This is a genomic window from Xanthomonas prunicola (genome assembly GCF_025266575.1).
Classification (GTDB): Bacteria; Pseudomonadota; Gammaproteobacteria; order Xanthomonadales; family Xanthomonadaceae; genus Xanthomonas; species Xanthomonas prunicola.
Window position 1 is genome coordinate 2,298,874 of the sequence record NZ_CP096142.1, and the last position, 922,746, is coordinate 3,221,619.

The 922,746-nt window shown below is 64.5% G+C and carries 716 protein-coding genes, 5 tRNA genes, 6 rRNA genes, 7 other RNA genes, 29 pseudogenes and 1 riboswitch (2 of these 764 cut by a window edge); of the genes and pseudogenes, 388 read left to right on the forward strand and 375 right to left on the reverse strand.

Features of this window, described 5'->3' with window-relative positions:
- Both dkgB and M0D43_RS09910 read left to right on the forward strand, forming a co-directional pair.
- Window positions 1–130 carry the final stretch of a 2,5-didehydrogluconate reductase DkgB gene (gene dkgB, locus M0D43_RS09905; RefSeq protein ID WP_101364576.1) on the forward strand. Its footprint begins 674 nt before the window's first position, so the window shows 130 of its 804 coding nt (coding positions 675–804); the start codon falls outside the window, past its left edge; it ends in the stop codon at window positions 128–130.
- Between the two features lie 146 nt (window positions 131–276).
- Window positions 277–579, forward strand: a complete 303-nt coding sequence (locus M0D43_RS09910) for a hypothetical protein (protein ID WP_101364575.1) — start codon at window positions 277–279, stop codon at window positions 577–579.
- A 289-nt stretch (window positions 580–868) separates the two neighbouring features.
- Here the strand turns inward: M0D43_RS09910 and M0D43_RS09915 are convergent, their stop codons facing one another.
- The gene (locus tag M0D43_RS09915) at window positions 869–1,285 is read right to left on the reverse strand and encodes a hypothetical protein (RefSeq protein WP_162301115.1); all 417 of its coding nucleotides are present in this window, start codon (window positions 1,283–1,285) and stop codon (window positions 869–871) included.
- Window positions 1,286–1,447: 162 nt separating this feature from the next.
- Here M0D43_RS09915 and M0D43_RS09920 point away from each other — a divergent pair, with 162 nt between their 5' ends.
- Complete coding sequence (locus tag M0D43_RS09920; protein ID WP_260808178.1) at window positions 1,448–2,314, forward strand: DUF2884 family protein; 867 nt, start codon at window positions 1,448–1,450, stop codon at window positions 2,312–2,314.
- Between the two features lie 239 nt (window positions 2,315–2,553).
- On the opposite strand, the gene M0D43_RS09925 is transcribed toward M0D43_RS09920, so the two are convergent.
- The 4 genes from M0D43_RS09925 to M0D43_RS09940 form a co-directional block, all read right to left on the reverse strand.
- On the reverse strand, window positions 2,554–2,982 hold the full coding sequence (locus M0D43_RS09925; RefSeq protein WP_101364572.1) for an organic hydroperoxide resistance protein: 429 nt from the start codon (window positions 2,980–2,982) through the stop codon (window positions 2,554–2,556).
- A gap of 102 nt (window positions 2,983–3,084) precedes the next feature.
- On the reverse strand, window positions 3,085–3,546 hold the full coding sequence (locus M0D43_RS09930) for a MarR family winged helix-turn-helix transcriptional regulator (RefSeq protein WP_260808179.1): 462 nt from the start codon (window positions 3,544–3,546) through the stop codon (window positions 3,085–3,087).
- Window positions 3,547–3,939: 393 nt separating this feature from the next.
- Window positions 3,940–5,034 (reverse strand): cell division protein ZapE, encoded by a 1,095-nt coding sequence (gene zapE, locus M0D43_RS09935; protein WP_260808180.1) that lies wholly within the window; start codon window positions 5,032–5,034, stop codon window positions 3,940–3,942.
- Between the two features lie 78 nt (window positions 5,035–5,112).
- Entirely contained in the window at window positions 5,113–5,775 is a 663-nt protein-coding gene (locus M0D43_RS09940; protein ID WP_260808181.1) for an alpha/beta hydrolase, read from the reverse strand.
- Between the two features lie 66 nt (window positions 5,776–5,841).
- Between M0D43_RS09940 and M0D43_RS09945 the strand changes: the two genes are divergently transcribed.
- Both M0D43_RS09945 and xopR read left to right on the forward strand, forming a co-directional pair.
- Window positions 5,842–6,717, forward strand: coding sequence for an EamA family transporter (locus M0D43_RS09945; RefSeq protein ID WP_252164487.1), 876 nt, complete (start codon window positions 5,842–5,844; stop codon window positions 6,715–6,717).
- Window positions 6,718–6,815: 98 nt separating this feature from the next.
- A complete protein-coding gene (gene xopR, locus M0D43_RS09950) occupies window positions 6,816–8,150 on the forward strand; it encodes a type III secretion system effector protein XopR (protein WP_286365601.1) in 1,335 nt (444 codons plus the stop codon).
- 121 nt (window positions 8,151–8,271) lie between these two features.
- Here the strand turns inward: xopR and M0D43_RS09955 are convergent, their stop codons facing one another.
- Window positions 8,272–9,597: a GTP-binding protein gene (locus M0D43_RS09955; protein ID WP_252164489.1), complete on the reverse strand. Its 1,326-nt coding sequence runs from the start codon at window positions 9,595–9,597 to the stop codon at window positions 8,272–8,274.
- Between the two features lie 61 nt (window positions 9,598–9,658).
- Here M0D43_RS09955 and M0D43_RS09960 point away from each other — a divergent pair, with 61 nt between their 5' ends.
- Window positions 9,659–10,060 carry a MerC domain-containing protein gene (locus tag M0D43_RS09960; protein ID WP_252164490.1) on the forward strand — a complete coding sequence of 134 codons (402 nt, stop codon included), beginning with the start codon at window positions 9,659–9,661 and terminating at the stop codon, window positions 10,058–10,060.
- A gap of 78 nt (window positions 10,061–10,138) precedes the next feature.
- On the opposite strand, the gene M0D43_RS09965 is transcribed toward M0D43_RS09960, so the two are convergent.
- Both M0D43_RS09965 and M0D43_RS09970 read right to left on the reverse strand, forming a co-directional pair.
- Entirely contained in the window at window positions 10,139–11,857 is a 1,719-nt protein-coding gene (locus tag M0D43_RS09965) for an ExeM/NucH family extracellular endonuclease (RefSeq protein ID WP_252164491.1), read from the reverse strand.
- A gap of 278 nt (window positions 11,858–12,135) precedes the next feature.
- Window positions 12,136–12,654 carry a c-type cytochrome gene (locus tag M0D43_RS09970; protein WP_101364564.1) on the reverse strand — a complete coding sequence of 173 codons (519 nt, stop codon included), beginning with the start codon at window positions 12,652–12,654 and terminating at the stop codon, window positions 12,136–12,138.
- A gap of 281 nt (window positions 12,655–12,935) precedes the next feature.
- Here M0D43_RS09970 and M0D43_RS09975 point away from each other — a divergent pair, with 281 nt between their 5' ends.
- The 4 genes from M0D43_RS09975 to M0D43_RS09990 all read left to right on the forward strand — a co-directional run bounded on the left by M0D43_RS09975 (window position 12,936) and on the right by M0D43_RS09990 (window position 16,028).
- Complete coding sequence (locus M0D43_RS09975; RefSeq protein WP_252164492.1) at window positions 12,936–13,580, forward strand: DUF4198 domain-containing protein; 645 nt, start codon at window positions 12,936–12,938, stop codon at window positions 13,578–13,580.
- A 191-nt stretch (window positions 13,581–13,771) separates the two neighbouring features.
- Entirely contained in the window at window positions 13,772–14,083 is a 312-nt protein-coding gene (locus M0D43_RS09980; protein ID WP_252164493.1) for a DUF3649 domain-containing protein, read from the forward strand.
- Window positions 14,080–15,696, forward strand: a complete 1,617-nt coding sequence (locus M0D43_RS09985; RefSeq protein WP_252164494.1) for a PepSY-associated TM helix domain-containing protein — start codon at window positions 14,080–14,082, stop codon at window positions 15,694–15,696. The genes M0D43_RS09980 and M0D43_RS09985 overlap by 4 nt, the downstream gene beginning before the upstream one ends.
- Window positions 15,693–16,028 carry a DUF3325 domain-containing protein gene (locus M0D43_RS09990; protein WP_252164495.1) on the forward strand — a complete coding sequence of 112 codons (336 nt, stop codon included), beginning with the start codon at window positions 15,693–15,695 and terminating at the stop codon, window positions 16,026–16,028. Before M0D43_RS09985 ends, M0D43_RS09990 begins: the two co-directional genes overlap by 4 nt.
- Window positions 16,029–16,350: 322 nt before the next feature.
- Here M0D43_RS09990 and M0D43_RS09995 read toward each other — a convergent pair whose 3' ends face one another.
- From M0D43_RS09995 to M0D43_RS10005, 3 genes are all read right to left on the reverse strand, one after another.
- The gene (locus M0D43_RS09995; protein ID WP_252164496.1) at window positions 16,351–16,878 is read right to left on the reverse strand and encodes an RES family NAD+ phosphorylase; all 528 of its coding nucleotides are present in this window, start codon (window positions 16,876–16,878) and stop codon (window positions 16,351–16,353) included.
- The gene (locus M0D43_RS10000; RefSeq protein WP_017156918.1) at window positions 16,875–17,249 is read right to left on the reverse strand and encodes a hypothetical protein; all 375 of its coding nucleotides are present in this window, start codon (window positions 17,247–17,249) and stop codon (window positions 16,875–16,877) included. Before M0D43_RS10000 ends, M0D43_RS09995 begins: the two co-directional genes overlap by 4 nt.
- Before the next feature lie 86 nt (window positions 17,250–17,335).
- A complete protein-coding gene (locus tag M0D43_RS10005; RefSeq protein WP_252164497.1) occupies window positions 17,336–17,956 on the reverse strand; it encodes a TetR/AcrR family transcriptional regulator in 621 nt (206 codons plus the stop codon).
- Window positions 17,957–18,084: 128 nt separating this feature from the next.
- Between M0D43_RS10005 and M0D43_RS10010 the strand changes: the two genes are divergently transcribed.
- The 4 genes from M0D43_RS10010 to M0D43_RS10025 all read left to right on the forward strand — a co-directional run bounded on the left by M0D43_RS10010 (window position 18,085) and on the right by M0D43_RS10025 (window position 25,320).
- Window positions 18,085–19,248, forward strand: coding sequence for an isovaleryl-CoA dehydrogenase (locus M0D43_RS10010; RefSeq protein WP_252164498.1), 1,164 nt, complete (start codon window positions 18,085–18,087; stop codon window positions 19,246–19,248).
- 10 nt (window positions 19,249–19,258) lie between these two features.
- On the forward strand, window positions 19,259–20,869 hold the full coding sequence (locus M0D43_RS10015) for a carboxyl transferase domain-containing protein (protein WP_252164499.1): 1,611 nt from the start codon (window positions 19,259–19,261) through the stop codon (window positions 20,867–20,869).
- 239 nt (window positions 20,870–21,108) lie between these two features.
- Window positions 21,109–23,136, forward strand: a complete 2,028-nt coding sequence (locus M0D43_RS10020) for an acetyl/propionyl/methylcrotonyl-CoA carboxylase subunit alpha (RefSeq protein ID WP_252164500.1) — start codon at window positions 21,109–21,111, stop codon at window positions 23,134–23,136.
- 99 nt (window positions 23,137–23,235) lie between these two features.
- Window positions 23,236–25,320, forward strand: coding sequence for a S9 family peptidase (locus tag M0D43_RS10025; RefSeq protein ID WP_252164501.1), 2,085 nt, complete (start codon window positions 23,236–23,238; stop codon window positions 25,318–25,320).
- Window positions 25,321–25,540: 220 nt separating this feature from the next.
- On the opposite strand, the gene M0D43_RS10030 is transcribed toward M0D43_RS10025, so the two are convergent.
- On the reverse strand, window positions 25,541–26,749 hold the full coding sequence (locus tag M0D43_RS10030) for a putative peptide maturation dehydrogenase (protein ID WP_252165015.1): 1,209 nt from the start codon (window positions 26,747–26,749) through the stop codon (window positions 25,541–25,543).
- A gap of 90 nt (window positions 26,750–26,839) precedes the next feature.
- On the opposite strand from M0D43_RS10030, the gene M0D43_RS10035 reads away from it, so the two are divergent.
- Window positions 26,840–27,178, forward strand: coding sequence for an NHLP-related RiPP peptide (locus M0D43_RS10035; protein WP_252164502.1), 339 nt, complete (start codon window positions 26,840–26,842; stop codon window positions 27,176–27,178).
- Here the strand turns inward: M0D43_RS10035 and M0D43_RS10040 are convergent.
- The 4 genes from M0D43_RS10040 to aceB all read right to left on the reverse strand — a co-directional run bounded on the left by M0D43_RS10040 (window position 27,118) and on the right by aceB (window position 34,216).
- Window positions 27,118–29,778, reverse strand: coding sequence for a putative peptide modification system cyclase (locus tag M0D43_RS10040; RefSeq protein ID WP_252164503.1), 2,661 nt, complete (start codon window positions 29,776–29,778; stop codon window positions 27,118–27,120). The two genes, M0D43_RS10035 and M0D43_RS10040, sit on opposite strands and share 61 nt — an antisense overlap.
- 3 nt (window positions 29,779–29,781) lie before the next feature.
- Window positions 29,782–30,840 (reverse strand): GGDEF domain-containing protein, encoded by a 1,059-nt coding sequence (locus M0D43_RS10045; protein WP_252164504.1) that lies wholly within the window; start codon window positions 30,838–30,840, stop codon window positions 29,782–29,784.
- Window positions 30,841–31,134: 294 nt separating this feature from the next.
- The gene (gene aceA, locus M0D43_RS10050) at window positions 31,135–32,430 is read right to left on the reverse strand and encodes an isocitrate lyase (RefSeq protein WP_252164505.1); all 1,296 of its coding nucleotides are present in this window, start codon (window positions 32,428–32,430) and stop codon (window positions 31,135–31,137) included.
- Window positions 32,431–32,599: 169 nt separating this feature from the next.
- Window positions 32,600–34,216 carry a malate synthase A gene (aceB, locus tag M0D43_RS10055; RefSeq protein ID WP_252164506.1) on the reverse strand — a complete coding sequence of 539 codons (1,617 nt, stop codon included), beginning with the start codon at window positions 34,214–34,216 and terminating at the stop codon, window positions 32,600–32,602.
- A gap of 118 nt (window positions 34,217–34,334) precedes the next feature.
- Between aceB and M0D43_RS10060 the strand changes: the two genes are divergently transcribed.
- From M0D43_RS10060 to M0D43_RS10075, 4 genes and pseudogenes are all read left to right on the forward strand, one after another.
- The gene (locus M0D43_RS10060; RefSeq protein WP_252164507.1) at window positions 34,335–35,291 is read left to right on the forward strand and encodes a LysR family transcriptional regulator; all 957 of its coding nucleotides are present in this window, start codon (window positions 34,335–34,337) and stop codon (window positions 35,289–35,291) included.
- Between the two features lie 349 nt (window positions 35,292–35,640).
- Window positions 35,641–36,903: a cation:proton antiporter gene (locus M0D43_RS10065; protein ID WP_252164508.1), complete on the forward strand. Its 1,263-nt coding sequence runs from the start codon at window positions 35,641–35,643 to the stop codon at window positions 36,901–36,903.
- Window positions 36,904–37,142: 239 nt separating this feature from the next.
- Window positions 37,143–37,870, forward strand: a pseudogene (locus tag M0D43_RS10070) (DUF6597 domain-containing transcriptional factor).
- A 71-nt stretch (window positions 37,871–37,941) separates the two neighbouring features.
- Complete coding sequence (locus M0D43_RS10075) at window positions 37,942–38,304, forward strand: VOC family protein (protein ID WP_252164509.1); 363 nt, start codon at window positions 37,942–37,944, stop codon at window positions 38,302–38,304.
- A 323-nt stretch (window positions 38,305–38,627) separates the two neighbouring features.
- Here M0D43_RS10075 and M0D43_RS10080 read toward each other — a convergent pair whose 3' ends face one another.
- Window positions 38,628–39,260 carry a TetR/AcrR family transcriptional regulator gene (locus M0D43_RS10080; protein WP_252164510.1) on the reverse strand — a complete coding sequence of 211 codons (633 nt, stop codon included), beginning with the start codon at window positions 39,258–39,260 and terminating at the stop codon, window positions 38,628–38,630.
- A gap of 98 nt (window positions 39,261–39,358) precedes the next feature.
- Between M0D43_RS10080 and M0D43_RS10085 the strand changes: the two genes are divergently transcribed.
- Together M0D43_RS10085 and M0D43_RS10090 are read left to right on the forward strand one after the other, a co-directional pair.
- Window positions 39,359–40,414, forward strand: coding sequence for an MBL fold metallo-hydrolase (locus tag M0D43_RS10085; protein ID WP_252164511.1), 1,056 nt, complete (start codon window positions 39,359–39,361; stop codon window positions 40,412–40,414).
- Window positions 40,411–41,340 carry an oxidoreductase gene (locus tag M0D43_RS10090; protein ID WP_252164512.1) on the forward strand — a complete coding sequence of 310 codons (930 nt, stop codon included), beginning with the start codon at window positions 40,411–40,413 and terminating at the stop codon, window positions 41,338–41,340. Before M0D43_RS10085 ends, M0D43_RS10090 begins: the two co-directional genes overlap by 4 nt.
- Window positions 41,341–41,428: 88 nt before the next feature.
- Here the strand turns inward: M0D43_RS10090 and lepB are convergent, their stop codons facing one another.
- The 5 genes from lepB to arfB form a co-directional block, all read right to left on the reverse strand.
- Window positions 41,429–42,055, reverse strand: coding sequence for a signal peptidase I (lepB, locus tag M0D43_RS10095; RefSeq protein WP_252164513.1), 627 nt, complete (start codon window positions 42,053–42,055; stop codon window positions 41,429–41,431).
- A 213-nt stretch (window positions 42,056–42,268) separates the two neighbouring features.
- The gene (gene dcp / locus M0D43_RS10100; protein ID WP_252164514.1) at window positions 42,269–44,434 is read right to left on the reverse strand and encodes a peptidyl-dipeptidase Dcp; all 2,166 of its coding nucleotides are present in this window, start codon (window positions 44,432–44,434) and stop codon (window positions 42,269–42,271) included.
- A 292-nt stretch (window positions 44,435–44,726) separates the two neighbouring features.
- Window positions 44,727–45,743: an isoaspartyl peptidase/L-asparaginase family protein gene (locus M0D43_RS10105; protein WP_252164515.1), complete on the reverse strand. Its 1,017-nt coding sequence runs from the start codon at window positions 45,741–45,743 to the stop codon at window positions 44,727–44,729.
- 89 nt (window positions 45,744–45,832) lie between these two features.
- On the reverse strand, window positions 45,833–46,462 hold the full coding sequence (locus M0D43_RS10110) for a lysophosphatidylcholine acyltransferase (RefSeq protein ID WP_252164516.1): 630 nt from the start codon (window positions 46,460–46,462) through the stop codon (window positions 45,833–45,835).
- Window positions 46,463–46,464: 2 nt separating this feature from the next.
- A complete protein-coding gene (gene arfB / locus M0D43_RS10115; protein ID WP_101364537.1) occupies window positions 46,465–46,896 on the reverse strand; it encodes an alternative ribosome rescue aminoacyl-tRNA hydrolase ArfB in 432 nt (143 codons plus the stop codon).
- 56 nt (window positions 46,897–46,952) lie between these two features.
- Between arfB and M0D43_RS10120 the strand changes: the two genes are divergently transcribed.
- Complete coding sequence (locus M0D43_RS10120; protein ID WP_252164517.1) at window positions 46,953–47,531, forward strand: DUF2059 domain-containing protein; 579 nt, start codon at window positions 46,953–46,955, stop codon at window positions 47,529–47,531.
- A gap of 708 nt (window positions 47,532–48,239) precedes the next feature.
- On the opposite strand, the gene M0D43_RS10125 is transcribed toward M0D43_RS10120, so the two are convergent.
- Entirely contained in the window at window positions 48,240–49,010 is a 771-nt protein-coding gene (locus M0D43_RS10125) for a pseudouridine synthase (protein ID WP_260815143.1), read from the reverse strand.
- Between the two features lie 70 nt (window positions 49,011–49,080).
- Between M0D43_RS10125 and M0D43_RS10130 the strand changes: the two genes are divergently transcribed.
- Window positions 49,081–49,542, forward strand: coding sequence for a thioredoxin family protein (locus M0D43_RS10130; protein ID WP_252164519.1), 462 nt, complete (start codon window positions 49,081–49,083; stop codon window positions 49,540–49,542).
- 203 nt (window positions 49,543–49,745) lie between these two features.
- Here the strand turns inward: M0D43_RS10130 and M0D43_RS10135 are convergent, their stop codons facing one another.
- The 3 genes from M0D43_RS10135 to M0D43_RS10145 are packed head-to-tail and all read right to left on the reverse strand — an operon-like array spanning window position 49,746 to window position 52,540.
- Window positions 49,746–50,216 (reverse strand): cupin domain-containing protein, encoded by a 471-nt coding sequence (locus tag M0D43_RS10135; RefSeq protein WP_252164520.1) that lies wholly within the window; start codon window positions 50,214–50,216, stop codon window positions 49,746–49,748.
- Window positions 50,217–50,225: 9 nt separating this feature from the next.
- On the reverse strand, window positions 50,226–51,899 hold the full coding sequence (gene ubiB / locus M0D43_RS10140) for a ubiquinone biosynthesis regulatory protein kinase UbiB (RefSeq protein WP_260808182.1): 1,674 nt from the start codon (window positions 51,897–51,899) through the stop codon (window positions 50,226–50,228).
- Complete coding sequence (locus M0D43_RS10145) at window positions 51,896–52,540, reverse strand: ubiquinone biosynthesis accessory factor UbiJ (RefSeq protein ID WP_252164521.1); 645 nt, start codon at window positions 52,538–52,540, stop codon at window positions 51,896–51,898. Before M0D43_RS10145 ends, ubiB begins: the two co-directional genes overlap by 4 nt.
- A gap of 137 nt (window positions 52,541–52,677) precedes the next feature.
- Here M0D43_RS10145 and ddlA point away from each other — a divergent pair, with 137 nt between their 5' ends.
- A complete protein-coding gene (gene ddlA, locus M0D43_RS10150) occupies window positions 52,678–53,781 on the forward strand; it encodes a D-alanine--D-alanine ligase (protein ID WP_252164522.1) in 1,104 nt (367 codons plus the stop codon).
- A 597-nt stretch (window positions 53,782–54,378) separates the two neighbouring features.
- Here ddlA and M0D43_RS10155 read toward each other — a convergent pair.
- From M0D43_RS10155 to oleC, 3 genes are all read right to left on the reverse strand, one after another.
- On the reverse strand, window positions 54,379–54,537 hold the full coding sequence (locus M0D43_RS10155; RefSeq protein ID WP_003468167.1) for a DUF1328 domain-containing protein: 159 nt from the start codon (window positions 54,535–54,537) through the stop codon (window positions 54,379–54,381).
- A gap of 64 nt (window positions 54,538–54,601) precedes the next feature.
- Window positions 54,602–55,612 (reverse strand): 2-alkyl-3-oxoalkanoate reductase, encoded by a 1,011-nt coding sequence (gene oleD, locus M0D43_RS10160; RefSeq protein ID WP_101364531.1) that lies wholly within the window; start codon window positions 55,610–55,612, stop codon window positions 54,602–54,604.
- A 66-nt stretch (window positions 55,613–55,678) separates the two neighbouring features.
- Window positions 55,679–57,331 (reverse strand): olefin beta-lactone synthetase, encoded by a 1,653-nt coding sequence (gene oleC / locus M0D43_RS10165; protein ID WP_252164523.1) that lies wholly within the window; start codon window positions 57,329–57,331, stop codon window positions 55,679–55,681.
- A 217-nt stretch (window positions 57,332–57,548) separates the two neighbouring features.
- Between oleC and M0D43_RS10170 the strand changes: the two genes are divergently transcribed.
- Entirely contained in the window at window positions 57,549–57,932 is a 384-nt protein-coding gene (locus M0D43_RS10170) for a YkgJ family cysteine cluster protein (RefSeq protein ID WP_252164524.1), read from the forward strand.
- A gap of 145 nt (window positions 57,933–58,077) precedes the next feature.
- Here M0D43_RS10170 and M0D43_RS10175 read toward each other — a convergent pair whose 3' ends face one another.
- The 4 genes from M0D43_RS10175 to M0D43_RS10190 form a co-directional block, all read right to left on the reverse strand.
- Window positions 58,078–58,980 carry an alpha/beta fold hydrolase gene (locus M0D43_RS10175; RefSeq protein ID WP_260808183.1) on the reverse strand — a complete coding sequence of 301 codons (903 nt, stop codon included), beginning with the start codon at window positions 58,978–58,980 and terminating at the stop codon, window positions 58,078–58,080.
- A 169-nt stretch (window positions 58,981–59,149) separates the two neighbouring features.
- Entirely contained in the window at window positions 59,150–60,313 is a 1,164-nt protein-coding gene (locus tag M0D43_RS10180; protein ID WP_252164525.1) for a Fic family protein, read from the reverse strand.
- Between the two features lie 118 nt (window positions 60,314–60,431).
- Complete coding sequence (locus M0D43_RS10185; RefSeq protein WP_101364527.1) at window positions 60,432–61,448, reverse strand: 3-oxoacyl-ACP synthase III; 1,017 nt, start codon at window positions 61,446–61,448, stop codon at window positions 60,432–60,434.
- 101 nt (window positions 61,449–61,549) lie between these two features.
- Window positions 61,550–61,870 carry a DUF4156 domain-containing protein gene (locus M0D43_RS10190; RefSeq protein WP_010370565.1) on the reverse strand — a complete coding sequence of 107 codons (321 nt, stop codon included), beginning with the start codon at window positions 61,868–61,870 and terminating at the stop codon, window positions 61,550–61,552.
- 386 nt (window positions 61,871–62,256) lie between these two features.
- Between M0D43_RS10190 and M0D43_RS10195 the strand changes: the two genes are divergently transcribed.
- Window positions 62,257–62,718 (forward strand): XAC0231 family protein, encoded by a 462-nt coding sequence (locus tag M0D43_RS10195; protein WP_252164526.1) that lies wholly within the window; start codon window positions 62,257–62,259, stop codon window positions 62,716–62,718.
- Window positions 62,719–62,744: 26 nt separating this feature from the next.
- A complete protein-coding gene (locus M0D43_RS10200; RefSeq protein ID WP_101364525.1) occupies window positions 62,745–63,221 on the forward strand; it encodes a tRNA (cytidine(34)-2'-O)-methyltransferase in 477 nt (158 codons plus the stop codon).
- A 339-nt stretch (window positions 63,222–63,560) separates the two neighbouring features.
- Here M0D43_RS10200 and M0D43_RS10205 read toward each other — a convergent pair whose 3' ends face one another.
- The 6 genes from M0D43_RS10205 to poxB all read right to left on the reverse strand — a co-directional run bounded on the left by M0D43_RS10205 (window position 63,561) and on the right by poxB (window position 71,088).
- A complete protein-coding gene (locus M0D43_RS10205) occupies window positions 63,561–64,784 on the reverse strand; it encodes an MFS transporter (RefSeq protein ID WP_252164527.1) in 1,224 nt (407 codons plus the stop codon).
- Between the two features lie 104 nt (window positions 64,785–64,888).
- Window positions 64,889–65,512, reverse strand: coding sequence for a hypothetical protein (locus M0D43_RS10210; protein WP_252164528.1), 624 nt, complete (start codon window positions 65,510–65,512; stop codon window positions 64,889–64,891).
- A gap of 102 nt (window positions 65,513–65,614) precedes the next feature.
- Window positions 65,615–66,367 carry a hypothetical protein gene (locus M0D43_RS10215; RefSeq protein WP_252164529.1) on the reverse strand — a complete coding sequence of 251 codons (753 nt, stop codon included), beginning with the start codon at window positions 66,365–66,367 and terminating at the stop codon, window positions 65,615–65,617.
- A 188-nt stretch (window positions 66,368–66,555) separates the two neighbouring features.
- Window positions 66,556–67,902: a sigma-54-dependent transcriptional regulator gene (locus M0D43_RS10220; protein ID WP_252164530.1), complete on the reverse strand. Its 1,347-nt coding sequence runs from the start codon at window positions 67,900–67,902 to the stop codon at window positions 66,556–66,558.
- Complete coding sequence (locus tag M0D43_RS10225; protein WP_252164531.1) at window positions 67,887–69,329, reverse strand: sensor histidine kinase; 1,443 nt, start codon at window positions 69,327–69,329, stop codon at window positions 67,887–67,889. The genes M0D43_RS10220 and M0D43_RS10225 overlap by 16 nt, the downstream gene beginning before the upstream one ends.
- Window positions 69,330–69,378: 49 nt before the next feature.
- Window positions 69,379–71,088 carry a ubiquinone-dependent pyruvate dehydrogenase gene (gene poxB / locus M0D43_RS10230; protein ID WP_252165016.1) on the reverse strand — a complete coding sequence of 570 codons (1,710 nt, stop codon included), beginning with the start codon at window positions 71,086–71,088 and terminating at the stop codon, window positions 69,379–69,381.
- 374 nt (window positions 71,089–71,462) lie between these two features.
- On the opposite strand from poxB, the gene M0D43_RS10235 reads away from it, so the two are divergent.
- A complete protein-coding gene (locus M0D43_RS10235) occupies window positions 71,463–72,059 on the forward strand; it encodes an OmpO family porin (protein ID WP_252164532.1) in 597 nt (198 codons plus the stop codon).
- 327 nt (window positions 72,060–72,386) lie between these two features.
- On the opposite strand, the gene M0D43_RS10240 is transcribed toward M0D43_RS10235, so the two are convergent.
- The 6 genes from M0D43_RS10240 to M0D43_RS10265 form a co-directional block, all read right to left on the reverse strand.
- Entirely contained in the window at window positions 72,387–73,412 is a 1,026-nt protein-coding gene (locus M0D43_RS10240) for an NAD(P)H-dependent glycerol-3-phosphate dehydrogenase (protein ID WP_252164533.1), read from the reverse strand.
- Window positions 73,413–73,427: 15 nt separating this feature from the next.
- Window positions 73,428–73,940 (reverse strand): protein-export chaperone SecB, encoded by a 513-nt coding sequence (secB, locus tag M0D43_RS10245; RefSeq protein WP_010370592.1) that lies wholly within the window; start codon window positions 73,938–73,940, stop codon window positions 73,428–73,430.
- Window positions 73,941–74,049: 109 nt separating this feature from the next.
- Window positions 74,050–74,484 (reverse strand): rhodanese-like domain-containing protein, encoded by a 435-nt coding sequence (locus M0D43_RS10250; protein ID WP_101364760.1) that lies wholly within the window; start codon window positions 74,482–74,484, stop codon window positions 74,050–74,052.
- A gap of 75 nt (window positions 74,485–74,559) precedes the next feature.
- A complete protein-coding gene (locus M0D43_RS10255; RefSeq protein ID WP_252164534.1) occupies window positions 74,560–74,982 on the reverse strand; it encodes a hypothetical protein in 423 nt (140 codons plus the stop codon).
- 28 nt (window positions 74,983–75,010) lie between these two features.
- Window positions 75,011–75,481, reverse strand: a complete 471-nt coding sequence (locus M0D43_RS10260; protein WP_101364818.1) for a YiiD C-terminal domain-containing protein — start codon at window positions 75,479–75,481, stop codon at window positions 75,011–75,013.
- A 250-nt stretch (window positions 75,482–75,731) separates the two neighbouring features.
- Window positions 75,732–76,541, reverse strand: a complete 810-nt coding sequence (locus tag M0D43_RS10265; RefSeq protein WP_252164535.1) for a glycosyltransferase family 25 protein — start codon at window positions 76,539–76,541, stop codon at window positions 75,732–75,734.
- Between the two features lie 204 nt (window positions 76,542–76,745).
- Here M0D43_RS10265 and M0D43_RS10270 point away from each other — a divergent pair, with 204 nt between their 5' ends.
- The 3 genes from M0D43_RS10270 to M0D43_RS10280 all read left to right on the forward strand — a co-directional run bounded on the left by M0D43_RS10270 (window position 76,746) and on the right by M0D43_RS10280 (window position 79,865).
- Complete coding sequence (locus M0D43_RS10270) at window positions 76,746–77,522, forward strand: uroporphyrinogen-III synthase (protein ID WP_252164536.1); 777 nt, start codon at window positions 76,746–76,748, stop codon at window positions 77,520–77,522.
- Window positions 77,523–77,625: 103 nt separating this feature from the next.
- Window positions 77,626–78,603, forward strand: a complete 978-nt coding sequence (locus M0D43_RS10275; RefSeq protein ID WP_252164537.1) for a uroporphyrinogen-III C-methyltransferase — start codon at window positions 77,626–77,628, stop codon at window positions 78,601–78,603.
- Window positions 78,600–79,865 (forward strand): heme biosynthesis protein HemY, encoded by a 1,266-nt coding sequence (locus M0D43_RS10280; RefSeq protein WP_252164538.1) that lies wholly within the window; start codon window positions 78,600–78,602, stop codon window positions 79,863–79,865. The genes M0D43_RS10275 and M0D43_RS10280 overlap by 4 nt, the downstream gene beginning before the upstream one ends.
- Before the next feature lie 54 nt (window positions 79,866–79,919).
- Here M0D43_RS10280 and M0D43_RS10285 read toward each other — a convergent pair.
- A pseudogene (locus M0D43_RS10285) lies at window positions 79,920–80,461 on the reverse strand (hypothetical protein).
- A 129-nt stretch (window positions 80,462–80,590) separates the two neighbouring features.
- A complete protein-coding gene (locus tag M0D43_RS10290) occupies window positions 80,591–81,886 on the reverse strand; it encodes an acetyl-CoA C-acetyltransferase (protein WP_252164539.1) in 1,296 nt (431 codons plus the stop codon).
- Window positions 81,887–81,975: 89 nt separating this feature from the next.
- Between M0D43_RS10290 and M0D43_RS10295 the strand changes: the two genes are divergently transcribed.
- Both M0D43_RS10295 and M0D43_RS10300 read left to right on the forward strand, forming a co-directional pair.
- Window positions 81,976–82,860 (forward strand): hypothetical protein, encoded by an 885-nt coding sequence (locus M0D43_RS10295; RefSeq protein ID WP_252164540.1) that lies wholly within the window; start codon window positions 81,976–81,978, stop codon window positions 82,858–82,860.
- 175 nt (window positions 82,861–83,035) lie between these two features.
- Window positions 83,036–84,022, forward strand: a complete 987-nt coding sequence (locus M0D43_RS10300) for a TonB family protein (RefSeq protein ID WP_252164541.1) — start codon at window positions 83,036–83,038, stop codon at window positions 84,020–84,022.
- 42 nt (window positions 84,023–84,064) lie between these two features.
- Here M0D43_RS10300 and M0D43_RS10305 read toward each other — a convergent pair whose 3' ends face one another.
- The 7 genes from M0D43_RS10305 to glnA form a co-directional block, all read right to left on the reverse strand.
- Window positions 84,065–84,712: a superoxide dismutase family protein gene (locus M0D43_RS10305; RefSeq protein WP_252164542.1), complete on the reverse strand. Its 648-nt coding sequence runs from the start codon at window positions 84,710–84,712 to the stop codon at window positions 84,065–84,067.
- Window positions 84,713–84,760: 48 nt separating this feature from the next.
- The gene (locus M0D43_RS10310; RefSeq protein ID WP_260808184.1) at window positions 84,761–85,375 is read right to left on the reverse strand and encodes a superoxide dismutase family protein; all 615 of its coding nucleotides are present in this window, start codon (window positions 85,373–85,375) and stop codon (window positions 84,761–84,763) included.
- A gap of 452 nt (window positions 85,376–85,827) precedes the next feature.
- Window positions 85,828–87,255, reverse strand: coding sequence for a nitrogen regulation protein NR(I) (gene ntrC, locus M0D43_RS10315; RefSeq protein WP_101364772.1), 1,428 nt, complete (start codon window positions 87,253–87,255; stop codon window positions 85,828–85,830).
- Complete coding sequence (locus tag M0D43_RS10320; protein WP_252164543.1) at window positions 87,248–88,303, reverse strand: two-component system sensor histidine kinase NtrB; 1,056 nt, start codon at window positions 88,301–88,303, stop codon at window positions 87,248–87,250. Before M0D43_RS10320 ends, ntrC begins: the two co-directional genes overlap by 8 nt.
- A gap of 264 nt (window positions 88,304–88,567) precedes the next feature.
- Window positions 88,568–90,010: an ammonium transporter gene (locus M0D43_RS10325; protein ID WP_252164544.1), complete on the reverse strand. Its 1,443-nt coding sequence runs from the start codon at window positions 90,008–90,010 to the stop codon at window positions 88,568–88,570.
- A 22-nt stretch (window positions 90,011–90,032) separates the two neighbouring features.
- Window positions 90,033–90,371 (reverse strand): P-II family nitrogen regulator, encoded by a 339-nt coding sequence (locus M0D43_RS10330; protein WP_002808480.1) that lies wholly within the window; start codon window positions 90,369–90,371, stop codon window positions 90,033–90,035.
- Between the two features lie 277 nt (window positions 90,372–90,648).
- Complete coding sequence (glnA, locus tag M0D43_RS10335) at window positions 90,649–92,058, reverse strand: type I glutamate--ammonia ligase (RefSeq protein ID WP_010379835.1); 1,410 nt, start codon at window positions 92,056–92,058, stop codon at window positions 90,649–90,651.
- 221 nt (window positions 92,059–92,279) lie between these two features.
- Between glnA and M0D43_RS10340 the strand changes: the two genes are divergently transcribed.
- Both M0D43_RS10340 and M0D43_RS10345 read left to right on the forward strand, forming a co-directional pair.
- The gene (locus tag M0D43_RS10340; RefSeq protein WP_252164545.1) at window positions 92,280–93,077 is read left to right on the forward strand and encodes an undecaprenyl-diphosphate phosphatase; all 798 of its coding nucleotides are present in this window, start codon (window positions 92,280–92,282) and stop codon (window positions 93,075–93,077) included.
- Between the two features lie 136 nt (window positions 93,078–93,213).
- The gene (locus M0D43_RS10345) at window positions 93,214–94,020 is read left to right on the forward strand and encodes an META domain-containing protein (protein ID WP_252164546.1); all 807 of its coding nucleotides are present in this window, start codon (window positions 93,214–93,216) and stop codon (window positions 94,018–94,020) included.
- Window positions 94,021–94,071: 51 nt separating this feature from the next.
- Here the strand turns inward: M0D43_RS10345 and M0D43_RS10350 are convergent, their stop codons facing one another.
- The 12 genes from M0D43_RS10350 to M0D43_RS10405 all read right to left on the reverse strand — a co-directional run bounded on the left by M0D43_RS10350 (window position 94,072) and on the right by M0D43_RS10405 (window position 106,866).
- The gene (locus M0D43_RS10350) at window positions 94,072–95,082 is read right to left on the reverse strand and encodes a zinc-dependent alcohol dehydrogenase family protein (RefSeq protein WP_252164547.1); all 1,011 of its coding nucleotides are present in this window, start codon (window positions 95,080–95,082) and stop codon (window positions 94,072–94,074) included.
- A gap of 76 nt (window positions 95,083–95,158) precedes the next feature.
- Window positions 95,159–95,770, reverse strand: coding sequence for a YbhB/YbcL family Raf kinase inhibitor-like protein (locus M0D43_RS10355; protein WP_252164548.1), 612 nt, complete (start codon window positions 95,768–95,770; stop codon window positions 95,159–95,161).
- A 193-nt stretch (window positions 95,771–95,963) separates the two neighbouring features.
- A complete protein-coding gene (locus M0D43_RS10360) occupies window positions 95,964–98,036 on the reverse strand; it encodes a tetratricopeptide repeat protein (protein ID WP_252164549.1) in 2,073 nt (690 codons plus the stop codon).
- Between the two features lie 141 nt (window positions 98,037–98,177).
- Window positions 98,178–99,164 carry a YheT family hydrolase gene (locus M0D43_RS10365; RefSeq protein WP_260808185.1) on the reverse strand — a complete coding sequence of 329 codons (987 nt, stop codon included), beginning with the start codon at window positions 99,162–99,164 and terminating at the stop codon, window positions 98,178–98,180.
- A 59-nt stretch (window positions 99,165–99,223) separates the two neighbouring features.
- Window positions 99,224–100,123: a lysophospholipid acyltransferase family protein gene (locus M0D43_RS10370; protein ID WP_260808186.1), complete on the reverse strand. Its 900-nt coding sequence runs from the start codon at window positions 100,121–100,123 to the stop codon at window positions 99,224–99,226.
- 21 nt (window positions 100,124–100,144) lie between these two features.
- The gene (locus M0D43_RS10375) at window positions 100,145–100,573 is read right to left on the reverse strand and encodes a hotdog fold thioesterase (RefSeq protein ID WP_252165017.1); all 429 of its coding nucleotides are present in this window, start codon (window positions 100,571–100,573) and stop codon (window positions 100,145–100,147) included.
- A gap of 296 nt (window positions 100,574–100,869) precedes the next feature.
- A complete protein-coding gene (locus tag M0D43_RS10380) occupies window positions 100,870–102,891 on the reverse strand; it encodes a phospholipase D family protein (RefSeq protein ID WP_252164551.1) in 2,022 nt (673 codons plus the stop codon).
- Entirely contained in the window at window positions 102,888–103,460 is a 573-nt protein-coding gene (locus M0D43_RS10385) for a YceI family protein (protein ID WP_252164552.1), read from the reverse strand. Before M0D43_RS10385 ends, M0D43_RS10380 begins: the two co-directional genes overlap by 4 nt.
- Window positions 103,461–103,463: 3 nt before the next feature.
- Window positions 103,464–103,940 (reverse strand): SixA phosphatase family protein, encoded by a 477-nt coding sequence (locus M0D43_RS10390; protein WP_003488452.1) that lies wholly within the window; start codon window positions 103,938–103,940, stop codon window positions 103,464–103,466.
- Between the two features lie 15 nt (window positions 103,941–103,955).
- Window positions 103,956–104,588, reverse strand: a complete 633-nt coding sequence (locus M0D43_RS10395; protein WP_260808187.1) for a nucleotide-binding protein — start codon at window positions 104,586–104,588, stop codon at window positions 103,956–103,958.
- A 351-nt stretch (window positions 104,589–104,939) separates the two neighbouring features.
- On the reverse strand, window positions 104,940–105,857 hold the full coding sequence (locus tag M0D43_RS10400; protein WP_252164554.1) for an AEC family transporter: 918 nt from the start codon (window positions 105,855–105,857) through the stop codon (window positions 104,940–104,942).
- Window positions 105,858–106,230: 373 nt separating this feature from the next.
- The gene (locus tag M0D43_RS10405; RefSeq protein WP_101364786.1) at window positions 106,231–106,866 is read right to left on the reverse strand and encodes a hypothetical protein; all 636 of its coding nucleotides are present in this window, start codon (window positions 106,864–106,866) and stop codon (window positions 106,231–106,233) included.
- A 195-nt stretch (window positions 106,867–107,061) separates the two neighbouring features.
- Between M0D43_RS10405 and M0D43_RS10410 the strand changes: the two genes are divergently transcribed.
- From M0D43_RS10410 to M0D43_RS10420, 3 genes are all read left to right on the forward strand, one after another.
- A complete protein-coding gene (locus M0D43_RS10410) occupies window positions 107,062–110,769 on the forward strand; it encodes an indolepyruvate ferredoxin oxidoreductase family protein (protein WP_252164555.1) in 3,708 nt (1,235 codons plus the stop codon).
- A gap of 137 nt (window positions 110,770–110,906) precedes the next feature.
- Window positions 110,907–111,167: a type II toxin-antitoxin system RelB family anti-toxin gene (locus M0D43_RS10415; protein ID WP_252164556.1), complete on the forward strand. Its 261-nt coding sequence runs from the start codon at window positions 110,907–110,909 to the stop codon at window positions 111,165–111,167.
- Between the two features lie 24 nt (window positions 111,168–111,191).
- Window positions 111,192–112,487 carry a type II toxin-antitoxin system HipA family toxin gene (locus tag M0D43_RS10420; RefSeq protein WP_260808258.1) on the forward strand — a complete coding sequence of 432 codons (1,296 nt, stop codon included), beginning with the start codon at window positions 111,192–111,194 and terminating at the stop codon, window positions 112,485–112,487.
- Between the two features lie 47 nt (window positions 112,488–112,534).
- Here the strand turns inward: M0D43_RS10420 and egtD are convergent, their stop codons facing one another.
- Both egtD and egtB read right to left on the reverse strand, forming a co-directional pair.
- On the reverse strand, window positions 112,535–113,521 hold the full coding sequence (gene egtD / locus M0D43_RS10425) for an L-histidine N(alpha)-methyltransferase (protein ID WP_252164558.1): 987 nt from the start codon (window positions 113,519–113,521) through the stop codon (window positions 112,535–112,537).
- The gene (gene egtB / locus M0D43_RS10430; protein WP_260808259.1) at window positions 113,518–114,807 is read right to left on the reverse strand and encodes an ergothioneine biosynthesis protein EgtB; all 1,290 of its coding nucleotides are present in this window, start codon (window positions 114,805–114,807) and stop codon (window positions 113,518–113,520) included. The genes egtD and egtB overlap by 4 nt, the downstream gene beginning before the upstream one ends.
- A gap of 65 nt (window positions 114,808–114,872) precedes the next feature.
- Here egtB and M0D43_RS10435 point away from each other — a divergent pair, with 65 nt between their 5' ends.
- Window positions 114,873–116,054, forward strand: coding sequence for an aminotransferase class V-fold PLP-dependent enzyme (locus M0D43_RS10435; RefSeq protein WP_260808188.1), 1,182 nt, complete (start codon window positions 114,873–114,875; stop codon window positions 116,052–116,054).
- A 178-nt stretch (window positions 116,055–116,232) separates the two neighbouring features.
- On the opposite strand, the gene M0D43_RS10440 is transcribed toward M0D43_RS10435, so the two are convergent.
- From M0D43_RS10440 to M0D43_RS10455, 4 genes are read right to left on the reverse strand one after another with little or no spacing between them, the layout of a single operon-like run.
- The gene (locus M0D43_RS10440) at window positions 116,233–117,705 is read right to left on the reverse strand and encodes an ABC transporter permease/substrate-binding protein (RefSeq protein WP_260808189.1); all 1,473 of its coding nucleotides are present in this window, start codon (window positions 117,703–117,705) and stop codon (window positions 116,233–116,235) included.
- Window positions 117,702–118,439 (reverse strand): ATP-binding cassette domain-containing protein, encoded by a 738-nt coding sequence (locus M0D43_RS10445; RefSeq protein WP_252164561.1) that lies wholly within the window; start codon window positions 118,437–118,439, stop codon window positions 117,702–117,704. The genes M0D43_RS10440 and M0D43_RS10445 overlap by 4 nt, the downstream gene beginning before the upstream one ends.
- Window positions 118,440–118,487: 48 nt before the next feature.
- On the reverse strand, window positions 118,488–118,853 hold the full coding sequence (locus tag M0D43_RS10450; protein ID WP_252164562.1) for an EF-hand domain-containing protein: 366 nt from the start codon (window positions 118,851–118,853) through the stop codon (window positions 118,488–118,490).
- An 18-nt stretch (window positions 118,854–118,871) separates the two neighbouring features.
- Window positions 118,872–120,077: a DesA family fatty acid desaturase gene (locus M0D43_RS10455; protein WP_252165019.1), complete on the reverse strand. Its 1,206-nt coding sequence runs from the start codon at window positions 120,075–120,077 to the stop codon at window positions 118,872–118,874.
- Window positions 120,078–120,229: 152 nt separating this feature from the next.
- Here M0D43_RS10455 and M0D43_RS10460 point away from each other — a divergent pair, with 152 nt between their 5' ends.
- Both M0D43_RS10460 and M0D43_RS10465 read left to right on the forward strand, forming a co-directional pair.
- Window positions 120,230–121,066 carry an ABC transporter ATP-binding protein gene (locus M0D43_RS10460; protein WP_252164563.1) on the forward strand — a complete coding sequence of 279 codons (837 nt, stop codon included), beginning with the start codon at window positions 120,230–120,232 and terminating at the stop codon, window positions 121,064–121,066.
- A 96-nt stretch (window positions 121,067–121,162) separates the two neighbouring features.
- Window positions 121,163–122,176 (forward strand): TIGR00266 family protein, encoded by a 1,014-nt coding sequence (locus M0D43_RS10465; protein WP_260808190.1) that lies wholly within the window; start codon window positions 121,163–121,165, stop codon window positions 122,174–122,176.
- Window positions 122,177–122,204: 28 nt separating this feature from the next.
- Here the strand turns inward: M0D43_RS10465 and M0D43_RS10470 are convergent, their stop codons facing one another.
- A complete protein-coding gene (locus M0D43_RS10470; protein ID WP_260808191.1) occupies window positions 122,205–123,578 on the reverse strand; it encodes an amidohydrolase in 1,374 nt (457 codons plus the stop codon).
- A 175-nt stretch (window positions 123,579–123,753) separates the two neighbouring features.
- On the opposite strand from M0D43_RS10470, the gene M0D43_RS10475 reads away from it, so the two are divergent.
- The gene (locus M0D43_RS10475; RefSeq protein ID WP_252164567.1) at window positions 123,754–124,791 is read left to right on the forward strand and encodes a patatin-like phospholipase family protein; all 1,038 of its coding nucleotides are present in this window, start codon (window positions 123,754–123,756) and stop codon (window positions 124,789–124,791) included.
- Between the two features lie 327 nt (window positions 124,792–125,118).
- Here M0D43_RS10475 and M0D43_RS10480 read toward each other — a convergent pair whose 3' ends face one another.
- Both M0D43_RS10480 and M0D43_RS10485 read right to left on the reverse strand, forming a co-directional pair.
- A complete protein-coding gene (locus M0D43_RS10480; RefSeq protein ID WP_252164568.1) occupies window positions 125,119–127,332 on the reverse strand; it encodes a TonB-dependent siderophore receptor in 2,214 nt (737 codons plus the stop codon).
- A 291-nt stretch (window positions 127,333–127,623) separates the two neighbouring features.
- The gene (locus tag M0D43_RS10485) at window positions 127,624–128,106 is read right to left on the reverse strand and encodes an Lrp/AsnC family transcriptional regulator (protein ID WP_101364799.1); all 483 of its coding nucleotides are present in this window, start codon (window positions 128,104–128,106) and stop codon (window positions 127,624–127,626) included.
- Between the two features lie 128 nt (window positions 128,107–128,234).
- Between M0D43_RS10485 and phhA the strand changes: the two genes are divergently transcribed.
- Together phhA and M0D43_RS10495 are read left to right on the forward strand one after the other, a co-directional pair.
- A complete protein-coding gene (phhA, locus tag M0D43_RS10490) occupies window positions 128,235–129,125 on the forward strand; it encodes a phenylalanine 4-monooxygenase (RefSeq protein ID WP_252164569.1) in 891 nt (296 codons plus the stop codon).
- A gap of 129 nt (window positions 129,126–129,254) precedes the next feature.
- Complete coding sequence (locus M0D43_RS10495; protein WP_252164570.1) at window positions 129,255–129,899, forward strand: DMP19 family protein; 645 nt, start codon at window positions 129,255–129,257, stop codon at window positions 129,897–129,899.
- 221 nt (window positions 129,900–130,120) lie between these two features.
- Here M0D43_RS10495 and M0D43_RS10500 read toward each other — a convergent pair whose 3' ends face one another.
- From M0D43_RS10500 to M0D43_RS10545, 10 genes are all read right to left on the reverse strand, one after another.
- Window positions 130,121–131,233, reverse strand: a complete 1,113-nt coding sequence (locus M0D43_RS10500) for a GDSL-type esterase/lipase family protein (RefSeq protein WP_252164571.1) — start codon at window positions 131,231–131,233, stop codon at window positions 130,121–130,123.
- A gap of 551 nt (window positions 131,234–131,784) precedes the next feature.
- A complete protein-coding gene (locus tag M0D43_RS10505) occupies window positions 131,785–132,441 on the reverse strand; it encodes an RpiB/LacA/LacB family sugar-phosphate isomerase (RefSeq protein WP_252164572.1) in 657 nt (218 codons plus the stop codon).
- 310 nt (window positions 132,442–132,751) lie between these two features.
- Window positions 132,752–133,507: a 2-dehydro-3-deoxy-D-gluconate 5-dehydrogenase KduD gene (kduD, locus tag M0D43_RS10510; protein ID WP_252164573.1), complete on the reverse strand. Its 756-nt coding sequence runs from the start codon at window positions 133,505–133,507 to the stop codon at window positions 132,752–132,754.
- 188 nt (window positions 133,508–133,695) lie between these two features.
- The gene (gene kduI, locus M0D43_RS10515; RefSeq protein ID WP_252164574.1) at window positions 133,696–134,550 is read right to left on the reverse strand and encodes a 5-dehydro-4-deoxy-D-glucuronate isomerase; all 855 of its coding nucleotides are present in this window, start codon (window positions 134,548–134,550) and stop codon (window positions 133,696–133,698) included.
- 584 nt (window positions 134,551–135,134) lie between these two features.
- Window positions 135,135–136,193 carry a LacI family DNA-binding transcriptional regulator gene (locus tag M0D43_RS10520; protein WP_252164575.1) on the reverse strand — a complete coding sequence of 353 codons (1,059 nt, stop codon included), beginning with the start codon at window positions 136,191–136,193 and terminating at the stop codon, window positions 135,135–135,137.
- Between the two features lie 141 nt (window positions 136,194–136,334).
- Window positions 136,335–137,918, reverse strand: coding sequence for a family 43 glycosylhydrolase (locus tag M0D43_RS10525; RefSeq protein ID WP_252164576.1), 1,584 nt, complete (start codon window positions 137,916–137,918; stop codon window positions 136,335–136,337).
- 199 nt (window positions 137,919–138,117) lie between these two features.
- Window positions 138,118–139,401 (reverse strand): TRAP transporter large permease, encoded by a 1,284-nt coding sequence (locus M0D43_RS10530; protein WP_252164577.1) that lies wholly within the window; start codon window positions 139,399–139,401, stop codon window positions 138,118–138,120.
- A complete protein-coding gene (locus M0D43_RS10535) occupies window positions 139,401–139,922 on the reverse strand; it encodes a TRAP transporter small permease (protein WP_252164578.1) in 522 nt (173 codons plus the stop codon). Before M0D43_RS10535 ends, M0D43_RS10530 begins: the two co-directional genes overlap by 1 nt.
- Before the next feature lie 10 nt (window positions 139,923–139,932).
- The gene (locus tag M0D43_RS10540) at window positions 139,933–140,931 is read right to left on the reverse strand and encodes a TRAP transporter substrate-binding protein (RefSeq protein ID WP_252164579.1); all 999 of its coding nucleotides are present in this window, start codon (window positions 140,929–140,931) and stop codon (window positions 139,933–139,935) included.
- Window positions 140,932–140,968: 37 nt separating this feature from the next.
- Window positions 140,969–141,790 carry a 2-keto-4-pentenoate hydratase gene (locus tag M0D43_RS10545; RefSeq protein WP_252164580.1) on the reverse strand — a complete coding sequence of 274 codons (822 nt, stop codon included), beginning with the start codon at window positions 141,788–141,790 and terminating at the stop codon, window positions 140,969–140,971.
- A gap of 138 nt (window positions 141,791–141,928) precedes the next feature.
- Between M0D43_RS10545 and M0D43_RS10550 the strand changes: the two genes are divergently transcribed.
- From M0D43_RS10550 to M0D43_RS10560, 3 genes are all read left to right on the forward strand, one after another.
- The gene (locus tag M0D43_RS10550; RefSeq protein WP_252164581.1) at window positions 141,929–143,005 is read left to right on the forward strand and encodes an alpha/beta hydrolase; all 1,077 of its coding nucleotides are present in this window, start codon (window positions 141,929–141,931) and stop codon (window positions 143,003–143,005) included.
- On the forward strand, window positions 143,002–144,624 hold the full coding sequence (locus tag M0D43_RS10555; protein WP_260808192.1) for a carboxylesterase/lipase family protein: 1,623 nt from the start codon (window positions 143,002–143,004) through the stop codon (window positions 144,622–144,624). Before M0D43_RS10550 ends, M0D43_RS10555 begins: the two co-directional genes overlap by 4 nt.
- A gap of 160 nt (window positions 144,625–144,784) precedes the next feature.
- Window positions 144,785–145,738 (forward strand): rhamnogalacturonan acetylesterase, encoded by a 954-nt coding sequence (locus M0D43_RS10560; protein ID WP_252164583.1) that lies wholly within the window; start codon window positions 144,785–144,787, stop codon window positions 145,736–145,738.
- 78 nt (window positions 145,739–145,816) lie between these two features.
- Here the strand turns inward: M0D43_RS10560 and M0D43_RS10565 are convergent, their stop codons facing one another.
- From M0D43_RS10565 to M0D43_RS10605, 9 genes are all read right to left on the reverse strand, one after another.
- The gene (locus M0D43_RS10565) at window positions 145,817–146,965 is read right to left on the reverse strand and encodes an aldo/keto reductase (protein ID WP_252164584.1); all 1,149 of its coding nucleotides are present in this window, start codon (window positions 146,963–146,965) and stop codon (window positions 145,817–145,819) included.
- Window positions 146,966–147,218: 253 nt separating this feature from the next.
- A non-coding RNA gene (locus tag M0D43_RS10570) (sX9 sRNA) lies at window positions 147,219–147,295 on the reverse strand.
- 105 nt (window positions 147,296–147,400) lie between these two features.
- Window positions 147,401–147,868, reverse strand: a complete 468-nt coding sequence (locus tag M0D43_RS10575; protein ID WP_252164585.1) for a metallophosphoesterase family protein — start codon at window positions 147,866–147,868, stop codon at window positions 147,401–147,403.
- A gap of 155 nt (window positions 147,869–148,023) precedes the next feature.
- Complete coding sequence (locus M0D43_RS10580; RefSeq protein ID WP_252164586.1) at window positions 148,024–149,589, reverse strand: PepSY-associated TM helix domain-containing protein; 1,566 nt, start codon at window positions 149,587–149,589, stop codon at window positions 148,024–148,026.
- Window positions 149,586–149,858 (reverse strand): hypothetical protein, encoded by a 273-nt coding sequence (locus tag M0D43_RS10585; RefSeq protein ID WP_026064062.1) that lies wholly within the window; start codon window positions 149,856–149,858, stop codon window positions 149,586–149,588. The genes M0D43_RS10580 and M0D43_RS10585 overlap by 4 nt, the downstream gene beginning before the upstream one ends.
- A complete protein-coding gene (locus tag M0D43_RS10590; protein WP_237348013.1) occupies window positions 149,848–150,147 on the reverse strand; it encodes a hypothetical protein in 300 nt (99 codons plus the stop codon). The genes M0D43_RS10585 and M0D43_RS10590 overlap by 11 nt, the downstream gene beginning before the upstream one ends.
- Window positions 150,148–150,535: 388 nt before the next feature.
- Window positions 150,536–152,719 (reverse strand): 1,4-alpha-glucan branching protein GlgB, encoded by a 2,184-nt coding sequence (gene glgB / locus M0D43_RS10595; RefSeq protein WP_252164587.1) that lies wholly within the window; start codon window positions 152,717–152,719, stop codon window positions 150,536–150,538.
- Between the two features lie 11 nt (window positions 152,720–152,730).
- Window positions 152,731–156,081: a maltose alpha-D-glucosyltransferase gene (treS, locus tag M0D43_RS10600; RefSeq protein WP_260808193.1), complete on the reverse strand. Its 3,351-nt coding sequence runs from the start codon at window positions 156,079–156,081 to the stop codon at window positions 152,731–152,733.
- Window positions 156,078–159,194, reverse strand: coding sequence for a maltotransferase domain-containing protein (locus M0D43_RS10605; RefSeq protein WP_260808194.1), 3,117 nt, complete (start codon window positions 159,192–159,194; stop codon window positions 156,078–156,080). The genes treS and M0D43_RS10605 overlap by 4 nt, the downstream gene beginning before the upstream one ends.
- A gap of 977 nt (window positions 159,195–160,171) precedes the next feature.
- Between M0D43_RS10605 and M0D43_RS10610 the strand changes: the two genes are divergently transcribed.
- The 6 genes and pseudogenes from M0D43_RS10610 to M0D43_RS10640 all read left to right on the forward strand — a co-directional run.
- Window positions 160,172–161,914, forward strand: a complete 1,743-nt coding sequence (locus M0D43_RS10610; RefSeq protein ID WP_260808195.1) for a ShlB/FhaC/HecB family hemolysin secretion/activation protein — start codon at window positions 160,172–160,174, stop codon at window positions 161,912–161,914.
- 21 nt (window positions 161,915–161,935) lie between these two features.
- Window positions 161,936–174,746, forward strand: a pseudogene (locus tag M0D43_RS10620) (hemagglutinin repeat-containing protein).
- A 3-nt stretch (window positions 174,747–174,749) separates the two neighbouring features.
- Complete coding sequence (locus M0D43_RS10625; protein WP_252164590.1) at window positions 174,750–175,142, forward strand: hypothetical protein; 393 nt, start codon at window positions 174,750–174,752, stop codon at window positions 175,140–175,142.
- A gap of 288 nt (window positions 175,143–175,430) precedes the next feature.
- The gene (locus M0D43_RS10630) at window positions 175,431–179,006 is read left to right on the forward strand and encodes a hemagglutinin repeat-containing protein (RefSeq protein WP_260808197.1); all 3,576 of its coding nucleotides are present in this window, start codon (window positions 175,431–175,433) and stop codon (window positions 179,004–179,006) included.
- Window positions 179,007–179,017: 11 nt separating this feature from the next.
- Complete coding sequence (locus M0D43_RS10635; RefSeq protein ID WP_252164592.1) at window positions 179,018–179,242, forward strand: hypothetical protein; 225 nt, start codon at window positions 179,018–179,020, stop codon at window positions 179,240–179,242.
- A pseudogene (locus M0D43_RS10640) lies at window positions 179,243–181,686 on the forward strand (hemagglutinin repeat-containing protein); the annotation flags it as partial. It abuts the gene before it with no gap.
- A 6-nt stretch (window positions 181,687–181,692) separates the two neighbouring features.
- Here M0D43_RS10640 and M0D43_RS10650 read toward each other — a convergent pair.
- From M0D43_RS10650 to M0D43_RS10665, 4 genes and pseudogenes are all read right to left on the reverse strand, one after another.
- Window positions 181,693–181,983: pseudogene (locus M0D43_RS10650) on the reverse strand (SymE family type I addiction module toxin); the annotation flags it as partial.
- A 1,336-nt stretch (window positions 181,984–183,319) separates the two neighbouring features.
- Window positions 183,320–183,532, reverse strand: a complete 213-nt coding sequence (locus M0D43_RS10655) for a hypothetical protein (RefSeq protein ID WP_252164596.1) — start codon at window positions 183,530–183,532, stop codon at window positions 183,320–183,322.
- A 475-nt stretch (window positions 183,533–184,007) separates the two neighbouring features.
- Complete coding sequence (locus tag M0D43_RS10660) at window positions 184,008–184,460, reverse strand: hypothetical protein (RefSeq protein ID WP_252164597.1); 453 nt, start codon at window positions 184,458–184,460, stop codon at window positions 184,008–184,010.
- Between the two features lie 762 nt (window positions 184,461–185,222).
- Window positions 185,223–185,606 carry a SymE family type I addiction module toxin gene (locus M0D43_RS10665; protein ID WP_252164598.1) on the reverse strand — a complete coding sequence of 128 codons (384 nt, stop codon included), beginning with the start codon at window positions 185,604–185,606 and terminating at the stop codon, window positions 185,223–185,225.
- A gap of 520 nt (window positions 185,607–186,126) precedes the next feature.
- On the opposite strand from M0D43_RS10665, the gene M0D43_RS10670 reads away from it, so the two are divergent.
- The 4 genes from M0D43_RS10670 (at window position 186,127) to M0D43_RS10685 (ending at window position 189,636) form a co-directional block, all read left to right on the forward strand.
- Complete coding sequence (locus M0D43_RS10670) at window positions 186,127–186,810, forward strand: hypothetical protein (RefSeq protein ID WP_252164599.1); 684 nt, start codon at window positions 186,127–186,129, stop codon at window positions 186,808–186,810.
- Complete coding sequence (locus M0D43_RS10675; RefSeq protein WP_260808198.1) at window positions 186,807–188,255, forward strand: XVIPCD domain-containing protein; 1,449 nt, start codon at window positions 186,807–186,809, stop codon at window positions 188,253–188,255. The genes M0D43_RS10670 and M0D43_RS10675 overlap by 4 nt, the downstream gene beginning before the upstream one ends.
- Window positions 188,256–188,355: 100 nt before the next feature.
- Window positions 188,356–188,622 carry a DNA adenine methylase gene (locus M0D43_RS10680; RefSeq protein ID WP_252164600.1) on the forward strand — a complete coding sequence of 89 codons (267 nt, stop codon included), beginning with the start codon at window positions 188,356–188,358 and terminating at the stop codon, window positions 188,620–188,622.
- Window positions 188,623–188,802: 180 nt separating this feature from the next.
- Window positions 188,803–189,636, forward strand: coding sequence for a tetratricopeptide repeat protein (locus M0D43_RS10685; RefSeq protein ID WP_252164601.1), 834 nt, complete (start codon window positions 188,803–188,805; stop codon window positions 189,634–189,636).
- 531 nt (window positions 189,637–190,167) lie between these two features.
- Here the strand turns inward: M0D43_RS10685 and M0D43_RS10690 are convergent.
- The 8 genes from M0D43_RS10690 to M0D43_RS10725 form a co-directional block, all read right to left on the reverse strand.
- Window positions 190,168–190,842, reverse strand: coding sequence for a DinB/UmuC family translesion DNA polymerase (locus M0D43_RS10690; RefSeq protein WP_252164602.1), 675 nt, complete (start codon window positions 190,840–190,842; stop codon window positions 190,168–190,170).
- Between the two features lie 82 nt (window positions 190,843–190,924).
- The gene (locus M0D43_RS10695) at window positions 190,925–191,395 is read right to left on the reverse strand and encodes a hypothetical protein (RefSeq protein WP_252164603.1); all 471 of its coding nucleotides are present in this window, start codon (window positions 191,393–191,395) and stop codon (window positions 190,925–190,927) included.
- A gap of 408 nt (window positions 191,396–191,803) precedes the next feature.
- Window positions 191,804–192,322 (reverse strand): hypothetical protein, encoded by a 519-nt coding sequence (locus M0D43_RS10700; protein ID WP_252164604.1) that lies wholly within the window; start codon window positions 192,320–192,322, stop codon window positions 191,804–191,806.
- A gap of 566 nt (window positions 192,323–192,888) precedes the next feature.
- Window positions 192,889–193,029: a KTSC domain-containing protein gene (locus M0D43_RS10705; RefSeq protein ID WP_313905065.1), complete on the reverse strand. Its 141-nt coding sequence runs from the start codon at window positions 193,027–193,029 to the stop codon at window positions 192,889–192,891.
- Window positions 193,030–193,150: 121 nt separating this feature from the next.
- Complete coding sequence (locus M0D43_RS10710) at window positions 193,151–193,534, reverse strand: hypothetical protein (RefSeq protein ID WP_252164606.1); 384 nt, start codon at window positions 193,532–193,534, stop codon at window positions 193,151–193,153.
- 60 nt (window positions 193,535–193,594) lie between these two features.
- Window positions 193,595–193,804 (reverse strand): hypothetical protein, encoded by a 210-nt coding sequence (locus M0D43_RS10715; protein WP_252164607.1) that lies wholly within the window; start codon window positions 193,802–193,804, stop codon window positions 193,595–193,597.
- A gap of 187 nt (window positions 193,805–193,991) precedes the next feature.
- Complete coding sequence (locus M0D43_RS10720) at window positions 193,992–197,858, reverse strand: LamG-like jellyroll fold domain-containing protein (protein WP_252164608.1); 3,867 nt, start codon at window positions 197,856–197,858, stop codon at window positions 193,992–193,994.
- 339 nt (window positions 197,859–198,197) lie between these two features.
- The gene (locus tag M0D43_RS10725; protein ID WP_260808199.1) at window positions 198,198–200,978 is read right to left on the reverse strand and encodes a TonB-dependent receptor; all 2,781 of its coding nucleotides are present in this window, start codon (window positions 200,976–200,978) and stop codon (window positions 198,198–198,200) included.
- 286 nt (window positions 200,979–201,264) lie between these two features.
- Here M0D43_RS10725 and M0D43_RS10730 point away from each other — a divergent pair, with 286 nt between their 5' ends.
- Window positions 201,265–202,287 carry a sugar kinase gene (locus M0D43_RS10730; RefSeq protein ID WP_252164609.1) on the forward strand — a complete coding sequence of 341 codons (1,023 nt, stop codon included), beginning with the start codon at window positions 201,265–201,267 and terminating at the stop codon, window positions 202,285–202,287.
- Window positions 202,288–202,464: 177 nt separating this feature from the next.
- Here the strand turns inward: M0D43_RS10730 and M0D43_RS10735 are convergent, their stop codons facing one another.
- Window positions 202,465–202,752 (reverse strand): hypothetical protein, encoded by a 288-nt coding sequence (locus M0D43_RS10735; protein ID WP_252164610.1) that lies wholly within the window; start codon window positions 202,750–202,752, stop codon window positions 202,465–202,467.
- A 161-nt stretch (window positions 202,753–202,913) separates the two neighbouring features.
- Window positions 202,914–204,122 carry an enoyl-ACP reductase FabV gene (fabV, locus tag M0D43_RS10740; protein ID WP_252164611.1) on the reverse strand — a complete coding sequence of 403 codons (1,209 nt, stop codon included), beginning with the start codon at window positions 204,120–204,122 and terminating at the stop codon, window positions 202,914–202,916.
- A gap of 281 nt (window positions 204,123–204,403) precedes the next feature.
- Between fabV and M0D43_RS10745 the strand changes: the two genes are divergently transcribed.
- The gene (locus tag M0D43_RS10745; RefSeq protein ID WP_252164612.1) at window positions 204,404–207,751 is read left to right on the forward strand and encodes an nSTAND1 domain-containing NTPase; all 3,348 of its coding nucleotides are present in this window, start codon (window positions 204,404–204,406) and stop codon (window positions 207,749–207,751) included.
- Entirely contained in the window at window positions 207,748–208,146 is a 399-nt protein-coding gene (locus tag M0D43_RS10750; RefSeq protein ID WP_252164613.1) for a hypothetical protein, read from the forward strand. Before M0D43_RS10745 ends, M0D43_RS10750 begins: the two co-directional genes overlap by 4 nt.
- A 173-nt stretch (window positions 208,147–208,319) precedes the next feature.
- On the opposite strand, the gene M0D43_RS10755 is transcribed toward M0D43_RS10750, so the two are convergent.
- From M0D43_RS10755 to M0D43_RS10770, 4 genes are all read right to left on the reverse strand, one after another.
- Window positions 208,320–208,868 carry a hypothetical protein gene (locus M0D43_RS10755; protein WP_260808260.1) on the reverse strand — a complete coding sequence of 183 codons (549 nt, stop codon included), beginning with the start codon at window positions 208,866–208,868 and terminating at the stop codon, window positions 208,320–208,322.
- 285 nt (window positions 208,869–209,153) lie between these two features.
- On the reverse strand, window positions 209,154–209,546 hold the full coding sequence (locus tag M0D43_RS10760) for a hypothetical protein (protein WP_260808200.1): 393 nt from the start codon (window positions 209,544–209,546) through the stop codon (window positions 209,154–209,156).
- Window positions 209,547–209,869: 323 nt separating this feature from the next.
- Window positions 209,870–210,502, reverse strand: a complete 633-nt coding sequence (locus M0D43_RS10765; protein WP_260808201.1) for a response regulator transcription factor — start codon at window positions 210,500–210,502, stop codon at window positions 209,870–209,872.
- Window positions 210,499–211,698: a sensor histidine kinase gene (locus tag M0D43_RS10770; protein ID WP_260808202.1), complete on the reverse strand. Its 1,200-nt coding sequence runs from the start codon at window positions 211,696–211,698 to the stop codon at window positions 210,499–210,501. The genes M0D43_RS10765 and M0D43_RS10770 overlap by 4 nt, the downstream gene beginning before the upstream one ends.
- Window positions 211,699–211,758: 60 nt before the next feature.
- Between M0D43_RS10770 and M0D43_RS10775 the strand changes: the two genes are divergently transcribed.
- Together M0D43_RS10775 and lldD are read left to right on the forward strand one after the other, a co-directional pair.
- Window positions 211,759–212,325 carry a methyltransferase family protein gene (locus tag M0D43_RS10775; RefSeq protein WP_252164617.1) on the forward strand — a complete coding sequence of 189 codons (567 nt, stop codon included), beginning with the start codon at window positions 211,759–211,761 and terminating at the stop codon, window positions 212,323–212,325.
- 146 nt (window positions 212,326–212,471) lie between these two features.
- On the forward strand, window positions 212,472–213,638 hold the full coding sequence (gene lldD / locus M0D43_RS10780) for an FMN-dependent L-lactate dehydrogenase LldD (protein ID WP_252164618.1): 1,167 nt from the start codon (window positions 212,472–212,474) through the stop codon (window positions 213,636–213,638).
- A gap of 16 nt (window positions 213,639–213,654) precedes the next feature.
- Here the strand turns inward: lldD and ku are convergent, their stop codons facing one another.
- Entirely contained in the window at window positions 213,655–214,614 is a 960-nt protein-coding gene (ku, locus tag M0D43_RS10785) for a non-homologous end joining protein Ku (protein ID WP_260808203.1), read from the reverse strand.
- Window positions 214,614–215,012, reverse strand: a complete 399-nt coding sequence (locus M0D43_RS10790) for a hypothetical protein (protein ID WP_101364322.1) — start codon at window positions 215,010–215,012, stop codon at window positions 214,614–214,616. Before M0D43_RS10790 ends, ku begins: the two co-directional genes overlap by 1 nt.
- 149 nt (window positions 215,013–215,161) lie before the next feature.
- On the opposite strand from M0D43_RS10790, the gene M0D43_RS10795 reads away from it, so the two are divergent.
- Window positions 215,162–215,341 carry a hypothetical protein gene (locus M0D43_RS10795; RefSeq protein ID WP_260808204.1) on the forward strand — a complete coding sequence of 60 codons (180 nt, stop codon included), beginning with the start codon at window positions 215,162–215,164 and terminating at the stop codon, window positions 215,339–215,341.
- Window positions 215,342–215,442: 101 nt separating this feature from the next.
- Here M0D43_RS10795 and M0D43_RS10800 read toward each other — a convergent pair whose 3' ends face one another.
- The 3 genes from M0D43_RS10800 to M0D43_RS10810 form a co-directional block, all read right to left on the reverse strand.
- Window positions 215,443–215,838, reverse strand: coding sequence for a DUF779 domain-containing protein (locus M0D43_RS10800; RefSeq protein WP_260808205.1), 396 nt, complete (start codon window positions 215,836–215,838; stop codon window positions 215,443–215,445).
- 176 nt (window positions 215,839–216,014) lie between these two features.
- Window positions 216,015–217,544 carry an aldehyde dehydrogenase gene (adh, locus tag M0D43_RS10805; protein WP_260808206.1) on the reverse strand — a complete coding sequence of 510 codons (1,530 nt, stop codon included), beginning with the start codon at window positions 217,542–217,544 and terminating at the stop codon, window positions 216,015–216,017.
- A gap of 436 nt (window positions 217,545–217,980) precedes the next feature.
- Window positions 217,981–220,119, reverse strand: coding sequence for a TonB-dependent receptor family protein (locus M0D43_RS10810; protein ID WP_252164622.1), 2,139 nt, complete (start codon window positions 220,117–220,119; stop codon window positions 217,981–217,983).
- Window positions 220,120–220,274: 155 nt separating this feature from the next.
- On the opposite strand from M0D43_RS10810, the gene M0D43_RS10815 reads away from it, so the two are divergent.
- From M0D43_RS10815 to M0D43_RS10890, 16 genes and pseudogenes are all read left to right on the forward strand, one after another.
- Complete coding sequence (locus M0D43_RS10815; protein ID WP_260808207.1) at window positions 220,275–221,477, forward strand: amino acid aminotransferase; 1,203 nt, start codon at window positions 220,275–220,277, stop codon at window positions 221,475–221,477.
- Between the two features lie 324 nt (window positions 221,478–221,801).
- A complete protein-coding gene (locus tag M0D43_RS10820; protein WP_252164624.1) occupies window positions 221,802–222,812 on the forward strand; it encodes a class 1 fructose-bisphosphatase in 1,011 nt (336 codons plus the stop codon).
- A gap of 311 nt (window positions 222,813–223,123) precedes the next feature.
- Window positions 223,124–223,591 (forward strand): annotated as a pseudogene (locus tag M0D43_RS10825) (LuxR family transcriptional regulator).
- A 79-nt stretch (window positions 223,592–223,670) separates the two neighbouring features.
- Window positions 223,671–223,934: a hypothetical protein gene (locus M0D43_RS10830; protein ID WP_252164625.1), complete on the forward strand. Its 264-nt coding sequence runs from the start codon at window positions 223,671–223,673 to the stop codon at window positions 223,932–223,934.
- Window positions 223,935–224,169: 235 nt separating this feature from the next.
- The gene (locus M0D43_RS10835; RefSeq protein ID WP_252164626.1) at window positions 224,170–224,424 is read left to right on the forward strand and encodes a DUF2164 domain-containing protein; all 255 of its coding nucleotides are present in this window, start codon (window positions 224,170–224,172) and stop codon (window positions 224,422–224,424) included.
- A gap of 70 nt (window positions 224,425–224,494) precedes the next feature.
- Window positions 224,495–224,884, forward strand: a complete 390-nt coding sequence (locus M0D43_RS10840; protein ID WP_252165024.1) for a hypothetical protein — start codon at window positions 224,495–224,497, stop codon at window positions 224,882–224,884.
- A gap of 111 nt (window positions 224,885–224,995) precedes the next feature.
- Window positions 224,996–225,379 (forward strand): nuclear transport factor 2 family protein, encoded by a 384-nt coding sequence (locus M0D43_RS10845; RefSeq protein WP_252164627.1) that lies wholly within the window; start codon window positions 224,996–224,998, stop codon window positions 225,377–225,379.
- Between the two features lie 198 nt (window positions 225,380–225,577).
- Window positions 225,578–227,206, forward strand: coding sequence for a TldD/PmbA family protein (locus tag M0D43_RS10850; RefSeq protein WP_252164628.1), 1,629 nt, complete (start codon window positions 225,578–225,580; stop codon window positions 227,204–227,206).
- 301 nt (window positions 227,207–227,507) lie between these two features.
- Window positions 227,508–229,142: a TldD/PmbA family protein gene (locus tag M0D43_RS10855; RefSeq protein ID WP_252164629.1), complete on the forward strand. Its 1,635-nt coding sequence runs from the start codon at window positions 227,508–227,510 to the stop codon at window positions 229,140–229,142.
- 14 nt (window positions 229,143–229,156) lie between these two features.
- Window positions 229,157–230,491, forward strand: a complete 1,335-nt coding sequence (locus M0D43_RS10860) for a TldD/PmbA family protein (RefSeq protein ID WP_252164630.1) — start codon at window positions 229,157–229,159, stop codon at window positions 230,489–230,491.
- Window positions 230,488–231,306, forward strand: coding sequence for a DUF4159 domain-containing protein (locus tag M0D43_RS10865; RefSeq protein ID WP_252164631.1), 819 nt, complete (start codon window positions 230,488–230,490; stop codon window positions 231,304–231,306). The genes M0D43_RS10860 and M0D43_RS10865 overlap by 4 nt, the downstream gene beginning before the upstream one ends.
- Before the next feature lie 116 nt (window positions 231,307–231,422).
- Window positions 231,423–232,415, forward strand: coding sequence for an AAA family ATPase (locus M0D43_RS10870; protein ID WP_252164632.1), 993 nt, complete (start codon window positions 231,423–231,425; stop codon window positions 232,413–232,415).
- An 11-nt stretch (window positions 232,416–232,426) separates the two neighbouring features.
- Entirely contained in the window at window positions 232,427–233,323 is an 897-nt protein-coding gene (locus M0D43_RS10875; RefSeq protein ID WP_252164633.1) for a DUF58 domain-containing protein, read from the forward strand.
- 43 nt (window positions 233,324–233,366) lie between these two features.
- The gene (locus M0D43_RS10880; protein ID WP_260808208.1) at window positions 233,367–234,566 is read left to right on the forward strand and encodes an N-terminal double-transmembrane domain-containing protein; all 1,200 of its coding nucleotides are present in this window, start codon (window positions 233,367–233,369) and stop codon (window positions 234,564–234,566) included.
- Window positions 234,563–236,836, forward strand: coding sequence for a DUF4175 domain-containing protein (locus tag M0D43_RS10885; RefSeq protein WP_252164634.1), 2,274 nt, complete (start codon window positions 234,563–234,565; stop codon window positions 236,834–236,836). The genes M0D43_RS10880 and M0D43_RS10885 overlap by 4 nt, the downstream gene beginning before the upstream one ends.
- Window positions 236,837–236,993: 157 nt before the next feature.
- Window positions 236,994–238,778 (forward strand): carboxypeptidase regulatory-like domain-containing protein, encoded by a 1,785-nt coding sequence (locus M0D43_RS10890; RefSeq protein WP_260808209.1) that lies wholly within the window; start codon window positions 236,994–236,996, stop codon window positions 238,776–238,778.
- A 680-nt stretch (window positions 238,779–239,458) separates the two neighbouring features.
- Here the strand turns inward: M0D43_RS10890 and M0D43_RS10895 are convergent.
- A complete protein-coding gene (locus tag M0D43_RS10895) occupies window positions 239,459–240,094 on the reverse strand; it encodes a DUF938 domain-containing protein (RefSeq protein WP_252164635.1) in 636 nt (211 codons plus the stop codon).
- 193 nt (window positions 240,095–240,287) lie between these two features.
- The gene (locus M0D43_RS10900) at window positions 240,288–241,082 is read right to left on the reverse strand and encodes an EcsC family protein (protein ID WP_260808261.1); all 795 of its coding nucleotides are present in this window, start codon (window positions 241,080–241,082) and stop codon (window positions 240,288–240,290) included.
- A gap of 169 nt (window positions 241,083–241,251) precedes the next feature.
- On the opposite strand from M0D43_RS10900, the gene M0D43_RS10905 reads away from it, so the two are divergent.
- A complete protein-coding gene (locus M0D43_RS10905; protein ID WP_252164636.1) occupies window positions 241,252–241,725 on the forward strand; it encodes an SRPBCC family protein in 474 nt (157 codons plus the stop codon).
- Between the two features lie 341 nt (window positions 241,726–242,066).
- Here M0D43_RS10905 and proP read toward each other — a convergent pair whose 3' ends face one another.
- From proP to M0D43_RS10930, 5 genes are all read right to left on the reverse strand, one after another.
- Window positions 242,067–243,557: a glycine betaine/L-proline transporter ProP gene (proP, locus tag M0D43_RS10910; RefSeq protein WP_101364305.1), complete on the reverse strand. Its 1,491-nt coding sequence runs from the start codon at window positions 243,555–243,557 to the stop codon at window positions 242,067–242,069.
- Window positions 243,558–244,096: 539 nt separating this feature from the next.
- Entirely contained in the window at window positions 244,097–244,426 is a 330-nt protein-coding gene (locus M0D43_RS10915) for a thioredoxin family protein (protein ID WP_252164637.1), read from the reverse strand.
- A 20-nt stretch (window positions 244,427–244,446) separates the two neighbouring features.
- Window positions 244,447–244,845, reverse strand: coding sequence for a host attachment family protein (locus M0D43_RS10920; RefSeq protein ID WP_101364303.1), 399 nt, complete (start codon window positions 244,843–244,845; stop codon window positions 244,447–244,449).
- Between the two features lie 326 nt (window positions 244,846–245,171).
- Window positions 245,172–248,894, reverse strand: coding sequence for a M48 family metallopeptidase (locus M0D43_RS10925; RefSeq protein ID WP_252165025.1), 3,723 nt, complete (start codon window positions 248,892–248,894; stop codon window positions 245,172–245,174).
- A 283-nt stretch (window positions 248,895–249,177) separates the two neighbouring features.
- A complete protein-coding gene (locus M0D43_RS10930) occupies window positions 249,178–249,648 on the reverse strand; it encodes an NUDIX domain-containing protein (protein ID WP_260808210.1) in 471 nt (156 codons plus the stop codon).
- 232 nt (window positions 249,649–249,880) lie between these two features.
- On the opposite strand from M0D43_RS10930, the gene M0D43_RS10935 reads away from it, so the two are divergent.
- From M0D43_RS10935 to M0D43_RS10945, 3 genes are all read left to right on the forward strand, one after another.
- The gene (locus M0D43_RS10935) at window positions 249,881–250,537 is read left to right on the forward strand and encodes an SDR family oxidoreductase (protein ID WP_252164639.1); all 657 of its coding nucleotides are present in this window, start codon (window positions 249,881–249,883) and stop codon (window positions 250,535–250,537) included.
- A gap of 109 nt (window positions 250,538–250,646) precedes the next feature.
- A complete protein-coding gene (locus M0D43_RS10940; RefSeq protein ID WP_260808211.1) occupies window positions 250,647–251,441 on the forward strand; it encodes a M4 family metallopeptidase in 795 nt (264 codons plus the stop codon).
- Window positions 251,438–251,749 (forward strand): protealysin inhibitor emfourin, encoded by a 312-nt coding sequence (locus tag M0D43_RS10945; RefSeq protein WP_252164641.1) that lies wholly within the window; start codon window positions 251,438–251,440, stop codon window positions 251,747–251,749. The genes M0D43_RS10940 and M0D43_RS10945 overlap by 4 nt, the downstream gene beginning before the upstream one ends.
- A gap of 300 nt (window positions 251,750–252,049) precedes the next feature.
- On the opposite strand, the pseudogene M0D43_RS10950 reads toward M0D43_RS10945, so the two are convergent.
- Window positions 252,050–252,489 (reverse strand): annotated as a pseudogene (locus tag M0D43_RS10950) (SRPBCC family protein).
- A gap of 299 nt (window positions 252,490–252,788) precedes the next feature.
- Between M0D43_RS10950 and M0D43_RS10955 the strand changes: the two are divergent.
- On the forward strand, window positions 252,789–253,958 hold the full coding sequence (locus tag M0D43_RS10955; protein WP_252164642.1) for an HDOD domain-containing protein: 1,170 nt from the start codon (window positions 252,789–252,791) through the stop codon (window positions 253,956–253,958).
- 596 nt (window positions 253,959–254,554) lie between these two features.
- On the opposite strand, the gene M0D43_RS10960 is transcribed toward M0D43_RS10955, so the two are convergent.
- Window positions 254,555–256,747, reverse strand: a complete 2,193-nt coding sequence (locus tag M0D43_RS10960) for a PAS domain-containing protein (protein ID WP_425510674.1) — start codon at window positions 256,745–256,747, stop codon at window positions 254,555–254,557.
- A 397-nt stretch (window positions 256,748–257,144) separates the two neighbouring features.
- Window positions 257,145–258,110, reverse strand: coding sequence for a hypothetical protein (locus M0D43_RS10965; RefSeq protein WP_252164644.1), 966 nt, complete (start codon window positions 258,108–258,110; stop codon window positions 257,145–257,147).
- Window positions 258,111–258,272: 162 nt separating this feature from the next.
- On the opposite strand from M0D43_RS10965, the gene M0D43_RS10970 reads away from it, so the two are divergent.
- Together M0D43_RS10970 and M0D43_RS10975 are read left to right on the forward strand one after the other, a co-directional pair.
- Window positions 258,273–259,793, forward strand: a complete 1,521-nt coding sequence (locus M0D43_RS10970; RefSeq protein ID WP_252164645.1) for a helix-turn-helix transcriptional regulator — start codon at window positions 258,273–258,275, stop codon at window positions 259,791–259,793.
- Window positions 259,794–259,926: 133 nt separating this feature from the next.
- Complete coding sequence (locus M0D43_RS10975) at window positions 259,927–260,115, forward strand: CsbD family protein (protein WP_252164646.1); 189 nt, start codon at window positions 259,927–259,929, stop codon at window positions 260,113–260,115.
- A 247-nt stretch (window positions 260,116–260,362) separates the two neighbouring features.
- On the opposite strand, the gene M0D43_RS10980 is transcribed toward M0D43_RS10975, so the two are convergent.
- Together M0D43_RS10980 and M0D43_RS10985 are read right to left on the reverse strand one after the other, a co-directional pair.
- The gene (locus tag M0D43_RS10980) at window positions 260,363–261,079 is read right to left on the reverse strand and encodes a hypothetical protein (protein ID WP_252164647.1); all 717 of its coding nucleotides are present in this window, start codon (window positions 261,077–261,079) and stop codon (window positions 260,363–260,365) included.
- A 130-nt stretch (window positions 261,080–261,209) separates the two neighbouring features.
- A complete protein-coding gene (locus tag M0D43_RS10985) occupies window positions 261,210–261,863 on the reverse strand; it encodes a glutathione S-transferase family protein (RefSeq protein WP_252164648.1) in 654 nt (217 codons plus the stop codon).
- An 85-nt stretch (window positions 261,864–261,948) separates the two neighbouring features.
- On the opposite strand from M0D43_RS10985, the pseudogene M0D43_RS10990 reads away from it, so the two are divergent.
- Window positions 261,949–262,073, forward strand: a pseudogene (locus M0D43_RS10990) (oxidoreductase); the annotation flags it as partial.
- 289 nt (window positions 262,074–262,362) lie between these two features.
- Here M0D43_RS10990 and trhA read toward each other — a convergent pair.
- Complete coding sequence (gene trhA, locus M0D43_RS10995) at window positions 262,363–263,070, reverse strand: PAQR family membrane homeostasis protein TrhA (RefSeq protein ID WP_425510666.1); 708 nt, start codon at window positions 263,068–263,070, stop codon at window positions 262,363–262,365.
- 130 nt (window positions 263,071–263,200) lie between these two features.
- Here trhA and M0D43_RS11000 point away from each other — a divergent pair, with 130 nt between their 5' ends.
- Together M0D43_RS11000 and M0D43_RS11005 are read left to right on the forward strand one after the other, a co-directional pair.
- On the forward strand, window positions 263,201–265,696 hold the full coding sequence (locus tag M0D43_RS11000) for a DEAD/DEAH box helicase (RefSeq protein WP_252164650.1): 2,496 nt from the start codon (window positions 263,201–263,203) through the stop codon (window positions 265,694–265,696).
- Window positions 265,693–267,210: a ribonuclease H-like domain-containing protein gene (locus tag M0D43_RS11005; RefSeq protein WP_252164651.1), complete on the forward strand. Its 1,518-nt coding sequence runs from the start codon at window positions 265,693–265,695 to the stop codon at window positions 267,208–267,210. Before M0D43_RS11000 ends, M0D43_RS11005 begins: the two co-directional genes overlap by 4 nt.
- A 500-nt stretch (window positions 267,211–267,710) precedes the next feature.
- On the opposite strand, the gene avrBs2 is transcribed toward M0D43_RS11005, so the two are convergent.
- Both avrBs2 and M0D43_RS11015 read right to left on the reverse strand, forming a co-directional pair.
- A complete protein-coding gene (avrBs2, locus tag M0D43_RS11010) occupies window positions 267,711–269,855 on the reverse strand; it encodes a type III secretion system effector avirulence protein AvrBs2 (protein WP_260808212.1) in 2,145 nt (714 codons plus the stop codon).
- 198 nt (window positions 269,856–270,053) lie between these two features.
- Window positions 270,054–271,211: an ROK family protein gene (locus tag M0D43_RS11015; RefSeq protein WP_252164653.1), complete on the reverse strand. Its 1,158-nt coding sequence runs from the start codon at window positions 271,209–271,211 to the stop codon at window positions 270,054–270,056.
- 102 nt (window positions 271,212–271,313) lie between these two features.
- Between M0D43_RS11015 and M0D43_RS11020 the strand changes: the two genes are divergently transcribed.
- Both M0D43_RS11020 and M0D43_RS11025 read left to right on the forward strand, forming a co-directional pair.
- Complete coding sequence (locus M0D43_RS11020; RefSeq protein ID WP_252164654.1) at window positions 271,314–273,971, forward strand: TonB-dependent receptor; 2,658 nt, start codon at window positions 271,314–271,316, stop codon at window positions 273,969–273,971.
- Window positions 273,972–273,981: 10 nt separating this feature from the next.
- Window positions 273,982–274,767: a DUF1868 domain-containing protein gene (locus M0D43_RS11025; RefSeq protein WP_252164655.1), complete on the forward strand. Its 786-nt coding sequence runs from the start codon at window positions 273,982–273,984 to the stop codon at window positions 274,765–274,767.
- A 216-nt stretch (window positions 274,768–274,983) separates the two neighbouring features.
- On the opposite strand, the gene M0D43_RS11030 is transcribed toward M0D43_RS11025, so the two are convergent.
- The 5 genes from M0D43_RS11030 to M0D43_RS11050 all read right to left on the reverse strand — a co-directional run bounded on the left by M0D43_RS11030 (window position 274,984) and on the right by M0D43_RS11050 (window position 281,128).
- On the reverse strand, window positions 274,984–276,174 hold the full coding sequence (locus M0D43_RS11030) for a saccharopine dehydrogenase family protein (RefSeq protein ID WP_260808213.1): 1,191 nt from the start codon (window positions 276,172–276,174) through the stop codon (window positions 274,984–274,986).
- A 35-nt stretch (window positions 276,175–276,209) separates the two neighbouring features.
- Window positions 276,210–276,776, reverse strand: a complete 567-nt coding sequence (locus tag M0D43_RS11035; RefSeq protein WP_252164656.1) for a hypothetical protein — start codon at window positions 276,774–276,776, stop codon at window positions 276,210–276,212.
- 1,012 nt (window positions 276,777–277,788) lie between these two features.
- Window positions 277,789–279,510 carry a M56 family metallopeptidase gene (locus tag M0D43_RS11040; protein ID WP_252164657.1) on the reverse strand — a complete coding sequence of 574 codons (1,722 nt, stop codon included), beginning with the start codon at window positions 279,508–279,510 and terminating at the stop codon, window positions 277,789–277,791.
- A 3-nt stretch (window positions 279,511–279,513) separates the two neighbouring features.
- The gene (locus M0D43_RS11045) at window positions 279,514–279,900 is read right to left on the reverse strand and encodes a BlaI/MecI/CopY family transcriptional regulator (protein WP_010375367.1); all 387 of its coding nucleotides are present in this window, start codon (window positions 279,898–279,900) and stop codon (window positions 279,514–279,516) included.
- A 193-nt stretch (window positions 279,901–280,093) separates the two neighbouring features.
- Window positions 280,094–281,128 carry a nucleotidyltransferase domain-containing protein gene (locus tag M0D43_RS11050; protein WP_260808214.1) on the reverse strand — a complete coding sequence of 345 codons (1,035 nt, stop codon included), beginning with the start codon at window positions 281,126–281,128 and terminating at the stop codon, window positions 280,094–280,096.
- 523 nt (window positions 281,129–281,651) lie between these two features.
- Here M0D43_RS11050 and M0D43_RS11055 point away from each other — a divergent pair.
- From M0D43_RS11055 to M0D43_RS11070, 4 genes are read left to right on the forward strand one after another with little or no spacing between them, the layout of a single operon-like run.
- Window positions 281,652–282,191 carry a phage tail protein gene (locus M0D43_RS11055; RefSeq protein WP_260808215.1) on the forward strand — a complete coding sequence of 180 codons (540 nt, stop codon included), beginning with the start codon at window positions 281,652–281,654 and terminating at the stop codon, window positions 282,189–282,191.
- A 24-nt stretch (window positions 282,192–282,215) separates the two neighbouring features.
- Window positions 282,216–282,767 carry a phage tail protein gene (locus tag M0D43_RS11060; protein WP_260808216.1) on the forward strand — a complete coding sequence of 184 codons (552 nt, stop codon included), beginning with the start codon at window positions 282,216–282,218 and terminating at the stop codon, window positions 282,765–282,767.
- A gap of 24 nt (window positions 282,768–282,791) precedes the next feature.
- The gene (locus tag M0D43_RS11065; RefSeq protein ID WP_260808217.1) at window positions 282,792–283,379 is read left to right on the forward strand and encodes a phage tail protein; all 588 of its coding nucleotides are present in this window, start codon (window positions 282,792–282,794) and stop codon (window positions 283,377–283,379) included.
- Window positions 283,379–283,912 carry a GNAT family N-acetyltransferase gene (locus M0D43_RS11070; protein WP_252164662.1) on the forward strand — a complete coding sequence of 178 codons (534 nt, stop codon included), beginning with the start codon at window positions 283,379–283,381 and terminating at the stop codon, window positions 283,910–283,912. Before M0D43_RS11065 ends, M0D43_RS11070 begins: the two co-directional genes overlap by 1 nt.
- Here the strand turns inward: M0D43_RS11070 and M0D43_RS11075 are convergent.
- The 4 genes from M0D43_RS11075 to M0D43_RS11090 form a co-directional block, all read right to left on the reverse strand.
- Window positions 283,887–284,708, reverse strand: a complete 822-nt coding sequence (locus M0D43_RS11075; protein ID WP_260808218.1) for a sulfotransferase domain-containing protein — start codon at window positions 284,706–284,708, stop codon at window positions 283,887–283,889. The two genes, M0D43_RS11070 and M0D43_RS11075, sit on opposite strands and share 26 nt — an antisense overlap.
- Complete coding sequence (locus M0D43_RS11080) at window positions 284,705–285,574, reverse strand: phosphoenolpyruvate carboxykinase (ATP) (protein WP_260808219.1); 870 nt, start codon at window positions 285,572–285,574, stop codon at window positions 284,705–284,707. Before M0D43_RS11080 ends, M0D43_RS11075 begins: the two co-directional genes overlap by 4 nt.
- Before the next feature lie 74 nt (window positions 285,575–285,648).
- Window positions 285,649–285,873: a PqqD family protein gene (locus tag M0D43_RS11085; protein WP_101364348.1), complete on the reverse strand. Its 225-nt coding sequence runs from the start codon at window positions 285,871–285,873 to the stop codon at window positions 285,649–285,651.
- A 148-nt stretch (window positions 285,874–286,021) separates the two neighbouring features.
- Window positions 286,022–286,762, reverse strand: coding sequence for a class I SAM-dependent methyltransferase (locus M0D43_RS11090; protein ID WP_260808220.1), 741 nt, complete (start codon window positions 286,760–286,762; stop codon window positions 286,022–286,024).
- 310 nt (window positions 286,763–287,072) lie between these two features.
- Here M0D43_RS11090 and M0D43_RS11095 point away from each other — a divergent pair, with 310 nt between their 5' ends.
- From M0D43_RS11095 to M0D43_RS11170, 16 genes are all read left to right on the forward strand, one after another.
- A complete protein-coding gene (locus M0D43_RS11095; RefSeq protein ID WP_181112962.1) occupies window positions 287,073–287,228 on the forward strand; it encodes a hypothetical protein in 156 nt (51 codons plus the stop codon).
- 19 nt (window positions 287,229–287,247) lie between these two features.
- Complete coding sequence (locus M0D43_RS11100) at window positions 287,248–289,173, forward strand: asparagine synthetase B family protein (protein WP_260808221.1); 1,926 nt, start codon at window positions 287,248–287,250, stop codon at window positions 289,171–289,173.
- A gap of 341 nt (window positions 289,174–289,514) precedes the next feature.
- Entirely contained in the window at window positions 289,515–290,003 is a 489-nt protein-coding gene (locus M0D43_RS11105; RefSeq protein WP_252165026.1) for a lasso peptide biosynthesis B2 protein, read from the forward strand.
- Entirely contained in the window at window positions 290,000–291,751 is a 1,752-nt protein-coding gene (locus M0D43_RS11110; RefSeq protein ID WP_252164667.1) for an ABC transporter ATP-binding protein, read from the forward strand. Before M0D43_RS11105 ends, M0D43_RS11110 begins: the two co-directional genes overlap by 4 nt.
- A complete protein-coding gene (locus M0D43_RS11115; protein ID WP_252164668.1) occupies window positions 291,748–292,983 on the forward strand; it encodes a lipopolysaccharide biosynthesis protein in 1,236 nt (411 codons plus the stop codon). The genes M0D43_RS11110 and M0D43_RS11115 overlap by 4 nt, the downstream gene beginning before the upstream one ends.
- 68 nt (window positions 292,984–293,051) lie before the next feature.
- A complete protein-coding gene (locus M0D43_RS11120; RefSeq protein WP_252164669.1) occupies window positions 293,052–294,344 on the forward strand; it encodes a hypothetical protein in 1,293 nt (430 codons plus the stop codon).
- Window positions 294,341–295,297: an NAD-dependent epimerase/dehydratase family protein gene (locus tag M0D43_RS11125; protein ID WP_260808222.1), complete on the forward strand. Its 957-nt coding sequence runs from the start codon at window positions 294,341–294,343 to the stop codon at window positions 295,295–295,297. Before M0D43_RS11120 ends, M0D43_RS11125 begins: the two co-directional genes overlap by 4 nt.
- 352 nt (window positions 295,298–295,649) lie before the next feature.
- Window positions 295,650–296,387, forward strand: coding sequence for a TylF/MycF/NovP-related O-methyltransferase (locus M0D43_RS11130; RefSeq protein WP_252165027.1), 738 nt, complete (start codon window positions 295,650–295,652; stop codon window positions 296,385–296,387).
- Window positions 296,384–297,730 carry a hypothetical protein gene (locus M0D43_RS11135; RefSeq protein ID WP_252164671.1) on the forward strand — a complete coding sequence of 449 codons (1,347 nt, stop codon included), beginning with the start codon at window positions 296,384–296,386 and terminating at the stop codon, window positions 297,728–297,730. The genes M0D43_RS11130 and M0D43_RS11135 overlap by 4 nt, the downstream gene beginning before the upstream one ends.
- Window positions 297,731–297,782: 52 nt before the next feature.
- Window positions 297,783–299,624: an asparagine synthase (glutamine-hydrolyzing) gene (gene asnB / locus M0D43_RS11140; RefSeq protein ID WP_260808223.1), complete on the forward strand. Its 1,842-nt coding sequence runs from the start codon at window positions 297,783–297,785 to the stop codon at window positions 299,622–299,624.
- On the forward strand, window positions 299,617–300,639 hold the full coding sequence (locus tag M0D43_RS11145) for a class I SAM-dependent methyltransferase (protein WP_252164673.1): 1,023 nt from the start codon (window positions 299,617–299,619) through the stop codon (window positions 300,637–300,639). The genes asnB and M0D43_RS11145 overlap by 8 nt, the downstream gene beginning before the upstream one ends.
- Window positions 300,626–301,882 carry a hypothetical protein gene (locus M0D43_RS11150; protein ID WP_260808224.1) on the forward strand — a complete coding sequence of 419 codons (1,257 nt, stop codon included), beginning with the start codon at window positions 300,626–300,628 and terminating at the stop codon, window positions 301,880–301,882. The genes M0D43_RS11145 and M0D43_RS11150 overlap by 14 nt, the downstream gene beginning before the upstream one ends.
- Complete coding sequence (locus M0D43_RS11155) at window positions 301,879–303,210, forward strand: O-antigen ligase family protein (RefSeq protein ID WP_260808225.1); 1,332 nt, start codon at window positions 301,879–301,881, stop codon at window positions 303,208–303,210. The genes M0D43_RS11150 and M0D43_RS11155 overlap by 4 nt, the downstream gene beginning before the upstream one ends.
- A gap of 3 nt (window positions 303,211–303,213) precedes the next feature.
- A complete protein-coding gene (locus M0D43_RS11160; protein WP_252164677.1) occupies window positions 303,214–304,293 on the forward strand; it encodes a glycosyltransferase family 4 protein in 1,080 nt (359 codons plus the stop codon).
- Between the two features lie 38 nt (window positions 304,294–304,331).
- A complete protein-coding gene (locus M0D43_RS11165) occupies window positions 304,332–305,072 on the forward strand; it encodes a WecB/TagA/CpsF family glycosyltransferase (protein WP_252164678.1) in 741 nt (246 codons plus the stop codon).
- The gene (locus M0D43_RS11170) at window positions 305,069–306,337 is read left to right on the forward strand and encodes an O-antigen ligase family protein (RefSeq protein WP_252164679.1); all 1,269 of its coding nucleotides are present in this window, start codon (window positions 305,069–305,071) and stop codon (window positions 306,335–306,337) included. The genes M0D43_RS11165 and M0D43_RS11170 overlap by 4 nt, the downstream gene beginning before the upstream one ends.
- 156 nt (window positions 306,338–306,493) lie before the next feature.
- Here M0D43_RS11170 and M0D43_RS11175 read toward each other — a convergent pair whose 3' ends face one another.
- The 7 genes from M0D43_RS11175 to M0D43_RS11200 form a co-directional block, all read right to left on the reverse strand.
- Window positions 306,494–306,976 carry a methyltransferase domain-containing protein gene (locus tag M0D43_RS11175; RefSeq protein ID WP_252164680.1) on the reverse strand — a complete coding sequence of 161 codons (483 nt, stop codon included), beginning with the start codon at window positions 306,974–306,976 and terminating at the stop codon, window positions 306,494–306,496.
- A gap of 12 nt (window positions 306,977–306,988) precedes the next feature.
- Window positions 306,989–308,107: a non-hydrolyzing UDP-N-acetylglucosamine 2-epimerase gene (wecB, locus tag M0D43_RS11180; protein WP_252164681.1), complete on the reverse strand. Its 1,119-nt coding sequence runs from the start codon at window positions 308,105–308,107 to the stop codon at window positions 306,989–306,991.
- An 18-nt stretch (window positions 308,108–308,125) separates the two neighbouring features.
- Window positions 308,126–309,454: an undecaprenyl-phosphate glucose phosphotransferase gene (locus M0D43_RS11185; protein WP_252164682.1), complete on the reverse strand. Its 1,329-nt coding sequence runs from the start codon at window positions 309,452–309,454 to the stop codon at window positions 308,126–308,128.
- A gap of 147 nt (window positions 309,455–309,601) precedes the next feature.
- A complete protein-coding gene (locus M0D43_RS11190) occupies window positions 309,602–310,774 on the reverse strand; it encodes a glycosyltransferase (RefSeq protein WP_286365602.1) in 1,173 nt (390 codons plus the stop codon).
- Window positions 310,771–311,913: a glycosyltransferase family 4 protein gene (locus M0D43_RS11195; RefSeq protein ID WP_252164683.1), complete on the reverse strand. Its 1,143-nt coding sequence runs from the start codon at window positions 311,911–311,913 to the stop codon at window positions 310,771–310,773. The genes M0D43_RS11190 and M0D43_RS11195 overlap by 4 nt, the downstream gene beginning before the upstream one ends.
- A 358-nt stretch (window positions 311,914–312,271) precedes the next feature.
- Complete coding sequence (locus M0D43_RS22035; RefSeq protein ID WP_286365603.1) at window positions 312,272–312,388, reverse strand: hypothetical protein; 117 nt, start codon at window positions 312,386–312,388, stop codon at window positions 312,272–312,274.
- A gap of 47 nt (window positions 312,389–312,435) precedes the next feature.
- Entirely contained in the window at window positions 312,436–312,999 is a 564-nt protein-coding gene (locus M0D43_RS11200; RefSeq protein ID WP_260808226.1) for a penicillin acylase family protein, read from the reverse strand.
- A 433-nt stretch (window positions 313,000–313,432) separates the two neighbouring features.
- Between M0D43_RS11200 and M0D43_RS11205 the strand changes: the two genes are divergently transcribed.
- Both M0D43_RS11205 and M0D43_RS11210 read left to right on the forward strand, forming a co-directional pair.
- Window positions 313,433–322,102, forward strand: coding sequence for a glycoside hydrolase family 94 protein (locus M0D43_RS11205; RefSeq protein ID WP_425510667.1), 8,670 nt, complete (start codon window positions 313,433–313,435; stop codon window positions 322,100–322,102).
- Window positions 322,099–322,314 (forward strand): hypothetical protein, encoded by a 216-nt coding sequence (locus M0D43_RS11210; protein WP_252164685.1) that lies wholly within the window; start codon window positions 322,099–322,101, stop codon window positions 322,312–322,314. Before M0D43_RS11205 ends, M0D43_RS11210 begins: the two co-directional genes overlap by 4 nt.
- Here M0D43_RS11210 and M0D43_RS11215 read toward each other — a convergent pair.
- Together M0D43_RS11215 and M0D43_RS11220 are read right to left on the reverse strand one after the other, a co-directional pair.
- Window positions 322,290–322,496, reverse strand: a complete 207-nt coding sequence (locus tag M0D43_RS11215; protein ID WP_252164686.1) for a hypothetical protein — start codon at window positions 322,494–322,496, stop codon at window positions 322,290–322,292. The two genes, M0D43_RS11210 and M0D43_RS11215, sit on opposite strands and share 25 nt — an antisense overlap.
- Before the next feature lie 21 nt (window positions 322,497–322,517).
- A complete protein-coding gene (locus M0D43_RS11220) occupies window positions 322,518–322,640 on the reverse strand; it encodes a cupin domain-containing protein (RefSeq protein ID WP_260807196.1) in 123 nt (40 codons plus the stop codon).
- Between the two features lie 476 nt (window positions 322,641–323,116).
- Here M0D43_RS11220 and M0D43_RS11225 point away from each other — a divergent pair, with 476 nt between their 5' ends.
- Window positions 323,117–323,461, forward strand: coding sequence for a hypothetical protein (locus M0D43_RS11225; RefSeq protein ID WP_252164688.1), 345 nt, complete (start codon window positions 323,117–323,119; stop codon window positions 323,459–323,461).
- 205 nt (window positions 323,462–323,666) lie between these two features.
- Here the strand turns inward: M0D43_RS11225 and M0D43_RS11230 are convergent, their stop codons facing one another.
- Window positions 323,667–324,944, reverse strand: a complete 1,278-nt coding sequence (locus tag M0D43_RS11230; RefSeq protein WP_252164689.1) for a DNA topoisomerase IB — start codon at window positions 324,942–324,944, stop codon at window positions 323,667–323,669.
- 57 nt (window positions 324,945–325,001) lie between these two features.
- Between M0D43_RS11230 and M0D43_RS11235 the strand changes: the two genes are divergently transcribed.
- The 3 genes from M0D43_RS11235 (at window position 325,002) to M0D43_RS11245 (ending at window position 331,664) form a co-directional block, all read left to right on the forward strand.
- Window positions 325,002–325,382: an I78 family peptidase inhibitor gene (locus M0D43_RS11235; protein ID WP_252164690.1), complete on the forward strand. Its 381-nt coding sequence runs from the start codon at window positions 325,002–325,004 to the stop codon at window positions 325,380–325,382.
- A 202-nt stretch (window positions 325,383–325,584) separates the two neighbouring features.
- Window positions 325,585–330,057, forward strand: a complete 4,473-nt coding sequence (gene gltB / locus M0D43_RS11240; protein ID WP_252164691.1) for a glutamate synthase large subunit — start codon at window positions 325,585–325,587, stop codon at window positions 330,055–330,057.
- 125 nt (window positions 330,058–330,182) lie between these two features.
- Window positions 330,183–331,664: a glutamate synthase small subunit GltD family protein gene (locus M0D43_RS11245; RefSeq protein ID WP_252164692.1), complete on the forward strand. Its 1,482-nt coding sequence runs from the start codon at window positions 330,183–330,185 to the stop codon at window positions 331,662–331,664.
- Window positions 331,665–331,676: 12 nt separating this feature from the next.
- Here the strand turns inward: M0D43_RS11245 and M0D43_RS11250 are convergent, their stop codons facing one another.
- The 3 genes from M0D43_RS11250 to M0D43_RS11260 all read right to left on the reverse strand — a co-directional run bounded on the left by M0D43_RS11250 (window position 331,677) and on the right by M0D43_RS11260 (window position 334,574).
- Entirely contained in the window at window positions 331,677–332,690 is a 1,014-nt protein-coding gene (locus M0D43_RS11250) for a hypothetical protein (protein ID WP_260807197.1), read from the reverse strand.
- Window positions 332,691–332,785: 95 nt separating this feature from the next.
- Window positions 332,786–333,322: a hypothetical protein gene (locus tag M0D43_RS11255; RefSeq protein ID WP_252164694.1), complete on the reverse strand. Its 537-nt coding sequence runs from the start codon at window positions 333,320–333,322 to the stop codon at window positions 332,786–332,788.
- Window positions 333,323–333,515: 193 nt separating this feature from the next.
- Window positions 333,516–334,574, reverse strand: coding sequence for an NAD(P)-dependent alcohol dehydrogenase (locus M0D43_RS11260; protein WP_252164695.1), 1,059 nt, complete (start codon window positions 334,572–334,574; stop codon window positions 333,516–333,518).
- 336 nt (window positions 334,575–334,910) lie between these two features.
- On the opposite strand from M0D43_RS11260, the gene M0D43_RS11265 reads away from it, so the two are divergent.
- The 4 genes from M0D43_RS11265 to M0D43_RS11280 all read left to right on the forward strand — a co-directional run bounded on the left by M0D43_RS11265 (window position 334,911) and on the right by M0D43_RS11280 (window position 340,254).
- Window positions 334,911–335,954 (forward strand): glycoside hydrolase family 5 protein, encoded by a 1,044-nt coding sequence (locus tag M0D43_RS11265; RefSeq protein WP_260807198.1) that lies wholly within the window; start codon window positions 334,911–334,913, stop codon window positions 335,952–335,954.
- A 772-nt stretch (window positions 335,955–336,726) separates the two neighbouring features.
- On the forward strand, window positions 336,727–337,776 hold the full coding sequence (locus tag M0D43_RS11270; RefSeq protein WP_252164697.1) for a glycoside hydrolase family 5 protein: 1,050 nt from the start codon (window positions 336,727–336,729) through the stop codon (window positions 337,774–337,776).
- Between the two features lie 615 nt (window positions 337,777–338,391).
- Window positions 338,392–339,507: a glycoside hydrolase family 5 protein gene (locus M0D43_RS11275; RefSeq protein WP_252164698.1), complete on the forward strand. Its 1,116-nt coding sequence runs from the start codon at window positions 338,392–338,394 to the stop codon at window positions 339,505–339,507.
- A 300-nt stretch (window positions 339,508–339,807) separates the two neighbouring features.
- Complete coding sequence (locus M0D43_RS11280; RefSeq protein ID WP_252164699.1) at window positions 339,808–340,254, forward strand: PepSY domain-containing protein; 447 nt, start codon at window positions 339,808–339,810, stop codon at window positions 340,252–340,254.
- A 325-nt stretch (window positions 340,255–340,579) separates the two neighbouring features.
- On the opposite strand, the gene M0D43_RS11285 is transcribed toward M0D43_RS11280, so the two are convergent.
- Window positions 340,580–342,391: a M28 family metallopeptidase gene (locus tag M0D43_RS11285; protein WP_252164700.1), complete on the reverse strand. Its 1,812-nt coding sequence runs from the start codon at window positions 342,389–342,391 to the stop codon at window positions 340,580–340,582.
- 162 nt (window positions 342,392–342,553) lie between these two features.
- Window positions 342,554–343,210, reverse strand: a complete 657-nt coding sequence (locus M0D43_RS11290) for a DUF4097 family beta strand repeat-containing protein (RefSeq protein WP_252164701.1) — start codon at window positions 343,208–343,210, stop codon at window positions 342,554–342,556.
- Window positions 343,211–343,307: 97 nt separating this feature from the next.
- Here M0D43_RS11290 and M0D43_RS11295 point away from each other — a divergent pair, with 97 nt between their 5' ends.
- Together M0D43_RS11295 and M0D43_RS11300 are read left to right on the forward strand one after the other, a co-directional pair.
- Complete coding sequence (locus M0D43_RS11295; RefSeq protein ID WP_252164702.1) at window positions 343,308–344,606, forward strand: murein hydrolase activator EnvC family protein; 1,299 nt, start codon at window positions 343,308–343,310, stop codon at window positions 344,604–344,606.
- Between the two features lie 104 nt (window positions 344,607–344,710).
- The gene (locus M0D43_RS11300; protein WP_252164703.1) at window positions 344,711–346,234 is read left to right on the forward strand and encodes a S41 family peptidase; all 1,524 of its coding nucleotides are present in this window, start codon (window positions 344,711–344,713) and stop codon (window positions 346,232–346,234) included.
- A gap of 165 nt (window positions 346,235–346,399) precedes the next feature.
- Here M0D43_RS11300 and M0D43_RS11305 read toward each other — a convergent pair whose 3' ends face one another.
- The 3 genes from M0D43_RS11305 to M0D43_RS11315 all read right to left on the reverse strand — a co-directional run bounded on the left by M0D43_RS11305 (window position 346,400) and on the right by M0D43_RS11315 (window position 348,521).
- Window positions 346,400–347,392, reverse strand: coding sequence for a D-2-hydroxyacid dehydrogenase family protein (locus M0D43_RS11305; RefSeq protein WP_252164704.1), 993 nt, complete (start codon window positions 347,390–347,392; stop codon window positions 346,400–346,402).
- Entirely contained in the window at window positions 347,392–347,712 is a 321-nt protein-coding gene (locus M0D43_RS11310) for a DUF1820 family protein (protein ID WP_252164705.1), read from the reverse strand. Before M0D43_RS11310 ends, M0D43_RS11305 begins: the two co-directional genes overlap by 1 nt.
- Window positions 347,713–347,828: 116 nt before the next feature.
- Window positions 347,829–348,521, reverse strand: a complete 693-nt coding sequence (locus tag M0D43_RS11315) for a rhomboid family intramembrane serine protease (RefSeq protein WP_252164706.1) — start codon at window positions 348,519–348,521, stop codon at window positions 347,829–347,831.
- Window positions 348,522–348,739: 218 nt separating this feature from the next.
- Here M0D43_RS11315 and M0D43_RS11320 point away from each other — a divergent pair, with 218 nt between their 5' ends.
- The 3 genes from M0D43_RS11320 to M0D43_RS11330 all read left to right on the forward strand — a co-directional run bounded on the left by M0D43_RS11320 (window position 348,740) and on the right by M0D43_RS11330 (window position 352,439).
- A complete protein-coding gene (locus M0D43_RS11320; RefSeq protein WP_252164707.1) occupies window positions 348,740–350,080 on the forward strand; it encodes an outer membrane protein transport protein in 1,341 nt (446 codons plus the stop codon).
- Between the two features lie 276 nt (window positions 350,081–350,356).
- The gene (locus tag M0D43_RS11325) at window positions 350,357–351,061 is read left to right on the forward strand and encodes a 2OG-Fe(II) oxygenase (RefSeq protein WP_252164708.1); all 705 of its coding nucleotides are present in this window, start codon (window positions 350,357–350,359) and stop codon (window positions 351,059–351,061) included.
- Window positions 351,062–351,308: 247 nt separating this feature from the next.
- The gene (locus M0D43_RS11330; protein WP_252164709.1) at window positions 351,309–352,439 is read left to right on the forward strand and encodes a PA0069 family radical SAM protein; all 1,131 of its coding nucleotides are present in this window, start codon (window positions 351,309–351,311) and stop codon (window positions 352,437–352,439) included.
- 123 nt (window positions 352,440–352,562) lie between these two features.
- Here the strand turns inward: M0D43_RS11330 and M0D43_RS11335 are convergent, their stop codons facing one another.
- Window positions 352,563–352,928: a DUF1330 domain-containing protein gene (locus tag M0D43_RS11335; RefSeq protein ID WP_252164710.1), complete on the reverse strand. Its 366-nt coding sequence runs from the start codon at window positions 352,926–352,928 to the stop codon at window positions 352,563–352,565.
- 49 nt (window positions 352,929–352,977) lie between these two features.
- Window positions 352,978–353,697, reverse strand: coding sequence for a helix-turn-helix transcriptional regulator (locus M0D43_RS11340; protein WP_252164711.1), 720 nt, complete (start codon window positions 353,695–353,697; stop codon window positions 352,978–352,980).
- A gap of 331 nt (window positions 353,698–354,028) precedes the next feature.
- On the opposite strand from M0D43_RS11340, the gene cls (M0D43_RS11345) reads away from it, so the two are divergent.
- From cls (M0D43_RS11345) to M0D43_RS11355, 3 genes are all read left to right on the forward strand, one after another.
- A complete protein-coding gene (cls, locus tag M0D43_RS11345; RefSeq protein ID WP_252164712.1) occupies window positions 354,029–355,489 on the forward strand; it encodes a cardiolipin synthase in 1,461 nt (486 codons plus the stop codon).
- Between the two features lie 74 nt (window positions 355,490–355,563).
- Entirely contained in the window at window positions 355,564–355,833 is a 270-nt protein-coding gene (locus M0D43_RS11350) for a hypothetical protein (RefSeq protein WP_019301610.1), read from the forward strand.
- A 10-nt stretch (window positions 355,834–355,843) separates the two neighbouring features.
- A complete protein-coding gene (locus M0D43_RS11355) occupies window positions 355,844–356,611 on the forward strand; it encodes a pyridoxine 5'-phosphate synthase (RefSeq protein WP_252164713.1) in 768 nt (255 codons plus the stop codon).
- A 247-nt stretch (window positions 356,612–356,858) separates the two neighbouring features.
- On the opposite strand, the pseudogene M0D43_RS11360 reads toward M0D43_RS11355, so the two are convergent.
- The 12 genes and pseudogenes from M0D43_RS11360 to dnaA all read right to left on the reverse strand — a co-directional run bounded on the left by M0D43_RS11360 (window position 356,859) and on the right by dnaA (window position 371,223).
- Window positions 356,859–357,265 (reverse strand): annotated as a pseudogene (locus M0D43_RS11360) (ExbD/TolR family protein).
- Between the two features lie 595 nt (window positions 357,266–357,860).
- Complete coding sequence (locus M0D43_RS11365) at window positions 357,861–358,274, reverse strand: ExbD/TolR family protein (RefSeq protein ID WP_005912449.1); 414 nt, start codon at window positions 358,272–358,274, stop codon at window positions 357,861–357,863.
- A gap of 3 nt (window positions 358,275–358,277) precedes the next feature.
- Window positions 358,278–358,700: an ExbD/TolR family protein gene (locus M0D43_RS11370; RefSeq protein ID WP_101365002.1), complete on the reverse strand. Its 423-nt coding sequence runs from the start codon at window positions 358,698–358,700 to the stop codon at window positions 358,278–358,280.
- 46 nt (window positions 358,701–358,746) lie between these two features.
- On the reverse strand, window positions 358,747–359,508 hold the full coding sequence (gene exbB, locus M0D43_RS11375; protein WP_005912445.1) for a TonB-system energizer ExbB: 762 nt from the start codon (window positions 359,506–359,508) through the stop codon (window positions 358,747–358,749).
- Between the two features lie 84 nt (window positions 359,509–359,592).
- On the reverse strand, window positions 359,593–360,264 hold the full coding sequence (locus tag M0D43_RS11380; RefSeq protein WP_005912443.1) for an energy transducer TonB: 672 nt from the start codon (window positions 360,262–360,264) through the stop codon (window positions 359,593–359,595).
- A gap of 153 nt (window positions 360,265–360,417) precedes the next feature.
- Complete coding sequence (locus M0D43_RS11385) at window positions 360,418–361,611, reverse strand: tetratricopeptide repeat protein (protein WP_252164714.1); 1,194 nt, start codon at window positions 361,609–361,611, stop codon at window positions 360,418–360,420.
- Between the two features lie 276 nt (window positions 361,612–361,887).
- On the reverse strand, window positions 361,888–362,694 hold the full coding sequence (locus M0D43_RS11390; RefSeq protein ID WP_252164715.1) for a M48 family metallopeptidase: 807 nt from the start codon (window positions 362,692–362,694) through the stop codon (window positions 361,888–361,890).
- 185 nt (window positions 362,695–362,879) lie between these two features.
- The gene (locus tag M0D43_RS11395; protein WP_252164716.1) at window positions 362,880–363,716 is read right to left on the reverse strand and encodes a CPBP family intramembrane glutamic endopeptidase; all 837 of its coding nucleotides are present in this window, start codon (window positions 363,714–363,716) and stop codon (window positions 362,880–362,882) included.
- Window positions 363,717–363,783: 67 nt separating this feature from the next.
- Window positions 363,784–366,228, reverse strand: a complete 2,445-nt coding sequence (gyrB, locus tag M0D43_RS11400) for a DNA topoisomerase (ATP-hydrolyzing) subunit B (protein ID WP_252164717.1) — start codon at window positions 366,226–366,228, stop codon at window positions 363,784–363,786.
- 120 nt (window positions 366,229–366,348) lie between these two features.
- On the reverse strand, window positions 366,349–367,446 hold the full coding sequence (gene recF, locus M0D43_RS11405) for a DNA replication/repair protein RecF (RefSeq protein ID WP_252165030.1): 1,098 nt from the start codon (window positions 367,444–367,446) through the stop codon (window positions 366,349–366,351).
- Window positions 367,447–368,516: 1,070 nt separating this feature from the next.
- The gene (gene dnaN, locus M0D43_RS11410; RefSeq protein ID WP_010364809.1) at window positions 368,517–369,617 is read right to left on the reverse strand and encodes a DNA polymerase III subunit beta; all 1,101 of its coding nucleotides are present in this window, start codon (window positions 369,615–369,617) and stop codon (window positions 368,517–368,519) included.
- Between the two features lie 277 nt (window positions 369,618–369,894).
- Window positions 369,895–371,223: a chromosomal replication initiator protein DnaA gene (gene dnaA / locus M0D43_RS11415; RefSeq protein WP_252164718.1), complete on the reverse strand. Its 1,329-nt coding sequence runs from the start codon at window positions 371,221–371,223 to the stop codon at window positions 369,895–369,897.
- A gap of 242 nt (window positions 371,224–371,465) precedes the next feature.
- Between dnaA and rpmH the strand changes: the two genes are divergently transcribed.
- The 5 genes from rpmH to mnmE all read left to right on the forward strand — a co-directional run bounded on the left by rpmH (window position 371,466) and on the right by mnmE (window position 378,114).
- Window positions 371,466–371,606: a 50S ribosomal protein L34 gene (gene rpmH / locus M0D43_RS11420; protein ID WP_002805908.1), complete on the forward strand. Its 141-nt coding sequence runs from the start codon at window positions 371,466–371,468 to the stop codon at window positions 371,604–371,606.
- Between the two features lie 38 nt (window positions 371,607–371,644).
- Window positions 371,645–372,082 carry a ribonuclease P protein component gene (gene rnpA / locus M0D43_RS11425; protein WP_252165031.1) on the forward strand — a complete coding sequence of 146 codons (438 nt, stop codon included), beginning with the start codon at window positions 371,645–371,647 and terminating at the stop codon, window positions 372,080–372,082.
- A 25-nt stretch (window positions 372,083–372,107) separates the two neighbouring features.
- A complete protein-coding gene (gene yidC, locus M0D43_RS11430) occupies window positions 372,108–373,835 on the forward strand; it encodes a membrane protein insertase YidC (protein WP_260807199.1) in 1,728 nt (575 codons plus the stop codon).
- A 78-nt stretch (window positions 373,836–373,913) separates the two neighbouring features.
- The gene (locus M0D43_RS11435; RefSeq protein ID WP_260807200.1) at window positions 373,914–376,616 is read left to right on the forward strand and encodes a polysaccharide deacetylase family protein; all 2,703 of its coding nucleotides are present in this window, start codon (window positions 373,914–373,916) and stop codon (window positions 376,614–376,616) included.
- A gap of 157 nt (window positions 376,617–376,773) precedes the next feature.
- Window positions 376,774–378,114, forward strand: coding sequence for a tRNA uridine-5-carboxymethylaminomethyl(34) synthesis GTPase MnmE (mnmE, locus tag M0D43_RS11440; protein WP_252164721.1), 1,341 nt, complete (start codon window positions 376,774–376,776; stop codon window positions 378,112–378,114).
- Window positions 378,115–378,279: 165 nt separating this feature from the next.
- On the opposite strand, the gene M0D43_RS11445 is transcribed toward mnmE, so the two are convergent.
- Window positions 378,280–379,137 carry an acid phosphatase gene (locus M0D43_RS11445; RefSeq protein ID WP_260807201.1) on the reverse strand — a complete coding sequence of 286 codons (858 nt, stop codon included), beginning with the start codon at window positions 379,135–379,137 and terminating at the stop codon, window positions 378,280–378,282.
- A gap of 194 nt (window positions 379,138–379,331) precedes the next feature.
- Between M0D43_RS11445 and M0D43_RS11450 the strand changes: the two genes are divergently transcribed.
- Together M0D43_RS11450 and M0D43_RS11455 are read left to right on the forward strand one after the other, a co-directional pair.
- A complete protein-coding gene (locus tag M0D43_RS11450; RefSeq protein WP_260807202.1) occupies window positions 379,332–381,632 on the forward strand; it encodes a TonB-dependent receptor in 2,301 nt (766 codons plus the stop codon).
- Window positions 381,633–381,879: 247 nt separating this feature from the next.
- Window positions 381,880–382,980 carry a glycerophosphodiester phosphodiesterase gene (locus M0D43_RS11455; RefSeq protein ID WP_252164723.1) on the forward strand — a complete coding sequence of 367 codons (1,101 nt, stop codon included), beginning with the start codon at window positions 381,880–381,882 and terminating at the stop codon, window positions 382,978–382,980.
- A gap of 65 nt (window positions 382,981–383,045) precedes the next feature.
- Here the strand turns inward: M0D43_RS11455 and M0D43_RS11460 are convergent, their stop codons facing one another.
- Both M0D43_RS11460 and M0D43_RS11465 read right to left on the reverse strand, forming a co-directional pair.
- Window positions 383,046–383,831, reverse strand: a complete 786-nt coding sequence (locus M0D43_RS11460) for a rhomboid family intramembrane serine protease (protein ID WP_260807203.1) — start codon at window positions 383,829–383,831, stop codon at window positions 383,046–383,048.
- A 357-nt stretch (window positions 383,832–384,188) separates the two neighbouring features.
- Window positions 384,189–385,145 carry a TerC family protein gene (locus M0D43_RS11465; RefSeq protein ID WP_252164725.1) on the reverse strand — a complete coding sequence of 319 codons (957 nt, stop codon included), beginning with the start codon at window positions 385,143–385,145 and terminating at the stop codon, window positions 384,189–384,191.
- A gap of 262 nt (window positions 385,146–385,407) precedes the next feature.
- Here M0D43_RS11465 and M0D43_RS11470 point away from each other — a divergent pair, with 262 nt between their 5' ends.
- From M0D43_RS11470 to M0D43_RS11505, 8 genes are all read left to right on the forward strand, one after another.
- On the forward strand, window positions 385,408–386,574 hold the full coding sequence (locus M0D43_RS11470) for a class I SAM-dependent rRNA methyltransferase (RefSeq protein WP_252164726.1): 1,167 nt from the start codon (window positions 385,408–385,410) through the stop codon (window positions 386,572–386,574).
- A 118-nt stretch (window positions 386,575–386,692) separates the two neighbouring features.
- On the forward strand, window positions 386,693–387,013 hold the full coding sequence (locus M0D43_RS11475) for a hypothetical protein (RefSeq protein ID WP_252164727.1): 321 nt from the start codon (window positions 386,693–386,695) through the stop codon (window positions 387,011–387,013).
- A 292-nt stretch (window positions 387,014–387,305) separates the two neighbouring features.
- Window positions 387,306–388,562 (forward strand): dipeptidase, encoded by a 1,257-nt coding sequence (locus M0D43_RS11480; protein ID WP_252164728.1) that lies wholly within the window; start codon window positions 387,306–387,308, stop codon window positions 388,560–388,562.
- A 504-nt stretch (window positions 388,563–389,066) separates the two neighbouring features.
- Window positions 389,067–390,377 carry an MFS transporter gene (locus M0D43_RS11485; RefSeq protein WP_252164729.1) on the forward strand — a complete coding sequence of 437 codons (1,311 nt, stop codon included), beginning with the start codon at window positions 389,067–389,069 and terminating at the stop codon, window positions 390,375–390,377.
- Window positions 390,378–390,402: 25 nt separating this feature from the next.
- Entirely contained in the window at window positions 390,403–391,572 is a 1,170-nt protein-coding gene (locus tag M0D43_RS11490; RefSeq protein WP_252164730.1) for a glycerate kinase, read from the forward strand.
- 173 nt (window positions 391,573–391,745) lie between these two features.
- The gene (locus tag M0D43_RS11495; protein WP_260807204.1) at window positions 391,746–392,924 is read left to right on the forward strand and encodes a sugar diacid recognition domain-containing protein; all 1,179 of its coding nucleotides are present in this window, start codon (window positions 391,746–391,748) and stop codon (window positions 392,922–392,924) included.
- 138 nt (window positions 392,925–393,062) lie between these two features.
- Window positions 393,063–394,811 carry a sensor domain-containing diguanylate cyclase gene (locus tag M0D43_RS11500; protein ID WP_252165032.1) on the forward strand — a complete coding sequence of 583 codons (1,749 nt, stop codon included), beginning with the start codon at window positions 393,063–393,065 and terminating at the stop codon, window positions 394,809–394,811.
- Between the two features lie 149 nt (window positions 394,812–394,960).
- Window positions 394,961–395,350 (forward strand): DUF2628 domain-containing protein, encoded by a 390-nt coding sequence (locus tag M0D43_RS11505; protein WP_101365023.1) that lies wholly within the window; start codon window positions 394,961–394,963, stop codon window positions 395,348–395,350.
- A gap of 260 nt (window positions 395,351–395,610) precedes the next feature.
- On the opposite strand, the gene M0D43_RS11510 is transcribed toward M0D43_RS11505, so the two are convergent.
- Window positions 395,611–396,495 (reverse strand): hypothetical protein, encoded by an 885-nt coding sequence (locus tag M0D43_RS11510; RefSeq protein ID WP_252164731.1) that lies wholly within the window; start codon window positions 396,493–396,495, stop codon window positions 395,611–395,613.
- 460 nt (window positions 396,496–396,955) lie between these two features.
- Here M0D43_RS11510 and M0D43_RS11515 point away from each other — a divergent pair.
- A pseudogene (locus M0D43_RS11515) lies at window positions 396,956–397,357 on the forward strand (hypothetical protein); the annotation flags it as partial.
- Between the two features lie 234 nt (window positions 397,358–397,591).
- Complete coding sequence (locus M0D43_RS11520) at window positions 397,592–400,069, forward strand: GH92 family glycosyl hydrolase (protein ID WP_252164733.1); 2,478 nt, start codon at window positions 397,592–397,594, stop codon at window positions 400,067–400,069.
- Between the two features lie 263 nt (window positions 400,070–400,332).
- Here the strand turns inward: M0D43_RS11520 and M0D43_RS11525 are convergent, their stop codons facing one another.
- The 5 genes and pseudogenes from M0D43_RS11525 to M0D43_RS11545 all read right to left on the reverse strand — a co-directional run bounded on the left by M0D43_RS11525 (window position 400,333) and on the right by M0D43_RS11545 (window position 404,719).
- The gene (locus M0D43_RS11525) at window positions 400,333–401,748 is read right to left on the reverse strand and encodes an amino acid permease (RefSeq protein ID WP_252164734.1); all 1,416 of its coding nucleotides are present in this window, start codon (window positions 401,746–401,748) and stop codon (window positions 400,333–400,335) included.
- Between the two features lie 207 nt (window positions 401,749–401,955).
- Window positions 401,956–402,337 (reverse strand): annotated as a pseudogene (locus M0D43_RS11530) (hypothetical protein).
- Between the two features lie 130 nt (window positions 402,338–402,467).
- Window positions 402,468–403,088: pseudogene (locus tag M0D43_RS11535) on the reverse strand (glutathione S-transferase).
- A 163-nt stretch (window positions 403,089–403,251) separates the two neighbouring features.
- Window positions 403,252–403,482 carry a hypothetical protein gene (locus M0D43_RS11540; RefSeq protein WP_252165033.1) on the reverse strand — a complete coding sequence of 77 codons (231 nt, stop codon included), beginning with the start codon at window positions 403,480–403,482 and terminating at the stop codon, window positions 403,252–403,254.
- Window positions 403,483–403,786: 304 nt separating this feature from the next.
- A complete protein-coding gene (locus tag M0D43_RS11545) occupies window positions 403,787–404,719 on the reverse strand; it encodes a LysR family transcriptional regulator (RefSeq protein ID WP_260807205.1) in 933 nt (310 codons plus the stop codon).
- Window positions 404,720–404,815: 96 nt separating this feature from the next.
- Between M0D43_RS11545 and M0D43_RS11550 the strand changes: the two genes are divergently transcribed.
- The 5 genes and pseudogenes from M0D43_RS11550 to M0D43_RS11570 all read left to right on the forward strand — a co-directional run bounded on the left by M0D43_RS11550 (window position 404,816) and on the right by M0D43_RS11570 (window position 409,922).
- Entirely contained in the window at window positions 404,816–405,823 is a 1,008-nt protein-coding gene (locus tag M0D43_RS11550) for a zinc-binding alcohol dehydrogenase family protein (RefSeq protein ID WP_252164735.1), read from the forward strand.
- A 136-nt stretch (window positions 405,824–405,959) separates the two neighbouring features.
- A complete protein-coding gene (locus M0D43_RS11555) occupies window positions 405,960–407,540 on the forward strand; it encodes a DNA recombination protein RmuC (RefSeq protein WP_252164736.1) in 1,581 nt (526 codons plus the stop codon).
- A gap of 328 nt (window positions 407,541–407,868) precedes the next feature.
- Window positions 407,869–408,246 (forward strand): hypothetical protein, encoded by a 378-nt coding sequence (locus M0D43_RS11560; RefSeq protein WP_252164737.1) that lies wholly within the window; start codon window positions 407,869–407,871, stop codon window positions 408,244–408,246.
- Between the two features lie 375 nt (window positions 408,247–408,621).
- Window positions 408,622–409,173 carry a glutathione peroxidase gene (locus M0D43_RS11565; protein ID WP_252164738.1) on the forward strand — a complete coding sequence of 184 codons (552 nt, stop codon included), beginning with the start codon at window positions 408,622–408,624 and terminating at the stop codon, window positions 409,171–409,173.
- A gap of 301 nt (window positions 409,174–409,474) precedes the next feature.
- Window positions 409,475–409,922, forward strand: a pseudogene (locus tag M0D43_RS11570) (nuclear transport factor 2 family protein).
- 147 nt (window positions 409,923–410,069) lie between these two features.
- Here the strand turns inward: M0D43_RS11570 and M0D43_RS11575 are convergent.
- From M0D43_RS11575 to M0D43_RS11600, 6 genes and pseudogenes are all read right to left on the reverse strand, one after another.
- Window positions 410,070–411,125 carry an MlaA family lipoprotein gene (locus tag M0D43_RS11575; RefSeq protein WP_260807206.1) on the reverse strand — a complete coding sequence of 352 codons (1,056 nt, stop codon included), beginning with the start codon at window positions 411,123–411,125 and terminating at the stop codon, window positions 410,070–410,072.
- 10 nt (window positions 411,126–411,135) lie between these two features.
- A complete protein-coding gene (locus M0D43_RS11580; protein WP_252164740.1) occupies window positions 411,136–411,426 on the reverse strand; it encodes an STAS domain-containing protein in 291 nt (96 codons plus the stop codon).
- Window positions 411,416–412,078, reverse strand: a complete 663-nt coding sequence (locus M0D43_RS11585) for an MlaC/ttg2D family ABC transporter substrate-binding protein (protein WP_101365133.1) — start codon at window positions 412,076–412,078, stop codon at window positions 411,416–411,418. The genes M0D43_RS11580 and M0D43_RS11585 overlap by 11 nt, the downstream gene beginning before the upstream one ends.
- Window positions 412,075–412,621: pseudogene (gene mlaD / locus M0D43_RS11590) on the reverse strand (outer membrane lipid asymmetry maintenance protein MlaD). The gene M0D43_RS11585 and the pseudogene mlaD overlap by 4 nt, the downstream one beginning before the upstream one ends.
- A gap of 11 nt (window positions 412,622–412,632) precedes the next feature.
- Window positions 412,633–413,382: an MlaE family lipid ABC transporter permease subunit gene (locus M0D43_RS11595; RefSeq protein ID WP_252164741.1), complete on the reverse strand. Its 750-nt coding sequence runs from the start codon at window positions 413,380–413,382 to the stop codon at window positions 412,633–412,635.
- Window positions 413,382–414,176: an ABC transporter ATP-binding protein gene (locus M0D43_RS11600; RefSeq protein ID WP_252164742.1), complete on the reverse strand. Its 795-nt coding sequence runs from the start codon at window positions 414,174–414,176 to the stop codon at window positions 413,382–413,384. Before M0D43_RS11600 ends, M0D43_RS11595 begins: the two co-directional genes overlap by 1 nt.
- A 193-nt stretch (window positions 414,177–414,369) precedes the next feature.
- Between M0D43_RS11600 and recC the strand changes: the two genes are divergently transcribed.
- From recC to xopQ, 5 genes are all read left to right on the forward strand, one after another.
- Window positions 414,370–417,777, forward strand: coding sequence for an exodeoxyribonuclease V subunit gamma (recC, locus tag M0D43_RS11605; protein ID WP_260807207.1), 3,408 nt, complete (start codon window positions 414,370–414,372; stop codon window positions 417,775–417,777).
- The gene (recB, locus tag M0D43_RS11610) at window positions 417,774–421,637 is read left to right on the forward strand and encodes an exodeoxyribonuclease V subunit beta (RefSeq protein ID WP_252164744.1); all 3,864 of its coding nucleotides are present in this window, start codon (window positions 417,774–417,776) and stop codon (window positions 421,635–421,637) included. The genes recC and recB overlap by 4 nt, the downstream gene beginning before the upstream one ends.
- Before the next feature lie 162 nt (window positions 421,638–421,799).
- The gene (recD, locus tag M0D43_RS11615) at window positions 421,800–424,208 is read left to right on the forward strand and encodes an exodeoxyribonuclease V subunit alpha (protein ID WP_252164745.1); all 2,409 of its coding nucleotides are present in this window, start codon (window positions 421,800–421,802) and stop codon (window positions 424,206–424,208) included.
- Between the two features lie 22 nt (window positions 424,209–424,230).
- Window positions 424,231–424,749 (forward strand): hypothetical protein, encoded by a 519-nt coding sequence (locus M0D43_RS11620; protein WP_252164746.1) that lies wholly within the window; start codon window positions 424,231–424,233, stop codon window positions 424,747–424,749.
- Window positions 424,750–425,025: 276 nt separating this feature from the next.
- Window positions 425,026–426,420, forward strand: a complete 1,395-nt coding sequence (gene xopQ, locus M0D43_RS11625) for a type III secretion system effector XopQ (protein WP_252164747.1) — start codon at window positions 425,026–425,028, stop codon at window positions 426,418–426,420.
- Between the two features lie 450 nt (window positions 426,421–426,870).
- Here xopQ and M0D43_RS11630 read toward each other — a convergent pair whose 3' ends face one another.
- The 5 genes from M0D43_RS11630 to M0D43_RS11650 all read right to left on the reverse strand — a co-directional run bounded on the left by M0D43_RS11630 (window position 426,871) and on the right by M0D43_RS11650 (window position 432,807).
- The gene (locus M0D43_RS11630) at window positions 426,871–427,203 is read right to left on the reverse strand and encodes a hypothetical protein (RefSeq protein ID WP_252164748.1); all 333 of its coding nucleotides are present in this window, start codon (window positions 427,201–427,203) and stop codon (window positions 426,871–426,873) included.
- A gap of 114 nt (window positions 427,204–427,317) precedes the next feature.
- Window positions 427,318–428,079, reverse strand: a complete 762-nt coding sequence (locus M0D43_RS11635; RefSeq protein ID WP_252164749.1) for a hypothetical protein — start codon at window positions 428,077–428,079, stop codon at window positions 427,318–427,320.
- Between the two features lie 162 nt (window positions 428,080–428,241).
- Entirely contained in the window at window positions 428,242–429,801 is a 1,560-nt protein-coding gene (locus M0D43_RS11640; RefSeq protein WP_252164750.1) for an ATP-dependent nuclease, read from the reverse strand.
- A gap of 138 nt (window positions 429,802–429,939) precedes the next feature.
- The gene (locus tag M0D43_RS11645) at window positions 429,940–430,776 is read right to left on the reverse strand and encodes a restriction endonuclease (RefSeq protein ID WP_252164751.1); all 837 of its coding nucleotides are present in this window, start codon (window positions 430,774–430,776) and stop codon (window positions 429,940–429,942) included.
- 480 nt (window positions 430,777–431,256) lie between these two features.
- Window positions 431,257–432,807, reverse strand: coding sequence for a choice-of-anchor Q domain-containing protein (locus tag M0D43_RS11650; protein ID WP_252165035.1), 1,551 nt, complete (start codon window positions 432,805–432,807; stop codon window positions 431,257–431,259).
- Window positions 432,808–433,176: 369 nt separating this feature from the next.
- On the opposite strand from M0D43_RS11650, the gene M0D43_RS11655 reads away from it, so the two are divergent.
- The gene (locus M0D43_RS11655) at window positions 433,177–434,079 is read left to right on the forward strand and encodes a pseudouridine synthase (RefSeq protein WP_252164752.1); all 903 of its coding nucleotides are present in this window, start codon (window positions 433,177–433,179) and stop codon (window positions 434,077–434,079) included.
- A 30-nt stretch (window positions 434,080–434,109) separates the two neighbouring features.
- Window positions 434,110–434,802, forward strand: coding sequence for a DUF2306 domain-containing protein (locus tag M0D43_RS11660; protein ID WP_252165036.1), 693 nt, complete (start codon window positions 434,110–434,112; stop codon window positions 434,800–434,802).
- 17 nt (window positions 434,803–434,819) lie between these two features.
- On the opposite strand, the gene M0D43_RS11665 is transcribed toward M0D43_RS11660, so the two are convergent.
- On the reverse strand, window positions 434,820–435,251 hold the full coding sequence (locus tag M0D43_RS11665) for a hypothetical protein (RefSeq protein WP_252165037.1): 432 nt from the start codon (window positions 435,249–435,251) through the stop codon (window positions 434,820–434,822).
- A 307-nt stretch (window positions 435,252–435,558) separates the two neighbouring features.
- Here M0D43_RS11665 and M0D43_RS11670 point away from each other — a divergent pair, with 307 nt between their 5' ends.
- On the forward strand, window positions 435,559–435,957 hold the full coding sequence (locus M0D43_RS11670) for an antitoxin Xre/MbcA/ParS toxin-binding domain-containing protein (RefSeq protein WP_162301156.1): 399 nt from the start codon (window positions 435,559–435,561) through the stop codon (window positions 435,955–435,957).
- A 112-nt stretch (window positions 435,958–436,069) separates the two neighbouring features.
- Here the strand turns inward: M0D43_RS11670 and M0D43_RS11675 are convergent, their stop codons facing one another.
- Complete coding sequence (locus tag M0D43_RS11675; protein WP_252164753.1) at window positions 436,070–437,689, reverse strand: alpha/beta hydrolase; 1,620 nt, start codon at window positions 437,687–437,689, stop codon at window positions 436,070–436,072.
- A gap of 678 nt (window positions 437,690–438,367) precedes the next feature.
- Between M0D43_RS11675 and M0D43_RS11680 the strand changes: the two genes are divergently transcribed.
- Window positions 438,368–438,856, forward strand: a complete 489-nt coding sequence (locus M0D43_RS11680) for a hypothetical protein (RefSeq protein ID WP_252165038.1) — start codon at window positions 438,368–438,370, stop codon at window positions 438,854–438,856.
- A 206-nt stretch (window positions 438,857–439,062) separates the two neighbouring features.
- Here the strand turns inward: M0D43_RS11680 and M0D43_RS11685 are convergent, their stop codons facing one another.
- Window positions 439,063–440,175, reverse strand: coding sequence for a type II toxin-antitoxin system RelE/ParE family toxin (locus M0D43_RS11685; protein ID WP_252164754.1), 1,113 nt, complete (start codon window positions 440,173–440,175; stop codon window positions 439,063–439,065).
- A complete protein-coding gene (locus M0D43_RS11690; RefSeq protein ID WP_252164755.1) occupies window positions 440,162–440,368 on the reverse strand; it encodes a hypothetical protein in 207 nt (68 codons plus the stop codon). The genes M0D43_RS11685 and M0D43_RS11690 overlap by 14 nt, the downstream gene beginning before the upstream one ends.
- Window positions 440,369–440,644: 276 nt before the next feature.
- On the opposite strand from M0D43_RS11690, the gene M0D43_RS11695 reads away from it, so the two are divergent.
- A complete protein-coding gene (locus M0D43_RS11695) occupies window positions 440,645–441,154 on the forward strand; it encodes a CcdC protein domain-containing protein (RefSeq protein ID WP_252164756.1) in 510 nt (169 codons plus the stop codon).
- 31 nt (window positions 441,155–441,185) lie between these two features.
- Here the strand turns inward: M0D43_RS11695 and M0D43_RS11700 are convergent, their stop codons facing one another.
- The 6 genes from M0D43_RS11700 to M0D43_RS11725 all read right to left on the reverse strand — a co-directional run bounded on the left by M0D43_RS11700 (window position 441,186) and on the right by M0D43_RS11725 (window position 444,886).
- Window positions 441,186–442,451 carry a phospholipase D-like domain-containing protein gene (locus tag M0D43_RS11700; protein WP_252164757.1) on the reverse strand — a complete coding sequence of 422 codons (1,266 nt, stop codon included), beginning with the start codon at window positions 442,449–442,451 and terminating at the stop codon, window positions 441,186–441,188.
- 202 nt (window positions 442,452–442,653) lie between these two features.
- Window positions 442,654–443,280 (reverse strand): peptidoglycan-binding domain-containing protein, encoded by a 627-nt coding sequence (locus M0D43_RS11705; RefSeq protein ID WP_252164758.1) that lies wholly within the window; start codon window positions 443,278–443,280, stop codon window positions 442,654–442,656.
- Window positions 443,277–443,525: a peptidoglycan-binding domain-containing protein gene (locus M0D43_RS11710; protein WP_252164759.1), complete on the reverse strand. Its 249-nt coding sequence runs from the start codon at window positions 443,523–443,525 to the stop codon at window positions 443,277–443,279. The genes M0D43_RS11705 and M0D43_RS11710 overlap by 4 nt, the downstream gene beginning before the upstream one ends.
- A gap of 65 nt (window positions 443,526–443,590) precedes the next feature.
- Window positions 443,591–444,232 (reverse strand): hypothetical protein, encoded by a 642-nt coding sequence (locus tag M0D43_RS11715; RefSeq protein WP_252164760.1) that lies wholly within the window; start codon window positions 444,230–444,232, stop codon window positions 443,591–443,593.
- Window positions 444,233–444,276: 44 nt separating this feature from the next.
- Window positions 444,277–444,507, reverse strand: a complete 231-nt coding sequence (locus M0D43_RS11720; protein WP_252164761.1) for a hypothetical protein — start codon at window positions 444,505–444,507, stop codon at window positions 444,277–444,279.
- A gap of 37 nt (window positions 444,508–444,544) precedes the next feature.
- Window positions 444,545–444,886 carry a lysozyme inhibitor LprI family protein gene (locus M0D43_RS11725; RefSeq protein WP_260812129.1) on the reverse strand — a complete coding sequence of 114 codons (342 nt, stop codon included), beginning with the start codon at window positions 444,884–444,886 and terminating at the stop codon, window positions 444,545–444,547.
- Between M0D43_RS11725 and M0D43_RS11730 the strand changes: the two are divergent.
- Window positions 444,782–445,286 (forward strand): annotated as a pseudogene (locus tag M0D43_RS11730) (YdeI/OmpD-associated family protein). The gene M0D43_RS11725 and the pseudogene M0D43_RS11730 overlap by 105 nt on opposite strands.
- Before the next feature lie 192 nt (window positions 445,287–445,478).
- Window positions 445,479–446,840: an MFS transporter gene (locus M0D43_RS11735; RefSeq protein ID WP_252164763.1), complete on the forward strand. Its 1,362-nt coding sequence runs from the start codon at window positions 445,479–445,481 to the stop codon at window positions 446,838–446,840.
- A 222-nt stretch (window positions 446,841–447,062) separates the two neighbouring features.
- Here the strand turns inward: M0D43_RS11735 and M0D43_RS11740 are convergent, their stop codons facing one another.
- From M0D43_RS11740 to M0D43_RS11760, 5 genes are all read right to left on the reverse strand, one after another.
- Window positions 447,063–449,255: an FUSC family protein gene (locus tag M0D43_RS11740; protein WP_252164764.1), complete on the reverse strand. Its 2,193-nt coding sequence runs from the start codon at window positions 449,253–449,255 to the stop codon at window positions 447,063–447,065.
- A complete protein-coding gene (locus M0D43_RS11745; protein WP_252164765.1) occupies window positions 449,252–450,700 on the reverse strand; it encodes an efflux transporter outer membrane subunit in 1,449 nt (482 codons plus the stop codon). Before M0D43_RS11745 ends, M0D43_RS11740 begins: the two co-directional genes overlap by 4 nt.
- Window positions 450,697–451,629, reverse strand: a complete 933-nt coding sequence (locus M0D43_RS11750; protein WP_252164766.1) for an efflux RND transporter periplasmic adaptor subunit — start codon at window positions 451,627–451,629, stop codon at window positions 450,697–450,699. The genes M0D43_RS11745 and M0D43_RS11750 overlap by 4 nt, the downstream gene beginning before the upstream one ends.
- The gene (locus M0D43_RS11755; RefSeq protein WP_260807208.1) at window positions 451,626–451,844 is read right to left on the reverse strand and encodes a DUF1656 domain-containing protein; all 219 of its coding nucleotides are present in this window, start codon (window positions 451,842–451,844) and stop codon (window positions 451,626–451,628) included. The genes M0D43_RS11750 and M0D43_RS11755 overlap by 4 nt, the downstream gene beginning before the upstream one ends.
- An 88-nt stretch (window positions 451,845–451,932) precedes the next feature.
- Window positions 451,933–452,388, reverse strand: a complete 456-nt coding sequence (locus tag M0D43_RS11760; RefSeq protein WP_252164768.1) for a MarR family winged helix-turn-helix transcriptional regulator — start codon at window positions 452,386–452,388, stop codon at window positions 451,933–451,935.
- A gap of 130 nt (window positions 452,389–452,518) precedes the next feature.
- Between M0D43_RS11760 and folE the strand changes: the two genes are divergently transcribed.
- The 4 genes from folE (at window position 452,519) to M0D43_RS11780 (ending at window position 459,601) form a co-directional block, all read left to right on the forward strand.
- Window positions 452,519–453,121: a GTP cyclohydrolase I FolE gene (folE, locus tag M0D43_RS11765; protein WP_252164769.1), complete on the forward strand. Its 603-nt coding sequence runs from the start codon at window positions 452,519–452,521 to the stop codon at window positions 453,119–453,121.
- 19 nt (window positions 453,122–453,140) lie between these two features.
- Entirely contained in the window at window positions 453,141–454,610 is a 1,470-nt protein-coding gene (locus M0D43_RS11770; RefSeq protein ID WP_252164770.1) for a DUF3375 domain-containing protein, read from the forward strand.
- Window positions 454,597–455,301: a DUF4194 domain-containing protein gene (locus tag M0D43_RS11775; protein WP_252164771.1), complete on the forward strand. Its 705-nt coding sequence runs from the start codon at window positions 454,597–454,599 to the stop codon at window positions 455,299–455,301. The genes M0D43_RS11770 and M0D43_RS11775 overlap by 14 nt, the downstream gene beginning before the upstream one ends.
- A 283-nt stretch (window positions 455,302–455,584) precedes the next feature.
- Window positions 455,585–459,601 (forward strand): ATP-binding protein, encoded by a 4,017-nt coding sequence (locus M0D43_RS11780; RefSeq protein ID WP_252164772.1) that lies wholly within the window; start codon window positions 455,585–455,587, stop codon window positions 459,599–459,601.
- 74 nt (window positions 459,602–459,675) lie between these two features.
- On the opposite strand, the gene M0D43_RS11785 is transcribed toward M0D43_RS11780, so the two are convergent.
- Complete coding sequence (locus tag M0D43_RS11785; protein ID WP_252165039.1) at window positions 459,676–460,455, reverse strand: sulfite exporter TauE/SafE family protein; 780 nt, start codon at window positions 460,453–460,455, stop codon at window positions 459,676–459,678.
- 112 nt (window positions 460,456–460,567) lie between these two features.
- On the opposite strand from M0D43_RS11785, the gene M0D43_RS11790 reads away from it, so the two are divergent.
- The 6 genes from M0D43_RS11790 (at window position 460,568) to bphP (ending at window position 467,892) form a co-directional block, all read left to right on the forward strand.
- Complete coding sequence (locus tag M0D43_RS11790) at window positions 460,568–460,957, forward strand: YchJ family protein (protein WP_252164773.1); 390 nt, start codon at window positions 460,568–460,570, stop codon at window positions 460,955–460,957.
- Between the two features lie 217 nt (window positions 460,958–461,174).
- Window positions 461,175–461,381: a hypothetical protein gene (locus tag M0D43_RS11795; protein WP_252164774.1), complete on the forward strand. Its 207-nt coding sequence runs from the start codon at window positions 461,175–461,177 to the stop codon at window positions 461,379–461,381.
- A 197-nt stretch (window positions 461,382–461,578) separates the two neighbouring features.
- Window positions 461,579–463,741, forward strand: a complete 2,163-nt coding sequence (locus tag M0D43_RS11800) for a lytic murein transglycosylase (protein WP_252164775.1) — start codon at window positions 461,579–461,581, stop codon at window positions 463,739–463,741.
- A 291-nt stretch (window positions 463,742–464,032) separates the two neighbouring features.
- The gene (locus M0D43_RS11805) at window positions 464,033–465,298 is read left to right on the forward strand and encodes a TCR/Tet family MFS transporter (RefSeq protein WP_252164776.1); all 1,266 of its coding nucleotides are present in this window, start codon (window positions 464,033–464,035) and stop codon (window positions 465,296–465,298) included.
- 99 nt (window positions 465,299–465,397) lie between these two features.
- Complete coding sequence (locus tag M0D43_RS11810; protein WP_252164777.1) at window positions 465,398–465,991, forward strand: biliverdin-producing heme oxygenase; 594 nt, start codon at window positions 465,398–465,400, stop codon at window positions 465,989–465,991.
- Complete coding sequence (gene bphP, locus M0D43_RS11815) at window positions 465,988–467,892, forward strand: bacteriophytochrome BphP (RefSeq protein WP_252164778.1); 1,905 nt, start codon at window positions 465,988–465,990, stop codon at window positions 467,890–467,892. Before M0D43_RS11810 ends, bphP begins: the two co-directional genes overlap by 4 nt.
- Window positions 467,893–468,220: 328 nt before the next feature.
- On the opposite strand, the gene M0D43_RS11820 is transcribed toward bphP, so the two are convergent.
- Entirely contained in the window at window positions 468,221–469,402 is a 1,182-nt protein-coding gene (locus M0D43_RS11820) for a benzoate/H(+) symporter BenE family transporter (RefSeq protein WP_252164779.1), read from the reverse strand.
- Window positions 469,403–470,153: 751 nt separating this feature from the next.
- Between M0D43_RS11820 and M0D43_RS11825 the strand changes: the two genes are divergently transcribed.
- The 8 genes and pseudogenes from M0D43_RS11825 (at window position 470,154) to M0D43_RS11860 (ending at window position 479,798) form a co-directional block, all read left to right on the forward strand.
- Window positions 470,154–471,700, forward strand: a 16S ribosomal RNA gene (locus M0D43_RS11825).
- Window positions 471,701–471,793: 93 nt separating this feature from the next.
- A tRNA-Ala gene (locus tag M0D43_RS11830) sits at window positions 471,794–471,869 on the forward strand.
- A gap of 19 nt (window positions 471,870–471,888) precedes the next feature.
- Window positions 471,889–471,965, forward strand: a tRNA-Ile gene (locus tag M0D43_RS11835).
- A 227-nt stretch (window positions 471,966–472,192) separates the two neighbouring features.
- Window positions 472,193–475,075: ribosomal RNA gene (locus tag M0D43_RS11840) — 23S ribosomal RNA — on the forward strand.
- Window positions 475,076–475,246: 171 nt separating this feature from the next.
- Window positions 475,247–475,361: ribosomal RNA gene (gene rrf, locus M0D43_RS11845) — 5S ribosomal RNA — on the forward strand.
- The 16S, 23S and 5S rRNA genes sit together here with 2 tRNA genes alongside, the layout of an rRNA operon.
- 370 nt (window positions 475,362–475,731) lie before the next feature.
- The gene (gene mutM, locus M0D43_RS11850) at window positions 475,732–476,547 is read left to right on the forward strand and encodes a bifunctional DNA-formamidopyrimidine glycosylase/DNA-(apurinic or apyrimidinic site) lyase (protein ID WP_252164780.1); all 816 of its coding nucleotides are present in this window, start codon (window positions 475,732–475,734) and stop codon (window positions 476,545–476,547) included.
- A 468-nt stretch (window positions 476,548–477,015) separates the two neighbouring features.
- A pseudogene (locus M0D43_RS11855) lies at window positions 477,016–478,118 on the forward strand (DUF4380 domain-containing protein).
- Between the two features lie 78 nt (window positions 478,119–478,196).
- The gene (locus M0D43_RS11860; RefSeq protein WP_252164782.1) at window positions 478,197–479,798 is read left to right on the forward strand and encodes an OpgD/OpgG family glucan biosynthesis protein; all 1,602 of its coding nucleotides are present in this window, start codon (window positions 478,197–478,199) and stop codon (window positions 479,796–479,798) included.
- Window positions 479,799–479,956: 158 nt separating this feature from the next.
- Here M0D43_RS11860 and M0D43_RS11865 read toward each other — a convergent pair whose 3' ends face one another.
- Together M0D43_RS11865 and M0D43_RS11870 are read right to left on the reverse strand one after the other, a co-directional pair.
- Window positions 479,957–481,201 (reverse strand): GAF domain-containing sensor histidine kinase, encoded by a 1,245-nt coding sequence (locus M0D43_RS11865; protein WP_252164783.1) that lies wholly within the window; start codon window positions 481,199–481,201, stop codon window positions 479,957–479,959.
- A gap of 451 nt (window positions 481,202–481,652) precedes the next feature.
- Window positions 481,653–482,282, reverse strand: a complete 630-nt coding sequence (locus tag M0D43_RS11870) for a thymidine kinase (RefSeq protein ID WP_252164784.1) — start codon at window positions 482,280–482,282, stop codon at window positions 481,653–481,655.
- Between the two features lie 206 nt (window positions 482,283–482,488).
- Between M0D43_RS11870 and rep the strand changes: the two genes are divergently transcribed.
- The 3 genes from rep to M0D43_RS11885 all read left to right on the forward strand — a co-directional run bounded on the left by rep (window position 482,489) and on the right by M0D43_RS11885 (window position 486,304).
- Entirely contained in the window at window positions 482,489–484,465 is a 1,977-nt protein-coding gene (gene rep, locus M0D43_RS11875) for a DNA helicase Rep (RefSeq protein ID WP_046963838.1), read from the forward strand.
- Between the two features lie 63 nt (window positions 484,466–484,528).
- Window positions 484,529–485,119, forward strand: coding sequence for a GNAT family N-acetyltransferase (locus tag M0D43_RS11880; protein ID WP_252164785.1), 591 nt, complete (start codon window positions 484,529–484,531; stop codon window positions 485,117–485,119).
- A 150-nt stretch (window positions 485,120–485,269) separates the two neighbouring features.
- Window positions 485,270–486,304, forward strand: a complete 1,035-nt coding sequence (locus M0D43_RS11885; RefSeq protein ID WP_252164786.1) for a DUF4272 domain-containing protein — start codon at window positions 485,270–485,272, stop codon at window positions 486,302–486,304.
- A gap of 133 nt (window positions 486,305–486,437) precedes the next feature.
- On the opposite strand, the gene M0D43_RS11890 is transcribed toward M0D43_RS11885, so the two are convergent.
- Entirely contained in the window at window positions 486,438–487,106 is a 669-nt protein-coding gene (locus tag M0D43_RS11890) for a YceH family protein (protein ID WP_252164787.1), read from the reverse strand.
- A gap of 329 nt (window positions 487,107–487,435) precedes the next feature.
- On the opposite strand from M0D43_RS11890, the gene M0D43_RS11895 reads away from it, so the two are divergent.
- Window positions 487,436–488,395, forward strand: coding sequence for a 5'-nucleotidase, lipoprotein e(P4) family (locus M0D43_RS11895; protein WP_252164788.1), 960 nt, complete (start codon window positions 487,436–487,438; stop codon window positions 488,393–488,395).
- Window positions 488,392–489,123 (forward strand): orotidine-5'-phosphate decarboxylase, encoded by a 732-nt coding sequence (gene pyrF / locus M0D43_RS11900; protein WP_252164789.1) that lies wholly within the window; start codon window positions 488,392–488,394, stop codon window positions 489,121–489,123. The genes M0D43_RS11895 and pyrF overlap by 4 nt, the downstream gene beginning before the upstream one ends.
- A gap of 410 nt (window positions 489,124–489,533) precedes the next feature.
- On the opposite strand, the gene M0D43_RS11905 is transcribed toward pyrF, so the two are convergent.
- The 4 genes from M0D43_RS11905 to M0D43_RS11920 form a co-directional block, all read right to left on the reverse strand.
- A complete protein-coding gene (locus M0D43_RS11905; protein WP_252164790.1) occupies window positions 489,534–491,054 on the reverse strand; it encodes a tryptophan halogenase family protein in 1,521 nt (506 codons plus the stop codon).
- Window positions 491,055–491,163: 109 nt separating this feature from the next.
- A complete protein-coding gene (locus tag M0D43_RS11910; protein ID WP_252164791.1) occupies window positions 491,164–494,196 on the reverse strand; it encodes a TonB-dependent receptor in 3,033 nt (1,010 codons plus the stop codon).
- Window positions 494,197–494,514: 318 nt separating this feature from the next.
- Window positions 494,515–497,553: a TonB-dependent receptor gene (locus M0D43_RS11915; RefSeq protein ID WP_260807209.1), complete on the reverse strand. Its 3,039-nt coding sequence runs from the start codon at window positions 497,551–497,553 to the stop codon at window positions 494,515–494,517.
- A gap of 167 nt (window positions 497,554–497,720) precedes the next feature.
- Entirely contained in the window at window positions 497,721–498,773 is a 1,053-nt protein-coding gene (locus tag M0D43_RS11920; protein WP_260807210.1) for a LacI family DNA-binding transcriptional regulator, read from the reverse strand.
- Between the two features lie 409 nt (window positions 498,774–499,182).
- Between M0D43_RS11920 and M0D43_RS11925 the strand changes: the two genes are divergently transcribed.
- The 3 genes from M0D43_RS11925 (at window position 499,183) to M0D43_RS11935 (ending at window position 503,997) form a co-directional block, all read left to right on the forward strand.
- Window positions 499,183–500,157 (forward strand): hypothetical protein, encoded by a 975-nt coding sequence (locus tag M0D43_RS11925; RefSeq protein ID WP_252164794.1) that lies wholly within the window; start codon window positions 499,183–499,185, stop codon window positions 500,155–500,157.
- Window positions 500,157–502,820 (forward strand): glycerol-3-phosphate 1-O-acyltransferase PlsB, encoded by a 2,664-nt coding sequence (plsB, locus tag M0D43_RS11930; RefSeq protein WP_260807211.1) that lies wholly within the window; start codon window positions 500,157–500,159, stop codon window positions 502,818–502,820. The genes M0D43_RS11925 and plsB overlap by 1 nt, the downstream gene beginning before the upstream one ends.
- 196 nt (window positions 502,821–503,016) lie before the next feature.
- Window positions 503,017–503,997: a zinc-binding dehydrogenase gene (locus M0D43_RS11935; protein WP_260807212.1), complete on the forward strand. Its 981-nt coding sequence runs from the start codon at window positions 503,017–503,019 to the stop codon at window positions 503,995–503,997.
- A gap of 463 nt (window positions 503,998–504,460) precedes the next feature.
- On the opposite strand, the gene M0D43_RS11940 is transcribed toward M0D43_RS11935, so the two are convergent.
- Window positions 504,461–504,664: a YdcH family protein gene (locus tag M0D43_RS11940; protein WP_260807213.1), complete on the reverse strand. Its 204-nt coding sequence runs from the start codon at window positions 504,662–504,664 to the stop codon at window positions 504,461–504,463.
- A 152-nt stretch (window positions 504,665–504,816) separates the two neighbouring features.
- Here M0D43_RS11940 and M0D43_RS11945 point away from each other — a divergent pair, with 152 nt between their 5' ends.
- The 3 genes from M0D43_RS11945 to M0D43_RS11955 all read left to right on the forward strand — a co-directional run bounded on the left by M0D43_RS11945 (window position 504,817) and on the right by M0D43_RS11955 (window position 507,222).
- Entirely contained in the window at window positions 504,817–505,389 is a 573-nt protein-coding gene (locus tag M0D43_RS11945; protein ID WP_260807214.1) for a hypothetical protein, read from the forward strand.
- A 177-nt stretch (window positions 505,390–505,566) separates the two neighbouring features.
- Window positions 505,567–506,583, forward strand: a complete 1,017-nt coding sequence (locus M0D43_RS11950) for a hypothetical protein (RefSeq protein ID WP_160168842.1) — start codon at window positions 505,567–505,569, stop codon at window positions 506,581–506,583.
- A gap of 117 nt (window positions 506,584–506,700) precedes the next feature.
- Window positions 506,701–507,222, forward strand: a complete 522-nt coding sequence (locus tag M0D43_RS11955) for a hypothetical protein (protein ID WP_144080895.1) — start codon at window positions 506,701–506,703, stop codon at window positions 507,220–507,222.
- 116 nt (window positions 507,223–507,338) lie between these two features.
- Here M0D43_RS11955 and M0D43_RS11960 read toward each other — a convergent pair whose 3' ends face one another.
- Window positions 507,339–507,566 carry an XAC0095 family protein gene (locus tag M0D43_RS11960; RefSeq protein ID WP_029820797.1) on the reverse strand — a complete coding sequence of 76 codons (228 nt, stop codon included), beginning with the start codon at window positions 507,564–507,566 and terminating at the stop codon, window positions 507,339–507,341.
- A gap of 442 nt (window positions 507,567–508,008) precedes the next feature.
- Between M0D43_RS11960 and M0D43_RS11965 the strand changes: the two genes are divergently transcribed.
- Both M0D43_RS11965 and M0D43_RS11970 read left to right on the forward strand, forming a co-directional pair.
- On the forward strand, window positions 508,009–508,578 hold the full coding sequence (locus tag M0D43_RS11965; RefSeq protein ID WP_144080894.1) for a DUF6680 family protein: 570 nt from the start codon (window positions 508,009–508,011) through the stop codon (window positions 508,576–508,578).
- 199 nt (window positions 508,579–508,777) lie between these two features.
- Entirely contained in the window at window positions 508,778–509,131 is a 354-nt protein-coding gene (locus M0D43_RS11970; protein WP_029820796.1) for a ribonuclease E inhibitor RraB, read from the forward strand.
- 75 nt (window positions 509,132–509,206) lie between these two features.
- Here the strand turns inward: M0D43_RS11970 and M0D43_RS11975 are convergent, their stop codons facing one another.
- The 4 genes from M0D43_RS11975 to M0D43_RS11990 form a co-directional block, all read right to left on the reverse strand.
- Window positions 509,207–509,740, reverse strand: a complete 534-nt coding sequence (locus M0D43_RS11975; RefSeq protein ID WP_260807215.1) for a lipocalin family protein — start codon at window positions 509,738–509,740, stop codon at window positions 509,207–509,209.
- Between the two features lie 337 nt (window positions 509,741–510,077).
- Window positions 510,078–511,112, reverse strand: coding sequence for a glycoside hydrolase family 43 protein (locus tag M0D43_RS11980; RefSeq protein ID WP_260807216.1), 1,035 nt, complete (start codon window positions 511,110–511,112; stop codon window positions 510,078–510,080).
- A gap of 33 nt (window positions 511,113–511,145) precedes the next feature.
- Entirely contained in the window at window positions 511,146–512,633 is a 1,488-nt protein-coding gene (locus M0D43_RS11985) for an MFS transporter (RefSeq protein WP_252164800.1), read from the reverse strand.
- A gap of 99 nt (window positions 512,634–512,732) precedes the next feature.
- Window positions 512,733–515,666, reverse strand: a complete 2,934-nt coding sequence (locus M0D43_RS11990) for a TonB-dependent receptor (protein WP_260807217.1) — start codon at window positions 515,664–515,666, stop codon at window positions 512,733–512,735.
- A gap of 279 nt (window positions 515,667–515,945) precedes the next feature.
- Between M0D43_RS11990 and M0D43_RS11995 the strand changes: the two genes are divergently transcribed.
- The 9 genes and pseudogenes from M0D43_RS11995 to M0D43_RS12040 all read left to right on the forward strand — a co-directional run bounded on the left by M0D43_RS11995 (window position 515,946) and on the right by M0D43_RS12040 (window position 528,448).
- Window positions 515,946–517,439: an MFS transporter gene (locus M0D43_RS11995; RefSeq protein WP_425510702.1), complete on the forward strand. Its 1,494-nt coding sequence runs from the start codon at window positions 515,946–515,948 to the stop codon at window positions 517,437–517,439.
- Window positions 517,440–517,448: 9 nt separating this feature from the next.
- A complete protein-coding gene (locus M0D43_RS12000) occupies window positions 517,449–518,438 on the forward strand; it encodes an endo-1,4-beta-xylanase (protein WP_260807218.1) in 990 nt (329 codons plus the stop codon).
- A gap of 75 nt (window positions 518,439–518,513) precedes the next feature.
- A pseudogene (locus M0D43_RS12005) lies at window positions 518,514–518,789 on the forward strand (MFS transporter); the annotation flags it as partial.
- A 101-nt stretch (window positions 518,790–518,890) separates the two neighbouring features.
- Window positions 518,891–519,865 (forward strand): endo-1,4-beta-xylanase, encoded by a 975-nt coding sequence (locus M0D43_RS12015; RefSeq protein ID WP_313905544.1) that lies wholly within the window; start codon window positions 518,891–518,893, stop codon window positions 519,863–519,865.
- A gap of 40 nt (window positions 519,866–519,905) precedes the next feature.
- Window positions 519,906–521,324 (forward strand): glucuronate isomerase, encoded by a 1,419-nt coding sequence (gene uxaC, locus M0D43_RS12020; RefSeq protein ID WP_260807219.1) that lies wholly within the window; start codon window positions 519,906–519,908, stop codon window positions 521,322–521,324.
- A 65-nt stretch (window positions 521,325–521,389) separates the two neighbouring features.
- Complete coding sequence (galB, locus tag M0D43_RS12025) at window positions 521,390–524,134, forward strand: beta-galactosidase GalB (protein WP_425510703.1); 2,745 nt, start codon at window positions 521,390–521,392, stop codon at window positions 524,132–524,134.
- A 369-nt stretch (window positions 524,135–524,503) separates the two neighbouring features.
- A complete protein-coding gene (locus M0D43_RS12030) occupies window positions 524,504–525,391 on the forward strand; it encodes a hypothetical protein (protein ID WP_260808266.1) in 888 nt (295 codons plus the stop codon).
- Between the two features lie 618 nt (window positions 525,392–526,009).
- The gene (locus tag M0D43_RS12035) at window positions 526,010–527,200 is read left to right on the forward strand and encodes an endo-1,4-beta-xylanase (protein WP_260807220.1); all 1,191 of its coding nucleotides are present in this window, start codon (window positions 526,010–526,012) and stop codon (window positions 527,198–527,200) included.
- A gap of 210 nt (window positions 527,201–527,410) precedes the next feature.
- A complete protein-coding gene (locus tag M0D43_RS12040; protein WP_260807221.1) occupies window positions 527,411–528,448 on the forward strand; it encodes an SMP-30/gluconolactonase/LRE family protein in 1,038 nt (345 codons plus the stop codon).
- Window positions 528,449–528,653: 205 nt separating this feature from the next.
- Here the strand turns inward: M0D43_RS12040 and M0D43_RS12045 are convergent, their stop codons facing one another.
- A complete protein-coding gene (locus tag M0D43_RS12045) occupies window positions 528,654–528,812 on the reverse strand; it encodes a DUF2256 domain-containing protein (RefSeq protein ID WP_260807222.1) in 159 nt (52 codons plus the stop codon).
- Between the two features lie 237 nt (window positions 528,813–529,049).
- Between M0D43_RS12045 and M0D43_RS12050 the strand changes: the two genes are divergently transcribed.
- From M0D43_RS12050 to M0D43_RS12060, 3 genes are all read left to right on the forward strand, one after another.
- A complete protein-coding gene (locus M0D43_RS12050) occupies window positions 529,050–529,469 on the forward strand; it encodes a hypothetical protein (protein WP_252164809.1) in 420 nt (139 codons plus the stop codon).
- Between the two features lie 73 nt (window positions 529,470–529,542).
- Complete coding sequence (locus tag M0D43_RS12055; RefSeq protein WP_260807223.1) at window positions 529,543–529,878, forward strand: hypothetical protein; 336 nt, start codon at window positions 529,543–529,545, stop codon at window positions 529,876–529,878.
- A gap of 25 nt (window positions 529,879–529,903) precedes the next feature.
- Entirely contained in the window at window positions 529,904–530,293 is a 390-nt protein-coding gene (locus M0D43_RS12060) for a bleomycin resistance protein (protein ID WP_260807224.1), read from the forward strand.
- A gap of 226 nt (window positions 530,294–530,519) precedes the next feature.
- On the opposite strand, the gene M0D43_RS12065 is transcribed toward M0D43_RS12060, so the two are convergent.
- The 6 genes from M0D43_RS12065 to M0D43_RS12090 all read right to left on the reverse strand — a co-directional run bounded on the left by M0D43_RS12065 (window position 530,520) and on the right by M0D43_RS12090 (window position 542,050).
- Window positions 530,520–531,992: a mannitol dehydrogenase family protein gene (locus tag M0D43_RS12065; protein ID WP_260807225.1), complete on the reverse strand. Its 1,473-nt coding sequence runs from the start codon at window positions 531,990–531,992 to the stop codon at window positions 530,520–530,522.
- A gap of 225 nt (window positions 531,993–532,217) precedes the next feature.
- Window positions 532,218–534,869 (reverse strand): glycoside hydrolase family 3 protein, encoded by a 2,652-nt coding sequence (locus M0D43_RS12070; protein WP_313905460.1) that lies wholly within the window; start codon window positions 534,867–534,869, stop codon window positions 532,218–532,220.
- Between the two features lie 59 nt (window positions 534,870–534,928).
- A complete protein-coding gene (locus M0D43_RS12075) occupies window positions 534,929–536,599 on the reverse strand; it encodes a glycoside hydrolase family 43 protein (RefSeq protein WP_252165044.1) in 1,671 nt (556 codons plus the stop codon).
- Between the two features lie 23 nt (window positions 536,600–536,622).
- The gene (gene manD, locus M0D43_RS12080; protein ID WP_252164812.1) at window positions 536,623–537,882 is read right to left on the reverse strand and encodes a D-mannonate dehydratase ManD; all 1,260 of its coding nucleotides are present in this window, start codon (window positions 537,880–537,882) and stop codon (window positions 536,623–536,625) included.
- Between the two features lie 11 nt (window positions 537,883–537,893).
- Entirely contained in the window at window positions 537,894–539,858 is a 1,965-nt protein-coding gene (locus M0D43_RS12085; RefSeq protein ID WP_252164813.1) for a sialate O-acetylesterase, read from the reverse strand.
- Complete coding sequence (locus tag M0D43_RS12090; RefSeq protein WP_252164814.1) at window positions 539,855–542,050, reverse strand: alpha-glucuronidase family glycosyl hydrolase; 2,196 nt, start codon at window positions 542,048–542,050, stop codon at window positions 539,855–539,857. The genes M0D43_RS12085 and M0D43_RS12090 overlap by 4 nt, the downstream gene beginning before the upstream one ends.
- 176 nt (window positions 542,051–542,226) lie before the next feature.
- On the opposite strand from M0D43_RS12090, the gene M0D43_RS12095 reads away from it, so the two are divergent.
- Entirely contained in the window at window positions 542,227–543,294 is a 1,068-nt protein-coding gene (locus M0D43_RS12095; RefSeq protein WP_252164815.1) for a LacI family DNA-binding transcriptional regulator, read from the forward strand.
- Between the two features lie 224 nt (window positions 543,295–543,518).
- Here M0D43_RS12095 and xylA read toward each other — a convergent pair whose 3' ends face one another.
- Window positions 543,519–544,856: a xylose isomerase gene (gene xylA / locus M0D43_RS12100; protein WP_260807227.1), complete on the reverse strand. Its 1,338-nt coding sequence runs from the start codon at window positions 544,854–544,856 to the stop codon at window positions 543,519–543,521.
- Window positions 544,857–545,457: 601 nt separating this feature from the next.
- On the opposite strand from xylA, the gene ttcA reads away from it, so the two are divergent.
- The 3 genes from ttcA to M0D43_RS12115 all read left to right on the forward strand — a co-directional run bounded on the left by ttcA (window position 545,458) and on the right by M0D43_RS12115 (window position 548,353).
- On the forward strand, window positions 545,458–546,375 hold the full coding sequence (ttcA, locus tag M0D43_RS12105; RefSeq protein WP_260807228.1) for a tRNA 2-thiocytidine(32) synthetase TtcA: 918 nt from the start codon (window positions 545,458–545,460) through the stop codon (window positions 546,373–546,375).
- 63 nt (window positions 546,376–546,438) lie between these two features.
- Entirely contained in the window at window positions 546,439–547,344 is a 906-nt protein-coding gene (locus M0D43_RS12110) for a recombination-associated protein RdgC (protein WP_260807229.1), read from the forward strand.
- A 223-nt stretch (window positions 547,345–547,567) separates the two neighbouring features.
- A complete protein-coding gene (locus tag M0D43_RS12115) occupies window positions 547,568–548,353 on the forward strand; it encodes a YgjP family zinc-dependent metalloprotease (RefSeq protein ID WP_252164817.1) in 786 nt (261 codons plus the stop codon).
- 441 nt (window positions 548,354–548,794) lie between these two features.
- On the opposite strand, the gene M0D43_RS12120 is transcribed toward M0D43_RS12115, so the two are convergent.
- Both M0D43_RS12120 and hemH read right to left on the reverse strand, forming a co-directional pair.
- The gene (locus tag M0D43_RS12120) at window positions 548,795–549,655 is read right to left on the reverse strand and encodes an alpha/beta fold hydrolase (protein ID WP_252165045.1); all 861 of its coding nucleotides are present in this window, start codon (window positions 549,653–549,655) and stop codon (window positions 548,795–548,797) included.
- 2 nt (window positions 549,656–549,657) lie between these two features.
- Window positions 549,658–550,623 (reverse strand): ferrochelatase, encoded by a 966-nt coding sequence (gene hemH, locus M0D43_RS12125; protein ID WP_252164818.1) that lies wholly within the window; start codon window positions 550,621–550,623, stop codon window positions 549,658–549,660.
- A gap of 151 nt (window positions 550,624–550,774) precedes the next feature.
- Between hemH and M0D43_RS12130 the strand changes: the two genes are divergently transcribed.
- From M0D43_RS12130 to tatC, 4 genes are all read left to right on the forward strand, one after another.
- Window positions 550,775–551,677, forward strand: a complete 903-nt coding sequence (locus M0D43_RS12130; RefSeq protein WP_260807230.1) for a lipid-binding SYLF domain-containing protein — start codon at window positions 550,775–550,777, stop codon at window positions 551,675–551,677.
- 73 nt (window positions 551,678–551,750) lie between these two features.
- Complete coding sequence (tatA, locus tag M0D43_RS12135; RefSeq protein WP_003484969.1) at window positions 551,751–551,978, forward strand: Sec-independent protein translocase subunit TatA; 228 nt, start codon at window positions 551,751–551,753, stop codon at window positions 551,976–551,978.
- Between the two features lie 15 nt (window positions 551,979–551,993).
- The gene (gene tatB, locus M0D43_RS12140) at window positions 551,994–552,596 is read left to right on the forward strand and encodes a Sec-independent protein translocase protein TatB (RefSeq protein ID WP_252164820.1); all 603 of its coding nucleotides are present in this window, start codon (window positions 551,994–551,996) and stop codon (window positions 552,594–552,596) included.
- Window positions 552,593–553,348 (forward strand): twin-arginine translocase subunit TatC, encoded by a 756-nt coding sequence (gene tatC / locus M0D43_RS12145; protein WP_101365204.1) that lies wholly within the window; start codon window positions 552,593–552,595, stop codon window positions 553,346–553,348. Before tatB ends, tatC begins: the two co-directional genes overlap by 4 nt.
- Before the next feature lie 153 nt (window positions 553,349–553,501).
- Here tatC and M0D43_RS12150 read toward each other — a convergent pair whose 3' ends face one another.
- Complete coding sequence (locus M0D43_RS12150) at window positions 553,502–554,401, reverse strand: BPSS1780 family membrane protein (protein WP_260807231.1); 900 nt, start codon at window positions 554,399–554,401, stop codon at window positions 553,502–553,504.
- Between the two features lie 59 nt (window positions 554,402–554,460).
- Window positions 554,461–555,213, reverse strand: coding sequence for a glutamine amidotransferase (locus M0D43_RS12155; RefSeq protein WP_252164822.1), 753 nt, complete (start codon window positions 555,211–555,213; stop codon window positions 554,461–554,463).
- A 468-nt stretch (window positions 555,214–555,681) separates the two neighbouring features.
- On the opposite strand from M0D43_RS12155, the gene xopAD reads away from it, so the two are divergent.
- Window positions 555,682–564,339, forward strand: a complete 8,658-nt coding sequence (gene xopAD / locus M0D43_RS12160; protein WP_260807232.1) for a XopAD/skwp family type III secretion system effector — start codon at window positions 555,682–555,684, stop codon at window positions 564,337–564,339.
- Window positions 564,340–564,736: 397 nt separating this feature from the next.
- Here the strand turns inward: xopAD and M0D43_RS12165 are convergent, their stop codons facing one another.
- Window positions 564,737–566,551: a GspE/PulE family protein gene (locus M0D43_RS12165; RefSeq protein ID WP_252164824.1), complete on the reverse strand. Its 1,815-nt coding sequence runs from the start codon at window positions 566,549–566,551 to the stop codon at window positions 564,737–564,739.
- 89 nt (window positions 566,552–566,640) lie between these two features.
- Between M0D43_RS12165 and glyQ the strand changes: the two genes are divergently transcribed.
- The 3 genes from glyQ to M0D43_RS12180 all read left to right on the forward strand — a co-directional run bounded on the left by glyQ (window position 566,641) and on the right by M0D43_RS12180 (window position 571,512).
- The gene (gene glyQ / locus M0D43_RS12170) at window positions 566,641–567,549 is read left to right on the forward strand and encodes a glycine--tRNA ligase subunit alpha (protein WP_252164825.1); all 909 of its coding nucleotides are present in this window, start codon (window positions 566,641–566,643) and stop codon (window positions 567,547–567,549) included.
- Between the two features lie 202 nt (window positions 567,550–567,751).
- The gene (glyS, locus tag M0D43_RS12175) at window positions 567,752–569,923 is read left to right on the forward strand and encodes a glycine--tRNA ligase subunit beta (RefSeq protein WP_252164826.1); all 2,172 of its coding nucleotides are present in this window, start codon (window positions 567,752–567,754) and stop codon (window positions 569,921–569,923) included.
- On the forward strand, window positions 569,923–571,512 hold the full coding sequence (locus M0D43_RS12180) for a tetratricopeptide repeat-containing sulfotransferase family protein (RefSeq protein WP_252164827.1): 1,590 nt from the start codon (window positions 569,923–569,925) through the stop codon (window positions 571,510–571,512). The genes glyS and M0D43_RS12180 overlap by 1 nt, the downstream gene beginning before the upstream one ends.
- Before the next feature lie 251 nt (window positions 571,513–571,763).
- On the opposite strand, the gene M0D43_RS12185 is transcribed toward M0D43_RS12180, so the two are convergent.
- Window positions 571,764–574,454 (reverse strand): TonB-dependent receptor domain-containing protein, encoded by a 2,691-nt coding sequence (locus tag M0D43_RS12185; protein WP_260808267.1) that lies wholly within the window; start codon window positions 574,452–574,454, stop codon window positions 571,764–571,766.
- Between the two features lie 236 nt (window positions 574,455–574,690).
- On the opposite strand from M0D43_RS12185, the gene M0D43_RS12190 reads away from it, so the two are divergent.
- From M0D43_RS12190 to M0D43_RS12210, 5 genes are all read left to right on the forward strand, one after another.
- Entirely contained in the window at window positions 574,691–576,472 is a 1,782-nt protein-coding gene (locus M0D43_RS12190) for an autotransporter assembly complex protein TamA (RefSeq protein ID WP_252164828.1), read from the forward strand.
- Window positions 576,469–580,326 (forward strand): translocation/assembly module TamB domain-containing protein, encoded by a 3,858-nt coding sequence (locus M0D43_RS12195; protein ID WP_252164829.1) that lies wholly within the window; start codon window positions 576,469–576,471, stop codon window positions 580,324–580,326. Before M0D43_RS12190 ends, M0D43_RS12195 begins: the two co-directional genes overlap by 4 nt.
- Before the next feature lie 497 nt (window positions 580,327–580,823).
- Window positions 580,824–581,252, forward strand: a complete 429-nt coding sequence (locus M0D43_RS12200; protein ID WP_252164830.1) for a hypothetical protein — start codon at window positions 580,824–580,826, stop codon at window positions 581,250–581,252.
- A gap of 10 nt (window positions 581,253–581,262) precedes the next feature.
- The gene (locus M0D43_RS12205; RefSeq protein ID WP_252164831.1) at window positions 581,263–581,712 is read left to right on the forward strand and encodes a 3-dehydroquinate dehydratase; all 450 of its coding nucleotides are present in this window, start codon (window positions 581,263–581,265) and stop codon (window positions 581,710–581,712) included.
- Window positions 581,693–581,920, forward strand: coding sequence for a hypothetical protein (locus tag M0D43_RS12210; protein ID WP_252164832.1), 228 nt, complete (start codon window positions 581,693–581,695; stop codon window positions 581,918–581,920). Before M0D43_RS12205 ends, M0D43_RS12210 begins: the two co-directional genes overlap by 20 nt.
- 322 nt (window positions 581,921–582,242) lie before the next feature.
- On the opposite strand, the gene M0D43_RS12215 is transcribed toward M0D43_RS12210, so the two are convergent.
- Complete coding sequence (locus M0D43_RS12215; protein ID WP_252164833.1) at window positions 582,243–583,973, reverse strand: BamB-related PQQ repeat family beta-propellar protein; 1,731 nt, start codon at window positions 583,971–583,973, stop codon at window positions 582,243–582,245.
- A gap of 799 nt (window positions 583,974–584,772) precedes the next feature.
- On the reverse strand, window positions 584,773–585,357 hold the full coding sequence (locus tag M0D43_RS12220; protein WP_101364943.1) for a gluconokinase: 585 nt from the start codon (window positions 585,355–585,357) through the stop codon (window positions 584,773–584,775).
- A gap of 157 nt (window positions 585,358–585,514) precedes the next feature.
- Between M0D43_RS12220 and M0D43_RS12225 the strand changes: the two genes are divergently transcribed.
- On the forward strand, window positions 585,515–586,897 hold the full coding sequence (locus tag M0D43_RS12225; protein WP_252164834.1) for an MFS transporter: 1,383 nt from the start codon (window positions 585,515–585,517) through the stop codon (window positions 586,895–586,897).
- Window positions 586,898–586,899: 2 nt separating this feature from the next.
- A pseudogene (locus M0D43_RS12230) lies at window positions 586,900–589,299 on the forward strand (GH36-type glycosyl hydrolase domain-containing protein); the annotation flags it as partial.
- Between the two features lie 103 nt (window positions 589,300–589,402).
- Here M0D43_RS12230 and M0D43_RS12235 read toward each other — a convergent pair.
- Window positions 589,403–592,045 (reverse strand): glycosyl hydrolase 115 family protein, encoded by a 2,643-nt coding sequence (locus M0D43_RS12235; protein WP_260807233.1) that lies wholly within the window; start codon window positions 592,043–592,045, stop codon window positions 589,403–589,405.
- Window positions 592,046–592,795: 750 nt separating this feature from the next.
- Between M0D43_RS12235 and M0D43_RS12240 the strand changes: the two genes are divergently transcribed.
- A complete protein-coding gene (locus tag M0D43_RS12240) occupies window positions 592,796–596,248 on the forward strand; it encodes a hybrid sensor histidine kinase/response regulator (RefSeq protein ID WP_252164836.1) in 3,453 nt (1,150 codons plus the stop codon).
- A 70-nt stretch (window positions 596,249–596,318) separates the two neighbouring features.
- Here the strand turns inward: M0D43_RS12240 and M0D43_RS12245 are convergent, their stop codons facing one another.
- The 4 genes and pseudogenes from M0D43_RS12245 to M0D43_RS12260 all read right to left on the reverse strand — a co-directional run bounded on the left by M0D43_RS12245 (window position 596,319) and on the right by M0D43_RS12260 (window position 600,781).
- Complete coding sequence (locus M0D43_RS12245) at window positions 596,319–596,903, reverse strand: manganese efflux pump MntP (RefSeq protein WP_252164837.1); 585 nt, start codon at window positions 596,901–596,903, stop codon at window positions 596,319–596,321.
- A gap of 12 nt (window positions 596,904–596,915) precedes the next feature.
- A riboswitch (yybP-ykoY riboswitch) is annotated at window positions 596,916–597,076 on the reverse strand.
- Between the two features lie 79 nt (window positions 597,077–597,155).
- Window positions 597,156–598,640, reverse strand: a pseudogene (locus M0D43_RS12250) (S41 family peptidase).
- Window positions 598,641–598,778: 138 nt separating this feature from the next.
- Window positions 598,779–599,906, reverse strand: a pseudogene (locus M0D43_RS12255) (helix-turn-helix domain-containing protein).
- A gap of 125 nt (window positions 599,907–600,031) precedes the next feature.
- Complete coding sequence (locus M0D43_RS12260) at window positions 600,032–600,781, reverse strand: IclR family transcriptional regulator (RefSeq protein ID WP_252164838.1); 750 nt, start codon at window positions 600,779–600,781, stop codon at window positions 600,032–600,034.
- Between the two features lie 179 nt (window positions 600,782–600,960).
- Here M0D43_RS12260 and fucP point away from each other — a divergent pair, with 179 nt between their 5' ends.
- Window positions 600,961–602,262 carry an L-fucose:H+ symporter permease gene (fucP, locus tag M0D43_RS12265; protein WP_252164839.1) on the forward strand — a complete coding sequence of 434 codons (1,302 nt, stop codon included), beginning with the start codon at window positions 600,961–600,963 and terminating at the stop codon, window positions 602,260–602,262.
- Between the two features lie 2 nt (window positions 602,263–602,264).
- The gene (locus tag M0D43_RS12270) at window positions 602,265–602,624 is read left to right on the forward strand and encodes an L-fucose mutarotase (protein WP_260807234.1); all 360 of its coding nucleotides are present in this window, start codon (window positions 602,265–602,267) and stop codon (window positions 602,622–602,624) included.
- 270 nt (window positions 602,625–602,894) lie between these two features.
- Here M0D43_RS12270 and M0D43_RS12275 read toward each other — a convergent pair whose 3' ends face one another.
- The 8 genes from M0D43_RS12275 to M0D43_RS12310 all read right to left on the reverse strand — a co-directional run bounded on the left by M0D43_RS12275 (window position 602,895) and on the right by M0D43_RS12310 (window position 609,655).
- Complete coding sequence (locus M0D43_RS12275; protein WP_260807235.1) at window positions 602,895–604,217, reverse strand: L-fuconate dehydratase; 1,323 nt, start codon at window positions 604,215–604,217, stop codon at window positions 602,895–602,897.
- Between the two features lie 178 nt (window positions 604,218–604,395).
- Complete coding sequence (locus M0D43_RS12280) at window positions 604,396–605,253, reverse strand: fumarylacetoacetate hydrolase family protein (RefSeq protein ID WP_252164842.1); 858 nt, start codon at window positions 605,251–605,253, stop codon at window positions 604,396–604,398.
- Between the two features lie 167 nt (window positions 605,254–605,420).
- Complete coding sequence (locus tag M0D43_RS12285) at window positions 605,421–606,191, reverse strand: SDR family oxidoreductase (protein ID WP_260807236.1); 771 nt, start codon at window positions 606,189–606,191, stop codon at window positions 605,421–605,423.
- Window positions 606,188–607,060, reverse strand: coding sequence for an amidohydrolase family protein (locus tag M0D43_RS12290; protein ID WP_260807237.1), 873 nt, complete (start codon window positions 607,058–607,060; stop codon window positions 606,188–606,190). Before M0D43_RS12290 ends, M0D43_RS12285 begins: the two co-directional genes overlap by 4 nt.
- Complete coding sequence (locus M0D43_RS12295) at window positions 607,057–608,067, reverse strand: aldo/keto reductase (RefSeq protein WP_252164845.1); 1,011 nt, start codon at window positions 608,065–608,067, stop codon at window positions 607,057–607,059. Before M0D43_RS12295 ends, M0D43_RS12290 begins: the two co-directional genes overlap by 4 nt.
- On the reverse strand, window positions 608,064–608,300 hold the full coding sequence (locus tag M0D43_RS22175) for a hypothetical protein (protein WP_425510675.1): 237 nt from the start codon (window positions 608,298–608,300) through the stop codon (window positions 608,064–608,066). The genes M0D43_RS12295 and M0D43_RS22175 overlap by 4 nt, the downstream gene beginning before the upstream one ends.
- Window positions 608,301–608,884: 584 nt before the next feature.
- Window positions 608,885–609,088, reverse strand: coding sequence for a hypothetical protein (locus M0D43_RS12305; protein ID WP_101364957.1), 204 nt, complete (start codon window positions 609,086–609,088; stop codon window positions 608,885–608,887).
- Between the two features lie 3 nt (window positions 609,089–609,091).
- On the reverse strand, window positions 609,092–609,655 hold the full coding sequence (locus tag M0D43_RS12310) for a peroxiredoxin family protein (protein WP_260808268.1): 564 nt from the start codon (window positions 609,653–609,655) through the stop codon (window positions 609,092–609,094).
- A 505-nt stretch (window positions 609,656–610,160) separates the two neighbouring features.
- Here M0D43_RS12310 and M0D43_RS12315 point away from each other — a divergent pair.
- Entirely contained in the window at window positions 610,161–611,069 is a 909-nt protein-coding gene (locus M0D43_RS12315) for a DUF4424 domain-containing protein (RefSeq protein WP_252164846.1), read from the forward strand.
- A 144-nt stretch (window positions 611,070–611,213) separates the two neighbouring features.
- Here the strand turns inward: M0D43_RS12315 and M0D43_RS12320 are convergent, their stop codons facing one another.
- Window positions 611,214–611,882, reverse strand: a complete 669-nt coding sequence (locus M0D43_RS12320) for a response regulator transcription factor (RefSeq protein WP_010374372.1) — start codon at window positions 611,880–611,882, stop codon at window positions 611,214–611,216.
- Window positions 611,883–612,122: 240 nt separating this feature from the next.
- Window positions 612,123–614,066, reverse strand: coding sequence for an acetate--CoA ligase (gene acs, locus M0D43_RS12325; protein WP_260807238.1), 1,944 nt, complete (start codon window positions 614,064–614,066; stop codon window positions 612,123–612,125).
- A gap of 298 nt (window positions 614,067–614,364) precedes the next feature.
- Between acs and M0D43_RS12330 the strand changes: the two genes are divergently transcribed.
- The 3 genes from M0D43_RS12330 (at window position 614,365) to M0D43_RS12340 (ending at window position 617,858) form a co-directional block, all read left to right on the forward strand.
- Window positions 614,365–615,747, forward strand: a complete 1,383-nt coding sequence (locus M0D43_RS12330) for a DcaP family trimeric outer membrane transporter (protein ID WP_260807239.1) — start codon at window positions 614,365–614,367, stop codon at window positions 615,745–615,747.
- Window positions 615,748–615,816: 69 nt separating this feature from the next.
- A complete protein-coding gene (locus M0D43_RS12335; RefSeq protein ID WP_017156033.1) occupies window positions 615,817–616,134 on the forward strand; it encodes a DUF485 domain-containing protein in 318 nt (105 codons plus the stop codon).
- On the forward strand, window positions 616,131–617,858 hold the full coding sequence (locus tag M0D43_RS12340) for a cation acetate symporter (protein ID WP_101364962.1): 1,728 nt from the start codon (window positions 616,131–616,133) through the stop codon (window positions 617,856–617,858). Before M0D43_RS12335 ends, M0D43_RS12340 begins: the two co-directional genes overlap by 4 nt.
- A gap of 477 nt (window positions 617,859–618,335) precedes the next feature.
- Here M0D43_RS12340 and M0D43_RS12345 read toward each other — a convergent pair whose 3' ends face one another.
- Window positions 618,336–619,481, reverse strand: coding sequence for an ROK family transcriptional regulator (locus M0D43_RS12345; RefSeq protein WP_260807240.1), 1,146 nt, complete (start codon window positions 619,479–619,481; stop codon window positions 618,336–618,338).
- A gap of 383 nt (window positions 619,482–619,864) precedes the next feature.
- Here M0D43_RS12345 and xth point away from each other — a divergent pair, with 383 nt between their 5' ends.
- Window positions 619,865–620,644, forward strand: a complete 780-nt coding sequence (xth, locus tag M0D43_RS12350; RefSeq protein WP_252164851.1) for an exodeoxyribonuclease III — start codon at window positions 619,865–619,867, stop codon at window positions 620,642–620,644.
- A complete protein-coding gene (locus M0D43_RS12355; protein WP_101364964.1) occupies window positions 620,641–621,078 on the forward strand; it encodes a GFA family protein in 438 nt (145 codons plus the stop codon). The genes xth and M0D43_RS12355 overlap by 4 nt, the downstream gene beginning before the upstream one ends.
- Window positions 621,079–621,137: 59 nt before the next feature.
- On the opposite strand, the gene M0D43_RS12360 is transcribed toward M0D43_RS12355, so the two are convergent.
- Window positions 621,138–621,389, reverse strand: a complete 252-nt coding sequence (locus tag M0D43_RS12360) for a GlsB/YeaQ/YmgE family stress response membrane protein (protein WP_252164852.1) — start codon at window positions 621,387–621,389, stop codon at window positions 621,138–621,140.
- Between the two features lie 126 nt (window positions 621,390–621,515).
- Between M0D43_RS12360 and M0D43_RS12365 the strand changes: the two genes are divergently transcribed.
- Entirely contained in the window at window positions 621,516–622,112 is a 597-nt protein-coding gene (locus M0D43_RS12365; RefSeq protein WP_252164853.1) for a 4'-phosphopantetheinyl transferase family protein, read from the forward strand.
- Window positions 622,113–622,130: 18 nt separating this feature from the next.
- On the opposite strand, the gene M0D43_RS12370 is transcribed toward M0D43_RS12365, so the two are convergent.
- Both M0D43_RS12370 and M0D43_RS12375 read right to left on the reverse strand, forming a co-directional pair.
- Complete coding sequence (locus M0D43_RS12370) at window positions 622,131–623,702, reverse strand: alkaline phosphatase D family protein (protein WP_260807241.1); 1,572 nt, start codon at window positions 623,700–623,702, stop codon at window positions 622,131–622,133.
- A 170-nt stretch (window positions 623,703–623,872) separates the two neighbouring features.
- Window positions 623,873–625,504, reverse strand: a complete 1,632-nt coding sequence (locus M0D43_RS12375) for an alkaline phosphatase D family protein (protein WP_252164855.1) — start codon at window positions 625,502–625,504, stop codon at window positions 623,873–623,875.
- A 224-nt stretch (window positions 625,505–625,728) separates the two neighbouring features.
- On the opposite strand from M0D43_RS12375, the gene rsmG reads away from it, so the two are divergent.
- The 5 genes from rsmG to M0D43_RS12400 all read left to right on the forward strand — a co-directional run bounded on the left by rsmG (window position 625,729) and on the right by M0D43_RS12400 (window position 631,794).
- Window positions 625,729–626,370, forward strand: a complete 642-nt coding sequence (gene rsmG, locus M0D43_RS12380) for a 16S rRNA (guanine(527)-N(7))-methyltransferase RsmG (protein ID WP_252164856.1) — start codon at window positions 625,729–625,731, stop codon at window positions 626,368–626,370.
- A gap of 166 nt (window positions 626,371–626,536) precedes the next feature.
- Entirely contained in the window at window positions 626,537–628,354 is a 1,818-nt protein-coding gene (locus M0D43_RS12385) for a DUF885 domain-containing protein (RefSeq protein ID WP_252164857.1), read from the forward strand.
- 275 nt (window positions 628,355–628,629) lie between these two features.
- Window positions 628,630–629,013: a DUF2946 family protein gene (locus M0D43_RS12390; protein WP_252164858.1), complete on the forward strand. Its 384-nt coding sequence runs from the start codon at window positions 628,630–628,632 to the stop codon at window positions 629,011–629,013.
- A 55-nt stretch (window positions 629,014–629,068) separates the two neighbouring features.
- On the forward strand, window positions 629,069–630,340 hold the full coding sequence (locus M0D43_RS12395; protein WP_252164859.1) for a TolC family protein: 1,272 nt from the start codon (window positions 629,069–629,071) through the stop codon (window positions 630,338–630,340).
- 182 nt (window positions 630,341–630,522) lie between these two features.
- On the forward strand, window positions 630,523–631,794 hold the full coding sequence (locus tag M0D43_RS12400) for an efflux RND transporter periplasmic adaptor subunit (RefSeq protein ID WP_252164860.1): 1,272 nt from the start codon (window positions 630,523–630,525) through the stop codon (window positions 631,792–631,794).
- Between the two features lie 529 nt (window positions 631,795–632,323).
- Here M0D43_RS12400 and M0D43_RS12405 read toward each other — a convergent pair.
- Complete coding sequence (locus tag M0D43_RS12405; RefSeq protein WP_260808315.1) at window positions 632,324–632,578, reverse strand: hypothetical protein; 255 nt, start codon at window positions 632,576–632,578, stop codon at window positions 632,324–632,326.
- Window positions 632,579–632,622: 44 nt separating this feature from the next.
- On the opposite strand from M0D43_RS12405, the gene M0D43_RS12410 reads away from it, so the two are divergent.
- The 3 genes from M0D43_RS12410 to rpmG all read left to right on the forward strand — a co-directional run bounded on the left by M0D43_RS12410 (window position 632,623) and on the right by rpmG (window position 636,621).
- Window positions 632,623–635,817 carry an efflux RND transporter permease subunit gene (locus M0D43_RS12410; RefSeq protein ID WP_252164861.1) on the forward strand — a complete coding sequence of 1,065 codons (3,195 nt, stop codon included), beginning with the start codon at window positions 632,623–632,625 and terminating at the stop codon, window positions 635,815–635,817.
- 386 nt (window positions 635,818–636,203) lie between these two features.
- Window positions 636,204–636,440, forward strand: a complete 237-nt coding sequence (rpmB, locus tag M0D43_RS12415) for a 50S ribosomal protein L28 (RefSeq protein ID WP_002809459.1) — start codon at window positions 636,204–636,206, stop codon at window positions 636,438–636,440.
- A 13-nt stretch (window positions 636,441–636,453) separates the two neighbouring features.
- On the forward strand, window positions 636,454–636,621 hold the full coding sequence (gene rpmG, locus M0D43_RS12420; RefSeq protein WP_002809462.1) for a 50S ribosomal protein L33: 168 nt from the start codon (window positions 636,454–636,456) through the stop codon (window positions 636,619–636,621).
- Between the two features lie 418 nt (window positions 636,622–637,039).
- Here rpmG and M0D43_RS12425 read toward each other — a convergent pair whose 3' ends face one another.
- The 3 genes from M0D43_RS12425 to M0D43_RS12435 all read right to left on the reverse strand — a co-directional run bounded on the left by M0D43_RS12425 (window position 637,040) and on the right by M0D43_RS12435 (window position 640,010).
- The gene (locus M0D43_RS12425; protein ID WP_252164862.1) at window positions 637,040–638,062 is read right to left on the reverse strand and encodes an amidohydrolase family protein; all 1,023 of its coding nucleotides are present in this window, start codon (window positions 638,060–638,062) and stop codon (window positions 637,040–637,042) included.
- A gap of 228 nt (window positions 638,063–638,290) precedes the next feature.
- Window positions 638,291–639,346: a 4-oxalomesaconate tautomerase gene (locus tag M0D43_RS12430; protein ID WP_252164863.1), complete on the reverse strand. Its 1,056-nt coding sequence runs from the start codon at window positions 639,344–639,346 to the stop codon at window positions 638,291–638,293.
- Window positions 639,339–640,010 carry a 4-carboxy-4-hydroxy-2-oxoadipate aldolase/oxaloacetate decarboxylase gene (locus tag M0D43_RS12435; RefSeq protein ID WP_252164864.1) on the reverse strand — a complete coding sequence of 224 codons (672 nt, stop codon included), beginning with the start codon at window positions 640,008–640,010 and terminating at the stop codon, window positions 639,339–639,341. Before M0D43_RS12435 ends, M0D43_RS12430 begins: the two co-directional genes overlap by 8 nt.
- A 101-nt stretch (window positions 640,011–640,111) precedes the next feature.
- Between M0D43_RS12435 and M0D43_RS12440 the strand changes: the two genes are divergently transcribed.
- Together M0D43_RS12440 and cls (M0D43_RS12445) are read left to right on the forward strand one after the other, a co-directional pair.
- Window positions 640,112–641,416 (forward strand): LysR family transcriptional regulator, encoded by a 1,305-nt coding sequence (locus M0D43_RS12440; RefSeq protein WP_252164865.1) that lies wholly within the window; start codon window positions 640,112–640,114, stop codon window positions 641,414–641,416.
- Window positions 641,417–641,429: 13 nt separating this feature from the next.
- Window positions 641,430–642,848 (forward strand): cardiolipin synthase, encoded by a 1,419-nt coding sequence (gene cls, locus M0D43_RS12445; RefSeq protein WP_252164866.1) that lies wholly within the window; start codon window positions 641,430–641,432, stop codon window positions 642,846–642,848.
- Between the two features lie 10 nt (window positions 642,849–642,858).
- Here cls (M0D43_RS12445) and M0D43_RS12450 read toward each other — a convergent pair whose 3' ends face one another.
- Complete coding sequence (locus M0D43_RS12450) at window positions 642,859–643,254, reverse strand: VOC family protein (RefSeq protein ID WP_252164867.1); 396 nt, start codon at window positions 643,252–643,254, stop codon at window positions 642,859–642,861.
- A 167-nt stretch (window positions 643,255–643,421) separates the two neighbouring features.
- Here M0D43_RS12450 and M0D43_RS12455 point away from each other — a divergent pair, with 167 nt between their 5' ends.
- Entirely contained in the window at window positions 643,422–644,816 is a 1,395-nt protein-coding gene (locus M0D43_RS12455) for an FAD/NAD(P)-binding protein (protein WP_252164868.1), read from the forward strand.
- Between the two features lie 391 nt (window positions 644,817–645,207).
- The gene (gene uvrD / locus M0D43_RS12460; RefSeq protein WP_252164869.1) at window positions 645,208–647,394 is read left to right on the forward strand and encodes a DNA helicase II; all 2,187 of its coding nucleotides are present in this window, start codon (window positions 645,208–645,210) and stop codon (window positions 647,392–647,394) included.
- Between the two features lie 166 nt (window positions 647,395–647,560).
- On the opposite strand, the gene M0D43_RS12465 is transcribed toward uvrD, so the two are convergent.
- Entirely contained in the window at window positions 647,561–647,818 is a 258-nt protein-coding gene (locus tag M0D43_RS12465; protein WP_252165048.1) for a hypothetical protein, read from the reverse strand.
- 422 nt (window positions 647,819–648,240) lie between these two features.
- On the opposite strand from M0D43_RS12465, the gene M0D43_RS12470 reads away from it, so the two are divergent.
- Window positions 648,241–648,822: a sugar O-acetyltransferase gene (locus M0D43_RS12470; protein ID WP_252164870.1), complete on the forward strand. Its 582-nt coding sequence runs from the start codon at window positions 648,241–648,243 to the stop codon at window positions 648,820–648,822.
- Window positions 648,823–649,085: 263 nt separating this feature from the next.
- Complete coding sequence (locus M0D43_RS12475) at window positions 649,086–649,532, forward strand: universal stress protein (RefSeq protein ID WP_101364930.1); 447 nt, start codon at window positions 649,086–649,088, stop codon at window positions 649,530–649,532.
- A 167-nt stretch (window positions 649,533–649,699) separates the two neighbouring features.
- Here the strand turns inward: M0D43_RS12475 and tagK are convergent, their stop codons facing one another.
- Window positions 649,700–650,350, reverse strand: a complete 651-nt coding sequence (tagK, locus tag M0D43_RS12480; RefSeq protein WP_252164871.1) for a transcriptional regulator TagK — start codon at window positions 650,348–650,350, stop codon at window positions 649,700–649,702.
- Window positions 650,351–650,663: 313 nt separating this feature from the next.
- On the opposite strand from tagK, the pseudogene M0D43_RS12485 reads away from it, so the two are divergent.
- The 4 genes and pseudogenes from M0D43_RS12485 to M0D43_RS12500 all read left to right on the forward strand — a co-directional run.
- Window positions 650,664–650,945: pseudogene (locus tag M0D43_RS12485) on the forward strand (type VI secretion system contractile sheath small subunit); the annotation flags it as partial.
- A gap of 306 nt (window positions 650,946–651,251) precedes the next feature.
- Window positions 651,252–653,279 carry a hypothetical protein gene (locus tag M0D43_RS12490; RefSeq protein ID WP_260807242.1) on the forward strand — a complete coding sequence of 676 codons (2,028 nt, stop codon included), beginning with the start codon at window positions 651,252–651,254 and terminating at the stop codon, window positions 653,277–653,279.
- A gap of 235 nt (window positions 653,280–653,514) precedes the next feature.
- Window positions 653,515–653,588, forward strand: a non-coding RNA gene (locus M0D43_RS12495) — sX9 sRNA.
- Window positions 653,589–654,032: 444 nt separating this feature from the next.
- Window positions 654,033–654,767 carry a hypothetical protein gene (locus M0D43_RS12500; protein WP_252164873.1) on the forward strand — a complete coding sequence of 245 codons (735 nt, stop codon included), beginning with the start codon at window positions 654,033–654,035 and terminating at the stop codon, window positions 654,765–654,767.
- A 403-nt stretch (window positions 654,768–655,170) separates the two neighbouring features.
- Here M0D43_RS12500 and M0D43_RS12505 read toward each other — a convergent pair whose 3' ends face one another.
- The 6 genes from M0D43_RS12505 to M0D43_RS12530 form a co-directional block, all read right to left on the reverse strand.
- Window positions 655,171–656,070 carry a DUF1932 domain-containing protein gene (locus M0D43_RS12505; RefSeq protein ID WP_252164874.1) on the reverse strand — a complete coding sequence of 300 codons (900 nt, stop codon included), beginning with the start codon at window positions 656,068–656,070 and terminating at the stop codon, window positions 655,171–655,173.
- Between the two features lie 588 nt (window positions 656,071–656,658).
- Window positions 656,659–657,963 carry a jacalin-like lectin gene (locus M0D43_RS12510; protein WP_252164875.1) on the reverse strand — a complete coding sequence of 435 codons (1,305 nt, stop codon included), beginning with the start codon at window positions 657,961–657,963 and terminating at the stop codon, window positions 656,659–656,661.
- 72 nt (window positions 657,964–658,035) lie between these two features.
- Window positions 658,036–659,334, reverse strand: a complete 1,299-nt coding sequence (locus M0D43_RS12515; RefSeq protein WP_252164876.1) for a histidine-type phosphatase — start codon at window positions 659,332–659,334, stop codon at window positions 658,036–658,038.
- Window positions 659,335–659,437: 103 nt separating this feature from the next.
- Complete coding sequence (locus M0D43_RS12520) at window positions 659,438–662,326, reverse strand: TonB-dependent receptor (RefSeq protein ID WP_252165049.1); 2,889 nt, start codon at window positions 662,324–662,326, stop codon at window positions 659,438–659,440.
- 371 nt (window positions 662,327–662,697) lie between these two features.
- Window positions 662,698–663,768 (reverse strand): FecR family protein, encoded by a 1,071-nt coding sequence (locus M0D43_RS12525; protein WP_252164877.1) that lies wholly within the window; start codon window positions 663,766–663,768, stop codon window positions 662,698–662,700.
- Window positions 663,765–664,292, reverse strand: a complete 528-nt coding sequence (locus tag M0D43_RS12530) for an RNA polymerase sigma factor (RefSeq protein ID WP_101364927.1) — start codon at window positions 664,290–664,292, stop codon at window positions 663,765–663,767. The genes M0D43_RS12525 and M0D43_RS12530 overlap by 4 nt, the downstream gene beginning before the upstream one ends.
- Before the next feature lie 330 nt (window positions 664,293–664,622).
- Here M0D43_RS12530 and ecfK point away from each other — a divergent pair, with 330 nt between their 5' ends.
- The 3 genes and pseudogenes from ecfK to M0D43_RS22180 form a co-directional block, all read left to right on the forward strand.
- Window positions 664,623–665,162 (forward strand): ECF-type sigma factor EcfK, encoded by a 540-nt coding sequence (ecfK, locus tag M0D43_RS12535; RefSeq protein WP_101364914.1) that lies wholly within the window; start codon window positions 664,623–664,625, stop codon window positions 665,160–665,162.
- Complete coding sequence (locus tag M0D43_RS12540; RefSeq protein WP_252164878.1) at window positions 665,141–667,669, forward strand: serine/threonine-protein kinase; 2,529 nt, start codon at window positions 665,141–665,143, stop codon at window positions 667,667–667,669. Before ecfK ends, M0D43_RS12540 begins: the two co-directional genes overlap by 22 nt.
- Window positions 667,670–667,852: 183 nt before the next feature.
- Window positions 667,853–668,136, forward strand: a pseudogene (locus M0D43_RS22180) (hypothetical protein); the annotation flags it as partial.
- A gap of 51 nt (window positions 668,137–668,187) precedes the next feature.
- On the opposite strand, the gene M0D43_RS12545 reads toward M0D43_RS22180, so the two are convergent.
- Window positions 668,188–668,478, reverse strand: a complete 291-nt coding sequence (locus M0D43_RS12545) for a DUF2782 domain-containing protein (protein WP_101364912.1) — start codon at window positions 668,476–668,478, stop codon at window positions 668,188–668,190.
- Window positions 668,479–668,554: 76 nt separating this feature from the next.
- Here M0D43_RS12545 and polA point away from each other — a divergent pair, with 76 nt between their 5' ends.
- Window positions 668,555–671,356, forward strand: a complete 2,802-nt coding sequence (gene polA, locus M0D43_RS12550) for a DNA polymerase I (RefSeq protein ID WP_252164879.1) — start codon at window positions 668,555–668,557, stop codon at window positions 671,354–671,356.
- A gap of 613 nt (window positions 671,357–671,969) precedes the next feature.
- A pseudogene (locus tag M0D43_RS12555) lies at window positions 671,970–672,284 on the forward strand (response regulator); the annotation flags it as partial.
- Between the two features lie 358 nt (window positions 672,285–672,642).
- On the opposite strand, the gene hemF reads toward M0D43_RS12555, so the two are convergent.
- The 4 genes from hemF to M0D43_RS12575 form a co-directional block, all read right to left on the reverse strand.
- Window positions 672,643–673,542, reverse strand: a complete 900-nt coding sequence (gene hemF / locus M0D43_RS12560; protein ID WP_252164880.1) for an oxygen-dependent coproporphyrinogen oxidase — start codon at window positions 673,540–673,542, stop codon at window positions 672,643–672,645.
- Between the two features lie 367 nt (window positions 673,543–673,909).
- Window positions 673,910–674,470: a hypothetical protein gene (locus tag M0D43_RS12565; RefSeq protein ID WP_252164881.1), complete on the reverse strand. Its 561-nt coding sequence runs from the start codon at window positions 674,468–674,470 to the stop codon at window positions 673,910–673,912.
- Complete coding sequence (locus M0D43_RS12570) at window positions 674,467–675,228, reverse strand: hypothetical protein (RefSeq protein ID WP_425510704.1); 762 nt, start codon at window positions 675,226–675,228, stop codon at window positions 674,467–674,469. Before M0D43_RS12570 ends, M0D43_RS12565 begins: the two co-directional genes overlap by 4 nt.
- A 267-nt stretch (window positions 675,229–675,495) precedes the next feature.
- On the reverse strand, window positions 675,496–677,856 hold the full coding sequence (locus M0D43_RS12575; protein WP_252165050.1) for a S9 family peptidase: 2,361 nt from the start codon (window positions 677,854–677,856) through the stop codon (window positions 675,496–675,498).
- A gap of 587 nt (window positions 677,857–678,443) precedes the next feature.
- On the opposite strand from M0D43_RS12575, the gene M0D43_RS12580 reads away from it, so the two are divergent.
- Complete coding sequence (locus tag M0D43_RS12580) at window positions 678,444–679,787, forward strand: AMP-binding protein (protein WP_252164883.1); 1,344 nt, start codon at window positions 678,444–678,446, stop codon at window positions 679,785–679,787.
- A gap of 330 nt (window positions 679,788–680,117) precedes the next feature.
- Here the strand turns inward: M0D43_RS12580 and M0D43_RS12585 are convergent, their stop codons facing one another.
- The gene (locus tag M0D43_RS12585) at window positions 680,118–681,125 is read right to left on the reverse strand and encodes a chorismate transformation FkbO/Hyg5 family protein (RefSeq protein WP_162301137.1); all 1,008 of its coding nucleotides are present in this window, start codon (window positions 681,123–681,125) and stop codon (window positions 680,118–680,120) included.
- Window positions 681,122–682,471: an NAD(P)/FAD-dependent oxidoreductase gene (locus M0D43_RS12590; protein ID WP_252165051.1), complete on the reverse strand. Its 1,350-nt coding sequence runs from the start codon at window positions 682,469–682,471 to the stop codon at window positions 681,122–681,124. Before M0D43_RS12590 ends, M0D43_RS12585 begins: the two co-directional genes overlap by 4 nt.
- A 302-nt stretch (window positions 682,472–682,773) precedes the next feature.
- On the opposite strand from M0D43_RS12590, the gene xanC reads away from it, so the two are divergent.
- The 10 genes from xanC to M0D43_RS12640 all read left to right on the forward strand — a co-directional run bounded on the left by xanC (window position 682,774) and on the right by M0D43_RS12640 (window position 690,439).
- The gene (gene xanC / locus M0D43_RS12595; RefSeq protein ID WP_005914783.1) at window positions 682,774–683,043 is read left to right on the forward strand and encodes a xanthomonadin biosynthesis acyl carrier protein XanC; all 270 of its coding nucleotides are present in this window, start codon (window positions 682,774–682,776) and stop codon (window positions 683,041–683,043) included.
- Window positions 683,044–683,080: 37 nt separating this feature from the next.
- Window positions 683,081–683,764 carry a COG4648 family protein gene (locus M0D43_RS12600; RefSeq protein ID WP_260808269.1) on the forward strand — a complete coding sequence of 228 codons (684 nt, stop codon included), beginning with the start codon at window positions 683,081–683,083 and terminating at the stop codon, window positions 683,762–683,764.
- Between the two features lie 53 nt (window positions 683,765–683,817).
- Window positions 683,818–684,567 carry a lysophospholipid acyltransferase family protein gene (locus M0D43_RS12605; RefSeq protein ID WP_252164884.1) on the forward strand — a complete coding sequence of 250 codons (750 nt, stop codon included), beginning with the start codon at window positions 683,818–683,820 and terminating at the stop codon, window positions 684,565–684,567.
- 11 nt (window positions 684,568–684,578) lie between these two features.
- The gene (locus M0D43_RS12610) at window positions 684,579–684,866 is read left to right on the forward strand and encodes an ApeI family dehydratase (RefSeq protein WP_484636953.1); all 288 of its coding nucleotides are present in this window, start codon (window positions 684,579–684,581) and stop codon (window positions 684,864–684,866) included.
- Window positions 684,863–685,837 carry a lysophospholipid acyltransferase family protein gene (locus tag M0D43_RS12615; protein WP_252164886.1) on the forward strand — a complete coding sequence of 325 codons (975 nt, stop codon included), beginning with the start codon at window positions 684,863–684,865 and terminating at the stop codon, window positions 685,835–685,837. The genes M0D43_RS12610 and M0D43_RS12615 overlap by 4 nt, the downstream gene beginning before the upstream one ends.
- Window positions 685,761–686,408 (forward strand): LolA-related protein, encoded by a 648-nt coding sequence (locus M0D43_RS12620; protein WP_313905025.1) that lies wholly within the window; start codon window positions 685,761–685,763, stop codon window positions 686,406–686,408. The genes M0D43_RS12615 and M0D43_RS12620 overlap by 77 nt, the downstream gene beginning before the upstream one ends.
- Before the next feature lie 138 nt (window positions 686,409–686,546).
- Window positions 686,547–688,913 carry an MMPL family transporter gene (locus M0D43_RS12625; RefSeq protein ID WP_252164887.1) on the forward strand — a complete coding sequence of 789 codons (2,367 nt, stop codon included), beginning with the start codon at window positions 686,547–686,549 and terminating at the stop codon, window positions 688,911–688,913.
- Window positions 688,900–689,337, forward strand: a complete 438-nt coding sequence (locus M0D43_RS12630; RefSeq protein WP_252164888.1) for a hotdog family protein — start codon at window positions 688,900–688,902, stop codon at window positions 689,335–689,337. The genes M0D43_RS12625 and M0D43_RS12630 overlap by 14 nt, the downstream gene beginning before the upstream one ends.
- Window positions 689,338–689,564: 227 nt before the next feature.
- Window positions 689,565–690,302 (forward strand): 3-oxoacyl-ACP reductase FabG, encoded by a 738-nt coding sequence (gene fabG / locus M0D43_RS12635; RefSeq protein ID WP_252164889.1) that lies wholly within the window; start codon window positions 689,565–689,567, stop codon window positions 690,300–690,302.
- 60 nt (window positions 690,303–690,362) lie between these two features.
- Window positions 690,363–690,439, forward strand: a non-coding RNA gene (locus M0D43_RS12640) — sX9 sRNA.
- 3 nt (window positions 690,440–690,442) lie between these two features.
- On the opposite strand, the gene M0D43_RS12645 is transcribed toward M0D43_RS12640, so the two are convergent.
- The 5 genes from M0D43_RS12645 to M0D43_RS12665 are packed head-to-tail and all read right to left on the reverse strand — an operon-like array spanning window position 690,443 to window position 695,339.
- A complete protein-coding gene (locus M0D43_RS12645; RefSeq protein WP_252164890.1) occupies window positions 690,443–690,904 on the reverse strand; it encodes a hypothetical protein in 462 nt (153 codons plus the stop codon).
- Between the two features lie 25 nt (window positions 690,905–690,929).
- Window positions 690,930–692,552: an NAD(P)/FAD-dependent oxidoreductase gene (locus tag M0D43_RS12650; RefSeq protein ID WP_252164891.1), complete on the reverse strand. Its 1,623-nt coding sequence runs from the start codon at window positions 692,550–692,552 to the stop codon at window positions 690,930–690,932.
- Complete coding sequence (locus tag M0D43_RS12655) at window positions 692,549–693,370, reverse strand: glycosyltransferase family 2 protein (protein ID WP_252164892.1); 822 nt, start codon at window positions 693,368–693,370, stop codon at window positions 692,549–692,551. The genes M0D43_RS12650 and M0D43_RS12655 overlap by 4 nt, the downstream gene beginning before the upstream one ends.
- Window positions 693,367–694,140, reverse strand: a complete 774-nt coding sequence (locus tag M0D43_RS12660) for a beta-ketoacyl synthase chain length factor (protein ID WP_252164893.1) — start codon at window positions 694,138–694,140, stop codon at window positions 693,367–693,369. Before M0D43_RS12660 ends, M0D43_RS12655 begins: the two co-directional genes overlap by 4 nt.
- A complete protein-coding gene (locus tag M0D43_RS12665; RefSeq protein ID WP_252165053.1) occupies window positions 694,140–695,339 on the reverse strand; it encodes a beta-ketoacyl-[acyl-carrier-protein] synthase family protein in 1,200 nt (399 codons plus the stop codon). Before M0D43_RS12665 ends, M0D43_RS12660 begins: the two co-directional genes overlap by 1 nt.
- A gap of 219 nt (window positions 695,340–695,558) precedes the next feature.
- On the opposite strand from M0D43_RS12665, the gene M0D43_RS12670 reads away from it, so the two are divergent.
- The 10 genes and pseudogenes from M0D43_RS12670 to M0D43_RS12715 all read left to right on the forward strand — a co-directional run.
- Window positions 695,559–695,819, forward strand: coding sequence for a YcgL domain-containing protein (locus M0D43_RS12670; protein WP_252164894.1), 261 nt, complete (start codon window positions 695,559–695,561; stop codon window positions 695,817–695,819).
- Window positions 695,812–699,132, forward strand: coding sequence for an ankyrin repeat domain-containing protein (locus tag M0D43_RS12675; protein ID WP_252164895.1), 3,321 nt, complete (start codon window positions 695,812–695,814; stop codon window positions 699,130–699,132). Before M0D43_RS12670 ends, M0D43_RS12675 begins: the two co-directional genes overlap by 8 nt.
- Before the next feature lie 26 nt (window positions 699,133–699,158).
- On the forward strand, window positions 699,159–699,488 hold the full coding sequence (locus M0D43_RS12680) for a low molecular weight protein tyrosine phosphatase family protein (protein WP_252165054.1): 330 nt from the start codon (window positions 699,159–699,161) through the stop codon (window positions 699,486–699,488).
- A 63-nt stretch (window positions 699,489–699,551) separates the two neighbouring features.
- Complete coding sequence (locus M0D43_RS12685) at window positions 699,552–701,351, forward strand: glycoside hydrolase family 15 protein (protein WP_252164896.1); 1,800 nt, start codon at window positions 699,552–699,554, stop codon at window positions 701,349–701,351.
- Entirely contained in the window at window positions 701,348–703,177 is a 1,830-nt protein-coding gene (gene zwf, locus M0D43_RS12690; RefSeq protein WP_252164897.1) for a glucose-6-phosphate dehydrogenase, read from the forward strand. The genes M0D43_RS12685 and zwf overlap by 4 nt, the downstream gene beginning before the upstream one ends.
- 646 nt (window positions 703,178–703,823) lie before the next feature.
- Window positions 703,824–708,509, forward strand: a complete 4,686-nt coding sequence (locus M0D43_RS12695; protein WP_252164898.1) for an RHS repeat-associated core domain-containing protein — start codon at window positions 703,824–703,826, stop codon at window positions 708,507–708,509.
- Between the two features lie 467 nt (window positions 708,510–708,976).
- Window positions 708,977–710,077, forward strand: a pseudogene (locus M0D43_RS12700) (RHS repeat domain-containing protein); the annotation flags it as partial.
- Entirely contained in the window at window positions 710,077–710,514 is a 438-nt protein-coding gene (locus tag M0D43_RS12705) for a hypothetical protein (RefSeq protein ID WP_252164899.1), read from the forward strand. The pseudogene M0D43_RS12700 and the gene M0D43_RS12705, both read left to right, overlap by 1 nt.
- Window positions 710,507–710,706 (forward strand): annotated as a pseudogene (locus M0D43_RS22185) (RHS repeat-associated core domain-containing protein); the annotation flags it as partial. The gene M0D43_RS12705 and the pseudogene M0D43_RS22185, both read left to right, overlap by 8 nt.
- Before the next feature lie 112 nt (window positions 710,707–710,818).
- A pseudogene (locus M0D43_RS12715) lies at window positions 710,819–710,980 on the forward strand (transposase); the annotation flags it as partial.
- Window positions 710,981–710,982: 2 nt separating this feature from the next.
- On the opposite strand, the gene M0D43_RS12720 reads toward M0D43_RS12715, so the two are convergent.
- Window positions 710,983–712,806 carry a monovalent cation:proton antiporter-2 (CPA2) family protein gene (locus tag M0D43_RS12720; RefSeq protein WP_252164900.1) on the reverse strand — a complete coding sequence of 608 codons (1,824 nt, stop codon included), beginning with the start codon at window positions 712,804–712,806 and terminating at the stop codon, window positions 710,983–710,985.
- Window positions 712,807–713,498: 692 nt separating this feature from the next.
- On the opposite strand from M0D43_RS12720, the gene mgtE reads away from it, so the two are divergent.
- The 13 genes and pseudogenes from mgtE (at window position 713,499) to M0D43_RS12785 (ending at window position 727,270) form a co-directional block, all read left to right on the forward strand.
- Entirely contained in the window at window positions 713,499–714,866 is a 1,368-nt protein-coding gene (gene mgtE / locus M0D43_RS12725; protein ID WP_260807244.1) for a magnesium transporter, read from the forward strand.
- A 71-nt stretch (window positions 714,867–714,937) separates the two neighbouring features.
- A complete protein-coding gene (locus M0D43_RS12730) occupies window positions 714,938–715,552 on the forward strand; it encodes a hypothetical protein (RefSeq protein WP_252165055.1) in 615 nt (204 codons plus the stop codon).
- 271 nt (window positions 715,553–715,823) lie between these two features.
- Window positions 715,824–718,532 (forward strand): bifunctional acetate--CoA ligase family protein/GNAT family N-acetyltransferase, encoded by a 2,709-nt coding sequence (locus M0D43_RS12735; RefSeq protein ID WP_252164901.1) that lies wholly within the window; start codon window positions 715,824–715,826, stop codon window positions 718,530–718,532.
- Between the two features lie 105 nt (window positions 718,533–718,637).
- The gene (locus M0D43_RS12740; protein WP_252164902.1) at window positions 718,638–719,678 is read left to right on the forward strand and encodes a DUF475 domain-containing protein; all 1,041 of its coding nucleotides are present in this window, start codon (window positions 718,638–718,640) and stop codon (window positions 719,676–719,678) included.
- A 600-nt stretch (window positions 719,679–720,278) separates the two neighbouring features.
- A complete protein-coding gene (locus M0D43_RS12745) occupies window positions 720,279–722,777 on the forward strand; it encodes a ribonucleoside-diphosphate reductase subunit alpha (protein ID WP_252164903.1) in 2,499 nt (832 codons plus the stop codon).
- Between the two features lie 169 nt (window positions 722,778–722,946).
- On the forward strand, window positions 722,947–723,990 hold the full coding sequence (locus M0D43_RS12750; RefSeq protein ID WP_101364868.1) for a ribonucleotide-diphosphate reductase subunit beta: 1,044 nt from the start codon (window positions 722,947–722,949) through the stop codon (window positions 723,988–723,990).
- 41 nt (window positions 723,991–724,031) lie between these two features.
- The gene (locus M0D43_RS12755; protein ID WP_168957458.1) at window positions 724,032–724,730 is read left to right on the forward strand and encodes a DUF3800 domain-containing protein; all 699 of its coding nucleotides are present in this window, start codon (window positions 724,032–724,034) and stop codon (window positions 724,728–724,730) included.
- Complete coding sequence (locus tag M0D43_RS12760) at window positions 724,730–725,200, forward strand: hypothetical protein (RefSeq protein WP_252164904.1); 471 nt, start codon at window positions 724,730–724,732, stop codon at window positions 725,198–725,200. The genes M0D43_RS12755 and M0D43_RS12760 overlap by 1 nt, the downstream gene beginning before the upstream one ends.
- Before the next feature lie 226 nt (window positions 725,201–725,426).
- Entirely contained in the window at window positions 725,427–725,909 is a 483-nt protein-coding gene (locus M0D43_RS12765) for a flavodoxin (protein WP_252164905.1), read from the forward strand.
- Window positions 725,881–726,207, forward strand: a complete 327-nt coding sequence (locus M0D43_RS12770) for a thioredoxin family protein (protein ID WP_055847068.1) — start codon at window positions 725,881–725,883, stop codon at window positions 726,205–726,207. Before M0D43_RS12765 ends, M0D43_RS12770 begins: the two co-directional genes overlap by 29 nt.
- A gap of 40 nt (window positions 726,208–726,247) precedes the next feature.
- Window positions 726,248–726,701, forward strand: a pseudogene (locus M0D43_RS12775) (hypothetical protein).
- A gap of 38 nt (window positions 726,702–726,739) precedes the next feature.
- Window positions 726,740–727,144, forward strand: a complete 405-nt coding sequence (locus M0D43_RS12780) for an acyl-CoA thioesterase (protein WP_252164906.1) — start codon at window positions 726,740–726,742, stop codon at window positions 727,142–727,144.
- 53 nt (window positions 727,145–727,197) lie between these two features.
- A non-coding RNA gene (locus M0D43_RS12785) (sX9 sRNA) lies at window positions 727,198–727,270 on the forward strand.
- A gap of 13 nt (window positions 727,271–727,283) precedes the next feature.
- Here M0D43_RS12785 and M0D43_RS12790 read toward each other — a convergent pair.
- The 4 genes from M0D43_RS12790 to M0D43_RS12805 all read right to left on the reverse strand — a co-directional run bounded on the left by M0D43_RS12790 (window position 727,284) and on the right by M0D43_RS12805 (window position 731,398).
- A complete protein-coding gene (locus M0D43_RS12790) occupies window positions 727,284–727,799 on the reverse strand; it encodes a hypothetical protein (protein WP_252164907.1) in 516 nt (171 codons plus the stop codon).
- Window positions 727,800–728,526: 727 nt separating this feature from the next.
- Window positions 728,527–729,465, reverse strand: coding sequence for a 2-dehydropantoate 2-reductase (gene panE / locus M0D43_RS12795; protein WP_252164908.1), 939 nt, complete (start codon window positions 729,463–729,465; stop codon window positions 728,527–728,529).
- A 128-nt stretch (window positions 729,466–729,593) separates the two neighbouring features.
- Window positions 729,594–730,406, reverse strand: coding sequence for an ABC transporter permease (locus M0D43_RS12800; protein WP_207759675.1), 813 nt, complete (start codon window positions 730,404–730,406; stop codon window positions 729,594–729,596).
- Complete coding sequence (locus M0D43_RS12805; RefSeq protein WP_252164909.1) at window positions 730,403–731,398, reverse strand: ABC transporter ATP-binding protein; 996 nt, start codon at window positions 731,396–731,398, stop codon at window positions 730,403–730,405. The genes M0D43_RS12800 and M0D43_RS12805 overlap by 4 nt, the downstream gene beginning before the upstream one ends.
- Window positions 731,399–731,434: 36 nt before the next feature.
- Between M0D43_RS12805 and M0D43_RS12810 the strand changes: the two genes are divergently transcribed.
- A complete protein-coding gene (locus M0D43_RS12810) occupies window positions 731,435–732,262 on the forward strand; it encodes a ferredoxin--NADP reductase (RefSeq protein ID WP_252164910.1) in 828 nt (275 codons plus the stop codon).
- An 84-nt stretch (window positions 732,263–732,346) separates the two neighbouring features.
- On the opposite strand, the gene dmeF is transcribed toward M0D43_RS12810, so the two are convergent.
- Window positions 732,347–733,345, reverse strand: coding sequence for a CDF family Co(II)/Ni(II) efflux transporter DmeF (gene dmeF / locus M0D43_RS12815; protein ID WP_252164911.1), 999 nt, complete (start codon window positions 733,343–733,345; stop codon window positions 732,347–732,349).
- 65 nt (window positions 733,346–733,410) lie between these two features.
- Between dmeF and M0D43_RS12820 the strand changes: the two genes are divergently transcribed.
- The 6 genes from M0D43_RS12820 (at window position 733,411) to M0D43_RS12845 (ending at window position 738,722) form a co-directional block, all read left to right on the forward strand.
- The gene (locus M0D43_RS12820; protein WP_252164912.1) at window positions 733,411–733,683 is read left to right on the forward strand and encodes a metal/formaldehyde-sensitive transcriptional repressor; all 273 of its coding nucleotides are present in this window, start codon (window positions 733,411–733,413) and stop codon (window positions 733,681–733,683) included.
- 473 nt (window positions 733,684–734,156) lie between these two features.
- A complete protein-coding gene (locus M0D43_RS12825) occupies window positions 734,157–734,744 on the forward strand; it encodes a hypothetical protein (RefSeq protein ID WP_252164913.1) in 588 nt (195 codons plus the stop codon).
- On the forward strand, window positions 734,741–734,941 hold the full coding sequence (locus tag M0D43_RS12830) for a helix-turn-helix transcriptional regulator (RefSeq protein WP_252164914.1): 201 nt from the start codon (window positions 734,741–734,743) through the stop codon (window positions 734,939–734,941). The genes M0D43_RS12825 and M0D43_RS12830 overlap by 4 nt, the downstream gene beginning before the upstream one ends.
- A 211-nt stretch (window positions 734,942–735,152) precedes the next feature.
- Complete coding sequence (locus M0D43_RS12835) at window positions 735,153–736,754, forward strand: alpha/beta fold hydrolase (RefSeq protein ID WP_252164915.1); 1,602 nt, start codon at window positions 735,153–735,155, stop codon at window positions 736,752–736,754.
- A gap of 31 nt (window positions 736,755–736,785) precedes the next feature.
- Window positions 736,786–737,532 (forward strand): ABC transporter ATP-binding protein, encoded by a 747-nt coding sequence (locus M0D43_RS12840; protein WP_260807245.1) that lies wholly within the window; start codon window positions 736,786–736,788, stop codon window positions 737,530–737,532.
- A complete protein-coding gene (locus M0D43_RS12845) occupies window positions 737,529–738,722 on the forward strand; it encodes an ABC transporter permease (protein WP_252164916.1) in 1,194 nt (397 codons plus the stop codon). Before M0D43_RS12840 ends, M0D43_RS12845 begins: the two co-directional genes overlap by 4 nt.
- 147 nt (window positions 738,723–738,869) lie before the next feature.
- On the opposite strand, the gene M0D43_RS12850 is transcribed toward M0D43_RS12845, so the two are convergent.
- From M0D43_RS12850 to M0D43_RS12870, 5 genes are all read right to left on the reverse strand, one after another.
- A complete protein-coding gene (locus M0D43_RS12850; protein ID WP_252164917.1) occupies window positions 738,870–739,874 on the reverse strand; it encodes an energy transducer TonB in 1,005 nt (334 codons plus the stop codon).
- A gap of 139 nt (window positions 739,875–740,013) precedes the next feature.
- On the reverse strand, window positions 740,014–741,579 hold the full coding sequence (locus tag M0D43_RS12855; protein ID WP_252164918.1) for a tryptophan halogenase family protein: 1,566 nt from the start codon (window positions 741,577–741,579) through the stop codon (window positions 740,014–740,016).
- A 10-nt stretch (window positions 741,580–741,589) separates the two neighbouring features.
- Window positions 741,590–742,603: a cupin-like domain-containing protein gene (locus M0D43_RS12860; RefSeq protein ID WP_252164919.1), complete on the reverse strand. Its 1,014-nt coding sequence runs from the start codon at window positions 742,601–742,603 to the stop codon at window positions 741,590–741,592.
- The gene (locus M0D43_RS12865) at window positions 742,593–743,294 is read right to left on the reverse strand and encodes a SapC family protein (RefSeq protein ID WP_252164920.1); all 702 of its coding nucleotides are present in this window, start codon (window positions 743,292–743,294) and stop codon (window positions 742,593–742,595) included. The genes M0D43_RS12860 and M0D43_RS12865 overlap by 11 nt, the downstream gene beginning before the upstream one ends.
- A 191-nt stretch (window positions 743,295–743,485) precedes the next feature.
- Window positions 743,486–746,500, reverse strand: coding sequence for a TonB-dependent receptor (locus M0D43_RS12870; protein ID WP_252164921.1), 3,015 nt, complete (start codon window positions 746,498–746,500; stop codon window positions 743,486–743,488).
- Between the two features lie 376 nt (window positions 746,501–746,876).
- Between M0D43_RS12870 and M0D43_RS12875 the strand changes: the two genes are divergently transcribed.
- The 4 genes from M0D43_RS12875 (at window position 746,877) to M0D43_RS12890 (ending at window position 752,523) form a co-directional block, all read left to right on the forward strand.
- A complete protein-coding gene (locus M0D43_RS12875) occupies window positions 746,877–747,566 on the forward strand; it encodes a glutathione binding-like protein (protein ID WP_252164922.1) in 690 nt (229 codons plus the stop codon).
- A gap of 326 nt (window positions 747,567–747,892) precedes the next feature.
- The gene (locus M0D43_RS12880; RefSeq protein ID WP_252164923.1) at window positions 747,893–750,130 is read left to right on the forward strand and encodes a dipeptidyl aminopeptidase 4; all 2,238 of its coding nucleotides are present in this window, start codon (window positions 747,893–747,895) and stop codon (window positions 750,128–750,130) included.
- Between the two features lie 159 nt (window positions 750,131–750,289).
- On the forward strand, window positions 750,290–750,664 hold the full coding sequence (locus M0D43_RS12885) for a cytochrome c oxidase assembly factor Coa1 family protein (RefSeq protein WP_252164924.1): 375 nt from the start codon (window positions 750,290–750,292) through the stop codon (window positions 750,662–750,664).
- Window positions 750,665–750,732: 68 nt separating this feature from the next.
- Complete coding sequence (locus M0D43_RS12890; RefSeq protein WP_260807246.1) at window positions 750,733–752,523, forward strand: DUF885 domain-containing protein; 1,791 nt, start codon at window positions 750,733–750,735, stop codon at window positions 752,521–752,523.
- Between the two features lie 46 nt (window positions 752,524–752,569).
- Here the strand turns inward: M0D43_RS12890 and M0D43_RS12895 are convergent, their stop codons facing one another.
- Window positions 752,570–753,040, reverse strand: coding sequence for a hypothetical protein (locus M0D43_RS12895; protein WP_252164926.1), 471 nt, complete (start codon window positions 753,038–753,040; stop codon window positions 752,570–752,572).
- A gap of 223 nt (window positions 753,041–753,263) precedes the next feature.
- On the opposite strand from M0D43_RS12895, the gene M0D43_RS12900 reads away from it, so the two are divergent.
- Both M0D43_RS12900 and hemB read left to right on the forward strand, forming a co-directional pair.
- Window positions 753,264–753,506: a hypothetical protein gene (locus M0D43_RS12900; RefSeq protein WP_252165056.1), complete on the forward strand. Its 243-nt coding sequence runs from the start codon at window positions 753,264–753,266 to the stop codon at window positions 753,504–753,506.
- A 219-nt stretch (window positions 753,507–753,725) separates the two neighbouring features.
- Window positions 753,726–754,718: a porphobilinogen synthase gene (gene hemB, locus M0D43_RS12905; RefSeq protein WP_252164927.1), complete on the forward strand. Its 993-nt coding sequence runs from the start codon at window positions 753,726–753,728 to the stop codon at window positions 754,716–754,718.
- Between the two features lie 41 nt (window positions 754,719–754,759).
- Here the strand turns inward: hemB and M0D43_RS12910 are convergent, their stop codons facing one another.
- Window positions 754,760–754,999 (reverse strand): hypothetical protein, encoded by a 240-nt coding sequence (locus tag M0D43_RS12910; RefSeq protein WP_252165188.1) that lies wholly within the window; start codon window positions 754,997–754,999, stop codon window positions 754,760–754,762.
- On the opposite strand from M0D43_RS12910, the pseudogene M0D43_RS12915 reads away from it, so the two are divergent.
- Window positions 754,919–755,248 (forward strand): annotated as a pseudogene (locus M0D43_RS12915) (LysR substrate-binding domain-containing protein); the annotation flags it as partial. The gene M0D43_RS12910 and the pseudogene M0D43_RS12915 sit on opposite strands and share 81 nt — an antisense overlap.
- 36 nt (window positions 755,249–755,284) lie before the next feature.
- Here M0D43_RS12915 and M0D43_RS12920 read toward each other — a convergent pair.
- Window positions 755,285–756,372, reverse strand: a protein-coding gene (locus M0D43_RS12920) for an IS3 family transposase (RefSeq protein WP_252164928.1) whose coding sequence is annotated in 2 segments (ribosomal slippage) — window positions 755,285–756,120 and window positions 756,120–756,372 — 1,089 coding nt in all. Because the reading frame shifts where the segments join, the coding sequence is not laid out codon by codon here.
- Window positions 756,373–756,443: 71 nt separating this feature from the next.
- Here M0D43_RS12920 and M0D43_RS12925 point away from each other — a divergent pair.
- Window positions 756,444–756,695: pseudogene (locus tag M0D43_RS12925) on the forward strand (LysR family transcriptional regulator); the annotation flags it as partial.
- A gap of 124 nt (window positions 756,696–756,819) precedes the next feature.
- Here M0D43_RS12925 and M0D43_RS12930 read toward each other — a convergent pair.
- Window positions 756,820–757,572: a DNA/RNA non-specific endonuclease gene (locus M0D43_RS12930; protein ID WP_252164929.1), complete on the reverse strand. Its 753-nt coding sequence runs from the start codon at window positions 757,570–757,572 to the stop codon at window positions 756,820–756,822.
- Window positions 757,573–757,800: 228 nt separating this feature from the next.
- On the opposite strand from M0D43_RS12930, the gene M0D43_RS12935 reads away from it, so the two are divergent.
- The gene (locus tag M0D43_RS12935) at window positions 757,801–760,335 is read left to right on the forward strand and encodes a PepSY domain-containing protein (RefSeq protein ID WP_252164930.1); all 2,535 of its coding nucleotides are present in this window, start codon (window positions 757,801–757,803) and stop codon (window positions 760,333–760,335) included.
- 184 nt (window positions 760,336–760,519) lie between these two features.
- Here the strand turns inward: M0D43_RS12935 and M0D43_RS12940 are convergent, their stop codons facing one another.
- Together M0D43_RS12940 and M0D43_RS12945 are read right to left on the reverse strand one after the other, a co-directional pair.
- Window positions 760,520–760,759, reverse strand: a complete 240-nt coding sequence (locus tag M0D43_RS12940; RefSeq protein ID WP_425510676.1) for a hypothetical protein — start codon at window positions 760,757–760,759, stop codon at window positions 760,520–760,522.
- A 37-nt stretch (window positions 760,760–760,796) separates the two neighbouring features.
- Window positions 760,797–761,678: a TolB family protein gene (locus M0D43_RS12945; RefSeq protein WP_260807247.1), complete on the reverse strand. Its 882-nt coding sequence runs from the start codon at window positions 761,676–761,678 to the stop codon at window positions 760,797–760,799.
- Window positions 761,679–761,757: 79 nt separating this feature from the next.
- On the opposite strand from M0D43_RS12945, the gene M0D43_RS12950 reads away from it, so the two are divergent.
- The 8 genes from M0D43_RS12950 to M0D43_RS12985 all read left to right on the forward strand — a co-directional run bounded on the left by M0D43_RS12950 (window position 761,758) and on the right by M0D43_RS12985 (window position 769,182).
- Window positions 761,758–761,832, forward strand: a non-coding RNA gene (locus M0D43_RS12950) — sX9 sRNA.
- 42 nt (window positions 761,833–761,874) lie between these two features.
- A complete protein-coding gene (aroE, locus tag M0D43_RS12955) occupies window positions 761,875–762,726 on the forward strand; it encodes a shikimate dehydrogenase (RefSeq protein ID WP_252161725.1) in 852 nt (283 codons plus the stop codon).
- The gene (locus M0D43_RS12960) at window positions 762,716–763,090 is read left to right on the forward strand and encodes a hypothetical protein (RefSeq protein ID WP_252161726.1); all 375 of its coding nucleotides are present in this window, start codon (window positions 762,716–762,718) and stop codon (window positions 763,088–763,090) included. Before aroE ends, M0D43_RS12960 begins: the two co-directional genes overlap by 11 nt.
- Window positions 763,087–763,323, forward strand: coding sequence for a hypothetical protein (locus tag M0D43_RS12965; RefSeq protein ID WP_252161727.1), 237 nt, complete (start codon window positions 763,087–763,089; stop codon window positions 763,321–763,323). The genes M0D43_RS12960 and M0D43_RS12965 overlap by 4 nt, the downstream gene beginning before the upstream one ends.
- Window positions 763,324–763,575: 252 nt before the next feature.
- Window positions 763,576–765,711 (forward strand): ATP-dependent DNA helicase DinG, encoded by a 2,136-nt coding sequence (dinG, locus tag M0D43_RS12970; RefSeq protein ID WP_252161728.1) that lies wholly within the window; start codon window positions 763,576–763,578, stop codon window positions 765,709–765,711.
- Window positions 765,712–766,252: 541 nt separating this feature from the next.
- A complete protein-coding gene (gene katB / locus M0D43_RS12975) occupies window positions 766,253–767,758 on the forward strand; it encodes a catalase KatB (RefSeq protein WP_260808270.1) in 1,506 nt (501 codons plus the stop codon).
- 57 nt (window positions 767,759–767,815) lie between these two features.
- Window positions 767,816–768,391 (forward strand): ankyrin repeat domain-containing protein, encoded by a 576-nt coding sequence (locus M0D43_RS12980; RefSeq protein ID WP_260807248.1) that lies wholly within the window; start codon window positions 767,816–767,818, stop codon window positions 768,389–768,391.
- 566 nt (window positions 768,392–768,957) lie between these two features.
- Window positions 768,958–769,182: a hypothetical protein gene (locus M0D43_RS12985; protein ID WP_252161730.1), complete on the forward strand. Its 225-nt coding sequence runs from the start codon at window positions 768,958–768,960 to the stop codon at window positions 769,180–769,182.
- Between the two features lie 131 nt (window positions 769,183–769,313).
- Here the strand turns inward: M0D43_RS12985 and M0D43_RS12990 are convergent, their stop codons facing one another.
- Together M0D43_RS12990 and M0D43_RS12995 are read right to left on the reverse strand one after the other, a co-directional pair.
- A complete protein-coding gene (locus M0D43_RS12990; RefSeq protein ID WP_252161731.1) occupies window positions 769,314–769,493 on the reverse strand; it encodes a hypothetical protein in 180 nt (59 codons plus the stop codon).
- A gap of 36 nt (window positions 769,494–769,529) precedes the next feature.
- Window positions 769,530–769,886, reverse strand: a complete 357-nt coding sequence (locus tag M0D43_RS12995; RefSeq protein ID WP_252161732.1) for a hypothetical protein — start codon at window positions 769,884–769,886, stop codon at window positions 769,530–769,532.
- Window positions 769,887–770,060: 174 nt separating this feature from the next.
- Between M0D43_RS12995 and dusA the strand changes: the two genes are divergently transcribed.
- The 6 genes from dusA (at window position 770,061) to M0D43_RS13025 (ending at window position 776,920) form a co-directional block, all read left to right on the forward strand.
- Window positions 770,061–771,065 carry a tRNA dihydrouridine(20/20a) synthase DusA gene (gene dusA, locus M0D43_RS13000; protein ID WP_252161733.1) on the forward strand — a complete coding sequence of 335 codons (1,005 nt, stop codon included), beginning with the start codon at window positions 770,061–770,063 and terminating at the stop codon, window positions 771,063–771,065.
- 338 nt (window positions 771,066–771,403) lie between these two features.
- The gene (locus M0D43_RS13005; protein WP_252161734.1) at window positions 771,404–771,706 is read left to right on the forward strand and encodes a hypothetical protein; all 303 of its coding nucleotides are present in this window, start codon (window positions 771,404–771,406) and stop codon (window positions 771,704–771,706) included.
- Window positions 771,707–771,777: 71 nt separating this feature from the next.
- A complete protein-coding gene (locus M0D43_RS13010; protein WP_002808458.1) occupies window positions 771,778–772,461 on the forward strand; it encodes a response regulator transcription factor in 684 nt (227 codons plus the stop codon).
- A gap of 74 nt (window positions 772,462–772,535) precedes the next feature.
- Window positions 772,536–773,906, forward strand: a complete 1,371-nt coding sequence (locus M0D43_RS13015) for an ATP-binding protein (RefSeq protein ID WP_252165058.1) — start codon at window positions 772,536–772,538, stop codon at window positions 773,904–773,906.
- A 120-nt stretch (window positions 773,907–774,026) separates the two neighbouring features.
- Entirely contained in the window at window positions 774,027–775,616 is a 1,590-nt protein-coding gene (locus M0D43_RS13020) for a DUF1800 domain-containing protein (RefSeq protein WP_252161735.1), read from the forward strand.
- A 119-nt stretch (window positions 775,617–775,735) separates the two neighbouring features.
- On the forward strand, window positions 775,736–776,920 hold the full coding sequence (locus M0D43_RS13025; RefSeq protein ID WP_252161736.1) for a DUF1501 domain-containing protein: 1,185 nt from the start codon (window positions 775,736–775,738) through the stop codon (window positions 776,918–776,920).
- 144 nt (window positions 776,921–777,064) lie between these two features.
- Here the strand turns inward: M0D43_RS13025 and M0D43_RS13030 are convergent, their stop codons facing one another.
- A complete protein-coding gene (locus M0D43_RS13030; protein WP_252165059.1) occupies window positions 777,065–777,820 on the reverse strand; it encodes a M90 family metallopeptidase in 756 nt (251 codons plus the stop codon).
- A gap of 8 nt (window positions 777,821–777,828) precedes the next feature.
- Window positions 777,829–778,143 carry a hypothetical protein gene (locus M0D43_RS13035; RefSeq protein WP_101364445.1) on the reverse strand — a complete coding sequence of 105 codons (315 nt, stop codon included), beginning with the start codon at window positions 778,141–778,143 and terminating at the stop codon, window positions 777,829–777,831.
- A 306-nt stretch (window positions 778,144–778,449) separates the two neighbouring features.
- On the opposite strand from M0D43_RS13035, the gene birA reads away from it, so the two are divergent.
- The 4 genes from birA (at window position 778,450) to M0D43_RS13055 (ending at window position 781,223) form a co-directional block, all read left to right on the forward strand.
- Window positions 778,450–779,466, forward strand: a complete 1,017-nt coding sequence (gene birA / locus M0D43_RS13040) for a bifunctional biotin--[acetyl-CoA-carboxylase] ligase/biotin operon repressor BirA (protein WP_252161737.1) — start codon at window positions 778,450–778,452, stop codon at window positions 779,464–779,466.
- The gene (locus M0D43_RS13045) at window positions 779,463–780,191 is read left to right on the forward strand and encodes a type III pantothenate kinase (RefSeq protein ID WP_252161738.1); all 729 of its coding nucleotides are present in this window, start codon (window positions 779,463–779,465) and stop codon (window positions 780,189–780,191) included. Before birA ends, M0D43_RS13045 begins: the two co-directional genes overlap by 4 nt.
- A 9-nt stretch (window positions 780,192–780,200) precedes the next feature.
- Window positions 780,201–781,115, forward strand: coding sequence for an SPOR domain-containing protein (locus M0D43_RS13050; RefSeq protein WP_252161739.1), 915 nt, complete (start codon window positions 780,201–780,203; stop codon window positions 781,113–781,115).
- A 32-nt stretch (window positions 781,116–781,147) separates the two neighbouring features.
- Window positions 781,148–781,223 (forward strand) — tRNA-Thr (locus M0D43_RS13055).
- A gap of 395 nt (window positions 781,224–781,618) precedes the next feature.
- Here M0D43_RS13055 and tmk read toward each other — a convergent pair.
- The 5 genes from tmk to M0D43_RS13080 form a co-directional block, all read right to left on the reverse strand.
- Window positions 781,619–782,302 (reverse strand): dTMP kinase, encoded by a 684-nt coding sequence (gene tmk / locus M0D43_RS13060; protein ID WP_252161740.1) that lies wholly within the window; start codon window positions 782,300–782,302, stop codon window positions 781,619–781,621.
- A 446-nt stretch (window positions 782,303–782,748) separates the two neighbouring features.
- Window positions 782,749–783,291, reverse strand: a complete 543-nt coding sequence (locus M0D43_RS13065) for a GTP-binding protein (RefSeq protein ID WP_252161741.1) — start codon at window positions 783,289–783,291, stop codon at window positions 782,749–782,751.
- Entirely contained in the window at window positions 783,288–784,205 is a 918-nt protein-coding gene (locus M0D43_RS13070) for a hypothetical protein (RefSeq protein ID WP_252161742.1), read from the reverse strand. The genes M0D43_RS13065 and M0D43_RS13070 overlap by 4 nt, the downstream gene beginning before the upstream one ends.
- A 97-nt stretch (window positions 784,206–784,302) precedes the next feature.
- Complete coding sequence (locus tag M0D43_RS13075) at window positions 784,303–784,662, reverse strand: roadblock/LC7 domain-containing protein (protein WP_252161743.1); 360 nt, start codon at window positions 784,660–784,662, stop codon at window positions 784,303–784,305.
- Window positions 784,663–784,725: 63 nt separating this feature from the next.
- Window positions 784,726–785,178: a roadblock/LC7 domain-containing protein gene (locus M0D43_RS13080; protein WP_252161744.1), complete on the reverse strand. Its 453-nt coding sequence runs from the start codon at window positions 785,176–785,178 to the stop codon at window positions 784,726–784,728.
- 320 nt (window positions 785,179–785,498) lie between these two features.
- On the opposite strand from M0D43_RS13080, the gene rocF reads away from it, so the two are divergent.
- The 6 genes from rocF (at window position 785,499) to M0D43_RS13110 (ending at window position 789,872) form a co-directional block, all read left to right on the forward strand.
- Window positions 785,499–786,422, forward strand: a complete 924-nt coding sequence (rocF, locus tag M0D43_RS13085; RefSeq protein WP_252161745.1) for an arginase — start codon at window positions 785,499–785,501, stop codon at window positions 786,420–786,422.
- Window positions 786,423–786,529: 107 nt separating this feature from the next.
- On the forward strand, window positions 786,530–786,682 hold the full coding sequence (locus tag M0D43_RS13090; RefSeq protein WP_010374875.1) for an entericidin A/B family lipoprotein: 153 nt from the start codon (window positions 786,530–786,532) through the stop codon (window positions 786,680–786,682).
- Window positions 786,683–786,756: 74 nt separating this feature from the next.
- Window positions 786,757–786,891 (forward strand): entericidin A/B family lipoprotein, encoded by a 135-nt coding sequence (locus M0D43_RS13095; RefSeq protein ID WP_010374872.1) that lies wholly within the window; start codon window positions 786,757–786,759, stop codon window positions 786,889–786,891.
- 239 nt (window positions 786,892–787,130) lie between these two features.
- On the forward strand, window positions 787,131–787,340 hold the full coding sequence (locus M0D43_RS13100) for a CsbD family protein (RefSeq protein WP_017117799.1): 210 nt from the start codon (window positions 787,131–787,133) through the stop codon (window positions 787,338–787,340).
- Window positions 787,341–787,506: 166 nt separating this feature from the next.
- Entirely contained in the window at window positions 787,507–788,796 is a 1,290-nt protein-coding gene (locus M0D43_RS13105; RefSeq protein ID WP_252161746.1) for a tryptophan--tRNA ligase, read from the forward strand.
- Window positions 788,797–788,927: 131 nt separating this feature from the next.
- A complete protein-coding gene (locus M0D43_RS13110; RefSeq protein WP_260815390.1) occupies window positions 788,928–789,872 on the forward strand; it encodes an MBL fold metallo-hydrolase in 945 nt (314 codons plus the stop codon).
- A 368-nt stretch (window positions 789,873–790,240) separates the two neighbouring features.
- Here the strand turns inward: M0D43_RS13110 and M0D43_RS13115 are convergent.
- Window positions 790,241–790,317: non-coding RNA, sX9 sRNA (locus M0D43_RS13115), on the reverse strand.
- A gap of 179 nt (window positions 790,318–790,496) precedes the next feature.
- Between M0D43_RS13115 and M0D43_RS13120 the strand changes: the two genes are divergently transcribed.
- Window positions 790,497–792,149 carry a M28 family metallopeptidase gene (locus M0D43_RS13120; protein ID WP_252165060.1) on the forward strand — a complete coding sequence of 551 codons (1,653 nt, stop codon included), beginning with the start codon at window positions 790,497–790,499 and terminating at the stop codon, window positions 792,147–792,149.
- A gap of 244 nt (window positions 792,150–792,393) precedes the next feature.
- Here the strand turns inward: M0D43_RS13120 and M0D43_RS13125 are convergent, their stop codons facing one another.
- Window positions 792,394–792,873 carry a Rap1a/Tai family immunity protein gene (locus tag M0D43_RS13125; RefSeq protein ID WP_252165061.1) on the reverse strand — a complete coding sequence of 160 codons (480 nt, stop codon included), beginning with the start codon at window positions 792,871–792,873 and terminating at the stop codon, window positions 792,394–792,396.
- 31 nt (window positions 792,874–792,904) lie between these two features.
- On the opposite strand from M0D43_RS13125, the gene yedA reads away from it, so the two are divergent.
- Window positions 792,905–793,849: a drug/metabolite exporter YedA gene (gene yedA, locus M0D43_RS13130; RefSeq protein WP_252161747.1), complete on the forward strand. Its 945-nt coding sequence runs from the start codon at window positions 792,905–792,907 to the stop codon at window positions 793,847–793,849.
- Window positions 793,846–794,754: an EamA family transporter RarD gene (gene rarD / locus M0D43_RS13135; protein ID WP_252161748.1), complete on the forward strand. Its 909-nt coding sequence runs from the start codon at window positions 793,846–793,848 to the stop codon at window positions 794,752–794,754. The genes yedA and rarD overlap by 4 nt, the downstream gene beginning before the upstream one ends.
- Window positions 794,755–794,833: 79 nt before the next feature.
- Here rarD and M0D43_RS13140 read toward each other — a convergent pair whose 3' ends face one another.
- From M0D43_RS13140 to M0D43_RS13160, 5 genes are all read right to left on the reverse strand, one after another.
- Window positions 794,834–795,949, reverse strand: coding sequence for an alpha/beta hydrolase family protein (locus tag M0D43_RS13140; RefSeq protein ID WP_252161749.1), 1,116 nt, complete (start codon window positions 795,947–795,949; stop codon window positions 794,834–794,836).
- 183 nt (window positions 795,950–796,132) lie between these two features.
- The gene (locus M0D43_RS13145; RefSeq protein WP_252161750.1) at window positions 796,133–797,452 is read right to left on the reverse strand and encodes an ABC transporter permease; all 1,320 of its coding nucleotides are present in this window, start codon (window positions 797,450–797,452) and stop codon (window positions 796,133–796,135) included.
- A 13-nt stretch (window positions 797,453–797,465) separates the two neighbouring features.
- On the reverse strand, window positions 797,466–798,626 hold the full coding sequence (locus M0D43_RS13150) for an ABC transporter permease (protein ID WP_252161751.1): 1,161 nt from the start codon (window positions 798,624–798,626) through the stop codon (window positions 797,466–797,468).
- A gap of 12 nt (window positions 798,627–798,638) precedes the next feature.
- Window positions 798,639–799,328: an ABC transporter ATP-binding protein gene (locus M0D43_RS13155; RefSeq protein ID WP_252161752.1), complete on the reverse strand. Its 690-nt coding sequence runs from the start codon at window positions 799,326–799,328 to the stop codon at window positions 798,639–798,641.
- Between the two features lie 360 nt (window positions 799,329–799,688).
- Window positions 799,689–800,933 carry an efflux RND transporter periplasmic adaptor subunit gene (locus tag M0D43_RS13160; RefSeq protein ID WP_252161753.1) on the reverse strand — a complete coding sequence of 415 codons (1,245 nt, stop codon included), beginning with the start codon at window positions 800,931–800,933 and terminating at the stop codon, window positions 799,689–799,691.
- Between the two features lie 444 nt (window positions 800,934–801,377).
- On the opposite strand from M0D43_RS13160, the gene M0D43_RS13165 reads away from it, so the two are divergent.
- The 3 genes from M0D43_RS13165 (at window position 801,378) to M0D43_RS13175 (ending at window position 804,254) form a co-directional block, all read left to right on the forward strand.
- On the forward strand, window positions 801,378–802,559 hold the full coding sequence (locus M0D43_RS13165; protein ID WP_252161754.1) for a sensor histidine kinase: 1,182 nt from the start codon (window positions 801,378–801,380) through the stop codon (window positions 802,557–802,559).
- A 77-nt stretch (window positions 802,560–802,636) separates the two neighbouring features.
- A complete protein-coding gene (locus M0D43_RS13170) occupies window positions 802,637–803,239 on the forward strand; it encodes a response regulator transcription factor (protein WP_101364427.1) in 603 nt (200 codons plus the stop codon).
- Window positions 803,240–803,465: 226 nt separating this feature from the next.
- Complete coding sequence (locus tag M0D43_RS13175; RefSeq protein WP_252161755.1) at window positions 803,466–804,254, forward strand: ThuA domain-containing protein; 789 nt, start codon at window positions 803,466–803,468, stop codon at window positions 804,252–804,254.
- Window positions 804,255–804,353: 99 nt separating this feature from the next.
- Here M0D43_RS13175 and M0D43_RS13180 read toward each other — a convergent pair whose 3' ends face one another.
- The 9 genes from M0D43_RS13180 to M0D43_RS13220 form a co-directional block, all read right to left on the reverse strand.
- Window positions 804,354–804,896, reverse strand: coding sequence for a cytochrome b (locus tag M0D43_RS13180; protein ID WP_252161756.1), 543 nt, complete (start codon window positions 804,894–804,896; stop codon window positions 804,354–804,356).
- A complete protein-coding gene (locus M0D43_RS13185) occupies window positions 804,893–805,984 on the reverse strand; it encodes a catalase family peroxidase (protein ID WP_252161757.1) in 1,092 nt (363 codons plus the stop codon). Before M0D43_RS13185 ends, M0D43_RS13180 begins: the two co-directional genes overlap by 4 nt.
- A gap of 474 nt (window positions 805,985–806,458) precedes the next feature.
- Window positions 806,459–807,829, reverse strand: coding sequence for a leucyl aminopeptidase family protein (locus tag M0D43_RS13190; RefSeq protein ID WP_252161758.1), 1,371 nt, complete (start codon window positions 807,827–807,829; stop codon window positions 806,459–806,461).
- Between the two features lie 41 nt (window positions 807,830–807,870).
- A complete protein-coding gene (locus M0D43_RS13195; protein WP_252161759.1) occupies window positions 807,871–808,608 on the reverse strand; it encodes an HAD family hydrolase in 738 nt (245 codons plus the stop codon).
- A gap of 107 nt (window positions 808,609–808,715) precedes the next feature.
- Window positions 808,716–809,822, reverse strand: a complete 1,107-nt coding sequence (locus tag M0D43_RS13200; RefSeq protein WP_252161760.1) for an AI-2E family transporter — start codon at window positions 809,820–809,822, stop codon at window positions 808,716–808,718.
- A 591-nt stretch (window positions 809,823–810,413) separates the two neighbouring features.
- Window positions 810,414–810,797, reverse strand: coding sequence for a hypothetical protein (locus M0D43_RS13205; RefSeq protein WP_252161761.1), 384 nt, complete (start codon window positions 810,795–810,797; stop codon window positions 810,414–810,416).
- A complete protein-coding gene (locus M0D43_RS13210) occupies window positions 810,794–811,279 on the reverse strand; it encodes a hypothetical protein (RefSeq protein ID WP_101364417.1) in 486 nt (161 codons plus the stop codon). Before M0D43_RS13210 ends, M0D43_RS13205 begins: the two co-directional genes overlap by 4 nt.
- A gap of 3 nt (window positions 811,280–811,282) precedes the next feature.
- Window positions 811,283–811,645 carry a hypothetical protein gene (locus tag M0D43_RS13215; protein ID WP_101364416.1) on the reverse strand — a complete coding sequence of 121 codons (363 nt, stop codon included), beginning with the start codon at window positions 811,643–811,645 and terminating at the stop codon, window positions 811,283–811,285.
- Between the two features lie 116 nt (window positions 811,646–811,761).
- Entirely contained in the window at window positions 811,762–813,198 is a 1,437-nt protein-coding gene (locus M0D43_RS13220; RefSeq protein ID WP_010379283.1) for a Do family serine endopeptidase, read from the reverse strand.
- 242 nt (window positions 813,199–813,440) lie between these two features.
- Between M0D43_RS13220 and M0D43_RS13225 the strand changes: the two genes are divergently transcribed.
- The gene (locus tag M0D43_RS13225) at window positions 813,441–814,259 is read left to right on the forward strand and encodes a histidine biosynthesis protein HisIE (RefSeq protein ID WP_252161762.1); all 819 of its coding nucleotides are present in this window, start codon (window positions 813,441–813,443) and stop codon (window positions 814,257–814,259) included.
- A 233-nt stretch (window positions 814,260–814,492) separates the two neighbouring features.
- On the opposite strand, the gene M0D43_RS13230 is transcribed toward M0D43_RS13225, so the two are convergent.
- From M0D43_RS13230 to M0D43_RS13245, 4 genes are all read right to left on the reverse strand, one after another.
- Window positions 814,493–815,380, reverse strand: a complete 888-nt coding sequence (locus tag M0D43_RS13230; protein WP_252161763.1) for a TIGR01777 family oxidoreductase — start codon at window positions 815,378–815,380, stop codon at window positions 814,493–814,495.
- A gap of 206 nt (window positions 815,381–815,586) precedes the next feature.
- On the reverse strand, window positions 815,587–816,180 hold the full coding sequence (locus M0D43_RS13235; RefSeq protein ID WP_252161764.1) for a DUF4142 domain-containing protein: 594 nt from the start codon (window positions 816,178–816,180) through the stop codon (window positions 815,587–815,589).
- 77 nt (window positions 816,181–816,257) lie between these two features.
- Window positions 816,258–816,533, reverse strand: a complete 276-nt coding sequence (locus tag M0D43_RS13240) for a hypothetical protein (RefSeq protein ID WP_252161765.1) — start codon at window positions 816,531–816,533, stop codon at window positions 816,258–816,260.
- Window positions 816,534–816,585: 52 nt separating this feature from the next.
- Window positions 816,586–816,867: a hypothetical protein gene (locus M0D43_RS13245; RefSeq protein WP_101364410.1), complete on the reverse strand. Its 282-nt coding sequence runs from the start codon at window positions 816,865–816,867 to the stop codon at window positions 816,586–816,588.
- A 661-nt stretch (window positions 816,868–817,528) separates the two neighbouring features.
- On the opposite strand from M0D43_RS13245, the gene M0D43_RS13250 reads away from it, so the two are divergent.
- Both M0D43_RS13250 and M0D43_RS13255 read left to right on the forward strand, forming a co-directional pair.
- Window positions 817,529–818,623: a DUF3182 family protein gene (locus tag M0D43_RS13250; protein ID WP_252161766.1), complete on the forward strand. Its 1,095-nt coding sequence runs from the start codon at window positions 817,529–817,531 to the stop codon at window positions 818,621–818,623.
- Entirely contained in the window at window positions 818,623–819,492 is an 870-nt protein-coding gene (locus M0D43_RS13255; protein WP_252161767.1) for an alpha/beta hydrolase family protein, read from the forward strand. Before M0D43_RS13250 ends, M0D43_RS13255 begins: the two co-directional genes overlap by 1 nt.
- Before the next feature lie 256 nt (window positions 819,493–819,748).
- Here M0D43_RS13255 and M0D43_RS13260 read toward each other — a convergent pair whose 3' ends face one another.
- The 5 genes from M0D43_RS13260 to fabR all read right to left on the reverse strand — a co-directional run bounded on the left by M0D43_RS13260 (window position 819,749) and on the right by fabR (window position 825,228).
- Entirely contained in the window at window positions 819,749–820,549 is an 801-nt protein-coding gene (locus tag M0D43_RS13260; RefSeq protein WP_252161768.1) for a hypothetical protein, read from the reverse strand.
- A 206-nt stretch (window positions 820,550–820,755) separates the two neighbouring features.
- Complete coding sequence (locus M0D43_RS13265) at window positions 820,756–821,979, reverse strand: RtcB family protein (RefSeq protein ID WP_252161769.1); 1,224 nt, start codon at window positions 821,977–821,979, stop codon at window positions 820,756–820,758.
- Window positions 821,980–822,033: 54 nt separating this feature from the next.
- Window positions 822,034–823,158, reverse strand: a complete 1,125-nt coding sequence (locus tag M0D43_RS13270) for a slipin family protein (protein ID WP_252161770.1) — start codon at window positions 823,156–823,158, stop codon at window positions 822,034–822,036.
- A 610-nt stretch (window positions 823,159–823,768) separates the two neighbouring features.
- A non-coding RNA gene (locus tag M0D43_RS13275) (sX9 sRNA) lies at window positions 823,769–823,844 on the reverse strand.
- A 736-nt stretch (window positions 823,845–824,580) separates the two neighbouring features.
- Window positions 824,581–825,228 (reverse strand): HTH-type transcriptional repressor FabR, encoded by a 648-nt coding sequence (gene fabR, locus M0D43_RS13280; protein WP_005989260.1) that lies wholly within the window; start codon window positions 825,226–825,228, stop codon window positions 824,581–824,583.
- Window positions 825,229–825,320: 92 nt separating this feature from the next.
- Here fabR and M0D43_RS13285 point away from each other — a divergent pair, with 92 nt between their 5' ends.
- Both M0D43_RS13285 and M0D43_RS13290 read left to right on the forward strand, forming a co-directional pair.
- Complete coding sequence (locus M0D43_RS13285; RefSeq protein WP_101364404.1) at window positions 825,321–826,397, forward strand: ferredoxin reductase; 1,077 nt, start codon at window positions 825,321–825,323, stop codon at window positions 826,395–826,397.
- Window positions 826,398–826,406: 9 nt separating this feature from the next.
- Window positions 826,407–827,528: a fatty acid desaturase family protein gene (locus M0D43_RS13290; RefSeq protein WP_252161771.1), complete on the forward strand. Its 1,122-nt coding sequence runs from the start codon at window positions 826,407–826,409 to the stop codon at window positions 827,526–827,528.
- A 64-nt stretch (window positions 827,529–827,592) separates the two neighbouring features.
- On the opposite strand, the gene M0D43_RS13295 is transcribed toward M0D43_RS13290, so the two are convergent.
- Window positions 827,593–829,155 (reverse strand): EAL domain-containing protein, encoded by a 1,563-nt coding sequence (locus tag M0D43_RS13295; protein WP_252161772.1) that lies wholly within the window; start codon window positions 829,153–829,155, stop codon window positions 827,593–827,595.
- A gap of 382 nt (window positions 829,156–829,537) precedes the next feature.
- Here M0D43_RS13295 and M0D43_RS13300 point away from each other — a divergent pair, with 382 nt between their 5' ends.
- Window positions 829,538–829,714: a hypothetical protein gene (locus tag M0D43_RS13300; protein WP_252161773.1), complete on the forward strand. Its 177-nt coding sequence runs from the start codon at window positions 829,538–829,540 to the stop codon at window positions 829,712–829,714.
- A gap of 161 nt (window positions 829,715–829,875) precedes the next feature.
- On the opposite strand, the gene M0D43_RS13305 is transcribed toward M0D43_RS13300, so the two are convergent.
- The 3 genes from M0D43_RS13305 to ubiK form a co-directional block, all read right to left on the reverse strand.
- Window positions 829,876–830,385 carry a lipocalin family protein gene (locus tag M0D43_RS13305; protein ID WP_252161774.1) on the reverse strand — a complete coding sequence of 170 codons (510 nt, stop codon included), beginning with the start codon at window positions 830,383–830,385 and terminating at the stop codon, window positions 829,876–829,878.
- A gap of 301 nt (window positions 830,386–830,686) precedes the next feature.
- The gene (locus tag M0D43_RS13310) at window positions 830,687–832,207 is read right to left on the reverse strand and encodes a YifB family Mg chelatase-like AAA ATPase (protein ID WP_252161775.1); all 1,521 of its coding nucleotides are present in this window, start codon (window positions 832,205–832,207) and stop codon (window positions 830,687–830,689) included.
- A gap of 15 nt (window positions 832,208–832,222) precedes the next feature.
- Window positions 832,223–832,501 (reverse strand): ubiquinone biosynthesis accessory factor UbiK, encoded by a 279-nt coding sequence (ubiK, locus tag M0D43_RS13315; RefSeq protein ID WP_064632685.1) that lies wholly within the window; start codon window positions 832,499–832,501, stop codon window positions 832,223–832,225.
- A gap of 153 nt (window positions 832,502–832,654) precedes the next feature.
- Between ubiK and M0D43_RS13320 the strand changes: the two genes are divergently transcribed.
- Together M0D43_RS13320 and M0D43_RS13325 are read left to right on the forward strand one after the other, a co-directional pair.
- A complete protein-coding gene (locus M0D43_RS13320; protein ID WP_008574841.1) occupies window positions 832,655–833,029 on the forward strand; it encodes a P-II family nitrogen regulator in 375 nt (124 codons plus the stop codon).
- 473 nt (window positions 833,030–833,502) lie between these two features.
- On the forward strand, window positions 833,503–835,482 hold the full coding sequence (locus M0D43_RS13325) for a glycoside hydrolase family 84 protein (RefSeq protein ID WP_252161776.1): 1,980 nt from the start codon (window positions 833,503–833,505) through the stop codon (window positions 835,480–835,482).
- Between the two features lie 204 nt (window positions 835,483–835,686).
- On the opposite strand, the gene M0D43_RS13330 is transcribed toward M0D43_RS13325, so the two are convergent.
- Window positions 835,687–836,343, reverse strand: coding sequence for an RIO1 family regulatory kinase/ATPase domain-containing protein (locus M0D43_RS13330; protein ID WP_252161777.1), 657 nt, complete (start codon window positions 836,341–836,343; stop codon window positions 835,687–835,689).
- A 544-nt stretch (window positions 836,344–836,887) separates the two neighbouring features.
- Here M0D43_RS13330 and M0D43_RS13335 point away from each other — a divergent pair.
- Together M0D43_RS13335 and M0D43_RS13340 are read left to right on the forward strand one after the other, a co-directional pair.
- Window positions 836,888–837,700: an outer membrane beta-barrel protein gene (locus M0D43_RS13335; protein ID WP_252165062.1), complete on the forward strand. Its 813-nt coding sequence runs from the start codon at window positions 836,888–836,890 to the stop codon at window positions 837,698–837,700.
- 193 nt (window positions 837,701–837,893) lie between these two features.
- Window positions 837,894–838,505 (forward strand): PH domain-containing protein, encoded by a 612-nt coding sequence (locus tag M0D43_RS13340; RefSeq protein WP_252161778.1) that lies wholly within the window; start codon window positions 837,894–837,896, stop codon window positions 838,503–838,505.
- Window positions 838,506–838,887: 382 nt separating this feature from the next.
- On the opposite strand, the gene speE is transcribed toward M0D43_RS13340, so the two are convergent.
- The gene (speE, locus tag M0D43_RS13345; protein ID WP_101364395.1) at window positions 838,888–839,745 is read right to left on the reverse strand and encodes a polyamine aminopropyltransferase; all 858 of its coding nucleotides are present in this window, start codon (window positions 839,743–839,745) and stop codon (window positions 838,888–838,890) included.
- 238 nt (window positions 839,746–839,983) lie between these two features.
- On the opposite strand from speE, the gene speA reads away from it, so the two are divergent.
- The 4 genes from speA (at window position 839,984) to M0D43_RS13365 (ending at window position 849,381) form a co-directional block, all read left to right on the forward strand.
- Window positions 839,984–841,870, forward strand: a complete 1,887-nt coding sequence (speA, locus tag M0D43_RS13350; protein ID WP_252161779.1) for an arginine decarboxylase — start codon at window positions 839,984–839,986, stop codon at window positions 841,868–841,870.
- A 926-nt stretch (window positions 841,871–842,796) separates the two neighbouring features.
- A complete protein-coding gene (locus M0D43_RS13355; protein ID WP_252161780.1) occupies window positions 842,797–846,780 on the forward strand; it encodes a non-ribosomal peptide synthetase in 3,984 nt (1,327 codons plus the stop codon).
- Window positions 846,773–848,116 (forward strand): glycosyltransferase, encoded by a 1,344-nt coding sequence (locus M0D43_RS13360; RefSeq protein ID WP_252161781.1) that lies wholly within the window; start codon window positions 846,773–846,775, stop codon window positions 848,114–848,116. Before M0D43_RS13355 ends, M0D43_RS13360 begins: the two co-directional genes overlap by 8 nt.
- A 137-nt stretch (window positions 848,117–848,253) precedes the next feature.
- Window positions 848,254–849,381, forward strand: coding sequence for an acyltransferase family protein (locus M0D43_RS13365; protein ID WP_252161782.1), 1,128 nt, complete (start codon window positions 848,254–848,256; stop codon window positions 849,379–849,381).
- Window positions 849,382–849,552: 171 nt separating this feature from the next.
- Here M0D43_RS13365 and M0D43_RS13370 read toward each other — a convergent pair whose 3' ends face one another.
- The 5 genes from M0D43_RS13370 to radC form a co-directional block, all read right to left on the reverse strand.
- Window positions 849,553–850,308, reverse strand: a complete 756-nt coding sequence (locus tag M0D43_RS13370; protein ID WP_252161783.1) for an SDR family NAD(P)-dependent oxidoreductase — start codon at window positions 850,306–850,308, stop codon at window positions 849,553–849,555.
- Window positions 850,309–850,346: 38 nt separating this feature from the next.
- Entirely contained in the window at window positions 850,347–850,880 is a 534-nt protein-coding gene (locus tag M0D43_RS13375; protein ID WP_252161784.1) for a hypothetical protein, read from the reverse strand.
- A gap of 6 nt (window positions 850,881–850,886) precedes the next feature.
- Window positions 850,887–851,768 (reverse strand): SPOR domain-containing protein, encoded by an 882-nt coding sequence (locus M0D43_RS13380; protein ID WP_252161785.1) that lies wholly within the window; start codon window positions 851,766–851,768, stop codon window positions 850,887–850,889.
- Between the two features lie 180 nt (window positions 851,769–851,948).
- Window positions 851,949–853,637: an arginine--tRNA ligase gene (gene argS, locus M0D43_RS13385; RefSeq protein WP_252161786.1), complete on the reverse strand. Its 1,689-nt coding sequence runs from the start codon at window positions 853,635–853,637 to the stop codon at window positions 851,949–851,951.
- Window positions 853,638–853,724: 87 nt separating this feature from the next.
- A complete protein-coding gene (gene radC / locus M0D43_RS13390; protein WP_101364387.1) occupies window positions 853,725–854,402 on the reverse strand; it encodes a RadC family protein in 678 nt (225 codons plus the stop codon).
- A 96-nt stretch (window positions 854,403–854,498) separates the two neighbouring features.
- Here radC and coaBC point away from each other — a divergent pair, with 96 nt between their 5' ends.
- Genes coaBC through M0D43_RS13405 form a run of 3 tightly spaced genes read left to right on the forward strand, consistent with a single transcriptional unit; the run spans window position 854,499 to window position 858,599 of the window.
- On the forward strand, window positions 854,499–855,773 hold the full coding sequence (gene coaBC / locus M0D43_RS13395; protein ID WP_252161787.1) for a bifunctional phosphopantothenoylcysteine decarboxylase/phosphopantothenate--cysteine ligase CoaBC: 1,275 nt from the start codon (window positions 854,499–854,501) through the stop codon (window positions 855,771–855,773).
- Window positions 855,770–856,237 carry a dUTP diphosphatase gene (gene dut / locus M0D43_RS13400; protein ID WP_252161788.1) on the forward strand — a complete coding sequence of 156 codons (468 nt, stop codon included), beginning with the start codon at window positions 855,770–855,772 and terminating at the stop codon, window positions 856,235–856,237. Before coaBC ends, dut begins: the two co-directional genes overlap by 4 nt.
- A 13-nt stretch (window positions 856,238–856,250) precedes the next feature.
- The gene (locus M0D43_RS13405; RefSeq protein WP_252161789.1) at window positions 856,251–858,599 is read left to right on the forward strand and encodes a phosphomannomutase/phosphoglucomutase; all 2,349 of its coding nucleotides are present in this window, start codon (window positions 856,251–856,253) and stop codon (window positions 858,597–858,599) included.
- Window positions 858,600–858,709: 110 nt separating this feature from the next.
- Here M0D43_RS13405 and M0D43_RS13410 read toward each other — a convergent pair whose 3' ends face one another.
- The 9 genes from M0D43_RS13410 to pyrE form a co-directional block, all read right to left on the reverse strand.
- Entirely contained in the window at window positions 858,710–859,243 is a 534-nt protein-coding gene (locus M0D43_RS13410; RefSeq protein WP_252161790.1) for a hypothetical protein, read from the reverse strand.
- A 362-nt stretch (window positions 859,244–859,605) separates the two neighbouring features.
- Window positions 859,606–859,947: a lipid-A-disaccharide synthase N-terminal domain-containing protein gene (locus M0D43_RS13415; RefSeq protein WP_252161791.1), complete on the reverse strand. Its 342-nt coding sequence runs from the start codon at window positions 859,945–859,947 to the stop codon at window positions 859,606–859,608.
- The gene (locus M0D43_RS13420) at window positions 859,947–860,669 is read right to left on the reverse strand and encodes a glycosyltransferase family 2 protein (protein WP_252161792.1); all 723 of its coding nucleotides are present in this window, start codon (window positions 860,667–860,669) and stop codon (window positions 859,947–859,949) included. Before M0D43_RS13420 ends, M0D43_RS13415 begins: the two co-directional genes overlap by 1 nt.
- Window positions 860,670–861,046: 377 nt before the next feature.
- Window positions 861,047–862,012 carry an SDR family NAD(P)-dependent oxidoreductase gene (locus tag M0D43_RS13425; RefSeq protein WP_252161793.1) on the reverse strand — a complete coding sequence of 322 codons (966 nt, stop codon included), beginning with the start codon at window positions 862,010–862,012 and terminating at the stop codon, window positions 861,047–861,049.
- A 204-nt stretch (window positions 862,013–862,216) separates the two neighbouring features.
- Window positions 862,217–862,525, reverse strand: coding sequence for a helix-hairpin-helix domain-containing protein (locus M0D43_RS13430; RefSeq protein WP_101364380.1), 309 nt, complete (start codon window positions 862,523–862,525; stop codon window positions 862,217–862,219).
- A gap of 35 nt (window positions 862,526–862,560) precedes the next feature.
- On the reverse strand, window positions 862,561–863,490 hold the full coding sequence (locus M0D43_RS13435; protein WP_252161794.1) for a ParB/RepB/Spo0J family partition protein: 930 nt from the start codon (window positions 863,488–863,490) through the stop codon (window positions 862,561–862,563).
- Window positions 863,490–864,287, reverse strand: coding sequence for a ParA family protein (locus tag M0D43_RS13440; protein WP_101364379.1), 798 nt, complete (start codon window positions 864,285–864,287; stop codon window positions 863,490–863,492). Before M0D43_RS13440 ends, M0D43_RS13435 begins: the two co-directional genes overlap by 1 nt.
- Window positions 864,288–864,402: 115 nt before the next feature.
- Window positions 864,403–865,083 carry a hypothetical protein gene (locus M0D43_RS13445; protein ID WP_252161795.1) on the reverse strand — a complete coding sequence of 227 codons (681 nt, stop codon included), beginning with the start codon at window positions 865,081–865,083 and terminating at the stop codon, window positions 864,403–864,405.
- A 22-nt stretch (window positions 865,084–865,105) separates the two neighbouring features.
- Window positions 865,106–865,765, reverse strand: a complete 660-nt coding sequence (gene pyrE / locus M0D43_RS13450) for an orotate phosphoribosyltransferase (protein WP_252161796.1) — start codon at window positions 865,763–865,765, stop codon at window positions 865,106–865,108.
- 125 nt (window positions 865,766–865,890) lie between these two features.
- Between pyrE and M0D43_RS13455 the strand changes: the two genes are divergently transcribed.
- From M0D43_RS13455 to M0D43_RS13465, 3 genes are all read left to right on the forward strand, one after another.
- Window positions 865,891–866,691, forward strand: a complete 801-nt coding sequence (locus M0D43_RS13455) for an exodeoxyribonuclease III (RefSeq protein ID WP_252161797.1) — start codon at window positions 865,891–865,893, stop codon at window positions 866,689–866,691.
- Between the two features lie 316 nt (window positions 866,692–867,007).
- A complete protein-coding gene (locus M0D43_RS13460) occupies window positions 867,008–868,303 on the forward strand; it encodes an AmpG family muropeptide MFS transporter (protein ID WP_252161798.1) in 1,296 nt (431 codons plus the stop codon).
- A 58-nt stretch (window positions 868,304–868,361) separates the two neighbouring features.
- A complete protein-coding gene (locus M0D43_RS13465; protein ID WP_047692723.1) occupies window positions 868,362–868,589 on the forward strand; it encodes a hypothetical protein in 228 nt (75 codons plus the stop codon).
- Between the two features lie 31 nt (window positions 868,590–868,620).
- Here the strand turns inward: M0D43_RS13465 and M0D43_RS13470 are convergent, their stop codons facing one another.
- Together M0D43_RS13470 and M0D43_RS13475 are read right to left on the reverse strand one after the other, a co-directional pair.
- Entirely contained in the window at window positions 868,621–869,754 is a 1,134-nt protein-coding gene (locus tag M0D43_RS13470) for an anhydro-N-acetylmuramic acid kinase (protein ID WP_252161799.1), read from the reverse strand.
- 382 nt (window positions 869,755–870,136) lie between these two features.
- A complete protein-coding gene (locus tag M0D43_RS13475; protein WP_252161800.1) occupies window positions 870,137–871,555 on the reverse strand; it encodes a M23 family metallopeptidase in 1,419 nt (472 codons plus the stop codon).
- 170 nt (window positions 871,556–871,725) lie between these two features.
- Here M0D43_RS13475 and tyrS point away from each other — a divergent pair, with 170 nt between their 5' ends.
- The 6 genes from tyrS (at window position 871,726) to rrf (M0D43_RS13505) (ending at window position 878,867) form a co-directional block, all read left to right on the forward strand.
- Complete coding sequence (gene tyrS, locus M0D43_RS13480; RefSeq protein WP_252161801.1) at window positions 871,726–872,937, forward strand: tyrosine--tRNA ligase; 1,212 nt, start codon at window positions 871,726–871,728, stop codon at window positions 872,935–872,937.
- Between the two features lie 722 nt (window positions 872,938–873,659).
- Window positions 873,660–875,206 (forward strand): 16S ribosomal RNA (locus M0D43_RS13485).
- Between the two features lie 93 nt (window positions 875,207–875,299).
- Window positions 875,300–875,375 (forward strand) — tRNA-Ala (locus M0D43_RS13490).
- Between the two features lie 19 nt (window positions 875,376–875,394).
- Window positions 875,395–875,471 (forward strand) — tRNA-Ile (locus tag M0D43_RS13495).
- A gap of 227 nt (window positions 875,472–875,698) precedes the next feature.
- Window positions 875,699–878,581, forward strand: a 23S ribosomal RNA gene (locus tag M0D43_RS13500).
- A gap of 171 nt (window positions 878,582–878,752) precedes the next feature.
- Window positions 878,753–878,867 (forward strand): 5S ribosomal RNA (gene rrf, locus M0D43_RS13505).
- 648 nt (window positions 878,868–879,515) lie between these two features.
- Here rrf (M0D43_RS13505) and putA read toward each other — a convergent pair.
- Window positions 879,516–882,716 carry a bifunctional proline dehydrogenase/L-glutamate gamma-semialdehyde dehydrogenase PutA gene (gene putA / locus M0D43_RS13510; protein ID WP_260807250.1) on the reverse strand — a complete coding sequence of 1,067 codons (3,201 nt, stop codon included), beginning with the start codon at window positions 882,714–882,716 and terminating at the stop codon, window positions 879,516–879,518.
- 276 nt (window positions 882,717–882,992) lie between these two features.
- Here putA and M0D43_RS13515 point away from each other — a divergent pair, with 276 nt between their 5' ends.
- From M0D43_RS13515 to M0D43_RS13540, 6 genes are read left to right on the forward strand one after another with little or no spacing between them, the layout of a single operon-like run.
- On the forward strand, window positions 882,993–883,469 hold the full coding sequence (locus M0D43_RS13515) for a DUF2244 domain-containing protein (protein WP_039432024.1): 477 nt from the start codon (window positions 882,993–882,995) through the stop codon (window positions 883,467–883,469).
- 16 nt (window positions 883,470–883,485) lie between these two features.
- On the forward strand, window positions 883,486–884,442 hold the full coding sequence (coxB, locus tag M0D43_RS13520) for a cytochrome c oxidase subunit II (protein ID WP_252161803.1): 957 nt from the start codon (window positions 883,486–883,488) through the stop codon (window positions 884,440–884,442).
- Window positions 884,443–884,481: 39 nt separating this feature from the next.
- A complete protein-coding gene (gene ctaD, locus M0D43_RS13525) occupies window positions 884,482–886,086 on the forward strand; it encodes a cytochrome c oxidase subunit I (protein WP_101362398.1) in 1,605 nt (534 codons plus the stop codon).
- The gene (locus M0D43_RS13530; RefSeq protein WP_101362397.1) at window positions 886,067–886,240 is read left to right on the forward strand and encodes a hypothetical protein; all 174 of its coding nucleotides are present in this window, start codon (window positions 886,067–886,069) and stop codon (window positions 886,238–886,240) included. Before ctaD ends, M0D43_RS13530 begins: the two co-directional genes overlap by 20 nt.
- Entirely contained in the window at window positions 886,237–886,833 is a 597-nt protein-coding gene (locus M0D43_RS13535) for a cytochrome c oxidase assembly protein (protein ID WP_252161804.1), read from the forward strand. Before M0D43_RS13530 ends, M0D43_RS13535 begins: the two co-directional genes overlap by 4 nt.
- Before the next feature lie 38 nt (window positions 886,834–886,871).
- Window positions 886,872–887,747, forward strand: coding sequence for a cytochrome c oxidase subunit 3 (locus M0D43_RS13540; protein ID WP_252161805.1), 876 nt, complete (start codon window positions 886,872–886,874; stop codon window positions 887,745–887,747).
- Window positions 887,748–887,836: 89 nt separating this feature from the next.
- Here M0D43_RS13540 and M0D43_RS13545 read toward each other — a convergent pair whose 3' ends face one another.
- Window positions 887,837–888,055 carry a twin transmembrane helix small protein gene (locus M0D43_RS13545; protein WP_017157720.1) on the reverse strand — a complete coding sequence of 73 codons (219 nt, stop codon included), beginning with the start codon at window positions 888,053–888,055 and terminating at the stop codon, window positions 887,837–887,839.
- Between the two features lie 60 nt (window positions 888,056–888,115).
- On the opposite strand from M0D43_RS13545, the gene M0D43_RS13550 reads away from it, so the two are divergent.
- The 4 genes from M0D43_RS13550 to cyoE are packed head-to-tail and all read left to right on the forward strand — an operon-like array spanning window position 888,116 to window position 891,517.
- Entirely contained in the window at window positions 888,116–888,841 is a 726-nt protein-coding gene (locus M0D43_RS13550) for an SURF1 family protein (RefSeq protein WP_260807251.1), read from the forward strand.
- Between the two features lie 27 nt (window positions 888,842–888,868).
- Window positions 888,869–889,444 (forward strand): redox-active disulfide-containing membrane protein, encoded by a 576-nt coding sequence (locus M0D43_RS13555; RefSeq protein WP_260807252.1) that lies wholly within the window; start codon window positions 888,869–888,871, stop codon window positions 889,442–889,444.
- A 10-nt stretch (window positions 889,445–889,454) separates the two neighbouring features.
- Window positions 889,455–890,618: a COX15/CtaA family protein gene (locus tag M0D43_RS13560; protein ID WP_252161808.1), complete on the forward strand. Its 1,164-nt coding sequence runs from the start codon at window positions 889,455–889,457 to the stop codon at window positions 890,616–890,618.
- A gap of 2 nt (window positions 890,619–890,620) precedes the next feature.
- Window positions 890,621–891,517 (forward strand): heme o synthase, encoded by an 897-nt coding sequence (gene cyoE, locus M0D43_RS13565; RefSeq protein ID WP_252161809.1) that lies wholly within the window; start codon window positions 890,621–890,623, stop codon window positions 891,515–891,517.
- Between the two features lie 242 nt (window positions 891,518–891,759).
- On the opposite strand, the gene M0D43_RS13570 is transcribed toward cyoE, so the two are convergent.
- Both M0D43_RS13570 and M0D43_RS13575 read right to left on the reverse strand, forming a co-directional pair.
- Complete coding sequence (locus M0D43_RS13570; protein WP_252161810.1) at window positions 891,760–893,349, reverse strand: thioredoxin family protein; 1,590 nt, start codon at window positions 893,347–893,349, stop codon at window positions 891,760–891,762.
- 168 nt (window positions 893,350–893,517) lie between these two features.
- Entirely contained in the window at window positions 893,518–894,522 is a 1,005-nt protein-coding gene (locus M0D43_RS13575; protein ID WP_252161811.1) for a bile acid:sodium symporter family protein, read from the reverse strand.
- A 371-nt stretch (window positions 894,523–894,893) separates the two neighbouring features.
- Here M0D43_RS13575 and M0D43_RS13580 point away from each other — a divergent pair, with 371 nt between their 5' ends.
- On the forward strand, window positions 894,894–896,006 hold the full coding sequence (locus M0D43_RS13580) for a lipase family protein (RefSeq protein WP_252161812.1): 1,113 nt from the start codon (window positions 894,894–894,896) through the stop codon (window positions 896,004–896,006).
- 144 nt (window positions 896,007–896,150) lie between these two features.
- On the opposite strand, the gene dnaG is transcribed toward M0D43_RS13580, so the two are convergent.
- The 5 genes from dnaG to rpsU form a co-directional block, all read right to left on the reverse strand.
- Complete coding sequence (gene dnaG, locus M0D43_RS13585; protein ID WP_260807253.1) at window positions 896,151–897,899, reverse strand: DNA primase; 1,749 nt, start codon at window positions 897,897–897,899, stop codon at window positions 896,151–896,153.
- A gap of 88 nt (window positions 897,900–897,987) precedes the next feature.
- Complete coding sequence (locus tag M0D43_RS13590) at window positions 897,988–898,950, reverse strand: YihY/virulence factor BrkB family protein (protein ID WP_252161814.1); 963 nt, start codon at window positions 898,948–898,950, stop codon at window positions 897,988–897,990.
- 426 nt (window positions 898,951–899,376) lie between these two features.
- Window positions 899,377–900,129: an alpha/beta fold hydrolase gene (locus M0D43_RS13595; protein WP_252161815.1), complete on the reverse strand. Its 753-nt coding sequence runs from the start codon at window positions 900,127–900,129 to the stop codon at window positions 899,377–899,379.
- A 208-nt stretch (window positions 900,130–900,337) separates the two neighbouring features.
- Window positions 900,338–900,784 (reverse strand): GatB/YqeY domain-containing protein, encoded by a 447-nt coding sequence (locus tag M0D43_RS13600; protein WP_252161816.1) that lies wholly within the window; start codon window positions 900,782–900,784, stop codon window positions 900,338–900,340.
- 265 nt (window positions 900,785–901,049) lie between these two features.
- Window positions 901,050–901,265: a 30S ribosomal protein S21 gene (gene rpsU / locus M0D43_RS13605; protein ID WP_002808376.1), complete on the reverse strand. Its 216-nt coding sequence runs from the start codon at window positions 901,263–901,265 to the stop codon at window positions 901,050–901,052.
- 279 nt (window positions 901,266–901,544) lie between these two features.
- Here rpsU and tsaD point away from each other — a divergent pair, with 279 nt between their 5' ends.
- The 3 genes from tsaD (at window position 901,545) to M0D43_RS13620 (ending at window position 905,431) form a co-directional block, all read left to right on the forward strand.
- Entirely contained in the window at window positions 901,545–902,606 is a 1,062-nt protein-coding gene (gene tsaD, locus M0D43_RS13610) for a tRNA (adenosine(37)-N6)-threonylcarbamoyltransferase complex transferase subunit TsaD (protein ID WP_252161817.1), read from the forward strand.
- Window positions 902,607–902,687: 81 nt separating this feature from the next.
- Entirely contained in the window at window positions 902,688–903,044 is a 357-nt protein-coding gene (gene folB / locus M0D43_RS13615; protein ID WP_252161818.1) for a dihydroneopterin aldolase, read from the forward strand.
- 215 nt (window positions 903,045–903,259) lie between these two features.
- Window positions 903,260–905,431, forward strand: a complete 2,172-nt coding sequence (locus M0D43_RS13620) for a glycoside hydrolase family 3 N-terminal domain-containing protein (RefSeq protein WP_252161819.1) — start codon at window positions 903,260–903,262, stop codon at window positions 905,429–905,431.
- 405 nt (window positions 905,432–905,836) lie between these two features.
- On the opposite strand, the gene M0D43_RS13625 is transcribed toward M0D43_RS13620, so the two are convergent.
- Window positions 905,837–907,012, reverse strand: coding sequence for a PQQ-dependent sugar dehydrogenase (locus M0D43_RS13625; RefSeq protein ID WP_252161820.1), 1,176 nt, complete (start codon window positions 907,010–907,012; stop codon window positions 905,837–905,839).
- Between the two features lie 184 nt (window positions 907,013–907,196).
- Between M0D43_RS13625 and yiaA the strand changes: the two genes are divergently transcribed.
- Complete coding sequence (yiaA, locus tag M0D43_RS13630) at window positions 907,197–907,631, forward strand: inner membrane protein YiaA (RefSeq protein WP_260807254.1); 435 nt, start codon at window positions 907,197–907,199, stop codon at window positions 907,629–907,631.
- A gap of 54 nt (window positions 907,632–907,685) precedes the next feature.
- On the opposite strand, the gene M0D43_RS13635 is transcribed toward yiaA, so the two are convergent.
- From M0D43_RS13635 to M0D43_RS13660, 6 genes are all read right to left on the reverse strand, one after another.
- Complete coding sequence (locus tag M0D43_RS13635; RefSeq protein ID WP_252161822.1) at window positions 907,686–908,018, reverse strand: hypothetical protein; 333 nt, start codon at window positions 908,016–908,018, stop codon at window positions 907,686–907,688.
- Window positions 908,019–908,183: 165 nt separating this feature from the next.
- Window positions 908,184–908,681: a hypothetical protein gene (locus M0D43_RS13640; RefSeq protein WP_260807255.1), complete on the reverse strand. Its 498-nt coding sequence runs from the start codon at window positions 908,679–908,681 to the stop codon at window positions 908,184–908,186.
- A 214-nt stretch (window positions 908,682–908,895) separates the two neighbouring features.
- Window positions 908,896–910,212 (reverse strand): APC family permease, encoded by a 1,317-nt coding sequence (locus tag M0D43_RS13645; protein ID WP_252161824.1) that lies wholly within the window; start codon window positions 910,210–910,212, stop codon window positions 908,896–908,898.
- A complete protein-coding gene (locus M0D43_RS13650; RefSeq protein WP_252161825.1) occupies window positions 910,209–910,985 on the reverse strand; it encodes a L,D-transpeptidase family protein in 777 nt (258 codons plus the stop codon). Before M0D43_RS13650 ends, M0D43_RS13645 begins: the two co-directional genes overlap by 4 nt.
- A gap of 350 nt (window positions 910,986–911,335) precedes the next feature.
- Window positions 911,336–912,442: a dipeptide epimerase gene (locus M0D43_RS13655; protein ID WP_252161826.1), complete on the reverse strand. Its 1,107-nt coding sequence runs from the start codon at window positions 912,440–912,442 to the stop codon at window positions 911,336–911,338.
- Entirely contained in the window at window positions 912,439–913,851 is a 1,413-nt protein-coding gene (locus tag M0D43_RS13660) for a C40 family peptidase (RefSeq protein WP_252161827.1), read from the reverse strand. The genes M0D43_RS13655 and M0D43_RS13660 overlap by 4 nt, the downstream gene beginning before the upstream one ends.
- 415 nt (window positions 913,852–914,266) lie before the next feature.
- On the opposite strand from M0D43_RS13660, the gene M0D43_RS13665 reads away from it, so the two are divergent.
- The 9 genes from M0D43_RS13665 to hglS all read left to right on the forward strand — a co-directional run bounded on the left by M0D43_RS13665 (window position 914,267) and on the right by hglS (window position 921,282).
- The gene (locus M0D43_RS13665; protein WP_252161828.1) at window positions 914,267–915,073 is read left to right on the forward strand and encodes an N-acetylmuramoyl-L-alanine amidase; all 807 of its coding nucleotides are present in this window, start codon (window positions 914,267–914,269) and stop codon (window positions 915,071–915,073) included.
- A gap of 91 nt (window positions 915,074–915,164) precedes the next feature.
- A complete protein-coding gene (locus M0D43_RS13670) occupies window positions 915,165–915,911 on the forward strand; it encodes a M15 family metallopeptidase (protein WP_252161829.1) in 747 nt (248 codons plus the stop codon).
- Window positions 915,912–916,224: 313 nt separating this feature from the next.
- Window positions 916,225–916,422: a CPXCG motif-containing cysteine-rich protein gene (locus M0D43_RS13675; protein WP_010380036.1), complete on the forward strand. Its 198-nt coding sequence runs from the start codon at window positions 916,225–916,227 to the stop codon at window positions 916,420–916,422.
- A 225-nt stretch (window positions 916,423–916,647) separates the two neighbouring features.
- Window positions 916,648–917,025 (forward strand): hypothetical protein, encoded by a 378-nt coding sequence (locus M0D43_RS13680; RefSeq protein WP_252161830.1) that lies wholly within the window; start codon window positions 916,648–916,650, stop codon window positions 917,023–917,025.
- A 226-nt stretch (window positions 917,026–917,251) separates the two neighbouring features.
- Window positions 917,252–917,611, forward strand: a complete 360-nt coding sequence (locus tag M0D43_RS13685) for an EF-hand domain-containing protein (RefSeq protein WP_252161831.1) — start codon at window positions 917,252–917,254, stop codon at window positions 917,609–917,611.
- A 219-nt stretch (window positions 917,612–917,830) separates the two neighbouring features.
- A complete protein-coding gene (locus M0D43_RS13690) occupies window positions 917,831–918,271 on the forward strand; it encodes an EF-hand domain-containing protein (RefSeq protein WP_252161832.1) in 441 nt (146 codons plus the stop codon).
- 37 nt (window positions 918,272–918,308) lie between these two features.
- Complete coding sequence (locus tag M0D43_RS13695; protein ID WP_101362370.1) at window positions 918,309–919,061, forward strand: HAD family hydrolase; 753 nt, start codon at window positions 918,309–918,311, stop codon at window positions 919,059–919,061.
- Between the two features lie 74 nt (window positions 919,062–919,135).
- Complete coding sequence (locus tag M0D43_RS13700) at window positions 919,136–919,753, forward strand: hypothetical protein (RefSeq protein ID WP_252161833.1); 618 nt, start codon at window positions 919,136–919,138, stop codon at window positions 919,751–919,753.
- A 161-nt stretch (window positions 919,754–919,914) separates the two neighbouring features.
- Window positions 919,915–921,282, forward strand: a complete 1,368-nt coding sequence (hglS, locus tag M0D43_RS13705) for a 2-oxoadipate dioxygenase/decarboxylase HglS (protein WP_252161834.1) — start codon at window positions 919,915–919,917, stop codon at window positions 921,280–921,282.
- 47 nt (window positions 921,283–921,329) lie between these two features.
- Here hglS and M0D43_RS13710 read toward each other — a convergent pair whose 3' ends face one another.
- The 3 genes from M0D43_RS13710 to M0D43_RS13720 all read right to left on the reverse strand — a co-directional run.
- The gene (locus tag M0D43_RS13710; protein WP_425510598.1) at window positions 921,330–921,764 is read right to left on the reverse strand and encodes a VOC family protein; all 435 of its coding nucleotides are present in this window, start codon (window positions 921,762–921,764) and stop codon (window positions 921,330–921,332) included.
- A 261-nt stretch (window positions 921,765–922,025) separates the two neighbouring features.
- Complete coding sequence (locus tag M0D43_RS13715; protein ID WP_252161836.1) at window positions 922,026–922,187, reverse strand: hypothetical protein; 162 nt, start codon at window positions 922,185–922,187, stop codon at window positions 922,026–922,028.
- A 320-nt stretch (window positions 922,188–922,507) separates the two neighbouring features.
- Window positions 922,508–922,746 carry the 3' portion of an efflux RND transporter permease subunit gene (locus tag M0D43_RS13720; protein ID WP_252161837.1) on the reverse strand. 2,902 nt of this gene lie beyond the right edge of the window, so 239 of the gene's 3,141 nt are visible here — the last part of the coding sequence; its start codon lies off the right edge, out of view; it ends in the stop codon at window positions 922,508–922,510.

Here is a 922,746-nt window from a genome sequence, read left to right on the forward strand (position 1 = left end):
CGAGAATCTGGAAAGCAACCTCAAGGCGCAGACGCTACAGCTAACCGAGCAGGACATGCGCGAGATCGCCGCACTCGACCGCGGGCACCGCCTGGCCAATCCGCAGGCGATCGCGCCCGACTGGGATTGAGTTCTTGTTTTTGCCATGCGCCGGCGTCGCTCGGTGCATGGCGGCAACCGCCGCGACGACCGCTCGTCGTCGCGCGCTGGTTGCGTGCGCCAGCCGCTGCTACGGTGCCCGTACAAGGGGGTAGTCTCGATTCCGGAGTCCTACCCATGCACAGCGCATCCGTCTTGACCCGCCGCAGCGTCAATCTCGACGCGGAGATCGCCTATTGGCGCGACGTCCATGCCGAAGGGCATCTGGGTGGTTACGCCTTTGCCGACTACGCCCGGCTGCTTACCCTCGGCTACGACATCTACCTGGCCTACCCACGCGCAACCGAAGCACAGCTGTATCGCGTGCTGCAGGACAGCTACTACCACTGTCTGCCGATGCTGTCGGTGCCCTGGGATCAGGCGCGCTGGATCGTGCGGCATGCTTGGCGGCATCTGGAAGATGCGGCTGTTCGGCATTGAGCCACTGATCAAGCGCTCACTGACCGGTTAGCGTTGACCTCGCTGATCAAGCCTCGGGCAATGCGCGACGTTCACTGGTGGGTGGGCACTGAGGAGGATGCGGTCGGTCATGCGTGCTACTGGCGTCAGCGAGATGGAAACACCACAAACCGGCTCAGGCAGCGCCCGGCGTTGTTGCCTATACGCGTTGTAGGCAGGCATCGCACGCCCCGCACGATCACAACACGTCGTTCGACGACCGCGCGCTGCAAGACCCGCGCGCCTGCAAACGGCCCGATGCGATCGCTGCTTAGTTCAACTGCCCGATCGCCATCGCCTGGCGGTCGATACGGTGCTTTTCGGCCAGCGCCTGCATGCCTTGCAGGGTCGAGGCGATCAGGCTGGCGTAACGCAGCCGCCACAGGGTGGCGCGGTCGTTGTCGTCATGCGTGCTGCCCAGGCCATCGAGCACCTGCGGCAGGCGCCGGTCGGCCAGTGCAGCTGCAGCCAAGTAGGGCTTTGCCGGTGCGATGACGTCTACCGGCTCGCGCCAGTCGTTCGCCACCTGCCGGGCGATGCCGGCCAAGTGCGAGAGCTGATGCATGCCGATCAGCGTCTCATGCAGCATCTCGCGGCACGCCCATTGCCACAACGCCACCTTTTCCGATGGGTCCTGGGCAATCTCGGTAAGCGCCAGGTCTACCTTTTCGATGCGTGGGTCGAGCATTGTGAAGCTCCGATGCTGCTGTGCAACATAATTCACACCATACTCCGTGAGAATCAAGTGAGCTAGTCGTTTGAACGCCGTCAGTGTGCCGATGCCCGACCCGGTTCACGCTTCGCAACCACCGGCTCCCGTGCGCCCTGACGGCACCCTGACTTTCTTCCCATGACTGCAGCGTCCGCCCCGCGTAATGCTGCAGATCCGGATCTCAAGGCCATCCCCATGCGCGGCACCATGTTTCTTGTCCCGCTGTGCCTGCTGGTGGCCTGCGCCGCGCAGGCCAAGACCGCCACCCCGCAGCTGTCCGCACAGCAATGCGATGTCAGTACGTCCTACGACGTGCTCGCCGATAGCGGCGGTATCTGGCTGCACCGCAAGCAGGGCGTGCCGCGCGACGTCTTCTTTCATGGTGGCGAGCTCAACGTGGACCACCAGCCGCAGCCCGTCAGCACGGCCGATGCGCAACGTTTGCGCGAGCTGGAGCAACGCACGCGCACCTTGATGCCGGCGGTGACGTCCATCGCCCAGTCGGTGGTCGACATCACCTTCGACGCGCTGAATGGCGTGGTCCACGTGCTGTCCGGCAGCACGCGCCAGCAGCGCAAGGTCGAGCGGCTGCGCATGGCCGCACACGCGCAGGTGGAGGACAGCCTCGGCCGCGGGCGCTGGGAGCAAACAGTCTTCGACGAACGCTTCCAAGCCAACGTCGAACATGCCGCCCAGGCGCTAGCCGGACACCTCACCCGCAGCGTGCTGTGGACGGTGATGACCGGACGCACCGCGCAAATGGAACGTCGCGGTGCGGACCTGGACGCGCAGATGCAGCGGCAGATGCAGGGCCGCAGCGATGTGCTGGAAGCCCAGGCGCGCACCTTGTGTGTGCAGGCACAAGCGCTCTATGCAGTGCAGCAAGCGTTGGAGTACCGCTTCAACGGCGAGCGCCTGCAGATGCTGGAAGTCAACGCGCATCCGCGGACGCCATCGGAGGATGCACCGACCTCCAATCGCATCGTGGCGACGATGACGCGCTAAACAGCGTGTATTGCAACGCGCACGGCGTGGTTGACGCTAGCGCCGTGCCACAGGGTGCATGCGCGATGGGCGGTGCATGGAATAGCAGGGGACGCCGATGTGCCCGCTGCCGCGGCATCGCTGCAGGGCGCGTGCGGGAATCGGGAACCTTCTCAAACCACAACGAACAACGGCCCGACGCGTGCGCCGGGCCGTTGTTGATCCCGTGATGCGCAATGCGCATCACGGCCTGAGCTGCATTACGCCAGGGTCAGGGTGACGTCGATATTGCCGCGGGTCGCATTGGAGTACGGGCAGACCTGATGGGCCTTGTCGACCAGTGTCTGCAGTTCGGCCTGGTCCATGCCCGGCACGGCGATACGCAGCTCTACGACGATGCCGAAGCCGCCAGGAATCTGGCCGATGCCAACGCTGCTGTCGATGCTCACTTCGCCCGGCAGCTTGATCTTGTCCTGTGCGGCAACGGCCTTCATCGCGCCGATGAAGCAGGCAGCGTAACCGGCTGCGAACAGCTGTTCCGGGTTGGTGCCATCGCCGCCGGCGCCGCCCAGTTCGCGCGGGGTGGACAGCTTGGCGTCCAACGCCTTGTCCGAGGACACGGCACGGCCTTCGCGGCCGCCGGTGGCAGTGGCATGGGCGGTGTAGAGGACTTTTTCAGGTGAGGCCATGGTGGTTCTCCAGGGTGAGCGCTGTGAGCGCATGAGGGGTTTCATAGTTGACGATTGAATCGTGTACAACGTGTTGCAAAACAGGGACGCGCGTTGGGGCATTCACCCGGCGCCGAGGCTGGAGCGTAACTTCTCCAATTCCTGCTTGAGTTGAAGCAGTTCGTCCAACGAACAAGCAGACGCACAAAACACCTGTTCCGGCACCGCGCCTGCCCTGCTGCGCAACGCGCGGCCGGTTTCGGTCAGCGCGATGATGACCTGACGCTCGTCGTTGACCGCACGTGTGCGAGTGACCAAGCCGGCCGCCTGCAGGCGCTTGAGCAACGGTGTCAACGTGGCCGAATCCAGATACAGGCGCTCACCGATCTCCGACACGCTGCGTTCGTCGGTCTCCCACAGCACCAGCATCACCAGGTACTGCGGATAGGTCAGGTCCAGTGCCTTCAACAAGCCGCGGTAGAGCTTGTGCATCGCCAGATTGGCCGAATACAGCGCAAAGCACAGCTGGTTGTCGAGCTGCAGCAGCGCATCGGTGCGGGCGTTGGTGACTGTGGCGGTGTCCATGACTACAATCTAAATTGTGCACTATCTAATTGCAAGCGATTTATTTGCGCGATCTTCCTTTGCCTCGCTAAGGCCAGTCGGCCATTGCTGCCGGACTTCGGGCTGGCAGCTGCGAACCTCGCAGTAGCGCACTGCAGGATGAGCGCTGGGATAGCGATGCCGCAGCCGCCCGTCACACGCCTGTACGGCACGCATCGCGTTCGCCGGACGCGCACGGAAGCGCCCGCGGCGCCTCATTCGCTCCACGAGGTGATTGAAAGACGTACTAGCGACAACACCGAATGACGTCGTCAGCCGACGCGCTGAGCGATCGCCCTGTCGGCAGCGCAGTGCCACCACCGCCCATGCACGGCAGTGGCAATCGCACAGGTCCTCGCCTACCCGATCATCCGCTTACGCGCGATGCGCCGTTGCCAGGTAGTGCGCGCTCTGCATTTCGATCAGGCGCGAGGCAGTGCGTTCGAAGGCGCCGGCCAGGCGCTGGCCGCTGTACAAGGCCGGAGGCGCGTCTTGCGCAGTGCAGACCAGATTGACGTGGCGGTCGTACAGCTCGTCGATCAGGTTGACGAAGCGGCGCGCGGCGTCTTCGTTCATGCGGTCGAAGTGCGGAATGCCGCCCACCAACACCGTGGTGAACTCGCGTGCGATCTCGATGTAGTCGCCGGGTCCGCGCGGGCCTTCGCACAGCGCGACAAAATCGAACCAGGCGATGCTCTTGCCACGCGCGCGCACCGGAATCTTGCGCGATTCGATTTCGATATTGCCCGCGCGCGCCTCCGCATTACCGCTCAGCTCGCCCCACCGCTGTGCAAGCCAGGCATCGGCCTTCGCATCCAACGGCGCGCGGTACACCGGCGAGCGCGTCAGCGCGCGCATGCGGTAATCCTCGGTGCCTTCTGCGTAAAGTTCCACGCAGAACTTCTGCAGCAACCCGATCGCCGGCATGAAGCTGTCGCGCTGCAATCCGTTGGCGTAGAGATTTTCCGGCGCGGTGTTGGACGTGGTGACCAGCGTCACGCCTTCGGCGAACAGGCGTTCGAGCAGGCGTGCCAGCAACATCGCATCGCCGATGTCGGTGACGAAGAATTCGTCCAGCACCAGCACGCGCAGAGTCTCGCGCCACTGCTGCGCGATTCTGGCCAGCGGATCGCTCTGCCCGGCGTGTTCGCGCAGCTGCTCGTGCACGCCGCGCATGAAGCGGTGGAAATGCGTGCGGTATTTCTGCTTGATCGGCAGGCCGTCGTAGAACAGATCGACCAGAAAGGTCTTGCCGCGCCCGACACCGCCCCAGAAGTACAGGCCACGTACCGGTTCAGGTTTTTTCCAGAACGCCGACAACCGATCCAGCCAACCGTCCTGTTCGCCGTCCACCAGCGCTTCGTGGATACGGTCTAGTTCCGCCAGGGCCGCCAGCTGCGCGGGGTCGGCACGCCAGTCGCCGCGTTGTACGCCGGCGGCGTAGCGCTGCGACGGGATCATCTCACTCATTACATTCTCCGCGGACCGGCTGCTGCCTGGCCCGCTCAACAGCGCATCGCCGGGCGATGCGCAGGGGCCGTGCCGCGGTCAGACGGCGGCCGGCAACCAGCGCCGGACACCATGCTGGATCGCACCGCGCAGGTCGATCAATTTGCGGTGGAAGAAATGGCTGGTGTCGGGCATGCGCACCAGCTCGGGTTGCTGCTCCAGGGTTTCCAGCCAGTCGTAGACCGCTTGCGGGTCGACGATCTCGTCGGCATCGCCCTGGATCACCAACCACTGCGCCGGCGGCTGGATATCACTGAAATCCCAGCGCCCGGCCGGCGGTGCGATCGAGATCAGCACCTGCGGTTCGAGTGATCCGGCAGCACGCAGCGACACGTAGGCGCCGAAGCTGAAACCGCCCAACCACAGCGTGTCGCCCGGGCGCTGCGTCCGCACCCAGCCAGCGACCGCACGCAGATCGTCCTGCTCGCCATCGCCATGATCGAACGCGCCCGCCGAATTGCCGACGCTGCGGAAATTGAAGCGCACCACGGTGATGCCCAGCTCGCGCAGCGCGCGCGCGGCCATGGTGACGACCTTGTTGTGCATGCTGCCGCCCTCGGTGGAGAGCGGATGGCAGAAGATGGCGGTGACCGCTTGTGCGGCAACATCCGGCTCGGGCAGATCGACCGCGACATCCAGCGGGCCGACCGGCCCCTCCAGCGTCAACGCAGCCGATTCGGTGGGGAATGAGGGATTGGACATGCCTGCATAATAGCCGCCCCGCCGGCCGCGTTCATCGCCCTGCCTGCACACTTCGTTGCGTTGCCCATGCATTTCCTGCTGTTTGCCGTTATCTGCAGTGTCCTGGTGTCGGTGCTCTTGAAGCTTGCGCCACGCCGCCAGATCGACGTGTTTCAGGCCATTACCTGGAACTACGCCACCGCTGCACTCCTGGCCTGGCTGATCCTGCATCCTGCGCTGGACACGCTGCGCTCCACTACCGCTCCCTGGTTGGCGTTGCTGCTGTTGGCTGTGGCGCTGCCCTCCATCTTCCTGGTGCTGGCGCGGTCGGTCGCGGTGGCCGGTATCGTACGTACCGATGTTGCGCAACGCTTGTCGTTGGTGCTCTCGTTGGCTGCAGCCTTCACCGTTTTCGGCGAACCGGTCAATGGCTGGAAACTGGCAGGGCTTGCGCTAGGCATGTTGGCGATCGTGTGCATCGTGCGACGCCCCCGTCACCACGTCGCGACCGATCCGCTGCCAAGCACAACCGGCCTGCCCTGGCTGATTAGTGTGTGGATGGGCTTCGCGCTCATCGACCTGCTGCTCAAGCACATTGCGCAGGCCGGGACACCTTCGCTGACATCGTTGACGTTGTGTTTTGCGCTGGCCTTCGTGCTGATGCTTGGCGTGCAGAGCGTGCGTTGGGCACGAGGCGCCAGCATGAGCACCCGCAGCATGCTTGCCGGCGTGCTGTTGGGTGCGCTCAATTTCGGCAACATCCTCTGTTATGTGCGTGCGCACCAGCTGCTGCCGCACAGCCCGGCAACCGTTTTTGCCAGCATGAATCTGGGCGTGGTCGTGTTGGGGGCGCTGGTCGGCAAGTTGGGATTTGCCGAACGCCTGGGCCTGCGCGGCTGGTTGGGGCTGGCATTGGCTGCACCGGCCATCGCGGCGATTGCCTGGGGGATGCGTCTGGGTTGACGCTCACGCGTTCGGCCTACGCGACGCCGGTTCGCAGCCCGGCTCCGGCACCGCAATGGGATCGCTACGATGGATGCACAGTCCGAAAGGAGTATGTGATGCGCACGAATTTTCTTTCGCGCAGCTATTATCGCGGCGCTGCAGAACCAGCCAGCTCAGCTGCTGCCGATGTGCCAGCAGCCACTCCGCAGTCATGTTCACCGCACGTGCTGCATCAAGCTCCCAGGACCAATGCGGTGAGCAATACCTCGAGGTCGCCCCGGGGAATGCTCGCGTCGGCGCGTAAGTCGCTAGTTAGCCTGCGCAAGCGCCTACCTTCGATGTGCCTGGGTTCACCGACCACCGAAGCAACGCAGACCCCGGGTAGGCCATCCACACCCCATGTCTACATGCACGCTCCGCGACCGCAGACGGCGCCAACCGGGCTCGACGCGCAAGGGCCAGATTCCATGGGCATTCCCTTCTACCTCACTCCGCTGCAACCCCCAGCACGGCATCAGGCGGCGGTGGCCGCCGCAGGCACGAGAGAGTCCGTGCAGGTGCGGCCAAGCCGCAACGGGGAGATATGGCAACAGCAACAATCTCCCCATCGACGCAATACACCCACACAGGCGCCGCGGAAAATGGAGCCTACCCGCGCTGCAGGTCGCGCGCCGGTTAGCGAATACGAACAAAACCGCAGCAATCACTTGCGAGAGCGGGCGCCGCGCCGCATCGTTACCGACCGAGCAAGCCTGCGGCAGCCGGGCCTCCAACAATCGCCCCCATTGCCGGTGTCACCCGGTGTGTCGCCAACGTATAGTGTGTCGCCAACGTCGTCCTCGCCGACTCAAAGCAAGCGGAAGACGCTATTAGACAGGCTGAATGCGCAATTGGTCCCGTATCACCAGCGGAAATATCAGATCGATAGCCGTGAAGATCCCACGCCCACAGAAGAGGATCGAGAGCTGCTCGAAACGCGTCAGGTACTCATCAACCAACGTAATGGCATCCGCGACATCCAGCTCGACAGAATGCTTGTGGCGCTTGCCCCTATGGAAAAGATCAACCCACCGCAGCAGACGACCAGTCGTGTGAGCGTTGTCCAAAACAGGGTGATTGAGGCCAATAGGCGGGCCTTCTTGGCCGTCGAAGGCAAAGAACTCAACATGGACTTGATCGCCAAGGATTACGCAAGGGCCCAGCGTCGCATTGATTCGCTGCGAGCAAGCGGGGCGGATTACAGGAAGCTCAAGCGTCTGGAACGCATGATGAAGGGTTACGAAAACTGGCTTGAGTTGCGGCAGATGATCAAGGATATCAATGATCAGCTCGCACAGCTGGGCGCACCACAGCTGAGCGACAGCGACCCTAGTACACCGCGAGAGCTGGAGGATGCTGCGCGGGAGCAACTAGAAATCCACGCAGACTCAATGGAGAACGGTTATTGGTAATGAAAATCCTGACGGCCAGGAGCAGTGGCACTGCACGCGCATCGCAGCCTGGGCCCATGTACTTGATGCAATAAAAGCGCATGGGCGAAGGGACTACACATGCGTGGCAGCGTAACCACGGTCAACGCTCCCAATGCGGGAACGGATCGTCCAGCAGCTGCCATTGCGCCGGCCCCTGACGCAGTTCCTGGTCGCTGAGCAGGCAGGCATCCAGCGCAGCGCGCGTGCGCGGAGCGTCCATTTCCACGCCGATCACTGCCAGCTCCTGACGACGGTCGCCCCAGAGCGGATGCCATAGCCGCTGCATCGCGGCGTATTCGCTGGCATCGCCTACCTCGTGCGGTTGCGGCAGTGGCGCGGTCCAGCAGTGCGTCTGTTGCCGCTGCCAGCCGAGGTCGGTATAGGGCAACGGCGTAATACTGGTGTGCAGCGGCTGGCCAACCAATTGCGCATCCACGCGGTGGCGCGCAGCAAACCAGAAACCGGCTGCGTTGGTCTGGGTGGCGCCGCCCACACTGGATAGTTCGCCCACCCAATCCATGCGACTGGCCAGCCAGAAGAAGCCCTTGCTGCGAATCACCTGCGGCAGACCGCTATGCACCATGCGCGCGAAACGCTGCGGATGAAATGGCCGACGCGCACGGTAGACGAAGCTGCTGATGCCATATTCCTCGGTTTCCGGCGTGTGCTGACCGCGCAGTTCCTGCATCCAGCCCGGCGCCAGCTGCGCACGGGTGAAATCGAAACGCCCGGTGTCGAGCAGCTGCTGCAGCGGCACTTCGCCATGCGCGGCATCCACAATCGCCGCTTCGCGGTTGAGCGCACGCAGCACTGCGCGCAGGCGCTGTAACTGCTGCGCATCGATACGATCGCATTTGCTGATGACCAGCACATCGGCGAATTCCACCTGTTCGCCCAGCAACTGCACCAGCCCGCGTGTATCGTCGGGGCCGGCTTGCTGGCCGAGTTCGGCCAGTGTTGCGGCCGAGCCGAAGTCCTCCAGAAAACGGCTGCCGTCCACTACCGTCACCATGGTGTCGAGCCGAGCGATGTCCGACAGGCTGAAACCGTCGGCGTCGCGCACCGCGAAGGTAGCGGCCACCGGCATCGGCTCGGCGATGCCGGTCGATTCGATCAGCAGATAGTCGTAGCGACCCTGCTCTGCGAGTCGGCGCACTTCCTGCAGCAGATCGTCGCGCAGCGTGCAGCAGATGCAGCCGTTACTGAATTCCACCAGTGTCTCTTCGGTGCGCCGCAAGGCCGCGCCGCCCTCGCGCACCAGCTGCGCATCGATGTTGACCTCGCTCATGTCGTTGACGATCACCGCCACACGCAGGCCGTCGCGGTTATGCAGGATGCGGTTGAGCAAGGTGGTCTTGCCCGCACCCAGAAAGCCGGACAACACGGTGACGGGGAGGCGCGAATCGCGCTTGGGAGACAGGGACATCCTGAAAGCCTGGCTGAAGTGAAGTGTTACTATATAACACTTGCTCGACGGAACATCCCACATGCGCGCCACCGCCTCCTTGCTGGATAGCTCGGCCATCGCCTTGTCGGGGTTATGCCTGTTGCATTGCCTTGCCCTGCCGCTGCTGGCGGCCACGCTGCCGCTGCTGGGTGCCTGGAGCCGGGCCGAATGGGTCCATGTGGTGTTCGCGATGGCAGCGGTGCCCCTAAGCAGCTACGCGCTGTGGAGCACGCACCGCCGGCACGCGCTGCCGGCGCCGGTCTGGGTACTGGCGCTTTGCGGGCTAACCGGGTTGGCGCTCGGTGCGAGCGGTCTGGCCGGCGACGCGCTGGAAACACCGATCACGGTCACCGGCAGCCTGCTGCTGGCCAGCACGCATCTGCTCAATCTGCGCCTGCGTCGCCGACATAGCGGGTGCGCGCGCGAACGGCACGATCAATGACCGCTACGGCGACGTCTGCCGGAGCCGCTTGCACGGGCAGGTTGTGAACACGCGCATGCAGGTGATGACCGATGGGGGCTACAACGAAAAGCCCAGCAACACTGGGTCGTGATCGGAGCTGCGCCACGGCCCGGGCAGGTTGCGCTTGGCATAGCCAGCCTCGTCCATGACATCGGCATTGACATGCCATTCGACCGCGCCACGGAGTTGCTTGGCCATCGCCGGGCTGAGCAGCGCGTGATCCAGCCGCCCACTCATGCCGTTGTAAACGAAGCTGTAAGGCTGCTTCACCCCGGCCACTGCAAACGCGTCTTGCCAGCCACTGGCGCGCAGGCTGCGCATCGGCATTTCCATCGCATAGGCATTGAAGTCGCCCAGCAGCACGGCGAGCTTGGTCTGCGCGCCGGTGGGGTCGGTCTGCAGCCATTGGTGTAACCGCTTGGCCGATTCGGTACGGGTGGCGTTCCAGCAGGCCTGGCCGTCCTGCTGATCGGCATCGGCACCGCTGGCGTTACCGCAGCCCTTGGACTTGAAGTGATTGGCGACCACCACGAAGGTGGCCCCGCGCGCGCTACGGAACGCCTGCGCCAGCGGCACGCGGCTGTGATTGTCGAACGGCCCGCCGGTCAGCGTGGCCGGCTTGCCGACCGGGGTGACCTGCGAACTGCGATACACGATGCCGACCCGGATCGCATCGGCGCCCGGGCCGCTGCCGGTATCGATGAACTGCCAATCCTTGTCCTTGCCGGCAGCGTTGAGCGCGGCCACCAACTGCGCAACGGCCGCATCGGCACCATTGCCGTCGTTTTCCAGTTCCATCAGTGCGGCCACATCGGCGCCCAGCGGCACGATGGTGGCGACCAGCTTGGCCAGCTGCGCCTGGAACTGTTCGTGCGTGCGTGCACCGCGCTTGGTCGGGAAGCCACCGCCGCGGCCATTGCCGTTGAAGAAATTCTCCAGGTTGAACGAAGCGATGCGCAGATCGCCACCCACCTGCGGCGCAACGGCGGTCGGCACCGCCGGCAAGGTCAGCGGGCTCAGCACCTGGATACGGTAATTGCCGTCGTAGCGTTGATCGACGATGCCATCCACCGATTTGAGCAGGCTGCCGCTGCGCAGCACCGGATCGGTCGGCAGATACGACACTGTCTTGGGGCTGCGACCGTTGCGCGCATCGTCCAGCAGCACGCGACGGCGTACGTTGTCGGCCTCCACCTGCGCGAATGCCGGCGTGCCGGCTGCGGCCACTTCGCTTGGCTGCCACAGGCGCCCACCGAACGCGGCGACCAATTCGCCGTACGTGTCGAGGCGGTCGCTGCCATTGAGCGTGAGCGCGGCGATGCGCACGTGTTCGCCTTCGAGCGCTTCCCAATTGGCCGGCGGGCCGCTGAGCATACGCAGCGGGACCGGTTGTCCACTGGCGAGCCGCTCGATGCTGCTGGCGTCCACCGTGGTCAGGCTCGCCTCGCCGCCTGCCGAGACCTCGCGCACGGTGCCGACGATGCGCACGCGGTCGCCGACCGCCAGCTCGGCATTTCCCGCACCGGTGACGAATAGACCATGCGAGCGCCGCGGTTCGAAACCGGGTTGCTGCACGAACAGGCCGGCCAACCCCACGCGCGTGTCGGCGGTGATGACGCCTTCCACCTCGACCATGCGGCCGTCGTACGGGCTGCGGCTGTCCTCCCCTTGCACATCGGCAATCGAGAGCCGTTGCGCTGCACCGTCGGCAGCGCTGCAGAGCAACGGAGCCCACAGACAAACGAAACCGAGCACAACCAGCGGGCGACGCGACATCGAACGACTCCAAAGAGGTGGATCAAACGCAAACGCCGCCCGAGAAGGCGGCGCGTGATAACGGAAGGCGCGGGGGCAGGCTAACAAACCATGGGGAATGACCGCCAGGCGCGCTTGCTACAAAAACGAGATACGGCTAGTGCATTGCGTTGGTGCAATGCAGATCGTGCCCGCGCCACGATCTGCACGCGGCGCATTCGATGACAACGGACTAGGCGCACGATGAGCCGCGTCAGTCGTCACACCGCAGCCACAGCGCCCAACCACTCGCCAGGACCTTACTTCAGATTCCCCAGCATCCAATCGACGGTGGCACGCACCTGTTCTTCGGTAAGCCCCGGGTTGCCGCCCTTGGGGGGCATGATGCCGCCATCCGGGCCGGCGTAGCCCTCGATGGCGTGCTTGTACAAGGTGTCCTTGCCCTGCGCGATACGCGCATCCCAATGCGAATGGTCCAGCGTCGGCGCCTTGCCCACACCCGTGGTGTGGCAGGCGGTGCACAGATTGTTGAAGATGGTCTTGCCATCGGTCGTGCCGCCGTACGCGGACTGCGAGGCGGCCTTGGCCAGCGCTGCGGCCTGTGCTGCAGCCTGAGCGGACGCGCCAGTAGCGCCCGCATAGACCGCACCCGCAGGCGCGATGCGTTGCAGGACGCGTTTGGCGGCAGTGGGCGAGACTTCGTCGGGGATAGCGCGTTGCAAATATGCTGCCAGGGCGATTAGGCCCAGGGTGATCACCACCAGTAAACCGATCACCATCGAGAATTTTTTCAGGAACTCGAGGTCGTAATTCCGCACGCGCTCACCCCTGGCTGTTGGTCGAAGACCTCTGCTAGCGCCGGAGTATAGAGCACAGTTCAGGCCAGTCTGGCCAGCCTGCATGACAGTTTTCGCAGCGATGTGCGCTACGCCCCCGGTGCGCCGATGCTTCCGTCCGCACACATGATCGCGTTGGTTGGAGAATTGCCGCAGCGCCGCATGCGGCCCATTGGTCTCCGTTGTGGGAATTGCGTATCATTCCCAACAACACGGTGGCGCGGTGCTCGCTTCACCGGTCCCGCCTTTGAGGAATCGCCGCGATGAAATCCTTCCTACTGTCCTGCTTGGCCTTGGCCAGCATCAGTTTGTCTGCCCAGGCCCACGAAATCTGGATCGAACGCGACAGCAGTGGCCCGGTGCGCATCTTCTTCGGCGAGCCAGCGCAGGAAGCGCTGGACCACGGCGAAGACGAGATCAAGCGCGTGGTCAAGCCAAAGGTGTTCGGCACTGCCGGCAAGGCCGGTCCACTGCAGCGCGGCACCGAGTTCCTGACCGCGCCCTTGGCTGGCAGCGGCGATGCCTGGTTGAGCGACGACAGCGTGTTTGAACCTTGGAAGGGGGAAGCCGGCGGTTTCGAGACGGTGAGCTACTACGCACGCGCCGGCCGTACCACCCCGGCAGCAAAGCTCGATTTCGAACTGGTCCCCACCGCAGCCAACAGCAACACGCTGACCGTGCTTTATCGCAACAAGCCGCTGCCCAAGGCGGAAGTGACAGTGATCGATCCGCAGAAGTGGCAGAAGACGCTGACCTCCGATGCCAACGGCCAGGTGACCCTGCCCAAGCTGCGTGCCGGCCGCCACATTCTCGTCGCTACCAACAAGGAACCGGTGAAGCGCGAGATCGCCGGCAAGCAGGTGTCGATGGTGCATCACATCAGCACGCTGACGTTCCTGGCCGAGTAAGCGTGGTCGACACTGCTCCCGCGCAATCGTCGACCGGGCGTGGCCGGTGCCAACTCGCGGCAGGAGCGACACGTCGGTTGCGCTTCCGGCGTCACGCGTGCGGGCCGATTGCGTTTGCTAACGATGCCGGTCTGGCAACTGCGCGCTGCGGCAGGTCGCCTGCCTCAACGCGCGCGCGCGCAGGTCGCTTGATGTCCAGCGCATCGTCCTTGCCGCAGCCCTGGTTCAAGCGCCCCTGGCTCGGAGTGCTTGCGCGCACGCTGGCAGCAATCTTCGGCGGCTACGCGCTCGCCAGCGCGACCAATCTGCTGTTGGCGCTGGTATTGCCGATGCCGCGCAGTGAAGCGGTGTTGACCAGCATGCTGATCGGCATCGTGGTGTGCGCGTGTGCGCCGCTTTGGGCGTTCGCCACTGCCAGCGCGTGGCGTGCATGGGCCGGCATTGCGGTGCCAGCGGCGCTGATGTTTGCGCTGGCCGCGTGGCTGCAACGGAGCGCGGCATGAAACAGGGCTTTCGCCAGTCGATGGCGTGGCTGCACACCTGGACCGGGCTGCTGGTCGGCTGGGTCTTGCTGCTGATCTTCATGGGAGGCACCGCCAGTTATTACCGCGACGAAATCAGCCGCTGGATGCGCCCGGAACTGCCCACCGCCACGGTGAGCACCGCCACTGCGCTGCGCAGCGCCGAGCAGTATCTGCAAACACACGCAGCCGATGCAGCGAGCTGGAACATTACCTTGCCGGACACGCGCACTCCGGTGGTGAGCATGTACTGGCAAAACCCTGCGCCAGCCGACGGCAAACCGGCCAGCCGCCGACAGATGTATGGCAATGCCATCATCGACCCGGCCACCGGCAAGGACATCGCCGCTCGCGACACGCTGGGCGGCGAATTCTTCTACCGGCTGCATTTTGATCTGCATTATGTGCCGGTGGTGTGGGCGCGCTATATCGTGGGTTTTTGCGCGATGTTCATGCTGGTAGCGATCATCAGCGGGGTGATCACGCACAAGAAAATCTTCAAGGACTTCTTTACCTTCCGCCCGGGTAAGGGGTTGCGGTCATGGCTGGACTTCCACAACGTCAGCGCGGTGACCGCGTTGCCGTACCACGCGATGATTACTTACACCGGCATCGTGACCTTGATGTTTATGTACCTGCCATGGGGCATCAAGGCGCGCTATGCAGGCGATGAAATGCGCTTCTACGACGAGGCGGCCAATCGTGTGGCCGATACGCGTAAGGCGGCCGGGGTACCGGCGCACATGCTGCCGCTGGAGCAGTTCGTGGCACGTGCGCGCAGCGACTGGCGCGGCGGCGATGTGGGCAGCGTGGCGGTGTCCTTTCCCAATGATGCGCATGCCGCCGTGGGCGTAAGTCAGTTGGCCGAACACCTCTCCACCGATGCGCCGTCCATCCTGTTCGATGCAGTCAATGGCGAGCGCCTGCAACGCAGCGGCCCGCCGGGCGGTGCCAGCCAGACGCGCGGTGTGATGGTAGGACTGCATCTGGCCCACTTCGCCGGTGCATGGCTACGCGCATTGTTCTTCGGCTCTGGCCTGCTGGGCTGCCTGATGGTGGCCAGCGGTGTGGTGATGTGGGCTGTGAAAGAACGCCCTAAGCATCTGAAAGCCGGACGCATCGGCTTCGGCCTGCGCCTGGTGGACGCACTCAACATCGGCACGGTGGCCGGCTTACCGATCGCCTTCGCCAGTTTCTTCTGGGCCAACCGCGTGTTGCCGGTGAACCTGGAAGCCCGCGCAGCGATGGAGGCCAATCTGTTTTTCGCTGCGTGGGCCACGGCGCTGCTGGCCGCCTTCGTGTGGCCGCGGCGTGCAATGTGGAGTTGGCAGTTGTATCTGGGCGCAGCGTTGTTCGCACTGGTGCCGGTGCTCAATGCGATCACCACCGATAAGCATCTAGGCGTGACGCTGCCGGCCGGGCAATGGGCGCTGGCGGGCGTGGATCTAGTCTGCCTGTTTCTTGGTCTCTGCCTGGGCATTACCGGCTTTCGCCTGCAGCGCTGGAAAGCTTCGCAGCCTGCGTCGGCGCGGCGCGTCCATGCCGCTGCCGCAACGCCTGTGCAGCACACCGCGCCGATCCAGGAAAGCGCATGAGCGTGCTGCTATTGCTGGCACTGAATTTTTCCGGCTTTGCTGCGCTGTGCCTGGCGATGGACAAGCATCAGCAGGAGTTGCGCGGCCGCCTGTTGGGCGCTGCACGCTCCCGGCAACTGCGTGTGCTGGGTTGGTTCTTGCTATTGGCGACGTTCGGCTTGGCGGTGCATGCGCAGGGCTGGGGCATCGGCCCGGTGCTGTGGCTGGGCACGTTGACCGGGGCTGCAGCGGTGCTGTCGCTGTGGCTGTTGCCATATCGGCGTGGCGCGATCGTGCCGGCCGCGGTGGCCGCGCCGGTGCTAGCGGGTGTGGTGCAGGTGTTGGTGGGTTGAAACTGGGGGGCTGCACGTCGGCGATGTACTGCGTGCGTTTGCATGCGTATCCAGCGGCAATGACCGGGATGAAGAGCACGCATCACTGGCGGACGGGATCGCCGAGCTAACGCGAGATGCGATGACCTTGATCATCGATGGACGCATGCGCCGGTTTCCGTCAGTGGCGTTTCTGGATGGCGACCCGCGTCTGGTGCAGTGCTGGGGTTGAGATCCTCTTTGCTGCGCAGTGAGTTTTCGCCGCAAGCACGTGCCGTGACGTTCGCGATACCGATGTCGAGTGACGCGCGAAACGTGAGCGCACCCGTCGGCGCGTCCCCAGTTACACCACCGTCGGCGGATCGCCCCAACTACGGCCATCGCGCGGCAGACGGCCATCGTCGAGCACCAGCAGCACGCGCTCGGGCTGGAGCATGTCCAGAAACAGCACCACGTTGACGCCTTCGGGCCGCGCCATGCTCGGGAAGATCACGCCGGGGATCTCTGCGTCGCGTAGCAGGTCACCGAGCACCCAGCTCACTGGTTCGATCTTGTTGACCAGCGCCTTGCGCCAGTCGTCAGCCCAGTCGGCCCACAACGCATCCCAGCTGGCGTCGAGCAGACGCAGATCAGCCAGCGCCGGCAGATCGGCGGCATAACTGACCAGCGTCAATGGCGGCAGGAACGGGGCGGCCTGTGCATATTCGGCGGCAGCGGTTTCCAGTTGCAGCGACAAATACAACGCCGGCTGGCCGAATCGATTGAAGCGGCCGCCCGAGCGCGCCGCACCTGCGCCGCTCAGCGGTTCGGCGGCCCAGCGCGGAGTGAAGGCGCGATAGAGCGTGCAGTGCGCCGGGGCGCTCAGCTTCAACCGGCCGCCCCCGCGGCGACCGTGCGCAGATAGGTCAGCGCATCATCGGTGCGCCCCTGCTTGACCACTTCCAGCAAGGTGGCGAATTCGAACGCGGGGATGGGCGTGTTCTTAAGGTGGAACACCACCTGGCGCTCGTCCGGCTGCACCTGCGCCATCGCCACCAGCAGGCGCGACAGATTGCGCAGCAGGTCCTGCACGCGCGGGCTTTCCGGATGCACGCGTAGGCTGTTGCGGTGCACGCCTGCCAACTCGGCCAGCTCTTGTTGCGACAGGTCTAGCAGGCCGGCCATGGCCGACGGCGACAGGATGGTCCGGTCCGGCACGCGCAAGCGTTCGGTCAGGGCCAGGGGGTTGAGGACGGCGACCATCGCGCGACTCCGGCAAGATGAGTGCACAGTATATGCACAGTTAGACGCAACTAAGTGGCACATGGGGGTACACAGTCAGCGCGCTGTCAGCGGATCGTTTGCGCTGCGCCCACCGCGCGCAGGCAGAAGCCGCAGATCGCCTCGACCAGTTGCTCGCCTTGTTGCCGATCGCCACGACTCGGGGCGATCGGCCCGACCAAGGCTTCGGTAAACGCGCCGACGATGCAGGCTGCGGCGGCATCCAGCGACTGCTGCGGGAATTCCCCAGCCGCCACGCCCTCGGCAAGCAGCTGGCGAAAGACCTCGCCGAACAGGCGCCGGCCACGGATACGCTCGGCGTCCACCTCGCTCTCCACCGGCTCGGCAATAAAGGCGTATGCCAGCGCCGGGCCGGCCAAGGCGCGCCGCACGAAGGTCGCGATCGCGCTGCGCAAGCGCTCGGTAGCGCTGGCCTGGGTGGCGATGATCGCGCGCAGGATGGTCATCTCACGCTGCACGGCTTCGTCGAGAACTTCCACGAAAAGTTCAGCTTTTGATGGGAAATGCCGATAAATCTGCCCGGTTGAAACACCCGCCGCGGCCGCCACCGCGGTCACCGGTGCATTGCGGTAGCCGCCTTCGGCAATCAAGACGCGGGCCGCATGCAGGATGCGTTCGCGGTTGCCGGCCAGGCGTTCTTCCATCAGAGCGGAGCGTCGATAAGCCATGGTGTGATTCTGGATTCAATAGTTGAATTTTAGTTCACTTTTTCGTTGCGGACCGCTAGTCTGACCACATCCGCCGCGCGGCCCGCCCGCTCCCACCCGGCACATCCCGATCCCTGTGGAGTTGTTGCATGCATGTGCCGTCCTTGAACTTCGAGCTTGGCGAAGAGATCGATCTGCTGCGCGAAAGCGTGGCCGCCTTCGCCAGCCACCATATCGCCCCGCTGGCCGCGGCAGCCGATCACGATAACGTGTTCCCCGCGCACCTATGGCGCCTGTTCGGCGAGCAGGGCCTGCTCGGCCTGACGGTGGAAGAAGCATACGGGGGCAGCGGCATGGGCTACCTGGCGCATGTGGTGGCGATGGAAGAGATCTCGCGCGCCGGCGGTGCGATCGGACTGTCGTACGGCGCGCATTCCAACCTGTGCCTCAATCAGCTGCGCAAGAACGCTACCCCCGAACAGAAGCAGCGCTACTTGCCCCAGCTATGCAGCGGCGAGCATGTGGGCGCGCTGGCCATGAGCGAGGCCGGCTCGGGCTCGGACGTGGTGTCGATGAAACTACGCGCCGATGCGCGCGGTGACCGCTTCGTGCTCAACGGCAGCAAGATGTGGATCACCAACGGCCCGGATGCCGACGTGTTGGTGGTGTACGCCAAGACCGACCCGGACGCTGGCGCGCGCGGTATCACTGCGTTCATCGTGGAAAAGGGCATGCCAGGTTTTTCCACCGCACAGAAGCTGGACAAGCTGGGCATGCGCGGCTCCAACACGTGCGAGCTGGTCTTCACCGATTGCGAAGTGCCTGCCGAGAACGTGCTGGGCACGCTCAATGGCGGCGTGCGCGTGCTGATGTCCGGGCTGGATTTTGAGCGTGTGGTGCTGGCGGGCGGCCCGCTCGGGCTGATGGCCGCGGCGATGGACGTCGTGCTGCCGTACGTGCACGAGCGTAAGCAGTTTGGCGAGCCGATCGGCAGTTTCCAGTTGATGCAGGCCAAGCTGGCGGACATGTACGTGGGACTCAATGCCTGCCGCGCGTATGTGTATGCGGTGGCGCGCGCCTGCGATGCCGGGCACACCACCCGCCAGGACGCCGCCGGCGCCATCCTGTATGCCGCCGAAAAAGCGACATGGCTCACCGGCCAGGCGATCCAGGTGCTCGGCGGCAACGGTTACATCAACGACTACCCCACCGGCCGCTTGTGGCGCGATGCCAAGCTGTACGAAATTGGCGCGGGCACCTCGGAAATCCGCCGCATGCTGATCGGCCGCGAGTTGTTCGAACGCACCGCCTGACGGAGTCACCATGAGTGTGATCGATAGCCAGCTGCAGGTCAGCAGCGAGAGTTTTCAAAACAACGCCGCCGCGATGCGTACGGTGATCGACGACCTGCGCCACACACTTGCGCAGACTGCGCGTGGCGGCAGCGAAGCAGCACGCGCCAAGCACACTGCACGCGGCAAGTTGCTGGTGCGCGAGCGCATCGATGCGTTGCTGGACCCGGGCAGCGCGCTACTGGAAATCGCGCCGTTGGCCGCGCATGGCATGTACGACGATCAGGTGCCGTGCGCGGGTGTAGTGGCCGGCATCGGCCGCGTGTCCGGCGTGGAATGTGTGATCGTCGCCAATGATGCCACCGTCAAGGGCGGCACCTATTACCCGATGACGGTGAAGAAGCATTTGCGGGCGCAGGAAATTGCGCAGCAAAACCGATTGCCGTGCATCTATCTGGTCGATTCCGGTGGCGCGTTCCTGCCATTGCAGGATGAAGTGTTTCCGGATCGCGACCACTTCGGGCGCATCTTCTACAACCAGGCCAACCTCTCGGCAAATGGCATCCCGCAGATCGCGTGCGTGATGGGGTCGTGTACTGCTGGCGGTGCGTATGTGCCGGCGATGAGCGATGAAACGGTGATCGTGCGTGAGCAGGGCACCATCTTTCTGGGCGGGCCGCCGCTGGTCAAGGCAGCCACTGGCGAAGCAGTCAGTGCCGAAGACCTGGGCGGCGCCGATGTGCATACGCGCATCTCAGGTGTGGCCGACCACTTTGCCGACAACGACCTGCAAGCGCTGGCGCGCGTGCGCGCCATCATTGCGCAGCTCAACTGGCGTAAGCCAGCAGCAACATTGTCACTGCAGCCACCATCACCGCCGCGCTATGCAGCCGAAGACTTGTATGGCGTCATTCCGGCCGATACCCGCAAGCCCTTCGATGTGCGCGAAGTGATCGCGCGCATCGTCGACGACTCGCGTCTGGACGAGTTCAAACCGCGCTATGGCAGCACGCTGGTCACCGGGTTTGCGCATCTGCATGGCTACCCGATCGGCATCATTGCCAACAACGGCATCCTGTTCTCGGAGTCAGCGCTCAAGGGCGCGCACTTCATCGAGCTATGCACTCAGCGCGGTATTCCGCTGATCTTCCTGCAGAACATCACCGGCTTCATGGTGGGGCGCAAATACGAACACGGCGGCATCGCCAAGGACGGTGCCAAGCTAGTGATGGCGGTGGCCTGCGCCAAGGTGCCAAAGTTCACCGTGGTGATCGGCGGCTCGTTCGGTGCCGGCAACTACGGCATGTGCGGCCGCGCCTATTCGCCGAATTTTCTGTGGATGTGGCCAAACGCGCGCATCGGCGTGATGGGCGGCGAACAAGCGGCCAGCGTGTTGGCCACGGTGCGTCGCGACGGCATCGAAGCCAAGGGCAGCGCGTGGTCGGGCGAAGACGAGGATGCGTTCAAGGCGCCGATCCGCGCGCAGTTCGAGCAGCAAGGTCATCCGTATTACGCCAGCGCACGGCTATGGGACGACGGCATCATCGACCCTGCAGATACGCGCCGCGTGCTTGGCCTGGGCTTGTCGGCGGCCTTGAATGCACCGATCGAGCCAACGCGGTTCGGCGTGTTTCGCATGTAACTTGGTTGCGTGTGTTGCAGCTTCAGTGCTGCGCGCTGCGGTGGGGCTGGTGTGCAGGCCGGCAATGAGGTTCCGTCGTATGTGTGCCGGCAATCGTGGGCGGTTGTGCAACTGGCTTGCAAGCAACACAGCGCGGTGTAGCAACAGACCTGCTTCCGCTCGATGTACGTGTGAAACAGACAAGCCGTTTTTCTTCGTGGGACGACCCGCCGCTACGGCGACGTGCAGAGACTGATCCAATGACCCAGCGCGACCCTATCGCCGCAGCAACGCAAGCGCCCTTCGACAAGATCCTGATCGCCAATCGCGGTGAGATCGCCTGCCGGGTGATCGCAACCTGCCGCAGCCTCGGCATTGCGACGGTGGCGGTGTACTCGGATGCAGACCGCGCTGCACGGCATGTGCGTTTGGCCGACGAGGCGGTCCATATCGGTGCGTCGCCGGCGCAGCAAAGCTACCTGCGTGGCGAAGCGATTCTGGAAGCGGCACGCGCAACGGGTGCGCAGGCGATCCATCCGGGTTATGGGTTTCTTTCGGAGAACGCGGCGTTTGCCGAAGCCTGTGCACAGGCTGGCATCGTCTTCATCGGCCCGCCGGCAGCGGCGATTCGCGCAATGGGCGACAAGAGCGCGGCCAAGGCACTGATGCAACGTGCCGGCGTGCCGCTGACGCCGGGCTACCACGGCGAGGAGCAGGCGCCGGCTTTCCTGCGTGCGCAAGCCGACGCAATCGGCTACCCGGTGTTGATCAAGGCCAGCGCAGGTGGTGGCGGCAAGGGCATGCGCCGGGTGGATGCCAGCGCGGCCTTCGAAGATGCCTTGGCTAGCTGTCAGCGTGAAGCGCAATCGGCATTCGGCAATGCGCACGTATTGGTGGAGAAATATGTTGAGCGGCCGCGCCATATCGAAATCCAGGTGTTCGGCGATACGCATGGCGAGGTGGTGTACCTGTTCGAACGCGACTGCTCGGTGCAGCGCCGTCATCAGAAAGTGCTGGAAGAAGCACCTGCGCCCGGCATGAGCCAGGCGCGGCGCGCGGCGATGGGCAAGGCGGCCGTGGACGCGGCACAAGCCGTGGGCTACGTCGGTGCCGGCACCGTGGAATTCATCGCTGGCCCGGACGGCGATTTCTATTTCATGGAAATGAACACCCGGCTGCAGGTGGAGCATCCGGTGACCGAGTTGATCACCGGCACCGATCTGGTGGAATGGCAATTGCGCGTCGCCGCTGGCGCGCGGCTGCCGCGTCGGCAGCACGAGCTGCGCATTCACGGGCATGCGCTGGAGGCACGCCTGTATGCCGAAGATGCCGAGCGCGGCTTTCTGCCGTCCACCGGTACGCTGCGCCAGCTGCAGTTGCCTGTCGCCAGCGCGCATGTGCGCATCGATGCGGGCGTGGAGCAAGGCGACATCATCAGCCCTTACTACGACCCGATGATCGCCAAGCTGATCGTCTGGGATACCGATCGCCCCGCTGCATTGGCACGCATGCGCGCGGCGTTAGCGCAGTTCCATGCGGTGGGTGTCACCACCAACAGTGCATTTCTGTCGCGCCTGATTGCGACCGAGTCGTTCGCATCGGCGAATCTGGACACCGCGCTGATCGAGCGCGAGCATGCCGTGCTGTTTCCACAGGCGCACAGCCCCGATAGCGCATGGTGGTGCCTGGCGGCGGTGTTGATCGCCGATGCGTTGCCGGCTGCGGCCGTTGATCCGGCCGATCCGCACTCGCCGTGGCAGCAGAACGATGGCTGGCGCATCGGTGCGCGTGCAGCGCAGCGCGTGATTCTGGAAGCAAATGGCGAGCGCCGCCAACTCGACGTGCGTCGCGATACCGATGGCTGGCAAGTCATCTTCGCGAACGAAACGCACACCTTGCGCCACCACTCGCACGACACTGGCTTGCGGGTGGAGATGGACGGCCGGCAATGGCGTGCGCAGGCATTGCGTGATGGCAACATGCTGACCCTGATCGGCGCTGCGCAGCGGGCAACCTTCCATTACCACGATGCGCTGGTGGAAGCCGATCAACCCACCCAGGACGCGGGTGGGCTGACCGCACCGATGCCCGGCCGCATCGTCTCCTTGGCCGCAACGGTAGGCCAGCCGGTCACCCGCGGGCAGGCGCTGGTGGTGCTGGAAGCCATGAAGATGGAACACACACTGCACGCGCCCAGCGACGGCACCGTCCAGTCATATTTGGTGGCCGAGGGCGATCTGGTGGCCGACGGTGCAGCGCTGGTGGAATTCGTGTCCGCATCTGCGTAGCGACGCATGGCTGCGTGACCAACGGCACGTTCGTCTGTACGCGGGCTGCCGCTAGCGTGGCACATCGGCCGACGTGGCCGTAGTGCCACCGGAGGCCTTATGCAACGCCTGCTTCTCGTTTCCAGCATGCTGCTCGCGCTGTCTTCCTGCAGCGACAAAACCGCGCCCGCATCCGAAAAAGCTGCAACGCCCACCCCGGCGGCGGCGGCACCCGCTGCGCCTGCCGAACTGATCACCCGCGATGCATTGTTCGGCAACCCCGAGCGTGCCAATGTCAGCATCAGCCCGGACGGCAAGTACCTCAGTTGGGTGGCACCGCTGGAGGGCGTACTCAATGTCTGGGTCGCGCCGGTGGATGCGCCCGATCAGGCCCGCGCGATCACCAAGGACACCGCACGCGGTATCCGCAATTACTTCTGGACCCATCAAGCGAATACCCTGCTGTATCTGCGCGACAACGGTGGCGATGAAGATTTCCATCTATTTTCAGTCAATCTGGCTGATGGCGGAAGCAAGGATCTCACCCCGTTCAACAAGACCAATGCCGAGGTATATCGGGTCAGCGCGCAGCATCCCGAATCGATCATGGTCGGTATGAACGATCGCGATGCCAAGTGGCACGATGTGTATCGCGTGGACTTGGCCTCCGGCACGCGTACGTTGGTACAGAAGAACACCGACAACCTGGATGCGTACCTGTTCGATGGCGACTACCAGCTGCGCTACGCCACGCGCGCGACAGACGATGCCGGCAGAGAGTTACTGGTGCCAGATGGCAAACGCTGGAAGAGCGTGGACCGCATCCCGTTCGAGGATGTCACCAACACCACCCCCGACGGCCTGACCGAGGATGGCAAGACGCTGTACATGCAGGATTCGCGCAACCGCGATACCGCAGCGCTGTATGCCATCGACACCGCCAGCAATGCACGCACGCTGCTGTTCGAAAACCCACGCGCCGATGTCGGCGCCACCTTGAACGATCCCAAGACCGGCGTGGTGCAGGCAGTGTCCACCGACTACCTGCGCGAAGAATGGAAGCCGCTGGATAACGGCATCGCCGCAGATCTGCAAAAACTGAAATCGCTCGGCAGCGGCGACGCCAGCGTTGCCGCACGCACGCTCGACGACCGCATCTGGATCGTCGGTTATTCGGCGGCCGAAACACCGCTGACGTACTACCGTTACGACCGCGCCGATGGTGGCAAGTTGACCAAGCTGTTTTCCGCACGGCCCGCACTGGAGGGCAAACCGCTGGTGCCGATGTGGCCGCAGGAACTGACCGCACGCGATGGCCTCAAACTGGTCAGCTATCTCACCCTGCCCGCCGAAGCCGATACCAACCACGACGGCAAGGCCGACAAGCCGGCGCCGTTGGTGTTGTTCGTGCATGGCGGCCCGTGGGCACGCGACAGCTACGGCTATGGCCCGTACGAGCAATGGCTGGCCAATCGCGGCTATGCGGTGCTGTCGGTGAACTTCCGTGGCTCCACCGGCTTCGGCAAAGCCTTTACCAACGCAGGCAACGGCGAATGGGCCGGCAAGATGCACGACGACCTGCTCGACGCGGTGCAATGGGCGGTCAAGCAAGGTGTCACCAAACCCGACGACGTCGCCATCATGGGTGGCAGCTACGGCGGCTATGCGACGCTGGTCGGCATGACCTTTACCCCGGACGCTTTCAAATGTGGCGTGGACATCGTGGGCCCGGCCAATCTCAATACATTGCTCGGCACCGTACCACCGTACTGGGCCAGCTTCTACAAGCAGCTGACCCGGCGCATGGGCGACCCCGCCACCGCCGCCGGCAAGCAGTGGCTGACCGAACGCTCCCCGCTCACCCATGTCGACAAGATCAGCAAGCCGCTCTTGATCGGCCAGGGCGCCAACGACCCACGCGTCAAACAGGCTGAGAGCGACCAGATCGTCAACGCGATGAAGGCCAAGAACATTCCGGTCACCTACGTGCTGTTCCCCGACGAAGGCCACGGCTTCCGCCGCCCGGAAAACAGCAAGGCCTTCAACGCAGTAACCGAAAGCTTCCTGAGCCAGTGCCTGGGTGGCCGCGTGCAACCGATCGGCGCGGATCTGGAAGGCTCCAGCATCACCGTCCCGGAAGGCGCCGACAAGATCAACGGCCTGAGCGATGCCTTGAAGACGCATACGCAGGCGATTCGGAAGTAGGCGACGCATGCAGGGCATTACTCGCTGCTACGGCGAGTAATGCCGCTTACGATGCATACGTCCGGACCAGGCGGCGCTATCGCCGGCTCATCTACCGAAGCCGTTTCCACCGAGCCAGTGCCAACGCAACTCGCTTGCGTCGCTGCTTTTACTGCTGTCAGTGCGGTAGCCACAAACTCGAAGACGGCCGCCCTGCGTTGATACTGCGCCGCGAGAGCTGTCAGTGCTGCTCCAGATCGTTGAATCGATCCCGATCGCGACCGGATTGCCATACCGCCCCATTGGGATCCAGCTCGGTGTTGGCCATCTCTTCGGCCCGCCAACCGAATCCGCAGATGGCCAGTGGACCGTCCTGAAGGCCATCCAGGCCCAGTGCCTGCTCGATGTCCACCTCGTTGATGGCCGAGGTCACGAACGCTCCCAGCCCCAGGTCGGTGGCGCTCAGATAGAGCGTCTGCGCGATATGGCCAACGTCGAGAATCATCGCGCGATAGGCCTTGGCGTGGTTTCGATACTTCCAGAAACTGCGCAAAAAGCGCGGCACCAGAATCAGCAGCACCGGTGCTTCGGCAAACCAGTGCTGTCCAGAGAGCGCCCGACGCGCGAGATCCGACAGCGGCTCAGGCGGCAGGTCCAGCGGCTGCAGAGCGTGGTCGATCGGACGGTAGTGATAGATCCCGCTAGGCATGCCCTCGACGCGCTGAATCAGCAGATAGGTCTCAGTGGGATGCAGGCTTCCTCCCGAAGGCACCGGCTTTTTCAAAAACGCGGTGTCGTGGCCCACCGCAACGCGCGCACTCGCCATGACGCTACGTTGGAGCATGTGGCTCAACAACTCAACTGACAGCGCGCGCTGCGTATCGAAGTTGCGGCAGGTCACCCGGCGTGACAACAGCTCATCGAAAGTGCCAGGTGTCGCATGCGGCAGCGTGATTCGTGCAGCAACACCTCCTACGCCACGCTCCACGACTTCAGCGGGCGGTGCGCCTAGACGATCCACCATCCCCTCGGTGGTTGTCAGGCCTTGCTCTTCCATTGTCGCCACGCTGTCCTCGCCTTTCCAGCGTGCAAAACGATGCCAGAGCGCGGCTAACGGCCACCAGCGCTGTTGCTGGACCTGCTCGTCGTGCTCCCGGTGGGTTGCGTGCTCGGGTTGATCGCTGATCGCAAGCCCTTGATCGAGCAACCGCCCCATCCAGGGCGGCGGCGGTTGCAATGAATCGACAGGCTGCCAGCGCGTAGGACTGAGTTGACTTAGCCAGTCACGCTCGTGTGCAGCGACTTCCACTTCGGCATCAAGATGGGGTGCGAGCGCGAGCCAACGGGTACGGCGGCGCAGGCCATCACCACCGGCAAGCAATTGAGCAAGATCGAACGTCGCATCGTCGCGAAACTCGAAGAACAACGTGGCACAGCGGCGAATCTGCATAGACATCTCAAGGACACATGCGCATGGTCGATATTTTCTCAGTTATCCCATCACACCATGCATCAACCCCCTCACTCTGCGGATAAGACGATGACTGACTCAGCCGACAATGCACACCTTCCGTTCGATGCATCCACCGCCGACAGGTTGTTGGAGCTGCTGTCCAACGACGACGATTTTCGCGATTGCTTCCAATGCAACCCAGTGCAGGCGCTCGCTCAGATCGGGGTAGCCGGTGCGAGTGCCGACAAAACAGTGCCCAGTGCCGGAGAGCCCTATTACTGCATGACCACCAATCAGCTCGCGTCCAAAGAAGACATCGCGCGGGCACGTACCGAGTTACAGAGCTATCTGACCGAAAAGACCAATCACACCGTGATCTTCGCTTTCGAATCGGAAAGTATTCGCTCCACCCTGCTGCGCAAGTAAGCAGGCAGACGCGATGCAGGCCAGGCGCGCACGAACGCCTGCGCCTGCTCGCGGGCCTCCTGGGTATGCCCCAGTGCATACAGCGACTCGGCAGTCCATAGCTGGGCTAACCGCGTATGCGCCACATTGAGCGGCTGTAGCGTCTGCGAGGCGTTTGCCTCGATGTAGGCGCGCCCGCGCTGCAGAGAAAGCCAGCGTGCTTGTTGCAGTGCCTCCGCATGCCGTCCGCTGTCGTGCAACAACGTGTACAAGGTGACGCGCGTCTGCAACAGATCGTCCGGGCTGGTAGGCAGACGGGCAATCGCTGCTGTGCGATCCCCTGACAGCGCTAGATGCTGGGCTTCGACGATCGCGCGTAATTCTGCAAGCACAGGTGTTTCGTGTGAGAGCGCAGGCTTGATCGCCGAAAGCGCGCGTGCAGTGAAGTGATCGTCGCCATTCCGCTGAGCCTGGCTGACCAAAGCCAGCACCAGCGCAGCGTCATCCTGCAAGTTTGGCTCGGCCGGGCCCTCGGTCTTTATTGCAGCCACCAGCTCATCAAACGCCGAGCTCACCATCTTGCCCACAGGTGCCGTTTCACCCATGATGGCGGCAGTGGTCGCCCCAATCACCAAGAACTGACGATAGCTGAAGTTATCGGTGTGCTTGCTGCGTTCCAGAGCCTGTGCCATCGCAGCATTCGCATCTGCCCAATTGGCCTGATCCAGAGCGATACTGGTGCGGTCGATCAGCGGCACCACGTCATCATTGGCGTAGCCGTTCTCCACGATCTGGTCGAGGGCCCGCCGTGCATCGATATAACGACCCAACACCGCCAAGGCATCTGCTTTGCGGCGCAGCGGACCTGCCCGATCGCCATCGCCCGAGTTTTCGAAGCGCTGCAACGCGGCCTCAACCTTCCCCTGTGCCAGCAGGATGCGCCCGATCCGATCGGACGCAATGGAACGCAGCGGATCCTGTACAACATCGGCCGCCTGCGCATATGGCAGAGCGTCTGCAAAGCGGTTGGCTACAAACAAATGCCACGATGTGTTGGCAGCGCCGGCAAAATTATCCGGATACAGCGACGCCAAGGTTCTCCACAGTGGCAATGCGGTGTTCACCGCCCGCAATTCGGCAATCCAGGCATCTAGATAGAGCTGATCACGCGCCGGCAAACGCTGGCGGAACCGAACCGCGTTGTCCAGGTACGGAAGCGCGCCGTTGCGGTCGGACACCGCGACCTTGATACGTGCAGCACCCAGGTAAGCCAACGCAAACGTCGGGTCGATCCCAACCGCGCGATCGAACAACTCCAAGCCCTCGCGCCAACGACCTTTTGCAGTGGCTTCCACGCCGAGAGCATACGCACGCAACGCGTCCAGGCTCGAGGTTGTGACCGCCGGCAATGGCACCGAACTCTTGTCGATCGACGCAACCATCTCGCCCAGCCCCTGCCGCAGCTTGCGGGTGACTTGATCGACCGAAGACAGAGCAGACGGCAAGCCGTCGCCTTGTACAAACTCCGAATACACGGTTGTTTGCGTGCGCGGATCCACTAGCTCCACGCTGAAACGTAATTTCCCACCGACTTCAGCCACCGTCGGCAGAAGAACTGCGCGGGCGCCATCACGCAACGCTACCTCAGACGCCACGCTACGATCGAGAACAATCGTGTTGGGATCGCGCTTCATGCGCGCCACGGTGTCGCGCACCTTCATGTCGCTCAATACGTTAACGTACCGCGACTGCTCAAGGCTGATGCGTAGCGCCTGTTCCAGCGTGCCATCAAGTACTGTATTGCCAGTGAGATTGCGCACATCGCCAACCACCACCCAATCACGCTCGGCAAACGCAATCGCAGGCTGCGGCCGAATGAAAAACCACACGGCGATGCCCACTGCCAGTATCACCCCCACCTCCGCCACCAACGCTGCCGGCCTGCGCCACAGCGGCACGTCGCGCCAGGCTTTTGCCGAGTTTTTCGGCATGCGCAGTGGGGTCAAACCAACTTCGCCGACTTCGTAGATCTCCATCGCGGTGGGCATGCCCTTGAAGCGCCAACGCCCGTGCGATTTCCACAACAGCCGGTCGGTGCGACCGCCGAGTTCGCGTGCGGCACGGTGAGTCAACGATTCGGCTACCGCCGAGATCAGGATCTGCCCGGGCCGGGCCATCGACATCAGGCGGGCGGCAGTGGGCTTGGCCAGCCCTTCAACTTCCAGCGGTTTGGCGCCGATGCTGACCGCCTCCTCGCTGTTGCGCCACGTCAGCACTTCACCGACATGCAGGCCTTGCCGCGCGCAGAGCGTCAGCGCGTGGGCATCGCCCATCGCCTTGAGCCCCCGCGCGTAATCCAGCGCGAAGCCCAGGCCGTCGATGGGGCGATCGAACAACAACAACAGCCCGTCGGAACGATCGATCAGGCGGCCGCGCCAGTGCTGCTGCAGCTTGACCACCAGCCGGTCGTGCTCGCGGAATAGTGCCGCTGCGGCGTTATCGCCAATCCGTTCGACCAGTGCAGTCGAATCGCAGAGATCGGTCAACAGCAAGGTCCGCAGACGCGGCGCCTGGATCGCCTCCGACGACGCGTCCTTGCGTGCGTGGGTGCGGGTACTCATCGCTCAGCGCTGACCGGAGGCAGGCGGCTGATCCAGAGCCAGCGTCTCCTGCATGCACAGCACATTGCCGCCCTGCCGCTTGGCTTCGTACAAGGCGCTGTCGGCCAGCGTGTACCAGTCGTTCCAGGCCGCGTCGGCATCGATCATGCACGAGCCCACGCTGACCGAGCAGCCTTGTTCGCCCTGGCCGTTGCACAGCCGCGCTTCCACTGCCCGCACGATGCATTCGCCGATGTGGTGCACCAGCTCGCTATTGCCTTGTGCGACGAGCACGCAAAATTCGTCGCCGCCGAGACGGCAGGCGAGGTCGCCTTCGGCGATCACCGAACGCAAGGCATGCGCCACGTTCTGCAGCACGCGGTCGCCTGCCAGATGGCCGAACTCGTCGTTGATGCGCTTGAAGCGGTCGCAGTCGATCAGAATCAGGCCAACGCCCGGCACCTGGCCGGCGCGCCGGCATTCCTGCAGGTGCAACGCCAGCCCACGTCGATTGTGCAAACCGGTGAGCTCGTCGGTACGGCTCAGTTCTTCGGTGTGGTTGAGCTGGTGGGAGGTGACATAAAGATTATCCAGCGCCGCTTCCAGGTCGTGGTTGCGGCGACGCAGCTGACGGATCAACAGTTGTTCGTTGTTGACCACCCGCACGATGGAGCGGCGCAGGAAGTGCGCCACCATCGAGGGATCGTGGTCCACCAAGCGCTGGAAATCGTCGTGTGCCAGCTCGATCAGGCGGCTATCGGTCGAGGCACTGGCGCCGGCGCTGCGTGCGTGGTCGCCGATCAGCAGGCCGAGCTCGCCGAAGAATTCGCCGGGGTTCAGATGCTTGAGCATCAGATCCTCACCGAAATCCAGATCGATCTGTCCGCTGACAACGATGTACATCTGCGTGCCCACTTCACCGCGCTCGAACAGCGACTGGCCCGCGGCCACCTCACGCGAACGACCGAAACGGGCGAAAAATGCCAGCTCCTCGGCAGTCATCGAGGCATGCAGCCCGTCGGAGAGCGTTTTGGCAACGCTCCCCGTTGGCTCGACTGCGCCTGCGGTGTTGTGGCAAGTCATGCGGTATTCCCCTAGGCCGGCCTGCAACCTTAGCCCATAGACAAATCCTACAGGACCCTTTTGTTCAGTACCAGGTCACACTCTTTCTCATTAGGAAAGAGATGAATTGACGGGTCTTTCACGCAAAAAAGGGCTCGGTTTGCCGAGCCCTCTCCCTGCCAGGGTGCAGCAGGTCGCACTGCTGCCTCTGGCGTGGTGATCGGCACCTGCAGAGACAGCAGTGTCGCGCAGGCGTGCAGGCGCCGCGTCACTGCAGCCAAAGGTACATCTGCCGGCGTTGCCGTGAACCATCGATCAGGCTGCCTTGTCGCTATGGAACTGCTCCTCCTCGGTCGAGCCACGCAACGCTGTGGTGGACGATTGCCCTTGCTGGATCGCCTGCGTCACTGCATCGAAGTAGCCGGTGCCCACCTCGCGTTGATGCTTGACTGCGGTGAATCCCATCTGCGCCGCGTCGAATTCGGCCTGCTGCAATTCGACGAAGGCGCTCATCTGCCGACGCGCATAACCGTGCGCCAGATGGAACATGCCGTAGTTCAAGGCGTGGAAACCGGCCAGGGTGATGAACTGGAACTTGTAGCCGTAGCTCGCAAGCTCGGTCTGGAATTTGGCGATGCTGGCGTCGTCCAGATTCTTCTTCCAGTTGAAGCTGGGCGAGCAGTTGTAGGCCAGCAGTTTGCCGGGAAACTTGGCATGGATGGCCTGCGCGAATGCACGCGCGAAGTCCAGGTCCGGCGTGCCGGTTTCGCACCAGATCAGATCTGCATACGGTGCGTACGCCAAGCCGCGACTGATCGCCTGGTCCAGGCCATTGCGGGTCTTGAAGAAGCCTTCGACGGTGCGCTGGCCAGTGGTGAACGGTTGATCGTTGGTATCCACATCGCTAGTGATCAGGTCGGCGGCCTCGGCGTCGGTGCGTGCGATCAGTACCGTCGGCACGCCCAGCACATCGGCGGCCAGACGCGCCGCATTCAATTTTTCGATCGCCTCACGCGTGGGCACCAGCACCTTGCCGCCCATGTGGCCGCACTTCTTGACCGACGCCAGCTGATCTTCGAAATGCACACCGGCCGCACCGGCTTCGATCATCGCCTTCATCAATTCAAAGGCGTTGAGCACGCCGCCGAAACCGGCTTCGGCATCGGCCACGATGGGCTGCAGGAAATCGATGTCATCGTTGCCTTCGGCGTGATGCAACTGGTCGGCGCGCAGCAAGGTGTTGTTGATGCGCTTGACCACCGCCGGCACCGAATCGGCTGGGTACAGCGATTGGTCCGGATACATCTGCCCGGCCAGATTGGCATCGGCGGCAACCTGCCAACCGCTCAAGTAAATTGCCTTCAAACCGGCCTTGACCTGCTGCATTGCCTGATTGCCGGTCAGCGCGCCCAGCGCATTGACGAACGGCGTGGCGTGCAACGAGGTCCATAACTTTTCAGCGCCCAAGCGCGCCAACGAATGCTCGACATGCACGGTGCCACGCAGGCGCACCACATCGGCGGCGCTGTAATTGCGGGCGATGCCATTCCAGCGCGGGTTGTTGGCCCAATCCTGCTGCAGTTGTTCGGCGCTTTGCAGTGCAGTGCTCATCTTGCGTTCTCCTGAAGAGGGACCACGGATGGAACGAGGAAGGAAGGCCGTGCATGACACGGCATGCGGCATGGCGAAGCCGTCGTTGCGTCTGCGCGCAACGGGCGGTGTGCTGCGTTGAGGTGGAGAGTGCAGGGACACCGTGCGAGGTGTCCCTGCAACGCGGTGATCAATCGATCAGGCGGTAGGCCGGCACCGTGAGAAAATCTGCCAGTTCGTCGGCGCGGCTCAACTCTTCCAGCAAGGCGATCGCCTCATCGATCCGTGCAGCGCCGGGCAATGCAGTGGCGGTTCCCAATCGCGCCGGCAGCGCGCGTAACGTGGCCTGCAACAGGTGCTGATCGATGGCGGTGCCATCGTCCAGATGCTGACCGTGATGCAGCCACTGCCACAACTGTGCGCGGCTGATTTCGGCGGTGGCGGCGTCTTCCATCAGGTGATGGATCGGCACGCAGCCATTGCCGTCCAACCAGGCCGCCAGATAGCGCACGCACACCTCCACATTGCCTTCGAAGCCGGCGCGGGTGACGTTGCCAGGCGACGGGACGATCAACATGTCGCGCGTCACCTGCACGTCGTTGCGCAGCACATGCTGCTGATGCGCGGTGGGCATGTGTTCGTCGAACACTTTCATCGCCACCGGGATCAGCGCCGGGTGCGCCACCCAGGTGCCATCGTGGCCGGCGCTGACTTCGCGCAGCTTGTCGGCACGCACGCGGGCCATGGCCTGTTCATTGGCAGCCTCGTCGTGGTTGATCGGGATCTGCGCGGCCATGCCGCCCATCGCATGCGCCCCGCGGCGATGGCAGGTCTTGATCAACAACTCCGAATACGCCTTCAGGAATGGCTGGGTCATGGTGACCTGGCCGCGTTCGGGCAGCACGCGGTCGCGGTGCGCGCGAAAGGTCTTCAGATAGGAAAAGATGTAATCCCAGCGCCCGCAATTGAGCCCGACGATGCGCTCGCGCAGCGCGTGCAGAATCTCGTCCATTTCAAACACCGCCGGCAGCGTTTCGATCAGCACGGTCACCTTGATCTGCCCATGCGGCAGGCCCAGCATCGCTTCGATATGCGCCAGTGCGGTCTCCCACAGCGCGGCTTCTTCCATGCTCTGCAACTTGGGCAGGTACAGGTACGGGCCGCGGTCCTTGGCCAGCAGCGCGCGGCCATTGTGGAAGGCGAATAGCGCCGCGTCGAACAGACCGCCGGCCAGTGGCTGGCCGTCGATCAGCACATGCTTTTCGTCCAGGTGCCATCCACGCGGGCGCACGATCAACACCGCACGTTCCGCTTCCGGGCGCAGGGCGTAGTGCTTACCGTTGGACGCATCGAAGTTGAGATCACCGCGCACCGCTGCAGCCAACGTGCGCTGGCCGGCCAGCAGGTTGCGCCAGGTCGGCGCGGTGGAGTCTTCGAAGTCGGCCATGAACACCTTGGCGCCGGAGTTCAGCGCGTTGATGACCATCTTCGGGTCGGTGGGGCCGGTGATTTCGACACGGCGGTCCTGCAGCGCCGCCGGCAGTGCGGCCACGCGCCAATCGCCGGCACGGATGGCCTGGGTATCGCTGCGGAAGTTCGGCAACTGGCCGGCATCGAAGGCGGCTTGTCGCTCGCGCCGCTGAGCCAGACGCTGCTGGCGGCCGGGCTCGATCGCCCGGTGCAGCGAGACCAGCAAGGCCAAAGCCGCGGCCGGCAGCACTTCTGCCTGGCCGGCAACCTGGGTCGTCAACGAAATTCCGGGTGTGGCGTGGTCGGTGGGACGGGGAGCAAACGCGGTGGCAGCCATGTGGAGGTCCTTGTACATCCGGACTTGCACCGTGCGCTCGACACAACTATTTGACAAAGCAGTTTTATCAATGATGTAAATAAGCCTGGCTTATATTAGATCTGCGAAGCGCACTGTTATGGCGCCAACCCCTCGATTTTCCTATAAATCTGATCGTCTCAAACCGCTGCGCGCCTTCTGCCAGATAGTGCGCCTGGGGTCTGTCTCACGTGCGGCTGAGGCGCTGTATGTCAGCCAGCCGGCGGTGACATTGCAGCTGCAGGCACTGGAGCGTGACCTGGGCGTGCGGTTGTTCGAACGCTCCGGGCGACGCATGGCGCCCAGCCGCGAGGGCCAGTTGCTGTACGACATGGCGCAGCCGTTGGTGGAAAGCCTGGATGGGCTGGAAGCGAGCTTTCGCGAAAAAGTGCGCGGACTGGATGCCGGCGAGCTCAACATCGCCGCCAACAGCTCAACCATCCTGTACCTGCTGCCGCGTATCGTGGCGAACTTCCGCGCGCGCCATCCGGACGTGCGCCTGACCCTGCACAACGCCATCAGCGCCGATGGCACCGACCTGCTGCGCGAGGATGCGGTGGATCTGGCAATCGGCTCGATGCTGGACGTGCCCGCCGACCTCAACTACGCGTCGGTCTACCGTTTCGAGCAATTGCTGATCACCCCACCCGACCATCCGCTGGCCAGCAAGGCAGAGGTCTCGCTGCAGGATCTGTCGCCGTATCCATTGATCCTGCCGCCGCGCCGCCAGGTGACCTACCGCCTGGTCGATCTGATCTTTCAACAGGCGCGCGTGCCGTACACGGTGGCGCTGGAAGTGGGCGGCTGGGAGGTGATCAAGCAGTACGTGGCGATGGGCATGGGCATTTCCATCGTCACCGCGATTTGCGTCACCGAGGCCGACCGCGACAAGCTCGCCACGCGCTCGCTGAAGGATTTTTTCCCGACCCGTAGTTATGGTGTGGTGGTGCGCAAGGGCAAATATCTGTCGCCACAGGCGCGTGCATTTATCGAGCTGATCCAACCAGATCTGTTCACCCCGCGCGGCTATGACGAGAGCGGCAATTCGGAGCGTTGAGTCGTGCGATACCGCGAGGTTGCCATCGGCTGAAATCTCTACCACGCCTGGTGTCATCGATCATGCGCAAGGCGCCGAAGCCAAGCGCGGGGAAACTGCGCTCAGCGTATGTGCCATGCAGCAATAGCGAGCGAACGCGACAAATTGCCATTGCCTGCATCGGGCCAGATGAGCGTGACGTCAGGTCGTAGCGCATGCACGCGTTGCGCACCATTCTTACAGTGCATCGACACGCATAAACTACGTCGCTGCGTGTGATGCGCCACTGTGCTGTCGGACCAGGAGAACCAGCCGATCACCTACATGATGCGCGAGGCCGAGCCGACTCAACCAATGGACTGCTGACGCAATGAATCCGACCACGTTATTGCTGGTGCAGCTGGCGGTGATCCTGGGCGCAGCGCGCCTTTGCGGCGCAGTGCTGCAACGCATTGGTCAGCCGCAGGTCATCGGCGAAATGGCGGCTGGGCTGTTGCTTGGTCCGATCGCATTGGGTGCATGGCTGCCGGAGCTGCACGCCATCTTGTTCGCCGCGAAAAGCCTGCCACCGCTGTCCGGCCTGGCCACGATGGGCGCGGTGCTTTTCATGTTCGTGGTCGGCGTGGAATTGCGCGCGCCCGAAGGCACCAAGGCGCAGGTGCGCGCGTCATTGCTGGTAGGTCTGTCCGGCATCGTATTGCCGCTGTTGCTTGGGTTGGCGGCCGCGTCATGGTTGTTCCCGCGCTTCGCACCGCAAGGAGTTGGCTTCTGGCCGTTCGCCTTGTTCATTGCCGCGGCGATGTCAGTCACCGCGTTTCCGGTGCTGGCGCGCATCCTCAAGGACCGCAACATGACGCGTACGCCGGCCGGCCGCCTGGCACTGGGCGCTGCCGTGATCGACGACGCGACGGTATGGATCTTCCTTGCGATCGTGCTGACCTTGACCGGTAACAACGCGCATGGCGGCGTGGCGTTCACTGCCATCGGTGCGTTGCTCTTGATCGCCGGCGCGTTCGGTTTGCTCAAGCCTGCGTATGCGCGCCTGCTGCGACCGTGCGCGCACGACGGCCGGTATTCGCCGACGGCATTGGTGTGGGTACTGATCGGCTTGCTGGCGTGTGCCGCGCTGGCGGAGTGGATCGGGCTGCATGCGATCTTTGGTGCATTCCTGTTCGGCATCTGCCTGCCGCGCGAGGATCGCCTATTGGAGCATCTGGCTGGGCGCATCGAGCCGTTAGCGATCACCTTGCTGATGCCGGTGCTGTTTGCGGTTGCCGGCCAGGCCACGAGCGCTGGTGTGTTCACCGGTGCCGGACTGAGCGGATTCGTATTGGTGATCGGTGTGGCGGTGAGCGGCAAGTTGCTTGGCTGCACGTTGGGCGCACGCCTGAGCGGCCACGCTTGGCGCGGCAGCCTGACCGTGGGCTCGCTGATGAACGCACGCGGCCTGATGGAACTGGTGGTGATCAAGATCGGCCTGGACAGCGGCGTGATCGGGCCGGATCTGTTCACCCTGTTGTTCGGCATGACGCTGGTGACTACGGTGATGGCCTCGCCGATGGTGGCCTGGTTCCATGGACGCCGGGACGCGGCCACCGGCGCAGCAGTGGACACCGGTCGCCCGGGGCGCTGACGGGTACTGCGCGTGCTGGCACCCGGCCGCGAAAGCATCCGGCTGCGCACGCCGGCGGCTGACGCTCTTACCGCTTGCACCAGGCTGCAATCCACCAGGAGATGAGGTCCATGCCTACCACTGCCCGGAACGATCTCACCACGCCATCGGGCCTGTCCGAGCGCCAGGGCCGCCGCGCCGGCACATCGGCAGACGCGGCCATGCGGCTGCGTTGATGCGTTTTGCCACAGACCGCTGCCATGTCCCCAGACCTCGAATCCGGTTACGCACAACTGCCGCCGCCGCCCGACCTGCACACACAGCTGCGCTGCAGTTGGCGGTACCGGCAGGGTGCGGCGAGCGCACCGGTGCGGGTGTTGCCGGATGGCTGCGTCGATCTGATCTGGGATGGCTGCTCGCTGTTCGTCGCCGGCCCCGACCATGCCGCGACCATGGCCTGCGTGGCCCCGGGCAACGCACTGACGGGCGTGCGCCTGAGCGCCGGGGCAGCGGCCGGCATGCTCGGCGTCCCGCTGCGCATCAGCTTGCCGATCAGCGCGTGGCGCTGGAGGAGCTGTGGGGCGCCCATGGAAGCCACTGGCAACAGCGGCTGGGCGAGGGTGGCGATGCGTTGCCCATCTTGCACGGCCTGTGTCGGCAGCACGCCACGCCGGTAGATCGGCAGATGGCCTGGACCTTCGCGCAGCTGGCAGACCATGCAGCGCTGCGTGTGCCCGCGTTGTGCGCAGCGCTGGGCATCAGCGAGCGCCAGCTGCGGCGGCGTTGTCACGTGGCCTTCGGCTACGGCCCCAAGACACTGGAACGCATCCTGCGCCTGCAGCGCTTCCTGCGCCTGGCTGGTCATTATCCCACCCTCACCGCTGCCGCGCTGGAAGCAGGCTACGGCGATGCACCGCACCTGGTCCGCGATGCGCGCCAGCTTGCCGGGTTGGGTCCGCGCGAGTTGGTGCAGCAACACGCACGTTGATGGCCGTTTTCGCCAAGTCAGTGGGTGCCCGACAGCCCATGCTGTGCAGCCACCCGACACGCGAAATCGCCATGCACCACAGCCAGCAGCCTCACCGTATCGACTACCTGGAATTTGCAGTCACCTCGATCGAGGTCGCCAAGGCGTTTTACGGCGCGGCGTTCGATTGGACCTTTCAGCAGTACGGCCCCGACTATTGCGAGTTCCGCGACGGCCGGCTCACTGGCGGGTTCTTCCACGGCACACCGCAGCCGGGCGGCGCGCTGGTGGTGCTGGCCTCCGACGATCTGGCGGCCACGCAGGCGCGCATCGAAGCGGCCGGCGGCACCATCACGCGCCCGGTGTTCGCATTTCCCGGCGGGCGACGGTTCCACTTCACCGATCTGCATGGCTATGCGCTGGCGGTATGGGCGCAGGACGCTGACGGCGCGTGAGTGGCTTTGCACGACTGCCTGCCGCGCCAAGATGCGCGCCCACGCCGTCGACTGCGCCGGATGCGCGCAGCAGTCCGTCGCGCGTACATGTCGCCGGTGATATGCGGTGCGTGCGTTGCCGCGCCAGGTGTAGGACTGCGTCGGCATGTCTGGCTCGCAAGCGTCAGCTCAGATGACATCACGCGCTCGGCCACGCGTGCGCACAGACGCCGCTGAGCGGCGGACAAACCGAGCAAGTGAGTCAGGTGCGCAAGGGCCGCAGTACGCGACCGGCACTGCGGTCTGCGAGCACGGACCACACCACGACCGTGCTGCCAGGACGCTTACTCGCGCCCGTAGAGCCGCAGAAACATCTCCACCGCCGATTCGGCCACTTGCGCCTGCTGGGCGGGCGACAGTGGCGGCTGGCCCATCGCCAACTGCGGCCAGAACGCAAACCCCTTCACCAGCGCCTGGAGCTGCTGCGAGGCGAATTCCGGATCGACCTCGACCAGGCGGCCATCGGCCAGTGCAGCGCGCAGCCAGGTGGTGGTGCCCTCTTCCTTGCTGCCCAGTTGCGCCAGCAGCGCGCGGGCGCGTTCCGGCGAGTGGATGCCTTCGGCGATCGCCACGCGCGACAGGTCGATAAAGGCGGCATCGTCGAGCAGCCGCAGCTTTTGCTGCAGCAATTGCGTCAACTGCGTGCGCAATGATTGGTCGGGGCGATACGCCAGACTCACCGCTTCGGCACTGCGTTGCCACAGCCCGCGCAGGATCTCGCCGAACAATGCGTCCTTGCTGGGGAAATGGTTGTAGACGGTGCGCTTGGACACGCCCGCCGTGGCGGCCACGCGGTCCATGCTGGTGGCTTCGAAACCGTGCTGCCGGAACTCGGCAATGGCCGCCTCGACAATGGCGTGGCGCTTGCGGTCGGTGAGCCGTTGCTGCGCCGGCGCCGCGTCGAATGAACTGGACATGGCGCAATGTTACACCGCCCGGTTTACATTTCCCAAGATAAACTACACTGTGTAGTGTAATTACAGTACCGGCATCGCCGGTTCGTCCGCCCCCACCGATGGATAGCGTCGTGCCCACCCAGTCCCGTCATCTGCCACGCACCGCCTCGCATGCCGCCTCGCCGCAGTTCCGCAATGGCCGCTTCCGCAACGCATTGCCCACCCGCCTGAGCCAGCCCGGCGTGTTGGTTGGCTTGCGTTTGTTGTGGGAGGTGCTGTTCAACAAACCCACGGACACGGTGCCCTCGCAGGCGCTGCCGGTGCTGCCGCTGAGCGCGGCGCAGCTGCTTGAGGCGCCCGACCACAGCCTGTTCCGGCTCGGTCATTCCACGGTGCTGATGAAACTGCGTGGCGGCCTGTGGCTGACCGATCCGGTGTTCTCCAAGCGCGCCTCGCCGTTCGCGTTTGCCGGGCCCAAGCGCTTCCACGCGCCGCCGATCGCGCTGGACGAGTTGCCGCCGCTGGCCGGCGTGCTGCTGTCGCATAACCACTACGACCACCTTGACCGCACCACCATTGCCGCCCTGGCCGGTCGCGTCGGGGTGTTCGTCGCGCCGCTGGGCGTGGGCGACCTGCTGGTGCGCTGGGGCGTGGACCCAGCCAAGGTGCGGCAGCTGGACTGGTGGCAATCGGTGGAGGTGGGTGGCCTCACCCTCACCGCCACGCCGTCGCGGCATTTTTCCGGCCGCGGCCTGTTCGACCGCGACCGCACGCTGTGGTGCTCGTGGGCGATCCAGGACGCCGACCTGCGGGTGTTCTTCAGTGGCGACGGCGGCTATGGCCCGCACTTCAAGACGATCGGCCAGCGTCTGGGGCCATTCGATGTAGCGCTGATCGAAAACGGTGCCTACGACCAGATGTGGCCGGACGTGCACATGCAGCCGGAGCAGAGCCTGCAGGCGTTTATCGATGTCGGCGGGCGCACCTTGCTGCCGATCCACAACGGCACCTTCGATCTGGCCATGCATGTCTGGTCCGAGCCGCTGGAGCGCATCGTGGCGCTGGCCGCAGCCGCCAACGTCGCGCTGGCCACCCCGCACATGGGCGAGCGGGTGGATTTGCGTAGCCCGGCCAGCGGGCAGCGCTGGTGGCGCACGCTGGCATTGGCGCCATGACCGGCTGGAGCCTGGCCGACCTGCCACCGCAGCGCGCAAAGGTCGCCGTCATCACCGGCGCCAGCGTGGTCGGGCTGGGCTTTGAAACCGCACTGGCGCTGGCCGGTGCCGGCGCCAGCGTGGTGCTGACCGCGCGCAGCCCCGACAAGGGCGAGGCCGCACGGCAGGCGCTGCTGGCCGTGCATCCGGATGCCACGGTGCGCGTGGAACTACTGGACCTTGCCCACCTGGCATCGGTGCGCGCGTTTGCCGAGCGACTTGCCGCGCGCCAGCAATGGATGGACCTGTTGATCAACAACGCCGGCGTGATGGCGCCGCCGCAGCGGCAGACTACCGCCGACGGGATGGAGCTGCAGTTCGGCAGCAATTATCTGGGGCATTTTGCGCTGACCGCGCAGTTGCTGCCGTTGCTGCGCGCGGCAGCCGCGCCGCGTGTGGTCAACCTGTCGAGCCTTGCGCATCGCAATGCCCGCATCGATTTCGACGATCTGCAGACCGCGCGCCCATATCGCCCGTGGAAGGCATATGGCCAGTCCAAGCTGGCGATGCTGGTCTTCAGCATGGAACTGCAGCGACGCAGCGACGCGCAGCATTGGGGCCTGCGCGCCATCGCTGCGCATCCCGGTCTGGCGCGTACCGCCTTGATCGCCAACGGACCGGCGGCCCACGGACGCCGCAGCGCGATCGGTGCAGCGACCGCGCTGTTGGGTCCTTACATCAGCCATTCCGCAGCCGCCGGCGCGCTGCCTACCCTGTATGCCGCAACCGACCCGCAGGCACGCGGCGGTGGATATTACGGCCCGGCCGGCCTGCTCGAATTGAAGGGCGCTCCCGCTCCGGCCACCATCGCCCGCCAGGTCCACGACCGGCAGGCGGCGACGCGCTTGTGGGAGACCTCCTGCACGCTGGCGGAGGTAGCGTTCTGATCACCACGCAACGCAGACGGTTGCGCATCGGCTGCGCGTGCTCGCCTGCAGGTCGGCACGCAGTGCGCGGGCTCCATCGCGCCAGCGACTACAGCCGCTTCCACTCCAGGCCTTCGCCGCGCCGGTAATACACTGCCACTGCCTTGCCGTACACCGCCGAGGCATCGACAAAACCGAAATAGCGCCCATCCTGGCTATTGCCGCGGTGGTCGCCGATCGCCAGTCTCTTGCCGGCCGGCACACGCACATCGTGCAGATCCGGCCCGCCGCCGGCATCCAGATTCAGGTGCGCAATGCGCGCGCCGAAGCGCTCGCGCTCACCATCGTCATCGATCTGCAGCGGTTGGCCGTTGATGGACAAATGCCCATTGCGCAGCTCCACGCGGTCGCCTGCCACCGCCACCACGCGCTTGATCAAGCGCGTGCCATCGTGCGGAGAATCGAACACCGCCACATCCCCGCGCTGCGGCCGATCGCCACCGACGACGATGCGGTTGCTCAGCGGCAAGCGCCAGCCATAGGCGTGCATATCCACCACCACGTGATCGCCCGGCTGCAGGGTGGGCTGCATCGAGCCGCTGGGTACCTGGTAGTGATTGGCAAACGACGAGCGCGCAGCGGTCAGCAACACCAGCATGACCAGTAGCGGCAGCAGTTCCTTGCGCGACCACTGTGCGGCGCGCCGGAGGCGGGAGGTGGGATGCGCTGGCTGCATGGGAGACCTGTCCTGTGATCGGAAGCCGACGTGGCGTGTCGACGATGCGCCTGGGAAGTGGACTGTGGAAGTGACCAAAGGCATGGCAATGGGAGTGCTTGCTTGTGGCTTCCTGCCGTCCGCCCATACAAAAACGGGATGGCGCAAGGCCATCCCGTTTCGTCTATTGGCTTGCACGCAACTCGTGCAAGCGCAACGCGCAGACCGCAGCACTTACTCGGTCAAACCGCGATTCTCCAGCAGCGCCTTGACGCTGGGATCCTTGCCGCGGAAATCGCGGTACAGCGTGGCCAGGTCGACCGTGTTGCCGCGCGAGAGGATCTTGGCGCGGAAGATGTCGCCGTTCTTGCGGGTCAGGCCGCCGTTTTCCTTGAACCATTCGAACGCGTCGTCGTCGAGCACTTCCGACCAGAAATACGCGTAGTACCCGGCCGAATAACCGCCGCCCCAGATGTGGTCGAAATAGCTGCTGCGATAACGCGGCGGCACTTCGGCCAGATCCACCTTGAAGCGCTTCAAGGCATCGGCTTCGAACTTGCTCACATCCTGCAACGGCGCATCGGCCGGCTGGGTGTGCCAGGCCAGATCGAGCAACGCGGCCGACAGATATTCGGTGGTGGCGTAGCCGCTGTTGAAGGTCTTGGCCTTCTTGATCTTTTCCACCAGCTCGGCCGGCATCGCCGCGCCGGTCTGGTGGTGCTTGGCGTAATGGGCGAAGACCTTCGGATCCGACGCCCAGTGCTCGTTGAACTGCGAGGGGAATTCCACAAAATCGCGCGAGGTGCTGGTGCCGGAGATGGAGGGATATTTCACCTTGGAGAACATGCCGTGCAGCGCATGGCCGAACTCATGGAACAGCGTGGTGACGTCGTCGAAACTCAGCAGCGCCGGCTGGCCGGCAGCAGGCTTGGTGAAGTTGCAGACGTTGTAGACCACCGGTTTGGCGCCGGTGAGGCCGTCCTGCTCGACGAACACGTCCATCCAGGCGCCGCCGGACTTGCTGTCGCGCTTGAAGTAGTCGGTGTAGAACAGCGCCATCGAGGTGCCGTCGGCATCGAAGACTTCATACACCTTCATGTCGGCGTGGTAGGTCGGGATGTCGGTGCGTTCCTTGAACGTAATGCCGTACAGCTGCGTGGCGGCGTAGAACACGCCGTTCTTGAGCACGTTGTCCAGTTCGAAGTACGGCTTGATCTGCGATTCGTCCAGGTCGTACTTGGCTTTGCGCACTTGCTCGGCGTACATATCCCAATCGGAGGCGGCGAGTTTGAAGCCGCCGTTCTGCGCGTCGATGACCTTCTGAATTTCGGCTGCTTCGCGGCGTGCCTTCGCGGTGGCAGCGGGCACGGTGTCGGTCAGCAGCTTGAGCGCGGCGTCCGGCGTCTTGGCCATCTGGTCGCCCAGGCTGTAGGCGGCGTAGTTGTCGAAGCCGAGCAACTTGGCTTTCTGCGCGCGCAGCTGCGCCAGACGCTGGATGGTCTGGCGGGTGTCGTTGGCATCGCCCTTCTCTGCGCGGGTTTCCGACGCCTTGAGCACATCGGCACGCAGCTGACGGTCCTTCAGCGACGCCAGCACCGGCTGCTGCGTAGTGTTCTGCAAGCTGAGCAGATATTTGCCGTCGAGCTTGCGTGCCTTGGCGGCATCGGCCGCGGCGGCCATGTCGCCCTCGCTCAAGCCATCGAGCTTGGCCTTGTCGTCCACCACCACCGCACCGGCGGCCGAGGCGGCGACCAGGCGGGTATGGAACTGCGTGGAGAGCGTGGTTTCTTCCACGTTGAGCTTGCGCAGGCTGTCCTTGTCGGCATCGGACAACTGCGCACCGGCGCGTACCAGTTCTTGGTAGTCGCGCTCGACCAGGCGCTTTTGTTCCGGCTCCAGATTCAGCGTGTCGCGCTGGTCGTAGATGGTTTTGACCCGGGCGAAGAGTTTCGGATCGAGATTGATCTCGTCCTGATGCGCGGCCAGCTTGGGCGCGATCTCTTCCTGGATCTTCTGGCGTGCGTCGCTGGTATCGGCTTGCACCAGCCCGAAGAAGATGCGCGAGACGCGCGTGAGCGTTTCGCCACCGCGCTCCATTGCTTCGATGGTGTTGTCGAAGGTGGGCGCTTCGGGGTTATCGGCAATCTTGCGGATCTCCGCCAGATGCAGGCGCATGCCTTCTTCGAACGCCGGCAAGTAATCGGCATCCTTGATCTTGTCGAACGGCGGCGCCTGGAACGGCAGCGTGCTGGCGGTCAGCAAGGGGTTCGGCGCTGCGTCCGCGGCCGGCGTGGTGGTCTTTTCGGGCACGGTGGTGGACTCCTTACCGGATGGCTCTTTTCCAGAACATGCGGCCAATGCCAGGGTGATGGCGGCGGCCAGAACGACGGTACGCGACATGGCGTGTGATTCCTGAGTGGTTGTTACGGCAGCCGGTCACGCTAGCGGGTTTCGCGACCGCTGGCATGTGCCGTTGGATTGGTCGGTGGGGCGGTGTTGGCGACTGGAAGACTTGGTTGCGGCTGGTGCGCCCTCATCCGCCCTTTGGGCACCTTCTCCCGCCCTCGGGAGAAGGAGATGCCTGCTTGCGGGAGTGAGGAGTCGTGAGCTTCCCTTCTCCCCTGCAGGGGAGAAGGTGCCCAAAGGGCGGATGAGGGCGACTCGGACCACACGCCACACCCGATCACCCCCGTCAGAGCGTCTCGTCCTTGAAGATGGCCACATGCGCGGTGCCGTCGGTGCCGATCCAGCCGCGGTACATGCCCTCGGTATTGAACGGGAAGGCGATGTTGCCTTGCGCATCCAGCGCGATGGCGCCACCGTCGCCGCCGGACTTGGGGATTTCCTGGTCGATCACCGTCTCGGCGGCCCGTTGCAGCGATTGCCCGGCGTACTTCATGCGCGCGCAGATGTCGTAGGCGGCCACGGCGCGGATGTAGAACTCGCCCCAACCGGTGCCGGACACCGCACATTGGCTGTTGGCATACGTGCCGGCGCCGATGATCGGCGCATCGCCGACGCGGCCATAGCGCTTGTTGGTCATGCCGCCGGTGGAAGTGCCGGCAGCCAGATGACCCTCGCGGTCCAGCGCCAGCGCACCGACGGTGCCGAAATGCTTGGCGGTTTCCAGAGCCAGCTCGGCCTGCGCCTGGCGGTCGCCGGCTTCGGCCTTGAGCGCTTTCTGCAGCTGCTGCCAGCGTTTATCGGTGCGGAAATAGCTCGGATCGACCAGGGTGATGCCCTGCGCGCGCGCGAACTGCTCGGCGCCGTCGCCGACCAGCATCACGTGCTTGGAGCGGTCCATGACGCTGCGCGCCAGCTGGATCGGGTTCTTGACCGTGTGCACACCGGCGATCGCACCGGCCTTGCCGCTGGCACCGTCCATGATGGCCGCGTCCAGTTCGTTCTTGCCGTCATGGGTGAACACTGCACCGCGGCCGGCGTTGAACTGCGGCGCGTCCTCCAGCACGGTGATGGTGGCGGCCACCGCATCCACCGCACTGCCGCCACGTTGCAGCACCGCATGCCCGGCACGCAGCGCGCGCTGCATCGCCTCACGCGCCTGCGCCTGTTCGTCCTTGGAAAGGCTGGACTTCTCAACGCCTGCACCGCCGTGGATGACCAGCATTGGCGTGGCTGCGAGCGCCGGTCCGGCGATGAGCAGCAGAGAGAACGACAGACACAACGCGCGTGCGGTCCTAGCGATCATTGAGCTTCTCGATTGAATACATGTTCGACGGCAGACGCATCGGATTCACCCATCACCGCCAGCGATCCTTCAACCGCGCACCACCGGCCTCACAACGTATCGCGATGCTTGCCGCGCCACGGCCGGTACCAGGTGCGAATGGCGGCGATATCGGCGGCCATGTCGTTACCGGTCCAGAACGGCTCACCGATGCCCACGGTCTTGCTGGGGTAGTCGAAATACACCGGCAGGATCGGCACCTTGGCATCGGAGGCGATCTTCCAGAAACCGGCCTTCCAGTTCTCCACGCGCTTGCGCGTGCCTTCGGGCGTGATCACGTACCACATCTGCTCGGAGTTGCGGATCAGCCGCACCGCCTGGCCGATGGTGCCCTGCGGCGAGCTGCGGTCCAGTGGAATGGCGCCGAGCTTGCGCAGCAGTGGGCCGAGCGGCCACCAGAACAACTGCGATTTGCCGAGCACGCGCACGTCGAAGCCCAGCGCGAACTTGGCCGCAAAGCCCAAAAAGCCGTCCCAGTTGGACGAATGCGGGGCCACGATCATCACCAGCTTGGGCTCGTCGGGCAGCCGCCCGAGCAGGCGCCAACCGGTCATGCGCAAGGCAGTGCGGCCCAGCCAGCGGATGAAGCGGCCGTGCGCGCGCGGCATTCTGGGAGGGGATGGCTGCAGCAGGATGTTGGCCTGTGTTACCGGTGGCAACGACGGGTCGGTGTGACTCACGCTTACTCCCAATGGGACGCAGAGCGTCCACGTTTGATATGGCTGCGCTCACGCTTGGCATCCAGCCGCCGCAGCTTGGCCCCATGACTCGGTTTGGTGGCGACCCGGCGCTTGGGCACCGACAGGCACGCACTGATGATTTCGACCAGCCGCTCGCGCGCATCGTCGCGGTTGCGGTCCTGGGTCCGGAAACGCTGCGCATCGATCACCAGCACACCGTCGGCCGTCATGCGGCGGTCGCGTCGCGACAGCAGCCGCGCCCGCAAGGGTTCGGGCAGTGACGGCGAGCCGGCCACGTCGAAACGCAGCTCCACCGCGGTGGAGACCTTGTTGACGTTCTGCCCACCGGCGCCGCTGGCACGCACGAAGCGTTCGACGAGTTCGCTGGGCGGAATCGTCAGGCTGGGGGTGATCTGGATCGGGTCGCTGGCCATGTGCGCCGATTGTATCGGCAGCGGCGTGGACGCGCGCGCGAACGCCGGCTTCCCGTATGCTGCGGCCGGTCCCCCGTTTGCAGGATGCTCCGATGACACCTTCTTCTTCGCTCGCGGCCACGCGCGGCCTCGCTCGCCGGCTGCTGCTGGCGGCCCTGCTGGCTGCGGCCGCCCCGGCCGCACTGGCGCAGGCGCCCAGCGATGCCGACATCAACCGCCTGCTGGCCGCCTCGCGCGCGCAGACCATGCTGGACACGATGCTGCCGCAGATCGAAGCGATGCAGCAGCAGCAATTCGCCCAACTCACTGCACAACGCCAGCTCGACGCCGAGCAACAGGCGCAGTTGCAGCGCATCCAGGAACGCACCCGCCAGACCGTGCGCAAGGCGCTGTCGTGGTCGGAGTTGCGGCCGATGTATGTGGACATCTACAAGCGCTCGTTCTCGCGCGAGGACGTGCTGGCCATGGCCGAGTTCTACGAGAGCTCGGCCGGCCAAAGCCTGCTCGACAAGACCCCGGCCCTGACTCAGAACCTGATGGGTGCGATCCAGCAGAAGATGCTGCCGCTGTTTGCCGACCTGCAGAAGGACCTGGAGAAGATCGTCAATGAGCCTGCTGCGGGGCAGAAGCCCTGAGGGGCGGGGATTGGAGAATCGAGCTTGGGGGTGCGAACCGCGTGATCGCTGCGACGGGTGCGGGTGCGGGGTTGGATGGCGTTGTTGGTGACGGCGGCGCCCTACCTTTTCTGGTGACGGAAGAACACGGTGCGTCCTTCTCCCGCCGGGAGAACGCCTGTTGCAAGCATGCCCCCATCCGCCCTTCGGGCACCTTGCCCCGCAGGCGAGGGAAGGCAGCAACCCGGAAGGGAAGACGAGCAGGGAAGGAAGCAACCCGGAAGGCGGACAGGGAAAGCGGCAACGCGTGGAAGGCGAGCATTGAGCGTCGCGCTTGAGCCCCTCGCCCGCCTGCGGGAGAGGAGTTGGGGTGAGGGGACGCCTGCGCAGATGTCTTACAGGCCGAGTGGACGTCTGGATCTCTGTTGGCGCTTCTCCCGCCGGAAGAGCTGCTGTCTTGAGCGCGCAGCGGCGAGCCTGCCCCCATCCGCCCTTCGGGCACCTTCCCCCGCAGGCGGGGGAAGGCAGCAACCCGGAAGAGAAGACGAGCAGGGAAGGAAGCAACCCGGAAGGCGGACAGGGAAAGCGGCAACGCGTGGAAGGCGAGCATTGAGCGTCGCGCTTGAGCCCCTCGCCCGCCTGCGGGAGAGGGGTTGGGGTGAGGGGACGCCTGCGCAGATGTCTTGCAGGCCGAGTGAGTGTCTGGATCTGTGAACCAGGCACGCCACATCACGCCCTCTGCATGACGCCCAACCCCGCCATCTCCCACCCGAACAACGCGCACGCCTTGGAAAATTCCACATCCAGCGGCGCGGTGACGCTGATGCGCCTGCCATCGGCCGGATGCGGAAATTCCAGGCGTTCGGCGTGCAGCAACATGCGATGGACGCCCAGCATGCGGAAGCTACGGTTGTGGCGGCCGTCGCCGTGACTGGTGTCGCCGATCATGTGGTGCGACAGGTGCTTCATGTGCCGGCGAATCTGCCGGAAGCGGCCGGTCCGCGGCTGGCAACGCAGCAGTGCGTAACGCGAAGTCGTAAAACCGGTGGAGGGAATCTCCAGCTCGCCGGTGGCCAAACGCTGAAAATGCGTCACCGCCGATTTCTTGATTGGCTTGCCCGGCCCGCCATCCAGATTATGGTCGACGATGAAGCATTCCTCGGCCGGCCAGCCGCGGCAGACGGTCAGATAATGTTTCTCCACCTCGCCCGCCATCAGGGCCTTGCCGAGCGCACTCGCACTGTCGCGATCGAAGGCCAGCAGCAGGCAGCCGCTGGTAGCACGGTCAAGCCGGTGCACCAGAAAGATCGGCTTGCCCAGCTGCTCACGCAGGCGGTCGGCCAGGAAGTCGTCCTCTCCGCGCGCCAGCTTGCTGTCGTGGACCATCAGGCCCGCGGGTTTGTCGACGACGGCCAGGACATCGTCCTGGTAGAGAATCTGCAGATGCTTGGGGGATATGCTCACCGGCGGATTATCCGCATCACTGACACCGCATGCCACTGCGCATCCACGCGCGCTGCCGCGCTGGCGGCTGGTGTAGGATGCAAATTGGTCTCCCCGGAAGCCTCCCATGCGCACCTGGCTCCTGCTATGCCTCTTGGCGATCATTCCGCTGGCGCAGGCCGTCGAGATGCCCTACGACGAACATGCCGATGCCGGCGCGCAACTGCGCGCGGCGCTAGCAGCCGGCAAAACAGCGCACAAACCCACGTTGGTGATCTTCGGTGCGAACTGGTGCCAGGACTGCCGTGCGCTTGATGCCTCTTTGCACACGCCGAAAAACGCGCCGTTGATCAGCACGTCGTTCGTGGTGGTGAAGGTGGACGTCGGCAATTTCGACCGTAATCTGGACATCAGCCAGCGCTACGGCAACCCGATCCAGAACGGCATTCCAGCGGCGGTGGTGGTGTCGCCGACCGGCAAGCTGCTCTACACGACGCGTGCAGGCGAGTTGGCAAATGCGCGCAAGATCAGCGACGACGGCATCTACCAGTTCTTCGACCATGTCGCGCACGCAAACCATGCGCCCTGACTAGACGCGCTGCTGCACGGCCGGCAGCGTGCGCAGGTCTAGCCGCAAACCGCCAGCAGCGTGTTCTCGCCCGCTGCACTCGGCACCACCCGAGCGCTGTCGTGATTGCAGATGCCGGCAGATAGTTCCGCCAGCACGATTGTCGAGTCGCTCCATTGCTGCGCCGATCCGCAAAGCGTGCAGATGGATCACCACCAACACGCTCAGTACGGTGTGCCATCCTTGTGCTGGTACGAGCGCTGCCCGTCTGCCGTCGTCACCAGCATCAGATCGTCGTCCGGATAGGTGACGCAATCGCCGGCGCTGCGGTCGCCCACTTCCAGATACGTCACTGCTGCCTGGCTGCGATTGATCAGGCAATGCGCATCGCCGTCACCGGCGCGGAATCCGATGCACATGCCCGGCTGCAGCAACTGCTCGCCCGCGTTGGTGATCAGGGTCGGCGCACCGCTGACGATGTAGACGAATTCGTCCTGCAGCGAATGCCCATGGCGCAGCGCCGAGCGTGCACCTGGCTCCAACGTGGTCAGGTTGACACCGAAGTTGCGGAGTCCGAACACGTCACCCAGCGCACGCTTCTGGCGGCCGCCCATCTGCGCGGCGAACACCGGCGGATAGCTGGAACTGTGCGTGCGCGGCAGTACATCCAGTGCGGCGGTTGCGTCGTCGGGCATGGCCGTGCCCTAACGCCGCAACCAGGCGACCAGCAGCGCTGCCGAACCGGCGCCGCCGCTGATCCAGCTCCACACCGGCACCGTGCCCAGGTACCAGCCATCCGGATGCAGGCCGTAAAGTACCGCCGCGACCACCAATAACCCGCTGCCGGTGATGGCGGTGACCACGCGCGTTTGCAGCTTGCGTAGGCTCAGATCCAGTGCGCGCAGCTCGGTGGAACGGATGTCCACCTGATGCCGGCCTTCCACCTGCTGCTTCAGCCAGCTGTGCACCAGCCGCGGCATGTCCGGCGCGTGGGTCATGATTTCCGGCAGACGCTTGCTCAGTTCGCGCAGCACGCGGCGCGGGCTGTAACGCTCGCGCAGGATGCGTTCGAGCACAGGCCGTGCCACTGCCCAGATATCCAGCTTGGGATCGAGTTGCCGGCCCACGCCTTCGATATTGAGCAGCGTTTTCTGCAGCAGGATCAGCTGTGGCTGCAGGGTCAATTCATAGCGCTGCGCCACGCGAAACAATTTGATCAGCACCTGCGCCAGCGAAATCTCCGACAGCGGCCGGGTGAAATACGGCTCGCACACCGAGCGCGCGGCCGCCTCCAGTTCGTCGATGCGCACGTTGCTTGGCATCCAGCCCGCCTCCACGTGCAACTCGGCCATGCGGCGGTAATCCTTGTGGAAGATCGCCATGAAGTTCTCGGCCAGGTAGTACTGATCTTCCTGTGAGAGCTGGCCCATGATGCCGAAATCCAGCGCGATGAAACGCGGATTGAGCCGACGTTCCGGGTCCGAATCGACCCAGATGTTGCCGGCGTGTGCATCGGCGTGGAAGAAGTTGTCGCGGAACACCTGCGTGTAGAACACGCGCACGCCCTTGGCTGCGAGCGCCTTGCGATCGATACCGGCCGCATCAAGCTTGGCGATGTCGTCGGATGGAATGCCGTACACACGTTCCAGCGTGAGCGCACGCTCGGCGGTGTGCGACCAGATCACCTCGGGCACGTACAGATCGTCAGAGCCTTCCCAGAACCGGCGCAACACGCTGGCGTTGGCGCCTTCGCGCTGCAGGTCGAGTTCGGCGGCCAAAGTGCCTTCGATCTCGGCCACCACTTCACGTGGACGGATCTTATCGGCGCGCGGATGGGTGCGTTCGACCAAGGTGGCCAGCGAATGCAGCAAGGCGATATCGGCATCGATCTGGCGCTCGATCTCCGGGCGCAATACTTTGACCACCACTTCGCGGCGCACGCCGTTGGCATCTGGCGGCAACGTGGCCGCATGCACCTGCGCGATCGACGCCGACGCCAGCGGCACCGTGTCGAAGCTGGCAAACGCCACGCTGACCGGCAGGCCGAGTGCGCCTTCCACGATCAGGCGCGCGGCTTGCCCATCGAATGGCTTGACCCGGTCCTGCAACAAGGTGAGTTCTTCGGCCACGTCGGCCGGAATCAGATCGCGCCGGGTGGAAAGAATCTGTCCGAACTTGACGAAGATCGGCCCCAGCTCCTGCAGCGCCAGGCGCAGCCGCGCACCGCGCGATTGCGCGGCGATTTCGGCACTGGCACGCGGCACGAATGGTTTGGCCAGGCGCAGCCAGCGCTCTGCCGGAGTGCCTTCCAGCAAGGCATCCAGGCGGTAGCGCAGGATTACCCGGCCGATGCGGCTTGCCCGCAGGATCGCCTTCATGCCGCGTCTCCGCGCGCGCGCAGGCGGCTGACGCGCACGGCCAACCGCTCGACATCGTCGCGAAGTTCGTCCACGTCGTCGTGGAAGGCTTCGAGCTCGGCGCGTGGCACCACATCGCGCGATTCTTCAGTGACGAATTCGGCCGCGCTGTGCGCCAGATCCACTGCGCTGCGACGTGCCTGCTGCAGCGCTGCGCGCACCGCGCCAGCGATCTGCACGCCCAGGATGTCGCCGAACACCGCCACGAACGGCAACTGCCAATCCGGGTCGAAGCGGCCGGCCAGTTGTTGTAGCTGGCGCGCCAACTCGGCATCGCCGGAGACCTTGAGCCGGCCGGCCGGCGCGCCGGTGCGACGTGCGTTGGCCAGCAGCGGCAGTTGCCCGAGCAAACCGGCCAGGCTGCTGCGCACCGCCAGATCAGGCTCCTGTGCCTGATCGACCGGGCCGACCAGCAATCGGCGCTCGTGCACACGGATCTGCAGGGCCAGCGCGGGCGCCTCCAGGGTCAGCGCGATACGCTGGCCTTCCAGCGGCAGTAGGGCGTCGCGGGTATCCGGGTCCAGCGCCAGCGCACGGTTGAGCGCTGCCTGCAGGGCCTGGCCGGCGAGCGGCTTAAGGGAAGTGAAGAGTGATCCGGGCATGCCCGCATTCTACCGTCCCTGCATGTCGCAGCTGCTTGACGGCGGTGTGGCAGCACTGCCTGGCGCTGCAGGACTTCCTTCAGTGCGCACACCACAGGCATCCTGGCGGCTTCCATTCGCGACGGCAGGAGCGGGCAATGCGCAAGATTCGGGTCGGCCTCATCTTCGGCGGCAAATCGGCCGAGCACGAGGTCTCGTTGCAATCGGCGCGCACTCTCCTGGATGCGCTGGATCCGCAACGCTTCGAGCCGGTGCTGATCGGGATCGACAAGCAAGGCCACTGGCACGTCAACGACCCCGACAGCTTCCTGCTCCATGCCGACGACCCGGCGCGCATTGCGCTGCATCGCAGTGGTCGCGGGGTGGCACTGCTACCGGGCGCGCAACAGCAGCAATTGCGTCCCATCCAGCCGGAGCAGGCGCTGGCGCAAATCGATGTCGTGTTTCCCATCGTGCACGGAACACTCGGGGAAGACGGCTCGCTGCAGGGGCTGCTGCGCATGGCCAACCTGCCCTTCGTGGGCTCCGGTGTGCTCGGCTCGGCGGTCGCGATGGACAAGGACATGGCCAAGCGCGTGTTGCGCGATGCCGGGCTGGAGGTGGCACCGTTCGTCTGCTTCAACCGCCACACCGCCGCACAGGCCGATGTGGATGCGTTGATCGCGCAGTTGGGCTTGCCGCTGTTCGTCAAACCGGCCAACCAGGGATCTTCCGTCGGGGTCAGCCAGGTACGCACGGCCGACGAATTCGCCGCCGCACTTGCCTTGGCATTGGCCTATGACCATAAGGTATTGGTGGAAGCGGCCATTGCCGGGCGCGAAATCGAATGCGCCGTGCTCGGCAATGCCGCGCCGCGAGCAAGCGTCTGCGGCGAGGTGGTGGTGCACGACGCGTTCTATTCGTACCAGACCAAATACATCAGCGACCACGGAGCCGAGATCGTGATTCCGGCTGACATCGATGCGCAGACCCAGCAGCGCATCCAGCACATCGCGGTGCAAGCCTATCAGGCGCTGGACTGCGCAGGCATGGCGCGCGTGGATGTCTTTCTGTGCGCCGATGGGCGCATCGTGCTCAACGAGGTCAACACGCTGCCGGGCTTCACGCGCATCAGCATGTATCCGAAATTGTGGCAGGCAAGCGGACTGGACTATCGCGGCCTGATCACGCGGTTGATCGAGCTGGCACTGGAACGGCATGCCGACGACCAATTACTGCGTAGCGCAGTCGACCCGCACTGATCACCCAACTGCAGCTGCGCGCCGTACAACCGCACGACCGCGCCGGATTGCTTGCACTCAACACGACGCATGCCACCGAACTGTCCTTGCTCCACACAGACGGCCTGACGACCTCGCTGCAGATCGCGTGGCTCGCATGCACTGCCGCACCGGCTGTCGGCCTATTGCTCGCGCTGGGTCAAGACGCACCGTATGCCAATAGGAATGTCGCCTGGATGGCGACCGCTTCGCGCGGTTCGTGTAGGTCGATCGCATCGTCATTGCCGCACACGCACGTCGGCGCGGCCGCGCCACGCAGCGGTATGACGAACTCATCCATCAGGTACATGCTGCAGGACAGCTGTCGCTGGTATGCGAGGTCAATCCAATGCCTGCCAATCCCGCGTCGCTGGCGCGGCATCGGCAGCTGGGTTCTGCGCCGATTGCGATGCCATGCTAGCCAATGGCAAGCAGGTGCAGCATCTGGAAAAGAACCGCTGTAATCCGCGAAAAGGTGCTTATTTCCCGCCATCACGCACAAGGCCCGCTTCCTTGCAGAAGCGGGCCTTGTGAGCGCCAACCGGCAGCGCCGCTGCCGTGACGTATCGCAGCTAAGCGTTATACCTTGCCGCGACGGAACATCGAGATCACTGCCAGGATCAGGAACACCACGAACAGGATCCAGGCGATGTTGGTCGCCGCACCGGCGATACCGCTGAAGCCCAGCACAGCGGCGATGATGGCGATGACGAAAAAGATGATGGCGTAATGCAGCATGGCAAGGGTTCCAGAAGTTGTCGTGCCGAATCGGCGCAGACGTATCCTGAAGAGCCGGCGGTCTTTATCGGGTGATGGCGATGTCGTTGGAAGATGAGGATCGCAGCCGTTTCAGGCCTTCTTCGATGCTGATGCGCGGCACATAGCCGAAGTCGCGACGCGCTGGTTCCATGCTGTACCAATGTGGCGTGCACAACTGTTCTACCAGAAACCGCGTCAACGGCACTTCGCCTGGCAGACGCAACAGTGGCCATAGCGTTTCGCAGACCGCTCCGATCCGATATGCGGTCTTGAACGACAACGAGCGCGTGACTGCCGGCGCATCGACGGCAGCCAGCAAGCGATTGAGCAGTTCGCGCATCGGCAGCGGTTCGCCATTGGAAATGAAGTACGCCTTGCCTGCGCAGGCAGCCCCCACTGCAAGGTGTTCGAACGCATCGAAATGCGCCTGCGCGGCGTTGTCGATGTAGGTGCTGTCCACCAGGTTGCTGCCATCGCCGACCATGCGCAGGCGACCGGCGCGCGCGCGCGCGGACAGCCGCGGCAACAGATGATTGTCGCCCGGCCCCCAGATCAGCCGCGGACGCAACGCGACGGTGGCCAGCTGCGCATCGTTGGCCGCCAGTACCGCACGCTCGGCGATCGCCTTGGTCGCCGCATACGCGGCGCGCAGGTCTTCGCCATACGGCACTTCGTCGGCGCCCAGGCCCTCCACCGGGTTGGTGGCGCGATGGGTGACGCTGGGTGTGGAGGTGTAGATCAACCGCGGCACGCCATTGGCGCGGCATGCGTCGAGCACGTTCTGCGTGCCCACCACATTGGCCTGGTGATAGCTGTCGTAGCTGCCCCAGGCGCCGGCCTTGGCGGCGTTGTGAAACACCGCATCGATCCCGTCGAACGCATGTCGCACAGCCTGCGGGTCGGCCAGGTCGCCACGGATCTGGCCCACACCCAGGCTCTGCAGCACCGGGTAATCGCCGCGCTGAAAACTCACCACCTCGTGCCCACGCGCACGCAAGCCGCGGCACAACGCCTGGCCAAGAAATCCACCACCGCCAGTCACCAGAATCTTCATCGCTTTACACCGATCACAAGAGGAAACACGGAAGAACCACGGAGATGCGCGCACCGCTGCATGTGCTTATGCACGCTGCTGCGCTGCCCAGACCGCCAGTTTCTCGCGGCCGATCTTGGCGTTGTGGCGGATGTCGACCGGAAAACCCGGATGCCGCAGGAAGCGCGTGATACCGGCGGTATGCGCATGCGCAGCGCCCAGCGCATGCAAGGCGGTTTCGACTTGCGCAAACGCCGACACCGCCACCCCCGGCTGCAACTCCACGCACAGCACCGGCTGCTGCTGTCCGGCTGCGCCGACACCGACCAGCGCCGTACGCCGCACCTGGGGATGCACGTTGAACACCGGCTCCACCTGCTCGGTGTACAGCGGGCCGGTGGCCGTTTCCACGCGATGGGTCTTGCGCCCGCAGAACCACAAGCGTCCCTCCGCATCGAAATAGCCCACATCGCCCATGCGGTGCACGATGCGCTCGCTGCCATCGTCGCTGCGCTCGCGGATCTTGGCGATCCGCGTGGCGGCATCGCGGTTGAAATAGGAGTCGGTGGTGGTGGGTCCGGCGACGGTGATCTCGCCGACCTCGCCCACCGCCAGCACGCGCACGCCGCTCCAGTCGGCAATGGCCGCATCGTCGATGGCGATGATGCGCACCTCATTGGGTGCGACCACCTGCCCCACACAGGTGCCGGCACCGGCTTCGGTGGCAGTGCGCGTTGCGTCCAGGGTGCGGCCTTCGATCGCCGCCACCGGCAGACATTCGGTGGCGCCGTACGGAGTCCAGAATTGCGCATCGGCCGGCAGCAGTGCGCGGATGGTGGCCACCACATCCGGCGGCACCGGTGCGCCTGCCGACGTCGCCAGGCGCACGTTGGGCAGCGGCTGCCCATAGTCGGCCAGCACGCGCATCAATGCCGGCGAACCGAACAACTGCGTCACTCCGAAGCGCTTGAGCGCATCGTGCAGCTTGCGCGGGTCGGCGCTGCCCGGGCGCGTCGGGTCCATGTCCGGAATCACCGAAGTCAGCCCCAGCGCCGGGTCGAACAAGGCGAATGGCGGAAACGTCGGTAAATCCACACCGCCGGGCTGCATGTTGAACGCATTGCGCAGCAATTCGATCTGGCCGACAAAATGCCGATGCCGGTAGACCACGCCCTTGGGCACGCCGGTGGAGCCGCTGGTGAACAGGATCGCCGCGACATCGTCCGGTGCGGTATCGGCCAGTTGGCTGCCGGCGCCGGCACCATCGCGCTCCACGCGCGCCAGCGTCACCCCGCCCCAGCCGTAGCGTCCGCCGACGGTGACGATCTGCCTGGCAGAGCGCGCCCAGCGCAGCAAACGGCGCGCCAGTTGCGCAAGCGGTATGCCGATGAACGCCTGCGGCTGCGCCTCGTCCAGACACTGTTTGAGCGCGCGCTTGTCGATGCCCGGATCGACCAGCACCGGCACCGCACCGGCCTTGAACAACGCAAACATCAGCAGGAAGAATTCCGGCGACGGCCGCACCATCACCACCGCGCGCGCGCCACGGCCGATGCCGTGCAGGGCCAGGCCGGCGGCGATCGCATCGCTGCGTGCATCCAGTTCGGCATAGCTCAAGGTCACGTCGTAGGCGGCAAACCCATTGGCGGCGCGGCGGCCGGGGCAGCGGATGGCGATCTGATCGGGGCGCTCGCGCGCCAGCTGCGGCAAGGTGGCCGCGATATTGCAGAGAGTAGTCATCGCCGTATTATCACCCATGCACTCACGGTGCCGGCCGCTTGCGCGCAGGGCCCACCTGGACTTGCGACGGATGCGCGCCGTCGTCGGGGCACGCGCCCCCGCGATGCCGACGCATGAATCGCTTAGCGGCGGCGGCCTCCTGCCTCTTGTATCGCGGCACGGTTCGGTCAGAATGCCGCGCTCCCCACGCGATTTCGCCGCGCCAGGCCCGGCATCCATGGCACACCCCTGCCTTACCTGCGGCGCTTGCTGCGCCTATTTCCGCGTCAGTTTCCACTGGAGCGAAGCCGATCCCGCTTTGGGCGGCAGGGTACCGATCGAACTGACCGACTCCTTGCGTACGCACGAGCGGGTGATGCGCGGCACCTCGCAATCGCAACCGCGCTGCATTGCGCTGGATGCCGACATTGGCCGCTACAGCCGTTGCAGCATCCACGACCGCCGCCCGTCCTCCTGCGCCGCCGTGCCGGCGTCGCTGGAATTCGGGCAGCGCAGTGCGCAATGCGACAAGTCGCGCCTGGCGCATGGCCTGCATGCGCTGACGCAGGACGATTGGATCGGCGTGGACGATGCGCAGCGCAATCCGCTGCCGGCGGTGTGAGGCCTTAGCGCAACACGCATGTCGTCTGGCAACAACGTCAGCAGACACATTGCCGGCATGACCGATGCGCTGCATCGGGATCAGCTACAGGAACTTCAGTCCTTGAGCGCGGCTTGGCCAACGCGCATCCACTGCCGGCAAGGCGCTAAAGCGGATGACGCTCCAGGAACGCGCGAATCGCCGGCACCAGCACCTCGTGCTTGTCTTCCAGCACGTAGTGATTGGCATCCTCGAATGCAGTCACTTCTGCGTTCGGCAATGCGCGGCGAAAACCGGCCAGAAAGTGCTTGTCGAAACAGATATCGCGCAGGCCCCAGGCGATGAACGCGGGGCGGTCGGCAAACGACGGCAAGGCCTGTGCGGAGCGCTCCAGCAACGACCAGCCCCTGTCGGCCGGCGACAGCGGAATGTCCTGCATGAAACGGATCGTGGAGATGCGATTGCGCCAGTTGTCGTAGGGCGCGACATAGGCGCGGCGCACGGCCGACGGCATGCGGCGCGACACGCCAAACCATGAAGCACCGGACGAAAACGCATTGAACGTGCGGATGAACCACTCGCCCGGTCGCCAATGGCGGCCCATCGCGATCTGCCACGGCATCGGCTTTTCCGGCGGCAACGGGAACGCAGCCGTGTTGGTGATCACCAGCCGTTTGACCTGCGCATGATGCGACAACGCCCAGCCGAACCCGATCATGCCGCCCCAGTCGTGCACCGCCAGCGTGACCGGGCCGGCGATCCCTAGATGCCGCAACAAGGTCTCCAGATCGTCGACGCGCGACTGCAGGGTGTAGTCGTAGCGCGGCTGCGCATCGGGCGCATCGTCCGGCTTGTCGGACAGGCCCATGCCGATATGGTCCGGCACGATGCAGCGGTAGCGATCGGAAAGACCGCTGACCAGATGTCGCCACAAATAGCTCCACGACGGATTGCCGTGCAGCATCACGACCACCTCGCCATCGCGCGGACCTTCGTCCAGATACGACATCGCAACGCCGGGCCGCACATCGAAGCGTTTGGGGGTGAAGGGGTAGCCTGGGTAGTTCATTGATTTCTCGACTGTGTTGAATCCAAGGCAATTCGCCCTGTCGCAGCATCTGCAAATGCAGCGGGATCTCTCTCATGAATATGGTGACGTGCGGCCGGTACGCTCGGCCACGACAGTGACACGCCGACCCCACCGGCGGCGGCGTAACAGAGCGCGCACGTTACATCAGTCATAGCGGCTGCGCGCCTTCGCTGAGGATGTTGAGGTAGGCCTGGTACGCAAAGATGCGATGCCGCTGCTGTCCGGTGAGTTCGTTGACGATGTCCAGTTGCTCAAGGGTGCGTATTGCCGCGCGAATGGTCGGCGCGCTCAGCGACAGCTGCGGCGCAACCTGCGGCACGGACAAGACGACACGGCGTGCAAAGTGCTCGAACACCAACCCGACGTTGCCGGCAAGCTGACCCAGCGCCGTGATCCGTGCGCGATCACGTGCCAACAGCGCGAGCAGCCGCTGCGCCGTATCGACAGCCTGCTGCGCTGTTTCCGCGACGCCATCCAGAAAGAAGCCCAGCCACCCTTCCCAATCGCCACGTGTCCTGACTGCATTGAGGCGGTCGTAATACTCGGCACGGCGACGTTTGAAGTACAGGCTCAGATACAGGCTAGGTGCGCGCAATACACCTTCGCCGCACAGGATCAAGGTGATCAGCAGGCGCCCCAGGCGCCCGTTGCCATCGCTGAAGGGATGGATGGTCTCAAATTGCACATGCGCACGCGCTGCCTTCACCAACGGCGGCATCTGCCCGGGCAAGGCGTGCAGAAACTGTTCGAGCGCAGCCAGCGCTGCAGGCAATGCATCCGGTGGTGGCGGGACGAACTGTGCCAGTGCGGGCGACGCGCCACCGATCCAGACCTGATTTCGGCGAAATTCTCCCGGCTGTTCGCCAACTCCGCGCCCGCCCTGCAGGAGCAAGGCATGCACTTCGCGCAACAGCCTCAGCGGAAAGTCGTCCTCGCGCAAGCGCCGAAGTCCATGATTGAGCGCGGCAACGTAGTTGGAGACTTCTTCGACATCGTCGATGGGCACACCGGGCGCGGCGTCCATTTCGAACAACAACAGGTCCGACAGCGAAGACTGCGTTCCTTCGATCTGGGACGACAGCAATGCTTCCTTGCGCACGTACTGATACAGCAACAGTTCCGGATCGGGCAGCATCAGTGTGAGGCCGTCCACTCGTCCCAGCGCCTGGTCGGCGCGCTCTTTGCGCGCGACCAGCTCGGCCGCGGTGAAATCCAAGGCGGGCTGTGGCGGTAACGGATCCGGGATAAAGGCCTGATAGCGGCTTGCGGCCAAGGCCCGGGAGACGTAATGACCCGTCGTGCGATGTGGCATCGTTTTCCTTACAACCGGCGGTCGGGCCAATAAGGAAACTTTCCTACCACTTTCTTTCCTAAGTGGCGACTCAGTGCGGCATCAACCAACGCTTATGCCGCGCCTGAGCCAGCAACACTCACCAAACCACTTCCGCCATCGAGCAGTTCAAGCCCGAACCGATGCCCAGCAGCGCAATCCGGTCGCCCTTCTTCAGGCGGCCCAGTTCCTTGAGCTTGCTCAACACGATCGGCACAGAAGCCGGGCCGATGTTGCCGTGTTCGCCGAAGATGGTCATGACCTTGGCCGGGTCGATACCGAACGACTTCACAAATGCGGCGGTGTGCGGGCGGCTGACCTGGTGGATGACGAACTGGTCCAGCTCGTCCACCGCCCAGCCCAGCACCTGGCGTGCAGCCAGGAAGGTCTTCTGCGCCAGCTTGATGCCTTCGATCAACAGCAGCCGGGTGTCGGTGACCATGCGGTCCAGGTTGCCGCGGCACAGCTTGTTCCACTCGGTGGCCGAGCGGGTCACGCCGCCCTTGTAGCGCGGGGCGTCGGGGACCAGCTCGGTGCGCGCCATCACCATGGCTGCTGCACCGCAACCCAGCGTCAGCGCGGCGAGTTCGTTGCGGAACTCTTCCTCGGTGACGTCCGGCGAGGTCATACGCTCAAGGGTCTTTTCGTAAACCAGGTTGGCGGTTTCGCCATCCACGACCAGCGCGTAGTCGATCTCGCCGCGCTCAAGCATGCGCGCGGCGATGTCCATGCCGTTGATGAAGGCCAGGCAGGCGTTGGCCACGTCGAAGGTGACGCAGTGGTCGCTCACCCCCAGGTTGCCGGAGACGATGGAAGCGGTGGACGGTTCCAGGTAGTCGCGGCTCACCGAGGTGTTGACCAGCAGGCCGATCTTCTCGATGCCGATGCCGGCGTCGATCAGCGCCTTGCGCGCGGCCTGGGTGGCGGCGTCGGACGCCTGGACATCCTGGTCCCACAAACGCCGTGCATGGATACCGGCAACGTCGCCCAACACGTCGGTCTTGATCCCGAGGCGGTCGTAGGTCGGTTGCAGGCGTTCGTTGATTTCCTTGGAAGTCAGCGTGTGCGGCGCATCAACATGCGCCAGTCCCGCAATGGAGACATTCTGGAAGAGCATCGAAGTAGCGCCATGGCGTCAGGCGAGGGGGCGCTAGTCTAGCCGCTGGCTGGTTTTACCGCATCTTTACATTTGAATAGCCAGCGCCCCAGCCCAACGGTTCAGCGCGGCGGGCAGCGGAAGGCGTTGAAACGCTGGCTGCCATCGGCTGGCTGACCTTGTGCCTGCACCGCATTGGCATTGGCACCAGGCGCCTCGTTGCGCGCCAGTGTTTCCAGCTCTTCCTGCACGCGCAGCGGGTTGCGGTTGTAGAAACCGACCTTGCTCTTGACCGTCACCACCACTTCGCCCTGCTGTTGACATCCCGCTGGCACAGGGCCTGCGGGCAGCACCTGCACGCTTTTGCCGCTTTGTTCGATCGGCACCCAGGTGCAAGCCGCGGTGGTGGTGGCAACCAGAACAGACAGCATCAGTACGCGCATAAGTCATCACACCTGTGGGGAGAGCCGGATTGTGCCGTAGTTGCCTGCCAACGATTCGGCGCGTGGCGGTCGCCGCAATCCACCCATTCAGCGCACTGAACTGCCATGCCTTGAGCGCGGACGCCTGTCTGGCTGCGATGTCCGGCGTCCTGCAGCGCGTCCGGGTGTCCGGACGCGGACACTGCTACGAACCTGAAAACCCTTTAAAAACAAGGATCTTTGATTGGCACACCGTTTGCTGTGATGTCTCTCGCAACCATCCACAGCGCCAAAAACTGACTTTCAGCTGAACAAAATAAAAAGAACGACGAAAGTTCTTGTTCCTACCGAAACGGTGTACTACATTACTACCACACCACTTCCCAACAACACCAAGAGATCTCGCCATGAAAACCCAGACCCTGCGCATCGCCCTCTCCGCCGCCCTGTTCGCCGGCGCCACCCTCACCGGTTTTGCCCAGGCCGCCAGCCTGACCACGCTGGAGACCGTGCAGGTGCGCCCGGCCGCCGACCAGATCGCCCAGCAGACGCTGGAGCGCAACAGCGACATCCACACCCTGGCCGCCGTGCAGGTGCGTCCTTCGGTCGAACAGCTGGCTGCGCTGGCTGCCGAACAGGCCGGCCCGCGTATCGTCACTCTGGCTGCGGTGCAGGTGCGTCCTTCGGCAGAACAGCGCGCCGACCTGGTCGTGCGCAGCGCCGCCGCCAGCGCGCAGACCGCCTCCAGCCAGGCAGCTGGCGCCATTGGTGCGCTGATGGGCCAGGTCATCGTCAACCTGCCGGCACCGAAGCTGCAGCCCTCGCCGGCCGAGCTGGAAGCGCTGGTCAACGCCGCCATCGGCCTTTAAGCACGCGCGCAGCTACACTTGCGCGCATGCCAGCACCCGTCCTCGATGTCATCCTGTTTCAGCCCGAAATTCCGCCCAACACGGGCAATGTGATTCGCTTGTGCGCCAACACCGGCGCGCGCCTGCACCTGATCGAGCCGCTCGGCTTCGACCTCAGCGACAAGCAGCTCAAGCGCGCCGGCCTGGACTACCACGAATACGCACCGCTCAAGGTGCATGCCGACCTGCCCAGCGCCCTGGCCGCAATCGCGCCCCAGCGCGTGTTTGCACTGAGCACCCGCAGTACGGTGCGCTACGACACACCGCAGTTCGCCGATGGCGATGCGTTTTTGTTCGGCCCGGAAACCCGCGGCCTGCCGACCGAGGTGCTGGAGTCGATTCCGCCGCAACACCGGCTCCGTCTGCCGATGCGCCCGGACAACCGCAGCCTCAATCTGTCCAACACCGTGGCAGTCATGGTGTTCGAAGCCTGGCGGCAGTGGAATTTTGCTGGCGGCCAGTAAGCACGCTTGCACGCAATGAGACACCGCGGCGCACGCACTATTGGGCCCGCACTGCCACGCTTCCGTTGCGATCTTGAGTGAGGCACGTAGACGTCTGACGATCACTGGCGATCTATTGCGTCCGCGCTTGATCGACGGCGAGAGACACCGCATCGGCCAGCGGTCGTTGAAGCGATCATGCGTGCCGCCTTATCTGCACGCTTGATGCGCGCCTTGTCTGGCATCTCTCGAGCTTGCACATATCGCACTTGGGCATCCTCGCCAGTGCATTGCAGTCGATCGAGCGCCAGCCGCAACAGACATCAATCGCGTCGCACGCGTGCGCCCACTGCGCGGCGATTACACCACCGTCTGCACAGCGGTCGCCGCCTGCAACATGCCGCGACAGCCGGCCCAAAAGGCCACCGCCAGCAACGCAATCGCCCCCAACGCCAGAAACGCAGTGCGGTAACCGAAGGCATGCGCCAGCCAGCCACCGAACGCCGGGCTCAGCGCCGCGCCGATACCCTGCACCGTCATCACTGCGCCCTGGCCGACATTCACGCGCCCGGTGCCTTGCAACAACCGCGCGACCAGTGCCGGCACCACCACGCTTTGCAGGCCTGCGCCGAGCCCATCGAGGATCTGCACCGGAAATACGCCCCAGCCATGGATCACCGAGGCCGCCACCAGCGCACGCAATGGCAAGGCCATAAAGGCCACCAGCAAGACCCACCAGTGCCCGTGCACGCGGATCCAGCGCATCGCCAGCAGCGCGACCACGACCATCGTGGCCTGTGCCACCACGATGGTCGTGGCGGTCAACGCACTTGGGTCGCCGGCATGCGCCGCCACGATTGCCATGCCGTACAGCGGCAGCATCGCTGCATTACCCAGATGAAACAGCCCCAACGTGACCGCCAGCAGCGCCAACGGGCGGCAGGTCAGCAACACGCGCCAGCCACTGAGCGCATCGCCATCGTTGTTGCTTGCCAGGCCGCGTGCTGCGCGGTGGTCGATGGCCGCAGCCGGAATCGCCAGCACCGCCACCAGCGCCAGGACGCCGAAGAACGCGGTGAGCAGAAACACCGCAGCGAATCCGTAGCGCCATCCCAACCAGCCGGCCAGCACCGCGGCCAGCACATTGCCGGCATGGTTGGCCACCTGATTGCGCGCCAGTTGATGGTCGAAGCCGTGCGCGTGCACCAACCCCAAGGTAATCCCGGTCAATGCCGGGCCAATGCCGGCCGCCGCCAACGCCGAGGCGATCTGCGCGACGACCACGCCGGAAGAGGTGGGTTGCAGCCAGATCAACGCGGTGGCAAGCAGGATCGCCAGGCAGCCGATCACCACCACGGCACGTTTGCGCCGGGTGGCATCGACCAGCGCGCCGGCCGGCGTGGTGGCGAGCATGCCGGCAATGCCGCCCACGCTCATCACCGTGCCGATCGCCGCCACCGACCAGCCCTTGGATTGCAGGAACACGCTGAGGAACGGCCCCAGCCCGTCCTGCACATCGGCCACGCTGAAGTGCAGTGCTTCCAGCGCGCGCGTACCGCGTGGCCTGGCCTTGGTCATCGGCATGGCAATGCTCCACTGTCGGTTGTAACGCCAGCGCGCCTACCGGCGCGCGTGGCAGACCAGAGGGCGAGCATCTCAACCGCGCGCGTTGGCCGCATGTCCGGCTCCTAGTGTTTGGGTTTGGGTTTGGGTTTGGGTTTGTGCCCGGGCCCGTGCGGCGGATGCTCGATCTGCTTCAGCGTCGCCGCCTTGCCGCCCAAGGCATGGGCATGGATCAGCACGCCGTGCGGCGTGGCCTTGGTATCGCCTTCGGCCACCAGTGGTTTGCCGACCACCAGCTGTTTGGCGAAGTCGCCACCGGCGTGCGGCGGAAACCGCACCGTGACCGCGTCGTCGAGCAGCACGCCATGCACCTGCCCGTGCGGACCGTGCAGCAGCCGGGTGATGGTGCCGCTGTGCTGGGTGACTTCCGACTTGGGCGGTTTGCCGGGCGGCTTGGGTTTGGGCTTGGCATGCGGCCCATGCGGGCCTTCATCCAGGATGCGCTTGCCACCTTCAGGATCGATCGCCAACGCCACCAGCATGTCCACGTCACGCGGCTTGAGCCCACGCACGGTGAGCGCGCTGCCAGGCTTGAGTGCCTTCAGCAGCGCCTCCGACAGATGCGGCGGCGTGTGCACTTCGGTGCCGTCGTTGAGGAGCAGGCCATCGATATCGGCCTTGGGATTGAGCAGGAAACGCGCCAGGGTGCCGCGGGTGGCGGGGAGGAAATCAGGGTCGACCCAATGCATGGTGTTACTCCGAAAAAAGACCGGCACTGCCGATCAAGCCGCTGGCCACGCGGGGGCGTGGCCAGCGGAGGAAACCAACAAACCAGAAACGTGCAGTGCGACTCAACGACCGGCCGGCGGGACGGCAGCGCCCGGCGGGGGCGGCGGCAGCGGGCCGTCCGGACGCGGTGCGGTAAACAATGCACGCAGCGAAGAGCGGTCGCGGCCCAGCTGGGTGGCCTCGATCGCACGACCGTCCGGGGTGGCCACGCCGAAACCGCTGGCGCTCAGAGGCGCGCCGACGCGCAACAGATCGGCGAACTGCAGCGCCAGATGCGGCGGCATCCGCACCACCGTGCCATCGCTGACCAGGGCACCATTGACCTCGCCAGCAGGCCCATACACCAGGCGCTGGATCTTGCCATCGGCCTGCAGCGGGGTCAGCTGACCCGGGGGCGGCGGCGGCGGTGGCGGCGCGCCGAAGGTGGGCGGGCGATCGACCACCTCGCGGCCGCTACGGCCGGAGCGGATCGAACTGACCTGCAGTACCGGCAGATTGCCCAGGCGGAAGCCCTGCACGACGACACTGTCGCCGGCACGCACCGCAGCCTTCACTTCGGTGGACAAATGCGGCGGAAACCCGACCTGGGTGCCATCGCGCAGCCACAGGCCGTCGACGTCGCCATTGGGGTTGAGCATGAAACGCTCCACGGTACCGCTCACGCTCACCGGCGTGGCCGCAACGGGGGTGGGCGGAGCCGGCGGGCCGCCGATCGGGCCATTGGGAGCCGGCGGCGGCGGCGGGGCGGCAACTTGTGCAGCGGCGGCACCGATGGTGCAGGCCAGGGCAATTGCAAGAACGGTCTGACGCATCATGGGAATGTCTCCAGCGCGGCGGGAAGGGGCCGCGTACCAGAGACAAAGCAGTAATCGTGCCAATCACCAAGTACTTGTTTTAATAAGGATTTCATTGGCCAATGTCGAGATGAAGACGTCTGCATTTCATGCACCCTGTCCAGTTCGGGGACAGCTGCAACCCGGTCGGCGGTCGATGCGCGCGATCGTCACAGGCCGTAATCCTCCAGCTTGCGATAGAGCAGTTGCCGGTGGATCCCCAGCCGGCGCGCGGCCTCGGCGCGGTTGCCCTGGCTCTGTTCCAGAGCCGACTGGATCATCTGTTTTTCCAGCCGCGCCACCGCTTCGGGCAGTGTCCCGGTCGGCGCCGACGCACCATCTGGCGGCGCCTCGCCGGCCTCGGCCAGCGCTTCGTCCAGATCCGCCGCATCGATGCTGGTACCGCGCACCATGACCTGGCTGCGCTGCATGACGTTGCGCAGCTCGCGCACGTTGCCAGGCCAGCGGTGCGCAAGCAGGCGCTCCTGTGCAGCCGGCGACAGGCTCTGCGCGCGCGCTGCATTGGCGCTCAGAAAGTGCTGCGCCAGCAGCAGGATGTCCTGGCCGCGTTCTCGTAATGGCGGCAATTCGATCGGCACCACATTCAGGCGGTAACGCAGATCGCTGCGAAAGCGCCCGTCGGCCACGCAGGCGGCCAGGTCGCGATGGGTGGCGGCCAGCACCCGCACATCCACCTTCTGCGGGCCGCTGCCGCCCAACGGCGTCACCTCGCCTTCCTGCAGGAAGCGCAGCAGCTTGGCTTGCATCGGCAGCGGCATGTCGCCGATTTCGTCGAGAAACAAGGTGCCCCCATCGGCTTCGCGAATCAGCCCAAGACGGTCGCTGCTGGCGCCGGAAAACGCGCCCTTGCGATGGCCGAACAACTCGCTTTCCATCAACTCCAGTGGAATGGCCGCGCAGTTGACCGCAACGAACGGCGCCTCGGCGCGCTGACTGGCGCGGTGCAAAGCGCGTGCGGCCAATTCCTTGCCGGTGCCGGTTTCACCGGTGATCAGCACCGGCAGATCAGACGCCGCCGCCAGCCCGATGCGCTTGTGCACCGTGCGCATCGCCGGGCTGTGGCCGACCAACGCATCGTCGTCCTCGTGCGGGGCTTGTTGCGTTTCCGTCGCTGCTGCCTGTGCATCGGCACGGCTGAGCAGCGCGCGTTCCACCACCTCGACGATGTCGGCGCGTCCCACTGGCTTGACCAGATGATCGAAGGCACCCAACGTCATCGCTTCGATGGTGTTGCCGCTGGACACATGGGCGGTCAGCATCACCAGCGGCACCTGCCGCGCCTGCGCGTCGTCCAGGCGTGCACGCAGCACCGCGATGCCATCCATGCCCGGCATGCGGAAATCCACGAACGCCATGTCGATCCCGCCCTCGCTCAGCCGCGCCAGCCCGTCCGGCCCGTTGTCGGCCGCAAGCACCGTGTGCCCGAGCGAGCGCAAGGTGGCCTGCAAGGTCGTGCGAAACGCCGCATCGTCGTCGATGATCAGGATGCACGCCATGGCAACTCCAGGATGAAATGCGTCAGCCCGTCGGCATGTGTGTAGCGTGCCTGCCCGCCGTGTGCGCGCGCGATCTCGCGCACCAGCGCCAGCCCAAGACCATTGCCATCCGTGCGGCCACTGACGAACGGTTCGAACAAGTGCGCAGCGATCGGTTCAGCGATTGCCGCGCCACGGTTGGAGACCTGCAGCTGCAACATGCCCTCCACGTCTGCCGCCTGCAGCGTGACCTCGCTGCCTGGATCGGCATGCTGCACGGCATTGCGCACCAGGTTGTGCACCGCACGCCCCAGTTGCTGCGGATCCAGGGTCCAGCGCAGCGGCACAGCCGGCAGCAGCACGCGGGGCGGCAGCGTGCCGGGAGGCGCCAGGATCGGCTCCAGCAGGGCCGTCAGCCAGTCCTGCACCACCACCGTCTCCAGCTGCAGGCGGATCGGCTGCACCATGCCGAGCAGGCTCTCGACCACGCCATCCAGGCGACGGATCTGCCCAAGCATCAACTCGCCATGCGCGGCGTCGTCCGGCGTCGCATCGCGGCGCGCGATTTCGTTTTCCAGCGCCAACCGCATCGTGGCGATCGGGTTGCGGATTTCATGCGCCACCGTGGCCGTCATGCGTCCGAGTGCAGCGAGCCGTTCGTGTCGCGACAACTCGTCGGCCAGGCGGCGGGTCTGCGCCAGTGCCTGCGCGTTGCGTTGCGCATAGTCATTGACCGCTGCGCCCAACCGGTCCAGCTCCGGCGTGCCGGTCGGCGGGATATGCGGCGTCTGGGTGTCGGCGGCCAGCGCCTGCTGGATGCGCTGCAGGCGCTGGCTCCAGCGCCGCACCAACACGCCTAGCGCAATCGCCGACATCGCCACCATGGCGAAGATCAACAGCATGCCGACGACCAGCGGCCGCCAGGCATCGGCCTTGCTGGCCGGCACCCGGGTCATCGTCCATGCCGCGCTGTTCGATGACAGCGGACAGGCGCTGATCAGCAGCACCTCGCGACGACCGTTGCGACGGTACTGCGCCGCCTTCTTCTCGCTCACGCTCTGCTGCGCCGTCCTGACGATATTGGCCCACTCCGCAGCGGGAATATCGGTCTTGTGATCGCTGCCGTCGTAGGTCGGGTACGCATAGGCAACAAAGCCCTTGTGCAGGTCCCAAACGCCACCTTCGACACCTGGGGCATCGGCCAGCACCAGGTGCACCACCACCGCCGCCAGGCCCACGCCATCGTCGCCGCTACGTGCCGCCTCGCTGGCCCCGACATAGCGTTGCACGATGCGCGCGCATTGACCGCTCAATTGCTGCCGCGCCTCCTCCAGCCGCACGCCCTCGGTCTGCCGGTACAAGCCGTACAACACCGTGGCCACGCCCAGACAGGCGGCCACAATCACGATCCAGATCAGCAATAGTTGCCGGAGCAGCGAACGGGGCATGGGCGAAGCGGCCTGAAGAGGTCAGCCAGTGTGCGCGAGTGCAACTGAATTAACGCAGGTTGGTCTTGACCAGCTCGATCACTTCATCACCCCGCCCGCTCATCACCGCCTTGAGCAGATACAGGCCCATGCCCTTGGCCTGTTCGAGCTTGATCGCCGGCGGCACCGCCAGCTCCTGCGTGGCGATGCGTACATCAACCAGCGCCGGACCCGAATGCGCGAAGGCCTGCCGCAATGCGCGTTCCAGTTGCGATGACTCATCCACGCGAATCCCAAGGATGCCCATTGCGTTGCTCATCGCCGCAAAGTCCGGATTGCGCAGCTCGGTGCCGGTATCCAGGTACCCGGCCGCCTTCATTTCCATCGCCACAAACCCCAGCGAGGCATTGTTGAACACCACCACCTTCACCGGCAGATTCAACTGCGCCAGCGAGATGAAATCGCCCATCAGCATTGCAAAGCCGCCATCGCCCGACAGCGAAATGACTTGCCGCCCAGGAAATGCCGCCTGCGCGCCCAGCGCCTGCGGCATCGCATTGGCCATCGAGCCGTGATTGAACGAGCCCAGCAAGCGGCGCTTGCCGTTCATGCGCAAGTAGCGTGCCGCCCATACCGTGGGCGTGCCGACATCGCAGGTAAACACCGCATCCTGATCGGCAATCTGGCTGATCAACCGGGTCACGAACTGCGGGTGCAATGGCTCGCCCGGATCTGCCGGCACCGCCAGATCGTCCAGGCCTTCGCGCGCCTTGCGGTAGTGCGTAAGCGATTTTTCCAGGAAGCCGCGTTCTTCGCGGCGCTGCAAGTGCGGCAGCAATGCCGCGATGGTTTCGCCTACATCGGCGGCGATGCCCAACTGCAACGGGGTGCGCCGACCGAGCGCGCTCGGGTCGCGATCCACCTGCACGATGGTCGCGTCCTTCGGATAGAACTGCCGATACGGAAAATCGGTGCCCAGCATGATCAAGGTGTCGCAGTTGAGCATCGCGTGGTAGCCGGAACTGAAACCGATCAGGCCGGTCATGCCGACATCGAACGGGTTTTCCCACTCCACGTATTGCTTGCCGCGCAACGCATGCACCACCGGTGCCCCCAAGGTATCGGCCAAGGCCACCACCGCATCATGTGCGCCGGCGCAGCCACTACCACACAACAAGGTCACCGCTTTGCTTTGCTGCAATCGCTCGGCCAATTGCCGCACATCCTCGACGGCAGGCAGCACACGCGGCTGACGCAGTGCCGGCCATTCGCTGGAGATCTGCTTGTCCACATCCAGCAATGCGATATCGCCGGGAATCACCACCACGGCCACACCTTGCTGCAGGATCGCCGAGCGCATCGCACGATGCAGTACTTCCGGCAACTGCGCCGGGTTGGTCACCAATTCCACGAAGTGACTGCATTCGCGAAACAGCTCCTGCGGGTGGGTTTCCTGAAAATAATTCAGCCCGATCTCGGACGACGGGATGTGCGCGGCGATCGCCAACACCGGCTGCCGGCTGCGATGGCAGTCGAACAAGCCGTTGATCAAATGCAGGTTGCCCGGCCCGCAACTGCCGGCGCACACCGCCAACTGGCCGGTCACTGCCGCCTCCGCGCCTGCGGCGAACGCGGCAACTTCTTCGTGACGCACGTGCATCCACGCGATGGTCTGCATTTCGCGCAGCGCGTCGGTCAAGCCATTGAGGCTGTCGCCGGTCACCCCCCAGATCCGCTCAACCCCAGCGCTCTGCAGCGTTTCGGCCAGAAACCGCGCCACCGTTCTCTTCTTCGCCACGATGCAGCTCCACACGTATGTTCAACAAGCGTGCAATGCTCCCAGCGGCGGTGTCAGTGGAATGTGCTCGTGTAGCGAGCTCGCGCCAAACGCTGCAAAACCAGGCGATCTACGCACTTGTGCACACAAGCCTCACATCGGCGCTACAAAAGCGCTAGAGCATCACGTTTGCACTTGCCGTACGCGCATCTGCACGCAACACAAGAAAGCGCAGCTGAATCTGGCGCGATGATTCATCAACTGGTCAGTCCAGAATTCATGTCGCGTTCCATCGAATAACGGAGAATTTACATCTCGGCAGCGAACGGCATTCGCCTCAGCGCCGGCCCAATCAAATAAGTATAGGTATCCCGATCATGAAGACTTCTTTGCTGGCCCTCGGCCTTCTCGCAGCTCTGCCGTTTGCGGCTTCGGCTGCTGAAAACCTCTCCTACAACTTCGTCGAAGGCGACTACGTGCGCACTCCGACCGAAGGCCGCGATGCGGACGGCTGGGGCGTGAAGGCATCTTATGCCGTCGCTCCGAACTTCCACGTGTTCGGCGATTACAGCAAGCAGAATGCTGACGACAACAACAACGTGTTCGAAAACACCAACTCCGACTTCCAGCAGTGGGGCGTCGGTGTGGGCTTCAACCACGAAATCGCCACCAGCACGGACTTCGTTGCCCGCGTTGCGTACCGCAAGCTGGACCTGGACACCCCGAACATCAGCTTCGACGGCTACAGCGTTGAAGCCGGTCTGCGTAACGCCTTCGGCGAGCACTTCGAAGTCTATGCACTGGCTGGTTACGAAGACTTCTCCAAGAAGCGTGGCATCGACATCGGTGACAACTTCTACGGCCGCCTTGGCGCCCAGGTGAAGTTGAACCAGAACTGGGGCATCAACGGCGACATCCGTATGGATGGCGACGGCAACAAGGAATGGTCGGTCGGCCCGCGCTTCAGCTGGTAAGCCGCACGTTGAACTGCAACGCGACTCTCTCTCCCGCGTTGCATTGGAAGCCCGGTCCCCCGACCGGGCTTCTTTCTTTTGCGCGATCGGTTGGCGGTATGTCCGCACACGTTGCCTAACGCGGCGCTTTGCACTGGGGAATCCTCACCAACGATGCACCTTGCCACGGGGAAGTGGCCGCGTCCGCGTTGGGTGCGTAGCAATGCCTGACGCCTGATCCGCCGAAGCTTTACGTACGCCGCACAGCAGCCAATCAACAAAACGCCCGGCAGTGCCGGGCGTTTTGTTCTGCATCTTCGCAATGGGCACCCAAGTGCCGCTGTGTCGTCAGGTAAACAAGGTCTGCGGATATTCGGGCTTGCGCTCGCGTGCCAGCAATTCCTTCAAGCCTGCTTCCGGAGTGATTTCGCCATGCAATACCGCGCGCACAGCGTTGGAGATGGGTAGCTCGATGCCGTGGTGTTCGGCCTGGCGCATGACCTCGTCGGCTGTCTGCACCGATTCGACCACCTGGCCGATCTCGCGAATCGCATCGTTCAAACTCTGCCCACGGCCTAACGCCAGGCCCAGGCGACGGTTGCGCGACAAATCGCCGGTGCAGGTGAGCACCAGATCGCCCAAACCGGCCAGGCCCATCAGGGTTTCCGGACGTGCGCCGATCGCCGCCGCCAGACGCAGCATCTCGTTCAAGCCACGTGTGATCAAACCAGCGCGTGCATTGAGGCCAAGCTGCATGCCATCGGCCACGCCGGTAGCCACGGCCAGCACGTTTTTCATCGCACCGCCCAGTTCGGCGCCCACCATGTCGTCGCCGGTGTAGGCGCGGAAAGTGGGGCCATGCATCGCGTCGGCCACCACTTGGGCAAACGTCGCATCGTCGCCGTGCACGGTGACGGCCGTCGGCAGGCCGAGCGTGACTTCCTTGGCGAAGGAGGGCCCGGTCACCACGGCCAGCGGAACGCTGGGGCCGAGGATGTCGCGTGCCACTTCATGCAGAAACCGCCCGGAACCGGGTTCGAACCCTTTGGTCGCCCAGGCAACGCCCGCGTCCGCCGGGCGCAGCGGTGCGATCAGCCGGATTGTCTCGGTGAACGCATGCGAGGGCACCACCACCAGAATCCAGGTGGCGTCAGCGACGGCCGCCTGCAGGTCGGTGGTGGCACGCAGGCTGTCGGGCAGTGGAATGCCCGGCAGATAACGCACGTTCTCATGGGTGCGGGCGATGATGTCCACCATCGCCGCATCGCGGCCCCAGAGCACGGTCGAGTGACCGTGTCTGGCGAGCAGCGCGGCCAGGGCCGTGCCCCAGGAACCGGCGCCGAGAACGGCGATCTTGTGGGTCGAATCGCTCATCGGCGCAATCAAGGCTTAGGCGTTGCCAGCCGGCTCGGAATCGGCCAGCGAGGTGCCTTCGTTCTGGCGCTGACGCAGGGTTTCTGCATACAGGGCTTCGAAATTGATCGGCTGCAGGTAGAACGGCGGGAAGCCACCAGCCTGGATCAGATCGCTGACCAGCGTACGCACGTACGGGAACAGGATGTTCGGGCACTGGGTGCCGAGCAGCACGTCGATCGCCTGCGGCTCCAGGCCGACCAGGCCGAACACGCCGGCCTGCTGCACTTCGGCCACATAGGCAGTCTTGCCACCGGCGGTGCAGGTCAGGGTCACGGCCAACACCACTTCAAAAGCGTTGTCGTTGAGGCGCTGGACCTTCTGGTTGAGGTTCAGCTGGAGCTCCGGCTGGTTGGCGTCATTGAAGACGGCCGGTGCGTTCGGCGATTCGAAGGACACGTCCTTGACGTAAATCTTTTCGATGGTGAAGGCGGGGCCAGCAGCGGCGTCGGCCGGCGCAGCGGCGCCGTTGAGGATTTCGTCGGACATTCCTAACTCCAGAAACGATTCGGTGGATGCAGCGTTGAGTGATGCAGACGTGAAAGCGCGAGTCTCTCACGCCAGCAATGGGGGCTTGCCGGTCGCCGCACAAGGCGGATCAGCGGCCCTTGATCAGTGGCAGCTCGGCCATCTGCCAGGCAGCGACACCGCCTTCGAGCCAATACACCTGCTCGAAACCGGCTTTCTTCAGCGTCTTGGCTGCACCAGCGGAGGTGGTGCCACTGCGGCAGACCACCACCACGGGCGAGGCCTTGGCGTTGGCCAGCAGCTTGCCGGCCGGGTCGAACTTGGCCAGTGCCACATTCCGGCTGCCGGCGATGTGGCCTTTTTCGAAATCGGCCGTCGGCGACAGGTCGATCACCAGCGCGTTGTCGCTGTTGATCAGACGGGTCAGCTGGGCCGGCGTGAGCGCGCGATAGCCGCGGAACAGGCGCGCGACCTCGGTGACGATCAGGGCGATAGTCAGGCCCACCAGGGCCAGCGACAACATGGGGTTGCGGCCGACAAAGGCCTGCAGCTCTTCGAAATTCACGGGGTCAGGGTCAGTCGAGCGGGCGGGAATTGTCGCACAGCTGGCGCACGCGACGCCCAGCGCGCAGGGGCCAGGCTATTGGCCTTTCCACAAATCGGGCAGACCGCTGGCCAGCCACCAGCGCTTCTGCTCGGGATTCCAGCGCCAGATCTCGATGCCGCGCACCAGCCGTTCGGCCTGGGTGTTGCGGTTGATCACGCGCAATTCCACCTCGCGGCGCAGGTCACCATTGGGGTCTTGGCCCACGCGCACCTCGCGGTAGCCGGAGATCTGTATCTGCTCGTAGCGCGAACGTTCCAGGTCGCTGAGCGGATGCGCCTGGGCATACGCCGGCTCAACGAAGCCCTGCGCGGCGTCGAAATCGTTCCAGCGCACGGCGGCCGTATAGGCGGCCTGGGTGGTTTCCAGCGCGCGCGCCTGGGCGCGGCTGCCGGCGTTGACGACCCCGCTCAGCATCGCCAGCCCAAGCAGCACGACCGTTGTGATGATTGCACGCATGCGTATTCCCCCTGATCCAGCGCGCATCCTACCGCTTTGGAAACGCCACGAAGCGCCCGCTCAACGTGGCTGCCGCGGCGCCCGAGCCCAGCGCGATCTGCGCACGCATGCCGATGCGCGCCTTGCCGCGCTGCCGGAACGTTGCCAGAAACGCCTCCCAGCTCCCCAGCTCGGACGGCTCGGCATTGGCCACCAGGTCTTCGTACACCGGCGCGACGTAGCGCAGTTGGCTGTCGGCAACGTAGACATCGGCGCTGTGTCCGGCCAATTGCAGTTGCAAGGTCAGCCAGCCCCAGCTGGCCAGTGTCATCAGCGAGGCCAGGCTGCCGCCGAATGCATTGGCCTTGTCGTTGACGTTGGCCTGCAGCGGCGCGCGCAAGCGCAGCGCACCATCGTGCAAACCATCGACGGCAATGCCCATCGACAGCACCGGTGGCATGGCGATGAACTGCGACTGCAGCGACTGCAGGGCGGATGCGAGCGTGCACGAAGGAGGCATCGGCAAAGACTGAAAGACGGCGAAGGGCGGCATCATGCCGCAATGTTCTGCAAGCGTCTTGTGCACTTGCGTGACATGCGGCACCGCATGGTAAATGCAGTCATCGCCGCACGCGACGCGCGGGTCGGCTGCGCTTGGTAGTTGCATGCAACAGATCGACCGAAACCGCATGCCAGAGCGGAGGGCACGCAATCAGCACGCCAGGCCAACCGCATGCCTGCCAGGGCCTTGGCAACCAGCGGTCCCTGCGCTAAGGCGAAAACACCACTTTGCGATAGCCCTGCGCCACCCGCAGCAACGCCGTGGCTTTGGCTTTCCAATGCGTGCTGCGCCGCTTTTGCGCTTGCGTCAGCGGCATATCGATCGTGCTGGTGAACACGACGTTTTCCGCCGCCGTATGGAAGAACTTGTCCTGGATACAAGCGGCCGGCGAGAGTTGATACGTGGACAGTTGGTGCGCGACTGGCGACTCATTCCAACCGAACAAAAAAATATCGGCCATGGTGTGCCAGCGCGCCTCCGCAGCCAGCAGCAATCGCGCGGCATCCCTGCTGATGATCAGCGCACCCGCGCACACCGGCCAGCAATGTTGATACGTCGATGGGCGCACCAGGCGCAGTTGGCGCCCGGCGACGTCGGCAACCTTCGCATCAAGCTTGATGCGGTTGTAGGACGGCTCCAGGCGCACGATGCTGTTGCCGCCCGGTAGCCAATCGGTGCTACGCAACAGCGCCGGCAGCGCATCGGACAGATGCATGTCGTCTTCGAAAATCGCGGTGTAAGCGTCAGCGGAATCGGCCGCAATGCGCCACGCCGCCTGATGACTGAGAAAGCATCCGATGTTGGACGCTGTCCACTTGCGCGGGCCGGTGCTGAAGGCATCGCCCGATCCTTCCAGTGGACGCTCGCGTACGAAGTCGGCGATCTGCTCGGCCGTCAACGTGGCGCCATCCACCGCAGCAATGCGCTCGAACGGCACGCCCAGCGCATCGAAGCGCGCCGACATGGCCTGTCGCCGGTCGCTACTGCGCTGCATATTGATAAGGTAGGACTTGATCACTACGCCACTCCAGCACGGTTATCGGCCAGGATCGTGACGGGATTCCCCGCGGTTGCAATAGGTTCTGGACTGAGACGAAGGGCGCCAGTCAGGGTGCCCAAACATCGCTCCCGCTGCCGGCACTTCGCCATCGATTCGCACTGGCATCCCTCTAGATGCAGCGACATTGCGCCGCAGGTGGCAGCGCTCTCGCATAATTACGCCATGACCGGCCTTGCCCATCCCGATGCTGCCTGGACCCTGATCTCGCTGCGCCCCAGCGGCGAACATGCGCCGCTACGGCGGGCAGTTGCGCGGCATGGCGGACGGGTACTTGCGCTGTCGCCGTGGCGCTTGCAGACCAACGACACCGCACCGGCGCTGGATGCGCTGCGGCAGGCGCTGGCAGCACCGATTGCGGTGTTCACCAGCCCGGCGGCCGTGCAGGCGGCGCATCGTCTGGCGCCGCTGCAGCGGCCGGCGCAGGCACACTGGGTGAGCGTGGGCGATGGCACTGCGCGCGCATTGCAGGCCTGCGGCATCGACACCGTGGTGCGCCCGACGCGGATGGATAGCGAAGGACTGCTGGCGCTGCCGCTACTGCAGTCGCCGCTGCAGGCCGTCGGGCTGATCACCGCGCCCGGCGGACGCGGCATGCTGGCGCCGACGCTGGAACAGCGCGGTGCGCGCATTGTGCGTGCCGATGTCTATCAACGCGTCCCGCTGCGCTTGCGCGCATCGGCCATGCACGCCTTCTCGCTCGCATTGCCGCGCAGCGTACTGGCGTTGAGCAGCGCCGAGGCACTGACGCTAGTCCTGCAGCAGCTGCCTGCCGCCCTGATTGAAAGGTGGCAACAGCGGCCGGTGGTCGCGTCCAGTGATCGCATGCTGGATGCCGCGCACGCCGCTGGCTTCATCCACCGCATACGCGCAGACGGCCCGCTGCCAGTACAGCTTGCCGCTGCTGCCGCAGCGATCGTGACACCACCGCGACCTTGCTGAACTGCGAACTCAAGCACAGCTTGCGGGTCTCCGCCGCTGCACGCCATGCTGTGGCAGATGACTGCGGCGCCTGCGCCGGTTGTGACCGCCCGAGGATGTCCGAATGACCGAAATGCCCGCTCCCACGCGACGCTTTCCCTTGGCATGGCTGCTGCTTGTAGTGGCCGTGGCAGCCGTCGGCGTGGCGCTGTTCCTAGGCTGGCGCGCGTGGCAGAGCTATCAGGGCGCACAGCTGCAGGCCGCGCAGGCGCAGCAGCAACGCTGGGACGGTACTCAGCAGATGCTGGAAACGCTGCGCCGCGATCAGCGCCTGGCCAATGACCGCTTGCAGGATGCAGCCGCCACCAACCGCGTGCTGCGCGATGAAATGCTGGGCCTGAGTCAGCGCAGCGCATTGCTCGAAGACACCGTGCAAAAGCTGGCCGACCCCAACCGACACGGCGCGCAAGCACTGCGCCTGGATGAAGTGGAGCTGCTGCTGCGGCTCGGCCAACAACGGCTGAGCATCGCCGGCGATGCCGACGGCGCGCGGCGCGCGTATGCGCTGGCCAATGGCGCGCTCAACGGTATCGACGACCCCGGCTACCTCAATCTGAGGCAGGCACTGGTGCAGGAGCGCGATGCGCTGGATCGCCTCGGCGCCGGCCCACAGGCACAAGTCGGCCAGACCCTGGACGGCTTGGCGGCTGAGGTGCAGCGCCTGCCGGAACAAACCGTCCAGGACAGCGATGCGGCGCAGCCATGGTGGCAAAAGGTGCTGGCGCCGCTGGTGGACATCCGTCCCAGCCGCGGCGATGCCTTGCTCACCGGTGCTGATCGGCATGCCGCGCGCGATGCCTTGCAGATCGAAATCAGCCTGGCCCGCGCAGCGGCGGAACGTGGCGATGCCGCCGGGTTCGCACAGTCGCTGCGCCGCGTGGATACCTGGACCACCCGGCTGTGGCCGGACTCATCGCAACGTCGTCAGCTGCGCGCACGCCTACGCAGCCTGCAACAAGCGCCACTGCGTCCGCGTCTGCCGGAACTGGGCACTACCCTGCTGCAACTGCAGGCCATGCGTGAAGGGAGATCCACCCAATGAAAGTATTACGTACCGTCTTGATTCTGCTGGTTGCCGTGGCGCTGGGCGTGCTTGGCGCGCAGTGGCTGTCGCACCAGAACAGCTACGACCTGGGCAATGTGGTGGTCAGCGTGGGTGGCAACGACTACCACGCCGCGATGCCGCAGGCGCTGCTGATCCTGGTGATCGCCTTGCTGGTGCTATGGCTGCTGTGGACGTTGATCAGCCTGCCGTTTCGCGTGTGGGGCAAATACCGCCGCAGGAAGGGCCGTGCGCGTTTGATCGAAGGCCTGCGCGCTGCCGATCATGGCCAATGGCAGCGTGCCGAGCGGCTGCTGGTCAGTGCCAGCGAAGACGATGAGGTCAGCGGCATTGCCCTGGCCAGCGCAGTGCGCGTGGCCGATGCACGCGGGGACGAAGCAGCAGCCAACGCGCTCGCACAGCAGCTGGCCGAGCGCGATCCCACGGCGCACGCGCTGTTGCAGGGTGAGCGGCATCTGGCGCGGCAACGCCCGGTCGAGGCAATCAATGCACTCGATGCCGCCAACGCGCAGCCGCTGCCGGCACGCGGCCTGTTGCTGCGCACGCATGCGTTGACGCAGATCGGACGCGCCGACGAGGCCTACGGCCAGCTCGGCGCCTTGCGTCAGCAGGCGGTGCTGGCACCGGAGGCTTACAGCGCGCTGGAGGCCACGCTGGCCGAACAGACCCTCTTGCAGGCCGGCGATGCCAATGCGCTGGCCGAGCGTTGGGAAGCGCTGCCCAAGCCGCTGCGCACCTACCCGGCTGTGGTCGGCGCCTACGCGCAACGTGCCGCGGTGCTGCATTGGGACGATGCCGCCGTGCACAGCCTGGAACAGGCGCTGGATACGCAGTGGGACGAATCGCTGGTGCGTCTGTACGGCGTGCTGCCGCTGGAAAAATACGATTCGCGCCGGGCCAGCGCGCAGCGCTGGCTCACCCAGTCTCCGGACAGCCCGGGCCTGCTGTTGACGCTGGCACGTCTGGCGCGCCATCAGCAGCAGTGGTCGCAGGCCGAAGAGTTCCTGCACCGCGCGCTTGCCAACGGCGCCGGCAGCGAGGCCTGGGAAGAGTTGGGCCATGGATTTGCCGCCGCCGGCGACCTGCTCTCGGCGCAGCAGTGCTACGCCAATGCGTTGCGTGCCGCCCGCGGCGAGCCGGTGCATGCGCCCATGCCGCAGCAGTCGTTGCCTGGGCCGTTGGTATCGGCAGGCCCGACGCCGGTGTCCGACCCACTCGCGCCGGACGATCGCATCCTGTAATCGATGCGGCCCGTTCGACGTTGCAGCGACGCACATCCCAGGTGCGCCGCAGCATCAGCGCTGGCGCGAGACCTGTGGCGGTGGCGGCAGGTCGCTCAGGAAGGCATCACAGGCGCCCAGATAGCGCGCCTGCGCATGGTCGACCTGGGTCGGCGATAGCACGCGCGCGCCCAGCCGTCCGATCATTAGCATCGCCGCCATCACGCTGGCACCGCTCAGCCAGCGGAACTGGCTATCGATCGACAGCCCGCAGACCAGCAACGCCAAGACCGATGCCATCGCCACCGCGACATAGCGCACGCGGCGGCGCTCGTGTTGCGCGCACAAGGTAAGCACGTGCGCGCTGCGCTTGCGCAATGCAATGGCCAGGATCACGTAAGGCAACACGCCCAGCAGCAGCGCTGCGTAGATCACCGGGTGGTGCCAGTGCAAGATGTAGCGACGTGGCGCCAATCTGCCGGCGCATTGCACTTGACGCACCGCGGCGGCAGATTGGCGCCCGCCGTGCACACCAGCACATCGCCTTCGCGCCACACATCGCCACTGGACGGAGGCAGGGACAGGCTGGGCGGCTCGCGGGATCCATCAGTGAACATCCATGCGTCCTTGCTGGTTTGGGATTCGGGATTCGGGATTGGGAATTGGGGATTCGTAAAATCAGGAGTCCGCGTCTGCTTTTGCGAATCCCCAATCCCGAATGCCCAATCCCACGCTGCGCAGCAGCGTCAGCGCTCGACGATGGCCACCACGCCCATGCCGCCGGCGGTGCAGATCGAAATCAACGCACGGCCGCCGCCGCGTTCTTCCAGCTGCTTGGCGGCGGTGGCTACCACGCGTGCACCAGTAGCCGCGAAGGGGTGGCCGGTGGCCAGCGAGGAACCCAGCGGGTTGATCTTGTCGGGGTCGATGCGGCCCAGTGGCGCATCCAGGCCCAGACGTGTGCGACAGTAATCCTCGCTCTCCCAGGCGCGCAGCGTGCACAGCACCTGCGCGGCAAACGCTTCGTGGATTTCGTAGATGTCGAAGTCCTGCAGGGTCAGGCCCTGGCGCGCCAGCATCTGCGGCACCGCGATGGTGGGCGCCATCAACAGGCCCTCGCCATGCACGAAATCCACCGCCGACACCTGCGCATCGCGCAGATAGGCCATCGGCGTGTGGCCGTGCGCCAACGCCCAGGCCTCGCTGGACAGCAGCACCGCGGCGGCGCCATCGGTCAGCGGGGTGGAATTGGCGGCGGTCAGCGTGCCGCGGCCGGAGGTCTTGTCAAAGGCCGGGCGCAACGTGGCCAGCTTTTCCAGGGAGGTGTCGGCGCGCAGGATGTTGTCGCGCGAGACGCCGCGGAACGGCGCGATCAGCGTGTCGAAGAAGCCGCGCTCATAGGCGGCGGCCAGCTTGTGGTGCGAGGCCACCGCCCATTCGTCCTGCGAGTCGCGCGAGATGTTCCATTCCTTGGCCATGTCCTCGCAGTGGTCACCCATGCTCTTGCCGGTGCGCGGCTCGGCCACGCCGGGAAATTCGGGCTTGAGTTCGCTCAGCTTGAAGCCCCGCAGCAACGCCTTGAGTTTGTCGCCGGTGGCCTTGGCGCGGTTGGCGGCCATCAGCCGCGCGCGCAGCTTCTTGCCGTAGACGATCGGCACTTCCGAGGTGGTATCCGAGCCGCCGCCGATGCCCGAATCGATCTGCCCGAGCGCGATCTTGTTGGCGATGGTGATCACCGAATCCAGGCTGGTGCCGCAGGCGCGTTGCAGGGTGATGCCCGGCGTCAGCGGCGACAGCCCGGACGACAGCGCCGCCTCGCGGGCCAGGTTCCAGTCCGAGGAGTGCTTGATGACCGCGCCCATCGCCACTTCGCCCAGTTGCTGTCCATGCAGGCCGAAGCGTTCGACCAGCGCGCCCAGCGTGCGCACCGACATGCCCAGGTTGCCCACGTCCGCGTATGCGGTGTTCTGACGACAGAACGGGATACGAACGCCGCCCAGAATGGCGACGGGACGGGCTGCGGGCATCGGTTGAGCTGGCATGGAGGACTCGGGGACATGGCCTGCACAGGGCCGGCAGGCATAATGGCCCGCAGTGTAGCTTCGACCCCGTGATGGGCCAACCGCGAACTATGAGTAAGACCGAACACGGCGTAACCGCCATGGGTGTGCTGGCGCTGGAATTGACGGGCGGCACCGCCCCCGAGCGCGGCGCCCTGGCGCCCGAGCAGGCCGGCATGCTGGCCGAACGCATTGGCCGCGATCTGGCGCAATGGATCCCCGAAATCCGCGATCTGGAACTGAGCGTGGCGCTGGCGCATTTCGACCCGGCCGAAGTGCTGCGGCCCGGCTGGCCGCTGCATCGGCGGCTGGAAGAACTGCAGGCGCGCGCTCCCGGCCGCGACCAGGGACCGCGGGTGCTGGCCTTCGGTGCCGATGCGCAGGGCGAGATTCCGCTGCCGTTTCAGGCCGATGCGCAACTGGTCGGGGGCGGCTTACGCGTGCTGCCGTTCCTGCTTTCCGGCGATCCGCAAACGGTCGCCACCGTGGCCGATGCAATGGAAGAAGTCTTACTCGCTCAGGGCATGGCGCAGGCTGACACCGCGTTGCTGGCGCAAGAAAGCTTTGGTGCCCGTATCGAACATGCGCGGTATCTCACCGCCAACGATCTGGCGGCGATGATGTCGATGCAGTACGACAATCAGGGCCTGGCGCCGCTGTGGCCGCTGATCGAAGCCGCGCTGCTGGCGCCACAAACCGAAGAGTGGCTGGAACAAGCACCCGAGCCGGTGTTGCGCTACATCGATGGCGAAGTGCGCATTGCCCTGTTCGACCCGGCCGGATGGTGCGACTACTACGCGCACGACCGCGAAAACTGCGAACGCCTGCGCGGCGTGTACGAGCACTATCTTGCGCGCCAGCGGCAGATGGCCGCTGTGCTGGAGGCGCATGGGTTGCCAGTGCTGTACGTGCATGTGGAACCAGGCCAGGATCCGCGGCAGGCGCTGGCTAGCTAGCTGTTATTAATCCCCCACGGATTATCTACCGTTTCACGGACGAATAATTATGAAGCGCAACGCATATTCTCTGTGACTTGGAGCGGTGGTCACCGTTTGGATTTGCGCATGCGGCTTACTCCATGCAGCTGAGCCCACTCCCATCTCGTCCAACTGTACCGTCGACGCTGATTCGATGGCTGCTTCGCCTGTCGCACTCGAATCGTACAATTTGCACGCCGATTACGAGACGACAGTAGAGGTGCTTGCAACCATTGATAAGGACGAAAAGGTTAAAGACACCTCCATTGCCAGGTCATCTCGCAACAGACTAGTCGATCGCGCAGCTATGACTGCCGCGAAACGGTGGCGCTACCATTGCAAGGCAACTCCGGGAACAGCATTGCTGACTGTGCGGATTCCCGCGCCGCGCTGCAAACTAGACGGGGATTCGTGGAGAGCACACAGGCCCGTCCATCCTGAGCAGCTAAGACGCGAGCACGCGAAAGGATCTGTTGAACTCAACCTTCGCCCTGGCGACATCGCCAATGGCAATGCAGAAGTCAGTCTACAAACAGGTAGCGGCTACGCCGATGCTGACAATGCTGTGCTCGATGCCGCGCGCAAATGGCGCTTCTCGTGCGACTCCTCTCCCGCGCCAACGCAAACCGCATTGACGACGGAGCAATTCAACTTTTCAGACCGCCCAAGTCAAGAAGAGCTAGAAAAGTTAGAAAGAGTAGAGAGAGCGAAACGAAAAATCCCCCCTTTCAATTCGGATCTAAAGACGACCGTTCGCCACACCCTCCCCATGGAGTACACGCACGCAAAACAGTTTTTCGAGAATCTGCCGAAACACAATGACGTGGAATTGAGCAAAGATCAGCAGGACACACCAGGCTTAAAGGTCTACACGACCAGTCTCAAGAAGGTCATGGAGCAAATCCTTTCATCCGACCAACTCGAACAGCCAAATGTGACGACTTGGCTGATGTTTATGCCCCCGCACCCGTGGGCCCCTGCGGTAATCCGCACGCGCAGCGAGACAATCACAGACGAAGCAAGTGTCCAGCGACGTCCGATGACGCGCGTCAACTATGTTTGTGATTCAAACCCTACAAATTGCGCGCAAATCGAAAGTCGCATTCGTCACATGGTTGAGCCAGTGTCAGCGACGCATTGATCTTCCTCGGCCGCACTCAATCGCGGCCGAGGAGATTGGCACTTAACGTGTTGCCGCCTGCGCGTTATCGGTGGTGATCACGCCGCAGGCCAGACGGCCGCCTGCGTTGCCGGTGGGCTGGGTTTTGTAGTCGTCGGCATCGGCGTGCACGATCACCGCGTGGCCCGCGATATCGAACTGGTCTGCCTTGCCGAGATTGACGTTGCTGGACACCGGGCCGTCGATCGTGGCGTTGCCCTGCGCATCGGACTTGATGTTGGGCATGTCGCCGCCGTGGTGCGGTTCGGCGCTGACGTTGCCGTGATCGGACTGCGACGGGTTGAAGTGGCCGCCCGCGCTGCTGCCGTCCGGTGCGCTGCAATCGCCCTTTTCGTGGATGTGGAAGCCGTGCTCGGTGTTGGGCTTAAGACCGCTCAGCTGGCCGGTAACGCGCAGTGCGCCGTCAACGGTCTTGAAGGTCACCGTGCCTTTGACGTCATTGCCCTTGGTCGGCTTGAGCTCGGCGGTTGCAGTGGTGGTGGCGGCCGCTTCGGTGACCATGGAGGCGGCATGTTCGCCGCCGTGCGCCGCTTCGGCAGGCGTGCCGGCCTGGGGTGCAGGTGCTGGGTCGGCCGGTGCCGGCTCGTCGCGCTTGCATGCGGTCAGCACCAGGGCAGTGGCCAGAAACAGGGTGGTCGGAAGAATGCGCATGGAGTACTCCTGAAGAAGGGCCGCAGTTGCAGCCAGTGACGCCCTGATTCAGGGCTGCGAAGGGGGCGTGCCCCATTTGGCGACGCGAATGACGCCGCAGGCCAGACGCGCGCCGGCATTGCCGCTCGGCTGGCTGCGATAGTCATCGGCATCGGCATCGGCATCGGCATGCACGATCAGCGACCTGCCGACCACGTCGGTCGGAGCGCCGTCGCCCAGGCTGATGCCGGACAGAATCATGTCCAGATGCACCACGCCTTCGGCGTCGGCACGCAGATTGTCCATGTCGCCCAGATGGTGCGCACCGCTACCGGCACGCCCGTGCGGCGCACCGCTTGGGTTGAAATGCGCGCCCGCGCTACTGGCATCGGCCGCGCTGCAATCGCCGCGCTCGTGCACATGGAAGCCGGACACACCGCCTGGACGCAAGCCGCCGATGGTGCCGGTGAGACGGATGCCCTGCAATGCAGGCACCAGCACCACCCGACCGCTGACCAAACTGCCCGAGGCCGATGCCAGCACTGCTTCGGCCTGTTGCACCGGGCGAATGGGCACCACGCGTGCGGCCGGCGGTGGAGGCGCCTTCGGCGGCGGTGGCGTGCTGCTGCAGGCGGCCAGCACCAGCGCGGTGAGGGCAACGATCGTCGGCGACCGATAACGCATCAAGCAGTTCTCCTGATCAGGCTGAAAACCTATGCGGGTGCGTGTTCACATGTCATGAAATGCGCCCGCCGGCAGGCCGGGAGTTTACGGGGTTGGGTCGCGGGCCGGGACATGCGCAAAGGGCGCTCTCACCCCAATCCCTCTCCCGCAGGCGCGAGAAGGACTCGACTGCGAAGATTGATGCTTGCCTTGCCCGCGCGTCTTGCCTTCTTCCGCGTGCGGGAGAAGGTGCCCGAAGGGCGGATGGGGGCATCGTGCGCCGCCAGGTCATCGAGACAGTGGCGCGTGCGAACGAGAAAACGGCGAGCTCATGCACGCTTGCCGCCAGGATACTTGTCGATCTCGCCTGGTTCGCTGTTTGGCTCAAGCAGCTGCGCGCGCGCGACACGGCTTCTCATCGACGCAAGATCCGCTCGCTGATAACCCCTCTCCCGCAAGCGGGAGAGGGGTTATCAGCGCCGTTTGCGTCCGGGCCCGAGTTTGCGGGTGACCGTGTTGCGGCCCAGACCCAGGCGGGCGGCGGCTTCGGCGCGGCGGCCCTGGGTGAGTTGCAGGGCGGCTTCGAGCAAGGTTCGGTCCAGGCGCTCGCGGGCTTCGGCGTGCAGGCCCTGGGCGCCTTCGCTCAGGCGTTGCGCGGCCCAGCTGGAGAGCATGTCGTCCCACTGGCCGTCGCTACGACCGCTGCGGTGACGACGTCCACCACGTGCCAGTGCGGCTTCCACATCCACCACGTCGATGATGTCGGCGGTGGCCAGCGCGGCCAGACGCCAGCACACGTTTTCCAGTTCGCGCACGTTGCCGGGCCAGTCGTATTGGCGCAGGTCTTCCAACGCGGCCGACGACAGCCGCTTGGGCAACATGTCGAGCTTGCGCCCGGCCATGGCCAGGAAGTTTTCGGCCAGCTGCGCGATGTCGCCGCGACGCTCGCGCAGCGGCGGCAGTTGCAGGCGCACCACATCCAGGCGGTGCAGCAGATCGGCGCGGAAGCGGCCTTGTTCGACCAGCGCTTCCAGATCCTGGTGGGTGGCGGCGATCACGCGCACATCGACGCGGATCAATTCGCGCCCACCGACGCGGAAGAATTCGTTCTCTGCAAGCACGCGCAGCAGGCGGGTCTGCAGCGGCAACGGCATGTCGCCGATTTCGTCCAGAAACAGCGTGCCGCCATCGGCTTGTTCGAAGCGGCCGATATGCCGTTTGGTCGCGCCGGTGAAGGCGCCGGTTTCGTGGCCGAACAACTCGCTTTCCAGCAGTTCCGCGGGGATGGCGGCGGTGTTGAGCGCGACGAAGGGTTTGCGCGCGCGCGGCGATTCGTTGTGCAGCGCGCGCGCGACCAGTTCCTTGCCGGTACCGGTTTCGCCGTTGATCAATACCGAAAGCGGCGCCTGCGCCAGGCGCCCGATCGCACGGAACAAGGCCTGCATTGCGGGCGTGTCGCCGATCAACGAGGCCGAGCCCTCGGCCAGGCGGGTGGCGACGATCTCTTCGGCGCCGGCATCGGCGTCCGGCAGCGCGCGTGCGGCCAGGGCCACCGCATCGTCCAGGTCGAACGGCTTGGACAGGAACTCATGCGCGCCGCCGCGGAAGGCACCGGCAGTGCTGGCGACGTCGGTGTAGGCCGACATCACGATCACCGGCAATTGCGGGTGTTTGGATTTGAGTTTGTCGAGCAAGGTCAGGCCGTCTTCGCCTGGCATGCGCACGTCGGTAAACAGCAGGTCCGGCGTTGGCCGCATGGCAAGCGCCTGCAACGCGGCGGCAGCGCTGTCGAAGCCGTCCACCGCGTAGCCGGCATCGCGCAAGGCGGTGGACAACACGAAGCGGACCGAACGGTCGTCGTCGACCACCCAGATATGGGATACGGCGGCGGCCTCAGCCATGCAGATGCTCCTTGTCGTGATCGCCGGCCAGCTCGGGCAACAGCAGGGTGAAGACGGTATGGCCAGGGCGCGAGCGGTAGGTCAGCGTGCCGTGGTGTTCGCGCGAGACCTGCTGGGCCAGCGCCAGGCCCAGCCCGCTGCCTTCGGCACGGCCGCTGACCAGCGGCAGGAACAGGTGCTCGGCCAGTTCTTCCGGCACGCCGCCGCCGTCGTCGATGATTTCCAGTCGCAGCGACATCGCATGCACGCGGTCGCGGATGCGCTGGCCGTGCTCGACGCGAGTGCGCAAGGTCACGCGGGTGGCGCCGGCCTGGAAGGCGTTGCGCACCAGATTCCACACCGCCTGGGTCAGGCGGTCGCCATCGCCCAAAATGTCGGGAATGCTGGGGTCGTAATCGCGCTGCACCTGCACCGACCAGCCGCCTTCGGCTTCGGCCAGGCGCAGCACGCGTTCGAGCACCACGTGGATGTTGAGACGGTCGTGCGGGCGCGCCGGGGTGGGCGAGAGCAGCCGCTCGAGCAAGGTGTTGAGGCGTTCGATCTCAGTGCCGATCAGCTCGATCAGCTCGCGCTCGTCTTCGTCGCGGCCGGCCGAACGGCGCGCCAGCAACTGCGCCGCGCCCTTCAGTCCGGCCAAGGGGTTACGCAGCTCGTGCGCCAGACCCTTCAACGCGGCGCTCAAGGCATTGGGCAAGGCGTGGGTGGGATCCAGTGCGGGGAACTCGTCGACCGGATGGGTTTCCAGCAACCAGCCACCATCGTCCAGCCGCGACAGCCAGCCCTCGGCAAAGCGGGGTGCATCGTTGGGCAGGCCCAGCGCCAATCGGTGCAGACGCAATACATCACGTTCGTCGTTGAGCAGGAAGCGCGCCAGCGCATCGCCCTGCACTTCCAGCGCGGCCAAGGGCTGGTCGACCAATCGCCGTGTGCTGACCCCGAGCCAGCGCGCGAACGCCGGGTTGACGCCCAGCACGCGGCCCTCGCGGTCGGCCCAGGCGACCGGCGTGCCCAGGCTATCCAGCGATGGCATGGAAGAGGACGTCACCATTGCACCAATTTAGTGCAAACAGAATTGGAATGCGCGGATGGCGCGCAAAACGAAGCGTGCGTTGAAATACTGCTGGCCGGGCGGCGACGGGTCGCACCGATCCAGCGTGCATCCGCGCCGGCAGTCACGGGCGTGGGGCTGGTCATGCAGGCACCTCGGCAGTTGTTCCGCGCCCGGCGGGGCGACGGGGAGAACGGACCCGGCTGGGCATTCCCGGCCGGGTCGTTGCGCCACCCGCGGCAGCGTGGCCGCGGGTGTGCATGCTCAGGACTCGTACGCGGCTTCGCCGTGCGAGGTGATATCCAGACCCTCGCGCTCGGCTTCTTCGCTCACGCGCAGGCCGAACACCAGCTTGGCGACCACAAACCCCACCACCGACACCACGCCGATCCAGCCGATGGTGATCCCGACGCCCAGTGCCTGGATGCCGACCTGATGGACGATGTCGTAATCGCCGCCCTTCTGGCCGCCCAGCGAGGCCGCCGAGAACACGCCGGTCAGGATCGCGCCGATGATGCCGCCCAGGCCATGCACGCCGAACACGTCCAGGCTGTCGTCGGCACCGAGCAGGCGCTTCAGGCCGGTGACGCCCCACACGCACAGCACGCCGGCCGCCAGGCCGATCACGATGGCGCCGAACGGACCCACGGTGCCGCAAGCCGGAGTGATGCCGACCAGGCCGGCGACCATGCCCGAGGCCACACCCAGGGCGGACGACTTGCCCTTGATGATCTTCTCGGTCAGCGACCAGCCCAGGATGGCGGCGGCGGTCGCCAGCAAGGTGTTGAGGAAGGCCAGCGCCGCACCCGCATTGGCTTCCAGGTTGGAGCCGGCGTTGAAGCCGAACCAGCCCACCCACAGCAGCGAAGCGCCGACGAAGGTCAGGGTCACGTTGTGCGGCTTGATCGCCTCACGCCCCAACCCGGCACGCTTGCCGACGAAGTAGGCGCCGACCAGGCCGGCAACACCGGCGTTGATGTGCACCACGGTACCGCCGGCGAAATCCAGCGCGCCCAAGCCGAACAGATACCCACCGGTAGCCCAGACCATGTGCGCCAGCGGCAGGTAGCCGAAGGTGAACCAGATCACCGAGAACAACAGCACCGCGCCGAACTTGGCGCGTTCGGCAAAGGCGCCGACGATCAGCGCGCCGGTGATGCCGGCAAAGGTCGCCTGGAACGCCACGAACACGTATTCCGGCAGGCTCACGCCCTTGGTGAAGGTGGCCGCCAGGCTTTCGATGGTGACGCCCTTGAGCAGCGCCTTGTCCAGATTGCCGATCCATGGGCCTTCGCCGGAGAACGCCAGGCTATAGCCGTACAGCACCCACAGAATGGTCAGCAGTGAGAACACCACAGCGACCTGGATCAGCACCGACAACACGTTCTTGGCGCGCACCATGCCGCCGTAGAACAACGCCAGGCCCGGCACCACCATCAGCAGCACCAGCAGCGTGGAAGTCAGCATCCAGGCGACATCGCCCTTGTCGACCACCGGCGCGGCTTCGGCGGCAGCGACCGGCGCGGCGGGCGGCTGCGCCGACGGCAGCGGTTCGGTGGTGACCGGCTCGGTCGGCAGTGGGGTGACCTGCGGGGTGGACTGCGCGTGCGCGCTGCCCATGCCGCCCACCACCAGCGCGCTGAACAGCATCAGCATGCAGACACTGTAGAACCGGGCTTTCCACCCGGCAAAAAGGGCTGTCTTCATAAGAACTCCGGGGGTGAGGGACTCAGAGCGCATCGGCGCCGATCTCGCCGGTGCGAATCCGCACCACCTGCTCGATCGCAGTCACAAAGATCTTGCCGTCGCCGATCTTGCCGGTGCCGGCCGCGTTCTGGATCGCTTCGACCACGGCGTCCAACCGGTCGTCGGTCACCACCGTCTCGATCTTGATCTTGGGCAGGAAGTCGACGACGTACTCGGCGCCGCGGTACAGCTCGGTATGGCCTTTCTGGCGCCCGAAGCCCTTGACCTCGGTCACGGTGATGCCCGACACGCCCGCTGCGGACAGGGCCTCGCGGACCTCGTCGAGTTTGAACGGCCGGATGATGGCGGTGATCAATTTCATGCGCATACCCCGAATGGTGGAAAGAACCGGCCGGCATTGCGCCGCCCGGCGGTGTCAGTCACCTGGATGCCAACCCCGGCATCCGATCGTTCGCGATTACGCGGCCCCCGGCCGATGCCATGCATCCGCCTCGTGGGAGAGGTCAGGCCCGCGCGCCGCGAACTGTGTGCTCTCTCAATACCCCGGCAATCCAAGGCCGGTGCCATGGATCGCTTGAACAAGTGTGCGGCGATGGCGGAGGTGGGAGGGGGGGCCTCCGCCATCGTCGCGGTGGAACTCAGTTGCCGTAGTACAGCTGGTACTCCAACGGGTGAGTCGCAGCACGGAACTTGGTGACTTCCTGCATCTTCAGCGCGATATAGCCGTCGATGAAGTCGTCGCTCATCACGCCGCCGGCCTTGAGGAACTCGCGGTCCTTGTCCAGCGCTTCCAGGGCCTGATCCAGGCTGGAGCAGACCTGCGGAATCAGCTTCTCTTCTTCCGGCGGCAGGTCGTACAGGTCCTTGTCGCTCGGTGCGCCCGGGTCGATCTGGTTCTTGATGCCGTCCAGGCCGGCCATCATCAGCGCGGTGAAGGTCAGGTAGCCGGACTGCAACGGATCGGGGAAGCGCATTTCGATGCGGCGCGCCTTCGGGTTGGTGACCCACGGAATGCGGCATGAGGCCGAGCGGTTACGTGCCGAATAGGCCAGCATCACTGGCGCTTCAAAGCCCGGTACCAGGCGCTTGTAGCTGTTGGTGCCGGAGTTGGCAAAGGCATTGATCGCGCGGGCATGCTTGAAGATGCCGCCGATGTACCACAGCGCCATCTGCGACAGGCCGCCGTAGCCGTCGCCGGTGAACAGGTTGACGCCGCCTTTGGCCAGCGACTGGTGCACGTGCATACCCGAGCCGTTGTCGCCCACGATGGGCTTGGGCATGAAGGTGGCCGTCTTGCCGTTACGGTAGGCGACGTTCTTGATGATGTACTTCATCGTCAGCAGTTCGTCGGCCTTCTGCACCAGCGAGCTGAACTTGGTGCCGATTTCGCACTGGCCGGCGGTGGCCACTTCGTGGTGGTGCACTTCGGTTTCAATACCGACCTGTTCCAGCGTCTTGATCATTTCCGCGCGCAGGTCATGCAGGGTGTCGGTCGGCGGAACCGGGAAGTAACCGCCCTTCACGCCCGGACGGTAGCCGCTATTGCCGCCGTCGTACTTTTCACCGGTGTTCCAGGCCGCTTCTTCCGAACCCACCTGGAAGAAGGTGTGGCCCATGTCGTTGGCAAAGCGCACCGAATCGAAGATGAAGAATTCCGGCTCCGGGCCGAAGAACGCCTGGTCGGCGGTGCCGGACGACTTCAGATAGGCCTCGGCACGCTTGGCGATGCCGCGCGGATCGCGCTCATAGCTCTGCATGGTGGCCGGATCGAGGATGTCGCAGGTCAGCACGATGGTCGGATCGGCGAAGAACGGATCCAGATATGCGGTGCCTGCGTCCGGCAACAGCACCATGTCCGACTCGTTGATGCCCTTCCAACCCGCGATCGAACTGCCGTCGAACATCTTGCCTTCTTCAAACAGCGCCGGCTCGATGATATTGGCCGGAAAGGTGATGTGCTGCTGTACACCACGCATATCGACGAAGCGCAGGTCGACGAACTCGACCTTGTTGTCCTTGATCAGCTTTTCAACATTTTCCACGGACATCGGAAGAAACCTCAGGCAGGAGTTAAGTTGCTGGTGGCGGTACTACAGCAGGGACCGTGCCAAGCATTGGCGCTTCACAACTCCTTGATTTTGCTTACATCGCTCGCGACCGCTAGACTTGATTAGCACCTTAATCGTGCAAAGTGCCACACCCCAAGCACCAATATGGTGCGTGCCGCAATGCACTATCCTGACGCCTCCCCCAACCCCTCTCCCGTCCGATGTCCGATCTGATTTCCGCCCTGCTGTTGGGCATTCTCGAAGGCCTTACCGAATTCCTGCCGATCTCCAGTACCGGCCACCTGCTGATCGCCGAACAATGGCTCGGACGCCGTTCTGACTTCTTCAATATCGTCATCCAGGCTGGCGCGATCCTGGCCATCTGTTTGGCGCTGCGGCAGCGGTTGTGGACCCTGGCCACTGGCCTGGGCGAGCGCGACAACCGCGACTATGTGCTCAAGGTCAGCGTGGCCTTCCTGGTCACCGCAGTGGTCGGCCTGATCGTGCGCAAGGCTGGCTGGCAATTGCCCGAAACCCTGCAGCCCGTCGCCTGGGCGCTGCTGATTGGCGGGGTGTGGATGCTGGTGGCCGAACACTTCGCGGGCAAGTTGCCCGAGCGCGACGTGGTGACCTGGAAGGTGGCCATCGCGGTGGGTTTGGCACAGGTCGTGGCCGGTGTGTTCCCCGGCACCTCGCGCTCGGCCTCGACGATCTTCATCGCCATGTTGCTGGGCCTGAGCAGACGCTCGGCAGCCGCCGATTTCGTCTTCATGGTGGGCATTCCGACCATGTTTGCGGCCAGCGGCTACGCGTTGCTGGAGATGTACAAGGAAGGCGGTTTCGGCACCGAAAACTGGGCCGATGTGACGGTGGCCTTCGTGGCGGCGACCATTACCGGTTTTGTGGTGGTGAAGTGGCTGCTGGGCTATATCAAGAAGCACCGTTTTACGGTGTTTGCGGTGTACCGCATCGTGCTCGGGGCGGCCTTGCTGCTTTGGCTGCCGGCTGCGGCCGGCTGACACACAACGGCAACCGCCGGGGCTGCGCGTCGCGATCGCCGCGGGGCGCAGTCCCGGCGTCCACGTCGTGACGCCGGTCATTGCCCCGGGCGCACGCTGGCGGTATCACTGACCCATCGATCACCGGGAGCTGCGCATGCGTGCCGTGTTCTTCGCCCCTGCACTGCTGGCGGCGGGCGTGACGGCCTGCGGATCGGGCGCCTCGCCGGACCTGCCCGGCTCCAACCACGCCGCTACCCAGGCGCCGGTCATGGCGACCCCTGAGACGGATAACCTGCCATTGCACACCGCCCTGCGCGCGCAGCACTGGCACTTGCAGCAGGCCAGCGATGCGCATGGCACCGCGTTGCGCAGCCTGTTCGTCGACGGCTTGCCACCCGTGCAACTGGACTTCAACGCTCAGCGCATCCAGGTCAGCCAGACCTGCAACGCCTTGGGCGCCAACTACAGCGTGGCCCAGGCGCACGTGCAGATCGGCCGGGTGGTCTCCAGCAGGCGGATGTGCGCCGACGCACGCCGCATGGCGCAGGAGCGCGCTGCCAGCGACCTGCTGTCCGGCCGCTTCGCAGTGGTCATGGACAACGCCGCGGCCGCGCCCCGGCTGACCCTGACCCGCAGTGATGGCACCCGGCTGATCTTCGGCGGCACCCCCACGGCAGACACCCGCTACGGCGGGCCGGGACAGACGCTGTTGCTCGACGTGGCCGCAGACACCGTGCCCTGCGTGTCCGACCCGACGCGTCGCTGCCTGCAGGTACGCGAGCAGACTCAGGCCGGCCAACCGGCCACACAAGACTGGCAGCCGTTCGAGGGCACGATCGAGGGTTTCGAGCACGAAGACGGCATCCGCACCCTGCTGCGTGTGACCCGCCACCCGGCCGGCACGGACCCGGACGCCAGGCAGGTGTATGTGCTCGACCAGATGATCGAAGCCGGCAGCTAGACCAGCATCGGGCCCGGCAGCGGCACCGCGCTGCGATGCCGCTGCCGGGCGTCAGAACTGGATCAGGACTTTGCCCACGTGTTGCGCCTTGGCGAAGTAGTCAAAGGCCTGGGGCGTCTCATCGAACCGGAACGTTTTGCTGTGCAGGGTCTTGATGCAGTGCTGCTCGATCGCGCGCAGCAGGTCCACGAACATCGCCCGGCTTCCATTGGCGATGCCGCGAATGGTCACGTTTTTGCGGATCAACGACACATAGTCGGGAATCGGCGAAGACGCGCCGGGAGTGACGCCGATCACCACGATGGTCGCGTTGGCAGCTGCTGCCTTGATCGACTGCCCCAAGGTGTCCTGCCCGCCGGTCTCGATGATGACGTCCGCGCCACCGCCGGACAGCTGCATCACTGCCTCGGCCCAATCAGGCTGGGTGCGATAGTTGACGGTGATGTCGGCGCCCAGGCGGCGCGCGAGCGCGAGCTTCTCGTCGCTGGATGAGGTGATCGCGACGCGGGCACCGTGGAGCTTGGCCAGTTCGAGCGCGGCCATCGAGACGCCACCGGTTCCCAGACAGAGCACCAGATCGCCAGCCTTGATCCTGGCCACTTCCACCAAGGCGTGCCAGGCGGTAACGGCGGCCGATGCCAGCGCAGCGACATCCTCATCGTCCAACGACGCGGGCACTTTGATCAACGCAGATGCAGGCAGCGCCACCTTCTCCGCCAACCAGCCATCGTGGGTGACGCCAAGATCGTGGGCGAACATCTCGGCGCGAAACCTGCCCTCCAGCCAGGTGGGAAAGTGCCCGCTGACGACACGGTCGCCCGGCGCGACTACGCTGACGCCTGCGCCGACGGATGTCACGATGCCCACACCTTCGGCAACGGGAACGCGCGTGGGTGCAAGCTTGCCGGCGTAGGTGCCTTTGAGAATCTGGAGGTCGCGGTTGATCAGGCCGACCAGTCGCGGAGCGACGATGACCTGGCCCGGTCCTGCAACTGGCTCGGGCATCTCGGCCGCGAGCAGGCTCTCAAGGCCGGTTTGATTGCCAATCTGGAATGCTTTCATGGGGGATTACCTGTACTAAGACGCCGGCCCAACGTGGCTTGGGGGATGGAGCGATCGACGCCAGCGTCGCGATGACTCAGCGCAGCGATGGGTTCAGCGTGTAGGTGCCGTGCAAGGCCGCTTCCGCCAGCACATGGCCCTGAAGCGCCGACAGCAGATCGGCGGCGGTGAAGCTGTCGGGCAGGCTGAGCTTGGCCACGTCCAGTGCGAACACCCGGAAGAAGTAGCGGTGCAGACGCAGGTCGTTGAACGGCGGGTACGGGCCGTCGTAGCCGCGGTAGTCGCCGGCCATGTCGGCATTGCCGGCGAACCACTGGGTGTAGGAATTCAGGCCCTGCCGGGTACCGGCCGGGCCGGGCGGTTGCTGCTTGCCCTTGACCACGAAACCGTCGCTGCAGCTGCCCGCGGCAATCTCATGCACATCGGCGGGGATATCGGCCATCGCCCAATGCACGAAATCGGTGCGTGGCTGCTCCACCGGAATCTGCAGATCGTCGCGGCCGACGGTGTCGGGCACGGTCGGTACGTCCGGGTCCAGGCACAGCAGCGCGAATGACTGCGTACCGGCCGGCACCTCGCTCCAGGCCAGGTGCGGGTTGCGGTTGGGCGCAAAGCCATCCGGCGTACCGGCGGCAAATTCCACTGCGATGGGCTTGCCGTTTTCGATGCTGGTGCTGGTCAGACGCATGGGAGGTCTCCGAGGGAAGCGATACGGATCAGGGTGCCTGGGTCCGCGCCGCAGCGGAAGACGTCGCCATGGAACCCTCTGATGCGCTCGGTCGGGTTTACCGTTGCCGCACACTGCGCCTGCAACCAATGCGACCACACGACACTGCGGCCACACCCACCCTGGCGGTGAGCGCGACCACTCTGATCGCGCCTCAGTCCTGCGGGTAACCGAAGCGCACGGCGATCAGCGTGAGCAGGTCGAACTGCGGGCCGAGCACGCCGCGGTAATTGCGCCAGCGGCCGGAGGCCAACCGCGCCGGGCCGCGTGGCGCGACCAGCGGGAAGCTCAGCCCGAACGCCTGTTCCAGGGCAGTGGAAATGCCCTGCGGGTCGTTCTCGATACCGTCCAGCCGGATGATCCGGTGCGGGTACAGATCGCGTTCGTGCAGCACGGCCAGCTGTTCCAGTGCGATCAGCAGCCAGTCAGTGGCCTGCTGTGGTGACTGCAGTGCCAGCGGCGCGGACGCACCGGCCGACAGCCAGTCCAGCAGCATGTCGCGCGGGTCACGCAATGCGATCGCCAGCCGCCCCTCAGGCAGGTGCGGGCGCAGCGCGGTCAACAAGGTGTTGTCCCACCACAGCAGCCAGTCGATGACATTGCCATCGTCGATGCCGCGGCGCGGCAGTTGCGCCTTCCACCCTTCCACCAGCGCGGTCGGTGCCAGTTCGCCGGAGGCCAACTGTTCGAGCGCGCGGTAGCTCTGCAGCGCATCCGACGGCGGCGTGGTGCCGTAACGGTCGCCGCGCACCAGTGGGGTGGCTGCGTCCATCACCGCGATCAGGCGTTCGACATGCGAGCCGGGCGTGCCCCACACGAACAGCGGGCGCGCGGTGACCGTGTCGGGAATGCTACCCAGCGCGGGCCACTGCGTCGGCTGTTTGGCTGCCTGCGGCGGCAACGGCAACCGGTGCTGGGCTTGCTCGCGGTGGAACTGCATCCAGGTGCCCACGGCGGCATCGGGCTGGCCGGCGCGGTCTTGCACATTGCCCAGCCACGGCCGCAGCACGGTCTGCTGTGGCGCCGGCAGCGATTCGATCAACGATTCGACACAGGCGATCGCCGCTGGCGGGTCGCGTTCCAGCAAGGCTTCGACAATGCGCTGCTCGCCGCTGATGCGGCCCGGTTCCACCGCCACGATCTGGCGCGCCACCATCTCCGCGTCGTCGGCATGGCCCTGCATGTCGTGCACGCGCATCAGCGCTTCCAGCGCCGGCAGGTGCTCAGGCATGGCCAGCAGCCAGCGCTCGATCACGGCCTGTGCCTGCGGCCCACCGACCGGCTCCACCGCCAAGCGGGCCAGCCACAGGTCGTGCGCAGTGGCCGACGTGGCCAGCGCCGCATCCAGGGTGTCGCGCGCATCGTCCACCGCGCCCAGGCGCTCCCAGGCGGTGAGCAGCGCGTGCAGCGTGCGGCGATCGGCCGGCCAGTGCGCCAGCGCCAGGCGCAGATGCGCGGCGGCCTGATCGGGCCGACCGGCCTGTAACTCCATCTCGCCGGCGAGCCGGCGCATGGCCGGCAGGTCGCCGCCGGGCTGGTCGAGCACGCCTTGCATCGCCGCCAGCGCGTCGTCCAGACGGCCCTGGCGCTGGGCCAGCTGGGCGATGAAGGCGCGCAGCGCGGTGCCGGGCGGATTGAGCTCGATCACGCGCTCGAAGGCACGCTCGGCGAACGCAAAATGCTCCTTCTGCAGATACGCAAAGCCCAGCGAAAACAGCACGCGTGCATCGTCGGGCAGTTGCTCGGCTGCGCGGGTAAGCAGCGACAGCGCGCGGTCGCTTTGACCACGGCGCATCTCCACCACGCCATCGACCGCCAGCAATTGCGGATGCTCCGGCGCCAAGCGCGCGGCGGTGCGGCTGAGCCGCTCGGCCTCGTCCAGATCGCCACGTGCCACCGCCAGATGCGCCTGCATCACGTAAGCGTTGAACTGATTCGGATCCAGCGCGGTAGTGCGCGACAGCGCCGCATCGGCGGCAGACAGATCGCGTGTGGCCAGCAACGCGCCGGCGCGCAGCAGATGCAGGTCGGCATCTTCGGGCGTCAGCATCAGCGCGGTGTCGATGCTGTCCAGCGCCAGCGCGGGCTGCCCTTGCTGCTGCAGCGCAACCGCCAGCCAGCGGTGCGCGGCGACGTCGTCGGGCGCGGAAGTTGCCCACTCGCGGGCCAGCGCCACCGCATCGTCGGCCGCGTTGCGGCGCAGGGCTTGAAGAATGGCGTCTTGCATGGCGGCGGTGCGTCCCGGACAAACCGCTATTGTAACGATGCGCGATGCGGCGCCGACCGTGCGCGACGCATCCGCAACCGCAGGCGTCGTGACTCGCGTCGGCGTCCGCTTCGTACGCATCGCATCGCAATGCGATGCGCCTTAGGCGTGTGCCGTCAGCCGCTCGGCCACCCAGCGTTCGGCAAAGCCGTCGCCGCGGGCGTTTTCCAGAAAGCCGCAGTGGCCGCCCCAGCGCGCGATTTCCAGCTGCGCATGCGCCGGCAACTGCCAGGCAGCGAAATCGGCGAATGGAATCACAGGGTCGTCTTCGGCCATCAGGATGTCGACCGGCACCTGCAGGTTGGCCAGGCGTTCGCCGGCGATCGAATAGCTGTCGAAATACGCTTCCAGCGAGCCATGCCCGGTGTGTTTGACCGCCAGCCAGGCCATCAGACCGCGCATGTCAAGCGCCAGGGTGGCGTCGTCGTAGCCGTGCTGGTCGGGGAACAACTGACGCTTGCGCAGCAGCGATTCGCGCCATTTACGGCGGAAATACCAGTCGTAGAACTGCGGGCCTTTTTCCAATTGCGTCATGGTGGCGGCCGGGTCCAGCAACGGACACACCGCCGCCACGCGCGCCAGCGGCAGGCCGGCGGCGGGCGCACGCAGCGCCAGCCGCAGCGCGAAATTGCCGCCCAGCGAATACCCTGCGACCAGCAACTGCGGCGCAGGAAACCGCCGCCACAGATCGCCTGCGGCATTGACCACTTCTTCGATGCGATCGGAGTGGAACAGGTCCACATTGAGATGGTGGGTGCCGCCGTGGTCGCGGAAGTTCAGCCGGAACACTTGGTAGCCCAGGCCAAGCAGGCGCGCGGCGGTCAGGCGCATGTAATTGGAATCGGCGCTGCCCTCCCAGCCATGCAGCAACAGCACGGTGCCGCGCGGCGGCGCATCGCCGGGCGGGATGCTCATCCAGCCCTGAAGGCGCACACCGTCGCCGCCATCGAGAATGTGTTCGCTGGTGACTGCGCCGCTGGCGGCGAGCAACTGGCGGCTGCGGATGCGCCGCAAGGCGCTGCTACCCAGCACCGATTGCACATGCGGGTTGCGTAGCCAGCGCGGCGGGAGATAGTCGGAGGCGTTCATGCGTGCGTCGCACCGGCGTCGCGGCTGGCCGCAGGGGAGAGGTGCGTGCGCATCGTCAACTAGGACTCCATCGCTGCAACGATCCGTTGGCGCGAGGTATCGGCCAGTCGGCGACGGCCTTCGCTGTCCAGCGCGCGAATCGGTTCGAGAAAATGCACTTCTGCCAGCCGTGACGGCTCGCCCAGCAGGCGCACGATATTGGCGAAGAAACTCTCGCGCTCACCGAACGCCACCACCGCCTGCGCATTGCCACGCACGCCATAACGCAGCGCCACAGGCTGTACCGGCACCCCGGCTTCCACCGCCGCCTGGAAGATGCGCGCATGGAACGGGCCGACCTCGGTGCCGCCGCGGGTGCGCCCTTCCGGGAAAACACCGACCGGCTTGCCGCTTTGCAGGCGCAGCAGCATTTCCTGCAGCACTCCGCCCAGCGATTCGGTATTGCCGCGCTGATGGAAGATGGTCTGGCCCTTGGTCGCCAACCAGCCCACCAGCGGCCAGCCGGCGATTTCGCGCTTGGCCACAAACCCCATCACCTGCTGGCTGTGCAGCATGGAAATGTCCACCCAGCTGACGTGGTTGGCCACGAACAGGGTCGCGCCCGGCAGCGGCGTACCGAAGCGGCGTAGCCGGAAGCCGAAGATGCGCATCAGGTTGCCCTGCCACCAGCGGATCATCAGCTCGTCCAGGGTGTCCGCCGGGCCGGTACGGATCCGCGCCAGCGGCGGCGCCACCACGCACAGCATGGTGACCGGCAGGCACAGGCACAGATGCAGCAACAACAACGGCACCCGATACAGGTAACGCAGCAAACGCAGCGCGCCGCCAGCCTCGCGCGTGGCGTCCAGGGATGACTCGCTCATTCGACGAACGGAACCGGTAACGGGGGAAGGAAGCGCGACCATTGTGACAGCAGCGTGGCTGCCGCGCAGTGCCGGTAGCGGGCAACGCTGTTCCATGCATGCCACTGCCGGGCGAGCTCAGCCATTGCCACGCGCAACGACCGCCAGGGTCAACCGCGACACGCAAACGCGTTTGCCCGCCGGGTTTTCGATGATGATGTCCCAGACATGCGTGCTGCGCCCCACGTGCACCGCGTGCGCGGTCCCGGTCACCAGTCCCTGCGTGGCAGCGCGCAGGTGATTGGCATTGATCTCCAACCCCACGCACATCTGGGCCGTCATATCCACGCACAGGTTGCCGGCGCTGCTGCCCAACGTTTCGGCCAGCACCACCGAGGCGCCACCGTGCAACAGGCCATAGGGCTGCTTGGTACGCGCATCCACCGGCATGGTCGCGCGTAGCCAATCGTCACCGGCTTCGGTAAACACGATGCCGAGATGTTCGATCAAGGTGTCACGGCTGGCGGCGTTGAGGGCGGCTAGGTCGACGGGTTCGCGGAAGGGCATGGGCATGGGCATGGGCATGGAATCGGGAATCGGGAATCGGGAATCGGGAATCGGGAATCGCAAGAGCATCCAGGTGCCTGGCGTGCGATGCAACATTGCAGTACGGCTGGCTGCCAATAAGCAGTCAGAGATGCTGCGAATGCGTCCAACACATCAGCCTGCTACGGGTGCAGCCTCTCACGCTCCCACTTTTGCGTGCGATGCTTAGCAACCCGCGCACATCTACGGCGATCTACCGCCAATACAGCGCAACATCTTGCATCGACTCGTCTTCATCACTGCAACGCGTCATCCGATCAAAGAATCGGCACCAGCCCGGCACCGAAAGCGGTCAGCATGCGCACCAGCAACCACTTCGGGCCGACATTGACCTCCGGGAAGTCCCCTACTGCCACGTAGCACTGGCGGAACTGCGGGTCCTGTCGCTTGAGCGGGAATGGGCAATCCGGGCCGGGCTGGAACTGGTAATTGGTGGCGTAGCGCCATGGCCAGAAGTCCAGCACCGGCAAGGCCTCAGAGACCTTGCCCACGCTGTAGTTCAACCCGCTCAGCATCGGCGGCTTTTCGCGCGGAGCCACCGTCCAGGCATTTTCCGGAGCCATATCGCGTTCGATGCTGGCGGCCAGCGCCTGCGCAAAGCGCGCGTCGTCGATCACCACGGCCGCTTCGGTGTTGTAGTTCTCGCTGCGCGGGTCGAAGTTGTGCGTGCCGATCACGCCGATGCGGCGATCCACCACCAGCGACTTGGCATGCAACCCCATGCGTGCACCGGCGCGTGTCACCGGCAGCGGCTTGTTGACCGCGCGCGTGCCCAGGAACGAAGGCCGCGTTTCGGTACGCAACACGCGCCGGTCGACCTCGCTGCCGCCCGGTGCACGACCACGGCCACTGCTGCCGCGTAACACGCTGCCAGCACTGGCGCTTGTGTTCCCCTCTGCACCGCTGCTGCCGCGCATCGCGTTGCCAGCCGCACTGCCGCCGATCAGGCGATTGTTGCGGCTGTCTTCGTTGATTTCGGAAGCAGGGTTGAGTGGATCCGGCACCAGGTTGGCGTACTCCACCGGGGCATCCAGCGGGAATGGCTTGAATTCGTACACGTTGAAGCCCAGCTCGCGCATGTTGCGGCGTTTGAACTTGTACGACAGCGCATACACGATGGGATTGTCGGTGGCGGCCAGGCTGTTGGTCGACACCACGATGCGCGGCGGCTGCGGGTGTGTGCGCAACGTGCGGAAGATCGCCTGCGCCTGGTCGGACAACACCAGATACGGCGTTTGCAGCAACACTTCCTGCTGCGCGCCGGCAATCAGGCCATCCAGTTCCGGCGCCGTGGAAACCGCCTTGGCGGCATGTTCCCTGCGGTGTTTTTGCGGCAGATCGGCGACATACAGCACGCGCTGCACCGGCATGGCCGGGGTCACGAAGGCATCGCGCACGAACTGCGGGTCGCGCGCTTCGCGATCCACCCGCGCCACCCGGTCGGGCCGGCGGAAGTTCGCCGGCGGCATCTGCGGTACGCCCTGCTCCAGCAGCACGCGCCCGACATCGTTCAAACGCTCGGCCGGCACACTGCGCCGGGCACGCCAGAACGCATCGAAATTAGCGGCCATCGCACGGACTTCCGGGCCGGCCAGAATCACATCGCGGTCGCGAAAGTTGTACTCGCTGTCCCAGTCGTAATAGTCGTCCTGGTAATTGCGCCCGCCGACCACACCGAGCACGTCGTCCACCACCAGCAGCTTGTTGTGCATGCGCTGATTGAAGCGGCGGAAGCAGCACAGAATGCTGCCGGCATAGTCGAAGTAGTTGAGTTTGACCTTGCCGAAGGTCGGGTTGTAGATGCGCAGCTGCAGGTTTTCGTGGCTGCTGGCCAGCGCACCGAGAATCTGCAGATCGGCGATCGCCGACAGCTGATCGATCAGGATGCGCACCTTGACGCCGCGTTGCGCGGCATCCATCAGCGCGTCCATGATCATGCGCGCGCTGTCGTCCTTGTCGAAGATGTAGGTCTGCAGGTCGACGCTGCGGGTGGCGCTGCGGATCAGATTGAGCCGGGCCACCAGCGATTCTTCGCCATGGTCGACGATGGTGGCGTAATGCCGCGGCGCTGCCGGTGTGGAGGCAGTGATCGCCTCACCGCCCAGCGCGCGTAACGGCGAAGGCTGCGCGCAGCGATTGGCCTGCGTGCAATTCACCACAGTGCTGCGTGCCGCAGCGGCGACGCCGGCAGCACGGTTGCGCTCGGTTTGCGACAGGCTGGCGCATCCGGTGCCGAGCAACAACGTTGCCAGCACGAGAACCCTCAACAGGCACTTCACGGGCGCCGCGCCTCCTGCAAGCGCCCACGCAGAACGAATGTCACCCTGTCGCCCAGGGCCATCTGCCACGCATTCATTCCGTAACGTCCACGCAGGACCGTACCTCGACTGATCACGTCGCAATCATAGCCCGGCCGGGTGCATTCGGCCGGGACCACATGCAGGGTCTCGGTATGGGTGATTCCGCGGATGGTCAGGTTGCCGGTGATGTCTCCCCCGCCATTGATCACCTCCTCGGTGTAAGGCAGCGACTCGAACTCCACCACCGGATAGCGCGCCACATCGAAGAAATCCTCACCCCGCATCCAGCCGGTGTAGCGGTCCTTGCCCGGGATCTCCACCTGGGTGGCGTCCAGCCGAAATCGTACCTGCTGGCGTTTGTCTGGCAGTTCCACCACTTCACCACGAAAACGCGGGAAAAACCCCTCGATCTTCATCCCGAAGCGGGTTTTGATCTCGAACCCGAAACGCGATTGCGCCGGGTCGATGGAATGCATCTTCTGCTGCGCCAGACAGGGCAAGGTGACCCAGAGTGCGAGCCAGGCGAACCAGCGCAGCGACGATGACACGGATCAGGGCCACCAGAAGGCGGTCAGGCGGGCGATACCCGGCTCGATGGTGGCGTCCAGTGGCAGGGCCAGCAACGCAATTGACGCGGTGGGCATGCCACGGTAATCGCCGGTCTGGCCGCTGTGCATCAACGCCGCCAGCCGTTCCAGACCAGGGTTGTGGCCGACCAGCAGCAGGCGCTCGGCCTCGCGATGTTCATCCACCAGGCTGGCCAGAGTGCCCGGCGTGGCCTCGTAGATGCGTTCGTCCAGTCGTTGTTCGATATAGCCGGTGAGCTCGAGCACCGCTTCGAGGGTTTCGCGGGCGCGCCGGGCCGGCGAGCACAGCACCCGGTCAGGCACCAGCCGTTGCTCGCGCAGCCAGCGCCCTGCCGCTTCGGCCTCGGCGATGCCGTGCGGCGACAGCGGGCGATCGAAATCGGCCTGGCCGGTATCGGCCGGTTCGGCATGGGCGTGTCGCAACAAGATCAATTCGCGCATAGGAACTTCCCGGTTCTAGGACTTCTTGAGCCACTTGAACAGCGGCTCCCAGTCCCGTTGATGGTCGCGCACTTGCGCCGAGCGGTAGTCGAACAAGCTGCGTCCCAGCCCGGCCATCACCACATAGGCCTGGGTGTCGCGCAGTTGGGTCACCAGCGGGTACGGCCAGCTGCCGATCATGTCGGCGGCCTGTTGCGAGGTCTGGGTCCAGGGACGAGCACGATTGAGCACCAAGCCCACCGGCAGTTTGCGCTGGTGCACGCGTGGCACCTTGGCCAGCGTGTTGAGAAAGCCGACCACCGCTTCGATATCCAGCGCCGAGGACAACACCGGCACCACGATGGCATCGACGTGATCAAGGAATCCGCCCAGGTCGTCGGCCATCGCTCCGGCCGGCGCGTCGATGATCAAGGTGTCGGTGCCATCCGGCACGGCCGCCTGCCAGCTGCGGCGCTTGGTGGCGTCAATCGGCAGTACCGCACTTTCCAGGCTGGCGCGGCGCTCCGCCCAGCGGGTCGACGAGCCTTGCGGATCGGCATCTGCCAGCACCGTGCGCTGGCCTTGCAACGCCGCATGTGCGGCCAGGTTGGTGGCGATCGTGGTCTTGCCGACGCCGCCTTTGGAGGCGGCCACCAGGACTGTCTTCATGCACGCCTCGCTTCCGGGAGCAGGCCGGCAGCGTACACCGCGGCAAGGTGAGGAAGTAGTCGAAACGCGTTAAACGCGTTGATGCCGTACAGGCAAAGACAGCGCAGACCTCCAGCCGATGGATGCAAACGCCTTGCGCCGCAAGTGAGGGCGGCAATGGCTGCACACTTCTCACCCAGCGCAAGATCATCTGCACGTGTTGCCCCGATGCAGGTGTGCATTGCATGAGCAGTGGCCTCGTCGCAATGCAGCATGGCAGCGACATTGGACCTTGGCATGGGCCCGAGCGACCGGGCGCAAGCGCATGCAGGCAGCACTGCTGCTGCCGGCCTGCTGGCGCTAGCGGAGGCCTTACGCTACCAATCGCGCCAGCAGCCAGGCCCACGCAGGCAGCGTCAGCAACGACAACAGAATGCTGTAGCCAACCATTGCTGCAGCCAGACGTGGCGCCAGGCGGTGCGAAATGGCCAGCGCCGCAGCGGTAATCATGGTGGGCATTGCCGATTCGAGCACATTGGTCTGCAGCATCTGCCCGTGCAGGCCAAGCACCCAGGACAGCGGTAAGGCCAGGACCGGCATCAGCACCAGCTTGAACACCAGGCCCACGGCCAGCGGCTTGAGTTCGTCGGCAGGCAGGCGCAGCTGCAGCGAAAAACCCACCGACAGCATCACCAGCGGCAACATCGCATCGGAAAGGTTCCTGAGGCCGGAGCCGATCCAGTTCGGCGGTTGCTCGGGCATCAGTGTCAAGGCGAACAGCAGCGCCCACAACGGCGGAAACTGCAGCACCCGCAGCAGGATCAGCCGCCCAGTCGGCGGGGTATCGCCACTATACCGGGCCAGCACGTACAGCCCGAACGTGGACAGCAGCACGAAAGTGCCGAACTGGTCGTAGACCACTGCATACGGCAGCGCGTGATCGCCGATCAGTGCGCGCACCATGGGGAAGCCGATAAAGCTGGAATTGGTGAACACCACGCACATCAGCAGCGCGGCGTATTCGGCGCGGCCGAAGCGCAGCAGGCGGCTGCTGCCCCACAGCAACGGCACGATGATGGCGGTGAGCAACCACGGCGTTGCAATCACCCCGCCCAGCGAGGCATCCAGGTGCAGGCGCGGAACATAGGTCAGCACCGACGCCGGCAGGCAGATGTGGAGCACGAGACGGTTGAGCACATCGGCGCTGTTGTCCGGCAACACCCGCAGGCGGGCGAACAGCAGGCCCAGCCCCAACATCGCCAGAATCAAGGCAAATGCATCTACCGCCATGCGCGATCGTGTCCGTTGGAAAGCGATGCACAGGATCGCATGGCGCGCGGAGCGCGCATCGAAGGATGCGTTGGCGTGGTTGGTGCGAGGCGCACGCCACCAAGCTCCGATCACTGCGAAGCCTCAATTACGGCATCTCACACAGCGACCTCGCAACGTCAGCAAGCCAACGTTCTCAGCCGTGATGCGATCCGGCACAGACCTGATCAGCCTTTCACTGAGCCAGCGGAATCGACGTTACGCGTCCTCGTCTCAAGTCAGCGGCAGGCCGACGCACCAGATCGCACCTGGTTAATCGGCAAACATGCCCGGCCCAGCGTCGACCCAGTACACGACCCGCGCTGCAGGAAATCCCCGCAGCGCGGCCTGGCGTTTACGGAAACGCCGGCGGCTTGGCCTGCCAGGCCGCAAAGACCTCGGCCAGGGTGGCGCGCTCGGCCTCCCGCCATTCCGGCAACAGGCTGGCGTAGCTGGCGGTGCTGCTCCAACGGTCCGGCCAGGTGCGCACGGCTGCCGCATACCACTCGACCGCCTCTTGCTTGCGCCCTGCGCGCCAGAGCGCGAGTGCAGCCGTCGTCGGCAACCATTCCGGCGTGGCCGGGCGGCCGTTGGCCAGGTTGGCCCATTGCTGCAGCGCCTTGTCGGGCTGATCGGCACGCAGCAGATCCCATCCGTAGTTCCAGGTGATGGCGCGGTATTGCTGGCTGCCGTTGGACACCAGCGCCAGCGCGCCCTGATAGAGCTCATCGCCTAACTGCGTGCGCCCACCGGCGTAGGCCAGCGACGCCAACTGCGCACGCGGATCGGCCGCACGGGCATCACGCTGCACCATCGCCGCAAGCCGGTCGACAACTGCATCGCCCTGGCCTTGTACGGCGACCACGGCCTTGGTTGTGCTGCGGTCTTCGTCGAAATAGAACTCTTTGGGCTTGGGCAGACTCTGCGCCTGCGCCAACGACCACACCCCTCCCAGCAGGGCCAGAGCGGCCCACGCGTATTTCCTTTTCACTGTGTTTTCCCCTGACAGCAAACGACCCCTTCCCGTCCCCATCCTACCCGCAGCGCGTCGGCTGCGCATCCGCACAGGGGCAGGTGCGTGAAAACTGACTGTTACACTTTGTGCCGCCGTTTTGGAATCCGTCGGGTGCGTCAGATAGTTTCAGATGACACGCACCGGGGCCCAGCCACCCTTTTCGGGCACGCCATGACCAGTACCGCTGCACTTTCTTCTCCCGACTCTGCCAACACGCCGGAGCTCGGCCAGGTGGATGCGGATTACACGCTGGACCACAAGTACACGCGGACCGATGGGCGCATCTATCTTTCCGGGGTGCAGGCACTGGTGCGGCTGCCGCTGCTGCAGCGCCTGCGCGATGACGCCGCCGGCCTGCAGACCGCCGGCTTCATCAGTGGCTATCGCGGCAGCCCGCTCGGCGGACTGGACCTGGAACTGTGGCGTGCGCGCAAGCACCTGGACGCGGCCAAGGTCACCTTCACTCCCGGCCTCAACGAGGACCTGGCCGCCACCATGGTGTGGGGTACCCAGCAGACCAACCTGTTCCCCGGCGCAAAGGTGCAGGGTGTGTACGGCATGTGGTACGGCAAGGGTCCGGGCGTGGACCGCAGCGGTGACGTATTCAAACACGGCAATGCCGCCGGTACTTCTCCTTTTGGCGGGGTGCTGGCGCTGGCCGCCGACGACCATGCCTGCCGCAGCTCGACCTTGCCGCACGGGTCGGAAGACGAATTCGTCAGCGCGATGATGCCTATCCTCAATCCGGCCGGGGTGCAGGACATCCTGGACATGGGACTGCTGGGCTGGGCGATGAGCCGCTACACCGGGCGCTGGATCGGCTTCAAGACGATTGCCGAAACCGTGGAATCGTCCGCTTCGGTGGACATCCATCCGTTCGCACGCACGATCGTGCTGCCGGAGGATTTCGCACTGCCGCCAGGCGGTTTGAGCATCCGTTGGCCAGACCCGCCGGTGGATCAGGAGATGCGCCTGCACCGGTATGCGATTGCCGCGGCGCAGGCCTTCGCGCGCGCAAACCACATCGACAAGGTGGTGCTGGATTCGCCGCACGCGCGGCTGGGCATCGTGACCACCGGCAAGAGCTATCTGGACGTGTTGCAGGCGCTGGAATACCTGGGCCTGGATGCGCAGACCTGCGCGCAGATCGGTATCCGCGTGTACAAGGTCGGCATGACCTGGCCGCTGGAACCGGTGGGTATCAGCGCGTTTGCGCAGGGTCTGCAAGACATCGTCGTCGTGGAAGAGAAAAAGGCCTTCATCGAGCGCCAGATGAAGGAGCTGTTCTACAACTGGCCGGCCAGCGCCGGCGCGCGGCCGAGCATTGTTGGCAAGTACGATGAGCAGGGCGCGTGGATCCTGCCCTCCACCGGCGAGCTGACGCCGGCCACCATCGCGGCGGTGATCGGCAGGCGCATCCTGCGCCTGCTGCAATCGAGCACGATCAATACCGATTCGATCCAGCAGCGTCTGCGCTGGATGGATGCCAAGGAAGCGGAAATGGCCCTGCCGCGCGCGCAATTTCCGCGCGTGCCGCATTACTGCTCGGGCTGCCCGCACAACACCTCCACCGCAGTGCCGGAAGGCTCGCGCGCGCTGGGCGGTATCGGTTGCCACTACATGGTGACCTGGATGAATCGCGCCACCGACACCTTCACCCACATGGGCGGGGAAGGCGTGACGTGGTCGGGGCAGGCGCCGTTCACCGACACCCCGCATGTGTTCCAGAATCTGGGCGACGGCACCTACTTCCACAGTGGCTCGTTGGCGATTCGGCAATCGGTCGCCACCGGGGTCAACATCACCTACAAGATTCTCTACAACGATGCGGTGGCGATGACCGGCGGCCAGCCGGTAGACGGCACGCTCACGGTGCCGGATATCGCGCATCAACTGCGGTCCGAAGGCATCCATGAGATTGCGATAGTGAGCGACGACATCGGCAAGTGGACGCGGCGACGCGACCTGTTTCCTGCCGAGGTCGCGTTTCATGATCGCGGCGAGCTGGATGCGGTGCAGCAGCATTTGCGCACGGTCAAAGGCGTGTCGATCCTGATCTTCGACCAGACCTGCGCCACCGAAAAGCGCCGCCGTCGCAAGCGCGGCAAGCTGATCGATCCGCCCAAGCGGGTGATGATCAATTCGCTGGTCTGCGAAGGTTGTGGCGATTGTGGCGAGAAGAGTTTTTGCGTGTCTGTGCTGCCGAAAGAGACCGAGTTCGGGCGCAAGCGCCAGATCGATCAGTCCAACTGCAACAAGGATTATTCCTGCGTCTCTGGCTTTTGCCCGAGCTTTGTCACCGTGCATGGCGGCGCACCGCGCAAGGGTAAGAAGCGCGATGCCAGTACGCTGCTGGACACGCTTCCCGAGCCGCCCAAGCGCACATCGCTGGAGCGGCCCTGGAATATCCTGATCACCGGCGTCGGCGGCACCGGCGTAGTGACCATCGGTGCGCTGCTGGGCATGGCCGGGCATCTGGAAGGCAAGGGCGCGACGGTGCTGGACCAAACCGGCCTGGCGCAAAAGGGCGGCGCGGTGACCACGCATATCCGCATCGCCCGCCAGCCCGACGACATCCACGCCGTGCGCATCGCTGCAGGCGAAGCCGACTTGGTGCTGGGTTGCGACATGGTGGTGGTCAACGATTATTGGGCGCTGTCCAAGGTGCGCGACGGCCGCACCCAGGTCGTACTCAATACCTACGAGGCAATGCCGGGCAGCTTCACCACGCAACCGGATCTGCAGTTTCCCGCTGCCGAGATCATCGCCGGTGTACGCACCGCGCTCGGTGGCCAGGAGCCGTTGTTGCTGGATGCCACGCAGCTGGCAACTGCGTTGCTGGGCGATGCCATCGCCAGCAATCTGTTCGTGCTTGGCTACGCCTGGCAACACGGGTTGGTGCCGGTGTCGCATGCGGCGCTGATGCGCGCAATCGAACTCAATGGCGCGGCCGTTGCGATGAATCAGCAGGCATTTGCCTGGGGCCGCCTGGCTGCGATCGATCTGCCGGCGGTGCAACGCGCTGCGGGTCTGGCCGGCAACGACGCGCCGGCACACCTGCGCGGCGACACACCGCAAGCGCATGGCCCGGGCAGCTGGGAAGAGCACGACCTTGGCGGCCAAAGCGCACCGCGTGCGCTGGCGCAGACCGATGGCAGCACGCTGCATGGCGCTGTCGCTGCACCGGCCGATCCGCTCGACGACGAGCAGCTGACGCAATCGCTAGACGAAGCCATCGCGCGCCGCATCGCGTTCTTGACCGAGTACCAAGATGCCGCCTACGCGCAGCGTTATCGCAGGCTGGTCGAGCGCGTGCGCGCACACGAGCTGCAGCGTGTGCCCGGCAGTAGCGCACTTACCGAGGCGGTGGCGCGTTACGCCTTCAAGCTCATGGCCTACAAGGACGAGTACGAAGTGGCGCGCCTCTATACGCGGGGCGACTTCCAGCGCCGGTTGCAGCAACAGTTCGAAGGCCACTACACGCTGCGCTTCCATCTGGCGCCGCCGTTGCTTGCAAAGAAAGACGCGCATGGCAATTTGATCAAACGCGAGTACGGGCCGTGGATGTTCACTGCCTTCAAGTTGCTGGCGCGGTTGAAGTTCCTGCGTGGCGGCAAGCTCGACGTGTTCGGCTACAGCGAAGAACGGCGTGGCGAGCGCCAGCTGATTGCCGATTACAGTGCGACGGTGGACATGCTGTTGGAACGGCTGGATACCGATAACGTCGGCCTGGCCGCGCAGATCGCCAGCATTCCGGAACACATTCGCGGCTATGGCCACGTCAAACATGCGCATCTGCAGGAAGCCAAGGCGCGCGAAACCGCGCTGCTGGCGCAGTGGCGCAATCCGAAGGCGTTGCATGTGGTGCAGACGGCTTGATCAGGATGTAAGTGCTAGTCCGTGATTTCTCTAGATAGGCAATTCATAGATTGCATTTATAAATAGCAACTTATAGATTGCATTTCCACAAAGAAAGCCATAGCTTGCCTAATCCGACGATCAATACGCCAGCAACGATGGGTATCACCGTTTTCCCCATCCAGACGACGCAGCAATTGGGTCCTCTGCTCAAGGCGCTGCGCAAGCAGCAAGGCCTGACCCAGGATCAGTTGGCCGAGCAGTTGGGCATTACCCGCCAAGCGGTCAGCGCACTGGAACGCAAGCCTGAGGCCGCCACATTCGAACGCTTGATGCGCGTTTGGGCGATTCTGAACGTGGAGGTTTCGCTGAACCTGCGCAACAACGGCTCCTCGAATCCCTCCGAAGAGGCTTGGTAAGCCGTGGCCGAACTGTGCGTATGGATGAATGGATTGCGCGTCGCTCGTTGGCGAGAGGATGTGCACGGAGCGCGGCTGACCTACCCCTCCGAATGGCTCCACTCGCCCCAGGCACGGCCACTGTCCCTATCACTTCCATTGTTGCCCGAAGGGCAGTCGCATCGCGGTGATGTCGTCACCCATTATTTCGACAATCTGCTGCCCGATAGCACGGACATCCGTCGTCGTATGCGGGAACGTTTCAAAACCGACTCGGCCGGCACATTTGACCTGCTTCAGGCGGTGGGCCGCGATTGTGTCGGCGCAATCCAGTTGCTTGCAATTGATGCCGAACCCGAGCATTTGCGCAGCATCCAGAGCAGAGCACTGAGCGATACCGAGGTTGCCGCTGTGCTGCGCGGCGTCACCGCGCCGCTGCTGCCCGGCCAGCATGGCGATAACGACGACTTCCGGCTGTCCTTGGCAGGCGCTCAGGAAAAAACTGCGCTATTACATCATCAGCATCAGTGGTGCGTGCCCCTGGGGAGCACTCCGAGCACGCACATCTTCAAGCTGCCGCTGGGGCTGGTCGGCAACATGCGCGCGGACATGCAGGCAGTGGAAAACGAATGGCTGCGCGCGCAGCTGCTCGCCGCATTTGGCATTCCCGTGGCTGTCACCACGATGGGAAGGTTCCAAGAGCAGCGCGCCCTGATAGTGGAACGTTTCGACCGGCGTCTATCGCCGGACGGACAGTGGTGGATGCGCCTTCCCCAGGAAGACCTGTGCCAGGCATTCGGTGTGTCTTCGTCGAAAAAGTACGAGAACGACGGTGGCCCCGGCATCGTGGCGATCATGGAGTTACTCAGGCAGTCGAGCCAACCTTCCGACCGTGAAACCTTCTTCAAGGCGCAGATCCTGTTCTGGCTGATCGCCGCAACTGACGGACACGCCAAGAATTTCAGTCTGATGATTGAGCCCGGCGGCCGTTTCCGCATGACGCCGCTCTACGACGTTTTATCCGTTTATCCCGTCCTCGGACGCGGCGCACAGCAGCTAGATCCACATCGCGCGGCATTGGCGATGGCCGTGGTTGGAAAAAATAGGCATCGTCGCTTGAAAGATATCCGCCGTCGCCATTGGAACGACACTGCACGTGCGTGTGGGGTGCGTGCTGGTGCCGAACCCTGGATCGAAGAATTAATGGAACAGCTGGAAAGCACATTGGATTTTGTCGCAAACACGCTTCCAGCAGAGTTTCCGGTACCCCTGGCAGATACTGTCTTCAGTGGCATGAGAGAAGCGGCCAAGCATCTGCGTGAGATGCCATCTGATCGCTAATCGCAACCGAACACGCGTTTTGACTGTTCGGACGTCGCGCTGCAACCTTACAACGGCCGCAACAAGCGCAGCCCGAACCAATCCTTGGCATCGTTCCAGCCATGCGTCACCCTGAGCCCGGCGGCTGCAGCCAGTTCGGCAAAGCGCGCGTCGGTGTACTTGCAGCTGTATTCGACCTGCATCGCTTCGCCGTCGGCAAATTCCACATCCTTGCCGCCGACCTGCACGCGCTGCGCGCGTTGGCTGATCAGGAAGGTTTCGATGCGGCCGCGCTCACGTGCATACACCGCGTGGTGACGGAATCCTTCCAGATCGAAATTGCTGCCGATCTCGCGGTTGAGCCGTGCCAGCAGGTTCAGGGTGAACTCGGCAGTGACGCCGGCCGCATCGTTATAGGCGGCTTCGATCAGCCCCACGTCCTTGTCCAGATCGATGCCGATCAGGGCGCAGCCATCACTACCCATGGTCTGGCGCATCGCATCCAGCAACTCGATAGCCGCAGCGTCAGTGAAGTTGCCCAACGTGGAGCCGGGGAAGAACACCACGTGGCGCCGCGCCGGGCGCTGCGCATCGGGCAGACGCAGCGGCTTTGTGAAGTCGGCGCACACCGGCAGCATCTGGATCTGCGGAAATTGCTGTGTCAGTCGCGCGGTGCTTTCCAACAGCGCGGTCCGCGAGATTTCCAGCGCCGTGTAGGCCACCACATCACGTAGGCCCTGCAACAGCAATTCGGTCTTGCGTCCACTGCCGCTGCCGTATTCGACCACGTGCACGCTGGCACCGATCGCTTGCGCGATCGAGGTCATGCTGGCCTCCAACAAACCGAGTTCGGTGCTGGTGAGGTAATACTCCGGCTGCTGCGTAATGGCTTCGAACAACTGCGAACCACGCGCATCGTAGAAATATTTCGACGGCAGCGTCTTGGGCGTTTGCGACAACCCCGCCAATGCATCGGCAGTGATGTCGTCCGGTTGAGGGCGCAGGTCGGTCAGCGCAGCGTGCGCGCGTTGCAGGGCATGGGCGGCGACGTTCAAGGCAGATCCTTGGCAAGGCGCACGCCGGCAAATTGCCAACGCGCATCGGAGGGGAAGAAGTTGCGGTAACTGGCACGCAGGTGGCTAGCCGGGCTGGCGCAACTGCCGCCGCGTAGTACCCACTGCGCATTCATGAATTTGCCGTTGTATTCGCCCAGCGATCCGGGCCAGGGGGTAAAGCCGGGATACGGCAGATACGCGCTGCCGGTCCATTCCCAGACATCGCCGAACAGCTGCTGGATGCCGGTGTCCACTGCTGCAGCCCCGCGCGGATGCAACGCATCGGTGTCGACGAAGTTGCCCTGCACCGACACGCCTGTCGCGGCCTGTTCCCACTCGGCTTCGGTGGGCAAGCGCGCACCGGCCCAGCGCGCGAATGCATCGGCTTCGAACAGACTCAGATGGCACACCGGTGCATGCGGGTCGCGCGCGCGCCAACCGTCCAGCGTGAACTCGCGGCCTGCCGCATCCCAGTACAAGGGATGGTGCCAACCTTGCGCCTGCACCATCGCCCAGCCATCGCTGAGCCAGGCACCGGCGCTGCGATAACCGCCGGCATCGATGAATTGCTGGAACTCGGCGTTCGTCACCACGCGGTTCGCCAACGCATGCGCGCCGACCAGCACGCGGTGGCGCGGCGATTCATTGTCGTAGGCGAAGGTAGCGGCCTGTGGCCAGGGTGCAGCGCCCATCTCGACGATTTGCTCGTCGCGCGCATGCCAGCGCAGCGTGCTGGCAACGGCTGCGGGTGGCGACGCGGCATCGCGATAGGCCGGCTGCAAGGGGTTGCTCCACAACGCATGTTTGATGTCGGTGAGCAGCAACTCCTGATGCTGCTGCTCGTGCTGGATGCCGAGCTGCACGATGGTGCAAGCCTGCGCATCGAGCAGGCCATCGCGCAGGCGCTGCTGCATCTGCGCATCGACCGCAGCGCGGTAATCGCGCACCTGCTGTAACGAGGGGCGCGACAGCACCCCACGACGCGCGCGCGCATGCATCGGGCCGACGCTTTGGTAGTAGCTGTTGAACAGGAAATCCCAGGCTGGGTCGAACACGCGGTACGCCGGATCGGATTGCAATACGAAGCGTTCGAAAAACCACGTGGTATGCGCCAGATGCCATTTGCTGGGACTCGCATCGGGCATGCTCTGCACCATCGCGTCTTCGGCGCTCAAGGGTGCGGCGAGACGATCGCTCAACGCGCGGGTCTGCGCGTAACGTTCCAGCAGCGTCAACTGCTGTGGCTGGTGGTGGCCCAGCAGAGGTGAGAGTGCAGACATCGCTATATGCTTGGGTAGCGCCCGTGAACGCGCCGTGTGGGCAGCGTGGCAGCCAGCGGTAAGCTGTTGGCATGTCATCGCCTTTTCTGTCCAGCACGCTTCCAGCACCCCTCGATTGGACCCAGCGCCATCACGCATTTGCGCTGCCTGCCGAGGTCACTTATCTGGATGCGGCGTCGCGCGGTCCATTGTTGCGCGCCGTACAAGCTGTGGCGCACCACGCAGTGGATGCGATGGCCGCGCCGTGGCGCTTGCCATTCGATGCGTGGGTGCAGCAGATCGAGCAATTGCGCGTGCTTGCCGCCGCGCTATTGGATGGCGATGCCGAAGCGGTGGCGATGGTGCCATCCGCCGCGCATGGCCTGGCCACAGCCGCACGTAACCTGCCGCTGGAGCATGGCGACGCAGTGCTGGTGCTGGAGGGACAATTCCCCTCCAATCTGTTGATCTGGCAGCGGCGCTGCGCAGAGGCCGGTGCGCATCTTGTGGCGGTCCCCACAAGCACCGACGGCAGTGTGACCGACGCGGTGCTGCAAACCATCGCCGACACCCCTGCACTGCGTATCGCGAGCTTGCCGCATGCGTACTGGCTGGATGGGCGGGTGCTGGATCTGAACCGCATCAGCGCCGCCGTGCACGCCAGCGGGGCTGCGCTGGTGCTGGATCTGAGCCAGAGCCTGGGCGTGTTGCCGCCTGATCTAACCTGCTGGCAACCGGATTTCGTGGTCAGCGTCGGGCACAAATGGTTGCTCGGGCCGATGGGATTGGCGTGGCTATGGGTGGCACCGCAGTGGCGCACAGCCGGGGTGCCGATCGAAGAACACTGGATCGGCCGCGATGCGGGTAGCAGTTGGGAATTCCCGATTGCCGCCGCACCGCTGTATCGCAGCGGAGCCCGGCGATTCGATGCCGGGGGCGTTGCCGACCCGTTGCGAATCGCAATGGCCACGGCGGCATTGCAGCAGATCAATGCGTGGCAGCCGGCACCCATCGCCGCCGCGTTGGGCGCCTTGACCACCCAGTGGGACACGGCCTTGCAGGCGCGTGGCCTGGGCAGCTGGTGCACGCCGGGACACGCGCCGCATCTCACCGCATTGGAGCCGCCAGCAGCTGCGCTGGACGCCGTGACGACAACACTCAACACGCTCGGTGTGATCTGCACACGTCGGCACGGGCGCCTGCGGATTGCGCCGCATTTGAGCGTCACCGACGACGCATTGTCACAGGTGATTGCAGCGCTGCCGGGCAGGTGAGCGCTGCGCGCTAGCATTGGATGACGTGCATCTGCCACGTGTTGGCCCGGCATGCGTAAAAGCGCGTGCGACAGGGCATCACCGGTAGAGCTTCATCGCGGGCAAGCCCGCGCCTACCGTCCATATTCCGCGCAATCGTTGGTGGTAACAGCGATCTGCTAGCCATGCCCACAGCACCTCATTGTCGCTGGCTAATCCGCAACCCACGCGGCGTGACCCAGCGCTCCAGTCCTTCGAACACCGCCTGCACCAGCAGTGCCAGCACGGCGGCGGGAATGGCGCCTTCCAGGATCAAACCGATATCGTCCAGGCGGATGCCGGTGAGGATCGGTTGGCCGTAGCCGCCTGCACCGATCAGCGCGCCCAGCGTGGCGGTGCCCACATTGATCACTGCGGCGGTCTGGATGCCGGCCACAATCGTGCGGCGTGCCAGCGGCAGTTCCACACGCCACAGGCATGTCCACACCGGTAACCCAATGGCATGCGCGGTCTGGCGCAGCTCGCGCGGGATCGAGGTCAGCCCAGCATGGGTATTGCGCACGATTGGCAGCAAGCTATATAGAAACAGCGCGGCAATGGCTGGTTTGGCGCCGATGCCGAACAGCGGAATCATGAAAACGAACACGGCGAGCGACGGTAGCGTCTGCAGCACACCGGTCAACGACAATACGACTTGCCCCAGACGTGGACGCCGCGCTGCCAGCACACCCAGCGGTAGCGCAAGCAGCAATGCCAGCCCCAGCGAAATGCCGACCAACGCCAGATGCTCGCGCGTATGACGAAGCAAGCGCGTCACCCGCGAGTCCGTTTCAGAGGCCGGTGTGACGCCCAACCAGTGCGCCGCAACCGCCGCTTCGGACTGCCGCTGGAGTTTTACCTGTGCGTTGAGCCGCTGCATGGTGGCTTCATCGATGCGTCCTTGCAGCCCCTGCAATGCCTGCAGCATTGCCGGCGAGCGTTGCGCCAGATCCTTGCGATATAAAAAAATCGCTTGGTAATCGGGGAAATAGTGCCGGTCGTCGCGCAGCACCTGCAGCTGGTAATACGGAATTTCCGCGTCGGTGCTGTACAGATCGGTGACCTGGATCGCGCCGCTCTGCAGCGCGCGATAGGCCAGATCGTGATCCAGCCCGGTCGCGGTCTGCGGCAGTGCATAGGCGGCGCGCACGCCCGGCCAGCCATCGGCGCGCTGCATGAATTCGTTGCTCAGCCCGATCTTGAGCGATGGATGCCTTGCCAGATCCGACATCGATGCGATGCCAAGCGCCTGCGCGCGCTCGACGCGCATGCCGAAAGCATAGGTGTTCTGGAAGCCGAGCGAGTCGGTCATCGCCAGCCCGCGTGCATCCAGTGCGGCGCGCAGTTCGGCCTGGTTGGCGCTAGGTAGTTGCAGCAGTTCCTGTGCCAGCGTGCCGGTGTATTCGGCATACGCGTCTATCTGCCCAGTCTCCAGCGCGCGCCACAGGATGCGCGTGCCACCGAGTTGTGCGCGGTGCTGCACATCCACACCGTCACGCCTGCCGGCGGCAGTGGCGATTTCGCCCAAGATCACCGCTTCGGTGAAGTTCTTCGAACCGATGGTGACCTGCGCAGCCTGCGCGCCGAGACTGCAGATCAGCAACACCGCAGCGATGAGCGCACGCGCCATCATGCGGCATCGCCGATGCTGCGCTGGGCGGTGAGGAAGCGCTGCACGAACGCATCGGCTGGCTGCTCCAGCAAATCGCGCGCAGTGCCTTGCTGCACAACGCGGCCGGCGCGCATCAGCACCAGGCTATCGGCCAGGTAAGCAGCTTCGGCGACGTCATGCGTCACCAACACCACGGCCTTGCCCAGCTGCGCAAACAGTTCGCGCATCTGCGCCTGCAGGTCGTACCGCACGATGGGGTCGAGCGCGCCGAGCGGTTCGTCCAGCAACAAGGCCGGCGGGTCCAGCATCAATGCGCGAATCAGGCCGACACGCTGGCGTTGACCACCGGAGAGTTCGGCCGGGTAGCGCGCCAGCAACTCCGTTGGCAGTTGGCACAATGCGCATAGCGTCTCCAGGCGCGCATTGATGCGCTCACGCGTCCAGCCCAGCGTCTGTGCCAGCAAGGTCACGTTGCTGCGCGCGTCCAGATGCGGAAACAACCCGCCTTCCTGGATCACGTAGCCGATACGTTGACGCTGCGCCTGCAGGTTGGCGCGCTGCAATGGCGTGCCGTCGAAGGCGACCGTGCCGCTGTCCGGCCACTCCAGCCCGACCAGCAGGCGCAACACGGTGGATTTGCCGGCGCCGCTAGGGCCGATCAACGCCGTCGTGATGCCGCTGGCGAAAGTCAGCGAGACCGCGTCGAGCGCGATGGCCTGGCCGTAGCGACGGCTGACCTGGTCGAGAGTGAACATGCGCGTGAGCTTGCAGAACGCGACGTCAGACGCGCGCGAAGGTGCGCATCAACGCGGCGGCGCCAGCAATTCGCGTGCGCTCAGATAGCCATCGCCATTGGCGTCCTGCCGCGCGAAGCGCTCGATCAAGGTGGCGCGATGCGCGGCGCGGGTGATCGGCTTGCCGCGGCGGCCGGGCAGTTCATCGCCTTGCAGCACACCATCGTGATTGGTATCGCGCTGGTCGAAGGCATAACTCATCCAGGCCAGATACTCGTCAAGACTCACCCGCCCATCGCCATCGGTGTCCATGCGTTGTAGATATTGCTGGCTGTCCTGCACCTGGGCCTGCGCTGCAACCGCAGGCAGGAATGCAAGACATGCGATCAGTACCGTACGCACGGTCACGCCGCACCCGCCATGTGCACGCACCATTGCGCACCTGCCGCCGCTTTACGCACCACTCAGCGCATACCCTTTGAGTCGCGCCGCATAGGCCTGCAGGGCAGCATTACCGCTGGCTTCGGCCTCGTGGCACCACTGCTGCAACTGCCTGAGCCGTTCGGACGCATCATGGCTACGCGCTTCCAGCACAGCGGTCAGCCGCGCGCGATACTCGACCAGGGTGCGCATGCGCGGACGCTGCGCCACCCAGGCCTGCAACTGCGCGCGCGCATCCGGCTTGAGCCAGCGCCCGTCATCGACCAGACCCTTGCGCAAACGCCGCGGCAACAACTCGCGCAGCTTGGCGCCGGTGGCGGCGGCTTCCTCGCGCAAGGCCGGCTTGAGCACGTTGCGCTGGTAGTCGGTCATGGCCTGGAAGCGGTGCGACAGCAGCGCCTTCAGCGTATCGGCATCGGGCACGACGATATTGGGGCGGATATCCAGTGACGGCGCTACGCGCAGTACCTTGGCCAGACCCACGGCCTGCAACCCGCGAATCGCAATCCAGCCGATATCCAGTTCCCAACGCCGCATCGAAAACCGTGCCGAACTCGGGAATGCGTGATGGTTGTTGTGCAGTTCTTCGCCGCCGATCCACAGCGCCCACGGGGTGAGGTTGGTGGAGGTATCGGCGGATTCGAAATTGCGATAGCCCCACCAATGGCCCAGACCATTGACCACGCCGGCAGCCCAGAACGGAATCCACGCCATCTGGATCGCCCATAGCGCTATGCCCGGCAACCCGAACAACACGGAATTGATCACCAGCAAGGCGATCGGGCCGACGTTGGCATGCGGGGTGTACAGATGCCGCTCGATCCAGTCGCTGGGCGCGCCCTTGCCGTACTGCTCGATATCGGCGCGTTGCGTACGGGCCTCGCGATACAACTCCACGCCGCGCCAGAACACCTGCCTGATGCCCTTGGTCTGCGGGCTGTGCGGGTCCTCCTCGGTCTCCACCTTGGCGTGGTGCTTGCGATGGATGGCCACCCATTCGCGGGTGATCATCGAGGTGGTGAGCCAGGTCCAGAAACGGAAGAAGTGCGCCACCACCGGATGGAAATCCACGCCGCGGTGCGCCTGGCTACGATGCAGGTACAAGGTCACCGCAAAGATGGTGAGCTGGGTGAACACCAGCAGCACCGCCAGCATGCCCCACACGCCCAGCCCGGCCACGCCGGCGGTCAGGAAGTCGATGATCGGATCGGACAGCATCGGCAGTTCCACGGTGGCGGTGTCTCGTTGGTCCATGCAGACATGATGGGGGCGATCGCGGCAAACTTCACCCTTCGGATGCGTAGGGTGATGCCTGCTTTTCTAAAGCGGTTCACACGTGTCTTCTTTCCCCACTGCCAGATGTCTTGCGTATGACTGTTGCCACCGATATTGCCGATTCTTTTGCCGGTGCGGATGCGCTGATCGAACTCGATCAGGCAAGTGTGATGCGCGGCCAGGTCCGTGTGCTGCATGCGTTGCGTTTGCGCATCGCACTGGGCCAGCACACCGCCATCCTTGGCCCCAACGGCTGCGGTAAATCGTCTTTCATCAAGCTCATCACGCGCGAGCTGTATCCATTGGCGCGGAGCGATGGCCAGCCTGCGGTGAAGGTGCTGGGACAGGCGCGTTGGCAGGTGGATCGGTTGCGCTCGCAGCTGGGGATCGTCACCGGCGATCTGAGCGTCAACCTGGCCGACATGCCGGGGCTGGATGTGGAAAGCGCGGTGCTGTCCGGCTTCTTCGCCAGCTATGTGGTGCCGCCGCATCGGGAGATCAGCGACGACATGCGCGCGCGGGCACGGGAGGCATTGGCCCTGGCGGGCGCGCTGCCGTTGCTGGACCGGCAATTTGCCGAACTGTCGGCCGGCGAGACCCGCCGCGTGCTGATCGCGCGCGCCCTGGTCAACCGCCCGCAGGCGCTGTTGCTGGACGAGCCGTCCACCGGCCTGGATCTGGTGGCGCGCCAGCACCTGCTCGAGACGATGCGGCACCTCGCCCGGCAAGGCATCACGCTGGTGCTGGTGACCCATCACATCGAAGAAATCGTGCCGGAGATCGCACGGGTGATCCTGCTGCGCGCCGGCAAGGTGGTCGCCGACGGCACGCGCGATGCGTTGCTCACCGATGCCAGCCTGTCGGCCGTATTCGACGGCCCGGTGCGGGTGCAGCGCGACGGCGAGCGCTGTTGGGCGACGGTTGGGGAGTGACACCACGCGGGAGTGCGAACGCATGACCTTGGACACGGGACGCCGCGGCGGCGGTTGCGCTTAGACTCGCCGCACACACAGACAGGAGTCGTCCCGATGGCCCAGTGGTATTTCCATAATCCTGGACAGGCCGAGCGTATCGGCCCGCTCGACGATGCCAGCGCCCGCGCGCATGCGCAGCGCCAACCCGATGCGTTGGCCTGGCGCGACGGGCTCGATGGCTGGACGCCGGCCCGTCAGCTGGCCGAACTGCAAGGTGCCGGCAGCATGCCGCCACCGCTCGGCAGCAATGCCAGCGCCGGGCGCGCCGATGAGATCGACTACCGCATCGTCGGCAACGACATGCAGTTCGTCGAAGTCGAGCTGGACCCGGGCGAAAGCGCGATCGCCGAAGCTGGCGCGCTGATGTACAAGGACGCCGCCGTGCAGATGGACACCGTGTTCGGCGACGGCTCGCATGCCGGCCAGAGCGGCGGCGGGCTGATGGGCAAACTGGTATCGGCCGGCAAACGCGTGGTCACTGGCGAAAGCATGTTTACCACCGTGTTCACCCACGCCGGCAGCGGCAAGGCCAAGGTCGCGTTCGCAGCGCCCTACCCGGGCACGGTGCTGGCGCTGCGTCTGTCCGAGCATGGCGGCCAGCTGATCTGCCAGAAAGACAGCTTCCTGGCCGGCGCGCGCGGGGTGTCGCTGGGCATCGCGTTCCAGCGCAAGATCCTCACCGGCCTGTTCGGCGGCGAGGGTTTCATCATGCAGAAACTCGAAGGCGACGGCTGGGTGTTCGTGCATGCCGGCGGTACGGTCGTCGAACGCGAGCTCGGCCCTGGCGAGCGCATCGACGTGGACACCGGCTGCGTGGTCGCCTATCACGCCGGCGTGGACATGGACGTGCGCCGCGTCACCGGCCTGAAGAGCATGTTCTTCGGCGGCGAAGGCGTGTTCCTGGCCACCCTCACCGGCCCGGGCAAGGTCTGGCTGCAATCGCTGCCGTTCTCGCGCATGGCCGGCCGCATGCTGCAGGCCGCCCCGCAAGCCGGCGGCCAGCAGCGTGGCGAAGGCTCGGTGCTGGGCGGCCTGGGGCGGTTGCTGGATGGCGATAACCGGTTCTGACCAACATCCCGGCGCGGCCGCCCCCCTATCAGGAGGGCGGCGGCATCACGTTCATCACCGCCAGTGTCATCGCTTCCACGCCGGTCCGGATGCTTGGCTGCGGCACCGGCGCGAAGTCCGGCGAATGGTTCACCGGAATGCGCTCGCCCGTTTGCCGGGCATGCTGCAGCCACTGCGGATCGAGTCCACCGATGCCGAAGTAGAACGACGGCACGCCGGCAGCGACGAAGGCCGAGTAGTCTTCGCTGGCCGCACTCGGTTCGCGCTGGCGCTCTGCATCGGCCCCGAACGCCTGCGCGAACACCACCCCGGTGCGCTCGGCCAGCGCTGCATCGTTGATCACCGCCCTGGATCCGCGCTCGCCCAAGGTGATCTGCGGTACCGGCGCGCCGGCCATCTGCGCACTGGCCAGCGCAGTACGTCGCACGCCGTCGAGCAGCTTGTCGCGCACCTGCGGGTCGTGGCTGCGGATGGTGCCGCGCAGCTGCGCGCGGTCGGGGATGATGTTGCCGGCAGTGCCGGCGTTGAACGCCCCAATGCTGACCACGCCAAACGCAGCCGGGTCTTTCTCGCGACTGATCACGCTCTGCACGTCGACCACGAAACGTGCGGCGATCAGAATCGGATCGATCGTCGCGGCGGGCATCGCCCCGTGTCCGCCCCTGCCTTGGAACACCACCTCCAGCGCATCGGAGTTGGAGGTCACCGCCCCGGCCTTGTAGAACACATGTCCATAAGCGTCCGGGCCGACATGCAGCGCAAAGCCGTAGTCCGGCTTGCCGAACCGGGCGAACAGGCCATCGTCGAGCATCGCCTGCGCACCGCGCCCCTTTTCCTCCGCCGGTTGGGCGATGAACATCAGCGTGCCGCGCCATTGTGCGCGCAGCTGCACCAAGGTTGCAGCCGTGCCGACCCAGGCCGCCATGTGGATGTCGTGGCCGCAGCTATGCGCCACATAGGTATCACGGTCCTTGGACTGCAGATGGACGTCGCTGGCGTATGCTAGCCCTGTGTTTTCGCGCATCGGCAACGCATCCAGTTCAGTGCGCACCATGACCGTCGGGCCGGGACCATTGTGGTACATCGCCACCAGCCCGGTCCGGCCAACGCCCGCGCTGACCTGAAACCCCAGTGCGCGCATTTCCTTGGCCAGGCGTTGCGCGGTCGCGGTTTCCTCGAAGCCGAGTTCGGGATGCTGGTGTACGGTTCGGTATAGGGCTTCCCACCGTGGATAGTCTCGATCCAGCATGCCATCGACCTGCCGCTTGACCGCTAACGCATCCAGCGCACGACAGGGCGATGCGGCCACCAGCAGGAACAGCGGCAATACACGCAGCGCAAACCGCGCCGGTGCGTGATCGAGGGTAATGCGCCTGCAAACTGTGCGTTTGGCCGAGTCCATGCCATTACGATACCAACAGGAGGTCGCCTGAGACTGTCACGGCAGGCCGCGTGTGCGCGCGGCGCGCATCCTCTGCGCATCGACGCCCTGCCGCCTGCCGCCAACGCAGACCGGCGGTCAGGGCTGCAGCGTGTATGCTGCGCCGCTGTCCACATCACGCCCTGTCACGCTCGCCATGACCGCCCTCCCTAGCAAGCGTCTCCTGTCGTCCCTGTCGCTGGCCTGCCTGCTCAGCGCCTGCGGGGGCGAGCCGCGCCCGGCGACACCGGCGCCCCTGGTGCAGCCACCTTCGGCCGCAGCCTCCAAGCCGGTCAAGATCGGTATCGCGCTCGGTGGCGGGGCGGCCAAGGGCTTTGCGCATATCGGGGTGATCAAGATGCTCGAGGCCAACGGCTTCGCACCGGTGGTGGTGTCCGGCACCAGCGCCGGCAGCGTGGTGGGCGCGTTGTATGCCAGCGGCATGGATGCGTTCGAAATGCAGGAAAAGGCCGTCGCGCTCGACCAGACCAGCATCCGCGATGTGCGGCTGTTTTCCGGCGGCCTGGTGCAAGGCCAGAAACTGCAGGACTACGTCAACGATCAACTCGGCGGCAAGCCCATCGAGAAGTTGCGCAAGCCGTTCGCGGCGGTTGCCACGCGGCTGGAAGATGGCGAGCGCACCGTGTTCGTGCGCGGCAACGCCGGCCAGGCGGTGCGTGCGTCCAGCAGCATTCCCGGCGTGTTCGAGCCGGTGACCATCGGCAAATACCACTTCGTCGATGGCGGCGTGGTCAGCCCCGTGCCGGTGGATGCGGCGCGCCAGCTGGGTGCCGAATTCGTGGTGGCGGTGGATATTTCCAGCAAGGCCAGCGGCAAGAATCCGGGCGACCTGCTGGGCACGGTGAACCAGTCGATCTCGATCATGGGCCAGCGCCTGGGCGAGGCCGAACTCAAACGTGCCGACGTGGTCGTTCGCCCCAAGGTCAACGATATCGGCTCGGCCGATTTCAACCAGCGTGCTGCGGCAATCCTGGAAGGCGAGCGCGCTGCAATGGCGGTGATGCCGCAGATTCGCGCCAAGATCGCCCAGCTACAGGCCGCGCGCAGCAGCGCCACACGGACTGCCGCCGATCAGGCGAAAGCGGCCAAGCAGCAAGCCTACGAACGCTGCCTGGAACAACGCTCGCGTTGGGAAAAATTGCGCGGCAAGCAAGAGGAATGCGTGGCGCCGTGATGCAGGTGCCGTGCGTTGCGCTCTTGCGGTGTGATGGGAGTGTTGCGCAGGCGGTGTGACGCAGAATTGTAAAGCCGGGAGGTTAGGCGTTCGCGTTGCGGGTTGCTGCGTTTGACATCGTGACATGTGTCGGGACGGCGTCGCGGCCAAGGCCGCTCCTACACCGGCACTGTTTCGCTCGGCATCATGCGCATGCCATCAACCGCCGACAAAAACCAGCGGCGCTTTGCAGAGGCCACTCCTGTAGGAGCGGCCTTGGCCGCGATGCCGCGCCGATAACAACGCCACCGTCCTGGCGACGTTATCGGAACATAAGTCGCCGCGACCTCAATACCGCCAACGCAGCGACACGCTGACAAAGCGCGGTTCGCCGTAGTTCTGATAATCCAGATTCGCCCAATAGGTTTTATCGAACGCGTTGCGCACAGCAAGCGATGCGGTCCACTGGTCGCTGATGCGGTAGTTGGCGTTGAAATGCACCAGCGCGTACGGGTTCTGCACCACAGTGACCGGCGTGGTGGCACCGCTGCCGTCACCGGTGGGGCGTTCGATATTGAAGCCGCGTACCGCGCTCTGCCAGCTCACCCCGCCGCCGATGCTCAGCCGATCCCACGCGCCCGGCAGGCGCCATTGGGTGGAGAGCTGCAGATAGTCTTCCGGCAGATTGGCATAGATCGCATCGGTCGGCGCGCGGGTGACCTTGACGTGGGTATAGCCGGCGTTGATGGTCCAGCCGGGTCGCACTTCGCCATTGAAGTCCACTTCCCAGCCACGGCTCTTGGTGCCGTCCACACCGATGTAGGCCGAGCTGCCATCCGGTAGCGAGGCTTCCGGCTGGGTCATGTCGCGCACCGCGTAGTTGTCCTGCTTGGCTTCGAACACCGCGGCGGTGGCCATCGCATGACCATCGAACAACTGCGCCTTGATGCCGGCTTCCAGGTTGGACCCTTCCACCGGTGCGAGCAGGTTGTTGTCCTTGTCGCGGTAATTCTGCGGGTTGAAGATTTCGGTGTAGCTGGCATAAACCGACACATCCGGCACGATGTCGTACACAAGCCCCACATATGGAGTGACCTCGTCGCTCACTTCATAGCGGCCGCTGGTGCCGGTGTAAGTGCCGTTGCCATCGAAGGCCTGGGTGCGGGTTTCCCAGGAACTCAGTCGTGCGCCTGCAATCAACGACAGCGGGTCGGCCAGCCGGAAGCGCATGGATGCATACACGCCGCGCTGCGTGGTGCGCGCCTGGCGACGCGCGCCGGTGCGCGTATACGTCACTTCGGACGCATCGCCATTCCAGTTGCGGATGTTGGGAATGAAATAGCAGCGCTCGGGTGGGCCAAAGGCGTTGGCGCAGCTGGCCCAATCGGTGGGATAGGTCTGCGCCACGCCATACGTAGTCGATTGCAGGTCTTGCCAGCTGCCGCCGACCACCACATCGTGCTGGCGGCCAAACAAGGCGAATCCGCCGGACAGATATACATCCACGCTATCGCGCGTGTCCTGCGTTTCGCCGGCGCTGGCGCGCAGAAACACGCCGCTGCCATCGGCGGCCGGGTCACCGGTGCCGTAGACGCGCAGGCTCTGGACGGCGCCCTTGGTGTGGGCGGCGTTGACGCGCAGCAACCAGTCCTGCCCGAAGCGTTGTTCCAGGTTGGCAAACGCGGTGCTGGTGTCGCGCTGCCAGCGCGTCCATTCCGGCGCCATGTTGGTCGAACGCGACAGATTGGCGAAGGAGCCATCGGCAGCGAAGAACGGCACCGTGCCCCAGGTCGAACCCACCGGGGTATTGTCCTGGCGCTGGTAGCCCACGGTGAGCGTGCTGCTGTCGCTCAGGTCGCCTTCCAGCACCGCCATGCCTGACATCTTGGTGTCGTGGTAGCGGTCGTAGTAATAATCGCGATCCTGCCAGGCGGCGACAACGCGGCTGCGAAAACGCCCGTCTTCGGTCAGCGGTGCATTGACGTCGGCCTGCATGCGGCGGAAGTCCCAGGTGCCTGCGCTCACTCCAAACGAGGCATCAAAGTCCTTGCCCGGACGCTTGCGCAGCAGGTTGACCGTGGCCGAGGGAATGCCCGCCCCGGTGAGCAGGCCATTGGCACCGCGGATCACTTCGATGCGGTCGTAGAAGACCGTGTCGTATTCCTGATTGGTCGCGCCGCTGTAGGTCGGTAGGCCGTCGACCTGGAAATCGGTGATCTGGAAGCCGCGCGCGAAATACAGTGGCCGCTGGGTGTCATAGAACGACACGTTGACGCCAGTGACGTGACGCATCACATCGTCGATGCTGAAAAGCGATTGCTCTTCCAGCCGCTGCAACCCGATCACGCTGACCGACTGCGGCGTTTCCTGCAGCGTCAGCGGCAGTCGCGTCGTGGTGGCCGGTTGCGCGCGGCTCACTGTGCCGTTGACGCTGACCTGGTCGAGCGTCTTGGCGTTGGTCGCATCGGCCGCCTCGGCGGCATGCACGGTGGGGGTCAGTGCCGATAGCGCGCACAGCAGCGCGGCAGACAACAGGCCAAGGGGAGCGATGGCAGCAGACATGGGGCGTTCTCGTCGATCGCTGCGGACGCAGCGCGTCACGCAACAGGGAAAGGCACAGGCACACGCGGGCGTCCACTCGAACCGGCTGGCTGACCCTGCATGGGCTGGCGATGCGACACGAACGACATGGCCGGACGCGGCCAAGAGATGAGCTAAATGTAAATCGTTATCGTTTGACAGGCAAGCAACCGGACGCTTCTTGCATGCGCGCGGGAAGCTGCGGCACGTTGGTGCTGCCTGCAGCGTTGCATCACCCGCGCAAGGCAAGGCGCATCCGATCCTTCGGCCCGCTTATGCCAGATGCGCCAGCGGCAGACCTTCCGGCGCTTTCACCGTGCGCAGAACGAAGCTGGAATTCACATCCGACACGCCAGTGGCATTGAGCAGACGATCGAGCAGAAACCGCGAGAAGTGTTCGAGGTCGCGCACCTGCACCTGCAGCAGATAATCCATGTCGCCGGTCAGCGCCCAGCACGCCACGACCTCATCCCAGCCGCGCACGCCTTCGGCGAAATGTTCGATGTCGGCCTGCCCGTGCTGCTCCAGCTGCACGCGCACGAAGGCCTGCAAACCCAATCCCAACGCGCGCGCATCCAGGCGCGCGCCATAGCCGGCGATGATCCCGGCAGCCTCCAGCCGCTGGGTGCGCCGCAGGCAGGCCGACGCCGACAGATTCACCTGCACGGCGAGCTCGGCGTTGCTGGTGCGCCCCTGCGTCTGCAGCAGGGCAAGCATCCGCAGATCGGTGCGGTCCAGCGCGATAGGTTGGTCCATATGTTGCGCAGCAGCAGATCAAGACGCACGAATCTTGCGCGTAATCAGATGTGTTGCGCAAGATTCGCAATCCTGTTGCGCGGCGATCCGGCTAAGGTGATCCCCTGTCGCTACGGAAGTCCTGCCGCATGAACACTGCCCCGCGCCGCGTCGAAAACCAGCTGACCGACAAGGGCTACGTGCCGGTCTACACCACCGCCGTGGTCGACCAGCCGTGGGACGGCTACAGCAGCGACGACCATGCCACCTGGGGCACGCTGTATCGCCGCCAGCGTGCGTTGCTGGTGGGCCGTGCCTGCGATGAGTTCCTGCAGGCGCAGGACGCCATGGGCATGGACGACAGCCAGATCCCCCGCTTCGACGCGCTCAACGCGGTACTGCAGGCGGCCACCGGCTGGACCTTGGTCGGCGTGGAAGGCCTGCTGCCTGAACTGGATTTTTTCGATCACCTGGCCAACAAACGCTTTCCGGTGACGTGGTGGATCCGTCGCCCCGATCAGATCGATTACATCGCAGAACCCGATCTGTTCCATGACCTGTTCGGGCACGTGCCGCTGTTGATGAACCCGCTGTTTGCCGACTTCATGCAGGCCTATGGCCGTGGCGGGGTCAAGGCGCATGGCATCGGCCCGGACGCGCTGCAGAACCTCACCCGGCTGTACTGGTACACGGTGGAATTCGGCTTGATCGACACGCCACGGGGCCTGCGCATCTACGGCGCCGGCATCGTCTCGTCCAAGGGTGAATCGCTGCATTCGCTGGAATCGGCAGCACCGAACCGCATTGGATTCGATCTGCAACGCGTCATGCGCACGCGCTACCGCATCGACAGCTTCCAAAAGACCTATTTCGTCATCGATAGCTTTGCGCAGTTGATGGCGGCCACCGCGCCTGACTTCACTCCGATCTACGCCGATCTTGCGCAACGCACGCAGGTGCCGGCCGGCGATGTATTGCCGACTGACCGGGTGATCCAGCGCGGCAGCGGCGAGGGCTGGAGCCGCGACGGCGACGTATGAGGCAACTGCTGCAACAAGCGCCGCCGGATGCTGCGCGGCGAGGCGGTGAAGCTGCAATGTGACGTGCTCCGACTCGACACTGTCGCCAACGCGGACTAAGGTCGAACCTCCCCCTACCGCCTTCGCTCAATGGACCTGACGCATCTGCGCATCCGGCGCTTGGAGCTGGACGACACCCGCCTGCTGTTCACCCTGGCCAACGGCATCCGTATCGACGAGCCCATCCAGGCGCATCGGCTGTTGCTCAAGGCATCGCCGCCGCAGCGCGCGCAATGGCAGATCACCGAAGACCGCTTCGGGGTGAATTGGCCCGCGGTAGCACCGCCCACTCCGGAAGGCCTGCTCAACATGCCCGAGCTGCTGTGGCGACGCCGCAGCGCGCGAGCGCTGGCAAAACTCACCAGCCTGCGCGGACGTCTGGACGCGCTGTCGCCCGGCGAGCGCGAGTTGGTCGCGCTGGTACGCCTGGACGCGGATATGAGCGAGAGCGGCTACGCACGCTATTTCGATCGCTGGGATGCCGCCACGCGAGACGATGCGGTGCGTGGTCTGGCCGCGATGGGCGCAGCGCAGCTGCGGCAAGCCATCGAAGGCCTGGGCGCTGTGTTCGAGCGACTTGAAGAAGACCCGAATCTGCTCAGCATCGAAGACATTCTCGATGCCATGAATGAAACCGACCGCCAGCGTGTGGATGGCTGGGAAGAGGTCTATTACCGCCGCTCGGGTGAACTGGCACGCCTGGGGCTAAGCCATTACGGGGTGGATAAGGCCTGACGCTGTCGAGACGCTTGCAACCGTCTGATCTCGGTTGCGACGACCACTGACGCGGTACGGGTACGGGCGCGACCGGCAACTTGCTTGTTGCCGGTCCAGTGACACGTTAATCCGCAAGCTGAAGCAGGCCACCGGCACTCTTGCCGTTTCAAGTCACAGAGCAGCGCGCATGAAAGATATGGCGTCGCCTCTTCGCAACTGCGCCGGATAAGGCGCGATGGTTACTTGGATGCGGTGTACGCAAGCAACAGCACCAGCGGTTCTTCGCCGGTTTGCAGCAAGGCATGCGTGCTGCCCGGCCGCGTCAACAGCGCGTCGCCAGCAGCGACGTCGTATTGCTTGCCGTCCAGCGCGTATAAACCGCGCCCGCTGACGATGTAATAGATCTCGTCCTTGTCGTGCAGGTGCAGGCCGATGCCAGCCCCTTTGTGCAGCACGCGTTTGCGCAGCACGAACGTCAGATCCGGTGCATCGGCAAAAAACGGATACGCCGTGGTCGGACCGGCGCCACCATGCGGGCCGGGTTGTTCGCGGGCGAGATCGCGCTCGTGCACCACCAGCGAGGGATGCACCTGTGCAGCGTGTTGCGTAGCAGTGTCGGACGCGGCACCGCAAGCGGCGTCGCGGCGCAACTGCGGCTTCAGTGCTGGCTGCAGCTGCAACCAGCCGTGCACCACCAAGCAGGCGACTGCGGTGGCGCCGGCGCGGCTGAAGTGTGTGCCGTCGGCCTTGCCTTGTTCGGGCACGAACAGGAAATACGGCTTGGCAGCCTGTTCGCCGAGCGCACGGATCCAGTCGCTGGAACTGGCGTTGAGATCGATCAGGCCGACGTGTTCTTCGGCAGCCAGTTGCTGCATGGCCACCGTGTAGCGGCCATGCGTGTCGAGCAACGCGCCGAAGTCGTACACCAACCGGGCGGTCGGGGTGATCAGGATGGGCGTAGCCCCCTGATCACGCGCAACGGCGATATAGCGGCGCAGGAACTGCACGTAGTCGGTCGTTGGGTCGGTGTAGCGCGTGGGATCTTCGCGCTTGGCGTCGTTGTGGCCAAACTGGATCAGCAACACATCGCCGCGTTGCAATTCTTTTGCGATGGCGTCCAGGCGTCCTTCGGCGATGAAACTGCGGGTACTGCGGCCGCCTTTGGCGTGGTTGTGCACTTGCCACTGCGCCGGGTCGAACCAGTCCTGCAGCATCTGGCCCCAACCGGCCTGTGGAGCGCGCTCGGCGCCGTATTCGGCGGCGGTGGAATCGCCAGCGATCAAGATGCGCTGTGGAGCGGCGTGGGCGATGCCGGTGCAGAGCAACAGCATGGCGATGAGCAGTCGATGCATGAGGGGCTCCGCTGAGTGAGCGTGCTGTTGCCTGGTGGTGTTGCGGTTTGCGAGACGGTGCTGACGCATGAAGCGCATGCGTGGTCTTGGGCGAGGGATTGCGCTTCGCGCGCTACCTGGGCTCAGCAGAGCGACGCATTGATGCTGCTGGTGAGCGATGCAACGCCTCTGGCCCTTCGCCCAATGGCTAGCCGCGCGCGCCTCACCGCCTGGGTTGGCTGTGTTCCGAAGTACCCTCCCCCCCCCGCTCCACGCCTTGCAGCGTAGGCGCTCAAAGGCAGGCGCACCGATGGCGCTAGCCCTGCCTTTTCGCCCCGCCGGGAGAGGGCGACATGCGTGCAAGCGTGTTGCCTGCGTGCGCGTAGTGGCACCCTCAGTAACAGAGGCGTCAAACGTCAACGTTGCCGGATCAAGCGATGCCCCTGATGAAACGCCCTTCTCCATCAGGGGCCCACGCGGCCTTACATGCAGCTCAGACAAGATCTACTGCATCGCGGTACTGGCGCATGCCTGCTCCTTCAACAGGATGAGGCATGCGCGTGCAGCATTACTCAGGCAGCAGCGGCTGCGGTCTTGCCCAGCAGGCCGGCGACGAAGCTGCGGATCTCTGCGTCCTGCGCGTTGTCGAAGAAGCACTGCTGGAAGCGCTCGCCACCGATGGCCTGCTTGACCAGTTCCGGATCGATGGCGCGCAGGCCGTCGAGGTAGGACTTGGCGGTGGCCTGCTTGACCTGGGTCAGGATGCCGGCGTTGGCGGCCTGCGATTCGCGACGCTCGGCCGGGTAGCCCATGCCGCGCTCGCCGCTGAAGGCCTTTTCGAAGATGTAGCGCACGTTGATTTCCGCGCCCCAGCCGTAGCCCTTGGCAAATGCCAGCGACAGCGCGTTGCCGTTGTTGACCTGGGCGAACAGGTAGGCGTCGGTCGGCTCGATGCAATAGCCGCAGAACACGCCCGGATGCGCGTTGAGCGACATCATCGCGCCCTGGCCGGTGCCGCAGCCGGCGACGACGAAGTCCACGGCCTTGGAGTTCAGCAGCAGGCTGGCGACGATGCCCAGGTGGATGTAGGTCAGGCGGTGGTCGTTGTCGCCGTCCATGCCGACGTTGAACACGTTGTGGCCCTGCTCGCCGGCGACGTCGTTGAGCTGCTGCAGGATCACCGGGTTCTTGGCGGCCTGACTAAACTCGTTCATGAGTGCGATTTTCATGGGGATGCTCCGATTGGTTGGGGAAGTTTTTTTTAAGAAGGACTTTCTAAACAGCGGTGAACAGCGTGTGCTTGGTTGCCGATCTTTTCCAGTGCGAGCGCGTTGTTCGTTGATGCGACCAACGCGCGGATGCAGGACGGAAAGCAGATGACTTGGCAGGCAGCATGCGTCTGATTGATATGCGTGTTGACCGACCCTCATCCGCCCTGTGGGCACCTTCTCCCGCGCGCAGGAGAAGGACGTGGCATCGCGGGATACCAGGGGCGGCTGCACGCGTCGGACGGTGCACGCCATCGCCGTGCGATCTGGATCAGCGCGCCAGCCAGCCGCCGTCGACCGGAATGATCGCGCCGTTGACGTAGTCCGACGCGCTGCTGGCCAGGAACACCGCGGTGCCGCCGAGGTCGGCCGGCACGCCCCAGCGCGCGGCCGGGATGCGGTCCAGGATGGACTTGTTGCGGTCTTCGTCGGCACGCAGCTGCGCGGTATTGTCGGTCGCCATGTAGCCCGGTGCGATGGCGTTGGTGGTCACGCCCTTGCTGGCCCACTCGTTGGCGAGCAAGCGAGTGATGCCGGCGATGCCCGACTTGCTGGCCGTGTACGATGGCACGCGGATGCCGCCCTGGAACGACAGCATCGAGGCGATGTTGATGATCTTGCCGCGGCCCTGGGCAATGAAATGCCGGCCGGCGGCCTGCGCCATGAAGAACGCCGACTTGAGGTTGACGTTGAGCACGTCGTCCCAGTCCTGCTCGCTGAAATCCACCGCGTCGGTGCGCCGGATCAGACCGGCGTTGTTGACCAGGATGTCCAGCCCGCCCAGGCCGGCGATGGTCTCGTCGACGATGCGCTGCACCGGCTCGATGCTGATCAGGTTGGCTTCGATGGCGATGAAGCGACGGCCCAGCGCCTTGACCTTTTCTTCGGTCTCGGTGGGCGCCTGGATGCCGGCGGCGGCGATGTCGGCGCCGGCCTCGGCCAATGCCAGTGCGATGCCCTGGCCCAAGCCGGTGTTGGCACCGGTGACCAGTGCGACCTTACCTTCGAGACTGAACGGATTGCTCATTACCTTATCGCTCCTGCTGGATGTGCCGTGGTGTGCTGAGTGAACCGCGCAATGGGCGGCCGTGTGCGTTGTACGAAGTGATGCAGTGCCGGCGCCCATCTGAATCACGCCGGCGTGGTTGGCGCCGGCTTGAACAAAGCGGCGTCATGAATGCCGGGCTCATGGGTGCAGGCGCGTTGCTGCAAGCCTTACTTGAGCTGGCAGATGTCCAGCACATGCATGTCGGTGTAGTCGAGGTTTTCGCCGCCCATCGCCCAGATGAAGGCGTAGTTGCTGGTGCCGGCGCCCATGTGGATGGACCACGGTGGCGACACCACCGCTTCGTTGTTCTGGATCACGATATGGCGCTGCGCATCGGGCTCGCCCATGAAGTGATACACGCGGTCGTTGTCGCCGAGGTCGAAATAGAAATACACCTCGCTGCGGCGATCGTGCAGATGTGGCGGCATCGTGTTCCAGACGCTGCCAGGCTTGAGCACGGTCAGGCCGAGCAACAGCTGCGAGGACTGGCAGGTGGCCGGCACGATGTACTGGTAAATGGTGCGCTCGTTGCTGGTGTCCAGCGCGCCACGCTCCAGTGCCACCGCATCCTTGATCGAGAGCTGCTTGGTTTCGAAGCGCGCGTGCGCCGGCGTGGACGCGAGATAGAACCTGGCCGGGTTGGCGGCATCTTCAGACGCGAAACTGACATCGGTGCTGCCCATCGCCACGTACAGGCCATCCTTCGGCCCCAGCGTGTAGGCAGTGCCGTCCACGGTCACCGTGCCGGTGCCGGCGCCGACGTTGAGAATGCCCAGCTCGCGACGCTCCAGAAACGGATGCCCGGCGGCCGAGGCCGGCTCGGTCTGTTTGGGGAGCTCCAGCGTCTTGCCTAGCGGCGCGGCACCACCGAGCACGAAGCGCTCGTAGTGGGTGTATTTGAGCGTGACCGCATCGTCGACGAACAGGCCATCGAGCAGATAGAGCTCGCGCAGGTCGTCGTTGCTGGCGCCCTTGATGGCGTCGGGATGGGTGGCGTAGTGCGTTTTGCAGTACAGGGACATGGCACATCTCCGAGGCAAGCGAGGGGGAACACGGGCTTGCACGGGGCTAGTCTACCGACTCTGGTTAACCGGTGTCATTGCGCAGTGCACGATAGTGGTTTCGGTGGTCCGGCGGCCTCGTCCCTGATCCCGTCGGGAGAAGGCGGCGCACAAGCACCGCATGAGCGTGCGAGGCCACGCGCTGTGGTGGGGTGCGCGGCTTAAGCGGTGAGGGGTGTCCTGGCGCGTTTCCAGCGCATGTCTACGTTGTGCTCAGATCGCTGTCTGCCAGCGTGCCCTCACCCCAACCCCCGCTCCGCGCCCCGGCCCGCGCTTGCGGCGCGGGCGCTCCAAGGCACGCGCGCCCGTGGCGCGCAAGCCGTGCCTTCTCGCCCCGCAGGGGGAGAGGGGCTTCACGGCAGCCCTCGGCGGACTGCCTTCCCCCGGCCTGCGACTGCCTTCCCCGCCTGCGGGGGAAGGTGCCCGAAGGGCGGATGGGGGCCAGCCGTTGGCCGATCGAGTCAGCTGTTCTCACCCTGACCGGCACAACGCCCTGCAAGGTGGCGCGCAAGGCCCGCGCCGCGTGGGGTCGCCGCGCGCGGAGCTCAATCTTCCGGCGGTTGGCAGGAATCTCTGACGATCAAGTGCGGGCGCACGCTGGCGGTGGGCAGCTGCGGGGCATTGTCGGGCTGGATCAGCATCGCCGCGGCAGTGCGGCCGGTGTCGCGGGTGTGGCGGCGCACCGAGGTCAGCGGCGGCCACAGGCGCGAGGCCAGCGAGCTGTCGTCGTAGCCGATCACCGAGAGTTGGCGCGGGATGTTGATGCCGGCACGCAGGGCGACCTTGTAGATACCGGCGGCCATTTCGTCGTTACCGGTGAAGATGGCGGTGGGGCGCTTCTTGCCCAGCAGCAGCTTTTCGGCGGCGGCCACGCCCGATTCGAAGGTGTAGCCGGCTTCGACGATGCGCTCGGTCGGCAGTTCGATGCCGCGCCGGGTCAGCGCGTCGGCAAAGCCGGAGGTGCGCTCGATCGAGGAACGGTAGGCACTGGGGCCGGTGACCAGGGCGATGTCGCGGTGGCCGAGCGAGAGCAGGTAATCGGCGGCCTCGGCGGCGCCGTCGCGGTCGTGGGTGATCACCGTCTGCGAGGTGGTGTCCAGCGCCACCGAGGCGATGCGGGTGTAGCGGCAGCCGATCTCGGCCAGCATGTCGGCCAGCGCCTGGTCCTCGGAGGCGCGCGGCACCAGGATCACGCCGTGCAGCTTCTGCGCCTGGGCGAAGCGGCGCACGCCTTCGATGTAGCCGGGGCTGCGGCTGTCGCAGGGGTGCACCACCAGCTCGAAGCTGGAGCCGCGCAACGCGTCCAGCGCGCCGTACTGCATGTCCACGATGTACTGCGCGGTGGGGTTGTCGTAGACCATGCCGATCAGGAACGAGCGCCGGAACGCCAGCCCGCGCGCCAGCGGGTCGGGCGCGTAGCCGACCTCGCGCATCAGCGCCTCGACCTTCTCGCGGGTGTCCTGCCGCACCAGTGGCGAATTGTTGATGATCCGCGAGACGGTCTTCTTGGACACGCCCGACATTCGCGCAATGTCGTTGATCGTCGCAACCTTGCCCTTCGGCAGGCCAGGTATTCCTTCTTCAGGCATCTTGCGGGCGGGCATAGCGGTCAACCAGTGAAGTTGATTGGATTCTACCGGCCCCGGGGGCGGTAGACCTGAGCGACGCCTGCCGCTGCACCGGATCCGCCAGGTCGGGCCTGCCACAACAGGCAGCGCCACGACATGCCCGCCGATGCAGAACGGTCAGTCCAGGGCGCGGTAGCGGAAGTTGCGGAATTCCACCTGGCCCGCGCCGGCGGCGTACAGCGCCGGCTTCAGGGCCAGGAACTTGCCGGCCACGTTGTGGTGGTGACCGGACACTTCCATCTGCACCGGGTACTTGGTCCAGGTGGTGCCGTCGGTGCTGCTGTGGATGGTGACGATGTGGCGGTTGTTGGTGACCCGCAGCCACAGGGTGCCACCGGTCGCACTGGGGGCCAGCATGCCGGGGCGTTCCTCGCCGTAGCGGTGCATGACGAAGTTCTCGCCATTGCTGCCCACGCCGGCATAGAGCTTGTCGCTGTAGAACAGCAGCGCCCCGCCCTGCCCGCCCGGCGCCACGGTCATCTGCACCTCGAACTGGTAGGCCGGGTCGGTGGCGATCACCGTCAGCGGCGAGGCATCGCGTGGCGCGCTGCCCTTGCCTTGCAGGCGCAACACGCCATCGCCGACCTGCAGGCGCTTGGCCTCGTCGGCGGCCGGGTTGAAGAAGGCCCACTGCGGGCCAAGCGTGGCGGCGCGGAAATCGTCCGACAGCGCCAGCCCGTGCGGCAAGGCCTGCCCGCTGGGCTTTTTCAGCGGCGTGCCCAGGTCGCCGCCCTTGGCGACGAACCAGCCGTCCGGGGTCCATTCGATCGGGTCCAGCAAGGCCTGCCGGCCCAGCGTCCAGTAGCCGTGTTCGTAACCGTGATACAGCATCCACCAACGTTTGTCGGTGCCTTCCACCAGGGTGGCGTGACCACGCGACCACCACGGCTCGTCGGTACTCTTGGTGCGGGTGATCGGGTTGTTGGGCGCGTTCTGCCAGGGGCCGTGGATGGAGCGCGCGCGCGCGGTGATCACCATGTGCCCGGTCGGCGGGCCGGCGGTGCCGCCGACGGCGGTGGTCATGTAGTACCAGCCGTTGTGGCGGGTGATCTTGGGGCCTTCCTGCGCGTAGCCTTCCACGTCCCAGATTTCCGGGTATTTCCAGCCGTCATAGACATGCCTGGGCGTGCCGATGACCTTGAGGCCGTCGTCGGAGAGCTGCACGTAATCGCCGCCGCTCAGGAACAGATAGCGCTTGCCGTCCTCGCCCACCGCGTGGCCGGGGTCGATGTACTTGCCCAGGCCGATGTCGATCGGCGCGCTCCACGGGCCGGCGATGTCGTCGGCCCAGACCACGAAGTTGCTGCGCTCGCCCTGGTCGCCGCGGCGGGCCGGGAAGTAGATGTAATAGCGCTTGCCGTACTTGATCAGGTCCGGCGCCCAGATCGCGCCAACGTTCTGGGTGATGGCATGGCCCAGCGGCTGCCAGTTGACCAGGTCGCGCGAATGCCAGATCGGCAGGCCCGGATAGGCATCGAACGAGGACAGCGTGAGGTAATAGTCATCGCCATCCTTGAGCACCGACGGGTCGGGATGATCGCCGGCCAGCACCGGGTTGAGGAAGGTGCCGTTGCCCTGGTCGGCGATGCGCTGGTGTTCGATACCACGCTTCCAGTCCGCCGCAGCGCTCACGCCGGCGCACAGCAGCAATCCGCCGGCAAGCAGCCAACGCCATCGGGATGAAGCGGTACGCACACGCATGCTCTCTCCTAATCCCGGATGCCGGGCTTTACCACGACCGGCGGTCAATGCCACCGGTTAACCAGATGCGGCAGAACACTCCCGCCGGCAGCGATGCCTGACGCATTCGCAAGGCACCACAGGCGGATGGCAGACGATCGATACGACGCGACACGCCGTACCGATCACCCGCCTGCCAATCACGCAGTCGCTGACGTCCTCAGGCGCGCAGCGCGTGAGGCAACCACAGCGACAATTCGGGGAAAAACGCCACGACCAACAGCACGCACAGCGCCGCCAGCCAGAACGGCCAGATGGTGCGCATGCTTTGCGCGATGGTGATCTGCCCGATGGAGGTCCCGATGAACAGCACCGAGCCGATCGGCGGGGTGATCAGGCCGATCCCGCCGGCCAGCACCATCACCAGGCCAAAGTGGATCGGGTCGATGCCGTAGGCCTTGACCACCGGCAGGAAGATCGGCGTGCAGATCAGGATCTTCGGTGCCAGGTCCATGAACATGCCCAGCAACAGCAGCATCACCACGATCATCAACAGCACCATGTTCTTGCTGTCGGCAATGGCCTGCAGGAACTTCACCGCTGCCGCAGGGACCTGCAGATAGGCCAGCAACCAGCCAAACACCGCGGCAGTGGCGATCACGAACAGGATCACGCCGGTGGTGCGTGCGGCATGCGTGACGGCGGCGAAGAACTCGGCCCAGCGCAACTGGCGATACAGCAGCGCGGTGACGATCAAGGCGTAGACCACGGCGATCGCCGCGCTCTCCACCGCGGTGAAAATGCCTGCACGGATACCGATGAAGATCAACGCCACCAGGCCCAGGCCCGGCAATGCGCCGAACAGGCGCAAGGCCACCGCGCGCCAGCCCGGGAACGGCTCGGTACCGTAGCCACGGTGGCGCGCCACCGCATAGCCGGTGACCATCATCGCGGCGGTCATCAACAGCGCCGGCACGATGCCGGCCGCAAACAGATCGGCAATCGACAGGCCGCCACCGGCCGCTGCCGAGAACAGGATCAGGTTGTGCGAAGGCGGTACCAGCAACGCCACCAGGGCGGCGGTCATGCTCACGTTGACCGCGTAATCGCGGTCGTAACCGCGCTTGATCATCTGCGGAATCATGGTGCCGCCGACTGCCGAGACATCGGCAATCGCCGAACCGGAGACGCCGCCGAAGAACAGCGACGACAGCACGCTGACCTGGCCCAGACCGCCACGCACGCGTCCCACCAACGACGAGGCCAGCGCGATCAGGCGTTCGGAAATCCCGCCACGCAACATCAACTCGCCGGCAAAGATGAACAACGGAATCGCAATCAGCGATGCCGAGCCGCTACCGGCGGAAATCTGCTGCACCAGCACCACCGTGGGCAGGTCCAGATACAGCAGCGTGGCCAGTGCCGCCGCGCCCAAGGCGTAAGCCACCGGCACACCGATCAGCAGCAGCACCACGAAGGTTCCCAACAACATGGCGATGCCCATCAGCGCACTCCTCCGACATGGACCGGGCGCAGCACACGCCACAACTTGAACAGGGCGAACAGCACCATCAGCGCACCGCCGATCGACAGCGGCAGGTAGTTGATGCTTTGTGGCATCTGCGCGCCGGCCATCTTGATATCCAGCCCATCGATCAGCAGCGCCGCGCTCCACCACGCCAGCACCGCACCGATGGACAGGATCATCAACGGGCGAATCACTTCGAAAATCTTGCGCACCAGCGGCGGCACGTGTTCGCCCAGCAGGTAGAAACCGAAGTGGCGGTTGGTATGCACGCCGGCGGCGGCGCCCAGGCTCAATGCGGTGCTGAGCAGCAGCAACGTCACCGGCTCGGTCCAGCTGGGCGAATCGTTGAGGACGTAGCGGGTGAACACCTGCCAGCCCTGCACGACCACCAGGCCCAGCAGCGCCAGCGATGCCACGCCAACGGCGATATCGGACACGCGGTCCAGCGCGCGCTGCAACGGCGCGACCGGGACGGCGACGGTCTCGGGTTCGGTCATCGGATCACCTCTATGCGAAATCGCGGATGCGGCGGTACAGCGCTTCGATCTCCGGCTGCTTGCGGTATTCGGCCAGCAGCGGCGCGGCGGCGGCACGGAAAGCGGGCATGTCGACCTGGTTGAGCTTCACGCCGTAGTCGATCACCTGCTTGCGCGCGATCGTCTCGGAGGCATCCCACAAGTTGCGCATCACCGGCACCGACGCGCGCGCCAGTTCCACCACCAGGCCGCGGTCGGCCGGGTGCAGCGATTCGAAACTCTTACGCGACATCACCAGGATATCCGGCGCATAGGAATGCTCGCTTTGCGACCAGTAATGCGCGGCTTCGAAATGCCGGCTGGACTGGAAGCTGCGCATGTTGTTTTCCGCACCGTCGATCATGTGCGTTTCCATCGCCGAGAACGTTTCGCCCAGCGACATCGGGGTGGGGTTGGCGCCCAGCATGCGCATCAACTTGAGGAAGATGTCCGACGAGGCCACCCGCAATTTCAGGCCCCTGAGATCGTCCGGGCGGTGCAGCGGGTGCTTGGTGTTATAGAAGCAGCGCGCGCCCGAGTCGTAGATGGCAAGACCGACCAGATCGCGCTGCTCGAAGCTGCGCAACACGCTGTCGCCGACATGTCCGTCGATGGCGCGACGCAGATGCGGCACCGAGTCGAACACATACGGCAGGCACAGCGCCTGGGTCAGCGGAAAGGTGTTGTTCAACGCGCCCGAATACACGCGGGTGATGTCGATGGCGCCGAAGCGCGCCATGTCGATCGCCTCCGACTCGCGGCCCAGTTGGCCGGAGTGGTATTGCCGCAGCTTGAGCCGGCCGTTGGTGCGTTCTTCGAGCTGCTTGCCGAACCAGCGCACCGCTTCCACGGTGGGATAGTCGCCAACGTGCACGTCGGTGGCGGTCAGCAACTGCCCGCCGGGGATCGGCGTGGTGGCGCCGGCACCCAACCAGGGGGCAGCGGCGGCGGCGGCGAGTCCAGCACCGAGAAAATGTCTGCGTGTGATCATTGGCGCCCTCCCAAGCGTCTGGTCACGGGGACCGCCGTCAACTGGCGGACACAGCCGTACAAGAAATATCGCCGATGCCGGCGAAGCGAATCAGGGCACGCTGCCCCACTTCGATGTCATGGATACCGGTGGCATTGCCGGTGGCAATGAGATCACCGCGCTTGAGCGGACGCCCGCGCTGTGCCGAACGGCTGAGCGCAAATGCGTAGGCAGCGCGCAGGCCGCCCGGCAGTGTGGTGGCCCCGCCGGTGCCGACCAGCTGGTCGTCGATCAAGGTTTCGGCAGTCAGCGCCGCCTCGTCGCGCGCCAGCCAATCGGTTACTTCCGGCCCCAGAATCAAGCCGTTGTTGTTGCCGAAGTCGGAAATCACCACGCGCGGACCCAGCTGATTGATGGTCGCCAGCGGGCTGCTGGCGATTTCCACGCCGATGAATAGCGTGGCCGGTAGCTGCGCGGCCTGCTCCGGGGTGAAGTGGGTTTGCTCGGCCGGGGCATCGGCGCCGAGCATCAGCACATATTCGGCTTCCACCGCGCCGAAGCCGCCAACAAAGACCGGAAACTCGGTTGTTCCACCGGTAGCATTCCAGAGCTTCTGAGCAAAGATCGGGCCGAGCAGACGCTCGTCGCCGGAAGCGTCCCGTCGCTCGGCGGCGATATACCCCACCTTCCAGCCGACGACCTGGTCGTGCCACTGGCTGATGGCGATGTCCTGCACCTGGTAGGCGGTGACCAGATCGTCGGGGATTTGCCCGGGAAAGTCAGGCAGCGATGCCCCTGCACGGCGTGCTTCCACAAAGCGCTGGGCGATGGCGGACAGCGTGGATGTGGACGATGGCGGAGTGGCGGCGTCGTTGCTCAAGGGTGTCTCCCCGATAGGTATTTTGTTGCACTGCCAATCGACAGCGGCACGGTGTGCTGTATATGGTAAACCGGTGTCATTGGCAATGTGCACTGCGGCATTGTGGCCGCCGTGACGAAGTGGCCCTGGGAGGGGTGAATGAAACAGACACGCCACATGCGCGTTTTTGCTGCGTTTTCGCGTGCCGCACGGCGCGGCCTGGCCATGCTGTTGTTCGGCGCGCTGGCCGGCACGGTGCAGGCCGCCGAGCGGCCGAGCGCCGACACCGCCGCCGAACAGGCTAGCCGGATCGCGCTGTGGCCCACGCCCTTGGCCCCGGGTGACACGGCGTTGCCGCAACCGCAGCGCATCGTCGAGCGCAGCAGCGATCCAGCGCAGCCGGATCGCTACATCCAGCAGGTCAGTGCGCCGTATCTGGTGGTCTACCGGCCCAAACAGCCCAACGGCACCGCCCTGCTGGTGACGCCCGGCGGCGGCTACCAGCGCATCGTGCTGGACAACGAGGGCAGCGCACTGGTGCCCGGCTTTGTCGACACTGCCGGCATCACCTTGTTCGTGCTGCGCTACCGGCTGCCCGGCGAAGGCCATCCCAACGGGGCCGACGTGCCGCTGGCCGATGCGCAACGTGCATTGCGGCTGATCCGCGCCAACGCGGCGCGCTATGGCATCGATGCGCAGCGCGTGGGCGTGATGGGCTTTTCGGCCGGCGGCCATGTCGCCGCCAGCCTGGGCACGCGCTATGCCGCGCAGGTGTATCCGCACGTCGATGCGGCCGATGCGCTGAGCGCGCGCCCGGACTTTCAGTTGCTGATCTACCCGGTCATCGACATGGACGGCGCCAACGCGCATATGGGCTCGCGCGAACGCCTGATCGGCAGTGCTCCGAGCCAGGCGCTGGTACAGGCCTATTCGCCGCAGCTGCATGTAGATGCACGCACGCCGCCCACCTTTCTATTGCATGCGCAGGACGACACCGTGGTGTCGGTGCGCAACAGCCTGCTGATGCACGACGCGCTACTGCGCGCCGGGGTGCCGAGCGAGCTGCATGTGTTCCCACAGGGCGGCCATGGCTTCGGCACTGCCAGCGGCACCGGTCTTACCGTGGCCGCCTGGCCGCAGCTGGCGCTAGCCTGGATCGCGCATGTCACCAAGCCGCAGACGCCCGCATCTAACCCCGCACCGCCACCTGCACCCGCGAAGGGGGTGACGCGATGACAACGCAAGGCGCCCCTGACACGCGACGCCGCATCCTGCTACGCGGTGGCCTGCTCGTCACTGCTGCGGCAGCCCTCCCCGGCTTCGCTGTTGCGCGCACACCCCCACCGCCACGCGACGACGGCGCGCCGCTGGCACGCGTGCGTAGCGGCGCGCTGCGCGGTTACCGCGAGCAGGGCATCTGCGTATTCAAGGGCATTCCGTATGGCGGCGACACCGCCGCGCGACGCTTCCAGGCACCGCTGCAGGAAACGCCATGGCAGGACGTGCGCGATGCCAGCCAGTTCGGCGCGGCCGCGCCACAGCTCAAGGCCAGCGAGCCCACCAGTGAGGACTGCCTGTTCCTCAATGTGTGGACGCCCGGCCTACGCGATGGCGGCAAGCGGCCAGTGGTGTTCTATCTCCATGGCGGCGGCTACACCACCGGCTCCGGCAGCGACCCGCTCTACGATGGCGTGCGCCTGTGCGAGCGCGGCGACGTGGTGGTGGTCACCGTCAATCACCGGCTCAATCTGTTTGGCTATCTGTCGTTGGCGCAGTTGGGCGATGCCAGTTTTGCCGACTCCGGCAATGCCGGGCAGCTGGATCTGATCCAGGCGCTGCACTGGGTGCGCCAGCATGCGGCCGAATTCGGCGGCGATGCCGGCAATGTCACCGTGTTCGGTCAGTCCGGTGGCGGCGCCAAGATCGCCACGCTGATGGCCATGCCCGCCGCACGCGGCCTGTTCCATCGCGCCTGGACCATGAGTGGGCAACAGGTCACCGTAGCAGGGCCGCGTGCGGCCACCCAGCGCACGCAACTGCTGCTGGATGCGTTGAAAATTTCGCCAAGTCAGATCGCACGTATGCGCACGCTGCCGGTGGCCCAGCTGCTGGCCGCCGCGCAAGTCCGCGACCCGTCGCGGGTGGAAAACAGCGCGTTGTATTTCGGCCCGGTGCTGGATGCGCGCAACGTGCCGGTGCATCCGTTCTGGCCCACCGCGCCGCTGCAGTCGGCGACCATTCCGATGGTGATCGGCAATACGCGCGATGAAACACGCGGCTTTCTCGGCAACGATACGAAGAATTTCGCGTTGAGTTGGGACGAGTTGCCTGCCAAGCTGGAAGCGCAGCAATACGTGGATCTGTTGCCACAGGTGGTCATTGCCGAATACCGGCGGCTCTATCCGCAGTACACGCCGTCGCAGGTGTTCTTCGCAGCGACCACCGCCGGTCGCTCGTGGCGCGGCGCTATCGAAGAGGCCGAAGCGCGTGCCCGTCAGGGCGCGCCCACCTGGGCCTACCAACTCGATTGGAGCTCGCCGCTGGAGGGGGGCAAGTTCGGCGCCTTCCATACCCTGGATATTCCGCTGGTGTTCGACACCATCGGCCAGCCCGGCTCCCGCACTGGCGACAGCGCCGATGCGCAGCGCATGGCCGACCAGATGAGCGCTGCCTTGATCGCGTTTGCGCGCCATGGCGACCCCAATCATCGCGGTGCACCACGCTGGCCGCAGTACTCGTTGCAACGCCGCGAGACGTTGCTGTTCGATGTGCCGAGCCGGATGGAAAACGACCCGCGTGGTGGCGAACGTCGGCTGTATCAACAAGCGCCATTCATTCAACGCGGCACCTTCTGAGCGCTTGTCGTGTCGAGCTAAAAACGGGAACGGCGGGCGCCATCCGCGTGCGGACCGCGCCCGCTCAATCGCAGGGCCGCAGCGATCCATACGTCCTCGGGCGCCGGACACGCGCTAACCGCAATCGCCCGGCAGGATTGATTCGATCCTGAGGTGATCCATGCGTCGCGACGCCGTTGCCCCATCGCTGCTGCTGACTGCGCTGGCAGTGGCATGCCTTCCGTTCGCTGATGCCGCCGCTGTGGCGCTGGTCGACTCGCCGCTCGTCTCCGGGGCAGCTACCACCAGCAGCTCCAGCAGCAACGCGCCGGCCGCGACACCTGCGTTTGCCGCCAGCAAGATCGTGCTGGTGGGCGATTCCACCACGGCGGTGCAAGGCGGCTGGGGCCCGAGCGTCTGCGCGCAGCATGTGACCTCGTTCCTGAGCTGCCTCAACCTGGCACGCGGGGGACGCAGCACCTCGACCTATCGCGCCGAAGGGTGGTGGGACATCGCGCTCAAGGAACTGCGCAGCGGCGGTTATCGACAGGTGGTGGTGTTGATCCAGTTCGGCCACAACGATCAACCGGGCAAACCGGGGCGTTCGACGGACCTGGCGACCGAATTCCCGGCCAACCTGCGCCGCTACGTGGCCGAGGCGCGTGCTGCCGGTGCCGTGCCGGTGCTGGTCACGCCGTTGACGCGGCGGCAGTTCGCGCGCGGTGAATTGTTGGACGATCTGGCGCCCTGGGCCGAGGCCACGCGCACGCTCGCGCAGGAATTGCAGGTGCCGTTGATTGACCTGCACGCGCGCAGCCGCGCCCTGGTGCAAGGCATGGGCCCGGTGCTGGCAATGCGCCTGGCGCAGCGGCCGGCCGATCCGGAGCAGGTGCTAGCCGCGCAATCGGGCACCACCATCGGCAAGACCCCGGCGCAAACCACATCGACGCCAGCCGCGCCCGCTGTCGCCGCTGCGCGTGCACAGGACAACGCCAGTGCCGAGCCGATGGGCCAGGCCAAGCTGGCATTTGATTACACCCATCTGGGTGCGGACGGTGCCGATCTGTTCGCCGCGATTGTCGCCGACGAGCTGGCCAGGCAAGTGCCTGCGTTACGGCCGCTGTTGATTCCGTGATGGGTGAGGTGATGCCTGCAGTGTGACGTGATGCATCGCAAGCGCAGGGGTTTGCGATGCACCCACCACGTGTGAGCCTCAGCCCCGCACAGGCACCGGTGCATCCGCTTCGATCACCTGCTCGCGCTTGAGCTCTTCCCATACCGCTGCCGGAATCGCCACGCGCATCGAGGCTGCATTCGCAAGCGCCTGCTCGGCCGTGCGCGCACCCGGAATCACTGCGGACACCACCTTGGGCGCGGCGGCAAACTGCAGCGACACTGTGCGCAGATCCACGCCGTGGCGCTCGCAGATGGCGAGTGCTTTCTGGCGCTTGGCCGGCGCCCATTCCGGCACGGTGCCGTCGTAGAGATATCGCTCGCGCCCGGCCAGATAGCCCGCCAGCAGCGGCGCACCGACCACTACCGACGCGCCATGCTTTGCGATCTTCGGGAAGGTGTCGTGCAGCGCCTGCGCGTGGTCGAGCAGCGAGTACTGGCAGGCCAGCAGGAAGATATCCGGATCGGCCTCCTCGATCGCACGCAGGGCCGGCTCAGGGCGATTGACGCCAAAGCCCCAGGCCTTGATCAGGCCCTCCTTGCGCATCTTGGTCAGCTCGGGCATCGCCCCTTTCACCGCTTCGGCAAAGCGCTGTTCCCACGGCATCCCCAGGTCTTTTTCGTTCTCCGGTGACAGGTCGTGGATGTAGGCGATATCGATCTGCGACACGCCCAACCGTTGCAGGCTGTCTTCAATCGAGCGACGCACGCCGGAGGCGCTGTAGTCGTAGCGATAGTCGAAGGGCGACGGCTGCTGCCACATCGTCTTCGGCGGTTTGTCGGTTGCGGTCAGCAGGCGCCCGACCTTGGTCGACAGCACGTAGTCGTCTGCAGCGTGATTGTGCAGGTGGTGACCGGTACGGCGCTCGGACAGGCCCAGGCCGTACCACGGTGAGGTATCGAAATACCGCACGCCCGACTCCCACGCCGCAGCCAGGGTCGCTTCGCTTTGCGCATCGCTGGTGGGCGCAAAGCCATTGCCGATCGCCACGCCACCAAAGCCCAGTCGACTCGAGGGCCGATAGCGTGCGCCCTTGCTTGCGGAATTGGTCGGCAATGCGGATGCGGCGGCCTTGCCGCGCGTGGGCATCACGCTGCCCGGTGCGGAAGTCTGTGCCAACAACGGGGCGGCGGCCAATGCGGCGGTGCCGGCAGCGGCGGCGGAAAGGAACTGGCGACGGGTATTCATGGCAGAAATCCTTGCGGCGACTCGATGCACAAGGATGGTCCCGCCTGCGTGCAGACAAGGTCAGCGCAGGGACTGCGGGCCTACACATGCAGGCAACGAACGACTCACGTGCGGGTTTGGACAAGCAGGCACGTCAGCACAGGTTGTCGGCGGTCGCTGCTGGCGGTCATCTCATGCACCGCATGCTCACGACATACGGAAGTGGCCGGTGCACCGGGCCGATGTACTTCAGCGCGTGGCATTGCCTAAGAGTGGCCAACACAGCGTCGCGAGCGGTGGTCAGATGTGTGCGGACGGCACGCTGAGAACCGGAGAGTATGCGTGGTACACGCCGATTCCGAGCAGCGACCGCGCACGCATGACGGCTGTGCAGTCGTTTTTTGCTGGCCGCTCCAGATCCCTGCACACGTCTCTGTTGCACGGATCCAACTTCCGTCAGCGTATTTCCAGCAGCTGCAGCTGCGCACGCGGCGGGCCATCGCCCAGCCACAGCGTGCCCACACTGATCGGCAAGCTGAAGCGACGCGGGCCGGCGCTGCCCGGATTGATGTACAGCACACCGTCGTGGGTCTGTATCGACGGCTTGTGCGAATGCCCGCTGATGATCACATCGGCAGCAACTTCCGCTGCCAGCGTTTGCAGATCGTGCAACACATGGATGCGCACGCCTGCGATCAGCAGATCCAGCGTTTGCGGAAGCTGCGCTGCCCAGGGCTTGTTGTCGATATTGCCGGCGATCGCATGCAGCGGTGCCAGCGCCTGCAGCGCGGTGAGGATCTCCGGCTTGCCCACATCGCCGGCATGGATGATCGCCGCACAGCCCTGCAAGGCAGCCACAGCCTCTGGCCGCAGCATGCCGTGCGTGTCGGAGATCAGGCCAATGCGTAAGACGGCAGCCGTCATCGGGTGTAGGTGAAGGTGGCGGGCGATCAGGATGCACTGCCCGGCGATGCCGTCGCGTCAACGGGCCAGGTTGTCGGGCTAGCCGCATGGTCAGCGACAAGTGCTCCGCTGCGGATGATGCCCGGCACACCGTAGCGTGCCGGGCATCAATCGCGTCAGTGCATCGACTCAGCGCGCTGCGCGCGCTTCCACGCCCAGACGCTGTTGGGATCGCCCTGCAGTCCGCGCCGCCTGCTCGCACGCGCCAGTTGCCAGTACGCCCATGCCAATACCAGGGCGATCAGGTCCACGACCAGCACCGTTGCGTCCTGCCACGGCAGCACCACGCCACGCGCGGAAACACAGCTGGCCAGCGGAATCAGCGCCGTGAGGACAGCGCAGGCCAGCAACACCTCGTACGCACCACGTGCAGTGGGGCGGACCAGCGCCCACACCAGCACGGCCGCAAAGACCGCGTAATAGACATAACGCTCCTGTCCTTGCGCAAGCAGGCGTGCGGCGATGAACAAGGCCGAGATGCCGGCGACGCTGCCCAGGCAGACGCCGATGGTCAGGCGCGCCATCGCGTGGGTGCGGCGCGGTTGATCCACCAGCCGACGCTTGCGGCGTGTTTCGATCCACAACAGGTTGCCGCTGTAGAACAGGAACGCACCGCCCAGCCCGAGCAGGAAATACAGCCACTGCACCGGTGCATGCCCGAAGTTGCCGAAGTGCAGCCCTTGCAGCCCGCGCAAGGCGGCGGTGCCTGTCGACATCGCCCTTGGTTCGAGCACGCGCAGGACCTGGCCGGTTGCCGCGTCCAATGCCACGCCACCGAGTGTGTTGAGGCGGCGCTGATCGTTGTGGCCATACACTTCCGCGCGTGCATTGGCATCGCCTGCATCATGGAACCCGATGCTCTCCGGTACCAAGCCCGGGCTGGCTGCGCGCGCCTTGTCCAGCAGCACCGCAACCGGCAACACCGGCGCCGCACGCCTGGCTGCTTGCACATGCGGTGTGAGTTCGAACTCCGGCGCCAGGATCTGCATCAGCTTGCCGTCGAACACCAGGAACTGGAACGGCGCCAGCAACAGCACGCCCAGGCACAACACCGCGCCGGACCAGGCAAAGATCACATGGAACGGCAGCGACAACATGCCGACCACATTGTGCGCGTCCTGCCACAGGCGCTTGAGGTTATGACCCGGCCGCAGTGCGAACAGGTCCTTGAAGAACACCGGCGCGTACAACACCACCCCGCTGAGCAACGCCAGCCCGTACAGCACGCTCACCACACCGAACAGATAGGTGCCGAACACGCGTGGCAGGCCGGCGGTGAAGTGCAGGTCGTAGAGGAAATCGGCAAAGCCCACGCGCTGCGGCAGTATCAACAGGCGGCCATCGGCGGCCTGTTGATACTGCCGCATGCCGCCACTGGCCTCGGCCTGCGGCCCATACCAGTACAGCCGCGGGATCGGCCCGTGCTCGCCGGGCAGCAGCACCAGGAAGGAGTCGGCCACCTGCGGATGCCGGGCGATCACCGCATCCAGCAAGGTCTGCGTGGCGGCGACAGGATCTGCCGGCGCACGCTGTGTGACAGGCGGCGTGGCCTGCCAGCCGCTCAGTTCATGCGTGAACACGGTGATGGCGCCGGCGTAGAAGGCGATGAACAAGGCCATGCCCGCCAACAGACCCATCCAGCTGTGGACCGACAGAAACGCGCGCAAGGTCGATGCTTTCATGCGCCCAGCTCCGTCCAGCCCAATGCCTTGATGCCTGCAAGCGCGAGGTAGCACAGCAGCGTCAGCCCGCCGAGCACGGCCCAGGCGCGCGATGCGCGACGGAACACGAACGGCAGCGCCATCGCACCCACCCAGGCCGGAAACATCAGCAGCAGCCATGCCAGCGTGTAACTCTGCTGCGGCCCCGGCAGCAACAGGGCGCACAGGCCGACCACGCCGACCGCCAGCGGCAGGCCCAGCACCACTGCGGCCAGCCACCTAGCCCACATGGCGCACCTGCCTGCGTTGCGTGCGCGCCTGCTGCCAGGCATCCAGATACGGCAGCGCCACCGCCACCAGCATCAGCGCCGTCACTGCGGCGAAGATGCCGGCCCAGGTGCCCAAGGCCTGCATGGCGCAGCCCAGCGACAGCAGCAGCAATGCGCTGGCGCCGATGCGTAGCGCGCGTGCGGACAGCCGGCGCTGCGGCCACAGGCGCTGATGCCGTGTTGCCAGATAGAACGCCAGCGCCGACGCCGCAGCGCCGAGCAAGTAGCACCAGGTCATCAAACCGCTCATGCCTGCGCCCGCGTCGAAGCGGAGAAACGCAACACACCGAGCTGCACCGGCCACATGCCGCCACGCCGCGCGCCGACACACAGCGAATATGTAACCCACACCAGTGCATGCGCGCATCCAGCGATGCGCACACCATGGACAAACGGCTCAACCATCGAAGAAACCACAGCCATCAAAACGCCCACGCACAACACTCCCGTACACACGGTCGACGGAAGGCATGGCGGCGGCTGTGCCCGGCAGCCCTCCCCGGGCCGCCTAATGAGCGGGTGGCACCCCTGTCGCACCGCCCGGTGGGCGCGCGCAGCGAGGTATTGGCCGCTCTACGGCGCGCAATCTAACAGGTGCCACAGCGCCGGACCAGCGGTCCGGCGCTGTGTGTGCTGCATCAGCCCTGCGGCGTCAGCACGATGACGCCCAGCGGCGGCAACAACAGCGGCAGGGATTGCGCATGGCCATGCATGGACTGCTGCTCGGCGCTCACCACACCGCCATTGCCCAGGTTCGCACCGCCGTAGATGCCGGCATCGCTATTGAACACCTCGCGCCACTGGCCGCCTTGCGGCACGCCGATGCGGTAGCCGTGCTGCACGATCGGGGTGAAGTTGATCACTACCAGCACCGGCGCATCGCCGCGCTTTGCCTTGCGCAGGAACGCGACCACGCTGTTGGCCGCGTCATCGCCAACCACCCAGGCAAACCCGGCCGGGTCGTCGTCCTGCGCGTGCAGCGCGGGGTATTCGACATACAGCCGATTCAGATCGCGCACCAGGGTCTGCACGCCACGATGGCGCGGGTCGTCGAGCAGATGCCAGGGGATGCCGCCGTCGTGGTTCCACTCGGTGGGCTGGCCGAATTCGCAGCCCATGAACAGCAACTTGCGCCCCGGGTGGGTGAACATGTAACCCAGGTAGGCGCGCAGGTTGGCAAAGCGCTGCCAGTCGTCGCCCGGCATGCGGCCGAGCAACGAGCCCTTGCCGTGCACCACTTCGTCGTGCGAGATCGGCAGCACGAAGCGCTCCGAATACGCATAGACCATGCTGAAGGTCAGCTCGCCATGGTGATAACGGCGGTAGATCGGATCCAGCGCCGCGTAATGCAGGGTGTCGTGCATCCAGCCCATGTTCCACTTGTAGTGGAAGCCCAGGCCGCCGTGTGCCACATCGGCAGTGACGCCGGGGAACGCGGTGGATTCCTCGGCAATCATTACCGCACCCGGGGTGTGCTCGCGCACCACCTCGTTGAGCCGGCGCAGGAAGGCGATGGTCTCGTAGTTCTCGCGCCCGCCATGGATGTTGGGCACCCACTCGCCGGCATTGCGGCTGTAGTCGCGGTACAGCATCGAGGCCACCGCATCCACGCGCAGGCCGTCGACGTGGAAGCGCTGCAGGAACTCCAGCGCACTGGCGATCAGGAACCCGGACACCTCGCGCCGCCCGTGGTTGTAGATCAGCGTATTCCAGTCGCGGTGGAAGCCTTCGCGCGGGTCGGCATGTTCGTACAGCGCGGTGCCGTCGAAATGCGCCAGGCCGTGGGCGTCGGTGGGGAAATGCGCCGGTACCCAGTCGACGATCACGCCGATGCCTTCGCGGTGGCAGCGATCGACGAAGCGGGCGAAGCCATCCGGCGAGCCGAAGCGCGCGGTCGGCGCGAACAGGCCCAGCGGCTGATAGCCCCACGAGCCGCCGAACGGATGCTCGGTGACCGGCATCAGCTCGACGTGGGTGAAGCCCATGTCGGCCACGTACGGAATCAGGCGATCGGCCAGACCATCCCAGTCCAGATCCACGCCTTCTTCGCGCAACCAGGAACCGGCATGCATCTCGTAGATGCTCATCGGGGCGTCGTGCGCCTGGCGGCGTGCACGCGTGGCCATCCAGCCGTCGTCGCTCCACTGGTGCGCCGTGGGATCGGCCACGATCGAGGCCGTGCCCGGCGCAAGCTCGGCGCGACGCGCGACCGGGTCCGCCTTGGCCGGCAGCTCATGGCCATGCGGGCCGCGCAACTGGTACTTGTAATGCGCGCCGGGACCGACGTCGGGTACGAACAGCTCCCACACGCCGGACTGGTGCCGCAGCCGCATCGGGTGGCGGCGTGCATCCCAACTATTGAAGTCGCCCACCACCGCCACGCGCGAGGCATTGGGTGCCCACACCGCAAAGCGCGTGCCGCGCACGCCGTCCACCTCCACCACGTTGGCGCCCAGCGCATCGGCCAGCTGCAGGTGGTGGCCTTCGCTGATCAGGTGCAGGTCGAAGTCGCTCAGTTGTGGACCGAAGGCGTACGGGTCGGCAGTCTCCTGCTCGCCACCGGGCCAGCCAATGCGCAGCCGATACCCGCCCTGTGCCGGCAACTCACCGGCAAACAGACCCGGCTCCGGGCCAGCGTCCAGTGCCACCACCTGCCCGTCGTCGAGCATCGCACTGACGCGTTCGGCGCCAGGCAGATAGGTGCGCAACAGCCGCCCGGTGTCGGTCGGGTGCGCGCCCAATACGGCGAAGGCGTCGCCGTGGCGCGCCTCAGCCAGGGCGCGTATCACGCCGGGATCCCATCGATTGGTCACTGCTGTCATTACTCCACTCATCATGTGTCTCCTGCACCGGCGCGTGCGCGTTGCAGGATGCGTCGCAAGCCTTCGATCGGCACCATCAACCAGCCAGGGCGATTGGCGGCCTCATAACGCACTTCGTAGCAAGCCTTTTCCACCAGGAACAACAAGGTGGCTGCGTTGAACGCCGCCGGCGCAATCCACGGATGGGCGCTGGCGTCGAGCACGGCATGGTAAGCGTCCAGGAAGGCCTGTGTGGAGCGGCGGCGGAACTGAACCAGAAATTCATCCAGATGCGTGTCCACACCGACGCCCGCGCGTGCGGCGGTGCCCTCCTCGCCCCGTGCCGACACTTCGCTGGCGTAATCGAGCGAACGCAGGAACCCGGCTACATCGCGTAACGGGCTGGCCTTGGCGCGCCGCTCGACCAGCGGCTTGGCCGGCTCGCCTTCGAAGTCGATCAACACCACATCGTCGAAGGCAACCAGGATCTGGCCCAGGTGGAAATCGCCATGCACGCGCGTGAGTAACGAGTCGGCCAACACGCTCGGCGCTTTCGCGAGCAAGGCATCCAGCTGCGGGCGCTCGGCCAGCACCGCTTCCAGCGCCTCGCGTTCGCCGCTGTCTTCGCTGCTGACCAGGCGCGCATTGACGGTGTCCCACATCTCTTCGACCTGCCGCGCCACACCGGCCACCACATCGTTGGCGGTGGGCAGATCGATCCGCTGCGGTGCGAAGTCCGCATCGTCCGTCTGCCGCGACAGCGCTTCGTGCAACTCCGCCAGGCGCTTGCCGACCACCGCCGCAAACGCGTCGTAGCCGACAATGGCTTCGGCACGTGCTTCGTCGGTTTGCGCGGTGGCGTATTCGTCGAAGCTGCGGGCCAGATGATCGAGGGTCCAGCGCCAGGCATCGCCTTGATTGCGGATGAAGCCCTGCAACAGCGCAATCGTGGTGAGGGTGCCCTGCCCGTCGACGCGGCTGACGCTGCCCAGCAGCGGCGCCGCGTTGGCGTAACCCAGCTCGGTCAGGCGACGGCCGATTTCGATTTCCGGGTTCGCACCGATCGCCACATGCCGCAGCAGCTTGAACACGGCCTTGTCGGCGACCACCAGCGAGCTGTTGCTCTGTTCGGCCGACAACCAGCGGATGTCTGGATCCTGTGGAATATCCAGTGTCGCCAGCGCCGGGGTGGCTTCGAAACGTACCTGCCCCTGCTGCGATGCGTCGTCGCCATCGCAGAAGTCCAGCGCTGCATTGCTGCGCAGCGCATCGATCACGCCGCGCACCATGGGCTTGAGCGCGAACGCATCGGTGAGATAGCCCACCTCACGGCCTTGACGCACGCGCGCCAGCGCCAATTGCTCAGCCAAGGTGCTGGGCTGCTCGCGCTCCCACACGATGCCCACCGGCAACATGTAGCGCTCGTGGCGGCCGTCTTCCAGCTCCACGTCCAGCTCCAGCAGCGTCATCGGTTCATCGCCCGGCAGGGGGGTGCGGCGCGAGATGCGCACGCTGCGCAGCGCCTGGTCCTTGGCCGAGAACCAGCGCCGCGCCGACAGCCACGCCGGCAGGATTTCGCCCTCCAGGGTGGGCAGATGCGGCAGCAGCGCGCTGCTTTCGTCGGTATCGCTGCGCAGCACCAGCGTGCGGTAGTCCGGCAACGGCACCGGGCTGGGCACATGCCAGTCCGGCAGCGTGCCTTCGCTGACCAGCTGGAACGCGTAGAAGCCGAACGGCGGCACCGTGAGCAGGTAGGTCAGCCGGCCGATCGGCGGGAAGCTGCCGCCGCCGATGATGTCCACCGGCACGCGGCCTTCGAACTCGGACAGGTCCAGCTCCACCGCCTGCAGCGTGTGCGACAGGTTGGCCACGCACAGCACGGTTTCGTCCTGATGGCAGCGCAGGTACGCCAGCATGCGGCGATTGCCGGGGTACAAAAAGCGCAGCGTGCCACGCCCGAACGCCCGGTAGCGCTTGCGCACGCTGAGCACGCGGCGGGTCCAGGTCAGCAGCGAATGCTGGTCGCGGATCTGCGCTTCCACATTCACCGCCTGGAAGCCGTACAGCGGGTCCATCACTGGCGGCAGCACCAATTGCGCGGGATCGGCGCGCGAGAAACCGCCGTTGCGGTCGATCGACCACTGCATCGGCGTGCGCACGCCATCGCGGTCGCCCAGATGGATGTTGTCGCCCATGCCGATCTCGTCGCCGTAGTACAGCACTGGCGTGCCGGGCATGGTCAGCAGCAGGGAGGTCATCAGTTCGATACGGCGGCGGTCGCGCTCCAGCAGCGGCGCCAGGCGACGCCGAATCCCCAGGTTGATGCGCGCACGGCGATCGGAGGCGTAGGTCTGCCACAGATAATCGCGTTCCGAGTCGGTGACCATTTCCAGCGTCAACTCGTCGTGGTTACGCAGGAAGATCGCCCACTGGCAACTCTCCGGAATTTCCGGGGTCTGGCGCATGATGTCGGTGATCGGGAAGCGGTCTTCGCGCGCGATCGCCATGTACATGCGCGGCATCAGCGGGAAGTGGAACGCCATATGGCATTCGTCGGCATTCTGGCCGAAGTATTGCTGCGTATCTTCCGGCCACATGTTGGCCTCGGCCAGCAGCATGCGGTCCGGATATTCGGCATCCAGCGTGGCGCGGATCTTGCGCAGGATGGCGTGGGTTTCCGGCAGGTTCTCGTTGGAAGTGCCCGAACGCTCGATGAGGTACGGCACCGCATCCAGACGCAAGCCATCCACGCCGCGGTCCAGCCAGAAGCGCATCACTTCCAGCACCGCCTCCAGCACGGCGGGATTGTCGAAGTTCAGGTCCGGCTGGTGCGAATAGAAGCGGTGCCAGAAGTACTGCCCGGCCACCGGGTCCCAGGTCCAGTTGGATTTTTCGGTATCGCAGAAAATGATCCGCGTGCCTTGGTATTCCTGGTCGGTATCGGACCACACGTAAAAGTCGCGCTCGGGCGAGCCGGCCGGTGCGTTGCGTGCGCGCTGAAACCACGGGTGTTGATCGGAGGTGTGGTTGATCACCAGCTCGGTCACGATGCGGATGCCGCGCGCATGCGCCTGCGCCACCAGCTGCTCGAAGTCTTCGATGCTGCCGTAGTCCGGATGCACCGCCATGTATTCGGCGATGTCGTAACCGTCGTCGCGGCGCGGGCTGGGATAGAACGGCAACAGCCAGATGGTGTCCACGCCCAGTTCGGCGATGTAGTCCAGCTTGGAGATCAACCCCGGAAAATCGCCGATGCCATCGTCGTTGGAGTCGAAGAACGACTTGACGTGCACCTGGTAGATGATCGCGTCCTTGTACCAGAGCTGGTCGGCGACCACCGCCGACTGTTCTGCATCGGCTTGTAAAGCGGGAACTGCATTCATGCGACCTCTCCTGCGCGGATGCGCCATAACGCGAACGGTCGCGCTGCCTCTACACGGATGTGCTGGTACTTGCCTTGCCATTCGAAACGGTGCCCGTCCCACAGATCGTCCACGGCAACGGTGGCGTGATCGGGCAGGCCCAGTTCCCACAACGGGATTTCGATATCCGCGTCCTGGCCGGCATGCGGGTCCAGGTTGATCGCCACCAGCACCATGCTGCGGCTGCGCGACAGATACCCGGCGTCCAGGAATTTGCCGAAGTACAGCACCTGGTCGTTGTGCGCCTGATAGAAACGTGTGCCCAGATGCGACTGCAATTCCGGGTGCATGCGCCGCAGCTGGTTGAAGCGGGTGATCTCGTCGACGATGTCGCCGGGTGCGCGCTCGGGCCAGGCACGCAGCTGGAATTTCTCCGAGTCCAGGTACTCTTCCTTGCCCGGCGCCAGCGGCGTGGCCTCGCACAGCTCGAAGCCCTGATACATGCCCCACAAGCCTGACAGCGTGGTCGCCAGCGCGGCGCGGATCAGGTGCCCGTTGCGCCCGCTGGTCTGCAGGAACAGCGGATTGATGTCCGGCGTATTGACGAAGAAGTGCGGGCGGAAGCACTCGCGTGGCACGCCCTGGTTCAACTCTTCCACATACTCCTGCAGCTCGTGCTTGTGGTTGCGCCAGGTGAAGTAGGTATACGACTGCGAGAAACCGCACTTGGCCAGGCGGTACATCATCTTGGGCCGGGTGAAGGCCTCCGACAGGAACACCACGTCCGGCCGGCGCCCGCGGATGTCGGCAATCAGCCACTCCCAGAACGGGAACGGCTTGGTATGCGGGTTGTCCACACGGAACAGGGTGATGCCTTCGTTGACCCAGAACAGCACCGCATCGCGCAGCGTGTTCCACAGGTCCGGTACCGCGCCGCTGGCGTAGAAGTCGACGTTGACGATGTCCTGGTATTTCTTCGGCGGATTTTCCGCGTATGGAATCGAGCCATCCGCGCGCCAGGTGAACCAGTCCTTGTGGTCCTTCAACCACGGATGATCCGGCGCGCACTGGATCGCAAAATCCAGCGCCACTTCCAGGCCATGCGCACGCGCGGCCTGGATCAGGCGACGAAACCCGTCCAGCCCGCCGAGCTCGGCATGCACCTCGGTGTGGCCGCCATCGGTGGCACCGATCGCATACGGGCTGCCCGGTTCGCCATCGACCGCAGTGACCGAGTTGTTGCGGCCCTTGCGATTTTTCGCACCGATCGGATGGATCGGCGGCATGTACAACACATCGAAGTTCATCGCGCGGATATGCGGCAGCCGCTTGATCACATCATCGAAAGTGCCATGCCGGCTGACATCACCGCTTTGCGAGCGCGGAAACAACTCGTACCAGCTGGCGAAATGCGCCGCGCGGCGTTCCGATTCGACCCGGAACGTCACCGGATACTCCGAGCGGAACGGCTTGTCGTCGGCCAGCGCCATCGCCTGCGCGGTGTCCGGCTCCAACACGATGGCCAGCTGCTGCAAGGGTTCGCTCTGCGCACCGATGCGGGTGAGCAGGCCCTGCAAGCGCTCAGCCAGCGCGCCCTCGCCGCGTGATTGTGCCGCCTGTACGACCGCGATCGCTTCCTGCACATCGACCGGCAGCACAGTGTTGGCAGCGCGCTTTTTTTCCAGATCCGCATGCAAGGTGGCAAATACATCGCGCCACGCCTCGACGCGGAATTCATAGGTGCCGATGCGCTCCAACGGAAACTCGGTGCGCCAGCGGTCGTTGCCCAGTGCACGCATCGGTGCGCTGGACCAGGTCTTGGCGTCGGCCGGCCGCCACAGCACCGCCACCGCGATGCGGTCGTGCCCGTCGCAGAAGGCATCGGCTTCCACACAGATGCGGTCACCCACGCTGCGCTTGACCGGGAAGCGGCCGTTCTCCACCGACGGCGTCACCGACTCGATACAGACACGCGGCCAGGCACCGGCCGTCTGTGCGCGCGGGCGCATGCGTGGCACTGCCAGCACATGGCGCGCCGGCACGCTGCGATACACACGCACCTCGCCCGGCTCAAGCGCATCCAGCGTGGCGCCGGACAAGCTGCGGCCATCTTCTGCCACCAGGGCCTCGGCATCGCCGAGTAGTCGCAGCAAATCAGAGGCAGGCACCGGCACCACGTGGCGCGTGTCGCCATTGATCAATAACAAGCAGGGCAAGCCACCCAACGGCTCGACTGCCACGGCGGTGAGCCCGGTCGCCTCACGCAGCAGCGGACGCAGCCGCAAACCGGCAGTGCTGGTCGGCAGACCATCGGTTGCACGGATCGACAGCGGCAATGCATCCAATTGCGCATCGTCCAGCAACCAGGAACCGCCCAGCGCCAACGCCAATTGCCAATGCTGCTCCGGCGCCGCGGCACGCTTGCCGTCGGGCGCATCCAGCACCGCAACGACCTGATTCGCCAGCGCCCGCAATGCGGTGTCTTCGTCGAAGAACCAGCTGCCGCGGCCATCCCACCACGCGAGCGACGAGAACGCCGCATCGAACCGGGCACCGGCCAGCTGCTGCAAGGCCTCCAGACCCAAGCCTGGCGTCCACGCGGCGAACACCACCTCCGGCGCCTGTGCGTGTACGCGCGCGATCAACTCGCGCCAGCGCTGCACCGGCACTTGCTGCGGCTGCAAGAGACGGAAACCACCGACGCCTTGGCCGACCCACTCCAGCAGGCGCGCGCTCCACCACTCCACCAGCGCCGCACCTTCTTGCGCATAGGCAAAGCGGGCTTCGGCAACCTCCGGCGTAGCACGCGGCTGGCGCGGGTCCGGCACGGCCGTACTGCGCGCCCGGAACCACTGCGGATTGTCGCGCACCACCGCACTGGCCCCACCCACTTCATCCAGACGCACGTCGATCAACAGCTTCACGCCTGCGCGGTTCGCGACCTGCACTGCCGCTTGCAAACGCTCAGCGTGCGCGTCGTTGCCTGCAGATGGCTCGACCAAGCGACCTTCCGCATCGCGCTCGAAGGGTGCGGCCATCACCACGTAATCGCAGCCAGCTTCACGCGCAGCCAGGCAGCGCTGCTCCAGCCCGGTCGAGGTCTTCGTTGCTTCGTTGAGAACACAGATCCGCATGGCGCCCCCCTCAGCAGATAACGGTGCGCAGACGCACCGTCACGCTGGAGGCCAGCGCACGCGTGTCATGTCGCAGTGTCGCGAGCCTCTGCTCACCGCACACCACACCACCATCTGCACGCACCGAACCGTGCTGTCTTGACGCTTGCCGGCACGCTGCCCGACCCACCCTGCCACTCGTGACTGCACTCATGCGCAACTCCGCAACGATTCTTGACCCAGGCAGTCAAGCACCCCCACTGCGAATTTCATGTGTCGGTGGAATTGACGAAAATCAAACAAGCGCGGCGGTGGTGCGTGAGCAGAGCATCAGGACTCGCGTGAGCGGCCGCGTGGCAAGCGCCACCGTGAGTCCGTGGTGCAAGCAACGCATCGGTGCGTGCTGAAGTGTGTGGCGCTGCAGATCGCGATTGCGCGCTCAGCGCCATGTCTTGGATGTGCGCGGCATCCGTACCACGTGCAGGTGTGCACCCGGCCTGCCCCCCTGTGCCAGGCAGTGAGAGGAGCGACGTTGTAAGCGGCAATCTGTGCTTGCCGCACGGACTGTCACTCATCGACTCGACAAGCCACAACCGTGTGCAGCACGCCACGATGCCAAGGCGCTGCGCGCGGCGTTCATCCCGAGGTCCCGGCATCTTCGAACGCGGGATCGCGCGCCCTCTGCCTCTACAGTCGCAGCCCTATCAGTTGCTGCGCTAAAAAATAAAGCGTCTCCCCCGGCATTTAAAGTTTTAATTTACTGGGAATTTCTCAGCGTTCGATGTCATCTTTAAATATATTATTCAACTATAAATAGCCCTAGCTGCTGCTCACTGAACTTCCTTCCTCTAACGACCGCCGATTGAAAAATAGGGCTTTTCTGGCCGGCATGTAAGGATTCTCCCTACAGCCATAGCGGACTCGGCCAATTAAACTATCGTTAGGGGCGACGCATCAGCGTCGGTGATAGCGATTACCGGTCAGGCGGTCGTTGGCAAATGGATAGTGGCATAGAGGGAAAGGTGCGCTTGCGCGCCACGTGGTGTGCTGTGCTTATCGCAGGCGCCATCAATCAGGTCTCCGCACAACAGATCACCGATCCTGCAGCGCAAGAACTATTGCGCCAGCAGGAACGTGAGCGCGTCTTGCGTGAACAACAGGAAGCGCGGCCGGATGTGCGCCTCGAACGTGCCCCGGACGACGGCACCGAACGCTTGCCGAAAACCGAAGCGCCCTGCTTCTTGATCGAGCGCATTGTGCTCGATGGTCCAGGCGCGGACGGTTTTCGTTGGGCCTTGAAGTCGGCCAACACCAAGGATGATCCGGCAACCGGGCGCTGTCTCGGTACCGACGGCATCAATCTGGTGATGAAACGGGTGCAGAACGCAGTGATTGCACGCGGTTATGTCACCACCCGAGTACTGGCGGCCCCACAGGACCTCACCGGCGGCACCCTGACGCTGTCGCTGGTGCCAGGGCGTCTGCATGCCGCGCGCTTCAGCGAACCCGACTCGGCGCGGGCAGCGATTGCCAACGCAGTGCCGGCACGTCGCGGTGAGTTGCTCAACCTGCGCGACATCGAGCAAGGCCTGGAAAACTTCCAGCGCGTGCCGACGGTCACGGCGGATATCCAGATTGCACCCGCCGAAGGTAGCGGCGCAGGACCAGGCGAAAGCGATCTGGCAATCGCCTGGCAGCAACGTTCACGCATCCGTGCCAGCCTGAGCCTGGACGATGCCGGCAGCGATGCGACTGGCAAACTGCAGGCCAACGGCACGCTCTCGCTGGACAATCCGCTCGGACTCAACGAGTTGTTCTACGTCAGCCTGGGCAAAGGCGTGTTCAACGGCGCCGGCAAGGACACCGACAGCTGGACCGTGCACTACGACGTTCCATACGGCTATTGGTTGTTCGGCGCAACTGCAAGTTCCTACGATTACAGCCAGGCCGTTGCCGGTGCCATCGAGACCTACGATTACAGTGGCCGTAGCCGCAATGCAGAAGCGCGCATCGACCGCCTGGTGTTCCGCAACGCGGCCATCAAGTTCGGGGCCTATGGCCGCGGTTGGTGGCGGCAGTCGACCAGCGCAATCGACGATACCGAGATCGCAGTGCAACGGCGCCGCACCGCTGGTTGGGAGCTGGGGCTGAACCATCGGCAGTTTTTCGGCAAGGTCACGTTAGACGCCAGTCTGGCCTATCGGCGCGGTACCGGTGCATTTGGCGCCTTACGCGCCCCGGAAGAACTCGCCCACGCGTTCGATCCGTCGATCCCGCTGGAGGGCACTTCGCGCATCAAGCTCATCGTGGCCGATGCGCAGCTGATGGTGCCGTTTCAGATCGGCAATCAGCGCCTGCGCTACAGCGCGTCCTGGCGCGCGCAATGGAACCGCACGCCGATGGCTCCGCAGGATCGCTTCGCGATCGGTGGGCGCTTCACCGTGCGTGGCTTCGATGGCGAGGCGACCTTGAGCGGTGATCGCGGCTGGTCGCTACGCAATGACCTCGCCCTGGCAGTGGGCGGCGGGCTGGAAGCGTATCTGGGTGCCGATTACGGGCGCATCGGCGGTCAATCCACGCGTTTTCAGGCCGGCGATCACCTGGCCGGCATGAGTCTGGGCCTGCGCGGTGGATGGCAGCATTTTTCGCTGGAGACCTTCCTGGGGTCCGCACTCGAAAAACCGGCCAATTTCCCGACCGACTACACCACCTTCGGCTTCAGCCTGTCCTGGCGTTATTGAACATCCACAAGGATTAGTGACATGAATCGCGTCTACCGTCTGGTCTTCAACCGCGCACTGCGCGTCTGGCAAGTGGCCTCGGAGCTGGTAAGTGCTCCAGGCGGCAGTACAGGTGCCAGCGGTTCCCGCGCGCACTCCGCCACCATCGCGCCGCTGTGCTTGGCCATGCTCTGCGCGCTCGGCTTTGTCAGCTTGGTCGACGCCGCGCAGGCACAGTCGGCTGGGCGCATCGTCGGCGATCCCGCTGCGCCCGGAAGCGAGCGCCCAACGGTCATGACCGCGCCCAACGGGGTGCCGTTGGTCAACATCACCACACCCTCCGCCGCAGGCGTGTCGCGCAACCGCTACTCGCAATTCGACGTGGGCCGCGAAGGGGCGATTCTCAACAACGCCCGCAGTCAAACCCAAACCCAATTGGGCGGCTGGGTGCAAGGCAATCCGTGGCTGGCCACCGGCAGCGCCCGGGTCATCCTCAACGAGGTCAATGGGCCGGCCAGTCGACTCAATGGCTATGTCGAAATCGCAGGCCAGCGTGCCGAGGTCGTCATCGCCAATCCTGCCGGCATCCAGGTCGATGGCGGCGGATTTCTCAACGCCAGCCGGGTGACGCTGACCACCGGCACGCCGATCCTGTCCAATGGCGCGTTGGAAGGGTATCGGGTCAATGGCGGCGCTATCCAGGTTGCTGGTGCTGGCCTGGATACCAGCGGCGCGGACTACACCGACCTGATCACCCGCTCGCTGCAGGTCAATGCCGGCATCTGGGCCAACCAGCTGCAGGCAAGTCTGGGCAACACAGTGGTCAGTGCAGACCATGCCCGTGTCACGCCACAGGCGGCCAGCGGCCAGGCGCCGACGTTCGCGCTCGATGTGGGCGCACTTGGCGGCATGTTCGCCAACAAAATCTGGCTGGTCGGCAACGAGAATGGCGTGGGCGTGCGCAACGCCGGCAACATCGGCGCGCGCGCCGGCGAATTGGTGGTCACCGTCGACGGTCGGCTCGAAAACACCGGCACGCTGCAATCGCAGCAGGACACCCGCGTCGTAGCCAGTGGCGGCATCGCCAATGCCGGCACGCTCAGTGCCACGCGCGAGTTGCGCGTCAGCACCGCGGCGGACTTGGACAACCGCGGCGGCACGTTGGATGCGCAGCGGCTTCAGATCGACGCAGCCAGCCTGCGCAACCAGGGCGGCGCGCTGACGCAGACCGGCATGCAAGCGCTCGAGCTCACTGCCGGCAGCGCCAGCAACCGTACCGGCGGCAGCATCGGTGCACTCGCCACCGCGCCCTCGCGCGATGGCGGCAGTCCGGCTCCGGGGGGCGGCAGCACGGGCACCGACACACAACGACGCCGGCACCGGCACCAACGGCGGAAGCAGTCCAGCGCCGACCACGGGCGGCCAGAGCCCGGTGGCGACGGCGCCGCTGGCCACCGGCACGCTGCACATCGCTGGTCTGTTGGACAACGACGGCGGCCGCATCGGCAACGGGGGCGAGGTGCGCCTGGCAGCGGCCGATGGCCTGGACAACAGTGCGGGCCAGTTGGGCGTGGCGGCACTGCAGGTGCGTGGCGATCTGCACAACAGCACAGGAACGCTGGAGGTGCAGGGCGATGCCGATCTGCACCTGGGCGCGCTGGTCAACGACCAGGGCCGCTTCAGCGTCGCCAACGCGCTCGACCTGCAGGCGCAATCGCTGAGCAACCGCGCCGGCGACCTGCGCCATGGCGGCACCGCCGCGACCACCTGGCAAGTGGCGGGACTCTTGGACAACCAGGGCGGCGTGCTGACCAGCAATGCCGCGGCGCTGCAACTGCAGGCGCAGACGGTGGTCAATGCCGACGGCCGCATCGTCCACACCGGCACGCAAGGGCTGACGCTGGCCGCGCAAACCTGGTCGGGCGCCGGCGGCAGCATTGTCACTCCGGGGGCACTCACCTGGCAGGCCGGCAGCATCGATCATCGCAATGCCACCCTCACGACCAGCCAGCTGGTGGTGCAGGCCGCGACGCTGGACAACCGCGGCGGCAGCCTGGTGTCGAGCGGAACCCAGGCGGCGAGCGTGCACGTGGACGCAGGTCTGGACAATGGCGCTGGCGGCACGATCGCCAGCAACGGCGCGTTGGACCTCCGCACGGCCACGCTCGGCAATGCCGGTGGCCAGATCCAGCAGGCCGGTCCCGGCTTGCTGCAGATCGTAGCGCAAGCCATCGACGGCAACGGCGGACGCCTGCTCAGCAATGGCGGACTGACGCTCGCCGGCGGACGCATCGACCTGACCGGCGGCACCACTGCCGCCCAGCAGGTGCAGATCCAGGCCGAGAGCCTGACCACTGCCGGTGGTAGCGTGAGCTCGCTCGGCGATCAGGCCCTGCAACTGACGGTGCGCCAGGGCCTGGACAATCAAGCCGGTCACCTGGCGAGCAACGCCGGCCTGGCCATCGCCGCCGGTGCGCTGAGCAACCAGGGGGGCGCGATCGCCGCCGCCGGTACCACCGATGCCACCGTCACGGTAACCGGTCGCCTGGACAACAGCGGCGGCAGCATCGCCGGCAACGGCCGTGTCGCAGTGGATGCCGACACCTTGATCAACCAGCATGGCAGCGTCCTGGCCGCCAATGGCGCGCCGCTGCAACTGCATGCCGCCAGCCTGCTGGACAACAGTGCCGGCGGGCGCCTGGCCAGCAGTGGCGAGTTCGCAGTGCAGGCCGGCACGCTCGACAACCGTGGCGGCGCGATCGAGCACGCTGGCAATGGCACCTTGGCGGTGAGCGCCGATACCCTGCAAGGGGCCGGCGGCGGCTTGCTCAGCCTCGGCAGCTTGCAACTGCGCGGCGGCGCGCTCGATCTCGGGACCGGCAGCACGACCCAGGCCGACCGCATCGACATCGCGGCCGCCAGCCTGCGCACCGCCGGTGGTCATCTCAGTGCGACCGGCAGCGGCCCGCTGCAGTTGCACCTGAGCGACACGCTCGACAATCGCGCCGGCAGCATCGCCAGCAATGGCGCCCTGGACCTGCAGGCAGCCACGCTGCTCAACAGCGACGGCACGCTCAGCGGCGCCGGCAGCGCCGACGGCCGCATCGCCGTCAGCGGGCAATTGGACAACACCCGTGGCCGCATCGCCGCCAACGGCGCCACCTTGCAGATCGCTGCCGACCAGCTGGTCAATGCACAAGGCACGCTCAGCCACGCCGGCAGCGCCGGCCTGGTGATCGATAGCCGCCGCGTGGACGGCAGCCAGGGCAGCATCCTCAGCAGCGGCATGCTGTCGTTGACCGCCGCCACGGTCGACCATCGCGGCGCCACCATCGGTGCCGACCACATCGCGCTCGACGTCCAGCAGCTCGACAATAGCGGCGGCCGCATCGTCGCCAGCGGCACGGCCGCCAGCAGCCTCCAGGCCGACACGCTGGACAACGCCGGCGGTATCGTCGCCAGCGCTGGCGATCTGACCGTGGGCAGCACGCTGCTCGACAACACCCAGGGCACCATCCAGCACTCCGGCAACGGCCAGTTGCACCTCACGGCGCAGACCCTGCTCGGCAATGCCGGCAAGCTGCTCAGCAACGGCGCACTGACCTTGCATGGGCAGACCACCGATCTGCGCAATGCCACCACCTCGGCAGCTGCGCTCAGCATCGACACTGGCGATCTCACCACCGCTGGCGGCACCCTGGTGGCGACCGGCAGCCAGCTGCTCACGCTCACCGCGCGCGGCACGCTGGACAACAGCGGCGGCAGCATCGGGGGCAATGGCGTGCTCGCGCTCAGCGCGCAGACGCTACGCAATACCCAGGGCACGCTGCAGGTCGCCGGCACCGGCGCCTCCACCGTGGACGTCGCCCAGGCGCTGCAAAACCAGCAAGGCAAGCTGCTGCTCGGCGGCAGCGGTCGTATCGCCGCCGCCAGCATCGACAACCAGGGCGGCACCCTGTACGCGGCCGGCACGGCCTTGCAGCTGCAGGTCGCCGGCCTGCTGGACAACCACGCCGCCGGCACTGTCTCCAGCGCCGGGCAGTTGACCGTGGGCAGTGGATCGCTCGACAACAGCGCCGGCACGGTGGTGGCCGGCACCGATTTGACCGTGAGCACGACAGCGGCCATCGGCAACGATGCGGGCGCGCTGCAGGCAGGCGGCAGCGTGCAGCTGCAGAGTGCCGGGTTGTCCAACCGCGCCGGCAGCGTGATCGGCGGGCAGGTGGTCGTGGACACCCGCGGCCAGACGCTGGACAACAGTGCCGGCACCATCGGCAGCAAGCTGGGCACGCTGCAACTGCGCAGCGGCACGTTGGCCAATGCGGGCGGGCGCCTGCAGTCGCAGACCGATCTGACCCTGCAGAGCAACGGCGCGGCCATCGTCAACAGCAATTCCGGTAGCACTGGCGGCATCCTGGCCGGCGCTGCACTGCAGATCGACGGCGGCGCGCTGGACAACCGCAACGGCGCGATCGTCGCGCAAGGCCAGGCCCGGCTCGGCCTGGCCAGTGTCGACAACAGCAGCGCTGGCGTGCTTAGTGCAGCGGGTAACTTCACCCTGACCGCGGCCACGCTCGACAACACCAGCGGTCGCGTGCAGGGCGGGCAGAACCTCACCCTGCAACTCAGCGGCGCGCTCGGCAACCAGGCGGGCTTGGTCACCACGCGTAACCTGCTGACGCTCAACGCGGCCACTGTCGACAACCGCAACACCCGCGGCAATGCGCTGCAAGGCCTGCAGGCCGGGCAGCTGCAATTGCAGGCGCAGGCGCTGGACAACCGCCAGGGGCAGGTGATCAGCGACGGTGCCGGCACGGTGCAGCTGAGCGCCGCGCTGGACAACACGGGCGGTCAGATTTCCAGCGGCAGCAGCCTGGAGATGCGTGCCGATGCGGTCACCAATACCGCGGGGTTGTTGCGTTCGGATGGCAATCAACGGCTGGACGCACGCGCGCTCAGCGGCGATGGCCAACTGCAGTCGCAGGGCGATCTCAGCCTCACCCTGCGCGAGGGCCTGACCAATACCAGCGAGCTGTCGGCCAATGGCACCCTGTCCATCCACACCGATGGCGATCTCGCCAACCAGGGCGTGCTGCGGGCCGGCAATCTCGAGGTGGCAGCGCGCACCATCGACAACGCCGCCAACGGCCAGATCACCAGCCAGGGGCTCACCCACCTCGTCAGCAACGGCCAGTTGGTCAACCGTGGCCTGATCGATGGCGGCGTGACCCATCTGCAGGCGGCTACGCTGGACAACCTGGGCACCGGGCGCATCTATGGCGACCAGGTCGCCATCGCCGCAGGCAACGTGCTCAACCACGCCGAGACCGTGGGCGGCGCGACGCGCGTGGGCACCATCGCCGCACGCCAGCGGCTGGACCTGGGCGTGGGGCAGCTGACCAACAGCGACCGCGGCTTGATCTACAGCGATGGCGATGCCGCCATCGGCGGTGCACTGGACGGCAATCGCCACGCTACCGGCGCCGCCGGGCAGGTGGACAACCTCGGTTCCACCATCGACGTGGCCGGCAATCTCGATCTGCAGGCGGGAGTCGTCAACAACATTCGCCAGAACGTGGTGGTCACCCAGACCACCACCACGCGGGCACCGGTGCGGCTGGATCAGCCGAGCTGGCGCAACAATGGCAAAAATGGCAACGCGCCGCTGCGCACCACCAGCCTCTACAGCGCGTACGAGATCTACTATCTCAACCCGCAGGACATCCTTGAGGACACGCCTTACATCACCCCGGATGGGTATCAGGTGCGACGCGCAGTCATCCGCGTCAACCCGCAGACCAGCGCGTATTTCTTCGCGCGCGGCGCGCTGTACCGGGCGACCGGCGAGCGCTCGCGGCTGGACCCACGCACCGGAACGGTGACGCTCTACTACTTCACCCGCGATGACAACAATACCAATCCGGATCAGGTGAGCAGCGGCGCCAGCGATCCCTTTGCCGGGATGACCACCGACGAATCGGGCGCACCCGCATTCCACTACGCCAGCGACACGTTGCGGTATTCCAACGCTTATGGCACCTGCACGACCAACTGCGTGCGCTTGATTGCGCAATACGCCTACACCGATCCGGATCACATTCTGGTGAATCCGCAAGGCACCGGCCCGCTCAAGCTGGAGTACAACGAGCAATACCGAACCGCCACCCAAACCGTGGTCGAAGACGTGCTGCAACCCGGTGCCGGCCCGGATGCGGTGATCCGCGCCGGTGGCAGCATGCGCATCGGCGCCAATGCGCTGCGCAACGAGTACGCCAGCATTGCAGCCGGCGGCAATCTGGCCATCGTCGGCCTGGGCGGCAATCCCAAGGCCAGCGTGACCAATCTGGCGTACACGCTGTACCGCACCCACAGTTTCAGCAACGTCACCACCGCCTACAACGGCACCACCCGCAGCTGGAGCAATCCGTCCATCTCCGAGCAGGTCGGGCAGGTCGGCGGGTCCATCGTCAGCGGCGGGACGTTGACCATCGATGTCGGCGATCTGAGCAACCTCAATCAGGGGCGCGACGCGCCCAACGTGCGCGATGGCGCGGCAATGGCCAACCTCAACGTGCGTGGCGCGCAGGCAGGGCCCACCGGCGCAAGCGCCAGCGTCCGTGGCCCGATCAGTGTCGCCAGCCGTGGCATGGGGCGCATCACCACCACAGTGGCGCAGGCCGACAGCGGCAACGCCAGCAACAATGTCGGCACCATCGGCAGCGCGGCCACCGCCACCGGCCCGCGGGTGGTCAACGCCGCCGGCGGCTCGCCGGACCGCATCGTCATGGGCACGCCCGATACGCGCGCCCCCACCGGCAGTCTGTTTACGGTCAGGCCGTCTGGCAGCCACTATCTGGTCGAAACCGACCCGCAGTTCACCGACTACCGCAGCTGGCTGGGCTCGGACTATCTGCTCAATCAGATGGGCTATTCCGCCGACACCCTGCAAAAGCGTCTGGGTGATGGCTACTACGAGCAGAAGCTGGTGCGCGAGCAGATCGGCCAGCTCACCGGCCGGCGGTTTCTCGATGGCTACAAGAGCGACGAAGCCCAGTACCAGGCATTGCTGGATGCCGGCGCCACCATCGGCAAGGCCTGGCATCTACGCCCCGGCGTTGCACTGACCGAGGCGCAGATGGCGCAGCTCACCAGCGACATCGTCTGGCTGGTGGAGCAGACCGTCACCCTGCCTGACGGCACCACCACCACCGCGCTGGTGCCGCAGGTCTATCTGCGTCTGCGTCCCGGCGATCTTGACGCTGGCGGCGCACTGTTGGCCGGCGCCAATGTCGATGTCACCCTGGCCGGTGGCCTGAAGAACACCGGCACCATCGCCGGACGCCAGCTGGTGTCCATCGACGCCGGCCGTATCGAGCACCTGGGCGGCAGCATCAGCGGCAACCAAGTGGGGCTGCGCTCGGCCAGCGACATCCGCATCGAAGGCGCCAGCGTCACCGCCGTGGATGCGCTGAGCGTGCAGGCGGTCGGCGATGTCACGGTGGCCTCCACCGTGGAAACCCTCCAGGGCGGCGGCTACCACCAGTACAGCACCACCCAGCTCGAGCGTGTGGCCGGCCTGTACGTCACCGGCGCCACCGGCAGCGGCGTGTTGTCGGTGGTGGCTGGTCGCGACGTCAACTTGCAGGCCGCGCAGATTCGTAACGCCGGCACCGACGGCGTCACCCAACTGTTGGCAGGCAACAACCTCAACCTCAGCACGCAGACGCTCTCGCACACGACCGACACCACCGCCAACGGCCGCAACTTCCAGCGCAGCAGCCAGACCACCCACCTCGGCACCACCGTGCAGGGCGCGGGTAGCGTGGTGCTGGCTGCGGGCAACGACCTCACTCTGACCGCCGCGCAGGTCGGCGCCGGCAAGACCCTGGCCCTGCAGGCCGGGCGCGACATCAACAGCCAGGCTGCAGTGGACAGCAGCTCGCACGACCGCAGCACCGTCACCAAGAGCAACTCGCTGGCCACCTCCAGCGACGACGAAAGCGTGCGTGGCACCCAGCTAGGCGCAGGCGACACCATCGTGATGCAAGCCGGCCGCGACCTTACGCTGGCCTCGACTGCAGTCGCCAGCCAGAGCGGCGGCATCGCCCTGGCCGCCGGCAACGACATCAAGTTGCTGGCTACGCAGCAGCAGCATGATGCGGTGGTGGATAAGGAAACGCGCAAGAAGAGCACCTTCTCCAACGAAAAGACCACCACCCATGACGAGTGGCACGACAGTCTTGCGGTGGGCTCATCGCTCAGCGGCAAGTCCGTCAACATGGTGGCCGGCAACGACCTTACGGTGGTGGGTTCGACCGTGCTCGCGCAGGACAACGTGCGCCTGGCCGCAGGCAACAACGTCACCATTGAGTCGGCGCAGGACACCAGCAGCGAAGCGCACAGTGTCCGCCAGAAGAAGTCCGGCCTGAACGGTAGCACTGGCGGCGGCGTGGCGAGCGTGGGCTACGCGAAGTCCAGTAGCGATAGCCAGGACGCCACCCAGTCGGTCACCCAGGTCGCATCCTCGGTAGGATCGAAAGACGGCAATCTGGTCATCAGTGCTGGCAATCAGTTGACCATTGCCGGCTCCGATCTCGGCGCTGGCAAGGACCTGACCTTGGCGGCCAAGGACATTGCCTTGCTGGCGCGACAGGACACGGTCGACCATCAGTCCAGCCAGTCGAGCAAATCGAGCGGCTTCTCGGTCGGGGTGACCTACGACCCGGGTGCGTCGTACCGCAGCGCACGCGATTCCACCACCAAGAACATGGTCGATACCGGCTCGACCATGAGCAAGATGAGCCGCGATGCCGAGGGCGCAGCCGCCGGCACCATGGCCGCCATCACCCCGGTAGTGATCCAGGCCAGCAGCCATCGCTCCAACGCCTCGCAAACCGAGAGCAAGAGCGATGCGCGCGTCAGCCAGCTGGCAGCCGGTGGCAACCTGACCCTGCTGGCCAGCGACGGCTCGATCACAAGCCAGGGCGCGCAACTGTCGGCCGAAGGCAATGCCGTGCTGCTGGCCAGCAAGGACATCATGTTCGATATCGCGCACAACACCCAATCCAGCGGCAATGCCAGCACCGGCAAGGGCTGGGGCTTCAACAACGCGGCCGGCCTGCCCTATGGCAACTACAACCAGCAAGGCACCGGCAACGGCCAGACCGACACCATCACCGGCACCCAGTTGTCGGTCGGCGGCAACGCCAGCCTCACCACCACGCAAGGCGACATCACGCTGACCGCAAGCAACATCGCAGCCCAAGGCAATGTCAGCATGCGCGCGGCAGGCGATCTGACCATCCAGAGCGGCCAGGACATCCTCGGCAATGCCAACCAGTCCACCAGCAAGGGCATCGGCACGGTGGTCATCTCCGACACCGAGCGCTTTGCCGGGTACAACAAAAAGAACCACACCGACGACAACGCCCAAATCTCGCAGGTGGCCAGCAACGTCGGCAGTCTGGGCGGCAATGTCAGCCTGACCGCAGGTGGCATGTACACCCAGTCGGCCAGCAACGTGGTCGCGGCCAAGGACGTGGACATCACCGCGGCCTCGATCCAGCTGCTGACCGCCAACACCACCAGCTCCGCTTCGCAGCAGGACGACGACCTGAAGATCGGCGCGTTCGCGCGCATCAAATCCCCGCTGATCGATCTGATCAACAACGTGGACGATGCGCGCAAGTCCGATGGGCGGTTGGGCGCGATGCAGGGGATGGCGGCAGCGGCGAATGCGTATCAATCGGCTAGCGCGATCAGCAGCATGGCCGGTGGCGCGGGTAGCGGCTCTTTACTCAGCGTCGAAGCCGGCGTGGGCTTCGCCACCAACGAGAGCAGCTTCAATAGCAGCAGCCAGATTTCGCAAGGTTCGACCATCACCGGTGGTGGCAATGTGCGCCTGAAGACCACCGAAGGCGACCTGCACATCGTGCAGGGCAACCTCAAGGCCGGCGACACGCTGAGCCTGGATTCGGCACGCGACCTGATCGTTGAAGCGGGCAACTCCAGCAACACCGAGCAGAGCAAGGGCAGCAATGCCGGGTTTGAGGTGGGTGTCGGCGCATCGGTCGGCGCGCAGACCGGCGTGTATGCCTACGTGCAGGCCAGTGCCGGCAGCCACAAGTCGAACGTGGACGGCAGCACCTGGCAGAACACACAGCTCGCCGGGCAGAACATCGTGCTCAAGTCGGAGGGCGACACCACCTTGCGCGGCGCGGTGGTCAAGGGCGACCGAATCGATGTGCAAGCCGGTGGCGACCTGACCATCGAATCGCTGCAGGACAAGCTGGACATCCAATCCAAGGAAAGCAGCGTTGGTGGACGCGTACAGATCTCGGCGGGTACTGCGTGGGATGCCAGCGGGTACGCAAGCGGCGCCAAGGCCAATGGCAACTACCTCGGTGTCGTTGAGCAGTCTGGCCTGTTTGCAGGCAATGGCGGTTACCACGTTACCGCCGGCAATGTGAACCTGATCGGCGGTGCCGTCGCCAGCACCAACGCCGGTGCGAGCGAGCTGACCGCCGACTCGCTGACGTTTACCGATCTGAAGAATCGGATGGACTACAGCACCGTGTCGGCGGCGATCAGCGGTGGTATCGGAAGTACGGGCGAAGGCGCGACCGATGCCGACGGGAATCCCACACAGCCGAGCGTCGGCGATCAATTCAAGAATATCGGCAGCAACATCGTCAACGGCAACTACGGTGCGGCGAACTACAGCAGTTTCAACCCCGGCATTCCGGTAATGCAGAGCGGCAGCGACACCACGCTGACACGCGCCACCCTGACCGAGGGCAACATCAAGATCGGTGGCAAGACCACCACGGCCGCAGCACTCGGTATCAACACCGATGCCAGTGCGGCACATGAAGCAGTAGCGGCCCTGCCGGACGTGCGCAAGATCCTGGGCGAGCAGCAGGCGATGGCGGCGGCGACCGGGACGGTGATGACTACCGCCAAGCAGATTGGCGATGACATTGCGGCCAGTGCGGAGAGGAAAGTCAAGGAGGCGGAGGCACAGTACAAAGGAAGCTTGAGTTCCGAAGAGGCGGACCGGTTTGCAGGCTTAAGCACTGCTGACAAACAGCGGGAAATGCTGCAGAACAGTCCCGACTACAGCGCAGCCTACACCTCGCAACAACAATGGGGCATCGGCGGCGACTACAGTCGGGCGTTGCAGGCGGTGACGACGGTCGTGGTGGGCGGCGTGTCAGGCCAAGGCGCCGGCCAGGTCGCCACCAATGCATTGGCACCGTATGCCGCGCAGCTGATTGGCAAGACCTTTGACCCAAACCACGGCAGCAATCCAAACGCCGCATTGCAGCTGTTGTCGCATGCGGTGCTCGGCGCAGTCATTGCTGAAGTAAACGGCGCGTCCATCGGCAGCGGCGCACTGGCAGGCGCCAGTGGCGAACTAGCTGCGCAATACTTGACCAAAACGCTCTACGGCGACGATCCGCGTGCCATTGATCCGGTGACAGGGAAGTTCAATCCGAACCTGCTGCCGGAACAGGACAAGCAGATGATCGTGGCGTTGTCGCAGGCGGTTGGTGCGATTGCGGGTGGGATGGCGGGTGGTAGCTTGCAAGACGCAGCGATAGGCGCCCAAGTGGCAGGCAACGCAATAACAAACAACACCCTGCTAAGCGTGGACGAAGTTGCTCGTATCAAAGAAATGGCGAACGGCGATCCGGAAGCAGAAAAGCGCCTGCTGGCGGCCGCTTGCTCCAAAAAGAAGTGCGCCAATGGTCTGAATAGCAACGACCCGTATTATGCGATTTGGTCTGCTTTGCAGACTGAAGGCGACAAGCCGGAATATCAGGGCGAGAAAGACTGGCTAAGTTGGCAGTCTCAAAAAATAAACTACCCTTCGGGCTCTGTGACAGACGCTCTAAGCGGAGTTAGACAAGAAGCAAACGTACCGCTTTTTAACTATACCCCTTTTGACGCGCTTGCAGACTGGTCCTCTAGGAATAATGTAGGAACTCGTACCCTGGGTGGACTGCAAATGTTCGGAGGCGCTGCTGAGGTCGCAGGTGCTTTCGTTGCCGCTCCGATCTGCACGACTGGATTTGGCTGCTTTGCAGTTGGCTACGTAGGATTTTCCGGCGCCGACAACGCCATTAGCGGCTCAAGGACCCTCTTTGGAGGAGTCTCGACTCCGACCTTGGGCGGTCGTGCGCTTCAGATGCTCGGGCTTTCGGAAAATACAGCTGAACTTGTCTATGGGCTTACGCAACTCGGAGCTGGAGTAAAGGTAGGGAGCGGAGGTGCGAAGTTAACGGGGGATTACTCCCCTGGAAAGATTCTCGGGACTGAAGGGGAGTCTGCACCTGGTAAGGTATACCCCGGTGGTTCGGTTAACGGAGCAGATAATGCACTTGGCCCTCCGGCATCCATTCCATATCAACCAAAAGGAGCGATCATATTGCAAGGTAATGCACCCGTATGCGGCCCAGCTTGCGCTGCTATGACGATAAGTGATGAAACAGGTAATTCTGTTAGCCTCGAAAGTGCGATTGGTCGTTTTGAGAATGGAATTCGTAGCAGCGGGGTCAATTCCGAAGAAATATCAAAAGTTTTAAACAATTCGGGAATCAAAAATAGCGTCAATGCAAATATGTTTCCAGCGCAGCTAGATCAAGCCCTAGAAAAGGGTAAGAGTGTTATAGTAAACATCCCCGTTGCACCCGGCCAGGGCCACTTCGTTATATTTGATAAAATTGAAGATGTTGATGGAGTGAAATACTACATGACTCGCGACCCATTTAAGGGCCCTAGAGGCGTTAGAAAAGATTTATTGGAAAATGTAATGAAGCTAGGTGCAAACTCAATTGTAGTTGGAGACTAAGTAATGAATATTCTAGACTATTTATATCTTGAATGTTGGGTGACGGCAGTTAATTGTAAACTTTATTTAGTGCGCGAGGACTACTACTGCCAAAATGCCTCCAGCCATATTGCCGAAGTCTCTAGGCCTGAAATAATTTTTTCTATAATGGATAAAATTCTTCTTCTTGGTGGCGGTCGTAGTGGAATATTTCATAGGGCAAAAGCTGAAGGCTTATTGACGAATGCGAGCCTAAAAACGCTCAAGCTCACAGCATTGTCCGTGAGGGAAAGAAACGGGAATTTCATAAAAATAAACGTGGACGAGGAATACTTAAAAAGATATAAAACTAGATATCTCGAATTTTTAAAAAAATCTTCTGGAATTGAATCCGATGATTGGCTGGATTATGTTTAGAGCTAACCCGAGGAAAGCCGGATGATTAAAGGAGGACTTGCTATATCCTCGCAACCGAATTTGGCAATATAAATTGCTTGACGCAATGCATGCGTAGCGTTATGACTGTTAAGTTAATCTGGGTCTTTTTCACCCATGACTAGCTTGCTGGTGCACATGCAAATATGCCGCTTGCACCAATGGAAAAATTTTTGATTTCCTAGTTTATGCCTGTGCAGCCATGAATATATTGGTGCCGGCAAGACCCTGGCCCTGCAGGCCGGGCGCGACATCAACAGCCAGGCTGCAGTGGACAGCAGCTCGCACGACCGCAGCACCGTCACCAAGAGCAACTCGCTGGCCACCTCCAGCGACGACGAAAGCGTGCGTGGCACCCAGCTAGGCGCAGGCGACACCATCGTGATGCAAGCCGGCCGCGACCTTACGCTGGCCTCGACTGCAGTCGCCAGCCAGAGCGGCGGCATCGCCCTGGCCGCCGGCAACGACATCAAGTTGCTGGCTACGCAGCAGCAGCATGATGCGGTGGTGGATAAGGAAACCCGCAAGAAGACTGCGCTGTCCAGCAAGACCGTCACCACGCATGACGAAACCCACGACAGCCTGGCGATGACCAGCTCGCTCAGCGGCGAGCAGATCTCCATTGCGGCAGGCAACGATCTGCTCTCGCAAGGCACGCAGATCGTCGGCACCGGCGATGTAGTGCTCGCGGCCGGCAACAACCTGACCCTTGAAACCGCGCAGAGCACGCACAGCGAGGCGCACGACAAGAAGACCGTCAAAACCGGCCTGTTCGGTAGCGGTGGGATTGGTTTCACCATCGGCAAGCAGACGGTCAAGACCGAGGCCGACATCGCCGATGTGAGCCACACCGGCACCACGGTCGGCAGCCTGGAGGGCAACGTCACCCTGGTCGCCGGCAACACACTGGCGATCACAGGGAGCGATGTGATGGCGCTGCAGGGCGACATCACCGCCAAGGCCAAGGACATCGCCGTTACCGAGGTGCATGACACCTCAAGCAGCGAGCAGCGCACCGCGTTCAAGCAGGGCGGCTTGTCGGTGACGTTGAGCGCAGCCGCGCTGAATCTGGCCCAGGCAGCAATGAGCAGTGCCGACGCCGGCAAGAAAGCCGAAGGCGACTCGCGCATGCAGGCTTTGGCCGGTGCATCTGCGGCCTACAGCGCCTATGGTGCGGGCCAGGCCGCCAGCAATGTCATGAACGCCGACACCGCCAAGGGCGCAGCCCAGGCGGCCAATGTCAGCATCTCGGTCACCGTGGGCGGCAGCCAGAGCGAGAGCGAGACCAAGCAGCGTAGCTCCACCTCCAAGGGCTCCACCCTGCAGGCCGGTGGCAACGTCAACCTGATCGCCACCGGTGGCGGCGAAGACAGCAACATCCTGGTGCGCGGCAGCGACATCAAGGCCGGCAACAACCTGCTGTTGGCTGCGGACAACAACATCACGTTGGAAGCGGCCCAGGACAGCTTCGAACAACACAGCACCAGCAAGAGCAAGAGTGCAGCGATCGGCGTGGCGGTGACCTATGGTGCGGACGGCTTTGCTGCCGGCATCACCGCCAGCGCCAGCAGCTCGCGTGGCAAGGCGGACGGCGAAGACGTTACCCAGCGCAACAGCCACCTGTCGGCAGGCAAGACCGCAACGATCATCAGCGGCAACGACACCACGCTGAAGGGTGCAGTGCTCTCCGCCGACACGGTGCTGGCCGACATCGGCGGCGATCTCAACATCGAGAGCCTGCAGGACACCAGCACCTACGCCAGCAAGGACAAGGCGGTGGGTGGCAGCGTGACCTTCGGGGTGGGCTTCAGTGCCAGTGCCAGCTACAGCAGCAACAAGGTCAACGGCGACTTCGCCAGCGTCACCGAGCAGAGCGGCATCCAGGCCGGCAATGGCGGCTTCGATATCCGCGTGGGCGGCAACACCGACCTGAAGGGCGGCGTGATCGCCAGCACACAGGCGGCCGTGGATGCCGGTACCAATCGTCTGCAAACCGGCACGCTGACGGTGAGCGACATCACCAACACCAGCAGCTATGAGGCCAAGGGCATCAGCCTCTCGGGCGGCTACGCCGCTGGAGGCAGCGATGGCAAGGAAGGCGGCGCGAAAGCCGAGACCCAGACGCCACCGACCACCAACAATGGCAGCAGCTGGTCCTGGCAAAACCAGGGCAGCGGTGCGCAGGGTGCGGCAGCCGGTTATTCCAGCAAGAGCGGCAGCGACACCTCGCTGACCACCAGCGGCATCAGCGGCGGCACGTTGGTCATCACCGACCAGGCCGGCCAACAGGCCAAGACCGGCCAAAGCGTCAGCGATGTGCTGGCTGCACTAAACCGCGATGTGCTCACCGGCGACAGCGCCAATGGCTTGGTCAAGGCCTGGGATGGGCAGAAGTTGCAGCAGCAGGTCAGTGCTGGGGCCGAGATCACGGCGACGTTTGGGCAGCAGGCGAGTAAGGTCGTGGGTGATTACGCCACCACCAAGGCCAATCAATTGCGCCTGCAAGGCAACGAGGAAGAAGCTGCCAAGTGGGATGAAGGCGGCGAATATCGCGTGGCTGCGCACACCGCGATGGGGCTGCTAGGCGGTGGAGCGCAAGGCGCACTAGGTTCGGCAACAGCTGCTACAGCGGCACCGATCTTGAACGAGCTCACGAAGAATTTGCCTGACGGCGTGCGGGAGGCTGTGGGTGCTGGCATTGCGGCTGGGCTAGGCGCGGCGGTGGGTGGCTCAGCGGGTGCAGCCACTGCGTTCAATGAGGACGCAAATAATCGCCTGCTGCACCCGAAAGAAGCGGAATCACTTAATAAGTTCTCAGAGGCATTTGCCCGCTATCTAAATGATGGGGAGGAGCCCACGCCAGATCAGATTGAGGAAGCGAAGAGACGCCTCACTGAGCGTGCGCTTTACCAGATAGACAGCTCATTTTCGAAAAATGAGTCTGCTAAGAACGACAATCAAGCAGCCGGCTTTCTCAGCGGTCTCTCCAACAGATTCGGGCCAACTGCCGGGGACGTTGGGGGCGGCACCCTATTTGACGCGCGTGGCACTGCTGCATATCACAATCACATCATCAATAGCCAGTATATTCTAGATAACTTCAGTGCGTATAATAATATAGATACGAGGAATATAAACCGAACGCCCGCAGGATACTCAGGGGCCTATCTAGCCTATGCGGCGGCTACGAACGACCCGGGCTGGGCGACGGCCGGAACGACGCTTGAACAGGCAAAAAACTTAGCCGATATAGGCAATGTCTTGAAAGGTTGGGCAAATAGTGGCCTTGAAATACAGTCAGTTGCTTCGTCCAAGTATGGATTAATGCTTGGCCTTAATTCAGGAAATAAGCTTAGCGATCCTTCTATAAAGGACTGGTTTGTTTTTGAATTATTAAAAGATACGGTAGAGGGGCCTGTTGGACTGGGAGATAGCGGCACTGCATCAAATGGCCATAAGGATTTACCTGTTGAATCACGCAATGAAACAGGACGCTCAGTAAACCGCACATCGGGAAATAGCAATGAATCAGCAAACCCACCGCCTACTGATGCGGGAGTTGTAGAATTCCCTAGCAATGATGCCCAGGTTAAGCATATATTTAGATCTAAACCAGGCCATCTAGCTGATAGCCCGGAATCGAGAGAGCTTCTTATAGGTGTAGCACAGGATTCGAATAACAAGCTTGGTGTCGACGCATTTGGCGCTCAGTGGTTTGCAAAAAACCAAGTCGATGGAACACAAGTTTGGGTCACAGTCAGAAATGGAATTATTCAGAATGCGGGTGTAAATAAGGTGCCAAGAACATTTGATGCACGAACAGGATTATCCAAACCTACCAAATAATGGAAATTCAAATGGAAACCATGATTACTGTAAAGCAAGCATATGTCGCGATGTTTGAGTACTGGGCTGGCGTTTACAAAAGAACTGGTTCGGGTGAAATAGGCTCAGCATTATCTGAATTGAGCCTTCTTGAAGATGGGTCTAGTGCCGATCCTGCTGCAATAGAAGATTGGTTAGAAATTGTCGAGAAAGTTGTTAGAGGTGATGGGGATGCAAATATGAAATTTATCGATTAATCAAACGGCGGCTACCACCAGTACAGCACGACCCAGCTCCAGCGCGTGGCCGGCCTGTCTGTCACCGGCACCAACGGCAGCGGCGTGTTGTCGGTGGTGGCTGCCCGCGACGTCAATTTGCAGGCGGCGCAGATTCGTAACGCCGGCACCGATGGCGTGACCCAGCTGGTCGCAGGCAACAACCTCACCCTGGGCGCGCAGACGCTCACGCACAGCACCGACACCACCGCCAACGACCGCAACTTCCAGCGCAGCAGCGAGACCACGCATGCGGTGAGCAGCGTGCAAGGCGCCGGCAACGTCGTGCTGGCAGCGGGCAACGACCTCACCTTGACCGCCGCCCAGGTCGGCGCCGGCAAGGGCCTGACGTTGCACGCCGGGCGCGACATCGTCAGCCAGGCGGCGATCGACAGCAGCTCCAGCGACCGCAGCAGCGTCACCAAGAGCCACTCGCTGGCCGCGTCCAGCACCGACGAAACCGTGCGCGGCACCCAGCTGGGCGCCGGCAGCGTGGTGCTGGCCGCCGGCAACGACATCACCCTGACCGCCGCGCAGGTCGGCGTCGGCAAAGGTTTGGCCCTGCAGGCCGGTCACGACATCGTCAGCCAGGCGGCGATCGACAGCAGCACCCAGGACCGCAGCAGCGTCACCAAGAGTCACTCGCTGGCCGCGTCCAGCACCGACGAAACCGTGCGCGGCACCCAGCTGGGTGCTGGCAGCAACATCGTGATGCAGGCCGGCCACGACCTCACGCTGGCCTCGAGGGCGGTGAGCAGCCAGAGCGGCGGCATCGCACTGGCTGCCGGCAACGACATCCAGCTGTTGGCAACCCAAGAGCAGCACGATGCGGTGGTGGATCAGCAGACGCGCAAGAAGAGCGCGTTGTCCAGCAAGACCGTCACCACCCACGACGAAACGCACGACAGCCTCGCAGTCACCACGAGTTTGAGCGGCGACACGGTCCACATCGCGGCGGGGAACGATCTACTCTCGCAAGGCACGCAGATCGTCGGCACCGGCGATGTAGTGCTCGCGGCCGGCAACAACCTGACCCTTGAAACCGCGCAGAGCACGCACAGCGAGGCGCACGACAAGAAGACCGTCAAAACCGGCTTGTTCGGTAGCGGCGGCATCGGCTTCACCATCGGCAAGCAGACGGTCAAGACCGAGGCCGACATCGCCGATGTGAGCCACACCGGCACCACGGTCGGCAGCCTGGAGGGCAACGTCACTATGGTCGCCGGCAACACACTGGCGATCACCGGCAGCGACGTGATGGCCTTGCAGGGCGACATCACCGCCAAGGCCAAGGACATCGCCATCACCGAGGTGCATGACACCTCAAGCAGCGAGCAGCGCACCGCGTTCAAGCAAGGCGGCTTGTCGGTGACGTTGAGCGCAGCCGCGCTGAATCTGGCCCAGGCAGCAATGAGCAGTGCCGACGCCGGCAAGAAGGCCGAGGGCGACACGCGCATGCAGGCGTTGGCGGGTGCTTCTGCGGCCTACAGCGCCTATGGCGCGGGTCAGGCCGCCAGCAGTGTCATGAATGCCGACACCGCCAAGGGCGCGCTGCGCAGGCGGCCAATGTCAGCATCGCAGTCACTGTGGGCGGTAGCCAGAGCGAGAGCGAGACCAAGCAGCGCAGCGCTACCTCCAAGGGCTCCACCTTGCAAGCCGGTGGTAACGTCAACCTGATCGCCACCGGTGGTGGCGAAGACAGCAACATCCTGGTGCGCGGCAGCGACATCAAAGCCGGCAACAACCTGCTGCTGGCCGCCGACAACAACATCACCCTGGAAGCGGCGCAGGACACCTTCGAACAACACAGCACCAGCAAGAGCAAGAGTGCGGCCGTTGGCGTGGCGATCACCTATGGCGCAGACGGCTTTGCCGCTGGCGTGACCGCCAGTGCTAGCGGATCGCGTGGCAAGGCGGACGGCGAAGACGTTACCCAGCGCAACAGCCACCTGTCGGCAGGCAAGACCGCAACGATCATCAGCGGCAACGACACCACCCTGAAAGGCGCAGTGCTCTCGGCCGACACGGTGCTGGCCGACATCGGCGGCGACCTGAATATCGAGAGCCTGCAGGACACCAGCACCTACGCCAGCAAGGACAAGGCGGTGGGTGGCAGCGTGACCTTCGGGGTGGGCTTCAGTGCCAGTGCCAGCTACAGCAGCAACAAGGTCAACGGCGACTTCGCCAGCGTCAAGGAACAGAGCGGCATCCAGGCCGGCGATGGCGGCTTCAACCTCCGCGTGGGCGGCAACACCGACCTGAAGGGTGGCGTGATCGCCAGCACCCAGGCAGCGGTGTATGCCGGTGCCAATCGTCTGCAAACCGGCACGCTGACGGTGAGCGACATCACCAACACCAGCAGCTATGAGGCCAAGGGCATCAGCCTCTCGGGCGGCTACGCCGCTGGAGGCAGCGATGGCAAGGAAGACAGTAACGCGCAATTTTGAGCCAATGGCGAAGCCCAATTGCTCCAACCATCTGCCACGCAGGCGCAGCGTGGGCATGCGTTGCTGGCTGTTTGGATAATAGCCGTAACCCACCGTGCACTGCTTGGTTGGGCGCACGCGTCGCGGCGTGCGCTGTGTGCGGGCAAACTCAGCGGCATTGAGCGCTGCGATCTGTTCTGGCGTCAGCATGGAACTCAGGGTTGGCTCGACAATCGTCCACTGCACTGTCTTTTGGCGCTTGGATGGTTGGCTGCGGCGGGATGTGGATTGACGCATGGCAAAACTTCCTCGGCCCTACGGGTCCAATCGCCAACGGCGACGGGATGTCGGGAGGTTAGAAACCGCACGTAGCCGGCGGGCGTATTCCCCTTGCGGGTGTTGTATTAGCCGCCCTCCCGACGCAGGCATTGCGTCGGCTGCACCTGCGAACAGGCACAAAAAACCCACCGGTTTAACGGAGGTGGGTACCGCTACGTGAGGAGTTTCTACGCTCCTTGATTGCGAGATTGCGATCAGTTGAATCCGATGTCACCCCAAGCGCCAGGGGGTTACACATTGTGCTATCGCACCGCCACTTAATAGAGGAGGTCAGCGGCGATGCGCCTAATCCTCGGCACCGATTCTGCCGGCCTTTCCGATATTGGCATTTGCATCAAAACAGACACGGGCCAGGACAGTCTGGGCTAATACATGATGTGGAGCGATGCACGCTGCAAGCCGGTCGAATAGCGCCTGGCCTGCAGAATCTGATTCATGCCCGTCAAGCGCATGTGCCCAGTAGAAGTTCTCGTACGCTGCGCAGAATTCTCGGAACGACAAAGCACCGACGGCGCACTGCCGCACCAATGCGTCGTGGTGATCGAGGGCGTCAAGAAGTTTTGGCTCTGAAGGGTAAGTAGCCATGTGCACTGAGGAATCTGATGCCTAATAACGAGATCAGGTCATGTTTTTAAGTGAACCCGACACCGTTCTTTTGCTTGGCGAGTCATCGCGCAGTGCGTCTGCGCGCCCATCGGGAACGCCGCCAACTGAGCCAAGAATTTAAGAATAACGTCGGTTTTTCTGCGTTCGAAAATATAAAAGTAGCGGATTCACGATCCAATAGCCGATGCATGGGAACGCAATGGCGTGCAAGGGCGTTGCGCGATGCGTATGGCGAACTAGCGTGCGGCGAGCTTCCCGCTGACTCAGCAGCAAATTTCTGAGTCAGCGGGGAATTCCCGTCAAGGTGTGTAACCCCACTGACCGATGATAGCTTCCAAGGTGGCTTGATTCACCGGGACCACGCCTGGACATGTCATCAGATACGTTCGGCGTGCCGCCGCCGTAGCTGGCGAGTCGAAGTGCGGGTCCCATATCTGGATGGCGTGGAAGGCTGCGATCGGCGCTGCACATTCGGGACTCGGTTTGCCGAAGCCGGACACGCCGGCCATACATAGAAATACCGTGCAAGGATCTGCCGCCTGGGCGCGAACTGGGGCGCCCAGGCCAAGGCCTACAGCCGCAGCCAGTGCAAAGGTGGTGCCAATAGTGCGTGGCTTCATGATGAATACCTCCCTGGTAGTGATTGAAATGACATGCTTGTCTCTGGGCGACTTGCGTTAAGCGTGGCTCAGCGAGACAGCCCCGGCACCGCTTGCGATGGTGTCGGCTGGGTCACCTGGTTTTCCGTCTTCGCCAGAATGGCGCGGGTGAGGGTATCATGTAGCCCGCGCGCGGTGTAAGGATTCGGCACGGCCGGCTGGCCGCCGAGTAAAGTGCTGTGAAAGTGCTGTGGTAGCCAATCCAGTGCTAAGTCACGACGGACAAACGCCTGCTCAACCATTGCACGTTCTTTGGCTGCGCCACAGCCCCACGGCCATGCGCATCAATGACCTACCATCGCAGTGCGAAAACTCAGGCGTCGCGACGACCTGTGATCGTCAGGCCAACCGTTTCAAGTTCAAATGCTGTGCACATACGTAACGTTAGACGTCTCTATGACGCATGCCGTTGAATCGGCAATTCTCATGAGGGGCCAGGCCCATTCACCCCATGGCCCGAGACTGATCACGCCGCTCGTATACTCCGGATCATGCCCGGGCGTGTACTGGAGGTAGTAAACGGCGGGAGCGTTGCTGTCATCTCTCACGGAACGCGTGAGGCGAATGGTCCCTTTCGCGCAGCACTTGCAACTGCAGAACGCTTTATTGTTCGAACTCCATCGCGATCATGTATGTGTGGCCCGTGATGCCAGAGCCAGGTCGTATCGAAAAGTGGCGCCGGCATGAATGGGTTGCTGGAGGGATCTCAGTGAGTCGTTATCTCTCAAGCCCAAGCGCTGCAAGTAACGCGTCCTGCTGCGCGGGCGAGAACTGACACGTCTTGCCCGTCCGACTGTCACGGTAGGCAAATTGCGACGCCTCCCAGCTCCAAGCGGCCGAGCCGGTCCAGCGAATGACGAGGCGAAGATCTCGAACGCTTTCGGGAGGTGCCGGGAGGCAGGTGCCAGGCAAGGCCTTGTATAGCGCCTGCAGCTGGCCCGGCGTGCTCAAGAACAAATGCCGGTCGCTGGCCCTGGAAAGCGCCGCAGCATCCAGATCCATGATCGAGGTGCTATCGAACGACCGATAGAAAACCTCCGCATTTGGGTGGGGTGGCCAGCACAGGCGGAGAGCATAAGCACCATGGCCGAACGAGTGCGCATAGGCCTCATCCAGCACCTTGCCCGTGATGGGGCCGAGCCCGCGCTTGCCCGAAGGATGATTTCGCATACGTGGCAGCCATTGGATAAGCGGCTAAAGCCTCAGGTGAGCCGCACCGCGAGGCGGCGTCGGATTGGACGAATTGTCAGGCCTACTTCTGCGCTGACGCATGCGCTGCCAGGAACGTGGCGATGCTATCAGGCTCGCGCTTGGATCCAGGCAGCCATTGAGGCTGCCACTCAGTGATCCGTGGGCCGCTTTGGTGCTGATAGACGCCTGGACTGGGTTCATTGATCGATTCCAGCTGCCGCACCAAGACCACGGGCGGCTCGGCACCCTTGTGTGACTGCGAGAAGGCCAATGCCGACTCGTATTGCGCAAAGGCGGCGAAGTAATCATTGTCTCCAGCCAGTGGCGCCGCTCCCTGCTCGGGATGGAGCCAGACCCTGTACTCAAGGACGTGGTCATAGAAGTAGCCACCCCCGGACTTCGACCGCCCTGGATAAGTTCCGACAAGCGATGGCTCTGCGGCCAACGGATAGCGGCTCTGCTGTGATACAGACTTGTCAACGTGTGCAGGTGAGAACGGAGCGACTGGGCGAGAGCACGCCGCGACGACAACTGCCGATAATACTGCGATAAAGAAGTTCGCTTGTTTCATTGTTGCCGAGGTAGAACCTAGCCTCTGGGTTAAGCCAAGTCGAGGAGCAACTTCGGCTTGGATACGTTGTTAGGTTACCCCGCTAGTCCAAGCACCACATCAAGCACAGCGCGATGCATGCTGGTGTGCAGCCGGTGTCAGCATGACGCTCCTCGAGTCGGTGCCTACCGTCAATTGTTGGCTGCCTTGTCTGTCGCCGTCTCGCCATTATCCGCCACGCCGACGACCAGCTCGCCGTTGCGCATGCGGATGTTGAGTTTGCTGCCGATGGTGAAGCCGAGTTGTTCCAGCCAGCGGCCGCGCAGGCGCAGCGTGGGGATGCGTTGGTGGCTGTCGGGGTAGTAGCCGTAGCCGACGGTGCAGCGTTGCGGCGCGCGCGGGTGGCCTGGGCGGCGCGGCTTGTTGGGGTCGGGGCGGGGCTCGGGGATGGGGGTGCGCTCGAGGTAGGGCCGCGGCGGGATCGAGGGGTCGAGCGACTGCCAGCCGATCTCGGTGGGCGGCGGCACCGTGGCGCACTTGCGCGCTGGCTTGGGACTGGACGTGGATCGACGCATGGCAAAGCCCTCCTTGACGAACAGGCCCCGCCGCCGGGTGGCGACGGGATGTCGGGAGGTTAGAAACCGCTAAGAGTCGGCGGGCGTATTTCCCCGAAGGGTGTTGTATTAGCCGCCCTCCCGACGCAGGCATCGCATCGGTTGCACCCAGCAAGACGCTGCAGGCACAAAAAACCCACCGGTTTGACGGAGGTGGGTACCGCTCTTAGAGGAGTTTCTACGCTCCTTGCCGAAAAGACTGCTACGCGCTGCGTGACATGTCAACTGGCTGATGCTGGCAATCTGGAAAGCGTTGATGGAAGATCCTTGCGTCAACGTTTGAAGCAGCAGGGTCAGAGTTGGATTGAACCTAGAGAGATTGCTACTCCAAGCGCATCCCCACCCTCCCGCAAATAGCTTTACGTTCCCTCGCTATCCATCACTATCGCGCCACTCAGATTCGGGGGCGATAGTGCATGACACGAACGGCGCGAATGAGAATTGGCCAGCAGCGCGATGTCGCGTGAGTCGCAGGATCCCAATGATAAAAATTAGCTTCCGAAACCTGTTTCCCTTGCTGCTGCTTTCAATAGCGCTGCCAAGTGCATGTGCTCGCACACCCCATGAAGCAAAGCGGGATGCAGGCACGTCATCTGCTGCGACAGCGACGCCGCGCCCGCAAGAGAAGAGCAGAGCTACCGACAACGGCGCCGTCTCTGCGAATACAACCCTGCAAGAATTGCAGCGCCGGCTGCTGCGCTTCATTGATGGACTGACTGTGCCAGCGGATCTGGGCTACCCCAAGATGGAGTCGGCACTTGGCATCAAGCTTGGACCACCGTCTGATCCGGCATACCCGTGGCGTGAAGTGAAGGACGTCGCTTTAGCGGATGGCTATGCGCTCTACGCGACGCATCGCCCAACGAAAGATGGCTTCTCGCGGATAGAGGTTGCAGTGACTCTACCTGACCATAACGACCCCACGCGCGTGCCTACGTCCACCTGCATCTGGCAAGCAGAAGCACTCTCCAAAGCGCTCGAAGGGATGGGATATACGCGCGGCGGCCAGCGGCCCTTTCAGGGTGGATGGCTACGCCAGCATTGGCGCGCGATCAACGGTGGAAGTCAGATTTTTTCTGTCTCATTGCTTCTATATCGAACCAATAAACAAGGCAATCAACAAGAGTGCGTTTATAGCGTCAAGATCAATGGAGGCAAGCCATGAACCGGGTTGACCCACGTATCGAGCCTCTACTTGCCCAGATGGGAAAAGACCCTGCACTCCCCGCTGGTGCAGAGAACAGCATTCGCCAGACAATCGCCGAATCACCCTATCTGTCGAACCTGCTAGGTGATGCCATTGAGAAAGGTCGAATTGGTGCGATTGCTGTTTCGCATGGACAGAACAACGGGGGTCACTTCCAGGACGGTAAGGACGGCAAGGCGGGCACACTCAACATCAGTGGAGCAGCGTTCAAAGACTTCGCAGGATCAGAGCGCATCGACTATCTGACCGAAGTCATGGGCCATGAAACGATGCACGGCGTATTGACCCAGCATCGTGCCGACGCCCTTGCCGAGTTCGGCAAGAGCATGGGCAACCGGATGCAGGAGGCCTACGACAATCGGGAACATCAGGTCGACCTGACTGGCCCTACCCGTGTTTACCTGGATTCGACTCGCGCAGACGAAGCACTGTCGGAAATCTCGGGAATGCGTGCCCTGCATGATCGAATCAAACATCTGAACCCTGAGATGCCCGACAGTGTGGTTGAGAAGGAGTTGCTCGACAGGTCGAGTAATCGATGTGTCGTGCGACAACCGACCGGCGCTCCGCAGTTTGCAGACGGACTGACCTACGATGCACTCACCAAGCACCCTTTTACCCGCAACGATGCGCTGACCAAATCTGTTGAGCACTGTTTTTACGACAGCAGTGGCACGCTAGGCCCACATGGCGATTCCGACTATAGGAACTACTATGGCGTCAATCCGATCAGTCACATCGCGCAGAACTACGCGCATCTGGCGCATGACCGCCAGCCTCCGGAAGTCCGCATCGATCTCAAATCCTTGGGCCTTGACCCAAGGCAGCTGGAGCGCAACGGGCTGGAGCTGGGGTCTGCGAAGACGTTCAACATCGTTGACCTGGGCAAGGATGGCTATGGCATGGTGCAGCTCAAGGACACTGGCGCACGCGGTGTCAGTTCTCCCAATCTTGTGGCACCGAATGAGCCTGGACGCGCATTGACGCCTGCAGAGGCGGGGCACCCGGACCACGCCATGCATCAGCAGATCCGGAGCAAGGTAGAGCAGCTGGACGCCGCCAATGGCCGCACGTTCGACGCTACCAGCGAGCGGATGACCGCGAGTCTGCTGACGCTAGCCAAAGACAACGGACTAACCCGGGTGGACCACGTGCTGCTCAGCGAAAAGACCAGAGACTCGCCCGCTGCGCAGACTCTGTTCGTAGTACAAGGCGATCCAAAGGATCCGGCCATGCTGCGCGCTCATATGCCGACGGCCGATGCAGCGCAGCGGCCTGTTCAAGAGAGCTTTACGCAACTGGAATCTGTCAACCAGCGGCTAGCACAGGAGCGCACACAAGAGCTGGCAGTGGAACAGCAGCGCTTGCAGGAACAACAGCGCGGCCCTGTTCCATCGCTTTGAGGCGATGACATACCCGCACTTTTCATCATCAAACGGCTAGCCGCCATTGATCGACAAGAAACAGGAGCTGATGCCTAAGTGAATCTGACCCCGTTCTTCGGTGGATCCACCTTACTGGCAGACCGAAGGCTACGGCGTAGACTTTCCTTTTTCGGAGTACGAGCGCATGGCGGAGCTGATGCGCTCGTGCAGCGGCAAGATTGTGGTGTCGCTGAACGACCATCCGGATGTCCGAGCTGTCTTTGGTCGGTACCAGTGCATTCCGTTGCAGCTCAACTATACGATTGGTGGTGTTGACAGCCGTGAGAAGCGCTTTGGCGAATTGATCATCAAGTCCTGGGATGACTCAGTAGCGACATTGTTTTGAAGCCGTTAGATCAGGTCCGGTCTTTGCAGCTCAAAAGTATGACGCGAGAGACGGCCACTGATTGGTGCGATTGCAAAAATTTAAAATTCCTTGTAGTCTGCGGTCGTGGCCGCTTTAAGAAAAGCGGAAATTGTTTAATTTTTTAACTAGTTTCTCGGCGATTTGGCTTGGGGGGGGCGGGTGAAAAGGAATTATTTGTTCGCTGCGGCTCTGATCGCAGCTGTGCTTGTAAGTTCGCTCTATATTTCGCAATTTCAAAAGAAGGCTGCATCGGCGGTATCGGCTGTGCCTGTGGTTTCCTCTGCCACTTTGGTAAAGGCAGATAATAAAGCTCGGGGCGCCAACTTGCGCGAGACGGCTAATACTGTCCAAGTGCCTACAGGCTCGTATGGACAGGTAGTAAAAAGGCTTGAGCGAAGCGCGCAACTAGGTGACGCCGAGGCTGCTCTAGGCTTATATCTGAAGTCCAATGCATGCGTGCAAGCGCTGTCAACTCAGCTAACGGACGATGAAATAAAAGCCTATGCAGCAGCGGGCATCAAGCCAGAGCAGTTGGAGAATTCGATATCGGGCGCGATGGCCGACTGTAAAGATGCAACGCCTGACATGTTGGCAAAGAGGGGGCAGTGGCTAAGAAGAGCAGCAGAAGAAGGCAATGTTGACGCGCAGCTGCTTTTTGCTACCGACTCTGAGGCAGTCATCGGTGATGCCAGAGATATGCTAAGAGACCCAAGCCGGGTCGCACAGTACAAGAAGGATGCAGTCGCGTTCCTGGCGAGGTCCGCGTCGAAAGGAAACGTTGATGCAATGAGTCGACTTGGCGACATATATCGAGATGGGATTCTAGCGCCAAAAGACCTGGCCGCTTCTTACTCTTATTATCGCGCAGCAGAGGACCGTGAGCCTGGCCTTTACGGAAGCATTCTGACTCGGATGAGGTCTCAGATGACGGCTGCCGAAGTTTCTGCGAGTGAGCGCAGGGCGGCTTCGATATCTGGGGAATGTTGTTCTTAAACTAGGAAGGTTATGACAATAAAATTCTCATTGGCAATTGTTGCTTGCGCAGGTTTTTCATTAAGCGCCGTTATCGCTGCTGTCTATGGGCCGTGGTACACCTCGGATGAGCTAGCTACACCGATGCCGACTCGCGCAAACGTGTTGGAAATGGAAAACAGGGCGAAGTCAGAGATGCCTTTGAAGTACGGAGACAAGATAATTTTTTGTAATCAGAATGTCTGTATTACTTATACATCAACCCAAAGTGGTGGATGGTTGGGCGGTCCAGCAACCCAGCAAGTTAGATATCCAAATTTGCCCGATGGTCCTCGTTATGACAACGGAGACGTTAGGCAGGGCACCGGAGGCTCAAATTCTGGTAGCAGGCCTCCGTCGAGCGGTGGAGGTAGACCTAGTGTTGACGTGCGACCGTTACAGCCCGTTTAGACGTGTGACCACATTGTCTGCCAGCATGTAAACAAAGGCCCGCATGACGCGGGCTTTTGTATGTGTCGCAATATTTTTCGTAATTATCCGACGCATCAAATCTCAACATTGAACTCTTGGCAGTTGGCTCAACGAAGTCGTGAAACGACCTGACAGCATGTTTTGCCTAGATGCCCATTCGGGTGATCTCTGCCAGCTGCTTGCGCCCAGGCTTGCAGTGCCGCGCCCGAAGCGGCGATTGATGGCATCCAAGGTGCTCATCAGCTTCTCGTCGCCGATGCCAGCCGGAGTGAATAGGTCGCCCTGCAGGTCTTCAGGCTTGGCCAGATCCATCAGGCGCACGCCGGCTTTTTTGTAGGCGAAGCCCTCTCGCATGAAGCCCTGGAACAGCCGGCGTACGATCGTGAGCACGATTCGGCTGTCATAAGTGGCGGAGGCGAGTGGGGCGGTGCGTGATGGGTTGTGCTGCGGTACGCCCGGCTTGAACGAATCCGTTTCGGCAAAGATGCCAATTGCGCTCGACGTCAATCCGCGAGCGCGCAGCTTCTCGGTGGCACGCATGGCGAAGGTGGCCAACGCCTCTGACATATCTTGCGGGTCGCTTACCCATGTCCCGAACGACCGGCTGACCATGATCTGATGCCGGTCTGGCTCGACCTCTTCGAGCTCGAGGCAGGCGTGGCCCTGCAGCTCGCGCTGTGTGCGCGCCATGACCACCCCGAACTCCGCGAGCAGGTCGTCTGCAGCCGCATCCCGCAGATCCGCTGCCGTATACACACCGCGCGCCTGCAGCCTGGCGCTCCAGCGCCTACCAACGCCCCAGAGGTCGCCAACTGGCGTGGTCCTCCGAGAAAAGGGGTCAGGTTGACTTATTAATTGCACCTGACCCGTTCTTTCGAGCATTTGTTGCCTCGGCCAAGGCGTTAGCAGCCTCGACGGACTGCGCTGTATTCACAATCTTCTGTGCGCTTTCAGCTACATCCTTATCTAGCTTAAGCACGTTCTTTGCAGCATCAGATGCTCCAATTACAACCTCAAAACTCTCTGTGCTTCGCTCCGCCAGCAGTTTTGCAACCTCTTTATTCAAGCTTGCCTGGCGACGAGTTAAGGCAGAAAGCTGCGACTGCGTGTTGTGCGCCGTTTCCAGGAACTGGGCACTCAGCAGCCAACTAATACCATTATGCACCGCCGACGAAACGAGAGAGGACAAGCTGTTAATTTGTGCGGCGATTGGCACATCCGCGATGCCTACCTCAGGTGAGCTATTCCAATAGCCTTTTGCATCCAACGTAGCAAGTGTCTGCTTCCATCTGTCAAACAATTCATCCATCGACGCGTAGGAAAGCGGATACCCTTAGGTGGCAAAGTCCCCTTCCGCTGGGCGTTGTTTCTTCAACTGTCCCCAGTTGCTAAGGAACGCAGTCAGCGCATCCGTACTCTTGCTCATACCTCCATATCCTCACATCCTTGGTAATAGTTGCGCCACATGGCTTTCGATAACCGGGGCGACTCATTTTTTAAGTGAACCTGACCCCGTTCCTCGCCATTGATCGACAAGAAACAGGAGCTGATGCCTAAGTGAATCTGACCCCGTTCTTCCGGCATTCATGCCAACCTGCACACCCCTTGCGCTAGACCTAACGCCCTAGTTGATCCAGGCCGCTATGCGGCCACGGCAGCGTGACAATGTTACGTTGGTCTGCCGCAGCTGCGAAGCGTGCTCGGCCTGAACGAATTGTTAGCCTCTAGCGGCATAAAATCTTTTCCTCAGATCAACTCCCTTGTAGCGCCAAGGCTTGTCGCTCTTGAGTATCTCTCTAGTGAGGCGGCTGCATTTTGAGTTCAAGGGGAAAATCTGGCGCCCAATCCGCAATTGACTGAATGAATAGATCGCGCGGTGGTATTTGATCGGCGCGTGGTCGTCGAACGTAAAGTTGATAAGACCATCAATTCTCTGCCAGAGCACTGCAACACTCTTGGTGGGCGAATACTTGGCATGATGAATTCCTCGCCCGTTTCCCGTGAGCTCAGTGCCGCTACTAGGGATTAGTCGGAATGGTCGGCGGACTAGGTATTCCCTGATGTCTTCATGCTTTTCCAAGATGTCTGCTTGGCGAATTTGTCCGCCGCCGCTTAGCGTGGCTTCGTCAATTATTGCATGAATAATCTTGTAGTGAATCCCGTTTGACGATTCGATGTCGGTGAACCACCTCTCGTTGTACGTTTTATTGCAAAAAAAGACTTTGGTATCGCTCACATGAGTCTCCAAAGAGAGGGGCTAACGCTTGACTTAAGACATGCCGCGAAGCGGCATCGGCTTGATTGAATTGTTAGGCCACAGAAGTTGATACCCAAACATGGCCTAGCCGCCTCTATACCTAGCCGCTTCGCGCCAGCTATCAAGAGCTTGGCTTTCAGTGCGGCCTTTCACCTCTACTAGCTCGCCCATGTACGTGCCAGCGGCAATCCAGACAGACTTGGAATTTTGGTAAACAGTGACTTGATGGGGCTGGCTCCAAACTTGGACCGTATGCTCTCGTTCCATGGCGCACCTCTCATTTCATTTGCTCCAGTGACCAAGCACCCACTCCCACTTGTGTGTGGAGTAGTCCCAGCGCCAGTGAGCGCGAACCCATTTGGTCTTTCCAAAAGGCCTTAAGCTCTGCAAGTTTTGGAGGCGATCAGGCGGCTTAGGTGGCTTGGGGGAATGGATCTTCTTGATTGCCATAACCTCTCTCCTATGGCCTAACGCCTGAATTAAGCGGACGGGCGAAGCCAGCTCGGTGTGAATTAATTGCTAGGACATGTCCCAAAACCAAGCAGTCAGCACTGATAGCGGTCACGGATATGATCGTTGTAGTAACGGCCTTTTGAGCCCGCATCGCGAAGCCCCTGAAAAACGTGCGAGGGCACACCGCAGAAGTCGTATGTGTGACCCTGCACGAATTGAATTTTCATAAGCATGCTAGCCGGGTCGTAGCCAATAGCGCTGATGGCTGACGAGGTGACGAGGTGACGCGAATCATATCCATCGATTTTCCTAGCGTTTGAATTACGTGGCACCACTTCGGGGCTGCTCTTTTAGTTAATTGTCAGTACTAAGCTTCGTCATCTTGCGACGGCGAGCCAGCAGCATGCGGAGTATCAGGAGTGCAGGAAATGCAAGGACAGCGACTCTCAGGTGTAGCGTCGGCGTCACGCCCTCTTTCGGCCAAAAGCAAAGCCAGACCGCGAGTGCAGCAAGGCAACACAATGTCAGCATCAGCAATCGCTTGGCAGCGCGCAAGGAAAACGGCATTGCCAGCGCGGGAGCGGCCATCACCAGAAATCCGATGCCGCTGATCAATGCGCCCGTCTGCCCTTCACGTACCTGGCCCGCTGCAACCAGCGCCACCAGCAATGCGCCTGTCGCCGCGAGCATGACGCCGGCAAGGCAGGCGAGCAGCTTCACGAGTTTTTGATAGCGCATTCTTCGCGTCCTAGTTCTTGCATTACGCAGCACTTCCAAGTGGCGTTGGCTTGAGGCCTGCTAGGACTTGTGACGCCGATAGTGGTTGTTGGTACTTGTGCTGCGGTAACTGCCACCCTTGTGCGAGGCGCCGTGGCCTGCGCTGTAGTGACCGCCGTGACTGGTGTTGTGGTGCGCGCCAGCGGCCCTGACGCGCGCTTGCGCGGATGCGGCAAATAATCCCAGTGCAGCCACACTCAGTGCCACGACGCTCCATGCCTTGCTCAACATTGTTTCTTCCCCCTGAAGAAATGTGTGGCTTTGCGGCTGCGTTACATGCTGCGTGTTTTAATCCTCGCCGAGTTTTTGGATTGCGTCAATGCGCTTGGGTGATTGATTGTTGGCTTTATCGGCTTTGCCCTCATCCGCCCTTCGGGCACCTTCTTCCGCGTGCGGGAGAAGGGAGTGGTGCGTTTGGTTATGGGCTGTTTTTTGTCGTTGGCGCGGTGGTTGAGGTTGGCAGCGGCAGTTTATTGTTGAGGCCGGTAATCTCTGCGGTGTTGCCATCGGTGATGACGCGCAGCTGCACGGCTTTTGTGTTTGCGGCGTTGGTTAGCGGCAGGCGCACCTGCGTAGTGATCGGTTGCAGATTGCGTGGCGCGGCGAGTGCCGGGAATGGGGCTCTTGCCAGCTCCTTCCCACGCCCATCCTCCAGCACCACAAACCCAGCCGGTGCATCGGCGTGGCCGAGGCTGTGCACGATCACTTCGATGGCGTCTGCAGTCACGCGCACATCGCCGTGGCCAATGCCCAGGTCCGGGCGTAGTTCGACCGGGGTGGTGACTGCGATGCGTTCGAGCTGCAGGACGGTGGTGCGGCCTGCGGGGAAGTCGATGTCGATGGCCACGCTTTTTTCGAAAGCGAGCTCTTGCGTCCTGGCGTTGCTGTCGAGCTTGCCGTCGTTGCCTTTGCTCACGCCCTGGGTGATGCGCCATTGGCCTGGGGCGACGTTCCAGCCGGTCATGCTGGCGCGTTGGGTTTTACTGGAGGTGTTGTAGGCGATGACGGTGAAGCGGTCTTGCCGGGGTGCGGGGATGGCGATAGCCACTTGGGTGGCGGCCTCTGGATCGGCGAAGCGCCAGCTCACGGTGTGGCCGGGATAGGTCTGGTTGCGCTTGATGGCCACGCCGCCAAGGCGTGCGCGCTGCAGGTTGACGGTGGGGGATTCCACGCGGTCGCTCCACCAGTGGCCTTCGGTGTTCATGTAGAAGTTCTGCAGTTTCTCGCGTGCCTCGCTGCGGTAAATGGCGGCGAGATACTCGAGGTTGCCGGTTTGCTCCCAGGCAACAAAGTGCGGGAAGTCCGGGGCGCTGCCGTCGTCCTTGTTTGCGGCGTCGATGAGCTTGCCGCTCCAGTCGCTGCGCTTGCCCATGACATCCAGAAAGTTTTCGTTGAGCAGGGATAATCCGTTGGGGCCGCTGTTGGCGACGCGGTAGTCGATCGGCTTGAGATAGCGCGCATCGCCGGTGAAGCGGTAGGCGGCCCAGAAGGTGTGCAAGGTGTCGGCGCCGCCGCTGCCTTCGAACAGTTCGCCGCCGCGGGTTTTGCCGGTTTGCCAGTTGATCTCGTTGGGCAGCGCCCAGTTGCCCTTGGCGTTGGTGTAGGCGTGGGCGAGATAGCCGTCTGCCAGGCCGGTGACGATGCGGCGGCTGTTGGGGTCGGCGTTATAGCCGCCCAGCAGGATGGCCGGGTGCACGATGGGGAAGGAGTACGGTTTTTGCCATTGCCAGTTGGGCTCGCGGTAGACCTTGCGGCCGCCGAACCAGTTGCTGGCAAACAGCAGGTGGCCTTGGGGGTTGACCTGGATGATGGTGTCGAAGGCCTTCACCGTCTGCATCAGGCGCTCGACGGTGCGTGGATCGCCCCAGTTGAGGTACAGCAGGGCGCTGTTGAGGTTGATGCCCTCCTCATAGGAATGCAGCTCGTCGGTTTCGATGGTGGACAGGCCGTTGGTGAACATGCCGTTGCGGTAATTGGCATCGGACAACGCCAGCATGGAGGCGTTGAGCAGGTCCGGGTCCACACCCATCAGCGCGACGCCGGGCCATTGCTGCACCAGGTCCGAATCGTCGGAGATGCCGCCGCCGAAATCGCCGTAGGCCACCTGGCGCTGCTCGATCCACCAGCGGATGTAGCGGCGGGTGGCGCTGAGGTCCTGCAGCTGCCAGAACGCCCAGGCGGGCACGCCCTTGGGCACGGTGGGCAGCTCGACAGGCAACGCGCCCTGGTTGGCGTAGCTGATGTCGTTCCAGTATTGGCGGCCGAGGGCGTGGTCCGGGTCGACGCGCAGCAGGTCGGTGATGTCGGCGTCCAGGCGCTTGTAGAGCAGCTGGCGCTTGGAGGTGGTGTGTTCTTCGACCAGGAAGCCCCAGTTGTCCTTGACTTGGTTGAAGCGGTCGGCGACGTGCTCTTTGATGGCCTCGGCGCGCGGCTTGAACACCAGCTGCAGCTGGGTGCCGTCGAGTGCGTTGGCGTCAAAGCCGGGCGCGGCGGCGGCGATGCTGAGCATCAGGCTGTCGTTGCTGAGGATTCTGTCGCGCAGATCCAGCCACAGGGTGCGTGGCTGGCCGGGGGTAACCGCGACCGAGACATCGATCATGTCGCGCGCGGGCCAGATGGGGTCCTTGATGCGGATGTTGAGCGGGATGCTGCCGTTGTGGGTGGCCGGCAGGTTGAGCGCCGGCAGGGTGATGGCGATGCCGTCCAGGCCGTCGTGCATGTTCTCCCAGCCGTAGGACCAGCTGCGCATCAGCGCCTGGTCCGGCGGCGGGTCGCCCAGGCTGGAGGGCACCAGGATGTGCACGATGGGTTGCTGCGCGCTTGCTGCGGCCTTGTCGCTGGGGCGTTTGCGCGCCGGTGCCTTGGTGGGCAGCGCGATGACGGTCTGGCGCTCGCCTGGCGGGTAGCGGCCGTCGATGACATCGCGCAATGGGGCGAGGTTGTCGTAGTCGGGCTGGACGTCGCTGCGCACGGTGTAGCTGAGTTGCGCGCTGCCCTTGGGCACCTCGCCTGGCTGCACGTCATAGGCCCAGATTTCCTGGATGGGAGTTTCCTGCGCGGTGTTGGCAAAGCGCAGGGTGCCGCCGCGGCGTTCTTCGAACTGGTCGACACTGCGTACGACGCCTTGTTGGCGTGCGAACAAGGGCTGCGCCTGTGCGTTGGGCGCGGCGTATGTGGCCTGGCCGTAGGCGGCGCCGCGCAGCTCGATGCGGTTGACCGGCTCGTCCGGCAGGGTGAGGTCCAGCGCCTTGCCGCCTTCGACATAGGTGTTCCAGTCGGGTAGCTGGAAGTAGTCGTCGCGCCCGGGCAGGCGCGAGCGGTTGTAGACGCCGGGCCAGGTGGTTTCGGCGATGCCGTCGGTGGCCTTCCACATCCATTGCTTGAGGTCGCGCGCGTCGGCGAACTCCACCTTGCGGATGCGGGTGACCGGTGCATCCAGCAGTGGTGGTGCGTGGCCGTTGTCCCAACCGAAGCGGTGCAGGAAGGCGGCGTGCTGCGCGTTGCCGGTGGGTGCTTCAGCGCTGGCGGGCTCCTGCAGGCGTGCCAGCGCGGCGGCGCCGCTGGCGTCGAGCATGCGGTCGTAGATGCGGATCTCGTCGAAGTCGCTGCCGCGCAAAAAGTTGTAGCGGCTCTGCACCTGGTGCGGCGACATCACGCGACCGGCCAGGCCGAACTGGTCGAGCGCGGCGTCGAAGTCGAGCGCGCCGCCGTTGGCGCAGGGCACACCGCAGTCCACGCGTGCGGCTTCCTTACCGTCCACGTACAGCCGCACGCCGCGGGTTTCGTCCCAGGCAAACGCAATGTGGGTCCAGTCGCTGGCGGCCGGGGCCTTGTCGAGCTTGAAGGAGACGCGGGTGCGCGCGAGGTTGGCGTCGGTGACGAAGGCATCGAAGCCGTGGCCGTTCCAGTCGATGCGCAGCCAGGCCATGTCCCAGCTGGTGTGGTCGGCGTAGCCGACGCGGAAGATCACGAACGGCGCTTCGCCGACGGGATAGCGCGCGCGCCAGAAGAAGCTCAGCGTGCCGCGCTGGGTGTAGAGGTTGCCGGGCGCATTCCACGACAGCACGCCGTCGTCGGCCCATTCGATGGCGTTGCCGCGTTTGCCGGTGGGCACCAGGGTGATCTTGTCGCGGAAGTTGGGCACGCCATCACCGCGGGCGACATCGGCTTGCACACTCTGGTCGGCCGAGACGCGGAACAACAACTCCGGTGCATCGGCTGCGGCCGCACTTACGGGCAGCGCCATCAACAACAGCACACCCATCCAACCCTTCAACACGCTCACTGCCTACTCCTCAAAGAGCATCGCCGCACGGGGTCACCGCGCGGCGAATATTCGATATTGCATGGCGTTGGCAGCCCCACGCCGGCAGGGGCTTGCCACCTGTCTTGCCCGGCAGGAGCGATGGTCTGCATAGACTACGCGGTGCCGGCCTGCGCCTGCATCGCGCAGTGATCGCCAACGTCTGCATGCTGGTGATCAGGGTGGTGCGCGGTGCGGGCCGGCTGCAATGCACGTCACGGCATTGCGTGCAGCGCCATGCGGCCAGCAACGCACCGTGCCGATGCGTTGGAACGTTGGGATCACGCCCGCGACGCGATAGGCGTCGCGGGCAGACACCACTTAGAACTTGTAGCGCAGGCCCAGCAAAAACTGGCGGCCGGTTTCGGTGTACTGCAGCGGCAACTCACCGGTCTGCGGCGACCACACCCATTCGTCGGACGCTTCGTTGGTGAGGTTGATGCCCTCCAGGCTCAACTCCAGCTGCTTGCTGATCTTGTAGCGCAGCGAGGCATCGATCATGGTGGTGCCGGTCATGCCGTGCACGCCGTCCACGTTGAATCCCGATTCCGTGCCGGGGGCCTGGGTCAGGTAGTCGTCGCGATTGGTGGCCGAGATGCGGCCGGCGAAGGTCTCGCCTTCATAGAACAAGGTTGCATTCCACGACGAGCGCGACAGCCCGGTCAGGTCGTTTTTCATCACCGGCGTGCCGGTGCTGGACAGGTACTGGATCTGCGAATCGACCCAGGTGTAGTTCAGTTGCACGCCCAGGTTGGCCCACTTGCCCGGCAGGAACGTAAACGGCTGGACATAGTTCGCCTCCACGCCCTTCAACTCGCCACCGGGTGTATTCAATGGAATGCTGAAGGTGAAGTCGTCGTTGATGCTGGCGCCGGTGCCATCCAGCAACGAGGCCGGCAGGCCACTGCTGGAATACGGGCGCACTTCGCGTGCGGTCTGGATGAAGCTTTCGATGTCCTTGTAGAACACACCGACACCCAGCATCGCGCCTTCGTTGAAGTACCACTCCAGGCCGAGATCGACATTGGTGGCTTCGATCGGATCCAGATCCGGGTTGCCGCCGGACACCGTGCGTGCACCACCGGCCACCGCCACGGTCACACCGGGCGTCAGGCTGCCCAGGCCGGGACGCGACATCACCTTGGCCGCGCCCAAACGCAGCAACAGGTCGGGCGCGAGCTCGGCCACCAGGTTGAACGAGGGCAGCGTGTTGTTGTACTTGCGGCCCACCGTGGTCAGCGCCGGTGCGTTGTTGATCAACGCATAGCCGGAGGACTCCTGCTCGGTGCGCACATAGCGCACGCCGAAGTTACCCGACAGCGGGATGGAACCCAGGTCGGTGGAGAACTCGCCCATCAGCCAGACGCCGCGGTCCTTTTCTTCGACACTGCGGGTGTTGTTGGCGCGCGGCGCCACGGCGAAGGTGCCGCTGTTGCTGTAGATGCCAAGCTGGTCGGCCACCGCATCCAGATTGGGGACGACCCAGTTGGACGGGCTGCCATTGATGCCCTTGAGACCGGCTTGCTCGGTCAGGTCCGTCGGCACGATGCGGCTGCCATTGGCAAAGGTCGGCACCGACACTTCGCTGGCGCGACGCAGTTCAACGGTGCTGAAGGTGTAGTTCTTGGCCAGCACCCCCCCCTTGAGGCGAAAGCCAGGGCTGATGTTCCAGTTGAAGTCGATCTGCGCCGTATCGAAATCGTTGTCGACGGTCTGCGGGCGCAGGCGGATTTCGGCCAGTTCCCAACCGGCAGGGTTGGTCGGGTCGATGCCGTAGTTCAGCACCGGCGCGCGGCTGTTGCCGCGATAGTCGTAGCTGTACCCGTCGACGTCGTACTTATCCATGATGATGGTGGTCTGCACCGGGTTCTCGTGCGCCGAGCGCGAGGTCCCGACACGACCAGACACGGAGAAGGCATCGCTGAATCGGTGCTCCAGATCCAGGCTGATCTGCTTGAATTCGGTGTTCCACTCGTCGTGGCGGTTTTCCGAGCGGATATCGACGTTGTCGAATTCGCCGTACACCAGCGCGTTGTTGCGGATTTCGCCGTTGCGCACGATGGTGGCGGGCTTGCCGTCGCGATCGGCACGACGTGGCGTGCCGCTGTCGCGACCGCGGCTGAAGGAGATCGCCTCGATATAGTGCTCATCGCGCGTGGCGTCGATCTTGGAGTACAACGCATCCAGCGAGACGGTGGTGCGGTCAGTGGGCTTCCACTGCAACGACCCGGTCACGCCAAGGCGTTGTTGGTCGTGTTCCAGTTGCACATAGCGCGGGAATCGCGGGTGGTACACGTCGGTCAAGCGCGCGGCCGCGTAGGGCGATGCCGCACTGAAGTTACCGTTGCTCGGACCATTGGCCCAACGGCCGGTGTTGGAGCCTTCTTCCAGCACCTGTCGCTCGGTGTAGGCCACCGACAGCAGGGCGCCAAAGGTGTTGTCGGCCCAGGTATTGGCGATCAACGCGGCCACACGCGGGTTGGCCTTTTCGGCCATGGCGTTATAGGCGGCCTGGCTGCTGGCGGCGAAGGTGAAGCCGTTGTAGTCGAACGGGCGCGCAGTGCGCAGGTCGACCGTGGCACCCAGCGAGCCCTCTTCCACATCGGCCGAGGCCGTCTTGCGCGCGATCAGCTGCGAGAACAGGTCCGAGGCGAACACGTTGAAGTCGAAGCCACGGCCGCGGTTGGTGCCGCCGCTCTGGTCGCCGGCGCCCACGGTGGTGAGCGCTTCCATGCCGTTGATACGCACGCGGGTGAACTCCGGGCCCAGACCACGCACCGTAATGGCGCGGCCTTCGCCGGCATCGCGGGTGATCACCACGCCGGGGATGCGCTGCAGCGACTCGGCCAGATTGAGGTCGGGGAACTTGCCAATGTCCTCGGCGACAATGGCATCGACCACGCCGGCTTCGCCGCGCTTGATGTCCAGGGCCTTCTCAACGCTGGCGCGGTAACCGGTCACCGTGACAGTGTCCAGATCCACGGCGGGCTCGGCTGGCGATGGGGCAGCCTCTTGTGCAGCCGCGTGGCCGCTCAGCGCCAGGCCGATCGACAGTGCAAGCAAGGTAACCGGTGTCTTCCGGCTGGTGGTCCGAAATTGCATGTCCTCCCCTCCCAAGGGTCCATGAACAATGTGAAATAGCGGGGTGTGAGCGGTAATGACACCGCTGGTCAAAACGACGTTACCAGCTGAATCGCCCCGTAACATCTTGCAGCGCAGCAGAAAACGCCACCAAATTTCCGAAAAAGCGATGCAAGCCGTCACTTCACGTCGCATCATGCCCGTGGCAGCCGGTATTTCACGCCGGCTACAATGACACCGATGGTCATCCCAATGCGTGGCGGCGCCCCCACCTCGTCACGCATCACCCAGCCGAGGTAATTGCCACATGAGCCGTGCCCGTATCCTGTGTTTTGGTGAGTTATTGCTGCGCCTGGGGGCGCCTGGTCATGCGCTGCTGCTGCAGCAGCCTCGGCTGGATGTGCACTGTGGTGGTGCAGAAGCCAACGTCGGCGTGTCGCTGGCGCATTTCGGCCATGCCGTGGCCATGGTCAGCACGGTGGCGGACAACCCGCTGGGTGCGGCGGTGCTGGGCGAACTGCGCCGGCATGACGTGGAGACCCGCCACGTGCGGCGCGTGGATGGCCGCATGGGCCTGTATTTTTTGACCACCGGTGCGATCCATCGCCCCAGCGAAGTGATCTACGACCGCGCCGATTCGGCGTTTGCGCTGGCACCGGCCGACGCCTACGACTGGCCGCGCCTGCTTGAGGGCGCGCAGTGGCTGCACTTGTCCGGGGTGAGCCCGGCGTTGGGTTCGGAGGTGGCGCAGGCCACGTTGGCGGCGGCACGTGCCGCACGCGCGGCCGGGGTCAAGGTGTCGTTCGACGGCAATTACCGGCCCAAGCTGTGGCAACGCTGGCAGGGCGATGCGCGCGGCATCCTGCACCAGCTGTTTGCCTGTGCGGATGTGGTGTTTGCCGATTACCGCGACATCGGCGTGGTGCTGGGCGGCGAGTTTGCGCAGGACACGCTGGAAGCGCGCGTGGAAGCGGCTGCGCAGCAAGCCTTCACTGCCTTTCCGCAGCTGCAGTTGATGGCGTGCACGCAACGCGTGGCGCATCACGTGGACCACCACAGCCTGGGCGCGATGCTGGTGCCGCGCGAGGGCGCGGTGGCGCGTGCACCCAGCGAAGAACTCACCCCCATCATCGACCGCATTGGTGGCGGCGACGCGTTTGCGGCCGGCGTGCTGCACGGCCTGATCGAAGGCTGGTCGCTGGAGGACACCGTGCGCTTCGGCCTGGCCGCCGGCTGTTTGAAGCATTCGATTCCGGGCGATTTCAATCCGCTGTCGGTGGCCGATGTGCAGGCGTGCGTCGGCGATGCGCGGTTTGATGTGAAGCGTTGAATCGGGAGTGGGGAATCGGGAATCGGAAGAGCGCTGGCTTTCAGCGCTTTTTCTAGCGTTGTTGGTCAGAGGGCACGGTGCGCTTCGTACTGACACGCTGTTGCGTGCGTGCAGGCGTGGCCTGCGGGCGGTAGGCAAAATGCTTTTGCTAGGTGTTATTCGCAGCGCTTATGGGGTTCAAGCCGGCCTGCGTGCGCGGCGTTTGTTGATGCCCCACGCCAGTGCGGTACTCACCAGCACCACGCAGACCCATGCCGGAACGCTGAAAAACGCCGCAATCAATAGCGCGTTCTGCCACGGCGGTGCCGAGCCGTCCTGCATCACCACGGCGCAAACCACGGCCGTGGTGATCAGCAGATTGATCAGTGCTTTAAGCGCGCCGTGGAGCCGGATAAACCGCAACAGCACGGCACAGACGCCACTGACCAGAAAAGCCAGGACCAGATGGGCGATAAGTTTGTCCATTGAAGGCAGAGATTTGGGCTTAGGGAGTCGGGATTCGTAACAGCAAGGGCAACCAGCATCGCGTGCCGGTTGTCCTTGCCGCAAAACGTTCAGGTCCGCCGAAGATCACCGATGCAGCAACCCACCGCTCTTGCGATTCCCGATTCCCGATTCCCGATTCCTCAGCCCAACTCGATGCAATCGAACGTGACATCCGTCGCCACATCGGCGTCGTAATCCACATCGTCGCGCTCGAAGCCGAACAGCTTGAGGAACTCGTGCTTGTAGCCGGCGTAGTCGGTGAGCTGGAACAGATTCTCGGTGGTGACCTGCGGCCATAGTGCCTTGCAGGCATCCTGCACGTCGTCGCGCAATTCCCAGTCGTCCAGGCGCAGACGGTTTTGGTCGTCGACCTCGGCCGGCTGGCCGTCTTCGCGGTACAGGCGCTCGCGGTACAGGCGATCCAACTGTTCGATGGTGCCTTCGTGCAGGCCCTTCTCTTTCATGATCTTGTAGACCATGGAGATGTACAGCGGCATCACCGGAATGGCTGCGCTGGCCTGGGTGACCACCGACTTGAGCACCGCCACATTGGCGCCGCCACCGTGCTTGGCCAGGCGCGCGTTCAGGCGCTGCGCGGTGTGGTCCAGATCGACCTTGGCCTTGCCGAGTGCGCCATGCCAGTAGATCGGCCAGGTGATCTCGGTGCCGATATAGCTGAAGGCCACACTGCGCGCGCCGTCGGCGAGGACACCAGCACCTTCCAGCGCGTCGATCCACAGTTCCCAATCCTGCCCGCCCATCACGGTGATGGTGTCGTCGATCTCCTGCGCGCTGGCCGGCTCGATCGAGGCCTGGATGATGGTGTCCTTGTTGGTGTCGATGGCGGTGGCGGTGTAGGTCTCACCGATCGGCTTGAGCGCAGAGCGCTTCACTTCGCCACTGCCCGGCAGCTTGCGCACCGGCGAGGCCAGCGAATACACCACCAGGTCGACCTGGCCACCCATTTCGGTCTTGATCAGTTCGATCACCTTTTCGCGCGCGGCATCGGAAAACGCATCGCCGTTGATCGACTTGCTGTACAGGCCCGCCGCCTTGGCGTGCTTGTCGAAGGCGGCCGAGTTGTACCAACCGGCGGTGCCGGCCTTGGTCGCGGTGCCGGGCTTTTCGAAGAACACGCCCAGCGTGTCCGCACCGAACCCGAAGGCGGCAGTGATGCGCGAGGCCAGGCCGTAGCCGCTGGATGCGCCGATCACCAGCACCTTCTTCGGGCCGTCGTTGCGCACGCCGCGTGCGCGCGTTGCGACGATCTGCTCGAGCACATTGCGCTCGCAGCCAAGCGGATGCGTGGTGGTGCAGATGAAGCCGCGCACTTTGGGATGGATGATCAACGTGGACTCCTGGTCAGCAAGATGCTGGCGGCATCTTAGTGCGTGCGGCGCGCGCGAAACAGCCTGATGCGTAACACACGCCGCTGTATGGAAGCGCGTGAAGGCCGCCGCAGGCGCTGCGCGGGGCCAGCGCCTGCCTCCGCACGCAGCAACGAACAGCGACCACAATCGACTTCCGCGGCGGCGAGCTGTGCTACTTTTCCGCCCTGCCGTGCCGTGCCTGCTCGCGCCTGTTGGCGTTCGTCGAGGCCCCTTCCAGTTGTGCGAACGGTATCTCAGCGATGTCTCTTCGAAGCGAGCGCGTCACGCAGCTGGGCTCCGTTCCGCGGTTCCGCCTTGGGCCATTCCTGGTCGAGCCGGAGCGACTCACGCTGATCGACGACGGCCAGACCATCACGCTGGAACCGCGCATGATGGAAGTGCTGATCGCGTTGGCCGAGCGTGCCGGCGAGGTCGTCAGTGCCGAGCAGTTGTTGATCGAGGTGTGGCACGGCAGCTTCTACGGCGACAACCCGGTACATAAGACCATCGCCCAGCTGCGCCGCAAGCTGGGCGACGACAGCCGCCAGCCGCGCTTCATTGAAACCATCCGCAAGCGCGGCTATCGGCTGCTGCCCAAAGTGGTGTTTCCGGACGATTACCGCGGGGCGGTGATCGGCGCGCAGACGTGGGGGCATGGCAATCCGTACATGGGGCTGCAGGCATTCGACCCGGCACATGCGGACGTGTTCTTCGGCCGCAGCCACGCGATTGCGCAGGTGCTGGGCGCGTTGCGCGCGCAGTTGCACAGCCAGCGCGGGATGGTGCTGGTGAGCGGTGCCAGCGGCTGCGGCAAGACCTCGTTGCTGCGCGCCGGCGTGGTGCCATTGCTGTGCCAGCCCGGCGGCCTGGATGGTCTGGAAGCCATCGCAGTGGCGTACTGCAACCTGGCGCAATGCCGCGGCGGCGACGTGCTGGACACGCTCGCGCGCACACTGGGCGACTGGGCACCGGGCGAACGTGCAGTGTTTTCGCCGGCGCAGATGGCACGCCTGCCCGAGTGGTTGCAGCAGCCTGCCTCGCTGCATGCGGCCATCGACGAGGCGGTGCGCCAACGCGTCCCGGCGCGCGACAACGCGCACACCCAGCGCCACCTGCTCCTGGTCATCGACCATGCCGAAGCGATGGTCGCCACACCCGGCATCACTGCCGCCGATCGCGCTGCGCTGGCCGCGGCGTTGCAGGCACTGTGCACAAGCGCGCACGTGGCCGTGCTGATGCTCACCCGTAGCGATTTTTATCCGCGCCTGATCGATGCCTTGCCGGACATCGTCGAGCTCAAACGCGGCGATGGACATGTGGATCTGCTGGCGCCACGCGATGGCGAGATCGGCCAGATCATCCGCGTACCAGCGGCGATGGCTGGGCTGCGCTTCGAAGAAGACCACAACGGCGCCGGCCGCCTGGACGATGTGTTGCGCGATGCCACCGCACGCCAGCCCGATGCGCTGCCGTTGCTGCAACATCTGCTGCATGCCCTGCATGCGCAACGCAGCGACGACGGCTTGCTGACGTTTGCGGCGTATCACGCCTTGGGCGGGCTGGAAGGCGCATTGGCGCATCATGCCGAGCAGACTTTTCGTGCCTTGCCTGGCGAGGCGCAGTCCGCGCTGGGCCAAGTGCTGACGCTGTTGAGCGTGATCCACCCCGACAGCGATGCCGTGACCGCACGGCGTGCGCTGTGGTCGGCATTGCCGGCAACCGCCGCAGCGCGCGTCCTGGTGGATGCGTTTGTGCATGCGCGCCTGTTCGTCAGCGAGCTGGTCGCCGGCGAGCCGGGCTTTGCGGTCGCGCACGAAGCCTTGCTGCGGCAGTGGCCGCGCGCGGCCGACTGGATCCATGAAAATCGCCGCCTGCTGCAGGCGCGCAAGCGGCTGCAACTGGCCGCGCAGCGTTGGGCCGCCGAAGGCCGGCGCACCGATCATCTGCTCAACAGCGGCCGCCCGTTGAGCGAAGCACGCGAAGCGGCGCGACGCATGCCGCAGGATCTGGACGCACTGGACCATGCCTTCCTGCACGCCTGTGAACGCTCGCAACGCCGACGCCGCGGCCTGTACGCCGCCGCCGCCGCATTGCTGGTGGTGCTGGCCAGTGCGTCGCTCCTGCTCGGCTGGCAGGCACGCCAGGCGCAACAAGTGGCCGAACAACGGCGCGATCAGGCACAGCAGCTGGTGGGCTACATGCTGGGTGATCTGGCCGAGCAGTTGCGGACCGTGGGTAATCTGAAATTGCTCGACAGCGTGGGCAGCCGGTCGCTGCGCTATCTGGAAGATTTGCCTAGCACCAGCATGCATACCGGCGATCTGATCAACCACGCTCGCGCCTTGCGGACCACCGGCGAAGTGTTGACGAACCAGGGCAAGGTGAAAGAGGCACATGCCGCGTTCACGCGTGCCGCCGCCACCGCCGAACAGGCGCGCATGCAAGCGCCTGACGCATTGGATGCGCACGCCGAAACCGGCCAAGCCGCCTATTGGCTCGGCTATCTTGCGTATCAAGCCAAACAGCTGCCGTTAGCGCGCAAGTACTGGTCGCAGTATCTGGCGGCTTGCGAGCACCTGGTACGCGCAGCTCCGCAGGATCCGCGTTGGCAGCTGGAGTTGTCGTATGCGCTCAACAATCTGGGCACATTGGCCAAAAGCGAAGGTCACGCAACTGCGGCGATTACGTTCTTTGCACGTTCCATCGCGCTCAAGCGCCACGTCTTGGCGCGCACGCCAGATAACGCGGCAGTGCGGTACGAACTTGTCGATAGCCTGTCCTGGCTAAGCCTGGCGCAGGAAAATCAGGGCTTGCTGGCGCCAGCGGAAGAAGGCTACCGCGAGCAGATCGCGGTGCTGCGCGTCTTGGTGAAGAACGATCCGGATGCCGATGCGTGGCGACGGCGCATGGCCACCTCGTTGCTACGCACTTCCAATCTGGCGCTGGCTCGCGGCCACCTTGCGCAGGCGCAGGCCGACGCGCAAGCCAGCGTGCAGATACTCAAACCGCTAGTTGCAGGGCAGCCGGACAACCGGACGTGGCAACGTGATCTGGCGCATGCCTACGCGCAGGCCGGTTGGGTCGCCGCGCTGGACGGGCACGCCGACGCGGCCACACGACAACTCGCACAGGCGCGGCAAACGCTGGCGGGCTTGCTGCAACTACAGCCGCTGCCGGAGTGGCAATGGCTGGATGCCATCATCGCGCTGCGGTTGAATCGCGTGCAGGGGCTGCCTGGCGGCAACCAGAGTTCCAGCCTGGCGGCGATCGTGACGCGACTGGATGGCTTGCATCAGGCCAGGCCCGCCGATCTGCTCGGCGTCTCGGCGCTGGCGCACGCCCTGGTTTGGTATGGCGAACAATTGGACGCCAGCGGCGATCACGTTGGGGCACGCGCCGCCTGGCAGCGCGCGGTGGCAGTGGTCGGCACCGATATCGGCGCCAGTCGCGACAAGACCTTGCTCGACCCATGGATTCGCGCACAGATCCATCTGGGTCAGCGCTCTGCCGTTACGCAACAGCTCGGATGGCTGTACCAAGCGGGCTACCGCCATCCGGGATTCGTCTCCCTCTATGCCCCGCTCTTCAAGGAATCATCGAAATCATGACGGACTCCAAGATCATCCCTATCGAACTGACGGTTGCGCACGTGGCGTTCGGCGGCAATACCGGAAGGGGCGCCTACTTCTACAGTTTCTCCCCGGACCTGCTCATCTGTTGCAAAGGCGAACAGAACGTGATCCTGCGCTATGCCTTCTGCGAGTCCGTCCCTCACCACTTCAAGATCATCAGCCTGCTGAATTCGGATTCGACGGGGCAGATCGGCCCGCAACATATCGACCCCGACGGTCGTGGTGTGCAGGTGGTCAATGCCAATAAAGATCGGACACTGATCTTTTTCAGCGTAGTGGTGAAAGACACACACACCGGCATCCATTTCAGCTGCGACCCCCAGGTCGGCAATGATCCAGAAATTTCACCGCAGGAATTTGGCCGTCGCTGACAGGCAGGCACACTCCCGTCCGATGGTTTGCCGCCGGACGGGAGCCGCCGCGCGATCGACGGATGGCGCAGTCGCAAACGGCAACAGGTCCGGCGCTGGCGCTTGTGACCAAGGGTGAGAGCCCCGCTGCACCGGCCCTCCTGCACGCGCGATGCGCCTTCATGCAGGCGCACTCAGTTGGTGTCCCGGACGTAGGTAGCGATGGCCCGGGGCGTCAGGGCAATCATGCGGCCGGCAGGAAAACTGGAGATCACATAGTTGTCCGGCGCATCACTTCTGAAAGGTACATCGAAGGTGGACGCCAGAATGCGCGCCCATCCTTCCGGGTAGGTGTTGCCGCTGACATGGACACCACTCAGCGAAGGCCAATGCACTTGGTGCTTTGTCTGCGGATCTGTCACCTCAGCCTGGCCGACCAGGACCCGACGCGATTGGAAAGGCTGTGTGTGGGCGCGTTCTGCAGGCTGAAGTTTGAAGCTATAGGTTCCCGTCGCAGGGTAATGCAACTCGATGATCGATGCCGGCGAGGCGACGCTGACGTGAAATTCTTTCTCGTACCCGGCGTTGGTTGACGTGGCGCTCTCAAGCAGGCGCCACTGGAGATCGGCGATCGGACGCGCCAACACGATGACCGCGCCGCCTTTTTCCAGCATCGGCGCGTCGACGGTCACGATCAAGCGCGACGATAACCTGGACTGCGTTGCGCAGCCGGTGGCGGCCAGGAGCGAGCACGCAGCCATCAAGACGGCGCAGCCAACCCGATACAGGCTCATCCCGTCATTTCCCTCAGCGCTGCGCACCAACGTGGACGATCCATGCGGCCTCGCATGTTTATACGTGCTTTCGCATCGACCATGTGGCTGCGCGTCCAGCGCCCGTCGACCGATCCAGCAGGATCGCGGCGTGCGGCTGTCTCCACATGGCATCGATAGGGCGCCGCACCGGCAGCGTGGCTCCTCCTTGGTGGCTGCGGCAGTGCCGCGTCCCAGGCCACCACGTGAACGCGGCTAGAGGTCGGCCGATCTGCGCTGCCGCTCGTCGCCCGCGGTTCCGTTGCTGAAAGCCGGCTTGATCTGGCCGCGGGTCGACCATGTGCCGTCCATGCCGGTACCCGTGCGGTCAAGGTCACCGGGTTGGCCGACCTTGCGTGGCCGACTCGCCTGGCCTGGCCGGCAACCGTCCCCATCCAAGCGCCTGGTCAGCCGATCGCAGGCATGGGCATCAGCCCCCTGCGCTGCCGACGCGCATCCCACGACGACCCGCATGTCGCGTTCGGCGACCGCTTCGGTCGGCAATGCTGCGCGGGGCCAGCTGATCGGCAATTCGGCCTGGGTCGGCGCGCCCCAGGCGCTGGTGGACAGCACGACGATCAACACGAACCACGACCGGGCCAGGCGCATGACGGACTCCGCAGCAGACCGGAGCGCGGCGCGGCCCCGAGCGGCCTTGCTGGCCGCCGGATCACCTTCGTACGCGCCCGCGCGCCTGACCTGACGGCAACCTTACGGTTGCTGGCAGAACCTGACGGACGTTTGAAATCCTTGCTGAAACGACCACATAGCGCAGGCGCCGTGAGCGAACGATGGTGCTTGGTTCGAACCACGGATGGCGTCGCCCCGTACCCTCACCCCACCCCCTCTCCCGGGGGGAGAGGGGCTTTTTCGACTCCCGATCCCCAACTCCCCGCTCTTACCAATCCCCAATCCCGATTCCCACTCCGCCCTCAAATCACCCGCAGCGTGATCGCCTTCAGCACCGCCCGCGTGCGGTCGCGGGTGCCGAGCTTCTCCAGGATGGTGGAGACGTAGTTCTTCACCGTGCCTTCGGCCAGGAACAGGGTGCGGGCGATCTCCTTGTTGGAATAGCCGCCGGCCAGCAGGCGCAGGATCGCCACCTCGCGTTCGTTGAAGGTCGCGCGCGGGGCCTGCTGGTCGCGGAACTGATAGCGGGCGCGCACCGGGTCGGTACTGACCGGCTGCAGCAGGGTTTCGCCTGCGGCGACCCGCTCGATCGCCTCGCGCAGGTCTTCCGGGGCGGCGTCCTTGAGCAGGAAGCCTTGCGCGCCGGCCTCGGTGGCACGCAGCAGCAGGTCGCTGTCGTCGAAGGTGGTGAGTAGCAGCACGGGGGTGCGGTCGCCGCGGGCGCGTAGGTGCTCCAGCGCCTGGATGCCGTCCAGGCCGGGCATGCGGATGTCGCTGAGCACCACGTCCACCGTGTTGGTGACGAGGGCATCCAGCAGGCCCTGGCCGTCGTCGGCCTCGCACACCACCTCCACGCCTTGCTGCTGCAGCAACGCACGCAAACCGGCGCGCACTAGGATCTGGTCGTCAGCCAGGGCAATACGACGTGAACTCATACCGGTAGTCTCGCCATCAGGTGCATGCCGCCAGTGGGTGTACGGCCGAGGTCCAGCTGGCCGTGCAATGCGGCCAGGCGTTCGCGCATGCCGGTGATGCCGTTGCCTTCGCGGATGCGCTCGGCGCGGCGGCCATCGTCGCAGATGTCCACGTGCAACTGCGCGCCTTCGCAATGCAGGTGCACGGCCACTTCATCGGCATCGGCATGCCGCACAGCGTTGGTCAGCGCCTCCTGCACCAGCCGCAGCAGCAGCTCGGCCACGCGGGCGTCGGTGACACGCACGTCGGCATCGATCTGCAGGCGCAGCGTCGGGCGCGGGAACGGAGCAGCCAGCGCGCGCAAGGCGGTCTGCAGATCCAGGCCCTGATCGTCGCGCAACGACTGCACCACGTTGCGGATATCCGACAGCAGTTCGGCCGACAGCTGCTCCACCACTGCCACCTCGTCGCGTTGCGCCAGGGCCGGGTCGGCACTGAGCAGGCGCAGGTTGATGCGCATGGCGGTGAGCTTGTGCCCGGCCACATCGTGCAACTCGCGCGCCAGCCGCAAGCGCTCGGCATCGCGCGCACTGTCGGCCAGCAGCGCACGGGTGGCCAGCAGATCGGCGTTGACGTACGCCAAGGTGTCGCGCGCACGCTCGGCATTGCGCGCGTAATGCGCGGTGAGTGCGGCAAAGGCCTGAAAGCCGGCATAGATGCTGACGATCAACAAGGCCCGCTCGAACCCGGCCTGCACCAGGACCGCGTACATGCCCGCGTTCAACACCAGCGCCAGCAGCAGCACGCGCAACGGCGGCCAGGTCATCCCCGCCTGTGCCACCAGCATCACCAGCAAGACCGGCGCGGTGCCGGTACGCGGCTCCATCCAGACCAGCAGTAATGCCAGGATCGCTTGCAGCAGTGTTGCCACAGTGCGCAGCGCGTGCGTTTGCGGCAATACGGCGTGCACTACGAACAAGGCCGCGAAGCCGGCCAACACGCCCCAACACCAGGCACCGTGCACCGAGGCATCGGGCATAAACGACAACGCCACAGCGGCAATGGTGAACGCACCGGCCAGACGCAGGGGGTGCAATAGATGGAAGAAGGAAGAGTTCATGCGGCGATGCTGACTGCCGCGCGGCCACTCGGCAATGGTGCGCGGGCAGAAGGTGACTTCTGGCAGGTGGGATCGATGACCTGCGGCTCCTGCCATGCATGCGGCACGTGCGCACACTGGCATCACCAACCCACCCCATCGCCACGGAGTTACGCCATGTCTGCTTCCAGTCTGTTTCTTGCGCTCAATCTGGTTTGGGGTGGCTATGAACTGCTGCTCAGCCGTCGCCGCCGCGCCAGCGATGGTGGCGCGCACGATCATGGCACCCTGCAGCATCTTTGGCGCGTACTGTCTGCGGCGGTCGCCGTTGCGGTGGTGCTGGCCTATAGCGGCCTGGCGCATTGGCCGCAGGACTGGGGTGCGTCACTGCAGTGGGCCGGCTGCGCCTTGATCGGCACCGGGCTGGCGTTGCGTGTGTGGGCCATCCAGGTGCTGGCGCGCTGGTTCACGGTGGATGTGACCATCCAGCACGACCACCAGCTGGTGCGCAGCGGCCCGTATCGCTGGCTGCGCCATCCCTCCTATACCGGCGCGCTGATGGCCTTTTACGGGCTGGCGCTGGGCATGGGCGATGGGTTGTCGGTGGCGGCGATCGTGGTGCCGGTGACCTGGGTCTTCCTGCGCCGCATTCGCATCGAAGAAGCCGCATTGCGGCGCGCGTTCCCCATTGCGTACCCGGCGTATGCGGCGCAGAGCCGGCGCTTGCTGCCGCTGGTGTGGTGAAGCCAGCCACTCGGTGGCGATGAAGTGGCAAGCACGCTCACCGATGACGGCGATCTGCCCACTGCCAGCCTGCGCCTGGCGCACCACCCGCTCCACCGATCGCCTTACACTCGGCGGCTCACCCCGCCGCTGCCGTCCCGTCTTCGATGATCATTTCCGCCGCTTCCGACTACCGCGCCGCTGCCGAAGCACGCCTGCCGCCATTCCTGTTCCATTACATCGATGGCGGCGCGTATGCCGAGCACACCTTGCGGCGCAATGTCTCGGATCTGGCCGATGTCGCGCTGCGCCAGCGGGTGCTGCGCAATATGTCGGATCTGCGCCTGAGCACCGAACTGTTCGGCGAAACCCTGGCGATGCCGGTGGCGTTGGCGCCGGTCGGCCTGACCGGCATGTATGCACGCCGCGGCGAAGTGCAGGCGGCGCGTGCGGCGGCCGCACGCGGCATTCCGTTCACGCTGTCCACGGTGTCGGTGTGCCCGATCGAAGAAGTGGCGCCAGCGATCGAGCGGCCGATGTGGTTCCAGCTGTACGTGCTCAAGGACCGCGGCTTCATGCGCAATGCGCTGGAGCGCGCCAAGGCGGCGGGCGTGACCACGCTGGTGTTCACCGTGGACATGCCCACACCGGGTGCGCGTTACCGCGATGCGCATTCGGGCATGAGCGGGCCCAACGCCTCGCTGCGGCGCATGCTGCAGGCGGTGACGCATCCGCGCTGGGCGTGGGATGTGGGCCTGCTCGGCAAACCGCATGATCTGGGCAATATTTCTGCTTACCGTGGCAGCCCCACCGGCTTGCAGGATTACATCGGCTGGCTGGGCGCCAACTTCGATCCGTCCATTGCCTGGAAAGACCTGGAATGGATCCGCGAGTTCTGGACCGGGCCGATGGTGATCAAGGGCATCCTGGACCCGGAGGATGCGCGCGATGCGGTGCGCTTCGGCGCCGACGGCATCGTGGTCTCCAACCACGGCGGCCGTCAGCTCGACGGCGTGCTGTCCAGCGCGCGCGCCTTGCCGGCGATTGCCGATGCGGTGAAGGGCCAGCTCAAGATCCTGGCCGACTCTGGCATCCGCAGCGGGCTGGACGTAGTGCGCATGCTCGCGCTGGGTGCCGATGCGGTGCTGCTGGGGCGCGCCTTCGTCTATGCGTTGGCGGCCGGCGGCCAGGCTGGCGTGGAAAACCTGTTGACCTTGATCGAAAAGGAAATGCGCGTCGCGATGACGCTGACCGGCACGCAGTCGATCGCGGAAATCAGCGCCGATGCACTGAGCCGGGTGACGCGCGAGCAGGCCGGCGCGGTATCGCCTTAACGCGGCTACAACCCGCCTACCCAGCCTTGCGCCTCGGCGCAGCGGTCTTGGTGGCGGTCTTCTTGATCGCCTTACTTGCGGTCTTCCTGACGGCTTTCTTGGCGGCTTTTTTGACTGTGGTTTTTGTCGTAGCTGCGGTTGCCTTTTCGGCCGTACTGGCTTTTCTGGCTGGCGTACGCGTATTGGCCTGCAGGCTCTTCTGCAGCAACGACATGAAATCCACCACGTTGGTGGTGGCGTCTTCGTGCTGGGGCGGTTCCACGTCCACCGTGGTCGTGCCACCCTTGTCCTGGATGCGCTTGCGCAGGATCTTCTCTAGCTTGCCGCGGAATTCGTCGTGGTAATCCTCCGGTTGCCAGGTGCCGGACATCGACTCGATCAGCTGCTTGGCCATCTCCTGTTCCTTAGGCGTGATGCGATAGTCGCCCACTGCGCCAGCCGGGAGCTTGTAGTCCTGGGGGTCCACCACTTCCTGCTGGTAACGCAGCAGCAGCAGGATCAAGGCATCGCCCTGCGGCATCACCGCCGCCAGGTATTCGCGGGTGCGGATGACCACCTTGGCAATGCCCACCTTGCCGGTGTCGCGCAGCGTCTCGCGCAGCAGCACATAGCCTTTTTCGGCCTTCTTGCCCGGCACCAGGATGTAGGGCTTTTCGAAATAGCGTGGGTCAATATCGGCGGCGTCGACAAAGGTCTCCACCTCCACCGTCTCGTGGCTTTCCGGCGAGGCCGAGCGGATGTCCTGCTCTTCGACGATGACGTAGCTGCCCTTGTCGTATTCGAACGCCTTGACGATCTCCTTCCACGGCACCTCGTCGCCGGTGTCGGCATTGACGCGCTCGAAGCGGATCGGCTTCTTGTCGCGCGAATCGAGCATGCGGAAATGCAGATCCACCTTGCGCTCGCCCGACATCAACGCCACCGGCACGTTGAGCAAGCCGAAGGAGAGGGTTCCGGTCCAGATCGGTCGTGCCATCAGTGTGCTGCTCCATGGATGGCCGCTTCGGGGATATGGTCCAGCGCTAGCCACGCGTCCTCGACAATCGTGCGCGCGTGCGGCCAGTCCAGACGCGAGTCACCGCGCATGCTTTCCCACTGCGCGGCCAGCGCCTGCTCGCAGTGCGCATCGTGACCGCGCGGCCAGTCTGCGGCGTGGGTCAGGCGGGCGAATGCATACGCCGGGGAGAGATCGCGCCAGCTCGGCCCGCCCCGTCGGCGGCGGCGCTGGTAATCGGCCAGGCTATAGCACTGAAAGTCCTGCGCCACGCCCACTGCATCCAGCGGCGACCACTTGCGATGGATCCGCTTGGCCGCTGCAGGGTCCGCTTGCGGGCTGAACAGGCGGCGGTCGGGACGGCGGTCCTGGGGGCGCATGGCATGCTCCACGGTTAGCCTTGAGGGCCCACATCAGTAGCGCCGCTGCCGTGATCCATACGTGAGAAATTCGCATGCATTTTGCGATTTGCGTGCCCTTCACCACAGGCGCGGTGAACTGCGACTCCATCCTGTTTCAGGAGTACGCCATGTCCCGCGACCCATTACGCGATCAGCCCACCCAGCCAGGCGAGCAGCACGGCAAGCGCGACGCTGAACACGATGAAGACCGGGGGGCCGGCGATGCACCGGGGCGCCTGATTCCCGCCGATGACGAGACGCCGGCCAAGAAGCCGGGGACTGCACCATCCACTGCGACCGATGACTGAGTAGGTTCTTGATATCTATCTGGCGCCAAGCGTGCCGTTGAAGGGCAAACCCACTGGCATCAAGTCGGGCCGCAACTGCTGCTGATCTCGAACTGCGTCGATTACGCCCGGCCGGCCTGCTGCAACTGCGCAAATTCCGCATCCTCAAACAGCCGCGACCGCACCAAAAAGCGCACGCCCTCGCCATTTTCGAGCGAGAACATGCCACCGCGCCCTGGCACCACGTCGATGATGAGTTGGGTGTGCTTCCAGTATTCGAACTGCGGCGCACTGATGTAAAACGGCGCGTCGCCAATCTCGCCCAACAGCACGTCGCGGTCGCCGACCATGAACTCGCCAACCGCAAAACACATCGGCGAAGAACCATCGCAGCAGCCCCCGGATTGATGGAACAACACATCGCCGTGCCGCGCGCGCAATTTATCGATCAGCTGCAATGCCGCCAGCGTCGCCGTGACCTGCGCCGGCAACTCAACTCCCGTCGTACTGTCTTGCATCGGCTGACTCCCGCAGCCACTTCCGGCCGCCATGTCGAGCACCATACGCTTGCTGTGTGTCGCGGCGTGCATGCATGCGTAGACCGTCTGCATGCTTCATAGCGATGGTGAAGCTGATCGAGGCGGCCAGGCTACGCAACGGCGCGCCAACCGACTCGATCAGCCGCCCAGGTTGATCAAAAGAATCCCAGCGCCTTCGGCGAATAGCTCACCAGCAGATTCTTGGTCTGTTGATAATGGTCGAGCATCATCTTGTGATTCTCGCGCCCGATACCCGATTGCTTGTAGCCGCCGAACGCAGCATGCGCCGGGTAGGCGTGATAACAGTTGGTCCACACCCGCCCGGCCTGGATCGCACGGCCCATCCGATACAGGCGCGATGCGTCGCGGCTCCAGACGCCGGCACCCAAGCCGTACAGCGTGTCATTGGCAATGGCCAGCGCCTCGGCCTCGTCCTTGAAGGTGGTGACGGAAACCACCGGGCCAAAGATCTCTTCCTGGAACACGCGCATCTTGTTGTGGCCCTTGAATACCGTGGGCTTGACGTAAAAACCTTCGGCGAGATCGCCATCGAGCGTGTTGCGCTCACCACCGATCAATACTTCAGCGCCTTCCTGCCTGCCGATGTCGATGTAGGAGAGGATTTTTTCCAGCTGCTCACTGGAGGCTTGCGCCCCGACCATGGTGTTGGGATCGAGCGGATTGCCCTGCTTGATCGCCGCTACGCGCTCGAGCGCCTTTTCCATGAACCGGTCGTAGATCGATTCCTGGATCAGCGCGCGCGAGGGGCAGGTGCATACCTCGCCCTGATTGAAAGCGAACAGCACAAAGCCTTCCACGGCCTTGTCGAGAAAATCGTCGTCTTCGGCCATGACATCGGCAAAGAAGATGTTGGGCGACTTGCCGCCCAGCTCCAGCGTCACCGGAATCAGGTTCTGGCTGGCGTACTGCATGATCAGCCGGCCGGTGGTGGTTTCGCCAGTGAAAGCGATCTTGGCGATGCGTGGGTTGCTGGCCAGCGGCTTGCCGGCCTCAAGCCCAAAACCGTTGACCACATTGAGCACGCCGGGCGGCAGCAGGTCGCCGATGACGTCCATCAGCACCAGGATCGACGCCGGCGTCTGCTCGGCCGGCTTCATCACCACGCAGTTGCCGGCCGCCAGGGCCGGGGCGAGTTTCCAGCACGCCATCAGCAACGGGAAATTCCACGGAATGATCTGTCCGACCACACCTAACGGTTCGTGGAAGTGATAGGCGATGGTGTCGCTATCGATCTCGGAAATGCCGCCTTCCTGCGCGCGTATCGCACCGGCGAAATAACGGAAGTGGTCCACGCATAACGGCACGTCGGCATTGAGCGTTTCGCGCACCGGCTTGCCGTTGTCCCACGTCTCCGCGTAGGCGAGCAATTCAAGATTCTGTTCAATGCGATCGGCGATCTTGAGCAGTACGTTGGAACGCTCAGTGGTGGAGGTCTTGCCCCAGGCTTCTTTTGCGGCGTGTGCGGCATCCAGCGCCGCTTCGATATCTGGTGCAGTGGAGCGCGCGATCGAGGTAAAGACCTTGCCGTTGATCGGCGTGGTGTTGTCGAAATACTGCCCCCCCTTCGGCGCCACCCAGGTGCCACCAATGAAGTTGTCGTAGCGCGGTTTGAAAATCGATTGCGGGTCGGTAGTGAGCGGCTTGGTGGCAGGTTGCGCGTTCATCATGGCCTCCGGGAAAGAGTGATCCGATGCGAACGTGTATACCTGCCCATCTGCTAGCGCAACGTTATGGTTGATGCTGTTGCGTTGCGTCATCGCCACAGTGGGATTTGCAAGGCGATTGCCGCGGAAAAACGCTGCAACGCGTCATTGCTCTAATGACACCCGGGGCGTCGCAGCATTGCCTTAGGCGTTATCGTGTAGTGCCGTCGCTAGTTCTCATGTGTAGCAAAGATGGAGAGGCATTGCATGCGGCGATGGCCGCCTGAATGCAGACACGCGCGTGATCTACGGCGCTTCATCGCGCCCAAGGGCACATCTAGGATGTACGCAAATCGCGCTCGCCGTTTGAACCGCGAAAAGCGCTTGCATGATGAGCGTCAAGCCAGAGGCGACGAAGCGGCAGGCGCGTTATCCCACGCGTCACGCCGCCACACGCTCAACCACCAAAATCCCACTGCAGACCTAGCGTATACGTGCGGTCCGGCCCGGGCTCGTAATAGCGCCCGTTGCCATCGTTGACGATGACCGAGCCGACGTACTTCCGGTCCAGCACATTGTCGATGCGTGCAAAGGTGCGCAATGCGCCGAACGTGGTGGTCCAGCGCCGGGAGGCTTCCAGATTGACCAGCGCGTAGCCGGGTGCGCGTTCGGTGGCCAGGTCGTTGACCACGGTGGCACCGGAGGCCACCGATTCGGCGGCGAATTGCCACTGCGCCGGCTGCCATTGCCAACGCGCAAACAGCTGCTGACGCGGCACGCCGGGCAGGCGCGCACCGCTGGCTACCGGTGCGGTGGGCGTGGCGCAGCCGCTGCTGGCGCAGGTGAGGTAGCCATCGCGCACGGTGGCATCGACGAAGGTGTAGGCCAGCTGCAGCTGCTGGGTGGTGCCCACCGGTTGATTCCAGCTCAGCTCCGCGCCCTGGCGGCGGGTGGCGCCGATGTTGCGATAGGTGCTGCGCCCGTTGGTGTTGCTGGCCACGGCCAGTTCGTCGTCGGTGTCGGCGCGGAATAACGCAAATTCCACCGCCGCGCCGCTTTGCGCGCGCCACTTGCTGCCGATCTCATAGTTGCGGCTGGTCGCCGCGCCCAGGTCCAGCGCCAGGCCGGCGCCGCCATCGTTGCGGTAGCCCAGTTCGTTGAAGGTGGGCGTTTCGAAGCCGCGTCCGACCGAGGCGTAAAACCGCAGATCCTCGTCGGCGCGGAACACGATGCCGGCCACCGGCGTGGTCGCCGAATAATCGCGCCGGCCGCTGTCGTCGGGATTGCGGCCCACGATGTAGTGGTCGTCCGACTCGAAACGCACTTCGCTATGGCGCACGCCCAGGAGCGCCGACCAGCGATCGCTCCACTGCCACCACAGCTGCGCGAACTGGTCCACGTTCTCGACCTGGTCGCGCTGGTTGCGGCGCAGCGCGCCCTTGACGCCGAGCGTGTCGCCGACGAAGTTTTCGTAACCGGTCCGGTGCTGACGCTGGCGATCGACATTTGTGCCGACGGTCAGCTGCAACGGCCGGCCCAGCGCCTGCCCCTGCCAGGCCCAACGCGCGTCGGCGCCTTCGTAATTGCTGTCCAGATCGATGACCCCGCCCGAATGCAGCGGGTTGCGCTGCACCGCCACCGGCACCGCCAGGAACTGTTCCACGCTGCGCTGGCCGCCATAGGCCATCAGCCGCAGCGTCTGGTTGTCGAATTGCTGAGTGAAGATCGCTCCGGCCTGCGATTGGCGCACCGACTTGCGGGTGTTGAACTGGGTGGCTACCGACGTGGCCTGCGCCGGGTCGGCATTGAACTGGGCGCGGGTCAGACCGAGCGGGTCTTGTGCGTCTGGTGCGTCCAGATAATTGAGCACCAGGTCCAGCCGGCTGCCCTCGGCCAGATCGAACCCGAGCTTGGCATTGACCGACTCGCGCTTGGCGCGGCTATGGTCGCGGAAGCCGTCGGTTTCGAAATGATTGGCCGCTACGTTGTAGTGCACCGCGCCTTGCTGGCCGAGCAATTGCGCGCCCACATTGACGGTGGCATTGCTGCCATAGGTGGCGCGCAGCCGCCACGGGTCGCCCGGCTTGCCGTCGGCGCTCCACAGCTGCAGCACCCCGCCGGAGGAATTGCCGTACAGCGCCGAAAACGGCCCGCGCAGCACTTCCACCCGCTCGGCGCCCAGCACGTTGAAGTGCGACAGTTGGCCCTGGCCGTCCGGCATGCTGGCCGGGATGCCATCGACCAGCAATCGCACGCCGCGCACGCCGAAGGTGGAGCGCGCGCCGAAGCCGCGGATCGACAGCTGGGTGTCTTGCGCGTAGTTCTGGCGGTCGCGCGCCACCAGGCCGGGGATGCCGTCCAGCAACTCGGAGACCTGCGCGCCGCGGCGGTTGTCGTCGTCGGCCACCACCCCGGTGAACGAGGCCGGCAGATCGAAGTCGTCCACCCCACGCACGCGCGCAGCGTCCACCTGCACGGCGGGCAAGCGCTGCACCGATGTGGAGGCGGGTGGCGCCGGATCGGCGGCCAGGACGAGCGGCGTGACGCTCGTGGCGAACAGGCCGCACGCGGCGGCCAACAAGGTGAGTCTGGGCATGGGCGTAGTGTCCCTCATCCGTACTGCGCGCGCATTGTTGCGTACGGAACGAAGCATGCTACGCCGGCCATGGGCTGCTACGATGAAGTGGTTTGGCCCCGCAGCGGCCATTCCCCGGAAGTCCCTCACTCTTTCGTCCTTCAGCGAGTCATGCCGTGTCCTTCTTTGCAAACGTGGAACAGGTTCCAGGCGACCCCATCCTGGGCCTGACCGAGGCCTACAACGCCGACAGCCGCCCCAACAAGGTCAATCTGGGCGTGGGCATCTATTACGACGAAAACGGGCGCATCCCGCTGTTGCGCGCCGTGCACAAGATCGAGCAGCAGCTCGCGCTGGACGCCAAACCGCGCGGCTATCTGCCCATCGACGGCCTGGCTGCCTACGACAAGGCCACCCAGGAACTGCTGTTCGGCGCCGAGTCGGCGCTGGTGGCCTCCGGGCGCGTGGCGACCTCGCAGACCGTCGGCGGCAGCGGCGCCTTGCGCGTGGGCGCGGACCTGCTCAAGAAGCTGCTGCCCACCTCCACCATCGCCATCAGCAACCCGAGCTGGGAAAACCATCGCGCGGTGTTCGGCGCGGCCGGCTTCGAAGTGGTGGATTACACCTATTTCGATGCCGCCAGCCATGGGCTGAACTTCGACGGCATGCTCGCCGACCTGGCAAAACTCGAGCCGGGCACGGTGGTGCTGCTGCACGCCTGCTGCCACAACCCCACCGGCGCGGACCTGACCAAGGACCAGTGGAAGCAGGTCGCCGGCCTGCTGAAAGAGCGCAACCTGTTCCCGTTCGTCGACATCGCCTACCAGGGCTTCGACAAGGGCATCGAAGCCGATGCCTACGCGGTGCGTCTGCTGGCCGCCGAAGGCATCGACAGCTACGTGGTGGCCAGCTCGTATTCCAAGTCGTTCTCGCTGTACGGCGAGCGCGTGGGTGCGCTGTCGGTGGTCTCGGCCACCGCGGCCGAAGCCAAGGCGGTGCAGTCGCAGGTCAAGCGCATCATCCGCACCATCTATTCCAGCCCGTCCACGCACGGCGCTGCGCTGGTGGCCGGCGTGCTGACCAGCCCGGAATTGCGCGATCTGTGGGAGCAGGAACTGACCGAAATGCGTGAGCGCATCCATTCGCTGCGTGCAGGCCTGGTCGAAAAACTGGCCACGCTGGGCTCGCCGGAATTCGCCTTCATCCAGCGCCAGGCCGGCATGTTCTCGTACTCGGGCCTGACCAGAACGCAGGTGGACCGCCTGCGCGAGGAGTTCGCCATCTACGCCGTGGGCACCGGCCGCATCTGCGTGGCCGCACTGAGCCAGCGCAACCTGGACTACGTGGCACAGGCCGTGGCGACCGTCAGCCGGATGTAAGCGACCGCATCGCGATCGGCCACACCGGCCAATGCCAGCAAACCGGGAGCGCGCCAGCCTCCCGGTTTTTTTGTACCCACAGACGCCGCTCCGTCCCCGACCCTCGCCAACACACCATCACTCACGCACCGGCATCGCTCCCTTCCCCCGCCAGCGGAGGAAGTTGCCCGAAGGGCGCATGGGGGCAAGCGCAGCGCAACCATCGCAGCCCCCCATTCGCGCATGTTCGATCAATCACGCTGCAAAACGCGCAGCAAGTGATCGAAATCTAACGTCGCAATGGCGACAATGGCGGCCCACTTCCTACACAGGCTGCCCGCCCCCATGTCGCGTCCCTCGCTGACCCGCTTCCTGATCGAAGAGCAACACGCCGGCCGTATCGATGCGGAATTGCGCCAGCTGATCACCATCGTCTCGCGCGCCTGCAAGCGCATTTCCATCGCCGTGAGCAAGGGCGCCCTGGGTGGCGTGCTTGGCGATGCCGGCACCGGCAACGTGCAGGGCGAGGCACAGAAAAAGCTCGATGTGCTCAGCAACGACATCCTGCTGGAAGCCAATGCCTGGGGCGGTCACCTGGCCGCGTGCGCGTCCGAAGAAATGGACCACAGCCAGCCGGTGCCCGACCAATACCCCAGCGGCGACTTCCTGCTGCTGTTCGACCCGCTCGATGGCAGCTCCAACATCGACGTCAACGTGTCGGTGGGCACCATCTTCTCGGTGCTGCGCGCACCCAAGGGCACCGAGAAGCCCGGCGACGAGCACTTCCTGCAGCCGGGCACGCAACAGGTGGCCGCCGGCTACTGCATCTACGGCCCCAGCACGATGCTGGTGCTCACGCTCGGCCACGGCACCCACGCCTTCACCCTGGAGCGCGAGGAAGGCAGCTTCCTGCTGACACAGGCCAACATGCGCGTGCCCGAAGACACCGCCGAATACGCCATCAACATGTCCAACCAGCGCCACTGGGAACCAGCCATGCAGGCCTACGTGGGCGACCTGCTGGCCGGCAAGGATGGCGCGCGCGGCAAGGACTTCAACATGCGCTGGATCGCCAGCATGGTGGCCGACGTGCACCGCATCCTCACCCGCGGCGGCATCTTCATCTACCCCTGGGACAAGAAGGACCCTTCCAAGCCGGGCAAGTTGCGCCTGATGTACGAAGCCAACCCGATGAGCATGCTGGTCGAGCAAGCCGGCGGCGCGGCGACCACCGGGCGCGAACGCATTCTGGACATCCAACCCACGCAGTTGCATCAACGCGTACCGGTGTTCCTGGGTTCGAAGAACGAAGTGAGCGAAGCGACGCGGTATCACCTGGATGCGGATAAGGCGTGAGACTGCGGTCGCAGCTCAGGCGGCGCGTAAGCTCGACTCCACCAAGACACCCGCCTAGTGCGGGTGTCTTGGTATATGGCGTTCGCTGATTGCGTTGCCGATTAGGCGGCGGGGAGCCCACTGACGACTCGATATTTCCCTCATAGGTCGTCATTTGCCTCCACACGGGCTGCAGTGAGTATCGCCCTCGGAGTGGGCTGGCCTATGCGACGTCGATTTCCAATCGCACCGCCTTGCACCAGTCAGCCGACTGCTTGCAGGGATCACGTATCGAACAGGGAGTTCTCATGAAGAGCGCATGCGTTGCACTGGTGGCTGCCGTCATGTTGCAGGCCACACCCGCATTCTCCGCGTCCACCGCGCCATCACCACTGGTCGGAACCTGGCTGCTGGACACCAACAGCCTGCCGATGCCACCGGCTGCACGACCCAAATGCGTTGTCCTGGATTTCAAACAGGTTCCCGGCAACAAATGGTCCACCAGCGCCGAGATCGTCGATCAAGACAACAAGACGCTGCAGGCACAATCCACGCTCTTGCTGGACGGCACACCGGGCAAGGCCTCAGGCACCTAGCTGGTCGATCGCGCCGCAGCCAAAATGCCCGAACCCGGCGTGCTGGTGATGCAGTTGATGTACCAAGGCGTGCCGGCGTCCACCCGCACCTATACGGTCAGCCCCGACGGCAAGGTCATGACCGAGATCGAAGCGTACTTCAAGGACGGCAACCCGATGCTGCGCACCGCGTATTTCAAACGCGCGGCAAGTCAGACCAAGTGAGCACTGTCGAGCCACGCCGCACGTCGGCGCGGCTCGATGTATTTTTGGAGCAGCGGTAGTTCGAAGGCAAGGAGCCTGTATGCGACATCGTTTGCCGATTGATATTCCAGCCACATTACGGCGCAACACGTCGGTCGAGCAGTTCCTCCGAAGCAGTCCAGTCGATGCAACATATATCCGCCATATCCAGTTGCGGCCGGCCAACGATTCCATCGAGGTGTGGATTCATGACGTCGAGGACATTGGCAGACAAGACTATTCGGGCCTGTATGACTTTACATATTTCGATCCGGATGAACCGGACGCCCCTGCTGCCAATTTGCGGACGCTGCCTCTGCCGTGACGTATGCCAGCACATCCCTGGCGGCGGATCCCACTCGCTGGACCAACCTCGGGATTGCCGAGTCCGAATACCTTGACTACATTCGGTCAGGCCGGCGTTCCCGTTGGCCGGTTGCCACCTACCCTCATTCTCGATACCGGCCAGGCAAGCGATTGGGTTCAACAGGCACGCGTCGTCCCAAGCTGCCTGTGTCTCAGCGCAAATCGTCCCGAAACCGTAGTTGAGCCGAGCCTCCATGACCGACATCACATTCACCGAAGGCGAGCGGGCGGCAATCATCCGCAAGGTCCAGCTTTACTTCAGCGAAGAACTGAAGCAGCAGATCGGACGCTTCGATGCAGAGTTCCTGCTCGATTTCTTTGCCGAGGAAGTCGGAGCGTACTTTTACAATCGCGGCGTCTACGATGCACAGGCGATCATCGCCAAGCAGCTGGACGATCTGGGAGAGTCGATCTACCAGTTGGAACGCCCGACCGACTTCAAGAAGTGAACTGCCTCACCACGCGGATGCGATGATGAGAGCCAACAATCTCGTTCCTGCAAGCAGGGATGGCATGCGAATGACCATGCGTAATTCCCGTTTCATTCTCGTGCCGGTTGGCGTGTTGCTGCCCTATGCGGCGCGCCTGCCGCGCGGGGTGGAATGGCTTGCGCAATACACCGGCACGGCTATCGGCGGCTGGCTGTTCTTCGCCGCGCTCAATGCGATTGCGTGGGGCGCGCTACTCGGCATCAGTTTTCTATACCGGCGCCCTGTCTCGCTAGGTATTCCCTGCGCGCTTGGTTTCGGTGCGCTTGCCTGGGCGCACAATACGCTGGACCTGCGCTCGGACGCACAGGCCGCGATCGCGCTGGTGTTCATTCCGATCCACGCACTGGTTCCCATCGCAATCGGGGGACTACTGGGCTATGTTGTGGACCGACGGCTGCGGCACCGGAGTGTGGCATAAGGTCCACGCACTTCCTCGCCTCGACGCCGACGTGCATCGTGTAGCGCTGCGCATTGGGACTGTCTCAATACGACTGTTCCAGCACCCAAGCCATCCTCCAAGCGACCGCCTATGAACCAGCCTTCCGATCCAGATATCCAGCTCCTGCACGCCGTATATGCCGCTTTCAATGCGCGCGATACGACCGCTGCCCTCGACCTCATGACCACCGAGGTGCGATGGCCCATGGCGTTCAAGGGCGGTTTTGTCCAAGGGCCTGACCAGATTCGCGCGTACTGGAGTGAACAATGGAGCCAGATCGACCCCCATGTCGAGCCGACGCGTTTCGTGTCGCTGGACGCATCCAGGGTGCTGGTCGAGGTCCATCAAGTGGTCCGCGACATAGCGGGCACGGTGCTTGCGGATGAGCACGTTGGGCATTGTTTCGTGCTCGACAATGGTTTGATACAGGCAATGGAAATCTGCGCGCCGCCAGCTCCCGGAATGGAGGCCTGAACAGTCGGCCCAGGTGTATCAGGGACTGACCGATGTCGTTTCCAGCACCTCGCATCGATCGAACGGCATACGCACAATCGACGCAATCACCTGGTCGAACGTTCTGCATGACTTGACCACTTTCAAGCCGCTGCGCCACCCTCGGGGTTTGGCACGTGCGTAGCACAGCGCGTGCGTCGCTTCAGCGGAGAACGCCACGTGGACCGTCGTACCTTCCTCACCTTGTCCGGCATCGGTGCTGCCGGGTTGCTGCTGCCGCATACGCGCCTGATCGCTGCCGAACAATTGCTCACACCAGCGGATGCAGCGCGCAACCGGCGCCTGGCCGATAGCGCACTGGCCACTGCCAAGGCGACCGGTGCCAGCTATTGCGATGTGCGCGTGGGGCGCTATCTGCGTCAGTTCGTGATCACGCGCGAGGCGCAGGTGGAGAACGTGGTCAATGCCGAATCCAGCGGCGTGGGTGTGCGCGTGCTGGCCGATGGCGCCTGGGGCTTTGCGGCCACCAACACACTCACCAGCGATGGCGTTGCCACTGCCACGCGTCAGGCGGTGGCGATCGCCAAGGCCAATGCACGACTGGGCGGAACGCCAGTGCAGCTGGCGCCGGTGACGCCGGCCGGGCATGTGAGTTGGAAGACGCCGATCAAGAAGAATGCGATGGAGGTGCCGCTGCAGGACAAGGTGGCACTGTTGATGGACGTCAACGCCGCCGCGCTCAATGCCGGCGCTACGTTCGTGGCCTCACGTCTGTTTGCCATCAACGAGCAGAAGTATTTCGCCAGCAGCGATGGCTCCTATATCGATCAGGACGTACATCGGCTGTGGCTACCGTTCGCCGTCACCGCAGTGGACAAGGCCAGCGGCAAGTTCCGCACCCGTGACGGGTTGTCGTCGCCGATGGGCATGGGCTACGAATATCTGGATGGCGATGCCACCCAGAAGCATCAGCTGCCGGGAGGGCTCATCGGCTACGGCCACAGTTACGATGCGCGCGAAGATGCGATTGCGGCGGCCAGACAGGCACGCGCCAAACTCACTGCACCGTCGGTGAAGGCCGGCAAGTACGATCTGGTGATCGACCCGAGCAATCTGTTCCTCACCATCCACGAGTCGGTGGGCCATCCGCTCGAGCTCGATCGCGTGCTCGGTTACGAGGCCAACTATGCCGGCACCAGCTTCGCCACGCTGGACAAGCGCGATGCAGGCTTTCGCTGGGGCAGCGATGCGGTGACCTTCGTCGCCGACCGCACCCAACCCGGCAGCCTGGGCGCGGTGGGGTACGACGATGAGGGCGTCAAAAGCACACAGTGGGAGCTGGTGAAGGACGGCATCCTGGTCGATTACCAATGCACGCGCGATCAGGCGCATCTGCTCGGCAAGACCGCCTCCGACGGCTGCAGTTATGCCGATTCGTGGTCCAGCGTGCAGTTCCAGCGCATGCCCAATGTGTCGTTAGCCGCCGGCAAGCAACGGCTCGGCGTTGTCGAGATGATCAAGAACGTGGAGCGCGGCTTGTACATCCACGGGCGCGGGTCGTACTCAATCGATCAGCAACGTTACAACGCGCAATTCGGCGGGCAGTTGTTCTACGAGATCGAAAATGGCCAGGTCACGCGCTTGGTGGAGGACGGCGCGTACCAGATCCGCACGCCGGAATTCTGGAACGCCTGCAGCGCGGTCTGCGATCAACGCGATTTCCGCCTGGGTGGCTCGTTCTTCGATGGCAAGGGCCAACCCAGCCAGGTCTCGGCGGTGTCACATGGCTCCTCCACCGCGCGCTTCGATGGCATCAACGTGATCAATACTGCGCGTTCGCTGGGGTAATGGTCGGTAGATCAACTGCGCTGCGATTCATCTGTTTGCGCTGATCAATCACGTCGAAGGAATCCGTCTGCATATCCAACGCGCGGCAACAGTCATCGCACACCGCCAGCCGCGCTCGCCACACATCAGTGCACGCCCGTAGCGCCACTGGCTTCAGACGGGCCAACGTTTGCACAGGTACCCCTGCCGAAAGTCATTTGACGCAGCATTCATCGCCCGGCAAGAATCGGGAATGCCGCGCGCACCATGTGCGTGTCACCACACCACCTGCGCGCCGCGCGGGACTATTGGGGAGTTGCCCGTGCAGCGACGTGATTTCCTGGCCCTCGCCGGGCTGACCATGGGCGGGCTCATCGTGCCTGCCTACTTCGGCAAGGCCATTGCCGCCGAGCAGTTGTTGACGCCTTTCGATGTGGGCCGCAAGAAGCGTCTGGCCGATGCAGGTTTGAACGCTGCGCGCCAGGCGGGCGCAAGCTATTGCGATGTGCGCATCGGCCGCTATTTGCGCCAGTTCGTCATCACCCGAGAAGACAAGGTGCAAAACGTGGTCAACACCGAGTCCATCGGTGCCGGCATCCGCGTGATCGTGGGGGGCGCCTGGGGCTTTGCCGCCACCCACGATCTCACCGAACAAGGCGTGGCCAAGGCAGCCGCGCAGGCGGCGGCGATCGCCAAAGCCAATGCCAAGGTGCAAGGCACGCCGGTGCAACTGGCGCCGACGCCGGGCGTGGGCGAAGTGAGCTGGAAGACGCCGATCAAGAAAAACGCGATGGAAGTGCCGATCAAGGACAAGGTGGATCTGCTGCTGGGCGTCAACGCCGCCGCCACGGCCGCCGGCGCCAACTTCGTCAACTCGATGCTGTTCGTGGTCAACGAGCAGAAGTATTTCGCCAGCACCGACGGCTCCTACATCGACCAGGACGTGCACCGCATCTGGGCGCCGATGAGCGTCACCGCCATCGACAAAACCAGCGGCAAGTTCCGCACCCGCGACGGACTCTCTGCGCCGATGGGCCTGGGCTACGAATATCTCGATGGCGCCGCCTCGGGCAAGTTCGTCTCGCCCAACGGCGTGGTGAATTACGGCCTGTCCTACGACATGAAGGAAGACGCGATCGCCGCCGCCAAACAGGCGCAGGAAAAGCTCAAGGCGCCGTCGGTGAAGCCGGGCAAGTACGACCTGGTGCTGGACCCCTCGCACACCTGGCTCACCATCCACGAGTCGATCGGCCACCCACTGGAGCTGGACCGCGTGCTCGGCTACGAAGCCAATTACGCCGGTACCAGTTTCGCCACGCTGGACAGGCTCAAGGCCGGTTTCCAGTACGGCAGCGACAAGGTGCATATCCTCGCCGACAAGACCCAACCCGGCAGCCTCGGCGCGGTGGGCTACGACGATGAAGGCGTCAAGACCAAGCAGTGGGACCTGATCCGCGACGGCAAACTGGTGGACTACCAGGCCATTCGCGATCAGGCGCATATCCTGGGCAAGACCGCCTCCGATGGCTGCTGCTATGCCGACTCGTGGTCGAGCGTGCAGTTCCAACGCATGGCCAATGTGTCACTGGCTGCCGGCAAGACGCCGCTGAGCGTGAGCGATTTGATCAAGAACGTGGAAAACGGCATCTATATCATCGGCGACGGCTCGTTCTCCATCGACCAGCAGCGTTACAACGCACAGTTCGGTGGCCAGTTGTTTTACGAGATCAAGAACGGTGCCATCACCCGCATGCTGGAAGACGTGGCCTACCAGATCCGCACGCCGGAATTCTGGAACGCCTGCAGCGCGGTGGCCGACCAGCGCGATTACCGCCTGGGCGGCTCGTTCTTCGACGGCAAGGGCCAGCCGAGCCAGGTCTCGGCGGTCTCGCACGGTTCGTCCACCGCCCGCTTCGATGGCATCAACGTCATCAGTACCGCCCGCTCGCTCGGCTGACAGGAGAAACCCACATGAGCATCCTTACCGAAGCGCAGGCCAAGGCCATTCTGGACAAGGTCATCAAGCTGTCCAAAGCCGACGAGTGCACCGCCACGCTCACCGGCTCGATCGACGGCAATATCCGTTTTGCGCTCAACAACGTGTCCACCAGCGGCATCGTCGACAACACCGATCTGCAGGTGCAGGTGGCGTTCGGCAAGCGCGTGGGCATCGCCACCATCAACGAATTCGACGACGCCTCGCTGGAACGCGTGGTGCGCCGCGCCGAAGATCTGGCAAAGCTGGCGCCGGAAAATCCGGAGTTCATGCCCGCCGTCGACAAGCAGACCTACACCGCCAGCCCCACCTTCAGCGAATCCACCGCCGCCATCGATCCGGCATTCCGCGCGCAGGTGGCGGCCGATTCGATCGCCCCATGCAAGAGCAAGGGCCTGATCGCCGCCGGCTTCCTGGAAGATGGCCAGAGCTTTACCGCGTTCGCCAACAGCAAAGGTAACTTCGGCTATCAGCGCGGCGCTCGCTTCGACTACACCTGTACGGTGCGCACCGAAGACGGCCGCGGCTCGGGCTGGGTGGGCCGCAATCTGAAAGATGCCGCCGACTTCAAGGCCGAGCAGGACATCCGCATCGCCATGCGCAAGGCCAGCGATTCGGCCCAAGCCAAGGCGCTGGAGCCGGGCAAGTACACCGTGATCCTGGAGCCGGCCGCCGCGGCGGGGCTGATCTCCTTCATGATGAATTTCTTCGACGCGCGACGCGCCGACGAAGGCCGCAGCTTCCTGTCCAAGAAGGGCGGCGGCAACAAGCTCGGTGAGCAGGTCTACGACCCGCGCGTGAACATCAGCGCAGACCCGTGGGACCCGCGTGCCGCAGTGATGCCGTGGGACGAAGAAGGCCTGCCGCGCGAGAAGATGTCCATCGTGGAGAACGGCAAAATCGCCAACCTGCAGTATTCGCGCTACTGGGCGCAGAAGAACGGCAAGCGCGCGGTGGGCGAGCCGGGCAACCTGCTGATGGCCGGTGGCGACAAGAACATCGCCGAGCTGGTGCGTGGCACCGAGAAAGGCATCCTGGTCACGCGCACCTGGTACATCCGCATGGTCGACCCGCAGACCGTGCTGCTGACCGGGCTGACCCGCGACGGCACCTTCTACATCGAGAACGGCCAGATCAAATATCCGGTGAAGAACTTCCGCTTCAACGAATCGCCGGTCATCATGCTCAACAACATCGATGAGCTGGGCAAGCCGGTGCGCGTGGCCGGTGATGAATCCAACTTCGTGATGATGATTCCACCGATGCGGCTGCGCGACTTTACGTTTACCTCGTTGTCGGATGCGGTGTGACTGAGAGCCGGGAATCGGGAGTGGGGAATCGGGAATGGCAGAGCGGAGCAAGCTCTTCGCGGCCCGATGGCTTTCCTGCACATCCCGTTCCCGGTCTACACGCCCTGGCGGCGCCCGCGACGCGCCGTCATTTCATTGGATTGCTGCTCGGTAGCGTCGCTGCGTTGGCGTTGCCGCAGCGCGCGCGGGCGGCGGGCAATTACGATTTCTGGTTTACGCGGTTGCGCTACGACTCCGGCGATTGGGATGTGGACGCGCGCATGCCGTCCAACCTGATCACCTCGTTGATCGACTACACCCAGCTGCGAGTGGACCCGCAGGAGCATGTGCTCGATCTTGCCGATCCGCGCATGTTGCAGGCACCGTTCTGCTATCTGTCCGGGCACAAGCTTGTGGAGTTCAACCCGGCCGAGCGGCGCAATTTCGAGCGCTATGTGCGCAATGGCGGCTTCGTGTTCGTGGACGATTGCAATCACGATATCGATGGATTGTTCGCTACATCGTTCGAAGCGCAGATGACCTCGATCTTCGGCAAGACTGCGCTGCAGAAGCTCCCTAAAAGCCATCGGCTTTACAGCGCATTCTTCGAGTTCCCGGACGGCCCGCCGGCGACCAGTTTCGAGCTCAATGGCTGGGGCGACGATCTGGTGCACGACTATCTCAAAGGCATCAGCATCGATGGCCGACTCGGTCTGCTCTATAGCAACAAGGACTATGGGTGCGAATGGGATTACGACTGGCGCAACAAACGCTTTCTGGCCGAAGACAACACCAAGTTCGGCGTCAACATCGTGATGTATGCATTGACCAATTGATCGCCACATGTCGATCGCCATGGAGCAGCGCGCTTGCGCGCGGTGACGATTGACCGGTGAAGCCTCGCGCGCAAGCGCGCTCCTACACCAGCAACCCTAATAACGAGACTTGCCCCATGACTTCCCCCAACGACGAGACGCTTAGCGCGCAGCTGTCCCAACTCGGCGCGCTGCGTGCGGCGCTGGCTCAGGCGGTGGTAGGCCAGGACGCAGTGGTCGAGCAATTGTTGATCGGCCTGCTGGCCGGTGGCCATTGCCTGCTGGAAGGCACGCCGGGCCTGGGCAAGACGCTGCTGGTGCGCTCGCTGGGGCAGGCGCTGGAGCTGCAATTTCGCCGCGTGCAATTCACCCCCGACCTGATGCCCAGCGACATCCTGGGCACCGAGTTGCTGGAAGAAGACCACGGCACCGGGCATCGGCATTTCCGCTTTCAGCAAGGGCCGATTTTCACCAATCTGCTGCTGGCCGACGAACTCAATCGCACTCCGCCCAAGACCCAGGCCGCGCTGCTGGAAGCCATGAGCGAACGCACGGTCAGTTATGCCGGCACCACCTATGCGCTGCCGGCGCCGTTCTTCGTGCTGGCCACGCAAAATCCGATCGAGCAGGCCGGCACCTACCCGTTGCCGGAGGCGCAGCTGGATCGCTTCCTGCTGCATGTGCGGGTGGATTACCCCAGCGAGCAGGAAGAGCGCGACATCCTCACCCAGACCACCGGCAGCGCGAGCGCGCAGGTGCCCAAGGTGATGGACGCGGCCAGCGTGCAGGCACTGCAGCAGTACGTGCGCCAGGTGCATGTGGGCGCGGAGTTGCTGACCTGGATCAACCGTCTGGTGCGCGCCAGCCGGCCCGGCCCGCAGGCCAGCGATGAAGTCAGGCAGTGGATCAAATGGGGCGCCGGCCCGCGCGCCGGTCAGTCGCTGGTACTGGCGTGCAAGGCGCGCGCATTGCTGCACGGCCGCTTTGCAGCAACCCGCGAAGACGTGGTTGCGCTTGCGGCGCCGGTGATGCGCCACCGCCTGTTGCTCTCGTTCGCTGCCGAAGCCGAACAACGCACGGCCGACGATGTGGTCGCCGCACTGCTGCGCGCCGTGCCATTCCCGGCCTGAGGCGCAGCGGCGTGCGTGTGGATGTGCCGGCCTTGATTCCCAGCGACGTGCGCAGCCGCCTGCGTGGTCTGCAATTGCGTGCGCGTCACGCGCAGGGTGCGCACGGCATCGGGCAACACGTCAGTCGCAGCCGTGGCGCCGGGCTGGAATTCGCGCAATACCGCGCATACGAACCAGGCGATGCGCTGCGCCAGATCGACTGGAAACTCTATGCGCGCTCAGATCGCTTCTTCGTGCGCGAAGCCGAGCGCGAAAGCCCGCTTACGCTGTGGTTGGTGCTCGATGCCACTGCCTCGGCTGGCCAGGCCGATCACGCGCGCCCTGGCAACACGCGCCTGCAGGCGATGGCGACCTTGGCCGCTTGCGCTGCAGAAATCGCGCTGCAGCAGGGCGATCAGGTCGGTCTGTTCGCAGTCCATGGCGGCGGGCTGGTAGCAGTGCCGGCCGGCGGTGGGGCTAGGCAACGCGACCGGCTATGGCTGGCGCTGCACGCAGTGCGCGCCGGCGGGCGCTGGCCGGGCATGGATGCCGTGCGCCCGTTGTGGGAACGCATCGCCGCGCATGCGCTGGTGCTGTCGATCGGCGATGGCTTCGACGACGAACTGAATGCTGCGCTGGAAAAACTTGCAGCCGCCCGCCGCGAAGTCATGCAACTGCAGGTGCTGACCTGCGACGAACGCGATTTCAGTTTCAGCGGCGGGCACCGTTTTCGCGACCCGGAAACCGGCGAAGAAGTATTGGGCGACGGCACGGCGATGCGCGCCGATTATCTGCACCGCTTCGTTGCTGCACAACGCGCGCAGCAGGCGCGCTGGCAGGCCGCCGGCATCGCGCATGCACTGCATTATCTGGATGCAGCCCCCGACGCGGCATTGCGCCGATTGTTCGGACAAGGTGCGCAACGATGAGCTCGCCATTGCCCTGCGACCACGCCGCCAAGCGGGTCAGGCAATGAACCTGCTGTTGCTCTTCCCTGCGGGCCTGGCCGCGTTGGCCGCGTTGCTGCTGCCGCTGCTGATCCATCTGGCCCGGCGTAGCGAACACCGGCCGACCGACTTCGCCGCGTTGCGCTGGTTGCGTGCGATGCCGCGCCCGCGCCATCGGCTGCGTTTCGACGAATGGCCGCTGCTGCTGGCGCGCTTATTGCTGCTCGCTGCCGTGGCGCTGCTATTGGCCGAGCCGGCCGTGCGCGCGCATGAAGATGCACGCCCGCGCATTGCGCTTAGCCCGGGGGTCGATGTGATCGCCGCGCGTCAGCTCGGCCACGCCGCAGACGCACAGTGGGTGTGGCTGGCGCCGGGTTTTCCGCCAGTGGATGCGGATGCCAACGCCGATGCGCCGAAGGGACCCGCCACGCCCGCAGACGCGACGCCGCCGGTATCCAGCCTGTTGCGCGAACTCGATGCCAGCCTGCCACCGGGCGCCGTGCTCAGCGTGATCGTGCCGGCCCAGTGGGGCCCGCTGGATGCGCAGCGCCTGCAGTTGTCGCACCAGGTGCGCTGGCAGGTACTGCCCGGCCGATCGCCGGCGACTGCGCCCGCCACTGCCGCGCCGCTCCGACTGCAGGCGATTGCCGACGACAGCACCGCACCGGCCCTGCGCTATCTGCGCGCCGTGCATGCTGCCTGGGCGCTGCCGGGCGGCTTGCCGGTCGGCACGCCGGCCGATGCCCAGCCGGCGCGCTGGAGGCCCGGCACCGTGGTGGTATGGCTGTCGCGCAGCGCCCCGCCGGAGTCGGTGATGGCCTGGGTCGCAGCGGGCGGGCAGGTGCTGCTGGATGCGCAAACCACCATCCCCCCCAACCTCGCCGCCGCGCTGCAGCCTGTGCAACAGGCCGCATCTGGCGACCCATTGCTCGATGCCGCGGCACTCGGCCACGGACGCCTGCTGCGGTGGTCCGCAGCGCTACAGCCGCAGCAACTGCCCGCGCTGCTGGATGCCGATTTCCCCGCCCGCCTGCACGACGCCCTGCAGCCGCTGCCCACACCCCGGCGCGCGTTGGCACAGACCCAGCAGCCACAACGCGGTGCCGCAAGCCGCCTGACCACCGCAGCGTGGCCGCTGGCACCGTGGCTGGTCGGCCTGGTGCTGCTGCTGTTCGCGCTCGAGCGCTGGCTGGCCACCGCGCCGCGCCGGGCCGCCCCCGCATGAGCACGCCGACACTGCAGCAGGCGTGGTGGGCGGCACGGCGGCGACAGGCCGCAGGCGTGCTGGTGTTCGGGCTGCCGCTGGCAGCGGTGCCGGCGGCGCTGGCATGGCGCACCGGTGCGCAGGCAGCCGTCGTGGCGCTGCTGCTTGTGGGTCTGCTGGCACTGGGCGGCGTGGCGCTGCTGGCCGCGCGGCGGCTCGATCAGACCTGGCTGATCCGCCGGCTGGACCGCGATCCCGATCTGGAAGACAGCAGCGATGTGCTGTTCACCCCCGTCACCCAGCTCGGTCCGCTGCAGACCCTGCAACGGCAGCGGCTGGAGCAGCGCCTGCGCAGCATCCCACGCGACCTGCGGCCGGCCTGGCCGTGGCAGCGGGCCTGGCCCTGGAGCGTGCTTGGCGTGTTCGCCTGTGGCGCGCTGCTGCTGTGGCCACAACCGGCCGCCCAACGCCCGCCGCCGGCCGACCGCGTTGCCGCAGCGCGTGCCAGCAGCGGCGCCCCCACGCTGCGGCAAGCGCAGCTGCGCAGCAGCCCGCCGGCCTACACCGGCCTTCCCGCCGCGCGGCTGCCCGGTCTGGATGCGCGCGTGCCCACCGGCACCCGACTGGACTGGCAACTGCAGGTCAGCCCGGCGGCGCACAGCGTGGCCCTGCGGCTGACCGACGGTCGAACCGTCGCGCTGGTCCGGCAAGGCGGCAGCGCTGCGTGGCAAGGTCACTGGGTCGCCGAGCGCGCCAGCCTGTACCGCATCCTCATCGATGGCGCGCCGGCCGACCGCCAGTTGCATCGGCTGGACGTGCTGCCCGACCGCCCCCCGCAGGTGCGCGTGCTCGCGCCCGAGCAGAGCCTGGTGCTGTGGACGCCGGCCAATGGCCCCTGGACCCTGCGCTTCGAAGCCAGCGACGATTATGCCGTGGCCGCCAGCGCCGAGCTGCGCCTGACCCTGGCCCAGGGCAGCGGGGAAAACATCACCTTCACCACCCAGCGCCGCATGCTCACTGGCAGCGGCGCGGCCCGGCAACGCAGCTTCGCCACCACGCTGCAGCCGCAAGCCTTGGGCATGGCCGCCGGCGATGACCTGATCGCCCAACTCATCGTGCACGACACCCGCCAGCCCGGTCCGCAGGAAGGCCGCAGCGCCAGCGTGATCCTGCGCTGGCCGCCGCCCGAACAGACCATGGCCGCCGGGCTGGAAGCCAGCGTCAAGCGGACCTTGCCGGCTTACTTTCGTAGCCAGCGCCAGATCATCATTGATGCCGAGGCGCTGCTGAAGGAAAAACCGCGCCTGGATGCGGCCACCTTTCTCAAGCGCTCCGATGCCATCGGCGTGGACCAGCGCCTGCTGCGACTGCGCTACGGCCAGTTCCTGGGCGAAGAAAGCGAAGGCGCGCCGCAAGTTCCGCCGACTACGGACGCGCCGCCCACCAGCGACGCGCCGGCCGACGATCTACCGACCGCCGACATGCCCACCGCAGATGCGCCAAGCGCGCCCGCCGCTGCGTCGGATACCCACGCCGGGCATGACCACGACAGTCACGATCAACACGCCCACGCCACCGAGCCGGGCGCCGCCGCACTGGACGATCACGATCATGACCATGGCGGCAGCAACGGACGGCCTGAGCGCAGCAGCTTCGGCCAGGCGGAGAACGTGCTGGCCGAATTCGGCCATACCCACGACCACGCCGAAGCTGCCACCCTGCTCGATCCGCAGACCCGCGCCCTGCTGCGCGCCGCGCTGGACCAGATGTGGCAATCCGAGGGCGAGCTGCGCCAGGGCCACCCCGAGCGCGCGCTGCCGTATGCCAACAAGGCGCTGGGCTTCATCAAGCAGGTGCAGCAGGCCGAGCGCATCTATCTGGCGCGGGTGGGCACGCAACTTCCGCCGATCGACCCCAGCCGTCGTCTCAGCGGCGACCGCGCCGGCCTGGGCGACCGCGCCGCCGGGCTGGACACCCGACCGGATCCGGACCCCTCCGCATTGCAGCTCTGGGATGCACTGGGCGAAGCCACCCCGGTGCCCGACGCCACCCTGGCCCGCTACGCACAGTGGCTGCAAACCCGGCAGGACCGCCTGCACGACCCGCTGAGCCTGGCCGCCGCCGTGGAAACCCTGCGCGCCGAACCCGAGTGCGCCAGCTGCCGCGCCCAGCTGCGCGCCCAGGTCTGGCGCACCCTGCTCGCCCCACCGGCAGCACCGTATCGCCGCGCCGCACCCGATGCCCGCGGCCAGCGTTATCTGGACGCGCTACGGCAGGAGATGCAGCCGTGAGTCCACACCTGATCCGCTGTCTCCCGATGCACCGGTCGATCGGAGCGACGTTGTGTGTCGCCGTGGCAGCAAGCGGTCCGCTGGCGTGCGCGCAGACCGCATCGCCAAGGCTGTACGACCGTCGCTTTCTGGATGCATTGCGCCGGGAGCCGCAACCATGACGCACTCATTGCCTTGGCTGGTCGGCGCGGCATTGCTGCTGGTCGCCGTCATCGGCTGCGTGCGCCTGCTGCGGACGCACGCCCGGCAACCGCAGCCGCGCATCCGGCTCTGGCTGCTGCTCGCCGCCCAAGCACTGCTCGCCGCGCTGCTGTATCCCGTGCTGCTGCCACCGCCGCGCGCCGGCAGCGGTGGGGAACTGCATGTCGCCACCGCCGGCACCGCCGCCGGGCAGGTCCCCACGCGCGACCTAGCACGCTGGGTCGCCTTGCCCGAGGCACCCGCGTTACCCGGCGTAACGCGGGTGCCGGACCTGGCCACCGCACTACGACGCGCGCCCGGCACCACCGCGCTGATCGTGCATGGCAGCGGCCTGCCCGCGCGCGACCGTGAGGGGCTGCCAATCCCGCCACAGCTGGCGCTTAACCCTGCACCGCCAGGCTTGGTCGCGGTGTCGACACCGCCGCCGGTGGCCCCGGGCGACACCATTTCCGTGGATGCGCAGCTGCAGGGCCTTCCCAACGCACGCGTGGAACTGCTCGACCCAGCCGGCCAGGTGGTGGACAGCGCAGGGGCCGATCGCGCCGGCCGCGTGCGCCTGCGTGGCGTCGCCCGGGCGCCGGGCCAGGTGCTGTTCGCTGTGCGTGCGCGCGATGCCACTGGCGCCGAACGTGGCCGCGTGGCGGTGCCGGTACTGATTGCCGCCATGCCGCCTACGCGCGTGCTGCTCCTGGCCGGCGCACCGCAGCCGGAACTGAAATATCTGCGCCGCTGGGCCAGCGATGCCGGGCTGGAAGTGCGCAGTCAGATCGCGGTCGGCCCCGGGGTGCAGTTCGGCGAGGGCGCCGCGCTGGATGCGGCCAGCCTGGACCGGCTCGACCTGCTGATCATCGACCCCCGCCGCCTGGTCGCACTGGGCAATGCGCAGCGTCAAACCGTGCGCGCGGCAATCCAGCGCGGTTTAGGCGTCCTGGTGCGCACCGACGGGCCACTGGATGCCGGCACCCGCGCGGCCCTGGCCGCACTCGGCCTTTCCGTCAGCGGCGGCAGCACCAGCAGCCCGTTGCCCGCACCGCAGCGGCTGTCGTGGCTGGCTCAACCCAGCGATCCGGCCGCCAGCCCGGACGATGCCCCAACAATTGCGCCGCTGCAACGTCGCGATCTGCAACCACAGGCCAGCGACGCCCTGATCGCCGCACGCGCCGACGATGGCAGCGCCCTGGGGTGGTGGCGCGCACAAGGCCGCGGGCGCATCGGCATCGGCCTGGTCGAAGACAGCTTCGCGCTGGTGCTGGCCGGCCGCAGCGATCTGCATGCCGCGCTCTGGGCGCACTTGTCCGGCGCCGTCGCCCGCCCGGGCGCCTTGCTACCCGCCCCAGTGCAGCAAGGCTGGTCGCAGCAACGCATGACCCTGTGCGACCTGAGCGCCGATGCCGTTGTCACCGACCCCAACCAGGCCCGCCAGCCACTGCTGCTGGAACGCAACGGCAACGCGCCGCCCTGCGCCGGCTACTGGCCAGCCCCCCCCGGCTGGCATCGTCTGCACAGCGGCACCACGCAACGCTGGCTCTACATCCGCGCGCCCAACGACGCACCCGCCATGTACGCGCAGCAACTGCGCGCAGCGACCATTGCGCTGGCGAGCGGCACTGCCGCCGCACCCATCGCCATACCTGCGACACAACCGGGCGCGCGTTGGCCGTGGCTGCTCATTTGGCTCGGCGTGGCCGCAGCGCTGTGGTGGTTCGAGCGGCGGCGGGAACACCAGGCATCGGCGCGCTGACAGCGCAACACCAGTTACCGCCGCTATTGTCTCTGACAATGCGGCAGACCGTCATATCACGGCCGTCGCGCATGGACGGCAGTGCCTACACCGCGCCATCTCATCATCGACGCAGTTTGGAGATCGGATGAAGATGCGTTGGTGTGTCATCCCGTGGCTCACATACGCAAGCCTGCTTGTCCTCCTGCGCTTTCCCGTCGTAGGCCCAAGCGACGCACTGGCAACCGCTTATGGCTTCGGGAGCCTATTGGTGCTCGGCATCCCCTGCTTGATTGGAAGTGCTCGGGCCCGTCGCGAGCTGGAAGCAACAGATCGCAAGCAATGGGAGCAGCTAACGCATTTCCCCGGGCTTGGACACGGTGCTTATAACGGGTTCGCCGAACTTGCATGGATCGCCCCACCTGCCGCATCGATTCCCGGGCACGTCAAACCGCTCTGGTTGAATGCGCGCAGGCGTCTGTGGACTCCGATTGCCTGGTTTCTGACAGGTATTCCAATGATCATGCTCCTATCGATCGGGCATCCCCAACAGAAACGAGCGCCTGTACACCCGCTTGGTATCGCCAATCGCATCGTCCTACCGCGTAGCGGGGAGTCTGAAGCGCTCTCGTTTAATGTCGTGATCGCCACACACGCTGCTTGTAACTGCATGTGCTCACCGGGCCATGAGGCAAACGTTTCTACGACCGCCGCCACACCCTGCAATGATTGTTCGCCGGCAATGCCACATCGTCGATCAACTGCAATCCCACCGATGCTGCCAACGCATCCACTGCCTCGGCATCGCGAATACCCGATGCGGGGTCGCGCTCGCGCAACATCGCGTCGAAGTCACGATTGCTGTCACTGATGAACTGCCCGTTGCGGTTGAATGGCCCGTAGACCGCCAGCACTGCATCCGTCGCCATCACCGTTGGCAAGCCGGCGAACAAGGCCTGCACCTGTGGCCAGCCCATGATGTGCAAGGTGTTGGCGCTGTAGATCGCATCAAAGCCACTGTGGCCATCACGCAGCGCGGGCAGGCGGGGCGGCGGTGCAAGCCCGGGCGCGGGCGTCAACACGGCTTGCAATGGAATAGGCGGTGGCGTGTTCGGCAGTGCAGCCTCATCCAGCCATTGCTGCATGCCGGGCAGATGATCGGCGTGATCGCTGGCCTGCCACTGCAACCATGGCATTGCTGCAGCGAAATGCACTGCGTGCTGCCCGGTGCCCGCGCCGATTTCCAGCACATGCTGCCGATCGGCAAAGTGCGCACGCAGCACGTCCAGAATCGGGTCGCGGTTACGCGCAGAGGCGGGCGAAAAGGGCTTGGTCATGATCAGCATCTGTCTGGGTGAAGACGATTATCGCGTAGCGGAAATTCTGCAGCGATCACTGCCTCGGTGGCATGAGAACGCGCGACATCGCAGTGGTGATCCTGCACCGCGTGTCACCCGCGTTGGCCTTACCTGCAGGACGTGTTGCACGATGACAACGCAGGCACTTTCGATCCGCATGACGTGCTCCGCATCACCGCGGCGGCGGCAATGCCTCATACGCACGCCGTACCGCGTCTTCGCCAAAGCGGCGCTCCAGGCGGCGCACGATGAAATGTCCGCGTGCCATCGCCTGGAAGTGGCGCATGAAAACGGTATTGAGCGTGGCGCCACTGACCGCGCCGACCAGCGGCACTGCCTGTACGGCAAGTTTTTCGCCCACATTCACCGAAAACTTCGCCGCAACCCGGGACACCAGCGACACCAGCACCGGTGCGCCCTTGCTGGCGAAGCCGTGCGCTGCCACGTAACTGGCCGCGGTGCTCAGTTGCTGCGCCATCGCCGCACGTACTGCGAAATAGCCCGATTCGGCGCCATCGTCACTGGCACTGCGGCCGCCATGCGCCAGCACTTCCAGGCAAGCCAGCGCAGTTTCTGGGTCGTGGAGCGATTCGCCTTCGGCACGGGCGATATCGGCGATGGAGCGCAGCATCACCGTGGTGGTCATCGGCAGCTCCACCATCAGCCCCGGCAGGCCGAAAAAGCCCCCTGCACCACCAGCAACGGCCACTGCCAGCGTGTGCCGCGTGGTGGATGCAGGCTGCTGCGCAGCGGTCTTGCTGCGCAGGCTCAGCAATGCCGATTTCATCGCCACCTGCAGCGCGCGGCGGGTCAGGCCATCGATGCTGCGGGTCACTATCTTGGGGAGCCGCTTGGTCATCAGGCTCTCGATCGGCGCACCCAGCGCGTTGGCCAGTTGCGCCGCCACGCCGGGGTTTTCCAGCAATGCGTGGGCCGTGGCCAGATCGCGCTGCGCGGCAGCGTCCATCACCGGTATCGGAAGCGTTGTCATGCCTGCTCATCATGGTTGGGACGTGGCCGATGTTACCCAGCGCGATGTGAGCGCCGCACAAGCGAACTGAACCATGCTGCGCCTGCAACGCAATTGGCTGTTAAAATCCGGGATCATCGGCGTCCAAGCAGCGATTGCTCACCAGATGAATTGCGAGATCCGCCATAGCATCGTCATTGCCGCCGCACCCGAAGTGGTGTCCGCTGCCTTGTCCGAGCCCCACCAGCTTGCGCATTGGTGGAGTCGCGAAGTGAGCCTGGCCGACGATCTGGTGCGCCTGGATTGGAGCCGGCAGGGCTGGCGAGTGGAGCTCAGTATTGATGCCGGGGCCAATCATCAGCTGGTGTGCTGGCGCTGCCACGATTCCAACATGCTCGATACCGACGCCTGGAAAGGCACCGTGATGCGCTTCGAGCTACGCTCCACCAGCCAGGGCACACAGATTGATTTCGTGCAGTCCGGCTACCGCGATTCGCCGTGCAAAGAGGCCTGCGCGCGCGGCTGGCGTTTCTTCCTGGGCAGCAGCCTCAAACGCTACGTGGAAACCGGCGAGGGCGCGCCGTCGGCCGATATGCGCATGCCCGAATCGCTAGAGCAATACCCGCACAGCGCACGCTAGATGATGCAAAGGCGCGCGTTGGCAGCGTTCAACGCGCTGCGTCGATGACGGGCAACAGCATGTAGACCTGAAACACAGCGAGCTTTCCGCCCATCGCATCATGACCAACAAGAACAGCTCACAAAGCGATTCCGCAGACTGCCAGGCAGCCGCTCGCAACAGTGTGTTGGCCCTCTAGCCGCCCTCCTCGACGATTCTGGCCGTCGCCCCGCCTCCAGGTTGGCGGCGATGCCCAGTGCCATCGCTCGCATCGTGTATCGCGCACGAAGCAACCCGCTGCTGCGGTAACACGACATGCGCCTGACGCAGCAGACGCATGCCGTGCGAAAAACGCCGATCGCTCACGCCGTGCGCGGCTGGCCCATCGATGATGCTGTATTGACCGGCAACTGCGCATCCACCGTCACCGGGCTGTCGGCCTGCAACAGTGCGCGCGCTTCGGCGTCGCTGGCGACCGCCGGCGGCGAGCCGCGTAGCGGTAATCCCGCGGTTTCGCGCACGAACAACATGGTCAGCAAGCCGATTGCCGCTGCACCCATCAGGTAGTACGCCGGTACCAGCGGGTCGCCGGTGCGCTCGACCAGCCAAGCGGTGACCAGTGGCGTGGTGCCGCCGAACAACGAGACCGAGACGTTGAAGCCGATCGACAACGCGCTGTAGCGCACCGGCGTGTAGAACAGCGCCGGCAACGTGGACGGCATCGAACTGGTGAAGCACACCAGCGCCAGACCAAGCAGCATCAGCCCGGCGAAAATCAATCCGTCGTGACCGCTGCCGATCAGCAACAGGCATGGGATCGCCAATGCAAACAGTGCGATGCAGGCGCCGATGATCATGGGCCGCCGCCCCAGTTTGTCGCTGAACATGCCGCCGACGATGTTGAGCGGCATCATCACCAGCATCACCAGGATGATCAGCAACAGGCCCTTGCTCTCGGCGTAGCCCATGGTGACGCTGAGATAGCTGGGCATGTAGGTCAGCAGCATGTAGTCGGTGACGTTGAACACCAGCACCAGGCCCACGCACTTGAGCAGTTGCGGCCAATGCAGCCGCAGCAACGTCATCACGCCTTGCGCGGCGCTCTGTCGTTCGCGCTGCTCGGATTGTTCGGTGTAGGCGCGAAATGCCGGGGTTTCTTCCAGCTTCATGCGCATGTACAGACCGAGCAGACCGAGCGGGCCGGCGATCAGGAACGGCACGCGCCAGCCCCAATCGAGCATCTGCGCCGGGGTCACGCTCATGTGCAACACGGTGACGGTGGCAGCGCCGGCGATGTAGCCACCAAGCGTGCCAAATTCCAGCCAACTGCCCATCAGGCCGCGATTGCGATCGGTGGCGTATTCGGCAATGAAGGTGGCCGCGCCACCGTATTCGCCGCCGGTGGAAAACCCTTGCAGCAAACGCGCCAGCAACAACAGTGCAGGCGCCCACAGGCCAATGCGCTCGTAGGCAGGAATCAGGCCGATGCTGAAGGTGCCCAGCGCCATCAGGATCATCGTGGCCGCCAGCACTTTCTGGCGTCCGTAACGGTCACCGAGTGGGCCGAACACCATGCCGCCAATCGGCCGCACCAGAAAGGCCACGGTGAAGGTGGCAAAGGTGGCGATCAACTGCGCGGTCGGATTACTGGCCGGGAAGAACACCTGGCCCAGCGTCACCGCCAGATAACCATACACGCCGAAGTCGAACCACTCCATCGCATTGCCCAGCGCCGCAGCGCCGACGGCCTTGCGCAGCATGCCGCGGTCCACCACGGTGACATCATCCAGTTGCAGCTGGCGGCGGCGTTTGAACCAGCCAAAGTGCGAACGCATCGCGCGGGCATCATGCATCTGTGGTCTCCGTAAGTCGCGCCTCGGATTGCTCGTCGGACGCAGGCCATCGCTGCCCGCTCGCCCTGGCAACGCACAGGACACGGCACATCACGCAAGCACGGCAGCGCATTGCACTGGATGACACCGGAGGCATTCCCGGACGGCCGCGTGGGTTCAGCGACGCTGCGGGACAGACGACCAAGGGATGGGCAATGTCCAGGGGCTTGATCAGTGCGCTATGTTACTACAGCGCGCAGATCGTTGCAGGCGCGACTGCGTGCAGCACGGGAAAAGACCTTGGGTCTGGCGGATTCGTATGCACGAGTGCGCGATGTGCATAGACGCGATCACCCTGTCTTGTGCGTGCACGTACGCCGCCACCTCGTCACGCAGGCCCTGCATCATGGCGGCGAGTGCATCTGCATTAACGCGGTGGGTGCGCGCGTTTTGTAGCGACTGAAAATCACTGCTGCATGCGCCAGGCGACTGCGCGCCATGTGTTTAAGCGCTTTTACTGGTCCCAAGTGCGCGGCGCAGCAGTGCACTGCTGCAGGCAATCAACCGGCATCCAGCACCGACAACATGTCTTGCAGATCCTCACGCGTCTGCGGCCTCACCGCACGCGCCAACTCTTCGCCATCGCGCAGCAGGATGATCGTGGGCCACAACTTGACGCGAAAAGAGCGGCCCAGCGGCCGCCCTTTTCCATCTTCGATCTTGCGGTAGTCGATCGCTTCGTATCCACCCAGCAGCTTTTGCAGCAGCGGCTGGGCGGCAATGCAGTGGCCGCACCAGTCGGTACCAAACTCCAGCACTTGCAGTCCGGTCTGTGCCTCCACCGCACTGCGTTCCGGTGCCTGGGTGGCGTACTCGCGCACGAACCCCATCGTCTCGCTGCTCCGCTGCGTTACGACAGGGCGCGCTGGATATCTTCCAGCGGCAGGTTGGTCAGATCCTTGGCAAGGTCACCCACCAGACGCTGCTGGGTTTGCTTGTGCAGCAATGGGCGCACGCGGCCCAGCGTGGTCGGATCCGCCACCAGCACCAGATGCGTGTATTCGTGTTTCAGGGCGCCATCGTTCAAGGCGTGCGAGAGCTGCTTGGCGAACGTCATTTCGTCCAGGTCCGCCTCGGTGAGGTCCCGCGGTGCCTTGCCGGCCGGGCCGTCGTCATCGACGTTCTGCACATCGGTACGCGCATGCTGGCGCAGTACCACCTTGGATTCGTTGCCGGTGTTGGTGAACCAACGGGCTTCGCCGCCATCGGCCACCACGACCAAGGCCCCCTGAGGAATTTGCAGACTCATGCGATTCTCCTGGTGAATGATGACGCTGCAAGTACAGCGCCGGTCGGTCTCAACCTAGGCGAGAAGATGTAAGTTTCGCGCCTAGTCGGTGTCAGCATCGCGTTAGTGCTGCGCTTGGAACTGCGGCGGCGGCGGCTCTAGGTGCTTGCTTGAAAAAAGCGTGCGATCACGCCGAGCGCCTGCTGGCTTTCCGGCTGCGCGAGCGGTCCCTTTCGCCAATGCCGTGTCATGCAGTGTTCTCCCAGGCGCTTTGGGCCGAGGAGGATAGCCTGCGTTCGGCCGCGTTCAAGCCAGGCGCGTGGCATCACCTGGCACGATGCAGTGCATCAGCCCAGATAGGGCCGCTCGCTGGCAAACAGCAACTGCTGTGCGCCACGTCGCCACGCATCCGGGCAGCGTTCGCCCAGCAGCACGGCCGCCATCGTATAGGCCAAGCCGCGGCCGACCAGGCTGACGCCGCCCAGCGCCGCTTCGGCCTGCTGCTGGCTGCTGCCGGCCTGCACCGCCTCGAAGAACCGCGCGATGTGCGCGCCGTCTTCGCCGCTGCCTTGCAGGGTCGCCGCGCGCAACGCATCCATCGGCCAGCCTTCGCGTGCGGCCAGGGCCCAGGCGCTCGGTGCGATGATCGGGTCGAGCCCGGCACTGTCGGGGAGTGCACGCGCCCGCTGCTGCAACGCGGCGCTGGCACCCTTGGATGCAGCGGCGAGCCGGACGATGCGTGCGTGCACGTTGGCATTGGCGGCCGCCTCTGACACTGCCGTGTCCAGCTGGCCGTGGGCCAGCGCGTAATAGCTGTGGTACGGCGTGCCCTGCGTGCGTTCGCCGCCTTCCAGTGCCACGATCGACGCCAGTGATGGCGACTGCTGCGCCATGCCCGGCAGGTCCGTCGCCAGGCCACGGTAGCGCTGCAACCGCGCCAGCATCGGCAACACCTCGTCAGCCAATGCCGGCGCACGCGCTGCTTGTTCGTACAGCGCCTGGGCTTGCGGCAGATGCAACTGGCCGACCTGCACGGCTGCTGCTGCGCGTTGCAGCCAGGGGTCGTTGGGCCAGCGCGCCTGTGCGGCAAGAAACGCCTGGTCGCGCTCGGGGGTATCGCTGCTGCAGCGGATCGCCGCGTACTGCAACGCAGAAGCATCCGGATGCGCCTGGGCAGCGGCGGTGTGCTGCTTGCACACTTGCGCACGTTGCTCGGGTGTGGCGATGTCCTGCTGCATGCGCAGCGCCACCACGTCTTGCGGGTTGCGTTGCAGGCGCTCGGTCAGAATGCCGGGCACGGCCTGTGGCGCGGTGCTGCGCAATTGCTCCATCCACTGCTGCAGGTACGCCGAGCCCGCATCGTCCCACCGCGCATGCGCGGTGATCAGCGCCAGATCGCGCTCAGGGCCCAGCTCGCCCAGCAGTTCATGCGGCGCACGCCCGGACACGGCCGTCAGCACGTCGCGATACTGGCTGCCCTTGCCGCTGACCTTCTCCGGCGGCGCGCTGAAGATGTCCTGCGCCTGGGTGCGTTCCCAGCGCGTGGTGCTCAGACTGCGCGTGGTGTCTTCGCTGGCCGAGCCGTAGCTGGCCCGCCAGTTCAGCAGCAGCGCGGCACCGGCGACGTTGTAAGCGAACTGGCCGCCATGGCCGCCACTGGGCGCATCGAAGCGTTCGATCGCCGCGCCGTTGGCAGCGCGGGTTTCGACGTGATGCGTTGCGCGTTCGGACAAGCGAAACACATGGCGGTCATTGGCCGGGATGGTAGCGGACTGTCCATCGATGGCCACCGTCACGGTCTGCTGCAAGCCGTTGTAGGCGACTACTTCGGCCATTCCCACGGTGCCGCCGGCCCACAACACGCCAGCAACAATGGATGCGGCCACCGCCACCCGCGCCACCGACGGAAACACGCCGTCGGCGGCCAGAAAGCGCTGCCACAGGTTCTGCCGCAGATCGCGTTGCCGCTCCTCGCCCGGCAGGCGGATCGGGTAGTCGCCCGGCGCTGCCGGGGGCGTGTCGTCGGTCGGCGAGGCCTCGTCATGCCGCAGGCGCTCGGCTACGGCGTTCTCTGCGCGCAGCAACTCTTCCAGACTGGCATCGCGCAGCGTGCCCAGGGCGTCCAGGGTGACCTGCACCCAGCTGCCGGCTGCCTTCATCCAGGCATTGATGTTGTTGTCGTCAGCCTCGACCAAGCCGAATTCCGGCAGGCACTGCGACCACTGCGGCTTGCCCAGGGCCTGCGCCAACGGTGCATTCAACCGCACCCGCCCGGCTTGCGCATACACCTCACACAGCGCGCGTTGCACCTGATTGCAGGCCGCCACCAGCTTGCGCAGTTCCTTGGCCGAGACGCGGCCATCGGCGATCACGCTATGGAAGGTCTGCAGGTACAGCAGGTTGGCGTCTTCCAGATCGGCGATGGTGTGATCGGTGTAATGCAGCACCGCCAGATAGCCGCGCAGCAGCGCCGGCCAGTCGCCGCCGATGGTGTTGGCGGCCGCCAGGTGCACGCTGCGGCAACGTTGATCGTGGCCGCTGACGCGCGCGCGCAGCACCCGCAGTTCGTCGTCCAGTTCGGCGATCACCGCCGGCAGCTGCGTACGCGACAGCGTGGTGCCCTTCCAGGTCACCACACCGCCGGCCGCACGCAGCCCGCCATCCATCAAGCCTTGCAAGGTGGCGCGTTGGCGCTCGCGCTCGCGCAGCTGTTCGATCGCCTGGCCATCGTCGGGCAGATACAGGCCGTCCAACGCCTGCAGCAGATCGCCGGAGGGTAGCGGCGTGGCATACAGCTCGGCCAGCGTGCGCGCGGTACGCGTGCAGGAGCGCCCCAGGTACAACCCTTGGTAGCGCCGCGACAACGACAAGGCGGCGAATTCGCGTTCCAACTGCTCCAGCGAAACAGCGGTGTCCACACAGGTGAGCGCCTGGCCGTTGAACATGCCCAGCGACACGCGCTCACGCAGCGCCTGGGCGCCGTGCAGCAGATCCATCGCCGGGCGCGCATCGATGGCGCAGGCGATGTAGCGGCGTTTGAGATTCTCCTCGCGCGCGGCGCTGGGTGGATGCGTGGCCCACATCTGCGAGGGCTGCGCGATTTCGGTATGAAACAGCCGGTGCGTCGGCGCCGCCTCGGTCGGTACCGCCGGTACCACACCGTGCCCCGGGTCGTTCAGCACCACGCGCATGTGTTCGATGATGCGCGACTGGATGGCGAACAGATCCTTGACCGGGCGGTCCTGGGCGAACTCGCGCGCGGCAAAGCGCAGCGCGCGCTGGAAGCCGTCGTCGGCCGCTTCCAGCTTGTGCAATGCGTGCACCAGCGCATCGCTGCCGGTGAGCGAGGCGGCCACCAGGTCGGCCTGGTATTCCATCTCGCGCGAGAGCGCCCGCTGCGCCAGTACCACGCCACGGAAGGTAATTTCGACCAGCGAGCGGATCGACCACACGATCAGCGACAGCCCCCAGCCGATCCACGCCACGCGCAAATCGATGCGCGACAGCGTCGCCAGCACGCGATCCAGTGCATCGCGCTTGCCCACGATATGCGCGGCGATCTGCTGGGCGATATACACCCAACGGCCGACCGCCATGGTGCGCTGGGCGAAATGGCCGAATTCGTGCGCGAGCACCGCCTTCAACTCGCCCAGGTTGAGCACATTGACCAGGCCCAGCCCGATATCCAGATTCTTGCGCGAGGGCAGCAATAGATTGATCAGCGACAGGTCGTAGAACACCCCGGCGTTGACCTGCGCCGACAGATAGACCTTGTGCGGGCGTGGTGCACCGGCATCGTCGGCCAGCTGGTGCAAGAAGGCGAACAACGCCGGCTGCTCGGCGGGCATGAGTTCCATCGCGCGGGCGTCGCGTTCGGCGCGCTTGTTGAACACCAGCGCCTTGGCCATGAACACCGTCAGAAACGCAGCGCCTGCCGCCACCACCCACAACCAGAACGCCTGCTCGCCACCGGAGCCCTGCAGCAGGCCGGCCACCAACCGGTAGGCGGTCCAGCCGAACCACACCAGCAAGCCCAGATACACCGCGATGAAGCCGCCCAGCCCGAGCATGGCCAGCCAGGCGTTGCGGCGGTAGTTGCTGCTGGGCGCAGTGAGCTGTTCCGGCACCACCGCCGGGCCTTGCGGATAGAGCGATTCCATTCGTTTCCCCTGATGAGTGGCCGGGCACCACGCAGTCGTTCGGCATCCCGGCCGTGCGATTCGATCCACCGGGCGTGCTGTCCCCTCGCCCCGGCAGCGCAGAAAATAGCCGAGCGCGGCGACAAAATCCACGTGGCGCGGACGAGGCGGGGCACGCCCGCAGCGCGATCGCCTCAGCGCCGCTGTAACGCGGTCATTCGCGCGTGGCGGCGCGCTCGGCCTGCACCTGCCGCACCGCCTGCACGGCCGAGCGGGTCAATGGGGCGGGTAAGGCATCGAGTCCGAACCAGCCGAGTTCCAGCAGCACCTGCGGCTCGCACAGCACAGCGTGTTCGGAACCCTGGATGCTGGCCAGATACACCGGCGCCACCCAGTGTTGGGGCGGATCCATGTCCGGTTCGAAGTGGCTGACCACGCACAGCACGCGCTGCGGGTGCACCTGCAGACCGGTCTCTTCGAGCACCTCGCGCACCACGGTGGCCTCCACGGTTTCCATCCAATCCACCTTGCCGCCGGGCAGGCCCCAATGGCCTTGCTCGGGCGCACGCCCGCGCCGCACCAGCAGCAAGTGACCATCGGCCCGCTGGATGAAGGCGCCACAACCAACGCGCGGGCGTAACTCGGAAGACATCGGCATCAGCAACTCTCGCAGACTCTGGTACACCAGTGTCCTGGATGTGGCGGCTACGGGGAATGCTGGCAGGCATGGTCGATCGCCACATGCCCAGTCGTTTGAGGATCGCCATGCATGGAGCAATCGCCGTGGCGTGCAGCGGCGGATGCCTGCGCATTGGCGTTATGTCAGTGATGGTCTGCAATAACGCCGCCTTAGCACCGCATTGGCCAGCATGATCGCCTTTCCGCGCCATGCTGGCGCGTAGCTGTTGGAGAAGTGCATGTCTCGAATTCTTGTCATCGGCGGCCACGGCAAGGTGGCGCGCCTGCTCACGCCGCTGCTGGTGCGTGGCGGGCATCAGGTCACTGCGCTGTTCCGCAACCCTGCACACGAAGACGACGTGATTGCCGATGGCGCCACGCCGGTGGTGTTCGACATCGAACACGCGCAGACCGATGCCATTGCCGCACAACTGGCCGGGCACGCTGCGGTGGTGTGGTCGGCCGGCGCGGGCGGCGGCGATGCGGCACGCACCTATGCGGTGGATCGCGATGCGGCCATCCGCTCGATGCATGCGGCCGAGCAGGCGCGCGTGCGTCGCTACGTGATGGTCTCGTATCTCGGTGCCGGGCTGGAACACGGCGTCGGGCCGGACGATGCGTTCTTCGCCTATGCGCAGGCCAAGGGCGCCGCCGATGCGCACCTGCGCAGCACCCCGCTGGACTGGACCGTGCTTGGTCCCGGCCGGCTCACCTCGGATTCGCCGTCGGGCGGCATCACGCTCGACCCGGGCAGCGACACTGACGGTGGCGTCTCGCGCGGCAACGTGGCACAGGTGATCGCTGCCGTACTGGCAACGCCAGCCAGTATCGGCAAAACGCTGGGCTTTATCGACGGCCAGACACCCATCCCGCAGGCGCTGCTGCAGCTGGAATGAACGCAGCACCCCGCGCGATCCACACTGCACGCGGTGACCGGGGCCGGCTAACGAATTCCTAAAGCCGGCACCCGCATAGTCGCGAGCGCAGCCATTGTGGAGGTCGCTTATGTCCGCGTTCGCCAGCCCGGGCCGCGCCGGGATTCTGCCGCCGTCTCTGCTCGAACACCTGGCGCAGGCGGCATCCGCGCATGCGCGTCAGTGCGCGGTGCTGTCGCGGCAAATCACCTCGCAGCTGCGGCAGCAGCGCGCACTCGGGCTGCTGGCACGCGCCGATGCGCCGGCTGCAGAAGCCGAGGCAAAACAGACTGCCTGGCTGGTGCAACGACGCATTTACGATGCCCAGCATGGCACCACCCTGCCCGGCACTCTGGTACGCGACGAAGGCGCCGCGGCTACGCAAGACCAGTCCGCCGCCTTGAATGAGTCGGTTTCGGATGTGCTCGGCGTACTGATGAAGCAGTACACGCTGCGCCGGAGCGCCGACCAGGCCGACTGGATCATCGGCGCCGGCGTGTCGATGCTTGGCATCAACGGCGTGGGCCTGCGCTCGATGCAGGCACCTGGCAGCGCGTACGATGACCCGGCGCTGGGCAAAGATCCACAGCCGGCCACCATGGCCGGTTATGTCGACACGCAAGAGGACGATGGCGGCGTGCACCACAACGCCGGCATTCCTAACCACGCGCTCTATCGTGCCGCCGTCGCGATCGGCGGTGCTGCGTGGGACAAGACCGGGCGCATCTGGTATCGCGCGCTCACCGGCGGCAAACTGGCCGCCTGTGCGGACTTCGCCACCTTCGCCGCGCTGACCGTCAACGTGGCCAGCGCCGACGACGGCGCCCCCAGCAGCGAAACCGCCGCCGTGCAGCAAGCCTGGCGCGACGTGGGTGTGCTCGCATGAGCACACAACGGCCACCGATAGAGCCGGGCGTGACCTTGCGACTCGCACGCGAGGGCGGCGTGGCGGCCTTTCCGGCCATGCGCCGCGAGCGCCAGCTGGTGATGGATGCGCTGGATGCTACGCAGCGGCTGCACCTACGTAGCGTGCTGGATCAGTGCATGGTGCATGCGCTGCCGGCCCCGCAGGCCGGCGGTGGCGACCGTCGCTATTTCAGCATCGTCTGGGATGGCGCCAGCGAGCCGCTGCGCATCCCCGAAGAACATGCGCCAGCCGAAATCGTGCGGCTATGGAAGCAGGGCACGCTGTAGCGCAGATCGACTGCCGCAGGGTGGCTTGGGGGCATCCCTCGACGGCGACGCGTGTGCGCCGTGCCGCAGTGACGCGTACACAAACGCAGACACCGCGCAGTGCGCGGTGTCTGTCGGTAAACGAATGTGGTCCAACTGCGGATGCCTGCACCCTTTAAGCTGCCTAGATGCTCTAGGGCTGCACAGCTGGTGACGCATAGTGGCGCCCATCACGTTAGCGCGACGTGCAGCGCAGAGGTCAGTCTGAAGACATGGCCCTCATCGCTGCACTGCACCAAGCACCCGGTGCGCGGCGCCCAGTCAATTCTCCGGATGCGCTTCCACCAGATGCGCCAACAGCATCAACGAATCTTGCCAGCCTAGGTAGCAAGCATGCAGCGGGATCTGCTCGGGTATGCCTTCCTGCACCACATGCAAATCGGTACCGCACGGCAACGCGTGCAACTGCACCGTGGTCAGCATGGTGCCGGCAGCGACGGGTCGTCGAACGCATCGTCGTAGCGCAGCAACGCATTGGGTTGCAGCGCGCGGTAGGTGCCACCGAACGCGTGCCGCTCGCCATTGGCGAAATTGGTGAAGGCCATGCGGAAGGTGCCGCCGACATGTGCCTGCAAATGCTCGACGGTGCAGGTGAACCCGTTCGGCGGCAGCCACTTGACCACCGCATCGGCTTGGAGGAAAGCGCGATAGATCCGCTCGGGGCTGGCACGTACAACGCGGTGGAGCGTAACGGTGGACATAGGCACTCGCTTGGGCAGAGGACGTGTGTACATGCTAGCGATGAACGAACCTCTGCAAAACATGGCAGGCGATTGCCTGCCTGCATCAACGCTCTGCCCAAGCAGCGTTCGCTCGGCAAGGTATCGGTTGGCCGCATTCGTGTGCGATGCATTGCCGGGGACGACAACGCGCGAGGTGCCTTGCTGCACGTTCGAACCGGTGCATCCGCCAGCACATCGGCAGCGCGCGGGCATCGGCTCACATTGCCGCCGCGACCGGCTTCGCGGATAGTCGCAGCACTGCTCAGACGATTTCTTCCATGATGCTCGCGACCTTGTTGTTGCTCGCCGCCGGACTGCTAGGTGCCGTTGTGCTCGCTGGCGGCGTCTGGTGGTTGCTGGCGCGCCGCCGTGACGCCAAGGCCGATGACAGCGCGCCACCACTTGCCGTCGGCGCGCCCACCGCACACGCGTCGTCCTCGCCGATCGCACCGGAACCACTGCCAGCCGCGCCGCTGCAGCAACCAGCGCAGCGGCCCACCGCACAGCCACTGCAGATCGAACCACCGCCGATGCGCCCGCTGTTGCGGCGCATGTATGCGGCGGTGATGGCCACGCCCTCGCTCGCCGAGGGCACGCTGCCGACCGACCCTGCGCAGACGGAGGTGCTGGCCGCTGTCGGCGCCGCGCTCGAACATGTCGACCTGCGCCCGCAATTGCTGCCGCGCCGCCCGCACCTGTTGCCGCAGCTGATGCGTGCGGTGAACGACCCGGACGCTTCCGGTCGTGGCATCGCCACAATCATCGCGCAGGACCCGGCGCTGGCGGCCAACCTGCTGCGCATCGCCAATAGCGCGCTGTATCGCCCGCAAGGCGGCCCGCTGGAAAGCCTGGAGCGTGCGGTCGTGCATATCGGCACCGAAGGCGTGCGCCAGATCGTCGCTGCAGCCGTCATGCAGCCGGTGTTGAGCCTGGATGGCGGCCTCTACTCACGCCTGCCCGCTGCCGTGTGGGATTACGCACTGCGTACCGCCACCGCCGCAGCCGCCTATCTACGCCAACGCGGCGGCGACACCTTGTCCGGTCAACTCGCCGGCCTGCTGCAGGGTCTGGGCGCGATCGTGATCCTGCGCGTATTGCGCGACACCTACGCCGAGCGCCCCGGCGTGCCCTACAACCTGCAGGTCGCCGCCGCCCTGGTCGAACGCCATACCGCTGCAGTGGCCAAGACCATTGCCACTGTCTGGGACCTGCCTGCGCAACTCAGCACCGCGCTGGACGAACAGCGCCCCGAACACGACACCACCCTGCTCGCCACCTCACTCGGACTGGCCCTGCGCTACGGCCGCCTCGCCGCCGCCCTGGCCATGCTCGCCCGCCACGGCGCCGAGCACGAAGACCACGCGCTCAGCATCCTGGCCACCCTGGAGCCGGACAGCGAGGCCAACGCCGCACTGTGGCAACGGCTGGTGGCTGCGAGCGTGGAGTAATGCATTTCGACGGCGACCGCGACGCATCCTTGACCGATCTGGAGGATCTCAACGAATGCATCTGTCGCCGCGGCCCAGTCATGCTTCATGGATTTACTGCACACGATCTTGGGAGACAAGAACAAGATTTTTTCTGGATCCAGAACACCTTCAGCCACGAAACTTGACTAGAGGTTGTCCCATGCGGGTAAAGATGCGATCCAGGTGCGTGAGCGGCACACGCTCTGCTTTCCTTTTGTTCTCACTGCATTGACAGCCTGTGCCATGCAGGCCAATCGGCAATTGGATACGAGCTGTTGAAAATCACAACGAGGCGTCGATCTCGAAAAAAATACTTGCATCCATGAGGATGGAATCCGCAAAGGCTGTTATCCATGTCGGCATGCGCAAGGAAGATGTGCTCACGCTACTGGATCCGCCCGATGATTCCGAAGACGCTGGGAGCACATCCACCGATGTGTACCACCTTGGCATGTCTCCATACGCAGGAGACACCCAGGCATACGAGCTCACATACAAAGACGGGAAAGTGGTTAGTCACCATACCGTGCAAGGCTAAACGGGTGTCTGCGCGCGGGCGGTTCCTGCCGGCACACTCATGCCTGTGCGGAGATCAACTCCTTCACCCGCGCGGTCAGCACGCTTACGCTGAACGGCTTGGTCAGCACCGCCATACCCGCTTCCAGGTGGCGGTCGTCCAGCAAGGCGTTCTCGGCAAAGCCGGTGATGAAAAGCACCTTGAGCCCGGGGCGGTGGGTGCGGCCGGCGTCGGCCATCTGACGGCCGTTCATGCCGCCGGGCAGGCCCACGTCGCTGATCAGCAGATCGATGCGCGCATCCGATTGCAGCAGGCCCAGGCCGGCCACACTGTCGCCGGCTTCGATGACGGTATAGCCCAATTCCTGCAATACCTCGCCCAACAGCAGACGGATGGCCGGTTCGTCGTCGACGATCAACACCGTCTCGCCGGCATCGGTGGGCGTGAGTTGCAGCGGATCGGCATGGGCATCGGGCTGCGTTGCATCGCCCAGATGGCGCGGCAGATACAGGCACACACTGGTGCCCTTGCCCACTTCCGACTGGATCCGCACCTGCCCGCCGGATTGCTTGGCAAAGCCATAGATCATCGACAGCCCCAGCCCGGTGCCTTCGCCCAGCGGCTTGGTGGTGAAGAACGGGTCGAACGCGCGCGCCACCACGTCCGGTGGCATGCCGGTGCCGGTATCGCCGACGCATAGCCACAGGTACGGGCCCTGGCGCATGCCCAGTTGCCGTTCCAGGTCGTGGTCGATCCAGTGGTTGCCGGTCTCGATGTGCAGCCGCCCGCCATCGGGCATGGCATCGCGCGCGTTGATGCACAGGTTGAGCAAGGCGTTTTCCAGCTGCGAGGCATCCACCAGCGCGGGCCACAGCGCGGCATTGGGGGTGTAGTCCACCTGGATGCCCGGGCCCACCGTGCGCTGCACCAGCTCCAGGATACCGGCGATCAACTGGCTGACGTTGGTCGGCTTGGGCAACAAGGTCTGCCGCCGCGCAAACGCCAGCAAGCGGTGCGTCAACGCCGCTGCGCGCGTGGTGGCGCTCTGCGCAATCCCCAGATAGCGCGGCAGCTCCGGGAAGCGCTGCTGCTCCAGGCGCAGCGTCATCACTTCCAGCGCGCCGGAAATACCGGCCAGCAGATTATTGAAGTCGTGCGCCAGCCCGCCGGTGAGCTGACCCACCGCTTCCATCTTCTGCGATTGGCGCAGCGCCTCTTCGGCCGCCATCAACTCGCGCGTGCGCGCGGTGACGCGCTGCTCCAGCGTCTGGCTCAGGTCGCGCAGCGCGGCCAACGCACGGTCGCGTTCTTCGGACAGGGCGTGGCGTGCATCGATATCCAGCAGCACGCCGGGAAACCGCAGCGGCGTGCCGTCGGGCGCATGTTCCACACGACCGTTGGCTTCCAGCCAGTAGTAATTGCCGTCGCGGCGTCTGACCCGGTACTGGTGCGCATACGCACCGCCACGCGCAATCGCCGTGCTGATCGCCGCGCGCAGGCCATCGCGATCGTCCGGGTGCACCGTGGCGATGACCTGCTCCAACGGCAGGCCGGTGCGGCTGATGGACGGGTCGAAGCCGAAGGTCTCGGCAAAGGCCTCGTCCACCGAAAACGCATCGTTTGGCAGGTCCCAGATCCAGGTGCCGATGATCGCGCCGGCGGCCAGCGCCAGCTGCACGCGCTCGGCATTGCGGCGCGCGACGGTCTCCGCTTCCAGCGCGCGATCGCGCTCGCTGGTACGGCTCACCACTTCATGCACCAGATGCGTGTTCTCGTTGCTCAGCATCGCGTTTTGGATCTCGCGATCGCGTTCGGCCGCCACCTGTGCAGTCGTTTCGATGGCGATGTTCAACAGCCCCACGATGCTGCCGTCCTCTCCACGGATGGGTGAGGCGGTGGCATTCCAGTAAGTGGTTTCGCGCACGCCGTTGCGCAGCATCGGCAACGACACAACGCCCTGACCATAGCCGACGCCGGTGCGCATCACCTGCGCAAATTCCCCGGCGATGGGCGCATAGGTTTCGCCCCAGACCTCGGCCACCGGTTGCCCCAACGCGCGCGGATGGCGGTCGCCCAACGAACGCAGGTACACATCGTTGTAGAGCATGCGCAGGTCCGGCCCCCACAGCACCGCACCCAGCAACTTGGCGTTGAGCACCATCGACAATGCCGAGCGCAGCGATTGCGGCCAGGTATGCGGGTCGCCCAGCGGCGTGGCCGCCCAATCGTGCGCGCGGATCGCCGCGCCCATGACGCCGCCGCCTGACAGGAACTCCAGAGCGTTTGGCTCGATGGCGGGGTGCGCTGTGCTCACGTGATGGCGGCCGTGCCTGGTTGGAAGTGGCGCATTGTGGCATGCGCTCCTGCACGCGATGTGCAGTGCCCGTGCAGCGTAATTGCCTGCAGTCCGGGGGCGGTGTGGCTGTAGCCAACCAGGCCTGCAGGCAGCCACGCCCGCCCCGCAGCCACACATAAAAAACACCGGGCCATCCCTGGACGGCCCGGTGCCGAGCGAGTCGCGGCATCCATCGCCGGAAGGATTGCCCCTGCACCTTGCTCAGGTCCTGCTCCCTGTCGACAGCGCCGGCTTGCGCACGGTGCCCTGCTGCAGGCCACGGTTCCCCACCGAGTGCCTTCCACGCAAGCGCTTACACCTCGACGATCGGGTCGCTGCGGCGGCCGAAACGGCCCGCACCAAACGCGATGCCGGCACCCAGGATCAGCAGCACCAGAGTGGTCCAGGCCGCGCGCGACACGCCGCGGGCGGCCACATCACCGGCCTGGCGGGCCTTCTGCTCGGCCGTGCGCTTGAGCGATTCGGACTGCGCCACGGCTTTCTGGTAGCTCTGCGCGTAGTTGTCGGCAATCTGCTCGGCCTGCGCGCGCGACTTGCCGGAGCGCGCGACGATCAGGTTGATCAACGCATCGCGGTCGGCGGCATCGATGGCCGGCTTGGCCTGGGCACGCACGCGGTCGAACCAGGCGGCCAACGCATCAGACGCGGCCTGCGGGGTCTGCGCCACGCCGGTGGCGGTGGCCTTGCCGTCGGTGCTTACGGTTTCGGCCTGGTGCTTCAGACGCTCGGGATTGAGCTCGGCCTTGCCGGTCTGCCGAAGCACGGTGTCCAACTGACCACGCAGGTCGCCCCAATCCAGCGCGATGCCTTGCTGCTTCAGTTCTTCCTGCACGCCATTGCCTAGCGCCGGTGCGGCGGCGGCAATGCCCTGGCCCGTCAGCGACAAGCCCTTGCCGACCACGCCCGACACTGCGCCCACGGCGCTGCTGGCCAAGGTGGCAACCAGCCAGGTGGCGATCAACGACGTCACCGCCCAGCTGAGCAAGCCGTGCATGCCGCCACGCACCGTAGCCAGACGACCGGCGACGAACGCGCCCGCCGCAATCGACACCAAGGTGCTCAATGCCAGCCAGATGCCAGCGCCGGCGGCCAGGCCGCTGACCGGGTTGGCTTCGCGCAACGGATCGATGGTGGCCGCGCCGATCGCGGTGCCCAACACGCTCAGCGTCAGATAGGTCACCAGCGCAACGGTGCAGCCGGCGAGCACGGCGCCCCACGACATCTTGGGGGCGTAGGAAGGACGGACAAGCTGTGCCATGGAATGGCCTCATTGCAGTGAAAGTGCGGCCAGTGTGGAAGCGGCGCCGGCGTGGCGCCTGAGCCGGATGCACCAGTGCAGCTAGTGCATTCGCGTCAGGCAGCCGCTACCGTGAGCGCCCACTGTTGGTCTCTACCGCCGTTGTTTGCCCGAGGGTCACCCATGTCGTCAGGCAGTGAAGCCACACCTCCCAGCAGCCCGCCCAGTTCCACCAATCGCCGCCAGTTGCAGCAGATCATCACCGGCTTGAGCGAAGGCGTGATTCTGATCGAGCCGGATCAGACCATTACCTGGGCCAACGAGGCTGCGCTGGCCATGCATGGCGCCAACGAACTCTCCGAGCTGGGCGCCACCGTCAGCGACTACCGCGCTCGCTTCCAGCTGCGCTATCGCAACAACCATCGCTTGAACGCCGGCACCTACCCCATCGACCGCGTCATTGCAGGCGAAGTCTTCAATGACGTTGTTGTCGAAGTGTTTCGCGCCGACACCGATGAGCAATGGGTGCACCGCGTGCGCAGCCTGGTGCTGACCGATGTCCAAGGCGAACCCGATTGCCTGGTGCTGATCGTGGCCGATGCCAGCGATTGGGCCAGCGCCGAGCAGCGCTTCGAACGCACCTTCAACGCCAACCCCGCGCCGGCCTGCATCTGCCGGCTCGACGACAAGCGCTATATCAAGGCGAACCAGGGCTTTCTGGAAATGACCGGCTATACGCGCGAAGCAGTGGTGGGCAAGAGCGTGTTCGAGGTCGATGTCCTGGAAATGGCCGACCGCCGTGAACTGGCGCTGGAGCGCCTCAACGAAGGGGCCACCATTCCGCAGATGCAGGCCGAACTCAGCCTGCCCGACGGCACTACCAAACTGGTGGTGGTGGCAGGCCAGCCGATCGAAATCGGCGAAGAAGCCTGCATGCTGTTCACCTTCATGGACCTGGAACCGCGCCGCCGCGCCGAAGTGGCGCTGCGCCAGAGCGAAGAACGCTTCGCCAAGGCGTTTCGTATCACCCCGGTGCCCACGCTGATGTGCAATGCCGAAACCTTGCAGATCGTGGAAATCAACGACGCGGTGTCGCAGATCACCCAGTACGCCACCGAAGATATCGTCGGCAAGCCCATCGATGAAATCGGCCTGTTTCCCAGCCGCCAGGCATACCAGCAGTTCTATCGCGCGTTGCAGGAAAGCGGCAGCATGCTCAATGTGGAATACGCCATTGCGCGCAAGGATGGCGAACAGCTGGATTGCCTGATTTCCGCCGAGACCGTGAGCATCCACGGCGTGCAGTGCTATTTGCTATCGCTGATGGATATCACCGACCGCAAGCGCACCGAAATGGAGCTAGTCACTGCCATCGAAGCAGTGATGCAGGATGCCTCCTGGTTTAGCCAGACGCTACTGGAAAAGCTTGCCAATGTGCGCCGCGCCAACCGTCCCGATCAAATCGGTGGTTGCGGCATCGCCGAGCTCACCGGCCGCGAACGCGACGTGCTCGGGCTCATTGCCGAAGGCCTGGCCGACAAGGAAATCGCTCAGGAACTGGGCGTATCGCCCAATACGGTGCGCAATCACGTGGCCGCGCTGTATTCCAAGATCGACGTCCACAGCCGTGGCGAAGCCATCGTGTGGGCGCGCGAACGCGGCGTTGCCGGTCGCAGCGCAAAATCGTCCACGCGCAAGAAGTAATTGCATGTAGCTGGCGCGAATGCACTAACGCATTTAGTGCATTCGCAACTGGGGCCTCCGGACACAAGCGCACATCATGCTCACACCGGCACGCACAAACTGGCCGGGTTCCCCAAACTACAAGAGACATCCCATGGATAAGAACCGGATCGAAGGTGCCGCCAAGCAGGTCAAGGGGTCGGTCAAGGAAGCCGTTGGCCGTGTCACTGGCGACAAGAGCACGGAATTGGAAGGCGCAGCCGAAAAGAATGTCGGCAAGGTGCAGCGCAAGGCCGGTGAAGTCGCCGACAACGTGCGCGACGCTGTCAAATCGACCAAGTAAGTCGATTGCGCCACTGTTAGGCGGATACCTGCCTGGCTGTAAACGCTGTATTTTCCTGCGTCGCGTACATCACACGCGGTGATGGAGCGCAAACAGCAGTGATTGCCAACGCCCCGACGTGTTCGGGGCGTTGGCATTTGTGGGAGATGGATCGGTCGTAAAGCGTGCAGAGGTTGTCGCATTGGCATGCGTACCGAAGTTGCATGCACGCCCGATGCACCGTCCATTTTCTTCTGGCTGCGTCAGATTAGTTACTCGGCTTGCGTCTCCGCGATAGCTGCCGGTTCTTGGCGAAGGTCTGGTACAGCGCTGCAGCGCGCTCGTCGGCGACGACGTTTTCGATGCTGCTCAGCCCCTTCGCGGCGATGGCCGAGGCGGCCTTGCCGTCGCCCAGCAGGTAAGCCAGCCGCAGGTACGCCGCGCTATCCACCAGATTCTTGTGCGCGGTGTCGCTGGCGTAGACCTCCGAGAGGCCGTAGTAGGCGTACAGGTTTCCGGCGGCGGCGGCCTTGCTCAGGATCGCCAGGCCCGGATGGAAGCGGCCGCTCACTGCCGTTCTGGTCCCATAGAGCACCGTTGCCGCGTTGTTGCCCGCTTGCGATTCGGCCTTTAGCTGGGCCAGGTCCATGCGGTCCAGTCGCGCGCGTTCGGCGTGCGAGGGGTAGCCATGGGCGAGCAGCCACTGCGCTTGTGCCTGCGAGTTGGCCACCAACGGGCTGCTGATCGGGCAGGCGTATGCGCCACGCTGGCATCGGTAGTGCGTTGTGTCCGCGCCGGTTGCCACGGGACGGGCAACCGAGGCTGTGGGCTTGCCCGATGCGGCGGTGCGGTTGGCCGCGGGTGCGTTGCGGCCGGGCGCACTGGCTGTTGCTGCGGCATCGGCGTGGGGATGGTGCTGTGCGCGTGCGCAGCCGGCCAAGGCCGTTGCAACGAGGGCCGCGAACAGGATGGCGGTCGGTTTCATCTCACTCTCCTTGTGGGTGCGGTGACCAGGGCAGTGGCCCGCCGTCGCCGCGGTTGCGCGTTGCGAGGCGTGCGCACCTTGGCGTGCGGCGACGCGGTGGTCAAGACCGATGCCGCCACGCGGCAGGCGATCAGGCCGGTGCGCCACCGTCGCCGTTGATCGCCCATTGCGCGGCAAACGCGCGTTGATAGGCCGGCCGGCTTTCGCCACGGGCGAGGTAGGCCTGCAGGTTGGGGAAGGCATCCAGCAGGCCGGTGAGCTTGATGCGGATCAGCACGGAGATCATCAGCAGGTCGCCGGCGCTGAAGTCGCCTTCCAGCCAGGGGCTGTCGCCAAGATGGGCGCTCAGATGCTGCAGGCGACGGTTGATGCGTTTTTGCAGCAGCGGCAAGCGCTCTGCCATCCAGGGTTTGTCCGCTTCCAGCAGCAGGGCGTTGCCCAGTTCCAGCATCGGCGGCTCGACGGTGTTGAGGGCGGCGAACATCCAGGCGATGGCACGGGCACGGGCGTTGTCGTCGTGCGACAGCAAGCCGGGATGGCGCTGCGCGATGTGCAGCACGATGGCGCCGGTTTCGAACAAGGCCAACCCCTCCTGCTCGAAGGTGGGGATCTGGCCGAACGGGTGGATGGCCAGATGCCCCGGCTCCTTGAGCGCGGCGAACGGCAGCAGGCGCACCTGGTAGGGCTGGCCCGCTTCTTCCAATGCCCAGCGCACGCGGGTGTCGCGGGCCAGGCCCCTGCCGCCATCGGGCGAGCGCTCGAAGGCGGTGATGGTGATCGTCATGGTCGAAAGACTCCCTGTGGCCGGCAGCTGAGGGCCTAGCGTACGCCGCACAGTTCGCGGCTGATCGCGCGCGCCGGCCCGGCCGCGGGGGCATATCGACCCGGCGGGCGATGGCGCCGACGTGGGCTTTGCCGTGCTTGATCGCCTGCGTGCAGAGAGCTGCAGCGCGTGGGCCTGGCAGATCTGCTGGCACCACGCGTGGCGGCGTGAGGGCTGGGCTGCGGTGGCGGCGTGTGCAAGCGCAGGCGTGATATCGCGCAGGCAGCACGCAGGAAAAGGAACGCGCGGCCACGGCCGCGCATTTTTTCATGCGCCTGCCCATCCCGTCGGTGGCACATGTCCCTGGCTGGCAGCACGCGCAGGCAGGCTAGACCTCGCGCTGCGGTGTCGGTCAGTGCCAAGAATGACGTGCGACCGGTGCAACGCCGCTGCGGGATGCATGCCGCGTGATGCAACCGCCAGAGGCTTGTCGATAGCGATATGGATCGCCATCCCAGCACTACGCCACATCCACCACCGGCCGCAGGCACAGCCAAATGGCACACCAGTGCGATAGCGCGCCGCCCAGCACGTGGGCATGCCAGATGGCGCGGTTGTAGACCATGGATTTGCGCACGTAGAAGGTCACGCCCACCGTGTAGAACGCGCCGCCGGCGACGATGAGCCAGAGCACCGCGCTGTCCAGGCCGGCGATCATCTGGTTGACCACCACAATCCCGGCCCAACCCAGCAGCAGGTAGATCGCCACCCAGAAACCCTTGGCGATACCCGGCAGGCACAGTTTGGCGAACACGCCGAACAGCGCCACGCTCCAGACGGTCAGGATCATGGCCCAACGCCAGCTGCCATCGAGCGCGACCAGAAAGAAGGGCGTGTACGAGCCGGCGATCATCACGAAGATGCCGGCGTGGTCGAACTTGCGCAGCATCGGTTGGCGCAGCGGCGGGGCGAAGTTGTAGGCCGCCGAGCAGGCGAACATGGTCAACAGGCCCAGCGCATACACGCAGGTGGCCAGCAACATGGTCTGGTTGGCGTGGGCGCGCCACACCATCCAGGCGCCGCCAACGATGGCAAGGAACAGGCCGGCGGCATGCACGATCACATCGGCACGGCGGGCAGCAGGGGTCTTGTAGTGCGGAGCAATGGCGCTGGGGGGCACGGCGGGTCTTCGAGGTGGGGGGCGCCCAGCAGCGTGCAGCGTCGGCATGACGCGGTGGGGGCAACAGGATACGCGCTTGCTGAATCCACTCAGTGAGGCAGGCTGGGCGGTGGGGCGCTGGTCTCATACCCTGAGACCTCTCTGATGTTTGATCTCCCGCTTTGGGAGCCAATGCCGTATGCCTCCGTTTGCCCTCGCTCCCCGCACCGAAACCGCCGAACGCGCGCTGACCACCACCGACGGCAGGCCCAGCCGCGATGGCGCCCTGCTCACGCAGCGCCTGGAACGCCGCTACCACGACCGCATCACCGGCAGCTTCACCCTGCCCGGGCGCGAAGGCAGCTACGCGCCGATTCCGGACGATGTGCCCGCCGCGCTGGCCGATGCCTTGCGCGCGCGCGGCATCGGCCAGCTCTACAGCCACCAGGCGCAAGCCTGGGCGGCCACCCAACGCGGCGAGCATGTGGCGATCGTCACGCCCACCGCGTCGGGCAAATCGCTGTGCTACACGCTGCCGGTGGTGAGCGCGGCGATGACCGCAGGTGCCAAGGCGCTGTACCTGTTCCCGACCAAGGCGCTGGCGCAGGATCAGGTGGCCGAACTGCTGGAGTTGAACCGCGCCGGCGAACTGGGCGTGAAAGCCTTCACCTTCGACGGCGATACGCCCGGCGATGCGCGCCAGGCGATCCGCCTGCATGGCGACATCGTGGTGAGCAACCCGGACATGCTGCATCAGGCGATCCTGCCACATCACACCAAGTGGGCGCAGTTCTTCGAGAACCTGCGCTATGTGGTGATCGACGAGATCCACACCTATCGCGGCGTATTCGGCAGCCATGTCACCAACGTGCTGCGCCGGCTCAAGCGCATCTGCGCGTTCTATGGCGCCAATCCGCAGTTCATCCTGTGCTCGGCCACCATCGGCAACCCGCATGCGCACGCGCAGGCCTTGATCGAAGAACAGGTGCATGCCATCACCGAATCCGGCGCGCCCACTGGCGACAAGCACGTGCTGTTGTGGAACCCGCCAGTGGTCAATGCGGATCTGGGCCTGCGCGCCTCCGCACGTTCGCAGAGCAACCGCATTGCGCGCATCGCGATCAAGTCCGGCCTGAAGACACTGGTGTTCGCGCAAACGCGGCTGATGGTGGAGGTGCTGACCAAATACCTCAAGGACATCTTCGACCACGACCCGCGCAAGCCGGCGCGTATCCGCGCCTACCGTGGCGGGTATCTGCCCACCGAGCGCCGCGAGGTGGAGCGCGCGATGCGCGCCGGCAACATCGACGGCATCATTTCCACCTCTGCGCTGGAACTGGGCGTGGATATCGGCGCACTGGACGTGGTGATCCTCAATGGCTACCCCGGCAGCGTGGCGGCCACCTGGCAGCGCTTCGGCCGCGCCGGGCGCCGCCAGCAGCCGGCGCTGGGCGTGCTGGTGGCCAGTTCGCAACCGCTGGATCAATACGTGGTGCGGCACCCGGATTTCTTTGCCGATGCCTCGCCCGAGCACGCGCGCATTGCGCCGGACCAACCGCTGATCCTGTTCGACCACATCCGCTGCGCGGCGTTCGAATTGCCGTTCATTGCCGACGAGCCGTTCGGGCCGATCGACCCGCTGGTGTTCCTGGAAGCGCTGGCCGAAAGCGACGTGATCCACCAGGAAGGCGACCGCTGGGAATGGATCGCCGACAGCTACCCGGCCAATGCGGTGAGCCTGCGCTCGGTGGCCGACGGCAACTTCGTGGTGGTGGACAAGAGCGACGGCAAGCAGCAGATCATCGCCGAGGTGGATTATTCCGCCGCCGCGCTCACCTTGTACGAAGGCGCCATCCACATGGTGCAGAGCACCCCGTACCAGGTGGAGCGGCTGGACTGGGAAGGCCGCAAGGCCTACGTGACGCGCACGCACGTGGACTACTACACCGACAGCATCGACTACACCAAGTTGAAGGTGCTGGACCGTTTCGACGGTGGCGTGGCCGGCCGTGGCGACTCGCATCATGGCGAGGTGCATGTGGTGCGGCGCGTGTCCGGCTACAAGAAGATCCGTTACTACACGCATGAAAACATCGGCTACGGCCCGGTGAATCTGCCCGACCAGGAGCTGCACACCACCGCGGTGTGGTGGCAGCTGCCGCAGGCCACCCTGGGCAAGGCATTCGCGTCCAAGCAGGATGCGCTGGATGGATTTTTAGGCGCCGCCTACGCGCTGCACGTGGTGGCCACGGTGGCGGTGATGGCCGATGCACGCGATCTGCAAAAGGCCGTGGGCAATGGCGACGGCGCGTGGTTTGCGGTGGCCGACCAGGCCGGGCGTGGGCAACTGCGCGGCGTGGAAGAAGGCGATGCCACGACGGTGGAGTTGCAGCAGGCCTTCGTGCCCACGGTGTATCTGTACGACAACTTCCCCGGCGGCGTGGGCTTGAGCGAGCCGCTGTGGCTGCGTCAGGCCGAGCTGCTGCAGCGCGCGGACGAGCTGGTGCGGCGGTGCGACTGCACGGCCGGCTGCCCGGCCTGCGTCGGCCCCGTACTGGCCGCGCATGAGCAAGGCAAGGGCGAGTCGCCCAAGTCCTTGGCATTGACGGTGCTGGCGCTGTTGTTCGATGCGGATGCGCCGTTGCGGCATGCCACGCAAGTGGACGACGACCTGGCGCTGGACGTGCTTGCATGAGTGTGAGTGCAGACCGGCTGCGGTTACTGCGTCGGCAGGCCGGGCATGCGGATGTGCGTGCGCCGGCAACGGGTGCGCATGACGGTGCAGTGGATGATGCGAATGGGTTAGCTGCGGTGGATGCACAGGCCGATGCGCACCAGCTGCACGCGGCAGTGGTCAGGCAAACGGCTGGTGATGCAGTTGGTCCGGGCGGTGGAGTTGATGCGGCAGGCGATGCGCACCGGCGTGCCACAGGTAACATGCCTGCAACGGCGCAACCGGCACGTGAGCCGGCAGGACCGCTGCCTGGCAGCGACCCTGGAGTGAGCGCAGAACGTTTGCGCCTGCTACGCCGTCAGGTTGGCGGGCTGACGCCCACGACACGCAAGGACGATGCGGTGATGCCGACGCGTGCGCAACGCCAGCCTGCACCGGGTCCCGCTGCGTCTGCGTCGCACACGTTGCCGCGCGAGGCTGTTGCGCGAAGCGCGCAGCCCGGCAGCGCAGATGCTGTCAGTGCGCTGCGTACCCCGTACACCACACCGGCCATGACGCGCCGCGCCTTGCAGGCGCCGGTTGCCGCAGCGCCTGCGCGCGATAGCTCGGCGTTTGCCTGGGTGGACCACGATGTGCGTCACAAGCCGGCAGGTACGGCGGCCGATGCGGCAGCGCGCGGGCCGGCTGTGCACGCGACACCTGCGGTGCCCGCATCCAACCCGGCACCGCAGCGAGGTACCGACATCGCCGGCCTGCGCAGGATGATCGGCCTGCGCGAGCGCGCGGTGTTGGCGCATACGCCGATCCGTGCGCCATCCACCGACCGTCATCTCCCTGGCAACGAGATCGCACCCGGCCTGCATCTGATCGAAGCGTTCCTTCCACAAGCGATTCCCTCCCAGGCGCTCTCGCTGGCCTTCGCCAAGCGCGAGGATGCGGTCGACCCGCTGGACCTGCTGTTTTTCGACACCGAAACCACCGGCCTGGCCGGCGGTACCGGCACCCGCGCCTTCATGATCGGCGTGGCCGATTGGTGCGTCGATGCCGTGCAAGGCAGCGGCCTGCGCGTGCGTCAATTGATGATGTCGACGATGGCGGCCGAAAGCGCGATGCTCGATCTGTTCCGCACCTGGCTGACACCGCGCACCGTCCTGTCCAGCTACAACGGCCGCTGCTACGACGCGCCGCTGCTGAAGACGCGCTACCGCCTGGCCCGACGCGGCGACCCGATTTCCGCGCTGGACCATGTGGACCTGCTGTTCCCCACCCGCCGCCGCTATCGCGGCACCTGGGAGAACTGCAAGCTGTCCACCATCGAGCGGCAGCTGCTGCGCGTGGTGCGCGAAGACGACCTGCCCGGCTCCGAAGCCCCGGCCGCCTGGTTGAGTTACCTGCGTGGCGGCAGTGCGCGCAACCTGCGCCGCGTGGCCGAGCACAACCACCAGGATGTGGTGACCTTGTCGCTGCTGATGCAACGCCTGGTGGCGGTGGATGCGCAGGAGCGCAATGCGCTGACGTTGGCGTGCACGTCTTGATTGGACCATGCGACTGAGATGGGTGTTGGTGCGGGGCAAGACGTCGGCGTGACTGAGCCCACTGCAGGACGCTTGGCGCACGCTGCGTGCAATCGACAACCAACCGTCCGGTCATTAATTGCGGCGTGTTGCGCCACGTGGCGCGTCTGCCATGGGCGGATGCTTGCGATGGAACGCATGCAAGGCAGCGATGGCGCACTGCAGGCGGCTCCGGGCTGACTCTCAAGACATCATGCACTTGCCTGCCACCGATTCATCGATGGCAGGCAAGTGCGGATGCGGATGCGGATGCGGATAACGCGACGTCGCACGCCGCGGCACGTGGACGCAGTGCACTGCAGCGCACCTGATCAGCCGCCCCATCACTCCCTGCGCTGGCTTGCCGGTGCAGGCGCATGCTCTCTCCCGCAGGCCCTAACACTGCTGAAGCGTGGCTAGGGGCGTCTGCATGCCGCCCCTAGCGCTCAGACCTGCCAATCGGAGCGGTGGGATTCGAAGGTTCAATCCGTCTCGGTCTGGTTGGCCTGCTCATTGAGATAGTGGGTCACGGGAGCGCCACGGTATTTGTCGGTCAACAAACCAAGCGCTTTAGCACGCTTGTCGATCGCACGCGTTTCTGCAGGGTCATTCACCATGTCTGCGGTGTGATCGTGTTGTTTGCCTTCGCGAACCGCTGCGATGTGGTTCGGATCGGCGGGGATGGAGGTGGCCTGGAATTCGCGGGTTCGCTGTTTCACGATCTCGGCGTCCCGGTTGATATCGATGGGCGTTTCCGGCGGCATGTCGAGTTCGTTGCCGGTATGGCCCCGGGCCAGGGTGCGGTTTTCCAGGATGGCGAGCAATTCCGCCTCGGGCTGATCGGTCAACAGGCTTTCGCCGTCATCGCGAAACGCGCCGGCAGTGGTGCGCTTGACGCCGAAGGCCTCGTTGGTGAGCTTTTGCAGCTCGCCGAAGTTGCGGTAAACGTAGTAGTCCTTGTCGTGATTGGCGCGCGGCACGGAAAAGTCCTCATACCGGTAGCTCACCGAATAAGCGACCTTTGCGTAGGCCGAGTCCGGCTGGCGCATCCGCGTCCGGGCCATTTCCATGGCCTTGCCTGCATCGCTGTCGTCGGTGGCCACCGCCTCCACGATCACCGGGCGCATCTTGGTCCAGCTCTCAAGCCACTGCATTGCGGTGTCTGCGAGCCCATCGGCGCCCTCGTCATTGCTCCGAAAGAAGCCGCGCAAGCGCTCGTCATTCAACATGCCCTGGCTCAAGACCGGCACCACGTTGATCTTGGCCAGCAAGCGATCCATCGCAGCGCGGCGCGGCGCGTCCTGCGAGTGCAACGGGTTGATCTGGTAGTGCTTGTACAAATTGGACAGGAATTGGTCAAAGCCTCCCCTGTAGTACTTGGCATAGACCTTGATCGCCGCGGCCTTGCGCAGGTCCGGCCGGCGCATCAGCAGCATCGCCACCGCCTCGCCAGTATTTTCCTTGCAATCCAGCGCCACCGACATCGGTTCGGGCTTTTTCAGCACGTGCTCCAGCATCTGCTCCACGCCGGCGATGGTCTGGTCGGTTGTGACGTAGTTCCCGTCAGACGGGTTGCGAATCACCAACGGCATTTCACGCAGCTCGGCAAACGGTACCTGCGACACCAATCGGTTCTGCGGGTCGCCTGCCATTCGGCCGATGCTGAAATCGTGCATCAACACCGGCACTCCATCGGCACTGACTTCGACGTCCAGCTCCAGATTACGGTAGCCCTGCTCGTAGGCATGATCGATGGATGCCAGCGAGTTTTCCGGAATGCCGGCGTGGTTATCGAACAGCCCGCGATGCACCATGACGTCCTTTCCGAACGCACGCGTGCTGGGCGCTTCGAAGTAATGTTCGTGCACGAGCGATTTTTGATGATTGCGCAACAGCGCTTGCTTTCCTTCCAGCAGACGATGGTCGTTGGCCTTGAAAAACGCGGCGCCACCGTCGCGGGCCGGCACCTCGTGGCCGTGGTAGCGCGCGGCTTGCTGCAACTTACGCCGCGCCGGCGTGCGTGCGGCAGGCTGCAGCCAGTTCGGCGTCGCCAGCCCGTGGCCGGCAAGATTCAGCTGCTTGCCGAGTGCGGCAAGTGCCGCGTCGCTGAAGGTATCGCCAGGCGCAAACGCGCGTTGCAGGTCGAAGATGATGCGACCTTGTTGCGCATCGATCAGCACGGGGCCTGCCGCCGCACGTGCGCGTGCAGGCCGCCCGCGCGACATGGCATTGAATGCGGCGGTATCCAGATACACCGGCTCCAGTGTCCCGGCGGCGAAGCGTGCCGCAATGCTGTCGGATTTGAGCGCCGTGCCGGCCTGCGCAAGATGCGTGGCAAGCTTGCCTTGCAGTGTCTGCACGGTGATCTGACGCGCCTGCACTTCGGCCAAACGCTGCTCGGAGAATTCGCTGTCGAGCGCCACCAAGGCCGGCTTGCCTGTCATCGCGCTGTCGTTCAACGGCACCAGCGGAGGCGCACTGCCGGCGCGGCGACGCGGCCTTTCCCGCAGTGGCGGGGTGTCGCCCGGCATGTGCGGCACCTGCGTCGGGCTGATCGCACTGCTGTGCGTCGGTAGTGCCGGCACAGCAGTGTGCGCGACAGAAGGTTGCACAGGACCGATACGCATGATGACCTCGAAAACGCGGCGGGCGGCCAGTAAAGCGCGTGGCATATGACAATTCGCAAATTTGGCGAAAAGTACCGCCGGGATGCGAAACGATGCCTGCTTTACGCGCGTTGCACGCATTGTGCGGATGTCCAGGGCATGCTTTGTTTGGATGCGTTGCACAGCACTTGGCACGCACATCGCCGCGCATGACGCGCGCTAGAACAGCGTTTCCTTGAACGGCAGCATGGCCGCGCCCAGCACGGTGGCATGAGCCGTCACCTGCCCGACCTGCAGCGTCGGATACGGCAATGCAACGCCACGCCGAGGCGCAGGTTCGAAGGCGATGCGGGCGATCAGCCGTTGCGCAAGATCGGTCGGCAGGCGCGCGCCGAAGACGATCACGCGCGGATCGATCAACGCAATGATCGCCGCCACCGCAAGCGTCACGGTCGGCTCCACTGCATCCAGCCACGCGTCGATCTGCGGCCACGCCGCATCGTAGTGCTGCAGCATGGTGTGCAGGTCCGGCAGCGCGTGGCCATCGGCCGCCAGCGCCTGGCGCAGGCTTTCCAGCGTTGGCCGCGCCATGCCGGTGATGGCCGAGATGCGCCCCAGTTCGCCCACATTGCCGTGCGCGCCGCGGCGCACGTTGCCGGCAGCAATCACGCCGGCAGCAAAGCCATCGGACATCGACAGATAGACCAGGTCCGGCGATTGGCGGCCAATGCCGTACACGGCCTCGGCCAGGGCGGCGCAATGGGCGTCGTTGTCCATCCACACCGGTAGCTGCAGGCAATCGGCGACAAACCGATCCAGCTCCACCTGCATCCATTCCGCTGCCAGCGACAATGGCGGATTGACCCGGGTGCCATCGCCGATGCGCGGGCCGGTCATGCTCAGGCCGACGCCGAACACATGCTGCCGATCCACGCCGGCCGCCCCTAGCAGTGCCTCCACCAAGGCCGGCAGTTGTGCACGTACCACCGCCAGCGTCAGCGGGAAGGCAGTGAACTGGCGCATCCCACGGACCTGGCCGGCGAAGTCGATCAGCACCACCGCAAACCCATCGACCATCAACGACACCCCCACGCTGTATGCATAACCCGGCGCCAGACTCACTTGCGCGCTCGGTTGGCCGCGGCCACGCCGCAACGAGGGCCGCAGCTGCAGCAGGCCGTGCGCCACCAGCGGGTCGACGATGCCCTTGATGCCGGGCACGCTGAGCCCGCTGGCGCGTGGCAGATCCGCACGCTCGAACTGCCCGGCACTGCGGATCAAACCCAGCAGCAGGCGCTCGCTGGGACCGGCGGCCTGCCCATCGCTGCGACGGCGGTAATGCGAACGAATGGCTGCGTTTGCGAACAAATAGGGCATGCAGGGCGAAACGTCCGTCGTTGTCATAATCGCTTTAATTAAGCAGCTTAATTTAATCCGTCCGCGGCCCCGCGTTGGGGCCTCCGACGTTGGTATCGTGACATGCGCCTGTTGCATCCCCCTTCCCGCCCCCATTGCGCTGCCCTGTCTTGCCCACATCATCCGCATGCGCTATCGCTTGCGCTGGGACTGGCCTTGATCGCTTGGCTTCCCTCGCACTCCACCGCAGCCGAAATGTCCGGCGGAGCCGACGCGCTGACCATGGACGCGGTGCAGGTGCGCAACCCGTTCCAGTCGCAGAACACGCGTGCCATCGCCACCAAGCAGGCGGCGCCCACCATCGTGGATTCGGTCGCCGCCGACAGCATCGGGCAATTGCCGGACTTCAATGTGGGCGATGCGCTGCGCCGGGTCACCGGCGTGAGCACAGTCGAGTACCAGGGCGAACCACGCTATGTGACGGTGCGCGGCCTCAACGGCAACTACAACAGCATGCTGATCGACGGCTTTGCGTTCGCCAGCAACGACATCGGTAGCCGCCAGGCGCTGATGGATGTGCTGCCGGCGAACTTCGTGGACCGCATCGATGTGGTGAAGTCGCTGCTGCCGGAGAACGATGGCGGCGCAATCGGTGGCGTCACCAATCTGGTCACCGCCACCGGCTTTGCCCGGCCCGATGGCCTGCTGACCGCCTCGGCCAAGGGCGGTGCCAACCTCATGGGGAGCCGCTATGGCGGCCGCACGCCGGTAGGCGAAGGCGAGCTGAAATGGGGCAAGCGCTTCGGGCGTGACGGCGAGTTCGCATTTTTGGGTGCGGCCAGCGTCTGGCGCCGTGAGATTTCGGTGCCGCAGCAGGAAAATGGCGGTGCTCTGAACTGGTACAACGCCGACGGCACGCGCGCGCCGTTTGCCTATGGCGGCACCGGCGCTGCGGTGCCCAGCGAACGGCGCTGGTACAACTACGACAACACCCGCGAACGGAACGGCGTGACCGCACGCGTGGATTGGCAGCCGGATGGTCCGCTGAGCGGCCATGTGTCCGGCTACAGTTTCAACCAGCGCGAATCCTCCGACCGCAATACCCAGGCCGCCCAGGTGCAGAACAGCGCGCGCCTGACCCGCAGTGGCCCGCAAAGCGGCACGCTGGACAATCTCAACCAGCTCGTCGAGTTGGGGCAGCTGCGCTGGAAGCGCGGGCTGTCCGGCATCAACGGCGAATTGCTGGCCGAGCTGCCTGGCCAGTGGCGCGGCGCGCTGCGGGCAAGCACCTCGCGCGCCACGGTGGACAACCCGCAGACCTGGGACCGCTTCCAGCAGAACCGGCTGGCCTACGGCTTCGATTGGAACGGCACCCTGCCGGCATTCACGGCCCTGGACCCGGCACTGGCCGACGACCCGACCCGCTACGCCAACCTCAACCACCAGCAGGAGCGCACAACCTACGCCGAACGGGTGAGCGACCTGCAACTGGAGCTACGTCGCAACATGGACGAGGACAGCCAGGGGCTGGGACTGGCCTGGGGCCTGCGACAGGTGCGCACGCACATGCAGACCGCATTCCAGCGCACGACCTGGAGCGGGTTGCCTTATTCGCTGGCCGATGTGCTGGGCAACCCCATCTGCGCCCTGGGTTGCAACGCGCCCATGTTGACCATCGACCCGGACCTGGCCGACGCCCGCTGGGATACCGCGTCCGGCCAGGCGCGCGGCGTGGTGGACACCACCGCGCAGAACAGCGGCACGTACAACGTGGATGAGCAGGTGCGCGCCGGCTTCGCACAAGCACAGTGGCGCGGCGAGCGCTGGCGGTTGGCTGGCGGCGTGCGCCTGGAGCAGACCCGCTTTGGCAGCAGTGGCCAGCAATTGAGCGGAGCTCTCTGGGCGCCTGTCAGTGCGCAACGCACCTACCGCAACTGGCTGCCATCGCTGGCGGGCCAGGTGCAGACCAGTGCCAACGGCACGTTACGCTTTGGCGCCTCGCGCTCGATCGGGCGACCGCGCCTGGACCAGATGGCGTTGAACGGCGGCGTGCTCACGCTGGGCAGCAACCCGCCCACGCTCAACCAAGGCAACCCGGACCTGCAGCCGCGTCGCTCGCAGAATCTGGACCTTGGCCACGACTGGACGTTTGACGACGGCGGCAGCCTGCTGTCGATCGCGCTGTTCCACAAGACCATCGACAATGAAATTTTCCGTTACGGCCAGCTGCAGAGCATCGACGGCGAGCAGGTGCTGGTCACGCAACCGCGCAATACCGACCGGCCGGTCCGCATGCGCGGCGCCGAACTCGGCGCGATCAAGGAACTGGGCCCCTGGCTGCCCGCGCTTGCCGGGCTGTCGATCGGTGCCAATGTCACCTTCCTGGACGTGGCCTATCCGGTGGTGCTCGGCGATGGTAGCCGCACCACCTTGTCGGTGCTGCCGCAGCAGCCCAAGCAGTTATGGAATCTGACCCTCAATTATGCCCGTGGGCCGCTGCGCAGCACCCTGGCCTGGAGCCGTACCGGCGAGCTGTGGGACGACCGCTTCCCCAACTACAGCAACCAGCAGGAGTTTTATCGCAACCGCTACCAGCAACCGCTGGACCGTCTCGATCTGAAACTGGCCTGGGACGTCTCGCCGGCAGTGGCGGTGAGCCTGGATGTGCTCAACCTGGCCGGCCAGGGCTACGAATACCGCATCGGCCGCCACCAGGAATACGTGCAATCGGCCTGGAAAATGGCACCCACCGTGATGCTCGGCGTCAACGTCAAACTCTGAGGGTTTTCCCATGTCGTCGTTTCTGGACACACGCATCAGCCGCCGGCACCTGATGGCTGCCGCCGGCACCTCGCTGCTGGCCACCGGTATCCCCACACTGGCCATGACGCCGCCGCCCTCGGATGTGGGCCGCAAGTTTCTGCGCTCGCGACGGCCGATGCCGTTTGCCGGCAATACCTTTGTGGGTCATTTGGAACAACAGGGCGATGGCTACGACAGCTTCGACCGCGTGCTGAATATCTACCGCGAGTTCCCCGAACAGCGCTTTGCCAACAAATTCGCCCTGCTGCCGCCCAGCAGCTACCACGTGACCTTGTTGGGCGGAGTCAATGAGATCGACCGTGCGCGTGGGCCCTGGCCGAGCGATCTGACGCGCGACCAGGCATTGGAGGACATCAACGCTGACTATCTGTCGCGGTTGAAGGAGCGCGCCGCGCCACCCCTGGGTGCTTGCCGCTTTTTAGTCAACCCGACGGCAGCCAAGACCGGCAAGAACGACAATCTGCTGATTCCGTTGAAGCCGGCCGACACGCAAACCGCACAGCGCCTGGAAGCCGCGCGTCGAGCGCTGATGCAACTGACACGCTTGCAGCGCCCCGACTACACCAACTTCCAGTTTCATATTTCGCTGGCCTACCTGTGCACTACCCTCGATGGTGCAGAGCAAGCTGCGTATCGCATGGCAGTGCGCACCTGGCTCACACAGTTGGCAGCGGCAGGGCCGATCACGGTGCCGCATTTCCATTTTTGTACATTCAACGACATGTACACGTTTCGCACGCTGTATGAGGTGTGAGATTGCATGCAGCCGGCTACGGATTGTGTGACCTAGACACGCGCCCGTTTAAGCCCAACTCCCCTAAGGAGAGGACTTTGGGGAAGTACGCAATTGCATAGAGCTGACAGCGTCACCGCTGGTTCTGCACATCGAGGCAATGCGTATCTCAACCTTTTTAACCCCTGTCGGTGTAAGCAACATGCTGAGCACATAAAGCCTGGCCTACGGCTTGCGTTAAACGCCCACGTCATCTACTTCCGCCACTTCGGTGCTCATCTGCCACGCAGCAAATTCACGCTCGAACTCTGTTAGCGTGAGCAGCCCCATGCAGGCGTGCGCGCCGATCGGCAACGGATGCCCGGCAGCGAGTTTGCGTATCAGCAAAACAGCGGCGAAACACGGAATCTCCGGGCCGTGCAGCATCGCTGCGGTGAGGTCCCAGTGCAGCACCAGTGGATGGCTTGCACCGTCCGTGCCATCGCAGGTGCCGCGCAGTTCCACGCGCATGCCGCCCAAGTCGGTCCCAAAGCGGTCGAACCAGCGTCCGGCTTTGGCGAACACACCGGCAAGGCGCTGCATCGGTAGCGGCGCACCGTGTTGACGCAGCCAGGCGATGACAGCCAGGCAGCGCTGCAGGAACGGCACTTCCAGCGCGGCACGAAACTGCACGGCCTGCACGCCGGGATAGCGCTGCGGCAACAGGTCGTGATCGGGTACATCGCAGGGCGAGGCCAACCGTGGGGCGAGCTGCGCGAAGCGCACACGCGTGGGGCGTGCCCAACCCACCACCTGTTGCCAACGGCCAGCCTGCCACCAGTTGAAAGGTATGCCGCAGTACGAGAGCACCGCACGCACGGTGGCCAGTCCCAACGGCGTACCCTGTGCGGGGGCGATGACCATAGCGATCTCCTGCAATGCCGAAAAGCGCGGCAACAGCGCATCGATCACCGCACTGGACAGTGCCGGCAAGGTGCTGGCACCGCTGATCGCTACCCGCTGCGCCTGCCGTGCAGTAGCGTCCATCGCAGCAGGAAAATCGCGAACAAACGCACGGCCGTCGGCCAGATCGATGTAGTGCATGCCGGCCTGCAGACAGCAGTGCGCCACCGCATAATCCTGTCCCTGGAACGGCCCGGCCGTGTGCACCACCGCATCGGCGCCGGTGGCCGCCAGTCGCGCGGCGAAGTCGCTTGCATCGATATCAAGGCGGCAGGTGGAGATGCTGCCGGGGGGGACTCCCGGCCACGTGGTCGCCACATCGCCCGGATGTCGACCCGCTGCAAGCACATGGATCTGCGCCGTTGCCGCGAGCGAGCGCACGATGCGCGCACCGAAGTGGCCGAAGCCGCCCAACACCACCACCCGATACGTCATCGCCTGCTCGCCGCCTGTGTCTGCGCACAGTATCGGCGAGCGCACCGCCATGCGCGCATGCGCGGTCAAATGCCCGACGCAATGCGCTAACCGGCGATGCGGTTGGCACGCCCGCTTCTCAGTGCTTCGCGCAACACCTTCACTGCCTGCTGCGTGGCCAGCCGGGATGCACCGGCCTGCTTGCTTGCCAGTGCGGCCTGTTGCCGCGCCAATGCCTGTTGCTGCTGCGCCAACGCCTGCAGCGGATCGGGTGTTGCACGCTGCTGCGCTGGTGTGGAGGCGGTGGCCGACGCTGTGCGTGTCGACGCCTGCAGCAGGCGCGGTTCGGCGTGCGCAGACAATTGCGCGGCAAGTGCAGCATGACGTTCGCTCAAGGCCTGCTGACGTGCGGCCAATCCGGCCTGAGCGGCGGCCAATTGCTGGCTGCGCAGATGCGCCGCAGCCAGCTGATGCAGCAAGGTTGGGTCGCGCACCAGGTACTGCTTCCCATCGGCACGAAACCACAACACGCGTCTTCCATCGCCTGCGTAGCGTCGTGCCGTCTGCAGATCGTCGGGCGTGCCGTGCATCACGTCGCGATCGCCGTGCACCAGCACGTAGGCGTCGCCTTCATCCTGCGCGCTTGCAGTGGCATGGCCGCAGGATCTTTTCATGCTTGCGCGCGGCCGTGCCGGCGCTGCAGCAGCGGGTGCGGCAGGTGCGATCGACGTTGTTGGAGAAATGGCGGGCGCAGCAGGCAATGCACGCGCTGCGTTAGGCGCGGGCGCTGCTGAGCCTGCTGCGGTAGTTGAAAGGGCAGCTATCGGTGCGACCGGCGCTATCGGTGAGTGCGCAGGTGCACGCAGTGCAGAAACAACCTGCACGCTGTGTAGAGCGGTCACATCACGTGCTGGTGCTGCTGGTGCAGCCGTTGCAATGTCCCCAGCAGGCAGGACATGCACGATGGGTGCGACCTGGGTCATTGACGAAATCGCAGGTACAGCCAGCGCAGGCGCAGCAGGTGACGTGCGCACGACGGCAGCCGCCGGTGCCGCAGCGGCGGTTGCGATCACGGTGGGGCCGGCTGCTGCGGCCAGGGCCAGCAACAACGCCGAACGCAGGCACAGCAATGGAACAGTGGTCTGGATCATGTGAGATCTCCACGAAAGGCACAGCCAGTTGAGTGCCGCCTGAGCAGAGCGCATCGGCGGATGGAAACAGCGAGCACGCGGACACGGTGTTGCCGACGCTGCAGGCGTCGAGACTCAGGAAATGCCGGGCCGTGGCGGCCCGTGGTGATGCCGGTGTTGCCTTTACTGATGCGATGCCAGCGCATTGCCTCGGCAGATGCGTGGCGTCAGCAAGTGCTCACAGCGACCGCGCGTCTGCCGGCCGTGCACGGCCGAAAGTCGTGTGACGCTGCACGCCACGCGTTGCCGCTACGTGGCGACCAGAGACGATTGCTGCGGTGACGTGCGGTCTGCAGCGAACCGGCGGCGCTTGGCGGTCTGGGTTCAGTCGCTGCAGCAGCCAGCACGAGGGGGCGAGCAGCTGTCAGCTGTGGCCAACAGCTGGCGTAATTAGCACGCCAAGAAGAGGGTCGTCGCCGAGCCAGCGCGTCGTCGATGCCTCCTCGTACCGACCGCACCCGCCGTACGATGAGCGCAGTCGTTTCTTCAGTGGCTCCTAGCTGTTCTTCGCCCGTTCTGCTTCTGCTTGCGCTTGGGCTGCCTCTGCTTGCGCTTTTTCGGCCTCTGCCTGCGCCTGCGCTGCCTCGCGTTGCGCCTGTGCCGCCTCCCGTTGCCCGCGTTCGGCCTCGGCGCGGCCCTGACGTGCGGCCTGGTTGGCCATCTCGGCCTGCTGCCGCGACAGCTCGTCCGCTTGGCGAACGGCAGCGGCATACGCGTATTGCGCCTGACGATGCTGCCGCGCCACTGCGCGAATCTGTTGCTGGGCTTCGCGTGCTTGCTGTTGCGCCTCCTGTTTGGCCTGCGCCAGTTCCGGGCCCAGGGAGGCGAGTTGTTCGCGTGCTTGCTGCAATGCTTCCTGTGCTTCCTGCATCCGGTCCTGCTGCAGTTCAAGGTCGTGGTTGTTGGCAGCGAGCGCATCGTGCACGGCGGCTTGCGCGTCACGGGTGGCATCGCCGCGGATGCGGTCCAGGTCGAGATTCCAGCCGCTGTCCGTAGGGGCCGCATCCTCGTCATGCAGCGGCTCGGCGCCCAACACATCGGCGATGACGCCGTGCGTGGCAGGGGCCGCCGGCGCAGCCGGCGCAGGCAACGCACCCATCGGCGCTGCAGCATCTGCAGCGCTGCCGACCTGTGCGCGTGCAGCGCGTGGCGCGACCGGGGCAGTCACCGCGCCCGGCTGCTTGTCGGCAGAGGCCACCGGTGCCGGCATGGCCACCAGACGCAGCGGCAGCACACCGCAGACCGCTACTGTGGCCAAAATCATCGCGGCGGCCAGCCCTGGAAACGCGCGAGTGTCCTGCAACATCGACAACCTGCGCTTCAAACTGACAAACGAGGGCGACGCACTCGCCACGCCACCGCGTGGACGCGGCGCCACACCCAGTTGCAGCAACAAGCGGCCGTACTCGTGGCGGCAATGGCGGTGCCCGGCGACCACGGCGGCATCGCAGGCGACCTCGCGGGCGATCGCATATTCGCGCGCGGCCAGATGCACCAGCGGGTGAAAGAAGAACAGGTGCTGCGCCAAGGCCGGCAGCAGACCCCACCACAGATCGCCACGGCGTAGATGGATCAACTCGTGGGTCAGCGCCATGTCCAGATCGTCATCGGCCATGTGCGGCAGGCGTGCGGCAGGCAACAGCAACACCGGTTGCCAGGGGCCGATCAACTGTGGCGAGTCGATCTGCGCCGATAGCCGCAGGGTCGGCGGGCGCGATAAGCCATGCGCTTCGGACGCCATCTGCAATGCCTGCACCAAGGCCTGGTCATTGCAGGGCTCGGCCGCACGCACCAATGCACGGCTGCGCAAGTAGGCGCGCGCCGTGCCGGCGGCCAGCACCAGCACGCCCGCTGCCCACAGCGCCAGCAATGCCACGGCAAAGGTGGGCCAAGAGCCGACCTGCATCGCCTGCGCAGCGGCGTCGGCGTGCGTGGCCGTGGATGCCGCGGCAGCGGCGTTTGCCATCGGTGCCAGATTGTCGGCCGAGCCCAGCGCAGTGGCCACGCTATGCGCCGGTAGCACCGGCAGCTGCACCGGGCTGCTCCACACCAGGCCAACCACCGCCTGCACACCCACCAACCACCACAGCCAGGTTTGCGTGGCCGCCGGCAGACGACGCACGCCGCGGCACAGCGCCCACACCACCAACACCAGCACCGCGGTCTGCACGCTGGTGGCGCCAAGCTTCCATAACACCGCTTCGATCAGGGGCGACATGACTCAATCCTCCTTGCGCTGCGATTGCAGCTTGGCAACCAATGCTTCGAGCTCGGCCAGTTCGGTATCGCTGACTTCCGCACGCTGCGACATCCACGCCACGAACGGCGACACCGAGCCCTGCAGGGTCTTCTCGACAAACTGTCCCACTGCGCCTCGCACCACATCGTCCTGGCCGGCGGTGGCGCTGTAGCGGTACATGCCGTCCACCTGCTTGCGGCGCAGGAAGCCCTTGGCCCGCAGCCGCTCCATCATGGTCAGCACCGTAGAGCGGGCGAGCCCACGTGGCTCACCGAACGCGGCAGCCACTTCGCCCACGCTGGCATGCCGCTGTTCTTCGATGTATTGCAACAGGGCCAGCTCCTGGTCCCCGATGGTCTTGCCGCGCATGCCGATCTCCCTGACTACAGTTGTCGCTACCGTAGGCCTGACGACAGCTGTAGTCAATAGGCCGGATGGCAGGGGTGGGCGACATCGACCTGGTTAAGGGGATGTGCGTCCAGCGCAGATTCCGAACAGCTTCCGAGCGATTGCATGCGCTTGATGTCCATCAAGCCGAACAACCGTCGTTCCAGCTGGCGCGCTACCCCTGCAGGCGCCGGCGTTTGAGCAAATGCTGTTTGACCAAGCGGACCACGCGCACACCGACGTAGGCCCAATGCAATGCGCCGGGCAACGCGATGGCCTGGCGATCCATGTCGGTGGGCACAAGCAATGCCGGCACAACGTGCAAGCGACCACGCCATGTCGATTGCAGCGACAGCAGGTGCCTGATGTAGGCGAAGAGTCCCAGCCGTACCGCCAGATCCGCACCGCGGTCGGATCCGAGCGCATCCATGCACGGCAGCAACGCAGCGGCGGCCGGTCGGGCCTTGCGCAGCAATGTGGTCTGCCGTTGTAGCGCCGCCGGCAACGCGATTCCCAGACTCGCTTCGGCCAGCAGCGCACTCAGTGCCAGCTGTCTCTCCACGCCAAGCTGGCGTGCCAACGCGAGCACCTCTGCCCAGTCCAGCTGCGTGCTGCCCAGCGCCTGCGCCATGTCCACCAACCAGAAAGCTCGATGCCAGTGGTGTTTGGTGCCATGGAACGCGGCATAGACCACCGCCGCCGATGGCGACAGTGTGGGCACCTGGGTACCGCCCAACACGACCATGCTGAGATGATCGCGCCAGACCTGTTGGCTGAGCGGAAACTGGCGCTCGTGATTGGCCAACCGCAGATGCAATTCCAGCACCACGCCGGTTTCAGGGTGACGCAGCGGTAGGGCATGGTTGTAGCGGCAATATTCCGTTGGATCGAGTGCGGCGTCCGCTTGCAACACATAGCCCAACGCGCTCAGTGCGGACAGCGCATGTTGGCTGGCGTGTGGCTCGATCAGCACATCGATATCGCACGCTTCGCGGCGATGCAGTTGGCCGAACTGCGCCGCATACCCCAATCCCTTGAGCAGGCAGCAGCGGATACCCGCCCGCTGCAGCGCCGCTACCATCTCGCGGATGGCGGCCGTTTGCTGCAAGGACTGCAGCAGCATGCGTTGCTGCAGACGCCGCAGTACTTCGCGCACTGCGACAGGAACGCTGGCCGCCAGGGTGTCGGCAGCAGGCAATGCCAATGCCATTCGATGCTGTGCAAGCGAACGTTCGAAAGCAAACGCATCGGGGGGCGATACCACCGCCTGCAGTTCTGCAGCGGCAGCATCGTGTTGCCGCCAAAGCGACAGGATGTAGCCGAACGCAGACGACCACGCCGCACAAGCGTTCTCAACCGTTACGGTGCACTGCACGTCAGCGCGCAGTCGCACGAGAATCGCAAGTGGTGAACACGCGCACCTTAGCGCGTCCGTAGCCTATGTTACGTTCGCTGCTAGGGGCCATATCCGCGTCTGCGGATTGTGGGGAAAACTGAGCGAAGTCGTAATCGATGCACATCGTTCTGAGCCGCCTGACGGCCGTGTTTGTCATGCCGGCCCAGCGCCGATGCGCTGCGCATACCCCACGCTATTAATAACACAGCATTTGCTGTGTCGCGGCTTGCTCACGCGCGTAGCGGAGGGGTTTTGCGCGAGGTTGCCGCGATGGCTTGAGTCACTCCAGGTCTCTTACACATGCGCTTGATATTGCCGATAGTTGAGGAGCTGTTCAATGAATGAGACCGATGCATTTGTTGGTGAAATTCGCCTGTTTCCGATCGACTGGGCACCCGCCGGATGGTTGCCATGCGATGGCCGCTCGTTGCCGATCAACAGCAACGTCGCGCTGGCCTCGCTGCTCGGCAACCAGTACGGCGGCGACGGCAAGACGACGTTCAATCTGCCGGACCTGCGCGGCCGCGTACCGGTGGGCCAGGGCGTCAATCCGCTCACCACGCCCACGGTGGTCTACACGGTCGGCACCTATGGCGGCCTGGAGGGCGTGACGCTGACCGCGGCGCAGATTCCGCCGCATATCCACATGGTCAACGTGGCCAATACCGCGGCCACCACTGGCGCAGTGGACGGGAACGAACTCTTCGCGCAGACACCGACACCGCACAATCTGTACGCGCCAACCGGCACGTTGGTCGGTCTGGCGGCTGACTCCGTGAGCCAGCAAGGTGGCAGTGCCGCCCACAACAACATGCAGCCATCGCTGGTGCTGAATTTCTGCATCTGCACGGTCGGCATCTACCCGCAGCGCCCCTGACGCGGGCCACAAAGGAACCACACCATGGATGCCTATACCGGTCAGATCATTCTTTTCGCCGGCAATTACGAACCCGAGGGCTGGGCGTTCTGCGACGGACGCCAGCTGCAGCTCAACACCTACATGGCGCTGTATTCGCTCATCGGCACCACCTACGGCGGCGATGGCAGGGTCACCTTCAATCTGCCGGATCTGCGCGGCCGTGTCGCGGTCTCGCAAGGGCAGGGCGTGGCACGCGCGCCGGCGCCGCAACTGACGGCGCGCGTATTGGGCCAGACGTTCGGTACCGAGACGGTGTCGCTGCAACCGGCGCAAATGCCGGCGCACAGCCACACCCTGCAGGCAGTGACCGCACCGGCTTCTGCGCTGACCCCTGTGGGCAATCTGCTTGCCGCATCCCAGAACTCGGAAGTGGCGTATTTCATCCCGCCCGCGGGGACCACCGATTCTGTCTTCCCATTGGCACCGACCGCGGTGAGCGTGAGCGGCGCCAGCCAGCCCCACGACAACCACATGGCCACGCAGACGCTCAACTATCTGATCTGCCTGAACGGGTTCTACCCGCAGCGGCCGTGACCGGCCATCGCAAAGGAGTTCGACATGTCCAATAGCTTTATCGGCGAAGTGCGGGCGTTCCCTTACAACTTCGCGCACGATGGCTGGCTCGAGTGCATGGGGCAAACGGTCAGCATCCAGCAGTATCAGGCGCTGTTCGGGGTGATCGGCTTTGCCTACGGGGGCGACAAGCAGAATACGTTCGGCCTGCCGGATCTGCGCGGCCGCGCGGTCACCGGCCAGGGTCAGGGGCCGGGGTTGAACAACACCACCATGGGCCAGTTGCAGGGCGCCGACACCGTTGCATTGACTTCTTCGTCGCAATTGCCGGCACATACGCACACCATCTCCACGCAATTCGTCAGGCCGGCCACGGCCCTGACGGCCTTCGTCAATACACCGAGCGCGGCCGCTTACGTGACGCGCTTGTTGAATCTGACCCTCACGCCGAGACAGACGTATCTTGCGTATGCGCCGGCCGTGGGAACGCCTGTCGGCCAGATGTCGCCCAATACGCTGACGCCTTTCCCCGCCACCTCGGCAGCGGTGCAGGCACACGAAAACCGTCAACCGTTCACCACGGTGCGCTACTGCATCTGCGCCACGGATGGCATCTATCCGCCCAGGCCGTGATGTCGCTGCACTTCGCCTGCCCGGCGCCCTTGTCGGCGCTGGGCATGGCGATCGGCCCCGAGTGCGCGGCGGACATGTCGGCGCTACGGGCCTTGCTCCGGGAAGAGCGCTGGGCCGAATTCGCGCTGCTGCCGTGGGACGATACGGCAAAGGTCGCGTTGCTCGATCAACAGTTCGAGGCACAGCGCCGCCATTACGCCCTGCTGCATCCAGAAGCCTTGTTTCTGGTGCTGACGCACCAGCAAAGCGTGGTTGGCCGTCTCTATCTGGCGGCGACGGATGAAGGCGATCTCCGCGTGCTGGACATCCTGCTGTCATCCGATTACCGCAGCCAGGGGATCGGCACGATCCTGATCGGCGCGGTGCTGGACCAGGCGCGTGCCGACCGGCGGCGTGTGCTGCTTGAGGTGAAAAAAGGCAATCCTGCGGTCGGGCTGTACCATCGACTCGGCTTCCAGAAATTTGCCGATGGCGGTGTCTCCTGGCATATGGCCTGGCGTCCTGCCCTCAGCGATAGCCAAGCCAGTCCATGACCACGCCGTGGTCAGCGACCAGGCGCTCCGCCTGTTCCGTGGTGAGCGCGGACCGCCATACGCCAGCGCGGCCTTGGCGAAAGAATCGTGCCTGCTCAGGGCTACGCTCGGCGAATCCGTGACGTTCCTCTACGCTGCGTAGTGTCTCGAAGCGGCAGGCGGCGACCGCGCGTGCCACATGCGCTGGGTCGGCGGGCAGGCCCAGAAATTCCGCAAGACGTGTCGTCTCCTGCATGGGCTGCGCCAGAAGATCTTCGTAGCGCAGCAGCAGGCGTGGGCCTGGAGCCCGCTGCAGCCACGAGGCGACATGCCCTGACCAGGACCCATACCATTGCGGCGTCTGGGTACGGAACGAAGGGCCGCCACGGCTCACGGTCAGGCCGGCATCGCACATCTGGCGGATGGCGGCGTCGACGTCCATGTTCGTCTGGTCGGCCCAGGAAGGCGCGATATCCCGTGGGTCGCGCACGATGTAGACCGTTGCCAGCGTCGCGTCTGCTGGAAACAGCGTCGCGTCGTAGCGATCGTGCACTTTGAGCAGCTCCAGCGACTGTGCTGCGCATTGTCGATAGGCGCTGCTGCGCAGAAGACGAAGTTCGGCCGGTACGAGGTCGCTGCTGTCCACGTCGACGCATTGCTCGAGCCAACTGCGCGAGGCCGCATACGGCAGGCTCCGGCCAAGCGTATCCAGATCCACCACGGCGGCACCGGACTGCAGGCTGGAGATCAGGCAGCGCATCCAGGTATTGCCGGATTTCGGATAGGACGCCAGCCAGATGATGCCGCGCCGGCTCATGTCCCCAGGTGGGCTTCGATCAATTCGACGCTGGCGTCCAGCGCATCGAAACGCAGTGGGCGCAGCAGGTGCCAGACCGGCACCTGGCGGGCGATGGCCGCGGCTTGGGCAAAGGTGGTCGGCCACAGACCGAGCCGCCGGGCGGCCTGTGGCCGCGTCAGGTAACTGTGCAGCAGGGGCAGCGCGGCACCGGGCGAATGCCGCTGCATCCTCAGTTCCGGTGCCTCCTTCAGGATCACTATCGCATCCAGCGGCGCGGGGGTCGGGTCGAATCCGGATTGCGGGCGCAGGTCGAACTTGTCCATCCCGGGACGTATCTGCGGGAGCCCGGTGTGGGGCATTTGCAGGGAATCGAGCGTATCGCGCCAGAGTTTCAGACGTGGGAAGGCCGGCAGCACCTCGATGCGGCCTTCGGTGCGGATCACGGCCAGATCGTCACTGAGCAAGCCATGGCCGCGCTTGAGGAGGGCCGCCGACAGGGTGGACTTGCCGGCGCCGCTGTGCCCGGCAATGGCCACGGTGCGGCTGCCGATCCGCAGGCAAGCCGCATGCAGCGGAAACAGGCCGCGTTGCAGGCACAGGTAACCGAGCGCCGAGCCAAGCAGGAAAAGCCGCCAGCTCTCATCGTCCTGGCGCAATCGCTGCACCTGGATCGCGTGTCCGCCGCGCACGAGGATGCGGACCAGGTCTGGGATCTGCAGCAACACGGAGCCATCGGTTCCGATGCTCAGCCAGGTATCGGTGGGGTCGGCCGAATCGAGCCGGCTGGGGAGCGACGCGTCCTCGATCACCACATCCGCGTCGTGACGCCCGCCAGCCGATGCCGGCCAGGGCGGCAACTCCGGAAGGACCAGGGTGCTGCGCACGTGCCAGCCGCACAGCAGGTAGTGGTGCTGGGGTTCCGACAAGACCCGCGCCGCCGGATTTTCGCGAATGCGGTTCAGGCGCGGATCTCGATGGTGCCGGCACTGCGCAGCGTTTCCAGCAGCGATGCGACGTCGGTCTCGATCCTGGATCGTGTCGTCGCGTAGTCGGCGCACAGCCGATCGCACAGCACGACGAACGTGCAGGGCGATGCGAGATGCGTCCAGATGTCCTTGCCCACCGCGTCAAGCGAGAAATACAGCCCGCGTTCGGTGTTCATGACGACCAGTTCTTCGCCCATTTCCGCAGCCAGGCAACCGGGAGCCTGTGCGATCAGGGCATTCGGATCGATAGGCATGGCGAACCATCCGTGGGAGGGCCTGGAACATTAACCGGGAAACATGCGTCTTGGAAGGCGGATGACCGCTGGATCGGCTGCCATCGGCGACTCAGTCGCGTGGGTGCTCGCGACGCCGGAACACCACTTCGTCATCTGACTGAACAGGCAGGCGTAGATTGTCCGGACCGAAGAGTGGGGTATCCGCGTGCGCCGGTGTCGGAATGCGGAGGACCGGGTCGAACCAGCGCGCCGCTGCCGTATCACGGAGGCGAAAGTTGGCGTGGCGCAGCGCCAGCAAGCCGCCAGGGCGCAGGCAGCGGGCGAAGTCGAGCAACTGTGCCTGCACGTCCTCGAAGCGAATCAAATGGTCGCAGCATTGGCCGGTATGGAAGGCCAGATCGCCCCGTCTCAGGACGGCCAGGCAGAAGATCGCATCGTAGGAGGCGTCGGCCTCACTGGCCGTATTTCCCGCCAAGCGGAATTGAATACTTGAGTCCGGCTGCGTCCGAAGCCGGAGGTTGCACGCCGAGATATGGCCGGGATGGATGTCCAGTCCGGTGATGGTGGCGTCCGGGAAGTAGCTGCGTAGCGTGAGCACTTCCTCGCCGCTGGCACAGCCGAACGACAACAGGCGTAGGTTTCCAGCCGCTCCCAGCGTGGCCTGGACAAAGGCGAACAGCGTGGGATAGCGATGCATGGCGGTGGTGCCGTAATCCTGGAACACGGGCGCGACCGAGGTCACGTGCAACCAGGCATAGAGCCGGCCCTCCCGGGTGCGCAGTGCGCGATACAGCCACCTGACCCGCGGGACGGCCAACAACCTGCGCCAACGGCTGAGGGACAGGATCATCCCTTGATATGATGCGCATCAAGCAGGAGACTGCGCGTGGCGGCCTGCGGCAGGCCGATCGGCCCCTTCGATGGTGTCGGCAACGGCATCGGTCGTGCGACCATGGAGTAAGCAGCCAGCATGCAGTGTGGGTTGTGCTGAAATCGAAAGCGTCGTCGGGCAGCGGCTGCAAGCCAAACAGATCGGGCGCATGCGCAACACGATGCGGTGCGCTGTGAGGGGCGTCGGACTGACGCCATTGACGGGATGTGCAGTGACCGCGAACGGCTTGTTTGCGAGCCGAAACAGACTAGCAAAATGGGAGTGCGCAATGTACGAGAACCATCAGGCAGTGCCGTCCGAAGTCTCCTCGCAGCACGGGCGCAAGGTATGGACGACACCGACGGTGGCGTTTCTTGCCATCGATGAGACCGCAAACCAGACCTTCTCCGGCAACGACGGCACGGGGACTGGCACTGGCTCCTAAGCCGGTGTAGGCGATCGAGGTGAGCGATTTTGCGGGGGTCTGGCGTCTCGACGGCGCTCCGGTTTCCCCCGCGGATCTGCTGCGCCTCGATCGCGCGCTGGAGGCGCGCGGCATCGGGCCGGGACGTGTCTGGCATGGCGGTGACATCGCCATTGTCCATCGCCAGCATGGCTTCACACCGGAGGACGCCTTCGAAGCGATGCCATGGGTGGGAGGATCCGGCGCGGTCCTTGCCGCAGATGTGGTGTTGGCTGCGCGTGGCGAACTGGTGGCGGCGCTAGGGGAGCCCAGCAGCGCCTCCACGCCCGATGGCGCCCTGTTGCTGGAGGCCCTGCAGCGCTGGGATGTCGACGCCTTGCCGCGCGTGTACGGATCCTACGCGCTGGCCTTGTATCGGCCCGACCAGCGCCGGCTGCTGCTGGCCCGCGATCCCGTGGGCATCCGCTCGTTGTTCGTGCATCGTGGTTCCAACCTGATCGCATTTGCCACCCGCTTGCGGGCGCTGCTGGCCTTGCCGGAGATTCCCTCCGATCTTGATGAGCAGGCGCTGGCCGATCGGCTGCTGATGGATCGAACGCGGGCGACCCGCACCATCTATCGATCCATCGACCGAGTCCCGATGGCGCATGCCCTCAGCGTGACGCCGGAACGGGCGCACCTGCAGCGATGGTGGGCGCCGCCGCAGGCCGGTACGCTGCAACTGCGCAACGATGAGGACGTCGAGGCTGCCGCTGCCGACGTGTTGGACCTGGCCGTCGCCGATTGCCTGCGCGCACCTGGTTCCGTCGCCATGTGCCTGACCGGCGGCCTCGATAGTACGTCGGTGGCACTTTCGGCCGCACGACAACACACCGCAGCGCCGTTGCTTGCGCTCACGCGTACTCCGCAGACGGCGACCGCAGCGGCGAGCGCACGCCACTACTACGACGAATCGCCGCGTGCCCGCCTGCTGGCGGAACGCCATCCGGGCATCGACTGGCACATGATCGGCGACGATGGCCAAGACTGGGGCGAACATGACGCCGAGCGTTGGTTGCAGGAAGGCGGACAGCCGACGCGCTCCCCTCTGAACATGGCGTGGTTCTTTCCGCTCTATCGGTTCATGGCGGAGCGCGGCAGTCGGGTCCTGATCGGCGGAGAGTTGGGTAACGCGTTTTTCAGCTACGACGGCTTGTCCCGGCTGCCGGAGTTGCTGCGCCAACGCCAGTGGCGCGCGTTGCTTGTGCAAGCGCGGGCGCTGGCGGCCACGGAAGGGTTGAGCGTGCGCAAGACGCTGCAACGCCATGTGCTGCGCCCTTTCGCGCCGATGGCGGTGGTGCGCCGCTGGCATCGTCTGCCGGTCGACGTCTGGAGGCGCAACGCCGCGTTGAATCCTCAGTGGGCGCACGACCTGGATCTGCGCCGCAATCTGGATATGCGGCGCTATCGGCTTTGTCTCGGCGCGAATCATCCTTCCCTGGCGGTACGGCGCGAGTGGTTCTTGAGCGACGCTGCGGCGATGGAGACCTATGGGGTGCTCCGCGCACTGTCCGGCGTGGATCTGCGCATGCCGCTCGCCGACCGGCGGGTGATCGAGTTCTTCGGCAGCCTGCCGCTGGATCAGTTCCTGCGCGATGGCGTCAGCCGCTCGCTGCCGCGCCGCCTGCTCGCAGCGCGCGGCGCACCTGCGGAGATTTTCGCCAATCGCCAGGTCGGCGTGCAGCATGGCGACTGGTTCGCGCAGCTCGGCGCGCAGCGCGCCAGCCTGCAGCAGCAACTCCACGCGCTGCACGATTCTCCCCTGGCACGTCGTGTGCTCGACCTGCCGCGGCTGCAGGGCCTGATGGATACCTGGCCGCGCGACGCGCAGGCCGCCGAGCCCAGACGCGAAGCCTATCTGCACATCCTGCTGTACGGCCTGCAGACGGGGAGGTTTCTCGCGTGGCACGAGCGCGGTGGCGTATAAGCGCGGCACATGACCGATCAGGGAGCACACGACCGCCTTGTCGACGCTGCGCCGCGATCGAGCCGGGCGCTTGCACGCCACGCCTGCCGCTTTGGCGTTTGCTAGGCTAGCGTGCGGCGGCGGGACCTGCACACGCGCGCCAGTTCCGAGCCGGGCAGGCTTGCACCGGTTGATCGCCTTCCTCCACACGTGCCCTCTGCCATGCTCTCTTCATCGCCGGCCCTGCAGTGGCGAAAGCAGACAACGCAGCGTCCGATCGCGCGCACGCGCACCTTCATGGCAACCGCGCCCGCCGCGCTGCGTCGCCCCCCCGCAGCGCGAGCGGACGGCTGACGGTGAGCATGCCCGCAACGGTCGCTCGCTGCCGCCGCATGCTGGCGGCCTTCGGCCGGCTGCCCCGGTTCGAACGGCTGCTGCTGGTGCCGGCCTGGATACTGTTGGGGCTGGCGCGTGCAGCGGTGCGCTGGCTCGGCTTTCGTCGGCTAGCGCACTGGGTCGGCGATCAGGTGGCCGTGCCGCCGGCCCTGCCACGCCTGGACACGCGTGCACAGCGTCGCGCCATGCAGATCGGCCGGACCGTGCGCCTGGCGGCACGCCATACGCCCTGGGATTCCAATTGTCTGGCGCAGGCGCTGGCCGCGCATTATCTGCTTGGCCTGTTCCGGGTCGCCCATCTGCTGTGCCTGGGGGTGACGCACAGCGACGATGACGGACAGCTGCAGGCCCATGCCTGGGTACTCGCCGGCAGCACGCGCGTGACCGGAGGCCGCACGGCCGAGCGCTTCACCCGTGTCGGCTGCTTCGTGCCGCGCGCATGGCGGGCCCGATGACCGTGTGGCGCTGCATGGCGCGCCTGTTGGATTGGGCGCCGCGTCGCCAACGGCTCGGACTGTTCGCCCTGATGGTGCTGGCCGGTGCGACGGAAGGCATCGGCATGCTGCTGCTGGTGCCCTTGCTGGCCATCCTGCAAGGCGGCGAGGCCGCCGCCACGGGCGGGGTGGCAGGTCAGTTGGTACGCCTCCCCATCGCACTCGGATTGCCGACCACCTCGCCGATTCCCTTGCTGCTGCTGTTCTGTACGGTCGTGCTGGCGCGCAACGCGATCCAGCTCGGCCGCGAGCGGGCGGCAGCACAGCTGCAACAGGACGTGGGCCAGCGGCTGCGCATGGCCAGCTTCGCGGCGCTGCTCGGCGCGCAGTGGCGCTGGTTGGTGGGCCAGCGCACCGCCGACCACGCCAGCCTCATGCTCAGCGACGTCAGCCGCGCCGAAGTGGGTCTGGGACATGGCCTGTCGCTGCTCGCCGCGGGCACGACCGCCCTGCTTTACCTGCTGGCTGCGATTGCGTTGTCCTGGCAGCTGGCACTGATCGCGCTGCTGAGCGGATCGGTGCTGTTGTTGTCGATAGGCCGGCGGCGACATGGGACGGTCGCGCTGGGCCGGCAACTGACGCAGGCCAACCAACGCTTGCACGCGGGCCTGCACGACCGTCTGTCCGGGTTGCGCCTGGCCAAGATCCTGGGTGCCGAAGCGCGCTACCTGACGGCCTTCGGGCGAACGGCCCGGACGATGCACGAGCAGCAGCTGCGATTCGCGCACGGCCTGAGCAGTTCCAAGGCCTTGCTGCAGAGTGCCGGGGCGGTCCTGCTGGCGTGCTACGTCTACCTGGGCCTGCAAGTGCTGCACATGGCCATGGCCGAACTCCTGGTGCTGGTCGCGATTTTCGCCCGCCTGCTGCCGCTGTTGAGCAACATCCAGCAACAGCGCCAATATTGTCTGCATGCGATGGCGGCATTCGCCGAGATCGAACGCCGGCTGCAGGAGAGCCGGACCTGGGCCGAACCGCCCCTGGCTGACGCCACGCCGCCGATCCAGCTGACGACCTCGATCGCGCTGGCGACGGTCCAGGTCCAGTACGCCGGACGCGACACGCCCGCGCTGCAGGATCTGTCGCTGCGGCTGCCGGCGCGAACCACCACCGCGGTGGTCGGTGCCTCCGGTGCCGGCAAGAGCACGCTGGCCGATGTCCTGAGTGGCTTGCTGAGCCCAGACCAGGGCACGCTGGAGATCGACGGCGTGGTGCTGGATGCGGCCGCACGACGGGCCTGGCGCCGCTCGGTGGCCTATGTCTCGCAGGACGCCTTCCTGCTCAACGACAGCGTGCGCAATAACCTGTTGATCGCTTGTCCGGATGCAGGCGAACAGGCGCTGCACGCTGCGCTGGAGCAGGCGGCCGCCCAGTTCGTGCATGCCCTGCCGCAGGGTTGGGATACGCCGGTCGGCGAGGGCGGCATGCCCTTGTCCGGCGGCGAGCGCCAGCGGCTGGCACTGGCGCGTGCGCTGCTGCAGCGCCCGGCGTTGCTGATCCTGGACGAGGCGACCAGCGCGCTGGACCACGACAACGAGACACGCATCCGCGGCGCCATCCAGGGCCTGCATGGCGACCTGACTGTCCTGCTCATCGGCCATCGGCTGGCCTTGCTGGAACAGGCCGACAGCGTGCTGGTGCTGGACCAGGGGCGGCTGGTGGCGCAGGGCCCATGGCAGGCCGTGGCGCCGGTCTGGATCGGCGCCCGGTGAAGCCGCCCCTGCCGCCTGGGTGGCGTGGCCTGGCGCGCGGCCTGTCGGCGCAATGGGGGTCGATCCTGTTCACCGCTGCGGTCTCGCTGGCGCTGTCGGTGTGGCTGGCGCGTGGCATGGGCCCGGCCGGCTTCGGCCGCTACGCCTACCTGCTCAATCTGGCGACCTTGCTGGCGCTGCTGCAGGATGCCGGCATGCGCACCCTGGTACTGCGCGAGGGGGTTGCGGCCGGCGTTCCGGCGCCGGTGGCGCGCGCGCTGCCTGGCCTGGCACGCGGGCATCTGCTGTGGTCCACGCTGCTGCTGGTCGCCGTAACCCTGGCAGCGACGCGCGCCGGCGGCGATCCGGCGCTGGTCTGGGCGGTGCTCTGCTTCGGTGCGGTCACGCTGACCCAGCTGGTGTCTGCGCAACTGAAAGCGGCGGGCCAGTGGCAACGCGACGCCAGCTGGCTGGCGGGTGCACGAGCGCTCAGCGCAGTGCTGGTGGTGGCCGCGGTCCTGCTGCTCGGTCACGACCCCGGCGTGGTCTTCGCTGCCTGGGCATGCGGCCTGCTGCTGGCCTACGTCTGGCTGGGGCGCGGCCTGCAGGATCGGCCGCACTGGCGGCCACAGCCGCTGGCCTATCGCGCGGCCGCCGGTTTTTTCTGGATCGATGCCGCGACCGGCCTGTACCGTCGTAGCGACGTGGTGATCCTGCAGCACACGGTGCCTGCGGCGGAGGTTGGCCAGTATGCCGCCGCGTATCGCGTGTTCGATGGGGTGCTGTTGCTGGCGATGCCGGTCGCCTTGCTGCTGTTCCGCCAGCTGCGCCTGGCACGCGCGCAGGGCGCGCGCGCGCGCCGACTGGAGGATCGCGCGCTGTGGCTGGCCGGTGCGGCGGGTCTGGCGCTGGCGGCGAGCGGCGCCTGGCTTGGCAGCTGGCTGATGGAGCTGTTGTACGGAGCGTCCTATCGCGTGGTGGCGGGGCAAGTGCTCGGCTGGTTGTTTGCCGCGTTCGTGTTCGTGCTGCCGAATTACGTGCTGACCCAGGCCGCCATCGCCTGCGACCAGCAGCGTTGGTACGTGCTCGGCGCCGGTGTCGCGGCGGTGGTCAACATCGCGCTGAATCTGCTCCTCACCCGCCAGTACGGTGTGCACGGTGCAGCGATCGCCGTGATCGCCACCGAGGCTGTACTGACCGCCACATTGTGGTGCGGGTTGCGCATTGCAGGATCCGGTCGCACGCACGCATAGCTGCGTTGCCGCCGCTGCAATCGCTGTGGCACAGTGCTGTCGGTACGGCGTGGCGCTCCCATGCCCCTTTGAACCGCAGCGAAGATCTGATGCCGGGTATAGACGAGATCCCTGAACGCCGTGATGAGGTCTCCCTGGGCGATCTATTGCTGGAAGTGCTGCGCTTCTACCAACAGTTCGGGCGCCTGCTGATTCCGCTGGCATTGCTGCTTGGGATGCTGGCCGGCGTCCTTGTCGCTATGCGGCCCCTGTATGCGCTCACCGCGCTGCTGGAAACGCCGCAAATGACCCTGGAGCAGTGGCGCAAGCTGCAGCCCATGCTGTCCGACCGCCAACTGGTGGCGGCCTCGCTCGCCAGCATGACCGACCTGTCGTCCGAGCAGCGCGAGCGCCTGCAACGCGCCTTCGTCCGCCGGAAGTATTGGGACACGTACGTGACCTACCGCAGTGCGGTCGAACGTGACGACATCCGCCAACAGGTCAACATCGATGCCAAAAGTGTCGGCGCGCTGGGATTGGAAGTGTCGTTGTACGCACGCGACGATGCGGCTGCGAACCAGCAGCTGGAGACCATCGCGCAGCATGTCCGCCAGGTCGTGCTGTGGGCCGGGGTGCGCGACTATCTGGACAGCCTGCGCCAGCAGGCGCTCGAACAACGCCCGCAGCTGCAGATCAACCAGATCAAGCAACGCTTCGCGATCGAACAGAACGAGCGGCAGGCCGCGGACATGCAGCAGTTGCTGGAGCGCTATCCGGAACTGCGGCGCAACGCGGTGAACACAGTCGTGTCGGTCGGCGATGGTGGCGGACGCTACCTCTCGCCGCTGGCGCAGATCGTCGCCTTGCAGTCGACCATCGCCGGGACGCGGGCCACCTTGCGTCAGGTAGAGCGTGAACTGGAGCAGTTGGATGGCAAGCAACGCTTGCTGGAGCGGGTGGACCAGCGCGCGCCAGCATTGCACTTGGGCCTGGCGCTGGCAGATTGGGTGCAGAGCTGCCGACGCGCCGTGTTCGGGCCCGGCAATCCGTCCGGCTCGGCGCAGTCGCAGGTCGCCAGCGAAATCGACCTGGCGCTGTCGCAACAGCGCTGGCGCGCACAACAGGTGCGCTACCGGGCCATCCCTGCGTTGTCACCGGCGCCGGTGCCCTCGCGCCAGCCGCTACTGGTGACGCTGGCGGTCTTCCTTGGGGTGTTGCTGGTCGCGTCGCTGGGATTGGCGCTGTATGTGACCGCACGTCGCCATGGCGACCGGCGCGCGTCCTGGTCGGCACATGCCGACCCGCTGTTCGCCTGGTTGCCGCAGCGCATGCGTCTTCTGTTGCTCGGTCCGACCGACACGCGCCCGCTGGGGCCTGGATGAAGCGGGTACTGGTTACCGGCGCAGCCGGAATGATCGGCAGACGCGTGGCGAGCGCGTTGCTGGAGCGTGGCGACGCCGTCGCGGGACTGGACGATCTGTCCAGCGGTATGTCCCTGCCGCAGGGCCTGCATGCAGCAATCGTCGCCGACGTGGGCGATCGCGCAACGCTCGCTGCCGCATTGCGCGCGTTCGGCGCCGAGGCGCTGATCCATCTGGCCGCCCTCCACCACATTCCCACCTGCGAGACGCAGCGCATGCGCTGCCTGCAGGTCAACGTCGTCGGCACCGAGAGCGTGTTGCACGCCGCCAGCGACGCGGCGCTGCAGCAGGTGGTCATCGCCTCCAGCGGCGCGGTCTACGCGTGGGGTGATAGCGCACTGGACGAGCACGCCAGCGCGACCGAAGCACGCGATAACTATGCGCTGTCCAAACTTTGCAACGAGGCCCAATTACGGCTGTGGTGCACGGCAGAGTCCGGCCGCCGCGGGCGCGCAGCGCGTCTGTTCAACACCATCGCCCATGACGATCCCAATGCGCACTTGATACCGGACGTGCTGGCGCAACTGGCGACCGATCCAGCAGCGACGCCAACGTTGCGGTTGGGCAACCTGCAACCGCGCCGGGACTATCTCCACGCTGAAGACGCGGCGGCAGGGCTGATCGCGCTGCTCGACGACGCGCGGCCTGACCCGGCTTTCGATGTCTTCAATCTGTGCTCGGGCGTGGAGCATTCGGTTGCCGAACTGGTGGAGCACATCGGTGCAGTGCTCGGGCGATCGCCGCGCCTGGAAGTCGACCCGCAACGTCAACGGCGCATCGACCGTCTCCATCAGTTGGGCGATCCGCGCAAGGCGGCGCGCGTGCTGGGTTGGCAGGCGCGCTGGAGTCTGCGCGAGGCACTGCAGCGCGTGTTGACGCCCACCGATGCGCCCACTACCGGGCACCACGTGTGAGCCTGCGCGATGCAATCACCTCACCCGCTGCCACGCTGATCGCAACGCCTGCCGTGCACACAGGCCGCATTGTCGTGCGCCATCATCGGCGCCGTGCCATCGCAAGACGAACGATCGCGACAGCGGCACCACGCACCCATCTTGAGATCGGTCTGATCAATGCGTAGAACCTGCGCGACAGCGACAAGGCATTCACTGCCGGATCCGCGCTGCAGCACATTCGCTCTGCCGCTGGCCAAACGCGACCGAGTGTCTCCATGGGGAGTGCGGCCTGCGATTGCGTTGGCGGGTCGCCAGCCCGGATACTCCGACTGCGGTATTCCCCGTTCTTGCGAAGGTGTCCGGCTTGTCTGTGACCACCATTGAACGCCTCAAGCTCGCCTACCGTCGATTGCGCGTGGGAGCGAACCTGCACCGTAACGATGCGCTCGGCGCGCTATTTCGGGCATGGGCTTACACACATGCCACGCAGCTGACGGGCGACTACTACGAGTTCGGCGTCTATCGCGGCAACAGTCTCGCTCACGCGTGGCTGTGCTACCGCCATCACCGACGCCATCTCGAGCGCAGTGCGCGATTGCCCTACCGTCGGCAGGGAACCGTGTCGGCGTTTCTGACGCAGCGTCCACGGTTCTACGGTTTCGATACGTTTGCCGGGATGCCGGCCAATCTGGAAGGCGAAGACAGCTTGGCGGGCGGCAGCTTCCTCGCCTCCCGCGCCCAGGCCCAGGCGCGCTGTGCTGCCGTCGGTCTGAAGGCGCCGGATCTGCAGCTGGTGCAAGGCTTGTTCGCCGACTCTGCGGCAGCCATCGGCCACACACACGCAGCGATCGTGCACGTGGATTGCGATCTCTACAGCTCGGCAAACGACGCACTGACCTTGATCGCACCGCGTCTGGTGCAAGGCAGTGTCCTGCTGTGCGACGACTACGATCTGTTTCGCGCCGACAATCAACAGGGCGAGCGTCGGGCGCTGCAGCAATGCGCCGACCATTTCGGTATCGCATTTGAGCCCTGGTTCGCCTATGGCGCCGCCTCGCGTGCCTTTCTGTGCCATGTACCGACGCCTGCCTCCGCCGCGCAGCCATGATCGCCGCGCAACGCATGCGCGCAGGGTTCGTTGCCGGCGCAGCGCTGTATGCGCTCGGCCAGGGCTGCGCGCTGCTGTTCCAGTGGTTATTGCTGCGTCGGTTCGGCCTGCAGGGCTATGGCGAGGTGGGGCTGGCGCATCTTGGCCTGGTCACTGTGCTGTTCCTGGCAGATCTGGGCTATGCCTCGCTGTTCCTGCGCGAGGACCCTGCCGCACCTGGCTGGAACGCGCGTTGGCGCCAGGCGCTCTGGCACCGCTTGCTCGCCACGGTGGTGCTGGATCTGCTGTGGATCGCCGGTGCCTGGTGGCCCAGTGGCGGCCAGGGCGAAGGGTTGCGCTATCTGCTGGCGGTGCTCCCGGCCACGGTGTTCGGCTTGGTGGGCTATTCGGCACCGCTGCTCGCACGCGGGCGGATGCTGGCGGGATTCATCGTGCAGCAGGTGGCGATGCCGGCGACCATTCTGACCTGGCTGGTGGTGCAACGGCTGCCGGGGTGGGACGGCGCGCTCGGCGCCGGGCTGGCGGTCAGCCTGGGATATCTCCTGCAGGCGCTGGTCAACATCGCGGTGTTCGGTGCACCGCTGCAGTTGCTGTGTCCGCGTCGCGGTGGCGGCCGGCGCATGCTGCGCCCCGCGCTGCAGCTGTCGTTGCTGAGCATCACCGGCACGTTGCACGATCGGTTGACGCCGCTCTTGCTGGCATCGGTCGCGCCAACATTCCTGCCGGTGTATGTGTTCCTGAACTACCTGCTCAATGGAGCAAGCGGTGTGTTCAGCCAGTTCAATCGCCTGTTGGTGGCCGACGCGCGCGGCCCGACCGGGGAGCGCTGGGCCGGCGCGCTGGTCTCGTTGGTGCTGGGCGCAGCCGCGGTGGGCGCGTTGGCACTGCCCCAGGCGGCAGCCGCCTGGGGCAGTGCCGAGCAGCGCGCGTGGCTGCCATGGGTCACCCCGGTACTGGCCGCAGGCGCGACCACACTGCTCAGCAGCGTGCTGGCGGCCCTGTTGATCGGACGCCATCGCGAAGCGACGCTGGTTCCATTGTTGTTGGGCGGCGCGTTCTGCAGCGCGCTCCTGCAGGTCGCGGCAGCGGCGGCGCATGCGCCGCAGTGGCTGCTATGGCTGCGCTTCCTGTGCGTGCTCGCCATGGCGGCGGCGAGCCTGCACCTGTGCGGGCTGCGCTTGAACGCCGGCGGCTACGCGGCGCTGCTGTCGGCGGTGCTCGCGATCTCGCTCGGTGGCAGCCCGGTCACGATGACACTGGCGGCGCTGCTGCTGGTGCCGGTGGCGTGGACGGTATGGCAGCGCCGCAGCCTGCTGCACACCACGTTGCCAGCACGCGCGTGATGCCTGATTGCACCTTGATGGCGATGTGCTGCCTCCGGAAGCGGAGGCCACCATGTGCGGCATAGTCGCGCTGCGCAGCTTCGTTGCGGGCACGCCGTTGCAGGTGCTGGCCGAGCGCGCGCTGGACGCCTTGTCACGTCGCGGCCCGGACGCGCAGGGTCTGCTGTGCCTGGAGCAGCCGGTACCTACCGCGCTGGGCCACCGGCGCTTGGCGATCCTGGACTTGACCAGCGCCGCCACCCAGCCGATGCGCTGCGCCGAGACCGGCAACGTGCTGGTGTTCAACGGCGAGATCTACAACTTTCTTGAGCTGCGCCGCGAACTGGAAGCGCTGGGTCACCAGTTCCGCACCGACAGCGACACCGAGGTCATCCTGCACGGCTGGCGCGCGTGGGGCCAGGACCTGTTCCCGCGTTGCAATGGCATGTGGGCGCTGGTGCTGCTGGAGCAGGCGAGCGGCGATCTGATCTATTGCCGCGACCGGCTGGGCGTCAAACCCTTGTACCTGCACCACGACGGGCGGCAGTTGGTGCTGGCCAGCGAGATCCGTGCCATCGCCGCCAGCCTGGGAGGCTACCCGCCACCCAATCCCGCTGCGGTGTTCGATTTCCTGGTCACCGGGATATCCGACCACACCAGCGAGACCTTCTACGCCGGCATCCGCGCGGTTCCTCCCGGCTGGCTGTACCGGGTGTCGCCAACCGGCCATAGTCGACGCACGCCGTACCATCAGTGGCCGCTGCCCGGTGCGGTGGCGCCGCTGGATGCGCAGGCCACCAGGGAGTTGCTCGAAGATTCCACCCGCCTGCGGCTGCGCTCGGATGCGCCCACCGTCTCGCTGCTGTCGGGCGGATTGGACAGTTCCATCCTGACCACCCTGAGCGTGCAGGCCGGTGCGCTGCCACGCACCTGTTTCGCCGGCGCCTTCACCTATGGCTACCACGACACCGAACAGGCCGGCTTCGACGAAACCGACGCCGCGGCAAGCTTGATGCAAACGCTGGGGCAGAGCGAGCGTCACTTCCTGCATCGCGTCCGCGCGATTCCGGACGAGGAAGAGTTGCTGGCACTGGTGGCGGCGCAGGAAGAGCCGTTCTGTACGCCGTCGATACTGGCAAGTTTCCGCATGTATCGCGCCATCCGCGCCGCCGGTTACAAGGTGGTGCTCAATGGCGAAGGCGCCGATGAGCTGTTCGGTGGGTACGTGCGCCTGTATCTGGCGCTGAGCGCGCGCAGTGCGCTGCACCAGGCACGACTGCCGACCGCCATCCGGCTGCTCTCCACCGGTGCGGTGGACCCGCGTTTGCTGCTCAATCGTCTTGCATGGGATCTTCCGGCCGGCGCGCTGGGCGCACTACTGCGCCGGCAGCGGCCGAGCGTGGCCTGCATGTCCTCGACGCTGTGGCACGACCAGGCGGCCCGGCTGCAGCTGTTGCAGGTCGATCGCCGCGCCGATGTCGAGGCGCGTTTACGTCGCGACGTGCTGTCGACCAATCTGCCGATGGTGTTGCGCATGACCGACCGCAACAGCATGTCCGCCGGCGTGGAGGTGCGCGCGCCGTTCCTGGACTATCGCGTTGTCGAACGCGCGTTGTCGACGCCGGCACTGCAGCGGATGGGCGACTACCATGGCAAGGCAATGTTGCGACACGCGTTCGCTGACCGCTTGCCGGCACGCGTGACCACACAGCGCAAGAGCACCGGCTTTGGACATGCCGAACAGTTTCTGGTCGACCGCATGCCCTTGCAGCAGGCATTGGCGACGTTGCCGGCGGGCGTGAACGCACTGCTGGATGTCGCACGGCTTCGCCGGGAGCTTGCCAGCGGACGCTCGCACAGCACGTTGTGGTTCGCGGTCTCGGTCGCGCTGTGGTATCGGAGCGTCTATGGGTAGCGCGCCGCCGCCATCGCTGGAGCTGTGGACGCCCGACCATGGGCATTGCCGCTGTTGCGGCAGCACGCAGGCGCAACGCACGGTCTGGGCGGAAGTCTATGTCGGGACGGGTCAGGCGCTGCGCCGCTGCGGTGCGTGCGCAGCGGTGTATCTGGCGCCTGACCTGACCGAAGCGGCGCTGCAGCACTTCTATGCCCACGATTATCGGCAGCTGTTTCCCGCCGAAATCCCGTGGGGTAGCCAACGGCGCTTCTTTGCGTGGCGTGGCGATCGGTGGATCGCGCACAACCGGCTGCAGCGGATCGCGCCCGCGCTTGCACCTGCCGCCAGGGTGCTGGAAGTGGGCTCGGGTTTCGGTGCCTTTCTTGGCGCCGCTGCCGCCGTGCGACCAGACCTGCGCCTGTCGGCTTGCGAGCCGGATGTGACGCATCGCCACGTCCTGCTGGATGGCGCGGCGGTGACCTTCCTGCCTGCGCTGGAGACGCTGGCCGACGGAGAGTTCGAGGCCGTGGTCGCCTTCCATGTGCTCGAGCACCTGATCGACCCGCGCGCGTTCCTGTCATCGCTGGCGCGCATCCTCGTTCCCGAGGGACAGGCGTGGATCGAGGTCCCGGACCTGATGAGTGGATGGCGCTCGCGCAACTATGTCCACCCGGCCCATCTGAGCTATTTTTCGGCGCCGTTGCTGCGACGGCTGGTCAACGCGGCAGGCCTGGAGGTCGTTTCCTGCGGTCCGTATTCCGATCGCGGCGTGTTGGCCGAAAACATCTGGCTGCACCTGCGACAACCTGCGCGACCGCGCATCGCGACACCGCTGGAGCTGGCCGACGCGCACGAGGTCGACGCAGTCGATGCACGGCTGGACACGGTCCGGTGGAGTCAGCGGGACCGACTGCAGCGGCGGCTCAAGCACGGCCTGATCCGAGTTCTCGGTCGAGGCCTGTTCGGTGAACTGCAGCGCTGGCGTGGCTACCGCCAGCTGCGCAAGGACCAGGCGCACGATGGACTTCGCTGACTTCCAGCAGGCCGTGCACGCCCAGTTCGGCGCGGAGGCGGCCGCGGTACGCCATGAGATCTACTTCCTGACCCGCCGACGAGGCGCAGGGCTGCGTGCCGCGCTGGCTGTTTTGCGCGATGCATGGCTGTGCCTGCGGCTGCCGCCACGCCCGCCCGTGCTGTCGGCGTGGACGGCGCTGGCAACCCTGCCAGGCAGCAACGGTTGGGGCGCACTCGCACCGTACCTGGCCGATTTGCAGCGGCAGGGTGCGGCATGCACGGTGCTGATCCATCCGCGCCTGCGCGGCAGCGTCGGGGGACAGCTGCCCGCACGGCCGACCTGGGCCAGCTGGCAGGCGGCGTTGCGCGCCCTGGCCCTGCGGCGCACGCCGTCCGGGCCGGCGGTCGCCCCGCTCTGGATCGTGCGCGCCTGCGTATTGCGCCAGCGCCTGTGGCATGGCGCGTGGCAACGGACGCTGCGCGCCGCGCCCCCAGGCGCCACACTGCTGTTGCACAACGACTTTGACATGTATGCGGCGGCGGCACTGCAGGCTGCCGGCGACGGCTGGCGGAGCGTGTGCGTCCAGCATGGCCTGCCAACCGACGAGTTCTTCCCGGTTCGGGCCCGGCACCATCTGCTGTGGGGACCCAGCAGTGCGCAGGTCTACCGCAAGCACGGCGTCGCACCGGCGGCCATCGGCTACGGGCCGGCGATCGCGTTGGCCGACCTGGATACCACGACGGTACCGACCACGCTGTACCTGATGTCGCAGAGCCACACACCGATCTATGGGCCCACCCTCGCCGCGCACCTGTTGACCTTGGCGCGCGCGCTGCTGGCGCTGGAAGCAGACGGTGTGGCCGTCCGCCTCCTGCTGCATCCGGAGGAAGTGCGCGGCACCCATCCGTATGCAGAGCCGGCGCTGCAACAGCGCTGCCAGCCTCCCCCGCACGCGATCCTGGAAGCGAACGTGCGTCCGGCCCTGGTCGTGGGATTCTGTTCGACAGCGCTGCTGCAAGCCGCCTGCCGCGGTCACTACGTGATCGGCATGGCCTGGCCCGCGTCCGCGTCCCACGATGCGTTGGCCATCGGGCGGCCCGCACACCAGGTCGCCGATGCCAACGCGCTGTCTGCGCTGGTCCAGGCGCTGCGCAGCGATGCGGATGCGCGCGCGCAGTTCGCCGCGCAGCAACGGCACTGGCTGCAGCAGACCTTCGCGGCCGATGCGCGATGGCCACAACGTCTGGAAGCGACGCTGTGAAGCGCGCCTACCTGCTGCTGGCGGTGCTGCTGGCGATCCATCTGGGCGATCTGCTGGTGGCATGGCTTTACCACGGCGGGGCGCTGCCGGCGGCGGCCCTGTTACGGCCGATGCGCGATGGCATGCTCATCGTGCTGGCCGGCATTGCGCTGGTGACGGTGCGCATGCCGCGTGCGTTGCTGGCGATGATCCTGGCGTTCGGGATGATCGGGCTCGCATATGCGCCGGTCGGGTATGCCCATGGGTTGCCGGCCGGCATCGTCGTTGGCTCGCTCGGCACGTTGCTGCTGCCGATGCTGCTGGTGCTTGCCGGGTATTGGTGCATGCCGCATCCGAACGATTTCAGACAGGGCGCGCACTGGCTGGTCTGGTTGGGCATCGTCAGCGCCCTGTTCGGCGCGTGGGACCTGGCGCATACCGATTTCTGGGTGCAGACCGTTCGGTTGCCGGACTACCTGGCCGAGGTGAAAGGCGTGCTTCCCAAGGACACCGACCCAAACACCGGGCTGCCATGGAATTTCTACGGCGGCGAAAATTACACGCGCCGAGCCGGTGGACTGGTGGCAGCGCCCCTGGCGCAGGGCCAGTTCCTGATCACGGCGGCACTGACTGCACTAGGCCTGTGGCAGCGGCGCTGGCCATGGCGCGCCATGCTGACGTGCCTTGGCTTGCTCGTAGGCGTGTGGATGTCGGGCACACGTGGCGCCATGCTGGCCGGCATTGTCGGGGTGCTGGGCTACCTGGTCAGCTCACGCGGTCTGGTGCGATCGCCTTGGGCGCGGCTGCTGCTGGTGGGGGGGATTGCGCTGATGCTGGCAGCCGCCTCCTACGGCATCGTGGTGACGTCCGTGAACTTCCGCGACGGCTCCACCATCGGCCACTGGCGCGCGCTGCAGCGCAATCTGGCCGATCTGCACCAGGTCGTCCTGTGGGGCGGCGGGCTGGGCCGACAGGGGGCGGTGGCCGCGCGTCAGGCGCTGACCGACCTGGGTGGTGGCGAAGGCGCCATCTTTACCATCGCGTATCAGATGGGGTTGCCGGCAGCCTTACTGTTCCTGGCCTTTATCGGCTGGAGCCTGCACGCGTTGTGGTGTGCCTATCGCCAACGCGACGATCACCTGGCATTGGCGATGTTCTGGCTGTTATGCGGCATGGCGACGACCCTGATCTCCTCCGACAACGCGATGACCGTGTCCGGCGCCGGGGGATTCTGGTTGCTGCTCGGTGGCGCGTTGCGCCATTGCCAATCGCCGTTGCCGTCCCGGCGAGTGGTCGGGCACACGCGCACAGACCACGCCGCACCCGGCGCCGGCATGGTCGCAGGCTGAGCGATGCGCATCCTGCACGTCTACAAGGATTTCGCGCCCCACAGCGGCGGTGGCGGCGTGGCGCGGCACATCCATGGACTGGCGGTGACCCTTGCCGATGCAGGCCATACGCTGCGGATCGTGGCACCGTTGGCCGATGACGGCATCTCGCCACACGGGTATGCCGTGGTCCGCGCAACGGCATGGCAGCTCTGGCACCACGTCGGCTGGGCCGATGTGGTGCACGTGCACGGTGCACGCACGCCGATCGCCGCGATCGCCGGTGCGCTGGCCCGGCTGCGCGGCAAGCGTCTGATCTACACCCCGCATTGTTATTACGACGACGATCTTGCAGTGAGCAAGCGCGCGCGCAAGTGGTGCTGGGACCGCGTGGTCGAGAAGCCGCTGCTGCAAAGCGCACACCCCACCGTGCTGCTGTCCGCGTATTGGCTGGACTACCTCTCACAGCGTCGGCTGCAGCCCCGGCGCGCCCTGCTACTGCCCAATGCCGTGCTCGCCGCCGAGCAGTGCCTGCCAGCGGTGTTACGGCAACCGTTACGGGGTGCTCCGGCGCTGCTCTCGGTCGGTCGCCTCGACGCGGTCAAGCGGCTGCAGGATGCGATTGCAGCGCTCACTCAACCGAACATGGACGCGGCTGTGCTGCACGTGGTCGGACGTGGGCCGGATCGGGCACGCCTGGAAGCCTGCGCCGTGGCATTGGGAGTTGCTGCACGCGTGCACTTCCATGGCTTCGTCAGCGATGCCGACGTCGCGGCGATGGCGGCACAGGCCGATGTCTTCGTGCTGCCATCGGCGGTGGAGGGCATGCCGACCGTGCTGATCGAAATGCTGCTGCATGGGTGTCCGGTGGTTGCCAGCGACATTCCCGGCAATCGCTCGATCCTTGCGCAGATCGGTCTGCAGGCCGCCTTGCACCGGCTCGGCGACAGCGCCGCGTTGGCGGCATGGATCGACGTGCAACGACAGCAGCGGATCGGACCGGAGTGCATCGCACGCGTCCAGGCGGACTTCACCTGGGAGGGCCTGCGAGCGCAGGTGCTGGCCCTGTACGATGCGCAGCTCGCACAGGAACCCGCACCTTGACCACATTACCGGCTCGCTTGTCCTTTTTCGGATGTCCGTTGGACCTCCTCCCCCCGGAGCAGATTCTCTTGCGTGCGCAGCATGCCGTCGAGGGCGGCGCGCCGATCCGGGTGGAGGGCCTGAACGTCGCCAAGCTGATCGATGCGCGCGCCCAACTACCGCTGCGCCAGGCGCTCGAACAGGCCGAAGTGGTACACATCGACGGTGCCGGCATCAGCCTGGGCCTGCGTTGGTTCGGGGTGGACGTGCCGCCGCGCAGGGCCGGTATCGACCTGATGCAGGACATGTGCGGCCAGGCGGCCCACAGCGGTGCCGGTATCTATCTGCTCGGGGCGCGTCCGGCAGTGGTCGCGGCCGCGGCCGAACGCCTGCGCACGGACTGGCCCGGGCTGCACATTGCCGGCATGCGCGATGGCTATTTCAGCGACGCCGAGGAGGATGCGGTGATCGCGGCCATTCGCCAGTCGGGTGCACGCTATCTGTTCATCGGCATCAGTTCGCCGAAGAAGGAACTACTGCTGGAGAAACACTGGCAGACGCTTGACATGCCGGTAGCGATGGGCGTGGGCGGTTCGTTCGATGTGCTGTCGGGCATGTTGCCGCGCGCGCCGCGGCTGATGCAGCGCTGTGGCATGGAGTGGCTGTTTCGGCTCGCGCTGGAACCGCGCCGGCTGGCCTGGCGCTATCTGCGCACCAATGCCGCGTACCTGGTGCTGTTGCTGCGCGCCCGCCTCAGCCGACGCTACCGCGCGCAGGCGCTGACGACCTGGCCCACATGAGCGCAGGCGCGTCTGCGCGCCGGCCTGCGCAGACCGGGCTGGTGGCTGTGTGCCTGGGCCTCTATCTGCTGTTCTGTCTGCAGCAAGTGGTGTTGACCGGCCGCTACTTCGGGGTCGGTCTGTCGCTGGGGTCGATGGCGATCCGTGGCGTTGCGCTCGGCTTGAGCGCATGGGCGTTATGGCGGCACGGTGTGCCGGCATGCCTGCGCTGGCCGTTGCTGACGATCCTGCTCTGCATGGCTGCGCTGGCAGCGTCGGTGTTGGCGTCTGACCATGCGGCCTTGGCATTCAAGTACGCCGTGCGTTATGCCACTGCCTTGCTGTGGCTATGGGCCTTGTTGAATCTGGCGGTGGCGTGGCCGCACTGGCCGCGCGCGGCGACGCTGGCGGCGTTGATCGCGGTGTGGATCAATCTGCTGTTGGGCATGGCGGTCCGACTGCAGTGGTCGCCGGCACTGAAGGTCTCGCTGGCCTTCCATGCGCAGGACAGCTTCAAATATTTGCCGCGGGTGTCGGGCATGTACGACCATCCGGCGTTGCTGGCGGCGACTGCCGTCATCGTTGCGTTGCTCACGATCCAGTTGTATCAGCGTCACGAGGTTGGACGCGGACAGCTAGCCGCAGCAGTGCTGGCGACGATCGCAGCGCTGGCGCTGAGTGAAGTGCGCAACCCGTTGCTGCCGGTGGCCGCATTGATCCTCTGGTGGGCCTGGTCGCGCCGCACTGGCGCACGCCCTGGCCGCCGCGCGGTCTTGGCTGCCTTGCTCGGCCTGCTGGCCGTTGCCGGCTTCGTGCTTTGGCAGCGCTACGCGGAGATGACCAGCGCGGTACACGAAAGCACGCTGACCGCATTCTCATTGGGGCGCACCTACCTGTGGTCAGGCGCTCTCGATGCATGGCGTACGCATCCCTGGTTCGGGCTCGGCGCCGGTGTCTTCCAGTTTCTGGTTCCCGATTACACCGGTGGTCGCTTCGATCGTGGCGAACTGCACGCACACAACGGCCTGCTGGCGGTGTTGTCGGAAACCGGGCTGTGCGGGCTATTGGCGTGCCTTTGCCTGCTGTGGGCGCTCTGGGCGCCGTTGCTGCGCAACCCTGCCGAGCGCAGCTGGGCGCTGATCTGGTTGCTGTTCCTGCTGGGCTTGAACGTGTTTGACTTCTATCCGCTGTTCTATCCTTTTTCCCTGCATGCGGCCTTGGCGGTCGCGCTGCTGTATGCCCACCACGCCGCGCTCAGCGACGCACCGCGATCCAGGATTTGTTGAGGCCGTACCAGCGCTGCGCGATCGGCGTCGCCTCGGGAAACAGCCGTGCCATCTCGCGCCTGCGCAGCAAGCGGATCTCGTCCACGAAGCATCGTGCCTGCGCGCGCGTCTGCGGTCGATGCGCCCCAGCGGAAGCCGGTACAACAGTTCTGCCTGTCAGGCCCGTGGCAGGAACTGGATGCCGGGCGCCAGATAATGCGGTTCGATCGGGAACCAGTAATTGGGTGTTTGGACGGAATACTGCGGTGCCACCCGCCGGATCTGGTCGGCGAATGCACGCATCCGCGCGGCATCGCCCACATGTTTGATCACCGAATTGGAGTGGGCGATGTCGAAGGCGTTGTCGGCGTCCCCCAGTACGCAACCGTCGCCCCGTTGCGCACGCAGATGCGTGCGCGCTGCCGGCAGCGGGGCGTCCTCGAGATTGACCACGGTCACCTCGCAGGCGTGTTGCGCGAAGAAGGCATCCGGTACCTGCGCCCAATAGGCGAACGTGCCGCCGACGTCGATCACCCGGCAGTAGCCCTGGCGCCGATGGCAGGCGCGCACCATCTCCAGGAACACGCGTAAGCGACGCGCACGCAACCGCGCACTGAGCGAGGCGGTGTTGGTGTCATCGGCTTGCGCACTGAGACCCATCGCCGGGCCTACCTACGCATGCTGCAGGCGGGGACGCGGCGCGCTGGCGTGTTCGTCCCTGGCCAACAGCGTATCGAGGATGCAGCGGAACGCATGGCCATCGCCAAATGGATTGCGCCACGCCACCGGACGCGCCAGCAAGCGATCGGCCGCAGTGCGCAGCGCGTCCTGGTCCAGGCCATGGGGCAGTTCCGCCCCGCCGATCTGCAGGGTTTCCGGTCGCTCGGTATTGGTGCGCAGCACCAGACATTTGCGCTGCAGGATGCAGGCTTCCTCCTGGATCCCGCCACTGTCGGTCATGATCAATGCCGCGCCTTGCTGGAGCGCCAGCATGTCCAAGTAACCCACCGGACCGATCGCCCGCAGCACGCGATGCCGCGCGGCCGCCGCGCTCCCCAGCGCATCCAGGCGCGGGTGCATCGGAAACACCAGCGGCAACCCCTGGTCCTCGGAGATCGAGGTGACTGCCTGCATCAGGGCGGCAAAATGTGCGGGATCTTCGGTATTGGAACGGCGATGGCAGGTGAGCAGGTGATAGCCGCCTTCGCGCAGCCCCAGGCGTTGCAGGATGGTCGAGCGGCGCAGCGCGGTCTGGGCATGCGCCAGGGTCGCGTCGGCGACGGTATTGCCGGTGATGCGGATGCGTGCGCCGGTCAGGCCTTCATCGCGCAGGATCTGCGCCTGCAGTGCGGTGGGACAGAACAGGTAGTCGGACAAGTGGTCGATCAGAACGCGATTGACTTCTTCGGGCATGCTGCGGTCGCGGCTGCGCAGGCCCGCTTCGACATGGGCCACGGCGATCTCCAGCTTGTTGGCAGCCATGGCGCCAGCCAAGGCGCTATTGGTGTCGCCCTGCACCACCACCACATCCGGCTGCAGCGTCGCAAGTACTGGCTCGATGCCGCACAACATACGTCCGATCTGCACGCCGTGCGGTGCCGAACCCACGCCAAGATTGTAATCGGCCGGCGGCAAACCCAACTCGTCGAAGAACACGCGGTCCATCGCCTCGTCGTAATGCTGGTTGGTATGGACGATCGAAAAATGCAGCCCATCGCGTAGGCTTGCAGCGATCAGCGATGCCAGCTTGATGATTTCAGGGCGGGTGCCGAGAACATAGGTGATGTGCATGGGACTCCCGATCCGGGTTCAATAGGCGTCGCGGTCGAACAGCACGATCACGCAGGTCTGCGCGATGATGCTCAGGTCCAGCCAAAGCGACCAATGCTGGATGTAAGCGAGATCGTGTTGAACGCGGCGGTGCATCTTTTCCACCGTGTCGGTCTCACCGCGCAGGCCATTGACCTGCGCCCAGCCGGTGATGCCCGGCTTGACCCGCTGGCGTTGCAGATAGTTCGGCACCAATTCCTGGTAGTGCGCGTTGTGCGCCAGCGCATGCGGCCGCGGCCCGACGATGGCCATGTGCCCTTGCAGGACATTGAGGAACTGCGGCAATTCGTCGAGGCTGGTGCGCCGCAGGAACGCGCCGAAGCGCGTGACCCGTTGATCGCCCCGGCTGGTCTGCGACGCAGCGGTTGCCGCATCGTGTACCTGCATGCTGCGGAACTTCCACAATTCGAACGGACGCCCGTCCCAACCCTGCCGCGTCTGCCGAAACAGCACCGGTCCGGGACCGGAGAGCTTCACGCCCGCAGCCAGGGCCAGCATGAGCGGTGCACTCGCCACCACGATGATGGACGCCAGCACACGGTCGGTCGCCTCCTTCAGCGCACGCGACAGGCCCGTCAGCGGTCGGACCGACAACGCCACCATCGGCGGGCCGCTCATCTCTTCCAGGCAGGATTGACCAGGACGAAAGGCGAACAGATCAGGAATCCAGCAGGCCTCGACGCAGCATGCATCCAGTTGCGCGATGCTGTGGCGAAGTCGTGCCTCCTCGCGCATCGGCCATGTCACCCACACTTCACCGACATGCCGGTCTTCCAGCCAGGATGACAATCCGGCAGTGCTGCCAAGCGCTAGGTCCAATGGTACCTGCAGCAGCTCGATCCCCGGGCACGGTTGCCGCTGGATCCTCTTCACCAACATGTCGCTGCAGTCGGGCGGACCGAGTAAGGCGATGCGTCGGCGCCCAATATCGTGACCATGCAACCAGGCAAGTGCGCCCTTCATCGCAGACCGCACGCACAGCAGACCCGCACCACCGCATCCAGCCCAATAGAGAAACCACAGGCGGGAGAAACCCGCACCGGTCGCGCTCAAAAAGCCGATCGACATCAACATGCTCAGCACGATTGCCCACCCCGTCAACACGCGCCCGGCCACCATCGTTGGTGCCACATGCGGTCCTTGGCGGTAAAGCGAGAGGCGCCCGAATACCAACAGCGTAAGTGCCGCGGCAGCGAGCAACGCGTATGTATAGCGGGGCGCCTCCGGCAATGCCGGTTGACCGACGCGCATGGCATAGGCAAACAACCCGCTGCCGACCACGACGCCCATATCGGCGACCTTCACCATGCTGGCCACCGACCCAAGCAAGTGACTGGATCGCCTGGTCGCAATGGCGACACGCGGCAGCAGTGGATCGAGCGAACTCATCCGCCAACCCCAGCCCGGCCGTGGACCGGCGAGCCTACGCATGGATTGATCAGCATTCCTCTCCCTTCATCCCTGCTTTTCTCCAAGAATGGCAGCTCCGCCAGCGGCATCGTGCACCTGGCGATAGAGCGTGGCGTAGGAACGCACCATCGCCGCGCCGGTGAAGTACTGCCGATAACGGCTCAACGCCTCCTGCCCCAATGCGTTGGCCTCCTGCGGATGATTCCATAGATAACGCATTGCATCGCGTAAGGCCACCGGATCTGCCGGTGCCACCACCAGGCCGGTCTGTCCTGCCACGTTCACAAAGCTGGTCCCGGTGCCGATTTCACAGGAGATCATGGGTTTGGCATGCATCGCCGCCTCCAGCAAGGTGATGCCGAACGCCTCCGATCGCAAATGCGATGGAAACACCAGCCCATCGCACAGCGACAGCAAGGCATGCTTGTCGGCATCGTCCAGCACGCCCAAAAAGTGGACGTGGGTCAGGCCGAGCTGCCGCGCCTGCTGGCGCAAGCGCGGCCCTTCCGGTCCATCGCCAACGATGGCCACCGGGATCTGCGTCCCGCGGACGGCCTGCAGCAGATACTGCAGACCCTTGTAATAGCGCAGGACACCGACGAACAGAAAAAATCGCGGGCCCAATCGTGTGCGCCAGGCCTGCGCGCGTTCGGCATCCGGCGTGTAGTGACTGGAGGGATCCAGTCCGATCGGTATCACGCTTAACTTGGTTTGGAAGTTGGCCAGGACCGGACTGGTGGCACGGTAATTGGGCGATGTCGCGACAATATGGTCGACGCGATCGAGAAAGCGCCGTTGCAGCGGTTGATACAAGCGCAGTAACCGTCGTTGTCGCACGATGTCGGCGTGATACGTCAGCACCGAAGGCGTTCGCACTGCACCTGCCAGATGCAGTACATCCATGAACGGCCACGGAAAGTGGTAATGGATCAGATCGAAGCGACGGGCCAAGCCGGCGAACTGGTGCAGCAAGCGCAGCGACACCGGCATCGACGCCAATTCGAAGTCGCGTCGAAAGCGATGCAGCGTGTAGGAGCCCTGCATGCTGATGCCTGCCAGACGCCCATCGGCGCAGAGGGTCACCACCTCGCTCTCCACAGCGTGCTGATGCGACTGCGTGGCAAGCGTGCGCACCACTTGTTCGGTACCGCCCATGGTCTCCGGCAGGCTGGTCTTGTAGACCTGCAACACCCGTAGCGGCGAGGACGTCAGGCTCAAGCGGCCAACACGTCGCGGTACGCGCCAGCCGTCGCTACGGCGCAACGCTGCCAACTGAACTGCGCTGCGCGCTGCAAGCCCGTCTGACGCGCGGCCTCACGCCAGGTCGCATCGTCGATGCCTCTTGCCAGCGCCAGAGTCAACGCACTGACGTCGGCAGGATCGAACAGCATTGCGACATCGGCCGCCACTTCCGGTAATGCCGACGCCGATGCGCAAATCACCGGCGTACCGCTCGCCATGGCCTCCAGCACCGGCAAGCCGAATCCCTCGTAAAACGAGGGAAACACGAACAAGCGGGCACCAGCCATTAACGCAGGCAGGCAGTCCTGTGGAACGTAGCCAAGATAGCGCAGCCAACCGGCCTGTTCTGCACGACGCATGCGCGCATGCAATGCCTCGCTGGACCAGCCGCTGTGGCCGGCGATCACCAACGGGTAGCGCGCACGCACTGCGGCGGGCAAGGCCGCATATGCGGTCAACAGAACATCGATGTTCTTACGCGGTTCGATGGTACTCACGCACAGACAATACGCATGGGTTTCCAGGCCCAACGCCTGCAGCGGTGCAGCTACTTCGCCCGGGGTATGCGGTCGAAACGCGGCATCCGCCGCTAGCGGGATCGCGCGAATACGCTCCAGCGGCAGCGCAAAGTGCGCAGCAATCTCCTGCCGCGAAAACTCCGAGACCGTCAGGATCAATTGCGCGCGTTGCACCGCCAGCGCCAACTCCTTGCGCATGTAGCGCACCCGGTCGGCGCGGTGGCATTGGGGCCAGCGATAGATTGAAATATCGTGGAAGGTCGCAACGCTAGGACCGTCATACGCAGGCAGGTAATAATTGCAGCCATGAAACAACGCCGGTTCCTGCCCGCGAAGGGCACGCGCCTTGGCCAGATTGCCGAGGCGTCGATAGGCATCCGTCGCCACTTCGATCCGCGAGAAACGATCGCGCATCCACGATGTCACGGTCGATGCCGGCCCGGGACTCGGTCGCTGTTGCAGGAGGCGTCGCCCATGCAGGTAGTGCAACGACTCGATCTGCGGCAGTTCCGCCAGATGCATCGCCAGTTCCTGCGTATAACGTCCAACGCCGGTAAGCGGGTGTCGAATCGACTCGGTGGCCAGGATAACGTGCACGGCGCGGCGATCAGGGCTGTTGGCAGCCGACGACGCGGCTGTCCGGTGCGCGCTGCGCCCTTGGCCGTCTATCGATAGCTGGATATGACGACTGGCATCGGCCCATTCCATGCTCCCTTTGGCGACCGCCTCAGTCTACCCGCTGCCGAAGACTGCGGCGACCGTAGCCATCTTCCCTGCCACCGCATCGCGGCCTGCGACAGGCTCGGATCCGAACGCAGCGCCCGGATGCTCTGCCGCGTCCATCAGCGCCGCGGCGTCGGGCCTGCCGAAACTGCTCGAACGATGCGCTGCGCAGATACCGCAGCGCCCCCAGATACGGCGCCGTTCCGGGCTGACTCCAGACCAAGGCAATGGCCTAGGCGATGTGCTTGTCCGCATCGGCATGGATCACTCGCCCATGCCGGGTGAATTGCAGCTCCCCCTCAACCGGCTTGCCATCGCGCACGGCAATGGAGTCGCGCTGCGTCCACATCGGCTCCCAGTGGCCTTGATACCACTAGGACGCGTGGCCGGCTGGATTCACACGGTAGACGAAAGATCTTCCTGGTCGCTGTTGAAGATGGTCAGGCCGAAGGCGCTGGTGCGGTTGTGGCCGATTGCGATCTCCGGCGCGATGGGCTCGCCGGCCCCGATGATGTCGCCCCCGGGGCTGGTCAGATGCCCGAAATAGCGCAGGCTGGGCACGGTATAGGCGCGGTGCGGATCGTCCGCCAGCCCCGCATGACCGGTGGCCGATTCATGCGGGGCGATCACCCAGTTGTTGCTGCCTTCTGCAGCGGCTTCTCGGCCGCCAGGCGCGATCCTGGGCGAGGTAGGCCGGCCCGAACGCGTCGGCCACAGGCCAAGCCTGTTACGGCGCAGCAGAACCAGCTGGAACAGGCGAGCGCGCGCGACATTGAAGCCTTGCACGAAGGACGCGTCGCCATCGGGGCGCGCGTCGCTGTGCGCCACGCCCCAATGATCGACGCGAATCTGCGCCGGCTGCTCCAGCCCGACCACTGTCATGGACGATTGCGACGGCGATGACGATGGCGCGGCATTGCCATGCCGGCTCAGGCTGATCAGCAGCAGGCACAGCACCACCGGTCTGTCGTGTGGAGCATGGATGACGCCTCGTGACTGCAAAAGGACGATGCCGCACGTCTGCGCAGTGACACAGACAACCCTGCAGGGTTCCGCATTGGCGACATGTGCGCATACAGATTGCAGAAGGCACGACGCATCAAGCGAATCATGCTGGCGGCGCCTACGCCTGCGCTGCTGTGTGGGTGCCGTGCATTGCGTTGCATGCACACGCCCGCAGGACTGTCGCGTCGGCTTGATCGCATGCTGGACGTGCGCATTCGCACGCTGCCAAGCGTCGCAGGCGCAGCCATCGACAGCCGATATGCCATTGCATCGCGCGTTACGCATGCATCGCCTGCAGCAACTTGGCGTGCTGCCTTCACATGCGCGGTAGCGCGAGCGCGCATGATCGTGGTTCTAGCAGCACTGATGCTGCACAGGCAATGTCTCCATGCCGCCAAAGCGGAAAGCGTCTGCGTTCTCTCTCTGGTGGCAATCGATTACCCAACCAGCACCATCGCCGCAGCCGCAGCCGGCTCGGGATCCTGCCGTGCCGGGCGCTGCATTGCTCGGCGACGAGCAGATGGAACTGCTGGCGCGCGCGCTGGCAACGACGCACACGCTCTACACCGGTCCGGCACGCGAGCTGTTGTTGTCGGGACTCAAGTCCAACCAACGCGCGCTCGAAAGTGCGGCATCGCGCCTGAACGAGATGGCCGCCGCTGGCGTGCGGCTGCACCCTGCCGGCGAATGGCTGCTGGATAACGATTATCTGGTGCAAGAGCAGATACGCCTTGCGCGCCAGCATCTTCCGCCGGGTTACAGCCGCCAGTTGCCACGCCTGCGCACGCCGAGCTCCATCGGTCTGCCGCGTGTCTACGAGTTGGGTTTGCAGGTCGTGGCGCATGGCGATGGGCGCGTGGATGCGATCACGCTGAGTCGTTTCATCGCGGCCTATCAACAGGTGGCACCGCTCAAGCTCGGCGAACTGTGGGCCGTTCCGATCGTGTTGCGGCTGGCCTTGATCGACAACCTGCGCCGCGTTGCCGACGGCATCATGCACGACGGGCGCGATACGGCTCTGGCTGCGCATTGGGCCGCAGTGCTCAACACCACGGCCGCCGCGCAGCCCAAGGATGTGGTGGTGGTGGTGGCCGACATGGCGCGCTCGCAGCCACCGGCCACCGGTGCGTTCGTCGCCGAACTGACGCGCGGCATCCAGGGCCGCGGCCCGGTGTTGTCGATGGCCAGCGCCTGGGTGGAGCAGTGGCTGGCAAGCGAAGGCCACAGCGTCGAAGGAATGGTGCATGCCGAAAGCCAGCGCCAGGCGGCCGACCAAGTCTCGATCGGCAACAGCATCGGCAGCCTGCGCTTTCTGGACGAAATGGACTGGCGCGAGTTCGTCGAAACCATGAGCGTGGTCGAGCAGACCCTGCGCAAGGATCCGGCGGCGGTCTACGCGCGCATGGATTTCCAGACCCGCGACGCGTACCGGCATGTGGTCGAAGACCTGGCCCACCGCATGGAGCGCGACGAACCGGCCGTGGCCGACACCGTGCTGCGATTGAGCGCGCACCCGCACTCGGCTGAGCAGGTGGCCGCGCACGTGGGCTACTACCTGGTGGATGCGGGATTGCCCCTGTTGCGTGCCGCGTTGCGCGATGCGGACACGCCCGCAGTGCCGACGTCACCGCGCCCGCGCGTGCGCCGCGTTGCGCTGCCGGCGTATCTGTTGCCGATCGCGACGATTACGGCACTGTGGACCGGCGTCTTGCTGCAGTGGGCCAGTGCATTGCCGCCGGCGCTGTGGTGGATCACCGCCGGCATCGCGCTGCTGGCGGCCAGCGAGTTGGGGATCGCCCTGGTCAACTGGGTGGCGACGCTGTGGGTGCGCCCGCGTCCGTTGCCGCGCATGGACCTGCGCCTGGGGATTGCGCCCGATTGCCGCACGCTGGTGGTGATGCCGAGCATGCTGGCCGGTACCGATGCCATCGACGAGCTGGTCGGCGCGTTGGAGGTGCATTACCTGGCCAACCGCGATGCGCAGCTGTATTTCGCCCTGCTCACCGATTTCCTCGATGCGGCGCAGGCGCTGTTGCCAGCGGACATGGCGCTGGTGGCGCATGCGGCGCAGCACATCGACCGGCTCAACGCGGCGTATGCCGACGCGCACGGCGATCGGTTCTTCCTGCTGCACCGCGCCCGCCAATGGAACGCGGGCGAAGGCTGCTGGATGGGCGCCGAGCGCAAGCGCGGCAAGCTCGAAGCGCTCAACCGCCTGCTGTGCGCCGACGATGCGCCGCTGCAGGCAGCCAGCGACTTCCTGCAGGTGCAGGGCGATGTCGCCGTCCTGGTGGGCGTGCGCTATGTGATCACGCTGGACAGCGACACCCATTTGCCCAGGGATGCGGCACGTGCCCTGGTCGGGGCGATGTCGCATCCGTTGAACATGCCGCGCATGGATGCCTCCGGTCAGATCGTGGAAGCCGGCTACGGCATCCTGCAGCCCGGCCTGGGCACCGGCATGAGCGAGGGCGGCGAATCGCGCTTTGCGCGCATGTTCGGGATCGAACCAGGCATCGACCCGTACACGCGTGTGGTATCGGACGTGTATCAGGACCTGTTCGGCGAAGGCTCGTTCATCGGCAAGGGCATCTATGCGGTGGCGACCTTCGAACAGGTGCTGGCCGGCCGCTTCCCCGATAACCGCGTGCTCAGCCACGACTTGCTGGAAGGCTGCTATGTGCGCGCCGGGTTGCTCAGCGACGTGCGCCTGTACGAGCGTCATCCGCAACGCTATGCCACCGATGCCAAGCGCCGCGCGCGCTGGGTGCGCGGCGACTGGCAGCTGTTGCCGTGGCTGCTGCCGTGGGTGCCCGATCGCGGCGGCAAGCGCGCGCGCAACCGGTTGTCGTGGCTGTCGCGCGGCAAGCTGCTGGACAACCTGCGCCGCAGCCTGGTGGCACCGGCCGCATTGGGTCTGTTGTTGATCGGCTGGTTGGGTTCGCCCACGCCGCTGCGCTGGACGGCGTGGCTGCTGGTGCTGTGGCTGGCGCCCGGACTGTGTTCGGCGCTGTATGCGCTGGCGCATCCGCCCGAGGGCCTGGGGCTGCACCATCACGCACGCCAGGTGGGTATGGCACTGCGTCAGCACCTGCTGCGCACCGGCGTGGTGCTGGCCTGCCTGCCGTTCGAGGCGGGACTGCAACTGGCGGCCATTGCCCGCACGCTGGTGCGCATGGCGATCACCCATCGCCATCTGTTGCAGTGGGCGCCGTCCAGCGAAGTGGAACGCAGCGCGCGCAGCGGCAATGCCGAACATGGCCTGATGGCCGGCGCCGCCTGCGGCGCAGCGCTGACGGTCGCGGCGGTGGCGTGGTGGTCGCCATCGGCCTTGTGGGCGGCATTGCCGCTTGGTGTGGCGTGGATGGGCGCGCCCTGGCTGATGGCCTGGCTGGGCGGGCAGCCCGCTGCCCCGATCGCGCAGTTGTCGCAGGAGCAGCGCGCTTTCCTCGGCGGATTGTCGCGGCGCACCTGGGCGTTCTTCGAAACGCATTGCACCGCGCAGCATCATTGGCTGCCGCCGGACAACGTGCAGGAGTATCCGGTCACGGTGGTGGCCAACCGGACCTCGCCGACCAACATCGGACTGGGCCTGCTGGCCAACGTGGCCGCCTACGATCTGGGCTACCTGACGGTGGCCGGCGTCATGACCCGCGTGGCCGATACGCTGACCACGCTGGAATCGCTGCCGCGCCATCGCGGCCATTTCTACAACTGGTACGACACCGAAACGCTGTCGCCGCTGCTGCCACGCTATGTCTCCACCGTGGACAGCGGCAATCTGGCCGGACATCTGCTGACGCTGCGGCAGGCGCTGCTGGCGCTGGAGGATGCGCCGGCGGTCTCGATGGCGGTGTTCGACGGGCTGGCCGACACCTTGAGTGTGCTGGCAGCGCAAGCCAGGACACGCCATGCCACCGCCGATGCGCTGGGTGCGCTGGAGACGATGTCGCAGGGCGTGCAGGGCCTTTGCAGCCAGCCCGCGCCAAGCCTGCCCCAGGCCGACACGGCGCTGCGCCTGCTGCTGGCGCAAAGCCAACGGATCCTGGCGCTGATGCCGGTCAGCGGCGACGACGAAGAACCGTGGCCGCAGCGGCTGGTCAGCAGTTGCAAGGCCGCCCTGGCCGAGTTGGGCCACTGCGCACCGGCGCTGGCCGACACCGCTCCGCACGCGGCGGAGACGACCGGCGCCATGGGCGCCACGCTGCGGCAGCTGGCGGCCGCCGGCCACGCACCGACCGTGCAGAGCTGGGCCGCCAACCGCGTGCAGGAGCTGCATCGGCTTGCGCATCGCGCCGGGCAGCTGGCGCAGATGGATTACGACTTCCTCTACAACCGCGGTCCGCAGTTGTTGTCGATCGGCTACAACGTCGACGACCGTCGCCTGGACAGCGGCCATTACGATCTGCTGGCCTCCGAGGCCCGCTTGGGGATCTTCGTGGCCATCGCCCAGGGCAAGCTGCCGCAGGAGAGCTGGTTCGCGCTCGGGCGCACGCTGACCGATACCGGCACCGAGCCGACGCTGCTGTCGTGGAGCGGCTCGATGTTCGAGTACCTGATGCCCGACCTGGTGATGCCCAGCTATCCGCAGACGCTGCTGAACCGCTCGATGCGCGGCGCGGTGCAGGCGCAGATCCGCTATGGCGCCGCGCGCGATGTGCCCTGGGGCGTGTCCGAATCGGGCTACAACACGGTCGATACGCGGCGCAATTATCAATACCGCGCCTTCGGTGTGCCCGGGCTCGGGCTCAAGCGCGGCCTGGGCCAGGATCTGGTGATCGCCCCGTATGCCAGCGCGATGGCCTTGATGGTCGATCCGGATGCAGCATGCCGCAATCTGCAGCAATTGCAGGCACTGGGATTCGGCGGCCGCTTCGGTCTGTACGAGGCGATCGACTACACCCCGTCGCGGGTGCCGCGTGGCGAACAGCACGCCGTGGTCCGCTCGTTCATGTCGCACCATCAGGGCATGGCGCTGCTGGCACTGGATCACGTGTTGCGCAATGCGCCGATGCAACAGCGCTTTGTCGCCGATCCGCAATTCCAGGCCACGCTGCTGCTGTTGCAGGAGCGCGCGCCGCGTGCCGGCGTCTACGTCAAGGGATTGGCCCAGGCCGCAGAGCGCCCGGTTCCCACCGAGGCGGGCATGGCCTTGCGCATCCATCGCGACCCGAATCTGCCGCAGCCGGCGTTGCAACTGCTCTCCAACGGGCGTTACCACGGCATGCTGACCTCGGCCGGTGGCGGCTACAGCCGCGCGCGCGACATGGCGGTCACCCGCTGGCGCGAAGACGGTACCCGCGACCACTGGGGCACCTTCTGCTATCTGCGCGATGTGGACAGCGGCGCGGTGTGGTCGGCCGCGCATCAACCCACCTGCGTGCCGGTGGAGCGCTACGAAGCGATCTTTTCCGACGCCAAAGCCGAGTTCAAGGGCAGCCACCAGCGCTACGACAGCCATCTGGAAATCGCCATCTCCGCCGAGGACGACGTGGAGTTGCGCCGGCTGCGCATCCGCAACCGTTCGCGGCAGACGCGGGTCATCGAGATCACCACCTACGCCGAAGTGGTGCTGGCGCCGGCGCAGGCCGACGAGGCGCACCCGGCCTTCAGCAACCTGTTCGTGCAGACCGAGATCCTGGCCGACAAACAGGCGCTGCTCTGTACACGGCGCCCGCGCGGACATGACGAGGCGCAACCGTGGATGCTGCATCTGGTGGCCGTGCACGATGCCGACGTGGCGACGATTTCGTACGAGACCGATCGCGCCGCCTTCGTCGGGCGCGGGCGCAGCACCCGCAATCCGCTTGCCTTGCACGCGCACGCCAGCCTGTCCGGCGCGGCCGGCTCGGTGCTGGACCCGATCGTGGCGATCCGCTGCCGTATTTCGCTGGCGCCCGATCAGCAGGCGCAGGTGGACATGGTCTACGGCGTCGGGACGCAACGCGAGGCCTGCACCGCGTTGATCGACAAGTACCGCGACCGCCGTCTGGCCGATCGGGTGTTCGATCTGGCGCTGACCCAGAGCCAGGTCACGCGCCGGCAGATCGACGCCTCGCTGGAAGACGCGATGCTCTACGAGCGGCTGGCCGCGCGCGTGCTGTTCGTCGACCCGCAACTGCGCGCCGATCACGAGGTGCTGCTGCACAACCATCGCGGCCAGTCGGCGCTGTGGAGTCATGCCATCTCCGGCGATCTGCCGATCGTGCTGTTGCGCATCACCGACCCGGACAATCTCGACCTGGCGCGCCAGCTAGTGCAGGCGCACGCGTACTGGCGCCTGAAAGGCCTGCGCGCGGATCTGGTGATCTGGAACGAAAGCCAGGCCGGCTATCGCCAACAGTTGCAGGACGCCATCCTGGGACTGATCGCCGCCGACCCCGAAGCCAATGTCCTCGACCGCCCCGGCGGCATCTTCGTGCGCGCCATCGAACACATTTCGCAGGAAGACCGCGTGCTGCTGCAGACCGTGGCGCGCGCGATCCTCAGCGATGCCAACGGCACGCTGGACGCGCAACTGCAGCGCCACCCCAGCGCACGCGCGCATCCCCCGCTGCTGGAACCGGTCCAGCAGCTGGACGGCGCCGACGCGGCGGCCAGCACGCACGCCGCCTATCTGGACCTCACCCTGCAGGCCGCATCCGACGAAGCGCTGCTGTTCGATAACGGCCTGGGCGCGTTCGCCGCCGACGGCCGCGAGTACCGCATCACCCTGGACGAGGGCATGCCCACGCCGGCACCGTGGTGCAACGTGCTGGCCAATGCGCAGTTCGGCAGCGTGGTCAGCGACAGCAGCGCCGGCTACAGCTGGGCCGAGAACGCGCACGAGTTCCGGCTGACGCCGTGGCATAACGACCCGGTCGGCGATAGCTCCGGCGAAGCGTTCTATCTGCGCGACGAAGACACCGGGCAAGTGTGGTCGCCAATGGCGCTGCCGTGCCGCGGCAGCGGTCGCTACACGGTGCGCCACGGCTTCGGCTACAGCGTCTACAGCCATACCGGACACGGCATCGGCAGCGAGTTGTGGGTCTTCGTCGATGCGCAACGGCCGATCAAGTTCAGCCACCTGCGGCTGAAGAACCTGTCCGGGCGCCCGCGCCGTCTCAGCGTGACCGGCTATGTGGAATGGGTGCTCGGCGACATCCGCGCACGCTCGCAGCTGCATGTGGTCAGCGAGGTCGACCTGGGCAGCAGCGTGCTGACCGCGCGCAACCCGTACAACACCGAGTTCGACGGGCGCGTGGCGTTCTTCGATGCCGATGCGCCCAGCCGCAGCATCACCGCCGACCGCAGCGAATTCATCGGCCGCAATGGCAGCCTGGCCGCACCGGCCGCGCTCGCCCGGCAGCGGTTGTCCGGGCGCGTGGGGCCCGGCCTGGACCCCTGCGCGGCGATCCAGGTCCCGCTGACGCTGGCGGCCGAGCAGAGCTTTGAAACGGTGTTCCGGCTGGGTGCGGCCTGCAGTCACGACGCGGCGCTGGAGCTGGCGCGCAGCAGCCGCGGCGTAGCCACCGCGCAGGCCGCATTGCTGGCCGTGCGCAGGCACTGGGAACAGGTGCTGGGCAGCGTGCAGGTGCGCACGCCCGACCCTGCCGTGGATCTGCTCGCCAATGGCTGGCTGCTCTACCAGACCATCGCCTGCCGCTTCCTGGCACGCAGCGGCTACTACCAGTCCGGTGGCGCGTTCGGCTTCCGCGATCAGTTGCAGGACAGCATGGCGATGGTGCACGCGCAACCTGCGCTCAGCCGCGCGCACCTGTTGCGCAGTGCCGCGCATCAATTCGTGCAGGGCGATGTGCAGCATTGGTGGCACCCGCCGCAAGACCGTGGCGTGCGCACGCAGTGCTCGGACGACTTCCTGTGGTTGCCGCAGGCGATGTGCCGCTATCTGGACACCACCGCCGACACCGGCGTGCTCGACGAACTTGTCGGTTTCATCGACGGGCGCGCGCTCAAGCCCGACGAGGAATCCTATTACGACCTGCCCCACCTCACCGGCAACGTGCAGTCGCTGTACGCACATGGCGTGCTCGCCCTGCAGCGCGGCATGGCGCGGCTGGGCGAGCGCGGCCTGCCGCTGATCGGTAGCGGCGACTGGAACGACGGCATGAACCGGGTCGGCAAGGACGGCAAGGGCGAAAGCGTCTGGCTGGGCTTCTTCCTCTACGACACCCTGCTGCGCTTTTCGGCCGTGGCCATGCAGCGCGACGATACGACCTTCGCTGCGAGCTGCCGCACGCATGCGCAGGCCTTGCGGGTGGCACTGGAACAGCATGCCTGGGATGGGCAGTGGTACCGGCGCGCCTGGTTCGACGACGGCACCGCGCTGGGCTCGCACCGTTCCGACGAATGCCGCATCGATTCGCTGTCGCAGAGCTGGTCGGTGCTGTCCGGGGCGGTTGACCCGGCGCGCAGCGCGCAGGCGATGGAGGCCATGCACCAGCACCTGGTCGATGCCGATGCGGGCATCGTCAAACTGCTGATGCCGCCGTTCGATCGCACCGGCCACGACCCGGGCTATATCCGTGGCTACGTGCCCGGCGTGCGCGAGAACGGCGGCCAGTACACGCATGCGGCGGTGTGGGCGGCGATGGCCTTCGCCCACCTCGGCGACAGCGCGCGCGCCTGGCAACTGGCCGGAATGATCAACCCGATCCACCACGCCCTGGATGCCGACGCAGCGCAGCGTTACAAGGCCGAGCCCTATGTGCTGGCGGCCGATGTCTATGCGGTGGCGCCGCACGCCGGCCGCGGCGGCTGGAGCTGGTACACCGGCGCGGCCGGCTGGATGTACCGGCTGCTGACCGAATCGCTGCTCGGTCTGCAACGGCATGGCAGCCGTATGCACATCGTGCCGTGCATCCCGGCCGACTGGCCTGGGTATCAGCTGCGTTATCGCTTCGGCGCCAGCACCTACGTCATCGACGTCACCCAGCGCCCAGGGAGCGAGGCACGGCTGGAGATCGACGGCGTGGCGCAGGCCGAGCTTGCCTTCACCCTGATCGATGACGGCGCGGTCCACGCTGTTGCTCTGGACTGGCCGGGAGACGCGACATGAGCATGCGCACACGCACCAACCATCAGCTGTCCGACCTGGGCAGAATGTTGTCGGTCTGGCCGCAGCGGGTACGCGACCCCAGCCAGTTCTGGCCGCAGTTCGATGCCTTGGCCAACAGCATTGTCGACGCGGCGGCCGAGGCGGACCTGCAACGCGTGCAACGTCGCTTGCGGCAGTTGCTGCACCGTCATGGGCTGACGCGCACGCAGTAATCCGCTTCCAGCTGGCCGCCATGCACCGCGATCCAGGCCACGCTGTGGCCGGCCGGCGGCACATAGCGCCAGATCTCGCCGTCGCGCAACTGCACGCTCGGGTAGGTCATGTCGGCCGGTGCCGGGATCTTGCTTTCCAGCGTGCCGTAGCGACCCGGCAGCACGCGCACCGGGCCAGCCACCGGCGCATCCTCCGGCGACAGTTACAGGCTCTGCGCCGGGGCGTTTTCCTCGGCCGCCGGCAGTGCGACCCACAGCTGGGAGCCCTTGGCCGATGCCTGGCCCACCGGCACGCCGTCGTGCCAGACGCCATTGCCGGCACGCATCCATTCCACCCCGCCGGGTGGGCAGCGTGTCCTGCTTGCCGGTGCTGTCTTCGTCGCCGACTTCGCCTTCCATCAGGCAGGTCAGGGTGGCGATGCCCGAATGCGGACGCATGGCCATCGGTGCCGCTCCTGCGGACGGTTTCACGGTGAACAGGTCCAGGAAGTAGAGAGGCACCCATTCGACTAGCCGGAAGATTTGTAGTGCAGTCGTCCAAAAATTGAAGCAATCCATGCCGCATGACTTGCCCCGGCACGCGCGACCGCAACAGCGGCCGCGTACCGCTTGCACTGCGTGCCCGCTCGGGGCGGCAGCGCTGCCTGGGGGCGTTCGCTCGCTGATCCAGACACTGGTCGCCCCGGCCACCAATCCAGCGCGAACAGCCCTGCGTTGCAGGTGCCCCCCCGGCGGACAGCCTTCATGCCATGCCAACAACGGATTCTTCACGCTTGCGCCATTCTTCCGCTGGAGATCTCCGATGATCCGCATCCTCGCCCCGCTCGCTGCCGTCCTGTTGCTCTCGGCCTGTGCCTCCAACCAGGTGGCGCAGGTGCAACCCATCGACGGCGCGATCTCCGGCCAGTGCCATATCGACAAGGTCCGCGGCACCGTGGGTCTGGCCGCAGCGGCGCAGACGGTGGAGCGTGCACGCGTCGATAGCGACAGCCAGCAGGTCATCGTGCGCCGCGGCGAGCGCGCCACCGGCGGCACGACCGCCAGCGGCCTGGCCGACCCGGCACAGGGCGCCAGCGAAAGCGGCGGCGATCAGCTCACCATCGAAACCGGCCCGTACAACAGCATCACCGCGATTTATTGCGGGTGATTGGTGGAGATTCGGGATTGGGCATTCGGAGTTCGGTAAAGCACTGCGGCTTTCTGGCTCCCGGATCTGCGATTCGCAGTGGCTGACAAGACGTATCGCGTCGTCGTAGCTGGGAGTGGACGGTGCCCGGCGTGCGCAGCACATGCCGCACCAAGCAGCGGCCATGCTCACCTGGTAGCGAGCGCGGTCGTCTTGGCAGCCACACTTACGCTGACTTCCGCTTCGACGCGGGCGTTGCCTGTGCCTTGAGCTTGCTACGCGATGCGGTCAAGAACTTCAGCGTGGCGGCTTCCCATTGGCGCTCGCCGCGCACACCGGTGGCCATCGCCTGGAGCTGGCCCGCACGCCAGCCTTCGAAGACGCACGGGTCGATGTAGGCTTTGCGGCACACCGAGGGCGTGTTGCCCAAGGCGTCGGCCACTTCGCGGATGACATCGTTCTGCACCTGCGTCAGCGCGCGTTCGCTGCTGCGTTCGGGTAACGGCAAGCGCGCTAGCCGCTGCAATGCAGCCAAGGTGCCGCCCCAGGTGCGGAAATCCTTGGCAGTGAAGTCCTCGCCCATGGCCTCGCGCAGATAATCGTTGACCTGGCCCGAATCCACCGGCTGCAACTGGCCATCGTCGTCGCGGTACTGGAACAAGGATTGCCCGGGCAATTGCTGGCACTGCCGGATCAGTTTGACCAGCTGCTTATCGTCCACTTCGATGTCGTGGTCCTGGCCGCTTTTGCCGCGGAATTTGAGCCGCGCGCGGCCGCCTTTCAGAAATTCCATGTGCCGGTTGCGTAGCGTGGTCAGCCCATACGAGCGATTACTGCGCGCATATTCGGCATTTCCCACGCGCACCAAGGTGTCGGCCAGCAATGCCACCACCATCGCCAACACCTTCTCGCGCGGAAATCCTGGCAGCACCAGGTCGCGACGCAACCGACGCCGCAGTTTGGGCAACGCGGTACCGAAGGCGATCACGCGTTCGAACTTGCCCTGGCCACGCACCTGCGCCCAATCGGCGTGATAGCGGTATTGCTTGCGCCGCCGTGCGTCGCGCCCGGTGGCCTGCAGATGCCCATTGGGCTTTGCACAGATCCACACCTCGGTATACGCCGGCGGAATCGCCAGCGAACGGATGCGTTGCAAGGTGTCGGCATCGCCGACGCGTTGTCCATCGGCATCGCGGTAGCTGAAGCTCTTGCCGGCCTTGCGGCGGCTAATACCGGGCTGTTGATCGTTGACATAAGTGAGCCCGGCCGCGCGCGCGGTGGCCTTGGCCTGCGCCACCGCCGCCACGCTCGCCACCGCGGCCGTGGCGACAGCGGCGCCGGTGGCTTCCGCAGCAAGCTTTCCGACACTGCTGGCAGTGGCTGCGGCATTGCGAAGAACACGTTTGGCTTTCATTGCGCAGAGGTCCAATGGCTGGCCGCGATTGTTGAGCGCGGCAAGACTAGGCTGCGTCAACGGAACGACAACGCCGTGTGCGCAAGCCATGCCCGTCGTGTGACTTTGTGCTTATGCTTTGGCATCCCCCATGTGCTGGAGTGATCGATGCGCGCTGTTCTGCCTATTGCCCGTCTGACTTGCACCCTGGTTGTGCTGACTGCATTGACTGCCTGCAACAAACCGCAACCCGATGAGCAGGAAGCCGTCACCGCCAAGGCCCAGCACGCGGCCGAACAAGCCTCTGCCCCTGCGCCGGATGCAGCGCCGGAAGCGCCGCCCATCGGCAGCTGCGATGCCACCCAGGTGCAATCGCTGGTGGGCCAGCCGTTGACCGATGCGGTGAGCGAACAGGCACGCAGCGATGCCGCCGCCAAGTCGGTGCGCGTGCTGAAACCCGGCCAGATGACCACCATGGAATTCAATGGCGAACGGCTCAATCTGGAGGTGGACGCCAAGAACGTGATCACCTCGGTGCGCTGCGGCTGATACGGCATTGGCGCCTGTCGCAAGACCGGCGCCAAGCCTGCTGGCACAAGGGATTGCAGCGGCTCTTGTTGCACCTGTAACGGTGTATTGCGGCACCGCATCAACTGTGGTCTAGTCGATCATCCGGTGACCTCTTCGAACGCTCCACGGATCGAGCGGTGCAACGTCGTCGCCGCTCTCCCAAGATCGCAAAGAGGCAGACATGGCCCCCCGCACTCGCCAAGGGCTCAACGACGACGGTCTCTACAACAGCGCGCGCGACGAACGCGACGCCTGTGGTTTTGGCATGGTTGCGCAGTTGGACGACCAACCTTCCCGCTCGCTGGTGGACACCGCGATTGCGGCGCTCTCGCGCATGACCCATCGCGGCGGTGTCGCCGCCGACGGCCTCACCGGCGATGGCTGCGGGTTGCTGATCCGCAAACCCGATGCATTCCTGCGCGGGCTGGCACGCGATGCAGGCATTACGCTCGGCACGCGTTACGCGGCCGGCGTGGTGTTCCTGCCGCTGGACGAAGCCGATGCCGCACGCTGTCGCACCGAACTGGAAACCCAGTTGCACAGTGCCGGCGTGCAGTTCCGCGGCTGGCGCGTGGTGCCCACCGACGACAGCGTCTGCGGTCAGCTGGCACGCGACACCTTGCCGCGCATCGAACAGGTCTTCGTCGATGCCGGCGCCGAGCAGAGCGAGGACGGCTTCACCCTGGCGCTGTTCCTGGCGCGCCGCCGCGCCGAGCAGGCGTTGCGCGAGGTGGAGAACTTCTACGTCACCACGCTCTCGCCCAACGGCATCAGCTACAAGGGCATGGTGCTGCCGGACAAGCTGAGCACGTTCTACCCAGACCTGCAGCGCAGCGACCTGTCCTCCAGCGCGATCGTCTTTCACCAGCGCTTTTCCACCAACACGCTGCCGCGCTGGCCGCTGGCGCATCCGTTCCGCCTGCTCGCCCACAACGGCGAGATCAACACCATCGAGGGCAACCGCCGCTGGGCGCAGGCGCGCAGCAAGGTGTGGCAGACCCCGCGCTTCGACATCGCCGAATTCGACCCGGTGATCTCCATGCACGGCTCAGATTCGCAGAGCCTGGACAACATGCTCGAGCTGCTGATCGCCGGTGGCATGGACCTGCTGCAGGCGCTGCGCATCCTGGTGCCGCCGGCCACGCAATCGCTGGAGTTCAAGGACGCCGACCTGGCCGCGTTCTACGAGTTCTACGGCCTCAACACCGAGCCATGGGACGGCCCGGCCGGCATCGTCGCCTGCGACGGCCGCTATGCCGCCTGCATGCTCGACCGCAACGGCCTGCGCCCGGCGCGCTGGATGCTGACCTCCGACCGCCATTTCCTGGTGGCCTCCGAGGCCGGCGTGTGGGAACTGCCGGCCGAACGCATCACCCGCAAGGGCAAGCTGGGCCCGGGCGAGATGATGGCGATCGATCTCAAGCGCGGCGATCTGCTGGACTCGGACGCCATCGACCGCATCAACCGTGCGCGCGCGCCGTACAAGCAATGGCTGCAGCAGGGCGTGACCTATCTGCAGACCGAACTGATCGACCCCTCGCTGGTGGAAGAACCCTTCAGCGAGCAGACCCTGCGCAGCTACCACAAGCTGTTCCAGCTCAGCACCGAGGAAGTGGAGCAGATCCTGCGCCCGCTGGCCGAGACCGAGCAGGAAGCCACCGGCTCGATGGGCGACGACACCCCGATGGCGGTGCTCAGCCGCCAGACCCGGCCGCTGTACGACTACTTCCGCCAGGCCTTCGCGCAGGTCACCAACCCGCCGATCGACCCGCTGCGCGAAGGCATCGCGATGTCGCTCACCACCCAGCTCGGCAAGGAGACCAACATCTTCCACGCCGGTGCGGAGACGGTGAACCACGTCATCCTCAACTCGCCGGTGCTCAGCCAGCGTAAGCTGCGCCAGCTGCTGAAGATGGAGCAGTACGTCGAGCGCAACCGCCTGATCGACCTGTCCTACAGCGTGGAGGAAGGCCTCAAGGCCGGCCTGGAACGCATCTGCCAGGAAGTGGAAGCGGCCGCGCGCGCGGGCGCGGTCATGCTGCTGTTGTCCGACCGCTACCCGGTGCCGGACCGGCCGATGGCGCATGCGCTGCTGGCCACCGGTGCGGTGCACCACCACCTGTGCAAGGTAGGCCTGCGCTGCGACGTCAACCTGATCATCGAAACCGGCACCGCGCGCGATGCGCACCACATGGCCTGCCTGCTCGGCTTCGGCGCCACCGCGGTGTATCCGTACCTGGCCTACCAGACGCTGTTCGACCTGGGCCGGCGCGGCATCCTGCAGCTGAGCAAGGGCGGCGAGCAGTCGCAGATCGGCCGCCGCTATCGCAAGGGCATCTACAAGGGCCTGTCCAAGATCATCTCCAAGATGGGCATCTGCACCATCGCCAGCTACCGCGGCGCGCAGTTGTTCGAGATCGTCGGGCTGGACCCGGACGTGGTGGAGCTGTGCTTTGCCGAGACGCCCGCACGCATCGGCGGCGTGGGCCTGTCACGGCTCGACACCGAGGCGCGCGAGCTCACCGCGCGCGCCTGGAACGACCAGCTCAAGCCGGAAGTGGGTGGCCTGCTCAAGTACGTGCACGGCGGCGAGTACCACATGTACAACCCCGACGTGGTCATGACGCTGCAGCGCGCCACCCGCACCGGCGATGCCGGCGACTGGCAGAAATACGTCGACGCGGTGCATTCGCGCCCGGCCTCCACGCTGCGCGATCTGGTCCAGCTCAAGCGCGCCGACACCCCGACCCCGTTGGACGAGGTCGCCCCGGCCGAAGATGTGTTGCGTCGCTTCGACACCGCCGCGATCAGCCTGGGCGCGCTATCGCCCGAAGCGCACGAAGCGCTGGCCATTGCGATGAACCGCCTGGGCGGGCGCAGCAATTCCGGCGAAGGCGGCGAAGACCCGGCCCGCTATGGCACCGAGAAGCGCTCCAAGATCAAGCAGGTGGCCTCGGGCCGCTTCGGCGTGACCCCGGAATACCTGGTCAACGCCGAAGTCCTGCAGATCAAGGTCGCCCAGGGCGCCAAGCCCGGCGAAGGCGGCCAGCTGCCCGGCCACAAGGTCAACGAGCTGATCGCCCGCCTGCGCTACGCCAAGCCCGGCATCGGTCTGATCAGCCCGCCGCCGCACCACGACATCTATTCGATCGAGGATCTGGCCCAGCTGATCTACGACCTCAAGCAGGTCAACCCGACCGCGCTGGTGTCGGTGAAGCTGGTGGCCCATGCCGGCGTCGGCACCATTGCCGCCGGCGTGGTCAAGGCCGGCGCCGACCTGATCACCGTGTCCGGCCACGACGGCGGCACCGGCGCCAGCCCGGTCAGTTCGATCCGCTATGCCGGCGTGCCGTGGGAACTGGGCGTGGCCGAGTCGCACCAGGCGCTGGTGGCCAACGATCTGCGCGAGCGCACCATCCTGCAGACCGACGGCGGCCTGAAGACCGGGCTGGACGTGGTCAAGGCCGCGTTGCTGGGCGCCGACAGCTTCGGCTTCGGCACCGCGCCGATGATCGTGCTGGGCTGCAAGTATTTGCGCATCTGCCACCTCAACAACTGCGCCACCGGCGTGGCCACCCAGGACGAGCGCCTGCGCGCGAACTACTTCACCGGCCTGCCGGAGCGCGTGGAGCATTTCTTCCGCCTGCTGGCCGAGGAAGTGCGGCAGTGGCTGTCCTACCTGGGCGTGCGCTCGCTGGACGAGATCGTCGGCCGCACCGACCTGCTCGAGCAGCTGGACGTCGCTCCGCGCGCCGGGGTCAAGGTCGACCTGTCGCGCCTGCTTACCCACGCGCGCTACGACGGCAGCCACTGCGCCGCCCAGCGCCTGTACGAATCGCCGGACAGCCTGGCCACGCAGATGGACGGCCTGCTCGCCGATGCGATCGCCAACAAGACTGGCGGCGACCATCGCTTCCTGATCCACAACACCGACCGCTCGATCGGCGCGCGCCTGTCCGGCGCCATCGCGCGCGTGCACGGCAATCACGGCATGAGCGATGCGCCGTTGAACCTGCGCTTCCGCGGCACCGCCGGGCAGAGCTTCGGCGCGTTCAACGCCGGTGGCCTGCAGCTGGAGCTGGAAGGCGAAGCCAACGACTACGTCGGCAAGGGCATGGCCGGCGGCCGGCTGGTGGTGCGTCCGCCACGCGGTGCGCGCTTCGAGGCGCGCAGCACGCCGATCGTCGGCAACACCTGCCTGTATGGCGCCACCGGCGGCGAGCTGTTCGCGGCCGGGCGGGCGGGCGAGCGCTTTGCGGTGCGCAACTCCGGCGCGCTGGCGGTGGTGGAAGGCGCCGGCGACCACTGCTGCGAATACATGACCGACGGCGTGGTGCTGGTGCTGGGCAAGGTGGGCCTGAACTTCGGCGCCGGCTTCACCGGCGGCCTGGCCTACGTGCTGGATATCGAACGCGACTTCGTGGACCGCTACAACCACGAATTGATCGACATCCACCGCGTCTCTGCCGAAGGCTTCGAGAACCATCGCCAGCACCTGCACACCCTGATCAGCCGCCACCGCGAGCTGACCGGCAGCATCTGGGCGCAGCAGATCCTGGACGAGTTCCGCGACTACATCGGCAAGTTCTGGCTGGTCAAACCCAAGGCCGCCAGCATCGAGTCGCTGACAGAGTCGCTCAGGCGTGCCGCCTGAGCGACGGGAATGGTGAATCGGGAATGGTGAAAAGCCCGGTTCGTCGGCTCCACTCCCGTCTCGCAGAACCGCCTTTGCGATTCCCCATTCCCCATTCCCCATTCCCGATTCCCGATTCCAGCCCTATGAGCCGCAAGCAAGCCTTCCAATTCCTCGACCTGCCCCGGACCATGCCCACACGCATTCCGGTGGAGCTGCGTACGTCCGGTGACTGGGGCGAGTTGTACGGCAAGTTCGACAAGGCCGACGCGCAGTACCAGTCCGGCCGTTGCCTGGACTGCGGCAACCCGTACTGCAGCTGGAAATGCCCGGTGCACAACGCGATCCCGCAGTGGCTGCAGCTGGTGCAGGAAAACCGCATCGAAGAAGCCGCCGCGCTGTGCCACTCCACCAATCCGCTGCCGGAAGTGTGCGGGCGGGTGTGTCCGCAGGACCGCCTGTGCGAAGGCAGCTGCACGCTGGAGGAATTCGGCGCGGTCACCATCGGCGCGGTGGAAAAATACATCGTCGACACCGCCTTCAAGATGGGCTGGCGCCCGGACCTGGGCAACGTGCAGCCGAGCGGCTGGCGGGTGGCGGTGATCGGCGCCGGCCCGGCCGGCCTGTCCTGCGCGGACCGCCTGGTGCGTGCCGGGATCGAGGCGGTGGTCTACGACCGCTACGAGCAGATCGGCGGCCTGCTGCAGTTCGGCATCCCCAGCTTCAAGCTGGACAAGTCGGTGATCGGCAAGCGCCGCGAGATCCTCGAAGGCATGGGCGTGCAGTTCCGCCTGGGCGTGGAAGTGGGCCGCGACGTCACAATCGAGCAACTGCTGGGCGAGTTCGATGCGGTGTTCCTGGGCACCGGCGCCTACCGCTACACCGATGGCGGCCTGCCCGGCCAGGACCTGAAGAACGTCTTGCCGGCACTGCCGTTCCTGGTGCAGAACAGCCGCATCGTCGGCGGCAACGACCCGCACGGCCGGCCTATCGCCGGCTGGGAAGACCAGATGGCGCTGCCCGATCTCAACGGCAAGCGCGTGGTGGTGCTGGGCGGCGGCGACACCGGCATGGACTGCGTGCGCAGCGCCATCCGCCTGGGCGCGGCCAAGGTCACCTGCGCCTACCGCCGCGACGAAGCCAGCATGCCCGGTTCGGCGCGCGAGGTGGCCAACGCGCGCGAAGAAGGCGTGCGCTTTTTGTTCAACCGCCAGCCGCTATCGATCGAATCCGGCGCCGACGACGAAGCGATCGGCGTGACCGTGGTGGAAACCCGCCTCGGCGAACCCGACGCCAGCGGCCGCCGCAACGCGGTGCCGGTGGAAGGCAGCGAATCGCTGCTGGAAGCGGACGTGGTGATCATCGCCTTCGGCTTCTCGCCGACCCTGCCGGACTGGTTGGCCTCGCAAGGCGTGGAAGCCGGCAACAACGGCCGCATCGTCGCCCCATCCGACGGCAACGGCCGCCTGCCCTACCAGACCAGCAACCCGCGCCTGTTCGCCGGCGGCGATTGCGTGCGCGGCGCCGACCTGGTGGTGACTGCCGTGGCCGAAGGCCGCGACGCGGCCGGCAGCATCGTGCAGCTGCTGGGCGTGAAAGCGCAGGTCAAGGAGCCGGCTGCGGCGTGAGGAATTTGTACTTCAATCCGCGCTTTCTGCAGGCGCCATATGCTCTAGCTCCCAATGACTCCCTTTTTTGAAGATACTTGCGATTACTCGCTTATCCCACAAAGGGCGGACAATATCGGCCATTAATTCTTCAGCCACACGAATTTTATGAAACTTACCTTCTTCATCAAGAACTTCTACAAAACTCGAATCGTCATCTGGCTGGCGTGCGCCTCTTAAGACACCTACGATTTCCGCATTTTTTGATAGATTTTGTGAGTAAGTTTTCGTATGCGTATGCATCGCTTTACGAGAAACCTTTAATCGCACCAAATCCCTTTTATGCGACCTTGTACTACTTTCTAAAGTAACAACAGTTACATCTGAGCCATCTGGGATAATCTGCCTCCCAAGCTCTGCAAAATTTCGGCGATAGCTTTCATCCTCAATCAGATTATTTAAACCTGATAAGTTGCCATCTTCAAAAGCACGCATTCCCTTGACGATCTCCGTTAGCACTTCAGCCGTCTGCACCCTCCCCGTTGCCCACGGGAAGTTCGTTTGCTGAAGCTCCCCAACGCGAACGTCAACCGCAAAACTGCCAGCCATCGGCGCGCCCAAGAAAACTTTAACCGTTTCCTTGCTTCGCACGGAATCTGAAAAATCAACTCCATCAAGTCGATCAAAAGTTCTACGAATCATTTTTGAAAGCGCATCGATTCGGTGTTGAAATTTCTGGTAAGGCACGAAGCCGAATCCAACAGCGCAGCCATCTAAGCTAAGCCTTAATGTTTCGTCAGAAAGGCGCTGATTATTTGCACGGAGATTTCTTCTAAATTCCGCGTCCTTAACTAACGACACGAGCTCCGAGACAATCGGCCCCCGCCTCGCGAGTCCCGCTCCCGCTATCTCAAGGGCCTCTTCGTACTTACCTGCTTCAATAGCAATTGTGGCGGCGCTACGGAAAAGAACGCTACGTGTTGGCTCATCTCCACTAAGCTTTTCGTATTCGTATGCGGCACGTTTCTCTTGCTGAAGGGCCAGCACCGCATTCTCTTGGAATGAGCTGAAGTCACCCTGCGCTCGCAATGAAAGCGCTTGTTCGTACAGCCTCATAGCCTCGGAATGACTAGCTTCCACGTTCACGTCTTTGCTGCCTTCACTAGTGGCCTGCCAAACTCAACAACTACAGCATGGCCTGGCAAGCCCATGTAAGAACTCTGATTCATCTGCTTGATTTTTTCGCTGAGTCGTCCAGATACATCTGACTTTGTACCAGACAAGATTCCACTCACCTCTACGCGTTCAGCGCCTTGCATCAGAATCCCAGGTTTGGCTGGGTCTCTAACCCAAAAGTCGAACCCGGTGCCTTTGGCTGAGCGCTGTACGACCTTCAATCCATACTCAACGTCAATTGTGGCAAGGGCAATTGCATATGCTCCATGTTCAACAGCAACCTGAAGATCGGACCATGTCGCTTCAACTTTTGCGGCATCTTTGAAATGCGCCCAATGCACTGCGAAATTTGGGCTACCCATCCCGTCGGAGCAAAGCTCCACCCCACTAGCGTGAGACCTTTCGGTCATGCAATGAGCTGCAGCTTGACAAATCGCCCGGCCCCACTCCTCTGTCAACGAGCCTAAAGATGGCGCCACCTCTTCAAGGTCAATCTGCCTCATCGCCACCATCCCCAGGGTGCTCTGTCGCTATCGCAGAAGCTGCGAATCTATCGAGCCTGGGGTCCTGAATGCAAATTAGCCCCTTCTAGGTTTCAGTTATTAGTACTTAACTTCGACGCTGGCTGCACCAACGCATGTCACCGCATGCGTTCTACGAAGCAAGCGGTGACACTAGAGTTGATCCAACCGCGACTCAGGCCGCCTTATCCAACGTCGCCATATCGATCACGAAGCGGTACTTCACGTCGCTCTTGAGCATGCGCTCGTAGGCGGCGTTGATTTCGTCGGCGCGGATGGTTTCGATGTCCGAGACGATGTTGTGCTTGGCGCAGAAATCCAGCATTTCCTGGGTCTGGCGGATGCCGCCGATCAGCGAGCCGGCCAGGGTGCGGCGCTTCATCACCAGGTTGAACACGCTCGGCGACGGATGCGACTCCTCGGGCACGCCCACCAGCACCATGGCGCCGTCGCGCTTGAGCGCATTGAGGAACGGGTCCAGGTTGTGCGGGGCGGCTACGGTGTTGAGGATGAAATCCAGGGTGTTGTACTGCGCCGCCATCTGCGCCTCGTCCTTGGAGATCACCACTTCGCTGGCGCCCAGGCGTAGTGCATCGGCGCGCTTGCTCTCGGAGGTGGTGAACAGCACCACGGTGGCGCCCATCGCCTTGGCGATCTTCACGCCCATGTGGCCCAGGCCGCCCAGGCCGACCACGCCCACCTTCTGGCCCGGGCCCACCTTCCAATGCGCCAGCGGCGAATAGGTGGTGATGCCGGCACATAGCAGCGGCGCTACGGCAGCCAGGTTATCGGTGTGCGAGATGCGCAGGACGTATTTCTGGTCGACCACGATATGGTCGGAGTAACCGCCATAGGTGTTCTCGCCGCCGCCGAACATCGGCCCGTTATAGGTGCCGGTGAAGCCGGCTTCGCAGTACTGCTCCTCGCCTTCCTGGCAGGAGGCGCAGCTGCGGCAGCTGTCGACCATGCAGCCGACGCCAGCCAGGTCGCCGACCTTGAAGCCGGTGACCGCATTGCCCACCGCAGTCACACGGCCGACGATTTCATGGCCCGGCACCGACGGATACCGCGTGTTGTGCCATTCGTTGCGTGCGGTATGCAGATCCGAGTGACACACGCCGCAATAAGCGATGTCGATCTGCACATCGTCGGGACCGGGCGCGCGGCGTTCGAACACGAACGGGGCCAGTGGTTGATCGGCGGCCTGGGCAGCGTAGGCGTGGGCTGTACTCATGGGGAAGACTCCGGGGTGTTGCGTCGTCGGCAAGGTGCGCCGACAACACGAAGAAAGGATCGCTAGCTTAAAACGCAGCAACGTCGCACTCCTGCGACAGTGCGTCTTACCTGGTCTCTTGCGAGCGCGACCGCGGCGGCATGATGCGCCTTTCGCGTGTTCGGATGCGGTCAAATCCGCGCGATGCGCGTGAATGGCGCGCTAACGTGCGAGCTCCTAGGCTCACGCAGCAACTGATCGCCCTGCACCATCTGCACTGGCCGTACCCTCCCCGCGGCCGCCCATGTCGATGCCGAAGGAGACTCCCATGTTCCGCACTCCCCGCACTTCCCTCGTTTGCGCAGCGCTGCGCTCGCGCTGACCTTGCTCGCTGCCAGTCCGTTGGTCCAGGCCAAGGAACCTGGCGGCCCCAAGAAGGACACCGCTGGCCTGAAGTATGTCGGCGTCAATTTGTCCGGCGCCGAGTTCAACTCGCGCAAGAAGCCCGGCACCTTGTTCAAGGACTACACCTACCCTGCCCCCTCGGACTTCAGCTATTTCGCAGGCAAGGGCATGAATACGATCCGCCTGCCCTTCCTGTGGGAACGCGTGCAGCCCGAGCTCAATGGCCCGCTGGACCAGGCGCAATTGGGCTTGATCAAGAAGTCGCTTGAGGCAGCGAAGGCCAACAAGCAGTACCTGATTCTGGATCTGCACAACTATGCCACGTACAACGGCCAGCGCATCGGCACCAACGATGTGCCGGCCAGCGCATTGGCCGATCTGTGGCGCCGGCTGGCGCTGGAGTTCAAGGACGACAAGGCGGTGATCTTCGGGCTGATGAATGAGCCCAATGGCATTTCCGCACCCGACTGGGCCAATGCTGCGCAGGGGGCGATCAATGCGATCCGCAAGACCGGCGCGAAGAATCTGATCCTGGTGCCGGGCACCGCCTACACCGGCGCACACAGCTGGCGTAGCACCAGCTACGGCGTCTCCAACGCGAAGGCGCTGGAGATCGTCAAGGACCCGGGCAACAACCTGGCCTTCGAAGCGCATCAATACCTGGATAAGGACTACAGCGGCACCAAGCCGGTGTGCACCAGCGATTCGGTCGGCCAGGAAAAGCTGCAGGGCTTTACGTCGTGGTTACGCGAGAACAAGCAGAAGGGCTTCCTGGGTGAATTCGCCACAGCCAACAATCCCGTCTGCGACAAGGCGCTGGAAGGCATGCTGACCTACATGGAAAAGAACAGCGACGTGTGGCTGGGCTGGACGTGGTGGGCGGCTGGTTTATGGTGGAAGCCGGACTACCCCTTCACCGTGCAGCCGGGCAAGGACGGTAGCGACAAACCGCAGATGGCGATCCTGAGCAAGTACGCACGCCGCGCCGGCAAGTAATCTGCGACGCAGCTAGACAGTGGTCGCAACTGCTGTTGCGGCCACTTTTTGTGTGTCTATTCTCGTGTGCCGCACGGCGCAGTCTCTGACGAAGAAAAAGCGGGCAGCAGCTGGCTGGCGTGCACATCGCAGAAGATGTGGGTGATCTATCACCAGCCCAACGTGCTGCAGTTGCCACATGCGCTCTCGATGACTTGAGATAGCTAGGCATGCGTGTCGGCGATATCTCCCATGCGCGCGCGCAAGTGGCAGGACAACGCTGACCCTCCCTATGGCCTGGTGCGACGCACTGGTGCCGATGTACGTGCGCTGCCTGCAAGCGATGTCATCCAATGTCGCCCATCGCATCTACTTGCGCACGCTCGGCTAAGCACTGTCTCCAAGTGGGATGTGCGCAATGCACGCAAACGTTGCGTTGCCAGTGGAGCGAGGTATCGCGATCGAAACATCGGAGGAGCGAAACGTTGCACGGAAATAGCAGCATGCGTTCGCGATGTGCAGCACCTCATTGATTACATCATGGTGCACTGTTATTTCGATTGAAGCGTGCCCAAGAAATCGCTGCGTTTGCGCGCCATGCGTGCGCGTGCCGACAGAATAACTGCGCGTCACTGCACAGCTTGGTGGATTGATCCTTCACACCCGTAGTTTGTGCGGGCGCTTACGCCTAGTCTGGTGATGGACGCGTTGCTGCCTTACATCGAGCCAGCTCATGCTCGCATCAGCGCGACTTGCACACGTCTCTCGCACGCAGAAGTCTCAGGAGTCCCCCATGCCATCCCCCACCACGCGTACGCGCCGGCCGCATTGCCGGGCGCTGTCTCTGCTATTGCTTGCCGTCATGCCGCTCGCGCAGGCGCAGAGCAACAGCCTGAAATATGCAGGCGTCAACCTCTCCGGCGCCGAAATCAAATCCTCGCAAAAACCGGGCGTCCTCAACGTCGATTACCACTACCCGACGGCCGATGAGTACGCTTACTTCGCCGGCAAGCACATGAACATCGTTCGCTTGCCGATCCTGTGGGAACGCCTGCAGCCCAAGGCTGGTGGCGAGCTGGACCCGGCACAGCTGGCCCTGATCCGGCAAGCGGTCGCCAATGCCAAGGCGGCAAACATGTATGTGATCGTGGATGTGCACAACTACGCCAAGTATTACGGCCACACCATCGGCAGCACCAAAGTGCCGATCAGCACCTTCAACGATCTGTGGCGTCGACTGGCGATCGCCTTCAAGAGCGACAACGCCGTGATCTTCGGGCTGATGAATGAGCCTTACGACATCAAGCCACAGTCATGGGCGGCGGCCGCACAGGCATCGATCGACACCATTCGCAAAACCGGCGCCAATAATCTAATTCTGGTGCCTGGTGCGCTCTGGACTGGTGCGCATAGCTGGTACTCCACCGTGGCCGGGCAGTCCAATGCGGTGGCGCTGGCATCCATTCGCGATCCACTCAATCGCTATGCCATCGAAGTGCATCAATACCTGGATACCGATTCCAGTGGCACCAGCGGCGAGTGCGTCAGCGCCACGGTCGGGGTCGAGCGGCTGCGCAGCTTCACCGAATGGCTGCGTCTGAACAAAAAACGCGGATTTCTTGGTGAATTCGGCACCGGCAACAATGTCACCTGCAATCTCGCGCTCAACGGCATGCTCGGCTACATCGAATCCAACAGCGATGTCTGGCTGGGCTGGTCCTGTTGGGCGGCAGGTGCGTGGTGGCCTGCGACCTATCCGTTCAACGTGCATCCGGATGCGCAAGGCCACGACAAACCGCAGATGTCGATATTGAGCGCGCATGCGCATCGGATTACCGATTAAGCGCGGCCAACGCAACTAGCAATCGTCGTCAGGCGGTGTGGATGGCGCAGCAACCGGAGCGGGCACGTGGTGCACGCCGAGCCCCGGCCGTGCCCGCCTGGCGGCTGCACCATCGTTTCTTCGGCTGTTCTACGCGCAACAACAAACCACGCAATTGGCGCAACACACATCACTCGTATATCCAGCTGCGAGCGCGCACTTCTCGCTTGACTGGGCGTTGCAGAGTTTCGGCAGCTATTCGTCGCACCTGCAATAGACAGGTCGATGCATTCGTTGCCGCATCGCCTTCGTTTTTCAAAACGGCATGGCGTCATAGAGATGACGTCATGCTGCTGGCGGCGAACACGTCCATACGACGCAAAATCGACAGCGCTGCGAAAAACACGCCTTAATTGCGAAAACACGGCGCCATTTGCTGCGATTTTTGTGCGGCCTATCAATCTCAAAAGCGCACCTACCAGAGTGTGACTGCGATGCAGTTCGCGGATTGGCGTGCTATGGAGTGTGCGCAGCAATTGGGCACAGCAGATGCATTGATTCCGGCGGATGCAGCGCATCGCATAACGCGTAAGCGCAGACCTGCATCTCCCCGCCCGCCGTCGAAGGAGTCGTTTCATGTCTGCTGCGTCTTTCTCGCTGCGCACGCTAGTGCGCTATGCGCTGCTTTTCATCGTGTTCGGCAGCCTGCCGCTTGCTCACGCGCAGACGCGCGCGCTCACCTATGCCGGCGTCAATCTCTCGGGTGCCGAGTTCGCATCGTCCCAAAAGCCCGGCGTCCTCAACAAGGACTATATGTACGCCCCGGCCAGCGATTACACCTATTTCGCCGGCGTCGGCATGAACACCATTCGGCTGCCGATCCTGTGGGAACGACTGCAGCCTACCGCGCGTGGTGAGCTGGATCCGACGCAGCTGGCGTTGGTGCAACAGGCGGTGGCACGCGCCAAGGCAGCCGGCATGTATCTGGTGATTGATATCCATAACTACGCCAAGTATTACGGCTACAAGATCGGTAGCCCGGAAGTACCGGTGTCCACGTTTACCGATGTATGGCGTCGCCTTGCGCTGGCATTCAAGAGCGACAATGCGGTGATGTTCGGGCTGATGAATGAACCCAACAATATTTCGGCCAGCGAATGGGCCGGCGCAGCGCAGGCGGCCATAGATGCGATCCGCAGGACCGGCGCCAACAATCTGATTTTGGTGCCAGGTGCATTGTGGACAGGCGCACATAGTTGGTATTCCCCCACCTCCGATGGCTACTCCAACGCCACTGCGCTGGCGTCGATCTACGACCCGCTCAATCGCTACGCCTTCGAAGTGCATCAATACCTGGATGCCGATTCCAGCGGCACCAGCGCCACCTGTGTCAATGCCACGATTGGCGCCGATCGCTTGCGTAACTTCACCGAATGGCTGCGTATCAACCACAAGCGAGGCTTCCTGGCCGAATTCGGTACCGCCAGCAACGCGGTCTGCAACCAGGCGCTGCAAGGTATGTTGGCGTACATGGAGACCAATGCAGATGTGTGGCTGGGTTGGACCTGGTGGGCAGCCGGTTTGTGGTGGAACATCACCTATTCGTACAACGTGCATCCCAACAAGGACGGCACCGACAAACCGCAGATGTCGATCCTGTCGCCGCAGGCTGCGCTGGCGACGCGCGCTGCTGGCGCTACCGCCGCAGGGGGTTCTGCTGCACGCACAGCTACCGCACGCACCACACGCTGACGAACCACACAGCCGCCGTGAGGCGGCTGCGTTTTCTTGGGACACACGCAGCGCGTGTGGACGCGAATCGCCTGCGATAAGGCGAGCAGGCACTGCGCGTTCGCCGCGTTGCAGCCGTGCGCGGTGGATGCGCGCTCACCGTGTTGATGAGTGGCAATGTAAAAGATGCGTGTAGCGGGAGTGAATGGACATCCCTGCATTTCAGCTTACTGAAGCTGCGTCATGGTCGCTTGCAAGTTTTCACCTGATGGCGATCGCTTGCCGGTCAGCATGGACACACTTCACTGCAGGAGCATTCTCATGACACAGCGATTGATGAAAACCGCGCTGATCGGCGCACTTGCCTTGGTGTCGCACGGTGCGTTCGCACAGGCGACGGCCGACAAGCCGGCCAGGGCGCTCACCTCCGTTGAGGTCACCAGCATGCTCACTGCAAAGGGCTACACCAAGGTGCACGACGTCAAGTTCGAGCATGGCGTATGGACCGCAGATGCGCGCAGTGGCGATGGCAAGGACGTGGACGTGCACATCGACCCGGTCACTGGCCGCGTCTACGGGGACCAGACCACGTCCAAGCTCAGCGAAGCCGATGTGCGCGCAGCGCTCTCCACCGGCGGCTATGCCGACGTGCACGACCTCAAATTCAAGGACGGCTTGTGGAAGGCCGATGCCAAGCGCAGTGGGAAGAAGGTCGAACTGCACGTGGATCCGGACGATGGACACGTGGTGAGCGTGGATGCCGATTGAGGGCAAGCACATCGCGCTTGCGTGCTTGGCGGGTAGGGCAGGTCGGTGGGTGCAGATGCAGGTGCCACCGCCGCCACTGCCACTCCACTGATCGATTCGGCGTGCACGTATTGGCGAGTGCATGCAGCTGCCGCACTCAAGCGATAGCGCGAGATCATGTTTGGATCACGTGGCCAGGCCATCGGCCAAACGCCTGACATGACACAGCAACGCAAAGGGCCTCCGAATGGAGGCCCTTTGCATGACAGCTGTTGCTCTCTGCCGGTGGCGAACCGCATTGCTGGTGCATTTCTGCCAACGCGCGGCAGCAATGCCACCGCAGGCCTCAGCGTGGGGACTTGGCCTTGGTCGTCGTCGAGCCCGTGGTGTCAGCGTCGCTGGCGACTGCGCCAGCCGGCTGCGCAGTCGCCGCGCTTGCACCGGGCTTGTTGGCCATCATGCGGTCGCGTGCGGCCTTGAACGGGTTGCCGGGGTACCAATTGGGCCAACGTTCGCCGGCCGCCACGTCCTTACCCACCCCATAGACCACCTGCAGGTCTTCGATGGTGCCATCAAGCTTCCAGGTGGCGGCGTCGTATTCGTCCCCAGGCGCGTGATAGCGATGGCGTCCATAATCCGCCGCCGCGGCACGTCCGGCGGCGGTGCCGCCTTCTCGCAGGTCTTCGCCACCGTCGGCATACAAGGCCGGCACGCCAGCCTTGGCGAAGTTGAAGTGATCCGAACGGAAATACGAGCCGCTTTGCGGCGTGGCTTCGGCATGCAGGGTGCGGCCCTGCATCGCGGCGATCGGCTTGAGGATGTCCTCCAGCTCCGAGCTCCCCATGCCCACCACGGTGACATCGCGCGCGCGTCCAGCGACCGACATGGCATCAAGATTGATCACCGCAGCGATCTTGTCCAGCGGGAAGCTCGGGTTGGCCACGTAGTACTTGGAACCGAGCAGGCCGGATTCTTCCAGCGTCACTGCCAGGAACACCACCGATCGCGCCGGCTTGGGATCCTGATGCGCGAATGCATCGGCAATTTCCAGAATGCCAGCCACGCCGGTGGCGTTGTCCACCGCGCCGTTGTAGATGTTGTCGCCACTTTCGCCCGGATGCTTGCCCAGGTGATCCCAGTGCGCCATGTACAGCACCGCCTCATCGGCGTGGCTGGTGCCCGGCAGCACGCCGACCACGTTGCGCGAGGTCTTCGCCGCGATGGTGCTCTTGAGGTCTACCGACCAGCTGGCCTTCAACGGCACCGGCTTGAAACCACGCTTGCTGGCATCCTTGTAGGCCTGGGCCAGATCGAGCCCGGCGTTGGCGAACAGCTGCTTGGCGGTGTCGGCGCTGATCCAGCCCTGCACCGGCAGGCGCGGGTCCGGGTCGCCCTTGGCCGGCAGATCGTATTGCGGGCCGGACCAGGAATTTTTCACCACGTCCCAGCCGTAACTGGCGCCGGGGGTGTCGTGCACGATCAACGCCGCAGCCGCGCCCTTGCGTGCGGCCTCTTCGAACTTGTAGGTCCAGCGCCCGTAGTAGGTCATGCGCTTGCCGTCGAACAGCTTGGGATCGTCGGTGTGGAAGCCCGGGTCGTTGACGAACATCACCACCGTCTTGCCCTTCCAATCCTGGCCGGCGTAGTCGTTCCACTGCTGCTCGGGCGCATCCACGCCGTAACCGACGAACACCAGCTCGCTGTTGTCCAGCTTGACCTCGGCCTGGCCGGTCCGCGTGCCGACCACGATGTCGGTGCCGAAGGCGAGGGCCCGGGTCTTGTCGCCGCTGCGCAGGCTGGGCGCGGTGGATGCATCGGCGGTGGTTTCCACCATCGGCACCTCCTGGAACCAACTGTCGCCATTGCCCGGCTGCAGCCCGATGCGCTGCATCTGGTCGCGGATATAGGTCACGGTCTTTTCTTCGCCGGGCGTACCCGGGCCGCGGCCTTCGAAGTCGTCCGACGCCAGCGTCTTGACCAGTTCGGCGAAATCGCCGGTGGTCAGTTCCGGGGAGAAGGTGTGGCGGCTGACCGGCGCACTGGGCGCGCTATCGGTCGGCGTCTGCGTGGCAGGCGCGCTGGGCGCATCGGCGGGTTCGCGTTTGCAGCCGGCCAGGGCCAGCGTCGCGGCCAGGCACAACAGAATCTTGCGGGGCATCGGAACTCCTCGTGCGGCGGAATCCCGATCTTAGTGCGTACGCCGCATGGTGAGGTGAGCGCGCGGTTGGGTGTGCTGCAGTCAGCAATGCACGCCGGGCAGGGCGCCTGAAGCAGGCGCCCTCGGTCCGACGCACGCACGGGCGGGTGCGTGCCGAACGCGTCAGTCTTTCGGCGCCACGTCGCCGTCGAAGCTGCGTGCCGTGGCGCCGTTCACCGCGCCGATCTTGGCGCTGCGGTGCACGTACAGGATGACCTCGCGCTCGAAGTGCAGCGGTCCATCGACCACCGCGCCCGGGCCGATTACCACGCGCGGCGTGCGCGAGGTCTGGAACGAAAAACCGAAGCTTGGCTTGGTCACCTTGATGCCGCCGCGCACATGCGAGCCCACCCCGACCGTGATATCGCCGTTGACGGTCTCGATGCCCTTGCCGAGCTCGGTTCCCACCAATCCAATACTGCCGTTGACGGTTTCCATTCCACCGCTGATCTGGCTTCCGCGCTCGGTGAGGATGCTGCCGTTGACCGTCTCCAGCCCGCCGGACACGGTCACCTTCTGACCCAACGTAATTGCGCCGTTGACGGTTTCCACGCCACCGGTGCGCGCGTTATCGCCGATGCGGATGCCGCCATTGACGGTCTCCACGCTCTTGGTTTGCGCACCGGCACCGATCTCGATGGAGCCGTTCACCGTTTCCAGTGCGCCATAGGACTTGCCCGCGTCTGCGCTGATGCGGCCGTTGACCTTGCTAATGTCGTCGTCGGCCCAGGCGCTCGTACAGACCAGGGACAGTGCCAGGAGAAGAATTTGGGGCTTCATGCTGAACCTCGCGCGGCGGCGGTTGTCTGGGGCGTGGCGGCGATAACATCATGCTTGGCTACAATCGCGCACCTGCCTGAAGTCACTGGATCTTTCGTTGCCCCCTTCGCCCGCACTGCCGCCGCGCTTGCTGCTCGCCCCTGCCACCGGACGTGGCCAGAGGTGGCTGGCGGCGTGCGTGCTGGCCTGCACATTGCTGGGCAGCGTGGGCGCAAGCGCGCAGAGCCAACGCGAGACCGAGCGCAAACTGCAGCAGCTACGCGATGAGCTCAAGACCATCAGCACCGATCGGCGCGAGCTGGAAGGCAAGCGCGGCACCGCTGCACAACAGTTGCGCCAAGCCGACGAAAAAGTGGCCAAGACCGCACGCGCCCTGAGCGAGACCGAAGCGGCGATGCGCGCGCAGGAACAACATCTTTCCACCCTGCAGCAGGAACGCGCGCAGTTGCAGCGCGGCCTGCAAAACCAGCGCGCGCAGCTGGCGGCATTGTTGCGCGCTGCCGATCAGGTGGGCCGCAACGCGCCGTTGAAAGTGCTGCTCTCGCAGGACACGGTGGGCGATGCCACGCGCATGCTGGCCGACCACCGCTATGTGCAGAACGCGCGTGCGCAGCGCATCCACGCCTTGACCACGCAGCTGGATGCCCTGACGAAAGTGGAACAGGACATCGCCACCCGCCGCCAGGCGCTGGATGCAGCGCGCGCACAGCAAAAAGCGCAGGCCGCCACGTTGCAGAAAGATCGCTCGCAGCAAGCGGCCACCGTCGCGCAACTGGACGATCGCTACAAACAACGCGCCGAACGCGAAAAGGCGATCGGTCAGGACGCAAAAGCGCTGGAGCAGCTGCTTGCCAATCTGCGCGCCGCCGCCGCCAAGGCCGAAGCCGAACGTCGCGCTGCCGCCAAACGCGCTGCCGCCGAAGCCGCTGCGCAGGCAAAACGCGGCAAAACCGAGCGCCCCGATCGCCCAGGCAAGACGCCACCGAAGGTCGTCGCCAGTGCACCGGCCCCCAAGGTCGGCGGACTCAGCTGGCCGGTGTCGGGCAATCTGCTGGCGCGCTTCAATGCCACCTTGCCCGATGGCCACACCAGCAAGGGTGTACTGATCGGCGCGCCCAAGGGCACCACCGTCACCGCAGTGGCCGATGGCACGGTGGTGTTTTCCGACTGGATGACCGGCTACGGCATGATCCTGATCGTGGACCACGGCAACGGCTACATGAGCCTGTACGCGCATAACGACACCTTGCTGCGCGATGCCGGCGCGTCGATCAAACGCGGCGAGGCGGTGGCCAAGGTCGGCAGTTCGGGCGGGCAGGGCGTGCCGGCGCTGTACTTCGAATTGCGTCGCAACGGGCAGCCGGTAGATCCATCGAGCTGGCTGCAACGCCGCTGAGCGCAGCGCACCGCCCGCAATTCAACGCGGATTTACCGCTGCTTCGCGCATAATCCGGTCAGCTCCGCGCTGCGGGGCGCCTTATCTCTTTGTCGGAGTGCTTCATGCGCGTAGCCGTCCTGTCCGTTGCCCTGTCGCTGGCCCTGTTCGCGTCGCCCGGTTGGGCGCAGAAGGCCGGCCCCGCCGCCGCCCAGGCCACCGCGGACGATCCGGAAGCCAATGAAGCCGCTGTCTCCAAGGTGCCGCTGGATGAGATCCGCCGCTTCGTGGCGGTCTACAACGCGGTCAAGCAGGCCTACGTCGACCCGGTCGAAGACAAGAAGCTGATGCACGCCGCCGTGCGCGGCCTGCTCTCGGACCTGGACCCGCACAGCACCTATTTCGACAAGGAAGACGCCGAAGCCTTCGACGAACAGGCCACCGGCGCCTACGACGGTATTGGCGTGGAATTGCTGCAGCAGCAGGACAACACGCTGAAGGTGATCGCGCCGATCGACGACACCCCGGCTGCGCGCGCCGGCATCCGCGCCGGCGATGTGATCGTGGCCATCGACGGCAAGCCGATCGATGCGAGCAAGGCGATGGAGCCGCTGCGCGGCGAATCCGGCAGCAAGGTGGTCCTGACCATCGTGCGTGACAAGACGCCCAAGCCGTTCGATGTGACCCTGCAGCGCGAAACCATCCGCGTGGCCAGCGTGCGTAGCAAGATGCTGGAACCCGGCTACGGCTACATCCGCATCAGCACCTTCCAGGCCGACACCGGTGCCGACTTCCAGAAGAACCTCAAGCAGCTGCAGGCCGGCGGCAAGTTGCGCGGCTTGGTGCTGGATCTGCGCAGCAATCCCGGCGGTCTGCTGACCTCGGCGGTGCAGGTGGCCGACGATCTGCTCGACAAGGGCAATATCGTCAGCACGCGCGGACGCATCTCCATCAGCGATGCCAAGTTCGACGCCACCCCGGGTGATCTGCTGAGCGGCGCACCGGTGGTGGTGCTGGTGGACGCCGGCTCGGCCAGCGCCTCGGAGGTGCTGGCCGGTGCGCTGCGCGACAACAAGCGCGCACGCATCATCGGCAGCCGCACCTTCGGTAAGGGCTCGGTGCAGACCGTGCTGCCGCTGGACAACGGCGACTCGGTCAAGCTCACCACCGCGCGTTATTACACGCCTAGCGGCAAGTCGATTCAGGCCAGCGGCATCGTGCCGGATGTGATGCTCACCCCCGAGCCCCAGCCGGGCGATGCCGATGTGCCGGCCAGCCTGACCGACTACAGCGAAGCCACCTTGCCCGGCCATCTGCGCGGCGACGACGAAGGCGAAGAGGGTTATAGCGCTGGCGACGTGTTGCCGGGCGACGGCCCGATCAACGAAGCCCTGGCCGAACTCAAGCAACCCGGCTCCGCCGCCAAGGCGCAAGCTGCACGCAAGGCCAAGGCGCAGGCCGCGCAGAAGGCCAAGGCCGCCAAGACCGGTGCCGAGTCCAAGCCGGCGACAGCGCGCCCGGCAACCACGGACAAGCCCAAATCGGCCGAACCGGCAGGCAAAGCCAAGCCGGCTGCCGCACCTGTTGCGCCAGTCGAACCGGCACAGCAGACGCCGCCAGCGGACAAGCCCGCCGAGCCGGTCAACTAAGCGTGGGCAACAGACCTGCGCGCGTCGTTGTGACGTCGGTCTGGTCAGCGCACAGGAATCGGTCGGGGAGCAGTCCATGCCGCACCGACACTCGCCGCTGCTCACCTGGCGGCAGCGCACGCGTTTTTGTCGGTTGCTTCAAGGCCGCGATAACGCAGCGCGGAATCACACCCGCTGCGGTGTCGCCCACACCTCGGGGTTGACCAGGTTGCGCGGCGTGCCCGCGGCAAACGCCCGCACGTTGTCGAACGCCGCATCGAAATACAGCGCGTAGCTGTCGCGTTCCACATAGCCAAGATGCGGTGTTGCCAACACGCGTGGATGGAGCAGCAGCCGATCGCGCGGGTCCAGCACCGGCTCATGCTCGAACACATCCAGCGCGGCGTACCCCGGCCGGCCGGCATCCAACCCCGCCAGCAAGGCGCCAGGGACGATCAACTCGGCACGGCTGGTGTTGACCAGCAACGCGTCGTTGCGCATGCGCGCCAGATCCTGTGCGGTGACGTCGTGACGTGTCTGCGCGGTCAGGCGCCGATGCAGCGATAACACATCGCTGCATTCGAACAACTCCTCCCGGCTGCCCGCAATCGCGAACCCGTCGCGCGCTGCCTGCGCACAGGACGCTTCGCCCCCCCACACCACCACCTGCATGCCAAAGACGCGCCCGATGCTGGCCACGCGTTGGCCGATCCGTCCGTAACTCCAGATCCCCAACGTGCGCCCATGCAGCACGCGCCCCAAGCCGGGATCGCCAAGCGCCTGCCAGCGGCCCTGTTGCAATGCATGCTGGTACTCCGTCAGCCGACGGCTGGCCGACAGGATCAATGCCCAGGTCAGCTCTGCCGGTGCTACCGGTGAGCCGACGCCTTCAGCGACCGCCACACCCAGCGCGGTGCACGCCGCCACATCCACATGCGCGCCCACGCGCCCGGTCTGGCTGATCAGTTTCAGCCGTGGCAGTCGTTGCAGCAGCGCCGCATCCATCCGCGTGCGTTCGCGGATCAGCACCAGCGCATCGGCGTCGGCCAGACACGCAACCCGCGCATCGAGATCCTCGTCCAGTGCGCCCAGTACCTGCACCTGGTGGCGTTGCATCCGCTGCACGCACGGCAGCTGCGCGACGGCACCCTGGTAATCGTCGGGCACCAGAATGCGCATCAGCGTGGCTTGATCGGCGAGGGGAACGGGGTAATCACCTTGTCGCCGGTGGTGGCATCGCGAATCACCGACTGGCCTTTTTTCTCGACCTCTTCGATCCGCACGATGCTCTGCATCGGCAGGTGCAGGGTCTTGGTGTTGCCGAATTCTTCGCGCAGGCGTTCTTCGGTGGGGTCCACCACCAGGCCATCGTGCACGTCGAACACCAACTCGCCGATCTGATTGAAGCCCCACAGATGGCTGCCGGTGACCTCACGCGCGTAGAGCTCGTACACCTTGCCGTGATTGAGGAAGGTGACTTTGTACAGAGACTTGGACATGCCGCGATTATAGGCGCGCACGCCTGGCCGCAGACGTGCGCAGCATCGCGCGTTGGCTGGCTCAGCCGCGCAGCGATCAGCGCCTGCCCAGCTCGACACCAGGCGCGCTGCGCGCCTCAGAAGCCATGGCGCTTGCGCAGCCGCCGCGCGATCGCCGCGCGCACGTACAAGCCGTAGACGATGCCGAACACAAAGCCGGCGATATGTGCCGACCACGCCACCATGCCGAAGGCCGGGCCGATGTAGGCGAACACCACCTGCAGCATCGCCCAGGCACCGATCAACAGGGGCGCCGGCACCCGGATGAATTCCAGAAACACGCCCAGCGGCAGCACCACGCCCAGCTTGGCACCCGGAAACAGCGCCAGGTACGTGCCGATCAACGCCGACACCGCGCCCGAGGCACCGATGATCACCCGGTCCGGCGTGCCGATGGCAAAGATCGCCGCCAGGTTGGAGGCGGCGCCGCCAACCAGAAACAGCAGCAATAACCGCCACGGGCCCAGGATGCGCTCGGCCGGCAACCCGAAGATCAGCAGGAACACCAGATTGCCGAGCAGATGCGACCAGTCGGCGTGCAGGAACAGCGCAGTGAACAGGCGCAGCACGCTGCCGTCGCGCAAGGTGGCCCACCAGTCGCCCAGATTGGAAACGCCGCTGGAGAGTGCGCCCCAGTCCAGCCACAGCGTATTGCGCGCCTCGCCCGGCCGGCTGATCGACCACAGATAAGCCAGCCACACCGTCGCAAACAGCAGCGGCACCGCCCAGCGTGGTGTGGGTTTCTTGCGGGAGGGGAGAGAGACAAACATCGGAGAGGGACAATAGCCGGTCCGCGCTGCTGAACCCAACCCTAACCTGACAGCGCGTTCAGCGCGCGACTCGTTATTGTTCGGTTAATCGTCATAGGTATACTGCGTACGGCGTCGTATGTCGGGGGGGGGTCTCCGGCGCGCTCCGGGCACTGGATTGGTGCTGGACGCGGGCGCTGAATCGACCATTGCAGTCCTTATCCGGAGAGCTACAACTTATGTCTACCGCTTCCACTCTCAGTCGCGCCACCCTGTTGGCCGTCGGTATCGCCGGCGTGCTGGCCGTTGGTCAGGCGCACGGCGCCGCATTCCAGCTGAAGGAAAACAGCGCCAAGGGCCTCGGCCGCGCATTCGCAGGTTCGGGCAGCGCCCCGGACGATGCCTCCATCATGGTCAACAACCCGGCCGGTATGCGCCAGCTGGACGGTCGCCTGTTCCAGGCCGACGTCAGCGCCATCAGCTTCTCGGCCAAATTCCAGCCTGAGTCGGCCAACTACGCCAACGGCGCTCCGGTCTCCGGCGGCAACGGCGGCGATGCCGGCATGATCGCGCCGGTCCCGGCGATGTACTTCCACGTGCCGTTCGGCGAGAACGACAACATGCACCTGGGCACCTCGCTGACCGTGCCGTTTGGCTTCAAGACCGAATACGACCGCGACTGGGTCGGCCGCTACCACGGCACCAAGACCGAGCTGCAGGCGATCGACTTCAACGTCGCGTTCTCCTATGACGTGAACCCGTACGTGTCCTTCGGCGCCTCGGTGTTCGCCGAGCGTCTGGATATCGACCTGGCCAACGCGGTGGATTTCGGCAGCGTGCTGGCTGCGCGCCGCGTGCCGGGCTTCGCGCCGGGCAGCGCCGATGGCTACTCGCGCATCAAGGGCGACAGCACCGAAGTGGGCTTCACCCTGGGTGGCTTGTTCAGCATCGATGAGAACACCCACATCGGCTTCAGCTATCGCTCGCAGGTGGAACACAAGATCACCGACGGCACCGCCGACTTCACCGTGCCGGGCAGTGCTGCCGCCGTGCTGAGCGTGGCCGCACCGGGCACCTTCGTCGACACCAAGGGCCGCGCCACCGTCAAATTGCCGGCCAGCGCCACCGCCAGCTTCACCCACAACGTGAACGAGCAGTGGTCGATCATGGCCGACGTCACCCGCACCGCCTGGAGCAAGTTCGACCAGGTGACCGTGGATTTCGCCTCCAACCAACCCGACAGCGTGTTGGACTTCTCCTACCGCGACACCACCTTTGCCTCCATCGGTGCCGACTACCGCATGAGCGATACGGTGACCCTGCGCGGCGGCCTGGCATACGACCAGACCCCGACCACGGCCGACCACCGCGACGTGCGCGTGCCGGACGCGAGCCGCAAGTGGGTGTCGCTGGGTATGAGCTGGCGTCCGTCGGCGCAGACCGAATACAACTTCGGTTACACCCACCTGTTCACCAGCGACCCGACCAGCGACACCCGCAGCGCCACCGGCGACCGTCTGGCTGGCAGCTACGACGTGAAGGGCGACGTGCTGGCCGCGTCGATCAACTACAAGTTCTGATCGTCGCAGCACGCATGGTTTGACGAAAAACCCCGCTTCGGCGGGGTTTTTCTTTGCCGCTTTGTACGCCCACACGCGACACCAGCAGCCGGCAGCCGGCAGCACGCGAAGCTGGCAGGCAGGACACCCCGCATCCGTGCAACGCTTCACCACCATGCCCGGTGTCGCAACGTCGCCACGCGCTGGCGCTGTCGACAACGTCGTGTGCTGCTCCAACCTGTGCGCACTGCATGGTGGACGCTGCAGCCGGCGCGCCAGATTGCTATGGTCACGCGCATGAGCCAACCCGACTTCATCCAGATCACCGACGATGCCATCTCGCGCGAAGAGTGCGCCGCCATCGTGCAACGCATGCGCCAGAGCCAGCAACTGCATCCGGGCCGCATCGGTGGCGGTGTGTTCCCAGACCTAAAACACAGCCGCGACCTGCGCATCAGTGGCGTGGCCGAATGGGCGGAAGTGGAAAGCCGCCTGCAGCAGGCGGTGTTCGACGGCGTGCTCACCTATCTGCGGCAGTATCCGCAGGCCTTGATCTCACCGCTGATGCTGCAAGTGACCACCGCCGATGGCACACCACATCGCCTGGTGGCCGAGGACATCGTGCAGATGAGCGAGCAGGCGTTGGGCGATCTGGCGCGCACCTGCCTGCGCCCGGGCGCGATCAATCTGCAGTGGTATACGGCCGACCAGGGCGGCTACCCGTATTGGCATTGCGAGCTGTATCCGCGCGATGTCAGCGCCGACACGCTGCACCGGCACCTGCTATGGACGCTGTATCTCAACGACGAGTTCGAACAGGGCGAAACCGAATTCCTGTTCCAGCAACGCAAGGCCCGCCCACGCACCGGCAGCCTGCTGATCGCCCCGACCGCCTTCACCCATACCCACCGCGGCAACCGCCCGGTCGGCGGCGACAAGTTCATTGCGACGAGCTGGATCCTGTTTCAGTCGGCGCAAGCGCTGTATGGCTCGGCGCAGTGATTCGGGATTGGGGATTGGGGATTGGCTAAGCGCGCATGGTCGGTTTGTTGAGCATCCGGTCCGGCCACTGTTGCAGCGAAGCGATGTGTTTTGAAGACCGATGGGCACTGCGAGCTGAGTGCCGACACGCGGCGTGCTCACGTTTGCTTTGCGCACCGTCGCGCTGCCTGTGCGGTCGCACGATGGGTCCGCTTCATTGCGGAGTGTCTGGCTTGCGGTACGCGTTGTTAGCATTAATACTAACAACATGCGAACGAAGCTTCCCAACGCGAGCACGCGCAATCCAACCGATCGAGATGTCCGCAGCTCGCGAACGGTGATCAAGGGCCGCGGCACCACCGCCTACGTGCCCGGTCGCTTCTCGGTCACCACTGCCACGGAGATCGACGACGGGTGGGACACCTTCGACGCCGAGGCCGAGACTGCCGTTCGTCCCAAGACCGTGGTGGCCGAAGAAGTCGCACGCAGCATCATCAGCCGCAACAACTCGCCCGACATTGGGTTTTCGCAGTCGGTGAACCCGTACCGCGGCTGTGAGCACGGCTGCGTGTACTGCTTTGCCAGGCCATCGCACGCGTATCTGGATCTGTCGCCCGGCCTGGATTTCGAAACGCGGATCTTCGCCAAGCCCAACGCTGCAGCCCTGCTGCGTGCAGAAATCGCACGCCCGTCCTACCAGTGCTCGCCGATCGCGTTGGGGATCAATACCGATGCCTACCAGCCGACCGAGCGGCGCCTCGGTATTTCCCGGCAATGCCTGGACGTCCTGGCAGAGGCCCGGCATCCCGTCAGCTTCGTGACCAAGGCAGCGTTGATCGAACGCGACCTCGATGTGCTTGCCGGGATGGCGCAGCACAACCTGGTGTCGGTGTATTTCTCGGTCACCACGCTCGACAATCGTCTTGCGGCAAAGATGGAGCCGCGCGCTGCGGCGCCGCATGCACGGCTACGCGCCATGCAGACGCTACACGCTGCCGGCGTGCCGGTCGGTGTCCTGGTCGCTCCGGTGATCCCGATGATCAACGACAAGGAACTCGAGCGCATCCTCGAAGCGGCCGCGGCCCATGGCGCACGCTCGGCCGGATACGTGTTGCTGCGCTTGCCGCACGAGCTCACCCAGGTATGGCGCGAGTGGCTTGAGCTGCATTACCCGGATCGCGCCAAGCATGTCATGAGCCTGATCCAGCAGATGCGTGGCGGCAAGGACTACGACAGTCGCTTCGGCAAGCGCATGGTTGGCGAAGGCCCGTTTGCAGCGCTGATCGCGCAACGGTTTTCCATCGCGTATCGGCGCCTTGGATTCGGGCGATTGCCAAGGCTCGATACCACGCAGTTCCGTCCGCCCAAACCGGACACGCCGCAATTGGATTTGTTTTGATCTTGTCGGTGCTGCGGTGCCCGCTTCGGCATTGGCTTCGACGCGCGTGCGCCGTAGGTTCGACCCGAAGACGGCAACGTTGCGCGATCGCCGGCAACACCCTGCAACACGTCCAGCAGGTGGCTACAACGTGATGCCGTGGAAGGGTTGCAGCACGATATCGGCAATGGCCGAACGTCCGACCTCGAACGCTTGTTGATACTGCACGTCGGCAATCATGTGCTTGAAGGCAGATCGACTCGGGTACTGCACCAGCGTCACCGCATCCCACGCCTGCGCCTGTCCCGCGGTCAGCACCGGCAGGCCATCGCCGCTGAAGACGATGCGTGCACCAAACCGGGCAAGAATCGGCTCGGCCAGTCGTAGATACTGGTGATAGCGCTGGCGGCCACCATCGGGCTCGAAGCGAATCAGGTTCAACATGCCGATCGCCAAAGTGTCCTCGTTGTCCAGGAATGCACCGAGCGCATCAGGTGAAAACGCAACCATGTAGGTCTCCTTGGTCTGGCTTCCTCGGAAGGGAAGCGGCGAACAAAGGCTAGCGTTGCGCCGTGCCAGAAACTGTCAGCAGCGAACGCCAGTCCCGATCCTGTTGCCGCCACTGTTTCACCAGCGCTTGGCGCGACTGCGGATAACGCTCTTCCAGCAGTGCCTGCACATGCAAGCGATCGACACGAAAATGCCGAAAGGCGGCACGGCGCTCACACCAGGCCGCCAGGACGCGTACCTCGTCGAAGTAAACCAGGGCGATCGGCCAGACGATGCGCTCAGACGGCGCGTTTTGCGCATCGACATAGCCAATCGCGAGCTTGCATTGCCGACGGATGGCGTCGCGCAATACGGCAGTTTGCGGGTGGTCGGTCCGCTCGGATGTGGAGGCGGCGGTGAGAATCGCAGGGGGTGCCATGTCTGTGCCCGCACCATGCTTTCTGGCCGATAGGATCTTCGCCAAAGCGCTTGCGCCGCATGTGGCCAATGCAGGATCGGCCCGTTGTCTGACCCAATCCAGGCCAAGCATGACCGCATCCAGTTCCTCCTGGGAGAAGGCGAGCGGCGGCAGGAAAAATCCCGGCTTCAGGTAATAGCCAACGCCGGCTTGTCCCTCCAACGGCGCACCGAGCGCGCGCAAGGTGTCGATATCCCGGTAGACGCTCCGCTGCGATACACCCAACTCGGAGGCCAATGCAGCTGCCGACACCGGCAATCTATGCGCACGCAACAGGCCGAGCAATTCAAACAGGCGAGTTGTCCTGGACATCCATCAGCCTTTGCGCGGCAGCCTTGTTTCCCGCGCGCATCGTAGCGTGCCGGCAAGGCCGGCCTTGGTTGTCACCGCAGCGCTGCCGCGCGTTTGTCGATCTTCGATGCAGCGCGATCCAGCGATGCCTAGCGGTTGGCATGCACGCTGAGATAGGCATGGGCAAGAGGCCGACGGTGGCGGAGCGGGGCACGGAGCGCCTGCCTGATGGGCAGCAGGACGAGCAAAGCGGTATTGGCAGCGTTGGGGAGGCTCTGCTGCTGCCGTCGCGTCGGTCACACGGGCAGCCTGCGGTCATCGCAACGTGGCGTGCGCCCCGTAGAATCCGCGCATGTTCGCATTTGCACAGAGCGCGTGGGATTGGCTGGCCAACACTCCCCACCTTGAAGCGCTCCTTCTCGCCGCCTATGTGCTGTACCTGCTGTGGATCGCCGGCTGGATCGTGCTGCAAAAGCGCGAGCCGGTGGCCACGCTGAGCTGGGTGCTGTCGCTGGCGGCATTGCCGTACTTGGGACTGCTGATCTACTACTGGCTGGGTCCGCAAAAGGTCAAACGGCAGCGGCTGCGGCGCGGACGCTCGCGCTCGGGCATGGAGAGCTACAACAGCGTCTGCCCACCGGATGCCGACTGCACCGAGCTGGCCAAGATCGCCCAGTCCACCACCGGGCTGGCGCCCAGCAGCGCCACCGAAGTGCATTGGCTGGTCGATGGCGCTGCCACGTACGCGGCCATCATCGAAGCGATTGGTCATGCGCGCGACCATATCCATCTGGAGTACTACATCTTCCAGCCCGACCACAGCGGCACCGCGATCTGCGATGCGCTGATGGAACGTGCCCGTGCCGGGGTCAAGGTGCGCCTGCTGATGGATGCGATCGGCTCATCGGCGATGACCCGACGCGCCTTGCGCACGCTGCGCGAGGCCGGGGTAGAAACCGCCTGGTTCCATCCCTCGCAGTTGCTCAAGCCATTCAAGCGGCCGTGGTTGAACCTGCGCACCCACCGCAAGGTGATCGTGATCGATGGCCGCGTCGGCTTCACCGGCGGCATCAACGTCACCGACGACGAGAACGAGCAGGTGCGTCACGATGCCTATCGCGATCTGCACGTGCGCCTGCAGGGCCATGTGGTGCGCAGCCTGCAGCTGGTGTTCCTGGAAGACTGGCTCTATGCCACCGGCCAGGGCCGCGCGGCCTTCCACGGCCAGCAGCTATGGCCCGACGATGTGCCCACCCGTGCGCAGGGCACGGTGGATGCGCAGGTGCTGGTGTCCGGCCCGGATTCGTCCTGGGAAGCGATCCACCGCCTGATGGTCGCAGCCATCCATGAGGCCAAGCACCGGGTGTGGCTGGTCACCCCGTATTTCGTGCCCGGCGAAGCCGCGCGCATGGCGCTGACCTCGGCCGCGCTCGGCGGGCTGGACGTGCGCCTGCTGGTGCCGCGGGTGAGCGATTCGCGCCTGGTCACCTATGCGGCACGCTCGTATTTCGACGAGCTGCTGGAAGCCGGCGTGCGCATCTACGAATACGGTCCGCGCATGCTGCACACCAAGGCGCTATTGGCCGACAACGACGTCTGCATCGTCGGCAGCGCCAATTTCGACAGCCGCAGCTTCCGGCTCAATTTCGAATTGTCGATGCTGTTCCGCGACCAGGCGGTGGCGGCAGAGATGGCCGGGCTGATCGGCACCGACATGGCACAGGCGCAGCAAGTGTGCTTTGTGCGGCATCGGCCGTTATGGCGTTCACGCCTGCCGGAAGCGTTCGCGCGGCTGTTGTCGCCGCTGCTCTGACCAACCGCGCGGCGCCCACATGGAACCGCGCCGTGCCCGGCGCTACACTGCGGCCACTCAACGGGGAGCTCGTCATGCACTGGCTGTTTCTGCTTATGGCACTGGGTGCGCTGGTGCTGGCCTTCAGCACGCCGCACGTGTGGTTGCTGGTGGTTTCGCTGCTGGTGGCGTTGCTGCTGCTGCTGCTGTGGACACGCGGCTGGTTCGCCTCGCGCATGGACGACACCCAGCGCGATACCCGCAGCATGATCGATCCGGCCGAGCTGCGCCGCCTGCGCGAGCTGGCAGAAGCACGCAAGTCGGCCGCGCTGGCCGCTGCGCGCGACAGCGAGCCGCAAGCCTGACGGCGACCGCATGACCACCCAGCTCAGCGTCAACGTCAACAAGATCGCGGTGCTGCGCAATTCGCGCGGTGGCACCGAACCGGATGTGGTGCAGGCTGCACGCACCTGCATCGCCGCCGGTGCGCACGGCATCACCGTGCATCCGCGCCCGGACCAACGTCATATCCGAGCCGACGACGTCTTCGCACTCAGCGCGCTGACGCGTGAGCATGCGGTGGAATTCAATATCGAAGGCAATCCATTCGCACCGCCACGCGCGGGCTATCCGGGGTTGCTGGCGTTATGCCGTGCCACGCGCCCGGAGCAGATCACCCTGGTACCGGATGGCGACGGGCAACTGACCTCCGACCACGGCTTCGATTTTGCGCAGGGCACCGCCCAACTTGCCGCGTTGATCGCCGCGTTCAAGGGGGTCGGTAGCCGTGTCAGCCTGTTCGTGGATGCCGGCAACCCGGACATCGCCCGCGCGGCCGCACTTGGCGCAGATCGCATCGAGTTGTACACCGGCCCGTATGCCCACGCGCATGCCAGCGGGCAGGCAGCTACCGCATTGGCACTGTTCACCGATGCCGCGCAGCGTGCCGGTGCCGCCGGCCTGGGCATCAATGCCGGACACGATTTATCGCAAGCCAATCTCGGCGCTTTTCTCGCCGCTGTGCCGGGTGTGCTCGAAGTGTCCATTGGCCACGCCTTGATCAGCGAAGCCCTGTATCAAGGATTGGAGGCGAGCGTGCGCGGCTACGTCGACATTCTGCATGACAGCCACCTGAGCGCTTGAGTTCATGCCGTAACGTCGGTGTCCGATGATCCATCCCTGTGTTGGCGATCCATGTATCCACGTGCGATGAGTGCTGCACAGGAACATGACGACGGGCGTTTCGTTAGTTATTGCGACCTGCGAGTAACACCGTTAATCGCTCGCAGTGCCTAGGAGCGTTCAAAGACGCGATGCGGCGCCTGGGCGACCGCATCGCGTCTTGTTGCATTCACTCGCGTGGCCAGTGCAACGCGCTCTTGGAACACCATTACTGCACGAAGGCGATGCGCTGCACCTGCGCGTTCTTTGCGGCCGCCAGCACGCTAGCCATCGTTGCATACCCGGCGTCCGCACTTGCCGCGATGCGTAGTTCTGGCTGATTTCCGGCGGTTTCCTGCATCTGCTCGATTAGCCTGGACTGGAGTTGCTGCAGCGTCACTGGGCTGGCATTCCAGAGCAGTGGGCCGTCGGCATCCACGCGAATGCAATGGGTGCGGGTGACTCCGGCCGTGTCGTCGCTTGCCAACTGTGCTGCGGCAAATCGACCGTGATGGTTCGCGTCACCATCGGCGCGGCCACGATGAAGATAATCAACAATACCAACCTGACATCCACCAACGGCGTGACATCGATCTCCGCCAGTGGTCCCCGATTCCCTGCCGTACTGAAAGCCATGACGGCCTGCGGTGCTGTTGTGATCGTGGGTGCTGCATGGCCGAGCGTACACCTGCCACTAGCGCCAGCAACTCAAACGCCAGACCGCACTCAAGCCCAGCGGCTCCCTGCAGAGCGCAGCATCGGCAGGGCAACGGGAGACCTGCTCGTTGTTGAATGCATTGAAGTGCTGGGGCAAATGCATGCAGGAACGATAAGACGATCACCTCGGCTGTCGATCGTTCACGACTCGCTGGCTGGCAGACGGACGTCGGGGTGATGTCACGCTATGCAACAGCGAAAGATCCACCTGTCATAGGTCTCGCTGGCAGACGACACGTCAAAAACCCTTCGCATGATTAATGCGCGTAGGGGCTGGTTTTCGCGCCAATCCAATCATTGCGTGCCCACTGGGCTGCTCACCATCTGAAAGCGAATCACCGCAGCGCTTTACTGCAGCTCTCCCTCATTGGCTAGGGCGCAATGTGATCGAGATCGCTGCACCACATGCATGGTTGCAGCGACCACTACGCACACAGCAGAAAAAAAAACGCCACCGTTTCCGGTGGCGTTGCAGTCGCGTCATGACTGTTGTGTTGCGGTCTTGCAGATACGTTTACTGCTGCATGAAGCCGATTTTCTTCATCTGCGAGTTCTTCGCAGCGGCCAGCACCTTGGCCATCACTTCGTACTCCGCATCCGGATTTGCATCGATGCGCAGTTCCGGCTGATTGGTCGGATCGGCCTGCACCACTTCTTCCATCTTCTGTTGCAACACATCGACCGGGGTCGGACTGTTGTTCCAGAACACCTGGTTACTGGCGTCGATCCGCAATTCGATCGGCGGCGGCGGTTCGGTCGTCTGCGGTGGCGGGTTGAGCACCCGCTGCGGCAGATCCACGGCGATCGGGTAGGTCATGATCGGCGCGGTGACGATGAAGATGATCAGCAGCACCAGCATCACGTCCACGAGGGGCGTGACGTTGATGTCGGCCATCGGCCCACGGCTTCCACCAGTACTAAATGCCATGGCTTACTGCCCCTTCACTTTGGTTGCAACGAAACCGACGTCCAGCATGCCCTGACCCTGCGCGATCTTGGTGATCTCGTTGATCGTACGCATCTTGGTCGTGCGGTCGCCACGCAAATTGAGCGGCGGCTGCGGGGTCTGCTGTGCAGCGGTGGACAGGCGCGACTCCAAGGCTTCCTTGGAAATCGGCTCGTCGTTCCAGTACAGCGACCCATCTTCCTTGACGGCCAGGGTGATCGGCGCGGCGCGCTTCTCCGCATCTTCCTTCTGGATCAAGTTGGCCTGTGGCAGGTCCACCTTGATCTTATGGGACATCAGCGGCGCCGTAATGATGAAGATGATCAGCAGCACCAGCATGACGTCCACGAGGGGCGTCACGTTGATGTCGGCCATCGGGCCACCGCTGTTTCCACTACTGAAGGCCATAACGGGCTCCGTCTAAATCGTTGCGAAGGCGTTCTTGACAACCGGATTAGCGAACGCGCGAACCGGTGGCGAAGAAGTCGTGCAGGTCGTGGGCGAAGGTGTCGAACTTGGCGATCACCGAGCTGTTGACCTTGGAGAAGAAGTTGAACGCGAACACGGCCGGGATGGCGACGAACAGACCGATCGCGGTCATGATCAGCGCTTCACCCACCGGGCCGGCAACGGCGTCGATGGAGGCCGAACCGGTTGCACCGATCTTGATCAGCGCGCCGTAGATGCCCCACACGGTACCGAGCAGACCGACGAACGGCGCGGTCGCACCGACGGTGGCCAGCAGGGTCATGCCCGACTGCAGCTTGGTGCTTTCGCGGGTCACGGCCTGACGCAGGGCACGGTCGACGAACTCCGAACGGCTCAGGCTCTCGCCCAGGCCACCGGTGCTGCCTTCGGCGCGCTGGTGGTGAGCAGCAGCCTGGGCTGCGTCCAGTGCGATCTTGGAGAACGGCTCGGAAGCCGGCTGTTCTTCCATGGCGCGGATCGCGTCCTGTGCATTCGGGGCATCCCAGAACGCGGTAGTGACGCGGTCAGCCGCGCTCTTCAGACGGGTGGCGCGGAAGATGTTGATGACAGTCCAGTACCAGGAGGCAGCGGACATGGCGATCAGGGTGATCAACACGACCCAAGACACGGCGAAGTCGCCGGGGCTGGAGGTCATCTCGGTGATCAAGTGCTCGAAGCCCATCTGCGACAGAGCGGCCGACGGATTGGAGCCCCCTGCAGCGGCGGCGATAAAGAATTCCTGCAGCATGACGCTTACCTTTGTTGTGTGTGGTGATGAAGGGTGGAGCGAAAGGAAGACAGGATCCTGGGCCGACCGTGGCCGGCCCGTGGATCAGTTCAGAGCAAAGTTGACCGGGACGCGGACACGTCCGGCGGCTTTCTGCCCGTTGACAGTGGAGGCGTTGAACTTCCACTTGCGTGCTGCGTCCATCGCGGCACGGTCAAGGTCGCGGTTGCGGCTGGACTTTTCGACCGACACGTTGGTCACGTTGCCGCTGGCATCCACATCCACGATCAGGATGACCTCACCTTGGACACCGGCACGGAATGCAGCCGGCGGATACTTCGGTGGGTTCATGTTCTTGGACGAGATATCGACGCTGGCGCCAATGTCGCTCGGCGGAGCCGGAGGGCTCGGCGGGCTCGGCGGCGTGACGATATCGCTCGGACGCGGTTCGGGAACGTCCACGACCGGAGCTTCCGGCGGCGGCGGAACCGGTGAAGGCTTCGGCGGCGACAGATTCTTGACCGGCGGCGGCGGCTTGTCTTCCGGCGGCGGCGGCGGCGGCGGCGGCGGGGGAGGAGGCGGTGCATCCACCAAGGTGACCATGGTGGTGCGCTCCTTCTCTGCCGGAGCCTTCGGCGCCACTGCAGGGATCAGCAACATCATCAGTGCAGTGAGGTGCAAAGCAATTACAAAAGCAATGCCGATAATGCGGGCCCAGCTCAGACCCTGGTTCCCGGCATCATAGTCATGCCTGTGGATAACGAGTTGTTCCGTCATGCGCCAATGGCTCTTTCAGTGGGGGCCCCGGATCACTGTGATGATCCCCAGGTTTTCGGACGGCTTTGACACCGCAGGAACTCCCAAGCTTATACCAATCCCGAGTCCTGTAACCACTAAAAACACAGGGATTTCGGGGGTTTATTTTCTTTTTTACTTCAGGTTGATGATCTTCTTGGCGTCTTCGGGTTTTTTAACACCCTTGGCGATCGCCTGCTGTGCGGCCTGCTTGGCCTCCGGGATGCGACCTTCCGAGTGCAGCACCTTGGCCAGATTCAAATACGTCTCGCCATCCTTGGAAAGCGGTGCGGCCTTCTGCCAGTTTTCGATCGCCTTCGGCACATCGTCGCTGTAGTAATACGACTGTGCCAGCGCGAGGTATGTCTGATAATCAGGCTTGAGGATGCCTTTTTGCATACCCTCATTGATGACAGCGATGACGTCCTTTTCTTTGTTCTCGGTGTTGGCGTAGATGGAATACAACTGCTTGTATTCCTTTTCTTCGGTCAACTGCCCGGCGGCACGCAGCTTGTCCATCACGGCTGCGGCCTTGTCCATCTGGTCGGCCTGCATGTACATGCTGGCCAGGTTGAGCTGGGCCTTCTTGTCGTTCGGCGTCTTGGCTGCGAGCGCCTCGGCGGCCGCGACGGCTTCACCGGTCTGGCCGGCTTCGGCGTAGGACGCCATCAGCAACTGGTTCCATGTGTCCTTGGGTTCGGGCGAGGCGGCAATGGCCTGCTTCAACACCGGAATCGCTTCCTTGTAGCGCTCGGCCTGGTACAGCGCCTGGCCCTTGAGGATCAGATCTTCCGGACGCTGCGACTTGCTCTGTTCCAGGTACTTGTCCAGCGTGGCCAGACCTTCGGCCTGCTGGTCGTCCTGCATTTGCAGCTGCGCGAGCATCAGCATCGACTGGAACTGGCCATTGTTGTCCAGCGCGTTCAGGCCGATGGCCTGCTGCAGATACTTCTTGGCAGCAGCGGTGTCGTCCAGGTTGTAAGCAGCCTGCGCAGCGAGCTGTGCGGCCAGCGCTTTGTCAGCGTCGTTGGCAGCGCTGTTGGCCAGGATCTCATCGGCCTGGGTGCGCACGCCCGGATAGTCTTCGCCCTTGTTGAAGGTTTCGATCAGCTTCTGCAGCTTGCTGCTCAACTTCGAGGACGGCTTGATCGTCGGTGCCTGACGGGTCGACTGCGGGTACAGCTCCTCAGCCTTGCCGCTTTTGGATTTGCGGCTGGCGCGTTCGGAGGAACGGTCCGACTGCGCGACCGCATCGGTGACAACAGCCCCACCCAGCGACGCGGCAATGAACAGGGACAACAGGGCTTGCTTGCGGTTGAGCAGTTTCATGTTTCACCTCGGACGATCCGCCGTCGGGCGGTACGAAAAGCGGAATGGGCGCTGTACGAAAAATCTGAGCCGGCAAACTTAGCAGAAAGTCTCAGTTCCCGAAAACGGTTTCCATGTTGTGGTGCGACAAGCGGGAACGTGGAACAGACGTCTTAGCGCAACTAACAGCCAGTCAGCGGTCGCGACGTCTGCTGCCGCAGTGTAATCAGGCAGGCGTTGGATCCAGGCCGGTACCCGCACGGGTTCAGGAAAGCCGGGCAGATGCTGTTAGCGGGTCTAGCCACAACGCGGCACGCGCCCGGCCTGCTTGGCCTGCTGGTAGACCGGTTCGAGCTGGCCAACGTCGGCCTGCAGTTCGCGGATGCGGTTGGCAGGGTCGGGGTGGGTCGACAACCACTGGGGTTGGCGGTTGCCGCTGGCGGCCATCATGTTCTGCCACAGCGTCACCGCCTGAGCCGGATCGAACCCAGCCTGGGCCATCAGACGTTGGCCAACCACATCGGCTTCGCTTTCCTGGGTGCGCGAACCGGGCAGCAGGAACACTGTCTGGGCAGTCATACCGCCAACCTGATTGACCGCGCTGGCCGCCCCGTCGCCATAGGCGGCGCCGGCGAGCGCGCCGATGATGCCCAGGCCGGTCTGCGCGCCGAGCTGACGGGTGATGCGCTCTTCGTGATGGCGCGAGATGACGTGGCCAATCTCGTGACCGAGCACAGCGGCGAGCTGATCCTGCGTCTTGGCCACGGTGAAGATGCCGGTGTTCACACCGACCTTTCCACCGGGCAGGGCGAACGCATTGGCTTCGTTATCCACGAACAGCGCGGTTTCCCACTTGGTTTCGCGCCATTGCGGCGGCAGTTGCGCCACCAGCGAATTGACTACGCACTGCACGTAAGCGTTCTGCTTGGCGTCGGTACTGACTGTTTCCTTGGCCTTGGTCTGCGCGAAAGACTGCGCGCCCAACTGGTCCAATTGCTGTTGCGACACGCCACCCACCACCTGTCGGCGGCCGGTTGGCGAAGTTGTGGTGGCACACGCCGTCAGTGCAAGCACGGCAACAACGGTCAACAGCTTGGCTTTCATTCGATCCCCCTAGAACCATGGGGGCATTCTGGCAGGCTCGGCTTAACTTTTCGTCAAACGGCCCGTGCGGCCCACAACGCGCGCGTGTGCGGTAGCGATTGGGGCTGCGGAGAGTGCGGGTCACTTCTGTCGTCAGGTCCCGTCGCGCTGCGGCGGCAGCGCAGTCGGGCGTAGCCGCGATTGGCTCAGCCAAGCCCGAAAAAGTACAAGGCTGCCAGCGCAGTGGCGTTATTGATGCCATGCGCGGCGATCGGTGCCCACAGCGTGCCGGTACGCCAATACAGCCATGCGAACGCCGCGCCCATGCTACCGTACACCAGCCACAGCTGGGCGATGGCGGCAGGGCCATTTCCGCTGATGCCGGGAACTTCATGCACCAGGGCGAAAATCGCGCCACTCAGCACGATGCCCAGCCATGGGCGGCCGGCACTGAGCAGGCGCCCGAACAGCACGCGCCGGAACAGCAATTCCTCGTAGGCCGGCGCGATGACCACCGCAAACAGCGTCAATGCCAGCGGCCAGTGTTGGAGCGCTTCTTCCATCAACGGCAGGTTGGTCGGCACCGGTTTGATGCCCAGCGCCGACGCCGCCACGCTGACCAGATTGCTGAGCAGGAACACGGCAGCGGCGATCAGGGCAGTCCAGCCCCAGGTGGAAGCGCGCCGCGCAGCAGCCCGCGAGGCGGTTTGTTCGGCAGCAGTGGCACGGCGACGCCAGTAGTACAGCAGCAGCGCCGGCGTGGCCGTGCTGACCAGCGCGGTGAGCAGCTGCACCAATACACCGGGTTGGCCGATGGCGGCCATGACGTCGGTAGAGGACGGCGTCAGGCCTTGCGCCCTGGCCGCCTGCACATGGCTAAAGCCACGCACCGCGCCCCACAACGCAAAGCCTGCCACGCTGAGCGTTAGCAACAGGCCGGCGGCGATGAGCGCGTCGACCCAAAACCCCACGAGCACGGCCAGCAGCGGCGGCCTGCCGGCAACCGAGCGCGGTGCCGGGGGCGGTGGAAGATCTGTGCGCATCGTCGTCCTGCGGACACCGCCCCGACCAGCACGCCGCGATCGCGCTGTGCTGGTCGGGGCTGGCGGCTCAGATATCCAGGTTGGACACCTTCAGCGCGTTGTCCTCGATGAAGTCGCGGCGTGGTTCGACCACATCGCCCATCAGGGTGCTGAAGATCTGGTCGGCGGCCACCGCATCCTCGATCCGCACCTGCAACAAGCGGCGCGTGTCCGGGTTGACCGTGGTTTCCCACAGCTGCTCGGCATTCATTTCGCCCAGGCCCTTGAAGCGCTGTACCTGGCGGCCGCGCTTGGCCTCTTCCAGCAACCAGGCGTGCGCCTGGGCGAAGCTGGTGATCGGGTGGGTCTTGTTGCCACGCACGATCTGCGCGCCCTCGCGGATCAGGTCGTTCAGCGCCAGCGACACTTCCCGCAGCGGACGCAGCTCGCCGCTTTCGAACGCGCCCATCGGCAGCACCTGGGTGAACTCCTCGCCCATGTGCCGGCGGATGGCCACCAGCGTGGCAGGCGCGGTCTCAGTGCCCGGATCGAAGCGCAGCTGGTAACGCGCGGTGCCCAGGGTGCCGCGATTGAGCACTGCCTGCAACGCATCCAGGGTGGGGTGCTGGTCGCCTTCGGCCTGCAGTTTTTCCACATCCAGCGGCGGCAGGTCGATCAATGCGGTGAGCAGCGCCGGGTCGTAGCGGTGCGCATTGCGCGCGATCGCTTCGTTGGCGCTGGTGAACAGCATCAGCAGTTTTTCCAGCGCTTCGCCGGTGATCGGCGGCTCGTCGGTGGCCGGAATCAGCGCCGCACCTTCGACCGCATTGCTGGCCAAGTAAGCGTTAAGCGCCGCGTCGTCCTTCAGATACAGCTCGCTCTTGCCCTGCTTGAGCTTGTACAGCGGCGGCAGGCCGATGTAGATGTAGCCGCGCTCGATCAGCTCCGGCATCTGCCGGTAGAAGAAGGTCAGCAGCAGGGTGCGGATGTGCGAGCCGTCGACGTCGGCGTCGGTCATCAGGATGATGCGGTGGTAACGCAGCTTGTCCGGGTTGTACTCGTCGCGGCCGATACCGGTGCCCAGCGCAGTGATGAGCGTGCCGACCTGGTCGGACGCCAGCATGCGGTCGAAGCGCGCGCGTTCGACATTGAGGATCTTGCCGCGCAACGGTAGCACCGCCTGGTTCTTGCGGTTGCGGCCCTGCTTGGCCGAGCCACCTGCCGAGTCACCCTCGACGATGAACAATTCCGACAGCGCCGGATCTTTTTCCTGGCAGTCGGCCAGCTTGCCGGGCAGGCCGGCGATGTCCAGCGCACCCTTGCGGCGGGTGAGGTCGCGCGCCTTGCGGGCGGCTTCGCGGGCGCGGGCGGCATCGACGATCTTGCCGGTGATGGCCTTGGCTTCGTTCGGGTTCTCCTGCAGGAACTCCTGCAGTCGCGCACCGAAGGCGTTTTCCACCGCCGGGCGCACGTCCGAACTGACCAGCTTTTCCTTGGTCTGCGAGGAGAAGCTGGGGTCGGGCACCTTCACCGACAGCACCGCGATCATGCCTTCGCGCATGTCATCGCCGGTCAGGGCCACCTTGGCCTGCTTGGCGATGCCGTTCTGCTCAATGTAGTTGCTGAGCACACGCGTCAGCGCAGCGCGGAAGCCGGCCAGATGGGTACCGCCATCCTTTTGCGGGATGTTGTTGGTGAAGCAGTACATGGTTTCCTGGTAGGCGTCGGTCCACTGCAGGGCCACGTCCACCACGATACCGTTGTGCTCGCCGGTCACCGAGATCACGTTCGGGTGCAGCGGCGACTTTAGCTGCGCCAGATGCTCGACGAAGCTGCGGATGCCGCCTTCGTAATGGAAATCATCGCGACGGCCTTCACCGCGCTCGTCGATCAGGGTGATCTTGACGCCGGAATTGAGGAACGACAGCTCGCGCAGACGGCGCGCCAGGATGTCGTAATGGAACTCGACGTCGCTGAAGATGGCCACGGACGGCTTGAAACGCAGCGTCGTGCCGCGCTTGGTCGAGGCTTCCAGCTGCTTGAGCGGGTACTGCGGCTCGCCGAGCGCGTATTCCTGCTGGTAGTGGAAGCCGTCGCGCCAGATGTCCAGCCACAGGTGCTCGGACAGCGCATTGACCACCGACACGCCCACGCCGTGCAGGCCGCCGGATACCTTGTAGCTGTTGTCGTCGAACTTGCCGCCGGCATGCAGCACGGTGAGGATCACCTCCGCCGCCGAGACGCCTTCTTCCTTGTGGATGTCGACCGGCACGCCACGGCCGTTGTCGGACACCGCCACCGAGCCATCGACCAGGATCTTGACCACGATGTCGTCGGCGTGGCCGGCCAGGGCTTCGTCGACCGAGTTGTCGACCACCTCGAACACCATGTGGTGCAAGCCGGTGCCGTCATGGACGTCGCCGATATACATGCCGGGGCGCTTGCGGACGGCTTCCAGGCCACGCAGCACGGTGATCTTGCTGGAGTCGTAGGTGCCGTTGGGTGTTGGCAGGGTGTTTTGTTCGTCGGTCATGCGCGTGCCGTTGGCTCCACAACACAGGCAAAGACGGCAGTAGCCGCTTTGCACCGTGGGAAAAGGGGGATAGCGAGACAAATTATACCAGTCGGCCCACCCTGGCCGTTGAGCTCAATCCTAGGACGCCTGCAGCGCGACCTGGCCGTGTTCCACGTGGAACCGGTGCAACAGCGCACCAGCGTTTGCCAGCCCAGGCGGGGTCTCGGTCGCGGTGATCAGCACTTGCGCTGGCGCGGCAACAAGCCGCTGCAAAACGCGCGCCTGGTGATGCCGATCCAGCTCCGAACCCAGGTCATCCAACGCGATGACCGGCCATTCGCCGCGCTCGAAGGCAAAGTCTTCGGCCTGTGCGAGTAGACAGGCCAGGGCAGTGAGCTTGGCTTGGCCGCGGGAAAGCGCGTCCTTGCCAGGAAGCACGTCGAAGCTGGGCATCCAATCTGCACGGTGCGGACCTTGTGAGGTGTAACCGTTCTGACGATCGCGCTCGCGGGCAAGCAAAAGGGCATCGGCAAGAGAAACGTCGTGGCGCTTCCACCCAGGAGCAAACGTCAGTGAGGACAAGCCAAGCGATGGCGCGATCGCCTCAGCCACTGGAATCAGCCGTTCCTGCAACCGCTCCAGGTAGCGTATGCGCCGGGACGTCAGCGTTTCCCCGGATTCGGCAAGTTCGTGATCCCAAGCATCCAGCATGCGAGGCTGCGCGCCTTGCTTGAGCAGTGCGTTGCGCTGCTTGAGCGCTCGGGCGTAGCGGCGCCACAGGGCCAGGAAATCGGGTTCCACGTGGAACAGACCCCAATCCAGGAAGCGGCGGCGTGGTTCACCACCACCGCTAATCAACACGTGACTACCCGGCTCGAAGGTCACCACGGCCAACGCGGCACACAAAGATCCCAACTGCGCCACGTCCTCGCCATCCAGGCGCCCCGTCCATTCCTGCCCGCTATGACGCAAGCCGGCACGACGTGTCCGCTCACCTGCAGCGCCGCCTTCCTTCCACTCCACGAACACTTCAAGGTCAGGTGTGCCCTGTTGAATCAGGCCGTCGCGGACTCGGCCACGGAAGCTACGCCCGTACGCCATCAGGTGCAGCGCCTCGAGCACGCTGGTCTTGCCCGCGCCGTTATCGCCGGTCAGCAGATTCAACGCACTGGCGGGATGCAGCTCGACCGTTTGGAACCGACGAAGCCGATGAATGGACAACCGCACTACATGCATTGATCGGTGTGCTCTGGCGTGTAATCCGGCATGCCGGTCGGATCGAAGGATACGTGATCGGCATGAAAGCCGTGCAGACATGCGCAGGGACAGTCTTGGACCGAAAGGGGATAACCTGTGGATAAAAGCAGGGCACTGAAGCCGCTTTCGCCTTATCCACAGCTTGTAGGCGTGCAAACAGGCTTATAAACACAGTGTTTCGTTCCCACAAAAGCGTTTATAAACAACAACTTGATCTACTTTTCGGTGAAATCTGCCCCTACCATCACCACCAAGCTCTTAAATTATTTCTAGATTTAAAAGCAAAGCACGATGTGCATAAGTCAAAAACGGTCTTAAGCGAACAACCAGAGCCTGGCCAACCAACGAGCGAGGCACACGGACAGTGCGCGTCTCGCAATCTTTTGCTGAACTGATTCAGTTCCAAACGCTAGCTGCACTCCATGGGAATCTCCAACAAAAGAGACTTGGTCTCATGAAAGCTGAAGCTCGTACCAATCCCAACGGAACGCGTTCCGCCCTTCGAGAGCGAGAGCATCTGCACGAACTCGGACGCATAGCCGAACTCGGTTGAGATTGCTGATGCGTTGAAACTGGCTTGTCAACCGCGGCCTTATCTGGCGAATGGAGACATGTGCAGGCCACTAGCCGTGGCGTTGCGTAAGCAAGATCTCCTCTGGGTTCAACGCAGGTCTGCACGAGACACGCGCGCGTCTGGATTGCATCCCGCACTCGGCTCGTCTGGAAACGGGCTTAACTATCATCGGTAAAGAGCGTGCTAATCGAATGGGGATTGCGGACGACATGTATCGGTGCCTGCCTGATGCAGGCCGTCAGCCAGTGATGTCAACATTGGGGCCAGCTGAAAATTCGCGCTGAAGACGCAGTCCAGATGATTGCGTAATGCGTTTGCGTCTTCCGCTAAAACCGCCGCTCCAGCAGCGCAGTGTTTCCGCGTTAAGGCGATTGCGCCATGCCGACTCACGCACGCTAGGCCCAACAAGCTGCAGCACAACGCAACAAAAAGCCCGGCTTTCGCCGGGCTCTCGTGTTCCACGTGGAACGAAGCGTCAGAGACGCAGTGGCATCACCACGTGACGCGACTTCTCGCTGCTGGCCTCACGCACCAACGCGGACGAATTCGCATCCCGCAGCTGGATGACCACGTGCTCATCGCGTAGCGCCGACAACGCGTCGAGCAGATAGTTGACGTTGAAGCCAATGGCCAGGTCATCGACCTTGGTATCCGCTTCAATTTCTTCCTGTGCTTCTTCTTGCTCGGGGTTATGCGCGCTGATCTTCAACTGGCCTGGCGACACTTCCACACGTACGCCGCGGTACTTCTCGTTCGAAAGAATGGCCGCTCGCTGCAGCGATGCGCGCAGCGCTTCGCGATCAACCTTGACCTCTCGATCGGCACCAATCGGAATCACCGCCTCGTAGTCGGGGAAACGCCCGTCGATCAGCTTCGAGGTGAAGGTCACATCGCCGCGCTTAACGCGGATATGGCTACGACCGACTTCCAGCTCCACTTCGCGATCGGCGCCTTCCAACAAGCGCTGCAGCTCCGTCACGCCTTTGCGCGGCACGATGATCTGGCGCTTGGCGCCGCCAGCCTTCTCCAACTCCATCTCGCACAAGGCCAAACGGTGGCCGTCGGTCGCCACGCAGCGAAGCAAACCGTCGCGCAGATCGAACAACAGACCGTTGAGGTAATACCGGACGTCTTGCTGCGCCATCGCGAACGCGGTGCGCTCGATCAGTTCCTTCAGCCCAGCCTCGGGCACCACCACGCGCTCGGTGGCCTCGACTTCGTCCACCGACGGGAAATCGTTGGCCGGCAGCGTGGCCAGGGTGAAACGGCTACGCCCGGCCTGCACCGTGACCTTGTCGCCGGTCTGCGAGATGGTGACGCGGCTGCCGTCGGGCAGGGCACGCAGGATGTCGAACAACTTGCGCGCCGGAATCGTGGTTTCGCCGTCTTGCGCGTCTTCCACCATCGTGCGCGAGATCATTTCCACTTCCAGGTCGGTACCGGTCAAGGAGACCTGTCCGTCCTTGACCTGCACCAGCAGATTGGCCAGAACCGGCAGGGTTTGACGGCGTTCGACCACATTGACCACCTGGGCCAATGGTTTGAGGAAGGCTTCGCGCTGCAGTGTAAAACGCATGTGGTTCCGTGCCCCTATGCTTTAAAAGATAATGGAATAAATCAAAAGCTTGGTGGTGATGGTAGGGCCGTTTTCAGCGGACAACCACCATAACTGTTTGTTTCCAAAGACAAATTGGCGCCTGAAAGTCGTTGGACTAGTGCCCCTGGCCTGGCGGTAAAACCTGTGGATAGTTTTCCGCCCGACCTGCGAGGCAACGTTATCCACAGATTCTCCCGCATTTGACCCCAACGTTTCCACGCTTTTTTCCAGCAGGGTCACAATCGAGGTCAACGGCCTACTCACTGAGCTTGCGAATCAGCTTTTCCCAGTCTTCGCGCAGCTTGCCGTCGGCCTCCATCAGCGTGCGGATCTGCCGGCAGGCATGCAGCACGGTGGTGTGGTCGCGGCCGGCAAACGCGTCGCCGATCTCCGGCAGGCTGTGTTCGGTGAGCTCCTTGGCCAGCGCCATCGCGACCTGGCGCGGGCGTGCCAGCGAACGGGTCCGCCGCTTGGAGAGCAAATCCTTCATCTGCAGACCGTAGTAGTCCGCCACGGTTTTCTGGATGTTGGGGATGCCGATCGCTTGTTGCTGGGCGCGCAGCAGATCGCGTAGCGTCTCCTGGGCGAATTCCACCGTGATCGAACGCCCGGTGAAATTGGCACGCGCCACCAGCGTGTTGAGCGCGCCTTCGAGGTCGCGCACGTTGGAGCGCATCTTCTTGGCAATCAGGAACGCCACGTCATCAGGAATCTCGGCGCCGCGTTCGCGCGCCTTGGCGAGCACGATGGCTGCGCGGGTTTCGAAATCCGGCGGATCGATCGCGACCGACAAGCCCCAGGCCAGGCGCGACTTCAGCCGCGGCTCCAGGCCTTCCACTTCGCGCGGGTAGCGGTCACAGGTCAGGATGATCTGCTGGCGGCCGTCGAACAGCGCGTTGAAGGTGTGGAAGAACTCTTCCTGGGTGCGGTCCTTGCCGGCGAAGAACTGGATGTCGTCGATCAGCAACGCATCGATCTGCTGGAACTGGCGCTTGAACTGGTCCATCGCCTTGTCCTGCAGCGCCCGGATCATCGCGCTGAAGAACTGTTCCGAACGCAGATACATCACCTTGGCAGCCGGATTGGCCTGGCGCAGCGCATTGCCCGCGGCGAACATCAGGTGGGTCTTGCCCAGGCCGGTGCTGCCGTACAACAGCAACGGGTTGTGCGCACGGTCGCCGGGCTTCTGCGCAGCCTGGATCGCCGCTGCAAGACCAAGCTGGTTGCTGCGGCCTTCGACGAAGTTGGCGAAGGTGTAATGCGAATCCAGGTTGCCGGCAAACGGCACGATCGGCGCGGCGACCGGCGCACTGGGCACGGCCATCGGTGCCGGAGCAGGTTCCGGCGCGCGCGGACGTGAGCCCACCGCCAGCGCCACCTCGCCATTGCCGGCGAAGTACGCCAGCAGCTCGCGGATGCGCGGCAGGTAGCGTTCGCGGACCTGGTCGACGATGAAGGCGTTCGGGGCGTACAGCACGATGCTGTCGCCGCGGTCTTCGGCTTGCAGGGGTTTCAACCAGGTGTGAACGTCTTCGGGCGGGAATTCGGCTTCGAGACGTTCCAGACAGCGGGGCCAAGCATCCATCAAAGTGTGATCATCTGTTGCTGGCTGCGGCGCGCAGCAAGGCGCCGTGCACGCAGCCCGGTAGTGAAAAGAGGATGAGCCAGACTAGCACCGGGAACACGGTTTTCCCAGAGTTATTCACAGGTCCATCCACAGGCGGCGGTCATCGTCACCTGTGGTAAAGCCTGCCGGGTGTTGACCCGGGATGTCGCGGACCTATAGAATTGCCGGTTCTATTCGTCTCCATTCATGCAGAGGGCCCCATGGCCACCAAGCGTACTTTCCAACCCAGCAACCTCAAGCGAGCACGCGACCATGGCTTCCGCGCACGTATGGCAACCGCCGACGGCCGCAAGATCCTGGCTCGTCGCCGCGCCAAGGGCCGCAAGCGCCTGAGCGCTTGATTGCCGCGCCGCTCCCTGCGGCCGAGGCAGTCCTTACCGTGAACGCATCGAACCCGTGCAGGCGATTTCCTCGCTCTGCGCGGGTTCGTACGCGTGCGCAATATACGGTTGTCTTCGATAACGCGCGTCGCACCTCCGATCCGCTACTGAGCCTGCACTGGCGCACTGGCGATACGCCGCCGCGCCTGGGAATGGCGGTGTCGCGCAAGGTCGATACCCGCGCGGTTGGACGTAACCGCATCAAACGTGTGTTGCGCGATGCCATGCGGCATCTCTTACCTGAGCTGGCCGGTGGCGATTACGTCATCGTGGCGCGCTCGGCAGCCGCAAAAGCGACCAATCCACAGATCCGCGACGCCTTCGTGCGTCTGCTGCGCCGTGCCGGCGCATTGCCCCTACCTGCTGCGCCCGGCACAATGCCGCCCGCCAGGACGATGCACCCATCCTCCCTTTCCCCGACAGAGCCGGAACTGTAGTTCCGACTGAGCGAGTTGCTGCCCGATGAACCAGACCCGTGTTTTCCTGATCTTTGCCTGGCTGATGGTCGCGGCGCTGCTGTGGATGGAGTGGGGCAAAGAGAAGACCGCTGCCAATGCGCCCGTGGCGGCTGCGACGCAGTCGGTGCCGGCGGCACGTGATCTGGATGCGGCAACGCCGAGCGCTGCCAACGTGCCCGCTGCTCTGGCGATTCCGCAGGCTGGCGCGCCGGGTGCGGTCCCGGCGACCAGCACCACCACCGCGCCCCCTGCTGCTGCTGCCGGCGCCGCGCCGGTCATCACGCTGACCTCGGACGTGCTGCGCCTGAAGCTGGATGGCCGCAGCGTGCTCGATGCCGAGCTGCTGCAGTTTCCGCAAACCAAGGACGGCACCGCGCCGGTCAGTCTGCTGACCGAAGATGCGGCGCATCCATACAACGCCACCAGCGGTTGGGCCAGCGAGCATTCGCCGGTCCCTGGCGTGGGCGGCTTCCGTGCCGAACAGCCGGGCACCGCATTCGAGCTGGCCAAGGGTCAGAACACCCTGGTAGTGCCGTTCGCATGGAATGGCCCCAATGGCGTGTCGATCCGCCGCACCTTCACCCTGGAACGCGGCCGCTATGCGATCTCGATCAAGGATGAGGTGATCAACAAGAGCGGCGCGCCGTGGAACGGTTATGTGTTCCGCAAGCTGAGCCGGGTGCCGACCATCCTCAGCCGCGGCATGACCAATCCGGATTCCTTCAGCTTCAACGGTGCGACCTGGTACAGCCCCCAGGAAGGCTACGAGCGTCGCGCGTTCAAGGACTACATGGACGACGGCGGCCTGAATCGCCAGATCACCGGTGGTTGGGTGGCGTTGCTGCAGCACCATTTCTTCACTGCGTGGATCCCGCAGAAGGACCAGGCCTCGCTGTATGTGCTGAACCAGGACGGCCCGCGTGACGTGGCCGAACTGCGTGGCCCGGCCTTCACCGTGGCGCCGGGTCAGACCGCCAGCACCGAAGCGCGCCTGTGGGTGGGCCCGAAGCTGGTCAGCCTGATCGCCAAGGAAGACGTGAAGGGCCTGGACCGTGTGGTCGATTACAGCCGCTTCTCGATCATGGCCATCATCGGCCAGGGCCTGTTCTGGGTGCTGAGCCACCTGCACAGCTTTCTGCACAACTGGGGCTGGTCCATCATCGGCCTGGTGGTGCTGCTGCGTCTGGCGCTGTACCCGCTGTCGGCCGCGCAGTACAAGTCCGGTGCCAAGATGCGCCGCTTCCAGCCGCGCCTGGCACAGCTGAAGGAGCGTTACGGCGACGATCGCGTCAAGTACCAGCAGGCGACGATGGAGCTGTTCAAGAAGGAAAAGATCAACCCGATGGGCGGCTGCCTGCCGTTGTTGATCCAGATGCCGATCTTCTTCGCGCTGTACTGGGTGCTGGTGGAGTCGGTGGAGCTGCGTCAGGCACCGTGGCTGGGCTGGATTCAGGATCTGACCGCGCGCGACCCGTACTTCATTTTGCCGGTGCTCAACATCTCCATCATGTGGGCGACCCAGAAGCTGACCCCGACCCCGGGCATGGACCCGATGCAGGCCAAGATGATGCAGTTCATGCCGCTGGTGTTCGGCGTCATGATGGCCTTCATGCCGGCCGGCCTGGTGTTGTACTGGGTGGTCAACGGCGGTCTGGGCCTGTTGATCCAGTGGTGGATGATCCGCCAGCACGGCGAGAAGCCGAGCAAGATCATCCAGGCCAACGCCAAGTGAGTTGAAGAAGGCCCGCCGCAAGGCGGGCTTTCTGCATGTCAGCCCGTAGCTGTTGTTTCTTTCGCCAGGGACGCCGTCGTGACCACATTGCCATTGCATCGCCTGTTGCTGTGCGCAAGTTGCGTGGGAGTGCTGGCGCTGGCCGGCTGTGGGACGCAGGCTGCGAGCGATGCAGCCTCCACAGCAAAACCCGCTGCTGCAACGACCGCAGGCACGCAGGCCGACAAGACCGTTGACACTGCGCAGGCAGTGATCGCGCAACTACGCGAACAGCTGGACCGGCACCGCCGCATCATCGTGCTGCTGGCCGATGAGAACAAACAGACACCGCGCGATCGCGCCACCTCCAGCAGCGTGGGACAGCAGTTGTTTCATGAAAATCTCGAACAGCGCGAACGCATCGCCGCAGCGTTCGACACCGTTCTGACGTCCAAGGATGCAAGCCGGTTCGCAACCATTGCCGCAGTGCTGGACGAAGTGGAATCGGCGCCGGATCTATTCGATGCAGACCGCCTGGCGTTTGGCGAAGTATTGCGCGATCTGCATGCGCGCATCGGCCGCGACTCTGCATTGCCAGCGGTGAAACTGCACCAGCGCATCGGTGAGGATCTGGAGGCACTGGACGAGATAGAGCGTACTTACAACAAGGAACTGACGCAGATCTTCAGTCGCTTCGATCGCAGCCGGGCGATCGTGCCCAAGCGCGAAAAGTGGGACGACTACGTGGCGCATCTGCGCACGGTGTACACGCGCGAGACCATCCTGCGCGACCACGGTGTGGTGGAGCCTTACCCATTTTCGGCGCGCGATAGCGACAGCGAAGTGTTCGGCCGCGATCTGCCGCCCAAGACGGTGGTGCTGACCTTCGACGACGGCCCGCACAAGGCCTATACCGAAGAGATCGTGGCGATCCTCAAACGCTACGACGTGCCTGGGGTGTTCTTCGAAGTGGGGCGGAATCTCGGCAGCCTGGATGCCGATGGCAAACCGAAGCTGGCGCCATTGTCCAAGATCAGCCACACGCTGATGGAGGAAGGTTATGCGGTGGGCAATCACAGCCTGACCCATGCGCAGTTGTCCAAGACCACCGGCGATGCGCTGCGCAGCCAGGTGCTCGATACCGATACCTTGCTGCGCGCGGTGGACGACAAACGTGCGCCGCTGTTCCGGTTTCCGTATGGCGCGCGCAATGCGGAGGGGCTGCAGCTCCTGGGCGAAGCCGGGCTGAAATCGATCATGTGGAACATCGATTCGCTGGACTGGGCCGACCCGGTGCCCGAATCGATCGTGCAGCGCGTGCTCGACCAGGTCAACAAGGAACGGCGCGGCATCGTGCTATTCCATGATATTCACGACCGCGCGGTGAAAGCGCTACCGCAGATTCTCGATCGTCTCATCGCCGACGGCTACCAGTTCGCTGGCTGGAATGGCCGCGACTTTTCCGTGGCGCGCGCACCCAGCGCGGTGGCCGATGCCACGGTGACCACCGGTTACGCGAAATCGTGGGCGATCGTGATCGGGATCGACGACTACACGCACTGGCCCAAGCTCGAATACGCGGCCAACGATGCGCAGGCGATCGCCAGTACCTTGACCGGGCCGCTGGGATTTCCGTCCTCGCAGGTGATCGTGCTCAAGAACGGCGAGGCAACGCGCAACAATATCCTTGCCGCATTCCATGACCGCCTCGGCGAAGGCCGTGCGCAGACCAACGACCGCGTGTTCGTCTTCTTCGCCGGGCACGGCGCCACGCGCCGGCTCGCCTCTGGACGCGACCTGGGCTACATCATTCCGGTCGATTCGGACCCGCAACATCTGGCCAGCGATGCAATCGCGATGAGCGACCTGCAAAACATTGCTGAAAGCCTGCACGCCAAACACGTGTTGTTCGTGATGGATGCGTGCTACAGCGGCTTGGGATTGACCCGCGGCGGGCCGACTTCCAGCGCGTATCTGCGCGAGAACGCACGGCGCATTGCACGCCAGATGCTCACCGCCGGCGGCGCCGATCAACAGGTGGCCGATAGTGGGCCCAATGGGCATTCGGTGTTCACCTGGGTGTTGCTGCAGGCATTGGCAGGCAAGGGCGACCTCAATGGCGATGGTTTGATCACCGGAACCGAACTGGCCGCGTATGTCGCGCCTGCGGTGTCGGCAGTCTCGGCGCAGACACCGGCATTCGGCAGCCTGCCGGGTTCGCAAGGCGGCGAGTTCGTGTTCCAGGTTCCCAGCGGCGAAGAATTTCTCACTGCAGATACCGCGCAGCTGTCGGCCGATGCGATTGCGCTCAACGGACGCATGGATGCCGCGCGCCCTGCGCCGGCCGCAGCCGGTGCGTTGGCCACTGCAGCGCCGGTGACGGTGAAAACCCTGCAAGGTGGCGAGGCCACGCTGGTATTGCCTACGGCAGTGAACAGCAGCGACCGCCAACGCGCACAACTGGCCAACGAACGCGGTCTGCAGCTGTACAAAGAGAAGCGCTACGCCGATGCGGCCGAGCAATTTGCCGAAGCGCTCAAGCGACGTCCGGATTTTGTGCTGGCGGCCAATAACCTGGGCTTTGTGTATTACCGTCAGGGGCGCTTCGCCGAATCGGCGCGCTGGCTGGAAAACACCTTGAAGATTGATCCGTCGCGCGCGGTGGCCTATCTCAATCTCGGCGACGCGTATGCAAAAGCCGGCGATCGGGACAAGGCGCGCAAGGCCTATTCGACGTATCTGGAACTGCAGCCACAGGGAAGTGGTGCGGCGCAGGCGCGCGCGCAGCTGCAATCGCTATGATGCAAGGTAGCTGACAAGATCTTGCATGCACACACCAGGACACCGCGGGCCGGAGCGGAGCAGGTGATCCGGAACGAACCGCGAACAGGTGGGTCGGCGCCGGTGGCCGCGCCGCTTAAAATCCACGTGTCTTTCAATCCACGTTAGAGCCACGCCCATGTCGTCTTTCACCTCGACCATCGTTGCCATCGCCAGTGCTGCCGGAATCGGTGGCGTGGGCATCGTGCGCTTGTCCGGGCCGCAGTCGGTGCAGATCGCAGCGCAATTAGGTGTCGCGCGTCTGCAGCCGCGGCACGCGCACTACGCGCGCTTCCGCGATGCGCAAGGCGCGGTGATCGATGACGGCATCGCACTGTGGTTCAACGCGCCGCACAGCTTTACCGGCGACGATGTTGTCGAGCTGCAAGGCCATGGCAGTCCGGTGCTGTTGCGGCAGCTGGTTGCCCGTTGCGTCGAATTGGGCGCGCGCCAGGCACGTGCCGGCGAATTCAGCGAACGTGCGTTTCTCAATGGCAAGCTCGATCTTGCGCAGGCCGAAGCCATCGCCGACTTGATCGCGGCCGGCGATCTGCGTGCGGCACGCGCCGCGCGGCGTGCGTTGGATGGCGTATTTTCGCGACGTGTCGATGCGGTGGCGGACAACCTGACCCGCTTGCGTATCCATGTCGAGGCGGCCATCGACTTTGCCGACGAGCCGCTCGATACCTTGGGCGGCAACCAGTTACGCGACGGCTTGACCCAGGCGCGCACTTTGCTCGCCCAGTTGCTGCGCGATGCCGAACGCGGACGCAAGTTGCGCGACGGCTTGCATGCGGTGTTGATCGGCCCGCCCAATGCCGGCAAGAGTTCGTTGCTCAATGTGCTGGCTGGTAGCGACCGCGCAATCGTCACCGATGTCGCCGGCACCACCCGCGACACCTTGCACGAAGCCATCCAGCTCGACGGCTTCGAGTTGACCCTGGTCGATACCGCAGGCCTGCGCGACGGCGGCGATGCGATCGAACGCGAAGGTATGCGTCGCGCCCGCGCCGAACTGGAGCGCGCCGATCTGGCATTGGTGGTGCTGGATGCACGCGACCCGCAGGCGGCTCGCGAGGCGATCGGCGATGCCATCGATGCCGTGCCACGGCATCTGTGGATCCACAACAAATGCGATCTGCTCAGCGATGCCGCGCCCCTCGGTGCCAATGCGATCGCAGTCTCTGCGGTGACCGGGCAAGGACTTGATGAGTTGCACAACAGACTGCGCGACCTTGCGCTCGGCGATGGCGTGGACAGCGTCGATGGCGAATTTTCTGCCCGCACCCGCCACGTCGAGACACTGCGTCGCGCCGAACAACACGTGGACGCCGCCGATCTGGAACTGGGTTTCGAACAACTCGAACTGGCCGCCGAAGAGCTGCGCCTGGCACACGACGCACTCGGCGAGATCACCGGAAAGATCAGCGCCGATGATTTGCTCGGCAAGATCTTTTCGAGTTTTTGTATCGGCAAGTGATGCGGTGGTGCTCAGCGCGTTGATACGCGCTGAGGTTCTCAGAGTCAGCCCGTGACACAGGTGCGCACTCGCTTAGCACGCCACCTGCATCGGGAGTGCTGTCGTCGGCATCTGTCGGATATCGCGCAAGTGACGCAGGCGCACCAGCCGCCGGCGTCTGCTGCGCTACATCACGCCGGGCAACACCGTCTTCAGCGCTTCGCTCTCCGCATCACACGCAGCCACCGCAGATGCCGTTGGCTGCTTTGCCTGCGCCTTCTCAATTTCGCGGCGTGCGGCAGCCAGGTCTTTTTCAAATGCGGGATTGCCGTGCAAGGCGGCGACCGTGGCGGCGGCCACCACGCGGCCCTGGGTGACATCGCTCTGCCAGTGCACGTTGCAGACCAGGCGGCTATCGCCGAAGGCGCGGCCGCGGGCGAGCAGGGCGTCGCGGTGGGCGGGGGCGATTTCCGACAGGATCAGGCCCCAGGTCCAGCCGATGGCGGTGTGGCCGGAGGGGTAAGAGCCGTTCTTGCGCAAGGCTGCGTCATCGTCCGGGCTGCACGTCGGTTGCGCGTTGCGCATGAACGGACGTGGGCGCTGATAGCGCGCCTTGGCGGCGCTGGTGGCGGTGCTGGCATCGCGCAGGCTGCGTTCGAGCAGGCGCATCAGATGCGGGGTGCTGGTCTGGTCGATCTGTATACCGAGCGCGCAGCTGAAATGCGTGGCCGCGGCCGGAAAGCGCAGCACTGCGTCCTGCGCGGCCAGCTCCCAGCGCGGCGTGCCGCGCAGGGCCAGCATGGCCTTGGAAACTGCCTCGTCGTTGGCGAGCGCGGTGCTGCCATCCTGCGGTGGCGGTGGCACCAGCTGCAGGCTGTCGGGCAGTTCGCTCTTTTCCAGGTATCCATGCGCGTCGGTTGCGATCACCGAGCCGGCTGGTGCCGCGCTTTGTCGCGCACCGGCAACGCCGCTGCCGACCAGCAAGGCGGCGATGGCCACGCCCGTCAGTGTTGCGCGAGAAAGACCTGCACTGTGTTGCGACATGGACACACCCTCAACCAACACGAATGGAAGAGCTCGCAGATTACGACGCATAGATGACACATGCATGCCAGCGCAACGCAATGACGGCGAGGGATGCGAAAGGGTGTCGCCGCACTGTCACGTTTCGGTCGCATCGACGCAAGACAACTGTCGCACGCTTGCCGCCATCTTTTGACTCGTCCCCAACGCCGCTCATGCCCAAGACCCATCAGTTAAGTGCCGCCGTTCTCGCCGCGCTCGTGCTCGCGCCTGCCGCCTACGCTGCCGACCTCGACGGGTCAGCCGATACCGGTGCGACCGTGCAGCAACTCGATGCGGTGTCGGTGATTGGCCAGGGCGAAACGCGCCAGGTGCAGCGCATCACCCAGCAGGACATTCCGGTGCTGCCGCCAGGCACCAGCATCCAGAAGCTGCTCAACCGCATGCCGGGCGTGAACGTGCAATCCAATGATGCGTTCGGTGCCAACGAAGAGTCGCAGACGATCAGCCTGCGCGGCTTCAACGGAACGCGTCTGGGCTACACGCTCGACGGTCTGCCGCTGGGCGACAACGCCTACGGCAACTACAACGGCCTCAACATCAGCCGCGCATTGATCGCAGAAAACTTCGGCGGCGTGGAGCTGGCGTCGGGCATCGGTGCGTTGGGCACTGCATCAACCAGCAACCTGGGCGGCACCATCCAGTACTACTCGGCCGACCCGTCCAGCGTGTTCGGTGGGCAGGTGTCGCAGACGGTGGGGTCCGATGCCAATCGCCGTACCTTCCTGCGTGTGGATACCGGCGATTACAATGGGTTTTCGGCGTATCTGTCGGGCATCAACGCCCAAGCCGACATGTGGGCACGCCCGGAATCGCCGACCACCACGCGGCAGTTCAACGCCAAGGGTGTGTACCAGTTCGACGGTGGCAAGCTGACCGCATTTGCCGATACCTCGCGCACCTCACAGGCGGACTATGCGTACCTGTCCAAGAGCGGCATGGCGCGTGGCTTGGGCTGGGATTGGAATCTGTACGCACCGGACTGGAACCGCGCACTGGCCGCAGCGTATTGCGCGCCAGCCACGCGCAACGCAGCGCGTTGCGGTTTCAGCGGCGGTGTCGACAACATCGACGATGCGTATTACCAGAGCCGCGCGTTGCGCGACGACGACCTGTTCTATGTGGCCGGCGACTTCCAGCCTACCGATGCGATTAGCCTGCACACGCAGGTCTACCACCATGAAAACAAGGGCCAGGGCCACTGGTGGTCGCCGGGACAGGCGTCCAATCCGGGCACGCCGCAGGCATTGCCAATCTCCATCCGCAGCACCAATTACTGGATCAACCGCACCGGCGGCATCGCCTCGCTCGGTTGGGACCTGGGCCCGCACCATCTGGAAGCCGGCCTGTGGTACGAGCGCAATCACCATGATGTGGAGCGCAACTTCTACTGGATCGATGGCCCGGTCAGCGACGACAAGTTCCTGCAGAATCCCAACCGTCGCTTGTTCTCGCAGAACTACGTCATCACCACCCGCCAGTTCTATGTGCAAGGCAACTTCAAGTTCCTCGATGAGCGCCTGAGCCTGGATCTGGGCATCAAGAGCCCGAGCACCGAAATGACCGCACGCGAAACGCCAGGCGTGGCGGTGGAAGCGCCGGTGGCAACCGGCTCGCTCAAGGCCAGCGAATCGGTGTTGCCGCAGATCGGCTTGGGCTATCGCCTCGCCGAAGGCCAGGAAGTGTTCGCCTCGTACGCGGAAAACATCGCTGCGTTCCAGGGGGGCGGCGCCGGTGGCCCGTTGCTGGTGACCCAGGCATCGTTCGATGCCAGCGTCGGCGCATTGGAGCCGGAAAAATCGCGCACGCTGGAAGCAGGCTATCGCTTCGTACGCGACCGTTTCGAAGCGTCGCTCGTCGGTTACGACGTCACCTTCGACAACCGCCTGCTCTCGCTCAACCCGTGCGCCAGCATCCAGCAGGGCACCACGCCCGCATGCACCACGCGCTTCTTCAATGTCGGCTCGGTGAGCAGCCGCGGCGGCGAACTGACGGTGATCTGGAAGCCGACCAGCTACCTGCAGTGGTACAACTCGGCGTCGATCAATCGCTCCACCTATGACGACAACTATGTGCAGAACGGCGTGACCATCCCCACCGCCGGCAAGACCACGGTGGACACGCCCAAGCGCATGTTCGCCAGCGAAATCGCCTTCAACTACGCAAACTGGAACATCAACCTGCGTGGCAAGTACACCGGCCAGCGGTATTACACCTACACCAACGATCAAGGCTTTGGGGGCTACACTTCGTTCGATGCCGGCGCCGGGTACGCGTTTGGCCAGGTCGGCGTGCTGCAGGCGCTCAAACTCTCGCTCAACGTCACCAACCTCACCGACAAGCGCTACGCCTCCAACCTCACCGCGTTCGCCAACACCGACCCGAACGGGCGTCAGCTGGCGTTCCATGCCAGCGCGCCACGGCAGGTCTTTTTGACGTTGGATGCGAAGTTCTGAGGACGGGAATCGGGATTCGGGATTGGGGAATCGTAAGAGCCGATCTTGCGGTTGCTTACCGATTTGCGGTTTCGATCGACGTAGACAGTTTTAGGCTGGCCAACAAGACGTCGCGAGTGATTTTACGGCGGGTGCGGACGATGCAGCGTCAGCGGGATGTACAGTCGTACCTCCCGTGCCGCTTATCGACCAGACTCGCCTGGCGGTCATGTGTCGATTCGGTAACTGTTTTTCGTTGGAGAGATGCATGATGCAGTTCGGTCGTATCTGGTTGGTGGGAGCGATGATAGTTGGCATGAGCGGCCCTGCAGTTGCCGAAGCACCGCTGGCCAAGACGGTGCAGATCTTTGCGCACCGTGGTGCCAGTGCGCTGCGCCCGGAACACACGTTGGCCTCGTACGCCAAAGCCATTGTCGATGGCGCCGATTTTGTCGAGCCGGATCTGGTGTCGACCAAGGATGGCGTGCTCATCGCACGGCATGAGAACGAGATCGGTGGCACTACCGATGTGGCCAGCCACCCGGAGTTCGCTGCGCGCAAGACGCGCAAGACCATCGACGGACAGGCGATGGAAGGCTGGTTTACCGAAGATTTCAGCCTGGCCGAGTTGAAGACGCTACGTGCGCGCGAGCGGTTGCCGCAGCTGCGCGGCACGCGTTGGGACGGGCAATTCCAGATCGTTACGTTCGACGAGATCATCGATTTCGTTGCCGCAGAATCGGCAGCGACCGGGCGTCCCATCGGGCTGATTCCGGAGATCAAGCATCCGAGTTACTTCAAGACGCTTGGCCTGCCGATGGAAGACAAGGTATTGGCCACCTTGCATGCGCATGCCTACACACAAACTGCGCCGGTCATCATCCAATCGTTCGAGACCAACAATCTGCGCTATTTGCGCAGCAAGATCGGGCGCACCAGCAACATCCGTCTGCTGCAGTTGCTCGGTGCTGCGCAGATGGCGCTGCCCGATGCCGGCATGGAAGGTGCGCCGAAGTCCTATGGGCAGATGATCACCCCCGACGGTCTGCAGCAGGTCGCCACGTATGCCGATGCGATCGGTCCCGACATTCGCAGCATCATCCCGCTGGATGCGCAGCAACGCTTGGGCACGCCCACCAGCCTGGTGCACGACGCACATGCGGCCGGGCTGCAGGTGCAGCCGTATACGTTCCGTCCGGAAAATTATTTTCTGGCCGCCAACAACCGCAGCGGCAGCGCAGTGACCGAGCGCAACGACGCCGGCGCGCTGGTCGAGTTGAAGGCGTATCTGGCCGCCGGCATCGATGCGTTCTTTGCCGATGACCCGGGCCTGGCGCGGCGCGCGTTGAACGAACGTGCAAAGCGTTAAACGTGTAGGCGGTTTGTAGGGACGCGCGAGGAGGCGTTCCCGATGACACCCCACCGCGCGCGCGCTTACGTTCCCGGTGGCCGTTCGCGCGGCGGGAAGTGCAGCACTACATTTTCCGAGCCATCTTCCTGGCGTTGCCAGAGCACCGGGACCTGACGCGGCGGCGCCGGTTCCAGCATCGCGTGTTCGGGGTTGCTCACTTCCCAGGCAGCGTCTTCGTCCTCGTCTTCCCAGCTGTAGCGCGGCCTGGCCTGTTGCGGATCGCGCAGGCGCAGCAGCAGGGCCGCGATCAACCCGGCCACCGCACCGCCCAGATGCGATTGCCAGGACACCCCAGCTTCGTGCGGCAGGATGGTCATCAACATGCCGCCGTAGAACAGGAAGGCGATCATGCTGGTGGCGATTGCAGGGCGGTCGCGACGTAGTAAGCCGAGCACGAACACCAGAAACATCAAGCCGTGGGTGACGCCGCTGGCGCCCAGATGCCGGCTGCCGGGCTCGCCCAACAACCACGCCCCCAATCCCGAGCCCAGCCACAGCAACGGCAATGCCATGGCGGTGGCGCGCGGATACACGCTGCCGGCCAGCGTGCCCAGGATCAGCAGCGCCGCCGCATTGGCGCCCAGGTGCGCGAGCGAACCGTGCAACAGCGGCGCGGTCAGGATGCCGATCAAGCCGTCGGCCTGCAGCGGCGCCACTGCCCAGGCGCGCCAGTCGAACATGCCCTGGGCGGTGAATACCGCCACCAGCAGCACCACGGCGGCCAGGCTGAGGTTGAAGGCACGCAGCACCCGGGAACGGTCCAGGCGGCTCTGGTTGGTGGAATCGGGGGCAAGGGAATGCGTTGTCATGCATTCACGGATGGCGGCGTGGTTTTGCCATTGCAAGCCCTGTTTGCGCGGGATAACCGGATCCGGCGGCGGGACAATCCTGTCGCCTGCCGGGTTGATACGAAGCGCGGCAGGCAGGCCGCGGCGGCAAATAACTCACCGCAGATGATCGGGTGACAACCAGGGCGCGGGGCCGATGTTCCGGTACCGCCCGTGGTGCGCTGCAGCCGAGCCGCGCGGTGGTCGGCAGAGCCAACCGATCACGGCCGAAGACCACGACCGGCCCCAGTGGCTAGAGCCGAAGCGAAACCGCGGCATCCCTTGCACCACCACCACCACCTGCAGCCAAGCACAACCCGAATCCCGAATCCCGGCCGGTCAGTGCCCGGCCGGCTTGGGTGGGCGCAGCAGGCTCAGCACGATGGTGGCAACCAGGATCGTGACCACCACCGCCAGCGAGACCAGCACCGGGATCTTGTAGAGATCGATGATCATCATCTTGGTGCCGATGAACACCAGGATCACCGCCAGGCCATAGGGCAGCAGGTGGAAGCGATCGGCCATACCGGCCAGCAGGAAGAACATCGCGCGCAGGCCCAGGACCGCGAAGACGTTGGAGGTCAGCACGATGAACGGGTCGGTGGTGATGGCGAAGATCGCCGGGATGCTGTCCACCGCGAAGATCACATCGATCACCGCGATCAGGATCAACACCACAAACAGCGGGGTGAACCAGCGTTTGCCGTCCTTGATCACGCTCAGCGCATGGCCGTGGTATTGCGGGCTCAGGCGCAGATGGCCGCGCATCCAGCGCAACACCGGGTTGGTTTCCAGATCCGGCTCCTTGCCGGCGGAGAACCACATCTTGATACCGGTCAGCAGCAGGAACGCGCCGAACACGTACAGCAGCCAATGGAACTTGGCCAGCAACATCGAGCCGGCGAAAATCATGATCGCGCGCAGCACGATGGCGCCCAGCACACCGATGATCAGCACGCGCTGGCGCTGTTCCTCCGGCACGCCGAAGTAGGTCATCACCATCAGGAACACGAAGATGTTGTCGACTGCCAGCGATTTCTCGACCAGGTAGCCGGTCAGAAACTGCAGCCCGATCTGGTCGGCCTGCGCATCGCCCAGCGTGCCCTGCAGGTACCACCACAGCCCGGCATTGAAGGCCAATGCCAGCAGCACCCAGCCGATGCTCCACCAGGTAGCTTCCTTGAAGGTGACCTTGTGGGCGCCGCCGTGGCGCATCAGCACCAGATCCACCAGCAGCGCGGCGATCACCACCACCGCGAAGCCAGCCCATAACCAGACATTGCCAATGGTTTGCATAAGAATCCCGAAAAGTGAAAACGACCTGGACAGCCGGCGGGCTGAGGTCTTGTGACACGGAAGTCGTGGATTCCGGGTAACGGACCTTCGCCTGCGCGGCGAAGGTCTCGCTCGCAACCGGCTGGGCCGGTTGCCGTTGCACCGGAGCGCCTGACGGACAGGACTCGTAATGACGGCGACAACGCTGGGAGCTACTCCCCTTCTGGCGCCGATTCTGCGGGCAGGGGCCGGGCACGTCAATCCAGCCGGATACAATAGGTGAATGAATACTCCTGTCCCCGTCGTCCGACTCAAGAATGCGTGGCGCTCCAGCCACCCGTGGATCTTCCAGAAGCTGGTGGAAAAGCCCGCCGCCAAGCCCAAGCCCGGCACCATCGTCGATGTGGTCGGCGTGGACGGGGAGTGGATCGGCCGCGGCTTCTACAACGGGCATTCGCGCATTGCCGTGCGCATCCTGGAAACCGACCAGTCGGTGCCGGTGGATGCGGGCTGGTTCTCGCGCAAGATCGCCGCGGCGGTGAGCCTGCGCCGCGACTGGCTCAAGCTCGATGGCGTGTCCGATGCCTGGCGGGTGGTGCACAGCGAAGGCGACGGCCTGTCCGGCCTGGTGGTGGACCGCTACGGCGACCTGGTGGTGGTGGAGTTCTTCGCTGCCGGCATGTTCCGTCACCGCGAATGGATCTATGAGGCGCTGCGCGAGCAGTTCCCGGGCTGCCGCTTCCACAGCTTTGCCGACGAACACGTGCAGAAGCAGGAAAGTTTCGATTTCCACAGCAACACCACCACCGAAGCGGCGGTGATCACCGAGCACGGCATCAAGTTCCGTGCCGACCCGGCCGGTGCGCACAAGACCGGTTTCTTCGCCGATCAGCGCGACAACCGCCAGTGGCTGAGCGAGCAGGTGGAAGGCAAGACCGTGCTGGACCTGTGCTGCAACACCGGCGGCTTTGCCGTGTATGCGGCCACGCGCGGCGCGGCCGAGGTTCTGGGCGTGGACATCGACGAAGACGTGATTGCCATCGCCAAGGGCAATGCCAAGCTCAACAACGTGCGGCCCAAGTTCGTGCAGGCCGACATCTTTCCGTGGCTGCGCGATGCGGCCAATCGCGGCGACCAGTTCGATGTGGTGATCCTGGATCCGGCCAAGATGACCCGCGACCGTGAGCAGGTGATTCCGGCACTGAAGAAGTATCTGGACATGAATAAGTTGGCCCTGGGCGTGGTCAAGCCCGGCGGCCTGTTTGCGACGTTCTCCTGCACCGGTCTGGTCGCCGAGCAGGAGTTCCTGGACATGTTGCGGCGTGCGTCGTATTTCTCCGGGCGCACCATCCAGATCCTGAAAGTGGCCGGTGCCGGCCCGGACCACCCGTTCATGGCGCACGTGCAGGAATCGCGCTATCTGAAGGCGGTGTTCTGCCGCGTGATGTAGCAGCGCGTCGCTGCGGAGGACGCGGTCTGCCACGGTGCAGGCAGCGTCTTCCTCGGCGCGATGCCATCGCCGGCAAGCAGTGGATCAACGCAGTCATGCAACCAGGAGCCGGCAGCCGATGACGTCCAGCGACGAAGACGAACGCAAGGCCTTGCGCCGGCTGCTGCGGCAGATCGAACGGCCCAATGCAAGCCTGCTGGCCAGCAATTGGCCGGTGTTCGGCGTATGGCTGCTGTTTTCCGGCGCCTTCATGTATTTGTTCCAGACTGGCGACGGCTCGCCGCTGCACCCATTGCTGCTGGCGCTGGGGTCGACCTGTCTGGGCGTGTTCGGTGCGTGGATCGTGTTTCGCTCGGTATGGGCGCGGCAGTGGCCGCATGTACGCGAGCACATCGATGTGGAAAGCGTGCGTGCGCGTCTGGCAGAACTGGACGACTGAGGGATGCGGCATGCGTGGCGGTCCACGCGCGCTTGGCTCCAAGGCGTATCAACCCGATGCGCAATGACAAGCGGCTGGTCGCGCCGTTGTTGCCGGCATGGCGGTGCGTAGCTCGACACCGTTGCGCGTGGTCGCACCCTGGGTATCGCCGTAGAACCGGCCTCGTAACGCGTACATCGCTCACGCAATCGCGCTGGTTGGAGTGACAGCGCTGCAGCGTCCCACCTGTGGCCGCAGCGCGCGTGCAGCGAGCCGGTATGATCGGCTCACCCCCCACTGCCTGTGAGATCGCATGCACCTGCGCGCGCTTTCGCTGTCTGTCTCGTTGTTGCTGGCCGCTGCGCTGCCCGCACACGCGCTGGAGTTTTCCAAGGCCGAACTGGCGCGCGCCACCGCGTTGCAAAAGCGCCTGGTCACGCTGGATTCGCATCTGGACACGCCGGCCAATCTGGAGCGTGCCGACTTCGATGTGTTGCAGGCGCATGCCGGCAACCGGCTGTCGCAGGTGGATTACCCGCGCATGGTCGAAGGCGCGCTCGATGGCGGCTTCTGGGCGGTCTATACCGGCCAGGGCAATCGCAGTGCGGCCGCGCATCTGGACGACCGCGATGCCGGCCTGCAGCGGTTGTTGAAGATCCACACGCTGCTGGCCGCGCAACCGCAGCGCTTTGCACTGGCCACTACGCCGGCCGATGCGGCGCGCATCAAGGCCGCTGGCAAGCGCGTGGTGTACATCAGCATGGAAAACGCCAGCCCGTTGGTGGCCGACCCGACGCTGCTGCGCTTCTACTACGCGCAAGGCCTGCGCCTGATGAGCACCGTGCATTTTCTCAACAACGAATTCGCCGACTCGGCCACCGACCCCAAGGGGCCGGAATGGAAGGGCCTGACTCCGGCCGGCAAGCAACTGGTGCAGCAGGCGCAGGCACTGGGCATCGTGATCGACCAATCGCATGCCTCCGATGCGGTGTTCGACCAGTTGATTGCGCTCTCGCCGGTGCCGATCGTGCTCTCGCACAGCGGCGCGCGTGCGGTGTTCGACCATCCGCGCAATATCGACGATGCGCGGCTGAAGGTGCTGGCCGCGCACGGCGGCGTGACCCAGGTGAATTCCTACGGCGGCTATCTGGTCGACAGCGGCGCCAGTCCCGAGCGCAAGGCCGCCGAGAAGGCGCTGACCGACCAGTACGGCGGTTGGGAGCACATCAAGATCGCCGACGGCACCGCCCTGAGCGCCGCGCTCAAGGAGCTGGATGCGCGCTACCCGATCAAGCGTGCCACCGAGGAGGATTTCTTCGCCCATCTGGAGCATGTGCTCAAGGTGGTCGGGCCCGCGCACGTGGGCATCGGCATGGACTGGGACGGTGGCGGTGGCGTAGTCGGGCTGGAAGACGTCTCCAAGCTCCCGCGCATCACCGCCTGGCTGCTGCGCAAGGGCTACACCGAATCGCAAATCGCCGGGATCTGGGGCGGCAATTTGCTGCGGGTGATGGGGCAGGCGCAGGCGTATGCGGCGGGGAATGGGGAATCGGGAGTGGGGAATCGGTAGAGCGCGGGGGCTGGTGCAGGGATTGGGAATCGGGAATCGGGAATCGGGAATCGCAAAGCCGGGGCGGTCTGTCGTGCGGGGCTGGTCCTGCATAGGGCCTGGCGGTGGGGCGCCGGCTTGGTCGTGGGTGCAAGGCTGCGGTAGAGGCTGCGGTAGAGGCGCGTTGCTGCTGCGGCGTCGCCGGAGTGGCTGATCGGGAGTGGAGCGTGGTGCGTCAGCGCTGGCTGTCGGCCCGGGAGTTACTTGGCCGGGTGACCGCGCTGTATCGGGGCGGCCAGCTCTGCACCCGCATGGTTGCTGCGGCGTTCCGAGCCCGGCATACGCCGGGAGCGGCCGGTGTTGATTTGGGCATTTGCACAAAAATCGGCGACTGCCGGCCCACGGACAGGCGGCAGCCTGACGATGCTTCCGGGAAAAACCTCCAACTAGAATGCGCCGACCCCTGCGTGGTGGCGGTGCCGCCGCACTGCGCGCCGGTGGGCCCACCGACTGCTGGAGCGTGCGATGACCCAAGCCTCCCGGCCCCTGCCGCCCCCCGATGGCATGGCCCCGACCTACCGCAAGATCCTGTGGCGGCTGATCCCGTTCCTGTTCGTCTGCTACCTGTTCAACTACCTGGACCGGGTCAACGTGGGCTTCGCCAAGCTGCAGATGCTCGGCGATCTGGGCATGAGCGAGACCGTGTACGGGCTGGGTGCGGGCATCTTCTTCATCGGCTACCTGGCCTGCGGGGTGCCGAGCAATCTGATCCTGCAGCGCATCGGTGCGCGCCGTTGGGTGGCGATCATGATGGTCAGCTGGGGCCTGCTCTCCACCTGCCTGCTGTTCGTGCGCACACCGGCCGGCTTCTACACCCTGCGCCTGCTCACCGGCGCGGCCGAGGCCGGCTTCTTCCCCGGCATCGTGCTGTACCTGACGCGCTGGTTCCCGCGCGCCCAGCACGGCCGGGTCATGACCGTCTTCATGTCGGCCATCCCGATCTCCGGCGTGCTGGGCGGGCCGTTGTCGGGCTGGATCCTCGGCCATTTTTCGGCCGGGCAGGGTGGCCTGGCCGGCTGGCAATGGATGTTCCTGCTGCAGGGCCTGCCGACCGTGCTGCTGGGCATCGGGGTGTGGTTCCTCCTCAGCGATGGCGTGCAGCAGGCAACCTGGCTGGACCCGCAGGAGAAGCACGCACTGACCCGCGCGCTGGCCGCAGACGAAGCCGGCAAGCCGGCCGGCGCCTCCACCTCGCTGGGCGCGGTGCTGCGCAATCCGGCGGTGTGGATGCTGGGCACGGTGTACTTCTGCATCCAGAGCGGGGTGTATGCGATCAACTTCTGGCTGCCTTCGATCATCCAGGGCAGCGGCGTCACCGACCCGACCCGGATCGGCCTGATGAGCGCCATCCCGTACCTGGCCGCGGCGGTGTTCATGGTGCTGATGGGCCGCTCGGCCGACCGCCGCCGCGAGCGCCGCTGGCACCTGGTACTCCCGTTGCTGATGGGGGCGGCCGGCCTGTGCATCGCCGCCAGCGTCACCGACAACCTGGGTCTGGCCCTGTTCGGCATGACCCTGGCCACGATGGGTGCGGTCAGCGGGCTGCCGCTGTTCTGGCCGCTGACCAACGGCTTTCTCGCCGCCGCCGCCGCGGCCGGCGGGCTGGCGCTGATCAACTCCACCGGCCAGGTCGCCGGCTTCGTCAGCCCGTACCTGGTGGGCTGGATCAAGGACGCCACCCACAGCACCGAGCTGGCGCTGTACGTGCTGGCCGGGGCCATGCTGCTGGGCGCCGCGCTGGTGCTGCGGGTGCCGGCACGCGCGGTGAACCAGTGATGCGTCCGTCCCAGCGAGTGTGCCCATGAAGATCGTCATCGCCCCCGATTCCTACAAGGAAAGCCTGTCCGCGCTGGAGGTGGCCACCCAGATCGAGGCCGGCTTCCGCGAGGTGTTCCCCGACTGGCAGTACCGCAAGGTGCCGGTGGCCGATGGCGGCGAAGGCACGGTCGACGCGCTGGTGGCGGCCACCGGCGGGCGGGTGATCGACTGCACGGTCAGCGGCCCGCTCGGCACCCCGGTGCAGGCGTTCTTCGGCCTGACCGGCGACGGCCGCACCGCGGTGATCGAAATGGCCGCCGCCAGCGGCCTGGCACTGGTGCCGCCGGCCGAGCGCGCGCCGCTGCGCACCAGCACCGCAGGCGTGGGCGAATTGATCCTGGCCGCATTGGATGCCGGCGCGCGGCGTTTCATCATCGGCATCGGCGGCAGCGCCACCAACGACGGCGGCGCCGGCATGGCGCAGGCCCTGGGCGTGCGGCTGTTGGATGCGCAAGGCGAGGCGATCGGTCCGGGCGGCGGCGCGCTGGCCGCGCTGGCGCGCATCGATACCGAGGGCATGGATGTGCGGCTGCAGGATTGCCAGTTCGAGGTGGCCTGCGACGTGGACAACCCGCTGATCGGCCCGACCGGCGCCTCGGCGATCTTCGGCCCGCAGAAGGGTGCCACCCCCAGCATGGTGCGCCAGCTCGACAGCAACCTGCAGCGCTACGCCGACCTGCTGCAGCGCGACCTGGGCATGCGGCTGCACGAGTTGCCCGGCGGCGGTGCGGCCGGCGGCCTGGGCGCGGCGCTGGTGGCCTTCCTGGGCGCGCAGTTGCGGCCCGGCGTGGAGATCGTGACGCAGGCGCTCGGGCTGGATGCGCTGGTCGCCCAGGCCGATCTGGTCATCACCGGCGAAGGCCGCCTGGACAGTCAGAGCCTGCACGGCAAGACCCCGGTGGGCGTGGCGCGGGTGGCGCAGCGCCACGGCAAGCCGGTGATCGCCATCGCCGGTTGCCTGGGCAACGGCGCTGCGCTGCTGCATGGCCATGGCATCGATGCGATGTTTGCGGTGGTGCACCGCGCCTGCACGGTGGAGCAGGCGCTGGCCGACGCCGCCCGCAACGTGCGCATCGCCGCACGCAATGTGGCCGCGGCCCTGCAGGTGGGCCGGGTATTGGTACAGCGGCCGTCGGGTGTGGATGCGCGCTGATGGCAGCGCGCGTCCCCTTTGCACGCCGAATCGAACCACGCTAACGGGTGGCAGCACAGTTCGCACAGACGCTGGGCACAGTCCGCAGCGAGTCCCATCACACACGTGGCGAACATGTGCGCACCGAACATGCCACCGTGTCCTCCTTCGTTCGCGTCGACAGATTCCCGCCCATGCTCACGCTCGACCGCACCCTGGCGCAGTCCATCGTCGACCGCGCGATGACCATCCTCGACGGCAACGTCAATGTGATGGACCACACCGGCGTCATCATCGCCAGCGGCGAGCCGGCGCGTATCGGCCAGCTGCACGAGGGCGCGCTGCTGGTGCTGTCCAGGCAGGGCCGGGTGGAGATCGATACGGCGCTGGCGCAGCAACTGGACGCGGTGCGCCCGGGCGTCAACCTGCCGCTGATCGCCGATGGCCGCATCGTCGGCTGCGTCGGGCTGACCGGCGAGCCGCAGCGGATCGGGCAACAGGCCGAGCTGGTGCGCATGGCCGCCGAAGCGATGCTGGAACAGGCCGGCCTGCTGCGCCTGCTGGCCCGCGATGCGCGCCTGCGCGAGGAAGTCACGCTCGGTCTGATCCGCGCCGACGGCCCGACCCCGGCACTGGCGGGCTGGGCCGAACGGCTCGGCATCGCGCTCGACCTGCCGCGCGTGGCGGCGGTGATCGAGGTGGAAAGCGACACCCTCGACCTGGACGCCATGCTGGTGGAGCTGCAGCGCCTGCACACGCTGCTGTCCACGCCCGAACGCGGCAACCTGATCGCCGCCACCGCGCTCAACGAACTGGTGGTGCTCAAGCCCGCACTGGACCGCCGCGGTCACTGGGACGTGGACGAACAACGCCGTCGCGCCCACACCTTGCTCGAGCGCATGCGCGCCAGCAGCCCGCTGCGGATCCGCCTGGCGCTGGGGCAGTACTTTCCGCAGCCCAACGGGCTGGCCCTATCGCACCAGATCGCGCGCACCACCATGCGCATCGGCAAGGCGCGCGCGCCGCAGGCCGATGCGTTCTTCTACGACGACCATCGCCTGCCGGTGCTGGTGGACGACCTGCGCCAGGCCTGGCAGGCCGAGGAATTGCGCAAGCCGCTGCAGGCGCTGCTGGCCCAGGACCGTCGCGGCGACCTGGTGCAGACCTTGTCGGTGTGGTTCGGCGCCGGCATGCGCATGGCATCCACCGCCAAGGCACTGGCCATCCACCGCAATACCCTGGATTACCGCATGCAGCGCATCGCAGAACTGTGCGACGTGGACCTGCGCAACACCGACGACTGCGTGCGCCTGTATCTGGCCCTGCAGATGCGCGATGACGGCGCCGCCACCCAGGCCGATGTCCACGCCTGACAGCCAGCCGTCAACCCGGCATCGGCACGCCCGGCGCCGCTGTGTGCAATGGCGCACGGAACCTCGCGCGGGGCGTCGCTAACAGGTATGCCCGGTCCGCTAGACTGCGCGGATTACCGGGCACGAGTGAGCTTGCCTTTGAATCAGCGCGATACCGTTGCGTCATCCACCACCAGCGAAGCGCAGCGTCTGGCGCGGCTGGCGCTGTTGCAGGTGATCGACACCGACTCCGAACCGTTCTTCGATGCGCTGGCGGCGGCCGCGCAGGCCATCGCTGGCACGCCGATCGCGCTGGTGTCGCTGGTGGACGAGCATCGGCAATGGTGGAAGGCCAATATCGGCTTGCCGGGCGTGTCCGAAACCCCGCGCGAGCTGGCGTTCTGCGCCTACGCCATCCAGGACGATACGGTGATGGAGGTGCCCGACGCCCCGGCCGATCCGCGCTTTTGCGACAACGCCCTGGTCACCGATACACCTGGCATCCGTTACTACGCCGGCGCCCCCATCGTGCTGTCCGACGGCCTGCGCATGGGCACGGTCTGCGTGATCGACCAGCGCCCGCGTCAGCTGGAGCCGGCCCAGCTGGCGGCCCTGCAACAGCTGGCCAAGGTCGCCGCCGAAGGGCTGGAGCAGCGCCGGGTGATGCTCGAACGTGCCGACATCAACGCCCAACTGCAGCAACGTCTGCGCGAGAGCGAAGCGTTTCTGGAGCGTACCGGGCGGGTAGCCGGCGTCGGTGGCTGGGAAGTGGATGTGAGCACCAACGCGCTGACCTGGTCGGACGAAACCTGCCGGATGCACGACCTGCCGCCGGGCTACCAGCCCACGCTTGCCGAAGCCATCACCTTCTACCCGCCGGAAGCGCGGGCGGTGATCACCGAGGCGGTGGAAACCTGTGTCCGCGAGGGCACGCCCTGGGATCTGGAGCTGCCGTTGATCAGCAGCACCGGCCGCCGCCTGTGGGTGCACACTACCGGCGCGGTGGAGCATGTCGACGGCCGCATGCGCCTGGTCGGCGCCGTCCAGGACGTCACCGACCGCCATCGCGCGGTGGACGCGCTGGCGGCCAGCGAGCGCAAGTTCCGCAAGATGTTCCAGTACAGCCTGGGGCTGATCTGCACCCACGACATGGATGGCCGGCTGATCAGCGTGAACCCGGCGGCAGCGCGTTCGCTGGGCCGCAGCGTGGAAGAGATGGAAGGCCGCTCGCTGTTCGAACTGATCCGCGCGGAGCGGCACGGTGGCCTGCGTGACTACCTGTCGCGCATGGTGCTCGACGGCCAGGATTCGGGCGTGATCGAACTGGTGGCCGGCGATGGCAGCCTGCGCCACTGGAAATACCACAACGTGCTCGACGTGGAAGCCGACGCCACCCTGGTCCTGGCCCACGCCCAGGACATCACCAACCAGTATCAGCAGGAAAAACAGCTGCTGGAATGGTCGTTCACCGACCCGCTGACCAACTGTTTCAACCGCCGCTTCCTGGACGATCTGGACAGGCGCGATGCCAGCGTGCGCTGGGGCTGCATCGTGGTGGATCTGGACAAGTTCAAACTGGTCAACGACACCTACGGCCACCAGCGCGGCGATGAAGTGCTGGTGCGGATGGCCTGGTTTCTCAACGATCCGCTGCGCCGCCAGGACCACCTGGTGCGGCTGGGCGGCGACGAATTCCTGGTACTGCTGCACCAGGCCAGCGAGCAGCAGCTGCAAGAGCTGGTGCGCACCTATCTGGCCGCTGGCGACGATGCGCCGATCCAGTTCACGCTGGGCACGGCCTTGCGTCAGGAAGGCGAAGCGCTGACCGCGGTGGTCGACCGCGCCGACCATGCGCTCTACGCCCGCCGCCGCGCGCGCCGTGGCACCGGTGTCAGCGAGCTGAGGTAGTCGCTAGCGTTGCGGGACACTGGCGTTGGCCGGCCTCGTGGCGGAGTTGGCCGGGCACTCCCCGGCCCCCGTGCGAATTCGCTGCGAAACACGTGCCGATGGATGCGTGATCGCTTATCATGTAACCGTTTACAACTATATGGATTGGAATGGATACCTTCGATCGCACCCAGCTCAGCCCCAAGTGGCAGTTCCGCTTCGCCTTCTTTGATCGTCATGGCGGTCCGAAGGATCCCGCCTACAAGGAGGCGCTCAAGACGCTGCCCTTCGGCGAGAAGCTCAAGGTGGGCATGAACTTCTACGCGCTGTTCTTCGGCTTCATCTACTTTTTCATCCTTGGCTTGTGGCGCAAGGCGTTGGGCCTGATCGGCATCGGTTTGGTGGTCGGCATCGTGGCCTCGTTCCTGCCCGGGTCGATCGGTAATGCGCTGAGCATTCCGCTGGCGCTGCTGGCTGGCATGAGCGCCAACTACGCTTACTACCTGGACAAGGTGAAGGGCAGCACCAGCTTCAACCCGTTCGAAGGCATGCGCTGGTAAACCCCGACGGTTGCCGCATGGCAGCCCTGGATGCCCGGCCATTGGCCGGGCATCTGTCGTTGTAGCGTTGCGTGCCTGCCGCTGGGCAACCAGGCGCGTACGTCGTCTGTGCAGCGAAAGCGGCGGCTTGGTCGGGTCAACCGAAACGCTCACCCACAAGCACATCCGCCGGAGGACCTGCGTGTGCTCGAAGACGCGCGCGCAATATCATCACCGCCGCACGCCGCACGGGGCTCAACGCCGCAGCGTCCGATTGCGCCTTACAGCTCAGTGTAATTCGCGCAGTCCGGCAGCGCCTGGTCCGGGCGGTACTCACCGTCACCGAAACGGAACGCGCGTGTGTAGGTACACGCCGGATCCTGCTCGGTGCGCAGGTCTTTCTTCTTCAGCGGCTTGGCTAGCGAATCCTCATCGCGTGAGACACCGGCCGGGAAGCGTGTGGCGACCGCCTGGTAGCGCAGGACCGGCATGCCCTGCGCGGTGGAATCCAGCGAGAACTTTGCGGAAAAATCGTAGGTATCATGGCAGGCGCCGCTGCGCTGCTGCATGTCCCGTTCGGTGAAGCAGGTGCGGATCATGGCGTTGCCTTCCCACGGCACGCGCAGCAGGTCGCTATCGGTCTGGATGTCGTCCTGCAGATGGCGCACCCGCGCCAGCTGCAGCCGCGATGCCGCGGCGCCGCCACCGGAGTAGCTGGTGCTGAGCTTGCTGATGCCGCCGACCAGCACGTTCTGGCGCGCACGCTGTTGCGGATCGGTCACCGCTTGATCGGCGCCCACGCCGGGCGCCATGCGCACGATCCACGGCCACACCGACAGCTCGCCGCCCTCCGGGACGTCGATGCTGACGTGGTAGACGCGGGGCGTCTGCTCGCCCGCGACCGTCTCGGAGATTTCCAGCATGTTCAGCGGGTCACCCGGTTCGGATCGCGGCTCGCTCCGCACGCACCAGGCGGCATCGCGGGTGCAGAAGTAAAGGCGGGACTGTCCCTGCTCATCGGCCCGCCGCACCTGGCCCAATGGCTCCATCACATTACCGGTGTTGTCGCGCTGCTGCGGCAGGATCGAGCCGTCGGCATGCGCCAGCGCCAGCGGCGGAAGGGCAAGCAGCGCGCTCAGCGCCGCGAAGAGAGTGGTCTTGTGCATGATGGCTCCAGCGCATTCGCGCGTCCGTGCGATGCGTCGATGATAACCGTCGTGGCATCCACGCCCGAGTCGCGTCGAGCTTGCTCGACTGCTTTTCGCTGTTCGACATCGAAGGTTGCTGCACGACAATGCTGACTGCTTGGCCCATGACCGGGCATCTGCGTCGTCACGCAGCGCGACGACGACTGTCGGTGCCCCTGCTGCCACGACAGCGGGAGTTAGTTGTGGCGTCGCGTACGCCGCATATCGCCTGCGCGCGCTGACTCGGCCACTGCGTCGATGCAGGTCGCTCGCATCGACCACCGCTCTCCGGCTCAACATCTGTCCGCCACCAGGCCACCGCTGCACTCCTGTCCGGCGCAGCCGACGGTCACGATCGATAGCAACAGTCCTGTTGATGCCTTTGCAGGCTCATCCGCCAGCGCTATTGGCGGATGAGCCCATCGGCGCGGTGTAAGTCATTAGTTGGCTGTACGGCAACTGGAACGCCACCGTCTACGGCGACCGCGTCGGTGCGGTGTCCGGCGTGCGCTCGCACTGGGGCCTGGACCGGCTGGACACCCCCGGCGGCTGCGTGCCCGACGACCGCGCCGGCTGCACCAACACCGATCCCACTAGCCCCACCTTCGGCCAGAGCACGCGCAAGTACGACGGCCGCATCGGCCCGGCGATCACCTGGAACGTCAATCTTGGCTACCGCATCACCCCTGCAATGAAGCTCAACCTCTACGTTAACAATGTCTTCAACAGCACCGGCTACAACCACAAGCCTCCGTACAAGCTCGATGACGAGTTCTATCACAGCCGCTTGTTTAGCCAGGTCGGGCGCGAGATCGCGGCAGAATACGTGTTCGATTTTTGAGGCGGGCAACTCGCCGCACGCGCGTCGGATGCTGACGGGTGGTGCGTCCGGCATCGTGCAGGCACGCAAGGTGCCTGCCGCTTCCCGACACCACCACAACGCATGACGATGCCCGAGCGTGTGGTGTCGATCGTCTTGCTTGCACGCGTGTTGTGCGTCGCTCGCTGCGTAGTGCAGCGGCAGGCACGCGCCTTCCTCCAGCGGCTTCGGCCGCCCTCTCCCGAGGTGTTTTGCATGCCATCAGTCGTATCGCCCAACCGTTCTGGCGCGCGTTCTGCGCGCACACCGTTCTGGCGCCGTACCGCCGCAGGCCTGTGCATGCTTGGGGTAACGTTGTCCGCACCGCTGGCCGCGCAGGACCCGGCGCAGGTCAACACCTTCATCGGCAGCAAGGATGACGGCAATACCTACCCTGGCGCCTCGGCGCCGTTCGGCCTGATCCAGGTCAGTCCGATCGGCGCGCACTACGCCGGCTGGCGCTACGACGACCCCAGCATTCGCGGTTTCGGGCATTCGTTCCTGTCGGGGGCCGGCTGCTGGGAACAGGGTGGCCAGGTGTCGATCCTGCCGGTCACCGGGCGCATCGGCCCCGGCGGCGACTTCGATACCAAAGATGCCAAGGCCTTCGACCAAAAGCGCTATGCCGCGCGTTACACGCACGACGGCCAAGTGGGCCAGGCCGGCTACTACAAGGTGCGGCTCACCGATTACGGCGGCATTGACGCCGAAGCCAGCGCACTCACCCGCGCCGCCACCGAGCGCTACACCTTCGCGCCGGGCGCAGACACCGGCCATGTGTTGGTCAATGTGGCGCAGGCCAACGACCGCCACGTGGTGATCGGCAGCCAGGTGCAGATCGTCGGCGACCGCGTGGTCGAGGGCAAACTCACGACACAGAGCTTCTGCGGCGGCCACGAATACACCACCTGGTTCCGGCTGGAATTCGATCGCCCGTTCACCGCGCATGGCGTGTGGGGCGAAGACGGCGGCGTGCCGGGCGCGCGCCACAGCATGGGCGGCGAACTCAAGCCCAACGGCGCTTGGCTCAGCTTCCCGCTAGGCAAAAACAACAACGCGCGTGCGGTGACCGTGGTCAGCGCTATCTCGCATGTGGATGCCGAAGGCGCCCGCACTAATCTGCGTGCCGATGGCATGCAGGGCGGCACGCTGCTCAGTCTTGAACAGATGCGCCAGCGCGCGCAGCAGACCTGGCGCAGCGAGCTGGCCAGCATGCAATTGGAAGGCGCCAGCAACGACGACCGCCGCGTGGCCTACACCGCGCTGTATCACGCCTTGCTGCAGCCGCTTACCGGCAGCGATGCCGATGGTCGGTATCGCGGCTACGACGATGCGATCCATCGCGCCGACGGCTGGACCTACTACGAGTATTTTTCGCTGTGGGACACCTACCGCTCGCAGAACCAACTGCTCGCCTTGTTGCAACCGACGCGCGCGCGCGACATTGGACGTTCGCTACTGGCGATCCATCAGCAAGGCGGCTGGCTGCCGCGTTGGGGTTACGCCAACTTCGACACCAACATCATGACCGGCGACCCGGTCACCCCGTTCCTGGTGGATCTGTGGCGCTTCGGTGCGCTGCAAGGCAACGAGGCGGAGGCGTATGCAGCGCTACGCCAAAACGCGTTCGACCAGCCGCCGATCAATGCGCGCCACGCCGGGCGCTCGGGCAATGCCAACTATCTGGCCAATGGCTTCGTCCAGTACGACCGCGCATTTCCTTCCAAGGGCATGGACGTGGACCCGCACCAGGGCGGCTCGGCCACCCTGGAATATGCATTGGCCGATTGCGCACTCGCACAGATGGCACACGCACTGGGCCACAGCGACGACAGCGCGCAGCTGCGCAAACGCGGGGGCAACTGGCACCGTGTGTGGGATGCGGATGTGCGCGATGCCGAGACCGGATTTGCTGGCTTCCCGCGCCCGCGGCTGGAAGACGGCGGCTGGTATGCGCCCTCCGACGACCACTACAGCCCACGCTCGGAGCACGGCTTCCACGAAGGCACGGCCTGGCAGTACCAGTGGCTGGTGCAGCAGGACATCCCCGGCATGCTGCAGGCCATGCACGGCAGCGAACAAACCGGCAAACGCCTGGACACCTTCTTCGCCTACGACGATTTGCTCAAGGACCCGCTCAATGGCGCACGCACGCACTGGGTGGTTGGCCCTTACAGCTATTACAACCAGTACCGCTACAACCCCAACAACGAACCGGATCTGCACGCACCGTGGATGTACACGCTGATCGGCCAACCGTGGAAGACCGCCACCGTGGTGCGCGCCGCGCAACAGTTGTTCACTAACGCACCCAATGGGGTGACCGGCAACGACGACCTCGGCACCATGTCGGCCTGGTATCTGTTCAGTGCCTTGGGCTTGTATCCGGCGGTGCCGGGCAGCGGTGAATTCCTGCTGCATGCGCCGCGTTTCAAGCGGGTCACGCTCAATTTGGGCAACGGCAAACGCCTGCGCATCGATGCCCCCGGCGCCGATGGCCGCGCGCTGCAGTACGTGGAGGGCGTGCGTTTCAACGGTACACCGCAGCGGCAGGTGTTCCTGGACTGGGCCCGGCTGCAGCAGGGCGGCACGCTGTCGTTCGCACTGACCAAACAGCCCCCGACGCAGGGCTGGGGCACGCAGGCGGACGCACTGCCAACCTCGTTCTGCGCCACGTCTGCAACCGCGCCGTGACCGCAGCAGGCTGAAAACCCTTCTCCCGCGCGCGGGAGAGGGGTTGGGGTTAGGGCACGGGGCGACGCCACGTGGTCAAGGGAGTGGTCAACGCGCGTGTCCGCAGACAGCCGCGCAGCACAGGACTGCTAGCGCCAAGACCTTCCCGTCGATGATTCACTCTTGAAGGCGCGTGGCGACGCGTTCGTCATGGTTGGCACTGAAAGATATCTGAGGCGCCCCTCATCCGCCCCGCGGGCCCCTTCTCCGGGTGGGAGAAGGGACTAACCAACCTTCGCCAGCCGGCTGTTGCGCCGCCCATACGCCAGGTACACCACCACGCCCAGCGCATTCCACAGCAGGAACCAGACCTGCGTCTTGCTCGGCAAACTCCAGAACAGGTACAGGCAGCCCAGGATCGCCACCGGTCCCACGACCCACGCCAGCGGCGTGCGGAAGGCGCGCGCACGGCCGGGTTCGCGCACGCGCAGCACCAACAGGCAGGCAGCCACCGCGGTGAATGCGGCCAGCGTGCCGGCGTTGGCCAATGCGGCGATCTCGTCGAGCCGCGCCACACCCGCCAGCGCCGCCACCAGCACCGCGGTGAACAAGGTGATCGCCACGGGCGTGCCGGTGCGTGCATTGACTTTCGACAAGCCGCGCGGCAACAGCCCATCGCGCGACATCACGAAGAAGATGCGGCTCTGCCCATACAGGAACGCCAGCAGCACGGTCGGCAACGCGATGATCGCCACTGCACCGATCACCAACGCCGCCTTGCCGTGGCCGAGTTCGCGCATGATCAGCGCCAGCGGTTCCGGACTCTTGCCGAACACGGTGAAGCTCATCGCACCCACTGCCGCCAGTGCTACCAGCACGTAAATCAGCGTGCAGCCGATCATCGAGCCGACGATGCCGATCGACAGATCGCGTCCGGGGTTCTTGGTTTCTTCGGCCGCAGTGGAAATCGCATCGAAGCCATAGAACGCGAAGAAGATAATCGCCGCCGCCGCCATCACCCCACGCTCCACGCCGTCCGGGCCCATCGTCTTGGAGAACCCGTACGGCATGAATGGCTGCAGGTTGGCGCTGTTGAAGGTCGGCAACGCAATGGCCACGAACACGCCCAGCGCGATGATCTTCAACACCACCAGCACGGCATTGAGCGTGGCGCTTTCCTTGGTGCCGGCCATCAGCATGCCGGCCACCAGGAAGGTGATCACTACCGCCGGCAGGTTCACGATGCCGCCGGCATGTGGCCCGGCGATCAGTTCATGCGGCAAGCTCACCCCCAACCACTGCAGAAAGCCGACGAAGTAGCCAGACCAGCCCACCGCTACGGTGCTGACGACCAGCGAGTATTCCAGCACCAGGCTCCAGCCCACCACCCAGGCGATGCTCTCGCCCAACGCGGTGTAGCTGTAGGTGTAGGCACTGCCTGCGGCCGGCATCATCGTGGCCATTTCTGCATACGCCAGCGCCGCGCAGGCGCAGACGATGCCGGCGGCCACGAACGACAGCAGCACCGCCGGGCCGGCTTTGTCGGCACCCACGCCAATCAGCGTGTAGATACCGGTACCGACGATGGCGCCGATACCGAGCGCGATCAGATGCGGCCAACTCAGGCTGCGGACCAGTTGCCGGCCAGCCTCGTGCACGGTGACCTGATCGATGGATTTGCGCCTGAGCCAAGACGACATGCGGACCTCGCGGGAATCAAAAGAATGCGCGAGTGTCGCCCAACGCAGCGCAGCAAAGCTATCGGTCCAAGGTCATGCGACGGTCGGGCAGGGCGCACACCGGCACGGCATCAGCTTCGCGCGCTGCGCATCGTGCAACGCCATCGCCGGACACAAGCACTCAGCACACACCGCTGTCTGTGCGACTGCCCAATCGCCGACTTCCGCTCACTCAATCGACGGACGATGCGGTGGACGCGCCTTGCGATAGACCCGCTGCACCGCCCAGGCACCGGCAAGCCCGACCACGCCGGCAGCAATGTGGCTCCAGTCGCGCACCCTCGGTGCTGCGCCATTGGCCTCATGGCCCCACAGGTTGAACCGCAGCAGCACCAGCGCGGCGACACCCAGGCCGAGCCAGAACCATAGCCGGGTTCCGCCGATCGTATAGATCACAAACGGCAACGCGGCGCCGATCAAAAAAATGCACCGGGAAAAAATACACCGTGCCGTAGGGCCGCATCAGGTACCAGACGATCGCCGCGAAGGCGCCCAGAAAAGCGAACAGGCCCAGCGCCAACAGACGGCCTTGATGCGTGGCCGTGGTCATCGGCAAGCCTCGCAACAGCAAACCCTCACCCTACGCACGCGCAGGTCACGCCGAGGCCACTGCAGTGCGAGCGTGCTGCAGGCCTCTACTGCGTTGTCTGGTTCGCTTCGTAATGGCGTTATGCGCAGCGTTACGCGGCGGTGCAACCGTGGCGCTGGAACCCGGCGCGTTTTTTCAACTGTGCGTGGTACGCCGTCACCGCAGGCAATGTCGTCTGCGCGATCGGGCTGGCCATCCAGCGTTGCGTCGACAGGCCCAGCACGATATCGGCCAAGGTGAAGTCCGCCCCGAGAACAAACGGACCGTCGCGTTGCAGTGGTGCATCAAGGATCGCCATGTGCCGGTTCCACTGCTCCACGCTCGCCGCAATCGCTTGCGGATCGGTATGCACCGCACTGCCGCGCACGGTCGCCATGAAGGCGTAGCGCCAGGCGGTATTGAGTTCGGTGGCCTGCCAATCCATCCATTGTTCGACCAGTGCACGCGCGGCGAGTGCGGCTGGCAGCAGATCGTGGCGTTGGCTGCGTGCGGCCAGCTAACGGCAGATCGTGTTCGACTCCCACAGCACCAACTCGCCATCGCGCGCCACCGGCACCAGCGCATTGGGATTGAGTGCGCGAAATTCCGGCGTCTGCACCGATGCAAAGCCGCTGCCATATGCGTGCAGCGCGTCGTCCAGCGCCAGCTCGTCGCACAACCACAGCACCTTGCGCACGTTGATCGACGTCGGCTTTCCGTAGATCTCCAGCATGTGTTCTTCCTTGCTACGCGTGATGGTGCCCACTCGGCGATGGTGGCGCGTCCTGCGTGCAACGCCAGAGGCTTGATGCGGCGAACGCAGCCGTATGCGTCGAGGTACGCTGCGCTGAGCAGCAGAGCGCGTATTGCATTCTCACCGCTGCAATCGTACGCCGCTACAACGCGATCTTGCCGGCGTAAGCATCGCGCACGCGCTGGCTGATGTAGGTGCTCAAACCGCGCCCCGTCGTGGCAAGCCGCTGCATGGTCGCCACGACGTCGGCACCCGTGCTGTCGGCGGTATACACGTACGTCTGGCCGCTGCGAAAACGCACCGCGATGGCGTCATCGGCCAGCGCGTAAGCCACCACGCCGGAGCAGCCGTCGCGATTGGCATAGCGCTGCATGCGGCCGGAGCTGGATGAGGTCATACCGGCAGGCTAGAGCCGCCGTCGTGATGGGTACTTCAACGAACGCGGCATTAGCGCATGCAGCAGCGGCGGAGCAAGCCATGCGGAATCCAAACCCGTGTGCACCTGGCTGGCGTAGCGGTGCAGACAGGCGCAATGCAGCGCAAACGCAGGCAGCAAGAGAACAGCCTGTGAGGTGAGCGCGGCAGAGGGCGCAACGCATCCGCTCAACACGTCGACCAACGCGACGCGACGCACCAAAGAAGTCCTGCGAATTGACCACGGCTTCCCGTCAACCGGATCACTCCACATCCACCCCATCGGCCCGCACCGGATACAACGCTGTCAGCGCCTGGCAGCGTTGTGCAAAAAGCGCATGCAGTTGCCGGATCGCCGGTGAAAACTGCTTGCGATGCGGGCACACCAGATGCAGCGGCAGGCGGTCGCCACACTCGGGAAGCAGCACCTCCAGCCCCCCGGCCTGCACGTCGGCGCAGACATCCAGCCACGACTTGTAGGCAATGCCTTCGCCGGCCACCGCCCAGCGCCGCACCACATCGGCGTCGTCGCACAGCATCGCGCCGCGCACCGGCACGACGTGGCGACGGCCTTCCAGTTCGAATTGCCAGCGGTCGTAGGCGCGCCCGGCCAGCACATACAGCAGGCAGGCATGCCCGCGCAGCGCATCCAACGTGGCGGGCCGCCCATGGCGCTGCAGGTACGCCGGCGCGGCCACCAGCACGCGGCGGTTGTCCGGTGCCAGCGGCAACGCCACATGGTCCGCATCGTCGATGCGCCCGAGCCGGAATGCCACATCCACCGGCGCGCGATACAGGTCGGCCACCTGATCGGACAAATGCAGCCGCAAGGTCAATTTCGGATGCGCGGCGCGGAATTCGGTCAGCCACGGCAGCAGCACGTTGCGGCCCAGGTCCGACGGCGCCGTCACCTGCAGCAAGCCCTGCAGCGCACTGTCATGGCCACGCACATGCTCGCGTCCGTCGCGCAGCAGCTCCAGTATCTGGCGCGCGTACGGCAGGTACTGCTCGCCCTCGGCGGTCAGCCGCAGGCTGCGTGTGGACCGAGCGAACAGGCGCAGATCCAGCGCGCGCTCCAGCCGCGCCACCGCTGCGCTGGCCTGACCAGGCAACAGGTCGGCCTCGCGCGCGGCACTGGAAAAACTGCCGAGCGCCGCGGTACGCACGAACAGCGCCAGGTCATCGAAGCGGACCATTTTCACTCCAATTGTGAAAGTGCTTGCGCAGTTTGCCGGTGTTTCTGTGAATGCAGGTGGCCGACCATGCAGCTCCCTCCCGCACGACGTCCCGCCATGAAAGCGATTGCCTATCCGCAACACGGCCTACCCATCGACGACCCGCGCGCGCTGGTCGAACTCGAGCTGCCGCTGCCCACCCCCGGCCCGCGCGACCTGCGCGTGCGCATCCACGCCGTCTCGGTCAATCCGGTCGACACCAAGGTGCGCAGCAACGCCGCGGTGGACGCCCCGCGCGTACTCGGTTGGGACGCCAGCGGGGTGGTCGATGCGGTCGGCGAGGCGGTCAGCCTGTTCCGGCCCGGCGATGCGGTGTACTACGCTGGCGCGCTGACCCGCCCGGGCACCAATGCCGAGTACCACCTGGTCGACGAGCGCCTGGTCGGGCGCAAGCCGGCCACGCTCGATGACGCTGCGGCCGCCGCGTTGCCGCTGACCGCCATCACCGCCTGGGAACTGTTGTTCGACCGGCTCGGCATTGCCGAAGGCGGCGGCCAAGGCCAGGCGCTGCTGGTCGTGGGTGCGGCCGGTGGCGTCGGCTCGATCCTGGTGCAGCTGGCGCGCACGCTGACCAAGCTGACCGTCATCGGTACCGCCTCGCGCCCGGATACCCAGGATTGGGTGCACGCACTCGGCGCGCATCACGTGATCGACCACAGCCAGCCGCTCAGCGAAGGCCTGCAGCGGATCGGCATCGCGCAGGTGCAGCACGTCGCCAGCCTCACCCACACCGACCAGCACTTCGCCCAACTGGTCGAGGTGCTTGCCCCGCAAGGCCAGCTGGCCTTGATCGACGACCCGGCCACGCTGGACGCGCTGCCACTCAAGCGTAAGAGCCTGTCGCTGCACTGGGAGCTGATGTTCACCCGCTCCCTGTTCGAGACCGACGACATGATCGCCCAGCACCATCTGCTCAATCGCGTCGCCGAGCTGGTGGATACCGGCGTGCTGCGGACCACCCTTGGCGAGCACTACGGCCGCATCACCGCCGACAACCTGCGCCGCGCCCACGCCGCGCTGCAATCGCACCGCACCCGCGGCAAGCTGGTACTGGAAGGCTTCTGACCGCAGACGCCTTAAGCACGACAGCGGTCTGTCATGGCCGCTGTCGCGCTGCCCCCTCCTGCAGCGCCGCCGCGCGATCGCCGCTGGTCACGATACGCGACGCAGCTGTTGCGACAGGCACCGCTACACTGCGCGTATGTCATCCCAATCCCTGATCCTTCTCGGGCTGCTTGTCGTAGTCCTCGTGTTGCAGCTGCTCGCACTGCTGCGACGTCCGTCCACCACCGCACTGGAGCATGCGCTGCGCGCCGAGCAACGCGACGGCCGCGGCGAACTGCGCGAGCAACTCGAAGGCCTGGCGCGGCAGCAGGACGCGCGCCTGGAAACCTTCGCACGCAACCTCACCGAGCTGTCCACGCGGACCGACCAACGCCTGGACCTGCTGCGCGACGCGCTCGGCGAAGACGCCCGCAAGGCGCGCGAAGAAAGTGGCCTTGCGCAACAGCGCACCGGCGAACTGCTGACCCTGCGGCTCACCGAACTGCGCACCCAACTCGAAGGTTTCGGTCAGCAACAGGAAACCCGCATCCACGTGTTCGGCCAGCAATTGACCGAACTCATTGCGCGCACCGACACGCACATGGCCGCACTGCGCGAAGCGCTGGCCGAAGACTCCCGCAAGGGCCGCCAGGAAGCCGGGCAATCGCAACAGCGCTTCACCGAAGCGCTGGGCCAGCGTTTGAACGAACTCACCCAGCGCAACGAACTGCGCATCGGCGAAATGCGCGCCACGCTCGAGCAGCAGCTGGCCAGCCTGCAGAGCGACAACGCCAGCAAGCTCGAATTGATGCGCGCTACGGTCGACGAAAAACTCCAGACCACGCTCAACACGCGTCTGGATGCCTCCTTCAAGCTGGTGTCCGAGCGGCTGGAACAGGTACAGCGCGGACTGGGCGAAATGCAGCAGTTGGCCACCGGCGTGGGCGACCTCAAGCGCGTGCTCACCAACGTCAAGGACCGTGGCGGCTGGGGCGAAGTGCAGCTGGACAACATCCTCGAGCAGACACTGACGATGGAGCAGTACGCACGCAGCGTGCGGGTGAAACCCGACAGCGCCGAAGCGGTGGATTTCGCGATCCGCCTGCCCGGGCGCGGCGACGACACGGTGGTGTGGCTGCCGGTCGATGCCAAGTTCCCGCGCGAAGACTACGAGCGCCTGATCGACGCGCAGGAAAAGGGCGACCTGGATGCGATCAAGAACTCGACCGCGCAGCTGGAACGCGCCATCCGCATCCAGGCCAAATCGATCAGCGACAAGTACGTCTGCCCGCCGCACACCACCGACTTCGCGGTGATGTTTTTGCCGACCGAAGGCCTGTATGCCGAAGTGATCCGGCGCGCCGGCCTGGTCGATCTGCTGCAGCGCGAGCATCGCGTGGTGCTGGCTGGCCCGACCACGTTTACCGCCTTGCTCAACAGCCTGCAGATGGGCTTCCGCACGCTGGCGATCGAGAAGCGCTCCAGCGAGGTCTGGCAGGTGCTGGGCGCGGTAAAGAGCGAGTTCGGCAAGTTCGCCGGCATTCTGGAGAAGGCCGAGCGGCAGATCAGCACGGTCGGCAAGAGCCTGGGCGAAGCCAGCCGCAAGACCCGCACCATCGAACGCCGCCTGCGCGGCGTGGAAACCCTGGCCGGCGAGCAATCGCAGGCACTGCTGGACGATGGCAGCGACGAAGGCATTGCAAGTTCACCGGACGACGGCGGCGACGAGCACGAATAAGGCAGCGGAGCGAGATCGGACAGGCCGCCGAACTGCGGTCGAAAACGGACACATTCGGAAGAGCGCATTTGGACGCGATGGGTTTACCGGTCGGGCGTCGCGCAGAGGTCCGCGCTTGCGAAGGGCAATGCGCTGCGCGGCTAGCGGCATGACCCAGCGCGATCATGACTGCCGCCGCGATAAGGCACCCTTGGGTGCGATGGGCATGACCCGACGTCCATCTCGCGCCCGCATTCCAGGCGCAGCCGGACCGCGTTACCAACCCCGCCCACACCACGCAGACACGGATGTCGCGATGCTTGTCATCACGTTCCGAGGGAGTCTTGCCATGTCCAGTCGTTGGATCTACACCTGCGTCTGCGCGCTGCTGCTGGCCGCCTGCAGCAATGCGCCAACCGCCTCTTCCGCTGCGCCGGCCGCTCAGGCGCCTGCCGCACAAGCGAGCGCCGACGCCACAGCCTGCACCGCGAAAGGTGGCCAACTGCGCCCGGTCGGCCGCATGCAGATTCCGCGCTGCATCGTGCCGTATGCCGATGCCGGCAAGACCTGCACCGACAACGCGGACTGCAGCGGCGACTGCCTGGCCACCAGCATTGTGCCAACCGGCACCGCGACCACCGGAACCTGTCAGCGCGACAGCGATCGCTTCGGTTGCCGCCAGGAGGTGGTCGGCGGCAAGGGCCAAGCAGCGTTGTGCATCGACTGATGTCTGCGTGAGGCGGGCGATTCGATCCGGCGCCTCGAACACGCAGTGCGCCAGCACCAGCGCCAACTAACACGCAATACCATCGACATCGCAGACCCAGCGATGTCGATTCGCCGCGCTGTCGCGCTGCGTCGACGGCTTCGACCATGGGGCCCAGCCAATCGGCATCCAGATGCGAACGCGCGTGCAGGCCGTCGAGCACTTCTTGGACACGCAGCGATACATCCAAGCGTTCAACCGGCTGCGGGGCGACAGACCGATCCGTGTGCACGTAGCGCTGCCATAACGGCGACCACGCGTGACTCAGATGTCGGTATCGCACTCGCTTGTGCGCGGGCTATGCTCGGCGTTCTCTACGGATATCAGGATGCACGCATGAGCCAGACGCTGTACGACATTCCCGTGATCCGCATCGAAGGCGAGCCGGCCACCTTGGCCGACTACCGCGGCAAGGTGTTGCTGCTGGTCAACGTGGCCTCCAAGTGCGGCCTGACCCCGCAGTACGAAGGGCTGGAAGCGCTGTATCGCGACAAGCGCGCGCAGGGCCTGGAAGTGCTGGCGTTTCCGGCCAATGACTTCAACGGCCAGGAGCCGGGGAGCGAAGCGGAGATCGCGCAGTTCTGCCAGCTCACCTACGACGTCACCTTCCCGATGTTTGCCAAGATCGCGGTCACCGGCGACCAGGCGCACCCGCTGTATCAGACACTGACCAGTACGCATCCGCACATCACCGGCGACGGCCCGATGCGCGAAAAACTCGCTGGCTACGGCATCGCCCCCAACCCTGCGCCCGGCGTGCTGTGGAACTTCGAAAAATTTCTGATCGGCCGCGACGGCAAGATCATCGACCGCTTCGCCCCGGACATTCCCGCCGACGATGCGCGCCTGCGTCAGGCGGTCGATGCGGCGTTGGCGGCCCACGCATAGAGCCCGGTCGGCATTGCAATGTCGCGTAACGTGCTTGTAAGGCGCCAGAGACCAGGAAATGACCTTCAATCACTTCGTCAGCTCTTCAATGCTTGCGTTTTAGCTGAGTGGCTGTTCGCATACGCCTGGCATGGCGTCCAAGTCCGACGGCGTCCAAGTCCGAAGGCGGTCGATGCGGCGTTGGCGGCCCACGCATAGAGCCCGGTCGGCATTGCAATGTCGCGTAACGTGCTTGTAAGGCGCCAGAGACCAGGAAATGACCTTCAATCACTTCGTCAGCTCTTCAATGCTTGCGTTTTAGCTGAGTGGCTGTTCGCATACGCCTGGCATGGCGTCCAAGTCCGACGGCGTCCAAGTCCGACGCGCAGGCCGAGCGTTACATCATCGACTGTTCTCGAGACTGGGCCGAGTCCGTCGTTACAGAAGATCGGTCAAAGCGCAGGATCTACTTTGCCGACGACTTCATCGGTACTGACACCAAGGGCCGCAGATACGATAAATCCCAGGTCACGCGCGAGACTGGTCCTGCCAAGCAGATCATTTCCAACACACTCGACCAGGTAAGCGTCAAGTTCTTCGGCGATACCGCGATCGCTCACGGGAGTGAAACATGGACCCGTAAAGACGGCTCTACGGGCCGATATGTCTGGACCGATATCTGGGTCAAGCGGAGTGGTCAGTGGCAAATCATCACTGCGCAAGATGCGGCGGCACCGGTGCTGGTGCCGCCTCGCGACGACGGCACCTAGCAGTGCTGTCACACCGAGGCGTTTTGCAACACTGCGCAATGCAGGCGTTCGAAGCGACGCTCCAACGTTTCTGCCTCATGGCCCACAACGTAAAAGCCCGGGATCGCTCCCGGGCTTTTACGTGCATCACTCACCACATCCGACCGGTCAACGCACCCAGCTCGGGATCGGCATCGCGTTACCCGGCACGGTGTTGTCCTTGTCCTCGCGCAGGTAGTCCGGCAGCTCGTTGTTCTTTTCACTGTGGCTGCGCAGATCGCGGGTGATCTGGTAATTGCGGCGCTGCATCCACGCATCGCGGGTCAGCGCGTATTCGTCTGGCGCCTGGTCGCGCAGCGAATCCAGCGACATCAGCTGCGCGCGCGTGTCCACCAGCTGCAGGCCCTGCAGTGCGAAGCGCGTACCGCCGTCGTCCACCTGGCGAACCCACGACAGCGGAATATCGCCAGCCAGCCCGAAGGTGTCGCGGACGGTGCGCGGCCCGAACAGCGGCAGCTCGAAGTAGCGCGAGTTGCGCCAGCCCCACGCGCCCAGCGTCTGACCGAAGTCTTCGCTGCGCCGCGGGATGCCGGCCGCCGAAGCGGGGTCGAACAGACCCGCCACACCCAGTGTGGTGTTCATCACGAAGCGGCCCAGCGACTGCACCGCATAGACCGGGTGACCCTGCAGCAGCTGATTGACCATGGTCAGCGGCGTGCCGAGGTTGTCGAAGAAGTTGGTCACACCCAAACGGGCCGGGCTCGGCACCACCTTGGTGTAGGCCGTCGCCAGCGGACGCGCCACGCCACGGTCTACTGCCATGTTGAAGCGGTGCATGCCGCGGTTGTAGCGCTCCCACGGGTCGTAGGCCGGCGCCGCGCCCGGCTGTGCCGGTGCGCCGTTGGCACCTGCTTGCGGGGTGGTCGAACCATACAACGCATCGAAGTCGCTTTCGGCATCGGTCGGCGCGCCTGCAGCGGCGGTGTCGGTGCCCGCAGCGGCCTGCTGATCGGCAGGAGCAGCAGCGCCGGCCGGCAATGCGTCGGGGGCGGCCATGCCGGCGGCGGCCGGCTGCGCGGTCACCCCGGCGTCGTCGCGTGCCGGGGCATCGGCAACTGGCGCGATGGCGGTACCGCCCGAGGGCGGTGCGGATTTGGGCGCTTGGCTGGCGCAGGCACCAAGCACCAGGCAGGCCAACAACGGAAGAGAACGGAACTGGGTCATGGGGTGGCGCTCAGGCCTGAAAATCAAGAGTGGGGGACAACCGGTAGGCAGCGCGCAATTCGTCCAGACCGGACGCCTCGCCCACTACCGCGCCACTGCCGGTTTGGCGCAACCGGGCAGCCAGTTCGGCCAGCATTGCAACGCCGGCACTGTCCAGACGTTGTACACCCGCCAGGTCCAGCGTGCGCGCGCCATCCAGCTGCGCGATCGCCTGCGCCCAGGCCGCGGTGACCGCGGCACGGTCGAGCACGCCGGTGATGATCAGCGTGTCGCCCGTGCGTTGCACGGTATTAGTTGCCATTGGCCGGTGCCGCACCGACCTGCAGGTTGCCGCTCCGCAGCTCCGCAGCCACCTTGGCGATGCCCTTCTCGCGCAGTGGGCCGTCAAACTGGGTCTTGAAGGTCTGCACGTAGGAGATACCTTCGATCATCACGTCGAAGATCTTCCACTGGCCGCCGGTATTGCGCATCAGGTAATCGACCGGGGTCGGATCGTTGCCGGCGCGCAGCAGGTCGGTGGAAACCTTGACGCCGCGGTTGCCCGGCAGCGCGCTTTCGGACTTGGCGCGGAAGGTCGGCTTGCCTTCGAAGTTGAGCAACGCGGTGCCGTAACGCTGCATCAGGTTGTCGGCCAGTGCATCGGCAAACAGCTTGACGTCGGCATCGGACGCGCCGCGACCATGCACGCCCAGCACCAGGCGGGCCGAGTAGTCGCGGTCGAAGGCCTTGTTCAATTCGCCATTGATGAACTGACGCAGCGCCGCCGGGTTGCTACGGAACTCGGCACGGCGTTGGTCCAGCGTGCTCAGGATGCGGGTGCTGCTGTCGATGACGGTCTTGGTCGCTGCGCCCTGCGTCGGCGCGCTGGCAGCTGCCGGCTGCGCCAGCACGGTGGCCGGTGCGCACACCAGCAGGGTCGAGGCCAGGACAGCGGAAAGCAGGGTGGTTTTCATTGGTGTGGTTCCGTAGAGGGAGGAGCGGTCTGGGCCGGCGCGGGGGCCTGGCCATTGGTGGCGGCCGGCGGCATTGCTGCCGCTCCCGCCACCACTGAACATGTATTTGCCGACTAGCTGCAGCAGATCCACTGCCGGCTGGGTGAAGCCAATTTCGTCGCCCGGCTTGAGGGTGTCCGGGTCGCCGCCCGGCTGCAGCCCGATATAACTCTCACCGAGCAAGCCGCTGGTGAAGATGCCGGCCGAGGTGTCGGCGGGCAGATCCTTGTATTTGGTATCCAGCGACAAGGTCACGATCGAATCGAACTTGGTCGGGTCCAGGCTGATCTCCGACACCTTGCCGATGGTCACCCCGCCGATCTTCACCGGTGCCTGCGCGCGCAGCTGGCCGATCTGGCTGAAGCGGGCGGTCAGCGTGTACTGGCTGGAGCCAAAGCCCCAACGCTGGTTGGTCGACGCCACCGCCAGCACCAGCAGCGAGGCCAGGGTCAGCAGCAAAAAGGCACCGACGGCGAATTCGAGTCGTGGTCCACGCATGGCCATAGTTATTCCACTCACCTAAACAACATTGCAGAAAGGACGAAGTTGAACATCAGCACCAGCAGCGATGCATTCACCACCGCGCGGGTGGTGGCGATCGAGGTGCCTTCGATGGTCGGTTCGGCATGGAAGCCCACATAGGCGGCCACCAGCGCGGCGGTACCGCCGAAGATCGCCGACTTGAGCATCGCCACGCCAAAGTCGTCCCAGACGTCCACGCTGTTGCTCAGCCCGGACCAGAACGTGCCGTTGTCGATGCCCAGCACATGCACGGCTTCGAAGTAGCCACCGGTGATTGCCAGCGAGCAGAACACGCCGGTCAGCAACGGCACTGTCAGCACTGCCGCCCAGAAGCGCGGCGCCACGGCCTTGGCGACCGGGTCGATGGCCATCAGCTCCAGCGCCTTGATCTGGTCGGTGGCGCGCATCAAGCCGAGCTCGGCGGCGATCGAACTGCCGGCGCGGCCGATGAACAACAACGCGGTCAGCACCGGCGCTAGTTCGCGGTACAGCGACAAGCCCAACAGTGTGGACAGCGCGTCCGACGCACCGTAGGTGGTGAGCGTGCGATAGCCCTGCAAGGTCAGCACCAGGCCGACGAAGGCGCCGCCCACGGCGATGATCGGCAACGAGCGCGCACCGACCTTGTAGATCTCGCGCACCAGCTCGGCGATGAAGTCGCGCGTGGGCAATGAGCCGCGCAGTACCGTGAGCGAAAACAGGCCGGCGCGGCCGAAGGCACGAATGGAATCGGCGAAGGCCATCAGGCAGCACTCCGGTCGCGGCGGGGGGCGGCATCGAAGGCGATCGGACCGTCCGGCTGGCCATGCAGGAACTGCTGCACCAGCGGGTCGGTGCTGTCTTGCAACTGCGCAGGCGTGCCGGCGAACACGATGCCGCCATTGGCAATCACCACCGCCTGGTCGCAGATCGGCAGCGTCTCGTGCACATGGTGGCTGACGATGATGCTGGTTAGCCCCAGGCTGTCGTTGAGGCGCTGGATCAGGCTCATGATCACGCCCGAGGCGATCGGGTCCAAGCCGGTGAGGGGTTCGTCGTAGATCATCAGCGGCGGATCCAGCGCCAGCGCGCGCGCCAGTGCAACACGCCGCGCCATGCCGCCGGACAACTCGCGCGGCCACGCATCGGCCGCAGCCAGCAGGCCCACTGCATGCAATTTCATCTGTACCAGCCGCTGCAGCACCGGAGCCGGCAGACGGGTGTGGGTGCGCAACGGAAGCGCGACGTTGTCGGCCACGCTCAGGTCGGTCAGCAGGCCATTGCCCTGCAACAGCACACCGACGTTACGGCGCATCTCCAGCAGCGCGCGGCTACCGGTGGGAATTGCATTACCGAACAACGTGACCGTGCCGGCCACCGGGCGCAGTTCGCCGGTCAGCGCCGCCAGCATGGTGGACTTGCCGCTACCGGACGGACCGAGCACGGCCGTAATGCTGCCGCGTGGCACATCCAGCGAGACATCGCGCAGGATCGTGCGCCCGCCGCGATCGATGCGGACACCGGACAACTGCACGACAGGGGAAGCGGAAGCCGTCATCGGTGCCTTTAACAAAATTCCAACGCGATAGAGTAGCCCGCGCACCGCTGAACATAACCAGACTGGCGCGTGCAGTATTGTCGCATTGCGCAGCCTTGAGCAACGTGCGTCTCAGTACGTTTCTGCGCAACACTGCATGCCGTGCCACATGCTGTTCTCACCGGTTGTGACTGCCCTGCGGCATCATGCACGTATGACGCCAGCGCCCGATTTCCGTCTTTATCCATCCAACGCGCTGGATACCTTGGCTGCCCTGCTCGCGCAGGAGTTGCGCCGGCCGGTGCCCGGGCAGCCGGTGTTGCAGCCGGAGGTGGTGCTGATTCCGCAGGTGGCGATGCGGCGCTGGTTGCAGTCCACGCTGGCGGCCGAGCACGGTGTTGCGGCGAATCTGGAGTTTCTCACCCCAGGCGAATTCGTCGCGCGCGCGCTGGAGCGCAATCTCGGCGCGGCCGACGACGATCTGGACATGGCCACCATGCAGTGGCGTTTGTACGCTGCGCTGCAGGCCGACCTGGGCAGCGATGCGGCACTGGCGCCGCTGGCCGGGTACCTGGCCGATGGCGATGCGCTCAAGCCGTGGGCGCTGGCCGGCGAGTTGGGCAATGTGTTCGAAAAGTATCAGGCATGGCGACGCGACTGGTTGCTGCGTTGGGAAGGTGGTGCCGAGCCGGACGACCCGCAAGCCCGGCTGTGGCGCAGCATCGCTACCGGCCGGCAATACCGTGCGCGGCGCATCGGCCAATATCTGGATCGCTACGCGCGCGCCGATGGGCCGTTGCCGCAGGGCCTGCCCAAGCGCGTGTTCGCGTTCGCCATCCTCAATATTTCGCCCGACGTGCTGCGCGTGCTGGCCACGCAAGCGCGCGTGGGCACGCTGCACTTCTATCTGCCCACGCCCACGCAAGGTTACTGGGGCGATCTGCAGACCTTGTGGCAGCGCCGACGCGAAGACGGTGCCGTGCAGCTGTTCGCCGAGCAGGTGCAGGAGAATCCGTTGCTGCAGGCCTGGGGCGCGGCCGGGCGCGATTTCATGGCGCTGGTGGGCGACTACGAGGTCGTGCATCCGCTGGCCGAAATTGCGGCCTATGCCGATCCGCTCGACTCCGGCCGTCGCACGTTGGCCGATGGCGGGCTGGGCGACAGCCTGTTGCGGCACATGCAGAGCGATCTGTTCCATCGCCGCGCGCCTGCAGTTCCGGCGTTGTTGCCGGCGGTGAACCTGCATGACCCCAGCCTGCAGGTCCACGCCTGCCACACGCGACTGCGCGAGTTGCAGGTGTTGCACGACCAACTGCGTGCGCTGCTCGACGACGCGCGCTTCGACCCGCCACTGCAGCCGCGCGAGATTGCGGTGCTGTCGCCCAATATCGACCCGTACGTGCCGTATCTGGATGCGGTGTTCGGCAGTCACGGCAACGACGATGCGCTGCCCTATGCGTTGGCCGATGCCAGCCCGCTGGCGAGCGAGCCGCTGGCCGAGGTGTTTCTGACGCTGCTCGGCTTGCCGATTGCACGTTTCGGTTTGCATGAAATTCTCGACCTGCTGGCCAGCGCGCCAATCGCCGAAGCGGCCGGCTTGGACGACGCCGGGCTGGAACGCCTGCGCAGCTGGCTGCACGCAGCCGGTGCGCGCTGGGGCCTGGATGCGGCGCATCGGCGGCAGCATCAGGCACCGGGCGACGATGCCTACACCTGGCGTTTCGCGCTGGACCGCCTGTTGCTTGGCCACGCCAGCGGTGCCGACGACGACATCGATGGGGTAGCACCGTGGCCGCAGCTGGAAGGCAGCGCGCTGGCCGCGCTCGATACCTTGGTGCGGCTGCTGCGCGTGCTCGAACGGCATCAAGCGGTGCTGGCCGAAGCGATGACGCCGGTGGAGTGGCGCGAGCGTTTGCTTGGCTTGCTGGAATCCTTGATTCCGGCCACGCCCACCGCGCCGCGTGCGCAGCGCGCGCTGGATCGCTTGCGCACGCTGATCGATCAATTCGCCCGCGATGCAGTCCGCGCCGAGTACGCAGGCAAGGTGCCGGCCGAGGTGGTGCGTGCACATTTCGCTGCGGTGCTGGGCGAGTCGGACACGCGCGCGCCGCTGCTCACCGGCGGTATCAGTTTTGGGCGCATGGTGCCGATGCGCTTGCTGCCGTTCCGCGTGATCTGCCTGCTCGGCATGAACGACGGCGACTTCCCGCGCCGCGACCCGGCTGCCGGACTCAATCGCCTGACCGCCGAACTGGGCACGGACCGTCGCCGGCATGGCGACCGTTCCACGCGCGAGGACGACCGCTTCCTGTTCCTGCAGTTGTTCGCTTCTGCACAGGACGTGTTTTATGTCAGCTATCTGGGTGCCGATGCGCGCGATGGCAGCGTGCGCGAACCGTCGGTGCTGGTCAGCGAATTGCTGGCAAGCGCCGCGCACTACCACGCTGCCAGTAACGCACTCGACACGCTGGTGGTGCGCCACCCGTTGCAGCCATTCGCCGCTGCTGCGTTCGGTGCGCTGGGCGAGGAGAGCGACGACGGCGCCGACCCACGCCGTTTCAGTTATCGCCGGCAGTGGCGCCCGGCGGTGGACAGCCTGGTCGGCCAGCGGCAGCCGCTGGCGCCGTGGATAGCCGGTGCATTGCCGGCCGACGAGATTGCGTTGCCGGCCAGCGTGTCCATCGACACGTTGCGCCGGCTGTTTGCCGACCCGGCCGGGCAGTTCCTGCGCCATCGCCTGGGCATGCGTCTACCCGATCCGGCCGGCGAAGACAGCGATCTGGAACCGTTGCTCGCACCGACGCGCGGGCTGGATCAATACGGGTTGCAGCAGCAGGTATTCGAAGCCGCATTGGCCGGCGACACCGAGCGCCTGTACGAGCGCCTGCGTGCCCGCGCGCTGCTGCCGTCCGGCCCGTTGGGGAGGCGCCAGCTCGACGAACGCGTGGCGCAATTGCGCCCGTATGCCGACGCATTCCGGCAGTGGTGTGGCGAGTCGCCGGCCGAGTCACGCCGGCTGCAGGTGCAGATCGGCGATATCGAACTGCACGGCCGTGTGCCGGGCTGGTATGCAGGCGGAGTGGGGCGCGTGCATGTCGGCGCGCTCAGCGGCCGCAGTGCTATTCGTGATGGCCTGGAATGGTTGTTGCTGCGGGCCGCCGGCGAGCATGCGCCGTACGTGCGTTTCTTCGAACACGACGACGGCCTGGGTCCGCATCCCATCGATGCGCAGCCGCTGTCGCAACCGCAGGCGCACACCGCATTGGCCGAATTGCTGCAGCTGTATTTCCACGGCTTGCAGGCGCCGCTGGCGTTCGCGCCGTACAGCAGCTGGAAATACCACCAGGCTGCGCGCGACGACGATCTGGACAAGGCCATCAAGGAGGCTGCCGGGCAGTGGCAATCGGGCTTCGGCTGGAGCGAATCGCACAGCCCGGAGCTGCGCCTGGTCAACCGCGGCCGCGACCCGTTCGCCGATGCGCAGCGCTTCGCCGAGTTCGCCATCACCAGCCATCGCGTGTACGACTTGCTCGAGCGCGGCAACGCCGACGCCACGCTGGAGACGGAGCGTGTGATCGAGAGCTGGCGCCACTGGCACGGCGCGCAGGAAGACGCCGAATGAGCGCCAGCCCTGTCACCGACCCGTACCTGCACCTGCCGCTGCATGGCGTGCGCCTGATCGAAGCCAGCGCCGGCACCGGCAAGACCTTCACCCTGGCCACGCTGTTCACCCGGCTGGTGGTCGAACGCGGCCTGCGCATCGGCCAGATCCTCGCGGTTACCTTCACCGAGGCCGCCACCCAGGAATTGCGCCGCCGCATCCGCGAGCGCCTGGTGCTGGCCGCAACCCTGGTTCCAGATGCCTCGCCCGCGACCGAACTACTCGCAACGCAGGCACCCAACGTTCCACCGGCTTCTGTCGGAGCGGCCCCGGCCGCGACCGACCACGCCGACGACCCGTCGCGGCCAGGGCCGTTCCTGCAGGAAGCGCCCGACATCCTGCTGAGCCGCGCCATCCTCGCCACCCATCTGGCCACCGGCACCGAAACCCCCGCGGCCCTGCGCCGCCGCCTGCAGCAGGCGGTGGAAGAAATCGACCTGGCCGCGGTGTTCACCATCCACGGCTTCTGCGCGCGCGTGCTGCGCGAACACGCGCTGGAAAGCGGCCAGGCGTTCGCCGCGCCGGAACTGCTCGCCAACGACCGCGAATTGCTCGGCGAAGTTGCGTCCGATCTGTGGCGCCAACGTGCGGCCGATGCGGCGATGGCCGAAGACCTCATCGCGCTGTGGTCGGGCGGCCCGGAGGCATTGGCCAGCGATCTGCGCGCCTTGGTGCGGCATCCAACGCTAGTGCCGGCGGTGACGAGGACTACCGACGATTCGGCCGCGTTGTTGCAGGCCGTGCACGCTGCAGCCACCGCATTGGCCACCGCATTCCAGGCGCAGGGCACCGCGTTTTTCGACGCCATCATGTCGGCTATCGATGGCGGCATCCTGAGCAAGGTCAGCTACAAACCCGAGTGGCTGGCATCGCTGTGGCACTGGTTCGAGAGCTTCGCTGCCGCGCCATCGTTCAACACCGCGCCGCATCCCAAGTTGCTCAAGTTGACCGCTGCGGAACTGGCCGCCGGCACCAACAAGAAGTTTGTCGACCGCACGCCAAGCTCGCCGATGAGCCACCAGATCGATGGCTATCTCGCTGCGTTGGCGCGTGTCGAGCAATGGCGCAGCCATCGCCGCATCGCCCTGCTGCATGCCCTACGCGACGATGCCATCGCACGGCTGGCGCTGCTCAAGCGGCAACGCCGCGTGCAGACCTACGACGATCTGGTGGATGGCGTCGCACATGCACTGCAAGGCCCGCAAGCCGAGGTCTTGGTACAGCGTCTGCGTGCGCAATACGCCATTGCGCTGGTGGACGAATTCCAGGACACCGACGACCGCCAGTGGGCGATTTTTTCCAACGTGTTCGGCGAAGGTCCGCTCGCGCAAGCGGCCGGTCTGGAAGCGGCGCTGTTTCTGATCGGCGACCCCAAGCAGGCCATCTACGGCTTTCGTGGTGGCGACGTGCGCACCTATCTGGCCGCCGCAGTCACCGCCGAACTCGCCCCGCCGCTGAGCCACAACTTCCGCTCGCGCCCCGGCGTGCTGGCGGCCATCGACGCGCTGTATGCCCAGGCCGGCTATAGCGATGCCTTCCTCACCGACGGCATCGCCTTCCACCCGGTGCAGCCCGGCACCAAGCGCGTAGATGCCGACCTGCAACGCGACGGCGCCACTGCGCCGGCGTTGACGCTGTGGCGCGCGCCGGAACCGCCGCCGCCACCTGCCGCGGCAGCGGCAAAAACCAAGCAAGCAGGCAAGCCCAAACCCTGGAGCGCCGGCCGCGCGCGCGAGTTGGCCACTGCGGCCTGTGTCGCCGCGATCCGCGGCTGGTTGGCCGGTGGCCGCGATGGCACGGCCACCATCAATGCGCGCCCGGTGCAGGCCGGCGATATCGCCGTGCTGGTGCGCAGTCATGGCGAGGCCACGCGCATGCAACAGGCGCTCGGCGCGGTGGGCATCCCGGCGGTGGCGGCCGGCAAGCAGAGCCTGTTCGCCACCGACGAAGCGCTGGAACTGCTCGCCCTGCTGCAGGCCTTGCTCGACCCGGGCGACGACAGCCGCCTGCGCGCCGCATTGGCCACGGTGTTGATCGGCGAAGACGCCACCGCCATCGCCGCACTGGCACGCGACGGTGAGCGTCATCGCCGCTGGCAGCAACAGGCGCTGGACTGGCGCGAACGCTGGCAGCGCGGTGGTCCGCTGGCCTTGATCGGCGATCTCGGCGCCACGCACGGGCAACGCCTGCTCGCGCTGGTCGACGGCGAGCGCCGCCTCACCAATTACCTGCAACTGGCCGAACTGCTGCAGGAAGCCGATGCCCGCGCGCTCGGTCCGCATGGCCTGGTCGACTGGCTATCGCGGCGCATCGCCAATGCCGACGACAACGACGAAGCCCAGCAATTGCGGCTGGAATCGGACGCGCGCCGCGTGCAGATCGTCACCCTGCACAAGAGCAAGGGCCTGGAATATCCGCTGGTGTTTTTGCCATACATCGGCATCGGCCGCGGCGACAAGGGCGCCGGCCGTCATTGCGTGGTGCATGCGCCGGAGCTCGGCCGCCAACTGCACTGGAACGTGTCCAAATGGAGCCGCGACAAGGACGACCCCACCTGGAGCGCCGCCGAAGCGGCCTGGAAGCAGGAACAACGCGCCGAAGACGCACGCCTGCTCTACGTCGGCCTGACCCGCGCCGAGCACGCGCTGTGGATCGCCAGCGGCAGCTTCCACCAGCACGAGCGCACCGCCTTGTCGGGCATGCTGCGCGCGCTCGATGCGCTGCAGGGCGCGGCGGGCGAGGGCGCGGTGGTGGTCGACACATCCACCCCGCCGGCCAACCTGCCGCGCCTGCCGCCACCGATCGAGGCGCAGGTGCCGGCCGCACGCAATCCGCAGCGACACATCGCACCCGAGTGGTGGGTCTACAGCTTCACCCAGCTGGCCAATGCCGATGCCGGCGCGGCCACCGATCCGATGGCCAGCGCCACCGTCGTCGGCAGCGGCGGCAGTGACGAACCGTCCGGCAGCGAGGCGGTGGCGGTTGCCGCGGCCATCGAGGCAGAACCGTTCGACCCGCGCTTTGCCGGCAACCGCTTCGGCGTGGTGATGCACGACGTGTTCGAGCGTTGCGACTTCGCCGCCTGGCACGCGTGGCAGCCCGGCCAACCCGCGCCCGACGGCCAGGCCGCCCCCATTCTCGAGGCCCTGCAACGCGGCGGTTACGCCCAGGACGAACTCGACGACGGCCTGCGCATGCTCACCGCATTGATCGGCCACACCCTCACCGTGGCATTGCCCGAAGGCACTCGCCTGGCCGACGTCCCCGAACCGCAGCGCCGCAACGAAATGGAATTCCACTTCGCCATGCGGCCCACCCGCGTCGATGCGCTGCTGGCGTTGCTGCATCGGTTTGGTGTGGTCGGCGACCGCCAGGCTTTCGGCGCGCGCCACCGCCTGGAAGGCCTGATGACCGGCTTGATCGACCTGACCTACACCGTCGACGGCCGCTGGTACGTGCTCGACTACAAATCCAACCGCCTGCCCAGCTACGACGCCGACGCCCTGATCCGCGCCATGGCGCACAGCGAGTACGAACTGCAGGCGCTGATCTATACCGTGGCCCTGCACCGCTGGCTGCGCTTCCGGCTGGGCGATGCCGCCGACGGTGGCAGCTACGACTACACCCGCGACTTCGGCGGCGTGCGTTACCTGTTCTGCCGCGGCCTGGACGCGGCGGCCTCTACCGACCCCGGCCCCCCGGCCCCCGGCGTCCACGCCTGGCGCTTCGACCCGGCCCTGGTCGACGCCCTGGACGCCTTGTTCGCCGGCAGCATCCCGCAGCCGACATCCAGCAACCCAGGCACGCCCAATGTCCACTAGCGCACAACCCCTCACCGCCGACGTACCGATGCCCCGCTCCCGCCGGGACGATAAGGCACTGGTTGCGCGCCACTGGCGCGCATGCCCTGGAGCGCCCGCGCCGGCTGGGGCGCGGAGCGCGGGGTGGGGTGAGGATCCGTCCGCCCGTCAGGCATCCCCCCCATGAATCACCCAAACCTCTTCAGCGCGCTCATCAAGGCCGAGGCCGTGCGCACGCTGGACCTGGTCTTCGCCCAGAGCTTGCAACGCCTGGATCCGGAGACCGACGCCCTGGTCCTGGCCGGTGCCGCACTCGCATCCCTGGCGGTCACCAGCGGCCATGCCGGGCTGGACCCGGCGCGCGCCAGCATGCTGCTGGACCAACGCGACGGCCCGGCGCCCACCCTGCCGGACCCCACCGACTGGCAACGCGCGCTCGCCGCCTCGCGCTGGGTCGACCAACCCAATCCGGAAGACCCCGCCGCCGCCGACTGCCCGCTGGTCCTCGAACACGGCCTGCTCTACCTGCGCCGCTATCGCGAATACGAGCGCCGCCTGGCGCTGGGCCTGCAACGCATCGCCGCCCAGTCGCCGCCCCCCTTCGACGCCGCCACGCTGGCACCGCTATTCGCACAGTTATTCCCGAACGCCACCCCAAGCCCTCTCCCCCCGGGAGAGGGGGCCCGAACGGCGGGTGAGGGGACGGGCCTGCCCGAGCCATCCGTCTACCAGGAAGGGACGGGCCTGCCCGAGCCATCCCACCACCATGACGGCACGAACCCACCCGCCCCGTCCCGCTCCCCAGACCGCCAGGCCCAGGCAGCCGCCCTGGCCCTGCGTCGCACCCTGCTGCTGGTCACCGGCGGCCCCGGTACCGGCAAGACCACCACCATCGCCCGCCTGCTGCTGTTGCGCATCGCGCAAGCGCACGTATCCGACACTCCGGCCCCGCGCATCGCCCTGGCCGCGCCCACCGGCCGCGCCGCCGAGCGCATGGCCGAAAGCCTACGCACCGCGGTTGCGCGCGCCATCGCCGACGGTATCCAGCTCCCACCCGCTCACTGTGCCGGGCAAGGGAAGCAGTCACCGAATCCCGCCGTTTCCCCTCTCCTTCAAGCGACAGAGCCAGCAAATACCGGCACATCCCCCCACCCGCCAGCGACAGATCCAGTAAACCCCGCTGTCTCCCCTCTCCCGCATGCGGGAGAGGGTGCCCGAAGGGCGGGTGAGGGCCAGCCACCCACCTGGCAATCCCTCCTCCCCACCAGCGCCAGCACCCTGCATCGCCTGCTCGGCGTCATTCCGGATTCGCCGCAGTTCCGCCACACCGCCGACAACCCGCTCCCCTTCGACCTGATCGTCGTCGACGAAGCTTCCATGGTCGACCTGCCGCTGATGTGCAAGCTGGTCGAAGCCGTGGCCGATGGCACCCAGCTGATCCTGCTCGGCGACGCCGACCAACTACCTTCGGTGGAAGCCGGCGACGTGCTCGCCGCCATCCTGCAGGCTGCCGGCCCCGGCGACGCCCTGCAGCCGCAGGACGCAAAGGCGCTGCAACCGCTGCTCGGCAACGTGCCCGGCGCCATCACGCCCACCGCCACCCATGGCGGCGGCCTGGCCGGCCACCGCGTGCACCTGCTGCGCGGCTACCGGCAGGCGCACGACTTCGCACTTGCCCCATTGGCCGATGCCATCCGCGCCGGCGATGCCGACACCACCCTGGCCCTGCTGCGCAGCGGCGAACTGGCGGGCGTGCACTTCCATGAAGACGGCGAAGACCCGCTCACCCTGGGCCGCGATGCACTGCTCGCGCACTGGCGCGCGCTGGCCGACGCGCAAGACCCGGCCGCTGCCCTGCGCGATGCCGCGCGCCTGCGCCTGCTCACCGCCGTCCGCGCCGGCCCGCAGGGCGCGCGCGGCCTCAACGCCCGTATCGAACAACTGCTGGCCGAAACCGGCTCAGGCGCCCGCCGCCTTGGCGGCGCCTCGCCCTGGTTCCAGGGCCGCCTGCTGCTGATCACCGAAAACAGCTACCGCCATGGCCTGTTCAACGGCGACGTCGGTATCTGTTTGCGCAGCGACCCGGGCGCCTCGGCAGCGTCCGGCGAAAGTGCGCATGCCCACGGCCGCAGCGGCGCCAATACCGGTGCAGGACGCAGCGACGCCGATCCCAACCCCGCCCACGCCGGGCAGGGCGCCTTCGTCGCCTGGTTCGAAGGCGACGGCGACGGCTATGTGCGCGGCTTTCACCCCGCCGCCTTGCCCGCGCACGAAAGCGCCTTCGCCATGACCGTGCACAAGGCCCAGGGCAGCGAATTCGACACCGTCTGGCTGCAACTGCCCACCCGCGACGCCCGCGTGCTCAGTCGCGAACTGCTCTACACCGGCATCACCCGCGCCCGCCGCGCCCTGCACCTGGCCGGCAGCGAAGCGGTCATCCGCGCCGCACTGGCCCGGCACGCCGCGCGTATCTCGGGCCTGGCGTGGCGATTGGGTGCGAAAGACGACAAGCCACCGCCGGTTCCAGCACCCACGCAAGCGCCCCTTGCACAGCCGCCGCCGAGTGCGCCTGTGCAAGGTGCGCTGTTCTGATCGAAACCGTCGGTGCCGGCGCTTGTCCCGCAAACGAATGGAGCGCTATTGGGCGCGAGCAGAATCCAAGGCGCGTGCTGCCGTCGATCGCTTGGATCCGGAGAGTTGGTTCGATCTGTGGCATACGCACGTGGACTGGGACGGACGCGGCCATTGGTCTGCTGAACATCGGCGCACGGTGAACGCTGTGGCGGTGCGCCTGTCGTGCTACCTGGAGGTGCGCTTGGCGCATCGAGGACCATCGGTGCAGTTGTGGGCAGACCTCAGCCCCGACACGACCAACACCGGCATCTACGCGCACTCGGCCAACCTCATTGGCTCACCGTTTCCTGCCACATTCCCCAACCTGGACTGGCAACAGCCACTGCCTGCCGACGTCGTTGCGGCCTTGCCGGCCACGCATCGCGCAGGCGTTGCGCCATGCCATGGCAGTCCCCGACATAGCGTGCAGCGTCGGCCTGTGCCGAGCCAAGCACGCGAGCACGACGATGTCGGCGCAGCGTGTGCGCTGCTCGCCAATACCGGCGTCGGGTTGGGTTGATGCGGCCCGTGCCTGTCGGGTGTCTCTTCGTCGCCGCACACAGGAATTCACCGCGCCGGCCTGGCGCTGCGCTGGGCGAGGATAAGGTTGCGAGCCTGGCCGTCCGCTCGAGCGCGTGATCGCGCCGCACGCATTGTCGCCGCCGACTGACGCACGCGTGAGCGCGGACACGCGACCGTTTCGTGCAGCGTTGCGCACGCGTGATCGTGATCACCGGTTCTGTCGTGTTGCCAACGAGCGCTGCCAGCACCGCCCCTCACTGTCAGAGGCCCTCACATGCAGCCCACCGCAATCCACTCCACCGCCGGCTTGCCCAGTGCAGACATGACGGCTGACCTGCGCGATTCCCCACCCGTCTGCGTGCCGGCACATGCCGCCGCAGACGCCGCCGCGCCGCCGCCGGGCGCCTTGCAGACCCTCATTGGCCGTCCTCCCCGCCCGGACGGACCACGGCATCGACGCACGCAGAGCTTGCCCGCGCGATTGACGCCTGCCCAGCGCAGCATGCTGGCCGAGCTTGGCGTCGCCGACACGCCCGTGCTGACGCCCACCGAGGCGGCCGTGCTGCGGGAGCTGCGTCTGCACCGGCCGCAGCTGCCGCTCGACACGCTGCTGTTCACCGACCCGAACAAGGACCCCGACGATGTCGTGACCTACACCATCGCCAAGCAGTTGCAGGTCGAAGGCTTTTTGCGTCTGACCGATGTCGTCGTCACCCTGGGCGATGCCGACATGCGATCGCAACGGGCGCAGCTGGCGAAGGGTGTCTTCGATCGCCTGGCATTGCCGGATGTTCGCGTCGCGCGTGGTCAGGACTATCCCATGACGTCCACGCAGGCCCGGGAGCATTCCAAGTTCCTCGCCGAGGGAGCCGCGCTGCGTGCGGCGCCCGACGCAGTCCACACCGATGGCGTACATGCGATGTGCGAGCGCCTGGCGACCTCGCCCCACAAGCTCGGCATGGTGGTCATCGCCGGAATGACCGATGCCAGCGCCTTGCTTGCCGAGGCGGGCGATCTGGTGCGGGAAAAGGTCGCGTCCATCACCATCATGGGAGGCATCGACCCGGCCAAGGACGCCGATGGTTTCGTTCAACCGGACACGCGCGCCTACAACAATGCCACCGACATCCACGCCGCCCGTGCGCTCTACCGGCGCGTGCAGCAACTCGGCATTCCTCTGCGCATCCTGACCAAGGAGGCTGCCTACAAGGCCGCCGTACCGCCGGCGTTCTACGAAGGCATGGCACGCAATGGCCACCCCGTGGGCGAGTACCTGCGCGATGTGCAGAAAAATGCCTTGAAAGGCCTGTGGGAAGGCATTCAGGCCAACCTGATCCCCGGCCTGGATACGGCGTGGTTCTTCCGTACGTTCGTTGCAGCAGAACCGCAAGATCCTGCGGCAACGGGTCAGCAAGGTGACATGACCTTCGACGCCATCTGGCCGCAGGTGACCAAGCTCAATCTCTACGATCCGCTGACCCTGCTGGCGGCGCTGCCCGGCACCGCGCGCCTGCTGTTCCAGCCAACGCCCATGCAGCGTGAGGGGGCCAGCCCGGTGGAGCACGTGGGCCACGCCGAGGTTGTGCGTCCGGAAAAAGCCAGGCTGTTGCTGTCGGCGCTGGCCAAGGCCGCGCTCGCCCAGGAAGACGAGGGGCAACACGCGCGCTGAGCGGTCCGCAGCATTCGCGGAGTGGCGCCGTCCGGCGTCATCCGCGAAGCGCGAGGTGGGGCACCACCCTCCACTTCGTCCGCCTGCTAACAGGCCAGGCGGCTTACTTGCCCTTCTTTTCCTGCTTGGCCGCGCGCTTTTCTTTCAGTGTCTTGGTCGGCTCTTTCTTCTGGTTCTTCTTCTGGTCCATCCCCTTGCTCATGACACCCTCGTAGTTGCTGGATTGATCGGTCTGGCAGCGCCGGACCCGGCGTGCCTGCGCACTGTAAGGCTTGCGCGGGGGGGAAGGGCAGGGGGAGCGCGAGACAGGGCGACGGCGGTGCGTCCGGCCCGGCGTCTGCTCAACGCAGCGGGCGATGGCAGCCCCTTGGCGCGGGGCAGAGCCACAAACGCAAAACGCCCGCGTGCGACTGTGGGGTCGGCACGCAGGCGCCGGTGACAACAGCGGCCTTATTTGGCCGGCACGCGTTCGTACTGCTCACCGCCGGTATTGAGGTGACCGTTGCTCTCGTCGATGGCGAAGTTCACCGTCTCGCCATCGTTGGTGACCTGCAGCGCCCCGTCCTTGTAGACCGCCGGGTAGCTCTCGGTCTTGGGCTGGCGGGTGAAGAACTTCGGCGTGGTGCTGCGGACCATGAAGGTCTCGCCATTGCGCTCGATGTCCATCGTCTCGTCCTGCGATTGCACGTTGACCCAGTGGCCGACGAACTTCTCGCCCTCCACCTTGGCGCAACCGCTCATCAACAGTGCCGCGGCCAGCGCGGTGCCTATCCACTTCATCATCGTGTGTTCTCCGGTTGAGGCTGCGGCTAGGATGGCGGGTGGGGGATGTATGGGAGGTCAAGGCTTCCTCGCACTGGCGTTCGAATATGAGCTCCGATGATGAGGTTAGAAAACTCAACCTGACTCGCTATTCGGGCGAATCAGCTCCTTCTCCTGCAAGTCAAAACGTATTGCCTCCATCAACCCGCCCACGCTTTGACTGTTTAAAATATGAGAAACACAGGCCAGAAACTCAAAATATACAGCATCAATGTATCTGGGTGAATAAGCGAATTTTTCTTGGTGATTAGAAAAAGAAGCTTCAGAAAACTCTATGTGAGGCTGCCCGTCCACAACTCCAAGACGAAGTTTCGCCCGAAGAGCTCCCATGGCATTGTATCGCCTTTCATCTAGAGATTTACCGGGTTTGGTTTCGTAGTGAACGCCACCGGCCTTGTTGGCCACATATTTAATTACATCTTTCCGGGTCAGAAGGCTTCCGTTTGAAAAAGCAACGTTCTGCTTCAGGAAACTTTCCAAGTTTAGATTAACCTTGTCAGGGTAATCTGATGTTGGCGACCTTCCATTAACCATTGCAATAATGCCGGCCAATTGAACGCCAAATACTTGTACATCACCCAAAACAAAAAACGCCATTCCTGACGATCTAGATAACCTCAAAAACGGTTTTACGTCTGGCACCTCAAAAGTTAAGACTATACCCCTGGCTCGAGCCGAAGTGCCAATAAGGCCGTCTAATAGCAGGCGCCGTACAATTCCAGAGTAAAGCCTGATTTTATCATGAGTAGGGTGTTGGTCAATCAGCAATTGGCGCAGTAAATTTAAATCCTCAAAAATTATTATATCGCGATCGATATCTATATTTTTTTCAGGCATTTACTTCCCGCCCTATAGAGAGTTGTAGCCTCAATGTCGCAGCGCGGCATTTAATTTTATTAATGGCCTGCAAGCTTTTCTCCCAGAATTAATATGGAATTCCACATATCAATGCGCTGAATTTAATTGCTAAAGGACAGATCTTGCTATCTCCATAATTCTTTACAGCCCCAATCGTTTTTCGATAGCAATTAAGATATCCTTAAAATCCTCCTGAAATTCGCGGCATAATACCGCTGAAATTTTATCCATAACTTTCTCCCGTGGGAGTCCAACGTGATTAGATATTTCATGAAATTCGTTATGCTTTCCTGCCTGAAGGCCGTACTCCATTAAGTCTGGAACTTCTTCTTGATCTATAGATAATGAGGATCCAATTTTCTCGGAAACGTATTTTGCTTTCTGCAACATCCATGCCTCAGGCCATGCTTCCCCAGGAAGATAGCAAACTCTGTCAGAGAACCAAGTATCAAAGTTGTTTAATGGAACTTCAAACATCCGCTTCGCAACGCCAAGATTATCCTTAATCTTTCCGGATTGATCACCATCGAATACTGCTAGATATTCTCGCTTATCATCTCTAATTCTTGCCGCTGCTATTTGTCTTGAAATTGCAGCAGCTGATCCGACTATTAAAACTTCAACGCGTGCCCTTAAAGCACTAGAGAGAATTTCGAGAACTAATGAGCGCGCAACATCGTCCTCTACCATTACGTAGAGTTCAGCCCTTGCTTCATCACCCATTTTTCTAAAAGCAAACTCAGGTGAAATACCCTGCGTCACTTTAGTCTTACCCGCAACACTTTCCACGAAAAATCTCGCGTCGTCAGGTAAGCTCTCGAAAACGTTTCTTGAATGCGTTGTGCATATTATTTGTGTAGAGGTTTCTTTGCAAACCTCCTTTAATTTGCGCATAAACATTTTTTGAGCTCGGGAATGTAAACCAAGCTCTATCTCGTCGAGTACAAAAAGTGCTCCCTCACCTGCAGCGTATATGTTTGAGAAAATTTCAAATAGAGCATTTTCTCCGGCACCCATATTAAACCCAGAGTAGGTCACCCCCGCACAGCGCACTACAGGCAAGCTATAACGTGAATGCTCCAAGTAGCGGAAGTCATCGTATTTCTTGCCAAGTATATATCCGACTGATTCAGCGACCTTGTCTTCCCAGCCTTTCTTTGCAACATCTTTAAACACTCTTGAATATGACCTTGACTGACTTCTTTCGCTGTGAGGAACTATTCTTTCAATTCCGAGAAATACGACATCTCTATCAACCCTCTTATGATAATCGTTCCATTTTCCGCCCTTTGCTTTTTTTCGGGACTGAGCGCCGATACCCTTGCCATCTGGCATTCGTGGAGTTTTTGCCCACTTGTCGTAAGCTATGTTATATCTGATTTCAATTCCTTGAGGAGCAATTTCCTGGGCGTGCTGTATGAAAAAGTCAGAAAATGTGTAGTAATTAACTTTCCTCCTAGGAAGACAAAATCCATCAGGGGAGTTATGAAATGCGCAACATGCCATGGCCAATATTGTTGATTTTCCTGCGCCATTTACGCCTGCAAAAGCAACTATTGGGTAGTCAAAGCCAAGGGACAGGCTATTGACTCCTCTAAGGGAGCCATTACTAAGATGGATGCCTCGCAGTAGTGACTTTGATAAGTCGTTTGAAAACCATGACCTTAAGTCTTTATCTATCTTGCTTTCTCTGTATTTCATTTATTTTCCTTGGTTGTTATAAAATAAATTACAAAGAACGCCGATTGGCGGCTCTTAAAATTCTAAATCTGCTGACATTCAAACTTTAAAAACGTAAAAACGGGGTCCGTAAAAATGGGGTCAGGTTGTCAGGTTCACTTACGAAGTTCCTCTGCACTTAGGAAACTGGATACAACCTAGGAAGTTCTCGCCGGTGCGCCGATTTCTTCTCTGCACAAGTGCGCTGCCGCAGCGTGGGCAGCTTGGGGTGGCGATGGTTGCAGAGGCAGTGGAATCAGCTGAAGCAAAGACAGGTTCGATACGCGCGGATGTCGTCGTCGGCTCAGCCGTGTCTTGCTGTTGCACCGCTCGTATCATTTCCAGCAACTGCTCGCCACCAATCAATTCAATCGGCTTGCCTTCGGCGAAGCGCTCAGCGTCTTTCGTGTAAGTACCGATGCAGGCGATCTTCACCGCGTGTGCCTGGTGATGGGCGAGCAGGCCGAACATTTCGCGCACGACGCTGACGCCAACTTGCTGGCGCTTCCACTGCTTGCATTGCACCAGCGTGCGGCGGCCGTCCTTGCGCAGGATCAGGTCGATGCCGCCGTCTGCGCCGCCCAGACCGGTTTCTTCAACGCTATAGCCTTGGCGGCGAAAGGCTTCGCCTACCAATAGTTCGAACTGGCGCCAGCCGCCGGCGGCCAGGCTCTCCAGGGTGGTGCGTGTCTCCAGAAAGCGTCGCCGACTGCGCGTGCCCAGATAGGAGCACAGCGCGGCGAGCCAGCAGACGCCGAGCAGCATCCACGCCAATGGCGCGAACACGCCATTGGATTGCTGGGCAACGCCCTGCGACAGCATCCCGCCCTGGTGGGAGAACCACCAGCCGATGCCGTAGCGGACCCCAAGATAAGCAACGATTCCCGCAACGAGGCCGAGTGGCCACGGCAACGCGGCCAACGCTTCGAACCCGCTCTGCTTTTTTCTGCGTCCCATGCAAGAACCCCCGTTCCAGGTTCGAACATAACCGCTGAAACGCGCGTTGTCAGCAAGCGAACGATGCTATTGCGGTCTGTGGCTCATCAAATGTCGGGACGACGCGCTTCAGCGCAAATGGCTTATTCAAATGCCAATGCTTGAGTTCGCTCGCATCGGTTCAGTGCAGTTTGTGCAGGTATCCGCTGGCGGTAGATGCTAACGGATGAGTGACATCGCAAGCCTCATAGACATTCTGGAAACCACTCGGTGGTTCCCACGCTCGCTGGCTATCTTTGCCAATGAGGTGCGCATGCATTGTTCGTAGACCGGCAGTCGCCCACGCTACGCACGAGGCCTTTTAGCCAACGCCAATCTGTGCCGACGCGGCATTGCACCGCGACGCGACTACCGCTTGATTGCGCGACCAAGCGAGCCTACTAGCCCACCCGGCCACCCAAACGCGCGTCCTCGCCAGACGGCAAGGACGCGCAGTTCGACTTACTTGATTTCCACCGCACCCACGTCGCAAACGGCGGTGTCGCGTGCAACGCCACGTTGGTCGATGTTGCGGCAGTTATTGCCGAGATTGCGCACCGGGCTGTTGGCCGCGGGCAATTGGGTCAGCGTTGGCCCGCCGTTGGCGGCCGGTGCGCTCAGCAGCGGATCGGTAGCGCGTGCCAGGCCGGCGGTGAGGCAGCTATGGAACAGGCCGCCCGCAGCCGAGTACTCGATCAGGTTGTTGCCGGTGCTGCTCTGGTCGCTGCAGAAGGTCCGCTCGGTCTTGGAGTAGAAGATGCTGTTGCGGATGTCGAAGCCGCTGCCGAACAACGTGGACCCTGGGGTGTTTTCGGCGAAGGTCACGTTGTTGAAGCGCACCGTGGTCTTGCCCTGGTCGCCATTGGACGGCTGCCAACCCACATGCTGGATCGCCGCGCCCACACCCTTTGCGTAGTTGCCATAGAAGGTGCTGTTGCTGACATTGCAGGACGGGCCGTAGCAGTCCATGTACAAGGCGCCGGCATTGCTCTTTTCGGCGCGGTTGGAAATGAAGCTGGTTTCTTCGACGTTGATGATGCCGGGGGTGGTGATGGTGGTGCCCGAGTGCGTGGTATCGCCGAAGCCCAGGCTGATGCGCGCACCGCCGGCCGGGCCGCCGTAGGCGATGTTGTTGGCGAAGGTGGAATAGCGCACGTCGATAGTGTCGGGCGCATACGCCCACAGCGTGGCGCCGCCGCCGCTATTGGCCGCGGTGTTGTTGCGCACCACGGTGCCGCAAACGGAAAGTGTGGCGCCACCGGCAGCAGCGTTGAGATAGCCGGCGAGCGAGGCGCCATCCGTGTCGATCGCGCCGCTGTTGCCGAACTGGTCGGCATCCGGGAAGCCGGCCGGCGCATTGATGGCCTGGTTGCCGACAAATTCGGAATTGACGATGGTCAGGCGGCTGAGCTGCGTGTAGAGCGCGCCGCCCAACCAGGAGGTGTTCTTGGAGAACGAGCTCTTCACGATGGTCACGTCGGTGTCGCTGCCGGCGAAGATGGCGCCGCCCCCAATGCTGCTGCGGTTGCTCAGGAACTGGCTGTTGATCACTTCCAGCTTGCCGCGGTAATTGACGTTGATCGCTCCGCCACCCCAGGTGCCGGGCGCGTATTGCGTGTTGGATGCCGGCTGCACGGAGCTACCGTTTTGCAGCTTGAGATTGCGTACCGACAGCGCATTACCGTTCTGCACATGGAAGATGCGCGCGGCCTGGCGGCCGTCCAGGGTGATCTTGCCTTGGCCATCGATCACCGTTGGCGTGCTGGCACTGATGTTAATGGTCTGATTGACGGCGATGCTGGCCGCACCCTTGCCGCAGTTGAAGGTGATGTAGCCGCCTTGCGCCACCGCGGTGGCAAGTGCGCTGGCGGTACAACTGGCTGCGGTGCCATTGCCGACAACCACACCGGCGTTGGAGTGCACCCAGGGTTGAGGCGTGTTGCATTGCGCCACCGATGGCACTGCGGCGATGGCCGCGCTGGTGGTGACGAGGGCACAAAGTCCTGCCGTCACGAAGGTTGCGTGAAGTGTTGAACGCATGGTGATGTTCCTGCTGGAGAAAGGGATTTGGGGAAAGCGGGGTGTCGGCACGCAACGTCAACGGTCGAGATGACACGTGTGTTGCAGGCTGCGGGGCTGGTGATGAGGGCGTGGCATGGTGCGCGATCGCACGCGTGGGTATTCGAACGTAAGTTCCAGAACACCATGCGTCGACGCGGCAGCGTCGTGCCAGCGCACATCGCTTCGCGCACGCGGAAAGTAGCGACTGCAGCGAGCAAACGTGCTGCAGTGCTTCATGCAATCGCGATGCTGCATGCAATGCAATGCAGCGCGGCAGCGCGCGTTACCATGCTGTCTTCTCGATCTTTTGCGATCTCGGCGATGCTCGATGCACCCCGCGCTCACGATGGCACGCCGGCCAGCCGCTTCCAGTTGCCTGCCGGCCCGTGGGTCTCGGTCTTCGATGCGCTGTGCGCGTGCTTTCCTGCGATTGCCGCCGAGCGCTGGCGCGACCGCTTCGCACGCGGCCTGGTGCGCGATGCCAATGACCATGCCTTGGCGCTTTCAGCGCCCTATCGCGTGGGTACGGAAATCCGCTATTTCCGCGAGGTGACGGATGAGCCGGTCATTCCGTATGTCGAGACAGTGGTGCACGCCGACGCGGATCTGGTGGTGGCCTGCAAGCCGCATTTTCTGCCGGTCGCACCGGCCGGTGTGTATGTGCGCGAGACGCTGCTGACGCGCTTGGTGCAGCGGCTGGACAATCCGGCGCTGGTGCCGTTGCACCGCATCGATCGCGAGACCGCCGGGCTGGTGCTGTTCTCGGCGAACCCGGCCACGCGCGGGATCTACCAATCCTTGTTTCGCGAGCGGCGCATCCGCAAGCAGTACCTCGCGGTGGCACTGCCCCTTCCAGAGCTGACGTTTCCGCATGTGCGCCGCAGCCGGCTGCAGCCGGGCGACCCGTTCTTTCGCATGCGTGAGGCAATGGGAGACCCCAACAGCGAGACGGTGATCGAGGTGGTCGCGCGCGGAGCAGACACGTGGACCTATCGCCTGGAGCCAGTCACCGGCCGCAAGCATCAATTGCGTGTGCACATGGCCGCGCTAGGCGCGCCGATCCTGCACGACCGGTGTTATCCCAACCTCCAAGCCCAGCGGCCCGACGACCCGGAACGCCCACTGCAACTGTTCGCGCACACGCTGGCATTCGATGATCCGCTCACCGGGGAGCCGAGAGCGTTCACCGCGACGGTGGGGCCGATGCACTTGAGCGCACACTGACCGAAGCAGCGGTGCATGCAACCTGATCCGATGCGCGATGGTGCTGAGGTAACTGCGGTGAAGTCGATTGCCCGCGTGGCATGGGCGCTGTTGTGGCTTGCGCTGGCCGTCTTCGCTACAGAATTTGTGCGCCACGTGTATCTGAAATACGCCGAGCTGGACTCGCCGGCATATGGCATGTTCCTCACTCGCCGCGGTTGGCTGTGGTGCCATCTGGGCGGCGGTGCGGTGGGCATCGCGCTCGGCACGGTGCAGTTCGCCACGCAACGCTGGCGCAAGCAGGTATGGGTGCATCGCTGGATTGGGCGTGCGTATTTCGCCGGCATGCTGGTGGCACTGTTCGGTGCCACCGCGTTGATCGCTACGTCTCCTGCGCCGATGGCGATCTGCGTGGCCTTCGCGGCGACGGGAGCGGCATGGCTGGTGGTGGCGTCCGTGGGCCTGGCGGCCATCCGTCGCGGACAGCTCGGTCGTCATCGACGCTGGATGGTGCGGGCGTATCTGGTAACGCTGGCGCCGGTCATGTTCCGCATCGCGCTCTACGCAGCGATCGCCGCCGGGGTAGCGCCTTCTCCTGACACGATTGCCGCGTTGCTCTGGGCAAGCTGGGCGCTGCCGGTGTTGATCCACCTGCTGGCAACCAGCGTCGCACCCCCCAGGCCCTGGCGCGCGCGCATGGCTGCGCCGCGCCAGCTGCCGACGTCGTCAACCACGCGCGGCTGAAACGGTGTCGGCGCGCCTCAACGCACCTTGTACAACACCGCCGCACCCGGCCGGGGTTCGAACATCGGCACGGTCTGCTGCTTGAGCGCAGTGCCCTTGGCGTCCCATACCAGCGTTTCGACCGGGTAGTCGTCCTTGCGGGTCATCGCGCCGATCTGCTGGACGATCACGGTCTTGCCGGCGGGCACTTCCGGGTTCCAGGCGAACACACCCAGGCGGCCGTAGAACACTGCCGGCGCAGCGGCATCCAGGCGGCGGTCGGGGCACATGACCAGGCCGCGTTCCAGCATCACGCGCAGCGCACCGACGGGCACGGCCTTGACGGTGGGTGTGGTGCGTTCGGTGCTGTGGCCGGGGCAGACATTGGCCGAGCGGGTGACCATGTCCTGGACCACTTGGCGGTCGGACTGGGCCAGCGCCGGCAGCGCGGCGGCGGACAGGGCAAGCATGGCGAGAGCGGATTTCCAGGCCATCTGACAACTCCTCATGAGGTGAGACTCCAACACTGCAGCCCATTCACGTGCAGGCTGCTGCCAGTGACGCGCCCGAATCCTAACAACCGCGGTGTTAAGCGCTGCGAAGGTGCCAGCGACCTTCCAGCCCCGGATGCACGCCGCCGCCGGGTGCGCGGTGCTGCGGTGACGCGGCGCGTCATACAACGGCCGCCGACGCCTTCAGAGGGTGTCAGGAGTCTCCCGATTGAGCGCCAGCAGCGGCCCGGTTAGCGTGCGCGCACGTCCTCAGCTGGAATACTCCATGGAACGCGCCGACCTGATTGCAGCAGTGCTGACCGGTATGCGGCGCGCCGAAGATTTCCGTGCGCAGGCGTCGATCTACAGCACCGCGCATAGCCAGCAGATGGAGGTCGATCACGGCAAGGCGGCCGATGCCGAGCTGGTGCTATCGCTGTTTGCGTTCACTCCCGAGCACCTCAAATTGCTGGGTACCGCAGGCATCGAAAACCTGGGCGAAATCGTCTGCCATGCGTGGGCCTTGAACGGCGGCAACAACGAGGCGCTGATCCGCTGGTTCCGCGCACCCATGAACGCCCTCGATGGCCAGACCCCTGCCGAGATGGTGCGCGGCGGCCGCATCCAGGTGTTGCTGTTGGTGTTGCGGCAACAGGTGGAATGGGAATTGCCGCGGTCTGCCTGATGACCGACCGACAACGCCGCCTGCGCTGATGTGACGTGCACGGTGCAGTGCGTCGGTGTCGATATGCATTGCACGTGCGCAGTGCTGCGTGCAACGCCGTGACCCCACGCCTCTACCGCTTCGGTCGCGCCACTGCGTACATTTCTGCGGCGATTTTCTTCATCAGCGCGTCCTTGTCATCGCCCTCGACGTAGAGATCGAAGTGGCTGCGGCCTTCCAGGTAGCGGAAGTCGCTCTTGGCGCCCAGGCCATCCAGCACCGCCTGGAATTTATGCGCCGCGCCATCCAGGTAGAACGTGTCGGCGGTACCGACGATCACATGGATCTTGCCGTCCAGATCCGGCTTGAGCGTGGGCCACTGCGCGGCCACGCGCGCGGAAATGTCGTAATGGGTGCGCCAGTAGGCCACCACGGCCGGGTCCACGTTGCCGGTGTCGCGGTCGAACATCGGCAGCGGGCGGCCGTCGGCGCCACGCGGGGAAAACACCCACTCGAACGAGGTGAGCTGGCCGCCGTACGGGCCGATCACGCGTTCGAGCTTGGCGAAGGTTTCCAGATCGGCCACGACCTTGCCGTGGTCGCGGATCAGCGGGAACTGGCTGCCGTCGGCGCGCCGGTAGAGGTTGGCATTGGCCGCGTACAAGTCCGGGCCGGTGAAATCGTGGAAATCGCTGGAGTCCGGCGACGTGGACCACGTGCCGCCAAACAGCTTGGGGTAGCGCGTCTGCAACCACAGCGTTGCCCAGCCGCCGGACGAATGGCCGGTCAAGAAGCGGCCGCTGGCCTTGCCATCCATCTTGTACTGTCGCTCGAGCGCCGGGATCAACTCTTCGGTCAGCGCGGTGCCCCACGGACCGTTGTTGACCGAATCGGCGAACTCGTGGGTACCGGTAGGCGTGGCCTGATCCAGGAACACCCAGATCATCGGCGGGATCCGCTTGGCCGCCATCAGGCTCCAGGTGGACGCAATAGTGCCGGCGAAGCGGTTGTAGTTGCCGCCGAAGCCGTGCGTGACATACACGGTGGGATAGCGCGTGGCGGCCTTGGCGTTGTAGCCGGGCGGCGTCAGCACGCGTGCGCGCAGCGAGACCGGCCGGCCCCAGAACGCGCTGAGCGATGGGCTCACCATCGAGGCATCGGCGCTATGGTGCTTGGCCTCGGGCACCGCATCGCGCACCGTCTGCGGCGCGCGCGGCGAAACCTGCCACGGATCGTTCGAGACAGGCACCTGTTTGCTCAAGATCAGCGCGGGCAATGGCTTGCCGTTGGCCAATGTCACGGCAGTGACTTCGCTCAGCAGATCGCCACCATCGCGACCGCTGTAGCTATAGCTGTTGTCCGGATCCAGCACCGCCTGCACCAGATACTCGCCAGATGGCAGCGCAGAAAACGCCTTGGGGAAGGCGATATTGTCCAGATCGATCTGGACGCTGCCGCCGGGTACCAGCGCGGTGACGTCCTGCGCGGCCACCGCCACTGCGGTGGGGCGGAAGGGATTCATATTCACCTCTTCCACCTTGCCGTCCTTACCGCCTTGCTTGGCTTCTGCCTTGGCATCCTTGGCCAGGGTGGCGAACACCAACAGGCGCCCGGAGGTGGCCTGGTCGGTCGCCCCGTCCAGGGTGACGCGCAGCAGACGATGGGCCGGCGCCGGCTCGGCGGCGTGCACGGCACAGGCGCACAGCAGGCCAATGGCCAGGCCCAGGCGCGGGGCAAGACGATGCAGGGACATGCAGATCCTTGAACGGGTGAAGGAGCGGGCGCCCTGGCCCTGTGCAGACTGTAGCCAGTTTCCGGGCAGCTGCGCGTGCTGTGGGCGAGGTGAGGTGAGGTAAGCGCATCGGATCTGCGTGTTTTACGAATGCAGGTCGGGGTCGCTTGCAGCGCAGGCGAAAACCTTTGGGTGGTTCAAGGCACGACGTGCCGGCTCTTGATGCGGACGCATCGACGCGTGTCGCCTTGCCGCCGGCTTCCACGTCCCCCGCCACGCGACGGAGCCGTTCTGTTCCAGGTGTTGCGTGACGCACTTGACCGGATCGGTCTGTTCTCTTTTGAAAACCAAACTGCATCACGTAACGAAAGCGGTGAGACGATTTGTCGGGTTGGCACGCTGCAGAAACTCAAGATCGCTGCACCAGGCAGTCCTCGATGAAACATTGATGCAGATCCGGAATCACTTTCAACGCCGTATCTCATCGTCAAGAACACTGGCGATTATCTGCGGTTTGAGAGTTTCGAAAATGCCACTGCGTGCTCTTTCAACGCGCAGTACATCGCACGACGAACCGTGGCCGCTGGTGATCCTTGCACCATGAACTCATATTTAGGAGTGATCGACATGATCCATAACACACACCGTCGCGGTGCGATTGCGGCATGCAGTCTCTTGCTGCTGACGACCGCACTGTGCATGAGCGTTGCTGTTGCCGCGCCGGTGCCCGGGAAGGAAACGGTCACGTTAAGTCATGTATTTGCCACGCTGCAGAACGGCCAGCAGGATCGGAAGCCCGAAGATATTGCGGCGTGTCGCAATCAGGTTGCGGAAACGACTTCCAAATATCTGGGAATGGCAGTCACGACGACGTATTCCATCGATGTGCAGTCCAAGATGATGACTGCTTCCTCGTCGCTGCCATCGCCTGTTGCCACGCAGCCGCTGATGCTCACGGTGCCGTTGTCGCCGTTGGGATTGTCTGGCCAGTATGCCTTTGGTGCGTTCCGGCCCAGCGAATTGCCCAATACCTATGTGTTGTTCTCTATCGGGCTGAATTTCAAGGGGTCGAAATCGTCCGTGCTCGTGCTCAACAGCGACAAGAGTTACAACTGCCTGGTCACCAGCGATCCGGCGCCCTTCAAGGGAGCGCTGAGCAGCCAGCTCGGAAAAGACCAAGGGCGTTGATGGTTGCAACGTTCAAGTCGCCGCCGAACTAACGCACTGACAAGCGTTTCAGAACGTAGTGCCGAGTAGATCTTTGCCGCGTTTTCAGAGCAGGCAGTGTCCAAAATAGGACGCTAGCCAGGGGCAAGCGCAGCGGCGTTCTTCGCTACGAACGTTCCGAGTAGGCAGCACGGTTGCCTGCCGACATGTGTGGCAGGCAACTAGCCTCACCGATACGGCCCTGGCCCACGCCAGACCGGTTCGCCCTGGCGGTAAACCTCCATCATGTTGATGACCTCGCGGGCATCACCGATGGACTTCAACTCCGGCGAATCCGGCGGCAGCAGGCGGCATTTGCTGGAGCCACGTTTGAGCGCGACATCCAACGGGCAGATCATGCGTTGCTGGGTGCCGGGCAGGATGATGGCGATTTCCTGCATGCCTTGTTCTTTCCAGGCGCGCAGCTGGGTTTCGCTGCGCACCTCGTAATAGACCTGGAAGCCGCCAATATCCAGGCTGGGCTGGGCGTTGTTGCGGTCGTTGCGGCGGCCCTGGCTGATGGTGGGGGTGTTGGCCATGCCGTCTTCAGCGCCGTCGGCGGGCTCATCGAGCATGCCCGGCGGGCGACCGGTCCAGGTTTCCGGGCGACGTTGCGGTGGCGATGACGGTTCGGCCGGCGGCTGCGGCGGGGTGGGGCGCTGCACCGGTTGTGCACGGCGTTGCTCGGCCAGGCTGCCGCGGCGGGTATCGCCCTGCGGCGGCACCGGGTTCTTGGCGTTCTGGACCAGCGTCGATTGCAGCGGCGATGCGGCCGGCGGCGGCTGCACCGGCGCGGGGGTCTGCGAGGGCGGGGTGGGCGTCGGCGAAGGCGTGGGTTGCTGCGGCTGGTCGGTGTCGCCGACGAAATCCACCTTGATGCGTCCACCGCTGGCCGAGCCTTGCGGCGGGGTCATGGTGGGAGTGGACGCCGACAGCAGGATCAGCAGCATCAGCACGTGCAGCAACGCGCTGATCAGCGCGGCAATCCACGGTTCGATGCGTTCGATCAGCGGTTCGGTGCGGGGCAGCCAGTCGCTGGCGTCCAGATGCACATGCAGCACCTGCAGGGCGCCGTCGCGCACGCGGTAGACCAGCACGTACGGCGTTTGTTTGACCACCCACTCGCGGGTACCGGCCACGCGTCCAGCACGGCCGCGGCCCGGTTGCTCGGCCAGGGTGCGGGTGGCTTCCAGCACCTGCCGCGCCAGCGCAGCGGCGGCGGTCGGGTTGAGCGCGTGGTAGTGATCCTGGGCGTGTGCAAGCTGCGTGGCGGCCGGGACGGTCCAGTCACGCCGTAACATCAACGCCCCATCTGGCGAACAGTGCGCTCACCTGTGCCGGCGTCGTCAACGCGCCCTGATCTGCGGCAGCAATGCCGTCCTGCACGGCGGCCTGGAAGCTGGCATCGGCCACGACGCGGATCACCTCGCCCCATCGGGCCGTCTCGGGCAGCGTGTCGATCAGCGTATGGGCGTGGTGCTTGATGGCGGACATGGCACTGCGGTGGGGGGGAGCACTGCGCGCAAGTCTACCCGCGCAGCTCCTGTTCGCGTATGGCAACCGCTGGCGTGCGCTCGCGGCGTTCACCGGGCAGGCGGCGAGCGCATCCGCCGCCGCGGTCGCGGTGGCGCACGGCCATTCGCATCACCGGTGGCAGGCAGCCGGCTGCCACTGCCGCCTGCAGAAAGTGACACTTGGCACCTTGTGCGTGCCGCTGGCTGGTTTCATTCTGCGTCGGTCGCTTTTCACCGCATCCGCAAAGGACTCGCCATGCCCGCCGCTGCCATGGCACCCCTGACGCCGTATCTCTCGATGGCCGGCATCGGCTACCTGTACTACCGGCGTATCCGGCGCAGCTTCGGCCGGCAGCCGTGGAAGCCAGGGGCGACCGGTGTACGCATGACGGCCCTGCTCATCCTTGCGGTGGCACTGGGGCTGGCGGTCTACGGGTTGCCGCAGGTGCGGCTCGGCATTGCCGCGGGCACGCTGGTCGGCCTCGGCCTGGGTGCGCTGTCGCTGCGCTACACGCAAGCCGAATGGGCGGATGGGCAAGGCTGGTACACACCCAATCCGTGGATCGGCGGCGGCCTGATGCTGGTGTTGCTGGGGCGTCTGGCCTGGCGTTGGGCCGATGGTGCGTTCAATGCAGGTGCGGCGGCAGCCGGTTCGCAGGCCAGCCCGCTGACGTTGGGAATCGCCGCGGCACTGGTGCTGTATTCGCTGATGCACCTGGGCGGGCTGTGGTGGCGCCTGCGCCAGTTGCGGCTGCAGCAGGCCTAATACACGCAGCGCACGCCGATACGCCCAGTGCCTAGACCTGCGACCGAAACGGACGCACCAGCGTCTCACCCAACTTCTGCCGCAACGGCCGTGCGCGCCAACGCTCCAGCGTGTAACGCTCGGCCTGCTGCAGGTCGCGCTCGAAGGCCTCGGTCATCTGTGCGGCCAGCGCGCGGTCGTAGACATTCAAACTGGCCTCGTCGTTGAGCCGGAACGAGCGGATGTCGAAGTTGGTGGAGCCCACCGACACCAGCAAGCCATCGATGATCAACAACTTGGTATGCAGCATCGTGGGCAGGTATTCGTGGATGGCGATGCCGGCCTGCAGCAGCGGTTCCCAGCTGGCCTTGGAGGCCAGCCGTACCGAAACCGCATCGATATGCTTGCCCGGCAGCAGCACGCGGATGCGCACGCCGCGCGCACGCGCTTCCAGCAGCGAGCGGGTGATCAATGCATCGGGAACGAAATACGCAGCGGCCAGGTCGATCGAAGTACGCGCGGCGGCAATGGCGATCAAATACATCAGGTGCATGCTTTCGCTGCCACCCGAGGGCGAGGCCACGAACAGCTGCGCGTCGCTGTCGCCTGCCGGTGCCAGTTCGGGGTAGTAGTCGGTGCCATTGAGCACGCGGCCGGTGCTCTTGATCCAGTTGTCGTTGAAGGCGGTTTGCACCTGCGCCACCACCGGGCCTTCGATGCGGTAATGCGAATCGCGCCAGTGCTCCGGGTCCTGCGCATCGCCCATCCATTGGTCGGCCACGCCCACGCCGCCGGTGAAGCCGATGCGACCATCGATCACCAGCAGCTTGCGGTGGGTGCGGTTGTTGACGCGGTGCAGGTTGTACCAGGTCAGCGGGCGGTAGCGATGCACCTCCACGCCAGCCTCGGTCATGGCCTCCATCAGCGCAGGGTCCATCTTCAGGCTGCCACCCCAATCGATGGTGACGCGCACCTTGACCCCGGCACGTGCGCGCTCGGACAGCGCCTGGCTGACCTCGCGGCCGATCTCGCCAGACCAATAGATATAGGTTTCGAAGGTGATGGTGCGCTGCGCGCCGCGGATGGCTGCCAGCATCGCCGGAAAGATCTCGCTGCCGTTATGCAGCGCCTGGATCTTGTTGCCGGGCAGGATCGCCGGACCCAGCAATACCGACATCTCGCGTTTGAACTGCGGGTCGGAGACGTCGTAGCAGTGGCTGGGGATGTGTTCGAGCTTTTTCTCGGGCGTGGCGAAGTTGAGCAGCAACAGCCCCACCAGCAAGGTGGCCACGACTGCGGCCACGATGATCCATGTCATGCATCCAACCCCTATTCCCGGACCGTTGCGGCCTTGAACGGCCGGCATTCTGGCAAGGCCGGCGGCATGGGGGTTGTGAAGGGTACCGTGGCTGCGGCTGGCAACGACGTCGGCACCGACCTAAACGAACGACTCACCAAAAGGCTCCCAGCAGACATCGCCTCCGCCTTGGGCGGAGGCGCAGGGGGCAAAGGCGGCTCTGTTAGGCCATCATGCTGGCGGAGCCGCGCGCCTGATTCTGCTGTTGCGTTTGTTCCATCGCTGCTCGCGAACGTTCGATGGCTACAGCCTCTTGCGCTTGTTCGCTACTCACCTGGAGAGTCTGATTCACTGCCTGCGCAGTGTTTACAGGTGGGGTGCTGCGATTCAACGCCGTCTCGTCACGGGTTGCGCTGATCTGTACAGCACGTGCCAAGGAGCCATCGTGACTCAATTCGATCCTGTCTACCGACGTTAGCCCATTTCGGATACCTTCTACCGACAAGGTGCCTGCAAGGCGCTCGCTATGGATTCCTGGTGAAATGCCGCGTTGCGTTTCGGCCGCATGCACCTTGTCCAGCATCTGACGGAAAAAGGAATGATGACTGTGATCTGGATCCGAGAGTAGGGGAATGCTGCCTGCGGGTTTGGAGATGGGGTGGCTGGTGTGCTCCGGATTCAGAGGTGGCGCCACCCCTGAAAGGGAAGTCTCGTTTCGGTCTGGACGCAGAGCATGCGCGGGAGCATGTGACTGAATTTGCTGTGCAGCTTGTTGCGCCAGGATGCCTAGTGTTCCCTTGTCCGCAACGCCAGTGGCTGGAAGTCCGTTGGCTTCCTGAAATGCGCTCACGGCTTGGCGCGTTCCATTGCCCAATAGCCATCCACACGTAAGGGCTTGTTGTCTGTTCCGGTGAAGCCCAGCTCGATGAGGTTGGATTGTAGGCTCCGAGCTTGCTGATCTATGGCCCGAAGTGTTGTCGGGCCTGCTTTTCCATCGACAGGGGTCAGTCCATTGGCTTGCTGAAATGCCTCCACGGCTTGCTTGGTCGAGGCATCAAATTTCTGATCCACCTGGAAATCGTCGCCATTAGGCATCGTATATCCGAGGGCGCTGAGATTGGATTCGAGTTTATGGACCTCACGGCCACTCGAACCCTCCTTCAGGAGATGGCCCGGCGAAGCCTGCCGGCCGGGGATGCATGGACTAGTTCCAAGGCCTTCAGGACCTCGGGATCGTTGCGTTCAGAGGAAGGATCGAAATCTCTGCCGCTGACCTTTGTAAGAGCGCGATCCAGCGCCGCTTGATTCTGGGGATACGCATTCTCGTATTCCTCAGCAACATTCGCGGCCTTGGGCCCGTCGTAATAGCTGTGGGTTGCACGAATTTGATCCGCTTTCGTCAACAATGCTTCGTAATCACCACCGTCCTTGAGCACTTTCTCAAGTTTCGGTAGTTGGCTGGGCATTTGATTAGCCGTCTTTGCCAGGAGACTAATTGCTTCAAAGCGGCGATCTTCTACAATGTTGTCTCCGTGCGCATCCAGGATTCCCCTCGCAGTCTGGGTTGCATTCCTGACCTGTGGGTAGTCGATATTGCTGTGGATCCACTGCTTGCCTTCGGTGGATCCAGCCCATGCATTAATGCTGTCGCGCGTTCCGGCATCTACAAAACCGAGCGAGGATCGGCCGTTAAGGCCGTTGCCATGGCTCAGGAGGTCTCGACGTAAATCCGCGCGGTCCTGGGCAAATGGCAGGTTATGTGCCTGCGCGTATGCTGCCGCCTGCTGGATGACGCTGTCCACGTAAGTCTGCTCGCCTGGCTGTAGGGCACGGCTCTCGATCGAACCTAGCGGCCAAGTGCCGCGTTGACCGAAATCGACTTGAATCGTGCCAGGCTATAGCCGCTATTCTGTGCGACTCGATCAACTTCGCCCCACCGAGGTTCCGACGTGCCGACAGTAATTCCTGCAATGGATAAATGATAAGACGCAGCGCCGCCTTCAGTTCCACGTCCAACGGAAAAGTAGACAGCTCCAGAAACGGTCTCAAGATCGTGCGTATCGATGTTGTTAGGCATAAGATTTCCTTTTCTTATCGAGATTTTAAAGTTCGAATCAATTAATCAAGGCAAGATATTTTTCCAGCTGATCAGCGCGGGCGGAGAGTCTTAACATTGCGGCCTCAGCGCTCTCGATATTTTCTGGTTGGCTGTCACCATAGATCACAGCTTCCAGATTTCCATCTTTAGTTCTGGACAGAAGCCATGCACGTTGTGCATCGACTAGCTTAGCTCTGCCATCTGCCTTTAGCGATGTCAAAAGTTGCTTGTACGCCTTGTTCAACCGCCGGTCTTGGACCGTCTCTTCCTGGGAGACGCATGCGGCGTGCTCTATCGCCCCGCGCGCCTGCTTTTGACAAGCCACATAGTCACCGTTGTAGGCACCTTCGCCGGGCATCCCTTCGAAGCGACCCTGCAGCAGGACAGACAGGGCGGGCACTGGCCCAAGATCGGTGAGACGTTACAGCGGGCCGCAGGCGTTGCGGCTGGCGCGCAGGTTGCGCTGGAGATTGCACCAGTGGAAGAAGAGCCGGAGTGGCAGGTGCCGGCCGATCTGCGGGCCGCGCTTGCAGCGCATCCGGAAGCGCGTGCGACCTGGGACGACATCACCGCGGCGATGCGACGCGACTGGATCTTCTGGGTGACCTCAGGCAAGAAGGCCGACACGCGGGTCAAGCGCATCGCCACCGCATGCGCCAGGCCGGCATCCGGCGAGCGGCAAGCGGCGTGCGTGCTGTTTCGATCGGTCGGGGATGTACAGCAAATCGCTTGCTGCGCCGACGCCGAAAGCGGGCTGAAGCGCTAAGACGACCTCAGTGCGCGTCGGTGTGGAACGACACAAGCGCTCGCTGCGCGTTGGCTGCAGCCCGCTCGCAAACGGACGGACTAGCCGCTCGCACGGCGCCTGCCTATGCGCCGAAATGCTTACATGCGTCACACAAGCGCGCACCTATACTCCGGAGCTGTCCCACCGAAGAGGTCCTGACCGCATGAGCGCACCCCCATCGTCTCCGATCGCCACCGGTTCTGGCACAGCTGCCGGTAGCCTTCGCCGCTCGGTGTCCAACACGCTCAAGGGCTCGGCCGGCAACCTGGTCGAGTGGTATGACGTTTACGTCTACTCGGTGTTCGCCACCTATTTCGAGTCGCAGTTCTTTTCCAAGGAAGACAAGAACGCCACCATGTTCGTGTGGGCGATCTTTGCGATGACGTTTTTGATGCGGCCGATCGGTGCGTGGTATTTCGGCCGCTTCGCCGATCGCTACGGCCGCCGCCTGGCATTGACCATTTCGGTGTCGATGATGGCGTTGTGCTCGTTCGTCATTGCGATCACGCCGACCGTGGCGACGATCGGCATCGCTGCGCCGATCATCTTGTTGATGGCGCGCCTGCTGCAAGGCTTTGCCACCGGTGGCGAATACGGCACCAGCGCCACGTACATGTCTGAAGCGGCGATGCCGGGCCGTCGCGGGTTCTTGTCGTCGTTCCATTACGTGACGCTGGTCGGCGGGCATGTGCTGGCGCAGACCACCTTGCTGGTGATGCTGCACTTCTTCGATGCGCCGCAGGTCTCCGAATGGGGCTGGCGCGTGGCGTTCGGCCTGGGTGGCATCGGCGCGCTGGTGGTGTTCTGGTTGCGCCGCACGATGGACGAGTCGTTGAGCTCCGAATCCATCGCCGACTCGCGTACCGGCAAGGCCAAGGCCTCGGGCTCGATGCGCGAGCTGTTCGTCAATCAGTGGCGTCCGTTGCTGCTGTGCTTCCTGATTACCGCCGGCGGCACGATTGCGTTCTACACCTATTCGGTGACCGGGCCGAAGATGATCCAGACCGCGTTCGCCGGTGGCGACGTGATGGCCGGCACCATCATCAACCTGGTTGCGCTGACCGTGCTGATGTTGATGCAGCCGGTGGGTGGCTGGTTGTCGGACATCGTCGGGCGCAAGACCTTGCTGGTGTTCTTCGGCATCGGCGGCGTGCTCTACACCTGGTTCCTGGTGATGGAACTGCCCAAGCAGACCGACTGGCTGACCGCGTTCGCGATCCTCACCGTGGGCTTTGTGATCCTGACCGGTTACACCTCGATCAATGCAGTGGTGAAGGCGGAATTGTTCCCCACGCATGTGCGCGCGCTGGGCGTTGGTCTTGGCTATGCGTTGGCGAATTCGGCGTTCGGCGGAACGGCGCCGTTGCTGTATCAGGCTTCGTTGAAGACCGGGCACGTGACCGAGTTCGTGATCTATGCGACTGCGGTGATTGCGGTGTCGTTGGTGGTGTACATGTTCTTCCTGACCAACAAGGGCAGCAACTGGCTGGATGACGAAGCGGCGATGCATGAGCGCAAGCGCTGATGCTCTGCCCTTCTCCCGTCGGGAGAAGATGCCCGAAGGGCGGATGAGGGGCGCCTCAGGTGACTGGCATACCGACGTGGTAAACGCGTCGCCACGCGCCGCCAAGGTGAAGCATCGATGCTGCGGTCGTGCACGGGTACCCGTACCCTCACTCCAGCCCCGGCCCGCGCTAGCAGCGCGGGCGCTCCAAGGCACGCGCGCCAGTGGCGGGCAAGCAGTGCCTTATCGCTCCGCAGGGAGAGGGGCGAAAGGCGGCCGAGTACCGGCGTTCCCATGGGGAGATGGTGCCTTGTGCGCAAACACGCTGTAACGCAATCCAATCAACCCCAACAGCGCTTCATCGCCAGAGGCGCCCGCCGGCACCTTGCCCACGCGCGTCAACAACGCATCCAGACGATCACGCAGCGCATCCGGCCCAGGCAATGGACGCTTCTGCGCCACCTGCTGCCGGTAGTGCGCAGCCACATCGCGCAAAATCGCATCCACCGCTTCGCTACTCGACACCGGCAGACCGTGCCGCGCGCTGCGTAGCTGCAGAATGTTCAGGCCCACGCGCACTTCGTTGAGCATGTCGATCGACGCCAGGTCGCTACCTGGCGGGGTTAAGGCCAATCTGGGGGCGAGCAGGCCGAGCAGATCCAGCATGCGTGCGGCAAATTGCTGGCGATCCTGCGCGCCGTGTCCGTCGGCGGCATCGGCCAGCGTGCGCCAGCCCTGGCGCACCAGCCGGCGCGCGCTCCATTCGGCACCCACCGAGCGGAACACCCGCGTCAGCACCACCGCAAATCCGATCCCCAGCACCATCGCCACCGCTGCATTGACGAAGCGCTGCAGGTTGGCGTTGTAGGTATTCTGCAGGCTCAGCAGTGCAGTGAGGTTTACCACCAGCGGCAATGCGATCAGCATGCTCTTGGGGCGATGCAGCAGCGCGCCCAATGGCAGGAACACCGCCGCGAGCACCAGCACCAGCATCGGGAAATCGTGGATGGCCGGGAAGATGCCGAACAAATAGATGCCGGCGACCACACTGGCCACCACTGCCCAGATCAGGAACGACAGCATGCTCGGCGCGGGGTCGTCCTGCGCGGCGAAGAACGCGGCAGTCACCGCGGCCATCATTGCGCCGTTGCCGCCGCCTTCCCAGCCGATACCGATCCAGAGCACGCAATACGCCATCAGCGCGAAACCGGCGCTCAGTGCGGAAAATGCGGCCATGCCGAAATCGATGTGTCGCGTGCCGCTGGCAGCTAGGTCTGCAGCGGCGGCCTGCGGCCGCGACATACCGAGGCGCTGCAGCAGCGAGGGTTGCATGCGCGAACGCGTATCGGCGTCTGCCCGCGCAGCTTCGGCCGATGCTGCCGACGCAGGCCGTGTTTCCGACGCCTGCAGCGCACGCGGCGCCGGCGACGCGGTGTCCTGCAGCAGGGACTGCTCCAGCGCGCGGCAGTCTTGCCAGAGGTCGAGCAATTCTTGCAGACGCAGCAGCAAGCTCGCCAGCAGCAGGTGCTCGACGTCCTGATCCACCGCCGGGCGCAGTGCGGCAATGCGTGCGCGCAACGCGTCGACGTCCACATCGCTGCGTGCATCCTCGTCCTGATCCACCCAGGCCGCGACGTCCTCCAGCAGTTCGCCGATATCAGACGACTGCACAGACCCATCGCGCTGCAATGCATCCAGCCGATCGGCGATCGACGACAGCACCGGCAACAGCATCAGCATGCGCGCGCGCAGTTGCTCCATGGCCGGCGTCGCGTGGGCATGCCGCGGGTCGTCGTGGCGCACGAAGGCGATCAAGGCTTCGAACTGCACCAGATCGGCCGCCAGGCGATTGCGCGGCGCCTGCGACGGTCCGCGCTGCAGCACCTGGCGGCACCACTGCGCCGCGTCCTGCATCCAGTTGCCGATCCGCGCGGTGAGCATCGGTTTGACCGAGGCAGGAAACAGCAGCGACGCAAACAGCACGGCCATGACCGTGCCCAGGATGATCTCTTCGCTGCGTGCCACCACAGTATCGAAGATACCTTCGGGTGAGTTCACTGCCGGAAAGCCGATGAAGGCGGTGGTGTAGCCGGCCAGCAAAAATGCATAGCCGCGCGGGCCGCGATTGAGCAACGCCAGGAACAGGCAGGCCGAGAGCCAAAACGCCATCGCCGCGCTCAGCAACAAGGGCGTTTCCACCAGATTCGGCAGCATCACCAAGGTCGCCACGCCTGCCAGCAAGGTGCCGAGCACGCGATACACGCCCTTGGCGCGGGTGGGGCCCAGCAGCGGTTGCGAGACGATGTAGACCGTGGCCATCGCCCAGTACGGCCGCGACAGATTGCCGGTCAGCGCGACATACAACGCCGCGATCGAGGCGGCGAACGTCTTGGTCGAAAACAGCCAGGCCTGGCGATCACGCAGCAACGTGCTCATCGTGCAGCCGTGGCAGCCGTGCCTTCCCAACCGCCGCCCAGCGCCAGAAACAGCTGGATCTGGTCCTGCGACACCTGCGCCTGTGCATTGGCCAGGGTCATGTCGGCCGTGGCCAGGGTGCGTTCGGCGTCCAGGCTGGACAAGTACGGCATGCGCCCACCTTGATACAAGCGCCTGTTTTGCGACGACGCCAGCGCGGCCTGTTGCTGCGCCTGTTCCAGCAGATGCAGGCGGTCCAGATCCTGCGCATAGCGCGTCAACGTGGTCTGCACTTCGCGCAAGGCCTGCAGCACGGTGTTGTCGAATTGCGCCAGCGCGGCATCGGCGCCGGCCTCGGTGGCGCGCACGCGGGCACGCGCCCCGCTGGAAGGCAGCGTCCAGGAGATCAGCGGGCCAAATGACCACGCATGTGTGGCTGGCTCGCCGAAGTCCGCCAGCAGGCCGGTGGCGCCGATCGAACCACCCAGGCGGATGTCCGGATACAACGCGGCAGTGGCCACGCCGATGCGCGCGGTGGCGGCTGCGAGTCGGCGCTCGGCCTGGCGCACATCCGGACGACGCGCCAGCAGCGCACGGCCATCGCCGATCGGAATCGGCTGCTGCAATGCGGGCGCGTGCGCACAGCTGTCCACACCGGCCGGCACCTCGCCGGGCGTCTTGCCCAGCAGCGCGGCCAATTGGTAGCCAGCGGCCTGGCGGCGCGCGCGCAACGGCGGCAGCGCCGCTTCCAGCATCGCCACCTGTGCAGTGGCGCGCGCCAGATCGGGCGGCGTGCCGCGGCCGGCAGCGATCAGGCGTTGGGTGATCTGGCGGCTGTGCTGCTGCAATTGCAGCGAATGCTCGGCCACCTGCAACTCATGGTTGGCGTTGCAAATCTCCACATAACTGCCGGCCACCTGCGCGGCCACGCTGACACGCGCAAGATCGATCGCCGCCTGCGCCACCTGGGTGTCGGCATGCGCGGCTTCCGCGCCACGTTGCAGCTTGCCGAATAGATCGAACTGATACGACACGCCGAACTTGCCATCGGCCAGGTTGAACACCGGCAGCTTTTCTTCCTGCAAGAACGCTTCGGCAGACACCTGCGCGCGGCTGACGCCGGCTTCCACGTCGTAATCGAAACCGCCGGCATCCATGGCCTGTTCGTAGACCGCAGCGGCGCGGCGCAGGTTGGCGCCAGCCACCCTGAGCTCGACGCTGTCGCGCAAGGCCTGTTCGATCAGGTCATCCAGCATCGGGTCCTGATACAGCGCCCACCAGCGCGCCGGCAGCGCGGCGCCGGCCTGCACCTGGTCGTTGCCGGTGTCCAGAAATGCGGCATTGGCGGCCGGTCGCTGATAGGCCGACTGCGCCGGCACGGCGTAGTTCGGGCCGACCGTGCTGCAGGCACTCAACGTGGTCAGCAGTGCGGCCAATCCCAGCGGACGAAACACAGTGCGGGTCATGGCGCCGCCTTGGCCTGCACACGGGCAGGCGCGATGGCCGCAGTCGCCGGAGTCGCGTTCGCCGTGTCCGGCAGGATGCTCACCGTGGCGGTGCGCCCGGCGATCAACTGCAGATGCGCAGGCACGCGGTCCAGCGCGATGCGCACCGGAATGCGCTGCGCCAGCCGCACCCAGTCGAACGCCGGGGTGACATTGGGCAACGCGCCGGCGCTACCGCTGCGATACCGGTCTTCGATGCCGGCGGCGATGCTCTGCACATGCCCGTGCAACGTGGCCGGCTCACCCATCAGCTGCACATCCACGCGCTGGCCGGGGTGCACGCCCTGCAGGCGGGTTTCTTCGAAATAGCCGTCGACACGGAACGAGCCGGTGTCCAGCACCGCCACCACCGGACGCCCGGCAGTGACGTAATCGCCCACGCGCACGGTGCGGTCGCTGACGTGGCCGTCGGCCGGGCTACGCACCTGGGTGCGCTCCAGATTGAGTTGGGCCAGATCCACTGCCGATTGTGCGGTGGCCACCGCTGCCTGCGCCTTTTGCACATTGGAGCGGCGCACTTCGGCATCTTCGGCGGCGACCAGGTCCTGCAGGCTGCGGTCGCGCGCGATCTCGCGGCGCAACTGGCTCAGCGTGGCCTGGCGCTCGGCCAGCGCGGCTTGCGCCTGTTCCAGCGCGATCGCATAGCGCGCGCGGTCCACCACGAACAGCAATTGCCCGCGCGTGACCGGCTGGTTGTCGGCCACGGCCACCGACTCCACCAACCCGGAGACATCCGGCGCCACCTGCACCACATCGGCGCCCACATGCGCATCGCGCGTCCACGGCGCCTGCATGTAATAGCGCCACAGGTGCTGCAACACCAGCGCGGCCACCACCACCATTGCCAGGGTCAGCAGTGCCGGCCCGGCGGTCTTGATCAGCTTTTTCACGATTGCACCCAACGGGTCAGGAAAAACAGGCCGCCCAGCAGCGCGATGTACGACGCCAGGTTGAACAGCGCCGGGTGCCAGATGTAGCGATAGGCACCGGCGCGGGTGAGCAGCGCGGCGAACGCGCTGTTGAGCAGGTAGGCCAGCGTCATCAACGCCAGCAAGGTGGGCACGAACACACCGTAGAAACTGAATTCGCCGTACATCGGGCACATCCTGGGAAAGAAACATCAACGCCCGGCACAGCGCGCCAGGGCATCGCGCAGGTCACAACGGGCGTCGCACGCGACGCCGACAGCCGACTCAGTCGGCCTGGCTCAGCCGCGCATGCGCCTGCGCGATCTGCTCCCACAAGGTCAGCACCACCTGCACGTCGGTATCGCTAAGCGTGCCGAACACCTCCGCACGCAACGCATCCAGGCGGATTTCGATGCGGCCGACCAGCGCCTGCCCTGCATCGGTGAGCCACAGCTGGTTGGCGCGGCGGTCGCTGCTGTCGGCTTCGCGACGCAGCAGGCCCTGGGCGGCCAATTTGTCCAGCAAGCGCACCAGAGACGGGCCTTCCATGCCCAGTTGCTGGGCCAGCGCTACCTGGCGGATACCGCCGCCGGAGCGGCCGATCATCAGCAATGGGCCGGTGCAGGCGCTGGACAGTTCGAATTCGGCAAACGCCTGGTCGGCCAAGCGTTGCCACTGGCGCGCGGCCACCAACAGGCCGGAACTGAGTTGAGCGCGTGGGGGGAGGGACATGTTCGTCATAATGGATAGGATGCTATCAATTCATAAATGAATCAATAGTCACTGAACATTTGCAAGCTGGCGCAACCGCACCTGGGGCAGCCGGTCAGTCCTCAGGTACCATGCTCGCCCCCTTTGGGTGCACCTGCGCATGAGCCAGTCCAACCAGCCCGATTCCTCCGTGACCCAAACCCAGGCCGAAGAGGCCGTGCGCACCTTGTTGCGCTGGGCGGGCGAAGATCCGACGCGTGAAGGCCTGCTGGACACCCCACGCCGGGTGGCTGAAGCCTACGGCGACTGGTTCAGCGGCTATCGCGAAGAACCGCGCGAATACCTGGAACGCACGTTCGAGGAAGTGGCCGGCTACGACGAGTTGATCGTGCTACGCGACATTTCCTACGAAAGCCATTGCGAGCACCACATGGCGCCGATCATCGGCAAGGTGCACGTGGGCTATCTGCCGCGTGGCAAAGTCGTCGGCATCAGCAAGCTGGCCCGCGTGGTGGAAAGCTACGCGCGGCGCTTCCAGGTGCAGGAAAAGATGACCGCGCAAATCGCCGAATGCATCCAGGACGTGCTGCAGCCGCTTGGCGTGGGCGTGGTGGTGGAAGGCGCGCACGAGTGCATGACCACCCGCGGCATCCACAAGCGCGGCGTCAGCATGGTGACGTCCAAGATGGTGGGCAGCTTCCGCGAAGACGCACGCACCCGCGCCGAATTCCTGCAGTTCATCGAAGTGGGCAGCAAGCGTTGAGGCAGTCGCAGCAGCGCCTATGAAACATCAGGCACGTATCGCCGGCTATCGGCAACTACGCGAGCAGCCGCTGTGGAAACTGCTTGCCGCCGACCACGCACCCGAGTTGATCGGGCTGCTGCAGACGGTGTTGATGGATGGCGAACGCCGCCTGCCTTCGGCCGTATTGCACGAGCGTTTGCAGCGCCAGCTGGATGCCTTGCGCGCCGACGAACTGTCCCGCGAACTTCCGCGCACCGCGCAGGCGTATCTGGCGCATTGGCTGGCGCAGGGCTGGCTGGAGCGCCGCCTGCCCGAAGGCGCGGCCGAAGAAGAATACGAACTCTCGCGTGCCGCGACGCAGGCCATCCGCTTCATCGTCGGCCTGCGCGAAAGCAGCAGCAGCGCCACCGAAAGCCGCCTGTCGCTGGTGATCCAGCAACTGGTGCAACTGGCCGGCCAGACCGAAGCCGATCCGGAGCTGCGTCTTGCCGCCCTGCGCGAAGAACGTGCGCGCATCGACGCCGAGATCGAACGCGTGGCCTCCGGCCGCGTGGCCGCGCTCGATGGCAAGCGCGCGCTGGAACGCGCCCGCGACCTGATCCATCTCTCCGACGAGCTGGCCGAAGATTTCCATCGCGTGCGCGACGATTTCGAACAGCTCAACCGCCAGTTCCGCGAACGCATCATCGACGACGAAGGCGCGCGCGGCGATGTGCTGGAGCAGCTGTTCAACGGCGTGGACGTGATCGCCGACAGCGAGGCCGGGCGCACCTTCGAGGCGTTCTGGAGCCTGCTCAACGACACCCAGCAGAGCAGCCAGCTCGATCAGGCGCTGGATGCGCTGCTGGCACGCGGCTTCGCCCGCAAGCTCGACCGGCGCGAACGCGCTTTCCTGCGCGGCTTGACCGGCACGCTGCTGGAGCGCGGCGGCGAGGTGCACACGGTGATGCAGCACTTCGCGCGCAGCCTGCGCGGTTTCGTGCAAAGCCGTGGGTATCTGGAACAGCGTCGGCTCAATCAAGTGCTCAAGCAGGCGCAGGGCGAAGCCCTGCAATTGCGCGACAGCCTGCATGCCACCGCCGCCACCGGCTACACGCAAGCGCTCAGCAGTAGCCGCCTGCGCTCGTTGTCGCAATGGCGGCTGCACGACCCACGGCTCACCCAGGTGGACGGGCGTGTGCAGGCGGCCGATGCGGCCGAGATCTCGTTGGACAGCGTGGGCGACTTGGTCGCGCAATCGGAAATCGACGTGCGCAGCCTGCGCCGCGACCTGCATGAGTTGCTCGGCCAGCGCCTGCGGCTGACCATCGGCGATGCGTTGCAACAGCGCCCGGCGATACAGGGGCTGGGCAGCGTGATCGGCTACCTGTCGCTGGGCACGCGCCACGGCATGGTGATCGAAGGACAGATGGAAACGGTGCAATGGGAAGGCAGCGATGGCGCCGTGCGGCGCGCGCGCATTCCCTTGGTGTGGTTTACCCGGGAGAAACGCAATGAACTGGTCTGAGCAGGCACCGTCCGGCATCCACGAGGACGATGAGGACCCAGCCGCCAGCACCCCGCCACTGCATGCAAGCGATGCCGCCGGTGATGCAGCAGGTGGTGCGCTGTTCTTGGGCGACACCGGGACGTTGCCGTTCGACGCGCGGCGTGCGCTGTGCCAGTTGTTGGCAGGGCCCAGCATCGATGCGCAACGTCACGGCGCACTCTGGCCGGCGTTATTGCGCAACGAGGTGGCGATCCGCCGGTTGTTGTGCGAGCTGTTTCTGGAGTTGGTGCTCGACCGCGAGGGCGGGGTGGCCTTCACCCGTCAGGCCGACACCGCCGAGCTGGAATCGCCCACCTTGCTGCGCAGCGCGCCACTCACCTTTATCGAATCGGTGCTGCTGCTGTTCCTGCGCCAGCAACTGGCCGAGGCCGATACGCGCGGCGAGCGTGCAGTGGTGGACGAGGCGCAGCTAGTGGAAGCGTTGTCGGTGTACGAAAAGAACGTGTCCACCGATCGGGCAGGCTTCGCGCGGCGGGTGATGACGGCGATCGGCAAGATGCGCGACAACCAGTTGCTGTCGCGCTTGCGCGGCAGCGAGGAGCGCTACGAGGTGTCGCCGGTGCTGAAGCTGTTGTTCTCGGCAGAGGATGTGCAGGCGCTGGTGGTCGCGTATCGCGGCCTGCGGGAAGGGGATGTGGCTGCGGAGTGATTCCTTCAGCGTTGGCGGCAGCGCGCAGGCTCTTCTTCTCCCGCCGGGACCTTGGGCCCCTTCATGGGGCGAAGGGGCCCGACGGGCGGATGAGGAGACGTTGTGGCGCGATGCCGGGAGCGTGCCATGTGCCTGTTGCTGTCATGCAATGACCGTGACAGTGCGCGCGAAGCGCAGATGCAACCGCAACAGGTGTAGTCGCCCCGCAGCACACCACACCACCGCGCTACCGTTCGTAATCCGGTTTTTCGTGTTTCCGTCGTCCCGTTTTGATGAGTGAGCCATGAAGTCACAGCCCAACCTTTCGCCAGTACAGCCGGGTACGTCCTTGTTTGCCGAGACGCTTGCCGAGCAGCGTGCGCAGCAGTTCCGGATGCGGCGCTTGCAGGTCCACAACTGGGGCACCTTCAACGGGCTGACCGAAGTGCCGATTGCGGAGAAAGGCTTCCTGTTCGTGGGTCGGTCCGGTTCGGGTAAATCGACCTTGCTGGATGCGATGTCGGCGTTGCTGACGCCACCGAGCATCGTCGACTTCAACGCCGCTGCGCGCGAGGCCGAACGCAGTGGGCGCGATCGGAGTCTGGTGTCATATGTACGCGGTGCGTGGGCCGATCAGCAGGACAGCACGTCCGGCGAAATCGCCACGCAATACCTGCGCAAGGGCGCCACCTGGACCGCATTGGTGCTGGAGTACGCAAACGCGCATGGCGAGGCGGTGAGCCTGATCCGGTTGTTCTGGATCGCCGGCAATGGCAACGCGGCGGCCGATGTGCGGCGGCATTACATGGTTGCGCCGCGCAGCTTCGATGTGGCGACCGAGCTGGATGGCTTCGATCTGGACCTGCGCAAGCTCAAGGCACGGCTGGGCGAGGAGATCGCACATTTCGACGGCTTCGCCGGCTATGCCGAACGCTTCCGGCATGCACTGGGCATCGGCAACGAGATGGCGCTGCGGCTGTTGCACAAGACCCAGTCGGCCAAGAACCTGGGCGATCTGAACGCATTTCTGCGCGGTTTCATGCTGGATGAGCCGCGTACTTTCGAAGCGGCCGACCGGCTTGTGGAGGATTTTGCCGAGCTCGATGGCGCCCACCATGCGGTGGTCACCGCACGGCGCCAGGTGGAAACGCTGACGCCTGCGCGCGAGCACCACGCGGCGCTGATGGCATTGCGCCACAGCGTTGGCGAGTTGCGCGAGCTGCAGTTGGGCGTGGACAGCTATCGCGAGCAGCAGCGGCTGGCCTTGCTGGAGGAGCGGCTGCAGGAGCTCGATCACCAGGACCGCGGACTGGCCGGCGAAGAAGGCCAGCGCCGCGAATCGCTGGATAACCACGAGCAGAAACTGAGCGGCCTGGAGCGCGAGCAGCGCGCCGCCGGCGGCGAGCAGATCGAAGAACTGGAGCGCGAGCGTGCGCGTGTGGAACGCGAGCGTGACGAACGCCTGCGTCGCCGTGCGCAGATCGAGCAGGCTTGCCGTCAGCTCGGCACCGCTCTGGCTGCCGGTGCCAGCGGTTTCGCTGCGCAGATCGCGCATGCGCAGACCGTACTGGATAACGGCAAGCACGACGCCAGCGCGCTGGATGAGGCCATTGCCGAGCGCATGGGGGTGCGGCGCGATGACGAACGCCGATTTGCCGAGATCCGTGCCGAGCTGGATGCCTTGAAGCGCGCACCGTCGAGCATGCCGGCTCCGATGCAGGCCCTGCGCGCGCGGCTGTGCGAAGACATCGGCATTGCCGAGGCCGCACTGCCGTTCGTTGGCGAGCTGGTCCAGGTGCGCGATGACCAGATGGCCTGGCGCGGTGCGATCGAGCGCGTACTGAATGGTTTTGCGCAATCGCTGTTGGTGGACGAGCGGCATTACACCCAGGTCAGCGAATGGGTCAACCGCACCCACATCGGCACGCGCCTGGTGTACTTCCGTGTGCGCCGTAACGACGAACTGCATTCGCGACGTGTCGATCCCGATGCGCTGCCTGGCAAGCTGCAATTGCGCGAGCACGCCTTCACCGAGTGGCTGCGCAACGAACTCACCCGCCGCTTCGACTACGCCTGCGTGGATAACGCAACCGCGCTGCGCAACGCCGACCGCGCGATCACCCGCGAAGGGCAGGTCAAGCATCCCGGCGATCGGTATGAGAAGGACGACCGCCACGCGGTCAACGACCGCAAGCGCTGGCTGCTCGGTCACGACAACCGCGACAAGCTCAAGGTGTTCGAGCGCGAAGCGCAGGCGTTGGCCCAGCGCATCGCCAGCTGCGATGCCGACGTCGCAGCGCTGCGCAAGCAGCGCGAGCAGGACCAGGAACGCCAGCTCGCCGCACATACGCTGGTGGAGCGCGATTGGGACGAGATCGACGTCGGCCCCAAACTGCAGCGGCTAAGCGATATCGATGAGCAGTTGGTGCAGCTGCGCGAAGGCAACAGTGGCTTGCGTGCGCTCGGTCAGGCCATCGACACCGCACGCACCTTGCGCGACCAGGCCAAGCGCACCTACGACGACGTGCGGCTGGAACGCGCGCAACTGGCGCGCGAGCGTGTGCGGCTCGAACAGCAGCATGCGGCATGTGCAGGCCGCACAGGCACCGCCACGCTCACACCCACCCAGCTGCAAGGCCTGCGGGAACGTCTTGCCGCATTGACGCCGTTGTCGCTGGACAACCTGGAAGCGCACTTCCGCGTGGTCGAGCGTGGCCTGGCCGAGCAGTTGGCCGAAAGTCAGGGCCGCGACAGCCGGCTCAGCGCGCAGTTGCTGGAATGCTTCCGCAGGTATTGCCAGCAGTGGCCTGAAGACAGCGGCGACTTCACCGTGAGTCTGGCCAGCGCCGACGATTTCCTCGCGCGCCTGGATCGACTGGAAAGCGATGGCCTGCCGCGCCACGAGCATCGCTTCTTCGACCTGTTGCAGACCCAGAGCAAGAACAACCTGCTGGCCTTGCAACGCCACACTGCCGAGGCCCACAAGGGCATCAAGCAGCGCATGGACGAGGTCAACGCCAGCCTGGAGCAGGTGCCGTTCAATCGCGACACCGTCCTGACCATCGAAGTCAGCGACCGTCGCCTGGCCGAGGTGCAGGAATTTCAGCAGCAGTTGCGCGCGGTGTTGTCGCATCAGCAGACCGAAGACCGCGCCCTGGCCGAAGCGCAGTTTTCCACCTTGCGCGCGCTGGTGGCGCGCCTGGGCGCGCAGGAGCCAGAGGCACGCCGCTGGCGCGAACAGGTGCTGGATGTGCGCCTGCATGTGGAATTCATCGGTGTGGAACTGGATGCGCAAACGCGCGCGCAGGTGGAGATCTATCGCAGCGGCGCCGGCAAATCCGGTGGTCAGCGGCAGAAACTGGCAACCACCTGCCTTGCAGCGGCGCTGCGTTATCAGCTCGGTGGCGAAGACGGCGAACTGCCGCGCTACTGCGCGGTGGTGTTGGACGAAGCCTTCGACAAGGCCGACAACGAATTCACCGCGCTGGCGATGAATATCTTCGAGAACTTCGGCTTCCAGATGGTGGTGGCCACGCCGTTGAAATCGGTGATGACGCTGGAGCCTTTCATCGGCGGCGCCTGCTTTGTCGAGATCAGCGGCCGCCACAACTCCGGCGTGTTGTTGATCGAATACGACGAGCAGGCGCAGCGATTGAAGCTACCCGAGCGCTCGCGTGGCGATGAGCCGGCGGTTGCCGATGCCGCTGCGCCAGCGATCGCGGCTGCGAGCGCGCCTGAAGAAGTGCAGGGCGCTGCACACGCAGCTGGCATGACAGCTGACGCTGTCTTGAGGTATCTGACATCGTCTGCGGCGGACGAGACCGCGTCTGCACCGCAGAAAACGCAGACGCGCAAGCGCAAGCCGGCAGGAGCGACGGCGAACAAGCGGGACAAGACCGCCAAGACCGCATCTTCCACGCGCGCTGCGGCACAGCCTCAAGCAACACATCCGAAGAAATCGCCTTTGCGCACGCCAGCTGTGGCTGGCATGCAGGCAGCGGACAAACGCACAGCGCGCGTGCCGGCGGTGTCGTCAGGAGCCGCATCCAAGTCCAACCTGGGCAAGACCGCTCGGTCTTCAAAAACGCCGGGCAAGCCGATCAAGGCGACGAGCACATCCAACGTCATATCAAAGAAAGCCGTCGCAACGTCTGCTGCATTGAACGCTGTCGCGGCCAAGCCGCGTGCAGCCGCCGCGTCGACTGGGCAGCCGGCACGTGGTCCCGGCAAGACCACCTCGACACGCGGGGCGGTGAAACCTTCGCCGGCTAAAAAGCGCGGTGCGACGGCAGGCACTGTGCAGTCGCGCGGCAAGCGCTGAAACCAGTGCACAGGTGACGCCATCTGCATGGTGGCGTCACCGCGTCGACGACGTCGCGTTGGCAGCAAGCATTCCTAGTGCAGCAGATCCCAGCCCATCTTGCCGATCAGCACGATCACCAACACCAGGAACAATTTGCGGATCAATGGCGTGCCACCGCGTAACGCCATCCGCGTGCCGGCCACTGCGCCGGCCACGTTCGCCGCCGCCATCGGAATGCCGACCGCCAACATCACCTGCCCGCTGGGCAAAAAGAACGACAACGCCGCAAGATTGGTGGCCAGGTTGACCACCTTGGCTGCGGCCGAGGCACGCAGAAAATCCAGACCGAAAAAGCGGATGAACAGGAAGATCAGAAAGCTGCCCGTGCCCGGACCGAAGAATCCGTCGTAGAAGCCAATCGCCGCGCCCATCGCCAATGCGGTCGCCAGTTCGCGCCGGCCGATCTGGCGTGGCCGATGCAGCGCTCCGAAGTCCTTCTTGATCAATGTGTAGATCAGCATCGCGACCAGTAGCATCAAAATCAGCGGCCGCACCGCTTGCTTGGGCATCAGACTGACGGCGGTCGCGCCCAGGAACGAAAACGTAAACGCCGCCGCCGTTGCATACAGCACCGGCCGCCACGGAAAGCGCACCGTGCGCGCATACCGCCATGCCGACGCACCGGTGCCAAACATCGCGCTGAACTTGTTGGTGCCCAGAATCAGCGATGGCGCCTGGTGCGGCAGCGTCGCAAACAAGCCCGGCAACTGGATCAGCCCACCGCCGCCGACCGCCGCATCCACCAGCCCGGCCACGAACGCGATGCACAGCAGCCACGGCAATTCGGTGGGAATCAATTCCAGCAAGGCCACGCTCCGCACGACGGGGCGACAGCATAGCCTCCGCTTCCCGCTTCCCGCTTCCCGCTTCCCGCTTCCCAATCCCCAATCCCCAATCCCCAATCCCATCCCGCACAATCCCCGCATGCCGACCTCCACACCGACCGACCCCTGTCCCTGTGGCCGCCCCGCCGATTACGCACGGTGTTGCGGCCCATACCACGCCGGTGCCGCCGCGCCCGATGCCCAGACCCTGATGCGTGCGCGCTACAGCGCCTATGTGCGTCGCGACGCCGCGTACCTGCTGGCCAGCTGGCATCCGTCCACGCGCCCGGCCGAGCTGTCGCTGGACGAGGGCGGGCGCACCACCTGGCTCGGCCTGACCGTGCAGCGCACGCTCGACACCGGTCCGGAGACTGCCGAGGTGGTCTTTCTGGCGCGCTATCGCATCGGTGGCGGCAGCGCGGTGCGCATGACCGAGCACAGCCGTTTCGTGCGTGAGGCTGGCGACTGGTACTACCTCGACGCGCGCTGAGCGCCACGCCGGCCAACCGTCACCGCGGCCAGCAACACAACCACCGCCTCAACCGGACGCCGGCAACCAGCATGCGACCGGTTCACTCCGCGGCCCACCAAGCCCGTTCAGCCCGACGAACGGTCTCCAGGCCCGCAGTTTGTCGACGCCACGTTCGCAGCCGATCCCCGAAGCTTGCCGCGCAGGCGAACTCCGCCGCGGGGGTGGGACTCGGATCATGGCAACCTTGAATCTCTGGCAATGGGTGATGTTGGCGGCGGTCGTGTTTGCGATCGTGCTGCCCGCGTGCGTGGCCACCGCACTGATTCGCTTCGGTCCGCGCCACGATGCACCGCGCCGCACCCGCGCGCGCCGAGTGACCGACGGCGCTCCGTCGACGCCGGCCCTGTCGCTGCTCACCGGCATCACCGGCGACGGCAGCTAAGCCCGTCAGGCCAGCGGCACCATCGGCGGCGCCGAACTGCAGCAGTCACCACGTCGGTACGCATCACCCATCACCATCGCGCTGTAGCTATCGCCTGCACGCCTGCGACTGCCCAGGTTGGCTATGCTCGGCGGCTCGACTTGCCGCGCAGGAGCACTCCACCGCATGACGTCCGCCCACCCGCCGGCCATCGCGCCATGACGCTGCCCCGGCGCACATTGCCGTTGGTGCTGGGACTGCTGCCGCTTGCCGCCTGCGCCGATCCGGCCTTCGACCGCTGCCTGGCGGGCCTGCAGACCCAGGCCGCTGCCAAGGGCGTGGACGCTGCCAGCTTTCAGCGCTTCACTGCCGGGCTGGTGCCCGATCCCAGCGTGTTGCCGCTGCTGGATGCGCAGCCCGAATTCACCACGCCGATCTGGGATTACCTGGCGAGCCTGGTCGACAGCCAGCGCGTCACCGACGGCCAGGCCATGCTGGTCACCCACCGCGAGCTGTTGACCCGCCTGTCCGAGCAGACCGGCGTCGACCCCGCCACCATCGTGGCGGTCTGGGGCGTGGAGAGCGATTACGGCCGCGTCACCGGCAAGCGCCCGCTGTTGGTGTCGCTGGCCACGCTGTCGTGCGAAGGCCGTCGCCAACCGTTCTTCCGCGGCGAGTTCCTGGCCTTGCTCAGCCTGTTGCAACGCGGCGACCTGTCGCCGGATGGCCTGACCGGCTCCTGGGCCGGTGCCTTCGGGCAAACCCAGTTCATGCCCTCGACCTACGCGCGCATCGCGGTGGACGGCGACGGCGACGGCCGCCGCGATCTGGTCACCAGCATCCCCGACGCACTGGCCTCCACCGCCAACTATCTGGTCAAGGCCGGCTGGGAGCGCGCCCGCCCGTGGGGCATGGAAGTCACCCTGCCGCGCGGCTTCGACGCCAGCAAGGCCGGGCGCACTCGCCGCCAAGCGCTGCAGGCGTGGCGGGCCGCCGGCCTGCTCGGCACCGACGGCAAGCCGCTCGCCCCGACCGGGTTGCCCGCCGAGACGCCTGCCGCGCTGCTGCTGCCGGCCGGCGCCACCGGCCCGGCGTTCCTGGTGTTCCGCAACTACGACGCGATCTACGCCTATAACGCCGCCGAAAGCTACGCGCTGTCCATCGCCCTGCTCGCCGATCGCCTGCGTGGCGGCCCCGGCCTGGTTGCGGCCTGGCCCACCGACGACCCCGGCCTGGGGCGGCCCGAACGGCGCGACCTGCAACAGCTGCTGCTGGCCCGCGGCCACCAGATCGGCGAGGCCGACGGCATGGTCGGCAGCGCCACCCGCCGCGCCATCCAGGTCGAGCAGACCCGCCTGGGCCTGCAGCCGGCCGATGGCCGCCCCGGTCAGCGCATCCTCGCCGCCCTGCGCGCCGCACCGCCGCTCACCGGCATGGCGGCCGCGCGCGGTATCGCCTTCAAGCTGCCGGCCGCCTACCCCGCCTTCGCCCAATCTCCCATCGTCCACAAGGCATCCCCCATGTCCGACACCACCGGCCTGACCACAGGCGACTTCCACGGTTTCCCGTCGCTGCTGATCGACACCCCGTTCTCCACCGCTGCCATCAGCCTGTTCGGCGGCCAGTTGCTGTCGTTCGTGCCCAAGGGCGGCCAGGACGTGATGTGGCTGTCGCCGCTCGCCAAGCAGCCGCCCACCCCGATCCGCGGCGGCGCTCCGGTGTGCTGGCCGTACTTCGGCCGCCAGGACCAGACCGGCGACGTCCCCGCCCACGGCTTCGTGCGCACCGTGGCCTGGCAACTCACCGAAAGCCGACGCGAAGACGACGGCACCGTGGTGCTCACGCTTACCCCGCCGCGCTTCGACGACCTGGCGCTGCGCCTGCGCATGACCCTGCGCATCGGCCGCACGCTGGAGCAACGCCTGATCACCGAAAACACCAGCGCCGCGCCGGTGCGTTTCACCCAGGCGCTGCACAACTACTTCCGCGTCGGCGACGCGCTCACCGTCAGCGTGCAGGGCCTGGACGGTCTGGACTATCTCGATAAATACGAGAACTACGCTACCGCCCACCGTCAGCAAGGCGACTGGAGCCTGCGCGACCCACGCGATCCCGGCCGCAGCGACCGCATCTACACCAATGCCGGTGGCCGCTACACGCTCACCGACCCGGTGCTCGGCCGCCGCATCGTCATCGCCACCGAAGGCAGCCGCTCGCTGGTGGCCTGGAACCCGGGCGAAGAAGCCGGCAAGAAGATGGCCGATGTGGGCGAGGGCTGGCGCAACTACGTCTGCCTGGAAGCGGCCAACGCCGGCCCGGACGTGATCGAACTGGCTCCCGGCGCCAGCCATACCCTGACCCAGACCATCAGCGTCGAGTAACCGCCACACCTGCCGCCGACACCAGCGGGGCAACAGAGTCGAACGCACTCCTCAACCCTTCCCTCACCGGGACGTTGTCCTCCTTCACGGGGCAGACGGTGCCCGGAGGGCAGGTGAGGGTATGAGCGCAGCCGCGTGCAGTTGAATAACACGCACGTCTCGCCCGTACCCCAGCCCCAGCCCCCGTCCGGTGCGATGGAGAGCTTTAACTCCGTCACGTTGATCTTGCTAGCCCAACAGACCGAGCGCGTCCCTCGCTACACTTGCCGCTTCGCCCAACTGCGCCGCGCGATGTCCCTCTCTCCCGAATCCGCTCCCGCCCCGGGGCGCCGCCGCGCCGCGCTGATCTTCATCTTCATCACCGTCCTGATCGACGTGCTGTCCTTCGGGGTGATCATTCCGGTGCTACCGGATCTGGTGCGTCACTTCACCGGCGGCGACTACGTGGTGGCCGCCGGCTGGATCGGCTGGTTCGGCTTCCTGTTCGCTGCCATCCAGTTTGTCTGCTCGCCATTGCAGGGCGCGCTCTCCGACCGTTTCGGTCGCCGCCCGGTGATCCTGCTGTCGTGCCTGGGCCTGGGTCTGGACTTCATCCTGATGGCCGTCGCCCACAGCCTGCCGATGCTGCTGCTGGCGCGGGTCATCTCCGGCGTGTGCTCGGCCAGCTTCTCCACCGCCAACGCCTACATCGCCGACGTCACCCCGGCCGACAAACGCGCCGGCGCGTTCGGCATGCTGGGTGCCGCGTTCGGTATTGGCTTTGTCGCCGGCCCGCTGATCGGTGGTTGGCTGGGCAGCATGGGGTTGCGCTGGCCGTTCTGGTTTGCTGCCGGCTTGGCCTTGTTGAATGTGCTGTACGGCTGGTTCGTGCTGCCCGAATCGCTGTCCGTCGAACGCCGCACCGCCCGGCTGGAGTGGTCGCATGCCAATCCGCTTGGCGCGCTCAAGCTGCTGCGGCGCTATCCGCAGGTGTTCGGTCTGGCCTCGGTGGTGTTCCTGGCCAACCTGGCGCACTACGTCTATCCCAGCATCTTCGTGCTGTTTGCCGGCTATCAATATCACTGGGGCCCACGCGAAGTGAGCTGGGTGCTGGCCGGGGTTGGCGTGTGCAGCATCATCGTCAACGTGTTGCTGGTCGGCCGTTTGGTGCGCTGGCTGGGCGAACGCCGCGCCTTGTTGCTGGGGCTGGGCTGCGGGGTGATCGGCTTCGTCATCTATGGGCTGGCCGACAGCGGCGCTGCGTTCCTGATCGGGGTGCCGATCAGCGCGTTGTGGGCGCTCGCCGGTCCTTCCGCGCAGGCACTGATCACCCGCGAGGTCGGCGCCGACGCGCAAGGTCGCGTGCAGGGCGCGCTCACCGGTCTGATGAGCCTGGCCGGTATCGCCGGTCCATTGTTGTTCGCCAATGTGTTCGCCTGGTTTATCGGCAGCGGTGCGCCACTGCATCTGCCCGGTGCACCGTGGTTGCTGGCCGGCGCCCTGCTCGCCGCAGGCTGGGGCATGGCCTGGAAACGGGCAGGGCGGGGCACCGCTAGCGCACCCGCAGCGCAGGCATAAAGCCAACCTATTCAGCTTACGCTCGCCTCCGCTTTTTATGATTTGCGCGAGCGCTGCTAGGCTGATGTCCTTCGTGCTGCGGCACTGCCTCGATCTCTTATGTCTTCCGACGCCCTGGCACTTCCGCCATCGGCCGCGCTCGCGCTGCGCCAGGCCACTCAGGACGCCCATCGCTTGGTCGAGGCAGTCCCGCTCATGCAGGCGCTGGGGCACGGGCGGGTCGATTCGGCTGCCTATGCGCAGATCTTGCGTCGCCACCATGCCTTGTTGAGCGGCTTCGAAGCGCAACTCAGCGACTGGCTCACCACCCTGGTCGGCAACGGCTGGCATTACCGCCGCCGCGTACCGGCATTGCGCGAGGACTTGCGCGCGCTCGGCCAGCAACCGGACTTGCCGGTTGCCTTACCCAGCGTCGCCGACGATGCCGCGCGCTGGGGCATGTTGTATGTCATCGAAGGCTCGCAACTGGGCGGGCGGATGATCGCGCGCAGCGTGCGCAAGCAGCAGCCCGAGCTGGCCGGCGCGCTGCGCTATTTCGAGCTGGCCGACGACGACCCGGCCGGCTGGCGCCGCTTCCAGGCGGCGCTGGATCGACGCCTCACCACCCCATCCGCGCGCGACGCCGCCATCGGCGGCGCGCATGCCATGTTCGCCCACTTCCACACCTGCCTCGCAGCGGAGCCGCACCCGTGAATCAGTCCATCGAACCCCTGGATATGGATGTCTGCGCGCGTGAGCCGATCCACATCCCCGGCATGATCCAGCCATACGGCGTGCTGCTGGTGATCGAACCGGCCGATGGCCGCATCGTGCAGGCCAGCACGACCGCCGCCGACCTGCTCGGCGTGCCGCTGCAGACGCTGTTGGGCATGCCGTATGCCCAGGTGCTGGAGGTACCCGAGGCGCAGCCATTCGCGGTGGACGCGCACCCCCAGCACCTCTTGCACGCCGAGGCGCGCTTTCCCGCCCGCGCAGTGCCGCCCGAGCATGCCTGGGTGGCCGCCTGGCATCTGTATCCGGAGCAATGGCTGGTCGAAATCGAGCCGCGCGATGCTCGCCTGATGGACGTCACCCTGCGCGAAGCGCTGCCGCTGTTGCGCAGCATCGAGCGCGATCCCGGCATCGACGAAGCGGCGGTGCGTGCGGCCAAGGGCCTGCGCAGCATGATCGGCTTCGACCGGGTGATGATTTACCGCTTCGACGAAGAGTGGAACGGCGAAGTCATTGCCGAAGCGCGTAACCCCGAGCTGGTGGCCTATCTTGGCCAGCGCTATCCCGCCACCGACATCCCGGCGCAGGCGCGCGCGCTGTATCTGCGCAACCGCGTCCGCCAGATCGCCGATGTCGGCTACCAGTCGTCGCCGATCGTGCCCACCCTGCATCCGCGCCTGGGCACCCCGGTGGATCTGAGCGATGTCAGCCTGCGCAGCGTTTCGCCGGTACATCTGGAATACCTCGCCAACATGAGCGTGAGCGCCACCCTGGTCTCTTCGTTGGTGGTCAACGATGCGTTGTGGGGGCTGATCGCCTGCCACCACTACAGCCCGCACTTCACCAGCCATGCCATGCGCGATGCCACCGATGCGGTGACCCGCGCACTGTCCGGTCGCATCGGCGCGCTGCAGGCAGTCGAGCGCGCGCGCATGGAATCGGTATTGCTCACCGTGCGCGAAAAGTTGATCACCGACTTCAACGACGCCACCCAGATGACGGTAGAGATGCTCGCCGACATGGCGCCGGACCTGATGGACGTGGTCGATGCCGATGGCGTGGCGATCTTCCATGGCAAGGAGATCAGCCGGCACGGCAGCGTTCCCGATGCGGCCGCGCTGCGGCGCATCCGCGACCATATCGAATCGGCGCACCACGATGCCTTGCGTGAGGATGCCGTCGGCGCCCTGCATGTGGAGGCGATCGGCGAGGTATTCCCGGAACTGGCCGATCTCGCGCCGCTGGCCGCCGGCTTCATCTTCGTGCCGCTGATGCCGCAGTCGCGCAGCGCCTTGCTGTGGACCCGCCGCGAAAAGGTGCAGACGGTCAACTGGGCCGGCAATCCGCAGCTGGCCAAGCTGGCCGACATTCCCAACTCACGCCTGTCGCCGCGCAAGAGCTTCGATCTCTGGCAGGAAACCGTACGCGGCCGCGCTCGGCGCTGGGCGCCGCTGCATCTGGAATCGGCGCGCAGCCTGCGCGTGCTGATTGAATTGATGGAGCGCAAGCGCTTCCAGCAGGATTTCACCCTGCTCGAAGCGTCGCTGTCGCGGCTGCGCGACGGGGTGGCCATCATCGAACGTGGCGCCGACGCCGCTGCGCACCGGCTGATGTTCGTCAACCCTGCGTTCGCCGAACTCAGTCAGACCGCAGTGGCTGACCTGATCGGCTGCGACATCCTCGCCCTGCTGGCCGATGATGCTGCGCGGGGCAAGGTCGACCTACTGGAAGAGGCGCTGCGCCTGGGCCGCGCCGCCTACGTCACCCTGCCGCTGCGCACCCAGGATGGCGAGCCGGCATATCGCCAATTCCATCTCGAACCCTTGCCCAGCCCTAGCGGCGTGACCGCGCACTGGCTGCTGCAATTACGCGATCCGGAATAAGCACTGCTATCGATATCGTGAGTGCGGTGGGTGCCGGCGCATTGTTTGCCGTGTCGTTGTTGCAGGCGAGGGATCGCGCCCACGGGATGCCTCGAGTCAACCGGCAGGGCGTGGTGACGCGATGCCTTGTGCTTCCCGGTGGTCGCGACTGCCACGAGGGGCCTGCCAGCTTCGATATCAACCCGCGCACTGCGGGTTGCACGAATGAATTCGGCTCCCCGCAGTGCTGAAGCGAGACACCGCGCAGGCGGGAGAACGGGGCGACCAAACAGCCATGCGGCCGCCGCACGTGTCTGCCGCTCTTGTCACTGCATCAGTGGGACGCGTGTCACTGCGCCGTCTTCGGTCGTAATGCCAACAATGTGATCGTTCCGGCCACCAAGCCCCAGAACGCCGCGCCGATCCCGCCCAGCGTCAGCCCGGAGGCGGTGACCAGAAAGGTAATCAAGGCGGCTTCGCGTTCGCTGTCCTCGCGCAGTGCCGCCGCCAGGCTATTGCCGATGGTCCCCAACAGGGCGATCCCGGCAATCGCCATGACCAGCTCACGCGGGAAGGCCGCAAACACCGCCGCCACGGTCGCGCCGAATAACCCGATCACCACATAGAACACGCCGGCGCTCACTGCAGCGGTGTAGCGCCGTGCCGGATCTTCGTGCGCTTCCCGGCCCATGCAGATCGCCGCGGTAATCGCCGCCAGATTCAACGCAAAGCTCCCGAACGGCGCCAGTACCGTATTGACTGCGCCGATCCAGCCGATCGTCGGCGAGATGGGCACCGCATAGCCGGATGCCCGCGTCACCGCCACGCCCGGCACGTTCTGCGAGGCCATGGTCACCACAAACAACGGAATCGCCAGACCAAACAGTGCCGCCCCCGACAGCGACGGCACCACCAACACCGGGCGTGCCAATTCCAATTGCACTGTTCCCAACTGCAGCAGCCCGCCGCTGGCGGCAATCGCAACGCCCACCAATAAAGTCGCAATCACCGCATAGCGCGCAAACCAGCGTCGCCCGCACAGATAGGTGACCAGCATCGCCAGCGCCAGCAGCACCTGGCTTTGCATGGCTACGAAGATGTCCAGGCCAAAGCGCAATAGCACTCCGGCCAACATTCCCGAGGCGAGTGAAATCGGAATGCGCCGGATCGCTTGCTCAAACAGTCCCGAAAACCCGGCCACCATGGCCAATACCGCAGCCACCACAAACGCACCGATGGCCTCGCGCAACGGCACCCCGGCCGCGCTGCCGATCAGCATGGCTGCACCAGGCGTGGACCAGGCCGTCACCACCGGCACCCGGTAGCGCAGCGACAACCCGATACAGGTCACGCCCATGCCGATGCCTAGCGCCCACATCCACGACGCGATCTCCGCCTGATCGGCGCCCAGGTGGCGCGCCGCCTCGAACACGATCACCGCAGAGCTGGCAAACCCCACCAGTACGGTGACAAAGCCGGCGGCAATCGCAGGCAGCGATAGATCACGGAGCAGATTGCGGGAAGCGGGCATGCGGACTCCTCCAGCTAGTGCGTGCATCTTCGCCGAGCCCATCGACGATCGATACCCTGCTGATATGTGTACAGCTGCCAACCCGAATAAGCGTTGCAACCCGGAGATGCGCGGAGAGGCCAGTGCGTGCAATTGCCCGCTGTACAAAGGCGGCTGCAGGTCGATGTCATGCGCCTGTCAAAAAGTGCTTGCACTTCTGTCCAGGCTCGATAAACTGCGCGGCCTCGCTCAGGACGGCGGCGCTTCTTCAAGCACCGCAACAACGAACGGGTCGAATCGACAACATCACGCGGTGTTGACGAAACGGAAAAGCCGGCTATGATGTGCGGCTCGCTACACGTAAAGACGCTACGGCGGATTGAAGTGCAGCGGCGGCAACGTCCTCTTCACGAGGGGTTGACGAGGATGAAAAGCCTGCTAATATGGCCGGCTCGCTTCGCAGAAAGCCTTCGGGTCGAAACGAAGCAGCGTCAACCACCTCGAAACAAGGTGTTGACGGCAAGAAAAAGCCCGCTATAATGGGCGGCTCGCTTCGACGGAAACGACGAAGCTGACGGGAACGGCGCTGAGGCCACTTCCCAATGTTCTTTGACAGTGTGCGCAGGTAATTTGTGCGGACGCCTGCAGGAAGGATGATTGTCCATCTTGCAGACGTTTAATCAAAAAGCAACATATTAATTGCTTTGCAAGCGATAAGTTGTCAGTGGTTGAACTTCTGCAGCTAAAGTATTTGTCTTCGGACATGTAATTTTAAGTGAAGAGTTTGATCCTGGCTCAGAGTGAACGCTGGCGGCAGGCCTAACACATGCAAGTCGAACGGCAGCACAGTAAGAGCTTGCTCTTATGGGTGGCGAGTGGCGGACGGGTGAGGAATACATCGGAATCTACTCTTTCGTGGGGGATAACGTAGGGAAACTTACGCTAATACCGCATACGACCTACGGGTGAAAGCGGAGGACCTTCGGGCTTCGCGCGATTGAATGAGCCGATGTCGGATTAGCTAGTTGGCGGGGTAAAGGCCCACCAAGGCGACGATCCGTAGCTGGTCTGAGAGGATGATCAGCCACACTGGAACTGAGACACGGTCCAGACTCCTACGGGAGGCAGCAGTGGGGAATATTGGACAATGGGCGCAAGCCTGATCCAGCCATGCCGCGTGGGTGAAGAAGGCCTTCGGGTTGTAAAGCCCTTTTGTTGGGAAAGAAAAGCAATCGGTTAATACCCGGTTGTTCTGACGGTACCCAAAGAATAAGCACCGGCTAACTTCGTGCCAGCAGCCGCGGTAATACGAAGGGTGCAAGCGTTACTCGGAATTACTGGGCGTAAAGCGTGCGTAGGTGGTGGTTTAAGTCTGTTGTGAAAGCCCTGGGCTCAACCTGGGAATTGCAGTGGATACTGGGTCACTAGAGTGTGGTAGAGGGTAGCGGAATTCCCGGTGTAGCAGTGAAATGCGTAGAGATCGGGAGGAACATCCGTGGCGAAGGCGGCTACCTGGACCAACACTGACACTGAGGCACGAAAGCGTGGGGAGCAAACAGGATTAGATACCCTGGTAGTCCACGCCCTAAACGATGCGAACTGGATGTTGGGTGCAATTTGGCACGCAGTATCGAAGCTAACGCGTTAAGTTCGCCGCCTGGGGAGTACGGTCGCAAGACTGAAACTCAAAGGAATTGACGGGGGCCCGCACAAGCGGTGGAGTATGTGGTTTAATTCGATGCAACGCGAAGAACCTTACCTGGTCTTGACATCCACGGAACTTTCCAGAGATGGATTGGTGCCTTCGGGAACCGTGAGACAGGTGCTGCATGGCTGTCGTCAGCTCGTGTCGTGAGATGTTGGGTTAAGTCCCGCAACGAGCGCAACCCTTGTCCTTAGTTGCCAGCACGTAATGGTGGGAACTCTAAGGAGACCGCCGGTGACAAACCGGAGGAAGGTGGGGATGACGTCAAGTCATCATGGCCCTTACGACCAGGGCTACACACGTACTACAATGGTAGGGACAGAGGGCTGCAAACCCGCGAGGGCAAGCCAATCCCAGAAACCCTATCTCAGTCCGGATTGGAGTCTGCAACTCGACTCCATGAAGTCGGAATCGCTAGTAATCGCAGATCAGCATTGCTGCGGTGAATACGTTCCCGGGCCTTGTACACACCGCCCGTCACACCATGGGAGTTTGTTGCACCAGAAGCAGGTAGCTTAACCTTCGGGAGGGCGCTTGCCACGGTGTGGCCGATGACTGGGGTGAAGTCGTAACAAGGTAGCCGTATCGGAAGGTGCGGCTGGATCACCTCCTTTTGAGCATGACGTCATCGTCTTGTCGGGCGTCCTCACAAATTACCTGCATTCAGAGATTCATACCGGCACAGGTCGGTATGCGAAGTCCCTTTTGGGGCCTTAGCTCAGCTGGGAGAGCACCTGCTTTGCAAGCAGGGGGTCGTCGGTTCGATCCCGACAGGCTCCACCATATTGAGTGAAAAGACTTCGGGTCTGTAGCTCAGGTGGTTAGAGCGCACCCCTGATAAGGGTGAGGTCGGTAGTTCGAGTCTACCCAGACCCACCACTCTGAATGTAGTGCACACTTAAGAATTTATATGGCTCAGCGTTGAGGCTGAGACATGTTCTTTTATAACTTGTGACGTAGCGAGCGTTTGAGATATCTATCTAAACGTGTCGTTGAGGCTAAGGCGGGGACTTCGAGTCCCTAAATAATTGAGTCGTATGTTCGCGTTGGTGGCTTTGTACCCCACACAACACGGCATGTGACCCTGAGGCAACTTGGGGTTATATGGTCAAGCGAATAAGCGCACACGGTGGATGCCTAGGCGGTCAGAGGCGATGAAGGACGTGGTAGCCTGCGAAAAGTGTCGGGGAGCTGGCAACAAGCTTTGATCCGGCAATATCCGAATGGGGAAACCCACTGCTTCGGCAGTATCCTGCAGTGAATTCATAGCTGCTGGAAGCGAACCCGGTGAACTGAAATATCTAAGTAACCGGAGGAAAAGAAATCAACCGAGATTCCCTAAGTAGTGACGAGCGAACGGGGAACAGCCCTTAAGCTGGAATGGCTTTAGAAAAACAATCTGGAAAGATTGGCCATAGAAGGTGATAGCCCTGTATTTAAAAGGGCCACTCCAGTGAAGACGAGTAGGGCGGGGCACGTGAAACCCTGTCTGAATATGGGGGGACCATCCTCCAAGGCTAAATACTCCTGACCGACCGATAGTGAACCAGTACCGTGAGGGAAAGGCGAAAAGAACCCCGGAGAGGGGAGTGAAATAGATCCTGAAACCGTGTGCGTACAAGCAGTAGGAGCTCGCAAGAGTGACTGCGTACCTTTTGTATAATGGGTCAGCGACTTACTGTTCGTGGCAAGCTTAACCGTATAGGGGAGGCGAAGGGAAACCGAGTCTGATAAGGGCGCATAGTCGCGGGCAGTAGACCCGAAACCGGGTGATCTAGTCATGGCCAGGGTGAAGGTGCCGTAACAGGTACTGGAGGCCCGAACCCACGTCTGTTGCAAAAGACGGGGATGAGCTGTGATTAGGAGTGAAAAGCTAATCGAACCCGGAGATAGCTGGTTCTCCTCGAAAGCTATTTAGGTAGCGCCTCGGACGAATACTACTGGGGGTAGAGCACTGTTATGGCTAGGGGGTCATCGCGACTTACCAAACCATTGCAAACTCCGAATACCAGTACGTACTATCCGGGAGACACACGGCGGGTGCTAACGTCCGTCGTGAAAAGGGAAACAACCCAGACCCACAGCTAAGGTCCCAAATTCACTGCTAAGTGGAAAACGATGTGGAAAGGCATAGACAGCCAGGAGGTTGGCTTAGAAGCAGCCACCCTTTAAAGAAAGCGTAATAGCTCACTGGTCGAGTCGGTCTGCGCGGAAGATTTAACGGGGCTAAGCAGTGAACCGAAGCTTGGGGTGCATAAAACTTCGGTTTTATGCGCGGTAGAGGAGCGTTCCGTAAGCCTGCGAAGGTGGATTGAGAAGTCCGCTGGAGGTATCGGAAGTGCGAATGCTGACATGAGTAACGATAATGCGGGTGAAAAGCCCGCACGCCGAAAGCCCAAGGTTTCCTTGCGCAACGTTAATCGACGCAGGGTTAGTCGGTCCCTAAGGCGAGGGCGAAAGCCGTAGTCGATGGGAAGCAGGTTAATATTCCTGCACCTCGCGTGAGTGCGATGGAGGGACGGAGAAGGTTAGGTGTACCGGGCGTTGGTTGTCCCGGGGAAAGGCGGTAGGTTTGGATCTTTGGCAAATCCGGGATCCTTTAAGACCGAGCACCGAGACGAGCCTTTATGGCGAAGTCACTGATACCACGCTTCCAGGAAAAGCTCCTAAGCTTCAGCTCACGAAGACCGTACCGTAAACCGACACAGGTGGGTAGGATGAGAATTCTCAGGCGCTTGAGAGAACTCGGGTGAAGGAACTAGGCAACATGGCACCGTAACTTCGGGAGAAGGTGCACCCTTTTTGGTGGCTCATGCGAGCTATAGCTGAAGAGGGTCGCAGAAACCAGGCCGCTGCGACTGTTTATCAAAAACACAGCACTCTGCAAACACGAAAGTGGACGTATAGGGTGTGACGCCTGCCCGGTGCTGGAAGGTTAATTGATGGGGTCAGCCGCAAGGCGAAGCTCTTGATCGAAGCCCCAGTAAACGGCGGCCGTAACTATAACGGTCCTAAGGTAGCGAAATTCCTTGTCGGGTAAGTTCCGACCTGCACGAATGGCGTAACGACAGCGGCGCTGTCTCCACCCGAGACTCAGTGAAATTGAAATCGCTGTGAAGATGCAGCGTTCCCGTGGCAAGACGGAAAGACCCCGTGAACCTTTACTATAGCTTTACACTGAACGTTGAGTTCGTCTGTGTAGGATAGGTGGGAGGCTATGAAACTGTGGCGCTAGCTGCAGTGGAGCCATCCTTGAAATACCACCCTGTCGTGCTTGACGTTCTAACCTAGGTCCGTTATCCGGATCAGGGACCGTGTATGGTGGGTAGTTTGACTGGGGCGGTCTCCTCCTAAAGAGTAACGGAGGAGCACGAAGGTACGCTCAGCGCGGTCGGACATCGCGCACTGTGTGCAAAGGCATAAGCGTGCTTGACTGCAAGATCGACGGATCAAGCAGGTACGAAAGTAGGTCTTAGTGATCCGGTGGTTCTGTATGGAAGGGCCATCGCTCAACGGATAAAAGGTACTCCGGGGATAACAGGCTGATACCGCCCAAGAGTTCATATCGACGGCGGTGTTTGGCACCTCGATGTCGGCTCATCACATCCTGGGGCTGTAGTCGGTCCCAAGGGTATGGCTGTTCGCCATTTAAAGTGGTACGCGAGCTGGGTTCAGAACGTCGTGAGACAGTTCGGTCCCTATCTGCCATGGGCGTTGGAAGTTTGAGAGGGGCTGCTCCTAGTACGAGAGGACCGGAGTGGACGAACCTCTGGTGTTCCGGTTGTCACGCCAGTGGCATTGCCGGGTAGCTATGTTCGGAAGCGATAACCGCTGAAAGCATCTAAGCGGGAAGCGCGCCTCAAGATGAGACTTCCCGGGGCACAAGCCCCCTAAAGGAACCATGTAGACTACGTGGTTGATAGGTCAGGTGTGTAAGTACAGCAATGTATTGAGCTAACTGATACTAATGATCCGTGCGGCTTGACCATATAACCTCAAGTTGCCTTGGTCCCAACGAACGTTGGTAGATCATCAAATGCAAGCTACGTCACAAGTTAACTATGCGAGACGAGCGCCGTAGGTGCTTCCACACGCAAACGCTTGCACAGCAATGTGCCCACGTTTGAGGAAGCTCCAACTGGCGACGCTCCAACCGTCTCCCTGGTGAAATTAGCGCTGTGGAACCACCCGATCCCATCCCGAACTCGGAAGTGAAACGCAGCTGCGCCGATGGTAGTGTGGCTCAAGCCATGCGAGAGTAGGTCATCGCCAGGGGCTTTACCCGAAACCCTCAGTCCATCAGGATTGAGGGTTTCTTTTTTTGGCTACACGTCGATAAGTCCGCCCACAGGCGAAGTCAGCAACCCTCAGGCAGGCAAGATGCGGCAGCTGAAGTGCCGCAACAGTGGCAGCAAGTTGCCTGATAAGGCTCCGGAAACTTCCAGTCAGCAGGCCGAAACAGAAACTCCGTTAACACCGCGCGCCGGTTGACGCCTGCAGTCTGGTAACGACGTCTGGTAACGGCGCAGGCAGTCGAAGCAGTGGATATAAAAGCGTCTGCAGGGAAGCACCGATTGCATTCGAGCGTATCGGCCTCCATATGCTGCTTTGCCGGTGCGTGACCGGCACTTGTCTGGATGCGCTAATGCCCGAATTGCCTGAGGTTGAAACAACGCTGCGCGGCTTGTCGCCGCACCTGCTTGGGCAACGCATCCATGGCGTCATCCTGCGTCGACCCGATTTGCGCTGGCCGATTCCTGAGCAGATAGAGCGCTTGCTTCCCGGCGCCACCATTACACACGTGCGGCGCCGTGCGAAGTACCTACTGATCGACACGAATGCGGGCGGCAGCGCATTGCTGCATTTGGGAATGTCCGGAAGCCTGCGGGTGCTGCCTGGCGATACGTTGCCGCGGGCGCATGACCATGTGGATATCAGTCTGCAAAATGGCAGCATCCTGCGCTTCAACGATCCACGTCGCTTTGGCTGCTTGCTGTGGCAATCCGACACCCAGGCCCATGAATTACTTGCTGCGCTTGGCCCAGAACCATTATCAGACGCATTTACTGGTGATTATCTGCATGGGCTGGCGCGTGGCCGCCGTGCCGCTGTCAAAACCTTTTTGATGGACCAAGCTGTGGTTGTCGGCGTTGGCAATATCTATGCTGCCGAAAGCCTGCATCGCGCTGGGATCAGCCCGTTACGCGAGGCAGGAAAGGTGTCTTTGGATCGCTACCGGCGCCTAGCCGACGCAGTCAAGGACATCCTGGCGTATGCCATCCAACGCGGTGGTACCACCTTGCGCGACTTCATCAGTCCGGACGGCGCGCCCGGCTATTTCGAACAGGAACTGACCGTTTACGGCCGCGAAGGCGAGCCCTGCAAACAATGTGGACGCGTGTTGAAGCACGCGATGATCGGCCAACGCGCCACGGTGTGGTGCGGGAGTTGTCAGCGGTAAGGGGTATGCCATATCGAAAGGGTCTTTGACGATTAGCTTGATACGAGTTGTGCCCAGATGCCCCGACGAAAAGCCCTGCAAAGCAGCTCGCATCAATGTGCCAAGTTGCTTATTAAGTGCCGCTTTACACACGCCAATACGACGCAACGCTGCGACGACAGCAGTGGCTCTCGCATGCATGTGCGATCCTCAGCTACGTGGTGGGCTAGTGCGCCGCCTTTCCGTTCGGAGGGCCAGACGGCCGCAACCGGCGTAATTCTTGCTCCCACGCATGTGCCCGTCACATCGTGACATTGTCGGAATGTGCTGAGAGGCAGCCATATGGGCGCCTTCAGTGTCCCGGTAGACGCAAATCCAAATCGCGTCTTGCGCGTATCGAACACCGAAGACGCAGGCGCAACTGGCGTTGTTCTGGTTTCCACACATACAGCGGTCCACAATCCCGAGGTCCTTGTTTGGAATCACGCTATGTCCAGCTCACCGAAGCTCGTCATTCCCCAGAGGGTTCTCGGTGCAGTTGCGCTGTTGTGCATAACGCCGTCGGGCGCAGTGACGCCTGCACCCGCTCACGCAGCTGCCGTAGAGCGCATCCAATTGCGCAGCAAGGCGGTTGAGTTGAGCGCCACGCCAGCATTTGGGGGGCGCACGCTGTCGTTCAATCTGCGCGGTCAGCCGAATGTCCTGAAAGTCGGTGCGGCGGTGGAGCAACAGCCTGCGCCCGAGGTTTCAGCCACTTCGGGGATATCCCGTATTTTGGCCATGATGTGTGGGTTGGGCCGCAGAGTCAGTGGTGGTTGCACCAGCAACTCAACCACGAGCGTCAAGCGGCCGCCGCGGTGTGGCCGCCAGACCCGTATCTGTCGTTGGTGCAGACGCATGTCACCCTGCGGGATCATGACGCGTTGGAATTTGAAGGCGTGCCGAGCCCACTGACCGGCGTGCAATTGCGCAAGCAAATCAAACTTTCTGCAGCGCGCGCGGACACCGTGGAGATCCAGGTCAGCGCACGCAATATCCGCACGCAACCCATCGCCTGGGATCTCTGGTTCAACACGCGGGTTGCGGCCACAACCAGGGTCTTTGTGCCGGTTGCCGTTGCTGCGGACATTCGTGTGCAGCCGCCGAGCGAGGCCGGCACGACTGCGCCGCATTTTAAGCTCGAGCGCGGCATCTTTGCGCTGCGCGCCGATGCGCGCCAAGACGGACTGATCCAGCGCGGTAAGTTGTTACTGCAGCCATCTGCGGGATGGATGGCCGGCTTTGCGGGCGGGCAAGTATTGGTGATTCGCTTCGCGCATCAACCGCTGGCGGCGATCCACCCCGAACAAGGGCAGGTGGAGTTGTATCTGGATGCGCCACCCCAGCATCCGGCACAGGGATTGCTGGAAATGGAGCTGCACGCGCCGTATCGGCAGCTCGCGCCGGGGGCGCAGATGCAGGCGCAGGAGCAGTGGACGCTGCTGCGCTACACCGGGCCGGACGAGGAGCTGGCGCAGCGACAGTTCCTGTGCGGCAAGGCCAAAGCGCTCGCGCTGGCCAATGCATGCGATGCGCCGTCCGCGCCCCGCTAAGATACGCATTCACCTCGATGCCGGGCTGTGGCTATGATGTCGCCCAATCCCTGACCAGACCAGACCAGATTGATGCGCATGCAACGACGACACTTCCTGAAGAATGCCGCTGCCGCATTGGCCGCGCTCGGTTTGCCGGCGTTGCCGCAATGGGCACTGGCGGCCGAGGCCGTTGGGTTACGTCGACTTGGACAGCCGCAGCCGTTCGACTACGCTTGGTTGAAGGGTCAGGCACGCGAGCTGGCAAAAGCGCCGTACAAGAGCCATAAGCAGGTATTGCCGGGGCCGCTGGAGGCGCTGAACTGGGATCAGTACCAGTCCATCCGCTACCGCCAGGATCACGCGCTGTGGGCCGATGGCAATGGCAAATTCCAAGCGAAGTTCTTTCATCTGGGGCTGTATTTCCATACACCGGTGCACATCTACGACATCGTCGATGGCAAGGCGCAGCAGCTGGCGTACGACCCGGCCGCATTCGATTACGGCAAAAGCGGGCTGGGTGGCAAGCAGTTGCCGAAGGATCTGGGCTTTGCCGGTTTCCGGCTCAATACGCGCAAGGACACCGATCGCGACTTCTCGGCGTTCCTGGGCGCGAGCTATTTCCGTGCTGTCGGTAAGGAAGGTCAGTACGGACAATCCGCGCGCGGGCTGGCGATCGATACCGGTACTGGCGGGCCGGAAGAATTTCCGGACTTCATCGCCTATTACCTGGAGCAGCCGGCCGACGACTCGAACACGGTGGTGGTGTATGGGTTGCTGGATTCGCCCAGCATTGCCGGCGCGTACCGGTTCGCCATCACCAATGGCGATGTGCTGCTGATGGACATCGACAGCGCGCTGTACCCGCGCAAGGCGATCGAGCGGCTGGGCATCGGGCCGTGCACCAGCATGTATCAGGTCGGCGAAAACGATAACCGGATGGACTGGGACTGGCGCCCGGAAATTCACGACACCGATGGCTTGGCGATGTGGACCGGTGGCGGCGAGTGGATCTGGCGTCCGTTGTGCAACCCGCCGCACCTGCGCTTCAACATGTTTGTCGACGAAAACCCGCGCGGCTTCGGGCTGCTGCAGCGCGACCGCAACTTCGATCATTACCAGGACGATGGCGTGTTTTACGAGAAGCGCCCGTGTCTGTGGGTGGAACCCAAGAGTGGTTGGGGCAAAGGCTCGGTGCAGTTGGTCGAGATTCCGACCGTGGACGAAACCTTCGACAACATCGTGGCGTTCTGGAACCCGCAAGCCAAGCCGCAGCCTGGGCAGGAATTGCTGATGGGCTACCGGCTGTACTGGGGCGCGCAGCCGCCTGCCAGCTCGCCGCTTGCGCATTGCGTGGCTACCCGAACCGGCCTTGGCGGCATCGTGGGGCAAAAGCGCAGCCATTTCTCCTGGCGCTTTGCGGTGGATTTTGCCGGTGGCGAACTGGCGGCGCTGGCGAAGGACCCCAAGGCCAAGGTGGAGGCGGTGCTGCAGGTGTCTCGCGGCACCACCGAAATCGTGTCGGCGCGCCCGCTGCATGAGCTCAAAGGCTATCGGGCGATGTTCGACCTGGTACCGCCGGACGAGGGCACCCAGCAGATCGATATCCGCCTGTATCTGCGTGCCAACGGTAAGCCGCTTACCGAAACCTGGCTGTACCAATGGACCCCGCCGGCGGCGAGCGAGCGCAAGATCTATTGAGGATCGCTGAGCGAGGCGGCCGGCGTCTGTTGTTGGACTCACTTCGCGCTGCGGCGCGGCAGTGGGCCCGCGAGTGACTAGAGTCCGCCACATCGGGCGTTGGCGCGTGGCCTGCTGATGTGCTTCTTCGCAGGCTGACGGTCGCTGGGTGAAGCGCCTCAGTGCGGCGCCGATGGGTCGACCAGGTGCAGGCGCCCGCGCGGGCGTGCGCAGGCCAACTCCACGCGGAAGCAGGTGCCTTGCTTGCCGCTGATGATGCGCAGTTCGCCTTGATGGGCCTTTGCGATCTGCGCTGCCATATGCAAGCCCAGATCGACGTCGGGCAGCGCACGTCCGTCGGAATGCACATGGGTGGACGCGTGCAGGATATCGAGCCGACGCGGATCGATTCCATCCAGATTGCAGACTTCGATGCGCAGCCGGCCCTGTTCGGTCACCGCGACCGCCTTGATCAGCGAACTTTGCGGGCCTTGCACGACCGCGTTGATCATCATGCTGCCGAACATCTGCGCCAGACGCACCGCATCGCCGTGCACCGGCTCGTCGATGGCCACGTGCGTGGACAGCACCTGGTTGGGATAGGCGGCGCGGGTTTCGTCGACCACCTGCGACAGCGCATCGAGCAGATCGCTGCCGCTGCCGTAGTCCAGCTGCAGCCAGTCGCGCTCGATACCGCGGGCGAAATCGCAGGCGAAATCGATCAGTTCTTCCATGCGGCGCAGGCTGCGCTGCATCGAGCGTATCGACGCACCCTGGCGCTGGTTGAGCGGGTCGATGGACAGCGCGTCCACCACGGCATGCATCGATTGCAGCGGGTTGCGCAGGTCGTGACCGAGGATGCCGATGAACTCCTCGCGCAAGCGCGCCGAGGCACCGACACGTCCCAGTTCATTGCGTGCCCGCCGCGATTCCAGCGCGCTCTCTTCGGCACGCTGCTCGGCCTGGATCTGTGCGGCCAGCAGCTGCGCCAGCAGCTCGACCTTTTCGACCAGCGGTGCGTCCATGGCGCGCGGCAGTGGATCCAGCGCGCATAACGTACCGAACACGCTGCCATCGTCGAACTTGATCGGCACCGAGACGTAACTTTCGAAGCCGTAGAGCTTGGGCGTGGGGTGGTCGCGGAAGGTCGGGTGCTCGGAGGCATGGCCGAACCAGATCGCATTGCCCTGGGTGCGCACGCTGTCGCAGAAGGTGGTGACCAAGGGCAGCTCGTCGCCGGGTGCCAGTCCGAAAGACAGCTCATCTTGCACCTGGCAGGTGATCCAGCGCGTATCGGTCACGCGCGCGACGGCGGCAAACCCCATTCCGGTCAGACGGGTGAGGATGGTCAATACGTCGGGGACCGACGAGAGCCGGCCAACGCGCGCGATGTCGGCGCGTAATGCGGGAGGCAGTGGACCCATGAGTGCCTCCAAAAAGTGGCTGATTGCCAGTTTACAGGGCTGCGGTTGCGCCCGGCTATGTGGCGCGCCGCTGTATTACACCGCCACAATACGCCTGTGCGCCAGCGATCGCGATGCCGCCGTGACCGCATGCCCGCACAGGTTTAGCAGCGCCTGCAGAACGTATAGATCGCCGTTGGTGGATCGGGCCTAGCGGCCGAGGAAGTGGCCCTGCGCCACGAGCAGAGGTTGGTTCCAGCGACTGCTGTCAGCGCGGCGGCAAGGCATGGGGCGCTGTCGAGAAGCGAGCCGCCATGTGTCTGGCCCACACCTGCCGTGCCTTCTTGGCGCGACACCGGGTTGCGTGCCACAGCGCGAAGATCGATGTGATCGAACGCTGATCACGCAGGCGCAGCCGGCCTCATCCACCTCGGCGGCAGCAGCACCGCAGATACGCTGCCAACGCCCGGCGTTAGGCAACCGGCAGCGGCAAGGCGATCTGTAGCGGATCGATGCGGCCTTCCCCACGCATGATCTTCTTGAACTCGGCGCGGCTGACCGAGACATAGCGCTCGTTGCCGCCGATCTCCACCTGCGGGCCGTCCTGCACCGCGTGCCCGTGCGCATCCACGCGCACGGTCATGGTCGCCTTGCTGCCGCTGTGGCAGATGGTCTTGATCTCTTCCAGCTCGTCGGCCCAGGCCAGCAGGAACTGGCTGCCTTCGAACAGTTCCCCGCGAAAATCGGTGCGCAGGCCGTAGCACAGCACCGGAATGCGCAGGCGGTCGACCACCTCGCTCAGCTGCCACACCTGCGCACGGCTGAGGAATTGCGCCTCGTCCACCAGCACGCAGTGCAACGCGCCGTCATTGTGGATGTCGCGCTCGACCAGCTGCTGCAACTCGGTGTCGCGCTCGAAGATGCATCCGTCCGCGCGCAGGCCGATCCGCGAGGCCACCACGCCGCTGCCGGCGCGGTGGTCGAGTTTGGGCGTCAGGATCAGCGTGCGCATGCCGCGCTCGCGGTAGTTGTGCGCGGACTGCAGCAAGGTCGTGGTCTTGCCGGCATTCATTGCCGAATAGTAGAAATAGAGCTTGGCCATCTGGCGATTTTACCGGGCCGGGCGGCTGGATGCGGCGGCCGCGTGTGCGAGCTGGCGTGGCTCGGGGGCAAGCTCTTGCCGTCGAGGAGGTGGGAGCGCAGCCCACAGCTATGGAGCGAGGGCTAGCTGTAATGGAGACATGAACCCATCGCGCAGGCCAGCCGCAGGCAGCCCCAGTACAATGGCCTGCTCTGTTGGAAGCCTCTATGCACGGTCTCAATCCCCCGCAAAGCGCCGCGGTGCTGCACTGCGAAGGTCCCTTGTTGGTACTGGCCGGTGCCGGCAGCGGCAAGACGCGCGTGATCGTGGAGAAGATCGCGCACCTGATCGCCACCGGCCGCTATCCGGCCAAGCGCATCGCCGCGATCACCTTCACCAACAAGTCGGCCAAGGAAATGCGCGAGCGTGTGGCCAAGCGCATCCGTGGCGATGGCGCCGAAGGCCTGACCATCTGCACCTTCCATGCGCTGGGGCTGAAGTTCCTGCAGATCGAGCACGCTGCGGCCGGTTTGAAGCGCGGCTTTTCGATCTTCGATTCCGACGATGCCGCCGCGCAGATCAAGGACCTGATGCACGGCGCCAAGCCCGATGCGATCGAGGATGCCAAGAACCTGATCTCGCGCGCCAAGAACGCCGGTCTGTCGCCGGAACAGGCGATGGCCGCCGCGCGCAGCAACCGCGAGAAGGAAGCGGCCAGCCTGTACGAGCGCTACCAGGCGCGGCTGACCACCTTCAACGCGGTGGACTTCGACGACCTGATCCGCCTGCCGGTACAGATCCTGGAGGCCAACGAAGAGATCGTGATGGGCTGGCGCGAGCGCATCGGCTATCTGCTGGTGGACGAGTGCCAGGACACCAACGATGCCCAGTACCGCTTGTTGAAAATGCTGGCCGGCCCGCGCGGCAACTTCACCTGCGTGGGCGACGACGACCAGAGCATCTACGCCTGGCGCGGCGCCAATCCGGAAAACCTGCAGCAGATGGGGCGCGATTATCCGGCGCTGGAAATCATCAAACTGGAGCAGAACTACCGCTGCTCCAACCGGGTGCTGCGCGCGGCCAATGCCTTGATCGCGCACAACCCGCACGAGCACTTGAAGACCTTGTGGAGCGACCAGGCCGACGGCGAGCGCATCCGCGTGTGGGAATGCCGCGACAGCGAGCACGAGGCGGAAAAGGTCGCCGCCGAGATCTCGTTCCTGGGTACCGCCAAGCAGGTGCCGTGGAGCGATTTCTGCATCCTGTTTCGCGGCAATTTCCAATCGCGGCCATTGGAAAAGGCGCTGCAGCTGCTGCGCGTGCCGTATCACCTGACCGGTGGCACGGCGTTTCTGGAGCGGCAGGAAGTCAAGGATGTGCTGTCGTGGCTGCGGCTGATCGTCAATCCCGAAGATGACGCGGCGTTTCTGCGCGCAGTGCAATCGCCCAAGCGCGAAGTGGGGGCGACCTCGTTGGCGCGGTTGGCCGAGCTGGCCAGTGCGAAGTCGGTGCCGATGTCGCGCGCGGCCGAATCGATGGGCGCGTTGCAGCACCTGCCGCCGCGTGCGGCCAATGGCCTGAGTGCGTTCACCGATATCCTGCGCGATATGCGCGAGCATTCGGCCACGATGCCGGCTGGCGAACTGGTGCGCACCCTGGCCGAAAAGTCCGGCCTGCTCAACGATCTGCGCAATCAGTCCAAGGACGAAACCGGCTTCCAGCGTCGCAAGCGCAATCTGGACGAGTTGGCCGAGTGGTTCGAAGGCGGTCCGCGTGGTGCCAGCGCCAGCGATCTGGCCGCGCAGCTGGCGTTGCTGTCGCGCAACGACAAGGACGATGGCGGCAACCAGGTGCGCATGATGACCATGCATGCATCCAAGGGCCTGGAGTTCCGCTATGTATTCATCGTCGGCTGCGAAGACGGCGTGCTGCCGCATGAAGTGAGCCTGGAAGAAGGCAACCTGCAGGAAGAACGCCGGCTGCTGTATGTGGGCATCACCCGTGCCAAGGAGCAGCTGTGGATGAGCCACAGCAAGTTGACGCGCAAGTTCGGCGAGCATGTGCGGCTCAAGCCGAGCCGGTTCTTCGACGAGATTCCGGCCGAAGAATTGCAGCGCGATGGCGCCGACCCGGTGGCCGATGCCGAGCGCAAGAAGGAGCGCGCCAGTGCGGGCTTGGCGGCGATCCAGGCGCTGTTCGACTAGCGGTTGTTGCGTACCGCGCAGGCTTGCCAGCGACACGCCTGCGCGGCAGTCTGGTTTGCCCTGATGCCGGAGTGCGCCGTGACTGTCGTGATCGAAACCCCGCGTTTGCGCCTGCGTACGTTGGATCCCGAGCGCGATGCCGACGCAGTGCTGACGCTGGTCAACGACCCCGGTTTCATCGCCGGCATCAACGATCGCGGTGTGCGTACCCGCGAGCAGGCGCGTGATCATCTGCGTGAGTGGGCGCAGGCGCACCAGGAAAAATACGGCTTTGCGCACTGGGCGGTGGAGACGCGCGCCGAAGCGGCATTTGCCGGCACATTGGGGTTGTTGTGCCGCGATACCTTGCCGGTGCCGCATATCGGCTTTGCACTGCTGCCCGAGTATCGCGGCAAGGGCTATGTCAGCGAGGCCGGGCGCGCAGTGCTGGACCATGCGCGCGATGTGCTGGGGTTGCCGCAGCTGTGCGCGATCGTGGCGCCGGACAATGCCGATTCGATTCGTGCGCTGGAAAAACTCGGATTGCGGCGGCAAGGCCTGCGCGTGTTGAGCCAGGAGGACCATCCGGTGCTGTATTACACGATCGCGCTGGCTCCGGCCGACATGGACAGCCGGGCAGGCCTGCGGCACCCTGGCGGCGACTCTCACCGCTGAACGCGGCCGACACAGCGCAGCAAACAGTCGTCAGCGCGGCGGGCACGGCGCGCAGGTACTTCGGTTGACGAAGGGCGCAGCGCCTCCGCACCGCACCTGCCTGGCGATGAGCGCCGTCGTTGTGTCCGTCGTCCCAACAAGGACACTCGCATGCCATTGCTGGTCAACACCTATTCCACGCTGCGCGAGCCGTTGTGGCCGGATTTCCTGCCGCGCGCCGCCGTGCAGCACCGCGACCACGCCGATCCGGAATTGGCCACGCATCTGCATGGCTTTGTCGGCTACGTGAATCAGGCCGGCGACGGCCAGATGACCCAGCCGCGCTATCACCTGATGCGGCACGTGCAGCGGGTGCGCCAGCATTTCACTTTCGAGGTCGACGATGCGGCTTTCGGGGAATTGGCGCAGTGGGCCGAGCAGGCCAACGCGGTGTGTTTCCTGGCCGACGGCAGCGTGCGCGATCCACACGGGCGGGTGCTGATCAGCCAGGGCGAGCCGGCCATCGATGAGCAGGCGCAGGTGCCGTATCCGCCGGATGCCTTGCAGCGGCGTGCGCAGCAACTCGCGCAGCTGACCGCGCAAGGCATCCGCGTGCCACCCAGCCTGCCGCCGGTGCCTGGCGAGGCCGAAGCGCGGGTGCGCGACGCCGCGGCAGTGACGCAGCGCATGCTGGCATTGTTTGCGGTGGCCTTGCGCGCGGAGATGCTGGCCGCCGGCGATACGCCGCCGGCATTGGACGCGATGGACGCCCGCCTGCCCGGTGTGGCGGCGGCACTGTCGCCGCAGGAGCGCGCCTTTTTTGCCCAGCCTGCGCCGGAGCCGCAGCAGCTCGCCAACTTCGGATGGCGCTACGAGAGCCTGGCCGTGCTGCAGTGGGCCCTGGGGCTGGCCGAGGCGCTGCCGGAGCCGACCGACCTGTGCGATGTGCCCCTGGCTGCCCAACGCGCGCTGGAGCATGCCGAGGCCGCGACGCGCCCGTCGCTGACGCTACGGCCGGTGCCCGAGCTGCTGGATGCGCTGGACCGGCACTTGCGCCTGCATTGGGCGGTGCGCCAGGCCGGCCAGAGCGAGCAACCGCCACCGGCCGGCATCGTGCCGGGCGTGGTCTACGAGCGTCATTACACCCTCAACTGGCTGCTGCACTTCGAAGACGCCGCCTGGGACGAGGTGGATACGCCGACGTAAGCGGGCCGGCCGCAGGCTGCGCCGTCACTGCACGGCAAGCGCGTCGTCTGGCGGTCTGGCCGCTCGTTGCGCGCTTTGCGCCCCGCGCAGGCTTCGATGTGAAGCGGGCATCTCCCAGGTGCGGACCGTCGCGCTAGGCGCCAGCCGCCTCCAGGCGCGCCTGCACGGCGGCCAGCGCATCCTGCAGCTCGGCGACGGTGGCTTCCAGCGTTTGTATGCGCGCTTCCAGCTCGCTGCTGTCGGCATTGCTGCGGGGGCCTGGCGCAGCGCGCGCCGCTGCGGCCTGCAACGCCTCCACATCCAGCTCGCCGCTGAGCAGATGCGCATAGCGGTCCTCACGCTGGCCGCTGGCACGCGGCAGTTGCACCGCCAGGCCGCGCTGGATCAGCCGGTCCAGATGATGGCGCACGTCGTCGGCATCGTTGAAGCGCGCCAGCCGCTCGCTGCGCGCGAACAGCTCGCCCAGCGTCTGCGGGCCGCGCAGCAGCAACAGACCGATCAGGGCCACCTGCTGGCGGGTCAGGTCCAGCACGCTGCCCAGCCGGTGCTCGTAACGCTCGGCGCGCGAGGAGAACTGCTGGCGGACCAGCCCCAGGGTTTCGAGTTGACGCAGGGCGTGATGCACCACGCCGGTCTGCAGGTTCAGCACCGGCTCGCGTGCGGTCTTCTGATTGGCCGCCACCTGTGCGGCGTTGACGGTGAGCGGGTAGGCGTCCGGCGTAGTGGCCTCTTTTTCGATCAGGCAGCCGAGCACGCGGGCCTGGGCGGTATCGAGGACGGGCGGTGGCGAGGTCTCTGTCATCGGTGACTCCGGGGCAATCAGCGCACAAGGATATGCCGATCCGCTGCCGGCGTTCTTCCAATACGGCGATCATGCGGCGCTGACTACGACATCGACAGTTGTATCGGGCATGTTTACGTCGTGCGTCGGGTCGGCGCATGCAGGAACGGGTGCAGGCACGCATCCGCAATCGGATGGAAGACCGGTGCAGCCACGCTGTGAAACGACCCGCATAGCGGAGATCGCCATCTGTGCGCCGCAGGCACATCCAACAGCGTTGCCGTCATCCGGAGCGAGCGATGCGGCGCGAACCCGCTAAAATCGCATCCTTTCTTGCCGCTCCTGTCCTGGTGGATGCCATGCGCCCCTCGCTTTACGCACTTTCGTCTCTGCTCGCCTGCACAGCATTGGCCCTGAGCGCCTGCAAGCCCGCCGATACACCGCCAGCTCCGCGCGCGCAGGAAGCCACCCCAGCTGCCAATGCCGACGCCAATGCTGCGGTCAGCAAGGCCGCGACGTCGACCACCCCCGCACCGGCTGGCGACGACAACCTCAACGCGGTGCTGTGGATGCAGCGTTCGGAGGAATACCGCGCCGTGGCCGAGCAGACCTACCGCGCTGCGGCCGACAAGCTCGATGCCGCGCTCAAGCAGCCCAAGTGGGACGCGCTGGTCCCCGAAGAACGCGGCAATGCCGCCACCGGCCTGAAGCCGGCCGTGGTGCTGGACGTGGACGAGACCGTGCTGGACAACTCGCCGTACCAAGCGCGCCTGCTGCGCAATGGCAAGGAATACGACGAGCTGAGTTGGGACCAGTGGGTGGCCGAGAAGAAGGCGACTGCCATTCCCGGCGTGGTGGATTTCGCCAAGGCTGCCAACGCGCGTGGCATCACCCTGATCTACATCTCCAACCGTGCCGTGCACCTTAAGGACGCCACCTTGGCCAATCTGCGCAGTGTGGGTCTGCCGGTGGCCGACGAGAGCGTGTTTCTCGGTTTGGGCACGGTGGTGCCCGGCTGCGAGCAGAACGGCAGCGAAAAGAACTGCCGCCGCCAGCTGGCCGGGCAGACCTACCGCGTGCTGATGCAGTTCGGCGACCAGCTGGGCGATTTCGTGCAGGTCAGCGCCAACGCCAGCCAGGCGCGCGGCGCGCTGCTGCAGCAGTACCACGACTGGTTCGGCGAACGTTGGTGGATGCTGCCCAATCCCAGCTATGGCGGCTGGGAGCCGGCGCAGTTCAACAACGACTATGCGCAACCCTGGCAAAAGCGCCACGATGCCAAGCGCGCTGCGCTGGAGGTGGCCCGATGAGCCGCGCACCATTGCCTTTGGCCGCGCACGATCGGCTGATCTTCGCGCTGGATGTGCCCAGCCATGACGAAGCAATCGCCTGGGTGGACCGTCTCGGCGATTCCGTGTCGTTCTACAAGATCGGCATGGAGCTGCTGGCCTCCGGCGAGTACTTCCATGTGCTCGATGCGCTGGCCAAGCGCGACAAGCGCGTGTTCGTGGACCTGAAGTTCTTCGACATCCCCGCCACCGTGGCCGGTACCATCCGCCGCCTGGCGCAGTGGCCGGTGAGTTATTGCACCGTGCACGGCTGGCATGCCGGCATGTTGCAGGCCGCGGCCGAAGCCAATCAGGGCGACATGCGCCTGCTGGCGGTGACCGTGCTGACCTCGATGGGCCGGCCGGACCTGGCGGCGATGGGCATCGACCGCGAACCGGTGGACGTGGTGGTGGAGCGCGCGCTGGCCGCCCAGGCCGTCGGCATCGACGGGGTGATCGCCTCCGGCCAGGAAGCCGGCCCGATCCGTCGCGCCACTGGCGCTGCGTTTTCGATCGTCTGCCCCGGCATCCGTCCGGGTGGCCCGGCTGGCGACGACCAGCAACGCACGGTAGGCGTGGCGCAGGCATTCACCGACGGCGCTGACGCGATCGTCGTCGGTCGTCCGATCCGCCTGGCGCACAACCCTGCAGCGGCTGCGACTGCCATCCAGACCGAGATCCGCGCGGCGCTGGTGCAGCAGCGAAACTGATCAGGTCGCAGCAACCGCTATGCAGCCAATAAAATCAATGGCTTATAAGTAAATAATTAAAGTATTGCTTTAAGGTGAAAGTCTCGTTAACATGCCGCCGTCCGATGTCAGTCGGAAGCTGTGCCACGCATTGTCCACCGGGCTTGTCCCGGTTTTCGAAGGGATCGGGCCTTGTGCCCGATCCTTTTTTTTGGCCGTCACGTTTGTATGTCGCGGTGACCGACGGCAGCGGCTGGCCGCCTGGCGCGGTCGATAGCGCGTTACCCGGTGTGCCAGGCGAGCATGCATCGCCTGGACGCCCGGGCGGAGTGCGCCGGTACCGCATGCGCCGATCTCTGCATCCGTTAGCGGCCATGCGCAACTTCCACCACGATCAGCTTCAGCTCAAGCCGCAGTGCAAACCAATGCACTCACGGCAGCGCCGCTGCCCTGCAATAGCGGTCGATGAATTGCTGGTGGGTTGGCATGACATCCACGCAGTGCGAGATGGTTTGCGCCACGCTGGCCAGAAAGCCTTCGGCGTCGCGGTCGGGCACTTGATCCACCAGCGGGTGGTAGCCCTGCGGCAGGATGCCCTGGCCCACCATCACCTGCACCCAGCTGATCTCGGCAAACATTTCTTCGGCATTGCGATAGAACCGCCCGCTGTCGCGGAACAGATCCAGGGTGGTCTGTAGCTCCGGGGTGATCGGCATGCTGCGGCAATGCCGCCAGAACGCGCTGTCGTCGCGTTCGGTGGCGTGGTAATGCAGCAGCAGAAAATCGCGGATGCGATCGAACTCGAACGCCGATCGGTCGTTGTAGCGCTGCACCAGCACCGGGCTGATGCCCTCGCGCGGAAACAGCTCCAGCAGCTTGGAAATACCGGACTGGATCAGATGGATGCTGGTCGATTCCAGCGGCTCCAGAAATCCGCTGGCCAGACCAAGTGCGACGACATTGCGGTTCCAGCATTGTTTGCGCCGGCCGGTGGTGAAGCGCAGCGGTCGCGGCTCGGCCAGCGGCTTGCCATCCAGATTGGCGAGCAGCGTAGCGGCGGCTTCATCGTCGCTGATATGCGCGCTGCAATACACATAGCCGTTGCCGGTGCGGTGCTGCAGCGGAATCCGCCACTGCCAGCCGGCCGCGCGTGCGGTAGAGCGCGTGTACGGCGTCGGTGGTCCCACGTTTTCGCAGGGCACCGCCAGCGCGCGATCGCAGGGCAGCCAATGGGTGAAATCGTGATAGCCGGTGTGCAGCGCTTCTTCGATCAGCAGCCCACGGAAGCCGGAGCAATCGATGAACAAGTCGCCATGCACCACCTGCCCGGACGCCAGCTGCAGCGATTGCACATGGCCGCTTTCCGGATGCAGCTGCACCTGCTCGACCAGCCCTTCGATGCGGGTGACGCCGCGCTGTTCCGAATACCTGCGTAGAAAGTGCGCGTACTGCGTGGCATCGAAGTGGTACGCGTAGGCGATGTTGGCCAGCGGCGAGTTGGCCGGCACATCGCCGGCCGATGTCATGAATTTGCCGCGCGTGGCCGCCACGGTATTGAGCGTGTACGCCCCCAGCGGCTGCGCTCTGCCGCGCGCATGTTGCTTGATCCAGTATTGGTGGAACGGCAATAGCCCCAGCGGGTGCCCGATCTGCGTGCCGAAGCCATGCATGTACGCACTGCCGGGGCGTTGCCAGTCGACGAACTCGATACCCAGCTTGAAGCTGCCCTGGGTCTGCCGTACGAACTCGGCCTCATCGATGCCGAGCAGGTTATTGAAGGCCTTGATGTGCGGCACGGTGGCCTCGCCCACGCCGATGGTGCCCAGCTGTTCTGACTCGATCAGCTGCACCTTCAAGGTGGGCCCAAGCACGCGCGCAAACGCGGCGGCCGCCATCCAGCCGGCGGTGCCGCCGCCGACAATGACGATGTTGCGAAGTGGAGCGGGAATCATGCGGATGCATTCCTGAGCAGAAGACAGCGGACGGACGCACGAACGGGGCCAGTTGGCCCCGTTCGAAATACCACATGCCCGTGTCGGCGCATGTGGCAATGCACACGCATCAGAACTTGGCGCCGACTTCCAGCACGACACTGCGTGGCACGTAGCTGATTTCGCCGTTGTCGACCACGGTGATATCAGGCTGCAGCCGACCGTCGCTACCGAAGCTGTTGTACTGGTACTGCGTGAAGTTCTTGAAGTTGAAGGCGTTGAGCACGTTGATACGCGCGTTGAGCTTGAAGTCGCCCACCACCGTGAACTCTTTGTTCGCCTGCAGATCGATGGTGCGATAACCCCAGATCTTGCCGCCCACCAGGAACTTGCCATTGCCCGGCGGCGTCACGCCCACTGCTTGGCAGGTGCCACCGTCCGGATCGGTGAAGCCGTAGCAGGCGATCGTGTTGATCGGCTCCGGCGTTGCCAGCACCAGCTTGGCGCCGAAGGTGACGCCCCACGGACCATCGATCGAGCCAGACGCAACAAAGCGATGTGCCGCCACAGCATCCGACTTCACAAACGGGTAGTCGCGAATGGTCGCCTTGTCGAAGGCGAACGGTTCGTCGATGGTGCGGTTCTGGCGCGCGCTGGTGTGGGTGTAGGACAGGTTCAAGCCCCAGCCCGATTCCTTGGTATACGGCTTTTCGGCCGACAGCAGGAACTGGCTGCTGCGTTGCTCCAGGCCGTTATAGCCCAGGATCGTATTGCGATAGCCCGGCACTGGCTCGCCCCACGGCACGCTGCCGGTGGAATCGAAGTAGGCGCCGTTCGGATAGCGATTGACCAGGCTCATCACCAGGCCGTCGTAAGCCAGCACGCGCTGGAAGGTAACGTCGGTCAGCCAGTCGCCCACCTGGTTGCTGATGCCGATGCTGTACTGATCGCTGTACGGGGTCTTGAGCTTGTTGTTGAACATGAAAAGCTCGGAGCTGTCGTTGGTACCCGGAATGGTATTGAGCTGATCGATACCGTTGAGGTACCCCGGGTTCCACGGCGTGCATACGCGGTCATCGCGGAAGCAGGGCTGCCCGCTGGCGGCATCGCTGAAATACACCACCACCGGCGACAGCGCAGCCTTGACCGATTCCAGCGCGAGCTGTTCGAACAGGTTCCGATCGTAGGAGCGGCCGGCACCGCCATGCAGCACTGCACTCTCGTCGCCGAAGAAGTCGTACGAGAAGCCGAAGCGCGGGGCCCAGGCATCCTTGAAGTTCTTACGGTTGTTGCCGGTGCTGATGTAATCGGCCACGTTGATGCCGCTGGGCAACAAGCGGTTCGCCCACGGCTGGCCCGGGTTGTCCGGATCGTCGGAATACAGCGCATTGATAAACGGCTGCGAAGTCACGAAGTCGGTGTACGCCGGTGTGTCTTCGTAGTCGTAACGCACGCCGATGTTGAGCATCAGCTTGTCGTTCACCGCCCAGTCGTCCTGCAGGTAAATGCCATACTGCTTGGAAGGTGATTCCACCACCGGCACCTGGCCGGGATTATCGAACGCACGGATGTAGCGCACCTGGAAAGGCACGGGCGCAACCCCGTTCTGGCCGACCTCATAGCTGAACTGTGGGTTGAGCGAGCTGGACTCGCGCGAGGTCAGCTTGATGTCGCGGTAGGTCACACCCGTCTTGATGGTGTGCTCGCCATGCCACTCCAGCGCGTTGAAGGTCAGATCGTTCTGGAACGACCAGCCCTTCTGGCTACGCAATTTGAAGTCTTCGCCGCTGGCGGCTCCGGTGTTGAGGAACACCCACTGGCGCGGATCGGCTTCGGTACGGTCGATGTAGGTATAGATAGACCCATTGCCAGTGCCACGCGGCGTCGGCACGTTGCTCGAATCCTCGGTGGTGAGGATGGCTTCGTTGAACCAGCTGTCGGCACTGTGCTGCCAGCGCAGGCTGGTGCGCTTGTCCTTGTTGATCTTGTCCACCGCGCGATCCGGTGCGTTCTGGCCACCGACGTTACTGACCTGGGTTTCGTCGCGGTACTGCGTCGCCAGCTCGATGCGATCGTTATCGGTGGGCTCGAAGTCGATCTTGCCGAAGTACAGGTCTTCGGTGAACGGCATGTTGGACGCACCGAACTGATCGCGCAGGTTCGAGGGCAGCAAGCCGACGAAGGGCGAGGCTTCGGCACTGGGCTGCACGCTCTTGGGCGCCACATTGTCCTTGCCTTCGTAGGCGAAGAAGAAATGCATGCGGTCCTGGATCAACGGCCCGCCGATGGCAAAGCCGTATTCCTTGGTTTGCGAGTCGACCTTGCCGTTCTCTTCGTCCGGACGCTCCTTGCGCAGGTCCTGGTTGGTGAAGCGGTAGAACGCCTCGCCGTGGAACTCGTTGGTACCGGACTTGGTGGCCGCGGTAATGGCCGCGCCGCTGATCTGGCCGTACTCGGCCTTGTAGTTGGAGGTGATGACCTTGTACTCGCCGATGGCGAGCTGCGGGAACGGATTGCCCTGGGTTTCGTCCTGGCCGGCAATACCGCCGCCGGAGACGTAGCTCTTCTGGCTCACACCGTCGATATACAGATTGCTGGAACTGGCGTTGGATGCACCGCCACGCAGCTTGGTGTTGCCGTCCTGGTCGATGGTGAACACCATGCCGGGAACCGTGTCTGCAAACTCGAGGAAGTTGCGCGTGGCCTGCGGCAACTGCTGGATCTGCCGCAGCGACACCGTGTTCCCCACCTCAGAGGTCTTGACGTCACGAATCATCGGCGCGCTGACCGTCACCGTGTCCAGTGTGGTCGCATCGCCGGCGGGCGCAGCAGCCGTCCCGTTGCCTAGATCGACGGTGGCGCTGGAGGCCACCGACAGGGTCACCGTGCGGCTGACGCCGTTGGATTCGACCTTGTAGGTGCCCGGCTGCAAACCGACGATGGTGTAGTTGCCGTTCGCATTGACCGGCGCACGTCGCACCGAGCCGGTGGCGATGTTGGTGACGACGACTTCGCTGCCGCTCTGCGCGGACGCGACCTGGCCGCGCAACGTGGCGTTGCTGGACTGGGCCATGGCCGGAGTGGTGGCGAACAACGAGGCGGCCAGGGCGCAGCACAACAGGCTACGCGCCGGCAGGGTGGAGACGGTGCGGTGATTCTTCATGACTTTCCCCCTCCCAGGGGTAAAGCGCGACGCAGTGCAGTGACTGGCGCGTTGGGTTGGTGCTTTGGTGTGGACCACAGGGACAACAGGCAACAACAGCCGCAAGGGCAACAACGAGGGTCTGCGGTGACGGGTGCTTGCTCCTTCAGGCACGGGTCCAGACGGGTGAGGCATTGGCGGCGATTGGCCGATGCAGCGCATCGACAATCACCGGGCAATGCAAACCGACGATGCACCAGGGTACGTGCCGTGCACGATGACCAGCACAGGCGGCATCCCTGTGCTGGCATCGCTGCCACCCCTGGTGTTTCTAGCGCATTACCAGATGATGCGTGCGCTCAGGAACAGCGTCCGCGGCGGCGTGGACAGCGCCCCGTACTGGTTGATGCTTGCGCGCGGGTCGTAGACGCCGGCCTGGCCCCAGTCGATGGCGTACTGGTCGTAGTTGCGGAAGTTCAGCGCATTGATCAGATCGCCACGCACCTGCACCGTGAGCGCTTCGGTCACATGCATGTCCTTGGACAGCGACAGATCCAGCTGGCGCGTGCCGAAGATATCGCCACCAGCGATGAACTTGCCGCCCGGTGCGTCCACCGACACGATGCGGATGTTGTCCGAACTCGGGCCACCGTACTGATCGAACGACACCGCTTCGTTGCGCGGCGGCACCGTGGCCAGGGTCAGCTTGGCCGAGGCGCTGATGCCCCAGAACAAATCGTAGATGCCGGTCAGCACCAGGCGATGGCGCGGCACTGCATTCAGATCCAAAAACGGATAATTGGCAATCGTGGCGGCATCGAACCCGTAGTGATCATCGTTGCCGCGGTTACCGCGTGCGCGCGAGAACGTGTACGCCGCCGTCAGCCCCCAGCCGCTTTCCTGGGTATAGGGCTTGTCGGCCGACAGCAGCAGCTGGCCGGTCTTGGTTTCCACACCGTTGTTGCCGATCAGCAGGGAACCGAAGCCCGGCGGATTCTCGTTCCATGGCTGCGCGCCGTTCTGGAAGAATTCGCCGTTGGGATAGCGATTGCCCAGGGTGAAGATCAGGCCTTCCTTGCTATGGATGTAGGACACCGTGGCCGACGTGTTCCACTCGCCCAGCCGCGTGCGCAGACCCAGCGAATACTGGTCGGAATAGGGCGTTTTCAGATCGTTGTTGAGCAGGTCGATCTCGCCGTTGCGCACGCCCGAGTTGACCAGGCTGCCGAGGTTCCCCGGATCGCTCAGGTAGGCCGGGTTCCAGTTGACGCAGGTGCCCGGTGCCGGCGTGCAGCCAGGCGCGGCTTCGGCGAAGCGGAGCGTGTACTGCGCAAGCGCCGATTTGACCTGCTCCAACCCGAGCACGTCGAACAGATTGCGGTCGTAGCTGCGCCCGGCACCGCCGAACAACACCAGCGATTCGTCGCCACGGAAATCGTAGGAGAAGCCCAGGCGCGGCGCGAAGTTGTTGGTGTCCTGCTTACGGTTACGGCCGTTGCTGATGTAGTCGTTGATGTTGACGCCACCCTTGGCCAGTTGCTCGGCGTAGGTGGCGCTCACCGTCGGGTCGGTGCCGGGGCCGTTCAAGGCCGCCACCACTTCCGGCGGAGTCACGTTGTCCAGATAGGACGGAATCTTCTCGCCATCCCAGCGCACGCCCAGGTTCAACTGCAGCTTGTCGTTGACGTCCCAATCGTCCTGGATGTACAGGCCCAGCTGCTTGCTCTTGGTGGTCACCGACGGCGCCGCACCGGCAAACGGCAGATTGAACTTCACCTGGTACGGAATCGCCGCGGTGCCCAAGCCATCGGCTACCGCGTAGTAGAACGAGGGATTGACCGCAGAGTTTTCGCTCTGGGTCAGCTCCACTTCCTTGTACTTGACGCCCATTTTGACGACATGGCTGCCGTGCCAGTCGATGCTGTTGAAGGTCAGGTCGTTCTGGAAGCTCGGGCCTTTCTGTCCCTTGCGCTGGATCGCCAGGCCGCTGGTGGCGTTGTCGCGGATCAGCACATCGTCTTCGGCGATGCCGCGCGTATAAATATTCTGGTTGCCCAGGGTGAAGGCGGTCGGGTTGAACAGCACGTCCTCGTAGGAGACGCGTGCCTCGTTGACATACCTCTCGCCGAAATGCTGCCAGCGCAGGTCGTAGCGTTCTTCGGTGTTGAGGTTGTTCTTGCCTGCGATGGCGGTATTGCGGTCGCCCACGTCGTCCCGGCTCTTCTCGTCGCGGTACTTGGCGGTCAACTCCAGGCGATCGTTCTCGCCAACGTCCCAGTCGATCTTGCCGAAGTAGAGGTCTTCCTTGAACGGACGGGTGACCGAGCCCAGGCGGCTCTGCACGCCCGACGGCAGGTCGTCGCTCAGTGCGCTGAAGGTGTCCGGCACCGAGATCGGGTTGGCCGACACCTCGAAGCCCTTGCCTTCGTAGCTGACGAAGAAATGCGCCTTGTCCTTGACGATCGGCCCGCTGAAGGCCATGCCGTATTCGTCCTGGTGGGTCTGGCGCTTGGTACCGTCGGCATTGGGCGCACCGGCGCGTTCGTCGGCCTGACGCGCGCGGAAATCGGTATTGGTGGTGCGCCCGAAGATCTCGCCGTGGAACTCGTTGCCGCCAGACTTGGTGGAGGCCACGATCGCCGCCGACCCCACCTGGTCGAATTCGGCCTTGTAGTTGGAGGTAATGACCTTGTACTCGCCGATCGCCAGCTGCGGGAACGGGTTGCCCGCGCTCTGCTCCTGGCCGGAGACGCCACCGAACAGATAGCTCTTCTGGCCCACGCCATCGATGTAGACGTTGACTGCCGAGCTGGCCTGTGCGCCACCGCGGATGCGGCTGTTGCCGTTGGGGTCGGTCTCGAACTGCATGCCCGGCACGGTGTCGGCGAACTCCAGGAAGTTGCGCGTCAGCTGCGGCACCGTGTTGATCTGCTTGAGCGACACATTGGTGCCCACTTCGGACGTCTTGACCTCCTGCAGCGAGGTGGCCGTGACCTTGACCGTGTCCAGCGTGGTGGCCGTGCCATCGGCGGGCACCGCCGCTTCCCCGCCACCGCCCAGATTCAGGCTGACCGACGAGGCCACCGACAAGGTCACCGTCTTCTCCGTGCCCGGACCCGCATCCACCTTGTAGGTGCCCGGCGGCAAGCCAACCAGGGCATAGCTGCCGTCCGGCCCGGTGGCCACACGTCGTGTGGTACCCGTGGCGACGTTGGTGGCGGTCACCGTGGTGCCTGGCTGGGACGCGGCGACCTGCCCGCGCAGCGTGGCGTTGCTGGACTGGGCCATGGCCGGGTTGGCGGCCAGCAACGAAGCGGCAAGGGCGCCGCACAGCAGGCTGCGCGCCGGCAGGGTGGAGACGGTACGGTAGCTCTTCATGACTTCCCCCTCCCAGGGGTAAGGCGCGTACCGGCAGCATGGTCGGCGTGGCGCAGGGTGATGCGTTACTTCAAGGACGAACAAGCAATGGCAGCGGTTGCGTCAGGGTTATAAAAAACATAAGAAACCGTAAATAATTTGTGAAGATGCGACGTAGTGCATAGACCTCACTGTCCTGACGTGTCACGAGCAGCGCTAGATGCACGCACGATCAGCTCCGGAACCATCTCCGAAAACGCCGGTGGTGCAGCATCGGCAGGCGGTGCTGGCGCATCGACCAATTGCTGGCCCAGCAACAACTGCAAGGCGCGTGCGCCCAGGCCGGCGATATCCACCCGCATCGTGGTCAGCGCCGGCAGCACGTAGCGCGCCATCGGCACATCGTCGAACCCGGCCAGCGCAATGTCCTGCGGCACCTTGAGCCCGGCATGGCCCAGCGCGAACAGGCAGCCCAGCGCCATCATGTCGTTGGCGGCGAATACCGCATCCGGGCGCGTGTCCTGGGCCAGCGCCTGGCCGGCGCGATAACCGGATTCTTCGTCGAAGTTGCCAGGCAAGACCCACGGCTGCGCGGCCGGATCCAGCGCCAGTTCGTCGCGATACCCGCGCAGGCGCTCATGCGCATCGAAGTTGTCGTCGGGGCCGGCGATGAACGCGATGCGGCGGTGACCACTGTCGCGCAGGTGGCGCGTCATGACCCGCGCGCCGCCGTAGTTGTCCACATTGAGTACCGGGCGCTGGCTGGCGCTACCGGCGCAGTTGAGCAGCACCGCCGGCAGGCCGCCGGGCAGCGCATCTTCATGCACGCCCGAATCGCCCAGCGACGGCGACATCACCACCACGCCGTCTACGCGCCCGGGCAGGCGCTCCAGCGCCCGACGCTGCGCCTGCGGGTCGCCGTGCGAGCTGGACACCAAGAGGTGGTAACCCTGGTCGCGCGCCACCTGGTCGATGCCGCGGATCAACTCGGAAAAGAATTCGCCATGCAGGTCCGGCAGCACTACCCCGATCGTGTGGGTGCGCCGGCTGCTGAGGCTGCGTGCGGCGTGGTGCGGGATGTAATTGAGCGCACGCGCCACCTGCAAGACGCGTTCGCGCACCGACTCGGCCACATGCTGATGCCCGTTCATGGTGCGCGAGACCGTGGCCACCGACACCTGCGCTTCGCGCGCAACGTCCTTGATGGTGACGCTACCGCCTTCGGACCGTGGCCGGCTCATGCTGTGGCTTTCTCCAAGTCAACACGTGTGGCGGTGCATGCCGGGGTGGGGCGCACGATCCGCTGGCGCACAGCGTGCGTGTCACACATGCACATGAATGACATCAGCCCCATCTGACGGCGCCCCCAAGCGAGATGCAGCGCACGCTAGCAGGAACTGCAAGCGCTTACATGATGCGCCGCAACATTGCGCCAAACGCAAGTGGCGCAAGGGCTGGAAGCCGATGGCTGGACAAGTTTGTCCGAGTAAGACATCAGCAGCCAATGTCGGACACCGGTCGACAACCTGCCAGGAACTACGAAAACGTAACATCTGCAGACCATACCTTGGCGCACGGTTGGGCCCTGCCTTGCCGCCGATGCATTCAGACAGCAAGATGCGCCGATCGATCAGGGGGAACATCGTGCGCATGTCGCTACCTACCGTCCGCGCAGGGCGGTTCCAGTCTGCTGCGTGGCTGTTGCTGGCCGCGCTGTGCGTGAGCGGCTGCCAACGCAACGAGACCGCGCCTGCCTTGCCCGGCGCCAAGGCCGAGCCGGCCGCAGCCATGCAGTCGATGACCCTGCCGCTGCGGCGCAACGATCTGGTGGCGTATGCGCGCATCCGGGTGACGCCTGCGCAATACACCCAGCTGGAAGCGGCGTGGCGCAGCGGTGCCAGCCGCTGGCCGCTGACCGAGCTGCCGCTGCCTAATGAAGTGGGCACGCTGCTGGGATCGTTGTCGGCGCCCGATGCCGAGCGCCGCATGCAGCAGGCGTTCGATGCACAGCTGGCCGGCCAGTCGCAGGGCATTGCCCAGGCCGCGCAATCGCTGGGCCAGTTCGGCGTGCAGTACTTGCGCAGCCGCAACGATTACCAGCCCGAGCAGCGCGCCCATTATGTGCAACTGGTCGATGCGCTGAGCGCCTGGGCTGCCACCGCGCCGCTGGCCGATCGCCCCCGCGCCAAGGCCAGCATCGCCGACCTGGTAACTGCCGCGCGCGCCACCGGCATCACCTCCGATGCCGATCTGCAGCGGCTGGGCATGGAAGAGAGCCTGCGCCGGCTCGGGCCGTTCTGGGAAACCTGCAAGAAGGTGCTGGAGCGTTACGACCTGTCGATCGACAGCAGCCTGGATGCACTGCGTACCGGGTTGATCAAGCAGGACGGCGACACCGCCCGGGTGCGGCTGCGTTATCCGCTGGCCGCCCACGACATCGATCTGACCGTGGCGCTGATCAAGCGCGATGGCCACTGGTACCAGCTGCAGACCCAGAACGAAGTGCAGGCGCTGCTCAACGGCGTCCAGGCCGCGCCCTTAGCCAACGCCACTGCCGCGCCTGACACCGCAGCGGCCGCGCCGGCGAAGCCTGCCGACACCGGGCAACGCCCGGCTGGGCGATAATGCCGGTGATGCCAGAACAGAATCCCCTGCCGTTCCCGGATGGCCAGTCCGCCCCGCCCAGCGCTGCCGCAGCCGACACCGGCGCCACGACGGCGGCGTTGCCGCCCGCCGAACCGGTACCGCTGGACGTTACGCCATCGATCGCGCCCGGCATTGCCGCTGCGCGTAGCGCCAAGCGTCCTTGGTGGGCGCGCCTGCTCGGCCGTTTGGCCGACCCGTGGCTGAGCCTGACCATCGAGCCGGAGCAGCCTGGGCGCTACGACGACGGCCGCCCGGTGGTCTACGTGCTGGAGGACTATGGTCTGTCCAACGCGCTGATCCTGGACAAGGCCTGCCGCGAGGCCGGGCTGCCCTCGCCGTTGGTGCCGTTGCCGGGCGACCCGCTGGAGCGCAAGCGCGCCTATCTGGCGCTGTCGCGGCGCAGCAGCAATTCGCTGATTCCCGAACAGCGCGGCGGCAAGACCCATTCCGATTCGCTGGCCAAGTTGCTGCAGGCGCACCGCGTGCGCGCCGACCTGGACGTGCATCTGGTGCCGGTGTCGATCTTCGTCGGCCGTGCGCCGGACAAGCAGAGCGGCTGGTTCGCGGTGCTGTTCTCGGAAAACTGGGCGTTGGTCGGCCGCTTCCGCCGCCTGCTGGCGGTGCTGCTCAACGGCCGTACCACCATCGTACGGTTCGCCCCGCCGATTTCGCTGCGCCAGACCATGGCCGAAGGGCTGCCGCCCGAGCGCACCTTGCGCAAGTTGCAGCGCGTGCTGCGCACGCACTTCCGGCGCATCCGCGAAGCGGTGATCGGCCCAGACCTGTCCACCCGCCGCCTGCTGGTGGACCAGGTGCTGGCCGCCGATTCGGTACGCGAAGCCATCGCCACCCAGGCCAAGCGCGACAACTCCAAGCCGGTCGATGCCTGGCGCAAGGCGCACGCCTATGCCTGGGAAATCGCCGCCGACTATTCCAGCCCGGTGGTGCGCTCGGCCAGCTTCCTGCTCACCCACGTGTGGAACCGCATCTACGCCGGCGTGCTGGTGCATCACCTGGACAAGCTCAAGCAGGCCGCGCCCGGGCACGAAGTGGTGTATGTGCCCAGTCATCGCAGCCATATGGATTACCTGCTGTTGAGCTACCTGCTGTACGAACGCGGCATCGTGCCGCCGCATATCGTGGCCGGTATCAATCTCAACTTGCCGGTGGTCGGCACGCTGCTGCGCAAGGGCGGCGCGTTCTTCATCCGCCGCTCGATCAAGGGCAATGCGCTGTATTCGGCAGTGCTCAGCGAATACGTCGCCCAGCTGGTGGCCGGCGGCTATTCCATCGAATACTTCGTCGAAGGCGGGCGTTCGCGCACCGGGCGTCTGCTGCAGCCCAAGGGCGGCATGATCGCGATGACGCTGCGCGCGTATCTGCGCCAGCCGCGCAAGCCGGTGCTGTTCCAGCCGGTGTACATCGGCTACGAGAAGTTGATGGAAGGCAACAGCTACCTGGACGAGCTCACCGGGCGGCCGAAGGAAAAGGAATCCATCTGGGGCCTGCTGTGGTCCATCCCCAAGGTGCTCAAGCAAAACTACGGCCAGGTGGTGGTGAATTTCGGCGAGCCGATCGCGCTCAACGACGTGCTGGCCAAGCACGCACCGGACTGGGATGGCCAGCCGCTGCCGGAAGATGCCAAGCCCACCTGGCTGGCACCGGCGGTGGACACCTTGTCCACGCAGATCCAGACCCGCATCAACTGCGCTGCCGACGTCAATCCGATCAACCTGTTGGCGCTGGCGCTGTTGTCCACGCCCAAGCACGCGATGGGCGAAGCCGACCTGATCGCGCAGATCGAGTTGTGCAAGAAGCTGCTGGCCGAGATGCCGTATTCGGACCGTGTCACGGTGACCCCGCATACGCCGGCGCGCATCATCACCCATGCCGAAGAGATCAACGTGCTCACGCGGGTGTCGCACCCCCTGGGCGATGTGCTCAGCGTCAGCGGCGACACCGCAGTGTTGCTGAGCTACTTCCGCAACAACGTGCTGCACCTGTTCACGGCATCGTCGTGGGTGGCGTGCTGCTTCCAGAACAACCGCCGCATGAGCCGTGCCGGTCTGCTGCGGCTGGGGCGTACCGTGTACCCGTTCCTGCAGGCCGAGTTGTTCCTGCCATGGAGCGAAGACCGCTTTGCCGAACGCATCGAACAGACCATCGACATGTTCGTGCGCGAAGGCCTGCTGCTCAACGTCACCGACGACGATGGCGGCATCCTGGCGCGTAACACCGGGCAGACCGACGAAGTGTTCCGTCTGCGTGCGATCGGGCATTCGCTGCAGCAGGCCTTCGAGCGCTATTACATCGCCATTTCGGTGCTGGTCAAGAATGGCCCCGGCGTGCTCGGTGCCGGCGAACTGGAAAGCCTCTGCCAACAGGCCGCGCAGCGTCTGAGCCTGTTGTACGCACCGGCCGCGCCGGAGTTCTTCGACAAGACCCTATTCCGCAGCTTCATCCAGAAGCTGCGCGAGCTGCGCCTGGTATGGCCGGACGAAAACAGCAAGCTGATGTTCGACGAGCGCCTGGATGCCTGGGCCAAGGATGCCAAGTTCATTCTCGGCCGCGAACTGCGTCACACCATCGAACGCGTCAGCCCGGCAGCGGCCAAGCCGGACGTGGTGCCGCCGCCGCAGTAAGCCGCTAGCAACGGGCATCACGGCCTGCAGGAAGCGTTGGGCGCGGGGTGACGCGTCTGGGGGCGAGGCGATGGCGACTTTCACATAGCGGTTCCGTTCGCTTCATCGGCCGCTTGCAGCACGCTCGTTAGCATCGCATCACCTTTCACTATGATCGGCCGCGCTGCACCACGAGCGCTGCCGACAGGAGACTTTCATGCGCGCAGCCATCCATCCCCAATTCGGCGATCCCGCCAAGGTGCTCGAACTCGGCGAACGACCCACACCGCAACCCGGCAAGGGTCAGGTCCGCATCGCGATGCGGCGCTCGCCCATCCACAACCACGACCTGTGGACGGTGCGCGGCAACTACGGCTACAAGCCCTCGTTGCCGGCGATCGGCGGTAGTGAAGGGTCGGGCGTGATCGATGCACTGGGCGAAGGTGTCGAGGGGTTGCAGGTCGGCCAACGTGTCGTCGCGGCCGGCGTGCATGAGAGTTGGGCCGAGTACTTTCTGGCCGATGCAACCGGCGTGGTCCCGCTGCCCGACGCACTCGATGACGACCGCGGTTGCCAGCTCATCGCCATGCCGTTGAGCGCATTGATGCTGATCGAATTCCTGCATGTCGAACAGGGCGATTGGATCGTGCAGAACACCGCCAACGGTGCGGTCGGCAAGACGGTCGCCATGCTGGCCGCGGCACGCGGCATCAATGTGATCAACCTGGTGCGTCGCGACGCAGGTGTGGACGAATTGAAAGCGCTGGGCATCGGCAATGCGGTGTCGACCGCGCAGGACGGTTGGCAAGACAGCGTGCGCGCGCTGGCCGGCGATGCACCGATCGTGCGCGCGATCGACTCGGTTGCCGGCAAGGCAGCAGGTGAGCTGATGGGCCTGCTTGGCGAAGGTGGCGAGTTGATCTCGTTCGGCTCGATGACCGGCGAGCCTCTGGAGATTGCCAGCGGCGATGTGATCTTCAAGCAGGCCACAGTGCGCGGCTTCTGGGGCAGCAAGGTCATGCAGGCCACCAAGTCCGAAGATAAGCGCCGCATGATCGGCGAGCTGCTGAAGGCCGCGCTCGACGGCAGCCTGGCGCTGCCGGTGGAAGCGGTGTTCGATCTGCAAGACGCAGCCAAGGCGGCAGCGGCCAGCGCCGAACCGGGCCGTCGCGGCAAAATCCTGTTGCGCGCCGGTTGAGCGGCGTGCGCGCTGACTGAAACAGCGCCTGCGCGGGGATCGGCTTGGCAGGGTCACCCGTGCTATCTGGATACCAGGCGCGCGGGTGGGCAGTGCAATCTCGTGCCGTTGGAACTGTCGAAGCGCCCTCGAGCGAATCGCACCGTCTCCCCCCACCAGCAAAAATGAAAGCCCTTCTCCCGTCGGGGCGAGAAGGCACCGCTGGCGCGCTTGGCGTGGAATGCCCACGCCGCAAGCACGGGCTGGGGCGCGGAGCGCGTGTGTTGGGTGAGGGTAGGTTTCTGCAGCCGACGCAAGCGCCCCGCAATCCGCATCTGTCGTGCGCGCAACGTCGTCAGCGCACTGCATCGACGCTCAGCATTCGCTGGCGCCTGGATGCGTACGCGTAGATGAAGGCGCTGCCACTCGGCCGCCCAGCCTTCATGGCCATCAGTCGCCGACGCAAGCCGCCGCCCACCAGGCCTCAGGCTGGCTCGTCGGGCACCAGCTGCATTTCCAGCCGCGTGATGCAGTCCTTGATGTGCAACTTGCGCTTTTTCAAACGCTTCATCTGCAGCTCGTCGTCCATGTTCGCGGGCACGCGCTGGATCTCCTCGTCCAACGCGCGGTGGGCGCGTCGCAACTCGGCGATCTGCTCGACGATCTCGGCGGTTGACAGGGTTTCCACCCCCCGAGCATACACAACCCCAGGCTGCGCGCGTCACCCACGCTTGCCAAGCGGCCCGGGGCTGCGACAATGCCAGTGCGTCGCGGGGAAACGGCGGCGCGCCTCATTCATCACTGCCGCGCGGCTACGGCCGTCGAGAAAGGAGTCTTTCGATGCGTCTGCATTCCTCCCTGCTGGCCCTGGGCCTGTTCACCGCCGCGAGCCTGGCCAGCGCCGCCGATGTCGCCAAGTACGACGGCTTTTTGTGCTGCAACCTGCGTACCGACGGTAGCTGGATCAGCGACAGCAACTACGCCGAAGACGGCAAGCGCGTGCTCCCGGTCGGCACCCCGGTCAGCGTCACCGGCTTCGGCCGCAACCGCGTCAACCTCAAGATCGCCGGCGAAAAGCAGTCCATCGGCAACGACTACAGCCGCGACCTGGACAACACCGCCTTTGCCGCCCGCTACGTCGTCACCGCCGATCCCAAGCTCAAGCTCGCCACCTTCCCGCCCAAGATTCGCCAGGCCATTGCCGACGGCAAGCTCACCGGCGGCATGACCCGCGAACAGGTCCTGATGGCGGTCGGCTACCCGATCAGCAGCGAAAACCCCAACCTGGAAGCCTCGCTGTGGCGTTACTGGCGCGACAGCTTCTCCGAGTATCAGGTGCAGTTCGGCCCCAGCGGCAAGCTGGTCAAGGTCACCGCCGATCCGCAGTTGCTGAATTTGATTTGGCTGCCGTGAGTATTAGTTGCAAATATCGTCGCGTCGGCTTACTTCGCGTGCTAGATGCAATTGGGGATTGCTGATTGAGTTAAATGTTGCTAAAGACAAGGGCCGCCTAAAAATTTTCCTCGTTCCTACGACTTGCAAGCAGGAGCATTAAATCAAAGGGCGCCACGGATGCTATCGGGAGATAATGTGAATACGGTAATCAATCAAAATGGCGAGCCCGCGGGTGGCGACCTCATTGCTCGCGTTCCAAAAGAACAGCTCAAGTCACTTTTCTACCTTTTCTCTGGAAAGCCAGACTCACGAATTAAGACTTTTAATGATGCCATCCAGATTTCCAAACAGGATGTTCTGGAATTGCATGACTGTATATCTGCAAAACTGGCAACCCATGATATCGATGCGGTAATTGCTACAGTAAAAATTGGTTACGAGGGTTCTCAACTTAGTGAGTTTGGAACATGGGCAGAATTTTCAGAGCATAACTTCGTAGAGCCAGAAAAGATTGAAGAAATTATCGTTAAGTGGGACTTTTTAGTTAATGTACGGGAGTTCGCAAATCCCCAACGACACACCCTATTGTTTCGAGTCTCTCGTGAGATGAAGCCATCGCAGTTATTTCATATGCTTGGCGCGGGAAATCACGATGAGCTTGATCAAGTAGATGTCATGTCGTGCCCAGCATTTTGCCGTGTAGATTTCATTAATGCGCATATAAGTAAAGAGTTAATCAACGTCGTGAGTGATTGGTACTCGGGCAGGAAAGAGCCTGAGCTCATCGAGCCATTTTTGTATAAGATTAAGAAGAAAAAAAGCTTGGTCGTTGTATTTCTTGATCAGTGGCTTCTTTTTTCATGGGCGATGTTGGTTTCTTCATTTTTGTATTGGAAGTTCAATGTCAATTATTCCGGAAATCCTCCAGTTGGATTAAGCATAATTGCGCTATTCATATCCATTTATTCGCTTCGACCCATGAGCAGAATATCTGGGATTCTGGTAGGCCGAGTATACAAGGCGATCTCAGAAATGGAAGGTAGCCGAGTTGTATTTGAATTTACCTCTGGAGATAGGAAGAGGATTTCACAGCAAAAGAAAGATAACCGTAAAAACGGTGTCAGATTTATTGTCGCCAGTTCTTGGAATGTGGCGCTAAACATAATTGCAACCATCATCTGTGCCTACTTCGTATCCAAGGGTGTACATTGAAAGGTTGCAAATAAACAAGCTTAATTGGATGGTTATCAAAATTATTGTTTCTAGGCTCAATTAATCCTTCATATTTTTAATGCCTGGAAAAATTAACTTCGATCTAGGGCGAGATAGATGGCGACTAACGTAGGGGATGACGCAAACCGCGACGAGGTAGATCCTGAATACAGACAGTGGCTTGTCGTCGCCGAGCAAAAAGCTCAAGAAGACTATGATAAGACTGTGCTTACTTTATCTGGCGGCGCGTTAGGAATTTCCTTTGCATTTGTCAAAGACATTGTCGGCCAAAATCCCATTCAGAACTCATCTTGGCTTGTTGCAGCGTGGATATTATGGGCGCTAAGCACGTCGGCAATGCTTGGTTCTTTTTTTGTCAGTCGGCTTGCATTACGTAGAGCAATATTGCAGTGCGACGATGGAACCATCTTTTGCAACCCTCCAGGAGGGTTTTACACGCAGCTTACCCGCTGGCTCAACGGGAGTGGAGCCGTTCTGTTTTTATTTGGAATATGCTTTATGGCGGCATTTGTTAAAACGAACCTCACAGAACGAGAAAACCCAAATGGCAGACAAAAAATCACCCAGCCGACCACCAAGCAATCCACAACCCCAGCGCCCCCCAGCTCGCAAAGATGAGGGATACGCAAACGACAACAGAACTACTCGAGGCTATGAGCCCCCGCCGCCAAAGCGTAAGTAGGAACAGACTCTTGCTGCGCTGGTGACTCGGGCCCAGTTCCATGCATGGCAGATTAAGGGGGCTGGATTTGCTTTAGTACCTGTTCGATTTGTTCTGCTAATAACTCAAAGCAAAATTCCAAAGCGTCCGGTGTCACCGTCACTTTGTGAGGGTTAGACGCGTCTGCAGAGTACTTAGCGCACACCAGCGCCGCTAAAAAGCGCAAATGATCACGTGTCTGCAACAGCCGAAGCTGCGCGTTTTCCGGCAGCAGGTAATACCCGAACAGAGACTGCTCCATGCTCAACTCTCCGGACAGGCTCCCGCCGCACAGTGCGGCGGGATGCCGGGAGGTTAGCAACCGCAAACAGACGGCGGGCTTATTTCCCTTGCGGGTGTTGTATTCGCCGCCCTCCCGGCGTGGAGACGCCGAGCGTGTGCCCGAACATCAGGCACAGAAAACCACCGCTTGACGGGGGTGGTACCGCTGTTTGCGGAGTTGCTACGCTCCGTGAAGGAGTGTGCTACCGATGCATAGGGGAGTCAAGATGCAGGCCTAGAGCCCTTGCGCTTTCCTCGGTTATCAATACTGTGTCGTTAGATAAGCAGGTACTACTATGCAGTCGACATTTAAGCTTACTTGCGTAATGAAGCTGAATGAGGTGAGCTTCAAGACGGGAGATTCTTGCTGAGCCGGCGCTCCGTGCTAACGTAGCTAATAAACTAAAAATCAGGAGGTGTGTGTGGCATCACCGGCAACCGTGACGATCAGTGATGGGCTGATAATTCTTGCGACGCTACTCGGGCCGATTGTTGCTGTGCGAGTGCAAAAATGGATTGAGCTTTTGCGCGAAACACGACAGAGAAAGTTGTGGGTCTTTCACACCTTAATGGCAACACGTGCATCACGGTTGAGTTCAGATCATGTCCAAGCACTGAACATGATTGATCTTGCTTTCTATGGTGATCGTATTTTTGGGTTTCACAAACGAACCAAGAAAGAGCAGTGTGTCTTAGACGCGTGGCGAGAGTATCTTGATCATTTAAATACACGTATCGACAATGAGCCGGCCCAACAATGGGTTAGTCGTGGGCATGAGCTATTTGTAAATGTTTTATATGCAATTGCAGTGGAAGTGGGTTTAGTATTTGATCGAGTTCAGCTTAAAAAAGGTGTTTATTCGCCCTCAGCACATGGGCGCGTCGAAGACGAGCAAGAACGTGTTCGTCAGTTGGCGATCTCTGTCCTATCCGGCGAACAGTCTTTAACTATGAAAATAGAAAATATGCCATCAGATAAGGACGGCTCGTGAGGGTTCCCTTAAAATCTACGGCAATTTCGACTGCGCTAGATTGTGGTGCGGTAAATGTTATGTTCGTCCAAAAAAGATAATTAGCTCGATAAGTCTTCTGACCTCATCTGCTTTCAGGCAAGAAGTTAATTACAGACCTCACACAAGCTAGGCACTAAGATTCCTTCTCGGCCAACTGGTCGCAAAAATTGAATTCGCAATGCAACGAAATCCGGATCTGTACCCTAACGATGATAACGGCGACACCCTCTGGCACATTGCCCAGCAAGGCGTGGACCTGTCGAAGTCGCGCGAGATTGCGTTCTCCGTGGTCTTCCCCACGAAGGAGTCGGCCTTGGAGTTCTCGGTGATGCTGCTGCGCTTCGAGCAAAAGGTGCGTTGCTGCCACTATCCGGAAAACACCGCGTTTCCGATGGATGTGACGGTGTATCCGACCATGGTCCCGTCGCACAAGGCGATTTCTGCGTTCGAGGAGGAGCTGGCCGTGGAGGCCAAGCCCCTGGGTGGCTTGAATGACGGCTGGGAGTTTTCTGTAGATGACAAGGACGCCTGAGGTAGCCAGTGGGCGAGAGCTTGCGATGTAGTCACTGCATCGCTGAGCTCGTTGCACCCTTACCGCGTTACCGCATCAGCGCTGCGACTGCGGTACGCGGCGCAGCTGTGACACGTCATAGCCCATGGCGGCGATACGTTGAACGGCCTGTTGATAGTCGGCATCTGACACCTGAGGGGTGCGCGCCATGTACCAGACGTAATCGCGCTTGCTACGCGCCACGATGGTCTGCGTATAGCCTGCATCCCGCCAGGCAATTACGTACTCGGCCTTGAACGGCCAGAGGAACTGCATGCTCCACAGTGCGCCATTGCCATCCTTTGCTACCTGGCCGGTCGGGTGCAGAGACTTGCGCGGCGCCTGGAAGCTGCCCTTGCGAAACGTGAAGGTGGTCTGGATGCGGCCATCCGGTCGCAGCGCGTAGCGCTCCACCGCGTCGTAAGCCTTGCGCTCGGGACGGGTAGGAATATGTGCGATGACATACCAGTCGCCCATGAAACGCGGCACATCGACGGTCTCTGCGCGGGGCAGGGCAGCGCGTGAATCGCTTGCGCCAGCACTTCCGTAGACCGCGAGCGTGAGTAACAACAACATCGAGCTACCTCGCATGGCACTTCCACCTAACAGGGCACGTATCAGCAATACGTAGCTGCACTGCTTCTGGATGCGAGCTCAAGCGATGTCGTTCCAGCCCAGGCGCAAGACTGGCCTTGGTACCGGCGGCATGACGGTGACGTTCGCCAAGTCATCGGCGTTCACGAGCCCGATGCAGCGATATTCAAAGGCTGGGACGCGCTCGATCAGCGGCGTGAGCGCTGGTTAGGTAATCAGCGTGGTGATGACCACGAGTTGCTTTGAACCGTCGAGGTGAAGAGACCTTCTTTCACTGCGATCGGTCCAGCGATAAAGGTCTCGATGGATCCCGGCATTCGGTTGCCAACAGCACTCACCAAGGCGACACCGCATCTTCCCCATACGGATAAATCGTCGCGATCCTTCCATCCGCCTCGTGCTCCAGCGGCGCCATCTTGATGCTGCGTAGATGCGTTTGCCCGCCAGATAACACGCTGTCGTGATAGAACAAATACCACTGCTCTTCGAACAAACACACGGAGTGATGCGTGGTCCAGCCGACCACTGGTGCCAGCAGTACGCCTTGATAGGTGAACGGGCCGTAGGGTGAGTCGCTGGTGGCGTAGCAGATCTGGTGAGTGTCGCCAGTGGAATACGACAAGTAATAACGGCCGGCGTATTGATGGATCCAGGGGCCTTCGAAGAAGCGGCGGGCGTGGTCGTCGGCGCGGAGCGGGGTGCCGTGTTCGTCGAGGATGACGATTTCGCGGGCAGGTTCGGCCAGTTCGGTCATGTGCGCGTGCAGGCGCGCTACGCGTGGGCCGAGTGCGGGTGCGTCGCCCACTGGTTCCTGATGCGTCTTGGCATAGGTGTTGTCGCGGTAATGCTGCAACTGGCCGCCCCAGATGCCGCCGAAGTAGAGGTAATGCGCGCCGTCGTCGGCAGCAAGCACGGCTGGGTCGATTGAGTAGGTTCCGGCGATGGGCTGCGGCTCGGCGACAAACGGGCCTTCGGGGCGATCACCCACCGCCACGCCGATCTGAAAGATGCCATCTGCGCGTTTTGCAGGGAAATACAGATAGGTCTTGCCGTTGCGCTGCGCGGCATCCGGTGCCCACATCTGCCGTTGCGCCCAGGACACATCGCGCACGTGCAGCACTTGCCCGAGGTCTTCCACCGCTGCACCCGGGTGCGCCATGCGCAACACGTGGTAGTCCGCCATATCGAAATGCGAGCCATCGTCGCTGAAGGCCACGCCGGCATCGATGTCGTGCGAGGGATAGATATACAACACACCGTCGAATACATGTGCGGACGGGTCGGCGGTGTAGAGGTGGGTGACTAGCGGTGCGGAAATGGCGGTGCGCGCCAGGGCCTGCAGTGCAGCGGCTTGCAGCTCATCGGACATGCGCGTACCTGTGCATAAAGTTGGGATGGGAGGTCAGAGGGGGGGGAGTGGGGTGGTTTGTCGGCGCACGCCCAGTTCGTGTTCGATGCGGGTTTCCAGCGCCTTGTCGATCTCGTACAGCGCCAGCAATGCGGTGCCGAGCAAGAACGGCAGCGCGGCGTACACGCTGATGGCCAGGCGGATGCCATTGGTGACCGCCGCGCTTTGCTGCGGCAGCGCGGCGTCATAGCCGTAGAACGCCAGGATGCCGGCGACCAGTGCGCCGCCCACGCTCAGGCCGATCTTCAAGCCGCACAACATCGCCGAAAAGATGATCGCGGTGGCGCGGCGGTGGTTCTTCCATTCCGAGTAATCGGCCACGTCGGCGATCATCGCCCACAGCAGCGGGATGGTGATGCCGTAGAAGAAGCCGTGCAGCACGTAGGAGGCGAATACCCAGCCGATCGCAGTCGGCGGATACACGTAGAACGCCAGCAGGAACAGCGTGGAGGTCAGCAGCGCGCCGCCGAACACGTTGCGCTTGCCGTAGCGGTCGGCCAGCCGTTTGGAGAAGCCGATGCCCACGATCATCGCCAGGATGCCGCCGGCGCTGAACACGCTGAAGGCCGAGGTTGGTGCGTCCTGCGGCCATTGCAGTGCGCTCATGCCGGCGCCGGTCAGCACGCTGTTGATCCCGGCGATGAAGCGGTTGAAGCCGGCCGCGTCCAGGAAGTGGGTCAACGCGCCAGCGTCGAGGTAGTACTTGAAATAGTAGATGTACATCCCGCCCTTCATGGCGAGATTGATGAAGACCAGGATCGTCAGTGCCAGCATCACCAGCCACGGCTTGTTACGCACCAGATCGGTGAGGTCCTGTCGCACGCTGCTGCGCTGTTCGGTGATCGGCAGCACGCGCTCGCGCGTGGTGAAGAAGGTGATCAAAAAGCACAGCGTGCCGACCGCCGCGAACAGCGCCATGGTGTTGCGAAAGCCCTGCGCTTTGTCGCCATTGCCCAGGATCAACACCAACGGCAGCAGCAGCACCTGGATGATGAACTGCGCAAAGGTCACCGCCAGAAAGCGATACGCCGACAAGCTGTTGCGCTGTTCCATGCTGCCGGTGAGCACGCCGCTCAAGGCCGAATACGGCAAGTTGTTGGCCACATACACGAGCATCAGCAAGGTGTAGGTGGCAAACGCGTAGGCGACCTTGCCCTGTTCGCCGAGCGCAGGCGTGTTGAAGGCAGCCAGCGACAACGCACCGAAGGGCAGTGCTGTCCACAGGATCCACGGGCGGAACTTGCCCCAGCGGGTGCGCGTGCGGTCGGCCAGGATGCCGATGATGGGCGTGAACACGAATGCGCCCAGCATGCCGACCACAAAGATCAACGTGGCCGCCACGCCCGCAGGAATGCGGAATACATCGGTGTAGAAGAACGCCAGGAAAGTGACCAGCGTCTGGAAGATCAGATTGGCTGCCAGGTCGCCCAGGCTGTAGCCGATCTTTTCGCGCACGGAGAGCTGTTGTGACCGATCGTTCATGAGGTGGGGCGGACTCGAAGAATGCTGCGGAAAACGCCGCGGCGCGCATTGGCGTCATCGGTCGCCATTGGGAGGTCTGGCGATCGATGACGACAACACTCAAAAGGTACCGCGGATGCCGAGCATGACGGTGCGCCCGGGCTCATACAGATCGTAGGTGGCGTTGGGCCACGCATAGGTGGTGCGCAGCGGCTCGTCGGTGATATTGGTGACGTTGAGGGTGATCTGCGGTTTGGACGGCAGCGACTCCAATGTGTAGCTGGCCGACAGATCCAGCTGGCCGCGTGCATCGGCATTCAGACGTGCGTACGGAATGCCGTTCTGGTTGGCGCCGGAAATCACCATATCGTCGTTCCAGGTGTAGGACAGGCGCACCGAAGCGGCGTTCTTTTCCCAGTAGACAGTTCCGTTCCACAGGTTCGGCGCCACGCCGACCGCCACGGCCGGCACGCCTTCACCTTCGGAGGATTGGGTGACGTGGGTGTAGTTGACGCTGAAGCCCAGGCCGTCGATCAGCTTGTCCAGCGGCTGCACCCAGATGGCCTCGGTGCCGCGGATGTTGAGCACACCGTCCGCATTGACCTGTGTCTGCACATCCACGGTAGCCGCATTGGGGCCACCGCGCTGATCCAGACCGGCCTGCTGGATCGGCAGCAGGGTGTCGTAGGCCACGCCAAGATCATTGAACGGGATTCGACGTACGCCGTTGACGGTGAAGCCGCTGATGCGCTTGTTGAATAGTGTCAGGCCCACATAGCCTTCGCCGCCGGTGTACCACTCACCGCCGAAGTCGACATTGGTGGACAGGTAAGGCGCCAGGTTGGGATTGCCTTGGGTTGCAGTCTGCGCGGAGGGGTCGCTGAAGTTGGTGTTGGGCAACATCGCGCTCGGGTCCGGGCGGGTGAGCGTGCGCGAGCTGGACAGGCGCAGCACCACGTTGTCGGCCACATCCCAGGCCGCGTTGAAGGAGGGCAGGGTTTCCTTGTAATCCGAATCCAGCACCTGCACGGTGCGGATGCCGTTGACGGTGACCGGGCCGGTGATGGTCTGGTCGGTGGTCACGTACCGCACGCCGGCGTTGAGGCGCAGCGTGCGGTTCCAGACCTCGGTTTCCGCATTGGTTTCGATGTAGAAACCCATGTTCTTTTCGCGGATGCCGCCGGCCGAGGCGCCGGTGTTGGCGGAGTTGGTTTCCGGCGCGGAATCACGCAGTGCGTAATAGTTGGTGTCGCCCAGGAAACGGTTGAAATCGGCGGTGATAAAACCATCCGGTCCGGGCCGCAGATAGCTGGCCAGAGCCGAATTGGGGATCGCAGAACCGGGGCCGCCATTGCACACGGTGCCGCCATTGCCGCGGCATACCACCTGTTCCCAGGCCACGCTGTTGTCGAAGCCACGGATGGTGCGCTCGGCTTGGTCGTAGGCCGCACCGATCTTGATGTTGCGCTTGTCTTCGCCGAACTGCAGGTCGGCGCGCGCGCCACGCGTTTCGGTGACGCGCTTTTCGTTCTGGATATTGACGCGGCCGCCGGTCCAGCCCCAACCCAGATTGGGGTCGTTGAGATCGAGCGGACTACTGAAGTCGGGGCGGTCGCCGTCTTCGTTGCGGTAATCGACGGTGGTGAACGGTGAGGTGACCAGGATGCTCGGCGACTCGCGTGCCAGCCAGCTGCGCGTGGCGTTGGCCTGCACGTTGAGCTTGATGTCCTGATCGGCGCCAAACAGCAATTCCGCACCGGGATTGACGCTCCAGAACTTGACGTTCTCGCGGTACGGACGCGCTTCCAGAAAGTACTGCGCATTGGCGAAGGTGGCGCTGGTTACCACGTTGTTCTGATCCAGCTGCATACCGAGCGGAATCATGTTGCCGTTGCGGCCGATCAGATTCATGCTGATCCGCTCGGTGGTGCGCTTTGCTTCGGAGTACAAGGTGTCCAGGTAGAAATGCATGGTGTCGGAGGGGCGCCACTCCAGCGACATCACCGACGCATCGCGGTCGCGATCGCCATTCATGTAGACCTGGCGGCCAAGGCGCGGAATCAAGGCATCGCTGATCCGGTCAATGCTCAATCCTGGGTTGCGGGCCAGCAGCCACGCAGCATCGATGGTTTCGCCAGTGGTGAGGCCGCTGCCGGCAGTGGCCGGCACGCGGTCGGGAATGCGCCAGTTGCCGCCGCCGTTGACGTTGCACGCGGTCGGTTGATTGGTCGCCGGCGTGCCCGCGGGCGGAGTGAGCCCGCACTGCGTGTAGGTGAGGCCGGGGTTGGTCCAGCCCACACTCTCGAAGCCACGCACGCCGAGTTTGCTGCGCACCGACGCCACACCGAGCAGCGCGCCGAAGGTGCCTTCCTCATTGGTCCAGCTACCCATGAAGGCGCCGCGTGGGGTGGTCTTTTCGCTGGTGCTGTTCCAGTCGGCCTGCGCCTGATAGGTGAAGTGCACGCCGGGACGATCGAACGGGCGCGCGCTGCGCATGTCCACCACACCGGACACGCCGCCTTCGAGCATGCTCGCAGTCGGCGTCTTGCTCACCGTGAGCTGGGTAAAGAATTCGGTGGGAAACAGATTCAAATCGACTTCGCGGTTCTGGTTCTGCGCGTTCAGGCCGATCGAGGCGGTGGCGATGCTGGCGCCGTTGAGCGTGGTCTTGGTGAAGCTGGTGCCTAGGCCGCGGATGGCGATGTTGAGACCTTCGCCGTTGACGTCGCGCGCCAGCTGCACGCCGGGGATGCGGTTGAGTGACTCGGCGATGTTCATGTCCGGAAACTTGCCGATATCTTCGGCAAACACCGTGTCGGCAAAGCCTACCGAATCGCGCTTGGCATCGGTAGAGAACTGGATGCTGCGTCGGTAGCCGGAGACAGTGACCGTGTCGAGCTGCTTGACTGCATCGTTGTCGCCGGCACTGGCTGGCGGCGTCTGCGCAGTGCTGTCGGCATCGGTGGATTGTGCCCAGGCGGCGGTGCTGGCCATGCCCAGCAGAGTGGATCCCAACGCGCAGGACAACGCGGTTCGTGCGTAGCTGTTCTTCACCGTAATCCCTTCCCTAACAGGTAGCAGATGTCCCACGCATCGCCCCTGCGCAGGGAGTGCCGCTGCCGTTGCGCGGCGCGACGATGGTGCGATGGGGAAACGGACGATCAGTGCGCTCGATGTTAGCGCTACCAAATTCGGAACATCACGCTGCAGGGCAGCATAGTTGCCTGGGTACAGCGCAAGCAGCTGCCGCAAGCACTGCACAGAGTGCCTGGCGGCTTGCGTACGGGCAGGTAGTGCTGCACTGCGCGATGGATTTAGCACAGGAGCGTGGTAATGGTAGCGCTATCATCTATGGCGCAAGGCCATCCTCGTGCAGGTGCAGTGGTCGATGAATCGAATCGAAGAACGCGGCAGCGACGTGCCTGGCCGCTACCCGGTTGGCGCACGCAGAAGCGAGACCGGCCAATGCCCGCAGGCTGCCGACCATCTGGCGCGGTTGCGCAGGCCACACGTATGAGCGAGGTGCCCACTGCTGCGCCTGTCGCTGCGTCGGCACGGCTCGGGCGGGTGCGTTGGCGCGTCTGTGCCTTGCTGCTGGCCGCCACCACCATCAACTATGTAGACCGCCAAGTGTTGGGCGTGCTGGCGCCGTTCTTGCAGACGCAGATCGGTTGGAACGAAATCCAGTATGGCTATATCGTCACTGCGTTCCAGGCTGCGTACGCGCTGGGATTGCTATGCAGCGGCGCGGTGATCGACCGCTTCGGCACCCGGCTCGGCTATGCGCTGGCGATCGGCATCTGGAGCCTGGCAGCGATGGGGCATGCCTTGGCCACCAGCGTGGTGGGCTTTGCGATCGCACGATTTTTCCTGGGCCTTGGCGAATCCGGAAATTTTCCTGCCGCGCTCAAGACCGTGGCCGAATGGTTTCCGCGCCGTGAGCGCGCGCTGGCCACCGGCATCTTCAATTCCGGCTCCAATATCGGGGCCATCGTGGCACCGTTGCTGGTGCCACTGATCGCCACTGCCTGGGGTTGGCAGTCGGCGTTTCTGTTCACTGGCGTGCTCAGTGCCACCTGGCTGGCGGTGTGGTGGTTCAGTTATCACCCGCCCGAGCAACAACCCGGATTGTCGGCCACAGAGTTGGCGCATATCCGCAGCGATGCGCATGAGCCGGTGCAGCGCCGGCTCTCTTGGTTGCAGGTGCTGCGGCATCGGCAGGCCTGGGCGTTTGTGCTGGGCAAGCTCAGCACCGACCCGATCTGGTGGTTCTTCCTGTTCTGGCTGCCGAAGTTCCTGCACGCCCAATACGGTTTGAGCCTGCTGCAGTTGGGCGCACCGTTGATCGTGATCTTCGTGCTGGCCGATATCGGCAGCATTGCCGGTGGCTGGGTGGCCGGGCGCTTCATCGCGCGCGGTTGGAGCGTCAATCGTGCACGCAAGACTGCGATGTTGATCTGCGCAATTTCCGTCGTGCCCATCGTGTTCGCTGCGCGTGCCGACAATCTGTGGCTGGCGGTTGCGCTGATCGGGCTAGCCACAGCCGCACACCAGGGCTGGTCGGCCAATCTGTTGACGCTGCCCTCGGACATGTTTCCGCGGCATGCGGTTGCCACCGTGGTGGGCATCGGTGGGTTTGCCGGTGCGGTGGGCGGCATGTTGATCGCCACCTTCATCGGCTTCCTGTTGCAGGCCACTGAAAGTTACGTGCCGGTGTTTCTCATGGCAGGCTCGGCCTACCTGCTGGCGTTGGCCGTCGTGCACACGCTGGTGCCGCGGCTGGAGCCGGCGCAATTGCCCCCCAATCCAGCGCCGGTATCTTCCTGAGGTGAGCTCATGCACATGCGCGCAGTAACACTGGGGCTATTGATGGTGGGCATGGCAGCACCTGTCTGCGCCGCACCGCTGGCATCGACTGCGTCCAAGTTCCTCGGTAGCGCCTATGGGGCGCAACAGGCGCCGGAGTTTGCGCGGTACTGGAACAAGCTCACCCCGGAAAATGGCGGCAAATGGGGCAGCGTGGAGGCAGTGCGCGACCAGATGGACTGGAGCACGCTCGATGCCGCGTACCGGTTCGCACAGGCCAACAACATGCCGTTCCAGATGCATGTGATGGTGTGGGGCAACCAGCAGCCGGAGTGGATCAAGACCTTGCGGCCGGCTCAACAGCGCCGCGAGATCGAGCAATGGTTTGCCGCCGTTGCGCAGCGTTATCCGGATATCGCGCTGCTGGAGGTGGTGAACGAACCGCTCAACGACCCGCCCAGCAAGGCCGACATCGGCGGCGGCAATTATCTGCAGGCGCTGGGTGGCAACGGCGACAGCGGTTGGGAATGGGTGCTGCAGTCGTTTCGGCTTGCGCGCCAGTATTTCCCGCACACCAAGTTGATGATCAACGACTACAGCATCACCAACAGCGTGCAGGCTACGCAGAAGTATCTGCAGATCGTGCGGTTGCTGCAGCGCGAACAGTTGGTCGATGCCATCGGCATCCAAGAGCACGCCTTCGAGACGACGCCGAATGTCGCGATGTCCGTGCATCGCGACAATCTGGATGCGTTGGCAGCCACCGGCCTGCCGATCTACATCACCGAGTTCGATCTGGACGGGCCCACCGATGCGCAGCAGCTGGCGGACTACAAGCGTGTGTTTCCGGTGTTCTGGGAACACCCGGCAGTGCATGGCATCACCTTGTGGGGATTTCGGCCAGGCGTGTGGCGCGATAAGGAAGCCGCGTATCTGATCCGTACCGATGGCACCGAGCGTCCCGCGCTGACCTGGCTGCGTGATTACGTTGCTGCCCATCCCGGTCCATCTGCGCCATGACACTTGCTGCTGCTCGCAGTGCCAACACACGTATTTGCCCGTGCCATGGCCGCCTGCCAATGTCCGCACCGCATCGTGTGGGTGTCGGTCGCGCTGATCGGGCTGGCCGCTACCACGCATTACGGCTGGCTGGTGGTTCTGCGCGCATTGCCTTCGGATATGTTTCCGCGGCATGCGGTCGTTACGGTGGGCGGCGTGTTGATCACGACCCCCATTGGTTTCGTTTTGCAGGCCACCGGCAGCTACATTTCCGTATTTTTAATGGGGGCTGGAGCCTACATTCTGACGCTGGCGGTGGTGCACTGCCTGGTGTCATGTCTGCAGCCGGCGCGACTGGAGCAACCGGCCTAGACGCGGTTCCCAGGTCCTTGCGCACTTTGGCGTTGATCGGACGCACGCCAGCGCACTTGTCCTTTCCGTGACTGCTTCGCTCAATCATTGAGGATGCCACTATGAAACTACGTTATCCGCTTTCGCTCGTGCTGTTGCTGGGCGCATGTGCGTCCGCCGTTGCCGGGCCCATCGCTGCTGGCAAGCAACGCGTTCTTGGCAGCGCCTACAGCCCGACGCAATCGCAGGGTTTCACCAATTACTGGAACGGCGACGTTCCCGAAAATGCAGGCAAATGGGGCAGCGTTGAAGCCGTGCGCGGCCAGATGAACTGGGGCCCGCTCGACGAGGCTTACCAGCTTGCCAAGCGTAACCATATGCAGTTCCAGTTCCATGTCGGGCTCTGGGGCGACCAGCAGCCGACGTGGGTGCGCAACCTGCCACCGAACGAGCAGCTTGCTGCGATCGAACATTGGTTTGCCGCAATTGCACAGCGCTACCCCGATATCGATTTGATGCAGGTGGCCAATGAGACGCTGCCGGGTCACAACCAGCCGGACAATCGCCGCAGCGATACGGGCAATTATCTGCAGGCACTGGGCGGCACCGGCGGAACCGGCGTGGACTGGGTGCTTGAGGCATTCCGCCTGGCACGCAAGTATTTCCCCCATACCCAGTTGATGATCAACGACTTTAACGTCACCGAGTACAACGACCAAGCCAGGCAGTATCTGCACACCATCCAGCTGCTGCAGCAAGAACACCTGATCAATGCGATCGGTATCCAGGGGCACCTCTCGAGCAACAGCCCCCCAGTTTCGGTGCAGCGCGCCAACCTCGACCTGCTGGCATCCACCGGGTTGCCGATCTACATCACCGAGTTCGACCTGGATGGCCGTACCGATGCCCAGCAGCTGGCAGCCTGGCAGCGCTTCTTCCCGATGTTCTGGGAGCACCCGGCCGTGCGCGGTGTGAACCTGTGGGGTTTCCGTCACGGTCTGTGGCGCGACAACGAAGGTGCCTATCTGATTAATTATGATGGCAGCGAACGCCCGGCGTTGACCTGGCTACGCAGCTACGTTGCCAGCAAGCCCTGACCAGGCTCCCTTGCTAACGTCCATTGGGCTGATATCGATCATGCGTTCTTCCGTGTTGTCCTTGCATCCCGATCGTTTGCTGCCGGCCGATCCCGGCACGCGCGCGATCGCCCGCCGCCTGTACGCGCAGGTTGCAACGCTGCCGATCATCAGCCCACATGGTCACACCGACCCGACATGGTTCGCTACCAATGCGCCGTTCGCCAACGCCACCGAGCTGTTGCTGGTGCCGGACCACTATGTGTTCCGCATGTTGTACAGCCAAGGCATCGACCTGGATGCGATCGGCATCCCGCGCGCCGATGGCACGCGCGCAGCAGTCGACCCGCGTGCGGCGTGGCGTGTGTTCGCCGAGCACTACACGTTGTTGCGCGGGACGCCGTCGGCGCTGTGGCTCAATCATGTGTTCCACGATGTCTTCGATCTACGCATCCGACTCGATGCCGGCACCGCCGACCACTATTACGACCACATCACTGCTGCGCTGCAGACACCAGGATTTCTTCCCCGCGCGCTGTTCGAGCGCTTCAATATCGAGGTGATCGCCACCACCGAGTCACCGCTGGATCCGCTGCAGCACCACGCAGCGATTGCCGCCAGCGGTTGGCAGGGACGGGTGGTGACGGCGTATCGCCCCGACCCGGTAGTGGACCCGGAGCACGAGCAGTTTGCCGGTGCATTGCAGCAGTTCGGTGCGCTCACCGGCGAGGATGTGCTCACCTGGAATGGCTACCTGCGTGGGCATCGGCGGCGGCGCGCGTTTTTTGCCGCGCACGGGGCCACCTCGACCGACCATGGGCACCCTAGCGCGGCCACCGCAGATTTGTCGCCGGCCGAAGCACAGCGTCTGTTCGACACCGTGGTGCGCGGTGCAGCCACGCCTGAACAGGCGGAGGTGTTCCGCGCACAAGTGTTGACCGAAATGGCGGCGATGAGCCTGGACGATGGCTTGGTGATGCAGCTGCATCCAGGCTGTTTCCGCAATCACAATCGTCAATTGTTCGAGCGTTACGGACGCGACAAGGGTGCCGATATTCCGATGCGCACCGACTACGTGCACGCGCTCAAGCCCTTGCTGGATCGGCATGGCAACGACCCGCGTTTGCGCTTGATCGTGTTTACCCTGGACGAGACCAGCTACAGCCGCGAACTGGCGCCATTGGCAGGTCATTACCCCTCCCTGCTGCTCGGCCCCGCATGGTGGTTCCATGACGCGCCGGAAGGCATGTGGCGCTTCCGCGAACAGACCCTGGCCAGCGCCGGCTTCTACAACACGGTGGGTTTCAACGACGACACCCGCGCCTTCCTGTCGATTCCGGCGCGGCACGATGTGGCGCGGCGCGTGGATAGCGCCTTCCTCGCCAAACTCGTTGCCGAGCATCGGCTGGAAGAAGACGAGGCGACCGAGGTGGCGATCGACCTGGCGTACCGTCGGCCCAAGCAAGCGTACAAGTTGTGAGGCGCGCGCGTGGCCCGGCAGCACTGCTGGCACATGTGCCAGCAGAGTTGCTGTGCCACCCGTAGATGCGGCACCCGCTCGCGCGTTACGCGCGACATGCGTGCGCAGTGGCCGTCTGGCTCTGCGTCGCACTGCCAGCGGTTTCGGCACCACAAGCGATCGCCGACACGTCTGGCGAGCGGATCTCGCTCAATGCGCAGTGGCGCTTTCATCGTGGCGACCCACCCGGCAACCGGGAAACCCTGGACTACGATGTGCGCCCAAACGTGCTGCGCAGCGACGACGGCAAGGTGGCCGATGCGCAACCCGAGCAGGCGCAGCACCTCGACTCAGCCGCCGTGCGGGTGCTCATGACGTGGATCCTGCCGACCGCCAACAGCGTGATCGCTGCCCCTGCCAAGCGGCACACACGTTCACCCGGCAATCCGGGCAGCACGGTAGCGTACGTGCTGCCGCACTTTGACGATAGCGCTTGGGAAACCGTGGATCTGCCGCATGACTGGGCGATCGCCGGGCCGTTCCTGGCGGATGGGCCATACGGCGGCATGGGCCGTTTACCGAGCTGGGGTATTGGTTGGTATCGCAAGAGTCTGGACGTCCCCGCCAGCGATCGCGGCCGCATACTGTTTCTGGATCTCGATGGTGCAATGTCGTACGCCACGGTCTGGCTCAACGGCAAGCTCGTCGGCGGCTGGCCGTACGGCTACAGCTCCTGGCGCGTTGATCTGACTCCATACGTGATTGCGGGCAAGCGCAATCAACTGACGATTCGCCTGGACAACCCGCCTGAGTCGGCGCGTTGGTATCCCGGCGGCGGACTGTATCGCACTGTGTGGCTGACCAAAGCGGCACCGTTGCACATCGCACACTGGGGCACCCAGCTCATCACCCCGCACGTATCGACCGAGTCTGCGCAGGTGCAGCTGGCGCTCACGCTGGACAACGCTGCACACCGTGCCGCGCAGGGCCAGGTGAGTACAGCGATCTATGTACTCGACGATGAAAGCGGCATGCCCAGCGGCGAGCCGGTCGCGCGCATTCCAGCTCAGCCAATCACCGTGCCTGCCAACGGCACCGCGCACGTGCAAGGCAGCGCCCGCATCGAGGCACCGCGTCTGTGGGGGCCACCACCCACGCAGCAACCGCATCGCTATGTCGCCATCACCGAAGTCAGCCAGCATGGGCGTGTGGTGGACCGCGACCAATCCCGTTTCGGCATCCGAAGCATCGTATTCGATGCCGACAAGGGCCTGCTGGTCAATGGTGAGCACGTGCCGATCCGCGGGGTGAACAATCATCACGATCTGGGCGCGCTCGGAGTGGCGTTCAATGTGCGCGCCGCCGAGCGGCAGCTGCAACTGCTGCAGCAGATGGGCGCCAACGCGATTCGCATGAGCCATAACCCACCTGCGCCGGAGGTGCTGGAGCTGACCGACCGCATGGGCTTGCTGGTGGTGGATGAGGTGTTCGACAACTGGGAGATGAAGAAGACGCCGCTGGATTTCCACCTGGTATTTCCGCAGTGGCACGCGGCCGATCTGCGCGCGATGCTGCGACGCGACCGCAACCATCCTTCGGTGATGCTGTGGAGCGTGGGCAACGAGGTCGGCGAGCAATACACCGGCGAACAAGGCGCAGCGATTGCGCGCACGTTGCACGCCATCGTGCATGAAGAAGACCCCACACGTCCGGCCACCGTGGCGATGAACTACGCCTCGCCTGAAATGCCACTGCCCGCTGCGCTGGATGTCATCAGCCTCAATTACCAAGGGGAGGGCATCCGCGATGCGCCCGAGTTCGAGGGCACCGAACGCATTCGCAAACAGCCGCAATATCCCGCCTTCCATGCAGGGTTTCCACACAAGGCCATTCTCAGTAGCGAGACCGCTTCGGCACTGAGCAGTCGGGGCGTGTATCTGTTTCCGGTCACCCCGGAGAGTAGCGCGCCGGTACGCGACGGGCGCGGTGGCGATTCGGTGGCACATCAGGTCAGCGCTTACGAACTGCATGCCGTGGATTTCGGCTCCAGTGCCGACAAGGTGTTTGCCGCGCTGGATCGGCACCCCTACGTCGCCGGCGAGTTTGTCTGGACCGGGTTCGATTACCTGGGCGAGCCAACGCCGTACTACAGCTCGCGCAGTTCCTACTCTGGCATCTTCGATCTGGCCGGTTTTCCGAAGGACCGCTACTGGCTCTCTCAATCGCGCTGGCGGCCGGAAGTGCCGGTAGCGCATTTGCTGCCGCATTGGAGCTGGCCAGGGCGCGAAGGACAAGTCACGCCCGTGCATGTGTTCACCTCCGGCGACGAGGCCGAGCTCTTTGTCAACGGCGTTTCGCAGGGGCGCAAACGCAAGGCGCCACTGCAGTACCGACTACGCTGGGACGCGGTGGTGTACCAGCCAGGCGAGTTGCGCGTGCAGGCGTATAAAGACGGCAAGCCGTGGGCAAGCGAGCGCGTGCAGACTGCGGGCCGCGCCGCGCGGATGCAACTGATGCCGGATCGCAGCAGTATCCGAAGCGACGGACAGGACCTAAGTTTCATCACCGTGCGCCTGCTCGATCGCGATGGACGTCCTGCACCGACTGCGGGCGACCGCTTGCGCTTCCGCATCGAAGGTCCCGGCGTGCTGGCGGCGACCGACAACGGCGATCCCACCAATCTGGAATCGTTCGTTTCGTCGCAACGCAATGCCTTCAACGGACTGTGCCTGGTCGTCGTGCGTGCGAATGCTGGGGCGCGTGGCACGATCACCGTGCATGTGGAAGCGGACACGCTGCAAGCCGCGCAAACACAGGTGGTGCTGCAGTAATGGAGATACAGTTCAAACGACACGGCGTGCGAGACCGCCAGCGCCTCGCTCACGCATGCGTCTGCGCCTGGCTTTTTGCTGGTTCCTGTTGTCAGTGCCCACAGTGTCCGGTAACGGGGCCGCCTCTGCTACGTCGATGGTCTGCCACGTCAATGCCGTCACCCGCGAAAACGTGATGAAAGCCAACGCGGTCGCGCCACCGCGTGGCGTGCTCGATGTCGGTGCCGCCGATGGGTTCCTACGCACGCCTGCATCATCGGAAGTGTGGCCAGTGCAGCGGCCGCGACGCAGAGCTCGGCCATCAACGCCGCCGGCCGTACCGAGGCGATGTCCTCCTGGGACGCGACGATCCGACAGCAAACGCCGTCGATGGACGGTTGCTTCCGTTCGGCGTTTCCGAACATGGGTTGGCAGGCGACGCGTTGTGGGCCGACGCCGACGCTGGTGTCGGTGCCACCGGCCGCCACCAATGGCAACGCACGCACCACTGCCCGGACCGATGGGGCCTTCACGGTCGGCAGCAGTATGGATTACGCCGCGCGCACCGGCAGTCTCACACGTTCTGCAGTGGGCCCGTTCCCGAGCGTGAGTGGTGTGACCACCGGCGTGGCCGATTATTCGATGCAGATCAATACCGACATCGCCAGTCATCCCACCACCTGCTCGCAGTTCGGTTATTCCTCGTGCAAGACCTGGGAGCAGTTCATCTACTCCACCGACAGCGACGGCGACGCCAGCAATGGCCGCACTCCGATCGTCTTCATCCAGGATTGGTTCTTCGCCGGCACGACCGCGCAGTACAACTCGGTCGGCTGCCCGTCCGGCTGGAACGCTTATCCCGGCCAGAACGCCTGCTATCGCAATAGCAATGCGGTAAGTGCACCGCTGGTGCCGGTCTCCAGCATCGGCAACATCACGCTGACCGGCTCGGCGACTGCCGGTGGCGTGGATACGGTGTCGTTCTCCGTCAACGGCCAGGGGTATAGCGTGAATCAGCCCGCTTCGACGTTGAACATCAACAAGATCTGGCGGCAGTCCGAATTCAACATCTTCGGAAATGGCAGCGATAACCCGGTGGTGTCGTTCAACCGCGGCTCGCGTGTCACGGTGAACGTGGCCGTCAACGACGGTACGACCAATGCGACGACGTGTTTTGGCAATGCCGGCACCACATTCGAACAGAACAACCTGACGCCTGGCAGCTGCACGGCCTCCGGTGGTTCGTCGCCCCGCATCGCCTTCACCCAAAGCAACTGATGCTGCACAACGCCCGGGAAGGCGCTGGCCTTCCCGGGCGTTTGTTGTTCTAGGGATTCCGTCGCTGCACCTGCCTCCGGCGTGCGTTGGCGGACACACAATGCCCCGACTTGCCTGGGCAACGTCGTTGAAACGTTCGAGCAGAACATCCTGACCACACGCCACTACACCACTTTGAGTGCTGCGTCGCCGCATAAGCCTTTCGCACCAAGCAAGTCCTTGCACGCACGATCCGGCAAGCCGTGTGGGTGCGGGTAGTGGTGTTGGCAACGCCTGTTCTGTGTCGCTCGATGTTGCGCCTGCGCTGTCGATAGCGCCCAGGCGCTGCCGCAGTTGATGCGCGCTGACCATGCAGGCGTGCGGACGGATGCGATTGCCGCCGATGCGCAAACTGTCCCGCGATGATCGACGCCACCACAGACGTTCCGTGATCCTGCGCGTCGATGCGGGTCGGCGCTGGCGTGTGAAACGGAAGCGGCTATGCTGCATCACCGCCATCGCCTGCCGTAGGCGGACTGTGCCATGACCTTGCGCATCCCCCGCAGACGCACGCTGCACTCGCGCGTCGCCCTGCGTTCCGGCCAGGTCTGCCCTCCCTTTCCTCATCGAGCTGCTGCCATGTCCGCACGTCATCGGTTGTCCTTCTTGTTGCTGGCCGGCATGCTGGGCAACAGCGCGATCGCCAGCGCTGCGCCGTCGTCGCCGGTCGCCACCGCGCCCTGTCCGAAGCAGACGCTCAGGCAGGCGTATGCCGATGCGTTCCTGATCGGCACGGCCGTCAATACCGAGATCGTCTCCGGCCACGATGCCGCGTCCGCGGCCTTGGTCGCATGCCACTTCAATGCGCTCACGCCCGAGAACGTCATGAAGGCCGAAGCGGTGGCGCCGCGTCGTGGCGTACTCGACTTCACGTCCGCAGATGCCTTCGTTGATTTCGCGCTTGCGCAGCACATGTTTGTGGTGGGTCACACCCTGGTCTGGCACAACCAGACGCCGGATTGGTTTTTCACTACCGCCGATGGTCAGCCCAATACGCCGGCACAGCAGGTAGAGCGCATGCGCGCACATATCCAAGCGGTGGCCGGGCGCTACACCGGCAAGGTGCAGGCCTGGGATGTGGTCAACGAAATCATCGACGAAGATGGCAGTTACCGTTCAACCAATTGGGTGCAGCGCGTTGGCGATGGTGACACCGTGGTCCGCAACGCCTTCACGTTCGCGCAGCGCTATGCGCCGGATGCGCAGCTCTACTACAACGACTTCAATGCCTGGCGGCCTGCCAAGCGCGAGGGCATCGTGCGCATGGTCAAGATGCTGCAGCAGGCTGGTGTCCGCATTGATGGCGTGGGCATGCAAGGCCATTGGGGGCTGGATTACCCGAGCCTGCGCGATATCGAAGACGCGATCGATGCCTACGCCGCACTCGGCATCAAGGTCATGATCACCGAGCTGGACATCGACGTGTTGCCGCTGACCAAAGAGGGCCAGGTGATCGGCACCGGCATGGCGCACAAGCAGTTTCAACTGCCGGAATTCAAGCGCTTTCTCGATCCTTATCGCGATGGCTTGCCTGCCGATGTGCAGGCGCAGCTGCGCGACCGTTACGCCGAACTGTTCGCGCTGTTCTGGCGCAAGCGCGACAAACTCGCGCGCGTCAGCGTGTGGGGCGTGAGCGACGGCATGTCCTGGAAGAACGATTATCCGGTACCTGGCCGCACCAACTATCCACTGCTGTTCGATCGCAATCATCAGCCCAAACCGGCGTTGGATGCGGTGCTGGCGGTGCCCACGGCCGCTGGCGCACGCTAGCGTTTGCGACGCCTCAGAGAAGCTCGCGATACAACCGTGCTTACCGTCAGGCGAGCGCGGCCGCTGCTCGGCGGATGTCACGCGATACTGCGGTTTCTGCGCGCCATCCACGCGCCTGATGACCGCGCGCGACGTATTGATTGCCGGGCTACGCAGTAGCTCGCACACGCATGATGGCATCATGCGCCAACCGTGAGACAGGACTGACCTATGCGCTTGCCGCCTTATCTGGTGTTGGCCGTGCCGTTGCTGGCGGTGCTTGCTGCATGCACCAGGCAGACCCCACCGACGCCGCGGTTTCCGGCCATTGGCCAGCTGCAGACATTCGACCGCAGCTTCAGTGATGTGGTCGCAAGCGATGTGCGCATCGAGAAGCTCACCGAAGGCTTTACCTGGTCCGAAGGCCCGGCATGGGTGCGCAATGGCGGCTATCTGTTGTTCACCGATGTGCCGGAAAACAAGCTGTATCGCTGGTCCGAAGCGGCTGGCCTCTCGGTCTTGCTGTCGCCCTCTGGCTACACCGGCCCGGAGCTGCCCACGCTGCGCGAAGCCGGCGCCAATGGGCTGTACGCCGAGCCCAGCGGCACCGTGCTGCTTGCCGATTCCGGCACGCGCATCTTGGCCAGGCTCGACCCGGTCACGGGTAAGAAGACACCGCTTGCGACCGCTTTCGAAGGCCATCGTTTCAACAGCCCTAACGATATCGTGCGTCGTAACGACGGCATGGTGTTTTTCACCGATCCGCCGTACGGGCTGAAGGAGCTGGATAAGTCCCCGGTCAAGGAGTTGCGCTTCAACGGCGTCTATCGACTGGACACCGATGGCAGCGTGCATCTGCTGGACGACAGTCTGAGCTTTCCCAACGGCATCGCACTGTCGCCGGATGCGCGCACCTTGTACGTGTCCAATTCCGATCCGCAACGCCCGATCTGGATGGCGTACGCACTCGATGCGCAGGGCGTTGTCACCGGCAAGCGCGTGTTTGCCGATGCGTCCGACCTGATTGCCAAGGATGTGCCTGGTCTGCCTGACGGGATGGCCGTGGCTGCCGACGGCACCCTGTTTGCCACCGGCCCCGGCGGCGTGATCGTGTTCAATCCCGCCGGACAGCGATTGGGCCGCATCGCCACCGGCGATGCCGTCTCCAACTGTGCCTTCGGCAATGATGGCCACACGCTCTACATGACGTCGCACGCGATGCTGACGCGTGTGCGCGTGAAGTCGATGGGGTTGCAGTTCGTGCGTTAGATGATCGCGGCGATGCGGCGGCATCGCCTTGCCTTCGCTGAGAAACTATCAGGCGTCTAGCGGCGCTTGCATTTGATTGGTCTGTCGTCGCTTCGTCGCGGGCCGCACCGTCGCAGCGCGTTGGACAGTACATGCTGCGCTCAGAGGAGGGCAGCACACACGCCAGTGACGTGTAGGCACCCGGCCTGCTCTGAGGGAGTGCCGACTAAGGTGTGGAGCCGTGACGCTTGCTGTCGCCCCGGCATCGGTCCGAGCAGTACTTCACCTTATCCCACACACGCTCCCACTTCTTGCGCCAACGAAACGGCCGCCCGCATTGCACGCAGACCTTCTGCGGGAGATCCTGCTTTTTGCGCATCGCCATAGGTCGAAAGATCTGAAGCATGTGTCGGTGAACGGAGCGCAAGCATGTCATGGCGTCGTTCAATGCGGAAATCCGTCTCGGACTTCATACAGGCAACGGCCCGGGCCACGGTGGTAGATGGCGTTGGGGTGCAAGTGCACGTGCTTTGTTATAGTCCGCAGGAAGCGGTTTGGCGACAGGTCCCCGACATCGGGATGCGCTACGCGGGCACGCTCACCCTCTCAAACAAGGACGTTCGTGAAAGCATTTCTGCTGGTCGTGTCGGCGCTTCTGTACATTGCCGCACTCTGTCTGCCTGCATTGCATGGTGGTGCAGAGCAAGTGAGCGGTGTCGTCCTGCTCATGTTCGGCTGGATCCAGGTGTTCGACAGCCAGTGCTTCGCTTGGCTGAGCAATCTGCTGTTTTTCGGTGCGTGGCTCTGTTACTTCTTCAAAGCTGATAGAACAACATTGGGCTTGCTTCTTTCGGCATGTCTGATCGGCATGGATACCTTTCGTGCCACGCGCTATCTGAAGAACGAAGCCGGGCACGAAGTGATAATCGACCGGGTAGGCGCGGCCTTCTACGTTTGGGAGTTAAGCTTTCTGGCACTGCTGATCGTGGTACTGATACGTCTCTCAGAAAAACGTAGCGTCAAGCAACCGAATGCGATGTGATTACGCATCGGCCCGCAATGTCTTTTGAGATGCGTGTGCGAACGAACCTGTAACTCCCATTGAGCACTCACATATGTGGCGAATCAAGTGGAACCGCAAGCTACTCTTCGCGCTGACCGCAGTGGTCGTTGCATGTATCGCCTCGAATCCGGAACTCGCATCGCTGGTGCCAGTGCTGGATACGCTGGGCCTGGATGTATTTGCTTATGCGCTGGCAGGCCAGTTTGGCGCAATGGTGCTGGGTAGGCTGATGCCTGGTTGCCGCCAGAGTTGCATGCGGTGGGGCGGTAAGCTGGCGCTTGCGTTGGGTTGCGCTTTCAGCTGCTGCATTGGCGGCTATCTGCGCCAGCTGAGTTGGTATGTCAGACAAACTGGTTGTGCAACTGTCGTCGCCAGCGTGCGACGGTGAAGCTTGGACACCTCGGAGCTTGGCGATGGAAACCAGCATCAACGTAGATCTGAGAACCATCCCAACCCTGCCGAGCCGGTCGATCGCGCAGACGGTGGCGTTCTATCGGCGACTCGGATTTGTCGGCGGTGCACATCCGCACGATGCCGGTTACGCCATTGTGCGACGTGGCGATGTGGAGCTGCACTTTTTCGCGCATCCTGACCTGGATCCTGCCGACTGTTATGCGGGTTGTTACATCCGGGTAGGCGATGTGGATGCCATCCACGCAGCGATGAAGGTCGCCGCGCTGCCTGAGCGAGGCATTCCACGGCTCGATCCGGTCGGCGACAAGCCCTGGGGCATGCGGGAGTTCGCGCTTGTTGACGAGAGCGGCAATCTGCTGCGCATTGGGCAGGTGATCGCGTCCGGGTGATGCAGTTGCGTGCGCAGATGAGTGTGGCGCGGACTCGCGCCATTGCAGCCAACGCGCTGCAGTCCCTTGCGATACATCATGTTATCTGCGCACCTTGCTCGCCCCCGGGGGTACTGCGGACACGTGAATGCCACAGTGCCTGCAACAGACCAGACTTCACGGCTTTTATTGGATGCAGCGAACGGCGCGTCGACATTGTCGCAGCCACATCGTTTTCTGCACGGCCTTACACCTTATGCATCGATCCAAGTGCCTTTGTCACGTCAGTCGGGGTGGCAGCGCCCAGCGCCGCATAAGCCGTCTGCACGCAGGCAGCAAAGCGCGTGTCTGCGGACAACGATCCGAACACCGCATCCAGCGTCAGAAACGCAGCGACATCATGACTCGCATCGCCAGTCGTTGTGCGTCCAAGCGCACTGAGAACGTCATTGAACGGATCGACCAGCGGTACGCCGTCATGTGCCCGCCTGCGGATGAAGTGTAGCCACGCGGCAACCGCCAGGCATAAGCGCTGGATCGGTAGGCCGGCAGTGAGGGCATCACCGATCGTGCCGAGCAGTCGCACCGGAATTTTTTGCGATCCGTCCCAGGCGATCTGGGCGAGCAGGTGGCGGATGGCGGGATTGCGAAAACGGGCAAGGATGGCATTGCTGTAACGTTGCGCATCGAAGCCTTCCATGGGCTGTAGGGTGGGGGCGATCTCCGCACGCATCAGCGTTTCGACGAACGCAGCAAGTGCGGTGTGCCGCATGGCGTCGGCTACCGTCTCCAGCTGCAGCAGGCTGCCGAGATACGCCAGCGCGGAGTGCGGCGCATTGAGCAGGCGCAGCTTGGCGCGCGCGTAGCCGGCGATATCTTCGCTCAGGGTGACGCCCGCGCGTTCGAATGCAGGGCGTCCGTTGCAGAAGCGATCTTCGATCACCCACTGGCTGTAGCGCTCGCGTTGAATGGGCCATGCATCGTGCACGCCGAGCTGATCATGTACGCGCGTGCGCAGCGCGTCATCGGTGGCGGGCGTGATGCTGTCGACCATGGCGCGCGGGAAAGTGGCGTGCTGCGCGATCCACTCCGCGAGCGCGGGGTCGGTCTGTTCTGCAAGCCGTACAACGGCGCGCTGCAGCAGCGTGCCGTTGTCGGTCAGGTTGTCGCAGCTGAGCGCGGTGAACGGCGCGGTGCCGTCGTGCATGCGCTGCTGCAGCCCTGCAACCAGATAGCCGATGGCACTGCGTGGGCTTGCGGGGTTGGCGATGTCGTGCGCAATGTCGGGATGCATGAGGTCAAGCGTGTCGCCGGCCAGGCAATAGCCTTTCTCGGTGACGGTGAGCGTAACCAGGCGCACCCCAGGATCGGCAAGCCGCGCGAGCACGGCTGTTTGCTCGTCGGCGGCGCAGAGGACTTCGCGGATGGCACCGATGACCCGTAGTTGCGGGTGTTCGTCGAGCAGGACGAGGGTGTAAAGGCCATCCTGTGGATGCAAGGCATCGCGCACCTGCGGACTATGCAGCGAGACGGCGCTGATCGCCCAGTTCGGGTCTTCGGCAAGCAGGTCGTCGATGTAGACGGCCTGATGGGCGCGATGGAAGGCGCCTGCGCCGAGATGCACGATGCCGATACGTGTGTGTTCGCGATTGTAGTTGGGCGTCAGGACGGCGCTGTGTCGCTGGGCGAGGGTCGTGGTGGAGAGTCGTGTGATCGACATAAGTGTTCAATTCGAAGGATGTGCTGCAAGGTCTTTCGGTACCCGTCGCCGCGTGCCAACCCCACTCCGCGCCCAGGCCCGCGTCTTGCGCCGCTGGCGCTCCAAGGCACGCACGCCAATCGCGCGCAAGCGGTGCCTCTTCGCCCCGAGAGAAAGGGGCTTTACGGTAGTCGCGGCCGAAGGGATTCTTTGCCCACGGCCGCATGGCGAGCGTATCAACGGCTGCTACTTGTCAGTCACCGTGAAGCGCTGCTTGGCGCGGATATCTGCGCTGGAAGCGCCGATCTGAACCTCGTATGCGCCAGGATCCACCGCGTACGCCTTGCGCTGCTCGTCGTAGATGCGCAGTGCATCCTTTGCGTTGATGGTGAAGCGCAGCTGGCGTTGTTCGCCCGGTTGCAGGGCGACGCGTTGAAAGCCACGCAGCTCTTTGCCTGCGCGTTCGCGTTGCGGCGTGAGCGGATGCAGGTACAGCTGCACCACATCATCGCCTGCGCGTTTGCCGGTGTTCTTCACTGTGACCGTGGCCGTGAGCGAACCGTCGGCGCCCACGGTGTTACGGTCGAGGCGCAGATCCGAATACGCGAACTGCGTGTACGACAGGCCGTGGCCGAATGGATAGAGCGGCGTGCCGCCGAAGTAGCGGTAGGTGCGGCCATGCATGGCGTAGTCGTCGAACGCCGGCAGGGTTTCGCTTTCCTTGTAGAACGTCACCGGTAGCCGGCCGCCAGGATTTGCATCGCCGAACAGGGTGTCGGCCACCGCGGTGCCGCCGCGCTGACCGGGATACCAGGCCAGCAGGATGGCGGGCACGTGTTGCTGCGCCCAATCGATGGCCAGTGCCGAGCCGGCGGTCAGCACCGCCACCACCGGCTTGCCGGTGGCCTGCAAGGCTTCGAGCAGTTCGCGCTGCGGCTTGGGCAGGCGCAGGTCGGTGCGGTCGCCGCCGGCGAAGCCGGGATAGTTCACCTTCATCTCCTCGCCTTCGACATCGCCGGTCAGGCCACCGACGAAGACCACCACGTCGGCGCTGCGGGCCACGTCCAGCGCTTCCTGCAACGGTGGCCTGGCGCCAGGTTGGCGCCAGGCCAGGCGTACGGCGGCATCACGTTCGCCTTCGAAGTATTCCAGGCGCAGGTCGTAGGTGCGGCCGGCCTGCAGCTGCACATCGACGCCGTCGGCGTGCAGGCGGTCGCTGGTGCTCCAGCGGTCGATCACCGGCTTGCCATCCAGGTACAGGCGCACGCCATCGTCGGCCGCCGCTTCCAGGTGGTAGGTGCCGGTGGTCGGTGGCACCAGCTGACCGCTCCAGCGGATGCTGAAGTTATCGGCCGGCACTGCCTCGCTCGGACCGGCTTCGCCGCGCGCCAGCAGATTGTCGGTCGGCGAGCCGCGGTCCCACTTGAAGCCGATCTGTGCATCCACGCGCACCAAGGCCGGCGTGCCGGACAGCTCGCGATTGCGAAAGTACTCGCCACGCAAACCGCGCTCGGGCGAGTTGGCCGATGGCCGCAGGTATTGTGGTTCGATCAGCGGGGTGGCGGCAGGGTCATCGCGCCCCTCGACCAGATCGGCGCCGCGCGCGTACAACACCTGCGCATTCGGGGCCGCGGCTCGGATGCCTTGCAACACGGTGACCGGCGCGGCCGGCGTGCCGTAGTAATTGCCGAGCAGTGCCATGGTGTCGTCAGCGGTCGGGCCGATCACCGCGATGCGTTTGAGCTTGGTCCGCGACAACGGCAGCAGGCCATCGTTCTTCAGTAGCACCAGCGATTCGCGCGCGGTGCGTCGCGCCAGCGCATCGTGCGCAGGCGATTGGTTAGCCGAGGCGGGAATCGTCGACCAAGGCAACTGCCCTGGCGGATCGAACATGCCCAGGCGCATGCGTGCGGTCATCAAGGTCTGCAGGGAGGTATCGATCTGCGCTTGGTCGATCAGGCCTTGGTGGACGGCCGCCGGCAGGGTGGAATACTCCTCACCGCATTCCAGCTCGGTGCCGTGCTTGACCGCCAGCGCGGCGGCTTGTTCGCGGGTGGCGACAATCTTGTGGTGCTTCCAGATATCCACGATCGCCCAGCAGTCGGAGACGACGTAGCCCTTGAAGCCCCATTGCTGGCGCAGGACATCCTGCAGCAGGAACTTGCTGGCGCTGGCCGACTCGCCATACACGCGGTTGTAGGCGCCCATCACCGCGTCTACCTTGCCGTCCTTGACCAGTGCTTCGAACGCCGGCAGGTAGGTCTCGTACAGGTCGCGCTGCGAGGGACGCGCATCGAAGTGGTGACGATCGGCTTCCGGCCCGCTGTGCACGGCGAAATGCTTGGCAGTGGCATCGAGCTTGCGGTAGCTCTCGCCCTGGGCGTTCTTCGGTGCGTCGGCGCCTTCGCCCTGCAAGCCTTGCACGAAGGTCACACCCATGCGCGCGGTGAGGAAGGGATCCTCGCCGTAGGTTTCCTGCCCGCGACCCCAGCGTGGATCGCGAAAGATATTGATGTTCGGCGACCAGAAGGTCAGCCCTTGATAGCGCGCGTGCTGGTTCTGGCGCAGAAACTGATGGTGCTTGGCACGTGCCTCATCGCTGATCGCGGTGGCGACCTCGTGCATCAGCGGCAGGTCGAAGGTGGCGGCCATGCCGATCGCCTGCGGGAAGACCGTTGCGCCGCCGGCGCGCGCTACGCCATGCAGCGCCTCGTTCCACCAATCGTAGGCAGGCACCCCCAGGCGCGGAATCGCCGGCGCAGCGTTCTGCATCTGCGCGGCCTTTTCTTCCAGCGTCATACGTGACACCAGATCGGCGGCGCGTTGTTCGAAACTGCGTTGGGTATCCAGATACGGCGGCGGTGTTGCGGCATGGGCAGTGCCCACGGCGTACCCCAGTGCGAGCAGGACACCGTGCGCGAGCGAACGAAACGGGGCGGGCGGATGCGAAGGCATGGTCAGTCCTGTGAAGGGCGGTCGGGGTGCGATTGGGCGAAAGGCCCGATCATGCTGCCGACGAAACCGCCGGCCTGTGCGGTGCTGAGAAAGCCGGCATCGTCGTTGCGACGTAGCGACTGCCAGCCGCGGCCATCGGCATCGAAGGCGAAGCTATACGCTCCGCCATCGCCGCTGATTTGCAGCCGCACCTGTGCAATTGCCGGGATGCGCGCCTGCGCCAGCGTGGTGGTGGTTGCGCCATCGCGCTTTTCCAGAAATACCTGCACCGCGTCGCCATCGCGGCGAGCGCCGAGTGCGTACCACGCATTGGAATTCTGAAATGCGGCCAATCCCGCACGTACGCCAGCTTGCGTCGGCACCTCCAGTGCGGTGCTGGCGGTGAAACGCATATGTTGCTGGCGGCGCGCGAGAAACGCCGGTGTGCTGGTGCTGTCCAGCCCCTGTACGTCGGCATGCAGCGTCAACCAGCCTGCACGCGTGCGCAGGTCGGCCACGTCGTGCTTGGGCACGCGCACGGTCAGCCACTCGCGCTGCAGGATGGCTCGGTCGAAGTCGTCATGCCAGACGAAGTTGCCAGACAACGGCGCCTGCGCGGCACCTGCTTGCATGCCAGCCGGTGCCTTGGCGATGTAGGGGATTGGCTTTCCCGCCGGCAAGATCGATGGCCAGCCATCGCGCCATTGCACCGGCAACAAAAACGTTTCGCGCCCGGTATTGTAGCGATCGCCGCTATACGGACGGCTTGCGAGAAACACCGCCCACCACTGCCCATCGGGTGTGTCGACCAGATCCACGTGGCCTGCATTGCTGATCGGGTGCGTGCGCTCGGCCGGCAGGTCGCGTTGGGTCAGGATGGGGTTGTTCGGCGCGGGTGCATACGGGCCCCACACGTTGCGGCTACGCAACACCACTTGCGAATGCTGCGGCCCGGTACCGCCCTCGGCGCACGAGAGGTAGTACCACCCGTCGCGCTGATACAGGTGCGGGCCTTCGATCCAGATCGGCTTGGTGGCCAGATCCACGCCACCGTTGAGCAACACCTTGCGCGGGCCGACCGGCGCATTCTTCGCGATATCGAAGCGCTGCATCCAGATCGCGCGATGCCCGTCGTACAACGGCGTGCCTTCCGGTGGGCCGTTGTTGAGCAGATAGGCGCTGCCATCGGTGTCGAAGAACAATGACGGGTCGATGCCATCGATGCTCGGCAGCCACGTCAGTGCCGACCACGGACCTGCCGGATTGCTGGCACTGGCGATGAAGTTGCCGCCGCTGTCGACCGAGGTACCCACCACGTAAAAGCGCCCGTCATGATGGCGGATGCTGGCGGCGTACATGCCGCGCGACATGCGCAGCCCGTCGTAATCGAGTTGCTCGCGGCGTTCGACCACGTTGCCGATCTGCGTCCAGTGCACCAGATCGGTGCTCTCGAACACCGGGATCGCCGGGAAGTACGTAAACGTCGAATTGACCAGGTAATAGCGCTCGCCCGCACGCGTCACGCTGGGGTCGGGATAGAACCCGGCCAGCACCGGGTTGCGGTAGTGCCCGACCGGCAGCGGCGTGGCGAAGACCGTATCGTCGCCGCGGTAGTCGAACCAATCGAAGGCGACATCGGCAGACGCTTGCGCCTGCGCGTTTGCAGGCGCCGCCAAGGCCATCAGCAGCGTCACGCACGTGGTGGGGAGCGCACGCATCACCAGTCCCACATCGCGCCGTCTTCCAGTCGCGCGATCGGCAACTGCTTGGGCACGTACGGATACTTCGCTGCAAGCGCTTCGTCGATGTCCACGCCATGCCCGGGCGTCTCGCCGCAGTGCAGGCGGCCATCGCGAAACATGTAGTCATGCGGGAACACCGCATTGGCTTCGTCGGAATGGAACATGTATTCCTGGATGCCGAAATTGGGCACCCAGGTGTCGAAGTGCAATGCCGCGCCCATGCACACCGGCGAGAGATCCGTTGCGCCGTGGAAGCCGGTACGCACCTGATGCAGCGCAGCGAAATCGGCCAGCCGGCGGACATGGGTGATACCGCCGGCGTGGACAATCGTGGTGCGGATGTAATCGATCAGTTGCTGCTCGATCAGGTGCTTGCAGTCCCAGATCGAATTGAACACTTCACCCACTGCCAGTGGCGTCACGGTGTGCTGGCGAATGATTTCGAACGCACGCTGATTTTCTGCCGGGGTGGCGTCTTCCAACCAGAACAGCCGGTACGGCTCCAGATCGCGGCCCAGGCGCGCGGCTTCGATCGGCGTGAGCCGATGATGCGCGTCGTGCAGCAGCTCGATCTCATCGCCATGATCGCTGCGCAACTGCTCGAACAACTTGGGCACCACGCCGAGATAGCGCGGCGTGGACCACGCGGTTTCGGTGGGCAGCTCGCTTTCGGCCGGTTCGTACGGCTTGCCCCCGACAGAAATGCCGTAGGTCTTCTTGATGCCGGGTACGCCGCATTGCGCGCGAATCGCGATGAAGCCCATCTCGCGGAAACGGCCCACTTCATCGCTGGTTTCGGCGATATCGCGCCCATTGGCATGGCCATAGACCAGCGCACCTTCGCGCGAGCGTCCACCGAGCAACTGATACAGCGGCATGCCGGCCATCTTGCCCAGGATGTCCCACAACGCCACATCGACTGCGGCAATCGCGCTCATCGTCACCGGCCCGCGCCGCCAGTAGGCACCGCGGTAGAAGAACTGCCAGATGTCCTCGATGCGCCCGGCATCGCGGCCGATCAGATTCGGCACCAGATGTTCCTGCAGGTACGCAGCCACTGCCAATTCGCGCCCATTGAGCGTGGCATCGCCCACGCCGGTGATGCCCGAGCGCGTGCGAATCTTCAAGGTGACGAAATTGCGGCCGGGGCAGGTGACGATGACGCGTGCCTCGACGATCTCGCGATCGCGGGCGGAGCCTTGCAGCGGTGCAGGGGAGTCGGAAGTCTGTGACATCGTGATCTCGCTCAGGGGGAAGGTGTGGCGGTGATGGGAAGTTCGAACGGGCCGGCCGGCAGGCCGCTGCGGTCGTACAAGGTGCACACCGGGCTGTCGGCCCAGCAGTAGCGCACCCGCGTGGCCTGCATGCCGGCAGGAATACGCAGGCTGATCTCGCGCACGGACGGCGTGGCACTGGTATAGCGGCAGCTGCCGGCAGCATCGCCGCAGAGCGCGAAGCCGATCGGTGCGTCGTTGCCGTAACTCAGCAGCGTGGTGTCGACATCGTCGAAGCCGATGCGCACGCTTTCGCCCTCGCGGTGAGCGCTGCGCGGCACCGGCCCGGATGCAGCAACCGCTTCGCCATACACCACACGCCGCGCTGCACGCGCCAGGCGCCGGCCTAGCTCTTGCTTGTTGGCCGGATGGATGTCGTAGCGGTCGCCGATATCGATCGCCACCGCCAACCCTGCGTGTGCGTCGTGAACGACGAAGCGCCGCTGCGCCTCACGCAATTGCGCCCAACCGCTTTCGGTCGGTTGGGTGGGCGGTGCGCCGTAATTGGCCAGCTGCACCACCAGCAACGGAAGCTCCGCGCCGAAGCGCTGGCGCCAGTCGCGCTGCCATGCGCTGAGCAGGGCGGGGTAATGCGCCGCATCGCCGGTGTTGGATTCGCCCTGGTACCACAACACGCCGCGCAGGCCCAGGTGTCCCAGCGGCGCGATCATGCCGTTGTACAAGGTGGTCAGCCCGGCAGCCGACGACCACGGCGCACGCGGTGGCGTGCCCAGCGCCTGCGGCACGATGCGGTATTGCCAGGGCGCGTCCAATGCCAGCGTGCTGCCATCGGCAAATTGCAGTGCGCGCGATTGCGCGTCGCCCAGCAAGCCGCCGCGCCGATAGGTGTTGAGCACATTGAGCACGATGCTGTTGCGTCCGGCATGCAGCCGTCCGCGCGGCAGCGCGTAGCGACGCGGCTGATCGGCGCCATAGCTGCTGCCCACGCCACGGCCGTTGACCCAGGTCTGGTCCAGTTCGTCCACCGGCCCCAGTAACAACGTGGCGTCCTGGGCGGCCTGTGCCGGTGTCAGTTCGACGCTGGTGCGGTACCAGACCATGCCGTTGAAGCCGACCAGTTGCGGTACGCCCCAGTCGTCCCACGCGCCCAGTGCCGGCGGCGCATTCTGCCAGTCGCCGGGAGCATCCGGCTGCCACGGCTCGCCTTCGCCATGCGCATGCCACCAGGTTTCCCACAGCGCGGCCCAATGCGGTGCAGCGGCGACCGGGTCGGTTGCGTAGCGTGCCAGCACATCCAGGGCCGGGCCATCGTCGCCGGCTGCGCGCAACGCCGTGTCGCCGATCCAGGCCTGCATTTGCGAACCGCCCCATGAGGCGTTGATCAAGCCCATCGGCACATCGACGCTCTTCTGCAACTCACGCGCGAAGTAATAACACGCGGCCGAAAAGTCCTTCACCGTCTCCGGCGTGGTGCGCTGCCACGCTGCAGCGCCACCGAAACCGCGTTGCAATGTTGGGCTGGATTGCGCGGGCACCTTGAACATGCGGATGGTGGGATGGTCGGCATCGGCAATCTCGCTGCGCGAATCCAGCGTGCGATGCACCTGCAGTTCCATGTTCGATTGCCCCGAGCACAGCCAGACATCGCCGATCAGGACATCGTCGATCTGCTGCACCACACCGTTGGCAGAGCTGGCCTTCAGGCTGTACGGGCCGCCGGCCGCATGCGCCGGCAGGCGCGCCTCCCAGTGCCCTTGCCGGTCTGCGCGCGCCTGCACCTGCGCAGTCTCCAGTTGCACGGTGACACGCGTGCCCGGCGCCGCGTCGCCCCACAGGCGGATCGGCGCATCGCGTTGCAGCACCGCATGGTCCTGGAAAACGGGATGCAGCAGCGGTGTATCCGCAGCGCTGGCAAGGTGCGGCAGCAACAACGCCGATAACGTCCCGATCAATACCTTTACGCGACATGCGCTCACTTCGGATTCCCCGGTGCATATGGAAATGTCAGTGCCTGGTAATACGCCAGCGGATGCGCCGGCGGGCTCACGCCTGCAGGCAGCGGGCGACCCGACACACGTTGAAAATAAGCGATGCTGGCATCGCGCCACCACTGCGCCTCACGCTGCTGGATCGCAAGAAAATCGGACACCTGCTGGTAGCGCTGTGCATCGATCTTGCCGGCCAGGCCCTGCCAGGTCGTGCGCATCGCAGCCACCTCATTCACGCCATGGTCGTAACGCCACACCAACTCCTCCCACAGCGGCCTGCCAGAGGCCATGCGGTGCTCCCACGGCACATGATGGAACCACAGCAGCAACTGCTCGGGCACGCGTTGCACATCGCCGAACACGCGCGCGACCGGCGGCGCATATTGCGCAACGGCATTGCTGCCGCTGGCGCTGCGGTCGAAACCAATCCCGTTGCGGTCGGCGCGGTGGTAATACACCGGATCCCAATCCGGACGTTCGCTGCCGGCATCCCAGGGGGCCGGGCCGTAATGGTGGCCGCGCCCCATCAGGTGATGCAGGCCGAGCGGGGTCATGTAATCCACCACCGCTTCGCGCGAACGCAACATCATGCCGACCACTGGCTCGACCACCGCCGGATCGTTGGAAAAGGTCATGCGGGCCCATTCCTGCGCAATGGCCTGCGGCGACAGTTGCGGGTCCCACGCCAGCCGCCCGTACGCATACCAGTTGGCCTGATCGAAGATCGAGCCGCTCCAGTTGCGATCGACGCCGATATTGGCCACACCGGCAATGCCGGTTAGCCGCGTGCCTTTGGCATCGGCGAACAGGCTGCCATCCACCGTCTTCGCCACCGTCGAGCCCTTGCCGCGCCTATAGGTATCAGCCTGCAAGGTCTCGGCAAACAGTGTCCCCAGATATGCAAGATGCGTGGAAAACCCCAGATATTCCTTGGTGATCTGGAACTCCGGCATCAATGGCGTCTTACGCATCGCACCGAACAACGGATGAAACGGCTCGCGTGGCTGGAAGTCGATGGCGCCGTTTTTTACCTGCACAATCACGTTGTCGCGAAAGGCGCCGTCCAGCGGCACAAACTCGCTGTACGCCTGCTTGGCGCGGTCATCCGGCTGCTCATGCGAATAGACGAAAGCGCGCCACATCACCACCCCGCCATGCGGGGCCAGTGCATCGGCCAGCAGGTTCGCGCCGTCGGCGTGGCTGCGTCCATAGTCCTGCGGGCCGGGCTGGCCTTCGGAATTGGCCTTCACCAAGAACCCGCCGAAATCCGGAATGCGCGCGTAGATCTCGTTGGCTGTGTCGCGCCACCAGCGCTGCACCTGCGGGTCCAGCGGGTCGGCAGTTTTCAAGCCACCGATTTCGATGGGTGCACTGAAGCGCGCGCTGAGAAACACACGAATGCCATAGGGGCGAAACACCTTCGCCAGTGCCGCGGCTTTGTCCAGGTATTGCGGTGTCAGGCTCCACGCTTTGGCGTTGACGTTGTTGAGCACGGTTCCATTGATGCCTAGCGACGCGTTGGCGCGTGCGTAGTCGGTGTAGCGCGGATCCAGATAGCCGGGCAGCGTCTGCCAGTTCCACAGCGACGCACCGGCATAACCGCGCTCTACCAGGCCATCGAGATTGTCCCAATGATTGAGCATGCGCAGTTGCAGGCGTGGCGATTCACGCACGTCCAATGCCACGAGCGATTGCCCGGTCTGCAGCAGACGCAACAGATGGAATGCGCCGTACAACACACCGATATCGCTGCCGCCGACAATGGCGGTGATGTGATGCCCATCCACGTTGGCGCTACGGATCAGATAGCCCTCGCGGCCCAATCGACGCGTATCGAGCCGTAAAGCAGCGATCTGTGGCGCGCTGGCGGCGCCCAGCACAATTGCGCCATCGCGCGTTACCGCGTTCACGCGTGGCGGCGTGTTTCCCAATAATCCCTGCAGGCCACGCGCCAGTTCATCGCGTGCTGCGTGCAGGGTGGGCGAGTCGCCGACGACCACCAACGCGCTGGCGCTGTCACGCAATTGCGCGGCATTGGCCAGCGGCTGGTAGCGCAACCATAAGTCGTAGCCGTCCTCCGCACGTGCGCTGACGGCGGCCAGCAGGGCGCCGCACAGTAGCGCCAGCCGCAGCAACCGCTGCAGTGGAAAAGCGCCGACGTCGGCGGCATGCCGCTTCATGCCAGACCCCCTCATGCGGCATGCTCCAGCGTCACGGGTGCATGCAGTCGCGTCTCGCCGCTCTGCGTGCTTCCCGGTACCATGGCTCGCACTGTCATCCCTGCACTCGGCGCCCGCGTTACCGCAGCCGCGCTTGTGCATCCCGCAGCTTTCGCTCGCATTTGAAGAGGCCACGCTTGGAGAAGGTCAGGAAATCGGTCCGCCGCACCAGCCGCGCGACCACCATCGACGAGGTGGCGGCGCTGGCGAAGGTGTCGCCGATGACGGTCTCGCGCGTGGTCAACAACACCGGCAGCGTGCGCGATGCCACTCGCGAACGGGTCATGCGTGCGGTCGACAAGCTGGGTTACACGCCCAATCTTGCCGCCAGCGCATTGGCCGCCGCGCAGAGCACGCGCATCGCGTTGATCTATAGCGATCCCAGCGGTGCCTACTTGCGCGAGTTGCTGCTGGGCGTGTTGCGGGTTGCCTCGCGTACCTCGATCCAGCTGGTGATCGACTGCTGGGACGATCTGGATGCCGATGCCGAACGCAAGGCGGCACGCAAGCTCGCCAAAGGCGTCGCCGGAGTCATCCTGCCGCCGCCCTTGTGCGAGTCCAGGGCCGCCGTGCTGGAATTGGTCCGCGCCAAGGTGCCGGTGGTGGCGATCGCTTCCAACCATTTCAGCCCGGATGTGGCTTGTGTGCGCATCGACGAATTTGCTGCCGCCAAAGAGATCACCGAACACTTGATCGCACAGGGGCATACGCGCATCGGCTACATCGCCGGGCATCCGAACCTGTCCGCCAGCGCGCGACGCTTCGAAGGCTTTCAGGCGGCGTTGGAAGACGCCGGCTTGCGCCTGGATCGGCATCTGGTGCAGCCGGGCGATTACACCTACAAATCCGGCTTGGTCGCCGCGGAAAAGTTGCTGGCGCGCAAACGCCGTCCCAGCGCCATCTTCGCAAGTAACGACGACATGGCTGCCGCGGCAATCTCGGTCGCGCATCGGCGTGGGCTGGATGTACCGCGCGATCTGTCGGTGGTCGGTTTCGACGACACCTCTGCCGCCACTGCAGTGTGGCCCGAAATCACCACCGTGCAGCAGCCCATTGCCGCCATGGCCGATGCCGCGCTGGACATCTTGCTGAAGACGATTCGCGCCAAGGAGCGTACGGCGAAGATGGTCGATCATGTGGTCGCGCACCTGCTGGTCAAGCGGGATTCGGTGGCCGCACCGACCGCTGACGATGCGGCCGAGTAACGTAGCGATCAGATGACTGCATCGCTGTAAGGCGGACGTGGTCATGTCACCGGCCTGCATGTAACACGCGGGGATTGCGGGCGTGCGTCCACTCACCTGCTTACCGCACGCAACGTCGTCAGCCATTCCTGGCAGTCGCATTGTTGTACGTGGTACGGCCCCGCACCGCAGACACTCATCGCCCCCCCGCGCCTCGCTAAACGAAACGCGGGCAATGGCAATGATCAACGCGTCAGATACTGATTGATCAGGTTTTCGTACGCTTCCTGGCGGCCGCTGATCTGCTTGGGCGCATTGCCGGCAGCATGCTTGGCCAAATCGGCCAGCGTGCTCTTGCCTGCGGCAAAGTCGGCGCCTGCACCCTTGTCGAAGCTGGCGTAACGCTCGGCGCGCCACTGTTCCAGCGGCGAAGAGGTCAGCAGCGCGTTGGCCACTTCCAGCCCGCGTGCGAAGGCATCCATGCCGCCGATGTGAGCCAGGAACAGGTCCTGCGGGTCGGACGATTCGCGCCGCACCTTGGCATCGAAGTTCAAGCCGCCCGGTGCCAGCCCCCCCTGCCGCAGCACCACCAGCATCGCGCCGACGGTGTCGTACAGATCGGTCGGGAACTGGTCGGTGTCCCAGCCGTTCTGCGGGTTGCCGCGGTTGGCATCGATGCTGCCCAGCAGGCCGGCATCGGAAGCCACCTGCAGATCATGCTCGAAGCTGTGGCCCGACAGCGTGGCGTGGTTGGCTTCGATGTTGAGCTTGAAGTCTTTATCCAGGCCGTGCTGGCGCAGGAAGCCGATCACGGTAGCGCTATCAAAATCGTACTGGTGCTTCATCGGCTCCATCGGCTTGGGCTCGATCAGGAAGTTGCCGGTGAAGCCGATCGCACGGCCGTAGTCGCGCGCCAGGGTGAGGAAGCGCGCCATGTTGTCCTGCTCGCGCTGCATCTGGGTGTTGTGCAGGCAGGCATAGCCTTCGCGGCCGCCCCAGAACACGTAGTTTTCGCCGCCCAGCTCGACGGTGGCATCGATCGCGGCCTTGACCTGCACCGCCGCGCGCGCCACCACATTAAAGTCCGGGTTGGTCGAGGCGCCATTCATGTAGCGCGGATGCGAGAACAGGTTGGCCGTGCCCCACAACAGCTTGATGCCGGTGTCGGCCTGACGCTGCTTGGCGATGCCGACCATGTGCGTGAGGTTGCTCTCGTATTCACCGATGTCATCGGCATCGGGCGACAGGTCGATGTCGTGGAAGCAGTAATACGGCACGCCGAGCTTGGTGAAGAACTCGAAGGCGGCATCGGATTTGGCCTCGGCCCGCGCCAGCGCGCTGTTGCCCACATCCCACGGATACGCACGCGTGCCCGGGCCGAACGGATCGGCGCCATTGCCGCAGAAGCTATGCCAGTAGGCCACGGCAAAACGCAGATGCTCGGCCATGGTCTTGTCGCCGATCTGCTTGTTGGCGTCGTAGACCTTGAACGCCAGCGGGTTGTCCGAATCGCGGCCTTCGAAGCCGATCTTGCCGATGCCGGGGAAATATTCTTTGCCGCCGATGAAAATGGTATTGCTCATGGGGTGGACTCCTGCAGAAAGGGACGTCATGGGGGAGAGGGATGCATCGACACACCAGCGGCGCTGGCACGCGCAACGGTCGGTAGCGCCGCGTCGCTGCAGCGCATCTGTGCATGCGCGTACTGCTATGCAATGCACGTAAATGTTAGCGCTACCAAAAAACCGACTGAAAAAAGCCGCGCCATACAGCGAAGCCGAAGGTGTCATGCCGATCCCAGCTGAAACGGTCCTGCGGACTTTACCCAGCCCGCCGCCGAAAGGCTTGCTGCGCTGCGAGATGCGAGCTGTTGCGTAGTTTCAGGGTGTGGCGATGGCCGGCAGTTGGTGGATCGGAGGCGTACGGCCCTCACCCGCCCTTCGGGCACCCTCTCCCGCGTGCGGGAGAGGGACCATCAGGAGAGGGGCCATCAGGAGAGTGTGTTGCCGGGAGAGGGCTGGGTGGGAGGCGCGCTCCCGTAGACGAGGGCTTGCTCCCTTCCCCGCTGGCGGGGGAAGGTGCCCGGAGGGCGGATGGGGGCAGCCACCCTTGGCCTCACGATCCAATCCCAATCCCAATCCCAATCCCAATCCCAATCCCCCCGGCAGCTACAATGGCCGGCTTATGACCGCTGTCCTGCCGATGCCGCAACCCCTGGCCGACCCCGCGCCGCGCGACCCGCGCCAGCGGTTGCAGCGTGAGCAGCTGCGCCTGGGCAAGCGGTTGCAACGCCAGGTGGGTCAGGCGATTGCCGATTTCGGCATGATCGTGCCCGGCGACAAGATCATGGTGTGCCTGTCCGGTGGCAAGGACAGCTACACCTTGCTGGACATGCTGTTGCACCTGCAGCGCAAGGCGCCGGTGCCGTTCACATTGGTGGCGGTGAATCTGGACCAGAAGCAGCCCGATTTCCCGGTCCATGTGCTGCCGGCCTATCTGCGCGATCTGGGCGTGCAGTTCGACATCGTCGAGCAGGACACCTATTCGGTGGTCAGCCGGGTGATCCCGGCCGGCAAGACCCTATGTTCGTTGTGCTCGCGGCTGCGGCGTGGTGCGCTGTATGCCTATGCGCAAGCGCACGGGGTCACCAAGATCGCACTCGGCCATCACCGCGACGACATCGTCGCCACGTTTTTCATGAACCTGTTTCACCACGCTCGGCTGGCGGCGATGGCGCCCAAGCTGCGCAGCGACGACGGTGCGCATGTGGTGATCCGCCCGCTGGCCTATGTGCGTGAAGCCGACATCGCTGCGTACGCGCAGGCGCGGCAGTTCCCGATCATTCCGTGCAACCTGTGCGGCAGCCAGGAAAACCTGCAGCGCCAGCAAGTCGGCAAGATGTTGCAACACTGGGACCGCGAGCAGCCCGGGCGCGTCGATCAGATCGCTCGCGCCTTGGGCGATGTCCGCCCCGAACAACTGGCCGACCGCACGCTGTTCGATTTTTTGGCGCTGGGCCGCAGCGGCGATGCGCCGCCCGGTTTTGCGCCTGATTCCAGCGCGTGGCTGTCGGCCAGCGACGCCACCCACGATAGCGACTGACGCAGCCGATCCGGCTGGCGGCAGTCTTCCACCCTCCACGTTTTTCCTCATTCGGTCCAACGCATGTTCTTTCGCAACCTCACCCTGTTCCGCTCTCCCACCACCCTGGATTTTTCGCAGATCGACACGCTGCTGCCGCCAGTGCAGCTCAAGCCGGTCGGCCCGTTGGAAATGAGTTCGCGCGGTTTCATCTCCCCGTTCGGCCGCGACGAGCAGGAAGTGCTCTCGCACCGCCTGGAAGACTTCCTGTGGCTCACCGTCGGCGGTGAAGACAAGATCCTGCCCGGCGCGGTGGTCAACGATCTGCTCGAGCGCAAGGTCGCCGAGATCGAGGAAAAGGAAGGCCGTCGCCCCGGTGGCAAGGCCCGCAAGCGCCTCAAGGACGACCTGATCCATGAGCTGCTGCCGCGCGCCTTCGTCAAGAGCTCGCGCACCGATGCCATCCTGGACTTGCAGCACGGGTATATCGCGGTCAACAGCTCCAGCCGCAAGAGCGGCGAGAACGTGATGAGCGAGATCCGCGGCGCGCTGGGCAGCTTCCCGGCGTTGCCGCTCAATGCCGAAGTCGCCCCGCGCGCCATCCTCACCGGCTGGATCGCCGGCGAACCCCTGCCCGAAGGCCTGAGCCTGGGCGAAGAGTGCGAAATGAAGGACCCGATCGAAGGCGGCGCGGTGGTCAAGTGCCAGCACCAGGAACTGCGCGGCGACGAGATCGACAAGCACCTGGAAGCCGGCAAGCAGGTCACCAAGCTGGCGCTGGTGCTGGACGACAATCTGTCGTTCGTGCTCGGCGACGATCTGGTGATCCGCAAGCTCAAGTTCCTCGACGGCGCACTGGACCAGCTCGAACACAGCGAAGACGACGGCGCACGCGCCGAACTCGACGCCCGCTTTGCGCTGATGAGCGCCGAAATCCGCCGGCTGTTCCTGCTGCTGGAAACGGCGTTGAAGCTCAGCAAGGCCGAGTGATCGATGCGCGCCAGATGCTGTTGTCGGCATCTGGCGTCGCAGCGCGCCGCCTGTGGCGCAGGTGTCGACATGGCCAAGCCGCTGCGCTGCGCATGACGCGGCGACGGGTAGGACGGCATCGACTTTTGTCTGAACGAGACAGCCGCAAGGACTTTACGGATGCATGTGTGACGTCGTCGCTGACGTCTCACCGCCTGACACATCGCAGCGGTATCCTGTGCGCATGTTCAAGCCCGTCCGCCGCCTGATTGCGCCGCCCTCGCAAGTTGTCGAGCGCGACTGCGTGCGCGTGCAACTGGAAGGCCGCGACATCGAGGTGCTGCGCGTGCGCGACCCACGTGCGCGACGCATCAAACTCAGTGTCGATGAACGCGGCGCGCGCCTGACCTTGCCGTTGCGCGCAAGCCTGATTTCCGGCGAGCGCTTTCTGCATGCGCATCTAGAGTGGCTGAGCACACAGCTGTCGCGGTATCAGCAAGTCGATGCATTTCCTGCGCTTGAGCGCGGCGTACCCGGGCAACTGCCATTGCGCGGTGCATTGCTGCCGTTGAGCTGGCACGAAGGGCGCTACGCACGCATCGACATCACCGACGACGGCGCGCAGTTTTACGTGCCCACCCGCCTGGGCGACGCCGGTCTACGCCGCACCTTGAAAGAATTCTACGAAGCGCAGGCGCGCGCCGATGTCGGTCGCTGGCTGCCGAATTATCTGCCCGGCCTGCCACGCGCACCGGCACGGCTGCGCCTCAAAGTGATGTCCTCGCAGTGGGGCTCGCTCGCACCGGACGGCTCGATGGCGCTGGATCTGGCGCTGGTGCTCGGCCGTTCGTCTGCGTTCGAGTACGTGTTGGTGCACGAGCTCTGTCACTTGGTGCAGGCCAACCATTCGGCAGCTTTTTGGTCCGAAGTGGAACAACGCTTCCCCACCTGGCGCGATGAGCGCAGTTATTTCCACGAACATGGCCGCCAGCTCAAGGCGCAGCTGCGCCGCTTGCTGCATGCCGAATAACGCAGGCGCAGCGCGCGTCGCTGAGAAGCGGTGTTTGTTGCAGCGCTGGCACGCGCTTGCGTACAGGCAATGTGTCAACACGGCAATCCAGGTGGCCATGCGCGTGTGGATGTAATCGCTAGCGCCACGCGTAAGACGCCCCCCTTGCAAGTTGTCGGCAGGCCAGCGGTGACAACCAGGCAACGCATTTTGACAGGGCGCTTTCGGCGGTCGCGACACCTGCCTCCAGCGTGCGTGCCGACATCCAGTGGTCTGCGTGACACGCAGCCGTCCATGCCTGTTCCAACAGAATGCGATCGTCCGCGTCCAAGTGGGACGCCGCACGCACCACTTGGATAAATGTCCACGGCGCATGCCACGAATCGAAGGATTCAAGGGCGCTGACGACACGGGCGGCCTCTGCCATGGGTCCAGTTCACCTGCGTGCGACGCATCGGCACATCACGCTCGCGGCAACGCATCCAAAAACTCCTTGATCACCGTCGCCACCGTTGCCGGCGTTTCCATATGCACATGGTGCCTGCCCGGCAGCAGGTGCAGGCGCGCATCGCGCATCATCGCCACGCGGTGATCGCGTAACGCAGCCGGGAAATACGGCTGTGCGGGCGTGGCGAAGATTGCCTGGGTGGGGCAGGCAATCGAGGCCAGCAGCACGTCGATCTGTGCCTCGGTCATGCGGATGGCGGTCGGCAGGGTCAGGCGCGGGTCGCTGCACCAGCTGTAGCCGCCTTCCACCACGCGCACGCCGCGTTCGACCAGCAGCCGTGCAGCCGGCTCGGTGAGCTGATTGGCCATCATGCGCGCGCGCACCGGCATCTCCATCGCCGGAAACACCCGCAGCGGCCGCTCTGCCAGCGTGCGCGCCGAGGCCACTGCATCGCGCAGGCGTGTTGCGGTGCTTTCCACCGGCTCGGCCAGTGCGCCCAGCATTTCGATGGCGATCAAGGCCTCCACGCGCTCCGGTGCGCCGGCGGCCAGCAGGCTGGCAACGCCGCCGCCCAGCGAGTGGCCGAGCAGGGTGAAGCGATCCCAGCCCAGTGCGTCGACAACCTGCAACAAAATGGCGATCGCGCTGCTGAGCGTGTACTCGGCGCCCACCGGCAGCCACGTGCTGTGGCCATGGCCGGGCAGATCCAGCAGCACCAGATCCAACTCGTGCGCGTGCAGATGCGCGCTTAGCGGCACGAAGCTGGCTGCGTTATCCAGCCAGCCGTGCAAGGCCAGCACACGGCGCGGGCCGCGCTCCGGGTTGCGCAATCCGGTGACCCGGCCAATGGCCAGGTCGCACGCAAACGGCTCCAACCTCACGCGCGTCGCGCCACCTTGGCCAGCGCGTGCGCATGCGCATCGCTGGCATTGAGGCAGGGGATGTAGCTCAGCGTGGCACCGCGCTCGGCCAGCGTTTCGGCAAAGCCCAGCGCCACTTCTTCCAGTGTTTCCAGGCAATCGGTGGCAAAGCCCGGGCAGACCAGATCGAAGCTGCGCACGCCGCCTTCGGCCAGCGCCCACAATGTGGGTTCGGCGTATGGCTGCAGCCAGCGTTCGGCGCCAAAGCGCGACTGGTAGCCCATCTGCCACTCGTCCGCTCCCAGCCCCAGCGCCGCCACGATCGCCTGCGCGCTGCGTTCGCACTGCTGCGGATACGGGTCGCCGGCATTGGCCACGCGCTGCGGCAGGCCGTGGAAGGAGAACATCAGCTTCTCGCTGCGCCCATGCGCCTGCCAGTGCGCGCGGATCGACTCGGCGATCGCCGCCACCCAGCCGGCGTCTTCGCAATAGTCCTGGATCACCTCCACTGCGATCTCCGGCGCGCTCGGGCGCCATGCATCCACCACGTCCTGGATCGAGGCGGTGGTGGTGGTGGAATACTGCGGATACAGCGGCAGCACCACGATGCGCTTGATGCCGCTTGCGCGCAGCCCGTCCAGCGTCTTGCGCAATGCCGGCTCGCCGTAGCGCATGGCCCATTCCACATGCCAGTCGGACATCACCGCTTTCAAGCCCTCGGCCAGGCGGCGCGTGTAGACCGCCAGCGGCGAGCCCTCCGGCAACCACACCTTGGCGTATTTTTCGGCCGATTTGGGTCCGCGGATCGGCAGGATCACTCCGTACAGCAGTGGCTTCCAGAACAGCGGCGGAATCGCGACCACGCGGCGGTCGCTGAGGAACTCGGCCAGGTAGCGGCGCACGGCCGGGGCGGTCGGCGATTCGGGGGTGCCGAGGTTGACGACCAGCAGGGCGGTATCGGGTGTCGTGTTCATGCGCACCATTCTGGCAGAGCCGGGCACCGCTGCCGACAACAGCGCAACGATCGCTGTGATCGGCCCACTTCCATGCCGGTTGCGCTCACCACCGATTCATTGCGCCGGCACTAACGTCGCGGCATTGCTATCTTTAACGGAATATCCCTTGGAGCCTGTCATGCCTCGTTTGTCGCGCCTGGCCCTGTTGTTGTCGCTGACGTTCGTCGCCGGCCATGCCGTCGCCGGCCCGGAAGAAGACCAGCGCGCACGTAATGCGGTGCGGGTGCTCACCGAGATCATGAAGATCCCCGAGCAGGCCATTCCGGACAAGCTGCTGGACGAAGCGCGCGCCATCGTGGTCATTCCCGATACGCTCAAGGCCGGTCTGGTGATCGGCGGCCGTCGCGGCCACGGCCTGATGTCGATGAAGAACGCCGACGGCAGCTGGTCGCAGCCGGTGTTCGTCAAGCTCACCGGCGGCAGCATCGGTTTCCAGGCCGGTGTGCAGTCGTCCGACGTGGTGCTGGTGTTCCGCAACGACCGCAGCCTGGACAACATCGTCAACGGCAAATTCACCCTCGGCGCCGACGCCGGCGTGGCCGCAGGCCCGGTTGGCCGCAACGCCGCTGCGGCAACCGATGGCCAGCTCAAGGCCGAAATCTGGTCCTGGTCGCGCGCCCGCGGCTTGTTCGCCGGCGTTGCGCTGGACGGCGCGGTCCTGCAGATCGACGATGCCGCCGATCTCAATGCCTATGGCGGCGGCGCCACCCCGCGCATGATCTTCGAAGGCCGCACCAACGAGCGCCCCTCCACCGATGTGATCGCCTTCCGCGACCGTCTGGAAGAGGCCACCTACACCGCACGCGCCAATCGCGGCACCGACGCCGCGATTGGCGCGCCACCGGCACCGCGTCCACAGACCCCGCCACCGGCGCAGGCGCAGCAACCGACCAATGTGCCGCCGGCCAACGAAGCCAGCACCGTGCCGATGCAGCCCAGCGCTACGCCGCCCGCCCAGCAAGGTTTCCAGCCGGTGTCGGAGGGCGAAATCCGCACCGAATCACTAGACGGTAACCGCTAAAGCACTGTCATCCCCCTGCGCGGTGCGCTGGGGTATCCTGCGTCTTCCTTCTTCTTCAGCAAGCGAGCAGATCATGGGCGGTTTCAGCATTTGGCACTGGCTGATCGTGCTGGTGATCGTGTTGCTGGTGTTCGGTACCAAGCGGCTCACCAGCGGTGCCAAGGACCTCGGCAGCGCGGTCAAGGAATTCAAGAAAGGCATGCACGACGACGACAAGCCGGCCGGCAAGCTCGGCGACGACTCCCGCACTGCCGAGCAGGCGCGTGAGGCGCAGGCCGAACGCGACCGCGACGCGCGCTGATCCGGAGCGTCGTCGGTGTTTGACATAGGTGTTGGCGAACTGACGCTCATTGCGGTCGTCGCCCTGGTGGTGCTCGGCCCAGAACGTTTGCCCAAGGCGGCCCGATTCGCCGGATTGTGGGTGCGCCGTGCGCGCATGCAGTGGGATTCGGTCAAGCAGGAACTCGAACGCGAACTCGAGGCCGAAGAGCTCAAGCGCAGCCTTCAGGATGTGCAGGCCTCGCTGCGCGAGGCCGAAGACCAGCTGCGCAACTCCCAGCAGCGAGTCGAGCAGGGCGCCCGCGCGCTGCATGATGACGTCAGCCGTGATATCGACATCCGCAGCAGCGCCACGCCGGTGGCAACGCCGTTGGAGCTGGCGCATGCAGATTTGTCTTCCAGCGCGCATCTCGATGCGGCTGCACCTGCACCCTCCGCGCCCGTGATTGCGCAGGCCCAACCCATTGCGCCAGCGCCGCATCAAACCCTGGTCCCGGCTCCCCACGACACCGTCGTGCCGGCGCCGCACGCCGCGCATCTCACCAGCGCGCCTGCGCCGGTGAGCGTCGCGCCCGTCGATGCGGGCACACCGGCTGCGCTGCCGATCAAGCCGACCAAGATCCAGGAGAAACAGCCGTGAGCCTGTTCGACGACGCACAGGCCGAAAGCAGTTTGATCGAGCATCTGGTCGAATTGCGCGCCCGCCTGGTACGGGCGCTGATCGGTCTGGGCGTGGTATTGCTGGCGCTGCTGCCGTTCTCGCGGGCGATCTACTCATGGCTGGCCGCACCGCTGATCTCACAGCTGCCGCTGGGGCAGACGATGATCGCGATGAACCCGGCCGGCGCGTTCTTCGCCCCGCTCAAACTGACCTTCTTCGTGGCGGTGTTCTTTAGCGTGCCGTGGCTGCTGTATCAGGCCTGGGCATTCGTGGCGCCGGGCCTGTACCAACGTGAGAAAAAGCTGGCATTTCCGTTGCTGGCCTCGGCGGTGGCGCTGTTCTACCTCGGTTGCGCGTTCGCGTATTTCCTGGTGTTGCCAGCGGTGTTCCACTTCCTGACCACGTTCAAGCCGGACGTGATCGCCATTACCCCGGACGCCAATTCGTACCTGGATTTCGTTCTCGCCATCTTCTTCGCCTTCGGTGCCAGCTTCGAGCTGCCGGTGGCGTTGGTGATCCTGGTGCTGCTGGGCTGGGTTACGCCGAAACAGCTCAGCGAAGGCCGCGGCTACGCCATCGTCGGCATCTTCATCCTGGCTGCCGTGCTTACCCCGCCGGACGTGGTCTCGCAGCTGATGCTGGCCATCCCGATGTGCCTGCTCTACGAACTGGGCATCATGGCCTCACGTGCGGTGGCGCCGAAGGATGCGGCGTCCAGCGCTGCTAGTTGAGCCAGAAGGCTGCGTCCTTCGTGCGCATGGTCGATGCCATATGCGCGATTGTGCCGAGGGTGACTGCACCACCATCCACCCGAAAGGAACATAAAAAAAGCCGCCCTTTCGAGCGGCTTTTTTTGCTACGCCTCAGCAATGCCAGCGCGTGACTCAGGCCACAAACACATCCGGCCGTGATGGAGGGGCTGGCTGGGCGACGGCGTCTTCATGGCCGAACATCTGCTTCCATGCCGCGTACACCGAGCCGGCGAACACTGGCATCAGCACGGCCATCAACAGCAGCTGGGCCAGCCACATTGCCACGGTCTGGCCGGCGACCAGGCCGACGATCAGCGCCACGATCATCACACCAAAATAAATCGCGAAGATGGCGATGAAGGCGAGCACGAAGAACACCAGCATCGCCGGCAGGTTGTGCAGGCTGGCGCGCAGGCTTTCGCGCAGCGCATGACCGCCGGTGCTGCGGTTGAACATCACCTGCGGCGGCATCACGAACAGCGCCAGCGTCATCGCCGCAAACGTGGCGATGGTCAGCAGCAGCCACAGCAGGATGCGCCCGGCCGGCAGGCTGGCCGCCAGTTGCTCGATCTGCACCGGATCCGGCTGCGCGCCGGACTGGCTGATCTGGTTGATCTTGACCATCACTTCGGACAGCTGGTGCAGGCCGCTGGCACCGATCATCGCCAGCAACAGCACGCCCAGCAGCAAACCGGCGATCAGCTGCGGCAGCAGCGAGACCAGCAGATGCGGCGCGCGGCCTTCCTGCAGGCCATGCAACAGATGCGATGGCTTGGCGATGCGGCCTTCGTCCACTTCGCGGATGGCCCATAGCAGGCCGCCCATGAACAGTGGGCCGGCCAGCACTAGCAAAAACTGCAGGGCCGGGCCCAGCAGTGGTACCAGCACCGATAGCGACACCACCAGCGAGGCGGCCACGCTCCAGATCACCCCCAGCGAGCCAAGCGCCAGCGGCGCCCGCTTCAACAGCGAGAAACCGGTCAATAGCCACTCTGCGCCGGCAGATGCCGGCACCTTACGAATTTCGCTCATTCCCATTCCGGATCGATACGCGCGCCGGACCATCCGGCGTCACGCGATTATCGCTGCTTTTACGTGTGCGCGGCGGGACGAGCGTTCACTGTTTGCAGGCCGCGTGCGTGATGCACGAATCGGCGCAGCAACTTGCGGGCGATGGGAGCGGCGGTGACCTCGCGGGCGACCGTGCGGGCGCAACGCCCATGGCGGGCGATGCAGTCGGCACGCGCCTGCACGTAGCCGCGCATGTGGTGGGTGGCGAATTCGGGATGGAACTGGACGCCCCAGGTGGCCTGGCCCCAGCGGAAGGCATGGCAGCGGTCCTGCCGCGAGTGCGCCAGCACGACGGCGCCATCGGGGGCGCGGACGACCGTCTGCAGATGGGTGGCATGGGCCGGGAACTGCGGCGGAAGGCCTGCAAATAAAGGGTCTTGCTCAGCCGGCGGATCCAGTTCCAGCGCGATGGTGCCGGATTCGCGCCCGGCTGGGTTGTAGTCGACCTCGCCGCCGAGCGCGTGCGCCAGCAATTGGTGTCCGTAGCAGATGCCCAGCAACGGTTTGCCGTCATGGGCGGCGTCGCGCAGCCACTGCGCACTGCGCTCGCTCCAGTCCGCGCGGTCGGTGACGAACGCGGCCGAGCCGCTGACGATGATGCCGGCAAAGTCGGCGGGGTCGGGTAGCGCGTCACCATTGGCGACGTCGATGGCCACCGTTTCCTGCTCGGCCAGCCCAGCCGCCACGCGGATCCAGTGCTGGAAACGGCCGTATCGCTTCATCTCCGGCACGGGGTGCCCGGTTTCGATGATCAGGAACGGCAAAACGGACATGCGCGAAGATCCGGACACAACAGATGCCCCCGATTGTAGGCGGCAGCGACGCGTTTTTTTCAAGCGGCACTCCAATACGCGCGCTGCGGGTCATTACCGAATGACATGTCCTGATTCCCTCGCAGCGAAACGCTGATGATGGTAGCGGTGGTCGCTGACTGGTGCATGTCTTGGATATCGGCAGAAAAACGCACGGCTGCAATGACAGTGCCCTTGCGCCGTCGCTGTGGTCAGGTCGACGCAGGGTTCGGCGGGATTGGTTTGGAAAAACATCGAATCGTGCATAACCATCCGAATACCGTGCTTGACGGCTGCGGAGCACGTCGCCGTGCCGGCGTGCCGCATCCCATGCGTTCAATCCATGCAGTGTGTTGGGGCCATGGCCCAACGCGCAGCGGGCGTCGCACACGTCGTCGGCGCTTCGTATTGAAGAAGTCGCTCGCGGACAGATTGACTAAATTTCCGGGCATGAAAACCCATGCCACCAATCCACATTCGTTCCGCACAAACTCGCCTTACCCTCATGCCGAAAAGCCCGTGCTAACGGAGGATCAGGCAGCAGCCAGCAGCAGCGGCACGCATCAACCGCTTGGACTACCGCCTAGAAAACGGCGGAGGATAGAGTCGGATGACCCAGGGGCGTCGACGCGCGACAGGCAGCCCTTTACGGCAAGCGCGGTAAAAAAAGAGGAAATCGATGCCAGCGAAGGCGCATGGGACAGGCGATTTCGGCAGTGGCAGCCCTCTGCCGAAAAAAACGAGCGCATCAAAACCGAGCGGTACCCGGACAAGGTGAGCGCTGACGTCGGCGCGTCGTCAGCACATCATCGGCTACAACGATCGTCGCAGCATGGTTTGGAGGCGAGGGCATCTCTTCGACCGCGCGAACAACCGTCCGAGTGGTCTGCAAGAAAGCGACCGCGTGAAGAGCAGGGGCCATCTCGGCAGTCAAAGCGGCCATTCCATGGCATCGGGCTGACGACCGACGACCTTCGCAGGGCGGAACATCAGCTGGACTGGTCGGCAAAAAAACGGCTACAGGCACAGCGACTGCAGCAGCAGCGACAGTTGAGCGAGCCCCACGGAATCGCTCGCAACCACAATGCTGGCCTGTGCGTGTCGATGGCATATGACAACGAGCTGGCGCATCGCATGCGTGACGGGATGGCGTTGCCCTTCCTGGAAGAGAATGTCGCCGCGCAACTTAACGCGCAGCGGCTGGACAAATACCTCCAGTTGATTGCCACTGCACGGCGCGCCAGGGCAGGTGTGACGCCCCGCGATCTGGATCGTTGCACCGAGCTTGCGGCGCACTATCTCACCGAGACCGGATGGTTCGAAGGGGCATCGCTGAAGCAGCTGGCGCACGTGGGCAACAAGCTGAGCAAGCACGCGAACCAGCCCGCATGCATGGAGGCAATCGCGTGGATCGCCGGAGAGCTCACGCAGGCCGACGATCTGGTGGGGCTGGGAGGCTACCCGTCAATTCTGTTTCTGAATGCCTTCTCGAAGAATCTCGACAGCGGGCGGTGTGAACGCGCGGTGGCGCGTCTGGCACGTCATCTGCGGCGTGACGACCACGCCCGACAGGACCTGAGTCCGCAGAACATCAGCCTGGCACTCAATGCCTTCAGCAAGTGGACCGATAACCCGGACTGCCAGGCGATGGCGCACCGGTTTGCCGCGCTTGTCGCCAGCGACTACCGCCTGCGTTCGGCCATGGATGCCCAGAGCGTTGCGACCGCGCTCAACGCCCTGTGCAAATGGCCCGACTCGCAGGACTGCGCGAATGCCGTCAGCGCGCTCGCCGAGCGGTTGGCCGACGAGTCCAGATTGCGCAAGGAACTGAAGCCGCAAGAACTGGGAAACGCGCTCAACGCCCTGAGCAAATGGGCCGACAACGAGGTCTGTGCGGCGGCCGCCAGTGCGCTGGCCGCACGGTTGGTGGACGATCCCGGCTTGCGCAAGGCCCTCGACCCCATCAACGTGACTCAAGCGCTCAACGCGCTGAGCAAATGGGCCGATATACCGGTTTGTGCGTCGGCCGCCATCGCACTGGCCGAGCGGCTGACCGACGACCCCGGGCTGTGCAAGGCCCTGAACGCGCGAGGCCTGTCCAACGCGCTCAACGCCCTGAGTAAATGGCCCGACAACCAGGTCTGTGCGGCTGCCGCCAGTGCGCTGGCAGAACGCGTGGTCGACGACCCCGAGCTGCGCAAGGACCTGGACCCGCAGGGCGTGTCCAACGTGCTCAACGCGCTGAGCAAATGGCCCGATACCCCGGTCTGTGCAGCGGCCGGCAGTGCGCTGGCAGAACGCGTGGTCGACGATCCCGAGTTGCGCAATGGTTTGGACCCGCAAGGTGTGGCCAACGCGCTCAATGCGCTGGGCAAATGGCCGGATACACCGATCTGTAGGCAGGCCGCCAGCGCGCTGGCCGCGCGGCTGGCCCACGATCCAGAGTTGTGCAAGGCTCTGGACCCGCTCAACGTGACCCAAGCGCTGGAAGCGCTGAGCAAATGGCCGGATACACCGATCTGTGGGCAGGCCGCCAGCGCGCTGGCCGCGCGGCTGGCCCACGAGAAGAGGTTGCGCAAGGCCCTCAAGCTGCAGGAACTGGTCATCGCGCTCCATTCCCTGAGCAAATGGCCGGATACACCGATCTGCGGAGAGGCCGCCAGCGCGCTCGCCGAGCGACTGGTCGACGAGCCCCAGTTGCGCAAGGCGCTCGACGCACACCAGGTTGTCACCACGCTCAAGGCCTTGAGCAAATGGCCTGACAAGCAGGTCTGCGAGGTTGCCGCCAGCGCGCTGGCCGAGCGGCTGGCCGACGAGCCCCAGTTGCGCAAGGACCTGGACCGGCAAGGTGTGGTCATCGTGCTCAACGCGTTGAGCAAATGGCCGGACACGGCGGTGTGTGCTGAGGCCGCCAGCGCGCTCGCCGAGCGGCTGGTCGACGAGCCCGACCTGCGCAAGGAACTTGGCCCGGTAGACGTGACCAACGTCTTGAATGCCTTGAGTAAATGGCCGGGCACCGAGGTCTGTGCGGAAGCCGCCCGCATGTTGGCAGGGCGCTTGGTCGGCGATCCCCTGTTACGCAAGGCCTTCAATTCACTGGACGTGGCCAACGCGTTGAATGCCTTGAGCAAATGGCCTGACACCCCGGTCTGTGCAGCCGCCGTCAGTACGCTGGCCGAGCGGCTGGCCGCCGATCCCGGATTACGCAAGGATCTCAATCCATTAGACGTGGCCACTGCGCTCAATGCCCTGAGCAAATGGCCCGGCACGCCGGTCTGTGCGGCCGCTGCCAGCGCACTGGCCGCACGGGTGGCCGCCGAACCCAGGTTGCGCAAGGCCTTCGACGCGCAGCAAGTGTCCACCGCGCTCAACGCCCTGTGCAAATGGTCCGACAAACAGGTTTGTGCGGACGCCGCCAACACGCTGGCCGAGCGGCTGATACGCGAGCCGGATGTGCGCGACGTGCTCAAGCCGCGAGAAATGACCAACGCGCTTAACGCCCTGAGCAAATGGCCCGACACGCCGGCCTGTGCGGCCGCTGCCAGCCCGCTGGCCGCACGGGTGGCCGCCGAACCCAGGTTGCGCAAGGCCTTCGATGTGCAGCAAGTGGCCACCGTGCTCAACGCCCTGAGCAGATGGCCCGACAACGCGGTCTGTGCCGCCGCCGGCGGCGCGCTGGCTGAGCGGTTGGCCGACGAACCCGAGTTACGCCACGCCCTGACCGCGCATGGCGTGGCCACCGTGCTCAACGCCCTGGCCAAATGGCCGAACATGCCGGTCTGTGCGGCCGCCGTCAGTGCGCTGGCCGCACGGGTGGCCGACGAACCCGAGTTACGCAAGGCCCTGACCGCGCATGGCGTGGCCACTGCGCTCAACGCGCTGAGCAAATGGCCGGACATGCCGGTCTGCGCGGCCGCTGCCAGCGCGCTGGCCGAGCGGCTGACCGACGATCCCGATCTGCGCAAGGCGCTGGACGCTTCCAACCTGCCCCAAGTGCTCAACGCGCTGAGCAAATGGCCGGACGTGCCGGTCTGTGGTGAGGTGGTCAACGCGCTGGCCGAGCGATTGGTCGACGATCCCGAGTTGCGCAATGCCCTCGACGCGCTAGGAGTGGCCAATGCGCTCAACGCCCTGAGCAAATGGCCCGAGATGCCGGTCTGTGCGGTTGCCGTCGACGCGCTGGCCGCACGGCTGGCCAACGAGCCCGGGTTGCGCAAGGATCTGTGCCCGCAAGGCGTTGGCAACGCCCTCAACGCCCTGAGCAAATGGCCCGACGCGCCGGTCTGCGCGGCCGCTGCCAGCGCACTGGCCGAGCGGCTGACCAACGATGCCGGCTTGCGTCAGGTCTTCGACCCTATCAACGTGAGCCAAGCGCTCAATGCCCTGAGCAAATGGCCCGGCACGCCCGCCTGCGAGACAGCCATCGACGTCTTGGCTGCGAAGCTGGCCAACGAGCCCGATTCGCGCAAAGCCCTGGACCCGCAAGGCGTGGCCGTCGCGCTCAACGCGCTGAGCAAATGTCTCGCCAGGCCAGTGTGCCAGTCGGCATTCGTGCTGCTCGCCGAACGCGCAGGCTCGGCCGAGCTGCCCTGGCGGCAGTTCCAGATGCGTGGGATCGCGATGATGGCCAACGCGACGTCCCGGCTGTTGCATCTGGACGAAGAGGACGATGAGCAGTTCCGGACCTTGGCTGTGGCCAAGCTGCAGGCGATGGCCGGGCACCTGGATGTGCACCGCGAGCATTTTGCCTCCGCTTCGGCCGTCGATATCGGTGTGCTCTTCAAGGCCCTTGCATCGGCGCGGCTTCAGCGCCAGATGCGTCCGCTGGGACAGCCCGCGCTGGAGCGGGTGTCGGCCCTGATCGGGGACGATGAATTACGCCAGACCAGCCTTGAAGGGATCGGCAGCCTCTGCATGGGACTATTGCCGCTGATCCGCAGTCCGGAGCTGAGCCCCCGCCACCGCGTCCAGGCATTGCGCGTGTTCGACACGTTGCAGCCCATCGTCGCGCGCAAGATCGACCTGTACCTGCGCGACGATGGCGCAGGCGCGTCGGCCGACATCGAACAGCACGCCACGCGCTGCCCGGCGCTGACCTTCTACCAGGTGCTCAAGGCCTACGCGGTGGTGAGCCGGCAATGGAAAGCGCGCCATCTTGACGGCCCGCGCAAGGAACTGCGCCAGCACCGCGACGAACTGGTGAAGTGGGTGGACCTGACGCTGGCGCGCACGCGTGAGGCGATCGAGGCGGACCTGGGCGAGATGAGCTGGAACCTGATCGCGCAGATCGAGGCCGGCGACCAGGTGTTCGACGCCCTGGACCTGCGCATGGCCAAGGAAGCGCCGGCGATTACCCAGGCCCATCCACCGACCCGCTTCGACCTGGACAGTGGGCGCTTGAGCATGTCCTCGGTTCCCGGCCGGCCGGTGGCACCGGCGCCCGGCCGCGGCAGCACGACCCATGTGGTGGTCGATCTGGTGGGCAAGGAGCTGTCGAGCAACCAGTCCGAATCGGACAAGCCGTACTCGCTGTTTGCGCGCCTGACCGGGCTGCCGCTGGTGGAGGTGCAACTGCCTGGCGAGCTATCGACCTTCATGCTCGCGCGGACGTTCAACTACAACGGCGAGCCCTGGCGCTTCGACCTGTTCGGCGGCAGCCGCGCGGCGCGCAGCAAATCCGGTAGCAGCAGCCTGGTGCTGTCTCACAGGAAGGAGTCGGCGTCGCTGTTGCCGGCGTTCCGCTATGCCGACACCGCCCCGGGCAGCAGCCTGATGCACCTGGCGGCCAAGCTCGCTCCGCAACGCGAGGACTGGTCGCGCATGCAGCGCTCGCTGCTGGAGATGGTGCCCAGCGACCATGTCGTGGAGGGCACCCTGCGCCTGGGCGTGTTCGATGACGTCGAGGGCCCTGCGCATCCGTTCAAGCCGTTGGCCGTGGATGGCACTGCCCTGGCGCTGTGCCCCAACGATGGCTGCGGCTTCCTGAAACTGGGGGTGGCCTTGTCCATTCCGGCCTTCCGCAAGCATTACGAGGCCTGGCACGCGGTGCAGGCGAACCAGGCCACCGAGGAGCAGCGCGATCTGGTGGCCAAGGACAAGGGTCCTTCGCTGATGCCACCGCAGGCGCTGCAGCATTACCCGCGCGATGCGGCGGCGCTGGAAGAGGCGCACGCGGCGATGCAGGACCGGCTGCAGACACTGGAGCCGACAGGCGATGATCCGCTGTGGGTGTACAGGCCGCTCATCGGCGGTGGCTACCAGGGTCAGCGGGTGCGGGCGGTGCCGTCGGCCGACGACAAGGTGCATCTGCCGCAGCAGCGCAGCCAGGCCTTCGACCTGGCCGGTGGCCCGTTGCTGCTCGGCAAGCCTCCCTACGACAAGGAAAATCTGCTGCCGGTGCCGGAGCAGCGCATCGCCACCGTGGCCAAGGGCGACGCCACCGCCGCGTTCCTCTCCCAGTGCTTCGGCATCCAGTACAGCTACACCGGTTTCGATGATCGCTCCGGCGTCGATCCGCAGATGCTGCACAGCAAGGGCATGCTGGTGGTGGTGCCCGAGCAGCAGTGGCCGGCTGAGTTCAGCGACACCGACCTGGCCTGCTCCAAGGAAGATCTGAAGACGCTGTCGTGCTGGACGAGCGGCCGCGACCGCGGTGCCTTGCCGCGCGACATCCTCAGCACCGGCAGCCTGCGGCTCAAGGACATCGTGGAGCCTGGGCGCCTGGGCGCACTGCCGATCGACGAGTTGCGCAAACGCAACATGGATACCGACGGCGACGACGCCTTCGTCTACGCAGGCTATCCCAAGCTGGCCGCGCTGATTTCGCGGGTGATGGTGGATCGCCAGGCCCGGCGCGGTCGGCAACAGTCCTTCAAGCCGCCGAAGACGGCCACGCCGGCCATCGACCCGGTCAGCGGCCACTACCAGTCCGGACGGCTGTCGGAGATCATGTCCCTCAAGCGCGGTCAGCGCATCACCTCAGCGGCGGCCACGCTGGCGGCGCGTTTCATGGGGCAGCCGGACGAACTGCGCGAAGCGATGGCGCGCGACATGATGTTCGGCACCTACGATGGCATCGAGCGCGAGTTGCGCAACGGCTTGCGCCAGCTGCTCGACGGGGAGGCGCGCGATCCTCAGGTGTTGGCCACGCTGCGCGTGCAGGCGCGCGAGGCGATCGAACGCGCCCACCTGCCCGAGGCGCGCCAGGCGGCCGCGTTGCTGCACGCCCAGCTGCTTGCGCTTGCGGCGGACCCGGCCGTCGACAGCACCGCGCCGGCGTTGCCCGAGGCCCTGGCTGAGGCGTTTCCCGGCCTGGCCAAGGCCTACGAGGCCGCCTCTGGCGTCGACGCACGCATCCACGCGATTCTGGACAACTACCCGGTGTGCCGGCTGTCGCATGCGCAGTTCCCGGACGGGCAACCCGGGCTCATCCCCGGCGAGCCGGAACTGACCATGCGCAACCTGTTCACCATCGCGATCAAGGTCGGCACCGATGCGCTGAAGTCCGACACTGGCACGGCGCTGTTCGCCAAGATCGTGGAGGCCTGCGAACGGGCCGAGCGCGGCTTCGCCGAGCGTGTCCGCAGCGTGCCCTACAGCAGGGCAACCGCCCGGGCCATGCAGGACGGGCGCTTCGATCCCGAACAGACCAAGCTGCTGCTGCAGCGCATGCCGTCGATGGCCGCTGGGGTTATGGAAGACGCGCTTGAGGCGCTACAGCAGACCGGCTGGATCGACCGGCCGCAACCGCCGGCCGAGCGGCTGCGCGCCGTGCAGCCGCAGGACATTGCGGCTGAGGCACAGGCCTTGCTGATGCGTGCCCGCCAGATGGAGCCCCAGGTCACCGACATGCTCAAGCGCGTTGCCGCCCGCCATGGTGGGCAATTGGCCGGCACACAGCATCAACTGAAGTCCTACGGCTCGTTGCAGGAAAAGCTCAGGCAGCGGGTGGCGTTGAAGAAGCAGACGCTGGAAGAGGCGGCAGCCGGCGTCAACGACGCGCTGCGCTACAGCGTGGTGCTGGAACCGCAGGACTTTACCGCCGGCCTGCGCGCCATGCTGGCCACACTGGACGATCAGGGCCATGCACGGGTCAAGCTGACCAATCAATTCACCGTCTACCCGCCCTCCTTCAAGGCCATCAATGTCACGCTGCGCAGCCCTGACGGTGCGCTGTGGGAGATCCAGTTCCACACCCCGGAGACCTTCGCGCTCAAGGAGCGCTTCCACGATCTGTACAAGCGCACCCATGCGCTGGCGGTTGGCGGCGCTTCGCGGGCCGAGCAGCGCACCCTGCAGGCGCCTGCGCTGGAGGCCTTCAAGCGCGTGGCCTCGCCGCCAGGGTGCGAGGAGATCGACGACTGGCAGGAAGAGACCGTGCCGGCGTTGGCAAGCACACTGCCGACGCTTGCCTCCGAACAGGTCCCCGTCAATGCAGACGCATCGCCGGCACACAGCGTGTTCAACACCGCCACAGACAAGCAAGCGTCGCTGACGCCGGTGCTCAACACGCTGGCCGAAGGTTTGGGCGCGCGGCTATGGGGCAACGTGCGCTACGACGCCAAGCAGGGCCGGATCGAGCAGATGCAACAGGCTCCGTTCCAGAAATCGGTCGCCTCGATCAAGGACAAGATCCGGCGCCATCTGCGCGCCGGCATGACCGCCGAACAGGCTACGCAGAGCGTAGGCGATGCGCTGCGCTATGCGCTTGAGTTGCCGTCCGAGGGTTTCGTGGCGAAGGTGCAGGCGGCCCAGGACGCACTGCGTCGGCAGGGGATGACGTGCGTGAAGCTGAAGAATTACTTTACCTCGGGAGACGGCACCTACCGGGGCATCAATGCCAGCTTCATCGATGCCGAGGGCTACGCGTTTGAAGTGCAGTTCCACACTGCGCAGAGTTTCGACGCCAAGGCGCAAACGCATCTGTCGTACAAGCGGATGCAGTTGGCGCAGACACGCCTCGACAGGGAACGGCAAAAACCTCAGCCCGACCCGGTCAGGCAGGCAAAACTGACGCAGGAGATCGCAGGGCACAGAAAGGCGATGCACGAGATGACAGCCAAGGTGAGCAAGCCCGCCCACATCGAGCGGCTTGGAGGCCGCGCATGAGGACCAATCAGCGCGCAAGACGTCGCGAAACTGCGGCTCTCAGGAGGGTCCAGCTGTGAGCCATACGACATCTCCACCCTAAAGGCATGAGCAACGAGTTCCACTGGTGCGGGAATCAAGCGCGTGCGGCTCGCAGGTGCGGGCGAATGCGTCGATCGCCGTCATGGCGATCGACCGCGACGTGTGCGAGAACGGCGTGCAAACCGGAGGTGTTGCTGCGTGCATGGCAAGCACCGTGCGCCTGAGCGAACACGAGCGATCGGCAGGCATCGGTCCTGCTGTCAGCAGAGAGACGTCTTCAACCGATCCCTGCCGGCCCTCGAGGCCTCGCGGCGTCGAAGGTCCCCTACGGAGCATGCACGCGCAAGCGGCGTGGTCGTCAGGACGAAGGACGCGTCTACTCCCGCGGCGGCAGTACCGACAGTACTTCTTCGATGGTGGTCAACCCGGCGGCGACCTTTTCCAGGCCGGTCCGGCGCAGCGTGCGCAGGCCCTCGCCGCGGGCGGCCTGGCTGAAGCTCGCCAGTTCGGTGTCCGGGCGGATGAGGGTGCGCAGGCGTGGGGTTACCGGCAGCAGTTCGTACAGGCCCACCCGGCCCAGGTAGCCGGTGCGGCGGCATTCCAGACAGCCGACCGGCGCGTGCACGTTGAGCGGTGCCGGCAGCGCTTCGCCGGGCTCGCGGATGGCCGCCCAGTCGGTGTCGCTGAGCGTATGCGGGCGCTTGCAGTGCACGCACAGCGTGCGCACCAGCCGCTGCGCCAGCACGCCGTTGAGCGTGGACGCCACCAGGTAATGCGGCACGCCCAGATCCAGCAGGCGGGTGATCGCCGAGGCGGCATCGTTGGTGTGCAGCGTGGACAACACCAGATGCCCGGTGAGCGAGGCCTGCACCGCCATCTGTGCGGTTTCCAGGTCGCGGATTTCACCGATCATGATGATGTCCGGGTCCTGGCGCAGCAGCGTGCGCACGCCGCTGGCGAAGTCCAGATCGATGTTCTGCTGCACCTGCATCTGGTTGAATTCCGGCGCGATCATTTCGATCGGGTCTTCCACGCTGCACACGTTCACGTCCGGCGTGGCCAGCCGCTTGAGCGTGGAATACAGCGTGGTGGTCTTGCCCGAGCCGGTGGGGCCGGTGACCAGCACGATGCCGTGCGGACGCTCGACCAGCGCGCTCCAGCCGGCGGCCTCTTCGGGGCTGAAACCCAGTTGCTCGATGCTCTTGAATGCCGAATCCGGGTCGAAGATACGCATCACGCACTTCTCGCCGAAGGCGGTGGGCATCGTCGACAAACGCATTTCCACCTCGCGCCCGCCCGGCGAGCGGGTCTTGATGCGGCCGTCCTGTGGCCGGCGGCGTTCGGCCAGATCCATGCGCCCGAGCACCTTGATGCGGCTGACCACTGCGGTCATCACCGACGGCGGCACTTCCAGCACCTTGTGCAGCACCCCGTCGATGCGAAAGCGCATGCGCCCAGCCTCGCGACGCGGCTCCAGATGGATGTCGCTGGCCCGCTGCTCGTAGGCGTACTGCAGCAGCCAGTCGACGATATGTACGATGTGGTGGTCGTCGGCATTGACGTCGCCGGCGCGGCCCAGTTCCACCAGTTGTTCGAAGCTGGGCAGGCCGACATTGGATTCGGTGCTGCGTGCATCGCTGCGTGCGCCGCGCACCGACTGGGTGACGCCGAAGAACTCCATCGTGTAGCGATGCAGGTCCAGCGGGTTGATCAGCGCCAGCTCGATGCGGCGCCGGCTCAGGTGTTGCACGTCGGCCAGCCAGTCCAGCGCCAACGGCTCGCTGGTGGCGATCAGCACGCGCTCGGCATCTAGCGCCAACGGCAGGATGCGATGGCGGCGCGCGTAGGCGTGCGAGACCACGCCAGTGACGGCGGCGACATCGATGCGGGTGGGGTCGATACGCAGATAGCGCAGCCCGGTGCGGGTGGCCAGCCATTCGGTCAGCCGCTCCAGCCCGAGCTCGCCGGCCGGCGGTTGTGCAGCATGCAATTTCAGATTGGCCAGCAGCACCAGCGGATGTACATCGCTGGCACTGCGCGCGCCGCTGGCGGAAAACTGCACACGCTCGTGTTCGTGCGGGACCACCATGCCGTCGGCCAGCAGGGCGGCAGCCACCGGGTCGAACATCAGCCGGCCGCGCGGCAGCAGTGCCACTGCGTTATCCGGATCGGCGGTGCGCCGCTGTTCCATGCGTGTCTTCCCCTGCAGCGGTGCTCCGCAGCAAAGCGCCGCGGGTCGGCCGGTATACTAGCGCACCCCTTCCGCACGGCCTTTGCTGCATGTCCGATTCCCGGCGCGTTCCAATCACTTTTCAGGGCCTGATCCAGACCCTCAACCAGTACTGGGCCGATCAGGGCTGCGTACTGATCCAGCCGCTGGACCTGGAAGTGGGTGCGGGCACGTTCCATCCGGCCACCTTCCTGCGCGCGCTGGGCCCGGAGCCGTGGAATGCCGCCTACGTGCAACCTTCGCGCCGCCCCACCGACGGCCGCTACGGCGAAAATCCCAACCGGCTGCAGCGCTACTACCAGTACCAGGTGGCGATGAAGCCCAACCCGGACAACATCCAGGATCTGTATCTGGGCTCGCTCAAGGCGCTGGGCATCGACCCGCTGGTGCACGACCTGCGCTTTGTCGAAGACAACTGGGAGTCGCCCACGCTCGGCGCCTGGGGCCTGGGCTGGGAAGTCTGGCTCAACGGCATGGAGGTGACCCAGTTCACCTACTTCCAGCAGGCCGGCGGACTGGAGTGCAAGCCGGTGCTCGGTGAGATCACCTACGGTCTGGAGCGGCTGTGCATGTACCTGCAGAGCTGCGACAACGTCTACGAGTTGGTGTGGACCTACGGTCCGGACGGCGCCGCAGTGACGTACGGCGATGTGTATCACCAGAACGAGGTGGAGCAGAGCACCTACAACTTCGAACACGCCAATGTGGCCGAGCTGTTCCACCGCTTCGACGCCTGCGAAGCCGAAGCAAAACATCTGGTCGAGGTCGGCCTGCCGTTGCCGGCGTATGAGCAGGTCACCAAGGCCAGCCATGCCTTCAATCTGCTGGATGCACGCCGCGCGATCAGCGTGACCGAACGCCAGCGCTACATCCTGCGCGTGCGCACCTTGTCGCAAAGCGTGGCGCAGGCGTATTACGCACAGCGCGAGAAGCTGGGGTTTCCCGGGGTCAAACACTGATGCTTTTCCCAAAACGCTGATGCGGTTGCCTTCCCCCACTGGCGGAGGAAGGTGCCCGCAGGGCGGATGGGGGCAGCACGCCGTCGCCGCCGCGCAACCCTCATCCGGCGCATCGCGCCACCTTCTCCCGCACGCCGGAGAAGGACATCATCAAGCCACCTTCGTCGGTTGACGAACGAAGCGAAAACCAAGGTCCGACGCAATGACTCAGATGCACCCCCTGCTGATCGAACTGGGCACCGAAGAGCTGCCGGTCAAGGCGCTGCCGGGCCTGGCGCAGGCCTTCTTCGACGGCGTGTTGAGCGGGCTGGAAAAGCGCGGCATCGCCGTCACCCGTGGCGATGCCAAGCCGCTGTCCACGCCGCGGCGCCTGGCGGTGCTGCTGCCGGGCGTGGCCACCGAGCAGCCGGAGCAGCGCTCCGAAGTGCTGGGGCCGTATCTCAATATCGCGCTGGATGCTGCCGGCCAACCGACCAAGGCCTTGGTCGGTTTCGCCGCCAAGGCCGGCATCGACTGGACCGCGCTGGAGCGCACCAGCGACGCCAAGGGCGAGCGTTTCGTGCATCGCGCGGTGACGCCGGGCGCGCAAACCGCCGCGCTGTTGCCGGAGATCCTGCGCGAGGCGATTGCTGCGATGCCGATCCCCAAGCCGATGCGCTGGGGCGCCCACGAATATGCCTTCGCACGGCCGGTGCAATGGTTGGTGCTGTTGTTCGGTACCGAGGTGATTCCTGCCGAATTGCTGGGCGTGCGCGGCGATCGCGTGACGCGCGGGCATCGCTTCATGCATGAGGGCCCGGTGTCGCTGGCGGCGCCCGGCGACTACGTGGATGCGCTGCGTGCTGCGCATGTGCTGGTGGATCCCGATGCACGCCGCACCCGCATCGTTGAAGAAGTGGAAGCGTCTGCCAAACAGGCCGGCGGCAGCGCACGCATCGGCGACGACAACCTGGAGCAGGTGGTCAACCTGGTCGAATGGCCGTCGGCGGTGCTGTGCAGTTTCGAGCGCGATTTCCTGGCGGTGCCGCAGGAAGCGTTGATCGAAACCATGGAGATCAACCAGAAATTCTTCCCGGTGCTGGATGACGGCGGCAAGTTGACCGAGCAGTTCATCGGCATCGCCAACATCGTCTCCAAGGACGTGGCCGAAGTGGCCAAGGGCTACGAGCGGGTGATCCGCCCGCGGTTTGCCGATGCCAAGTTCTTCTTCGACGAAGACCTCAAGCAGGGGCTGGAAGCGATGGGCGCGGGTCTGGCCAGCGTGACCTATCAGGCCAAGCTGGGCACGGTGGCCGACAAGGTGGAATACGTGGCCAAGCTGGCCGAATTGATCGCCCCGCAAGTCGGTGCCGATCCGGTGCAGGCGCGTCGGGCTGCGCAGCTGGCCAAGAACGACTTGCAATCGCGCATGGTCAACGAATTCCCGGAACTGCAGGGCATTGCCGGGCGTCATTACGCCAAGGCCGCAGGCGAGCCGAGCGAGATTTCGCTTGCCATCGACGAGGCCTACCAGCCGCGTTTTGCCGGCGACGACATCGCACTGTCGCCGCTGGGCAAGGTGCTGGCGATTGCCGAGCGGTTGGATACCCTGGCCGGTGGGTTTGCGGCGGGCCTGAAGCCGACTGGCAACAAGGATCCGTTTGCGCTGCGGCGTAATGCGTTGGGGTTGGCGCGGACGGTGATTGAGAGTGGGTTTGACCTGGATTTGAATGAATTGCTCGCAGTTGCAATTAATCAAGCAAAAATGGCAATAGTAAGTAAAAAAGCAAACGACACGTTGAAGGTTGCCAGTGAGGCAAAAGAAAAAGGCGTAAACGTAAAGGACGGAACTTTTGCAGCAGAGTCTTTTAGTTTCGATATGTACGGTGAGCTTTACGACTTCATCCTCGACCGCCTGAAAGGCTACTACACCGACAAAGGCGTCCCCGCCACCCACTTCAACGCCGTCGCAGAATTGCGGCCGGCGTCCCTCTACGACTTCGACCGCCGCATCGACGCCATCGGCATCTTCGCCACGCTGCCCGAAGCCGAAGCCCTGGCTGCGGCCAACAAGCGCATCCGCAACATCCTGCGCAAGGTCGACGGCGAGATCCCCGGCGATATCGACACCACGCTGCTGCGCGAACCGGCCGAAGAAGCCTTGGCCGAAGCGGTGGAAGCGGCCATCGGCGATACCGGCGATGCGCTGCATCGTCACGACTACGTTGCCGTGCTGGCGCGCCTGGCGCGCCTGCGTCCGCAGGTGGATGCATTCTTCGACGGCGTGATGGTCAATGCCGACGACCCGCAGCTGCGCGCCAACCGACTTGCACTGTTGAAGAAGCTCGGCGACCGCCTTGGCAGCGTCGCCGCCATCGAGCATCTGTCCAGCTGATGGCCAGTTCGGCGGGCGCGCTGCACTGGCAGACCGCCCAGGCCGCGTTGGCACGTCGCGATCTGGATGTAGCTGCGTCCGCACTGCAGGCGCTGCTGGATGTCGAACCGACGCACGTGTCTGCGCGCGTGCTGCTGGCCGGCACCGTGTTGGCCAACGGCCGCATGCGCGAAGCGGTCACGCAGCTACGGCTGGCCGCACGCGATGTTGGCGACGATGTGGCGATGCGTTGCCGTGTGGCGCAGGCCTTGTTACGCGTGGGCGAGCATCGTCAATTGCATGCGCTATTGCGTCATCCATCGGTGATGCAGTGTCGCGACGGCGCAAGCTTGGCCTTGCTCGCACACGTGCACCAATCCCTGGGCGAACACGTCGATGCCTTGGCGATGATGCAGCGGGCACAGGCCTGCGGAGTCGATGGCCCGGACTTCCGTTTCTTTCTTGCGGTACAACTGCAGTTCAATGGTCGCCTGGATGACGCAGCGCAGGCCTTGGAGCAGACCCTGGCGCTGTCGCCCGGCTACGGCCGTGCGGCACTCACGCGTGCGCGGTTGCGCCGTCAGACCGTCAGCAGCAACCACGTCGAGCAATTACGTCAACAGTTGCAGCGCTCCAAACCCGAGAGCGAAGAGCGTGCCGGGCTGGCGTTCGCGTTGTACAAGGAGCTGGAGGACCTCGGCAACACCGAGGCCGCCTGGGACGCGCTACAGCACGGCAATGCGGTGATGCATGCACGTCTGCGCCACGATGCGGATGCCGAAGCCGCGCTGTACGCGCAGCTGGGTGCGTTGGCTGCGCAAGGCGTGTTTGCAGCGCAGGACACCGGCACCGTACAAGGGCCGCAGCCGATCTTCGTGCTTGGCTTGCCGCGCTCGGGCACCACGGTGCTGGAGCGCATGCTGGGCAATCATTCGCAGATCGTGTCGGCAGGCGAGTTGAACGACTTCGGCCATCAGTTGCGCTGGGGTGCGGATCAGGCCGGGCGCAGCCTGCTGGACGCACGGTTGCTGCAGGCGTTCCCGACGCTGGATTACGCGCAGATCGGTGCGCGGTACCTGGAACAGACCCAATGGCGTGCCGGATCGGCGCGTTGGTATATCGATAAATTGCCCGCCAATGCGGTGGCGATCGGCGCGATTGCGCGCGCATTGCCGGGCGCGTTGATCGTGCATCTGGTGCGCGAGCCGATGGCGGTGTGCTTTTCCAATTACCGCGCGCTGTTCGGCGATTCGTATGCCTACAGCTACGACCTGCAGACCCTGGCGCGTCACTACCAGGCGTATCACGGCTTGATGGCGCACTGGCGCGCGGCATTGCCGGGCCGGGTGATCGATGTGGACTACGCGCAGATGGTGCGTGCTCCATCCACCGTATTGCAGCAGTTGATGGCACGGTGTGGGCTGGACATCGAGCCCGGACAAATCGATATCACGCGCAATGCAGCGGCCTCGGCGACGCTGAGCAGCGTGCAGGTGCGCGAGGGCGTGCACAGTCGCAACGTGGAGGAATGGCGGCGCTATGCGTCGCAGCTGGAACCGTTGCGGCAGGCGTTGTCGGAGGCTGGCCTGATCGATGCTGGCGTGCATTAACAACGGCACGTGTCCGATGCGTCGCGCCAGACGCGCTGCAGGTGCGTTTCAACTGCCTTTAATCCGACGCGCACCCATGCAGTCGCCTCGGTGGGTAGCCGTGGCGTTAGCCGAACCCGCTCGCGCCACGTCATAAATGCGTGCCCTGGCATGCAGGTGAGCAATAGTGCCGCAGTTGCGTCGCAAGCCCAAAAATGCCAGCGGCAGCCGTGATGGCTGCCGCTGGAGGTACGCACACACAGTGCAGTGAATCAATGCGCGCCGAAGCGCCAGTTCAATTCCAGCATGTAGGAGCGGCCGTAGCCGGTGTAGTTGAAGATGTTGTAGTACGGGTAGTCGGTGTAGGTGCGGTCGCGCGGTGGACGTTCATTGGTCAGGTTGTTGACCGTCGCCGTGAGCGAGATATCGTCGTTGATGGCATAGTCCAGCGTCGCATTGAAGGTGGTCCAGGCGCCCACCTTGCGTGCACCTTCCACCGCGTAGCCATTGGTACTCTGCTGCGAAAGATAGTTCGGTGTGCGGCCATAGCGCTGGCCGAACAAGGTAGTTGTCCACGCATCCTTCTGCCAGGTCACCGAGGCATTGGTGATGCTGCGGAATTCGGTTGAGAAGAAGGGCTCACTGAGTAGGTCGCGTACCGGGTCCTGCGGGAACTGCTGGCTCTTGTGCTTGAGGGTCAGGTTGTACTGCGCGTCGAACACGAACAGGCCCAAGGATTCGGTCGCCAGGTTGTACGTCGCCTTGGTGAGCACGCCGGAGATTTCCTCGTTGGAAATGTTGACCGGGTTGATGCGAATGCTGCTCAGGCGATTGGGCACGAGTGCATCGGGGCCAGTGCGATCGATCCGCGACAGCGCATCCACGCAGGTGGGCGAGCTGATGTCCAGGCTGCCCAAACGGCACGCCGATTCGGTCTGCAGCAGATTGTCGGTGCTGAGATCGCTGACCTTCTGGTCGATCTTGATGTTGTAGTAGTCGGCATTGACGCTGAAGCGTGCGCTCGGCGACCACACCGCGCCGGCGCCCCAGGACTTGGCCGTGATCGACTTCAGGTCGCGATTGCCGACGCGGCGTCCTGAAATCGTGGTGCCAGCGTAGGTGCAATCGGCGATCGGCACGCCCGGTTCTTCCACCGCGCAACGGTAGTAATCGTTGACTCCCTGAAAGAAGCCGCTGTCGCCAGCGAAGGAGAACGCCATGTCCGGTGCCTTGAACGCAGTGGCGTAGTTGCCGCGGAACAGCAGCGAATCGATCGGGCGGAATTCCAGCGCGGCCTTGTAGGTGAACTTGGAATCGCCACCGCCACCCTGGTTCTTGTAGTCGTCGTAACGGCCGGAGAGGTTGGCGGTCAGGGTGCTCAGGATCGGCACGCGCATTTCGAACGCTGCCGCCCAGTTGTCGCGCTTGCCGCTGCCTTGGGTACCGGTCAGCTGATAGAAGTCGCCGGCGATGACGCGCGGGTCGGTTGGATTGGTCCAGTACTGATTGCCTGCCTGAAACACGCCGGCGATGCCCACCGCGCCGGCCGGCATGTTGAACAACTCGGTGTTGGTCAGCTGCAGGTTGACGTTCTGGGTCCAGGTCCTGGACTTGGTGCGGATTTCATCGTTGAAGCTGCGGTACTGCGCCGGCGTCAACGCGCGATAGAAGTTGGCATCGTTGGGCGAGTAGACCGGGTAGCCGTAATACTCGCCCTGTTGTGCGCCGAGGAATTGCTCGCGAAAAAAGTCTTCGATGCGATCGGTCAGCGGCCATTGCTGTCGGCTTTCGATGCGGTACTCCGAGCGCGCGTAATAGGCATCGTAGGTCCAGTTGCTGGCACCCAGACCGCCCTTCAGACCAACTGCGATGTTGTAGGAATCGGCGGTCTGGCGGTTGTTGTTGAAATCCAGATTGCCGGTTTCTTCGGGTGCAAAAATGCGCTGATACCCTTCCAGCTGTTGGCTGTCCTGGTTGTAGAACAGGCCGCCCGTGTCAGAAGAGGTTTGCCAGAAGCGCGGACCGCTGTTGACTTCCACCTTGGTGCGGTTGAGCAACAGGGTCGAGTACAACTCGGCATTGTCGTTGAACGCATAGCTCAGGTTGGCGTAGCCGCTGGCGCTGCGTTCCTTGTTGAGGATGCTGGCGTAGCCAGGCTCTGCACGGCTGCTACAGAAGTTGCCGCGGTTGGCGCGGTTGTCGTATTGCACCGATCGATTGAACAGCGCGCCCAGCGCAGCGCAGTTGTCGGCACCGGGGTCGATGTAGGTCCGCGGCGTGTTGTGCAGCGCGATGCGTGAGCCATAACGCAGGGTCGGGTCCGGGTTGTCGTTGGTCGAATCGAAATCGCGCCGCTGAAAACCGTAGATTGGGTCCTGATTGTTGAGCTGCAGTCCCCACACGATATTGGCGCCGCCGATCTCGTTGCCGCCGGTGAGCTGGAAGCGCTGGTTGTTGCCGCCGCCACCATCGTAGGTGCCCATGCGGTAATTCATCTGCACGCCGTCCATGCGCTTTTTCAGGATGATGTTGACCACCCCGGCGATGGCGCTGGAACCGTAGATCGAGGACTGGTTGCCTGGCGCCACGTCGATACGCTCGACCATGCCGACCGGCACGCTGGCCAGATCGACGAAGTTGCTTTGGCCGTTATAGAGCAGCGGGTAGTCGGCCATCGGCCGGCCATCGATCAGCACCAGGGTGAAACCGGGATCCAGGCCGAGCAGGCTCAAGGATTTGGCGCCTGGGGTGAAGCCGTTGCTGAACTGGCCATCCTGGACCGAGCCGGTGGCCATCGGCTGCGAGCGCAGCACGTCGTAGACGTCCTTGAAGCCGCGGCGCTGGATGTCCTGCGAAGTGATCGAGAAGACCGGGGTGGCGGTTTCGATCTGGGAGCGGGGGATCAACGAACCTGTCACGGTGACCTTGTCCAATTGGGTCACGTCACCTTGGTCCTGTGCCATCGCGAGCGATGGCATCGTCAGGGCGGTGCATACAGCGGTAACCAGCAAACGACGCTTCATGAAATTGACCTCTCTCTCAGGGTGTAAACGGGCAAGCAGCAATTGGGGGGCGCTCGCAATCGGTGCCAACGAAACGTTAACAACACGCCGAATGTAACCACGTCACTCGGCCCCCGTATAGTCGCGTTTGCCTAGATTTTTTGTCCCTTCACACCGAGGCTGGGTATCCTTCGCCGATGCTTAAAGTCGTGTTTGCTCTTTTCTTGCTGTGCACCCTGTTCGTTCCGCTGCAAGCGGTTGCTCGGGCAACCATCGACAGGATCGAAATCAAGGGGTTGGACGACGGCGACGACGCCGAGATGATCGAGAACATTCAGGTCTCTTTGTCTCTCTATGAGGCCGTCGGCAAGGAACAGGGCGAGTCGCGTCTGGAGTATCTGCTGGCACAAGCCGAGCGGCAGACGCGTGAGGCGCTGGAGCCGTTTGGCTATTACTCGCCGACCATCACGCTGGCTGCGCCACGTGCGGGCGACAAGGTGACCGTGGTGATCACGGTGGATCGTGGCGAGCCGGTGCGGGTGCGCGCCTCGCATATCTCCATCACTGGCTGGGCCGAGCAGGACCGTTATCTGGGCCAGGACCTCAAGCAGTTCGAGCCGCGCGAGGGCCAGGTCTTCAGTCATCCGCAGTACGAAGCCAGTAAGGTGCGCATTACCCGGCGCCTGGCCGAGCGTGGCTACTTCGATGCCGACTTCACCCAGCGCCGCGTTGCGATCACGCGTGCCGAGCATGCGGCCGATATCGATCTGAACTGGGATAGCGGCCGCCGCTACGACATGGGCAAGGTGCGCTTTGACTACGACTACTTCCGCGATGGCCTGTTCGACCCGCTGGTGTACTGGGACGAGGGCAGCTACTACCACGAAGGCAAGCTGGATCGGCTGCGCGAGTCGCTGACCAAGCTGGATTACTTCAGCACCATCGACATCCAGCCCAAGCCCGAAGAAGCCGACGCCGATGGCCGCGTGCCGGTGGACGTCAAACTCACCCGCGCCAAGCGCACCGTCTACACCGCCGGCCTGAGTTACGGCAGCGAGAGCGGCGCCGGTGTGCGCGGTGGCGTGGAGCGGCGCTATGTGAACTCGCGCGGCCACAAGATGGACACGCAGCTGGACTACGCACAGAACCGCAAAAGCCTGACCACCAGCTACCGCGTGCCGGCGTTCCGTTGGCTGGATGGCTGGTATACCGCCTCGGCGCGGCTGTACGACGAGCAGACCGACTACATCGATCTGCGCAACGTCAAACTCACCGGCAGCCGCAGCGGCCAGATCAACGAGCGCTGGAGTGCGATCGCCTCGATCAACGCCCTGCGCGAGCGTTGGCGCTTCAGCAGCGGCGACGATTTCGACGGCGCGGTGTACGAAACCTCCACGCTGATCTACCCGCAGCTGCAGGCCAACTACATCAACGTCGACGACCGGCTGTTTCCGCGCAGCGGCGTGTCCGGCCAGATGTTCATCCGCGGCGGCGCCGAGGGTGCCGGCTCCGATACCAACTTCGGCCAGCTGTATGGCCAACTGCGCTGGTTTCTGGGCGCTGGCGACAACAGCCGGATCATCCTGCGTGGCGAAGGTGGCACCACCTGGACCAGCGACCTGGTGGCGATGCCGCCGAGCCTGCGCTTCTTCGCCGGTGGCGCAAACAGTATTCGCGGTTATGCGTTTCGCGAAGTCGGCCCGCGCACGCCCAAGCCCGACGAATTCGCACTGGGTGCCAAGAACGTGGTCACCGCCAGTGCGGAATACGAGCATTACCTCAAGGGTGGCCCGTGGGGCGGCGCGGTGTTCGTCGACAGCGGTAGCGCGTTCGATGACCGGCCGGACTGGCATACCGGTATCGGTTTCGGCCTGCGTTGGCGCTCGCCAGTGGGCCCGGTGCGCGTGGACATCGCGCATGGCTTGAATGACCCCGACTCGCAGTTTCAGCTCTACATCGATATCGGGGCCAATCTGTGAGCACACCCACGCCGCCGCCCGCCGCACCACCCCGCGCGCGCTTCTATCGCCGCCGCCGGTTCTGGGTAGGCTCGGGTCTGACCGTGCTGGGGCTGGTGCTGCTGGCCTTGATCGCGCTCTATTGGTTATTGCAGACCGTGGCCGGGCGCGACGTGTTGCTGGCGCAGGTGGTTGCGCGCCTGCCGGTGGGTGCCACCTTTACCTACGGCAAAGTCGAGGGCCCGGTCGCCGGCCCGCTGACCTTGCGCAATGTCGACTTCAGGTATCAGGACATCCACTTCACCGCCGAGCGCGTGTATCTGGAGCCGGATCTGCGCCCGCTCTTGGGGCGCAAGCTGCAGCTGGACGCGGTGCAGGTCAGCAACGCCACCTTGAATCTGGGCAAGAGCGAGGAGCCGTTCAAACTCCCCAGCTGGCCCGAGTCGCTGCCGCAGATCGACGTGCCGCTGGCGATTCAGGTCGACAAGATCGATGTGCAGAACCTGCGCATCACCCAGCTGCAGCAGCCGATGATCGTGCTGCACAAGATGCAGGGCGGGCTGGAAGTGGCCACCGGCGAACTGCGCACGCGCGATCTGGTGATCGACACCGACATGGGCGATTTCCGCCTGCATGGCGATTACGTGCCCAACGACGCGTACCGCGCCGACCTCACCGCCACGGCGGTGCTACCGGCCGCGCGCGGGCGTACCCCGGCCAGCCTGGGGCTGGTGGCACGCGGCGACCTGGACAAGATGGAAGTGGCCATCGCCGGCCGCGCACCGGCCCCGCTGCAGGCCAGCCTGGTGTTTACCGGCCGCGACGACCCGACCTGGGCGTTCAAGGCGGTCACCGATGCGCTGGATCCCTCGCTGCTGATTCCGGCCGCTGAGGGGCAGGCCAATCCGCCCGGCACGCCGATCGCACTGAACCTGCAAGCCTCCGGCAAGGGCGGCAACGCCGATCTGCACGGCCGCATCAAGCAAGGTGAGTTGAGCGCCACGCTGCAGCCTTCGCATATCGGCCTGGCCGAACAGGTACTCACCGTCGAACCGTTGGTGATCGACACCTTCGAAGGCCGCACGCAATTGCGCGGCACCGCCGATTTCCGCGATATCCAAAATCCGAGTTTCCAGTTTGCGGTCAACGCCAGCGGCCTGCGTTTCACTCCGGCGGCGGACCCGGCCACACCCGACGCGCCGCTGGTGCCGGTGGAGTTGCGGGACGCACGCTTGGGCGTGGCCGGCACCTTGAAGGCGTGGGCCGCGATCGGCAGCGCCACGGTCGAGCGCGATGGTCAGCAGGCCGAGCTGATCTTCGACAGCCGCGGCAATGACCAACGTGCGCAGCTCAAGCAGGTGCAGGCGAAAACGCCGGGCGGCTCGCTGGATCTCACCGGCGAAGTGGCTTGGGCGCCGGAGCTGCAATGGGATGTCACCGCGCACCTGGCCAAGTTCGACCCGGGTTATTTCGCGCCTGGTTGGAATGGCAACCTATCCGGCAAGATTGCATCCAGGGGTCGCCAGTTGCCGGCACCTGCAGGCGGCGTCTCGCCGGGTGTGGAGGCCACTGCGGAGATTCCCAGCCTGACCGGGCAGCTGCGTCAACGCGCGCTGTCGGCCAATGGCAAATTCGCACTGCGCGGCGAACAAGGCGAAGGCGAGCTGCAACTGGCGCTCGGCAACAGCCGCATCAACGCCAAGGGCAAGGTCGGCAGCCAGCTCGACATCGCTGCACAGCTGCAGCCGCTGCAACTGGACGACGTGCTGCCTGGTGCCACCGGCGTGGTGCGTGGGCAGCTGCAGGTCAGCGGCAAGCGCGACGCGCCCGACATCACCGCCGACATCGCCGGCAATGGCCTGCGCTGGAACACTTATAGCGCGCAGAGCATCAGCCTGCGTGGCCGGCTGCCGTGGCGCGGCAGCGATGGGCAACTGGCGTTGCAAGGCACCGCCATCGAAGCCGGCGCGGTGCTCGACAGCGTGCGCGTGCAGGCGCGCGGCGCGGTGGAAGCCTTGCGGCTGGATGCCGATATCGCCAACAGCATGGCCAGCGTTGCACTGCAGGGCGATGTACGGCGCAATGGCGAGCGCTGGCAGGGCCAGGTCGCCACCTTGCGGATTGCACCTTCCAAGGGCGATGCCTGGGCACTGCGTCAGCCGGCGCAGTTCAGTACCGACGGTGCGGCCTTCACCTTGTCCGATACCTGCCTGGGCGCAGCCACCGGCGGCGCGCTCTGCGCCAGCGCCAACTGGCCGCGCGAAGGCATGGTGGTGCATGGCGATGCACTGCCGCTGTCGCTGGTGCAGCCATGGCTGCCGAAGCAGGAAGGCCGGCAGATCTATCTGCGTGGCGAGTTGTCGCTGGACGGCAGCTTCAAGCCGCGCGGCAACGCGTGGGAAGGCAGCCTGCGCATCGCATCGCCCGAAGGCGGTATTCGTCTGGGCGAAACCCGCTACGCCGCCGTGGCCGGCAACCCCAATCGCGGCGAGTTGTTGCGCTACGACCAGTTCAGCATGCAGGCCGATTTCACCCAGCAGCAGATCCAGGGCAAGCTCGGTATCGGCTTCCAGGGCGCCGGCTTTGTCGATGCCAAGTTCAACACCGGCTGGGATGCGTACGCACCGCTCAACGGCGAGCTGTATCTCAACATGTCGCGGCTGTACTGGCTGGAGCTGGTAATTGCCGATGTGGTGCGGCCGAAGGGGCTGGTCGAAGGCCACGTGAGCCTGCGCGGCACCCGCGACAAACCGCTGCTCGGCGGCGATGCCACCTTGAGCGATTTCACCGCCGAATACCCGTCGATGGGTTTGACCCTGAGCGAAGGCAAGGGCCGCTTCGACGCATTGCCGGATGGCTCGGCCAAGATCACCGCCTCGGCCAAATCCGGCGAAGGCACGCTCACCGTCGATGGCGGGTTGTCGTGGTTCGGCACCAGCACGCCGCTGCTGCTGAATATCCGCGGCAATAACGTGCTGGCCTACAACACCAGCGAATTGCGCATCATCGCCAACCCGGACATGCAGTTCGGCATTACCGATAACACCATGCATTTGCGCGGCAAGGTCACCGTGCCCGAAGCCGACATCGACCTGGAACGCCTGGACCGCGGCACCTCGGTGTCCGAAGACGTGGTGGTGCTGGATCCGGTAGATCCAGAACAAACGCCAGCTTCGCCATTGGATATGGACCTGGCGATCGTGCTCGGCGACAAGGTCAACATGACCGGTTTCGGCCTCAAGGGCGGATTGAGCGGGCAGATGCAGATTCGCGCGCGTCCGGGCCGCGAGATGACCGCCAGCGGCGGGTTGGATGTGCGCGGCCGCTACAAGGCCTATGGCCAGGATCTGACCATCAGCCGCGGCCAGCTGACCTGGAACAACAACATCGTCTCCGACCCGCGCGTGAGCCTGCGCGCCGAACGCAAGATCGGCGATGTCACCGCCGGTATCGACGTCAGCGGCCGCGCCGAATCGCCGCGCGCCGATGTGTGGTCCGAGCCGGCAATGTCGCAATCCGAAGCGCTCTCGTACCTGGTGCTCGGCCGCGGCCTGTCCACGGCCAGCAGCGACGAAACCCAGCAGGTCAGCGCCGCCTCGGCGGCACTGTCGGCTGGCAGCAGCCTGATCGCCTCGCAGATCGGCGCCAAGCTCGGCCTGGACGAAGCCGGCGTCAGCCAATCCAGCACGCTGGGCTCGGTGGTGGGCTTCGGCAAGTATCTCTCGCCCAAACTCTACGTCGGCTACGGCGTCTCGATGATCGGCGGCGGCTCGGTCCTGACGCTGAAATACCTGCTTAGCCGCGGCTTCGATATCGAAGCCGAATCCAGTACGGTGGAGACCAAGGGCTCGGTCAATTGGCGGCGGGAGAAGTAGGTCGTGACAGTTGGCTGGCGGAACTGCTGGCCCATCTGCGAAGTCTGCCGCCGGCGTCCTGTAGATCGCATTGTGCAAATAGAGGGCTGCCAGAAGAAGATGGCTCAGAGCGCTTGTGGTTTATCAGGTTGGTTACATCATCTTTTTTTCGTGTTCTTTCTGATACTCCAGTGGTCCAGAGTGGATATGGGATTGGCCAAAACAGTGAAGTTGTTTTTATTCTCGGAATTGTTACTAATTGTAGTGTTGGCAATCGACTATTCGAAAATCCGTAGGCGGTAAGTGCACGCCCTGCAGGACCAGGTTCACATGGCGTAAACGCGTTTCAGCCCCGTGTGCGTTGAGTATCGTCATCGCTGGTAGGTCGCGCGGTTTTGGTTGGTGAAGGCGAGCCGTTACGTACTCTTTATGCCCGCGAAGTGGTGCGGATCTAGCCTCTTTACGCCACGCAGATCTACCTTGGCACTCCCGCACAGCAGTGCGTTGAGCCGAACACGATGTGTATCCTGATTTTGCGAGGTCCTCAGGCCGACCCGGCGCCGTTGGTGCCGGTGCAATTGCCTGAGTGTGCTGGGCGTGCGTTGCGCACGCTGGCGTGTGCCGATGTGGATAGCTTGATTGCCGAGCTGCATGCGGCCGGTGGCGATGCCGAGGTGGAGCTGGTGTTGCTGGATTCGGGCGATCTGCCCTTGTCCGAGCGCAGCTGCGCGCGGGCCTTGCGTGCTGCCGTGGACGCGTTGCCCACCCCGTATATCGAGCTGCATACCGATGCCGATCAGGAGCTGGAGCCGTGGCTGCATGCGCAGCATGCACCGTTGGCGGTGGTGATCACGCCGCACGATGCGCCGCGTGCGTATGCGATGTCGCTCGGGATTGCCGCGCGGTGTTTGCCGTCGCTGCACGCGCCATTGCGCGTGGCTGCCTGAGGAGGACGCCATGTCGATCATGATCATGCGTGGGCCGGAGGCAGTGCTGCCGCTGGTGCGCGGGCCGCAGCCATTGCCGCGCGCCGTTATCCGTCAATTGGTCGCGTGCGCCGGAGACGCGGGCAAGACGGTGGCGGTGCGCGCCTGTGGGTCGGAGCAGGAACTGCTGGATGCGCTACGTGTGGCCGGTCAGGCGCGGATGGAGATCGCGCTGATCGATCCGGGCAGTTGCGTGGACAGTGCGCGGTTGCATCGCGTGCTGCGCGACTTGCCTTACCCGTATGTCGAAACGCACGACGATAGCGTGGACCGCCCGGAACGTTGCCTGCCGCACGGTCTGGGGCAATGCATCGCCACGGTGCGTGGCTACTGCGCGCAGAGCTATCTGCTTGGGCTGGAGATCGCGCTGGAACATCTGGGCTGCACGGAGATTCAAGGCGATGTCCACGTCGGGACCTGAGCGGCGCCAGCTGCATTACTTCGCCGATTACGAAGGTTATTGCGACGGTCGGCCGGTGCTGTGGGGACAGCTGGCGCACAGCGTGGAGGTGCCAGCCGATGGCGAGCTGGATGCAGCCGGTTTGGTGTGCGCGCTGCGCCGACGCGCGGCCGAGGCACACGGGTTGGAGGCGGGGCAGATTCGCTTATGCCAGGTCACGCGCCTGTAGCTGCGCGCGCAGAGCAGCCGACAACACGAGTACGCAGCCACTAGGCGGGCGCGGCGTGACTCGGCGCGGCATCATCACCTTTACGCTGCAGGTGCTGCGCGCTGTCCGCATCCAACTGGCGACCGCCTGCGAGGTTCTGGTGGCCGCTCGTTGTGTATAGCGCGCGGACGTGTCGCTGCAAGCGCTGCAAAGCGCACGCCCGGTGCGGCGCCGCATTGTCTGGACGCCACGGCCAACGACAACCACTGAGAGACATTGCCGCCCGAAGGCGGCAGTGTCGTGTTTCGGACAGGACACGTAATTGCCGTCCTGCGGATCCTGCTTACTTGGCTGCTGCGTTCTCCGGTACGAACTTGATTAGCTGATTGCTGGTCGCGGCGGTACCGAAGTTGAAGCGACCGTAGCCGTCGCCCCAATACAGCGCGCCGTCTGCGATGGCCGGCGAACTGATCACCGAGCCGCTGGCGTTGTAGTTCCACAACGTGGCGCCGGTGTCGGCGTCCAGTGCGACCATGTTGCCCGCCATCGAGCCGGCATACAGCAGGTTCGGCGAGACCGTCAGCGAGCCCTGGCCGCCCGCCGGCACGGTCGGATTCACCGGGTTGATGCCGGGAACCTTGACCTGCCACTTGATCTTGCCGGTTGCCGCGTCCAGCGCGGCCCACGAGCCGCCGTTATGGGTCTGGACGTTCGCCGGCCCCAATGTGTAGGTGGCGTTGGAGTTGTTGTTGATGGCCACGTAGACCTGCGACTTGTACGGGTCGAACGCGGTACCCCATTCCACGCCGCCGGTGGTGCCGCCGGGGCCGACCTGCGTCGACCACACCTTGGCGCCGGTCTTGGCGTCGAAGGCCCAGTAGATGCCGCTCTTCTGACCGGCACCGACCAACTGCTGCAACTTGCCGTCGTGCGGCACGGCAAACAGTTGCACGCCGGCACCGCCGAAGTCGTAATCCGGACCGGTCAGGTTGGTTGCCTGCGTATTCGGGCACAGGCCGTTGGTGGGTGCGACGATGCAGGACAGGTTCCAGGCATCGTACCCCTGCGCACGGTTGGCCCAGACCAGCTTGCCGGTATCCAGATTCAACGAAATCACCGAATCGACGTAGTTGTCCGGCGCCATGCAGTTGAGTTCATCCTGCACCGTGAGTTCGCTGCCGCGGTAGGAGCGCGCATTGGAGATGCAGTTACCCACGCCCTGCGGAATGTTGTAATTGTTGCCGGTACCGAAATACAGGCGACGGTTGATCGGGTCGATGGCTACCTGGCCCCACACCGACGCGCCGGTGTAGCCCTCGGGCACGTTGTAGAACTGCCACACCTTCTTGCCGGTGTTCAGATCCACCGCCACCACGCTGCCGCGGAAGCTGAAAGTGTGGTTGGCCGCCAGGTTGCCCCAGTCGCCGGACGACACGCCGACGTAGATGCGGTTGCCGTAGATGACCGGCGAGGAGGTGATGCGCGCCTGCGGGTTGGCTTCCACCGTGGTCTTCCACAACAGCTTGCCGGTCTTCTTGTCCAGCGCCAGCAAGGTGCCGGCGACCTGGTCGCCAACGATGATGCTCTTGGCACTGATGGCCGGCGTGTTGCGCGTCACCGAGTTGGCGTTGCCGGTGTAATCGGACAGCTTGGCTTGCCAGTTCGGCTTTCCGGTTTGCGTGTCCACGCTATACAGCGTGCCGCCCCAATCGGGCACATACAAGGTGCCCCCTTCGACGCTGGGCGTTGCCGAAATATCGCCGGTGGTGGTCAGGGTCCACGCCGGCTTGAGGGTCTTGGCCGTGGTGCGATTGATCTTCCACTCGCCCGGTGCGAAACGCCAATTCAAGTAGCCGCCACCGGCGGTGGTCCAGTTGCTGGGGCTGGCGAAGGGAAGGTCTTGACCGAAGCTGCGCCAGACCTGGCCGGAGCGTGCGAATGCCTGGGTATCCAGGGACGATACCGGCTGTTGTGCGGTGGAGGCACCAGACTGAGCGACAGCCACTGCACTGACGAGCAAGCAAGGAACGAGCGTCAAACTGCGGAACCGCAAACGGCGTTTGGGATTGGTCATCACGGCATGTCCTAGATAGAAGGAAGCGTTGGATCCCCCCGGATCTGCTGACCGACGATGGACGATTGAAGCGACCGCGCAACACCTGCGCGGCGCTGCATTCACAAAGCGGTCGGGTCCGTTTGCATCTGGTACGACCAGCTTGAAAAATTTGCGTTCAATCGGTTCGTTATTCGCACCAATCGTGATGATTCATCACTATCTTGCGCGGTCTCGATAGAAAAAATGATTGATGCGCGTTGGTTGAATGTGTGCGGATGACAACGGTTTGCAAGAAGTAACCTGGAAATGTCGCGCAACCTTGTGTGGTGGCTTTCTGCGGGTTGAGAACGCGATGGAAGAGGGTGCGACACCAGCCTGGTGCGCGATGTGGGCATCGGAGCCGATACTCGCAGCACCTTGTGGCGAATGGACGTTCGCGCTGAGCGCTGTGGCTGATTATGCGGCGCGGTACTCATGGCGCGGCATGCGGATGCAGGCGGGCGTGGCCTGTGCCCTCATCCGCCCCGGCGCACTTCTCCCGTGGGGAGAACGCAGTGGCGCTACGAAGTCGCTTGGCCGCTCAGTCGCCGGCCGCAGAATGCGGCTGCATGGATCGGCGTTGGCTGCGACGAAGCCAGCGCGACAGCAAGTACCAGGCCGCGTTGCACCGTGCGCCCTGTCTGTGTGCAGTGCCATGACGATGCGCGAGACGTTCTCGATCTGTTGTATCGCCGATCTCGACCCAGCAGCGGCATCGCGACGCACAACGCACTAAGCGGCAATCACCGCATGCCTCGTGCAAATCATCTGGGCCGACTCACACGCGCTCGGACGCGCGTGAAGCATGTTGCAGTGCAGCGGGATCGGTCGCTGCGAGCTGGCCGATCGCATCCTGCACCACGGCAGCGACGTTGGCATCTACATCCACCGACACGACGTCTGCTTCGTCTAGCGGCAGTTCCAGTGTCTGTATCTGGCTGTCGAGCAATGTGGGAGGCATGAAGTGGCCGGCGCGGGCGCTCAAGCGGGCGGCGATCACGTGCGGGGCTGCATGCAGGAATACGAAGCGCATCGGTACGCCGCTGTTGCGCAGCAATTGGCGATGTGCGCTGCGCAAACCGGAGAAGGCCAGTACCACCGATTCGCCAGCCTGTACGCAATCGCGCAGCGTCGCCGATAGCAGTTCCACCCACGGTAGCCGCATTGCGTCGGTGAGTGGTTGGCCGGCTGCCATCTGCGCGCGTGCGGCCACGCTGTGATAGTCGTCGGCATCCAGAAAACGGAAGCCGTAATGCGCTGCAAGTGCCTGCGCAATGGTGGTCTTGCCGCTGCCCGACACGCCCATCACCACGATGGCAAGCGGCGAAGCGGACGCGGGCGTGGCGAGTGTGGCGGTGTCCATCACGTCAGGTTATATCTCTGGATCGATTCGGCATTGGAGTGGATTTCACATTGGCGGCGGCCGACCCGTGGTGTAGCGTCGGCGCTCCTCGCCAGGTGCGCGGGCACCCAGCGTAACGGCGTGCCCGGCCGGGTACAACGCATTTGAAGGTGTGTCGATGACGTCATCGCCCGCAACGTCTCCCGCATCGGCGCGCCTGCGCTGGCGCGAAAAGCTGGGCTATGGCGCCGGCGATCTGGGTCTGAATCTGTACTGGGCCAACATCTCTGCGTTCTTGCTGATCTTCTACACAGACACCATGCATCTGCCGGCTGCTGCCGTCGGCACGATGATTCTGTTGACCAAGATCGCCGATGCGATCGCCGACCCGGCGATGGGTGCGCTGGCCGACCGCACCCGTAGCCGCCTCGGCAAATTCCGACCGTATCTGCTGTGGGGTGCGCTGCCGATGGCGGCCACCGGTGTGCTTGCCTACACCACGCCGGATCTGGATCAACATGGGCGCATGTGGTGGGCCACGATCACCTTCCTGGTGATGATGCTGGCGTACACGGTGGTGAGCATTCCGTATTCGGCGTTGTCGGGCGTGATCACCGCCGACAGTCAGCAGCGCACCGGTCTGATCAGCCTGCGCTTCATCGGTGCGTTTGCAGGCACGACCTTGGTCAATTACTTCACGATGGATTTGGTGCACTGGTTCGGCGACGGCAACGACGCGCTCGGATGGCAGCGCACGATGATGCTGTACGGCGCGGTGGCGATGCTGTTGTTCGTCACCGTGGCATTGGCCACGCGCGAGCGCGTGCAACCGCCGCCGCAGCAACACACGCCGATCCGGCGTGACATCGCCGATCTGTTGCAGAACAGGCCGTGGTGCGTGCTGTTCGTACTGTCGTTGATCATCATGATCACGATCACCATGCGCGGTGGTGCGGGTGTGTACTACCTCAAGTACTACGTGCAACGCCCGGATCTGGTCGGCTTGTTTTTGGGCAGTTATTCGGTGGCCTTGGGCGTGGGTGCGGCGATCACGCCGATGCTGACGCGGCGCTGGGACAAGCGCCAGCTGATGTGCGGGCTGATGGTGCTCGTCGGCCTGCTCAGCTGTGCGATGTTCTTCGTGCCTGCTGATGCAGTGTGGGTGGTATTTGCCCTGAACATGCTGATCGGCCTGGCGCTGGGGCCGAAATCGCCGTTGGCGTTTTCGATGTATGCCGACAGCGCCGACTACACCGAATGGCGCACCGGCCGCCGTGCCACGGCGATGACGTTTGCGGCTGCGACGTTCTCGCAAAAGCTCGGTGGCGCGTTGGCCTCGGCCGGCATCGCCTGGGTGCTGGCCGCAATGGGCTATGTCGCCAACACTGCGCAGTCCACCGGGTCGTTGACCGGCATCGTGCTGCTGCTGACGGTGATTCCTGGTGCGGTCGCGCTGCTGGCTGCCTGGACCATGCGTTTCTATCCGCTGGATGATGGCTTGTTGAACCGCATCCAGCATGAACTGGCCGCGCGCAAGCGCGACGAACCGGAGCATTCTTGACCGTGTCTGCAACCCCCACTGTTACGTCCGATGCGCTGTCCAGTCTGATGGCGCCCAGCGCCGATGGTGCGCGCTACGCGCTCTATAGCCCCACCGCAATGCCCAATGCCGGTGGCTTTTTGTGGAACCGCCGCATGATGCTGCAGCTGACCTGCCGCGGCTATGCCACCGGCCAGTTCATGCAGCCGGAGCCATCGAAATACGCGCATGCGCCGATGCTGGAAGCGCGCAATTTCATGATGCCGGAGCAGCCGTACTACGCGCATCATCCCGGGCGTTTTTTCTACTTGAAGGATGAAGACACCGGCGCGTTGTACTCGGTGCCGCACGAACCGGTGCGGGCGCAGCCGCAGGCGTTCGAGTTCTCTGCCGGCAAGCACGATGTGCGCTGGCGTGTGCGTCACGACGACATCGTGGTGGACTTGTGCGTGTGCCTTCCTACCGACGATGCGGTGGAGCTGTGGGAATGCCGTGTGCACAACGTCTCCGGGCGTGCGCGCAGGTTGAGCCTGTATGCCTATTTCCCGGTCGGCTACATGTCGTGGATGCATCAATGCGGCGGCTACGCGCCGGCATTGGGCGGCATCGTCTGCCGTAGCGTGGCGCCGTATCAGAAGGTGGACGATTACTTCCGCCAGCGCGATTTCAAGGACTGCACGTTTCTGCTGCACGAGCAGACGCCGGTGGCCTGGGACGCGCAGCAGATGGCGTTCGAAGGCGAGGGTGGTTTGCATGCGCCATCGGCCGTGCAGGCCGAGCAACTGGGCAACCACGCCGCGCATTACGAAACGCCCGCCGCAGCCTTGCAATACCGGCTGACGCTGGACGCCGATGCGGCCAGCGTGTATCGCTTCGCATTCGGGCCGGCCAAGGACGATGCCGAAATCGCCGCGCTGCGCGCGCGCTATGTGTCGGAAGCCGGCTTCGCACAAGCGGCGCGTGAGTATGCAGACTATCTGCAGGCCGGCCGTGGATGCATCCAGATCGCCACGCCCGACGCGGCGCTGGACAACCTGGTCAACCACTGGTTGCCACGTCAGGTGTTTTATCACGGCGACGTCAATCGTCTGACCACCGATCCGCAGACGCGTAACTATCTGCAAGACCATATGGGCATGGCCTATCTGCAGCCGTCCACCGCACGCGCGGCGTTGTTGCATGCCTTGTCGCAGCAGGAACCCAGCGGCGCGATGCCGGACGGCATTCTGTTGGTGGAAGGCGCCGAGCTGAAATACATCAACCAGGTGCCGCATACCGACCACTGCGTGTGGCTGCCGATCTTCCTGAGCGCATATCTGGCCGAAACCGGCGATACCAGCCTCCTGGATGCGATCGTGGAGACCCACGACGGGCAGCGCCTGAGTGTGGCCGAACGGCTGGATGCGGCGATGCAGTGGCTGCTGGATGCGCGCGATGCACGCGGTTTGAGTTTCATCGCACAGGGCGATTGGTGCGATCCGATGAACATGGTCGGCTGGCGCGGCAAGGGCGTGTCCGGCTGGCTCACCGTCGCCACCGCGTATGCGCTGCGATTGTGGTCGGAGATCTGCACCGCGCAGGGCCGCAGCGCACAGGCGCAGACATTTGGCGAGGCGGTTGCCACGATCAACGCCGATGCCAACCGTGAGCTGTGGGATGGCGGCTGGTATGCGCGCGGTATCACCGATGACGGTGTGCGCTTCGGCATCGCCGAGGATGTGGAGGGGCGCATCTATCTCAATCCGCAGAGTTTCGCGCTGCTGGCCGGTACCGCCAATGCGGAGCAACGTGCGGCGCTGCTGGAGGCGGTGCGCGAGCAGCTGCACACGCCGTATGGCCCTATGATGCTGGCGCCGGCGTACACGCACATGCGCGAGGACGTGGGCCGGCTGACGCAGAAGTGGCCAGGTGCGGCGGAAAACGGTGCGGTCTACAACCACGCGGCGGCATTCTATTTGTACAGTCTGTACCAAATCGGCGAGGCCGACCGCGCCTGGGACATCCTGCGCGCGCTCCTGCCGGGGCCGACCCGCGAGGATGTGTTGCAACGCGGCCATCTGCCGGTGTCGTTACCCAACTACTACCGTGGCGCATGGCATCAGTACCCGCGCACGGCTGGGCGCTCGAGCCAATTGTTCAACACCGGCACGGTGGCGTGGGTGTATCGCTGCGTGCTGGAAGGTTTGTTCGGCTTGGTGGGCCAGGGCAATGCGCTGGCGATTCGTCCGCAGCTGCCATCGCACTGGCCGCACGCGCGTGCGACGCGCCAGTTCCGTGGCGCGGACGTTGACGTCACGTTGATGCGCGAGCCGGGCCGCACCGCGATGGAAGTGCTGGTGGATGGCGAGGTCTGCCCGGATCAGCGCATTGGCAACATCGTCAGTGGGCAGGTGTATCGGGTCGAGGTACGGCTGCCGGGGTAAGCGCCGGCTTGGGCCTGTGTGACGGCAAGGTGCTTCGCGGCGTGATCCATGCTCGCGAAGACGTGGCAGGAAGCGTCCTGGAGGGCCTCCAGCTGGCCTCGCGTCAGCGTGTCGGCGCCGGCCCCAGATAGGACGCAGGCACCGGCACGGTGCTCAGCACGAGCTTCTCCAGGACCAGGTTATCGTCGATCCTGAGGACCTTGATCGTGTGCCGCCCCTTGTCCAGCGCGCCCATCTGTGCCGACAGGAACACCGCGTTGTTCTGCACCGCCGTTGCCCAGGCTTTTTCAGCAGGCGTGTTCTGTGCCCCGCCGGTCGGTTGCAGGTCCGAGCTAACCGTGGTCACCGGACCATCGTCGATCGACACGCCGAGCCGGAGCGGCCCGCGCTTGGACGTCTCCAGCGTGGGCGCAAGATACAGGCCGAGCGTTGCCATTCCCGGCGTTGAGACGACCACGTCGTACTCCACTGCGACACGGTCCTCGGCCGCGGTGGCGGGCTGCCCCTGCGGCAACGCGACCACGGCACCTTGCGTGCGTCCCAGCGCGGGAATCGCGGTCCACTGCAGCCCCTTGTTGGGGGTGACCCGCGAGAACATGGGCGCTTCGATCGAGATCACCCCCGGCGTTTGCGGTGCAGGCGGTGCGAACGCGATAGAGCGGGCGATCCGGTCGGGCGGCGTGTCGCCGCCAACACGGCTGATCGATGGCATCGACTGCTGAGTTGGGTCATTCCAGATCACATAACTCATGTGGACCTGATTCATCATGCCGTCCCATTTGCCACCGTTGATCGTGTGGTAGCGCTGCGTCAGGGCCTGATCGCGCTGAAACGTGGTTCCGACCATATCGGCGAAGTAGTTCGCACGTACATCGTTGCGTGCGGCAAGGCGCTTGTTCCACGCCGCCGCGTAGTAGAGCTGGTAGAGATTGGAAACTGCAGCGATCGGGTATTCGATCAGCTGAAAGTAGGCATCGTGCTGGTGGGCTGGCAAGTTCGCCTTGACGTCAAGCATGCGCTGCTCGAGCGCCTGCCATTGGCTCACCATCGCCCCGAACTCGCCGCCGTCCAGCTTGGCAGGCGCACCCTCACCAAGTGCGAACGTATCCTGGTCGATCAGCTCCGGTTTCCTGCGTGCAACCAGGGTGCTGTAGCGGGTGATCAGCTCACCGATGCGTCCGGCGGACGCAGCGCCGAACGCTGCCTGTGCCCATTGCTGCGGATACGCTGCAAGTGCTGCGGGCGTCATCGCCTCCGGGTTCCAGGCCATCTTCAGGAAAAAGCTCAGTGGATACTCCATCGGTTTGATATCGCCGACGTTGACCATCCAGAGCTGCCGCGCGCCGCGCTGGTAGGCCAGATCCATCTGCTGCCAGATTTTTTCGATCTGGTTGGTGTTGATCCATTTGTAGTTGCGCGGCACCCCGACATAATCGAAGTGGTAGTACACGCCATAACCGCCGGCGCGTTGCAGGTCAGTGACCGGAAGGCGTCGAATCTGTCCCCAGTTGTCGTCGGAAAACAGCAGGGTGACATCGTCGGGAACCTGCATGCCGTGGTCGTAGTAGTCCTGCACTTCCTTGTAGAGCGCCCACACCTGTGGTGTCTGCGTGGCCGGTGCCGCGGTGACCTCGGCGATGATGGCGCGCTGGTCCGCTAGGATCTTTTCCAGCAACTGGCTGGCCGTGCTTTCGGCCATTGGTTCGTCGCCATCGCCGCGCATGCCGACGGTGACCAGGCTGTCGTAGCGCTGGCCACCGCCCTTGGACATCATTCGCGCGATGCCACCCTTCCAGAAGGCACGCAGATTGGCGGCATTGCTGTTGTAGTCCCAGGCACCACCGCTGTTGGGGATACTCTTGAGATGCCATTCCTTTTGCGCGCGCATCATCGGCTCGTGATGGGAGGTGCCCATGACGATGCCCATCTGATCGGCCAGCACCATGTTGTTGGGATCATCGACATTGAAGGCCTTGCCCCACATCGCCGGCCACAGGTAGTTGGCCTTCATGCGAAGGCCCAGTTCGAAGACATGCGCATACATCTTCGAATTGACGCCGCCGAATTTCTTCATGGCCCAGCCCTTCAAGGCAGGGTCTTCGTCGTTGATGAAGAATCCGCGGTAGCGCACCTTCGGCGCATCGGACACGCTGCCGCGGGTAATGAACAGGTTGGAGCGATGCGCCGTTGCGACGTCGGCAAACCAGTACCAGGGCGACACGCCGATCTTCTCTGAAACATCGTAGGTGCCGAATACCGCGCCACGGCGATCGGCACCGACGATGACAAGCGCGCGATCGATCTGCGCGGTGGGGTGCTCGACCACAATCTGTGTGTACCCCTCCCAGCGCTGCAGCAACGCGCGTTTGTCGATTTTTCCGCTGGCAATGAGTGTGTCGATGATCGGGCTCTGGCCGAGCGTGCCAACGATCACGGCCGTTCCGCGGACGGCAGCCAGCGCGGTGGTCACGCCACTGCTGCGGCCGGCGACGCGTTGCAGGTCGTCTGCGAAATTAGCGGCGACCGAGCGCACGGCAGGATCGGCCGATGCATCGACCACGACCGTTGCCGGTACCTCCGAGCGGATGAGCGCAACTGCGCCGGCACTGTCGCGTTCGCACACCGACACCGGCGTGTTGCAGGCCCAGACACCGTCGGCGGCGAAAAGGCCGACCGCGATGATCAGCAGGGATCGCCCGCGCGACGGTGCAATTGACGAGGTCTGTGTGCTTGCCGGAACGGACATGGGCTCTCCACGCATGCGGTACTGAGTTCTGGATGGATGTGGCGCGACGCACGTATCGACTGCGGTTGTGAGCGAAGGGCACGGCCGATTCACCGCGGCGGTATGTGTTACGCCTGCACATGTTCCGCGCCCCACCGCGTTGCGATGAAACCGCACTGCGGGCTGGTGATTGTCATGCTTGGAATGCAGCGGTCACCGGCATCACGCGGATCGCGCGGACGACGGCGTTGCGTGGCAATCAATCCATGGCATGACGAACCGGCATCGAGCAATGAAACGTTTTCGGCACATCGTCCGACTCAGGCTGGACGAACAGTATGTCGTGATAGCGCTAACATCAAGCGGTCTAGCAAACGCGGCTGCGCTAGTTGCGCGGCATACATTGCCAGGCAGTTGCCGTGTCCTGCGGCCATGGCCGTGCAGGATCGATGGCTGCACGCGGCGCTGCGCGTGTTGGCAGTTTGGGCGGGTGTGAACGGGCTGCGGGTCACCGCATCGATGACGGCTTTCGGTCCACAAACCGCCCGCAGCCCGCAACACGCGGGTGTTTATTGCCCGTCTGCGATGACCGATGTCCAGCCAACGACCGCAGCGCATCCGTGCAACGCCGTGAGCGGGCCGACAGGCCGAGACACCGCTGCCGCCGCACCCCATCGCCTGACGCCTGCCCGGGGTCTGATGCCGCCCACGCAACGTCAACGTGCGCGACTGCGTAAACTCCACGCCTGGCGCTGCGCCGTGTAGGAGGACATGGTGGTCTCGAGCTGGATCCTGCTGCTGGTTTCCGTTGGCTACGCAGCCCTGCTGTTCGGGGTGGCCTGGTGGGGCGACCGCCGTCCGCTGTACCCGGAGCGGCCATGGCTGCGGCCGGCGGTCTACAGCCTGGCGTTGGCCGTGTACTGCTCCTCGTGGACCTTCTACGGTGCAGTGGGTTCGGCGGTGCGCAACGGCATCGGCTACCTGCCGATCTATCTGGGCCCACTGCTGTTGCTGTTGTTCGGCTGGCGCATCATCGAGCGCCTGGCGCTGATCGCCCGCGCCGAAAATACCGTCTCCATTGCCGATTTCATTTCCTCGCGTTACGGCCGTTCGCGCCGGCTGGCCGCGTTGGTGGCGGTGATCGCGCTGGTCGGCATCGTTCCGTACCTGGCGCTGCAGTACAAGGCGGTGGCGATGAGCCTGGAGGTGTTGACCGGACATAGCAGCGCCGGGCGCGGCCTCTTCGCCGACCCCGCGTTATATGTGGCGTTGCTGATGGCACTGTTCGCCACGCTCTTTGGCACACGTCAGGTCGATGCCACCGAGCACCACCGCGGCATGATGTTGGCGATCGCGCTGGAGTCGGTGATCAAGCTGGTCGCCATCGTGGCGGTGGGATTGTTCGCATGGCTGTGGTTGAGCGACCACCAGCTGCATATCGCCGATTCGGCGCGCACGCTGTTCGAGCACACGCCCTCGGTGGGCTTCATCTCGCAGACGCTGCTGAGTTTTCTGGCGGTGATCTGCCTACCGCGCCAGTTTCATGTCGCGGTGGTCGAATGCAGCGACGTGGGCGACATCCGCCGCGCACGCTGGTTGTTCGGCGCCTATCTGGTGATCATCTCGGCGATGGTGGTGCCGATCGCCTCGGCCGGCATCGCGCTGTTCGGCAAGGGCAGTGCGGTGGTGGACGATGCGATGGTGCTCGCCCTGCCGCTCAGCCAGGGCAATACCGTGCTGGCGCTGGTGGCCTACGTGGGCGGGTTCTCGGCGGCCACCGGCATGGTGATCGTGGCCAGCATCGCGTTGGCCACCATGGTCAGCAACGACCTGGTCATGCCGGTGCTGCTGCGTCGCCGTGGCAGCGCCGACGCGCGCGCGGCGGTGGCTTCGCGTGTGTTGTGGATTCGTCGCGTCGCCATTTTGCTGCTGGCGCTGATTGCCTACGGCTATCACCGCAGCGTGGCCAACGACACCACCTTGGCGGCATACGGATTGATGGCATTTGCCGCGGTGGCGCAGTTCGCGCCGGGCGTGATTGGTGGGCTGTACTGGCGTGGGGCCAGCCGCAAGGGCGTGGAGACCGGCATGGTGCTCGGCTTCATGACCTGGATCTACACGCTGCTGTTGCCGGCCGCCACGCGCGCCGGTTGGCTGCAGCCGGAATGGCTGGCGGATGGGCCATTCGGCATCGCCTGGCTGCAACCGCAGCAGCTGTTCGGCATGCGCGGCTGGGACCCGCTCGCGCACGGTACGTTCTGGTCGTTGTTGATCAACGTGGGCGCGATGATGCTGGTCTCCGCACGCTGGCGTCCCGGCGTGGACGAGCGGCTACGTGCAGCGCCGTTTCTGGATCCGTACGCGCAGCGCCCTGCGGTGGCCGGTGAATGGCCGGGGCATGTGCGGGTCGGCGATCTGCAAGCGCTAGCCGAGCGCGTGGTGGGTGAACGGCATGCGCGACGCGCGTTCGTGGAGCAGGCGCAATTGCTGGAGCGCGAGTTGCAGCCCACTGTGGTCGCCGACCGTGCCTGGGTACAGTTCACCGAACGCCTGCTCGCCGCGTCCATTGGCGCGGCCTCTGCACGGCTGGTGCTGACCAGCCTGTTGCGTGGTTCGGGGATGGAGCTGGGCGAAGTGGTGGCGGTGCTGGACGAGGCTGGCCAGGAGTTGCGCTTCAATCGCGAGATCCTGTCCACCACGCTGGAAAACATCAGCGCCGCGGTCAGCGTGGTCGACCCGGACATGCGGTTGACTGCCTGGAATCGCCGTTATCAGCAGCTGTTCGGGTATCCCGATGGCATGCTGTATGTGGGCCGCCCGGTGGCCGATCTGATCCGCTACAACGCCGAGCGTGGCGAGTTGGGCGAGGGCGATATCGAAGACCAGATCGATCGGCGTATCCGGCATATGCGCGCCGGCTCGCCGCACGTGTTCGAACGCACCCGCAGCGACGGCAAGGTGATCGAAATGCGTGGCCAGGCGCTGCCGGGCGGTGGCTACGTCACCAGCTATAACGACATCACCGACTACAAGCGCGCCGAGCGCGCATTGCTGGACGCCAACGAAAACCTCGAACAACGCGTGGCCGATCGCTCGCGCGAGGCCGAACTGGCGCAGCAATCCAAGACACGCTTTTTGGCGGCGATCAGCCACGACGTGTTGCAGCCGCTCAATGCCGCACGCCTGTTCGCCTCGGCCCTGCGCGAGAGTCATCAAAACAACGAAGAACAGCGCCATCTGGCCGAACGCGTGGATGCCTCGCTGCGTGCGGCCGAAGAACTGCTCGACGGCCTGCTCGATGTCTCGCGTCTGGATGCCGGCGGATTACGGCCCACGGTCGAAGATTTTGACGCCAGCGCGTTGATGCACGAATTGGCCGCGCAGTATGCGCCAGTGGCCGCCAGCCGCGGTCTTCGTCTGCAGGTGCATAGCCGCCCGATCTGGGTGCGCAGCGACCGCCGTCTGCTGCGCCGGGTGATGCAGAACTTCCTGGCCAACGCGCTGCGCTACACGCGCCAGGGCCGCATCGTGCTGGGCATGCGCGGGCGCGGGCAGCAGGTGGAGCTACAGGTGTGGGACACCGGCCCTGGCATTCCCGAGCATCACATGCGGCAGATCTTTGAAGAATTCCGCCGTTATCAGCAGCCCTTCGACTGGGGAGAACAGGGTCTGGGATTGGGCTTGTCGATTTGCCAACGCATCTCGCGCCTGCTCGATCACGACTTGAGCGCACGCAGCCAGGTCGGCCGCGGCAGCATGTTCTCGATCCTGTTGCCGCGCGTGGCGCCGGTGCCGGTTGCGCCACTGGTGCCTGCGCCGGCCACGCGGGCATCGCCCAGTGGCGATTCGCTGGCCGGCTTGCGCGTGCTGTGCGTGGACAACGACCGCGAGATTCTCGACGGCATGCGCGCGCTGCTCGGCCGCTGGCAGGTGGAGGTGATCACCGCCAGCACGGTGGATCAGGCCCTGGAACGTGCGCGCGAACAGCCGGACCTGATGCTGGTGGATTACCACCTGCATGACCGCATGGATGGTTTGGATACGCTCGATGCCGTGCAAGCGGCCGCACCCGCACCGATCGCCGGCGCCTTGCTCACCGCCGACGGTCGCGACGAACTCAAACAGCTTGCGCGCGAACGCGGTTATCGCTTGCTGACCAAACCGGTGAAGCCGGCATCGCTACGTGCGTTTTTGAGTGCGCATCACGATGCGAAAAAACGCTGATGGCGGCGGCGTAGCAGCGCGCTGGCGCGCGACCGATAACGCGTCATCGCGCTGCTACGATGAACGATGCTTATGCTGCGCCGCCCAGGTGTTCGTAAAGAATCACGCTGCCGACGATCACCAGAATCAATCCACCCAGAATTTCGGCGCGCTTGCCGATCAGATGACCGAGCGCGCGGCCCAGCATCACTCCCCCAGTGACCATGCTGAAGGTGCACAGGCCCACCACCACTGCGACCACGCCGATGTGCACATCGAGAAACGCCAGGCTGACGCCGACCGCCATCGCATCGATGCTGGTGGCAAAACCGGTGGTGGCCAAGCCCAGCAATCCATGCCGTTTCGGCGTCTCGGCGTCGGCATCGTCGGCATCGTCCGGCCCATGGCGCAGGCCGGCGATCATCATGTGCGTGCCCAATGCACCCAGCAGTACGAAGGCGATCCAGTGATCGTAGGCAGACACATAACTGGACGCGGCACGGCCCAGCAGCCAGCCGATCACCGGAGTGATTGCTTCGATACAGCCGAAAATCACACCGGCGCGCAGCGCATCGCGCCACTGCGGTTTGCGCATCGCCGCGCCCTTGCCGATCGCCGCGGCAAATGCGTCGGTGGACATCGCAAAACCGATCAACACAATGGAAAAAGGAGACATCGACACTCTCGGGTTGGGCACGGTCACAACGGCATGCGCCCGCGCCAACCGTCGTCGTGCGCGCATGCCGCTGGTCTCGCCAAACCGAAACTGGTTGCCTGCACCACGGCGCACTGGCCGAGTATGTTGATGCAGGCGCTTTCGATGACGAAAGCAGGCTACTCCCCAAGGGGCGCGCAGTGTACCAACGCATTGCTGCGTTCTGTGCGTTTGCACTGCACGCGAAGGTCGGTCTGATCTTTATAGCCTTGGCTATGCGGGCGCGTCGTGGTGGGCCTTCTGCGGCGTTGCATCGCTGCGCAGCAAGGTGCGCAGCGCGTCCATTTCCACATCGCGGCCGTGTTGCAGAGCCTGCGCGGTGATGTCTACCGGCACGTCGGGTAATACGCCGCGGTCCGGCTGTGCGCTGGTTGGAAGCTGTGCGACCAGCGGTAGATCCACTTCGATCTGCGAGTTGGGAAGATGCAAAAAGAAAAACGCACTGCCGTTGATGCCGCGCAGGTTGCCACCGGTGGGCTGGCCGACCAGCGTGGCCAGGCCGTTGCGCTGCAGTTGCTGTGCAAATTCGAAGGTGCCCGAGCTGTTCTCGGCGCTGGTCAACACGAAGACCCGGCCGTTGAAGTGTGGCGCGCGTCATGGCAGGTAGCGCTGCGCTGCAATGTGCGGCGAATCGAGCGTGTAGAAACGCGTGTCATAGGCGACAGCACGCGCGCCCCAGTCGCGGAAGGAGCGGTCCCAGGTGGTCACATACGGCGCCAACGCATCGGGCAGGCGCCGATAGCGCACCAATTGACGCATTGGCGATACAGCGACCTCACTTGCGCCTAGATAGCCAAGCAGCACGCTGCCCACATCCAGCCCGCCCTCGTTGCCACGCAGATCGATCACCAGCGCAGGCACCTGACGCTCGGCAAGGCGTGCGAAGCTGTGGGCCCAAAAGGCCTGCCAATCCCAGGGGCTGTCGTAGAGCGCCCAGTCCGGCATGCGCAGGATCGCCAGATCTGCCGAGTCCATCGTCAGCGTCCATGCCGGCGCTGCGCTGTCGCGTGCACGCTGGGGCGCCATCGCGTTGCGCTGCGCCGCGTCGATGCCATGTACCCATAGCGCGCGTTGCGCGGTTGCTCCCGGCGTGCGGACCTGCAGCACCGGTTCGGCGGAAATCTGCGGAAACAACAGCGGCAGATACGCATCGAATGCCTCGATGCGCGCAAATCCCTGCACTTCCATCTGAGCAATGCGCTTGGCGTCGTTGCCACCGTCGGCGCGCGCCACCGTCATCAAGGCTGCCAGAATCTGCGCGGTGGCAACGCCATCGATCGACAGCACTTCGGTCCCAGGTCGCAGGTCCGGCTGGTCCGAGCCATTGCGGCTGACAACCATGCGGCCAGGCAGCTAACGGAAGTGAAACGGAAGCAGCCGCTCGCCGGGGAACAGCGCATGCTGGATCGGCTAAGGTTGATTGACGAAGTTCGGGAAGCTATGGCCGCAACGCACGCTGGCGGTCAGGCGCGAGATGGCCAGATAGGCCTGGCCGAGCGTGGCGCCGTGTCCCAGTTCGGTGCGCAACGCGTCGAACCGTTGCGCGACCTGCTGCTCGGTCGCATAGCGGTACAGACCCGGATGCAGTGCCTCATAGGCGTGTTGCAGCACATCGACATCGGCCAACAACGCCGGGCCTGCGAGTGGGCTGTCGCTGGTCAACGGTGGCGCCGATGAGGCTTCCCACGCCACGCACATGGGCCGCAGCAGTAGCAACCACCACAGCGATGGGAGAGGGCGGATGCGAGGGGACATGGCAACTTCTTGCGCGAGAGTCGCCAGCATCCTCAGCTGCACCGCGGCTGGCGTCTCAAATGCCCAATCGCCACGCGATTTTCAGAATGTGGAACTTTGCGCGTGCCGGTAATCGCTGGGCGTACACCCAACGTGGGCACGAAACACCCGGTTGAAGCTGGCCTTGGAACCGAAGCCGACCGCCAGCGCGATGGAGAGAATGTCCTCATCACCCGCCAATAAGCGCTGCGCTTCGGCGGTGCGTCGCGCGTTGATGAAGGCGCTGAAGGTCTGCCCCAGGCCTTCATTGAGCGCGCGCGACAAATAATTGCTGTTGGTCCCCATGCGGCGCGCCAGCTCGGGCAGGGTGAGGTCCGGTTCGCGCCACCAGCCGTGCGCGTTGACCTGGGTGGCCACGCGTTGGCCCAGTGCCTGCCAGTCCTTCTCCACCGCCGCAGGCTGCGGGGCGACAGGCGCTGCGGGATCGCTTGCAGGCGTTGACGGGTTCAGCACCAGCGCCGCATCGCGCTGCGGATACTGCGCCCGGGCATGTCGCCAACCTTCCAGCCCCAGGTAGTAGACCAGGGCGGCGGTGGCCAGATACTGTGGGAACTCGTCGAAGTACGACAGCCGATGCCAAAAGCGGTCGCTGGCGGTGAAGCCCAACCGCAATGCCACCAGCAACGAGGCGGCCAGCAGAAAGCCGCGCAGCCATGGCAACCGCAGTTCCTCGCGCGCGCTGCTGTAGTGCTCCAGCCAGCGTTGATAAGCCAGGTAGTCGCGCCAGGCCAGCAGCAGATACAGCGTCAGCGAGGCCAGTACCAATGCATCTTGCAGTGGGGCGATCCAGGGCACCTGGACAGCGGCGTTCCAGTCCCATTTGCGTTGCAGCGACCAGGTGAACAGCCACGTGTAGTAAGCGCCTTGCAGCAGCCCCGGCAGCAGATGCAGCGCCCAACGCGGTGGGAGCTGCTGGCGCGCCAGTTGGCGGACGTAGAGTCACATCAGCGGCCCGATCGCCAGCTCCCAGAACAGCGGCGCGTAGGTCAGGTCAGGGTAGGCGTCGTAGGCGCCGGCATAGCCGAGCGTGTAGGGCGTGATCAGTGCCACCACCACCAGCAACAACGCCGCCAGGCAACGGTTGGCGATGCGATTGACCGGCGCCGGCAGCAACAGGCCCGCACCGAGCACGCCATGCGCGCTGCCGAGCAGCAGGATGGTGCTCCACATCCCGAACTTGATGCTGGACATGCGATCCCGTCTGGTCGATCGCGCCGAGTATAGGGGCGATCGACGGCGCCGCTGTTCTGGCCACGGTTCCGGCCGCTCTCGCGCGGCATTCGGCCTGTGTGCGGCTAGTGCAGCGCGCTGGAGATCTCGGCGGTCGCCGCGCACAGGGCCTGCAACGCCGCTTGCGGGCTCACCAGCGCAGGGCGTCGTTCGATGAAGGGCACCGTGAGCGTGTAGGTGGCGCTGCCGCGCTGCAGGATCGGTGCAGTCAGATCGACCACGCCCACCACCGCCTCGCTGGGCTGCATCGCATAGCCATCGCGGCGCGCCTGCGCGGCGGCGGCCAGGAACTGCGCGCGCTCGAACGGCACGTCGCTGGCATCGAGCATGTCCAACCAGCGTGCCTGCACCTCCGGCGGCTGGAAAGCGAACAGCACCAGCCCGGAGCTGGAATGCGTCAACGGGCGACGATGCCCCGGGCGTACCACCAGGCCCAGGTCGCTGGGCACGTCCATTTGCGCGATCACCACGATCTGGTCACCGGATGGCGCCACCAGGTGGCACGGCTGGTAGATCGCATCGGACAAGCGACGCATCACCGGCAGTGCGGCCTCGCTGATGCTCTGCACATGCGGCTGCTGCATGCCGAGCATGAACAGGCGGTTGGTCAGCACGTAGTCGCCTTCGCCATCGCGCGTGAGATAGCCGCGCTCTTCCAGCACCTGGAGCATGCGGAAGATTTCCCCGCGCGAGCGCCCGATACCCTGCGAGATCGCCCCCATGCTCATCGGCTGTGCCTGGCGGGCGAGCAATTCCAGGATGTCCAGGCCCTTGTCCAGGGCGGGCGCGCGGTACTTGGCGGGTTCGGTGCTCATCCGTTTGCAGGTCCAGGCAAGGTGCGGCGCGCCAGGGTACAGGCAACGCGGGACGGGGTCAGGTGGTGTGTGTCAGTGCAAATATAAACAAAGATTTTATATTTGCATGGCGATGGCCAGCGCAGTACGCTCGCTTGATTGCAACGCAAGCGCCACAGCCTTGGGAGGGGAACGGTCGCATGCATCACAGTGACATTGCCGCGTCACCGCGCGGCAACCTGGCGCGTACCGCCATGATTCCCCTGTTGTTGATCGTCAGCCTGTTCTTTTTGTGGGGCATGGCCAACAACCTCAACGACATCCTGATCAAGCAGTTCAAGAAGGCCTTCGAACTGACCGACCTGCAGGCCGGGCTGGTGCAGAGCGCGTTCTACATGGGCTATTTCGTGTTCGCGATGCCGGCGGCGATGTTCATGCGCCGCTACAGCTACAAGGCGGCGGTGGTGCTGGGCCTGCTGCTGTACGCCTGCGGTGCGTTCCTGTTCTATCCGGCCGCGCAGGTGCACACCTACTGGCTGTTTCTGCTGGCGTTGTTTGTCATCGCCAGCGGCCTGGCGTTCCTGGAAACCACGGCTAACCCGCTGGTCACTGTGCTCGGTCCTGCCGATGGCGCAGCGCGGCGCTTGAACCTGGCGCAGGCGTTCAATCCGCTGGGCTCCATCACCGGCGTGTTGGTCGGCCAGCACTTCATCTTTTCCGGCGTGGAGCACACCCCGGCCGAACTCGCGGCAATGGCGCCGGCCGCGCGTGAGGCGTTCTTCGCCACCGAATCGTCGGCCGTGCAGATGCCGTATCTGATCATCGGTGCAGTGGTGGTGCTGTGGGCGATCCTGATTGCGCTGGTGCGCTTTCCCACCGGCGCGCCGGATGCCGACGCTGGTGCCGCGCCCAGGCGCGCACGTTTCAGCGAGTTGCTGCGTAACCGGTTGTTCGTGTTTTCGGTGGTAGCGCAGTTCTTTTACGTGGGTGCGCAGGTCGGGATCTGGAGCTATCTGATCCGCTATCTGCAGGATGCAGTGCCCGGCACGCCGGAAAAGACCGCGGCCACTTACTTGACCATTTCGCTGGTGCTGTTCATGGCTGGCCGCTTCATCGGCACGGCGCTGTTGCGCTATCTGGCGCCTGCGAAGCTGCTGGCAAGTTTTGCAGTGATCAACCTGATCTTGTGTGCGGTGGCGATCGCGCTGCCTGGGTGGACCGGATTGTATGCACTGGTGGCAGCCAGCGTGTTCATGTCGGTGATGTTCCCGACCATCTTTGCGCTGGGCCTGGATGGCATGCACGACGACGCGCGCAAGCTGGGCTCCTCCTTGCTGGTGATGTCCATTATCGGCGGCGCGCTGCTCACCGCGGTGATGGGCGCTGTGTCGGACATGGCTGGCATCCATTGGGCGATGGTGGTGCCGGGTGCGTGCTTTGCCGTGATCCTGCTGTTCGCCTTGCGCGCACGCCGCGCAGTGCCCGTGATTGCAGGAGCCTGAGCATGCCGCGTCTTTGTTATGTGCTGGATCTACACGACGATGCGGCGCTGATCGCCGAATACGAGCGTTGGCATCAGCCCAATGAGGTATGGCCGGAAGTGGTGGCCTCCTTGCGGCAAGCCGGCATCCTGGAACTGGAGATCTTTCGCAGCGGTGATCGGCTGGTGATGCTGATGGACGTGAGCGAGAGCTACGACCCAGCCGCGAAAGCGGCGCGCGATGCAGCCGACCCGCGCATCCAGGCGTGGGAAGCGTTGATGTGGCGGTTTCAAAAGCCGCTGCCGGGCAGTGCGCCAGGAGAAAAGTGGCGCGAGGCCGGGCGGATATTTGCGTTGAGTGAGGCGGTGGCAGCGCAAGGCTGAGTCGCATCCCTCATCCGCCCTGCGGGCCCCTTCTCCCGTAGGCGGGAGAAGGGGGAGAGAAGGGGCTGCAGCGTGCATTTTCCGTTCGCGGGCATGACGACGTTACCGTTCTCACCCCGCAATCATGACGACGTCATCGTTCTTGGCCTTGCAGTCATGACTGCTCTTTCCACACCGCTCGCAGTGATTCCTGCTTCGTCGTTGCTCCGCTCCCGCTTTCCTTTTCCCGCCAGCGGGAGAAGGTGCCCGAAGGGCAGATGAGGGCGCTGGTCAGCCCTGTCGATTGGCTGCCAGGTCTTCCACCCAGAAACGTCCATCCGGGTAGCTGAATTCGGCAATCGAAGACGCGTGCATTTCTGCCGAGAAACCGGGCACCTCCGGTGCCAGATAGCGGCCGTGCTGGATGCGGACCGGGTCCAGGAAGTGTTGATGCAGGTGGTCGACGAATTCGATCGCACGGTCTTCCATCTTGCCGGTGATGGCAACGAAGTCGGCCATGGCCAGATGTTGTACCAACTCGCACAAGCCGACGCCACCGGCGTGCGGAAACACGCGGATGTCGAACTTTGCGGCCAGCAACAGGATGGCGAGATTTTCGTTGACCCCGCCCACGCGTGCAGCGTCGATCTGGATCAGGTCCACCGCGCCGGCCTGCAGCAGTTGCTTGAACACCACGCGGTTTTGCGTGTGCTCGCCCGTGGAGACCGGCACCGGCGTGATGCCCTGGCGAATGGCGGCGTGGCCGAGCACGTCGTCCGGGCTGGTGGGTTCTTCGATCCAGGCGATATTGAATTCGGCCAGCTGGCGCATCCAGTCGATCGCCGGGCCAACGTCCCAGCGCTGATTGGCATCGACTGCCATGGCGATATCCGGGCCGATGGCCTGGCGCGCCAGCCGGCAGCGACGGATGTCGTCCTGCACATTGGCGCCGACCTTGAGCTTGATGGTGCGGAAGCCGTCGGCGACCGCTTCCTTGGCCAGCCGTACCAGCTTCTCGTCCGAGTAACCGAGCCAGCCGGGCGAAGTGGTGTAGGCCGGGTAGCCCTGTTCGATCAGCTGCGCGATGCGTTGCGCGCGCTGCGGTTGCGCATCGCGCAGGATGGCCAGTGCTTCGTCGCGTGTGAGTGCGTCGGTGAGATAACGGAAGTCGATGGTGTCGACCAACTGCTCGGGCGTGAGTTCGGCAATGAAGCGCCACAGCGGCTTCTTCGCGGCGCGTGCTGCCAGGTCCCAGGCGGCATTGATCACTGCGCCGATGGCCATGTGCATCACGCCCTTTTCCGGGCCGAGCCAGCGCAGCTGCGAATCGTTGGTGAGCCGGCGCGCGAACGCGCCAAGATCGGCAATGACGTCTTCCACACGCAGGCCGACCACGTGATCGGCAAGGGCCGCCACCGCGGCGGTCTGCACATCGTTGCCGCGGCCGATGGTGAACACCAGGCCATAACCGGCCAGGTCGTCGGCAGCATCGGTCCGCAGTACGACGTAGGCCGCCGAGTAATCGGGATCGGGATTCATCGCATCGGACCCATCCAGCTCGCGCGAGGTGGGGAAGCGGACGTCGTGGGTATCGAGGGCGACGATGGTGCTCATAAAGTCCTGGACGAGTGGAACAACAAGTTGGGATGCACACCCCCTCCCAACCAGGGAGGGGCTCGGCGACGGCGCGCACTGCCTGTGGTCGCGCGACGCAGGCTCGTTTCAAGCAAGAAAGAATCGAGCCGCTGCTGATGCGCCGTGCTCTATCAATCCCACTCTTACGAAAGGAGGTTCAACCGATATCGCGCGGATGCGCCACCACCGGCTGGCGCTGACGGCCGAGACCTTCGATCTCCAGTTCCATCACGTCACCCGGCTTCAGATACACCGGCGGCTTTTGGCCCAGGCCCACGCCCGGCGGAGTGCCGGTGCTGATCACATCGCCCGGCATCAGCGTCATGTAACGGCTGATGTGGCTGACCAGCTCCGCCACGCCGAACACCATCGTGCGGGTGCTGCCGTTTTGGTAGCGGTGGCCGTTGACCTCCAACCACATCGCCAGGTTCTGCGGGTCGGCGATCTCGTCGCGCGTCACCAGCCATGGGCCGATCGGACCGAAGGTGTCGGCGCTCTTGCCCTTGACCCACTGGCCGCCGTGTTCGAGCTGGAATTCGCGCTCGGACAGATCGTTGATCACCGCGTAGCCAGCCACATGGTTCAGCGCTTGCTCTACCGACACATCGCGCGCCACATCGCCGATCACCACACCCAGCTCCACTTCCCAGTCGCTCTTCACCGAACCGCGCGGGATGATCACCGTGTCATTGGGACCACACACCGCCGTGGTGGCCTTCATGAAAAGAATCGGCATCTTGGGCACTTCCATGCCCGATTCGGCGGCGTGGTCGGCGTAGTTCAACCCCACGCAGATGAATTTGCCGATGCGGCCCACCGCTGCGCCGTAACGCACCTGGCCTTCGATCAGCGGCAGCGTGGCCACATCCAGTGCGCGCAGTTTTTCCAGGCCGGCGGTGGTGATGTGCGCGCCGGCCACATCGTCGATCACACCGCTGAGGTCGCGGATGCGGCCTTCGCTGTCGATCAGGCCAGGGCGTTCGTGGCCTTCGGCGCCAATGCGTACGAGTTTCATGCGGTCTTCCTTTGCAGATGAGAAATGGAGCGGCTAGCAAACCTAGCGCGCGTGCATCGGGTAGATCAGGACGGTGTGCTCACATCGAAGCGAAAGCGCGACAGATCGCATCACCCAAGCGCTGCGGCCGCGGGTGTGGCGGACGGCAGCGTGCGTCGTTGCCGTAATCAGTTGGACCAGCCGCCATCGATGATGTGAGTCTGGCCGGTGGTGAACGACGATTCGTCCGATGCCAGGTACACCACCAGCTGCGCAATCTCGCGCGGGTCGCCCAGGCGGCCCATCGGCTGGCGGTCGGTGAAGCTCTTCCACACCGCTTGTTCGTCGCCGCCCAAGGCTTTGACGCGCTCGCCCAGCGACGGCGTCTTGATGGTGCCCGGGCAGATTGCGTTGCAACGCACGCCCTGCGCCACGTAGTCGGCGGCGATCGCCTTGCTCAGGCCGATCACTGCGGCCTTGGTCACGCCGTACACGAAGCGATTCGGCACGCCCTTGATGCTGGAGGCAACCGACGACATGTTGATGATGCTGCCGCGGCCGCGGTCGAGCATGCCCGGTAACACCGCCTTGCAGGTGTAGTACATCGCATCGACATTGATCGAGAACGAGCGGCGCCAGGCCGGTTCGTCGCAATCGAGAATGCTGCCCTGATGCACGAAGCCGGCGCAGTTGAACAACACGTCGAACGGGCCGTGTGCCTGGATCAATGCGGTAATTGCGGCAGCGTCGGTGACGTCGAGCAGTTGGGTGGTGATGGCGTCCGATTCGGCGGCCAGCGCTTGCAAGGCGGCAGAGTCGATGTCGGTGGCGATCACCTGTGCGCCGGCATGTGCGCAGGCCAGCGCGCTTTCGCGGCCGATGCCGGCGCCGGCGGCGGTGATCAGGCAGCGCTTGCCCTGCAGACGGGAAGTGGGAGTAGTGGGAATCGAGACAGTCATACCGATGAGGTTCCGTGGGTGGGGGCCGCCGGCCGTGGCAGACGATAGAACGAGCGTGCGTTGTCGCCGAAGATGGCTGCCGCGTGTTCGGCGGCGTGCCGGGTGACGAGTTGCTGTGCGAGCGCGAACCAGTGCGCATAATCGGCGCGTAAGGTCAGCACTGGCCAATCGCTGCCCCACAGCAGCCGTTGCGGGCCGAAGCGGGCGAACAGATGCGCGACATACGGCTCCAGCGCGTCCACGCCAGCGCCGCGCGCGGCTTCGGTCAGCAGGCCGGAGAGTTTGCAGTGCACGTTGGGATGTTGCGCCAGAACCGCCATGCCGGCGGCCCAGGCGACGAATTCGCCAGCGGCAATCTGCGGCTTGCCGCCGTGATCCACCACCACGCGCACCCCCGGGTGGCGCTTCAGGCGCGCCTGCAGTGCTGGTACGTGCGTGGCGCGGATCAAGGCGTCAAAGGCCAGATCGTGCGCCAGCAGTGCATCGAAGGCGGCATCCAGGGCGGGATCGGCTAGCCAGTGCACGTCGGCGATGTCCTGCACCATCGGGCGCAGGCCCTTGAGCACGCCGCCGCCGGCACGCACCAGCGCGCCGATGCGTGCGGCGGCATCGGGTGCAGCAAAGTCCACCCAACCGACCACGCCGGCAATGCGCGCATCCTCGCGGGCTAGCTCGAACAGGTAACAGGTCTCGGCTTCGGTGGCGGCAGCCTGCACGACGACGACCTGATCGACAGCGGCGGCGTCCAGCGCCATGCCGACGTCATCCGGGCCGAAGTCGCGGTACAGCGGCGTCAGCTCGGGCGTCAGCCAGTGGTAATCGCCACGGGCCAGGTGCCAGAAGTGCAGATGCGCGTCGACCCGGCTCATGGCGTGGGCAAGTCCGTCGCGAGCAGACCATCATCGCGCAGGCGTTGCCACAGCTCGGGCGCAATGGCGGCCGCAAGCCGCGTGGCCGCCGATCGCACTTCGGCCACGGTACGCATGCCAGCCACTACCGTGGTCACCGCCGGATGCGCCAGCGGGAACTGCAGGGCGGCCGCACCGATATCCACCCCGAACGCCGCGCAGGCCGCGTACAGCCGCTGCGCATGCTGCAGCGTGGCGGTATCGACCGGGGCGTAGTTATAGGTGGCGCCAGGGCCGCGCGCGTCACTGAGCAGGCCGGAGCTGTACGGTCCGGCCGACAGGATCGCCACGTTGCGTTGCTGCGCCTGCTCCAGCAATGCGTGTGCGCCGTGCTGTTCCAGCAGGGTGTAGCGGCCGGCCAGCATCACGCAGTCGAGCGGAAAACGCGGCAACACCTCCAGTGCCACGTCCTGCTCGTTGACGCCCAGCCCGATCGCCCCGCACGCGCCGGCCGCCTTCAGCTCCGCCATCGCCGGCAAGGCCTCCTCCAAGGCCTGGCGCAGCACGTTGACGTGGTTATCGCCATGGGTCAGCGCACCGATGTCGTGCAGCAGCAACACGTCGATGTAGTCGGTGCCCAGGCGCTCCAGGCTGGAGGCGAACGCGCGCCGCACGCCGTCGGCGCTGTAATCGAACTCGGCGCGGCGACCGGCCACTGCAAAGCCGTCGCGGCCGGCGGCGGCCTGGGCGTCGTCGTAGACGCAGCGGCCGACCTTGGTCGACAGCGTGTAGGCCTTGCGCGCTACCCCGGCCAGGCCACGGCCCAGGCGTGCTTCGCTCAGCCCATAGCCGTAGTAGGGCGCGCTATCGAAGTGACGGATGCCGGCCTCGAACGCGCCTGCGACCGCGGCCAGTGCGTCTGCCTCATCCACTTCCGTGTACAGATTTCCGATCGGCGCCGCGCCGAAGCCCAGTGCCGACAGCTGCACGTCGGTGCTGCCGAGACGCTGCCGTGCCATGCCGCTCACGTACGCCGCTCCGCGAGCAGGTTGGATGCGCAGCAAGCGCATTGGGAATCTGGAAAGCAGGGACTGAGCATTACAACGTCCACCAGCGAGCAGGTGCCCGGCTGTTCGCATATGAATATGGCAATCATCAATGAACAGATCACGCTGCAGTGCAGCATTATGGCGATATCGGCTTGCCGGCGTCTGTGCGGACACGCATCGCGATGTCGAATTCCGCAGCCGACATGAGTCAGGCCAACGCGGACGAGAAGGGTCGGGTCATCGTCGTGATCCTGTTCGACGCGATCCGTAGGCTGTGGAGCGCGCAGCTCGCTGTGCAGATCATCGGCTCCACCGACCTCGGTCGCTTGGAGGGTGAAGACAGCATGGACGCGCGTGGCCACAACGCACCGGCCCATCCGCGTGCGCCTGACCAACCACCACCAAGTGCTGGAATCGAATGTTCTTTCGATAAAGGTCGGCAGTGGATGCGCCAGCCCACCCCGCATCGAGGTATCCGGATTGCGTCACACCGTGTTCGGTGGCTGTTTGAGCCGGCAGGTCGGCGTGCAGGTCGCGCAACAAGGCAAGGTGATAGTGCGTGACTTGCGCTGCCACGCGCCTGCATGCGGACGGCTCGCGCCACGCGGCGAGAGCGTCAAACGGCGAGGTCCGGGGGGACCTCGCCGTCAGGCGTTACAGCCACCATCACTCCATCGCTTAGTGTCAGCGGGAGACGGTCGGTGCGAAGAACCGGATGTGTGCGTCGTGCGACATGCCGATTCCGCGGACTGGGCGTTCCTGTCTGGCAGCGACGCAGTCGCGCTATCGATCGCAGTTAACCGCAGCAGTAGCAGACGTTGCCCTGGCCCAGGTCGCCGCCGAATTCCGGACACTCGGCTTTGCAGGCCCATGCACTACACGATTCGACTTTCGGCTGTGCGTTATCGACCGCCATCACCTGGAAGGCACCGAACCCGGTGCTTGCCAGAAAGGTCGCTGCCATCAACGCACTGCGTAAGGTGACCCAACGCTTCTTCATGCATTACTCCTTCACCGTTGCAAAAGCCGCTGGCGCGTCCGTGTGGCGCAAGGCGGCGACGAGTTCCTGCACCCGCTCCGTGGTATCGAAAACGCCAAGATGGGAATGGCGCACGCGCCCCTCCGCATCAATGGCCATCAGCAGCGGCACGTTGCGCGCGCGAAACAGCATCAACGCGCGACGATCGGTCAACGTGACCACCGGAAAATCGAAACCGTGCACATGTGCATAGCGCGCGGCCTGGGCAGCATCGCAATGGCACACGCCCAACAGCTGCGGCCTGCCCGGCAGGTTGGCCTGCAACTGTTGCGCCGCGCGCAGCACGGTCGGTGCCGAGCGCTGGCAATAGGGGCAGGTGGTGGTGAAAAAGAACAGCACCTGCGCTGGCCCATGCGGAGCGCCGAGCAAATGGCGCTGACCAGCGCCATCGGTCACTTCGATACGCGGCACGTACATGCCTTCGTAGGGTGTGCTGATGCGCGTCTGCAGCCATTGCTGCTGCACACGCAACTGCCGGTTCTGCCACGCCAGCACAGCAATCAATGCACATGCCACCAGCAGGCCCATCCAGAGCCAGGGGAAACGTCGCGCCATTCAAGCTCCAACAGCGTTCTGGGTGCCCGAGCCTTGCCCAGGCATCAGCACATGGTCAATGGTGATATCGACAACTGCGATGTCGCACGGGATGCGGCTGTGGATGCGATCACGCCCGCCCGCTTGGGCCTGTCACTGATGCATGGTGGCGGGATGGGTGTTTGCGCAATCCGGTCAACCGCTGAGCGTGCAATGCGGCATCGGCGTCGGCGTACATGTGCACATACGGATTGCTTGACGTGTCGAACGCAAGCGCACCGTCAAACCAACCTCGTATGCAGGCCGATCTGCGGTAGCTGCACGCGGGCGCGATCACGCAAGCACGCCAGAAACACAGAAACCACCAGACGCGAAAGCGGCATCGCCACACGCGCTGCCCACGCAGCGCTAGCTGCTGTCCAGCGTCCAGCCGTGCCCGCTCGTGGCATGCTGTGCGCCACGGCGCGTGGGTGCGTGCCGGCCTTCCCAGGATCATGTGATGCGCGCGATGGCGTTCTCCGCTCGGCTGTGCGTGCTGGCACTGCTTGCCTGCAGCGCGGCACAGGCCAATGACAGCAGTTTCGGCGACGACAACGGCACCATCCGTCTGCTGCATCAGGCCGACATCAGCATGGACCGCGAAGCGCTGCTGCTCAGCGAAGCGCGCGTGCAGGTGGATTATGTGTTCACCAATCACAGCGAGCGCGACCTGAGCGTGCCGGTGGCCTTTCCCATGCCGCCGATGTATTTCGGTATGGCAGACCACAGTGCACTGACCGATTTCAAACTCTGGGCCGACGGCAAACCGGTCGCCACCACGCGCAAGCTGGTGGTGCTGCTGGATGATGGCAGCGACATCTCCAAGACGTTCGCCGCCACCGGCTGGACCCCGGACGACGTCGCCGCCTTCACCGAATCGTCCACGCCGCCGAAGGGACGCAAGCGGCTGCCCGCGCGCTGGGTCGATGGCGATGGGCAACCGCGCTTCACGCTCAACGAGTACTTCGTCTGGCAGCAGAAATTTCCCGCTAAAGGAAGCGTGCAGATCCGCCACACCTACACACCCAGCGTGTCCACCGGCGTCCCGCAGCCCAGCAGGTATTTGCTGGAGACGTATGCAGAAGACACCTGCATCGAGCCGGCCACCAAAGCCAGCATGCAGCGTCGCGAAGGCCAGTACGGTCTGGGCTGGGCCAACCTGCGTTATGTGCTCACCACCGGCAAGAACTGGAACGGCCCGATCAAGGACTTCCAGCTGACCATCCGCAAGCAGGCGCCCAGCGACATCCTGAGTGTGTGCTTCGACGGCGAACTGAAAAAGATCGACCCGCTGACCTTCCAGTTCAAGCAGGCCAACTTCGTGCCGATGCGCGATTTGAACGTGTTGTTCGTGCGTGCGGCAGAGTAAATCGAACCGGAAACCTCAGCGTACGCGCCAACGAGTGTGCGAGGCGGCGTTACCGATTAGGCCCATCGCGGCAGTTGTCTGCAGCGCGCAGCAAACGAATGCTGTCCGCTGGACTACGTCGCCGGCAAGGGGCGCGGGTCTACGTCAGTCGTCTTCCGGCGGCGGCAGCACGATGCCGTCGGCATCGATGGCGAGCTTGCCGGCCATCAGCACTGCCTGGGTACGATTGGTGACGCCGAGCTTGCGCAGGATGGCGGTGACATGCGCCTTGATGGTGGCTTCGGACACGCCCAGGTCGTAGGCGATCTGCTTGTTGAGGCGCCCGGCGCCCAGCATTTGCAGCACGCGGAATTGTTGCGGAGTGAGATCGCGCAGACGCTGGCCAACTTCGCGTTCTTCGCTATCGGTGGGCGGCAGGTTTTGCGCTTCGGCCGGGATCCAGCGCTCGCCATCGAGCACGGTGGCCAATGCACGCCCGATGGTGTCCGAATCGGCAGACTTGGGAATGAAGCCGAACGCGCCGTGGTCGATCGCCCGCCGCATTACGGTGGGTTCTTCGCGTGCGGACACCACCACCACCGGCAATTGCGGATGCAGCGAGCGCATATGCACCAACGCACTGAAACCCTGCGCGCCCGGCATGTTGAGATCCATCAGCAATAGATCGGCATCCGGCTGCGCATCGGCAAGGGTGTACAACGCATCCACCGTGTCGGCCTCGAACAACTGCACCCCCGGCATGACCCGCTGCACCGCCCCGCGCAAGGCCTCGCGAAACAGGGGATGGTCATCGGCGATCAGCAGGGTCGTCATTGAGGGGCCGGGAATGGGGAATGGGGAATCGCAAAGGCAATAGCGAAGAGCGGCGTGGCAAGCAACAACAACAACAACAGCGTCGATGCGGTGACGTTGAAGAAGAGAATTGGCAACGGTGAATAAATGTAGGGGTCGGGAACCGGCTTTTACGAATCCCCAATCCGCCTATGTATTTCCCACTCCTAGGGGAACCGGTCTAACGATTCCCCAATCCCGATTCCCCATTCCCAACGCGCGTTATCGCGTTAGCCGCTCATTGACCAGCGAATCCACCACCGATGGATCCGCCAGGGTCGAGGTGTCGCCCAACTGGTCCGGGGCGTTCTCGGCGATCTTGCGCAGGATGCGGCGCATGATCTTGCCCGAGCGCGTCTTCGGCAGGCCGGGAGCCCACTGCAGGTGATCGGGCGAGGCGATCGGGCCGATCTGCTTGCGTACCCAGCTCACCAGTTCCTTGTGCAGGTCTTCGCTGGGGGTCTCGCCGGCGATCAGGGTCACGTAGGCATAGATGCCCTGGCCCTTGACGTCGTGCGGGAAGCCGACCACGGCCGCTTCGGCGACCTTGGGGTGCGAGACCAGCGCGCTTTCCACTTCGGCGGTGCCGATGCGGTGGCCGGAGACGTTGATCACGTCGTCCACGCGGCCGGTGATCCAGTAGTAGCCGTCGGCATCGCGGCGGCAACCGTCGCCGGTGAAGTAGCTGCCCGGATAGGTGCGGAAATAGGTGTCGACGAAACGCTGGTGGTCGCCGTAGACGCTACGCATCTGGCCCGGCCACGAATCCAGCAACACCAGATTGCCCTCGGTGGCGCCTTCCAGGATCTTGCCTTCGGCATCGACCAGCGCCGGCTGCACGCCGAAGAACGGCAGGGTGGCCGAGCCCGGCTTGAGATCGACTGCGCCGGCCAGCGGCGAGATCAGGATGCCGCCGGTTTCGGTCTGCCACCAGGTGTCCACGATCGGGCAGCGGCTGTCGCCGACTACCTCGTAGTACCAGCGCCAGGCTTCCGGATTGATCGGCTCGCCGACGCTGCCGAGCAGGCGCAGGCTCTTGCGCGAGGTTTTCTTGACCGGCGCTTCGCCATCGCGCATCAGCGCGCGGATGGCGGTGGGCGCGGTGTAGAACAAGGTGACCTGGTGCTTGTCGATCACTTCCCAGAAGCGCGACACGTTCGGGTAGTTGGGCACGCCTTCGAACATCACCGCGGTGGCGCCATTGGCGAGCGGGCCGTAGACGATGTAGCTGTGGCCGGTCACCCAGCCCACGTCGGCGGTGCACCAGTAGATGTCGTCTTCGCGCAGGTCGAACACCACTTCATGCGTGTAGCTGGCAAACAGCAGGTAGCCGGCGGTGGTGTGCAACACGCCCTTGGGTTTGCCGGTGGAGCCGGAGGTGTAGAGGATGAAGAGCGGGTCTTCGGCGTTCATGCGCTCGGGGTCGCACTCGGCCGGCTGGCCGTCGACCACGTCATGGAACCAACGGTCGCGCGGTGCCTGCATCTCCACCGCACCGCCGGTGTGGCGCACCACCAGCACGGTTTCGACCGTGTTGGTGCCGGGAATCTTCAGCGCTGCATCCACATTGGCCTTGAGCGGGATCTTCTTGCCACCACGCAGGCCTTCGTCGGCGGTGATGATGAGCTTGCTCTGGCAATCGATGACGCGGTCGGCGATCGAGTTGGCAGCAAAGCCGCCGAATACCACCGAATGCACCGCACCGATGCGCGCGCAGGCGAGCATGGCCACGGCGGCATCGACGATCATCGGCAGATAGATGGTGACCCGGTCGCCCTTCTTGACGCCCAGGTTGCGCAGCGCATTGCCCAGCTTGCAGACGCGCTCGTACAGCTCGCGATAGGTGACAGGGTAGGACTGCGCATCCGGGCTGTCGGGTTCGAACAGCAGCGCGGTCTTGTCGCCGCGCGTGGCCAGCTGGCGGTCCAGGCAGTTGACGCTCGCGTTGAGCTCGCCATCGCCGAACCAGCGGATATGAAAGTCCTCCAGCGCGTAGCTGACGTCCTTGACCTGGGTGGGTTGCTTGAACCATTCCAACCGCTGCGCGGCCTTGCCCCAGAACTGCTCGGGGTGTTCGATCGATTCGCGGTACAGCGCGGCGTACTGCTCGCGCGTCACGCGCGCATCGGCGGCGAACGCGGGATCGACGGGATAAACATCAGCCATGGCACCCTCACTTGCGATGAACTTGTCGGAAGAGGGCGTTACGGCTGCCCTCGGTAGACGATCAGTGTGCCGCATCCATTCTGTCCCGGCGGCCAACGGCGCCTTAGACCATGGTCGTAACCCCTCGGGAAGTGCACCAGCGCACACCCATTGCCGGCTGCAGTGCGCCCATCGGTCATCTTGCGCAATGCTGCGCTGCAGCTACGACCAAAGGCGAATAGGCTCCGGAGCGCGGACTGCCGCACGCTCCGCACAGCATCGCCATCAAGCGCGAGGCCTTCATTGGGGAGAGGGGTCCATGAAACACCGTACTGCACCGCTGGTACGCCATCCGTTGGCGGCCGCGTTGTTCGTCGCCACCATTTTGCCGGGCGTGGCGTTCGCACAGACGGCCAAGGAAAAGGCATTGGAAGCGCGCATCGCCGAGCTTGAGCGTCAGGTCCAGCTGCTGGTCTCCGCGCAGCAACAACAGCAGGGCCAGATCGCGCAGACGCAGACGCAAGTCAGCAAAGTGCGCACCTTGCAGGCACAGACGCCGCCTGCACCGGTGGTGCCTGCCGGCAAGAAGCCGATCCAGCTGACCAGCATCACGCCAAACGCAGCGGCGGGGACCACGTTCCGTTACGGCGGTTTCATCAAGGCCGACTTCATGACCACCCGCACCTCCGACGGCGCATTGGCCGAAGGCGCGGTGGGGCGTTACCTGTACATCCCGACGCAGACACCCATCGGCGGGCAGGCGTCGAGCACCGACACCGACTTCCATGCCAAGTTCTCGCGCTTCAACCTGGGCGTGGACACGGTCACCGAAAACGGCGACAAGATCACCGGCTTCATCGAACTGGATTTCTTCGGCAACGCGCTGGCCAACCAGGTCAACAATCTGTACGGCGGCACCTTGCGCCACGCTTACGTGAGCTGGAACAACTGGCTGGCCGGCCAGACCTGGTCCAACTTCATCGATCCCACCATCCTGCCGGAAGCGGCCGATATCGTCGGGCCGACCGACGGTGCGTTGTTCAGCCGCCAGACCCAGATCCGTTACACCCGCGGCGCCTTCAGCGTGTCGGCAGAAAACCCCGAGACGCTGACCACGCCCTACCAGGGCGGCAACACCATCCTGGCCTCCGACCATGGTGCGATGCCGGACCTGACCGCGCGCTACAACTGGAAGGGCACCTGGGGCACGTTCGGTCTGTCGGCCATTGCGCGCCAGTACCGCACCCGCAGCGCGCTGACCAACGACACCGACTTCGGCGGCGCCATCGCCGGCGGTGGCCGCTGGATCATCAATGCCAATAACGATCTGCGTTACCAGCTCAGCTACGGCGAGGGCCTGGGGCGCTATCTGGGTCTGGGTAATGGCTCGGATGTGGAGATCGACATCGACGGCAATATCCAGACCGTCAGCACGATTGCCGGCTGGGTGGCCTGGCGTCACGACTACAACGCCAAGCTGCGCAGCACCATCATGTATTCGCGGGTGAACTACGACCACGACATCGCCAATACCGGCGCGCTGGCGAGCAAATCGCAGCAGAGCATCCGCGCCAACGTCTTCTATTCGCCGCTGCCCAAAGTCGATGTGGGTGCCGAGCTGATGTACGGCCGTCGCGAAGCCGAAAACGGCGACAGCGGCGACATCTCGCGCCTGCAGTTCACCACCAAGTACAGCTTCTAAGCTTCATCCCGCCGGCGGCCCCCCACGTATGTGGGCGGGCCATGCCGCCCGCACTCCAGGAGACAGACCATGACCGTCTCGAATGACGCGTTGATCGCCAAGATCGATGCCAATCCGAAGTACCACGCACTCAAGCGTCAGCGCAACACGCTGGGCTGGACACTCACCGTGCTGATGTTGCTGGCCTATTACGGCTACATCGGCCTGATCGCGTTCGATAAGGAGTTCCTCGCCAAGCCAATCGGTGCCGGCGTGACCTCGATCGGCATTCCGATCGCGATCGGGGTGATGGTGTTCACCATCGTCATCACCGCCATCTACGTGCGTCGCGCCAACAACACCTATGACCAGCTGACCGCGCAGATCCTTGAGGAAGCCCGCAAATGAGCAAGACTTCGCGCCTTCTCCTGATTCTGGCCGGCCTGCTGCCGGCAGGCCTCGCACTGGCCGCTGGCGGCGACATGGGCCAGGTCGACAAGCAGCCTACCAACTGGGTGGCGATCGGCATGTTCGGTTTCTTCGTGCTGGGCACCTTGTGGATCACCAAGTGGGCGGCGGCCAAGACCAAGTCGGCCGCTGACTTCTATACTGCCGGCGGCGGCATCACCGGTTTTCAGAACGGCCTGGCGATCGCTGGCGACTTCATGTCGGCGGCCTCGTTCCTGGGCATTACCGCGGCGGTGATGGCCAACGGTTACGATGGCCTGATCTATGCGATCGGCTTTCTGGTCGGTTGGCCCATCCTGACCTTCCTGATGGCCGAACGGCTGCGCAACCTCGGCAAGTACACCTTTGCCGACGTGGCCGGCTACCGCTTCGCGCCGACCGCCATCCGCAGCTTCGCCGCGTCCGGCACGCTGGTGGTGGTGTTGTTCTATCTGATCGCACAGATGGTCGGTGCCGGTGCGTTGATCAAGCTGCTGTTCGGCCTGGACTACTGGGTCGCGGTGACCCTGGTCGGCGTACTGATGATGATCTACGTGCTGTTCGGCGGCATGACCGCAACGACCTGGGTGCAGATCATCAAGGCCGTGCTGCTGCTGACCGGCGTGACCTTCATGGCCGTGGCGATCATGTGGCACTTCAACTTCAGCTTCGAGGCGCTGTTTGCCGAGGGCGTGCGGGTGAAGACGGCCATTGCGGCCAACGGCGGCGCATCGCCCGAGGATGCGGCAAAAGCAGGCCTGGCGATCATGGGCCCGGGCGGCTTCGTGAAGGACCCGATCTCGGCGATCTCGTTCGGCATGGCGTTGATGTTCGGCACCGCCGGCCTGCCGCACATCCTGATGCGCTTCTTCACCGTTCCCGATGCCAAGCAGGCGCGCAAGTCGGTGCTGTGGGCGACCACCTGGATCGGCTACTTCTACATCCTGATCTTCATCATCGGCTTCGGTGCGATCGCGCTGGTGCTGACCAACCCGCAGTTCGCCGATGTTGCCACCGGCACCATCCACGGCGGCAAGGGCGCGGCCAACATGGCGGCGGTGCTGGTCGGCAATGCGGTCGGCGGCAACGTGTTCATGGGCTTCATCTCGGCGGTGGCCTTCGCCACCATCCTGGCGGTGGTGGCAGGGTTGACCCTGTCCGGCGCCTCGGCGGTGTCGCATGACCTGTATGCCACGGTGATGAAGAAGGGCAACCCGGCGCCGGGCTCGGAGCTCAAGGTCTCGCGTGCCACCACCTTGGTGCTGGGCGTGATCGCGGTGCTGCTGGGCATCGTGTTCGAGAAGCAGAACGTGGCCTTCATGGTGTCGCTGGCATTCGCCATCGCGGCCTCGGCCAACTTCCCGGTGCTGATCCTGTCGTTGTTGTGGAAGAACTGCACCACCCGTGGCGCAGTGACTGGCGGGTTCCTCGGCCTGATCTCTTCGCTGGTGCTGACGATCCTGTCGCCGTCGGTGTGGGTGGATACGCTGGGGAACGCAGCCGGCTCGGCGCCGTTCCCGTACACCTCGCCGGCGCTGTTCTCGATGACGATCGGCTTTGTCGGCATCTGGTTGTTCTCGGTGCTGGATCGCAGCCCGCAGGCAGCCAACGAACGCGCAGCGTTCAAGGCGCAGCAGATCCGTGCCGAAACCGGCCTGGGTGCCAGCGGTGCGTCCGGTCACTGATCGACCGGCGTCATTGGTATTGTGATCGCAGACGCCGGCCCAGTGCCGGCGTTTTGCGTTTGGGAGGCTGCTGTCCTGGCGAGGACTCGGCTGGACGATCGCACTAAGACTCAGCACGTTACTGGCCAGCGTGGCAGCGCATGCGCTGTGGGCAGGTCACCGCGATGCCATCGAACCTTGGCGTGGCTGGTGGAGTCGCCACTGCTACATGCGTGCGACCCGGCTTGTGCGCGGCCTAGCGACTGGCGGCATGCCCGTCACTGGCGCCACCGACAATGCGGCTGCACCGCTGCAAGCCGAGCACAAGGTGCTGGATGCGCTCACCCCAACGACAGCAGCAACAGGCACGTGGAGGTGTTCGACGATGACTGCCACACGCGTGCAACCGCGAAGTGGCACCGCCGTCTTCCGCTCACCAGCGCATCGACTGGCAGCAAGAAACGTAGCGACGCCGCCGTGCGTCCACCGGCGACGCGCTTAGCGGAAGTAACGCGCCTTCAACGGCAAGGTGGCCGCGCCAATCGCGCAGGCATCGGCCGGCGCTTCGGCCGGAAGCAGCAAGGGCATCGGGCGGTCATGGTCGCGGCGTGGCAGGTTGTCGATCTGCACCGCGGCGATCAAGCGCTGCGCCAGATCGCCCGGCAGGCGACCGCCAAACACGATGGCTTCGGGGTCGCACACGGCCGTGATGGCGGAAACGATCAACGATATCCCCGGTGCGCTGCGGGCGATCCAACGCTCGATCGCCGACCAGGCCGGATCGTAGGCCGCCAGCACGCTGCGCACATCGGCGAATGCCACGCCGTCTTCGGCCAGCAGTTCCCGCAGCAGTTCCAGGGTGGGGCACTCCATCTGCTGCGCCGGCAACATGCCGGCGAACTCGCCCGCATTGCCACGTGCGCCACGCATGACCTGGCCGTCGATGACCAGGCCGCCCCCCAGACCGTAACTCAGAAACAGATACGCAAAGTCGCGGTAGCGCTGACCCACGCCCAGCATCGCTTCGCCAGCAGCGGCAACGCTGCCGTCGTTATCCATCCACACCGGTTGCCCGAACGTCTCGGCCAGCCACGGGCACAGGGCGATCTGACCCAGGGCGCGCAGCGGCTCGGGCGGGTTGATGAAGGCATCCTCCCCGGTGAAAAACCCACTCATTGCAACGCCGACGCCCAGGCGCGTGCCAGCCGCGTCCGCACGTGCCAGCAGCGCGGCATCGGCGGCCTGCAGCTGGGTGAGCACGCCGTACAAGGTGGTATCGGTCAGCGCGGTCTCGCTGACGGCCAACACCGCTCCGGAAAAATCCGCCAGCGCCAAGGTCAGCGCATCGGTGGCGATGGAGATACCCAGCGTGTGCCCGTACGCCGGATTCAGCGACACCGCCACGCCGGGCTTGCCGCGCCCGTTGCGCGCCACCGATTCGCCCATCTGCACCATGCCGCGCGCTTGCAGACCTTCGATCAGACGCACTGCGGTCTGCACGGTCGTTCCGGTGCCCCGGCTGAGGTCGGCACGGGTAAGTACGCCGGCCCGCCGCAGGCGGTCGAGCATGTCGCGCTCGTTGATGCTCAGATTGGGAAGAGCTGGCGAATGCGGCGGCAACGCGACGGCGGCTGATGACGGCATGGCTAGCGGCGTCATAGGGGGTAGCGCTAGCTTACCCACGTCGGCTGGGCTAACTAAATTCTCAGTAAATGATTGATTGATCGCTGCTGTTACTTGCAGATGCCACTCTCGTGCTGTCGCCCGTGGCAGTTGTCTCAACTGGTCCTGATTTGCAGGTAGACGCCCCCGTGCCGCCGCTCGACGGCAAGCGCGCCCGGTCGTCCGTCGGCATCTAAACATGCGGCACGCATCTGGACGGGACGTGCACAAATGCGCCCGCATCCATCGCTGCATTGCGTGGCACGCGTGCCCCGTTGCCCTCCAACGCGGGGACGCATTGCTCCACCGTCCTGAGGCACGGCACATGCGCGGTACCATTGGTGGTTTGAACCACGGTCCACGCCATGAAGATTGCCTCCTGGAACGTCAACTCGCTCAACGTGCGTCTGCCGCACCTGCAACAGTGGCTCACCGCGTTCGCGCCGGATGTGGTGGGGATCCAGGAAACCAAGCTGGAAGACCATAAGTTTCCGGACGCAGCACTGGCTGCGCTGGGCTACCGCAGCGTGTTCTGCGGGCAGAAGACGTACAACGGTGTCGCGATCCTGTCGCGTTCGCCGGCGCTGGACGTGCAGATGGGCATCCCCGGCTTCGACGACGTGCAGCAGCGCGTCATCGCCGCCACGGTCGATGGCGTGCGCATCATCGATCTGTATGTGGTCAACGGCCAGGACGTGGGCACCGACAAGTACGCCTACAAATTGCGTTGGCTGGCCGCAGCGCACGAGTGGATCGCCCAGGAGCTGCAAAAGTATCCGCAGCTGGTGGTGCTGGGCGACTTCAACATCGCCCCGGATGCGCGCGACGTGCACGATGCGACGGTGTGGAATGAGCACCACATCCTCACCTCGACCGACGAACGCGCCGCGTTGGAAAAACTGCTGGCGCTGGGCCTGCACGATGCATTCCGGTTGCACAACCAGGATGCCGAGCAGTTCAGCTGGTGGGATTACCGCCAGGCCGGCTTCCGTCGCAATCTTGGCCTGCGCATCGACCTGACGCTGGTGTCCGATGCCTTGCGCGCGCGCGCCGTGGCGTCGGGCATCGACCGCGAACCGCGTACCTGGGAACGCCCCAGCGATCATGCGCCGGCGTGGGTACGGCTGGCGGAGGCGGGCGCATGAGCGAGCGGCATCTGCGTCGCAGCACGCACAAAGTAGGCGATGTCACGCTGGCGCCGGTGCATCGTCTGAGTTGCCACTGCGGTGCAGTGCAAATCGATCTGGATCTGCCGCATGGCCTGCTCGATCCGCGTCGTTGCGATTGTTCGATGTGCCGCCGGCGTGGCGCCATCGTCGCCTCGGTCCCGCTCGATGGCCTGCACGTGCTGCAGGGCGAAGAGGTGCTGCGCCTGTATCAGTTCAACACACACGCCGCTGCGCATTATTTCTGCGGTGTGTGCGGTATTTACACCCATCACCGGCGCCGCTCCAATCCCAACGAATACGGCTACAACGTCGGCTGCCTGGAAGGCGTCAACCCCTATGCGCTGAACATCGCCGTGCCGGTGGAAGACGGTGTCAACCATCCGGCCGATCGCGCTGCTGCGGAAGGCTGATACGACAACGCCCGGGCAGACCCGGGCGTTGCATGGAGCCAGGTGTGTGAGGCGATACGTTAGCGCAGGCGGCCGCGGGTAAACAGATTGACGATGGCCAGCAGGATCACCGCACCCACCAGCGACCACACGAAGGTCCACAGCGTGATGGCCTGGTTGATGCCGCCGCCGAACAGGAAACCAGCGATCAGCGCACCGACGATGCCGACCACCACATTGAGGATGATGCCCTGTTGTGCATCGCGACGCATGATGATGCTGGCCAGCCAACCCACGACGCCGCCGACGATCAACCAGATGATGATGCCCATGTTGCTGATCTCCTTGTTCACGTGCACCGGAGGTGGTGCATGGGCGCCATTCAACGCAGCTGCGCGTGAAGCAGCTGTCGAGCGCCATGAACGGCGTCGCCAAGCGTTTGGCTTGGTGCACAGCGCGTGACAGCGCACGCGAATTGGCGGGTTGGCCCAGTGCAGCTGTGGCTGCGCCCGCACCGGCACGGCGAACGCGGCGAGCCGCAGGCACGTCAGCTGCTTGGCCTGGCGCTGGGCATCGACCCGGCGCTGGTGCCCTTGCAGCGCGATGCACGCGGGCGTCCATCGCTGCAGCCGGCGCTCCCCGACCGCGATACCGGTTGGAGCCATAGCGGCGAGTATCTGCTGGTGGGGCTGGGCGAAGGCGTGAGGCTGGGTGTGGATCTGGAGCGCATCCGCGCGCGTCCGCGCGTGCTGGAGATCGCGCAACGCTTCTTCCATCCCGACGAAATCGCCTTGCTCACCGCGCTGGCGCCGGACGCACAACACGCGCTGTTCTTTCGGCTGTGGTGCGCAAAGGAAGCCTTGCTCAAGGCATATGGGCATGGGCTGTCGTTCGGCTTGCATCGGCTTGCATATGCACTCACGCCCGACGGCGCGCTGCACCTGCAGTGGTGCGATCCGGCACTCGGCCAGGCCGCGCAATGGCAGTTGCACGAATGGTGGGCTGCACCGGAGTGTCGCGCGGCGTTGGCGTTTTATCCGTTGGCGGACGCGTAAGCCGGCCGCCGCGTGTTGTTACGTCACACCGTGCGGCAGAATCGGCTGACGAAACTGCGCCACGCCATCCAGGTCGCGCAAGGTCACCGTGAGCACGCCGCTGCGGCCATCGATCTCCACTTCGCCGAAGAACTGGTAACCGGCCAGCGGTGACGTGTTGGGCGCAGGTGGTGCCTTTTGAAACACCACGCTCGGGCCAAACGTGGCATCCAGCGCATTGGGCCCGAAACTGCCGGCATTGAGCGGGCCGCCGACAAATTCCCAGAATGGCTCGAACTGCTGAAACGCCGCCCGGTCGGGATGGTAGTAATGGGCCGCGCAGTAATGCACATCGGCGGTGAGCCACACCGTATTGCGGATGCGTGCGTGGCTGATGAAGCGCAACAGCGCGGCGATTTCCTGTTCGCGGCCACGCGGCACGCCGGGATCGCCATTGGCAATCGCTTCCCAGCGCGGGCGCCCGTTCGCATCTTCGCCATCGGGCACTTGCAGGCCGATCGGCATGTCGGCAGCAATCACTTTCCACTGCGCGCGTGAGCCGGCCAGTTCGCGTTGCAGCCACGCCAATTGTTCCGGCCCGAGAAACGCGGCATCGGGGCCGGGTTGCGGTTGCAGGTTGTCGCTGTTGGCGCCGCGGTAACTGCGCATGTCCAGCACGAACACATCCAGCAGCGGGCCGTAGGAAATCTTGCGATAGATGCGTCCGTTGCCATCGGCGCGCACGCCGCGCATCGGCGCATATTCCAGGAACGCCTGGCGAGCGCGCTTGGCCAGCACGTCGATGTCGCGCACCTGGTAGCGCGCATCCAACTGCTTGCCGGGCGACCAGTTGTTGGTGGTTTCGTGGTCGTCCCATTGCCAGAGTTGCGCCACCTCGGCATTGAAGCGGCGCACATGCGCATCGAGCAGGTTGTAGCGGTAGTTGCCGCGGAATTCGTCCAGCGTTTCGGCCACCTTGCTCTTGGCCGCAGTGGTGAGGTTGCGCCAGCGCTTGCCTTCTTCCACGATCAGCTCGGCCGGAATCGGGCCATCGGCATAGATGGTGTCGCCGCTGTGCAGGAAGAAATCCGGATTGCGCTCGCGCATCGCGCTGTAGATACGCATGCCGCCGATCTCCGGATTGATGCCGAAGCCCTGGCCCACGGTATCGCCGCTCCAGACAAAGCGCACATCGCCACGCGCCTGCGGCGCACTGCGTAAATGGCCGTGGACGGGCGCGCTCAGGACACCGCTGTCTGCATCTTCGAAGCGCACGCGATAGAAGATGTCCTGATCGCGCGGCAGGCCGCTCAGATCCGCGCGTGCGGTGAAGTCGTGCGCCGGCGACGCCATCGTGCCGTCCACGCGTCGCGCCTGGCGCAGGCTTGGGCGGGTGTCCCATTCCACGCGCAACCGCGCTGGGCGATCGGCACGGCTCCACAGCATCGCGCGGCCGTCCAGCACATCGCCGCTTTGCACGCCGTCGGTGATGGTCGGTCGCCCCGACGGCGCGGCCAGAGCGCGTGTGGACCAACCGGTAGCGGCCGGCAGCAACAAACCGGCCCCCAACCCTTGCAGGATGCGGCGGCGGGCGGGATCGGAGGCGGTCATGGCGTGTCCTTCAGGCAGCTGCAGCAGCGTGCAGGTGTAGCGCTGCCGTCTTACCGCTGCATGTCCATTCCTACGTCTGACCGCCTCAATGCGATGGCCGACACGGTGTGCCGTGATCGGAGTGCTATGGGCAGCCGTTTCGGCGCAGTGCAGACTTACGCTGCCGCAGCTCAGGCCTCCATTGCGCCGGGTCTGCCGTCTTCCACCATGAAACGTTTCGTCGTCGACACCGTGGCGTTGCGGTCGCGCCGATCGGAGATGCCTTGCAGCCGCGTTTCCATCCGTCCTGGCGTGACCGTCACCGACACATAGCCGCGCGTTTCGCCGTCCACGTAATGCACGTGCGGGTTGGCTGCCATGGTCGCGTGCAGTTCGACATTGCTCTGGCCGTCGGAGGTGATCGAGGTGCCGACGAATTCGGTGGCCAGCGTTGCCGACGCGTCGTCGGCCGGATCGGCCTTCAGATCGGTGACCCAGTACGAGTGGATGTCGCCGCCCCAGAACACCGGGTTACGCAAGCGCGTCTTGGCAATCGCATCGAGCATGCGCTCGCGCGTCGCCGGGTAGCCATCCCAGCCGTCGGTCCAGTGCCCGACCACGCCATCGCGCCCTGCCTGCCGCATCGGTGCCACCAGCAAATCCTGCGCAATGACGTTCCAGCGCGCAGGTGACTGGGCGAAGCCGCCATGCAGCCAGCGCTCCTGCTCCCAACCGAGCATGGTGCGCTGCGGGTCGGTGCGCTCGCGGCAACTGTCGGCCACCACGTGGCCGCCGCGCCAGCCATTGGCCTGCGGGCAGGGTTGCTCGCTACGGTACTGGCGGCCATCGAGCACGTAAAAACGCGCCAGCTGGCCGTAATCCAGCGAGCGGTAGATGCGCATGTCCGCGCCGTGCGGGCGATGCCGGGCCCGCAGCGGGAAATGTTCGTAAAAGGCGCGGTAGGCGGCAGCGCGCCGGGCCAGAAAGGTGTCGACCGGAATCGACGGGTCCTGCGACCAGCGGTTGGCGTAATCGTTCTGCACCTCGTGGTCGTCCCAGGTCGCCACGCAGGCGCTGCCGGCATGCAGCGCCTGCAGGTCCGGGTCGGTGCGGTAGAGCGCGTAGCGATTGCGGTAGCCGGCCAGATCCAGGCACTCGCCGCTGCCGTGCGGGCGCACGACCTTGTTCGCCGCTGCGCCGTGGTTGCTGTATTCGTAGATGTAATCGCCCAGGAAGAACACCAGGTCCGGCTGTTCTGCGGCGAGGTGGCGGTAGGCGCTGAAATACCCCAGTTCCCAGTGCGAACAGGAGACAAACCCGAACCGCGCCGTGTCCGGCATCTGATGCGCTGCCGGCAAGGTACGCGCGCTGCCGATCGGGCTGCGTGCCCCCAGTGCCTGAAAGCAGTACCAGTAAGGGCGATCGGCCGCCAGGCCGGTCAGCTCCACGTGCACCGCGTGGCCCCAGACGGGGCTGGCGACGGTCTCGCCCTGGCGCACGATGGTGCGCATCGCCGGGTCGCTGGCCACCTGCCAGCGCACTGGCACCGCTGCGCTCAGGCCGCCGCGTCCGTCCGGGTCCAGCGGGCGGGGTGCCAGCCGCGTCCAGATTACGAAGCCATCGGCCAAGGGGTCACCGGCCGCCACGCCCAGCGTGAAAGGGTCGGCACTACCGCTGGCGCGTGCGAAGGGACTGAGCAGCCCCGCCGCAGCCAGACCGGCGCCAGCGATAAGGATGCGCCGCCGGCCAGGATCCGGTGGAGCGAGCGTGGTGGCAGCGGAATCAGCCAGGAGGGCGGCGGCAGACGGGTCGATCACAGGCATGGATAAAGGGCAGGCAAGCAGACACGACCATGCTGTGGTCACGACATGTCAGTTTTGTGTCATGCGTGACAGCGTCACTGCCGCTCGTTCAGCAGAGGCCGCCACGGCGTAGGACGAGCATCACGCAGCAGATGAGCGACTTGCGGAGGCAACCACGCCAGCCCTCGCAGTACCGTCCTCATCGTTACGCGCATGCCCGCCAGCCCAGCTGCGATAATTGCGCCATGAACGATGCCGCACTTGCCCCCGATGTCTCCGCCGCGCTCGAACGCGGCCTGCAGGCCCAATCCCTGGATGCGGCCTTCGCCGCGCCGCTGTTGCGCTACCTGGCCTTGCTGTTGCGCTGGAACAAGACCTACAACCTCACCGCCGTGCGCGACCCGCGCGAGATGGTCACCCGCCATCTGCTCGACTCGCTGGCCATGCAGCCCTACATCGCCAGCGGCACCCTGGCCGATCTCGGCACCGGCCCCGGCCTGCCCGGCATCCCGTTGGCGATCACTCGCCCGCAGCTGCAGGTGACGCTGGTGGAAAGCAATGGCAAGAAGGCGCGCTTCATGCGCGAGGCCCTGCGCCATCTGGAGCTGCGCAACGCCCGCGTGGCCGAATCGCGCGCCGAAGCGCTGGACGAGCCAGCCGCCTACGACCACCTCACCGCACGCGCGCTGGACACGCTGGCCGGCATCATCGCCGTCGGCGGCCACCTGCTGCGCCCGGGCGGCAGCTTGTTGGCGATGAAGGGCGTCTATCCGCACGAAGAAATCGCCGCACTGCCCGACGGCTGGAGCGTGGCCGAGGTACACCCGCTGCAGGTGCCCGGTCTGGAGGGCGAGCGGCATCTGGTGGTGGTGCGCAAGGCTGACTGAAGCAGCGAGCCGCCTGTGCCAGCGGCGGGTACCGGCACCGCCCTGAAGATCCCCAGCGCGCAGATGCTTGCCAAGCTGCAATCGTCGCGTTGGGACTTCCGGCCCATGGCAGCACGCCCGGGTGCTGCCATGATCGGGCGTTCGCTCCAGATCAGGCTTTCCGCACGTGACCTCTCCGCTCGCCGCCGCACTTTCGCTCGCCCTGTTGGGCGCAGGCTTTGCCGCCACTTCGGCGCAGGCCGCCACGCCCCCTGCCCCGGCCACACTGACCGCCGAAGCACCTGCCGACGCGCGCTTCCGCGCCATCTATGAAAAAGAGTGGGCCTGGCGCCAGGCCGAGACCGGGCAGGCCGACGAAGACAGCGACACCACTGGCGACAACACGCATCTGCCCGATGTCAGCGCGGCCGCGCAGCAAGCACGGCTGGCCGTGTGGGACGGCGTGCTCAGGCAGCTCGACGGTATCGACCCGAAGCAGCTCTCGCCGGCCAATCGGATCAACTTCGCCATTTACCGCCCGCAGGTGGAGAACCTGGCGGCCGAAGTGCGTCTGCGTGCCTACGAGATGCCATTCAATTCCGATAGTTCGTTCTGGTCGAATCTGGGCTTCATGGCGCAGCGGCCGATGAAGACCGCGGCCGAGTACCGCGCTTACATCGCGCGCCTGAACGATGTGCCGCGCTACTTCGACCAGCAGACGGTCAACATGCGCGCCGGCCTGGCACGCGGATTCAGTGTGCCCCGCGCAGTGCTGGACGGGCGCGATGTGTCCATCGCCACCGTGGCCGATGTCAAAGACCCCACCGAATCGACCTTCTACGCACCGTTCAAGCAGCTGCCTGCGCAGATCCCCGCCGCCGAGCAGGCGCAACTGCGCGAACAGGCCAAGGCGGCGCTGCGCACGCAGGTCCTTCCGGCGTACAGCAAGTTGCTGACCTTCTTTCGCAACGAGTACATGCCCAAGGCACGCACCACGCTGGCCGCCGAAGCATTGCCCGACGGCAAGGCGTTCTATCTGCAGCAGATCCGCGAATACACCACGCTGGAACTTAGCCCTGAGCAGATTCATCAGATTGGCCTGGACGAAGTGGCGCGTATCCAGACCCAGATGAACGCGATCATCAAACAGGTGGGGTTCAAGGGTACGTTCGCGCAGTTCCTGGCCTTCCTGCGCACTGATCCACAGTTCTACGCCAAGACCCCGCAGGAGTTGCTCGATCGCGCCGCGTGGATTTCCAAGCGCGTGGATGGGCAGGTGGGCAAGTTCATCGGCACGCTGCCGCGCGGGCGCTTCACCATCAAGCCGGTGCCCGACGATATCGCTCCGTTCTGGACCGCTGGCCGCGGTGGTGCCACCACCTACTGGGTCAACACTTACAACCTGCCATCGCGGCCGTTGTACAACCTGCCGGCGCTGACCCTGCATGAGTCCTCGCCGGGTCATTCGCTGCAGGGATCGCTGGCGCTCGAGCAGGGCGAGCAACCGGCCTTCCGGCGTGAGAACTACATCTCCGCCTACGGCGAGGGCTGGGCGCTGTACACCGAGAAGCTCGGCCAGGAGATGGGCATCTACGAAACACCGTACGAAGAGTTCGGCCGGCTCACCTACGAGATGTGGCGCGCCTGCCGGTTGGTGATCGACACCGGCGTGCACCACGACAGCTGGAGCCGCGAACAGGCACTGGCCTATCTGCGCGACCGCACCGCGCTCAGCGAGCACGAAGTCACCACCGAAGTGGACCGTTACATCTCCTGGCCCGGCCAGGCGCTGAGCTACAAGCTGGGCGAGATCACCATCGTCAAGCTGCGTGGCGAAGCTGAAAAGGCGCTAGGCGAGCGCTTCGACATCAAGGCCTTCCACGATGTGGTGCTGCGCCAGGGCTCGGTCACCTTGCCGGTGCTGGAGCAGCAGGTGCGTGCCTTCATCGCCGAAAGCAAGGCCCGCCCGATAGACGCCAAACCGGTCCGTCGCGCGGCACCGTGATGCGGGCTTGATGCCCGCTGGGCCGACCCGCCGACCAACGGTGTGGTGCGGTGCCCTTTGCTCTCGACAAACACCAGCCAACTGTCTGGTGCGGTGTCCTCGCCGCTTGCGGCATGGATGCTGCCATCGAACTCCATGGATGGGGCACGGCGTGTCCCGCGAGCGGCGAGGGCACCGCGCATTCGGACCACCAGCTTTAGAAGCCACCGGCCATACCAAACACCGCGATACCCCGTGCAATTGTGTAACCACCCCCGCCTCTATACGCTGCGGCCATGCTGCTTCGCCGCGCCCGTCGATTGCCCCCCTCGCTGCGCCTGATCGCGTTGCTGGTGCTGGTCATGGGCGTGCTTGTCGCACCGGTCGCTTGCGCGCTGGGTGATGTGCATGCGTTGGCGCACGACCAGGCACATCTGGACGACACCGCACCGCATGGCCATGACGGCGCCGACGAAGGCGATGCCGGCGAACGCGACGGTGCGGGTTTGATGCATGCCTTGATGCACAGCGGCTATTGCCACGGGCACAGCCCGGCCATGCTGCCGGCGCTTGCCTGGGGTCCGTTGCCTGCGCGCGCGCACGGGCAGCCGCCCGTGCTGACCACCGATTACCGCTCGCGTCTGAGCGAGACCGGGTTGCGTCCTCCGATCACGGTCTGATGCACCGCCGGCAACTGCCGGCCTGTCCATCGATCCCGATTCCGGAGACACCCTCATGTGGTTGCGACTGACGGCGCTTGCCGTTTTCGCGGTTGCGCCGTGCGCCAATGCGCAGGACCTGCCGCCCAAACCCGTGCTGACCCTGGACGACGCCATTGCACGCGTTGCCCGCCAGCACCCCGATCTGCGCCTGGCCGATGGCCAACGCGCGGTCCTCATCGCCGACGCCGAACGCGACGCACTGCGTCCGCCGTTGCGCATCGGCGCCGAACTGGAAAACGTGTTCGGCACCGGCCCCACCCGCGCGCTGGACCAGGCAGAACTCACCGTCACCCTGGCCGGCGTGCTGGAACGCGGCGGCAAGCTCGACGCGCGCCGCACCCTGGCGCAAGCGCGTATCGACACGCTGGCGCCGCAACGCGCCCTGGCCCGGCTGGATGTGCTGGCCGAAGTGGCGCGGCGCTACCTGGCCATCGGCATGGCCACGCAGCGGCACGCAGTGGCGCTGGAAACGCTGGCCCAGCGCCAACGCACCGCCAGTGCTGCGCGCCAACGGCTGCAGGCCGGCGCGTCGCCGGAATCGGTGTTGCTGACCGCCCAGGCCTTGCAGGCGCGCGCAGAACTCGACCGCGACCGCGCTCAACAGGAACTACTCGCCGCACACCGCCAATTGGCGATGTTGTGGGGCGAGCGCACGCCGGACGTCGGCGCCATCACCGGCGACCCGTTGCAGCTACCGGACATTCCCGAGTTCGAGGTGTTGGCGCAGTTGCTCGATGCCACGCCGGAACTGGCGCGTTTGAATGGCGAACAGCGCGTGCGCGAGGCACGTGTGCGCTTGGCACGCAGCCAGGCGCGCCCGGATCTGGACTGGCAGGTGGGCGTACGTCGGCTCGAAGGTAACGACGCCACTGCGTTGCTCGGCAGCGTCTCGCTGGCGTTGGGTGGCGCAGCACGCGCGCAGCCGGAGATCCGCGCCGCCGAAGCGGAGCTGTCGTTGCTGGATCTGGAACGTCAATCGCAGGCGCTGACGCTCTACGCAACGCTGGCCGACGCGCATGGCCGCTACCGTGCTGCACAGTTGGAAGTCACGCGCATGCGCAGCGATGTGCTGCCCGCACTCGCACGTGCCGATGCCGCAGCCGAGCGCGCTTATCGCGCCGGCGCCACCAGTTATCTGGACTGGGCGCAGCTGCAGGCGCAACGCAGCGATGCACGTCAGCAGCAACTGGCCGCCGCACTGGACGCGCAGACCGCGTTGATCGAAATCCAGCGCCTGACCGGGCAGCCGTTCGTCATTGATCCCGCAGCGCAGGTGACGCCATGAACGCTGTTTCAGTACTGCGTTTTCATGCCGTGTGCGTGGGCCTGGTTGGAATCGCTGCATCCGCAGTGATGTCGGCACCCAGCGCTCGCGAAACGCTGCCCACGCCTGGCGCATTTCCAGGGCAACGCATCTTTATTTGTTCGCCCGACGCAACGCGCCGGCGCCAACCAGGATTCCCTTCGATGACACGTTTCATGATTGCGCTGCTGCTGCTGGCGCTATTGCTCGGCGGCTGTGGCCGCAGCAGCGAAGCATCGCACGATGACCACGCAGACACTGCCGCCAAAGGCGAGGCAGATGCCGATGCGCATGGCGACGAAGGCCACACCGGCACGCATGGCGGACGGCTGCTCAACCAGGACGGCGACAGTGTGGAGCTGGCGATCGCCGAAGACGGCACGCCACCCACCTACCAGGCCTGGCTCTACCGCGATGGCAAACCGGTGCCAGCCACCGCTGGTAGCGTGGAAGTGCATCTGAAGCGGCTTGGCGGCGTCAACGACGTGCATCGATTGCAGCCGCGCGGGGATGGCAGTCTGCTAGCCGACACCACGGTAAGCGAGCCGCATTCGTTCGATGTGGACGTGCGTGCCACCGTCCAGGGCAAGACCCATCGCTGGAGCTATCCCAGTTATGAGGGGCGCACCACCATCGCGGCCACGATCGCGCAGGACGCGGGCATCCGTGTGGCCGCCGTCGGCGCCGGCAGCATCGCCGACCAGCACGAAGTGCAGGGGCTACTGACGCCGGCAGAAGGTGCGCAAGCGCAGGCCACCGCGCGCTTTCCCGGCCCGGTACGCAGCCTGCGCGTCAATGTCGGCGACCAGGTGCGCGCCGGCCAGGTGCTGGCCACGGTGGAGAGCAATCTGAGCCTGACCACCTATTCGATCAGCGCACCGATCAGCGGCACCGTGCTTGCGCGTAACGCCAGCGTGGGCAGCAACGCAGGCGAAGGTCAGGCGCTGTTCGAAATCGCCGACTTATCGACTCTGTGGGTGGATCTGCACATCTTCGGTGCCGACGCCGGGCACATCACCGCCGGCGCACCAGTGACGGTGACACGCATGAGCGATGGCGTGGTGGCGCAGACCACCCTGGAGCGTGTGTTGCCGGGCACTGCCACGGCGAGCCAGAGCACCGTGGCGCGTGCGGTGTTGCGCAATAGCGATGGCTTGTGGCGGCCGGGCTCTGCAGTCAAAGCGCGGGTAACGGTGGCGCAGCAGCCGGCGGCGATGGTGGTGCCGGTGGGCGCGCTACAACAGGTGCGTGACCGGGAGGTGGTGTTTGTACGAGTGGGCGATGTGTACGAAGCGCGGCCTGTGAAGCTTGGCGCACGCGATGCGCAGCAGGTGGAAGTGCGATCGGGTCTGGCCGTGGGCGATACGGTGGTGGTGGAGCAGAGTTATCTGGTGAAGGCCGATATCGAAAAATCGGGGGCCTCGCATGAGCATTGATCTGATGGTGGGAAGCGCTAGTGCATGCCTGACTGAGGGTGTTTGTCGTGCACAGGGGGACATGCCAAGGTCCAGGCGTTCGCGCCCTTTCGGATTAGGGCAAAGGCCTTCTTGCCCTTTCAGGGCAGGGCAAAGGCTTTCTTGCCCTTTCAGGGCAGGGCAAAGGCTTTCTTGCCCTTTCAGGGCAGGGCAAAGGCTTTCTTGCCCTTTCAGGGCAGGGCAAAGGCTTTCTTGCCCTTTCAGGGCAGGGCAAAGGCTTTCTTGCCCTTTCAGGGCAGGGCAAAGGCTTTCTTGCCCTTTCAGGGCAGGGCAAAGGCTTTCTTGCCCTTTCAGGGCAGGGCAAAGGCTTTCTTGCCCTTTCAGGGCAGGGCAAAGGCTTTCACGCCCTGTCGGGCGCGAGTCACTTTTCTTTGCTTGTGCAAAGAAAAGTAACCAAAAGAAAGCACACCCCGTCCTCGCGCCCTCCGCGCCTGCGGCGCTGCGGGTGCGCAAGTCCGGCAGAAATTTTTGTAAGGGAAATCCGTGTCCCTTACAAAAACACCGCGCATCCATGCGCGGCGCCCTGCGGGTTGTATCTGCCGGCCTTGCCGCTGCGGTATGGGGCCCCGAAAGCAACCAACAACAACAACAACAGCAACAGCAACAGCAACAGCAACAGCAACAGCAACAGCAACAGCAACAGCAACAGCAACAGCGCTGGTGGGCGGGTGGTTGTTCGTTTGGCGTGTTGCGCAGCATCGCGGTAGGGAGGCTGCGCTATCGGTCGGTGGCACGGCGAGGACACTGGCTGGCGCAGTGCGGTACCGGGTATGTACGGAGGGGCTTGTCATGCTGACCCACATCATCCGCTTGGCGATTGCACAGCGCTGGTTGATGCTGGCATTGACAGGCGTCTTGATTGCAATCGGTGCGTGGAGTTTTTCGCGCTTGCCGATCGATGCGACACCCGACATCACCAATGTGCAGGTGCAGGTCAACACCGCGGCACCGGGTTATTCGCCGCTGGAATCCGAACAGCGGGTGACATTCCCGCTGGAGACGGTACTGGCAGGGTTACCAGGGCTGGAATCCACGCGCTCGCTGTCGCGCTATGGTCTGTCGCAGGTGACCGCCGTGTTTGCCGATGGCACCGATCTGTATTTCGCGCGGCAGCAGGTGGCCGAGCGTTTGCAGCAGGTCAAATCGCAATTGCCGGCCGAGCTGGAACCACAGCTGGGGCCGATCGCCACCGGCCTGGGCGAGATCTTCATGTACACGGTCGAGGCCAAGCCCAATGCACGCAAGCCCGATGGCAGTGCGTGGACGGCAACCGATCTGCGCACCTTGCAGGATTGGGTGGTGCGCCCGCAGCTGCGCAATGTGCCGGGCGTGACCGAGGTCAACACCATCGGCGGGTATGCGTGGCAGATCCACATCACGCCCGACCCGGCGCGGCTGGTCGCGTTGGGCTTCACCCTGGACGACGTCGTGCAAGCGGTCCAGGCCAACAACCGCAACATCGGCGCCGGCTATATCGAACGCAACGGCCAGCAGTTTCTGGTGCGCGTGCCGGGGCAGGTGGACGATAGCGCGCAGATCGGCGCGATTGTGCTGGACCGGCGGCAAGGCGTGCCGATCCGGGTGCGCGATGTGGCGCAGGTCGGCGAGGGGCGCGAGTTGCGCACCGGTGCGGCCACCCAGGACGGCACCGAGGTGGTGCTCGGCACGGTGTTCATGCTGGTCGGCGCCAATAGCCGCACCGTGTCGCAGGCGGCTGCCGAGCGTTTGAAAGTAGCCAACGCCAGCTTGCCTGCCGGCGTGCAGGCGGTGCCGGTGTACGACCGCACCGCGTTGGTGGACCGCACCATCGTCACCGTCGCCAAGAATCTGATCGAAGGCGCCTTGCTGGTGATCGTGGTGCTGTTCCTGCTGCTGGGCAATGTGCGCGCGGCCCTGATCACGGCCGCGGTGATTCCGCTGGCGATGTTGTTCACCCTTACCGGCATGGTGCACGGTGGCGTGTCCGGCAACCTGATGAGTCTGGGTGCGCTGGATTTCGGCTTGATCGTCGATGGCGCGGTGATCATCGTGGAGAACTGCCTGCGCCGCTTCGGGCAGGCGCAACTGCGCCTGGGGCGTGTGCTCGAGCGCGACGAGCGTTTCGAACTGACTGCCGAAGCCACGGCAGAGGTGATCCGGCCCAGCCTGTTCGGCCTGGGCATCATCACCGCGGTGTATCTGCCGGTGTTCGCGCTCACCGGCATCGAAGGCAAGATGTTCCATCCGATGGCGATCACCGTGGTGCTGGCGCTCAGCGGCGCGATGTTGCTGTCGCTCACTTTTGTCCCCGCAGCGATCGCCTTGTTGCTCGGCGGCAAGGTGGCCGAACACGAAAACCGTGCGATGCGCTGGGCGCGCGGGGTGTATGCGCCCTTGCTGGATCGCGCGCTGCACCACGGCCGCTGGGTCGGTAGTGCGGCGCTGGCCACGGTGGCGCTGTGTGCGCTGCTGTCCACGCGGCTGGGCAGCGAATTCATCCCCAATCTGGATGAAGGCGATGTGGCCCTGCATGCCTTGCGCATTCCCGGTACCAGCCTGGAACAGTCCATCACCATGCAGTCCACGCTGGAAAAACGCATCAAGCAGTTTCCGGAAGTGGCGCATGTCTTCAGCAAAATCGGTACCGCCGAAGTGGCCACCGACCCGATGCCGCCGTCGGTGGCCGATACGTTCCTGATCATGCATCCACGCGCGCAATGGCCGGATCCGCGCAAGCCCAAGGCGCAGTTGGTGGCCGAGATCGAGGAAGCGGTGAAGCAGCTGCCCGGCAACAATTACGAGTTCACCCAGCCGATCCAGATGCGCATGAACGAGCTGATTTCCGGCGTGCGTGCGGATGTGGCGATCAAGGTCTATGGCGACGATCTGGCCACGCTGGTCAAGCTGGGGCAGCGTGTACAGCAGGTCGCCAGCACGGTGCCGGGCGCGGCCGACGTCAGCCTGGAACAGGCCACCGGCCTGCCGATGCTGGCAGTGGTGCCCGACCGCGCTGCACTGGCTGGCTACGGGCTCAATCCCGGCGTGGTGCAGGACACCGTTGCGGGTGCGGTGGGTGGGCAGCCGGCCGGGCAACTGTTCGAAGGCGACCGCCGGTTCGACATCGTGGTACGGCTGCCGGAGGGCCTGCGTCAGGACCCGGCCGCATTGGCGGACCTGCCGATCCCGTTGCGCGGCGATGGCGAGCGTGGCGATGCCGACGAATCCGGCCGCGCTGCCGGCTGGCGTAGCGGCGAGCCGACCACCGTGCCGTTGCGTGAGGTTGCCAGGATCGAAACCGTCCTCGGCCCGAACCAGATCAATCGCGAAGACGGCAAGCGCCGCCTCGTGATCACCGCCAACGTGCGCGATCGCGACCTGGGCAGTTTTGTGGCCGAGGTGCAGCAACGCGTGCAGGCCGAGGTGGCGCTACCCACCGGCTACTGGATCGGCTACGGCGGTCCCTTCGAGCAATTGATCTCTGCCAGCCAACGCCTGGCCTGGGTGGTGCCAGGCACGTTGCTGCTGATTTTTGCACTGCTGTACTGGTCATTCGGTTCGCTGCGCGATGCGCTGGTGGTGTTCAGCGGCGTGCCGCTGGCACTGACCGGGGGCGTGGTGGCGTTGGCGCTGCGCGGGCTGGCGTTGTCGATTTCTGCCGGCGTGGGTTTTATCGCGTTGTCGGGTGTGGCGGTGCTCAATGGCCTGGTGATGATCGCTTTCGTGCGCAGCCTGCGCGCAGATGGCATGCCGCTGGAACAGGCAGTGCGCGAAGGCGCGTTGTCGCGCCTGCGGCCGGTGCTAATGACCGCATTGGTGGCCGCGCTGGGTTTCGTGCCGATGGCCTTCAACGTTGGTGCCGGTGCCGAGGTGCAGCGCCCCCTGGCCACGGTGGTGATCGGCGGCATCGCCTCCTCCACCATGCTCACTCTGCTGGTGTTGCCGGTGCTGTATCGCTGGCTGCATCGGGAGCGGTCAGCGCTTCAGGGGCGTGGAGCGAGTGACTAGCGGACGCGACGCGGCCGCCGCGTGCCTCCTGCGTGCTCCGCGGTCTGGGCATGCACGGCATGGTTAGGCCGTGTGTGCCGCCATGCGGATGACCAGTCAGTCGGAGAATGGGCCGCGGCAGCCATTGTTCGCAACGTGGCAGCGCGGGTTCGACGCAGGCGCCGCCTGCGCCCCGGACACGCTAAGTGCTTGCGGCACATAGGAAAGCCGTGCATAATGCGCGGCTCGCTGTGCCCGGATCGCTCCGGATGGCGGTACCCAGCGCAATGGGGTTGCCGGCCTGTTCCAGCGTAAGTTCTTGATTCCCAACGTTGCGTGACAGCCTGGCGCTGTCGGGGCCGCCGCTCCCCAGGCTATGGGTGGCAATTCATTTATCGAGGTGCGTAATGTCCCGCGTATGCCAAGTGTCCGGCAAGCGTGTGCAGACGGGTAACAACGTCTCCCACGCAAACAACAGAACCCGTCGTCGCTTCCTGCCCAACCTGCACGAGCGTCGCTTCTGGGTTGCCAGCGAAAACCGCTGGGTGAAGCTCCGTGTCTCCGCGCATGCATTGCGCACCATCGACAAGAACGGGATTGATGCCGTTCTGAAAGAGCTGCGCGCGCGCGGCGAAAAGGTCTGAGGAGTAAGCAGTCATGGCAAAAGGCAAGCGTGACAAGATTCGTATGATTTCCTCGGCCGCTACCGGCCACTTCTACACCACGGATAAGAACAAGAAAAACACTCCGGGGAAGATGGAAATGATGAAATACGACCCGGTCGTGCGTAAGCACGTGATGTACAAGGAAGGCAAGATCAAATGATCGATTGATCGCTGGATCTGCTTTCAAGCAAACACCCGCCGAAAGGCGGGTGTTTGCGTTTTAGGGGCTGGGATGCCGTGTTGGTGGCTGATGGCGGTGCTCTTGCCAATAGCATCACGCCATCCCGGCCAAGTCAGTCAGCTAGGTCGAGGGAGATAAAGGTGTGTGACAACGCCTCTCTGCCTTGGAGCGAGAAGGCACCGCTTGCGCACCGAAGGTGCGCGTGTCTTGGAGCGGATGCAGGGTTGGGGTGAGGGTACGGGGCGAAGCACTCGCAGTGTCAGTTCTGAAGGCGCGTGGCGGCGCGTTTGTCACTCCAGGCACTGGCAGGCGCCTGAAGCGCACCATCATCCGGCGCTGCGCGTCGCCTTCTCCCCGATGAAGCGGGACAATGTCCCGGCGGGAGAAGGAACTGCCATCACAGCCCACGCGCCCGCAGTTGTGCGTCTAACCTCGGATACACCCGCCGCGCATTGCCTTCGAACACCTTGCGCTTGTCTGCATCGGAAATCGTCAACGCATCGATGTAGCGTTTGGTGTCGTCGAAGTGGTGGCCCGTCTGCGGGTCGATGCCGCGCACTGCGCCGACCATCTCCGAGCCGAACAGGATGTTGTCGATGTCGATCACCTCGAACAGCAGGTCGATACCGGGTTGGTGATACACGCAGGTGTCGAAGAACACATTGCGCATCACGTGCGTGGACAGCGCAGGTTTGCTCAGCATCTCGGCCAGGCCCCGGAAACGGCCCCAGTGATACGGCACCGCGCCGCCGCCGTGCGGAATGATGAAGCGCAGGTCCGGAAAATCAGCGAACAAATCGCCTTCAAGAAATTGCATGAAGGCAGTGGTGTCGGCATTGAGATAATGCGCGCCGGTAGCATGGAAATTGGCGTTGCAGCTGCCCGACACATGCACCATTGCCGGGACATCGAGTTCGACCATCTTTTCGAAAAAAGGGTACCAGGCGCGGTCGGTTAGCGGGGCGCCATTCCAGTGTCCACCGGATGGGTCGGGATTGAGGTTGCAGCCGACGAATCCGAGGTCGTTGACGCAGCGTTCCAGTTCGGCGATCGAGTGCCTGATCGAAACGCCGGGCGACTGCGGCAGCTGACACACGCCGATAAAGGTCTGCGGATACAGCTGCACCACGCGTGCGATCAGATCGTTGCAGTGCCGCGTCCACACCTGGCTCACCGTTTCATCGCCGATGTGATGCGCCATGGTGCTGGCACGTGGCGAAAAAATGGTCATGTCTGCGCCACGCTCGCGGAGCAGGCGCAATTGATGCAGCTCGATGCTTTCGCGCAGCGCGTCGTCGGAGATGTGCGGATACACCGGCGCAGGCGCGTGCGCATCGTCGTAATGCGCGATCTGCGCCTTGCGGAACGCATCGTGCGCGGCGGGCGCGGTGGTGTAGTGGCCGTGGCAGTCGATGATCATGGCGTGGGTCTGTGGATTGCAGCGGAAGTGGCGAACAGGCGGCTGCCGATGCGCACCGTGGATCGGTCGGGTACACGGAACCTGCAGGTCCCGACGTATGTCGTGGTTCCCGTGTGCAGACGTGCATGGGTCGCCGTGCACTGCGTTTCGACGGCCGTATGGTGTGGCACACGCAGAGAGGGGACGCGTTGGTAGCGGTCGCTGCAGGTCAGCGATGCATCGGAGTATTCAGCCATACAGTTCACCATCGAACAATTTGCGTGCCGTGCGCACCACTGCGGCACGCATCACGGCGCCCTGTGCATCGAGATCGATCACGCAGCCACTGGCACCGCTGGGATGTTCGACATCCAGCTGCTGGGTGCGCCCACCGGGCAAACGCGCCAGCGCATGTGTGGGCGAGCCGGATAACAGGCAGGCGGTGGCGACGGTGACTGCGCCCAGTACGCCGATGGAGGCATGGCAGCGGTGCGGGATGAACGAGCGCACGCTGATCGCACCACCGGCGCGCGGTGCAGCGACCAGCATCATCTTCGGCACCGTGGCCTCGCGCACATCGCCCAGTTGCATCAACGGGCCGGCGAGCAGACGCAGCGTTTCCAGGCGCGCCTTGAGCGCAGCATTGGCATCGAGCGTGGCGCGGTCTTCGTAACCGCTGATGCCGACATCGCTGGCGCGCAGCACCACGCACGGCATGCCATTGTCGATCAGGGTGACCTGCAGGCCGTCGAGCGTGTCCACCGCGTGCCCGCTGGGCAGCAGTGCCCCGCACGAGGAGCCGGCGATATCGGCAAATGCCAGCGCGATCGGCGCGGCCGTGCCGGGCACACCATCGATCCGGGCGTCGCCGTCATACCGCACCTGGCCATCGGGTGTTTGCACGGTGGCGGTGGCCAGGGTGCCGGTGTTGCGCATGAAGATGCGCACCTCGGTCTGGCCGTTGCGCGTGGGCAGCAGGCCGCGCTCCAGCGCGAACGGGGCCACGCCGGCCAGCATGTTGCCGCAGTTCTGGGCATCGCTGACCTGCGCCTGTTCCACTGCGACCTGCAGGAACAGATAGTCCACATCGGCATCGGCACGCGTGGAGCGCGACACCACGGCGACTTTGGAGGTCAGCGGGTCGGCGCCACCCATGCCGTCGATCTGGCGCAGATCTGGCGAGCCGTAAGCGCGCAGCAGGAACGCATCGCGCGCGGCGGTGTCGGCGGGCAGATCCTCGGCCAGGAAAAAGCCGCCCTTGGAGGTACCGCCGCGCATCCACATCGCGCGCACGCGCTCAGACATAGCGAAGGCCTTTGGCAGCCAGGCGTTCGCGCATTGCATAGATGTCCAGGCCCAGTTCGCCGTTTGCCAGACGCTCGCGCTTGATGAGCTCACGTGCCTCGCGCGCCTGCGCTTCGCTCAGCACATCGGCGGCGGTGGCGCGCGGCACCACGCAAACGCCATCGTCGTCGGCCACCACCACATCGCCGGGCTGGATCAGTTGCCCGGCGCACACCAGCGGCACGTTGACCGAGCCAAGCGTCTCCTTGATGGTGCCCTGCGCGCAGATGGCGCGGCTCCAGGCCGGGAACTGCATGGCGGTGAGATCGCGCACGTCGCGTACGCCAGCATCGATGATCAACCCACGGCAACCGCGCGCTTGCGCCGAGGTGGCGAGCAGATCGCCGAAGTAGCCATCGCAACAGTCGCTGGTCGGTGCGACCACCAGCACATCGCCGGCGTGCAGTTGCTCGATGGCCACATGCATCATCCAGTTGTCGCCAGGCGGAACCGACACGGTGACCGCGGTGCCGGCGATGCGGCAGCCGGCGTAGATGGGGCGTAGCCGATGGTGCAGCAGGCCACTGCGTCCCTGCGCTTCGTGCACGGTCGCCACGCCGGCCTGCGCCAACCCGTCGACGATGGCCAACGGCGTGCGCTCGATCCGGGTAACGACCTGGCTCATCCATCCATCCTCGTTAAGGGTGCGCTGAGTCTGGCCGGGCAGAGCCAGCTGGCTCAAGATTCATTTGAGGTATGCATATTGGTTTTGCTTATAGTTAGAGCATGCAGCCGACTCCCGCCCCCAATCTGCGTCACCTCTATGCGCTGGCCGTGGTGCATCAGGCCGGAAGCATCAGCGCGGCTGCGCCGCAGGTGAACCTGTCGCAGCCGGCGTTGACCCAGGCAGTGGCGCGTCTGGAGCAGCAGCTGGGGGTGCGCCTGTTCGACCGGCACCCGGGCGGCATGCTGGCCACCGAGGCCACCCGGCTGCTGGTGCCGCGTATCGAGCGGGTGCTGGCGCATTTGGGCCGGGGCATCGGGATAGCCCGGCGTGCGCTGCGGCTGCCGGTGCGCCCTGGCCTGGAACGGCGCGTGTCGCTGGGCCAGTTGCAGGCCTTGGTCGCGGTGGATGTGGCGGGCAGTTATTCGCTGGCAGCGGTGCGCGCCGGTGTCTCGCAGCCGGCGATCTACCGCGCGGTGCAATCGCTGGCCGATGTGATCGAAGTGCCGCTGACGGTGCGCCGCGGCAAGACCATGCAGCCCACACCGGTGGCGGTGCGGCTGTTGCGGCAGGTGCGGCTGGCGCTGGCTGAGTTGCGCGCCGGGCTGGACGATGTCGCCATCTTGCGCTCGCAGCACGCCGGCCGCCTCACCCTGGGGGTGATGCCGCTGGCGCGCGCGATCCTGTTGCCGCAGGTATTGGCGCGGTTTGCGCGTGCGCATCCTGGCGCCAGCGTTCAGGTGGTGGAGGGCCCGTATGACGAGTTGCTGGCGCATCTGCGCGACGGCGGGCTGGATCTGTTGATCGGTGCGCTGCGCGACCCGTTACCGGTGCGCGGCGTGCTGCAGGAGCCGCTGTTCGACGACGAACCGGTGATCGTGGCGCGCAGCGGCCATCCCTTGGCCGGGCAGGCCTATGCGTTTGCGCAATTGCTCGATTACCCCTGGGTGATCGCTGCTACCGGCACCCCGGTGCGCGCGCGCTGGGAACAACTGTTCCGCGACCACCAGCTGGAGCCGCCGCCGCTGCGGATCGAATGCGGCGCCGAGTTGACCGTGCGTGGCTTGCTGCTGGAAGACGACTGGCTCACCTTGATGTCGCGCGATCAGTTTTTGTTCGAGCGGCTCGCTGGACTGCTCGACGAGATCGGCAGCGCCGGGCCGCAGCTGCGCAGGCAAATCGGCATGACCACACGCAGCGATTGGTATCCCACCCGCGCGCAGTCGGCGTTCGTGCAGACGTTGCGAGAGGTCTGCGCCGACCGCGTGCAGCCGGCCGATGCGCAGGGCGGGCCGTTTCGCTATTGCACGCCGGCACCGACGTCGTTGCGTTTGCGCGCGGCCAAGTCAGAATCGGGTTCCCGATGAAAACGGATTACTGATGCTGCCCGATTGGGTGACAGGCACTTGGCTGCTGGCGCTGGACTGGACGATCCGCCTGGTCGCGCTGCTATGGATTCCCGCCCGCACCACGCCTGGTGCGGCGCGTAGCTGGCTATTGCTGATCGGCTTTGTGCCAGTGGTCGGCCTGCCGCTGTACTTGCTGTTCGGCCATCCGTGGTTGTCGCGGCTGCGGGTGGAGCGGCAAGCCACTGCCTCGCAGGTGATTCGCGAGCAGCAACTGCCGTTGCACGCCTTGCGCTGGACCCCGCAGGCAGACACCAGCAGTGCCGAAGTGGTGCCACTGATCGAGCGCGAAGGTGATTTCATGCCGACGCTGGGAAACGCGGTGGAATTGCTCGACGACTATGCGCAGTCGTTGCAGGCCCTGATCGCGGCGATCGACGCCGCCGACAAACGCGTGCACCTGCTGTATTACCTGATGTTCGACGATGCGGTGGGTGAGGCCGTGGTGGCGGCGCTGGAACGCGCCAGTGCGCGTGGCGTGCGCTGCCGCGTGCTGCTGGATGCGGTGGGCGCCAAACGCGGCCTGCGCCGCTACCGCAAGCGCCTGCAGGACGGCGGCGTGCAGGTGCTGGCGGTATTGCCGGGCGGCCTGCGCTGGCGTCGCAGCGGTCGCATGGATCTGCGCAACCATCGCAAGATTGCGGTGCTCGACAACCGTGTGGCGTTTGTCGGTTCGCAGAATCTGGCCGAGGCCGGCTTCATCGATGGCGTGCCCAATCGCGAATTGGTGGCGCGCGTACGCGGCCCGGTGGTCAATCATCTGGAAGCCGTATTTGCCAGCGATTGGTTCACCGAAACCGGCGAGCGTCTGGATGTCTGGCCGGACGCGCCGGTGTGCGAGGCCAATATCGCCACGCAATTGCTGCCCAGTGGACCGGCATATCCGTTCGAAAATGCACGCGATGCGATCAATGCGATGATCCATCTGGCGCGGCGCAAGGTGGTGCTGGTGACGCCGTATTTTGTGCCCGACGAGGCCTTGCTGAGCGCGTTGCGCATTGCCGGCGTCTCGGGCGTGGATGTGCAGTTGATTTTGTCGGAGAGCAACAACCAGCGCCTGGCCGCGTGGGCGCAGGAAGCCTATTTCGAAGAGCTGCTGCGTTGTGGGGTAAAGATTGCGCTGTATCGCCCGCACTTTTTGCATGCCAAGCACCTGAGCATGGATGAGGACATCGCGCTGGTCGGCTCGATCAATCTGGACATCCGCTCGTTTGCGCTCAACGCCGAGATCGGCATGCTCTGCTACGACACCGGCGTGGTGCAGCGGCTGCGCGCGATCGAACAGGACTATCTGGCCAATGCACGCCAGCTGGAGCTGGAACAGTGGCGCCGGCGTCCGGCCTGGCGTCGCAGCCGCGAGGGCATTGCGCGGTTGGCCGATGCGTTGATGTAAGGCGCTTGCATCAGTCCAGGCGCATGACCTGGAAGACGTTGCCCTCCGGGTCGCGGCCGTCGTACATCTGGTACGCAAACCCGGCATAGCGTTTGAGTTCGCCCACGTGTACGCCTGCGTGCTGCAGTCGCTGCCGATGCGCGGGCAGGTCGGTGGTGATGGCGAATACCAGCTTGGTGGCGGTGTTTGTCGCATTCGCTACGCTACTGGGTGCACGCGCCGACGGCTGCTGTCGGTAGGCTTCGCCCACCCGGTGCAGTGCCAGTTCGATGCCGCCGGCTGCCAGCACCACCCACTCGTCGGCGATCTCCTCGATAACGGAGAGCGCGAAGGACGTTTGGTAGAACGCCTTGACCGCCGCGACATCGTGCACGTAGAGGATGAGCCGGACCAACGCGATGGACATGTTGCAGGCCTCCCAGGGCGCACGCCGATGCTGAGCGGCCAATCGTAAGCGCTTGGGGTGCCGGCCGTGTGGGACGCGGTGACACACGCCGCGCCTGCGCCGCAGCGGCATGTCAGTCCTGTAACGAACGGCGGTGGGTGGTGCGATGCATCGCCTACAATGCCGCCATGAATGAACAGCGTGATCCAGGCGATGCAGTGATCGCCATCGTCGGTGGTGGCGCGTCCGGTGTGCTGGTTGCGCTGCAGCTGCTGCGTCAGGCTGTGGCGCCATTGCAGATCGTCATCATCGAGCCGCATGCGGTGCTTGGCGAAGGCGTGGCGTATTCCACGACGCGTGCCGAACACCTGCTTAATGTGCCGGCTGCGCGGATGAGTGCGCTGCCGGAGCTGCCCCACGACTTTGTCGATTACCTGCGCGCGAACGCCTGTTGCCCCGAACTGGACGATGCGCAGCTGCTGCAGCGGTTCGTGGGGCGCCGGCATTACGCGCCGTATTTGCGCGAGCGCTTGCAGGCGGCGCGTGCGCGCAGCCCGGCAACGCTGCGCGTTCATTCCGCTCGCGTGCAGACCCTGCAACCCGCTGCCGGCAGTGCGCTGCTGCAGCTGGACGATGGGCAGGTGCTGCAGGCCACCACAGTGGTGCTGGCAGTGGGCAATGCGTTACGACCGCTGCCGTTGCGCGGTGCAACCGGGTTGTCGCGCGCGCAGCGTGTTGAAGCTTGGGATAGCGAGGCTGTTGCGGCCTTGCCGCCAGACGCGGCGATCTGCATCGTCGGCTCTGGGTTGAGCATGGCCGATACGGTGGTGACGCTGGCGGCGCAGTCGCATCGTGCGGCCGTGCATGTGGTGTCGCGGCATGGGCTGCTGCCCTTGCCGCAGGCACGCGGCGGCGTGGCGGCATTCGATCCGCAACCACTACTGGCAATGCCGCTACGCGCGCGCATGCGCACACTGCGCCAACACGCGCGCACCGCCGCCGCGCAGGGCCTGCCGTGGCAGAGCGTGATGGAGCGCATCCGGCCGTTGAGCCAGGCGCTGTGGCAGACCCTGTCGGGTGCCGATCAGCGCCGTTTCCTGCGGCATGTGGTGCGCTATTGGGACGTGCATCGGCATCGCATCGCCGCACCGGTGCATGCGCAGCTGCAAGCGATGCAGGCGCGCGGGCAGCTGCATGTGCATCGCGCGCGGCTGGATGTGGCCTTCGAGATGGGCGCTTGCTTACGCGTGAGCGCCGGGGCCGCCCGTGCCGGCCATGCGTTGCAGCTGGATGTGCAGACGCTCGTCAACGCCACCGGTGTGGAAATGCGCGTGCAGGCGATGCGCAACCCGCTGCTGCAGCAACTGCTGGGCCAGGGCATTGCGGTGGCCGGGCCGCATGGGATCGGGGTGGATACCGCCGCCGATGGCAGCTTGATCGATGCCGATGGTCGCGCCGATCCCAGGATGCGGGTCATCGGCAGCCTGCGCATCGGCTCGTTGTGGGAGAGCCTGGCGGTGCCGGAGTTGCGTGAGCAGGCAGCGGCGATCGCGAGGGACGTGTTGCTGCAGCTGGAGCGCTGATAGGCGCGCGGTGACCGGAAAAGCAGCTTGGCTGCCTTCTCCGGCCGCGATATTGGTCTCTTCCAGGGGCGAAGGCGACGCATAGCGCCCGATGAGGGTGCAAGCGAAGCCTCGGGTGACCCGCAATGCGTCGTGGCTGCGCCTCGTGCCCTCACCCCAACCCCTCTCCCGCAGGCGGGAGAGGGGCTCTGCCACGGCGAGCATCCGCCTGCGCTCTTGCAGGCGGGAAAACAATCAGCGTCCTGGCTTTTCTTGCAGGCGGCAGAGCAACCATTATCCTGCCTTCCCCCGCCTGCGGGGGAAGGTGCCCGCAGGGCGGATGGGGGCAGCAATCCCAACCGCTTCATCGCAATCTCAGCCGCAGCGACGCCACAACCGGTAAAATGCGCCGGTGGATGTCTCTCATTTGCTCGATCATTTAAACCCCGCCCAGCGCGAGGCCGTTTCCGCGCCGCCGGGGCATTACCTCGTGCTGGCCGGTGCCGGCTCCGGCAAGACGCGCGTGCTGATCCATCGCATCGCCTGGCTCAACGAAGTCCAGGGCGTGCCCAACCACGGCATCTTCGCGGTGACCTTCACCAACAAGGCCGCCGGCGAGATGCGCCACCGCACCGACCTGCAGCTGCGCAATGGCAGCCGCGGAATGTGGATCGGCACTTTCCATGGGCTCGCCCATCGCCTGTTGCGTCTGCATTGGCAGGATGCGCGGTTGCCGGAAGGCTTCCAGGTCATGGACAGCGACGACCAGCTGCGGCTGGTCAAGCGCGTGGTGCAGGCGCTGGAGCTGGACGAGAGCAAGTATCCGCCCAAGCAGATGAGCTGGTGGATCAACGAGCAGAAGGACGAAGGCCGGCGTCCGCAGCACATCCAGCCCGAGCCCAACGACGATTGGACCGAGGTACGCCGGCAGGTCTACGCGGCCTATCAGGAACGCTGCGACCGCTCCGGGCTGCTGGATTTCGCCGAGCTGCTGCTGCGCGCGCACGAACTGCTGCGCGATACTCCGGCCTTGCTGGCGCACTACCGCTCGCGTTTCCGCGAAATTCTGGTGGACGAGTTCCAGGACACAAACGCCATCCAGTACGCCTTCGTGCGCGTGCTGGCCGGCGAATCGGGCAACGTGTTCGTGGTCGGCGACGACGACCAGGCCATCTATGGCTGGCGCGGTGCCAAGGTCGAAAACGTACAGCGATTTTTGAAGGATTTCCCCGGCGCGCAGACCGTGCGGCTGGAGCAGAACTACCGCTCCAGCGCCAATATCCTGGGCGCGGCAAATGCGGTGATCGCGCACAACCCGGACCGCATCGGCAAGCAGCTGTGGACCGACTCGGGCGATGGCGACCCGATCGATCTGTATGCGGCCTACAACGAAGTGGACGAAGCGCGCTACGTGGTCGAGCGTGCACGGCAGTGGGTGCGCGACGGCGGCAGCTATGGCGAAGTGGCGGTGCTCTACCGCAGCAACGCGCAATCGCGCGCGCTGGAAGAAGCGCTGATTTCCGAGCAGTTGCCGTACCGCGTGTATGGCGGCATGCGCTTCTTCGAACGCGCCGAAATCAAGGACGCGTTGGCGTACCTGCGCCTGCTCACCAACCGCAGCGACGACGCTGCGTTCGAACGCGCGGTCAACACGCCCACGCGCGGCATCGGCGACCGCACGCTGGACGAGGTGCGCCGGTTGGCACGCGCCAGTGCGCTGTCGTTGTGGGAAGCGGCGATGCTGTGCACGCAGCAGAACACGCTGGCCGCACGCGCACGCAACGCCCTGGCCACCTTCCTCAGCCTGATCGGCCAGCTGCATGCCGAAACCGGCGAGATGGAACTGGCCGAACGCATCGACCACGTGCTGATGCGCTCGGGTCTGCGCGAGCATTGGGCCAAGGAAAGCCGCGGCGGGCTGGATTCGGAATCGCGTACCGAGAACCTGGACGAACTGGTGTCGGTCGCCTCGCGCTTCACGCGCCCCGACGACGAAGACAGCCAAGGCATGACCGAGCTGGTCGCCTTCCTGGCCTATGCCTCGCTGGAAGCCGGCGAAGGCCAGGCGCAGGCCGGCGAAGAAGGCGTGCAGTTGATGACGCTGCATTCGGCCAAGGGCCTGGAATTTCCGATCGTGTTCCTGGTCGGTCTGGAAGATGGCTTGTTCCCGAGCGCGCGCTCGTTGGAAGAAAGCGGGCGGCTGGAAGAAGAGCGTCGCCTGGCATACGTGGGCATCACCCGCGCGCGGCAGAAGCTGGTGCTGTGCTACGCCGAATCGCGCCGCATCCACGGTCAGGACAACTACAACGTACCCTCGCGCTTTTTGCGCGAAATCCCGCGCGACCTGTTGCACGAAGTGCGCCCGAAGGTACAGGTCTCGCGTACTGCCTCGCTGGGCGCGGCACGTGGCGGGCCGGTGCATGGCGTGGTGGAAGCGGCACCAATCAAGCTCGGCGCCAACGTCGAACACCCCACCTTCGGCGGCGGCGTGGTGGTCGATTACGAAGGCGCCGGGGCGCACGCCCGCGTGCAGGTACAGTTCGACGAAGTGGGCGCCAAGTGGCTGGTGATGGCCTACGCGAATCTGACCGTGGTGTAGTCAGGGGTTCATTCGCCTGCGATTGCATTGACCTCAGGAGGCGAAGACGGCACGCGATTGCAACGTGCGTGCGGCGGAAGGAGCCGAGCACTGGTGATGTCCCGCGTCGAGCGGACTGCGCGACTGCTGCGGCAGATAGGCCACCTGTATTGCTGCCGTCCCGCGCCTACATTTCCCAACTGAAGGTTGAGTTGATCTGCTTGCCGTTCACGGTAAGTGTCGACTTGTTTGCGAGCACGACCAGGGTAAAGGCCGGCACGCGCTTGTCCTCTCCTGCGTAAATCAGGCGGAGGATTCTGCGCTTGGTATCGAACGTCTTGACCTGGAAATTGCCCCACAATGACACGCCCTTGCTGTCGCCGGGCGCGTAGAAATGAATGCTGGCGATGACGGGACGACGGTCGCTGCCGACTTCGAAGGTCATCGAGTATCCGCCGCCTTCGAACGAAAGTGAGGAAGTTGCGTGAGCAGGTGTGCTGAAGCATGCCCACAGCAGCAACGCAACGCAGGCGGCTACAAATCGTGTCATGACGTCATCCTTGAATGTGGTCGTGCTGGAAAGGCACGGTCAGGAGTATCGATGCGCGCATAGCGGCATTGCAACGCATGCGGCAAGCAATGCAAGGGCGACACAGCAGCCACGCGGCTGCGGCCGATGCTCGAAATCCGCATTGGCCGTTTCCACGTCGGTGCTGAGCGCGCCAGTCGCTTCAACGCATCGCCCGATCGTGACGATCTGTAAGCCGCTTTGAGCCGGCAATCGGGGCCATTGGTGCATCGCTCGATGCGCGCGGTACTCCATTCATGCCACCCTCGCACAACTTCATTGCAAATGGGCACGACCGCATGCAGACAGAAAAACAGAAAATGCTGGCAGGCGAACTCTACAACGCTACCGATGCGCAACTGCAGGCCGATCAGGCGGCGGCTGCGGAGTGGATGACACGCTACAACGCGACCGGCGCGCAGCCATCCGCGCAGCGGCATGCATTGCTGGTCGAGCGGCTCGCCGAGGTGGGGGCGGGTGCGGTGATCCGGCCGCCGTTTCATTGCGATTATGGCTACAACATCCGTCTGGGCGCGGGCGTGTTCCTCAACTTCAATTGCGTGATTCTGGATATCTGTCAGGTAGACATCGGCGATGGCACGCAGGTGGGCCCTGCGGTGCAGTTCTATGCTGCCGATCATCCGCGCGATGCCGCCGGACGTGCCAGCGGGCTGGAGTTTGGTCGGCCGATCCGCGTTGGGCGCAATGTGTGGATTGGTGGTGGGGCGATCATCCTGCCAGGCGTCAGCATCGGCGACGATGCGGTGATCGGTGCTGGTGCGGTCGTTACGCGCGATGTGCCGGCCGGAGCGACCGCAGTGGGCAACCCGGCGCGCGTGCGCGCACCCCGGCACGCTGCCGATGATGTGCCCACCGATTGAAAGCGACGAACAGGAGCAGCTACGAAAACGGGCGTGCAGCTGTCAGACGGACGCGGCCGGTGCGCGATGCAGCTCCCGCGCGAACAGTGCAGTTTTGAACGCGTTACCGGCACCAGGGTGATGGGTCGCTCGCCAAACCAGATGAGCCGCTTCAATCGCGACAGTCCGTCACGTGCAAGATTGAGTTGTATCAAGGTCTGCGTTGCTGAGTGCTGTCAATCTCAACTCGCCGGCGAGGCCGTCGGTCTATGTGGGAGGTCATCATGTACAAACGAATCCTGATTGCCATCGATGCATCCGAGCTGTCGCATCGCGGCTTGTTTCAAGGCCTGGAACTGGCCAAGGCCACCGGCGCGAAGGTGGATATCGTCACCGTGTCCGAGCCATGGGCGATGGGCATGTACGACGCAATGGGCTGGAGTGTCGGCTACGAGGCAAGCCCGGAATACCGCACCGAGCGCGAAGCGGCCGCCGAGAAGATCCTGCGTCCGGCACTGGAACTGGCCGCCGCCGCCAACATCAAGGCCACGTCACGGCATGTGCTGGATCGCTTCGCCGCCGAGGGCATCGTGCAGGCCGCCAAGGAGTGCAAGAGCGATCTCATCATCATGACATCGCACGGCCGACGCGGCATGCAGCGCATGCTGCTCGGCAGCCAGACAGTGGAAGTGCTGACCCATAGCTCGATTCCGGTGCTGGTGATTCGCTGATTCGCGGCACCGCACCGCCGCGACATCATTGCGCGCTGTTGGTTGAGCGCTACGGCGCAGCGTCTGTCTTAGGACGCGCGCTCATCACGACCCTGCACCTACAACGACGCGGTGCAGACATTGCGCGCCAATCGCCGCGCGCTAGCGTCGGGCGTAAAACCCAGTGACTAACGATCCGCATACTCCAGCTCAATCGCGCGTGCACGCGGCGGCTGGCGCAGCGCTTCGGTATGCACGAGCGGAGCGCTGTGCAGCGGCAACATCCCGGCGCGCACCGGAGCCTCCGCGCGTTGGGTGTTCTGGTTCAGTTCGCGCATGAAGCGCCACATCGGTACGTAGTGACCACGTCGTGGTGTGGGCGCATGCGGCGCGGCGCGGCACTGGCGACGCCACTGCATCGGCGGCATACCGAAGCGCTGCTGAAATGCACGTTGAAACTGCCGCTCGGACGCAAAACCCAGTTCGTACAGCAACCAGGTCAGACTGCAGTCCGGGTAGGCCTGCAGATAGCGGTGTGCCATGCTTAGCCGCTGTTCGCGGATATAGCTGGCCACGCCGCCGCGCGACTGAAATAAGCGGTATAGCGATGCGCGCGACAATGCGAATGCCTGCTGCAACGACTCGGTGCCCAGCTCCGCCTCACCGATGTGCTGCTCGATGTAGGCCAGCAGGTCGATCATCAGCGGTGCATGCGCCTTTATGGCCGAGGCCGCTTGCGGGACGATGGCGCTGTAGTAACTGGTGTTGCTCATGCGGGTGCTGCCTGCGGCCCACTCCCCGGGGCCTGTCCCTTGGTCAACCGAGAAAAGCGGCGCCAACCCATCACGCCTCTTCCACAAAGTTGGCGCTCGATCACGCATCCGCGTATGCGTCCACACGACCGAGGCGATTGAGACGATTTGTCGGGTGAGCCCACAGGCGCATGTCTATCCACGCCGCAGCGCTGAGAAAGCGTCATCGCACGGCCTGCCGCTTCGGTCCGCGTGGTGCGCGGCGTTTGCGGGGTAGCCCGCAGCACCGGCGTCGCGCTCAGGCTGCAGGCACCACGCCGGGCCGGCGACATCCAAGCCATCAGGCAGCACACGTGCACCGCGCGGTGGCGCAACGGACAAGCTCAATCGGAGCTCAGGCATGGCCAGCAGTCAGAAGTGCATCGTCCGCAATCGGGCGCCACGCGTGCAGATCGAAGACGACGTAGAGGTCTACGGCGCGCAGAACAAGGTGCAGATTCCGTTCGTGATGGGGGTAATGTCGGATCTGTCCGGCGCCAACGCCGGCGAGCTGCCCTCGCTGGGTGAGCGCAAGGCATTGGAGATCGATGTCGACAACGTCGATAGCCGCCTGCAGTCGATGCGCCCGCGTGCGCGATTCAAGATGCCCAACACGCTTACCGGCGAAGGCGAGCTGGCGGTGGTGCAGGACCGAAACAAGCGAGCAGGGAATCGCGACCCGAAGAAGGATGTCGGGTTCACTTTCCAAGCCGACCTGATCCCGTGTCGGGGCGTCTGTCAGCGAAGCATCGATGCAGGACTGCTGGGATACAACGACGCATCGCTGGAGATCCAGGCATGTGTGGTTATTGCAGGTGATATCGCTGCTCGTCGACGTTGCTTGAATAGCGCACTGCCGCGCACAACGGCTGACTGAGACGTTCTGCCGGGTGCGGTTGCCGGGGTCCGATACGGTTGGTCCCGACCATCACGTCACAGGAAGAAAAGCATGGGCATTTCCAATAGCGGCGTTCTCAACATCGTAGCCGCCACGTACGGGTTGAAGGACGTCACCGCGCAGGTGGCGGCGCTCGTCAACCGCAACGCCACCCCGCAGACGCTGTCGGTGGTGGCGAACAATGCGACCTTCAGCGACACCTGGCCAAATCATGCCAAGGTGCTGACGCTGGTCTACCGCTACGACGATGGGACAACGCGCACGATGGCAGTCAAGGAGGGCGCGACGCTGAGTGTCGGAGGGACTGAGTTCACGCAGGCTGACGCGCAGGTGGGCGATATCGCCGCTACCGGCCCCGTCCTCACGATATGGGGCGCGAGCTATGGTCCGGCGGATGTGACTGCCAAGGTTCAGGCCCTGGTGGACCAGAGCAACCAGACGCTCAACATCACCGCCAACAATGCGACCTTCACCGATACGTGGCCGAACAACGTCAAGACCTTGGTGGTGGTGGCCAGCTATACAGGGCAAGTGCCATTCATCGACATCGTGGTGGAAGGAAGCCCGTACGCCTTGAAGTATCGTCCGCATCTGCAGGTGCTCAGCGCCTTCTGGGGCCTTCAGGATGTGACCGGCATCCTCCAGGCGAAGGTCAGGCAGCGCCACGTGAGCCTGCAGGCGTCCAACGGAGTGTTCGGCGATGGCTGGCCCGGTAACGCGAAAACGCTGTGCGTGATATTCCAGTACGCCGACTACGCGCCGCAGTCCACCATCATCCAGGAGGGCGGCACGCTCGCCATCGACTACACGGCATCCACGCCCGCCTATACGCCGCCGGTGGATCCGGCCGCACTGAACATCATCGCTGCCAGCTACGGGCGTAGCGATGTGACCGCAAAGGTCGCCGGTCTGATCAGTGGCCAGGCACTGAACATCACTGCCAACAACGCCACCTTCGGCGACAGCTGGCCAAATGTCGTCAAATCCTTCGTCGCCGTGTACAGCTGGGGGTCGGCGGCGATCTCCAGCATCGTGGTGCGTGAAGGACAAGCGGTCGCGCTGACCCGCCCGGAACCCGCCTTCGCGATCGACCAGAACTTCGTGTCGATGGCAGGGCTTTTCGCCACTGGCGACGAGATCAAACTCAGCGCCGCGGCCGGCGGTTTCTGGCAGGTGGGCTCGAACCAGCAGATCCTCGCCAGCGCCGGGTCCAGCGCCGCGGCGGAGACCTTCACCCTGTCGATTCCGAACGCGACCGGCTCGCCGATCGTGCAGTTGCGCTGTAGCGACGGCAGCTACGTGCAACTGGGTGCCGACGGCACCCTGCATGCCGGCGGCAATGCGCAGAACGCCGCCAACCTGGTGCCGTCGCTGCAATCCAATGGCGCCTTGAACTTGGGCATCGCCGGCGGCGCTCCGTTCGTGGCAGTGGACGCCAACAACGCGATCGTGGGCAGTGGGAGCTACAGCCCCGATTTTTCGACCTGCTTCAGCTTCCTGTTCAATCCCACCCAGGTGGGACTGGACAACCATCTCAAGGCGTTTGTCGGCAATGACCTGTCCACCGAGGATCTGAACCTGGCGCTGGTCAAAGTGATCTGGGATCTGACCGGTGGGTGCTTCCTGGCGATTGGGTTGGGACCGTTGATTGGCAATGCCGACAGGCTTGGTCCGGGGGTCTACCGGTTGCTAGAGGGCTATCCCAGCGTCATGCGTGCGATCAACGGGCTGGTTGCCACGGTCGGCAACAACCGGACCGCCTCGGCCGGCGCGTTGTTGACGGTGCTGGTGGCCGTCTACGAAGCCGGCGTGTTCATGCCGTTGCTGCGGCTGGTGCTGAGTATGGCCGGGTGGTGGGGACTGTCGATGGCGCTGGTCACCATCCTCACCAAGGTGCTGGGCGGCGCGGCGAGCGCCGGCGCGACGGTGGCTGCAGAGCTCATTACCAGCTTCGCCATCTGGGCTTATCAGACGACGATGGACGTGCTGGCCTACGTGGCCTCCACCAGCGCTGGGGCGGCCTTCCTGATCGCCGAGGAAGACGCTGTTTCCGCACCGTCGTTGTTGCTGGAGGCCTGATTCGCATCCATGCACCCACCACGTCATTGCGACGTGGTGGGTGTTGGTGCTGCGCTGATGGGCGGTGGCGATGTTTGCCGAGCAGCAAAATGGGCCAGCGTGTTTTATCGACATCAGTTGGACACCCACTCAGCCGTGCGCGCTGCCGGGTGGTCACGCACGTCCAAGCATCGCGTCGACCGAGGTGCAGCCCACAAAACTCCTGCGCAGCCGCCGGACGGGCGCGACCGGTGCTCGGAATCACTCATGCAATGCGGCTCCTTCGCGCTGTCTGCGCTCACCTGACGACGGCTGGCTACTTCGTTAGCCGCTCAAGAGGACTCGGAGAAGAAAAAGTGCGGTGGATTGACACGTGAAGGAGGTCTGTCGGGTGGGACGTCTGTGTCCGGTAAGCAGGAGGATGGCGAGGCGTCGGATAGCTCTTTCATGTGGCGCTGGTGTTGAGACTGCGGCAGGAATGGCCGGGTGGGCAGGCTGAGGAATCTTGCCGCATGCATTGCTGGAGTGGATGGTCTACAGCATGACCCATGCGCACCGCACAAGCGGCGCAGCGCCGCAACCCCTGGATTGGGCGCGTGTGCGTGTAGGCAGCGATAACGCAATACGGTCGTGTGCGAAGCGCGACGCGAAATAGTCCCATCGGGGCTGAGACAGCCGGACGCACCGTCGGTCAGCAGCGGCGCGAACGCGGCACTCCCCCGGTATCTCCGCGATGCCGCACACTTGCTACCTGGTCGAACACAGGACGAAGCGATGGCACGGCGATACGGATGGAGCGGAATACTGGTGTGGCTTGCAGCCTTCGGCGCGGTGGCGGCCGGTCCAACGCCCGGCGAATACAGCACCAAGCAAGGCTGGGGCAGCCTGCAGGTCAGCGATAAGGGCGGGGCGCGCCGCTTCGAGATTCTCACCGTGGGCGCCAACGGCCACACCTGTTCGTTGGCGGGCACGCTGCAAGGCGACAAGGCGCAAGTGAGCGACGCTGGCGACGCGCCTTGCAATCTATCGTTCAAGCCGGTGGCGGGCGGCTTCAGCATCGCCGCACTGACCCAGGACAGCTGCCGTGACTACTGCGGCATGCGCGCCGGTTTCGAAGGCGACTATCTGCAGTTGCCGGCCGGCTGCACCTCTGCTGCCAGCAGCCGACGACGTGAGGCGTATTTGCGCGACTATCGCGGCAAGCGTTATACCGAAGCGCTTGCCGGCATGCAGGCATTCGCGAGCGAGTGCGGCGAGTTTCTTGACTGGCTCGATCGCGACCGTTTCGCCAACGATCGCGCCCTCACCCTGCTGCGCCTGAACCGCCCGCAGGAGTGCCTGGCGGCGTTGGACGGGACCATGGCGGGTCGCAGCCGCGACGAGGACTCGTTCCAAGCGGAGCTGGACAAGAACAGCACGATGCTCCCACCCAGCGACTGGGATGCGTACCTGCCCATCGCCAAGTCCACCTGGTTCAATCGCAAACTCTGCGAGGCGGCCAAGCGCTGAGCTTGAGAGGGTTTGCCTTGCTGTGCGCACGTAGGCGCCTGGGTGCGGCGGCGTGCCGATGGTCGTTTGTGCGTGACCGAGATGATGCTGGAATCATTGATCGCCATTGCGTTCATTGGTGATCACCGCCGCCGTCACCTCAGGCAGCCGCGCGATGGATAACGGTGCAGGAGAAAAGAGTCAGAGCCATCTATCCAAACAATAGGGTCGGAGTGATTTACAGCGGGATTCACTCTGACCTGATAAGGACGCCAAACAGCAGGCGCGCGCGCTCTTTGCTGCAATCGGTGGTGCACAGGTGCTGGCCGTGGTCGATCCGACATCAAGCTGTTCGATACGTTGATCGAACGTTATCAAGCCAGTGGGCTATTGCCGAAGTGAGTGACGCTTGCCAGCAGCGTAGTCACTCCGCGGAGGGCAAGCGCCGCAGCATCGCGGAGAGATGATCAAGTCGCGGAATCAAATGATCGTCGCCCGCGTCCAGGCCGAGCTGGCCGATGCGGTCTTGCCATGCGGCGGTGGCCGTTGCCATGTCGGCAGGCAGCCCGAGCGCGGCGACGGTGACGGCCACTTCGCGCATTTCTGCAGCGCGTCGAATGCCGTGCACCATCATGCGCTCCATGTTGTAGCTTGCCTGGATGCCGAAGTCGCGCTGCGTGGCGGAGGCATTGAGCGAAGCGATCACCTGGTCTTCGACGCCGGCGCGGCGTGCGGCGATCAGGCATTCGGCGCAGAGCGCCTCGATGCCCTTGACCATCACCGAGCGCAGCATCTTGATGGACGAGGCCTGTCCAACGGTGTCGCCGGCTGGCTCCGGGCGCATGCCGAGCGATTGCAGAACGCCGAGTGCGGCTTCGATATGCGGGCCGCTGATCAGCAAGGGCACGCGGTGCCGTTGGGGTAGCACAGGCGCCATCACGGCGACATCGACGTAGCGCGCGTTGGCGGCTTCGATATCTGTGGCAGCGGCCTTCTTGGTGTCAGGTGCGCAGGAGTTGCAATCAAACCACAGCGTGCCGGCGCGCAATGACGGTGCCGCGGTGCGTGCTGCGGCGTGCGCGCAGTCGGCGGTGACCAGGCTGAAGACAACATCGGCCTGCGCAACTGCCGCAGCGGCCGTGTCGCATCCGGTGACGCCGTGCTGTCGATAACGGTCGAGCAAGGTCTGGCGTGTATCGGCCTGATCGGTCTTGATGTCGTAAGCGGTGATGCGCGCAGGAGCATCCACTGCCCAGCCTTCGAGAAAGGCGCAGGCCGCTTCGCCGAAGCCGATGAAGGCGATGGAGCTGCTAGGTGTAGCCATGCGATCAGTCCTGCGCGAGGGGTTCGATGGAACGACGTGCCCGATTGGAGTTCTCTACGAGGCTAGCGACAGCCTGGCGTTATATCGCCACAGCGCTGACACGACTTAGCCGTATGCATTGCACGAGCAAAGACATCGCTGCCTAGGTCGTTGGGATTGCGCACCTGCGTCGCTGCAGCAGGCGGCAACCGTTGCGAAGGGGCAGGCAGGTCCTCATCCGCGACCACTTCAGCATGCACGCACGCAGACCATGGGCCGGGACGCGAATGGATGCGCGCTGCGGCGAATGCGGCACGTCGGAACAGCGGAATGCGGATGCGCGCGTCAACATTTCAAAGCCGCCAGCCGATGTCGGGCGCTGCTTATGTCGTGCGTCGTATCGGCACGGCTGCATGGCTGGATGCCCGCTATGCGAACGCGCAACGTCTCCTTCGCGTAGAAGGAGAACCTCATGCCCAGCGTGTTGATAGCTGGCGCTGCCAAGCAGGCCCGGGTTGCTGCTGCATGGCACGCGCATGCGCGGCAAGGGCAGCACGGCGTTGTCCATGCCGTGCTGTCCTGCTATGCGCAAAACGTGCAGCCGGTCTTTCAATCCTTCCGATAGATCACACCAAGCTTGTCGATTTCATCGTCGGCGCGGCCGGTGAAGCCGGCGATATGCCAGCCGGTAGGCGCGGTGAGGGTGTAGCGCTCGTTGGTCGGGGTGCCGGCGGCGATGCTGCGGCCCTGGTTGGTGGCCAGGCTCAGCGAGAACAGACGGGTGCGGCCGTTGTATTGGCCAAGCGTCACGGTGGCCGAAGTCAGCGTTTCGCCGCTGCGCAAGGCCAGGGTGGTGGCGGTGCCGCCGCTACCACCGTGGGCCAGGGTGGCGCCGCTGTCCAGGCTGGCAGCCACCGCATCCAGGCGCTCGGCACCGCGCAGGGTGACGCTGCGCAATTGGCGTTGATGCGCACCGCCGGCCACGTCGTTGAACGGCACGCCATGCGGTCCGCCGAAGCTGTCGCTGGTGCGCACGTCGGTACCCACCGCCCAACCGAACTGCGTATACAGCGGGTAGTGGTCCGACAGCGGCTTGCCGGCGCTGTCGTAGAAGTTGCCCGGGTCGAGCTGGTAGCGGTTGGCGGCCAGGGTCAGCTGCGGCGCGGCGCGGTACAGGATCTTGTCGACGACCTCGCAGGTATTGGTCGGCGGCGTGCCGCATAGCAGCGGTGCGGCGCCGGCGGCCGGGGCGTTGCCCTTGATCAGTTCCAGCCACGGGTCGATCAGGTTGTTGCTGGCGATGAGCTCGCGGATGTTGTCTTCGCTACGGGTGTAGCGGGTGTTGGAGTCCATCATCACCAGCAACGGGTTGCCGGCCGACCAAGTACGGATGAATTGCGAGAGCTGGGTGATGTTGGCGCGTCGTGCGGCCAGGTCGGCGGTTTCGGTACCGGCATTGGGATGGGCGTTGTACACGTCCAGCAACACGCCGTTGTCCAGCCGCACCTGCATGTAGCTGAAGCCCTTCGGCGTGAGGCAGTCGGTACCGTTGCACTTGTCCCATTTGACCCGGGTGAAGTCGTTGAAGGGATAGTTGCTCAGCGTGTTGAGGCCATCGCCGATGGCAGCACCGCCGCTGGTGGGCGTGCGGTAAGGGTGGGTGTCGCCGGCGTAAAGCGTCGCGTGGTAATTGAAGTCCTCTTGCACATGGACCAGCGCATACGGCGCCAGCTTCGGTGCCAGCAGCGCCGTGTTGGTGGCGGGGTTGCTGCTGGAGATGCCTTCGGGTAGGCCGGCGACGTTGTAGGTAAGCACTTCGAGGACGCCGACGCTGGATTGCGCGTGGGCGACACCGGCGCAAGCTAGCGTCAAACCGATTCCGACGCTGAGCAGAGAACGAAGATGCTGGAGCATGATGACCTCGTGCGGTTGGGGACAGCGAAAGGACGCAGAGCATTGGGCCCAACGCTTTGCGTGTTGGGGGGATCAGTGGTCCATGGCGAGCGGGTCGAGTGCGGCCTGGACGATGTGGGCGAACTGCGGCAGCGGGCAGTCGTAGGCCGGCGTGGCGGTACTGCAGCCGGCAATGAAGATGGCCGCGCTCGGCGGCGGTGCTTGCAGCGTCAACGCTTGTCGTTCGCGTAGCTGCGTCAGGCTCTGCGCGGTGTAGCGCAGGCGGATGACGCGTTGGCCGTCGGCACGTCGCCAGCGCTCGAACACCAGCGCGCCGCCGGGGACGGTCTGGTCGGGTTGGTAGCCGGGCAATTGCCAGTGCAGGTCGAACATGCCGGCCAGCAGGGTCAGGGTGCCGTCGTGGCCGGACACCACCACCAGGCGCGCATCACCGCCGATGGCGTCGGTCGCGGTGTGTGCTTGGCTGCCTTGCTGCAGCGTGGCGAGCAGACGTGCGGCCAACGGCGTGCTGGCCAGGCGCGCGACGGTTGGCGCGCGCAAGCGCAGCGCGAATTCGGCCTGGTGCGGGGCAAACACACGCAGCAGCGTGGCTTCGTCCAGGCCTTGCCAACCGAGTGCGGCGAAGTCCTGTCCATCGGCCCAGCCCATCAGCAGGCTTTCGGTGATACCCGAGGCGGCTGCGGCAGGGCCATCGATACCGGGGATCGACGGTCCAGCATCATCCAGCCCGGCCGGCACCGTGGTCAGGCGTCGCTTGTCGGGCGCGGCCTGGGCGGGGCACGGCCGTTGCGTGCATTGCAGCAGCAGTTGTTCGAGCGTTTCGATCGCATCGGCCTGGGTGGCGTTCCAGGCCTGCGCATTGCCACCGATGCGCCCTGCAATGGCCGCCTGCATACGCGCACGTGCCTCGGGTTGATGCAGCACAGCGGTGCCATCGAACAACACATCGGAACTGCCGGTCGGCACGTGATGCACCGGGTTGGCGCACCCGGGCGTCAATGTGCTGGCCAGCGCTTGCGCCGAGGCAATGGTGCGTTGGGTAAGGTTGGCCCAGTAATAGGCCTGGTTGCAGCCATCGCCTTTCAACACACCAAGCGCGGTGTAGCGTGCGCGGTAATAGTCGCCGAACAAGCGCTCCAGCTGCGCGCCGTTGGCGGTGAGGTGACCGGCCGGCACGCCGAAGTGCGGCCATGCGTGCAGCGAATACTGGCTCAGCTGTTCGGGGCTGGACATCGCCGCACGCACGCCGTGGCGCTTGAGGATCACCACTTTTTCCAGCGTGTCGGGCGCGTCGGTGGCATGGGCAGGGGTGAGCGGTACGAGCGCAAGCCCGAACAGGGCGGCAGTGCGCCGAAAAAAACGCAGAAGCATCGGCAGATCCAGGACGAATGGAGCGAAGAGACCAAACCAGCGCAGTGGTGCGGTGGCGGCCGTGCGCGAGCGCGACGACCGCCAGCTGCGCATGCAGACGCGCTTAGAAACGTGCGCGCAGACCTACCGACCAGGTACGGCCGTAGTCGGTGTAGCCACCGAACAAGTGGTCGCCCACGTATTGCCGCTGTACCTGGCCGGTGAGGTTGATGGCGTTGACGAATACCGACAGCGTGTCGTTGACCTTCCAGGCGACGTTCGCGTCCAGGCTGCCGAAGGCAGCGCTATTGAGCGTGGCGACGTTGGCGGTGCCGACCGCGTTGACGATGTTGTCGCTCCAGCTGTAACTGGCGCGCGCCATCAGCGGGCCCTTTTCGTAAAACACCACGGCGTTGTAGGTGTTCTTGGCCACGCCTTCCAGACTGTCGGTGAAGCGGCGCGTGCCGTCGCGGTAGGTCGCCTGGCTATCGGTGAAGGTGTAGTTGAGCTGCATGCCCAAGCCGTCCAGCGGCGCCGGCAGGCCGGTGAACACTTGCTGGTAGGCCAGTTCCACGCCCTTGACACTGGCCTGGCTGCCGTTGGTCTTGGACGAGAGCAGATAGGTCTGACCCTGGTAATCCAGGTAGGACAACTGGGTCTGGATGAAACTGGAAATATCCTTGTAGAACACACCGCCGGTCAGCGCCGAAGTGCCATCGATGTACCACTCAAAGGTCAGGTCGTATTGCCAGGCTTCGAACGGACGCAGTGCCGGATTGCCGCCGCTGGCGGTCAGCACTTCGCCGCTGGAGTTGAAGGTGAGCTTGGACGACAGGTCGGTGAGATCCGGGCGGGTGATCACCTTGGCTGCGGAGGTCCGCAACACCATGTCATCGCGCACGTCCCAGGCGGCGTTGAACGACGGCAACGCGTTGGTATAGCTGCGCTGGAAATGCACCGGCTGGGCGGCGCCGTTGAGATCGGCATGGCCGTCGGTGGTCTGCTCGGTGCGCACCAAGCGCACGCCCAGGTTGCCGCGCAGGTCGCGTCCGGCCAGCGCGCCGCCGAAGTCGGTCATCGCATACGCCGAGCCGATCTTCTCGCTCACCTCGTAGGAGTTCTGCAGGTCGGCGCTATTGGGTGTGCCGCTGAGGTCGGCGGCGGTCGGCCAGTCGCCCCAGAACGGCGCTTCGATCGGCGCCAGCCACTGCCGCGGCAGTGTGCCCTTGCCGTCGACCAGCATGTCGCTCACCGGCAGCGCGGTGAAATAGCTGCCCGGAAAACGCACACCGGCGATGCGGTTGAGCAGCAGGTCGGCACGGTCGTAGGTGCGCGAGCGCTCGCGGTACTTGGCGCCGAATTTGATATCGCGCAGCCAGCCATCGCCGAGCGTGCGTTTGGCGTCCAGCTGCAGTGCGTCTTCCTTGTCGCGCGCATCGATCTCGCGCCATTCCAGCCGGCGTCCGCTGACGCTGGCCGGATTGGTCGGATCGAAGCCATTGGTAAAGCTCCAGTTCGGCACGTTGTCGTCGTCGGCCTGCGGCATCTGCACCCGCATCGACAGATTGGTGCCGCTGCGCAGACGCGTGCGGCGAATCGGGTCGGAGTCGTAGCTGTGCGCCTGCGAGTGGAAGGCCACTGCGCCGAGCGTCCACACATCGCCATTCCAGGTGCTGGACAGGCGCGCGCTGCGGTTGTCGTCGGTGATGCCGGAGGTTTCGCGCGAGACCTGCACCTGACCATTGCGATAGCCGAAACCGGTCACGCCGCCATGGTCCACCTGCAGGTTGCTCATCTTTGCCACGCCGTCGAAGCCCACGCCCAGGCTGTATTCGTCGTAGTGCACCGTCTGCTTGGCATACAGCAGGTCCAGATTGGTTTCCCAGGCGGCATTGGGGCGCCATTGCAACGAGGCGGCGACGCCGGTGCGCTGGCGCTGCTCCAGTTCCAGCGTCGGGCGCAGGCCGGTGGGCAGGTAGGACGCACCCGGCGCACCGGGCACGCCGTTGGGGTAATAGTCCCAGCTCACTTCGTTGACGCGGTCCTGGCGCAGGCTGCGCTGTGCATACGCGCCGGACACCAGCATGCCGAAGGTGCCATCGGCATTGACCCAGTTGAACAGGCCGGACACGCGCGGATCATTGGCATGCGTGCGTTGCGCCTGGCTGGATTCCAGCGAGGTGTTGAGCAAGGTCTTGCCCAATTCCAGCGGGCGGAACGTGCGCACGTTGACGATGCCGCCGATGGCGCCTTCGTCCAGATCGGCGGTGGGGCTCTTGATCACGTCCAGGCCGGAGACCAACTCCGCCGGCAAGGTGTCGTAGCGAAACTGGCGGCCGGTCTGGCCGGAAGTACGTACGTTCTCATTGACCGCCATGGTCTGGCCGTTGAGCGTAGTCACCTGGAAATTCGGACCCAAGCCGCGCACGCGCACGTACACGCCTTCGCCGCGGTCGCGCACGATCGACACGCCGGGCACGCGCTGCAAGGCTTCGGCCACGTTCTGCGCCGGCAACTTGCCGATATCTTCGGCAGCGATGACGTCCACCACGCTATCGGCATAGCGCTTCTCGCGCAGCGCGGCGCTGAGGCTGCCGGCATAGCTGCCCAGCACCTGGATGCTATCCAGTTCGCGCACCGGTGCACCGGGGGCGACCGGTGTGTTGCTTGGCGCAGCCGGCACCGCTGCAGCCGGCGCTTCGCTGGTCGCCGTGTCCGGTTCGATGGTCACCGTGGTGGGCGTGAGATAGCGGTAGCGCAGGCCGGTGCCATCGAGCAGTTGTTGCAATGCCTGCTCCGGTTCCGCGCCAGCGGTGGTGCCGCGACTCCGGCGCTCGGCGCCGACGCTGGCCGCGTAGACGAATTGCAGACCGGTCTGGCGCGAGAGCGTATTGAGCGCGCGTGCCAGCGGTTGTGCAGCAATGGCATTGACCGCGACGGTCGGCGTTTGGGCGCCGGCAGCGCCGGCATGCAGGGCGAGGGCAACGGACAGAAACAGGCAGCGGCGCATCATCACATCCAGCGAGAAGGAGAAGGGGCGCCGCACCAAACCCGCAGGTCGATGCGGCGACTACCCCATCTACGAGGCGCGACAAGCCGGGTCGGGCACCGTTTTTTGATGAATTTTCTGTGACACGTGCAGCGGCGGTGGATTGCGCGCAGGCCAGGTGGTGCGCGGCGAAAACCGAGGCATCACTGCCAGCCGCCGATTGCATGGGTTGTTGCTGCGCGCTGCGTGGCGCAAGCGAGAACACACGATGCGAGGTCGCGTGGGTGCGACACAGCGAGGTGTTGGCATGCGGCAAGCCCACGCCGCGCGAGCCTGCAGCTGTCAGTTGTGCGCGCACGTTGGCGCAAGCCAGGCGGCTCCGCTGACGGTGTGCGCTATTGGGTGGTGGTCACCGAGGGTGCGTGGCTGACGATGTGCAGCGCATCGGCGTGTTGTTCGAGCCGCAGGCCGGGCTGCCGCGCGAGAAACGCCCGCAGACCGGCGAGATCGTCGCTGCGCAGATTGCCGGTTAGCCGCAACGCGCCGGCATGGGCATCGTCGATGTGCAGCTGGATGCGATTGAGGCGGTTGAAGTCTTCGGCCACATTGCGCAACGGCTCGTCGCGAAACACGATGCGCTGCTGCTGCCATGCATGCATGCTGGCGACGTCTTCGTTGCTCAGTTCGACCTGGCCGGCGCCATCGATGCGCGCGCTCTGTCCCGCTCCCAGATTGGCCAGCATCGGCTGCGCTGGGCGGTCGGCGCGCCAGACATGCACGCGCCCGGCAGACACGTCGATGCGTGCCTGCGGTCCGTGCAGGGTGATGTCGAAAGCGGTGCCGATGTCTTCCACGCGCAGGCCGAGCGCATGCACCTGCAGCGGGCGCCGGTCCGGTGCCACCTCGAAGCTCGCCTGGCCCTGCAGCAATTGCAGGCGGCGCGACCAGTGCGTCATGGTGGCCTGGATGCGCGTGTGTGCATTGAGGAACACCACGCTGTGGTCGCTCAGCTGGACGCGGCGTTGTTCGCCATGCGCGGTGGCATAGGTGGCGTTGCGCGGCCAGGCCCAGCCACCAACGACCGCCAGCAGACCGAGCATCGCGGCCAAGCCGACATGCCAGTGCGGCCGGCGCGGCACCGACCGCGGCTGGGCATTGCCTGCTGCAGCGACGGCAGGACGTGGCGGCAACGGCAGTGCCACCACATTGCGTGCCAGCTCAGACGCGCGCTGGCGATCGGCCAGCAGCAATGCGTCGACATCCAGCGCCATGGCATCCAACGCCTCGCCGAGCGCGCCGGCGACCCGCGCCACTGCCAGGTATTCGCGCACATGCGCCGGCGAGGCGGTTAGCCAGTCCATGAAGCGCGCCTGTTGCTCGGCGTCCAGCACCTGCATGCGCTGGAGCGCATGCCAGTGCGCCGCTTCCTCGGTCAGGCGGCGTGTGGCCCACGACGATGCGCTCACCACCACTGTTCCCCACTCTCGGCCAATGCTTGTCGACACGCCGACAGGCCACGCACCACGTATTTCTTGACCATGTGCGATGACACGCCCAAGCGCTCGGCGATCTGCTTGTAGCTCAAGCCGTCGCGATACTGCATCACCAACACCGCGCGGACGCGCTCGGGCAGCCCGGCCAGCACGGTCTGCAGACGTTGCTGGCGCTGTTGTCGCTGTGCGCTGTCTTCGACATCGTCGCCAGCCACCAGCCGTTGCGCGAACTGCTCCATGTCTTCGATGCGCAACGGTGCCTGCTTGCGCCGCGCGGCCTGCTCGCGCGCCAGGTTGACCGCCACCGTATAGAGATAGGCTTCCGGGTTGGCGATGGCCTGGCCCGGCTGCTGATGCGCACGCAGCAGGCGCAGATAGGTTTCCTGGACCAGATCTTCGGCGTCCTCGTTGGCGCCGCGGCGCACGAAGAAGCCGCGCAAGACTGGACCATGCTCGGCGAACAAGCGCGCCCAGGCGCGCTTTGGATGTGCAGACACCCGAACCTCCCGCCGATTGCAGGGGCGCAGGCTAGCGGCGTCATATGACGTCGGGGTGACGCAAGCGGTGCCGATGACCGGGCCGCGGCACCGCAGACCGGTGCCCACATCCTGCGCAATCGCCGCGGGCGAGTGACATTGCGGCAGCATCCCAAGACCACGCTTGGCCTGGCCACAGGCCGGGCAGACAGCGACAACCCCGCATCGCCCCGGCCTCCTCTGCGCTGCCGGCTGCCGCGGTGGGCGGGGATCTAAATGGTTACCGAAGGCGTGTTCCGCGCTGGCGCCAATGCGGGATACTGCGCTTCCACGCAGGCGAGATGGGCTTCGATGTCCGAGCTGCCGATCACCGAGTTGTTGCAGGCCTGGCAGCGCGACGAACCAGGCGCGGGCGACGCATTGGCGCGCCAGGTCTATGAGGTGCTGCGGGGCACCGCACTGCGCGAACTGCGGCGCGATGCGCGTGCCGGGTTGCAAGCCACCGAGCTGGTGCATGAGGCGTGGATGCGGCTGGAGCAGGGCCAGCAGGCTTTTCGTTCGCGGGCGCATTTCTATTCGGTGGCGGCGCTGCAGATGCGCCACTTGCTGGTGGATCTGGCCCGGCAGCAGGCCAGCGCCAAGCGCTTGGGACAGGCGGTGACACTGACCATCAGCCTGTCCGATGGCGCCGCGCGGCCGGAGGCATTGATGCTGGTGGCCGATGCCTTCGACAAGCTGGCCCAGGTCGATGAGCGCAAGGCCAAAGCATTCGCGTTGACCGAACTGGTGGGTTTCAGCGTGGCCGAAGCGGCCGAGCAGCTGGAGGTGTCGGTGCCCACGCTGGAGCGCGATCTGCGCTTTGCCAGGGTATGGCTGGCAGCGCAGCTGTGAGCCCTGCGGCCACCTCCTGGCAGCGCTTGGAGGCCGTGTTCCACCAGGCCTGCCAGTTGCCTGCCGCCGAGCGTGAGGCGTTTGCGCGTGCGCAGGCCGGCGACGATGCGGTGCTGCGCGACCAGTTACTGGCGATGCTGGCGGTGGAAGCGCAGGCCACCTTGCGCGTGCGTGCACCCTTGAAACAGGCCGCCGCCGCATTGCGTGGACCGTTGCCGGAACTGCCGGCCGGCACGCGCTTCGGTGCCTGGGCGATCGACCGCCTGATCGGCGCCGGCGGCATGGGCCAGGTCTATCTGGGCCACCGCGCCGATGGCGCGTACGAACGCGAGGTGGCGATCAAACTGGTGGCTGCCGATGCGCTGGATGCGCAGGGCCGTGCCTTGTTCGAATTTGAATGCCGGCTGCTGGCGCAGATGGTGCACCCGGCGATCGCACAGATTCACGACGTGGGCACCGACGCGCACGGCCAGCCGTATCTGGTGATGGAGTACCTGCGCGGCGATCCGATCACCTGGTGGTGCGACGAACACCGCCTGTCGCTGCATGCGCGCGTGTTGCTGATGCTGCGGGTAGGCGAGGCGGTGCAGCACGCGCATCAGAAAGGCGTGATCCATCGCGATCTCAAACCCAGCAACGTGCTGGTCAGCGAGATCGATGGGCGGCCGGTGCCGGGGGTGATCGACTTCGGTATCGCCATCGATGCAACCAACCCCGGCATGACCTCCGCGCACGATCGCGGCACGCCGGGCTATATGAGCCCGGAGCAGGCACGCGGCGCACAGGATGTGGACGCGCGTAGCGATATCTACGCACTCGGGGCGATGTTCTACGAGTTGAGTTGCGGGCTGGCGCCGGTGGCAGGAAGCGATGGTTTGCCGCAGCCGCCGTCGCAGCGTGTCGCTGCGATACCCGCCGACGCACGTGCGCGGATCTGTGCGGCACGCGCGACCACCCATCAAAAATTACACGACCAACTGCGCGACGGACTGGATGCGATCGTGCTGCGGGCGTTGCAACCGCAGCCGGGCGCGCGCTACGCATCGGTGTCCGCGTTACTGGACGATCTGCATCGCTGGCTGGATGGTTACCCACCGCGCGCCTTGCAGGCGAGCCGCTGGCTGCGGCTGCGTAAATTCACCCAGCGTCACCGCAGCGTCGCCGCCGCCGGTGGCCTCGCAGCGATTGCCGTGGTCACCGGCGTGGGCGCCACGCTGTGGTCCCTGCAGCAGGCTGCGCGCGATGCGCAACGCGCGCAAGTCACCGGCGATTTCATGAGTTCGGTGTTATCCAGCGTGGACCCCGGCGTTGCGCGGGACCTGGACAAGACCCTGATGCTGCGCGTGATGCAGCAGGCCTCGCAGCGTGCGGCGCGCGAGCTGGCCGACCAGCCCGATGCGCGCACGCAGGTGGAACTGACGCTGGGCCGCACGCTCATCGCGCTGGCCGATTATCCGCAGGCGGTGGCGCATCTGCGCATTGCACAGACCCTGGCGCAACAGACCGCCGGCGCAGGCAGCCTGCCGGCGTTGAAGGCGGCTTCCATGCTGGGCCAGGCGCTCACCGGTGCCGGCAAGCCCGGCGATGCCGAGCGCGTGTTGCGTCAGGCCATGGCGCAGGCAGCACGCGGCGATGCGCAACGCCAGGCCATCGGCAACGAGTTGCGTGCGCGCTTGGCGTGGGCGCTGCGCGAGCAGGGCCGCATGCGCGATGCGCTGGCAGAAAGCCGGCATGCCTATGTCGCTGCGCTGGCCAATGCAGCCAGCAGCGCGGACCAGCGCATCGACGCCGGCAACAGTTACGCCGCCATGCTGGCCGATAACGGCCAGCTGGTCCCGGCGATCGCCTTGCAGCGTAGTCTGCTGCGCGAGCGCATGGCCATGCGCGGGCCGGAGCATCCGTTGGTGATGTCGATGCGCAATAGCCTTGCGGTATTCCTGCTGATGCAGCGCGACTTTGCCGGTGCCGAAGCCGAACTCGTCCCGCTGCTGCGGGTGACCCGCGCGTTGTATGGCGAGAACGCCGCCGACACCTTGATGATCGAAGGCAACCTGGCCGGCGCCTTGCGGCAACAGGGCAAGGTGGCTGACGCCGGGCCGTATTACCGTAGAGCGATGGAGCGCGCGCGCGCCGCTTTCGGTAACGATGCACCAGCCACCATCACCTATCGCAGCAATCACGCGTTCTGGTTGCTGGACGACGGCCAGGTAGAGGCATCGTTGGCCGAACAGCGCGATGCGCTGACCGCATCGGAGCGTGTGCTGGGGCGTGCGCATCCACAAACTGCCGAGATCTTGCGCGGCATGTCCGAAGCCGAGCGCAGGCTGGGCCAGACCGTGGCGGCCCGCGATCACGCCCAGCAGGCATTGCAGATTCTCACCGGCATTTTTGGCAATGCGGACGAGCCGCTGCGCGCCGCACGCCAGACTCTGGCCATGGTGATGCCTGCAACGCCGCCGGCCGATACCGCCGAGGCAGAGACCACCACCTCGGTGGCGCGGCGCTGAGCCGCATTGTCGGGTTGCTCGTGCGGCCTCGCTGGATCGTGCGGCGCATTGCCACTGCCAACGTGTGCCGACGCAACCTGCCGCGCGCCTGACCGCCGCCAGGCGCAGGGAGTGACCCTGCGCACCATCCTGCCGAGTCCGCCAGGCGGCGCCAGGGGGGCGCCAGATCACGCGCAGACTGCCCAACGCGCCGACAGTCTGCGCGCCGGTCAGCTCAGCGGCAGCGCTGCCGGGGCGGTCACGCTCACCGGCAGCGACAACGCCATCGACGTGCCCGGCGACTTCAGCGCGCAGGGCCTGGACCTGGTCAGCCACCGCACCCTGCTGGTCAGCGGCCGTGTCGATGGCGGCCCCTCGCTGCGTCTGCGCAGCGGCGGCGACCTGCAATCGAGCGGTCAGCTCAGTGGCGCCGCCAACTGGTGGCGGGCCGTTGCGGCTAACGGCAACGCAGCGGAGATAAAAACACAACGCCACCGAGCGTCGAAGCCTGCTTCTGCTCTACGAATCCCACTCCCGAATCACCAGCTATACAGCTTCCAATACACCTTGTTGACCTTGTCCTTCTCCGCATCGGTATGCCCGTCGTGGTCGCGGTCGTATAGAAAGTAGGGCGCGCCGCGCGTTGGCGTGACCCGCACCATTTCCAGCTGGCCGTTGACGCGGTATTCGTCGACCTTGTCGCCGTTAGCCATGGTTTTGCTGGTGACATCGGCGCCAGCCGGGATCTCGCCACCGGCGCGGTCGCTGCCATTGGTGGCGCAGCCGCCCAGCAGCAGAAACGGCAGCAGCAAAAGATGTGCTCTCTTCATTGTCGTTGTCCATGTTGATCGTCGGTCAGTATGCGCTGGCGCGGTGTGCCGTGAGTGTGCAGCGTAGAATTGGGTCATGAGCAGATTAGTCCTGATCGACGGGTCCAGTTACCTGTACCGCGCGTTCCACGCGCTTCCGCCGCTGACCAATGCCCAGGGCGAGCCCACTGGCGCCTTGTTCGGCGTGGTCAACATGCTGCGCGCCACTTTGAAGGAACGCCCCGCGTACGTCGCGTTCGTGGTGGATGCGCCCGGCAAGACTTTTCGTGACGATCTGTATGCCGACTACAAGGCCAATCGTCCGTCGATGCCCGACGACCTGCGCGCGCAGGTGCAGCCGATGTGCGACATCGTGCATGCGCTGGGCATCGACATCCTGCGCATCGACGGCGTGGAAGCGGACGATGTGATCGGCACACTGGCCCTGCAGGCCGCTGCTGACGGGTTGAGCGTGACCATCTCCACCGGCGACAAGGACTTCGCCCAGCTGGTGCGCCCGGGCATCGAGCTGGTCAACACCATGAGCGGCAGCCGCATGGATTCGGACGCGGCGGTGATCGCCAAGTTCGGCGTGCGCCCCGATCAGATCGTCGACCTGCTGGCGCTGATGGGCGACACCGTGGACAACGTGCCCGGCGTGGAGAAGTGCGGCCCCAAGACCGCCGCCAAATGGCTGGCCGAATACGATTCGCTCGACGGCGTCATCGCCAACGCCGACAAGATCAAGGGCAAGATCGGCGACAACCTGCGTGCCGCATTGCCACGGCTGCCGCTCAACCGCGAACTGGTCACCATCAAGACCGACGTAGCGCTGGCCAGCGGCCCGCGCGCGCTGGACCTGCGTGAGCCGAACACGGAAACGCTGGCGGTGCTGTACGCGCGCTACGGGTTCACGCAGGCGCTGCGCGAACTCGGCGGTGCAGCCGCCCAGGCCGGCCTGCTGACAGAGCCGATGCCGTTGGGAGCCGCCGCTGCCAGCGCCCGCACCGAACCCGGCCGCGCGCGCGGCACCGGCTTCGTGTCCGGCCCGGTCAGCGCCCCGGTGGAAGTGGACCCCGCGCTGTCGGCGCCCGGCCAGTACGCCACCATCCTGACCCAGGAACAGCTCGACAGCTGGATCGCGCGGCTGCGCGCCGCCGGCCAGTTCGCTTTCGATACCGAAACCGACAGCCTGGACCCGCTGCAGGCCGACCTGATCGGCCTGAGCGTGGCCGCCGAGCCTGGCAAGGCGGCGTATCTGCCGTTCGGCCATAACTTTCCCGGCGCCCCGGCCCAGCTCGACCGTACCCAGGCGCTTGCGCAGCTGGCGCCGTTGCTCACCGACCCTGCGGTGCGCAAGCTCGGCCAGCACGGCAAGTACGACCTGCACGTGATGCGCCGCCACGGCATCGCCCTGGCCGGCTACAGCGACGACACCCTGCTGGAGAGCTTCGTGCTCAATTCCGGCAGCGCCCGCCACGACATGGACAGCCTGGCCAAGCGCTACCTGGGCTACGACACGGTCAAATACGAGGACGTCTGCGGCAAGGGCGCCAAGCAGATCCCGTTCGCCCAGATCAGCCTGGACGACGCCACCCGCTACGCCGCCGAGGACGCCGACATCACCCTGCGCCTGCACCAGGTGCTCGGCCCCAGGCTGGCCGCCGAGCCGGGCCTGGAGCGCGTCTACCGCGGGATCGAGATGCCGCTGGTGGAAGTGCTGGCCCGCATCGAAGCCAACGGCGTGTGCGTGGACGCGGCCGAACTGCGCCGTCAGAGCGCAGACCTGTCCAAGCGCATGCTCGCCGCCCAGCAGAAGGCCACCGAGCTGGCCGGGCGCAGCTTCAACCTGGATTCGCCCAAGCAGCTGCAGGCGCTGCTGTTCGACGAGCTCAAGCTCCCCGCCGTGGTCAAGACGCCCAAGGGCCAGCCCTCGACCAACGAAGAAGCGCTGGAAGCCATCGCCGACCAGCACGAGCTGCCGCGGGTGATCCTGGAGTACCGCGGCCTGGCCAAGCTGCGCAGCACCTATACCGACAAGTTGCCGGAGATGATCCACCCGCAGTCCGGGCGCGTGCACACCAGCTACCACCAGGCCGGCGCCGCCACCGGGCGCTTGTCATCGTCCGATCCCAACCTGCAGAACATCCCGATCCGCACCGAGGACGGCCGCCGCATCCGCCGCGCTTTCGTCGCACCGCCCGGACGCAAGCTGATCGCCTGCGACTACTCGCAGATCGAGCTGCGCATCATGGCCCACCTGTCCGGCGACCCCGGCCTGGTGGGCGCGTTCGAATCCGGCGCCGACGTGCACCGCGCCACCGCCGCCGAAGTGTTCGGCCGCACCATCGACACTGTCAGCAGCGACGAGCGCCGCGCCGCCAAGGCGATCAACTTCGGCCTGATGTACGGCATGAGCGCGTTCGGTCTGGCCCGCCAGCTCGGCATCGGCCGTGGCGAAGCGCAGGACTACATCGCGCTGTACTTCAGCCGCTACCCCGGCGTGCGCGACTTCATGGAAACCACCCGCCAGCAGGCGCGCGACAAGGGCTACGTGGAAACCGTGTTCGGCCGTCGGCTGTATCTGGACTTCATCAATGCCGGCAGCCAGGGCCAGCGTGCCGGCGCCGAGCGCGCCGCGATCAACGCGCCGATGCAGGGCACTGCCGCCGACATCATCAAGCGCGCCATGGTCAGCGTGGATGGCTGGATCGCCGACCACGCGCAACGCGCGAAGATGATTTTGCAGGTGCACGACGAACTGGTATTCGAAGCCGATGTCGATTTCGTCGACACACTGCTGAGCGAAGTCACCACGCGCATGGCCTCCGCGGCTGAATTACGCGTGCCGCTGGTGGTGGATTCGGGCGTGGGCGATAACTGGGATGAGGCACACTAACGGAGCAAATGCCGCTGCTATGCTGAATACGTAGATCAGCAATAATCCGTGCGGACATAATCCGAATTCAGCCGATTTAACGGAATGAATAAGCGCTAAATTCTACATTTTTTTAACAGTTATCTTCACGATCTATCAATGTGGAAAATGGTGTTATATCTCTCGACGGGCGCAACGCCTGTCGGCAGATCTCTCCCATCCCCTGGAGCAGATCTCGGAGCGGAAACTCCTCCCCAAGTTTCCGTTCCCTGGCCCCGCCGACCTCCCCCTGGTCTGCGGGGCTTTTTATTTGTGTCTTCCCGGTTGTGCGCAAGCGCTGCAGCGTGACGTGCAATGCTGCATGTGAGTCGGCATGCGCCGGCGCGCGGCATGCACGGAAACAGCGAGAGGCACCACGCAGGCAACGCACTCGCTTGCAGCGCGCGCCAAACGGCATACCGCGTTGCAGGATAAATGCCCGCTCAATTTGCAGCGCGCGGCCATGCAGACGTCATGCTGCGATGGCGGTACGGTGGCCATATTACTCATTCAGGTTATGGCTCGTGCCGCAGCGCGCATTCGTCGATCGCCTCGCCGTCGTTGCGTTGCGATATGCCTCTGCGAGGCGCCCGACATGCGGGTGCTGATTGCCGAGGACGAACCGTCGATCGCCGACGCGGTGGTTGCGACGCTGCGCCGGCAGGGCCACGTGGTGGATCACGTCGACGATGGCAGCCAGGCCGATGTGGCGCTGCGCAGCACCGACTACCAGTTGCTGGTGCTGGACTTGGGTCTGCTTGGCGACATGGATGGCGTGCGCGTGTTGCAACGTTTGCGCGAGCGCGGCGCCACCACGCCGGTGCTGGTGATCAGTGCGCGCGAAGCCCTGCATGAACGCGTGCGCGTGCTGGATCTGGGCGCAGACGACTACCTGGTCAAGCCGTTCGCGCAAGCGAACCAAATGCGTGATGCCTGATTGGCTTCAGCAGCGGTTGGGGCGTGCTGCCAGCCCGTGCACCGGCGGCGGTGCCGTGACGGCAGACCTGCGCGAGGTCGATGGGTACTCGGCGCGGCTGCTTGCACTGGTCGGTGAGTGCATTCTGCTAAGGAGCACAGCACCGTGGCGTCGAGCGATCCGCCACGGCGCCGCGCAGGCGCCAAGCAATTTGGCGCATCGATGATGCACGGTTGATCAAGCCGTCGGCAGGCAGCGCAGTTGCCCACGACGCGCGCTGCAAGGTGTCCGCCATTGCCACCGCCCTGCGTCGACGTCCGCAGCGACGTCGCGCCTGACAGCGGCGTTGGAATCAACCCAGCCAGTCGCGTGGGATCAGGTAATCGGCCAGGCGCGCTTCGGCGCTGCCCGGCTCTGGCGTAAAGCCATACTCCCAGCGCACACGCGGCGGCAAACTCATCAGGATGCTCTCGGCGCGGCCACCGCTCTGCAATCCAAACAAGGTGCCACGGTCGTAGACCAGATTGAATTCCACATAGCGCCCGCGACGGTACAGCTGAAACTCGCGTTCGCGCTCGCCGTACGGTGTGTCTTTGCGACGCTGCACGATTGGCATGTAGGCATCCAGGAAGCCATTGCCCACCGCTTGCTGATAGGCGAAGTCGCGTTCGAACTCCTTGCCCAGGTCGTCGAAAAACAGCCCGCCCACGCCACGCGTCTCGTTGCGGTGGCGCAAGAAAAAGTACTCGTCGCACCAACGCTTGTGCGCGGCATAGCGCTCTTGGCCAAACGGCTCGCACAGCGCCTGCGCAACGCGGTGCCAGTGCTGCACGTCTTCATCGAAGGGATAGAACGGGGTCAGGTCGAAGCCGCCGCCGAACCATGCGGCCACCACCTCGCCATCGCGCTCGGCACGGAAGTAGCGCACGTTCATGTGCGTGGTCGGGATGGACGGATTGTGCGGATGAAACACCAGCGAGACACCGCATGCACGCCAGGTTGCCCCGGCAAGCTCGGGCCGGTGCGCACTGGCCGACGGCGGCAAACGCGTGCCGGACACATCGGAAAAGCCGATACCGGCCTGCTCGAACACCGCGCCGTCGCGCAGGATGCGGGTACGGCCACCGCCGCCCTCCTCGCGCTTCCAGAGATCCTCGGCGAACCGCGCCTTCCCGTCGGCAGCTTCCACAGCAGCGCAGATCCGGTCCTGCAGGTCGGTCAGATAATCGCGTACACGGTCGAATTCGTTCATGGCCCAATTCTAAGCGGTGTGCTGTACGTGGTGCATCCGCGCCAGCGCGCCCGTTTGTCGCAGTGCGATGCGGGAAATGGATGAAGGCGCAGGGATTCCTAGCGGCCAAGGAGCAGTCAAACTGGTTGGTGCGCAAAGTTCAAGCGCGGCAACTAGCAATCACCCAACCGCGCGAGGTGGTGTTTTCGTTCTTTAGCAAAACCACGCGTCAATTGTCTGGTGCGGTGTTCTCGCCGCTTGCGGCATGGATGCCGCCATCGAGCCCGCTGGGACGGGTTCACGGCGTGTCCGGCGAGCGGGCAAGGACCAGTCGAGAGGATCGGTGTGCCAGTGCAACCGACCGGCGTCATGCCCAAGACACTAACAGCTAAGAAAACTCCGCGCGGACAGCAGGCGTGCAGAGCCGCCATGCCAATGCTGCGTGCACGCAGCCGATGGCCAGTGCACCCAGGCCGGTGAGGATCAGCGCCATCTGCTGGGTGGCCTGCAAACGTGCCTGCATGTGTGGCCACTCCGGGCTTTGCAGTACATCGGCGGGCAGCAGCGTTTGTAAGCCGTCGAACAATGGCCCGATCAACGCCAGCCCGCCGAAATTAAGGAGTCCGGTCACCAGCAACACAGCCACGAAGCCCACCCGTGCCCACTCGCGCCGCTGTAGCAGCGCCCAACTCAACCAGGAGAAGGCCGCTGAGAGCACCACGCCGGCGACAGAGAGCGACATCGCGTGGTCGATCAGCCATTGCCACGAGTGGGGCAGGGCGATGCCTTCGGGTAGTCCTAACGCTGCTGCATCCGGCGTCAGCGCGATCATCGCGATCTGCACCAGATTGGCCAGCACACTGACCACTCCCAGCAACAACGAGACCCACGCCAAGGGGGTGACCAGGCCGCCGCGCTGCCGTGCCGAGGTTGGTTGCATGGCGCTCATTGCAGCGCTGCGATGTGGGCAGCCACCATCGCCTGGCCGGGAGGATCCAGCGCAGGTTGCAGTTGCGCGTACCACTCAGGCACTGCGTCGGCTGGCAGGCATTCGCGCAACAGGGGGGTGCTGCGCTCAAGAAAGGCGTCGAAAAACGGCAGCCCGCGCACGTACAGGAAGTGGCTGTCGGTAATCGACATGCCAGCATACGCTTCGCGCAACCATTCCAGGTGCGGCAGCGCGTGCGCACCGTGGCCGGCGCGGGTGAGTGCGGTGAGGAAGCTGGTGCGCGCGGTGGCAGGCGAGGTCGATCGTTCCTGCGCGTTGAGGTCGTCGAAAGTCAGCAACCACTGCTCACCACGATCGATCTCGTTGCACATCACCGAGGTGGTCGCCAGCTGCAGTGCGTTGTGTGCGGTGGGCTCCAGCTCGTAGAGCGCCAGCCAGTGCGGGTAGGCCTCGCGATAGCGGTCCAGTGCGCTCAACGACAGGGCGCACAGGCGCTGCGCGTCCGCACCAACGTGGAGCTGCGCCTGCGCAGCGTTGTAGGCACCCACATGGTCGCCACGCTGAAATGCAGTCAGCGCCGCTTGCAGCGCGGGGTCGATCTCGGCCGCCGCCTCCGACGCGTCTGTGGCAGCGACAGGGGCTGCCGTCGGTTCTGTGCGCGGTGTGTTTGCTGCAGCGCTCTTGCGTCCAAATAACCGGTCCCACAGACCCATCGCGTGTCCCTTCCCTGCGCCAGTGGTGAGTGGAAGCGCCGCCATGCCGGCGGCGCACCGGTCATGTGGCGGACCGATGCAGCGGCGCACGCGCAGCGATGGCGCGTTACCGGTCCTGCCCCAAGCTTAGAGCCACTTGCGTAGCAACAGGTGAGTGCAGAGCAACCAAGCTGCGTGCGTTGGCTTGCGTATCGTGTCGCTGCGTGCTCTGTTCCTGATTGCGCAGCCGCGGCAACGGACACGTACAACGCCTGAGCGCTGTGCGTGTGGCCCACATTTATCAGGGAACCGACACGGCCCTTTTCGCTGGGTTTAAGGTTTCACTTGCTCGTTGAACAGCTTGAGGATGCGCTTGTACTCGTCCAGCCACGAATCGGCACGTGTAAAGCCGTGGCGTTCCAATGGGTACGGCGCTACCTGCCAGTTGTCCTTGTGCAGCTCCATCAACTTCTGGGTCATGTCGACCGAGTCCTTGAAGAACACGTTGTCGTCGATCATGCCGTGGGCGATCAGCAGATGGTCGCGCAAGCCCTCGGCGTAGTTGATCGGCGAAGAGGTCTTGTAGGCCTCCGGATCCAGCTCGGGCGTGTTGAGGATGTTGGAGGTGTACTCGTGGTTGTATTGCATCCAGTCGCCGACCGGACGCAGCGCTGCGCCGGCCTTGAAGGTGCCGGGGCTGCGGAACAGCGCCATATACGTCATGAAGCCGCCGTACGAACCGCCATAGATGCCGACGCGTGCGCGATCGCCCTGCTTGGTGGAGACCAGCCAGTCCAGCCCATCCAGATAATCTTCCAGCTCCGGGTGGCCCATGTTGCGATAGATCGCGGTGCGCCAATCGCGGCCGTAGCCTTCGGAGGCGCGGTAGTCCAGATCCAACACGATGTAACCCTGCTGCACCAGCAGGTTGTGGAACATCTGCTCGCGGAAATACGGCGTGTAGCGCTCGGAGACGTTCTGCAAATACCCGGCGCCGTGCACGAACATCACGATCGGATACCGCTTGCCCGGCTCGGGAGTGGTCGGCCCGTAATACTTGCCCCAGACCGTGCCGGCGCCGTGTTTGGACGGCACCTGCACGTACTGCGGCGCAATCCACGGCTGCGCCTTGAATGCGGGCGTGCGCGTGTCAGTGAGCACGGTGGCCTGGCCACCGGTGGCCGGCACCACCGCCAGCTGCGGTGGCAGGTAACTGCCCGAGTAACTCACCAGCAACTGCTGCCCGTTCGGCGACAGGCTGAAGCCTTCCACACCGTTCAATGCAGTCACTTCGGTGAGCTGGTCGTTGCGCAGGTCGAGCTTGCAGACCTCGTAATCGCCGGGCCATTTCTGGTTGCACAGAAAGAACATGCCGCTGCCATCGGCGCTGGGCACCGGCATCGACACTTCCCACTTGCCGCGCGTGCGCTGGCGCGGTTTGCCGTTGCCTTCCACGGTGTACAGCTGCGAATAGCCGGATTCTTCCGAGAGCAGCCACAGCGTGCGGTTGTCGGGCAGCCAGCCGAAATCGTTGAACTCCCAGTTGATCCAGGCGCTATCGCTCAGGCGGTGACGCGGCTGCAGCGTGGCCTTGTCCAGGTCCACGCTGGCGATCCAGCGGTCCTTGTTGTCCACCGCACGAATTTCCACCGCCACGTTGCGGCCATCGTCGCTCCAGTGCACCGCAGGCCCGCTGCCGTCGCCATCGCTTTCCACACGGACCGCGCGGTTGCCCTTGAGTGCGTCGCGCTTGGCGGCCTTGCGCAAGGCCGCCAGCGGGTCGGTGGCAATGCCCGGCAGGGAGTCGAAGGACAGCGACCTGGCCGTGCCGGCACTGACATCCACTAGCCACAGCGCATGCGCCACCGGTGCATTGCGGCCGACACGGGTGCGTACTTCCTGGAATTCTTCGTAACCGGATTCGGTCACGTATTTGGGCATCTTGCCGGCCTGGCCTTCTTCGGCGTTCTTGGCCTGGGTCACCACCAGCAGATGACGGCCGTCCGGCGACAGCGCGCTGTCGACGATCTCCACCTCATCGCCCAGATACACCGGCGCTGCCGCACGCGTGGTATCGGCGCGGCGCCAGGCGTCTTCCTGCGTGCGTAGCGCGTCGCGCTGCTCCTTGTCGCGGCGCAAGGTGGCCAGCGTGGCCAGTTGCTGCTCGCGCAGCACATCGGCCTTGGGGGCGGCGTTGGGGTCGCGCTCGGCCTTGACCACCGCCACCTGCGCGGTGCCGCCATCGGCGCGCCAGTGGTACCAGTTATTGCCCGCGCGCCAGATCGCACCGCCGTCGCTGGCGAACTGCGGACGCGATTCGATCTCGTTGCTGCGGGTCAGCTGAGTCAGCGCGCCCGAGCGCAGATCGCGCAGGAAGATGTCGCCATTACGCGCGAACAACATGCGCTGACGGGTGGCGTCGTAGCTTGGGTTTGCCGCATCCAGGCCGGCGCGCGCGGAGTCGGCCACACGTTCGGCAGTGCCGCCGCCAGTGCCCTGGCGGTAGGTGTCGCGTACCGGGCTGCCCTCGCGCTTGAGCAGGTATTGCACCTGTTTGCCGTCCCATTGCCACCAGGCCTGGTCCACCGACGGCCCGATCCAGTCCGGATCGGCCATCGCCTGTTCGATGGTGAGTGGGGCGGCAGACTGCGCATGCGCAGTGACGGCCAGCAGCAGAAGGGTCAACGGCAACAATCTGGGCATCGGACACGGCTGGACGCAAAGGAGAGCGCGCAAGCCTAGCAGTTCGCCTCCGTGGCGGGCCTGGGCCACAGGTCATACGTGCGTGGCTGCAGGCAGCGCGAGCCAACAACCAATTTCTCGTGATTAGCGGCCGCGACCAGGTCGAGCGCTGCGCCAGGCACGCAGCTGCAGGCGACAGCGGCGCGAGACGACAGCGAAAAAATGAACTCCTCAACTCTACTGGGCTGGCGACGCCATGCGTGCGTGCCGGGCTGGCACAAGCGCAGACCAATCCGGGGGAAATGTCGCAGGAATATGGCAAACGTACCTGTACAGAGGTATCGCACCACAGCCGTCCACGCCCGAAGCGAATCGCCGCATCGCAGCGCCTGGCGCTGCCACGCCGATGCAGGATCCCGACCGGCGAGCAGAGGATGTGCCGTGCCGCACAAGCCACGCGCCGCACACGCAACTGCGCAAGCCATCGGCATACCACGCGCTCGCGTCGATCAACGCGGCTTGCCGCAGAGGGAACCTCCCGACTTGCCAGCAGCGCGGGTGGCGGCCAAGCTAGCGCGCCTTTGCGACCCTCGGTTTTCATGCCCAGCCAGCCTGCTCCCGCTATTTCCCATCCGATGGCTGTTGGTGCGCTGGACCGGCCGCTGGCCTGGCGCGCGGGGCAGTCGGTCGATCTGGCTACCTTCATCGCGCATGTGCACGGTCTGGCGCAGCAGCTGCCCGCGGGCAGTCACGCAGTGAATCTGTGCGAGGACCGCTACCGTTTCATGGTGGCGTTCTACGCGTGTGCGCTGCGCGGTCAGGTGTCGCTGCTGCCATCGTCGCGCGCACCCGCCGTAGTGGGCGAAGTGCAGGCGCGCCACGTCGATGCGTATTGCCTGGGCGATCTGGAGTTGGAGCTCGCGCCGCCGCGGTATTGGCAGCTGCCGGCCGAATTGCCGCAGGCCGAGGGCCCGATTCCGCAACTGGCCGACGATGCACTGGTGGCGATCGGTTTCACTTCCGGCAGCACCGGCAGTCCGCAACCCAATCCGAAGACCTGGGGCAGTTTCCTGACCAGCACGCGTCAGGATCTGGTCGCGCTGGAAAGCCTGTGGGCGCACACCGACGCCGTGCCGCACGTGGTCGCCACGGTGCCGCCGCAGCACATGTATGGCATGGAGTTGTCGGTGCTGCTGCCGATGGTGACCACCCTGGCAGTGCACGCCGGGCGGCCGTTCTTTCCGGACGATGTGGCACGTGCGCTGGCCGATATTCCCGCGCCGCGTGTCTTGGTGACCACGCCGGTGCATCTGCGTGCGTTGGTCGAATCGGGTGTGGCATTGCCGCCGCTGGCCGGCATCGTGTCGGCCACTGCACCGCTGGCGCCGGAAATTGCCGCTGCCGCCGAAGCGCGTTTCGGCGGTGAAGTGCGCGAGATGTTCGGCTCCACCGAAACGTGCGTGTTCGCCGTGCGTCGCACGGCATTGGACGCGGCGTGGACGCCCTTGCCCGGCGTGCATCTGGAAACGCAGGCTGCAGGCACGCTGGTGCATGCGCCGCATCTGGCCACACCGGTGCTGCTGGCCGACATGATGGACGTGGCAGACGACGGCCGTTTTCAGGTGCGCGGCCGTCAGGCCGATCTGCTGGAAATCGCCGGAAAACGCGCATCGCTGGCCGATCTCACTCGGCGCCTGCTCGCCATTCCCGGCGTGGTCGATGGCATCATCGTGCAACTCGCGCCCGACCCCGGCCAGGCCGTCGGCCGCATCGCCGCGCTGGTGGTCGCGCCTACCCTGGACGAAGCCCAGGTGCTGGCCGCACTGCGCGTCAGCGTGGATCCCGTCTTTCTGCCGCGTCGCCTGCGCAAAGTCGCCGCATTGCCACGCAACGAAACCGGCAAACTGCCGCGCGATGTGGTGCTTGGGTTGCTCAATGGCTGAGCGACCCAAGCGCGTGCGTGCAGCAGTCAGGCGAATGATGTGACGGTCAGTTTGGCGCTGACTGTCTGCAGACAGCGCGCGAAAAACGCGCAAGCAGGCGTGTTTGACGCAGGGCCCTGAGCGTTGCCTCAACGTGGCAGCTCAGTCCGTGTGGAAGACGTCAGCTTAAAAGCAGTGCTGTCCCACCATTTGTCAGCAACTGTCTGATGCCTTCGATGCTGTGCTGGAGACGCATGGCGCAAAAAAACGCCCACGTCACGTGCTCCCGCATCGCCTGCTCAGTCATTGCTGCTCAACCGACTGCCGCAGATGGCCCCCGCGGCAAGGAGGTTACCCATGCACCCCATCGATCTCCACTGCCAGCTCATCGCGGCAGATCACCGCGTGCAGCAGCAGGCGCGGGACCGCAGCGCCGAAGCGGGCGTCCAGTGCTTGCGCAACCTTGGGCAGGTCGTCGCGCTCGCGCACATAGACTTTCAGGCGGGTGCCGGCACCGAACTGCGCAGGTAGCGCAGTTGCATGCTGACGCGCGGCGCCGAGCAACGCGTCGAAGTTGGCAAAGGTTTCTTCCAGCTGCGCCAGTAACTGGCCGGTGTGCATCGAGGCGTGGCCCACCACGGCAGCGGTGCCTGACAACAGCAATGGCATGTCGCTGCCGGCCGGCGGCAGCATGGCGCGGGCGAAGCTGGGCGGTTGCGGGCCGTACTGGCGCGGGTAGTTGTAGGCGCTGACCTGGCGCGGGTTTTCCAGCGGCGTACCGGCATTGGCGGCTGCCAGCCAGTAGATCTGGATGATGCGCTCGGCGTCGCAACGGCCCACCGCGGTGGCGGCCGGCAACTGCGCGGTGTCGAATGCGCCCAACCCGCGTGCGCGGCCCACGCAGAACTGCCGGTAACGTTCGCGGTCGCCGCTACCCAGGGTGATGGCGTCGAGGTAATTCCAGATCCGCAGCAACCGCGGCGTCTGGCTGTTGCTGACGAAGGCGGTGATTTCCGCATACGCCCTGGCGGCGGCTTCTTCGATATCGACATTCTGCTCGTCGATCTCGATCACGCCGAACTGCAAGTGCCCATCGCTGGACCAGGCGATGTTGCCATGGCGGCCGCTGCGCACCGGCGCATCGGTCCGCCACACCTCCAGCACCTCGGCCTGATACGGCTGCAGCGGCACGCGCAGGTAGCGTGGGTCGTCCAGGCGCGGCGCCGCAGTGCCGAAGCCGAATACGGCCAGCACCTGCGGGTCGGCCAGCAGCACGGCAGGGTCGGTCTGGTCGACATAGTCGACCTGCAGCCGGTGATGGCGCACGGCGTGCGTGGTCTGGGCCTGGGAAGCGGTCATTGAGCGTCTCGTTGTTGCGTGTCGCGTTGCAAGGTGTCGCCCTCGAAGCCGAGCTTGGCCTGGCGTCGGCGCTGGCGCCACGACTGCCAGGCGCGCGGCATCATCGACAAGGTGGTGAGCGCGTACAGGGCGCGGAAGGCGCGCAGGCGGATGCGGACTTTGGGGCTGTCGAACACGTCGCCGGCCAGCATCGCCACCACCGCCTGTTCCACCTGCCAGGTATTTTGCGGCTGTGCGAACAAGGCGCGCATGGTGGGCGAGGTGAAGCGGTAGATGAACCACTTGAATTCATCCACGCCGCGCGTCAGTTCGCGTTGTAAGGCGCGCTGCAGTTTTGCTTCCGACTGTGGCGCGCGCAGTGCGGCATCCACCATTGCTGCGCCGCGCTCGGCGCCGTGCATGGCCAAAAACACGCCGGAGGAGAACATCGGGTCGACGAAGGTGTAGGCATCGCCCAGCATCAACCAGCGCGGCCCGGCCATGCGCGTGCATTCGTAGGCGTAATTGCCGGTGGCATGCACCGGTGCCACGCGCTCGGCACCGAGCATGCGCGCATTGAGCTCCGGATTGAGCGCCAGCGTGCGCATCAAAAAGCCCTCGCTGTCGCCCTTGCGGGTCTTCATGTACTCGGGGTAGCAGACTGCGCCCACGCTCATGATGTCGTCCGGCAGGGGAATCAGCCACATCCAGCCATGCGCATGCCGGTAGATGCTGATGTTGCCGGCATCCTCGCCCGGGCGGCGTGTCACGCCGCGGAAGTGGCTGAACAATGCGGCCGATTGGTGCTTGGCATTGGCACGTTTGAGCTTGAGGCGGGTGCCCAGAAAGGTATCGCGGCCGCTGGCATCGAGCAGATAGCGCGGGCGGAAGTGCTGCACGCCACCATCTGCCGTGCGTGCCTGCAGCACGGGTTGTTCGCCGTCGAAGGCGACCTGCTCAACGCAGACCTGTTCGCGTGCATCCACGCCCACCGCACGCGCGCGCTGGAACAGCACCTGGTCGAATTGCGCGCGTGGCACCTGGAAGGCGAAATCGGCCTTGGCATCGAGCGCGTGCGAAAAACGAAACGTGTTGTAGCCGCCGCTGTCGTTCGGAAAATCCGCGCCACGCTTGAGCACGCTGATGGCGCGCACATCTTCGAGCACGCCCAGGCGTTCGAGAATCGGCATGTTCATCGGCAGCAACGATTCGCCGATATGAAAGCGCGGATGCTGCTCCTTCTCGAGCAGGGTGACGGACCAGCCGAGCTCGGCAAGCGCGACGGCCGCAGCGCAGCCAGCCGGGCCGCCGCCGACGATCAGGACATCCGGACACTCCGGTCCGGGAGCCGGCCCGGCTGCCGGCATGGCGGTCGGGGTGTGGCGAACAGCGTTGGAAGTCATCCTGGAACGAACCTGCGGCGGGCGAGCGTCATGCAGTCATGATAGCCTGCTGGGCCGCTCAGACAGCTTGCGGGCCGCCGGTCCATGTGTGAAGAACGCCGGCAGCACGTACAGGCGCCGGCCAGACCGCGCGGCAGATGCTCGGATTGGCCGCGGCGGCAACGTACACTACGGCCGGCGCGACGCCCACGCACTCCGATGGTCGCCCGCGCTGCTGTCGCTTGTTCTCACTCTTGTTGCCCGACCCTGACCTGTGGAAATCCTGGATGTCCTCGCAAACCGCTGCCGAACGTGAACTGGCCGAACTCCTGGTCGAAAGCCTGAACCTGGAAGACGTCCAGCCCGCCGACATCGACCCGGAGGCGCCGTTGTTCAATACCGGGCTGGGGTTGGACTCGATCGATGCGCTGGAACTGGCGCTTGCGATCAGCAAGCGCTACGGCTTCCAGCTGCGTTCGGACAACGACGAGAACCGTCGCATCTTCGCGTCGCTGCGCGCATTGTCGGCGCATGTCCAAGCCAACAAGACCGTCTGATCTGCCGACTGCGCAATCCCCCGACGCACCCGCGTGGGTGCTGGGGCTAGGCGTTCTGCTGGCGGTGGCGTATTCGCCGTTGGCCCATTGGGCCAATGCCAGCCACCGCCCGGAGGTGGCCGTCGTCGCCGGCGGTTTGCTGGTGCTGATGGTGTTGATCGAACCGATGGTTGCGCGTCGGGCCTGGGCCTGGGCGCTGGCACTGCTGCTCCTTGCCGGACTGGGCGCGTTGTGGCATTCGCCGTATGCGATGTTGGTGCTGGCGGCGCCGCCGGTGGTGTTCACCGGTTGGGTCGCCTGGTTCTTCGGGCGCAGCCTGCGGGCCGGACGCACGCCGCTGATCACGCGCATTGTGGAAGGCCTGTACGGCCAGGCCGGCATGCCGATCACCCCCGAACAACGCCGCTACACGCGCCGCCTCACGCTGGCCTGGGCACTGCTGCTCTGCGGCCTGACCCTGGCGAATCTGGTGCTGGGCCTGTGCGCCGAACCCAGCGGCGTGCTGGCGCAGTTGGGCGATGCCTCGCCGCTGCCGATCAGCGATACGCGCGCCTCGTTGTTCGCCAATCTGCTCTGCTATGGCGTGATTGGTGGCTTCTTCATTGGGGAATATCTATTGCGCGGCCGCTGGTTTCCACAGCGTCCCTATCGTAATCTGCCAGACTTCTTGCGTCAGATGGCGCGGCTCGGGCCGGACTTCTGGCGCGATCTGCTGCGCTGAGTGCGTGGCCAGGGGTAGCGACGTACGTGCATATTTTCGGGGACAAGACAAAGATGCCGTTGGCAAGGATGCCGTCGCGCCTGGCGTGGACTGTGTTCAACCTGTTGCAATTGGCGTTCACGCTGGCCTTTACCGCTGGCGGGATCGTCTACGCATTGGTATTGCTGGCGATCACGCGCGATGCCGACCGGATGCTGCGCATGGGCGGCTGGATGTGGTCGCCGGTGCTGTTTAGCGGTGCGGGCGCCCAGGTCATCGTGGAAGGGCGCGAGCGGGTGGATTGGTCCAAGAACTATCTGTTCGTGAGCAACCACCAGTCGATCATCGACATTTGCGCGCTGTTCCACGCCCTGCCGGTGCCGCTGCGCTTCTTGCTCAAGGAAGAAATGCTCAAGGTGCCGTTCGTGAACTGGTATGCGCGCGCCACCGGCATGCTGTTTCTGGACCGCGACAGCCGCAGGGCAGGGGCGCTGGTGCGCCGTCAGGCGGCCGCGCTGTTGCGCGAGGGCAAACAGTTGTGTCTGTTTCCCGAAGGCACCCGCAGCCGCACCGGCGCATTATTGCCATTCAAGGCCGGGCTACTGCAGGCCGCTATCGATGCTGGCGTGCAGGTGGTTCCGGTGGCGCTGGACGGCTGCGGCAAGGTATTGCCGGTCGATGGCCTGTTCAGGGTGCGCCCCGGCATCATCCGCGTGCGGATCGGTACGCCGATCGCGGTGACCGGGCCGGATGCGCCGGATCGCCAACAATTGACCGAGCAGGCACACAAGGCCGTGGCTGCAATGCTTCAACCCAGGATCTGAGTTCCGCGCTTATGGATTTCGTCGTGCCGCATGATCATCCCTGCCTGCCCGGGCACTTTCCGGGTCGCCCCGTGGTGCCTGGCGTGGTCGTGCTCGACCATGTGCTGCAGGCCGTGGAAGCAGTGCATGGTCCGCGCGCAGCCGCACGCCTGCCGCAGGTGAAGTTCGTGCAGCCGTTGCTGCCCGGGCAGACCGCCTCGGTCACGCTGGAAGGCGATGGCCCGCGCTGGCGCTTCCGCGTGCAGCGCGACGGTGCACTGCTGGTCAGCGGCGAACTGGTGGCGGAGGCGGCGGCATGAGCAAGCACTGGAAACAGCGTCCGGAAGGCGGTGGGCGCTTTGCGTTGTGGCTGATCCGCGGTATCGCACGGCACGGCGGGCGGGCGGTGGGGCGCGCGCTGCTGTATCCGATCACGCTGTATTTCCTGCTGGTGCGTGCGCCTGAACGCGCGGCCTCGCGTGCCTATCTGGCGCGGGTGCTGGGCCGTCCGGCCACGCTGCGCGATGTGGCGCGCCACCTCCACACCTTTGCGTCGACCATCCTGGACCGGGTCTACATGCTGTGCGGGCAGATGCAGCGCTTCCGCGTGGACATCAGCGGCCTGGATCAACTGCACACGCAAATGGATCGCGGTCGCGGCGTGCTGATCTTCGGTTCGCACCTGGGCAGCTTCGATGCGCTGCGCGTGCTGGCCACCGAGCGTCCGGACGTGCAGGTCAAGGTGGTGCTGGACAAGGCGCACAACCGCGCCATGACCGACCTGCTGGGTGCGCTCAACCCGCAGCTGGCTGCCAACATCATCGACGCCGGCATGGATGCAACCTCGATCGTCATGGCGATCAAGGAAGCCACCGATGCAGGTGCGCTGGTGGCGCTGCTCATCGACCGCCCGCGCGAAGGCGACCCGGCGCTGCCGGCGATGTTCCTCGGCCGCAACGCGATGTTCCCGACCTCGCCCTGGCTGATCGCCGCTGCGCTCAAGGTGCCGGTGGTGCTGGCGTTCGGCTTGTATCGCGGTGGCAATCATTACGAGCTGGCATTCGAAACCTTCAGCGAAGGTCTGGACGTACCGCGTCGTCAGCGCGCTCCCGTGCTTGCGGTACTCATGCGCGATTACGCTGCCAGGCTGGAACATTACACCTGCTACGCGCCGTACAACTGGTTCAACTTCTACGATTTCTGGAACACCCACCATGCCGATGTGCCGCACCCTGCCGTGGATGCTGATACTGCTGTTCAGCGCCGCACCGCTATGCGCCGCACCGCCTGAGACGCTGGACGTCGGGCAGGTGCTGCAGCGCCTGGCTCGCCCCGCACCGGTCAGCACCGAATTCGTCGAACTGCGGGGTTCTGCCTTGCTGAAGACGCCGTTGCGCGTGGAGGGGCACTACCGTCGCCCGGATGCGCAGACGCTGGTGCGCGAAGTGAGTGCGCCCTACCACGAAACCACCACGCTGACCGGCGACGAAGGCGTGCTGGAACGCGAAGGCAAATCGCCACGCCGTTTTTCGTTGAGCCGCGTGCCCGAACTGGCCGGCTTGAAGTCCGGCTTCGGCGCGTTGCTGTCGGGTGACCGGACGCTGCTGGAGCAGCACTACAGCGTCAATGGGCAGGGTCAGCCGCAGGCCTGGCAGCTGACGTTGCAGCCCAAGGACGCCGCCGTGGCCAAGCAGGTGCGCGAATTGCGTCTGTACGGACGCAACGACGAACTGCGGTGTATCGAAAGCGTGCCGGCCAAGGGGGACGTGCAGCGCACGCTGCTGGCCGGCGCGGCGCGCGCGGCGGCCGGCGTGACCGATGTCGCCGCGTTGACCACGCTCTGCCACGGTTCGGGCGCGTGACCGCGCGCGGGATGGTTGCGCCGGTCGTCTCTGAAAACATCACACCATTGGCAGCTGGAAAGCGCATCTCGCCGATAACCGCCGATGCCGTGCGCACGGCCGGTGGGCGTTCGGCCGCTGTCGCAGGACACGCACACCATGGCGCTTGAATTGAACGCAAACCGCCGCATCGGCCTGGCGCTGCTGTGGCTGGCATTGCTGGCAGTGGCTGGATTCTGGCTGAGCGAGACGCTCAAGGTCACCGGCGACCTGCGTAAATTCATGCCCGCCCCGCGCACGCCGGCGCAAAAACTGCTGATCGAAGAGCTCGGCGAAGGCCCTGGGTCGCGGCTGCTGCTGATGGCGTTGTCCAATAGCGACCCCGTCACCTTGGCCGAGCAGTCGCAGCAACTGCAGAAAGCGCTGGCCGCACAGCCGGACCTGTTCGAACTGGTCGGCAACGGTGGCAGCGCTGGGTTGGAGGCGATTCCCAAGCGCTTGCTGCCGTATCGCTACCTGCTCAGCGACAGCTTCGACACGACCCCGCTCGACGCGCCGACGCTGCAAACCGCGTTGCAGGCACGCGTGCAGGATCTGGGCTCGCCGGCGGCGGCCATGGTGGAACCGTTGCTGCCGCGCGACCCCACGATGGAAATCCTGCATCTGGCCGAAACCCTGCAGCCCGCAACGATGCCGCAGACGCGCAATGACGTGTGGTTCGATCGTGCCGGCACCTCGGCGCTGTTGATCGTGCAGACACGCGCGGCCGGCTTCGACCCTACCGGCCAGCAGCTGGCCTATGACGCCGTGCAGGCAGCTTTCGCGAAAGTCAGCAAAGGCACGTCCACGCAGTTGACGCTGACCGGGCCGGGCGCATTCGCCGTGGAAATCACCGCGCGCACCCAAGGCGAGGCGCAGTGGATCGGCACCCTGGATACGGTGGGTCTGGTGCTGTTGCTGCTGGTGGCCTACCGCAGTTGGAAGATTCCGGTCCTTGGCGTGTTGCCGCTGGCCAGCGCCGGTCTGGCCGGTTTGGGGGCTGTCGCACTGCTATTCGACGGCGTGCACGGCATCACCGTGGCGTTCGGGTTCACGCTGATCGGCGTGGTGCAGGATTATCCGATTCACCTGTTCAGCCATCAGCGCCCCGGTCTGGATCCACGCGAAAACGCGCGGCATCTGTGGCCGACGCTGGCCACCGGTGTGGTCTCCACCTGCATTGCCTATGTGACCTTCCTGTTTTCCGGTGTGGACGGCTTGCGGCAGCTGGCGGTGTTCACCATCGCCGGCCTTGCTACCGCCGCGGTCACCACGCGGTGGATGCTTCCGGCCCTGATCGATCCGGCCCCGCGCGACTATGCCGATTCGCGCCTGCTGGCCGTGCTGTGGCGGGGCGTGGCGCGCTTGCCGCGGCCACGCATCAGCCTGGCGGTGATGGCCGTGGTTGGCCTTGCGGTGATCGTGTTTGCGCCGGGGCAGTTCTGGCAGAACGATCTGTCGAAGCTGACGCCGGTGCCGCCCAAGGCATTGGCGCAGGACATGCATCTGCGTCAGGAACTGGGCGCACCGGATGTGCGTTACGTGCTGGCACTGCCGGCAGCGAACGATGAGGCGGCGTTGCAGGCCAGCGAGCAATTGCGCCCGCGCCTGGATGCATTGGTGCGCGATGGTGAGTTGCTCGGTTACGACATGGCGGCACGCTATCTGCCCAGCGCCAAGACCCAGCATGCGCGCCAGGCGGCATTGCCCGACGCGGCGCAGGCGCGTGCGTTGACCGAGATTGCCGTCGCCACCACGCCGTTCCGCAGCGATGCATTTGCGCCGTTCCTGCAGGATCTGAATGAAGCCAAGCGCGCCGCACCGCTGCTGCCGAAGGATCTGACCGGCTCGCCGCTGGCGACGTCGGTCGGTGGCCTGTTGCTGGGCCGTGGCGATCGCAGCACCGCGTTGGTGTCATTGACCGGCCTGCGCGATCCGGCGGTCCTGGCGGCTGCCGTGCAAGGCAGCGGCGCGCAATTGCTGGATCTGAAGGACGCCTCCGAATCCTTGGTGGCTGCCTACCGTGGCCGCGTGCTCGGTGCGCTGGTACTGGCCGCATTGTTGCTGGCGGTGACCGTGGCGATCGCACTGCGCAGCCCGCGCCGCATCGTACGCGTGCTGCTGCCGATGGCGCTGACCACGGTGCTGATCTTGGCCATCCTGCGCGGCACCGGGGTGGAGCTCAATCTGTTCCATCTGATCGCGCTGATCCTGGCTGCCGGCCTGGGCCTGGATTACGCACTGTTCTTCGATCACGCCGGCGACGATCATGCCGACCAGCTACGCACGCTGCATGCATTGATCGTATGCAGCCTGATGACGCTGCTGGTGTTCGCGTTGTTGGCCGCTTCCAGCATTCCGGTATTGCGTGCCATCGGCAGCACGGTGGCGCTGGGCGTGTTGTTCAATTTCATTCTGGCCTTGCTGGTGTCGCGCGAACCGGCGCTGGAACGCACAGCCAATGGAGAGCCGCATGCAGGGACGTGACGCGATTGCCACGCTGATTCCGCACCAGGGCAGCATGTGCCTGTGGGAAGAAGTGATCGAGTGGGATGCGCAGCGCATCGTGCTGCGCAGTCACGCGCATCGCAGCGATGCGCATCCGTTGCGGTCCAACGGGCGCCTGCGTGCGCTACATCTGTGCGAATACGGCGCGCAGGCCATGGCCGTGCATGGTGGTCTGCTGGGCCGCGCGTCTGGCAAGCTGGTACGCCCGGGCATGCTGGTGGCGCTGCGTGGCGTGGAGTTGCACGTGAGCTATCTGGAAACGCTGCCGGAGGCGATCGACTGCCAAGCACAGGTGCTGATGCAGGGCGAGGATAGTCAGCAATACAGTTTTCGCCTGACGCATGGCGAGCACGTGCTTGCCGAAGGGCGTGCCACGGTGATGCTGGGGGCCGCGCAGTCGTAGCGCGTTTGATCCTTGGATTGGCTCGGCGTCGGCGCGATGTCCGGCTGATCTGGGGGGGCGTTGGTGCACAACCGCATGCCCGCATCACCGCGTGATGTGCCTTCGTTTTCTCGGTCGCGCAGCGTTATCAGTCTTGAGCAGATGGCTGGCATCTGGCCGGCATGACTGGTTAGGATGATGCCCTCTTTTGTTCCCGCCGCCGCATATGCGGCTCCATCGAGACGTTCATGAGCACATCCATTCCACAACGTCGCGCACTCGTCACCGGCGGCAGCGGCGATCTTGGCGGTGCGATCTGCCGTCACCTGGCTGCGCAGGGCCGGCATGTGATCGTGCATGCCAATCGCAATTTGGCGCGTGCGCAAGAGGTGGTTGCTGCGATCGTGGCCGATGGCGGTAGCGCACAGGCAGTGGCCTTCGATGTGGCTGACGCGCAGGCAAGTTCGGTGGCGTTGGAGAGCTTGCTGGAAGCCGGTCCGATCCAGATCGTGGTCAACAACGCGGGCATCCATGACGACGCGCCGATGGCGGGTATGAACGTAGAGCAGTGGCATCGCGTGATCGATGTCTCCCTGCACGGTTTCTTCCACGTGACCCAGCCGTTGTTGCTGCCGATGGCGCGCACGCGTTGGGGCCGCATCGTCAGTGTGTCGTCGGTGGCGGCCGTGTTGGGCAATCGCGGACAGACCAACTACGCCGCCGCCAAGGCAGCGTTGCACGGTGCCAGCAAGTCGCTCGCGCGCGAAATGGCCAGCCGCGGTATCGCAGTGAATGTTGTCGCGCCCGGCGTCATCGAAAGCGACATGGTCGGCGACAGTTTTGCACCGGAGGTGATCAAGCAATTGGTACCGGCCGGCCGCGTCGGCACGCCCGATGACGTGGCTGCGCTGGTCGCCTTTCTGTGCTCGGAAGCGGCCGGCTACATCAATGGCCAAGTCATTGGCGTCAACGGTGGGATGGGCTGAGGGCGACTAACAAAACTACTGCGTAGCCGCCAGGCGGGCGCGGCCGGTGCTCGAATCCTCATGTACAACTCGTACATTCCGGTTCTGAGTGCGCCGTCCACGCCCACCTGACGACTGCTCGCTACGTTTTGGTAGCCGCCCTAAATTGCATCGAAGTTGATGTAGCGGCATTGCCCGCGCATCACGGATGCCTTGGTAATGAGGACTTCATCACCAGCACGACTAAGCGTGTGGATGTATTCCAGTTTTCCTGAGGATGTCTTGAGAAAGGTGTAAACCTCGGCGGTCTTCCCCGGATAAACAACCAGAACGGATAGCGAAGTGATGCCCCGGCTCAGAAGCATTATTCGTGCTCCTTCCTCGCGAGCTGACACTATCTCCTGGCGAACATCTACATAAATCAGATCGTAATCGTCCCCATGCTTTGAGAGCTTGGTCAGACCGCCTGTGATCCTTTCATCGTTCCAGCGACTGTCTTTGGCTGTAATGACGCCTGTCTCGGCGTAATAGCCTTTTCCCTCAGGATTTGAGCACGAGGCAATCTCTGCTGCATACGTCGGTGTGCTGATTGCAACTAATGTAGCGAAACAAGCGAATTTCATTCGCGCACCCTACGTATGGCAGGTCTCACGCCGCGTCGGCATACCAGGGGGCAGTAAGAATCGGATCGCCGTTGGCATTGGCAGTCAACGCATCCAGACCGTGGTCGGGAAGGTCCGGGTAGCGTTGACGTGCCTGCTGCAGGATCTCGCGTGCCAACACCGCCATCTGCGCGACGTTGCGATGAATGCGCGCGACAAACGCGTCGTCGTCCAGCGTGTCGTTCAATGCCCCATTGAGCTCGTTGAACCAGCCGATCAGGTATTGGTCCAGCAGCCGTCCGGTGCCGGTGGTGATGCCCTGGTCAGTATTGCGCATGCCCCAGTCGTGCAGCACCTGCTGCATTGCCAGATTCATATCGCGCGCAGACAGAAAGTCGTTTTTCATGCGCGAGAGCAAACTGAGATTGGCGATGCGCCCGCTGCAGAACAGCGGTGCCAGCAACGACCAGTAGTAGGTGTAATCCCAGATCACCTTGACCGGCATGACCTGCTCGTCGCCGAACAGCGCGTACTGGTCTTGATACAGGGTCAAGGTGTTTTCGTAGAACGAGAAATACAGCTGCTCATACAGCTCGGTATACGGGCTGAGCGACCTGCCGGCACGATCGCGGCCGATCAGTTCGCAGATATAGGTGTTGGAGATCGCGATGAAGTCGCTGCCGGGCGAATAGAACGGATCCAGGAACAAGCCCGCCTCGCCGGTGAGCGCCCAGCGCTGCGACGAGAACACCTGCTTGCAGCCATACGAAAACTTGCGCAGGAACAGGAAGTCCTGCAGGCGGTAGTCGGCCTTGTCCAGCGATGCGGCGACCTGCGGTTGATGCAGGCGCAGCCAGTCCATGGCTTTCTCGTGCGTGTTCATGGTCTCCAGCGGGTGCATCTGCGCATCGCAGACGATGCCCAGCGAATGTGCGCCCGAAGACAGCGGAATCAGCCAGAACCAGTAACCCGGCCCGCACATGTGATTGGTCGAGCGCCAGCGGTCCGGCGGTGTGCAGCGCTGCAGCCAGCTGCTGTCCTGCGACCAGCCATTGGGGTCGATCAGACCTTCCACCCGCCACCACACCGCATTGGCGTTGTGGTCGTTGTCCTGCGCCAGGCCGAGCTTGCGCTTGATCAGGCCAGCGCGGCCGCTGGCATCGACCACCCAGCGTGCGCTCAGCGTGCCGGGCGTGCCGTCGCGTTCGAAGCGCACCGCATGGTCGGTGTCGTCTTCGGACAACTCGATGCCTTTGACGCTGCAACTGTCGACAAAGGCGATGCCCTGCGCGCGCGCACGTTCACCGAGGAAATTCTCGAAGCGGCCGCGGTCGATCTGCCACGACGGCGTCGGCAGGATCTGGCTGACGCCCAGCTCGGTGCAGCGGTCGATGTCCTCGCGCTTGTCGGAGAAGAAAAAGCGGAACCCGAACTTGCGGATCTGCTCGGTCTCCAGATGCTCGCGCAGGCCCAGCACGTCGGCAAAATAATGCGCGCCGATTTCCACCGTGGATTCGCCCACCTTGAACGCCGCCTCGCGCACCGGGTGCGCACGGCGCTCCAGCACGGTGATCGCAAGCTCCGGGTCGCGTTGACGCAGCTGCAAGGCCAGACTCAGGCCGGCCAGACCACCACCGGTGATAACGACATCGGCACGCTGTGCATTCATGGGGATGGCTTGCTCTTGGTAACCGCAGGCACAGTAGCAAATTCGGCGTCGGCATCGTCGATGATCACCGGGTTGGCGCGCACATTGCGGTACTCGCGCCAGATGTGGCCATAGGCCCACACCTGCTTGACCACATGCGAGGTGATGTTCCACAGGTCGCGCACCAGCCGGAAATGGCTCTTGCGGAAGGTGCCCGGCGAGGTGCCGGCATAGCGGGTTTCGATCGGCACCGCGACCACGCGCGCGCCGGCCTGGCGTGCGGCTGAAATCAGCAGCTGGGCTTCGAACACGAAGCCTTCGCCGGGCACATTCGGCAGGGTGAACACCGACGCCGGATACAGCCGCTGGCCGCTCTGGCTGTCTACCAGGCGAAAGCCGCAACCCCAGGCAATGCCCCAGTCACCAAAATCGTTGCCGATGCGGCGGATGGTGGGCTGGGTGGCGCGCTTGCGCATGCGCGCACCGATGATCACGCAGCCGGGGTGACGGTTGGCAGCGGCCAGCAAGCGCGGGAAATCGGCCGCTTTATGCTGCCCGTCGCCGTCCATGGTCATCACCGCGCGCATGCCAAGACGCTGTGCTTCGGCAAAACCGCTGCGCAGTGCGGCACCCTTGCCCATGCGCTGCGGGTGACGGATCAGCGTGACCGGCATGCCGGCGATGCACTCGGCGGTGCCGTCGTCGGAGCCGTCGTCGACCACGATGACGTGCGAGCAATAGGTCAGCGCGTCGGTGACCACTTCGCGGATGCGCAGCGCCTCGTTCAAGGCCGGCACCAGAATGGCGGTGTCGTCGCGGCTCAGCGGTTGCCGGCTCATCGTTGAATCTCCACGCGCAATACCCGGCCCGGGGCGGCATACAGCGCCACGCTGTGGCCATTGCCGGCCAGCAGGTCGAACAGCGGCAGCATCGGCGCCATCGCATTGCTGGCGACGTGACGTGCCAGCGCGCCATCGCCGGGCGAGGGCGTGCCGTCTTGCAGATGCGCGTGCAGCTGCGGCTTGCCGGCCTGGCCGGGCGTGCCCAGCACCAGCGCGCTACCGAGCAGCCCCTGGCTGGGCGCGACCCGACCCAGCGGCCCGACCGAGCGGGCGTCGTAGCTGGCCAGCAGCACTGCCTCCGCGCCGGCGGCGCGTTGTACCAGCGCTTCCAGCAGGCCCTGCGCGAAGCTGCCCAGGCTGGCGCTCATCGCGGTCGCCGGGGTCATCGCGCCGGCGCCGATGGTCCAGTAGCCGGCCGCGGCGTTATGCACCGAGTTGTGGAACTTGGTCGGCGAGATCGCCAATGGGTCGCTGGCCAGGGTGGTGCACATGTAGTCGGAGATGGCCAGATCGCCGTAGGTGGAGGTAAAGATGGACGGCAGGCTGGCCGGATCGCGGCCAGCGGCGCTGCAGGCGGCCAGCGCCGTTTCCAGCGACACCGCCACGGTGTCCGGCGCACGGCGGCGTTCGTTGGCGGCCAGCAATTGCGGCGCCGGGCGAGCGGGGGTTTCCTGCAGCGCGCCGCCGCGCGCGAATGCGCTGGCAGCCTCCCAGTTGGGCAGCCCCTGGGTCCAGAAGCCGATGCCTTCGATGGTTGCGGTCAGCATCAGCGGGCCCGCCCGAACAGCAGCGAACAGTTGTTGCCGCCAAAGCCGAAAGAGTTGTTAATGGCGTAGTCGATCCGGGCATGGGCGTTGTCGAAGCGGATCTGCGGGCCGCAGGCCGGGTCGGGCACCTCGCTGTTGAGCGTGCCCGGCAGCACGCCGTCGCGCAGCGCCAGCAGGGCGATCACCGATTCAACGATGCCGGCCGCGCCCAGGGTGTGGCCGGTCCAGGCCTTGGTCGAGCTGGCGTGCAAGGTGCCGGGGAAGATCGCTGCCACGGCGGCGGCTTCGGCGCTGTCGTTGGCCGGCGTAGCGGTGCCGTGCAGATTCAGATAGCCCACCGCGGCTGGCTCCAGACCGGCGCGGTCGAGCGCACCGCGCATCGCCAGCTGCGCGCCCAGCCCTTGCGGATGCGGCGCCGACATATGGTGCGCGTCGCTGGATTCGCCATAGCCATACAGCCACAACGCTGCATCCGGGGCGGCGGCCGGGCGTTCGAGCAGCGCAAAGCCGCCGGCCTCGCCCAGGCTCAGGCCGACCCGGCGTGCATCGAACGGCTGGCACATCTCCGGTGCCACCACCTGCAGCGAGTTGAAGCCGAACAGCACGCTGCCGCACAAGGTGTCCACGCCGCCGACCAGTGCGGCGTCGATCACTCCGGCCTCCATCAGCCGCGCCGCCTGGGCGAACACCTTGGCGCTGGACGAACAGGCCGTGGACACGGTGACGCACGGGCCACGCAGGCCGGTGGCGTGCTGCACGAAGTCGCCCAGCGAATGCGGTGTGTGCACGATGGGGCGATTCAGATCCTCGGGGAAGCGCGCGCCATCGGCGTCTTCGACCAGCCGTGTATACGCTTCTTCGCTGGCGCCGATGCTGAAGGTGGACGTGCCGATGATCACCGCCACCCGCTCGGCGCCGTAGCGCTGTGCGGCGGCCTGCATCGCTTGCGCTATGCCGTCCTGTTGCAGAGCCAGCCAGGCCAGGCGATTGTTGCGGCAATCCCATTCCTGCAGTGCATCGGGCAACACCACGGCTTCTACGCCATCGACGCGGCCGACCCAGCAGGGCAGCAGCGGTTGCGGTCCGAAATCGTTGCGACGCAGGCCGCTGCGCCGAGCGGTCAATGCGGCGGCCTGGGCGGCGAGCCCGGCGCCGAGCGCGGTGGTGGAAGTGAACGCGGTGACGGCAACCGGGGCCATCTGGGACGAATGCTGCGCTTGGCTCACGATGGTCTGGCTGGCAAAAAGTGCTGCCAGTATATCGATGGCGCGCGTGGGTCCTGTGGACGGCGCAACTGAACGTCACAGTCATGTCGCTGACGCGGCTGGGATTTTTCGCGCAAGTCGCGCTTTCGCCGTCGCCGCAATTGCGACACAATCGACGCGACACACCTCTCTTTCGAGCGCGACCACGCGCGCATGCACGCATACGTCTATAAAAGCCAACGCAAGCAGGACACCTTCGTCTATCTGGCCACGCGTGACGATTTCTCCGGTCTTCCTGCTGTCGTGCAAGCGCAGCTGGCGCCGTTTACGTTCGTGCTGGAGGTGGCGTTGACGCCCGAGCGCCGGCTGGCCCAGGCCGACGTAGCGACGGTGCGCGAGGCGCTGGGCAAGCACGGGTTCTATCTGCAATTGCCGAAAACGCTCGTGCTGGCAGGCGAGTGCGACTATGACTGAGCCTGCGCGTGGCGCACGGATGCGCGCCGCAGCGCTGGCCGGCGCGGCCGGCGTGGTGTTGTGCCTGCTCGGTGGCGTTGGCGGTGTGGTTGCTGCGCTGAGCCTGTGGCTGGCGCAGCCGGCCTTGGCGCTGGCGGTGTCGTGGGCGCGTGGCACGCGCCCAGTGCCGAGCCAACCGCGCGCCATCGCGCAAGCGCTGCCGCCGTTACTGGCGATGTGGGGCGTGGGCCTGTTGGCCCTGGCCGCACTGATCAGCTGGCCGCTGACCGCTTTGCGCGACAGCGGCAGCCTGGCAGCCGCGCTGGCGTTGAGCGTGGCAGTCAGCGCCGCCTTGCTCGGGTTGTGGCGCACCTGGCCGTTGTGGGGCGAGGTGGAACGCGACGGTGGTGCGCTGGCGCCGCGCTGGCATGCGTTGGCGACGCAAGAATTGCATGCCTGGCGCGGCCTGCTGGCAGCCGCACTGGTGCTGGCGATGTGCACCCTGGCCGTGGTGCTGGCCTGGCCGGGCTGGTTGTCTGCTGGCCTACGCTGGGCGCTGGCGGTTGCCGCCGCTGTGCTGCTGCCGGCGGCCCACCTGCTGCTGCAACGCACCGCCGCGCCGATGCGCAGCGATGCGCCGCCGGCACGCCAGGCCGCCGATTTCTTCTCCGAAGCCGCCGCCGAACCGCGCCCGCTGGAGCCGGTGGCCCAGCATCAGCTGGTGCCCGAACTCTTTGAAGCCGCGCGCAGTGGCCGGGTCGACCGCGCGCTGCAATTGCTCGAGGCCGGTGCCGACCCGCAGGCGCTGCCGCTGCCGGAATGGCGCGATCAACGCAGCCTGCCGGCGTTGGCGGCGGTGCTGCCGGATCTGCGCCTGCTGCGCGAGTTGATCGTGCGGCGCGTCGACGTCAACCAACCGCACCGCGGCATGACCCCGCTGCTGGCCGCGACCCGCGACAGCTGGCACGGCCGCCCGGATGCGGTGATGACCTTGCTGGCCAACGGCGCCGACCCGCGTTCCACCGACAACGACGGCAACACCCCCCTGCATCACGCCGTGCGCAGTTCCGACCCGGGCGTGGCCGCGCTGTTGCGTGACGCTGCCGCAGAGCTCGACGCGCTTAACAATGAAGGTCACTCGCCGCTGGCGATGGCCTGCCAGGTCGGCAACTGGCGGCTGGCCAAATTCCTGCTGGAACGCGGCGCGCATTCCGAGCCCGAGGGCGGCGCCCCGGTGCTGCTGGCCGCGGCTGGCACCGAAGAAGACGACCCGGCCGGGGTGCAATTGCTGCTCAAGCACAAGGCGCGCGTGGATGCCCGCGACCGCCAGCGCCGCAGTGCCTTGCACGAAGCTGCACTGGCCGGCCACGGCGACATCGTCGAGGCGCTGTTGTCGGCCGGCGCCAATCTGGAAGCGCGCGATCTGCTCGGCCGCACGCCGTGGCTGGATGCCGCGCGGCAGGCGCGCAGCGCGGTGCTCGAACGCCTGGTCGCGCGCAAGGCCGATGTGCTGGCCATCGATGGCGATGGCCGCAACGCATTGATGCTTGCCTGCGCCGCCGACAACGTGTCGCCGGCGCTGATTCGCCGCCTGCTGGATTTGCAGGTGCCTGCCGATAGCGTCGATGCGCAAGGTCGACGCGCAGTGGATGTGGCCGCCGAAGCCGGACGTTGGGCAATCGTGCAACTGCTCGATCCCGCGTACCCGTTGCCGGCCGCGGTCAGCGACGCGCAGGGCGATACGCCTGGCGTTGCCGTCCTTCCCGATCGCCCGCCGCTGGTATTGCTGCGCGAAGGCTTGCAGTTCGGGCAGCGCGATGGCCTGGTTGCGCTGGCGCGGCTGTGTGCCCCGGAAGAACTTGGCGGCCTGCTGCACGATGCGCATCTGGCCTTGAACGCCGAGGCGGTCGACTGGCTCCTGCGTCACGGTGCCGATGCCGAAGTGCGCGATGCCTGCGGCGATGTGCCGATGTTCGCGCTGCTCTCGCGCGGCGTGGAGGCTGTGCCGGCGCTGCAGGCGTTGCTGCGCCATGGCGTCTCGCCAGCAGGTGCCGGTGGCCTGACCCGGCTGCTGAGCGCCTGCGTGCAGCACGATGCGGCATCGCGCGGACTGGAACAGTTCGCGCTGGAATTGCTCGAACGCGGCGCCGACCCGTTCGCCCCGTCGGCAGCCGGCGACCCGCCGTTGTCGCTGGCCGTGCGGCTGGGCTGGCTGCGTCTGCAGCACTGGTTGCTGGAACATGGCGTGGACCGCGAAGCGCGCGACAGTCACGGCATGACCGCCCTGCATTTGGCCACCGCACTCGGCCGCGACGCCTCGCTGAAACTGCTGGTCAAACAGGGCGCCTCGCCGGAAGCGCGCGCCGCCGACGGGCAGACCCCGCTGGGCGTGGCGCTGTCGATCGGCCGCCGCGATCTGGCCGACTGGCTGGACTGGCGCATCTGGTCGCTGCCGCGTCGCACGCTGCGCGAAGCAGATGTGCCGGCCGCCGCAATGACCGGCGATACCGATGCAGTGCGTCGCCTGATCGACCTCGGCCTGCCGGTGGACGCCGTCGACGCCCAGGGCTGCACCGCGCTGCTGCGTGCCGCTGGTGGTGGCCACCTTGGCGTGGTCACGCATCTGCTCGGCCGCGGCGCCGATCCGCAGCGTGCCGCCAACAGCGGCGCCACGCCGTTGTCGGCGGCCGTGAGCATGCGCCAGACCGAGATCGTGGTTGCATTGCTGCACGCCGGCGCGCAGATCGAACACCGCCTGCCGGGCGGCGTGACCGTACTGATGCTGGCCTGCGCGCTGGGCCTGCCGGACATCGTGGCGCGCCTGCTCACCGCCGCAGCCGACGTGCACGCCACCGACAATCAGGGGCTGGCGCCGCTGCATTGCGCCGCGTTGTACGGCTTCACTGCGCGCGACAAGAACCGCCTGTTGGCTCTGCTGGACACCTTGCTGCTGGCTGGCGCCGACGCGGAATGCCTGGCTGGTGGCCGGGTCAGCCCGTTACTGCTGTTGCTGGGCGCACGTGCCGAACCGGGCACCGCCTGCGACGAGCAAGTGGTGCTGGCCGGGGTCGAACGTCTGCTCGACGAAGATGTGTCGCTGGACGTGGCCGACCAGCGCGGCTTCGGCCCGCTGCATCTGGCCGCACTGCACGGCCTGCCGCTGCTGGTGCAGCGCCTGCTGCGGGCCGGCGCCGATGCCGACCGCCGCGATGCGCTCAACCGCACCCCGCGTGAGATCGCCATCATGCGCGGTTTCATCGATGTGGCCGGCCAGTTCGAACCGGCGCTACCGGGCGTCTCCTCAATGGCGCGCTTCCTGCGCGAAGGCCGCTGAGCCAGCGCGGCGGGCAACCGTTGCGGGTGTTGTTCGTGTGCAGCCGCAACCGCCTGCGCAGCCCCACCGCCGAGCGCGTGTTCGCCGACTGGCCCGGTGTGCAGGCGCAATCGGCGGGGTTGGCCGCAGACGCCGAAGTGCAGGTCACCCCGGAAGTGCTGCAAGAGGCGCAGGTGGTGCTGGTGATGGAACGTCGTCACCTGCAGCTGCTGCGTAAACGCTTCGCTGCGCACCTGCGGCATTGCCGGGTGATCTGTCTGCAGATTCCCGACGACTACGCGTACATGGATCCGGCACTGATCCGTCGGCTGGAACACACGGTGCCAGCGCTGCTCGGTTTGCCAGCGCAGTCCTAACCTGATCCCGACACCGTGCATGCAAAACTGCGGGTTCTTTCGTTGGAAGGAAGCGCCCCTACGATGAGCGTGCGTATCGAGGACCACGCCATGCTGGGCAATTGCCACAGCGCGGCCCTGGTCGACCACCGCGGCACCATCGACTGGCTGTGTCTGCCACGATTCGATTCGGATGCGTTTTTCGCATCCTTGCTGGGCGATGAGCAGCACGGGCAATGGGCATTATCGCCATCCGGCGACTTTCGCAGCGAACGCGCCTACCAAGACGATAGCCTGGTGTTGTGCACGCGCATGACCACCGACACCGGCACCGTGGAGCTGGTCGACTTCATGGTCGCCAGCGACGAAGGCGACAACCACCAGCATCTGGTGCGCATCGTGCGCTGCGTGCAGGGCGAGGTGCCGATGCACATGCGCCTGACCTTTCGCTTCAACTATGGCCGCACCGTGCCGTGGGTCACCGGCATCGACGGCGGCATCCGCGCCATTGCCGGCCCCGACCAACTCGCGTTGCGCTCGCCGCAGGAACTGCACGGCGAAGACATGGGCACCGAGTCGGACTTCACGCTGCGCGACGGTGAAAGCACCTGGTTCCTGCTCAGTCATGGCGCATCGCATGAGCCCACGCCACCGCAAATCGACGCGGAACAGGCGCTGCAACGTACCGCCGCGTTCTGGCATGGCTGGGCACGTCGCTGCACCGATGTCGGTCCGTGGACCGAGCAGGTGCGTCGCTCGTTGGTGGTGCTGAAAGGGCTGAGTTATCTGCCCACCGGCGGTATCGTCGCTGCGCCCACGGCCTCATTGCCGGAGCATCTGGGCGGCACGCGTAACTGGGATTATCGTTATTGCTGGCTGCGCGATTCGGTGTTCACCCTGATTGCGTTGCTGCAGGCCGGTTATCGTGATGAAGCGGCAGCCTTTCGCGACTGGGTTCAACGCACCATCGCCGGTTCGCCGGATCAATTGCAGGCGCTGTACGGCATCGCCGGCGAACGCCGCTTGCAGGAATGGGAAGCGTCCTGGCTGCCCGGCTATGAAAACTCCGGCCCGGTGCGCATCGGTAACGGCGCGGTGGATCAGTTTCAGCTCGATGTCTATGGTGAGTTGATCGGCGCCTTTCATTACGCGCGCGAAAAAGGTGTGGACCCGCCGTCGGACGACGATGGGTCGTCCGCGTCGCTGCTGGAAAAAATCCTGGATACGCTGGAAACGTTATGGCGCGAACCTGATGAAGGCATCTGGGAAATCCGCGACGAGCGCCGCCACTTCGTGCATTCCAAGGTAATGGCATGGTTGGCGTTCGACTGCGGTGCGCGTGACGGCATCACCAATGCAGACGCTGAAAAACGCGCACGGTGGGGCCGCATTGCCGAAGAAATCCAGGCCGAAGTGCTGGAAAAAGGCGTGCACCCGGACGGCCACTTCGTCCAGAGCTATGGCTCGGATCGGCTGGATGCGTCGCTGCTGCTGATCCCCATCGTGGGGTTTCTGCCGCCGGACGATCCGCGCATTGCCGCTACCGCCGATGCGATCGCGCGCGATCTGACCATCGATGGATTGGTCGAGCGCTATCGCGCCGACGACAGCGCCGACGGCCTGCCGGCCGGCGAAGGCACCTTCCTGGCCTGCAGTTTCTGGCTGGTGGAAAACTTTGCGTTGATCGGCCGCACCGATGAGGCGCGCGCATTGCTCGAACGTCTGCTCGGGCTATGCAACGACGTAGGTTTGCTCGCCGAAGAATATGACCCGCGCAGCAAACGTATGCTCGGCAACTTCCCGCAAGGGTACTCCCACGTGGCCCTGGTCAATGCGGCACTGCGCCTGCACGGACGTATGGGCGAAAAGGAAACGCATCCATGAGTGAGCAAGCAACCACCCCGCCGTGCATCATCGTGGTGTTCGGCGCACGCGGCGATCTGACCAAGCGCCTGGTGATGCCGGCGCTGTACAACCTGCGCCGCGCTGGCGCGCTGGGCGAGCAATTCGCCATCGTCGGCATGGACCATGGCGACATCAGCGAGCGCGCATGGAGGACCAACATGGGACAGTCGATGACGCAGCTGCTCAGCAGCCGCGATGCCGAATTCCAGACCGACGAATTCGATACCGGCGCCTGGGATTGGCTGCGCGAGCGCATGCATTACCTGCGCGGCGACTTCACCGACCTGGGCGCGTATCAGGCGTTGGGTGGCCTGCTGGAGAAACTGCACAAGCGCTACGGCACCCAGGGCAATGTGCTGTTCTATCTGGCCACTGCTGCGCGTTTCTTCGAACCGGTGTTGCTCAACCTGGGCGAAGCCGGCCTGGTCAAGCAACGCGAGGGTGAAGGCTGGCGCCGGGTGATCGTTGAAAAACCTTTCGGCCACGATCTGCCCAGCGCCAGGCATCTCAATGCCACTGTGGCCAAGGTCCTGCACGAAGATCAGGTATTCCGCATCGATCATTTCCTGGGCAAGGAGACGGTGCAGAATATTCTTGCGTTCCGCTTCGCCAACGGCTTGTTCGAGCCGGTGTGGAATCGCGACCGCATCGACCATGTGCAGATCACCGCGGCCGAAACCATCGGCGTGGAAGGGCGCGGGCGTTTCTACGACCCCACCGGTTGCTTGCGCGACATGGTGCCGAACCATCTGTTCCAGTTGCTGGCGATGATTGCGATGGAACCGCCGGCGGCGTTCACCACCGAGGCGATGCATCGACGTCGCGCCGAAGTCATCGAAGCGGTACGCCCGATCAAGCCCGAAGATGTGGTGCGCGGGCAATACGCCTCCGGTGCGGTCAGCCGTAGCGCGGTACCGGGCTATCGCGAAGAAGACACCGTGCCGGAAGATTCGGAAACCGAAACCTATGTGGCGATGAAGCTGCAGGTGGATACCTGGCGCTGGGCCGGCGTGCCGTTTTACTTGCGTACCGGCAAGCGCCTGCGCGAGCGCACCACCGAGATCGCGATCCGTTTCAAGCCGGCGCCGCTGGCGCCGTTCCGCAGCACCGAAGTGGGCGGCTACGGCCCCGACTGGCTGGTGCTGCATATCCAGCCGGATGAAGGCATCTCGCTGCAGTTCGACGTCAAACGCCCAGGCGCACAAGTGGCACTGGCGCCGGTGCGCATGGATTTCCGCTACCGCGACTGGTTTCCCAAGGAATACACCGTGGGCTACGAACGCCTGCTGCAGGACTGCATGAACGGCGAAGCCGGTCTGTTCCAGGATGCGGCGATGGTGGAAGGCGCGTGGCGCATCGTGCAGCCGATCCTGGATGCATGGAAACAACCGCCGAGCGACTTCCCCAATTACGCCGCCGGCAGCGCCGGCCCCTCGGCCGCCGATGCACTGCTGGCAATGAATGGCGGACACGCCTGGCGCGCACTCACCCCCGGGCGCAAACCGCCGCCGCGCCGCGCGCCAGAAGGGCGCGCTGGTGCTGCAACGCCGGTGAAGAAAGCCGCCAGGAAAGTTGCAAAGAAGGCAAGCAATGCGCCAGCCAGGCGCACGCCGGCAGTGGCTGCCGCATCTACTGAAGGTGCAGCAGCCGCGAGCCGGAAGGTCGCCAGAAAGGCAGTCGTCAAACGCGCGAGCAAACAAGTTGCAAAAGTTGCCGCAAAGACCTTGAGCAAATCAGCGGTCGGCAAGGTGGCAGTGAAGAAGTCAGCCAGCAAAATGGCAAATGCGCGCAAGCCGCGCAGCTGATCCGCACGCGTCAGCCATTGTCATAATGGTTGACGCATTTTCCTGGCTTCCGATGAAGTGCGCTGTTTGCCGCTTCACGATACTCGTCTTCTACCTATCTGACACCATGTCATTGCAACGCCTGATTAGCCCTGACTTTCAGCCATAAAATCTGCTCGGCATGCGCATAACCGGTCCCGACAGGCCTTGCAACGCCTCATCGCCGTGGCGAATCGCGGCAGCATTTCGCGCAGGCGGCGAGGTGGTTGAAATGGCAGGCGGCCCCGGCCGGACAGCGTCTGGCATATTTGCCCTGCGCGACGTGACAGACACCCCTCCTGGCGCGCTTGATATTGCCAAGCACCATATGCATCAACCGAGCGCCTGACCCGTCTGAAGTCGCAAGGAAGTAACAAAGTCGCTTGTCAGCCTTGAGGCCATTACGTACTATCGCAGCCTGTGCTGACAAGGATTGTCGTATGCGATACGTGTATATCCCGTCTTTCGCGCTGCCTCTCTCAGGGATGATGAAGAGCATTGCCCATGCAGCCAGCATGCGGTTGGAGAAATTGATCGCATCAGATCAGCCCGATGAGTGGCCGAAGGTATGTTGTTGTCTGCAGCATTTGACTCGATTGGATCGATTGACTTTTTGCAAGGACTTGCAATGACCACTCCGTGCCGTAAAGAGACTGGCTCCACGCGCTTCGCGCTGCTCATGGCGATGCTCTGCCTTTTCTTGGTTTCTCCGCTCGTCTCTGCTCAAGAAAAGAAACCGCAATTTCTTGTGCGCGATGCGGATGGGAATTCGCATGGTATCTACGATACGCAGGTACAGGCAGAAGCGGCGATCAAGGCGATTCTTGGTCCACAGTATCTGCTGAATGCCTATCAGTACGTCGATAAGATAAAAGGGCAGGCAGTGGGCGAGAATGGAGTGCTGTCGATCACCTACTGGATGGGGCGCGAGAAAGCCAACGATGAGGACTGGGTATACAGCGTCGGCAACACAAAAAACATACCAACAGAACAGGAGGCCTTTGCTTTTCTTGTTCAGAGAGCTACAGAAAGGACTCCTCAATGTGGAACGCCATCGGTCGTTCCTAGAGATAAGTGGGGGGATAACAGCTATGGCCCATATCCGCAATATGACATTGGATCGGAGACGCAAATAAGGAACTATATAGTTAACGGATTTTATGATGATTGCAGCGGTACATATGGGTATGGTGATGGGATAACCCGTAGTAGGCGCAGCATTTGCCCAAAGCAATACACCTCTTGGCGCATCAGCGACCAAGGCTGCACGAACAAGGAGATCTTCGCGACGATCGAAGTCTCAGCACTGCAGTGTGAGGGAGACCAAGGAGGCAACTCCGGCATGGTCGGCAATCCCTGCGACGTCAAGACCGGCGAGAAATTCCAGGCCGAGCGCGATTTCGATCTGGGCTGGCTTGCCCTGACGCGTTACTACCATTCGGGCATTGCACTGAACGCTGGAGGGTTCGGGCCAGGCTGGACTTTTTCGCATAGCCTGCATCTGACAGTCCAGGGCGATGCGTTGGGTCTGGTGGAGGGTAGCGGTTACGCCGTGCCGTTCCGCAAAGTGGGCTCGGACTATCGCGCTGCCAATGCCTCCGGCGAGCGCATCATCGCCAATGGCAATCAATGGGTACTGTATCGCCAGGACGCCATCTACACCTTCGACGCCCAGGGCAAGCTGCTCTCGCGCGTCGCAGAGGACGGCAACGGGCTGGTGTATGCCTACAACGCGCGCGGCCGGCTGCAAAGCATCGCCTCGTTACAGGGCCGCTCCATCGGACTCGTGTACGCCGACGACAGCGACGATGCGCTGATCACGGGCATCGTCTCCGCTGGCGTACAGCTCGCCAGCTACGGCTACGATCACCAGCGCTTGGTCACCGTAACCTATGTCGATGGCAAGGGCCGGACCTATCACTACGAGGACACGCGCTTTCCCCGGCACCTGACCGGCGTTACCACGGAAGACGGCCGGCGCTTCAGTACCTTCGCCTATGACGATGCCAGCCGCGCGATCTCCAGCCAGCATGCTGGCGGCGTCGATGGCGTCACGCTCGCGTATTCGTCCACCGGCACCGCGGTTACCGATGCGCTGGGCGACAGGGTTAGTTACACGATGACCACCGCGGGCGGCGAATCTCCGAAGATCGCATCCGTGGCAGGAAGCGACGGCACGATGAGCTACGCCTATGACGATCAGGCGACCGACTATCGCAGGAGACTCAGCGCTGCGACCGACAAGCTGGGGGTGCAGACCAAGCATAGCTATTCGGAGCTGACCGAGAATGGCGTGGATATCAATGTCCACACCGTCCAGGAAGCGTTTGGACTTCCGCAAGAACGTGCGACCACGACCCGGACGACCGCCGGCTCCAACCGGGTGCTTTCGATCCAAAGCGCCGGGCGCACCATTTCCTATACCCGTAACGATCGGCTTCAGCCCATTCAAGTGTCGATAGCTGGCGCAACGTCCAGCGAGAGGCGCGAGGTGGCTTACAGCTACTGCGAGGCGTCCGATGTCGCCGCAGTAGGTAGTACCTGCCCGGTCGTGGGCTATCTAAAGTCCATCGATGGCCCGCGCACGGATATCGACGACCGTACGACCTACAACTATTACCCCATCGATGCCGCCGGGTGCGAGACCGGCACCGGACCGTGCCCGTATCGCAAGGGCGACCTCAAGCAAACCATCAATGCCCGCGGCCAGATCCGCGAGAATCTGAGCTATGACGCAGCAGGCCGCGTTCTTTCTGCCGTTGACGAAAACGGGGTGCTGACCGATTACAGCTACCACCCGCGTGGTTGGTTGGCATCGAGCACGGTGCATGGCGCGACTTCCGCGCAGAATCGCGTCACCACCTTCGAGTATTGGCCCACCGGCTTGGTCAAGCGCATCACCCAGCCTGATGGCAGCTACGCGACATTTGTCTACGACCAAGCCCAACGCCTCACCGATGTCACCGATACGCTCGGCAATACGATGCACTACGTGCTCGATAACGCTGGCAATCGTCTGGAGGAGCAGACCAAGGACGCACAAGGTGCGCTCAAGCGCAGCCTGAGCCGTATCTACAATCAATTGGGTCAACTAAAAACGCAGGCGGACGCGGCTGCAAATCCCACCGACTATGCCTACGATGCAAATGGCAACCTACGCTTGATCACCGACGCATTCGGCCGTAGCACCCTGCAAGAGCACGATCCACTCGGTCGGCTTGCGCGCACGTTGCAGGATGTCGATGGCATCAAGGCCGAAACCAATGTGGGTTACGACACGCAGGATCGCCCCTTGCAGGTCACGGACCCCAAGCGTCTAGACACGCGTTACACGCATAACGACTTCGGCGATACCCTGAAGCTGAGCAGCCCGGACACCGGCGTCACCACCTACACCTACGACAGCGCCGGCAACCGCGCCACGCAGACCGATGCACGCGGCATCACGTCCACCTATGGCTACGACGCGCTCAACCGTGTCCTGAGCATCAGCTACCCAACCGTCGCCTTCAATGTCAGCTATACCTATGACGTCACGCAGAGCGTGTGCGCCAGCGGTGAGACGTTCACCGTCGGGCGTCTGGCCAAGCTCCAGGATGGCAGCGGTACCACCCAATACTGCTACAACCGCTTCGGCGAGGTGGTGCGCAAGGTGCAGGCGGTCAACGGCAAGGTGTTGGTGGTGCGCTACGACTACACCCCTGGCGGTCGCCTGCGGTCGATGGTCTATCCGGACGGTACCGCTGTGGACTACGTGCGCAACGCGCAAGGTCAGACGACCGAGGTTGGTGTGACTGCACAAGGCGGTAGCCGCCAGCGTCTGCTGAGCGGAGCGACCTACTATCCGTTCGGCCCATCCTCCGGCTGGACCTACGGTAACGGCCGCAAGCTGGCGCGTATGTACGATCTTGATTACCGCCCACGCAGCATCCAAGACACCCGCGCGGGCGGCTTGGAAATCGGCTTCGGCTTCGATGCGGTTGGCGACCTCACCGCTCTGACCCCGGCTGGCAATCCGACACCAGAGCTACGACTGGACTACGACGCCCTCGGTCGGCTCACAGCGCTGAAAGACGGCGCCGCCAATACCGTGATCGACGGCTACAGCTACGATGCCACCGGTAATCGCCTGAGTGCCAAGGTCGGCGGCGCCATGCAGGCCTACACCTATCCAACCACCAACCACCGCCTGAGCGCAGTGGCAGGCGTGGCACGTACTTACGACAAGATGGGCAACACCCTCACCATCGGCGGCAAGGCACGCGAGTACCTGTACGACACCACCGGCCGTATGACACAGGTCAAACGCGCAGGCGCTGCGGTCATGAACTACCGCTACAACGGCCGTGGCGAGCAGGTACGCCGCTACCTGGGCACCACCAACACCTACACGCTGTATGACGAGGTGGGCCACTGGCTGGGCGACTACGACACCAACGGCGCACCCAAGCAGCAAGCGATCTGGCTGGACGACCTGCCTGTGGGCCTGCTGGCCAACGGCGGTCAACTGCACTACATCGAACCCGACCACCTCGGCAGCCCCCGCGTGGTCGTCGATGCCGCCCGCGACGTTGCCGTATGGAGCTGGAGCCTGAAGGGCGAAGCCTTCGGCAACACCGCACCCAATCAGGATCCGGATGGAGACGGCACCGCGATGGTGTTTCACATGCGCTTCCCAGGCCAGCGGTTTGATGTAGCGAGCGGGTTCAATCAGAACTACTTCCGGGATTACGATGCTGCTACTGGCCGGTATGGGCAGAGTGATCCGGTTGGTATAGCGGCTGACATAAGCACCTATTCATACGTCTCTGCAAATCCTTACGAAATGCTTGACCTACTGGGCCTAGAGTCAGTCGGTTCTTTTAATAACGGAGGGCACAGGCTCTCTTGGGAAGATGGCGTAAACCTCAGGGGGCCCGATTTCGTAAAAGTATCATTCAATTATGGTCCCGGGACCCTTTCCTTTACGCGGGGAAGAAATGGTCGCGTCTATATGAGTAAAGGACTGGCAAAGATATATCCTCATTCGATATCCGCAGGCGTTTCAGCAAGTATGGGATGGGTTAACGAGTGTGAAGGGCGTCCGAACGACGCTCAGTTGAATAATCTTTTCACCGGCCCTGGATTGGCTGGGTTTGGAGCGTATGGGCCACTCGGCGGAGCATATAGCTACTCACCTGGAGCGGGGTCTACCACCGAAATCGGAGTGGGTACAGGAGTTTCTATCACTAAAGGTCGTGGTACCGGAGGATTTGGCGGTGAAAAAGGTGAGGTTATCAGCAACGATGGCTGGGGATGGGGATGGGGATGGTGAAAATACTAAATTATTTCTTTTTTTCTACCATTTGTGCTTGTCTAGCATACGGCATCTATTTGTCTTCAGAGAGGTCAAAAGCTACTGATTTGTCCGGAAAGCCCGGGATCAGTATGTTAAAAGCTGAAATCGACCCGTTCGCGCAGAGCTTTGGAGGAACGCCCATAAATTTTTTTGATCGAGTTAGCGTTGCCGGCGGTCTCTCAAGTAATATTCGTTTGAGTCCCGGGAAGGTTCCTCCATTAGCAAATTTTAGGAGCCTCGCATTAAAAAAAGGGTGGGTAGAGGTTGTGCCTGCAAAATCACCTTATTCGATTAGCTATCGATTTTGCAAAAAGAGAATGATGCTTTTGCTTGAGCATTCTTACAAGTCTCACTGGATCTATGGAGTTGAATGGGTTTCCGATGGAAAGGGAGTTTATTACTGTAAATCGAGATAAATAGCTTGGCTGGAAATTTGCAGTCTCCGCCTGAGTGCGATCGCAGGCGTGGCGCGTACCTACGACAAGTTGGGCAACACCCTCACCATCGGCGGCAAGGCACGTGAGTACCTATACGACACCACGGGCCGTATGACTCTGGTCAAGCGGGCAGGTGTTGCTGTGATGAACTACCGCTACAACGGCCGTGGCGAGCAGGTACGCCGCTACCTAGGCACTACCAACACCTACACGCTGTATGACGAGGCGGGCCACTGGCTGGGCGACTACGACACCAACGGCGCACCCAAGCAGCAAGCGATCTGGCTGGACGACCTGCCTGTGGGCCTGCTGGCCAACGGCGGTCAACTGCACTACATCGAACCCGACCACCTCGGCAGCCCCCGCGTGGTCGTCGATGCTGCCCGCGACGTTGCCGTATGGAGCTGGAGCCTGAAGGGCGAAGCCTTCGGCAACACTGCGCCCAATCAGGACCCGGATGGAGACGGCACCGCGATGGTGTTTGACATGCGCTTCCCAGGCCAGCGGTTTGATGTAGCGAGCGGGTTCAATCAGAACTACTTTCGTGACTACGACGCGGTGGCAGGCCGGTATGGGCAGAGTGATCCGATTGGGCTTAATGGCGGAATTTCCACTTATCAATACGCCTTAGGAAAACCCCTGGTCGCTTCTGACAAGTTTGGTCAAAAAACATACGTCATCATTACCCGCGATCTTGGGATCGGCTCGCACACTGCCATGTTAATAGATTCAGAAAATGGAGCTCCCCCATTTCTATATGACCCAGCCGGATCTTATATGAGAGAAACCAGGGGTAGTGGCGGGGTCTTTGAAGGTGTTGATGGAGGGGCTAGCCTTAGAAGTTATGTTGATTACCAAAAGAGTACAGGAAGTAGCGTTGAAGTAATCGTTCTTAATACTACGGCAAGGCAAGAGAACAGATTTAAAATGGAAGCCGAAGAGCTCGGCGATAGTAGAGGTTTTTCTTGTGCGTCCTCGATCTCCTCCGTAATGTCAGGATATTGTGGGGTTGTAAGCCATACGATTTTTCCTGGGCGATTGGCAGATATGCTAAACGAAGCTCGAAATAAACAGAGGTCTGAGTCATGTGTAGATCGGGGGAAGTGATGTCATCACCTCAAAAGTTAGTTTGTGTAGGGATCTTTTTTTCCGCGCTGTATTTACTTTTCTCTTTGATGTGGCCCTACAGCGTCTCTTTTATAGTCAAAAACAACGAGATGGCGCTTAACTACAAATTAATATTTTCATTTCTTTTGATCTTTATTCCTTACCTGGTTTCCCGTACGTCTCGCACAGTCTTAGGGGCGGTAGGTATCGGGATTTTTATAGGTGGTTTATGTGGGTTGGCAGCAATACTAATTGTTTCAATCGCATCATCTGGATACACTTCCCTGATAGGTGAGATGAAACGTAGCGGAGTTGGAAGTTGGTTTATCTTGCATTTCATGATCGCCATAGTTCTTGGTGGCTGGACGGTTGGAGGCATGATCGGTTTAGTTGTAAGTATTAATTTCAAGAAAACCAAGAGCGGTGTCAGGCTCTAAGGCAAGCGAGTACCGGTACGAGACTCCGGGCCGCATGACCCAGGTCAAGCGAGCGGTGTCGCAGTCATGAACTACCGCTACAACGGCCACGGCGAGCAGGTACGCCGCTATCTGGGCACTACCAACACCTACACGCTTTACGACGAGGCCGGCCACTGGCTGGGTGACTACGACACCAACGGCGCACCCAAGTAACAAGCCATCTGGCTGGATGATCTGCCGGTGTGTCTGTCAGCCTCCCGTAGAATTGATCCAGCCATAATTAGAGGTCTCCGGGCACACTAGTCCACCCAGGAGACCACCGATGCGCAAGAGCAAATTCGCCGAGAGCCAGATCGTTACGACGTTGAAGCAGGTTGAGGCCGGAAGACAGGTCAAGGATGTTTGTCGTGAGTTGGGCATTTCCGATGCGACTTACTACGTCTGGAAGTCCAAGTACGGCGGCATGGAAGCTTCCGACGTGCAGCTTTACGCATCCCGCGTGGCCGCCACCGTCTCATCATCCTCATCCTCATCCACATCCGCCTTGACGTCGGCTTCGAACAGATTCATCAGATCGGCACGTGCATCACGCGAGGTCTGGATGACCTTGGCTTCGTCGTCATAGACCAGGTGCTGGCGGCGCAGCAGGTCTTCGTCGTGCTGGCGGAAGCGTTTGACGTGATCGTGGGCGAGCGCCTCGCCCAGGCCGAGCGAGGTCAGTACGCGTTCGCTCAGCTCCAGGCTGGAGGCGAACACTTCGCGGAACGGTTCTGCGCCCAGGTCCATCAATTTCCAGGCGTGTTGGCGGTTGCGTGCACGCGCCAGCACGGTGGCTTGCGGGTACAGGCGGCGGATCAGTCGCACCGTCTTGATGTTGGTTTCCGGGTCGTCCACCGCGATCACGAACACCTTGATGCGCTCGGCACCGGCAGCGCGCAGTAGCTCGGGGCGGGTGGGGTCGCCGTAATACAGCTGGCTGCCGAAACGGCGCAGGTCTTCTACGGTGTCGGGGTTGTGTTCCAGCGCGACGAATGGCACATGCCGTGCGGTGAGTAGGCGCGCGACCACCTGGCCGAAGCGGCCCATGCCGGCGACCAGCACCTTTGGGGTCTGCGCATCGATGGTGTCGAACGGGCGATCGGTTTTGGGTGCGCGCATGCGCAGCGGCCCGTTGAGGATGCGTTGCATGCCGAGCAGCAATAACGGCGTCAGCGCCATCGACACGCCGACGATGGCCACCAGCCGATCGTGATTGGCCGGCTCGAGCAGGCCGACACGGTCGGCCTCGTTGAACACCACGAACGCGAATTCGCCGCCCAGCCAGAGCACGCTGCCCAGCATCAGGCTGCTGCGCAGCGGCAGTTTGGCCACGCTGCCGATGCCGACCAGCAACGAGAACTTCACCACCAGCAAGATCGCCACGCCCGCTGCGATCAACCACGGCTCGGCCACCACGCGGTTCAGATCGATGCCCATGCCCACCGAGATGAAAAACAGGCCCAGCAGCAAGCCTTCGAACGGTTCGATCTGCGATTCCAGTTCGTGGCGGAATTCCGAATCGGCCAGCAACACGCCGGCAATGAAGGCGCCCAGGCTGGCGCTCAATCCGGCCTCCTGCATGATCCAGGCGGTGCCCAGCACCACCAGCAAGGCGCTGGCGGTGAATACTTCCGGCATGCGCGTGCGTGCCACCACGTTGAACAGGTGCCGCAGCACAACCCGCCCGCACACGATCACCAGGGCAAGGGCTGCGATGGCCTTGGCCACGTCCTGCCATTCAAGCGCGTCGTTCTTGCTGCCGCCGAGCAGCGGGATGGCCGCCAGCAAGGGGATCGCAATCAGATCCTGGAACAGCAAAATGGCGAATGCCAGCCGCCCGTAGTCGCTGTTGAGCGCCTTGCGTTCGGCCAGCAATTGCAGGCCCACCGCCGTGGATGAGAGCGCCAGTGCTACGCCGACGATCAGCGCGCTCTTCCAAGCCAGGTGGGCTGCCATCAGCAAACCGCCCAGGATTACCGCCGTCACCAGCACCTGCGTGGCGCCGGCGCCGAACACCGAATGGCGCATCACCTTCAGGCGCGCCGGCGACAGTTCCAGCCCGATCACGAACAGCAGCATCACCACGCCGATCTCGGCCGCGCCGCTGATGCGTTCGGCATCCTGCACCACGCCCACGCCATCCGGGCCGAGCACCACGCCGGCGACCAGATAGGCCAGCACCGCACCCAGGCCGAAGCGTTTGAACACCGGCACCGCCACGATGGCGGCCAGCATCAACACCAACGCCAGTTCCAGGCCACCGCTATGCATGCGTACTCTCCGTTGAGGTGCGCATTATGCCGCGCAGGCTAACTGGCCTGCGCGCACGCATGTGCCAGTTGTGCGGTAGTGATGGCGGTTGCGATGACACGCGATGCGACAACGCGCTTACGTGAGTGCGATGGCCGATGCCATGGCAGGAAGCAATGCACCGGGCGTTGCGTGAAGCGGGCTGTAGCAACCACCCGTGGCCTCCAGCGCAGTGCAATGACGGTCGGTTGCTCGGCTCCGTATTGGTGCGTCGGCCGCAGTACGGGCGTTGCGGTAACGGTGCATTCGCACCCCCAACACGCTGGCCTGGCACGGCGACGCCACGGCGCCACGCGTTCCTCGCCGGCCTGCCCACGATGGCGCGCGACACCCCTTGCGCAGGCACGATCCCCTCCGCGCTGCCGGCGTGTTCGCCGAAATCCCGCTGGCGTGCACGCTCGGTGTGCGCCTGCGACGCCCGGCTTCGGGAAGCCCACTTAAGCGACCTGCGCACAGGGCATTGACCAAGCCGCCTCAGGCGCGCAGACTGCGCCGCGCCACCGCCCGGATCACCGGCCGGTACGCACCTTTGGAGCCCTTACCTATGTCCAGCGACAGTCACCCTAGACCCGGGTCGATGACCCAGCTGGCGCGCGCCTGAGGCTCAGGTTCGCTGGCTGTCATCGACGACGGTCGTCACCAGGCGAACCACCATGTACGACGAAACCCTGCGCCTTGCCGAAGGCGTCGATGCACTGACCGCACCCCTGGCCGAGCTCAACACGGCCGATGCGGTGGAATACCTCAACGCCCTCGACCGCGACGAAGCGGCACAGGTGCTGGCCGCGTTGCCACCACCACGTGCGGTGAAGGTGCTCGAGCAACCAGAATTGCGCGATGCCAGCACGCTGGTGGCGTTGCTGCCGGCCGAGCAGGCTGCCTCGCTGCTGGGGCAGATGGCCGACGACCGCGCCACCGACATCTTCCACGGTCTGGATGCCGAGCAGCGCCAGCCGTTGCTGTGGCTGCTCAGCGCCGAGGCGCGGCTGTCGATCCAGGCACTGATGCGCTACCCGCCCAACACGGCTGGCGCGCTGATGACCACCGAGTTCGTGGCGGTGCCGTCCGATTGGTCGGTGGGCCGCACCCTGCAGCACATCCGCGAAGTGGAGCGCAGCCGCGAGACCGTCTACGCGATCTATCTGCTCGACCCGCACACCCGCGTGCTGCAGCAGGTGGTGACGATGCGCCGGCTGATCACCGGTGCGCCGGAGGCGCCGATCCTGGACGTGGCGCAGGTCAATCCGCCGGTCACCGTCGACCCGGCACTGGATCAGGAAGAAGTGGCGCGGCTGATCCGTCGCCACGACCTGCTCGCCATCCCGGTGGTGGATGCGCGCGGCCACGTGCTCGGCATCGTCACCGTGGACGACGTGCTCGATGCATTGATCGCCGAATCCACCGAAGACGTGCACAAGTTCGGCGGCATGGAAGCGTTGGACAAGCCGTACATGCAAATTGGCTTCGGCCAGATGATCAAGAAGCGCGCCGGCTGGTTGAGCGTGCTGTTTCTGGGCGAAATGCTTACCGCCAGCGCGATGCAGCACTTCGAGGACGAGCTGTCCAAGGCCGTGGTGTTGACCTTGTTCATCCCGCTGATCATGAGTTCGGGGGGGAACTCCGGTTCGCAGGCCACCTCGCTGCTGATCCGCTCGTTGGCGCTGCGCGAAATCCGTCTGGGCGACTGGTGGAAAGTGGCGCTGCGCGAATTGCCTACCGGCCTGACCCTGGGCGCGATCCTGGGCGTGCTGGCGATCGTGCGCATCACCATCTGGCAGACCGCCGGCTTGTACAACTACGGCCCGCACTGGCAGATGGTGGCGTTGACCATCGGCGCCGCGCTGATCGGCATCGTCACCTTCGGTTCGCTCTCGGGCTCGATGCTGCCATTCGTGCTGCAGCGGCTCGGCTTCGACCCGGCTAGCGCCTCGGCGCCCTTTGTTGCGACGTTGGTGGACGTCACTGGCTTGGTGATCTATTTCAGCATCGCTGCGCTGATCTTGAGTGGGACGCTGTTGTAGAGTCCGGGTTCCTTCCGGGCAAGGTGCTGGCGATGCGAGGCAGTACGCTGTGGTGCGTTGTGTGGACAGGGGTGTTGTCGATCGCCATGACGCAGCCAGGCTGGGCCGAACCGGCCCAGCCCGCAGGGTGCACCTACGATCGTGCGGCGATGCTGGCACTGGATGAAGACGCCTTCGATCAGGACATGCAGGGCGGCTGGCGCACGATTGCCAACCGCCCCGGCTGCGCCGTGGCAGCTGCCGACCTGCTGCACGACTACCGCCAGGCGCACGCAATCACTGGCGGCATCGTGGTGTGGCACGAAGGTCAGATGCGTGCAGAGGCCGGGCAAACGGCGCAGGCGATCGCCCTGTTCGAAAAGTCGTACAAGCCAGCCGCCGAGGATCTCGCCGGCTGGAACGTGTATGTGGATGCGATGATCGCGTTCCTCAAACGCGACCGCGTGGGTCTGGATGCCGCACGGGCACGGCTTGCGTCGGTGCCCTATCGGCAGGCCGAGGATATGCCGCCGTTGCAGGATGGCTATATGGTGTTTCCTGCCGAGAAGGGCCGACCTGAGATGAAGATGCGCTGGCCGCCAAACCTGGATGTCGTCGATGGCCTGATCAAATGCTACGACGAACCCTATTCGGTGGCTTACGGCGCCCAGCGCTGCCGCACGTCGACCTCGACATTGTCGAAGTAGGCAGGGATCGGCAGGCCGGCCGATGCGGCTTGGCCGCGGCAGGCACGGCAATGCTGTAACCCTGGTGCGCTTAGCCGTTGAACACGTCAGCGAAACGCGCGTCAGTCGACGACGACCGCCTTCGTGCAAGGCGGCTGTGCCAAACAGTTGGTCGCAAGGAGCGCGCGCATCTGGCAGCCGCTACAGTCGCCGCGCCTTCGACAGCGTCACCCCATGCCCTGAAACGCCAGTGCGTGTACCGTAGCGCGATGGCATTGTTTTCCCCCGCACGATGAGTACGTACCACCTGCAGCAGGTCTTTCGTCCCGGCACCGTGGCGGTGGTGGGCGGCAGCCCGCGCGATCGTTCGGCCGGGCGGGCGGTGGTGCGCAATCTGCGCGCTGCCGGATTCCCGGGGCAGATCGGCTGGGTGAGCCCGCGCTATAGCGAGATCGACGGCGTGCGCACGGTGGCGCGGTTGACCGATCTGCCGTGGGTGCCGGACCTGGTGGTGATCACTGCGCCGGCGCGGATCGTGCCGCGCATCGTCTCCATCGCCGCACGGCGTGGCGTGGCCGCGGCGATCATCCTCACCGCAGGCTTGGGCCGTGGCCCCGGTTCGCCGGCCGCGCGCATGGAAGCGGCCGCGCGGGCCAAGGGCATGCGCATCCTCGGCCCGCATTGCCTGGGCGTGATCGCCCCGCATGCGCGGCTCAATGCCAGCATCGCCGCGCATTGTCCGCAGGCCGGCGACCTGGCGCTGATCTCCGAATCCAGCGCGATTGCCGCAGCCTTGGTGGAATGGGGCGTGGCGCGCTCGGTGGGGTTTTCGGCGGTGGTGTCGCTGGGCGACACGCTGGATGTGGACTTCGGCGATCTGCTCGATTACTTCGCCACCGACTATCGCACCCGCGCGATTCTGCTCTACGTCGAACGCATCGGCGATGCGCGCAAGTTCATGTCGGCCGCACGCGCCGCAGCACGCGCCAAACCGGTGGTGGTGGTCAAGTCCGGCCGCCAGTTCCGCATCAATCCCAACGCCGACACCCACGCGCAGGCGCTCGCCGGTTCGGATGCGGTGTACGGCGCGGCGTTCGCACGTGCCGGCCTGTTGCGCGTGGGCGCGCTGGACGAGCTGTTCGCCGCTGCCGAAACGCTGGGCCGGCTCGGCAGTTTCCCCGGCCGGCGCTTGGCCATCCTGAGCAACGGCGGCGGGGTGGGGCAGCTGGCGGTGGATCAACTGGTGTTGCGCGGCGGCACCCTGGCCGAGTTGTCGCCCAAGACGCTGGCAAAACTCGATCAGTCGCTGCCCGAAGGCTGGTCACGCAGCAATCCGGTCGACATTATTGTCGACGCTGATGGTGCGCGCTATGCCGCGGCGATCGAAGCGCTGCTGGACGATCCGGAAAACGACGCGCTGCTGGTGGTCAACGTGCCCACCGCGTTCACTTCTTCGGCCGATGCGGCCAAGGCGCTGACCCGCGCGCTGGACCAACGCGACCGCTATCAGCGCGAAAAACCGGTATTCGCGGTATGGCTGGGCCAGGACGATGCAGCGATCGCCGCGCTCAACGCTGCGCGCGTGCCCACCTATGCCACCGAATCGGACGCGGTGCGCGGCTTCACCCATCTGGTGCGCTACCGAGAAGCGCAGGCGGCGTTGATGGAAACCCCGCCCAGCCTGCCGGAAGATTTCGTGGTGGATGCCGGCATCGCGCGCGCGGTGGTCGACGACGCCCTGGCCGCCGGCCGGCGTTGGCTCGATCCGGTGGCCACCAACCGGCTGCTGGCCGCCTACGGCATCCCGATCGTGCCGCTGCAGGTCGCGGCCACCGCCAACGAAGCCGCCTTGCTGGCCGACCCGCTACTGGCAGTCGGCCGCACGGTGACCTTGAAGGTGTTGTCCAGCGAGATCGCGCACAAGTCCGATGTCGATGGCGTGCGCCTGAACCTCTCCAGCGTCGCCGCGGTGCGCGAAGCGGCCACCGGCATCCTGGCGCGTGCGCGCGCTGCGCACCCCAACGCGGTGATCGAAGGGGTGATCGTGCAGCCCACCGTGTTGCGGCCCAAGGCGCGCGAACTGATCGCCGGTATTGCCGACGACCCGGTGTTCGGCCCGGCGATCGTGTTCGGCCGTGGCGGCACCGCGGTGGAGGTGATCAACGACCGCGAACTGGCGTTGCCGCCGCTGGACCTGCGCCTGGCCCACGAACTGATCGGCCGCACCCGCGTCTCGCGCATCCTCAAGGCCTACCGCGACGTGCCGGCCGCTGACGAGCGCGCAGTGGCGCTGGTGCTGGTCAAGCTGGCGCAGCTGGCCGCCGACATCCCCGAAATCACCGAGCTGGACATCAACCCGCTGCTGGCCGACCGCGACGGCGTCATCGCGCTGGACGCCCGCGTGGCGGTGGCGCCTGCGCGCAAACTGCACAAGGGCCGCGGCCATCCGCGCTTTGCGATCTTCCCGTATCCCAAGGAATGGGAGCGCCAGATCGGCCTGGGCGATGGCACGCGTGTGCTGGTGCGTCCGGTGCGCCCGGAAGACGACGCGCTGTTCCGCGCGTTCTTCGCCCGCGTCACCGACGAAGACCTGCGGCTGCGCTTCTTCCAGTCGGTCAAGCATTTCAGCCACGAATTCATCGCCCGGCTGACCCAGCTCGATTACGCGCGCTCGATCGCGCTGGTGGCCATCGACCCCAAGACCGGCGACATGCTCGGCGCGGTGCGGCTGCATGCCGACGCCGACTACGAGCGCGGCGAATACGGCATCCTGATCCGCTCCGACCTCAAGGGCCACGGCATCGGCTGGCAGCTGATGCGCATCATGATCGAGTACGCGCGCTGGCTGGGCCTGAAGCAGATCGAAGGCCAGGTGCTGCGCGAGAACCGCACGATGCTGGCGATGTGTCAGAGCCTGGGCTTCGGCGTGCGCCCGGATCCGGACGATGCGACCCTGATGGCGGTGACACTCCCTATAATGGGCGAGCCGCGCCCGGCCTGACCTTGCGTCACGCCGCGGTCCCCCATCCTCCACCGCACGCCGGACTGCCAGGCCTCGCCCTGGCTCATTGCTCCGGCTGTCGTCTCGGCCCGCCTGGGAGTGTCAATGTTTCGCGAGTTCAGAATGTCGTTGTTGGTTGCCGCCGTTTGCCTGGGCCTTGCCGCCTGGTGGGGCCACACCACCGCAATGGGTCTGTGGCAGGCACTGTGGCTGTGCCTGGTACTGAGTGTGCTGGAGGTCTCGCTGTCGTTCGACAACGCGGTGGTCAACGCCGGTGTGCTCAAGCACATGAATGCGTTCTGGCAGAAGCTGTTCCTCACCGTCGGCATCCTGGTCGCGGTGTTCGGCATGCGCCTGGTGTTCCCGATCGTGATCGTGTCGGTGGCCACCGGCATGGGCCTGGTGCCGGTGATGCAGATGGCGCTGAAGGAGCCGGACCGCTACAGCCAGGTGCTGACCGATAACTACCCGTCCATTGCCGCCTTCGGTGGCATGTTCCTGCTGCTGGTATTCCTGAACTTCCTGTTCGACCAGGAGCGCAAGCTGCACTGGCTCGGCCCGGTGGAACGGCTGGTCGGCAAGCTGGGCAAGGCCGATGCGATGTCGGTGATCGTGGCGGTGACGGTGCTGCTGTGCACCAAGCTGTTCCTGCCCGAGGCGATCTTCCAGAGCGTGCTGTTCGCCGGCCTGGGCGGCATCCTGCTGTACCTGCTGGTGGGCAGCGTGGATGCCTTGTTCGAGTCCGAAGAGAGCGAAGACGGCATGGGCCCGGCCAAGCGTTCGGGTATTGCGGCTTTTTTGTATCTGGAAGTGCTGGACGCCTCGTTCTCGTTCGACGGGGTGATCGGCGCGTTCGCGATCACCCGCGATGTGGTCATCATCATGCTGGGCCTGGCGATCGGTGCGATGTTCGTGCGTTCGATGACGGTCTATCTGGTGCACAAGGGCACGCTGGACGAATTCGTGTTCCTGGAGCATGGCGCGCATTACGCCATCGGCGTGCTGGCGATCATCATGCTGGTCGGCACCGTCTACCACGTGCCGGAAGTGCTGACCGGCCTGATCGGCGTGGCCTTCATCGCCGCCTCGGTGTGGTCGTCGATCCGCTACCGCAAGCGCCACCACATCGGCCCGACCGAGATCTGAGCGGTCACCGATGCGCCAGCGCATCGGCTGTGAAGCCTATGGCGCAGGTGTTGCAAGCGGCTAAAAAACGGCAACCGATAGCATGCTTGGTGTGGACGGCGGGTGATGGTCGATTGCGCATCAGGACCCTCCTGACTTGACCTGCGCAGTCGTATTCGTCCTCCCGCCGTCCGGCGCGACCGCTCGTCAGCGCAGCCCGTTGCGCCACAAGGCTTGCCACAATTTTGGCACATTTGGTGTTGACCCCCTGGGGGTACCCCACTATCTTGGGGTTCGGTGGTGACCGCCCCAAGTGGCACCAATCAGACGAAGGCGACGCGCAAGCGCAACGTCGCCTGCGGCGCCCATCTCAGCGACCTGTACGCGCCCCGGCATTGCCGCGGTCGCTTCCGGCCCGATGACGGCAGCGCGTTGCCACCGAACACCATCATGCGACAGCACACCGCGTGATGGCGGCCGTGGGAGTTCAGGGAAATTGGTGGGTGACGCCGCCGCAGGCCATGGCCTGCGCGCTGTGCGTCCCGTGTCACCAATGCACTCTGGACGCCGCTCGGTCGTTGCCTGCTCCGGCAGGTTCGTGTGCCTACGCATGGAGGACGCATGACCACCAACGACACCCTTGCCGCGATCGCCGCCGGTACCGCAACACCCACCAGCGTTCCTGCCAGTGTCAGCGCGCCCCCCAGCGGCGCGCCGGAATTGACCGACCCCTCCGACATCGTGCCGCCTCCCCGCCAAGCTATTGCAATGCACGCACAGACCATCGAAGAACAAGCTGTCTCCACCTGGATCACCAAGGAAGCGGGCAACCGCCGGATCCCGTTCGAGCCGGAGCGCCTGGAGCGCGCCATCGACCAGATCCATGCCGAGTTCCCGCAGCTGGACGTGGCCGATTACAAGCGCTCGGTGTTCGGCTTTGTCGACCGCAAGGACAGCGTCAATGCTGACGACCTGGTCGACCACCTGATCCGCGAGGCCGAAGCCCGCGTCGATCTGACCACCCCGGAGTGGGAGCACTTTGCCGCGCGCCTGTACCTGCGCCGCCTGTACAAGCGCGCCAGCCGCAACCGTTTCTACGATGCCAGCCAGAAGTACGGCTCGTTCGTCGGCCTGCAGGAGAGCCTGGCCGACCGCAATGTCTATTCCAACGACATCCTGCGCCGCTACTCCAAGGACGAGCTGATCGAAGCCGGCAAGATGATCGAGCCCGAGCGCGACAAGCTGTTCGCCTACAACGGCCTGTACCTGCTGGCGACGCGTTATCTGGCTACCGACAGCTCGCGCGGCGTGTTCGAACTGCCGCAAGAGCGCTGGCTGACGATTGCGCTATACCTGATGCAGGACGAGATCGGCACCGGCAAGGGCAGCCGCGAGCGCCGCATGCAGCTGGTGGGCGAGGCCTATTGGGCGCTGTCCAATCTATATATGACGGTCGCAACGCCGACGCTGGCCAATGCCGGCAAGGTCGGCGGGCAGCTGTCGAGCTGCTTCATCGACACCGTCGACGACAGCCTGCAGGGCATCTACGACTCCAACACCGACGTGGCGCGCGTGTCCAAGCACGGCGGCGGCGTGGGCGCGTATCTGGGCTATGTGCGTTCGTCCGGTTCGGCGATCCGCGGCGTGTCCAATTCCTCCGGCGGCGTGGTGCCGTGGATCAAGCAGCTCAACAACACTGCGGTGTCGGTGGATCAGCTGGGCCAGCGCAAGGGCGCCATCGCGGTCTATCTGGACATCTTCCATCGCGATATCGAAGCGTTCCTGGACCTGCGCCTGAACAACGGCGACCAGCGTCTGCGTGCGCACGACGTGTTCACCTCGGTGTGCATCCCCGACCTGTTCATGGAAGCGGTCGAGCGTCGCGGCGACTGGTATCTGTTCGATCCGCACGAAGTGAAGCGGATCAAGGGCTGGTATCTGCAGGACTTCTACGACGAGAAGAAGGGCGACGCCAACAGCAGCTTCCGTCGCAAGTACGAAGAAGTCGTCGCCGACGAGCGCATCACCCGCAAGACGGTCAAGGCGATCGAGATCTTCAAGCGCATCATGGTCAGCCAGCTGGAAACCGGCAACCCGTTCATGTTCTATCGCGATGAAGTCAATCGCAAGAACCCGAACAAGCACGAGGGCATGGTCTATTCGTCCAACCTGTGCACCGAGATCCTGCAGAACATGAGCCCGACGCGGATGATGCAGGAGATCATCAGCGGCAATCAGATCGTCACCACCAAGAAGGCCGGCGACTTCGTCGTGTGCAACCTGTCCTCGATCAACCTGGGCCGCGCGATCACCGTGCAGGCAGACCAGGCCGATCTGCTGGGCGCCGACGTGCTGGAGCGCTTGATCCCGATCCAGGTGCGCATGCTCGACAACGTGATCGATCTGAACCAGTTGCCGGTGCCGCAGGCCACCATCACCAACCAGAAGTACCGCGCCATCGGCCTGGGCACCTTCGGCTGGCACCATCTGCTCGCGCAGAAGTCCATCCACTGGAACGCCAAGGAAGCCGAGGACTACAGCGACGAGCTGTACGAGCGCATCAACTATCTGACCGTCCAGGCGAGCATGGAGCTGGCCAAGGAAAAGGGCACCTACAGCGTGTTCCGCGGCAGCGACTGGCACACCGGCGAGTACTTCCGTGCGCGCGACTACAACAGCCCGCAGTGGCTGGAGCTGTCGGCGCAGGTCGCGGTCAATGGCGTGCGCAATGCCTGGATGCTGGCGGTGGCGCCGAACATGAGCACCGCGCAGATCGCCGGTTCCACTGCCTCGATCGACCCGATCTACAGCGCGTTCTACTACGAAGAAAAGAAGGACTTCCGTCGTCCGGTCGCCGCTCCCGGCCTGTCGCTGGAAACCTGGCCGTACTACGAAAAGGGTGCCTACAAGGTCGACCAGTTCGCCAGCGTGCGCCAGAACGCGCGTCGCCAGCGCCACGTCGACCAGTCGATCAGCTTCAACTTCTACGTGCCCAGCACCATCCGCGCGAGCACCTTGCTTGACCTGCACATGACGGCCTGGCGCGAAGGCTTGAAGACCACGTACTACGTGCGTTCCAACGACATCGATATCAGTGAGTGCGAGTGGTGTTCGAGCTAAAGCGCATTCGCGCTTCAGCTCCCCACGGTTCGCCTTGCGAACCGTGGGCCCCGGCTCATCAGCCTCCACACCCCGCGCCTTCGGCGCGCCCCCTGACTCAGGGGGCTTTCCTCCAGATTGATTTGTTGCGCCGCCGTACGCGCGACGCCTGAAACACGAGTAGAGACCCATGTCCGCAACACCGCTTGAACGCATCAAGATCCTGGAGCCGCGTCACCCGAACCGCTCCACCGCCATCATCAATGGCGAAACCTCCGGCATCCTCAACTGGAACGACATCCCGTACCCGTCTTTCTATCGGGCGTACAAGGAACTGTCGACCAACTTCTGGATCCCCGACGAAGTGGACATGAAGGGCGATGCGCGCCAGTACAACGAGCTGTCGGCGCGCGAAAAGAATGCCTACGATTCGATCATCGGCTTGCTGGCCACGCTGGATTCGCCGCAGACGCGCTTCATCTACAACGTGGCCGAATACATCACCGACCCGGCCGCGCATGCCAATGCTGCGATCATCGGCCAGCAGGAAGTGATCCATAACGAGAGCTACAGCTACGTGCTGGCCTCGATCACCGGGCTGGCCGACCAGAACCGCGTGTTCGAAATCGCGCGCACGCACCCGACCATCATCAAGCGCAATGCGCCGATCATGGGCGCCTACGAAGACTTCATGCGCGACAAGACGGCCGAAACGCTGATCCGCGCGCTGATCCAGTCCTCGATCCTGGAAGGCATCAACTTCTATTCCGGCTTTGCGTATTTCTACAACCTGGTCCGCCAGAACCGCATGACCGGCACCGGCAAGATCATCAGCTTCATCAACCGCGACGAACTGGCGCATTCGAAGTTCATCAGCGAACTGATCCGCGCCATCATCGGCGAGAACCAGGCGCTGCAGGGTGATGAGCTCACCGACTACGTGCACAAGGCCTTCGAGCACGCGATCGACCTGGAAACGGTGTGGACCGCCGAAGTGCTGGACGGCATCGACGGCATCGACGTGGACGAGATGATCCGCTACGTGAAGTACCGCGCCAACAAGATGGCCGGCATGCTCGGCATCGAGAAGCTGTACGAAGGCGCCAACGACAACGTGATGCCGTGGATCAAGGCCTACGCCGACAACTTCACCGAGACCAAGACCGACTTCTTTGAAATGCGCAATGCCTCATACAAGAAGACCAATTCGGATAACGGCTTCGACGACTTGTAAGAATTTCTGGCGCTCATATCTCCAACTACCTGCGAACCCGTATGAGATTTGAGGTTTACTGCGATGAGGCGAATCCGGACGTCCTAACGTCTGCTAATCCCCGCGCGCGTTATCTCATGATCGGAAGCCTCTGGCTTCCACAGGAAGTCCGGAATGAGCTTAAGTCGCGAATTGGTGACCTTCGAAAACGACATGAAGCTTGGGGCGAGATCAAGTGGAGCAAGGTTGCGCCTAATCGCCGCGACTTTTATGTAGAACTGGTTGACCTCTTCTTCGCATACGGTGAGAACCTTCGTTTTCGATGTATTGCGGTTGATCGGACCCAAATTGATCTTTCGCTACATGACGATGATGCGGAGCTAGGGTTCTACAAGTTCTACTACCAGCTTCTTCATCACTGGATTCTCGATTTTAATGACTATCGAATCTTCTGTGACGCGAAGAGCAATCGCGATTCGAAGCGGCTACCTGTCCTCGCCCAGTGTCTGTCTCGAGCAAACTTGAGCTCGAATATTGAGAGTGTTCAGTCCTTACCGTCTAACGAAGTAGTACTGATTCAGATGTGTGATTTGTTGCTGGGAGCGGCTAGTAGCAAGATCAATTCTACCCTGACACCTAACACTGCGAAGTTCACCGTCGTTAGCCGTATTGAAAGCGCATTGGGTCGCGAACTTGGTCCAACTAGCAAGGGGGAGGAGAAATTCAACCTCTTCAAGATTCGACTTAATGGAGGGTGGTGATGTCGTTGCCTCCGTTAGTCAGGTACGAGGCTTCCGCCGAATACCGACAACACTACGAACGCGTCTACTGCCGTGGCAATATCCGGACACCAGACGGGATCCGAGTCTACTTCGATGCAAAAAAATTTGACCACGCATTCTACGAGAGTGTGGGGCGTGATGGGCAGAAGGATACTTTTTCAGAAGTAAGAGCGCAGCGAATCGACTGGATTCAGGCGACCCTCACGCATCCGGACGCCACTTTATTTCAAGGCTGGGATAAAACTGCCCGGCAGGTTGACGCCACCCGCCGAGTGGCTGTGATCTATGAAGATTTTGTTGTCGTGATTGCACTGTCACTCAGGCGAGATTCGGTATTAAAGGCCAACTTCATCACGTGCTACCAAGCAGATAGCAGCATAAGAAAGATTCGAAGTTCGCCGACTTGGTCTCGCGAAGAATGCGTCCGATCGCTTACCAAAGCCAAATAGCAGACAAAAAAAGGCCGCTGATTCGCTACGCGGGTTCAGCGGCCGAGACCTCGATAGGTTCAAAGCCGATGGGCAGTGAACTCGACGCGGAGCTTAGCTCAGCCATCGTTAGAGTCAAGAGCGCTTGACACAGCGCCGAAGCCCCACGAAGCCCTAGAGACCAATGGCAATTGCAACCGATTGTTTTTAATGAAAATTTTTCCTGAACCTATTAAGTATTGAGTGCATGCGCATCCTCCTCGCCCACACCTCGCTCAGTGGCAATACGCGCGACGTCGCGCGTGCAATCTGCGCGCGGTGCGAGGAGCTGGGCCATGTGGTGACGTGGATCGATGCCGATATCCAGACGCTGGCGCAGGCGTGCCCAGACGGTGCCGCGCACGATCTCTATATCCTTGGTAGCTGGAGCATCAACGCCGGGCGCACGCCGCCGGAGATGAAGCGTTTCATCGAGGAGCTCGTCGCCGCGGTCGGCAAGCCGGAACGCCTGGCGGTGTTCGGCACCGGTGAGACGCAGTGGGGCGAGGAGAACTACTGCGGCGCGGCGCGGCGCATCGCCACGTTCTTCGGTACGCGCTACCCGCGGCTGGAGATCGAACAGATGCCCCACGGCGAACGCGACGCCACCAAGATCCAACGTTGGACCGACCACATTCTTGCCTGTACAGAGACATCCCCCCATGCAAACTCTTCACGCCTCCACGCCTGACGACTACGTTGCCGCCCTGGCTGCGCATCCGCGCCTGCTGGTCGACTACTACAAGGACAATTGCCCGGGCTGCAAGATGCTCGACATGTCGCTGACCAAATTCGCCGCGAGCGAGGACGCCGCAGGCGTCGCACTGCTCAAAGTGAAGTTGGAGGTGGTTGGCGAGGAGTTTTTCCGCAGCCTGGGCTTGCGGCAGACGCCGACGTTGGCCTTGTTCAAGGACGGTGCGGAAGTGACACGTCTCCCCGGCTTCCAGTCGCCGGCCCAGGTCGAAGCGGCGGTCCGTAGCGGGCTGTGAGCGTGCCGGAAGTCCATCGCAACCGCGCAGGCTTCCGGCGATGAACACCACCGTCACCATCGTCGCCTGGAGCTTCCTGCTGGCGGGGCTGGGGGTTGTTGACCGGTGCGGCGCTGTTGCCGGATCAGGCGCGCTGGATCTTGTTGTTGCTGGGCGTGGCGTTCGGTGGCGTGGGGGGCGGCATCCTCGGTTATCGCGTCTGGCATGCGCGGCGTGCTGCGTGGTTGCGCCGGCATGGCACGGTGGTGGAAGCGCGCTTGGTGCGCGTCGAACGCAATGCGTCTTTGCAGGTCAACGGCGTGCACCCGTTCCGTATCCTGGCCCAGCGCCACGACCGCACCCACAACACGTTGACCGAGTATCGCAGCGACAACCTGTGGACCGATCTGCAGCCGTTCCTGGCCGATGGGCAACCGCTGCGCATCTTCGTCCATCCGCAGCGCCCGACGCGCTACCACATGGACTTGAGTTTCCTGCCGACGCTGCGCAGCTGATCGGGCTGGCTTTCCTTTCTTTTTCCGGTACCGCCCTCATGATCAGCGCCACACCCGTGCCACCGACCGAAGCTCGCATGGCCGAGATCGTGTTTCCCAACCACACCAATCACATGGGCACGCTGTTCGGCGGCCAGGCGCTGGCGTGGATGGACAAGGCGGCGTTTCTGGCCGCTTCGCGCTACGCGCGGCGCGCCGTGGTGACCGCGCGTTCGGATCAGGTGGATTTCAAGCTGCCGATCCGCCAGGGCCAGATGGTGGAGACCATCGCGCGGGTGGTGTCGGTGGGGCGCAGCTCGATCAAGGTGGAAGTGGAACTGATCGCCGAAGACCTGCTCAGCGGCGCGCGCGAGCTGTGCACGCGCGGGCAGTTCGTGATGATTGCGCTCGATGCCGATGGCAAACCGACGGCGGTGCCGCCGGTACCGGCGTCGGCCGACTAAGAGCAGTTAACAAAACCACTGCGCAGCCGTCATGCGGGCGCGGCTGGTATTGGGTGTACACGGACACTGCGATTCCTGCGCGCCGTCTACTCCCGCCTAACGACCGCTCGCTACGTGGTGTTCGCCGCTGTGACCGTGCTTACTCCTGCACCTCGCGGTCTTCGCGCTTGGTTTCTTCCATCGCCTCCGGTTCCAGCTCTTCGGCACTGCGATTGAGTTTGACGAACACGCCCCAGGCGATCAGCAACAGCGCCGCGCACAGGCCCACCGCCGCCGCATACGGCAGCTTGGCCGGGTCGTCGTGCATCAGCTCGAAGATCGATACCAGCGTCTCGATCGCCAGCGCGATCACGATCACCACGAAGAACCGCGACAGGTAGCGCCGCACCCGCGTGGGGCCGCTGACCTTGACGTCGCGCAGGATCTCTTCTTCGAAGATGGTCTGGCCCAGTTCCAGCGTCACCAAGGCCACGGTGAGCAGGCCGATGGCTTCCAGCACCACGTTGAAGCGGTCGCGCACCACCATGTCGCCGCCCGGCGTGAAGCCATGCCACAACTCCAACCCGGCCATCCCCACCAGCCCTGCGGCGCACAGCACGAAGAACGCCAGGATCACGAAGTGACCGGCACGGAACAGGTGGCTGAGCAGCTTCATGGATGGCGAGGCGGGCGATGGGACGCAGAGCATCGTGGGCGCCGCGTCGTGATGGCGCGAAGGCAACGGCATGATGAGCGTTGTGTACTTAAAGGCCTAAACGCAGCCGCCCGGGGCGCGCGGATGGGGGAAGTGCGGTCGCGCCAGGCCTGCGCGCGGCCATGCCTGGTTGCTGCAGTTTCCATCACGCGCCTGGCGACGTGGATGGGGTTTTGTGCGGATCAACCCGGCTGCCCCGCATCACCCTCATCCGGCGCTGCGCGCCACCTTCTCCCGCACGCGGGAGAAGGGATTGGTCCTGTGTGCCTTTTGTCCTGATGGCGTTGCGGTCATGCGTCGCGCGATGCGGCATTCCCAGCCCGTATCCACCCTCATCCGGCGCTGCGCGCCACCTTCTCCCGCGTGCGGGAGAAGGATTGGTTCTGTGTGCCTTGTGTCCGGATGGCGCTGCGGCCATGCGTCGCGCGATGCGGCATTCCCAGCCCGTATCCACCCTCATCCGGCGCTGCGCGCCACCTTCTCCCGCGTGCGGGAGAAGGGACTGGTCCTGTGTGCTTTGTGTCGTGAGGGCGCTGCGGCCATGCATCGCGCGATGCATGCAGTCGATGCAATGATGCAATGGAACTACCCGTTTCCTTCCCCCGCATGCGGGGGAAGGTGCCCGAAGGGCGGATGAGGGGCGCCGTCGCATCACGCCGCCAGCCGGTGCCGTCCCCCTTTGGCCGCATCAGGCCTGGCGCAGCACCTGATATGCCTGCAGATGCACGTGCGCGGCCATCAGCAGCGGTGCATTGCGGCCGGTCTCGCGCACACGCCTGAGCATGTCGCCGACGATCTGCGCTGCTTCCACGTCCTGGCCGGCTTCCAGATCGCGCAGCATCGAGGCCTTCAACGGCGAATCCACCTGCAGCAGCGTCTGCAATGCCTTGGCGCGTGCAGCTTCCGGAATCGGCTGCCCGGCCGCATCGGCGGCCCACAGGCATTCGTTGTACAGGCCGTTGATCAATGCACGGCCGTCGTCGGTGGCCACGATCGCCCCGACCGGCGCACGCATCAGGCAGGTGGCCGCCGCCAGCGCGGTGAGGAAGCTGTACTTGATCCACTGCTCCTGCGCGATCTGCGTCGTGGCCACATGGTCGATGCCCGCCTGCGTGCAGGCGGCGGCAAATGCCTGCACGCGTGCCGCGTCTGCGCTGCCATCGCGCTCGCCGAAGGTGATCGCCGCCGGCTTGCCCAGATGCAGGATCTCACCATGCTCGCCCTTGGTCGCGCTGATGAAGCACAGCCCGCCCAGTACCCGCGCCGCGCCGAAGCGCTCGTCTAGCGCCGCGTAATGGCGCAGTCCGTTGAGGATGGGCAACACCGTGGTGTGCTCGCCGACCGCCGGCGCAATCGCTTCCAGCGCGCTGTCCAGGTCGTAGGCCTTGCAGCTGAGGATCCCCAGATCGAACGGCCGCTGCGCCACCAGCGCCGGCAGGCCTTGCGCGGTGACATGCGCCACCGGCAGATCCGCATCGCCCAGCGGGCTGCGGATGCGCAGGCCGTCGGCTTGCAGCTGCGCCGCACGCGCGTCGCGCACCAGGAAGGTGACGTCCACGCCGGCCTGCGCCAGGCGCCCGCCGAAGTAACCGCCGGTGCCACCGGCGCCGAGAATGAGCATGCGCATGAAGTGATCTGTCCTCAGTCAATCTGGTCTTGCCCTTCCCCCGCCTGCGGGGGAAGGTGCCCGAAGGGCGGATGGAGGTAAGCGCGTCCGCTAGCCACCGGCGTTCCCTATGAAATTCGCGTCCGGCGTTAGCTACGCAGCCCGACACCGCGCCGCAGCAGCCACAGCGCCAGTGCGCTGAGTACGGCGACAAAGCCCAGCATCAGCGCGTAGGCGACCCAGATCGGCACATCGGAACTACCGAGCAGGCCATAGCGGAACGCATTGACCATGTAGAAGATCGGGTTGGCGTGCGTAGCGGCTTCGGCCCAGCCGGGCAGCAATTTCACCGAATAGAACACGCCGCCCAGATAAGTCAGCGGGGTCAGGATGAAGGTCGGCACGATCGCCACGTCGTCGAACTTCTTGGCGTACACCGCGTTGACGAAGCCGGCCAGCGAGAAAATGGTCGCGCCCAGCAGCACCGTGGTCAGCGTCACGATCGGATGCGGAATGCGCACCGGGGTGAAGAACATCGCGATGATCAGCACTAACGCACCCACCATCACCCCGCGCAGCACCGCGCCGGAGACGTAACCCCACAGGATCACCCAGTTGGGCATCGGGCTGACCAGCAGTTCTTCCACATGCCGGCCGAACTTGGCGCCGAAGAAACTGGAGGAAATGTTGCCGTAGCTGTTCTGGATCACGCTCATCATCACCAGGCCCGGCACGATGAATTGCATGTACGAGTAGCCGCCCATGTCGCCCACGCGCGAGCCGATCAGCCCGCCGAAGATCAAAAAGTACAGGGTCATGGTGATGGCCGGCGGCACCAGGGTCTGGCCCCAGATGCGCAGGATGCGCTGCACTTCGCGGCGCACGATGGTGCCCAGCGCAATCCAGTTGCGTTGGCGGGGTGTTGCAGGCGTGGCAGACATCGACGGCTCCGAAGGACTCATGGGTGGCCTGCCGGGCGCACGGGCGCCGCTGCGGCAGGAGCCGGGGGGGCGACACTTTCGCCGGGCCCGGTCAGACGAACGAACAATTCTTCCAGCCGGTTGCTCTTGGTACGCATCGAGCGCACCCGGATACCGGCATTGCCCAGCGTGGCGAACACGCGGTTGAGGTCCATCGCGCGCGGCATATCCAGATCCAGCGTGTGGCCGTCGATGGCGGTGAGCGTGGTGCCTTCGATCACCGGCAACTGCGCGGGCAACTCACCGTCGATATCGAACAGGAAGCCTTCCACGTCGAGTTTGGCCAGCAGCTCGCGCATCGGCCCCTGGGTGACGATCTGGCCGTGGTTGATGATGGCCAGGTTACGGCACAGGTGTTCGGCTTCTTCCAGGTAATGCGTGGTCAAAATAATCGTGGTGCCGGCGGCGTTGATGTCCTTGAGCACGCGCCACATGTCGCGGCGGATTTCGATATCCACACCGGCGGTGGGCTCATCCAGGATCAGCAGGCGCGGCTGGGTCATCATGGCGCGGGCGATCATCAGCCGGCGCTTCATGCCGCCGGACAGCGTGCGGCTCATCACCTGGGCCTTTTCCCACAGATGCGCGCGGCGCAGTTCCACTTCGGCCAGCTGCTCGGCGTCGCGACGCGGCATGCCGTAGAAACCGGCGTAGTTGACCAGGATGTCGAAGGGCTTTTCGAACAGGTTGAAGTTGATTTCCTGCGGCACCAGGCCGATCAGTCGCATCGCTTCGCTGCGATGGGCGACCAGATCGGTGCCGAACACCTCCACCTGCCCGCCGGACAGGTTCACCAGCGAGCTGATGATGCCGATCAGGGTGGATTTGCCGGCCCCGTTAGGGCCGAGCAGGGCGAAGAAATCGCCTGGCACCACGTCCAGCGACACGCCCTTGAGCGCCTGGGTGCCGTTGTCGTAGGTCTTGCGCAGATCGCACACGCGCAGGGCGGGCGCACTGGGAGATGGGGAATTCAAACCGGGTCCTTCGCGCCAGGGTGACGGCGCAGCGAGTTGCAGCCCGTTATTATAGAAGCCCGTTGGGGTTTGCCCCGATCACAGACTGTCCCAAATACGTTCGTGCCCGTTCAATTCCCCCTCAAGCTTGTCGACCGGCGCATGATTGCGCCCACCGTGGCCCACTGCCAGTTCGTCCGTGACGACGGGCAGCCGCTGGATTTCCAGCCCGGCCAGTTCATTCAGATCCATTTCGACAACGCCGATGGCACGCCGACCAAGCGCAGCTATTCGCTGGCGACCATCCACGACCACGCGCTGGGACCGGGCGAGGCGGTGGAGATCGCGGTGAGTTTCGTGCCCGGCGGCTCGGCCACGGCCTTGTTCGAAGGCCTGGAGATTGGCGACCAGTTGCAGGCAAGCGGGCCCTACGGCCGCTTCTGCCTGCAGCCGGGCGACCACAACCAGCGCTATGTGCTGATCGCCACAGGCACCGGGGTGACTCCGTATCGCGCGATGCTGCCGTTGCTGGCCGAGGCGATTGCCGCCCGCGGTGTGCAGGTGGTGTTGCTGCAAGGCGCACGCAACCCGGCCGAGCTGCTGTACGGCGACGATTTCCGCGCGTTTGCCGATGCGCATCCGCAGTTCCACTACGTGCCGTGCTTCTCGCGCGAATTACCCGAGCAGCCGCATGCCGATGTACGGCACGGTTACGTGCAGCAGCACCTGGCCGAGTTCGCGCCCGATGCCGCGCACGATATCGCCTACCTGTGCGGCAACCCGGACATGGTGGACACCTGCCTGGAAGCGCTGAAAGCAGCCGGGCTGCCGAGTGCGCAGATCCGACGCGAGAAGTACGTCAGCTCCACGCCGCCCAAGGTCTGAGGGCGGCCTGCAGGCGGCGCATTTAAGCCGCCCGTACCTGCATGTGTGCTGTGGCCTGCAGCGCGGCGCGGAGGTGCGGCGGTATCAGGCCGCAATGTTTCGTAGCGCAGGGCGCTGCAGCTCGACCGTGACATGCACCAGTTCTTCGTGAATCTGCAGTGCGCGGCGCACCAGCTCCGCATCGATGTCGGCTGCAGTGACCAGGCTGACGACGCAGGCATAACGTTCGCTGCCGACGCGCCACACATGCAGGTCGGCGATGTCGATCGCATGTGGAAGCTCGGCGATGACCTGCTTCACCTCTGCCACCACCGGTGCGTCCATCTCCGCATCCAGCAGCACGCTGCCGGTGCGGCGCAGCAGCCCCCAGGCCCAGACCGTCACCAACACCGCGCCGACGAGGCCCATGATCGGGTCCAACCAGGTCACGCCCCAGTGCATGCCGGCAACCAGCGCCACGATGGCAAGCACCGAGGTCGCGGCATCGGCCACCACGTGCAGATACGCCGCGCGCAGATTGAGATCGCTGTGCGCATCATGATGACCATGACTTTCGTGTGGGTGCACAGGGCCGTGGCTGTCATGCGTGTGGCCATGGTGATGTCCGTGCGCATGGCCATGCCCATGCGAATCGCGCAGCCACCATGCGCACATCAGGTTCACCAGCAGGCCGATCACCGCGATGACGGTGGCTTCCTGATACTGGATGGGCTTGGGCGTGAACAAGCGTTCCGCCGACTGGAAGGCCATCAGCCCGGCCACGCCCAGCAACAGAATCGCGCTGGTGTAACCGCCCAGCACCTCGACTTTCCAGGTGCCGAAGCTGAAGCGCACATCTCCGGCATGCTGCCGCGCAAAGCGGTAGGCGAACAACGCCAGCCCTAGCGCCAACGCGTGCGAGCTCATATGCCAGCCGTCGGCGAGCAGGGCCATGGAGTTGAGCGTCCAACCGCCCACGATCTCCACCACCATCATGAGCACGGTCAGGATGACCGCCTTGCGGGTGCTGCGCTCGGCGAGCGGATTGGCGCTGGCAAAGGTGTGCGAGTGCCTGCAATGCGGCGCGGCGTGCGTGGTCGACATCGGCGGTGACTCTGGCTAAGGTACCCCGGTAGGGTATCCTAAATACCCCTAGGGGGTATATGACAATGGCACATCTGAATCAGGACAAGTCCAAACTGCTCGCCCGCGTGCGCAGAATTCGCGGGCAAGCGGAAGGGCTGGAAAAGGCCCTGGCGCAGGACGTGGAGTGCACCGCGTTGCTGACACAGGTGGCCGCGTTTCGCGGCGCGGCGCAGGGCTTGATGGTCGAGCTGCTCAGCGAGCATCTGAAGCACCATGTTGCTGCACCGGACGCACTGGGCGAGCGCGAGCTGGCAGTGGATGACATCACGGCCATCCTCAAGACCTATCTGAAATAGAGCGGGCAACGAAACGGCTGCGCGCATCGCCGAGCGGGCGTGGTCTGCGCTTGATGCGGCATGCGGATGCCATGTTATGCATGCAACGGCATTCGGGAATGTGCATCACAAGCCGCATCGCGTGCGTCACGGGCGCAGACGTTGCGCGATGCCGTTGGGCACGCCGCGTGTGGCAGGTGGCACGCCGATGACACAAAAACTGCGTGTGTCTGACTGCGGGCATCGCACACCATCCGCCAGCAACGCAGACGCCGCTGATGCGCTCTTTTGATGTGTAAAGGGTGCTTGACAGACAGGCAGAGTAAGCGCATCTTGCCTGTCAAGCGTGCTTGACAGGTGAATGAGATGCGGCAGCAGCGTAGGCAAATGGAATGCAGGCAGGGCCGCATAACGCGACGTACCGTGCGAACAGGCGCCGGGCGTGTGCACAGCGATCGCGCAGCACAGGCAGTCGCTTCGCCGAGGCCGTGCAAGTGACGAGCTGCAAGCGCAAGGCGCTGCTGGTGTTCTGCCTGGGACTGGTCTTTCTCGGCGTCGGGCTGCTGGGTCTGTGGCAGGTGTTGCCGATGGACGATTACATCGCCGGGCTCAGCGCCGGCATTGGTGGGTCATGCATGCTGCTATCGGTGCCGATGTGGTTGGCGCGCGGCAATATGCGCGACAGCACCCGCCCGGTGTTGGCGCGGCGCTACTACCGCGAATTCGGCGTGCCGATGCTGTTGTACGTGCTGGTGATGCTGTTCTGGCGCTATCTGCTTGGGCATGTCGGCCCGAACTGGGCGCGGGTGCTGATCGCCTTGCTGCCGGCGGTGCTGGTGGTACTGGTGATTCGTGCGGTGGCGCGTTACGTGCGCGATTCGGACGAGATGCAACGGCGTATCGAGCTGGAAGCCATCGCCATTGCCGCCGGCTTGATCAGCGGTGGATATATGACCGCCGGATTTCTGCAGGCCGCCGAGCTGATCGACGTTCCAGCGAGTGTGGCGATGCTGTGGGTGTTTCCGTTGTTGTGCGCCATCTATGGCATCACCAAAAGCATCCACGCGCGTCGTTTTGAATGAAGAGCCGCGTGCGCGAATTGCGCGAGGCCAACGGGTGGTCGCAAGGCGAGCTGGGCGAACGGCTGGGTGTGTCGCGGCAGACGATCAATGCGCTGGAAACCGGGAAATACGATCCGAGCCTGCCGTTGGCGTTTCGGATCGCACGTTTGTTTGGGGAATCGATCGAGCACGTTTTTCTTTACGAAGACGGGCATTAGAGCGTGTTATGCACTTTGAGATGAGATGCGTTGGCCGCCGCCGGCCAACCCTCCGGGAAGCGCCCTGTGGTGCGCCGATACCGCGTTGCGCGCCTTGCCTCAACGCGCCACAGGACGCTTCGCACTCACCTCAAAGTACAACACGCTCTAGTTGCCGCGGTCACGTGTGGCCGTATGCAACGTCAGGGGACAGGCAATACCAGGAGAGAGGATGACGATGGTCAAGCAATCCACAATGGTGGCGGCAGTGCTGATCGCGATGCTGGCTGCCGGATGCCAGCGCGCCGCAGCGCCCGCCACAGAAGATGACGTTGCAGGAAAATCCACCGCGACAACGCCGGGTACGACTGCGCAGCAGCCTGCTGCAAACAACCCACCCGTCAGCGCAGCGGGCAATCGTTACGGCAGGCTGCTTTTCACGCCGTGCACGCTGAGCGCTGGTGGTACCGCTGGAAACATCGAAGCGCAGTGCGCGAGCCTGCGCGTGCCTGAAAATCCGGCCGCACCGAGCGGGCGCAGCATCGCGTTGAAGATTGCCTGGCTGGAAAGCGGAGCCGGCGGCGGCAGCGCGCCCGACCCGGTGTTCTTCATTGCCGGTGGGCCGGGGCAATCGGCCACCGAAGTGGCGGCAATCGTGGATATGGGCCTGCACGAAGTACGCAAGCAGCGCGACATTTTTCTGGTCGATCAGCGCGGCACCGGTGGCTCGCATCCGCTGGAGTGTCGCGACGCGGCCGGCAAGCCGCTGGCGCTGGAGAACAGCAGCGAGGCCACCGCCGAGCAATTGACCGCATATGCAGGCCGATGCGCCGCTGGCCTGCGTGACGATGCCGACCCGCGTTACTACACCACCAGCGAAGCCATTGGCGATCTGGATGCGGTACGCGCGGCACTGGGCGTGCAGACGCTGAATCTGATCGGTGCCTCGTACGGCACGCGTGTGGCGCAGCACTATGCCGCGCGTTATCCACACCACACGCGCACCGTGGTGATCGATGGTGTGGCGCCGAACGACCTGGTGATCGGCGGCGAGTTCGCACGCACCTTCGAAGATGCGATCGCGCTGCAGTCTGCGCAATGCCGTCAGCAGCCTGCATGCGCCAAGCGTTTTCCGGTCGATACCGCCACGCAGTTGCGCCAGGTGATCGAGCGGCTGCGGCAGGCACCGGTGGCGGTGGATTATCGCGATCCGCGCACTGGTGCCCTGCGCCACGAGCAGGTCACCGCCGACACCGTGGCGGGTCTGGCATTCGGTTTTTCGTACGCGCCGGAAACCACATCGCTGTTGCCACTGGTCCTCGATGAAGCGGCCGCAGGCCGGTATGCCTCGTTGATGGCATTGGCGCAGATGAGCGCATCGGGCATGTCGGATCGGATGAATCGTCTGATGCAATGGTCGGTGCTGTGCAGCGAAGATGCCGGGCGTTATCACGCACCCGAACAGAAGGACGCCACGCTGCTGGGCAACGAGGTGGCCGAGATGTTCTTCGCACCGTGCAAGGTGTGGCCCTCCAAGCCGGCACCGGCCGCTGCGAGCGCGCCGTTCCGCTCGACGCTGCCGGTGTTGCTGCTTTCCGGCCAGCTCGACCCGGTGACACCGCCACGCTACGCCGAGCGGGTGCTGCAGGGCCTGCCCAACGGCCGTCATGTGATCGCGCCCGGGCAGGGGCATGGGGTGTTCCGGCTGGGCTGCATGCCCAAGGTATTGAGCCAGTTTATGCAGACCGCCGATGCCAAGGCGCTGGATACCACCTGCGTTGCCAGCCTCAACACCGTGCCCGCTTTCACCTCGTTCAACGGATGGGAACCATGAGCCGCATCGACCACGCCACGGAGGCGCTCGCATGATCGTCGTCGATACTCTGCACAAGTCGTTCAAGACCAAGGCCGGGCTGGTGAACGCCGTCGACGGCGTCAGTTTCAGTGCTGCCGATGGCCAGATCACCGGCCTGCTCGGCCCGAACGGTGCCGGCAAGACCACCACCTTGCGCATGCTCTACACGCTGATGTCGCCCGACCAGGGCAGTGTCACCATTGATGGCGTGGATGTCGCCCGCGACCCGGTGACAGTGCGACGCGCACTCGGCGTGTTGCCGGACGCACGCGGCGTCTACAAGCGTTTGACCGCACGCGAGAACATCGCCTATTTCGGTGAGTTGCATGGCATGTCGCGCGCGCAGATCGCGCAGCGCACAGGTCTGCTGTCGAAGGCGTTGGACATGGACGACATTCTGGATCGCCAGACCGAAGGCTTCAGCCAGGGCCAGCGCACCAAGACCGCGATTGCGCGGGCATTGGTGCACGACCCGCGCAACGTGATTCTGGACGAGCCCACCAACGGCCTGGATGTGATGACCACGCGCGCCATGCGTGGCTTCTTGCAGCAGTTGCGCGCAGAGGGGCGCTGCGTGATTTTTTCCAGCCACATCATGCAGGAGGTGGCAGCGCTGTGCGATCGCATCGTCATCATCGCCAAGGGCACGGTAGTGGCCTGCGGCAGCGCCGACGAACTGCGCGCGGCCACCGGTGAACACAATCTGGAAGACGCCTTCGTCAAGGCGATCGGCTCGGACGAGGGATTGCACGCATGAGCACGACATCGTTGTTGTCCACGCTATGGACGGTGCTGCGCAAGGAATTGCGCGACATCTCGCGCGACCGGCGCACCTTGGCATTGGCGTTACTGTTATCGCCGTTGCTGTACCCGATCCTGATTCTGGGCATGGGCGCCCTGAGCGAAAGCCGCGTGCGGACGCAGATCGACAAGCCGCTCGACATTCCCACTCTCGGTCGCAGCAACGCGCCGAATCTGGTGCGTTTTCTGGCCGCGCAAGGGCTCAACGCAGTGGATGCGCCAGCCGATCTGACGGCGGCGATTCGCAACCAGGATGTGGATGTGGCACTGCGCATCAGCGACAGCTACGCCGAGGATTGGCGCGAAGGCAGGCCGGCGCTGGTGGAGATCATCAAGGACAGCACGCGCCGCGAGGCCGATGTGCCGAGCCTGCGCCTGCAGGCCGCGCTCACCGGCTACAGCCAGCAGGTCGGCGCCTTGCGTTTGCTGGCGCGCGGGATCGATGCCCAGGTTTCCAGGCCCTTGGACGTTGCCGCGCAGGACCTGGCCACTGCCGAAGCCAAACGCGGCCAGATGATGGCGATGCTGCTGCCGGTGTTGCTGGTCATCACCTCGTTTCTGGGGGGCGCGTCGTTGATTCTGGATGCCACTGCCGGCGAGCGCGAACGTCAATCGCTGGAACCGTTGCTGGCCACGCCCGCGCCGCGCAGCGCCATTGTCAGCGGCAAGATCGCTGCGGCCTGCGTGATCGGCATGGTGTCGTTGTTGCTCACCTTGCTGGCGTTCAAGCTGAGTGCGCAGCTGTCCACGTCCAACCTCGGTCGTCAGCTCAATGTCGGTTTCGTGCCGATGCTGCAGATGCTCTTCATCCTGGTGCCGATGCTGTTCGTCGGCACCTCGCTGCTGACCTATCTGGCCGCCGCCGCCAAGAGCATGAAGGAAGCGCAGGCGCATATGACCTGGTTGCTGCTGCTGCCGATGCTGCCGGGCTACGCATTGATGGCGTATCCGCTGAAGACGCAGCTGTGGCATTTTGCGGTGCCGTTTCTGGCGCAAAACCAGATGCTGTTGAAGGTGATCCGCCACGAGACCATCAACGTGCAGACCTGGGCGGTGTATCTGCTGGCCGGCTTCGGTGTGGCGGCAATGCTGTGGTATGCCGCAGTGCGCCGGTATCACCAGGAGCGTCTGGCGATTTCGGGTTGATGGTGTTGCGCAACTAGCGGTCTGTTGCAAGTCCTTGCGACACCGTCTAAACACACGGGTGCACCAATCGCTGCACACCACCCCCACAACGCAACAGCCCGCATCGCTGCGGGCTGTTGCGTTTCTATGCCATCAACGATCCAGGCATCAACCGCCCGGATTGAACGACAGCGTGCGCCGCGTGGTCACCGGTGCGGCGACCGGTTCGAAGCGCCAGCGCTTGACCGCGTTGAGCGCTTCGCGATCGAACACGCGCGGCGGGTTGGCGCGCAGCACGCGCGAGGCGGTGACCGAGCCGTCGGTGCCGACCGTGAGCTCCACCAGCACTTCGCCGGAGGTGCCGGCGCGCAGTGCTTCGGCTGGGTAGCGCGGCGCCGGGGTGCTGATCGGGCGCAGCGACTGCGCGGCCGGTGCCGCGGCGGCGGCAGCCGCTGGAGCCGGACGCGCTGGCGCCGGTGCCGGGGTTTCGGCCTGACGACGCGCAGCGGCCTGGCGCTCGGCCTCGGCGGTCTGCTGGCGAGCCGCTTCCTGCTGCGCGGCAATCTGCTGGGCAGCAGCCGCCTCGCGGGTCTGCTGCTCGGCCAGACGTTTCTGCTCGGCGGCTTGCTTGGCCTTGTCCTCGACCTGCTTCTTGGCCTGCTCGGCATCCTGCTCGGAGCGGTTGGCGGCGGTCTTCATGCCGGTTTCCAGGCCGCCCTTCAGGCGCGGCAATGCCGGTGCCTTGGGATCGACCTTTTCGATCAGCGCAATTAAACGCTGCGCCTCGGGGAACTCTTCACGGCTGATGCTTTGTTCGGCGGCGATCAGCGTGTAAGGCAGCAGATCGGTCAGCGCGCTGTTGACGGTGGCGTCCTGCGGCTGCTTCTCACGCAAGGCCAGGTAGTACTCCACCGCGTTGTCGCCGGCCGGGGCGTACATGCGGTTGTCCTGCAGCGCCTTGGTGGCCGATGTGCGCAACTGGTCGGCGGCCATCGACTGCACCTGCGGCGAGACCGCCGTCGCAGGCGTGGGTGCCGATGCCGCCGGCGTGTCGCCGGTCGCAGGCGCGGTGGTGGCGGCCTTGTCTTCCTGCTTGGAGCAGGCGGCCAGGCCAACCAGCAAAATGACCGGCGCGATCCGGCGTGCCATACGGCCCTGTGTCAGATCCAACATGCGTCCCCCTTACCCCGAGTGCGAAAGATAACGTTGTTGCGGCGAGCGCCGGCCATTGTTCCCGCAATGGTCGGCAATGCCGCAATCTAGCATTGCTGGGGCGGTCTAAGCCAAGGGTTGCGCAGCAGACTGCCGAAATTTATTCCGCCGGGGTCGCCATGACCGTCGGGGTCGGTACGCGCGCGGCCGGTTCGGGCGGCGGCGGGGCAGGGCAGTAGCGGCGCAGGAAGTCCGCGTGCGCGGGCAACCGCACCAGCGCCCCCTCCACCCGGGTGCGGATGGTCTCCAAAAAGCGGCTCAGCTCCGCATCGCCCATCAGGTCGGCCACCGGGTGATGCTGGTGCGGCACGATGCCCTGGCCCAGCATCACCTGCACCCACGAGTTCTCGGCAAACAGCTCGTTGGCCTGATGGAACACGCGCCCGCTCTGGCGGAACAGCTCCACCCGGTGGCGCAGCGAATCGGGGATGTCCATTGCCGCACAGTCCCGCCAGAATGGCGTGTCGCGGCGATCGGTGGCGTGGTAGTGCAGGATCACGAAATCGCGGATGTGCGTGATTTCCTGGGCTGCCTGGCGATTGTACTCGGCGCTGTCGACAGCATTGATGACCTGCGGAAAGGTCTGCAGCAGACGGATGATGCCGCGCTGGATCAGATGGATGTTGGTCGATTCCAGCGGCTCCAGGAACCCGCTTGCCAGGCCCAGCGCCACGCAGTTCTTTTCCCACACGCGGTGGCGCTGGTTGGGGGTGAAACGCAGCGGCCGCGGCTCGGTGAGCGCGCGCCCGGTGAGGTTGCGTTCCAGCACCGCACGCGCGCTGTCCTGGTCCATGTAGCGGCTGGAATACACGATGCCGTTGCCCACCCGGTGCTGCAGTGGAATGCGCCACATCCAGCCGGCCTGATCGGCGCGCGAGCGGGTGTAGGTCACCGGTGGGCCCACCGATTCGGTCTGCACCGCCAGCGCACTGTCGGCGAATAACCAGTGCGACCAATCGTCCCTGCCCACGCCCAGCGTCTTGCCGATCAGCAGCCCGGCAAAGCCGGTGCAATCCAGGAACAGGTCGCCTTCCACCCGCGTGCCGTCCTGCAGCGTCAGTGCGGTGAGAAAGCCGCTTTCGGCATCGGTCTCCACCTGGCCGATGCGGCCTTCGATGCGCGTGACGCCGAAGCCTTCGCTGAAGCGGCGCAAGAAGCGCGCGTACAGCCCAGCGTCCAGGTGATAGGCGTAATTCATGCCGCCATTGGGCAGGTGCGCAAAGCGGCCTTCCTGCGCGGCGCGTAGTTCCAGGCAATAGTCGCCGAAGTCGCGCGCGACGCCGCGCTGGCGCCCCTTCAACCAGAAGTGTTGGAACCCGGCGCTCCAGTGATCGGTGCCGGCATGACCGAAGGAATGGATGTAATGCCGGTCCACATCGCGCCAGTGTTCGAAGGCGATACCGAGCTTGATGGTGGCCTGCGTGGCGGCCATGAAGGCGGCCTCGTCGATCTCCAGCAGCCGGTGGAAGGTGACCAGGCTGGGAATGGTGGCTTCGCCCACGCCCACCGTGCCGATCTCGTCCGACTCCACCAGGGTGATCTGCAGGTGCCGGCCCAGCAGCTTCGACAGCGCCGCGGCGGCCATCCAGCCGGCCGTGCCGCCACCGGCGATGACGACGCGGCGCACCGGGCGCTGTTGCGGGTCGGAAGGCATGGTGTCGGGCATGGCGGAGTCCTCAGCGATTCAAGCGTTGCAGCAGCCGTGCGCGCAGGCTGCGCGCGCTGGCGTCGTCCATCGGGGCCAGCACGCCGCGCGCGGCATCGGGCAGATGCGCGGCGGTGGTGTCGTCTGCCTCGAAGACATAGTGACGAAACACCTCTTGCCAGGTGACGCGTTGTTCGGCCGGCAAGTCGCGGATGGTCAGCAGCGCCAGCATCAGCGCGTTCATCGGCGAATCCATGTAGGACGGACTCTGCCGCCACCAGAAATTCACCAGCACGTTGAAGCTCTCCAGTGCCTGGACGTGGTGCCACCACATGCTGGGAATGAACAATGCATCGCCCGGCGCCAGCTCGGCGACCAGCGCATGGTCCAGCGCTTGCGCATAGCGCGGAAAGCGCTGCAGATCCGGTGCGGCGATATCCACCAGGCTGACCGGTTGCCCGGCCGGGGTCAGATCCAACGGGCCGATGTAGAGGTTGGCCAACTGCTCGGGTGGAAACAACGTAAAACGCCGCCGCCCGGCGACCACGCAGGCCAGGTTGTCGGGCAGGTCCTGATGTGCGGCGATGCGGGTGCGGTTGCCGATCCAGATGCTGGCCAGCGGCTCGCGTTGCGGCAGCACGATCGGATTGTGCGCGCGCAGCCCGGGCAGGTAGGTATCCAGCGTGGTGGAGCCCACATAGATTGCCGGTGGCTGCGCGTTATCGAGGTCGCGCAACAAGGTGTCCAGCACCACCGCCAGCGGCACGCGCTCGGGGCGGAAGTTGAAGCCGCTCATGTCCGCGTTGTAGAAGAAACGCCCGCCGATGTCCGGTGGCCCAACCTGCGCTACCACCGCCTCGCCGCGGTCGAAGCCACGCAGATAGGCGGCAGCGGCCTGGGCGGAACTTGCGCCGGCGCGGGCCAGCGGCCAGTCGCGCACCAGCCCACGCAGCACCAGTGGCGTGGTGGAGCGAAGGATGGCTGGGTCCAGCTGATGCGGGTCCAGGCCGTGGCGTTCTTCGATGGGGCGTGGCTCAGCCAGCATGACGACGATTCATGCGTTCGAGCAGATGGCGAAATTGCGCAATCGAGGCCACCGCCATGTACAGCGGTTCCAGATCGCCATGCCAGTGCAGCTCGAGCAGCGCGGCGTCATCGAGTCTGCGCAGGCGCTCTTCATGCACAACGTAGAGCCCGGCCAGCCGGCATTCCAGGCCGTTGTTCAAGGTGGCTTCGAACACGAAGGGTTCGAGCAGGTCGTAACGCAGTACACGGTCGACAAACGCATCGCTGGCGGCAAGCCCATCATGCAGCGTGCGCAGTACCTGGCTAATGTGGTCCAGAAAGTCGGTGGTGCCACCGTGTTCGCGAAACAGCAGCTCACCCTCAACGCTGCTGATGCGCGGGCTGTCCAGATCCACATGCACCATCGGCCCATCGGGTTGTTCGCCGATCAGGAACGGTTGGCGCTGAATCGACAGCGGGATATAGGGCGCATCCCAACGCGTGCCATCCAGGAACAGGTTTTCTCCCAGGCGTAATCCCAGCAATGCCAGCGGTTGGAAACTGCGCTCACCGCTGCAATGAAACACGATGGGATATTGCGCCTGCAACTGGCGGAATTCCTGCGGAAAGGTCGCAGCCGATATCACATCATCGCCGTAGGCGGCGCCGTGCGCGGTGATCACGCGCAGAGCGCGGTGATCGAGATTGTTCAACAACACAGCATTGGTCATGGGGGAGTGGCACTGCACGCGGGGCGCGTGGCCCATGCTTCAACGAATCGCCACTGCACGGCAAGCCCTGGACGCATTCACGTCATCTGGCCGGGCGCAACGGCCGTGTCCATTCCCCGGCAGCCAGGCTGCCGGGGAATGGATGCGGGGACTGCAGCGATGCCGTCATTCCTGCATCGCCAGAGCGTGGATCACCAGAACTTGTAACGCAGGCCCAGCATGTAGCGCGGACCGGTCTGGGTGGCATAGATAATCTCGTTCTTCTGCCGGCCATGCTGACGCTGGATTTCGTTGGTGAGGTTGATCGCCTCCAGGCTCAGCGACAGGTTCTCGGTCCACTGGTAACCGATGCTCAGGTCCAGCTGGCCGTAGGCTTCGGTGTAAACCGGATTGGGCTGACCGCTGCCGTCGAAACGCGCGGCCAGGAATTCGTCGCGCCAGTTATAGGCCGCACGTACCTGCCACTTGTCCTTGTCGTAGAAGCCGACCAGGTTGGCCGAGTCGCTCAGGCCTTCCAGCGCGAACTGCTCGCCGATCACGTAGTTGTTGTAGGTCAGCCCGGAATCGACCTTGGTGTAGTTGGCCGACACGCCGAAACCGCTGGCGCCGAACATGTGCTGCAGGTTGAATTCCCAACCATCCAACGATGCCGAGCGCTGGTTGGCCGGCGCGGTGATGGCGAAGTTGGCTACCGGATCGCCCGGCTGCCCGCTGATCACGCCGGTGGCGTTGCCGTTGGCATCGTCAGCCCCGCGTACCACGCCCGGCGAACCGCCGCGGTTGCGGAAGATGTAGTTGCGAATACAGGTCAGGTCGGCCGAGGCGCAGCCATTGCCCAGCGCTTCGTTCCAGTACGCACCGCCGATCGGGGTGTTCAAGCCCAGGGAGGTGTCGTTACGCGTAGTGACGCCGATGTAGTTGTCGATGTTCTTGCGGAAGAAGCCCACCGAGGCGTAGCTGGCATCGCTGTAGTACCACTCCAGCGAGAAATCGATGTTGTGCGAGAGCAGCGGCTTCAGGCCGGGGTTGCCTTCCTGGCCGGTGCCGCCTTCCAGGCGCGCGATCTGGTTGAGCGTCTGCCCGCCCTGGATGTCGCCCCAACCGGGACGGCCGATGGTTTCGCCGTAGCTGCCGCGCAGCACCAGGTCTTCGGTGAGCCTGAAGCTCAGGTCCAGGCTGGGCAGCCAGTATTCGTACTTGCCGCTGCCGCCGGCGAACGCCGAGTCGGCCAGGCGGATTGGCAACTCGTTGTTGGCGACCCAGTCGATGCCCACTGCCACCGGTACCAGCGCCTGCGCCTGGACCTTGGTTTCTTCGTAACGCACGCCGGCGGCCAGGCTGATCGGCACGCGCAGATCGTCCCAGCTGTTGTTCCACTGCAGGTAGGCGTTCTTGGACTTTTCGGTCACACGGCGGTCGGTGGTGAACACCGGCGAGATGCGATACAGCGCGTCATTGCCAGCGGCTTGCGCAGCGGCCTGGCGCACGCGCTCGAAGTCGAACAGGTACAGCTGGTTGAACTGCTGCGGATTGCCGCTGCCGTCGATCGCATCGAAGTACTGCGCAAACGCGCTGGGAATCCAGAGGTCGTCCGGATAGTCGGCCGCGGTGCCGTTGCCGCCCCAGGTGTCGCGCTGCACGTTGGAGAACGCCGAGCGGTTCTTGACCTCGGTGCTGCCGATGCCGAACTTCAACTGCGAATAGTTTTCGAAAGTGAAGTCGCCGTTGACCTGCGCCTGATCGATTTCCGACTTCATGTAGCTGTTGCGGAATGCCGAGCCGGTGACCAGCGTGCGCGACGGGTCCAGACCGTTCAACCCGAAGCCCAGTTGCTGCTGCAGCACCGGGAAATCCTTGCTGAAATCCACCACCGAGGTGCCGCGGTAGAAGCCGGACACGCCCAGCGAGTTGCTCGACCCATACGGGCTGTCCGCGCCGGCTTCGGCGGTGGAGCGATGGATGTCGAAGTTGAGCTTGAACTGATCGTTCACCGCCCAATCCACATTGAAGCCGAGCGATTTGTTCTGGTTACGCGTGGCCGCCTTGGAGCCGGCGGTGGCCAGATCGCTGGTGGGGGGATTGACGATTTCCGAATAGGTCACCGGCCCTGCGACCGGTCCCTTGGTCCAGGAGCTGGCGGACGGTCCGTAGTTGAACCACACCGACATCTCGTTGCGCTGCTGCTGGATCTTGTTTTCCGAGTAGGTGTAATCCAGTGTGGTGGTGATGTTGTCCAGCGGCTTGTACTGCAGCACCAGCTGACCGTTGGTGCGCTGGCGTTCGACGCCCACCACGCGGTAATTGAGGTTCTGCGGTACCGAATAGATATCGTTCGGACCAGGGCGGTTGACGATGTTCTCCGAGCCCGGCGCACCCGGCTGCGGAATGGTGCCGTAGGCGGTCGAATCGCCACGGAATGCGCGCCAGCCATTGGGCACGCCAACCTGGCTGTAGCCAAAGTCGCGTTCCTGGTAGCTGCCGCTCAGCGACACGCCGAAGCGTCCGTCGGCCGAGGTGTTGCTGAAAATGCCCGAAATTTCCGGCGTCAGCGAATCGCCCTGCAAGCGGCCGGGCAGGTTCTCGTTGGATGCATCGTGCACACCCTTCAGGCCGACATTGGCATGCATGCCCGGATTATCCAGCGGCCGGGCGGTCTTGATGTTGATGGTCGCGCCGATACCGCCGGTGGGCGTGCTGGCACGGCTGGTCTTGAACACCTCGATGCCGGAGATCGACTCGGACGCCAGGTTGGCGAAGTCGAACGCACGCGAGTTGGAGGCGTTGGATTCTTCGATGCTGGCACCCGGCATCTGCCGGCCGTTCAACAGCACCAGATTGAAGTCCGGGCCGACACCGCGCACGGTCACGCGCGAGCCTTCGCCCAGCGAGCGGTCGATCGACACACCGCTGATACGCTGCAACGACTCAGCCAGATTGGTATCGGGGAACTTGCCGATGTCTTCGGCCACGATGCCATCGACGATGCCTTGCGCATCGCGTTTGACGTTCATCGACGAGGTAAGGCTGCCGCGGATACCACTGACCTGGACGGTATCGAGGGTGGCGGGGTCGGCCTGACTGGAGCCCGGAACGGTGGATGCGGACTGCGGCGTCGGCGCGGTCTGCGCGGCCAGCGGCGTCGACAATGCAAACAGCAGGGCAGACGTCAAGCGCCGCGTGCGCGGCAGGGTGCGAGTCTCTCTCACGGTAGTTGCTTCCCCAAACAAAAGATAAGGCCGGCCCCAGGCGGGGCAGGCAAAGGTCGAACGGACAATCGAGCATTTGTTAGTGCGGCCTTAACAAAGTCAATTTGCAGTGCAGCATCGACAGTGACCTAATCGCGTCACACATCGTTCCACTGGGCAGGGTTTGCGATGCATCCGCGCGCAAACGCTTGGCCTTACCATCGCGCTTCGATGGCAACGTATCGCGATATGCGATGGCATTGACACAGCGAGCGCGAGTCTTGAATGCGCGACTGGCAAGCGGATTCGTCAGGTGCGTGCCGGCCCGATGCTTGCCAGACACAGCCGCTTTACGTTGTGTCTGCCGCTACGACCCTACCTTTGACTGGAGCGCACGATGATCGATCTGTACTACTGGCCCACGCCGAATGGCCACAAAGTCACCTTGTTCCTGGAAGAGGCCGGGCTGAAGTACACGGTCAAGCCGGTCAACATCGGCAAGGGCGAACAGTTCGCGCCGGCGTTCCTGCAGATTTCGCCCAACAACAAGATGCCAGCCATCGTTGACCATGCACCGGTCGACGGCGGCGGGCCGCAGAGCGTGTTCGAATCCGGCGCGATCCTGCTGTATCTGGCCGAGAAGACCGGCCGCTTTCTGCCGCGCGATGCGCGCGGTCGCATCGCCGCGCTGGAATGGCTGTTCTGGCAGATGGGCGGGCTGGGCCCGATGAGCGGCCAGATGGGCCACTTCAACGTCTATGCACCGGAAAAGATTCCCTACGCGATCGAGCGCTACAACGCGGAGGTGGGCCGCCTGCATGGCGTGCTCGACAAGCGCCTGGCCGACCATGCCTTCCTGGCCGGCAACGATTACGGCATTGCCGACATGGCCAGCTATCCGTGGATCGACGTGTATGGCGACCTCAAGCCGGACGATGGCGCCTTCCCGCATCTGAAGCGCTGGCACGACGCCATCGCCGCGCGTCCGGCCACGCAGCGTGCCTACGCCCTCAAGGAGCAGGTCGACCCAAACGCCGGCAAGCCGCTCAGCGATGAAGAGCGCAAACACCTGTTCGGTAAGCGCTGAAGGCGCAGTCGCACTGGCAGAGCGCGCATCGCAGTGCGACATGGCGCTTGAAACCTTCTCCCGTCGGGGCGAAAAGGCATGGCATACGCCCCCAGCCCGCGGCGCAAACGCGGGCTGGGGCGCGAAGTGGGGGGCGGCGGTGTCGTACGCCACGCGCGGTGACGCGTGATTGTTATCGAGCGCTCACAGACAGCCCGCGCTGCCTGCACAACCCCGGCACCATCCCTGCGCACGCGCACGCCCGAGCGACCAACGCCCGCATCGCCGCGCTTCTCAAACTTTCACCACCCCTGCATCCTGTGCCAGCACTTCCGCCAGGATCTTCAATGCGCGCCTTGTTCGCCGCCCTTGCCCTCATGCTCAGTACCGCTTCCATGGCCCACGCCGAAAAACTCACGCTGGAGGCCATCACCGGCCCGTTGCCGCTTGCCGGCCCCACGCTGATGAAACCCAAGGTGGCGCCGGATGGCTCGCGCGTGACCTTCCTGCGCGGCAAGGACGGCGATCGCAATCAGCTGGATCTGTGGGAATACGACATCGCCAGCGGCCAGACGCGCCTGCTGGTCGATTCCAAGGTCGTGCTGCCCGGCACCGAGGTCCTGAGCGATGTCGAAAAAGCCCGTCGCGAACGCCAACGCATCGCCGCGCTCACCGGCATCGTCGATTACCAATGGGCACCGGATGCGCACGCGCTGTTGTTCCCGCTCGGTGGCGAGTTGTATCTATACGACCTGCGCAAGACCGGCGCGGCAGCAGTCCGCAGGCTCACCCACGGCGAAGGCTTTGCCACCGACGCCAAACTCTCGCCCAAGGGTGGCTTCGTCAGCTTCGTGCGCGAGCGCAATCTGTGGGTGATCGATCTGGCCAGCGGCAACGCGCTGCAGCTGACCCACGATGGCAGCGAGACCATCGGCAATGGCGTGGCCGAATTCGTCGCCGACGAAGAAATGGATCGCCACACCGGCTATTGGTGGGCGCCGGACGATTCGGCCATTGCCTTCGCGCGCATCGACGAAGCGCAGGTGCCCGTGCAGAAGCGTCCGGAAGTGTATGCCGACCACACCGAGGTGATCAGCCAGCGCTATCCGCAGGCCGGCCAGCCGAATGTAGCGGTGCAGCTGGGCGTGATCGTACCGCGCGCCAAGGCGACTCCGCGCTGGATCGACCTGGGCAAGAACCCGGACATCTATCTGGCGCGTGTGGACTGGCGTGATGCGCAGCGCTTGACCTTCCAGCGCCAGTCGCGCGACCAGAAGACCCTTGAGCTGATCGAAACCACCCTGGCCAGCGGCGCGCAGCGCACGCTCATCACCGAAACCTCGCCAACCTGGGTGCCGCTCAGCAACGACCTGCGGTTCCTCAAGGACGGCCGCTTTGTCTGGAACTCCGAACGCAGTGGCTACGAGCACCTGTATCTTGCGTCCGAAGACGGCCACACGCTGACGCCGCTCACCGCCGGCAACTGGGTCGTCGATGGCCTGCTCGCCATCGACGAACAGGCCGGCACGGTGTATTTCGCCGCAAGCAAAGACGCGCCCACGCAAACCCATCTCTATGCCGTGCCGCTGGCCGGCGGCGCGATCGAAAGGCGTTCCAGCGTCAACGGCACGCACGCGGCCAGCTTTGCGAACAACGCCAGCGTGTACGTCGACACATGGTCCAACACCACCACGCCGCCGCAGATCGAGTTGTTTCGCGCCAATGGCGAAAAAATCGCCACGCTGCTGAAGAACGACCTGAGCGACCCACAGCATCCGTACGCCAGATACCGCGACGCGCAGCGCCCGATCGAATTCGGCACGCTCAGCGCTGCCGACGGCAAGACACCGCTGCATTACCGCCTGACCAAGCCGGACAATTTCGACCCGGCCAAGCGCTACCCGGTCATCGTCTATGTGTATGGCGGCCCGGCGGCGCAGACCGTGCTCGATGCCTGGCCCAGCCGCGGCGATGCCTTGTTCGACCAGTACTTGGCCCAGCGCGGGTACGTGGTGTTTTCGCTGGATAACCGCGGCACCCCACGGCGCGGGCGCGACTTCGGTGGCGCGCTGTACGGCAAGCAGGGCACGGTGGAAGTGGACGACCAGCTGCAAGGTGTGGCCTGGCTCAAACAACACCCCTGGGTCGATGCCAAGCGGATTGGCGTGCAGGGCTGGTCCAACGGCGGTTACATGACCTTGATGCTGCTGGCCAAGCACAGCGAGACCTATGCCTGCGGCGTCGCCGGCGCACCGGTCACCGATTGGGGTCTGTACGACACGCATTACACCGAGCGCTACATGGACCTGCCGGCTAACAACGTCGCAGGCTATCGCGACGCACGCATCGCCACGCATCTGGATGGACTGCGCGCCAAGCTGCTACTGATCCACGGCATGGCCGACGACAATGTGCTGTTCACCAACTCCACTGCGCTGATGAGCGCGTTGCAGCAACGCGGCACCCCATTTGAATTGATGACGTATCCCGGCGCGAAGCATGGGTTGTCGGGTGCATCCGCACTGCATCGTTACAAGACCGCCGAAGCGTTTTTGCAGCGCTGTTTGATGCCGGTGCACGACTAAATACACACCGATGCGTTGCACCGATCGCCCGCCGTTACCAGTGTTCGCACAAGGAGTGCCATGTCCCTGCCGCCACCGATCCCTCCAGCATCACCGCAGCCCCAGCGCGCGCATGATTTTTGGAGCCGGCATTGGAGGTGGGTTGTCCCCGGCATCGGCGTGGCGCTGTTCTTGCTGCTTGCGCTGCTGATCGGTGGGGTGCTCTACGTGATCACTGCAGCGCTGAAATCCAGCGATGTGTATCGCGACGCATTGCAGATCGCCAGGACCGATGCGCGGGTCGTGCAACTGCTTGGCACACCGATCACCGAAGCCTTCCTGCCCAACGGCAGCGTCCGTTACTCCGGTCCCACCGGCGAGGCGCATTTCAGCGTTGGGCTGCAGGGCCCGCGCGGCGAGGGCAGCGTGCAGGTGGATGCCACACGCCGGCATGGCCGTTGGACCTACCAGACACTGACCTTCGCCGGCATCGATGGCGACCCGATCGATGTGTTGCCTGCCACCGCATCGCCACCGCAGCCCTGCCTGCCATGACCTAAGGCAGATTGCCGCGGCCGTTGCGGATGGGTAGGGTCGCGCTACTCACTTCGCGGATCTGCCTCATGAAGCCACTCGTTCTCGCCGTTGCGCTGGCGCTCGGTTCCTCGTTGCCGTTGCAGGCACAGACCGGCAAGACCGCGCCGACACAACCCGCCAGCCCGGCCTGGGTGCAGACCAGCAACGGGTATGCGCAGATCCTGCTCAACGCGCAGGCGCCGTTCCAGCCCGAATACGCCAGCTTCTTCGGTGTGCCGGGCTACGACGACCAGGTCGTCGACCTGGGCCCGGACAACGCCGCGCGCTACCGCGATGCCATGCGCAAGGCACGCGCCACGTTGCAGGCCAAGCTGACCACCGAGCGCGATGCCAACGTGCGCCAGGACCTGCAGATCATGATCGGCGCCGCCGAGCAGAACATCGACGGCAGCGAGCTCAACGAGCGCTATCTGTTGCCCTGGAGCGACGCGCCTGAGGTCGTCTTCAGCGGCCTCAACGGTCTGCTCTCCGACCAGACCGTGCCCGAGCGCCGCGCCAAGGCGCTGGACCGCCTCAAGCGTTACGTCGGCCTGGTGCCGGGCAGCACGCCCACCACCACGCTGGCGCGCCAGCGCTACGAGGAAAAGCTGGGCAACACCGCGTTACTGCAGCCCACCCAGCGCGAAGTGGAGCAGGCGCTGGCGAACGTGGACACCTACGTCGCCGGCATCGGCGAGTTGTTCGCCAAGTACAAGATCGCCGGCGCCGACGAAGCGCTCAAGGCGATGTCCACCCAGTTGAAGGATTACGCCAGCTGGACCCGCACCACGGTGTTGCCGAAGGCGCGCAAGGACACCCGCCTGCCCGAACCGCTGTATGCCTTCCAGCTCAAGCAGGTCGGCATCGATATCGCCCCGCAGCAGTTGATCCAGCGCGCGCAGCTGGAATTCATGGAAACCCGCTCGGCGATGCGTCAGCTCGCGCCGCTGGTGGCCAAGGCCAAGGGCGTGCAGGGCAGCGATTATGTGCAGGTGATCCGTGCGCTCAAGGGCAAGAAGATCGCCGACGACCAGCTGGAAACCCACTACCGCGGCGTGATCGACCAGATCGACCCGATCATCCGGCAGCAGCGCATCGTCGATGTGCCCAATCGCCCGATGCAGATGCGCCTGGGCAGTGCCGCCGAAAGCGCTGCGCAACCGGCACCGCACTTCCTGCCGGCACCGCTGATCGGCAATACCGGCCAGCAGGGCCAGTTCGTGCTGCCGCTGGGCAACCCGACCGCCGACGGCGGCAAGAAGGAGCAGTACGACGACTTCAACTTCGGCTCGGCCGCCTGGACGCTCAGCGCGCATGAAGGTCGCCCCGGCCACGAGCTGCAGTTCACCGCCATGGTCGAACGCGGCGTGTCGCTGGCGCGCAGTCTGTTCGCGTTCAACTCGGTCAACGTCGAAGGCTGGGCGCTGTACGCCGAAGCCGAAATGGTGCCGTACGAACCGCTCGACGGGCAGCTGATCGCCCTGCAGTTCCGCCTGCTGCGCGCTGCCCGCGCCATGCTCGACCCGATGCTCAACCTGGGCCTGATCGACCGCGAGCGCGCGCGCCAGGTACTGGAAGACGACGTCGGCCTGTCGCCGGCGATGACCCGCCAGGAACTGGACCGCTACACCGTCCGCGCCCCCGGCCAGGCCGGCAGCTACTTCTACGGCTACACCCGCATCCTCGAACTGCGCATGCGCACCGAGCTGGCGCTCGGCAAGAAATTCGACCGCCTGGCCTTCAACAACTTCCTGCTCGACCAGGGCCTGCTACCACCGGATCAGCTGGCCAAGGCAGTGGAAACGCAGTTCATTCCGGCGCAGCAGGCCAAGCGCTAAGTCGCTTCGTCGCATGCAAAAGCACAATGGTGACTATCTGCGGGCTTTACCGCGTCGCCGGCGGAACATCAGGTGCCGGGCGCTGCTGTGCCCCCGCCGGCACCCAGATCGCCACACCCGCTGCGCGCTTCTGGGTGGTCGGGATGCCGATGCCCAGGCCGCCGCCGACGTGGCCGCCATAGCTGCCGCCGCCGACCGACAGGCCGCCGCCGGAGCGCTCCGAGCCAACGCCGACGATGACCACGCCGTTGGCGCCGAGCTTGGCGGCTTCGCGCTTCAGTCGCATGACGGCTGCATCGGTCTGGCCCTGGGTGCCGAAGCCGGCGGCACTGGTCGACTCAAGCTGGGCGATCTCCACCGAGCCCACTGGGGCGTTGGAATACACCTGCACCTGCGCCGGGTCGATCGGCGCGCGCGCCTGGCCCAGCATCACCTTGGAGCTGCTGGCGCAGCCGGCCAGCAAGGCAGCGCTAGCCGCAGCGATGGCGACGTTCCTGATCAGCGATTGCAGGTGCATGGTGGACCCCCCTTGGGTAATGAAAGCTGGGTAATGAAAGCCGGGTAGTGGCAGCGATGATCCGGCGCCTGGACTGAATCGCGTCGGACTTTGGCGCACCCTAGCCATGCCGGTGTGAGGCTGCTGCCAAACCGCCATTGGTCACGATGACCACCCGCCCACGGCGCGAGGACGGCCGCGCCGGTAAGCTCGCGCTTTCTTCAAGACGAGGTGGCACGTGGGATTGATCAGTCTGTTGTGGGGCATCGTGGCGCTGCTCTGGATGGTGCTGGCCTTCATCCCCCTGCTGGGCTGGGGCAATTGGTTCCTGATTCCGTTCGCGGCAGTGGGTGCGCTGATCGCCGCCATCGCGCTGTTGTTCACCTCGGCGGGCAACCGCGGCCGCGCCAAGACCGGCCTGCTGCTCAATGGCCTGGTGATCGTGGTCGGGGTGATCCGCTTGAGCATCGGCGGCGGCGTGATCTAAGGCGCGTTCGACAAGCCGGCGATGCGCACCCGCGTGTGCCGGTGTCGGGTACGCGCGTCGGGCAGGGCCTGCACGCAGCTTCGCCAAGCTGTCCGCTCTGCCGCTGGCAGCACGCAAGCAACAGCCCTCGTGCCGTTGCAACGCTGCGACACTGCGTCGCAGCGCGTCCTGCGTGGGATGGCGGGCGTAAACTGATGCGCTGTCTACAGGAGCCTTGTCATGGCCCACCCGCACTATCGCCCCCGCCGCATGCGCCACGATGCGTTTTCGCGTCGGTTGATGCGCGAAAACACGTTGACCACCGATGACCTGATCTGGCCGGTATTCGTGCACGAGTTGCCCGGCCGTGCGCCAATTGCGTCGATGCCGGGCGTAGAACGCCTGTCGCTGGACGAGTTGCTGCGCGAAGCGGAAAACGCGCTGGAATTGGGCATCCCGGTGATCGATCTATTCCCGGTCATCGACCCGGCTGGCAAGAGCCTGGATGCGGCCGAAGCCTGGAACCCGGACGGCCTGGCGCAGCGTGCGGTACGTGCGTTGAAATCACGCTTTCCCGAACTGGGCGTCATGACCGACGTGGCGCTGGACCCGTACACCACGCACGGCCAGGACGGCATCATCGACGCCAAGGGCTATGTGCTCAACGAGGTCACCGTCGCGGCCCTGGTCAAGCAATCGTTGTCGCATGCACAGGCGGGCGTGGACATCATTTCGCCCTCGGACATGATGGACGGCCGCATCGGCGCGATCCGCCGCGCGCTCGATGCCGACGATCATCTCAACGTGCGCATCATGGCGTATTCGGCCAAGTACGCCTCGGCGTTCTACGGCCCGTTCCGCGATGCGGTGGGCAGCGCCGGCAATCTGGGCAAGGCCGACAAGACCACCTACCAGATGGACCCGGCCAACGGCGACGAAGCCTTGCGCGAGATCGCCCTGGATCTGGAAGAAGGCGCGGACATGGTGATGGTCAAGCCGGGCATGCCGTATCTGGATGTGGTGCGCCGGGTGAAGGACCAATTCCGCGTGCCGACCTTCGCGTATCAGGTCAGCGGCGAGTACGCGATGCTCAAGGCGGCAGCAGCCAATGGCTGGCTGGATGAGCGCACGTGCGTGCTCGAGGCGTTGATGGCCTTCAAGCGTGCCGGTGCCGATGGCGTGCTGACCTATTTCGCCCCGCAAGTGGCGCGCTGGTTGCGCGAAACGCGCTGAGCGCGAGCGCCTGCGGCCATGGCGCCGCAGGCGCATCTGCGTCAGTGCGCTGATGCCAGCAACGCTGTCGGCAGGCAGCCCAATCCGCTGAGCGTTGCCTCAACGGCCGCGTCCAAGGGCGTGTGCGGTTCCTCCCCCAGCACCTCGCGCAGGCGCGTGTTGCGCAGGCGCAGCGGGTGGCGCCACAGCGGCCGGATCTCGTCCTGGCTGCATTGCGTCACGCGCATCCGCAGCTGCGCATGGAACTGGTGTTGAGCAATCGGGTGCAGGATCTGCTGCATCGCCAAGCCGATGTGGCGGTGCGCATGATCCGGCCGCAGCAGGACCTGCTGGTGGCGCGTCGCGTCGGTGAGATCGCCATCGGGCTATACGCCCATCCGGACTATGTAGACAGGCATGGCGTGCCGCAGCGCCCGGACGATCTGGCGCAACACGCGCTGGTGGGCTTCGACACGGACACTCCGTTCCTGCGCGGCGCGCGCACGGGTTTCCCGCTTTGGGAACCTTCGGCCTTCGCGCTACGTGCCGAGGTAATCCCCCGCTTTTAGCGTTCGCCAAAAGTGGAGCTACGCGGTCATCGCCAATTTCATTGCTGGGGTGATACCGCCGAGCGCCATGTTGGGGCGCTCATGGTTGTACGTCCATAGCCAGCGCGTGGCCTTGTCCTGAACCTGCTCGATGGTGTCGAACAACGTTGTGGCCAGCCAAGCGTAGCGGACGGTGCGGTTGTAACGTTCGACGTAGGCATTTTGCTGCGGTTTGCCCGGCTGGATGTGCTCGATCCGAATGCCGCGCTGCTGTGCCCAAGCTAGCAGCGCATCGCTGATGTACTCCGGGCCGTTGTCGCAGCGAATGGCGTTTGGCTTGCCGCGCCAGTCGATGATCTGATCCAACGAGCGGATCACCCGGGCCGATGGCAGCGACAGGTCGACCTCAATGCCCAGACCCTCGCGATTGAAGTCGTCGAGCACGTTAAATAACCGGAAGCTGCGACCATCGGCTAACTGGTCGTGCATGAAGTCCATCGACCAGACCTGGTCGATCGTCTCCGGTACCGACAACGGCTCTGGACGCTCACGTACCAGCCGTTTCTTCGGCTTGATCCGCAGGTTCAACTCCAGCTCCCGGTAGATGCGGTACACCCGCTTGTGGTTCCAGCCGAAGCCCTTCACGTTGCGCAGGTGCAGAAAGCATAGGCCGAACCCCCAATCACGATAGGTCGTGGTCAACCGGACAAGCCAATCGGCAATCTGGACGTTCTCCTCGCTGGCCTTGGCTTGATAGCGGTAGCAGGTCTGGCTGACCTCAAACGCCTGGCAGGCATGCCGGATGCTCATCGCCTTGTTCGCCACCGCCCATCGGGCCATCTCCCGGCGTTGAGATGGCCTCACCATTTTTTTGCCATCGCCTCACGAAGTACTTCGGCAGCCATTTGCGATTCGGCGTACATCTTCTTCAGGCGCCGGTTCTCGTCCTGCAGCTCCTTGAGCTGGGACATCAGCGACGCATCCATGCCGCCGAACTTGCTGCGCCACTTATAGAACGTTGCCGAGCTGATGCCGTGCTCTCGGCACAACTCCGGCACTGACGTGCCGGCCTCGGCCTGTTTGAGGACGGCGATGATCTGGCTGTCGGTGAAACGGGATGTCTTCATGGAACCTCCTCAGAAAAGGGTACGAGAAAATTCCACTTCTGGCGTCAGCTAACCTGTGGGGGGATTACCCCGACAGCGATCTGGCGCAGCTGGCGTTGATCCGTGCCGGATGCGGCATCGGCTTCTGCCAGTCAGCGCTGGCGCGGCGGACGCCACGCCTGCTGCCGGTGTTGCCGCAGCAGGTCCGCGTTGCTCTCGACGTTTGGGTCACGATGCATCAAGACCTGCGCGCCAGTGCGGCCTGCAGTGCAGTGTTCGCGGCCCTGGCGGCTGGATTGGCCGCGCACTGCGCCGCGCCGGAGGCAGGCGCCGGCACCAACTGACAGCGGCTGGGCACATGCGCCTGCATGGCACCCAGCCGCTGCGATGACCGATCCCGATTGCCGTTCGCGTGCGCCGTCCGCAGGCGTGACGCACATGCAGCCGCATGCCACGCAAACGTAGACGTTACGGCAGCACCAACGCGATCGCCTGCGACTTCACGCTTGCGCTGAGCGACGGAAACGGATCCACATTGGTCATCATGACCAGGTCATTGATCGACACCACATCGCAGTTGATGCTGCTGGCGTTGACGCACAGATACGCGCCCGCGCCCACGCCCGGCTCGTAGATGGCCTTCCACACATACGCCGGTACGGCGACCTTGTCAGTGCCGATGGTCGCTGCGGTGCCACTGTCGAACGCCGGGCCGGTCACCACGTACAACTCACCGTGCTGCTTGGCCAACTGACGCACCTGTTCTTCGATGTGCGCCCATTGCCCGGTGTTGAGCTTATGGTCCTGCGGGACGACGTTGGCCATGGAAAAGGTCTCTTTTTCCGAGCTTTCGGTCGATGCATCGCCGGCCGGCGTCATGTGCCCGCGGTCGTAGCCGGTGTTGGTGTAGTCGGAGCTTTTCGAGCGATCAGCGGCCGGGATACCGGTTTCGTCGTGGAAGGAACCGACCCGGCCGATCGCCTCGGCGCCGGCAACCTGCTGGTCGGTGAGGTGCTCGGCCGAGTACACCGGGTCCTTGGTCGCGCCCGAGGCCAGCAATACGTATTCGGTGTGGCACACCTCGGTCGTGCGGGTGGTGGCGCTGCTCACGGCAGGCGGAGTGCCGTTTGCGTAAAGCGTGGGACAACTGGTGGCGGCGACCGCCACGGAGGTCGTGCACACCACTGCCAGGGCCACACAACCGCGCAAGAGGAAGGACATTGCAGAGCTCGCTTGCCGAAAGGAGTGAGGAAGGTGGCAACGTGCGATGTCCAAACGATGACCGCGACATGTGCGGCAGATGACGGCGCGCTGCCGGGCGCAGGGAACAAGGCGGGCCGTTTGCGAGGGCTGCACGCCAAGCTGCGGCAGAACGCCATCAGCGTGCCGATCGGATGCGAGACTCATTCTCATCTACAATGGTCGGCCGTCCTGTTTCGTGTCCAGGTCTTGATCAAGACGCTTTTGTTCCAGCTGCATTGGCTGCTCGGTATCACTGCCGGGCTGGTGCTGTCAGTGATGGGGCTGACTGGCGCGTCGATGTCCTTCGAGAACGAGATCGTGCGCATGGCCAATCCGGCCATCGCGCAGCTGGCGCAGCGGCATGCAGCGGGCGAGCGCCCCTTGCCGGTGGACGTGCTGCTGCAACGGCTCGATCTGACGCCGACCGATGCGGCACAGAAACACACGGTCACGCGCCTGTTGATCGACCCCACTGGCGCGCGTCCATCTGCCGCCCGCCTATCCGGCAAGGGCGGTGGCCGGGTGTATTTCGATCCCTACACAGGGGAGCGGCTCGCGCCGCCGCGGCTGAGCGCTGCGTTTGCCTTCATCGAAGACCTGCACCGCAATCTGACGGCCGGCAAGCGCGGTCAGGCGGTTACCGGTGCGTGCGCCGTGATCCTGCTGTTCTTCTGCGCATCGGGGCTGTATCTGCGCTGGCCGCGGCGGTGGTGGAGCCCGCGGACCTGGTGGGTGGTGGAATGGCGACGGCAGGGGCGCAGTTTTTTGTGGAGCCTGCATGCGGTGTTCGGCACTTGGTGCTTGCTGGTGTATCTGCTGGTCGCCCTGACCGGGCTGACCTGGTCCTACACCTGGTATCGCGATGGCATGGTGGCCTTGCTCGGCGCTGCGCCTGCGATACGCGGCGACAAAGGCGACAACCGCCCGGCCACCGTCGATTTCGCACGCGTGCAGCGCACACTCGATGGCATTGCGGCCACCCGCAGCGCCGCCTTGGATCTGCGCATTCCCACGCGCGCCGGGCAGTCTCTGAATGTGCGGTTCTTGCCTGACAATCCCGCTCACGATCGCGCCTACAACAGTCTTGATATCGCGCCGGACAGCGGGGCACTGCAGCAGCGCCAGGACTACGCGCTGCTGCCGCGCGGGCAACAAGTAGCGGTGAGCATGTTCCCGCTGCATTCGGGCAGTTTTTTCGGGTTGCCCGGGCGCATCGTGGTGATGCTGGCCAGCCTTGGCATGTCGGTGTTCTTCGTCACCGGTTGGATGCTGTATCTGGATCGGCGCCGCAAAAAACGCGAACTACGCGCCGCGCGTGTGGTGTTGCAAGGCGCCGCGCCGGCGTCGCAAGCAGCACCATGGTTGATTGCGTTCGCCAGCCAGAGCGGTTTTGCCGAACGCCTGGCGTGGCAGGCCGCCGGGCACTTGCAGACGGCCGGCTTGCCGGTGCAGGTGCGCTCGCTGGCGCAGCTGGATGCGCAGGAGCTGCAACGCACCCGGCATGCGCTCTTGGTGATCAGTACGTTTGGCGATGGCGAGCCACCGGATGCGGCACGCGGTTTCGAGCGCGGACTGCTGCGGCAACGCCTGGAATTGCCGCAACTGACCTATGCGGTGCTGGCGCTGGGCGACCGCCAATATGCGCAGTTCTGCGGGTTCTCGCGGCGTGTCGACCAATGGTTGGATGCGCAGGGCGCGCGCGCGCTGTTTCCTGCGGTGGAAATGGACAACAGCGATCCGCAGGCGCTGGCGCAATGGCATGCGCAGCTCGGCCAGATCGCCGGTGCACCGGTGATCGCCGCGCCCCTGGCACGGCCCACGGTGACCGAATGGACGCTGTCCTCGCGCACGCATCTGAATCCGGGCAGCGAAGGAGCGCCGATCTGGCGCATCGATCTGCAGCCACCGGCCCAAGCACGGTGGCAGGCCGGCGACATCCTCGAAGTGCAACCCGCGCATGCCCAAGAGCAGGTGCGCGTCTGTCTGGCTGCATGGGGTCTGTCGCCGGACGCGCTGGTGCACGTGGACGCGCAGTTACTGCCGCTGCAGCAGGCCGCCGCCGAGCGCGTGCTGCCGGAGCCGCCTGCAACGCCGCTTGCCCATGCTCCGGATCCGCAAACCTGGCTGGATGCCTGCGCCTGGCTGCCCACGCGCGATTATTCGCTCGCCAGCGTGCCGGCCGATGGAAGCGCGAGGGTCGTGGTGCGGCTGACTGCGCGTGCCGATGGCAGCCCCGGTCTGGGTTCGGGTTGGCTGATCTGCCATGCGCCGATCGGCACGTCGGTGCGCGCACGGTTGCGCACCAATCCCGGGTTTCATCGCGTCGAAACAATGCCGATGGTCTTGATCGGCAATGGCACCGGCATTGCCGGCCTGCGCGCGCTGTTACGCGAAGCCGAGGTGGCCGGCGTGCATGGGCACTGGTTGTTGTTCGGTGAGCGGCATGCTGCACACGACCGTCTGTTCGCCGACGAGTTGCAAGCCTGGCAGGCGAGTGGGCACCTGCAGCAACTGGAGTGGGTGTTCTCGCGCGATCAACCGCACAAGCGCTACGTGCAGCATCACCTACGCGAAGCCGGCGACACGCTGCGGCACTGGATCGACCGTGGCGCGGTCATTTATGTCTGCGGCAGTCTGGACAGCATGGCGCGCGAAGTCGATGCAACGGTGCGAGAACTTCTCGGTGACACGCGGTTGGAATCATTGACCGCGGCCGGCCGTTATCGGCGCGATGTGTACTGATTGCGGTGAGGGGCGCTGCATTCCGGCCTGACATCGGTTCGCAGAACCTGGTGCGTGCGCGTGAGGCGGGCGCGGGGATTGCAGAACCGCAGACAGCCATGCACGACTGATACGTGCCAATGTTGAGCATTGCTTGCTCGCTGCTCGCTGCCCGCTGCCCGCACGGCGCCTGCGGAGCAGTTTGTTATCGCATCTTTTTTATGCAATCAAAAGCCTGGTCGGTCGAGCGCGCGGTGTCCTCACCGCTCGCAGGACACGCCGTGAATCCGTCCATGCGCTCGTTGGCGGCATCCATGCCGCCAACGGCTCCGCAATCGGCCAGGGCACCCGCCAGATGTGTCTTGAAGAATGAGGACTTCGCGTCGCACGGTTCGCTAGCCGCCGCATTGGAAGCGATCAGCAGCTCTGCGGCGACTGCCCAGATCACCCCGTCTCGATCTGATCCAACGCACCCATCCACCTCAACGGCAACTCGTATCGCCCTCGGCTGCCGGTGCCTTCATCCGGTAGATGTCCAGCTGCCCTGCGCGCGGTGCTCGGGCACTGCCGGTCACCAGCAATTCGCCGGGCTTTGCCGCATCCACGACCGCGCCGAAGGTGCGCTCCTGCGGCCCGTTGAACGACAGCGGCAGCGCCTGGCCCGGTGCAAAATGCCCGTCTTTGCAGACGGACAACAGCAACTGGCTGGGGCCGTCGGTCTTTCCGCTGGCCCACACCAGCGCGCGTCCGTCGCCGAGCCAGGCGGCGTCCAGTTCGTCGGCTGCGCTGTTGATGTCGACCAAGGCCACCGGCGCACTAAACGCCTTCCCATCCCAGTGCGCCACGAACAGGTCCATGCCGCCGGCGCCGCCATGTCCATCGCTGGCGAACAGCAGGCGCGTCCCGTCAAGCGACAGCGTCGGCGCGCGTTCGTTGCCGGCGCTGTTGATCGCCGCGCCCAGCGATTGCACAGGGCCCACGGCGCCTTTCGCATCCACCGGTGCCCGGTAAAGGTCGCTGCCGCCCGCGCCGCCGGGTCGGGTGGAGGCGAACAACAGCCAGCGGCCGTCGGCACTGAACAGTGGCGTGGTTTCGTCCTGCCCGGTATTGATCGGCAGCGGTTGCGCGTCCTGCCAGCGTCCTGCGCGCAGCTGCGCCTGCCACAGATCCCAGCCGCCGGCGCCACCGGCGCGGTCGCTGGCCCAGACGATGCGCTGCCCGTCCGGGCTGAGCGTGGCGCGTGACTCATTCGCTGGCGTGGAGACCACGCCCATGCCCTCGATGCCGAATTCAGCAAGCCCCGAAGCAGACGGGACGCAGAGTAAACTTGCCGCCAGCGTGAGCAGCGTCCATCGATAGCGCATGTGGTGTTCCTGCCTCAAGAGCGGTTAACAAAATGACTGCGTAACGGCCAGGCGGGCGCGGCCAGTGCTCGGAATCGGCATGTACCACTCGTACACTCCGGTTCCTGCGCGCGGTCGATGCCCCCTGACGACCGCTCGCTACATGTTGTTAGCCACTTTAAAGTCGCGCACAGTCTAGTCAACCAGAGAGCGTTTCATGCCCGTATCCCGTTATGCCGTGTTCGGTCACCCCGTCGCCCATTCGCTGTCGCCGGCCATCCACGCCGACTTCGGGAAGCAGACCGGCATTGCGCTGGACTACACCGCCATCGATGCGCCGCCGGAGGACTTCAGTGCCGCGCTGCAACGCTTCGCCGACGAAGGCGGCAAGGGCGCGAACGTCACCCTGCCACTGAAGGAAGCGGCGTGTGCGCTGGCCAGCAGCCTCAGCGATCGCGCGCGGCTGGCCGGGGCGGCGAACACACTGGTGCGTAACGATGGCCAGTGGCAGGGCGACAACACCGACGGTATCGGCCTGGTGCGTGATCTCACCGATCGCCATGGCCTGGATCTGCGCGGTCGCCGCGTCCTGCTGCTGGGCGCCGGCGGCGCTGCACGCGGCGTCGCGCCGGCGCTGCTGGAAGCCGGCATTACCGAAATGGTGGTGGTGAACCGCTCGCCCGAGCGCGCCGATGCGTTGTGCGATGCGCTCGGCGAACCCGGTCGGGTGGTGTCGCGTTACATCGAAGACCTGCGCGACCTCGGCGACTTCGAGCTGATCGTCAACGCCACCGCCGCCGGGCGCGACCGCGACGCCGGTGCGTTCGCGCTGCCGCTTGGGCTGGTCAACAGCCTCACTGCCGCGGTCGATCTGAACTATGGCGCCACCGCCATTGCGTTCCTGGCGTGGGCGCGTTCGGCGCAATGCCGGTACGCCATCGACGGCCTGGGCATGCTGGTAGAACAGGCCGCCGAAAGCTTCGCGCTATGGCACGGCGTGCGCCCGGACACCGATCCGGTCTACGCCGCGCTGCGCGCGCGCGAGGCCGTGCTGGTCAGTGCCGACTGACGTGGGCAGCGCCGATGCCACCGCTATCCTGCTGACCCTGGTCACCAGCCTGCTGTCGCGCGTGCCGATGCTGATTGCGGTGCTGCTTGGGTTGGTCCTGCTGTGGCGCGCGCCGCATGGCCCGCTGCGGCGTGCCGGGCTGGCCGCGCTCTGGTTGCTGCTGGGCTGCCTGTTCGCCGAGGTCGCGTTCCAGGCGATTCCGATGCTGTTGCTGCAGCAAGGCAATGTGCGTCAGATCAGCATGGTGGTCAGTATCGCCCACTTCGTGCTGATGGCCGTCCAGGCCGTCGGCATCGGCGCGCTGGTGTGGACGCTGGCGGCAAGCTTGCAACGCTTGGCACCCACTGCTGGTACGCGCCCATGATCCCGCTCAAAGCCATCGCGCTGGTCATCGTTGGGCTGGTCTGTGCCGGGCAGGGCGTATGGACGCTGTTGCATCCGCAGGCGCTGGCCGCGGTCAATCGCGGCGGCCTGCTGTACGAACGCTTCGGGCCGAACGGTGTGGGCGCCGGCATGTTGTTGATGGGTATCGCGATGGCGGCCATCGGCGTGGTGTGGGCGCGCTTTGCGTGGCCCTCGCGCGTGCAGCGCAGCTGACGAAGCGAAGACGCGCTGCCTGCTCATTGCAGGCAGCGAGGTCCTCGGTCGGCATCCATCGCGCGACCTTCCGGATCCAAGCAGGCAGCCGGTGCTTGCAGGCGGTGATTGAACAGCCGAACCCTGCGGCAGGCCGTGCAAGGTGCGTTCTCGGCATCAGGTTGGCCGCACGATCGCCCCGCACAAGCAACACGTTCAGCCGCGCACCACGCCGGTCGCAGGCGCTGCGCCGGTCCATGCGAAAATAACGCGATGAGTGACCTTGCCCCACCGGCTGCGCCGTCCGCGCCCGTTCCGACCCAGCGTGTGCTGACCGACCCGATCAAGGCCGGCATCCGCGACGCCTACGCCAAGCTGCAGGCCAATACGCCTGGCTTCGCCACGCGCCGCGCGCAGAGCCAGATGATCGGCCTGGTCTCGCGTGCGCTGGCCACCTCCGGCGGTATCGGCATCGCCGAAGCGCCCACCGGCGTGGGCAAGAGCCTGGGCTATCTCACCGCTGGCGTGCCGATCGCACTGGCCACCAAGAAGAAGCTGGTGATCAGCACCGGCACCGTGGCGCTGCAATCGCAGCTGGTGGAGCGCGACATCCCGGCCTTCCTCAAGGCCACCGGGCTGGAAGCGACCGTGGCCCTGGCCAAGGGCCGCACCCGCTATCTGTGCACGCGCAATGCCGCCGAACTGGAAGGCGACACCAGCCAGAACGCCATGTTCGAAGACGAGCAGGCGCTGTACGACCGCCCGCTCAGCCCCGTCGATGCGGATCTGGCCAAGCGGCTAGCCAAGGCCTACGCCGCGCGCACCTGGAACGGCGACCTGGACGATGCGCCCGAGCAGGTTTCGGTGCCGCTGCGCATGCGCATCACCACGCCCGCCTCCGGCTGCGCGGGGCGCCGTTGCACTTATGCCGCGCAGTGCCCGGTGCTCAAGGCACGCACCGATGTGCGCGAAGCGCAGATCGTGGTCACCAACCACGCCTTGCTGCTGTCCTCGCTGTCGCTGGGCGATGCCGAAAACGGCCAGCCGCTGATCGCCCCGCCGTCGGACATGCTGCTGGTGCTCGACGAGGGCCATCACATCGCCGGCGTGGCGATCGACCAGGGGGCGGCCAATCTGCCGCTGGACGAGATGGCCAAGCGCACTGGCCGCATGCAGATTCTCATCGCCGCTGCGTACCGCGCGGTGGACAAGGACAAGATCGGCAACCTGCTGCCCAACGAAGCCATCGACGTGGCGGCGCGGGTGTCCAAACTGCTCAAGGCCTTCCATGCCGAGGTCGAGCGCGTCTGGAAGCCCGAGCCCGGCGAGCGTGATCCGTTGTGGCGTGCGGCCAACGGCAAGTTGCCGCCGCAGTGGGGTCCGGCCATCGAAGAACTCGGCGAACAAACCCGCGCGCTGTTCAACTGGGTGCATGCCGCCCATGGCGCGGTAGCCAAGGGCAAGCAGGACGACGCTGCACGCGAGCGCCTGCAACGTAACCTGGGCCTGGCCCTGGAAATGGCCGAGCAGCAGCACAATCTATGGAGCGGCTGGCGGCGCGAAGACAAGGAAGGCCAGCCGCCGATGGCACGCTGGATCACCCTCTCGCGCGACGGCGACCTGATCTGCCACTGCTCGCCGGTTTCGGCCGCGCAAGTGCTGCGCACGATGATCTGGAACGAGGTGGATTCGGTGGTGATGACCTCGGCCACGCTCACCGGCGGCGGCGATTTCCAATCCTTCGCCATCGATAACGGGCTGCCCGATCACGCCGAAATGGCCTCGCTGGCCTCGCCGTTCGACCTGCCCAATCAGGCCGAACTGATCGTGCCCAATTTCCCGGTCACGCCCGACGACCGCGAAGGCCATCCGAAAGAAGTGGCTAAATATCTGGTGCGCGAACTGGATTGGAACGCCAAGGGCAGCATCGTGCTGTTCACCTCGCGCTGGAAGATGGAAAAGGTGGCCGACCTGATGCCGTTGGCGCAACGCAACCGCGTGCTGGTGCAGGGCGAGGGCAACAAGTCGCAACTGATCACCGAACACCTGCGCCGCATCGCCGCTGGCGAGGGCTCTGTGTTGTTCGGGCTCAATTCCTTCGGCGAAGGCCTGGATCTGCCCGGCGAGGCCTGCACCACGGTGGTCATTACCCAGGTGCCGTTCGCCGTGCCGACCGATCCGCAGACCTCCACCTTGAGCGAATGGCTGGAAAGCCGCGGTCATAACGCCTTCAACCTGATCGCCATTCCGCATGCGCTGCGCACGCTCACGCAGTTCGCCGGCCGCTTGATCCGCAGCTCCAACGACCATGGCCGCGTGATCATTCTCGACTCGCGCCTGCTCACCCGCCGCTACGGCAAACGCATCATCGATGCACTGCCGCCGTTCAAGCGGGTGATTGGGCGCTGAGTGTTGCTTGAGATATCAGCACGAACACCAGCGTAGCGCGATGCACATGGGATCGTTTAGATGACGCAGCCGGTACGCGTGCAGCATGCCGTACGATTGCCGCGAGCTGCACGCCGTCGCCGGGTTCTACAGCAGCAAGAGAGCGAAGCTGGTTGCTCCGCATCTCTGTGCCCGCGTGCACTGGTGTCGTTCGATGAACTCACATGCTGCAGCGCTTCTATAGCGGACGCTGCGTACCTTGATCTGTGCCACATTGCGTGAGCGCAACCTGCGACCGGTGAGATACACACTGCGACCGCAGTCGCTGAGAGCGATTCGGACTCAGGCCATGCAAAATCGATGTGGATGCTGCATGTAGACGCCCATTGCTGCAGCTATCTGCAACCCACTGCTCGCGAACTTGGCGATGCATATCACGCAATGCAGTCATCATCATGTTCCCCTATCGCAGCGATCGTAACTAACGACTTCTCATGCTTCGGCCTGCTGGCCATGATTCAGCCTCCCCAAACGAGCTGACGCCATGCGCCCTGGACACCTCATGGTGCTAGCCCTGCTAGCCCCGACGTTGATCGCCCCGCCGGCCTTCGCCCAATCCGTTCTGACCCGCGACAATGGTGCAAAGGTCGGTGACAACCAGAATTCGCAGACGGCCGGCGCCACCGGCCCGACGCTGCTGCAGGACGTGCAACTGATCCAGAAGCTGCAGCGCTTCGATCGCGAGCGCATTCCCGAACGCGTGGTGCATGCGCGCGGCACTGGCGTCAAAGGCGAGTTCACCGCCACCGCCGATCTGTCCAACCTGACCAAAGCCAAGGTCTTCAGCGCTGGCGAAAAAACTCCGGTCTTCGTGCGCTTTTCCTCGGTGGTGCACGGCAATCACTCGCCGGAAACGCTGCGCGACCCGCATGGTTTCGCCACCAAGTTCTACACCAGCGAAGGCAATTGGGATCTGGTCGGCAACAACTTCCCCACGTTCTTCATTCGCGATGCGATCAAGTTCCCCGACATGGTGCATGCGTTCAAGCCAGACCCGCGGACCAATCTGGATGACGATTCGCGTCGCTTCGATTTCTTCTCGCATGTGCCCGAAGCCACCCGTACGCTGACGTTGCTGTACTCCAACGAAGGTACCCCGGCTGGCTATCGCTTCATGGACGGCAACGGCGTGCACGCGTACAAGTTGGTCAATGCGCAGGGTGAAGTGCACTACGTCAAGTTCCACTGGAAGTCGCTGCAGGGCATCAAGAATCTCGATCCCAAACAGGTCGCCGCCGTACAGGCCAAGGACTACAGCCACCTGACCAACGATCTGGTCGGGGCGATCAAGAAGGGCGATTTTCCGAAGTGGGACCTGTACGTGCAGGTGCTCAAGCCCGAAGATCTGGCCAAGTTCGATTTCGATCCGCTCGACGCCACCAAGATCTGGCCGGACGTGCCGGAGCAGAAGGTCGGCCAGATGGTGTTGAACAAGAACGTCGACAACTTCTTCCAGGAAACCGAACAGGTTGCGATGGCGCCGGCCAACCTGGTGCCGGGCATCGAACCGTCTGAAGACCGTCTGTTGCAGGGCCGTATCTTCTCCTACGCCGACACCCAGCTGTATCGCATCGGTGCCAACGGGCTGAGCCTGCCGGTCAACCGCCCGCGCGTGGCCGTCAATAACGGCAACCAGGATGGCGAAGGCAATAACGGCCACACCACCAGCGGCGTGAACTACGAGCCGAGCCGCCTGGAGCCGCGTCCGCAGGACACCGCCGCACGCTACAGCGAATTGCCGCTGTCGGGCACCACGCAGCAGGCCAAGATCACCCGCGAGCAGAACTTCAAGCAGGCCGGCGAGTTGTACCGCTCCTACAGCAAGAAGGATCGCGCCGATCTGGTGCAAAGTTTTGGCGAGTCGCTTGCCACCACCGACACCGAAAGCAAGCACCTGGTGCTGTCGTTCCTGTACAAGGCCGACCCCGAGTACGGCACTGGCGTGACCCGCGTTGCCAAGGGCGACCTGGCGCGCGTCAAGCAGCTGGCCTCCAGCCTGCAGGATTGATCCATCCGACGGCATCGCGGCCATGCCGCGGTGCCGTCCCCGTTTTGGGAGAGCGATATGCGCACCCTGCTGTTGGTCATGCTGAGCGCCCTGTGCGCGCCAGCCATCGCTGCCTCGCCGTCTGCCACGCCCGCAGCGGCCACTTCATCCACGTCAAGCCCAGAGCAGATCAAGCTGCAGCTACGTGAGTACTTCTTCGATGCCGCGCGCGAAGGTCGCCAGGACATGCTGGCCGAGTTCATTCGCTCGCATTACGACCTCAATACCCGCGACGAGAAGGGCTATACCGCGCTGATTCTGGCCGCCTACCACGGCCAACGCCCGGCGGTGGAACAGTTGCTCAGTGCCGGTGCCGACCCCTGCGCGCAGGACAAGCGCGGCAACACCGCGCTGATGGGCGCGATCTTCAAGGGCGAGCTCGGTATCGCCAAGCGCCTGATGCAGGCCGACTGCGCCCCCGACCAACGCAACAACGCCGGCCAGACCGCGGCGATGTACGCAGCGCTGTTCCAACGCACCGACGTGCTTAAGGACCTCGCCGCCAAGGGCGCAGACCTCAGCCTCAAGGACGGGCAGGGCAACGACGTGACCAAGCTGCAGCGCGGCGAATTCGCCACCGCCCCGGCGCGCTGAGCGTGCCGGGTAGGTTCGCGCGTTTCCCAGCGTGCCGCATTGGCCGTGCTGCGATGCACGTTGTTCGGCTCGTATCCGATTGGAGGGAACAGAACACCCGTTCGCAGCCGATGCCTGCTGTGCGACAGGGAGGCAGTCCCTCAGATGTTCTTGTCGCGACGCGCGCCGGCGCTGGGCGAAGACGCCGCACTAGACGTTGCACGCCTGCTCCACGCTCTCGCTCACCTCGGTCTGGCCACATCTGCCACTCCGGCGGTAACGCTCGGGATGGCCGCATCCATCGCGGCATGTCAGAGTCGCGCTTTGGCAGCGCCAAACCCCCCTGCGCAGCCCTGTCGGTTTTCCGCCGCGACCGCATTGGAACTCTGGCGCAGGTGGCGATTTTTCCGCCAGTGCGTCAGGAGTTTTCTGACACGAAAATCCTTGCGCGCCAAGGCTTTGACAGAAAACTGAGCGTTTGCTGACTTGCTCAAAATTGCCTGAAGAAAAGCGCAGAAAACAGTTCAAGAAAGCGACGGGAAGGCCGATGCTGCAGCTATCGCATCGCACCTTGGAACCCCCGGACCATGAAGCTCGATCCTTCCATCCCTTTCCTGATGTCTCTGCTGGCCATGGTGCTGTGCACCGCCACTGCCGTCGTCGCACTGGTGTTCGGCCAAGTGCACGTGCTGGCCAAGTCGTGGAGCTTCTACACGGTCATGGGCACCGCCCTGATCACGCTGATCGCCTCGTACCACGCCCTCGGCAAGCCGCTGAGCACCGAAGAGCGCGTTGGTGTCCGTAACCCGTAAGTGACGGGGTCGTCCAGGCGCAGCGGTTACTGCAGTCCTGGACGTGGAAAGCTCCACTCGTCACTGACGATGCAAGGCGTTCGCCGCAGAGGCGAACGCAGACAGGCAACGCGCATCAGCGATGCCTCCCGTTACCGCTCGCACTTGGCGAGCGATGGAAACGAAAACAGCGTCAACGCGATGTTGTTCGCTCCTCCCGACAATGCAGCGCAGCCGCAATGCTGGCCGCTGAAGCGCATCATCAGCGCCATCGACAATCGCGCGTCATGCTCGTAGTTGGCCAGCTGATGCAGGTTGATGGCGTGAATCAAGCCGCGTCTTGAAGCAGCGTTGGCTTGAACGAAGTGCTAGCCGTTTCCATCGTAGCGAGTCTCCACTTGGGGGTCGTAAAGAGGGCAACCGAACTCTTTCCCCAGGTCAATAAAACGATTCATGTCTTCACTACTCATTTCATAGCAGTCAACCCGGAAGAACTGCGCCGTAGTGAAGATCTGGAAGACACCGCGATCATCGCTCTCGTAATGCAGTACATCTAACTGGGCCCAGCCATCTGAGAACAGTTCTTCGAGACGGGACAGCATCATTTCTATTGGGAGTTCTTCAAGCCCTTCCACATGCTCGCCTTCAGTCAATCTTTCATAGACGAACTGATGGTCGAGCCAAATCCCCGGTTTGTATTTCCAGAAGTCCAAGTCGTAGCTCATGTTCCCTCCTGAATGACTGGCACCTCGCGTAGCCACCAGACGATCCCGCAGCCAGCTCCGAAAGGCACCGGCCCCAGCCTGCCATGCCGCACCGCCGTAGATTCATCGGCGCCCGTGTAAGCTATTGATCCTGCTTCGCATTCTAATGGCTGCTCATTGCGGCCACTTCAGTCGATGACCGCTTCCGCCGATCGCTACGCCGCCTCCTTGCGCCTGTCCGTCGCCCCGATGATGGATTGGACCGACCGCCATTGCCGGGTCTTCCATCGCCTGTTGGCGCCGTCTGCACGCCTCTATACCGAGATGGTGCACGCCAACGCGGTGATCCATGGCGATCGCACGCGGCTGATCGGGTTCAATCCGGTCGAACACCCGCTGGCGCTGCAACTTGGCGGCAGCGATCCGGCCCTGCTCGCGCAGGCGGCAGGCATCGCGCAGGAATGGGGCTACGACGAAATCAATCTCAACTGCGGCTGCCCGTCCGACCGCGTGCAGGCCGGGCGCTTCGGCGCCTGCCTGATGCGCGAGCCTGCGCTGGTGGCCGAGTGCGTCGCTGCCATGCGTGCGGCCACCGACCTGCCGATCACGGTCAAATGCCGCCTCGGCGTGGACGACGATGACGATTACGCGGTGTTCGCCCGCTTTGTCGATCAGGTGGTCGCGGCCGGCGCGGCGATGGTGGTGGTGCATGCCCGCAATGCCTGGCTCAAGGGCCTGTCGCCGAAGGAAAACCGCGAAGTGCCGCCGCTGCGTTACGACTGGGCGTACCGGCTCAAGCAGGAGCGGCCCGGCCTGCCAATGGTGCTCAACGGTGGCATTACGGCCGTGGACACCGCAATGGCGCATCTGCAGCACGCCGACGGCGTCATGCTCGGTCGTGCTGCCTACCATGACCCATATGTCCTGCATTGTCTGAATGCCGCCTTGAACCAGCAGCCCGAGCAACCGCGCGAGTCCTTGCTGCGCGCGTTTCAGCCGTATGTGGAATCGCAGCTGGCGCAAGGTCTGGCCCTGAAGCACATGACGCGGCACGTGCTGGGCCTGTTCCATGGGCAGCCCGGCGGGCGCGCATTCCGGCAGGTGTTGAGCGAAGGCGCACACCGTCCAGGCGCTGGTTGGGAGTTGGTCGAGCAGGCTCTGCAGCGTACCGATACACAGTGCTGGCGGGTGGTCGCCTAGTTTTGGCCCACCGCTTGCATTCCTGAACGGGCTGCTGGGATATGCCGGTTTCAATGGGTGCTTCGCGGAGGCGCGCGTCCGTTACAACCCGCGCCCATCGTCGCTTTGAGCACCAATAATATTCATTTCACTGAACGCCGTTAACTCGAAGCTAAAAAGTTCAGATCGGATTCACCCCGAAAAATCAAGAATTTGGCTCGATTCCGACGCTCGACCTTCAGCAACGCGCGGTCGATTTCACGAATTTTGAATGTTCCTGAACAACCCGCTAGGATTCATTTGTGACCCGATTGCTCTGCCGCGCTCGCCAAATCGCTCTGGTTGCCCTTTGGGTTGCCATGGCCGTGCCGTCGGCCTGGGGCCAGGGCTACCCGATGGTGCAGAGCGGGCGCGAGGCGTTGCCGCCCTCGGCCAGTGGTAATAGCCGCACGCTGTCGGACACCATCCGACACGTACAACGGTCCACCGGTGGACAGATCCTCGGTGCCGAGCGCGTGCCGTTCGATGGCGGAAATCTCAACCGGGTCAAGTACATGAAAGACGGGCGCGTACACACGGTGTATGAGCCTGAGCAGACGCAGGCCGCGCCGCCGCGTAACTTGCCGCCGCCGGACGCGCCACCACGCGACGATAACCACTGAACGTAGATAGTCCTACGTTCAGTCTTATAAATTCCCCGGCCATTGGCCGACAACGTAACTAGGGAGAGTGCATGCGTATCCTTTTGGTCGAAGACGAAGCTCCGCTGCGCGAAACCCTTGCGGCGCGTCTGAAGCGCGAAGGTTTTGCGGTTGACGCTGCACAGGACGGTGAAGAAGGCCTCTACATGGGCCGTGAAGTTCCGTTCGATGTCGGCATCATTGACCTTGGATTGCCCAAAATGTCGGGCATGGAGCTGATCAAGGCCCTGCGCGATGAAGGCAAAAAATTCCCGGTGCTGATCCTGACCGCGCGTTCGAGCTGGCAGGACAAGGTCGAAGGCCTCAAGCAGGGTGCCGACGACTATCTGGTCAAGCCGTTCCACGTCGAAGAGTTGCTGGCGCGCGTCAACGCGCTGCTGCGCCGTGCGGCTGGCTGGAGCAAGCCCACGCTGGAATGCGGTCCGGTCGCGCTGGACCTGGCAGCACAGACGGTGAGCGTCAATGGCGCCAACGTCGACCTGACCAGCTATGAGTACAAGGTACTCGAGTACCTGATGATGCATGCCGGCGAATTGGTCTCCAAGGCCGACCTCACCGAGCACATCTATCAGCAGGATTTCGACCGCGACTCGAACGTGCTGGAAGTGTTCATCGGTCGCCTGCGCAAGAAGCTCGATCCGGATGGGGAGCTCAAACCGATCGAAACCGTTCGTGGCCGCGGCTACCGGTTCGCCATTCCGCGTACCGAAGGCTGAGTCCGCGCGTCAGCGAGCAGGAAGATCAAGTGTCGGGCCGCTCCAAGTGGTATAGACGCTGGCGGCCGCGCTCATTGCAGGCCCGCCAGCTGCTGGCCGCCAGCCTCAGTCTGGTGGCCTTCCTGGCGCTGGCCGGTTACGCACTGGATGTGGCGTTTGCCGACACCGCCGAAAAGAATCTGCGCGAGCGGCTGAAGAACTACGCCTCGGCGTACGCGGCCAATATCGATTTCGTGCGCGATGGGTCGCTGTACATCGGCGGGCAACCGCCCGACCCTCGCTTCGATGTGCCTGGCGGCGGGCTCTATGTCGAAGTCGTGCGTCCGGACGAAAGCTGGACCTCGATGTCTGCCGAAGGCCCGAATATTCCGCACGGCCGCATGCTGGAGCCGCGCCAGGAAGAGTTCATCGGCCCGCTGGAAATGACCCAGATCGATGGCAGCATTGGGCAGCTGTATCGCTACGGCCTGGGCGTGAGTTATGTCGAACGCGAACACGGCGGCGAGATTCCGTACACCATCTATGTGATGGAAGACGCGCGCTCGATGGGCGCGCAGCTGCGCGTGTTCCGTGGTGCGGTATGGTTCTACCTCGGTAGCGCCGGTGTGGTGTTGCTGGTGCTGCAGGCCTTTATTCTGCAATGGAGCCTGCGTCCGCTGCGGCGGGTCATCAATGAGCTGACCAAGGTGCAGCGCGGCGAGATCCAGCGCATGAGCGAGCAGCATCCGCGCGAGCTGGAGCCGCTGACCGACAGCATCAATGCCTTCATCGAGAGCGAGCGCGATAACCTGGAGCGCCAGCGCAATACGCTGGCCGACCTGGCGCATAGCCTCAAGACACCCATCGCCGTATTGCGCACGCAATTGGATAGCGGCGCATCCGAGCGCGATCTGCACGAAGAAATGGATGTGCAACTGCGCCGCATGAACGATCTGGTGTCTTACCAGCTGGCCCGCGCCGCTTCCAGCGGACACAAGTTATTCGCCGCGCCTTTGCCGATCGAGCCGACCGCCGAAGAAATCGTGCGTGGTCTGGAGAAGGTGTATTCGGTCAAGGGCGTGTTGTGCGAATTCGATATTTCGCCCGAAGCGCGCTTCCACGGCGAGCCGGGCGATTTGCAGGAATTGCTCGGCAATCTGCTGGAGAACGGCTTCAAGTGGGCGCGTAGCCGGGTGCTGCTGACCGCACAACCGGGCCCCACGACCGGTAGCCGTCGCGCCGGATTGATCCTCTCGGTGGAAGACGATGGTCCCGGCATCGCGCCGGAAGACGTGGCCAAGATCCTGCAACGCGGTGTACGTGGGGATGAGCGCGTGCAAGGGCACGGCATCGGCATGTCGATCGTGCAGGATCTGATCAAGGCCTACCGCGGCGAGCTGCAGGTGGTGCGCTCCCAGGAACTGGGCGGCGCCCGCTTCGATGTGACCCTGCCGCCGGGCTTGTGACCGTCGCAAATGGCCCGATGAACACGTGGTCAATGCCGGCAGACCTTCCGACAACCGTTTAACCCCTCATGCGTTGGCGTACCCATACTGAGCCGGTAAGCCGTTGCGATGGAGGGCCGCATGTTCGAGCAAGTTAGCCAGGCAGGGCGGATGGAAACGCGTGTGGCACGCGCGCGGCAATGGCGTGGATGGCGCGCGCTGCCGCTGTTGATCGGCAGCGTGTGTGTGCTTAATTGCACGGCTGCCGACGCTCCTCTCACACCATCGCAGACGCGTTGGCTGCAACGCGCCACCTACGGCGTGGATGCCAACAGCGCCACGCAACTGACACGGCTGGGCCCCAAGCGCTTCGGTGCCCTGCTATTGCAGCCCAGCGATGACGCGGCGTTGCCCGCGCCGGTGCGCGCGCAGCTGCAGCGCTTCGATGGGCTGCATACCCCGCTGGTGGATTTGCTAACCCAATACGAGGCCGACAAGGTCCGCTTGCAGGCCATGCCCGATGGCGATGAGAAGGTGGCCCTAAAGAAGGACTGGCAGGCGCGCGGTGGGCAGATGTTGGTGCAGGCGCGCCAGGCGCAATTGCTGCGCGCGGTGTACGCGCCGGATCAGCTGCGCGAGCAACTGGTGTGGTTCTGGCTCAATCATTTCAGCGTGTATGCCGACAAGGCGCGGGTGAAATGGATGGCCGCCGACTACATGGAAAACGCGATTCGCCCGAATGCCACCGGCAAATTCGCCGATTTGGTGATGGCCACGCTGCAAAGCCCGGCGATGCTGGAATACCTGGACAACGCCAAGAACGCCAAGGGCAAGGTCAACGAGAACTACGCACGCGAGTTGATGGAACTGCACACGCTGGGTGTGCATGGCGGCTACAGCCAGCAGGATGTGCAGCAGCTGGCGCTGATCCTCACCGGCGCAGGCCTGGTGCCGATCAAGGCCAGTGGCGCACCGCCGTTGCCGACCGCAGCGCCAGGACAGGCGCAGGTCGTGCGCAACGGCTTGTTCGAATTCAATCCGGCGCGACATCAACCCGGCGACAAGATGCTGCTTGGCCAGCGCATCGCCGGAGGTGGTCTGGATGAGATCGAGCGCGCCGTGCAGCTGTTGGTGCGGCAGCCGGCCTGCGCGCATTTCATTTCGCAACGCCTGGCGGAGTATTTCGTCAGCGACACGCCCCCCGCTGCGTTGGTGACGCGCATGGCCAACACCTTCCAGCGCAGCGATGGCGATATCGCCAAGGTGATGCAGGCCATGCTCGCGTCGCCGGAGTTTGCGCAGGCGCAACCGCGCAAGTTCAAGGACCCGAACCGGTTCGTGGTGTCGGCGATGCGGGTGGCCTATGAGGATCAACCGGTGATCAATGCCGCGCCGATGGCCAGTTGGGTGCAGCAGCTGGGTGAACCGTTGTTTGGACGCATCACCCCCGATGGCTGGTCGCTGCAGTCGCAGGCCTGGACCAGTTCCGGACAGTTGGCGCGGCGCTTTGAAGTCGCGCGTTCGATCGGTGGCGGACCGAAGCAACTGTTTCGTCTGGATGGTGATAACGACACCCCGATTCCGGCAGTGACGCAAATCGATACGCGCCCCTCGTACCGCTGGCTGGCGCCCTCGCTGTCGGCCACCACGCAGCAGGCGCTTGACCAGGCGCGCTCGCCTGCCGAATGGAACGGATTTTTGCTGTCGTCGCCTGACTTCAACTATCGCTGACGCGATCGCACCGATTCAGATCTGCTGATGCAACGCCAACGATTCAACGCTTGTAGAGTCAAAACACCCGATCCAACGATCTAACGAATGCCAAGCGGTCATCGCCGCGGGAGTGCACCATGCAACGACGTCAATTTCTGCTTGCCTCTGCAGCCGCTGCAAGCATGCCGTGGGCCGGTCGTCTGTTCGCTGCGCCACGCGATAGCGCGCGCATGCTGGTGGTGTTTCTGCGTGGCGGCTACGACAGCAATAATCTGCTGGTGCCGTACGGCAGCGATTTTTATTACCAGTCGCGGCCGAGCCTGGCGATTGCACGGCCGGATCCGGCCAATCCAAACAGTGCTGTAGCGCTGAATGCGCAGTGGGGCCTCAACCCGGTGATGCGCGATGCGCTGATGCCACTGTGGGAACGCCAGCAAGTGGCCTTCGTGCCGTTCGCCGGCACCGACGATCTGTCGCGCAGTCATTTCGAAACCCAGGACGATATCGAATCCGGCCAAGCCGGCAAGCACCGCGATTATCGCTCCGGGTTCATGGCGCGCCTGTCGGGGGTGCTCAGTGGGGTGTCAGCGATCGCGTTCACCGATTCGTTGCCGCTGACGTTTCAAGGTGGCGGCGATTTACCCAATGTGTCGTTGCGGGGCATCGGCAAGGGAGGGTTGGATGCGCGGCAGGCGCAGATCCTGTCGCAGATGTACGACAGCACGCCGCTGGCCGCCGCTGCGCGCGACGGCTTGGCGCTGCGGCAGCAGGTCACCGCGCAGCTGCGCGAAGAGATGGAGCAGGCCGGCCGTGGCGCCGCCAGTGCGCGCACCTTTGCCGATGAAACCCGGCGCATGGCAACCTTGATGCGCGAGCGCTATCGCCTGGGATTTGTCGATGTCGGTGGCTGGGACACGCATGCCAATCAGGGCAGTGTGGAAGGTGGACTGGCCAACAACCTGCGCAATCTCGGTCAAGGGCTGGCCGCGTATGCCGATGCGCTGGGGCCGGCGTGGAACGACACCGTGGTGGTGGTGATCTCCGAATTCGGCCGCACCTTCCGCGAGAACGGCAGCAAGGGCACTGATCACGGCCACGGCACCACGTACTGGGTGCTGGGCGGAGGCGTGCACGGCGGCCGTATCGCTGGCGAACAAGTAGCGGTCGAACAGAAGCAGCTGTTGCAGAACCGCGATTACCCCGTGCTCAACAATTACCGCAGCCTGTTCGGCGGGCTGCTGAATCGCATGTGGGGCCTGTCGCCCGCGCAATTGGAGCGGGTTTTTCCCGGCGGCAAACCACGCGATCTTGGATTGGTCTGAGCTTGGAGAGCTGCCAAGCGCACGCAAGAACATGTGCAGGGTATGACGGCGGATTTGCTTTAATGCATCTGCGGTTGTTCAAGCGACGGCTGCAGGTGACGTTTGCGAAAGGCGACAACGACGCCGTCTAGTGATTCGCCACACTCAACGCTGCACTGAAGCCGCAAACGGCGAGGGCCCGTAAAAACGTTCCAAGTGCGCAGCAACCTGCGGCATCACACGCGCAAGCACCTGCGGTGCGGAGACGTGATATTCGCTGACCACGGCGAAGAATTCTTCCGGTGCTTGGGCGGCATATGGGTCGATCTCGGTGTCTTCGCCGGCCTCGACGCGTTGGCAGAAAAGATCGTAGGCACGCTGGAAATCCCGTGCCCATCTGCGCTGCGCATCGCGGGGTAACGGCGGTGTGCCGTCGAGTGCGCCATCCAGTGCATCGAGCTTGTGCGCCATCTCGTGCACGATCACGTTGAAGCCCGCCCGCGGGTCGTCCAGATCGGCTTGCACATCAGCCCAGCTGATGATCAGCGGACCTTGCTCCCAGGTTTCGCCGATCAGGGTGTCGTCCCATGCGTGCATCACTCCGGCCGCATCCATGTGCGTGCGCTGCACGCGAAACGCATCCGGATACACGATCAATTGTGACCAGCCGCGCCAACCGGCGGCGCCGATTTCCAGCAGCGGTAGGCAGCAGGTCGCGGCCAGCACGAGCCGATCGTGCGGTTGCAGCTGCAGCCCCTCGACAGGCGAAATGGTTTTTTGATGCAGGAATTGCGCGGTCAATGCGCGCAGACGTTGCTGTCGGGGCGGATCGAGCGCTGCGACCCACGCGCACCTGCTGCACAGCGGCTGCCACAGCGCATCAGCTAGTTCGGGAGGCGGCCGGCGCAGCCAGCGCGTCAACCATTGGATCAGCGGAACATGCCCGGCAGGAAACTGTGCCAACGCGGCATGGTGCGCATGCGCGGGAATAACGAATCGCCATCGCTGCCACCGCCGCCGCCGGTGGACGGCGTGGCTTTGTGCGGGCTGGTGCGTGCCGGTGCTGCCTCGGGAGCCGGCGTTCTGCCGCGTGCGGCCGAGTTGGTGCTGACGCAGCTGTCATGATCGCCGTCGACTAGCTGGTCCGATGCCAGGGCGGCAAGCGGAGCCAACAGCATGAACAGGCAAACCGTGATTCGGCGCATCGTCCACATCCAGGGCAAGCGGCGTGAGTCGCCGATCATAACGCGCTTTTCACTCCCTCACGCAAGCCGCGCTGGGCGCCCGGGAGGGCTTGGCGCATACTTTGGCGGATGGATTCGGGGACTTCGGGCGCGTGATGCACTTTGAGATGAGAGGCGCCGGAGGCCAGCGTTGCGGCGCAGGCGCCGCGGGGCATTGCTCCGACGCGCGTGATGACCAGCCACCGCATGCCCCCTGTGTGCTGCCGGCCACCAACCCAGCGGCATGCCTCCTGTGGCAAGCCGCTACTGCGGCACGCGCATTGCCCTGGCGAACCGCCGGGTGCGCAACGCAGGCCTTCTCTCGCTATGCTGCAGCCCGCGCCGTCGTCCGCTCACGCCTTATGGTGCGCCGCAGCCGTGGATGATCGTGCGTTGCTGGCCAAACTCGCCGGTGGCCGGCTGTCCGGCGATGCGCTGGCACGCGATGCCGGCCTGACCCGTGCAGCGGTGTGGAAGCGCATCCAGAATCTGCGCGCGGCCGGTGTCGACATCGAAGGACGGGCCGGCGACGGTTATCGTCTGGCCACGCCATTGGATCTGCTGGACGCGGCGCGCATTCGCGCCGGCATGGCACCCGATGCAGCGGCCGGCCTGGCGGCGCTGGATGTGGCCTGGACGCTGGAATCCACCAACACCACCTTGCTGTCGCAGCCGGCGCCCGCACACGGCGTGGCAGTGCTGTTGGCCGAGCGCCAGACCGGCGGCCGCGGCCGGCGCGGACGCCAGTGGACCTCGCCGCTGGGCGCACACATTTATCTGTCGGCGTCGCGCCGTTTCAGTGGCGGGCTGGGCCAGTTGGCCGGCCTCAGCCTGGCTGTTGGGGTGGCAGTGGCCGAAGCCTTGCGTGGTTGCGGGTTCGCCGATGTCGGTCTGAAATGGCCGAACGATCTGCTGGCATGCGAGCGCAAGCTGGGCGGCCTGTTGATCGAAGGTGGCGGCGAGATGGCCGGCAACGCGCGTGCGGTGATCGGGCTGGGCTTGAACGTGCACATGCCGGCGGCAGCAGCGGCCAGCATCGACCAGCCGTGGATCGACCTGGATACCCTGGCTGGCAGCCCGGTGTCGCGCGACCGCGTCACCGCGGCGGTGCTGTCCGCTTTGCTACCGGCACTGGGCCTGTTCGAGGCGCAGGGGCTGGCGCCGTTCCTGGGGCGCTATGCAGACCTGGATGTCTTGAGCGGGCGTGCGGTGCAGGTCGAAGAGGCCGGCACCGGCCATCGTGGCGTCGCGCTCGGCCTGGCGGCCGACGGCGCGTTGCGGGTGCAACTGGGCGACACGGTGCGCCTGTTCCACTCCGGAGAAGTGAGCGTGAGACCTGCATGAGCGAGTGGTTGTTCGACCTGGGAAATTCGCGGTTCAAGTACGCGCCGTTGCACGGCAACCGTGCCGGCGAGGTGCAGGCATGGGCGCACGGCGCCGAGGCCATGGATGCGGCCGCACTAGCGGCGCTGCCGTCCGGGCGTATCGCGCACGTCGCCAGCGTGGCCGCACCGGCACTGACCCAGCGCATGATCGCTTGCCTGCAGGAGCGCTTTGCGCAGGTGCGCATTGTGCGGACCGCCGCCGAATGCGCCGGCATCCGTATTGCTTATGCCGACCCCAGCCGTTTCGGTGTGGACCGTTTTCTGGCGTTGCTGGGTGCGCGGGGCGACGCGCCGGTGCTGGTGGCCGGCGTGGGTACCGCATTGACGATCGACGTGCTCGGCGCCGATGGCCTGCATCACGGCGGCCGCATCGCCGCCTCGCCAACCACCATGCGCGAAGCGCTGCATGCGCGCGCTGTGCAGCTGCCGGCCAGCGGCGGTGACTATGTCGAGCTGGCCATCGACACCGACGATGCGCTGACCTCCGGCTGCGATGGCGCGGCGGTGGCGCTGATTGAGCGCAGCTTGCAGCACGCGCAACGCAACCTGGGCGTGCCGGTGCGGCTGTTGGTGCATGGCGGCGGCGCGCCGCCGCTGCTACCGCTGTTGCCCGCCGCCACGTTCCGCGCCGCCTTGGTGCTGGACGGTCTGGCGACGTGGGCGACCGCGGCGGCGTCACCGTAGAATCGGCGCATGTATGTCCGCGCCCTCATCGTCGTTTTGATCGTCCTCAATGCCGGGGTGGCATTGTGGTGGGCCGTGCAGCCGCCGCCGGCACCGCCGCTGGCGCCGCCGCAACCGACGGGTGTCGCGCGGCTGGAGTTGCTGCCAACCCTGACGGCTGTTGGCGGGGCTGCGCTGCCGGGTGCAGCGGCGACTACGGGATCGGCGTCGGCAGCGGAGAGTGAGTCGACCGCATCGGCCACACCAGCATCGACACCTGTCTCCGCATCGGTACCCACGCCCACCCCGGCGGCAGTTGCCAGTGCAGCCGCGTCTACGCCTGCATCGACGACATCGGCCACCGCTGCCGTAGCGGAAACGCCGCGTGCCGCAGCCGAGACGTCGGCGACCACAAAAACTGCTGCAACGCCTGCCGACAGCGTCGCCGCTGCAAAACCATCGCCGACCGCGTCGCCACCGCCTGTGCCTGCAGCGGAGCGTTGCGCCAGCCTGGGGCCATTCGCGGCACGCGCCGATGCCGATGCGGCGCTGGCGCGCGTGCGTGGGCAGGCCAGTCGCGCCACTCTGCGCGAGGACAAGGACGCTGGCGTCAGCACGTTTCGGGTGATGTTGCCCAACGTGGGCGATCGCGCAGCCGCGCAGGCCCTGGTCAAGCGCATTGCCGCGGCTGGTATGGGCGACTACTACGTGATCGCACAGGGTGAGGACAACACCGTGGCCCTAGGCCAGTACCAGAGCCGCGAGCGCGCTGAGCGGCGCCAGGCCAGCCTGGTCGGCGCAGGGTTCCCGGCGCAATTGGTGCCCAGCGGCAGCGGTCAATCGCGCTGGTGGATCGATCTGCGCAGCAGCGCGGCCACCAGCGTGTTGCAACGTGCTGCCGGTGCCGCGCGCGAGCGTTCGCTAGATTGCGCTGCGCTGCGCTAGAATGCGCACCGGCGCGCAATGCGCCTGCCTTCGCCGGCATAGCTCAGTTGGTAGAGCAACCGCCTTGTAAGCGGTAGGTCCCCAGTTCGAATCCGGGTGCCGGCACCATCTTCGATCCACGCGTCCGCGACAATCGTGATTGGCTGTGCTGCTGCTCGAGAGCACGCTGTGCTGGGTATGGAGTTCTCGTTCGACCGGTCGCCACCCACGGTGGCCTGTGGCGAGCGCCATCGCTTCCAACTGACGTTCGTGCGCGCAGCGTCCGGTGAAGAAGCACGACCGTCGAGCATGGTGGCTTGCCTTATCCGCGCCCTAATCTCGGATGCCATTCGCGCTTGCGACGCGGGCACTCCAATGCATGCGCACCTGTGGCGTGCCAGCGTTGCCTTCTTTCCCGGAAGGTGAGGGTCTTGAACTGTGCGCGCTGAACGCTTGCGGCCAAGTTGCCTGCAAGGCGCCGCACCCATAGCGCGACGTCCTGTTGCGCGACAGACGTGCAGCAATCAGGCGGGGCGGCCGGCCGATAGCAGTTCCAGCGCGGCCTTGCCGTTATCTGCCTGCGCTGCATTGCCGTTCAGTCGGTCGGCTAGTGCGGCCACGATGATGGCGTGGGCTTGGCGCAGCACGCTGTCGGCGTCGGCGCTGGCATCCACCACATGTTTGCCTGGCAATTCCAAGCCGGCAAAAATCGTGCGGCAGCGTTCCAGGTTGTCCGGGGTTTCGAAGTGGTTGGGCGCATCGCCGCGGGCACGAATGCGGGCCAGGCCGGTGGGCGGGGGCAGGTCGAGCAGCAACAGCACGTCCGGGCGCGGCGCGAAGGCGTTGCGCTCCAATAGATCGTCCAGCGGCAGGCCGGCGGCACCCTGGTAGGCGACCATCGAGGGGAAGTAGCGGTCCAGGATCACGATGTCGCCGCGTCCCAGCGCGGGCGCGATCAGGGTGTCCACGTGTTCGTGGCGGTCGCGGATCAGCAGCTCGGCTTCTTCGTCCGCACTCAGGCGGCCGGTGGCGGCGGACTGGCGCAGTTTGGTGCCCCAGGGGCCGTTGGTCGGCTCCTTGCTCAGCACGACGCGTGCACCAGCGGCTTCCAGCGTGGTGGCCAGGCGGCGCGCGAGGGTGGTCTTGCCGGCGCCGTCGATGCCTTCGATGGCGATCAGCAAGCCGCCGGGGTTCAGTTCAATTGTCATCGCGCTACTTTATCTGATCGTGGCGATGGACCCCTAGCCGGCAGCGGCGCGATGGCGAAGACGCGCCGACCCAGTAAGTTGCAGATGCGCGCACACAGCGCGAACGCTGCCGCAACGTGATGTGCCAGCATGCAGCGAACACAGCCACGCAAGGTCTGGCAGGTGACGCGGCATATGCCGATGACTTATCGCCGGTATGTCCTGCGTGATGTCGGGAACGTCCCGATGTCCCGGTTTCTGACCGCACTCCATACTGAATAAGTCAGACACACGGCACATTCGTATTACGACTGAGTCGTGTTTATGGCTTCAAGGAAGACGGACGCGTCGCCGCCACCCTAGAGGCGGCATCCCCCGCGTGACGCCCTCTCAGGCACGTCGTGACCGGATTCCTTGTCTTCACTCACCATCTCTGCCGCACATGCACGCGCCAGGCGCGCTGATGATCAGCTGGTCGCCGAGGTGTAGCGATAGGACAGCAGCGACTTCACCAGGAAGGTGATCTGGGTGGCCGAGCGCGCATCCACCCGCATGACCGGGATGCGGAAGCCTTCGGCCACCAAGGCATCGCGAAATGGCGGCATCAGGAAATCTTCGACTTCATCGGTCATGGTGATGCCCACCGCCAGGCTGGCTTGGGGTGCGATCTGCGCAAACTCCCGCAATAACGCCAGCGTGGCATTGAGCATCTGCGGGTCGCGCGCGTTGGTCAGCACGATGACGCCCAAGGCGCCGTCGCACACCAGCGGCCACATGAAATCCAGGTATTTCTGACCGGGCACGCCGTACACGTGCAGCAGCTCACCGTCCTCCAGCTCGATCGAGCTGTAGTCCAGCGCGACGGTGGTGTAGGTCTTGTCGCCGTACGCATCCTGGCTGAGTGGCATTTCGGTGCTGACCGGCTCCACATCGGAGATGGCGCGCACTGCGGTGGTCTTGCCGGCGCCCATGCCGCCGACGAACACCAGCTTGTTGGCTGGAAGACTCATGACTGCGCCTGGAAGAGGGAAAGGCCGAACCGGCGCGCGACCCAGGAAAAGAACCGCGTGTTGCCGCTGTCCGGACGACGCTGCGTTGCAGGCACGGGAATCTCCGCAGTCTGGGCAAGGCCGCTGGCGAGTGCAGCAGCGAACAGGCATTCCACCGTTTGCAGCGGCAGCTTGCAAGCGCTGGCCAGCGCCTGCGGGCGCCACGGACGTGCATGCAGGTGGGCGATGGCGAGCAATTGGGCTGGCGAACTGGTCTCCGCGCTCAATTCCGGCCACTGGCGCAGTTGCAGCGCATGGCTGGGTTCCACGGCCGGCAGTGCCGGGCGCAGATGCCCGGGCAGGGCAAAGAACAGCGCTTCGAATGAAAGGCGTTGCGGTAACGCAGTGGCAGCAAGGTCGGGCACGGCATGCCAGCCCGAACGGTCGAGCGCGGCGATCACCTCGCCAAGCGCCACGCCAGCCGGCAAGTGCACGCAGCCATTGCGCGGGTCCACACGGATCTGCAACTGCGCATGCTGCAGGGTCACCACGCCGGTGCCGAATTCGCCGCGGCAATGCCGCAGCAACAGCGCTGGTTCCGCTACCGGGGTGGCGTGTGGCGAGGACAACAGCATGCGCACCTGTTCGTTGAGCTCGCGCACGGTGGCGCCGTGCTTGATCCATGCGCCTGCAACCGGCGTGCGCGACACCACCAGCACACGCACCGGTTGCCCCTGCAGCGCCTGCCAGGCGGCCAGGCCATCGGCGCTGTCCAGGCTCAGCACCACGACATCGGCGACATGCTGCGGCCATTCGCCCATCTGCACGTCGATGCGTTCGGCGAGCAGCAGCGAGCACGCCAGTTTCAGGCGTGTGGTGTGCAGCAGGTCCAGGCCGGCGGTAGCGACCCGCATGGCGTTGATGGGTGTAGTCATGAGCCGGCGCCGTGGCGGCGCATTGGAAGAGCGAGATGCCTGCCGGTACGCACCGGCAGGCTGGAGCAGGCAACGCGCTTGCGCCGCATGATTGGCATCAACCGAAATCGAGGGTCTTCTCGAATGCCTTGAGCTCATGACGGGCCATGGCCAGATTGGCCTTTGCGCGGTCCAGCACCACGTACAGGAATAGCGCGCCGTTGCTTTCGAGCGGGCGCAGCAGGTGGTACTGGCGCGCCAGCGTGATCAGGATGTCTTCGATGGTGTCGTTCAAACCGAGCTGTTCGGCGATGCGGCGCTTCGCACGCAGCACGTCGGTATTGCCGGCCGCTGCAAGTTCCAGGTTGAGCTCGGCACCGCCGGTCATGCCCAGTGCCATGCCGCTGTCGCTATCGACCAGCGCCGCACCGACGAAGCCGGCCAGCGAATGCAGGTGTTCCAGATTGAGTTTTGACACAGGTCGTCCTTACAAGCGGTGAGTAATGAGTGTCTTGCGGCATGCACAAACGGTGCCAAGCGCTCAGCCTTGCGGCGGCGTCAACACGGTGGCGAGGCGGCCGGCGCAATCGCGCGCATTGAACAGCAACGCAGCAGCATTGATGTCGCTACCGCCCACGGCAGTGAGGGTCAGCGGTTTGTCGGCGCGGATGCGGATCAACACCAGCTGCCCGGCACGCGTGCTGATGGTGGCGTAATCTGCCTCTTTCAGGCTGGATTCGCGCGCCAGGGTCTCGCCCAGGGTCAGGAACGAATTGGCCATTGCGGCAAGCCGGCGACCGTCCACATCCAGGCTGGATTGCTCGGTAATAGCGCGCCCATCGGCGGTGGAAAGCATCAACAGACGGATGCCCGGCTCACGCTCGATGGTCTGCGCGAACTCGTGCCCGATACGCTGCAGATCGTAGAGATGCGACGCCCGCGGGACGTCGCCCACGGCAGCCTTGACGACCTGGTTGACGGCGTTATTCGGCATGAAATCCCCCTGTTGCTTGATGGCTTGAGCGCGTGCATACGTGGCGTGCTGCGCTGGCCGGCGCGCCACACCACCCGGATCCGAGCAGGCTGTCACTCCGGCCCGTGTTGCTTAACTGGGCGGTCAGACAGGCAGGATCGGCAACGTCCGGCGCGCCACAAAGTGTCATGGCACGTCACGGTAGCGGCGCGAAGAGGCAGATCTAAACCTCGCGCTTCGTCGCACTGTTCATGGCATGGCAGATGCCGTGCTGCGCTGCCGCGCGTCACGGTGCGGGCGGGCCACTAGACTGCTTGGCTTTATCGATGCTGGAGCAATGCATGGCAACGCAGTACGTGCCGGTTTCCTTGATTGGCGTTCCCACCGACATCGGCGCCGGCCACCTTGGCGCGCGCATGGGACCGGAGGCGCTCCGCATCGCCGGCCTGCACGAGGCGCTGGTCGGCCGCGGCGTGGAGGTACGCGACCTGGGCAATTTGGATGGCCCGCGCAATCCCTGGCAGGCACCGCAAGCCGGCTACCGGCATCTGGACGAGGTGGTGGCCTGGAACCAGGCGCTGATGGATGCCAGCTACGCCGAACTGCGTGCCGGACGCATGCCGATCATGCTCGGTGGCGATCATTGCCTGGGCATCGGCTCGATCACTGCGGTGGCCAAGTACTGCCGCGAGCAGGGCCGACCGTTGCGGGTGTTGTGGCTGGATGCGCATTCGGACTTCAACACCAGCGAGGTGACGCCGTCTGGCAATGTGCACGGCATGCCCGTTGCCTGCTTGTGCGGGCTGGGCCCGCAGGCGCTGACCCATCTGGGTGGCAGTGCGCCGGCGTTGTCGCCCGAGCAGGTGCGGCAGATCGGTATCCGCTCGGTGGACCCGGAGGAGAAGCGGCTGATCAAGCAGCACCGCATCGATGTGTACGACATGCGCTACATCGACGAAGCCGGCATGAAGCGCACCATGGAGGCCGCGTTGCAGGACATGAGTGCCGACACGCACCTGCACGTGAGCTTCGATGTGGACTTCCTCGATCCCAGCATCGCGCCGGGCGTGGGCACCACCGTGCATGGAGGCCCCAACTACCGCGAGGCGCAGCTGGTGATGGAGATGATCGCCGACACCGGGCGCATGGGGTCGTTGGATATCGTCGAGCTCAACCCGGTGCTGGACAACCGCAACGCGACCGCTGAACTGGCGGTGGATCTGGTCGAAAGCCTGTTTGGCAAGTCGACGCTGATGCGGGATTGATCCAGCGCTGAACGCGGCGCACCGCGTTCACATCAAATCCACGGCCGCGCAGTCAGATTTGGCGCCAAGCGAGGTGCGCTGGCACCGTTACACAACGAGGAAGAGCGATGAAGCGACTGCTGACACTGATGGTACTGGGCCTGTTTTCGGCCGGCGTGATGACGGGCTGCAACACCGTGGCTGGCGCTGGCAAGGACATGCAGGGCGCAGGTGGGAAGGTCGAGAAAACCGCCGAAAAATGCAGCGACGGTAAGTGCTGATCCGTCACCGCTGCGTGGCTTGTTGAATCGTTCGATCTGCGGCAACGTGCCGCTTTATCCATGAGGAGTGTGTTATGAAGCGTGCAATTGTGCTGCTGGTGCTGTCGATGTTGTCGGTCGGTATGCTGTCGGGCTGCAACACCGTCGCAGGTGCTGGCAAGGACGTGAAGGGTGCTGGCGAGAAGGTGGAAGACGCAGCGCGTAAGTAATCTGACGCCGCATGCAAACAAAAAACGGGCCGCAAGGTCCGTTTTTTTGTGCGCTACTGCACCGTAAAAGTGGCGTCAGAATCCTTTGTTTGACGCGGTCTACGCGTTGCATGCTGGTTGCGAGTCGGCAACCGTTCAGTGCCGTGATCGATCGTTTGACACCTGTTGATCCATCGCAAACATCGCCATTGTCAATCTGGCGCCACGGTCAATTAAGGCCGCATCAGCGGAGTCATCGCATGAACACTGACATCATTTCCGGCAAGTGGACCCAGTTGAAGGGCAAGGCCCAGGCTAAGTGGGGCGACCTCACCGACGACGATTTCAAGGTTGCCGAAGGCAATGCGGAATATCTGCAAGGCAAGCTGCAGGAACGTTATGGCTGGGATCGCGACCGCGCCCAGACCGAAGTACGCGCGTTCGAAAAATCGTTGCGCGACGAGACCTGATAGTGCGCCACCCTGCTGCCCGATGCGGCGCAGGTTACAGACGACGGGCCGCCGAGTGCGGCCCGTTCTGCGTTTGTGCGTCGAAAGCCTGCCTTCGACCAGGCCGCGGCAATGGCAGGCGTGCGGAACCGCTAAACTTGGGGGCTGATTCCCTGGCATTACGCAGATGACCACTCGTGTCCTTACCGGCATCACCACTTCCGGCACCCCGCATCTGGGCAATTACGTCGGTGCGATCCGCCCCGCCATCCAGGCCAGCGCGGGCGCCGATACCGAGAGCTTCTATTTCCTGGCTGACTTGCACAGTCTGATCAAAGCGCAGGATCCGGCGCGCACGCAGCGTTCGACGCTGGAAATCGCCGCCACCTGGCTGGCCTGCGGTCTGGATCCGGAGAAGGTGTGGTTCTATCGGCAGTCCGACGTGCCCGAGACCACCGAGCTGATGTGGCTGCTGACCTGCGTGGCCGGCAAGGGCATCCTTAATCGCGCGCATGCCTACAAGGCCGCGGTGGACAAGAACCGCGCCGACGGTGAGGACGAAGATGCCGGCGTCACCGCAGGCTTGTTCATGTACCCTGTACTGATGGCCGCCGACATCTTGATCTTCAACGCGCACCAGGTGCCGGTGGGGCGTGATCAGATTCAGCACATCGAAATGGCGCGCGATTTTGCGCAGCGCTTCAATCATGTGTATGGGCGCGAGTTTTTTACCCTGCCCGACGTCGTCATCGATGAGCAGGTCTCTACCTTGCCGGGCCTGGACGGCCGCAAGATGAGCAAGAGCTACAGCAATACGATTCCGCTGTTTGCACCACGCGAGGAGTTGCGCAAGCTGGTGTTTTCCATTCTTACCGATTCGCGTGCGCCGGGCGAGGCGAAGGACACGCAGGGATCGGCGTTGTTTCAGCTGTATCAGGCATTCGCCACGCCGCAGGAGTCTGTGGCATTTGCGCAGGCATTTGCCGACGGCATTAGCTGGGGTGATGCCAAGCAGCAGTTGTTCGAACGGATCGATCAGGACATTGCGCCGCTGCGCACGCGCTACGAAGCGCTGATGGCAGAGCCGGCCAAGATCGAAGCGATTCTGCGCGCCGGCGGCGCACGTTTGCGCGCGCGCTATGCCACCCCGCTGCTGGCCGAGCTGCGCCATGCAGTCGGCCTGCGCGATCTGTCCAGTCAGGCCGGCGCAGCGGTAAGCGAGGTTGGCGAAAAGATCGCGCTGCCGGTGTTCAAGCAATATCGTGAAAGCGATGGCCAGTTCTATTTCAAGTTGAATGACGGTGCGGGGACGTTGTTGTTGCAAAGCGATGGCTTCGCCTCGCCACGCGATGCCGGGCAATTGATCGCACGGTTGAAGCAGGCTGCGCAGGCGAGTGATTTACAACTGCCGGGCGTGCATGCGCAAGTGGATGCGGACGTGATTCTTGCCGCGATGCACGCGTTGCGCGACGCATGATCGACACGACGCTGCGGGCGTAGCTGTTCGCCATGGATCGCTGCGTTGTGGCGTGCCTGTGGCGACATGCATGACAGCGAGGCAAGGCTTGGGCCTACACTGCAGTCTCTAGAGCCGCCGCGGGGGTGCGAATGACAGCGACAGCCGAGTGCAACATCCACACCATCGATACCGGCTTTGGTGGCGTGCAATTCGATGCAGCGTATTTGATCGTCGAAGCGCAACGCGGTGCCTTGATCGATTGCGGCACCTCGCTGTCGGTGCCGCAGATGCTGGCCGCAGTGCAGGCGGCCGGTTTGGCGCCTGCACAGATAGATTGGTTGATCCTGACCCATGTGCATCTGGACCATGCCGGCGGTGCCGGGGCCTTGTTGCAACACCTGCCCAATGCGCAGGTGCTGGTGCATCCGCGCGGTGCGCCGCATCTGATCGACCCTACGCGGCTGATTGCCGGTGCCACCGCGGTGTATGGCGAGGCGGAAATGGCGCACAGTTACGGCGTCATCGAGCCGGTGCCGGCCGAACGTGTGGTTGAGGCGGCCGATGGTCACACGGTGATGCTGGGCGAGCGCGCGCTGCGCACGATCGATACGCCCGGGCATGCACGCCATCATCTGTGCGTATGGGATACGCTTAGCCGCAGCTGGTTCACCGGCGACACCTTCGGCCTGTCGTATCGCCAGTTGGACAGTGCGCGGGGTGCCTTCATCCTGCCGACGTCCTCGCCGGTGCAATTCGAGCCCGAGGCGATGCTGCAGTCGATCGCGCGTCTGATGGACACCGCGCCGGAGGCGATGTATCTCACCCATTACGGCCGTGTCACATCGCCGGCACCGTTGGCACAGGCGCTGGGCGAGCAGATTCAGGCGATGATCGAGATTGCACTGGGCTGCGCACAACGTCGGGACCGGCATCGCTGCATGGTGACGGCATTGACCGCATTGTATCTGGAACGCGCACGCCAACATGGATGCCGGTTGGACGATGCGGCGGTGGAGCAACTGCTGGCAACGGACATCGAGCTCAACGCGCAAGGGCTGGGCTGTTGGTTGGATCGTGCAGCGCGCACGCATTAGCCCGATTGGAGCGGCGAATAATGCCTGTCCAATGGTGTAGCACATGGTCGCGTCGATAAAAGCAGGTCAGTCGAGCGCGCAGTGTCCCCGCCGCTCGCGGGACACGCTGTGACCCCATCCTTGGGGCTTGATGGCAGCATCCATGCCGCCATCGGTCCCGCAAGCAGCGAGGACGCCGCACCAGACGGTGACCTTCTTCAAAGCTCTACGGTTGCTGGGCTTCCATTCGACCGCGCATAGCTCACGCAGAGACAACAACAATGGCGGCGATGACCCGATCGCAACCATGCACACCGGGCACCTCGACGGTCCGGCGATGCCGGGCAAAGGCCTTGCAGCCAAACCGGAGGTCATTCGCTCTTGGAGTTGGCTAACAAAAAGTGGCGAGCAGTCGTCAGGCGGGTGTGGACGGCGCGCTGAGAGCCGCAGCGTACGCGTGGTACATGCCGATTCCGGGTACCGTCCGCGTCCGTCTGGCAGCTGCGCCGTCGTGTTGTCAGCCCCTCTTGGCCATGCACGCAGTTCCTGCGATCGACTGCATTTCGCGTCATGGCGCTCCTGCGTTGGCTGCGCGCTTGTAAACTATGTGTCATCTACCTGTTGCAAGGCCTCACCTTGAATCCGATGCGCATCCTGCTGTTGTCCGCCTGCCTGTTTGTAGGAGGTGTGGCGCAGGCCGCCAACGATCTGCCGGGCGGTGGCATCGATGCCGAGGCGTTGTCGCGGCATGTGCGCCTGTTGGCGTCGGATGAATTCGAAGGACGCGCGCCGGCCAGTGCCGGTGAGCAGCGCACGGTTGATTACCTGGTGGAGCAGTTCAAGGCCGCCGGCCTGGAGCCAGGCGGCGAGCAAGGCGGTTGGACGCAGGCGGTGCCGCTGGTGCGCGCGCAGGTGGATGGCCCGGTGCGCGCGAGCCTGCGCGTCGGCGGCAAGACCCAGGCGCTGGTCAATGGCAGCGATGTGACCTTGCAGAGCCTGCGCCCGCAGGAGGCGATCGCGCTGAAGAATGCGCCGCTGGTGTTCGTCGGTTACGGCATCAGCGCGCCCGAGCGGCAATGGGACGATTACAAAGGCGTGGACCTGCGCGGCAAGATTGCCGTGGTGCTGATCAACGACGCCGATTTCGAGTCGCCGCAGCCGGGCGCATTCGATGGCAAGGCCGTGACGTATTACGGGCGTTGGACCTACAAATACGAGGAGGCCGCGCGGCGCGGCGCGGCCGGTGTGTTGATCGTGCACGAGACTGCGCCGGCGGCGTATGGCTGGGCCACGGTGCAGAGCTCGGGCATGTCGCCGTTGTTCGATATCGAACGCAGCGATACCGATGCCAAGGCGCAGCATGTTCCGGTGCGTGGCTGGATGCAGCGTGCGCTGGCGGTGTCGTTGTTCAAGCAGGTGGGCCTGGATTTCGAACAAGCGAAGGCACGTGCGCAGCAGCGCGATTTCGCGCCGGTGGCATTGGGCGATGCGAGGTTGTCGGTGGATTTCAAGCTCAAGCGCGAGCGTGTGGTCACGCACAACGTCGTGGCCAAACTCACCGGCAGCCAGCATCCGGATGAGACGGTGATCTTCTCCGCGCACTGGGATGCGTTCGGTATCGGCAAGGCCGATGCCAGTGGCGACACGATCCGGCGGGGTGCGGTGGACAACGCCACCGGGGTGGCCAGCGTGCTGGAGCTCGCGCGCGTGTTTGCGGCCGGTCCCAAGCCGCAGCGCACGCTGTATTTCATCGCGTTGACCGCAGAAGAAAAGGGGCTGCTTGGCGCCAATTACTACGCGGCGCATCCACTGGCGCCGTTGGACAAGACCGTGGCCGTGCTCAACATGGAAATGTTCAGCCCCGATGGTCCGACCCGCGACATTGCTTCATGGGGACGTGGTCGAGTGTCGCTGGAAGGCGATCTGGAAACCGCTGCCAAGGCGCGTGGACGCAGCTATTTGCCGGACCCGAATCTGGAAGCTGGCTTCTTCTACCGCGCCGACCATTTCGCCTTTGCGCGCATGGGCGTGCCGGCGATTACCGCCGGCCCTGGCTTAGACATGCTCAACGGCGGCGTCAGCGCAGGCAAGGCACTGCGCGACAAATATTTCGCCGACTGCTACCACCAGCCCTGCGACCGCTGGACCCCGCAATGGGATGCTAGCGGCCATGCCGCCGACACCACGCTGGTCTACGATGTGGGCGTGGCGCTGGCTAATGGCCGGCAGTGGCCGAGCTGGCAGGACGGCTCGGAGTTCAAGGCGATCCGTGCCAAGAGCGATGCGGCGCGCAAGTAAGGGCGCAGTGGTGGAGGGCAGCGCGCCCTCCACCAAGGGGACCAAGAGCGACTGACAAAGGACTGCGTTCACCGTCAGGCGGGCGCGGGCGGTGCTGGGTGTGGCATGGACCACGCGTATGCTGCGGTTCCTGTGCCGTCCATGCACATCGACGACTGCTCGCCATCTTTGGGTAGCTGATCTAACGCGTGTGCCTGGCCTGATGTTCAATGCCGCGCATTGAATGGCTTTGCATCCATGCGCTCTACGGCTTGCCGGCGTTGGCCTGCTTGTCGCCAGTGGCACGCTTGCTTCCAGCGCGCCCGCCGCTGCCGCACGGATAGCGCTTTGCCAGCGCTTGGACGATCAAGCCAGGTGCGGCTTCGTCCTGGCGCGCGTCGGGCAGCGCACCGATATCGGCAATGATCGCCTGCAGATCCGGTATGCCTGTTTTACCTGCCGGCATGCACCACTGGGTGCGATAGCTAGTGCTGGCGACGCCGAGCAGATAAGCGCCGGCGCGGTTGGCCGACAGCATGACCTTGAGTTCGGCCTGCTCCGGCGCCGTGATTTCTGGCGCGAGTGATCCGTCCAGTCCGGCTTCGATCAGCTTGCGTCCGCTGAGTTCCCACGGCTCGGGTGCGCGTGCCATGGCCGTGGCGGAAACTGCGTTCAATGTGGCCACGGCCAGCCAGAGAAGATGGCGCTGCATATGTACGCTCGGATGCGATGTGAATTGCACGATACCGCGACCTGCGTGCGGCGTGGGCTTTCGCATGTGCTCTAGAATTGAAGTTTCCGCTGCACTGCCTGGCACTGTTCCGATGTCTTTCTCTCACGATGCTGCCGCGCCTGCGCGCAGCGGGTTAGTCGTTTTCGCCTTGTTGCTGGTCTACGTGGTGTGGGGCTCGACCTATCTGGCGATCCGCTTTGCGCTGGAAGGTGGCGCGCAGCCGCTGACGATGGTGTCCGGCGCACGTTTCATCGTCGCCGGTAGCGTGCTCTACAGTGTGCTGCGCTGGCGCTGTGTGGCTGCGCCGACGCGCGCGCAGTGGAAGAACGTGGCGCTGATGGGCGCGGCGTTGCTGCTGCTGGGCAACGGCATGGTGGTGTTGGCTGAGCGGAGTGTGTCGTCCGGGCTGGCCGCTACTGCAGTGGCTTCGGTGCCGCTGTGGATGGCCTTGTTCGGCGCCCTGCGCGGGCAGCATGCAAGCGGCGGCGAATGGCTGGGCATCGTGATCGGCTTTCTGGGCGTGATATGGCTCAACGCTGGCAGCAGCCTGACCGCAACGCCGGGTGGGTTGGTGTTGCTGCTGATCGCACCGATTGGCTGGGCGTTCGGCTCGGTGTGGTCGCGCGGCCGCGATCTGCCTTCGCCCTTCATGACCGCCGCCGGACAGATGCTGTGCGGTGGCGTGCTGCTGGTCAGTACCGGCTTGCTGATCGGCGAGCGCCCGCAGGCATGGCCGAGCTCGCAAGGATTGTTGGCAGTGGCGTACCTATGCGTGTTCGGCTCGATCGTGGCGTTCACCGCCTACGTGTGGTTGCTGCATCACGTGCGCCCGGCCCTGGCCGGCAGCTACGCCTACGTCAATCCGGTGATTGCGGTGAGCCTGGGCGCCTGGCTGGGCCACGAGCGCTTCAGCGCGCAGGACATCGGTGCGATGGCGGTGATCCTGGCGGGTGTGTTGGTAGTGACCTTCGCCAAGGCGCGGCGATGAGTACGATCTCGCCGCAGGAGGCGCGGCGCGGGCTGTTGATCACCGCGTCCACCTTCGTACTGTGGGGGCTGGTGCCGGTGTATTGGCATCTGCTCAAGGCGGTGCCGTCGCTGCAGATCATTGCCCACCGCATCGTGTGGAGCACGGTGCTGGTGGTGGCGTGGCTGCTGGCCACCTCGGGCCTGCGCTGGTGGCGCAGCATTGCCGCGCAGCCGCGCGCATTGCGGATGCTGGCCGGCAGCAGCGTGGCGATCGCGTTCAACTGGGGCCTGTACATCTGGTCGATCAACGCCGGGCATGTGATCGAGGCCAGCCTGGGTTACTTCATCAATCCATTGCTGAGCGTCTTGCTGGGCGTGCTGGTGTTAAAAGAGCGCCTGCGTCGTATCCAGTGGGTGGCGGTGACGTGCGCGGCAGCAGGTGTGCTATGGCTGACCATCGATGCCGGTGCGCCGCCGTGGATTGCGTTGGGGTTGGCGGTGTCGTTCGGTATTTACGGGCTGCTACGCAAATTGGTGGCTGTGGATCCGGTGGCCGGGCTGGGCGTTGAAAGCGTGTATCTGTTCGTGCCGGCGTTGCTGCTGGCGGCCTGGGGCGAGCAGGGTCATGGCGGCGCATTCCTGAGCGGCTGGAGCCTGCGCACCGATGCGATGCTGATCTTCGGTGGTGTGGTGACGGCGCTGCCGTTGATCGGTTTCGCTTACGGCGTGCGGCGCATTCCGCTGTCGTTGGTGGGCATCTTGCAATACATCGCGCCGAGCCTGCAGTTGCTGCTGGGCGTGTGGTTCTTCCACGAGCCGTTCGACCAGGGGCGCGCGATTGGCTTTGCCGCGATCTGGGTCGGCTTGCTGCTGTTCGTCGGCGACAGCGTGACGCGTTCGCGTCAGCCGGTCGTGACGCGCTGAGTCGGCGCAGCGCTGCACGCAGTGCCTGTGGTCTTCATCAGCGCGTGTGTTGCGCGTCGGCATGCTGCGACTGCCGCGCTCAACTCTGCGGCATCGCCAAGGGGCTGGCCACGGCCAGCGTGGAAGCAGGCAGCGTCTGCGGCGCTGGGCAATGGCTGGGGTCTTGTTGCACCTGTGCCAGCCATTGATCGATCGGCCCGCCGAGCAGATCCAGCCGTAGCGGCAGGCTCAGATGGTTTTCGCCAGCTAGTTCGACGTAATGCGAACGCGCGCTGGCCAGGGCGAGTGCGCGGCCATGGGCGACTGGAATATGCTGATCGGCATCGCCATGCAGCAGTAGCACGCAGCTGCGCGTGTCGGCCAGGGCGTGTGCGACATCGACACGGTCCAGGTCCAGCTTGAGCTGGCTATCGGCCGCTGCAATCACCGCGTCGATATTCTGGTCGGCGTAGCGCCAGCGTGCATACGCCGCCACCGCCCGCCCGCGCCACCCGTGCGGCTGGCTGGAGAGCAGATGCGGCACCATGTCGCGAATACCGCGCCCGGCATTGGCGAAGGATTCCATCGCCACTACGCCGGTCACGCGCGGGCCGAGTTTGTCGGCGGTAAACAGCGCGGTGGCCGCGCCGTAGGAAATCCCGAATAGATACAGCGGCCCGCGGATTTCGCCGCGCGGTTGCAGCGCATCGAGCACGTCGATGACGTCGTCGGATTCGCGTGTGCCGTAGCCGGACGGCCCGCCGCCGGAATGACCGTGGTTGCGCAGGTCGATAGTGACCACGCGGTAGCCGGCCTGGGCGAGCTGCAGCGACCAGGGCAGCAGCGAATCGCCATCCATCATCCAGCCGTGCAGCAGCACCACTGTGCCGCGCGGCATCGGCGGCGCGGTGGCAGGGATCTTGAAGCTGAAATCCACATCCAGCGCATGCGCCGGGTCGTTGCGCTGACCCATGTAGCGGTAATGCATGGCGTACTGGCCGGGATCGATCGCACGCCAGAAGATCGGCACGCCATCGCGCGTCACCACATGCCCGCTGCGGTTGGGCACCGTGGCGATGGTGGCGGCGATGCGTTCTTCGTCCAGCAGCGGCGAGGTGCCACCGGGCGCAACCAGGCGCTCGCTGAGCGAGGTCGAAGAAGAGGAACAGCCGGCCAGCCACAGGCAGGCGCAGGCCAGCAGAATCAGGCGCGTCATGGCGAAGATCGATGGATGCAACGGCCGAGCAGGCTACGGCCTGCCGGGCCGGCGCATCTACCGCACCGCAGTGACAAAACGATGACAGCCTGCACTGCGTTCAGCCGCAGTGCCTGGACGCGCTGCTTTGGCTATCACCACTCCCACCGCCCGAATCCAAAACCCGGGCGGGCGAACGTCCGCCTACACCTCGCGCAAGGCCGTGGTGATCGGCACACGCGCTGCACGCAGCGCCGGAAACAGCCCGCCCACCAGGCCAATGCCCAGCGCCCATTTCAGCCCGCTCCACAACAGCTCCGGTGACACCTTGAACTGGAAGACCACCTGGCTGAAGTTGTTGCCCAGTGTAGAGACGGTGTAGCCGTTGAACACCGCCCAGGCGATGGCCCCGCCCAGCAGCCCGCCCAGCAGTGCCAGCAGCATGGTTTCCAGCATCAGCGCCATGATCACCGGCGTGCCGCGAAAGCCGATCGCACGCATGGTCGCGATCTCGCGCGCACGCGTGGCGACCGCCGCATACATGGTGTTGAGTGCGCCGAACACTGCGCCCACCGCCATGATCGCGCCGATCACCGTGCCCAGGATGCTGATCAACTTGTTCAAGCCGCCGCCTTGCTTGCCGTAGTAGGCGCGGGTGGTTTCCACATCCAGTTTGAGTCGCGGGTCGGCGGCCATGGCGGTCTTGAACGCGCTGAAGCCTGCCTTGCCGGTGGTACGCACGCTGATCGACTGATAGGCACTGCGGTTGTACGTCGTGGCCAGTGTCTGCGCGTCGGTCCACATCTCCGAATCGTGCGCATCGCCGGAGGCGAACACGCCCACCACGGTCCACTGCTGGCTGCCGAGCGTGAGTGTCTTGCCCAACTCCAATCCGCGGAACTGGTTCAACGCGCCCTTGCCCACCACCATTTCGCGCAGGCCGGTGCTGAAGCGGCGGCCCTGCACGATCTTGACCTTGTCATGCACGGCCCAGGCCTGTTCGCCCACGCCACGCAGTTGCGCGTTGACGTCGGTGCCATCGGAGCGCGAGGCGATATTGACCACCTGCGACAATTCCGGCGACAGCATCGGGCGGCCATTGGCATCGGCGGCGATGCCGGGCAGGCTGCTGATCAGCGGCACCAGATCGCGGGTGATCACCGAGTTGGTCTCTGCCTGCGAACCGCCGCGCAGGACAATCGCGGTGGTGTCGTCGCCGGTGCTGTTGAGCGTGGCCTGAAAGCCCTGGCCCATCGCCAGCATCGCCACCAGCACGCCGACCACGCCGGCAATGCCGACCACGATCACCGAGCTGGACCCCCAGCGTTGCGGCAGCGTGGCGATGCCGATGCGCGCGGCAGCCAGCGAGAGCCGCCCGCTGCGCGTGACCAGCAGCCACACCGCCAGCAATCCGCCAATCGGCAGCAACACCATCCACGGCAGTGCGATCCAGGCAGTCAATCCGAGCGCGAGCAGCACGGTCGACAACAGGTTGACCCCACGATCTTTCCATTTGCGTTGCATGTGCATGCTCCTGTCAGCGGCCGGCGAGGGCATCGACGATCTTCAAGCGCTGCGCGCGTAACGCCGGCAGCACACCCACCACGATGCCGATGCCGGCCATCAACCCGAAGGCGACCAGCCAGGTCTGCAGCGGCACGGTCTGGGTTGGCATCAGGCCACCGCTGCGCGCTGCGACCGCCGGGATCACCAGCGCTGCCAGCCCCATGCCGATCAGACCACCCAGGCCGATCAGCAGCATCGATTCCACCATCACCAGACTCAGCACGGTACGGTCCTGAAAGCCCAGCGTCTTCAGCGTGGCCAGCTCCGGGATGCGCTCGCGCACGGCCTGCGCCATGGTGTTGCCGGTCAGCAGCAACAAGGTGAAAAACACCGCGGCCATGATCGAGGTGACGATCAAACCGATATCGGCGAACTGTTTGACGAAGGCCTGCTGAAACGCCGACTCGGTCTGCGACTTGGTTTCATGGTCGGAGTTGGCCGACAATGCGTCGATCGCCTGCGCCACGCGCGATGCCTGGTCGGCATTGCGCAGCGTCACCGTGTACCAGCTGACCCGGCTCTTGATGTAGTCGTTGGACTCGTCGAAGTATTTCCAGTTCATCATCAACTGGCGTTCCTGATTCGCGGCCACCGTGCGGTCTTTCATGCGGAAAATGCCGACCAGTTTCAGCGGCCAGTCGTTGCTGCCACCGCGGGGAAAGATGGTGGCCTGCAGCGGGATGGTGTCGCCGATCTTCCAGCCATTTTGTTTGGCCAGGCTTTCGCCGACCACTGCGCCGGTGCGCGTGGTCTGGAAGGCCTTGAGTTGATCCTTGGGTAACTGATACTCGCTGTAGACGTCGAAGAAATTCGGCGCCACCGAAAAATTCGGGAAGAAATTCTTCGGGTCGCGATAGATGCCGCCGAACCACATTGCCGAGGTCACATCACGCACGCCTGGCACGCTGCGGATCTGGTTTTCCAGATTGATCGGCAACGATTGGGTGATCGACAAACGCGATGCCACCACCAGCCGGTCCACGCCGCTGACGCTGCCGCCGGAGGTAAAAGCCACACGCACCGAATCGAGCATGCCGAACAATAAGAACGCCGCCACCACCGAGAGCAAGGTCAGCAAGGTGCGGGTCTTGCTGCGGAACAACTGGGCCCACACCAACGACAGATACTTCATGGCAACGCTCCCTTACAGTGCAAGCGGCGCATCGGCCAGCTCCCCCTTGTCCAGATGGATGGTGTGGGTGGCGTATTCGGCGGCCTTGGGGTCATGGGTGACCATCACGATGGTCTTGCCATGTTCGCGATTGAGCTCCTGCAGCAGGCGCAGGATTTCTTCGGCGTTGTGGCGGTCCAGATCGCCGGTGGGCTCGTCGCAGATCAGGAAGGTCGGGTCGGAGACAATGGCGCGCGCAATCGCCACGCGTTGCTGCTGGCCGCCGGACAACTCGCTGGGTTTGTGGTTGCGGCGTTCCTGCAGGCCGACCAGGGTGAGCGCGATCTCCGCGTTGCGCTTGCGCTGCGCGGCATTGAGCGAGGTGAGCAGCAACGGCAGCTCCACGTTCTTCTGCGCGGTGAGCATCGGCATCAGGTTGTAGAACTGGAACACGAAGCCGACGTTGTGGCTGCGCCAGGTCGCCAGCTGGCCGCCGCTCATGCGATCGATGCGCTCGCCTTCGATCTCGATCTCGCCATCGCTGGGGCTGTCCAGCCCGCCGATCAGGTTGAGTAAGGTGGTCTTGCCCGACCCGGAGGGACCCATCAACGCCACGAAATCGCCGCTGGCGATTTCCAGATCGATGCCGTGCAGCACCTGCACCTGCTCGGGGCCGCGTTGGTAGGTCTTGGTGATGTTGCGCAAACTGACGAGAGCGGACATGGCGACTCCTGGCAATGCATTGGGAAGAGGTGACTGCGACTGTCTGATGCGGCGCTGCGGTGACATGACGAGCTGGTGTGCGCAGACGCCTGCGTGTGCCGACACGTCATCGACTATTGCAGCGGCAACGCGCGCCACTGCATACGCTGCCGCTGTCTGAAATGCGTGCACTGCGACAACGGCGGAGCATGTTGAAGAGCATCGCGACTGCGCATGGGTTGACACAGTCGATACCGCGTTACGGAATTTCAAAGCGCCTGCCGCATGCGGCACCGGCGCCGGCACATCTGTCTTTTCCCATCGACGTGTCTGCCGTGCTCCCCGAGTAGCAGGGCTACCCGGTCCGTCTTTGGTTCTTCGTTATTCGGCAGCGTCCGGCGCGGCTTCGGCGACCTTGTCACCTGCTTTCAATTCTTGCGGCGGATTCAGCACCACGGTGTCGCCTGCGGTCAAGCCCGACAGCACCTGCTTGTCCTCGCCCATCACCATACCGGTGGTGACGGCATGCGCGCTGACGGTGTTGTGCTCGCCGACCACGAACGCGACCGTGCGCGTGTCGCGTTCCACCAGTGCGGCGGTCGGTACGCGGACGCCTTGCGGCCTGGTCGTTTCCTGCGGTTTGGCCTGCTCCAGAAAGCTCACCCGCACGCCCATTTCCGGCACGATGCGCGCGTCCTTGACCTTGAGCGCTACGCGTACTTTCACCGTGGCCTTGCCGCGGTCGGCAGTGGGGATGATCGCGATGACCTCGCCGGGAATCTTCCATTCCGGGTATGCATTGAGCACTGCTTCCACCGGCATCTTGGGTTGCACGCGACCGATATAGGACTCACCCACTTCCACTTCGATTTCCAGCGATTCCATGTCCACAATGGTACCGATACCGGTGCGGGTGAAGCCGCCGCCGGCCGACAATGGCGAGACGATTTCGCCTGGCTGCGCCGCCTTGGCCGTCACCACGCCGGCAAACGGTGCGCGCACCACATTGAAGTCCGAGCGGATGCCGGCAATAGCCAATTGATCCGACGCGACCTGCACGTTGCGCTGCGCATTCTGCAGCTGCGCGCGCAAGGCATCGCGCTGCGCAATGGCTTGTTCGTATTGCGAGCGCGAGACCAACTGCGCGCCGACCAACGATTGCAGGCGCGTGGCATCGGCATTGGCCACGGCCAGTTGCGCCTGCATGTTGTCGACCTGGCTACGTGCGGCCGACAACTGCGAGGCTGATAGCGTGCGCTGTGCGTCGGCATCCAGCGGGTCGAGTGTGGCCATCACCTGGCCTTGTTCGACGCGCATGCCTTCTTCGATCATCACCTCACGCACCTTGCCGGTGACCTGTGCCGACACTGTGGCCATGCGTCGCGCCACCACGTACCCGGATGCATCCAGCACCGAGGCGCTGCTACTCCCGGCGCTGATCGCCAGCACCGGCGCGGTCTGCACCTTGACCACCGGGCGACGCGTCAACCACCAAGCGGCGGCAGCCAGCACGATGACGATAACGACCGCGGCAGCAATCCAGGCGCCAGGGCGTGCGGGTGGTGGCGCGGCAGGGCGCTGCCGGTCGATACGGAGTTGCTTGAGCAGATCGGCAGAAGTGTTCATCGATGACCGGGACGGAAGGCTGTGCGGAATGTGACGGTCTGCGGGCGGCGCGGCAAGCTGCCGGAAGTCACCAACGGTGGTGCGGCGACGAACGGTCAATGCGCTGAGGCCATGGCCAGATGCTGCGCAGCATGCGGCGACCGACCCATGCGCACCAGTGACAGCTGTCACCTGCAGACCATGACAATGGCGACTGTGCCCCATCGGTGCGGGCGGCAATGCTGGCGGCTCCTCGGCAAGGCGATATCGGCATGCGTTCTTCGCACCTGCATCTGTATTGCTTGCGCCTGCGCGGACGAGTAGCTGCGTCGGCATGCAATCGCAGCCCTGCAATCACCGGCGGCACGCGTGCATGAGGCCGCTCGCCCGCACCGTCTTGCAGGGGCCTGCGCGCAGGCGGGCCCGGCAGTGGCAGAATCCGCTCACCCACACGGACCTTCGCTGATGCGCCTTCGGTTTCCCGCATGGCTTCGCCCCGCCGCCAGTTCGCAGGTTGCCGCACGAATGGCGCAGGGCCAATCGCCGTGGATGGATAGCGTGCACCTGTTTTGGTCGGCCTGGGTGTTCGTGGTGCCGGCGTTCACCACGCGTGGCTACGATAAGACCTGGCTGTTGTGCACGCTGGCGTCTTATCCGCTGTTTCTGCTGCTGTACGCACGCATGTTGCTGGCGCCGCGCGGCACCTTGTATCGCTACGCCTGGGCGATGGGCGTGCTGAGTGCTGCCCTGTTGCCGGTGTATTCGGCGGGGCTCAGCTATTTCGTATTCGCTTGCCTGACCTTGCGTCCCTCCACGCGACATGCGTTGTGGCGGCACTTTGCGATGTTGCTGCTGATGAACGCGTTGTACCTGAGTTGGGCGCGCTGGCTTGGGTTGAGCTTGCAGGCGCTGGTGTGGATGCCGGTGACGGTGCTGGGCATGGCAGCCGTGGGCGCGGTGTACAGCATCAACGAACGCAAGGACACCTTGCTGCGCCTGTCGCAGGACGAGGTCCGTCGGCTGGCCGCCACCGCCGAACGCGAGCGCATCGGCCGCGACCTGCATGACCTGCTCGGCCATACCTTGTCGCTGGTGGCGCTTAAATCCGATCTTGCCGCACGCCTGATCGAGCGCGACCCGCAGGCGGCACGCAACGAGATCGACGCGGTGGCACAGATTTCGCGCGATGCATTGGCGCAAGTGCGACGCGCAGTGACCGGTATTCGCGCGGCCGGCTTGGTCGCCGAATTGGCATCGGCACGTGTGCTGCTGGACCTGGACGGTATTGTGCTGGAGCAACACCTGGAGACGCTGGCCTTGCCGCCCGAGCACGAAACCGCGCTGGCGCTGGTGGTACGCGAGGCAGCCACGAATGTGCAGCGCCACGCCCAGGCGAGACGGGTGCGTGTGCAGTTACGCGCGCACGGCGAGCAGGCGGTGCTGGAGATCACCGACGACGGACGCGGCGGCGTGATCGTGCCGGGTAACGGCCTGGATGGCATGCGCTCACGCTTGCATAGCCTGGGTGGCGCGCTGGATGTGCAGGCCTTGCCGCGTGGCATGCGGCTACGCGCCAGCTTGCCGTTGCCGCGTCCGGCCGCTGTTTCGGCGCCACCGCCGTCGCCAGCGATGCCGCAGTCGCAGTAAAACGCGTCGCTGCTTGTGCACGAGGTGCACCAGCGCTGTTATGGTGCGCAACCGTTGCATGCAGACGAGCGCGACCGATGATCCGGGTGTTGTTGGCGGAAGACCAAGCCTTGCTGCGCGGCGCGCTGGTCGCCTTGCTCGGGCTGGAGGACGACATCGCCGTGGTTGGCAGCGCCGGCGATGGCGAAAGCGCATGGCGTGAATTGCAGCGCCTGCAGCCGGACGTATTGGTCACCGATATCGAAATGCCTGGCCTGACCGGGCTGGAATTGGCGCAGCGGATTCAGCGTCAGGCGCTACCGGTGCGCGTCATGATCGTCACCACGTTCGCGCGCCCGGGATTTTTGCGTCGTGCACTGGATGCCGGTGTGGCCGGATATCTGCTCAAGGACGCGCCGGCCGAGCAATTGGTCGAGGCGTTGCGCCAGGTGCACCGCGGCGGGCGGGTGATCGACCCGCAGCTGGCCATCGATGCCTGGGTGGAAGCGGACCCTTTGAGCGAACGCGAACGGACCGTGCTGCGGCTGGCCGGCGAAGGTCGCTCTGCCAGCGAGATTGCCCAGCAGTTGCAGCTGTCGCACGGCACGGTGCGCAATTACTTGTCCGAATGCATCGGCAAACTCGGTGTGGGCAATCGCATCGAAGCATATCGACTGGCGCGCCAGAAGGGCTGGTTGTAGCGCGGCCAGTCGATGCGTTGCGTGCGCGTGTAGCTGGAGTCTGCCGTGTGTGAGACGGCATGCGCTTGAGCGGCGCTCGATCGAAGGAATCACACCGCCTAAACGTCATCAAAGAGGTGGCGTCAGCCACTCGCCCACCGATCCGCAGCTATTCCAAACGCGTGCGAAGGCATGCGATTTGCACGCAGTTACACTGCGCAGCATTGGAAAACACGGCGAGTGATGCATGAAGTCTCTGTGGCTGTCGGGCCTGCTGTGGGTATGCGCCTTCAACGCATCTGCCGAGCAATTCAAGATCTTGGTGGCGGCCATTCCCAATCAGTATCACCACGACTATATCCCCGTCGCCAAGCCGCAATTCGAAGCGATGGCACGCAAGCATGATGTCGAGATGGTGTGGGCCTGGAATGCCAAGGCGTTCGATGGCGATCTGTCGCAATACGCGGCCATCGTGCTGCTCAATACCCCGGCCACCGATCTGGATCCGGCCCAGCGGGCAAACTTCCAGCAATACGTGCGCAATGGGGGCGGCGTGGTCGCGGTGCACAAGGCGTTTGCGATCAAGCGCGGCGAGTGGGAATGGTACGACCATCTGATCGGCCGCTCGTTCCGCACGCATCCCTACATGCAAACCGCGATGGTGGATGTGGTGGACGCCAATTTCCCCGCCACCGCAGGCCTGCCCAAACGCTGGGTGTGGAGCGACGAGTGGTACGAATACGACCGGCCCTACAGCGACGATCTGGTCACGCTACTGACCGTGGATGAAACCAGCTACGACCCCACGCTGATCTGGCCGGGCCAGGTTGCCAAGGGCATGGGCAAACACCACCCGGTGGCGTGGTATCACCACTTCGAAGGCGGCCGCATCTTTGCCACTGCCCTCGGCCATCTGGCCGAGGCCTACAACGATCCGCGCTATCTGGACCATCTGTACGGCGGCATTTACTGGGCAGCCACCGGCAAGGGCATCGACGCATCTGCGCCAACGGACAGAACAAAACGCCAACGTTAAGCGCTATCCCCTCTCCCGTCGGGAGAGGGGCCGGGGGGAGGTACGTCCACGCAGTCAAATCACTCCGCGCAAGGCGTCTGCCAACACCCATCCAAACCATCAACGTGCAGACCGCTCCCCACGCGCCATGCTGGAAAACACGCCGTCGCGGCGCACCCAGGCATGGAACAGCGCCGCGCTCAGATGCCCCAGCACGGTGGCGAACAACAGATACGCCAGCCAGCCATGCGCCGTGCGAAGCCACGCGTACAGCGCCGGGTCGTGCGGAGCGATCGCCGGCAGGTTCGCGCCCGGCCACAACACGATCGGGTAGCCGCCGGCCGACAACATCGCCCAGCCGATCAACGGCATGCCCAGCATCAACGCATACAGCAGCCAGTGCGAGGCGATCGCGGCGGCCTTCTGCCAGGCAGGCAAATCCGCAGGCAATGCCGGCGGCCGATTGCGCAGGCGGTTGATCAGGCGCAGCACTGCCAGGATCAGAATCGCGATGCCCAACGGGCGATGCAGGTCGATCAACCACGGCCGTTGCGTCACCGAGGCCACCATGCCCACGCCGACGAACAGCATGGTCAGGATCATCGCGGCCATCAGCCAATGCAGCATGCGCGCAGGCAGGTTGAAGTGGGTACGGCTGCTCATTGGCGTGCTCCCTGGCCGGTGGCGGCGCTGCCCTGACCGTTGGCGATCTCGCGCTCGCGGCGATTGAACGACTGCGAATACACCGACGAGCGTGCCGCCAGAATCGGGTCATTCGATGCGGCAAGACCCTTGGGCAAAATCAATGGGTCGTAATTGAGATCGCGGCACGGGCCGGTGGCTTGTGGCTGCGCATGCTCGATCGAGAGCGTACCTGCCACGATCTGCTTGCGGCTTTCTGGCCATGGCTGCGATGGGTCGTCCACCGCATCGCCGGGCTCGGCGACGGTCAGCACCATGTCCCAACGCAACGGCCCCTGTGCGAGCCGCGCATCCAGATCGGTGGCGAGAAAATCGCCATCGGCCTGCTTGCGCTGCTCGGCACTCAATTCCTTGAATGGCGTATGCGGGCGCATCGACCAGCGGATGTCGCGTTCGCGCCCATCGGCGGCAATGGCGCGAAACGCGTTGACGCCGTTGTACTGCGTATTGGCCCAGCTGTCCGACCACGGCGCAGTCTTGGCCCACTGCTGGAACTTGGCTGCCTCCGGATACTGCTTGCCGAACGCCGCCAGTTTTTCCGGGTCCGGTTTACCCGTGGCCGGGTCCGGCTTGGAGGCCACGTTCAGGGCCTGAAAGCCGGCCGGCGTGGCGACCACGAAGAACGGAAAACTGTTCATTGCCGTACGCCATTCCTGCCCATCGTCGCTGCGCAACAGCAGCGCCATGCTGCGCACGCGCGCCTGCCCATCGGCTCCGTGCGGGTCGCCGCCGCCGATCGACATGCGCCCCAGCACCGGCGTGCTGGGCTGGCTGAAGATACGCGCCGACGACAGCCAGGTGGCCTTGCCGCTGGACTGGAATTGCCCACTCACGCACACCCCCTTGGTATGCGCGCGGCGGAAGCCCGGATGCGGCGGCCCGCTGGATTCGATGGTGTCGGTCATGCGCGCGGCAGTGAGCCGGTCGCCGCCGATCCAGCCGGCGGTCCAGGCAAACGCGATGGCGATGCCACCGGCAATCGCGGCGATACCCAGCAACGGCAGCACAGGGCTAGGCGCGCGCTTGGGCGAGGGAGGTGGCAACGTCATGGCTGGCTCCGGTGTAATGCGATGGACGGCGTGTCGACTGTCGCACGGCCAGATTTCATCGCCGCGGCCCAGCACGCCTTTGGAGCATCATCTGCAAAGCGCTGCCACCGGCGCGTGATGCCGCTGCCGCGCCGCGCGAGGGGGGACATCCGCTCGGCCCGCCGCGCAGGAGCCATGTCGGCGGTGCGTGGCGGCGTCGCTGCCGGGCCGACTGATCCGTGCCGGGCACAGCGAATCCGTTCCGCGCCGGCACGCCGACGGACCACCAGGGCATTGGCGATCAGGCGCATCTTCCCGGCAAGGCCGCCTGCGATGGGACGGACCATGCGCGTAACTGCGCGCCTGGGTCTGGAGTGGGTCAAGCTGGGTGCTGTGCAATCGGGCATGCAGAAACTGCGGCCAGCGCGTGGTATATCGCTTCCGGCTTCCGACTTGCCCGCCTGCCGAGCAGGCACGCGGCCTGGTCGATGATTCCTAGCCTGCGTAGCGCTGCTGCAGCATCGCAAAGGCCGAGCGCAGCGCCAGCGCCTCGCCGCCAGCCGGGCGGCCGGGGCGGTCGCTGTCGTTCCAGGCGTAGACGTCCAGATGCGCCCAGGGCTGGCCCGGGGCCACGAAGCGCTCCAGATACAGCGCAGCGGTGACCGCACCGGCCATGCGCGAGCCGGCGTTGGCCATGTCGGCGACATGGCTGTTGAGATAGCGCAGGTACGGGCGCCACAGCGGCATGCGCCAGACCGGGTCGCGGGTCTGCTCGCCGGCGCTGATCCAGGCCTGCGCCAGCGCATCGTCGTTGGCGAACAGGGCTGGCAGATCCGGGCCCAGCGCGATGCGTGCGGCACCGGTGAGCGTGGCGAAATCCAGGATCAGGTCCGGGCGCTGTTCGGTGGCGTAGCTCAGCGCATCGCACAGCACCAAGCGGCCTTCGGCATCGGTGTTGTCCACTTCCACCGTCACGCCGGCGCGGGTGGTGATCACTTCGCCGGGGCGGAAGGCATCCGGGCCCACCGCATTTTCCACCGCAGCAATCAGTAGCGTCAGCCGCACCGGCAACTGCTGCGCCATCACCAGCCCGGCCAGCGCCAAGGCATGCGCCGCACCGCCCATGTCCTTTTTCATGTTGCGCATGCCGTCGGCCGGCTTCAGATCCAGCCCGCCGGTGTCGAAGCACACGCCCTTGCCGACCAGCACCAGATGCGGATGCGCGGCGTCGCCCCAGTGCAGTTGAATCAAGCGCGGGGCGCGATGCGAAGCACGCCCCACGGCATGAATGGTGGGGAAGTTCTGCGCCAGCAATGCCTCGCCGACGATCGCATCGACCTGCGCGCCATGCGCCTGCCCCAGCGTGCGCGCGGCGTCTTCCAGGTGCTGCGGACCCATGTCTTCGGTCGGCGTATTGACCCAGTCGCGCACCAGCAGGCAGGCCTCGATCAAGGCGCGCGTCTGTGTCGATGGCGTGGCCGCCAGTTCGGCCGGCGCACGCGGCACCTTGCGATACCGCGCGAAACGATACGCGCCCAATCCCCAGCCCAGATGCAGCAACGCCTGCTCGGCATCGCTCAACGGGTTGGCCAGCGTCCAGCGGCTGGCCGGCGGCAACGCCATTGGCGCATGCGCGTAAGCGTAGGCATCGGCACGGTCGCCGATGCCGAGGATCGCCCCGGCCAGCCCGTTGTCACCCGGCAACAGCAGCACGCTGCCCGGCGCGGCGTCGAAGCGCTGCGCCTGCGCCCACGACAGCACACGGGTGGGCTGCTCCGCGCACCAGCGCGTAAAGCTTTCGCGGTCGAGCACATACAGCGGCAAGGCCGCCGCGTTGGAATCGATGAAACCGGTGAGGTGCGACATGGAAATCCTCGAATGCGGCGCCGTGCGCCGAGCAGTTGGGCTCAGGCGGGAAGGGTGATGCCGGCGTGCGCGGGGCCGGGATGCGGCTGCTGCGCGTCCAGCCAGTCGGCCAGCCCGGTCATGCTGTCGAATTCCAGATCCGGTTGCTGGGTGGGGTGTGACCACACCGCGCCTTCGCGGTTGATCCAGCAAGCGCGTAGGCCCGCATCCAGTGCGCCCAGCACGTCCATGCGCACGTGGTCGCCCACATGCAGCACTTGCGCGGGAGGTACCTCAAGCCGGGCGCAGGCGGCCAGGAAGATACTCGGGTCGGGTTTTGCGCTGCCGTGTTCGCGCGAGCCCAGCTGAAACGCAAAGTGGTGCATCAACCCGATGCGCTGCAGATCGGCATTGCCGTTACTGAGCGCAGCCACCGGTACGTGCGCGGCGATACGTGCCAGCGCGTCGAGCGCATCCGGATAGCATTCCACCTGATTGCGTGCGGCATAGAACACCTCGTAGGCCGCCTCCAGCAACGCCAGATCGCCGCCGCTCTCGCGCAATGCCATTTCCAGCGTCAACCGACGCAGTGCGCTGAGGTCGTGATGCAGGTGCGGGTTGTCGGCAAAGCTGCGCTCACGCAGCTCGCGCATCGCCTCCACCGGAAAGCGCTCGGCAGTGACTGGACTGTGCTCGCGCATCCAGTCGTACAGCACCTGATCGATCCGCGCCCCGATTGGCGCAAAGGGCCACAACGTATCGTCGAGGTCGAGAGTGATGGCGCGGATGTGGAAGCTCATCGCGCGATTGTAATGCCGGGAATGGGGCGTCGGGAATGGAGAATGGGCAACGCAGCGCCTTTGCAAGCCGCTTTTGCGCATCCCCAATCCGGACTCCCGAATCCCGGCTACTCAAGCAACCGCGCCCAGCGCTGCATGCCTTCCACCCGGCTCAGCACCATCTTGATGCAGACCAGCAGCGGCACCGCCAGCAGCAGGCCCACCATGCCCCACAACCAGCCGAACAGCATGAGCGCCAGGATCAGCATCAGCGGCGAGATCGCCATGCGGCGGCCCAGCACGATGGGTGTGACCACCTGGCCTTCGATGCTGTGCAGCGCGAGGTACAGGATGGCCGGCAGCAGCGAAGACAAGGTGGTGCGGAATTCCACAAAGCCCATCAGCAGCATCAGCAGCACGCCGATCAACGGACCCACATACGGCGCGAAATTCAGCAGGGCTACCACCGTGCCCCACAAGATCGCTTCGGGCAGCGGAATCTTCAGCGCATACAAAATGCCGGCAAATACCAACCCGACCAGCGTATTGATCACGCTGATCGTGAGCACGTAGCGCGAAACCTCGCGTTCGATGTCCAGCATGATTTCGGTGGTGAACCGTTGCTGCTGGCGGTTCGGTAGCAAGGCGATCGCATGCCGCTGCAGGCTTTCGCCATACACCATGAAGAAGAAGGTCAGCAGCACCACCGCCAGCACCGATGCGGCGAGCTTGGGCGTGCGGACCAAGGCCTTGTAGGGGTCGTCCATCTGCGTGCGTACGATCTGCACGCCGCGCTGGCCTTCGCCACCGGCCGCGCGTGCAAAATTTTCCGCCGCCTGGTTGGCCTGCATCATCGGCTTGGTGAGATCGCGCACATCGCGGGCGATCTGGCGCATCTGCTGCGGCGCCTGCTGCACCCACTCGGTGGCAGGGCCTGCCAACTGCGCGGCCAGGGTCACGGTACCGGCCAGTCCGAGGCACAGGATGAGCAAGGCACCGAGAAACCGCGGGATATACAGCTTGCGCATACCGCGCAGGATGGGGTTGCCGATCAAGGCGAAGAACGCGGCCAGCATGATCGGCAGAATGATCGTCTGCGCCGCCCACAGCGTGTAGCCAACGGCAAGTGTGGCCAGCACCACCATCGAAGCAGGCGCGCGCGGGCGAGGCGCCGGTGCAGGCGGAAGCGAATCTGCCGCTACGGCGGCATCCGATGAGTCGACGGAAAGAGACATGCGCGCCCTGGCAGCAGACTGGCGTGCTGCCAGCGGTGCGCCATTATCGGCCCAATGCGTCAACAGCGCGCACAGAATCTGTGCGCGCCGTGTCAGGGAGCGGGTAATGACCCGGCGGACTCGGCCGCGCGCACAGTGGTGCAGTTTTCACAGGCCCAGTGGGTACTCGACGTGGCGTTGCCGGCGACGCCGGATTCCCCATCGCAAGCACTGCTTCGACGCTGCCAGCACGCCTGCTGCGCGCGAGTAGCCGTCAGGCGGACGAGCATCAAGGAAATCGAGCGGCCAGTGATGGCGCTCGACCCATTTCGAAGTTCAGAAGGATTAGCACCACACGCCCATCAGGCATCTAGCGGTCGGTGATGGCGCAAACACCATCAGCCGGTCGGCTCGAACACGGATTCTCTTCGACGAATGCCAAGTGGGCTGCGTGAGCGCTGCGTGCAGCGTAAGAGTTGAGCACGCGCATGTTTCGGTTGCGTGCGCTCTCGGCTGCGCTGGTTCGGTGCGTGGCAGAGACAGGTCAAACCCGCTGCCATTAACCATGGCGGCACGAAGAATCGTCAGCCGCCGTCGAACAACAACACGAAATCAGGCCGCGCGATCGACCGGGACCTGCACCACCGTCACCGCCGGATCAGCCGCAACTTCTTCGGCATTGTCCGCCGCACGTTCGGCCTGCTCGGAGGCTTCCTGGGCGCGGTGGGCAGTGAACAGCGCAGAGATCGTGCTGATCATCTGCAAAATCTTGGGAATCCCGCCGAGCTTGCCGGCGATGCTGCCCAAAGCGGCCTGCGGCTCGCTGCGACCGGTGACAAACCCCAGCCCAACGCCCACCATCACGATCCGCAGCGGGGACCAGCCGGCACGCCAAGTCTGGCGCAATTCACTCCAATGCAGACGCGTCTCTTGCGCGCGCCCTTCCACCAGCAACTCTGCACGTTCAACGCGCTGACGTAAGTCTCCAAACTTCATGTGCGTGCTCCACTGGCAGACGTCGCGGCATCTTCATCGTCGTTGGGGTCATCGAAAATTCCCAACTTGATGAGCTGACGGCGCGTTGCGTTGAGGCCGGTGTGGTCGAAGTAGAAGAACACCCGCCATGCAGCGATGCCGGTCACCAGCAAACTTGCCAGCGCGGTAAAGAACATCGCCTGGAACCACGACAGCCCGGCACGTTGCAGCAGGGCAATGATCGCACCGGCCAACAACAGCCACGACGATGCACCAAACACCACAGCAACGCACGCCCAGGCCAGGCCACGCCCGAACGCACTGCGTGCCAGTTGCAGATCTGCCGACACCAACCGGCGCAACGCGCGGCTGGTGTCCTTGGCCGAGCCCAGCGTTGCGCGGCCGGCAGCGCCGACCGCACGTACGCTTTCGTCCAGTCCTGGCGTTTCCGCACGCGCGTCGGGCGCGTCGGTTCCGGCAGCTGTAGAGGCCTGATCGCTCACGACTTAGTTGTCGTTGCTGCGTGCCAGCTTGGCGATCACCCAGCCAGCGGCGAAGGCCACGCCGAAGGCGGCCAGCGGACGCTCGCGGATCAGGTCGGTGGCGCTTTCCAGCAGATCGTTGCCCTTGGCAACCAGTACATCCATCTGCTCCTTGGCAGCGGCACCGCCGAATTCGGCAGCGGCCATGCCGGCCAGCGCGGTATCGGACAACTCGGCCTTGACGTTGGCGCGACCGAGCTTGAGCTCATCGCCCGCAGCGCTGGTGGCGCCCTTGACGGCTTCGCCAGCGGCGCTGGCTGCCGACTTCAGGTGGGTGCCGGCTTCGCTCAGATTTTCTTTCAGCTGTTCGGTATTGGTGGGGCTCATGCGATATCTCCTTCGGTCATTGATGACAGCCGCCACTCACGTGCGGTCGAGCGCTAGCAATAGCATCGGGGGGGTGTAGGAGGCGTTAGTGGAAGCACGCCGCGGTACACATCACGTCAACGCATCAGCGCGTCGTACTGCGCGTTGCCACGCAGGATGCGCACGACCAGCTGCTGCGGTTTGCGCTGGAAATTGGCGCGCCAGCTGGCAAGATCGGCAAACTCGCCCACGCTACTTGCCACGATGACATCGCCGGTCACCAACCCATTGGCTGCGGCGCGACCGCCGCGTTTGACCTCGCTCACCATCACCCCGGTGATGCCGGACTGACGCAGCGATTCGGGCAGGTCCACGAAGGTCGCGCCGGTCAAGCGCGGGTCGAGCATGTCGCCGGTAACGGCGCGGTCCTGCTCTTTTAGCGTGGCCTTGAGCTTGAGCGGTTTGCCATCGCGACGGATGTCCAATGTCACCGCGCTGCCAACGGCTTGCAGGCCTTCATAGTTGTGCAGGGCCTCGGCACTGTCGACGCGCTGGTCGTTGGCGGCCACCACCACATCACCCGGTTGCACACCTGCGGCCGCCGCGGCGGAACCAGGCAACACGCGCGTCACCAAGGCGCCGCGCAACGAATCCACGCCCAGCCCCTGCAGCATCTGTTGGGTGAGGTTCTGGGTTTCCAAGCCGAGCGTGCCGCGCACCACCACGCCCTTGGTCACCAGTTGTTCGACCACGTTGCGCGCCAGATTGGACGGAATTGCCAGGCCCAGACCGATATTGCCGGCCATGCTGCCTTGCGGGTTGAAGCTGGCGGTGTTGATGCCCACCAGTTGGCCCTGCAGATTGACCAGCGCACCGCCCGAGTTACCGGGGTTGATCGAGGCATCGGTCTGGATGAAGTTCTGATAGCCCAGCCCGCGAATGCCGCTGCGCCCCACTGCCGAGACGATTCCGGAGGTGACGGTCTGGGTAAAGCCGAACGGGTTGCCGATCGCCACCACAAAATCGCCCACGCGCAGCGCATTGCTGTCGGCCAGTTTGATGTCGGTGAGGTTGTCGGCCTTGATGCGGATCAACGCGATATCGGTATCGGCATCGGAGCCGATGAAGTCTGCCTTGACCGTGCGCCCGTCGCCCAGCGTCACCTGCACGTCGTCGGCGTTTTCGATGACGTGGTGATTGGTCAGCACGTAGCCTTTTTGCGCATCGATGATCACGCCCGACCCCAGCGATTCGTTGATGCGGTCCTGTGGTACCTGTGGAAACAGCCGGCGCAGGATCGGGTCGTTGAAGAACGGGTTGCGCACGCGCACCACTTGTTTGGTGTTGACGCTCACCACTGCCGGCATCGCCTGCTGCAGCATCGGCGCCAGCGACGGCACCGGTTGGCCGGCGACTGCGGCCGGTAACGCGGCGGCGGTGGGCAGTGTAAAGGCGGCATTGCTCGGCGGTGTGGCTTCGGCACGATTGTCGAGCCAAGCGTTGATGCCCGTGGCGGCAAAGCCGCCGAAGGCAGCGGCCAGCGAAAGAGTCAGCAAAGTGGGCAGCGGTCGCATGGAACGGATTCCGGGTTACGCGGTGGAAGAGGAATAGGGCGTCTGACTGCGTAAATCAAGCTGAACGAGAGTGCCTGGGTACAATTTAACTGCTGGTGAAAGTGCCGCCCATCCCTTGCCCCGATTGCGTTGACAGCCCGTCAGGCCCGGCGTAGCGTCCGCTTCATCCGATGCCTGTTCAGCATGTTGCGTGCGGTCGCGCATCGCCCGGTTTCCCGCACTGACGCCCTTAAGGAGGGTCTATGAGCAACGGCAATGGTGTAACGGCAACCCTGTCCGACGCCGTCGATAGCGTAAAGAGCACCGCCACCGAGTTGACCGAGACCATCGCCAGTACCACCAGCGAGGCGGTCGCCAGCGTGCAGGAAGCTGCAGGCACGGCAGTGGAAGAAGTCAAGACGCGAGTAGCCAAAGCGCGCAAGGCGGTGGTCAAGGTCGAAAAGAATGTGGCCAAGAAGGCCGGCGCCGCGGCCACCGCAGTGAAGCGCAGCGTGGCCAAGACCACGCGTTCGCTGACGGCGACCAAGGATGCGGCCAAGGACAGGCTGGTCGCCACCAAAGACGCTGCCAAGCAGAAGCTGGTGTCCACTACGGATGCGGCCAAGCAGAAGTTGAGCAGCACCAGCGCCGCCGCCAAGAAGAAGATCACCGACACCAAGGCCAAGACCAAGCGCAAGCTGGAAACTGCCAAGGCCAACGCCAAGGCCGAAGCGGCTGCACTGAGCGCCAAGACTGCCGCCAAGAGTGCAGCGCGCAAGACCGCTGTTGCAACGGTGAACGCGCGTACGGCAGCGAAGAAGGCCGCGACCAAGTCGGCGGCAGTGAAGAAGTCGGTTGCCAAGACGCCGGCCAAGCTCGCGGCCAAGAAAGCGCCGGTCGCCAAGCAGACCGCGACCAAACAGGCCGCAGTGAAGAAGGCTCCGCTCAAGAAGGCGGTGACAAAAACCGCGTTGAAGAAAGCTGCCAAGGTCACCAAGACCCCGGCAACACGTGCTGTGGCCAAGACCACCGCTGCCCGCAAGGCAGTGGGCAAAAAAGCCGCAAAGCGCGTGACGCGCTGAGGTCGTCACGCACCAGATGTACTGTTGAAAAGCCGGCACTGTGCAACAGCGTCGGCTTTTTTTATGGCCGAGTTGTCGGCCCTTCTTGCCGCTGTCTTAGGGAATCGTTCGTCGCAGCCTGCTTAGCCTTTCCCGTGTCGTTCCAGCTGCCCTGGGCGAAAGCCTCTCTGCTGCGTCACCGTGTTGCTCGCGCCCAGGAGGAGCCCTTTCGATTGCCGCGTTTGGGTCGCCCATCAGCGCTGCAGAATGGCGCGCAGCGCAGCGTCCAGCTGGACGTACTGGAAGCGGAAGCCGGCATCGAGCGCGCGTTGCGGCAGTACGCGCTGGCTGATCAGCAACAGGTTGGCCATCTCGCCGAAGCCCAGCCTCAGCATCCCTGCCGGCAATGCCAGCAGGGCGGGGCGGTGCAACACATGGGCCAGCGTGCGCGCAAATTCTGCATTGGTGACCGGGTTGGGCGCAGTAGCGTTGTAGGCGCCGGGCTGGCCGTGCTGCAGCAGCCACCGCAAGAGCGCGACCATATCGGCGCGGTGGATCCAGCTCATCCAGTGCCGGCCATCGCCGAACGGCCCGCCGCCGCCGAAACGGAATGCCGGCAGCATGCGGGCCAGCGCGCCGCCATCGCGATCCAGCACGATACCGGTGCGCACCCAGCTCACGCGCGGGCCGAGGGCGGCGATGGTAGTTGCTTCGGCTTCCCAATCGCGGCACAGCACGGCAGAGAAGTCATCGCCGGCGGGCTCGGCTTCGGTCAGTGCCGTGTCGCCCCGCTCGCCGTAATAGCCCACGGCCGAGCCGGAAATCAGCACCGAGGGGCGTTGCGCGGCCGGCTGCTGCGCAATCCAGGCATGCAATTGGCGGGTGATGCCCAGACGCGATTCGCGGAAGCGCTGCTTGCGGGCATCGGTCCACCGGCCTGCAGCCAGCGGCTCGCCGGCCAGGTTGATGACTGCATCGGCCTGCACCCCGGCCAGCGTCTCCACCGCAGTGACGCCGGGCAGGGTGCGCTTGGCGCGTCGCACGTCGCGAGTCAGGACGCTGACCTGATGGCCGGCCTCCAGCAATGCCGGGCACAAGGCTTGGCCGATGAAGCCGGTGCCGCCGGTGATGAGCAGATGCATGGATGGCTCCCGGGCCGAATCGATGCGGCACCATAGGTCAGGAGCACGCCAAGCGAGGTGAAGCTGGCGCGGACATGCCGCTGTGCGCTGCGCCGTCATCTCACTGCGTGGCCGAAGCGCCTCGCAGGCAGCGGCGTGTACTGGCCGCGAAACGCAAACGCGCCGGACGGGCCGGCGCGTTTGCAGGGTGTAGTGTGGACAGTTGCTTATTTGGACGAGGACACCGCGTGGGCGCGTTCGAAATGCGCCGAGACCACGCGTCGGGTCTCTTCCAGGTGCTGCTTGACCGGTGCGCTTTCGGCAGCGGGCAGCAGTTCCGAATCGATGATCTTGATCGTGTCGCCATGGTCGATGACCATAGTGCGCATGAACGCGTTGCGGTACGCGTCCTTGCCGTCGGGCAAGGTCAGCGTTTTGGACAGCGCTTCCACAGCAGCCTTGCCCTTGGCGCGCATGGCTTCGGCACGCGGGCTCTGGGCTACGCCAAGCGACTTGGTCTTTTCAAGGTTCGCTTCGTGGTCGTGCAGCATCTGCTGCGCGAAATCGCCAGTGGCCCCTCCCAGATCCTGTTCGATGGCCTGCTTGGCGAGCGCAATCTCATTCTCGTCGATGGCCGCCAGCACGCCCAACACCGCGCCATCACCCTTGGCCAATTCGGTCGCACCGCTGCCGCTGACAGGCGCAGCTGTCGGTTCGGGCGATACCGCTGGGGCCGTGCGCGATGCATCGCCACCAGGGCGATCGCACGCAGTCAGGGAGAGCATGGCCAACAGCGAAGCAGTGATGAGCGCGGATTTCATGGAGGTCCTGGAAAGAATCGGCAATTGCCGCGGGTGGAATGCAAAGGAGCCGCTGTGCGGCTCCGGAGAGGTGTCGGTCAGGCCAATTGCGGCTGGACAACGGGCGCAATGCCCACGGGTCTGACAGGTACCTTGGGTGCACGCACTGCGTCCTGTGCACTGCGGCAGGTGCGCGCCATGCGGGCGGTACGCTCGCGAATCAACATGTGTTCGCTGGCCGGTGCGCTCCCCAGCAGACTGGCGATGTGGAAGCCAAGGATTTCCTCCGCGCGGTCGCCCTGGTCGCTGACGATGTGCGGAACCAGCCGCTCCAATCGTTCCAGCTCCTGCTGCACTTGATACGGGGTTTTCATGATGATCTCCGATGAAAAACAGGTCCTACTTGTACTGCTCCATGCTGCGAGCTCAACGATTGCGCGTGCCCAAACGCTGCCAGCAATCGGTTGCCAACTGTTCGTAGTTGGACTGTGTGCTGGATGAAATGAAGTGGTGCTCCAAGCGGTCCCGGAACAGGCGCAGACGCTCCTGATCGCTCGAACGCGGTGCCTGCAGGTAGATATCGCAGGCCATCTTCACCACCGGGGACAACTCGCTGAACTTGCCTGCTCCAAGGTTCCCCTGAGCATGCCGCGCCTGCCAATGCGCGATTTCGGCCTGTACATCGATGACGGATGGATCTCTGCTCATGACTTGACGTGTTCCGCAGTAAACGAACTTGACCTGCAGAGTAACTGCAGGTATGTCAACGAATGATCATCGAACCCGACCATAGCAGCGCTGCAGGGCGACGCAAACTTAATTGGTCACACTGCTTTGGTGGTTCTACACGCGATGCATGCAGACACGTGCATGTTGCCAGCGCGCATGACATGACACGTCCGCAGCTGCTTCAACGAACGAAAGGCAGCGGCCTCGTATCGCTCCGCTATCGCGACCGCAGCGCGCTACATCCTGCAGACCAGAGCATACATTGCCATCGAATCACACAAATTTGCACGCGAAATACCGCATTTCACGGAAGATTCTGAACCGCTCCACACTTGTGTAACGTCTGATCATTATGGTGGACGATGACGTAATGGAGCGAGAGTACTCAGGATGCAGGACAGCGAGACCAGTGACCGTAAGCCACAGCATGCCGGTGGCACAGCTGAAGCGCGCGTGTGGTGGCACGCCTTGTTGGAGTTGCGTGGTGGGCGCATCGCCATCAGCTTGATCGTGGTGTTCCTCATCGTGCTGGGCCTGTATCTGACACTGAAATAAGCCGCTTACGCCAACGCATTTTTAGACCCGTTCCTCAGCGGCGACCGAGGCCAGCAACGACGCGGCCATGCCGCACGGAGAGGTCATGGCACAGACGCACTTTCGACAAGTGCTTGGGCACGCCACGCGCCGTGTCCCCAAGCGCGGCCATGAGCGTGCGACACATGCGTGGGTGTGCAGCGAGATTGCGCGTTTACTGGGTGCGCGCGATGCCGGCGTCGCCGGTGACGGCCGCATCGAAGCCGACAGCTTTCACGTCCCCGATGACACACTTACCCTTGCGCAAGCGCGCGCACTTGGTATCCATGGCGCTGGCGATTTGCTCGGCGGGATCGTGCCGTATGCGTTTCTGGCCACCAAGGTGATTGGTCACCCCTTGATCAGCAACGATGCAGCATGCATCGAAGGCTGGGATCAGGCGCTGGCCACATCGCTGATTTCCGCCACATTGCCGGGCTATACCGTTTTTTCTCGCCAGGATGCGATACATGCGTTCGCGGCGCTGTCTGGCGGTGGAGGTGTGCGCTTGAAGTTGCCGACCGGCGTGGGTGGTAACGGACAGTGGCGCATTGCCGACGCTTCGCAGCTCACGCAGGTGTTGGACAGCCTGCCCGACACCTATCTAGACACGCATGGCGCAGTGCTGGAGCGCAACATCCTGCAGCCGCTGACCCATAGCGTGGGCGAGCTATGCGTCGCCGGCATCCGGATCGCGTACTACGGCACGCAATGCAGCGTGCAAAGCGCGGATGGCACCGATGTCTACGGCGGCTCGGCGCTGCGCGTGTACCGTGGATCGCTGGAGGCATTGATGGCCACCGCATTGCCGCCGCTTGAGCAGCGGGTGGTCGAACAGGCGTGCAGATACGATCGATTCATCGCCGCTGCCTATCCTGAGTTGCAGATCTCCCGCCGTAACTATGATGTGGTTAGCGGCAAAGATGCTGGCAACGTGCAGGTGTGTGGCGTGCTTGAACAATCCTGGCGGATTGGTGGCGCCACACCGGCCGAACTCGCTGCAATTGCCGCGTTTCAGCAAGATCCTGCATTGCGGTGGGTCACTGCGTCCACACATGAAATCTATCAGGGCGAGCCGCCGGCCGATGCGCAGATCTACTACCGCGCAACGCAACCCGGGCCGGGGCCGTGTTACAAATACAGGAGGGTCTGTGTGACGTAATGGAAGCCAAACTTTCCAGTATCGATATCCCTGTCGGCGCGGATGCACTGAGTGGCACCTTGCTGACGCCCTCGGGCATGCCTGCCGTCCTGTTCGTGCACGGCTGGGGCGGCAGTCAACACCACAGTTTGGTGCGCGCACGCGAGGCTGCTGGTCTAGGCTGCATCTGCATGACCTTCGACCTGCGCGGCCATGAAGGCTACGCATCGATGCGCCAGACCGTGACGCGCGCGCAGAACCTGGACGACATCAAGGCCGCTTACGATCAGTTAGCGAGCTTGCCGTATGTGGATGCGCAGTCGATCGCGGTGGTCGGCCTGAGTTACGGCGGTTATCTGTCGGCATTGCTCACGCGCGAGCGCCCGGTGGAATGGCTGGCGTTGCGTTCGCCCGCACTCTACAAGGATGCGCATTGGGACCAGCCCAAGGTCAGCCTCAATGCCGACCCGGATCTGATGGCCTATCGTCAGCAGCGCCTGCGTCCGGAAGACAACATCGCCTTGGCCGCTTGTGCCGACTACAAGGGCGATGTGTTGTTGGTGGAAGCAGAGCACGATGTGATCGTGCCGCAGCCGGTGTTGCACAACTATGCGGCTGCGTTCGTGCAGGCGCGTTCGCTCACATCGCGCGTGATTGCTGGCGCCGACCATGCGCTGCGCATCAAGGAACATCAGCAGCAGTACACGCGTGCGCTGATCGACTGGCTGACTGAAATGGTCGTCGGGCGCCGCATCGCACTGGCCAAGGAGGTGGTGGCAACGCGTAAGCAATTGCTCAAGGATCAGCAAGGCGCTGCTGCGACCCAGATGGAGCAGGCCGCCCCGGTATTTCGTGGCGACATTCGCGCGGTGGAGAAGACCTCGGGTTAGTTGCCCGGCATCGTGGCGCATGGAGGGAGGGTGGCCACACAGGCATCGCCTCTGTGCGTGATGGAGCCCAGGCGCGCATCGAAGGCTTGTTGGGTTGATTAGCCTGAAATGCGTGCCGGTGCAGATGCGCTCTGGGTGCAGGCGAGTGGACTCTTCGACGTGTATCGCTCCACAGGGCAGAACGGGCCCAAGCGGGCCCGTTCTGATGCAACGCATCGCGCGACGGTGGCGCTTTCTGCCAAGCCGCTACAAGCGATTAAACACGCGGGTCGGTCGGGTTACGACGCGCCGCTGCATCGTGATGCTCGGAGTCGAATGCCTCACGCACTGCATGCCTGGCCTTTTCCCAACTCAGGCGCGAATTGGCCTTGAAGCGGTCCCAGCCATCGCCCAGATCGCGTTCCAGGTGATCATCCCACTGGCGGCCGGCGTGCTGCTGGCGCGCCTGCATGCCATAGCGATAGGCCGGGCGATAGTCGTCATAGGAATAGTCGGTATCGCGGTAGCTGGCGCTGTCGAAGCGGCCTTCGTAATGCGTGTCGCTGTCGCGGTAGACCGTGTGGGTGCGGTCTGCCCGGTCCCACGCATCGCGTGCGGCAAGACGGGCTTGGTCCCATTCCAGGCGCGATTGACCGCGGTTACGCGGCCATTCGCCAGCCAGTGTGGCTTCGGTTTCTTCCCAGGTGCTGGTGGGGCGGGTTTCGCGAGCCTGCAAACCGAATCCATAGACGGTTGCATAGTCGCGATCGTAATCGGTGCCTTCCTTGTAGTAAGGACGATTGCGATGTTCCTGGCGCCAGTATTCGGTCTCTACCGTCGGATCGAGACGTTCAGCCACGCCCTTACCCGCTGCAGCGCCTGCGACCACACCGGCTGCTGCGCCGATCAAGGTACCAAGCGGGCCGAATACCGTGCCTGCGAGCGCGCCTGCTGCTGCACCACCGGCGATGCCACCAACGCTCACGCCAACCGGATGCGCCCCGGGTGCACCGGAGATCGGGTCGCGGTTCAAATCCTTTGCTTCTTCTTTGCGTTCCTGCTCATTGAGATTGCTCATACCGCCTCCGGATTGTTGATGGATGCGCCCTGTAAATCAGGTCGCGAACGAGGCGCAACGATGGCGTTGAAAGAGTGAAACGTGCGTGCTTTGATGTGAGTGCCATCGCGACATGACTGAACTGTGCATCGCATTGCGGATGAGGTTGCTGACTCCCGCGCGCGGGGTGTGTGCAAGAAAAAAGGGCCGCTAGTGCGGCCCTTTTTCTACCCCTTGATGCACACCACCTGGCGCAGGGTGTGCAGCACTTCAACCAGATCCTGCTGCGCGGCCATGACCGCATCGATCGACTTGTACGCCGCAGGCGACTCGTCGATCACTGCCGCATCCTTACGGCATTCCACATGCGCGGTGGCCTCGCGGTGCTGTGCCAGCGTGATCTGCGCACGTGCAGCAGTTCTGCTCATCACACGCCCTGCGCCGTGGCTGCAGCTGTGGAAACTGTCGGCGTTGCCCAGCCCGCGCACGATGTAGCTGCGTGTGCCCATGCTCCCAGGAATGATCCCCAACTCCCCGCTCTGTGCGCTCACCGCGCCCTTACGGGTAATCAACAGTTCCTCGCCAGCGTGCGTCTCCTTCTGCACGTAGTTGTGGTGGCAATTGACTGCGAGCTTTTCCAGCTGGAACTTCGGCAAGCGATGACGCATCTCGGCCAGCACACGCGCCATCATCGCCTCGCGATTTTCGCGGGCGTAATCCTGCGCCCACGACACAGCTTGGACGTATTCGTCGAACAAGGGCTCGCCCTGCATGAAGAACGCCAGGTCCTTGTCGGGCAGATGAAAGCCCAACACACGATGCGCCAATTGCTCACGCGCGCGCTCGATGAAGTACGTGCCGATCAGGTTGCCGGTACCACGCGAACCGCTATGCAGCATCACCCATACCGCATCGGTTTCGTCCAGACAGATCTCGATGAAGTGATTGCCGCCGCCCAGCGTGCCGATCTGGCATTCCAGCTTGTCGGTGCGGATGCGCTTGTGTTGCTGCTTGATCGCGTCCAGACGTTGCACCAACCCCGACTGCGCGATGCGGGTTTCGATGCTGTCCGGCAGCTTGCGGTGCTCGCCGCCACGACCGTTGCCCACCGGCACGCCACGCTCGATGCTGGAGCGCAACTGCGCCAGATTATCGGGCAGGTCGTTGGCACGCAGCGTGGTGCGCACCGCGGCCATGCCGCAGCCGATGTCCACGCCGACCGCCGCCGGGATGATGGCGCCACGGGTCGGAATCACCGAGCCCACGGTCGCGCCCTTACCCAGATGCACGTCGGGCATCACCGCGACCCACGGACCGACAAACGGCACCGCTGCGATATTGCGCAGCTGCGCATGCGCCTGCTCTTCCAGTGGCACGCCGCGCACCCAGCCCTTGATCGGGGTGGTGCTGCCTTGGGCATGCAGAAATTCAAAGTGTCGTGAAGTACTCATTGTTGTCATTGCCTTGCGGCAGCGCGTGGCAGATCCTTCCGCCACGCGCTGCCTTTATTGCCTGATCGTCACCAACTGCTTCAGCACGCCATCCAGGCCGCCGAACACGGTGAGCTTGTCGATCTTTTCGGTGACCTTTTCCAGCGCCTCCAGCTCCTTCAAACGCATCAGCACCGGGCTGTCTTCGATCAGCTTGGCGGTGTTGAGCAACGAACGCGTGGCGTTGGCTTCTTCGCGCCGGCGGATGACGTTGGCTTGCGCCTGCTTTTCCGCCTGCACCACTGCATTGAGGATCTCGCGCATCTCACCCGGCAGGATCACGTCCTTGACGCCGACGCCCAGCACCTCGATGCCGAAGCCGCTCACGCTGCCACGCACATATCCGAAGATATCCGCATCCAGCGAGGCCTTGTCGCCCAACAACTCGTCCAGCGTCTTGGCCGAAACCGCCCGCCGCAAGCCGTACTGCAACTCGCGGTAGAGATAATCGCCGGCCTTGGCCACGCGCGTACGCATTGCCACGGCATCGGTGACGCGCATGCTGGCGGCCAGGTTGACCCGCAACGACACCTTGTCGCGCGTCAACAGCTCCTGCCCGGATACCTCGACCGACTGCACACGCAGATCGATCACTTCGGTGGCGATGTTCTTCTGGAAATTCCAGAACGCATACGCCCCCGGTCCGAACGGTGCGATCAGCTTGCCGTCGACGAACACCAGCCCTTGCGACTCGGCGGGCACGTCCATGCAGACCGCCACCCGCGACAGGGTGCCGAGCTGACGCAGCCTGCGTTGCACATCGGTGGGCATCTTCAGCCCATCGCCCAGTGGCAGGCTTTGCACCTCGATCGCCGCAGGGCCACGCCAGTACAGCATGCGCGTGCCCGGTGGCAAGACGTCGGCGAGCTTGCCGTTGCGGATCAGCAAGCCGACCTGTCCGGTACCGATATCGGCCAGTACGAAGTGCTGCGGCAGGGTACTGCCGAGCGTGTCGATCAGCATCTGCGCGTCGGGGCCTTCATAGGCGCCTTGCGTGATGGCGTGAACGCTGACTTCAGTGCGACCCAATGGATCGAACAGGCGATACACACCGGGGACACGCACGCACTCGAAGCGACGGTTGCGATACACCAGGCCGCGCTCGCCGTCACCGATCACGACCCTCTTGGTCCAGAACATGGCATTTCTCCTTAGGTGTGGCTCTGGTGGTCCGATCCGGGAATGCAGCCGTCCCGCCGCCCGGATCGGACTGCTGGCGAAACGTTTGCCGATGCAACGCGGCGTTGAAAGGTGGAAACGCCGGTGACGGCGGCCGTGCGGGGCGCAATGCGCTGTTGGCGCCTGCAAGTGCGTGACTACCGCGGTGCGATGACTTGCGCAGCGGTAGCGAACAGCGCAGCACGCGCGTCCAGGGCAAGGGCCCGGCAGGGGCGCCGCTGCTGCAGACACTCAGGCGATGGCTTGCCTGTTTGCCTGCGGCATGGGCGTTTCCGTAAAGGGACTTGCGTCCCGAGGAATGACCGAGAAGGTCATGCATGGAGCGGGATTCGAACCCGCGACAGACAGATTGCAAATCTGTTGCTCTACCCAACTGAGCTATCCAGTGGTGAGTATTCCGGAATCGAACCAGGCCTTCGGCTTTCGCCGCTGCTCCTCCAGGAGCCGATACCCGTAACGAGAAACCCTGAGAAAGAGTTCGGTATACGCCACGGCACAGCCGCGCGCACCAGCTGGAATAAACTCCAGGCCGCTGAATATCTTCCGCAGTGTTTCTGATTACCGTTAGAGCGGCAAATACAACGTAGCGAGCAGTTGTCAGGCGGGCGTGGACGGCACGCAGGAATCGCAGTGTACGAGTAGTACATATCGATTCGAGCACCGGCCGCGCCGGCCTGACGGCTGCGCATCAGTTCATTAGTCGCTCTTATTCAAATGGTCATTTTTGTATGTGCATGACCACGCGCCACCCGTGCCCGACACCTGGGCACAGCGCTCTCGCGCCTGGTCGCGTGCAACATCCCTGTTGTCGGGCAATCCATGCCCGGGTGTCCGGAAGATCATCCACAAAAGTCGATGCGAACGCACAACGAAAACGCCCCCGGATGCAGCATCCGAGGGCGTTCGCTTGCCTCGGAGATCGGGTGACCGATCTCCTTGTCAGGACATCAGTCGAAGCGGGTGATGCGCACGGCTGCTTTCTTCGTGCGCACAAACGATGCCGCGCGGTGTGCGCTGGGCAGTCGATTGAATCTGGCGGAATTGAGCAGGTGCATGCGTTTGATTCTGTGAAAGTGCAGGCGTGCCTGCCGAGGGCGCGAACATTACCTGCGTCTTTTTGATTGCGCAAGCACTTTATGCAAGTATTTTCGGATTATCTTTCGGGCAGTCGAAAGAGAATGCAGTGTGTGTATCGGTTGCGATGCGCTGTGGGGAATGGATGGAAGAAGCGTTGCCCGGCGATGCGCTGGTTTCACGCAGTGCAGATAAAGCATGTCGAGGCCAGCGAGTGGCTGTCTGGCAATGCACTGTGTGCCGGGCCAGCTCCGCCAGTGCGCACACGAGCCCGATGACTCACGCGCGCGCCACCATCGACGCGAACAATCAGCCGCCGTGTGTGCCCAGGGTGCGCGCGCCAGTCAGGATCATGCGCAGCATCTGTGAGATCTGCTCGATCAACTCGGGATCCTTCTCCGGCGGAGAATCCATCGCCACCGCGCCCATCGCAAACACCAGACGGGTAATCGCCTTGGACACCAGAGCCGGCGCGTGCAGCTTGGCGTTGTCGGCGGCGGCCAAGCGGATCAGGTCCACGCGCAGTTCGTCTTCGAAATAGGTCAGCTCGCGCTCCACCGCCTGCTTGAAGGCGTCCGAGCCCACCGCGCCTTCGCGCAGCAGCACGTGCAGCAGCTTGTCGTCGGCGCGCAGCTGTTCCATGAAGGCCTCGACCGAGACGCGGATGACGCTGCGGTCGGTGGAGGTGGCGCGCTGGCGGGCCTGCCCGATGATGGTGCGCAGCGAGCGGCCGGCCAGATCGATCAAGGCCACGGCGAGCTCATCCATGTCGCGGAACTGGCGGTAGAAGCTGTTCGGCGCAATGCCGGCCTCGCGTGCCACTTCGCGCAGGCTCAGCGTGGACAGGCTGCGGTGGGGGCCGATCAACGACAGCGCAGCAGCAATGAGATCCTCGCGTGAAATCGCCGGCTTGCGGGACGGCGGCGCGTCGTGGGAAGGCAGGGCGATGGAGGTCATGAGGGTGCAGCCGGGCGTGGGCCTGAATCATAGCCCCTCTGGCAATATACAAGTGTATACACGGCTGTGCATGCATGCGTATAGTGCAACCCATGAACCTGGCATCTCCTCCCAAGTCCAAGTCCCCGCTGCCGGCGCGTCTTGCGCGCCGGCTGGTGTCGCCGCACCTGTTCGATTTCTGGGCAACCCGGATCAACCCGTTGTGGACGCTGGAACAGCCGATGGCGCGCCTGGTCGAACGCACCCCAGCCAGCCGCGACGCGGTGACCCTGGTGTTGCAGCCCAACGGCCATTGGCGTGGCTTGCAGGCCGGTCAGCATGTGAGCCTGGGCGTGGAGATCGACGGTCGCCGCCTGCTGCGCAGCTACAGCCCGACCGTGCTGGCCGATGGCCGCCTGGCGATCACCGTCAAGGCGATCGAGGGCGGGCAGGTGAGCCGTTATCTGGCGCACGATGCGGCATTGGGCACGGTGGTGTCGCTGGACCCTGCCTTCGGCGACATGCTGTTGCCGACGACGCCGACACCGTTGCTGTTGCTGGCCGCCGGTTCGGGCATCACGCCGATGCGCGCGTTGCTGCAGGCCGCGGCACACGCTGGCATGCCGATGGACGTGGACCTGCTGTACTGGGTGCGCCAGCGCGACGAAGCCTGTTTTGTCGACGAATTCGCCGCGCTGGCCGCTGCGCATCCGCGCCTGCGCGTGCAGTTGCTGACCACCCGCGAAGGCGAGACGCCGGCCGCACGCATCGACACTTATCCGCTGGATCAGATTGCCGTGCTGGACCAGCGCCATGTGATGGTCTGCGGCCCGGGCGGTTTTGTGCAAGCCGCGCGCGAACGTCTGCAAGGACGCGTGGCTGCATTTCAGGCCGAAGCCTTCAGCGTGCCGGCACTGGACGAAAGCGAAGCAGGGCAGGTACAGGTCCAGCTGTCACGCAGCGGCCGTACGCTCACCTTGCCGCGCGGTCAGTCGCTGCTGGAGGGGCTGGAAGCGCAAGGCCTGCGGCCCAAACACGGTTGCCGCATGGGCATCTGCAACACCTGCGCCTGCGCGCGCCAGTCCGGTACCACGCGCCACCTGCTCACCGGTGAGCGCAGCAACGAACCCACCGCACAGGTCCGCCTGTGCATCAGTGCCCCGAGCACTGACCTGATCCTGGACCTTTAAGGAATCTTCATGAGCCGAGTCCATAACCGTGCCCTGTCCGCTGCCGAATTGCAGTCCTTCGGCGACGAACTCGATGCCATCCGCGCCCGCGTGCAGCGCCAGGTCGGCGCCGCCGATGCGCGCTACATCCGTCGTATCGTGGCTGCCGTGCGCTGGACCGGCGTGGCCGGTCGTGCGCTGTTGTTCCTGGGTGCGTTCGTGCACGGCGTGCTGATTCCGGCGTGGATTGCCGGTGTGGTGTTGCTGACGCTGTCCAAGATCCTGGAGAACATGGAGCTGGGCCATAACGTCATGCACGGCCAGTACGACTGGATGGGCGACCCGCAGCTCAACGGCAACACCTACGAGTGGGACATCGTTGCCACCGGCGACAACTGGCGCAAGACGCACAATTTCAAGCACCACACCTACACCAATGTGCGCGGCATGGACGATGACATCGGCTATGGCCTGCTGCGCATCTTCCCCGAACAACGCTGGCGCCCGTTCTACCTGCTGCAGCCCTTCATCGCGGTGGTATTCGCGCTGCTGTTCGAATGGGGCGTGGCGATCCAGGACCTGCGTCTGGGCCGCTGGTTCGCCGGCAAGATGAAGGCGGCCGAATTGCGCGCCTCGTTCCTGCCGGTCGGCCGCAAGATGGGTCGCCAGATGCTCAAGGACTACATCGTGTTTCCGTTGCTGGCCGGCCCGTTCTTCCTGACCGTGCTGCTGGGCAATCTTGCCGCCAACGTGCTGCGTAGCATCTGGACCTTCGTGATCATCTTCTGCGGCCACTTCACCGCCGATGCCGAAGTGTTCCCGAAAGACTCCATCCGCAACGAATCGCGCGGTCACTGGTATCTGCGCCAGCTGCGCGGTTCGTCGAACCTTACTGGCGGCAAGCTGATGAACGTGCTGTCGGGTAACCTGAGTCACCAGATCGAGCATCACTTCTACCCGGACCTGCCGGCCAATCGCTATGCGCAGATCGCGGTCGAAGTGAAACAGGTCTGTGCGCGCTACGGTCAGCATTACAACACCGGCTCGCTGCCGCGGCAGTTCGGTCAGGTGATGTGGCGGATCGTGCGCCACGCCTTCCCGAGCCGGCCCAAGCCGGTGCGCCACAGCAGCGGTGCATTGCAGAGCGCGTAATCGGATGCCCAACGCGTGATCGACATCGAAAGGCCGCCATTGGCCGCCTTTCTTGTTGCTGCGGTCAATGCGCCGTACTGCGTGCCTGTGCGTGATAGGCGATGAAACCAGTGGCCGGCAACGCGCGCGAGAACAGCCAGCCTTGCGCCAGATCCACGCCATGGGCGCGCAGATAATCGAGCTGCTCTTGCCGCTCGACGCCTTCGGCGATGGTTCGTAGTTGCAGCGTTTTGGCCATCTCGATGATATGCGCGGTCACTGCGCTGGTGGCCGAGTGGGTGCCGATGGTGTCCACGAACGACTTATCAATCTTCAACGCATCCAGCGGCAGACCTTGCAGATACTGCAGGCTCGAATAGCCGGTGCCGAAGTCGTCGATCGACACCGTGTGCCCGGCGCCACGCAGACGGGTGATGGTGGTGCGCGCCGCGTCGATGTCCATCAGGCTGCGTTCGGTCGCTTCCACCCACAGCTGGCCGCTGTCTATGCCGGTGCCACGCAACGCATGCTCTAGCACGCTCTGCACACGGCCGCTCTTGATGTCTTCGGCGGAGACATTGATGGCCACGTGCAGTGCCGGGTCGGCCGCCAGAGTGGGGCCGAGTTCGCGGATGACTTCGGCGACCACCAGGTCGGTGATCGGCAGGATCAGACCGCTTTCTTCGGCCAGCGGAATGAAGGCATCCGGCGGCACCAGCACGCCGTCGGGTTGCTGCCAGCGCACCAACGCTTCGGCGCCGACGCAGGCCCCGCTGTCGAGCGCAATGATCGGTTGGTAGTGAACGATGAACTCGCCACGCTGCACCGCGATTTCCAGCCGCGCCAGCGGCGACAGCCGCCGCCGCGACACCCACAGCACCGCACCGACCAGCAGCAGCGCCACCGCGATGCCCACCGGCACCAGTTGCAACCGTGCCGCCGCCAGCGGACCGCGCAGGTAGGCCACCGGTTCGGTGACCACCGCCGTCCAGTCGCCACGCCGGTCGCGTCCGAACAGTACCTGCGACAGCACGCGGTCGTCCGGTGCACGTTCGTCGGCTGGCTCGATCAGCAATCGTTCGGCGGCGGTGCCAGTACTGCTGAGAAGCTGCCCGTCCGGTGTGCCGATCGCCAGTTGCAGGCCGGGCGGAATATTGATGTCGGCCAACGTGTCGGGGTTGATCAGGACGTTGTAGTCGCCCAGTTGCAGTGCCATCAGCGGACGCTGCGGATTGGCCAACGGCAGTAGCCGCGTGGTCACTGCGATACCGCGCTTGACCACAAAATCGGCGGTGGACTGCGGAATGCTGTCGCGCAGTTGCCCCCATGAGGTACAGCTAAGACGACCTTGCTGGAAGCGCCCCAGCTCGACGATGTAATGGCTGGTCAGCACCAATGCGCGCATCTGCGCCAGATGCGCGGGCGAGCATGGCGGCAGCCGCGAGGCGGCCATATTCAGCAGTGCGCCATGTGCCTCGTCGAAGGCGGTTTCGGTGCGGCGGATCGCCAGCGCGGCCAGCTGGCTCAGCCTGCCCTCTTCGCGCGCCAACGCCAGCCGCCAGGCCAGGTAGTAGGACAGGCCAACCGGGAGCGTTGCGCAGAGCAACACCAGCAGCACGGTCACACTGATAATGCGTTGGCGTTTCACCTCACCACCCGCATCGACGGTGCGGCCGGTTCACGCACGGCCTCCGAGGCGATGCGAGCAATGCGTGCGGTAGCCAATGGCCAACGCAGGCTCGCCGTGCGTGCGAACGCGTCGCACGCAGCGATTGGTGACGCACGGCATTGACTGATGAGGCTGCACGTCGCGAATGTACGACACACGCGTGCGTTGCGCGCGTTTGTGGAGCAAAGCCGCCGTGATTTTTGTCAATTGCCCCTTGCAACGCATCATTGCAGTCGGGGTCGCCTGCGGATTCACGCGCCTCCACGCGATATCGCGTTAGGGTCGGATCGTCTGCGCTCCCGGACGGGAGCGGCGGGACAATCCGGTCCCATGCAAGGCGCTTTCACTGGAGGAATCACCCATGACAACGCAGAAAGAACGCGTCGGCGGCACCGATGCAGTGCCGATTTTCAAGATGCAGGAAACCACCCGCGACGGCGAGCTGACCAAGTACGTGGTCGGCGATACCGGCGTGGCCTTCGACAGCCTGGAAGGCGCCCAAGCGGCCGCCAACGATCTGGGCACGCTCAACGGCTGACCGCAGGCGACGTGCTAGCGGCACGCTGGTCGACCTACGGCGTGCCCTGCGCTTGATCGCCTGCATCATGCATGGCGATCACGCCTGTGGACCGATGCATACAGGATGTGCCGGTCGGGACTGTCAGTGCCGAGTCCCGAGTACCGAGGACGGCTCCCTGGTTACGGAAGCGGTTGCTCGGTCAGTCGCCCAGTGTGCGGTGTGTGGATTAGCGGTGCCAGGTCGAAGCCTTGTTCGCGTGCGTGCGCCAGATAGGCCTGCGCAATGTTTTCGTCCAGCTGCGGCAACCGTGCCAGCAGCCACAGGTACTTTCGATCGGGGCTGCCGACCAGTGCAGCGGTGTAAGCCGCGTCGATGCGCATCACCCAGTAATCGCCCTTGGTGAAGGGGATCCAGCGCAAGCCCTCTGGCAAGAAGGTCACCTCCAGCCGGCTGTGCGTGCCGTCGATCGCGCGTGCCTGGCCGATCGCTTCTTCCAGCTCGCCTTCTGCCGTGAGGCAGCGATTTTGCACACGCACATTGCCGTCGTCTTCCAGGGTGTAGTGCGCCGATACATCGGTGCAGTCCGCATCCTCGAAGCGGATCGGCAGGCGGGCGATTTCGTACCACGTGCCCAGATAACGATTCAGATCCAGCGAGGGGACAGTGGCGAGTTCGGGGTGGTGGCTCATACAGCCCTCTGCACAATGGAGTGGCGCCTGTTGTACGTGCATCGCCATGAAATACACGTTGGGATGTCAGGCATGCGGCCGTGCCGGGAGCGGCGGTGTGTGCGAGGACATCGGTGCTGTGCGCACTGGCGTTTGGCACGATGTGGTGATCCATTGGCTGCACGCGATGACCATCGCGGCGGCAAATCATAGCCCCCAAATATACGTAGCTTCCTAACAATAAGGGCGCTTCGCAGTGCCTGGCTGGCAAACCCGCGCATGGCGTGCGAATGACGTGCCTCAAAGTGCCATGCCGAACACGCTATGCCGCGCTGGCCGCACTCAGTGCGCGATCCAGTTTGCGATAGCCGATCGCTTCGGTCAGATGGCGCGTGGCGATGTCCGCGCTGTTGTCGAGATCGGCGATGGTGCGTGCCACGCGCAGGATGCGATGCATCGAGCGGGCGGACAGCTGCAGGTGTTCGATGGCGCGCTCAAGCAGCACTTGATCGTCGTGTTGCAGACGGCAATGCCGGTCGGTGTCGGGCTGATCCAGTTGCGCATTGGGCAGCGCTCCGCGCGTAAGCTGGCGCTGCCGTGCGGCGACCACGCGGCCACGCACGCTGGCGCTGTCCTCGCCAAGGTTGCCGCTTCGCAGTGCCTGCGGCGGTAGGCGTGGCACTTCGACATGCAGATCGATGCGGTCCAGCAACGGGCCGGAGATGCGGCTGCGGTAGCGGCGGATGCTGTCGCTGCTGCAGCGGCAGCGCCCGCTGCCATCGCCCGCCCAGCCGCACGGGCACGGGTTCATGGCCGCGACCAGTTGGAAGCGTGCCGGGAAATCCACGCTGCGCGCCGCGCGTGAGATCGTGACCAGACCCGACTCCAGTGGCTCGCGCAGCACTTCCAGGGTTTGTCGTTGCCACTCGGGCAATTCGTCCAAGAACAAGACGCCGTTGTGGGCGAGCGAAATCTCGCCGGGGCGCGGATGCGTGCCACCGCCCACCAGCGCGACTGCGCTGGCAGTGTGGTGCGGAGCCCGATACGGCCGCTGCCGCCAGCGGGCCAGATCCAGCCCGCGGCCGCTGATGGACGTAATGGCCGCTGTTTCCAGTGCTTCGGCTTCGCTGGCTTCGGGCAATAGGCCTGGCAAGCGCGAGGCCAGCAAGGTCTTGCCGCAGCCAGGGCTGCCGACCAGAAGGAGATGATGCCCACCGGCAGCGGCGATCTCCAGCGCGCGGCGGGCGTGCGGTTGCCCGCGCACATCGGCCATGTCGGGCAGGGCGCGGGCGCCGAGCGCCTGCACCGCCAACTCGGCGGCAGGCGCTTTCTGGCTGCCGTTGAGCGTGGCGCAGACGTCGAGCAGCGTGCGCGCGGTGAAGGCTTCGACGTGCCCGGCAATCGCGGCTTCGGCGCCGTTGGCCAGCGGCACAATCAATCGTCGCCCTGCCTGCGCGGCCGCTAGCGCCGCGGGCAGCACGCCATCGACGCCGCGCAGCTCGCCGGTGAGCGCAAGCTCGCCGAGGAATTCGTAATCGGCCAGGGCCTGGCGGTCGATCTGCCCGCTGGCAGCCAGGATGCCGAGTGCGATCGGTAAATCGAACCGGCCGCCTTCTTTCGGTAAATCGGCCGGCGCCAGATTGATGGTGATGCGCCGGGCGGGAAATTCGAACTGTGCGCACAGCAGGGCAGCACGTACGCGCTCGCGTGATTCGCGCACTGCCGCTTCGGGCAGGCCCACGATCTGGGTAGAGGGAAGACCGCCGGAGAGATGCACTTCCACCCGAACCTCGGGCGCGTGCACCCCCACGCGGGCACGGCTATGCACCAGCGCCAGACTCATGGTGGGTGGCCTAACTCAGGGGGTGGTGGGCGGTGCAGCGGGCGGCGTGCCGGGCGCGCGCGCCTCCAGTGCGGCGACGGTCTGCTCCAGCGCGTCGAGTTTTTCGCGGGTACGCAACAGCACCGCGCGCTGCACGTCGAATTCTTCGCGGGTGACCAGGTCCAGCTTGCCCAGCCCGGCCTGCAGCGCGCCCTTGAAAGTGCTCTGCAGTTCTTCGCGCGATTGGCGCAGGCCCGGCGGCACTAGGTCGCTGAGGCGGCGGGCGAGGTCGTCGAGCTGATTGAAATCGATCATGGTGTTCTCCGCAGGTCCGTAGGAAGCCTAGTGCAGGCCGGGACACGCGGGACATCGGCAAGGCAGTCGGCAGGCAGTAAGAATAGTCCCATTCGGCTGTCGTCTGCGGTGACGGCAGTGCACGGTTGGATGAGTGTTGCCCCCGTCCACGGTATGCTGCGCGGCCGTCATGCCCTGGGACCTGCACCGATGAAAATGATCATGGCCATCGTCAAACCGTTCAAGCTCGACGATGTGCGCGAAGCGCTCGCCGGCTGTGGGGTGGCGGGCATCACGGTGACCGAGGTCAAGGGCTTCGGACGCCAGAAGGGCCACACCGAGCTGTATCGCGGCGCCGAATACGTGGTCGATTTCCTGCCCAAGGTGAAGATCGAGGTGGCAGTGACCGACGACCAGGCCGAGCGCGTGGTCGAGGCGATCGTCGCGGCGGCCGGCACCGGCAAGATCGGAGACGGCAAGGTGTTCGTATACGACCTGGGCACGGTGGTGCGCATCCGCACCGGCGAACTGGACAGCGACGCGCTGTAGGGTCGCGACGGCTTGCCAGGTGCAAGGTGCGCGCTGCAGGTGGTGAAGGGGGTGACGCCCTCTGCCCGCGCAACTGCGCTTCCGAGGCTCCGTATTGCTGAGGCAGCAATGCCACGGCACCGCCGTGGCATTGCACCGATCGCAGGGCTCTCGGGCCGCTCAGGCCTTGCGTCCGCGCGCCGCGCGCGCTGACTGCGTTGGCTGTGCAGCGCATCACTGAAGCTGCTGCACGGTTGGGTGCGGATGGGCCAAGCCGCCGCAGGCAGGCACCACAGTTGCCATCCGCGTTTCATACCATTTCAATACCGCCAAGTATCGCAGCCGAGCTTCCGTTGATTGCCATGGAGAGGCAGGCTGAAGTGATGAGACGGCACTTTTCAGTGCTGGCCAGATGGCAATGCCGGCCGCGCTTGTCGCCGCCCCGCGACTTGCCTACTCTAATGCGTAATACCATTCCAATACCGGAGTTCGACATGAAGCGACGCAACAGCAAGCCAGGCGTGCGCCTGTTTTCGGTATTGGCGGCGCTGGGCATGGCTGCACCGGCATTGGCGCAGGTGGCGACCGAACCGGTCACCCAGCCAGCGATCTATCCGACGCCGGTATCGATCACGCTAGACGGCGCGACGGTCACCTTGGACCGTTCAGTGGTGCTGGTGGTCGCACTTGGCACGGACAAGGCCACCGTCGCGCTGGTGCGCAGCATTCTCGGCAGCGCCGGTGTCACCAAGATTGCGACCGCCACGCGCTTGCCTGCCACGCTGGACCGCCCGCACGTCGTGCTCGGCACCGGCGATGCGGCAGTGGTGCGCGATGCATTGACGCGTAGCAAGGCGACGCAGGACACCCACAAGGAGGGCTATACGCTGGCCAGCGTTGCGCTGGACCGCGGTAGCCTGATCACGCTGGCCGGCCACGACGGTGATGGCCTGTTCCATGCGGCGCAGACGCTGCGTCAGCTGGTCGAGCGACCAGCTATCCCGGCGCTGACGATCCAGGATTATCCGGCCATGCCGATCCGCGGCACGATCGAAGGCTTCTATGGCGCCCCGTGGTCGATGAGCGACCGCAGCAAGCACATCGATTTCCTCGCCCGCACCAAGGCCAACACTTTCATCTATAGCCCGAAGGACGACCCCTACGCGCGCGATCGCTGGCGCGATCCGTACCCGAAAGCGACGTTGCAGGCACTGGGCAAATTGGCCGCCACCGCCAAGCGCAATCATGTCGATTTCGTCTACGCGATTTCGCCCGGCCCCACGGTTTGCTTCTCCGATCCGGCCGATGCAAAGGCGCTGCTGCGCAAGTTCGATGCATTCCGCGCGTTGGGCGTGCGCAGCTTCTATGTGGCGTTGGACGACATCGAATACACCAAGTGGAATTGCGAGCGCGACAAGACCACCTTCGGTGAGTCCGGCGCGCAGGCGGCCGGTATTGCGCAGTCGCATCTGCTCAATCTGGTACAGGCAGATCTGGTTGCGCGGCACGATGCAACCTCGGAATTGATCATGGTGCCGACCGAGTATTACGACGCCAAAGAGAGCCCGTACAAGGAGGCGCTGCGCAAGCACCTGGACCCGAAGATCGTGGTGCAGTGGACCGGTACCGACGTGGTGCCGCCGGCCATTTCCATCCCCGACGCGCGTGCTGCCACCAAGGCATTCGGCCGCAAGACGCTGCTGTGGGACAACTACCCGGTCAACGATTTCGAAACCTCGGCCGGGCGCTTGCTGATGGCGCCGTATGCGCGGCGCGAGGCCGGCCTGTCGGCCGAGTTGTCCGGCATCGTGTCCAACCCGATGAATCAGGAAGTGCCCAGCCGCGTTGCAGTGATGGGACTGACCGCGTTCGCCTGGAACGACAAGGACTACGACGCGCAACGCACCTGGCATGCGGCAGCGCGTGATCTGGCCGGCGGCGATGCGCGTGTCACTGCGGCATTGCTGACCTTCTTCGATACCCAGCACTTGGCGCCCACCTTCGGTAGCCAGCCGTGGCAGGAACAGGCGCCACGCTTGAAGGCCGTGCTCGATCATGTGCGCGAAGCGATCGCACTCGGCGATGCTGCAGCGCGCACGCAGGCGATTGCCGAATTGGCGCGCACTGCCGACGAGATGGCTGCGGCGCCGCAGATCATTCGCGAGGGCGTGGCTGACAAGGGCTTTGCCGAGCAATCGCGCCCCTGGCTGATCGCGATGGAAGGCTGGGGCGGCGCGTTGCAGAAGACGGCAGCCGGGCTGGATGCGGCAAATCGCGGCGACACCGAAGCGCCCGCATTGTTCGCCGAGGCGGCTGCACGCGCCGCGGTCGCTGCTGCGGTTCCGTCGATTCCCGGCGCGACCCGCTTTGGTGGCCCGGTCAAGATCGCCGACGGCGTGCTCGACCGCTTCATCGCGCAGGCGCCGCGCTTGATCGCCTATCGCGAGGTCGCCGATCCGGCAGCAGCAAAGTGATGGGGTAGTACGTAGGCACAGCTGCGCGCATGGGCGACCATTGGCGTCGCTGTGCATGCAAACACGGCAGCGCCGTTGCCATCTGCAGCGCAGCACGTTGCATCGCGCGCTCGAGGGATGTCGGCTCTACAGATCAAACCGACGAAATCAGCGCAGCAGATGGCATGACCCAATGGGGTCAGCTGCTTTCGTCAGCAGCGCTGATCACACAATACCTTTCAAGCGCCGATACAGCCGCTGCCAGCCGCTGCGAATCGCCTGTACCCAGCGCGGTTCGGCATTGCGTGCGGATTCGTCGGCAGTCGGCGCGATGCCGGCAAGGCGCTGGCGCATTTTGTGAAAGTTGGCCACGTCGCTACGCTGCAGCTGACGTGCCAGCGTGCCGCGCTGCAGCCAGCGCGGGAATCGCCACGCCGAGGTGAAATCGATCAGGACCGGCACGCCCGCACTGACCACCACATTGGTGCCATGCAGATCGTTATGGGTGATGCCGAACGCATGCAACCGGCGCAGCGCCTGCTGCAATTGCTGGAAGACGTCCTGGCCCACGACGGTGCGGGTGCTAAGCGTGTCGCCGGGAATGAATTCCATGCCCAACGCCAGGCCGCCTAGCGTGCCGAGCAAGGCCGGTGCATGCCGCCAGCCGTGCAGCTGCCGCAGCATCCTGGCCTCGTGGCGCACCATCAACCGCGCGATGGGCGCCAACAGCGTGCGGCGATAGCGGCCGTAGTCCTTGACCACCGCCAGCTGCCCATCCATGTGGGTGCGGTAGACGTCGGGCTCGAGCAGCCGGGTGCCTTGCTTGAGCAGAACGGGAGTGACGAGGTGCAGGCTGGACACATCCAGCGGCTGGTAATGCATGGCAGTTCTCCGGACCCTGCCGGCGCGGAGATGTCACGCGTTGCACAGGTTCACGATAATCGAGGGGGTCGGCCCGGATAATTTTAGAATTTGCTAGTACTGAAATTACATTTATTTAATAAATGTAATGTTCTGGAGATGGAACGGCTTTGTTAATCAGGCGCTTGGCGGAATTTTTCCGCTTTATGGCTACGCGCTGGCGACTGATGCGGGCAACGCCAGCGGCAAGTAGCGTTGTCCTATCGCCAGCGCGATGCCTGGCACCTAGTAAGCGCCTAGGCAACTCAGGCCTGTGGCTGCGCGGCAATGGTCACATCGCTTCTTGCAGCTGGTGAGACTCCGGACACTGTGCCGGCTGCGGTCAGGGGGGGCTGCATCACGCGTTAGCACGGGCACGCTCTTTGGCGGCGCCTGGATCGATGTCGCATGACATCCGGTGATGCCGGGAAAGCCTCCGAATTTCGACAGCAACTGCGCCACTTCCAGACGCCGTCAGGTGACCCCTGCGTGCGCAAGGATGGAGTACGACTCATTGGGGGATGCGATGAAAAGGACCGCAACACTGCTGTTGGCTTGCACGGCGTTCGGCGTCACGGCTCAGGCCTCGGCGCAATCGTTGTCGCGCGGCTGGGACAGCTACCATCAACAGCAAAAGCAGCAGATTGGCACGCAGGGCATCACCGCGCCGGCTGCGCAGTCGGCGCGCCCCGCGCAAGCGGGCATCGGCGGAGCACCAGCCGTTGTCGGTGGAAGTGGCACCAGCCAGCTCGGCGAGCCTGGCGGATTCGGCACGGTGACCGAGCAGACGTCGGCGCAGGCAGTCCCTGCCGCACCTGCCTACGTACCGCCGCCGCCGCGCGAAGAAGAGCAACGCCTCAAGAGCGGCATGTTCCTTGGTGTGCAGAGCGGCAAAGCCAAGGTGTTTGAAAACGGCGAGCAGGATATGCAGGGCTTCAACGTCGGCTACCGCTGGCGCGCAGGTCCAGTCACATTGATCGGCATCGAAGCCGCAACCGGGAAAGTGGATGGTTCCAAGGACGCGGACGGCTTCGTTGTCATTCCAAACGTGGACTTCGGCAGCATCGGTGGAACGGCACGCTTCAACTTTGGCGATGTCCCGGTATTTGCGCTTGTGCGGCTGGGCTACTGGGGCGGCACGGCGAAGGGTGAGGACTACAACGAACGCGTTTATGGCGCGTATGTGGGCGCCGGTCTCGGTGTGGACATCGGCAGGCACGTCAGCTTGAGCGCGCTTTACACGAATTACGTCTACGCTGACGCGTATTACGACGACTATGAAGACCTCACGATCAACCGTGCGGAAGTGCTGAGCTTCGGAGCCGAAATCCGCTTCTGATGTGGGTCAACGGCAACGACGGGCGGGCGGCAGCGCTCGCCCTGCTGCGGCATGCCGCATGGCGGCCGCTAGGCAGCAGACAGCAACCCGGTTTGAAGCTGCACCGCAGACAGGTGTCGGCATTGCACAGCCATCCATGCGGGGTGTTGTAGTGTCGCGCTCAACGCAATGATTCAGCCGTGGGCGAGGGCAGATGGACGCATTGGCGCAGTTTTTGACAGACGAGCAGGACCCGGTGGCTGTGGGCAAGATCCTGCCCAAGGTCACCGAGCTGCTGACCCGCGACGAGCAGGTCGAGTACATCGCCGTGCAGAAGAAGATGGTGATGAACCTGTCGCCGGACGCGGTGGTGCTGACCAACCGCAGGTTCATCGTGGTCTACCCGAAACTGTTCGGCATGACGTTCCGCGATTTCCCCTGGCGCGAGGTGCTCGATGTGCACATGAGCGAACAGATGCTCGGGGCTACCATCATGTGCCGCACCACGCAAGGCGCCTACGCATCCATCGACAGCCTCCCCAAGAAACAGGCGCGGCGCGTGTATGCCTATGCGCAGCAGGTGGAAGAATCCGCCTACGAAAAACGCCAGCAGCTGGAGATCGACAAGCTGCGTGCGGCCGCCGGCGGCGTGGTGGTGCATGCACCGGGTGCGCCCGGCACGGCGGTGCCATCTCAGCCCACGCCTGCCCCTGCCACCGACGATCCGATACAGGTGCTGAGCAAGCTCAAGCAATTGCTGGATGCGGGGCTGATCACGCAGGACGAATTCGACGCCAAGAAAACCGAAGTGCTGGGGCGGTTATAGGCCACTTGGCACAGCGCGCGTTGGTCGGCTTTGAACGCGCCGCGCGATAGATCGCCATCGGTGACGCAGCAACGGTCGCGAATCACTGATGCGCCCATCGTACGGCTGCGTTGTCGATTGATTGCCGCTCCAGAGGGCCGCTAGCCGCCCTCTGGCCTCACACTCGACCGCCGTTGCGCGAACCGGCAGGCCGAGACGGTGCGCTAGAGCATCGGCCCGCGCGCTGTAGGCACGCAGGCGGTGTCACGCAAAAAGCAGCTGCCAAACACCTGTTACGCACTGCCAGGCGGGCGCGGCCGGTGCCACGAATCACCCGCGACCATGCCTGCGCTGCGAGTGCGAGCACCGCCCGGTCCGGCCGGCGGCGGTTGGCTTGTCGCGCTTACTCGCCCAGCGCCTTGGCTACGAACGGCGGCGCCACCAGCACGCCGGTGTGCAGGTGGGCGGTGTAGTAGAGCGTCTCAAAGCCCTTGGACTGGGCATCGGCCTGGCGGAAGGCGAAGTCGGCGTTGGCCTGCTTGCTGGCCATGGTCACGCTCCACCAGCCGGTGGGGTAGCACGGCTGCGGGAACGGCAGGGTCTTGAACGACTGGAAGCCGGCCTTGCCCATTTCGGTGCGCATTTCGTTGATCAGCGCCAGCAGCGCCAGCGGCGATTCGGACTGCTGCACCAGGATGCCGTCGTCCTTCAGCGCCTTGAAGCAGCTCTCGTAGAAGGCCTTGTTGAACAGGCCTTCGGCCGGGCCCACCGGGTCGGTGGAATCGACGATCACGATATCCACGCTGCCGGCCGGGCAATTGGCCATGTAGGCCACGCCGTCGTCGAACAGCAGCTCGGCGCGCGCGTCGTGGTTGGAATCGCACAGCTCGGGGAAATACGTCTCCGACATGCGGGTGACCTGCTCGTCGATGTCGCACTGGGTGGCGCTTTCCACGCCCGGGTGCTTGAGCACCTCGCGCAGGGTGCCGCAGTCGCCGCCGCCGATGATCACCACGCGCTTGGGCGCGGCGTGGGTGAACAGCGCCGGGTGGCTGATCATCTCGTGGTAGAAGAAATTGTCGCGGCTGGTCAGCATCACCGCGCCGTCGATCAGCATCAGCTTGCCCCAGTCGGTGGTCTGGTAGATCTCGATCTTCTGGAACGGGGACTGCACCTCGTCCAGCTTGCCGCTGATGCGAAAGCCGATGGCCGAACCGGTCGGCTGGAAGTGTTCGATGTACCAGTTGTCGTTGGTGCTCATGCGGACGTCCTAATCTAGAAGAAGCGGGCTGTTCCTTCTCCCGGCGGGAAAAGGTGGCGCGTGGCGCCGGATGAGGGTCGGGCGTCGCCTCGTGCAGCGCAGACTGCGCAGCGGCTGACCCTTGCTCGACCCCGATCCGGTCAGGAGCAGGGTGTGAAGTCGGCGCGGATTGTAACGGACCCTGCGCGTGCCAGGCGTTACACTTCACGCCCTTTTTTGCCCCAGCCGAGACAACGAAATGAGCGATTGGTCCCTCGACCAAGCCCGCAAGACCTACTCGATCCCGCATTGGGCCGATGGGTATTTCGATGTGAACGCTGCCGGACACGTGGTGGTCACCCCGACTGCCGATGGCCCGGCGGTGTCGCTGCCCGAGGTGGTGGATGCCGCGCGCGCGGCCGGCGCCAAGCTGCCGCTACTGGTGCGCTTTCCGGACATCCTGGGCCAGCGCCTGGGCAAGCTGCAGGCGGCGTTCGCGCAGGCGCAATCGGAGTGGGACTACGCCGGCGGCTACACTGCGGTGTACCCGATCAAGGTGAACCAGCACCGCGGCGTGGCCGGCACCCTGGCCAGCCATCATGGCGACGGTTTCGGCCTGGAAGCGGGCAGCAAGCCGGAGCTGATGGCGGTGCTGGCGCTGTCGCGTCCGGGCGGGCTGATCGTCTGCAACGGCTACAAGGACCGCGAATACATCCGCCTGGCACTGATCGGCCGCAAGTTGGGCCTGCAGACCTTCATCGTCATCGAAAAGCCTTCCGAGCTGACCTTGGTGTTGGACGAGGCGCGCGCGCTGGACGTCAAGCCCGGCCTGGGCGTGCGCATGCGCCTGGCCTCGCTCGGCGCGGGCAAGTGGCAGAACAGCGGCGGCGACAAGGCCAAGTTCGGTCTCTCGCCGCGCCAGGTGCTGGACCTGTGGAAGACGCTGCGTGACACCGAGTACGCCGACAGCCTGAATCTGCTGCATTTCCATATGGGCTCGCAGATCTCCAACGTGCGCGACATCGCCAACGGCATGCGCGAGGCCACGCGCTATTTCGTTGAGCTCTCGCGCCTGGGCGCGAAGATCAGCCACGTGGATGTCGGTGGCGGCCTGGGCATCGATTACGAAGGCACGCGCTCACGCAGCTATTGTTCGATCAACTACGGCCTGCATTCGTACGCCAGCAACATCGTGCAGCCGCTGGCCAGCGCCTGCGAAGAACACGGCCTGCCGCCGCCGCGCATCGTCACCGAATGCGGGCGCGCGATGACCGCGCACCACGCGGTGCTGATCGCCAACGTCTCGGAAGTGGAGCAGGCGCCCGAAGGCCGCGTGCCGGACGCGCACGCCGACGAACCGGCAGCGATCCGCCACCTGCGCGAGATCCACGACGAGCTCGACATGCGCCCGGCAGTGGAACTGTTCCAGGAAGCGCAGCACTTCCATGCCGAAGGCTTGAGCGCCTATGCACTGGGCCAGATCGACCTGACCCACCGTGCACGCATCGACGATTTGTTCTATGCCATCGCCCACGGCGTGCGTGCGCGCCTGAGCTTCGACGAGAAGAGCCATCGCCCGGTGCTGGATGAGCTCAACGAGCGGCTGGTGGACAAGTACTTCGTCAACTTCAGCGTGTTCGAGTCGATCCCGGACGTATGGGCGATCGATCAGGTGTTCCCGATCGTGCCGATCGAACGCTTGAACGAAGCGCCGCAGCGGCGCGGCATCATCGCCGACATGACCTGCGATTCCGACGGCATGGTCAAGACCTATGTCGAGAACGAAAGCCTGGACAGCTCGTTGCCGCTGCACAGCTTGAACGCCGGTGAGAGCTATCGCATCGGCTTCTTCCTGGTGGGTGCCTACCAGGAAATCCTCGGTGATATCCATAACCTGTTCGGTGATACCGATGCGGTGGAAGTGGCGGTGGATGGCGATGGCTATCGCATCGTGCAGCAGCGTCGCGGCGATACCACCGACGTGATGCTGGATTACGTGGGCTACCAACTGGCCACGCTGCGTGCCACCTATGCCGAGCGCATCGCCGCCGCACAGCTATCGCCGGAGCGCGCGCAGGAATTGCACGACGCACTGGAAGCCGGCCTGACCGGTTACACCTATCTGTCCGACGAACCGTTGGGCTGAGGCAGGACGCGCGCTGCGGCCGATGCCGTGGCGCGCCTGCAGCGCTGATGCAAGATCAGCGCTGTTTCCGCGGCACTGGAGCTTTGCAGGACCACTAAGCAGTCGCCAAGCGGACGCGGCTATTACTTGATCTGGCATACACCTGTCAGACACTGCACCGTCGGGCTTTGAAGGCCTGGCCGCTTGCAGCCGCTCAGCCACGTACGCATGGCGTTAGAGAGGTGCGCAACAGCGCAGCCCCACAGCACTGCGAACCACGATCAGCGCGACTGCGCGCCGTTGATCGGCAGAGTGCCGCGCCGTATGCCATTCAAACGACCGGCGCACGATCGAACCAACGCAAGCGATGTGTTTCGCAAGCGGTGCCGTGTGACGTGCAGTGGTTTGTTTGATAACGCAGGTGCGCCAATGGTTTCTTTCGCAGTGGTCTTATTCATTGCGCTCTTCTATGTCATGCGAAGAACGCAAATTCGCCTGCAATCAGGCGCTCACTGCACTGACGCGACACGCATCGCGTTTTGTGTGTGGCCCTGCATGCAGCGCCGAATCTGCAACCAGACGTATGCTTCCAGAACACTAGTTGCAATCACACTTCAGCAAAAATTATTTGCAGGAAACGCGAAATTCGTGATTTTTGCACGGTTCATTGTGTTGCCCAATTGTTAGTGTTTATTAACTTGCCGGGAAGCAAGTGCTTCAAGAAAAAGCAGCTGCACGTCTTGGTGGGAACTTGCGTGCCACTTCGTTGTACGTCTCATTGTGCGTCTTTATCGAGTGTTCCAACTGCGTATCGCCGGCATCTGCTGGTGGTCGATGGCGTTTTCTACCTCACGTTTTCAGGCCAAGTGCTGATCCGGCGTCTCGTTGACCGCATTGCGGGCAAGACGCGTTGGGCGACTGCGCGCCACACAAGAAGGATGCACGCAATGCACGCTGACGCCTCTCCCGTGATTCCCCTGACCAAAGCGCAACGCGGCCTATGGGTCGCCAGCAAGTTGCATACCGACAACACCTTGATGTTGTCCGAAGCGTTGGAGATGTTCGGTCCACTCGACCCGGACTTGTTGCTGCGCGCAAGCATGCAGCTCACGCGCGAGTTCGACACGCTGCGGCTGTGCATCGTCGAACACGATGGTGTGCCCGGCCAGGTGATCCGGCCCGAATACACGGCCGCCATTCCGTACTTCAATCTCAGCGAAGATCCCTCGCCGCGCAACGCGGCCGAGCATTGGGTGGACGAACAAATCCGCAAGCCGGAAAACCTGCAGGACGGACCGTTGTGGCATTGCGCGGTGTTCCGTCTTGGCGAAGATCACCACATGTGGGTGCAGTGCGTGAGCCATCTGGTGATGGATGGCTATTGCGCATCGATCATGATGCAGCGCATGGCGGTGCTCTATAACGCCTACGCCGCCAATAGCGAGCCGGAACCTGCACAGTACGGCAGCGCGCTGTCGTTGAACGAACTGGAGCAGCACTACCGCGAGTCCGATCGCTTTCAGCGCGATCGTACCTACTGGATGCAACAGCTGGCCGACCTGCCGCCGCCGGCCACCCTGGCGCGGCCGGGCAATCAGTTGTCCACCGGCTTGCTGCGCGGCACCGGGCAGTTTTCGCCGCAGCAAGTGGTGCGTTTGCGTGCGTTGGGCAAGGAGTATGGCGCCAGCCTGCCGCAGATGTTGATCTCGCTGATTGCCGCGTATTACTACCGCTGCACCGGTGCCGAGGATCTGGTGATTGCAATGCCGGTGACCGGCCGCATCAATGCGCGCTATCGGCAAACCGCCGGCCTGGTGGCCAACGTGATTTCGCTGCGTTTGAAGATGGATCCGCAGCAGCCGATCCATAGCCTGTTCGCGCAGGTGTCTTCGGTGGTCAAGCATGCTTTGCGGCATCAGCAATACCGCTTCGAGGATGTGCGTCGCGACCTGGGCGTGTTCGGGATCGAACAGAAGTTCGCGCGGTTGGCAGTGAATATCGAAGCCTTCGATTACGCGCTGCGCTTCGGCGAGGCCTATGCAGTGCCGCACAACCTCTGCAACGGTCCGGCCGACGATCTGACCATCTTCTGTTACGAGCGTGGCGATGGCGCCGCGTTGCGCTTCGATCTGGATGCCAACCCGGCGTTGTACGACAGCGACGAGCTGGCAGAACATTGCCGCCGCCTGACCCACCTGGCCGATGCGGTACTGGCAAATCCGGAATGCGCACTCGGCCTGATCGATGTGCTGGGTCACGATGAGCGTCAGCAGCTGCTGCACACCTGGAACGACACCGCAGCGCCGCTGCCGGAGCCGAGCACGCTGTTGCACGGCATGTTGCAGCGTGCCGAGCTGATGCCGGCGGCGGCGGTGGTGCAATACGACAACCGCACGCTGGATTACGCCACGCTGTGCGAGCTCGCCTCGCGCGTCGCGGCGCAGTGGGTGGCCGACGGTGTGGGCCCCGGCGATGTGGTCGCCATCGCGTTGCCGCGCAGCGAACAATTGCTGGTGGCGTTGCTGGCGGTGATGTGGAGCGGGGCGGCGTATCTGCCGCTGGACCCGGAAAGCCCGGCCGCACGCAATCGGCAGATGCTCAACGACTCCGGCGCCATCGCGCTGGTCTGCGAGCCGGCATTGTGCGAGCGCTATCTGCTCGGTGGCATGGTCTGGCTGGATCCGCGCCCTGCGGTGTTGCCGGCGGCGATCGCACCCCAGGCCACGCCGGATGGCACCGCCTACGTGCTGTACACCTCCGGCTCGACCGGCGCGCCCAAGGGCGTGGAAATCAGCCATCGCAATCTGTTCAACTTTTTGCATGCGATGGAGCACGAACTGGCATTGCGCCCGCGCGACCGCGTGCTGGCAGTCACCACCATCACCTTCGATATCGCCGGGCTGGAGTTGTATCTGCCGTTGCTGGTGGGTGCACGCGTGGTTATCGCACCGGCCGGTATCACCCACGATCCGCGCAGCCTGTCGCGCCTGATCGCACACGAACAGATCAGCGTGGTGCAGGCCACGCCGTCGTTGTGGCGCATCCTGTTGGCCAATGAGGATCTGGCGCTGGACCGGATCCACGCGTTGGTCGGCGGTGAAGCTCTGGTGCCGGAGTTGGCGACGCAGTTGCTGAGCCGGGTGGGGCGCCTGACCCAGTTGTACGGGCCGACCGAAACCACCATCTGGTCGACCATCATGCCGTTGCAGCTGACCGATGCCGCAGCCCCGCCGATCGGCAGGCCGCTGCTCAATACGCGGGTCTATGTGCTGGATGCGCAACGGCAACCGCTGCCCACCGGCGCGATCGGCGAGCTGTATATCGGCGGCGCAGGCGTGGCCAAGGGCTATCGCGGCAAGCGCCAGCTGACCAGCGAGCGCTTCGTACGCGACCCGTTTGCCGATGACGGCAGCAGCATGTACCGCACCGGCGACCGCGTGCGTCAGCGCCGCGACGGCATGCTGGAATTCATCGGGCGCGCCGATGCGCAACTGAAGATCCGCGGCCATCGCGTGGAGCCGGCCGAAATCGAAAACGCCTTGCTGCTGCACTCGCAGGTGGCGCAGGCGGTGGTGGTGGGCCATCGCGATGGCGACAACAACGCGTTGCAGTTGCTGGCCTACGTGGTGGGCAAGCACGGTAACGTGCCGGCGACCGAGCTGCTGCGCGCGCATCTGCAGCAGCGCTTGCCGGCCTCGATGATTCCCACGCTATGGATCCCGCTGGAGTCACTGCCGTTGACGCCCAACGGCAAGCTGGATCGCCGCGCATTGCCGTCGCCGGGCGCATTGCCGCAGCGCGCGCATGTGGCGCCGCGCGATGCGCTTGAACGGCAACTGGCGACGATGTTGCAGGACGTGCTGGGTATCGAAGTGGTGGGTGTGGAAGACAATTTCTTCGAACTCGGCGGCGACTCGCTGCGCGCGGCGGAAATGGCCGCGCGTTTCCCGCAGATGTTCGGCGTCGAACTGCCGCTGGGCATGCTGTTCCATGCGCCGACGATCGCCGGCCTGGCCGAGGTGATCAAGCGCAGCGCGCAGACCCCGAACGATCCGCTTGGCGTGCTGTTGCCGTTGCGTACGGGTACGCCGGGCACCACGCCGCTGTTCTGCATCCATCCGGTGGTCGGCCTGGGCTGGTCGTATCTCACCTTGCTCGGTCAGCTCGATCCGCAATGGCCGGTGTATGCATTGCAGTCGCCGGCACTGAGCGACCCGCAGCATCGCCCGGAAAGCATCGAGGCGATCGCGCGTGATTACCTGACGCGTCTGCGCACCGTGCAACCGCACGGCCCGTATCGGTTGATTGGCTGGTCGCTGGGCGGCTTGATCGCCCATGCCATCACCGCCGAGCTGCATGCGTTGGGCGAAGAAGTGGAGCTGCTCGCAATGCTCGACAGCTACCCGCATCTGGAGCAGGCCGCGTCGCTGCCGGAATCGGAAAACGTGCGTGCATCGGTGCATGCGCTGGGCCTGACGTTGGCGCACGGCCAGCCGATGCCGACCACGGTGGCCGAACTGGCCAGCCTGCTGTGCGATCACTACGGGTTGAACGACTTGCCCGCGGTGCGCCAGCTGCTCGAACAACGCCCCACGCTGCTGGACGACATGGGCGGCATGACCCAGCACCACCTGCAACTGGCGCGGCGCCATCGCCCCAAGCCGCTGGAGCAGGATGTGTTGTTCGTGGAGGCGAGCGTGCGCATGACCTCCAGCGGCGACGATGCGGTATGGGTGGATTACCGGCCGCAGGCCTGGCGCCCGTACGTGCGCAATCTGCACCTGCATGCCCTGGACAGCGACCACCACTCGATGCTGTCGTCCACGCATTCGGCCACGCTCAGCGCATTGCTGCATGCGGCCACTGCGAAAGCCACACAACGCGATGGCAGTATCGCCACCGCCAGCGACGGGGTGGCCGAATATGCCTGAGTCACTGCAGACGCCGGCACGCCAGCGCCCGGTACTGATCGCCACCCTGGGCACGCATGGCGATGTGCGCCCGATCATCGCGCTGGGCCGTGGCCTGCAGGAGCGCGGTTACCCGGTACGGGTGCTGACCAGCGCCAACTTCGAATCGCTGATCCGCGCCAACGGGCTGGAGTTCTTCCCACTCAGCGGCGACCACCAGAAGTTGTTGCAGGGCCATCCAAATGTTGCCGAGATGCGCGGTGGCTGGCGCGGCATCTGGGGCACCTTGCGCGCACAATTGATGGACTGGGCGCGCGACTGGGCCGAGCAGGGCCGCGCGGCCTGCGCCGATGCCGGTTTGATTCTCGGCGTCGGTAGCGCGAGCTTGCTGGCGCATAGCCTGGGCCAGGCCTACGGCGTGCCGGTGGTGTTCACGCAATTGCAGCCGCTGACCGCCTCGCGGCACGTGCCGTTGATGGTGATGCCCACCGTGCGCCTGCCCGGGCTGGTGAGCGTGGCGCTGCATCACGCGGTGCGCTTTGCCGGCTGGCAGCTGATGCGCCCGGCGCTCAACGGCGTCGTGCGCCCGGCCTTGGGGTTGCCGGCGTATCCGTGGAGTGGTCCCGACCGCAGCGGGCTGCGCGTGCTGTACGGCTACAGCGCGCACCTGTGCCCACGCCCGCCGGATTGGCCCGACAGCGCACAGATCTGCGGTTTCTGGCAGTTGCCGCAGCCGCAGTGGCAACCGCCGGCCGCGTTGCAGGCCTTTCTGCAAGCCGGCCCGCCGCCGCTATATATCGGCTTCGGCAGCATGACCAGCAGCGATGCGGCGCAGCTCACCGCCACCGTCAAGGCAGCAGTGCGACTGACCGGGCAGCGCGCGTTGCTGGCCAGCGGCTGGGGCGGTCTGGGGGCCGGCGCCGCCGCTGCCGCTGATGACGCCGAGCGCTTCTTCCATCTGGAACAGGCACCGCACGATTGGTTGTTCCCGCGCGTGTCGGTGGCAGTGCATCACGGCGGCGCCGGCACCAGCGGTGCCGCGTTGGCGGCGGGGATTCCCTCGGTGGTGCTGCCCTTTGGTTACGACCAGCCGTTCTGGGCGTATTGCCTGGCCCAGCGCGGCGTTGCGCCGCCAGCGCTTGCGCGTGCCGGATTGCAGCCGCAAACCCTGGCCGCTGCGATCCAGCAGGCGAGTACGCCGGCCATGCGTGCTGCCGCGCACGCACTCGGTCAACGGATTCGTGAGGAAGACGGCGTGCGCAATGCGGTCGATCAGCTGGAAGCCTGGCAACTGCTTCGACCGACGGCAGTGACGCCCGCAGCGGCGGCACGGACCGAGCAGCACGCCATCGCATAAGCGTGGCGACGCTGCGTATCCAACCCAGCGTTTGATACGCGCACCGCAGCGTGGTGCGGCAGTGCGTCGTTGGCAGCGACGCACTGCGCGCTGCCGGCATGCGGCACAATCGGGCTCCCTCGGTTGATCTCGCCCGTATGCGCTATCCCGCTCTGGACTTGTTGCGTGGTATCGCCATCGTCTGGGTGATGCTGTTCCATTCGTTTGTCGTCGGCGGGCTGGGGCCGGACTGGGAGTGGCTGTCGCGCTACGGCTGGATGGGGGTGGACCTGTTCTTCGTGCTGAGCGGCTTCCTGATCGGCACCCAAGTGCTGACCCCGCTGTCGCGCGGCAAGCCGCTGGACTTCACCGATTTCTACCTGCGCCGCGCGTTCCGCATCCTGCCGGCGTTTTTGGTGGTGTTGGCGATCTACATGGTGTGGCCCGGTTTTCGCGAGTCGCCCGGGCTGGCGCCATGGTGGATGTTCGTCACCTTCACCCTGAATCTGTTCGTCGATTACGGCCAGCAGGCCGCGTTCTCGCACGCGTGGTCGCTATGTGTGGAAGAGCATTTTTATCTGGTGTTTCCGTTGCTGGCGACGTTGTTGTTGCGGCGTCCATCGGCCGGGCGCGTGGTCGCGGTGTGCGTGGCGGTGGTGCTCGCCGGTATCGCATTGCGCACGAGCGTGTGGCTGCACAACACGGCGCTGGATCAGATCGTCGGCGGCCAGCAGCGCAACTGGTTTGTCGAAGATATCTATTACCCCACCTGGAACCGACTGGACGGCTTGCTGGCCGGAGTCGTCCTGGCAATGTTGAACGTCTTTCGCCCGCAGGCATGGCAGCGGTTGCAGCAGCGCGGCAACACGTGGGCGCTGGCCGGCGTGGCCGTACTGGTGCTGGCCATGTGGTTGTTTCGCGAACGCACCGGTCTGCTCGGCAACGCAGTGGGCTGGCCGGTCCTTTCGCTGGGGCTGGCGTTGCTGGTCGTGGCAGGCACCGCGACCGACAGCGCACTTGGCCGTCTACGCGTGCCGGGCGCCGCCTGGTTGGCCGCTGTTTCCTATAGCGTGTATCTGACGCACAAGGCGATGTTCCATGTGACCCAGGGCTGGTTTGGCGCCTCGCTGGATGGCAAAGGCGTGCTGGCATTTGCGGTGTATGGCGCGGTGGCGCTGGTGGCAGGCGCGTTGCTGCATTACGCGGTGGAACGCCCGTTCCTGCAGTTGCGTGGCGTTCTGCTACGGCGACGTGCCGCTGTGCGCAGCGATGCCGAGCTGGCGTGAGGCGATCTGCAGTTCATCCAACGCACGGACGGGAGTTGAAAAGAAAAGCCGCGCAATGCGCGGCTTTTCGATGCTCGGTTGGATGCAATGGAAGGCTTACGCAGCGCAGTGCACCACGTCTCTAGCACGCTGCGCGCTTACAACTTCCAGCTGCTTCTCAGGCGCGATGTTTCACTGCGCGTCGCGTGCCACCTGAAACCCGGCGAACGACTGCGTTACCGGCATGATTTCCAAACGGTTGATGTTCAAGTGCGCCGGTAGGCTGGCGACGTAGAAGATCTGTTCGGCGATATCGTCTGCCGTCATCGGGGTGGCGCCGCGGTACAGCGTGTCCGAGGCGGCCTGGTTGCCGCCGGTGCGCACCAACGTAAATTCGGTCTCGGCCATGCCGGGTTCGATCGAAGTCACGCGCACGCCGGTGCCATGCAGGTCCGCGCGCAGGCCCAGCGAAAACTGTTGCACGAAGGCCTTGGTGCCGCCGTAGACGTTGCCGCCGGTGTACGGGTAGGTCGCCGCGACCGAAGCAATGTTGATGATGGCACCGCGGCGCGCGATCAATGCCGGCAGCAGGCGATGGGTGAGCGTGACCAGCGCGGTGACATTGGTGTCGATCATCTGCTGCCACTGCGCCAGGTCCGCCTGCTGCGCGGGCGCGGTGCCCAGCGCCAGGCCGGCGTTGTTGACCAGTACGTCGGTGTCGGCGAATGCGACCGGCAGTGCGTCGATCGCGGCCGACAAGGCGTGCGCATCGCGCATGTCGAACGCGGCGGTATGCACCTGCCCGGCCGGCAGTTCAGCGGCCAGCGCCTGCAGGCGCTCGGCGCGCCGACCGGTGGCGATGACCTTCCAGCCAGCTGCGGCGAAGCGGCGCACGGCGGCGCTGCCGAAACCGGAGGTGGCACCAGTGATCAGGACGGTCTTGGACATGGGGGACTCCAGGGGACAGGGGATTCGTAGAACCAGATTCAGGGAACAGGTCGCGGGCTGACCGTTGCGTTACGCCGCGCACGCAGTTTCTCTTCGGTCAAGGTCTCGCGCGAGACGACTTGGCCACGGCGCAGCCGCAGCAACACGTATGTGACCGATGCGTGCGCCGCAGTCGTCGCCGTGGCGGGCAGCTCGACGACCAATTCGCCATCCACCCAGACAGCGGGCACTGGCGATGGTTGGCCGGGGAACAGCACATCCAGGGGCAGGGTGGGCGGCGCATCGTCGCAGGCACCCAGGACCACGCGATCGAGCAACAACTGTTGCCCGTCCAGCCGCCAGTCGGCGCGATAACCGCGCCAGTTGGCGCTGCAGCTGCCCAGCGCGCTGCCGGCGTGCGCCACGAAGCGCTTCCAGGTGGCTGGTTCGTCCAGTGGCCCCGACAACGGCTCGACCAGCAGCGTCGCCTGCTGGTCGTCGATCTGGATAAGGTCGGTAAGCTGATCGGTGGCATGCGCCGGGCCGGCCCACGCCAGCACACTCAGCAACACACCAGCGATGCGCCGTATCACGCGCGGTTACTGCGCCTTGATCGCGATGGCGGACAGGCCACTGCCGGTGAGCTTTTGCTTGGCTTCAGCCAGTTCGCTGGCGCTGCCGTAGGGGCCCATGCGCACGCGGTAGACCGTCTTGCCGCTGATGTCGGCCGATTCCACGCGTGCGGCCAACCCCATCATCGCCAGCTTGGCCTTGGTCGATTCGGCATCGCCCGAGGCGCCGAACGAGCCAGCCTGAAGGATGTAGCGGGTGTTGTCGGCAACCGCCGGGGCAGCCGTCGTCGCTGTCGCAGCGGCGGCGGTTGCGGTGGGCTTGGGTGCAGCGGCGGCCGGCGCTGTGAGCGCGGCGGTACTGGCCGGGGCCGGGGTGGCGGCCGGACGTGCAGGCGCGGTTTCCGGCAGCGGCTTGGGTGCGCTGGCGATGGTTTCCTTCAACGGCATCGGTACGCTGGCGGCTGGTGTAGCGGCCGCAACGCTGGCGCCGGGTGCAGGCGCAACCGGCTTGCCTTCCAGCGCCGCACGCGCCCGCGCGGCTTCTTCGGCGCGCGCGCTGGCAGCCAGTTCGGCATCGGACATCTGTACTTCCTTGCCGGGCAGCAAGGTGTAGAAGTCGTACTGGGTCTGCGCATCGCCGGGCTTGGCCTGCGGCTTGGGCGGCTGCACGCTGGGCTTGGGCAATTCGGCTGGTGTGTCCACGTCGGCATCGGCCACCGGCTCGGGTTGCGCATCCGGGTTGGCACGCGGGCCCACGCGCAGGAAACCGTCGCCGTCCTTTTTGAACAGGTTGGGTGCGGCCAGGAAGATCACTGCCGCAATCGCGGCGCCAGCCACCAGCCACACCCAACCGGGGGTGCCATTGCTGGTGTTGCGTCGGGCCTGACTCTTACCGCGTCGTGCTGCCATCTACCACTTCTCCGAATCATGTCGTTGCGGGCCAGCTGGCCCGACTTGCTGAGGCAATGAACGCTGCTGCGCTCATTGCCCGGTGAGCGCCATCAGCGCCCGAGGTTGCAGGCCGGCGTTGACCGCGGTGCCATGCGCCGCGCCAGCTGCCTGCGATGGCGTCCGACAGCTACCGCCCGATTACATCTTTTCCGGAGCGCTGACGCCGAGCAGTTCCAGGCCATTGGCCAGCACCTGTTGGGTGGCGACCGCCAGCGTGAGCTTGGCATCGCGCTCGGCGGCATCGTCCACCAGGACTTTGCTGTTGTGATACCACGTGTGGAAGGCGTGCGCCAATTCACGCAGGTATTGGGCGATCTGGTACGGCTCCAGCGCCTGGCCGGCGATTTCCACCACTTCCGTATAGCGCGACAGCTCCAGCATCACGTTGAGCGAGTGCTCGTCGTCCAGCCGAGCGAGCTGGGCAAGGCCGTTGGCCTGCTCGTACTTGAAGCCTTTTTCCTGCGCCTGGCGCAGCACGCTGCACACCCGTGCATGCGCGTACTGCACGTAGAACACCGGGTTGTCGTTGCTCTGCGCGCGCGCCAGGTCGATATCGAAAGTGAGCTGCGAATCGGGCTTGCGCGCGATCAGGAACCAGCGCACCGCATCGGCGCTGGTTTCTTCGATGAGGTCGCGCAGGGTGAGATAGCTGCCGGCACGCTTGGACAGTTTCACTTCCTCGCCGCCGCGCATCACCGTGACCATCTGGTGCAGCACGTATTCCGGCCAGCCCTGCGGAATGCCCAGCTCCATCGCCTGCAGGCCGGCACGCACGCGCGTCAGCGAGCCGTGGTGGTCGGCGCCCAGTTCGGTGATGGCGCGCTCGTAGCCGCGCTGCCACTTGGTCAGGTGATAGGCCACGTCCGGCACGAAGTAGGTGTAGGTGCCGTCGGACTTGCGCATGACACGGTCCTTGTCGTCGCCGAAGTCGGTGGACTTCAACCACAACGCACCACCTTCCTCGTAGGTGTGGCCGGACGCGATCAGCTTCTGCACCGCTTCTTCGACCTTGCCGTCCTTGTACAGCGAGCTTTCCAGGAAATAGATATCGAAATCGACCCGGAATGCAGCCAGGTCGTGGTTCTGCTCGTTGCGCAGATACGCCACCGCAAAGCGGCGGATCGATTCGAGATCGGCCGGGTCCTTGGTGCCGGAGACCAGGTGGCCTTCCAGGTCGACGGTATCGCCGGCCAGATAGGCCGCGGCCACATCGGCGATGTAGTCGCCGCGGTAGCCGTTTTCCGGCCAGCCCTCGCTGTCGGGGGTGAGCCCCTGCGCGCGTGCCTGCACCGACAGCGCCAGGTTCTCGATCTGCACGCCGGCATCGTTGTAATAGAACTCGCGCTTGACGTTCCAGCCGTTGGCATCGAGCACGCGCGCCAGGCTGTCGCCGATCGCCGCAGCGCGGCCGTGGCCGACATGCAGCGGGCCGGTGGGATTGGCCGAGACGTATTCCACGCCGACCGAGCGGCCGTTGCCGGCCAGACTGCGACCGTAGTCGTTGCCCTGCTTGATCACATGGGCCACTTCGCGCTGATACGCGGTGGGCGCCAGATGGAAATTGATGAAGCCGGGCCCGGCGATCTCCACCTTGGCCACGTCCTCACTGGCCGGCAATGCGGCCACCAGCGCCTGCGCCAGGGCGCGCGGATTGCTGCGCGCGGGTTTGGCCAGCAGCATTGCGGCGTTGGTGGCGAAGTCGCCGTGCTCGCGTGTCTTGGGTCGCTCGACCACAAAATCCGGCGGCAGGGTGTCGGCGGGCAGGGTGCCGTTGGCGCGCAAGGCTTCGATGCCTTGGCCGATCAGTGCGCGGAGTAGGGCTTTCACGTGGGATCTGCTTGGAACCAAACCAGCGATTTTACCCGACCGCGCGGCACACGGTCCGGCAGATGGTTCAGGTCGGCGCACCACTGCTCATTCCAGCCAGCCGCGCTCGGCTAACGACACCGGCCGGCCATCGCCGATGACGAAATGGTCCAGCAGACGGATGTCGACCAGCTCCAGGCTCTCCAGCAGCCGTTTGGTGACGGCGCGGTCGGCCTCGGACGGCTCCGGATTGCCGGACGGATGGTTGTGCCCGACGATCACCGCCGCTGCGTTGTGCAGTAGCGCCCGTCGCACCACTTCGCGCGGGTGGATGTCGGCGCCGTCGATGGTGCCGGTGAACAGTTCCTCGAACGCGATGGCGCGGTGGCGGTTGTCCAGGAACAGCGCCGCGAACACTTCGTAGGCCCGCGCGCGCAGCCGCTGCGAGAAGTAGCGGCCTACGCTGGGCGGGTCGCTGAGCGCCTCGCCGCGCTCCAGCGCGCTCATCAGGTGGCGGTGGGCCAATTCCAGCGCCGCGGCGAGCTTGCAAGCCGAGGCCGGGCCCAGCCCCGGCAGGCGGGCCAGCGTCTTGGCCGGGCGGTCCAGCAGCAGGCGCAGTGGGCCGTGCTGGTGCAACAGATCGCGCGCGGTTTGTACTGCGTCTTGGCCGCGCAGGCCGGAGCCGACGAAGATCGCCAGCAGCTCGGCATCGGACAAGGCAGTGGCCCCACGCGCCAGAAGTTTCTCGCGCGGGCGTTCATTCGTGGGCCAGTCGTGTATGTGCATATGGCGAGATTGCCGGTGCTCATCGCCGACGCCCATCAGGGCAAGCGAGGGCATCGGCTAATCTAGTTGTCCTTGTAACCGTAGGACGACTCCGACGTGATCGGCTCCACTCAGGCCCGCCCCCTGGACGGACAGCGTTTGCTGCTGTGCGTTGGCGGAGGCATTGCCGCTTACAAATCGCTCGAACTGGTCCGTCGCCTGCGCGACGCCGGTGCGCAGGTGCAGGTCGCCATGACCAGCGGCGCGCAGCAATTCGTCACCCCGCTCAGCTTCCAGGCACTGTCCGGGCAACCCACCCGTACCACGCTGTGGGACAGCGCCGCCGAGCAGGCGATGGGCCATATCGAACTGGCCCGCTGGGCCGATCGGGTGATCGTCGCCCCGGCCACCGCCGATCTGCTCGCGCGTCTGGCGCACGGGCTGGCCGACGATCTGGTCACCACGCTGTGCCTGGCCACGACCGCGCCGCTGACCGTGGCCCCGGCCATGAACCACCGCATGTGGCTGCACCCGGCCACCCAGGCCAACATGACGACCCTGCGCGCGCGCGGAGTGGCGGTGGTCGGCCCCGACGACGGCCCGCTTGCCGAAGGCGAATCCGGCCCCGGGCGGCTGGCCGAGCCGGCGGCGATCATTGCCGCGCTGGTTGGCGGCGGTGCTGTCGCAAGCGCTGCACCGGCCGGTGCCAAAAGCACCGCTGCGCCGGTGTTCGTGCCCAGCAGCGCGCAGCTGGAGGGCCTGCGCATCGTGATCAGCGCCGGCCCCACCTTCGAAGACCTGGACCCGGTGCGCTACGTCGGCAACCGCAGCAGCGGCAAGATGGGCTACGCCCTGGCCGCCGCAGCTGCCAGGCAGGGCGCCGATGTGGCGCTGATCAGCGGGCCGGTACACCAGACCACGCCACCCGGCGTGCAGCGCATTGATGTGCGCTCGGCCGCGCAGATGCGTGAGGCGGTGCTGGGTGCATTCCCGGCCGACATCTACATCGGCGCCGCTGCCGTGGCCGACTACACCCCCAAGCGGGTGGTGTCGCAGAAGATCAAAAAGACAGGCGAAACGCTGACGTTGGAACTGGTGCGCACCCCGGACATTCTGTCCGAGGTTGCCACGCAGACCGGCGCATTGAAACTGGTGGTCGGTTTTGCTGCCGAAACGCACGACGTGGAGCATTACGCGCGTGGCAAGCTGGCGGCCAAGCGGCTGGATCTGATCATCGCCAACCAGGTGGGGATCGAAGGCGGCGGCTTCGAAAGCGACAACAACGCGGCCACTGCCTATTGGCAGGGCGGCGAACGCGCGTTTCCCAGTAGCAGCAAGACCGAATTGGCCGACCAACTGCTGGCCCTGATTGCGGAGAGATTGCAGGCATGAGCGCCCCGACCCAGTCCTTGCAGGTGAAGTTGCTCGACCCGCGCTTCGGCGATCTGTGGCCGCTACCGGCCTATGCCACCGAATCCAGCGCAGGCATGGATCTGCGTGCCGCGCTGGAAGCGCCGATGACGCTGCAGCCGGGCGATGCGGCCCTGATCCCCAGCGGTATCGCGATCCATCTATCCGACCCGCAGCTGTGCGCGGTGATCCTGCCGCGCTCGGGGCTGGGCCATCGCCATGGCATCGTGCTCGGCAACGGCACCGGGCTCATCGATGCCGATTACCAGGGGCCGCTGCTGATCAGCACCTGGAATCGCGGCCGTGAGGCCTTCACCATCGAGCCGGGCGACCGCATCGCACAGCTGGTGATCCTGCCGATCGTGCGCGTGGGCTTGCAAGTGGTGGATACTTTCGTGGACAGCGCGCGGGGAGCGGGTGGATTCGGCCACACCGGCGTGCGCTGACGGGGGAAATCACATGAGCAAGGCGAACGAGCGCAGGCAGTCGATGTCGAGCGTGCGTACGAGTGGTCCGGTGTTGGGGGGCATATTGCTGCTGCTGGCCGCTTGGTTCGGCTGGAACAGTTATGCGCAGTGGCGCCAAGACGCGGTGGCGCAGGACCTGGAGCAGGCGCGCGACCGCGCAGTGCAGGACGTCGGCCAGGCGATGGCCACGCAGGCCAGTCAGCTCGACGCCGTGCTCAAGCAGCCGCCGGTCGTCGCTGCGTTGGCCGGCGGCGACGCGCTGGCGGCCGCCTCAGCGATCCGCGAGCGTTTCAAGGGCACCGAGGATGTGCAGGTGTTGCCTGGAGACCTTGCCGCGGCCTACGCCAACCCGAAGGATTTCGGTTATGCGCGTCTGAGCCTGCTCGAATCGGCGCAGGTGGCCGACCATGCACAGGTCCGCGTGGTGCGCGACGCCAAACAGGTTCGTTTGGGCGTGGCTGCTGCGGTGCGCCTGGGCGGGCAGCCGGCGGTGGCGTATGCACGCTTGCCGCTATTGCGCCTGACCGGCCCGATGGACGCGATTGCGGTGCCCGGCAGCGCCTATCTGGCGCTGCGTCAGGGCAGTTACAACGTGGCCCAGCAGGGGGATGCCGGTTTGTCCGATGCAGCCGAAACGCTGGCCAAACCGCTCGGTACCAGCGGCCTGCGCGTGGCCGCAGCGGTGCCGCAAGGCGGTAGCGGCCCGTTGGGCCTGGGTGCCGTCGGTTGCGCCATTGTGGCGGCGTTGCTGCTACTCATTGCGGTGCTGCTGGTGCTGGCCAGCCGGGGGCAGGTGGCCTTGCCACGACGCCGGGTTGCCAGCCTATCCAGCGCCGACGAACCCACCCTCAGTCAGAGCCTGCAGCACGACGCCAGTATTGCCAGTGAAGCGCGCGCGCTGGACGCCGACACCTCGCCCGCAGCGCCGCCGGTGTTGGTGCCGGCGGTGCAGATCGCCACCGAGATGTTCCGCGCCTACGATATCCGCGGCGTGGTCGGCAAAGACCTCAACCCCGGCGTTGCCGCCTTGATCGGCCAGGCCATCGGCAGTGTGATGCAGGCGCAGGGCCTGCGCGATGTGGTGGTCGGCCGCGACGGCCGGCTGTCCGGGCCGGAGTTGACTAATGGCCTGATTGAAGGCCTTCGCCGCGCTGGCTGCAATGTCACCGACATCGGCTTGGCGCCGACACCGGTGGTGTACTTCGGCGCCTACGAGCTGCGCGCCGGCAGCTGCGTGGCGGTGACTGGCAGCCACAATCCGCCGGACTACAACGGCTTCAAGATCGTGGTTGGTGGCGAGACGTTGTCCGGCGACGCCATCGCCGAATTGCACCAGCGCATCAACGAAGGCCGCCTGCATACCGCCGGCACGCCCGGCGAGCTGGAGCAGCGCGACCTCAGCGATGCCTACATCCAGCGCATTGCCGACGACGTGCAGCTCGATCGACCGATCAAGGTGGTGGTGGACGCCGGCAACGGCGTGGCCGGCGAGATCGCGCCGCGCCTGCTGGAAGCGATCGGCGCCGAAGTGGTTCCGTTGTATTGCGATATCGACGGCACTTTTCCCAATCATCATCCCGACCCGAGCGAACCGCACAACCTCGACGATCTGGTGAGGATGGTGCAACGCTTCGATGCAGATATCGGCCTGGCGTTCGATGGCGATGCCGATCGCCTGGGCGTGGTGACCAAGGAAGGCACGGTGGTGTTCCCCGACCGCCTGCTGATGCTGTTTGCCGCCGATGTGCTGCAGCGCAATCCCGGCGCGTTGGTCATCTATGACGTGAAGTGCACTGGCAAGCTGTCCGACTACGTGTTGCGCAATGGCGGCAGCCCGTTGATGTGGAAGACCGGACATTCGCTGATCAAGTCCAAAATGCGCGAGACCGACGCTGAACTGGCCGGCGAGATGAGCGGGCACTTCTTCTTCAAGGAACGCTGGTACGGCTTCGATGACGGTATCTACGCGGCCGCACGCTTGCTGGAAATTCTCGCCCAGCGCGAGGAGACTCCGTCCGAGGTGTTGGACGCCTTGCCCGAAAGTGTCTCCACGCCGGAGATCAAGGTGCCGGTGGAGGGCGATGCGCATGCGCTGGTTGCGCGTTTTGTCGAGCGTACGCAGACCGGCGAAGAATCGCCGTTCGAATCGGCACGGCTGTCGACCATTGATGGCCTGAGGGCGGATTTCATCGACGGCTGGGGCTTGGTACGCGCGTCCAACACCACGCCGATCCTGGTGCTTCGTTTCGAAGCCGATAGCGAGGCCGCATTGCAGCGGATTCGCACGCTGTTCCGCGAAGAACTGCAGGCGTTGTTGCCTGCGCACCCCTTGGCGTTCTGATTGCCAGATGAGGGGCCCGCCAGCTGCGCTGCCTGGTGAGAGGCAGCGCAGCTGGACCGGCGCGGGGCGCACTTGCCTGTCAACCGATACCGACCCGGCATAACGTGTCCTCACCGTGTTCCATCGATGCCGGTGAGCTCTGCAGGGGCGTGTGGCGCGTGGATTGGTGCGGCAGTGTGATCTTCAGGCAACAACCACACTGCGTCCCAGTACGGATACCCGCCGATCTGCTCGGCTAGCCCCGCACGCAGCGGGAGTGCGACCAATGTGCGGGCGAATTGTCGATGATCGCCCTGCAGCGGCAGCGCCGAAATCTGCATCTGCGGCTGCCAGACTGTTCCGCCACGTCCGCGTGCGCGATTGACTGCATCGGCCGCCATCAGCCGCGCGGTCGCGGCCAATTGCAGCAACACCGCCTTGCTCGGTGCCTGCAGCAACCCACACCACGCGTCCGGCAGCAGGACCCAGCAGAGCAATTGCGCACTTGGCCACTGCCGTGGCAGCGCCAAGCTGGCAGCTGCTGCGCGGGCGCAGCGCCAGTCCGCGAACAAAGGCACGTTCTGATGCGTGGGCAGCCGCAGATGCCAATACGCTGTCTCACGCGTTGGCATCGACATCGGGCGATGAAAGGATGCGCTGGACATGACCACAGCCTGGCCGCAACACGACAGGGCCAACATCGGCGGGTACCCCATCATCGCGTCGGCCAGGCGCGCAGCGGCGTGTCCGAAAACAGGCATGAATCCTCAGCGCTATCGTCACGCATCTGGGTGCTACGTAGCGCATCTGCCGACGCCTGCGGATCACGTCAACGTGCGCAGGCGCTCGTCAACCACGATTGATCACAACGCAAAAAACCCGAGTCGCGGAGATGCGATGCATGGCATATGCACCCGGATCGCATTAATGCGCCAAGGCACCCATCAACACCGATCGATCACCAAACAAACATCCTAACCAGACGCTACGGATCAAAGATTGAAGTCCCCAATCCCCAATCCCGGCCTCAGTGGCCCGCCCGGTCCCGCTTCCATCCGCGATGCTTCACATCCAGATACAGGCTGTAAAACGCGGTAAACGCCGGGAACAGGTTCTGCAGCACACCGACCGAATCCTGCTTGGCCGAAAACACGAAATAGCTCAGCGTCATCAGGCTGCCGACCACGCTCATGTACCAAAACAGGCGTGGAATCACCGGTTTGCCGGCGCGTTTGGAAGCGACGAACTGCACCAGCCAGCGGCCGCCGAACATCAGCGCGCCGACATAGCCAATCAGCTTCCAACCGGTGACATGGATGCCGGTCCAGTACAGCCACGCCAGTTGTTGATCGAGAAAGGACGGGTCCATCAGCGTTCCTGCACCACGGTGCGCTTGCTGCGGGTGATCAGCCACGCCACACCGCGCAGGTCGCGGATGCCCACCAACGCGCGATTGAGATTGTTGTACTTGGAGACGCCAGCGGTGCGATGGCGGTGATTGACCGGCACGCTTACCGTGCGCCAGCCGGCGCGCTGCATCAGCGCCGGCAGGTAGCGGTGCATGTGGTCGAAATAGGGCAGGTCCAAAAACGCCTCGCGCTCGAACAGTTTGATGCCGCAGCCGGTATCGGGCGTGTTGTCGCGCAGCATGCGCGAGCGGATCGCGTTGGCCCACTTGCTGGCCCAGCGCTTGGAGCCGGAATCCTGGCGATTGACCCGCCAGCCGGCGAACAGCTTCACCTGCCCCTCGGCCTGGCTGCGTGCGATCAGCAGCTTGGGGATATCGGCCGGGTCGTTCTGGCCGTCGCCATCGAGCGTGGCGATCCAGCTGGCGCGTGCGGCCTTCACTCCGCTGCGCACCGCCGTGCTCTGGCCGCTCTGGGTCATGTGATGCAGCACGCGCAGTTCCGGCGTGGTGCTCTTCAGACCCTGCAGCACTGCGAGCGTGTCGTCGCGCGAATGGTCGTCGACATAGACGATTTCGAAGGCCACCACGCCGCGCAAGGCGCTGACGATTTCGCCCACCAGCGTGGCGACGTTATCGCGCTCGTTGAACACCGGGACGACGACGGACAGCTGAGGTTGGCTCATAGATGCGGGGTGGCCGGATGAAGGCTGAACGAAAAAGATCGCGCATTGTGCCCTGACTCTCTGAGTCAGGCATGAAGCATGCGCGCGTTATGCGCACTGCAGGAGCGGGAAAGCGGTCCGTAGCACGCAGGCTGGTCGCAGGAAGGCTGCAAACGGCATGCGGACTAGGAGGCACACCGGATCTCTTCAGCGCAGTAGCGCAGGAACCTTGCACCGCACGCTGCGTTGTTGCCTCGCGCACAGGGGCTCTCAGGGCGGCAATGGCCGTGAGGTCCATGCGACGCCACGCCTTGAGCCGACAGCGCACGGCAGCCGCCAAACTCCCGCTGCGCGCCCTCAATCGCAGACCTGCCTGTCCCAGCAACCCCCAACGAGCGCTAGGCGCGCTCGCCGAAATACTGCCGGCACCAGGCCACTACCTGCGGTAATCCACGCTCGACCGGGGTAGCCGGATCGAACCCGAACGCCGCCTGCGCGCGCTGCGTATCGGCCATGGTGCGGATCATGTCGCCTGGCTGCATCGGCCGGTAGACCTTCTCGGCTGGGCGGTCGGCGGCCTGCGCGATCACGTCGATGAAATATTCCAGCTCCACCGGCGTGTGGTTGCCCAGGTTGAACACCCGGTGCGGCACCGGCTCGCTGCTGGGCGTGTCCAGCGCGCCCAGCACGCCGGACACGATGTCGTCGACGAAGGTGAAATCGCGCTGCATCTTGCCGTGGTTGAACACCTCGATCGGCCGCCCCGCCAGCACCGCGCGGCTGAAGATCAACGGTGCCATGTCCGGGCGGCCCCACGGCCCGTACACGGTGAAGAAGCGCAGCCCGGTCGCGCGCAGCCCGTACAGCTGCGCGTAGGTGTACCCCATCAGCTCATTGGCCGCCTTGGTCGCCGCGTACAACGAGCGCGGCTGATCCACACGCTGGTCTTCGGAAAACGGCGGCGTGGCCGAATCGCCGTACACCGAGCTGCTGGACGCATATACCAGGTGCTGCACGCCCCGGTGCCGGCACAGTTCGAGCATGTTGACGAAGCCAACCAGGTTGCTGTCGACGTAGGCAGACGGGTTTTCCAGCGAATACCGCACCCCTGCCTGCGCAGCCAGATGCACCACGCGGGTTGGCTGGATCTCATCGAACAATGCGGCCAGGCCGTCGCGATCGGTGAGGTCCAGCGTGCGGATATCGATGCCGGCGCACAGCGCCGCCACGCGGTCGTGCTTGAGCTGCGGATCGTAGTAGCTGTTGTAGTTGTCCAACCCAACCACCGCCTCGCCGCGTGCCGCCAGCGCGCGGCACGTGTAAGCACCGATGAAACCGGCAGCGCCGGTGACGAGAATGGTCATGGCTGTGATCCTGGGAAATACGTAAACAAAAGGCCGGCGCAACGGATCTGCAGGTGCGGCGCGCCGCAGACAGGGCCGCGTGCGGTGTCGGCGTTTTGATGCCGTTGATGCGCCTGCGGTGCGCAGCGCGCCAGACGCGATTGGCAATAGTCGCCGCTCATGCGGTGCTCAGAATAAAGGCTACAGCGCGTCATGCGTCTTCGTTCACCGCAGGGCGAGCGGTGCTTCGCTGGCGAGCTTGGCCTTGCGTTCGGCGCTGAAATTCCACCACGGCTGCGCCGCCTCGCCTTCCATGAAGCGCACGATCGACAGGAACACATCGATCACGCACGGATCGTGCAGTACGCCGGTGCGCAGGCACAGCTGTGCATGCATGTCGTAGGCATCGCGACCGCGCAGCTGCGCAGGCACGCGGATGCCGATCAGACGTAGATCCTTTTCGCAGGCCGGCCCGACGTTGGGCAGGTCGGTCAGCTGCAGCAGATGCTGGCGGTCCACCTTGGCGGGATTCATGGCCGGCGAGGATCCAGTTGGATGCGCAACAGCGATCAGCTGCGCTGCAGACGTAGGCGTTCGAGCACGCCGTCCAGCGTGTCCAGATCGGTGTAATGAATCACCAGCTTGCCCTTGCCGCCGCGGCCGTGATTGAACACCACCTTGGTGCCCAGCGACTCGGACAGTTCGGTTTCCAGCGAGGCGATATCGGCCTGTGGGGCTACCGGCGCCGGTTTGCCCTTGCGCAGCGAGCCGGGCACCTTGCCGGCGGCGAACTGCTGCGCGCGGTGTTCGACTTCGCGCACCGACCAGCCCTGGTCGGCCGCTTCCTGCGCCAGCTTGCTGGCCAATTCCGGCGCCAGCGTGAGCAGCGCACGCGCATGGCCCATTTCCAGGCGGCGGGTTTCCAGCAGCACGCGGATCGCCATCGGCAATTCCAGCAACCGTAGCAGGTTGGAGACCGACGCACGCGAACGCCCCACCGCACCGGCGGCTTCGGCGTGGGTCAGCGAAAATTCGTCGATCAGCCGCTGTAGCGCCTGCGCTTCTTCCAGCGGATTGAGGTCTTCGCGCTGGATGTTTTCGATCAGCGCCATCGCGATGACGGTGCGATCGTCCAGCTCGCGCACCACCACCGGCACCTCGGTCAGCCCGGCCAGCTGCGAGGCGCGCCAGCGGCGTTCGCCGGCCACGATCTCGAACTGCCCGGGCGCCAACTCGCGCGCCACGATCGGCTGGATCACGCCCTGCGCCTTGATCGACTCCGCCAGCTCGGCCAGCTTGACCTCGTCCATCTCCCGACGCGGCTGGTACTTGCCCGGCTGCAACTGGGTCACCGGCAACTGGCGCAAGCTATCGCCCGGCTGCAACGCGTCTTCGCTGGCGGCGCTTGGCGCTGCGGCGGCGGCTGCGCCCTTCGGTCCCAACAGCGCTTCCAGGCCACGGCCCAGGCCACGCTTCTTTGCGGGCATCGGCTTGTTCATCAGACGGTCTCCACCGGCCGGACGGCCTTGTTGCGGTCGTTCTGGCGGCGCACGATCTCGCCGGCCAGCCCAAGGTAAGCCACCCCGCCACGCGAGGTGCGGTCGTAACCAACGATGCTCTGGCCATGGCTGGGCGCCTCGGCCAGGCGCACATTGCGCGGCACGATGGTGCGGAACACCTTGTCGCCGAAATGCTCGGTCAGCTCCGCCGACACCGCATTGGCCAGGTTGTTGCGGATATCGAACATGGTGCGCAGCACGCCTTCGATTTCCAGCCCCGGGTTGAGATTGGCGCGCAGCGCTTCGATGGTTTCCAGCAGCGCGGTCAGCCCTTCCAGCGCGTAGTACTCGCACTGCATCGGCACGATGATGGAATCGGCCGCGGTCAATGCATTGAGCGTGAGCAGCGACAACGCCGGCGGGCAGTCGATCAGGATGAAGTCGTATTCGTCGCGGATCGGCGTCAGGGCGCGCTTGAGCCGCTGCTCGCGCTCGCCCTGGTCCATCAACTGAATCTCGGCAGCGGTCAGGTCGATGTTGCCCGGCAGCAGGTCGAAGCCTTCCGGTGCGGTCACCCGGATCTCGGCGGCGGTGTTTTCGCCCAGCAGCAAGTCGCAGGTGGAGGCGGCCACATCGCGCTTGTCGATGCCGCTGCCCATGGTGGCGTTGCCCTGCGAGTCCAGATCCACCAGCAACACACGCTTGGGCGCGCGCGCCAGGCCGGCCGCCAGATTGACTGCGGTCGTGGTCTTGCCGACGCCGCCTTTCTGGTTGGCAATGGCGATGATCCGGGCCATGCGGGAGAGCCTCGTGGGCGAAGAGTAAGACCGGCCATTATGCGGGCAGGGCGTCGGATCGGGAAATGCCGCCCGCAGCGGCGCATCGGGCGAGCGGGAATGCCGCCCGTGCGGTTCAGCCGGTGGGCGAGGCGCCGCCGGGTGGCTCCTTCATGGCCCGGTAGCGCTGCAGGATGTCGGCGATCTCGCCATCCAGCGCCACACGTTGCTGCTCGAAGCTGATCTGCAGACGCAACTGCGCCATCAAATCGCGATGGCGTTGCTGGATGTCGGCTGCCAGCTTGTCGGCCACGGCCTGGCCGGCCAGCTCACGGTCGCCGGCGGCGCGCAACATGCTGGCCAGCCCTTCACGCAGGCTGGTCACGTTGAAGCGCGCGGTGTGGATGTTGTTGTCGACGATGGCGATGCGCTCGTTAAAGACCCGGCGCAGGTCGTCCTCGCTCTGATACGACATCAACATGGCCTGGTCGGTGCGCTGGCGCATCTGCTCGGCGGCCAGATCGGCCTGGCGTTGCTGCTCGCTGGCCGCGGCGGCAGCGCGCTCGTCGCTGCTCATCGCGCGCTGCACCTCGGCGCTGCGCATGCCGCTCTTGACGTTGAATTCGTCGCGCGCCTGGTTCACCGCCTCCGGCGGCAGCGTATCGCTGCACACACGGGCGCCATTCTGGTTCCAGCAATACAGCTTCTTGGCCGCCGTCTTGTCTTGTGCCCTGGCCGGTGCGGCCACAGCGAATGTTGCAGCGACAGCCGCCGCAACGGCGGCGGATAACGCCAAGCGTGTGTGTATCGGCATCATCGCAGCCCCCTGTCGCCTGCCATCAGCCTGTGGTATCGGTTCCGTAGCGGCCACGATAGGCCAACAGCGGTTCCCGGAAGTCCACAAGGTCGGCGTTTCCTGCCGCAAAAGCAAGCAGATCGCCCAGGTTGGCCACCGCAATCACCGAAATGCCGGCCTCGGCCGCTACCGCTTGCGCGGCCGAGCGGCGGTCCTGCTCGGAGGCGATCTCCTGCCGGTCCAGCGCCACCACGATCCCGGACGGGATGCCGCCGGCGGCGCGGATGATCCCTAGCGCCTCGCGGATCGCGGTGCCGGCGGTGATCACGTCATCGACGATCAACACCTTGCGCCCGGCCAGCGGCGCGCCGATCAGGGTGCCGCCTTCGCCATGGTCCTTGGCTTCCTTGCGGTTGAACGCCAGCGGCAGGTCGCGCCCGCGCCCGGCGTAGGCGCATGCCAGCGCGGTCGCCAAGGGGATGCCCTTGTAGGCCGGGCCGAACAGCAGGTCGAAGTCCACCCCGGCCGCATCGATCGCATCGGCATAGCACTGCGCCAGCTGCGCGGTCTTGGCGCCGGAGTCGAAGCGCCCGGCATTGAAGAAGTACGGACTGAGCCGCCCGGACTTGAGCGTGAACTCGCCAAAGCGCAAGGCATCGGCGCCCAGGGCCAGCTGTAGGAAACGGGTGCGGTGGTCTGTCATTGACGGGAATGGGGAATGGGGAATGGAGAATCGGGAATGGTAAACGCATCGCGCCTTGGCAGCCTTCGCCGCTGCGCTGGGGTAGGCTTTACGATTCCCCATTCCTGACTCCCCATTCCCGGCCTATGCGCATCATCAGTTTTAACGCCAACGGCTTGCGCTCGGCCGCCAGCAAGGGTTTCTTCGCCTGGTTCGCCGCTCAGGACGCCGATGTGCTGTGCGTGCAGGAGACCAAGGCCCAGGAGCACCAACTGGCCGGACCGGACTTCCTGCCCACCGGCTACAAGGCCTGGTTCCGCGACGCCAGCACCAAGAAGGGCTACAGCGGTGTGGCGATCTACAGCAGGCACGAGCCCGATGAGGTGCGGACCGCGCTGGGCTGGCCCGAGTTCGACGAAGAAGGCCGCTATATCGAAGCGCGCTTCGGCAACCTCAGCGTGGTGTCTTTCTATATCCCCTCCGGTTCCTCGGGCGAGTTGCGCCAGGGCTACAAGTTCCAGGTCATGGAATGGCTACGGCCGATCCTGGAAGAGTGGCTGGCCAGTGGCCGCCAGTACGTGCTGTGCGGCGACTGGAACATCGTGCGCACCGCATTGGACATCAAGAACTGGAAATCCAACCAGAAGAACTCCGGCTGCCTGCCACCCGAGCGCGACTGGCTCAACGGCCTGTGCGCCGATGCGCCAGATGACGCTAACCCCGCCGAAGGCCGCGGCTGGGTCGATAGCTACCGCGTGCTGCATCCGCAAGGCCAGGACTACACCTGGTGGAGCAACCGCGGCGCCGCGCGCACCAACAATGTCGGTTGGCGCATCGACTACCAACTGGTCACCCCCGGCCTGCGCGACACCTTGAAGGCCTGCTCGATCTACCGCGAAGAACGCTTCTCCGACCACGCGCCGTACATCGTGGATTACGCGCAGTGAGGCAGGCGAAGGCTGTGGTTTGCGCAACAGCGCGCCAAGGTTTTACTGAACAGGGCGAGAGCCTTGCTGGCAGCATCGTCACCCGGCTCCGCCTCGGGCACTACAGCGCGCGCGGTGGCCCTCGGTCGCCATCACGCGGCCTGTCAATGGCGAGCAAGGCGTTCCTCGTCGGGGCCGTGCGTCGCCGCCGTGCCGCACACACCGTCGAAGGCATGACGTCGGCGGCGATGGTTGTGGTCGACGGCGCGCTGCATGCAGTGGTGCCGTCTGCCTTGCCCACCTCAGCCACTGGCGTTCGCTCTCACCGGTTTGACGCATGACCAAGCCCGCACCCACCTATAAAGGCTGGCGCGGCATCCAGCGCGCCTTCGCCACGCCATCGGCGGCGACCATGGCGCTGCTCGGCTTCGGCAGCGGGTTACCGTTCCTGCTGATCGCCTCGCAGACCTTGTCCGTCCGATTGCGCGACGTAGGGCTGGACCTGCAAGACATCGGCTTCATCAGCCTGGCCAGCTTCTTCTATCTGCTCAAGTTCCTGTGGGCGCCGCTGATCGACCGTTATGCGTTCCCGCTTACGGCGTTTCTGGGTCGCCGTCGCTCGTGGCTGCTGGTGGCGCAGATCGGCGTCACCATCGGTCTGTTCGCGCTGGCATTTTCACGCCCGGATCTGAGTGTGGCCGGCCTGGTCGGCTGGGTGCTGTTCGCTTCGTTCTGGGGTGCCACTCAGGACTCGGTCGTGGATGCCTACCGCATTGAAGTCGCCCCGGATGCCGCGCAGGCTGCGTTGGCGGCGACCTACACGCTGGGCTACCGCATCGGGCTGATCCTGGGCGGCGCGGGCGCGCTGTACATGGCCGAATACCTTGGTTGGACATGGGCGTACGTGGGCATGGCCGCACTGATGCTGGTGCCGATCGTCACCACCTTGCTATGCCGCGAGCCCGACCGTCCCGAGGCGACCGTGGTGCGTCGCGTCGATGTCTCAGGTGCCTTCTGGCAACCGATTTCCAGTTTTTTCTCCAGCAATGGGCTGGCGCTGGGCATCGCGCTGCTGCTGTTCGTGGGCCTGTACAGGTTTCCCGACCAGGTGATCGGCGTCATGGCGGGGCCGTTCTATCTGGATTCGGGCTTCACCAAAGCCGATATCGCCACGGTCTCCAAACTGTTCGGCGTCTGGATGGGCATCGTCGGTGCTTTCGCTGGCGGTGCCGCAGTCGCCGCATTCGGATTCCGCCGCATGCTGCTGGTGGCCGCGTTGGGGGTGGCTTTGTCCAACCTGGCGTTCCTGCTGATGGCGCACAACCCCGGCAAGCTTTGGGCGTTCTATGCGGCGCTCAGCGCCGACAACCTGTTCCAGGGGTTTGCCGCCTCGGTGCTGGTGGCCTTCATGTCCTCGCTGACCGACCGCAACTTCACGGCCACCCAGTATGCGTTGCTGGTCTCGCTGGCCAATGTGCCGGGCAAGTTCGCTGGTGCCGTCTCCGGGTCCGTGATTAATGCGACCTCCTACAGCACCTTCTTCATCCTCAGCGCCCTGACCGTCATTCCCACCTTAATGCTGCTGGCCTGGTTGTGGCCGCGGCTGTTGGCGCACGACCGGCGGCCGGATTGAAACGTCCGCAAAGGTTGCCGATGATGCCCGCGGGGCAGCGCATTGCACGAGGCAGGGCATGACCGATCTGGTATTGCGTGACATCGATCCGCTGCTGGTGGACCGTATCCGCCGCATTTCCGTCGCACGTGGCTGGACCCAGCACCAGACCGTCATGCATCTGCTCGAACAAGGCCTGTTCGCCAGCGAATACGAAGTGACCGGCGGCCTGCAGCACCCGGAGGTCGATGCGCTGGCCGAAGCGATTGCCGCGCTCAAGGCGCTGCCGGCGGGAAATAACCCGTAGCGCTGCAGCAGCTCCGTCCAGGCTAACCGGCTTACGCCGGATAGATCGCTCCCAACAGCCGGGCCCCGGCTGCTCCGGTCACCGATGGCAGATTGGCTGCGCGTCCGGCCAGCAGCTCGGCTGCCAGCCACGCAAAGCCCATTGCCTCCAGATAATCCGGGTCCAGCCCGTGTCGCGCGCTGGATTCCACCACCACACCCGGCAGCCGCGCCGCTAGTCGCGCCAATAGCACCCGGTTGCGCACGCCGCCGCCGCACACCAGCACGCGGCGCGTGGTTGGCTGCATCCGCAGCAGGGCATCGGCCACGCTGGCCGCGGTGAGTTCGAGCAAGGTCGCCTGCACATCGGCTGCATCCAACCTCGCGCTGCCCATTGCCTGAAAGGCCCAGTCCAGATGGAATTGCTCGCGCCCGGTGCTCTTGGGCGGTGGCAACGCAAACCATGGGTCCGCCAACAGCGCCTGCAGCACCGCCGCATCGACGCGCCCGGTGGCGGCAAACGCACCCTCGGCATCGAACCGCGTGCCGTGATGGCGTTGGCACCAGCTATCCAGCAGCGCATTGGCCGGGCCGGTATCGAATCCCAGCACCGCGCCATTGCGTGGAATCAAGGTCAGATTGCCGATTCCGCCCAGATTGAGCACGGCGCGGTCTTCGTCGCCTGCGCCCAGCATTGCCAGATGGAAGGCAGGCATCAACGGCGCACCCTGGCCGCCCGCGGCCACGTCGCGACGGCGGAAATCGGCCACCGTGGTGATGCCGGTGTGCTCGGCAATTCGACTGGCATCGCCGATCTGCCAGGTGAACGCCGGGTCGGCCTTGGGCCGGTGGCGGATGGTCTGCCCATGCGAGCCGATCGCCCGAATCTCTCGGCGCTCCACGCCACTGTCGCGGATCAACTGATTGGCGGCCGCCGCGAATGCCAACCCCACCTGTGCATCCAATCGGCCCAGCGCATCGATGGCCACGGTCTCGGCGCCCTGGCCGAGTGCCACCAAGGTCTCGCGCAACTGCGGCTCCCACGCCACCGTCGTCCCGGCCACCAATTCGCAGCGGCGGTGCGTGTCGTCGGCAAAGCGCACCAGTGCGGCATCGATACCGTCGGCGCTGGTGCCTGACATCAGGCCCAGGTAAAGAAGGGAATCAAGGTGTTCCAGGACAGGCATGCCGAAGCCAGATGTGCACGGTCGGCCAGCTTGTGCAGCTGGGCCAGGTCCGTCAACTGGTCTTGCCTCTCGCAGCAGATGCGCAACGGGAAATCATCGCTGCACCGGTAACTTCGCTACGTGCGCTGCCGACGAGCACGGAGGCTTCGAGCTTGCCCGCAAGCCGCAGGCATTTCTGAGGATCGCGTCCATGGCATACGCGGCGACAGGTCAGGCCGAACGCCGGGTGTGTGAAGTCGCGGACGTCACTGCGCAGAGTGGGGTGCAGCAAAAGCCTGCACGGCAGCTCGCCGCGCGGCATCACTCCATGCGATGTCGGCTTCTGCGGACCTGCGCTGTACAACCACTTCAAAGGTTAGCGCAGTTGTCCAGCCGCAAGCCCTCATCCGCGCGGCTTGCTCTTGGCAGGCTTGCCCGCATCGGCGTAGATCAGCTTCTCCATACCTTCGATGCGGGCCATGGCTGGCGCCGTCTGTGCCCGGAAGGCCGCCAGTTCGGCGCCCTGCAATGGCTCCGGTGGCGGCATCGTCACCGACATCGGGTTGCGCTGCTGCCCGGCCACGCGGAATTCGTAATGCAGATGCGGACCGGTTGCCATGCCGGTCATGCCGACATAGCCGATCACCGTGCCCTGGTTGATGCGCTGGCCGGCCTTGATCTTGCCGAAGCGCGACATGTGCCCGTAAAGCGTGCTGTAGTTCTTGCCGTGATCCAGGATCACCACGTTGCCGTAACCGCGCTGGGTGCCGACGAACACCACCCGCGCATCGCCGGCCGCCATGATCGGCGTACCCGAGGCGGCCGCGTAGTCCACGCCCTTGTGCATGCGCATGGTGCCCAGCACCGGATGCATGCGCGCACCGAAAGTGGAGCTGATCCGGCTATAGGCCACCGGCATGCGGATGAAACTCTTCTTCAACGGCCTGCCGGTGATGTCGTAATACTCGGCCGGCTTGCCAGCGCGCTCGAAGCGGAAGCCGGTATAGGTTTTCCCGCCGGTGGTGAACGTCGCTGCCAGGATGTCGCCGGTGCTGATCCGCTCACCTTCGCGCCAAGTTTCGTCCATCACCACGCTGAAACGATCGCCGGGCTGCAAATCTTTGTCGAAGTCGATGTCGTACTTGAAGATCTCGTCAGTCATGATCGCAACAGCTGCCGGCGACAGACCGGATTTGCCGGCCGATGCGTACAACGAACTGTTGATCTCGCCGCTGGCCACCACCGTGCGCGTGGTCGTCGCGCGCTCGGTCACCTTCTCGCGCACGCTGTCGCCCAGCAGGCGCAATTCCACCCGATGACTGTCGTCGCGGTCGAAGCGCAGGGCCCGCAACTCACCGGGCGTCGGCATGTCGAACGCAATCTCGGTTCCCGGACGCAGCTTGGTCAACGCCTCCTTGGTCCCAGGATGCGCCAGCACCTGATACATCACCGCGGTCGGGATTCCCAACTCCCCGAACAACGTGCTCAGCGTCTGCCCCGACTTGACCTGCAGGATTTCCCATGCCGCGCTCGGGGCCAACTGCTTGCGGCTGGGCACCAGTGGCGGCAGCGGCAACGCCAGCGTGGAATGGCTGGAGAGGGGAGTATCGATGGCGTTGGAAAAGCCTGGCACGATCGTCGCGACCATTGCGCCGATGGTCGCGAACAGGCTGGCGTGGATCCAGTGACGGCGCGTCCAACGGTCGTTGAATGCCGCCGGTAGATGCGCCTTGAGCTTGCGATGCAGTGCAGTGTCGTGGAGGACGTGGAGGCGTTCTTGGAAGCGCCGCTTGCGTGCACGGCCCTGCTCTGAGTTCTGCATCGTTGGATTTCCTCGCTGGCTCGAAGTGCGAGCCCAATCGCCGGTACCATAGACAGCCTGTAACAGCGCGTCAAACCATTGAGCCTGTTCATTATTTTCACTTGGCGCGGAATTAACCCGCGTTTAACATTATTCACGTTGTTGACGGCAAACGCCGCTGGAGTCCGTGGTTGGCCACTATTGAAGAATCCCTCGCTCTCATCGGCCGTGGCGCCGACGAGATTCTCAAGCTCGATCAGCTCGAAGCCCGGCTGAAGTCGGGCGTGCCGCTGCGGGTGAAGGCCGGCTTCGACCCCACGGCGCCGGACCTGCACCTGGGCCACACCGTGTTGCTCAACAAGATGCGGCAGTTTCAGGAGCTGGGTCACCAAGTCATCTTCCTGATCGGCGACTTCACCGGCATGATCGGCGACCCCAGCGGCAAGAACGCCACCCGCAAGCCGCTCAGTCGCGACGATGTGCTGGCCAATGCCCGCACCTATGAAGAGCAGGTCTTCAAGATCCTGGATCGCGAGCGCACCGAGGTGCGTTTCAACTCCGAGTGGTTCGGCCAGATGAGCGCTGCCGACATGATCAAGCTGTCCGCCCAGCACACCGTGGCGCGCATGCTCGAACGCGACGATTTCGCCAAGCGCTTTGCCGGCCAGCAGCCGATCGCCATCCATGAATTCCTCTATCCATTGGTGCAGGGCTACGACTCGGTGGCCTTGAAGGCCGACGTCGAGCTGGGCGGCACCGATCAGAAGTTCAACCTGTTGATGGGCCGTGGCCTGCAGGAACATTACGGCCAGGCGCCGCAGGTCGTGCTGACCATGCCGCTGCTGGAAGGTCTGGACGGCGTTGCCAAGATGTCCAAGTCGCTGGGCAACTACATCGGCATCAACGAGCCGGCCATCGACATCGTCACCAAGACCATGAAGATCGGTGACGAGCTGACCTGGCGCTGGATCGATCTGTTGTCTTTCGACATCGGCGTGGCCGAAGCGGCTCGCCTGAAAGAGCAGGTCGCCTCCGGTGAGCTGCATCCGCGCGATGTCAAATTACGCCTGGCCCGCGAACTGACGACGCGTTTCCACGATGCGGCCACCGCCGAACAGGCGATCGCCGGCTGGCACGCCGTGGTGACGGGGCAGGGCGACACCAGTCTGTTGCCGCTGCAGGAGGTCGTGGTTCCAATGGAAGGACTGCGGATTGCCAGTCTGCTGACGGCTACCGGGCTCACGCCGAGCAATTCGGAGGCCAATCGCAAGCTCAAGGAGCGTGCAGTCAAGATCGACGGAGAGCTGATCGAGGACGCCGGCCGCGTGTTCGCTCCAGGATTCGAGGCAGTCATCCAGGTCGGCAAACGCAATTTCGCCCGTGTGTCGCTGATTACTGGTTGAGCCTTGGCTGGTGCTGCATAGCCGCAACGCCTGCTCGCTGCTGTGGTGCTCTATTTAGAGTGCTGCAGCTGCCGGATCGGCCTGCATGCATGTCCTGCGAGATCAAGTGAGTGCCAGTGCAAGTATTTGACGACTTCGTGAAATTTTTTTCACAAAAAGCTTCCCAAAATCCCTTTGCGGGCATATAGTTCGCCTCCCCCGACGTAACGGACTCCGCAAACGCGGAACCAGAGCGAAAGGGTTCGAAAATTCCTTGAAATTAAGGTGTTGACGAAATGGAAAAGCCGGCTATGATGTGCGGCTCGCTACACGGAAAGACGCTACAGCGGATGAAGTGCAGCGGCGGCAACGTCCTCTTCACGAGGGGTTGACGAGGATGAAAAGCCTGCTAATATGGCCGGCTCGCTTCGCAGAAAGCCTTCGGGTCGAAACGAAGCAGCGTCACCCACCTCGAAACAAGGTGTTGACGGCAAGAAAAAGCCCGCTATAATGGGCGGCTCGCTTCGACGGAAACGACGAAGCTGACGGGAACGGCGCTGAGGCCACTTCCCAATGTTCTTTGACAGTGTGCGCAGGTAATTTGTGCGGACGCCTGCAGGAAGGATGATTGTCCATCTTGCAGACGTTTAATCAAAAAGCAACATATTAATTGCTTTGCAAGCGATAAGTTGTCAGTGGTTGAACTTCTGCAGCTAAAGTATTTGTCTTCGGACATGTAATTTTAAGTGAAGAGTTTGATCCTGGCTCAGAGTGAACGCTGGCGGCAGGCCTAACACATGCAAGTCGAACGGCAGCACAGTAAGAGCTTGCTCTTATGGGTGGCGAGTGGCGGACGGGTGAGGAATACATCGGAATCTACTCTTTCGTGGGGGATAACGTAGGGAAACTTACGCTAATACCGCATACGACCTACGGGTGAAAGCGGAGGACCTTCGGGCTTCGCGCGATTGAATGAGCCGATGTCGGATTAGCTAGTTGGCGGGGTAAAGGCCCACCAAGGCGACGATCCGTAGCTGGTCTGAGAGGATGATCAGCCACACTGGAACTGAGACACGGTCCAGACTCCTACGGGAGGCAGCAGTGGGGAATATTGGACAATGGGCGCAAGCCTGATCCAGCCATGCCGCGTGGGTGAAGAAGGCCTTCGGGTTGTAAAGCCCTTTTGTTGGGAAAGAAAAGCAATCGGTTAATACCCGGTTGTTCTGACGGTACCCAAAGAATAAGCACCGGCTAACTTCGTGCCAGCAGCCGCGGTAATACGAAGGGTGCAAGCGTTACTCGGAATTACTGGGCGTAAAGCGTGCGTAGGTGGTGGTTTAAGTCTGTTGTGAAAGCCCTGGGCTCAACCTGGGAATTGCAGTGGATACTGGGTCACTAGAGTGTGGTAGAGGGTAGCGGAATTCCCGGTGTAGCAGTGAAATGCGTAGAGATCGGGAGGAACATCCGTGGCGAAGGCGGCTACCTGGACCAACACTGACACTGAGGCACGAAAGCGTGGGGAGCAAACAGGATTAGATACCCTGGTAGTCCACGCCCTAAACGATGCGAACTGGATGTTGGGTGCAATTTGGCACGCAGTATCGAAGCTAACGCGTTAAGTTCGCCGCCTGGGGAGTACGGTCGCAAGACTGAAACTCAAAGGAATTGACGGGGGCCCGCACAAGCGGTGGAGTATGTGGTTTAATTCGATGCAACGCGAAGAACCTTACCTGGTCTTGACATCCACGGAACTTTCCAGAGATGGATTGGTGCCTTCGGGAACCGTGAGACAGGTGCTGCATGGCTGTCGTCAGCTCGTGTCGTGAGATGTTGGGTTAAGTCCCGCAACGAGCGCAACCCTTGTCCTTAGTTGCCAGCACGTAATGGTGGGAACTCTAAGGAGACCGCCGGTGACAAACCGGAGGAAGGTGGGGATGACGTCAAGTCATCATGGCCCTTACGACCAGGGCTACACACGTACTACAATGGTAGGGACAGAGGGCTGCAAACCCGCGAGGGCAAGCCAATCCCAGAAACCCTATCTCAGTCCGGATTGGAGTCTGCAACTCGACTCCATGAAGTCGGAATCGCTAGTAATCGCAGATCAGCATTGCTGCGGTGAATACGTTCCCGGGCCTTGTACACACCGCCCGTCACACCATGGGAGTTTGTTGCACCAGAAGCAGGTAGCTTAACCTTCGGGAGGGCGCTTGCCACGGTGTGGCCGATGACTGGGGTGAAGTCGTAACAAGGTAGCCGTATCGGAAGGTGCGGCTGGATCACCTCCTTTTGAGCATGACGTCATCGTCTTGTCGGGCGTCCTCACAAATTACCTGCATTCAGAGATTCATACCGGCACAGGTCGGTATGCGAAGTCCCTTTTGGGGCCTTAGCTCAGCTGGGAGAGCACCTGCTTTGCAAGCAGGGGGTCGTCGGTTCGATCCCGACAGGCTCCACCATATTGAGTGAAAAGACTTCGGGTCTGTAGCTCAGGTGGTTAGAGCGCACCCCTGATAAGGGTGAGGTCGGTAGTTCGAGTCTACCCAGACCCACCACTCTGAATGTAGTGCACACTTAAGAATTTATATGGCTCAGCGTTGAGGCTGAGACATGTTCTTTTATAACTTGTGACGTAGCGAGCGTTTGAGATATCTATCTAAACGTGTCGTTGAGGCTAAGGCGGGGACTTCGAGTCCCTAAATAATTGAGTCGTATGTTCGCGTTGGTGGCTTTGTACCCCACACAACACGGCATGTGACCCTGAGGCAACTTGGGGTTATATGGTCAAGCGAATAAGCGCACACGGTGGATGCCTAGGCGGTCAGAGGCGATGAAGGACGTGGTAGCCTGCGAAAAGTGTCGGGGAGCTGGCAACAAGCTTTGATCCGGCAATATCCGAATGGGGAAACCCACTGCTTCGGCAGTATCCTGCAGTGAATTCATAGCTGCTGGAAGCGAACCCGGTGAACTGAAATATCTAAGTAACCGGAGGAAAAGAAATCAACCGAGATTCCCTAAGTAGTGACGAGCGAACGGGGAACAGCCCTTAAGCTGGAATGGCTTTAGAAAAACAATCTGGAAAGATTGGCCATAGAAGGTGATAGCCCTGTATTTAAAAGGGCCACTCCAGTGAAGACGAGTAGGGCGGGGCACGTGAAACCCTGTCTGAATATGGGGGGACCATCCTCCAAGGCTAAATACTCCTGACCGACCGATAGTGAACCAGTACCGTGAGGGAAAGGCGAAAAGAACCCCGGAGAGGGGAGTGAAATAGATCCTGAAACCGTGTGCGTACAAGCAGTAGGAGCTCGCAAGAGTGACTGCGTACCTTTTGTATAATGGGTCAGCGACTTACTGTTCGTGGCAAGCTTAACCGTATAGGGGAGGCGAAGGGAAACCGAGTCTGATAAGGGCGCATAGTCGCGGGCAGTAGACCCGAAACCGGGTGATCTAGTCATGGCCAGGGTGAAGGTGCCGTAACAGGTACTGGAGGCCCGAACCCACGTCTGTTGCAAAAGACGGGGATGAGCTGTGATTAGGAGTGAAAAGCTAATCGAACCCGGAGATAGCTGGTTCTCCTCGAAAGCTATTTAGGTAGCGCCTCGGACGAATACTACTGGGGGTAGAGCACTGTTATGGCTAGGGGGTCATCGCGACTTACCAAACCATTGCAAACTCCGAATACCAGTACGTACTATCCGGGAGACACACGGCGGGTGCTAACGTCCGTCGTGAAAAGGGAAACAACCCAGACCCACAGCTAAGGTCCCAAATTCACTGCTAAGTGGAAAACGATGTGGAAAGGCATAGACAGCCAGGAGGTTGGCTTAGAAGCAGCCACCCTTTAAAGAAAGCGTAATAGCTCACTGGTCGAGTCGGTCTGCGCGGAAGATTTAACGGGGCTAAGCAGTGAACCGAAGCTTGGGGTGCATAAAACTTCGGTTTTATGCGCGGTAGAGGAGCGTTCCGTAAGCCTGCGAAGGTGGATTGAGAAGTCCGCTGGAGGTATCGGAAGTGCGAATGCTGACATGAGTAACGATAATGCGGGTGAAAAGCCCGCACGCCGAAAGCCCAAGGTTTCCTTGCGCAACGTTAATCGACGCAGGGTTAGTCGGTCCCTAAGGCGAGGGCGAAAGCCGTAGTCGATGGGAAGCAGGTTAATATTCCTGCACCTCGCGTGAGTGCGATGGAGGGACGGAGAAGGTTAGGTGTACCGGGCGTTGGTTGTCCCGGGGAAAGGCGGTAGGTTTGGATCTTTGGCAAATCCGGGATCCTTTAAGACCGAGCACCGAGACGAGCCTTTATGGCGAAGTCACTGATACCACGCTTCCAGGAAAAGCTCCTAAGCTTCAGCTCACGAAGACCGTACCGTAAACCGACACAGGTGGGTAGGATGAGAATTCTCAGGCGCTTGAGAGAACTCGGGTGAAGGAACTAGGCAACATGGCACCGTAACTTCGGGAGAAGGTGCACCCTTTTTGGTGGCTCATGCGAGCTATAGCTGAAGAGGGTCGCAGAAACCAGGCCGCTGCGACTGTTTATCAAAAACACAGCACTCTGCAAACACGAAAGTGGACGTATAGGGTGTGACGCCTGCCCGGTGCTGGAAGGTTAATTGATGGGGTCAGCCGCAAGGCGAAGCTCTTGATCGAAGCCCCAGTAAACGGCGGCCGTAACTATAACGGTCCTAAGGTAGCGAAATTCCTTGTCGGGTAAGTTCCGACCTGCACGAATGGCGTAACGACAGCGGCGCTGTCTCCACCCGAGACTCAGTGAAATTGAAATCGCTGTGAAGATGCAGCGTTCCCGTGGCAAGACGGAAAGACCCCGTGAACCTTTACTATAGCTTTACACTGAACGTTGAGTTCGTCTGTGTAGGATAGGTGGGAGGCTATGAAACTGTGGCGCTAGCTGCAGTGGAGCCATCCTTGAAATACCACCCTGTCGTGCTTGACGTTCTAACCTAGGTCCGTTATCCGGATCAGGGACCGTGTATGGTGGGTAGTTTGACTGGGGCGGTCTCCTCCTAAAGAGTAACGGAGGAGCACGAAGGTACGCTCAGCGCGGTCGGACATCGCGCACTGTGTGCAAAGGCATAAGCGTGCTTGACTGCAAGATCGACGGATCAAGCAGGTACGAAAGTAGGTCTTAGTGATCCGGTGGTTCTGTATGGAAGGGCCATCGCTCAACGGATAAAAGGTACTCCGGGGATAACAGGCTGATACCGCCCAAGAGTTCATATCGACGGCGGTGTTTGGCACCTCGATGTCGGCTCATCACATCCTGGGGCTGTAGTCGGTCCCAAGGGTATGGCTGTTCGCCATTTAAAGTGGTACGCGAGCTGGGTTCAGAACGTCGTGAGACAGTTCGGTCCCTATCTGCCATGGGCGTTGGAAGTTTGAGAGGGGCTGCTCCTAGTACGAGAGGACCGGAGTGGACGAACCTCTGGTGTTCCGGTTGTCACGCCAGTGGCATTGCCGGGTAGCTATGTTCGGAAGCGATAACCGCTGAAAGCATCTAAGCGGGAAGCGCGCCTCAAGATGAGACTTCCCGGGGCACAAGCCCCCTAAAGGAACCATGTAGACTACGTGGTTGATAGGTCAGGTGTGTAAGTACAGCAATGTATTGAGCTAACTGATACTAATGATCCGTGCGGCTTGACCATATAACCTCAAGTTGCCTTGGTCCCAACGAACGTTGGTAGATCATCAAATGCAAGCTACGTCACAAGTTAACTATGCGAGACGAGCGCCGTAGGTGCTTCCACACGCAAACGCTTGCACAGCAATGTGCCCACGTTTGAGGAAGCTCCAACTGGCGACGCTCCAACCGTCTCCCTGGTGAAATTAGCGCTGTGGAACCACCCGATCCCATCCCGAACTCGGAAGTGAAACGCAGCTGCGCCGATGGTAGTGTGGCTCAAGCCATGCGAGAGTAGGTCATCGCCAGGGGCTTTACCCGAAACCCTCAGTCCATCAGGATTGAGGGTTTCTTTTTTTGGCTACACGTCGATAAGTCCGCCCACAGGCGAAGTCAGCAACCCTCAGGCAGGCAAGATGCGGCAGCTGAAGTGCCGCAACAGTGGCAGCAAGTTGCCTGATAAGGCTCCGGAAACTTCCAGTCAGCAGGCCGAAACAGAAACTCCGTTAACACCGCGCGCCGGTTGACGCCTGCAGTCTGGTAACGACGTCTGGTAACGGCGCAGGCTTTGAGCGGAAACGTTGAGCCAGTGATGGATGCTTTCGAACGACGCGCTGGATGTGATTCGACTTCTTCTTTAAAAGCTAGGGGTAGAAATCAGAGGGCCGCACGACGTCGCCCGGGCAGCGGCTTGGATTGATGCGGGCATCAACCTGCGTTGTTCCCCGCGCGCCGCTCACCTCCCTAGCCCTAAGGCTTGAACACTTGCGCAACTACTTTCGGTGAACCTTCGCCGTAGCATGTAGTGCTGAAATTTTATGTTTACTGATGGAGCGCTCGGCGTACGAGCCGAGCAATGCACACCCAACAAAAACCCCGCCTTGGCGGGGTTTTTGTTGATCCGATGCTGCGCCCTCTGCAAGCCGCAAAGGATCAGTCGCCCATGATCGGTGAGATCATTAATCGCCCAATGTCAGCAGCGAGGCATTGCCACCGGCCGCGGTGGTATTGACGGTAACGACCTTCTCTGTCGCAAAGCGCAGCAGGTAATGTGGGCCGCCAGCCTTGGGGCCGGTGCCGGACAGGCCCTGACCGCCGAAGGGTTGTACGCCGACCACGGCGCCGATCTGGTTGCGATTGACGTAGACGTTACCGACCGCCACGCGCGAGGTAATGCGGTCGATGGTTTCATCGATACGCGAATGCACGCCCAAGGTGAGGCCGTAACCAGTCGCGTTGATCTGGTCGATGACGGCGTCGAGCTGGTCGGCTTTCCAGCGAATCACGTGCAGAACCGGCCCGAAAATTTCGCGCTGCAGCTGGGCCAGCGATGTCAGCTCATAGGCGCGTGGAGCGAAGAAGCTGCCGTGCGCGGTGGCGCTGTCCAGCGTGGTAGTTCCAATCAAGCGCGCTTCGCGATCCATACGTGCAGCGTGATCGTCGAGAATCTTGAGCGCATCGGCGTCGATCACGGGCCCAACGTCGGTCGAGAGCAGGCTGGGATCTGCAATCTTCAATTCGCCCATCGCGCCGGCCAGCATGGTCATGACCTTGTCGGCGATGTCGTCTTGGACGAACAGGACGCGTGCCGCGGAGCAACGCTGCCCGGCGGAGATGAAGGCGCTGGAGATCGCGTCTTTGACCACTGCTTCGGGCAGTGACGACGAGTCGGCGATGAAGGCATTCTGGCCCCCGGTCTCGGCAATCAAGATGCCGATGGCAGCATCGCGCGCGGCCAGGGTGCGGTTGATGATGCGTGCGGTCTCGGTGGAACCGGTGAACGCCACACCCGCCACGCGCTGGTCGTTGGTCAGTGCAGCGCCCACGGTAGCGCCATCGCCGGGCAGGAACTGCACCGCCGCTTCCGGTACGCCGGCTTCGTGCAGCAATTTGACTGCCGCAAAGCCAATCAAGTTGGTCTGCTCGGCAGGTTTGGCAATCACGGTGTTGCCGGCGGCCAGCGCTGCAGCGACTTGGCCGAGGAAAATCGCCAGCGGGAAGTTCCAGGGACTGATGCAGACGAACACGCCACGGCCATGCAGTTGCAGTTCGTTGGATTCGCCGGTCGGCCCGGGCAGTCGCTCAGGCGCACCGAACTGTGCGCGTGCCTGGCCGGCGTAATAGCGCAGAAAATCGACCGCCTCGCGGACTTCGGCCACTGCGTCGGGCAGCGTCTTGCCGGCTTCCTTGACGCAGATCGCCATGAACTCGGGCATGCGCGCTTCAAGTACATCGGCCGCATGCTCGAGGATGGTGGCGCGGCTCGCTGCAGGTGTGCGGTTCCACGCGGGTTGGGCGGCCGCAGCGCTGGCCAGCGACTTCTGCACGGTGTCCGGATCAGCCGGGTGCCACTGCCCAACCGTCTCCCGGCGATCCGCCGGATTCAACACCGCTTGGCTAGGCGTGCTGGTCAGCGCACCAGGCACCAAGGGCGTGGCTTTCCAGGGTTTGATGGCGGCATTGAGTTGCTCGGCCAGCTGGCGCAGATCGTTGTCGTTGGCGAGATTGGCGCCCATGGAGTTTTTCCTGTTCTGGTTCTGACTGCGCAGCAAATCGGCCGGCAGCGGAATCTTGGGATGCGGAAAGGAGGTGAACGACGAGACGGCCTCGACCGGGTCGCGGATGAGGTCTTCGATGGCGACATCTTCATCGGTGATGCGATTGACGAAGCTGGAATTGGCACCGTTTTCCAGCAGGCGACGCACCAGATACGGCAGCAGATCTTCGTGCGAGCCGACCGGTGCATACACGCGGCATGGCAGGCCGAGACGATCGGCCGGAATCACTTCGGCATACAGGTCATCGCCCATGCCGTGCAGCTTCTGGTGCTCGTAGGTCTTGCCTGCAGCAATCGCACGCACCGCCGCAATGGTCTGCGCGTTGTGCGTGGCGAACATCGGATACAGCGCATCGTTGTGCGCGAACATGCGACGTGCGCAAGCCAGATACGACACGTCAGTATTTTGCTTGCGGGTAAACACCGGGTAGCCGGGGTGCCCTTCGATCTGGGCACGCTTGATTTCCGCATCCCAGTACGCGCCCTTGACCAGGCGTACCGGAATGCGTCGCCCAACGCGGCGGGCGAGATCTGCAAGAAAATCGATCGTGTACGGCGTGCGTTTTTGATACGCCTGCACCGCTAGGCCATAGCCTTCCCAGCCATCCAACGACGGATCGGAGAAAGTGGCTTCGATGATGTCCAGCGACAGTTCCAGGCGGTCGGCTTCTTCAGCGTCGACGGTGTAGCCGATGCCATACGACTTGGCCAACTGCGCAAGCTCCAGGACGCCAGGTACCAGCTCTGCCATCACGCGGGCGCGCTTGGCATGTTCGTAACGCGGATACAGCGCCGACAACTTGATCGAGATGCTGGGCGCGGCGAACACGTCGGTACCAACGAAGTTGCCGCTGCGGCCGATCGCATGGATGGCGTCACGATACGCCTGCAGATAGCGCCGCGCATCCTTCATGGTAAGCGCGCCTTCGCCGAGCATGTCGAACGAATAGCGATAGTTGGCGTTGTCGCCCTTGCGCGAACGCGACAGCGCTTCACCGATGGTGCGGCCCATGACGAACTGGTGGCCCATGATCTTCATGGCCTGGCGCACGGCCAGGCGAATCACCGGCTCGCCGACGCGGCCGATTAGGCGCTTGAAGGCACCGGGTACATCGGCGCGGGTGAGGTCGTTGAGTTGCACCAGCCTGCCAGTGAGCATCAGGCCCCAAGTCGATGCGTTGACCAGCACCGAGTCGCTGCCGCCCATGTGCTTCTTCCAATCCGCATCGCCGAGCTTGTCGCGGATCAGCTTGTCGGCGGTGTCCTGATCGGGAATGCGCAACAGCGCCTCGGCCACGCACATCAGCAACACGCCTTCTTCGCTGCCCAGGTCGTACTGGCGCATGAAGGCTTCGATGGCGCCCTGGTCCTGCGCACGTGCACGCACACGGGTGACCAGATCGGCAGCGATCGCTTGCACCTTGGCTTGCTCAGCGGCGGGCAGGCGGGCCTGGTCGAGCAACTCACGCACGTGCTCGGTTTCGTCCTTGAGCCAGGCAGCGGTAATGGCAGCACGCAATGCGCCAGGTGCGGCGGGCAGTTCGGGCGCCAGGAGCGGGCGCACGACTGAGGTGGAGGCAAGCGGGTCGAGCTGAGCGTTCATGCGAAAGGTGCCTTGGATTCCTTTCTCATTCTAGTGAGCTGCATGGCGTGCGCACTTGTGTGGAAGCGGCGGCTTTCCCGCCGTTTTGTGCATGCCGTTGTCGTCTGCGCGCGTCGCAGGGTTTCTGCACGGCCTTCGCCGCGGAATTCGGAAGTGATTGATTTACGCGCATTTTTAGTTGCACTGCAGCAAATCTTTGATCGCCGGAAATGCTTGCCGCATGCGTTGGCGCGGGTCTACCATCGGGCTATTCCCGCAGTGCGCTGCGTGCTTTCTATGATCGAAGTGCTGCCGTTGATGTCCGAAGGGGTTGGGACGCAGCTGCGGTTGCGGCCTCCGCGGGCACTGTCGGCCAGGCAATTTGTGCAGCTGTTCGCAGTGTTGGCAGGAATGATGTGGCTGTTTGCAGGCCTGGGGTGGTGGACCGGCAATGCGTTCGCGCCGGTGTTCGCCTTGGTGCACAGTGGTGTGGTGGCGCTGGCGCTACGGACGTTGTGGCGAAGTGGCGAGCGCGAAGAAGCGATCCGGGTGGGGGAAACCGTTGTCGAGGTGTTTCCGTCCGGGCATGCGCCACCAGCGTTTCAGGCACATCCGCATTGGGTGCGGTTATGCATGGAGCGTGACGACAGGGTGTTGCTGGTCAGCAGCGGCAAGCAGATCGAGATCGGAAGTTTTCTCGGGCCGGCCGAACGTGTGGAACTGGCAACTACGCTGAAACGCTTGCTCGCGGCCGCCAATGGCCGTCACCGATGACGTAAGGGTCTAGGCAATGACGCAACGCAGCAGCTGGAAGTCGATGAGCACTTACACACACGTGGGCCTGGCGATGGCGGCGCTGCTGAGCGCACCGGCCGCCTGGGCGCAATCGGCCGATCCCAAGGAATGGCAGCTCAACATGGGGCGCGGGGTGACCCAGACCGCGCGCATGGCCTACGAGGCGCACATGGTGGCGCTGTGGGTGTGCGTGGTGATTGCCGCGCTGGTGTTCTCGGTGATGGGCTATGCGATCTTCAAGTTCCGCAAGTCCAAAGGCGCGGTGGCTGCGCAATTCAGTCACAACACCACCGCTGAGGTGTTGTGGACGGTGATTCCGGTGCTGGTACTGATCGCGATGGCCTGGCCGGCGACGGCAAAGCTGATTGCGATGTACGACACCCGCGAATCGGAAATGACGGTCAAGGTGACCGGCTATCAGTGGATGTGGAAATACGAGTATCTCGGCCAGGGCGTGGAATTCACCAGTCGGCTGGCGCGCGAATCCGATCGCATCCGCCAGAGTGGCGAGCGTCCGACCGCTGCATCGCAACCGCATTACCTGCTGGACGTGGACAACCGCCTGGTGTTGCCGGTCAACACCAAGATCCGTTTCGTGATCACCGCCGACGACGTGATTCATGCGTGGTGGGTGCCGGCCCTTGGCTGGAAGCAGGACGCGATCCCCGGCATCGTCAACGAGGCATGGACCAATATCGAGCAGCCGGGCGTGTATCGCGGGCAGTGCGCCGAGTTGTGCGGCAAGGATCATGGCTTCATGCCGATCGTGGTGGAAGCGCTGCCCAAGGCCGAATTCCAGCGCTGGCTGGCGGCCCGTCGCAGTGCCGGCGCAGCGCCTGCCGCACCGGCCGGAACCCCGGCGCCGGAGTCCACACCTGCAGCACCGCCTGCCGGCGAGGCCGCTCCAGCCGCTTCGCCTGCTCCGGCCGCCGCACCGACCGCCGCTCTTTAATCGCCCGCAACCGCACCGCTTCGTAGAGGTCGTTCCGTCATGGCGCATACCGCAGTCGATCACCACGGACACCACCAGCCCGGTTTCGTCGAGCGCTGGTTTTTCTCGACCAATCACAAGGACATCGGCACGCTGTACCTGCTGTTTTCCTTCGTGATGTTCATCATCGGCGCGGCGATGAGCGTGGTGATTCGCGCCGAATTGATGCAGCCCGGCTTGCAGTTCGTGAAACCGGAATTCTTCAACCAGATGACCACCGTGCATGCGCTGGTGATGATCTTCGGCGGCGTGATGCCGGCCTTCGTCGGCCTGGCGAACTGGATGATTCCGCTGCAGATCGGCGCGCCGGACATGGCGCTGCCGCGCATGAACAACTGGTCGTTCTGGTTGTTGCCGGTCGCTTTTACCTTGTTGCTGCTGACGTTGTTCCTGCCCGGCGGCGCGCCTGCCGGCGGCTGGACGCTGTATCCGCCGCTGTCGCTGCAAGGCGGATACAACGTCGCTTTCAGCGTCTTTGCGATCCATGTGGCCGGTGTCAGTTCGATCATGGGCGCGATCAACATCATCGCCACCGTGCTCAACATGCGCGCGCCGGGCATCGATCTGTTGAAGATGCCGATCTTCTGCTGGGCGTGGCTGATTACCGCTTTCCTGCTGATTGCGGTGATGCCGGTACTGGCAGGCGCAGTGACCATGTTGCTGACCGACAAATTCTTCGGCACCAGTTTCTTCAATGCGGCCGGTGGCGGCGACCCGGTGATGTACCAGCATATCTTCTGGTTCTTCGGGCATCCCGAGGTGTACATCATGATCCTGCCGGCGTTCGGCGTGGTCAGCGAGATCATCCCGACCTTCAGCCGCAAGCCGTTGTTCGGTTACCAGGCGATGGTGTACGCCATCGCAGCGATCGCATTCCTGAGCTTCATCGTGTGGGCGCACCATATGTTCACCGTGGGCATGCCGCTCGGTGGCGAAATCTATTTCATGTTCGCCACGATGCTGATCTCCATTCCGACTGGGGTGAAGGTGTTCAACTGGGTCAGCACGATGTGGAAAGGCTCGCTGACCTTCGAATCGCCGATGTTGTGGGCCGTGGCGTTCGTGATTCTCTTCAGCATCGGGGGTTTTTCCGGCTTGATGCTGGCGATCGTACCTGCCGATTTCCAGTATCACGATACTTATTTTGTGGTGGCGCATTTCCATTACGTGCTGGTGACAGGCGCGGTGTTCGCACTGATTGCGGCGGTGTATTACTGGTGGCCGAAGTGGACCGGCCGCATGTACAACGAGACGCTGGCGAAGTTCCATTTCTGGTGGACGATGATCTTCGTCAACCTGCTGTTCTTCCCGCAGCACTTCCTTGGCCTGGCCGGCATGCCGCGGCGCATTCCCGACTACAACGTGGTGTTCGCCGACTGGAACATGGTCAGTTCGATCGGTGCGTTCGGCATGTTCGTCACGCCGTTCCTGATGGCAGGCATTTTGCTGGCCTCGCTGCGGAGCGGCGCGCGGGCAGACGCGCGCGCCTGGGAAGGCGCCAAGGGCCTGGAATGGACCGTGCCGTCGCCTGCACCGGCGCATACCTTCACCGTGCCGCCGGTGATCAAGCCTGGAGATCTTGCGCATGAAGACATCGGTCACTGAGTCCGCCTCGGAGCCGGCGGTGACGCGTCTGTTATCTGCAGCCGAGCGGCAGGCGCAGCAGCGCCGCGCCGTGCGTCGCACTGCGATCACGTTCGGCATCATTGCACTGCTGATCTATGCAGGCTTCATTGCCTCGGGAGTCATTGGTCGGTGAGTGCACGCGTGCCCACACATGCACCGACGGCAGGCTTGTTCAAGCTGCTGGGCGTGGTGCTGGGTGTGTTCGTGCTGACGTTCTCTCTGGTGCCGCTGTACCGGATCGCCTGCGAGAAAGTGTTTGGAATTCGCATGGAACGCGCTCCCGGCAGCAGCCGCGCAAACGCAGGCGCGCCACCCGCCGCCGGTAAGCGCACGGTGCGCGTTGAGTTCGACGGCGGGGTCAATTCCAAACTGCCGTGGACCTTCCATCCCGAGCAGATGACGATGGATGTGGTGCCAGGCGAGCTCAACGAAGCGCTGTATTTTGCGCGCAACGATGGCGCGCGGGCGGTGGTGGGCAGTGCGGTGCCATCGGTTGCACCTGCGCGTGCGTCGGGCTATTTCAACAAGACCGAGTGCTTCTGCTTCACCGCGCAGACTTTGCAGGCCGGTGAAACACGCGATATGCCGCTGCGTTTCATCGTCGATCCCGCACTGCCGCCGGAAGTCACCACGATTACCTTGTCCTACACGTTCTATCGCAACGACCCATTGACCTCGGAACTGCAGGGCGGTGGTACGTCCGGCGTACCGCGCGCCGCGCCCTGATTCTTCATCCACACGCACCACGACACGGAAGCAACGCCATGGCCGATCACAGTCCCAACGCCGATGCGTATTTCGTCCCGAGCCAGAGCAAATGGCCCTTTGTCGGGTCGATTGCGATGTTCGTGATGATGATCGGTGTGGCCAGCTGGCTCAACGATGCGGCGTGGGGGCGCTGGACGTTCTTCGCCGGCGTGGCGATGTTGCTGGCGACGTTGTTCATGTGGTTTGGCGATGTCATCCGCGAATCCAATGCCGGGCATTACAACCGCCAGGTGGATGGCTCGTTCCGCATGGGCATGGTGTGGTTCATCTTTTCCGAGGTGATGTTCTTCTGCGCTTTCTTCGGTGCGCTGTTCTACACGCGTGTGCTGACGTTGCCCTGGCTGGGTGGCGAAGGCGACGGCGTGATGACCAACGAGCTGTTGTGGAACGGCTATTCCGCTGCCTGGCCGACCAATGGCCCGGGCACGATTGGCGGGCAGTTCCAGACCATTCCGGCCTGGGGTTTGCCGCTGATCAATACGTTGATCCTGCTCAGCTCTGGTGTGACCTTGACCATCGCCCACCACGCACTCAAGGGCGGGCGCCGCGGTGGGTTACTGGTGTGGCTGGGCCTGACCGTGCTGCTGGGCTGCGTTTTCCTGTTCCTGCAGGCGGAGGAATACATCCACGCCTACACCGAGCTCAATCTCACCCTTGGCTCGGGCATCTACGGCTCGACGTTCTTCATGCTCACCGGCTTCCACGGCATGCATGTGCTACTGGGCACGATCATGCTGGCAGTGATGTGGCTGCGTGCGGCAAAGGGGCACTTCAGCCGCGACAACCACTTCGCTTTCGAAGCGGCCGCGTGGTACTGGCACTTCGTCGACGTGGTGTGGCTGGCGCTGTTCCTGTTCGTGTATGTACTTTGAGAATCGGGAATCGGGAATCGGGAATCGCCAGAGCGAGCCTGCTTTTGCTCTTACGATTCCCTACTCCCGATTCCCCATTCCCGGCCGCGTCAGCGGCCGATGCCATGCGGCTTGATCCAGCCGGTATAAATGCCGAGGATCACGATGGCGATCAACGCAACCGATAATCCGATGCGCCAGGTCAGTGCGTTGACGGTGCGCTTGGTCTGGCCGCGGTCGGTCAGCAGGTAGTAGAGGCCGGCGCCTAGGTTCCACAGAATCACGATCAGGAAGGCGACAATCAGCAGCGTCTTGAGCGAATCGTTCACAACAGCCCCGGGTGCAGTCGGCGTGGTGATGGCATTGCACGCCTTTTTGCGTCGCTTGTCATGACGCGCAAGCACACGGCGGTGATCGGCTGGTGTCTGGCGCTGCTGGTGAGCACGGGTTTCGCGGCGCTTGGGCACTGGCAGTTGCAGCGCATGCATAGCAAGCAAGCCTTGCTCGACCGTGCCGTGCATGTGCGCGATACCACGCTGTCCTTGGCACAGGCGCTGGCGACGCCGCACGATCTGGCATGGGTGCGTGGGCGTGTGCGATTCCTGCCTCAACTGGTCTTGCTGGATAATCAGTTGCATGACGGGCGTGCCGGTGTGCGCGTGTATCAACTGGCAGCGCCAGAAGGCGTGTCGGCAAGCATGCTGGTCGATTTGGGCTGGCTGCCATTACCGGCGGATCGAACGTTGCCCAGCATCGTTGCGCTAACCGGCATGCAGACCGTCCAGGGACTCTTGAGCGCACCGCCATCGGCGGGGCTGGCGATCGGGCCGGCAGTGGCGCCGGGAGCCGCTCCGCGGACCTGGTTGGCCACGCGTCTGGATGCGGAGGCCTTACGCCGCATGCTTGGTAGGCGCGACATTTCGTCGCAGGTCTTGCGCCTGGATCCGGCACTGCCGGTTGGTTACGTACGCGATCTGGAAATGCTGCCAAACACGCTGCCACCCGCGCGGCACTTGGGTTATGCGGTGCAATGGTTCGGGCTGGCCGCCGCGGTACTGGCGACCGCGACGCTGCTGAGCTGGCGTGCGCGCCGCCGCCGTCGACGCGGGCACTGATGCCTGCGGCATGAGAAAATCGCCGGCATGACCAAATCCACATCGGCCACGCCGCAGTCGGTCAAACGCGGTCGCAGGATGCTGATTGCCCTGGCGGTGCTGTTCTTCGGCTCTATGTTGCTGGCCGGCGTGCTGCGCTTCTCCGGATGGCAGCCGGCATCGATGCGCAATAACGGCGAACTGCTGAAGCCGCCCGCGGATCTGCGGGCGTTGGTGCCGGTCCGTGCGAACGGGCAGCCGTATGCCTGGGCACCGAGCGAGCGCATCTGGCGCATCGCGGTGGCACCGCAGGCAGATTGCACCCAGCAATGCGTGACGTTGGCCGCGGAGCTGGACAAGGTGTGGCAATTGCTCGGGCATCGCGCCGACAAGGTAGAGGTGTTGTGGATCGGCACGCCGCCAGCCGGGCTGCCGCCGATGCCGGAATTGCGCGTGCTGCGCGACGATGCCCGCCTACGCCAGGCATTGCCGCGCGGCAACAATGCGGCCGGCGTGCCGGTGTATGTGATCGACCCCAATGGCTTCGTGATCTTGCGTTACGCCCCAGGCTTTGATCCGGCCGGCTTGCGGTCGGATCTGGTCAAGCTGCTGAAACTGATGTGAGCCCGTTTCGATGAATTTGTTTGCGCCACCGGCATTGTTCCGTCACTTCCATCGCATGGCCTGGCTGGCTGCGCTGTTCACTGCGAGCACGATCCTGTTCGGGTCGTTCGTGCGGCTATCCGATGCCGGCATGAGCTGCCCGGACTGGCCGACCTGCTACGGCCGTGTGACCTGGCCGCAAACCAGCGACGAAGCCAACACGCATGTGGCCAGCAAGATCCGTCCGCTGGAATCGCATAAGGCCTGGCGTGAGCAGGTACACCGCTTCCTGGCTGGCGCGCTGGGTGTGGAAGTCCTCGTGCTGTCGTTGCTGGCGGTGCGTCGCCGCCGCATGGGCATTGCCCAGGTGGTATCGGCCGCCGCGTTGGTGGCGTTGTCGATCCCGCTCTACATGTCCGGCTGGCACAGCGTGGGCTTGGGCGTGGCGATCGCCGGCGAGGCCATCCTGCTACTGGCGGCATTGCGCTGGAGCAACATTGATCTGGCGCGCGCGGCGGTGCTGACGCTTGCGGTGGTGATCTTCCAGGCGCTGTTGGGCATGTGGACGGTGACGCTGCTGCTCAAGCCCATCGTGGTGATGGGGCACCTGCTGGGCGGCATGCTGATGTTCTCGCTGCTGGTGTGGATGGCCTGGCGTGCGACGCATTTGCCGATCACCCTGGCCGACGCGTCGCGCTTGAAGTGGCTGCTACGCCTGGGCGTGGCGGTGCTGGGTCTGCAGATCGCGCTCGGTGGCTGGGTCAGCGCCAACTACGCCGCGCTTGCGTGCGGCGGCGGCAGCTGGTCGGCCGATAATTTCCCGCGTTGCGTCAGCCAATGGTGGCCGCCGCACGATTTCCGCGAAGGCTTCACCCTGTGGCGCGGCATTGGAGTGGATTACGAAGGCGGCGTGCTGGATGGTGCGGCGCGTATCGCGATCCAGATGGCCCACCGGCTGTGGGCGATTGCGACGGCGCTGTACCTTGGGTGGCTAGCTTGGCGCTTGTCGCGTTCGCCGGGGATGCGGGTATGGGCTGCGGCGCTGGCGCTGCTGGTGGCCGTGCAGGTGACGCTGGGCGTGCTCAACGTGAAGCTGGCGCTGCCGTTGGAAGTGTCGGTCATGCATAACGGTGGCGCGGTGGCGTTGTTATTCGTGTTGGTCTCGCTGCTGGCGCGGCTGCGCGCGCCGGAGTGAGCATGGCCGTCAGCGCACGCGATTATTGGGATCTGACCAAACCCAAGGTGGTGGCACTGATCGTGTTCACCGCTTTGGTCGGCATGTTCCTGGCCATTCCCGACATGCCGACCTGGCTGCAGGTGCGCACCGGCGCGCTGGGCTTTCTGGGCATCTGGCTGGCCGCCTCGGCGGCGGCGGCGATCAACCAATTGCTCGACGCCAAGATCGACGCGCAGATGGCGCGCACTTCATGGCGCCCGCTGGTGGTGGGCAAGGTGCAGCCGTGGCAGGTGCTGGTGTTCGCAGGCGCGCTGATCGTGATCTCCATGACCATCCTGGTGGTGTGGGTGAATGTCATCACCGCGGTGCTGACCTTCGCCTCGCTGATCGGATATGCGGTGATCTACACCGTGTACCTGAAACGCGCGACCTCGCAGAACATCGTGATTGGCGGTCTGGCCGGCGCCACGCCGCCGATGCTGGGCTGGGCCGCAGTGACCGGGCTGCCGACCAGCGCCGACTGGATCAACGCCTCGCTGCTGGTGCTGATCATCTTCATCTGGACGCCGCCGCATTTCTGGGCGCTGGCGATCTTCCGGCGCGCCGACTACGCCAAGGCGGCGATCCCGATGTTGCCGGTGACCCACGGTGTGCCGCATACGCGCAAGCAGATCTTCATCTACACGATCGTGTTGGCCATCGTGACCCTGCTGCCGGTGGCGGTGGGCATGAGCGGGGTGTTCTATCTGGGCGGCGCGGTGGTGCTCAACGCGGTGTTCCTCTGGTATGCGTGGCGCATGCTGGACCCGCCGGACGAACTGTTTTCGATGAAGATGTTCGGCTATTCCATCGTGTATCTGATGGCGCTGTTCGCCTTCCTGATGGTCGACCATCTGCTGTTACCGTGGGTGCGCTAGTCGCCACGGTGGCGCGCTTGGCAGCGCTGTAGGGCTGCTGCCAAGAACGTCTGCGCAATCCGCGCATTCTGCGCAATGCGCCTGTCGCGCGTGCGCAGTGTGGCCAGGAACTGTCGGGTAGACAGGCCAGGTGCGCCGTGTGGAAGTCATAGCGACGCCGATGTTGGCAGACGTCGCGGTTCCCGATTCGCGAACTGAGTTGATCCATCAGACGTTGCCAGCAACGGCAACGCCGTGCCGGCTCAGCTCAACCAGCTGGCGCACTCGCTGGTGTTTTTGCTGTCGCAACTGGATTGCATTTTCTGTTGCAGGCGCGCCAGCACTGCGCTGCCTTCATGGCGGTGCTGCTTGCTCCAGGCCTTCAATGCGGTGCCGAGCGTAGCGAAGCGCTGCCGGGTGCGTTGCCGGTACCCATCCGGTTGGCCAGCCAACTCGCCGATCACCTGCGTGGCAGCGCTCTCGATGCCGGCGGTGTCGTCGGGGCTGAGCCGGATCAGCCCATCCACGTACATCACGCCCCACTGCACGCGGGTGGCAGGGCCTTGCGCGCTTTCGTAGGCCTTCCTGAGCCAGGACAGCGCGGTCTTCTTGTCGCCACGTTGTTCGGCCAGATCTGCTAGCTCGGGCATGTAGTAGTACGGCGTCTTGCTGCGCGACAGCTCCGCCAACAGCAGTTGCTCGGCACCGCTGGCATCGCCCGCTTCTCCCAGCAACGCCGCGGCGGTGCTGATGGTGGACTGGCGCTCCTCATCGGTCTTGGCTGCGTCGCTGGCCCATTGCACGCGCTGGCGCACGAGATCGGCCACCTCGGTTGGAAGCGGCGGCTGCGGGCCTTTGGCTTCGGTCTCGGTGGGCTGGCCTTGCGCCAGGCGTGCCAGCTGGATGCGGGCATATGCAGTGCCAAGCCGGTCGGAGATCGGCAGTGAGGTGTCGGCGTAGACCTTGTCCAAGGCCTGATTCAGTGCGTTGGAAAGCGTAGCGCGTACGCCGGCCTCGTTGCTGGCGGCCGTGATCAGACGCGCCGGCATATAGCTCAGCGTGCCGAGATTGGCGCGTACTTCTGCCGGGTCGGCCAACACCGTTTCCAGCAAGGTGCGATTGGCGGCGCTGGCGGCCGGTGGATGCTTGGCAGCGCTAATGGCGGCCAGGGCGAAGCTGCGCTGCAGCGCCGGCTGTGGGGCCGCCGTCGAGAGCCGGGTCAGCACATTGGCGGCGTCGGCGGGCTTGACCAGCCGGTCGTCGGTGCCCCAGGCATAGCTGCCGAGCACGGCCCAATCGTCTGCGCTGAGCTGTTGCGGCGTGTGCAGCGCCTTGTCGAGCAATTGCTGTGCGGTGCTGGTGCTCTTGGCCGCAACCCGCAATACCTCGGCCAGGCGTGCGTTATCGGCATCGCCGGCCAGACGGGTGATTTCGCTGTGGTCCGGGCGTAGCACGATGATGGTGGGATACCCCTTGACCCCGAAGCGCTCGCCCCAGGCCTGCGCGCCTTCGGAATCGCCATCCAGGTGCACAGCGACAAATTGCTGGGTGCGCGCGATGAAGGCCGGATCCTTGAACAGCGTGGCCTTCAGTCGATTGCAGGGCGGGCACCAGGCCGCACCCCAGTACAACAGGATCGGCTTGCCGCTTTCCTTGGCTTCGGCAAAGGCGTCTTCCACGTCGCCCTCGCGCCAGGCGATGCTGGTAGCGGGCGCTGGCGTGGATGCAGCCTTGGTCTGCGCGGGAGCTGCGGGAGCTGCGGGCGGGGCGGGCTTGTTGCAGGCAGTCAGCGTGGCCAGCACCGCCAGCAGCGCGATCAAGGACGGGGAGGGGCGTCGAAACGACAGCGTCATGACAGTCACCGTGGGGCGGCAGGAGGTCGATCGAACACTCTAGCGAGCGCGGGCGCGCGCATGCGGACGTGCGTGATCACCGTTGTATATCTGCTTACAACCCGGACCTTTCGGCAATGCGAACTGCTGTCACGCGATACGCAGCGGTTGAGCGCTGACGGCGCACCGTCAATGCGACCCGGACGCGCCTTGCGGCGCGTTTGGTGCATTGCGTGCATAACGTGCGGCCACAAACGCGCACACGATCAGCTGCAACTGGTGATACAGCATGATCGGCAACACGATCGCGCCCAGGCCGCCACCGGCAAACATCACCTTGGCCATCGGCACGCCGGTGGCCAGGCTTTTCTTCGAGCCGCAAAACACGATGGCGATCTCGTCGGCACGGTTGAAGCCAAGCCGGCGCGCAATGAAGGTGATCGACAGCATGGCCACTGCCAGCAACAGCGCCGCCGCGCCCAGCACTGCGAGCAATGCCGGCAGTGGCGTCTTCTGCCACAGCCCTTCGTTCACCGACGCGCTGAAGGCGGTGTAGACCACCAGCAGGATGGTGCCCTGGTCGGTATAGCGCAGCACCGCGCGATGGCGCTCGACCCAACCGCCGATCCACGGGCGCATTAAATGCCCCGCCAGGAATGGCACCAGCAGCTGCAGCAGGATCTTGCCGATGGCTTCGGCCGGGTGCGCCATCGCGCCCTGGCTGCCGACCATGGCGCCCATCAGCAATGGGGTAAAAAACACGCCCAACAGGCTGGACAGCGAGGCCGCGCACACCGCGGCCGGCACATTGCCGCGCGCCATCGAGGTGAATGCGATCGAGGACTGCACCGTGGACGGCAACGCGCACAGGAACAGCACGCCGATGTAGAGCTCCGGCGTCAGTGCGATATGCGCCAGTGGCTTGAACAACAGGCCGAGCAGCGGAAATAGCACGAACGTGCAGGCCAGGATCACCAGATGCAGGCGCCAATGCAGCGCGCCGGCCTTGACCGCTTCGCGCGAGAGCCGTGCGCCGTGCAGGAAGAACAGCGCGGCGATCGCCACGTCGGTGACATCGTCCATCACCGCGGCCGCGGCGCCCGAGACGGGCAACAGCGAGGCGAGCGTGACCGTGCACAGCAATGCAAGGGTGAAAGGATCGATGCGCAACCGCGCCAACCAATGTTTGATCATGGTGTGAAACTGGGGCAAGAGAGTGTCTAACGCAACCTGCATTGTAGAGTCAGTCGCTCGCTAAGGCATCGTGCCTGCCATGGCGCTGCACCCACATGCGCCTACCCCGCAAGTCGCTTCGAAATTACGTGCCGGTCTCAGTTCGCGCAGCCCTGGATTGCTACATTTATTCAGCACTTGCACACGGCGTGCAGCTGCAGGCGACCACTCCGTCAATGGAGACAGGTCATTCGGCGTTTTCTATCGACCACAGGGAAAGGTGTGTCATGCCCTACGATCAATTCCAACGGACATTCGTGTTGTCGAGCCTGGCCAATTGGGTCAGCACGTGCTCGGGCAGTCAATCCGTGCTGCAGGCGGACTGCCAGCAAATGCTGATTGACACCTTCTCTTTATCTTCCAACCAAAAGGTCATTGGCGACTGGCAGTTGGTCTGGGGGCCGCAGGTCTGGCAGGCACCGGATTCGGTGTTGTCCGGCAACGTCATGTATGTGGCGCATACCGCTGCGATGCCAGGCGTTGGCGAAGCCTATGTGGTCGCACTGAGTGCTACCAATCCCAGGTCGCTCTACGATTGGTTCGGCGAGGATTTCGATGTCGCTTCCAGCGTCGATTTCGCCAGCTTCGATCCGTTGGCAAGCAGTGCACCTGCGGCGCTGAAGAAGCCCGTCGACCCGCAGGGGGTGACGATCTCGATGGGCACCGCCACGGGTGTGTGGCATCTGCTGAATACGGTCAGTCCGCAGACTGCGCTGGCGCCCAACACGACCCTGGTCGAATTTCTGCAAGCCTTGGGCAACACCGGCGCGACGGTGATCTTTACTGGACATAGTCTGGCCGGTGCGCTTTCGCCAACGTTGACGACCTGGTTGAAGACGCATGGCAAACTGGACGGGTTCGATCAGGTCTATTGCTACCCCACTGCGGGGGCAACGCCGGGCAATGCAGGCTTCGCAGCGCTATTTGCAGCGACCTTGCCATCTCCGGGTGTGGGCGAAAAGCCCTACCAGATCTGGAATGCCGACTTGTGGAATACGCTCGATTGCGTGCCGCACGCCTGGGAAATTCCGATGTTGAATCAGATCAGGACGCTGTACGGCAACGCCAAGATCGGTGAAATCGATCTGCTCGTGGATCTGGCGATTCTCAACACCAAGGCATCTACCGTCAGCTATTGCCAGATCGACAATCAGTCCTTGACGGGAACCTCTACCGGCATACCGACGGATATCGGGCAATTTCTTGAGCAGATGAAGTCGCAGCACACCACTGCCTACGATAGCTTGATCGCCGAGCCGATCAAGCCCGTGACCGGGAAGCAGCAGTGCCAGCAGGCCGACGCAATCGAGCAGCAGGCGCGCGATGCCTTGATCGATCGGCTGGTCACGCACGCCCGGCAGATCGAGGCCAGCGATGTGCAGGATGCGGAGACGACTGTCGCTGTGCTTGAGTCCATGGCAAACACCTTGTTCAAGCGGCTCTAGTGTCAGCAATGGCCGACGACGTGCGGAGCGCGTTGGCCTTCAGGCGTGATCGGCTATTGCAAGATTCCCAACGCTGGAGCAGGCCGGCGATTTCGCGAGTCAGCGCGGCATTGCTTGCCCTGACATGATGCCAGCGGAAGTGCATCACGACGCTGCGAGTGCCTTGAGCAGTTCGCGCATTTCGTATTTATCGGTGTCGTCCAGACCCTGCGCGCGCTGTTTGGCCTGCAGTTCTTCCACGCGCTGACGCAGCAACTGTTTGTCGAGCTGGGCGACGACGTCGTGCAGCTCGATTGCCCAACTGTGTTCGTCGCCGGGCAGTTCCTGCGCCGCCAATTTTTGCAACGCGGTCTGCTCCTCGCGCTCGGCGAAGTGCTCCAGCAGCGCGCCTGTGCTGATTTCCGGGCGTTGCCGGACCAGATCCAGCAACTCCATCAACAAGTCGATACCAGGCAGGCGCAATCCGGAAAAATCATGAACGCCCTCCAGGCTCGCTGCCAATGACGGTCGTTGCAGCAGGATGGCGATCGATGCCCGTACCAGGCTGCGTTTCTGCGTGGGGGCACCCATGCGTGCAGGCGGCCGCGGCTTGGGTGCAGACTGCTGCGCGGACGCACCCGCACCAACGCCGGTCAAACGCGCCAGTTCCTGTTTCATCAAATCGCCGAACGCACCCTCGGGGATCTGCGCCAGCATCGGGCGCGCGCGTTCGGCCAGGCGTGCCTTGCCGTCGAGCGTGTGCAGGTTGATCTCGCGCGACATCTCGTCGAAGAAGAACTGTGACAGCGGGGTAGCCTGTTTCAGGCGCTGATCGAAGGCCTGCGCGCCTTCCTTGCGCACGATGGTGTCCGGGTCTTCGCCATCGGGCAGGAACAGGAAGAACGCCTGGCGGCCATCCTTCATGCGCGGCAGCACCGATTCGAGCGCGCGCCAGCCGGCCTTGCGCCCGGCGTTGTCGCCATCGAAGCAGAAGTACACATCCGGCGCATTGCGGAACAACAGCTCGGCATGTTCGGGCGTGGTGGCGGTGCCCAGCGTGGCTACCGCCTGGGTCACGCCGAACTGGAACAGCGAGACCACGTCCATGTAGCCCTCCACCACGATCAGCCGTTCGATCTTCTGATTGGCCTGGCGCACCTGCCACAGGCCGTACAACTCGCGGCCCTTGTGGAACAGCGCGGTTTCCGGCGAATTGAGGTACTTCGGCCCCGGGTCGCGGCCATCGGCCGGCGCACCCATGATGCGTCCGCCGAAGGCGATCACCCGGCCCCGGCGATCGAAGATCGGAAACATCACCCGGTCGCGGAACTTGTCGTAGACGTGGCCGCGATCGTTCTTGGAAAACAGCCCGGCCCGCTCGAGCACACTCATGCGGCGGGCATCGGTGCCCAGGGTGTCCTTCAATGCGCTGTAGCCATCGGGCGCATAGCCGATCTGGAAACGCGCACGGTTCTCCGCATCCACGCCGCGCCCATCCAGATATTCGACCGCGCGCGCGCTGCCTTCGAGCTGACGCTGGAAGAACCTGGTGGCCGCTTCCAGTGCCGAATACAGCTCGCGGCTGTCGTCCTGCTGCTGCGGGGTGCGTTGCTGGGTCTCGCGTGGGATTTCCATGCCGGCGCGCTTGGCCAGCTCGTCGACCGCATCGAGAAATTCGAGGCGGTCGTAATTCATCAGGAAACTGATCGCGGTGCCGTGCGCGCCGCAGCCGAAGCAGTGATAGAACTGCTTGGTCGGCGACACCGTGAACGAGGCCGAGCGCTCGTCATGGAACGGGCAACGTGCCGAATATTCCTTGCCCTGGCGCTTGAGCGGCACGCGGCCGCCCACCACCTCGACGATGTCGGTGCGTGCGAGCAGTTCGTCGATGAATGCGTCGGGGATGCGGGCCATCCCGCTAGGATATCTCAGCGGCCTGCCGGCGCCCTGTCCCGCCATTCAGTGACTGCGTGCGCCAGCCATGCGGAAACCGCTGTTGTCCTCAGCCGCGTGGCAGCGGCGCTGACTCCGACGCTGAAGGCGTGGGCGCTGCATCGGCAGGCGGCACGATCACCGGCGGATGTTCCGGGTCGACACCCGCCTCGCGCAGCTTGCGATGCGAGCGCACGCGCTCGTCGATCACCGCGGTGATCAATGCGCCCACAAAGAACACCACCGAGGCGTAGTACATCCATACCAGCAGGATGACCAGCGTCCCCATCGAACCGTATGCGCTGCCTGGCGCAGCGGTGGCGATATACACGCCAATGGCGTAGCGGCCCAGCGCAAACAACAGCGCAGTGATGACGCCGCCCAGAAACGCCTGGCGCCAATCGACGGTGCGGTCCGGCAGATAGCGATACAGGAACGCGAATGCCAGCGAATACAGCGCCAGCGTCGTCACATATCCGACTGCAGGCAACACCGAGGGCAGGCGTGCGAACACCACCTGCAGTGCGGTGGTGGCGATCATCGACACGATCAGCAAAAAGCCCAGTGCCAGGATCACGCCGAACGAGAACACGCGCTTTTTCAGCCACGCCGTCAGGCCGTCAAGGCGTTGCTTGTCGGTGCGAAAAATCAGGTTCAGGGCGTTCTGCAGCTGCGCAAACACCGCCGTGGCGCCGATGAACAGCAGCAGCGTGCTCCACAAGCCTGCCAGCGAGCCAACGCCAGGCTGAGCGGTGGCGTTGCGAATGATGGTCTGGGCGACTTCGGCAGCGCTGCCGCCCGCCAGTTGCGCGACCTGCTGCACCAACGCGTCCTGCGCGGGTGGATACAGCGAGGCCGTCAGCCACAGCAGAAGGACCAACAGCGGTGCGAGCGACAACAGCGCGTAGAACGACAACGACGCCGCCTGCGTCATCACGTCGATCTCAATAAAGCGGTTCAGCAGCGCCATCGGCACGCTGCGCTGCAGACGGCTCACGTGCTTATGCAGATAGGCGGTTGAAAGCGTCGTCACCGTCGGGAACATCCTTGGCGCATACCGTTGTACGCGCAGGTGACGCCAGAGCAAAGTTGGTATGCGGAAAGACCTTGCCCATGCCTGCGCTGTCCCGCTTTTCTAACAGGGCTGATCCAAAGATCGGGTGAAAGCGGTGAGGAAGGAGGGTCGATGGGCGAAGGCATGCAGCGTGGACCCTTGGCACTTAGCGACGCCCGCTGCAACGGGATGCTGTCCTGGCGTGAAGTACGCAGCGGGGGCAGCCTTTGGTGTATCTGCCGTGCAGCGTCATGCGTTCAGAGGCGTTACGAAATCCTGGTAATGATCGCGTGGCAGGGGGACAGAATGAAAGCCCTTTCGATGCAAGGAGTCGCGCCTGCATCATTGATTCGGATATCTCTGCCAGGAACTGATGCAGGGCGAGATCGAAGTAAGGCGCCATCGCTATTCGTAATGAAGGCAGGTCAGCACAGCTGTCGCAAATCGGGCTGGATCTTCCGCCATCATGAGGTGGCCTGCATTCGGAATGTTTATCCGCATCGCGCATCCCGCATTGGCCCACTCCGGAACATCCCATCCCGCAGACGAGCGCGCTCCGGCAATGAGATACATCGGCGTTGATGAGGTGAGTAAATGACGGATGTCTGTCAAATACTGGTCTGCACCTGTCGTAGCGACAACGGCTTGTGCTTGCGCCCGGATCGTTGAAGCCGGTTGATGGGCCAGCCAACTTCTCGCAAGGGTGGAAGTCCACGCGGTGATTGGAACTCCGGCAGCAGCGATCCATGCATCAGGATCAGCTTTGTAGCTATCCATGATTGCAGTCACCTCGGTCAGTGGCTTTTGTGCAACCTGCCCGGACCAGAAGGCATCTTTCAGAGTGAAGTTGCCCTCGACACTGGTGAAGGAAGCGACGAGCTCGGGGTACAGGCTGCAGACCAGCGCAGAGACTGCTCCGCCCACGGAATGCCCCACGAGATGAACCTTGTTTCTTGCAAGGCGACGAATGTATGCCGCAACGTGGTGCGCCTGATCCGTGAGGGTCAGGTTTTCCGGGGCACAATGCTTATATTGTCCGTAGCCCAGTAAATCCGGCGCATAAACGTCTGCAGTTCCAAAAGCGGTCAGTATGTTCGGGTCTGCCAAATGTCCAAACAGACCATGTACGAGAACGATTGGAGAATTCAGCAAACCCATCATTAATTCCTGGTTCTTCAGGCGTTGCGGATCGATGACGTCCAGGCGAGATGCCCTGATGGGATCTCCGGTGCGCTCGGGTGGGAATCGTACTGCGCGATTGCGCTCCGTCGAGAGAGCTGCATGCTGCGGCAGTCGCCGCAACCGGCGATCGCGGACCCGCCCGGACGCCCCGGCCGATTGGCGCAGGACGTCGCGGAGGTGGGGCTCAGCCGGCCAGGTGCTGCTTGACCAGGGTTGAGACCAGGCCCATGTCGGCCTGACCGGCCAGCTTGGGCTTGAGCGCGCCCATCAGCTTGCCGATGTCGGCCGGGCTGCTGGCGCCGGTCTGCGCGATGGCAGCCTGGATGGCGGCGACGATTTCGGCTTCGCCCATCTTGGCCGGCAGGTAGCGCTCGATCACCACGATCTCCTCGCGCTCGATCTGCGCCAGGTCTTCGCGTGCGGCGGCTTCGAACTGGGTGACCGAGTCCTTGCGCTGCTTGACCATCTTGTCGAGCACGGCGATGACGGCGGTATCGTCCATCTCGATGCGCTCGTCCACTTCCTTCTGCTTGATCGCGGCATTGATCAGCCGGATCACGCCCAGGCTGTGCTTGTCGCCGGACTTCATGGCGGCCTTCATGTCATCGGTGAGCTGCTGCTTGAGGGGCATGCGGTGACTCCTGAGTGTGGGTATCGAATGGTGGCCGAGGCGCCTGGACCCACTGGGTGCGTCGGCCGAAATATGGGCAGTGCGCGCGTCGCAATCAGCACCGTGGCCGGCACGCGTCTCGCACGGGCTGCGCGATGTCGCTGATACGCAACCGCGTGACAGACCAATACAAAAAGCCGGCGACGCTTGCGCGTGCCGGCTCTTGGGTTCGCTCCCGGTGAGACGCGCCTTCAGCGCAGACCCACCGGCAAGGAACCGCGTTCGATCAGTACAAGCGCTGGCGCTTGGTGACGTCGCGCGAGGAACGACGCAGCTGACGCTTCACGGCAGCGGCAGCCTTGCGCTTACGCTCCTGGGTCGGCTTTTCATAGAACTCGCGCTTGCGGGTTTCGGCCAGCACGCCGGCCTTTTCGCAGGTGCGCTTGAAACGACGGAGCGCAAATTCGAAGGGCTCGTTCTCGCGGACTTTAACGCTGGGCATGTGTTCTCCAGAAAATGGGATTTCCGTCCGGGAGCCCCGGGCGGGTGCGAGCGGACTCGCGTGACGGAATTTCCGGGTTGCCCCGGCGAGCCGCGCATTATAACGACTTGCCAACGGCCTGCAAGCCCCCGGCAGAATTTCCTGGCACGACACTGATAAAGCGTGCGCTCGGGCAGGATATGGCCACGATCACGGAGCGAGGCAGCCTATCGTCATCGGCCAATCTGCGCAGCCCAAAAGCTGCGAAAATACGTACATGTCTGTACCTGCCGAGCTGCCGTGAAAGTCCTTGGGATCGAATCATCGTGCGATGAGACCGGCGTAGCGGTCTACGACACCGCGTTGTCCGGTGTGCCGGCGCTACGCGCCCATGCGGTCTACAGCCAGATTGCGTTGCATGCCGAATATGGCGGCGTGGTGCCGGAGCTGGCCAGCCGCGACCACGTGCGCAAGCTGCTGCCGCTGATCCGCCAGACTCTGGGCGAGGCCGGGCTGGGCATCGACGAACTGGATGGTGTGGCCTACACCGCCGGCCCGGGCCTGGTTGGCGCCTTGCTGGTCGGTGCCGGAGTAGCGCGTTCGCTGGCCTGGGCACTGGATGTGCCGGCAATTGGCGTGCATCACATGGAGGGCCACCTGCTGGCACCGTTGATGGAGGACGACCCTCCGGAGCCGCCGTTCGTGGCCTTGCTGGTGTCGGGCGGGCATACCCAATTGGTGTCGGTGAAGGCGCTGGGAAGCTACGAAGTGCTGGGCGAGACCCTGGACGATGCGGCGGGCGAGGCCTTCGACAAGACCGCCAAGATGATGGGCCTGCCGTATCCGGGCGGCCCGCAGCTGGCGGCATTGGCCGAAACCGGCACACCGGGGCGCTATAAATTCGCGCGGCCGATGACCGACCGACCCGGCCTGGATTTCAGTTTCAGCGGACTCAAGACCCAGGTGCTGTTGGCCTGGCGGTCCAGCGATCAGTCGGACACCACCCGGGCCGACATTGCGCGCGGCTTCGAGGACGCGGTGGTGGACACCCTGGTCGTCAAATGCCTGCGCGCGCTGGATGCGGCCGAGTGCAATACGTTGGTGGTGGCTGGCGGCGTGGGTGCGAACAAGCGCTTGCGCGCGCGCCTGCAGGACGCTGCGCAGCGCCGCGGCGGCCGGGTCTGCTTCCCGCGCCCGGCCTTGTGTACTGACAACGGCGCAATGATTGCCTTCGCTGGTGCGCTGCGGCTGCAAGCCGGCGAGCGCGCCGACGCGTCGGTGCATGTGACGCCGCGGTGGGATATGGCTGCGCTGCCGCCATTGGCGGCGAGGGAATCGGCAGTGGGGAATCGGGAATATTGAAGAGCGTTACTCCGAGCCTGTCCGTACGTGCGCTGTTGCCTTTGCTTCTACCCATTTCCGACTCCCGACTCCCGATTTCCCATGGATAAAGTGTTTATTGAAGGTCTCGAAATCGATGCGCTGATCGGCATCTACGACTGGGAGCGGCGCATCCGCCAGACCTTGCGTTTCGATCTGGAGATGGGGTTCGACAACCGTCTTCCGGCGGCCAGCGACGACATCGCCGATACGCTGAACTACAAGGCGGTAAGCAAGCGCTTGGTCGAATTCGTGCAGGCGTCGGACTTCGGGCTGGTCGAGACGCTGGCCGAGCGCTGTGCGGCGATCGTGCTGGATGAATTCGGCGTGCACTGGCTGCGGCTGAAGCTGAGCAAGCCCGGTGCGGTGCGCGGCGCGCAGGCAGTGGGCGTGATCATCGAGCGGGAACGGGCGGTCTGATTGCCGCCGGCCGCATGTCGCGCTGGCCAAGTTCGCTCCTTGCAGATCCACGGGGTGCCGGAGCAAGGGGCGCGACGTTGCCAATCCGGCGCGCCCACGCGCGGTCCAACCGGGCTCTACACCCCCACTCTCGACTCCCGGCCCTCAAAACTTGCCTTCCCGCAGGCGCGTCAGGCTAGAATTGACGGCCATGTAAACGTTTTCTCAAGGATCTCATGGCTGCTGATCGCATCGAAACCCTGATTGCCCGGATGACCGTCGAAGAGAAGGTCGGACAGTTGGGTGTGTTCGCCGACATGGTGCGGCCGTTCGCGCCGGACGTGAATCCCGAAGCCAACGTGCTCAATGCCGACGAGGTGTTGCAGCAGGTGCGCGCCGGCCGGGTCGGCTCGCTGTTCAACGGCGTCGGCGCCGCGCTGGGCGCGCAAATCCAGAAAGTTGCGGTGGAAGAGAGCCGCCTGGGCATCCCGGTGATTCTGGCCGCCGATGTGATCCACGGCATGCGCACGGTGTTCCCGATCCCGCTGGGCGAGGCGGCCAGTTTCGAGCCCGAGTTGGCCGAGCGCACCGCGCGCGCCACCGCGATCGAGGCCACCGCTGCGGGCCTGCACTGGACTTACGCACCGGCCGTGGACATCGCCCGCGACCAGCGTTGGGGCCGTGGTGCCGAAGGTGCCGGCGAAGACGTGTTGCTGGGCGCCGCCTTTGCCGCCGCCCGCGTGCGCGGGTTCCAGGGCAGCGACCTGACCGCCCATGATTCGCTGCTGGCCACGCCGAAGCATTTCGCCGCCTATGGCGCGGTGGCTGCGGGCATGGAATACAACACCGTCGATATTGCGCCGCAAACCTTGCGCGATGTGCACTTGCCGCCGTTCAAGGCCGCCTTCGATGCTGGCGCATTGACCGTGATGTCGTCCTTCAACGACATCAACGGTGTGCCGGCCAGCGCCAACCATGAGTTGCTGACCGAAATCCTGCGCGGCGAATGGCAGTTCCCCGGCTTGGTGATTTCCGATTACACCGCCGATATGGAATTGATCGCGCACGGCTATGCCGCCGATGAGCGCGACGCGACCAAGAAGGCTTTCCTGGCCGGTCTGGACCTGAGCATGCAGAGCGGCTTCTATGCCGCGCATCTGCCGTCGCTGGTGGAAAGCGGCGAGGTGCCGGTGGCGATGTTGGATGCCAGCGTGCGGCGCATCCTGCAGCTGAAAGAAACGATCGGCTTGTTCGACAATCCGTATCGTTCGCTGGACCCGGCGCGCGAAGCCGACACCGCGCATCTGCCAGCGCACGATGCGCTGTCGCGCGATGCGGCGCGGCGTTCGATCGTGCTGCTGAAGAACGAGGGCGCACTGCTGCCGCTGAAAAAGAGCGGCCAACGCATCGCGTTGATCGGCCCATTCGTGCAGGACCGCGAGAACATCGAGGGCTGCTGGACCCTGTTCGGCGACAAGGAACGCTACGTGACGCTGGAGCAGGGCGTGCGTGCGGTGGTCGGCACCGAAGACCTGAGCGTGGTGCCAGGTTGCGGCCTGGAAGAAGCGTTGCCGGGCGGTATCTCCGCGGCGATCGATGCTGCGCAGGCGGCGGATGTGGTGGTGCTAGCGTTGGGCGAGCCGCAGCGCTTCAGTGGCGAGGCGCAATCGCGCACCGAGATCACCTTGCCGCCGGCGCAACAGGCGCTGGCCGAAGCGATTGCAGCGACCGGCACGCCGATGGTGGTGTTGCTGCGGAATGGCCGCGCGCTGGCCTTGAGCGGTGCGGTGCGCGATGCCGACGCGATTGCGGTGACCTGGTATCTGGGCACGCAGACCGGCACCGGCGTGGCCGATGTGCTGTTCGGCGACTACAACCCGTCAGCGCGTTTGCCGATCAGCTTCCCGCAGGTCACCGGGCAGCAGCCGTACTTCTACAATCATCTGCGCACCGGCCGCCCGGAGTTACCGACCCTGTCCGAGTACAAGGCGCGTTGGCGCGAGATGCCAAACGAGCCGCTGTATCCATTCGGGTATGGCTTGAGCTACACCACGTTTGCGTATGCGCAGCCGCAGTTGAGTGCGGCGCAACTCGGTTGGGATGACACGCTGACCATTACCACGCGCGTCACCAACACCGGCAAAGTCGCAGGCGAAGAAGTGGTGCAGGTGTATGTGCACGATCGCGTGGCCAGCCGCGTGCGCCCGGTGCGTGAGCTCAAGGGGTTCTGCAAGGTGCTGCTGCAGCCGGGCGAGAGCCGGGACGTGGTGTTCACGTTGGTGCGCGATGCGTTGGCATTCACCAATCACAAGGGCGTCTTCGGTGCCGAGCCAGGTCTGTTCGACGTGTGGGTATGCGCGTCGGCCAAGAGCGGCGAGGCAGTGACTTTCGAGCTGCTGGAAAGCTGACAGCGGTAGGCTTTAGGGTGCGGCCGGCATGTAGGCTGCGCTCTTGAGTGAGTTGCGGGAGTTAGGCCAACGCTGTTGCTGCCGATACGTGACTGGTGCTGGCAGCTGTGCAGCTTGCGCAGCGATGACCGCAGCTGGGAGTGCTACATCACTCAACTAGCGCGCTGCATCGACGCACGGCATTGATGAGACCGGCACGCATCCTCGACCGATCGTGATGCCGTTTGTCCTCACGATCGCCAGCGCTCCAACAGCGCGTGGCGATCGTGCGAACCGGGTGACCAGTGCGACAGCAGCAAGTGCCGGCTGACGTAGTGCTTGCGCGCGATGACGACTGTCCAATGTCGCCATCGCGCCAATCGATGCATCAAGCCAGAGTTGCATCAGCGCATAGCTCGCACCCCCTCAAGCGTCGTTCTCGACCGCCGCCTTGCTCTTGGGCGTGAGTTTTAGCAAACGTCCGGTGCTGCCGCTGGCTTCGTCTTCGAGCAGCCAAAGCGCGCCGTCCGGGCCTTGCTCCACTTCGCGGATGCGTGCGCCCATGTCGTAACGGGCCACTTCACGCGGCTGGTCGCCCAGCGACACCTGCACCAGCGCCATCGACGACAGCCCACCGATAAAGCCATTGCCGCGCCATGCCGGGAACTGCTTGCCGCCGTAAATCACAAAGCCAGCAGGCGAAATCACCGGCGTCCAGCTGATCTTGGGCGCGGCGAACTCCGGGCGCGTGTTGTGGTCCGGAATCGGCGTGCCGTCGTAGTTGTCGCCGTTGGAGACGATCGGGTACCCGTAGTTGGCGCCGCGCTGGATCAGGTTCAACTCATCGCCACCGAGCGGGCCCATTTCGTGTTCCCACAGGCGTCCCTTGCTGTCGAAGGCCAGGCCGAGAATATTGCGGTGACCTGACGACCACACCTGCGCGGCAACGTCGCCTTGCGCAACGAAGGGGTTGTCGGCCGGCACGCTGCCGTCGTCATTGAGCCGGATCAGCTTGCCGAGGTTGGCTTTCATATCCTGAGCGGGGGTAAATTTCTGCCGTTCGCTGGAGCTGATCCACAGCTTGCCATCCGGCCCGAAAGCCAATCGGTGCCCGAAGTGGCCATTGCCGGTGACCTTGGGGTCCTGGCGCCAGATCACGTTCAGGTCCGACAGCACGCCGCCGCCGGTTGCATCCAGGGTGAGCTTGGCGCGCGCCACCGCAGCGCCGCGTGTGTCGCCCTCGCCCGGCTCTGCATAACTGACGTAGACCAAGCCGTTCTTGGCGAAACGCGGATGCGCCAGCACATCGCCAAAACCGCCTTGGCCGCCGTAAGCGACGGCCGGAACGCCGGTGATGGCGCTCTTGCGTTTGGTCTTGGGGTCCAGCCGCATCAACGCACCGCGCTTTTCGCTCACCAGCAATGTGCCATCGGGCAGGAAGGTCATTGCCCAGGGTTCGTCGAAATCGGCAACCGTAGTGGCCTGAAATGGCCACTGTGCTTTGGGGATGGAGGCCGCGGCGGCGGCGGGCGCGGCAACTGCCGCGCCGGTAGTGAACAAGGTGGCCGCGCAGGCCAGAGCAAGCAAACGTCGGGCAGACATGGAGTCCTCCTGGGGATAGGGCGCGGTGACACTGCAGCCCTCCCGCAACGTGTCCCGCGTCGGGTTTTCAAGTACCTTACACGACGCCGCCGGGGTCGCCTTTGTTGCAGATCACTGTCTGCAAGACGTCCGCGTCTCACATCGTTGTATGTCATGCATCGTTTCACCATGAAAAGGAGTTTCCATGGCCACGCAAAAAACCTCGTCTGCTTTTATCGCCGCATCCTGGGCCGCATTGTTGCTAGGCGGTGCGGCGTATCTGATCGGACTGTGGAATGCCCAGATGTTGCTCAACGAGAAGGGTTACTACTTCACGCTGCTGTTGTTCGGTTTGTTCGCATCGGTGTCATTGCAGAAGAGCGTGCGTGACCGCGCCGATGGGATTCCGGTCACCGGCTTGTACTATGCCATTTGCTGGTTCTCGCTGATCGTGGCGTTGGTGCTGCTGACCATCGGTCTGATCAACGCAACGTTGTTACTGAGCGAAAAAGGCTTTTACGCAATGGCCTATGCGCTGAGCCTGTTTGGTGCGGTTGCGGTGCAGAAGAACACCCGCGATGCGATGGAGATCGATACCGCGTCGCGCATTGCGCGGAGCGTGCCGCCTGCACTCGACTAATACATGAGAGATCGTGCGATGCAACAACGCCACCTTGACGGTGGCGTTGTCGTTTCAGCGCTTATGTGTCTCGTCGCCAGTCACCAAATCGGCTGCGTTTTCCCAGGCGCGCTTGACTGCGTGACGCGCCTTGCTCCAACTCAGTGAAGACGTTCCACGCTTGGCTTCCCAATCGCGATGCAGCTCGGCTTCAACCTGGTCGTAGGCGCGCGCGTTGTCACGGATGCGCGCTTCATGGCCTGCGAGGTAAGCACCTTCATAATCTTCGTAGCGATCGCCTTCGGTGTAGTACGGTTCTTCGGTGAAGCGTTCGCGCCAATACGTCGATACGTTCTGACTGCGGTCTTCGTCCGGTGCACGGCCCGGAATCTGATACGGCACGTTCATGCGCGTCTCCGTGGTGGATGTGTGTTCTACCGTAGGTCGCTTGCTGTTAATTTCATTGCCAGGGCGAGTGAGGGGAACATCAAAGCCGCAGGTCCACACAGTGCAGGACGACCACATTCGAATGGACTATCGCTGCGGCCCGGCGCATGGTGTCTTGCCTGCGATTCAGGTGGTCGCTGAGGCTGCTTCATACGGCAATGCTGTCGCGCCAGCGGCCACCATCGCTGGCGCGGCATCCTGCAATGCCGCTTGCTCGGCATCAAGGATGACCAACACGCGCCCTGCCTGGATTTCGTCTTCGAACTGACGGCGTACCGGATCGGGCACCGTCGCACCGATCAATGCCGACGACCAGCTGCCGACCAGCGCGCCAGCCAGCGCCATCACGCCTGCGCCCGCCAAGGTCAGCCCGATCGGTGGCACGGCAATGGCCACCAGCCCTGCCACCAGACCGGCCGCACCGCCGGTGGCCGCGCCACGTGCGGCCGCAGGAAGGAAATCGGTGTTTGCGTCCTTGCGTTCGTCCGGCACATCCTGCAATTCGATATCAGAGCGGGCGATCAATGACAGCGCATCGTTATCGATCCCCGCGCTGCGTGCCGCCTGCAGAACACGTTGCGCACTGTCGAGATCGGCAGTGCTGTAGACATGGCGCAGTTTCATCGCGAGCTCCCGTAAGCTGAGAGCCGCAGCGTTGGATGCACGCGGTTAGGCGTGCGTGAGCGCTGCGCGAGAGTGCTGCGAAACGTCTGGTTGCGATGGAGCGAGCGCCTTGCCGTCAGCCGAGGTCGGCCAGTATCCGACGCTCCGTTGTAGTGCGCGTACTGCAGTGGCTGCGCGTGCTCCAATTCCGCTAAATAACGACGCCGTAGCGCGCTCAGCTGTTCTCAACTTGCTTGCGCGGAAATAGATAAAACGCCCAGCCGACCAACAGCGCGACGCCTGCAGCGGCCAGGTTCTGCCAGCTGGCGCTGGCCAGCAAGCCCAGCGACAGCAACAAAGCGGCGATGGGGATGGCCGGGCCGCCAGGTAGGCGTAAGGTATCGGTGCGTTGCCGGTATCTGCGCGCCAGCACGATCACCGCCGCTGCGGTGCCGATGTAAGCGAACAGGCGCGTGACCATCGACAGTAACGCCAGCTGCGTAAACGATCCGGACAACGCCAGTGCAAGCGACAGCACGCCCTGGGTAAGCACTGCTGCGGCAGGCGTGTGGAAGCGCGGATGTACGCGTGCCAGGAACGCAGGTCCATACCCATCGCGAGCAAGCGCAAACAGAAAACGCGGACCCAGCATCACCGTGTTGCTGGTGGTGCCGAGGATCGAAATGGTGGCACCCACCGTCAGGATCAGTGCCAATGCTTCGCCACCGAATCGGCTTGCTGCATCTGCCAACGGTGTGGGCGAGGCGGCAAGATTCGGTAGCGTGCCCTGGGCTACCACCTGCACCGCGGCGTAGATCAGGGTCACGGTGACGATCATGGTGATCAAGGCGAAGGGCACATCGCGCCGCGGGTTGCGGTACTCGCCAGCGGCTGCGGGAATGTTTTCGAAACCCGCGTAGGCAAATAGCAGCAACAAGGCCGCTTCACCGAGATTGCCCAGGTCACGCAGATCGGGCGTGGTGCCGGCAAACGCCCACGACCAATCCACATAGAACACACCGATCGCCACGAACAGCAGCAATGGCACCAGCTTGCCGATCACCAGCGCGATGCCGGTGCGCGCGGCCGATTTCACGCCGATCACGTTGATGGCGGTGAGCAGGCCCAACGAGCCGACCACCACCAACGAGCGCGCCCAGGTATCGATAGATGCGGTGGGCCAAAACCGCGCGACTGCATCGGCCAGACCATTGCTCAAAGCGGCAGCCGAACTGATGCGGGTGAGCCAGATCATCCAGCCGATCTGAAAGCCGACGAACGGGCCGAATGCTTCTCGCGTGTAGAGATAGCTGCCACCCGGCGTATCGAAGTAGCTCGCCGCCTGCGCGTAGCACAGCACCAGCAAAGCCACCGCCAGGCCAGCCAGCATCACCGCCCACAGGCTCATCGGCCCCAGCAGGGCGGCAGTCGCGGCAGGTAGTAAATAAATGCCGCTGCCGATGACATCGTTGATCGACAGGCCGACGATCTGCCAGCGGCTGACGACACGGACCAACCCCGTTGCATCCGGTGCAGGCTGCGGTGTGCTCATGGCGCCTCCTCGGTCAGTGCAGGCAAGTGCCACGCAGTGTGCAGACGTGCGTGCTCTGCGCGTGGCAGCAGCACGAACAGCGGGTGATCGTCCGGCTTCAGCCAGGCGAGCAGGTGTTGCATGTCGGCCGCTGCCATCGCGGTGCAGCCTGCGGTGAACTGGCCCGGCGTGCGCCATAGATGCGCGAAAATGCAGCTGCCGCGTCCGGGAATGGACTTGGGATTGTGCGCGATCATGAAGCCCTCGCTGTAGCGCGCATCGCCTGCGTGGCGCAGATCCAGGCGCATCGGTTCGGTCGAGCCGGCCACGGCTGTATCGCCCACTTGCGCGGCATCGACGATGCGGTTGTAGAGCGGCGAGCTGGGCACATCCATGCAGTAATGGGTGGCGCTCATCGCCTGGTACGGCATCGCGCTGCCGATGCTCGGCGCGTAACCAAAAGCCGGACCGATGGCGAAGATGCCGGCAGGGCTGCGGCCATCGCCCTCGCGTTTTTGCGGGCCCTGCGGCTGCGCCGGATGCAGGCCCTCGCCCCATGCACTGCCATGCCGCCCTAGCGCGACTGCGAAGCTCTGCGCAGCCGGCTGCCATTTGCCATCCACATGGGTGAACGTCTGCAGGCGCGCCTGCGTGCTGTTCCAGTCCGGTGTGGTCACCACGATCAACGTGCGTGCCTGCTTCAAGGCATCGATTGGATCGGCGGCGACGGCGAGACTGCTACAGCTTGCGAGCGCCAACAGCACGAAGGGTCGAAACACGGGGGCAAGGTGCATGCAGGCTCCGGGCGTTGGGTCGAGCGGGATGAGTCTAGGGAGATACATGGTTGTCTGGAGACGGAGCGCTAGGGTGGTGCTGCGTGACCGACGCCGTGTTGTCGCTACTGTACTCAGCAATGCGGTTGCGTGGTGCATGTGCGTGCGATGTCCATGCGCCCTGTTGGTAGCGGCATATCGTGGCGAACACCTCTTGCTTGGTGTCGTTTCGTTTTTTAATGCGTGATTTCGTCAAGGAGCAAGTGCAGAGCGTTTGGGTGCGCCCGGCGATCAGAGCCGGCTCGTATATCTCATGCACTCCGGCCCTTTTGCGCGGTCAACGTCTACCTGGCGACTGCTCGCGACGTGCGTTAACCGCTCTTCTCCGGCAATAGCTCCAGCCCACGAACACGACAGATACCTAGCCCGGGCGAATCGTCGATATGGATCTGCGCCTCGTCAAACTGGACGCCGCCCTCGGTGGGATCGAACTGCCCAAGCGCGGGTGCATCCAGATCTGCCAGGGTGATGCTGTCGGCCTTGGCGACCGCCAGATGCACCGCAGCGGCGACGCTGATGCTGGATTCGATCATGCAGCCGATCATGCAAGGCAACCCATACAGCCCGGCGATATCGGCGATGCGGATGGCGTTGGACAGCCCGCCGGTCTTCATCAGTTTGATGTTGATGATGTCGGCGGCGCGACGCTGGATCAGGTCGATCACCTGCGTGGGCGAGAAGACGCTTTCGTCGGCCATCGTCGGCGTGTCGATGCGTGCGGTGACGAAGGCGAGCCCATCAAGGTCGGCCGCCTTGACCGGTTGCTCCAGCAGCTCCAGCGCGATGCCGCCATCTTCCAGCATGCGCATGGTGCGCACCGCTTGTTTGGGCGTCCAACCTTGATTGGCATCCAGCCGCAGCGTCGCGCGCCCGGCGACCGCCGCATGGATCGCCGTGACACGTTCGACATCCGAATCGATGTCCTTGCCGACCTTGATCTTCAGTGCGCGATAGCCGCGTGCGAGCGCCGCTTGGGCGTGCGCCACCATGGTGTCGATGGCATCGGCGCTGATGGTGATGTCGGTGGTGATACGCGGCGTGCCGCCACCAAGCAGTTGGTACAGCGGCGCGCCGAGCGCCTGCGCCCACAGGTCGTACAGCGCGATTTCTACGGCGGCCTTGGCGCTGGTGTTGCGTTCAAGTGCATGTTGCACAAGCCCGCAGAGCCGATTGAGATCGGCCACGTCCTGGCCGATCAGTTTGGGGCCGATGCAGTGTTGGATCGCAGCAACGATGCTGCCATGCGTATCGCCGGTGATGGGCGCGGTGGCCGGCGCGGCGCCATAGCCGATGTGGCCGCAGTCGGTCTGCAACAGCACCACCACATCCTCGATTGCCTGCACGGTGCGCACGGCCGTCTTGAACGGGGTTTTCAATGGCACGCGCACCATGCCAAGCCGAAAGCCAGTGATCTTCATGGGGTGTCCGTTGGTGCAACGCGTTGGATGCGGGTGATGTGGTCGATGAATGCAGTGCCATCGCTAGCGAGCAGTGGCAGCAACGGTGTCACCGATACACCATTCAAACGCGCGCGCTGCACGCTGCCATCGGCGGCGCGGTAACTGGCGCCGGCCACATCATGGATCACCCATGGCGCGCCACCTGCGTGCCCGATCACCAGCATGACATGGCCAGGGATATAGATCAGATCACCGACTTGCAGTTGTGCGAGCTGCCGCAAACGTTTCGGCAACGGTGCAGCCGTATCGAAAGGAACGCTGCGCAACACGGTGCTGCGCGCCTGGTCGCCGGTATTGCGGGGCAGTGCGATGCCGAGGCTGCGATAGACATCCAGCACGAAGCCGCTGCAATCGCGCGCGTCGTAATCGTTGCCCCAGCCATAACGTTCGCCGAGGAATTTGAATGCCTGCCGCAGCACGGCGGCATCGGTTACCGGCAAGGCGCCGATGTGCACATCGGCAGCGCGTGGGATCAGGGCGGGCACCAGCTGCAAACGGCCATCGGCGCTGCGCAGCGCGAGTTGCAGCACGTAGGCCGCCAGCGGCAGCTGGCCGTTGACCGGCTGCTGTGGCGGCCAGTCGCCGAGCAGTGGCAAGTTGCTGCCCATGTCCAGCGTCAGTGCAGAAATCGCCGGGCTTTCGGGGGTGTAGGCGGTCTGGGTGCGGGCTGCGGTAACGACCAAGCGCGGGCCACGTCGTGCGTAATCCAGCACCTCGGCGCGGCTACTTTCGGCAAGTTGTGCGCTTGCGATCCACGCGGCGTAATTTGCGGCAATCACGAACTTCCACGCCCCATCTGCGCTGCTGTGCAAGATCGCGACCGGCGTGCCGGGATACAGCGCCGATTCCTGGAAGCGGTCGATATCGCGGTCGTCGGTACTGGTGAACACACGCTGCGCAGTGGGGAAGGTCCGCAGTGCTGCACGCGAGACCACCAGCGCAAAGCGCAGCGTGACCTGCGCGGGAAGCGCATCCAGTGCCAAGGTTTTACGTAACGCGGCTAAACGCGTGCCATCCACACGCTTCCCGTCTGCCTCGTACAGCGGCCGGGTTGGCGTGGCCGACACTGCCTCGATGCGTGCGCGCACTTCGCTTGCGGCCAGCATGTCGGGCAGCTGCGCGATATCGTGCATCGATGCATCATCGCGCAGCAGTTGTGCGTTGAAATCAGCGATCTGCACGGGAGTCATCCGTGGCGTCTGCGCATTGCGGCTGCGCTTGATCCAATATTCTGGGGTGAGCTGTGCATCGCTAACGACGAAGGGCGGCGCGTGTGCAACCGGCGCGCCGGCAGGTGCGGACACGGCGCTGCAGGGCAGGGCAAGTGCGATCAGCAGCAGTATCAGTAAGCGGCGCGACAATGGCATGCGGAGCTCGGGGTGAAGGCAGCTGCTGGCGAGCTGCGGAGGAACGTTGATAGTGGCATGCGCCGCAGACCGCATCCACGCGTTTTCGCCGTAAGGCGATGACACGCTGGCAGTCCAGTGCAGGCCACACGTGCGGGGTGTGGGGGAAGTCAATAGTCCATCTTCGTCACAGCCACGGCCGCAGTCGCGGCCACGCGAGTGGCCGTTGCCGCCATAGCCGCCCAGGGCGATTCTTGCGGAGTCGAGAGACGCTGCCAAATGCCCAACGATCGCAGCACGCAAGCCATAGCGCTGTTGGCGCTCCCATGCCTGGAAGGCCGCACAAGCACCAACTCGGCGGATAATGGTCTTGCGACAGCAGCGTAGCCGAAACGTCTGCGCTGCCCAGGTCGTCCGGCCTTCCCAGGAGAAATCCGTGCTGCCCAGCTTCCCTCTCTCGTCATCGGCCTGGCTGCGTGCCGCCGTCTGCCTGGCCGCGCTGTCGCTGGGCGCCTGCGCGCATGCACCGCAGCGCAATCCGCTGGCGCAGTGGGTTCCCTCGCCCAATTACGATACGCGGCGACCGATCCTGATCGTGTTGCATTTCACCGACCAGCATTCAGTGCAGCAAAGCCTGAGCACGCTGCGCGGCCGCAATAGCGGTGGTCGGGTCAGTGCGCACTATCTGATTGGCAAGGATGGGCAGCGCTACCAGTTGGTCAGCGATGCGCAGCGCGCCTGGCACGGCGGTGCCGGCCGCTGGGGCACCATCACCGACATCAACTCGGCCTCGATCGGCATCGAACTGGACAACGACGGCAGCGAGCCCTTCGTGCCAGCGCAGATCAACAGCCTGCTGATGCTGCTGGATGACCTGTGTAAACGCCTGCGTATCCCGCGCACGCAGATTGTTGGCCACGAAGATGTTGCCCCGACGCGCAAGAACGATCCAGGCCCGTTATTTCCCTGGAAGCGCCTGGCCGAAGCCGGCTTCGGCCGCTGGCCCGCTGCCGACGTGCCTGCAGCACCTGAGGGTTTGGACCCATGGCAGGCGCTTGCCCTGATCGGCTACAGCATCGACGATCCTGCCGCCACCCTGCAGGCATTTCACCATCACTATCGCGGTAACAGCGCCACCACGCTGGATACCGAGGATTTGCGCATCTTGTATGCGTTGACCAAAGACGCGAGAACCTCTGGCCCGCGACCGACTCTTGAGCCAACCGAAGGCGACAGCCGTTAGGCTTAGGGCGATCGAGCCACGCCGTGCCTGGTTGCGAAGGACGCAAAGCGCGATCCATCGCGCGGACCCCGCACCTTGCAAGGAAACGAAAATGAAACGAAACCTGCTGGTTCGGAAAGGGCGCCGCTGGCGACAGCGTTTTCTTCGAGACGCTCTGCTGCTGATCGCCATGGCGCCATCTGCCCTGGTCGCCAGCGAGGTGCATGTGTCCTCGGCAAAGACCGCCGCAGAGGCTGGCCTTGTGGACGTGCACGCGCTTGCGCCGGACATCGCATTGGACATGCGTTACGCAAGCAGCAACAACTTCACCGGACAGGTCGTGCCGGGCTATCACGCGCCGCGGTGTTATCTGCTGCGGCCCGCCGCCGACGCGTTGGCGCGGGTGGCGCAGACGCTCAAGGCCGAGGGGTACAGGTTGCAAGTGTTCGACTGCTATCGGCCGGTGCGGTCTGTGAAAGCGTTCGTGGCCTGGGCTGCGGCGTTGCAGGATCAGGCGACCAAGGCGCAGTACTACCCGCGGGTGGACAAGCGTGCGTTGCTGGGCGATTACATTGCCCCGACCTCCGGGCATAGCCGTGGCGCGACCCTGGATCTTGGCTTGCTGGAGTGCAAGTCGACTGCGTGCTACGCAGTGGACATGGGCACCGGTTTCGATTTCTTCGATGCGCGTGCGCACACCGACGCGCCGGACATCAGCGCAGCGCAACGCGCACACCGCCAGCGCCTGCTGCGTGCGATGGCGGCCGAAGGATTTGCCAACTATCCAATGGAATGGTGGCATTTCACGTTTCGTCCCGAGCCCACGCCTGATACGGCCTACGATGTTCCAGTGGACTGACGGCGACCGATCAACAGCTGCGTCGGCGCTCACCACCAGGTGGCGCTCGAAATCGGTAGTCGGCTTGCTGCAGGCGTGCATTGCAACGCGGAAGCGGCCACCGTGGATGCCGTCAATCTGTCCGAAGGGTGGATGCGCGAGAAGTGCAGTGCGCGCTTGTCAGCTCCCGGCAGTGCGTGTCGCCATCGCATCGCCGGCAACAGCGCAAGCACCAGCACAGCGCCAGTCGTACACTTCAGCGTCAGCCTGCCGTCGCACCGGCGGCACCGTCCCATCGTCTGATCACCCGCTTCGACAGATCCAAGGAACACCCATGTCCGACCCGGAACGCTTTGTTGATATCGCCTGCCCGTACTGCGGGGAGTGGATCACGCTGGCGCTGGATCTGACTGGTGGCGACCAGCACTACATCGAAGATTGCCAGGTCTGCTGCAAGCCGATTTCGGTGAGCGTGCGCTGGGATGAGGAGGGCGAGGCGCAGGTGAGTGCGCGTGGGCAGGACGATGCCTGAGCCATCCCGCGGCCATGGCATCCGGCCCGCTTGTCGTCGCGACGCATGACGGCATTGCACCCGGTAGCGGCACGAGTCCAGCCACCGCCTGCCATCGCCATATCGCTCCGGCTGCAATCGACGCGGCCAGCATCCAGTTCGTTCGGATCGCCCACGTTGCGGTAAGCGTACGGATCCAAGCGCTGCAGCCGCTAGACTGATGCGCCTGCTGCCTGGATCGTCACGATGAATTTGCCCCTGCACTTCGGCCTGCTCGGTTCGCTGGAGGCCGGCCTGATCGCGCTCATCCTGGGCGTGCTGGTCTTTGCGGTGGTGGAACGTATCGGCCGGCGTTTGCAGTTCAACCATGGCCACACGCTCGGCATTGCCTGCCTGCTCACCGTCGCCATCGGCGCCGGTTACGACATCTGGAATCTCGTCTACACCAGTATCGTGCGGCTGGAATCGCCGCTTTACGCGCGCTTGGCACTGGCCAAGATCCACGATCCCAACGAGTTGGGCTCGCGCGTGGTGCTCGAAGTGGCTGGCGCGCTTGCCGGCGTGGTGCTCGGTTGGAAACTGTTCAGTTCCGGACGCTGGGACGACGACGCGCCGCGCGCCTGAAACCGCGGGTGAAAGTGGGGTTTGGATCTCAAAATTTTATGCATTGAATGAGTCGCTTCGGTTTGACTCACCTGCGACTAACAGGCGGTTAGCCGCAAACATTCAGGCGGTGGTTAAAAGACTGTTCTGCGCAAGATTGCATCGGGTTGGACGTTCATTTGCGATGGGTAGGGTGAGGCCATGTGCGGCGACACCGCGCATTCCCAAGCCCAAGGAGACCTCCCTAATGAAGAATCGCAACCGCACCTCGCTGCTCGCCGCCACCGCTGCTCTTGCTGCCGCTCTGGCGCTGCCGGCGATGGCGCAAAGCACCTCTCAGGATGCCGCAGCGCAGTCGGGTAGTGCAGCGCAGTCGGGTAGTTCGGCCACCTCCGCGCAATCCGGTGGCGGCCAGACCTGGGCCAGCGTGGATACCGATAGTGATGGCGCCATCAGCAAGCAGGAAGCGCAGGTCAACGCGGGCCTTGCGCAAATTTTCGATCAAGCCGACGGCAATGCCGATGGCAAGCTCACCCCAGACGAGTACAAGGCGTTCGTCGCCAAGCAGCAGGGTGGCGGGGCTGCGAGCGGGTCGCAGGGCAACTGAGTCGTTGGTGCGATATATCCCTACCAGTCGTGAGAGGAGATATTGCAACGCAGAGCGCCGGCATTGATCCACGCCAACGCCTGGTCACAGGCTTTAGGACGCAATAGCAACAGGCAATAGCAACAGGATGGTCACGCGGGAGCGATCTGCCAGGGTCGCTCCCGTTTTGTTGACGTCTATCGCGCTAAGGTAATGCGTTACGCCTCGGGCGCTTGTCCAATGTCGCACTCACGTCTTGCACTTCTGGTCGGGTTGGCGATTTCCTGCTGCGCGTTTGCCGCGCCGCCCGAGTTGCCACCGGCCACCCCTGCACCGTCTCTACCGACGACCGCTGGCGGCACCGCCCCAGCGATGTCGCCCTTGCCAGTCGATCCACCGGCACCGGCCGCCACGCCCTTGCTGCCGGCCGACGCACCCAGATCCGCCGGATCCACCAGCGGTGCCGAGGCATCCGTTGCACCCTCCGCCGGCAGCTTGGCACCACGCAGTTTCCGCAGCCTGGATACCGACGGCGATGGATCGCTGACACCGGTCGAGGCGAGTGCCGATCCGGTGTTGCGCGAGAACTTCGCCGCCTTCGACAGCAATGGCGATGGGCGCCTGTCGCGCGACGAATTCGCCAGCTATCAGCCCGGCCCAGGCGATGCTGCAGGCGATTGAGCACAGCGCCAGATTGGTGCGCTGCTAAACTGGCCCGATGAGCGCACTTGCACAACGCGACGGCCAGGCGATCCAACTGGTCGGTTTCGACGGCGACGATACCCTTTGGAAAAGCGAGGACTATTACCGCACCGCCGAAGCGGATTTCGAAGCGATCCTGTCCGGTTATCTGGATCTGGGCGATAGCCGCATGCAACAGCATCTGCTGGCGGTAGAGCGACGCAACCTCAAGGTGTTCGGTTACGGCGCCAAGGGCATGACGCTGTCGATGATCGAAACCGCAATCGAACTGACGCAGGCGCGCATCGCAGCCAGCGATATCCAGCGCATCGTCGAGATCGGCCGTGCCACGCTGCAGCACCCGGTGGACGTGATTGCCGGTGTGCGCGAGGCAGTCAGTGCGATTGCCGCCGATTACGCAGTGGTGCTGATCACCAAGGGCGACCTGTTCCACCAGGAACAGAAGATCGCGCAGTCCGGCCTGGCGGATCTGTTCCCGCGGATCGAAGTGGTGTCTGAAAAGGATCCGCAGACCTATGCGCGCGTGCTCGGTGAATTCGATCTGCCGGCGCAGCGGTTTGTCATGATCGGCAATTCGCTGCGTTCGGACGTGGAGCCGGTGCTGGCCATCGGTGGCTGGGGCATCTACACCCCGTACGCGGTGACCTGGGCGCACGAGCAGGAGCACGGTTTGGCCACCGACGAACCGCGTATGCGCGAAGTGCCCGACGCTGCCGGCTGGCCGGCAGCAGTGCATGCGTTGGATGCGTTGGCACGGCAGCAGCGCTAGGCCAATCGGTGTTGACCACAAGGTCGTTCGTATCGGCTGGTGCAGACCGTCTTAGAACTGACAGCACCGCAGGCATGCGGCATCATCTGTACATGCCTGCGTCCCGCTCATCCGTGTTGCGCGCTCTGTCCTTGCTGGCGGCATTGCTGTGGCCGTCGCTGGTCGGTGCGCAAACTTCGCCGGCATCCACAACAGCTGCCGCAACGAAAGAATCGGCGCCGGGGGCGATCCCGGGCACCGGAGATGGCTGGGTGGACCAGCATCTGGCCGACATGGGCAGTTATGCGCAGCGCTATCCGGCCAGCTTCATCGATGAGGTGGCGCGCTATACCGGTACGCCGCGCGTGTACGTGCAGGCGTTGCTGCAAGTGCACGGCTGGCATGCGGGAGATATCTATTTCGCGTGTTTCTGGGCGCAGACCGTGCAACTGTCGTGCCGCGACACCGTACGCGCCTATAGCCGCGACCATCACGATGGCTGGGAGGGCGTGATCACGCGGCTATCGGTGGTGCCGGACAACGCGCATATGCGCGCACTGCGGCACGCCATCGTCGCCAGCTACGACCGCTGGGAACGCCCGATCACCCTGGACGCGTTGTTGCGCCGTCAGCTCGGCGATCCTGCGCAGCGCCTGGAAGCGGCGCGCCAGGCCAGCGAAGCGGCCGAAGCAGCGGCGCAGGCCGGGCTGTAACGCGGTCGTTGCGTCGTTGCGGCCCGCGCACGCCTGCATTGTGTGGCTGTCTGCACGCCAACACGTGGCCTGCGATGCTGCCGTGCAGCTGGCCGCCACAGGGCGCGGTCGGCGAGAATGCGGTAACGCTGGCATCGGCCGGCCTTTGCCAAGACCATGCCATGCGCGACACCGTGTTTGTCTGTTCCGATCACATCCGCAGCCTGTTCGCCCAGGCGATGTCGGACATGTATCGCGCCGAGGTGCCGTTGTATGGCGATCTGATGTCGCTGGTGGCGCAGGTCAATGCGCAGACGCTGCAGGCCGATCCTGCGCTGGCGGCACGGCTGCAGCGCAACGACGAGCGCGCACGGCTGGATCTGGAGCGGCACGGCGCGATCCGGGTCGGCACGGCGGCGGAACTGGCTACCTTGGGGCGCCTGTTTGCGGTGATGGGCATGCACCCGGTGGGCTATTACGACCTCTCGGTGGCGGGGGTACCGGTGCATTCCACCGCGTTCCGCCCGATCGACGAGGCGGCGCTGTCGGCCAATCCGTTTCGCGTGTTCACCTCGCTGCTGCGGCTGGAGTTGATCGAAGACGCCACGCTGCGCACACAGGCCGAGCAGATCCTGCAGCAGCGACAGATCTTTACCGTCGGCGCCTTGCAGTTGATCGAGCGCTACGAACAGCAAGGCGGGCTGGATGCCGACCAGGCACGGCAGTTCGTGGCCGAAGCGCTGGAAACCTTCCGCTGGCATGGCGATGCCACGGTGTCGCTGCCGACCTATCGCGCACTGAGTGAGGCGCATAAATTGATTGCCGACGTGGTGAGCTTCCACGGCCCGCACATCAATCACCTCACCCCGCGCACGCTGGATATCGACGCGGCGCAGGCGCAGATGCAGGGTGCCGGCATCGATGCGAAGGCGGTGATCGAGGGGCCGCCGCGTCGGCGCGTGCCGATCCTGCTGCGCCAGACCAGTTTCAAGGCGCTGGAAGAGCCGGTGCGCTTTGTCGGCGACGGCGGGCAGCCCGAGCACGGCACGCATACCGCGCGCTTTGGTGAAATCGAACAGCGCGGACTCGCGTTGACGCCCAAGGGCCGCGCGCTGTATGACGCGCTGCTGGCGCAGGCGCGCGACGCCGATGGCGCCGGCAGCACCGGTGCCGATTACGCCACCCGCCTGCAGACCGCGTTCGTGGCCTTTCCAGACGACGAGGCACTGCTGCGTCAGGAAGGGCTGGGGTATTTCCGCTATGCGCTCACCGACGCCGGCCGCGCCGACCCGGCGCAGGTGGCCGCGATGCCGGCAGAAACCGCGATCGCGCTCGGCTTGGTCAGCGCCGACCCGATCATCTACGAAGATTTTTTGCCGGTCAGTGCGGCCGGCATCTTCCAGTCCAACCTCGGTGGTGCCGAACAGCGCGCCTATGCCGCACATTCGAGCAAGTGCAGTTTCGAACAGGCGCTCGGTGCGCAGGTGCACGACGAATTCGCGCTGTACGCACAGTTGGAGCGTGAGTCCTTGCAGGGCTTGCTGGTGTAGCCGGCGGCTGCGCGCAGTGCTGTATTGCGCGCGGCTCCACTGGGGCGTCAGCCCGGCGCGCCGCTACTGTGGAAGACCTCCCATAGGTGGCCGTCCGGGTCGGCAAAGCCGTGTTGATACATGACGCCATAATCCTTTGCTTCGCCGTCGATCTGCCCACCGGCCGCGCGTGCTTTGCTCACTAGCGCGTCGACCTCGGCGCGGCTGCTTACCGCCAATGCAGTGATGGTTTCTGCAGCATTTGCCGTATCGCAGATGCCTTTGTGGCTGAAACCCTGGAAGAACGGCTTGACCAGCAACATCGCGAAAATGTTTTCGCCCAGGATCAGGCAGGTGGCGTTCTCATCGGCGGAGGCCGGATTGAACGTGAGCCCATGGCGGTGAAGAAAGCGACCGCGCGCGGCAGCGACTCGACCGGCAGGTTGACGCAGATTTGCGTGATCATGCAGGGTCTCCTGCGGCGTGACTGGCGTGGTAATCAAAAGCTCCGGTAACGGCCGTTGACCAGCCCTTGGATGCCGAAGCGGTCGGTACACATGCCGAAGCCTTCGGCCCAGAAGGTTTCGCCGAACGCCATCTGCACCTGACCGCCCCCGCCAACGCCGCATGCGTGCGTTCGGCCTCAAGGGTATCGTCGAAACCGAGCCCGACCGACACCGGTTGGGCGCCCTGCAGCTGCTGGCCTGGTGGCAGGTCCGAGCCCATCAGCAGTGGGCCCTTCGATCCAGCGAGCGTCACGTGCATCACCAGGTCAGCTGCCGCAGCGTCGATCGACATGCCAGATCCAGCGTGCGGTGGCATTGCGCATAGGTGGTCAGCATCAGTTCGCCGCCCAGCACGTGCTGGTAGTGCACGAAGGCCGCGCGGCAAGTGCCTTCAAAATACAGATAGGGCGTGATGTGCATCGGGCAGTTCTTTGGAAGCAAGTCGGCGACGGCGCGGAGTCCTGCGTGCGGTTCTGTCCAGTCAAAACCAGGCCGATGTTGTCGGCCATCAGGTCCGGTTGCAGGTCGAGATCGCTACGTGCATTGCCGGGGTGGGCATGCGCCGCAACCAGCGCAGCCTACCTCCCGACACGGCCACGTGCAGCAGTCGCGGTCGCTTGAGCGTAGCGGTTGCTGGTGACATCACTTCGTGCCGAAACGCATGCGGCTATGTCTGCGTGGCTGCGCCGCAACACACTGAAGACCGTACCGCCGGGCTGAGCGGTCTTCAGTGCGAAACCTCAGTGCGCTTGTGCCGCCGGACGCCGTGCCGCAGCGCGTTCGGCACGGCGTGCGCGCGCACGTGCGCGACGCGCTTTCCAGCGCTCGCTCAGGCACGAGAAAATCACGTACAGCGCCGGGGTGCTGAGCAGGGTCAGGCTCTGCGAGAACACCAGCCCGCCGATCATTGCGATGCCCAGCGGGCGGCGCAGCTCAGAGCCTTCGCCCAGGCCGACCGCCAGCGGCACGGCGGCCAGGA

Bases quoted from the DNA above. Each gene is read 5' to 3' on its own strand.
- M0D43_RS11755 (WP_260807208.1), bottom strand. From the start codon at position 451,844: ATGTGCCCGATGTACGGCGAATTCAGTTTCTACGGTGTGTTCGTGCCC.
- dnaA (WP_252164718.1), bottom strand. From the start codon at position 371,223: ATGGATGCTTGGCCCCGCTGTCTGGAACGTCTCGAAGCCGAATTCCCG.
- xopQ (WP_252164747.1), top strand. From the start codon at position 425,026: ATGCAGCCCACCGCAATCCACTCCACCGCCGGCTTGCCCAGTGCAGAC.
- M0D43_RS11030 (WP_260808213.1), bottom strand. From the start codon at position 276,174: ATGGCGGTGCGCTCGCCGATACTGTGCGCAGACACAGGCGGCGAGCAG.
- M0D43_RS11980 (WP_260807216.1), bottom strand. From the start codon at position 511,112: ATGTCCGATGAGCTGCAAGCCGCTGCACTGCAGGCCCTGGCGCGCACC.
- M0D43_RS12930 (WP_252164929.1), bottom strand. From the start codon at position 757,572: ATGTCCTTCCTCTTGCGCGGTTGTGTGGCCCTGGCAGTGGTGTGCACG.
- rocF (WP_252161745.1), top strand. From the start codon at position 785,499: ATGGCAACGCAGTACGTGCCGGTTTCCTTGATTGGCGTTCCCACCGAC.
- M0D43_RS11975 (WP_260807215.1), bottom strand. From the start codon at position 509,740: ATGCGAGGTAGCTCGATGTTGTTGTTACTCACGCTCGCGGTCTACGGA.
- M0D43_RS11550 (WP_252164735.1), top strand. From the start codon at position 404,816: ATGAAAGCGATTGCCTATCCGCAACACGGCCTACCCATCGACGACCCG.
- M0D43_RS12765 (WP_252164905.1), top strand. From the start codon at position 725,427: ATGCGCATCCTCCTCGCCCACACCTCGCTCAGTGGCAATACGCGCGAC.
- M0D43_RS12440 (WP_252164865.1), top strand. From the start codon at position 640,112: ATGCAGCCGACTCCCGCCCCCAATCTGCGTCACCTCTATGCGCTGGCC.
- M0D43_RS12110 (WP_260807229.1), top strand. From the start codon at position 546,439: ATGTTCTTTCGCAACCTCACCCTGTTCCGCTCTCCCACCACCCTGGAT.
- M0D43_RS11085 (WP_101364348.1), bottom strand. From the start codon at position 285,873: ATGGGCGAAGAACTGGTCGTCATGAACACCGAACGCGGGCTGTATTTC.
- M0D43_RS12335 (WP_017156033.1), top strand. From the start codon at position 615,817: ATGACCGTCTCGAATGACGCGTTGATCGCCAAGATCGATGCCAATCCG.
- ubiB (WP_260808182.1), bottom strand. From the start codon at position 51,899: ATGAAGGCGATCCTGCGGGCAAGCCGCATCGGCCGGGTAATCCTGCGC.
- M0D43_RS11525 (WP_252164734.1), bottom strand. From the start codon at position 401,748: ATGTCGTCTTGGCTCAGGCGCAAATCCATCGATCAGGTCACCGTGCAC.
- M0D43_RS11460 (WP_260807203.1), bottom strand. From the start codon at position 383,831: ATGACAACGCATTCCCTTGCCCCCGATTCCACCAACCAGAGCCGCCTG.
- M0D43_RS10525 (WP_252164576.1), bottom strand. From the start codon at position 137,918: ATGCGTGTGCGTACCGCTTCATCCCGATGGCGTTGGCTGCTTGCCGGC.
- kduD (WP_252164573.1), bottom strand. From the start codon at position 133,507: ATGAGCAATCCGTTCAGTCTCGAAGGTAAGGTCGCACTGGTCACCGGT.
- M0D43_RS10840 (WP_252165024.1), top strand. From the start codon at position 224,495: ATGACCATGCGTAATTCCCGTTTCATTCTCGTGCCGGTTGGCGTGTTG.
- M0D43_RS10775 (WP_252164617.1), top strand. From the start codon at position 211,759: ATGTCTGCTTCCAGTCTGTTTCTTGCGCTCAATCTGGTTTGGGGTGGC.
- M0D43_RS11230 (WP_252164689.1), bottom strand. From the start codon at position 324,944: ATGGCTTGCGCACACGGCGTTGTCGTTCCGTTGACGCAGCCTAGTCTT.
- M0D43_RS10795 (WP_260808204.1), top strand. From the start codon at position 215,162: ATGTCCCGCGACCCATTACGCGATCAGCCCACCCAGCCAGGCGAGCAG.
- M0D43_RS12200 (WP_252164830.1), top strand. From the start codon at position 580,824: ATGTGTATCCTGATTTTGCGAGGTCCTCAGGCCGACCCGGCGCCGTTG.
- M0D43_RS12830 (WP_252164914.1), top strand. From the start codon at position 734,741: ATGAAGAGCCGCGTGCGCGAATTGCGCGAGGCCAACGGGTGGTCGCAA.
- M0D43_RS10535 (WP_252164578.1), bottom strand. From the start codon at position 139,922: ATGACCGAACCCGAGACCGTCGCCGTCCCGGTCGCGCCGTTGCAGCGC.
- M0D43_RS11735 (WP_252164763.1), top strand. From the start codon at position 445,479: ATGAGCGCACCCCCATCGTCTCCGATCGCCACCGGTTCTGGCACAGCT.
- fucP (WP_252164839.1), top strand. From the start codon at position 600,961: ATGCATCACAGTGACATTGCCGCGTCACCGCGCGGCAACCTGGCGCGT.
- M0D43_RS10270 (WP_252164536.1), top strand. From the start codon at position 76,746: ATGACCGGCCTTGCCCATCCCGATGCTGCCTGGACCCTGATCTCGCTG.
- M0D43_RS12150 (WP_260807231.1), bottom strand. From the start codon at position 554,401: ATGAGCGAAATTCGTAAGGTGCCGGCATCTGCCGGCGCAGAGTGGCTA.
- M0D43_RS09985 (WP_252164494.1), top strand. From the start codon at position 14,080: ATGAAACAGGGCTTTCGCCAGTCGATGGCGTGGCTGCACACCTGGACC.
- M0D43_RS13335 (WP_252165062.1), top strand. From the start codon at position 836,888: ATGAAAAGGACCGCAACACTGCTGTTGGCTTGCACGGCGTTCGGCGTC.
- M0D43_RS10610 (WP_260808195.1), top strand. From the start codon at position 160,172: ATGGATAGTGGCATAGAGGGAAAGGTGCGCTTGCGCGCCACGTGGTGT.
- M0D43_RS11225 (WP_252164688.1), top strand. From the start codon at position 323,117: ATGATCCGCATCCTCGCCCCGCTCGCTGCCGTCCTGTTGCTCTCGGCC.
- M0D43_RS12470 (WP_252164870.1), top strand. From the start codon at position 648,241: ATGCAGACAGAAAAACAGAAAATGCTGGCAGGCGAACTCTACAACGCT.
- M0D43_RS13570 (WP_252161810.1), bottom strand. From the start codon at position 893,349: ATGACGCTGTCGTTTCGACGCCCCTCCCCGTCCTTGATCGCGCTGCTG.
- M0D43_RS13170 (WP_101364427.1), top strand. From the start codon at position 802,637: ATGATCCGGGTGTTGTTGGCGGAAGACCAAGCCTTGCTGCGCGGCGCG.
- M0D43_RS11090 (WP_260808220.1), bottom strand. From the start codon at position 286,762: ATGATCCTGTCCCTCAGCCGTTGGCGCAGGTTGTTGGCCGTCCCGCGG.
- M0D43_RS13310 (WP_252161775.1), bottom strand. From the start codon at position 832,207: ATGAGTCTGGCGCTGGTGCATAGCCGTGCCCGCGTGGGGGTGCACGCG.
- pyrE (WP_252161796.1), bottom strand. From the start codon at position 865,765: ATGACAGACCACCGCACCCGTTTCCTACAGCTGGCCCTGGGCGCCGAT.
- M0D43_RS10340 (WP_252164545.1), top strand. From the start codon at position 92,280: ATGTCCGATCTGATTTCCGCCCTGCTGTTGGGCATTCTCGAAGGCCTT.
- M0D43_RS11270 (WP_252164697.1), top strand. From the start codon at position 336,727: ATGCCATCCCCCACCACGCGTACGCGCCGGCCGCATTGCCGGGCGCTG.
- M0D43_RS10745 (WP_252164612.1), top strand. From the start codon at position 204,404: ATGTCTCTTCGAAGCGAGCGCGTCACGCAGCTGGGCTCCGTTCCGCGG.
- M0D43_RS10480 (WP_252164568.1), bottom strand. From the start codon at position 127,332: ATGTCTGCTGCCATCGCTCCCCTTGGCCTGTTGTCTGCCGCGCTGCTG.
- M0D43_RS13660 (WP_252161827.1), bottom strand. From the start codon at position 913,851: ATGCCATTGTCGCGCCGCTTACTGATACTGCTGCTGATCGCACTTGCC.
- M0D43_RS11995 (WP_425510702.1), top strand. From the start codon at position 515,946: ATGGTAGCGCTATCATCTATGGCGCAAGGCCATCCTCGTGCAGGTGCA.
- M0D43_RS10660 (WP_252164597.1), bottom strand. From the start codon at position 184,460: ATGCGAAATCATCCTTCGGGCAAGCGCGGGCTCGGCCCCATCACGGGC.
- M0D43_RS12475 (WP_101364930.1), top strand. From the start codon at position 649,086: ATGTACAAACGAATCCTGATTGCCATCGATGCATCCGAGCTGTCGCAT.
- M0D43_RS13225 (WP_252161762.1), top strand. From the start codon at position 813,441: ATGAGCAACGGCAATGGTGTAACGGCAACCCTGTCCGACGCCGTCGAT.
- M0D43_RS12625 (WP_252164887.1), top strand. From the start codon at position 686,547: ATGGCGCTTGAATTGAACGCAAACCGCCGCATCGGCCTGGCGCTGCTG.
- hemH (WP_252164818.1), bottom strand. From the start codon at position 550,623: ATGGTGCGCATGAACACGACACCCGATACCGCCCTGCTGGTCGTCAAC.
- M0D43_RS11075 (WP_260808218.1), bottom strand. From the start codon at position 284,708: ATGAGCCGGCGCGGCATCATCTGGCTGGCGTCCTATCCGAAATCCGGC.
- M0D43_RS09965 (WP_252164491.1), bottom strand. From the start codon at position 11,857: ATGTCGCGTCGCCCGCTGGTTGTGCTCGGTTTCGTTTGTCTGTGGGCT.
- M0D43_RS11465 (WP_252164725.1), bottom strand. From the start codon at position 385,145: ATGCAAACCATTGGCAATGTCTGGTTATGGGCTGGCTTCGCGGTGGTG.
- M0D43_RS13290 (WP_252161771.1), top strand. From the start codon at position 826,407: ATGAGCCGAGTCCATAACCGTGCCCTGTCCGCTGCCGAATTGCAGTCC.
- mutM (WP_252164780.1), top strand. From the start codon at position 475,732: ATGCCCGAATTGCCTGAGGTTGAAACAACGCTGCGCGGCTTGTCGCCG.
- M0D43_RS13455 (WP_252161797.1), top strand. From the start codon at position 865,891: ATGCGCATCATCAGTTTTAACGCCAACGGCTTGCGCTCGGCCGCCAGC.
- M0D43_RS13270 (WP_252161770.1), bottom strand. From the start codon at position 823,158: ATGTTCTGGACCAAGAGGGTCGTGATCGGTGACGGCGAGCGCGGCCTG.
- M0D43_RS13200 (WP_252161760.1), bottom strand. From the start codon at position 809,822: ATGTCTCTTTCCGTCGACTCATCGGATGCCGCCGTAGCGGCAGATTCG.
- M0D43_RS10260 (WP_101364818.1), bottom strand. From the start codon at position 75,481: ATGCCTCCTTCGTGCACGCTCGCATCCGCCCTGCAGTCGCTGCAGTCG.
- M0D43_RS10350 (WP_252164547.1), bottom strand. From the start codon at position 95,082: ATGAAAGCATTCCAGATTGGCAATCAAACCGGCCTTGAGAGCCTGCTC.
- M0D43_RS13180 (WP_252161756.1), bottom strand. From the start codon at position 804,896: ATGAGCAGCCGTACCCACTTCAACCTGCCTGCGCGCATGCTGCATTGG.
- M0D43_RS12275 (WP_260807235.1), bottom strand. From the start codon at position 604,217: ATGAGCACCATCGTCGCCCTCGATACCCACGACGTCCGCTTCCCCACC.
- M0D43_RS12310 (WP_260808268.1), bottom strand. From the start codon at position 609,655: ATGGGCCTGCTGGTGGCATGTGCATTGATTGCTGTGCTGGCGTGGCAG.
- M0D43_RS11820 (WP_252164779.1), bottom strand. From the start codon at position 469,402: ATGCCCGCTTCCCGCAATCTGCTCCGTGATCTATCGCTGCCTGCGATT.
- dnaG (WP_260807253.1), bottom strand. From the start codon at position 897,899: ATGGCCCGCATCCCCGACGCATTCATCGACGAACTGCTCGCACGCACC.
- M0D43_RS09910 (WP_101364575.1), top strand. From the start codon at position 277: ATGCACAGCGCATCCGTCTTGACCCGCCGCAGCGTCAATCTCGACGCG.
- M0D43_RS11860 (WP_252164782.1), top strand. From the start codon at position 478,197: ATGCAACGACGACACTTCCTGAAGAATGCCGCTGCCGCATTGGCCGCG.
- M0D43_RS12570 (WP_425510704.1), bottom strand. From the start codon at position 675,228: ATGGCGGCGCTTCCACTCACCACTGGCGCAGGGAAGGGACACGCGATG.
- M0D43_RS12770 (WP_055847068.1), top strand. From the start codon at position 725,881: ATGCAAACTCTTCACGCCTCCACGCCTGACGACTACGTTGCCGCCCTG.
- M0D43_RS12235 (WP_260807233.1), bottom strand. From the start codon at position 592,045: ATGTCCGTTCCGGCAAGCACACAGACCTCGTCAATTGCACCGTCGCGC.
- M0D43_RS12580 (WP_252164883.1), top strand. From the start codon at position 678,444: ATGCCCAGCCAGCCTGCTCCCGCTATTTCCCATCCGATGGCTGTTGGT.
- M0D43_RS11350 (WP_019301610.1), top strand. From the start codon at position 355,564: ATGCACTGGCTGTTTCTGCTTATGGCACTGGGTGCGCTGGTGCTGGCC.
- hemB (WP_252164927.1), top strand. From the start codon at position 753,726: ATGGCCCACCCGCACTATCGCCCCCGCCGCATGCGCCACGATGCGTTT.
- trhA (WP_425510666.1), bottom strand. From the start codon at position 263,070: ATGCCGACGCTGCACGCTGCTGGGCGCCCCCCACCTCGAAGACCCGCC.
- M0D43_RS10550 (WP_252164581.1), top strand. From the start codon at position 141,929: ATGAAACAGACACGCCACATGCGCGTTTTTGCTGCGTTTTCGCGTGCC.
- M0D43_RS11110 (WP_252164667.1), top strand. From the start codon at position 290,000: ATGACCGTGTGGCGCTGCATGGCGCGCCTGTTGGATTGGGCGCCGCGT.
- M0D43_RS11455 (WP_252164723.1), top strand. From the start codon at position 381,880: ATGATGCAGTTCGGTCGTATCTGGTTGGTGGGAGCGATGATAGTTGGC.
- M0D43_RS12880 (WP_252164923.1), top strand. From the start codon at position 747,893: ATGCGCGCCTTGTTCGCCGCCCTTGCCCTCATGCTCAGTACCGCTTCC.
- M0D43_RS10040 (WP_252164503.1), bottom strand. From the start codon at position 29,778: ATGAGTACCCGCACCCACGCACGCAAGGACGCGTCGTCGGAGGCGATC.
- M0D43_RS13625 (WP_252161820.1), bottom strand. From the start codon at position 907,012: ATGTCTGCCCGACGTTTGCTTGCTCTGGCCTGCGCGGCCACCTTGTTC.
- M0D43_RS13105 (WP_252161746.1), top strand. From the start codon at position 787,507: ATGACCACTCGTGTCCTTACCGGCATCACCACTTCCGGCACCCCGCAT.
- M0D43_RS11025 (WP_252164655.1), top strand. From the start codon at position 273,982: ATGTCGTCGTTTCTGGACACACGCATCAGCCGCCGGCACCTGATGGCT.
- M0D43_RS13145 (WP_252161750.1), bottom strand. From the start codon at position 797,452: ATGCAACGCAAATGGAAAGATCGTGGGGTCAACCTGTTGTCGACCGTG.
- ddlA (WP_252164522.1), top strand. From the start codon at position 52,678: ATGCGCAAGATTCGGGTCGGCCTCATCTTCGGCGGCAAATCGGCCGAG.
- M0D43_RS11560 (WP_252164737.1), top strand. From the start codon at position 407,869: ATGTCCAGTCGTTGGATCTACACCTGCGTCTGCGCGCTGCTGCTGGCC.
- M0D43_RS10560 (WP_252164583.1), top strand. From the start codon at position 144,785: ATGCGTCGCGACGCCGTTGCCCCATCGCTGCTGCTGACTGCGCTGGCA.
- M0D43_RS11630 (WP_252164748.1), bottom strand. From the start codon at position 427,203: ATGATGAAGTGGATAGGCACCGCGCTGGCCGCGGCACTGTTGATGAGC.
- birA (WP_252161737.1), top strand. From the start codon at position 778,450: ATGCTGCAGCCCGCGCCGTCGTCCGCTCACGCCTTATGGTGCGCCGCA.
- M0D43_RS11585 (WP_101365133.1), bottom strand. From the start codon at position 412,078: ATGAAAACCACCCTGCTTTCCGCTGTCCTGGCCTCGACCCTGCTGGTG.
- arfB (WP_101364537.1), bottom strand. From the start codon at position 46,896: ATGGCCAGCGACCCGATCCAGATCACCCCCAGCCTGACGATTCCGCCC.
- M0D43_RS13245 (WP_101364410.1), bottom strand. From the start codon at position 816,867: ATGAGCAGAGATCCATCCGTCATCGATGTACAGGCCGAAATCGCGCAT.
- M0D43_RS11740 (WP_252164764.1), bottom strand. From the start codon at position 449,255: ATGAGCACGTTGCTGCGTGATCGCCAGGCCTGGCTGTTTTCGACCAAG.
- M0D43_RS11275 (WP_252164698.1), top strand. From the start codon at position 338,392: ATGTCTGCTGCGTCTTTCTCGCTGCGCACGCTAGTGCGCTATGCGCTG.
- M0D43_RS13645 (WP_252161824.1), bottom strand. From the start codon at position 910,212: ATGAGCACACCGCAGCCTGCACCGGATGCAACGGGGTTGGTCCGTGTC.
- M0D43_RS12270 (WP_260807234.1), top strand. From the start codon at position 602,265: ATGCCGCGTCTTTGTTATGTGCTGGATCTACACGACGATGCGGCGCTG.
- M0D43_RS13550 (WP_260807251.1), top strand. From the start codon at position 888,116: ATGACGCGCAAGCACACGGCGGTGATCGGCTGGTGTCTGGCGCTGCTG.
- M0D43_RS10085 (WP_252164511.1), top strand. From the start codon at position 39,359: ATGGATAGCGTCGTGCCCACCCAGTCCCGTCATCTGCCACGCACCGCC.
- M0D43_RS11065 (WP_260808217.1), top strand. From the start codon at position 282,792: ATGTCCAATAGCTTTATCGGCGAAGTGCGGGCGTTCCCTTACAACTTC.
- M0D43_RS10975 (WP_252164646.1), top strand. From the start codon at position 259,927: ATGGATAAGAACCGGATCGAAGGTGCCGCCAAGCAGGTCAAGGGGTCG.
- M0D43_RS09920 (WP_260808178.1), top strand. From the start codon at position 1,448: ATGACTGCAGCGTCCGCCCCGCGTAATGCTGCAGATCCGGATCTCAAG.
- M0D43_RS09960 (WP_252164490.1), top strand. From the start codon at position 9,659: ATGCGCGCCACCGCCTCCTTGCTGGATAGCTCGGCCATCGCCTTGTCG.
- M0D43_RS09975 (WP_252164492.1), top strand. From the start codon at position 12,936: ATGAAATCCTTCCTACTGTCCTGCTTGGCCTTGGCCAGCATCAGTTTG.
- M0D43_RS12015 (WP_313905544.1), top strand. From the start codon at position 518,891: ATGAAACTACGTTATCCGCTTTCGCTCGTGCTGTTGCTGGGCGCATGT.
- M0D43_RS10715 (WP_252164607.1), bottom strand. From the start codon at position 193,804: ATGTTGAGCAAGGCATGGAGCGTCGTGGCACTGAGTGTGGCTGCACTG.
- M0D43_RS10305 (WP_252164542.1), bottom strand. From the start codon at position 84,712: ATGCGCATTCTTCCGACCACCCTGTTTCTGGCCACTGCCCTGGTGCTG.
- M0D43_RS11520 (WP_252164733.1), top strand. From the start codon at position 397,592: ATGCCATCAGTCGTATCGCCCAACCGTTCTGGCGCGCGTTCTGCGCGC.
- M0D43_RS12545 (WP_101364912.1), bottom strand. From the start codon at position 668,478: ATGAAGAGAGCACATCTTTTGCTGCTGCCGTTTCTGCTGCTGGGCGGC.
- M0D43_RS11475 (WP_252164727.1), top strand. From the start codon at position 386,693: ATGACGTCCAGCGACGAAGACGAACGCAAGGCCTTGCGCCGGCTGCTG.
- M0D43_RS11495 (WP_260807204.1), top strand. From the start codon at position 391,746: ATGCTCACGCTCGACCGCACCCTGGCGCAGTCCATCGTCGACCGCGCG.
- M0D43_RS13435 (WP_252161794.1), bottom strand. From the start codon at position 863,490: ATGAACAAGCCGATGCCCGCAAAGAAGCGTGGCCTGGGCCGTGGCCTG.
- M0D43_RS11000 (WP_252164650.1), top strand. From the start codon at position 263,201: ATGCCTCCGTTTGCCCTCGCTCCCCGCACCGAAACCGCCGAACGCGCG.
- oleC (WP_252164523.1), bottom strand. From the start codon at position 57,331: ATGACTACTCTCTGCAATATCGCGGCCACCTTGCCGCAGCTGGCGCGC.
- M0D43_RS12995 (WP_252161732.1), bottom strand. From the start codon at position 769,886: ATGAGCTACGACTTGGACTTCTGGAAATACAAACCGGGGATTTGGCTC.
- M0D43_RS13355 (WP_252161780.1), top strand. From the start codon at position 842,797: ATGCACGCTGACGCCTCTCCCGTGATTCCCCTGACCAAAGCGCAACGC.
- M0D43_RS10460 (WP_252164563.1), top strand. From the start codon at position 120,230: ATGACTGTTGCCACCGATATTGCCGATTCTTTTGCCGGTGCGGATGCG.
- glyQ (WP_252164825.1), top strand. From the start codon at position 566,641: ATGTCCGATTCCCGGCGCGTTCCAATCACTTTTCAGGGCCTGATCCAG.
- M0D43_RS13600 (WP_252161816.1), bottom strand. From the start codon at position 900,784: ATGCCCCTCAAGCAGCAGCTCACCGATGACATGAAGGCCGCCATGAAG.
- M0D43_RS10330 (WP_002808480.1), bottom strand. From the start codon at position 90,371: ATGAAATTGATCACCGCCATCATCCGGCCGTTCAAACTCGACGAGGTC.
- M0D43_RS13095 (WP_010374872.1), top strand. From the start codon at position 786,757: ATGAAGCGTGCAATTGTGCTGCTGGTGCTGTCGATGTTGTCGGTCGGT.
- katB (WP_260808270.1), top strand. From the start codon at position 766,253: ATGGTGCTAGCCCTGCTAGCCCCGACGTTGATCGCCCCGCCGGCCTTC.
- M0D43_RS13515 (WP_039432024.1), top strand. From the start codon at position 882,993: ATGATCGAAGTGCTGCCGTTGATGTCCGAAGGGGTTGGGACGCAGCTG.
- M0D43_RS11810 (WP_252164777.1), top strand. From the start codon at position 465,398: ATGTCTTCCGACGCCCTGGCACTTCCGCCATCGGCCGCGCTCGCGCTG.
- M0D43_RS10170 (WP_252164524.1), top strand. From the start codon at position 57,549: ATGGCACACCCCTGCCTTACCTGCGGCGCTTGCTGCGCCTATTTCCGC.
- lldD (WP_252164618.1), top strand. From the start codon at position 212,472: ATGATCATTTCCGCCGCTTCCGACTACCGCGCCGCTGCCGAAGCACGC.
- cls (WP_252164712.1), top strand. From the start codon at position 354,029: ATGTTCGCATTTGCACAGAGCGCGTGGGATTGGCTGGCCAACACTCCC.
- M0D43_RS12740 (WP_252164902.1), top strand. From the start codon at position 718,638: ATGTTTCGCGAGTTCAGAATGTCGTTGTTGGTTGCCGCCGTTTGCCTG.
- rpmH (WP_002805908.1), top strand. From the start codon at position 371,466: ATGGCCACCAAGCGTACTTTCCAACCCAGCAACCTCAAGCGAGCACGC.
- M0D43_RS11320 (WP_252164707.1), top strand. From the start codon at position 348,740: ATGTCTACCGCTTCCACTCTCAGTCGCGCCACCCTGTTGGCCGTCGGT.
- speA (WP_252161779.1), top strand. From the start codon at position 839,984: ATGAGCGATTGGTCCCTCGACCAAGCCCGCAAGACCTACTCGATCCCG.
- exbB (WP_005912445.1), bottom strand. From the start codon at position 359,508: ATGCTGCAGGAATTCTTTATCGCCGCCGCTGCAGGGGGCTCCAATCCG.
- M0D43_RS10300 (WP_252164541.1), top strand. From the start codon at position 83,036: ATGGCTGCTTCGCCTGTCGCACTCGAATCGTACAATTTGCACGCCGAT.
- M0D43_RS10190 (WP_010370565.1), bottom strand. From the start codon at position 61,870: ATGCGCGTACTGATGCTGTCTGTTCTGGTTGCCACCACCACCGCGGCT.
- M0D43_RS10420 (WP_260808258.1), top strand. From the start codon at position 111,192: ATGAATGGATTGCGCGTCGCTCGTTGGCGAGAGGATGTGCACGGAGCG.
- M0D43_RS12720 (WP_252164900.1), bottom strand. From the start codon at position 712,806: ATGCATAGCGGTGGCCTGGAACTGGCGTTGGTGTTGATGCTGGCCGCC.
- M0D43_RS12510 (WP_252164875.1), bottom strand. From the start codon at position 657,963: ATGCTCCAGCATCTTCGTTCTCTGCTCAGCGTCGGAATCGGTTTGACG.
- M0D43_RS10135 (WP_252164520.1), bottom strand. From the start codon at position 50,216: ATGCCCGACGACGCAACCGCCGCACTGGATGTACTGCCGCGCACGCAC.
- M0D43_RS10605 (WP_260808194.1), bottom strand. From the start codon at position 159,194: ATGCGGATCTGTGTTCTCAACGAAGCAACGAAGACCTCGACCGGGCTG.
- avrBs2 (WP_260808212.1), bottom strand. From the start codon at position 269,855: ATGCGTATCGGTCCTGTGCAACCTTCTGTCGCGCACACTGCTGTGCCG.
- M0D43_RS09930 (WP_260808179.1), bottom strand. From the start codon at position 3,546: ATGGACACCGCCACAGTCACCAACGCCCGCACCGATGCGCTGCTGCAG.
- M0D43_RS10625 (WP_252164590.1), top strand. From the start codon at position 174,750: ATGAATATTCTAGACTATTTATATCTTGAATGTTGGGTGACGGCAGTT.
- M0D43_RS11145 (WP_252164673.1), top strand. From the start codon at position 299,617: ATGGGTAGCGCGCCGCCGCCATCGCTGGAGCTGTGGACGCCCGACCAT.
- ctaD (WP_101362398.1), top strand. From the start codon at position 884,482: ATGGCGCATACCGCAGTCGATCACCACGGACACCACCAGCCCGGTTTC.
- M0D43_RS13265 (WP_252161769.1), bottom strand. From the start codon at position 821,979: ATGAGTACTTCACGACACTTTGAATTTCTGCATGCCCAAGGCAGCACC.
- M0D43_RS11555 (WP_252164736.1), top strand. From the start codon at position 405,960: ATGTCATCCCAATCCCTGATCCTTCTCGGGCTGCTTGTCGTAGTCCTC.
- M0D43_RS13005 (WP_252161734.1), top strand. From the start codon at position 771,404: ATGGCCGTGCCGTCGGCCTGGGGCCAGGGCTACCCGATGGTGCAGAGC.
- M0D43_RS12605 (WP_252164884.1), top strand. From the start codon at position 683,818: ATGCCGTTGGCAAGGATGCCGTCGCGCCTGGCGTGGACTGTGTTCAAC.
- M0D43_RS11905 (WP_252164790.1), bottom strand. From the start codon at position 491,054: ATGATTCCCGCTCCACTTCGCAACATCGTCATTGTCGGCGGCGGCACC.
- M0D43_RS12115 (WP_252164817.1), top strand. From the start codon at position 547,568: ATGTTCAAGCCCGTCCGCCGCCTGATTGCGCCGCCCTCGCAAGTTGTC.
- M0D43_RS12425 (WP_252164862.1), bottom strand. From the start codon at position 638,062: ATGATCATCGACTGCCACGGCCACTACACCACCGCGCCCGCCGCGCAC.
- M0D43_RS12260 (WP_252164838.1), bottom strand. From the start codon at position 600,781: ATGAGCACCGAACCCGCCAAGTACCGCGCGCCCGCCCTGGACAAGGGC.
- M0D43_RS10790 (WP_101364322.1), bottom strand. From the start codon at position 215,012: ATGCGCCCCCAGGACCGCCGTCCCGACCGCCGCCTGTTCAGCCCGCAA.
- M0D43_RS10450 (WP_252164562.1), bottom strand. From the start codon at position 118,853: ATGGTGCGTGCACATGGCGGGTGCGGCGTGACCGTGCGTACGGTACTG.
- M0D43_RS13260 (WP_252161768.1), bottom strand. From the start codon at position 820,549: ATGAGCAATCTCAATGAGCAGGAACGCAAAGAAGAAGCAAAGGATTTG.
- M0D43_RS12820 (WP_252164912.1), top strand. From the start codon at position 733,411: ATGGCACATCTGAATCAGGACAAGTCCAAACTGCTCGCCCGCGTGCGC.
- M0D43_RS11985 (WP_252164800.1), bottom strand. From the start codon at position 512,633: ATGAACGATCGGTCACAACAGCTCTCCGTGCGCGAAAAGATCGGCTAC.
- M0D43_RS13445 (WP_252161795.1), bottom strand. From the start codon at position 865,083: ATGATGCCGATACACACACGCTTGGCGTTATCCGCCGCCGTTGCGGCG.
- M0D43_RS13685 (WP_252161831.1), top strand. From the start codon at position 917,252: ATGAAGAATCGCAACCGCACCTCGCTGCTCGCCGCCACCGCTGCTCTT.
- M0D43_RS11185 (WP_252164682.1), bottom strand. From the start codon at position 309,454: ATGGTGAAGGTCGCCGATATGGGCGTCGTGGTCGGCAGCGGGTTGTTT.
- M0D43_RS11675 (WP_252164753.1), bottom strand. From the start codon at position 437,689: ATGTCCCTGCATCGTCTTGCCCCGCGCCTGGGCCTGGCCATTGGCCTG.
- recB (WP_252164744.1), top strand. From the start codon at position 417,774: ATGAGCGCCAGCCCTGTCACCGACCCGTACCTGCACCTGCCGCTGCAT.
- dcp (WP_252164514.1), bottom strand. From the start codon at position 44,434: ATGTCGCGTACCGTCGTTCTGGCCGCCGCCATCACCCTGGCATTGGCC.
- M0D43_RS10000 (WP_017156918.1), bottom strand. From the start codon at position 17,249: ATGGTCGCCGTCCTCAACCCCCTGGCCCTGACCGAACGCTTGCGCGTG.
- M0D43_RS13150 (WP_252161751.1), bottom strand. From the start codon at position 798,626: ATGAAGTATCTGTCGTTGGTGTGGGCCCAGTTGTTCCGCAGCAAGACC.
- M0D43_RS13235 (WP_252161764.1), bottom strand. From the start codon at position 816,180: ATGAAATCCGCGCTCATCACTGCTTCGCTGTTGGCCATGCTCTCCCTG.
- M0D43_RS10770 (WP_260808202.1), bottom strand. From the start codon at position 211,698: ATGGCAGGAGCCGCAGGTCATCGATCCCACCTGCCAGAAGTCACCTTC.
- M0D43_RS11125 (WP_260808222.1), top strand. From the start codon at position 294,341: ATGAAGCGGGTACTGGTTACCGGCGCAGCCGGAATGATCGGCAGACGC.
- M0D43_RS11935 (WP_260807212.1), top strand. From the start codon at position 503,017: ATGCGCGCAGCCATCCATCCCCAATTCGGCGATCCCGCCAAGGTGCTC.
- M0D43_RS13440 (WP_101364379.1), bottom strand. From the start codon at position 864,287: ATGGCCCGGATCATCGCCATTGCCAACCAGAAAGGCGGCGTCGGCAAG.
- M0D43_RS12430 (WP_252164863.1), bottom strand. From the start codon at position 639,346: ATGTCTGAGCGCGTGCGCGCGATGTGGATGCGCGGCGGTACCTCCAAG.
- M0D43_RS13205 (WP_252161761.1), bottom strand. From the start codon at position 810,797: ATGAAGTTTGGAGACTTACGTCAGCGCGTTGAACGTGCAGAGTTGCTG.
- xopAD (WP_260807232.1), top strand. From the start codon at position 555,682: ATGAAAACCCATGCCACCAATCCACATTCGTTCCGCACAAACTCGCCT.
- M0D43_RS13380 (WP_252161785.1), bottom strand. From the start codon at position 851,768: ATGGCAGCACGACGCGGTAAGAGTCAGGCCCGACGCAACACCAGCAAT.
- M0D43_RS11580 (WP_252164740.1), bottom strand. From the start codon at position 411,426: ATGGCAACTAATACCGTGCAACGCACGGGCGACACGCTGATCATCACC.
- M0D43_RS12055 (WP_260807223.1), top strand. From the start codon at position 529,543: ATGTGGCGAATCAAGTGGAACCGCAAGCTACTCTTCGCGCTGACCGCA.
- M0D43_RS10710 (WP_252164606.1), bottom strand. From the start codon at position 193,534: ATGCGCTATCAAAAACTCGTGAAGCTGCTCGCCTGCCTTGCCGGCGTC.
- M0D43_RS12225 (WP_252164834.1), top strand. From the start codon at position 585,515: ATGACGTCATCGCCCGCAACGTCTCCCGCATCGGCGCGCCTGCGCTGG.
- M0D43_RS12130 (WP_260807230.1), top strand. From the start codon at position 550,775: ATGCCTCGTTTGTCGCGCCTGGCCCTGTTGTTGTCGCTGACGTTCGTC.
- M0D43_RS13465 (WP_047692723.1), top strand. From the start codon at position 868,362: ATGACCGATCTGGTATTGCGTGACATCGATCCGCTGCTGGTGGACCGT.
- M0D43_RS11020 (WP_252164654.1), top strand. From the start codon at position 271,314: ATGCGCCTGTTGCATCCCCCTTCCCGCCCCCATTGCGCTGCCCTGTCT.
- M0D43_RS13230 (WP_252161763.1), bottom strand. From the start codon at position 815,380: ATGCATCTGCTCATCACCGGCGGCACCGGCTTCATCGGCCAAGCCTTG.
- M0D43_RS13420 (WP_252161792.1), bottom strand. From the start codon at position 860,669: ATGAGCCAACCTCAGCTGTCCGTCGTCGTCCCGGTGTTCAACGAGCGC.
- M0D43_RS11505 (WP_101365023.1), top strand. From the start codon at position 394,961: ATGGATACCTTCGATCGCACCCAGCTCAGCCCCAAGTGGCAGTTCCGC.
- asnB (WP_260808223.1), top strand. From the start codon at position 297,783: ATGTGCGGCATAGTCGCGCTGCGCAGCTTCGTTGCGGGCACGCCGTTG.
- M0D43_RS12045 (WP_260807222.1), bottom strand. From the start codon at position 528,812: ATGGCGATGCGCAAAAAGCAGGATCTCCCGCAGAAGGTCTGCGTGCAA.
- M0D43_RS11450 (WP_260807202.1), top strand. From the start codon at position 379,332: ATGCCCAAGACCCATCAGTTAAGTGCCGCCGTTCTCGCCGCGCTCGTG.
- ubiK (WP_064632685.1), bottom strand. From the start codon at position 832,501: ATGATCGATTTCAATCAGCTCGACGACCTCGCCCGCCGCCTCAGCGAC.
- rarD (WP_252161748.1), top strand. From the start codon at position 793,846: ATGAGTACGATCTCGCCGCAGGAGGCGCGGCGCGGGCTGTTGATCACC.
- M0D43_RS11285 (WP_252164700.1), bottom strand. From the start codon at position 342,391: ATGCCCCGCAAGATTCTGTTGTGCCTGGCCGCGACGCTGGCCCTGGCC.
- M0D43_RS12540 (WP_252164878.1), top strand. From the start codon at position 665,141: ATGGCTGGCAGCGCAGCTGTGAGCCCTGCGGCCACCTCCTGGCAGCGC.
- M0D43_RS13320 (WP_008574841.1), top strand. From the start codon at position 832,655: ATGCTGCGCGGCCGTCATGCCCTGGGACCTGCACCGATGAAAATGATC.
- M0D43_RS11540 (WP_252165033.1), bottom strand. From the start codon at position 403,482: ATGCAGCGCTATGCCAATCGCGACGGCTGCTCCGGCGTGGTGGCTTAC.
- M0D43_RS12695 (WP_252164898.1), top strand. From the start codon at position 703,824: ATGACCACTCCGTGCCGTAAAGAGACTGGCTCCACGCGCTTCGCGCTG.
- M0D43_RS10445 (WP_252164561.1), bottom strand. From the start codon at position 118,439: ATGTTCACTCTCGACCAGGTCAGCCGTCGCTACGGCCAGGCCATCGCG.
- M0D43_RS12985 (WP_252161730.1), top strand. From the start codon at position 768,958: ATGAAGCTCGATCCTTCCATCCCTTTCCTGATGTCTCTGCTGGCCATG.
- M0D43_RS10005 (WP_252164497.1), bottom strand. From the start codon at position 17,956: ATGGCTTATCGACGCTCCGCTCTGATGGAAGAACGCCTGGCCGGCAAC.
- M0D43_RS09940 (WP_260808181.1), bottom strand. From the start codon at position 5,775: ATGTCCAATCCCTCATTCCCCACCGAATCGGCTGCGTTGACGCTGGAG.
- M0D43_RS12505 (WP_252164874.1), bottom strand. From the start codon at position 656,070: ATGGCTACACCTAGCAGCTCCATCGCCTTCATCGGCTTCGGCGAAGCG.
- M0D43_RS10180 (WP_252164525.1), bottom strand. From the start codon at position 60,313: ATGCCACATCGCACGACGGGTCATTACGTCTCCCGGGCCTTGGCCGCA.
- M0D43_RS12685 (WP_252164896.1), top strand. From the start codon at position 699,552: ATGAGCGTGCGTATCGAGGACCACGCCATGCTGGGCAATTGCCACAGC.
- M0D43_RS11690 (WP_252164755.1), bottom strand. From the start codon at position 440,368: ATGTCCGCCATCAAGCACCACGCCCATACGCTGATCGACACGCTGCCC.
- dusA (WP_252161733.1), top strand. From the start codon at position 770,061: ATGACCGCTTCCGCCGATCGCTACGCCGCCTCCTTGCGCCTGTCCGTC.
- M0D43_RS13140 (WP_252161749.1), bottom strand. From the start codon at position 795,949: ATGACGCGCCTGATTCTGCTGGCCTGCGCCTGCCTGTGGCTGGCCGGC.
- panE (WP_252164908.1), bottom strand. From the start codon at position 729,465: ATGCGCATGCTCATTCTCGGCGCCGGTGGCACCGGCGGTTACTTCGGC.
- M0D43_RS10020 (WP_252164500.1), top strand. From the start codon at position 21,109: ATGACCCAGCGCGACCCTATCGCCGCAGCAACGCAAGCGCCCTTCGAC.
- M0D43_RS11135 (WP_252164671.1), top strand. From the start codon at position 296,384: ATGATCGCCGCGCAACGCATGCGCGCAGGGTTCGTTGCCGGCGCAGCG.
- M0D43_RS09955 (WP_252164489.1), bottom strand. From the start codon at position 9,597: ATGTCCCTGTCTCCCAAGCGCGATTCGCGCCTCCCCGTCACCGTGTTG.
- M0D43_RS11340 (WP_252164711.1), bottom strand. From the start codon at position 353,697: ATGTCCAGGACAACTCGCCTGTTTGAATTGCTCGGCCTGTTGCGTGCG.
- M0D43_RS10255 (WP_252164534.1), bottom strand. From the start codon at position 74,982: ATGCGTGCAATCATCACAACGGTCGTGCTGCTTGGGCTGGCGATGCTG.
- M0D43_RS10945 (WP_252164641.1), top strand. From the start codon at position 251,438: ATGAGCACACAACGGCCACCGATAGAGCCGGGCGTGACCTTGCGACTC.
- M0D43_RS10845 (WP_252164627.1), top strand. From the start codon at position 224,996: ATGAACCAGCCTTCCGATCCAGATATCCAGCTCCTGCACGCCGTATAT.
- M0D43_RS10375 (WP_252165017.1), bottom strand. From the start codon at position 100,573: ATGCCCTTCCGCGAACCCGTCGACCTAGCCGCCCTCAACGCCGCCAGC.
- ttcA (WP_260807228.1), top strand. From the start codon at position 545,458: ATGACCGCTGTCCTGCCGATGCCGCAACCCCTGGCCGACCCCGCGCCG.
- M0D43_RS12655 (WP_252164892.1), bottom strand. From the start codon at position 693,370: ATGAGCCGGCAACCGCTGAGCCGCGACGACACCGCCATTCTGGTGCCG.
- M0D43_RS12650 (WP_252164891.1), bottom strand. From the start codon at position 692,552: ATGAATGCACAGCGTGCCGATGTCGTTATCACCGGTGGTGGTCTGGCC.
- M0D43_RS10860 (WP_252164630.1), top strand. From the start codon at position 229,157: ATGAGCATCCTTACCGAAGCGCAGGCCAAGGCCATTCTGGACAAGGTC.
- M0D43_RS11795 (WP_252164774.1), top strand. From the start codon at position 461,175: ATGGCAACCTTGAATCTCTGGCAATGGGTGATGTTGGCGGCGGTCGTG.
- M0D43_RS22035 (WP_286365603.1), bottom strand. From the start codon at position 312,388: ATGTGGACGCAGCGCGACTCCATTGCCGTGCGCGATGGCAAGCCGGTT.
- M0D43_RS10025 (WP_252164501.1), top strand. From the start codon at position 23,236: ATGCAACGCCTGCTTCTCGTTTCCAGCATGCTGCTCGCGCTGTCTTCC.
- M0D43_RS12750 (WP_101364868.1), top strand. From the start codon at position 722,947: ATGTCCGCAACACCGCTTGAACGCATCAAGATCCTGGAGCCGCGTCAC.
- M0D43_RS12585 (WP_162301137.1), bottom strand. From the start codon at position 681,125: ATGACCGCTTCCCAGGCCCAGACCACGCACGCCGTGCGCCATCACCGG.
- M0D43_RS13555 (WP_260807252.1), top strand. From the start codon at position 888,869: ATGACCAAATCCACATCGGCCACGCCGCAGTCGGTCAAACGCGGTCGC.
- M0D43_RS11880 (WP_252164785.1), top strand. From the start codon at position 484,529: ATGCCGGAGTGCGCCGTGACTGTCGTGATCGAAACCCCGCGTTTGCGC.
- M0D43_RS10970 (WP_252164645.1), top strand. From the start codon at position 258,273: ATGTCGTCAGGCAGTGAAGCCACACCTCCCAGCAGCCCGCCCAGTTCC.
- M0D43_RS13470 (WP_252161799.1), bottom strand. From the start codon at position 869,754: ATGCCTGTCCTGGAACACCTTGATTCCCTTCTTTACCTGGGCCTGATG.
- tmk (WP_252161740.1), bottom strand. From the start codon at position 782,302: ATGACAATTGAACTGAACCCCGGCGGCTTGCTGATCGCCATCGAAGGC.
- M0D43_RS11745 (WP_252164765.1), bottom strand. From the start codon at position 450,700: ATGACCCGCACTGTGTTTCGTCCGCTGGGATTGGCCGCACTGCTGACC.
- M0D43_RS12845 (WP_252164916.1), top strand. From the start codon at position 737,529: ATGAGCACGACATCGTTGTTGTCCACGCTATGGACGGTGCTGCGCAAG.
- M0D43_RS13240 (WP_252161765.1), bottom strand. From the start codon at position 816,533: ATGAAAACCCCGTATCAAGTGCAGCAGGAGCTGGAACGATTGGAGCGG.
- hglS (WP_252161834.1), top strand. From the start codon at position 919,915: ATGCGCGACACCGTGTTTGTCTGTTCCGATCACATCCGCAGCCTGTTC.
- M0D43_RS10045 (WP_252164504.1), bottom strand. From the start codon at position 30,840: ATGACTTGCCACAACACCGCAGGCGCAGTCGAGCCAACGGGGAGCGTT.
- M0D43_RS10060 (WP_252164507.1), top strand. From the start codon at position 34,335: ATGGCGCCAACCCCTCGATTTTCCTATAAATCTGATCGTCTCAAACCG.
- cyoE (WP_252161809.1), top strand. From the start codon at position 890,621: ATGGCCGTCAGCGCACGCGATTATTGGGATCTGACCAAACCCAAGGTG.
- M0D43_RS12400 (WP_252164860.1), top strand. From the start codon at position 630,523: ATGACACGTTTCATGATTGCGCTGCTGCTGCTGGCGCTATTGCTCGGC.
- M0D43_RS12060 (WP_260807224.1), top strand. From the start codon at position 529,904: ATGGAAACCAGCATCAACGTAGATCTGAGAACCATCCCAACCCTGCCG.
- M0D43_RS11645 (WP_252164751.1), bottom strand. From the start codon at position 430,776: ATGGGACGCAGAAAAAAGCAGAGCGGGTTCGAAGCGTTGGCCGCGTTG.
- M0D43_RS10015 (WP_252164499.1), top strand. From the start codon at position 19,259: ATGAGTGTGATCGATAGCCAGCTGCAGGTCAGCAGCGAGAGTTTTCAA.
- M0D43_RS11160 (WP_252164677.1), top strand. From the start codon at position 303,214: ATGCGCATCCTGCACGTCTACAAGGATTTCGCGCCCCACAGCGGCGGT.
- M0D43_RS10900 (WP_260808261.1), bottom strand. From the start codon at position 241,082: ATGGACGCTGCCGCGCAGCGCGATCTGGCCACGGCCCACGCATTGCTG.
- M0D43_RS13185 (WP_252161757.1), bottom strand. From the start codon at position 805,984: ATGACGTTGCCACCTCCCTCGCCCAAGCGCGCGCCTAGCCCTGTGCTG.
- galB (WP_425510703.1), top strand. From the start codon at position 521,390: ATGCGGCACCCGCTCGCGCGTTACGCGCGACATGCGTGCGCAGTGGCC.
- rpmG (WP_002809462.1), top strand. From the start codon at position 636,454: ATGGCAAAAGGCAAGCGTGACAAGATTCGTATGATTTCCTCGGCCGCT.
- M0D43_RS12840 (WP_260807245.1), top strand. From the start codon at position 736,786: ATGATCGTCGTCGATACTCTGCACAAGTCGTTCAAGACCAAGGCCGGG.
- M0D43_RS13305 (WP_252161774.1), bottom strand. From the start codon at position 830,385: ATGAGCCACCACCCCGAACTCGCCACTGTCCCCTCGCTGGATCTGAAT.
- M0D43_RS12735 (WP_252164901.1), top strand. From the start codon at position 715,824: ATGAGTACGTACCACCTGCAGCAGGTCTTTCGTCCCGGCACCGTGGCG.
- M0D43_RS10575 (WP_252164585.1), bottom strand. From the start codon at position 147,868: ATGACGGCTGCCGTCTTACGCATTGGCCTGATCTCCGACACGCACGGC.
- M0D43_RS10370 (WP_260808186.1), bottom strand. From the start codon at position 100,123: ATGGAACAGCGTTGCCCGCTACCGGCACTGCGCGGCAGCCACGCTGCT.
- M0D43_RS10435 (WP_260808188.1), top strand. From the start codon at position 114,873: ATGTCATCGCCTTTTCTGTCCAGCACGCTTCCAGCACCCCTCGATTGG.
- M0D43_RS11685 (WP_252164754.1), bottom strand. From the start codon at position 440,175: ATGTTACGGCGTGACTGGACCGTCCCGGCCGCCACGCAGCTTGCACAC.
- M0D43_RS10210 (WP_252164528.1), bottom strand. From the start codon at position 65,512: ATGCATTGGGTCGACCCTGATTTCCTCCCCGCCACCCGCGGCACCCTG.
- M0D43_RS11760 (WP_252164768.1), bottom strand. From the start codon at position 452,388: ATGACGAACATGTCCCTCCCCCCACGCGCTCAACTCAGTTCCGGCCTG.
- M0D43_RS12835 (WP_252164915.1), top strand. From the start codon at position 735,153: ATGACGATGGTCAAGCAATCCACAATGGTGGCGGCAGTGCTGATCGCG.
- yidC (WP_260807199.1), top strand. From the start codon at position 372,108: ATGAACCAGACCCGTGTTTTCCTGATCTTTGCCTGGCTGATGGTCGCG.
- M0D43_RS12890 (WP_260807246.1), top strand. From the start codon at position 750,733: ATGAAGCCACTCGTTCTCGCCGTTGCGCTGGCGCTCGGTTCCTCGTTG.
- M0D43_RS10500 (WP_252164571.1), bottom strand. From the start codon at position 131,233: ATGCATCGACTGCTCATCGCCATGCTGTTGCTCTGCACCGGCATCGCC.
- M0D43_RS11210 (WP_252164685.1), top strand. From the start codon at position 322,099: ATGAGCATGCGCACACGCACCAACCATCAGCTGTCCGACCTGGGCAGA.
- M0D43_RS11780 (WP_252164772.1), top strand. From the start codon at position 455,585: ATGAAGTCACAGCCCAACCTTTCGCCAGTACAGCCGGGTACGTCCTTG.
- M0D43_RS11305 (WP_252164704.1), bottom strand. From the start codon at position 347,392: ATGCGCATTCTGGTGCCCGACGATTACCAGGGTGCCGTCGCGCAGCTG.
- M0D43_RS11640 (WP_252164750.1), bottom strand. From the start codon at position 429,801: ATGAAATACAGAGAAAGCAAGATAGATAAAGACTTAAGGTCATGGTTT.
- M0D43_RS11970 (WP_029820796.1), top strand. From the start codon at position 508,778: ATGCAACGAAATCCGGATCTGTACCCTAACGATGATAACGGCGACACC.
- M0D43_RS11565 (WP_252164738.1), top strand. From the start codon at position 408,622: ATGAGCCAGACGCTGTACGACATTCCCGTGATCCGCATCGAAGGCGAG.
- M0D43_RS10010 (WP_252164498.1), top strand. From the start codon at position 18,085: ATGCATGTGCCGTCCTTGAACTTCGAGCTTGGCGAAGAGATCGATCTG.
- M0D43_RS13595 (WP_252161815.1), bottom strand. From the start codon at position 900,129: ATGGGTTTGCTGAATTCTCCAATCGTTCTCGTACATGGTCTGTTTGGA.
- M0D43_RS13035 (WP_101364445.1), bottom strand. From the start codon at position 778,143: ATGATCGGCGACTCACGCCGCTTGCCCTGGATGTGGACGATGCGCCGA.
- speE (WP_101364395.1), bottom strand. From the start codon at position 839,745: ATGAGCACCAACGACAACTGGTACATCGAACACTTCCAGCCGACCGGT.
- M0D43_RS13560 (WP_252161808.1), top strand. From the start codon at position 889,455: ATGAATTTGTTTGCGCCACCGGCATTGTTCCGTCACTTCCATCGCATG.
- M0D43_RS10505 (WP_252164572.1), bottom strand. From the start codon at position 132,441: ATGAAAATCGCACTCATGAACGAGTTTAGTCAGGCCGCCAAGAACCCG.
- M0D43_RS12860 (WP_252164919.1), bottom strand. From the start codon at position 742,603: ATGCTGGCTGAGCCACGCCCCATCGAAGAACGCCACGGCCTGGACCCG.
- M0D43_RS11910 (WP_252164791.1), bottom strand. From the start codon at position 494,196: ATGAAGAATCACCGCACCGTCTCCACCCTGCCGGCGCGTAGCCTGTTG.
- M0D43_RS10415 (WP_252164556.1), top strand. From the start codon at position 110,907: ATGGGTATCACCGTTTTCCCCATCCAGACGACGCAGCAATTGGGTCCT.
- M0D43_RS11480 (WP_252164728.1), top strand. From the start codon at position 387,306: ATGCACCTGCGCGCGCTTTCGCTGTCTGTCTCGTTGTTGCTGGCCGCT.
- M0D43_RS13635 (WP_252161822.1), bottom strand. From the start codon at position 908,018: ATGAACGTGCCGTATCAGATTCCGGGCCGTGCACCGGACGAAGACCGC.
- M0D43_RS10555 (WP_260808192.1), top strand. From the start codon at position 143,002: ATGACAACGCAAGGCGCCCCTGACACGCGACGCCGCATCCTGCTACGC.
- M0D43_RS10885 (WP_252164634.1), top strand. From the start codon at position 234,563: ATGAGCACGCCGACACTGCAGCAGGCGTGGTGGGCGGCACGGCGGCGA.
- M0D43_RS11280 (WP_252164699.1), top strand. From the start codon at position 339,808: ATGACACAGCGATTGATGAAAACCGCGCTGATCGGCGCACTTGCCTTG.
- M0D43_RS12665 (WP_252165053.1), bottom strand. From the start codon at position 695,339: ATGGCCCCGGTTGCCGTCACCGCGTTCACTTCCACCACCGCGCTCGGC.
- M0D43_RS10955 (WP_252164642.1), top strand. From the start codon at position 252,789: ATGATGCTCGCGACCTTGTTGTTGCTCGCCGCCGGACTGCTAGGTGCC.
- secB (WP_010370592.1), bottom strand. From the start codon at position 73,940: ATGTCCGACGAAATCCTCAACGGCGCCGCTGCGCCGGCCGACGCCGCT.
- dmeF (WP_252164911.1), bottom strand. From the start codon at position 733,345: ATGTCGACCACGCACGCCGCGCCGCATTGCAGGCACTCGCACACCTTT.
- M0D43_RS11960 (WP_029820797.1), bottom strand. From the start codon at position 507,566: ATGGAGCAGTCTCTGTTCGGGTATTACCTGCTGCCGGAAAACGCGCAG.
- M0D43_RS12745 (WP_252164903.1), top strand. From the start codon at position 720,279: ATGACCACCAACGACACCCTTGCCGCGATCGCCGCCGGTACCGCAACA.
- M0D43_RS13575 (WP_252161811.1), bottom strand. From the start codon at position 894,522: ATGATCAAACATTGGTTGGCGCGGTTGCGCATCGATCCTTTCACCCTT.
- M0D43_RS11035 (WP_252164656.1), bottom strand. From the start codon at position 276,776: ATGAAAAGATCCTGCGGCCATGCCACTGCAAGCGCGCAGGATGAAGGC.
- M0D43_RS12245 (WP_252164837.1), bottom strand. From the start codon at position 596,903: ATGTCTCCTTTTTCCATTGTGTTGATCGGTTTTGCGATGTCCACCGAC.
- yiaA (WP_260807254.1), top strand. From the start codon at position 907,197: ATGGCCACGCAAAAAACCTCGTCTGCTTTTATCGCCGCATCCTGGGCC.
- M0D43_RS12220 (WP_101364943.1), bottom strand. From the start codon at position 585,357: ATGGACACCGCCACACTCGCCACGCCCGCGTCCGCTTCGCCGCTTGCC.
- M0D43_RS13325 (WP_252161776.1), top strand. From the start codon at position 833,503: ATGAAGCGACGCAACAGCAAGCCAGGCGTGCGCCTGTTTTCGGTATTG.
- M0D43_RS11485 (WP_252164729.1), top strand. From the start codon at position 389,067: ATGACCCAAGCCTCCCGGCCCCTGCCGCCCCCCGATGGCATGGCCCCG.
- M0D43_RS10465 (WP_260808190.1), top strand. From the start codon at position 121,163: ATGGCCCAGTGGTATTTCCATAATCCTGGACAGGCCGAGCGTATCGGC.
- M0D43_RS13360 (WP_252161781.1), top strand. From the start codon at position 846,773: ATGCCTGAGTCACTGCAGACGCCGGCACGCCAGCGCCCGGTACTGATC.
- M0D43_RS10145 (WP_252164521.1), bottom strand. From the start codon at position 52,540: ATGCCCGGATCACTCTTCACTTCCCTTAAGCCGCTCGCCGGCCAGGCC.
- M0D43_RS13120 (WP_252165060.1), top strand. From the start codon at position 790,497: ATGCGCATCCTGCTGTTGTCCGCCTGCCTGTTTGTAGGAGGTGTGGCG.
- M0D43_RS10530 (WP_252164577.1), bottom strand. From the start codon at position 139,401: ATGGGCATCGCCATGTTGTTGGGAACCTTCGTGGTGCTGCTGCTGATC.
- M0D43_RS10590 (WP_237348013.1), bottom strand. From the start codon at position 150,147: ATGAGCGGTTTGATGACCTGGTGCTACTTGCTCGGCGCTGCGGCGTCG.
- M0D43_RS10310 (WP_260808184.1), bottom strand. From the start codon at position 85,375: ATGCGTTATCGGTCGCCGACGATCGTTGCCCTCACCGCGCTGGTGCTG.
- aceB (WP_252164506.1), bottom strand. From the start codon at position 34,216: ATGGCTGCCACCGCGTTTGCTCCCCGTCCCACCGACCACGCCACACCC.
- M0D43_RS09925 (WP_101364572.1), bottom strand. From the start codon at position 2,982: ATGGCCTCACCTGAAAAAGTCCTCTACACCGCCCATGCCACTGCCACC.
- M0D43_RS12500 (WP_252164873.1), top strand. From the start codon at position 654,033: ATGGCACGGCGATACGGATGGAGCGGAATACTGGTGTGGCTTGCAGCC.
- M0D43_RS10580 (WP_252164586.1), bottom strand. From the start codon at position 149,589: ATGAAAGCATCGACCTTGCGCGCGTTTCTGTCGGTCCACAGCTGGATG.
- M0D43_RS10220 (WP_252164530.1), bottom strand. From the start codon at position 67,902: ATGGCGTGCATCCTGATCATCGACGACGATGCGGCGTTTCGCACGACC.
- M0D43_RS12185 (WP_260808267.1), bottom strand. From the start codon at position 574,454: ATGGCACAGGACCAAGGTGACGTGACCCAATTGGACAAGGTCACCGTG.
- M0D43_RS13190 (WP_252161758.1), bottom strand. From the start codon at position 807,829: ATGTCGCACCTCACCGGTTTCATCGATTCCAACGCGGCGGCCTTGCCG.
- M0D43_RS10345 (WP_252164546.1), top strand. From the start codon at position 93,214: ATGCGTGCCGTGTTCTTCGCCCCTGCACTGCTGGCGGCGGGCGTGACG.
- M0D43_RS10585 (WP_026064062.1), bottom strand. From the start codon at position 149,858: ATGTGGGCTAGGTGGCTGGCCGCAGTGGTGCTGGGCCTGCCGCTGGCG.
- ku (WP_260808203.1), bottom strand. From the start codon at position 214,614: ATGGCACGACCGATCTGGACCGGAACCCTCTCCTTCGGCTTGCTCAAC.
- M0D43_RS10920 (WP_101364303.1), bottom strand. From the start codon at position 244,845: ATGAGTCTGCAAATTCCTCAGGGGGCCTTGGTCGTGGTGGCCGATGGC.
- M0D43_RS12355 (WP_101364964.1), top strand. From the start codon at position 620,641: ATGAGCGAGCGGCATCTGCGTCGCAGCACGCACAAAGTAGGCGATGTC.
- M0D43_RS11045 (WP_010375367.1), bottom strand. From the start codon at position 279,900: ATGCGCGGCAAGACCATCGGGGACCAGGAGCTGGCCCTGTTGCAATAC.
- proP (WP_101364305.1), bottom strand. From the start codon at position 243,557: ATGCATGATGCCCGCGCGATGCGTTCGCACTTTGGCTGGTTCAAACGC.
- uxaC (WP_260807219.1), top strand. From the start codon at position 519,906: ATGCGTTCTTCCGTGTTGTCCTTGCATCCCGATCGTTTGCTGCCGGCC.
- M0D43_RS10965 (WP_252164644.1), bottom strand. From the start codon at position 258,110: ATGGCACAGCTTGTCCGTCCTTCCTACGCCCCCAAGATGTCGTGGGGC.
- M0D43_RS10915 (WP_252164637.1), bottom strand. From the start codon at position 244,426: ATGGGGTTCGTGCGCGAGTACGCCACCCAGGCACCGGAACGCAGTGCG.
- radC (WP_101364387.1), bottom strand. From the start codon at position 854,402: ATGCACATACACGACTGGCCCACGAATGAACGCCCGCGCGAGAAACTT.
- M0D43_RS13250 (WP_252161766.1), top strand. From the start codon at position 817,529: ATGGCACAGACGCACTTTCGACAAGTGCTTGGGCACGCCACGCGCCGT.
- M0D43_RS13620 (WP_252161819.1), top strand. From the start codon at position 903,260: ATGGCTGCTGATCGCATCGAAACCCTGATTGCCCGGATGACCGTCGAA.
- M0D43_RS10030 (WP_252165015.1), bottom strand. From the start codon at position 26,749: ATGCAGATTCGCCGCTGTGCCACGTTGTTCTTCGAGTTTCGCGACGAT.
- M0D43_RS11890 (WP_252164787.1), bottom strand. From the start codon at position 487,106: ATGACAGAGACCTCGCCACCGCCCGTCCTCGATACCGCCCAGGCCCGC.
- M0D43_RS10665 (WP_252164598.1), bottom strand. From the start codon at position 185,606: ATGCGTCGATCCACGTCCAGTCCCAAGCCAGCGCGCAAGTGCGCCACG.
- M0D43_RS10485 (WP_101364799.1), bottom strand. From the start codon at position 128,106: ATGGACCAACCTATCGCGCTGGACCGCACCGATCTGCGGATGCTTGCC.
- M0D43_RS10895 (WP_252164635.1), bottom strand. From the start codon at position 240,094: ATGACCAAGCCCTTTTCGCCCGCCTCTGCGCGTAACCGCGACCCGATT.
- M0D43_RS12565 (WP_252164881.1), bottom strand. From the start codon at position 674,470: ATGAGCGCCATGCAACCAACCTCGGCACGGCAGCGCGGCGGCCTGGTC.
- cls (WP_252164866.1), top strand. From the start codon at position 641,430: ATGCTGCCCGATTGGGTGACAGGCACTTGGCTGCTGGCGCTGGACTGG.
- recD (WP_252164745.1), top strand. From the start codon at position 421,800: ATGAATCACCCAAACCTCTTCAGCGCGCTCATCAAGGCCGAGGCCGTG.
- M0D43_RS12590 (WP_252165051.1), bottom strand. From the start codon at position 682,471: ATGCCGGCAGCCGGGCCGGCTCCCGGACCGGAGTGTCCGGATGTCCTG.
- M0D43_RS10835 (WP_252164626.1), top strand. From the start codon at position 224,170: ATGACCGACATCACATTCACCGAAGGCGAGCGGGCGGCAATCATCCGC.
- M0D43_RS11095 (WP_181112962.1), top strand. From the start codon at position 287,073: ATGTACGAGAACCATCAGGCAGTGCCGTCCGAAGTCTCCTCGCAGCAC.
- M0D43_RS12290 (WP_260807237.1), bottom strand. From the start codon at position 607,060: ATGAGCCGGGTCGACGCGCATCTGCACTTCTGGCACCTGGCCCGTGGC.
- M0D43_RS10760 (WP_260808200.1), bottom strand. From the start codon at position 209,546: ATGCGCCTGGCCCGGTCGTGGTTCGTGTTGATCGTCGTGCTGTCCACC.
- putA (WP_260807250.1), bottom strand. From the start codon at position 882,716: ATGAACGCTCAGCTCGACCCGCTTGCCTCCACCTCAGTCGTGCGCCCG.
- M0D43_RS12360 (WP_252164852.1), bottom strand. From the start codon at position 621,389: ATGGGCATCATCATCTGGTTGATCGTCGGCGGCGTCGTGGGTTGGCTG.
- M0D43_RS11800 (WP_252164775.1), top strand. From the start codon at position 461,579: ATGACGCTGCCCCGGCGCACATTGCCGTTGGTGCTGGGACTGCTGCCG.
- M0D43_RS12790 (WP_252164907.1), bottom strand. From the start codon at position 727,799: ATGAAGCTGCTCAGCCACCTGTTCCGTGCCGGTCACTTCGTGATCCTG.
- rpsU (WP_002808376.1), bottom strand. From the start codon at position 901,265: ATGCCCAGCGTTAAAGTCCGCGAGAACGAGCCCTTCGAATTTGCGCTC.
- M0D43_RS12760 (WP_252164904.1), top strand. From the start codon at position 724,730: ATGTCGTTGCCTCCGTTAGTCAGGTACGAGGCTTCCGCCGAATACCGA.
- M0D43_RS10065 (WP_252164508.1), top strand. From the start codon at position 35,641: ATGAATCCGACCACGTTATTGCTGGTGCAGCTGGCGGTGATCCTGGGC.
- M0D43_RS12515 (WP_252164876.1), bottom strand. From the start codon at position 659,334: ATGCTTCTGCGTTTTTTTCGGCGCACTGCCGCCCTGTTCGGGCTTGCG.
- M0D43_RS10355 (WP_252164548.1), bottom strand. From the start codon at position 95,770: ATGCGTCTGACCAGCACCAGCATCGAAAACGGCAAGCCCATCGCAGTG.
- M0D43_RS13070 (WP_252161742.1), bottom strand. From the start codon at position 784,205: ATGACTACACCCATCAACGCCATGCGGGTCGCTACCGCCGGCCTGGAC.
- xylA (WP_260807227.1), bottom strand. From the start codon at position 544,856: ATGAGCAATACCATTTTCATCGGCGGCAAAGAATATTTCCCCGGCATC.
- M0D43_RS10280 (WP_252164538.1), top strand. From the start codon at position 78,600: ATGAAAGTATTACGTACCGTCTTGATTCTGCTGGTTGCCGTGGCGCTG.
- M0D43_RS12375 (WP_252164855.1), bottom strand. From the start codon at position 625,504: ATGCCTGTGATCGACCCGTCTGCCGCCGCCCTCCTGGCTGATTCCGCT.
- M0D43_RS10400 (WP_252164554.1), bottom strand. From the start codon at position 105,857: ATGGCGGTAGATGCATTTGCCTTGATTCTGGCGATGTTGGGGCTGGGC.
- M0D43_RS10360 (WP_252164549.1), bottom strand. From the start codon at position 98,036: ATGCAAGACGCCATTCTTCAAGCCCTGCGCCGCAACGCGGCCGACGAT.
- gltB (WP_252164691.1), top strand. From the start codon at position 325,585: ATGGCCCCCCGCACTCGCCAAGGGCTCAACGACGACGGTCTCTACAAC.
- M0D43_RS11655 (WP_252164752.1), top strand. From the start codon at position 433,177: ATGCTCGATGCACCCCGCGCTCACGATGGCACGCCGGCCAGCCGCTTC.
- mnmE (WP_252164721.1), top strand. From the start codon at position 376,774: ATGTCGTCTTTCACCTCGACCATCGTTGCCATCGCCAGTGCTGCCGGA.
- M0D43_RS11315 (WP_252164706.1), bottom strand. From the start codon at position 348,521: ATGTTTGTCTCTCTCCCCTCCCGCAAGAAACCCACACCACGCTGGGCG.
- M0D43_RS11380 (WP_005912443.1), bottom strand. From the start codon at position 360,264: ATGACGGAACAACTCGTTATCCACAGGCATGACTATGATGCCGGGAAC.
- M0D43_RS13370 (WP_252161783.1), bottom strand. From the start codon at position 850,308: ATGTCCAAGACCGTCCTGATCACTGGTGCCACCTCCGGTTTCGGCAGC.
- M0D43_RS10185 (WP_101364527.1), bottom strand. From the start codon at position 61,448: ATGCTCTTCCAGAATGTCTCCATTGCGGGACTGGCGCATGTTGATGCG.
- M0D43_RS12395 (WP_252164859.1), top strand. From the start codon at position 629,069: ATGTGGTTGCGACTGACGGCGCTTGCCGTTTTCGCGGTTGCGCCGTGC.
- M0D43_RS11015 (WP_252164653.1), bottom strand. From the start codon at position 271,211: ATGCCCTATTTGTTCGCAAACGCAGCCATTCGTTCGCATTACCGCCGT.
- M0D43_RS10075 (WP_252164509.1), top strand. From the start codon at position 37,942: ATGCACCACAGCCAGCAGCCTCACCGTATCGACTACCTGGAATTTGCA.
- M0D43_RS10130 (WP_252164519.1), top strand. From the start codon at position 49,081: ATGCGCACCTGGCTCCTGCTATGCCTCTTGGCGATCATTCCGCTGGCG.
- M0D43_RS11720 (WP_252164761.1), bottom strand. From the start codon at position 444,507: ATGCCTAACAACATCGATACGCACGATCTTGAGACCGTTTCTGGAGCT.
- M0D43_RS10320 (WP_252164543.1), bottom strand. From the start codon at position 88,303: ATGGTGACGTCCTCTTCCATGCCATCGCTGGATAGCCTGGGCACGCCG.
- acs (WP_260807238.1), bottom strand. From the start codon at position 614,066: ATGGCTGATGTTTATCCCGTCGATCCCGCGTTCGCCGCCGATGCGCGC.
- M0D43_RS11205 (WP_425510667.1), top strand. From the start codon at position 313,433: ATGCCGCCAAAGCGGAAAGCGTCTGCGTTCTCTCTCTGGTGGCAATCG.
- M0D43_RS11490 (WP_252164730.1), top strand. From the start codon at position 390,403: ATGAAGATCGTCATCGCCCCCGATTCCTACAAGGAAAGCCTGTCCGCG.
- M0D43_RS10390 (WP_003488452.1), bottom strand. From the start codon at position 103,940: ATGCGCGAATTGATCTTGTTGCGACACGCCCATGCCGAACCGGCCGAT.
- M0D43_RS10235 (WP_252164532.1), top strand. From the start codon at position 71,463: ATGAAGACTTCTTTGCTGGCCCTCGGCCTTCTCGCAGCTCTGCCGTTT.
- M0D43_RS10225 (WP_252164531.1), bottom strand. From the start codon at position 69,329: ATGCCCCGTTCGCTGCTCCGGCAACTATTGCTGATCTGGATCGTGATT.
- M0D43_RS13340 (WP_252161778.1), top strand. From the start codon at position 837,894: ATGGACGCATTGGCGCAGTTTTTGACAGACGAGCAGGACCCGGTGGCT.
- M0D43_RS12520 (WP_252165049.1), bottom strand. From the start codon at position 662,326: ATGATGCGCCGCTGCCTGTTTCTGTCCGTTGCCCTCGCCCTGCATGCC.
- M0D43_RS11445 (WP_260807201.1), bottom strand. From the start codon at position 379,137: ATGTCGCAACACAGTGCAGGTCTTTCTCGCGCAACACTGACGGGCGTG.
- M0D43_RS11255 (WP_252164694.1), bottom strand. From the start codon at position 333,322: ATGAGGCAGATTGACCTTGAAGAGGTGGCGCCATCTTTAGGCTCGTTG.
- M0D43_RS10275 (WP_252164537.1), top strand. From the start codon at position 77,626: ATGACCGAAATGCCCGCTCCCACGCGACGCTTTCCCTTGGCATGGCTG.
- M0D43_RS10960 (WP_425510674.1), bottom strand. From the start codon at position 256,747: ATGGGCGCGGCGATCCGCGCGCACGATTGGGCGGCCACGCCGCTGGGC.
- M0D43_RS12030 (WP_260808266.1), top strand. From the start codon at position 524,504: ATGGACGGTTGCTTCCGTTCGGCGTTTCCGAACATGGGTTGGCAGGCG.
- M0D43_RS11175 (WP_252164680.1), bottom strand. From the start codon at position 306,976: ATGGGTCTCAGTGCGCAAGCCGATGACACCAACACCGCCTCGCTCAGT.
- M0D43_RS13695 (WP_101362370.1), top strand. From the start codon at position 918,309: ATGAGCGCACTTGCACAACGCGACGGCCAGGCGATCCAACTGGTCGGT.
- oleD (WP_101364531.1), bottom strand. From the start codon at position 55,612: ATGAAGATTCTGGTGACTGGCGGTGGTGGATTTCTTGGCCAGGCGTTG.
- M0D43_RS13540 (WP_252161805.1), top strand. From the start codon at position 886,872: ATGGCCGATCACAGTCCCAACGCCGATGCGTATTTCGTCCCGAGCCAG.
- M0D43_RS12755 (WP_168957458.1), top strand. From the start codon at position 724,032: ATGAGATTTGAGGTTTACTGCGATGAGGCGAATCCGGACGTCCTAACG.
- M0D43_RS11925 (WP_252164794.1), top strand. From the start codon at position 499,183: ATGTCGCTACCTACCGTCCGCGCAGGGCGGTTCCAGTCTGCTGCGTGG.
- M0D43_RS12455 (WP_252164868.1), top strand. From the start codon at position 643,422: ATGAATGAACAGCGTGATCCAGGCGATGCAGTGATCGCCATCGTCGGT.
- glgB (WP_252164587.1), bottom strand. From the start codon at position 152,719: ATGACAGCAGTGACCAATCGATGGGATCCCGGCGTGATACGCGCCCTG.
- M0D43_RS11325 (WP_252164708.1), top strand. From the start codon at position 350,357: ATGAGCCAACCCGACTTCATCCAGATCACCGACGATGCCATCTCGCGC.
- M0D43_RS11695 (WP_252164756.1), top strand. From the start codon at position 440,645: ATGCCCGCCGCTGCCATGGCACCCCTGACGCCGTATCTCTCGATGGCC.
- M0D43_RS10655 (WP_252164596.1), bottom strand. From the start codon at position 183,532: ATGGTTGAGCAGGCGTTTGTCCGTCGTGACTTAGCACTGGATTGGCTA.
- M0D43_RS11700 (WP_252164757.1), bottom strand. From the start codon at position 442,451: ATGACATGGATCATCGTGGCCGCAGTCGTGGCCACCTTGCTGGTGGGG.
- M0D43_RS12330 (WP_260807239.1), top strand. From the start codon at position 614,365: ATGAAACACCGTACTGCACCGCTGGTACGCCATCCGTTGGCGGCCGCG.
- hemF (WP_252164880.1), bottom strand. From the start codon at position 673,542: ATGAACGAATTCGACCGTGTACGCGATTATCTGACCGACCTGCAGGAC.
- mgtE (WP_260807244.1), top strand. From the start codon at position 713,499: ATGTACGACGAAACCCTGCGCCTTGCCGAAGGCGTCGATGCACTGACC.
- M0D43_RS12340 (WP_101364962.1), top strand. From the start codon at position 616,131: ATGAGCAAGACTTCGCGCCTTCTCCTGATTCTGGCCGGCCTGCTGCCG.
- M0D43_RS10195 (WP_252164526.1), top strand. From the start codon at position 62,257: ATGAAAACCCAGACCCTGCGCATCGCCCTCTCCGCCGCCCTGTTCGCC.
- M0D43_RS10890 (WP_260808209.1), top strand. From the start codon at position 236,994: ATGACGCACTCATTGCCTTGGCTGGTCGGCGCGGCATTGCTGCTGGTC.
- M0D43_RS12285 (WP_260807236.1), bottom strand. From the start codon at position 606,191: ATGACTGTCTCGATTCCCACTACTCCCACTTCCCGTCTGCAGGGCAAG.
- M0D43_RS10695 (WP_252164603.1), bottom strand. From the start codon at position 191,395: ATGGATGAATTGTTTGACAGATGGAAGCAGACACTTGCTACGTTGGAT.
- yedA (WP_252161747.1), top strand. From the start codon at position 792,905: ATGTGCTCTAGAATTGAAGTTTCCGCTGCACTGCCTGGCACTGTTCCG.
- aceA (WP_252164505.1), bottom strand. From the start codon at position 32,430: ATGAGCACTGCACTGCAAAGCGCCGAACAACTGCAGCAGGATTGGGCC.
- M0D43_RS12660 (WP_252164893.1), bottom strand. From the start codon at position 694,140: ATGCTGACCGCAACCATCGAAGGCATCGGCTTCTGGACCCAGGGGCTG.
- M0D43_RS12000 (WP_260807218.1), top strand. From the start codon at position 517,449: ATGCACATGCGCGCAGTAACACTGGGGCTATTGATGGTGGGCATGGCA.
- M0D43_RS11310 (WP_252164705.1), bottom strand. From the start codon at position 347,712: ATGTCCAAGTCTCTGTACAAAGTCACCTTCCTCAATCACGGCAAGGTG.
- M0D43_RS11395 (WP_252164716.1), bottom strand. From the start codon at position 363,716: ATGCGCACAGATCTTCCACCGCCCCCGGCACCGCGCTCGGTTGCCGGC.
- M0D43_RS10215 (WP_252164529.1), bottom strand. From the start codon at position 66,367: ATGATGCGTCAGACCGTTCTTGCAATTGCCCTGGCCTGCACCATCGGT.
- M0D43_RS11390 (WP_252164715.1), bottom strand. From the start codon at position 362,694: ATGAAAGCCAAGCTGTTGACCGTTGTTGCCGTGCTTGCACTGACGGCG.
- xopR (WP_286365601.1), top strand. From the start codon at position 6,816: ATGCGCACGAATTTTCTTTCGCGCAGCTATTATCGCGGCGCTGCAGAA.
- M0D43_RS13110 (WP_260815390.1), top strand. From the start codon at position 788,928: ATGACAGCGACAGCCGAGTGCAACATCCACACCATCGATACCGGCTTT.
- M0D43_RS13195 (WP_252161759.1), bottom strand. From the start codon at position 808,608: ATGAGCTTCCACATCCGCGCCATCACTCTCGACCTCGACGATACGTTG.
- M0D43_RS13405 (WP_252161789.1), top strand. From the start codon at position 856,251: ATGAGCAAGGCGAACGAGCGCAGGCAGTCGATGTCGAGCGTGCGTACG.
- M0D43_RS11005 (WP_252164651.1), top strand. From the start codon at position 265,693: ATGAGTGTGAGTGCAGACCGGCTGCGGTTACTGCGTCGGCAGGCCGGG.
- M0D43_RS11805 (WP_252164776.1), top strand. From the start codon at position 464,033: ATGTCCCTCTCTCCCGAATCCGCTCCCGCCCCGGGGCGCCGCCGCGCC.
- M0D43_RS11330 (WP_252164709.1), top strand. From the start codon at position 351,309: ATGCGAACGAAGCTTCCCAACGCGAGCACGCGCAATCCAACCGATCGA.
- M0D43_RS12065 (WP_260807225.1), bottom strand. From the start codon at position 531,992: ATGTCGATCACACGACTCTCCACCACGACCCTCGCCCAGCGACACAGC.
- M0D43_RS12850 (WP_252164917.1), bottom strand. From the start codon at position 739,874: ATGTTGGATCTGACACAGGGCCGTATGGCACGCCGGATCGCGCCGGTC.
- xanC (WP_005914783.1), top strand. From the start codon at position 682,774: ATGTCCTCGCAAACCGCTGCCGAACGTGAACTGGCCGAACTCCTGGTC.
- glnA (WP_010379835.1), bottom strand. From the start codon at position 92,058: ATGTCCGTGGAAAATGTTGAAAAGCTGATCAAGGACAACAAGGTCGAG.
- M0D43_RS11770 (WP_252164770.1), top strand. From the start codon at position 453,141: ATGAAACATCAGGCACGTATCGCCGGCTATCGGCAACTACGCGAGCAG.
- rpmB (WP_002809459.1), top strand. From the start codon at position 636,204: ATGTCCCGCGTATGCCAAGTGTCCGGCAAGCGTGTGCAGACGGGTAAC.
- M0D43_RS11635 (WP_252164749.1), bottom strand. From the start codon at position 428,079: ATGCCTGAAAAAAATATAGATATCGATCGCGATATAATAATTTTTGAG.
- lepB (WP_252164513.1), bottom strand. From the start codon at position 42,055: ATGCAGCCAGCGCATCCCACCTCCCGCCTCCGGCGCGCCGCACAGTGG.
- M0D43_RS10735 (WP_252164610.1), bottom strand. From the start codon at position 202,752: ATGGACAAACTTATCGCCCATCTGGTCCTGGCTTTTCTGGTCAGTGGC.
- M0D43_RS11670 (WP_162301156.1), top strand. From the start codon at position 435,559: ATGGAACGCGCCGACCTGATTGCAGCAGTGCTGACCGGTATGCGGCGC.
- zapE (WP_260808180.1), bottom strand. From the start codon at position 5,034: ATGAGTGAGATGATCCCGTCGCAGCGCTACGCCGCCGGCGTACAACGC.
- M0D43_RS12465 (WP_252165048.1), bottom strand. From the start codon at position 647,818: ATGACCTTCGAAGTCGGCAGCGACCGTCGTCCCGTCATCGCCAGCATT.
- M0D43_RS11470 (WP_252164726.1), top strand. From the start codon at position 385,408: ATGAATACTCCTGTCCCCGTCGTCCGACTCAAGAATGCGTGGCGCTCC.
- M0D43_RS12780 (WP_252164906.1), top strand. From the start codon at position 726,740: ATGATCAGCGCCACACCCGTGCCACCGACCGAAGCTCGCATGGCCGAG.
- recC (WP_260807207.1), top strand. From the start codon at position 414,370: ATGACGCCAGCGCCCGATTTCCGTCTTTATCCATCCAACGCGCTGGAT.
- M0D43_RS11235 (WP_252164690.1), top strand. From the start codon at position 325,002: ATGCGCGCTGTTCTGCCTATTGCCCGTCTGACTTGCACCCTGGTTGTG.
- M0D43_RS12630 (WP_252164888.1), top strand. From the start codon at position 688,900: ATGCAGGGACGTGACGCGATTGCCACGCTGATTCCGCACCAGGGCAGC.
- M0D43_RS12370 (WP_260807241.1), bottom strand. From the start codon at position 623,702: ATGACCGCCTCCGATCCCGCCCGCCGCCGCATCCTGCAAGGGTTGGGG.
- M0D43_RS13255 (WP_252161767.1), top strand. From the start codon at position 818,623: ATGGAAGCCAAACTTTCCAGTATCGATATCCCTGTCGGCGCGGATGCA.
- M0D43_RS11290 (WP_252164701.1), bottom strand. From the start codon at position 343,210: ATGAAGCCCCAAATTCTTCTCCTGGCACTGTCCCTGGTCTGTACGAGC.
- M0D43_RS13100 (WP_017117799.1), top strand. From the start codon at position 787,131: ATGAACACTGACATCATTTCCGGCAAGTGGACCCAGTTGAAGGGCAAG.
- M0D43_RS12280 (WP_252164842.1), bottom strand. From the start codon at position 605,253: ATGAAACTCGTACGCATTGGCGCCGAAGGCCACGAACGCCCTGGCCTG.
- M0D43_RS13580 (WP_252161812.1), top strand. From the start codon at position 894,894: ATGCTGATTGACACCTTCTCTTTATCTTCCAACCAAAAGGTCATTGGC.
- M0D43_RS12450 (WP_252164867.1), bottom strand. From the start codon at position 643,254: ATGTCCATCGCGTTGGTCCGGCTCATCCTCTACGTGCACGATGTCGCG.
- M0D43_RS10475 (WP_252164567.1), top strand. From the start codon at position 123,754: ATGACCGCCCTCCCTAGCAAGCGTCTCCTGTCGTCCCTGTCGCTGGCC.
- M0D43_RS10675 (WP_260808198.1), top strand. From the start codon at position 186,807: ATGAACCGGGTTGACCCACGTATCGAGCCTCTACTTGCCCAGATGGGA.
- M0D43_RS13010 (WP_002808458.1), top strand. From the start codon at position 771,778: ATGCGTATCCTTTTGGTCGAAGACGAAGCTCCGCTGCGCGAAACCCTT.
- M0D43_RS13475 (WP_252161800.1), bottom strand. From the start codon at position 871,555: ATGCAGAACTCAGAGCAGGGCCGTGCACGCAAGCGGCGCTTCCAAGAA.
- M0D43_RS11070 (WP_252164662.1), top strand. From the start codon at position 283,379: ATGTCGCTGCACTTCGCCTGCCCGGCGCCCTTGTCGGCGCTGGGCATG.
- M0D43_RS10520 (WP_252164575.1), bottom strand. From the start codon at position 136,193: ATGCCCGCCCGCAAGATGCCTGAAGAAGGAATACCTGGCCTGCCGAAG.
- M0D43_RS11920 (WP_260807210.1), bottom strand. From the start codon at position 498,773: ATGAGCCGGCCACGGTCCGAAGGCGGTAGCGTCACCATCAAGGACGTT.
- M0D43_RS10200 (WP_101364525.1), top strand. From the start codon at position 62,745: ATGCCAGCACCCGTCCTCGATGTCATCCTGTTTCAGCCCGAAATTCCG.
- M0D43_RS10565 (WP_252164584.1), bottom strand. From the start codon at position 146,965: ATGAATACCCGTCGCCAGTTCCTTTCCGCCGCCGCTGCCGGCACCGCC.
- M0D43_RS12215 (WP_252164833.1), bottom strand. From the start codon at position 583,973: ATGACCAATCCCAAACGCCGTTTGCGGTTCCGCAGTTTGACGCTCGTT.
- dinG (WP_252161728.1), top strand. From the start codon at position 763,576: ATGAGTGACCTTGCCCCACCGGCTGCGCCGTCCGCGCCCGTTCCGACC.
- M0D43_RS11260 (WP_252164695.1), bottom strand. From the start codon at position 334,574: ATGAGTACAGCCCACGCCTACGCTGCCCAGGCCGCCGATCAACCACTG.
- M0D43_RS10820 (WP_252164624.1), top strand. From the start codon at position 221,802: ATGTCGCGTCCCTCGCTGACCCGCTTCCTGATCGAAGAGCAACACGCC.
- M0D43_RS12875 (WP_252164922.1), top strand. From the start codon at position 746,877: ATGATCGATCTGTACTACTGGCCCACGCCGAATGGCCACAAAGTCACC.
- M0D43_RS10800 (WP_260808205.1), bottom strand. From the start codon at position 215,838: ATGCAAGACAGTACGACGGGAGTTGAGTTGCCGGCGCAGGTCACGGCG.
- M0D43_RS11545 (WP_260807205.1), bottom strand. From the start codon at position 404,719: ATGGTCCGCTTCGATGACCTGGCGCTGTTCGTGCGTACCGCGGCGCTC.
- polA (WP_252164879.1), top strand. From the start codon at position 668,555: ATGAGCAGATTAGTCCTGATCGACGGGTCCAGTTACCTGTACCGCGCG.
- M0D43_RS11040 (WP_252164657.1), bottom strand. From the start codon at position 279,510: ATGTCGCCCCTGATCGAAGCGGTGTTATGGAAGCTTGGCGCCACCAGC.
- M0D43_RS10395 (WP_260808187.1), bottom strand. From the start codon at position 104,588: ATGAAGACAGTCCTGGTGGCCGCCTCCAAAGGCGGCGTCGGCAAGACC.
- M0D43_RS10105 (WP_252164515.1), bottom strand. From the start codon at position 45,743: ATGATCGCTAGGACCGCACGCGCGTTGTGTCTGTCGTTCTCTCTGCTG.
- M0D43_RS11355 (WP_252164713.1), top strand. From the start codon at position 355,844: ATGACCACCCAGCTCAGCGTCAACGTCAACAAGATCGCGGTGCTGCGC.
- M0D43_RS13530 (WP_101362397.1), top strand. From the start codon at position 886,067: ATGAAGACATCGGTCACTGAGTCCGCCTCGGAGCCGGCGGTGACGCGT.
- fabG (WP_252164889.1), top strand. From the start codon at position 689,565: ATGAGCACATCCATTCCACAACGTCGCGCACTCGTCACCGGCGGCAGC.
- M0D43_RS11870 (WP_252164784.1), bottom strand. From the start codon at position 482,282: ATGGCCAAGCTCTATTTCTACTATTCGGCAATGAATGCCGGCAAGACC.
- M0D43_RS12620 (WP_313905025.1), top strand. From the start codon at position 685,761: ATGCCGATGTGCCGCACCCTGCCGTGGATGCTGATACTGCTGTTCAGC.
- M0D43_RS12895 (WP_252164926.1), bottom strand. From the start codon at position 753,040: ATGCACCTGCAATCGCTGATCAGGAACGTCGCCATCGCTGCGGCTAGC.
- glyS (WP_252164826.1), top strand. From the start codon at position 567,752: ATGACTCAGATGCACCCCCTGCTGATCGAACTGGGCACCGAAGAGCTG.
- M0D43_RS10290 (WP_252164539.1), bottom strand. From the start codon at position 81,886: ATGCCAGCTCAACCGATGCCCGCAGCCCGTCCCGTCGCCATTCTGGGC.
- M0D43_RS11955 (WP_144080895.1), top strand. From the start codon at position 506,701: ATGGCGACTAACGTAGGGGATGACGCAAACCGCGACGAGGTAGATCCT.
- M0D43_RS13655 (WP_252161826.1), bottom strand. From the start codon at position 912,442: ATGAAGATCACTGGCTTTCGGCTTGGCATGGTGCGCGTGCCATTGAAA.
- M0D43_RS11245 (WP_252164692.1), top strand. From the start codon at position 330,183: ATGAGCCGCAAGCAAGCCTTCCAATTCCTCGACCTGCCCCGGACCATG.
- M0D43_RS10495 (WP_252164570.1), top strand. From the start codon at position 129,255: ATGGACCTGACGCATCTGCGCATCCGGCGCTTGGAGCTGGACGACACC.
- M0D43_RS09945 (WP_252164487.1), top strand. From the start codon at position 5,842: ATGCATTTCCTGCTGTTTGCCGTTATCTGCAGTGTCCTGGTGTCGGTG.
- M0D43_RS13025 (WP_252161736.1), top strand. From the start codon at position 775,736: ATGCAACGACGTCAATTTCTGCTTGCCTCTGCAGCCGCTGCAAGCATG.
- M0D43_RS13165 (WP_252161754.1), top strand. From the start codon at position 801,378: ATGCGCCTTCGGTTTCCCGCATGGCTTCGCCCCGCCGCCAGTTCGCAG.
- M0D43_RS13285 (WP_101364404.1), top strand. From the start codon at position 825,321: ATGAACCTGGCATCTCCTCCCAAGTCCAAGTCCCCGCTGCCGGCGCGT.
- M0D43_RS12800 (WP_207759675.1), bottom strand. From the start codon at position 730,406: ATGAGTCCTTCGGAGCCGTCGATGTCTGCCACGCCTGCAACACCCCGC.
- adh (WP_260808206.1), bottom strand. From the start codon at position 217,544: ATGAACGCGCAACCTGCCACCAAGCCGCTCACTACCGACCCGCAATCG.
- M0D43_RS13460 (WP_252161798.1), top strand. From the start codon at position 867,008: ATGACCAAGCCCGCACCCACCTATAAAGGCTGGCGCGGCATCCAGCGC.
- M0D43_RS11385 (WP_252164714.1), bottom strand. From the start codon at position 361,611: ATGAAACTGCTCAACCGCAAGCAAGCCCTGTTGTCCCTGTTCATTGCC.
- M0D43_RS13700 (WP_252161833.1), top strand. From the start codon at position 919,136: ATGCGGCATCATCTGTACATGCCTGCGTCCCGCTCATCCGTGTTGCGC.
- M0D43_RS10205 (WP_252164527.1), bottom strand. From the start codon at position 64,784: ATGCCGATGACCAAGGCCAGGCCACGCGGTACGCGCGCGCTGGAAGCA.
- ntrC (WP_101364772.1), bottom strand. From the start codon at position 87,255: ATGGCTGAGGCCGCCGCCGTATCCCATATCTGGGTGGTCGACGACGAC.
- coxB (WP_252161803.1), top strand. From the start codon at position 883,486: ATGACGCAACGCAGCAGCTGGAAGTCGATGAGCACTTACACACACGTG.
- M0D43_RS11220 (WP_260807196.1), bottom strand. From the start codon at position 322,640: ATGCGTGCCGGCAATGGCGTCTGGCACGACGGCGTGCCGGTGGGCCAG.
- M0D43_RS11945 (WP_260807214.1), top strand. From the start codon at position 504,817: ATGCGTCTGCATTCCTCCCTGCTGGCCCTGGGCCTGTTCACCGCCGCG.
- M0D43_RS11170 (WP_252164679.1), top strand. From the start codon at position 305,069: ATGAGCGCAGGCGCGTCTGCGCGCCGGCCTGCGCAGACCGGGCTGGTG.
- M0D43_RS10295 (WP_252164540.1), top strand. From the start codon at position 81,976: ATGAGTAAGACCGAACACGGCGTAACCGCCATGGGTGTGCTGGCGCTG.
- M0D43_RS11105 (WP_252165026.1), top strand. From the start codon at position 289,515: ATGCCCGCAACGGTCGCTCGCTGCCGCCGCATGCTGGCGGCCTTCGGC.
- M0D43_RS11575 (WP_260807206.1), bottom strand. From the start codon at position 411,125: ATGACCCAGTTCCGTTCTCTTCCGTTGTTGGCCTGCCTGGTGCTTGGT.
- wecB (WP_252164681.1), bottom strand. From the start codon at position 308,107: ATGCACATCACCTATGTTCTCGGCACCCGCCCTGAAATCATCAAGCTG.
- M0D43_RS12305 (WP_101364957.1), bottom strand. From the start codon at position 609,088: ATGAAGAAGCGTTGGGTCACCTTACGCAGTGCGTTGATGGCAGCGACC.
- M0D43_RS10830 (WP_252164625.1), top strand. From the start codon at position 223,671: ATGCGACATCGTTTGCCGATTGATATTCCAGCCACATTACGGCGCAAC.
- zwf (WP_252164897.1), top strand. From the start codon at position 701,348: ATGAGTGAGCAAGCAACCACCCCGCCGTGCATCATCGTGGTGTTCGGC.
- plsB (WP_260807211.1), top strand. From the start codon at position 500,157: ATGCCGGTGATGCCAGAACAGAATCCCCTGCCGTTCCCGGATGGCCAG.
- M0D43_RS12615 (WP_252164886.1), top strand. From the start codon at position 684,863: ATGAGCAAGCACTGGAAACAGCGTCCGGAAGGCGGTGGGCGCTTTGCG.
- aroE (WP_252161725.1), top strand. From the start codon at position 761,875: ATGCCCGTATCCCGTTATGCCGTGTTCGGTCACCCCGTCGCCCATTCG.
- M0D43_RS11150 (WP_260808224.1), top strand. From the start codon at position 300,626: ATGGACTTCGCTGACTTCCAGCAGGCCGTGCACGCCCAGTTCGGCGCG.
- M0D43_RS12390 (WP_252164858.1), top strand. From the start codon at position 628,630: ATGCTGCTTCGCCGCGCCCGTCGATTGCCCCCCTCGCTGCGCCTGATC.
- M0D43_RS13215 (WP_101364416.1), bottom strand. From the start codon at position 811,645: ATGAGCCCCACCAATACCGAACAGCTGAAAGAAAATCTGAGCGAAGCC.
- M0D43_RS12345 (WP_260807240.1), bottom strand. From the start codon at position 619,481: ATGCCGTCATCAGCCGCCGTCGCGTTGCCGCCGCATTCGCCAGCTCTT.
- M0D43_RS13160 (WP_252161753.1), bottom strand. From the start codon at position 800,933: ATGAACACTTCTGCCGATCTGCTCAAGCAACTCCGTATCGACCGGCAG.
- M0D43_RS11335 (WP_252164710.1), bottom strand. From the start codon at position 352,928: ATGGTTGCGTTTTCACCTGATGCGCTCGGTGCATTCCTGGACAACGAG.
- M0D43_RS09990 (WP_252164495.1), top strand. From the start codon at position 15,693: ATGAGCGTGCTGCTATTGCTGGCACTGAATTTTTCCGGCTTTGCTGCG.
- M0D43_RS12180 (WP_252164827.1), top strand. From the start codon at position 569,923: ATGGCCAGTTCGGCGGGCGCGCTGCACTGGCAGACCGCCCAGGCCGCG.
- M0D43_RS12675 (WP_252164895.1), top strand. From the start codon at position 695,812: ATGACTGAGCCTGCGCGTGGCGCACGGATGCGCGCCGCAGCGCTGGCC.
- folE (WP_252164769.1), top strand. From the start codon at position 452,519: ATGAGCCAGTCCAACCAGCCCGATTCCTCCGTGACCCAAACCCAGGCC.
- treS (WP_260808193.1), bottom strand. From the start codon at position 156,081: ATGAATGCAGTTCCCGCTTTACAAGCCGATGCAGAACAGTCGGCGGTG.
- rsmG (WP_252164856.1), top strand. From the start codon at position 625,729: ATGAACGATGCCGCACTTGCCCCCGATGTCTCCGCCGCGCTCGAACGC.
- dnaN (WP_010364809.1), bottom strand. From the start codon at position 369,617: ATGCGTTTTACACTGCAGCGCGAAGCCTTCCTCAAACCATTGGCCCAG.
- M0D43_RS12090 (WP_252164814.1), bottom strand. From the start codon at position 542,050: ATGAAGCGGCATGCCGCCGACGTCGGCGCTTTTCCACTGCAGCGGTTG.
- M0D43_RS13650 (WP_252161825.1), bottom strand. From the start codon at position 910,985: ATGCACCTTGCCCCCGTGTTTCGACCCTTCGTGCTGTTGGCGCTCGCA.
- M0D43_RS12205 (WP_252164831.1), top strand. From the start codon at position 581,263: ATGTCGATCATGATCATGCGTGGGCCGGAGGCAGTGCTGCCGCTGGTG.
- M0D43_RS12490 (WP_260807242.1), top strand. From the start codon at position 651,252: ATGGGCATTTCCAATAGCGGCGTTCTCAACATCGTAGCCGCCACGTAC.
- M0D43_RS10905 (WP_252164636.1), top strand. From the start codon at position 241,252: ATGAATTGCGAGATCCGCCATAGCATCGTCATTGCCGCCGCACCCGAA.
- M0D43_RS10540 (WP_252164579.1), bottom strand. From the start codon at position 140,931: ATGATCACACGCAGACATTTTCTCGGTGCTGGACTCGCCGCCGCCGCC.
- M0D43_RS12610 (WP_484636953.1), top strand. From the start codon at position 684,579: ATGGATTTCGTCGTGCCGCATGATCATCCCTGCCTGCCCGGGCACTTT.
- M0D43_RS12040 (WP_260807221.1), top strand. From the start codon at position 527,411: ATGCGCTTGCCGCCTTATCTGGTGTTGGCCGTGCCGTTGCTGGCGGTG.
- M0D43_RS10750 (WP_252164613.1), top strand. From the start codon at position 207,748: ATGACGGACTCCAAGATCATCCCTATCGAACTGACGGTTGCGCACGTG.
- M0D43_RS11865 (WP_252164783.1), bottom strand. From the start codon at position 481,201: ATGGGTCCACTGCCTCCCGCATTACGCGCCGACATCGCGCGCGTTGGC.
- M0D43_RS10985 (WP_252164648.1), bottom strand. From the start codon at position 261,863: ATGACGATCACCATCACCGCCTTCGAGCGCTCGCCCGATGGCGGCAGG.
- phhA (WP_252164569.1), top strand. From the start codon at position 128,235: ATGAACACTGCCCCGCGCCGCGTCGAAAACCAGCTGACCGACAAGGGC.
- M0D43_RS11660 (WP_252165036.1), top strand. From the start codon at position 434,110: ATGCGCGATGGTGCTGAGGTAACTGCGGTGAAGTCGATTGCCCGCGTG.
- recF (WP_252165030.1), bottom strand. From the start codon at position 367,446: ATGCATGTAGTGCGGTTGTCCATTCATCGGCTTCGTCGGTTCCAAACG.
- M0D43_RS10880 (WP_260808208.1), top strand. From the start codon at position 233,367: ATGAACCTGCTGTTGCTCTTCCCTGCGGGCCTGGCCGCGTTGGCCGCG.
- M0D43_RS11885 (WP_252164786.1), top strand. From the start codon at position 485,270: ATGCCATTGCTGGTCAACACCTATTCCACGCTGCGCGAGCCGTTGTGG.
- M0D43_RS13670 (WP_252161829.1), top strand. From the start codon at position 915,165: ATGAAACGAAACCTGCTGGTTCGGAAAGGGCGCCGCTGGCGACAGCGT.
- ecfK (WP_101364914.1), top strand. From the start codon at position 664,623: ATGTCCGAGCTGCCGATCACCGAGTTGTTGCAGGCCTGGCAGCGCGAC.
- M0D43_RS10455 (WP_252165019.1), bottom strand. From the start codon at position 120,077: ATGCTGTCCGATCCGATCATCGACTTCCTGACCGCCGGCGTGGCCGGG.
- M0D43_RS10635 (WP_252164592.1), top strand. From the start codon at position 179,018: ATGGAAACCATGATTACTGTAAAGCAAGCATATGTCGCGATGTTTGAG.
- M0D43_RS11060 (WP_260808216.1), top strand. From the start codon at position 282,216: ATGGATGCCTATACCGGTCAGATCATTCTTTTCGCCGGCAATTACGAA.
- M0D43_RS10035 (WP_252164502.1), top strand. From the start codon at position 26,840: ATGACTGACTCAGCCGACAATGCACACCTTCCGTTCGATGCATCCACC.
- dut (WP_252161788.1), top strand. From the start codon at position 855,770: ATGAGCGCCCCGACCCAGTCCTTGCAGGTGAAGTTGCTCGACCCGCGC.
- M0D43_RS13300 (WP_252161773.1), top strand. From the start codon at position 829,538: ATGACAACGCAGAAAGAACGCGTCGGCGGCACCGATGCAGTGCCGATT.
- folB (WP_252161818.1), top strand. From the start codon at position 902,688: ATGGATAAAGTGTTTATTGAAGGTCTCGAAATCGATGCGCTGATCGGC.
- M0D43_RS10175 (WP_260808183.1), bottom strand. From the start codon at position 58,980: ATGAACTACCCAGGCTACCCCTTCACCCCCAAACGCTTCGATGTGCGG.
- M0D43_RS11300 (WP_252164703.1), top strand. From the start codon at position 344,711: ATGCGCGTAGCCGTCCTGTCCGTTGCCCTGTCGCTGGCCCTGTTCGCG.
- M0D43_RS13415 (WP_252161791.1), bottom strand. From the start codon at position 859,947: ATGGACCCGTCCTTTCTCGATCAACAACTGGCGTGGCTGTACTGGACC.
- M0D43_RS12705 (WP_252164899.1), top strand. From the start codon at position 710,077: ATGTCATCACCTCAAAAGTTAGTTTGTGTAGGGATCTTTTTTTCCGCG.
- gyrB (WP_252164717.1), bottom strand. From the start codon at position 366,228: ATGACCGACGAACAAAACACCCTGCCAACACCCAACGGCACCTACGAC.
- M0D43_RS12155 (WP_252164822.1), bottom strand. From the start codon at position 555,213: ATGTCCGTTTTGCCGTTCCTGATCATCGAAACCGGGCACCCCGTGCCG.
- M0D43_RS10810 (WP_252164622.1), bottom strand. From the start codon at position 220,119: ATGCCCAGACTCACCTTGTTGGCCGCCGCGTGCGGCCTGTTCGCCACG.
- M0D43_RS13050 (WP_252161739.1), top strand. From the start codon at position 780,201: ATGTATGTCCGCGCCCTCATCGTCGTTTTGATCGTCCTCAATGCCGGG.
- M0D43_RS12945 (WP_260807247.1), bottom strand. From the start codon at position 761,678: ATGCGCTATCGATGGACGCTGCTCACGCTGGCGGCAAGTTTACTCTGC.
- M0D43_RS11710 (WP_252164759.1), bottom strand. From the start codon at position 443,525: ATGCCTAATGGCGACGATTTCCAGGTGGATCAGAAATTTGATGCCTCG.
- M0D43_RS11665 (WP_252165037.1), bottom strand. From the start codon at position 435,251: ATGCTTGCCCTGTCCGCCGCCGCGCTGCCGGCGCTGGCCCAGTCCGAC.
- M0D43_RS10925 (WP_252165025.1), bottom strand. From the start codon at position 248,894: ATGCTCGGGCTGGGCGGCTTCATCGCGGTGTATCTGGGCTTGCTGGTG.
- M0D43_RS11370 (WP_101365002.1), bottom strand. From the start codon at position 358,700: ATGGCCTTCAGTAGTGGAAACAGCGGTGGCCCGATGGCCGACATCAAC.
- rep (WP_046963838.1), top strand. From the start codon at position 482,489: ATGCACGGTCTCAATCCCCCGCAAAGCGCCGCGGTGCTGCACTGCGAA.
- M0D43_RS10725 (WP_260808199.1), bottom strand. From the start codon at position 200,978: ATGCAATTTCGGACCACCAGCCGGAAGACACCGGTTACCTTGCTTGCA.
- M0D43_RS13090 (WP_010374875.1), top strand. From the start codon at position 786,530: ATGAAGCGACTGCTGACACTGATGGTACTGGGCCTGTTTTCGGCCGGC.
- M0D43_RS10765 (WP_260808201.1), bottom strand. From the start codon at position 210,502: ATGAGTTCACGTCGTATTGCCCTGGCTGACGACCAGATCCTAGTGCGC.
- tatA (WP_003484969.1), top strand. From the start codon at position 551,751: ATGGGCGGTTTCAGCATTTGGCACTGGCTGATCGTGCTGGTGATCGTG.
- M0D43_RS12855 (WP_252164918.1), bottom strand. From the start codon at position 741,579: ATGCCCGACACCATGCCTTCCGACCCGCAACAGCGCCCGGTGCGCCGC.
- M0D43_RS13065 (WP_252161741.1), bottom strand. From the start codon at position 783,291: ATGAGTCTTCCAGCCAACAAGCTGGTGTTCGTCGGCGGCATGGGCGCC.
- M0D43_RS13680 (WP_252161830.1), top strand. From the start codon at position 916,648: ATGAATTTGCCCCTGCACTTCGGCCTGCTCGGTTCGCTGGAGGCCGGC.
- M0D43_RS10090 (WP_252164512.1), top strand. From the start codon at position 40,411: ATGACCGGCTGGAGCCTGGCCGACCTGCCACCGCAGCGCGCAAAGGTC.
- M0D43_RS13410 (WP_252161790.1), bottom strand. From the start codon at position 859,243: ATGTCCAGCGCATCCTTTCATCGCCCGATGTCGATGCCAACGCGTGAG.
- M0D43_RS12240 (WP_252164836.1), top strand. From the start codon at position 592,796: ATGGTGGTCTCGAGCTGGATCCTGCTGCTGGTTTCCGTTGGCTACGCA.
- M0D43_RS09980 (WP_252164493.1), top strand. From the start codon at position 13,772: ATGTCCAGCGCATCGTCCTTGCCGCAGCCCTGGTTCAAGCGCCCCTGG.
- M0D43_RS11600 (WP_252164742.1), bottom strand. From the start codon at position 414,176: ATGACGGCTTCCGCTTCCCCTGTCGTGCAGTTGTCCGGTGTCCGCATC.
- M0D43_RS10935 (WP_252164639.1), top strand. From the start codon at position 249,881: ATGTCTCGAATTCTTGTCATCGGCGGCCACGGCAAGGTGGCGCGCCTG.
- M0D43_RS12980 (WP_260807248.1), top strand. From the start codon at position 767,816: ATGCGCACCCTGCTGTTGGTCATGCTGAGCGCCCTGTGCGCGCCAGCC.
- M0D43_RS13045 (WP_252161738.1), top strand. From the start codon at position 779,463: ATGAGCGAGTGGTTGTTCGACCTGGGAAATTCGCGGTTCAAGTACGCG.
- M0D43_RS13155 (WP_252161752.1), bottom strand. From the start codon at position 799,328: ATGTCCGCTCTCGTCAGTTTGCGCAACATCACCAAGACCTACCAACGC.
- M0D43_RS13690 (WP_252161832.1), top strand. From the start codon at position 917,831: ATGTCGCACTCACGTCTTGCACTTCTGGTCGGGTTGGCGATTTCCTGC.
- M0D43_RS12865 (WP_252164920.1), bottom strand. From the start codon at position 743,294: ATGACCAATGCTGTGTTGTTGAACAATCTCGATCACCGCGCTCTGCGC.
- fabR (WP_005989260.1), bottom strand. From the start codon at position 825,228: ATGACCTCCATCGCCCTGCCTTCCCACGACGCGCCGCCGTCCCGCAAG.
- M0D43_RS11790 (WP_252164773.1), top strand. From the start codon at position 460,568: ATGCCGACCTCCACACCGACCGACCCCTGTCCCTGTGGCCGCCCCGCC.
- M0D43_RS10410 (WP_252164555.1), top strand. From the start codon at position 107,062: ATGACCAGTACCGCTGCACTTTCTTCTCCCGACTCTGCCAACACGCCG.
- pyrF (WP_252164789.1), top strand. From the start codon at position 488,392: ATGAGCCGCGCACCATTGCCTTTGGCCGCGCACGATCGGCTGATCTTC.
- M0D43_RS10120 (WP_252164517.1), top strand. From the start codon at position 46,953: ATGCTGCGGCCGGTCCCCCGTTTGCAGGATGCTCCGATGACACCTTCT.
- M0D43_RS11050 (WP_260808214.1), bottom strand. From the start codon at position 281,128: ATGGCATTGGCATTGCCTGCTGCCGACACCCTGGCGGCCAGCGTTCCT.
- M0D43_RS11510 (WP_252164731.1), bottom strand. From the start codon at position 396,495: ATGCACAAGACCACTCTCTTCGCGGCGCTGAGCGCGCTGCTTGCCCTT.
- M0D43_RS13330 (WP_252161777.1), bottom strand. From the start codon at position 836,343: ATGCATTACCAGCCGCTGGATGTGTCCAGCCTGCACCTCGTCACTCCC.
- M0D43_RS12320 (WP_010374372.1), bottom strand. From the start codon at position 611,882: ATGACGACCCTGCTGATCGCCGATGACCATCCCCTGTTTCGCGAGGCC.
- M0D43_RS09915 (WP_162301115.1), bottom strand. From the start codon at position 1,285: ATGCTCGACCCACGCATCGAAAAGGTAGACCTGGCGCTTACCGAGATT.
- M0D43_RS12965 (WP_252161727.1), top strand. From the start codon at position 763,087: ATGATCCCGCTCAAAGCCATCGCGCTGGTCATCGTTGGGCTGGTCTGT.
- M0D43_RS11680 (WP_252165038.1), top strand. From the start codon at position 438,368: ATGAGCGTTGCTGTTGCCGCGCCGGTGCCCGGGAAGGAAACGGTCACG.
- M0D43_RS12435 (WP_252164864.1), bottom strand. From the start codon at position 640,010: ATGAGCCAGGTCGTTACCCGGATCGAGCGCACGCCGTTGGCCATCGTC.
- M0D43_RS10940 (WP_260808211.1), top strand. From the start codon at position 250,647: ATGTCCGCGTTCGCCAGCCCGGGCCGCGCCGGGATTCTGCCGCCGTCT.
- M0D43_RS13425 (WP_252161793.1), bottom strand. From the start codon at position 862,012: ATGACCATTCTCGTCACCGGCGCTGCCGGTTTCATCGGTGCTTACACG.
- M0D43_RS12190 (WP_252164828.1), top strand. From the start codon at position 574,691: ATGCTTAAAGTCGTGTTTGCTCTTTTCTTGCTGTGCACCCTGTTCGTT.
- M0D43_RS10980 (WP_252164647.1), bottom strand. From the start codon at position 261,079: ATGAAACCGACCGCCATCCTGTTCGCGGCCCTCGTTGCAACGGCCTTG.
- M0D43_RS10080 (WP_252164510.1), bottom strand. From the start codon at position 39,260: ATGTCCAGTTCATTCGACGCGGCGCCGGCGCAGCAACGGCTCACCGAC.
- M0D43_RS12210 (WP_252164832.1), top strand. From the start codon at position 581,693: ATGTCCACGTCGGGACCTGAGCGGCGCCAGCTGCATTACTTCGCCGAT.
- M0D43_RS12410 (WP_252164861.1), top strand. From the start codon at position 632,623: ATGCTGACCCACATCATCCGCTTGGCGATTGCACAGCGCTGGTTGATG.
- M0D43_RS13020 (WP_252161735.1), top strand. From the start codon at position 774,027: ATGTTCGAGCAAGTTAGCCAGGCAGGGCGGATGGAAACGCGTGTGGCA.
- M0D43_RS13220 (WP_010379283.1), bottom strand. From the start codon at position 813,198: ATGCGACCGCTGCCCACTTTGCTGACTCTTTCGCTGGCCGCTGCCTTC.
- M0D43_RS11595 (WP_252164741.1), bottom strand. From the start codon at position 413,382: ATGGCCTTCGCCGATTCCATTCGTGCCTTCGGCCGCGCCGGCCTGTTT.
- M0D43_RS11725 (WP_260812129.1), bottom strand. From the start codon at position 444,886: ATGCCCGGCGAAGGTGCCTACAACGGTGACTATGTGGCTTGTCAAAAG.
- M0D43_RS11775 (WP_252164771.1), top strand. From the start codon at position 454,597: ATGAACTGGTCTGAGCAGGCACCGTCCGGCATCCACGAGGACGATGAG.
- M0D43_RS10705 (WP_313905065.1), bottom strand. From the start codon at position 193,029: ATGCTTATGAAAATTCAATTCGTGCAGGGTCACACATACGACTTCTGC.
- M0D43_RS10670 (WP_252164599.1), top strand. From the start codon at position 186,127: ATGATAAAAATTAGCTTCCGAAACCTGTTTCCCTTGCTGCTGCTTTCA.
- M0D43_RS10470 (WP_260808191.1), bottom strand. From the start codon at position 123,578: ATGGACTCGGCCAAACGCACAGTTTGCAGGCGCATTACCCTCGATCAC.
- M0D43_RS13175 (WP_252161755.1), top strand. From the start codon at position 803,466: ATGAAGTCTCTGTGGCTGTCGGGCCTGCTGTGGGTATGCGCCTTCAAC.
- M0D43_RS11365 (WP_005912449.1), bottom strand. From the start codon at position 358,274: ATGGCATTTAGTACTGGTGGAAGCCGTGGGCCGATGGCCGACATCAAC.
- M0D43_RS13430 (WP_101364380.1), bottom strand. From the start codon at position 862,525: ATGAATCCCGCCAAGGTGGACCGCCAGCATCTGCTGCAGCTGACCGAC.
- M0D43_RS11915 (WP_260807209.1), bottom strand. From the start codon at position 497,553: ATGAAGAGCTACCGTACCGTCTCCACCCTGCCGGCGCGCAGCCTGCTG.
- M0D43_RS12165 (WP_252164824.1), bottom strand. From the start codon at position 566,551: ATGGAACAGCGGCGCACCGCCGATCCGGATAACGCAGTGGCACTGCTG.
- M0D43_RS10240 (WP_252164533.1), bottom strand. From the start codon at position 73,412: ATGAGCGATTCGACCCACAAGATCGCCGTTCTCGGCGCCGGTTCCTGG.
- M0D43_RS12645 (WP_252164890.1), bottom strand. From the start codon at position 690,904: ATGAAATTCGCTTGTTTCGCTACATTAGTTGCAATCAGCACACCGACG.
- M0D43_RS12910 (WP_252165188.1), bottom strand. From the start codon at position 754,999: ATGCAGCAGATCCTGCACCCGATTGCTCAACACCAGTTCCATGCGCAG.
- M0D43_RS10325 (WP_252164544.1), bottom strand. From the start codon at position 90,010: ATGAAGACAGCCCTTTTTGCCGGGTGGAAAGCCCGGTTCTACAGTGTC.
- M0D43_RS11055 (WP_260808215.1), top strand. From the start codon at position 281,652: ATGAATGAGACCGATGCATTTGTTGGTGAAATTCGCCTGTTTCCGATC.
- M0D43_RS10730 (WP_252164609.1), top strand. From the start codon at position 201,265: ATGAGCCGTGCCCGTATCCTGTGTTTTGGTGAGTTATTGCTGCGCCTG.
- M0D43_RS12035 (WP_260807220.1), top strand. From the start codon at position 526,010: ATGTCCGCACGTCATCGGTTGTCCTTCTTGTTGCTGGCCGGCATGCTG.
- kduI (WP_252164574.1), bottom strand. From the start codon at position 134,550: ATGTCCCTGTACTGCAAAACGCACTACGCCACCCATCCCGACGCCATC.
- M0D43_RS13080 (WP_252161744.1), bottom strand. From the start codon at position 785,178: ATGCCGAATAACGCCGTCAACCAGGTCGTCAAGGCTGCCGTGGGCGAC.
- M0D43_RS13640 (WP_260807255.1), bottom strand. From the start codon at position 908,681: ATGAAACTGCGCCATGTCTACAGCACTGCCGATCTCGACAGTGCGCAA.
- M0D43_RS13715 (WP_252161836.1), bottom strand. From the start codon at position 922,187: ATGCACATCACGCCCTATCTGTATTTTGAAGGCACTTGCCGCGCGGCC.
- M0D43_RS12670 (WP_252164894.1), top strand. From the start codon at position 695,559: ATGCACGCATACGTCTATAAAAGCCAACGCAAGCAGGACACCTTCGTC.
- manD (WP_252164812.1), bottom strand. From the start codon at position 537,882: ATGTCACAGACTTCCGACTCCCCTGCACCGCTGCAAGGCTCCGCCCGC.
- xth (WP_252164851.1), top strand. From the start codon at position 619,865: ATGAAGATTGCCTCCTGGAACGTCAACTCGCTCAACGTGCGTCTGCCG.
- M0D43_RS10365 (WP_260808185.1), bottom strand. From the start codon at position 99,164: ATGAACGCCTCCGACTATCTCCCGCCGCGCTGGCTACGCAACCCGCAT.
- M0D43_RS13365 (WP_252161782.1), top strand. From the start codon at position 848,254: ATGCGCTATCCCGCTCTGGACTTGTTGCGTGGTATCGCCATCGTCTGG.
- M0D43_RS10440 (WP_260808189.1), bottom strand. From the start codon at position 117,705: ATGATGGCGCGTGCGCTCATCGCTGCGGTGTTGCTGATCTGCAGTCTC.
- M0D43_RS13675 (WP_010380036.1), top strand. From the start codon at position 916,225: ATGTCCGACCCGGAACGCTTTGTTGATATCGCCTGCCCGTACTGCGGG.
- M0D43_RS10155 (WP_003468167.1), bottom strand. From the start codon at position 54,537: ATGCTGCATTACGCCATCATCTTTTTCGTCATCGCCATCATCGCCGCT.
- M0D43_RS10870 (WP_252164632.1), top strand. From the start codon at position 231,423: ATGACTTCCCCCAACGACGAGACGCTTAGCGCGCAGCTGTCCCAACTC.
- M0D43_RS12315 (WP_252164846.1), top strand. From the start codon at position 610,161: ATGCGCGCGATGGCGTTCTCCGCTCGGCTGTGCGTGCTGGCACTGCTT.